Raw genomic sequence first — 922,746 nt, forward strand, 5'->3', positions numbered from 1 at the left:
CAGCCGTCCTTGGACGGCACGGGTATGACGTCACGCAAGGTCACCGGCCACGCGTCCAGCCAGGGGTCCTCCCGCAGGGCGTTCCCGTACACGGCCGGTGCGGCCGCCGCCGCGATCCCCGGCGGAGGGCCGGCCGCGGCCGTGGTCCCGAACTGCTCGCCCAGCTCCGCCCGGAGCTGCCCGCCGCCGGGATACGGCGTCAGCTCGGCGTCGACCGTCGCTCCCACCGGCAGCGCCCGGTCCGGGGACCGGCCCGCCGCGCCGAACGAGAGCAGCAGAGCGGTGCGGCCCGTTCCCCGCCCGTACAGCCAGATCCGGCGGGTGACGATCTTGCCGTCCGGGATGTCGTACTGCGCGAGGACCAGCCAGTGGTCACGGATCGGCGGGCCTTCGGCGGACATGGGCAGCCCCACTCTCGTCCGCACGGTCGCGGCCAGCGGCTCCGGCAGCCGGTCCCGGCCGAGCCAGGCCGTGGCCAGGAGATGGAGCAGCCCGCACTCCTCCAGCAGCCGGACCGGCCAGCCGGCCCCGGACCCCGTGATCGCGCCCAACTCCCGCACCCGGGCGGCGAGACCGGGGGCCTGGGCGTCGACCATGCGGGCCGCGGTCTCCTCCCACAGGCCGTACCCCGAGCGGTCCGTCGCGGCCAGTCCGCCGCGCAGCAGGTCGCCCAGGCGCTGTTCCAGCTCATGGGCACCGCCCGTGACCCGCTCCGCTCGGCGCTCCGCCCGCTTTCTGGCGGCGTCGGTGTCGACGGGGCGGCGGGCGCTGTCACCGCCCGCCGCGGCGCCGCCGCCCTTCTGTGCCGCGCGTACGCGCCGGCCCGCCAGCCACTCCTCGACCCAGTCGGCCGGCTCGGCGAGCCGGAACGCGGCGTCGTCGGACGCCCGGAGCAGCAACAACCCCAGCGCGTGCTTGCACGGGAACTTCCGGCTCGGGCAACTGCACGCGTAGGCAGGCCCCGTGGTGTCGACCACCGTCCGATAGGGCGTGCTCCCGCTTCCCTGGCACAGGCCCCACACCGCACCCGTCGCGTCGCACCCGGTGCCGGACCACGGACCGGCCGCGCCGAGCCGCGTGCCCGCTTTGCGTGATGTCGCGTCAGGAGCCAATGCCAGCACCTGTTCCACCGACCAGCGCGCCACCGGGGCACCGGTGGGCGAAGTCTCTCCCCCGTGAGATAGCTGCATGTCTCCGACGGTAGGGGGCGCCACTGACAATCCCCTCCGACCTGCTCCCGACCTGCGAAGCAGAGGTCCGAGGGGATTTGACTTTGCCCCGCCCGTGGGCTTCTCTGCGGTCTCCGTGTACGGAACGGATCCGTGCCCGGGCCGATCCAGGGGGGATCCCAGATGAACCGAACCACCCGTACCGTCCGTACCACCCGCGCCCTCGCGGTCGCCGTTCTCGTGCTCGGACTCGGGGCCTGCTCGGCCGAGTCCGTGGACAAGGCGGTCGGCAAGGCGGTCGACACCACCGTGGACGAGACCTACGAGGTCACGTACGAGGTCACCGGCACGAGCGTCGACGAGATCACGTACCACGGGGGCGGCGGCGAGGCCATGGAGCCCGAGCTGGAGACCGTCACCAAGCCGACCCTGCCGTGGAAGAAGACCGTGAAGCTGCGCGGCATCATGCCGCCCGCCGTCACACCGCTGGCCCTGGAGGCGGGCGGCGCCGACGTCACCTGCTCCATCACCTACAAGGGCGAGGTGATCAAGGAGGCGAAGGGCGAGGGCATGCTCGCGGCGGGCGGCTGTGTCGCCGTGTCGCCGATCGTGGGCTGACCGGACCGGACCGGACCGGACCGGACCGAGCCGAACTGGACCGGGCAGGGGTGCCGGGCCTCCGGGGGAGGGGGCCCACATGCTCGCCAACGGGCTCTGACCTGCGGTCAGGGACCGTTGTCAGTGGCATGGTGCACGGTGGTAACCAGATCAGGTCGACCGATCTGGAGGGGGAGCCATGACCGTGTCCAACACCACCGCGGCCGTCGAGCCGGAGGCGGGCGCGCAGGTCCTGCGCCCGCACGCGGAGGACGCGTTCGCCGACGAGCTGAAGGCGCTCGCGGCGGCCGACGACCGTCCCAGGCCCGCCCGTTGGCGGCTGTCGCCGTGGGCCGTCGCCACCTATCTGCAGGGCGGGACCCTGCCGGACGGGACGGTGATCACGCCGAAGTACGTGGGTCCGCGCCGCCTGGTCGAGGTGGCCGTGACCACGCTCGCCACCGACCGGGCGCTGCTCCTGCTCGGCGTCCCCGGCACGGCCAAGACCTGGGTGTCCGAGCACCTCGCCGCCGCGGTCAGCGGCGACTCGACGCTGCTCGTGCAGGGCACCGCGGGCACGCCCGAGGAAGCCGTCCGCTACGGGTGGAACTACGCGCAACTGCTGGCCCACGGCCCCAGTCGCGACGCCCTGGTGCCCAGTCCGCTGATGCGGGCCATGTCCGAGGGCATGACCGCCCGGGTCGAGGAGCTGACCCGCATCCCCGCCGATGTGCAGGACTCGCTCATCACGATCCTGTCCGAGAAGACGCTCCCCGTCCCCGAGCTGGGGCAGGAGGTCCAGGCCGTCCGCGGGTTCAACCTCATCGCCACGGCCAACGACCGGGATCGCGGCGTCAACGAGCTGTCCAGCGCCCTGCGCCGCCGGTTCAACACCGTGGTGCTGCCCCTGCCCGAGACGCCGGACGCCGAGGTCGACATCGTGTCCCGGCGGGTCGACCAGATCGGCCGCGCGCTCGACCTGCCCGCGTCCCCCGAGGGCCTGACCGAGATCCGGCGCGTGGTGACGGTCTTCCGTGAACTGCGCGACGGGGTGACGACCGACGGGCGCACGAAGCTGAAGTCCCCCTCCGGCACCCTCTCCACCGCCGAGGCGATCTCCGTCGTCACAGGAGGCCTCGCGCTCGCGGCCCACTTCGGCGACGGCGTCCTGCGCCCCGGCGACGTCGCGGCCGGCATCCTCGGCGCGGTCGTCCGGGACCCCGCTGCGGACCGGGTGGTCTGGCAGGAGTATCTGGAGACCGTGGTCCGCGAGCGGGACGGCTGGAAGGACTTCTATCGCGCCTGCCGCGAGGTGTCCGCATGACGCGAGGTGTCGGCATGAGCGGCGCGGCAGTGACCGGCGCCAGGGTGGCCGGCCGCACCGCGACCGGGCCGGTTGCCGGACCCGCCGGTGGGCCCTGGCTGCTGGGAGTGCGGCACCACGGCCCCGGGTCGGCCCGCGCGGTCCTCGCCGCGCTCCGGGAAGCCCGTCCGGCCGTCGTCCTCATCGAAGGGCCGCCCGAGGGCGATGCGCTGGTGCCCCTGGCCGCCGACCCGCGGATGCGGCCGCCCGTGGCGCTGCTCGCCCACGCCGTGGACGATCCCGGGCGCGCCTCCTTCTGGCCGATGGCCGCCTTCTCGCCCGAGTGGGTGGCCATCCGCTGGGCCCTCGACCACGACATCCCGGTCCGCTTCATCGACCTGCCCGCCGCCCACTCCCTCGCGCTCAAGGAGCCCGCGCCCGAGGGGCCGGGGGAGGGGCCCGAGCACGCCCAGAAGGAGAGGGAGGAGGTCACGCCGGTCGTCGACCCGATCCGGGTGCTCGCCGAGACCGCCGGGTACGACGATCCCGAGCGCTGGTGGGAGGACGTCGTCGAGCACCGCTCGCCGGGCGGCGACGGCACCGGCCACGGGCGCACCGCGGACGACGGTGATGCACCCCCCGAGGGCGCGCGCCCCGAGGGCACTCCCGGAGACGCCCTCGCACCGTTCGCCGCGCTGGCCGAGGCCATGAGCGCGCTCCGCGAGGCGTACGGGGACGGCGGGCAGCCGCGTGACGCGGTGCGCGAGGCGTACATGCGGATCCAGCTGCGTGCCGCGCGCAAGGAGTTCGGGGACGACGTGGCCGTCGTCTGCGGCGCCTGGCATGTGCCCGCTCTGGCCGCCCGCACCACCCTCGCCGCCGACCGTGCGCTGCTCAAGGGCCTTCCGAAGGTCAAAACGGATCTGACCTGGGTGCCGTGGACCCACCGCCGCCTCGCCCGGCAGAGCGGATACGGGGCCGGGATCGACTCGCCCGGCTGGTACGGGCACCTCTTCGAGGCGGCCGACCGGCCGATCGAGCGCTGGATGACCAAGGTCGCCGGACTGCTGCGCGGCGAGGACCGGTTCGTCTCCACCGCCCATGTCATCGAGGCCGTCCGGCTCGCCGAGACCCTCGCCGCCCTCCGGGGCCGCCCGCTGGCGGGCCTGGGGGAGACGACCGATGCCGTGCGGGCCGTCATGTGCGAGGGGTCCGACGTCCCGCTCGCCCTCGTCCGGGACCGGCTGACCGTCGGCGAGAGCCTCGGCGAGGTCCCGGACACAGCCCCGGCCGTCCCCCTGCAACGGGACCTGACCCGCAGCCAGCGCACCCTCCGGCTCAAGCCGGAGGCATCGGAACGCGAGCTGGACCTCGACCTGCGCAAGGAGACCGACGCCGCCCGCAGCCGCCTCCTGCACCGGCTGCGCCTCCTCGACGTCGGCTGGGGCGACCCGGTCGCCGGGCGCGGCAGCACCGGCACCTTCCGGGAGAGCTGGCGGCTGAGCTGGGAACCGGAACTGCACGTCCGGGTCGCGGAGGCGGGCGTGTGGGGCACGACCGTGCTCACCGCCGCCACCGCGAAGGCCGGGTCGCAGGCCGTGGCGGCGACCGCGCTGGCCGAGGTCACCGCACTCGCCGAGCACTGCCTCCTGGCCGAACTGCCCGACGCCCTGCCCGTCGTGATGAAGGCCCTCGCCGACCGGGCCGCACTCGACGCGGACGTAGGCCACCTCGCGGACGCACTGCCCGCCCTGGCCCGCTCCCTGCGGTACGGGGACGTGCGGTCCACGGACACGGGGGCGCTCACGGAGGTCGCCGCCGGACTTGCCGAGCGGATCTGCGTCGGCCTGCCGCCCGCCTGCACCGGCCTCGACCCGGACGGCGCCGAGGCGCTGCGCGGTCAGGTGGAGGCCGTCCACGGGGCGATCGGCCTACTGGACACCGGGGCGGAGCCCGGCCCGGGCCTGCGCGAACGCTGGGACGCGGTCCTGCACAAGCTGGCGTCCCGGGACACGGTCGCCGGAATCATCAGGGGCAGGGCCACCCGGCTGCTCCTGGACGAGGGCCGGCTGCCGGAGGACGAGGCGGCCCGACTGATGGGCCTGGCGCTCTCGCCCGGAACGCCGCCCGCCGACGCCGCCGCCTGGATCGAGGGGTTCGTCGGCGGCACGTCGGGCGGCGGCATGCTCCTGATCCACGACGAGCGGCTCCTCGGCCTCGTCGACGCCTGGCTGACCGGTGTCCCCGCCGACCTGTTCACCGATGTGCTGCCGCTGCTGCGCCGCACCTTCTCCGCGTACGAACCGGGCGTACGGCGCACCCTCGGCGAGCTGGTCCGGCGCGGGCCCGTCCCCGAGGGTGCCCGGCGGGACGATGCGGTCCCGGCGACCGGGGGCTTCGGACCCGGTCTCGACCGGGCCAGGGCCGACGCGGTCGAACCGGTGCTGCACCTGCTGCTCGGCCGTCCGCCCGAGCCCGCGGAGGCGGCCGTATGACGACGACCGGAACGGACCCGAAGACGGGCCCGAAGGCGGACCCGAAGACGGGCCCGGGGACGGAGCCGAGGACGGACCCGATGGCGGAGACGATGGAGCGGATGACCCCGGCCCGGCACACCCCGCCCGACGCCGAACGGCTGCGGCGCTGGCGGATGGTGCTCGGCGCGGACAGCGCCGACAGCACGGACCGCGCCCTCACCGGCCAGGACGCGGCGATGGACCGTGCGCTGAACGCGCTGTACGGCGGGGGCGGGGAGAAGAAGCCCAACGGCCGGGGCACCGCCGGCCGTTCGGCCGGACTCGGTGCGTCGGCGCCCTCCGTCGCCCGCTGGCTCGGCGACATCCGGACCTACTTCCCCAGCTCCGTGGTCCAGGTCATGCAGCGCGACGCGATCGACCGGCTCGGCCTGGCGACCCTGCTCCTGGAGCCGGAGATGCTGGAGGCGGTCGAGCCGGACGTCCATCTCGTCGGCACCCTGCTGTCCCTCGGCAAAGCGATGCCCGAGACGACGAAGGAGACCGCCCGCGCCGTCGTCCGCAAGGTCGTCGAGGACCTGGAGGCGCGGCTGGAGAGCCGCACCAAGGCCACCCTGACCGGGGCCCTGGACCGTTCGGCGCGGATCAGCCGGCCGCGCCACCGGGACATCGACTGGGACCGCACCATCCGGGCGAACCTCAAGAACTACCTGACGCTCCCGGCACCGGACACCGCGACGACCAGCGGGGCAAGAGGGACGACCGGGCCGGCAGGGTCAACAGGGACGACGACGGGCACGGTCGTGCCGGAGCGCCTCATCGGCTACGGCCGCTCCTCCCGGTCCGCCAAGAAGGACATCGTCCTGTGCGTCGACCAGTCGGGCTCGATGGCCGCTTCCGTCGTCCACGCCTCGGTCTTCGGCGCGGTGCTCGCCTCCATGCGCACCCTCTCGACCCGGCTCGTCGTCTTCGACACGGCGGTCGTCGACCTCACGGACCAGCTCGACGACCCCGTCGACGTCCTCTTCGGCACCCAGCTCGGCGGCGGCACCGACATCAACCGGGCGCTCGCGTACTGCCAGTCGAGGATCACCCGCCCCGCCGACACCGTCGTCGTCCTCATCAGCGATCTCTACGAGGGCGGCATACGCGAAGAGATGCTCAAACGGGTCGCCGGGATGAAGGCGTCCGGCGTGCAGGTCGTGACGCTGCTGGCCCTCTCCGACGAGGGAGCACCGGCGTACGACCACGAGCACGCGGCGGCGCTCGGAGCGCTGGGCGTACCCGCGTTCGCCTGTACGCCGGATCTTTTCCCGGACGTCATGGCGGCGGCGATCGAGAAGAGACCACTACCCATACCGGACAAGGAGCACCAACCGTAGCCAGGGACTTGCGTGACCCCCACGGGCTCGTGCAAGCATCGACACCGTCGTTCGCGGAGGGGTGCATTCCGCTGCCCTCCGCCGCCACTCGCCTGCGTACCAGGAGCCCACCCGAGGTGACCGCAACCGCCGCTGCCCGCGCAGCCGTCGATCCGCGCCCGGCGCGCGGGACGGCGGGGCGTCGCGCGGTACAGGTCGTGCTGTTCCTCGGCGGGCTGCTGGCCCTGGGCCTTCTCGCGGGCGGCCGAGCGGAAGCGCAGGAGCGTCCGGACCCGGGCCGGCTCACCGCCTCCGTGGCGGAGGCCGTGACGGGTGCCGGCCACGTCGTGGAGCCGGGGGTCGACCACGCCGTGGAGCCGGTGGCCGAACCGGCCGTGGACCCGGTGGCCGCATCAGTCGTCGAGCCGGTCGACCGCGCCGTACGCCATCAGGCCGCAGAACACCGAGCCGCAGAGCACCGAGCCGCGCAGCCCGAGCCTGAGCCCGTACGGAACGCGACTGCGGCACCGTCTGCGGCACCGGCCACGAAGCCGGTCACGGAGCCGGCCACGGAGCCGGTCACGGAGCCTGTCGACACCGTTGCGGCCGCCGATCCCGTCGCCTCCGCACCCGCCCGCGTGCGCGATGCCGGTGATGCCGTGGTCGGGGGAGCGGGCGACGCCGTCGACCGGATCGCCGGAGAGGCGCGGCCCCTGGTGGCGGCCGTGCCGGGGCTCCCTCCGCTGCTCTCCCTGCTGTCCGTGCCCGGCGGTGCCCCGGACGTACCGGGTGTGCCGGGCGCTCCGTCACCTTCCGCTCCGGACACCGGCCGTGGTGCCGGGGGCCCCAGCACGCCGGGCGACACCGGCGCGGGCGCCTCGGCCGAGCGTGCGGCCGGTGGTCATGCCCGGAGCACTGGGACAGCGGGCCTCGTCCCGGTCGTGCCGGACCGGTCCGGCACGCCGCACGCCGGGCACGCGCAGCTCACCGCGCCCACGCCGGCGCTCCCGCCCACGCGGGACCGGGCTCCCTTCGCCCCCTGCGGCGACTTCGCACGCACGGCGGCGGCCGATGCCCAGGGGCCGCGCGGCGGCGACCTGCACGCGGCCCCCGTCCCGGGGGCCCCGTGCGCCGCGCTCGTCCGGGGAGCCGGGCTCCCCGCGACCGCGGCGCCGATCACCGACAGATCCGGCGAGATCCTCGAATTCCCCGGCTAGGGCAGGCCGTTCCCCCGCCTCGACCTGCCGCGCGGGGGCGGAACAGGTCTGCCCGCGTCCGGACGAACCCTCCGGACAGCCGAACATCTTCGAAGGATCTGACACACCCATGCACAAGAACATGCGCCGATCCATAGCCGTCGCCGCCACCGCCACCGGTATGTGGGCGCTCGGCACCGCTGCGGCGAGCGCGGCCGAACTGCCCGTGTCCGTACCGCTGTCCACCCCGGACCTGGAGGCCGGGGCCCCCGACGCGACGGAGGTCGTCGAGACCGTCACCGACGCCAAGGCGGTCAAGGACGCCAAGGCCGTCACCGACGGCAAGGCGGTCGACCGTGTCGGCGACGCCGAGGACACGCTGACGGCGACCGGGAACAAGGCTGCCGGGGCCGCCCAGGCCGCTGGTGCGGCCGACGTGCGGGACAGCCTCCCGTCGCAGGTGGGCACGCCGCAGGCCCCGGAGCTCTCCCAGACCCCGGAGATCCCGGGGACCCCCGGGGTGCCGGAGCTCGGCGACGTACAGCAGGTTCCCGAAGCCGGTCACCTCCCCGACGCACAGATCCCTGACGTGCAGTTCCCCGACGCGGGTATCCCTGACGCGCAGCTCCCCGCCGCGCAGATCCCGGCCGCGCCGGTCGACGAGATCGACTACCTCTTCGGGCCGATCGAGCAGATCCCCGGCTACGCGCAGAGCCAGGTGCCGACCGCCGTACAGGGTGCGCTGGCCGAGGCCGGGCCCGTCGTCGAGCAGACGTCCGACTCCGTGCTGCCGCCGCTCGCCGCGGACGCGGTCGGCGCGGCCGTCCCGGTCGTCGGCCAGGCGGTCGGTGACGTCGGCACGCTCGCGCAGGGCGTCGTCGGCGAGGTCGGGCCGTTCGCCCAGGGCGTCGTCGGCGATGCCGCCGCCCCCTTCGTGCAGGGCGTCACGACCGAGGTCCAGCCGCTGGCGTACGGCGTCACCGGTGCGGCCGTGCCGTTCGCCGAGGGCGTCGTGTCCGAGGTGCGGCCGCTCGCGCAGGGGCTGACCGGGGACGCGGTCGCGCCGTTCGCCCAGGGGGTCACCTCCCAGGTGCAGCCGCTGGCCGAGGGCGTCGGGGCTCAGGCCCGGCCGTTCGCGGGCGGTCTGGCGGACACGGTCCGCGAGGACGCCCGCCCCGCCGTCGGCAACGCGGCCACCGGCGTCCAGGGCCTCACCTCGGTCGCCCCGTCCTTCGTGACGGACGCGGTGCCCGGGCGGTAACCGAACGAGCGGGGCGCCCACGGCGCACGCGCCGTGGGCGATTCACTGCACCGGAGTACCGGGCCCCAGGGGACCCGGGCCGGGTGTTCCGGTGCCCCGACAGCCCTTCCCGGCCCCCGGCGAGCCCCGTCCGGGGGCCGGGAAGGGCCACCCTCTGTGACCGTTATCACCGCTCAGGTGTGATCTGCGATTTAGGGTCACGCGGAGCGCGGGGATAACCTGCCGGATGGACATGCCGCGTACGCGGACACCGTGTATGCCTCCCTTGTGACAGCGCAGTCACGTTGCCCTTCGCGGCACGCCCACGCAGAAGAACGAACCGCGAGACCACTAAAAGGGACGGACGCGCGTGGACCTGTTCGAGTACCAGGCGAGGGACCTCTTCGCCAAGCACGGTGTACCGGTGCTGGCCGGTGAAGTCATCGACACGCCTGAGGCAGCCCGCGAGGCGACCGAGAAGCTGGGCGGCAAGTCGGTCGTCAAGGCGCAGGTGAAGGTCGGCGGCCGCGGCAAGGCCGGTGGCGTCAAGCTGGCCGCCGACGCCGACGAGGCGGTCGCCCGGGCGACCGACATCCTCGGCATGGACATCAAGGGCCACACGGTCCACAAGGTGATGATCGCCGAGCTGTCCCCGGAGATCGAGGCGGAGTACTACGTCTCGTACCTCCTCGACCGCACCAACCGCACCTTCCTGGCCATGGCCTCGGTGCAGGGCGGCATGGACATCGAGGAGGTCGCGGAGAAGACCCCCGAGGCCCTCGCGAAGGTCCCGGTCGACTCCAACTCCGGCGTCGACATCGTCAAGGCCCGCGAGATCGTGGCCCAGGCGAAGTTCCCGGCCGACGTGGCCGAGGGTGTCGCCGAGGCCATGGTGACCCTGTGGAAGACCTTCGTCGCCGAGGACGCCCTCCTCGTCGAGGTCAACCCGCTGGTGAAGACCAAGGACGGCCGCATCCTGGCGCTGGACGGCAAGGTCTCGCTCGACGAGAACGCCGACTTCCGCCAGCCGGAGCACGAGGCCCTCGAGGACAAGGCCGCAGCCAACCCGCTCGAGGCTGCCGCCAAGGCCAAGAACCTCAACTACGTCAAGCTGGACGGCGAGGTCGGCATCATCGGTAACGGCGCCGGCCTGGTCATGTCGACCCTGGACGTCGTCGCGTACGCCGGTGAGAACCACGGCAACGTGAAGCCCGCCAACTTCCTCGACATCGGGGGCGGCGCCTCCGCCGAGGTCATGGCGAACGGCCTGGAGATCATCCTCGGCGACCCGGACGTCAAGTCCGTCTTCGTCAACGTCTTCGGTGGCATCACCGCCTGTGACGAGGTCGCCAACGGCATCGTGCAGGCGCTCGCGCTCCTGGAGTCCAAGGGCGAGAAGGTCGAGAAGCCGCTGGTCGTGCGTCTCGACGGCAACAACGCGGAGCTGGGTCGCAAGATCCTCTCCGACGCCAACCACCCGCTCGTTCAGCGCGTGGACACCATGGACGGCGCGGCCGACAAGGCCGCCGAGCTCGCCGCGGCTGCGAAGTAAGGGACGAGGGACTCCAACACCATGGCTATCTTCCTCACCAAGGACAGCAAGGTCATCGTCCAGGGGATGACCGGCGCCACGGGCATGAAGCACACCAAGCTCATGCTGGGTGACGGCACCAACATCGTCGGTGGCGTCAACCCGCGCAAGGCCGGTACGTCCGTCGACTTCGACGGCACCGAGGTTCCGGTCTTCGGCTCCGTCAAGGAAGCGATGGAGAAGACCGGCGCGAACGTGTCCGTCCTCTTCGTCCCGCCGGCCTTCTCCAAGGCCGCCGTCGTCGAGGCGATCGACGCCGAGATCCCGCTCGCGGTCGTCATCACCGAGGGCATCGCCGTTCACGACTCCGCCGCCTTCTGGGCGTACGCGAACGAGAAGGGCAACAAGACCCGGATCATCGGCCCGAACTGCCCCGGGCTCATCACCCCGGGCCAGTCCAACGCCGGCATCATCCCGGGCGACATCACCAAGCCCGGCCGCATCGGTCTCGTGTCCAAGTCCGGCACGCTGACCTACCAGATGATGTACGAGCTCCGTGACATCGGCTTCTCCTCCGCCGTCGGCATCGGTGGCGACCCGGTCATCGGTACGACGCACATCGACGCCCTCGCGGCGTTCGAGGCCGACCCCGACACCGACCTCATCGTGATGATCGGCGAGATCGGCGGCGACGCCGAGGAGCGTGCCGCCGACTTCATCAAGGCGAACGTCACCAAGCCGGTCGTCGGCTACGTCGCGGGCTTCACCGCCCCGGAGGGCAAGACCATGGGCCACGCCGGCGCCATCGTCTCCGGCTCCTCGGGCACCGCCCAGGCGAAGAAGGAGGCCCTGGAGGCCGCCGGCGTGAAGGTCGGCAAGACGCCGACCGAGACCGCCAAGCTGGCGCGCGAGATCCTCGGCGCCTGACGCGGGCCGCTGGGACGCACGTACACGGCGCGGGCCCGCACCCCCTCTTCGGATCAGGGGTGCGGGCCCGCGCCGTTCGCGTACGCGGTCGGCCGCCGGTCTCAGCGGAGTTCCGGCACCAGCCGTTCCGGGCCGTGCGCCAGCTGGTCGCTCAGCGACTTCTGCAGCTTCAGGTCCTGCGCGGTGAGCTGCTGCGGACCGCCGCGCGGCGGTACGCCTCCGACCCGTTCGGGGGGCGAGATCGGCTGCTCGTAGTGGGTGGGCGCGGTGTGCAGGGTCAGCCCGGTCACGGCGATGAGCAGGGCGACGCCCGCGACGGCGGCCCGGGTCCACAGCCTGGCCCTGTTCTCGCTGCCGGTGCGCACGGCACGGGCCGGCTGCGGTACGGGAACGTGCTCGGCGCGGGCGAGGCCGCCGAGCCGCTCGTGCAGCAGGGCCGACTGCTCGGCGGGCGAGTCGGCGTCCGCCAGCTCGGGGAGCCGTTCGGCGACGGCGGCCCGGGCGGTCATCAGACGGCCCGCCGCCGCCGGGGTGCTGGCCTCCGTCTCGGCCGCGGTCTCCGGCAGGTCCAGCCCGACCCCGTCGTACAGGAGCAGGGTGCGCCGGTAGGCCGGAGGCAGGTCGAGCAGCGCGTCGAACAGCGCCCGCTTGCCCGGCTCAGTGGGCGGGGCGTCGGGGTGCCGGTGCGTGCGGCGCAGCCGGTGCCAGGGCGACATCGCGTACTCGTACGCCGCCGCGCGCACCCAGCCGCCCGGGTCCCGGTCGACGGCCACCTCGGGCCAGCGCTGCCAGGCCAGTTCGAAGGCGCGCTCGACGGACTCGCGGGCCAGGGCACGGCGGCCGGTCAGCAGATAGGTCTGCCGGACGAGGCCGGGGGCGGTGCGGGCGTACAACGCGTCGAACGCCTCGGCGGGGGAGACGCGCCGCTCACCGGGAGCCTCCGTCGGCGGGGCCGGGCGCGGGTCGGCGGGTGGTGCCGCGGGAGGCGCCTCGGGCAGGGAAGGGGCATCGGCCGGTTCGGGCCCGGCCGGAACCGTTGCCGCCGGACTCGACACCGCCGCTGCCGCCTTCGCTGCCGCCTTCGCGGTCACCGCCGTGTGCTTCACGGCGGGCTTCACCGCCGGTTCGGGGGCGATGAGTTTGGCGTACAGCGCGCGCTTGCGTCCGCGCGGGCTCGTGCGCCCCGTCTCCCAGGAACGCACGGTGGCACGCGTGACGCCGACCGCCGCCGCCACCTCCTCCTCGCTCAACGATTTCGCCTCGCGCAGTCTGCGGCGCTCCTTGGGGGAGGGCAGCGGCGGCACGGCGGCCTCGTCGGTCGTGCTCCGGGTCATGGACGGCCCCCGGCAGCACCGCGCTGGGTGAAAAAGTACATAAACGTATATTGAGCGACACAGCGGCTCTTCGCGCGTTACGCGAAATAAGCGCGTGTCGTTGGCAGCATGGGCCGCGTGACCCAAATGACGCAACGCAGCCCGCAGGTGACGGTGCGGCAGAACCGCACCCTCGCCCTGGCCTCCGCCCTGGTGAAGGGCGTCGTCGCCGCCGGGCTCGGCCTCGGGGCGCTGACGGTGCTGGTCATGGTGGTGTGGATCAGCTCCCCGTACCCGGACAGCGGGCCGGGCGGGGCGCTGCGCGCGGCAGCGGGGGTCTGGCTGCTCGCGCACGGCGCGGGGCTCGTGCGGCCCGACACGCTGAGCGGCGTCCCCGCGCCCGTCGGCGTGGTCCCGTTGCTGCTCGTCCTGGGCCCGGTCTGGCTGGCGCACCGCGCGGCGCGGGACGCGGCGGAGGCGCAGGAGGAGCCGCGGGAGGGGGCACGGGCGGAGCTGGGGGAGGGGGGCGTGGAGAGGTCGGCCGGGCCCTCACGGGCGGGCGTGTTCTGCGCGGTGACCGCCGGATATCTGCTGGTCGTCGCGGGGGCGGCGGCCTATGCGCGGGGCGGTCCGCTGTACGCGGATCCGGACACGCTCGCGTTCCCGGTGGCGCTGGTGGTGGCCGGTGCGGCGGCCGCCGGGGTGTGGACGGCGGCCGGGCGGCCGTTCGGGCCCGCGCCTTCCTGGTCGCCCCTGGCGGTCCAGGAGGCCGTCGCGCGGACCCTCTTCCGGCACCGGGCCGAGGCGGCGTTCCGGTCGGCGGCGGCAGGGGTGACGGTGCTGCTCGGGGCCGGTGCGCTGCTGGTCGCGGTGGCGCTCGGGCGGAACGCGGCGGCGGCCCAGGACGCGTTCCTCGGGCTCGCGGGCGACTGGTCGGGGCGCGTCGCCGTGCTCCTGCTGGCCGCCGCGCTGGCGCCGAACGCCGCGCTGTGGGGGGCGGCGTACGGGCTCGGGCCCGGCTTCTCGCTCGGTACGGGGGCCACCGCCACCCCGCTGGGCCTCGACGGAACCCCCGCGCTGCCCCGCTTCCCCCTGCTCGCGGCGGTACCGGACCAGGGATCGGGCGCCCTGCCGAACTGGGCGGCCCTCGCGGTGCCGGTGGCGGCCGCGCTGGCGGTCGCCTGGTTCACCGCCCGCAGGGCCGCGCCCGCCGACGCGCCCCGCGCCCGGGCCTGGAGCGCACGCGAGACGGTGCTGGTGACCCTGCTCGCCGCGCTCGGGTGCGGCGCGGGAACGGCGCTGCTCACGGCGGTGGCGGGCGGGCCGATCGGGACCGGGTCGCTGAGCGTGTTCGGCCCGGTGTGGTGGCTGACCGGCCCGGCGGCCCTGGTGTGGACGGCCGTCATCGGCGTACCGGCGGCCCTGCTGCTGCGCCTGTGGCGACTGCGTACCCCGGGCTGGGCCTGGCGCCGGGACGTACCGGAAGCGGACGAACCCCCGACGGCCGGAGCCGGGACCGGAGCCGCGACCCGAACCAAGACCGAAGCCGGGGGAGAAGGGGAGGGGGACGAGGAGAAGGGCGACGTTTCCGGGCGTCCGCGCCGGTGGTGGTCGCCCTGGCGCGGGCGGCGCGGCACGGCGGGCGAGGCCGGCGAGGTGGGGCCGGGCGGTCCCGCGTCACCGGCCGCCTCCTCCGTGCCGGCGTCCGGCTCGGCGCCCGAGGCGGCATCCGGCTTCGAGCCGTACGACTTCCTGCCGACCGACCCGTGGCACGAGAAGGACGGCCCCTGGCACGGGAAAGACAACAGGGAGGCCCGTTGGGCCTCCCTGAAGCAGGGCTCCGGCGGGCTCATGGCCGACTTCCCCGCCGATCGCGCGGCCGACCGTGCAGGTCGCACCTCCGATCGCACCGGCCCCGGCCCGGACCGCCCGGCGGATCCGGGCAGTCCGGCTTCTACTCCTTGACGCCGAAGAACGGCTCCAGCGGCTTCGGCAGCTTGTCGTTGCAGGCCACCGAGGCGGACTTGGTCAGGGCGTCGTTCACGCACGTGTAGTAGTCCCGGTAGACCAGCTGCACGGTGAACGACGTCCCCACGATGAGCAGCGCCAGCAGCGCGGTCACCAGACCGCCGACCGCCGTCGTGGTCTGCTGCCTGCTGCTGACGCTCGACGGCGAGGCGGGCGAGGCGGGGCCGGCGGGCGCGGCCGGGTCCACGGACGTGCCCGCCGAGCCGCCGTCCGTCGCCGTGCGGTCCGTCGCGGACGCGTTCTTCAGCGGCGTACGGAGCGCGCTGATCGCCCAGTACGTCGCGAGCGCACCCAGCAGCAGGGCGATCTCCGGGAAGTCGAAGAGGGCGAAGAAGAAGGCCCACATACCGCCCAGGGCCGCGTAGCGGGCGCGCCGCTGTGCGGGATCGGTGGGGGCCCAGCGCAGTCCGCCCGGGCCGCGGTCGTTCCCGCCCTTGCCGCCCGGGCCGCCCGAGCCGTTCCCGCCGGGGCGGCCGCCGAATCCGCCGCTGCCCCGGCCGGGCTGCCGGTCGCTCCACCGGCTGCCCCAGGCCGGGCGGTCACCGTCGGAACCGGAGCCGTTGCCGTCCTGCTCGTCCGACCCCTGGCCCTGGGGCCCGGAAGGATGGCGCGGCTGCCAGGGCTGGTCCGGCCGGTCCGCGGGCGGCGCGGCGAAGGGGTTGTCCTGCGGCTTCTCGCCCGACCCGGAGCCCGAGCCGGAGCCCTGGTCCGAGCCCTGGCCCGAGCCCAAGCCCGAGCCCGAGCCCGCGCCGGACCCGGAGCCCGGCGCGGAAGGCGAAGAGGAGGACTGGCGTTCCCGCATCAGCAGAGCGGACCGCTCCGGGAGGGGGAAGCGGAAGGCGGTGCGACGGCTTCGGTCCGGCATGTGGTGAACGTCTTCCCCATCTCGTCATGTCCGCCCGCAAGGACGGTTCTTCCGCCCGCTGGGACGGTTCGTCCGCCCGAAGGACGGTTTGGTCCGTCCGGTGGACGGCTCGCTGTCCCCTGACGCTACCTCCCGGTCACGCCCCCGTCCCGTGGGGGCCGTCGGGTGTGCCGGTATCGTTGCTGACGGTCGGCCCGTTCGTAGGGTTCCCCGTATCGGGCGAGGCGATTGCTTCGTACGACCCTACAAAGAGCATGCCGCACCTGTGTCACCACGCGGTCATCACGTGAGAAAGGGCCCCGACGTGGCCTCCCCGCCCACCCCCGCCCCTCCTGCCCGGCTGGTCGTGCTGGTCTCCGGATCCGGTACGAATCTCCAGGCCCTCCTGGACGCCATCGGCGACGACCCCGAGGGGTACGGGGCGCGGATCGTCGCGGTCGGCGCCGACCGCTTCGGGACCGGTGGCGCGGAGCGGGCGGAGCGGGCCGGAATCCCCACGTTCGTGTGCCGGGTCAAGGACCACGCGAGCCGCGCCGAGTGGGACGAGGCGCTTGCCGCGCAGGTCGCCGCACACCGTCCCGACCTCGTCGTCTCCGCCGGTTTCATGAAGATCGTCGGCCCGGCGTTCCTCGCCGCCTTCGGCGGCCGGACCGTCAACACCCACCCCGCCCTGCTGCCCAGCTTCCCCGGTGCCCACGGAGTGCGCGACGCACTCGCGTACGGCGTCAAGGTCACGGGCTGCACCGTCCACTTCGTCGACGACGGTGTCGACACCGGTCCGATCATCGCGCAGGGCGTGGTCGAGGTGACCGAGGAGGACACCCCGGAGGGCGAAGCCGCCCTCCACGAACGCATCAAGGAAGTCGAGCGCTCGCTGCTCGTCGAGGCCGTGGGGCGGATCGCCCGTGACGGCTGTCGCATTGAGGGACGAAAGGTTCATCTCGGTCATGTCGGTGAATAAGCCCATCCGCCGCGCTCTGGTCAGTGTCTACGACAAGACGGGGCTCGAAGACCTCGCCCGCGGTCTGCACGAGGCGGGCGTCGAACTCGTCTCCACCGGCTCGACCGCCGGGAAGATCGCCGCCGCCGGGGTCCCGGTCACCAAGGTCGAGGAGCTCACCGGCTTCCCCGAGTGCCTGGACGGCCGCGTCAAGACGCTGCACCCCCGCGTCCACGCGGGCATCCTCGCCGACCTCCGGTTGGACGCCCATCGCGAGCAGCTCGCCGAGCTGGGCGTGGAGCCGTTCGACCTGGTCGTGGTGAACCTCTACCCGTTCAAGGCGACGGTCGCCTCGGGCGCATCCGACGACGAGTGCGTCGAGCAGATCGACATCGGCGGCCCCTCGATGGTCCGCGCCGCCGCCAAGAACCACCCCTCCGTGGCGGTCGTCACGAGCCCCGAGCGGTACGCGGACGTCCTCGCGGCCGTGAAGGCGGGCGGCTTCGACCTCACGGCCCGCAAGCGGCTGGCCGCCGAGGCGTTCCAGCACACCGCCGCCTACGACGTGGCCGTTGCCTCCTGGTTCGCGGACGACTACGCGGCCGCCGACGACTCGGGCCTGCCGGAGTTCCTGGGCGACACCTTCGCCCGCAAGAACGTCCTGCGCTACGGCGAGAACCCGCACCAGTCCGCCGCGCTCTACACCTCCGGCAACGGCGGCCTCGCCGAGGCCGAGCAGCTGCACGGCAAGGAGATGTCCTACAACAACTACACGGACACCGACGCCGCCCGCCGCGCCGCCTACGACCACGCCGAGCCCTGCGTCGCGATCATCAAGCACGCCAACCCGTGCGGGATCGCGATCGGCGCCGACGTCGCCGAGGCGCACCGCAAGGCGCACGCCTGCGACCCGCTCTCCGCGTTCGGCGGCGTCATCGCCGTCAACCGCCCGGTGACGGTCGAGCTGGCCGAGCAGGTCGCGGAGATCTTCACCGAGGTCATCGTCGCCCCGGCCTACGAGGACGGCGCCGTCGAGGTGCTTGCCCGCAAGAAGAACATCCGCGTGCTGCGCGCCCCCGAGGCCCCCACCGCCGCGTTCGAGGTCAAGCCGATCGACGGCGGCGCGCTGCTCCAGGCCGCCGACCGGCTCCAGGCCGACGGCGACGACCCGGCCAACTGGACGCTCGCCACGGGCGACGCGCTCTCCGAAGCCGAGCTGAAGGAGCTGGCCTTCGCCTGGAAGGCGTCCCGGGCGGTCAAGTCCAACGCGATCCTGCTCGCCAAGGACGGCGCGTCGGTCGGCGTCGGCATGGGCCAGGTCAACCGCGTCGACTCCGCGAAGCTCGCCGTCGAGCGGGCGGGCGCTGAGCGGGCCGCCGGTTCCTACGCCGCGTCCGACGCGTTCTTCCCGTTCCCCGACGGCCTGGAGATCCTCACGGCCGCCGGTGTCAAGGCCGTCGTCCAGCCCGGCGGATCCGTCCGCGACGAACTGGTCGTCGAGGCCGCGAAGAAGGCGGGCGTGACCATGTACTTCACGGGCACGCGCCACTTCTTCCACTGATCGCCGCTCCTTCCACCGGTCGCGCTTTCTTCACCGGTCGCGCTTTCTCCACCGTCGCGCTTCCTTCGCGGTCGCTCCGGCGTCCCCCGGCGGCCGCACCCCTTCGCGGGGGTGCGGCCGCCGTCGTGTCCGTCGTACGGAATCCGCTCGCCGCTCTGTTCTAATGACACGGCCGTAGCAATCCCCAGCAGGGACAGTCACCGTGCTTGAGCTGAACAAGAGTGGAACGGACCGGTCCGGGCCGGGGCACCTGCCCGCCCAGGGCCCGGGGCCGGACGCCGCCCCGGACGCCCGCCCGGCGGCCGGCTCCACGGGCCCGGACGCCTCCGCCCACCGCGTACCCCTGCGTCCGTACCTCATCGCCGGTGCCGTCCTGTGCGCGCTCTACTTCCTCTACTCCGCCTTCCAGTACGCCCGCTTCGGCTCGCCCTCCTGGGACCTGGGGATCTTCGAGCAGGAGGTCCGGGCGTACGCCGGGTTCGACGCGCCGATCGTCGACATCAAGGGCCCCGGCTATCTGATCCTCGGCGACCACTTCTCCCCGATCGTGGCGCTGCTCGCCCCGCTGTACTGGATCTGGCCGTCCGCCGAGTCCCTGCTGTTCGCCCAGGCCGCGCTGTTCGCCCTGGGCGCGGTCATCGTCGGCCGCACCACCCAGCAGCTCCTCGGCGGCCGCTCCGGGCTCTGCGTCACCGTCGCGTACGGACTCTCCTGGGGCATCCAGGAAGCGGTGAAGGCTGACTTCCACGAGATCGCGTTCGCCGTACCGCTGCTGGCCCTCGTCTGCCGGGCCCTGCTCCTGAAGCGGTACACCGCCGCCCTGCTCTGGTCGCTGCCGCTCGTCCTGGTCAAGGAGGACCTCGGCGCGACCGTCGCCGTCGTCGGCTTCCTGCTCTTCGTGTACGGCCGCCGCCTCCAGGGCGCACTGCTCGCCGTGTTCGGGGTCGCCGCCTTCGTCGTCACCCTCGTCGTCCTCATCCCGGCGGCCAGCAGCGCCGGCCGCTACGACTACTGGACGAAGATCGACAAGAACGGCGAGCAGGACGTCTCGATGCTGGACTCCGTCCTCGGCGTCCTCGACTCCTCCGTCAAGATCGAGATGCTGGTCTTCCTGATCGGCATCACCGCGTTCATGGCGCTGCGTTCACCGCTGACGCTGCTGATCGTTCCGACGCTCGGCTGGCGGCTGCTCTCGCAGGACAGCAACCACTGGGGCATGGTCTGGCACTACAGCGCGATCCTCATGCCGGTGCTCTTCCTCGCCATGGCCGACGGCGTCCGCCGCAGCCGCGGATCGCGCCGCCCCTGGCTCGCCTCGTATGCGAAGGTCGCCGTACCCGTCGCCGCGGCGATCGCCGTCGCGATGACCCAGCACCTGCCGCTGCGCGATCTGCTGCGCCCGGAGACCTACCGCACCGACGACGCCCGCAGCCAGGCGGCCCGGGCGGCGCTGGACGCCATCCCGGCCGGGTCGCGGGTCGAGACGGACATCACGCTGATGGCCCACCTCACCTCCGACCGCACCGTCTACTGGGTCGGCGGGGCACCGGGCACCGCACCCGACATCGTCGCCATCAACCTGGACTTCGGCTGGTCCCGCCCGATCCAGGACCCGGTGGCGTACGCCGAGCAGCTGCATCCCGAGGCGCGCTACCGGCTCAAGCACCGGGGCGGCAGCTTCGTGGTGATGGAGCGCACGACGCCGGAGCCGGAGAGGATCCCGGGCGTACGCGACGGCTGAGCCGGTTCCGCAGCCGGCCGCCGGACATGCCGCGAGGGCCGCACCCGTAATCGGGTGCGGCCCTCGCGGCATGTCCGGAAGGTTCGGCAGGAAGCGTCAGTTGGCCTTGACGACCACGGACGAGCAGACCTTGTCCGCGAACGTCTGCTTCTTCTCGTCCCACAGCGGCCACAGCCAGCCGATGTAGCAGGCGAGGCTGTCCAGGAAGTGGGCCAGGCGGCGGACGAAGGCCATGCCGAAGCCGAGCGGACGGCCGTCGGCCTCGCGCAGCAGGCGGATGCCCACGGCCTTCTTGCCGATCGTCTGACCGGTGGTGCCCTCCTGGTACAGCTGCCAGATCGCCACGGCGATGAGGCCCAGGAAGCCGATGACGGCGAGGATCGCGCCGAACGAGTCGCCGACCGAACCGCCGATGATGACGAGGATGTACGGGACCATCATGACGAGCCCGTCGACGATCAGCCCGCCGAAGCGCAGACCCCAGTGGGCCAGCTCCGGCATGCCGCCGCCGTAGCCGGGCTGCTGGCCGCCGTAACCCGGCTGCTGCGGGTAGGCGCCGTAGGGCTGGCCGGGCTGCTGCTGCGGATAACCGGGCTGCTGCTGCGGGTAGCCGTAGCCCTGCGGCGGGACACCCTGCGGAGCCTGCTGCGGGTAGCCGTAACCGGGCTGTCCCTGCGGCGGGCCCTGGGGAGGCTGGCCGGGCTGCTGCCCGTACGGGTTGTTCGGGTCGCCGAAGCTCATAAGGGGTGTTCCTTCAACAGACGTGTGGGGACGAGATGGCCACACGGAGGAAGGACATCGATCAGCGGCCCGCCCCCCGTACAACCGCGGCCTTCATCGTTATAAGCGGAACACTCGTTTGTCCAGTCCGGGGCCCGGGACGTTGTGCAAGTGCAATGTCCTGTACGGGCGTGGCACCGGCAATTGGTATGCGGGCGGGGTCATCCGCGAGGATGGGCCCATGACTGCCCAGATTCTCGATGGCAAGGCCACCGCTGCCGCGATCAAATCCGATCTGACCGTCCGTGTGGCGGCCCTCAAGGCCCAGGGGATCACTCCCGGCCTCGGAACCCTGCTCGTCGGGGACGACCCGGGCAGCCGGTGGTACGTCAACGGCAAGCACCGTGACTGCGCCCAGGTCGGCATCGGCTCCATCCAGCGCGAACTCCCCGACACCGCCACCCAGGAGGAGATCGAGGACGTCGTCCGGGAGCTGAACGCCAACCCGGAGTGCACCGGCTACATCGTCCAGCTGCCGCTGCCCAAGGGCATCGACACCAACCGGGTTCTGGAGCTGATGGACCCGGCGAAGGACGCCGACGGGCTGCACCCGATGAGCCTCGGCCGCCTCGTCCTCAACGAGACCGGCCCGCTGCCCTGCACCCCGCAGGGCGTCGTCCAGCTGCTGCGTGCGCACGGTGTCGAGATCAATGGGGCCCACGTGGTGGTCGTCGGACGCGGTGTCACCATCGGCCGGTCGATCCCGCTGCTGCTGACCCGCAAGTCGGAGAACGCCACGGTGACCCAGTGCCACACCGGCACCCGGGACCTCTCCTCCCACCTGCGCCAGGCCGACATCATCGTCGCCGCCGCCGGAGTGCAGCACCTGATCAAGCCGGAGGACGTGAAGCCGGGCGCGGCCGTGCTCGACGTCGGCGTCAGCCGGGACGCGGACGGCAAGATCGTCGGCGATGTGCACCCGGGGGTCCGCGAGGTGGCCGCCTGGGTCGCCCCGAACCCCGGGGGCGTCGGCCCGATGACCCGCGCGCAGCTGCTGGTCAACGTCGTCGAGGCGGCCGAGCGGGCCGCCGCCGAGGCCGCCGACGCCGCCGCCGCGGGCTGACGGCCGGATCCGGAGGGAACCCCATGGGTGCTGGCAGGAGCCCGGCCGACCCCGCCCCGGCGGACCGGGCGGCGGACGTGCCGGACCGGGCGGCGGACGTGCCGGACCGGGCCGACGGGACGAGCGGCCCGGGTGAGACCGCCGGGCCGTCCCGGCGGGACGAGGCCGACGGGCAGGGCGGTCGCGAGGCGGGTGCCTCCGCCGGGGCCGCCGACGCGCAGACCGACGCGGGCGATTCCGGTGGCCCCGCCGGACCGGGCAACGCGGGGCCGGGCGATGCCGGACCGGGCGACGCGGAGCCGAGCGCGCCCGCGTCGGCCGGGCGGCCCCGCAGGTCGCGGCGGTTCCCGCGGTTCACCCGGGACACCGCCCGGCCCGAGGGCGGCGGCCGGGCGGCTTCCGGCGACGCGCCCGCCCCGGCCCGGCAGTGGCCGCTGCTCACCGTGCTCTGCGCGGCGGGCCTCGGCCTGTTGATCGTGGTCCTGGACCCCTTCGACCAGGCGTTCCGCATCGGCACCATCCTGATCGGGGGTGCGCTGATCGCCGGCGCCGTGCTGCGCTGGGTGGTGTCCTCGGTCGGGATGCTGGCGGTTCGGTCCCGCTTCACCGACCTCGTCACGTACGGGGTGATGGGCACCCTGATCGTGCTGCTCGCCCTGGTCGCCCAGCCCGAGCCGTGGCTCGACGTCCCGATCCTGGAGGACGCGGTCCGCTTCACGATCCGCTAGAGGGTGTCGTGGCCGGGCCCGGCCGACGGCCCGTCCGGATCAGGCCCGTGGTGTCCGTCCCCACCCCCGAGGGGGGACGGACACCACGGCGGAACGGGGCCACCGGGGCAAGAAGCCCCGGTATGCGGCGAGATGGGCGGCGTTGCCCCCGTCCGGAATCCAGCGTCATGGACATGAAAGACGGGGACAAGCGCTCACTGTGGCCTGTGGCACGGAAGTGACCATTCCGGCACGGTGTGATCGCCGCGCAACGATGGCAGACTGTCACGGCACACCGAGCGGCACGGAGCAGGCAGAGCAGCGGCCGGGCAAGAACCGGCACAGCGTTCGAGGCGCGTGAAGATGCGTACCCCGTCCCGAATGCTCCCGTGCGCCCCCTCGTCAGGAACTGACACCCTGGCTTCGTGCATCCTCGTGGGTAGTCCACTCGACGGTCCGTAACGGACCGGCGGTGGACGGACCGGGGGATGCGCGGGCCGGAGGACCGGTCGCAGCGGGGCACAGCAAGCACGTCCGGGGGACATGAGGGGGGAAGGGATCACGCCATGCCTCGTTGGAAGGCACTGCCCGAAGAGCTCGACCCGCAGATCAGGGAGTTCGCCAGCCAGCTGCGCCGACTCGTCGACCGCAGCGGACTGAACATCAACGCCGTGGCCGACCGCACGGGTTACAGCAAGACGTCCTGGGAGCGGTATCTCAACGGGCGGCTGCTCGCCCCGCGCGGGGCCGTCGTGGCGCTCGCCGAGGTGACGGGCACCCCGCAGCACCACCTCACGACCATGTGGGAGCTGGCGGAGCGGGCCTGGAGCCGGGCCGAGATGCGCCACGACATGACCATGGAGGCCATCCGCATCACGCAGGCCCGTGCCGCGCTCGGCGAGCTCGGCGCGACGGGCTCCGGCACGCCGGCGGGCGGCCGCTCCGGCCGGTCCTCCTCAGGCTCCGGCGGCGGCCGGCACGGAGCGTCCGGTACGGATGCCCCGCCCCGCGGCACCCAGGGCAGGGCTCCATACGGCGGCGGGGCCCACGAGCCCGGCGACGACGACACGCGCCAGCTCATCGTCCCCACCCAGCGCGGCGGCGGCCCGCGCCCCGCCGGCGACCAGGACCGCCCGTACGACGGCGGGCCGCAGCAGGGCGGGCGACGGCAGGAGCGGAACGCGGCAGCCACCGCCGCCAGCGGTTCCGGCTCCGGCCGGAACGCGCGCGGCGCCGGGCCGGGCAAGGCCGCCGGAAGCCGCGGGAAGGGCCTCATGCTCGCCGTCGGGGCCGTCGGCGCGCTGATCGTCGTGGTCGGCGCGGTGCTGCTCGCGCCGGGCGGCGACGACACCGCCAAGGCGACGCCGTCCCCGACGGCGACCCCCACCACCAAGGCCCCCGAGCTGCCCGTGGGCGTCGAGTGCAGCGGTACGGACTGCGCCGGGCAGGACCCCGAGGCGATGGGCTGCGGCGGTGAATTCGCCCGTACGGTGGCGAGCGCCGTGGTCGGCGGCAGCAAGGTCGAGGTCCGCTACAGCAAGGTCTGCTCCGCCGCCTGGGCCCGCCTCACCGAGGCGGCGATCGGCGACACCGTGCAGATCACCGGGGGCGCCGGCCCCCAGAACGGCGAGGTCATGGGCGACACCGACGCCTACACCCCGATGGTCGCGGTGAAGAAGGCGTCCGACGCGAAGGCCTGCGCCACGCTCACCTCCGGCACGAAGGGCTGCACCGGCCCGGGCGAGTGACACGGGCCCGGACCGCCGTCGCCCGTGCGTGCGGTCCGTGACCGGTTGTGTGCGGTGCCACAGGGGGGCGGGCGGTCCGGCCGGGCCGGGTCCGATAGCCTGACCGCTGGAAATCTCTTCACGTCAAGATTGGTCGTCAGGCCGGGCCGGGCGGAAGAGGTGTCCAGCACCAGGGTCCGGTACCAGGGCCTGTCGTCAAACTGCCGTCGTAGCCCGACCGGCAGGCGGCCGTTTGACGGCAGGCCCTGGGGGCCGGGGCCCCCACCGCCAGCTGTCTAACGGAGACCGCCATGACCCGCACTCCCGTGAATGTCACCGTGACCGGCGCAGCCGGCCAGATCGGCTACGCGCTGCTCTTCCGCATCGCCTCCGGCCACCTGCTCGGCCCGGACGTGCCGGTCAACCTGCGCCTCCTGGAGATCCCGCAGGGCCTCAAGGCCGCCGAGGGCACCGCCATGGAGCTCGACGACTGCGCCTTCCCGCTGCTGCGCGGCATCGAGATCACCGACGACCCGAACGTCGGCTTCGCCGGTGCGAACGTCGCCCTGCTCGTCGGCGCCCGCCCGCGCACCAAGGGCATGGAGCGCGGTGACCTGCTCGCCGCCAACGGCGGCATCTTCAAGCCGCAGGGCAAGGCCATCAACGACCACGCCGCGGACGACATCAAGGTCCTCGTCGTCGGCAACCCGGCCAACACCAACGCGCTCATCGCGCAGGCCGCCGCCCCGGACGTACCGGCCGAGCGCTTCACCGCGATGACCCGCCTGGACCACAACCGCGCGATCTCGCAGCTGGCCGCCAAGACCGGCGCCGCCGTCTCCGACATCAAGAAGCTGACGATCTGGGGCAACCACTCGGCCACCCAGTACCCCGACATCTTCCACGCCGAGATCGCCGGCAAGAACGCCGCCGAGGTCGTCAACGACGAGGTGTGGCTGGCCGACACCTTCATCCCGACCGTCGCCAAGCGCGGCGCCGCGATCATCGAGGCCCGTGGCGCGTCCTCCGCCGCCTCGGCCGCCAACGCCGCCATCGACCACGTCCACACCTGGGTCAACGGCACCGCCGAGGGCGACTGGACCTCGATGGGTATCCCGTCGGACGGCTCCTACGGCGTCCCCGAGGGCATCATCTCGTCCTTCCCGGTCACCACGAAGGACGGCGCGTACGAGATCGTCCAGGGCCTGGACATCAACGAGTTCTCCCGTGCGCGCATCGACGCGTCGGTCAAGGAGCTCACCGAGGAGCGCGACGCGGTCAAGGAGCTCGGCCTCATCTGAGCCGCACCCGCACCGACGCGGAACATCGAGCGCCCCCGGCAGCGGCCGCTGCCGGGGGCGCTCGCGCGTGGTCAGCTCTTGAAGTCGCCCGGTGTGTAGTGGCCGGGGGCCAGCCGGCCGGTGACGCCGAACCGGTTCCATGCGTTGATCACGGTGATCGCCGCGATCAGCTGGGCCAGCTCGGTCTCCTCGAAGTGCTCGGAGGCCTCCGCGTACACCTCGTCCGGGACGAAGCCGTCGGTGAGCACGGTGACCGCCTCGGTCAGCGCGAGCGCCGCCAGCTCCTTCTCCGTGTAGAAGTGCCGCGACTCCCGCCAGGCGCTGAGCTGGACGATCCGCTCGGTGGACTCGCCCGCCGCGAGCGCGTCCTTGCTGTGCATGTCCAGGCAGAACGCGCACTGGTTGAGCTGCGAGGCGCGGATCTTCACCAGCTCGACCAGGACGGGGTCCAGGCCCTGGCGGGCGGCGATGTCGAGCCGGACCATCGCCTTGTAGACGTCGGGGAGCAGCTGGGAGACGGAGATCCGCTGCGGCTCCTCGGGGGCGAGGTCGGCGGGGGCGTGGTGGTGTGCGTGCGTGGTGGTCATGGAGACGACGTTACGGTCCCGATGGCCCGCCGGTATGGTCCATTGACATGACGGATTCCTGGGCCACTTTCGGCGCGGACCTGCATCTGGAGCCGGTCGGCCAGGGCCTGCGCAGCGGACTGATGGAGGCGCTGCGGGAGGCGGTGCGCACCGGTCGCCTCGCCCCGGGCACCCGGCTGCCGTCCTCCCGGGCGCTCGCCGCCGACCTGGGTGTCGCCCGCAACACGGTCGCCGACGCCTACGCCGAACTGGTCGCCGAAGGCTGGCTCACCGCCCGCCAGGGCTCGGGGACCCGGGTCGCCCAGCGGTCCGCGCCGCGCCGCACGGACCCGGCGGCCGCCCCCGCCCGGCCGGCCCGGCCCGGCGCCGGGTACGACCTCAAGCCCGGCACCCCCGACCTGTCCGGCTTCCCGCGCACCGCCTGGCTCAAGGCCGCCCGCAAGGCGCTCACCGCCGCGCCCGACGAGGTCTTCGGCTACGGCGACCCGCAGGGCCGCGCCGAACTGCGCACCGTGCTGGCCGAGTACCTGGCGCGGGCCCGGGGGGTGTACGCCGACCCGGAGCGCATCGTGATCTGCGCCGGCTTCGCCCACGGTGTCGCACTGCTGGGCCGGGTGCTGCGCCGCCGCCGGGTCCGGGAGGTCGCCGTCGAGTCGTACGGCCTCGACCTCCACACCGACCTCCTCACCGACGCCGGGCTGCGCATCCCCTGCCTGCCCCTGGACGAGCACGGCTCCCGGACCGGCGACCTGGCCGCGCTGCGCGGCGCGGGGGCGGTCCTGCTGACCCCGGCGCACCAGTTCCCCACCGGCGTACCGCTGCACCCGGACCGGCGGGCCGCCGCCGTCGACTGGGCCCGGTCCACCGGCGGGCTGATCCTGGAGGACGACTACGACGGGGAGTTCCGGTACGACCGGCAGCCGGTGGGGGCGCTCCAGGGCCTCGACCCGGAACGGGTGGTCTATCTCGGCACCGCCAGCAAGTCGCTGGCCCCGGGGCTCCGCCTGGGCTGGATGGTGCTGCCCCGGCACCTGGTCGGCGACGTGGTGGCGGCGAAGGGCATGGCCGACCGGGTCTCCGGCTCGCCCGACCAGCTGACCCTCGCGGAGTTCATCGCCTCGGGCGCGTACGACCGGCATGTGCGCTCCATGCGGCTGCGCTACCGCCGCCGCCGCGACCAGCTCGTCGCGGCGCTCGCCGACCGCGCGCCCGGCATCGAGGTCAGCGGGATCGCGGCCGGGCTGCACGCGGTCCTCGAACTCCCCGCGGGCGCCGAGCGTTCGGTGATCCAGGCGGCGGCCTTCCAGGGACTGGCTCTGGAGGGCCTGTCCCGCTACCGCCACCCGGACGCCCCGGCCACCCGCGACGCCCTGGTGATCGGCTACGGCTCGCCCTCCGAGAGCGCCTGGGCGGGCGCGCTGGACGCCCTGTGCCGGGTGCTGCCGTAGGGCCGTGCCCGTACACGGCTTTCGAACCGGCCGCACGTCGAACTAGTCTGACAAGAGGTCCGGTTGCGGAGATGCGGCCGGTACCGGACACGCACCACGGGGGAGAGACCGAACATGGCCGGACGAAGGCTGAGGTCGAGCACGGTCGTGCTCGGCGGCATGGGGCTGCTCGCCCTGACGATCACATCCTGCGGCTCGGAGCCGGACAAGCGCTGCGCCGACCGCACGACCCGCGAGCCCCTGCCCAGTTACGAGTGCCGGGGCGGCAGCGGCGGCTCGGGCGGTTCCGGCGGTGGCCGGGGTTCGTACTACTACGGCGGCAGCACCAGCAGCTACGACGGCAAGGTGCAGGGCGGCAGCTTCGACAAGTCCGCGGTCGACCGCGGCGGTTTCGGCTGCTCGAAGTCCGGCGGGGGCTGAGCCGCGATGGAGCGCCGCACGATCGAGCCGCGCCCCGGCTGGCAGGAGACCGTGGAGTCGCAGGGCGTCGTCTACCCGCTCACCCGCTACCCGGACGACTCGCTGCGCCCGTACTGGGACGAGAGCGCCTACTACGTCTTCTCGCTGCCCGAGGTCGAGGCACTGGAAGAGGTCGTCGAGGAACTGCACACGATGAGCCTGGCCGCCGCCGCGCACATCGTCGAGCGGAACCGGTTCGCCGACCTCGGCATCACCGACCCCCGGCTCGCCGGACTGGTCGCCGAGTCCTGGCACCGCCGCGCCGAACTGCCCTCCGTGTACGGGCGGTTCGACCTGCGGTACGACGGGAGCGGTCCGGCGAAGATGCTGGAGTACAACGCCGACACCCCGACCTCGCTGGTGGAGGCGGCCAGCGCGCAGTGGTTCTGGATGGAGGACCGGTTCCCCGGTGCCGATCAGTGGAACTCCCTGCACGAGCGGCTCGTCGACGCCTGGAAGCGGCAGGCGCCCCTGCTGCCGCCGGGCCCGCTGCACTTCGTCCACTCCGACGGCGACGAGGCGGGCGAGGACCTGATGACGGTCGCGTATCTGCGCGAGACCGCCGACCAGGCCGGTCTGGAGACGCACGCGCTGTCCGTCGAGGAGATCGGCTGGGACCGGCTCTCGGGCCGGTTCGTCGACGACCGGCTGCGCTTCATCCGCAGCTGCTTCAAGCTCTACCCCTGGGAGTGGCTGGCCACGGACCGCTTCGGCCCGCAAGTCCTGGACACCCTCGACAACGGCGGCGGCTCCGGAACCACCTGCTGGATCGAGCCCGCCTGGAAGATGTTGCTCTCCAACAAGGCGCTGCTGGCGATCCTCTGGGAGCTGTACCCCAACCACCCGAACCTGCTGCCCGCCTATCTCGACGGCCCGCGCGAGCTGGCCGGACCCGGCGGGGCGGGGTACGTGTCCAAGCCGCTGCTCGGCCGCGAGGGCGCCGGGGTCGACCTGCACGCGCCCGGCTCCCCGCCCGTCCCGCGCGACGAGCCGTGCTGCTACCAGGAGCTGGCCCCGCTGCCCGAGATCGACGGCAACCGGGTGGTGCTCGGCGCGTGGACCGTGGAGGACGAGGCGGCGGGGCTCGGCATCCGGGAGTCGGCGGGGCCGGTCACGGACGAGTACGCCCGCTTCCTGCCCCACGTCATCCTCTGAACCCTCCGGCTCCACGGATACGGGTACGGGGCCGGCTCAGGCGCTCAGCACCGCCCGCAGCCGGTCCAGGCCCCAGTCCAGGTCCTCCTTGGAGATCACCAGCGGCGGGGCGATCCGGATCGTCGAGCCGTGGGTGTCCTTGACCAGCACCCCCTCCGCCATCAGCTTCTCGGAGATCTCCCGACCGGTGCCCAGCGCCGGAGCGATGTCCACGCCCGCCCACAGCCCCCGGCCGCGCACCGCCTCCACCGCGCCGCCGCCCGTCAACAGGCCCAGCTCCCGGTGCAGATGGTCGCCCAACTCGGCCGCCCGCTGCTGGTACTCGCCGGTCCGCAGCATCGCGACCACCTCCAGCGCCACCGCGCACGCCAGCGGGTTCCCGCCGAACGTGGAGCCGTGCTCGCCGGGCCGGAACACCCCGAGCACATCCGCCGACGAGACCACCGCCGAGACCGGCACCACCCCTCCGCCCAGCGCCTTGCCGAGCACGTACATGTCCGGCACCACACCCTCGTGGTCCAGCGCGAACGTCTTCCCGGTCCGGCCCAGGCCCGACTGGATCTCGTCCGCGATGAACAGCACGTTCCGCTCGCGGGTCAGCTCCCGTACGCCGGAGAGGTAACCGGCCGGCGGCACCAGCACCCCCGCCTCGCCCTGGATCGGCTCGATCAGCACCGCCACGGTGTTCTCGGTCATCGCCTCCCGCATGGCGGTGAGATCCCCGTACGGCACGATCTCGAAGCCCGGGGTGTACGGGCCGAAGTCGGCCCGCGCCTCCGGGTCGGTGGAGAAGCTGACGATCGTCGTCGTACGACCGTGGAAGTTGCCCGAGGCCACGATGATCTTGGCCATGCCGTCCGGCACGCCCTTGACCCGGTAGCCCCACTTGCGGGCGGTCTTCACCGCGGTCTCCACGGCCTCCGCCCCGGTGTTCATCGGCAGCACCGTCTCCATGCCGCACAGCGCCGCCAGCTGCGTACAGAAGTCGGCGAACCGGTCGTGGTAGAAGGCCCGGGAGGTCAGTGTGACGCGGTCCAGCTGCGCCTTGGCCGCGTCGATGAGGCGGCGGTTGCCATGGCCGAAATTGAGCGCCGAGTATCCGGCGAGCATGTCGAGGTAGCGGCGGCCCTCGACATCGGTCATCCAGGCGCCCTCGGCCGAGGCCACGACGACCGGCAGCGGGTGGTAGTTGTGCGCGCTGTGCGCCTCGGCGGAGGCGATGGCGGTTTCCGTGGTCGACACGGGATCTCCGTTCGTCGTGCGGCTGGGCGGCGGGTGGTGCCCACTTTGTATCGTCGGCCGGTCCTCGCGCCGGGAAACCTTCATCCGGCGGCGCGCCCGCCGTCGTACGCCGGGCGCGCCGGAATGTGGGGTTCGTCTCAGCCGTGCGCTCCTGTGCTCCGGGACCGTGCGGTGACGCGCCCTTCCCGCCCCGCACCGGCTGCCGGAGATACCCCGGGCACCTGAGACAATAGGGCCATGGCCTCTGATCGCCCTTCGCTCCCCACCGACCAGCCCCGGACGGGCCGCACCGGTGCGGCCGCCCGTCCGCGCGTGCTCTCCGGGATCCAGCCCACCGCAGGCTCGTTCCACCTCGGCAACTACCTGGGCGCGGTGCGCCAGTGGGTGGCGCTGCAGGAGAGCCACGACGCCTTCTACATGGTCGTGGACCTGCACGCGATCACGGTCCCGCAGGACCCGGCCGAGCTGCGGGCCAACACCCGGCTCGCGGTGGCGCAGCTGCTCGCGGCCGGTCTTGACCCGGAGCGCTGCACGCTCTTCGTCCAGAGCCATGTGCCCGAGCACGCCCAGCTCGGCTGGGTGATGAACTGCCTCACCGGCTTCGGCGAGGCCTCCCGGATGACGCAGTTCAAGGACAAGTCCGCCAAGCAGGGCGCCGACCGGGCCACCGTCGGCCTCTTCACCTACCCGGTGCTCCAGGTCGCCGACATCCTGCTCTACCAGGCGAACCAGGTCCCGGTGGGCGAGGACCAGCGCCAGCACATCGAGCTGACCCGTGACCTCGCCGAGCGGTTCAACGGCCGCTACGGCCAGACGTTCACCGTCCCCGCGCCGTACATCCTCAAGGAGACGGCGAAGATCTTCGACCTCCAGGACCCGGCGGTGAAGATGAGCAAGTCGGCCTCCACGCCGAAGGGCCTCATCAACCTGCTCGACGACCCGAAGGCCACCGCGAAGAAGGTGAAGAGCGCGGTCACCGACACCGACACGGTGATCCGCTTCGACGAGGAGAAGAAGCCGGGCGTCAGCAACCTGCTCACGATCCTCTCCACCCTCTCCGGCAGTCCCGTGGAGGATCTGGAACGCAGTTACGAGGGCAAGGGCTACGGCGCGCTGAAGACCGACCTGGCCGAAGCCATGGTGGAATTCGTCACTCCCTTCCGGGTCCGCACCCAGGAATATCTGGACGACCCCGAGACGCTGGACTCCATCCTGGCCAAGGGAGCGGAGAAGGCCAGGGCGGTCGCCGCGGAGACGCTGGCGCAGACGTACGACCGGATGGGCTTCCTGCCCGCGAAGCACTGAGTCCAAGGACCCTGGCGAGATCATGGCCGCAGGGGTCACACTTGCGGCGGAACGCGCGGGCCGGACAGCCGGCCCGCGCGACATGACCGAAAAGCGACCATCGACGACGGAGGAGAACGACGTGGGGACCGTAACGCTCGGCGTTTCGATCGCGGTCCCGGAGCCCTACGGCAGCCTGCTCCAGGAACGCCGCGCGAGCTTCGGGGACCCTGCCGCCTACGGCATTCCCACCCACGTCACCCTGCTCCCGCCGACGGAGGCGGACGCGGCGGACCTGCCCGCGATCGAGGCGCATCTCGACACGATCGCCACGGCGGGCCGCCCGTTCCCGATGCGGCTCTCCGGCACCGGCACCTTCCGCCCGCTGTCGCCGGTCGTCTTCGTCCAGGTCGTCGCGGGCGCCTCGGCCTGCTCCTGGCTCCAGAAGCGGGTCCGGGACGCCTCCGGGCCGCTGGTCCGCGAGCTCCAGTTCCCGTATCACCCGCACGTCACCGTGGCCCACGGCATCGCCGAGGAGGCCATGGACCGGGCCTACCAGGAGCTCGCCGACTACGAGGCCGCCTGGACCTGCGGCTCCTTCGCGCTGTACGAGCAGGGCCCGGACGCCGTGTGGCGCAAGCTCCGCGACTTCCCGTTCGGCGGAGGCGGCGGCGCGCCCGCCGTCCCCGCCCAGGGCGGCTACACCATCGAAGCGTCGTCACCGGCCCCGTCGCTGCGGCCCTGAGCGGCCCGGCGCGGCTGCGGGAGCTCAGACCGGCAGCCGTCGGAACAGCGGGCGCGGCAGGTGCCGCAGCGCCGCCATCACCACTCGCAGCGAGCCGGGCACCCACACGGTCTCCGAGCGCCGCCGCAGCCCCGTGACGATCGCCTCCGCGACCTCCTCGGGCCCGGTCGCGAGCGGCTGTTCCGGCAGCCCCGCCGTGGCCCGGGTCCGGACGAACCCCGGCCGGACCACCATCACCTGCACTCCGGTCCCCTGGAGCGCGTCACCGAGTCCCTGGGCGAACGCGTCGAGCCCCGCCTTGCTGGAGCCGTAGATGAAGTCCGCGCGCCGGGCGCGCTCGCCGGCCACCGAGGACAGCACCACCAGCGAACCGTGCCCCTGCGCCTGTAGTGCGCCGGCGCACACCAGTCCGGCGGAGACCGCCCCCGTGTAGTTGGTCTGGGCGACCCGGACGGCGGCCATCGGCTCCTCCTCGTCCCGCGCCTGGTCGCCGAGGACCCCGAACGCCATCAGCACCGCGTCGACGTCGCCCTCCGCGAAGACCTTGCCGAGGGTGACCTCGTGGGAGGCGGAGTCCAGCGCGTCGAAGTCGACGGTACGGACGTCGGCCCCGCGCCCGCGCAGTTCGGCGGCGGCCGCGTCCAGGGCGGGGGAGGGGCGCCCGGCCAGCCAGACCCGGCGGGTGCGCAGGGCGATCAGCCGGCGCGCGGTGGCCAGGGCGATCTCGGACGTACCGCCGAGGACGAGCAGGGACTGCGGGGCGCCGAAGGCATCCTTCACGGAAAGCTCCTGGTCAGATGGGGTGGGATTCGCCGGGGCCGATCACAGTCCGAGTCGGCGCGACAGGTCCGAGCGGAACGCCCCCGCCGGGTCGAGACGCGCCCGCAGCTCCCGGAACTCCGCCAGCCGCGGGTACATCGCGGCGGCCGTCTCCGGTCGCATCCGGGAGTCCTCCGCCAGGCAGACCCGGCCCCCGGCGGCGGCCACCTCCTCGTCGATGCCGTCCAGGAAGCGGGCCAGATCCGGCAGGGCCGCGGGCAGATCCAGCTCCAGGGACCAGCCGGGCGCGGCGAACGACAGCGGGCCGGGGGCCGCGGCCCCGAACCGCTGGAGGACCGCGCGCACGGCCGGGATCCGGCGCGCCGCGATCCGGCGCACCACCCGGTGCAGGGTCTCCTCCTGGCCGTACCCGACGGTGAACCGGTAGCGCACCAGACCGCCCCGGCCGTAGAGCGGGCGTACGTCGGGGAGGGCGTCCGAGGCGTGGAAGAAGGCGGGGACCGGTCGCGGCTCGCCGGTCCGCGCGCGGGGTGAGCCCCGGTAGCGGACCTCGTTGCACAGGGCGGCGGCCGCGGCCGCCGGGCCGAGCAGCCCGCCCGGCAGCGGCGGGAGACCGGGGAGGAGGGACCTCCCCGGCGCTCCTCCGGAGCGCTTCGCGAGTCGAATGCGCCCCGCGTGCGCCGGGCGCATACCGGGCGTCGCGTGCTCCCCCCGGGTGAGGATCCCGCGCCCGGTCGCCCGACCCCGGGCCATCAGGTCGATCCAGGCGGAGGCGTACGGCAGCCGGTCGCCGCCCGCGGTGAAACGGGCCAGCAGATCGTCCAGGTCCCCGGCGCGCTCGGTGGAGACCGACATCAGCCCGGTGGTGACGCGCCGGAGGCGCAGCGTGGCGCCCAGGATCACCCCGGTCAGCCCCAGGCCCCCGGCGGTCGCGTCGAAGAGGGCGGTGCCCGGCAGCACCGTACGCACCTCGCCGTCGGCGGTGAGCAGTTCCAGGGCGCTCACGTGCCGGGCGAACGAACCCGCCCGCCGGTGGTCGAGCCCGGGCAGATCGGAGGCGATCGCCCCGCCGACCGTCACCCTGCCGGTCCCCGGCAGGACCGGCGGCAGCCAGCCGAGCGGCAGCAGGACCCGCAGCAGCCGCTCCAGGCTCACCCCCGCGTCGCAGCGGACGACTCCAGCGGCGGCGTCCACCTTGTCGATCCGGGCCAGGCCCGACAGGTCGAGCACCGAGCCGCCCGCGTTCTGCGCCGCGTCCCCGGGCGACCGCCCCAGCCCGCGGGCCATGACGCCCCGGGGCCCACGCCCCCGGACGACGGCGGCCGCCTCCTCGTGATCACGGGGGCGAAACCGCACGGCGGTCGTGGGCGAGGTGCGGCCCCAGCCGGTCAAGGACACCGTGTCGACGGACATGAGGATGACCGTATCGCCCCAGAAATCCGCTTTGCGGCATTGGTGAATTCGCTCACCGGAACGGGTGATGGAGTTGAGTGTCAGCGCAGGGTGGCGCAGATCCGCCGGGCGCGTCCGGGAGAGTCCGGGGCGGGCCGCTGGTGTTCCGGGCCCAGGAGGGTACGCGTGACGCCATGGACTGGCTCAAGAAACTCCCGGTGATCGGCCCCCTGGTCACCCGGCTGATGGAGACGCACGCCTGGCGTTCCTACGAGCGGCTGGACCGGGTCCACTGGGCCAGGCTGGCGGCGGCGATCACGTTCATCAGCTTCCTGGCCCTCTTCCCGCTGATCGCGGTCGGCGCGGCGATCGCCGCCGCCCTGCTGAGCGACAAGCAGCTCGACACCATCAAGGACAAGCTCGCCGACCAGGTGCCCGGCATCTCCGACCAGCTCGGCATCGACGGACTGGTCGCCAACGCGGGCACGGTCGGCCTGGTGGCCGGTGCGCTGCTGCTGTTCACCGGCGTCGGCTGGGTCGGCTCGATGCGCGAGTGCCTGCGCGCGGTCTGGGAACTGGACGAGGTCCAGGAGGCCAACCCCGTCGTCGCCAAGGTGAAGGACGCGGTGCTGCTGGTCGGCCTCGGCGGCGCGGTGCTCGCCACCGTGGCGGTCTCCAGCATCGGCTCGGTGGCGGTCGGCCGGACCGCAGATCTGATCGGCGTTCCCGAGGGCGGGGCCGGCGGTGTGCTGCTGCGGGTGGCCGCCCTGGTGGTCGCGGTCGTCGCCGACTTCCTGCTGCTGCTCTATCTGCTGACCCTGTTGCCCGGCGTGGAGCCGCCCCGGCGGCGGCTGATGGTCGCGGCGCTGCTCGGGGCGGTCGGCTTCGAACTGCTCAAGCTGCTGCTCGGCAGCTATATGCGGGGGGTCGCGGGCAAGAGCATGTACGGCGCGTTCGGCGTCCCGATCGCGCTGCTCCTGTGGATCAACTTCACCGCGAAGCTGCTGCTGTTCTGCGCCGCCTGGACGGCGACCGGGAGCAAGGAGGAAGAGGGCGTGGGGGAGGAGGAGGCGGTGGACCGGGCGTCGGACCGGACGGCGGACTCCGGAGGGGGCGGCAACGGAGAAGCCGCCGGGACCGAGGCACCCGGCGGCTCCACCCGCGCCTAGGGGGCCTCTTGCCGATCAGGGACGTCTTGCCGATCAGGGGCGGATTGGCCGTGCCAGGCGTCGTGGCCCCGGCGCTGATCGGCAGGACGCCCTCTGGGAGCTGTCGGAGGCCTCACTCCGTCCGTCTACGTCCGGTCCGCGGGCTTCCCGGCGCTCTCGCCGACTGCGGCGGCCGGCTCGCCACTCTCCGCCGCGTCCGCCGCCGCGCCCGCCTCCTTCGGCTCCGGCGCGGTGCGGCCTCCCAGACCCGCCAGCGGCCAGCGGCGGTTGACCAGGAACACCGCGGCGGCCACGACCACCAGCAGGCCGCCGATGATCGCCAGGGCGACACCGACGCCGCTGGAACTCTTCGAGGCCGCCGACGCGTGCGTGGCCTCCGCCTGGCCGCCCGTGCCCTGGTCCGCACCGGCGGCGGGCACCGCGCCCTTGCCGCCGGTCGAGGTGCCGGTGCCGGTGTCCACGGACTTCGGCGGCACCAGCTCGCCGACCGGGGTCACCCTGCCGCTCGCGGCGAAGCCCCAGTCGAGCAGCTTGGCGGCCTCCTTGTAGACGGCGTGGCTCTCTTCCGCCGACGGGTTCATGACCGTGACCAGCAGGACCTTGCCGTTGCGCTCGGCGACACCGGTGAAGGTGTTGCCCGCGTGGGTGGTGTAGCCGTTCTTGACGCCCGCGATGCCCTTGTACGGGTCCACGCCGATGTCCCCGGTGATCAGCCGGTTGGTGTTCTGGATCTCGAAGGACTCGCGCTTCTTCCCCTTCTTCTTCTCGCCGGGGAAGTCGGCCGAAGCGGTCGCCGCGTACTCGCGGAAGTCCTTCTTCTGCATCCCGCTGCGGGCGATCAGCGTCAGGTCGTAGGCGCTGGAGACCTGGCGCGGCGCGTCGTACCCGTCCGGCGAGACCACCACGGTGTCCAGTGCCTGGAGCTCCTCCGCGTGCTTCTGCATCGCGGCCACCGTCTGCGGGACACCGCCGTACATCTCGGAGAGCACGTGCACCGCGTCGTTGCCCGACCGCAGGAACACCCCGAGCCACAGGTCGTGGACCGTGTAGGTGTGGTCCTCCTTGATCCCGACGAGGCTGCTCCCCTCGCCGACCCCGGCCAGCTCGCTCTCCGTCACCTTGTGGGTCTGGGTGGGCTGGAGCGCGGGCAGCACCGTGTCTGCGAAGAGCATCTTCAGGGTGGAGGCGGGCGGCAGCCGCCAGTGCGCGTTGTGCGCCGCCAGGACGTCCCCGTTCTCCGCGTCCGCGACGATCCACGACCGGGCGGTCAGCCCCTTGGGCAGCACGGGCACGCCCGGGCCCAGGTTGACCTGGCTGCCGGGCTTGCCGAGCCGCTCCCCGCCGAGGCTCGACATGATGCCCGGCGGCTTGGGCTGCTTGTCGTCGCTCTTGTCCTTGTCGGCCGCCACGGCCGGACTGATGACGAGACCGGACAACAGGGCGGCGGATGTGACCGTGAGGGCGATCTCTTTCAGAACAGGCACGGTCGGAAACGTACAGGGCGAAGATGTGGATGAGGACGCGGACCGGCTGACCCGCCGCAGGGAACGCCAGGACGGCCCCGTTCGGACGGCACCCCGGGGGAGGGGCCCGGGTGACGACGGCGATACTGGACCCATGAAGCTCAGCCGCCGCGTGTCCTGGTTCCTGCTCGCGTTCGGGGTGTGGAGCTGGTTCATCTGGATCACTTTCGTCAAGAACCTGTGGCAGGACGGCAGCGGGCTCGCCTTCGACGACGCGGGCGAACCGACCGGCTACTTCTGGGTGCACCTGCTGCTCGCCATCACGTCCTTTCTTCTGGGGACGGCGGTCGGCGTGATCGGGTTGCGCGGAGTCCGGGCTTTGCGCGACACACGCGCATGACGACGGGAACATGGGGAAGCTCGGATGGCTGCAGTGGTCTTCGCCCTGGTGGCACTCGTGGTGCTGGCGCTGCTCGGCGCCGTGCACCGGTATGTGTGGCGGCGCTTCGTCGGTGACACGACGGTGCCCGGCAGCCGGCTGCGCCGGGCGGGCACCGTCGCGGCCTTCGTGCTGCCCCTGCTGAGTGTCGGCGCCATGACGTCCGGCCGGGTGGGCGCTCCCTTCTGGCTCCAGCAGGTGCTGGCCTGGCCGGGCTTCCTGTGGCTGGCCTGCCTGCTCTATCTGACGCTGGCGCTGCTCGTGGGCGAGGTCGTACGCCCGGTTCTGCTGCGGGTCCTCGCCCGGCGGGACGCGGCGCGGGCCGGGGCGCGTGAGGCGGGTCTGGCAGGGGCGGAAAACGGAACGGCATCCGGAGCCGTACCCGAGGTCGCTTCCGAGGCCCTGGTCGCGATCCCGGACGAGCCCCGTCCCCGTACCGAAGAGCTGGTGACCTCAGGAACTGCCGGGGTATCGGCCCCCTCGGAAACGGTGGCGGGTACGGCAACCGGCGCTCCCGACCCCGTTGCGGAACCAGAAACGGAACCAGCGGGGGAATCGGCAGCCAGCATCTCCGCCACGGCCGCCCCCACCCCGGCCCCCGCCGCCCACCCCTCCCGCCGGCTCTTCGTCTCCCGGGTCGTCGGCGGCGCGGCGGCCGCCGCCGGGCTCGCCACCGTCGGGTACGGCGCGTACGGCGTGCTGCGCGGACCGAGCGTCAAGCGGGTCACCGTCCCGCTGGCCAGACTGCCCCGCGCCGCCCACGGCTTCCGGATCGCCGTGGTGAGCGACATCCACATCGGCCCGATCCTCGGCCGCGCCCACACCCGCCGGATCGTCGACACGATCAACGCGACCTCGCCCGACCTGGTCGCCGTCGTCGGCGACCTCGTCGACGGGTCCGTCGCCGACCTCGGCTCCGCCGCCGAACCGCTGGCCTCCCTGCGCGCCCGGCACGGCAGCTACTTCGTCACCGGCAACCACGAGTACTTCTCCGGCGCCGAGCAGTGGGTCGACCACGTCCGCGAACTCGGTCTCGTCCCGCTGGAGAACGCCCGGGTCGAGGTCGAGGGCTTCGATCTCGCCGGGGTCAACGACATCGCGGGCGAGACCGAGGGGCAGGGGCCCGACTTCGGCCGCGCGCTGGGCGACCGGGACCGGGGCCGCGCCGCCGTCCTGATGGCGCACCAGCCCGTCGTCATCCACGACGCCGTCGAGCACGGCGTGGACCTGCAACTCTCGGGCCACACCCACGGCGGTCAGCTCTGGCCCGGGAACCACCTCGCCGAGCTCGCCAACCCGACCGTCGCCGGCCTCGAACGCTACGGCGACACCCAGCTCTTCGTCTCGCGCGGCGCGGGCGCCTGGGGCCCGCCTGTCCGGGTGGGCGCCCCGTCCGACATCACGGTCGTGGAGCTGGCCTCCCGTCAGGCGTAGGAGCGTTGCGGGTGCGACGGCCCGGAACGCTCCGGCCCGTCATCATGAAATCCACACCGAAGGGTCACCGTCAGCTACGGAAACCCGCAGGTAGGAGACGCGAAACAGCCTTTTCGGACAGAGCTTCCCGCGCGTGTCCAATAAAAGGCTGTGAGTGCCCCATTTACTCTTCCAGATGTGAAAATCGTGTGATTGGGTAAGCGCGAACATGCGGCGACGTGCGCGTCACAAACGCGACCGCCGTGGTGGGGCTGGTAAGGGAGAGCACGGCAATGCGGTCGGTCCGGGTACGGATTCTCGCGATTCTCGCGGTATTGGTCATAGCGGGCGTCGGTGCCTGGCAACTGCTCCCCTCGGGGGAGGCGAAGACCGACGCGATCACGGTCGGGACGTCGGACGTCGTGACCTCGCTCGACCCGGCCGGCGCCTACGACGCGGGCTCCTGGGCGATCTACAGCAACATCTACCAGTCGCTGATGACGTTCAAGCCCAACGCCGTCACGCCGGAGCCGGACGCCGCCGAGAGCTGCGGGTTCGTCGGGCAGAAGCTCCAGACGTACCAGTGCAAGCTCCGTGACGACCTGACCTTCTCCAACGGTCGCAAGATCACCGCCGAGGACGTCAAGTACTCCTTCGACCGGATCTTCCGGATCAAGTCGGAGGTCGGCCCCGCGGGTCTCTTCCCGACCCTCAAGACGGTGACGACCGAGGGCCGCACGATCACGTTCAACCTGTCCGGCCGGGACGCGACCTTCCCGCAGAAGATCGCCACGGGCGCCGCGGCGATCGTCGACCCCACCAAGTACCCCGGGGACAAGCTCCGTGCGGGCAACCAGGTCGACGGCTCCGGACCGTACGTCCTCAAGGCGTACGAGGCCGGGAACCGCGCCGAGCTGGTCCCCAACCTGAAGTACAAGGGCGCGCTCAAGAAGACCGGCGAAGCGGTCAACATCCGCTACTTCAAGACCTCCGAGGAACTGCAGACGTCCTGGGACAACGACGAGGTGGACATCGCCCACCGCCAGCTGCCGTCCGAGACGCTCGCCGACCTCGACGTCAACGACCCGGACGTGCGGGTGACCGAGGCGGCCAGCGCCGAGATCCGCAACATCATCTTCAACTCCCGGGAGAACTCGCCGTTCGGGGAGAAGAAGGTCCGTCAGGCCGTCGCCGCGCTCCTCGACCGGGGCCCGCTGGTCCGGAACGTCTACCAGGGCACCGTCGACCCGCTGTACTCGCTGATCCCCACCGGCTACATCGGGCACAGCACCCCGTTCTTCGACGCCTACCCCTCCTCCGACCCGGCGCGCGCCAAGCAGCTGCTGGAGCAGGCCGGGGCGCAGACGCCGGTCGCCATCGACTTCGCCTACCGCGAGGGCGACATGTACACCAAGGAGACCGCCGAGCTGCGCCGTCAGCTGGAGAAGGACGGGCTCTTCAAGGTCTCGGTGCGGGCCGTGGAGTGGACGAAGTACCAGAAGGAGTACGCGGCCGGCAAGTACGACATGTACACCGTCGGCTGGTTCCCCGACTTCCCGGACCCCGACACCTTCAGCCAGCCGCTCGTCGGCACCGGGAACGTCCTGCACAGCGGCTACTCCAGCAAGAAGATGGACCAGCTGATCGCCGCCACGCAGCAGTTCAGCGACCGCAGCCGCACCTCGAACGACTTCAAGGAGATGCAGGCGCTCGTCGGCGAGGACGTTCCGCTGCTGCCGCTGTGGCAGAAGAAGGACTACGTCGTCGCCAAGTCCGAGGTCGCCGGCTCCCAGTACCTCTCCGACGGCACCGGCACCTGGCGCCTGTGGGAGCTGGCCTGGATCTGACGGGTCCGCCCCGGCCGACGGCCGGGGGCACCATGTCAGTCCGACGTCAGGCCGATGTCAGTGAGACGGCCGGGGCCCCGCCCCGGCCGTCGCCGTATCCGTGCCGGCACCCGGCAGGAACTCCACCAGCAGCCCGTGGATCTGCCGCACCAGCGGGCGCAGCACCCGGAACCGGGAGAGCGCGATGGCCCGGGCGGCGATCGGCGCGGTGCGCTCGACCAGGCGACGGCTGCGCTCGGCGCCCTCGCTGCGGTCGTACACCCAGAAGAGCACCAGACCCATCTGCATCAGCCACATCAACTGCGGCAGCAGCGGGGCCAGTTCCGGATCACTCTTGACGTCCGCCCCGGCGATGCAGCGCTCGTGGATGGAGATCGCCGCGTCGCGGGCGGCGGCCGAGTCCTCGGAGAACGGGGAGAGCGGGCTGTCCGGATCGGCCGCGTTCTTGAAGAACTGGGCGGCGAAGCGGTGGTACGGCTCCGCCACGTCCAGCCAGCCGAGCAGTACGCCCCTGATGCGTACGGTCAGATCGCCGTCGCCCTCCAGCACGGGCCGGACCGCCGTCGCGTGTTCGCCGGCGATCCGGTCGTAGAAGCCCTGGACCAGGTGCTCCTTCGAGGAGAAGTAGTAGTAGGCGTTCCCGACCGAGACGCCCGCCTCCTGGGCGATGGCCCGCATGGTCGTCCGGTCGTAGCCGCGCTCGGCGAAGAGGCGGAGCGCCGTTTCGAGAATCAGCGTGCGGGTCTGCTCGCTCTTCGCGGCCTTGGCCGGCCTCTTCTCCTGCACGTTCTTCTCTTCCTTCGCCACGGTCCCAAGGTTATCGGGGAGCCCACGCGCCGCCGGGCGGGGCGGCGCACTCACGCGCCCCGGGCGCGCAGGGCGGGACGGCCATCGAGCGGTAGCGGGCGGCGGCCAGCACGGTGCCCCGGGCGAAGGGCCGCCCGGCCGGGGTGGTCAGCCAGTGGGCGCGGGAGCGGTACCCGGCGAGCGCCCACAGGCAGACGATCCAGGCGGCGGTCTCCCGGTAGACCTGGCCCAGGTCTCCGACCACGGTGATCTCCTGGAGCGTCGCCGCATGGTCCAGCTCCGGGAACCGCCGCCGCGCCTCGGCCGATCCGGCCGGTACGAGATCGAGCGGTACGAGCTGCCGCTGCCGCTGGAGCCAGCCCCGCAGATGGACGCAGAGCGGGCACCGCGCGTCGTAGAGCACGGTGAGCCGCCGTACGGGGCCGGGCCAGGGAGCCCCCGCGGGCGCGGGCGCCTGCCCCGGTGGGGCCGCGGGCGCCGCGTCGGGCACCTGGTCCGCCGGCCCGGCCGGCGCCGCCTCGGCCACCGGGTTCACCGGCCGGCCGCGGGGGCGGTCCACGGGCCCTGGGCCGCGGGCGGGGTCCAGCCCTGCGGCGGGACCGGCGGGGTCTGCTCGCGCTCCAGGGCGCTGCGGCGGCGGATCCGGCTGAGCACCCACACATTGCCCAGGTGCATCACGCCGAGCACCAGCAGGACGACGCCGACCTTCACCGAGAGGGCCTCGAACAGCTCGCGGGCGTCGGCCACTCCGTCGGCGCTCTTCAGATACAGCGTGACGAACCCGAGGTTCACCAGGTAGAAGCCGACCACCAGCAGGTGGTTCACGGCGTCGGCGAGCTTCTCGTTCCCGTGCAGGACGTCGGCGAGGAAGATCCGCCCGTTGCGGCTGAGCGTGCGGGCGACCCAGACGGTGAGCGCCACGCTGATCAGCAGGTAGATGACGTACGCGACCACAGTGAGGTCCATGCCCCACCCTCCCTTGAACGCGTTCAAAAATGCTCTTGGGCATGACTGTAGACCCTTCCTTGAACATGTTCAAGAAAGGGTCTGCAGGGGGTGGGTCAGCGGGCGGCGGCCCCGTCCGGATCCGTCAACGCGTCCGCGATCTCCGCGCGCAGCGCCTCGCCGTGCAGCGGCGTCAGCTCCGCGAGCGCCGTGTTCCACTCCGCCGCCGCGCTCTCCGCCGCCTCCCGCAGGGCCCGCTCCACCGGCCGCCGGGCGAAGAACAGGACCACCGCGCCCACCGGCCGCAGCAGCCACCGCCCGCGCATGCTCAGCGCGACGGTGATCCGCCAGGAGCCGTCCTCGGCCGGCCGCGGGGTGAGAGTGAGACGGGCTTTGGCCAGCCGGTGCACCGCCCGCCCGGAGACCGGGGCCCGGGCGGCCGGGGGTGCGGCGGGAAGCCGGTCCACCGCCGCCCACCAGGCGGCCAGGTCGGCCTTGCCGCGTGCCGAGAAGCGGTACAGCGAGCCGCCCCCGGGCTTGTGCCCCGCGAAGGACAGCTCCACCGCGCGGGGCCGGCGGGGCACGCTCAGCCGCAGCCCCACCTTCAGAGACATGCCGTCCTCCTCGACGAGGCTCTCCACCTCGACGGAGTGCGACGGCCGCCAGGTGCGCAGGACGACGGCCTGGGCCGCGTCCAGGGAGTCACTCACCTCGGCACCCGCAGGCTCCGCCGGGAGTTCCCCGGCGGCCCCCTCGGGCTCCGCCGGGAACTCCCCGTACCGCGCCCCCGACCGCAGGTGACGCCCCTTCAGCAGTCGCAGGCCGTCCACCGCCCGCCCGTCCGCCAGCACGACCGATCCGCCCGGGCCCTCCCGGGAAGCGTCCAGGAGGTCCACCAGAGCACCGGCGGCCTCCTCGAACCAGCCCCGGTCCAGAGCGGTGACGGTGACCGTGTGCGCGAAACGTGCCATCAGCGGAACCCGGGTCTCAGATGCTCATGGAGCGGGCCTGGTTGAGCTGGCCCATGATCGCCGGGAAGGTGTGCGGGCCCATCGCCGGGATCATCGTGGAGTGGTGCCGGCCGCCGCTGGTGACCGTGACCTGGACGAAACCGGTGGTCCGCTTCTCCTTCATCAGCAGGAACAGCAGACCGATCAGGCAGAACAGCGCGAAGATGATCGCCAGCACGATCGCGTGCGGCGGGATCTTCTCCTCCGTACGCGACATGTCCGTGGCCGTCCAGACCGCGCCCTTGAGCGGCATCGACCCGGACGGGGTGACGATCGCGTCGTTCATCACGGTGATGTCGCCGATCGACAGCACCGGCACCCCGCCCTGGCCCGGCCCGCCCTGCGGCGCCGGGAGGTACTGGCCGGGCATCGTCGGCTGCCCGTGCTGGGGGTAGCCGTAACCGGGCCCCGGCTGGGCCGCGGACTCCGGCAGCGGCTGCGGATAGCCGTACGCCGGAGCGCCGCCCGGGTTCGGACGGCCGTACGCCTGGCCGTCCGCGACGGTGGGCTGGTGGCCCGGCTGCTGGGGCGGGCCCCACTTGTACGCGTCGTCCGCGTACGGATTCGGCTCGCTCACGACGATCCCCGTTTCCTTCTCGGTCTTCAACTCCGCTGAACCGTACCGCCCGCACGGGCCCGGTGCAGCAACAGGCCCCGCCCCCGGCAGCGGTGAGACTGCGGGGGCGGGGCCCGTCGGCGTAACCGGAGTTACGGGAAGGTCAGAAGCGACGCGTGATGAGCGCGCGCTTCACCTCCTGGATCGCCTTGGTGACCTCGATGCCACGCGGGCAGGCGTCCGTGCAGTTGAACGTGGTGCGGCAACGCCACACGCCGTCACGGTCGTTGAGGATCTCCAGCCGCTGCTCGCCGGCCTCGTCGCGCGAGTCGAAGATGAAGCGGTGCGCGTTGACGATCGCCGCCGGGCCGAAGTACTGGCCGTCGTTCCAGAACACCGGGCACGAGGAGGTGCACGCGGCGCACAGGATGCACTTGGTGGTGTCGTCGAACCGCTCGCGGTCCTCGGCGGACTGCAGACGCTCGCGGGTCGGCTCGTTCCCCTTGGTGACGAGGAAGGGCATGACGTCGCGGTACGCCTGGAAGAACGGGTCCATGTCGACCACGAGGTCCTTGAGGACCGTGAGGCCCTTGATGGCCTCGACCGTGATCGGCTTCTCCGGATTGATGTCCTTGATCAGCGTCTTGCAGGCGAGCCTGTTCTTGCCGTTGATCCGCATCGCGTCGGAGCCGCAGATGCCGTGGGCGCAGGAGCGGCGGAACGTCAGCGTGCCGTCCAGGTCCCACTTGATCTTGTGAAGGGCGTCGAGGACACGCTCCTTCGGGTCGATCTCGATCTGGAAGTCCTGCCACTGGGCCTCGTCCGACACCTCGGGGTTGAAGCGGCGGATCCGGAACGTGGCGGTGATGAAGGGCGAGTCGGCGAAGCCTGCCTCGGCCTTGTCGGTCTTGTCCAGGGTCGGGGTAGCCATCAGTACTTACGCTCCATCGGCTGGTAGCGGGTCGTCACGACCGGCTTGTAGTCGAGCCGGATCGACTCGGCGCCGTCGGCGGCCACCTCGCGGTACGCCATGGTGTGGCGCATGAAGTTGACGTCGTCGCGGTTCGGGTAGTCCTCGCGGTAGTGACCGCCGCGGGACTCCTTGCGGGCGAGCGCGGAGACCGCCATGACCTCGGCCAGGTCGAGCAGGTTGCCCAGCTCGATGGCCTCCAGCAGGTCGGTGTTGAACCGCTTGCCCTTGTCCTGGATGGACACGTTGAGGTACCGCTCGCGCAGCTCGGCGATCTTGTCGACCGCCGTCTTGATCGTCTGCTCGGTGCGGAACACCATCACGTTGGCGTCCATGCACTCCTGGAGCTCCAGGCGCAGCGCCGCGACCCGCTCGGTGCCGGTGGAGTTGCGCAGCCGCTCCACCTGGTCGGCGACCAGCTTGCCGGGGTTCTCGGGCAGCTCGACGAAGTCGGCCTTCGCCGCGTACTCGGCGGCGGCGATGCCGGAGCGCTTGCCGAAGACGTTGATGTCGAGCAGCGAGTTGGTGCCCAGGCGGTTGGCGCCGTGCACGGAGACACAGGCGACCTCGCCGGCGGCGTACAGGCCCGGGACGACGGTGGTGTTGTCGGCCAGCACCTCGCCCTCGACGTTGGTCGGGATGCCGCCCATGGCGTAGTGCGCGGTCGGCTGGATCGGGATCGGGTCCGTGTAGGGCTCGATGCCGAGGTACGTACGCGCGAACTCCGTGATGTCCGGGAGCTTGGCGTCCAGCTGCTCCGGCGGCAGGTGCGTCAGGTCCAGGTACACGTGGTCACCGGCCGGACCGCAGCCGCGGCCCTCACGGATCTCCGTGTAGATGGAGCGCGAGACGACGTCACGGGACGCGAGGTCCTTCATGACCGGCGCGTACTTCTCCATGAAGCGCTCGCCGTCCTTGTTGCGGAGGATGCCGCCCTCACCGCGGGCGCCCTCCGTCAGCAGGATGCCCATGCGCCAGATGCCCGTCGGGTGGAACTGGAAGAACTCCATGTCCTCCAGCGGCAGACCGCGCCGGTAGCAGGCGGCCTGGCCGTCACCGGTCAGGGTGTGGGCGTTCGACGTCACCTTGAAGAACTTGCCGGTGCCGCCGGAGGCGTAGATGACCGACTTCGCCTGGAAGATGTGGATCTCGCCGGTCGCCAGCTCGTACGCGACGACGCCGGCGGACTTCTTGACCCCGTCGACCTCGGTGATCAGCTGGTCCAGGACGTAGAACTCGTTGAAGAACTCCACGCCCTCCTTGACGCAGTTCTGGTACAGCGTCTGGAGGATCATGTGGCCGGTGCGGTCCGCGGCGTAGCAGGACCGGCGGACCGGCGCCTCGCCGTGGCTGCGGGTGTGACCGCCGAAGCGGCGCTGGTCGATGCGGCCCTCGGGCGTCCGGTTGAACGGCAGGCCCATCTTCTCCAGGTCGAGGACGGCGTCGATGGCCTCCTTCGCCAGGATCTCGGCGGCGTCCTGGTCGACCAGGTAGTCACCGCCCTTGACCGTGTCGAAGGTGTGCCACTCCCAGTTGTCCTCCTCCACGTTGGCGAGCGCGGCGGCCATGCCGCCCTGCGCCGCGCCCGTGTGGGAGCGGGTGGGGTAGAGCTTCGTGAGCACGGCGGTACGGCTGCGCTTGGTGGCCTCGATGGCCGCGCGCATGCCGGCGCCGCCGGCGCCGACGATGACGGTGTCGTACTTGTGGATCTGCATGGTTTTCCTCTGGTCCCTCTGTCCCGGCGCCTAGCGGATGTTCGGGTCGAAGGTGAAGATCACCAGCGTGCCCAGCAGGACGGTGAACACCGTGGCGGTGTACAGGAGCATCTTCAGCCAGAAGCGGGTGTTGTCCCGTTCGGCGTAGTCGTTGATGACCGTACGCAGGCCGTTGCCGCCGTGGAGCATGGCGAGCCACAGCATGATGAGGTCCCAGGCCTGCCAGAACGGCGAGGCCCAGCGGCCCGCCACGAAGGCGAAGCCGATCTTGGAGACGCCGCCGTCGAGCACCAGCTGGATCAGCAGGTGGCCGATGACGAGGACGGTCAGCAGGATGCCCGACAGGCGCATGAAGAGCCAGGCGTACATCTCGAAGTTGCCGCGCGAGGCCTTGGGCGTCTTGCTCGTGCGCTTGCGCGGGGGCTCGATCACCGGGGCCGGGTTGTCGACGTCGTAGAGGCTCACGCCCTCGACATCGCCGATCGCGGCTGCGGAAGAAGTCTCGCTGGACATGGGCCTCAGCTCCCGAAGACGTCGCGTACGGCGTGACCGAGGACGGGGTACAGGGCCCCGACCATCAGCACGATCCAGATGCCCAGCACGGTCCAGAGCATCTGCTTCTGGAGGCGCGGGCCCTTGGCCCAGAAGTCCACGGCGATGATCCGGAGACCGTTCAACGCGTGGAAGAGAATCGCGGCCACCAGGCCGTATTCGAGGAGCGCGACGATCGGCGTCTTGTACGTGGCCACGACGTCGTCGTAGGCCTCGGGGGAGACACGGACGAGAGCGGTGTCCAGGACATGTACGAACAGGAAGAAGAAAATGAGGACACCGGTGACTCGATGAGCCACCCAGGACCACATGCCTTCCCGGCCGCGGTACAGCGTTCCAGCCGGCACGGAAGAACCCTCCGGGAGCGGGGATTGGGGTCGGCCGGCTTGACTGTCGGTCTGACCCGGCCGGGTACGGTCCACCGGCCCCGGCCATCGTAGCGACGCTTTGTCGGTTCGTTCGCCCCGGGGCCTCTGGTGTGATCAAAGTGGCAATCAAACAGGCACGTACGGGCTAGAGGGACTCGTTCCGCCCAGGCTCCGCGGTCATCAGCTCGACGATCCGGCTCCGGGCGAGTCGGCGCAGCTCCTCGGCGGTCACCGCCCGCTCCTCGTCCACCTCGTGCTCCATCCGGAGCCGGATCCCGGCCAGCACCTGGTCCACGTGCTGGGAGGGCCCGTAGGCGTCCAGGCAGATCACGAAGGTGTGGCCGAACCTGCTTTCGTACGCCGCGTGCGCGGCCCGCAGCGCCAGGTGGGCGACGCGGGGCGCGTCGTGGTGCAGGCAGGGGGCGGGCTCGGCGGCCAGGGCCTCGGCGATGTCGCTGGGCGCGAGGTCGTAGCCCGCCTCGTCGGACGCGGCCAGTAGAGCGCCGAGATCGGGGTAGGGGCGGTGGGCGGCCATCCGGTGGGCCCAGCGCAGACTGCCGCAGCACTCCAGGAAGGCCGCCTCGGCGGCGGCGAAGGGGAGGCTGTTGAAATGGGAGAGGCCGACGGCATGATCGACCGGCGCCCCGTCGGCTTGCGCCGCCGCCCGGGCGGCGGCCGGGGCCGGGGCATCGGCCGGGACCGGGTGGCGCGGCTGCACGGGCACGGCCGACCGGCCGGCCGGGGGCGCGGATCGCTTCGGCAGGCCGGCGGGGGACTCGCTGGACCTGGACAGCGTGGACTCCTCGTATCAATGACAGCTGTGACCCGGTGGGCCCCGTGATCCCACGAAGGGCCCGCAGGGGTACGCGAAGGTCTTCCGTCCCTGAAAGACAGGCGGGAGCGCAAGGAGGTTGCGCGGGATGGGAGTGAAGAGGGAGACGAATGTTCCGCAACGCTAACGAGACCGGTCGGCGGCCGTCCGAAGCGCCGCAGAAGAATCACTCGAACGGGAGAGCTTCGGAACGTGTGATGGACGTCTGACCTGCGTCGGCCGGGGGTTCTGTCCGGTCGCCCGCCGTCCTCGATGGGCGAGGCTGCGGCAAAAATGCCAGCCTTGCACCCTATTCACTCGTTTCACTTGCCCTTGACCCCTCAACGGAGGAATCCGCCCGATGTCGCCCACGCGTGGTGCCCTTGTCACCGGCGCGGCTGTCACGGCCGCAGCCGCCGTCGTCCTCACCGTCGTCGTCTGGCCGGACGGGTCCGGCAGCGGACCGTCCGGTGACACGGCGTCGCCCTCCGGAACCTCCGCCGAGGCCGCCCCGTCGCCCTCCCGCAGCTACCCGATGTCCAGCGCCCCGAGCACGATCCCCGCGGTGCGCGAGCACACCCCGGCCCGGGGGCCCGGCTGGCAGCCGGGCAAGGACAGCACCGTCGTCATCGCCAAGGGCAGCCAGGTGCTCGCCGACGAGGCGGAGCTGCTCGCCAAGGAGCTGAAGATCCGCTACCGGGGCGCCCAGCCGGCGAAGGCGGGCGACGTCGAGCTGGCGCTGGGCGCCAAGGACGCGGGCCCCGCCGAGTCGTACACGCTCACCGTGCGCGACCGGAAGGTGAAGATCACCGGCCCCGACGAGTCGGGCGTCTTCTACGGCACCCGCACGCTCAAGCAGTCGCTCACGGCGGACGGCACGTTCCCCGAGGGCGTCGTCAACGACCGGCCCGACCGGCCGCAGCGCGGGCTCAACCTCGACATCGCGCGCAAGCACTACAGCGCGGAATGGATAGAGGACCGCATACGCGAGATGGGCGACCTCAAGCTCAACCAGCTCGGCCTGCACTTCTCCGACGACCAGGCCTTCCGGATCGAGTCGAAGTCCCACCCCGAGGTGGTCTCCGACGAGGCGCTCACCCAGGACGAGGTCCGCCGCATCGTCGGCCTCGCCAACAGCCGGCACATCGAGGTCGTCCCCGAGATCGACTCGCCCGGACACCTCGGCGCGGTGCTGGCCGCCCACCCCGACCTCCAGCTGCGCAACACCGCGGGCGTCGAGTCGAGGGGCTCCATCGACATCTCCAAGCCGGCCGCGGCCAAGCTGATCGACGAACTCCTGGAGGAGTACACCGAGCTGTTCCCGGGCCGTTTCTGGCACCTCGGCGCGGACGAGTACCAGGCGCTGACCGTCCGGAACCCCGCCGCCTCCTACCCCCAGCTCCAGCGGGCCGCCGAGGAGCGGCACGGCGCCGACGCCACCATCGAGGACCTGGCCACCAGCTGGCTGAACGACCGCGCGGACGTCGTGGTCCCCAAGGGCCGGACCGCGAAGGCCTGGAACGACGGGCTCTTCCGGGGCACGAAGGTCAAGGCCGACGAGAACATCGAGATCGAGTACTGGACCGGCAAGGAGATCGGCGCCCGCCCGCCGCAGGAGTACCTCGCCGAGGGCTACAAGATGCTGAACCTCAACGACGAGTTCCTGTACTACGTGCTCGGCGAGCCCAATGAGTTCGTCTACCCGACCGGCGAGCGGATCTACGAGCAGTGGACCCCGCTGGTCCTGCGCGGCACCGAACCCGTGGCCGAGCGCTACTCCCGGCAGATCCTCGGCGGCCGGTTCGCCGTCTGGGGCGACCTGCCGAACGCGCAGACCACCGAGCAGGTGGCCAACGGCATCAGGATGCCGCTCGTGGCGACCTCGCAGAAGCTGTGGGACCCGCGGAAGCCCGCGCTCAGCTGGGCGCAGTTCCGGGAACTGGCGAAGCGGACCGGCAGCGCGAGCTGAGGGCGGGAGCGAGCCGCGGCGGAATCGGCTGTCCCTCCTCCGCCACCACCTGCGAAGATGCGGGACGGACAGCCCGGCAGCCGCCGGCCTGCGCAGCGGCGGCCGCGCGATCCCGGGGAGGGGCGCGTGCGGGCGTGCGCCCACATCGCTTTCCCGGGGGGACTTCTCCATGCTCTGTACCCGTTGCCGTATCAGAACGGCCGTCACCGACGACGGTCTGTGCACCTTCTGCTCGGGCACCCGGCCCGCACTGCCCGACGGTCTCATGGCGCCGGTCGCCGGGCCCGGGGGCTGGGGGGTGGCCACCTGGCCGCGTTCGCCCGTCGGCCTCGCCCGGGCGGTGACGGCGCTGCTCGGCGTGGTGATCGCCGCCGATCTGTTCGCCATCGGCACCGGGCTGTATCTGCGCGGCCTCTGGCAGGGGGTGGTGGCGGACGGCGCCCTGAACGTCTACACCGGAGACGGCCGCACGGCCGAGCGGCTGTACGGCGTCGCGGCCCTCTTCCAGGGCGTGACGCTGCTGGCCACCGGCGTCGTCTTCATCATCTGGTTCCACCGGACCCGCCGGAACGCCGAGGTCTTCGACCCCTCCGTGCAGCGCATGGGTCCCGGCTGGGCGGTGGGCGGCTGGTTCGTTCCCGTCGCCAACTTCTGGTTCCCCTATCGCGTGGCGAGCGGGGTGTGGGAGGCGAGCGCGCAGACCCGCCCGGACGGCGGCTGGCGCACGGTGCCCCGTACCCCGCTCAACCTCTGGTGGGGCGCGTGGGTCGTGAGCCTCCTCTTCACCCGGGTCTCCGAGCGCCTGTGGGACCGGGCCGGGGACGCGGAGGAGATCGTGCGGGCCGGGGGCCTGGTGGCGGCCTCCGACGCGGTGGACATCGTCGCCGCGGTCCTCGCCATCCTCTACGTCCGCGCTGTCACCGGGATGCAGGTCGAACGGGCCCTGCACGGAGGGGCGCCGACTCCGGCGGCCCCGGTCCCGGGAGCGCACAGGTGACACGCACGCCAAAGTGACGATTTTCAGCCATTCGGCGCAGTAACCGGTAGACCGAGGGAGACGTCGATGAGTCTGCTGGAACTGATCGAACGCGCCGACGAACGCGCGCTGGCCGCCAGTGCCGTGGCCTGCCTGGAACGCTGCCTGCCGCTGCTCGCGGGGCGGGACGCGGAGCCCTTGCGCCCGCTCTGGGCGAGCTGTGAGAACGGACAGGATTGGGCCATCCGGCTCGCGGCGGTGCGGACGGCGATGGAGCAGGCGTCGGTCCCCGACGGTCCGGCCGCGCTTGTACGGGCCATGCTCGGCGCGGCCCCGTCCGGCTTCGCCGCCGTACCGCTGCGGGAGTGGGCCGACGCCTGCTCGCTGGTCGCGCTCCGGGTCCACGGCCGGTTCGACGCCCCGGGCGGGGAGGCGTCGCCCGACGAGGAGGACCTGCTCAAGGCGGCCCGCACCGGTGAACCCGCCGCCGTGGGCCCGCTGGTCGCGGGGGAGCTGGAGCGGCAGGTCCGGATCCTGGAGATCCTCGCGGAGACCACCGGCACGGCGGGCAGCGGCGCCGGCCTCCGCAAGGCGCTGGACCTGTCCACGGAGGGCCGCCGGGTCCTGCGCGCGGTGATGTCGCGGCGCGCCAGGGGCGGCCGGGGCTGAGAGGCACGGCCTGACGGCGCGGCAGGGTCCTCCCGCCCTGGTGCGCGGGCGGTACGGGGGTGTCGCGGACGGGTCCGTCCACGACACCCGTACGCATCGACCGGGCGCTACTTCGCCGAGTCCAGCGCGGCCAGGGCCTGCGCCCACCCGACGTACTTCAGCGCGGCGAGATCGGCGACCGTCACCACGCCGAACGCCTCCTTGAGCAGGTCACCCTGACGGTCCGATACGCCCTTGAGCGCGGACACCGGCGCCGCCAGCACCTCGGGCACGCTCTTGTCGGCCCACGCCTTGTCCAGCACCTTGTCCAGGTCGATCGAAGCCACGTGCGTTCCCCTTTTTCCAGTAGGTCTACAGGTGTGTAGAGCATAGGAGGGAGAGGGGGCGGCACACCGGGCACCGTCGGGAAATCACCGGAGAAAGTCCGAAAGACGCCCGGCCCCCCGTGCCGCGCCCGCCCCCGCCCCGCCCGCCCGCCCGATGACGCCAGGCGCACGTCAGGCGCGCGTCAAGCAGGCGTCAGGCGGGCGTCAGGCAGCCGTCAAGGGCGGCTTCGCATGCATATGGACCCCGTCAAGACGGCTTATCGCCGGGGTGAAGCCGAGGTTTGCTCGTATCGGCCGAACGGCTGATTCCCTTCCTCGCACCCTCAGGAGCTCACGATGGCCGATCTGGCCTTCGTCGCCACCACGATCGCGGTATTCGCGCTGGTGGCTCTCATTGCCCGGGCGGTGACCAGACCATGACCGCCGAGAATATCGTCGGGCTCGTCGTGGCCGTGTCCCTACTCGGATATCTCGTCCTGGCTCTCCTGTATCCGGAGAGGTTCTGAGTACCGACATGAGTTCCCAGTTCGCTGGATTTCTCCAGCTCACGGCCCTGATAGCCGCCCTCGCCCTGGCGTACCGCCCGTTGGGCGACCACATGGCCAAGGTCTACTCATCGGAGAAGCACTACAAACCGGAGAAGTGGATATACAAGGCCATCGGCGCCAATCCGGCCGCAGAAATGCGCTGGCCCGCCTACCTGCGCGGAGTGCTTGCCTTTTCGGCGGTGAGCGTTCTCTTCCTCTACCTGCTGCAACGAATACAAGGTTCGCTGCCCGGTTCGCTCGGATTTTCCTCGATCGACCCGGACCAGGCTTTCAACACCGCCGCTTCCTTCGCCGCCAATACCAACTGGCAGTCGTACTCCGGCGAACAGGCCATGGGCCACGTCGTACAGACCGGCGGCCTCGCGGTACAGAACTTCCTGTCCGCGGCGGTCGGCATGGCCGTGGCGGTGGCACTCGTACGGGGCTTCGCCCGCTCCCGTACCGGTGAGCTCGGCAACTTCTGGGCCGACCTCGTACGCGGCACCCTCCGCATCCTGCTCCCGATCTCGGTGCTGGGCGCGCTCGTCCTGGTCGCCTGCGGGGCGATCCAGAACTTCTCGGGCATCCACCAGGTCGGCCAGTTCATGGGCGGCACGCAGGAGTGGAACGGTGGCGCGGTCGCCTCCCAGGAGGCCATCAAGGAGCTGGGCACCAACGGCGGCGGCTACTTCAACGCCAACTCCGCCCACCCCTTCGAGAACCCGAACCCCCTCTCCAACCTCTTCGAGATCTTCCTCATCCTGCTGATCCCGTTCGCGCTGACGCGGACCTTCGGCCGGATGGTCGGCTCCCTGAAGCAGGGGTACGCGATCCTCGGCGCGATGGCGGTCATCTGGATCGGCTTCTCGGCCCTGATGATGTGGACCGAGTTCGCCCACCGGGGCCCGGCGTTCGAGATCGCGGGCGGGGCCATGGAGGGCAAGGAGACCCGCTTCGGGATCGCCGGGTCGTCGATCTTCGCGGTCGCCACGACGCTGACCTCGACCGGCGCGGTGAACTCCTTCCACTCCTCGTACACCGGCTTCGGCGGCGGGATCGCGATGCTGGGCATGCAGCTCGGCGAGATCGCTCCCGGCGGTGTCGGCTCCGGCCTCTACGGCATGCTCATCATGGCGATCATCGCGGTGTTCATCGCCGGGCTGATGGTCGGCCGCACCCCGGAGTACCTCGGCAAGAAGATCGGCACCCGCCAGATCAAGTTCGCCGCCTGCTACATCCTCGTCACCCCGGCGCTCGTGCTCGGCTTCACCGCGGCCGCCATGGCCCTGCCGACCCCCGCCGACTCGATGACGAACTCCGGCGCGCACGGCTTCTCCGAGATCCTGTACGCCTACACCTCCGGCGCCAACAACAACGGCTCCGCGTTCGCCGGGCTCAACGCCGACACCCCGTGGTTCAACATGACCATCGGGATCGCGATGCTGCTCGGCCGGTTCCTCCCGATGGTGTTCGTCCTCGCCCTGGCGGGCTCGCTCGCCGAGCAGCGACCGGTGCCCGGGACCGCGGGCACGCTGCGCACCGACCAACCCCTCTACGCGGGGCTCCTCGTCGGCACGATCCTCATCATCACCGGACTCACCTACTTCCCGGCCCTGGCGCTGGGCCCGCTCGCCGAAGGGCTCGCCTCATGAGCACCGTCACCCCCACCCCCACGCGCGCTCCGCACGGAGACCTGCCGCCGGCCGGCGGCCAGGGCGCCGCCGGCCAGGTCGCCGGCGGCCTGTTCGACCCCCGGCAGCTCCTGAAGTCGTTCCCGGACGCGCTGCGCAAGCTCGACCCGCGCGTGATGGTGAAGTCACCGGTGATGTTCGTCGTGCTGGTCGGATCGGTGGTCACCACCGTCCTCGCACTCACCGACCCGACCGACTGGTTCGCGTGGGCGATCACCGCCTGGCTCTGGCTGACCACGGTCTTCGCCAACCTCGCCGAGGCGGTCGCCGAGGGCCGGGGCAAGGCGCAGGCCGACACGTTGCGCAGGGCCAGGACCGGCACCGTCGCCCGCCGCCTCGCCGGCGGCAGGGAGGAACGGGTCGCCGGGACGGACCTGCGCATCGGCGACCTGGTGGTCTGCGAGGCCGGTGACACCGTCCCCGGCGACGGGGACGTGGTCGAAGGCGTCGCCTCGGTCGACGAGTCCGCGATCACCGGCGAATCGGCCCCGGTCATCCGGGAGTCCGGCGGCGACCGCTCGGCCGTCACCGGCGGTACGAAGGTGCTGTCCGATCGCGTCGTCATCAGGATCACCACCAGGCCGGGCGAGACCTTCATCGACCGGATGATCGGCCTGGTGGAGGGCGCCGCTCGGCAGAAGACGCCCAACGAGATCGCCCTGAACATCCTGCTGGCGTCCCTCACGATCGTCTTCCTGCTGGCCGTGGTCACTCTGAAGCCGTTCGCGATCCACGCGGGCGCCGACGACCAGACCTCGCTGATCGTCCTGGCGGCCCTGCTGGTCTGTCTGATCCCCACCACGATCGGGGCGCTGCTGTCCGCGATCGGGATCGCCGGGATGGACCGGCTCGTCCAGCGCAACGTCCTGGCCATGTCGGGCCGCGCGGTCGAGGCGGCGGGCGATGTCTCCACCCTGCTCCTCGACAAGACCGGCACCATCACCCTCGGCAACCGCCGGGCCGCCGCGTTCGTCCCGGTCGAGGGCGTGCCGAAAGCGGACCTCGCCGACGCCGCCCAGCTCTCCTCCCTCGCCGACGAGACCCCGGAAGGCCGGTCGATCGTGCTGCTCGCCGAGGAGACGTACGGGCTGCGGGAGCGGGACCGGGGCGAGCTGAGGGGCGCCGCGTGGGTGGAGTTCACCGCGCAGACCCGGATGTCGGGCGTCGATCTGGACGGCCGGAAGGTCCGCAAGGGCGCGACCGGTTCGGTCGTGGCGTGGGTGAGGGAGCGGGGCGGCCGGGTCCCCGAGGACGCGGCGGCGCTCACGGACAAGATCGCCCGGGCCGGCGGCACCCCGCTGCTGGTGGCCGTGGAGGACGCCGCCGGCGCCCGGGTCCTGGGAGTCGTCCACCTCAAGGACGTGGTGAAGGAGGGCATGCGGGAACGGTTCGGCGAACTGCGCCGGATGGGCATCCGTACGGTCATGATCACGGGCGACAACCCGCTGACCGCGAAGGCGATCGCCGAGGAGGCCGGGGTCGACGACTTCCTGGCCGAGGCGACGCCCGAGGACAAGATGGCCCTCATCAAGCGGGAACAGGCCGGCGGCAAGCTCGTAGCGATGACCGGCGACGGCACCAACGACGCCCCCGCCCTGGCCCAGGCCGACGTCGGCGTCGCGATGAACACCGGAACGTCGGCCGCCAAGGAGGCCGGGAACATGGTGGACCTCGACTCCGACCCCACGAAACTCATCGAGATCGTCGAGATCGGCAAACAGCTCCTCATCACCCGAGGAGCCCTCACCACCTTCTCCATCGCCAACGACGTCGCGAAGTACTTCGCGATCATCCCGGCCATGTTCGCCGTGGCGTACCCGTCTCTGGACAAGCTGAACATCATGGGCCTGGCCTCGCCCGAGTCCGCGATCCTCTCCGCGGTCGTCTTCAACGCGCTGATCATCGTGGCGCTGGTGCCGCTGGCCCTGAAGGGCGTGCGCTACCGCCCCGCGAGCGCCGACAAGATGCTGCGCCGCAACCTCGCCGTCTACGGACTCGGCGGCATCGTCGCCCCGTTCCTCGGCATCAAGCTCATCGACCTGCTCCTGACCCTCATCCCCGGAATCGGCTGATCCGCCATGACCAACAGCACCGTCAGCAGCACGGCCCGCCTCCTCGGCGCAGGGCTGCGAGCCCTGCTCGTCCTCACCCTGCTCTGCGGGGTCCTCTACCCCCTGGCCGTCACCGGCGCCGCCCAGGTCCTGTTCAACGACCGGGCCAACGGCTCAGAGCTCAAGGACACGCACGGCCGGGTCGTGGGCTCCTCGCTCATCGGCCAGCGGTACGACCTCCCGTCGAAGGACGGAGAAGAAGCCCCCGCCCCCGACCTGAGGTGGTTCCAGCCCCGCCCGTCCAACGGGCTCGGGACCAACAGCGTCAACACCCAGTACACCCTGCTCCTCTCCGGCGCCACCAACCGCTCGGGCGACAACGAGGAGCTGATCCGGTGGGTGAGGGACGCCAGGGCAGCCGTGGTCGAGGACAACGCGACCGCGACGTACGAGGTGAACCCCGCCGACGTCCCGCCCGACGCCGTCACGTCCTCCGGCTCCGGCCTGGACCCGCACATCTCACCGGCGTACGCGAAGCTCCAGATCCACCGGGTCGCCGAGAGGAACGGCCTCGACGTGCGGAAGGTCGAGAGCCTGGTCGCGGACCACACCACGGGCCGGCTGCTCGGCTTCCTGGGCGAGCCCCGGGTGAACGTCCTCGAACTGAACACGGCACTCAGGGATCTGACCCGGGGGTGACGTGCCCCGGCGGGCATCGGCGGGCCCCGGGCGGCGACGCGCCGGCGTCGGACCCGGCCGCCGACGTGACACCACCCCGCCCGGCCTCTTCCCCGGCTCCTACGATGCTCGTATGAAGGATCGAATCAAGGTGGACGAATGGGAGCAGCGCACGCGGACCCCGCTGCTGCTCCTCGCCGCGTGCTTCGCCCTCGCCTTCGCGGTGCCCGTCCTGGCCCCGGACGCGTCCACCTGGGTCCACACAGTCTGCCGGGCCGTCGAGTGGGCGGTGTGGGCGGCCTTCGCCGGCGACTACGTGACGCGGTTGCTGCTCACGGACGAGAGGTGGGCCTTTGTCCGCGGCCATCCGCTGGACCTGCTGGCGGTCATCCTGCCGCTCGTCCAGCCCCTCCGGTTGCTGCGGCTGGTCTCCACGCTGCTGTTGCTGGGACGAAGGGCCCGCAACGCGCCGCAGATCACCCTGACCGTCTACGTCGCCGGTTCCGTCATGGGCCTCATGATGTTCGGGTCACTGGCGGTGCTCCAGGTGGAACGGGACGCGCCGGACGGCAACATCCGGACGATCGGGGACGCGGTGTGGTGGTCCTTCACCACCATGACGACCGTGGGGTACGGGGATCTCGCACCGACCACCGGGCTCGGCCGGCTGCTCGCCGTGGGGCTGATGCTCTCCGGCATCGCTCTGCTCGGTGTCGTGACGGCGAACATAGCCGCGTGGTTCATCTCCCGCTTCGAACGGGACAACGCCGAGGAGATGAGGCAGACAGCGCTCCTTGAGGCTCTGACCGTGGAGGTCGCCGCGCTGCGGGCCGAGATGGCGAAGTCGGCGTCCGCCCCGGGGCCGGCCGCTCTGGAGATCGGCGGGCCCTCCTCACCCACCCGGCCATGAGCGCTTCGCCACGCCGGCCGCGGAGCGATCCGCGTTCCGGCACGGGTGAGGCCGTCCACCGTGAGAAGGCCGCGCCCGCTGTCGGGAGGCTTCAGGGCCCTTGGCCCCCGACTCTCCCCGCGGTGATCTGCCGGCCCCGTGTGGTGTCGACCACGATGGGGACACCGTCGGGAATCCGGCCCGCGAGATCGCTGAGCAGACTCTCGATCGGGGGCAGCTCGCCCGGGCCCCGTACATGGACGTACAGCGTCCTGGACCGGGCGTCCACGCTGGTGACCGTCGAGCCCGGACTCTGCTGGAGCCAGCGCTCCGCGGCTTCCTTGGTGCGGACCGTCCAGCTGTTCAGCAGGACGGTAGCCACCGTGTTCGCCGCCAGGGGCAGCAGGACGGCCAGGAAGAGCAGCCCGAGCATGAGATAGGCGCGGCGCCCCGCTCGCCCGGTGCGTGCTCCGGCCGTCCCGGTGTAGCCGAGCGCGGCGAACACGACCATGCCGGCGAAGACGAGAGCCACGAGGTTGGACAGGAAGAGGACCAGGGCCCCGGCGGCGAGCCACCACTGCGCCTCGCCCGCGCAGACACCGGTGACCACGAGGGGCGGGACGAGAGAGATGGCGATGGCCACTCCGGGCAGCACGGCTGCGACATCCTTGCGGGCGAGCGCCACGGCCCCGGCGAACCCGGTCGCCACCGCGGAGACCAGGTCGAGGAGGCCCGGTGACGTACGGCCGGAGATCTGGCCGTTGGTCAGCAGGTCGTACGAGCGGGGTACGGCCACTGACGCCACGACGCCCACCAGGATCACCAGCAGGCACCCGAGCACCACGAAGGACAGGGCCCCGGTGCGTCGGCGCTGCACGGCACCGAGGGCGATACCCATGATCGGGGTGGAGAGCGGTGCGATGATCATCGCGCCGATGACGGTCGCGGTGGAGTCCGTCAGGATGCCGCCCGCCGCGATGACGGACGAGAGAGTGAGCATGGTCCAGAAGGCCGAACGCTTCGCCGGGCTGTCGCCCGACGAGAGGTCCAGGTCCTGCTGGAGTTCTTCGAGACCGCGGCGCTGACGGGTCGGCAGGACCCTGTCGCGGAGTTGGCCGACCATGACGCTCACTATTCCGTGTCGGCCCCCATGACCGGGGTCAGGACACGGCTCGGGGCGGAAGCCCTCATGTCCGGATCATGCGGGGCTCGGGGCCGGCTCCCACGGGCCGGCCCGACGGCGGGGCCCGACGGCAGGGCCGGCCTGCCCCGGCCGCCCGACGTCCCGCCTCGCCCCGCCCGCGAGGGGCGCCGTGCCGGCCCGTCCACCGGCCGGCACGGCTCCGGTCATTCGGCCCGGTGGGCGCCCGGCGGCAGTTCGTCCTCAGGCTGAGGATGGTTCCGCAGCCGGAGGATGGCCGTGATGAGTCCACCCCAGACGATGAGAATGGCGATGATCATCATGATGATGGCGCTGGTGGACATCAGCGCTCCTTCCGGTCTGCGGGCGACTCCAGGTCCAGGTCGATGTCCTCGCCACCGGCCGGCCACGGCATGAACGAGAGGATCACCCCGACCAGGAGCGCTCCGATGGCGACGCTCCAGCCCGCCGAGAGCAGGAACCCGGTGGAGTAGCCCTCGTAGTTCTCCTGGAACTCGGTGCGCAGGCTGTCGACCATCATCCAGCCCAGTACCACCGGCGTGATCACGCCGAGGCAGATGCGCCACCAGTGGCCGAGCCGCACCGCGGAGGTGGCGTCGGCGTTCGCCTGGAGGCTGGGAAGCTGCCGCAGCACCCAGACGATCACGATCAGGCCGACCAGGGCCGCGAGCGCGATGCCGTACTGGTTGATGAAGTGGTCGGACGCGTCCAGCAGGTAGATGCCGGACTCGGTGGGGAACAGCACGAGCGACACCAGCGCGACCAGCCCACCGACACCGAGGACCGCGGTCCTGCGGCGCATTCCGGTCCGGTCCTGCACCGCGGAGATGACGACCTGCACGATGGAGATCAACGAGGAAAGTCCCGCGATCACGAGCGAGCTGAAGAACAGGATGCCGAAGAAGCCGCCGAACGGCATCTCCGAGATCACGGCGGGGAAGGCCACGAACGCCAGACCGATGCCCGCGCCGGCGACCTCGTCGACGCCGACGCCCGAGGCGGTCGCCAGATAGCCGAGGGTGGCGAAGACCCCGATGCCGGCCAGGATCTCGAACGAGCTGTTGGCGAAGCCCGCCACCATCGCGGAGCCCGTCAGGTCGGCGCGGCGGCCCAGGTAGGACGCGTACGTGACCATGATGCCGAAACCGATGGACAGCGAGAAGAAGATCTGTCCGTAGGCGGCGACCCAGACGCTGCCGTTGCCGAGTTCCGACCAGTCGGGAGTGAAGAGCGCGTCGAGTCCGGTCGCCGCCCCGTCCAGCGTGAGCGCACGGATCACCAGCGCGGCGAACAGGACGAAGAGCAGCGGGATGAAGACCTTGTTGGCGCGCTCGATGCCTCGCCTGATCCCGAAGGCCAGGACGCCCAGGACGACCACCCACACGACGACGAGGGGCCAGAACACCCCCGGCACGAAGCCGTCCAGGAACCCCGGGGTGTCGGGGGCCCGCAGGAAGTCGCCGAAAAGGAATGCCTCCGGATCGTCACCCCATTGCTGTCCGACGGAGAATCCCACGTAACGAACGGCCCACGCGATGATGACGGCGTAGTACGTGGCGATCACGAAGGAGATCGCCACCTGCCACCATCCGATGGCCTCCGCGGGGCGGGCCATCCTGCGCAACGCGGCCGGGGGCGAGAGCCGGTACTTCCGCCCGATGATGTACTCCATGATCAGGAGCGGGATGCCCGCTGTCAGGAGTGCGATGAGATACGGCAGCAGAAAGGCTCCACCGCCGTTGTCGTAGGCGATCGCGGGGAACCGCCAGATATTGCCGAGCCCGACGGCCGAGCCGATCGCGGCGAGCAGGAAGCCGGCCCGGGTGGCCCACTGCTCGCGTGGCTGCACTGTCATATGCGGTCCTCAAGTCTCCTCGTGGAACTATGGGCCAAACTGGCGGAACGTTAGCGCGCGGCGAGCGTTCCCGAGCGGCCCGACAGGGCCGGATGGGCCACCTGGCCCATCCGGGTTCGCCGGGCGGGCGGGTGGCCGGGGACGGGACCGGTCACGGGCGGCGGCCTGGGCCCCGTACCATGCAGCCCTACCTACAGGGGGGGTGTCGTGAAGCGACGATGGAAATGGATGCTGGTCTGCAGCGTTCTCCCGCTCGGGCTCTCGGGGCTCGCCGTCGCGGCGCTCGTGGCGTTCGTCGCCGACGGCCCGACGGCCGAGTTCTGGTTCCCCACCAAGGGCTCGGACAGCATGATGAGCGCCTGGGCAGCGTCCCTCTCCTACGCCCTCATGGCGGCCCTCGGCTTCGCGATCGCGTGGTCCGTGTCGAAGGACGCCGACCGGACCGGACCGGCGGACGGCGAGGCCCCGTCCACCGACGCCCGCTGACCCCGCGGACGAACGAACACACGGCCCCCGCCCGCGGAGAACTGCGGCTGCGGTACGAGAGGCTTGCCCCGGGCTGGGCGGTGCCTCGGGTCGGGGTGATTCGTGTGAACCGGCGGGTTGGTCACGCCGTTGGTCGGGGAAGGGGCGGCCGGCCCACAAAACTGCGGGTCGGAGGGGTGAAGGTGGGAGCGACGACCGGGGCCGCCACCCCCCACAGGAGAGGCCCCGGCCGTCTTCCACGGGGTCGCAGCACGACCCCGTACTCATCTCAGCGCCATGACTGCGTTTTCTGTCACACCGGAAGCGCGGTCGTCGAATTGTTGTGAGTTGTACAAGTCATGGACGTGGCCCCCACCGAGCACGTAGCGTGCTGGTTCGCGCAGGGTTGCGCAGCAGTTGACCAGCTGCGATTCAGAACGGCAGGGCGGGTTGAGGGAGTGCTGGGGGACGACGCGGAGCTGACTGCCGCGGTGCTCGCGGCACAGGACGGGGACGAGGACGCCTTCCGTGCTGTGTACCGCACGGTGCACCCGCGGCTGTTGGGCTACATACGGACGCTGGTCGGGGAGCCGGACGCCGAGGACGTGGCGTCCGAGGCGTGGCTGCAGATAGCGCGCGACCTCGACCGGTTCAGCGGAGACGCCGACCGGTTCCGGGGCTGGGCCGCCCGGATCGCGCGCAACCGTTCTCTCGATCACCTGCGGATGCGCAGCCGCCGTCCCGCGATCGGCGGCGACGAGACCGAGCTGGCCACGCGCGCGGCCGAGTCCGACACCGCGAGCGACGCGATCGAGGCCCTGGACACCGACCGCACCATGTCCCTCATCGCCCAGTTGCCGCAGGACCAGGCCGAGGCCGTCGTCCTGCGGGTGGTCGTCGGGCTCGACGCGAAGAGCGCGGCGCAGACCCTGGGCAAGCGGCCCGGAGCCGTGCGCACCGCCGCCCACCGCGGCCTCAAGCGACTGGCCGAACTCCTCGGCGCCGACGGGCAGCTCCCGGCGTCCCGGTCCGACGGCGACGGAACGTTCGACCCGGACGGCACTGCGGACCGGCCCCCCGCGCAGGACGGCGGGAAAGACGCGGGCGGCGGCGCCGGGCTCGGGGCCGTGCCCTCCCAGCGGCCCGGCCGGGGCGGTCCGGCGGCATCCGCCGTGGTCACCCCCGGTGTGACGCATTCGCGACCGTGGACGCAGAAGGACATGTGATGGCCGACGAGCACTACGAGTGGCTTGACAAGGACGCGGCGGAGAGACTGCTCCGCGGCGAACCGGTCGTCCCCGTCGGCGACGAGGCCCGTACCGACGCCTTCCGCCTCGCCGAAGCGCTCGGCGCGGCGCGTGCGGGGCGGCGGGCCCCGGCAGGTGAACTCCCCGGCGAGGACGCCGTCCTCGCCGCGTTCCGGCAGGCCGGCCACGGCAGCGGTGCGGACCGGCTCGCCGGCCGCGCCGCCGGTGCCGCCGTCCCCGGCCGGCCCGGCCGGCTGCACTCCGTCCAGCTCGGCTCCGCCCCCGCCGCCCCGGCCCGCCGCCCGCGCTGGAGCCGACCGGTCCGCTTCGGTCTGGTCGCCTCGCTCGCGGGCTGTGCGCTCGGCGGGGTCGCGGTCGCCGCCGGTACGGGCGTGTTCACCGGAACCTTCGGCGGGCAGGGCTCGCCCACGCCGGCCAGCTCCGTATCGGCCGCCGTGACCCCGGGCCCGCTGATCTCCAACGACTCCGTCGACGACCCGTCGGCCCCGGTGGACCCGTCCTCGCCCGCGGATCCGGAGACCCCCTCCTCGCCCACGGCCCGTGAATCCGGCGGACCCGAGGAGCGCGACGGCGCGCGGACCGCCGACCCCGGCCGGGAGCCAGGCACGGGCCGTCCGGACACCCCGGACCGTCCTGGCGGCGACGGCCGGGAGGACACCACCGGGGGCGGCACCGGGCGGGACGACCGGCCGGGCGGCTCCGGCGGCGACACGGACTCGGGCAACTGGTACGAGAAGTCCGTCAAGGCCTGCAAGGCCTTCCGCGAGGGCACGCTGGACGACCGCAGCCGGCGCCAGCTGATCGAATTCGCCAAGGGCGAGAAGAATCTGGAGCGTTTCTGCGACCGCCTCCTCGGCGGGAACGGCGGGAACGGCGGCAGCGGCGGCAACGGCGGAAGCGGTGGCTCCGGCGGCGGGGACGGCGACGACGACGATGACGGCGACGGCGGTCAGAGCGGGCCGGGTGACGGCGGGTCGCTGCCGCCCGTCTCCTTCCACCCCGTACCGCGCGCCGCCGCGGCTCCGGGGACGGAGGCCGTCGCAGGCGCGGACGCCGGGATTCCACCCCTCCCGAAGAGTAGCGGTGCGGCCACCGTATCGACCCGCTGACCTGCGGTTTCAGGTTCCGGCCGACAGTCCGCGCGACCAGGTGTGACGTTTTTCGGAGGCCGGGCGCAGTACAGAGTGAGCCGACTGGTCATCGGCCGCGCGACGAGCCGGGGTTCCCCCCGTACCTTCGGCTCAGCGCATCGGCGCGGGCGGGACACGTTCCCCCGGTCCCGCCCGCGCCCTCTCCTCACCACATCGCCCGGTCACCAGTAGACGACGACCTTGTCGCCGTTTCTCACCTGGTCGAACAGCGCCGCGACCTTCTTCTTGTCCCGCACGTTGACGCAGCCGTGCGAGGCGCCGCCGTAGCCGTTGGCCGCGAAGTCGGCCGAGTAGTGCACCGCCTGGCCGCCGCTGAAGAACAGGGCGTACGGCATCGGGGTGTCGTAGAGCGTCGACACATGGTCCCGGGACTTCCAGAACACCTCGAACACACCCTCGCGCGTGGGCGTGTACTCGGAGCCGAAACGCACGTCCATCGCCGAGACGACCCTGCCGTCGATCATCCACGCCAGGGTCCGGCTCTTCTTGCTGATGCACAGGACCCGGCCCTTCAGGCACCGTTCGTCCGGTGCGGCCACCGGCCGCTCGGTCGGCGGGCGCAGTTCGGCGGCCGTCGGCACCCGGGTCATCGCCAGCAGCCGCTGCCAGGTCACCTCGTCGGTCGAGCCGGTGACCGGCAGGCTCCGTTTGGCCTGGAAGGACCCCACGGCGTCGGCGGTGACGGAGCCGTAGTAGCCGGTGGGGGTGCGCCCGAAGTGGCCGATCTGCCGGAGCCGGGCCTGGAGTTCGCGCACCCGGTCGCTCTCGGACCCGGCCCGCATCAGAACGCGCGGCGGCGGAGCCGTGCTCGGTCGCGGGGCCGACCGGGCGGTCGTCGGGTCCGGGTCGGGGGTCGGGCTCGGGCTCGGTGCGGCGGTGGACGCCGACGGGCCGGCCGGTGATGCGGTACGCCGCTTCGCGTCCTCGGACACGGGAGCGGTGCGGGTGGGGGAGGGCGCGGCGGCCTGCGTGGCCCGCGCCGGCGTGGGCGCGTCCTGCGCCCCTGCGGCCGTACCCGGTTCGCACCCCGTCGCGAGGGCGGCCAGCGCGACGAGGGACGCGGCGGCGACGCGGCGGCCCGGTATCGCCTCGGCCGGACGCGCGCGGCGCATGTTCCTCATCACGTGCGTGCCCCTTGTTCCGTGCGGGTCCCTCGTGCCGCGTCGGCCTCTCCCGCCCCGGCCGTCCCACCTGCTGTCCGCGTCCGCGTCCGCGTCCGTGTCCGTGTCCGTGTTCACCATGCTCGGTCCCCCTGGGTCACCTGTCGGCCCGGTGCCTCTTGTACGGATGCTGTACGGATTCCCGTCCGTCCCGGTCAGCGAATCCTCCGTCGGACGGCGGCCGCGCGTCCAGACCTGCGGGGCGACGCCCGGTGGATCATGGCCGGGTCCGGGCGGTCGGGACCGGGCCCCCGCCGTACGGCACCCGACGGTCCCTACCGCCTGGTGAAACCGCCTGGACGGCGCCCCGTACCGGCGTGCGACACTCCGTCCATGCTGGGTGTCACCGACCTTCCGACCTATCTCGCCGGCCTGGCGCTGATCGTCCTTCTGCCGGGCCCGAACTCGCTCTACGTGCTCTCCGTCGCCGCCCGACGTGGCGTACGCACCGGGTACAAAGCCGCCGCGGGCGTCTGGACCGGGGACGCCGTCCTGATGACGCTCGCGGCCCTGGGCGCCGCGTCCCTGCTGACGACCACGCCCCTGCTCTTCGCGATCGTCAAGTACGCGGGCGCGGCCTATCTGACCTGGATGGCCATCGGGATGCTCCGGGCCGCCGTCGCCCTGTGGCGCGAGCGGCACCGGCGTACCGCCGAACTCGTCGAGACGGTCGGGGCGGAGGAGGCCGCCGAGCCTTCCGGGGCGGCGGCGGGGCCCGTGGAGCGGCCCTACCGCCGGGCGCTCGTGGTCAGCCTGGTCAACCCGAAGGCGATCCTGTTCCTGATCTCCTTCTTCGTCCAGTTCGTCGACCCCGGCTACGCCTACCCGGCCCTGTCGTTCCTGGTACTGGGCACCCTGCTCCAGCTCGCCAGCTTCGCCTACCTCTCCGTGCTGATCTTCGGCGGCACCCGGCTGGCCGCCGTCTTCCGCCGCCGCAAGCGGCTGTCGGCGGGGGCCACGTCGGCGGCCGGTGTGCTGTTCCTCGGGTTCGCCGCCAAGCTCTCGCTGAGCAGCGTGTAGCCCGGGGGCCGGCCGGCCCGCCTCAGTGGTGCCAGGCCTTCCCCCCGACGTTGTGGATCATCCGCTGCAACACCTTGAGCGCGGCGACGAACTCCGTGTCGTCGATGCCCTCGTGGATCTCCGCCCTGGCCCGGGCGACCCGGGCGTACGCCCTCTCGCGCAGCGCCCGGCCCTCGGGCGTCAGCCGCAGCCGGGAGCCGGAGTCCTCCGTGACCAGGCCCTGCCGGAGGAGGCCGTCGACGGCCTCCTCCATGCCGTCGGCCCCGGCGTCGAGATAGCCGCTGAGCAGGGTGACCACCTCGGCCCGGCCCCGTCCTCCCTCGTCCGCCCCGTCCAGTTGGTTGAGCACCCACCAGGGCGGTTGCGTGAGCCCGTTCTCGGCCAGCGCCGACCTGATGTGGGTGACCGTCGCCTCGTGCGCGGCCCAGCTCCAGTAGCCGATCGGCTGGAGGGCGAGTCCCGCGTCGTCGTGTGAGTGGTCCATGCCCCGGAACGTAGGACCTCAAGTGGAGTTGAGGTCAAGCCTCGCGGGATGTTCTCCGGCGCGCGCCCCCGGCCATCCGGCGGTCGCACAGAGTTCACCCACTGTCGTGGCGGGTGTCACCCGATCCTTCCGTGGTCTCACTACGTTGTCGGGACCATGATCGAAGGTGAGGGCGCGCGTGCCGAAGCTGTCCGTTGTCGTACCGCTCCACAATGTCGCGGCATACGCCCCGACCACGCTGGGCAGTCTGGCCCGCAACGCGGAGCCGGACATCGAGTTCCTGCTGGTCGATGACGCGTCGACCGACGGCACGCAGGACATCGTCGACCACTGGGCCGAGCGGCTGCCGCGCGCCCGGGTGATCAGACACGGTACGAACGTCGGCATCGCGGCCGCCCGCAACAGCGGCATCGACGCCGCCGAGGGCGACTACCTCACCTTCCTCGACGGCGACGACTGGTACGCCCCCGGCCATCTGGGCCGACTGGTGCGCGCCGCCGAGGACCTCGACTGCGACTTCGCCCGCACCGACCACGTCCAGTCCACCGGCACCGCCCGCGTCGTACGGCGCGCCCCCGCCCCGCTCCGGGACACACTGCTCGACCCCCGCGACGGCATCGGCGCGCCCGAGCGCGAGACCATGGTCGACTACCCGTTCGTCTGGGCCGGGATCTACCACCGGCGGCTCTTCGCGGACGGCGCCCAGCGCTTCGCCACCGAACTGCGCACCGCCGAGGACCGGCTGTGGGTCTGGCAGCTCCACCTGCGCGCCCGCACCTACGCGGCGCTCGGGCTGTACGGCATCTTCTACCGGCGCGGGGTCACCACCTCCCTGACCCAGATCAAGGACGCCCGCCAGCTCGACTTCTTCGCCTCCTACGACACGCTGCTCGACCAGCTGCGCGCCGACCGGGACGCGGACGCCCTGCTGCCGAAGGCCGTCCGTACGTACTGCGCGATGATCGCCTTCCACAACGAGAAGGCCGACGACTACGAGCCCGCCACCGCCCGGAAGCTGCGCGCCGAATCGAGCGCCGCGCTGGGCCGGATGCCGCAGGACGTGCTCGACCGCACCCTGACGCAGATCGACGACAAGCGCGGCACGCTGCTCAGCCGTCTGCGCACCAAGCAGACCAAGCAGAAGGCCGCCTGACCGATGACCGCCACCCCCGCAGCCACGCCCGTACGTACGGCCCCGCGCACCCAGATCTTCCAGGTCTCCACCCTGTACGGCGCGGCCACCCTCGCCGCCGCACTCGACGCCGGACAGTTCGGCCGGGCCCTCGACAGCCACCGCATCCTGCTGGTCTCCAACAACGCGGCCGTCCCCGAGACCGCCCTGCGCCTGGAGGAGATGCGCGGCTACGGATCCCTCGCCGCCCGCTTCGACGCCGTCGTCGACTGGAACGAGGCCATCAGCCCGCACCACCCCAGCGGCTGGGGCCCTCGCTCCGAGGAGACCGTCCTGTGGCAGCGGGCCTTCCGCCTCGCCTGGGACATCGCCCCCGACGCCCCCGTCGACCTCGCCGTCGAGTCCATCCAGGTCAACCCGGCCCGCGCGCTCGCCGCGATCTTCTCCGAGAGCGCCGTCCACGTCTACGCCGACGGCCTGATGAGCTACGGCCCCACCCGCAACCGGATGCCCCAGTCCATCGCCTGCCGCATCCGGCGCGTCCTCCACCTCGACCTGGTCACCGGAGTGCGCCCGCTCCTGCTCGCCGAGGCCGGTGTCGAGCCCGAACTCGTCCCCGACGACGCCTTCCGCGCCGTCCTCTCCGAGATCGCCACCGCCGCCGAGGGCGACAAGGGGCTCGCCGCCGCCGAGGCCGCCGCCCCCACCGCGATGTTGCTGGGCCAGTACCTCGCCGCCCTCACCATCCTCACCCCGGAGGAGGAAGAGGAGCTGCACATCCGGATGCTGCGCGGAGCCGCCCGCGCCGGGCACACCTCCATCCTCTTCAAGCCGCACCCCACCGCCCCGGCCCGCTACTCCCGCGCCCTGGACGACGCCGCCGCCGAACTCGGCGTACGGCTCACCACCCTGGACAGCCCGCTGCTCGCCGAGACGCTGTACGAGCGGTGCGCGCCCACCCTCGTCGTCGGCTGCTTCTCCACCGCGATGTTCACCGCCGCCGCGTACTACGGCATCCCCGTCGCCCGCGTCGGCACCCGGCTGGTCCTCGACCGGATCACCCCGTACGAGAACAGCAACCGCGTCCCGCTGACGATCACCGACCACCTGGTCCCCGACCTGGACGCCCTGGACTCCCCGGGCGGCCCGAACGGCTCGGTCACGGGGGGCGGCCCGGACGGCCCGGAGGCTCAGGGCGGCCCGGTCGCGCCGGGGGGCTCCCAGGGCGTCCCCCGCCTGCCGCGCACCGCGCCGGACACCCTCGCCCCGCTGCTGCGGACCGTCGGCTACTGCATGCAGGCCAAGCTCAACCCCGGGCTGCGCCCCGAGGCCGAGGCCTGGCTGCGGGAACACCTCGACCCCACCACCCAGCACTACTTCAAGCGCCGCCGCCTCCAGAGCCTCACCCTGCCCGGCGGCGGCCCCCGGGGCGCGGCGGTCCGGCTGCGCCGCACCGTACGGCGCACCCGCAGCACCCTGGGTCTCTGACCCGGGGCCGGCGCCGGGGCCCGAACCCCGGTGCCGGCGTCCGACTCACAGAACGGCGGAACGAGCATGGGCCAGACCCTCACCGGGCTGCTCACGTCAGTACGTGCGATGGCGGGACGGCCGGGCACGCCGACCCGGGCCCGCCCCGGCGGGGGCCGGACCCGGCGCTCCTGGCCGCTCTGCGGCACTGCGGCGACCACCTCGCCGACCTCGCCGCGTCCGGCCCCCTCACCGACGCCCGCCGCACCCGGCTCGTCGCGTCGATCGGAGCCCTGACCACCGCGTGCTCCACCCCGGGCGCCGACGCGTTCGACGCGCTGCTGCGGACCGGCCAACAGGCCCTGGACAGCGGTGGCGAGGCCGGGGCGCGCCTCGCCCTGGCCCTCGCCGACGAGGCGACCGTCCTGCGCGCCCGCTCCAAGGGGGCCTGGCGGCTGCGCGGCAACGCCCTGGACGCGCTCGGCCGGAGCGAGGAGGCGATCACCGCGTACGAACGCCATCTCGCGCTCCAGCAGAACACCGCCGCCTCCCGTGACGTCGAACGGCGGATCGCCACCCTCCGCGCGGCGGGGGACCGCATCGACGAGGCGCTGGAGCTGGCCGGGGCCGGCGACGAGAGCGGGGACCGGGGCTCGGACGGAGGCACGGACGGGGCCGGGACCGGAGCGGGGGCCGGGGCTGTCCGGCTCTGCCGCCGACTCCCCGCCGCCGAGGCCCGCGTCGCCTTCACCGAACTCGTCCGGCTCCGCACCACCGAACGTGGCGCCGCCGATCCGGCCGTACGCCGGCTGGCCGCCCTCTACGCCGAGCACCGCCGGCTCACGGACCGCGACCTGATGGCCGACCCCCTGCTGGGCGGGGCCGAACCCATCGGCGTACCGGGTCTGCGCCGGTTCCTCGCGGGCCGGACGGTGTGCCTGGTCGCCGACACCCCGCACACCGCCGAGCAGGAGCAGCGGCCCGGCAGCCCCCTGGCCGCCCTCGTCGAGGGATACGACCTCGTCGTGCGCTGCGACGCCGTACGCCACGCCGCCCCGACCGCCCGGACCGATCTGCACGCCGTCACCCTGCGCGGCAGCACCCCGTGGGAGGGCCTCCGGTGGGACCGAAGGGCCACCGCCCGCCTGGTCTTCGGCGACCCGCTCCCGCACTGGCGGCTCGCCCTGCGCAGCAGGCTCGTCCCCGGCGCCCAGGACCGCATCGGCGACGCGACGCTGCGCCGCCCGCTGCACGATCCGGCGCTGCTCGCGGAGGCGGTGGACGCGGAAGGGCCCGCGAGCACCGAGTACACCGTGCTGAGGCTCCTCGACTTCCTGGGCACCCCCGCCCGGGTGGACCTCATCGGGTTCGAAGGACCGGCGGCCCTGCGCCCGCGCGAGCGGGAGTGGATCGGGGCACGGACCGGGAGAACGGACGACACCGCAGTGAGGATCACCCTGAGATGACGACGCACGACTCCACGTCCGTGGCCGGTTCCGACTCCGCGTCCCCGTCCGTGGCGGGGGCCGGCCCCGCCTCCGCCGACGACCGCCGTGCCGTCACCGGGAAGCGGCGGATCGCCTTCGCCGTGTACGTCACGGACGCGGGCCAACTGCCCGGGTTCCACACCCTCCTGCGCAGCCTCGCGCTGACCAACCCGGCCCTCTGCGAGGACGTCGTCGTCCTGCACCCCGGTCTGCCGGAAGCCTCCTTCGACGCCGCCCACCGGCTGCACCCCCGGCTGATCCCGCGCACGGCCGACGGACGTCACGACGCGTTCCTCCTCGACGGCTACGACACCGTGATCGCCCTCACCCCCGCCTTGGTCGTCCTGGGCGGGATCGACGACCTGTTGCGCCTCCGTACGGGCGTGGCCGCCGTGCCGCGCCCCGGCCCGGACGGCGTCCCCGGCCCGCGTGACGGCATCCCGCACGACGGGCTCCTGGTGATCCAGCGCCAGGACCTCGACCGGCCCGTACCGCCCGCTGCCGCGCAGGACATCCCGGAGAGCGTCCTCGTACCCCTGGACTCCCGGTACGACTTCCGCGCGCTGCGGCTCCGCGACGACCTGGCGGTCCCGGAGGGTGTCGTCGTCCTGAACTTCGCCGGTGTGCCGGAGAGTCACACCGGGCCTGCCCACGCGGCCCGGGCGCGCTTCGACCTGGACGACGAGGCGTTCCGGGCCGCCTACCTCGCCCTCCCCGGCGCGAAACACCCCGACCTGCTGCCGCATCTCGCGCTCCCGTTCCCCGAGGGATCCCGGCCGCCGATCGACCTGGTCCGGCAGCTCGCCGAGATCCACCGGGGGCGCGGACACCACGACCGGGCCGTCGCGCTGCTGGGTGAAGCCGTCGCGGGCCGCCCCGACCTGCCGCGCTGCCACGAGACGCTCGGGGTCTGCCTGATGGCGCTGTCGCGGTACGAGGAGGCCGAGACGCACCTCCTCCTGGCGACCGCGTCCCCGGACTTCGCCCCGCGCGCGTACGGCCAACTCGCGCGGCTCGCCTGGCTGCTGGGCCGTACCGAGGACGCCCGGCGGTACGCGCTCTCCGGCCTGGAGTCCGACCCGACCGACGCCAACTGCCGTGCCTGGTACGCCCGTACATCGGAGCCGGTTGCGGTGGGCGCCACCGCACCGGACACTTCCCCGGGCGAACAGCTCGCCCATGTCGCCCTGTTCGCGGACGGGGAGGAGAACGCGGGCGACAAGGTGCTGCCCGAGGCGGTCCGCAGCTGCTTCATCACCGACACCGGTCCCGACCGCTGGCACCAGCAGCACGCGCACCTGCTGGTCGACGAGGCCGGCCTCGAACGCCTCAACGCCCGGCGGGCCGTGATCGTCGGCGGTGGCGGGCTCTTCCTCCCCGACACCGCGCCCAACGGCAACAGCGGCTGGCAGTGGAACATCCCCGACGACGTGCTCGCCCGGATCACCGCCCCCCTGGCGGTCTTCGCCGTCGGCTACAACGTCTTCGACGGCCAGCGCTACCGGCGCGAGCGGTTCGCGGCCTCCCTGCGAGCCCTGGTCGAGCGGTCCGCGTTCTTCGGGCTGCGCAACCACGGCTCCGTCGCCCGGGTCAGAGAACTGCTGCCCGCCTCCCTCCGCGAGAAGGTGCGCTACCAGCCCTGCCCCACCACGGTCGCCCGCCACCTCGACCCCCGCCTCGCCGGACCGGCGGTGCGCGAGGACACCGTGCTCCTCAACTGCGCCTACGACCGGGCCGGGCTCCGCTTCGGCCACGACTACGGGCACTTCCTCGCCGAGATGGCCTCCGCGATCCGGGCCATCTCCGGTGCGGCGGACGTCCGTTACGCCGCGCACATGCCCGCCGACGAACGCTTCGTCGACGATCTGCGGCGCGAACACGGCCTCGCCCTCCCCGTGGAGCCGCTGTACCTGCTCTCCAACGACGCCATCCGTGATCTCTACCGGCGCACCCGGCTGGTGATCGGGATGCGCGGGCACGCCGGGATGATCCCCTTCGGCTGCGGCACCCCTGTCATCAGCCTGGTCTCGCACCCCAAACTGGCCTACTTCCTGGCCGACATCGACCGGCCCGACTGGGGACTCTCCGTCCACGAACGAGCCCTCGGCACCCGGCTGGCGGAGCGGGCCCTCGCGGTGCTGGCCGACCATCCGGCGGCGGTGGCCGACGTCCACGACCGGCAGCGGGCGCTGTGGTCCGTGACCCGGGACAACCTTGCCCGGCTGCGTGAACTCACTGGTCTGCCCGACCCGTTCGGCGATCCGGGCCGAGGTGCGGACCCCGTGGTCCCCGCGCCCCGGTCCGCCGCCGGCGAGGGCCGCCCCGCCCCCTCCCTCCGCCCCGCCCCGCCCACCCTCTGAGGCCATGTCCACCACACGCTCCGCCCCGCCCTCCGCCTCCGCCCTTGCTCCGGCGGTGGCGGACCCGGAGGCACCGCGCCCCGAACGCGCCGGGCACCGCTACGACATCGACCTCGTCCGGCTGCTCTGCTCGGTCGCCGTCATCGGCCTCCACACCGGCTCGGCGTTCGTGAACACCGTGGGCCGTACGGCGTCGGAGGGACCCGGCACCTACTGGGCGGGGCTGACCGCAGACTCCGCCGGGCGCTTCGCCGTACCGCTCTTCTTCGCCATCGCCGGCTGGGTGGTCCTGGTCGGGGCCCCGCCCAAGGACGAGGCCCGGCTGCGGCGGCGCATCGTGCGGATCGTCGTGCCGCTCGCCGTCTGGACCGCGCTCTACCTCGCCTGGGGCAAGCTCCGCGACACCAACGACGACCCCGTTCGCCGGCTCGCCCTGGACTCCGTGTTCGCCTCGGTCCGCCCGGCCTACCACCTCTGGTACCTGTACGCCTACCTCCCCGTGATCATGGTCCTGGGCCTGGTCGTCCTGGTCCGGGCGGGCAAGCGACCGTGGGGCCTCGGCGCGGTCCTGCTCGTCCTGGCGTCCGCCCCGCCGCTCCTCGGCGATCTGGCCGAGGCGACCGGACGTGAACTGCCCCGTTTCGGCTGGACGTTCGCCTTGTACCAGCTGATCTACGCGGTGCTCGGGGCGCTGCTGCTCGCCGCTCCGGCCGGTGCGTTCGGCAGGCGGCGGTGGCCCTGGCTGCTGCTCGCCGCGGGCGGGCTCGCGGGAGTGAGCGCGTACCAGCACGAGGTGCATTACGCGATCCCGTACGCCCATGTACTGGTGGCCCTGTTCAGCTGCGGCGTCCTGGTGTCGCTGCACGGCGTCCAGGTCCCGGAGCGGATGCGGCCCACGCTGGCCCGGCTGTCCGAGGCCTCGTTCGGGGCCTACCTGGTGCACGTCCTCGTGCTCGGCGTCCTCACCGACGCCTTCGTCGGGGCGGACCTGGGCGGCCCGGCCGCCGTGGCGCTCGTGGTCGGGATCACGGCGGCCACGACGGCCCTGTCGTTCGGCGCGGCCCTGCTGTGGGGCCGGGCGGGGGCGAGCAAGGTGCTGGGCTGAGCGCCCTCAGGCCCCGGGCCGCCCGGACTCCGCTGCGGTGCGGGCCGAGGCCCCGCACCTGTCGCGGCCCGCGGCCCACGAAAGCCCCCGGCCCACGAAAGCCCCCGGCCCTCCTCCGCCCTCACGCCCCCGGCCTCTCAGCCCCGCCCGCCCCGCAGCGCCCGCGCCCGCCGCACCACCCGGCGCAGCGCCGGGCTGGAGCGCAGGAACGCCAGCCGGGCCGGGACCACGCCGGGCAGCGCGAGCGAGGCCAGGCGGCGGCGCTTGAAGTAGCGCCAGGTGCGGCTGTCCAGGTGCGCGGCGAGATAGCGCTCGGCGGCCGGGCGCAGATCGGCGCGCACCTTCGGCCGCATCGCGAAGGCGACAGCGGCCAGCAGACCGTCCAGCTCCGCCGCCGACCCCGCCCCCGGCTCCGACGGCTCCCCGTCGCCCACTCCGGGCAGCACCGCATCCGCGAGCGTCGCCGCCGTCCGCTCGGGGTTCTCGTACGGGCTCAACCGCTCCAGCAGCAGCCCCGTGCCGACGGCCGCCACCGGCAGGCCGTGGAACCGGGCCGCCCCGAACAGCGCCGCCGAGGTGCAGCCCACGACCAGCGCGGGCCGCATCCGGTGCACCAGCACCTCGGCGGGGACCGGCAACGGGCTGTTTAGGACCGTCAGTTCGACGCCCAGCCGCTCCGCCTCCGCGTACAGCTCCGCCGGGCTCTCCCAGGGGGCGTACGGATCCGGCGCGTACACCAGCCGGGTGTGACCGAGCGCCGCCGCCCCGCGCACCATCTCCCGCCGGAGCCCCGCCTCGTCGACCGCCAGGATCAGCCCGGTCCCCGCGAGGTCCTGCCCGAGCAGCAACGCCGGCTCCTCGACGGCGGGCAACGCCACATCCATGTCCGCGAGTTCGGCGACGACTTTGGTGATCGCCTCGGCCGGGACGGTCCGCGGCTCCACCGCGTACTCGCCGAGCAGCAGCGGGCGGACCCCGGCGACCAGGTCCGGGTGGAGCAGCCGCCGCGCCCGGGCTCCGGTCAGCGGGGGGATCTTCTCCCCGGTCGGGCCGTACGCGCCGGGCCCCTCCGCGTACACATCGACCGGGGTGCCCGCGAACACCTGGGTGAGGGCCCGGGCTGGGCCGGCGTGCGGGGAGTCCACGACGAGTTCCAACTCCTCCTCACCGAGCCCCCAGGCCCGCCGGAAGTGGCGTTCCCACAGCGGCGCGTCGTCCGCCCGGGGATTCCAGCCGTCCGGGTGGAAGGGGGCGATCGCGTCGTTCCACGAGAACACCGCGTCGAACCGGGTACGCAGCCGCTCGAAGCCGAAGCTCTCCGAGACATCGGCGACGGCCTCCGGAGCGGGCCCGGTCCGGGACAGCAGCAGGATCCGGCGGTCGGGCTCGGTGAAGCAGCCCGCGTCGATCGCCGCGGCGAGCAGCACCGCCGCCCCGGGCGAGGAGGCGTGGAAGATCCGGATGGTCATGCGGCCGAGGCCCCCTTCGTGGCGGCCGGACGGCGACGCAGCCTGCGCACCCGGGTCGCCCGTGTCACGTCCATGGCGTCGAGCGCCTCGTCCAGCAGCCGCTGCGGCAGGCGGCCCAGGGCCGCGGCGCCACGCGCTTTCAGTTCACGGGCCACGGCCGGTTCGAATTTGTCCAGGTCGCCCAGATGGTGGGCGATGATCGCGCAGTACGTGCGTACGGCCTTCGGCAGAAACAGCTCCGCCTCGCGGTCGGCGGCGGTCTCCGCGATCACCTGATCGAACGCGCGCAGGAAATCCAGCTGACGCACATCGCCGATCTGCGTCAAAGACGTCGCCACACCGCGCCGGTAGAAATGGCTGAGCAGACCCACGGCGGCGAAGGATTCCGCCTCCCGGTGCAGTCGCCAGATCCACGGCCGGTCCTCCGCCGTGCGCAGCCCGTCGGTGAAGTGCAGCAGCCCGCGGTCCAGCAGCCGCCGGTGGTAGAGGCCCGCCCAGGCGAACGCGTAGTCCACCGACGTGGTGCGGTGGGCGGGCAGGATCGCGGCCCGGGGGTCGCTCACCACCCCGTGCGGCCCGTGCGGAACCCGGCGAACGGTGCGCGCCTTGCCGTTCACCTGGACATGGTCCGTGCGCACGAAGTCGCAGCCCAGCGCCTCGGTCCTGGCCACCAGCCGCTCGTAGTGGCCGGGGGCCAGCCAGTCGTCGCCGTCCAGGAAGGCGATGTACTCGCCGCGGGCGGCGTTCAGACCGGTGTTGCGCGCGGTCGCCAGACCGCCGTTCACCTCGTGCCGCAGCAGCACGGCCCCGGGGATCTCGTCCGTGGCGCGGCGCAGCAGCGGAAGCGTTCCGTCGGTCGAACAGTCGTCGACGAGAAGGAACTCGAAGTCCTCGCGGGCGTTGATCCGCAGACTTCTCAGGGTGTCGGGCGCGTAGGTCTGCACGTTGAAGAACGGCACGATGACGGAGAGCTTAACCACGCGCATCACGCTAGGTGCGGCCCCGGCCCATTCCTTTTCCGTCATGCGCCCAGCAGGTGAACAACGACCGACGTTCAAGTGAATCAGCTTTTCCGAGACGGCAATTGAGGGCCCATTCGGTGCGTCCCCCCAATCGTCGACTCGCTGTTAACCATCTGTTGCCATCGCGTTGGGCCGCTCATCGAAATGCCTTCCTAACTTCTTCGACGTGCCCCCACGTACCAGCCATGAGGCCGAACCGGCCGAGACCCCCGCCGCCCGACCGGCGCTCCGGGTCGCCGTCCTCGCCGACTCCGACACCCGGTGGAAATGGGGCGCGCTCACCGCGCGCCGCCTGACCGCCGAGGCCGCCGGGGACGGACAGGACGCGCGCCCCGTCGAGGTCAGCGGACTGCTGCTGCGCGGCCGGGCCACCCCGACACCCCGCCAGCTCGCGGAGGTCGGTGAGGTCGGGATCGATGCCGACCGGGTCCGCGAGGTCACCGCCGTCGAGTTCCTGCACACCGTGCGCGACGAGGGCTTCGACCTCGTCGTCCTCGCCCTCGTCGGCGGCGGCGTCCAGGCCATGCTGCACGGCATCGCCGCGCTGAACCTCCCGCGCCGGCCCGTCGTCGTCACCGGATACGTCGGCGTCGTCTACGAGAAGCTCGCCGACGGCCTCCTGCTGCGCCACGGGGCGGACGTCGTCCTCGCCAACTCGGCCCACGACGCGGAACGTTTCCGCGCGGTGTACGAGGGAGTGGGCGCCGACGCATCGGCTGTCACCGAGGCCGCCCTGCCCTTCCTGGGCGGAGCCCCGTACCAGCCCGAAGAGGGCCGCGACACCGTGGTGTTCGCCGCCCAGCCCTCCGTACCGGCCTCCCGCGCCGACCGCACCTACCTGCTCCGCCGGCTCGTCGAGCACGCCCGGCTGCACCCGCGGCGCGAGGTGTTGCTGAAGCTGCGCTCCAAGCCCGGCGAGCACACCACACACATCGAGGAACTGCCCTACCAGAGGCTCGCGCAGAAGCTGCCCGGCGGGCTGCCGCCCAACTTCCGCCTGGTGTACGGGCACATGGGAGAGGTCCTGGACCGGACCGACCTCCTGGTCACCGTCTCCTCGACCGCCGCGCTGGAGTCCCTGCACCGCCGCATCCCGACCGCGATCCTCACCGACCTCGGCGTCCGCGAGACGCTCGGCAACCACCACTTCGTCGGCTCGGGGCTCCTCACCTCCTGGGACCGGCTCGACGGCGGAACCCGGCCCCGGCCGGACGCGGAGTGGGTGGCGGGCCAGGGCGTCGCCGCCGACGGCTCGTACGGCACCGCCTACGACACCGCCCGCGCCAAGGTCGCCGCCCTCCTCGACGGCAGCCGACTCCCGCCGCTCGCCCCCTACTACACGCCCGCCAGCGCTCCCGGCTACCTCCCCGGCATCCTCGCCCGCCACCACCTGGCCCCCGACGGGACGCCCCTGCCCGGCGCGGCCGCACCGCAGGAGCCCGGCCGGGTCCGGGGCGCGGTCCGCGAAACCGTCCGCAACGCGGCCCGCGGCGCCTACCGGCACGGCGTCCAGCGCGTCGCCCCGGTGATCCGCCGGATGGGGGAGCTGTGACCACCACTTCAGGAACCGCCACCACACCAGGAGCAGCGATGCAGCCGCCCCCGACCGTCCTCGCCGTGATCCCCGCCCGCGGCGGATCCAAGGGCGTCCCCGCCAAGAACCTCGCCGAGGTCGGCGGCATCCCCCTGGTCGCCCGTGCCGTCCGCGCCGCGCTCGGCGCCCCCGAGGTCACCGACGTCGTCGTCACCACCGACGACGGGGCGATCGCCGAGGCCGCCCGCACCGCCGCCGCCGACCTCCGCGCCGCCCACCGGCTGCACTGCGTGGAGCGCCCCGCCGCCATCGCGGGCGACACCGCGACCAGCGAGGCGGCCGTGCTGCACGCCCTGGACGTCTACGAGGCCGAGCGGGCCCGCACCGTCGACGTGGTCCTCCTCGTCCAGTGCACCAGCCCGTTCGTCTCCCGCGAGGACATCGACGGCGTGGCCCGGGCGGTCGCCCACGAGGACGCGGACACGGCCGTCACGGTCGCCCCGTTCCACGGCTTCGTCTGGCGCGACGGGCACGCGGTCGAGGAGAGCACGTACGGCGTCAACCACGACAAGTCCGTACGCCCGCGCCGCCAGGACCGGCCCCAGGACTACCTGGAGACCGGCGCCGCCTACGCGATGGACGCGGCGGGCTTCCGCACCCACCGCCACCGCTTCTTCGGCCACACCGCCCTGGTCCCCACCGACCCGGCGCGGGTGCTGGAGATCGACGACCCGCACGACCTGGCCCGCGCCCGCGCCCTCGCCCCGCTCCTGGACCCCTCGCCGCTGCCCTCCCTCGCGGACGTGGACGCGGTCGTCCTGGACTTCGACGGCACCCAGACCGACGACCGGGTCATGGTCGACTCCGAGGGCCGCGAGACCGTCGCCGTCCACCGGGGCGACGGACTCGGGATCGCCGCCCTGCGCAAGGCGGGCGTGCCCCTCCTGATCCTCTCCACCGAGCAGAACCCGGTCGTCGCCGCCCGGGCCCGGAAGCTCCAGATCCCCGTCCTGCACGGCATCGACCGCAAGGACGAGGCACTGAAGCGCTGGTGCGACGAGCAGTCCATCGCGCCCGACCGGGTCCTCTACGTCGGCAACGACGTCAACGACCTGCCCTGCTTCTCCCTCGCCGGCTGGCCCGTCGCGGTCGCCAGCGCCCACGACTCGGTACGCGCCGCCGCGCGCGCCGTCACGACCACCCCCGGGGGCTACGGCGCCATCCGCGAGATCGCGGCCTGGCTGCTCGGCCCCACCCTCACCACCACGCCCACCCCCACTGTCCCCACCACGTAAGGAAGCACCACCATGAGCACCTCCCGCCTGCGTACCTTCGGCACCCGCACCGCCGGCCCCGGCAACCCCGTCTACATCACGGGTGAGATCGGCATCAACCACAACGGCGACCTCGACAACGCCATCGCGCTCATCGACGCGGCCGCCGAAGCCGGCTGCGACGCCGTCAAGTTCCAGAAGCGCACCCCGGAGATCTGCACCCCGCGCGACCAGTGGGACATCGAGCGCGACACCCCGTGGGGCCGGATGACGTACATCGACTACCGCCACCGCGTCGAGTTCGGCGAGGCCGAGTACACCGCCATCGCCGAGCACTGCGCCAAGCGCGGCATCGACTGGTTCGCCTCCCCGTGGGACACCGAGGCCGTCGCCTTCCTGGAGAAGTTCGACGTCCCCGCCCACAAGGTGGCCTCCGCCTCGCTCACGGACGACGAGCTGCTGCGCGCCCTGCGCGCCACCGGCCGCACGATCATCCTCTCCACCGGCATGTCCACCCCGAAGCAGATCCGCCACGCGGTCGAGGTCCTCGGCTCGGACAACATCCTGCTCTGCCACGCCACGTCGACGTACCCGGCGAAGGCCGAGGAGCTGAACCTCCGGGTCATCAACACCCTCCAGCAGGAGTACCCGAACGTCCCGATCGGCTACTCCGGCCACGAGACGGGCCTCCAGACCACCCTGGCCGCCGTCGCGCTCGGCGCCACCTTCGTCGAGCGCCACATCACCCTGGACCGCGCCATGTGGGGCTCCGACCAGGCCGCCTCCGTCGAGCCGCAGGGCCTGACCCGCCTGGTCCGCGACATCCGCACCATCGAGCAGTCGCTCGGCGACGGCGTCAAGAAGGTGTACGAGTCCGAGCTCGGCCCGATGAAGAAGCTCCGCCGCGTCGCGGGCGTCGTCGCCGAGACCGAGAACGCGCCGGCCCCCGAGCCGGTCGCGGTCTGAGCGCCGACCGGTGAACCTCGCCTTCGTCGAGAGCCCGGTCCAGCTCCTGAACGTCCTGGAGTGGGTTCACACCCAGGGGGGAGACGACCCGACCGCCACCACGGTCGTCGTCCTCCCCCCGGTCGACCCGATGTCGCGCGGTCAGCTGCGCCGGATGGCGGAGCTGGCCCGCGACGAGGGCATCACGGTCCGCTGGCAGGAGGCGCGCGGCGATTCCGGCGCGCCCCTGAAGGCCCTGCGCGCCCTGGCCGGCCTGGTCCGGCGCGCGGACCACATCGTCATCGGCGACCCGTTCTCCCGCTACGTCCAGCTCTTGCTGACCCTGGTCCGCGCCGACCGCCTCACCGTGGTCGACGACGGCACGGCGACCATGGAGTTCGTGGCCCAGCTGGCCCGGGGCGAACGCCTGACCCGCTGGCACCGCCGGGGCCGTACGGGACCGCGAGAACTGGTCCTGGCCCCGGTCACCGCCACCGCCCGCCGCCGCTTCACCCCGACGGCCCGCCACACGGTCGAGGTGTTCACCGCGATGCCGGTCGAGGCTCCGCCCGGCATCGCGGTCACCCCGAACACCTTCGCCTGGACCCGGGCCCGCTTCGGCCCGCCCAGCATCGGCAGGGGCGCCGACCTGGTCGGCACCTCCCTGGTCGAGACGGGCGTCGTCGACCCCGCCCCGTACCAGGAGGCGGTGGCCTCCCTGGCCCGCGCCCATGGCGCCACCCGCTACTTCGCCCACCGCCGCGAGTCCGCCGAGAAGCTCCACGCCCTGGAAGCCGCCACCGGCCTGGAGATCGTCCGCCCGGACCTCCCCCTGGAACTGATCGCCCGCCGCGGCCCCATCGGCCGCACGATCGTCAGCTTCCCCTCCACGGTCGTCCACACCCTCCCGCTGGCCCTCGCCGGCACGGGCGTGAACGTCGCGGTCTGCGACATCGCCCCGGAATGGCTCCGCGCCACGGCCTCGCCGCGCGCCCAGGGCTTCCTGAGCGGCGTCACGGAGACGGCTCGGGGGTGCAGCGGCTGACGTCAGTGGTCACCTGAGGAAGCGGCCGAAGGAGCGCGCAACCCGGGCCGAAGGGCTAATTGCTATACCCGCAACCACCCTCCGTCACACATCCTCACCCGGACTTTGTTCGCCTGCACGGCTGAAATTTCCTGGATCCATGGCCAGTTGGGGGGTCAAGGGGCCTACGCTTCATAAGGTGAACCAGTTGAAGTCCCGCGCCGCCCGCCCCCACAGCCCGGCCGACCAGCCCGGGGGAGGTGCGCTGCCCGGCCGGCTCGGTGACGAACTCCGTGATGAGCTGATCGCCTTCCGCCGGGATCTGCACATGCACCCCGAGCTCGGCAACCAGGAGTTCCGGACCACCGCCGCCATCAAGGACCGGCTGGAGAAGGCCGGGCTGAAGCCCAAGGTCCTGGCCGTCGGGACCGGGCTCATGTGCGACGTGGGGGAGTGGGACGGGGTCACGCCCATGCTGGCGTTGCGGGCGGACATCGACGCGCTGCCGATCCCGGACACCAAGGCCGGCGTGCCCTACCGGTCCACCGTGCCCGACCGGGCGCACGCCTGCGGGCACGACGTCCACACCACCACCGTCCTCGGCGCGGGCCTCGTGCTCGCCGACCTCGACCGGCAGGGGCGGCTGCCCAACGCCGTGCGGCTGATCTTCCAGCCCGCCGAGGAGGTTCTGCCCGGCGGCGCGGTCGACGCGATCGAGTCCGGGGTGCTGGAGGGGGTCGGCCGGATCATCGGCGTCCACTGCGACCCGAAGGTGGACGTCGGACGGATCGGGCTGCGCATCGGGGCCATCACCTCGGCCTGCGACCGGCTGGAGATCACCCTCGACGGGCCCGGCGGCCACACCGCCCGCCCGCATCTGACCACCGACCTGGTCACCGCCGCCGCCCGGATCGCCGTCGACGTGCCCGCGCTGCTCGCCCGCCGCGTCGACGCCCGCGCCGGGCTCGCCCTGACCTGGGGCCGTCTGGAGACCGGGCACGCCCCCAATGTCATCCCGCAGCACGCCGAGCTGTCCGGCACCGTCCGCTGCCTGAACCTGGACGCCTGGCGCGACGCCCCCGACCTGGTGCACGCCGCCGTGGACGAGGTGGCCGGAATGCATCGGGCCAAGACCGTCATCAACTACGTGCGCGGCGTGCCGCCCGTGGTGAACGACGCCGAGTCCATCGGCCTGCTGGACGCCGCGATGACCGAGCGCCGCGGATCGTATGCGATCGAGGACACCGAGCAGAGCCTGGGCGGCGAGGACTTCTCCTGGTATCTGGAGCAGGTGCCCGGCGCGATGGCCCGCCTCGGCGTCCGGACCCCGGGCGACACGCGCGGGCTCGATCTGCACCGCGGCAACTTCGACGTGGACGAAGAAGCCATCACCGTGGGAGTCGAGCTGTTCACCGCCGCCGCCCTGCTCGACGGCTGCCGTTCGTGAAGCGTTGACACAGTCTTCGTAGTCCGTTCGTGGACTCCCGTGCCGCCTTGCGGGTGGCTTCTGTTCGCGACGATCCGATAACGGCTTCCGTACGTGCTCTTATCTGACATCTACGCGCGTTACGATCGCGGCGAAACCAGCGCCGGAAGAGGCGCTTCGGTCAGGTTTGAAGGAGCCTCCCCTTGCGCCGGATCACCAGGATCACCACCGTGGGCGTCGCGTCCGCGGCACTCGCTCTCAGCGTCACCGCCTGTGGCGGAAACTCGTCGGACTCCGGTTCCGGCTCCGACGGCGACAAGGCCGCCATCGCGTACGACATCGGCGGCCGTGGCGACCAGTCGTTCAACGACGCCGCCTACGCCGGACTCGAGAAGGCGGAGAAGGACCTCGACGTCCAGGGCAGCGAAGCCGAGCCCTCCGACGGCGAAGGAGACGCGGACAAGGTCCAGCGCCTCACCGAGCTGGCCCGCTCCGGCAACAACCCGGTGATCGGCGTCGGCTTCGCCTACGCGCCCGCCATCAAGAAGGTCGCGCCGAAGTTCCCGAAGACCACCTTCGGCATCATCGACGACGCCTCGGTGACCGGTAAGAACATCGCCAACATCGTCTTCAACGAGGAGCAGGGCTCCTACCTCGCCGGCGTCGCCGCCGCGAAGGTCACCAAGTCGAAGACCATCGGCTTCATCGGCGGTGTCGAGACTCCGCTGATCAAGAAGTTCGAGGCGGGCTTCATCCAGGGCGCCAAGGACACCGACGCCTCGGTCAACGTACTTCCGCAGTACCTGACGCAGCCGCCGGACTTCGGTGGCTTCTCCAAGCCCGACCTCGGCAAGGCCGCCGCCCAGGGCCAGCTCGACAAGAAGGCCGACGTGATCTACTCGGCCGCCGGTCTGGCCGGCTCCGGCGCCATCGAGGCCGTCTCCAAGGCGGGCAAGTGGAACATCGGCGTCGACTCCGACCAGTACCAGCAGAAGGGGCTCGCGCCCTACAAGGCGTCCATCCTGACCTCGGTCACGAAGGACATCGAGGACGCGGTGTTCAACCTGATCAAGTCGGTGCAGGACGGCAAGCCGCAGACCGGTGAGATCCGCTACGGCCTGGACAAGAACGGTGTCGCCCTGTCGATGTCCAACCCGGCGTTCGCCGACATGAAGGACGTCATCGCCGCGGTCGACAAGGCCAAGCAGGACATCATCGACGGCAAGATCACCGTCAAGACCGCTCCGTAAGGTCCGAGTCCGACGGCCCCTCCCGGGCCGTCGGCCCGGCCGGCTTCCCAGGCCCTGTCCGTACGCCGCGTGGCTTTCGCCGCCGGTGACGGGCAGGGCCGCGGGTCGGCCGCCCGCCTGAGCCGCACGGGGCTCCACCGAAGACCCGCGGCGCCCGCGGTCGGCGGTCCGGAGCCCTCCGTACGACCCGAAGAAGATCCGCCTCTCGCAGTGCTCTCCCGCCCACCCCGGACCGGCGTCCGGGGTGTGACGTGCACCCGTGTTTCACGATTCGGCAGCGCTACGCGTGTAGACAGCCCTCCGGCGCGATAACTTCACCCCCGCCCCCCAGGGCCCCCGAGCCCCCCGAGCCCCTCCGCCCCCGCTCCTGTCCGGCCAAGGAGAGTGCGTCATCAACGCGTCCAGCAGTCCCCCTGCCGTAGAACTGCACGGCATCACCAAGCGCTTCCCCGGCGTCGTCGCCAACCACGACATCGACATCACCATCGGCAAGGGCACGGTCCACGCGCTCGTCGGTGAGAACGGCGCCGGCAAGTCCACCCTGATGAAGATCCTCTACGGCATGCAGAAGCCGGACGAGGGGACCATCGCGATCGACGGCGAGCAGGTCTCGTTCTCCAACCCGGGCGACGCCATCGAGCGCGGCATCGGCATGGTGCACCAGCACTTCATGCTCGCCGACAACTTCACCGTCCTGGAGAACGTCGTTCTCGGCGGCGAGAAGCTGTACGGCATCGGCTCCGGAGCCCGGAAGAAGATCAAGGAGATCTCCGACGCGTACGGCCTGGGCATCCGGCCCGACGCGCTCGTGGAGGACCTCGGGGTCGCCGACCGGCAGCGCGTGGAGATCCTCAAGGTCCTCTACCGGGGCGCCCGCATCCTCATCCTGGACGAGCCGACCGCGGTCCTCGTGCCGCAGGAGGTCGACGCGCTCTTCGCCAACCTGCGCGAGCTCAAGGCCGAGGGCCTGACCGTCATCTTCATCTCGCACAAGCTGGGCGAGGTCCTCTCGGTCGCCGACGAGATCACCGTGATCCGCCGCGGTACCACCGTGGGCACCGCCGACCCGGCCTCCACGACGACCAAGCAGCTCGCCGAGCTGATGGTCGGCAGCGAGCTGCCCTCGCCGGAGACCCGCGAGTCCACCGTCACCGACGTACCGATGCTGCGGGTCCAGGACCTGAAGCTCACCGTCACCGACCCCGACGGCACCGTCCGCGACGTGCTCGCCGGCATCGACTTCACCATCCACCAGGGCGAGGTCCTGGGGATCGCCGGTGTCGAGGGCAACGGCCAGACGGAGCTCATCGAGGCCCTCATGGGCATGCGCGACCCGGACGACGGCGTGATCACGCTCGGCTCCGACGACATCTCGCACGCCCCGACCCGCAAGCGGCGCGAGTCCGGCATCGGCTACATCCCCGAGGACCGCCACCGCCACGGCGTCCTGCTGAACGCCCCGCTGTGGGAGAACCGCATCCTCGGCCACGTCACCGAGAAGCCCAACAGCCGCGGCTGGCTGCTGGACAACAAGGCGGCCCGTACCGACACCGAGCGCATCGTGCGCGAGTACGACGTGCGCACTCCCGGGATCGACGTCACCGCGGCCTCCCTCTCCGGCGGCAACCAGCAGAAGCTGATCGTCGGCCGCGAGATGAGCCACGCGCCCAAGTTCCTGATCGCCGCCCACCCCACCCGCGGGGTGGACGTCGGCGCGCAGGCCCAGATCTGGGACCAGATCCGCGAGGCCCGCCGCGAAGGGCTCGCCGTGCTGCTGATCTCGGCCGACCTGGACGAACTGATCGGACTCTCCGACACCCTGCGCGTCATGTACCGCGGCCGGCTGGTCGCGGACGCCGACCCGGCCACCATTACCCCGGAGGAACTGGGCTCGGCCATGACCGGCGCCGCCACCGGTCACCTCGAAGGCTCGGAGGACGAGGCCCGATGAAGAAATTCGACAAGGACCGGCTGATCCTGGGCTTCGCCGGCCCGGTGCTCGCCCTGGTCGTCGCCCTCGCGCTGACGACCGTGGTGCTGCTCGCCTCCGGGCAGAACCCCTTCGAGCCGTACCGGATCATGTTCGAATCGGCCTCCTACGCCGACGTCCAGGTCCTGATCATCAACCAGGCGGGTACGTACTACCTCGCCGCACTCGCGGTGGCCGTCGGCTTCCGGATGAACCTCTTCAACATCGGGGTCGACGGTCAGTACCGCCTCGCCGCGATGATGGCCGCGCTGGTCGGCGCGAGCGTCGACCTTCCGGGGCCGCTGCACATCGCGCTGATCGTCATCGTCGCGATGCTCGTGGGCGCGTTCTGGTCCGGCATCGCGGGCTTCCTCAAGACCACCCGCGGGGTGAGCGAGGTCGTCTCGACGATCATGCTCAACTCGATCGCCACCGCGCTCGTCGCCTGGATGATCCTGCCGAAGAACTTCGGCGAGCAGCCCCCCGGTTCCAACAACCTGACGACCGGGGAGATCCCGGAGTCCGGCTGGTTCCCGGGGCTGCCGATGGGCGACATGGCCGGGGAGATCTACGGCTTCACCTTCGTCGCCGCCGGATGCGGTGTCCTGTACTGGTTCGCCCTGAACCGCACCCGGTTCGGCTTCGATCTGCGGGCCACCGGAGCCAGTGAGACCGCGGCCCAGGCGTCCGGCGTGGACGCCAAGAAGATGGTCCTCACCTCGATGCTGATCTCCGGCGCCGTCGCGGGCCTCGCCGGGATGCCGACCCTGCTCGGCGACACCCACACCTACAGCCTCGACTTCCCCACGGGCATCGGCTTCACCGGCATCACCATCGCGCTGCTGGGCCGGAACAACCCGCTCGGCATCGCCCTCAGCGCCCTGCTGATCGCGTTCCTGGACAAGTCCTCGGCCTCGCTCGACCAGTACGGGTACGAGAAGGAGATCGCCACGATCATGCAGGGCCTGATCGTGATCTCGGTCGTCGTCTCCTACGAGTTGGTCCGCCGTTACGGCATCCGCCGCCAGCAGCAGAAGGTCGGCGAGGAGCTCGCCGCCGGACACGCCCTCACGACCGAGAAGGAGGCGGCCCTGTGAGCACCAGCAAAACCATCGCCGCACGCCCCGCCCCCAAGAAGGGCAAGGACCGCCGCAAGCTCTCCCTGCCCGTCGTCCTGCTGATCATCGCGGGCGGTCTCGCCCTGGTCTCCCTGGTCCGCGTCATCAGCGGCGCCGACGACATCACCTCCGTCGGCCAGGTCCGCGGCGCCCTGGCACTCGCCGTTCCGATCGGCCTCGCCGGACTCGGCGGTCTGTGGGCCGAGCGCGCGGGCGTCATCAACATCGGCCTCGAAGGCATGATGATCCTCGGCACCTGGTTCGGCGCGTGGGCCGGGTTCCAGTGGGGCCCGTGGGTGGGCGTCCTCTTCGGCATCCTCGGCGGCTGCCTCGGCGGTCTCCTGCACGCCGTCATCACCGTCACCTTCGGGGTGAACCACATCGTCTCCGGTGTGGCCATCAACATCCTCGCCGTCGGCGTCACCCGCTACCTCTCCAACTTCGCCTTCGACGGCGTCCAGGGCGGCTCCTCGAAGCAGTCCCCGCGCATCGATCCCATCGACCGGATCACCGTTCCGGGGCTCTCGGACTGGATGCAGGACCTGCAACAACAGCACTGGTTCCTGATCTCCGACCTGGCGGGCATCATCGGCGGACTCGTCACCGGCCTGTCCCTGCTCACCGTCGTGGCCCTGCTGCTGATCCCCGCCACCTGGTGGATCCTGTGGCGCACCCCGTTCGGGCTGCGGCTGCGGTCCTGCGGCGAGTCCCCGGTGGCCGCCGAGACCCTCGGCGTCAACGTGTACAAGTACAAGTACATCGCCGTCACGGTCTCCGGCGGTCTGGCGGGCCTCGGCGGCGCGTTCCTCGCGATCGTCGCCACCGGCATCTACCAGGAGGGCCAGACCGGCGGCCGCGGTTACATCGGTCTCGCCGCGATGATCTTCGGCAACTGGATGCCGGGCGGTATGGCGCTGGGCGCGGGCCTCTTCGGCTTCACCGACAGCCTCAAGCTGCGCGGCGGCGCCGAGAACGTCCACGCGATGCTGCTCCTGCTGGCGATCCTGCTGGTCATCGCGGTGTTCTGGCAGCTGTACAAGAAGAAGTACGTCTCCGCGGCGGTCGCGGCGGTCGTCTCCGCGCTGCTGTTCACCTGGTACTTCCTGACGGACCAGGTGCCGAGCCAGTTCGTCGACGCCGCGCCGTACGTCACCACGCTGCTGGTCCTCGCCCTCTCCGCACAACGCCTGCGGATGCCGAAGGCCAACGGCGTGCCGTACCGCAAGGGTGAGGGCAAGTGACGCCCCCGCCCGCCCCGGCCTTCGGCGAGGCCGACTGGGACGCCCTGCGGGAGGCCGCCCGGGACGCCATGTCCCGGGCGTACGTCCCCTACTCGCGCTACCCGGTCGGTGTGGCCGCCCGGGTGGACGACGGCCGCACCATCACCGGCTGCAACGTGGAGAACGCCAGCTACGGCCTCTCGCTCTGCGCCGAGTGCGGTCTGGTCTCCACGCTCCACGCCACCGGCGGCGGCCGGCTGACCCACTTCACCTGCGTGGACGGCACCGGGGCGATCCTGGTGCCGTGCGGCCGGTGCCGCCAGCTTCTGTACGAGTTCGGCGGCCCGGATCTCCTCCTGGAGACCCCGGACGGCCTGCGTACGCTCGACGAGATGCTGCCGCAGTCGTTCGGCCCGCAGCACCTCGGCTGAAGCCGGCAGGACCTCGGCGGAAGCCCGTATCTCCCGGCGGTGGCCCTTCCTTCCCGGAAGGGCCACCGCTCTTTCCCCTCTCTATGCGCGTAGAGTCAGTCGGGACTCTTGCGCACCCGGCCGGAAGGATTCCCATGGACGCCATCTCCGTCATCCGCACCAAGCGGGACCGAGGCGAGCTGACCCCCGAGCAGATCGACTGGGTCATCGACGCCTACACCCGCGGCGAGGTCGCCGACGAGCAGATGTCCGCCCTCGCCATGGCGATCCTGCTCAACGGCATGAACCGCACCGAGATCGCCCGCTGGACCGCCGCGATGATCGCCTCCGGCGAGCGGATGAACTTCGGAGCGCTCTCCCGCCCTACCACCGACAAGCACTCCACCGGCGGCGTCGGCGACAAGATCACGCTGCCGCTCGCCCCGCTGGTCGCCGCCTGCGGCGCGGCCGTGCCGCAGCTCAGCGGCCGCGGCCTCGGCCACACCGGCGGCACTCTGGACAAGCTGGAGTCCATTCCCGGCTGGCGGGCCCACATCACAGGCGAGGAGATGCTGAACGTTCTCGACAGCACCGGCGCCGTCATCTGCGCCGCCGGCGACGGCCTCGCCCCCGCCGACAAGAAGCTGTACGCGCTGCGCGATGTCACCGGCACCGTCGAGGCCATCCCGCTCATCGCCAGCTCGATCATGTCCAAGAAGATCGCCGAGGGCACCGGGGCGCTCGTCCTGGACGTCAAGGTCGGCTCCGGCGCCTTCATGAAGACGATCGAGGACGCCCGCGAACTGGCCTCCACCATGGTCGCCCTCGGCACCGACAGCGGGGTGCGCACGGTCGCCCTGCTCACCGACATGTCGACCCCGCTCGGCCTCACCGCGGGCAACGCCCTGGAGGTCCGCGAGTCGGTCGAGGTACTGGCCGGTGGCGGCCCGCAGGACGTCATCGACCTGACCCTCGCCCTCGCCCGCGAGATGCTGGACGCGGCCGGCCTCAAGGACGCCGACCCCGAGAAGGCCCTCTCCGACGGCTCCGCGATGGACGTCTGGCGCCGCATGATCTCCGCCCAGGGCGGCGACCCGGACGCCACCCTCCCCACCGCCCGCGAACAGCACGTGGTCACCGCCCCCGCCTCCGGCGTCCTGACCCGCCTGGACGCCTACGACGTCGGCGTCGCCGCCTGGCGCCTCGGCGCGGGCCGCGCGCGCAAGGAGGACCCGGTGCAGGCGGGCGCGGGCATCGAACTCCACGCCAAGCCCGGCGACACGGTCACCGCGGGCCAGCCCCTGATGACGCTGCACACGGACACCCCGGAGAAGTTCGACTACGCCCTCAAGGCCCTTCCCGAGGCGTACGACATCGCCCCGGCCGGCACGTCGTTCTCGCCGCTGCCGGTGGTGCGCGAACGTATCGCCTGACCTGCGGTTTCCTCGTACGGGCGAACGGGATCGGTGGACTGCCGCCGGTCCCGTTCGGCATGCCGGACTCGGTGACGTACCGCCAGGCCGTCGTGCCCCGGCGAGGTGCCGTCGGGACCGGGGCGCCAGGCCCCGCCGCCGAAGACCGTCTTCGCCCCCCTCCCCGTCGGCCGACACGCGGACGGCCCGCCGCACGGATCGGATCCGTGCGGCGGGCCGCCGTCGTGCGTGGGGTGAACTACCCGCGAGCGCCTGTCACTTGCCCAGGTACGCGCTGTAGATCTTCACCGACGAGGTGTTGCCCTTCTTGTCGGTGACCTTGGCGGCGAAGGAGATCGCCTTGTTCTTCGCCGGGTTCTTGACGGTGATCTTCCCCTTCTTCACCGTGGCCTTCTTCCAGGTCTTGCCGCCGTTGTAACTGACGTACGTCTTCAGCGACTTCAGGTTCTTGCCCGCGGCAGCGCCGTGCACCTTCACCGGCACCGAGACGGTCTTGCCCGCCTTGACCCGGCCGTCGGCGCCGACGGCCGGGGTGAACCGGACCGTGGAGACCGGGAGCATCGTGAACGCCGTCTTCTTCGACGAGAACGTCCAGGACGCGTCCACCCGGGTGGAGAGCGGGTTGACCTTCGCACTGTGCTTGACCGAGGTCGACAGCTTGTAGGACGCGGATCCGGCCGGGACCTTGAAGCCCTCGCCACCGCTCACCGGGTCGTTGTTCTGGCCGACCTTCTTGCCGTTGCGGTACAGGACGGTCTTGGCCGACGTGTACTCGATGCCGCCCGCGTTGCCCGCGCCGTCCGCCAGCAGGGGGAGCGTGCCGACGATCTCGTTGCCCTCACGGACCACGCCGTAGTCCTTGCTCACCAGCGGGCCGAACACCCCGGTGTTCACGGACTTGTTGTAGGTCTTGCCCGCCTTGAACGCGGCTTCATCGCTGATCTCGTAGTAAGCCTCGTACGTGGGCCAGCCGTCCTGGTCGACCGGGCCCAGCTGGCTGAACTCCAAGCCCCAGCGCACCTTGTCGGCGGTGGAGAGGTACAGCGTGCGGGTACCGGGCAGCTTCTGCTCGACCGACGTGGCCCAGCCACCACCCGATGTGGGCAGGGAGCCCCAGGCGGAGACCGAGCCCTTCTTCTTCGGTGCGGCCGAGCCCGTGGCGATCTTCACCTTCGCCAGCTGGGCGGTGGTGAACTTCCGCTCGTAGCCGGTCGCGAGCTTCTTGACCGCGCCGCCGACCGCGATGTCGTACTCGGTCGACGCGCCCTTGGTCCAGGTGCCCGTCCAGTGCTGGGAGAGCGACCCGTCCGTGATCTGCGGACCCACGTGCAGCGTGCGGAAGTTGGCGGTCGTGTCCATCAGCCAGCCGAAGCTGACGCCGTCGGCCTTCGTCTCCACCGAGAAGTCCGGCGAGAACAGCTGGGTCTTCGTGCCGGTGACCGGAAGCGCGATCTTCACCGGCTTCGCCTTGCGGGCGTCGAACGTCAGCGAGGTGTTCTTGGTGACCGAGACCTTCGGCTGGACGATCCAGTCGGCGCCCTTGGTGAAGTCCTCCGGGTGGCCGTAGACCGTGGAGTTGACCACGTACGTGCCCTTGGGCACCCGGATCTTCGCCGTGCCGTTGACCACCTGCGGGCTCAGGAAGGAGCCGCCGACCTTGTCGTTGAAGCCGTAGAGCGTGCTCTCCGCCCAGGCCGCCGGGAGGCCCTTCCGGTCGAGGTGCTTGACCGTCAGGTTGTAGCTCTCGACCTCCCGCTCGACGGCCGCCGCCGTGCGCACGGTCTGCCCGCCGCCCGTCGCCACCACATAGGCGGAGTAGGTGCCGTCCGCCGTGCCGCCGATCCGGGTGTCGGCGGTCAGCGTCGCCTCGGCGGTGCCGCCCGCGGGGACGGTGACCTTGTCCGAGCCGAGCGTGAAGAAGCCGGCCGGGGCGGGCTTGCCCGTCGGGCCCGTGCCCGTCACCTTCAGATCGAGGGTGACATCGGCCGTACCGAGGTTGCGGTACGTCACCTTCTCGGTGACCGGGACGTCATCGGTGTGCGGCCACTGCTGCACACCGAAGCTCACCGAGACCGGCTCCGCGACGACGCTCTGGGCGATCGCGCGGTCCACCTGGATCCGGCCGGAACCCTGCTGGAACGGGTTGTACGCCCCGGGCTTCGTGGACGCGGTCAGCGCACCCTTCAGCTCGGAGAACTTCCAGTCGGGGTGCTGCTGCTTGAGCAGCGCGGCCGCGCCCGCGACGTGCGGGGTGGCCATCGACGTACCCGAGATGGTGGCGTAACCGGCGGGCTTCTCGCCCACCTCCTGGGCGATCAGCGAACCCGGCGGGATGGCCGCCGTGGTGTCCACGCCGGGGGCCGTCACGTCAGGCTTGATCGCCCCGTCGCCGATCCGCGGGCCGCGGCTGGAGAAGTCCGCCAGCTTGTCCTTGTCGTCGACCGCGCCCACGGTCAGCGCGGCGTCCGCGCTGCCCGGCGAGCCGACCGTGCCGGCGCCGTCGCCCTCATTGCCCGCGGCGATCGCGAACAGCACGCCCGTCTCGGCCGACAGCTTGTCGACCGCCGCCTCCAGCGGGTCCACCTCGGGGGTGTCGGGCCCGCCGAGGCTCAGGTTGACGATGTCGGCGCCCTGGGCGACCGCCCACTCCATTCCGGCCAGGATGCCGGAGTCCTCGCCGTACCCGTCGTCGTCGAGGACCTTGCCCGAGAGCAGCTTGGCGTCCGGGGCCACGCCCTTGAACGTGCCGCCGGACTTCGCGCCGGTGCCCGCCGCGATCGAGGCGACGTGCGTACCGTGGCCGACCCGGTCCTTCGTGTCCTTCGCCGCGCTGAAGTTCTTCTCCGCGAGGATCTGGCCCTTGAGGTCGGGGTGGCTGGAGTCCGTCCCGGTGTCCAGAACCGCGATCTTGACGCCCTTGCCGGTGAACCCGGCCTTCCAGGCCGCCGGGGCGCCGATCTGCGGGACGCTCTTGTCGAGGCTCGCCTGACGCACGCCGTCCAGCCAGACCCGGTCGATACCGGCGGCGGTCGTCACCTGGCTGCCGCCGGCGCGACGCTCGGTGAGCGCCTTCCAGATCTCCGGCGCGTCGGTCGCCGGCGTCGTCACCGACTCGGCGTTCAGCGACTTCAGGCTCCGGCCGACCTCGGTGCCGCCCGCGTCGCGGACCTCCGCCTTCGCGGTGGCGGCCTGCTTGCCCCGGTAGCCGACGATCAGCTTCAGACCGTCCTTCTGGGCCCGGAGGTTCTCCGGACGGCTCAGCTCGGTGATGTCGAACAGCCGCCGGTCGAGCTTGCCGGAGGCGATCAGCCGGTGGGCGTCGGCCGGAACGACGAGGGTGTGTCCCTTGTCGCTCATCCGCTGGACCGGGATGTGCTCCCGCCCCTTCGCGGGCCGGAAGGCGATCGGCTTGCCCTGGGCGTCCACGGTGACCCGGTCACCGGTGACGAGGGTCAGCTGACGCACGCTCCGGTCCTGCGCCTGAGCCCGGGTGCCGGCCGCCCCCCTCGGGTCCGGCTGGGCGACGGCGGGGCTGACCATGCCGGCCGCCAGCGCCACTGCGGCCGCTGTGGCGACCGCGGGTATGCACGCGTTTCTCACGTGTCTGCGCAACTCTCCCCCTGGAGAACTCGATGGTTCTTCACGCCGTCGGCCCGCAGACACACAGGAGTGACGGCTGCGGCCGTCGGTTCAACGAACTAGAGGGAAAGCCGAGCAGGTTGGTTCACAGGATCCGCACAGAAAGTCGGAGATGACGCAAAAGAGCCCTCGCGCGAGAGCATCGCCGGGGTCGGGCCGATGATTTTCGCCCGCCGGTGCGGTCTGCCTGGTGTGGATGCCGAAAATCCGATCGCCGTGACCGTGACCGGCCGGGTCAGCCGTGCCGTCGTACCCGATCTCTGCGCCGAGCTGGAGCGGGCCCTGGCCGGTCCGCGCGGCGCCGCCCTCGCCCCGGGCGCGGCCGTGGACTGCGATGTGGGCGGGGTGATCCGGCCGGATCTGACCGCTGTCGAGGCGGTGGCCCGGCTGGGGCTCGTCGCCCGCCGGGCCGGACACACCCTGCGGCTGCGCCGCGTGCCGCCCGAACTCCGGGCGCTGCTGGACCTGGTGGGGCTGGCCGATGTGGTGGCCCTGGAGGAGGGGCCGGAGGAACGCGTGCCGGGACTGTTCTGACGTACGCGGCCGGGGAGGCAGACGCCGGATGCGCCTGCCTCCCCGGCCGTCCGCCTACGCCGCCTACGCGTCCGCCGGGAGCCGGTCCGGCAGGCCGAACAGCGGGAACCAGCGCGGGACGTCCAGGAAGCAGTGCATCCCGGTGATCGCCCCGTCCTGGATGTCGATGACCTGGACCGCCCACGGCACGAACCCGGACCCGTCCTCGGCGGGCTTGTAGTGCGCGAAGCCGGGGGACCCGTTGGCCGAGACGGGCACCAGCCTGGAGCCCGCGCATCCCGCGCCGATGGAGGTCATGAAGCCCGTGATGTCCCCGGTGCCCTGGAGCCACAGGTCGAACGGCGGCATCGTCATCACCGCGTCCTCGTGGAGCAGCGCCGTCAGGGCGGCCATGTCGTATCCCTCGAACGCCTTCACATAGCGCTCCAGGAGCTTCTGCTGCTCCTCGTCCAGCGGGTCCGCCGCGTCGCCCGCCCGGCCCTCCGTCTCGGTCAGCGTGGCGCGGGCCCGCTGCAGGGCGCTGTTGACCGAGGCGACGGAGGTCTCCAGCAGCTCGGCGACCTCGGCGGCCTTCCAGGCGAGCACCTCGCGCAGGATCAGCACGGCTCGCTGCTTCGGCGGCAGGTGCTGGAGGGCGGCGACGAACGCCAGGCGCACCGATTCGCGCGCCACGGCCGCCTCCGCCGGGTCCTGGACCGACGGCAGGATCCGGCCGTCCGGCATCGGCTCCAGCCAGACGTTCTCCGGGCGGGGGCTCAGCGCGGCCTGGGCGAGCGGGGTCGGGCCGGTCAGGTCGACCGGGCGGGCCCGCTTGTTGCCCGCGTTCAGCATGTCCAGGCAGACGTTGGTGGCGATCCGGTAGAGCCAGGAGCGCAGCGAGGAGCGGCCCTCGAACTTGTCGAAGTTGCGCCAGGCCCGGACCAAGGTGTCCTGCACAGCGTCCTCGGCCTCGAAGGCGGATCCGAGCATGCGGTAGCAGTAGCCGGTCAGCTCGACCCGGTGCCCTTCGAGGCGGCTGTCGATCCCGGCGGCATCGGGGGCGCCGGCACCCGCGGCGTCCGCCGCCGTTCCTGTGGCCGTCGTCGTGGTCAGATCGCTCATCGCTCCACCCCTGTCGCGCGCCCTCGCGCTGTGGCATCCGTCACCCGTTACGTCGGAAGCTACCGCAGGCCACTGACAGTCGGGGCGGAAAAGACGACAAGGGGTGCCGGAGGCCGTGGCTCCGGCCACGATCCGTCCGGCACCCCTCGGGAGCACCCGTCGCGCATCCCCCGGGATGCGGCTCAGCGCCTCGCTCAGGTCCCGGGCTTGCGCCCGTACACGTACACGTCGTCGCCGTTCTTCAGCAGTTTCCAGTATGCCTTCGCGTCGGCGGGCCGCATGTTGACGCAGCCGCCGGAGCCCGGCGGGTTGTACATGGACTTGGTGACCGAGTGGAACGCCTGGCCGCCGTCGAAGAACTGGGAGTACGGCATCCAGACCTTGTAGATGGTCGACCAGTGCTTGATGTTGCGCCAGTAGATCTTCTTGGCCCCGGTCCGGGTCTCCGCGCCGTCCCGGCCGGTCCGCACCGGCACCGGACCGTACTTCAGCTTCTTGCCGTCCTGGATCCAGCTGAGCTGCCGGGTCAGGTCGACACAGGCGATGCGGCCCTTGTTGGTCGGGCACTTCCCGGCCTTGTTGGGGTTCTTCCCGGCCGCCTTCTGGGCGATCATCGTGTTCATCGTGCGCCAGGTCAGCGGACCGGCGTAACCGATGGTGGGGGTGATCCCGTGGGCCTTCTGGAACTTCTGGATCGCCTTGCAGTCGGCCGTCGACTGCTTGCCGTCCACGGGCCGCTCGAGGAACTTCTCGACCTGCTTCTGATGGGGGCCCACCGACTTCGTGCAGGACGCCGCGTGGGCGGCGGTGCCGCTGCCCAGGACCAGGGCCGGAGCGGCCACCAGTCCGGCGACGGACAGCGCCACCCCGCGTCGCAGCCGTCTGCCGGATGTCTTCGCCATGTCTCCCATGCGGCAACTCCCCTTCGCCCACAGTGGTTTTGTGGTTACGCCTGGTAGACGTACGAAGGGGAGCAGTGGTTGCACGGCGGAGGTCTCGGTTGCGTCCCGGTCCGGCATAGCCCGGATGACGGCCTCGGGCCCGGCGCCCCGGACCAGCGGGTGGGCGGACCGCCCCCCGGACCGGTTGCTCAGCGGGTGGCCGTGGCCGGAACCGGCGCCCGCCGCTCCGCCCGCGCCACCCGGGTCCCGTACAGGGTGATCGAGACGACGCCGAGGACCGCGAGCAGGCCCAGGGCCACCGTCGCCGCCCAGCCCCCGGCGTGGAAGGCGACCGCGCCCAGCGTGCCGCCCGCGCTGGAGCCCAGGTAGTACGCCGACTGGTAGAGCGCCGAAGCCTGCGCCCGGCCCTCCGTCGCCGTCCGGCTCACCGAGGACGAGGCGACCGCGTGCCCGGCGAAGAAGCCGGCCGTGATCAGCACCAGGCCGAGCAGCACGGCGGCCAGGGAGTCAGCCGACGAGAGCAGGAGCCCGGCAGCGGTGGTGGAGACCGCCAGATAGAGCGCACCCCGGCGGCCGAGGCGGGCCACCAGACGTCCGGCGGCGGCGGAGGAGACCGTACCCACCAGGTAGACGAGGAAGACCGAGCCGATGACGCCCTGCGGCAGGCTGAACGGCTCCTCGGCCAGCCGGTAGCCGATCACCGTGTAGACCGCGCCGAACACCGTCATGAAGAGCGCGCCGATCGCGTACAGCCGGACCAGCAGCGGGTTGCGCAGGTGGGTGGCGACGGTCTTCGCCAACGCCTTCGGGTTCAGTGAACCGGGGCGGAAGTTGCGGGCCTTGGGGATCAGGAAGTGGAAGACGACCGCGCACGCCAGCGCGAGCAGTCCGACCGCCGCGAGCGCGGCGCGCCAGCCCCAGGCCTGGGCGACCCAGCCGGTGAGGATGCGGCCGCTCATCCCCCCGATGCTGTTGCCCGCGACGAACAGCCCGATCGCGGCGATCAGCGCCTTGGGCCGCACCTCCTCCGCGAGATACGCCATCGCGGAGGCAGGAAGCCCGGCCAGCGCCGCACCCTGGACGGCACGCAGCGCGATCAGCGCGCCCATCGACGGGGCGAACGGCACCAGCAGCCCGACCAGCACGGCGATCGCCAGCGACGCCGTCATCATCTGCCGCCGCCCGAACCGCTCCGAGAGCGCGCTCAGCGGCAGGACGAACAGGGCCAGGGCCCCGGTCGCCGCCGAGACCGTCCAGCTCGCCTGTCCGGCGGTGGCGTCGAACGACGCGGAGACGGCGGGCAGCAGGGCCTGGGTGGAGTAGAGGAGGGCGAACGCCGCGACACCGGCGGCGAAGAGGGCGAAGCTCATCCGGCGGTAGCCGGGGCGGCCGGGCTCCAGGCGCTCATGGGTGGCGGCGGCCGGCACGGCGGTGGTGGTGACGGGGGACGACGGGGCAGAGGCACCCACCACGACGGTGGATGCCCCGGTATCGGCGGGAGGCATACGTCGAAAGTAGACCCGCGGGTTTCATGCGTCCAATGCACAAAACCGCAATAATCAATCCCATGGTGCATGAACGCAGCTCAGGACCTCGGCTGTCACCGAGTAGTTACGAAGAAGACATCCGGGCCGTGCTCGCGCCGCGCCTCGCGTACTTCGAGGCGGTCGCCCGGCACGAGCATGTGACCCGCGCCGCACACGAGCTGGGCGTCCCGCAGTCCACGCTCTCCCGGGCCATGGTCCGGCTCGAAGCGGACCTGGGCGTCGCCCTGTTCGCCCGCAAGGGCCGCACCGTCTCGCTCACCCCCGCGGGCCGCACCTTCCTCGGCTCGGCCGAACGCGCCCTGGCGGAGGTGGAGAAGGCCGCCGACTCGGTCCGGGCGGACGCCGACCCGACGGCGGGCCGGGTCTCCTTCGGCTTCCTGCACACCATGGGCTCCGAGACCGTGCCCGCCCTGATCCGCGCCTTCCGGGTCGACCACCCCAGGGTCCGCTTCCAGCTCGTGCAGAACTACGGCGAGGCGATGATCGAACGGCTCCGCGCGGGCGGCCTCGACCTCTGCCTCACCTCACCCGTGCCCGACGCCCCCGATCTGGTCACCCGCCGCCTCGACGAACAGCGGCTGCGCCTGGTGGTCCCGGACGACCACCGGCTCGCCGCCCGCCGCCGGATCCGCCTGGCGGAGGCCGCCGACGAGACGTTCGTGACGCTGGAGCCGGGTTACGGGCTGCGCAGGATCACCGACGACCTCTGCGCCCGGGCGGGCTTCACCCCGCGCGTCGCCTTCGAGGGCGAGGAGGCGGAGACCCTGCGCGGCCTGGTCGCCGCCGGACTCGGGGTGGCGCTGCTGCCGCCGCCCGCCGTCGCCCGCCCCGGGGTCGTCGAGCTGACGGTGACGGCCCCGCGCGCGGCCCGCGAGATCGGCGTCGCCTGGCTGGACGGACATCCCGACACCCCGCCGGTGGCCGCCTTCAAACGCTTCCTGCTCTCGCGGCGGGGGAACCTGCTGCCGGACTGAGGACACGGGCGGGACGGACCGAGGGGAACGGGCGAGCGAGAATGTCCCGGTGAATCGTGCCGCCTCGCCCTACCCGCCCCCGCGCCCGCAGTCGCCCGGGCTCTCGAGCCTGAAGGGTGTCATTTTCGCGTCCATCGTCGGCTCGGTGCTGGTGCTGGCGGCGGCCGTCCTCTTCGCGCTGCTGCCCGGCAGCCTCTCCGAGGCCGCCGACTTCCGGGCCGCCCGGCCGTGCTCGGAGGTCTCCGCGCCGGAGAACGGGGACTGCCTCGCCGAGTGGCCCGCCACGGTCGTCTCCACCGAGACCGGCCGGTCGAACAAGTCCGTCACCAACTGGGTCACGCTCGACGGCGGGGCCGAGGAACCCCGGCTCCGGGTACGGATGCGGGGCGACGGGCCGGTCTGGGAGAAGCTGAAGCCCGGGGACCGGGTCACCGTGCTGTCCTGGCGCGGTGCGGTGTGGGCGGTGGAAGCGGCGAGCTGCGCCAGGACACGACCGCCGCACCGGGCCGCGATGCGACCGCGCGACTGGCCGTGGGGCTCGTCCTGTTGATCGTCGGCAGCGTCTTCCTGCGGGGCGCGGGGTGGCTGCACCGCCGCCGTGCCACCCGCGCCCAGGATTCCCCCGCGGCGCAGGTCGTCGTGGTGATGGCGGCGACCCTGCTGGCGTCCGGGATCGCCGTCACCGCCGTCACCGCCACGGACACCGTCTGGCTCGTCCTGCTGGTCGCCGCCGCGGGCTGCGCGGCCGTATGGACGGCCACGGCGCTGCTGCTCCGAGCACTCGCGCGGCGGCGGACGGCCTGACGCCGGTTCCGGCCCGGCGGTTCGGGCCTGGGCCGTCCCCGGCCGGGCGCCCACCGCTCAGGGCCGCAGCGACCGCCCGAACCCGGCGGCCAGCGGCATCCGCAGCCCCAGCGGCGGCGGTGCGGCGAGCGCGTCCGCGACCGGGCGGGCGTAGGACCGGGCGAAGAGCGAGCCGCGGACGAAGTCGGCGGCCAGTGCCACCACTTCGGAACGGTGCTGGCGCAACGCGTGCCCGTCGGAGTGGACTTCGAAGCGGCAGGTGTCCCGGTTGGACTTCTTCGCCCGCTCGGCCAGCCGGTAGGACAACTCCGGGTCCGTGCGCTCGTCGTTGGTCCCGTGCACGATCAGCACCCGCCGTCCCATCAGCTGCTTCACCGGGTCCGGTTCGGCCGCCGTCCGCTCCGGCAGCCACGGCGCCATCGCCAGGACCGAGGTGACCGCACCGTGCCCGGCGGCCCGCAACGCGGCCCGCCCGCCCATCCCGTGGCCGACCAGGCAGACCGGAACGTCGCCGTAGAGCCGCTGGACCTCGTCGGCCCCCCACGCGGCGTCCTCGGCGGGATGCGCGTCGTCCGCGTTCCAGCCCCGGCAGCGGTAGCGCAGTACGTGCACGGCGAGCCCGTCGCCCTCCCCGGCGCGGGCCAGGGCGCGGGCGAACGGCAGTTGCATGGCGTACGAGAGGGTGGAGGGACGGCGGCGCGAGTCGGCCTCGCCGTCCGGGAGCAGCAGAACCACGCCGCTGACCTCGTCGGTTGCTCCGGCCGTCTGTACGGCCCGTCCCAGCCTGGCTGCGGGCAGGGGGAGTGCGCGCTGTCCCATGACAGAACAGTCTCAGAAGAGCAGGTGTACTCCACCCGACTTTCCGGTCACTGTTACGCATCGGCAACCGGCGCTCTACGCGCGTAGGCGCTAGAGTGCGAAGATGACGAGCCAGACCCCGAATGTCCCTGATTCCGACCAGATCCGGCGCGCCCCCAAGGTGCTGCTCCACGACCACCTCGACGGCGGCCTGCGGCCGGGCACCATCGTCGAGCTCGCCCGCGCGCAGGGTTACGACTCCCTCCCCGAGACCGAGCCCGACAAGCTCGGCATCTGGTTCCGCGAGGCCGCCGACTCCGGCTCGCTGCCCCGGTACCTGGAGACCTTCGCCCACACCTGCGCCGTCATGCAGACCCGTGACGCGCTGTTCCGGGTAGCCGCCGAGTGCGCCGAGGACCTCGCCGAGGACGGTGTCGTCTACGCCGAGATCCGCTACGCCCCCGAGCAGCACCTGGAAGGCGGCCTGAGCCTCGAAGAGGTCGTCGAGGCCGTCAACGAGGGCTTCCGCGAGGGCGAGCGCATCGCCCGCGCCAACGGCCACCGCATCCGGGTCGGCGCCCTCCTCACCGCGATGCGGCACGCCGCCCGCGCCCTGGAGATCGCCGAGCTGGCCAACAGCTACCGCGACCAGGGTGTCGTCGGCTTCGACATCGCGGGCGCCGAGGCCGGCTTCCCGCCCACCCGCCACCTCGACGCGTTCGAGTACCTCAAGCGCGAGAACAACCACTTCACCATCCACGCGGGCGAGGCCTTCGGCCTGCCGTCGATCTGGCAGGCCCTCCAGTGGTGCGGCGCCGACCGGCTCGGCCACGGGGTGCGGATCATCGACGACATCGAGGTCGCCGAGGACGGCTCGGTCTCCCTCGGCCGCCTCGCCTCCTACGTACGGGACAAGCGCATCCCGCTGGAGATGTGCCCGACGTCCAACCTCCAGACCGGCGCCGCCGACTCGTACGCCGGGCACCCGATCGGGCTGCTGCGCAAGCTGCACTTCCGCATCACCGTGAACACCGACAACCGGCTGATGAGCGGGACCAGCATGAGCCAGGAATTCGAGCGACTGACCGAGGCCTTCGGATACACGCTCGACGACATGCAGTGGTTCACCGTCAATGCGATGAAATCAGCTTTCATTCCTTTCGACGAACGTCTCGCGATGATCAATGACGTCATCAAGCCCGGATACGCCGAGCTGAAGTCGGAGTGGCTTTTCCGTCAGACCGCTGTGACCAGCAGCTCTGCGGTCTCCGGAGGCTGATGGGTGCACCGGAGGAAAGGGTCGGGAAGCGGATTCCCGGCCCCTTTTCCGCGTGTCGGGATGTTTGCGGAAGGGGCTGGGGGATGGCTAGTTTGCAGAGCCGCTCACATCCCCCTCCCCAAGGATGAATTCTCCATGAAGAAGTCTGCCAAGACTCTCGGTGTCGCCGCTCTCGGTGCCGCTTTCGCCGCTGCCGCCGCCGGCAGCGCCTCCGCACTGCCGGTGGACGCCGCGGCCGGGGCGCTCCCCGTCTCGACGATGGCCCTCGACACCGTCGCGCAGTCGGTCCAGAACGCGCCGGTCCAGGACACCGTCGGCAAGGTCCTCGGCGGCCAGGCCACCGACGCGGCCGCCCCGGTCACCGGCCTGCTCGGCGGACTGCCGACCCAGGGCCTCACCGCCAACGGGATCCCGCTCGGCGGCTGATCCGCACCCCGCGCGCCGGCGATCCGGCGCGCACCCGCACATGCCGGTGGGGCGCACACCCTGGTCCAGGGTGTGCGCCCCACCGCGCGTTCTGCTCCGCCTCCTCGCTCCCCGTGGCCCTCCGCGTCACCAGGCCGTCGCGGAGGAGGCGGACTTCTCCGAGGGCAGCAGCAGCCACAGCGCCAGGTAGAGCAGGAACTGCGGGCCGGGCAGCAAGCAGGAGACGACGAAGATGACGCGCATCGTGCTCGCCGACATACCGAAGCGCCGAGCGAGGCCCGCGCACACTCCGCCGATCATGCGGCCTTCGCGGGGGCGGACAAGTGCGGCCATGGTGGGCTCCTTCGCGAACCGTTGCGGCGGGAGCAGCTTCCTCTGCTCCCCGATGTATCCATGGTGCCCCTGCGAAGGGGGACAAAGCATCGCTCTACGGGGCGAGACCGACCCCGGTAATCGTCGGGGTCGACCCCTGAGGGGCCTCGTCCCTGAGTCGGGTCTCGTGACGGTAGTACGGCAGGTCCCGGACCCCCGGCAGCCCCCGGCGGCGCAGCCGCGCCCGGCACAGCGGCACGACCAGCAGATGGGCGAGGACCACCCCGGTGGTGTTCAGCAGCAGCGAGTCGATGTCGACGACCTGCCCCGGAACGCCGGTCTGCCCCAACTCGATGGCCAGCGAGATCAGTGCCCCGGCGGTGCCGGTACGCAGCAGGGAGACCCAGGGCGAGACGAAGATCCGGCCCCCGGCCATCGGCAGCAGCACCCCGAGCGGGGCCAGCAGCAGCAGCGCCCCGCCGATCCGGCGGGCCGCCTCCGCCGGTCCCAGCGCGAGGTCCGCCCTGATACCGGCGAGCGGCTCGAAATTCGCCGCCGTGATCCAGGGGACGTCCAGTGGGCGCAGCGTCAGCCACCCGACGAACAGGAGGTGTGCGATCAGGAGAGTGATGCCCGCCGCGCGGAAGTGGATGACGGTCTGGCCGTCCGAACTGTGACGCACGCCCACCAAGACGCCACGACCGGCAGGATCGGTTCCGTACGGCCGACGCGACTGCGTACGGACGCCCCCGCGCGCCCCGCTCGGCCCCGGCCCCTCCTCGGTCCGCGTCAGTCCAGCCGGAGGGCGTCCGGCGTGGTCAGATCCCCCGGCCGGGACTTCGTCTGCGAGGTGCACAGATAGCCGCGCGGCGGGTAGTCCCCGGGCCCGCCGAGGACCACCGAGCCGTCCCGGACCAGCGCATCGCTCTCCGCGTACGTGCACACCAGCTGGGCCAGCGCCTCCGCCGACAGGTCCTCCGGCTGGCTGCTCAGCCGCAGGGTGCCCGCCGGATCGCCGTCCCGGGACGGATCCACCCGCAGCCCCGCCGGAACCGCCGTGGTGAACCCGGCCCGCCGTTCGCTCGCGGACGGGGCCTGCTGGACCTCCTTCAGCAGCGCGCGGGCCACCTTCACCGGCTCGGCCCCGACCGCGTCGGCCGGCATCGGACGCTCCACGGTGACCAGCTGCGAGGCGCAGACCAGATACACCTCGGCGCCCACACTGTCCGGCGACCGCGTGGCGACGTCCGAGGAGGGGAGCCGGCACGGCACCCGGGAGGGAGCGGCCCCCGCGTCCACCGGCACCGAGGTCGTCCGGATACCGCACCCGGAGACCAGCGCCGCGACCGCCAGCAGACCGGCGAGGGAGACGGCCGGCCGCCCACGCGGCCGCAGCGGCTTCCGCCTCCGGTACGTGACATCGCCGCGCTTCACGTCGCCCCGTCCTCGCCCGGGGCGTCCGCGCCCGGTTCCTCGTTCCGTATGATCCGCTCGGCGTCGCGGGGCAGCCGCAGGGTGAAAACGGCACCGCCGTCCGGGGAGTTCGCCGCCGAGATGTCACCGCCGTGGATGTGCGCGTTCTCCACGGCGATGGAGAGGCCGAGGCCGCTGCCCTCCGACCGCGGGCGGGAGGCGCTCGCCTTGTAGAACCGGTCGAAGACGTGCGGCAGCACCTCCTCGGGGATCCCCGGACCGTGGTCCCGTACCTCGATGACCAGCTCCTCGCCCTCGGTCCGCACCCGCACGCCCACCGGCGAACCGCCGTGCTTGAGGGCGTTGCCGATCAGGTTGGCCAGGATCACGTCCAGCCGGCGCGGATCGAGCCGGGCCATCGTGCCCCGCTCCGCGTCCAGGTGCACCGCGTCCAGCCAGGCCCGCGCGTCGATGCACGCGGTCACCTGGTCGGCCACGTCGACGTCGTCGAGGACGAGCCGGGCCGTGCCCGCGTCGAAGCGGGTCACCTCCATCAGGTTCTCCACCAGGTCGTTCAGCCGCCGGGTCTCGCTGACCACCAGATGCACGGCGGGCGCGATCATCGGATCGAGGGCGTCCGCCTCGTCCTCCAGCACCTCGGCCACGGCGGTGATCGCGGTCAGGGGCGTACGCAGCTCGTGCGACATGTCGGCGACGAACCGGCGGCTCGCCTCCTCCCGCGCGCTCATGTCCGCGACCTTCTTCTCCAGCGAGCTCGCCGTCCGGTTGAACGTACGGGAGAGATCGGCCAGTTCGTCCGTACCGGAGACCACGAGCCGGGTGTCGAGCTTGCCCTCGCCGAGCTTGCGGGCCGCGTCGCCGAGCCGTTGCACCGGGCGCAGCACCGTCGTCGCGGCCGCCTGCGCGAGCAGCGCCGAGCCGACCAGCGCGAGGGCGGTGGCGATCCCCAGCGACCAGGCCAGCGAGTTGAGGTCCTGCCGCTCCTGGTCGAGGGACTTGAGCATGTAGCCGGTCGGGCCGCCGCCGATGATCCGCGTGCCGGCGACGAGATACGGGGTGCCCGCGATGCTCGTACGCTGCCAGAACAGGTGGTACTCGTGCTCGTTGCTCGACGTCAGCGGCTGCTTGCGGGCCACCTGCTCCTGCAACGAGTCCGGCACGTGGGCACGGGTGAAGGTGTCCAGGTCGGAGTAGCCCACGATCGGCTTTCCGCGCTCCCGCTCGGCCTCCAGCAGCACGCTGTAGCCCAGGCTGCTGGACGCCATCGCTCCGGCCGCCCGCTGGAGATCGTCCTTGGTGGGCCGCGTCGGCAGCGCCGCCGCCGTCTCCTGCATCTGCCGCCGGAAGTCGTCCAGCGCGGTGTCCTGCGTACGGGTCAGCACGGCCTCGCGGTTGAGCCAGTACGCGATCCCCGAGGCGGACACCGCGGCCACCAGCGCCACCAGCGCGAAGACCACGACGAGCCGCAGTCGCAGACTGGTCCAGCGCAGCCCCGCACGCAGGGACCGCTTGGCGGTCTCGGTCACTGAGGCGAGTCCAGCCGGTAACCCACGCCCCGCACCGTACGGATCAGGGTCGGCGAGGACGGCACGTCCTCCACCTTCGCGCGCAGCCGCTGCACACAGGCGTCCACCAGCCGGGAGTCGCCCAGGTAGTCGTGCTCCCACACCAGCCGCAGCAACTGCTGCCGGGACAGGGCCTGTCCGGGCCGGCGGCTCAGCTCCAGCAGGAGCCGCAGCTCGGTCGGCGTGAGCTGCAGATCCTCCCCGTCCTTGGTGACGGTCATGGCGGAGCGGTCGATCACCACGTTGCCGAAGGTCGCCGAGTCGGTCGACTCGCGCTCCCCGCGGCGCAGCACCGCCCGGATCCGGGCGTCCAGCACCCGGCCCTGGACGGGTTTCACCACATAGTCGTCCGCGCCGGACTCCAGTCCCACCACGACGTCGATGTCGTCGCTGCGCGCGGTCAGCAGAATGATCGGCAGCTGGTCGGTGCGGCGGATCCGCCGGCACACCTCGAAACCGTCGATCCCGGGCAGCATCACATCCAGCACGACCAGGTCGGGCCGCTGCTCGCGCAGCAGCTCCAGGCCGTCCTCTCCCGTCGCCGCGGTGGCCACACGGTGGCCCTGGCGTGACAGCGAGAGTTCGAGGGCCGTGCGGATGGCGTCGTCGTCCTCGATCAGCAACAGGAAAGGCACGAGCGTCATTCTGGCCCATGGTGGCGCTTCAGTTCGACCTGTGGTCCCGTCCGATTGTCCGGGCACGGCCCCAACCGGCCCTGTGACAGGCCTGTGACAGTCGGGGGACAGCGCCATGAAACTGCCCCGGCAAGCTCATGGTCAGCAAGGAACGAACGGACTCCACCGATAGGGGGCGCGAGATGAACGCACTGCACAGCACCAGCTCAAGCGCAGTTGTCACGCGCCTCCACGACATCGGCCGGAGCACGGAGAAGTCCGGTGTGACCGGGGGCGTGCGGGGGTGCGTTCGGAACGCCGGGCGTCAGCATCTGCCGTCGCAGTCGACCGCGGAGCAGCCGCGTTCGACGTACATGACGGTGGTTGACGCACCCACGGGGGATGTGGGGGGCAACGGGGGAAACGCGTACGGGAAGGCCACGGGGGATCGCACCGCGGGGGCGGAGAACGCGGACGCCGAAGCGGCGTTCACGGCCTACGTCCAGGAGCGACGGGCCTCCCTGTACGCGACCGCCTACCACCTGACCGGCGACCGCTTCGAGGCCGAGGACCTGCTCCAGAGCGCCCTGTTCTCGACGTACCGGGCCTGGGGCCGGATCAGCGACAAGGCGGCCGTCGGCGGTTATCTGCGCCGCACCATGACCAACCTGCACATCAGCGCCTGGCGCAGGCGCAAGCTGAACGAATACCCGACCGAGGAGCTGCCGGAGACGGTGGGCGACACGGACGCGATGCGCGGCACGGAGCTGCGGGCGGTGCTGTGGCAGGCGCTCGCCCGACTGCCCGAACTCCAGCGCACGATGCTGGTCCTGCGGTACTACGAGGGCCGCACCGACCCGGAGATCGCGTCCATCCTCGACATCAGTGTCGGCACGGTGAAGTCGAGCATCTGGCGCTCCCTGCGCCGGCTGCGCGAGGACGAGGTCCTCAGCTTCGGACGTGACGAGCAGGAGTCCTTCGGCGAGCTGGTGGCCTGAGGCAGGGCCCTCCGCTTCGGGGGAGGCGGGGGCCACGGGGGAGTACGGGGGAACACGGGGGAGCAGTAAAACGGGGACCGAGGGGGACCCGGGGGAAACGGGGGAGTACGGGGAAGAAAGGCCCACCGCTTCGGGGGAGGCGGGGCCACGGGGGAAACACAGCGGGGTCGTACGGGCCGGGGGGTCCTGTACGGCCCCGCTGGCGTGTGGCGATGCCGGAAACAGCCCTTGTTAGGGTGAGCGGGCCACGTCAAGCGTGCGTGGTACGAAGGCTTCCGGAGGGACGGATGAACATTCGGCCAGGCGACCCGATGGCAACGGCCGGAGGCGGTGCCGCACCGACCTCCATGCGGCTCAACGAGACTCCGGCCGATCCTTCCCCGCCCCCGTCTACGGACCGTTCGCGCCCGGACAGGCTCCCGGGCTGGTCTCCAGTCCGACGCAGAAGCGCGCGGCGGCCAACGCCATCGAGCAGCATCTTGAACCGGACACCAAGAAGTCGGGCAACTGGGCGAGCGAGGAGAACGCGGCCGCCGTCACGGCGCTCGGCGCCAAGGACGGCGAGGGCTGGATCACCTCACGTGCGATGAAGGACGCGCACACCGCGTGGGGCAAGCAGGTCCGGAACCTGATGAACCGACTCGGCAGGGAGAAGAGTTCCCTGCGCGATGCCAACACGATCTTCCGTGGCACCGAGCTCAAGACCCAGCAGCTGTTGGGACCCCCGCTCCCGCCCTCGCCCTTCAACGGCTACTGACCGTCGCCGGGCAGGGCAAACCCGGATCGGCACGTTTGACCAGGCACAGGGGACCACGGGGGAAGAGCATGCCCAGCTACCACGAGATCATGACCACGGACCTGTCCTGCCTGACCAAGGCCGCGGACAAGTGGACGGAGATGGCGGGAGAGTTCAACAAGCGGGAGAGGCAGTACGAGAAGGACGTACACGGCATCACGCTGGGGCAGACCTGGGTCGGACTGAGTGCGAGTGCCGCCAACGCGTCGTTCGGCATCACCCTCAACGAGTACAGAGCTGCCCAGGCTGAAGCGAAGGCGATCGCCTCGCTGCTCCGGGACGCGTACACGCAGTTCACCGAGTTCAAGGGCAAGCTGCAGACGGCGAGGAGTGGCGCCGTCAAGGCCGGCATGAAGGTCTCGGAGGCCGGCCGGGTCAGTTTCGACACGGAGACCCTGAGCGAGGGCGCCCGGTCCGCCTACCACCACGACCCGGACTACCAGAAGTCGGTGCGGGAAGCGGTGACCTCCTGGCAGCAGGAAATCGACCGGCTGGTCGCTGCGACGTCGGACGCGGACAAGGGTGTGGAGATCGCCCTGAAGGCGGTCGTGAAGGACTCGGACGTCACCGACGGTACGACGAACGGCTTCAACAGCAAACCCCTCGACGACATCGAGGCGTACGAACTACGTGACGCGGTGGCGACCGCCGAGCGCCTGATCGACGGCAAGAAGGTCTCCGACGCAGCCCTCGCGGAGCTGGAACGGTCGATACGGGACAACGCCGACGACGAGAACTTCGGAGCCCAGAAATTCCTGGGGCGGCTGGGTCCTGAAGGCACCATCAGGCTGAGCGACGTCCTGTCCGATCGCCAGCAGGAGGGCGGCTCTTCCGGCAGTCAGTACACGAGACTGCTGGGCGGACTCGCCGATACGTTGGCGGTGGCCACCCACGTCCCCGGCTCGATGGCGGAAAAGGCACCTGGCTCCAAGGAATTCGAGACCTGGTTGAAGAGCGGAGATGGAGCGTTCTACCGGAAGTTCACGGAGGGGCTGAAGGAGGCCGGGGCCAAGAACTACGACTCGGAGACCAACCCGCTCTACGGCTATCGCCCGTTCGTCGAGATGATGACGCACGCCGACGTGCCGTTCGACGACCAGTTCCTCAACCAGCTCGGCGACGAGATGATCGCTGCCGAGGAGGACAACAAGGCCATTTTTGTGCAGTGGGGCGGAAACCACCGCGAGGGCCGGGCCGACGCGCTCGACAGCCTGCTCGGTGTGATGAGCAAGAACCCCGATGCGGCGACCGCCTTTTTCAACCCTGCCGTGGGCAACGGACAGGAGCACCTCGATTACCTGATAGGCAACGGGGACGGGGCCCGGGAGTGGCCCCAGGAGCACGTCGCGGCCGGACCCCGGGTGATCGTCACCGACGACCCGCTCAGCCGCCACGGCCTGGGGCTCGCCCTGGAGGCCGGGGCGACGGGGAACGAGCCGGGTGCGCCGCTGGGCAAACCTGGACCGCACAGCGAGGGCCAGGCCCGGATGATGCAGGGCGTCATCGCAACGCTGGACCAGGGGGCCAAGGGGGACACTGTCCCCGAGAACCTCAAGGCCCCGCTGGGCCGTATTCTGACCGACTACACGCAGGACACCCACGCCATTCTGGGCGGGTATGCGCCGGGAACTCCGACGGGTCTGGACGACGTCAGGGGGGCGGGCGACGAGGCTTCCATTACCAACAGCAAGGCCAGTCTTCTGCGCGTGATGCGTGGCGTGTCGGACGGTGTCGCCGGCGAGGACGAGGACGGCAATCCTGTGCGAGTCTTCGACGCCCTCTACGAGAGCCAGCGCCTCTATGCGGTGGAGTACCTGGACACTGGTCAGCGGGTGTCTGAGGCCAGCTTGACCAGCAACGTAGCCAGCTGGGATGTCAAGTCGCGCCACGTGGGTGAGGCCTTTGGAGGTCTGAATGCCATCGGCATGGACATGCTCCTCGATAACCGTGACGCCAAGATCGGGCAGATCAACGACCAGGCGCGCTACAGCTATCACGGTTTCGGTGCAGCGGCCAACATGATTCCGCAGGTTGGCGATATTGCGCAGCGGGCTGTGGATGCCGCTACGTACGAGTGGTCCAAAGTTGTGGCGGGGGAGGCGGAGCTGCTCGCGAAGGGTGAGGTCAGCGCGGCAACGGCAGACGGCATCGCCAGCACGAACGGCCTGATCGAGGACTGGGCGGTCGCCCGGCAGGTCCCGCAGGAGAGCATCGCAGTCCAGAACGCCGTGGGCGAGGCGAAGCAGAGCTACATCACAGGCCGTGAAGAGGCGTTTTCGGCCCTGCGAACCAGGAAGTGAGCAAGTGAGCGCAGCAGGATCAGCAGGCCGTACGCGTCCGGCGTGGAAGGTCTGGGCGGTCGTTGCCGCCGTCGTCGTGGTGATGGCGGGGCTGCTGCACGCCTGGCGCAACACCAATGTGCTGACGGAGGACCGGCTCTGTGGGGGGCTCGTGTCGGCGGAGCAGGCGGACGTGGTGCTTCCGGGGTCCGGGCGTCTGGACGCCGAAGGGGGCGGCCTCGACAAGGACCTGACGGACACGGTGTGCCGGGTCGGCAAGTCGTCCGTGCTGCTCGGCTCGGGGGAGAGCGAGCTGACGATACGGGTGTGGGCGGAGCAGGGCGACGGCCTTCTGGGGGTCGAGTACCTGCTGGACCTGCCGAGGACGTCGTTCTTCTCCGGGGCGGTCACCGGCGGGGTCGACCGGCGCCAGGCATGGGCCCTGCTGCCCGAGAAGTGCTGGACGGAGAAGCAGCCCGTCATCGTCAGGGTCAGCACCACCGGGCCGATCACCGACCGTGCCGCGTTCGCCGCGTTCACCACCGGCACCGCCCGCTCCGTCGCGGCCGCCGCGCACTGCGGTGATCTCCCCGAGAAGCCCGGACCGCTCGTGCCGCCCGTCTCCGACGAGGCCCGCCCGGTCTCCGACAGCCGGGTCTGCGGCCTGGACGGCCTCTCCGTACGCGGTCGGGTGCCGGAAGGCGCGAAGGTACTCGAAGCGGGTCAGAAGGCGCCGGCCGGTCTGTGGTCCTGCAGCCTGTTCTTGGACGACGACTCGTCCGGCATCGTCCGTGCGGACGGCTTCATGACATACACCGTCTCCCGGGACCCGCTGTTCACCGCCGCCGTGCGGAAGGCGCCGGGCACCACGCAGGGCAAGGCCCCGGACGGCCGTGCGGCCGAGGTCGTGAACACGCAGAAGATGATCCTGCTTTGCGCCCAGGGTGATCCGCTCTACCTGGCGATGAAGCCGGGCATGCAGTACCTCGAAGCGCGTGAGTCTGCCGGCCTTCCTGTGACGGACGACTACTTTGCCCCCTTCATGAAAGCCGCCGCCAGGACCTTCGGCTGCGACGCGCCCACCACCGGCTGAGCGCGAGCGGGGCGCCCGCCCCTACTCCGGGGCCGGCGCCCCCACGCTCGCCCGCCGGCACCGCCCCGCCGCCGCAGCCGCGAACCGGCCCAGTGCCTCCTCCTTGCCGCACGGATACGCCCCCAGCGCCGTCTGACGGGCCACGATGCGCCGTTCGGCCCGCATCAGGCGCCAGCCGCGTCGCAGCAGAAACGGGACCGATTTGCGGCCCTCGCGCAGGTCCCGCACCAGGCGTCGGCGGAACGTCGTCGACGGGCGGCCGCGCAGGCACAGTGCGTCGGCCAGCAGGTCCAGTTCCTGGCAGCGCTCCACGATGTCCGCCGCGAAGATGCCCTCCGCGACGAAGAGGGGTGACCGCTCGATGTGGAAGGTCTCGTGACCCGTACGGGAGCTGGTAGCGATGTCGTAGACGGGAACGTCCGTGCGGCCGGTCCGGCACAGCTCGGCGATGGCGGCCACCGCCGCGTCCGCGTCCCAGGACCCGGCGGAGTCCCAGTCGATGTCCGCGGAGCCGGGGACCCGGGGCAGCGTCGGGTCGTCGTACTCCTTGTAGAAGTCGTCCAGGCGCAGCACCGGAAGGCCGGTGCGCGCGGCCAGGACGGACTTGCCGGAGCCGGAGGGGCCCGCGAGCAGCACGACGCGGGTCGGGATCGGTTGGGAACTCACAGAACAGAAGTGTGAGGCATTGACCCGCGCAGGCGACCCCTCGGGTCTCCTGTTGGTATCCAGCATCACACCTCAACTACTCTGCGCGTACGGACGATTACCCGACCAGGCTCGATCAGGTGGAAAACATGGCACTTCATGCACGTAAGCCCGAACGGCGCGTCCTGCTGCGCGCCGGTCTGACCTTCACCGCCCTGGGGGCCGCGCTGGGGGCCGGGGCGGGCTCCGCACAGGCCGTCTCGCTGCCGCCGGCGGCCGAGGTCCCGGAGCAGGGCGTCTCCGCCCTCCAAGCGGTCGGCGAGACGGCCGCGCCCGCCGTGACCAGCGCGCTCGGGACCTCGCTGGCCAGCAGCGTCGCGCCGATCACCGACCTTCAGCTGGACCCGCTGGCGGGGACCGGGGTGGATCCGCTGGACAACGCCGTGGGCACCCAGATCGCCGACTTCAAGCCGGTGACCACCACCATCGTCACCGACCCGATCACCAGCGGCGGCGCGCTGAGCGACCTGCCCGTGGTGGGTTCGGTGACCAAGCTCGTCACCGGCTGACGCGCGCGCACACGGCGAACGGGGCCGCCCCGGGGTGGGAGGGCGGCCCCGTTCGGGTGCTCGGGGCGCGGTCCGTACTCAGTACGAGGAGCCCGCGGCTCCCAGCGCGCCCGTCGGGTGCCAGACCGTCTTGGTCTCCAGGAACGCCGTCAGGCGGTCCGTGCCGGGGGAGGCCGTCCAGTCCGTGGAGTCCGCCGCGCCGTCCGCGTCCACAGGCTGTGGACGGCGTACGCGCTTGAGGTTGTCGGCCGCCGCGATCTCCAGCTCCTTCGCCAGCTCGGCGTCCGCGCCGGTCAGGTCGATCGCGTTGACGTCCTGGTGGGCGGCGAGGGGGGTCGCCAGCTCCGCCGTGACGCCCGACAGGATGTTGACCACTCCGCCGGGGACGTCCGACGTGGCCAGCACCTCACCCAGCGACAGGGCGGGCAGCGGGGCGTCCGACGAGGCGATGACGACCGCCGTGTTGCCGGTCGCGATCACCGGGGCGATCACCGAGACCAGGCCGAGGAACGACGACGTCTGCGGTGCGAGGACCGCGACGACGCCCGTCGGCTCCGGGGTGGAGAGGTTGAAGAACGGGCCCGCGACCGGGTTTGCCCCGCCCGCGATCTGGCCGATCTTGTCGGTCCAGCCCGCATACCAGACCCACCGGTCGATCGCCGCGTCGACGACGGCCGCCGCCTTGGACTTCGACAGCCCCTCGGAGGCGGCCACTTCACGGACGAACTGCTCCTTGCGGCCCTCCAGCATCTCCGCGACGCGGTAGAGGACCTGGCCCCGGTTGTACGCGGTCGCGCCCGACCAGCCGCCGAACGCCTTGCGCGCGGCCACGACCGCGTCGCGCGCGTCCTTGCGGGAGGACTTCGGCGCGTTGGCCAGCCATGCGCCCTTGGAGTCGGTCACCTCGTACACCCGGCCGCTCTCGGAGCGGGGGAACTTGCCCCCGACGTACAGCTTGTAGGTCTTGAAGACGCCAAGTCGGTTGTTATCGGACATCGAGGTACGCCTCCAGGCCGTGGCGGCCGCCCTCGCGGCCGAAGCCCGACTCCTTGTAGCCGCCGAACGGCGACGTCGGGTCGAACTTGTTGAACGTGTTGGCCCAGACGACGCCCGCGCGGAGCTTGTTGGCGACCGCGAGGATGCGGGAGCCCTTCTCCGTCCAGATGCCGGCCGAGAGGCCGTACTGACTGTTGTTGGCCTTGGCGACCGCCTCGTCCGGGGTGCGGAACGAGAGCACGGAGAGCACCGGGCCGAAGATCTCGTCCCGGGCCACCGTGTGCGCCTGGGTGACGTTCGTGAAGAGCGTCGGGGCGAACCAGTAACCCGAGGAAGGCAGTTCGCACGGCGCGCTCCAGCGCTCCGCGCCCTCCGCCTCGCCGGTCTCGACCAGGGCGGTGATCCGGGCGAGCTGCTCGGCGGAGTTGATCGCGCCGATGTCGGTGTTCTTGTCCAGCGGGTCGCCGAGCCGGAGGGTCGAGAGCCGGCGCTTCAGGGCGTCCAGCACCTCGTCCTGGACCGACTCCTGGACCAGCAGCCGGGAGCCCGCGCAGCAGACCTGGCCCTGGTTGAAGAAGATCCCGGTGACGATGCCCTCGACGGCCTGGTCGATCGGGGCGTCGTCGAACACGATGTTCGCGCCCTTGCCGCCCAGCTCCAGGGTGACCTTCTTGTCCGTACCCGCGACCGACCGGGCGATGGCCTTGCCGACGGCGGTCGAACCGGTGAAGGCGACTTTGTCGACGTCCCCGTGCGTGACGAGGGCCTCGCCCGCGTCCCCGTAACCGGTGAGGATGTTGACGACGCCCTTGGGCAGCCCGGCCTGGCGGCAGATGTCCGCGAAGAACAGCGCGCTGAGCGGGGTCGTCTCGGCGGGCTTCAGGACCACCGTGTTGCCCGTGGCGAGCGCCGGGGCGATCTTCCACGCGAGCATCAGCAGCGGGAAGTTCCACGGGATGACCTGGCCGGCCACACCCAGCGGGCGGGGGTTCGCCCCGTACCCCGCGTGGTCCAGCTTGTCGGCCCAGCCCGCGTAGTAGAAGAAGTGCGCGGCGACCAGCGGGAGGTCCGCGTCGCGGGTCTCCTTGATCGGCTTGCCGTTGTCGAGGGTTTCGAGAACGGCCAGTTCGCGGCTGCGCTCCTGGATGATCCGGGCGATCCGGAACAGGTACTTGGCGCGCTCGGAGCCGGGCAGCGCCGACCACTTCTCGAACGCCTTCCGTGCCGCCTTCACGGCCCGGTCCACGTCCGCCGTGCCCGCCCGCGCGACCTCGGAGAGGACCTCCTCGCTGCTCGGCGAGACGGTCTTGAAGACCTTGCCGTCGGCGGCCTCGGTGAACTCGCCGTCGATGAACAGCCCGTAGGACGGGGCGATGTCGACGACGGAGCGGGACTCCGGCGCCGGTGCGTACTCGAATGCGGATGCCATGGCTATCAGTCCACCGTCACGTAATCGGGGCCGGAGTAACGGCCGGTGCTGAGCTTCTGGCGCTGCATCAGCAGGTCGTTGAGCAGGCTGGACGCGCCGAACCGGAACCAGTGCGGGTCCAGCCAGTCCTCGCCCGCGGTCTCGTTCACCAGGACCAGGAACTTCACCGCGTCCTTGGTGGTGCGGATGCCGCCGGCCGGCTTCACGCCGATCTGTACGCCGGTGGCCGCCCGGAAGTCCCGGACCGCCTCCAGCATCAGGAGGGTGTTGGCGGGGGTGGCGTTGGTGGCCACCTTGCCGGTCGAGGTCTTGATGAAGTCCGCGCCCGCCAGCATCCCGATCCAGGAGGCCCGGCGGATGTTGTCGTACGTGGACAGCTCGCCGGTCTCGAAGATCACCTTGAGGCGGGCGGGGCCGCACTCCGCCTTCACGGCGAGGATCTCCTCGTACACCTTCAGGAACCGGCCGGAGAGGAACGCCCCCCGGTCGATCACCATGTCGATCTCGTCGGCTCCGGCCGCCACGGCGTCGCGGACGTCCGCGAGCTTGACGTCCAGCGCGGCACGGCCCGCCGGGAAGGCGGTCGCCACGGACGCCACCTTCACGCCGGAACCGGCCAGCGCGGCGGCGGCGGTGGAGGCCATGTCGGGGTAGACGCAGACGGCCGCGGTGCGCGGGGTCGTGCGGTCGGTCGGGTCGGGGTTGACGGCCTTGGCGGCGAGAGCCCGGACCTTGCCCGGGGTGTCCGCGCCTTCCAGCGTCGTCAGGTCGATCATCGAGATGGCGAGATCGATGGCGTACGCCTTGGCCGTCGTCTTGATCGAACGGGTTCCGAGGGAGGCGGCGCGCGCTTCGAGGCCGACGGCGTCGACGCCGGGCAGCCCGAACAGGAAGCGGCGCAGCGCACTGTCGGACGCCGTCGCGTCGGAGAATGCGGGAGCAGTGGTGGGCATGGTCACCACATGAGCATATCTACGCGCGTAGCGACCTGTACAGGGGGCCGGGCCATCCGCGCGATCCGGCGCGCGGGCGCGAGCGCGGGCGGGCGCGCCGCCCGGCCGGACGGCCATCGGGCAGAATCGGCCCCATGACGAGCCCCACACCTCCCGCAGAGCCGCCCCACGCCGACCGGACCTACCGTTCCGTGGCCGCGCTGGTCTGCGGGTCGCTGCTGCTCCTGCTGATCGCCTGGATGGGCGGGGACGCCATGATCCGGGGCGAGGGGCGTACGCCGTGGCTCGCACTGGCCGCGCTGCTCCTCGTGGTGCCGCTGGTGGTGGCTTTCACCCTGCGGCCCGCCGTCTTCGCCAACGACGAGCGCATCCGGGTCCGTAACCCGTTCCGGACGATCCAGCTTCCCTGGACCGAGGTCGCCGATGTGCGGGCCTCGTACTCCTCCGAGCTGCTCGCCCAGGACGGCACGAAGTACCAGCTGTGGGCGATCCCCGTCTCCCTGCGCGCCCGCAAGCGCGCGGCGCGCACGGCGGCCCGCGCGGCGCACGACGACCCCTACGGCCGTACGTCGGTCAGCGCCGACGTGCGCGACTCCGCCGGGCGCACCGCCTCCGCCGACCAGACCGTCCGCGATCTGCGGGACATCGCCGAGCGGGCCGGTGACACGACCCCCGAGGGCGCGGACCGGGGATCGGTGCGCTGGGCGTACGAGGTGATCGCCCCGGCTGTCGCGGGGGTCGTGCTGCTGGTGGTGCTGGTCGCGGTGGGCTGAGGCAGACGCCACCGGACGCGGAAGGGCCGGTACCCCACGGTGGAGTACCGGCCCTTCGCGTAGCGGTGTGCTCAGTCCCCGGTCCGGTCAGATGCCCGCTGCCGCCGCCAGGTCCCGCTTGATGCCGATGAGCAGCTCGGCCCCCCGGGCCCGCGCGGCGGGCAGCCCGGCCGCGTCCGCCACCGGGACGACGACCTCCAGGTAGCACTTCAGCTTCGGCTCGGTCCCGCTCGGGCGGACGATCACCCGGGCCCCCTCCAGCTGGTAGCGCAGCCCGTCGGTGGGCGGCAGCCGGTCCGTGCCCCGCGACAGGTCCTCGGCCGAGGTGACCGCGAGTCCGGCCAGGGCGGTCGGCGGCTGCTCGCGGAGCCGGGCCATGGCGTCCGCGATGACCGACAGGTCCTCCACCCGCACCGAGAGCTGGTCGGTGGCGTGCAGGCCGTGGGCGAGCGCCAGATCGTCCAGCAGGTCCAGCAGCGTACGGCCCTGCTCCTTGAGTACGGAGGCGAGCTCGGCGACGAGCAGGGCGGCGGTGATGCCGTCCTTGTCGCGGACGCCCTCGGGGTCGACGCAGTAGCCGAGCGCCTCCTCGTAGCCGTACCGCAGGCCGTCCACCCGAGCGATCCACTTGAAGCCCGTCAGCGTCTCCTCGTAACCCAGGCCCGCCTTCTCGGCGATCCGGCCCAGCAGCGACGACGACACGATCGACTCGGCGAACACGCCGGTGGCGCCCCGCTCCACCAGGTGCGCGGCGAGCAGCGCGCCCACCTCGTCGCCGCGCAGCATCCGCCAGCCGCCCTCGACGGAGGGGTCGGGCACGGCGACGGCGCAGCGGTCCGCGTCCGGGTCGTTGGCGATGATCAGGTCCGGCGCCGCCCGGCGTGCGGTGGCGAAGGCGAGATCCATGGCGCCGGGCTCTTCCGGGTTGGGGAAGGCGACGGTGGGGAAGGCGGGGTCGGGCTCGGCCTGCTCGGCGACGAGCACCGGCTCCGGGAATCCGGCCCGCTCGAACGCGGCGGTCAGCACGGACGTGCCGACACCGTGCATCGCCGTGTAGACGGTGCGTGCGGTACGGGGGCTGCCGGCGGCCAGGACCGCGTCCGTACGGGCGAGGTAGGCGTCCAGGACCTCCTCGCCGAGGGTCTCCCAGCCGCCCTCCGGACGTGCGACGTCCGCCAGCGGGCCGATCGCGGCGATGGCGGCCGCGATCTCGCCGTCGGCGGGCGGCACGATCTGCGAGCCGTCGCCCAGGTAGACCTTGTAGCCGTTGTCGCGCGGCGGGTTGTGGCTGGCGGTGACCTCGACGCCCGCGACGGCGCCCAGGTGCCTTATGGCGTACGCCAGTACGGGGGTGGGGAGCGGGCGGGACAGCACGGCGGCGCGGAGTCCGGCTCCGGTCATCACGGCGGCGGTGTCGCGCGCGAAGTCCGCCGACTTGTAGCGGGCGTCGTAGCCGATGACGACGAGCCCGCCCGCCTGCCCCTCGGCCTTCAGGTAAGCGGCGAGGCCCGCCGCCGCCCGGATCACCACGGACCGGTTCATCCGCATGGGGCCGGCCCCGAGCTCGCCGCGCAGTCCGGCGGTGCCGAACTGGAGCGTGCCCGCGAAGCGGGCGGCGAGCTCCTGGGTGTCGCCCGCCCCGATCAGCGCGGCCAGTTCGTCGCGCGTCTCGGGGTCGGGGTCCTCGGCCAGCCAGGTCCTGGCCTGCGCGATGAGGTCGTGCTGCACGGGGGCCGCCTTTCGGGGGTGTGCGGGTGGTGGTGGGGCGGTGCGGGTGGAGGGGATGCGGGGGCTCCGCCCCGGGCCCCGCTCCTCAGACGCCGGAGGGGCTGGACGGGCCGCCGGAGAGGATGAACAGGCCCCTGGAGGGGCTGGAGATGCGCCCCCGGGGGGTGTGGCCTAGATGCGCTCCAGCACCCTCGCCAGCAGCGCGCCCATCCGGGTCGCCGAGTCGCGGCCCGCCTGGAGGACCTCCTCGTGGTTGAGGGGTTCTCCGGAGAGGCCCGCCGCCAGGTTGGTCACCAGGGAGAGGCCGAGCACCTCGGCGCCCGCCTCGCGGGCCGCGATGGCCTCCAGGACCGTGGACATGCCCACCAGGTCGCCGCCCATGACCCGGACCATGTTGATCTCGGCCGGGGTCTCGTAGTGCGGGCCGGGGAACTGGACGTACACGCCCTCTTCGAGGGTGTCGTCGATCTCCTTGCAGAGCGCGCGCAGCCGCGGGGAGTACAGGTCGGTCAGGTCGACGAAGTTGGCGCCGATGATCGGCGAGGCGGCCGTCAGGTTGATGTGGTCGCTGATCAGGACCGGCTGACCCGGGCGCATGCCCTCGCGCAGACCGCCGCAGCCGTTCGTCAGGACGACGGTCTTGCAGCCCGCGGCCACCGCCGTACGGACCCCGTGGGCGACGGCGGCGACGCCCCGGCCCTCGTAGAAGTGTGTGCGGCCGAGGAAGACCAGCGCGCGCTTCTCGCCGATCCTGTACGAGCGGACCGTGCCGCCGTGGCCCTCGACGGCGGGCGCCGGGAAGCCGGGCAGCTCGGTCACGGGGAACTCGGCCTCCGGGACGCCGAGTGCCTCGCCCGCGGGCGCCCAGCCGGAGCCCATGACCAGGGCGACGTCATGGGTCTCGGCGCCGGTCAGCTCGCGCAGGCGGGCGGCGGCCCCGGCGGCGGCCGCCTGCGGGTCGCCCTGGATGTTGTCCGGAATAACAGATGCGTTCACGCGGAAGAGCGTAACCGCTGAATCCCTACGCGCGTAGATGCACGGGCGCAAAGACGCGCACGAGGTGTTTGTGTTTTTGTACGAAGAGGAGAGGGCGGGGGCGCTTTCGCCCTGGTCAGCAGGGGCGCTTGCGCAGTTCCATCACATAGTCGTGCGGGGCTCCCGCCGACTCGGCCGCGTCCGCGATCTCGCCCAGATAGCGGGCCGAGGGCAGCCCGCCCTCGTATCCGTTCAGCACGTAGATCCAGGCCGGCTCCTCGCCGTCCAGGGTGTGCACCCGGATGCGCATGCGGCGGTAGATGTCGAGCCCGACGCCTTCCCAGCGGTCCATGGAGTCCTCGTCCATCGGCGCCAGGTCGTACAGCGCGACGAAGACCTGGGAGCGCGGCGCCTCCACCACGGTGGCGAGCGCCCCCTCCCAGCCCATCTGCTCCCCGCCGAAGGTCAGCCGCCAGCCGTTGAGCCAGCCGGTGCTGCGCATCGGGGAATGCGGGGCGCGGCGGGTCATCAGCCGCGCGTCGAGGTTGCCGGCGTACGCGGCGTAGAGCGACATGGGTCCGAGGGTACGGGAGGTGGGGACGGGAGAGGCGGTTCCTGTGACGAAGGCCCCGGTCGGGGGAGCGGCGGGCCTCCTCATTCCCCTGCGGTGGGCGTGCCCGTTCCGGGGCTCGTTCCCGTATGGAGGGCCCCGGGGCGAAGCACCTTGGCGCGTGCGGGACAATGGAGTACGTACTGCATTCCCCCCGGGGCGATCCCCCGGACCCCCGGCCGGGGCGGCAGACGGCCGCGGGTTACACAACGCGAGGCGGACTTTTCGTGACCCGGATCGTGATCATCGGCGGCGGCCCCGGCGGCTACGAGGCGGCCCTGGTGGGTGCCCAGCTCGGTGCGGAGGTGACCGTCGTCGACTGCGACGGCCTCGGCGGAGCTTCGGTCCTCACCGACTGCGTGCCCTCGAAGACCCTGATCGCCACGGCCGAGGTGATGACCACCTTCGACTCCTCCTACGAGGAGCTGGGCATCATCGTCGCCGACGACACACCGCACATAGAGCAGGCCGCCCGGGTCGTCGGCGTGGACCTCGGCAAGGTCAACCGACGGGTCAAGCGCCTCGCGCTCGCCCAGTCCCACGACATCACCGCCTCCGTCACCCGGGCCGGCGCCCGCGTGATGCGCGGCCGGGGCCGGCTGGACGGGCTCCAGGCCGCCGACGGCTCCCGGCAGGTCGTCGTCACCGCCGCCGACGGCACGGAGGAGCGGCTGACCGCCGACGCCGTGCTGATCGCGACCGGCGGCCACCCCCGGGAGATCCCGGACGCGCAGCCCGACGGCGAGCGCATCCTGAACTGGACCCAGGTCTACGACCTCGACGAGCTGCCCGAGGAGCTCATCGTCGTCGGCTCCGGTGTCACCGGCGCCGAGTTCGCCGGGGCCTACCAGGCGCTCGGCTCCCGCGTCACCCTCGTCTCCTCCCGCGACCGGGTGCTGCCGGGCGAGGACCCGGACGCCGCCGCCGTCCTGGAGGACGTCTTCCGACGTCGCGGGATGAACGTCATGGCCCGCTCCCGCGCCCAGTCGGCCAAGCGGGTCGGCGACCGGGTCGAGGTGACGCTCGCCGACGGCCGCGTCATCACCGGTTCGCACTGCCTGATGGCGGTCGGCGCGATCCCGAACACCGCGGGCATGGGCCTGGAGGAGGCCGGCGTACGGCTCAAGGACTCCGGGCACGTCCTCACCGACCGGGTCTCGCGCACCAGCGCCCCCGGCGTCTACGCGGCCGGTGACGTCACCGGGATCTTCGCGCTGGCCTCGGTCGCCGCGATGCAGGGCCGGATCGCGATGTACCACTTCCTCGGCGACGCGGTCGCCCCGCTGAACCTCAAGGCCGTCTCCGCCAACGTCTTCACCGACCCGGAGATCGCCACCGTCGGCTACAGCCAGGCCGACGTCGACGCGGGGAAGATCGAGGCCCGGGTCGTCAAGCTGCCGCTGCTGCGCAACCCGCGCGCCAAGATGCAGGGCATCCGCGACGGCTTCGTCAAGATCTTCTGCCGCCCCGGTACGGGGATCGTGGTCGGCGGCTGCGTGGTCGCGCCGCGCGCCAGCGAGCTGATCCACCCGATCTCGATCGCGGTCGACAACAACCTGACGGTGGAACAGATCGCAAACGCCTTCACCGTGTACCCGTCCCTGTCCGGATCGATCGCCGAAGTGGCCCGGCAGTTGCACACCCGCAAGCTCACGGGCGAGGGCTGAGGGCTCGGGAGCCCGGGCAACTCACGTCAAACCCCGGCGGATCGGGCGGTGCTGCGGCCGCTCCGCCACCACCCCCGAGCAACGAAGGGGCCTCCTATACCACTTGGAGGCCCCTTTGAAGTACAACTTCTGTTATTCGGCGCAAACTGCTGAAAACTCACCGGCGGTCAGGTTACTGTCAGTTTCGTGTTCGCTGCAGAACGTCGTCAATTGATCCTCGAAATGGTGCGCGCCAACGGGGCGGTATCGCTCCGTGAGCTCGCCCGCGTCGTCCAGACCTCCGAAGTGACCGTACGGCGGGACGTGCGGGCGCTGGAGGCAGAAGGACTCCTCGACCGCCGGCACGGCGGTGCGGTCTTGCCGGGCGGTTTTACGCGGGAGTCCGGCTTTCCGCAGAAATCCCATCTCTCCACCGCGGAGAAGACGGCCATCGCCGACCTGGCGGCAGGGCTCGTCGGCGAGGGCGAGGCCATCGTGGTCGGCGCCGGAACGACCACGCAGGAGCTGGCCCGCCGGCTCGCGCGGGTCCCCGGTCTGACCGTCGTCACCAACTCCCTGCTGGTGGCTCAGGCGTTGGCCCATGCCAACCGGGTCGAAGTGGTCATGACCGGCGGCACCCTGCGCGGGAGCAACTACGCGCTGGTGGGCAGCGGAGCCGAGCAGTCCCTCCAGGGGCTGCGGGTCTCCCGGGCCTTCCTCTCCGGGAGCGGCCTCACGGCGGAGCGCGGCCTGTCCACCTCCAACATGCTCTCGGCCAGCGTCGACCGGGCTCTCGTGCACGCCGCCGCGGAGGTGGTCGTCCTGGCGGACCACACCAAGCTCGGCTCGGACACCATGTTCCAGACGGTGCCCACCGAACTGATCACCCGCCTGGTGACCGACGAGCCCCCGCTCCACGACGAGCGGGCCGCCGCCGAGCTCCAGTCCCTGGCCGACCAGGGGGTGGAGGTCACGGTGGCCGGCCCGGACGCGGACGCGGCGGGCGGGGACGGTCCCCCTCCCGGGGGCCGCCCCCGGAGGGACATGCCCCTGCCCGGCCAGCGGCGCACGCAGAACGGCGGCCTCGGCCCGCAGTTGCGCAGCGCCTCCGCCCTGACGGACGTCTCGGGTGAGCAGCGGGCCCGGGTGGCGGACCTGCGGCGGCGGTAGGCGGGGCGATTCGGAAGCCCTCGTCGTCTGACTTCCGTCCCGGCGTCCGACAGATCAACGTCCCTGATACACAATGGGCGTGGATGTGTCGCTCGGCCGGTAGGGGGCTGTCATGGCAGGGGTGTCGGGTGCCGGTCGCGCGGCGGTGTGGGCCGTCGCGATCCTGGCGGGCGCGGCGACGTCGGGCCTGATCGCGGTCGCCGTCCTGGTGGACATGGACACCGCGGACCGGGCCGCCAGCCTGGCGGGAGCGGTCGCGGGGCTGATCGCCCTGGTGGTTGCCGTGGCGGCCCTGGTACGTCCCAGTGGTCCGGGCGGGCCCGGCGGGAACGGCCGCCGTCTGCGGGCCGGACGCGGCGGGATCGTCGCGGGAGGGGACATCAGCGACAACGCCATCGGCCGGGGCTCCCAGGTGACGGCCCCCACTCCCCGGCGCGGCCGGGCCTCCCCGCCGCAGGGCAGTACGGACCTGCGCGTCGGGCGCGACGGCATCGGCGCGGCGGGCGACGTACGCGGCAACGCGATCGGGGACGAGAGCGAGCGGCGGTGACGTCCTGGTGGCCCCGGAAGGGACGCCGGACGCCCGACGCCCCCGTCGTCCCCGGCGGTGAGGAGCACTTCCTGTCCGCCGCTTCGGTCCGCGTACGGGCTGCCGGTGGCGGGGCCGGAGCGGGGCGGGACATCGCCGGCAACGCGTTCGGCCCGGGCAGTCAGGTCTTCGACCAGCGGCAGTACCACCTGCACGCGTCCGGTGAGAGCCCGCCGGTGCGGTGGCCGTTGCGGATCGGCCGCGTCCCCGCCCTGGCGTCCGCGTTCCAGCCACGGGCGGGGACGCGGGAACGGATCGACGCCACGATCTCCGCCGAGTCCCCGGCGGCCCTGGTGCTGTCCGGCGGAGGTGGCGTGGGCAAGTCCCAACTCGCCGCCTCCTACGCGGCTGAGGCGGTGCGCGAGGACACGGACCTGGTGCTGTGGATCCCGGCGAGCGACGTGCACCAGGTCATCGCCGCGTACGCCCACGCCGCCGCGCTCGTCCACGCCCCCGGCACGGCGGGGAGCCGGCCGGACGAGGACGCGCGGGCCTTCCTCTCCTGGCTGGCGACGACGTCCCGCACGTGGCTGGTCGTCCTCGACGACGTCACCGACCCGGCGGACATGGAGCCGTGGTGGCCGCCGCACCGGGACGGCTCCGGCCGCACCCTGGCCACCACTCGCCTGCAGGACGCCCGCCTCACGGGAGCCGCGCGGAGGCGCGTCGACGTCGACGTCTACACCCCGCAGGAGGCGCGCGGGTATCTCGCGGGCCGCCTGCGCGCCGACGGCTGCGACCACCTCCTGGACGAGGCGGCCGACGACCTGGCCCAGGAGCTGGGCTGCCTTCCGCTGGCACTCGGCCATGCCGCCGCGTACCTGATCAACCAGGGCACACCCTGTGCGGTCTACCTGGACCGTTTCCGGGACAGCGGCCGACGGCTCGACCAGCTCCTGCCGCCGGAGGGCGACACCGAGGGATACGGCCGCAGGGTGGCGGCGGGACTGCTGCTCTCCCTCGACGCCGCGCAGCGCTCGGAGCCCCGGGGCCTGGCCGAGCCCGCGCTCGCCCTCGTAGCTCTTCTCGATCCGGCGGGGCACCCGCACGCCGTGTGGGATGCCGCGCCGGTGCTGTCGTTCCTGACCCACTTCCGCGAAGGCGCGCACGCGAAGAGGCGGTGGTGGCGGCGGGCGGCCCCGCCGGTGCCGGTCACGGCCGAGGAGGCGCACGCCGCCCTGCGGACCCTGCACCGGTACGGGCTGATCTCCAGCGACCGCCGCGACGGCCTCCGCGCGGTGCGCTGCCATGCGCTCACCGGGCGTGCGGTGCGCGAGACGGTGGCCGAGGAGTACGGAATCTCGGCGAGCATCGCGGCAGCAAGGGGGCTTCTTGCCGCATGGCCCGACTCCGACGACGCGGACCCGGATCTCGGAGTGGTCCTGCGCGCCAATACCGCGGCCCTGGCCCGGCACACGGGGGCCGGCCTGTGGCACCCGGTCTGCCTTCCTCTCCTCGACCGGGCCGGGCAGAGTCTCCTGGGCTTCGAGCACGCGGCCGAGTCGATCGCCTACCACGAGTGGCTGATTGACCGGAACGAACGTCATCTCGGCGTGGACCACGGAAGCACCCGGGCTGCTCGTGACCGGCTCGCCTTCTCCTACCGGGATATGAACCGCCCCCAGGACGCGGTTCGGATCCTGGAGCGCAATCTTGCCTATGCTCGGCGTGAACTGGGCTGGGACCATCCTGACACCCTCGTGGCGGGGGGCCTTCTGGCCGTCTCCTGCCGTATGGGCGGGCTGCCCGAGGACGCCGAGCCGCTGGAGGAGCAAGTTCTCGCCGGGATCGAGCGCCTGAGCGGCTCGTCGCACTCCAGCCTTCGTTACGCTCGCTCGCTGATGGCCCAATGCCGTGATCTTGCGGGCCGTCCGGAGGAGAGCATCGCCATGGGGGAGGAGGTGGTGGCGGAGGACGAGCGGACCAGGGGCCCGGACCATCGCAGCACAGTGGTCACGAAGGCTTCGCTCGCCCGCTACTACGAGAGAGCCGGCCGCTTCGACGACGCCATCGCCACCCAGCAGCAGGTCGTCGCTTTCCGGCATCGGACCGAGGGTCCCGAACACTCCGCGACCGTGACGGCCCGGGCCGTGCTGGCCGATCTGTACCGGGGAGCGGGGCGTAAGGACGAGGCCCGGCTTCTCCGGGAGGAGATCGTCGCCCTGCGAGAACGGGCCTTCGGCCCCGAGCATGCCTTCACGCTGGAGGCCCGCTCCGACTACGCCGAGTCCTTGGGGGAGTCGGGCAGGCTGGACGAAGCGGTCGCCCTGCTGGCGGGCGTCCTCACTGCGCAGGAACGCGTACTGGGACCCGGCCATCTGCACACCACGAAGACCCGGCTCATGGTCCGTCTCTTCCAGCTGAAGGCCACCGACGCACTCGGCCAGGACCTCGTCGACGAACTCGACGCACCCGCCGACGACTGACCCGGCCCTACTTCAGCCCCCGTAGCGTCAGCCGCAGCAGCCGGTCCGCCAACTCCGGGTCGTCCGGCGACTGTTCGGCGGCCAGGGCGATCGCGTTCGTCAGCTGGAGCAGGTCGTCGATGGAGACGTCGTCGCGTACTGACCCGCTCTCCTGGGCCCGCCGCAGCAGACCCGCGCCCGCCTCCCGGAGCGGCAGATGGCACTGGACCAGGGCCGAGGTCGCGTCGCGCGAGGCGGACATCAGGGAGTGCGCCAGGCCGCGGTACTCACCCGCATGAGTGACGATCGCGCCCAGCCAGTCCACCAGCGCCCGGCACGGGGCCTCCGCCGCCGCCAGCTCCCGGGAGCGGTCCAGGAGCGAGCACAGGGCGTCCTGGAAGACCGCGTTCATGAGGGCGTCCCGGTTCGGGAAATGCCGGTAGAGGGTGCCGATGCCGACGCCCGCCCGCCGGGCGATGTCCTCCAGCGAGGCGTCCGTACCGTGCTCGGCGAAGGACTTGCGCGCCTCGCCGATCAGCCGGTCGTGGTTCCGGCGCGCGTCCGCGCGCATCGGCCGGGCCGACGGCTGTTCCGTGCTCGTGTCCACCGGGATCGCCCCTGCCATGGCTTCCGCCCCTCCCTCGGTCCTCGGACCCCTCTGACCTCACGGCCCCCTCGGACCCTCGTCGGTTCCAGGATGCCACTGCGACGAAGGGGCCCGGTCCACGTCGTGAAGACGTGGACCGGGCCCCTTCGGAGCGTGCGGACGGTCAGTCCTTGATCTCGCAGATCAGGGCGCCGGAGGAGACGGAGGCGCCGACCTCGGCGGTGAGGCCCTTGATGGTGCCGGAGCGGTGCGCGTTGAGCGGCTGCTCCATCTTCATGGCCTCCAGGACGACGACGAGGTCGCCCTCCTTGACCTCCTGGCCCTCCTCCACCGCGATCTTGACGATGGTGCCCTGCATGGGCGAGGCGAGGGAGTCGCCGGAGGCGGCGGAGCCCGCCTTCTTGGCCGCGCGGCGCTTCGGCTTGGCGCCGGCCGCCAGGCCCGTACGCGCCAGGCTCATGCCCAGCGAGGACGGCAGCGAGACCTCCAGGCGCTTGCCGCCGACCTCGACGACGACGGTCTCGCGACCGGCCTCGTCCTCCGCGTCCGCCTCGGCGGGCGCGGCGAAGGGCTTGATGTCGTTGACGAACTCGGTCTCGATCCACCGGGTGTGCACGGTGAACGGGTCCGCGGTGAAGGCGGGGTCGGCGACGACGGCCCGGTGGAACGGGATCGCCGTGGCCATGCCCTCGACCTGGAACTCCGCCAGCGCGCGGGCGGCCCGCTGGAGCGCCTGCTCACGGGTGGCGCCGGTGACGATGAGCTTGGCGAGGAGGGAGTCCCACGCGGGGCCGATGACCGAGCCGGACTCGACACCCGCGTCCAGGCGGACGCCGGGGCCGGTCGGCGGGGCGAACAGCGTCACCGTGCCGGGGGCGGGGAGGAAGTTGCGGCCCGGGTCCTCGCCGTTGATCCGGAACTCGAAGGAGTGGCCGCGCACCGCCGGGTCGTCGTAGCCGAGCTCCTCGCCGTCGGCGATGCGGAACATCTCGCGTACGAGGTCGATGCCGGTGACCTCTTCGGTGACCGGGTGCTCGACCTGGAGGCGGGTGTTGACCTCCAGGAAGGAGATCGTGCCGTCGAGGCCGACCAGGAACTCGACCGTGCCCGCGCCGACGTAGCCGGCCTCCTTCAGGATCGCCTTCGACGCCGCGTACAGCTCGTCGTTCTGCTCCTGGGTCAGGAAGGGGGCCGGGGCCTCCTCCACCAGCTTCTGGTGGCGGCGCTGGAGCGAGCAGTCACGGGTGGAGACGACGACCACGTTGCCGTGCTGGTCGGCCAGGCACTGGGTCTCCACGTGGCGCGGCTTGTCGAGGTAACGCTCGACGAAGCACTCACCCCGGCCGAACGCCGCGACGGCCTCACGGACGGCGGAGTCGTACAGCTCCGGGATCTCCTCCAGCGTGCGGGCCACCTTCAGACCGCGTCCGCCACCGCCGAAGGCGGCCTTGATCGCGATCGGGAGGCCGTTCTGCTCGGCGAACGCGACGACCTCGTCGGACCCGGAGACCGGGTCCGGGGTGCCCGCCACGAGCGGGGCGCCCGCGCGCTGGGCGATGTGCCGGGCGGCGACCTTGTCGCCGAGGTCGCGGATCGCCTGCGGGGGCGGGCCGATCCAGGTCAGCCCGGCGTCCAGGACGGCCTGGGCGAACTCCGCGTTCTCCGACAGGAAGCCGTACCCCGGGTGGATCGCGTCCGCCCCGGAGTCCGCGGCGGCCCGCAGCACCTTGGCCATGTCCAGATAGCTGGCGGCCGGGGTGTCACCGCCCAGGGCGAACGCCTCGTCAGCGGCCCGGACATGCAACGCGTCCCGGTCCGGCTCGGCGTAGACCGCGACACTCGCGATCCCCGCGTCCCGGCACGCCCGAGCAACGCGGACAGCGATTTCGCCACGGTTGGCGATGAGCACCTTGCGCACGATGACTCCCTCCTCGAAACAAGCTGAGTTTAGGGACTACCGACACGGTCGTACGACCTGTCCCCAATGGTGAGCTTGCCCACACGGAGTGTGATCCGAGGCTTGCCCCAGTAGTGAAATCCCTTGTGGCACCACGGTACGCCGGGATCCTCAACCGCACAGTAACCAGCCGGTGTGGTCCAGGTCTCTGTCACTGGAGTCAACGCCGCACGGCGTTTCTTTGTGGACTCCCTACGAACGGTCGGTGGATTCTTTGCCCGTGGCCCGGGCCCGTCCAACCTCTTGTCCGGAGGAATACCCGCGAGTAGCGTCCGCGCTACGCACGTACCAGAGGTAACAGGGGTGGGACGCTGATGCGCAGACCGGTCGCGATCGTGACCGCGCTCGTGCTGTTCGGGGAGGCGGTGGGCATCGTGCTCATCAACGCCGTCCTGGCCACGGTCGCCGAGAACCAGAACATGTCGCTGGCCGGAATGGACCCGGCCGCCATGTCCACCGGGACCTGGGCGATGGGCGGTGTCTCCGGGCTGCTGCTGGTCCTGTGCGGGCTGACAGCGCTGATCGCCGGGGTCCGCGACCGCGCCCCGGGACGGGCCGGACGGATCGTCCTGATCGGCTGCGCGGTCGTGCACGGCGTCCTCGGCGCGGTCACCGTCGGCCTGATCGGCTGGGCCGCCTTCGCGTTCATGATGGTGGTGCTGGCCCTGCTGGTGCTCACCCTGCTGTCGTACGGGCCCGAGGTCCGGCCTCAGGCCCAGCGGCACGAACTCACACCCACAGCTCCGTGACCGACACGTCCAGCTCGCCCAGCAGCCGGCGCAGCAGCGGCAGCGAGAGGCCGATGACGTTGCCGTGGTCGCCCTCGATCGCGTCGACGAACGGGGCCGACCTGCCGTCCAGCGTGAACGCCCCCGCCACGTGCAGCGGTTCGCCCGTGGCCACGTAGGCGGCGACCTCGGCGTCGCTCGGCTCGCCGAACCGTACGACCGTGGACGCCGTCGCCGACGCCGTACGGCCGGAGGCGGTGTCGATCACGCTGTGCCCGGTCCGCAGGACGCCCGCCCGGCCGCGCATCGACTTCCAGCGGGCGGTGGCCTCCTCGGCGTCGGCGGGCTTGCCGAGCGCCTCGCCGTCCAGCTCCAGCACCGAGTCGCAGCCGATGACCAGGGCGCCCGCCGCCTCGGGGCGCTCCGCGACGGCCGCCGCCTTGGCCCGGGCCAGGACGAGCGCCAGCTCGGCGGGGGTCGGGGCGCTCAGCGCGTCCTCGTCCACCCCGCTGACGATCACCTCGGGGGCGAAACCGGCCTGGCGCAGCAGACCGAGACGGGCGGGGGAGGCGGAGGCGAGCACGAGACGGCGCTGATCAGTCATGCACGCCATCGTAGAAGGGCCGCCGGAGCCCGGGGCGACGGATGCCGAGTATGCGGCGGAAGCGGGGATCCCGGGATACCGGGTCAGCGGATGCCGAGCACGAACATCGCCAGCAGCATCGCCAGCGCCAGCAGCACCCCGGCTCTGCGCATCATCGCCTGGGCGTCGCGCAGTTCCTTCGGCGGCTTGTTCTCGGGGTCGGACCACAGCATGGTTCCGATCCTGCTGCGCCGGGCGCCGCCGCGCCTGAGTACGGGTACTCAAGAGACGGCGGCGCCCCGTTCCGGCTCAGGCCGGCCAGTAGGTCCGGGCCCAGGCCCGGGGCCCCGGCCGCGGGCGGCCGGTGCGGGCGATACGGCCCGGGTCGGACCACTGCTCGGGCGGCAGCGGCGCGCCGGAGGACACGGCGGCGGCGGCCGCGGCACGCGCCTGGACCACCGCCACGGCGGCGGCCAGCTCCTCCGGGGTGGGGTTGCCCCGTACGACCTTGATCATGGGCAGACCTCTCTGTGAGCGGGCGAGCGGGTGGGCCGACGGTTACAGCGGGATGTTGCCGTGCTTCTTCGGAGGCAGGGATTCCCGCTTCGTACGGAGTTGACGCAGGCCCTTGACGATGTGGGCCCGGGTGTCGGACGGCATGATCACCGCGTCGACGTAGCCGCGCTCGGCCGCCACGTACGGGTTGAGCAGCGTGTCCTCGTAGTCCGCCATCAGCTCGGCGCGGGTCGCGTCCGGGTCCTCGGCGGCGGCGATGGTGCGCCGGTGCAGGATGTTCACCGCGCCCTGCGCGCCCATGACGGCGACCTGCGCGGTCGGCCAGGCCAGGTTGAGGTCGGCGCCCAGGTGCTTGGAGCCCATCACGTCGTACGCGCCGCCGAAGGCCTTCCGGGTGATGACGGTGATCAGCGGGACCGTCGCCTCCGCGTAGGCGTAGATCAGCTTCGCGCCGCGCCGGATGATGCCGCCGTACTCCTGGTCCACGCCCGGCAGGAAGCCCGGCACGTCCACGAAGGTGAGGACGGGCACGTTGAACGCGTCGCAGGTGCGGACGAAGCGGGCCGCCTTCTCGCTCGCGTCGATGTCCAGGCAACCGGCGAACTGCATCGGCTGGTTGGCGACGATCCCGACCGGGTGGCCCTCGACCCGGCCGAAGCCGGTGATGATGTTCGGCGCGAACAGGGCCTGGGTCTCCAGGAATTCGGCGTCGTCCAGGACGTGCTCGATCGCGGTGTGCATGTCGTACGGCTGGTTCGCCGAGTCCGGGATCAGCGTGTCCAGCTCGCGGTCCTCGTCGGTGATGGCGAGGTCCGCCTCCTCCGGGAAGGCCGGCGCCTCCGAGAGGTTGTTCGAAGGAAGGTAGGAGAGCAGGGACTTGACGTACTCGATGGCGTCCTTCTCGTCGCCCGCCATGTGGTGCGCCACCCCGGAGGTGGTGTTGTGCGTACGGGCGCCGCCCAGCTCCTCGAAGCCGACGTCCTCGCCGGTGACCGTCTTGATGACGTCGGGCCCGGTGATGAACATGTGCGAGGTCTGGTCGACCATCACCGTGAAGTCGGTGATCGCGGGGGAGTAGACCGCGCCGCCCGCGCACGGGCCGACGATCAGCGAGATCTGCGGGACGACCCCGGAGGCGTGCACGTTGCGGCGGAAGATCTCGGCGAACAGGCCGAGGGCGACCACACCCTCCTGGATGCGCGCGCCGCCGCCGTCGTTGATGCCGATGACCGGGCAGCCGGTCTTCAGCGCGAAGTCCATGACCTTGACGATCTTCTCGCCGTAGACCTCGCCGAGCGAGCCGCCGAAGATCGTGAAGTCCTGCGAGTACACGCAGACCGGGCGGCCGTCGACCGTGCCGTAACCGGTGACGACACCGTCCCCGTACGGGCGGTTCTTCTCGATGCCGAAGTTGGTGGAGCGATGCCGGGCGAACTCGTCGAGCTCCACGAAGGAGCCCTCGTCCAGGAGCAGCTCGACCCGCTCACGGGCTGTCAGCTTGCCCTTGGCGTGCTGCTTCTCGACCGCGCGGGCCGAACCGGCGTGCGTCGCTTCGTCGATGCGGCGCGTCAGGTCCGCGAGCTTGCCGGCGGTGGTGTGGATGTCGCTTTGCGGCTCGGACATCGGGGGAGGCTCCCTGCCTGGTCACGGGGACGACGACCGGATGGTGGTCACGGGGGGACCGGCGGTCGTCCGTCCGGCTCTGCGGCTACTGACTCGTAACGCGGATTCTGGGTTCCGCTCTGGTGCTGTGTACGGCTCTGCTCTGGCGCTCTGTTCGTAACTCTGCGGTTACTGCCTCGTAGGGTATCGGCGCGTCTCCGGAAAGGCAGTGCGTCCTTTGCCACACCTAGGCTGGGTTGCATGACACCACCGGATGCGTCACACAACCGCTGGTCGGACCTCGACCGGCCCCCTCTCAACGCGACCGCGCTGCGCCGCGGGCTGCTGCGGCCGGACACGCTGTGGGCGTCACTGGAGGTCGTGGAGTCCACCGGATCGACCAACACCGACCTCGCCGAGCGGGCCCGTGCCGGGGCGGTGGCCGAGGGCGCGGTGCTGGTCGCCGAGGAGCAGACCGCGGGGCGCGGACGGCTGGAGCGGAGCTGGACCGCGCCGCCCCGTTCCGGGCTGTTCTTCTCGGTCTACCTGGAGCCGGGCGGCATCCCGGTGGAGCGGTGGGGGTGGGTGCCGCTGCTGGCCGGGGTCGCCGCAGCGACCGGGCTCGCCACATCGGCCGGTGTCGACATGTCGCTGAAGTGGCCCAACGACCTGCTGGTCGCGGTGGCGGGCGAGGAGCGCAAGACCGGCGGCATCCTCGGCGAGTTCGCCGGGGACGGGATCGTCGTGGGCCTCGGCATCAACGTCTCCCTGCGGGCCGACGAACTGCCCGCCCCCACCGCGGGCTCCCTCGCCCTCGCCGGGGCGGTCTCCACCGACCGCGAGACCCTGCTGCGGGCCGTCCTGCGCTCGATGGAGCACTGGTACGGCGCGTGGCGGGCGGCCGACGGCGACGCGGCCGCCAGCGGGCTCCAGGCCGCCTACGCGGCGGGCTGCGCGACGCTGGACCGGACGGTACGGGCCGAGCTGCCGGGGGGTGCGTCCCTGGTCGGCGAGGCGGTCGCGATCGACGGGGACGGCCGGTTGATCCTCTCCACCGAGGACGGGCTCCAGCAGCCGGTGTCCGCCGGGGACATCGTCCACCTGCGGGGCGCTGCGGGCGGCCTGACCTAGGGTGTGCCGTCCCGGAGGGCGTCCCGCCGCCGCCTCCGATGGCGTAAGGGCGTGAGAGCGCGTACGCCCGGGATGTCACGCGCGACGCACCGAGGACGGGCAACCAAGGACGTGAGCCAGAGCACACCTGCCGTATTGTTGAGGCGGTCCAGCGGCAGATCACTGTTGGACGATCAGCGACAGATCGGCAGGCAGTGCGCAGGGAACGGGCAGGAGGCGGCTGGTGACCGTCGGCGACACGTCGTCCGGCGCGGGTGAGGAGCCCGGGGCGGACTCCTCGGTCCACGCCACACCCCACCACGAGGTCGACCACACGGTGGAACCGACCGACGACCCCCTCGCCATCCGCCTCGAAGCGCTGATCCTGGGGGCCGACCGGCGCTACACGCCCTTCCAGGCGGCCCGTACCGCCGGGGTGTCGATGGATCTGGCCTCCCGGTTCTGGCGGGCCATGGGCTTCGCCGACATCGGCCAGGCCAAGGCGCTCACCGAGGCCGACGTCCTCGCCCTGCGACGGCTCGCCGGTCTCGTCGAGGCGGGGCTGCTCAGTGAGCCGATGGCGATCCAGGTCGCCCGCTCCACCGGGCAGACCACCGCCCGGCTGGCCGAATGGCAGATCGACTCGTTCCTGGAGGGGCTGACCGAGCCGCCCGAGCCCGGCATGACCCGCACCGAGGTCACGTATCCGCTGGTCGAGCTGTTGCTCCCGGAGCTCCAGGAGTTCCTCGTCTACGTGTGGCGACGCCAGCTGGCCGCCGCCACCGGCCGGGTCGTGCAGGCGGCGGACGACGAGGAGATGGTCGACCGGCGGCTCGCGGTCGGCTTCGCGGACCTGGTCGGCTTCACCCGGCTGACCCGGCGCCTGGAGGAGGAGGAGCTCGGTGAGCTGGTCGAGTCCTTCGAGACGACCGCCGCCGACCTGGTCGCCGCGCACGGCGGCCGGCTCATCAAGACCCTCGGCGACGAGGTGCTCTTCGCCGCCGACGACGCGGGGACGGCCGCCGAGATAGCGCTCCGGCTGATCGAGGCGATGTCCCAGGACGAGACGATGCCCGCCCTGCGCGTCGGCATCGCCTTCGGCACGGTCACCACCCGGATGGGCGACGTCTTCGGCACCACGGTGAACCTCGCCAGCCGGCTCACCTCGATAGCTCCGAAGGACGCCGTCCTGGTCGACGGGGCGTTCGCCAAGGAGCTGGTCCGCCACGGCGACGCCCCCGAGTCCGAGGCGCAGGCCGCCGAGGCCGTCGCCGCCGCCGCCGAACGGGCCCGGCTCGCCGAGAAGGAGGGCCGCGAGCCCGACGACGAGCCGCCCCTGCCGACCTACCGCTTCGGGCTCCAGCCGATGTGGCAGCGCCCGGTGCGCGGACTGGGCGTGGTGGAACCGTGGCTGCTGGCCCGGCGCGGGAAGTCGAGTTCCTGAGCCGTTGCGCCCGCGCTCCCCGATCGCCCTGTCGGTCCGGGGGTCGCCCTGTCTAGGATTCCTGGCGGATAACGCTCGTTAACGGGCGCAGTCGACCGACAGGGGTGCAGCCATGACCGTCACGTCCGAGCAGCGGTTCGGGGAGTTCGTCGTCGTACGGCGGCACGAGGGACAGGACCATGTCGCCGAGCTGGTCCTGGACCGCCCCAAGGCCATGAACGCCGTCTCCACCGACATGGCCCGCTCGATCGCCGCCGCCTGTGACGCGCTCGGCGCCGACCGGGACGTCCGGGCCACCGTCCTGACCTCCAGCCATGAGCGGGCCTTCTGCGTGGGCGCGGACCTCAAGGAGCGCAACTCCTTCTCCGACGCCGACCTCGTCCGCCAGCGGCCCACCGCCCGTGCCGCCTACACCGGGGTCCTGGAGCTGCCGATGCCGGTGATCGCCGCCGTGCACGGCTTCGCCCTCGGCGGCGGCTTCGAACTCGCCCTCGCCTGCGATGTGATCGTCGCCGACACCACCGCCGTGGTCGGGCTGCCCGAGGTGTCCGTGGGTGTCATCCCGGGCGGCGGCGGTACGCAGTTGCTGCCGCGCCGGGTGGGCGCGGCCCGCGCCGCCGAGCTGGTGTTCAGCGCCCGCCGCGTCGAGGCCGCCGAGGCGCGCGACCTGGGGCTGGTGGACGAGCTGGTCGAGGCGGGCCGGGACCGCGAGGAGGCCCTCGCGCTGGGCGGCCGGATCGCCGCCAACTCGCCGGTCGGGCTGCGTGCGGCCAAGAAGGCGCTCCGGCTGGGGCAGGGGCTGGATCTGCGCGCGGGCCTGGAGGTCGAGGACGCGGCTTGGCGGTCGGTGGCCTTCTCCGGCGACCGGGCGGAGGGCGTGGCCGCGTTCAACGAGAAGCGTCGCCCGGACTGGCCCGGCGAGTGACGACGCCCGTGCGTGACGCAGGGTGATCTTCCCGTGCGAAATAGTTGACCTTGGATACGCACCAAACTGATCAAAAGAGGGCAAATCTACATAGGCTGTAGAAATGGGTGGTGACGACGAACGGCTGCGGGCCGTGGTTTCGCTGGCGCAGACCATGGCCGCGGCCTACACGCCGCGCGATTCGTGGCGGGCGGCGGCGCTGGGCGCCTGTGAGGCGTTGAGCGGCAGTTTCGCCGCGCTCTCCGTGTGGGAGCGGGACCGGGGCAGGCTGCGGGTGCTGGTGAACGCGGGGCAACGGGCCGAGGGGGAGGAGGAGTTTCCCGAGGAGGAGGCCTACCCGGTCCACGAGTTCCCGGAGATCACCGAGTTCCTCCACGAGCGCTGGGCCGGCGGCGGCGAACCCGACGCCTGGGTGGAGACCGCCGACGGGCTGGCCGGCGCGGGCGGTCCGGCGCGCGGCGCCCGCCCGTACTGCCATCAGCGGGTCGCCGCGCTGCGGCGGCGCGGACGGGGCTGCTGCGTGGTGGCGCCGATCGTGCTGCACGGCCGGGCGTGGGGCGAGCTGTATGTGGCGCGACCGGCCGGGCAGCCCGTCTTCGACCGCGCCGACGCCGACTTCGCGACCGTGCTCGCCGCCGTCGTGGCCTCCGGGATCGCCCAGACCGAACGCCTGGAGGAGGTCCGCAAACTGGCCTTCACCGACCCGCTGACGGGCCTCGCCAACCGCCGCGCGGTCGACATCCAGCTCGACGAGGCCGTCGAGCGGCACCGGGTCGACGACACGGTCGTCAGCCTCGTCGTCTGCGACCTGAACGGCCTCAAAGCGGTGAACGACACCCATGGCCACGCCGTCGGCGACCGCCTGCTGGAACGTTTCGGCTCGGTGCTGTCGCTGTGCGGGGCGATGCTGCCCGAGGCGCTCGCGGCCCGGCTCGGGGGCGATGAGTTCTGCCTGCTCGCGGCAGGCCCCCCGGCCGACGCGGTGGTCGGGGTCGCCACCGAGCTCTGCGACCGGGCGGCGGTGATCGAGCTGGGCGACGGGGTCGCCTGCGGGGTCGCGTCGACCGGCGACCCGATCGGGCCGGTCCGCTCGGCCCGGCGGCTGTTCCGGCTCGCGGACGCCGCCCAGTACCGCGCCAAGGCCGCCCGCTCCAAGGGGCCGGTGGTGGCCGGGCGGGACGGCGAGGTCATCCGGCTCGCGGACTCCCCGCCGAAGTCCGCGCACGACCGGCGCAGGCTGCGCGGCAACCGTCCGTGAGCCCGCCGGTGCCGTAAGGGGCCCCGTGCGGCAGCACTAGTGACATGGGGGGTTTCAGTCCGTACGCTGCTGAATATGGATATGCACACTGTCGTGGTGGGGACGTCCGGAACCACCGCCGAGGACGTCGTCGCCGTGGCCCGCCACGGCGCCCGGGCCGAGCTCTCCGCAGCCGCCGTGGAAGCCCTCGCCGCCGCCCGTCTCATCGTGGACGCGCTCGCCGCCAAGCCCGAACCGGTCTACGGCGTCTCCACCGGCTTCGGCGCCCTCGCCAGCCGCCACATCAGCCATGAGCTGCGCGCTCAGCTCCAGCGCAACATCGTCCGCTCGCACGCGGCCGGCATGGGCCCGCGCGTCGAGCGCGAGGTCGTCCGCGCGCTGATGTTCCTCCGGCTGAAGACGGTCGCCTCCGGCCACACCGGCGTACGCCCCGAGGTCGCGCAGACCATGGCGGACCTGCTCAACGCGGGCATCACGCCCGTCGTCCACGAATACGGCTCGCTCGGCTGCTCCGGCGACCTCGCGCCCCTCTCGCACTGCGCGCTCACCCTGATGGGCGAGGGCGAGGCGGAGGGCCCCGACGGCACGGTCCGCCCGGCCGGCGAACTGCTCGCCGCCCACGGCATCACCCCGGTGGAGCTGGCCGAGAAGGAAGGGCTGGCCCTCCTCAACGGCACCGACGGCATGCTCGGCATGCTGGTCATGGCCCTCGCCGACCTGAAGAACCTCTACACCTCCGCCGACATCACCGCCGCCCTCTCCCTGGAGGCGCTGCTCGGCACGGACAAGGTGCTCGCCCCCGAGCTGCACGCCATCCGCCCGCACCCCGGCCAGGGCGTCAGCGCGGACAACATGCTGCGGGTCCTGGCCGGTTCGGGGCTGACGGGCCATCACCAGGACGACGCCCCCCGGGTCCAGGACGCCTACTCGGTGCGCTGCGCCCCCCAGGTCAACGGCGCGGGCCGCGACACCCTCGACCACGCGGCCGTCGTCGCGGGGCGTGAACTGGCCTCATCCGTCGACAACCCGGTGGTTCTGTCCGACGGCCGGGTCGAGTCCAACGGCAACTTCCACGGCGCGCCCGTCGCGTACGTCCTGGACTTCCTCGCGATCGTCGCCGCCGACCTCGGCTCCATCTGCGAACGCCGCACCGACCGGCTGCTCGACAAGAACCGCTCGCACGGCCTGCCCCCGTTCCTCGCGGACGACGCCGGGGTCGACTCCGGTCTGATGATCGCCCAGTACACCCAGGCCGCCCTGGTCAGCGAGATGAAGCGGCTCGCGGTCCCCGCCTCCGCCGACTCCATCCCGTCCTCCGCGATGCAGGAGGACCACGTCTCCATGGGCTGGTCCGCCGCGCGCAAGCTCCGTACCGCCGTGGACAACCTGACCCGGATCGTCGCCGTCGAGCTGTACGCGGCGACCCGCGCCGTCGAACTCCGCGCCGCCGAGGGCCTGGTACCCGCCCCCGCCTCGCAGGCCGCTGTGGCCGCGCTGCGCGCCGCGGGCGCCGAGGGCCCGGGCCCGGACCGCTTCCTCGCGCCGGACCTGGCCGCCGCCGACGCGTTCGTACGGGAAGGGCGCCTGGTCGCGGCCGTGGAGCCGGTGACCGGGCCGCTGGCCTGATCCGGCCCCGTACGCGCCGGGGGGAAGCCGGCCCCGTACGCGTCCGAAGGTGGGTCCCCGCGCCGGGGGGTGCGGGGACCCACCTTCAGGTCGGTACCGGGTCAGTAGGCCGAGCGCGTCCCGGACCGGCGTACCGAGTAGGTGACGAAGCCCGCGCCGATGCCCAACAGGGCCGTGCCGCCGATGAGATACGGGGTGGTGTCCAGGCCGGGACCGGTGTCGGCGAGGCGCGCCTCGGAGGCGTCGTCGGCCTGACCGGCGGTCCGGTCGGACGTGGCGGCCGGGCCGCCACGCTGCTCGGCGTTCTCACCGGTCGCGTTGGCCGACGGGACGAACCAGAGAGCGGCCAGCAGCGTGCCTGCGGCGGTGGCGGTCAGCAGTGTGCGACGAGCGACGGACACAGATTCGATCCCCTTGCGACAACCATGAGTTAGCCCCGTGGGCCGATGCTAAGCAAAGCAGCGGGTCGGTGGAAAGTCGTGGCCGCGCCGGGCCGTACGCTCCGGCCATGAGCACAGATGAGACATCCAGGTTTGTTCGACTTCGCGTCGAGATGGTGCTGGAGGTCACCGACCTCGACGCCCTGACCGGCACCGCCCTCGAATCGATCGCCGCCGAGTACGGGGAGCCCGTCGCGGGCATCGGCGGTGGCGAGAGTGCCGAGGAGCGGATGCATGCCGAGGCCACGGTCCGGGCAGACGGCGCAGAGGCCCTCGCCTCGCTGGTCGACCCCTTCGACCTGGTCAGCGAGGTGCCCGGGGTGGAGCTCGCCCAGGCATCGTGGAGCAGCGAGTCCATCGAGTACGACCCCGACGCGGAGGGCTGGGACGACGCGGACGACGGCGAGGAGGGTCTCTTCCTGCCGCGGGACGCGGACGACGAGGAGGGGTACGGCGACACGGTCGCGCACAATGGGAAGAACGACGGCGAGGACGGTGACCCCGCGCAGCGGGTGTGACATGTGAGGACACCGGCCCCGGCCCCCGCTCACCGGCGGACCGGGGCCGCGCCGTGCGGTGACGGAAACCGGGACCCGGCAACGGGAACCAGGACCGCCGGGGCGGCGTCGATGAGTGGTGTTCCCCACATCTGTCGAGGATGCGGAACGGACCGCCCTTTCCGGGTGTTCTTGGAACATTGACGGGGAATAGCCGCCTGGCGGTCCCGTCCGGGGATTTTGGGGAGTTCGGCAACGATGGAGAAGCGTGTGATGACGGACAGCAAGCGGCGCAAGGGCCTCATGGCCGTGTCCGCACTGCTCGGCGGCGTGCTGGTGCTTTCGGCCTGTACCGACGACGGCGACAAGGGCGGAAAGACGAGCGCCGGGAGTTCGGAGTCGTCGCAGCAGGAAGTGGACAAGGCGGCGGCCGCGGACGCCTCCGAGGCGCAGATAACGATCAAGCCGAAGAACGGCTCGACCAACGCCAGCATCAACAACGCGGCCCAGGTCTCCGTCACCAAGGGCAAGCTGACCGAGGTCGTCATGACCACGGCGGACGGCACCCCGGTCGAGGGCACCCTGGCGGCCGACGGCTCCAGCTGGAAGCCCGCGGCTCAGCTGGAGCGCTCCACCACCTACAAGATCGACGCCACGGCGGAGGACTCGAAGGGCCGCAAGGCCCACGAGAACAGCTCCTTCACCACCGTCTCGCCCGACAACAGCTTCATCGGGAACTTCACCCCCGAGGACGGCTCCACGGTCGGTGTCGGGATGCCCGTCTCGATCAACTTCAACAAGGAGATCACGGACAAGAAGGCCGTCCAGGACGGCATCACCGTGAGCTCCAGCAGCGGCCAGGAGGTCGTCGGCCACTGGTTCAACGGCCAGCGCCTGGACTTCCGCCCGGAGAACTACTGGCAGGGCGGCTCCACCGTCACCCTGAAGCTGGCGCTCGACGGGGTCGAGGGCGCGGACGGCGTCTTCGGCGTCCAGCAGAAGACCGTCACCTTCAAGATCGGCCGTAACCAGGTCTCCACCGTCGACGCGAAGACCAAGCAGATGACGGTCACCCGCGACGGCAAGACGATCAAGACGATCCCGATCTCCGCGGGCTCCCCCGACAACCCCACGTACAACGGTCAGATGGTGATCTCCGAGAAGCACAAGGAGACCCGGATGAACGGCGCCACCGTCGGCTTCACCGATGACGACGGCAAGGGCGAGTACGACATCAAGGACGTGCCGCACGCCATGCGCCTGTCCACGTCGGGCACCTTCATCCACGGCAACTACTGGGGCAAGGGCATCTTCGGCAACGCCAACACCAGCCACGGCTGCGTGGGCCTCGCCGACGTGAAGGGCGCGAACGACCCCAACGCCCCCGGTGCCTGGTTCTACAACAACTCGCTCATCGGCGACGTGGTCATCGTCAAGAACTCCCCGGACAAGACGATCACCCCGGACAACGGCCTCAACGGCTGGAACATGAGCTGGGCCGAGTGGACGGCCGGCTCCCAGGCCTGATCCGCCCACCGGCTCCCCTTCCCGGTCCGCCGGTTCCTCTTCCCCGCACCACCCGCACCACCCCCGTCCCCGCCCGAAGGCGGCGGCCCCGGAGCCCCGGGACCGCCGCCTTCGGCGTGTCCCGCTCGGGTCGGCTCCGGTCCTGGCCGCTCCCGCCGGCATGACCTCCGAGGTAATCGACGGTCTCCGCCCCGCCCGGCAGCATCGTGGATGTCCAGGGGAACCGCCCCGACCACCTTCCGGAGGGCCGGATCATGACCGCGTACGCCATCGCCCACCTGCGCACCACCGACGCCCCTGTCGAGGACGAGGTGCTGAGCTACCTCCAGCGGATCCAGGCCACCATGAAGCCCTACGGAGGCCGCTTCCTGGTCCATGGCGCCGAGGTGGAGGTGGTGGAGGGGGCCTGGCCGGGCGCGCTGGTCATCGTCGGGTTTCCCGGGACGGCGGAGGCCCACGCCTGGTACGCGTCCCCGGCCTACCAGGAGATCCTGCCGCTGCGCACCCGGCACATCGACGGCGACGTGGTGATCGTTCCCGGGGTCGGCCCGGAGTACGACGCGTCGGCCACGGCGGCGGCGATGCGGGCGGCGCGCGATCGTACGGCGCAGGAGGCCGAAGACCGGGCTCAGTCCGGACGCCCCCGCACCGCCGCCCGGTAGGACCGCAGGTCGCTGCGGCGCACCTGGCGTACCCCCGCGAGGTCCTCGCAGGGCTCGGCGGGGCAACCCGCGGGGCGCTCGGGGCCGCGGGGTGTCACCGGGCCGCGGAGCCGCCGCCAGGGCTGGAGCGGCAGCCAGAGGAGCCCGTACAGCCAGCGCAGCACCAGCCTGCGGAAGCCCGGCCGGCCCGCGTCGGGGAGCCGGATCACCCGGACGCCCATGATCAGCTTTCCGGCGCTCGCCCGGACGGCCATCGTCAGCAGTACCTGATTGGCGAACGACAGCACGATCAGCTGGACGACCAGCAGGGCGATCGCGTGCCCCGTCCCGCCCGAGTCCAGGCAGGAGTGCACCAGCAGCCCCACGGCCAGCAGGCACAGATAGGCGTCGAGCCCGACCGCCAGATAGCGCCGCATGTCTCCCGTGCCCTTGGGGACGCGCGGCTGTCTGTGGGGCCCGGGGCCGGGGTGGACCGAGGGACGGGCGTACGCCGGATACGCCGCCCGGGCGGGCGCGCGCACGGGCGGCGGCGGGGCAGGGGCCGAGCGGGACCGCACGGGGCGGTTCGCGGCCCGGTGCGCCCCGCGCGAGGCCCGTAACGCGTCAGGAGGCAGCCCTCTCCGACGCCCCCGTGGCTTGGTCATGGGGGCATCATGACTGATCGTCAGGCGAGGTGTCCCCGTTCCTGACGGGTAACTACGGCGTCGGGGCGTTGTTCCTCGGGGGCCGCACGGCGGACGCGCGGATGCCCCCGTACGGGTGCGGGGCCGCAGTGGGGGAAAACGCCTGATCATGGTCAGTATGTGGATGGTCCTCGAAGATCGTCGGCCCGCACGGGAGAATCTGACCGGTGGCGTCCTCCGGGACGGGGGCGCCGACGCGTACGAGCCGACCACGGAAGGTCTTGATCAGATGCCGGTCATCCCCGACTCGCCCGACTCCGCCCGCACGCAGGACGCCGCGGCCCGTGTCATTGAGCCGCTCTACGCCGAGATCCTGCGCCGCAACCAGGGGGAGCAGGAGTTCCACCAGGCGGTCCGGGAGGTCCTGGAGACGCTCGGGCCGGTGCTGACTCAGCGCCCGGAGTTCGTCGACGCCCGCATCATCGAGCGCATATGCGAGCCCGAGCGTCAGCTGATCTTCCGGGTGCCGTGGTCGGACGACTCCGGCGACATCCACGTCAACCGCGGCTTCCGGGTGGAGTTCTCCAGCTCGCTCGGCCCCTACAAGGGCGGGCTGCGCTTCCACCCCTCGGTCAATCTCGGCATCGTGAAGTTCCTCGGCTTCGAGCAGATCTTCAAGAACGCCCTCACCGGCATGCCCATCGGCGGCGGCAAGGGCGGCGCGGACTTCGACCCCAAGGGCCGGTCCGACGCGGAGATCATGCGGTTCTGCCAGTCGTTCATGACCGAACTCCACCGCCACCTGGGGGAGTACACGGACGTGCCCGCCGGCGACATCGGCGTCGGCGGCCGGGAGATCGGCTACCTCTTCGGCCAGTACAAGCGGATCACCAACCGTTACGAGTCCGGCGTCCTCACCGGCAAGGGCCTCGGCTGGGGCGGCGCGCAGGCCCGTACGGAAGCCACCGGCTACGGCACGGTCCTGTTCACCGCCGAGATGCTGCGCAGCCGGGGCGAGTCCCTGGAGGGCCAGACCGTCGCGGTCTCCGGCTCGGGCAACGTGGCCATCTACGCCGTCGAGAAGGCCCAGCAGCTCGGCGCGACCGTCGTCACCTGCTCGGACTCCGGCGGCTATGTCGTCGACGAGAAGGGCATCGACCTCGCCCTCCTCAAGGAGATCAAGGAGGCGGGCCGGGGCCGGGTCGCGGAGTACGCCGAGCGGCGCGGCGCCCACGCCCGGTTCGTACCCGGTACGGGCGTGTGGACGGTCCCCGTGGATGTGGCCCTGCCCTGCGCCACGCAGAACGAACTGCACGAGGCCGACGCGCTGCACCTCGTACGCAACGGGGTCAAGGCGGTCGCGGAGGGCGCCAACATGCCCACCACGCCGGAGGCGGTCCGGGTCCTCCAGGAGGCGGGCGTCGCCTTCGCCCCGGGCAAGGCGGCCAACGCGGGCGGGGTCGCGACGAGCGCGCTGGAGATGCAGCAGAACGCGTCGCGGGACTCGTGGACGTTCGCCCACACCGAGGAGCGCCTCGCCGAGATCATGCGGCACATCCACGACTCCTGCTACACGACGGCGGAGCGGTACGGGAGCCCCGGCAACTACGTGGTCGGCGCGAACATCGCGGGCTTCGAGCTGGTCGCGGACGCGATGCTGGCGCAGGGGCTGATCTGAGGGAGGCCGGGGGCGAGAAGGGCCAAAGAGGCGTCGATGTCTCCCCGGCCCTCCGGCTCCCCGCCTCCCCGGCGAGCGCTGCTCCGCGCGGCTGAGACCGGCGCGTACGGCCTCAGCCGCGCGGGGGAGCGGTCCGGCCCGCGCGGGCGATTCGCCGTCGTGCCTGCCCCACGAGGGTGGAGCCATGACACCGAAGCTCTTCCATCGACCCCCGCCCGTGGGGGACACCGAGCGGCCCGTCCCCCGCTGGGCGATGCGGCTGGCCCACGCGCTTCCGCTGCTCCTGCTGCCGGCGTGCCTGTGGCGGCTGCCCTTCGCCCTGCACTTCGAGATGGGGCAGGTGCAGACGGGCGACCTGCCTGCCTACTGGCTGAGCATTCCGTACGTCCTCGGGCTCAGCGTCCTGACGGAAGCGATCGCGATTCTGACCATAGGGCTGGTCCGGGGCTGGGGCGAGGTGGCGCCCGCCTGGATACCGCTCATCGGCGGCAGACGCGTCCGGCCGATGGCGGCCTTCGTCCCGGCGGTCCTCGGCGGTCTGATCCTCACCTTCCTGTTCACGGCCGTCCCCGTCGGCGACGACCGCGACCTCACCCTGTACGGCGTCGTCGACACCGTCGAATACACCAGTGACGCCTGGCAGCTGCTGGCGGCGGTGTGCGTCAGCCCCATCGCCGCCTGGGGGCCGATCACCCTTGCTCTCGCGATCGCCTACTACCGTCGCCGAACCGCCCGTTCCGCGAACACAGCCGTCTGTCACGGAACTTCGCCGACAGCAGATCCGCCCGGAGCGCAACGCCCGCCCCGTGCCGGGGGAGCGTCGCGCTCCTAGTCTGGGACGGTGACGATCCGAACGACGAACCAGGCCGACGTGATCCCCCTGCGCCCGCTCCCGACGGCGGCGGACCCGACACCCCGGGGCCTGCCCCGCGAGCCGCTCTGGCGCGACCTCGTCGGGGAGGTGCTGCGCCGTGAACGCCGGGCACAGGGACGGACGTTGAAGGACGTGTCCGAGGCGTCCCGGATCTCCATGGCGTACCTCTCCGAGGTGGAGCGCGGCCGCAAGGAGGCCTCGTCCGAGGTGCTGGCCGCCGCCGCCCAGGCGCTCGGCCTGAGCCTTGCGGACATCCTGGCGCTGGCCGGTGAGCGGCTGGTGAGCCTCACGGCGGCCCGCACCCGGAGCCGGTCCCGGTCGCTGGGGACGGCGGGCGGGCACCGGGCCGCGGGGCCGGCGGCACCGACGGGTCCGGTCCGTCCGACCGGCCCGGCGGGCCCGATGGGTGGCGTGCTGCTGGCGGCCTGAGACGGGCGTCGGCGGACGCCCCGCCCCCGGCCGACCGGGACGCCCCGTTCGTACGGCTGCTGCGGCGGCTGCTTCCGGCGATGCTCGGCCAGGGCGAGCAGTGCGGCCGGGACGAGCAGTGCGGCCAGGAGGAGCCGTAGGGCCCGGGGCGGTCGGTCCGGTCAGCCCTCGGCCGGGGCCACGCCGACCGGGCAGGAGACGCCCGTGCCGCCGATGCCGCAGTAGCCGCCCGGGTTCTTGTCCAGGTACTGCTGGTGATACGCCTCGGCGGGCCAGAACGGCCGGCCCTCGGCCGGGAGGATCTCCGTGGTGATCTCCTGGTGACCGGAGGCCGTCAGGACCTTCTGGTACGCCTCACGGGAGGCGTCGGCCGCCGCTGCCTGGGCGGGGGAGTGGGTGTAGATCGCGGAGCGGTACTGGGTGCCCACGTCGTTGCCCTGGCGGAAGCCCTGGGTCGGGTTGTGCGACTCCCAGAACAGCTTCAGCAGCTCCTCGTACGACACGACGGCCGGGTCGAAGACGACACGTACCGCCTCCGTGTGGCCGGTCAGGCCCGAGCAGGCCTCCTCGTACGTCGGGTTCTCCGTGTAGCCGCCCTGGTAGCCGACCAGCGTCGTCCACACGCCCTCCGTCTGCCAGAACTTCCGCTCCGCGCCCCAGAAACAGCCCAGCGCGAAGTCCGCCACCTCCAGGCCTTCCGGATACGGGCCCACCAGCGGGTTGCCGAGGACCGTGTGGCGCGAGGGGACGGTGAACTCGGGAACGGGACGGCCGCGCAGGGCCTGCTCCGGGGTGGGGAGCACGGGGGTGCGGTGGTTCAGGAACATGCGGGGGCTCCTCCGGGGTCGGTGTTCGGTACGTACAACACGGGAGCGGCCGCCGGGATTCCGGGGCGCGGACGGGGCGGGGCGCTTTTCCCTCCACGCCCCGCCGCCCTGCCCCGCCCCGGCTCAGACGGTCGCAGGCGCCGCGCGCACCGACTGGTCGCGCAGGGAGCAGTACTCCTCGGCGGGCTCGGTCCGGTAGCGCCACGGCAGGGCGTTCACGTAACCGTCCACCAGCCGGAACTGCTCCACCGCCGCCTCGTCGCGGTCCTGGAGCGAGAGGTAGTACGCCAGCAGATGGCGCACCTCCGCCAGCCGCGGGTGGGCCGGGTCGGCGGCGGCCACGTCCGCGAGGGCGGCGTCGACCCGGGCCGTCATCTCCGGCGTCCGGTCGGCCTCCTGGTCCGTGGTCTCGTCATGCTCGAAGTGCACGATCAGCGGGAACGCGGTGAGCAGGCTGCCCAGCGGTGCCTTCGCGGCGGCCTCGTCGGCGAACGCCCGGGCCAGCTCGTGCGAGCCGCGCCACTTCTTGCACCAGTACTGGACCGCGGAGAAGTGCGCCTCGTAGTGGTACGGGGCACGCTCGGTGATCGCGGCCCAGATCCGGTCCATCTCCGCGTGCGGGTAGCCGAGGCCGAGCGCGGTCCAGATCTCCGTGATGTGCGGGGTCGGGTCCTCCGGGTTCAGCTCGGCGGCCCGCTCCGTCTCGGCGCGCGAGCGCTGGAGCGTCGCGTGGAAGCCCCGGAACTGCTCACCCGTCGTGTACTGGGCCCGCTTGCCGCCCCGGATGTCCCAGGCCAGACAGACCGTGCTGCGGGCCCGCACCACCGCCGCGTCCGGGTCGTCAGGGCGTGCCGTCTCCCAGGCCAGCAGCCATGTGTCGTCCTGCGCGGCCTTGTCGGCCAGCTCGTACGCGTACGCCGACCGGTTCTCCCAGTCGCGCTCGGTGGCCGTACGCCCCATGAGCTCGGCGGCCGGCTCCCACTCCCCGCGCCCCACCGCGTCGAGCGCCGCGGTCAGTTCGGCGGGCACCGGGCTCGCACTGTCCGTGTTCTGCCGGTCGGGGGGAAGCAGTCCGAGGGCCGCGCACTCCTCCGGCAGGACGTACGGGCCGTCGGGCTCCTCCGAACCGTCGCCCCGCCAGCCCTCCAGGGCGCCCTGCACGATGGCTTTCAGGAACCAGAGGCCGATGGCCAGGACGATGAGGGCGATGACGGCCAGAACGGCCCAGAGCACGGTGATCACTTCGCGTCTCTCTACGGGGAGGGGATGGAGTTGGGGACGATGACGGTTCCGTGGACGTTCACGGGCCGGAGTCGGAGCCAAAGCCCGAGCCGGAGTCGGAACCGGGTGGAGCAGTCGGCGGCTACACGGTGGAGCTCGGGGCCGGGGCCGGGGCGGGTTCGGAGGCCTGGGGCGTGGACGGCGGTGCCAGCAGCGCGCGCAGCGGCCCCGTGTCCGGGCGGTCCGCCACCGCCGCCTCCAGCGCGGCCGGGAGTTCGTCCGCGTGCCCGTACGGGAGTTCCAGCGCGGCGGACTCCGTCCAGGACAGCTGCCAGCGGGCCCGGCCCTGGCGCAGGTACTCCGCGCTGACCAGCTGCGACAGTCCCGCGCGCAGCTGGGGACGGGCGAACTCGCGGGCTGCCCGGCCGGTCGCGGCGGCCGCCGCCTCGGAGCGCGGGAGCCGTTCGGCGATCCGCCACAGCGCACCGGCGTCGATCGCGTCGAGCAGCGCCCCCAGCGTTCCGGCGCCGTCGCCCTCCGGCTCGGGCCGTGACATGCCGGCGGCCTCGCGCCCCGGCGTGCCGTCGCCGCGCTCCGTCCGGGCCTCGCCGCCCTCCGTCCCGAGCACCAGCGCGCCGAACCGCTGAGCGGACCGCTCGGTGTGGACGCTCATCGCGGCGTGCACCAGCTCCGGCCAGTCCAGCCGCCGCAGCCCCTGGGCGGCCGGTGTGAGCAGAGTCTCCTCGACGGCGGCGAGGGCACCCTCCGCGTCGGTCAGCAGCGACAGCGACGGACGGACCGGGTCCGAGGCGCGGCCGTCGTCCAGAAGCGCCTCGATCCGGGCGACGCGCTCGGCGATCGGCGGGTGGGAGTCGTACGGGGAAACGGGCTCGGCGGGCAGCCGGCCGCCGCGCATCGCGTCCAGCTCCTCGTGGCGGGCGGCCAGCAGACGGCGGAAACCGCCCAGGAACTCACCGGGCGGCGGCAGCAGGCCCGCGTCGGCGCCGAGCGTCGCGTAGGAGTTCAGGTAGAAGTCGTGGGCCGCGTCGATGACCGGGATCTCGCGCAGCGCCGACGCCGTCGCGTCGCGGCCCGCGATCCGGGCCGCCGCGATGTCCGCGGCGAACTCCGCGCGGCGGGAGCCGGACAGAGTGGCGCGCAGATAGAACGTCCCGTACACCGTGTACAGCCGCGCCATCGCCCGGTAGGTGAAGCCGGTGCCGGTGGTGTCGACCTCCTTCGCCTTCCTGCCCTTGGCGACGGCTGCGGCGGCCTTCTTCTCCTGCCGGGCGCGCTCCTTGGAGACCTTGGCGCCGGCGCGCGCCTCGAAGTGGGCGATGGTGCGCAGCACGTGGACACGACCGCGTTCGGAGATGGCGGCGAGGCGGGTGTCGGCGTTGCCGTAGTGGCCCATCTCGTGGGCCAGCACGGCCCGCAGCTGAGTCTCGGACAGGCCCGTCATCAGCGGCAGTCCGATGTGGAGCCGCCGGGTACCGCCTGCCAGCCCGAGGAAGCGGGAGTCCTCGCCGACCGTCGCGTTGACGTCGCCGGTGAGCAGGATCTCGTCGGGGGCGCGGGTCCCGACCTGCTGGGCGATGTCCCGCACGGTCTGCCAGAGCCGTGGCTCGTTGCTGTCGTCCACCCGTACGCCGGGCACGTCCTCGTCCGGGGGTGTCCGGAGCATGAACATGCCCCGGACGATCGGGACGGCGAGCACGGCGCTGACGATGAAGACCTTCAGCGCGAAGGGGCCGGGGGTGTGGACGGCCGCCGCCCAGTCGACGGCGGCCAGGGCTGCGAGCAGGACGAGGCCGAGCAGGTAGAAGCCCGCAAGCAGGACGAGAGCGCGCGCGGCGCGCAGTGTTGGGCCCATCGGGCGGTTCCCCCCACGGGAAAGGAAGACGCGCCCCGCCCACGGGCGCGCGGGGCGCCGGGTCGGTACGCGAAGTGAACAAGGGGGCGCGTCGACCGTGGGTATCGACCATGGAGGCCGAACGTGCGAGTCGAACGTGCGTGTGGGGGGAATCCGGAGTATGTCGCACCGGACGAAGCGGCGGCAACGCAAATCAGTGCTGGTCAGCAGCTGTTACCGCACCGTGCTCAGCGCCGGCGCCCCTTGCCGCGCTCCGTGCGGCAGCAGCCGTACGGAGATCAGTGCCGCAGCGTCGCCGGGCTGCCGCCGTTCGCCTCGTACCCCGCGACCGCCAGCGCCCGGTAGACCGTGTACTGCGCGGCCGGGTCCGCCTCCGCCGTCCACGGCAGCGCGCCCACGTGGCCGTCGACCCGGATCAGCTGGTGCATCGCCTCCGACCAGCGCTCCATGTGGACCAGGAACAGCACCAGGAGGTGGCGCACATGGGCGAGCATCGGGTCGTCCTGGCGGGCCGCGTGCACCGCGAACATCGCGCCCTCGACCGCCTTCGTCACCACCTGACTGCGGTAGAAGCCCTGCACCAGGTTGACCTCCGGCAGGTGCTCGTACACCGCGAACAGCGGCAGCGCCGCCAGCAGCGAACCCTGCGGGGCGCGGGCGGCGGCGGCCGTGGCGAAGGCCTCGGCGTCCTTGCGCGAACCGTGCCACCGCTCGGAGTGGAAGTGCAGCGCCGCGATGTGGGCGCCCAGGTGCGCCGGGGCCCGGTCGATGATCTTCGCCCACAGCTGGTCGAACTGCTCGGGGGTGTAGCCCAGGCCCCGGGCCACCGCCAGCTCCACGATGTACGGCACGGGGTCGCCCGGCGCGAGCAGGGCCGCCTCGCCGCAGACCGTACGGGCCTCCTCCAGGATGATCCGGAAGTCGTCGCTGCCCGCCGCCGAGGACCGCCACGCCTGCTGCACCAGGAACTCCGCGTGCACCGCCGCGCCGCCCGCGTCCTTCGGGGACTCCGCGCGCCAGGCCCGCAGCCACGAGCCGCCCCTGCCCGGCTGCTGCGCCAGCTCCAGCGAGGCCGCGCCCGCGAAGGCCTGCACGCGCTGCCAGCGCACCTCGCCCTCCTTCGGCGTCCCGGCCAGCAGCTGGGAGGCCGCCCGCCAGTCCTGGGTGCGCTGGACCACGTCGAGCACGTCCAGGAGGTCCTGGTCGGGGCCCGGCATCCGGACGTCCAGCTCCTCCTGCCGGGCGAAGCCGTACGTGTCCGGGTCGGCGGCGTCCGGCGAACCGGGGGCGACCTGGCGGATACCGCCCCGGCGGCGCATCACCCAGGGGCCGATGACCGCCGCGAGCATGCACATCGCGAGCAGGAACAACAGAATCTCCATGGCCCCATTGTCCCCGGAGCGGCAAGTGGCCGGTAAGTGCCTCCGCCACGAACTACGCTCGGGCCCATGAGCGACCAGCACAGCTTCGAAACCCTCGCCATCCACGCGGGGAACACCGCCGACCCCCTCACCGGCGCGGTGGTTCCGCCGATCTACCAGGTCTCCACCTACAAGCAGGACGGCGTGGGCGGTCTGCGCGGCGGATACGAGTACAGCCGCAGCGCCAACCCGACCCGTACGGCCCTGGAGGAGAACCTCGCGGCCCTCGAAGGCGGCCGCCGCGGCCTCGCCTTCGCCTCCGGCCTCGCCGCCGAGGACTGCCTCCTGCGTACGCTGCTGACCCCCGGCGACCACGTGGTCATCCCGAACGACGCCTACGGCGGCACGTTCCGGCTGTTCGCGAAGGTCGTCTCGCGGTGGGGCGTGGAGTTCTCCGTGGCCGACACCTCGGACGTGGCCGCCGTACGGGCCGCGATCACCCCGCGCACCAAGGCGGTCTGGGTGGAGACCCCGTCCAACCCGCTGCTCGGCATCACCGACATCGCCGCCGTCGCCCAGGTCGCGCACGAGGCCGGGGCCCGCCTCGTCGTCGACAACACCTTCGCCTCGCCCTACCTCCAGCAGCCGCTCGCGCTCGGCGCGGACGTCGTCGTGCACTCCACCACCAAGTACATGGGCGGCCACTCCGACGTCGTCGGCGGCGCGCTCGTCGTCAGCGACCCGGAGCTCGCCGAGGAACTGGCGTACCACCAGAACGCCATGGGCGCGGTCGCAGGTCCCTTCGACGCCTGGCTCGTCCTGCGCGGCATCAAGACCCTCGCCGTCCGCATGGACCGGCACACCGAGAACGCCACCAGGATCGCCGATCTGCTGACCCGCCACCCCAAGGTCTCCCAGGTGTTCTACCCGGGCCTGCCCGAGCACCCCGGCCACGAGGTCGCCGCCAAGCAGATGAAGACCTTCGGCGGCATGGTGTCCTTCCGCGTCACGGGCGGCGAGGAAGCGGCGATCGAGGTCTGCGACCGGGCGAAGCTGTTCACGCTCGGAGAGTCCCTCGGCGGCGTGGAGTCGCTGATCGAGCACCCGGGCCGGATGACGCACGCCTCGGTCGCGGGCTCCCTGCTGGAGGTCCCGGCCGACCTGGTCCGGATCTCCGTCGGCATCGAGAACGGCGACGACCTGCTCGCCGACCTCACGCAGGCGCTGGGCTGATCCGGTACACGTCGTCACAGAGGCGCCCGCCTACGACGGCGGGCGCCTCCGGCGTTCCGGTGCTCAGGCGCTCACCTTCTCGTCCGCGTCCTCCAGCATTCCCCTGATCTGCTCACGCAGTTCGGGAGTGTCCTCGTGTCCGTGGACCGACGCCGCGTGCTCGCCCGCGGCCCGGACGACCTCGTCCTCCTCACCGGTCAGGGTGAGGGTGCAGTTCATCTCGCTCGGATACTTGCGGCAGTCCGCGGTCTTCCTCGTCATCACGGCCTCCTCGGCTCGTACGACAACCGCCTTCTCCAGCGTAGGCCTCCCGGACCGTGAGCCCCACGGCTCACCAGCCCTCCAACGGCGGAGTCACCTGGGCGGGCTCCGTCGCCCACGGCTGCTCGACGCCGACCCAGACCAGGAACGCGACGAGCACCACGGCCAGCAGCCAGCCCGCCGTCCGGTGCGCCGCCCGGCGCAGCCGCATCCGGCGTCCCCCGTGCCGGACCGCTTGCGCGGCCAGGCCGGGCGGCAGAACCGGATGCGGGCCGTCCAGCATCAGCCGGACCTGTTCCTCGCGCGGGTCCGGATCCCGCCGTCCGGCGCTCACGGCGTCACCCGGCCCCGGGGGGCATCCGACCGCAGCGTCGCCACCGCCCGCGCGCACACCGCGCGGATCCGGTCGGCCGGCAGCCCGAGCAGCGCCGCCGTCTGGTCCTCGCCGACCTCCTCGTACATCCGCAGGACCAGCACCAGCCGCTCGATCGGGGTCAGCCGGTCCAGCAGACCGCCGCGCGGCCGCTGATGGCGCCGGGCCTCCCGGGCGAAGCGGAGGGCCAGCTCCCGGCGGGCCCGGTCGTAGGGGTCGCCGCCGTGCAGCCGGTCCCAGTCGGCGTACGTACGGGCGAGCGCCGCGCGCAGCAGGGCCTCGGCCCGGACATACGCGCCCGGCGGCTGCGACGGCTCGCCGGTGAGCAGCGTCGCCGTGTGCAGCAGGCGTCCGCCCGCGCCCGCCACGAAGGCCTCGAACTCCAGGGCGCGGAGCCGGTCCCGATGGGTCGCCCGCTCTGCCATGCACCACATACGAGCCCCGGTGCACCGCCCCGGTCAAGAGTCCGGACACGGGGAAGCGACGTGTACGGGCGTCAGTCGGGCTGTGGCGGCTGGTACGCGGCCTGCCGGGCGGCCAGCGACCCGTTGAAACGGGTGAGCAGGGCGCAGAACGTGTCCCGCTCCTCCTCCGTCCACCCGTCCGTCACCTGCGACATCAGCTCACGCCGCGAGGCGCGGACCTCCTCCAGGCGGGCCTGACCGCGCGGGGAGAGCTGGAGCACCACGGCCCGGCCGTCCTCCGGGTGCGACGTGCGCTTGACCAGACCGGTGTCGACGAGCGGCGCGACCTGCCGTGTCACCGTCGAGGAGTCGATGCCCATCCCGGCCGCCAGCGCCTTGACGCCCATCGGCCCTTCCTTGTCCAGCCGGTTGAGCAGCAGGTACGCCGCCCGGTCCATCGAGTTGCGGACCTGGCCGACACCGCCGAGGCGGGTCTGCTCGGCACGGCGGGCGAAGACCGCCACCTGGTGCTGCAGCGCGTCCAGCAGGCGGTCGGGGCCCGGGTGTTCGGGGGCGGCGCCCCCGGAAGGAGACGCAGCAGTCGTCATGTCCTGAGGGGGCATGGCCGGGGACTCTCTTCGTGCGGTGTCGGATGAGTGGGGGACAGAGTACGCGGCCCCGGGGCAACGTGTACCAGTGCCGCACAAACCTGCGGACACCACCGCAGGCCGCCATGGACAAGTCTGCCGCGCCCGGTCCGAGCTGCAAGACTTGCGGGCATGAACTTCCGCGCGACCCCCCACCACCCGGCCCTGATCCTCGACGACGTCCGGGGCGCGCAGAAAATGCTCGACGGGGTGGCCCGGGTGACCGCGCTGGAGGGGAGCCGCCATCTGACCGAGCTGGTCGGCGCCCCGGTCCACCTCAAGTGCGAGAACCTCCAGCGCACCGGCTCCTTCAAACTGCGCGGCGCCTACGTCCGGATCTCCGGCCTCACCCCGGTGGAGCGGGCGGCCGGGGTGGTCGCCGCCAGCGCCGGGAACCACGCCCAGGGCGTCGCGCTCGCCTCGTCCCTCCTCGGCGTACGCTCCACGGTCTTCATGCCCGTCGGGGCGCCCCTGCCCAAGGTCGCCGCGACCCGGGAGTACGGGGCCGAGGTGCGGCTGCACGGCCAGGTCGTCGACGAGACCCTGGCCGCAGCCCAGCGGTACGCGGAGGAGACCGGCGCGGTCTTCATCCACCCCTTCGACCACCCCGACATCATCGCGGGCCAGGGCACCGTCGGCCTGGAGATCCTGGAGCAGTGTCCGGAGGTCCGCACCATCGTCCTCGGTATCGGCGGCGGCGGGTTCGCCGCGGGCGTCGCCGTCGCGGTGAAGGCCCTGCGTCCCGACGTCCGGATCATCGGCGTCCAGGCCGAGGGCGCCGCCTGCTACCCGCCCTCCCTCGCCGCCGGATACCCCGTCTCGCTGGACGCGCCCGCCACGATGGCCGACGGCATCAAGGTGGGCCGTCCCGGCGACGTACCGTTCGCGCTGGTCGAGGAGCTGGTCGACGAGGTCCGCACGGTCACCGAGGACGAGCTGTCCAGTGCGCTGCTGCTCTGCCTGGAGCGGGCCAAGCTGGTCGTCGAGCCCGCCGGGGCCAGCCCGGTGGCCGCGCTGCTCAGCGACCCGAAGGCGTTCCGCGGACCGGTCGTGGCCGTGCTGTCCGGCGGCAACGTCGACCCGCTCCTGATGCAGCGCATCCTGCGGCACGGGATGTCCGCGGCGGGCCGCTACCTCAGCCTGCGGCTGCGGCTCACCGACCGCCCGGGGGCGCTCGCCGCCCTGCTGGCCACGCTGACCGTGGCCGACGCCAACGTCCTCGACATCAGCCATGTCCGCACCGACCCGCGCCTCGGGCTGACCGAGGCGGAGGTCGACCTGCATCTGGAGACGAAGGGCCCGCGACACTGCGCGGACGTCGAGGAGACACTGCGCTCGGAGGGCTACCGGGTCCTGGGCTGACCGCGCGTTTCGCACCGACTGGCCGGATCCGGCTGTTTGCCGCGCGATGTGGGCCTCCGAATCCTAGGATCGCCGAGTAGGCGCGTACGGGCACCGGCCTCCTGCCGGCACCGGCTCCGTGCGGGCACAGTCGTCCACGAGTGACGGGGGAGTCCCTCCATGCCAGGTGCGATCCACGCCGAGGGTCTGGTGAAGACCTTCGGTGACGTCCGGGCCCTGGGGGGTGTCGATCTCGACGTCCCCGAGGGCACCGTCCTCGGACTGCTCGGGCCCAACGGCGCGGGCAAGACCACCGCCGTACGGGTGCTGACCACGCTGCTGCGCCCGGACAGCGGCACGGCGACCGTGGCCGGGATCGACGTACTCAAGAAGCCCAACGAGGTACGCCGCTCGATCGGGCTCTCCGGGCAGTTCGCCGCCGTCGACGAGTATCTGACCGGCCGGGAGAACCTCCAGATGGTCGGGCAGCTCTACCAGTTGAGCGCCCGGGACGCGAAGGCCCGCGCGGGCGTCCTGCTCGACCGGTTCAACCTCGGCGACGCCGCCGACCGCACCGCCAAGACGTACTCCGGCGGTATGCGCCGGCGCCTCGACCTCGCGGCGGCGCTCGTCGTCTCGCCGCCCGTGATGTTCATGGACGAGCCGACGACCGGCCTCGACCCGCGCAACCGGCAGCAGCTCTGGGACGTCATCGAGGACCTGGTGGCGGGCGGTACGACCCTGCTGCTGACCACGCAGTATCTGGAGGAGGCCGACCGCCTCGCGAACGACATCTGCGTCATCGACCACGGCAAGGTCATCGCCCGTGGCACCTCCGACGAGCTCAAGGCCCGCACCGGCGGCGAGCGTGTCGAGGTCGTCGTGCACCGCCCCGACGAGATCGAGCGCGCCCGTGCCGTCCTGACCTCCCTCGCCAAGGGCGAGGTCACCGTCGTCCAGCTCTCCCGCAAGCTGACCGCCCCGGTGAGCGGCGGGGCCAAGCTGCTGGCCGAGATCATCCGCGACCTGGACGCCCAGGGCGTGGAGATCGACGACATCGCCCTGCGCAGGCCCACCCTCGACGACGTCTTCCTCTCCCTCACGGGTCACGCGGCCGAGGCGAACCAGAACGAGGACAAGGAGGACGCCCGGTGAGCGCGATCGCCAAGGACGCCCCCAAGCTGGTCCCGCGCCCCTCCGGGGGCGTCACGCAGTCCGTGAAGGACTCCCTCGTCGTCGCCCGACGGAACCTGATCCGGATGACCCGGATCCCCGAGATGGTGATCTTCGGACTGATCCAGCCGATCATGTTCGTGGTGCTGTTCACCTACGTCTTCGGCGGCTCGATCAGCATCGGCGGCTCCACCGACCCGCAGCTGTACAAGGAGTTCCTGATGGCGGGCATCTTCGCCCAGACCGTCACCTTCGCCACCGCGGGCGCCGGCGCGGGCATCGCCGACGACATGCACAAGGGGCTCATCGACCGCTTCCGGTCGCTGCCCATGGCCCGGGGCGCGGTCCTCACCGGACGGACGCTCGCCGACCTCGTCCAGACCACCCTCACCCTCATCGTCCTCGCGGGGGTCGCCCTGCTGGTGGGCTGGCGCACCCACGAGAACATCGGCAAGGTGATCTGCGGCTTCCTGCTGCTGCTCCTGCTCGGCTACGCGTTCTCCTGGATCGGCGCGCTGATCGGCCTGTCCGTCCGCACCCCGGAGGCGGCCACCTCCGGCGGGCTGATCTGGCTGTTCCCGCTGACGTTCATCTCGAACGCCTTCGTGCCGGTCACCGGCATGCCGACGTTCCTCCAGCACGTCGCCGAGTGGAATCCGTTCAGCGCCACGGTGGCGGGGGCCCGCGAGCTGTTCGGCAACACGATGCCGGGCGTGCCGAAGTCCGTGACCGGGGCCTGGCCGATGGAGCACCCGATCATCGCCTCGGTCATCTGGTCGGTGCTGATCATCGTGGTCTTCCGGACCCTCGCGGTCCGCAAGTACCGCTCGGCCGCCTCCTGAGCCACCGAGAACCGGCCCATGACGCGGGAGCCCCGGCCTTCATCGAGAAGGCCGGGGCTCCCGCGTCGTCGGATGCGTCGTGGTGGGCCGGACGTCAGCCCGTGTACGGCTTCGCCGCCAGGATCTTCACCGAGGCGGTCCTGCCGTTCGGCAGCTCGTAGTCCGCGTCGTCGCCGGTCCGCTTGCCGTTCACACCGAGGCCGAGCGGGGACTGCGGGGAGTACGTCTCGATCTCCGTGCTGGCGTACTCACGGGAGGCGAGCAGGAAGGTCAGCGTGTCGTCCTCGTCGCCGTCGAAGGCGATCGTGACGACCATGCCGGGCTCGACCACGCCGTCGTCGGCCGGCGCCTCGCCGACCTTCGCGTGCTCCAGGAGCTGGGTCAGCTGGCGGACCCGCAGCTCCATCTTGCCCTGCTCCTCCTTGGCCGCGTGGTACCCGCCGTTCTCCCGGAGGTCACCCTCCTCGCGGGCCGCCGCGATCTTGACGGCGATCTCCGTGCGCGCGGGACCAGACAGGTACTCCAGCTCGGCCTTGAGCTGGTTGTACGCCTCCTGCGTGAGCCAGGTGACGTTTTCGCTGGTCTGAGTCACAGGTGCTCCTCGTCGGTACTGGGAAGTGCTGGGAATACAAAGCATCGCCCTACCCAGAAGCATGTGCCTCTGCGGGTGGGCGAAACCACGAGCCTAACAATTCCCCAGGAAAAGGGGGAGAAGGTAAACCGTCACACGCCCCGAACCGCCGCCGTGCCTCGTATCGTCGCAGGTCAGGCGCGGTATGTCCGGAGTTGGTGCGTCCGGATCAGCCGCGCGGGCCGTCGTCGGCCGTGCAGCCCATCGGCTCGACCGCGGTCGCCCGGGACCGGGTCACCACGGTGACGATTTCGTCGATCCGGTCCTCGGCCCGGTCGAACCGGACCTCCTTGCGGCCCACCTCGGAGCCGTCCTCGCTGAGCGCCCGCACCACGCAGTAGCCATGGCCCTCGCGGTCCTTGCGGACCTCCAGGTGGACGTCGGCCCGGGTGTCGGAGACGACCTTGAACTTGATCATCTCGCCGCTGATGCCCTGGTTGCCCACGTAGTCGTAGCCGATCCACCCGATCACACCGAGCAGGGCGACGCCCAGGACCGATCCGACGATCTTCAGCTTGCGGTCCGCACGCTGATCCTCGGTCCGGCCGTACCGCCCCTCGGGCGCAGCCTCGCGAACCGTCGTCATGATCGTTCCCTCCGGGCCGGGCATCGAGGAATTTTCCGGCCCCTCGTTCAGTCACTATAGAAGCCGCACGCCCGTCACCCGATCGCGCCCCACACCGACCGGATGGACCAGAGCGACCGATGATCGACCAGAGCGACCAATGACTGAGGATCGAGCTTTGACTGAGCAGCTGCGACTGATGGCCGTTCACGCCCACCCCGACGACGAGTCGAGCAAGGGCGCGGCCACCATGGCCAAGTACGTGTCCGAGGGGGTGGACGTGCTGGTCGTGACCTGCACGGGGGGCGAGCGCGGCTCCATCCTCAACCCGAAGCTCCAGGGCGACGCGTACATCGAGAAGAACATCCACGAGGTCCGCAAGAAGGAGATGGACGAGGCCCGGGAGATCCTGGGCGTCCAGCAGGAGTGGCTCGGCTTCGTCGACTCGGGGCTGCCCGAGGGCGACCCGCTGCCGCCGCTGCCCGAGGGCTGCTTCGCCCTGGAGGACCCGGAGCTCGCCGCGGGGCGCCTGGTGGCGAAGATCCGCGCGTTCCGGCCGCAGGTCATCACCACGTACGACGAGAACGGCGGCTACCCGCACCCCGACCACATCATGACGCACACGATCTCGATGATCGCGTTCGACGGTGCGGCCGACGCGGAGCGCTTCCCCGAGGACGAGTTCGGCCCGGTCTGGACGCCGCGGAAGCTCTACTACAACCAGGGCTTCAACCGGCCGCGCACCGTCGCCCTGCACGAGGCGCTCCTCGCCCGGGGCCTGGAGTCGCCGTACGGTGACTGGCTGAAGCGCTGGGAGGAGTTCGAGCGCGTCGAACGCACCCTGACCACGCACATCCCCTGCGGCGAGTTCTTCGAGATCCGCGACAAGGCGCTGATCGCGCACGCCACGCAGATCGACCCCGAGGGCGGCTGGTTCCGGGTCCCGATGGACATCCAGCGCGAGGTCTGGCCCACCGAGGAGTACGAGCTGGCGAAGTCGCTGGTCGATACCTCCCTCCCCGAGAGCGACCTCTTCGCGGGCATCCGCGACAATGCCTGATATGTACGCGACCCAGGCACTGACGCACCTCGTCCCGCTCGCCGCCGAAGAGCTCGACAAGAACAAGGTCACCCCCGGCGTCCTCGGCTTCCTCGTCTTCGCCGCGCTCGCCGTCGGCGTGTGGGCCCTGATGAAGTCGATGAACCGCCACATGGGCCGGGTGAACTTCGAGGAGGCTCCCGACCCGGACGCGGTGGCGGCCGGGCCCACCGGGGACACGGGCAAGGCGGCCTCGCCCGGCAAGTAGCGCGCCGACTCCGCGCGTACGGCACCGATCTCGCGCGTACGGAGACGGAAAGGGCGTCCGGCGGGCTTGCCGGACGCCTCTTTCCCGATCCCGCCGCTCACGGCCTCGCCGGCTCCACCGCCACGCCCATGATCTGCCCGGCCCCGCGGGTCGGGGTCAGCCCCAGCCGCCACGCCTGCCAGCCGTCCTCCAGGTCCACGCCCCGCTCCAGCGCCACCGCGAACGCCGCCGCCGACTGCTCCAGCTTGGCGTCCCGCGCCGGATGCCGGGCCTCGACCAGCTCGGCCAGCTCCTGCTGCGCGACCACCGTGCCGACCTCGCTGCCCCCGGGCGAGGCGTACGGCAGCAGCGTGCAGCGCAGGAAGCGGGCCCAGTCGCCGCCCCGCGCGTCCCCGTACGAATCGAACAGCTCCGCCGCCTCACCGCACAGCTCCAGCGCCTGCGGGGCCCGCCCGTTGCCCGCGTCGATCAACGCCAGCTCCACGCACGCCCACGCCTCCCCGTACGGCACCTTGATCCGCCGGAAGTCCGCCCGGGCGTCCATCAGCAACTGACGGGCGAACCCCGAATTGCGGAGGTTGCCCGTCTGCGCGGCCCGCTGGTCCCGGGTCACCCGGCCCGAGTGGTGCCGGGCGCACGCCAGCCCGTACACGTCCCGCATCCGGGAGAACATCGTGCGGGCCCGCTCCAGCTCGCGCACCGCCTGATCGGTGTCCCCGTCCTCCTCCAGCGCCTGACCCAGGTAGTACAGGGTCCACGCCTCGCCGCGCGCGTCCTCGTTGTCCCGGTGCCGACCCAGGGCCTCGCGCAACTGCTCCAGTGCGGCGGCCGGGTCCCCGTCCAGCAGCCGGGCCCGGGCCAGCTGCGTGATCGCCCACGCCTCACCGCGCCCGTCACGGGTGCGCCCGTACAGCTCCAGGGCGGTGCTCAGGGCCTCCTCCGCCGCCGCCACCTCGCCGGTGCGCAGCCGCACCTGACCCAGCTGGAACCGCGTCCACGCCTCGCCGTGCAGCGACTCGCCCTCCCGGTGCAGCCGCAGCGCGTCGGCCAGCAGCGCCAGCGCCCTCGGCAGATCGCCCCGGTCGCGCTCCACCGCCGCCAGCGCGTGCAGCGTCCACGCCCGGTCCTCGGCCTGCGCCTCGGACGACTGGAGCGCCAGCGCCTCCTCCAGCCGGGCCGCCGCCTCGGACAGGTTGCCCTGGTGGTGCAGGGTGATCCCGAGCGAGCACAGCGCCAGCGCCTCGCCCGCGTCGTTCTGCGCCTCGTGGTAGAGCCCGACGACGGAGGACAGCGTGGTGCGGGCCTTGTCCAGCTCGCCGAGCTGCCGGGCCGCGATGCCCGTACGCCACTGCACCGAGCGCTCCAGCAGCCCCTGGTCCACCGCCTGCGTCAGCTCACTGATCTCGCCCAGGCGGTACAGGTCGCCGCGCAGCAGGCAGTAGTCGCACAGGGCGCCCAGCAGATGCAGCACCGTGCCCTGGTCGACGCCCTCCGCGTGCCGCAGCGCCGCCGTGATGAAGCTCGACTCGTCGTCCAGCCAGCGCAGCGCCGAGTCCAGCGAACCGAAGCCGTGGGAGCCGAACTGGCCGGCCCGCGTCGACATCTTCCCGTCGACCATCCGGATCACCGCGTCGGCCAGCTCCGCGTAGTTCGTCAGCAGCCGCTCCTGCGCCGCCGTCCGCTCGGCCGGCGCCTCCTCGTCCAGCAGCCGGGCCAGCGCGAAGGCCCGCACCAGGTCGTGCAGCCGGTAGCGCGATCCCCGTACGCGGGTGAGCAGCCCGGCCCGCGCCAGCACGGTCAGCAGCCGCTCCGCCTCCTGCTCGTCCGCCGCCAGCAGCGACGCGGCCGCCGCCGCGCCGAGGCTCGCCCGGCCCGCCAGCGCGAGCCGTCGCAGCAGCCGCCGGGCCTGATCGCCCTGGTCCGTGTAGCGCAGCCACAAGGCCCGCTCCACCGGGTCCACCGGCCCGTACGCGCCCAGGTCCTCCGCCAGCGTGTGGCGGCTACGGGACCCCAGCGCGGAACCGGCCACCCGCAGCGCCAGCGGCAGCCCGCCGCACAGCTCCACGATCGCGTCCGTCGACGGGTAGTCGTACGGTCCGGTCTCCTCCTCCTCGGCGACCTCCCGCAGCAGCTCCTCCGCGCCCGCCGCGTCCAGCGCGCCGACCGGCAGCTGGTGCACCCAGGCCGCCAGGTCCTCCGGCAGCTCCAGCGGCTCCCGTGCGGTCACGATCACCAGACTGTCCGAGCGCTCCGGCACCAGGGTCCGCACCTGGCCGGCGTCCGTCGCGTCGTCGAGCACGATGGTGACCGGCGTCCCCGTCAGGTGCTGGTGGTACAGCTCGGAGAGCCGCCGCACCTGCTGCTCGGCCGAAGAGCCCTCCCGGAACAGCAGTTGCTCGCGCGGTGCGCCCAGCCGGTTCAGCAGGTGCAGCAGCGCGTCCCGGGTCGGCAGCGGGTTCTCCCCGGCCACCTGGCCACGCAGATCGACCACGCACGCCCCCCGGAACTGGTCCTTGAGCGTGTGCGCCGCCCGCACCGCGAGCGCGGTCCGCCCCGAACCCGGGGCGCCGTGCAGCACGACGACGGTCGGCCGGGTCTGCGTGGAGGCGCGGGCCGCGTGCACCCACCGGGCGATCTGCGCCAGCTCCGTCCGCCGCCCGCTGAACGGCCCGTCCGACTGCGGGAGATGGCCGAACGACTGCTCCAGCACCACCCGGGTGCGGGCCGCCGCGCTGCGGTCGCCGCCGCGCAACTGCTTGACCACCGGGGCGGTCTGCTTCTTCGGGGTGCGCTTGGCGGGGTTGAGCATCCGCTGCTGGTCCAGGTACGGGCGGATGCCCCGTACCTCCAGGGCGGTCAGCCACTGGAGCCGCAACTGCTCGGCCCCGCCCGGCTGTCCGGCCGCCGCGGCCCGGCGGTGGGCGGCGGGCCAGTGCGAAGCGGTCACCTTCGCCACGGTCGTCGCCGTGCCGGCCACCACGACGGCCGCGCCCGCACCGAAGGCCAGACCGGTGTTCGCGCCCAGCGCCAGATCCGCGCCGAACGCGGCGGCCGCGGCAACGCCGGTCACCAGCAGCGGCGTTCCGAGCGTCGCCCTGCTGAAGCGCTCCGCCAGCGGCCGGTCGCCCGCCGCCGCCGAGTCCAGCGCCTGCGTGTACGCGGTGTACTCCTCGTCCGCGCCGGCGGCCATGGTGTCGAGCGCGGCCCGCGCCCGCGACAACAGCGCACCCGTATCGGTCCGCCCGCCACTGCGCCGCGCCTCCTCCTCCACGGCCCGCACCAACAGCCTCTCGGCTTCCGCCCGATGGCTGTCCCGCATATGTGTCCCCCTCCGAGAGCTGCGTCCGGATCCCGGGTTCCGGAGCGCCGGATACCAAGGCGCCGGATGTCGACGTCGGGGTCAAGTGTCCTGCGTGGCGCGCTCCGACGCGAGGGGTGCCGGGCAAGGGGCGGGTCAAGGCGTGGGCGGAAGGCTCATGGCTGCTGCTCCTTGCCGTCCCCCTCCTCGTCCTCCACCGGCAGCCCCAGGGCGAGCCGGGCCTCCCACTCCTCCCCGGACTCGTCCTCGTCGCCGTTGTAGTCCCAGCGCTCGCCGAACTCAGCCAGGGAGGGGGCCCTCGATGCGGACCGGTGGATGCCGGAGAGGGCGTCGAGCCGGTTGGCGAGCGCGGTGACCGGGCCGAGTGCCCGCGCCGGGAGGCCGTCGATCGCGCGCAGCAGCTTCGCCGACTCGGCCCCGCCTTCCGCCATCCGCTCGGCCCACGCGGTGGCCGCGGCGAGGTCGGTCTCCACCTGCTCGGGGACACTGAACCAGGCCTCGGCCGAGGGCCGCATCGCCTTCAGGTAGGCCAGTTGACCGGCGTCCCAGGCGCCGGGGTCCTGCCGCAGCGAAGCCTCCGGCAGGCCGGTCTCCGCTCCCAGCCAGCACCGAACAGTCCGGTCCCCGCCGGTCGCGCTGACCGACTCCGGGTAGTAGAAGGAGAATTCGACGACCGGAAGGGTCCAGGTGTCCGGTGCGAAGTCGTGGAACAGGGGCGCGCAGCCCTCGTAGGCCTGCGCGGCGATGGTGGCGGGGTCGGAGATGGCGTGGTCGCCCTTCAACTCGAACGTTCCGTACACCTGGGCCGGATGAGGCCCGTCGCACGGCACGATCTCGACGGACGGGTCCGTCATCCGCAGGTCCTCGCCCTCCTGGGTGGAGAACGGCCCGCCCGCCGGTGCGAAGCAGTCCCCGGCTTGCAGGTCGAGCAGCGTGCCCGCCTTCGTGTCCCGGGGGCTGAGGAGGCTCCCGCCCTCCTCCGTCCAGGCGTCGAACCGTGCCCCGCCGACCACCAGCAGCAGGGTGGCCAGCGCGACCACCGCCCCGCCGACGGCCGTCCCGGCAACGGCCAGCCCCTTGCCGCGCTTTCCGTTGCCGGGTATCCGCATCAGCGCGACGATCCCGAGGATCAGCCCCAGCGGCGCGAGGCAGAAGAGCAGCGACAGGACGAGCGAGGCGACGGCGAGCCCGCTGAGCGGAGCCGGGGACACCGGAGGGCCGGGCGGCGCGTGCGGGCTGGCCGCGGGCGGCGCGGAGGGTCCGGAGGACAGTGAGGAAGGCGGCGGCACGGTCATGTTCCTGTGCCCTTTCATCCGGGAGGCAGCGCAGGAGTCCGTGTGGGGCCGGGGTGCCGGAACGGTAGCACCGCACACCTGCGCGCCCGTCTCCGCCCACCCCCTGCCACCTGCCCATTCCCGCCCGGGGCGTACGAGGAGGCGAGGAAGCGGGACGTGCCGGTACCGCTCGGCGTCGGGTACGCCGGCTGCCATTGGCGTCAGTGAACTCGCGCACCCGATAGCCGGGGTCGCGCTCACACTTCTTTGATGATCACGCGCTTCCCGCAGAGCTTCGACCAGTCGTCACGGTCGGAAAGCAATAACGATCACGGGGGCGGGGACAGGGAGTGCGAGCGCGGCGACGAGGGCGTCGATCGCGTACTTGTGTCCATGCAGCCCGCGGCCGCCCGGAGCAGCGCCACTGCGGTGAGGGAATCCTCCTGACTGGCCGGTTCCACCCGCAGCCGGGAGAGTAGCCACTTCCAGCACGCAAGGCCGGTCTTCCCTCGTACTGCTTCAACGATGGTCAGCGCGGACACGAGGACGGGAAATCCAACCTGGCGGGATGCTTCGATGCAAGCCGCCATACCGCGGTCGTTGCGCAGGAGCAGAGAGAGAGCCTCGGAGTCGAGCACCAGCGAGCGGGCCGGCTGCTCCTTCACGCGGCGCCCGCTCGACATCCTCGGCGTTCACGTCTCCGAACAGCTCGCGACGTGCGGCTTCGATCTCCTGCTCCGTGAGTGCGCCGTGCTCTTCCTCGAGGGACGCCACGATCTCGGTGAGTCCGTCCATGGCGAGCTGATGCCTGACGGCTTCGGTGATGTAGCTGGACAGCCCGCAGCGGCCGGTTCGGGAGCGGAGCTCGCTGACCAGCTCGGTAGGCATGGAGACGGAGATGTTTCCGGTAGTCCCCGCTCGGGTCGGCTTCATGCTCCAAGTGCAGGACAAGCTCTATAACACCGTGAGGACTGTTGAGGCGGGGTCTTGGCTTCCGCGCTCTCCATCCCGGACCCCACCCTTTGGAGTGACCTGCGTCACATTCCGCCCTGTCGACGACGCCTTGTCGCCGCGGTTCTGCCGAGCGGGTCGACGTCTGGAGCTGCAACTTGCCGCGAGGGCGATTGCGCAGTTGGGCTGCGCATAGAGTTGACTTAAGGTGCACCGGACGAGTCGCTCGCCTGGTTCGCTACAACTCGGGGCTAATCTAAGAACCACGCCGAACCCCGAGACATCGGGACTGGTAACTGGCGGTGCAAATGAAATGCGCAGCATTCCTGCGCATATATCGAGCCTAGGGAAGAGGCATTCGTGAGCGGAGAAGGTGCAGACCCGTCGGCGTCAGAAGTCACCGACCGGTTGTGGCGGGCGTACGCGCCCTACCGACGCGGCCGGGGTACGACCGGCGATCTCGACGCGATGCTGGCGATCCTGATGCTCGCCGCCTTCGCGGAGGAGGAAGGTCAAGCTGAGGACGATTTCGTGAAGCGGTGGAAACGAGCCTCGGCGGAGGCCGTCGTCGGCTTCTCCCCGGCGGCCGACCTGCGGGGGGCCTTGCGGGAGGCGGCCCGGCGTCCGGGTTTTCCGCTGCTCTGGTCGGCCGACCTCGACATCGACTTCGGGAACGGGCCGGACGATGCCGCCTGGATGACGGCTTTCGTCGCGGCATTGGGCCGGAGCCCCGGCCTCGGAGAGGTCGCGATGGCCGACGTCTGTGAGCTGTTGCTCCAACGGCACGCAGAAGAAGGGGCTTTGCCGGGAGGGGAGTTCTACACGCCGCGCGGCGTCGCTGATCTGCTCGTGGATCTGGCCGCCCCCCGTCCGGGAGACCGGATCATGGACCCGGCCTGTGGTGCCGGAAGCGTGCTCGCGGCTGCCGCTCGGCATCTGGCCGAGCAAGGGCCGGTCGGTGACAATTCGTTCGAGGCGTACGCGGTGGATCGGGGCAACGTGCGCCCGGCAATGCTGAACCTGGCCCTGCATGGGGTGAGCGTGCCGCAGGTGGAACCGGTCGATCCGACGAAGCTGTTGAGGGACCGGAACCTGGGGCGAGTCGACCGGGTGCTGAGCAATCCGCCGTTCAATCAGCGAATCGACGGGTGGGAGCAGCGGCAGTTCATCGCGCCACTGGAGTCGAGTGCCGCCTTCGCATGGCTGCAGCTTGCCTGGTCACAACTGAAGGAAGGCGGGATCGCGGCGGTCGTGATGCCCGCGCGGGCGGCCTGGGCGGGAGGAGCGGAGGCGCTGATCCGCCGGGAGATGGTGGCCCGGGGTGCGGTTCTCGCGGTGATCGCCCTGCCGGCCTACCTCTTCGCGGGAACCAACATCGCCGTGCACATCTGGGTACTCGGCCGAGGGCGCCGGTCCCGTCCAGTGCACCGAAGCGACTCCGTGCTCCTCGTCGATGCGCGCGGTGCGGGACGCCAGTTCTCGGAGCGGCCCCGCGTGCTGTCGAGCGAGGACGTCGGCCACATTGCGGAACGCTTCCGGCTCTGGTCCGAAACCTCGGAGGAGGTGGATGAGCCGGGTTTCTCCCGATCGGTTGCCTACGCCGAACTCATCGAGAACGCCGGCAATCTGGATCCGCGGTCCTACCTCAGAACGGAGAGTGGACCGGGTGGAGCCACGGACCTGAGCGCCGCGCTGGCCGATTTCGAGCGGCGGAATCGCGAGACATCGGAGCTCGGGGCGGAACTGGCGCAGATCGCCGGCGCACAGGACCAGCTGGCGCAGGACGGCGTCCGGTGCCAGAACCTGCCGCTGAAGGACGTGGTGAGCGGAGAAACCACGGTCGCCGGTCGTCCCGTACGCCTGCTTGCGGGGCCTTCGGGAAGCCTGCTCAGGGCCCAGGACTACGTGGGGGCCGACGGGGTTCCTGTGGTGATGCCGAAAGACATCACGGACATTGGCTTCACCGTGGACGGCATCAAACGCATCTCCGAGCAGCATGCCGAACGGCTTGACCGCTTCCGGCTGCACCGGGGTGACGTCGTGGTCGCCCGACGGGGTGACCTCGGGCGATGTGCCGTGGTCGGAGAAGAACAGCAGGGCTGGGTCTGCGGCACCGGCTGCTTCGTGATCAGCCCTCCCGGCACCGTCGACTCCCATTACTTGGCGGCGTTCCTGCGTAGCCCCGAAGCTCGGGAGTGGCTCGACACGCATTCGACGGGGAGCCTGGCGCTGCGGACCATCTCGCTCGATGTGCTCGGGACGCTACCCGTCGCCCTTCCCGATCTCGACACCCAGCGGTCCATCGGCGAAGCCATGGCGAGCTTCGACGCCCATGAGCGGCGGCTGCTGGACCAGTTGGCGACGACGCGGGACATCCGCAGCAGGGCGCTGAACAGCTTCCTGGTGGGATGAGGCGCCCGGACCTTCGTCCAGCACCTCCAAGTCTTCTCCTTAATCACTCGTAATCGAAGTTGAAACGAGTCGCTCGTACTGCTTACAGTCGAAGCGAAGTCAAGGTGTCCCGCCGGGGGAGGCCGTCTACGTCAGGAGTGCACATGGCCACGCTGAGTATCCACTTCGACCCCGCCGTCATCGCCCGACTCGTGAGCGCGAGCGGTGACGACGCCATTCACGTCACCCTGTCCCTCGGTGAAGGCCCTGCCTCTGCGCAGACCGCTCCGGCGATTCCCCAGGGACCCCTGGCCGGGCTGATGCGCGCCGGCCTGCTCGAACCAGGGACGGTGCTCACGTTCCGTCAGCGTCGCGCCAACAGGTTGGGCCGTGCCGTTGTCACTGCCGAAGGTCAGCTCGTCGTCGACGGGCACTCCTCCCCCTTCCCCTCGCCGTCGAAGGCCGCGGAGGCCGTGACCGGCAACGTCATCAATGGCTGGACCCTGTGGCGGACGCCCGACGGCTCCACGCTGGATCAGCTGCGACAGGAGCTGGATGCCGAGTAACCGTCCACATGGCCCCGACCGTGGGGCGTCGAACTCTTTCCTGAACCATGCCGTTTGCTTGCACCCGCCACCGAGGCATCTCGTTCCGGCAGCGGGCTTCGAACCCGGGGGGCTCCTTGTACGTGACCTTTGACCTGATCACCGCCCTCGTCGTTGCCGGGGCCTTCACGGCCGGGGCGCTCGTCTACCGGCGGACCGCGCCGCCGGAGGGTGCGACGACCGCTCTGTCGAGAGGCGAACGGCTGGCGCTCGCCCTTGGCGCGGCGGCGACCGTCATCGTGATCGGCGGCTACCTCGGGAGCGGGTTCCGAGGCATCGAGCAGGCCGTGGACACACAGTCGGCGGGAGCCGTGAAGTCCGGGGCCGGCCGGTAGGCGGCGCCGACGGCCGGAGGCGCCCCGGGCGGAAAGCTTGCCCGGGGCGCCTCCGGCCGTCGTTTCGTCGGTTCTCCCACCGCATGCCGTGAGCAGAGTGACGTCACATGGCCCCCAGATCGACCGTGACGGAGAAAGGTGCGGCGGCCTTCACCGTGCCGGTGAACATCTCGCCGTCCCGGTACGCCTTGGTGGCGGGATCAAGGACATAGGTGTAGACGATCGGGACCCCGGTGGCGGTCTGCTCGACCCGCCAATAGAAGGGGATGCCAGCCTTGGCGTACTGGTCCACTTTCACGATCCGGTCGGTGGTCTCCGAGCCGGGCGACACCACCTCGACGACGAGTAGTACGTGCTCGGGGCGGGTGGGCGTGAGGTCGGTGGTCTCCGCCCGGTAGACGATGACGTCCGGGCGGCGGTTGGTGAGGGGGACATCCTGGAGGCGGACGTCGAAGCCCGTGTCGGCGTTCCAGTCGGGGCCCGCGGCGGCGTCCAGGGCATTGGCCAGGACTCGGGCCAGTCGGTTGTGCCGCTTGGAGGCGCTCGGGCTCACGACGACCATTCCGTCCACGATCTCGATGCCGGCACACTGTTCCTCGGTCCAGGAGTCGTACTGCTCCGCGCTGATCTGGGTGTGCATCCATGCGGGCACCACCATCTCGGCGGTCATGGTCCACCCCCTTCGAAGAGCCTCGGCAGTCCCGGCGCTGCTGGATTCAGCCTACTGTCCGGTGCTGTCCGGCTGCCTGGCACAGGCAGCGTCCACCCGTCCCACCTGCCCGTTCCCACTCCACCCCGTGGCGCAGCCGCGTCGTGGGGGCCTGTGCGCGAGGATTGGGCCCATGGCCAACCGACTTGCGCAGACCACCTCCCCGTACCTCCTCCAGCACGCCGACAATCCCGTCGACTGGTGGCCCTGGTCGCCCGAGGCGTTCGAGGAGGCGAGGAAGCGGGATGTGCCCGTGCTGCTCAGCGTCGGGTACGCCAGCTGCCACTGGTGCCACGTCATGGCCCACGAGTCGTTCGAGGACGAAGCCGTGGCCGCCTACCTCAACGCGCACTTCGTGCCCGTGAAGGTCGACCGGGAGGAGCGGCCCGACGTCGACGCCGTGTACATGGAGGCCGTTCAGGCGGCCACCGGGCACGGTGGGTGGCCGATGACCGTGTTCCTCACGCCGGACGCCGAACCCTTCTACTTCGGGACCTACTTCCCGCCCGAGCCCCGGCACGGATCGCCCTCCTTCCAGCAGGTCCTGGAAGGGGTCACGGCCGCCTGGACCGACCGGCGGGACGAGGTCGCCGAGGTCGCCGGGCGGATCGTCGCCGATCTGGCGGGGCGGTCGCTGGTCCACGGTGGGGACGGGGTGCCGGGGGAGTCCGAAGTGGCTCAGGCCCTGCTCGGGCTGACCCGGGAGTACGACGAGCAGCACGGCGGGTTCGGGGGCGCGCCCAAGTTCCCGCCGGCCATGGTCGTGGAGTTCCTGCTGCGGCATTACGCGAGGACCGGGGCCGAAGGGGCCCTTCAGATGGCCGCCGACACCTGTACGGCGATGGCCCGCGGCGGGATCTACGACCAGCTCGGCGGCGGGTTCGCGCGGTACTCCGTGGACCGGGAGTGGATCGTCCCGCACTTCGAGAAGATGCTCTACGACAACGCGCTGCTCTGCCGGGTGTACGCCCACCTCTGGCGGGCCACCGGGTCGGACGAGGCCCGCCGGATCGCCCTGGAGACCGCCGACTTCATGGTGCGGGAGCTGCGGACCGCCGAGGGCGGGTTCGCCTCCGCGCTGGACGCCGACAGCGAGGACGCGGACGGCAGGCATGTCGAGGGCGCCTATTACGTGTGGACGCCCGCGCAGTTGCGTGAGGTGCTGGGGGAGGACGACGCGGCCTTCGCAGCCGCCTGCTTCGGGGTGACCGAGGAGGGGACCTTCGAGGAAGGTGCCTCCGTGCTGCGGCTGCCGGGGGACGCCGGGCCCGTGGACGCCGCGCGCGTCGCCGGCGTACGGGCCCGGCTGCTGGCCGCCCGTGACGAGCGGCCGCGCCCGGGGCGGGACGACAAGGTCGTCGCCGCCTGGAACGGGCTCGCCATCGCCGCCCTCGCCGAGACGGGCGCCTACTTCGACCGGCCCGATCTCGTGGAGCGGGCCACCGAGGCCGCCGATCTGCTCGTCCGGGTGCATCTGGGCGAGGTGGCCCGGCTGAACCGGACGTCCAAGGACGGGCGGGCCGGGGACAACGCAGGGGTGCTGGAGGACTACGGCGATGTCGCCGAGGGATTCCTCGCGCTGGCCGCGGTGACGGGGGAGGGCGCCTGGCTGGAGTTCGCCGGATTCCTGCTGGACATCGTGCTGGAGCAGTTCACCGGGGAGGGCGGCCAGTTGTACGACACCGCCCATGACGCCGAGCAGCTCATCCGGCGGCCCCAGGACCCGACCGACAGCGCCACCCCGTCCGGGTGGACGGCCGCCGCGGGGGCGCTGCTCTCGTACGCCGCGTACACCGGGTCCGAGGCCCACCGCACCGCCGCCGAGGGCGCGCTCGGCGTGGTGAAGGCGCTGGGCCCGCGCGTCCCCCGGTTCGTCGGCTGGGGCCTCGCCGTGGCCGAGGCGCTGCTCGACGGGCCCCGGGAGGTCGCCGTCGCGGGACCGGTCGGCGGCGAGCTGCACCGTACGGCGCTGCTGGGGCGGGCCCCGGGCGCGGTGGTCGCGGCCGGGGAAGGGCCGGGGGCGGGGGCGGAGTTCCCGCTGCTGGTGGACCGGCCGCTGATGGGCGGCGAGCCGACCGCGTACGTCTGCCGCCACTTCGTCTGCGACGCGCCGACGACGGACGCGGGGGAGCTGGCGGCCAAGCTGGGCGGGTGAGGGCCCCTCGGCACGAGTGAGGGGCCGGTCGTCCCGTGCGGCCGGCCCCTCCTCCGTAACGCCTGATGCGTCACCCGTGCTGGTACGCCACCAGCGAGATGCCCACGTAGTGCGCGATGAACGCCGCCAGCGTCAGCGAGTGGAAGACCTCGTGGAAGCCGAACCAGCGCGGCGACGGGTTCGGCTTCTTGAGGCCGTAGATCACGCCTCCCACGCTGTAGAGCACCCCGCCGACGATCACCAGGACCAGGACCGCGATGCCGCCCGTCCGCATGAAGTCCGGCAGGAAGAAGACCGCCGCCCAGCCCATCGCGATGTAGCACGGGGTGTAGAGCCAGCGTGGCGCGCCGACCCAGAAGACGCGGAACGCGATGCCCGCCGCGGCGGCCGCCCAGACCGCCCACAACAGGGGCCGGGACGTCGACTCGGGAAGCAGGAGCAGCGTCAGCGGAGTGTAGGTGCCCGCGATGATCAGAAAGATGTTCGCGTGGTCCAGACGGCGCAGCACCGCCTCGCCGCGCGGCCCCCAGGTGCCGCGGTGGTAGACCGCGCTGACGCCGAACAGCAGGCAGGCGCTGAGGATGTAGACCGTGCAGGCGATCCGGGCCCTCGTGCTGTCGGCCAGCGCGATCAGGGTTATCCCGGCGATCAGGACCGCCGGGAACATTCCGGCGTGCAGCCAGCCGCGCATCCGCGGCTTGACGGGGGTGGGGTCGAGTACGACGGGGCCCGGGGTCGTGGCGGCAGCGGCGGGGTCAGTCATGACTCGCATGGTACCTACGCCACCGTAGGTGGCGGATATGGGGCGCAAATGAGTGGCGATGCTCACGTGTGAGGCCCCCTGGACAGATGGGCGGATCGGTCGGATGATCAAATGAGTGCAGTCGGCACCGGATGAGCGCCAGGGGATTTCGAAGGGTACGAAGCATCCGGGTCGCAGCCCCCACGGGGCCTACAGACAACTGACACCCTCAACGTAGGAGCGATCGTGGCGCGCGACATCGCGGCTCCCCTCACTGTCCCCACCCACCACCAGGAGCTGATCTCCTGGGTCGACGAGATCGCGGCCATCACCCAGCCGGACCGGGTGGTCTGGTGCGACGGCTCCGAGGCCGAGTACGAGCGCCTGTGCGGGGAGCTCGTCGCCAAGGGCACGTTCACCAAGCTGGACGAGACCAAGCGGCCCAACTCGTACTACGCCGCCTCCGACCCCACCGACGTCGCCCGCGTCGAGGACCGTACGTTCATCTGCTCCAAGGAGGAGAAGGACGCGGGGCCGACCAACCACTGGAAGGACCCCGCCGAGATGCGGGAGATCTTCACGGGGGAGAACGGTGTCTTCCGGGGATCCATGCGCGGTCGCACCATGTACGTCGTGCCCTTCTGCATGGGGCCCGTCGGCTCGCCGCTCTCCGCGATCGGCGTCGAGATCACCGACTCCGCGTACGTCGCCGTCGCCATGCGCACCATGACCCGTATGGGCCAGGCCGTCCTGGACGAGCTGGGCACCGACGGCTTCTTCGTGAAGGCCGTCCACACCCTCGGCGCGCCGCTGGAGGAGGGCCAGGAGGACGTTCCGTGGCCCTGCAACTCCACCAAGTACATCTCGCACTTCCCCGAGGACCGCGAGATCTGGTCGTACGGCTCCGGCTACGGCGGCAACGCCCTGCTCGGCAAGAAGTGCTACGCCCTGCGCATCGCCTCCGTCATGGCCCGCGACGAGGGCTGGCTGGCCGAGCACATGCTCATCCTGAAGCTGACGCCGCCGCGCGGTGAGGCCAAGTACGTCGCCGCCGCCTTCCCGTCGGCCTGTGGCAAGACCAACCTCGCCATGCTGGAGCCGACCATCCCCGGCTGGACCGTGGAGACCATCGGCGACGACATCGCCTGGATGCGGTTCGGCGAGGACGGCCGCCTCTACGCCATCAACCCCGAGGCCGGCTTCTTCGGCGTCGCGCCCGGCACCGGCGAGCACACCAACGCCAACGCCATGAAGACCATGTGGGGCAACTCCGTCTTCACCAACGTGGCGCTGACGGATGACGGCGACGTGTGGTGGGAGGGCATGACCGAGGAGGCGCCCGCGCACCTCACCGACTGGAAGGGCAACGACTGGACCCCCGAGTCCACCACGCCCGCCGCCCACCCCAACGCCCGTTTCACCGTCCCCGCCGGACAGTGCCCGATCATCGCGCCCGAGTGGGAGGACCCCAAGGGCGTGCCGATCTCCGCGATCCTCTTCGGCGGCCGCCGCGCCTCCGCCGTCCCGCTGGTCACCGAGTCCTTCGACTGGCAGCACGGCGTCTTCCTCGGCGCCAACGTGGCCTCCGAGAAGACCGCCGCCGCCGAGGGCAAGGTCGGTGAGCTGCGCCGCGACCCGTTCGCCATGCTGCCGTTCTGCGGCTACAACATGGGCGACTACATGAACCACTGGGTCAAGGTCGGCGCCGACAAGGACCAGGCCAGGCTGCCGAAGATCTACTACGTGAACTGGTTCCGCAAGAACGACGCGGGCAAGTTCGTGTGGCCCGGCTTCGGTGAGAACAGCCGCGTCCTGAAGTGGATCGTGGAGCGCCTGGAGGGCACGGCCGAGGGCGTCGAGAGCCCGATCGGCATCCTGCCGGCCAAGGGTGCGCTGGACACCGAGGGCCTGGACCTCTCCGAGGCCGACCTCGACTTCCTCCTCACGGTCGACAAGAAGGTCTGGCGCGAGGAGGCCGCCCTGGTCCCCGAGCACCTGAACACCTTCGGCGACCACACGCCCAAGGAGCTGTGGGACGAGTACCACGCGCTCGTCGAGCGCCTGGGCTGATCCCGGCACTCCCCACGGACCCCGCGGCCGGGTCCATCGGACATCCGCCCTGACCTGTGGGGCCGAACGATCCGCCGCGGTACGGGGCCTGTCGTCGCGCCTGTCGTCGCCGACGGCCCCGGAGGGCCTGTCCCCGGCCAAGGACGCCCCTCCCGGCCCCCGGAACCCCCTCACGGTTCCGGGGGCCGCCCCGTCTCTGCTTGCTCTGTTCTCGCCCGCACCGTTCCTGCGCCGCCCCGGTCCTCCAGGTACCGCGTGTGGGACCGCTGGCGCAGCTCCTCCGCCTCGCGCAACCCGTCCACCAGGGCCTGCGCCTCCCCGTGCAGCAGCGTCACCTGCCGCTCCAGCTCCTCCTCCGGGGCCCGCCCGCCGGGGGCGAGCCGCGTCCACCACCGCGTCCGCAGATACGCGTCCACGGCCTCCGGTACGTCCCGCCGCACCGCCCGCGCCACCACGTGCACGCCCTCCGGGTCGTCCGCCAGCGCCTCCGAGACCCAGCCGGGCGCCAGGAGTCCGTCCAGCAGGCCGGTCAGCGCCTCCAGACGCTCCGCCGCGGCCGGTGGCGGATCCACCCGCTCCAGGTACGCCCGCAAGGTCGCGAGGTCGGCCCGCAGCTCGTCCAGCCGGGACGACGGTTCCTCGAACGCCGGGGCGGGCGGGCGGCGCGGCGGGGCGAGCAGTGCGCCCGCCCCGTACAGCCCGCCGACCACCACCGGCCAGTACACGCCCCCGAACCCGGCGAAGGTGAGGAGCAGACCGCCGAGGGCCGCCGCGCTGCCGGCCAGATTGCGGGTCGACTCCAGATAGCCGAGGACCCGGTCCGCCACCGGACTCCCCTTCCTCCGCGTCTCGTCACTGGTAGCCACGGATCTCCTCGAACGCGCCGTCCAGCGAGCCGGGGCCCTCCTCCTTCGTCCCGTCGAAGAGCCGGCCGCCCGTCAGCGCGGCGATCGCCTCCAGCTCCGAGCGGTCGGAGTCCCCGAACGCGATCGGGAACACCGGGGTGACCCGCCGGGCCTCGGGCAGCGCCCGGTAGAACGCCTCGAACTCCGCCGCCGACCGGCCCGCCGTGTTCTCGCCGTCGGTCATCAGCACGATGGAGGTGAACGCGGACTCGGTGTCGGGGCCCAGGTGGTCGTAGGCCGCGGCGAGCGAGGAGTAGATCGCCGTGTCCCCCTCGGCGCTCAGCGCCGCCGCGTCCGCCCGGATCGCCGCCGGGCCCGCCTTCGGGTCCGCCGGGTCGACGGTGTGCGTACGGACCTGCTTGACGGCCGACCCGAACGGCAGCAGCGTGACCTGCTCGCGCTCCCGGAAGTCGCCGGTCAGCCCGTTCAGCGCGGACTTCAGCTGCGCGAGGCGCCGGCCCTTCATCGACCCGGAGGTGTCCAGGACGTACACGGTCCGCGAAGGGCGTCGCAGGCGGTGCTCGTACGAGGACAGCAGCCCGTCCGCCACCGATCGCGTACCGGGGAACGGCAGTTCGCGGCGCTGCTCGGGCGCGAGCGGGTCGGCGGGACGCGCGGCGGCGACGACCGGGCGGCGCAGCGTCCGCGCGGTGATCTCCCGCTGCACGGCGGTGGACCGGAAGTGCTCGGTCAGCGTCCGCACGGCGTCCCGGGCCTCCGGCGTGGCGCCGGTGAGCGCGCTCAGCGGGTAGTCGGCGGTCACGACCCCGTCGCGCGGGCGGATCACGGTCAGCCCGGCGTCGTTGTCCCGGTTCAGCGACAGCAGCACCGACTCGTAGTTGATCAGCGCGTCCACGGTGGAGCGCCGGGCGTACGCCGAGGCCAGCCAGCCCGAGGAACCGGAGGTCAGCCGCTGCCCCGCGAAGAACTCCCTCAGCTTGGGCCCGGCCCTGCGGACATCGGCGTCGGTGAGCGCCGCCTGGGCGCCGGAGAGCCCGGAGGCGATGGAGATCAGCGCGGAGAAACCGGAGTTGGAGCGGCTCGGGTCGGTCATCCCGTACGTCAGTTCCCCGGCCGCGACCGCCCGGTGGACCTGCGCCCAGCTGACCGAAGCGGCGTCCCAGCCGAGCCGCCGCACCGTCGCGGGCCGCACCCCGAGGGCGACCGGGGACGCCATCAGCGGGGTCTCCGAAGCGATCCGCCCGGCGGCCTCCGGGTCGAGGCGCAGGTAGTCGTTGGACGACAGCCACACCGCGTCGAACGCCCCGTCCGCCTCGCCGGACGCCAGGCGTTCGACGGCGTCCAGCGTGCCCGCCCAGGTGGGCCGCACGGTGATCCCGGTCGCCTTCCGCGCCTCCTCCAACAGAGGCTTCATGTCGCTGAGTTCACTGGAGGCCAGGACGCGCAGCGTGCCCGTGCGGGCCCGCCCGTCGTCGGAGGGGACCGGACCGGAGCCCCGCCCGTCGCCCGCGTCGGACGTACAGGCGGCGAGCGGGAGCAGCAGGGCGGCGGCCAGCAGCGGGAGAAGTACGCGGCGGGCGTACGGCGGCCGGCGGGCGTGGGGCGGTCGGCGGTCTCTCACGCGCGGCCCCCGTCCAGCGTCGCGTCGGCCGCGCGGACCCGTTCCAACCGGGCCCCGGCCTCGTGGAGTTCGGCGGTCAGCGACGCCACGGTGGCGGCCATCGTCTCGGTCGCCCGCGCCTTGTACGTGTCGATGGCGTCGAGCGTGGCGTAGATCTGGCCGAACGCCGTCCGCAGGGTCTCGGCCCCGACCGCCGGGTCGGCCGCGATGCGCTGGATCTCCCCGCTCTGGGTGGCGAGCATCTCCGCGTTGCCCCGGATCAGGTCCTCGGTGGTGGTACGCAGCACCCGCACCTGCTCGGTCACCCGGCGCTGGTTCTCCAGCGCCGAGGACAGCATCACCGCGATCCGCAGCGCGGACACGGTGGTGGTGGCCGCCCGGTCGACGCCCTTGATCAGCTCGTCGTTGTTGCGCCGTACGACGTCCATCGCCAGATACCCCTGGGCGCAGACCGCGATCTGGGTCAGCAGATCCTGGTGTTTCTGCCGTACGGGAAAGAGGACGTCGGCCCGCAGCGCGTCCGCCCGCACCGGGTCGCCCGCCGCCCCGGCCTCCGCGACGCGCCGCTCCACGACGTCGGCGAGGGCCGCGGTGAGGACCTCGTACTCCTGCAACTTCCCCATGGTGTCCCACAGGCGGGTGCGTTCGGTGTGCAACACCGCGTTGTCGCGCCGCAGTTCGTCCTGACCGCTACGGAGCGAGCCGACGATCCGGTCGAGGGTGTCCCTGGCGGAGGCGTACCGCGCGACATGGTCGCGCAGTCGGCGTCCGCCCGGCAGCCGCGACAGCAGCCGGCGCGCCCCGCGCCCCTGGGTGTCCCGCGGGTCGAGGTCCTCCACCGTCCGGCGCAGCTCGACCAGCGAGGAGCCCACCCGGGCCGGGGCGTCTCCCTCGCCGGAGGCCAGCGAGCGGACGGTACGGTCCAGCATCCGGTTGGACTGCTGGGCGGCGCCCCGGATGTCGCCGTGCCCGAGCGCGGCGATCTCGGCGACCCGGGCGCCGAACTCGGGTGAGCGGGCGTCGAGTCCGGCGAGCCCGTCGACGTACTCCTCGGCCCGCCGCAGCATGTCGGCGCGCACGTCCTCCGCGACCGGGACGAGCCCGGTCGCCTGCTCGGCCCGGACGGGGGCGACGGGTGCGGGCGGGGTGAGCACGAGCGGGGTGGTCGGCGGGTCGTGGGGCCGTCGGGGGTCCTGGGGCCCGGTGTTCCGAGGCCCGGTGTTCTGGGTCATGGCGGAGGTCTCCTGACTGCGGGGAGCTGAGCTGTGGGCCGGCCGGGGGTGTCGTCAGCCGCGGGCCCGCCGTGCCATCGAGCGCAGCAGCTCCGCGGTGGGCACGGGCGCCTGGCGCACGCCGGTCAGTCGCTGGTCGATGTAGGCGGTGTGGCCGGCCGTGGCGGCGGTGAACTCGGCCGCGGCGCCCTGCGGCCGGAAGCCGTGCCGTACCGCCAGCTTCCGCAGCGCGGGGTCGGTGGACAGCAGCTCGCCCAGCTCGCGGCCGTGATCGGTCAGCGGTACGAGGGTGTGGTCGCTGGAGACCGTGGTGTCGGGGTAGAGGACGACGAGGTCGCCGACCTCCTGTCGCTGACTGTTCATCAGGAGGGAGGCCACCTGCGACTCGTAGACCAGCACGAGAGGATTGCCGACCCCGCTGATGAAGTCGCGGAACGGCGCGTCGCTGCTGGTCTGCTGCGCGCCCTGCACCTGGACGAGCTTGCGCAGCAGGGGCGCCGTGCGCTCCAGCGCCTTCGCGTCCGTGGCCACCCGGCCGCCGTCGGCGGCGTACGAGGCGGCGGCGAGGTAGAGGGCGCCGGAGTTGGACGTGACGGGATCGGTGCTCGTGATGAACACCGTGCCGCTCAACTCGGCATGCCCAGAAGCTCCCTTGAGCTGCTGCCAGGTACGGTCGTCCTCGGCCGCCGCCAGATAGGGGCCCATGAGCAGCGTTCCCTGCGTGGCCCACTTGGACCCGCCGCCCGACCCGTCCGAGGGGCCCGACCCGTCGGTCGCTTCCGGCGCGCCCGTCCGTAGTCGGGCGAGGCCGTTGGCCGCCAGGACCTCGGCGGCGTTGCGGTGGGCCACCACGACGAGCGGTGAGTAGAACGGCCGCAGCGGGCCGCCGCGGGTCTTTGCGCTCCGACTCAGCTCATCGGCGGGGGCCTTGGAGCCGGGGAAGGCGAAGTCGTAACCCTTCAGGGGCAGCCGGTCCATCGCCCAGGAGCCGGAGGTCTCCGTCCGGACGGTGAACCCTTCGGCCGCGAGGGCCTTCACGGTGTCGGGGTCGGCGAAGAACTCGGCCTTCTCCGATCCGATCACCCCGCGCACGGTCTTCGTGGCCGTGCCGCTGTCCCCGTCGGCCCCGCTGTCGCGGCCCAGGGCGACGGCCGCTGCCACACCGGCGATCAGGAAGACCGCCAGGACGATTCCCACGATGCGTCTCACCCACGCAGCGTGCTCGCGGAAACCCACATTCCGGGCCGAGTCGGGTGGACGGCAGATGAAGGAGCCATCCCAGAACGCAACGGACCGGCAGCGGGGTGGTGGCGGACCGGCGGCGGGGCGCGGAACCTCCGGGGTCCGTGGCGCCCGGTCCGCACGCCTCCGGGGCGCGCGGACCGGGGCCGTCAGTGGGCGCCGACCAGTCGCGCGGAGGAAGCGGGGTCGGCGAGGGCGGCGAGGGCCGCGGTGTGGGCGTCCATCCGTTCGGCGGAGAGGATGGCGGCGGTCGTGTCGGCGCGGGACGCGGCCACCAGCAGGGCCCGGCCCGCGAGGGTGTGGGCGCGGCGGTGGAGGTTCGCGGGGGCGGCGGCGGTCAGCCCGGCGTGCCGGGCGGGCGGGGCGCCGCGCAGCCGGGCCACCTGCTCGGCGATACGGTCACCCGCCGCGCCCAGGCCCAGCTCGTCCGTGACCGCGAGGAGGGCGGCCAGGTGCCCGGCGAGCTGGATGTCCAGCTCCTCCTCACGGCTGCGGTGGGGGAAGTCCGCGTCATCGGCCGGGCTGTGGACCGAGGGGCTGCGGATCGGCTCGTACATGGATGGCCTCCCGAGGGTGCGTGCGACCATCCTACATTGGAACGAGTCTAAAGTTGTCCGTGATCCGGAAGCGTGACCGGTCTACGGCAGTCCGTAACCGCCTCCATGGCCCCGGCGGGTCTACGGCCGCCCGTGAACCGCCTCCATGGCCTCCGGCGGGTCTACGGCTGGCCGTAACCGTCCAGGAAGGTGCCGATCCGGGTCACCGCGTCGGCCAGGTCCTCGACCGCCGGCAGCGTGACGATCCGGAAGTGATCGGGCTCGGGCCAGTTGAACCCGGTGCCCTGCACGACCATGATCTTCTCGGCCCGCAGCAGGTCCAGCACCATCTGCCGGTCATCCTTGATCTTGTAGACCCTGGGATCGAGCCGGGGGAAGAGATACAGCGCCCCCTTCGGCTTGACGCAGGTCACGCCGGGGATCGAGGTCAGCAGGTCGTACGCCGTGTTCCGCTGCTCCAGGATCCGGCCGCCCGGCAGCACCAGGTCCTCGATCGACTGCCGTCCGCCGAGCGCGGTGGCCACCGCGTGCTGCGAGGGCATGTTGGCGCAGAGCCGCATGTTGGCGAGGATCGTCAGCCCCTCGATGTACGAGGTGGCGTGCGCCTTCGGGCCGCAGACGGCCATCCAGCCGGAGCGGTAGCCGGCCACCCGGTAGTTCTTGGAGAGCCCGTTGAAGGTCAGCACCATGAGGTCCGGGGCCAGGGCCGCCGTCGGGGTGTGGGTCGCGCCGTCGTAGAGGATCCGGTCGTAGATCTCGTCGGAGCAGACGATCAGGTTGTGCCGACGGGCGATCTCGGTGAGACCGCGCAGCATCTCGTCGTCGTACACCGCACCGGTCGGGTTGTTCGGGTTGATGATCACCAAGGCCTTGGTGCGGTCGGTGATCTTCCGCTCGATGTCCGCGAGGTCCGGCATCCAGTCGGACTGCTCGTCGCACCGGTAGTGCACGGCCGTCCCGCCCGCCAGCGAGACCGAGGCGGTCCACAGCGGATAGTCGGGAGCCGGTACGAGCACCTCGTCGCCGTCGTCCAGCAGTGCCTGCATCGACATCTGGATCAGCTCGGAGACGCCGTTACCCAGGTAGATGTCCTCGACGTCGAGCTCGATGCCCTTGGTCTGGTAGTGCTGCATCACCGCGCGCCGCGCGGACAGCAGGCCCTTCGCGTCGCCGTAGCCGTGCGCGCCCGCGACGTTGCGCAGGATGTCCTCGAGGATCTCCGGCGGGCACTCGAACCCGAACGCGGCCGGGTTGCCCGTGTTCAGCTTGAGGATGCGCTGACCGGCCGCTTCCAGCCGCATCGCCTCCTCCAGCACGGGGCCCCGGATCTCGTAACAGACATTGGCGAGCTTCGTGGACTGGATGACCTGCATGTCCGCGAGCTTACGGCGGCGTTTCGCGGGGTGCGCGGGGATTGCTCCCGGCGTACTCCCTCCGGGGCGTTTCCCGGCCCCGCCCCGTCTTCCATCGCCATGCCCGCCGCCGTCCCGGACCGTGGGATCGCCCGGTCGGGGCGGTGTCGCGGCTTGGAAACGAGGCGTGGGCGGCCGGGACGGTGAGATGCGCCACGCGGGGGGCCGCCCGCCCGCGCGGAGCCGTCACTCCGGCAGCCGGGTGCCCGCCGGGAGCCGGATGCCGAAGTCGTCCGCCAGGACCCGCAGCGCCTCGTCGCCGTCCTTCAGCGTCCGCTCCTCGACCGTGCCGTCGTCGGCCGTCTCCACCAGGTCCAGCCCGGCCAGCAGCAGGTGCGAGTCGGGCCGGGTGCGCTGCGCGTACACCGCCTGCCGGAACGGCGAGCGGGGATGCGTCGCGATGTGCCAGTTGATCACCTCGTAGTCCGGCGCCTCGAACGGCTCCAGCGTGAACGCGTACTGCGCCTCCCACGCGCCGCCCTTCTCCGCCTGAAGCTCCCACATCGGCAGCGGGCCGTCGTGCGCGATGTGGACGAGCCGGTGGTGGCGCGGGCCGTCGAACAGCTCGGCGTCCTTCACCAGCGGGATCGGCTCCATCAGGGCGCCGGTCGCCCCGAAGCCGACGTCCGCCAGATACGGGTGCGGCTCCCCCTCCACGTCCACCTTCATCAGCATGTGCGTGCGCGGCCGGATGTCGCCCGGCGCCGCCCCCAGCACCACGCGGGCGACCAGCAGCGTCACGGGGAAGCCGAGCTGCCGCAGGACGGTGGAGAACAGGGTGTTGTGCTCGTAGCAGTAGCCGCCGCGCTCGCTGCGCACGAGCTTCGCCTCCAGGTCGTCGAGCGCCAACGACGGGGCCGAGCCGAGAACGGCGTCCAGGTTCTCGAACGGGATGCCGGACAGGTGCGCGCGGTGCAGGGATCGCAGCACCTCCAGGGTGGGGCGGGGCTTCCCGGTCCAGCCGATGCGGGCGAAGTACGCGTCGAGGTCGAGTGTCATACGCCGACCGTACGCAGCCGGGGCGCGGGGGCGCCTCCGGCTGCGGACCGAATTGCGTGACCGGAGGGCCTCGGTCGCTGGACCGAGGCCCTGGATCGAGGCCCTGGACCGGGGCTCTCCCGGACCCGGCGGCTCAGATCCTGCTCAACTCCGGTGAGAGCCGGAGCCGGCCCGGGTAGCGGTGGATCATGAGCCTGTTCCGGAAGCCCCAGCCCCTCGCCGTTCTCGTCGTCCGCGACGCCCCCGATGTCGTCGCCGCACTGCGGAGCGCGCTGGAGACCGCCCCGGACGCCGAGCGCCCCGGGCTGGAGCGGGCCCTCGCGCTGGCCGAGCGGTCCGCCGGGCGCTCGGATGCGGAGCTGCGCGGCCGGTGGGTGCGCCGGCGGCTGGACGCCGCCGGGTACGAGGGCCCGGCGGACTCCGTGGAGGCCATCAAGCTCCTGCGTCGGGCCGAGCCCGGACTGACGCTGCTCCAGGCCGTGACGTACGCGAAGGAGACCGCGGCGGCCGAAGGCTGACGCGGTGGGGGCCATGACGCTCCGGTCCGCCCCGGCACCCGACGCGGACCGTCACATGCCGGCCATCGCACCCGTCGAGGCGATCAACAGCGCCGTGCCGACGCCCTGCTCCTCCGCCGCACGGAGCAGCGCCGCGTCCCCCGCCTCCGCCACGGCCGCGCTGGTCGGGTCCTCGGGCGCGGGCCCGCCCGCGTACGCCGCCGTCGCCGGGGCCATCGCCGTGAGCCAGTCGGCCAGCAGGGTGCCGAAAGCGTGTCGGTCGATCCCCGCGTCCGCCACCAGCGCGGCCGCGTGCCGGGCCCCGGCGAACATGGCGGTCATCGCACTGAGCAGCGCCACGTCGTGGAGTGCGGCGAAACCGGGGTCGGCGCCGACGTACCGGGTGGCGGCGGGCACGGCCAGCGTCTCGCGGTGGGCGTCGAAGACCTCGCGGGAGCCGCTGTAGAAGACGTAACCCCCGGCCTCCGGCACCCCGATCATCGGCGGTACGGCCATGATCCCGCCGTCCAGGAAGCGGGCGCCGCGCTCGTTCGCCCGGGCCGCGCGGGCCCGCGACTCGGCCGGGGTGGAGGTGGTGAGGTCGACCAGGTCCTTGCCCGTGAGGTCGGCATCCGCCAGCGCCTCGCGGACCGAGGCGTCGTCCAGCAGGCAGGTCACGACGAGCGGGCTCGCGGCCACCGCCTCGGCCGCCGTCGCCGCCACCCGTGCGCCGGCGGCGGCGAGTTCGGCGGTCTTCCCGGGGCTGCGGTTCCACACGGTCAGGGGGTGCCCGGCGGCGAGCCAGGTGCGGGCGAGCGCGGCGCCCATCGCGCCGAGGCCGAGCAGAGTGAGAGGGGCGGGCGCAGCGGAGGCAACGGTGTTGTCGGACATGCCGATTAGGCTGGTCGAAGGCTCCGACGGCGACAAGTACGCACTGTGGAGTGGGTGGTTACCTCATGGATAGCGACCAGTCGGGGAGGGCAGGACGGGAGATGGCGGGTGGACGGCTGATGACAGGGGGACGGGCGATGGCGGACGGACGGGCGATGACGCGGATCGTGCGGCGGCCGGGGGCGTTCGTCTGCGGGATCGACGCGGCGATGGATGTCATCGGCGGCAAGTGGAAGGTGCTCATCCTGTGGGCGCTGAACGAGAAGACCTGCCGCTTCGGTGAGCTGCGGCGGGCCGTGCCCGGGGTGACCGAGAAGGTGCTCAGCTCCCATCTCAAGGAGCTGGAGGACGACGGCATCGTGCACCGCGAGGTGTACGCCGAGGTGCCGCCGCGCGTGGAGTATTCGCTCACCCCGCTGGGGTTCTCGCTGAACGCGGCGCTGGAGCCGCTGGGGGCGTGGGGCCGTGACCACATCTACCGGGGCGCGGAGGAGCCCGGGGCGGGGGCCGCCGCCGGGCCCGTGGCGGGGCCGGGACAGCGGTAGCCGTGGCCGCGGCCGGAATTGACCTCTTGTGACGGCCTGACATCTGCGCAAGCATGCGCATGTCAAAAGCCGGAAGATCTCCGGCCCTTGGCATCACTGGAGGTACCCCCCACATGAACAAGCCTCTCGTCGGTGCGATTCTTGCTGCCCTGCTCCTGGGAGCGGGCGTCGCGCCCGCCGTCGCGGCCGAACCCGCACAGCCGGCACAGGAAGCCGCGCCCAAGGCCGGCCCGGCGGCGAAAGCCGTGACCTTCGCCGGGACCGTCGCGCTCAGCAACTGTTCGGGCTCCGTGGTCCGCACCCCCGACGCCGCCCCCACCGACCCCGCCCTCGTGCTCTCCAACGGGCACTGCCTGGAGTCCGGCTTCCCGGGCCCCGGCGAGGTCGTCGTCGACCGGCCGTCCTCCCGGACGTTCACCCTGCTCAACGCCTCGGGCCGTGGAGTCGGCACCCTGAGGGCCGGCAAGATCGCGTACGGCACCATGACCGACACCGATCTCTCGCTCTACGAACTCACCAGCACCTACCGGCAGATCGAGGACAGGTACGGCATCCGGGCGCTGGAGCTGGAGACCGCCCACCCGGCGGCGGGCACCGCCATCACGGTCGCCTCCGGCTACTGGAAGCGCACCTACAGCTGTGACATCGACGGCTTCGTCCACCGGCTCAAGGAAGGCCGGTGGACCTGGAAGGACTCGGTCCGCTACACCCCGGAGTGCAGGACCATCGGCGGTACGTCCGGCTCGCCGGTGATCGACGACGCCACCGGCAAGGTGGTCGCCGTCAACAACACCGGCAACGAGAGCGGCCAGGAGTGCACGGACAACAACCCGTGCGAGGTCGACGAGAACGGCAACGTGACCGTCCGCGAGGGCATCAACTACGCCCAGCAGACGTACAACATGGTCCCGTGCATCGGGGCCGGCAGCAGGATCGACCTCGACCGTGAGGGCTGCGCGCTGCCCAAGCCGTAGCCGCCTGAAGCCGCAGGGGCGCGCCGGGCGGTCCCGGCCTCGGTCAGGGCCGCCCGGCGCGCGCCGCCTCGATCCCGTCCAGCAGCACCTCGAGCCCCACCCGGAAGGTCTCACGGGCCTCCCGCTCCGGGTACGGCACCGCCTCGACGCCCTCGGGCACGGCTCCCGGATGCGGCTCCACCGGCCCCTCCGCCTCCAGGCGGCTCACCGCGGGGAAGCGCTCCGCGAAGTCGGGGACCAGCTCCAGCAGGGCCGCCGAGCGCTCCGCCCACCACTCCTCGTCGGAGCTCCCCGTGGCCGCCGCGGCCAGCCGGGCGTCGGCCACCGCCTGCGCCGAACCCCGTAGATACGGGAACAGGGTCCCCACCAGCCGCCGCACCACCCCGGCCGGCAGGCCCGTCGTCCGCAGCAGGGTCACCAGCGTGTCCAGGCCCGCGTACTCGTGCGGCCCCAGCACCGGACGCGCCTGCGAGACCTGGAGCACCCAGGGGTGGCGTACGTAGAACTCCAGGACCTCCCCGGCCCAGGCGGTGAGTGCCGCCCGCCAGTCACCCGGGTCCGACTCCGGGTACGCGGTGGGCAGTTCGGCGTGGACGGCGTCGTACATCAGGTCCAGCAGCTCGCTCTTGCCGGGGACGTAGGTGTAGAGCGCCATCGCCGTGCGCCCGAGCCGGTCGCCGACCGCGCGCATCGACAGGGCCGCCATCCCCTCCTCGTCCGCGAGCGCCACGGCCGCCGCCACGATCGCGTCCACGCTCAGCCGGGGCTTGGGCCCCGGGCCGCCGCGCGTCGGCGGCGGGGCGTCCGAACGCCACAGGAGGGAGAGGGAACGGCGCGGATCGCCCTGTCCGGCGAAGACCACCACGTGCGACTCCTTACGGCGTAAAGTAACGTCCGGCGGGTAATTCATTACGCCGTAAGGTATCAACCTCCACAGGAAGAGGGGTCGGGTCGCAATGGGTCAGGCTTTGCCGGTCACGTACGTACGGGTCGTGGACATCGAACGGATCACCCCCGGGACGGTCAGGATCGGCTTCACCGCCGACGAGCTGCCCGGGCTCCTGGAGGACCGCCCGGACCAGCAGGTGAAGCTCTGTCTGCCACGCGCCGGACAGGCCGTGCCCCGGCTGCCGGAGCGGGAGGCCGAGGACCCGTACGGCATGCGCTGGTACGAGGCGTACCTCGCGATCCCGGAGGCGGAGCGGCCCTGGATGCGCAGCTTCACCGTCCGCTCCTACGACCGCGAACGCAACGTGATGGCCGTCGACTTCGTGCTGCACGGCGACGGCGGCCCCGCCTCCCGCTGGGGCGCGGCGGCCCGGGTCGGCGACGTCCTCGGCATGGTCGGCCCGTCCTCCCTCTACGCCCGTCCCCTGCCCGCTGCCCGCCGGATGCTCCTCGCCGGGGACGAGACCGCGCTCCCGGCCATCGCCACGGTGCTGGAGGCGCTCCCGGCCGGAACCGGGGCTGTCGTGTACGCCGAGGTCGCGGACGCGGCGGAGGAACGGGAACTGCCGGCCGCGGCGGGCGGGGCCGAGGTCCGCTGGGTGCACCGCGAGCGGGGCGGCTCGCTGGTGGACGCCGTACGGGACGCCGGGGCGGACCTCGACGGGGTGGACGCGGCCTGGGTGGCGGGCGAGGCGTCCGTGGTCCGCGCGCTCCGCCGCCACCTGGTCGAGGATCGCGAACTCCCGAAGGCGGCAGTCGAGTTCAGCGGCTACTGGCGGCGCGCGCTCACCCAGGACGACGCCCCCACCAAGGAGGACCTCGCCTGGGCGGCGGAGCGGGCTTCGGAGGCTTCGGGGGCCTCGGGGTCCTCGGGGGCCTCCGAGGAAGCTTCTTAAGCCGCCCCCGCCCCCGTCTGCGCCCCCGCGCCCCGGACCGCCCGGCCCGCCAGGACCGACGTGCGCTTGCCGTCCTCGATGACGAAGCGGCCGTCGATCAGGACGTGCGGGATGCCCACCGGCAGGGTGCGCGGCTCCTCGAACGTGGAGCCCGCCGCCACCGTCTCCGGGTCGAACAGCACCAGGTCCGCGCGGTAGCCCTCGCGCACCAGGCCCCGGTTCGCGAGCCGCAGCCGGGCGGCCGGGCGCGAGGTGAGATGGGCGACGCACTCCTCCAGCGAGAGGATCCCCAACTCCCGGGCGTACCGCCCCAGATACTGCGGGAACGTGCCGTACGCCCGGGGGTGCGGCTTGTCGCCCTGGAGGATGCCGTCGCTGCCGCCGGTGTGCACCGGGTGCCGCATGATCTGCTGGACGTTCTCCTCGTGGCCCACGTGCTGGAGGATCGTCGTCCCGAGCCGGTCCTCGGTGAGCAGCCGCCGCGCGGTCACCCACGGCTCCTCACCCCGCAGCCGTGCCGACTCCTCGACCGTACGGCCCACGTACTCCGCCAGGTGCGGCGCGCTCACGCCGGAGATCTCGATGGTGTCCCACTCGATCGGCACCCCGTGGCAGCCGTCCGAGCCGAGCACCTCCAGGTGGTGCCGTATCTTCTCCGCGCTCGCCGGGGCCGCGAGCCGGGTGAGGACCGACTCCGGCCCTCCCTCGCTCGCCCAACTCGGCAGCATCGCCACCAGAGTGGTGCAGCCGGGGGTGTACGGGTAGGTGTCGAGCGAGATGTCGGACCCGGCGGCCAGCGCGCCGTCCAGGAGGGCCAGGAGGTCCGGCGCCTTGCCCTTGTTCACGCCGAAGTTCATGGTGGCGTGGGCGAGATGGAGGGCGCAGCCGGCGTGGTGCGTCAGCCGCACCATCTCCTCGTACGCGGCCAGGGCGCCGGCTCCGTAGCTGCGGTGGTGGGGGCAGTAGTAGCCGCCGTGCCGGGCCACCACCCGGCACAGCTCGGTGAGTTCGGCGTCGTCCGCGTACATCCCGGGGGTGTAGGTCAGCCCGGACGACATGCCGACGGCGCCCTCGCGCATGCCTTGGTCCACCAGCTCCCGCATCCGGACCAGTTCGGCCTCGGTGGCGGGCCGGTCGTCCCAGCCGACCGCGTACATCCGGACCGTGCCCTGCGGGATCAGATAGGCGGCGTTGACCGCGATGCCCTGGCCGCCGAAGTTGCGGTCCAGGCGGTCCAGATATCCGCCGACCGTACGCCAGTCGAAGTCGATGTCGCTTCCGTCGCCGTTCCAGCCGGTGATGGAGCGGCGGACCTCGGCGAGCGTACGGTCGTCGACGGGCGCGTACGACATCCCGTCCTGGCCCAGCACTTCGAGGGTGACCCCCTGCGCCGCCTTCGCGCTGTGGTCCGGGTCGCGCAGCAGCGCCAGATCGCTGTGGGCGTGCATGTCGATGAAGCCGGGGGCGAGCGCGAGGCCGTCCGCGTCCACGGTCCGGGCGGCGGCGGGCCGGGGGCCGGGGGAGCCCTCGGGGTGGATCTCGGCTATGCGGCCGCCGTCGAGGGCCACATCGGCGCGGTAGGAGGGCTCGCCGGTGCCGTCGACGACGAGCGCGTCACGCAGGACCAGGTCCATGGGTGGCCTTTCGAAGCGGGGAGGGAAGCGGGCAGGAGGGGAGGGGCGACCGCTCAGAAGAACGTGCGGATGTAGTCGGTGACCGTGCCGTCCGCCTCGACCAGCGGGATCAGCTGCCACTTGTCGAAGCTGGTGCAGGGGTGAGAAAGGCCCATGCCGACCCAGTCGCCCACCTCCAGCCCCGCCCCTTCCTCCGTGCGCACCCAGGTGTGCTGGTCGGAGAGGCCGGTGACCGTCACCCCGGTGGCGGGCCGCACCGAGCCGTCCCGGCCGGAGCGAACCACCTGCGCCTCGGGCAGATCGAGGTCGTACGCCGCGTCCCGCTTGCCCGCGTTCAGGAACGCCTGCTCGCCGGTCGGACGCGAGACGACCTGCGCCCAGAGGCGGAAGGCGGGCTCGAGGGCTCCCTCCTCGGGGACGCGGTTGAAGGGGGTGAGGTGCTTGTAGTGCCCGTCGTCGTGCGAGACGTACGCGCCGGAGCGCAGCAACTTCAGTACCGGCAGGCTCAGTTCGGGGATCCCGGCGAAGACGTCCGCGACCGCGTCGAACCAGGCGCTGCCGCCCGCGCTGATGACGATCTCCTCGGCCCCGGCGAACCGCTTCTCACCGTCGAAGGCGGCCGCGAGCCCGACGAGCCGCCGCAGCCACGCCCGTACCCGCTCGGGGTCGGCGTCCGGCACCTCGCCCTCGTACCCGGCGACGCCCACCAGGCGCAGCGAACCCGCCGCCGCCACCGCGTCGGCGACCGCCGCGCAGTCGGCCTCCGTACGGGCCCCGGTGCGCGCGCCCTCGCCCGCGCCCAGCTCGACGACCACGTCGACCCGGCGGGTGGCGCCCGCGGCGCCGAGGGCCTCGTCCATCAGCTCGACGCCGCGCACGGAGTCGACGTAACAGACGAAGCGGAACGACGGATCGGCCGTCATCTCCCCGGCCAGCCAGCGCAGGGCGACCGGGTCGACCAGTTCGTTGGCGAGGAAGATCCGGCCGATCCCGTACGCCCGGTAGACGCGCGCCTGGTGGGGCACGGCGGCCGTGATGCCCCACGCGCCGCGCTCCAGCTGGTCCACGAAGAGCTGCGGGGCCATGGACGTCTTGCCGTGCGGGGCGAACGCGAGGCCGTGCCGCTCGGCGTACGTCTCCAGGAGGTCGAGGTTGTGGGCCACCGACTCGGCGGACAACGCGAGGACGGGGGTGGTGAACCCGCCGGTGAAGAGGTTGCGGCGCTCGGCGGCCAGCGCCCCCACGGTCAGGCCCTCCGCGTCCGGCGGCAGGGCCTTGAAGCGGTGGTCGACGCGCTCGTCGGCGAGGGAGGCCGTGAGTGATGCGGCAGGGGGCGTGGTGCGGTCGGTGGGGCTTTCGGCTGCCAAGGGGAGCTCCTCGAAGTTCGTTGCAACATATGCAACATCCATTGCGTATATCGCTCAACGCTGTCTAACATCCGAGCCGATGCCCGGTCAATGGTGACCACCGGCCCGCACGCCGATCAGCGAGGAGCCCTCAGTGTCCGGACCCGCAGCAGGGACGGCCGTCGCCGCCACGACCACCGATGTCGTCTGTCTCGGTGAGTCCATGGTGACGTTCCTGCCCTCGCAGCCCGGCCGCCTCGCCGACGTGCCCTCCTTCGGGCGCGGGATCGGCGGGGCCGAGTCCAACGTGGCCTGCGCGCTCGCCGCCGCCGGGCACCGGGCGGCCTGGGTCGGCCGGGTCGGCGCGGACGGGTTCGGCGACCACCTCGTCGAGACGATCGGGTCGTACGGGGTCGACACGTCGGCGGTCCGCCGCGATCCGGTCCGCCCGACCGGCATCTACTTCCGCACGGCCACGGACCGGGGGACCGACACGCACGAGGTCGCGTACTACCGGGCGGGATCGGCGGCGTCCGCGATGTCGCCGGCGAACGTGCCGTACGAGGAACTGTTCGCGGGCCGCGTCCTGCATCTGTCCGGGATCACGGCGGCGCTGTCCGACGACTGCCTGGCGCTGCTGCGGGAGCTGACGGCCGCGCGGCCGGGGCGCCCGCTGGTGTCGTTCGACGTGAACCACCGGCCGCATCTGTGGCGCGGCGGCGACGCGGATGCGTCGGTGCTGCTGGAGCTGGCGCGGCGGGCCGACCTGGTGTTCGTCGGGGAGGACGAGGCGGAGGAGGCGTGGGGGATCGTGGGCGCGGAGGCGATCCGGGCGGCGGTTCCGGAGCCGGCCGTGCTCGTGGTGAAGCGGGGGAGTGCGGGCGCGACGGTGTTCGCCAGGGGGCTGCGCCCCGGGCCCCGCCCCTCGAACGCCGGAGGGGCGGAAGACGCCGCCGGGCTCCGCTCCCCGAACGCCGGAGGGGCTGAGGACGCCGAGGCCCGAAGCCCCGACACCGTCACCCGCGTCCCCGCCCTCCACGTCGACGTCGTCGCCGCCGTCGGCGCGGGCGACGCCTTCGCCGCCGGGTTCCTCTCCGCCACCCTGCGCGGGCTGCCCGTCCGTGACCGGGCCCGGCACGGGCACCTGATGGCCGCCGCCGTTCTCACCGTCCCCGGCGACCTCACCGAACCGCCCGCCCGCGACCACGCCGACCGCCTCGTCGCCCTCGACGACGACGCCTGGGGGAGACTTCGTCTCGGCCCCGGCTGGACCGCAGCCGACCGGGCCCCCGAGGAGGTACGCACACCATGAGCCAGACCGTCGACCGGGCGCTGAGCATCCTGCCCCTGCTCGCCCAGGGACCCGCCGACCTCGGCCAGGTCGCCGAGCGGCTCGGCGTCCACAAGTCCACGGCGCTGCGCCTGCTGCGTACGCTGCACGAGCACGGCCTCGTCTACCGCCAGGAGGACCAGCGCTACCGCCTCGGCGCCCGCCTCTTCGCCCTCGCGCAGGAGGCCGTCGAGAACCTCGACGTCCGCGAGATCGCCCACCCCCACCTGGTCGCGCTCAACGACCGGTGCGGGCACACCGTCCACCTCGCGGTCTACGAGGAGCAGGAAGTCCTCTACATCGACAAGGTGGAGAGCCGCTACCCCGTCCGGATGTACTCCCGGATCGGGAAGCCCGTCGCGATCACCGTCGCGGCCGTGGCCAAGCTCCTGCTGGCCGACCTCACCGAGCCCGAGCGGCGCGCGATCGCCGAGAAGCTCGACTACCCCATGTACACGTCCCGTTCGACGCCCGACGCGGCCGCCTTCCTCAAGGAGCTCGCCGTCGTCCGCGAACAGGGCTGGGCCACCGACCTCGGTGGCCACGAGGAGTCCATCAACTGCATCGGCGCGCCCATCCGCGGCGCGGACGGGCGGGTCGTCGCGGCCATGTCGGTGTCCGCACCGAACGTGGTCGTCACGGCCGAGGAACTCCTCACGCTGCTCCCGCTGGTCCGGCGCACCGCCGAGACCATCAGCCGGGAGTACTCCGGCACCAACCGACCCAAGAAAGCCTGATCAGCCATGACCGAGAAGACCGCCCTCACCCCCTCCACCCACACCACGCCGCCCGCGAAGTTCTCGCACGGCGTGAAGAAGGGGAACATCCTCCAGGTCGCCGGCCAGGTAGGCTTCCTCCCCGCCGTCGAGGGCCAGGCCCCCACCCCGGCCGGCCCGACCCTGCGCGAGCAGACCCTCCAGACCTTCGCCAACGTCAAGGCGATCCTGGAGGAGGGCGGCGCGAGCTGGGACGACGTGATGATGATGCGCGTCTACCTCACCGACGTGGACCACTTCGCCGAGATGAACGAGATCTACAACGCCTACTTCGCCGAGCAGAACCTGAAGGAGGCCCCCTCCGCCCGCACGACCGTCTACGTGGGCCTGCCCAAGGGCCTGCTCATCGAGATCGACGCGCTCGCGGTGCTCGGCTGACCGTCACGGCCTTCTGAACGGCTCGCATCCCCTCTGGTCCTCTGAACCTTTGCTCCACACGCAGAACCCCACCCGCAGTACGCCGTACGGCACGGCGCCCCGCTCCCCGGGGGCGCCGTGCCGCGCTCCCCCCTGCCCTCCAGCACCACCGGAGTCCCCATGCTGCTCGCCGCCACCCCCTCGCCGGCCGAGACCCCACCGCACACCGGTGGACTGCTCCTCCTGATCGACGGGACCGCCGGTCTGCTGACCGTCGCCGCCCTCGGTATCGCCCTCCTGCTCTTCCTGATCATCAAGGTCAGGCTCCAGCCGTTCGTCGCCCTGCTCGCGGTCTCCATAGCCGTCGGCCTCGGCGCCGGGCTCTCGGTCACCGAACTCTTCGGCACCGTGCAGAAATCCGCCGCCGTCTCGGTCATCGAATCCGGCATGGGCGGCATCCTCGGCCATGTCGCGATCATCATCGGACTCGGCACCATGCTCGGTGCGATCCTCGAAGTCTCCGGCGGGGCCGAGGTGTTGAGCGCCCGCCTGCTGAACGCCTTCGGCGAGAAGCGCGCCCCCCTCGCCATGGGGATGACCGGGCTCGTCTTCGGCATCCCGGTCTTCTTCGACGTCGGCATCTTCGTCCTCGCGCCGATCGTGTACGCCGCCGCCAAGCGCTCCGGAAAATCGATCCTGCTCTATGCCATGCCGCTGCTGGCGGGCCTGTCGATGACCCACGCGTTCCTGCCGCCGCACCCGGGCCCGGTGGCCGCCGCCGGACTCTTCAACGTGTCGCTGGGCTGGGTCATCCTGATGGGCATCGTCGTCGGCATCCCGTCCGTCATCGCCGCCTGGGGCTACTCCGCCTGGATCGGCAAGCGGGTCTTCGTCGACGTGCCGCAGGACATGGTGGAGGCCGCTGCGGAGGCCAAGGCCGCCGTCGCCGCCGAGCAGCGCGCCGCGGGTGTCACCCCGCACGAGAAGCCGGTGCCGCTCGCCACGGTTCTCGCGATCATCGGCACCCCGCTGATCCTGATCCTCGCCGCGACGTTCTCCTCGATCGCCCTGGACCCCTCCACGCCGCGCTCGGTGATCGAGTTCTTCGGCAACCCGTTCGTCGCCCTGACGATCGCCCTGTTCCTCGCGTACTACCTGCTGGGCATCCGGCGCGGCTGGTCCCGCAAGTCCCTGGAGTCGGTCTCCACGTCCTCGCTCAAGCCCGTCGGCAACATCCTGCTGGTGGTCGGCGCGGGCGGCATCTTCGGCGCGGTCCTCAAGGGCAGTGGCATCGCGGACGCGCTCGCCGACACGTTCAACGACGTCGGCCTGCCCGTCATCCTGCTCGCCTGGCTGATCTCGGTGGTCCTGCGCGTCGCCCAGGGCTCGGCCACCGTCGCGATCGTCACCACGGCCGGGATCGTGGTCCCGCTGGTCGAGGGCCAGGACCTCTCCCAGGCCCACCTCGCGCTGATCATCATGGCGATCTCGGCAGGCTCGATCTTCGCCTCGCACGTGAACGACGGCGGCTTCTGGATGGTGTCGAAGTACTTCGGCATCAGCGAACGCGACACCCTGAAGTCCTGGACGGTCCTGGAGACGGTGCTCTCGGTCGCGGGCTTCGCGGTCGCGGCGCTGCTCAGCCTGGTGATCTAGGGGTGTCGGGGCCGGCGCGGACCGCGCCGGCCCCGACACCCCGGGTGCCGCCCTCAACTCCCCTTCCGCGCCACGTAGTAGACGTTCAGGATGTCGCCCTCCACCTCGCGCACCCCCACCTCCCCGAAGCCCGCCTCCTTCAGCATCCGCAGGGCCGTCTGCCTGCCCCACACGGTCCCCAGGCCCGCGCCGCCCTCGCTCAGCGAGGTCGTCATGCAGTAGAAGACCGAGAAGGTGTAGAGCGTGGGGCCCAACGGAAGGTCCAGGTTCTCCTCCAGCAGGCTGGAGGCCGCGATGTCCCCCATCAGGAACACCCCGTCGTCCCGCAGCGCCCCGGCGACGGCCGCCAGGGTCTCCGCCGGACGGGCCAGGTCGTGGATCACGTCGAAGGCGGTGATCAGGTCGTACGAACCGGTCACCGCGGCCGCGTCCGCCAACGCGAAGTGCGCGTTCCGCAGGCCCAGCCGCGCCGCCTCCTCCCGGGCCGCCGCGATACCGCCCTCCGACATGTCCACCCCGGTGAACCGACTGGCAGGGAACGCCCGCGCCAGCAGGTTCACCGCGTGTCCCTGCCCCGTACCGACGTCGAGCACGTCCAGACCGCCACCCGACTCCAGCCGCTCCGGCAGGCCGGCCACCAGCGGGATGATCGTGTCGACCAGCAGCGCGTCGTACACCCGGGCCGTCTCCTCGGCCTGGAGCTCCTGGAACTTCGGGTACGAGGAGTAGGGCACCCCGCCCCCCTCCCGGAACGCCGTGACCACCTCGTCCTCGACCAGCCCGATCAGCGCGAGGTCCTGGAGGAAGGACGCCAGGTTGTCCGGCCCGGCCTCGCGGCACAGGGAGGCGGCGTGCTCGGGCGGCAACCGGTACGTCCCGCCCGCCGGGTCGTACTCGACGATCCCGCCCACCGTCACTCCGCCCAGCCACTCGCGCACATAGCGTTCGTCCAGCCCGGCGGCCCCGGCGATCCGCTCACTGGTCGACGGCGGCAGCTGCGCCATCACGTCGAAGAGCCGTGTCCGGTGCCCGAGGCTGCACAGATACCCCAGGCAGGAATCGTTGAGCACCTGGAGCATCCGCCCGGCGAACTCCTCCTGCCGGGCCGGGTCCGCTGTCCGCTCGATCGTGTGTGACATGGCGCGCCTCCTTCGGAAGCCCGCAGCGTCCCGCCGGAACCGCGCCCGCTCCGCCCCCGCGGGCGTCCGCCCCTCCCCGTATCCGCCGCTCGCTGCCGGCCGATGGGTCCCCTCAAGATTTTACTGCCGTGCAGGCCCCCTTGTGCTGTCCCGCCGATTGCGCTTCCTTGATCGGCATGTCCGAGACGAGCGCAACCACGGAGACAGGGGAGCCGGCCTCCCGACCACGCAAGTCCAGCTGGAAGTACATCGGCCCCGGCGTCGTCGTCGCGGCGACCGGGGTCGGGGCCGGAGATCTGGTCGCGACGCTGATCGCGGGCAGCAAGTTCGGCTACACCCTGATGTGGGCGGCGGTGATCGGCTGCGTCGTCAAGATCTCGCTCGCCGAGGCCGCCGGCCGTTGGCATCTGGCGACCGGCCGCACGCTCTTCGACGGCTGGCGGAGCCTGGGCCCCTGGACCACCGTCTACTTCGCGATCTACGTCGTGGTGTGGGGCTTCATCTACGGGGCGACGGCCATGTCCTCCAGCGCCCTGCCCATCGTGGCGCTGTTCCCCGACGGACCGGGACTGAAGTTCTGGGCGATCGTGATCGGGCTGATCGGGCTGCTCTTCGTCTGGTTCAACCGCTACGCCGTCTTCGAGAAGGTCATGACGGTCCTGATCGGCATCATGTTCGTGGTGGTCATGTACGTGGCGGTCCGGGTCGTCCCGGACGTCGGGGCCTCGTTCGCCGGGCTGCTGCCCGTGCTCCCGGACGGCTCGCTCCTCTACACCCTCGGGCTGATCGGCGGCGTCGGCGGCACGATCACCATGGCCGCCTACGGGTACTGGGTCAACGCCAAGGGCTGGAGCAACTCCTCCTGGATGAGGGTGATGCGGCTCGACAACCGGGTCGCCTACATCACCACCGGGCTCTTCGTCGTGGCGATGCTCATCGTCGGCGCCGAGCTGCTGCACGCCTCGCAGATCGCCCTCACCTCCGGCGACCGCGGCCTGGTCGACCTGGGCAAGGTGCTGGAGGACCGCTTCGGCGCGGGCACCGCCAAGCTCTTCCTGGTCGGCTTCTTCGCCACGTCGTTCTCGTCGCTGATCGGCGTCTGGCACGGGGTGAGCCTGATGTTCGCCGACTTCGTGGAGCGGTTCCGGGCCCCGGTGGCCCCACAGCCCTGCGAGTCCTCCGCGGCCTCCGAGTCCTCCGCGGCCTTGGAGGAGGAGCACGCCGGTCCGGCCGTCACCGCCCGGCAGCAGCGCTCCCTGCCCTTCCGCGCCTATCTCCTCTGGCTGACCTTCCCGCCGATGACGCTGCTCTGGCTGGACCAGCCCTTCGGCCTGGTCATCGCCTACGGGGTGCTCGGCGCGTTCTTCATGCCCTTCCTGGCCCTGACCCTGCTCTGGCTGCTCAACTCCCCCCGTACGCCGGGGGAGTGGCGCAACGGATGGGTCAGCAACGGCATGCTCGCCCTCTCCGGGCTGCTGTTCGTCGTGCTGTGCGTCCAGCAGGTGCGCGACCTCCCCTGGTGATCAAAGCGGTACGGAAACGCCGCAGCGCCGCCGGGGGAGCGGCGGCGCTGCGGGTTCGAGGATCGCTGAGCGATACGGGCTACGGCAGGCTGCGGACGTGCGGGCCGACCGCCTTCGACCAGGCGAACCCGGCGGTCGCGTCCCAGTTCGTCGACCAGGTCATGGCGCCGCGCAGCGACGGGTAGGTCTTCGACGGCTTGAACGAACCGCAGCTGGTGCCCTTGGTCAGGCAGTCCAGCGCCGCGTTCACCATCGACGGGGCGACATAGCCGCTGCCCGCGCCTCGGGTGGAGGCGGGGACGCCGATGCCGACCTGGGACGGGTCGAGGCCGCCCTCCAGCTGGATGCAGGCGAGCGCGGTGAGGAAGTCCACCGAACCCTGCGAGTAGACCTTGCCGTCACAGCCGAGCATCGAACCGCTGTTGTAGTACTGCATGTTGACGACGGTCAGGATGTCCTTGATGTTGAGCGCCGTCTTGAAGTACTCGCCCGACGTCGACTGCATGTCGATCGTCTGCGGAGCCATCGTGACGACCAGTCCGCTGCCCGCCTTCGCCGACAGCTGGCGGAGCGCCTTCGTCATGTAGGTGGCGTTGAGGCCGTTCTCCAGGTCGATGTCGACGCCGTTGAAGCCGTAGTCCTGCATCAGCGCGTACACCGAGTTGGCGAACGCGGTGGCGGAGGCGTCGTTGTCGACCCGGACCGTGCCCAGTTCGCCGCCGATCGAGATGATGACGTTCTTGCCCTGGGCCTGCTTGGTCTTGATGTCGGCCCGGAACTGGGCGTCGGTGTAACCGTTCAGACCGGCCGTGTCCAGGTTGAAGGTGACCTGGCCCGGCGTCGGCGTGGCGTCCGCGAAGGAGACCGCGATGATGTCGTAGTCGGCCGGGACGTCGGTGAGCTTCTGGACGGCCGCGCCGTTGTTGAAGTTCTGCCAGTAGCCGGTGACCGCGTGCTTGGGCACGGCGGGGCCGGGGCCGGGGCCCGTGCCCTGCTTCGCCGTACGGGCGCTGATGGCAGCCGATTTGACCGACTCGCCGGCCGCGTTGGTGGCGCTCACCGAGAACTGGTAGGCGGTGTCCGCGGTCAGCCCCGTGACGGTCGCCGAGGTCCCGGTGGAGGTGGTCGCCTGCACGCCGTCCCGGTACACCTTGTATCCCGTGGCGCCGGAGACCGCGTTCCAGGACAGGGCCACCGACGACGTGGTCGTGGCGCCCGCCGTGAGACCGGCCGGAGCCGCCGGAATGACCGGTCCGGGCTCCTCGCCGCCCCCGCCGTCGGGCCCGGTCACCTCGATGTCGTCGGCGAAGTAGGCGGCCTGCCCGTACCAGCCGTGGGTGTAGACGGTCACCGACGTGGTGTTGGCGCCGGTCGTGAAGCTGGTGGACAGCTTGGTCCAGGAGGAGGAGCCCGGCGTCCAGGTGGAGACGTCCGTGGTCCCGGTACCGCTCACGCCCAGGTAGGCGTAACCGCCCTGCACCCAGGAGCTGAGCGCGTACGTCGAGTTGGGCTTCACCTTGACCGACTGCGAACACTTGGCGTTGTCGTGGCCGGCCGGGGTGGCCTTCAGCGCCGACGTACCGCTGCGCACGGGGGAGGAGACGGCGGCGCCGCTGCCCCCGGAACAGGTCCAGTTGGCGAGGCCCGACTCGAAGCCCGCGTTCTTGGCGTTGTTGACGTCGGCGGCCTGGGCGGTGCTGACGAGCCCGGTGACGGTCAGGGCGGCGGCCGTGGCGACGGCCAGGGTGCCACCGAGTACGGACCGGGAGCGGCGGCGTCTTCTGCGACTGCGGCCTGCGGAGCGTTCCACTGGTGCCTCCGGGGGGAGTTGGGGGGTGCCGGGGATGGGCGGTACGGTGCAGTGCGCATAAACTGGTCCAGACCAATCAAGTTGTCAAGACCTCTGGCAGTGAAAGGCCGTCCGGGCGGGCGGACGCGGGGGGTCGCGGTCACCCCCGTACGGGGGTGCCGGGCGGCGGGTTCCCGGTCCGGGGGCGACACCGCGACCGCACTCCGCCCCCCGCACGAGTGATCTTGCGGGAGATCTTCGTGCCGTCACGGAAACGCCCTTACGAAAAAGGGGGCCGGCCGCCTCGACTCCAGGTTGACGTGCGCGAATGGATACGTGATCGAAAAGCGGACGCGTGATTCGGTAACGCTCCGCAGTGACCGCCCAGTTGGAGTGAATCGATTTCATCCCGTTTAGCACCCGGCCCCCGTCGGAACGGTGTTCGCATGGTGCCGTACTGGTCTCCGATAACTGTTCTCTGCCTGGTGAGACGTGGCTAAAGTGCTGGGGCAGGAGCACGGAGCAGGAGCGATTGCGGTCGGCGTCCCCACGTCGACCGGAGCCGAAACGGGGAGAGCGTGCCGACCGCGATAGCAGTGACGAGCGCAGACCTGGTGCTGCCGCCGACCGACCAGCAGACACCGACCGCCGCTCTGCTCCAGGCCCCCGAGGCCCAGGTGCTGGAGCTGGCGATCGGCGACATGCACCTGCTGCTGGAACAGCACGGGTATGTGATCGCCCTGTACCCCTCGGGCATCCGGCCCGAGCACGAACGCCGCCTCCACTCCATCCGCTCGGTGCTGGAGAGCGACCGGATCGCCCTGGTCAAGGTGGACCTCCCGCCCCTCGGCGTCGCCGTACTGGTCCGCCAGCTGAGGCAGTTGTCCATCTGCGATTTCAGCCCCGGGGTGGTCGCCTCCGCCGCCCGGCTGCTGTCGCACTACATCTACGCGGGCGCCCTCCTCAACTCCGTCGCCCGGCTCGACCGGGTCCCGGTCGGCCTCAAGAGCCATGCCAAGTCCTGGGTCCCCGGCTCCCAGTTCGCCGTGCTCGCCGGCCCCGAGCCGCAGCTGGTGAAAGTGGGCCCGGCCGCCGAACCGCTGACGGGACCGGATTTCGGCACGCATCTTCTGGTGGCCAAAGGGAATCTGCAGTCGGAGTGGGTACAGGAGACCCTTGCGCCCGCCTGGAAGGTCCAGGCCATTCACGACACCTCGGTCCCGGCCGACTCGCCGCGCTGGTGGGGCACGGGAAAGCTGGTCGAGTTCGCCGCCCATCTCCCGGACCTCTCCGTCCTCTACCAGCTGGTTTCCTCCGTACGCCGGGAAAAGTGTCACTGGTGCGCCATGGAACTCATCGGCGACCGCTGCGCATTCTGTTCCGCACCACTTCCGGTATCGGAGAACCGCGCGCTGCCCACCGGTGTCCAACACCATGGGGCCGACGAATCACCGGGCCCCTGACGCGACCGCTCCCCGCTCCCCGTCCGCCGTCCCCGTCCCGCGCCTCCACCCCGCCGCTTCCTCCCGGCCACGGTGGACGTACTCGTAGATGTAAGCGCGTAACCGCTCCACAGCACAGGCCCGCTCCACAGCACGTATCCGCTTCACAGCACCTACCCGTTCCACCGCACTTGCCTGTTCCGCAGCACCGCTCACTCTGTCCGCTGTCCGCTCCACGCATCCGATTCGAACGAGGTTGTCCGGACCATGAACTCCCGCCAGCGCCGCGGCGTGATACTCCTGCTCCTGTCGGTCCTGTGTGCCTTCGCGGCCTTCGCCGGCGTGCTTTCGGTGATCAGCGATGTCAACTCGAAGGTCGGGCCCGAGGTGACGGCGTACCAGCTGAAGACCAACGTGGCTCCGTACACCGCCCTGAACAGCCGCCAGTTCGAGAAGATCAAGATGCCCAAACGCTGGCTCTCCGAGAACGCCGTGACCGACCTGCGGGAGGTCGAGTCGAAGATCGCGGTGACCGAACTGCGCGAGGGCTCCCTGCTCCAGTCGGACATGATGGTCCGCAAGCCCGAACTCCGGGCCGGCGAGCAGGAGATCGCCATCATGATCGACGCCTCCACCGGCGTCGCGGGCAAGATCACCCCGGGCGCCACGGTCAACATCTACGCCACCTTCGCCGGTGAGCAGCAGGGCGACCCGGCCCAGTCGAAGGTCATCGTCGCCAATGCCAAGGTGCTGGACGTCGGCGAGCTCACCGCCCTCGACCCCGGCGCGGACGACCGCGGCACCCGGGCCACCGAGGCCGTGCCGATCACCTTCGCGCTGAACACGCTCGACACCCAACGCGTCGCGTACGCCGAGTCGTTCGCGGAGCACGTGCGCCTCGCGCTCGTCGCCCCCGGCAGCGACGGCACCATCCGTCCGGGGGACCGCACCTACACGCTCGACAAGGACAAGTGAGGATGGGATGACCACCAGAATCCTCCCGGCCGTCGGCGACCTCGACGCGGCCCGCTCCGTCACCACCCTGCTCAGCCAGCTGCCCGACGCGGAACCGGCGACCCCCGTCGGCGACTCCACCCAGCTCATCGACACCCTGGCCCGCCTCGCGGGTGAGGCGCTCGACGAACTGCCCGAGGTGGTGCTGGTCCACGAGCGGATCGGCCCGGTGCCGGCCCTGGAGCTGGTCCGGGAGGTGTCGCTGCGCTTCCCGTCCGTCGGCGTCGTCCTGATCACCGCGGACGCCAGCCCGAACCTCTTCGCCAACGCGATGGACTCCGGCGCCCGCGGCCTGGTCACCCTCCCGCTCAGCTACGAGGAACTCGCCAACCGCGTCCAGGCGGCCGCCCAGTGGTCCGCCGGCGTACGCCGCCACCTCACCTCCGGCAACGAGGTCTTCACCGGTCCCGGAGGCACCGTGGTCACGGTCACCGGTGCCAAGGGCGGTGTCGGTGCGACCGTCACCGCCATCCAACTCGCCCTGGCCGCACAGGCGTCCGGAAACACCGTGGCGCTGGTGGACATGGACCTTCAGACCGGGGACATCGCCTCGTTCCTCGACGTACAGTTCCGCCGCTCCCTGGTCGACCTCGCCATGATCACCGACATATCGCCCCGGGTGCTGTCCGACGCCGTGTTCTCCCACTCCACCGGCCTCGCCCTGCTCCTCGCCCCCGGGGAGGGCGAACGCGGCGAGGAGGTCAGCGACCGCTCGGCCCGCCAGATCGTCAGCGCCCTCCGCTCCCGCTACGAGATCGTCGTCATCGACTGCGGCGGCCAGATGAACGGCGCCAACGCGGCCGCCGTCGAGATGGCGGACGTGGCCCTGCTGGTCACCACCCCCGACGTGGTCGCGGTGCGCGGCGCGAAACGCGTCGTACGGATGTGGGAACGGCTCCAGATCCGCAAGGCGGAGGAGACGGTCACCCTCGTCAACCGCTTCACCCGCAACACCGAGATCCAGCCGCCGCTGATCCAGAAGATCACCGGCACCCGGGTCGCCTCGGCGGCGGTCCCCGCGAACTTCAAGGAGCTCCAGGCGTCCATCGACGCCGGACGCCTGCACGAACTGGACGCCAAGAGCACGGTCAAGCAGGCGCTCTGGGGCCTGGCCGGAGAGCTGGGCATCGTCAAGGAAAGCGCGACGGGCAAGAAGAGCGGCGGCGCCCTGGCCAAACGGAACAGCGGCGGCGCCTTCAAGAACGACCGGGGCTCGATCGGACGCCCGCGCCGCCGGCGCGACGGCTCCGGCCGCGGCCCCGGAGACTCCGAGGGGACACGTTGAGCGATGACCACCACGAGAACAGCTCGCAGCGGCATACGGGGGCGGACCACCGCCCTACGTGACCGAGGGGGCCGGGACCGCGGCCAGACGGCCGTCGAGTTCCTGGGGATGACCCCGTTCATCATCCTGATCATGCTGGTGCTCTGGGAGTGCGCTCTGATCGGCTACACGTTCAGCCTCGCGGGCAACGCGGCGGACGTGGGCGCGCGCAAGGGCAGCGGGGCGGAGTTCGCGCCCGACATGGCGTGCAGGCAGGGTGCGCTGAAGGATCTGCCCGGAGCCTGGAGAAGTGCGGCGGACGTGGACTGCGGCGGCGGTAGCAGCCTTTACGAGGCCACGGTGGAGCTGAAGGTCCCGGTACTGGTGCCGGGCCTGTTCGACCTCGACACCAAGATCAAGGGCACGGCGGGATCGCCGAGGGAGGAGGCTCGGTCATGGTGACGAGACAAGCGAACGGTGAGAGCACCCGTTCCGCCCGCCCGAAGGCCGACCGGGGCCAGGTCGCCATGGAGTACCTCGGCTTCCTCCCCCTGCTGCTCCTCGTCGCGGTGGCGGCCATCCAGCTCGGCATCGCCGCGTACGCCGCGAACCAGGCGGGCACGGCGGCCCGCGCCGGAGCCCGTACGGAAGCCAGCGTGGACGCCCGGGGCAGCGGCGAGGGCAACGCGCGCGACGCGGTGAGCGACTGGGTGGAGGACGGCGGGTTCGAGTACCGCAGGACCGGCGGCCGGGACATCACGGTCACGGTCGAGGTGAAGGTGCCCTCCATCGTGCCGGGCCTGGACGACTGGACGGCCAAGCGGAGCGCGACGATGCCCAACGAGCACGTCGGCTCCGGCTTCTGACCACGCCTGCCCCGGATCCCGACCGCGACGACCCGACGACCCGACGACCGCGACGACCGCGACGATCCGACGAGGAGAGTTACGCAGATGAGCCTGCGGGCACGCATGACCGCTCCGGAGGAGCAGGGCGGGGCACGGGAGGACGGCCACATGGTGGCCACCTACCGGGCCAAGCTGCTGGAGGAGATCGACCTCGCGGAGATGTCCTCGCTGGCCGCCGCCGACCGGCGGGCCCGGCTGGAGCGCGTCCTCGGCCACATCATCAGCCGCGAGGGCCCGGTCCTCTCCACGGTCGAACGCTCGCAGCTCATCCGCCGCGTCGTCGACGAGGCGCTCGGCCTCGGCATCCTGGAACCGCTCCTGGAGGACGCGTCCATCACCGAGATCATGGTCAACGGCCCCGACCAGATCTTCGTCGAACGCAACGGCAAGGTCGAACAGCTCCCGATGCGCTTCGGCTCCCACGAGCAGCTGATGCAGACCATCGAGCGGATCGTGTCGACCGTCAACCGCCGCGTCGACGAGTCCAACCCGATGGTCGACGCCCGCCTCCCCAGCGGCGAGCGTGTCAACGTGATCATCCCGCCGCTGTCGCTGACCGGCGCGACGCTCACCATCCGCCGCTTCCCGCGCTCCTTCACGCTCCAGGAGATGATCGACTTCGGTTCGCTGGACGAGCAGATGCTGGTGCTGCTCGCCGGCCTCGTCCAGGCCAAGCTCAACATCATCGTCTCGGGGGCCACCGGCACCGGCAAGACGACCCTCCTCAACGCGCTCTCCGGACTGATCCCGAACGCCGAGCGCATCGTCACCATCGAGGACTCCGCCGAACTCCAGCTCCAGCAGAGCCATGTGATCCGGCTGGAGTCCCGCCCGGCGAACGTCGAGGGCAAGGGCCAGATCACCATCCGCGACCTGGTCCGCAACTCCCTGCGTATGCGGCCCGACCGGATCGTCGTCGGTGAGGTCCGAGGCGGCGAGTCGCTCGACATGCTCCAGGCGATGTCCACCGGTCACGACGGATCGCTGGCCACCGTCCACGCCAACAGTGCCGAGGACGCGCTGATGAGGCTCCAGACCCTCGCCTCGATGTCGGAGGTCGAAATCCCCTTCGAGGCGCTGCACGACCAGATCAACAGCGCCGTCGACGTGATCGTCCAGCTGACCCGGCACGCCGACGGCGCGAGGAAGATCACCGAGATCGCCGTCCTGGACAGCCACGGCCGCGACCCGTACCGCATCGTCACGGTCGCCCGCTTCAACGCCCAGCCGATGTCGTCGGACGGCCGCATCCACGGCGACTTCCAGTACCTCCCGCTGCCCCGGAGGCTCGCCGAGCGCCTCTACCTGGCCAGTCAGCCCATCCCGCAGGCGTTCGGCGTCGCCCAGTCCGCCGAACAGCTCGCCACCCGAGAGGCCAACTAGGTACCGAGCCATGGACAACGTCAACCTCCCCCTGATCACCGTCGGCGTCACGCTGCTGTGCTGCGTCCTCGGCGTGATGGGCCTGTACGCCTACTCCGGCGGCAAGGCCGACCGCGATGCCCTCGTCGAGCGGCTCTCGCACGTCGGGCAGATTCCCGAGGCGGGGCGGGTCCGCCGCTTCAAGGGGCTCGACCGCAGGCTGCGCGGCACCGCGCTCGGCCGGAAACTGGAGCTGAAGCTCGCCGCGACCGGCCTGGACATCACGCCCGGCGAGTTCCTCGTCTACGCGGTCGTCGCGATGGCGGGGCTCTGGATGATCGCCTCCTCCATGCTCGCCGCGTTCTTCGGCCCGGTCGCCGCGCTGATCGGACTCTGGGGCACCAACGCGTTCCTCAACTGGCAGCGGACCAAGCGCACCGAGCGCTTCATCAACCAGCTCCCCGAACTCTCCCGCATCCTCGCCAACGCCACCCAGGCGGGCCTGGCTCTGCGCACCTCGCTGTCGATGGCGGCCGAGGAGCTGGAGAACCCGGCGGGTGAGGAACTGGCCCGGGTGGCACGGCGCCTGGCCGTGGGCGAGCCCCTGGAGGACGCGCTGAGCGAACTGACCGACCGCCTCCCCTCCCGCGAACTGGTCGTCCTGGTGACGACGCTGGTCCTCTCCAACCGGGCCGGCGGTACGGTCGTCAGCTCGCTGCGCAACCTCACCGAGACCCTGGAGGAGCGCAAGGAGACCCGCCGCGAGGTCAAGACCCAGCTCTCCCAGGTCACCGTCACCGCCTACGCCGTCCCCATCTTCGGCGTCGGCGCGATGCTGCTGATGAACGCGGTCATGCCCGGTGCGCTGGACCGGATGACGGGGGCCTTCATCGGCCAGGCGGCGGTGGTCGTGGCGATCGTCCTGTACGCCATCGGGTTCGTTGTGATCCGCCGCCTGTCCCGTATCGACGTCTGACGAGCTGAGGGGAAGAACCGCCATGGACCTGCTGCTAGCTCTCGTCGTCGGACTCGCCGTGTACGGGGCCATCCACGGCATCCGGATGTACCGGGCCGACGCCAAACTCCCCGGAGACCTGGCCGTCGCCCTCGAATCCGGAGCCACCCGCACGAGCGCGGTCGGCTCCGGCATCGACCGCCTCGGTATCCGCTGGGCCCCCGCGGTCCTGCGGATGATGGGCCCCAAGGCCGTCAACAAGAAGCGCCGCCAGATCGACCTGGCGGGCAACCCCGGCGGCCTCACCATCGACCGTTACGCCGCCCGCCGCGCGGTCTACGGCGCGCTGGGCGTCCTCGGAGCCTTCTCCATGCTCCTCCGGGGCCAGCTCTTCCTCGCCCTCCTGATGATCGCCTTCGGCCTGTTCTGGGTGGAGGCCGGCATCTGGTCGGCGATCCGGGTACGCCGCGACCACATCGAACGCACCCTGCCGGACTTCCTCGACGTCCTGGCCGTCGTCGTCTCCGCAGGGCTCGGCTTCCGGCAGGCGCTGGACCGGGTCGCGGAGAAGTACGAGGGCCCGTGGTCCGACGAACTGCGCATCACACTCCGCCAGATGGACATGGGCGTCAGCCGCCGCCAGGCCTTCGACGAGCTGCGCCGACGCAACGACTCCGAACAGGTCGCGATGTTCGTCACGACGCTCCAGCAGGGCGAGGAACTGGGCGCGCCGATCGTCGAGACGCTGATCCAGATCGCCAACGACATGCGCCGCACCGACGCCCAGAACGCCCGCCGCAAGGCGGCCAAGGCGGTCCCGAAGGCGACGTTCGCGGTGACCACGTTCCTCCTGCCCGGCACGCTCCTGCTGCTCACGGTCGGATTCGTGTACGGAGCCGACGTCGACTTCGGGGCACTCACGGGCGGGTGACATGAACGACGGGCGGGATGGGGACGGAGACCCAGAGGCATCACGAGACACGAGACGCATACGGAACACACGGCCAATACGGAACACACGACCGATACGGGACGCGAGACGGATACGGGACACGAGACGGAGGTGACAGGCACATGGCATACCAGCTCGGCAGCGCGCAGCCCGGACTGACCGCGGAACTCACCCGCGCCCACTCCGGCACCCCGGCCCGCCCGGCCTTCGCCATCCAGGTCAACGCGCTCCAGGCGATGTGCCGCCAGGTCTTCGGCTTCCGCCTGGCGATGATCGCGATAGCGACTCCGTACGCCATCAGCCACACGGCCCCCGGCCTGCCCACCTGGTTCATCGGCTCGGCGATCCTGGTCACCTTCATGGGCTCGTACCTGCTGTTCCGGGACTGGGAGCGGTTCGGCCCGGTCCTCCTGCGCCACCCCTGGCTGCTGGCCGTCGACGTGTCCTTCGGCGCGCTGCTGCTGATCACGGCGACCCCCGAGTCGACCCTCGCGTACGTGACCGTCTGCACGCCGCTGCTGGCGGGCCTGATTCACGGCTGGCGCGGCGCGGCGGTTTTCGCGGCGCTTCAGGTGGTCATCGTTTTCGGCGTATACGCGAGCGTCCCGAAGTTGGAGGGAGGAGGAGCGACAAGGCTCCTCCTCCCCGGCTTCTGTGTGATCGCGGGCGCGGTCGGGGTCACCCTGCGCAACCTGCTTCTGCGTTTCGGGTCGGCCACCCAGGCGCTGACCGAGACCCGGGCGCGGCTGGCGGTGAACGAGGCGGTGGAGCACGAACGCACCCGGCTGGCCCGGGAGATGCACGACTCGGTCGCCAAGACCCTGCACGGCCTGGCGCTGGCCGCCGACGGCCTCGCCGGCTCGGCGGACCGGATGGACCCGCCCACCGTGAAACTCCAGGCGGAACTGGTCGCCCGGGCCGCCCGCCGGGCCGCCGCCGAGTCCCGGGAGCTGCTCACGGATCTGCGCCGCGAACAGGGCCTGGAGGGCGGCGTCGACCTTGTCGCCGAACTGGCCGCCCAGGCGGAGGACTTCACTGCCCGCCACCCGGTCACGGCCACCTTCCGCCGCCTGTCCGAGGAAACCCCGGTCCCCCCGGTCCCGCAGGCGGTGGCCCGCCAGCTGCTCACGGTCGCCTCGGAGGCCATGGAGAACGCGCACCGCCACGCCTCCCCGACGTATCTGATCGTCCTCGCCGGCGTGAAGGGCGACATGCTCCGCGTCACCGTGTACGACGACGGCCGAGGCCTGCCCGCCGGAACGACCTTGGAAACGCTGCGCCGGGCGGGCCACTTCGGCCTGGTCGGCATGGTGGAGCGGGCCGCGTCGATCGGGGCCCGGATCAGGATCGGGCGGGGGAAGGCGGAGAAGGGGACGGAGGTACGGGTGGAGCTTCCGCTGGCGGCGCTGGCGGTCGGGTCCGGAACCACGCCCCAGCCCCCCGAGCAGGCCCCCCGCCCCGCTGCCGGACCCGCGTCCGCACCGACACCCGAGAAGACCACGACTTTCGCCGTCCCCACCCACAACCCCCAACCCTGAGAGGAGGTCGCAGCATGCCGGACGATGTCTTCCCCGCGCCCAACCGCTACGGGGCGGCGGCTCACCGTCACGCCCCGCAGCACCCGCCGTCGCACATCCCGCTCACCCCGGCCGCCGACCCCCGGCCCCCCGCGGCCCCGTCCCCGTCCCCCTTCCCCCGGGGCCCGCCGCCCCGGCCGCCGAACGCCTCCGAGTGGTGGTCGCGGACGACAACCCGGTGGTCCGGGCGGGGCTGGGCGTGCTGCTGTCCGGCCGGGCGGACATCCAGGTGGTCGCGGAGGCGGCGGACGGCCGGGAAGCGTACGAGAAGACGCTCGAACACCGCCCCGACGTGGTCCTGCTGGACGTCCGCATGCCCGGCGTCGACGGCCTCTCGGCCCTGCCGCACCTGGTCGGCATCGCGCCCGTGCTGATGCTGACGTACAGCCGCGAGAGCGAGATCGTCCACGAGGCGCTGCGGCTGGGCGCGGGCGGCTACTTGGTGCACGGCGAGTTCACGGCGAACCAACTGGTCCAAGCGGTACGCGACACGAAGGACGGCCGCGCCAACTTCACCGTCACCGCCGCCGACGCCCTCCTGGCCCATATGCGCCACGGCACGCCGCCCCAGCGGGGCCCGCTCCCCGAGGGCCTGGGCTCGGCCCTGGCGACGGCACCGGCCCCACCGCCCCCGCACACCGCCGAACCTTCGGAAAGCCTTTCGCAACTGCAACCAGTTGTGGGACAGTCTTCTCTATCCGGGGGGTCGGCGCCCGCCCCCAACAGGCAGCAGTACGGGCTGAGTTCGAGGGAGGTGGAGGTCATGGACCTGATTGCGTCCGGAATGAGTAATCAGCAGATCGCCGCCACCTGCTTCATCAGTGAGAAGACGGTCAAGAACCACATCAACCGCATCTTCACGAAGCTCCACAGCGCCACCCGCAGCGAGGCGATCGCCCACTGGCTCGGCACCGCGCCCCGGAACCCCGGGCGGCAGCCATGAGCCCTCGATCCCGCAACGTGTGGACCCAGAAGGAGCTTTGGGCCCGGGAATGGGCCCACGGGCCCTCTGCGGAAGGGCGGGTTCCCGCCTATGTTTCTCATGTCGCCAGCGGCACCGGCCAGGAGGAAGCCGGTAACGAGGGCGGCACCGCAGAAACGTGCGAGTCGGCCGGTAACCGGTCGGCCGAACCCGGAGGGGAACACCATGTCGGACATCACCCTGAAGACCGCCGTCCGCGTCAACGGCTGGGCCAGCACCGCCGTCAGCGCCATCCAGAAGCGCTACGCGGCGAAGGACCGGGGACAGACGGCGTTCGAGTACCTGGGGATCATTCTGGTGGTCGTGGCGATCATCGGGGCGATCGCGGCCGCCGGGATCGGCGGGAACATCTCGGAGCGCATCGACGGTCTGGTGACCGCCATCACCTCTGGCTGATGCGTACGCGTCCACAAGGCGACGCAGGGCAGGCCTTCCCCATCTACATGACGATGGTGGCGGGCCTGCTCTTCCTTGCGTTGGCCTTCTTCGCTGTCGGTAAAGCGTCAGCTCTGCGCAACGGTTCTCAGGGTGCGGCTGACGCCGCCGCCCTCGCCGCGGCCCAGAAGGCGCGAGACAACTTCGGGACGGGCTTCTACGCCTCGCTTCCCACCAATATGTTGGACCTGTTCCTCAACAAGCCTTTTCGCGCTCCTTGTTACGAGGCGAGTCGTCTGGCGGCGGCCAACGACGCCAGAAGGACGTCGTGCTACTCGACTCCTGGGTATCTGCGCGACCGGATCACGGTCGGGGTCAAGGGCAACAAGCCTGTGGACTCACCTGTGCTCCCCGGCTCGGAGAACAAGAAGGCCAAGGCCAAGGCCACCGCGCTCATCGAGTTCCGCTGCCCCAACCCGATAGCTGTGGACTCCACCGGAGACGGAATCATCGACCTCTTCACCTTCACGTGCCGGAACGGCAAGATCCTCGAGATCGTGCCCGCCAGCCCCCCACCGTGGGAGAGCGTGAGCAGAACTCTCTTTGACGTGCGGTTGGTCGACCAGTGACAGCGAAGCGAACGACGAGTAGAGGAATCGGACCATGAGCATGCGGCGGACCACGACGACCAGAAGGGCCATGGCGGCTGTCAGCATGACGGCTGCTCTGGCCTTTGCTCTCGCGGGCTGTGGCGACGACGGAGGCGAGAAGCCCGGCAACGAGGGCTCCAGCGCACCGTCCGCCCCGGCCAGCCCCTCCGCGGAGGACAAGGGCGAGTCGCAGCAGGAGGACACGGCTGCGGGCGAGAACGTGGACCCGGATGTGAAACTCGCGGAGGCGCGGGGGCAGGGTGGACTGGTCCTGGTGATCAACGAGGCCAAGCGGGACTCGGGTGGGTTCCTCACCGTTCAGGGCGTAGTCACCAATGAGGGTGATCAGGCTCGGATCACCACGGCGTGGTCCGGGTCCGAAGTGAACATTGTGAACAAGAACCCCAACTCCGTCGCCGGTGCGACGTTGGTCGACAAGGCGGGGAAGAAGCGCTACTACGTGCTCCGGGACACGGACTCCCGCTGCCTCTGCACCACGGCGATCTCATCCCTCGCCCCAGGCAAGTCGGCGCCGATCTTCATGCAGTTCCCCGCCCCGCCGCAGGACACGACCGAGGTCGACTTCACCCTCCCGACCTTCGCCACCACCTCGCTGAAGATTTCTGGGTGAACGCGGCCATGAAGACCACCCAGCGCCCCCGGGCGGTGCGCAACGTAGGACAAGCCGTCGTTGTTGCCGTGCTGATCGCCGGCACGACGCTGCTCGGCGCGTCACCCTCGTACGCCGACGACGGCCCGAGCGTCCCGCCCGGCACGGAAGCGACATCCGAGCCACCGGTCCCGATCGACGCCAACGACCCCGACCTCAAGATGCCCGAGGGCGGCACCCTCGCGCCCGGCCGGGTCCTCGACATCGTCCAGGTAGTCGAAGACCTCGGCGGGGAGGAGCGCCGCGAGGACAGCAACGCCGATATCAAGTTCGCGCTCCAGGCGGAAGTCCTCTTCGGCAAGGACAGCGCGAAGCTGTCCTCGGCGGCCAACGCCCGTATCGCCGCCATCGCCGACGAGATCAAGAAGCAGAACGCGACCAAGGTCCGTGTCTTCGGCTTCACCGACAACCTCGGCTCCTCGGCCCACGGCGACGTCCTGTCCAAGCAGCGGGCCGACGCCGTGCACGGGGTGCTGTCGAAGCAGCTCGGCCCCACCGTCACGTACGAGATCCGGGGCTACGGCGAGCAGTACCCGATCGCCAGCAACAGCAACGAAGAGGGCCGCAAGAAGAACCGCCGCGTGGAGGTCTCCTTCCCCCGCGGAGAGGGGTCCTGAGCCCTCCCACCCCGCTGCCCGGCTCACCGGGCAGCGCACTCCGCACCTCGAAATCCGCGCCCGCCGTCGTTCTCCCCACGACGGCGGGCGCGGGCGCGTCTGCCGAGACCACACCGCCAGGGGAGGAATCCGGCCACATCCCCGCCGAGCCCGTCACCCGAACGGCGGACCGTCGTTTGTGTTGTGGGCCGGAATACGGACCGCCCGGCGTAGCAGACTGTCACACGCCGCGCGCCGCTGACGTACGCACAGGTAGGTGGGTGGGTGCTGCGGTGCGCATACGAACAGTCGTCGAGGAAGGTGTGATGGGTGTGGAGGCCCACGCGACGAACGAACGCGTGACGGGACGCAAGTGGACGGTGCGGCTGGACCCGGTCGGCCGTGGGCGTGCGGACGTGCGTGTCTCGTGCAGCCGCCCGGCCTGCGCCGCACAGGTGCTGCCCTCCGCCGCCGCCGGCCGTACGGCGGCGATCGCGCACCTCAAGGCTCACCTGCGGGCGGGCCCGGCCCCCCGCCCCTCGGTGTACTGCGCCTGCCGGGCGGAGGAGTGCCACACGCACATCCGGCCCGCCGGACCGCGGGAGCGGCCCATGCCCTGGCGGTGCGGGGGAGCGGTCGTCCTGGCCGTGGTCACGGACCGGGAAGGGCGCTGGTGGCAGGTCATGGAGTGCTGCTCGCGCTGCGCCGCCGCCCACCCCACCGCGAAGGTCGTCGCCACCGCCCCGGCCGCCGAGGCGCAATCGCGGAGCGATGGGCCTGGAGCCGACGCCTCGGCCCCCGCAGCCCTCGCGCCGACCTTCTCGGCGGTCGGCCCGCACTTCTCGCACAGCGCCAACGCCCCCGGGGCCGCCGTCCCGCAGCAGGCGTCGGTGCCCCGGTCCGACGCCCGGTCCGATCCCAGGGCGGCTTCCCGGTCCGCCCCCGCTCCGCGCGGCCGACGCGCAGGCGCCCCCCGCGCGGCAGGATCGCCCAGCGGCTCGTCCCCCACGACCTGCGGCCCGTCGCGCTGCGGGACGAACTCACCGAACTCGGCGAACTCTTCCGCGCCTACCAGGCGCGCACCGAACCCGATCTCGAGCTGCTTGCCGATCTCCACGCCCGTAAGGCAGAGGCCTTCCACGCCTGGGCCGAGGTCACCGCGGACACCGGGCTGCGCCTCGACGCCCAGCGGGCCGAACAGGCCGCCGCCACCGCCCGCCTCCAGCATCTGCACCGCACCGGCCAGGCCCCGGACGGTGAAGGGCCCGCCGTGGCGCGGCTGCTGACCGCCCCGCGCAGTGGAACCACGCCCGAGCCGTCCTCGCCCACGTGGCCGAGAACACCCCCCTGCCGGGAGCCGAGGCGCGCCTGCTGGTGGTGATGGTGACGCTGCGCACCGCGCAGTCCGGGGTCGGCAACCTCGTCGGGCAGGACATCAAGGGACTGCCCCTGCAAGAACCCCAGCACCTGGTGGAGCAGTTGGTGGAATCCGGTTGGCTCGGCATCTCCGGGACCGCCGAGGAGCTGATCGCCTCCCGCCCGGAGAACCCCACCCGGATCACCGTGCCGTCCCTGACGCCCGACGAGGACGACCCGGGCCCGTTCACGTTCGGCAGGAAGCTCCGCCCCAAGCTCAGCGGATGGGCCCAGCGGGTCGTCGGGGAGAAGAAGCTTCGCAAGGGCAAGACCGAGGCCGACGTACGGCTCCTGGCCCTTGCCCTGGCCACCGGCTCCGACGGTGAAGGGCGGCTGGGGCCCGGAGGGGAGGGCATCGGCCTGGACGTCCTGTCCTCCTGGTGCACCGTCGACCCCGGTGACCTGCCGCAGCTCGTGGACCGGCTGACCGCGTTGGACTGGCTGGCGGAGGCCGAGGTCACCGACACCCACCTCATCGGCAGGCTCACCGAACGCGTCCTCCCGCTCGGGTGCCCGCTGACCTGAGAAGCGGAACGCGTCCCCGGGGTCCCGGCGCCGCCCGGCAGCGTGCCTCGGGGGCTCGGGGGCCCGGGCCGCCAGCCTCCGGGCGGCAGTCTCAGAACACCCCGAGCTGCCCCGCCAGATCCGCCAGATCCTTCGCGTACAGGTCGAAACGGTCGGAGGACGTGGGCGGGTCGCCGGCCGGACGGGCCACATAGGCCGTGCGCAGGCCCAGCGCCTGCGCACCGCGCAGGTCCCAGGCGTGGGCGGCGACCATCAGCAGGCGCTCCGGTGGCAGTCCGGCGACGGTGACAGCCAACCGGTAGACCGCCGGGTCCGGCTTGTAGGTACGGGCTTCCTCCGCGGACAGGGCCTGGTGCCAGCGCAGCCCGGCGTGGGCGTTCAGCTCCAGGAGCGCCGTCCGGCTCGCGTTGGACAGACCGATCAGCGGGAAGCGCCCTGCGAGGCGGGCGAGCCCTGCCACGGTGTCGGGCCACGGCCGGAGGCGACGGGCCGCCCGGGCCAACGAGTCCACAGCGTCCGGGTCTGCCGCCGCCGGATCCTCGGCTCCCGCAGCCCGCGCCCGGGCAACGGCCTCTGCGGCCTCCCGGTCCAGGGCGTCGCTCGGGGCGTAGGGCCGGTCGCCGTCGACGATGCGGCGTTGCTCGCGCTCGATGTGCCGCTGCCACAGCAGCAGAAGCCGTTCGGTCTCGGAACCGTCCAAGGACGGGGACGGGGACGGGGACGAGGACGGGCGCGGGGGCGTGGCGAACGTGCTGATGCCCGCGCGGAGCCCGGCGGGTTCGTCGACGAGCGTGCCCAGCACATCGAACACGACGGCATCGATCTTCAGCTCTGCCATGGCGGATCTCCTCCTGAAGGTGGCCGGCAGAGGCGACAACGCCCCAAACGCTCCGCTCCATGCCCCGCTTCACCCTCCACGCCCTACTTCACCGTGATCGACCCCACGAACGCGTCCAGGTCCTCCGGGTCCACCGCGTCCTTCACCGCGTTCAGGCGCACCACGAACGGAACGCCCTTCGAGTCCACCCCCGCCACCAGGACCCCGGTCATCGGCGTCCCCCTGTTCGGGGTGTCCTCCTGGCCGTCGGCCGTGAAGTCGTAGTCGATCCGGCGTGCTTCGCGGGCCTCGGGGGCGTCCTCGGGGCCCGCGAGGCGGACGTCCTCCGTCGCCTTGCGGGTGGAGTTGAGGCCGATGCCCGCGCCCGCCGCTGCCGCCGCCCCGGCCGCGTCGCGCACGCCCGTGGCGAAGTCCAGCTGGACCGAGACCATGCCGGTCCGGATGCCGTCCTCCTCCTTCAGCGCGACGGCCGCGTTGGCCTTGGCCCGCTCGGCCGCGGGCTGCTCCGCGTACCCCTCGCTCTTCGGGTAGCCGACGCTCAGGCTGCCGGTCTCCAACGTGCCCCAGCCCTCGGGCACGGAGGCCTTGTCCGCGTCGCCGCCGCAGCCGGCCAGCAGCACCGCCGCTGTCGCGACCGCCGCCGCCGTGGCCGTCCGCCGCCGCTGGGGCTTTCGCGCGCCCCACGTCCTGGTACTCATCACTTCTGTCACCGCCCGTTCAGTTCGCGCAGTAGCTGTACGGAAGATACGTGCGCGCATCGCCCTGCGGCGCCCCGAGGAACTGTGCGTCCGTCAGTGTCTCCTTCTTCTCCTCCGTGGAGAGGGAGAACCCGAGGCTCATCCCCAGCGAGATCTCGAAGCCGAACTCCTGGGCATCGCTCTCACCCGTGTACCGCATGGTGCTGGACAGCCCGTCCTCGAACATCAGCTGCTGGAAGGGGTCGTTGCCCTCCGGGCGGTTCTCCATGCCGTGGTCGCCGAAGAGGTAGGCGAAGGGGGCCGTGTTGTTGCCGGAGCCGTCCAGCCACTGCTCGGCGACGGCCCGCTTGGACTCGGTCGCCGCGTCCGTGTCCTTGCCGAAGACGATCGAGTTCGTCACCACGTCGATGCCGGTCTCGCCCGACGAGTCCGACGCGCTGCCCTTGCCGCCGCGCTTGTCCTGGCCGCTCTCGCCGTTGTCGCCGCCGACCTCGACCTTGCCGGACGTCGAGCCGCTCTCCACCGTCTGCGTCATGTCGATGCGGACGATCTTCCCGGTCTTCTGGTCGCGGGTCACGGTGATGGCGCCGGTACGGTTCTGCTTGCCGCCCACCGTGCCCTTGACCGGGCCCACGTCTCCGCCGGCCTTGCCCTCCAGTTCGAGCTTCGCGGTGTACGTGTACGACTCGTTGCCGTTCACGTCGTCCTTGGTGACGGTCACCTCCGGCGAGAACTTCGCCTTGCCGCCGAGTTTCGCGCCCAGCTCGCCCTCGTCGCCGCCCTTGATGGAGAGGCCGCCGTCCGCGTAGGCGTTGAGGCCGACGGTCGAGTAGGAGATCTTCTTGTCGCCGATCTTCTTCTCGATGTCCTCCTTCTTCTCCGCCCACTTCATCGCGGAGTACCAGCCGCCGCCGTAGCCGCCGCTGTGCTTGGTGGAGGTCTCCCACATCTTCATTTCCTCGATGTCGTCCCGCATCTGCTGAGCCTCCTCCTCGCTCGCGAAGATCCAGGTGTCACCGTTGGTGATCTTGATGCCCCCGCCGATGTCGACATCCGCCTTGCCCAGGCTGCCGAGCTTGACGCCCGGCGTGCTGGCGGTGGCCCCGGCGGACGCGGCGTCGGTGAACGTCATCGAGACGACCTTGTCGTTGCCGTCGACCTTCCCGTCGCCGTTCACATCGGTGCTCGCCTGGGAGACCTTCTGCTGGAAGCCGTACTCCTCGCCCCACTCGAACCAGCCGATCTTGACCTTGCCGCCCGCCGTGTCCGAGATGCTGGAGACCTGGCACATCTTGGGCTCGAAGTCCGCGTCCGTCTTCGGCTTCGCCTCGGGGTCCTGGCCGCCGGACGAACAGGAACCGCCGCCACCGGCCATCGAGCTGATCGCACAGCGCAGCCGCTCACCGATCTTGCCGCCGACCCCGGCCATCGCCATCGCGCCGATCAGCATCGTGACGAGGACGACGAGACCCAGGTACTCCATCGCCGTAGCGCCGCTGTCCCGCCAGTTGTACGAGTAGCGGGGCGGCTCCGGGGTCCGGGTGGCGCGCTCCTCCAGCAGCCGGTCGACGGCCACCCCCGACGCGGCGCCCGCCGCCAGTGACACGACGGGCATGAGCACCCCCTCGATCCCGACGACGTCCCCCGCGACGGCGAAGCCGTACAGCAGTCCGGCCAGAGGTACGGTCAGGGCCGCGAGCAGATACACCGTGCGGGAGGACTCGCGGTGCTCCTCGGGGAGGACACGCGTCGCCGCCAGGACCGTCAGCAGCGTCACGACGAGGGCGGGCAGGTGGAGCAGGGCCAGCCGCCAGCCGAACGTCTCCAGCCGCTCCTCGGTGGCCAGCAGATCGACCAGGACCCGGCTCATGACGAACCCGAGGGCGAGGTAGACCAGGCCGCCGGTCACCCAGCTCCGGGTCAACGCGAAGAAGCGGCTGCCCTGTCGGGGCGGGTACGGGACGCCGGAGCCGGCGATGCCATGGCCTCCCAGCGGTGTGTGCCCCGCGCTCCGGTCTCCCCGGGCCCGGCCCCGGCCTCCGCCCCCGTCACCGCTCACGGTGCACCCTCTCCTCGACCCGCGCGTGTTGCCGACGGCCGAGAGCGTACGGCCGAAAAGCCGCCACGGCCCGGGCCCCCGGTCCCAAAGCCGGGCCCAAGTCCGGTCCGTGTCACGCATGTTGTGCCGGGGTGTGGTGGCCGTTCCGCTTGGGGCCGGCCGTGGGTCCGTGGGCCCACGCCGCCCCGACCGTCGCTCAGTACGCTCGGGGGTGCCGGGGGTCGCCGACCACGACGCCGCGCGAAGAGCGAGAGCGATCGCGAAGACGAGAGCGATGGGGGTGGGCGTCCATGGGTGCCGGATTCTTCTACTCGTACCACCTCGGCTGGACCCGGCTGGATGCCCGCACCCTGCTGGGCGACCTCGAGGCCGAGGGGCTCCGTCCGGTGCACCCCGTGACCGGCCGCACGGTGCTCGTCAACCTCGACGCAGCCTCCCTCGGAGCCCGTTCGCCCGTCACCCGCGAGCAGTTGCTGTCCCTCGCCGGGCTCGAGCGGCTGCACGAGGTCGGATTCCGGTTGTGGACCGACGGGGGCCTCGACCTCCTGGTGCGCATCCGGCGGGCCCCGGCCGGTGTCGTCGCCGTCGAGTTCTCCGTGGGGGAGCTGCCCGAGCCGGAGCGGGAGCACGCGGTGGGTGCCATCCGGCGGACCGTCGGACGGGCTTCGGTGCTGTGCATCGGCTTCGTCGTCGACCGGGCCGGCGCGACCGCCACCACCGACTGGGACGGCGTCGTCATCGAGGGCGCCGCCCACCTCGACGCCTGGCCGGACACCGTCGCCGTACGCGACGAGACGGCGGCCCGGCACCCGCAGCTGGCGGTGATGGACGCGGTGGAGATGTCGCCGTGGAAGGTGTACGGGAACGAGGTGCTGGGCGGGGTCTGACCCGGGCGGCCCCGACCGGCACGGGGGGCCGGGGCCGCCCGGGCATCTCCCGGGAGTCGGTCCGCCCTCGCTCCTCGCCCGGCCGCCGGCCCACCAGCCTCTCCCGGCCCTCGGCCCGCCCGGAGCCCGGCCCACCCGGCCCTCGGCCCGCCCGCCGGCCATGGCACGGCGCGTCCGCCGCCGACGTCATAATCGGCCGTATGTCCGATCACCAGCTCCGCACCCGGACGCCCGCCGGCCCGGCCCCGGCCCCCCGCACTCCCGGCGGGTCCCGGGCCGCCGCCGCGTTCCGGGCCGCCGCGCCCGCGCTCGCGGTCTACGCCGCCGCACGGGCCCTGGGGCTCCTGGCCTTCTGGGTGGCCGCCTCCGCCGCCGGGAGGGACCCCCTGGGGCCGCTCAGCGGACGCTGGGATTCCGTCTGGTACCAGCGCATCGCCGAGCACGGCTACCGCTACACCGTCACCCTCCCGGACGGCTCCGTCCACTCCGATCTGGCGTTCTTCCCCTTGCTCCCGGCCCTGGAACGCGCCGTCTCCGCCGTGACTCCGCTCACCCTCGGCGGCGCCGGGCTCCTGGTCGCCTGGACCGCCGGGCTGCTCGCCGCCTGGGGCATCTTCGCCGTCGGCGCCCACCTGCGCGGACGGCGTACGGGCGTGGTGCTGGCCGCACTGTGGGGCGTCTGCCCGACGGCGTTCGTCCAGTCGATGGCGTACACCGAAACCCTGTTCACCGCGCTCGCCGCCTGGGCCCTGTACGCCGTCCTCAAAGGCCGCTGGATCGTCGCGGGCGCGCTGTGCGTCCTCGCGGGGCTCACCCGGCCCTCGGCGGCCGCCCTCATCGCGGCCCTGGCGATCACCGCCGCCGTCGCCCTCGTACGGGAGTACCGCGAGGAACGCCGCGCCGGCCCGGTGCTCCGCCGCAACGCCCGGATGATCGCGGGCGTGGCGCTCGCACCGCTGGGCTGGCTGGCGTACGTGGTGTTCGTGGCCGTACGCGAGGGCAGCCCGGTCGCCTACTTCGACGTCCAGGCGCAGTGGGGCAACAACATCGACGGCGGCCGCGCGCTCGCCGCGTTCATCGCCGGGCTGCCGTGGCCCGCCGCCCTCGGCCTGTGCGCGGCGCTCGGGCTGCTGGGGTGGCTGGTGGTCCTGTGCGTACGGCAGCGGCAGCCGCTCCCCGTGCTCGTGTACGCCATCGCGATCGTCGTCATCTCGCTGATCGGCGCCGGGTACTTCGGCTCCCGGCCGCGGCTGATGATGCCCGCCTTCCCGCTGCTGCTCCCGCCCGCCGTCGCCCTGCTGCGGCTGCGCACCACGGGCCGCACGGCCGCGGTGCTCGCCGTTCTCGCCTGCGCCTCAGCGGCCTACGGCGCCTGGACCCTGCTGGGCGCGGGCCCGCCGTAACCCGCACCCTCCCAGCGGCTTGCGACTGACGGCTAGCGGGCCTCCGGCGCGGCGGCCGGGGCCGCCTTCAGCTCCAGCCGTACGCCCGGCCGTACTCCCCACCGCTCCATCGCCCCGGCCTCCGCCTCCACCACGTGCCGGGCCCGCAGCCGGGGCAGCCCGAGGCGGCCGGGCTTCATCGTGGTGACCGCCAGAACCGTGAACTTCCGGTCCAGGTAGGCCACATCGATGGGGAACCGCATCCGGAAGGTGTGCACGCTCCCGCAGGGGGTGAGCATCATCGCCCCCTCGATGCCGTCCCGCCCCAGCAGCCCCTTGGTACGGGCCCGGTACGAGGCGGCGATCCGCAGCGGCACCTCTCGGGCCCCCGCCCCGGGCCCCGCTCCCGGCCCGGGCCCCGCTCCCGTCCCGGTCCCGGAGCCCGTGTCGACCCTCAGCGTCCCGTCGCCATCGCGCCATGTCCTCATGGGCCCCGACCGTAGTCCCCCGCGGACGTGTCCGGACCCCGAACGGGGTGGCTTGGGTCCTGGCCGGACGCCTTGGGTCCCCGGGCCCAAGACCCCGGCTCCCGGACCCCGTTAGGGTCGCCCCGTGGACGCTGTGCTGCTCGCCCTCGCCGCGGTCTGGGGTGCCGCCGCCGGACTGCTGATCCCGCGTGCCGCCTATCGGTTCGCCGTCGAGCCCGAGAAGCCCTGGCGCACGGCGTGCCCCGCCGGCCACCCGCTCACCGGCCCGGCCCGCGGCTGGCTCGGCCCGGCCCGATGCGGCCCCTGCGCCGCCCAAGCCGCACCGGCCGACCCGGCCACCCCACCCACCCCGGTCCCGGGAACGCCCGCCCCGGAACCGCAGACCTCGCCCGCCCCGGAACCACAGGCCAGGGCCACCCCGGAGTCGGCAGCCTCGCCCGCCCCGGAGCCGCGAGCCACGGCCACCCCCACCACCCCCACCTACGCCCCCACCACCCTCGCCCCCCTCGTCACCGTGCTCGCCTGTGTCACCCTCGCCGCCGCCACCGGGGCCCGGCCCGAGCTCGTCGCGTGGCTGGTGCTGGCCCCCGTCGCCGTGCTCCTCGCCGTCGTCGACCGGCGGGTCCACCGGCTGCCCGATCCGCTCACCCTGCCGCTGGCTGCCGCGGCCGTCCTGCTGCTCGGCGGGGCCGCGGCGCTCCCCGGGCACGCCGGCTCCTGGACCTCCGGACTCCTGGGCGGCCTGGCCCTCGGCGGCTTCTACCTCCTGCTCTTCCTGATCAACCCGAACGGCATGGGCTTCGGCGATGTCAAGCTCGCCCTCGCTCTGGGCGTGTCCCTCGGCTGGTACGGCTGGCCCGTGCTGTTCCTGGGCGGGTTCGCCGGGTTCCTGTTCGGAGCGGCGTACGGGCTCGCCCTCGTGCTCCTGCGCCGGGCGGGGCGCAGAACCGGCATCCCGTTCGGCCCGTTCATGATCGCCGGGGCGCTGACCGGAGTGCTGCTGGGGGCCCTGGCCGGGTGAGCGGCGGCGAGCCCCTCGGGCTCCGGCGGAATCCGTTCGCGTACTCCGGGCGTGTTTGACACGCTTCCGGTATGTCCGATCCCGCTACCCCCGATCCCGCCGTCCCCGCCCCCGCCCCCGCCCCCGGCGTCGAATTCGACTCCGTGGCCTCCCGCGACCGGTTCGAGGCCCTCGTGGCCGAGGCCGACGCCGTGTCCGTGGACGGGTGGGACTTCTCCTGGCTCGACGGCCGCGCCACCGAGGAACGCCCCTCCTGGGGGTACGCCCGCGCGATGGCCGACCGGCTCGCCCGGGCCCACGCCGCGCTCGACATCCAGACCGGGGGCGGCGAGGTGCTGGCCTCCGCGCCGAAGCTGCCTCCGGTCACCGTGGCCACGGAGGCCTGGCCGCCCAACATCGCCCGTGCCACCGCCCTGCTGCACCCGCTCGGAGCGGTCGTCGTCGCCGACGAGGACGAGCCGCCGCTGCCCTTCGGGGACGCCGCCTTCGACCTCGTGGTCAGCCGCCACCCGGTCACCACGTGGTGGGCGGAGATCGCGCGCGTGCTCGCCCCCGGCGGTACGTACTTCTCCCAGCAGGTCGGGCCCGCCAGCGTCTTCGAACTCGTGGAGTACTTCCTCGGCCCGCAGCCGCCCGAGGTCCGCCGCGCCCGGCACCCGGAGGACGCGCGGGCCGCCGCTACGGCTGCCGGACTGGAGGTGGTGGACCTGCGCTCGGAGACGCTGCGAACCGAGTTCCGCGACATCGGCGCCGTGGTGTACTTCCTGCGCAAGGTGATCTGGATGGTGCCCGGCTTCGCCGTCGAGCAGTACCGGCCCCAACTGGCCGCGCTGCACCGGAAGATCGAGACGGAGGGGCCGTTCCTCGCCCGCACCGCCCGCTTCCTGATCGAGGCCCGCAAGCCTCGTTGACGGTGGCCGGATCCCGTACCACCGGTCAACCCGCTTACCCCGTACGCCAGTTCAGCAGTGCGTCGGAGGCAACGGGATCGTGCGGGCCGCCGTCCTACCCTCCGGGGGCACGCACAGTGAAGGAGTGGGAGCGGGCATGACCGTGGAGAGGGAAGACTGCGCGGGGCCCGCCGGGCGCGCGCGGCCCGGCAACGCCGACTGGCTCACGGGGGCCAGGGTCACCGCCGTCCTCGGCGTCTACTACCGGCCCGAGGGCCGGGCGGGCGAGCCGGAGGCCGTCGAGTTCGTCCTCGCGGAGGACCAGTCCGTCCTGCTGACCTGCGCCTCCGACCGGACGCTGCGTGTCACCCCGGGCAGCTGGCCGCGGTTGCCCGACTGGTGTGTACCGGCGAGCCAGTGGCACCACGCGCCGCCCCCGCTCCTGCCGCCCGTGCCGTACGGGGGAGCGTGGACGGTCGTCGGGACCCAGGAGGTCAGGGACGACGGCGGTGAGGTGCTCCAGGCGGTGATCCGGTGCGAGGAAGGGGACTTCGTGGTGGTCGCCGGAGACACGATGGCGGTCCGTTTCGACCCCCGCCCCTGAAGGCGGGCACGCCACGCCTCGCCTCCGTGGACGCGTACACGCGTACGGGTACGTGTGCGCCCACGCGCCCCGGCCTAGGCATGCGGTCCCACCGTCACCCGCCCCACCGTCAGCTCCGCCGTCCCCTCCATGATCGCCGCGACCCGCCCCACCTGCTCCTCCAGGTCCCGCAGCCGCGCCGCGGACAGCGGCTTCAGCGGCTCCACCGTCACCGCGATCCGACGGCCCGAGCGTCGCTGGTGCCAGACGCCCGCCACCACACCGTCCACCAGCAGCACCGGGAAGTTCCCCGCCTGCCCGCCCCCGAGCGCCCGGTCCCACGCCGCCCCCGGGAACAGCCGCTCGCGGGGCCACGAGGCGATGGTGAACGCGTCGAAGTAGGGGAGCAGGCGCACACCCCGCACCGGCGCGTCCGGGAAGTCCGTGTCGCCCGCGACCACCCACGCGGGCCCGTCCTCCGCCAACGTCACCTCCTCGATCGCCCCCGAAGCGGCCAGGGCGGCGAACCGCTCGGCCGCCCAGTGCTTCGGCGCCGCGAGCCACCGGGCGAAGTGCGCGGGGGTCGCCGGCCCGTACACGTACACATACCGCTCGACCAGGGCCGCCAGGGCCCCGGCGCCCGGCAGCGGGGTGCACCCGGGATTGGTGTACGTCGCCTTCCGGCCACGGTTCGGGGCGTAGGCGAGGGCGCCCCGGTGGCCCGCCAGATGAAGGACCTGCCGCCAGCGCGGCCACATCGCCTGGAACCCGGGCATCACCAGGTCCCCCGCCCACGGACCGGTCCGCGCGACGACCTCGTCGGAGAGTTCGTCGATCGTGAGCTCCGCCCCGGTCAGCGCGTCCCCGACCGCCGCGACGACCGCCTCCACCTGGTCCGGCGTCATCCGGGCGTCCTTGGGGAAGGGGTTCGGGCCCGTCGGTACGGCGGACAGGGCCCCGGTCCACAGGGGCAGGTCCGCCGCCGGCAGCAGATGGACCGTGCCGCGCGGGCCGAACGTCTTGACCAGGGTCCGGTCGGTCCACAGTGCCGTACGGACGTCCGTGCGGGTCAGCCCGTCCCCGCGCAGCCCCACGGACAGCTCGGCCGCCGAGAGCACCTGGGCGTGCGCGCCGAGCATCGCGGCCACCGCCTCGGCGGGGGCGGCGAAGGGCGACACGGGGGTGGCGGCAGCCGGGTGGAGACGCTGGCGGGCCAGCCGCCGGGCGTTCGCCCCGGCCCAGGTCACGGGCACGGGCGCGGATGCGGTCGCGGGGGATCGTGTCGTCATACCCCGAACCTAGAGCCCGTTGAGGTCGACTTCTGTCCTCTTCTCCGCCCCGGCGGCGTCAAGGCGGTGGCGTCCGGCGACCCCTCGATACGGAGGTCGATAACGGCCCCGAACGCGGCTCCGGAGAGGGCCCGAAGGCGGGGTGGGCCCTGCTCGGAACGGAGTCCGGCATATTCGGAGAGTAATTGTGGAGTGGCGTGGCACGCGTCGGCACTTACGAAGGGTTATGGTGGAAACCCCCCTCGGGCCGGTCCGTATCCCCCCCCACGGACCGGCCCGTTTTTTGTGGGCCGGCGCCCGGGCCCGAGGTTCGGGCCCGAAGCCCCTGTGGGGCGGAGCCCCGTTGAGCCGCCGTCAGCCGCGACCGGCCCAGATGTTCGTGCCCGCCGTGTCCACGGCGAAGGCGTCGATCTCCTTCAGCTCCTCGGCGGTGAGCGCCGGACCCGCGAGCGCCGCCACGTTCTCCTCCAGCTGCTTCACGCTCGACGCGCCGATCAGCGCCGAGGTCATCCGGCTGTCGCGCAGCACCCACGCGATGGCGAGCTGGGCGAGCGACTGGCCGCGGCCCCGGGCGATGTCGTTGAGGCCGTTGAGCCGGCGGACCACCTCGTCGGAGAGCAGGCCCGGGTCGAGGGACTTGCCCTGGGTGGCGCGCGAGCCCTCCGGGATGCCCTTCAGGTACTTGTTCGTGAGGAGGCCCTGGGCGAGCGGCACGAAGGAGATGCAGCCCATTCCGGCAGCCTCCAGGGTGTCGAGCAGCCCGTCGTCCTCGATCCAGCGGTTGATCATGGAGTAGGACGGCTGGTGGATCAGGGCCGGGACGCCCATCTCCTTCAGCAGCCCGGCCGCCCGCGCCGTCTGCTCCGCGTTGTACGAGGAGACGCCCACGTACAACGCCTTGCCCTGCTGGACGGCGGAGGCGAGGGCGCCCATCGTCTCCTCCAGCGGGGTGTGCGGGTCGAAGCGGTGCGAGTAGAAGACGTCGACGTACTCCACGCCCATCCGCTGCAGGGACGCGTCGAGTGAGGACAGCAGATACTTCCGGGAGCCCCACTCGCCGTACGGGCCGGGGTGCATCAGATATCCGGCCTTGGTCGAAATGACCAGTTCGTCGCGGTACGGGGAGAAATCCTGGGCGAAGAGCTTGCCGAAGTTCAGCTCGGCGGAGCCGGGCGGCGGGCCGTAGTTGTTGGCCAGGTCGAAGTGGGTCACCCCGAGGTCGAAGGCGCGGCGCAGGATCGCTCGCTGGGAGTCCAGCGTCCGGTCGTCGCCGAAGTTGTGCCACAGGCCCAGCGAGAGGGCGGGCAGCTTGAGGCCGCTGCGCCCGGTCCGGCGGTACTCCATGGAGTCGTAGCGCGAGGGGGCGGCACGGTAATACAGGTCGGGGGAGAGGTAATCAGTCACGTTTCTCTCCTTATCACGGAGTTGTGACAGACCGGGTTGGGCCCCCGTGACCCGGTCGCAGTAATGTGGCGGCTTCGGGGAATGCCGATGTGCGGCGCGGCGAAGGCCCGCGCGGCCCGTGCCGGTGACAAGGGCGCGGACCGCCGAGGGATGGTGCCGGCGGCGCAGGTCGTGCGGCGATCCCCTGCGGGGGATGCCCCGTACCCCCGGCGACGGGGAGGGCGGGCCCCGGCCCGTACGGAACCGAGAGGGTGAACGCAGTGAACTTCCGCGACCTGGTGTACAGGCTCTACGCGCGCCGGGTGGAAGGCCGCCTGGACCACGACCAGGTGCCGAAGCACATCGGGGTCATCCTCGACGGCAACCGGCGGTGGGCCAAGGCCGCCGGCGGCTCCGCCGTACAGGGCCACCAGGCCGGTGCGGACAAGATCTCCGAGCTGCTCGGCTGGTGCGACGAGACCGATGTCGAGGTCGTCACCCTCTGGATGCTCTCCACGGACAACTTCGACCGGCCCGAGCACGAGCTGAAGCCGCTGCTCGGCATCATCGAGAACACCGTGCGCAACCTCGCCGCGGACGGGCGCTGGCGCGTCCACCACGTCGGCACGCTCGACCTGCTCCCGCCGGAGACGCAGACGGTCCTCAAAGAGGCCGAGGAGGCGACGTCCGGCATCGAGGGGATAATCGTCAATGTCGCCGTGGGCTACGGCGGCCGACAGGAGATCGCGGACGCGGTGCGCTCCCTGCTCCTGGAGCACGCGGACAAGGGCACGACCTTCGAGGAGCTCGCCGAGGTCGTCTCCACCGACCTGATCTCCGAGCACCTCTACACCCGGGGCCAGCCCGATCCCGACCTGGTGATCCGGACGAGCGGCGAGCAGCGGCTCTCGGGCTTCATGCTCTGGCAGAGCGCCCATTCGGAGTACTACTTCTGCGAGGTCTTCTGGCCGGCCTTCCGCAAGGTCGACTTCCTCCGGGCCCTGCGCGATTACGCCGCCCGCCACCGCCGCTTCGGAGGCTGAGCCACCAGGGCACAGGGGACGCACAGGCCTCACGGAAGGGCGCGCCCCCGGGCGTCACCGCGCGTCCACCGGGACTTCTCCACACCGTGTCATATGCAGCGGCATGGCTTCGGTTCGATAAGGGAATACCCCTGACAGGTCGACATCCGGTCATCAACCAGGCGGATGTCGTCACCAAGTGAGCGGCACCCAGTCCGCTCGCCCGGGAGGCCCTTTGCACACGAAGGACCGTACGCAGCGTGCGGCCGACGCGGTGGCCGTGGTCCGGCCCGCGCACGAGGGCCCGATCCCGGTCCGTCCTCTCCCTTCGGGAAGCTCCGCGACCGTCCGTCGCACTCCCCGACCTCGTCCGAGGGGGTACGTCCTTCCGTGGTGAACAGCAGCAAGCGCCGCATGCCCGACCGGCGCACATACGTTCTCGACACCAGCGTCCTGCTGGCCGACCCCGGCGCCATGGCCCGCTTCGACGAGCACGAAGTCGTGCTGCCGATCGTGGTGGTCACGGAGCTGGAGGCCAAACGGCACCATCCCGAGCTCGGCTACTTCGCCCGCCAGGCCCTGCGCCTGCTGGACGACTTCCGGGTCCGGTACGGCCGGCTGGACGCCCCGATCCCGCTCGGAGACCTGGGCGGGACGCTCCGTGTCGAACTCAACCACTCCGATCCCGGCGTCCTGCCCGCCGGCTACCGGTTGGGGGACAACGACTCACGGATCCTCGCGGTCGCACGCAACCTCCAGGCCGAGGGGTACGACGTCACGGTCGTCTCCAAGGACCTGCCGCTCCGTATCAAGGCGTCCTCCGTCGGCCTCCTCGCCGAGGAGTACCGCGCCGAGCTCGCCATCACGGACTCCGGCTGGACCGGTATGAGCGAACTGTCCCTCGCCGGGGAACAGATCGACCTGCTGTTCACCGAGGAGACGCTGTACGTCCCCGAGGCCGCCGAGCTGCCCGTCCACACCGGCCTGGTCCTCCAGTCCGAGCGCGGCAAGGCGCTCGGCCGGGTGACGGCCGAGGGCAATGTCCGCCTCGTGCGGGGCGACCGGGAGGCGTTCGGCATCCACGGGCGCAGCGCCGAGCAGCGGATCGCGCTCGACCTCCTCCTCGACAGCGACGTCGGCATCGTGTCGCTCGGCGGACGCGCGGGCACCGGCAAGTCGGCGCTGGCCCTCTGTGCGGGCCTGGAGGCCGTGCTGGAGCGGCAGCAGCACAAGAAGGTGATGGTCTTCCGCCCGCTGTACGCGGTGGGCGGGCAGGAGCTCGGCTATCTCCCCGGCAGCGAGGCCGAGAAGATGAGCCCCTGGGCGCAGGCGGTCTTCGACACGCTCTCGGCGGTCGCCGGGCGCGAGGTCATCGAGGAGGTGCTCGGGCGCGGGATGCTGGAGGTCCTGCCGCTCACCCACATCCGCGGCCGCTCGCTGCACGACGCGTTCGTGATCGTCGACGAGGCGCAGTCGCTCGAGCGGAACGTCCTGCTGACCGTGCTGTCCCGAATCGGGGCGAATTCGCGTGTCGTGCTCACCCACGACGTGGCCCAGCGGGACAACCTCCGGGTCGGCCGGTACGACGGAGTCGTCGCCGTCGTCGAGAAGCTGAAGGGGCATCCGCTGTTCGCGCACGTCACGCTCGCGCGGTCGGAGCGTTCGCAGATCGCCGCGCTGGTGACCGAAATGCTGGAGGAGGGGCACATCTGACCCGCATGTCCCTTTGATGCCGCCCGGCGAGCCAAGGAGCTTAGCCGGGCGGCATGGTGCTGCGCCGTCATTTCCGCGAAACCAGTGGCCCAAACGGGGTGTGACCTTTCCCACGCAACACAGAATTGCCTCCACGCGTCCCCGTCCGGCAGAGTCTTGCTTCCGTCAGGCCCCGCATACGGCACTTGGGCACCTCCAGAGGCGCCACGCACCACACAACTCAACACGAGACGCCCGTATGCCGCCCGCGAGCACCACGCGGCAGCCTCCTCACCGGGGTTGCCCACCGGGCCCGCGCCTCCCGTGACCCACGCAGTAGGGAGGCCAGTGCCAGGGGCACGAACGCGCCCGCGAGGTCACCTAAGCGGGCGATGCTGGAAGGACACCATGTGAGCCGGATCTCGGTCCGGGGGTTCGCCGTGGCATCCGCCACCGCGGTCACCACCGTAGGCGCCGTCGTAGGCGTTGCTGCGGGCGGCACACCTGCCGCCGACGACAACAACTTCGAGGCGGCCGCAGCCGACACCACGCTGCTCGCAGACATCCCCGCGGGCCAGCAGGCCCAGGTCCAGACCGCTTCGCTGACGCAGCAGGCCGACGCCCAGGCGTCCGCCGCCGACGCCGCCGCGAAGAAGTCGGCCGAGGAATCCGCCCGCATCCAGGCCGCCAAGGACGCGAAGTCCAAGAAGCAGGCGGCCGAGGACCGGATCGAGGCCGAGCGCCTGGCGGAGAAGAAGAAGAAGGAAGAGGCCGAGCGCGCCAGCCGTTCTTCCGTCCGCGACGCCTCCTCGTTCGCGGCCCAGGGCTCGTACACCGTGGCCCAGGTCCAGGCGATGGCCCGTCAGATGGTCCCCGCCGACCAGTTCCAGTGCTTCAGCAACATCGTGAACCACGAGTCGACCTGGAACTACCGCGCGACCAACCCGTCCTCCGGGGCGTACGGTCTGATGCAGGCGCTCCCGGGCCACAAGATGGCCTCCGCCGGCGCCGACTGGCAGACCAACCCGGCCACCCAGATCAAGTGGGGCCTCAGCTACATGGACAGCCGCTACGGCTCCCCGTGCGGCGCCTGGTCCTTCTGGCAGGCCAACAACTGGTATTAGACCGGCATCCGGCATCAGAGGGAGCGGGCGGACGTTCACCGTTCGCCCTCTCAACCTCGCGAGGCCCCCCACCGTCCAGACGGTGGGGGGCCTCGCGCGTGTACGGTCGCATCCCGGTGTGCGTTGAACGCGGAGAGCACTGGGCGGCGAAGATGGGGGAAGGAAAGCAGGCATGTCGAAACTACCGGGCTGGCTGGGCCGCTTCGGTTCCGAACTGACGGAGCTGGGCACGCGACTGGAGGAGCGGCGGGCGCGTGCCGCCGACGACGAACCCCTCGCGGTGCGCGGAGTTCCGGCCGTCCCGGACGGCGACGAGCCCGGGCAGGTGCCCGCGCCTCCCAGCTACGCCCCCTCGGTCGCCGCCAAGCCGGATCCGGTCGCGGCCATCCCGTGGGGCATGCGGGTCGCCGCGGAGGCCGGCTGGCGCCTCCTCGTCCTCGCGGGGACGCTCTGGGTGCTGATGCGGGTGATCAGCGCGGTCCAGCTCGTCGTGCTGGCCTTCGCCGCCGCCCTGCTCGTCACGGCGATGCTCCAGCCGACCGTGGTCCGGCTCAAGCGGGTCGGGCTGCCGCACGGGCTCGCCACCGCCGTCACCGCCGTGCTCGGGTTCGTCATCATCGGCCTGGTCGGCTGGTTCGTGGTGTGGCAGGTGATGGAGAACCTCGACACGCTCTCCGACCGGGTCCGGGACGGTATCGACGAGTTGAAGCGCTGGCTGCTCGACAGCCCCTTCCACGTCACCGAGTCGCAGATCAACGACATCGCCAAGAACCTCAACGACACCATCGGCACCAACACCGAGGAGATCACCTCCGCCGGGCTCCAGGGCGTCACCGTGATGGTGGAGTTCCTCACCGGGCTGCTGCTGGCGATGTTCTGCACGCTCTTCCTCCTCTACGACGGCAAGCGCATCTGGGAGTGGTCGCTCAGGCTGGTGCCCGCCGCGGCGCGCCCCGGGGTCGCCGGCGCCGGACCGAGGGCCTGGCGCACCCTGACCGCGTATGTGCGCGGAACGGTGCTCGTCGCCCTGATCGACGCCATCTTCATCGGCTTCGGCCTCTACATCCTCAATGTGCCGCTCGCGGTGCCGCTGGCCGTCTTCATCTTCCTGTTCGCTTTCATCCCGCTCGTCGGCGCCGTGGTCTCCGGAGCGCTCGCGGTGGTCGTCGCCCTGGTCACCGAGGGCGTCTGGACCGCGCTGTGGGCGCTGGTGGTGGTTCTGGCGGTGCAGCAGATCGAGGGCCACATCCTGCAACCCTTCATCCTCGGCCGCGCCGTCCGGGTGCACCCGCTCGCGGTGGTCCTCGCGGTGGCGACCGGCGGGCTCGTCGCGGGCATCGGCGGCGCGGTGGTCGCCGTACCGCTGGTCGCCGTGATCAACACCGTGGTCGGCTATCTGCGCTCGTACGGGGAGCCCGGCGAACGCGGAGGACAGCACGGGGCCACCGCCCTGTCGATGAACCCGGCGCACGCCGGGCCTGCGCCGGCGCCACCCGGCCCGGCACCGCAGGACGCGCCGGCCGAAAGCCCGCAGGAGAACCGGCCGCCGCAGGAGAACCGGCCGCCGCAGGAGTAGTCGGGGGCACGGAGCACGCGGAAGAGCCCCGGGGACGGTCGGTCGTCCTCGGGGCTCTTCTCGTACCCAGGCGGGTCAGGGGTGGTGCGGTGTCACTACTCGGCGAGGACGGCCTCGGCGTCGAGGGTCACACCGACCGCCTGGATCACCGAAGCGATCTTGACGGCTTCCTGGATGGTCTCGCGGTCCACGCCGGCCTTGCGGAGCACCTGCTCGTGCGAGTCGAGGCACTGGCCGCAGCCGTTGATCGCGGAGACGGCGAGCGACCACAGCTCGAAGTCGACCTTCTCCACGCCCGGGTTGCCGATGACGTTCATCCGCAGGCCCGCGCGGAGCGTGCCGTACTCCGGGTCCGACAGCAGGTGCCGGGTCCGGTAGAAGACGTTGTTCATCGCCATGACGGCGGCCGCCGACTTCGCCGCGGTGTACGCCTCGGCGGAGAGGTTGGCCTTCGCCTCGGGCTCCAGCTCGCGCAGCACCTTCGGCGAACGCGAGGCGATCGCGCAGGCCAGCACGGTGCCCCACAGCTGCTGCTGCGGGAGGTCGCTGTTGCCGATGACCGAACCGAGGTTCAGCTTGAGGTCCTTGGCGAAGTCCGGTATGGCGGACTTCAGTTCGTCGAGAGCCATGTCGGTATCAGCTCACTCGCCCGAGAGGAGCGCGACCGGGTCGAGGGTGTTCTCGCCCTTGGTCCAGTTGCAGGGGCACAGCTCGTCGGTCTGGAGGGCGTCGAGGACCCGCAGGACCTCCTTGGGGTTACGGCCCACGGAACCGGCGGTCACCATCGTGAACTGGATCTCGTTGTTCTGGTCGACGATGAAGACGGCGCGCTGGGCGAAGCCGTCCTCGCCCTCGATGCCGAGGTCACGCATGAGCTCGTGCTTCGAGTCGGCCAGCATCGGGAAGGGCAGGTCGGTCAGGTCCGGGTGGTCCTTGCGCCAGGCGTGGTGCACGAACTCGGAGTCACCGGAGAAGCCGAGGATCTGGGCGTCGCGGTCGGCGAACTCCTCGTTCAGCTTGCCGAAGGCGGCGATCTCCGTGGGGCACACGAAGGTGAAGTCCTTCGGCCACGCGAAGACGATCTTCCACTTGCCCTCGTAGGTCTTGTGGTTGATCTGCTCGAACTCCTTGCCGCTCTCCAGCGAGACACAAGCAGTCAGGTCGAACTCGGGGAACTTGTCACCGACAGTGAGCACGCGCTCTCCTTGCAACGTCTGGAATTCCCTTTTTGAGGGTCTTCCTGAGGGTTGGACGGCTCCTACCTTGGCACAGAGTGCATTGATCGCAGAAATAGCTACACTCGGTCGGGATGATCGGAGGTGCCTATCAGTGGCCCAGGTAAATCAGGGCGTACGTCCCAAGCAGTCCGGTAAGTCGCTCGCCAAGCAGCCCAGCCTGTCCCAGCTGCGGGCCTTCACAGCCGTGGCGGAACATCTGCACTTTCGGGACGCGGCGGCAGCAATCGGGATGAGTCAGCCGGCGCTCTCCGGAGCGGTGTCCGCCCTGGAGGAGGCACTGGGTGTCCAGCTCATCGAGCGTACGACGCGCAAGGTGCTGCTCTCGCCCGCGGGGGAGCGGCTCGCGGTGCGGGCCGGGGTGGTGCTGGAGGCCGTCGCCGCGCTGATGGAGGAGGCGGAGGCGGTCCGGGCCCCGTTCACCGGAGTCCTCCGGCTCGGCGTGATCCCGACCGTCGCCCCCTATCTGCTGCCCACCGTGCTCCGGCTCGTCCACGAGCGCTACCCGGACCTCGACCTCCAGGTCCACGAGGAGCAGACCTCCTCGCTCCTCGAAGGGCTCGCCGCCGGACGTCTTGACCTGCTGCTGCTCGCCGTGCCGCTCGGGGTGCCGGGCGTCACCGAGATCCCGCTCTTCGACGAGGACTTCGTGCTGGTCATGGAGCAGGACCACTGGCTCGGCGGGCGCGCCGACATCCCCCGTGACGCGCTGCGGGAACTGCCGCTACTGCTCCTGGATGAAGGGCACTGCCTGCGCGACCAGGCCCTGGACATCTGCCGCGAGGCCGGGCGCACCCAGGGTGCACCGGTCACCACGACCGCCGCCGGGCTCTCCACCCTGGTCCAGCTGGTGGCCGGCGGGCTCGGCGTGACGCTGCTGCCGCGCACCGCGGTGCCGGTGGAGACCGGCCGCAACGACGCCCTGTCCACCGGGTACTTCGCGGACCCGGCGCCCACCCGGCGGGTGGCGCTGGCGATGCGGACCGGGTCGGCGCGGGGCGGCGAGTTCGAGGAGTTCGCGGCCGCCCTGCGCGAGGCGATGAAGCCGCTGCCGGTGCGGATCGTCGACGCCCCTCCCGGGTGAACGCCTGCGGGTGCGGCGGGCGGTGAACGCATGCGGATGCGGCCGGACCTCCGCCCGGCCGCACCCGTGTGATCCCCGCTCCCGCTACTCCGTCCGCAGCCCGTCCGGCCGCATCAGCCGCCACAGCGAGGGCATCGACGCCGCCGTCACCAGCAGGATCAGTCCCGCGCCGACCCCCGTCAGCGGCAGGAACAGCCACCAGTCGGAGACGGACTTCGCGATCATCCAGGCCAGCACGGCGCCCAGCCCGAGCCCGCCCGCGACCGCGACCACCAGGCCGAGGAAGACCGGGACGGCGGTCTGCCACAGCACCGACCAGCCCATCGTCGTACGCCGGGTGCCGAAAGCGACCAGCACCGACAGCAGCCGCTTGCGCTCGCGCAACTGCTCCACCTGGGAGACCAGCATCGAGGCCGCGATCAGCAGCAGCACCACACTCGCCCCGACCTTGAGCCCGGTCTGGATGCTGTCGTACTGGCGGTCGCGCTCCACCGAGTCCAGGGTGATGAAGCGCATCCCGGGATCGATGCGGGCCGCCGTGTTCCGTACGTACTCGGCGACGTCCGGCACGCTCCTGTCGACCCGGATCTGGGCGGTGATCTGCGCGCCGGGCAGCGCACTCGCGTCGACCGCGCCGGTGGTCGCCATGATCCCGTAGTGCGTGTCGCCCATCGGGTCCTTGCGGCCCTGCACGGTCGGGGAGCCGGCGGGCAGCGTCCACCGCAGCGGCTTGCCCTCCCCGGTGCCGATCTCGACCACCTTGCCCTTGCGGGCCGTGCGGTCGACCCAGGCGGACATGTCCTTGTCGCCCGGCGGGTGGACGACGAAGGTGTCGCCGTCCTCGCAGGAGGTGATCCGGGCCAGTTCGCGCAGGGTGTCGCAGGTGCCGACGGTCATCGAGGTGGTGGGCGGGATGTCGTCGTCCGTGTAGACGCCGGGCTTGGAGGCGTACGCCTGCACCGAGCCGATCACCACCTCCACGCCCTTGGTGGCGCGGAACTTCTCGATGGCCGAGGTGGCCGCCTCGCCGGTGACGTCCTCCGAGTACGCGGCGAACTGGGCCCGTGCGGGGTCCTGGCCGGTCGCCCGGTTGAAGTCGGCGTTCATCGCCGCGAACAGCATCTGGAGGGCGATCGCCCCCGCCACCGCGACCGTGACCCCGCTGACCGCGCGGGACGCGGCCTCGCTGCTCAGCTGGAGCCTGCGCACGGCCAGTTGCCAGGGCACCGGACCGCCGCGCAGCCGCTTCACACACGCCTCGACCAGCCACGGCAGCAGCAGGGCGAGACCGACCAGCACCAGCACGGCCCCGCCCGCGATCGGGAACGGCTTCACCGGCTCGTACGCGTACTCGTCGACCCGGCCGGTGAGCCCGAGCACCGCCAGACCCGCGACGGGCACGAGCAGCCGCCACCAGAGCCGACGGCCGCGGTTCTTCCCCCGGCGTACGACACCGAGCGGCTCGATCGCCACCGAGCGCATCGCGACCAGCGTGACGAGCACGGCGGTCAGCGGCACCGCGACCGTGATCAGCAGGGCGAGCAGCGGATCGGGCACCACGTCGGCCGGGAACGCGCTGACGTCCCAGATCTCCACCGAGCCGACGAACTCCCGTCCCACCAGGAAGAAGGCCAGCCCGATCAGCAGTCCGAGGACCGCACCGAAGAGGGCCTCACCGGCGGCGACGCGCCGGGTGGTGCGGATGTCCGCGCCGACCAGGCGCAGCGCCGCGAGCCTGCGGTCGCGCCGGTCGCCGCCGAAGCGCACGGCGGTGGCGATGAAGATGGCGACCGGCACCAGCAGCACCACGCAGACCATGACGGTCAGCACGACCAGCAGCGGCGGGAGCGGGTCGGCCGGGCGGTCGGCCCCGTATCCGGAGATCCGGCCGGCGCCCGCGGCGGGCGTCAGGGTGTCGCTGCCCGCGTAGTAGAAGAGCTCGCCCGGTGAGCGCAGTCCGGCGTCACCGATCGTGCCGGTGATGTCGTACGGCAGCCGCTCGCGCAGCAGCTCGTTGCCGGGGGCTTCCAGCAGCTCCTTCAGCGCGGGGGAGACCACCATCTCGTCCGGCCCGGGGAAGCGGGCCACCCCCGGAGGGCGGACGGGCGCGGAACCGTCGGCGCGCAGCAGCCGCCCGACGACGGTCCGGTCCCGGTACTCCGTGCTCGCGTCGAGCCGCAGCACCGAGGTGTCCGACTTCGCCGAGGCCCCGGCGGAGATCGTCACCTCGCTGCGGGCCTGGTCGCGGGCGGAGCGGGCGTCGAGCATGTACGGCACGGAGGAGGCGAGCAGCAGCAGCGCCACCCCGAGGCCGACGCCGACGGCGGTCAGCAGCGTACGGATCCAGCCCTCGCGGCCACCGGCGGCGGCGAACCGGATGCCGAGGCCGAGGTCGCGGAGGATCGCCGCGGCGCGCGAGGGCGGCTTCGGGCTCTCCGGCGCGGCGGGCAGGACCGTGGGGGAGTCGAGCAGCGTCATGCCGAGTGCTCCAGATCCCGGGCCCGGCCGTCGCGCACGGTGACGTCACGGTCGGAGTAGGCGGCGACCCGGGCCTCGTGGGTCACCAGGACCACGGCGACGTTGGCGGACCGGGCGGCCTCGGTGAGCAGCTCCATCACCCGCTCGCCGTTGAGGGAGTCCAGGGCGCCGGTCGGCTCGTCCGCGAAGATCACCTTCGGCGACCCGGCCAGCGCGCGGGCCACGGCGACCCGCTGGCCCTGTCCGCCGGAGACCTCGCCGGGGCGCTTCGACCCGAGGTCGTCGACCTCCAGGCGCTCCATCCACTCCAGCGCGGTGCGCTCGGCCGCCTTGCGTCGCACACCGTTGAGCCGCAGCGGCAGGGCGACGTTCTCCACGCAGGTCAGCTCGGGGACGAGCTGGCCGAACTGGAAGACGAAGCCGAAGTCGCTGCGCCGCAGGGCGCTGCGCTCGGCGTCCGACATCGCGGACAGCTCGCGGCCCGCGTAGGTGATCGTGCCGGAGTCGGGCGTGATGATCCCGGCCAGGCAGTGCAGCAGGGTCGACTTGCCGGAGCCGGAGGGGCCCATCACGGCGACGACCTCGCCGGGGTGCACGGAGAACGACGCGCCGTCCAGGGCGGGCGTCGAACCGTAGGTCTTGCGCAGATCGTGCGCGGCGAGCAGGGAGCCTTCGGGAATCACGGAGCCACCACCTTGGCGAGCTGGTCGAGGCGGGCGGCGGTCAGTTCCAGCCAGCGGAGGTCGGCTTCGAGGTGGAACAGGGCGTGGTCGCAGATCAGCTGGTCGGCGAGGTCGCCCTTGCGCTTGCGGTCGGTGAGGATGCGCATCATCCGCAGATGCGCCGAGCGCTGGGTGTCCAGCAGGTCGGCCGCGCTGCGGTCGGTCAGCAGCGCGAGGACGACCTTGGTGTAGAGCGTGGACTGGAGGTAGGGCTCCGGCTTCTCGGGCTGGGCCAGCCACTGCGAGACATCGGTGATCCCGGCGTCGGTGATGGCGTACCGCTTGCGCTCGGGGCCTCCTTCGCTCTCGACGCCGTCGACCTCGACGAGCCCGTTCTTCAGGAGCCGGGACATCGTCGAATAGACCTGGCCGTAGTGGAGCGGGCGGTCCTGGCCGAACTTCTCGTCGAACGTCCGCTTCAGGTCGTAGCCGTGGCGGGGGCCGGACTCCAGGAGCCCGAGGAGGGTGTGACCGATAGACATGAGAAGCACTCTACACGGTGTGTATACCCCTGATGTATACGCGTCCGAAAAGCGGCCCCGGACCATGGGACGGGCCGGGGCCGCGGGGTCGGTGCGTGCCGGGGGCGCGGTGCTACGGGGTGTCCTGACCGCCGGTCCCGGGCCGGGTCCCCGGTTCCTCCGGGGGCTGTTCGGGCGGCTGTCCGGGCGGCCGTCCCCGCCGGGGGATCGGTCGCGCGGTCCCGGGCAGCCGGCCCGCCTCCGCGAGCGCCCGCCGCAGCAGGAACTCGATCTGCGCGTTGGCGCTGCGCAGTTCGTCGGAGGCCCAGCGGGCGAGCGCGTCGTGCACCGCGGGATCCAGTCGCAGCAGCATCTGCTTGCGCTGCTGCGACCGGGACGCCGGCGTCCGCCGGGGAGGCGTCTGGTCGGTCACTGGTAGAGGGTGCCCGTGTTGAGGACCGGCTGTGCGCTGCGGTCACCGCACAGCACCACCATCAGATTGCTGACCATGGCGGCCTTCCGCTCGGAGTCCAGCTCCACGATGTCCTGCTCGGCGATCCGGTGCAGGGCCATCTCGACCATGCCCACCGCGCCCTCGACGATCTGCTGACGGGCCGCGACGACCGCGCCGGCCTGCTGGCGCTGGAGCATGGCGGAGGCGATCTCGGGGGCGTACGCGAGGTGGCTGAAGCGTGACTCGATGATCCGGACGCCCGCGGCCTGCACCCGGGCGGTCAGCTCGGCGGCCAGCTTCTCGGTGATCTCCTCGGCGTTGCCGCGCAGCGAGAGGCCGTCCTCCTCGTGGGCGTCGTACGGGTACTCGATGGCGATGTGCCGGACGGCCGACTCGGTCTGGGTGGCGACGAACTCCAGGAAGTCGTCGACCTCGAAGAGCGCCTGGGCGGTGTCCTCGACCTTCCAGACGACGATCGCGGCCAGCTCGATGGGGTTGCCGTAGGCGTCGTTGACCTTGAGGACGGCGGTCTCGTGGTTGCGGACGCGGGTGGAGATCTTCTGGCTGGAGGTCAGCGGGTTGACCCAGCGGAGCCCGTCGGTGCGGATGGTTCCGACGTACCGGCCGAAGAGCTGGATCACCCGGGCCTCGCCCGGAGCGACCATCTTCACACCGCTCATGCAGAAGAACGAGGTGATCACCAGGAGCACTCCGAGGATGAGGAGCGTGACGCCCGCGGTGCCCGCGCCGTCTCCGTTCAGCACCGCGCCGCCGATGATCAGGCCGATGCCCGCGAACACCCCGAGCACCGTCAGAAGCAGCCCGAGGCCGCCCGGGATGGCGTGCGCGACGACCTCCCTGACCTGCGGTGCGGGCATCTCGGGAGCGTCGACGGAGAGATCCGCCGCCGGGGTCTGCGGGCGGCGGGCGTCGTGCTGTTCGGTCATGGGATCCCCCGTTCGGCGCGGTATCGCACCGCGCTAGCAATGTGATTACACATTAACTGTTCTCGCAACCTTGTCCACCCCTGGGGAGTCGGTTCCTGTGGGAGCGGGTGCTGATTCTCACGTCCGTAAAAGGCTGGATCGCTTGTCTTTTGTCCCTGTCGTCGGTGTTAGCTGGCAGGTCTGAGCGAACAGAGGAAACCGAGCGAACCGGCCGAGCAGAGAAGCGGGAGCAACACACCAATGGGTCGAGCGGATGCGCGACGAGCCCAGGCGCAGGAGTCGCGCCGGGCCGCGAAGAGCGGCGGCATACGCAGACTCTTCACGTGGAAGAAGCTGCTGGGCACGTTCTTCGGGATCGTCCTGCTGGGCATGGGCGCCTTCGGCGCGCTCTACCTGTACGTCGACGTCCCCGCCGCCAACGCCATGGCGGAGCGGCAGAGCAACGTCTACAAGTACAGCGACGGGACGGTCCTCGCCCGGACCGGCAAGGGCGTCAACCGCCAGATCGTCGACCTGGAAGAGGTACCGAAGAAGGTCCAGCACGCCTTCGTCGCCGCCGAGAACAAGACGTTCTACAAGGACCAGGGCGTCGACCTGAAGGGCACCACCCGCGGTGTCCTCAACACGCTCAGCGGCAAGGGCAAGCAGGGTGGCTCGACCATCACCCAGCAGTACGTGAAGAACTACTACCTGTCGCAGGCCCCCACGGTGAGCCGCAAGCTCCAGGAGCTGGTGATCTCCCTCAAGATCGACCAGCAGATGTCCAAGGACGAGATCCTCGCCGGGTACATCAACACCGCCTACTACGGTCGGGGCGCCAGCGGTATCCAGGCCGCCGCCCAGGCCTACTACGGCATCGACGCCAAGGACCTGAACGTCTCCCAGGGCGCCTACCTCGCCTCCCTCCTCCAGGCCCCCAGCCAGTACGACTGGGAGACCGCCAGCGACACCGGCAAGAAGCTGGTCAAGGAGCGCTGGGCCTACACCCTGCGCAACATGGTCGAGATGGACTGGCTGACCGAGTCCGAGAAGGCGAAGCTCAAGTTCGCCTACCCGCAGAAGCCGAAGCCGGCCGCGGGCATGGAGGGCCAGACCGGCTATCTCGTCGAGGCGGCCAACAAGGAGCTGGAGAAGCAGGGCGTCTCCGCCGCGGACCGCGAGGCCGGCGGCTGGACGTTCACGCTCACCATCGACAAGAAGCGCCAGCAGGCGCTGGAGAAGGCGGTCGACGACCAGCTGGAGTCCAAGCTCGACCGCGAGGGCAACAAGGTCGACGCCACCGTCCAGGCCGGCGCCACCTCCGTCGACCCGAAGACCGGCAAGGTCGTCGCGCTGTACGGCGGCGAGGACTACATCAAGCACTACATCAGCAACGCCACCCGCCAGGACTACCAGCCCGCCTCCACCTTCAAGCCGCTGGTGCTCGCAGCGGCCCTGGAGAACGAGTCGAAGACCCAGGACGGCAGCCTGATCGGGCTCAACACCGTCTACGACGGCACCAGCAAGCGGCCCGTCGTCGGCAGCGACACCCCGTTCGCCCCGCAGAACCAGGACGACCGCAGCTACGGTCCGATCTCCGTCCAGAAGGCCATGAACAGCTCGGTCAACTCCGTGTTCGCCCAGATGATCGTGGACGTGACGCCGGCCAGGGCCAAGGAGACCGCGCTCGCCCTCGGCGTACCGGACAAGAACTTCCCCGAGCGCCCCGCCGTCACGCTCGGCACCATGAACGCCTCGACCTGGGACATGGCCGGCGTGTACGCCACGCTCGACAACCACGGCCAGAAGGTCACCCCGCACATCCTCCAGTCCGCCGAGCACCGCGACCGCACGGTGAACCCCGAGAAGCCCAAGCGGGAGCAGGCCATCAGCCGCGCCTCCGCCGACACCGTCACCAAGGCGCTCACCGGGGTCGTCGACGCCGGTTCCGGGGGCGCGGCCAACAGCCCCGCCTACGACGCGGCGGCCAAGACCGGCACCTCCGAGAACAACAAGTCCGCCTGGTTCGCCGGGTACACCCCGGAACTGGCCACGGTCGTGGCCCTCTTCGGCGAGGGCGACGGCGGCCGCAAGCAGGTCTCCCTGACCGGTACGGCCAACTCCGGCCGCGCCAGCGGCAGCGGCTTCCCGGCCAGGATCTGGGCCGACTACACCCTCGGCGCCCTCGGCGGCGGATCGGACAAGACGTTCGACCTCCAGGACGTGGAGCGCGGCGAGGTGCCCGCCCCGCCGACCCCGTCCGACACGCCCTCCGAGGAGCCCACCGAGTCCGAGGAGCCGACTCCGTCGGACACGCCCTCCGAGACGCCGAGCGAGACGCCCAGCGAGACCCCGACCACGCCCGCCCCGCCCACCAGCAGCAGCCCGCCCGCCACCACGCCCCCCAGCAGCCCGGAGATTCCTCCGCTGCCCGGGGAAGAGGACGGTCAGCCGGGCGAGCGGCCCGGCGGCAACGGAGTGGCCCCGCAGTGAGCGACATGAGGGAGGGGGCGGGCCGCGGGCCCGCCCCCTCCCTCATGTCCGTCGGGCCGCTCTACTGCGCCCGGGCCGCCATCTCGAACCACACGACCTTGCCGGTCGAGAGGCGGGTCGCTCCCCACCGCCGGGCCAGCCGGTTGACCAGGAACAGCCCGCGCCCGCCCTCGTCCGTCTCGCGCGCCCGGCGCTGCCTCGGCAGCTGCGGCGAGTCGTCGCCGACCTCGCAGCGCAGGATGTCGGTCCGCAGCAGCCGCAGGGTCACCGGCCGCTCCGCATAGCGCACCGCGTTGGTGACGACCTCGCTGACCAGCAGCTCCACCTCGTCGGCCAGCTCGTCCAGACCCCAACGGCTCAGCGCCCGCCGGGCCAGCCGGCGGGCCCGGCGCGGGGCCGCGTCCTCCGGCTCCAGATGCCAGTACGCCACATCGCTCGGCGCGATCCCGTCGAAACGGGCGGCCAGCAGCGCGATGTCGTCGTCCCGGTCGCCGGGCCCGAGCATGTCCAGCACGTCGTCGCAGAGCGCCTCCAACGGAGGCGAGTGGTCGTCCCCGGTGAGCTGCGCGGTCGCCGCCAGGCGCTCCCGCAGCTGCTCGATGCCCGTCCACACGTCCCGCAGCCGCGACTCCACCAGACCGTCGGTGTAGAGGAGCAGCGTGGCCCCGGCGGGCGCGTCCAGCTCGACGGCCTCGAAGTCGACGCCACCCACCCCGATCGGGGCGCCCGGCGGCACCCGCAGTACCTCGGCCCGCCCGCCCAGGTGCAGCAGCACGGGCGGCGGGTGCCCGGCGTTGGCGATGGTGATCCGGTGCGCGACCGGGTCGTACACCGCGTACAGACAGGTCGCCATCCGGTCGCTGCCGAGCCGCTGCGCCTGCTCGTCCAGGTGGTGCAGCACCTCCTGCGGCGGCAGGTCGAGCTGCGCCAGGGTCTGCGCCGTCGTCCGGAGCTGGCCCATGATCGCCGCCGAGGTCATGGAGTGGCCCATCACATCGCCGACGACCAGCGCGACCCGGCTGCCGGGCAGCGGGATCGCGTCGTACCAGTCCCCGCCGACCCGGGCCGTCTCGGCCGCCGGGAGGTAGCGCGAGGCGAGCCGGACCCCGGTGGGCTGGGGGAGCGAATCGGGCAGCATCGTGCGCTGCAACTCGTCGGCGATGTAGGCCTCGCGCCCGTACAGCACGGCCTTGTCGATGCCGAGCGCGGTGTGCGTCGCCAACTGCGCCGCGACCAGCAGATCGCTGGCCTCGAACGGGGTGCGTTCGATGCCGCGCACGAAGACCGCCGCCCCGATGACCCGCCGCCGGCCGCGCAGCGGGGCCAGGATCGCGCGGTGCCCGGTGGGCACCGACCGGCCGGGGCCGAGCAGCTCCGGCAGCGCGGCCCGCGCCGCCGCGGAGTCGCCGAACACCGGCCGCACCCCGCGCAGCACCTCGGCCAGCGCCCCGCCCGCCCGCACCTCGCACAGCTCGGCGGCGGGCATCAGGTCGGCCTGCGGGTCCAGGATCAGCGGCCGCAGCCGCTCCGTCTCGGAACCGGCCGCCTCGGCGCCCTCCTCGTCGCTGACGCGCAGCCGGTCGCTGCGCCGCAGCCGCAGGACGAACGGGCTCACCGGGCGCTCGTCGCCCACCGGCAGCGGGTCACGGAGGTAGACCAGGATCGCGTCGGAGAACGTCGGCACACTGGCCCGGCACAGCCCGAGGACGATCTCGTCCAGATCTATGCCCCGGGCGATCCGGCGGGTCGCCGCGCCGACGAACCGCAGCCGGTCGCCCTCGCGGCGGGTGGCCGCCTGCGCGTCGGCGACGGCGGCCGCTCCGGGACCCGGGTTCGGCGCGGCGGCGGGAGCCGGTACCGCGGCAGCGGCGGCCGCGGCCGCGGCGTCCTGCTGCCGGGGCCGGGCGCGCTCCTGCGGCCGGGCAGCCAGCGGCTGCCGGCCTTCGTGGGAGGTGGGATGCTCCGTCACGCGTGGGATTCCGTCCGTCCGGGCCGGTTGTATGAGGCAGTCACCTCGTGGGGCGTCACTGTGCCCCGGCAAGCGCGGGAAGAACAACGGCTGTCACCGGATGCCCCCGATGAAGGGGCCGAAACCGAGCGCCGCGGAGATGGCCGACGGACGACCCCTCCGGCAGCGGACGCGGTGAGCGGGCAGCGGACGGCGTGCATGTCTCCACCCCCTCGTAGTGGCTCCCGCGACCGCGCGGAACGTCCGGGTCCGTGGCCCGTCGCTCCGCACGACCGGCGTGGTGACTTGTGGTCAGTTCCGGTGTGGTGTCCGCTGGTTGCGGCGATCGGCCCTCCGTACGACCGGACCTGCCGACCAGGCCGCCCGAAGGGTTGCTCCAGGGTCTCACGACGGCATACGGGCAGGGGTGCGGTCCCAGTCATCCGGCAGCGGCGGAACCCGCCACCCCGGATCGGGCCGCCAGTGCTCCCAGCCGTCCCGGAACGGCGACCCCCAGCCGGTGATCACCTCGACCGCCGCCAGGCCCGCCTCGCGGACCCGCCGGGCCGTCCCCCGGTCCATCAGGCCGACCTGCTGAGCCTGGGCGAACTCGTCCTCGTCGAGCCATTTCCAGCTCCGGTCGGGGTTCACGGAGATGTCGAGAAAGTGATCCTCGGAATCCACCCCTCCGGACCACCGGGTGCGTGGCTCCTCCAGGTTCACGTACCAGTTGCGGAACATCCAGCCGCGGTCCCAGAACAGCCACACCGACCACGGGTCGCCGGGCCGGGCCAGCTTCAGCACCCCGGAGCCGAACCACGTCGAGCGGGCCGTGGTACGCGGCGCGGTGTAGCGGGTGGCGAGCGGCTCCGCGTGCACCTGGGTGCCGTCCGCCAGCACCGGCCGCACGCACTCGGTGCCCGGCGCCATCCAGACGGCGAGCAGCTCGTCGGTGTCCTGCACGACGGTCACCGGCCGGCAGATGTGAACGGGTGAGGCACCGGCCGTCCGGTGGGCCCGGCCGTTGTCGCGGTAGCGCCAGAGGATCTGGTCCCCCGGCGCCCAGCGTGCGCACTCTCCCGTACCTGTCATGGAGAGATCTTACGGAGCGCTCCCACCGGCCCGCTGCGACTCAGCTCACCCGGGGATCACGGACGGGTCATCCGCAGTACGTCCAGCGCCTCGTCGAGCTGTTCCAGTGTCAGGTCGCCGCGGTCCACATAACCCGAGGCCAGGACCGTCTCGCGGATCGTCGTCCCGTCCTTCAGTGACTTCTTGGCGACCTTCGCCGCCTCCTCGTAGCCGATGTACTTGTTCAGCGGGGTCACCACCGAGGGGGACGACTCGGCGTAGGCGCGGGCCCGCTCGACGTCGGCGGTGATGCCGTCGACCGTGCGGTCCGCGAGCAGCCGGGACGCGTTGGCCAGCAGCCGCACCGACTCCAGGAGGTTCTTCGCGATGACCGGGAGCATCACGTTCAGCTCGAAGTTGCCCGCCGCGCCCGCCGTGGCGACCGTCGCGTCGTTGCCGGTGACCTGGGCGGCGACCATCAGGACCGCCTCCGGGATCACCGGGTTGACCTTGCCCGGCATGATCGACGAGCCCGGCTGGAGGTCGGGCAGCGCGATCTCCGCGAGGCCCGTGCGCGGACCCGACGCCATCCACCGCAGATCGTTGGAGATCTTCGTCAGCGACACGGCGATCGTCCGCAGCTGGCCCGAGGTCTCCACCAGCCCGTCCCGTGCGCCCTGCGCCTCGAAGTGGTCACGGGCCTCGGTCAGCGGCAGCCCCGTGGCCTCGGCGACCTCCGCGATCACGGCGGCGGAGAAGCCGCGCGGGGTGTTGATGCCGGTGCCCACCGCCGTACCGCCCAGCGGCAGTTCGGCGAGCCGGGGCAGGGAGGCGCGCAGCCGCTCCACGCCGTAGCGGATCTGCGCCGCGTAGCCGCCGAACTCCTGGCCGAGGGTGACCGGGGTGGCGTCCATCAGATGCGTGCGGCCGGACTTCACGACGTCCGCGAATTCGGCTGATTTCCGCCCCAGGGAATCGGCCAGGTGATCGAGTGCGGGGATCAGATCGGCCGTCACGGCGGCGGTGGCCGCGATGTGGATGGAGGACGGGAAGACGTCGTTGGACGACTGCGAGGCGTTCACGTGGTCGTTGGGGTGGACCTCGCGGCCGAGGCGCTCGGTGGCCAGGGTGGCGATCACCTCGTTGGTGTTCATGTTCGACGAGGTGCCCGACCCCGTCTGGAACACGTCGACCGGGAAGTGCTCGTCCCAGCGGCCCGAGGCGACCTCGGCGGCGGCCTCCTGGATCGCGGCGGCGATGTCCGGATCCACCACCTTCAGCTCGGCGTTGACCTTGGCGGCCGCGCCCTTGATCCGGGCCAGTGCCTCGATGTGGGCCCGCTCCAGACGCTGCCCGGAGACGGGGAAGTTCTCCACCGCCCGCTGGGTCTGCGCACGCCACTTGGCGTGCGCGGGGACCCGCACCTCGCCCATCGAGTCGTGCTCGATCCGGTACCCGGTATCGCCCGACGTGTCACCTGATGCGTCAGTCATGTGTTTAAACCTCCTGAAAAAGATGAGCACTTGTCTTGTTCTATGTATTCCCAAGTCGCCTACCGGCCAGTAAATACCGGGGGTAACCACTTACCGGGAGGCGCAATGAGGCGCACCAGCACCAGATTTCGAGGGCTCCGAAGCCTTCGCCGGCTCCGTTGTACCGTCGCCGCCACCGTCGCTCTCGCGGCTGCCGTCGGCGGTATGGCCGCCGCCGGACCCGCGGGCGCGACGGAGTCGGCTACCAGCTCTATCGCATCCACCCCCCTTCCGCCCGCGCTGGAAGCCGTCCGGGCCGCCGAGGCCACCCAGCTGTACGGCAGCCCCGCCGAGCGGCCGCTCGCCGAACGGAAGACCGGGCTGATCTCGCTGGGCGACAGCGAGATCTCCGGCGAGGGTGTCGGCACCTACGACCCCGGAACGAACGGGCCGGACAACTGGTGCCACCGCTCCCCGGAGGCCGCCATCCACCGCACGGGCATCGCGGCGGACGTCACGTACAACGTCTCCTGCTCCGGCGCCTACACCGGGAACATCAAAATCGGCGGAAACAAGCAGTACGCCGACGAGCTCGTGCAGAGCGACAGCCTCGCCGTCAAGGCCCGCAACACCCGGATCAAGATGATCGTCCTGGTCGCCGGGGCCAACGACGACCTCCAGTTCGGCCCCGTCATGACCGACTGCGTGGTCCGCTACATCAGCCTCCAGGGACCCTGCGAGCCGAAGTACGCGGGCGGCTGGCAGGCCCGCGTGGACGCGCTGGTCCCCAAGGTCGAGGCGACGGTCCGCGATCTGCGGACGGTGATGACCGACGCCGGATACGCGAACAACGACTACAAGCTCGTCCTCATGGGCTACCCGAGCCCGATCGGCCCGGACTTCCGCGACAACCCGAGCTTCCCCGGCAAGCTGATCTGCGGCGGACTCGGCTACGACTCCGACACCGCCTGGGGCCGCAACACCGCCGTACCCGCCTTCCAGGCCGGCATGCGCAGGGCCGCCGCGAACACCGGGGCCGCCTACCTCGACAACTCCCGGCTCTTCCACGGCCACGAGGTGTGCAGCGAGGCCCCCTGGGCGCGCGGCCTCTACATCGACCTGAGCAAGCCCGGCCTGCCCGACGAGAACTCGGTCCGGCAGTCCTTCCACCCCAACGCGGCCGGCCACCGGGCCTTCGCCTCCTGCCTGACCCAGATGTACGACTCCGGGCTCCGCGAGGCGAGCTGCGCCGACCCGGCGAGCACGGGGAACCCGGTCCTGACGGGCCAGGCCTGGGACGACCTGTTCACCCCGCTGAAGAACGCGGCCACCGGCACCTGTGTCGACGTGCCGGGCTCGGTCACCCGTAACGGCACGGCCATCGGCGGCTGGGACTGCCACGGCGGGCGCAACCAGAACTGGTGGTACGACGCCGGTACGCAGACCCTGCGCACCGCGCTCAGCCACGACCGGTGCCTGGACGTGCCCGGCGCCAAGTACAACGCGGGCGCCACGCTCATCGTGTGGAACTGCGCGGGCGCGGCCAACCAGAAGTTCGTCCAGCAGTCGGGCACCATCCGCCCGGCCGCCGCGACGGGCCTGTGTCTGACGCTGGCCGGAGCGAAGGATCCGCTCAAGCTCCAGACGTGCGACGGCAGCGCGAAGCAGCGCTTCGCGTAGCCACCGCCGGTGGGTGAGGGGGCGGCCGTGTGGGGCGGCCGCCCCCTCTTCTCATGTCTCCAGGGCCCCTCGTCAGGTCTTCCGGGCCAGTGCCTCGGACAGCGCCCCCAGCGTCGGCGTCAGATACAGCTGGCGCAGCGGGATGCCGGGCAGCCCGCGCTCCCTGGCGAGCGTGCCGATCCGGATCGCGTACAGGGAGTTGCCGCCGAGGTCCCAGAAGTCGTCGTCCGGGCCCACCGCCTCGACGCCGAGCACGTCACGCCAGACGGCGGCCAGGACGGCGGCGGGAGATACCTCGCCGGGCGCGGCGGCAGGGGGCGGGGCGGGCGCCACCGGCTTGCGCCGCGTTCCGGGCGCGGGCAGCCGGGCCGGGTCCAGCTTGCCGTTCGCGGTGAGGGGGAGGGCGGACAGCACGGTCACCGTCGCGGGCACCATGTGCGCCGGCAGCAGCCGGGCCGCCCGCTCCCGTACGGCCCCGGGGTCCTCGCCCGGCCCCGGGGCCGGGACCACGTACGCGTCGATCCGCACGGCCGCCGCGTCGTCGCCGTCGCCGCCGGTCACGGTGACCGCCGCCGCCGACACCGCCGGGTCCTCCAGCAGCACGTGCCGGACCTCGCCCGGCTCGATCCGGAAGCCCCGCACCTTCACCTGGTCGTCGATCCGGCCCAGGTGTTCCAGCGTTCCGTCGGGCAGCAGCCGCCCCAGGTCCCCGCTGCGGTAGAGCCGCCGCCCCGCCGGGTCCAGAGGGTCCGGGACGAAGCGTTCGGCAGTCAGGGCGGGCCGGTTCAGATAGCCGAGCGCCACACCCGCCCCGCCCACCACGATCTCCCCGGGGGCACCCGTGGGCACCGGCCGTCCGTGCGCGTCCAGGACCCGGACCGACCAGCCGGGCAGCGGCCGCCCCACGGACCGGGAACCGGCGAGCGCCTCCCGCCGGGTCACCGTGGCCGCCGTGACATGGACGGTGGTCTCGGTGATCCCGTACATGTTGACCAGCCGGCAGCGGTCCTCCGGGTGTCGGTCGAACCAGTCCAGCAGCGGCCGGGTGTCCAGCGGTTCGCCGCCCAGGACCACCAGCCGGATTCCGGCCGGATCGGGCGCCGCCCGGTCGGCCGCCGCGAGCTGGGTGAAGGAGGAGGGGGTCTGGCTCAGCACGCTCACCCGCTCCCGGACCAGCAGGGCGTGGAAGTCCTCCGGGGACCGGGTGGTCCAGTGGTCCACGACCACCAGCCGCCCGCCCGTCAGCAGCGCGCCCCAGATCTCCCACACCGAGAAGTCGAAGGCCGCCGAGTGGAAACACGTCCAGGTGTCCTCGGGGGAGAGGCCGAAGTCCTCGCGCACGGCGTCGACGAGGGCCGTCACGTTGGCGTGCGGGACGAGAACCCCCTTGGGGCGGCCGGTCGAGCCCGAGGTGTGGATGACGTACGCGGGGGAGCCCGGCTTCCCTCGGGGTGCGGCGGGCCGGGGCGGGTGGCCGGTGAGGGTGGCCGGGTCCTCGACCGTCAGCCGGACCCCGGCGTCCCGCGCGGTGCGCTTCCGCCGGTCCGTCGGATGCCCCGGATCCAGCGGTACGTGGACGGCGTCCGCCTTCAGCACGGCGAGCATCGCCGCCACCAGGTCCGTCGAGCGCGGCAGGCAGAGCCCGACGAGATCACCGGGGCGGACCCCGTGGGCGTACAGCCCGTCGGCCAGCATCTCGGCGCGGGCGTCCAGTTCGGCGTACGACAGCGTGGTGGACCCGGCGGTGAGCGCGGGGGCGCCGGGGCGGGCGGCGACCTGTGCGGCGAAGACGTCGTCGATGCGGTGGGGGGCCGGGTCCTTCGGCCGGGAACCGAGGGCCAGTTGTCGCGCCGACTCCGCGTCGCTCAGCGGATCCAGGCGGGAGAGCGGAGTGTTGGGCGGGGAGGCCATCAACTGCTGTCGTACGTACTCCACTTGGTGAGCCGGTACGGGGAGGGTGCCAGGACCGGTCGGCAGCACGGCGGGTCCGTCGCTCGCCACCGGCTCCGCTGCGGCCAACTCCGCCGCGGGCGGCCTCTCGTCCTCGGCCGGGACGAGAGGCTCGGTGGCCAGCAGGTCCGCGACCGTACGGCCGGGCGACAGGTCCGCCGCGAACACCGCGTACCCGTCGAGCGCCCCCAGTGCGTACGGCGGCCGGTCCCGGGCCGGTACGGGGACGGCGACGCGCACCGTGGCCGCCCCCTCGTACCGCCCGACGGTGAGCGCGAGCGCCGAGGCCAGGCGGCGGGTCTCCTCGTCGAGGCGCAGGTCGAGCGGGAGCGGCCCGGCGAGCGGCGTCACCGCGCCCGGGGCCAGGTCGCCCCGCAGCACCCGTGCGACGAGCCGCAACGACCGTGCGTCCAGGGCGGCCCCGGCGGCCGTCAGAACGAGGTCGGGGCCTCCGGCCGCCCCTTCCCGCCGCTCGTCCGCGTACCGCAGCAGCACCGCGCGCAGTCGGTGGCCGGACGCGACCGGGCGGCTCGCCTCGGCCGCGCGCCGCCCGGCCGCCGTGTCGGATGCGGCCGGGGCGGGCACGGACTCCGTCCACAGCCGCGGGCGGCTGCGGTCCCCGGGCCACCACAGGTCGGCCGCCGTGGTGAGGGCGGCGGCGAGCGCGGTGCCGGTGGTGGCCGGGGGAAGGCGGACCGTCAGGCTGTGATGGGCAGGCGGCACGAGCGCAACTCCTCGCGAATGAAGGGGGGATCGGGTGTCAGCGGGCGGTGAAACCGCCGTCCACGGTGATCACGCTGCCGGTCACCTGCCGGGCCGCGTCCGTGGCCAGCCAGAGCACCGCTTCGGCCACGTCCCCCGGCTCCACCAGTGCGTTCATCGGCTGGTCCCGGACGAAGGTCTCCTCGTGCTCCGCCACCGGCACCTCCAGCGACCGGGCGATCTCCGCCAGCATCCGGCCCTCCATGGCCCCGTCGTCCCGCACCGAGCCCGGACAGACCGCGTTGACCCGGACCTTGCGGGGCGCGTAGTCCAGAGCCACCGCTTTCGTCAGGCCCACCAGGCCGTGCTTGGCCGCGACGTACCCGGCGAAGTGGCGGTAACCCACCAGCCCCGCCGTCGAAGCCACGTTGACGATCGAACCGGACCCCTGGGCGACCATCCGGGCGCCCACCGCACGGATCGCCCGCCACGCTCCGCCCAGGTCCACATCGATGATCAACTGCCATTCGGCCTCGGTGATCTCGTGCGCCGGCCGGCCCGAAGGGGCGGCGATACCCGCGTTGTTGACAAGTGCGTCGATCCGCCCGAAGCGCTCCTCGGCCGCCTCCGCCGCTGCCTGGAGCGCCGCCAGGTCCCGGACGTCGGCCCGCCGGGTCAGCACGGCGGCCCCCGCCTCGCGGCAGAGATCCGCGGTGTGCGCGAGCTGCGAGGCCGAGCCGAGCGGATACGGCACCCCGGGCAGCTCGCCCGCCACGTCCAGCAGCACCAGGTCCGCCCCCTCGCGGGCGAACGCCAGAGCACAGGCCCGGCCGAGACCGCGCGCCGCCCCTGTGATGATCGCCGCCCGCCCGGCCAGCCGCCCCGCACCGCCGCCGGAAGCCGGTCCCGTACGCGTACCGTCGCCGGTCACCGGTCCCGTACGAGCGCCGCCCCCCGTCACCGGTTCCTCGTCGCGCGTACTTCGGCGGCCACCAGCTCCAGCAGTTCGTCCGGCCGCTCGGCCAGATACATGTGCCCGCCGGACGGCTCGGCCACCGTCAGCTTCCCCGTCGTCGCCCGGCCCCACTCGGCCGCCTCCGCCGCCCCCACGAGGGCGTCCTCCCGCCCCCGTACGGAGATGACGGGAACGCTCAACAGGCTTTCCGTGGACGGTACATACGTCTCGTGGAGCCGGACGTCCGCCCGGAGCGCGGGCAGCAGCAGCTCCCGCATCTCCGGGTCCGCCAGCGCCGGGTGGTCGTACCCGGCGAACGCCCGGACCCGCGCGGCGAACTCCTCGTCCGGCAGCCCGTCCGCCCGGTCCGTGCGCGGAGTCCAGGGGCCGGGCGCGCCGCTGACGACGAGCGCGGCCAGGCGGACCGGCCCGCCCGCCCGCTCGATCCGGTGCGCCAGCTCGTACGCGAGCACCGCGCCCATGCTGTGCCCGAACAGCACGAGGGGGCCGCCGCCGTTCCCCTCCACTCCGCCGAGCGCCGCCGTCACCTGTGCGTACGCGTCGTCGACGGCCGGGGCCGCCGAGTCGTACGCGGGCTCGGGGAAGCGCTTCTCGCGGCCCGGCAGGGAGACCGGGAGGATCCGCAGCCCCTCCGGCGCCCGCTTCTGCCAGGGCGTGAAGAAGGAGGGGCCCGCCCCGGCGAAGGGCAGGCAGATGAGGACGGTGTCTTCGTCGGCCACGATCGTTCCTGTTCTCTTTCTCTTCTACCGGTCCACCGGGGTTCGGTCAGTCCCCGACCATGATCGTCGTGAGGATCGCGGCGAGATGGCCCGGGTCGCGCACCCCGCACAGCTCACGCGCCGAGTGCATCGACAGACCCGGCACCCCGACGTCCACCGTGGTGACCCCGAGACGGGCCGCCGTGAGCGGGCCGATCGACGTACCGCAGGGCATCGCGTTGTTGGAGACGAACGGCTGCCAGGGCGCCCCGGCCCGCTCGGCCGCCGCCGTGAACATCGCGATGCCGGTGGAGTCGGTGGCGTACCGCTGGTTGACGTTCACCTTGACCGTGGGGCCGCCGTTGGGCAGCGGACGGTGGTCCGGGTCGTGCCGCTCGGAGTAGTTCGGGTGCACCGCGTGCGCCATGTCGGCGGAGACGCAGAAAGCGCCCGCCAGCGCCCGCGACCAGTCCTCGTCGCTGCCGCCGCGCGCCGCCACCGACCGCGAGAGGATCCGCTCCAGCATCGGGCTCTGCGCACCCGTCTCGGAACCGCTGCCGACCTCCTCGTGGTCGAAGGCGGCCAGCACCGGGATGAACGCCGGCTGCGTGGCGCCCGTCGCCGCGTCCACCAGCGCGGTCACCCCGGCGTGCACCGAGACCTGGTTGTCCAGCCGGGACGCGACCACGAACTCCCGGTCCACGCCCAGGTATCCGGGCGACTGGATGTCGTGGAGCATCAGGTCCCAGCCGAGCACGTCCGCCGGGTCCTCCCCGGCCGCCGCGGCGACCCGGCGCACCAGCTCGCCCTCCCGGGGCTCGCCCAGCGCCCAGATCGGCGCGATGTGCCGCTGCCGGTCCAGCGCCACGCCCTCGTTCACCGAACGGTCCAGGTGGATCGCCAACTGGGGTACGCGCAACAGGGGTTCGTCGATCTGAACGAGCCGGTTCCGCGGCGCGCCGCCGGGGCCGCGCAGCGCCAGCCGGCCGGAGATGCCCAGGTCCCGGTCGAGCCAAGTGTTGAGCGGCACCCCGCCGTAGATCTCCACCCCGATCTGCCGCCACCCCGAAGTCCCGGTGTCCGGTGCGGGTTTGATCCGCAGGTTCGGTGAGTCGGTGTGGGTGCCGACGATCCGGAACGGGGTGTGGGCGGCCGCGCCCTCGGGGACGTACCAGGCGACCAGCGCTCCGGCACGGCTGACGAACAGGCCGCCGGTCGCCCCGGTCCAGTCGTCCGTGCCGCGCAGTTCACGGAACCCGGCCTTCTCCAGGCGCTGGGCCGCACTGGCCACCACGTGGTACGGAGAAGGGCTCGCGGCGATGAAGGAGAGCAGGTCGTCGGTGTGGCTGCGGTGGGGGGCCGGAGTCATACGGCGTCCGCCTTTCCGGTGTTCGGCAGTGACTGAGAGGGTGGCTCCGCGAGGAGTTCTCGCACCGGCCGGTCGGGCCGGGCGCAGAACTCCGCGAGCAGGTCGGTGTACGACGCGAGCAGGTCGTGGGCGGTCGTGTGGTCCCACAGGTCGGTGGAGAATTCCAGGAACGTTCGATAACCCTTCGCGGCGTCCCGGCGCGGCGCAAGCCCGAAGCAGAGCTCGCTGCGGGAAAGCGGCGGTGCCAGATCGGCCACCTCGACCCGGAGCCCGGGGATCTCGATGTCCGTGTCGACGGAGTTCTGGAAGGCCAGGACGTGCGGCACCCGGTCGGGGACGCTGACAGCGCCCGCGTCCCGCATCGCCCGCATGATGCGGGCCGTGGGCAGCACATGCGCCATGGCGCCGAGCGCACCCGCGCCCGTACGCACCGCGAGCTCCGCGCACGTCTCCTCAAGATTGGCTGAATCCAGTCGTACGCGGACCATCACCGCCGTGGACGTCATCGCCACGAGCGACTCCGACGCGGTGCCCTCACGGTTGGCGTACGGGACGCTCAGCAAGGTGTCCTCCTCGCCCGACAGCCGGGTCAGGAACACCCCGAGCGCGGCCGCGGCGACGGCGAACGGGGTGGTGCGCCGGTCGGCGGCGAGCTTCTCCACCGCCGCCCGCACATCGCCCGACGCGACCCCGCGCACCGTGTCCCCGTGCCCGCTCAGCTGCTGCGGACGCGGCCGGTCCGTCGGTACGGGGACGGCGGCCGGCACCCCGTCCAGATAGCGCGCGCAGAACGCGGCCCGCTCCGCCTCGGCCACGGGATCGTGGTGCTCCCGCTGCCACCGGGCGTATCCGGGCGCCTGCATCGCCGGTTCGGGCAGACCGTGCGGGACGCCCGCGGCCGCCGCCGTGTACAGCGCCGCGATCTCCGCGAGCAGCAGGGACAGCGACCAGCCGTCGGCGCACACGTGGTGCAGGACGAACATCAGCTCCCAGCGGTCCTCCTCGACCCGCAGCAGCCGCAGCCGGGGCACCAGGGGGCGCCCCAGTTCGAAGGGGGCCGCCGCGTCCGCCCGGCACAGGGCGTCCGCCCGGGGCTGCCGCTCACCGGCGGGCAGCGACGTCAGATCCTCCACCGGCAACGCCACCGGCCCCGCCGCCACCACCTCCTGCCACCAGGGCCCCTCCGGCGCGTCCTCCTGGACGAACCGGGTCCGCAGCGCGTCGTGCCGGGCGATCACCCCGGACACGGCGGACCGCAGGGCCGCCGGATCCAGCGCCCCGGTGAACGTGATCCGCGTCGGGACGTTCCACACGGCGGGGTCGGGCATGGCGTGGTGCCCGGCGATCATCCGGGCCTGCTGGTCGCTGACGGGCGCGCGGTCGACGACGGGGGGCTCCTCGGCGGCGGGGCCGTCCCCGGCCGCTGCCGCGGGTTCCGTGTCACCCGTCAGTTGCCCGGTCATCGCCCGCAGGGTGGCCTCGGCGAAGAAGTCCGCCATCGGGTAGTCGACGCCGAGGGTGTCCCGGACCCGGTTCACGAGACGGATCGCGGCGATCGAATTGCCGCCCAGGTCGAAGAAGTTGCTGTCGTCGGGGAAGCCGCGTACACCTAGGACGGACTCCCAGTCCGCGCGGAGGAGGGCGGCGGTGTCCGGGGCGGGCTTCTCGAACGGAGTGGCCCCCTGGCCCGGGACGGCTGTCATGGCGTCCAACTGCGCGTCCAGCTCCGCCAGATACCCGTCGGCCGTCGTCGCGTCGAACAGGTCCGCGTCGTAACGCAGCCGCAGCCGCAGCCCCCCGTCCGGGGCATGGGTGGCCATCAGCGCCAGCTCCAGCGGCGCCGACTCCGTCCCGGCCGCCACACCCTCCGCCCGCAGCTCGGGCAGTTCGATTCCGGCCAGCGCCGCGCGGTCCAGATCGACCGAAACCGTCATCAGCGGCCGGGGGTTCCCCGGATCCGGGTGGACGGCGGCGACCAGCGCGTCCAGGTCCACCCCGCTGTGCTCCTCCGCCGCGAACAACGCCCGACCGGTGGCCCGTACGGCCTCCGGCAGCGGGGTGGCATCCGTCGCGGAGAGCGCCAGCGGCAGCAGGGCCACATGGAAGCCCACCGTGTCCGCCGTCGAAGGCCGTCGCCGCCCGAACGTCGTGCCCAGCAGGAACGCGTCCTGCCCCGACCTCCGCCGCAGCACCAACTGCCAGGCCGTGCACAGCGTGGCGAACAGGGTCACTCCCTGCTGCCCGCTCCACTCCCGCAGCAGGTCCGCCCGCTCCCGGGCCACGGTCCGGGCCACCGCCCCGCCGCGCCCCGCCACCCGGCGCCCGCGCGGCCGGTCCGTCGGCAGGACCAGTACCGGGGGCTTCTCGCCCAGCAGCTCGCGCCACCAGACCAGGTCGGCCGGGTCGTGCGGCGGCTCGGGGGCCCCGACGGTCGACCCGGCGGGCCGCGCGAAGACCGGGGGGCGTCCGGCGCGGGCCGCCGTGTACAGCTCCCGGAGGTCCCCGGCGATCAGCGCGGCCGAGTGCGCGTCCGTGATGATGTGGTGCATCCCGAGGACCAGGACGTGGTCGTCCTCGGCCAGCCGGAGCAGCCGGGGTGTGAACAGCGGCCCCTCGGCCAGGTCGTAGGCGCGGTGGCTCTCCTCAAAGAGCAGCGCCCGGACGGCCTCGTCCGAGTCCTGCCCCCGGGCGTCCGACACGGCCAACGGGATGTGGAGCCCCTCCCGGACGACCTGGGCGACGCCCGCCTCGTCCTCGCCCCGGAACACCGTTCGCAGCCCCGCGTGCCGCTCGACGAGACCGTCGACCGCCGCCCGCAGCGCGACCACGTCCAGCGGGCCGCGCAGCCGTACGGCCTGGGTCTCGTTGTACGCCGCCGGGTTCTCCAGCAACTGCGCGGCCAGCCACAGCCGCCGCTGGGCGGAGGTGGCGGGCGCGACGGTCTCCCGAGCCCGGGCGTCGTGGGTGTCCGGAGCGTCCGGGCCGCCCTGGGCGTCCCGGGCCCGGCCGAGCCGCTCCCGCGTCCGGTGCCGCAGCAGGTCCAGCCGCTCGAGCCCCGACCGCAGCCGCTCCCGGTCCATCCCGAAGTCGACCAGCGCGGCGATCTCGTCCACCCCGGCCCCGTGCAGCGCGGCCACGAACGGGGCGACACTGTCCGGCGTACCGATCAGGGCCCGCCGGTCGCAGTAGCGGTCGTAGGCCCGGCGGAACAGATAGTCCAGGTCCTCCTCGCTCGCCGCCGCCACGTCCTCGTGCCGCTGCCCGGCCGCCGTCGCCGCCGAGCGCATCAGCAGCGAGGACCGCAGGTAGCGCACCATCGGCTCCAGGGCGTCGGCCCGGGCGGTGGCGTGGTCGTCGCCGAGATACGTGTGCACCAGCACCGTCACCCGCCCGGCCTCCGGGTCGAGCCCGCACGCCGCCCGCGTACGCCGGTACAGCGCGATGTTCGCCGCCAGCTCCTCCACGGTCTGGCTCATCAGGTTGGTGACGACACCGAGACCGCGCCGGGCCGCCTCCTCGTACGAGGCCCGCTGCCCGGAGGTCGCCAGGAAGAACGGCGGCTCCTCCTGCACCGGACGCGGCCGGATCCGGATCTCCGCCTCCGCGCCCTCGCCCGTGCGCCGCCGTACCGCCTCCCCGCGCCACAGCCGGCGCACCTCGTCGAGGTGGTCGAAGGCGATCCGCCGCCGGTCCGCGAACCGGTCCGGGTGCAGGGCGAAGTCCCGGGCGTGCCAGCCGGTGGCGCAGCCGATGCCGACCCGGCCGCCGGAGAGGTTGTCGACCACCGACCACTCCTCGGCCACCCGCACCGGATCGTGCAGGGGCAGGACCACCGAGCCGGCGTTGATCCGGATGCGCTCGGTCCCCCTGGCCATGGCGGAGGCGAGCACGGAGGGGTTCGGGAAGAGTCCGCCGAAGGAGTCGAAGTGCCGCTCGGGCAGCCAGACGGAGGAGAAACCGCGCTCGTCGGCGAAGCGCACGGTCTCGAAGAGCGCGTCGTACGCCTCCGGGGAAGCGGCCCCACCGGCCTCGGCAGCCCCGCCGCCCCCGCCGGCCTGCTCGGTCTCGGGGTAGTCGCCGAAGAAGTAGACGCCGAATTCGGGTGCGGGGCGCGGGACGCCGGCCGGCTTCACCGCCGCGGCCGGGCGGGGAGCGGACCGGGGGAAGAACCCGCCGTCGCGCAGCTCGCGCAAGGACCCTTCCACGGCCTCCGCGACCCGGTTCACGTCCTCCTCCGTGTGAGCGGTCGAGAGGTAGAAGCTGCGCCACTCCCATACGTACACGCCGCGCAGTTGGAGGTGGTGGTAGAGCAACTCCAGGTCGGCGCGGTGGCGGAATCGGAACATCGACCCGAAGTGCGCGAGTTCCAACGGAAATTCCTCGTCACGGAAGAAGGCGTTGAGCCGGTCCGCGAGCGCCCGGGTGCGGGCGTTCAGTCCGCTCTGGAGGCCGGGCCCCCGCTCGGTGAGGTGGGTGAGAACCGCGCGGGCCGCCGCCATCGACAGCGGGTGCTGCATGTACGTACCGCCGATGAACGTGGTCTCGCGCGTGGGCCCGCCGGGCTCCCCGTACAGCCAGAACCCGCCGTCCACGCCGTCGAGCAGATCCGCCCGCCCGGCCACCGCGCCGACCGGGAAGCCCGCGCCGAGCGCCTTGCCGTACGTGGCGAGGTCCGGCACCACCCCGAAGTGGTCCTGCGCACCGCGCTGATGGGGCCGCAGCCCGGTCAGCATCTCGTCGAAGAGCAGCACGATGCCCCGGCGCGCGGTCAGTTCACGCAGCGACCGCACGAACTCCACAGGCCGCAGGCCCGGGTTGCGGCACTGCACGGGCTCCACCAGCACGGCCGCGATCGAGTCCCCGAGGGCGTCGATCGTCTCCAGGGCCTCCTGCTCCCCGTACTCCAGCACGATCAGCTCCGCCACCGCACTGTCCGGGATGCCCCGGGAGACGGGCACCGCGTGCTGCCCCGGGCCGCCGGGGCGGCCGAGGACGGAGTCGATGTGGCCGTGGTACGAGCCCCGGAACATGACGACCTTGTCGCGCCCGGTCGCGGCCCGGGCCAGCCGGATCGCCGCCGAGTTCGCCTCCGTACCGGACGAGGCGAACGCGACCCGCTCCAGGCCGGTCAGCGACGCCAGCAGGGCGGCCGCCTCCCCGGTGTCGGGGGACCGGGGGCCGAAGCGCAGCCCGTCGGCGAGGTGGCGGCGCACGGCCTCGGTGACCGGCTCCGCCTCGTGGCCCAGCAGCAGCGCGCCGAAGCCCATGGTGATGTCGGTGTACGCGTTGCCGTCCACGTCGACCAGCCGGGAGCCGTGCGCCGAGCGGGCCGCGACCGGGTACAGCATCTCCTTGGTGGCGTCCCGGAACCCCACGACGGCCCGGCTGTCGGCCAGCACCGAACGGTGGTGCTGGGCCAGCCTCTTGGAGGTGCGGGTGCGCTCGGTGAACCGTCGGATCAGCGACGCCGTGTGGGCCCGCTGGGCCTCGTCGGCCCCCGCCCCGGCCATGCCACCCGCCGCGTCCACGACGAGCCGGGGGCCGTGCGCGCTCGCCTCCGCAGGTCTCTCCCGCTCCGAGGCCTCCGCCGCGATCTGGGCGCGGGCCGCCGCGATCCGGTCCGTGAGCGTCCGCGACAGCTCCGCCGCCCGGGCCACGGCCTCGGAGGCCGCCGCCGCTGTGGCCGCCGCTTCGTCGGGCGCGGGTGTCCCCGCGCTCATCGCGCGTCCGTCCCGTCGACGCGGGCCGTCAGCAGGGCGACGGCATCGGAGAGCTGGGTGAGCATCGCCGCCTGGGTCTCGGCCAGTTGGCGAATCTGCTCGGACAGGACCGCGACCTCGGCCTGGGTGGCGTACCCGGGCGCTTCGGCAACGGGCGACGCTGCCGAGGCCCCAGAGGCCCCAGAGGCTCCAACAGCCCCAGCGGTCTTCGCGGTCTCCCCGTCGGCTGCGACCACCGGGACCGACGTCGGCACTGTCGCGGGCGCCGCCCGCCCGGTTATCAGCGCGGCCGTCAGCCGGGGTGTGCCCGCTTCCTCCAGGACCTCCCGCATGCTGATCTCCGTGCCGAACTCGGCCTCCAACTGCCGTACCATCCCGATGAGCTGGAGCGAGTCCGCGCCGAGCCCGACGAACGTGCGGTCGGCGGAGACCTCGTCCGGCCGGTGGCCGAGATGGCGCGCGGTCAGCTCGAGCACCCTTTCCAGTACGGCCTGTTCGGTCATGCGGTCCTCCGTGGAGCGTGGGGATGGGTGAGCGTACGGCGCGGGGCCCCGCCAGTGGGAGCGCCGCCGGAAGGGGTACGAGGGCAGCCGGACCCGCCGGCCGCCACAGCCGTCGAGCAGCGCCGCCCAGTCCACCCCGGTCCCGGCGCAGTGCAGCGCGGCCACCGCCCGCTCCCAGTCCCGCGTCGGTACGCACACGGTGTCCGGCAACGCCCGGCGGACCAGACCCGTCAGCACGGCGGACGGGCCCAGCTCCAGCAGGAGCGGGGACGCGGCCAGCTCCCCGAGGACGGCGGCGAAGTCGGCCGTACGGCGGGCCTGCGCGACCAGGTACGCGGCATCCGGCCGCCACCCGGCGGGGCGGACCGTGCCGTCGATGCCGTCGACGAACTCCGTGTGCAGCGGGCGCGGTTCCGTCTTCTCCGCCAGCAGCCGGAACTCCTCCAGCGCCGGTTCGAGCAGCGCCGTGTGGAACGCCCGGTCCACCGCCAGCACCTCGTACGCCTCGCCGCGCGCCGCCAGCAGCCTCCGCGCCGCGTCCACCGTTTCCGGTGAGCCGCCCAGAACGTGGTGCGTGGCGCCGTTGACCACGGCGAGCTCCAGACCGGGGACGGCGATCAGCAGCTCCCGCACCCGGGCGCGGGGGACGAACGCGGAGACCATCGCGCCCGGGGCCGACCGCTCCCGCATCAGCCGTCCGCGCCCGCAGACCAGCCGCATCGCGTCCTCGGTGTCCAGCGCCCCGGCCACGCAGAGCGCCGCGTACGCGCCGACGCTGTGCCCGGCGACCCGGGCGGGGGCGACCCCGAGCCGCTCCCACAGCCGGGCCTGGGCGAGCTGGAGGGCGAACAGGGCGGGCTGCGCGAAGGCGGTGTCCCACCGCACGGGACCCCGCCCGCCGACGATCCGGTCGAGGAAGTCGCCCCGCCCGGTCTCCTCCGCGTACACCCGGGCGCAGGACTCCAGCACCTCGGCCACCACCGGGAAGCGCGCGGCGAGTTCGGCGCCCATGCCCGGGTGGCCGCCGCCCTGCCCGCTGAACAGGAACACCGGCGCCGGATCCCGTACGCCGTCGGCGACCCCGGTCGTGTACGCCTTGCCCACCGGAGCCCCGGACAGGAACGCCTCCAGCCCGGCCACCGGGTCCGCGGCCGTGACCACCAGCCGGTGCGCCAGGAGCCGCCGCCCGAGCGCGGTGGTGGTCAGCAGATCGGCGGGGGAGGGGCGAGCTCCGCCCGCCAGGTGGTCCCGCAGGGCGGTGGCGTACGCCCGCAGCGCGTCCCCGTCGGCGGCCGACAGCGGCAGCAGCGCCGGCACGGGAACCGCCGACGGGGAGGAAGGCCGCGGCGCGGCCTCCGGCGCCTGCTCCAGGATCACGTGGGCGTTCGTGCCGCCCATGCCGATGGAGTGCACACCGGCCCGCCGCACCCCGGCCAGCGGCCAGTCCCGCTCCCGTACCGGCAGCAGGAACGGGCTGTCGTCCACCGCCAGCGCCGGGTTGGGCCGGACGAAGTTCACCAGGGGCGGCACGATCCCGTGCCGCAACACCTCGACGGCCTTGATCAGCCCCGCGAGCCCCGCCGCACTGTCCAGATGGCCGATCGCCGGCTTCGTCGAACCGAGCGCGCAGAACCCGGTCCGGTCGGTATGCGCGCGGAACGCCTCGGTCAGGGCGGCGAATTCGATCGGATCGCCCTTCAGCGTGCCCGTACCGTGTGCTTCCAGATAGCCGATCGATGCCGCGTCCACGCCCGCCGCGTGCAGCGCGCCGAGCACCGCGTCCCGCTGCCCGGCCACCCCGGGAGCGGCGAACCCGCCCTTGCCGGAACGGCCGTCGGCCGTCTTGTCCGCGCCGTCGTTGGTGACCGCCGAGCCCAGGATCACCGCGTGCACGGTGTCGCCGTCGGCCAGGGCCCGCTCCAGCGGCTTCAGGAGGACGGCTGCGGCCCCGTTACCGCCGACCGTGCCGTCCGCGTCCGCGTCGAACGCCCGGACGGAGCCGGTGGGGGAGAGCGTGGAGCCCTTCACCGGGACATGGCCGCTGACCTGCGGCAGATGCAGGGCCGCGGAGCCCACCAGCATCAGGTCCGCGTCCCCGGCGCGCAGCGCCTGGCAGGCCAGGTGCACCGAGACCAGGGCGCTGGAGCAGGCCGTGGACACGGTGAGCGCGGGGCCGGTCAGACCGAGCCGGAACGCGGCCCGAGTGGCGGTGAAATCGGTGTAGTTGCCGACCTGGACCTGCTTGGCGGTCATCCAGTCGTTCGAGCCGGCCTCCGCCGCGAGGTGGTGCGCCAGATAACTGTGCAGCGAGTAGAGCCGGTAGCCGGAACTGCCGTACACCCCGATCCGTACGCGACCGGCGTCGCCGCCCGCGTAGCGGGTCTCGCCGCCCGCGTACCCCCCGTCCTCCAGGGCGTGGAAGCAGCACTCCAGGAACAGCCGCTGCTGCGGATCGGTGAGCTCCGCCTCCCGCCCGCTCATCCCGAAGAATCCGGCGTCGAAGCCGTCCACGTCCGCGAGGGGCGCGCTCGCCCCGCCGAACCCCGGCCGCTCGTACTCCGCCGCCGGGACCCCCGCCGCGGCGAACTCGGCCCGGGTGAACCGGCGTACGTGGCTCCTGCCCGCCCGGATGTCGCGCCAGTACGCCTCGGGGGTGTCAGCCCCGGGAAACCTCAGCGCCGCCCCGATCACCGCGATCCGGTCGTCCCTCAACGGCCTCTTCCTTTCGCAGCCCCGTCTGCCCCGCCCCGCCCGCGCCTCCGGTCGGACCCGTGGGCTCCGCCCGTCGCAGCGCCGTCACCCGCAGCAGGAACACCACGGCGACGACGATGGCGGCGCCGTGGGACCACCCCACCACGGCCAGCGGGGAGAACCGGTCGAGGGCCGCCGCCACCAGGATCATGCCGACCCCGAAACCCAGGTTCTCGAACGTGGCCGAAAGGCCGAAGGCGTGACCGCGCAGTGTGGCCGGAAGTGTCTGGAGGTGCGAGGTGTACGCGACCTCGGTGAGGCCGTCCGCGGCCCCCGCGATCAGCGCGATCACCGCCGTGACCGCCAGCGGGAATCCGGCGAACGCCGCGATGAACGCGGCCGACATCACCACCGTGCCGTAGCCGAATCCGGGTGCCCCCACGGTCTTGCCGGTGCGCTGGGTGTACCGCTGGATCACCTGCTGGGCACCGATGTTGCCGAGCGCCCACACACACCAGAACGCGCTGATGAACACCGCGGGGTTCGAAGCGTCCAGCGAGGTGGAGTAGATCGGCAGCGCCGCGTTGTGGGACGAGGAACCGAACGCGTCGACCCCGCGCAGGGCCACCATCAGGCCGAGGCCGGGAGCGGCGGCGAGCGCCAGGAAGGCCACCGGCCGCCACCGCGGCCCGCCCTTCTCGCCGTTCTTGTTCTTCTCGGCCTTCTCCGCCTTTCCGGCGTCGGTCCCGGCCCCCTTGCCGCCCGCGATCGGCAGCAGGGCCACCGTCGCCGCGCAGATCACGAACGTCGTCATGTCGAGCAGGAAGGCAGCGGTGTACCCGACGAGGGACACCACCACGCCCGCCGACGCGAACCCCGCCACCATGGCCAGCGAACGGCCGGTGATCGAGAGGGAGTTGGCCCAGGCCCTGCGGTCCTCGCCGACCATCTCCGGGATCGAGCTGCGCAACGCCACCATGAACAGCGTCCCGCACGCTCCGATCACCACCGAGACGGCCATCAGCGCCCCGGTCACCAGGCTCTCCGGCGCCAGGATGAGCAGCAGCATCACGCCGCCCTGTCCGACATTCGCCCACAGCATGATGCTTTTCGCACTGAAACGGGCGAGCAGTCCGCCGACGACCAGTCCGGCGACGAATCCGGAGGCCAGCCGCACCGCCATGAACAGCCCCATGGCCAGCGCCCGGCCCGTCGTCTCGTAGACGAAGAGATTGAGCGCGACCATATTCAGGAATGTGCCGTAGGAAGACACCGCGTATCCGGCCACCAGGAATCGAAAACGGCGCTCGCGGACCGCGGTGTCCCGGGTCATATGAGATCCGTCGTCCGGCTCGTCCGCCGTCGGCCCGTCCGCACTCTCGATTCCGGAAGTCACCCGCTCATACTCGTCGAGCGCGGGAGCCGGGCGGGAGACTGCCGATTGCACAAAGGTAATCTGCATCCTTGTGAAGGACGATCATTCCCCCTCACCGGTATGTGATTGCCGTGAATCACCCTCGGACCGGTCGATACCGGAACAACCCTGCGAGGCGGCGCTCGCGACCTACCGCCGTGCGCTGACACAGGGACGCCTCCCGGCCGCCGCTGCCGCACCCCCCTGCCTGCTCTCCCTGCACCTGCTGGTCGCCGACCGGGACTCACCCGGCCATCTCATCCCCGTACCGCCGGAGACGGCCTCGTTCACCGCGCTCGCCCCCATCGAGGAGGCGATCGTCGAGCAGCGCCGCACCCTGCGCTCCGCCCGCGCCACCCTCGCCGCCTTCGAGGGCCTCTACGCCGAGGTCCACCGGCCCGAACGCCCCGCCCTCACCCGGCTCTCCGGCGAAGCCGTCATCAGCAAGGCCCTGGACGCCGGGGTCAGCGGCTGCCGCGCCGAGGTCCGCACCGCCCACCCCGGCGGCGGCCGCCCCGCCCACGTCCTGGAGCAGTCCCTCCCGCGCGATCTGAACAACCTGCGGCGCGGCATCCGGCAGCGCACCCTCTACCAGCACACCGTCCGCTCCGACCGCACCACGCTCGCCTACATCGAGCAGGTGACCGCCGAAGGGGCCGAGATCCGGACCCTGCCCGAGGTCATGGACCGGTTCATCGTCTTCGACCGGGATCTCGCCTTCATCCCGTACTCCGACGAACCGCACACCGCCCTGCGCGTCCGGCACCCGTCGCTGGTCCGCTTCCTGGTCCGCCACTTCGACGAGGCGTGGTCCCGCGCCGTGCCCGTACGCCCCGAACGCGCCCCGGTGCGCACCCCCGTCGTCACCTCGGACCTCCAGCGCGCGATCCTCCAGGCCGTCGTCAACGGCGAGACGGACGCCGCCATCGCCCGCCGGATCGGCATGAGCCGTCGCAGCGTCGCCGAGCACATGCGCAAGGTCTCCGAGCAGCTCGGCAGCAACAGTCGGGCCCAACTCGGCTACCTGGTCGCGACATCGGGCCTGCTGGACGGCTGAGAGACGCCGAAGGGGCCCACCCGCGAGGGAGGGCCCCTTCGGCCGTGTGTCACCGATCAGGCCAGACCCGGCCCCCGCACCGGAATGCTGGTGAACGTCGGAGCCGGGGCGGGCTCGGTGAAGAAGTCGTTGCCCTTGTCGTCGACGACGATGAACGCGGGGAAGTCCTCGACCTCGATCTTCCAGACCGCCTCCATGCCGAGCTCCTCGTACTCGACGACCTCGACCTTCTTGATGCAGTCCTGGGCGAGCCGGGCCGCCGGGCCGCCGATCGAGCCGAGGTAGAAGCCGCCGTGGGAGCCGCAGGCGTCGGTGACCTGCTTGCTGCGGTTGCCCTTGGCGAGCATCACCTTGGAGCCGCCCGCCGCCTGGAACTGCTCGACGTAACTGTCCATCCGGCCGGCCGTCGTCGGGCCGAAGGAGCCGGAGGCGTACCCCTCGGGCGTCTTCGCCGGGCCCGCGTAGTACACCGGGTGGTCCTTGAGGTACTGCGGCATCTCCTCGCCCGCGTCCAGCCGCTCCTTGATCTTGGCGTGCGCGATGTCCCGCGCCACGACCAGCGGGCCGGTCAGCGAGAGCCGGGTCTTGACCGGGTACTTGGTCAGCTCGGCCAGCACCTCGTCCATCGGCCGGTTGAGGTCGATCTGCACGACGTCCCCGGCCTCGTCCAGGTGCTCGTCGGTGGTGTCGGGGAGGAAGCGCGCCGGGTCCTTCTCCAACTGCTCCAGGAAGACGCCCTCGGCGGTGATCTTCGCGGTGGCCTGGCGGTCGGCCGAGCAGGAGACGGCGATGGCGACGGGGAGCGAGGCGCCGTGCCGGGGCAGGCGCACCACGCGCACGTCGTGGCAGAAGTACTTGCCGCCGAACTGCGCGCCGATGCCGATCTTCTGCGTCAGCTCGAAGACCTTCTCCTCCAGCTCCTTGTCCCGGAAGCCGTGCCCGGTGGGGGAGCCCTCGGCGGGGAGCTCGTCCAGGTAGTGCGCGGAGGCGTACTTGGCGGTCTTCAGCGCGAACTCCGCCGACGTACCGCCGACCACGATCGCCAGGTGGTACGGCGGGCAGGCCGCGGTCCCCAGCGAACGGATCTTCTCCTCCAGGAACTTCATCATGGAGGCCTCGTTCAGGACGGCCTTCGTCTCCTGGTAGAGGAACGACTTGTTGGCCGAGCCGCCGCCCTTCGCCATGAACAGGAACTTGTACGCGCCGCCGTCGGTGGCGTACAGCTCGATCTGGGCCGGGAGGTTGGAACCGGTGTTCTTCTCCTCCCACATGGTCAGCGGGGCCATCTGCGAGTAGCGCAGGTTGAGCTTGGTGTACGCGTCGAAGATGCCGTGCGAGAGGGCCTCCTCGTCACCGCCCTCGGTGAGCACGTTCTGCCCGCGCTTGCCCATGACGATCGCCGTCCCGGTGTCCTGGCACATCGGCAGGACGCCCGCGGCGGCGATGTTCGCGTTCTTCAGGAGGTCCAGCGCCACGAACTTGTCGTTGGAGGACGCCTCCGGGTCGTCCACGATCCGCCGCAGCTGCGCCAGGTGGGCCGGGCGCAGATAGTGCGAGATGTCGTGCATGGCCTCGGCGGCCAGCGTGCGCAGCGCCTCCGGTTCGACCTTGAGGAACGTACGGCCGTCGGCCTCGAAGGTGGAGACACCCTCGGCGGTCACCAGACGGTACGGCGTGGTGTCCTCCCCCAGGGGGAGCAGATCGGAGTACGCAAACTCTGCCATGACGGCCATTCCTCACTCGGCGACAGCGGCTGACCTCCCTCGGGCAGCGCGTCCACCAGGGTAGACGCCGGCTCCGGTCGGATCCTGTGAGGTAAGGCTCACCTGGAGCCGGGCCGGGGCTTGCCGACCGGAGGGGTAGTCGCGATCTATCGCGTTTGGGTACGCTGGGCCGGTGGACCTAGAGAAGCAGCCCCAGCAGCCCCGCGAGCCGGCCGTCCCACCGCCCGCCGACGTCCTGCACGGCGACGGCATCCGTGCCTCCGACGCCGACCGCGACCGGATCGCGGACATCTTGCGGGAGGCGATGGCCGAGGGCCGCCTGACGGCGGACGAGCATGCCGAGCGGGTGGATCTGGTCTACCGGGCCAAGACCGTCGGCGAACTCCAGCCGCTGGTCCGCGACCTGCCCGCCTCCTCCGGCTCCACCGCGCAGAGCCCGGGCCCACGCCCGTACAGCTACGGCCCCGAGGCGCCGGAAGGCCCCGCGGACAATCTCGTCGCGGTCTTCAGCAGCTCCGTCCGCAAGGGGCGCTGGCGGGTCGGCGGCCGGACGAACGCCTTCGCGCTCTTCGGCAGCGTGGAGATCGATCTGACCGAAGCGCTTTTCGGCCAACGCTTCACGGTCATCAATGCGACGTCCATCTTCGGCAGCGTCGAGGTCCGCGTCCCGGAGAACATCTCGCTGCGCGGCAACGGCACCGGTGTGTTCGGCGGTTTCGAGGTGAAGTCGCTCGAATCCACCGACCCGGAAGCCCCGGTCGTCGTCGTGAACGGCTATGCCGTGTTCGGAAGTGTGGAGGCGAAGCCGAAGCGGGGAAAGTTCGTGGCGGATCTCCAGAAGCGGCTGCGTAAGCACCTGGGCCACTGAATACGGCACGACGGACGACCTCCGGTAATCGGCCAGAATGCCGTGGGGCGCATTGCGGTGAGTCGCGCGCCGGTGCCACTCAGTGCATAGGCGTACGCACAGCGGGTAGGGAGTGCTGCATCGACTCTCGCTCGCGAAGCCGTAGCCGTCGTCAGGAGTAGCCCGTGCTGCAATCGCCGCATCAGCCTCTGCAGGTCGCCGCCGTTCCGGCCCAGCGGATCCCCGCCCGGGAGGACGATGCGGGCCCCTGGCATTCCGAGGCGGCCTGCCGCCGCGACGAGGCGGGCCTCTTCTTCGCTCCCTCGAAGGAGCCGACCGCTGCCCGTCTGGCCCGCGAAGAGGCCGCCAAGCGGGTGTGCGGCGGCTGCCCGGTCATGATCGAGTGCCGGGAGCACGCGCTGATGCAGCCCGAGCCGTACGGGGTGTGGGGCGGGCTCACCGCGGCCGAGCGCCGGGTGGCGCTCGCCCGGCGGCGACGGCGGGACATCGAGCTGACGGCCACGACGACGGCCGAGCGCATAGCCGCGGCGGGCTGAAGGCGTACGCGAAGGGGGTGCGGGGAGCGCATCGGCTCCCCGCACCCCCTTCGCGCGCTCTGCGCGCCCCTTGCGTCGGCTACTTCGCGCGGTCGAAGTCGATGGCGCTGTAGGCGCGCAGCTTCGACAGCCGGTGGGTCGAGGAGATCGTCCGGATCGTGCCGGACTTGGACCGCATCACGATCGACTCGGTGGTCGCCGTCTCCGCGCGGTACCGCACACCGCGCATCAGCTCACCGTCAGTGATCCCCGTCGCCACGAAGAACACGTTGTCGCCGCTGACCAGGTCGTCGGTGGACAGCACCCGGTCCAGGTCGTGGCCCGCGTCCAGCGCCTTCTGCCGCTCGGCCTCGTCCTTGGGCCAGAGCTTGCCCTGGATGACGCCGCCGAGGCACTTTATGGCGCACGCCGAGATGATGCCCTCGGGCGTTCCGCCGATGCCCATCAGCAGGTCGACGCCGGTGCCCTCGCGGGCCGCCATGATCGAGCCCGCGACATCGCCGTCCGAGATGAACTTGATCCGTGCCCCGGTCTCCCGGATCTCCTTGACGATGCCTTCGTGCCGGGGCCGGTCGAGGATGACGACGGTGACGTCCTCGGGCGTGGAGTTCTTCGCCCGCGCGACGCGCCTGATGTTCACCGCCACGGGCGCGTTGATGTCGACGAAGTCCGCCGCCTCGGGCCCCGTGACCAGCTTGTCCATGTAGAAGACGGCCGACGGGTCGAACATCGCGCCGCGGTCGGCCGCCGCCAGCACGGCGATGGCGTTCGGCATGCCCTTGGCGTTGAGGGTGGTGCCGTCGATCGGGTCGACGGCGATGTCGACCTCGGCGCCGGTGCCGTCGCCGACCCGCTCGCCGTTGAACAGCATGGGGGCTTCGTCCTTCTCGCCCTCGCCGATGACGACGACGCCGTTCATCGAGACGGTCGAGACGAGGGTCCGCATGGCCTTCACGGCGGCGCCGTCGGCGCCGATCTTGTCGCCGCGGCCCACCCAGCGCCCGGCCGCCATGGCGGCGGCCTCGGTGACCCGGACCAACTCCAGGGCCAGGTTGCGGTCGGGGGCCTCCGGGGAGACCTCCAATTGGGACGGCAGATGATGCTCGGACATCGGAGCGCACCTTTCTGTACGGCGACGACCGGATATGAGGGTGCTGCGACTCTATCGGTAGGTCGATAAAATGAGCAGTGCGGGTCACGCATGAGCACCCCGGTGCCTCCCCCGCGCGACCGGCACCCTGCGGCCGGGCGTGTCAGGCCGCGTGCCACCATGGACCCGTGGCAAGCAAGCGAGGCAAGCAGACAGTCCGGGACATGTTCCTGTCGACTTTGGTGATCGCCGCCTGCGCGGGGGTCATTTACCTCTTCATCCCGAAGGACGAGCACGCCGACCCGCTCAAGGCGGTCGACTTCACCGTGGAGCTGGCGACGGTGCGGACCGCCGCCCCCTACCCGGTGGCCGCGCCGGAGGGCCTGCCGGAGAAGTGGAAGGCGACCTCCGTCCACTACAACGAGGCCGAGGGCAAGGCCTGGCACCTGGGCTTCCTCGACGCGGACCGCAGGTACGTCGCGGTCGAGCAGTCCACCGCCGCCGCGCGCACCTACGTCCCCGAGGTCAGCCAGAAGGCGAAGGACACCGGCCGGACCGAGACGGTGGCGGGCAAGGAGTGGCAGGTCTGGGAGGGCGAGAAGTACAACGCCCTCGTCCTGCCCGGCAAGGGCCACACGACGGTGGTGACCGGCTCGGCGCCGAAGGAGAGCCTGGTCGAGATGGTCAAGGCGCTGAGGACGACGCCGCCCGCCGCGTCGGCTTCCTGACGCGCGGCCCACGCCGACCGGCGTACGCGAAGGGCCCCGGAACACCAGGTGACGGTGTTCCGGGGCCCTTCGCGCGTAACGGGGCCGGGTGACGCGCCTCAGGCGGTCCCGTTCCTCAGGCGGTGATTGCCTCAGACGGTGGTGACGACCTCGTCGAAGGAGAGGCGCGGGCTGCGCGGGAACCAGGCGTCCTCGCCCGGCTTGCCGATGTTGACGACCATCAGCGGAGTGTGGTCGTCGTCCAGGAACTCCTTCTGGATGCCCGCGGCGTCGTAGCCGGTCATCGGGCCCGCGGCCAGACCGGCGGCGCGGACGCCGATGATGAAGTAGGCGGCCTGGAGCGCGGCGTTGAGGCCGGCGGCCGACTCACGGGCCGGGCGCTCCGAGAAGAACATGTCCTTGGCCTGCGGGAAGTGCGGGAGCAGCGCCGGAAGCTCCTCGTGGAACTCGTTGTCGGCGGCCAGGATCGCGACCAGCGGGGCGGTGGCGGTCTTCGGGCGGTTGCCCTCGGCCATGTGCTGCACCAGGCGCTCGCGGCCCTCGGCGGAGCGGACCAGGACGACGCGCAGCGGCGACTGGTTGAAGGCGGTCGGGCCGAACTTCACCAGGTCGTAGATCGCCTGGACCTGCTCGTCGGTCACGGGCTCGTCGGTGAAGGTGTTGGCGGTGCGGGCCTCGCGGAAGAGGAGGTCCTGAGCGGCGGGGTCGAGAACGAGGGACATCTGGTGCAAACCTTCCGAACGAACGCGGTGGGGAGGGTTCGAAGGTACGCCAGAGATAGGTTAACTTTCAACTAAATCGGGCGGCGAGTGATCCATTGCACACCACTGCCCGATGCGGCCGGTTCGCCGGAGCGGGCGGGCCCGGTGGTTCGCCGGGGCCGGGCTCAGCCCTCGTCGCCACCGTCCTGCGGGCGGGCCAGGGCCGCGTCCAGGCGGGCGCGGGCGCCCTCCAGCCAGTGCCGGCAGACCTTCGCCAGCTCCTCGCCCCGCTCCCAGAGGGCCAGCGACTCCTCCAGCGTCGTACCCCCCGCCTCCAGCCGGCGCACGACCTCGATCAGCTCGTCGCGCGCCTGCTCGTACCCGAGCGTGCCCGTGGCGGCGGCAGTCGCCGCCGTACCGTCGTCCGTCATGTGATCCACCCTAAATGTGTGCTGTTACGTCATCGTGGGCACGGCCCTGCCGCCGGTGGGGCCGTTGGCGCGGGCCGCTCATTCGACCGGGTCCACCCGCACCGTGAACTCGCCCTCCGACACCCGCGCCCGCAGCGGCTCGCCGGGCGCCCCGGCCTCGTCGGGGGAGCGCACCACATGGCCGTCGGGCCGCTGGAGCACGGCGTAACCCCGCTCCAGGGTCGCGGCCGGCGACAGCGAGACGACCCGGGCGAGCGTGTGCGCCAGCTCGGAGTCGGCCCGGTCCAGCAGATGGCCCAGGACCCGGCGGCTACGCCCGAGGAGCGCGTCCACCTCGGCCTCACGTTCGTCCACCAGCCGTTGGGGCCGCTCCATGGCGGGACGGCCCAGCGCGTGCGCGAGCCCCCGCTCCTCGCGGTCCAGCAGCCCGCGTACGGTCCGCAGCGCCCGGTCCCGCAGCTGCTGTACGCGCTCCAGCTCCTCGCCCACGTCCGGGACGACCTTCTTGGCCGCGTCCGTGGGCGTGGAGGCGCGCAGATCGGCGACCAGGTCCAGCAGCGGGGAGTCCGGCTCATGGCCGATCGCGGAGACCACCGGCGTACGGCAGGCGGCCACGGCCCGGATCAACTGCTCGTCGGAGAACGGCAGCAGATCCTCGACGCTGCCGCCGCCCCGGGCCACCACGATCACGTCGACCTCGTCCAGCGCGTCCAGCTCCTCGACCGCCTGCACCACCTGGGCGACCGCGTTCACCCCCTGCACGGCGGTGTTGCGGACCTCGAAGCGCACGGCCGGCCAGCGGCGGCGGGCGTTCTCCAGGACGTCCCGCTCGGCGGCGGAGGCCCGCCCGCAGACGAGCCCGATGAGCTGCGGGAGGAAGGGGAGCGGCTTCTTCCGGTCGAGCGCGAAGAGCCCCTCGGCGGCGAGCGACTTCTTGAGCTGCTCCAGCCGCACGAGCAGCTCACCGATGCCGACCGGCCGTATGTCGGTGGCCCGCAGCGACAGCTGCCCCCGGGGCGCGTACCACTCGGGCTTCGCGAGGACGACGACGCGCGCGCCCTCCGTCACCACGTCGGCGATCCGGTCGAAGACCTGCCGGAAGCAGGTGACGCTCACCGAGATGTCGTGCGACGGGTCGCGCAGCGTCAGAAAGACGACCCCGGCCCCCGGCCGCCGGGACAGCTGGGTGATCTGACCCTCCACCCAGATGGCGCCGAGCCGGTCGATCCACCCTCCGATGAGCCGGGACACCTCGCCGACGGGCAGCGGCGCTTCCGCGGACGTGTTGAGAGCCATGCGCCCGAGCGTATAGGGCACCGCTGACAGCGGAGGCCGCCCTGCGGAGACGACCGGGTACCGCTGTACGGGGAAGGTTTCCACCCCGCGCCCGCTGCACGGGAACGGCGCCTGACGGGGCAGCGCCCGCTGTACGGGAACGGCTCCCCCTCACCGCCCCGGGGCAGCCCCCTCACCGCGCGGGAGAGCGCCCCTCACCGCCCGCTCCCAGCCCCCCGCACCCCCGCCCCCTGCACCGCCAGGACCACGAACCCGACCCCCAGCCAGCACAGCCCCACCACCTGCGCGCTCGTCGTGGCCTCCACGATGACGGCGACGAGGATCCCCGCCCCCACCACCGGCACCAGCACGTGCTTCCACCAGACGGGCTCTCCGGCCATCCGGCGCACGACGAACCAGCCGACCACCGACGCGTGCAGCAGCACGAAAGCGGTCAGCGCCCCGATGTCGACGACCGACACCAGGTGGTCCAGCCCGTCGTCGCGCCGGGCCGCCCACACCGCCGCCACCAGCGTCACGATCGCCGCCCCCAGGATCGCGAGCCGCGGCACGCCCGACTTCGGGTCGACCTTGGCGAGGAGGTGCGGCAGCCGCCGCTCCCGGGCCATCGCGAAGACGAGCCGGCCGGCGGCGGCCTGCCCCGCCAGCGCGGCGAACGCGGCCCCGATCGCCTTGCTGACCGCCACCAGGTCGTGCAGCCAGCTCCCGACGGAGGCGTCGACGGTGTCGTAGAAGGCCGATCCCTGCGCCGCCGGGTCCGCCGCCAGCTCCGCCGAACTCATGGGCTCCAGGAGCGCCGCCAGATACGTCTGGGCGATGAACAGCGCACCCGCCAGCACCAGGCAGAACAGCACCGCCCGCGCCACCTTCCGCGATCCGCCCGTCACCTCCTCCGCGAACGAGGCGATGGCGTCGAACCCCAGATACGACAGCACGGCCACCGAGACCGCGCCCAGCACCGCCGCCATGGAGAACGCCGCGTCCCCGGTGACCGGCGTCAGCCACCCGCGCTGCGCCCCGTCCCGTACGAGAACGACCACGGCCGACACCACGAAGACCAGCAGCACCGCGATCTCCATGGCCAGCACGGCGAACCCGACCCGCGCGGCAGCCCGTACCCCCCACAGATTGAGCAGCGTGGTCACGAGCACGGCGACAGCGGTCCACACCCACCGGGACACCTCGGGGACCAGGGCGTTCATCGCGATTCCGGAGAAGAGGTAGGCGACGGCCGGGATCAGCAGATAGTCGAGCATCGCCATCCACCCCGCGATGAACCCGGGGCCTTCCCCGAGCCCCTTGCGGGCATACGTGAAGACCGAGCCCGCGAAGGGCGCGACCCGCACCATCTGGGCGTAGCTGAAGGCGGTGAACCCCATGACGACGGTGGCCACCACATAGACGAGGGCGACGGAACCGCCGGACTTGGCGTCCAGGGTGCCGAAGATGCCGACGGGGGCCATGGGGGCGATGAAGAGGAGCCCGTAGACGACGAGATCCCGGAATCCGAGAGTCCGCCGCAACCGCCCTTCCTGAACGCTGCTGCCCTCCCCGCTCCCGCCTCCACTGCCGCTCCCGCCCCCACTGCCGCTTCCGCTTCCCGGGACCGACGACGCCATGAACCCTCCACCCTCACCGACCGTGACCGCACGTCACGACCAGTCTGTCCACGCGGCCGCCATGGCGCCCGTCCAGTACGGCCTTACGATGGGACGCATGACTGCAACGCCCAGCCCGTCACCCGCCGCCGCCCCGAGTGGAGGCGCTACGCGCCGCAGTAACACCCGCCGTGTCCTGCTCGCCGCTCCCCGTGGCTACTGCGCGGGCGTGGACCGTGCCGTGATCGCCGTCGAGAAGGCCCTGGAGCAGTACGGGGCCCCGATCTACGTCCGCCACGAGATCGTGCACAACAAGTACGTCGTGCAGACCCTGGAGAAGAAGGGTGCGATCTTCGTGGACGTCACCGCGGAGGTGCCCGAGGGCTCCATCGTGATGTTCTCCGCGCACGGCGTCGCGCCCACCGTCCACGCGGAGGCCGCCGAGCGCAAGCTCGCCACCATCGACGCGACCTGCCCGCTGGTCACCAAGGTCCACAAGGAAGCCGTCCGGTACGCCAAGGAGGACTACGACATCCTCCTGATCGGCCACGAGGGCCACGAGGAGGTCATCGGCACCTCCGGCGAGGCCCCCGACCACATCCAGCTGGTCGACGGCCCCGAGGACGTGGCGAACGTCGAGGTCCGCGACGAGTCGAAGGTCGTCTGGCTCTCCCAGACCACGCTCTCCGTCGACGAGACGATGGAGACGGTCGACGCCCTCAAGTCGAAGTTCCCGAACCTCCTCTCGCCGCCCAGCGACGACATCTGCTACGCCACGCAGAACCGCCAGATCGCGGTGAAGAAGCTGGCCGAGGACGCCGAGCTGGTCATCGTGGTCGGTTCCAAGAACTCCTCGAACTCCATCCGGATGGTCGAGGTCGCCCTGGACGCGGGAGCCCCCGCCGCCCATCTGGTCGACTTCGCGAGCGAGATCGACGAGGCGTGGCTGGAGGGCGTGACCACGGTCGGCCTGACCTCCGGCGCCTCGGTCCCCGACGTTCTCGTCGACGGCGTCCTGGAATGGCTGGCGGAGCGGGGTTACGCGGACGTCGAGACGGTGAAGACGGCCGACGAGTCGATCACCTTCTCCCTGCCCAAGGAGCTCCGCCGCGACCTGCGCGCCGAGGCCGCCGCCCTTTCCGCCGAGTAGCCGGGCAAGGGGCCCGGCCTGCCCGTACCGTGGGTTCCATGGAGATCTTCGGCGTGGACATCGGCGGATCCGGGATCAAGGGTGCTCCCGTGGACCTGGACCGCGGAGACCTGGCGCGGGAGCGCCACAAAGTGCTGACACCGCACCCGGCCACGCCCAAGGGCGTGGCCGACGGCGTGGCGGAGGTGGTCGGCCATTTCGACTGGTCGGGCCCCGTGGGCATCACCTTCCCCGGGGTCGTCACGGACGGCATCACCCGCACCGCGGCCAATGTCGACAAGGGCTGGATCGACACGGATGCCCGGACCCTGCTGGGCGAGCGGATCGGTCAACCCGTCACCATCCTGAACGACGCGGACGCGGCCGGAGTGGCCGAGATGACCTTCGGCGCGGGTAAGGGCCGTACGGGCACGGTCATCCTGCTGACGTTCGGTACGGGCATCGGCAGCGCGGTCTTCACCGACGGCAAACTCGTCCCCAACACTGAGCTGGGCCACCTGGAACTGCACGGCCACGACGCGGAGAAGCGCGCCTCCACGAAGGCCAAGGAGGACGAGGACCTGAGCTGGCAGCACTGGGCGCACCGGGTCCAGAAGTATCTGCTGCACGTGGAGATGCTGTTCTCGCCGGAACTGTTCATCATCGGCGGCGGCGTGAGCCGCAAGGCGGAGAAGTTCCTGCCCCTGATCGAGAAGGTCCGGGCCGAGCTGGTCCCGGCGCAACTGCAGAACAACGCGGGCATCGTGGGAGCGGCGATGGCGGCGGCGGGCTCGGCGGCGGGCAAGGGCTGAGCGGGGCGAAACCAGCGGGTCGGACCGGCCCCGAGGACCGGGGACCACGGGGCAGTCCGGATATACCAAGCGCAAGGGGCGTATCGGGCTCTTCGTGCCTCAGGTGAAAGTGGCGACCCGGGCGGGCCCGTCGGACGTCAGGGCCGCTGAGGCCGCCGGGCCGCAGCCCCTGCCGTGCCGGCCGAGCCGGCCCCGGCCCGAACGGGCTTCGAGTCCGAGGAGGCGGCGGAGGCGAAGGCCGCGGCCCGGGGCGGGTGCTCACCGGCGCCGCCGCGCCCCTGGGCCAGGACGTACCGCCGCCGGGCCCGCATCAGGCGCACCTTGCGTACGGTGGCGATGACGCCCGCGACGAGCGTTCCGCCGTACAGCCAGCCGGCGTGCACGGCGAGGGCGGTGACGAGGCCCATGACCTGTCCGCCGAAGCCCTCGGACCCCCCGGAGATCGGGAACACTCCGACGGCGAAGGCGATCGGCACGCTGATCGGCGCGGTGACGAGGTCGGCGGGCCGGACCCAGAGGGCGGTGAGCGCGCTGACGGGTAGGAAGAGCAGCCCGTAGACGAGCTCCGAGCCGTCGAACAGCAGCCGGTCGACACAGGCGAGCACGAACATGGTCAGCGAGGCGAACAGCCCGGCCCCGATCCCGGTGAGCCGGGGGTTGGGGAACCGCCGCAACGCGAGGACGACGGGCGGCACGCTCCGCACCCGTACCCGGTACACGGCGGAACCACCCGGCGCGGGCGGGGCGGGCGCGGCCTGCGGGGGCTGCCGGCGCTGCGGGGGACGTGTCCTGTGCTGCTCCACCTCCACAACGTAGGTCGCGGGGGGCGGGGAATCAGGCGTTGGACACGCGCTTTGGCCGACCTTGGGGTTGCGTTCGATGTCACACGGCCGAAAGCCGCACTGTTCGGCCCCGTGGGGCAGGCCCGTAGACTGGAGAATCGGTCCACTCCGGGCCCCGGCTGCCCCGGCCCGAAACACCGAGCCGAACCGGACGCCTTGCCCCTGCCTCTCCCCGCCTCACTCCAGGAAGTCGCCAAAGTGTCGCTCACGATCGGAATCGTCGGTCTGCCGAATGTCGGCAAGTCGACCCTGTTCAACGCCCTGACCAAGAACGACGTGCTGGCGGCCAACTACCCGTTCGCCACGATCGAGCCGAACGTCGGCGTGGTCGGCGTCCCGGACCCCCGCCTGAACAAGCTCGCGGAGATCTTCGGCTCCCAGCGGCTGCTCCCGGCGACGGTGGACTTCGTCGACATCGCCGGTATCGTCCGGGGCGCTTCGGAGGGCGAGGGCCTGGGCAACAAGTTCCTGGCGAACATCCGCGAGTCCGACGCGATCTGCCAGGTCATCCGGGCCTTCAAGGACGAGAACGTCGTGCACGTCGACGGCAAGGTCTCGCCGAAGGGCGACATCGAGACGATCAACACCGAGCTGATCCTCGCCGACCTCCAGTCCGTCGAGAAGGCCGTCCCGCGCCTGACGAAGGAGTCCCGCCTCCAGAAGGAGAAGGTCGCGGTCCTCGCCGCGGTCGAGGAGGCGAAGCAGATCCTGGAGACCGGCCAGACCCTGTTCGCCGCGGGCATCACGGCGGGCACGGAGAAGGGCAAGCTCCTCCACGAGCTGCACCTCCTCACCACCAAGCCGTTCCTGTACGTCTTCAACGTCGACGAGGACGAGCTGGTCGACGAGGACTTCAAGAACGAGCAGCGCGCCCTGGTCGCCCCCGCCGAGGCGATCTTCCTGAACGCCAAGATCGAGTCCGAGCTGATCGAGCTCGACGACGACGAGGCCCTCGAACTGCTCCAGTCCATGGGCCAGGAAGAGCCCGGCCTCGCCACCCTCGGCCGCGTCGGCTTCGAGACCCTGGGCCTCCAGACCTACCTCACGGCAGGCCCGAAGGAAGCCCGCGCGTGGACCATCAAGAAGGGCGCCACGGCCCCGGAGGCGGCCGGTGTCATCCACACCGACTTCCAGAAGGGCTTCATCAAGGCGGAGATCGTCTCCTTCGACGACCTGGTGGAGACCGGCTCGGTGGCCGAGGCCCGCGCCAAGGGCAAGGCCCGCATGGAGGGCAAGGACTACGTCATGCAGGACGGGGACGTGGTGGAGTTCCGCTTCAATGTGTAGGGGGTGACATATCACCACGTCGCTGATCTGGCAAACATGCAGGTCAGATGGGGTCCGACTCTTCGGAGTCGGGCCCTTTGTTTTTCCCCGTGCTGGGATTGTGCTGGGATGGGATGGGGTGCCCGTGCTGGGATTTGCGCGAGCAGGGCACAGGCCGAGCTGTGAAGGTAGTGCGGGCGTGGCGCTTTTCCTACTCGTTTGACACAATCGGGGGCATGGCTGAGACGACGTACAGCATCGGGGAAGGTCCGGCGACGCGGGTGAGCCTGTCGCTGCCGGAGGGGACGGCGGAGGCGATCCGGGCGCGAGTGGGGAAGCGGGAGTTCTCCGCGTTCATCGCCGAGGCGGTCGAGCGTGAGTTGCGCGGGCAGGTCCTGGACGAGTACCTGGCGGACTACGAGAGCCGCAAGGGGCCGGTCTCCGAGCCGGCTCGTCAGCGGGCGCGGCAGGTCTTTGACGAGGTGTTCGCCGAGGAGGCCGAGTGGCCCGCCGCAGGCTGAGTCACGAGGGGACGCTCGTCCTCGACAGCGAGGGACTCTCGAAGCTGCTCGCTGACGAAGACCAGGTGGTGGCTCTGATCGCTGAGGCGCGCTCGCGCGGCATGGAGGTCGTGATCAGTGCGCTCACCATCATCGAGGCCGTCCACGCCCGTACGAACAAGTCACGCCTGAACTGGGTGCTTTCCGGGCTGCGGGTCGTCCCGGTCGGTGACGAGGAGGCGAGGGCTGCCTCGAAGTTGCTGATGAGTGCCGGGTTGCACGGACACAAGTACGCGATCGATGCGGCCGTCGCCGAGGCCGCGCTGCGACAGCACCGCCCCGTGGTCATGCTGACTTCCGATATTGACGACATGGCCAAGCTGTGCGGCGAGCGGGTCCGGCTCGTGGCGGTGTGATTTCCCTTGGTCCGGCTCAGTAGGAGCGGCGCTCGTAGAAGTTCCGCAGACTTCAGGCGTGTGCGGGCGCTTCCGGGTAGCGTTGGCGATCTTCGGTCTTCTTGTGCTTTGTCGCGCATCCCGTGCTGGGATGGTGCTGGGATGCGCCCTCATTTCCGCAGGTCACAGCCTTGTGGTGGAGTTCCGCTCAACGTGTATTTGCTTCGTTACTGTACGTTTTGATGATCCGTCAAGCGTGCAGGTCGGAAGGGGTCGGCTCCTCCGGGGGCCGGCCCCTTTGCCGTAACGGTGCTGGATATTCTGGCGCTGGATCAGTCGGCGTCAGGTGTCGTAAACGGTGGCGCGATGTCCGACGTGTACGACCCACACCACGAGCTCTCCGTTGTCGATTGTGTAGACGACCCGGTAGTCGCCGACGCGCAGCCGACGGCGTTCCGGCTGCGACACGAGCGCGGTGGTGTTGAAGCCGAGGGGATCGCTCTCCAGCTCGGTCAGCTTGGCCAGGATGCGCAGCGCCATGTCGCGTGGGATCTTCCGGAGCTCGGTCTGAGCCTCGGGTCGGAAGACGGTTCGGTACTCACTCACCGCGCGCCAGCGTCTCCCTCATGATGTCCTCGATCGGGATGCCGACAGCCGGGTTGGCCATGCGCTCGTCGATGATCCGGTTGATCTCGCGCTCTTCCCACTCCTGGTACTTGCGCAGCACCTCGATGGAGACGACGGCGGCGACTTCCTTCCCTCGGCGCGTGATGACCGTGGGCACGTCGTGGCGGTCGGCGCGCTCCACGACTTCCGCTAGGTGGGCGCGCACGTCGCGGATGGACTCTATGGGTAGCGGCTGCGTCATGCGCTCAAGCGTACAAGGTGTGCCATGTGTACACAACATTCGATCTGGTCGTCGTGGTGCTGGATGTGCTGGATGGACTCGCGCCGTGCTGGATGGGTGCTGGATAACCACTTCCAGAACCGTGTTTCCGCAGGTCGGAGCTCTGCGTTGAACGTTCCGCTTCAACGTGTGGCGGGGGACACGCGACCGGCCCGCTGATTTGGTGACCCGCACGTCGAACGGGGTCCGCCCCCCGGGGTCGGGCCCCTGGGCTTCGGGGCGGCCTGGCGGTGCGCCTGAGGCTTCCGGGCGGCAGGGGCTCGCGTGCGGTCGTGGCCCCGAGTATATTTGCTTTGGAAGCAAATCAACGTGTCTCGGAGGCCGCTCATGCCCGTTCCTCAGGACATCGACAGTCAGGCCGCCGGGCGGAAACTGCTCGCCGGGCACCGGGAACTGCGGGCGCAGCTCGCGGAGTTGCGGGGGGCGCTCGATGGGGTGGAGGGATCCGGTGTCGGGATCGGTGGCGGGGGCGGTGCCGCGTTCGTCGAGCAGTTGCGGACCCGCTGCCTGGAGTACTGCCTGGGGCTGCACCACCACCACACCATGGAGGACAGCGCCTTCCCGGTCTTCGAGCAGCGGTATCCCGAGATCGCCCCCGTCATCGAACGGCTCCGGGAGGAGCACCGGCAGGTGGCCGCGGGGCTGGAGCGACTGGGGAAGCTCGTGGCGGCCGATGACGGGCAGGACGTCGCGTGGCTCAAGGAGGAGCTGGAGCGGACCGTGGCCGGGCTGGAGGAGCACTTCCGTTACGAGGAGACGTACCTGCTGCCCGCCCTCGGGGTCGTCGTGCCGCCGGCGGCCTGAGAACGGGTGCGTTCGGGCGGTCGGGTAGCGTGTCCGGCCTGGACTGGAGGTGACCGTGGCAGAGGCCGCAGAGGTGTCGGGTGAGCAGGGCGCGGAACGGCTCACCACCGAGGAAGCGGTTCGCGCCATGCTGCTCACCATGCCGCGGATCGTCTCGCGGGCCAAGAGGACGCCGGTGCCGGAGCAGCTCCGGTCGTTGCGGCTGGCGCCCAGGCATCTGTCCCTGTTGTCCTGCCTGCTCTTCGACGGGCCGACGCCGGTCAAGGACCTGGCCGCCCGCCTCGAAGTCGCGCCCACCACCGTCAGCCTGATGGTCAGTGACCTCCAGCGCCAGGGCGTCGTGGACCGCCGCACCGATCCGGACGACCGCAGGCGCAGCATCGTCTCGATCAGTGAGGACCCCACCACGCGCGAGGCCGTCGACGCGTGGCTGGCCAGCAGTGCCAGGGCCTGGCACCAGGTGCTCGACGGGCTCGGTCCCGAGGAGCGTGCCACCGTCGTGCGGGTCATGCACGGCTACGAGGAAGCGCTCGCCGCGACCTCGTGAACCGGGTGGGGCGCGGGGCCCAGGGCCTCGCGCAGCCGTAGCACCGCCGTCGTGAACGTTCCCACCCCGCGTCCGGTCACCAGGGCCAGGTCCTCGGGCGTGTCCACGTCGGAGCGGATACCGCTGTCCGCCGCCGGCCCGATCGCGAAGGCCCCGCTCGCGGCGTGCGACCGCGCGGAGTCGGCACCGAAGCTCGGCGAGAGCGCGGCCGGTACGAGCGAGGTGAGGACGGTCGTCCCCGTGCCCGCGTGATCGGGGACGAACGTCCGCCGGTGGCACCGGGCCTCGGCCAGCACCTCCGCCAGCTCCTGCGGGCCCAGCCCCGGCAGATCGGCGGTGAGTACGGCGACCGGCCCCCGCGGGTTCAGCGCCGCGGACCGGGCGGCACCCTTCCGTACCGCGGCGTTCAGGCCGAGCCCGGGGGAGTCGTGGACGACGGCCGCCCCCAGGGTGCGGGCCTGTGCGGCGGCGAGCGGATCGGCGGTCACGACCACGACCGTGCGCACGCCCGCCGTGGCCCGGACCGCCCGCAGCGTGTCCAGGAAGAACGCGTGCGCCAGTTCCCGGCGCCAAGGGCCCAGCCCGGCGAGCCGGCTCTTGGCCGAGCCGAACGGCTTGACCGGCAGCACCACCGACCACACGGGGATCAGCCCTCGGCCCGGGCGCGAGCCACCAGATCGTCGCGCTCGATGACCCGGGACCGGGCCCGCAGCGTGCCGGCCACGCGCACGAGGGTGTCGCGGACGAAACAGGTCGGCTCCACCAGCACGGAACCGTCCGGGGACGCGACCGTCACCGTCGCGTAGTAGCTGGTGGAGACGGTGCCGTCGGCCCCCTCCTCGACCGTCATCATGTCGAACCAGTGCCGCGGCTGCGCGCCGCCGAACCGGCCCGCCGCGGCCCGCGCGGCCGCCTCGATGGCGTCGGGGCCGTGCAGTCCGCCGCCGCCCGCGGGGGCGAACACCGAGTCCGGGGAGAAGGACTCGGCGAATCCCGCGAAGTCACCTCCGTCCATGCGGTGCATCTGATGGGCGTAGAACTGGGTCACCTCGACGTACAGCTCGGGTGAGGGGGGCTTGGGGGCGGGAGTTCCGGCAGGGGTCTCGGTGGTCGCCGTGGTCTCGGTGGTCTTGGTGGGGTCGGTGGTTTCAGCCGTCATGATCCGATGCTCGGCGGCACCGCTGGAGGCGGGATCGAGCGGCGGCGGAGCGGCTGTCGTCCGGCCGGTGTCGAGCCGGTCTCCAGTCCTCGTCTAGCGCCGGTGAGCACGGTGTTCCGCATGGCCGACTTCACCATCACAGAGTTCCGCGACGTCGTCAGCGCCTGCTTCGGCGGCGCGACCGGCGAGGAGATCAAGGACTCCACGCTGGACACCGAATTCACCGACCTGGGGTTCGACTCGCTGACCGTGTACGAGATCGTCCTGCGCATCCAGGACGACTTCGGCGTCAGCATCCCCGACGAGGAGCTCGACGAGCTCAAGACCCCCGCCTCCCTCATCCAGCACGTCCGCGGTCAGCTCACCGCGGCGTGACCCCGGAACCGGCGAGCCGGTCCATCGCCCCGGCGAAGGCCCGCTCGTCCCCGGGGCCACCGCCGTCCCGGCCCCGGGCCAGCAGGGGAACGACCTCGCTGGCGCCCTCCCGTACCGCGGGGTGGCGCCGGGCGGGGGCGCCCAGGCTGCCGTCCGGCGAGCCGTCGAGCAGCAGCAGACCCGGCCGCCGCCCCCAGGTGGCCAGCAGCCGCTCCAGGGCGGGCCAGTAGCGCACCGGGGCGGCCAGCTGACCGCCCCAGAAGTGCGGGTCCCGGGCCTCCCGCGCGGTCAGTGGCGCGCCCGTGCGGGACGAGATCACCGTGATCCCCGCCCGGGGCGCCCGAGGGCCGAAGGCCGCCAGCGCCGCACCGAAGCGGAGGGCGGTGCCCGCCATGGCCGGGCTGTGGAAGGCCTGGTCCGAGCGGAGCGCGCGGACGATCCGGCCGCTCGCCCGCAACCGCTCCGCCGTGTCCGTCAACTCTTCGGCGGGACCCGCCAGCACGGTCTGACGCGGACCGTTGAGCGCGGCGATCGCCACGCCGGGACCGAGCGCCGGCGACAGCTCGTGCGGGCCGCCCGCCACGGCCAGCATGCCGCCGCGCCCCGCATCGTCCCTCAGGACCCGGGACCGGGCCGCCGCGAGCCCCCCGACGTCCGCCGCGTCGAAGACGCCCGCGAGGCAGGCCGCCGCGAGCTCACCCACGCTGTGGCCGAGCAGCAGATCGGGCCCGCCGGCCGCCGCGCTCACCGACCGCCCGAGCGCGTACCCCACCGCCAGCAGCAGCGGCTGTGCGACCGCCGCGTCGTCCATGGCCGGATTCGGGGCCTCCCGCAGCCACGCCGTCCGCAGCGGCGGCCCGTACGCGCCCAGCCGGGCGAAGAACGCGTCCATGGCTCCGGTGAACTCCGCACGCTCGCCGTAGAGTCCGGCGGCCATGCGCTCCCGCTGAGCCCCCTGACCCGGCAGCAACAGCACACGTCGGCGTAGCTCCACGGCGCCTCCCCAGTCCGCCGGCCGGCGTCTCCGGCAGGCGGGCCGAGCCTCGCCCCGCCGTCTCGACGGGGAGTGGACCGGCGGTGGACCCGCCGCCGCGGGGCGCCAGCCGTATTCGAGCGGTGGTCGAGGAGCGGGACCGACAGTCGGAAGCAGCCGAACGAGGGGCAGAACAGTGAACCGAAGTGTCGCAATCACCGGAATCGGCGTCATCGCGCCGGGTGGGGTGGGGAAGAAGGCGTTCTGGGACCTGTTGGTCTCCGGCCGCACCGCCACCCGTACGATCTCCTTCTTCGACCCCTCCCGCTTCCGCTCCCAGGTCGCCGCCGAGGTCGACTTCGATCCACAGCGGTACGGGCTCAGCCCGCGGGAGGCCCGGCGGCTCGACCGCGCGGCACAGTTCGCCGTCGTCAGCGCCCGGGAGTGCCTGGCCGACAGCGGCCTGGAATTCGTGAAGCTCGACCCCCACCGCACCGGTGTCAGCATCGGCAGCGCGGTCGGCGGCACCACCAGCCTGGAGCGCGAGTACCTCGTCCTCAGCGACAGCGGAAAGCTCTGGGAGGTCGACAGCGACTACATCTCGCCGCACCTGTTCGACGCCTTCGTCCCCAGCTCCCTGGCCGCGGAGGTCGCGTGGGCGGTCGGCGCCGAAGGGCCCGCCACGGTGGTCTCCACCGGGTGCACCTCCGGGCTCGACTCGGTGGGGTACGCACGGGACCTCATCGCCGAGGGCACCGCGGACGTCATGATCGCCGGGGGCGCCGACACCCCGATCTCCCCGATCGCCGTCGCCTGCTTCGACGCGATCAAGGCCACCACTCCGCGCAACGACGACCCCGAGCACGCCTCGCGGCCGTTCGACCGCACCCGCAACGGATTCGTTCTGGCCGAAGGCGCCGCGATGTTCGTCCTGGAGGAGCTGGAGCACGCCCGGGCCAGGGGCGCCCACGTCTACGGGCTGATCGGCGGCTACGCGACCCGGTGCAACGCGTACCACATGACCGGACTGCGGCCCGACGGCACCGAGATGGCCGACGCCATCCGGTACTCGCTGGACCAGGCCCGCCTCGCCCCGGACCGGATCGACTACGTCAACGCGCACGGCTCGGGCACCAAGCAGAACGACCGGCACGAGACCGCCGCGTTCAAGGAGACCCTCGGGGACCACGCGTACCGGGTGCCCATCAGCTCCATCAAGTCCATGGTCGGGCACTCGCTGGGGGCCATCGGCTCGATCGAGATCGCCGCCTGCGCGCTCGCCATGGAGAACAGCGCCGTACCGCCCACCGCCAACCTGCACGAGCCCGACCCCGAGTGCGATCTGGACTACGTACCGAACGAGGCCCGCGAACGCTCTGTGGACCACGTCCTCAGCGTCGGCAGCGGCTTCGGCGGGTTCCAGTCCGCCATGGTCATCACCCGAGAGGAGACCGCGCGATGACAGCGACGGTCCAGGCGCCCGCCCCCGCGACGGCCGGGGAGACCGCCCGGCCCAGAGCCGTCGTCACCGGCATCGGCGTCGCCGCCCCCAACGGCCTCGGCAGGGAAGCCTGGTGGCGGGCGACCCTGCGCGGCGAGAGCGGCATCGGACCGGTCACCGACTTCGACGCCTCCCGCTACCCCTCCCGGCTGGCCGGCTCGATCACCGGGTTCGACGCGGCCGCGCACCTCCCGGGACGGCTGCTGCCGCAGACCGACCGGGTGACCCGTCTCGCCCTGGTCGCCGGAGCCGAAGCGCTGACCGACGCCGGCGCCGACCCGGCCGAACTCACCGGCCGGAAGGGCTACGGCGACTACTCCCTCGGCGTGGTGACCTCCAACGCCACCGGCGGCTTCGGCTTCACCCACCGGGAGATCCGCAAACTGTGGACCGAAGGCCCGCAGAAGGTGAGCGTGTACGAATCGTTCGCCTGGTTCTACGCGGTCAACACCGGGCAGCTCTCCATCCGCCACCAGCTGCGCGGGCCGAGCGGCGTCCTCGTCTCCGAGCAGGCGGGCGGGCTCGACGCCATCGGCCAGTCCCGGCGAACGCTGCGCCAGGGCGTGAAGCTGTCGCTGACCGGCGGCATGGACTCCTCCCTCGACCCCTGGGGGCTGACCTCGCACATCGCGAGCGGACGGCTCTCCCGCTCCGCCGACCCGGCCACCGCCTACCTGCCCTTCGACGCCCGCGCGGCCGGGCACGTGCCCGGCGAGGGCGGCGCGATCCTCGTCCTGGAGGACGCGGCGGCGGCCCGGGCGCGCGGCGCACGGGTCTACGGCGAGATCGCCGGATACGCCGCCACCTTCTCCCCACGGCCCGGATCCGGACGCCCGCCCGGCCTCGAACGGGCCGCGCGCCTCGCCCTCGCCGACAGCGGGCTGACCCCCGCGTCCGTGGACGTGGTCTTCGCCGACGCGGCGGGAACGACCGCCGCCGACGAGGAGGAGGCCACGGCACTGCGCGCGCTCTTCGGACCGTACGGAGTGCCCGTCACCGCCCCCAAGACGCTCACCGGCCGGCTGTACGGCGGAGGAGCCCCGCTCGACGTCGCCGGAGCGCTGCTGGCCCTGCGCGACGGGGTGATACCGCCCACCACCGGCATCGCGAGCCCGGTCGCCGGCCACCGGCTCGACCTGGTGCGCGACACCCCCCGCGAGGCGTCGCCGCGCACCGCGCTGGTGCTGGCCCGCGGCCACGGCGGCTTCAACGCCGCCGTGGTCGTACGCGCCGCCGAAGCTTCCTGACATCCCGTTCGCCACCACACACGAGGAGTTGTCCCATGGCAGTCATCACCCTCCACGACCTGGCAGGTGTGCTCACCGAGTGCGCCGGCGCCGACGAGGACGTCGTCCTGACCCCCGAGAGCCTGGACGTCGCCTTCACGGACCTCGGCTACGACTCGCTCGCCCTGCTGGAGACGGCGGCCGCCGTGCAGCAGCGCTACGGCGTCACCCTCTCCGACGAGGAGGTCACCGGGATCACCACGCCCCGTGAGTTCCTCGACCTGGTCGCCCGGACCGCCGTGCAGGCCGCCTGATGGGAGGGGCCGGGACCATGGAGCAGGAACAGCGCACCACCCGGGGCACCGCCGTCGTCACCGGAGCCACCCGCGGTATCGGACGGTCCGTCGCCGAGTCCCTGGGCGCCCTCGGGCACCCGCTCTATCTCTGCGCCCGCGACGGGGAAGCGCTCGCCCAGACCGTCAAGGAGCTCCGGGAACGCGGGCTCACCGTCGACGGGCGGTCCTGCGACGTCACATCGGCCGACGCCGTACGCGAGTTCGTGGGCGCCGCGGTCGAGCGGTTCGGACCGGTGGAGATCCTGGTCAACAACGCCGGACGCAGCGGGGGCGGCGTCACCGCCGAGGTCCCCGACGAACTCTGGTACGACGTCATCGACACCAACCTCAACAGCGTCTTCCTGGTCACCAAACAGGTGCTGACGACCGGCCGCATGCGGGAACTGAAGCGCGCCAGGATCATCAGCATCGCCTCGACGGGCGGCAAGCAGGGTGTGGTCTTCGGCGCACCCTACTCGGCGTCCAAGCACGGCGTCGTCGGGTTCACCAAGGCGCTGGGCCTGGAACTCGCCAAGAGCGGCATCACGGTCAACGCCGTGTGCCCCGGATACGTCGAGACCCCCATGGCGGGCAACGTGCGCGCGCACTACGCCCGGATCTGGGACACCACCGAGGACGAGGTCCTCGACAGGTTCAACGCCAAGATCCCCCTCGGCCGGTACACCGAACCCGAGGAGGTCGCCGGGATGGTCGCCTACCTCGTCTCGGACGCGGCCGCGGCGGTCACGGCACAGGCGATCAACGTCTGCGGCGGCCTCGGCAACTACTGAGACGCGCCCCCGCCCCCGGCACACACCCGGACTGAGGAGAAGCACCGCGTGGACACCACGACGCAACTGAGGACCGAGGACAGCCCCACCCGCTCGGCCGAGCACGTCACAGAACTGGCCGCACCGGCCGACCGCGCCTACGGGCTGATCGAGGACGTCGGGCGCTGGCCCCTGCTCTTCGCGCCCTGTATCTGGTCCCAGGAGCTGGAGCGCACCGAGGACATCCAGCGCATCAGGCTCTGGGCGGTGGTCGGCCTCCAGGTGCGCAGCTGGACCTCGCGCCGGGTCCTCGACCCGGCGGGCCGGCGCATCGACTTCGCCCAGGAGGATCCGGCGCCCCCGCTGACGTCGATGACCGGGCACTGGACGTTCGAGGACGGCCCGCCCGGCCGGCTGGAGCTCGGCCACCGCTGGAGCACGGTGGGCGAGCCGGGCGCGGCCGACCGGACAGCCGCCGCGCTGGACGCCAACAGCAACGCCGAGATCGCGGCGCTGCGCACCTGGGCGGAACGGTCCGAGGAACCGGACTCGCTGATCCTGTCCTTCAGCGACCACGGGACGGTCGACGCCCCCTCGGCCGACGTCCACGACTTCCTGTACCGCGCCGATCTCTGGCCCCGCCACCTGCCGCACGTCGCCGGGGTGGACCTGGAGACCGTCCCCGCCGACGCCACGACGGGGGGCGCCGAGGTCCAGACGATGGACATGCAGACCTCGGCCGCCGACGGCAGCACCCACTCCACCCAGTCGGTGCGGCTGTGCTTCGGCAAGGAGCGCATCGTCTACAAGCAGACGACACCGCCGCGTGGGCTGCTGGCCCACTCCGGGGAGTGGCTGGTGACCCGGGGCCCCGACGTCACCCGGGTCACCGCCCGGCACACCGTGGCGATCGACCCCGAGGCCGTCGAGGAGGTCTTCGGGGCGGGCACCACCATCGCCCGGGCGAAGGAGCGGGCCCGCGACATCATCGGTGCGAACAGCCGGGCCACCCTGCGCGCGATGAGCGAGCGGCTCGGCTCCACCGGAGGTGGACGGTGACGACCGCCATCCCGGCGGGGGCGCCGCCCGGCCCACCCGGACGGCTGGAGGAGGTGGCCGACGGGACGTACGCCTACATCCAGCCGGAGGGCGGCTGGTGCGTCAGCAACGCCGGAATCCTGCTCGAACCGGGCCGGGGCGGCGGACCGGTCCTCGTGGACACGGCGGCCACCCTGGCCCGGGCCCGCGCGCTGCGCGCGGCCCTGCGCGGACTCACCCCCGACCGGCCCCGGATGATCGTCAACACCCACTTCCACGGGGACCACACCTTCGGGAACGCCGAACTCGCGGGACCCGGAACCGTCGTCGTCGCGCACGAGCGCACGCGTACGGAGATGGCCGCGGCCGGCCTCGGGCTGACCGGCCTGTGGCCGGGCGTCGACTGGGGCGACATCCGTCTGGTCCTCCCGGACGTGACGTACCGCCACCAATTGACCGTGCATCAGGGCGACCGGGTGATCGAGCTGATCCACCCGGGGCCCGCGCACACCACCAACGACACCCTGGTCTGGCTGCCGCGCGAGCGCGTGCTGTTCGCGGGCGACGTCGTCCTGCCCGGCTGTACGCCGTTCGTCCTGATGGGGTCCGTCGCGGGCAGCCTCGACACCCTGCGGCTGCTGCGCGAACTGGATCCGCTGACCGTCGTCGGCGGCCATGGGCCCGTCAGCGGCCCCGAGGCGCTGGCCGACACCGAGGCGTACTTCCACCGGCTCCAGGAGACCGCGGCGAAGGGCCGGGCCGCCGGGCTCACCCCGCTCCAGCTCGCCCGCGAGGCCGGGCCGGGGGAGTTCGCCGGGCTGCTCGACCCCGAGCGGCTGGTGGCCAACCTGCACCGCGCCTACTCCGAACTGGCCGGTGAGCCCCTCGGCCGGGAGCTGGACGTGATCGGGATCTTCGGTGAGATGGTGACGTACAACGGCGGCGTCCTGCCCCGCTCCCATGCCTGAACGGCCGCCCCCACCGGTCTCGCCCGGCCTGTTCGACGGGCTGCTGCCCGACCGGGCGCACGCGGCGGACTGCCTCGGCGACCCGGCCGGGCTCCGCCCCCACCCGATGGAGGCGGCGGAGCCCGGCGCGGCGGCGGTGGTCCGCCGCCGCCGGGAGTTCGCCACCGCCCGCTGGTGCGCCCGCCGGGCACTCGCCGCGGCCGGCGCCCCCGACCCGGTGGGCCCGTTGCGGCGCGGCCGACGGGGCGAGCCGCTGTGGCCGGCCGGCTTCACGGGCAGCATCACGCACAGCGGCGCGTACCGGGCCGCCGTGGCCGCTCCGGCCCGCCCGGGCCACGTGCTCGGCATCGACGCCGAGCGCGCCGTGCCTCTGCGGCCCGCGGTGGCGGCGGCGATCGCGTACGGCGAGGAGCCGGCGCACCTCGCCGCGCTGCCCCCGGTGGCGGGGCTGCCCTGGGAGACGCTGCTGTTCAGCGTCAAGGAGGCGGTCTACAAGGCGTGGAACCCGCTGACGGCCGCTCCGCTGGGCTTCGGCTCGGCCCGGGTCGCGTTCCGGCCCCGTACCCGGCCGGGGCCCGGCCGGGCGGGGAGCACGGGCACCCTGACGGCCGTGCCGGTCGGCGGCCCCGCCCTGCCGGTGCTGACCGGCCGCTACCGCGCCGCCTGCGGGCTGCTGGTCTGCGTGGTCCACAGCTGGCCCTCCGCGTAGGCCAGCGCCGCCGCGTCGAACTGCAGCGCGATGTGCGTCGCCGAGGCGTTGACGTCCCGCCAGAACCGCTGCAACGGCCGGTCCTCGCTGAACCCCGTCGTCCCGCCGTTCGCCACCAGCCGGTTGACGGCCGACGCCAGCATCCGCACGGCCAGAGCCGTGTCCCGCAGATTGCGCCGGACCTCCTGCGGCGTCACCTCCACGCCCAGGTCGGCGACGCGCGCGCACCTCTCCAGCAGCAGCCGGGCGGCGTCCGTCTCCCCGGCCGCGTGGGCGAGCACCCCGGCGAGGGCTTCCCGGCTGGGGCCGGGCGCCTTCGGGTTCAGCACCGCCGAGCGGGCCTTGACCTGCGCGTACGCCGTCCAGCTGGCGAGCGCCCCGTCGGCCGCGCCCAGCAGCGGCGCCGCGAAGGACAGGCCGTTGACGGCTTCGAGCGGCACCGTGTGACAGCCGGCTTCGGCGGCGGCGGGGGTGCCGGTCAGCAGATCGGCGCGGGCGAAGGACCGGTGGCCGGGCACGAACAGGTCCGCGACGACCGCGGTGTGGCTGCCGGTCGCCCGCATCCCGGCACTGTCCCAGGTGTCCACCACGTCCACCGCGGCGCGTGGTACCGCGAAGACCCGGGGCCCGGTCCCGTCGGGCAGCGTGGCGCAGAGCAGCAGCCAGTCCGCGTACGCCACCGCGCTGACATAGGGCCAGCGACCGGACAGCGTGTGGCCGCCGGCGGTGGGAGCGGCCTTGCCGAAGGGGGACAGCGAGCCCGCGACCAGGGCGTCGGGGCCCTGCTCCCAGACCTCGCGCTGTCCGTCGGCGGGCAGATAGGCGGCCATCCGGCCCAGGCTGGCGGCGAGAGAGGCGCACCAGGCGGTGGCGGGGCAGGCCGCGCCCACCCGGGCCACGGCCTCCGTGACCTGGGCGAAGGTGCCCTCGGTACCGCCGTGGGCCCGGGGCACGAAATGGCGGGCGAAACCGGTGTGCAGCAGCAGTTTGGCCGCGTCGGGGTCGAGCGTGCGGGCCTCCTCGGCCCGCTGCGCGGATGCGGCGGCCTGTCGGGCCAGTTCCTCGGTGTCCAGCATCGTCGTGCCTCCCATGGACCGCCTCGTGCGCGGCCTGCGCTCGCGCACCCGTCACCGCCACGCTTCCGCCGGGCGCTGGAAGGCGGCTGGAGACCGGCTCGACAGTCCGTACCGCGCCCTGCCGTACCGCGCGCTGCCGTCCGGGCGGGTCAGCCGTCGCGGTGCGGCAGCAGTCCGAGCAGCAACTGGTCGAGCCCGTCCTTGATCCGCTCCGGGGAGAATCCGCCCGCGCGCACCTGGTGGTCGACCAGGCCGGGCGCGAAGGGGGCGAGCAGGGCGTCCGCCAGATACGCCGCGTCCGCGTCCGGGCGCAACTCGGCCACCAGGGCGCTCGTGTGCGCGTGCTGGAAGGTATACGAGGCGTTGCGGTAGCGCGCGGCGGGCGAGCTCGACTCGGCGAGCAGCAGCAGCTGCCGCTGGTCCACCGAGAGGTCGACGAGGGCGTGGAGGAAGGCGCGGAGCCGCTCCGCCGGGCGCGCGTGCGGGCCCAGCGGCGGAGGGCCGGCCGTGACCCGGGCCCGGAACCGTTCGTCCTGCTCCTCCAGCAGGGCGAAGACCAGTCCCGCGCGGTCGCCGAAGCGCCGGTAGACCGTCCCCACGCCGACGTCGGCGGCCTTCGCCACGTCGTCCAGCGCGAGCCGCTCCACGCCGCCGGCCGCGACCATGCGGGCCGCGGCGGTGAGGATGCGGTGACGGTTGCGCGCCGCGTCGGCGCGTTCGGGAGCTGCGGGCATGGCCGAGAGCTTAGGGGGTGTCGTCAGAACGGAGCCGGAAGCCCGGGCCCCGCCCCGCCCGGGCCCGGGCGTGCACGAGGCCCCGGTTCGGCGGCTCAAGCGGCTCGCGAGGCGGTTCCTTGCGAAGTGGAAGATTCTCCGCTTAGGCTCGGCGCACACTACGCCGAACAGTTCCGCGCATGCCCGACGGAGAGGAAGTCCCCATGACTTCAGTGCAGTTCGACCCCGCGCCCACCGCCCCCGCCGAGGATGCCCGGGCGCGTACAACCTCCAGGTCATCCAGCAGTTCCGGGAGAACGGCGGCAAGGTCGGAGGTCCCTTCGAGGGCGCCGCGCTGATCCTGCTCACCACCCGGGGCGCCAAGTCCGGTCTCGCCCGCACGGTGCCGACGCTCTACTTCCGGCAGGCGGACGGCAGCCTGCTGATCTTCGGCAGCAACGGCGGAGCGGACACCCACCCCGCCTGGTTCCACAACATCAAGGTCAACCCGCAGGTGACCGTCGAGGCCGGTGACGAGACCTACTCCGCCGTCGCCCGGGAGGTGCCGTCCGGCGAGCAGCGCGACCGCCTCTTCGCCGAGGCGTCCGCCGAGGTGCAGGCGTTCGCCGACTACCAGGCCGGGACCGAGCGGGAGATCCCGCTGGTCCTGCTGAGCCGGAGGGACTGACCCGTGCGCTACACGCTGCTCGGCAGGACCGGAGTCCGGATATCGCGGCTGGCGCTGGGCACCATGACGTTCGGCGACGACTGGAAGCTGCCCGGAGCGGTCCACGAGAGGATCCTCGGGCAGTACGCCGACGCCGGCGGCAACTTCATCGACACCGCCGACGAGTACGGCGACGGATCGGCGGAGACGACGCTCGGCAGGCTCCTCGCCGGCCGCCGCGACCGGTTCGTACTGAGCACCAAGTACACGATGCAGCGGAACCCCGACGACCTGAACTCCTCGGGCAACCACCGCAAGAACCTGGTGCGCTCCCTGGAGGCGAGCCTCCGGCGCCTGGGCACCGACCACCTCGACGTGCTCTGGGTGCACGCCCGGGACACCCTCACGCCGGTGCCCGAGGTGATGCGCGCCCTCGACGACCAGGTGCGCGCGGGCAAGGTGCTCTACGTCGGAGTGTCCGACTGGCCGGCCTGGGAGGTGGCGCAGGCCAACACCCTGGCGGAGCTTCGCGACTGGTCGCCGTTCGCCGGACTCCAGATCAGGTACAACCTGCTGGAGCGGACCGTCGAGCGCGAACTCCTCCCGATGGCACGCGCCTTCGACCTTCCGGTGTTCGCCTGGGGGCCGCTGGCCGACGGCCGGCTCACCGGCAAGTACCTCCGCGACGAGGGCGGCAGGCTCGACCACGTGGCCTGGGGCCAGGGCGGCAGGGGGCCGGGTGACGACGTCGTCGAGGAGACCGTACGGGTCGCGGGGGAGGCGGGCCTCAGCCCCGCGCAGGTGGCGCTCGCCTGGCTGCTCTCCCGGCCCGGCAATGTGGTGCCCATCCTCGGCGCCACCAAGGAGGAGCAGCTCGCCGACAGCCTCGCCGCCGTCGGGGCGGTCCTGGAGGACGAGTGGCTCGCGCGCCTGGACGAGGTCAGCCGGGTGGAACCGGGGTTCCCGCACGACTTCCTCCGTTTCCCCGCGATGCGGAACGCGATCTACGGCGACCGCTGGGAGCAGGTCGACGACCTGCGCTCCACCGTGCGCCGCGTCCCGGCCGACGACCAGTACACGACGCAGAGGTAGCCGGGCGGCGGCCCGCACGGCACCGGGCGGAGCACGACACGCACGACACAGGGGCGGCGGAGGGGCTTCAAGCCCCTCCGCCGCCCCTGCCCTGCCGCCGGGGGACGGTCAGGGGTTCTTGACGTTGACGGTCTCCGAGAGATTGACCTTGGCCACGATGTGCTCGGCCTTCACCCGGACGACCACACCGTTCGGGATCGTGAACCGTTCGGAGAACTCCTCCTCGCGGGCCCGCCCGTGGTACCGGCCGCCGATCCGGGCGGTCCAGGTCCGCAGCTCGTCGACGTCCTCGCTGAGCGTCGCCCGGCCCCGTACCAGCACGAAGGAGAAGGGCGGCCGCTCGTCGTCCCACAGCATGGCGATCCGGCCGTCCCGCTGGAGGGAGCGGCCCTTCACGCTGTCCTTCTGGCAGGTGTAGATGATGTCGTCGCCGTCCATGATGACGCCGACCGGGACGACATGCGGGCTGCCGTCCTTGCGGACCACCGAGGCCTTCGCGGTCCTCGGCGGGTCCGCCATGATGAACTCCCGCCACCAGCCCTCGGGGGCGTCCACGTAGTTGGGCACGTCTACTACTCCTTCTCGTTCGGGGTGGGATCGTCTTCGGCCCGCCGCCAGGTCAGGACGCGTTCGGGGGCGCGGCCGCCCACCGGGGTCACGGCCGTGCCCCGGAGCGACAGCGTGGGGCCCTCCAGCGCGACCCGGCGCACCTGCTCGGTGCCCGCCATCCGCGGATGCGCGCTGACGAGGACCGTGTGCGTCATCACGTCACCGGCCAGCCGCCACCGCCCGGAGTACCCCATGTACGTTTCCAGGGCCGGGCCCCGGCCGGTCTTCATCATGCTGACCGCGACATGACCGTCCGCGGTGTAGATCAGCAGCCCCGCCGGTGCGTCGCCCAGGGGACCGGCCACCGTCGAGCCGGCCTCGTCCACCTCGGTGTACGAGGCGAGTCGCCACACGCCGACGACGTCGTCGGGGGTCATCGCACACGCCGGCTGGAGACCAGGTACGGGCCGAGTCGGAACGACGCGCCCTGCCCGAACAGGCGGCCCCCCTCGGTGCTCTCCTCGTCCACGAAGACCTGCTCGGCGGGTGCGCCGACCGAGGGCCGGTAGTACGTCGAGTGAGCCCGTGAGGAGAGCCGGACGAGCCCCTTGCCGGTCGGCCAGGAGGCGTCGAGCAGGGTGAGGAGCCCGAGGCCGGCGTTGAGCTGGCGCGGCTTGATCAGCGTCTCCTCGCCGCCCTCGTCCAGGGTCGCGGTCGAGCGGTCCAGCCGGAATCCGATGCGGTCCACCCGGAAGACCTCGCGGCCGTCGATCAGCCAGCGGACCACACCGGCGGCGCGGTCGTAGGCGATGCCGAAGCGGTGGGTGTCGTCGGGCTCGCGGTCGGCGAGCGGCACCGTGTGGGCGAACGAGGCGTAGTCGCCCAGCTCGCCGCGCATGAAGGTCGGCCGGCCGTACCACGCGTAGATCCGCTTGTTGGTGACCACGAAGTCGAAGGAGACGGAGGTCTCCGGGTCCGTGGTCAGCATCATCGCGGAGGCGAGGCGCAGATCGTCGTCCGGGTCGTCCACGGCGTCACCGAAGGGGTGCCCCGCGGTGCCGTACGTCCGGCCGGAGAGCCGGGTCTCGAAGAGCAGCTCGTAGCCGTCCTCCGCGTCGAAGCCCGGATGCCCGCTGGACGCCGTGTGGCTGGTGTAGGCGATGAACTTGGCGTGGTCGCCCGAGCCCGGCATCCCGATCGGGTTGTCGGCGGGGATGGTCTGGGTGAACGCCGGCTCACCCGTCACCGGGTGGCTTCCCCGGGCCCGTACGGACAGCTGACCCCGGCGGGTGGTGACTACGCCGTCGTCGGCCCGGTACGGGCCCCCGGCCACGTGGAACCAGCGGGCGTCGTCGCCGTCGGCCCGGAAGCCGTCCGCGAAGTCGTCCCAGACCCGGTGGTAGTCCCGGCCGCCCCGTCGGGCGGTCGCCGTTCCGGGCGTCGCCATGACGGTGCCCAGGGCGGCGGCGGCCAGCAGCAGGGCGTGCCGGGAGACGAATGTTCTGCGCGGCATGGGAGCCGCCCCTTTCCTCGTCGGATTCCGTTGCGCGGCCGGACGGTCCGGCCGTTCGGCGCCGGGTACGCCCAGAGGGCTCACCGGTGCCCCTCCCGTACGGCGGCGACCGCCGCGGCGAAGGAGTCCACGACGGTGTCGGCCCCGGCCCGCTTCAGCTCGTCCGGTCCGGAAACCCCGTAGGAAACGCCGATCACCCCCATCCCGGCGGCCCGCCCCATCTCGGCGTCGGGCACACCGTCGCCGATGACGACACACCTCCCGGGGGGCAGGCCGAGCGCCCCGGCGACGTACAGGGCCATGTCCGGATGCGGTTTGCCGCGCGCCACGGTGTCGTCGCCCGCGATGACCCGCAGCCAGGCGTCCAGACCGGTGATCCGCGCGATCGCGTGCGCGGCCTTCTCCACCTTCGAGGTCGCCAGCGCCAGCCCGAACCCGGCCTCGGACAGCGTCCGGAGGCCGTCCAGGACGCCGGGGTACAGCAGCGCGGGCCCGGCCTCCCGCACATGGGCGCCGAACCGCCGCCCGTACTCCTCGGCCGCCGCGGTGACCTTCGGGTCGTCCACCGGAAGGTTCATCAACGTGGCGAGCGAGGCGGGCAGCGGCCGTCCGACCGTGGCCAGGATCGCCTGCCGGGAGACCTCGACATCCGCCGCCGCCAGCACCTCGGCGGTGATGGCGGCGATCGCCGCGGGGGTGTCGGCGAGCGTTCCGTCCAGGTCGAGGACGACTCCGCGTGCCGCCGCGGGGGCGGTCACCGCCCGGCCCGCACGGTGCTCAGGGCCACGGAGAACTCCCCGGCGACCCGGGCCGTGCTCAGCAGCAGCGAGCGGCCGGCCTTCGGCAGCATGCCGCCGGAGGCCTTGGCGAGCGCCTTCATCAGGTACGGGCTGACCGCGTTGCCCGCGATCCCGTCCCGGTCGCACTGGTCGAGGGCGTCGGCGATCGCGGTCTCGACCACGTCCTCGTCCGCCGCGTCCTGCTCGTCGATGGGGTTGGTCAGCAGGACCGTCCCGGGGCCGTTGACCTCCCAGTGCGCCTCGGCGGCACGGGCGGCGGTGTGCAGATCGTCCATCCGCCGTACGGACACGTCGGCCTCACGCACCACGAACGCCGGCAGCCTGTCGGTGCGGTACCCGAACACCGGGATGCCCGCGGTCTCCAGGTACTCGGCGGTCAGCCGGTGGTCGAGGATGCTCTTGCGCCGCCGCAGACCACGGTCATCCGGGTGCGGCGGAACTGGAGCAGGTCGGGGGAGATGTCGAGCGTGTCCTGTCCCCGCCGGTGCACCCCGCCGATACCCGCCGTGGTGAAGACCTGGATACCGGCCCGCTCGGCGATCACGATCGTGCCCGCCACCGTCGTCGCGCCGAGGCCACCGCCCGCCAGCGCGGCGCCGATGTCGCGGGCGGCTGATCTTCGGGATGCCCTTCGTGGCCGAGAACCGCTCGATGAGGGTGTCGGTCAGGCCGACGACCAGCTTCCCGCCGGCGATCCCGATGGTGGCCGGAACCGCCCCCGCGTCCCGTACGGCCTTCTCGATCAGGGACGCGGTCTCGGACGAGGGATCGGTGGTGATGAGCGACGACTCCAGAGCCACCACCGGACGGCGCTCCGCCAGGGCGGTGGCGATCTCCTCGCTGACCTCGAGCAGCGGATCGGTCTGTCGTTCCATGTCCGGAGTCCTTCCACGTGGGCGGGAACTGTCCGGCCACCATCGGGTCCGCCGCTGGAGCGCCGGTCGAGCAGCCGTCGAAGCCACCGCCGCAGCGGTACTCCAGGGAAAATCCGGCGGCCGGGGTCACGGTGTGGGACGGTAACCACGCGGAAAACTGGGGTAGTGTGGCAAGGCGAACGGCACGACGCAAGCTGGCGTACGCACTGGCGGCGGCCGCGGTGACGGCACTGCTGCCGGCCACCGCACAGTCGGCGCCGCAGGCGGGGCACCCCCGCTCCACGGTCCTGTTCCAGGACGGCTTCGTTCCGGGTTCTCCGCCGGCGAGAACGGGAACTGGCTGGTCCTCGGACGCCGAATGGCCGGACGGCGACGCTCATCTCCACCGCGGGCGGTGCTCGATGTGAAGCCGACCGGAGTCAACCCCAGGACCGGTCCACCCCGCCTACGCCCGGAGCGTGGGGCCGGAGGGCAGCGGGACGCGGACGACCACATCAAGTGGATCGCCTTCCCCAACCGTTACACCGCCGACGGCACCCCGGGCTTCGAGTCCCGGCCACCGGTCATCAGCTGCGAGCACCGGTGGCGGCCGGACCTACGGCACCGAGAACCCGTTCGGGCGCACCGTGTCGAACCCCGCGTCCGACATCCGGCTGGCCTCCATAGCGCTGATCACGGCGGACTTCGAGTCCCGGGCGATCGCCGACTTCTCGGTCACCAACGACACCGTGACGCCATCTACGACGGCTGCCGAGCGAGACCGGGACGGGGACTACGCGGCGTACGCTACGCGATCCCGGTCGCCAGGACCGCGCCCGCGAGATGCATGATCTGGAGGTGCCATCGACCAGGGCGGCAAGCGCGTCGGCTGGTACGTGGACGGGGCGCTGAAGCTGCGTACCGACAAGATCGGCACCCGCGTCTTCGACCGCAAGTACATGACGCTGGACCACGGCGGGACCGAGGAGCGGCTGACGCTAAGCAGATCAGCTGCGGGATGGCGCTGGCAGTCTGCTGGACGGTGCGAAGCCGGCGCCGGCCGACGGCACGGCGCTGGTCAGGCTGTAAGGACAGGGAGGACTTCTACTACGGTCCCGGGTCGGCGAGCCCGTCGAGCAGAAGTTCATCGACCCGGAGAGCCGGGTCGAGAACCGGCTCTTCGGCCAGGGCGCCCGGATGCGGCTCGACGCGACCAGGGTCGTCGTCCCGGCCCTGACCGCGTCCGCACCGCACGGCGATGGAGCGGGCCCTCCCGGGCCCGCTCCATCGCCTGATCCGGTGCCGGTCAGCCTGCCCTGAGCAGGAGTTCCGGGCTCGGCCAGGGCGCCCGGCCCTGCGTCGTGATCCGGTGCCGGTCAGCCTGCCCTGAGCAGGAGTTCCGGCGAGGAGGAGGCGTCGGAGAGCCGGCCCTGGCCCTCGTTCAGCACCTCCTGGTGCAGCCGTTGGATACGGCCGGACGGCTCGACGCCCAGTTCGCCGACGAGCGTGGCCCGCAGCTGCTGGTAGACCTCCAGCGCCGCCAGTTGTGCCCCGACCGGCACAGCGCGATCATCAACTGGGCGTGGAAGCTCTCGTGCAGCGGGTGCCGGGCATCCGCAGCTCGCCGATGAGGTCGGCGTGCCGGCCGAGCCGCAGGTCGGCCTCCACCCGTAGTTCGAGCGCCCGGGCCCGGCCCTCCTCGATGCCCAGGATCTCGGTGTCCAGGAGAGGTCCCGTCGGCACGTCGACGAGCGCCGGGCCCTGCCCCAGGCCGAGCGCGCGTCCGAGCAGTTCGGACGCGCGCTCGGCGTCCCCCCGCTCCAGCGCCGTGCTTCCCTCGGCCGTCAGCCGCTGGAAGTCGATGACGTCGCTGCTGAGTACCGGCTCGCTCAGCTGGTATCCGCCGAACCGCGTCGTCAACACGTCCTTGGCCGTGGGCCGGCGGAGTCCGGGCGCGCGGCGCTGATTCTGCGGCGGAGCTGGAGGATGTAGGTCTGGAGCGTCGTCTGTGCGCTGCGAGGTATCCGATCACCCCAGATCTCCTCCATCAGGACCGGCACGGGAACGATCCGTCCCGCCCTCAGCGCGAGAAGAGCCAGGATCTGCCGGGGTTTTCCGGCGCTCGGGACGACTGATGTTCCGTCGAGGCGCACATCGAGCGGTCCCAGTACTTCGATTTCCACAACCAAGCCCCCTGTTCGGAAATGTAATCGGGAGCCTTGCAGAGGAGGCTGAAACTGCACAGTGAATCCGTCATGAAAGTGCCCATGAATTCATCACGCTCGGCCGGTGGATGGTCCGAATCAAGCCAAGTTGAAAATTAACAAATCAGAGACGGCGACGTCATACGGGTGGACGGGTGTGAATTGCGCCACGATCTGGAGAGGGCATGCGTTCGACGTTACGTGCATTCTTCACGGGATGGGCGTGGATGTGACGAAGCCCCGTCCCACCATATGGAACGGGGCTTGCGCTGGTGTCCTGATCGCGTTCCGTCCGGTTCAGTTCCGTCGGCAGTCCACGTGGCTGATGGCCTTCCATTGCCCTCCGGGAAACTTGACGAAAGCGTCGTCGGTGAACCGGTCGGCGTCGACTATGCGGAACTCGTCCTTGCTCGCCAGGTGCCCCGCCGGGGTCACGTAAGGTCCCTTGAAGCGGAGCGTGCCGTTTCTGTTCCAGCCCTCCGATGTCGCGGTTCCGGTATTTCCCCAGGTGTCCCAGTAGAACGAGACAAAGGTGTCGTCGACTGCGTTGCGGCCGAACACCCAGCGCCCCTCGAAGGGAGGGGTGGCGCCGGTCAAGTGCATTTCGTAGAACGCGCCGCCCAGTGTCTCCTCCGTGTTCCAGTCGACGTTCACCGTGACCGGCTCGGCGAGGGTGAAATCGGTGTAAGCGCATCTGAAGTCACCGAGCAGGAAGGCGAGCCCGGGGGCGGGACCGGCTCCCGTTCCTCCGCTTCCGGGGTCGGACTGCAGCCCCTGGGCGGTCGTGGAACCGGAGGCGACGAGTGCGAGCGCGCCGGCGAGGGCCGCGAGCGAGCGGAACCGGGACCGGTGGGCGGGTGCGGTGGTCATGAGGGCACGTCCTCTCTTCCGGGGAAGGCGATGTGCGCTCACTGTCGGCCGTCGTACTGGAGAGGGGTGGCGGGACGGCGGTGGGAGGGTCGTGACCGGACGGAGTGATGCCCCGCCGCGAGCGCTCGCGGCGGGGCATCGGTGGAAGGGGGCTCAGGGGCCCCGGGGCGTCGTGTGCTTACGGGGCGCCCTGGGCCGTCGTGGTGCCGACGGCCACCGTGGCGCCGGGGGCGGGACCGTCGTCACCGGGTGTGCCCTCGTCCTCGTCGGGCTCCACCTCGTTCACGTCGACCCGGCCCGGGGGCAGGACGAGGGCGAGCAGTCCGGCCAGGACGTAGAGGCCGACCACGGTCAGCAGACCGGTCACCGCCGAGTCGACGGGGGAGTGCCGGTCCTCCAGCAGCGTGAAGTAGACGGTGCCCACGATGGCCACGCCGGTGGCGGCGCCGAGCTGGATGGACGTGTTGATCAGCGAGGAGGCGGCGCCCGACGCGGACCGCGGCATCTTGGCCAGCACGATGGTCAGGAGGGTTCCGGCGACCATGGCGAGACCGATACCGGAGATGACCATGCCGGGCACCAGGTGCCACCACTCCAGTCCGCCCGAGTAGCGGTTCACGGTCCACGCCACGATGCTCATGCCCACGGCGATGACCGCGCAGCCCATCAGCACCACCCGGCGGCCGAGCGGCATCAGCTTGGGGGCGAAGGCCGAACCGATGCCCACGCCCACCGTGAAGGTGGCCAGCGCGACCGCCGTACGCAGTGGGGAGTAGCCCTCGGCGGTCTGGAGGTGGACGGTCATCACGACCTGGTAGGCCATGCCGCAGAAGAACAGGACGGCGACGAGCAGTCCGCCCAGGGAGCTGCGGTGGCGCAGCAGATCGGGGTCGATGATCGGGGACTCGCCGCGGTCGGCGACCCGGCGCTCGTAACGGGCGAACAGCCACAGCAGGACGGGGCAGGCGACCATCAGGGCGAAGGTCCACCAGGGCCACCCCAGCTCCCGCCCCTGGATCAGCGGGTAGAGGAGGCTGACCAGGGCGATCGTGGCGAGCAGGGTGCCGCGGACGTCGAAGGTCTCCCGGGAGTCGGCACGGGATTCACGGGTGAGGTAGTAGGCGGCGACGAGGGCGATCAGTCCGACGGGCACGTTGATGAAGAACAGCGGGCGCCAGCCGAGGCCGAAGAGGTCGGCCTGTAGCAGTACGCCGCCGAGCAGCGGGCCGCCGATGCCGCCGAGGGCGAGCGACATGCCGTACATCGACATCGCCTGGGGGCGCTCGGACTTGGGGAAGTCGACCTGGAGCATCGCGAGGACCTGGGGCACCATCATGGCGGCCGCGGCACCCTGGAGAATGCGGGAGGCGATGAGCATCTCCATGTTCACGGCGGCGCCGGCCAGGGCCGAGGTGACGACGAAGCCGCCGAGCCCGATCAGATAGATCCGGCGGCGTCCGAGCTGGTCGCCGAGGCGGGCACCGGTGATCATCGCGGCCGCGAAGGCGAGCGTGTACCCCGCCACCGACCACTCCAGCTGCGCGGACGTGGCGTCCAGGTCACGCTGGACCGCGGGCAGCGCGACGTTGAGGACCGTGTTGTCCACCATGTCCATGAACACGGCGAACAGGGTCACCGCGAGCGTCGCCCAGCGCTTGGGGCTGTACTGCGGCGGTGGTGGTGCGTCGGCCAGTTTTTCCACCGTCATGAGTCGGCCCTCCGGTAGCCTCGGCGGCAGCATGGGAAGCAGAGCGAATGGCTTTGCTTTCAAAGCAAAGCTATTGCTGGGGGTGTGGCATGTCAAGCGACGGCGGGGCGGTGGACGAGCCCACCGTGGACGACGGCGTGCGCACGCTGCTGCTCCTGATGCCTCGGGTGGTCGCCCGCACCAAGCGCACGCCGGTGCCGAAGGAGCTGGAGAAGTTCAATCTGGCGCCCCGTCATCTGTCGCTGCTGGCCTACCTGTTCTTCGACGGGCCGCTCGCGGTGAACGAGCTGGCGACCCGGTTGGAGGTCGCCCCGGCCACCGTCAGCCTGCTCGTGGGGGAGCTGAACCGGTACGGGGTGGTGGACCGCGACGACGATCCGTCCGACCGGCGCCGCAAGATCGTCGGCATCGCCGACGGCCACCTGCAAGCGGTGCGCCGCTGGCTGGAGAACGGCGTACGGGCATGGCGGGCCGCCCTGGAGCCGCTGAGCCCCGCCGAGCGGCGTACCTTCGTCGAGACCCTCCGGGTGTACGAGCGGGAGCTCGACGCCGGTCAGGAGTAGGGGCCGGTCGGACGCGCCGTCAGATGAGGCCGTGCTCCCGCGCGATGCGCACCGCGTCCACCCGGTTGCGCGCACCGAGCTTCCGGACGATCGCCGTCAGGTAGTTGCGGACCGTCCCGGCGCTCAGGTGCAGCTCCTGCGCGACGGTCTGGACGTCCTCGCCCACGGCCGTGAGACGCAGCACCGACACCTCGCGCGGGGTCAGCCGGGGTTCGGGCCCTTCCCGGGGCGACAGCGTGAGCCGTGGATCGATGACCCGCTGCCCGGCCGCCACTTTGCGGATCGCCTCGGTCAGATCGCTCGGCAGCGCGTCCTTGAGCAGATACCCGTCGACGCGGTCGGCCAGCGCCCGGCTCAGCGTAGCCGTGGTGGCGGGATCGGCGATGAGCAGCAGCCGGCACGAGGGGAGGCAGGAGCGCAGTTTCGCCAGGGCCGTCACGCCGTCCGGGCCGGGCAGATCGATGTCGACGACCACGATGTCGGGGCGGAGCTCCAGGGCGTCGGACAGGAGACCGTCCCAGTCGCCCACCTCAGCCACGACATGGAAGTCCGGCTCCATCTGCAACAGGGCCACCAAGGCTCCGCGCAGCATGGGTCTCTCTTCGGTGATGATCAGCCGGATCATGAACCGCCCCCTCCCCCGGAGAGGGCAAGTGTACGTCCAAGCCATCTTCCGCTCGCGGGAGTTGTGATCACTCGTGACAGGTGAACCTCCGCCCCGGCCCGCGTGGGGCAGCCGGGGCCGGCACCGCGGCCACGCCCCTCCCGTCGTGTCCTGAGCCGCGTTCGAGGACTTCTCCACCACTCGCCCCGACGCTGGACGAGGCTCGCGTCCGGATGCAGGACGCCGCAGCCGACAGAGAGGGAGACGGCTATGACATGGACGGTCCGGACCGCCGGGTCCCGCCACAGCGCACTGCTCGGCATCGGCGGCTACCGGCCGCACCGGGTGGTCGGCAACGCGGAGATCTGCCGGCTCATCGACTCCACCGAGGAGTGGATCGAGACCCGCAGCGGCATCGTCGAGCGGCGGTTCGCCGGCCCGGACGAGACCTTGCCGATGATGGCCACCGCGGCGGCCGAGAAAGCCCTGGCCCAGGCCGGGACGCCACCCGGCGAGATCGACCTGATCCTGGTGGCCAGCATGTCCAACCTGGTGCAGACCCCGCCGCTCTCCGTCCGCGTGGCGTACGAGCTCGGCGCACGCGGCGCCGCGGCCGTCGACCTCTCCGCCGCCTGCGCGGGCTTCTGCCACGCCCTCGCCATCGCCTCCGACGCGGTCCGGGCCGGCAGCGCGCGACGGGTCCTGGTCATCGGAGCCGAGCGCATGACGGACATCGTGGAGCCCACCGACCGGACCATCTCCTTCCTCTTCGCCGACGGTGCGGGCGCCGCGGTCGTCGGCGACGCCGCCGCGCCGGGGATCGGCCCCGTCGTCCGACGGGCGGACGGCGCCCACGCCGAAGCGCTCCGCATGACCGCGCCCTGGGGCGCCGCGCCCGGCCCGGGCCCGGCGGAACGGCCATGGATGCGGATGGACGGGCGCCGGGTCTTCCGCTGGGCCATGGACGAGGTGGCCCCGGCCGCCGCGCGGGCACTCGACGAGGCGGGTACGGAGCCCGCGGCGCTCGACGCCTTCGTACCGCACCAGGCCAACCTCCGGATGATCGACCTGCTGACCGAGCGACTCGGCCTGACCGGGACGACCGCGGTGGCCCGCGACGTGGCGCACAGCGGCAACACCTCGGCGGCCTCCATCCCCCTGGCCCTGGAGTCGATGCTCGCCTCCCGGCAGGCCTCGGCCGGCGACACGGCGCTCCTCGTCGGCTTCGGCGCCGGACTCAACTACGCCGCCCAGGTGGTGGTCCTCCCGTGAACCGGACCGGCCACCCGGCCGCGGCCCTCCCCGAAAACCCGGCCATCGGCGAGGAGTTCCGGGCCGCCATGGCCCAACTCGCCGGAGGAGTCGTCGTCGTCACGACCGAGGACGACGAGGGGCGGCCCCGCGGATTCACCGCCACCTCGTTCTGTTCGGTGTCCATGGACCCGCCGCTCGTCCTCGTCTGCCTCGCGAAGACGTCGAGCTCCTACCAGGCGTTCGCCGAGTGCCGGGGCTTCGCCGTGAGTCTCCTGCGCGACGAACAGAGCGCGCTCGCCACCCGGTTCGCCCGCTCCGGCGGGGAGAAGTTCCGCGCGGAGAACACGGTGACCACCCCGCACCTGCTCCCCGCGGTGGCGGACGCCCTCGCGACGCTGGACTGCGCGGTGCACGCCCGCTACCCCGCGGGCGACCACATCATCCTCGTCGGCGCCGTCCGGCACGTCTCGCCCGGCCGGGGAGAGCCCCTCGTCTACCACGACCGGGCCTTCAGACAGCTCAGACACCCCGGGAACTGACCTCCGCGCCGGTCCGGGCGCGGCCCCCCGGCGCCCCCTCAGCCCACCGGGCACCCGTGCCGCGCCGCCGAAGCGGTGGCCCGCACCGTCCGCCGGCACGAAGCCGCGCAACCGCTCACCCGGCAGCAGCCCCGCGCACGACCGGTCCAGCTGACGCAGATGGTCGGCGCGCTGCTGAGCCCGGTCGGCCCGGAACCATCCCGCCGTGCCGGCCACGACCAGCGCGAGCACACCGCCCGCCAGCGCGTACGGAAACCATGCGCGCCGCCCCCGTACCCACCGCGTTCCGTTCCGTTCCCCCGACGTTTCGGCGTGCCCCGGGCGTGCCTTCCGGCCCGGTCGGCGCGTCCCGATCGTAGATCGGGCAGGCCGGGCGGTTCCGTCCGGGGTCCGAACGGGTACATCCTGAGTAGGTCCCCTTGGGGAGGCTGATTCGATGCCGTGGTTCGCATGGCTACTCGCCGCCGCGGCGCTCGGCGCCGCGGAGTTCTTCACGCTGACGCTGGTCTTCGGGCTGCTGGCCGGCGCGGCCCTCGTCGCTGCCGTCGTGGCCGGTGTGGGCGTCGGCCTGCTCGGTCAGCTCGTGGCGCTCGGACTGGCGGCGGCGGCCGGCCTCGCCCTCGTCCGCCCCGTCGCGCTGCGCCACATGGCCCAGTCGCCCCTGATCCACGAGGGCAGCGACGCGCTGATCGGCAAGCGCGCGGAGGTCGTGCAGGAGGTCACCGCGACCCATGGCCTGATCAAGCTCTCCGGCGAGGAGTGGACCGCCCGCGCCCTCGACGAAAGCCATGTGATCCCGGTGGGAGCGCTGGTGGACGTCATGGAGATCGAGGGCGCCACAGCCGTCGTGTACCCCCGTGAGCTCCTTCCGTGACCGACCGAACACGTAGCGCCGGAGAGGGGGCGCGGAGCACGTAGCGCGACCCTTGGCGCCGCGCCCGTAGCGAGCAGCGATGGAGGAAGAAGCATGGACCCGGTGGTCATACCGATTCTCGTGGCGGCGCTCGTGGTGGTGTTCCTCGTCGCGGCCACCGTGCGGATCGTTCCGCAGGCGCGCCGCTACAACATCGAGCGGTTCGGCCGGTACCGCAGAACCCTCCAGCCCGGCCTGAACTTCGTCCTTCCGGTGGCGGACCGCGTCAACACCAAGCTCGACGTCCGTGAGCAGGTGTACTCCTCCGACCCCAAACCGGTGATCACCGAGGACAACCTCGTGGTCAACATCGACACCGTTCTCTACTACCAGATCACCGACCCGCGGGCCGCCGCCTATGAGGTCGCCGACTATCTGCAGGCCATCGACCAGCTCACCGTGACCACCCTGCGGAACGTCATCGGCTCCATGGACCTGGAGGGGACGCTCACCTCGCGCGAGGAGATCAACGCCCGGCTCCGTGCCGTGCTCGACGACGCGACCGGGAAATGGGGGATCCGGGTCAACCGGGTCGAGATCAAGGCCATCGACCCGCCGAACACCATCAAAGAGGCGATGGAGAAGCAGATGCGGGCCGAGCGGGACAAGCGCGCGGCCATCCTGCACGCCGAAGGTGAGCGGCAGGCCAAGATCCTCACCGCGGAGGGGACGAAACAGAAGGACATCCTGGAGGCCCAGGGCACGCAGCAGGCCATGATCCTGCGGGCGGACGGCGAGTCGAAGGCCGTGGAGCTCGTCTTCCAGGCCGTTCACCGCAACAACGCCGACGCGAAGGTCCTGGCGTACAAGTATCTGGAGACGCTCCCGCATCTGGCGCAGAGCGACAACAACACCTTCTGGGTGATCCCGGGCGAGCTGACCGAGGCGATCCGTACCGTCACCACCGCGTTCGGCGACCAGTCGGGCGGGGCGGGGACGTCGGTGTCCGCGGAACGCGGGGACGCCGCGGCGGCCGATGTCGCCGACAGCGACAAGGACGACGTCGGCGCGCCGGAGATCGAGCCCAACTCGACCCTCGCGCTGGACGCCGTCGCCGCCGCCGACGAGGCCGCGAAGCAGGCCGCCGCCGCGGTGAGCGACGCCAAGGCCGAGGCGGAGGCCGCGGGCGAGACCCGGCTGCCGGGGCGGGGGTAGGCCACCTCCGCTGAAGTTCTCCTGACGTAATCGCCTTGGTGCGGCCGCGCCCGTACGGCAGACTGGCTGCGCAACTCACCTACGGAACAGGCGACTCGGGGGAATACGACGGTGAATCGCCGCCTGTCCATGGTGCTGGCCGCCTACGGCGTGTGGAGTCAGGCGACGGTCCTGTTCTTCCTCGACTCGATGAAGCGGCACGTCTCCGAGCTCGTGGAGCCCGAGGCGACCGTGGGCGAGGTCCGCCTGCTGGGTCTCTCCCTCGAAGGCTTCGCGGTCCGCGACCTGGACCAGGTGCGGGGATGGCTGCCGCAGGTCGTCTTCCTGCTGCTGAGCGGCCTGCTCGCCTATGGCGTACTCCGCGGAAGCGCCGGCCTCCGGCCGAGGGTCAGGACCGTCCTCGCCCTGACCGGAGCCTCGCTGCTCGTCGCGGGGGTGGCGACGCTCATCGGCCCCGTCCTGGACCCGGACGCCGTCACCGCCGTGCCCGCCTACGGTGACTGGGTCGTCCGGGCCCAGCTGGGTGAAGTTCCGGGCGCGGCAGCCCAGTTCGTGCTGCTCATGGTGTGGCTGCCGGTGATTCTCTGGCTCCTGGTGTGGCGGTACCGGGACTGGCAGCCCCTGCGGACCCACCTCGGCACCGCCGAGGACGTGAAGAGCAGGGGGTACGGCGAGGAGCCCGGCTCGTCGCCGGTCTCCTCCCGGGTCCGGCGCCACCTCCTCAGCGCCGGGCTGATCCCGGCCGTGCTGCTGGCCGTTGCCGGAGGGCCGGTCCTTCGCCACACCCGCGTCCGGCATCTGTCGCAGGGAGCCCCGGGTTCCCCGGACGCCTCGGTCACCTTCGATCCGGATCTGTGGGAGAACTACCGGCCGCCGGCCACCGTCGAGGAGTGGAGCGGCGTCCTCTACCCGGCGCTGCGCCTGCGCCCGCTCAGGACCGAGCTGGTCGGCGGCTGGGCCGCGACCCTGGTGGTCTGCGCCGTCTTCCTCCTGGTGCTGGCGGTGGCGCTCCGCTCACTGGCGCGGCGTGCGGCGGGGGTACGGCGGTGGCGCCCGGCGGCCCTTGCCGATCTGGCGCTGAAGGGCTGGTACGCCACGGTCCTGGCGGCCGTCGCCGCCGCGCTCGTGGACGGCCGGCTGACGCGATGGTTCGCCCCGCGCGGCGGAAGCGGGGCGGCGGCCGAAGGACTGGGGGTGGCCCTCGGCGACGCCGTCCGTTTCGGTGCGGCCTGTGGGTGGGCCACGGGGCTCGCGCTCCTGGGCGCGACGGTGCTGATGACGCGGCGCCGGGCGGCCTCCGTGGCCCCGCGCGCCGGCGAGTACGAGGACCAGCCGGTCCCTGAGCGCGAGGAGCGATCGTCCCATGGTGGCTGACCGGCGGGGGACCCGCAGGACGGGTGCGCTCACCCGGGCGAGCGTACGCCGGGGGAGCGGGCAGCGCCCGCGGCGCCCCGAGGAGGAGGACGAGGGGACGACGGGCCGGATGCGGTTCGTGCAGAGCCCGACCACCTGGCTGCTGGGCATCCTGCTGGCTGTGGTGACCGTGACGTTCCAGGACGTCCTGACCGCATCGGTGAAGACGATCCTGCCGCTGGACCGGGTGCCGGACCGGCTCTCACCGCAGAACGCCATCGACGTGGTGGAGGTCAAGGACGTCAAGGACATCGGGTACTACGTGGTGCGCGGCGCGGAGGATGCCGGGAGCGCGGCGGACCGGAAGATCATCGAGGAGATCTCGTCGGGCGGCCCCTGGCGCAAGGGCCGGAAAGCCGTCGACGCCGGGAACGCGGAGTGGATGATCACCGTGCAGGGCAGGGCCGCCCAGCAGGTCCGTATCACCGACATCGTGCCCGTGCTGGAGGGAGGGAGATGCGAGAAGCCGCTCGGCGGCAGTCTGGCGCATTTCCCCTCGCAGGGGGTCATGGACGTCATCCCGCTGGAGCTGGAGGTGGACGCCCCGCGCCCGCGCCTGAAGATCTCAGGCAAGGACGGCAAGGACGCCGAGCCGTTCTTCACCGGCCCCCAGGCCAAGCACATCACGTTGAACCAGAACGAGACCGAGGCCTTCATCGTCCGTGCGACCGCCTCGACGGGCTACTGCCGCTGGCGGTACCGGGTGCACTACGAAGTCGGCGGCGGAACCGCGGAGATGACGATCAACGGCCCCGGGGGCAAGCCCTTCGAGCTGACCGCGCGCATGACCGACGCGTCCGGCTATCGGAAGGTCTACTTCCCGTCCTTCGACTGCCTGCCCTCGGGCCCGCCTCCGCCGCACAGCTGGTACGAGCAGACCGGTGCGGACTACGCCCGCGACCGGCGCAGCGGCAAGGTGCCGCCCTGCCCCAAGGGTTGAGGCGGCACGCGGCGCCCTGCCGCCGACCGCGGTCACACCATCAGCGGCACCGCGTGGATCTCGTCCGCAGGATGGCCCGCGCGTTCGTGGATGTGCTGGACGGCGTCGGCGGAGGGGGCTGTGGACAGGCAGTAGACCGTGCCCGATTCCGGGTCCGCCCAGGCGCGTTCGAAGTGGACGCCCTCCTCCTTCTCGATCGCCAGATCGGCCGCGTGTGCTTCCTTCAGGTCGGCGGACGTGATGCCCTTCATGCCCCGGTGGACATCCATGTACATGGTCATGGCTTCAACACCTCCGGATGTTCGGTCGTCTCTTTTCCATGCTGCACCCGTCGCCGGGCGGAGTCGCGTCCTAACGCCGGTCCGCCACCACCCGCAGCTCCGCCACCTCCGCCGGCTTCTCCGGGTCCTGCGAGCGGACCGTCACCCGGACCTTCCTGGCCGTGTCACCCGCGAGGAAGGGACGCCAGAAGCGGCCGTCGAGGGAGGTTTCCAGCGTGTGGGATGCGGGCGGTACGTCGCTCCAGCGCGGGGTCACCGCCGTGAGCCGCAGCGGGCGCGGGCCCAGGTCCACCGTCAGGGAGCCCGCCGCGCCGCCGGGGGACCAGGACGTCGCCGGGCTCCCGTCCACCGCCGCCTCCGCGTACAGGCCCGGGGCCGCGGAGGTCGCCGTCACCGGGCGGCAGCGCGCCACGTCGGCCGTCGGGGTCAGGTCCGGGCGGCGGGTGGGCAGGGTCAGCGTGGTGGCGAGGCGGCGCGGCCCCCGTGCCGTGTGAACCGTGAACGGGCTGCCCGAGGTCAGCCGGACCGTGGTCGTCCGGGGCCCGATCCCGACCTCGTACGCCGCGTCCCGGAACCGCAGGCCCTTCAGCGTGACGCCCTCGCCCAGCTGGGGCGGCAGCGTCGGGTCGAGCCGTACGCCGTCCTCACGGAGCCGGAGCCCGGTCAGGCCGTGCGTGAACACCTGGAGGAAGCCGCCCTTGCCGGTCAGGAAGTCGTCGGCGGGGAAGCCGGACAGCGGGTCCTGTGAGCCCGCCTTGTCGCCGCGCGCCTCGGAGAACAGGTCGTACGGGCCCCGCATGAAGGGCCGTACCGCACGCTGGAGGTACGTGTACGCCGAGCAGCCCGGCTCCCCGATCGCCGCCGCGTCGATCGCGTGCACCGAGTCCGTCATCGCCGGGCCGTCCGGGTCGGTACGGGACGCGTAGTGGTCGAGGGTGGCCGCCGCCGCGCCCGGCTCCATCGGCCACTCCAGGGGGTAGGTCAGCAGGACGGTGTCCGCCTGCTTGATCGTGGAGCCGTTGTAGCCCGCGTACTGGAGGAAGACCTTCTTCTCCGCGTCGTACGGGATACGGAGCCGGCCCGCGATCCGGTTCCAGTCGGCGGGCGGGTTCCGGCCGAGGAGGCGGGCCGCGCGGGTCGCGTTGCGCAGGGCGGTGGCGGCGACCGCGTTGGTGAACACACCGTCGTCGACGCCGTTGCTGTACTCGTCGGGCCCCGCCACGTCGTTGATGGAGTAGCTGCCGTCCGCGTTCGCCGTAGCGCGCGACCGCCAGAAGTCGGCGATGCCCTGCAGGAGCGGCCAGCCGCGTGCCGCCAGCCAGTCGCGGTCGCCGGTGGCGAGGTAGTACTGCCAGACGGCCAGCGAGACATCGCCCTGGAGGTGGTTCTGGGTCATGCAGTGCGGCGGGTCCACGCTGTGGCACTCGGAGTCGAGCCGGCCCCGGCTCGCGCTCGTCCACGGGTAGAACAGCCCGTCGTGGCCCAGCTTCTCGGCATTCGCGCGGGCCGCGCCACGGGTGCGGTAGCGGTACTCGACGACCGAACGCGCCAGCTCGGGGCGGGTGGCGAGCAGCCCCGGGAACATCCATGTCTCGGCGTCCCAGAACACCAGGCCCGCGTAGTTGTCGCTGGTCAGGCCGGCCGGGGCGATGCTGTCCGAGGAGCCGCGCCGGGTGCTGGCCAGCAGCCCGTACTGGGCGGAGCGCAGCCACCCCTGCAACTCGCGGTCGCCGGGGACCAGCACATCGGCGGACCAGGCCTCGCGCCACGCCGCCTCGTTCGCCGCGAACACCCGGGCCCAGCCGCGCCGGGCCGCCCGGTGCGCCGCCTCGCGGGCATCCTCGGCCGGGGCACGGGAGGTGAGGGCGGTGTCGACACCGACGTACTTCTCGAAGGTGTACGTCCGACCGGCGCGGACCGGGGTCGCGGGCGGGGACGTTCCGGCGCGCAGGGTCTCGACCACACCCGAGCCGCGCCGCATCGCCTGCGCGACCGCCCCCTCGACGTTCGTGCCGAGCGTGCGGAACGTGCCGTTCTCGCGGAGCCTGATCCGGCGCGCGCCGCGCTCGTCGAGCTCGCCGGTGACGGTCGCGGTGCCGCTCCAGCGCGGGGTCATCCGCAGGCGTACGGCACCGGTGTGGACGTCGGAGCGATCGGCCAGGACCTCGTGGGTGAGATCGGTCGCGCGGCCGTCCGCGGTCGTCCACCGCAGCGAGGTGCGCACGAGGCCGCAGGAGAGGAAGACGGTCTGCCGGTAGTGCGAGATCCGGCCCGCCGGGGTGGCGTCGCCCAGCGTCTCCCCGCCGACGCGGAGGCCGATGCCGGTCCAGCTGGGCAGCGCGGCGACCGCCTCCCTGCCCTCGGCGACGGCCTGGTCCGCCGCGTACAGCCCGGAGACGAACGCGCCGTCGTAGCGGGGGGTGTAGAGCGGCCACCCGGTCTTCTCCCCGGTGGACGCGTATCCGGCGCCGATGGCCGGGACCCGGTGGCCGAGGTACCCGTTGCCGACGTACGGGTCGTAGCCGTCGGCCTCCCCGAAGCGGGTGGAGGACGGGGCCCATGCGGGGTCGGAGGCGTCCCCGCAGGCGGGGGGACGGCCGCCGGCGCCTCCCCCGGAGCCGGGGGAAGCGGACGGCCGGGCCCGGCCGGGCGGCGGTACGGGGTCGGGCCCGGCGGCGGCGGCGACCGGCGGCAGCGGGGCGATCAGGGCGACGACCAGGGGCGCGAGGGCGAGGACGGAGACGCGGGGGAGGCTCACGGTACGAAGGTAGGGAGGCGGCCGCGCGCTCGGCGGCCACGGCACGCGAAGCCCCCGGACCGCCCCCGCACGGGGCCCCCGCCCGCCCGCCGGATGGAGCAGATCCGGCCACCGGCACACGGGGCGCCCGCCCGCCGGATGGAGCAGATCCGGCCAGCGAGGAGGGCCCCTACCCCGCCATCCCCGTCTTCAGCCCCGCCCCGCACAGCGGTACCACCACGCTGCCCCGCACCGCGTCGCCCCCGCCCCGGACCGCCGCCCAGCAAGCCACGCCCGTCGTCTCGACGTAGAGGCCGCGTGCCGCCACATCCCGCTGCGCGTCGCGGATGTCGTCCTCGGGGACCGTCAGGAACGTGCCGCCCGAGGCCCGGACCGCCGCCAGGATCTGGCGGGCGCGTGGTGGGCGGGGGATCGCGATGCCCTCCGCGAGGGTGGGGGCGGGCACCGCGGCCGGGGCGGCCGGGAGCAGGTCGTCCGCGCCCGCGTGGAAGGCGGCGGCCAGCGGAGAGACCGCCTCCGCCTGGACGGCGATCAGCCGGGGGCGGGTCTCGATCAGGCCCAGTGCGTGCAGTTCCGCGACGGCGAGGGCCGCGCCCAGCAGCAGGGTGCCGTTGCCGACCGGGACGGCCAGCGCGTCCGGCAGCCGGCCGTCGAGGTCCTCCCAGAGCTCGTACACGTACGTCTTCGTCCCGTGCAGGAAGTACGGGTTGAAGACGTGCGAGGCGTAGAAGACCCCCGGTTCGTCCGCCGCCGCGCGGGCCGCCAGAGCGGTCGCCTCCCGGCCGCCCGGGACGGCCACCAGGCGCGCCCCGTGCGCCCGGATCTGCTCGGTCTTCTTCGCCGACGTGCCCTCGGGGACGTAGACGGTGCACGGCAGTCCGGCCCGCGCGCAGTACGCCGCGACCGACGTGCCCGCGTTGCCCGTGCTGTCCGCCACCACCCGGTCCGGTCCCAGCCGCCGGGCCAGCTCCGCGAGCATCACCGCGCCCCGGTCCTTGAAGGAGAGCGTCGGCATCAGATAGTCGAGCTTCGCCGAGACGGTGTCCGTGAGCGGGACGAGAGGGGTGCGGCCCTCGCCCAGGGAGATCACCGAGGAGTCGAGCGGGAGGAAATCCTTGTAACGCCACAAGGAATTGATCCGGCCGGAAAGCGCGTTCATCCCGCCGCCCCGCACGGGGGTGAAGTCGAGGTCCCAGGGCCCCCGGCAGACCGGACAGCACCAGGTCAGAGCGGTGATCGCAGATCGCGTCCCATCCACTGGACAGTAATAGATCGTCATGTCCGCCAGCATGTCAGGCGTATGGCGGGTGAATGGCGGACGTACGGAAACACCCCAAGGCACCCTTGTGGGTTCGCCATGGATCGGTCAATCTTTCGCTGGCAGCAGGGCATGCCGCTCGCCGGACGACGCAGAACGTGGGGCGTTCCGATGGTTGATTTGTCATGCCCCTGTCGGGAGTCGGTCGTGCGGCTCCGGCACCACCCCCCACCAGAGCACCGCCTATGAGGAGGACCCCTCACATGTCAGTGACGCGTCAGACCCCCCAGGCCCGTCGAAGACTCGCCGCGGCGACCGTCATAGCCACCGCAGCCGCCGTCGCCCTCGCCACCGCCGCCCTTCCGGCGACCGCGGCCGAGCGCGCACCCGAAGGCGTGATCCTGAACGCGGGCGCTCCGGGCACCATCAGCGACAGCTACATCGTCACGCTGAAGGACTCGGCCGCGAAGTCGGACTCCGCCAAGGGCAGGGCCCTCGCGAAGAAGTACGGCGCGAGCATCGAGCGCACCTACCGCTCGGCCCTCAACGGCTACGCGGTCGAGGCCACCGCCGCGGAGGCGAAGAAGTTCGCCGCCGACCCGGCCGTCGCGTCCGTCTCGCAGAACCGCACCTTCACGGTCTCCGCCACCCAGACCAACCCGCCCTCCTGGGGGCTGGACCGGATCGACCAGCGGAGTCTCCCGCTGGACCAGCGCTACACCTACCCCGACAAGGCCGGCGAGGGCGTCACCGCCTACGTCATCGACACCGGGGTGCGGATCAGCCACAGCGACTTCGGCGGCCGGGCCTTCAACGGCTACGACGCCATCGACAACGACAACGTCGCCCAGGACGGCCACGGCCACGGCACGCACGTGGCGGGCACCGTCGCGGGCACCGCCCACGGCGTCGCCAAGAAGGCGAAGATCGTCGGCGTCCGCGTGCTCAACAACCAGGGCTCCGGCACCACCGCGCAGGTCGTCGCCGGTATCGACTGGGTGACGGCCAACGCCGTCAAGCCCGCCGTCGCCAACATGAGCCTCGGCGGTGGCGCGGACTCGGTCCTCGACGCGGCCGTGCAGCGGTCCATCAACTCGGGCATCACCTACGCCGTCGCGGCGGGCAACGAGTCGACCAACGCGAGCACCAAGTCCCCGGCACGTGTCGCCGACGCCATCACGGTCGGCTCGACGACCAACACCGACGCCCGCTCCAGCTTCTCCAACTACGGCTCGGTCGTGGACATCTTCGCGCCGGGTTCGTCGATCACCTCGACGTGGAGCACCAGCGACACCGCCACGAACACCATCTCCGGCACGTCGATGGCCAGCCCGCACGTCGCCGGCGCCGCCGCCGTCTACCTCGCCGACAACCCGGGCTCGACCCCCGCCCAGGTCTCCGCCGGGCTCGTCGCGGCCGCCACCACCGGCGTCGTCGGCAACCCGGGCAGCGGATCGCCCAACCGCCTGCTGCACGTGGGCCCGGGTGGCACCACCCCGCCGCCCGGTGACCGGTTCGAGAACACCACCGGCTACGCGATCAACGACAACGCCACGGTCGAGTCCCCGGTCACCGTCACCGGGATCACGGGCAACGCCCCGTCCGCGCTCCAGGTCCCGGTCAACATCTCCCACACCTACATCGGTGACCTGAAGATCGACCTGGTCGCGCCCGACGGCTCGGTCTACAACCTGAAGGCGTACGGCTCGGGCGGCAGCAGCGACAACGTGGTGACCACGTACACGGTCAACGCCTCCTCCGAGGTCGCCAACGGCACCTGGAAGCTCCGGGTCAGCGACAACGCCCGCTACGACACGGGCCGGATCAACAGCTGGGCCCTCCAGTTCTGATCCCGCCCCGGCGGTGAACCACCGAACAGCGTGAGACGAACGTGAGTCAGCGTGAGAAGGGCCGGGACGGTCGCGTCGTGCGACCGTCCCGGCCCCTTCGGCCGTCGGCCGTCGGCCGTCGGGCGACGGCATCGGTGGCGTCAGCGGCGGTTGAGCGCGCGGTCGACCGTCGTGACCAGCTCGGCGTTCTCCGTGTCGCCGTCCAGCGACCAGAACATCGCCCCGCCGAGCCCCTTGTCCCGGATGTAGGAGGCCTTGGCGCGCAGCACCTGCGGGTCGTCGTACGTCCACAGCGTCGTGCCGTCGAAGAGCCACGCGTGGCCGTTCCTCACATCACGGTGGATCTTGTACGTCCCCGAGGCGGCCAGCTTCTTGAGGACCTTGTAGTCCTCGTAGCCCGCCGCCCAGGTGGCCGGGGCCGGGGCCGTCGCCGGCTGACCCAGGCCGTTGCCGCCGCCGGTCACACCGGTCCAGCCCTGGCCGTACGTCGGCATGCCCATCACGATCTTGTGCTTGGGCGCCCCGCGCCGCACCCAGTCCCGCACGGTCCGGTCGACACTGAAGTCGTCCCGCGCGTACAGCGCCGACTGCTGGGCCGTCTTCTTCTCGCCCGAGACGTGGTAGTCGTAGCCCTGGATGTTGACGAAGTCGAAGTCCTTCATGAGGCGCTTCACGTCGAAGCCCGCGTCGATGGCCTTGGGGTTGGCCGGGACGTACGCCGACAGGTCGTAGTGCCGGGGCTTCGGCTTGTGGCGCCCGTGGCCGTGCCCCTTGCCCTTGCCCGTCTTCTCCGCTGCCCCGGCCTTCGCCTCGCTCCTCGCGTGGGCGTCGAGCTGGGTGCGGAACTCGTGGATCAGGGCCGTGAAGTTCTTCTTGTCCTCCGGGCGGAAGACGGTGCCCTCGTTGGCCGGTGAGCCGGGCCACTCCCAGTCGACGTCGATGCCGTCGAAGAGGCCGGCCGCCGCGCCGTCGCCGCCGCGCGCGCCGTCCTGGGGGAGGTTGCCCTTGATGTACAGGTCGATGCAGGAGGCGACGAGCGCCTTGCGGGAGGCCGCGGTGCGGACCGCGTCGGAGAAGTGGGTGGACCAGCTCCAGCCGCCCAGCGAGATCATGACCTTGAGGCCGGGGTGCTTGGCCTTGAGTTCGCGCAGCTGGTTGAAGTTGCCCGCGAGCGGCTGGGTGTCGGTGTCGGCGACGCCGTCCACCGAATCCGCCGCGTCGATCGGACGGGCGTAGTCCGCCCAGGCGTCGGCCTGGCCGGGGATGTTGCCGGTGAAGCACGTGCCCTCGGCGCTGACGTTGCCGAAGGCGTAGTTGATGTGGGTCAGCCTGGCCGCTGCCCCGCTGGTGTCCAGGTCCTTGACCTGGAAGTCGCGTCCGTAGACGCCCCATTGGGTGAAGTAGCCGATGTTCTTGTACGCGGGGCGGTGGTGGCCCTTGCCACGGTCACGGCGGTCGCCGTCGTCGCTCGGGCCGTGGGCGGTACCGGCCGTGGCCGCGGGCGCGACGCCTGCCAGCAGGGCCAGGGCGACGCCGGCGACGGTCATTCGGGACAGGTCTCTTCGACGCATGGGGCTCGTTCCTGTGCGGGAGGGGCGGGGGGAGAGCCGTGCTGTGCACAGGGAAGGTATTGGTCTGGACCAAAAATGGTCAAGAGTCCCGGAGTTGACGGCCGGGACCCCCGACGGGTTGCCGGACGTCGCGGACGCCGAGGATGCGTGGAGGGTGGGAGTGGGGGGCAGGGGTCCCGGGGTCGGGGTATGCGTGGACCGCCACAAGATCATCACATTGGGTGAAACTCTGGCCCATGCTTGCGGTATACAACCCACGGTTGCCAGGCTGTCGCAGACTGTCAACCTGTTGGGAGTGGCCTGTGACTTTCGGTGAGCAGCCCGCCTATCTGCGCGTGGCGAGCGATCTCAGGGAGAAGATCGTCAACGGCGCGCTGCCGCCTCATACCCGCCTGCCGTCGCAGGCCCGCATCCGTGAGGAGTACGGGGTCTCGGACACCGTCGCCCTGGAGGCGCGGAAGGTCCTGATGGCGGAGGGGCTGGTCGAGGGGCGCTCCGGCTCCGGCACCTATGTGCGCGAGCGCCCCGTGCCCCGCATGATCGCCCGCTCCGGCTACCGGCCGGACAAGGGGGCCAGTCCGTTCCGGCAGGAGCAGACGGCCGAGGAGGCGCGCGGGACCTGGGAGTCCAGCAGCGAGCAGGAGGGGGCGAGCCCCGAGATCGCCGAGCGGCTGGGCATCGAGCCGGGCGACCGGGTGATGCGCACGCACTACGTCTTCCGGGAGGCGGGCGAGCCGATCATGCTCTCCACCTCCTGGGAGCCACTCGCCATCACGGGCCGCACGCCCGTGATGCTGCCGGAGGAGGGTCCGTTGGGCGGCTGTGGGGTCGTCGACCGGATGGCCGCGATCGACGTCGTCGTGGACAACGTCGCCGAGGAGGTCGGCGCGCGCCCGGGGCTGGCGGAAGAGCTCCTGGCGCTCGGCGGTGTGCCCGGCCATGTGGTCATCGTCATCGGCCGTACGTACTACGCGTCGGGCCGGGCCGTGGAGACGGCCGACGTGGTCGTCCCGGCCGACCGGTACCGGGTCGCCTATCACCTGCCGGTGCGATGAGGTGAGGTGACGCCGCGTCGGGCCGCTGTCGGGTGGCCCGGGCGGGCGTGGATCCTGGCACGAGGGGGCGCATTCTGTGGATGCGCCCCCTTTCGTGATGGTCGGATGTGTATCTCTTTGTGTAAAGACGCCTGCACTGAGTGAAGGTCAGGCGTACGCTCGGGCATATGCGTACTGCGGTTTCCTGGGGATCCTTAGAGACGTGCACGCCGGTGGGGAGAAGGGCGATATGCGGGGGAGCGACACGATGAGCGAGAGCGGCGCCGTGCTCCCGTGGCAGGTGATACGGCAGGACGACGGCGGCAACCGCTATCGAGTGGGCCGGTATGCCACGCAGGCCGAGGCCCAGAAGGTCGCCGACGGCCTCGACGACCGCCATCACCATCAGGTCTACCGGGTGGAGCGCGTGAGCCGGGGAGCCGGTCCCTGACGGACGGGCGGACGGGCGGACGGGCGGACAACGGCCCCGAGGGTCCCCGGGCGGCGGTTGCGCGCCGCCCTGGGGGTCCCTCGGCCTTTTCGTGCGCCTCTCGGCCTTTCCCGGGCCTTCGGGCTTCTCCGGGTTCCTCGGCCTCTCCCGGAGCCCGGGGCCCGGAGTCCCCTCTGCCCTCCGCGCGTCGGCGCGTCGGCGTCCTGGGCGGTAAGGTCCGGCCCGACCGGGGCGCGGAGGCCTCCGGGGGGACGGCGCCGCAGGCGGGGCGGGAATGATGACGGAGTGGTGACGAAGTGACGTCGGTGCTGATCGACACGGTGGCGTGGGTGCGGATCGAGGGCGGCAGGATCCTCTGCGCGCGGCCCCGGGGTAAGGACGTCTTCTACATCCCGGGCGGCAAGCGCGAGGGTGCGGAGACCGATCTCCAGACCCTCCTGCGGGAGATCGAGGAGGAGCTGACGGTCGGCCTGATCCGGGAGACCGTCGTCCACGCCGGGACGTACGAGGCCCCCGCCGACGACCGGCCCGGCGCCGCCGTCGTGCGGATGAGCTGCTATTACGGCGACTACCGCGGCACGCTCGCCGCGAGCAGCGAGATCGAGGAGGTGGCGTGGTTCTCCTTCGCCGACCGGGCCCTCGTGCCGCCCGTGGACCAGTTGCTCTTCGACGACCTCAAAGCGACGGGCGCGTTGAGCTGATCCGCCGGGCGCGTCGAGCCAATCCGCCGGCCTCCGGTCGCGGGGCGGGGGCGTACGCCGTCTGCACCAAACACCCGGTTGCGCGGTAGCGAGCAATCAATGGTGGGTATGGGCTGTTTAGTCCCCATTTGCACAGGGGGTGGGCCCGCGGTCGTCCCTGGGAAGTGATCGGCGTGATCGATACCGAAGGCGACTGCGCCGAGTGGACCTTCGCGGCCGAGCCCGGTTCCGTGCGCAGCGCCCGGCACGCCGTCCGGGGCGCGCTGGGTTCCTGGGGGCTCGACGCGGCGGTGGGCGACCTGGCGGTCCTGCTCGTCAGTGAGCTGGTGACCAACTCCCTCCGGTACGCCTCCGGCCCCATCGGCGTACGCCTGGCCCGTACGCACCCCGACGGGGGCCCTCCGCCCGCCGACCACCCGCCCGCCACCCCGGGACTGCTGGTGGAAGTCTCCGATCCGCTTCCGGATCCACCCACCGAACGCACTGCGGGACCCGACGACGAAGGCGGTCGCGGACTCCAGCTCGTGGCCTGTTCCGCACGCCGCTGGGGGACCCGTCGCGGAAAGAGCGGCAAGACCGTGTGGTTCGAGCTGGCTCTCCCTGGTTAGGAGAGTGGAGGGAAGCACAGCGATCACCAGAGGTCGGGCAGAACCTGGCTGAAAGGGACTGAGACCGTGCTGTGATCGTGAACGCCGTGTCGGTCGGGGCCGTAGTGCTGAATACTGCGGGCAGGACCGGTCCGGTGTGTGAGCTGGAGGGGACGGTCGCGTGAGCGAAATACCTGGGACGACGGGCGACGCCGTCGGGACGGCCGGTGACGTCGTGTGGCAGAACAGCCCGCCCGGCTCGATCTATGACTACATCAGGGTGGCCTCCTTCTCGATCGGCCCCGACGGTCTGATCGAGCAGTGGAGCAGCCGGGCCGCCGCGCTGTTCGGCATGACCTCGACCGAGGCGATCGGCCGCGACCCGGTGGAGGCCTTCATGCCCGCCGAGCTGCGCTCGGACGGCCATCGGCGGGTCGGCGAGATCCTCGACGGCAAGGAGTGGACGGGCCTCGTCCCGTTCCGGATGCCGGGCGAGGGCGGGGCGCACGGCGTCGCCGAGGTCTATGTGATGCCGAGTCTGACGGGGCAGGGCGAGCGGGCCGCGCTCTGTATCGTCGTCGACGTCCGGGCCCTGCGGCGCATCGAGACCGACCTTGCCGCGTCACAAGCCATATTCGGCCAATCTCCCTTCGGCTTCGTGCTGTTCGGCACCGACTTCGCGGTCGTCCGGGCCAACCAGCGCTTCGCCACGGTCTTCGGCGGTGCGGCCGAGGACCACCGGGGCCGCACGGTCGACGACTACCTCCCGCAGGCCGAGGCCGACCGGTTGTCCGCCACCCTGAAACGGGTCCTGGAGACCGGGGAGTCGGTCACCGACCTCCAGCTCGTCGGCACCGCCCCGGGCACCACCGAGCGCCGCCACTGGTCCATGAACCTCTACCGGGTGCACAGCGGGGCCGGCCGCCCCGTCGGCATCGCCGGCCTCGCCACCGACGTCACCCGTCGGCACATCGCCGCGCGCGAGGCCGCCAGCGCCCGCCGCAACCTCGCCCTGCTCAACGAGGCCAGCGCCCGCATCGGCAATTCCCTGGACCTGGAGACCACCGCCCGCGAGCTCCTCGACGTGGCCGTGCCCGGCTTCTGCGACCTCGCCGCCGTCGACCTCTACCAGGGCCTCCTCACCGGCGAGGAGGCCGCGCCCGGCAGTTGGGCCCCCGCTCACCGCGAGTCCGCCGGAGGCTCGGCGGAGCTGCGCCGGGTGGCCCACGCCAGCGCGGTCGCCGACGCCCTGCCCACCGCCGTGGCGGGCAGCGGGGCCCCGGGCCCCGACGACGTGCCACCCGCGCTCGGCTCCGTCCACCGCTTCCCGTTCGGCTCGCCCTGCGCCGTCGCCCTGCGCTCCGGCCGGGTCGAGGACGTCCCCGGCGACGAGATGGGTTTCGTGCAGTGGACGCTCGCCGTGCCGATGGTCGCCCACGACACCGTCGTCGGCCTCGTCCAGTTCTCCCGGACGAAGGGCAGCGAGCCGTTCGGCGAGCGCGACCGGGCACTCGCCACCGAACTGGCCGCCCGGGCCGCCGTCTGCATCGACAACGGCCGCCTCTACCGCCGCGAGCACGAACGCGCCCTGATCCTCCAGCGCAGCCTGCTGCCCCCCGGCGACCCCGAGGCGGCCGGACTCGACATCGCCTGCCGCTATCTGCCCGGCAACACCGCCACCGAGGTCGGCGGCGACTGGTTCGACGTGATCGAGCTGCCCGGCCACCGCACCGCCCTCGTCGTCGGCGACGTCATGGGCCGCGGCCTGCGCGCCGCCGTCGCCATGGGCGAACTGCGTACCGCCGTGAGGACCCTGGCCCTCCTCGACCTGGAACCCGCCGAAGTGCTCTCCGCCCTCGACGAGGTCGCCCGCGGCCTCGGCTCCCCGGGCGGCGGCGAGCGCAGCGAGGGGCTCGGCGGCAGCGGCGGAGCGCAGTGGCCCTCGCGCGCCGCGCAGAAGTCCCGCGAGGCGGACCTCTCCGAGGTGTATCTCGCGACCTGCGTGTACGCGGTCTACGACCCGGTCACCCGGCGATGCACGTTCGCCAGCGCCGGGCACATGCCCCCGGCCGTCGTCGAGCCCGGCCGGCCCGCCCGGATCATCGACGTACCGCCGGGGATGCCGCTGGGCGTCGGCGGCGAGCCGTTCGAGGAGGTCGAGGTCGAGCTCGCCGAGAACGCCCTGCTCACCCTCTACACCGACGGCCTGGTCGAGTCCCGGGACCAGCCGCTGGACGAGGGCCTGGAGGCGCTGCGGTCCGTGCTCACCGGCCCGCAGATGGAGCTGGAGGACGCCTGCGACTTCGTCCTCTCCACCCTCGACACCCGGCACGGCGAGGACGACATCGCCCTGCTGATGGCCCGTATCCAGGGGCTTCCCGCGGAGGCGGTGGGGGACTGGACGCTGCCGCGCGAACCCCGCTCGGTGGGCCGCGCCCGGGAGCTGGCCCGCACCCAACTGCTCGCCTGGGACCTCGACGACCTGGTCGACACCACCGAACTCCTCGTCAGCGAGCTGGTCACCAACGCCCTGCGCTACGGCGAGGGCGAGATCCGGCTCCGGCTGCTGCGCGACCGCACCCTGGTCTGCGAGGTCTGGGACGCCGGCCTCGTCCAGCCGCGCCGCCGCCGCGCCCGCGACACCGACGAGGGCGGTCGCGGGCTCCAGCTGGTCGGCCTGCTCAGCGCCGCCTGGGGCTCGCGCCGGACCCCGCGCGGCAAGACCGTCTGGTTCGAACTGGCCCTGCCGGACGGGGAACCGGCCGCCGAACTCTCCGTGGAGCAGCTGCTGAGCATGTACTGACCCGGTACGCCCGTTACGCGGAACCGGCCTTCAGGGCCGCCAGCCGGGCCTCCACCTCCGCACTGTCGCCCAGGCTGTCCAACCGCTCGAACTGCGCGTCCAGGGAGGAGGCGGCCAGCTCCTGCTTGCCCAGGGCCTTCGCCTCCTCGCGCCGCACCTTCTCCTCGAAGCGGCTCAGCTCGCTCGTCGGGTCGAGGACGTCGACGTTCTTCACGGCGTCCATCATCGTGTTCTGCGCCTGGGCGGACTTCGCACGCGCCACCAGCTCGTCGCGCTTGGCCCTGAGTTCGGAGAGCTTGGCCTTCATCCGGTCCAGCCCGGTCTTCAGCTTGTCCACGACCTCCGTCTGCGAGGCGATCGTCGGCTCCGCCGTCTTCGCCTCCTGCTCGGACTGGAGCTGCCGGCCCAGCGCCACCTTCGCCAGGTTGTCGAACGTGTCGGCCTCCGCCACCGACCCGGCCCCGCGCAGCTCGTCGGCCTTCCGGCTGGCCGCCAGGGCCTTGCCGCCCCACTCGGCCGCCGCCTCCACGTCCTCCTTGTGGTCCTGCTCCATCAGCCGGAGGTTGCCGATGGTGGCCGCGACCGCCTGCTCGGCCTCCGCGATGTTGTTCGTGTAGTCCCGGATCAGCTGGTCCAGCATCTTCTGGGGGTCCTCGGCCTGATCGAGGAGGGCGTTGATGTTGGCCTTCGCCAGCTGGGTGACGCGGCCGAGGACGGTCTGCTTGGTCATGGGACGGCTCCTTGGAAGTCGTGATCGCTGCGACGGGGATCGCTGCTATGGATGAGGAGAGTGAGGCCCGGTCGTCTCAGAAGCGGCCGCCACCGCCCCGCCGTCCCCGGGTCCCGCCGCCGCCGAAGCTGCCCGGCCCGCCCCCGAAACCACCGGACCGGCCGCCGCCGAAGCCGCCGCCCATGCCACCGCCCCGGCCGCCGCCACCCCCGAACAGTCCGCCGAGGATGATGCCGCCGAGCACGGCCCCGCCCCTGCCGCCGCCCCCGCCTGTCATCCCGCCCAGGCCGCCGGGGCCCTGCGGGGAGCGGAAGCCGCGCACGTCCTGTTCGGCCAGGGCCATCGCCTGTCCGGCCAGCGCGTCCGCCTGCCGCGCCTCGGCCAGCGCCCCCGGCGCGTCCGTGCTCGACAGCTCCCGGGCCCGTTCCCACCGCCGCTGCGCCTCCGCCAGCCGGGTCCGGGCCTGGCTGCCGACCGCACCACGGTTGGTCGTGATGTAGTCGGCCGCCGCCCCGATCGCGGACCGGGCGGTGAGCATCGCGTGGTCGAGGAGGGAACGGGCCTTCGCCGCGCCGCGCTCCTGGTCCCGGGCCCCGGCCAGCGCCTCGTCCAGGGCCGCGTCCGCCTCCTCCACCCGGCGCAGCGCGTCGACCGGGTCGTACGGTCCCGCCCCCATCGCGCCCCGCACATCGGCGAGTACGGCCTCGGCGCGGGCGATCCGGCCGCGCAGATCGGCGGTCGACGTCCCCTCGGCGGCCCCTTCGAGCAGCCCGCCCGCGTCCGCGAGGTCGGTCTCCGTCCCGGTCAGCGCGGCGGGCAGCTTCCGCGCGGCCTCGCCCAGCTCCGCCGCCCGCCGGTCCACCGAGTCCAGCAGCGTGCCTGCCTGGCCCACCGCACCCTCGGCGGCCCGGATGTACACCGCGGCCCGGGAGTTCTCGCCGCCCTCGACCGCCGTACGGGCCTCGCCCACGGCCGAGCCCGCGAAGACGAGCCGGTCCTCGGCCTGGTCGACGTCGGCCGCCACGGGGGCGGCGGCGCCCTCGCCGTACCGCTCGCGCAGCCCGGCGACGGCCGAATCGGCCGACGCGACCCGCCCGGCCAGATCGCGGTGGGTGGCGTCCACGGTGGCCAGAGCCTGCGGAGCGGTACGTTCCAGGGCGCGCAGCCGGTCGAAGTCCTCGGCGACGGTGTCCAGCCCCTCGTTGGCGGTGGCGCACCGCCGCAGGATCTCGTCCAGCATCCGGCGGCGGGTCGCGTCGTCCTCGGGGAAGGCGTCGTCGAGCTGCTGGCGCAACCGGAACGACTGCGTCAGCTCGTCCTTCGCCCGCGCGACCGCCGCCGTGAACGGCTTCGCGGCCTCCTCGCCGAACTGGGCGGTGGCGAAACCGAGTTCCTCCTCGCTCGTGCGCACCGCGTCGTCCGTGTCCACCAACACCTGCTTCGCCTGCGCGTCCAGCTCCGGCAGCGGCGTCGGCGGCTCCGGCGCACCGCCCGCCCCCGCGCCCCGGCCCCAGCCGGTGGCCGCCGGGGTGGTGCGGGTCGTCGTGCGCCGTTTGCGCCGGGCGTATGCGTAGACGCCGACCGCGCCCACGCCCGCGACGACGGCCAACGGAAGGACGAAGTCGCGTGCACCGGTGGAGCCGGAGCCGCCCGTTCCGGGATCGGCGGGTCCCGGGGTGATCGCGGGGGCGGTCACGGGGCGTCCGGCCAGCACGGAGGCGTAGCCGTCGGCCGCGCCGATGGCGGCCCCCGCCCAGTCGTTCTCCCGGAGCGCGGGCTCGATCGCGGCACCCGCCACGTCCCGCAGCTGGGCATCGGTGAGCCGGGAGTCCACGTCGACGGAGTAGGCGTACCGACGGTCGTGGGTGGCGACGGAGAGCAGCACGTCGTCCTGGCCCAGCCCGTTGCGGTCGGCGGTCTCGTCGGTCCAGGTCTGTCCGGACCGGCCGGAGAAATCGCGTACGTACACCACGAAGAGCTGGACGCGCTGCTCGTCGTACAGCCGGTCGAGGGCGTCCTCCACCTGCCCCGTCCGATCGCCCAGGGCGCCGACCCGGTCGGTGATCTGCCCGTCCCGGGAAAGCTCGACGGGGTCGTCGGCGCGCGCGGGCACGGCTGCCGGGAGCACCAGCCAGCCCACGGCGAGCAGCACGGAGGCCAGGGCGGCGAGCGGCGCGGCGGAGAGCGCGGCGAGCCGACGGGGGGTCCGTGGCGGTCGGGCAGACGTCACCTTCGTGAGGTTATGTACGCTTTCGCACCCCCGCGACCCGGCGATCCGGCCGACCGAGCCCGCCGCTCGCTGTCTGCTGCCCGCCGCCCGCCGCCCACGGTGCGCCGCAGCGTCGCACCGGCCCGCTCCGCTGTTCGCATGAAAGGGCGTGGGAAAGCGGTCGGCCCACGCGTGTGCGGGGAGACGAAAGGCCGCCGCCCGTCGTCAGATGGGGCGGACGTGGCGCGCCCCGGGCCCCGGCGCCGGAGGCCGACGGCGCGGACGCCGGCCAGGGGCCCGGCCCCAGGAGAGGCCCGAAGTCCGGAGGTGGCGAGTGACTGGCCTTCAGCTGTCGGTCGTCGTGCCGTGTTTCGACGAGGCCGAGGTCATCGAGTCCTTCCACGCCGCGCTGCTCGGCGTCCTGGACCCCCTCGGGGACAGCTTCGAGATCTGTTACGTCGACGACGGCAGCCGGGACCGCACCCGCCCGCTGCTGAACGCCATCGCCGCCCGTGACCCGCGCGTCCACTACACCGCCTTCAGCCGCAACTTCGGCAAGGAGGCCGCCATGCTCGCGGGCCTGCGCATGTCGCGCGGGGCGGCCGTGGTCATCATGGACGCCGACCTCCAGCACCCGCCCGAGCTGATCCCCCGCATGCTGGAACTGCACCGGCACGGCTACGACCAGGTCATCCCGCGCCGCGACCGCACGGGCGAGGGGATGATCCGCAGCACCCTCAGCCACACCTACTACGCGCTGGTCCGCCGCTGCATGGACGTGGAGCTGATCGATGGCTCGGGAGACTTCCGGCTGCTGTCGCGGCGGGCGGTGGAGAGCGTGCTGTCCCTCCCCGAGAGCAACCGCTTCTCCAAGGGGATCTTCTCCTGGATCGGCTTCGACACGGTCACCTTCCGCTACCGCAACAGCGAACGGGTGGCGGGCCGGTCGAAGTGGGGCAGCAAGCGGCTGCTGAACTACGGCATCGACGGACTGCTCTCCTTCAACAACCGGCCGCTGCGCCTCGCGATCTACACCGGCTTCTGGGTCTTCGTCTCGGCGCTGGCCTACGCCCTGTGGACCGTCGTGCGCGTCGTCCTGCACGGCGTGGACACCCCCGGCTACGCCACCCTGCTCATCGCCGTCGTCGCCCTCAGCGGTATCCAGCTGGTGACGCTCGGGGTGATCGGGGAGTACGTGGGCCGCATCTACCACGAGGCGAAACACCGCCCGCCGTACGTCGTGCGGGAGACCGACGCGACCTGCCGGGCGGTGCTGCCGGACGGCCCACCGCCGCGCCCGCAGCTGACCGGGGGAGGACCGGTCGAAGCCATCGCGGGCTCCGTCACCGGCTCCGGCACGGGCTCCGTCGCCGGCTCTGCCGTCGGCGCCGCCGCCCCGAGCCCCACCCCGACCACGGCGACCGGGTCCCGGGGCCGGTCCCGTACCGTCCGCCAGTTCGGCAGCTTCGTCCTCATCGGCTGCGTGAACACCGCCGTCTACCTCGGCGTCTACGCCTCCCTCAACCGCTGGATGCCCTATCTGACCGCCCACGTCATCGGCTTCGCGGTCAGCATCGTGTGCTCGTTCCTGCTCAACTCCTACGTCACCTGCCGGACGGGACCGACCTGGCACGCGTTCGTCCGCTACCCCCTCTCCAGCCTGGTCAACCTGGTGGCGTCCGGCGCGCTCCTCTACGCGGCGGTCAGCGGCCTCGGGATGGACAAGAACCTCGCGGCGCTGGCGGCCGGCGTGATCGTCACGCCCGTCTCGTTCCTGCTGGCGCGGTGGGCGATCACCTCGGGCCGGGCCAGGGCCGCCGCGGCGGAGCCGCAGGCCGGACCACTGCCCGGCCGTGCGGCGCCCGAGCCGCTGCCCACCCGCTCGTCCCGGAAGGGGTGACGTCCGCGATGTCCGACGACGTGCCCGTGGCCGCCGCCCCGGAGGGGGTGCGGCGGGGCGAGGCGGCGGACCCGGCCGGACGCCCGGCGGGCCGCCCCTGGACGGCGCTCTGGGTGACCGCGCTCGCGCTGCCGCCGCTCGCCCTGCTCGCCGCCGCGTCCTGGTTCGGGCGGTGGGTGAGGCCCGGCGCCGACGACTGGTGCTTCCTGCCCCGGGTACGGGACGACGGCATCAGCGGTCTCGTCGGGCAGTTCTACTTCGACGACAACGGGCGGGTCGCGAACGCGCTCCTGGTCGGCGCGTACGCGAAGTTCCAGATCGCGGGACACCAGTGGTACCCCCTGGTCAGCGGGGTCCTGGTGCTCGCGGTCCTGTGGGCGGTGGCCGTCCTGGCGCTGCGCCGGGCCCGGCTGCGCACCCCGCGCGGGCTGCCGCTCCTGCTCGCGGCCATGACCACCGCGCTGTTCCTGTTCGCCACGCCGAACACGTACAAGACGTTCTACTGGCCCGCGGCGTCGGTCTCGCACACGCTGCCGCCGGTCCTGGCCTGCTCCGCGCTGATTCCGCTGCTGCTCGCCCGTACCCGGCGGGGCCGCGCTCTCGCGGTCACCGTCGCGGTGCTGATGGCGGCCTTCCTCGCCACGCTGTCCGAGGAGACGGCGATCGTCGTGGTGATGGTGCTGCTGGCCGCGCTGGTGGTCTCCGGCCGGGCCGTCCCGACCGCCGACCGGGGGTTCTTCCGGCTGTGGTGTGCCGGGGGCATCGCCGGGACGGTGGCCGGGGCCCTCGTCCTCATCACCTCACCCGGCTCGACGAACCGCAGGGAACGCTTCGGGGCGGAGACCACGTTCCTGCTCGCCCCGGATTCCCTCGCCGCGTCGCTGCGCGCGTTCGCGGAGATCACCGTCGCCACCGTGACGACCTGGCAGTACGTGGGCGCGGTCGCCGCGGGCGTCCTGCTGGGACTGCTCTGCCGCCGGGCGGACGGGACGAGGCCCCGCCCGCCCGCCCACTGGTCGCTGCTCACCTCCGCCGGGCTGGTCACGCTCCTGGTCTCCGGCTACCTCTGCACGGTCATCGCCTACCCCGTCTTCGGCGACCGGGTGAGCGACAGGAGCGCCAACCGGCTCTGGAACGACTACCTCCTGCTGTACGTGATCCTGCTGGCCGGCGCGGGCGCCCTGCTGGGCCTGGCAGTCCGCCGGTACGCCCACCGCACCGCCCCGGCGAAGGCGGTGTGCGCGGCGCTCTGCGTCCTGGTCTGCGTCGGCCCGGCCATCGCCCTGACCGACCTGGGCACCGCGATGCGGTCCCGGGCCGAGAAGTGGGACGCCCAGGACCTCCGCCTGCGCGAGGGGGCGGCGGCCGGGGAGCGGGTCCTGCCGTACGAACGCCTGGTGATCAGCCAGATGCTGGAGCCGTTCAGCAAGGGCGGGGAGCAGTACTGGCCCGGCGGCTGTGTCGCCGAGCTCTACCACCTCGACCGGGTCACGGACGGGGCCCCGGGGCGCTGAGGTCCGGGCGAGACACGGCGCTGCCGGTGACTCTGCAACGGCTTTCCCACGCAGGGGAGTTCACTCGGCGGGGCGGTGCACGCGCGGGATCCCCAGGTCCGGCAGGCCGAGGTGGAAGCCGCGCCCACGGCCGCTCATGGTGCCGTCGTAGGAGCAGGGGCCCGCCCGCGCTGCGGGGAGGCGAGGGACACCGGACGGGCCGGCCGAAGCCGGTCCGGTGCTTCGGCCGACCCCGTTGCCGGGGCGGCGGTCGTCCGACGTACGCCACGGCAGCGGCCGTCGTCCGCCCGGGCGGAGCTGCGGCTCACCGCTCGCCGTGACCGTCGAACCACGCGAGCCCGTCGTGCCACCTCCGGTCACGCTCCCGCCCCGACTGCTCCCACCACGGGTCGCCCCGCTCGCCGAGCGCGACCTTCGCCCGCTGTACGCGTTCGCGCGCCCGGAGCAGCGCGGCGTTGTCTGCCGCGCGCTTCGCCTCCCGTACCGCCCGCCGCGCCGCCATCAGGTGGGAGCGCAGGGCGGCGGCCGCGTCCTCGGGGACGGCCGGGTCGGTCGCCCGCCATCGCCGCCCGTTGATGATGACGTACCGCCCGTCGTCGGTACGGTCCGGGCCGCCGCTTTCCCGCGGCATGTCCTCAGGCATGTCCTCATGGTGCGCCGGTTCCGTCGGGCGCGCCGGTTCCGTGCGGGTGGAGTGGCGAGCGCGGTGGCAGGGTCGAGGTGTGCGCATCTGTCGGATGGGTACCCGAATGTCCGCCCGGTTGTCCTGCGGCCGTTTCCGTCTCGCGCGGACCTCGTCCGGGAGCCCCCACGGAAGGAAGTCATGAGTACGTACCGAGTCGTCAACCCCGCCACCGGTGAGACGGAACAGGAGTACCCCACCGCCACCGACGGCGAGCTGCGCGACGCGCTCGCCCTGGCCGACGACGCGCAGCGCGCCTGGACCGCCCTTCCGGCGGCGGATCGGGCCGATGTGCTGCGGAGGGTCGCGGACCTCTACGAGGAGCGCAAGGACCGACTCGCCGCCATCATCACCCGCGAGATGGGCAAGCCCGTCAAGCAAGCACTCGGGGAGCTCAGTACCGTCGTCTCCATCTACCGCTACTACGCCGATCGGGGCGAGGGCTTCCTGGAGGCGGAGGAGCTGGACGTCGCCTCCGGCGGCCGGGCCGTCATCCGGAAGGAGGCGGTCGGCACCCTGCTGGGGATCATGCCGTGGAACTTCCCGTACTACCAGGTGGCCCGGTTCGCCGCGCCGAACCTGATGCTGGGCAACGCGGTCCTGCTCAAGCACGCCCCGCAGTGTCCGGAGTCGGCGCTGGCGATGGAGCGGATCTTCCTGGACGCGGGCCTGCTCAAGGGCGCGTACGTCAACATCTTCGCCACCAACGAGCAGATCGAGACGCTGATCGGTGACGACCGGATCCAGGGCGTCTCGCTGACGGGATCGGAGCGGGCGGGCGCGGCCGTCGCGGAGATCGCGGGCCGCAACCTGAAGAAGGTCGTGCTGGAGCTGGGCGGCTCCGACCCGTATCTGATCCTCGGGGCGTCGAACATGGAGAAGGTGGTGAAGAACGCGCTGATCGGCCGGATGGGCAACGCGGGCCAGGCATGCAACGCCGCCAAACGCATCATCGCCCTGGACGAGCACTACGACGGCTTCTCGACCGCCTTCACCGAGGCAGTCCGGTCCATCACCGTCGGCGACCCCGCCGACCCCGGCACCTTCATGGGCCCCCTCTCGTCGGAGAGGGCGCTGGAGACCCTGGACGAGCAGGTCCAGGACGCGATCTCCAAGGGGGCCACGGTGCTGGCCGGCGGCAAGCGCATCGACCGCCCCGGCGCCTGGTACGAGCCCACCGTGCTCGCGGGCATCACCCCCGACATGCGGGCCTACAAGGAGGAGCTGTTCGGGCCGGTGGCCCTGCTGTTCAAGGTCGGTTCCGAGGAGGAGGCCGTCGACTTCGCCAACAGCTCGCCGTACGGTCTCAGCGCCTCGATCCAGACCGACGACGATGCCCAGGCCGAGCGGGTGGCCCGGCGTCTGCAGACCGGCATGGTCTTCGTCGGCGCTCCGTCCGGCACCGCGCCGGAGCTGCCGTTCGGCGGGGTCAAGCGATCCGGCTTCGGGCGGGAGCTGGGCCGGTTCGGCATGGAGGAGTTCGCCAACCACAAGCTGGTCCGGCTGGTGCGCTGACGCCCGGCCGGAGGCCTGGCTCGGGGGCGAGAAGAGCTCCAGGGTGGTTGCGTAGTCGATCACGACCACCGTGCCCTCCGGTCCGCCGACCGCAGGCCCCGCACGTGAGGGGAGCGCCGTGGCGTCAGAGGCCGCAGCTGGGCGCGGACCAGAAGCGGCCGCTGCCCCCGGCGACGTGGGTGTGGTCGTTGTGGCCCGGGTAGCCCGGGCCGAGGATCTCGGTGAAGCCGTGGTTGCGGGCGGCCAGGGCGAGGGCGCAGAAGCCCTGGGATCCCGCGCCGAGGTCCGCCGCATGTCCGTACAGGTGGCGGCTGTTGGCGGCGCCGCCGACCGCGCTGTTGCAGGACACGCTGCGGAAGCCGCCGTTGACGGTGATGGGCCGGTCACCCATGGCGTGCCGCATGGCCTGGAGCTTCCACATGGTGACCAGAGCGTTGGCGCGGGCGGTGGCGGCGCTGACCTTGCCCCCGGACCAGTCGGAGTTGCAGCGGTTCAGCTCGGCGTAGGTGAAGTTGACCGGGGTGCAGTCGTCGTCCTGCAGTTGGTAGATCTTGTTGAACGTCGCGGATCCGGCGATGCCGTCGGCGGCAAGACCGTACGCGGCCTGGAAGCGGGTCACGGCCGCCTTCGTGGCCGGGCCGAACGCTCCGTCGATGGCGATCTGGTTGCCGGTGCCGGGGTAGCCCGCGACCCGGATCTGGAGCTGACGTACCGCCTCACCGCTGGAGCCCTCCCGGAGGGTTCCGCTCCAGGTGTAACAGCCGTCGGCCGCACGGGCCGTGCCGACCGAGGCGGAACCGGGCTCCGGGGTGGGGGACTGGCTCGCGGAGGCGGTGGCGGTGGTTCCGCCCAACGCCAGGGCCGCGCCGGCGAGGGTGGAGAGGAGGAATCCGATGGGGCGTGATCGCATGGGGGTGACACCTCATTGTCGTCAGCGTTCCACAGGGGATTCCGAGCCTCGAACGCGTACGTCATCAATGTCAAGGTCATGTCAACATGCTGCCAGGGGGATCGGGGGAAGCCCCCCGCCGCCCGGGGCGCGATACGTTCGGTGCCCGCGAGAAGCGGCCGACGCCTCCACGCCAGGGTGTCCGGCGCCTCCACGTCCGGGTGTGCCGGCGCCTCCACGTCCGGGTGTGGCGCCGGGTCAGCCCGCCGTCTCGCCCCAGCCCAGCGGATGGGACCCAGGGCTGTCGTCCGGCGGTCGCGCGGGCCGCTCACCGCCCGCGCTGTTGAAGTCCGTCAGCGCACTGATCAACGCCGTCCGCTGGTCCGGGGAGAGACGCTGAACGATCGAGGCGATCTCCTCACGCCGGCGCGCGGTGACGCTCTCCACCGTGCGACGCCCCTCAGTAGTCAGCCGAAGCAGGGTTTCGCGGCGGTTGTCCGGATTGGTCTGCCGGTCGGCGAGCCCCGCAGTGATCAGCCGGTCGATCATGCGCATCGCCGTGGACGGGGCCACGCCCAGCAGCTCCGCCAGCGTGACGAGCTTGGTGTCACCCCGGGAAGAGAGCACCACCAGCATCCGGAACTGGGGAAGGGTCACCCGCTCCTCCACCTCCGCCAAGGAACGCGCCGAGACCGCGACCAACAGCCGGGAGGCCGTCAGCACCGCCTCGGTCACCGCGTCCACATCGTCCATGCGCTCCGCCGGAGCGGCTTTCCTGCTCATGGCACCTTTCTATCCCGCGGCCCGCCGTGATGGAGCACCGCGGGGCGCGGCTGCGCGGAGTCACCGTCGCCGGTAGCGCAGCAGCAGCATCGCCGCGTCGTCGTGCAAGGGGCCGTTGGCGTGCCGCACCACGTCCTCGCGCAGGGCTTCCAGAGCTTGTTCGGTATCCGCCTCGCCGAGGAGTCCGGCTCGTTCCCGCAAGGGGTAGAAGGCTCCGTCGGCGTCACGCGCTTCGGTGACCCCGTCGGTGTAGAGGAGGAGCTGGTCGCCCGGAGCGAACCTGGTCCGGTGGGTCCGGGGAGGTTCTCCACCGTGCATGCCCAGGCCCAGCGGCAGGGCGTAGGCGGGCGGGGGAGGGAGATCGGTGGAGCCGTCGGTGCGTACGATCATGGGCGGGGGGTGTCCGCAGTTCAGGAGGACGGCGACCTGCTCGTCGGTGTGGATCTCGGCAATGATGGCCGTGACGAACTTCTCTCCGTCCTCTTCGCGGGCCACGGTGCGCTCCAGCCTGGTGGCGAGTGCGGTCAGATCCGGCTCGTCGTGCGCCGCCTCCCGGAACACGCCCAGGACGGAGGCCGCCGTCGCCACGGCGGCGAGGCCCTTGCCCTGGACGTCACCGACGATGACGCGGACTCCGTACGGCGATGCCACCACCTCGTACAGATCGCCGCCGATGCGTGACTCCGCGACCGCGGACGTGTAGGAGACCGCGGTCCGCAGTTCCCCGACGTGGCGGGGCACGGGACGCATCAGCACGCTCTGTGTCACCTCGGCGATCGAGCGCACACCGGCCAGCTCCGCCTCGCGCCGCGCCCGGGAGCCCGCGGCCAGGGCGCCGGCCAGCGTGACTCCGGCGACGGAGGCCATGGCCGTCCAGCCCCGCCGGGTGTCGAAGAGCCCGTCGTACACACCCAGACCGGCGCACAGCAGCAGCGCCACCCCACCGATGGCGGCGGTACGCCGCCAGGTGCCGATCAGCCCGGCGAAGGCGGGACCGAGGGAGACCAGCGGCAGGAATCCGCCCTCCGGGCCCGCCGCGAGGTCGATCCCGGCGACGACCACCATCACCATGATCGGCAGCCAGGACAGCACGGCTCCGCCGTCCCTTCGCTTCCCAGTGATCACGGCGCTCCTAGCAGACAGACGTCCTGGGGTGGGCCGTCGTCCCTGGCCCCCCAGCTTTAGATTATGCAAAGATTGCCCATGCTAAAGGTTGGCTCCGGCTTCCGTTACGCAATCGGTTCTCCTGTACGACGCGTGGAGGTGGTTCGATGAGAACAGAACGACACGGCGTCCATCACAACCTTCCACCGCCGGGTGGCTGGCGGCGACACGTAGCACGTCTGCCTCGGGCCTTCTTCCGTGTGGGACTCGGGCCGGTGCTGGGCCGTCGTCTGCTGCTCCTGCACCACACCGCCAGAGACGACGGTCACACCCATCACACCGTGCTGGAGATCATCACCTACGACGCGGAGCGCGGCTGCTGGATCCTGGCCTCCTCCGCTGACGCGCCCTGGTACCTGGACCTTCTGGCGGCACCCATGACGACCGTCCAGGTCGGCAACCATCACTACGCCGTGACCGCCCACTTCCCGGACGCCGGCGAAGCCGCCGAGATCGTGGGGAGAGGCGGCACGGGCGGGCGGCGCCGTGCGCGACGCGCATGCCCCGTGGGCCGCATGGCCGAGAACTCCGACGCCCGGACGGGTGGGCGGGCGGGGAAGCCTCCCACTCTCGTGCGCCTCGACGCAGCCCGAGGCCAACGCCTCCCCTGACCAGCGCGGATGCTCCATCGGAGGCGCTGTTATGGTCGGTCGTACGCCGCGCCCGATGCTGACCACATCGGTGCCCTGCGGCTCACCGACAGGGGAAATGCACGGGGGAGTGAGTGCGCGCCGCGCGTCGCGTCCGGGGGGAAGCCCGGTGGTTCGCCGGTGAACTGAGCGAGTTCTTCCGTCATCAGTCACAGGAAGGACGTGCTTCGGCATGACATCGGTTTCTGGGCCGGGTTCCACGGGTTCCACAGGCGGCACGGGTTCCACGGACTCCACGGACTCCACGGACTCCATGGGTTCCACCGACTCCACGGGTTCCTCGACCGGCGAGGTGAAGACTCTCCCGTTCGTGGTGACCCTCGTCGTCTCGGTCGCCACGGTCTTCGTGTGCGGGGAGTTCTTCGGCTTCCCGTGGTGGCTGCGCCTGATCACGGTCGTAGGCGTCGGCCTCGCCCTGGAGGCCGCGAACCAGGCCGTGGGCCGCGCCCGTGCCCGGAAAAGGGCGCTCTGAAGGCCGCACCGGGCCGGTCCATCCGGCGGCTGTCACGCTCCGGACAACAGGAAAGCCCCGCCGTGCGCGACGGGGCTTCCGGTGGGGCGGTGGCGATCAGGCGGCGGTGCCGAAGCCCCCGGCCTTGACGCCCGCCACGAAGGCGGCGAACGCGGTGGCGGGGACGCCGAGGGCCGGGCCGCCCGGGTTCTTCGAGTCGCGTACGGGGACGATGCCGGTGGCGGACGCGGTACGCGGGGCCCACTCGACGCACGAACCGCCGTTGTCGCTGTAGGAGGACTTGACCCACTGCGGGGTCGTGGATTCGCTCGTCACGGGGTGCCCTTTCGATGCTGGTGGATCATGTCCACGGTATCTGTCTGCGACAGAGACACGGCCTGCAACTGATGGTAGGCCCTCACCATCGGGATGACAGAGCTGAGTTCGCGGTCCAGGTGGCCCTGTGTCTCGGACTCGACGTAGGAGACGACGGACCGGTCCTGGAGCGTCAGCAGATTCACCAGCCGGTTGAAGGGCCGCTGCTCGCCGACGCCGAACGGGACGATCTGCAGCATGGTGTGGGACTGGGCGGCGAAGTCGACCAGGTGCTGCAACTGGGCGTCCATCACGGCGGGGCTGCCGATCGGGCGGCGGATGCAGCTCTCGTCCAGCACCGCGATCAGCATCGGCGGCACGGTGCGTAACAGCGCGCCCTGCCGCTCCATGAGCAACGAGACGCGCTGATCGGCCTGGTCGGGGGTGATGACGCCCCGGTCGACCGCCCCGCGCGCCAGCGCCTCCGCGTACTCCCGGGTCTGCAACAGCCCCGGGATGACGCCCACCTCGAACAGCCGGATCTCCGCCGCCCGGCCCTCCAGCGCCACGTACTCCGGGAAGCCCTGCAACAGCACCCCGTGCTTGATCTTGCGCCACTCGCGCTCGAACGAATCAGCGGTTCCCGTATATCCCATCGCCACATCAACGGCGATCGAGAACCTGCGAGTTGGGGACTTGTGACACAATTCCACGCCGGAAACGTGCCGCCCCGTGTAGCCGATGCGCCCGCCGAGTTCGTCCTGTTTCCAGCCCCGAGCCTCCCGCTCCCTACGCAGGCGTGCGCCGTAGGCCGCCTCCGGCCCCCCGTCGGGGTTCACTTCCTTGCGGTTGACCAACGTATCCCCCGGTTCCGAAACGTTGAAGACGTATCCACGCTAGGCCACGCTGAGTCGCCCCGGTAGTCGTTCGGCTACAGAGAGGAGCGAACGGTGTACGGCGAGAACGCCAGCTCGAAAACGGAGCGACCCTTACCCGTCCCGGACCCCGGGACCCTGCTCGCGGACACCAGTCGCGGTGACCGCGTGGGGGAGTTCCAGGGTGTCGCCGGCCCGTACTGGTCCCTCCGGCCGGTCGGCGGCGGGCGCGAGTGGGAAGTCGAACCCCGTTACGTACGGCCCGCGTTGCTCATGGAGCAGCTTCGGGCCCGTACCGCGCGGCTCAACGCCCGCAGTCGGGGAGAAGTGCTGTGAGGCCGGGCCGGGCCGGCGCGGGCCGCGCGAGGGTGCTGGACTACGTCGCGGCCGTCACGGTGACGGGCGGCGGCCGGGCTCTGCCGCTCGGAGGGGTCGCCCTCCCGAACCGCCGCCTCGTCCTCCGCTGGCTCCGGCGGCAGGCCCTGCGGCTGGCGGACGCGCACGGGCACAGCCTGCCCCCGGCCGCCCCGTGGCTCGGGACCAGGGACGTACGGCCGGTCGCCTTCCACGGCTCCGACGCTCCTGAGGCGCTCCGGGCGTGGGCGGGCGACCACGGCAGCCAGGACCACGCCCTGAACGCGCTGGAATCCGGGCTCCCCGCCCTGCTCACCGTGGTCGACCCCTTCGTGGGGCTCCGCGTCACCCTCGGCGCGTGGCCCGTGGATCTGTGGGGGTGGGCGGCGGCGGCCTCGGCGGACCACCCGTCCCCGCCTCGCCCCCGTACGGAAGGGGCCTGACCGCGTGCTGCAATGCACTGCCGTGACCCAAGTCCCTTACGCGGAAGCGCTGCTGGCGCTCGCCACGATGGAGGGCGGGCCCGCGCATCCCCCCGATGTCGTGGAGGCGGAGGACTTCGTCCTGTGCGAGCTGGGCGACCACGACGAGTCGGCCGAGCACGCCGCGCACCTGTGGACGGCGGACACCCCGGACGACCAGGACCTGTGGTTCCTCTGGTCGGGGGCCGGGGCCCACCGCGTCCACCGGCTCGACACGCTGCGTCTCTGCCCCGCCGTGCTCCGCGAACTGGCGACCCACACGGTCACGACGTGCGCGTTCTTCGACCACCACCCTGGGCCGCACTCCTTCTCCGTGACCGACCCGCTCGGCGACCTCATCGCCGAACACGTCCACAGTGAGGTCCGGCGACTCGTCTCCGAGGACGACGATCCCGGCGCGCCCGACGCCTCCGACGTATCCGACGTACCTGATGTTCCCGACACCGACGCGCCCTGACGGCGACCGGAGGATTCCCGTCCCATGGACCAGTGCACCGCCGCAACCCTGCTGCCGCCCCCGGAGTTCGTGACCCGGCTCGCCGTTGCCGGCGGCAGTCGCCCGGAAGTGGGACACCTTCTCTGCGAGCTGGCCGCCGGCCACGACGGCGACCACGCGATGGCGTTGTGGGACAACGACGCGAACCGCACCGCCGTCTGGGCCCGCTGGAGCGGTGAGCAGGCGATCCTGGCGGAGCTGGGCTGGTGCGGTGTGATCGACCCCCGGGGCGAGGACGCGTGCGGGCTGTTCACCGGCCACCCCTCCGCCCACGACTGGGGCATCGTCGATCCGACGCTCGTGGCCGTGGACGCCCTGCTCGCTCAGGAGCACCCCCATCTCGCGCCCCGTGGCCGCAGGTGATGAGCAGGCCTGCGGTGACGGTCCCGACCGTCGGCCGGGGTCGTCACAGCGTTGCCGGAAGCGGAAGCGGAAGCGGAACCGGAATCGGGATCAGGCGCGGCCGGTGGCCTCCATGACCTTCTTCTTCATCGCCTTGTCGTCGTAGACGGTGACCGTCACCTTTCTGCCCTCCGGGATGTCCAGGTTCACCTTCCTGACGTCAATGACGTTGGACGTGCTCGGAGCGGCGTACAGTCCCCACTTTCCGCCGTCACCCTCGTAGGACACCTTGTAGTACAAGGTGTCACCGTCGTTCTTCACGTCGTACACGTAGAGAATTTCGCCGTACGGGTGGAACTCGACCTTGGCCACCTCGTGACGGCTGGCGTTGCCGTGGATGACCTTGAACCCCGCCCCGCCCGCATCCTTTTCGAAGTAGGTTCCGTCGATGTTGTCGTTGAACCGGCAGGGACAGTAGTCCGTCACCGCGGACACGCGGTCCAGGAGGGTCAGTCCGGAGTAGGCGTTGGCGGGTGTGGCGGTCATGGTGACGACGGTCGCCGCGGCGGACGCCATTGCGGCCAGGGACGCGATGGTGCGATTGCGCATCTTCATCCTTCGATGGGTGGGACGGTGAACTGTGCGTGTTTCCGGGTGGCGTTCGAGCTCGGTTCAGGTCACCCGGCGGCTGTCGCAGCGGCAGCGGTGCCCCCGCCCGTCTGTCTGCCCGTCATGCTCCGTCGTGCTGCCGCCGGGTGGCTCGACAGATGCTCGCGCCGGGACGAGATCCCCCGGTAGAGCAGTGGGACCGGTTGGGACATGATGGGAAGCGGGACACGTCAACAGATCCTGGACCAGGGGACACCGCGTGGGAGGACGAGCGATGGCGGGACAGGCTGGGAGACCCGGGGCCGGGAAGCCGTCCCGGGAAGCCGGACTTCTGACTGAACAACTCCGTTTGCTGCGGCGGCGCAACGGAATGACCCTCGCCACGCTCGCCCACCGGACGAGCTACAGCAAGTCGTCGTGGGGGCGCTACCTCAGCGGCAAGGCACTGCCGCCCCGGCAGGCGGTGCGGGAATTCGCCCAGGCGGTTTCGGTGAAACCCGACCGTCTGCTCCTCCTGCTGGAGATCGCCGAGCGCGGGCAGTCGCAGCCGGACGGAAAGGCCCCGGGGGACGCCGTCGCCGAGGTGTCGCCGTCGGCCGGCCGGGATCCCGATGCCGATACGGATACCGATCCCGAGACCGATCCGGTGGCGGGAGCGGAGGCGGCCCCGGCCCCGGAGACGGAGTCGCCCGCGCCTCACGCCCCTGCCGTCGCACGCCGGAGGCCCCGGCGCTGGGGCCTCATCGTCGGGGCAGCCACCGGAGCCGGGATGGCCGCCGGACTGCTCGCGGGCATGCTCGTCGGTGCCCCGGAGAGCCAGGGGGAGCCGGCGTCCAGAGGAAGTTCCGCGAAGTGCACCGGGTTCGAATGCCGGAACAAGGACGCCCAGGGCATGGAGTGCCACATCGGGGTGTGGACCGCCGCGGCGGAGAAGGTCGACGGAATCCACCTCGAACTGCGCTACAGCCCTCGCTGCGGAGCCGCGTGGGCCAGGATCACCGAGGGCCGGGTCGGGGACACGGCACGGGTCGAGGGGCAGCACGACCACTCGGCCGCCCGCGCGATCACCTACGACCGGGACACCTACTCACCGATGGTCGAAGCCCCCTACCCCGCGGCCGCCCGGGCCTGCGTGGTCATCAAGGACGGGGGCAAGGAGGTCTGCACCGCCCACGGCGGTGCTTCGCCGCTGCCCGCAGCGGTCACCGACGAGCGGAAGCCGTAGAGAGCCACCGTCTGCCCGGGGCCGGGCAGACGGCGGGTGGTGGAGCTTCGGTCCATCGCCGATCCGACGCTGGTGGCCGTGGACGCCCTGCTCGCTCAGGAGCACCCTCATCTCGCGCCCCGTGACGGCGTGTGATTCCCCGTCGCGGCGGCCCGGTGTCGGAATGATGGCACGCATGCCAGAACACCCCGAAAGCGATATGAGCGACAAGAGCGGCAGGTTCGATCCATCCGGCCGGTCGCGGTGGCGGCTCCTCCCGATGACCGCACGCGACCCCGAGGAGGACGGCCGGACCGCCTCACCGCTGGAGCTCCTGTTCGACCTGACCTTCGTCGTCGCGGTCGGTACGGCGTCGTCACAGTTCGCCGAGCTCCTGGCCGAGGGGCACCTGGCGCACGCGGTCACCGCGTTCGTCATGGCGATGTTCGCGATCAGCGTCGCCTGGATCAGCTTCAGCTGGTTCGCCTCGGCCTTCGCCACCGACGACTGGCTCTACCGGGTCCTGACGATGCTCCAGATGATCGGGGTCGTCGTCTTCTCGCTCGGCCTTCCGGCGATGTTCCACTCCGTCGACGAGGGCGGCCACCTCGAACTGCGGGCGATGGTCGCGGGGTACGTCGTGATGCGGATCGCGATGGTGTTCCAGTGGGCACGCGCCGCCCGGGAGGCCCCCCAGTACCGGGGCGTGTGTCTGGCCAACATCCGCTGGACGGTGATCGCCCAGGTCGGGTGGGTCGTCCTGGCCTTCGTCGGACTGCCCGTCTACGTCGTGTTCGCGGCGTTCGTCGTCCTCGGCGTACTGGAACTGGCCCTGCCGGTCTTCGCCCAGGGCGCTGCGGGCGGCACGCCGTGGCACCCGCATCACATGGCCGAGCGGTACGGCCTGTTCGCGATCATCGTGCTCGGGGAGAGCGTGGTCGGCACGGTCGCCTCGTCGGGCGAACTGCTCGGCGGGGCCGACGGCACGGCCTGGACCGGGAACGCGATCGCCGTCGTGGTCGCGGGGGTCGGCCTGACCTTCGGCATGTGGTGGGTCTACTTCACGACCCCGTTCGGCGAGGTCCTGGAGCGCCGCCGCAACCGCGGCTACCTCTTCGGCTACGGCCACATCCCGCTGTTCATCGGCGTGGCCGGAGCGGGGGCCGGACTGCACGTGGCGGGCCTCTACCTGGAACACCACACGGAGATCCCCAAGACGACGGTCGTCCTCACCCTGGCCCTCCCGGTGGCCCTCTATCTCCTGGTGGTCTACCTGCTGCACACCCTGCTGCTCTCGGCCGCCGACCGCTTCCACCTGCTCCTGATCGCTCTGACCCTGGCGGTCCTGCTGGCCGGGTTCCTGCTGGCCGTGACGGGAGCGCCGCTGGCGGTCTGCCTGATCGTCGTGATGCTCGCGCCCTTCGTGACCGTGATCGGCTACGAGACGTTCGGGCGCGAGCATCAGCGGCGCATGCTGGAGGGGATCGGGGCGGGGTAGAGCCCGCTCAGCCGTCCGCCGGCCCGCCGGCCGGACCGCTCAGCAGCAGGGTGATGCCGCACAGACCGCCCAGCAGCCAGGCGGCCGGCATCCAGGTTCCCCAGCCGAGGGCGAGCAGCGCGGCGAAGACGCCGACGGAGGCCGTGACTCCCGCGGCCGCCGTGCGCCACAGGACGCTGCCGGGACCCCACTGGCGGCGCAGGAAGCCGGACCGCCGCCAGGCGCTCCACAGGATGGCGCCGACTATCACCGCTTCCACCAGGACGAACCAGCCGCTGACCGGCGGCGAGCTGTAGCTTTCCGCCTCTCCGCGCCACAGGTCCAGGAGTCCGGAGACCAGGACGATCGGACCGATCAGGGCGAAGACCCCCGCCACCAGGCGGAGGAAGCCGACGCCGACGACGGGTGCTCCGGATCCCCTGAACGGTGTGGCGGCGTGGGTGAACGCGTGGAAGCGGTGTGCGGCTCCCCGGAAGTCCGTCGCGAGGACCCAGCCCAGCGTTGTCACGAACGCTCCCCAGACCAGTGAATACACCGTGCCACCCGCCCCGGACTCTGTCCGGCAGGCGCTCTGCCGGATACGCCGCCAGGGTAGGGAGGCGCTACCCACTCCCGGCATTCCCGCTTCCGGCAGTGTGCGGGGCTGCTGGTTGCCGGGCCCGCCTCCGCGCTGCCCGCTCCCAGCGCTGAGCGCAGAGCCCTCGCCGAGGGCCGCATGCCCACCACAGGAGACGGGCCGCGCCGCCGCCTCGGACCGAGAACCGCTCCCGCTCGGCAGCGGCCGCACCCGGCTCCCGAAACCCCTGGTCCGGAACGGGCGTTGCAGCGAGCCCGGGCGCAGCTCCTGGGCGAGGGCCGCGACGATCATCCTCCGGTCGAGCGCGAACAGTGCTCGTGCGGGCGGCTCGGGAGCCGGCGGTCGTCAGGTTCCGCCGGCTCCCGAGCCGGAGGGAGCCGTCAGGTGGCTCCCCGTGTGAGGGGCGTCCCCCGGGGTTCGGGCGACGCCAGAATTACGCTGCCGAGCGCGGGAGTTCGCGCGTGCGGCCCAGCGAACCCAGCCACTTCGCCGAGTCGCGCGGGGTGCGCTCGAAGGTCTCCCAGTCGATCGCGATCAGACCGAACGTGGCCTTGTAGGTGCCCCACTCGTAGTTGTCCAGCGCACTCCACGCCAGGTAGCCCCTGATGTCGAGGCCGTCCTCCAGCGCCGAGGCGACCTCGTTCAGAGCGCCCGCGTAGTAGTCGACCCGGCGGCTGTCGTCGGCGGTCGCGATGCCGTTCTCCGTGACGATCAGCGGGACGTCCCCGACGACCTCGGCCGTGTGGCGCAGCGCCTCACCGACCGCGCCCGGGTAGTACTCCCACGTCGTCAGCGTCCGCTCGACGTCGTCGGCCGCCGGGATCGGTCCGTCGGGGCCGATCCGCGTACGGGTGTAGGACTGCACGCCGATCCAGTCGTCGCCGCGGGCCGCCTCGATGAAGACGTCCTCGCGCGGGTGGCGGTAGGCGGCGGTGACGTCCTCCGCGCCGGGGAGGGCCTGGTAGACCTGGTTGGCGATGGTCCAGCCGACCTGGATGCCCGCGTCCAGGGCCCGGACCTCCTTCACCGCCGCGTGGTGGGCGGCGATGACGGCCGCGGTCGTCTCGTCGTCGGGGGTGGGCAGGCCGGCGGGCGGGAAGCTGTCGTCCCCGCGCTTGGCCTGGCCCGCCATCACCGCGATCATGTTCGGCTCGTTGATCGTGCAGACGTGGGAGACCCCCTCGGAGATCACCGGGGCGCAGGCCGCCACGTACCGGGCGAACAGCTCCACCGCCCCCTCGGCCGTCCAGCCGCCGCGCGCCTCGAACCACTGCGGGACCGTGAAGTGGTGCAGGGTCACCATCGGGCGCAGTCCGCGCTCGATCGCCCCCTCCACCATCCGCCGGTAGTGGGCGAGCTGGGCGCGCGAGAAGCGGCCCTCGACCGGCTCGATACGGGCCCACTCGATGGAGAACCGGTAGTCGGTGAAGCCGAGGGAGGCCAGCAGGTCCATGTCCTCGGGCCAGCGGTGGTAGCTGTCGCAGGCGTCCAGGCTCGGTTCCGCGATGTGGGTGCCGGCGGCGTGCTCCTTGACCCACCAATCGCAGTCGGTGTTGTTGCCCTCGATCTGGTGGGCGGCCGTGGACGCGCCCCAGAGGAAGCCCTCGGGGAACGGTACGGAAGCCGTCATCGGCCGGTTCGGGGCAGGGGTGTTCGTCATCGCGACATGTCTTTCCGGTGGTGGTGTGGGGTGTGGCCCGCGCGGTCGTCCAGGGGTGGAGCGCGGCCTCTCGTACGTGAAGTGCCTCGGCTGTACGCGAAGTGCTTCGGCGGGGGGCTACTTCATGCCCGCCGTGGCGATGCCCTGGGTGAAGTGCCGTTGCAGCGCGATGAAGACGACCAGCACCGGCAGCACGATCAGGAAGGCCCCGGCCATCAGCATCCCGTTGGAGCCGCCCGCCTTGTTGGGGTCGGTGGCGAAGGTCGCCAGGGCCACGGGAAGGGTGTACTTGTCGGGGTCGTTGGTCGCGATCAGCGGCCAGACGAAGTTGTTCCAGGAACCCAGGAACGTGAAGATCGACAGCGTCGCGAGCGCGGGCTTCACCAGCGGCATCACGATCCGCCAGAAGATGTACCACTCGCTCGCGCCGTCCATCCGGGCCGCCTCCAGCAGCTCGTCCGGGATCGACTGCATGAACTGGCGCATCAGGAAGACCCCGAAGGCCCCGGCGGCGAACGGCAGCACCAGACCCGCGTAACTGTCGATCAGTTGCAACTTGCTCATCAGCACGAACAGCGGCAGCAGCATCAGATTGCCGGGCACCATCAGCGCGCCGAGCACCAGGCCGAAGATCTTGTTGCGGCCGACGAAGTTCAGCTTCGCCAGGGCGTAGCCGAGCATCGAGCAGAAGACCAGGTTGGAGACGGTCACCAGGACCGCCACGATCACCGAGTTCATGAAGTACAGCGGCAGGTCCAGCTTGTCGAGCAGCTGCCGGAAGTTGGTCAGCGTCCACTCGGCGGGGATCCACACCGGCGGGCTGGCCGACAGCTCGCTCTGGGTCTTGAAAGCGGAGATCCCCATCCAGAGGAAGGGCGCCGACATGACCAGCAGGCCGAGCGAGAGCAGGACGTAGACCAGGGGGCGGGTGATGCTCCGCGTGCCGGGGGGCCGCTTGTCCAGCGCCTCGGCCGGTGCGTTGGGGCTGCTGGTGGCGCTCATTTCGTGTTGTCCTTCAGCAGTCGGAGCTGGAGCACCGTGATGCCCATGATCACCACGAACAGGACGTACGCCATCGCGCTCGCGTAGCCCATGTGGAAGAAGTTGAACCCTTCGCGGTACATGTTCAGCGAGACCGTGAGGGTCGAGTCGGACGGTCCGCCCTGGGTCATCACGAACGGCTCCTCGAACACGTTGAGGTAGCCGATCGTCGTGATCACCGTGGCGTAGAGGACCGTCGGGCGCAGCAGCGGGATCGTGATGGACCGGAACTCGTGCCAGACGCTCGCACCGTCCAGCTTCGCCGCCTCCCGGACCTCGGCGGGGATCGCCTGGAGGCCCGCGATGAACAGGACCATCACCGTGCCGACGTTCCGCCAGACCGCCATGACGATCAGCGACGGCATCGCCAGCGTCTCGGAGCCGAGGAAGTCCGGTGCGGTCCACGCCACTTCGGAGAAGAGGCCCGCGATCAGCCCGTCGCTCGGGTCGAGCACGAACCGCCAGACCACGGCCACCGCGACGATCGTGGTGACCACGGGGGCGTAGAAGCCGACCCGGAAGAAGGTCCGCGCCCGGTCGATCCCGTTGTTCAGCAGGACGGCGACGACCAGCCCGATCCCGATCGTCAGCGGTACGCCGACGACCACGAAGTACCCCGTGTTGAAGAGGGACGTGAGGAACTTCTCGTCGCCGAAGAGCTCGACGTAGTTCTCGAATCCGATGAACTCCGCCTCCCACGGGCGCGTCACATTGCGCAGCCCGAAGTCGGTGAAGCTCATCGCCAGCGTGGCGAGGATGGGGAACGCCATGAAGACGGCGAACAGGACGAGGAACGGAGTGGAGAACAGCCAGCCCGCCGCGTTCTGCATGCCCAGCGTCCGCTTGCGGCGGCCGCCGCCCGGGGCGGCGGCGGGGGACGGGCCCACCGCCCCCGCCTTCGCGGGCCCTGCGGCCTTCTCGGTCGTGGTGGTCGAGGTGCCCATGGCTACTGCTTCACGAGGCCTTCGATCTCGGACTGCGCCGTCTTCAGCGCGTCCTCGGCGGAAGCCTTGCCCTGCGTCACCTTGGCGATGGCCTGGTCCACCTTGTCGGTGATCTCGGTCCAGTTGGCCAGAGAGGGCGAGGACTTGGCGGTGTCCATCTGCTTCTTGAAGGTCTGGAGGTCGGCGTCGTCGGCGAGCACGCCGGACTCCCACGCGGAGGTGTTGGCAGGCAGGTCCTTCGTCCGCTCGTACCAGTCGGCCTGCCCCTTCGTGTCGGTCAGGTACTGGATGAACTCGGTGGCCGCCGCCTTGTGTTCGCTGTCCTTCGAGACGACGAGCGAGGAGCCCCCGGCCATGGAGGTGGAGGAGGCGTCCGCCGGGACGTTCGCGATGGCCCACTTGCCCTTGATCTGCGGCTGGCCCTCGTTGAGCAGCGTCACGTGCCAGGGGCCGCCGAAGAACATCGGGACCCGGCCGTTGCCGAAGTCCTTCACCACGTCGTAGCCGGGCTGGACGGATTTGTTGGAGAGCCCCTTGTCGAAGTAACTGCCGTACTCCTTCAGCGCCTTGACCGCCTCCGGGCTGTCGATGACCGCCTCGCCCTTGTCGTTGACGATCTCACCGCCCGCCGAGTACAGGAAGGAGTAGAAGTTCTGCACGGTGTCCAGGCCGCTGGGCTGGATGGAGAGCCCCCACTTCGTGCCGGCCTTCTTCTGGTACGCGCCCGCCAGGTCCTGGAGCTCCTTCCAGTTCGCCGGGGCCTTGGTCACGCCCGCCTTCTCGGCCAGGTCCGTGCGGTAGTAGAGAACGCGGGTGTCGACGTACCACGGCACTCCGTACGCCGTGCCGTCCACCTCGCCCTGCTCCCAGCCCGCCGGGAAGAAGTCCTTCTTGTCGAAGACCTCGGTGTCCACCGGCTCCAGCACGCCCAGCTCGGCGAACTCGCCCAGGTAACTGCCGCCCATCTGCGCCACGTCGGGCAGCGTGCCCGCCGCCGCGGCCGAGACGAGCTTCTGGTGGGCGACGTCCCAGCCGATCGGGGTCACCTTCACGGTGATGTTCGGGTTGGCCTTCTCGTAGACCTCGGCGACGTCCGCGAGCTTCTCGCCCTCCGCGCCCATGGCCCACACGGTGAGCGTCTGCTTCTCGCCGGCCGCGACGTCGTCGCCGGAGGAGCCACAGGCGGAGAGGGTCACGGCGAGGGCGAGCGCTATACCGGCGGGAGCGGTTCTGGCGATGCGGGACATGGGAGGGCTCCTCCTTGAGCATTCCGGATGTTGCGCTGTGCGCTATGTATGCGCTGCCTGTAAGCGCATACATCACTCTGCGCCAGCCGTTCGCGAATCCGCAAGAGGGTGCTGGGTCACACTCGTGCAACGTGCCCGACATTCCGACGGCCCGTCGCCCGGCATCCCGGCGTCCGGCCTGTCGGCATCCTGTCGTTGAACCGTAAACGCGCCGTTTGTGGAAGAACAGGCGATGTGACCGATTCATCGCTCCGGGCCTGCGGCCTGCGCCGACGTGGTCGGCGTCTACCCTCGCGGCATGGCCTCACCCGTCGCGTTCTCCCACGACTTCCCGTTCGACCCGGCCTACGGGTACGACGCGCCGGACGCGCTGCTGGAGATCCCCGCCCCGCCCGCCCCCGACGACTTCGACGCGTTCTGGCGCGGCCGGTACGCGCGAGCCCGCGCGGTGGACCCGCGGCCGGTCCTCGGTCCGGTGGAGGAGGAGCGCGACGGCGTCCGCGTGCACGGCGTCGCCTTCACCTCCGTGGGCGGCGTCCGGCTCGGCGGCTGGCTCGCCCTTCCCACCGAAGGCCCTGTGCGGTACGGATTCGTCGTCGGGCACGGGTACGGCGGCCGCCGGGACGCCGGCCGGGACCTGCCGGCGCCGCTGCCCGGGGCCGCGACGATCCTGCCGTGCGTACGGGGCATGGGGGAGCGGAGCCGTGTCGCCTCCATCCCGGACGTGGCCGACGCGCATGTCCTGCACGGCATCGGCTCCCGCGTCTCGTACGTCATCGGGGACTGCGTGGCCGACCTGTGGTGCGCCGCCTCCGCCCTCGCGGCGCTGGTGCCGGAGCTGGCGTCGGCGGGCCTGCCGGGCGGGCCCCGCCTCGGCTATCTCGGCGAGAGCTTCGGCGGCGGGCTCGGGGCCCTCGCGCTGCCCTGGGACGACCGCTTCGGTGCGGCTCAGCTCACCGTGCCCACCTTCGGCAACCACCCGCTGCGGCTGACCCTGCCCTGCGCGGGCAGCGGCGAGGCGGTCCGGGCGCACCACCGCGCACACCCCGAGGTCGCGGACGTTCTGCGCTACTTCGACGCGGCGACGGCGGCGACCCGGCTGACGCTGCCCACGCTGGTCGCGGCCGCGCTGTTCGACCCGTCGGTGCCGCCGCCGGGGCAGTTCGCCGTACACAACGCGCTGGCCGGTGAGCGCGAGCTCCAGGTGCTGACGGCGGGGCACTTCGCGTACCGGGGGATGGCGGCCGAGGCGGCGGAGCTGGACGCGCGGCGGACACGGTTCTTCGGGGAGCGGCTGGCCCCGGTCGCCTGAGGGGCCGGGACCTGGGACGCGGTGCCTGAGGGGTCCGGCCCCCGCCCCGGCCCGGGCTCAGGCGTCCGGTGCGCCGGGCTCGCTCCGGGGGCCGCGCCAGTCCAGACACAGGACGGTGGCGTCGTCCTTGGGCGGGCGGCCGCCGTAGGCCTCGGCGACCGCGGTCACGATCGTGCGGACGACCTCGCGCGGGTGCTCGGCGGCGGTCCGCAGCAGCGTCTCGGGCAGGTCGACCGATGCCGATTCACGTTCCTGCACGCCGTCGGTGTACAGCAGGAGACGGTCGCCGGGGCGCAGGTCCAGGTCCTGGATCTCGTACGGACCCTGAGGCGGAAAGCCGAAGGGCATGTCGACCCGCGGGGTGATCACCTCGACCGAGCCGTCGCGCAGCCGGAGCGGCGCGGGGTGGCCGGCGTTGACGAACTGGGCACGGCTCCCGTCCAGGGCGATGCGCAACAATTGCCCGGTGGCGAAGGTGGCGTTTCCGTGGTCGAGCAGAGCCTGATGCATCTGGCGGGCCTGTTCGGCGAGTTCCGCCCCGGAGCGACGGGCGCCGCGCGAGGCGTTCACCACGAGGGTGGCGATCAGCGAAGCGTTGACGTCGTGCCCCATGGCGTCGGTGACCGACAGGTGGAGGTCGCTGTGGTCGAGGCTGTAGTCGTAGGTGTCCCCGGCGATGTCGGAGGCCGGGACCAGCGCCCCGGCGAGGGCGAACTCGGCCGCGTCGCAGGAAGGCGCGGAGGGCAGGAGCTGGCGCTGGATCTCCGCCGCCAGGCTGACCGGCGTGGTGCGGTTGCCCCAGTGGTAGAGGTCGGTGAAGCGGCGGTCGGTGACGATGATGTACGCCAGCGCGTGCGCCGCGTCCTCGACCTGAGCCAGCACCTCCTCGGTGACGGCGTCGAGGAACAGTTCCAGTACGCCGATGGCGTCACCGCGGTTGGTCACCGGGGCGAGGACCCGCTGGCCCTGCCCGTCCTGTTCCACCTGCACCAGTTTCTGGGAACGCAGCACCTTGTCGTAGATGCCGCAGCCCGCCAGCGGAACCCTCTCGGTCCGGCCCTCGCGGGAGGCGCCGTCCATGTCGTTGACCCGCAGCAGACGGCTGCCGACCAGGTCCACGAAAAGGAACGACACGTACCGCGCGCCGAACCGGGCGCGCAGATCACGCGCCACCACATCGAGCGAATGCACCGGCGCGGAATCCCGCGCGGCCGTCAGTACCGCGCCCAGTCCCGTTCTGTCGCTCACCACAGCCTCCTCGGGTAGGAGGTGCTTGTGCCCTCCCAGACCCGAATCAGCACCCTGGGTGAGATACGCGGCTTATATGTGCGGACAAAAGCACCCGGAATGCCCGAGTCAGCCGCAGCCGCAGCTCGCCCGGCGGGTCACCGAGACCGGCAGTTCCAGGGAGACCGGGGCGCGGCCCGGGTCGGCCAGGCGTTGGACCAGGAGCTCCACCGCCTCCTCGCCCAGCCGGCGGATCGGCTGGCGGACGGTCGTCAGGGGCGGGCGCACGATGCGGCTCAGCGGGATGCCGTCGAACCCGGTCACGGCGATGTCCTCGGGCACCCGCACTCCGCGCCGCTCCAGCGCCTGGAGTGCCCCGACCGCCATCTGGTCGTTCGCGAACAGCATCGCCTCCGGCCGCTCCGCCCCCGGACCCTCCGACCGGTCCAGCAGGGCGTCCGCCGCCAGCGCGCCCTCGGCCTGCGTCATCATCCCGGCGCGCACCTCCGGCCGGGAGGGCGCCGGAAGGCCCGCGTCCCGGCACGCCTCCTGGAAGCCCCGGAACCGGGCCTGGGCGTCCGGCGACTCCTCCTCTGCTCCGACGAACGCCAGGCGGCGCAGTCCGTGGTCCTCGATCAGATGGCGGGTCAGCTCGCGCTCGCCGTCGGTGTTGGCCACCACGATGTGGTCCAGATGGTCGATCTCGCGGGGCCCGGCGAGCATCACCACCGGCAGCCGGCGCGATATCACTTCCAGGTCCGCGGTCGGCACGGTCCGCGCCAGGACGGCGAAGCCGTCGACCCGCCCGGCGACCTTCGCCACCAGGCTCTCCGGGCCGCCGTCCAGGGAGGCCGCGATCAGCAGGGCGTAGCCGTGCCGCCGGGCCGCCCGCTCCATGCCCCGGATGATCTGGTCGGAGTAGAGCATGACGGCCTGGTCGTCGTCCGCGTCGCTCGCCGCCGCCGCGGACTCGGCGTCCGGGTCCGCGTAGTCGGGGAAGCACAGCCCGAGCACGCCCGTCGTCCGGCTGGCCAGCCCCCGGGCGCTGCCGCTCGGTACGTACCCCAGTTCGCGGGCCGCCTCCATGACCTTCTCGCGGGTCTGGGCGCGTACGGAATCGGGGTTCCGGTAGACCCGGGAGACCGTGGCAATGGAGACGCCCGACCGCTCGGCGACGTCGTACACCGTGGGGGCGCTCACTGGACCCACCGTCCGTCCGCTTCTTCTTCCGCGGCCCCGCGTCCGGCGGTGCGGGTGCGGATGCTGCCGGTACCGGCCCGGCGGCCTGCGCGCCGGGCATGGCGATCACGAGGCTCGTGAAAGCGCATTCACCCTAGGTCCTGGGCCGCGCGGGGGGCAAGGCCGGCCCGGGTCACGCCGGCTGCCCCTCCGGTGCCGTCCGGGCTGCCCCTCCGGTGCCGGGCGGGGTGTGGGGGCCGTGCGGGGGGACAGCCCGCACGGCCGTGGCGGGCGGGACGTTCCTCCGGGCGGGTGAGCTTGCGCCTCCCGGCCGCCGTGTCTGCGCCCCCTCGCGCGAGGGGGCGCTTTCAGTGGGCGTAAGGAATCAGTGTGATCAACTGCAAATGCCACCACATAAGCACTATCCGGTCCATTCCGGTACGGGGTGGTCCGGGCCGGCCCCGGAGGTATCAGCCATGTCCCACGTCGGCGTCCCGCGCGGGACGGTTCGAAAGCGCCGATCGCTCGCGCTCCTCACGGCGGGGGTGCTCACGATCCCCGTGCTGGCGGGGTGCAGCTCCGGCGGCGAGGAGACCTCCCGGGGAGTCCCCCAGGACATCGCGCCCGCCGCCCGCGAGACGGTCGCCGACGGTGCCACGGTGAACTGGGCGGTCGACGCGCTGCCCGCCACCTTCAACGCCTTCCAGGCGGACGCGGACAGCGCCACCACCCGGATCACCGGAGCCCTGCTCCCGACCCTCTTCCCGATGGACAGGACGGGGCGGCCGAAGCTCAACCCGGACTACCTGGAGTCCGCGAAGATCATCGAGCGCGAGCCCAAGCAGGTCGTGCTCTACAAGCTCAACCAGCAGGCGGTGTGGAGCGACGGCCGGGAGATCGGGGCCCCCGACTTCGTCGCCCAGTGGCGGGCGCTCCGGGGCAAGGACTCCGCGTTCTGGACCGCCCGCAACGCCGGTTACGAGCGCGTCGAGAAGATCGAGCGGGGCGCGGACGACCTCCAGGTGCGGGTCACGTTCTCCAAGCCGTACGCCGACTGGCGCGCGCTGTTCTCGCCGCTCTACCCGAAGGAGATCACCGGGTCGCCGGACGCCTTCAACGACGGCGCGCGCACCACCCTGAAGAAGACCGCAGGGCCCTTCGTCCTGCGCAGCGTGAGCAAGTCCAAGGGCACCGTCACGCTGGCCCGCAACCCGCGCTGGTGGGGCGACAGGGCCAAGCTGGACACCCTCGTCTTCCGGGCGGTCGCCGCGAAGGACCGTACCCGGGCACTCGCCGACGGCACGGTGGACGTCGCCGACATCGACGCGGCCACCGCCGACCGCATCGCGCTCGCCCGCCGCGACCGGGGCAACAACGGACAGCCCCTCAACCACGGCCCGGGCGCCGAGATCACACCGGCCCAGGCCCTGCGCTCCTGGGCCCAGGCGCACGGCTCCGACGAGGACGTGGCGGAGATCGCGCAGGCCGCCAGGGAGAAGAACCGCAAGGCCGTCGTGGCGTACGCCGCGGAACAGAAGGCCCTGCGCGACTTCGTCGTCCGCAAGTCCCTGGAGCCCGCCTACACCCAGCTCGCGCTGAACGGCGAGTCCGGCCCGCTCGCCGACGACCGGGTCCGCCGGGCCGTGGCCCGCGCCCTGGACCGCGAGGAGCTGGCCCGGACCGTGCTGGGGCCGCTGGGCCTCCCGGCGAAGCCCCTCGGCAGCCACCTCGCTCTCGCCGGGCAGCCCGGCTACAAGGACGGCAGCGGGGCGCTCGGCGAGCAGAACACCAAGGAGGCCCAGGCCCTGCTGGCGGACGCCGGCTGGACCCGGGGCGGCGCGGCCGAGCCGCCCAAGGACACCAAGGCGGGCAGCGAGGCGGAGAAGAAGGGCGACAAGGAGGACGCGGAGGACAAGGACAACGGCACCAAGAAGGACGCGGAGGACGGCACCGACAAGGACAGCGACAAGAAGACCGACAAGGGAACGGACAAGGACGGCACCGACAAGGACGGCACCGACAAGGAAGCCGCCGCCGAGCGCAAGAAGGCCGACCAGGCGTCCGCCGACCGCGACTCCGAGGACAGCGCCGCCTCCCGCGACGAGGGCCTCTACATCGTCGGCGACGACAACAAGCCCGGCGCCCCCGCTCCCGCCACCGGCGGCAGTGCCTCCGCCGTTCAGGTCATGGCCCCCGCCCGGACCGCCGGCGTCCAGGGCACCGCCCTGCTCCGCCAGGCCGGTGTCCTCGGTGAGGGCGGGGCCGTCGCCGCCACGGACAAGCAGGCCGGGGGAGCCGCCGGGGCGTACGCCCCCGTCGGCACCGCCGCCCCCGCCGCGGCCAAGGGGCAGCTCGGCAAGGACGGCAAGGCGCTGACCCTGCGGTTCGTGCTCCCCTCCGGACCCGGCTCCCAGTCGCTGCGCAGCGTCGGCGACAAGATCGCCGTGATGCTGGAGAAGATCGGCATCGGCACGGAGATCACCAAGGTCCCCGACGAGAGCTACTTCAAGGACCACATCGCCTCCGGCGCGTACGACCTTGCGCTCTACTCCTGGCCCGCCACCGCCTACCCGGCCACCGACGGACGCCCGATCTACGCCAAGCCGGAGCCCGCCACCGACGGATCGCTCCTCGTGGAGCAGAACTACACCCGGGTCGGTACCGACCACATCGACCAGCTCTTCGACAAGGCCGCCGCCGAGCTGGACGAGAAGGCCGCCCGGGAGCTGATGAAGCAGGCGGACGCCCGGATCTGGGCCGCCGCCGGATCGATTCCGCTCTTCCAGCGCCCGCAGCTCGTCGCGGTCGACAAGAAGCTCGCCAACGTCGGGGCGTTCGGCTTCGCCGCCCCCCGGTACCAGGACATCGGGTTCAAGAACCGGCAAGCAGCAGGTTCCCCCGCAGACCGCAAGAAGTAGCGGGTTACTACCACACCCTTCCGCCGCCAAGCTCAGATGCACCTCAAAACCCTTGCCCGCCGGTTCGCCCGGCGGGCAGTGTGGTTTCTGCCCTGACCCGGGCCGTTCGTCGCTTCACCTCTCCTCACCCCCCCCACCTGGCTACGCCCGCATTCCGGCCACATCGATGGCCCGGCAGTTCCTTGACACCGGCTGAATATCGCCTGAATCACACGGGAAGACCGCCTTCGCGGATCGGCCCGGGAAGCCCGGCGCGCCCGAGGCCCGTACGATGGGACGAGCCGTGGCGTGCCGCCCGGCGGGCGTACGAGGACTCGAAGACCGACTGAGACGCCTGATCCCACGATCCGAGAGAAGCGCAAGCCACCCATGCCCACGCGCCACGACATCCGTAACGTAGCCATCGTCGCCCACGTCGACCACGGCAAGACCACGCTGGTCGACGCCATGCTCAAGCAGGCCGGCTCCTTCGCCGCGCACGCTGCCGAGTCGCTCGACGACCGGATGATGGACTCGAACGACCTGGAGCGTGAGAAGGGCATCACGATCCTCGCCAAGAACACGGCGGTGAAGTATCACCCCAAGGACGGCGGGGACCCGATCACGATCAACATCATCGACACCCCCGGTCACGCCGACTTCGGTGGCGAGGTCGAGCGTGGTCTGTCGATGGTGGACGCCGTCGTGCTGCTCGTCGACGCCTCCGAGGGCCCCCTGCCCCAGACCCGTTTCGTGCTGCGCAAGGCGCTGGCCGCGCGGATGCCGGTCATCCTCTGCATCAACAAGACGGACCGCCCCGACTCCCGGATCGCCGAGGTCGTCGACGAGACGTACGACCTGTTCCTGGACCTGGACGCGGACGAGGACCAGATCGAGTTCCCGATCGTCTACGCCTGCGCCCGTGACGGCGTCGCCTCGCTGACCAAGCCCGAGGACGGCACCGTCCCGCAGGACAGCGACAGCCTGGAGCCGTTCTTCAACACGATCCTGGCGCACGTGCCGGCCCCCGAGTTCGACGAGGCCGCGCCGCTCCAGGCCCACGTCACCAACCTGGACGCCGACAACTTCCTCGGCCGTATCGCGCTCTGCCGTGTCGAGCAGGGCGAGCTGCGCAAGGGCCAGAGCGTCACCTGGATCAAGCGTGACGGCACCATGTCCAACGTCCGCATCACCGAGCTGCTGATGACCGAGGCGCTCACCCGCAAGCCCGCCGAGGTGGCGGGCCCCGGCGACATCTGCGCCATCGCCGGTATCCCGGACATCATGATCGGCGAGACGCTGGCCGACCCCGAGAACCCGATCGCGCTGCCGCTGATCACGGTCGACGAGCCCGCCATCTCGATGACCATCGGCACCAACACCTCGCCGCTCGTCGGCAAGGGCGGCAAGGGCCACAAGGTCACCGCCCGCCAGGTGAAGGACCGCCTGGACCGCGAGCTGATCGGTAACGTCTCGCTCCGCGTCCTGGACACCGAGCGCCCCGACGCCTGGGAGGTCCAGGGCCGTGGTGAGCTGGCGCTCGCCATCCTGGTCGAGCAGATGCGCCGCGAGGGCTTCGAGCTGACCGTCGGCAAGCCCGAGGTCGTCACCAAGCAGGTCGACGGCAAGACGTACGAGCCGATCGAGCGCATGACGATCGACTCCCCCGAGGAGCACCTCGGCGCCATCACCCAGCTCATGGCGACCCGCAAGGGCCGTATGGAGACCATGACGAACCACGGCTCCGGCTGGGTGCGCATGGAGTGGATCGTTCCGTCCCGGGGCCTCATCGGCTTCCGTACGGAGTTCCTGACCCAGACCCGCGGCACCGGTATCGCGCACTCCATCTTCGAGGGCCACGAGCCGTGGTTCGGCGAGCTGCGCACCCGTCACAACGGTTCGCTGGTCGCCGACCGCGCGGGTTCGGTCACGCCGTTCGCGATGGTCAACCTCCAGGAGCGCGGTGTCATCTTCACCGAGGCCGGCACCGAGGTCTACGAGGGCATGATCATCGGCGAGAACTCCCGCGCCGACGACATGGACGTGAACATCACCAAGGAGAAGAAGCTCACCAACATGCGTGCGGCCTCCGCGGACACCACGGAGAACGTGGTCCCGGCCCGCAAGCTGTCGCTGGAGCAGTCCCTGGAGTTCTGCCGCGAGGACGAGTGCATCGAGGTGACGCCGGAGACCGTGCGGATCCGCAAGGTCGTCCTGGACCAGCGCGAGCGCAGCCGCGCCGCCTCGCGCGCCAAGCACGGCTGACGTACCGAGCCAAGTACGGCGGACGCAGGGCGAGTAGGCGTCCCTGAGCTCTTCCTGAGCCTCCCCTGAGCCCTATCGGGGGCCCGGGGGCGGCCGGAGGCGTACGCTCCGTATGCGAAGGCCCGTCCAGGGGCGGTTCACCCCCTCGGACGGACCGTCAGCACAGGCATTGACAGAAGGCCCGGCCCACCACGGACACTGTGGTGGGCCGGGCCTTCGTCAATCTCTTTTCCTGACCGTGGTGTCCGGATATCGGGGGTCGCTCTCCGGAACATGTGTTAACAGTCCGTTTCGGGCGTGTCTGTCTGGGATCGCTTTGTCCGGATTTCGGGCACACGGAGGGGTCTGATGTTGTCAAACCGAGACCCTTTAAGTGTGGTTTACAGCCCGGCCGTACTCAATAGTTGGCTCCATTGAGCTCGGGTCAATGGGTCACGCACTGTGGGGAGTGCCGACTCACGAGCACACTCGGGGCACTGAACGATCACCGTCAGGGGTGTCGGTGAATCTCTCCAGTGCCCTTCTTGTAGTCAAAAGTGGACTCATGAGGAGGAAACCCATGCGCGGTGCCAAGAGCGCCAAGTGGGTCGCGGGAGCGGCCGTCATCGCCCTGGCCGCGACTGCCTGTGGCGGAAGCGACAGCAGCGACGAAGGCAAGAAGAACACGTCGGGTCAGCCCGCCGGTTACGTCTCGATCGACGTCGGCGAGCCCCAGAAGCCTCTGATGCCGGCCGACACGAACGAGAGCAACGGCTCCTACGTCATCCAGTCGCTGTTCACCCAGCTGCTGGACTTCGACGACAAGGGCGAGATCGTTCTCACGAACGCCGAGTCCGTCGAGACCGAGGACTCCAAGCTGTGGACCGTCAAGCTCAAGGCCGGCTGGAAGTTCCACAACGGTGAGGCCGTGACCGCGCAGTCGTACATCGACGCGTGGAACTGGTACGCCAACGTCGAGAACAAGCAGCAGAACGCGTTCTGGTTCTCCGACATCAAGGGCTACGAGGACGTCCACCCCGAGAAGGGTGCGCCCAAGGCCAAGGAGATGTCCGGCCTGAAGGCCGTGGACGACACCACGTTCACGATCGAGCTGACCGACAAGGTCCCGTACTTCAACTACAAGCTCGGTTACGCGACGTTCGCGCCGCTCCCGAAGGTCTTCTACGACGACCCGAAGGCGTTCGGCCAGAAGCCGATCGGCAACGGCCCGTACACGTTCGAGAAGTGGACCCACAAGAAGCTCATCCAGGTCAAGGCCTGGCCCGAGTACCAGGGCCCGAACAAGGCTGCCAACAAGGGCATCCAGTTCAAGAACTACTCGACCGTCGAGGCCGCGTACACCGACCTCGTCTCCGGCAACCTGGACATGATCCGCCAGGTCGGCCCGCGTGACCTGCCGAAGTACAAGACGGACCTCGGTGACGGCGCCATCGACCAGCCGTACGCGGCGATCCAGACCCTGGTCCCGGCGTTCTACTCCAAGACGTTCAAGGACATCGACCCCAAGGTCCTCCAGGGTCTGTCCATGGCGATCGACCGTGACACCATCACGAAGACCGTCCTGAACGGCACGCGCATCCCGGCGACGAGCTTCACGCCTCCGCAGGTCAAGGGCAACCAGACCCTCGACTCGGACATCCTGAAGTACAACCCGGCCAAGGCCAAGGAGCTCATCAAGGCCGGCGGCGGTGTCCCGGAGAACAAGTTCACCATCCAGTACAACGCCGACGGTGGGCACAAGGAGTGGGTGACCGCTGTCTGCGAGTCCATCCGCAACGCCACCGGGGTCGACTGCGTGGGCGACGCCAAGCCGGACTTCCCGACCGACCTCGAAGCGCGTGACAACAACCAGGTCAAGGGTGTCTACCGCGGTGGCTGGGTGGCCGACTACCCCGTCAACGTGAACTTCCTCAAGGAGCTCTACCACTCCAAGGCGGAGTCGAACAACGGTCGTTTCAACGACAAGGAAATCGACGCGCTGATGGCGAAGGGCGACAAGGCCGACTCCCTGGAGGAGTCCGTCGCCGCCTACCAGGAGGTCGAGAAGGCCCTGGTGGAGAAGATGCCCGCCATCCCGCTCTGGTACTACGCCATCAACGGCGGCCACGGCAAGAACGTCGACAACGTCAAGGTCGACTTCCACGGTGACCTCGAACTGACCGGCGTCACTGTCAAGTAACGCCTGCGGGTCATTCCCCAACTGGCCGTCATCCGGCCGCGCTGGCACTCAGCTCGGCCGGAGGCGCGGGGGTCGTCTCTGCGAAGAGACGGCCCCCGCGCCGCAGTTATCCCCACACGGAGGCACCCATGGGGCGCTATGTCGCACGACGACTGCTCCAGATGATCCCGGTCTTCATCGGGTCGACCCTCTTGGTCTTCCTGATGATGTACGCACTGCCCGGCGACCCCGTCAGAGCTCTGGCCGGTGAACAGCACGTAGACGCGTCGCAGATCGCCGCTCTGAAGGCCGAGTACGGTCTCGACCAGCCGATCTGGCAGCAGTATCTGAACTACCTGGGCAACCTGTTCCAGGGAGACCTCGGCACCCAGATCGGAACGCAGCGTCCGGTCGCCGAAGTCATCGCCGACGCTTACCCGATCACCGTCAGACTGGCGATCTTCGCCTTCGTCTTCACGGTCGTCGCCGGTATCTCGCTCGGCATCATCGCCGGCCTGAAGGCGGATTCGCTCCGGGACCGCGGTCTGCTCGGTCTGACGCTGGTGCTGATCTCCATGCCGTCCTTCGTGCTGGGCTTCCTCGTCCAGTACTTCTTCGCGTTCCAGCTCGGCATCGCCAAGCCCAACGTGAGTATCGAACCCACGAGCAGCGAGCTGATCATGCCGGCCATCGTGCTGGCGTCGCTGTCACTCGCCTACGTGGCCCGGCTCACCCGTACCTCGGTCGCCGAGAACATCCGCGCCGACTACATCCGTACGGCTGTCGCCAAGGGGTTGCCGCGCCGCCGCATCGTCGGCATCCACCTGATGCGCAACTCGCTCATCCCGGTCGTCACCTTCCTCGGCACCGACATCGGCGCTCTGATGGGCGGCGCGATCGTGACCGAGGGCATCTTCAACATCAAGGGCGTCGGATCCCTCGTCTTCGAGGCCCTGGGGAAGCGTGAGGGCGCCACGGTCGTCGGGATCGTGACGCTGCTCGTCATCGTCTACCTCGTCTGCAGCCTGCTCGTCGACCTGCTCTACGCGGTCCTGGACCCGAGGATCCGGTATGCCTGACACCACCGCACTCACCAAGAGCACCGACGCTTCGGCCGCCGCGGCTCAGACGCCGACCACGGCGGACTCCGGGCCCATGCCCGGCAAGCCGCGCAGTCTCTGGTCCGACGCCTGGCACGACCTGCGCCGCAACCCGCTCTTCCTCGTCTCGATGGTGCTGATCCTGGTGCTCACCGTCATGGCGATCTTCCCGGGCCTGTTCACCAGCGCCTCGCCGCGGGACGCCAACCTGGCCGAGCACTACCTCCAGAAGCCGAACTGGGGACACTTCTTCGCCCCCGACTGGCTCGGTTACGACGTCCAGGGCCGTTCCATCTACGCGCGTCTGATCTACGGAGCCCGCGCGTCCATCATGGTCGGCGTGATCGTGACCATCGCGGTCACCATCACCGGTCTGGTGATCGGCATGCTCGCCGGATACTTCGGCGGCTGGATCGACACGATCCTCTCCCGGATCACCGACGTCTTCTTCGGCGTTCCCTTCATCGTCGGCGCCATGGTCATCCTGACCACCTTCGAGGAGCGCTCCGTCTGGGTCGTCATCCTCTCCCTGTCCTTCCTCGGCTGGACGTCCATCGCCCGTGTCGCCCGAGGCTCGGTCATCACGATCAAGCAGGCCGACTACGTGGTCGCCGCCAAGGCGCTCGGCGCCTCCACCACCCGGATCATGACGCGGCACATCCTGCCGAACGCCATCGCTCCGGTGATCGTGGTCGCCACCATCGCGCTCGGCGGTTACATCGCCGCCGAGGCCACCCTGTCGTTCCTCGGTATCGGCCTCGCCGAGCCGACGGTCTCGTGGGGCATCGATGTGTCCGCGGCGAAGGACCAGCTCCGCAACGTTCCGACGGTCCTGATCATCCCCTCGGTGATGGTCTCGATCACGGTGCTGTCCTTCCTGATGTTCGGCGATGCGGTCCGCAACGCCCTCGACCCCAAGATGCGCTGAGGGAGGCGTTCGTGACCACCATCGACAAGACGGCTCACGTCCCCGCACCGCGGGAGTCCGTGAGTGGCGACGGTCCACTGCTCGACGTCCGCGACCTGCACGTGGAGTTCCACACCCGCGACGGTGTGGCCAAGGCGGTCAACGGTGTGAACTACACCGTCAGCGCCGGCGAGACGCTCGCCGTGCTCGGCGAGTCCGGCTCCGGCAAGTCCGTGACCGCCCAGACCATCATGGGCATCCTCGACATGCCGCCCGGGAAGATCACGCAGGGCGAGATCCTCTTCCGCGGCCAGGACATGCTGAAGATGTCCAACGAGGAGCGCCGGAAGATCCGCGGCCGCAAGATCGCGATGATCTTCCAGGACGCCCTGTCCTCGCTGAATCCGGTCCTCACCGTCGGCTACCAGCTCGGCGAGATGTTCCGGGTCCACCAGGGGCTGTCCCGCAAGGAGGCCAAGGCCAAGTCCATCGAGCTGATGGACCAGGTCAAGATCCCGGCGGCGGCGGCCCGTGTCTCGGACTACCCGCACCAGTTCTCCGGCGGTATGCGCCAGCGCATCATGATCGCCATGGCGCTGGCCCTGGAGCCGGACCTGATCATCGCCGACGAGCCGACCACCGCGCTCGACGTGACGGTGCAGGCCCAGGTCATGGACCTGCTGGCCGAGCTTCAGCGCGAGTACAACATGGGTCTGATCCTGATCACCCACGACCTCGGCGTCGTCGCCGACGTCGCGGACAAGATCGCCGTGATGTACGCGGGCCGGATCGTGGAGACGGCCCCGGTCGGCGAGCTGTACAGCCGCCCGGCCCACCCGTACACCAGGGGTCTGCTCGACTCGATCCCGCGCCTGGACCAGAAGGGCCAGGAGCTGTACGCGATCAAGGGACTGCCGCCCAACCTCACGCGTATCCCCGCGGGCTGTGCCTTCAGCCCGCGCTGCCCCAAGGCACAGGACATCTGCCGTACGGACGTCCCGCCGCTCGCCCCGGTGACCGAGCAGGACGGCCTGGAGCTCGTCGGCCGCGGCAGCGCGTGCCACTTCTGGAAGGAGACGATCCATGGCTGAGCTCAAGAAGGAGCAGGAGCCCGTGGACGCCACCCCGAACGTTTCCGAGGCGGAGACCGAGGGCGCCTCGGCCGAGGCGGACGCCGTGGCCGCCATCGACGCCCCGGTCAGCCAGGGCGAGCCGATCCTCCAGGTGCGCAACCTGGTCAAGCACTTCCCGCTGACCCAGGGCATCCTCTTCAAGAAGCAGATCGGCGCGGTCAAGGCCGTCGACGGCATCTCCTTCGACCTGTACGCCGGTGAGACCCTGGGCATCGTGGGCGAGTCCGGCTGTGGCAAGTCCACGGTCGCCAAGCTCCTGATGACCCTGGAGCGGGCGACGGCCGGTGAGGTCTTCTACAAGGGCCAGGACATCACCAAGCTGTCCGGGCGCGCGCTGAAGGCGGTGCGCCGCAACATCCAGATGGTGTTCCAGGACCCGTACACCTCGCTGAACCCCCGCATGACGGTCGGCGACATCATCGGGGAGCCCTTCGACATCCACCCCGAGGTGGCCCCGAAGGGCGACCGGCGCCGCCGCGTCCAGGAGCTCCTGGACGTCGTGGGTCTGAACCCGGAGTACATCAACCGGTACCCGCACCAGTTCTCCGGCGGCCAGCGCCAGCGCATCGGCATCGCCCGCGGCCTCGCGCTCAACCCGGAGATCATCATCTGCGACGAGCCGGTCTCCGCGCTCGACGTGTCGGTGCAGGCCCAGGTCATCAACCTGATGGAGAAGCTCCAGGACGAGTTCAACCTGTCCTACGTCTTCATCGCGCACGACCTGTCCATCGTCCGGCACATCTCCGACCGGGTCGGCGTGATGTACCTCGGCAAGATGGCCGAGATCGGCACGGACACCCAGATCTACGACCACCCGACGCACCCCTACACCCAGGCGCTGCTCTCCGCGGTCCCGGTCCCCGACCCGGCGGCCCGCGAGGGACGCGACCGGATCATCCTGACCGGTGACGTCCCGTCGCCGGCGAACCCGCCGTCGGGCTGCCGCTTCCGCACCCGCTGCTGGAAGGCGGAGGAGCGCTGCGCGACGGAGGAGCCCCTGCTGGCGATCCCCGAGCGCTTCGTCTCGTCGGCCACCCCGGCCGCGCACGAGTCGGCGTGCCACTTCGCCGAGGAGAAGGACGTCGTGCACGCGGCGTAACCCCTTCCCCAGGTCGAACGACCGAGGCCCGGCCCCTTCCGAGGGGGCCGGGCCTCCGTCGTCTCCGCCGCCCCGCTGCCCGTACGGGGCAATCCCACATGCGGTACATCGCGTTATGAGGTGATATGAGGCATTGAGCTACTCGATGACTCTAGGAGGCACTTCATGCGCGGAGCCACACAGGTGAGGTGGGCCGCATGTGCGGTGGCCGTCGCCCTGGCAGCGACGGCCTGCGGCGGCGGTGACGGCGACGGCGGCGGCAGCGGCGGTGGCGCCGACGGCATCGTCAGCTCCTCCTGGGGAGACCCGCAGAACCCGCTGGAGCCGGCGAACACCAACGAGGTCCAGGGCGGCAAGGTCCTCGACATGGTCTTCCGCGGGCTCATCCGCTACGACCCGAAGACCGGCGAGGCCAAGAACATGCTCGCCGAGTCCATCGACTCGAAGGACTCCCAGAACTTCACGATCAAGCTCAAGGACGGCTGGACGTTCTCCAACGGCGAGAAGGTCACCGCCAACTCCTTCGTGGACGCCTGGAACTACGGCGCGGCCCTGAAGAACAACCAGAAGAACGCCTACTTCTTCCAGTACATCGAGGGCTACGACCAGGTCCACCCGGAGTCCGGGGCCGCCTCCGCCGAGACCCTGTCAGGACTGAAGGTCGTCGACGACCTGACCTTCACCGCCAAGCTCACCCAGAAGTTCTCCCTGTGGCCCGACACCCTCGGCTACTCCGCCTTCGTCCCGCTGCCCAAGGCGTTCTACGACGACCACGACGCCTGGCTCTCCAAGCCCATCGGGAACGGCCCGTACACCATCGAGTCGTACGCCAAGGGCTCCTCGATGAAGCTGCGCAAGTGGGACGACTACCCGGGCGAGGACAAGGCGAAGAACGGCGGCGTCGACCTCAAGGTCTTCACCGACAACAACACCGCCTACACCGACCTGACGGCGGGCAACCTCGACCTCGTCGACGACGTGCCCGCCTCCCAGCTCCGCAACGTCGAGGCCGACCTCGGCGACCGGTACATCAACACCCCCGCCGGCATCATCCAGACCCTGGCCTTCCCCTTCTACGAGAAGGAGTGGGACACCGACGACGCCCGCAAGGTCCGCCAGGGCCTGTCGATGGCGATCAACCGCCCGCAGATCACCGACCAGATCTTCCAGAAGACCCGCACCCCCGCCTCCGACTGGACCTCCCCGGTCCTCGGCGAGGAGGGCGGCTTCAAGGAAGGGCTCTGCGGCAAGGAGTGCACGTACAACAAGGCCGAGGCCAAGAAGCTGATCGAAGAGGGCGGCGGCATCCCCGGCGGGCAGCTGAAGATCTCGTACAACGCGGACACCGGCTCCCACAAGGAATGGGTCGACGCCGTCTGCAACAGCATCAACAACGTCATGGGCAACAACAAGGCCTGCGTCGGCGGGCCCGTCGGCACCTTCGCCGACTTCCGCGCCCAGGTCTCCACCCAGAAGCTCAACAGTGCCTGGCGCGCGGGCTGGCAGATGGACTACCCGCTGATCCAGAACTTCCTCCAGCCGCTCTACTACACCAACGCCCCGTCCAACGACGGGAAGTGGAGCAACCAGCAGTTCGACGATCTGGTCGACAAGGCCAATGCCGAGAGCGACAAGGCGAAGGCCGTCACCACCTTCCAGGACGCGGAGAAGATCCTCGTCACGGAGATGCCGGTCATCCCGCTCTGGTACCAGAACGGCAGCGCCGGCTACTCGGACCGGGTCGACAACGTCGCGCTGAACCCGTTCAGCGTCCCGGTCTACGAAGAGATCACCGTCAAGTGACGCGCTGAGCGACGCGGACGGCCGGGGCGCCCCACACCGGCGCCCCGGCCGTCGGCACACTCCGTTCCGCCCGCGCATTCTCCGCCCGGCACTGCTCGCCCCGACCCCCGGAGCCCCTCATGGGACGTTATGTGATCCGGCGGCTGCTGCAGATGATCCCCGTCTTCTTCGGCACCACGCTGTTGATCTTCCTCATGGTGAACGTGATGGGCGACCCCATCGCGGGTCTCTGCGGCGACCGCCAGTGCGACCCGGCCACCGCCGCCCAGCTGCGCTCCGAGTTCGGCCTCGACAAGCCGGTCTGGCAGCAATACCTCACCTACATGGGCAACGTCTTCACCGGAGACTTCGGCACCGCGTTCAACGGGCAGAAGGTCACCGAGCTGATGGCCACCGCCTTCCCCATCACCATCCGGCTCACGATCGTCGCGGTCGTCTTCGAGGTCGTCATCGGCATCAGCCTCGGCGTCGTCACCGGCCTGCGGCGCGGCCGGCCCGTCGACACCACCGTCCTCATCCTGACGCTGATCGTCATCGCCGTCCCCACCTTCGTCACCGGTCTGCTGCTCCAGCTCCTCCTGGGCGTCAAGTGGGGCATCATCAAGCCCTCGGTCTCCGCCGACCCCACCTTCGACGAACTCCTCGTCCCCGGGCTGGTCCTCGCCTCCGTCTCGCTCGCCTACGTCACCCGGCTCACCCGGACCTCGATCGCCGAGAACGCCCGCGCCGACTACGTACGCACCGCCGTCGCCAAGGGGCTGCCCCGCCGCCGCGTCGTCGTACGGCACCTGCTGCGCAACTCGCTCATCCCCGTCGTCACCTTCATCGGCACCGACGTGGGCGCCCTGATGGGCGGGGCCATCGTCACCGAGCGGATCTTCAACATCCACGGCGTCGGCTACCAGCTCTACCAGGGCATCCTGCGGCAGAACTCCCAGACCGTCGTCGGCTTCGTCACGATCCTCGTCCTCGTCTTCCTGGCCGCCAACCTGATCGTCGACCTCCTGTACGCCGTACTCGACCCGAGGATCCGCTATGCCTGAGCCGCAGACCCCGGACGAAGCGATCTCCCAGGCGGGCGCCGGCGGCGCGACGGACCTCGCCATGGAGGAGGGCACCAGCCTGGAGAAGAACCCGGGCGGCCCCGACGGCACCGGACCCGCCGGAAAGCCGCGCAGCCTCTGGTCGGACGCCTGGCGCGACCTGCGGCGCAACCCGGTCTTCATCATCTCCTCGCTGGTCATCCTCTTCCTGGTGATCATCTCGATCTGGCCCTCGCTCATCGCGAGCGGCGACCCCCTCCAGGCCAACCTGGACGATGCCCAGAAGGGCTCCGAGCCCGGCCACCCCTTCGGCTTCGACCCGCAGGGCCGCGACGTCTACACCCGCGTCGTCTACGGCACCCGTACCTCGGTGACCGTCGGCGTCTGCGCCACCCTCGGCGTCGCGATCCTCGGGAGCGTCCTCGGCGGACTCGCGGGCTTCTTCGGCGGCTGGTGGGACGCGATCCTCTCCCGCCTCACCGACGTCTTCTTCGGTATCCCCGTCGTCCTCGGCGGCCTGGTCTTCCTCTCCGTGGTCACCAGCTCCACCGTCTGGCCCGTCGTCGGCTTCATCGTCCTGCTCGGCTGGCCGCAGATCGCCCGCATCGCCCGTGGCTCGGTCATCACCGCCAAACAGAACGACTACGTCCAGGCGGCCCGCGCGCTGGGCGCCTCCAACTCCCGGATGATGCTGCGCCACATCACCCCGAACGCCATCGCGCCGGTCATCGTCGTGGCGACCATCGCGCTCGGCACGTACATCTCGCTGGAGGCGACCCTCTCCTTCCTCGGCGTCGGCCTGAAGGACCCGGCCGTCTCCTGGGGCATCGACATCTCCGCGGCCGCCAACTACATCCGCAACGCCCCGCACATGCTGCTCTGGCCCGCCGGAGCGCTGGCGGTCACCGTGCTCGCGTTCATCATGCTCGGCGACGCGGTGCGCGACGCCCTCGACCCCAAGCTGCGCTGAGGAGCCGGTTGCCATGTTGCTCGAAGTGCGCGATCTGCACGTGGAGTTCCACACCCGCGAAGGCGTCGCCAAAGCCGTCAACGGAGTCAACTACTCGGTGGCCGAGGGCGAGACGCTCGCCGTCCTCGGCGAGTCCGGCTCCGGCAAGTCCGTCACCGCCCAGGCCGTCATGGGCATCCTCGACATGCCGCCCGGGAAGATCGCCGGCGGCGAGATCCTCTTCAAGGACCGGGACCTGCTGAAGCTCAAGCCGGACGAGCGGCGCAAGATCCGCGGCCAGGAGATGGCCATGATCTTCCAGGACGCCCTGTCCTCGCTGAACCCGGTCCTCACCGTCGGCCAGCAGCTCGCCGAGATGTTCGTCGTGCACCGCGGCATGTCCCGCAAGGACGCCAAGGCCAAGGCGGTCGAGCTGATGGACCGGGTCCGCATCCCCGCCGCCAGGGAGCGCGTCAACCAGTATCCGCACCAGTTCTCCGGCGGGATGCGCCAGCGCATCATGATCGCCATGGCGATGGCCCTGGAACCGTCGCTGATCATCGCCGACGAACCGACCACCGCCCTCGACGTCACCGTGCAGGCCCAGGTCATGGACCTCCTCGCCGAACTCCAGCGCGAGCTGAACATGGGCCTCATCCTCATCACCCACGACCTCGGAGTCGTCGCCGACGTCGCCGACAAGATCGCCGTGATGTACGCGGGCCGCATCGTCGAGACCGCCCCCGTCCACGAGATCTACAAGGCCCCGGCCCACCCGTACACCAAGGGCCTCCTCCAGTCGATCCCGCGCCTGGACCAGAAGGGCCGGGAGCTGTACGCGATCAAGGGCCTGCCGCCCAACCTCACGCGCATCCCGCCCGGCTGCGCCTTCAACCCCCGCTGCCCGATGGCGAGGGACGTGTGCCGCACCGATGTGCCGCCGCTCTACGAGGTGGACGAGCAGCGCCGGAGCGCCTGCCACTTCTGGAAGGAGACGCTCGATGCACGCTGACCGCGACGAGAGTGCGGAGACCGGCGGTGGCGCGGCCGGCTCCACGCTGCTCTCCCAGGCCCGCGAGGACGCCGTCACGCCGTACACGGAGGGCGACCCGATCCTCCAGGTCCGCGGTCTGGCCAAGCACTACCCGCTCACCCAGGGCATCCTCTTCAAACGGCAGATCGGCGCGGTCCGGGCCGTCGACGGCGTCGACTTCGACCTGTACGCGGGCGAGACGCTGGGCATCGTGGGGGAGTCGGGCTGCGGCAAGTCGACCGTCGCCAAGATGCTCGTCCACCTGGAACGCCCCACCGCCGGGGCGATCCGCTACAAGGGCGAGGACATCTCCAAGCTCTCCGGCCGGGCGCTGAAGGCGGTGCGCCGCAACATCCAGATGGTGTTCCAGGACCCGTACACCTCGCTGAACCCGCGGATGACGGTCGGCGACATCATCGGGGAGCCGTACGAGATCCACCCCGAGGTCGCGCCGAAGGGAAGCCGCCGGCAGAAGGTACAGGACCTGCTGGACGTGGTCGGGCTCAACCCCGAGTACATCAACCGCTATCCGCACCAGTTCTCCGGCGGCCAGCGCCAGCGCATCGGCATCGCCCGCGGCCTCGCCCTCAACCCGGAGATCATCGTCGCCGACGAACCCGTCTCCGCGCTCGACGTCTCCGTCCAGGCCCAGGTGGTCAACCTGCTGGACCGGCTCCAGGCGGAGTTCAGCCTCAGCTTCGTCTTCATCGCGCACGACCTGTCCATCGTCCGGCACATCTCCGACCGGGTCGGCGTGATGTACCTGGGCCGGATCGTGGAGATCGGCTCCGACGCGGAGATCTACGACCACCCCACCCATCCGTACACCCAGGCGCTGCTGTCCGCCGTCCCCGTCCCCGACCCGGCCGCCCGCGAGCACCGGGAACGGATCATCCTCCACGGCGACGTCCCCTCGCCCGCCAACATCCCCTCCGGCTGCCGCTTCCGCACCCGCTGCTGGAAGGCGCAGGAGCGGTGCGAGCTGGAGGTCCCGCTGCTGGCGGTCCCCGCGGAGTTCCGGCTGGTCGACACCCCGGCCCGGCACGACTCGGCCTGCCACTTCGCGGAGGAGAAGCACGTGGTGCCGACGGAGGAAGAGCTGGAGATCCCGGGGCCCACGGAGGCCCCGGGGCCGGAGGAGCCGAAGGAACAGCCGGGGTCCGGGGAGGACGGGACGTCATGAACCGGCGTCAGGATCGTTAACACGTAAGCAACTTCGCCGTCGCCGCTCCGATATACGGACGCCCCATGCTGAACAGCGTACGGCCGTGCGGGTGCCGTGGTCCGGCCGGAGCGTCGTCCTGGCGCTCCGGCCGGTCGCCCGCCGCCACCGCCCCGCCTCCCGAACGCCCTTGTTCATCCGTTCGGGGCAATGGAGTATCAGCGGGTGACACTTACACGGGGAGCAAGAATCACCGGCGCCGTTCTGTGCGCGGTGCTGGCACTGATGGCGGTCGCCTGGATCGTGCGGGACATACGGGCCGCCGACGGGCCGGTGCCGGTCTGGGAGTACTGGTCGGGCACCGCGAGCCTCCGGGACATGGTGCGGCCCACCACCACCTCCACCAGCCTCGTCCTGCTGCTGGCCTATGCCGCCGCCGCTGTGGCGGCACTCCGCTCGGCCTCCGCCGCCTCGGTCCTGATCGTCACCGGCGTCGTGACCTTCGTCCTGCGGCTGCCCGGCGTCTGGACCGTCGCCGACGCCCCGGCGCCGGAAGAGCTCCGCGACCGGGCGCTGCTCACCACGTACGCCGCGCTGGTGGCCGGGCTCGCCCTGATCGTTGTGGGGGTGGCGGGCCGCCGCCCCGTGCCGCAGGGCGAGGAGCGCCCGGCGGGTCCGGGGCGGGGTGCGGGGGTGGCCGTCTTCCTGCTCCTGGGTCTTCAGGCGGTGATCTTCACCGCCTGGGAGATCCGGCAGCCGTTCGTCTTCCCGTCCGGGTTCTACCCCGAGTGGTTCATCGGCGGGGCGCCCCTGAACACCCCGCTCATCGAGGGGCCGCCCGGCTGGGTCACCGTGGCGATCATCCTGATGTCCCTGGTGGCGGCCCTCGGCGCGGTCGGCGGGGCGGCTCTCGCGCGACCGCTCGGCCTGATCGCGGGCGGGTTCATTCTCGCCTCCGGCGCGCTGGGCCTGGCGCGCGTCATCCACTTCGAGCTGTACGAACGGTTCACCGACCTCGACATCGAGGGGCAGCTCACCCTGGTGAGCCAGATCTGCTCGCTCCTCATCGGGCCCGTCGTGATCGTCCTGCTCGCGCGCAAGGGCGTCGCACGGGCTCCCGCCGCCGGCCCCTGGGGCGGCCCGAACTCGTGGGGCGGTGGCTGGGGTGCCCCACCGCCCGGTCAGCCCGGGCCGCAGGGCTACCAGCCGCCGCAGGCCCCCGGCTTCGGGCCGCCCTCGTCCCCGCCGCCCCGCTGGTGAACCGGGGGCGGACGGGGCCCGGCGGGCGGCTCAGGCGCCGGACATCCCCAGCGACCGCTTGAGGAAGTCCACCTGGAGCAGGAGCAGGTTCTCCGCGACCTGCTCCTGGGGCGTCATGTGCGTCACCCCGCTCAGCGGCAGCACCTCGTGCGGCCGCCCGGCCGCCAGCAGCGCCGAGGACAGCCGCAGGGCGTGCGCGACCACCACGTTGTCGTCGGCGAGCCCGTGCACGATCATCATCGGGCGCACCTCGGAAGCGGGTTCGGACAGCCCGTCGTCGGTGACCAGGGAGTTGGCCGCGTACACCTCCGGCTGTCGGGCCGGGTCCCCGAGGTAGCGCTCGGTGTAGTGGGTGTCGTACAGCCGCCAGTCCGTGACCGGGGCGCCCACCACGGCCGCGTGGAAGACGTCCGGGCGGCGCAGCGCCGCGAGGCCCGCCAGGTAACCGCCGTACGACCAGCCGCGGATCGCCACCCGGGACAGATCCAGGGGGAACCGGCCCGCGAGCCCCTCCAGCGCGTCGATCTGGTCGTCCAGGGTGAGGCCGAAGTCGTCCCGCACCGCCTTCTCCCAGGCCGGCGAGCGGCCCGGCGCACCACGCCCGTCCGCCACGACCACCGCGAAGCCCTGGTCCGCGAACCACTGTGACGTCAGGTGCGGGTTGTGGGCGGCGACCACCCGGCGGCCGTGCGGGCCGCCGTACGGATCCAGCAGCACCGGAAGCGGACCGTCCGACTCCTGGTAGTCCGACGGAAGCAGCACGGCGCACGGAATCCGCCGTGCGCCCCCCTCGGTCAGGGTCACGCGGGCGGTGAGCACCGGCTCCTGGGCGAAGCTCGCGACACGGAACAGCCGCTTGCCGTCCCGCACGACCCACGCGGCGGTGCCGGGCTCCTCGGGAACGGCCGAGACCACCACCGACAGAGCACCCGAGCGGACCGCGGAGTGCACACCCACCCCTTCGGAAATCCGCTCGATTCCCAGCTCGTTGACCCGGTACACATGGATCTGGCCGATCTCCGGCTCCACCGCGTCCTCACCGGCCACCGCCGAGATCAGGATGTCCGACTCCCCGATGTCCAGCACCGCCTGGACGTGCAGTTGCGACCCGGTGAGCGGCCGGTCCCCGACCGCCAGCACCCGCGCGCCGCCCTCGTCGGCGATCCGCACCAACCGCCCGTCCGGCGCCCACGCGGGCACCCCGGGGAAAAGATCCAGCCAGACCGGGTCCTCGTCGACATGGACGAGCCGGGTCGCGCCGGTCTCCGGGTCCACCGCCAGATACCGCTGACTGCGCTGGTCACGGGCCTGCACCAGCAGCAGCGGGGCACCCGCGGACGACCAGTGCACCTGGGCCAGGTACGGGAACGCCTCCCGGTCCCAGACCACTTCGGTGCGGTCCCCCTCCAGGTCCATGACGAAGAGCCGCACCTCCGCGTCGGGCGTCCCGGCCGCCGGGTAGGCGACCTCGGCCGGCTTGCGCTCGGGTGTGCCGGATCGGCGATGTACCACCGCTGTACGGGGCTCTCGTCGGCCCGCGCGACCAGCAGCCGGTCCGACTCGGGCGACCACCAGAAACCCCGGTAGCGGTGCATCTCCTCGGCCGCGATGAACTCGGCCAGACCATAGGTGACCTGGGGGTCCTCCGGCTCGGCCAGCGCCCGGTCGCCCTCGCCCGTCGCGTCCACCACCCGCAGCGCGCCCTTGGCCACGTACGCGATGTGCCGGCCGTCGGGGGACGGGCGGGGGTCGATCACCGGACCCGGCACCGGCAGCGCCCGCGCGGTCCCGGCCCGCAGCTCGGCCACGTACACCTTTCCGGACAGCGCGAACGCGGCCAACTCCGCCGCCGCGTCCACCGCGTAGGAGACGATCCCCGCCGAACCCTCCCGGGTCCGCTCCCGCCGGGCCCGCTCCTGCGCCGACAGCTTCTCCGCCGAACCCCCCAGCAGCACATCGGGGTCGGCCGCGATCCGCTCCTCGCCGGTCGCCGGGTCGAGCACCCAGAGCCGGGTGGTCCGGTCCGTTCCGGACGTGGACCGCAGGAAGATCACACGTGTCTCATCCGGTGAGACGGTGAAGGCGCGAGGTGCGCCGAGAGTGAAGCGCTGGGTCCGGGCGTGCTGACGGGGAAAAGACAGCTTCTGCGAGGTCATGGCTCTGAACCTAGTGCCGAACTCGGCCGCGTGGCACGGTTCGTGCGCCCCTCGTGCTGCTGTGCCCCGATCAATGCGTTGGCACGGAAAGTTATGATCCGTAGCGCTCGGTGGGTAGGAACCCGCTGACAACCTGCTGACACCGTGTACCCCCGTTCCGACCGTCCGAACGTACCGATGGAGGTGAACCGCCGTGGCGCTCTCGATTTCGGCGGTAGTGCTGCTGGCGATCATCGTCTTCCTGCTGATCCGGAAATCCGGACTGAAGGGAGGGCACGCGGTGGTCTGCATGCTGCTCGGGTTCTACATCGCGAGCTCGTCCATCGCGCCGACCATCTCCGATCTGACGACCAACGTGGCGGGAATGATCAGCAGCATCAAGTTCTGACCCGGGCGGGCGCCGGCGACCGGCGACCGGCGGGGGCAGGGGCGCGGGGGCGCGGGGGGCCTCCGGGCTCGTAGGGTGGTCCCCATGAAGGACCTCCCCGCCCGCCGTCTGCTGCTCGTGCACGCGCACCCCGACGACGAGTCGATCAACAACGGCGCCACCATGGCCAGGTATGCGGCCGAGGGTGCCCACGTCACCCTGGTGACGTGCACGCTCGGCGAGGAGGGCGAGGTCATCCCGCCCTCGCTCGCCCGCCTCACCGCGGACCGGGACGACGCGCTGGGCGCCCACCGGATCGGCGAGCTGGCCGCGGCGATGCGGGAGCTCGGCATCACCGACCACCGCTTCCTCGGCGGCGCGGGCCGCTACCGGGACTCCGGGATGATGGGCGCCGAACAGAACGGCCGCCCCGGCTCCTTCTGGTCCACCCCGGTGGACGAGGCGGCCGCCCACCTCGTCGAGGTGATCCGCGAGGTCCGCCCCCAGGTCCTGGTCACCTACGACCCGGACGGCGGCTACGGCCACCCCGACCACATCCAGGCCCACCGCGTCGCGATGCGCGCCGCCGATCTGGCCGCCGACCCGGCGCACGGCTCCGGCGCCCCGCACACCATCGCCAAGATCTACTGGAACCGGGTGGAGCGCGAGGTGCTGGAGGCCGCCTTCGACCGGCTGCGCACCACCGCGCCCGGCGCCTTCCCCGGCATCGCCGCCGTGGCCGACGTCCCGGGCGTGACCGACGCGGAGCAGATCACCGCGGAGATCGACGGATCGGCGTACGCCGGGGCGAAGTCGGCGGCGATGCGCGCCCACGCCACCCAGATCGCGGTGGACGGCCCCTTCTTCGCCCTCTCCAACGATCTCGGCCAGCCCCTGCTGACGACCGAGTGCTACCAACTGGTGCGCGGCGTTCGCGGAGTGGCCGGACCGGAGCGCGAGAGCGACCTGTTCGCCGGTGTCCCGCTCGCGGGCGCCCCGGGCGCCGGGGGAGGCGCGGCATGAGCGACGCCCCCAAGAAGGCCCGCGGCCGCGCGGACTCCTCCCACGCGCCGCGCCGGAACGCACCCCCCAGGGAGCCCGCGCCCATCGGTTTCGCCGCCCGGCCGAACCCGGCCCGGATCGCCGCCCACTTGGGCCTCGCGGTCCTCGGCGCGCTCGTCGCCCTCGCCGGAACCCTCGTCCAAGCGGCCTGGTTCCCCGGTGGGTTGATCATCGCCCTGCTCGGCTCCGCCGGACTCTTCTACGGCGGCCGCATCCTGACCCGCACCCAGATCGGCGCGCTCGCCCCGGCGGGGGGCTGGTTCATCACCGTCTTCCTGCTGCTGAGCGGCCGGCCGGAGGGCGACTACGTCTTCGGCGACGAACTCGGCCTGGTGCTCTTCATGCTCGGCGGCACGGCGGTCGCTGTGATCTGTGCCACCACCTCCAAGGTGCCGCAATCAGCCATCCGCAGCGGCCGGTCCGGTACATGAAGTGCCACGTCCGGGCCGTCGGCGACCCTCACAGGTGTGAGGCACGGGTGGAGGTTTCCCCCGGCCGCGGAGTGTCCGACGGCGGCGGCCAGTATGGTGGTGCGCGCGCCGAGCCGTCCCCTGGCCTGCGGCATGGGGGAAGTACGGGCGGCGGAGCCAATCGGGAGAACCTGCTTTGAGTCGTGAAACTGACAGTTCGTCCTCCGGGCCCCAGGGCCGCGGCGGAGCCGCGTACCCCTCGGGTACGCCGCCGTACGGATCCCGCCAGTATCCGTCGCTCCACCCGTCGCAGGACGGCTCTGACGAGAACCCGGAATCCGTGGATCCGCCCCGGCCCGAGGAACCCAAGACCGAGACGACGCTGACGACGCGCATCCGGATCAACATCCCCGGCTCGCGTCCCATCCCGCCGGTCGTCATGCGTACGCCGATGGCGGAGAGCGACATCTCCGGCGGCGGCCGTTCCGACGCCGAGCGCACGGGCGCGACTCCGCGGCCCGGCACGCCGCCGGCCGCACCGGGCACCGGTGCGAGCGCCGGTGCCGGCACCGGACCCTCGGACCGCTCCGGCGGCCCGGGCTCCGGCTCGAACGGCGGCGCCCCCGCGGACCGGTCCCGGGACGGCGGCCCGGCCGCCGACCCGACGCCCGCGGAGAAGCCGGCCCGGGAGAAGAGCGGCAGCGACTGGTTCGCTCCGCGCAAGGCCCCGACCGCAGGCCCGGCGACGGGCGGCCAGGGCGGTCCGGGTGCGCCCGGTGGTCCCGGCGGCGCGGGTGGTCCGGGCGGCCAGAGCGGCCCCGGTGGCGCGGGTGGTCCGGGTGCAGGCGGTCCCGGCTCCGGCGGTCCCGGCGGTCCCGGCGGTCCCGGTGGTCCCGGTGGTGCGTCCGACGGGGGCGCGGGACCTTCGCGCCCCGACCTGCCGTACTTCTCGGACGCGCCGAAGTCCGGCGGTGGACCGGGCGCGCCCGGCTCCGGCCCCGGCCGCAGTGCGCTCGACAGCTACGGCACCGAGCCTCCCGGCGGAGGCCCGCGCGCCACCCCCGGTCCCGGCATGCGTACGCCCGGTCCGTCCGGCCCCACCACGGGACCGGCCACCGGCGCCTCCTCGCTGACCCCGAACCTCGACGGTGTCCCGGGCCTCGGCGGCCCCGGCCCGATGGTCCCGGGCACCCCCGGCGGCGTACCGCCCCGGATGTCCGACGACACCGCGATCCTCACCCCGCAGGCCCCGGCGCCCGAGCCCGGCCCCGGTGGCCATGTCTCGGGCGACACCCTCACCAGCGGCATCCCCGTGGTGCCCAGCGAGCCGCGCACCCCGTTCCCGGGCGGGCCGGGCACCCCCGGCGCCCCGGTGACGGGCCACGGAGGCCCCGGCGGACCGGGTGGTCCCACGCCGGGGCCCACCGTCCCGCGCCCCGCGTCGCAGACCGCGTCCGCCCCCGCCGCCCCCGCGAAGAAGGGCCGCTCCAAGCTGGTCCTGCTCGGCGTGGCCGCGGTCGTGCTGCTCGGCATCGCGTACGGGGCGGGCCTCCTGCTGAACCACGCCGAGGTCCCCAAGGGCACCACGGTGCTCGGCGTCGACATCGGCGGCGGCACGAAGGAAGAGGCGGTCACCAAGCTCGAAGCCGCCCTCGGTGAGCGGGCCAAGACGCCTCTCACGCTGTCGGTGGACGGCAAGGAGGAGAAGCTCGACCCCGAGAAGGCCGGTCTCACCCTGGACAGCCAGGAGACCGTGCGCGGCGCGGCGGGCAGCGACTACAACCCCGTCTCGGTGATCGGTTCGCTGTTCGGCGGGGAGCGCCCCGCCGACCCGGTGATCCCGGTCGACGAGGAGAAGCTCGGCGTGGCGCTGACCGACCTGGCGGGCGCTTCCGGTTCGGCCAACGACGGCACGATCCGCTTCGAGCCGAACAAGGCCGTTGCGGTGCCGGGCAAGCCGGGCAAGACGCTGGACGCCGGCCAGTCCCTGATCTCGGTCCGGGACGCCTACCGCGCCCAGGTCCAGACCGGGCAGCCCAAGGTGGTCGAACTCCCCGTCACCACCAGCGAACCCACCATCACCCAGGCCGAACTGAACCGGGCGATGAAGGAGTTCGCCGAGCCCGCGATGTCCGACCTGATCACCATCAAGGCCGGTCCCAAGCAGATCCAGTTCGGCCCGGCCCGGTCGCTGCCGCAGATCCTGTCCATGAAGCCGGTGGACGGCCGACTGGTCGACGTCTACGACAAGAAGGCGATCGAGACGCTGCTCGACGGCGTCTTCGACGGCATCATGGCCGTCAAGGCCGACGGAAAGAAGCACCAGGTCGGCCCGGACGACGTGGCCCAGGCGATGAAGACCGCCCTGACCGGGAAGACCCCGGCCGAGCGCACGGTCACCATCAACCTGACCGGCGAGGGCTGAGCCCCCGCCCGTACGCACCGTTGACGGCCCCCGCCCGGATGCCCGGGCGGGGGCCGCTTGGCGTGCGCGAACGCCTCAGGAGATGCCGCTGAATCCACCATCCCGCGAAGTGCGCGGTCCGGGCGCGCCGGGGGCGGCCGCCGGCTTCACCAGCTGATGCCGTGCCCGTCGTGGCGGAGGCGGAGGCGGAGGCGGTGGTCGTGGACAGGCGGACGCGCCGCGTGCGCGGGACCATGGGGCCATGAGTTCCCCCGCCGGCCCGGAGCGCCCGTCCCGCGAAGCCGATCAGATCAAGGTCTGGTTCCGGCTGCCCCCGCGTGAGGACGGGCCGCTGCCGTACGAGACCGAGGGGTTGTGGGCGACCCGGCTCGGCCCGGACACCGCGCGGGTGGACAACGCGCCCTTCCTGCGCGACGGTCTCGCCGAGGGGAGACCGTACGGTTCCGGACGGACGGCGACGGGGTGCACTGGGCCGGCGAGCGGGTGGCGGACTCGGGCAACTGCACCGTACGCGTGCTGCCCGTGCCGGACGGTCCGCTCGGGCGCGACGTACGGGCCGTGCACGAGCGGCTCGCCGGGTTGGGGCTCACGGGCGAGGTCTTCAGCGCCGACTTTCCGTTGGTCGCCCTGACCGTGCCGGGCGGCGCGGATCTGCGCGGAGTGAAGGCGCTGCTCACCCGGGGGCGGGACGAGGGCTGGTGGCACTTCGAGGTCTCGTGCGTCACGGACGCCTGGCGGGCGGCGTAGCGTGGGGGTGCGGGGAGCGCCCGGGTGCGTGGAGACGGCTGGTTACGCCTCCGGCTCGCCGATCGTCCGGATCACCCGGGCCGGATTGCCGACCGCCACCACGTTCGCGGGCAGGTCCCTCGTGACGACCGCCCCCGCGCCGACCACCGTGTTCTCCCCGATGGTGACCCCGGGGCAGACGACGACCCCGCCACCCAGCCACACGTTGTCGCCGATGGTGATCGGCTCGGCGGCCTCCCACTTGGCGCGGCGCTGCTCGGGGTCGATGGGGTGGGTCGGGGTGAGCAGCTGGACGTTCGGGCCCATCTGGACGTCCGCGCCGATCGTGATGCGGGCGACGTCCAGGAGGACCGCGCCGAAGTTGATGAACGTACGCGGGCCGATGGTGGTCCGGTAGCCGTAGTCGACCCGCAGCGGCGGCCGTACCTCCACGCCCTCGCCCACCTTGCCGAGCAGCTCGGCCAGCACCGCGCGCCGGGCCTCGGGGTCGGCGGCCGACGTGGCGTTGTAGCGCTCGCTCAGCACGGCCGCGTGCAGGGCCTCCGCCGCCAGTTCGGGGTCGTCGGCGAGGTACGGCTCGCCCGCGAGCATGGCTTCCTTCTGGCTGCGCCTGGTCTCGTCGCTCATGTCGTCTCTTCCGGTGCGGGGTGTGTGGTGCGGGGCGTACGGGAAGCACGCGGTGATCCGTCCGCTCCGAGCAGTCTGCCCCCGTCGGCGCCCGGCGACGTACGCAGCCCCGGCGCCAGCGCCAGTGTCACCACCACGGAGAGGCCCGCGACCGCCGCCATGCCCGTCGCGGGGGAGGTCAGCTGGGCGATACCGCCCGCCACGGCCGCGCCCGCCCCCTGCATCGCGAGCATCCCCGAGGAGCTGAGCCCGAGCGCCTGGCCGCTCAGCTCGGGCGGGGTGAGGGCCAGCAGCCGTTCCTGGAGCAGCAGGCTCGCGGCGAAGCCCACACTCGCCACGACGACCAGCGCCAGGGCGAGGGGCAGCCCCGGGCGCACCGCGAAGAGGAGGTAGGGCGCGGCGAGCAGCAGTCGCAGCGGAGCCCCCAGCCGCGCCCGCCACCGGGTCGTGACGAACCGTCCGACCAGCGTGTCCCCGGCCAGCATCCCCAGGGCCCCGCCGGCGAAGAGGAGCCCGGCGTGCCCGGGCGCGTACGCCACGTACAGGGACTCGCAGCCGACGACGAGACCGTTGGGGACCCAGAGGGCGAGGAAGACGTACCGGCGCGGCGTGGACGACCAGAGCAGCGCGTTCGTCCGCCAGGTCTCGCGGACCGAGGGGCGGCCGGTCGCCCTGGGAGGCCGGGCGGTCAGCCCGAACCGGGTCACGGCCGCCGCGATGACGTAGAGAGCCGCCCCGATCAGCAGCGTGCCGCGCGCCGAGAACACCGCCACCAGCGCCCCGCCCACCGCGAATCCGCAGATCTGCATCGCGCCGCCCGCCATGTTCAGCACCGAGCGGCCGAGCAGGAACCCCTCACGCGGCACGATCTCGTTGAGCAGCCCGTACCGCACGCCACCACCCGGCGACGCGGCCACGCCCACCACGAGCAGAACGGCGAACGCGACCCCCAACGGCGCAGGCGGCCCCCGCCGACAGCAGGGCGAGGGCGGTCAGCGCGGCGCGCGGCGGCAGCCGGTCCGCCGCCGACAGCAGGGTCAGCGCCCCGGCCACCTGGGCCAGCGAGGGGCCGAACATCGCCAGCGCCGACAGCAGGGGTCCGACACGAGGGTCCGGGGCGAGGCCGGTCGCGGACGGACGGCCGCGAAGAAGGGGGTGAACTCCGGGGTCCGGAACAGTTCGCGGTAGGTGCGCATGGGGGGAGTCTCGGGACGCCGGCACGGGGGCGGTTACTGTTTCGCGCGGACGCGAAAGCCGGGGCGGGGCGTGCGGGGTCTCCTGAACCGGGGCGGCCGGGCCGACCGCGCGGCCCGGCGGACGGGGCCGACAGGGCGGCCTCGTCGACAGGGTCGGGCACGGCCCACGGGGCGGCCTGATGGAGACGGTCGGGCGCGGCCCGCAGGGCTGACGGAGAACGGGCGGTGGTGGGCGTGGGCTGGTGGCAGGTCAGTGCGGACACGCTCGCCGGCAGCCGGTTCGTCGTCTCGCCGCTCGCGGAGGCCGTCGCGAGCCTGCTGCTCCTGGAGCGGGCCACCGCCGCGCACCCGGGGGAGCGTGCCTGGCTGGAGGCCCATCTGCCCGCGTACCGGCGACGGGCGGCCGACGACCCGGTCTCCGCCCTCGTGATCCGCTCCGCCCTCGCGCCCCGCTGGACCGCCGACTTCCTCACCCCCGCCCCGGTACCCGTACCGCCGGGCCAGACCCCGCCCTCCTTCGCCGAGGAGTTGGCGCGGGTCCGGGCCACCCCGCCCGACCGGGCGCGCGCCGATCTGGAGGAGGCGCTGGGCGGGCCGCTGCCCGCCGCGCTGGACCGGGACGACCTGGCCGAGCGTGCCGCCGACGCCCTGGAGTGGGTCTGGACGCACACCGTGCTGCCCGACTGGCCGAGGCGGCGGCGGATCCTGGAGGCCGACGTGATCGCCCGTACCGCCCAGTTGGGACGGGCCGGCTGGGCCGGGGCCCTGAACGGCATGCGGCCCGGCATCCGTTGGCTGGGCGGCAGCCGGTTGCAGATCAACACCTACGACAACCCGCCCCGCGAACTGGACCGCGCCCAGCTCCTGTTCATCCCCGTCACCCCGGACCAGTCCTGGGTCTGCTGGGACATCCCGCACCGGTACGGGCTGGTGTACCCGTGTTCCGGGGTGCTCGCCGAGGCGGGCCGCGTTTCCGCACCCATCGCCCTGGGCGCGCTGATCGGCCCCGCGCGGGCAGCCGTCCTGTTGCTGCTGGCCTCCCCGCTCAGCACGACGCAGCTCGTCGCGCTGACCGGCCAGGGGCTGGGTTCGGTCGGCCGCCATCTGCGGATCCTGTTGGACGCCGGGCTGGTCCGCCGCCGCCGGGCGGGCCGCTCCGTGCTCTATTTCCGTACGGAGGCGGGCGACGCCCTGGTGCACGGCGCGGGCTGAGGGGAGGCGAAAGCGCCCGGTGCGCGCCCCGCACGCCCCCGGCCGGTGCCCTTTCCTGGCGGGGCGACGAGCGGATACGCATCAGTACGTGGTGCGCTCCGCATGGTTGGCGCGCATGTACGAGTCGTGACAACGGTGACTAGGGGCGCCGCTGGTCGTTGTGACAGTTTCTCTCTCGCCGCGAACGACGCGAATGAACCGAGCGAGGGGCCGTGCGTGAATCCGGAGTACGCCGCGTACTGCCAGGCGGACCGCCGCTTCTACGACGCACCCCACCGTTCCCCCGGACCTGACGACGGAACCGTCGACGAGGAGAAGGCGTACTACGCCGCCGTCCGTGGCTCCGCCCCCGAGGGGTGGACCCGCACCCGGCGCGGTGACTGGCTCGCCTACCACCCCGACGGGCTGCGGCTGCCGGCCCAGGGCTGGAAGATCCACGTCTCGGCCGCCCTCGACAACGCGGCCTCCGTGCTCGACCGGGTCTTCGCCCACTGTCTGGAGCACCGGCTCGCCTTCAAGTGCGTACCGAACGCGGGCTGCTGGCCCTGCGGAACGCCAAGTACGCGGACCGGGCGGGCAGCGGGAAGTTCATCACCGTCTACCCGCCGTCCGAGGAAGCGTTCCCCGAGGTGTGCACCGCCCTGATGCAGCTCCTGGAGGGCGAGCACGGCCCGTACATCCTGAGCGATCTGCGGTGCGGGAACGGGCCCGTGCACACCCGGTACGGCGCGTTCGCCGCCCGCTTCTGCTCCGGTCCGGACGGCCGGCCCGTGCCCGCCGTCGCCGACCCGCGGGGCCGGCTCGTCCCGGACGACCGGGGCCCCGCCTTCCGCGTCCCCTCCTGGGTGACCCCGCCCGGCTTTCTGATGCCGCACCTCGAAGCCCGGGCCGCCGTAGGCCTCGCCGACCTCCCGTACACCGTCGAGAAGGCACTGCACTTCTCCAACGGCGGCGGGGTCTACCTCGGCCGCGACACCCACACCGGCGAACAGGTCGTCCTCAAGGAGGCCCGGCCGTACGCAGGTCTGGCCGCCGACGGGGCGGACGCGGTGGCCCGTCTGGAGCGGGAGAGGACCGCCCTGGAGCACCTGGCCGGGCTGGACTGCGTCCCGGCCGTCCGGGACGTGTTCCAGGTCGGCGACCACCACTTCCTGGTCCTCCAGTACATCCCCGGCACCACCCTCAACACCGTCTTCGCCCGTCGCTTCCCGCTCGCCCGGCAGCACCCTTCGGCCGAGCTGCTCGCCGAACACGCCGCGTGGGCGGAGGAGTTGTACGGGCAGGTCGAGCGGGCCGTCGCGGCGGTGCACGACCGGGGCATCGTCATCAGCGATCTGCACATGAGCAACGTGATGGTCGACGAGGAGGCCGGGCGGATCGTCCTGCTCGACTTCGAGGCCGCCTCCCCGGCCGCCGAACGCCGTCGGCAGATCGTCGCCAACCCGGCCTTCGTCGCCCCGCCCGACCGGCGCGGCACCGACATCGAGTTGTACGGGCAGGTCGAGCGGGCCGTCGCGGCGGTGCACGACCGGGGCATCGTCATCAGCGATCTGCACATGAGCAACGTGATGGTCGACGAGGAGGCCGGGCGGATCGTCCTGCTCGACTTCGAGGCCGCCTCCCCGGCCGCCGAACGCCGTCGGCAGATCGTCGCCAACCCGGCCTTCGTCGCCCCGCCCGACCGGCGCGGCACCGACATCGACCGCTACGCGCTCGCCTGTCTGCGGCTCGCCCTGTACCTGCCGCTCACCACACTGTTCGGCATCGACCGCACGAAGGCCGCCGGGCTCGCCCGGGACATCGCCCGCGCCTTCCCGGTGACAGAGGTCGCGCTGCGTCCGGCGGTCGAGGAGATCCTGCGGGACGTGCGGGAAACGGGGGAGGCTGCCTCCCGGACGGCTCCGGCAGCGGCCCGCGGCACGGCTTTTGCTGCCGGCCTCCGCGACTGGCCGCGCGCCCGGGACACGCTGGCCCGGGCCATCACCGCCTCCTGCACACCGGAGCGCGACGACCGCTGCTTCCCCGGGGACATCGCCCAGTTCGCCACCGCCACCGGCGGCCAGTCCTTCGCGTACGGGGCGGCCGGGGTGCTCTACGCCCTCCACGAGACCGGCGCCCCGCCGTGCGCACCGGCCGAGGACTGGCTCCTGCGGCACGCCAAGGACCCCGCGTCCGGCAGCCCCCTCGGCTTCTACGACGGGCTCACCGGCATCGCCTGGACCCTGCACCGGATCGGCCGCACCGCCGAGGCCGCCGACCTCCTCCGCATCATCCTCGACCAGCCCCTGGAGGGCCTCGCGCCCGGCCTGCACAACGGGTACGCGGGCATCGGCCTCGCCCTCGACGACCTGGCCCGCACCGCCTCCGCCGCCGACGCCCCGGCCCTGTCCACCGCCGCGGCCGGCTGCACCGCACTCGCCGTCCGCGCGCTCGTGGACGGCCCGCCGTCGCCCCGCACCGGGCTGCTGCACGGCGCGAGCGGCATCGCCCTGCTGCTGATCCGCCGGTACGCGACCACCGGGGACACCGCCCTGCTGGACCTGGCCGCCACCGCACTCCGCCGCGACCTGGAACGCTGCCGGGCCGGGGACGACGGGGCGCTCCTCGTCGTCGAGGGCAAACGGCTGATGCCGTACGTCGGTTCGGGCAGCGCGGGTATCGCGGCCGTCATCGACGCCTACCTCGCCCAGCGCCCCGACCCGGAGCTGGCAGCGGCGGGCCGGGCCCTCCTCCCGGCCGCGTTCTCCGCCTTCTACGTCCAGCCCGGACTGCTCAGGGGCTCCGCCGGACTCCTGCTGCACCTCGCGGCCACCCCGCTGTGCGACCCGGCGGACCGGCGGCGCGCGGTCGACCGCCACACCGACCTGCTGGGCAGCCACGCCCTGCCGTACGGCGGCGGACTCGCCTTCCCCGGCGAGCAGTTGATGCGCCTGTCGATGGACCTGGCCACCGGGACCGCCGGCGCTCTCCTCGCCCTGGGCGCCGCGTCGGGCCGCCCCACCGGACTTCCCTTCCTGCCCGCCGCTCCGGCGGCGCAACCGGCCGCGACAGCGGCCCCACGGACCGGCCCCTCCAGGGGTCGTGGCAACACCACCGTTCAGTAAGCAACCGTCCCCGAAAGGACACATCATGGCCCTTCTCGACCTTCAGGCGATGGACACCCCGGCCGAGGACTCCTTCGGCGAGCTCGCCACGGGCAGCCAGGTCTCGCTGCTGGTCTGTGAGTACAGCTCCCTCAGCGTGGTCCTCTGCACCCCGTGACCCGCCCCGGCCGGCCCGTCGGTGCGCACCACCGACGGGCCGGCCGGCCACGTGCCCCCAGGGGCCGTCCCGCCGACCGATCCGAAAGGCGAGCCCGTGCCGCTGCCGCCCCCGGACCCGAGCCCCGGCGAGGCGTCCGGCGTCCGGCGGCTCGCCCGGCTCCACCCGGCCGCCCTCACCTGGCTGTTCCTCTGCTCCACCGGCGGGGCGCTCGCCGCCCTCGCCCTGCCCGCCGCCCTCGGCCACACCGTCGACCGGCTCGTCTCCGGCGGACCCGTGCCCTGGTCCGGGTTGCTGCTCTGCGCCGCCCTGACCCTCGCCGAGACCGGGTTCGACGCGGCGGCCGCCGTGACCGGCACGACCACCACCGCCCGGCTCACCGCGTCCCTGCGCACCCGCACCGCCGCCCGGATCCTGGCCGCCGAACCGCGCAGGGCCCTCGCCCTGCCCACCGGTGACCTCACCGCCCGGCTCACCGCCCGCACCGCCGACGCCGCGTCCGCGCCCGTCACCGCCGCCGGAGCCGTCGCGGGCGTCCTGCTTCCGCTCGGCGCGCTCGTCGGCCTCTTCCTCATCGACGTCTGGACGGCCGCCGCCCTCCTCCTGGGCGCGCCGCTCCTCGTCGCCCTGCTGCGCACCTTCACCCGGCACACCGCCGACGCCGGGGCCGACTACCAGCGCGCCCAGTCGCTCATCGCCCACCGGCTCACCGAAGCCCTGGAGGGCGCCGACACCATCCGCGCCGCCCGCACCGGAGCCCGCGAACACCGCCGCGTCCTGGAACCCCTGGCCGCCCTCGCCGACCACGGCCGCCGGACCTGGACCGTGTACGGGCGGGCCGTCGGCCGCAGCGGACTCCTGCTGCCCCTGCTCATGCTGCTGGTCCTCGCGGTCGCCGGACTCCGGCTCGCCGCGGGCGCGATCGGCGTCGGCGACCTCGTCGCCGCCTCCCGCTACGCGAGCCTCGCCGTCGGCATCGGCGCCCTCACCGGAGCGCTCGGCTCCCTGGCCCGCAGCCGCGCCGCCGCCCGGAGCCTCGACCCCCTCCTCACCCTCGCCCCGCTGCCGCACCGCGGCCTGGGCCCGGTCCCCGACGCCCCCGGACACCTCGAACTCCGGGACGTCGGCGTGGCACAGGACGGCCACCCCCTGCTGACCGGCGTCCACCTGACCGTCCCCGGCGGCACGTCCCTGGCCGTCGTCGGACGCTCCGGCTCCGGCAAGTCCCAGCTCGCCGCGGTCGCCGGGCGGCTGCTCGACCCGGACACCGGCAGCGTGCTGCTGGACGGCGTCCCGCTGGACGCCATGGAACCGGCCCGGCTCCGCCGCGAGGTGGCGTACGCCTTCGCCCGCCCCGCCCTCCTCGGCACCACCGTCGAGGACACGATCGCCCACGGCCCCTGGACCGCCTCGTCCGACGCCGTACGCGAAGCGGCCCGCGCCGCCCGCGCCGACGGGTTCCTCGCGCTGCTCCCGTACGGGTACGCCACCCCGGTGGCCGACGCCCCGCTCTCCGGCGGCGAACGCCAACGCCTGGGGCTGGCCCGCGCGTTCGCCCATCCGGGCCGGTTGCTGATCCTGGACGACGCGCTGTCGAGCCTCGACACCGTGACCGAGCACCACGTCCGCCGCGCCCTCGACGCGCGGGCGGGGCAGTGCACCCGGATCATCGTCGCCCACCGGCTCTCCTCGGCCGCGCGGGCGGACCGGGTCGCCTGGCTGGAGGACGGCCGGCTCCGCGCGACGGGCCGCCACGACGAGCTGTGGCAGGACCCGGACTACCGGGCGGTCTTCAGCACGGGCAGCAGCGGTACGGGCAGCAGCGGTACAGGCGGCACGACGGCCGCCGGAAGCAGCGGCGCGGACGCCACAGCCGACGCCACGGCCACCGGTACGAACACCACCGTCACCGGTACGGAAACCACCGCCACCAGTACGAACACCACGGCCACCGGTACGAACACCACCGCCACCAGTACGGACACCACCGCACCTTCCCCTCTCGCCGCAGCGGAGACCCGATGAAGCCCGGCCACGCCCCGGCGCGCCCCGCCCGCGACACGGCTCTGCGCCGGGTCGCCCGCGAGGCCCGGCCCTTCCTGCGGGCGCGCACCGGGGCGATCCTGCGGCTGGTCGGATGGTCCCTGCTGGAGTTCGCGCAGACCTTCCTCAGCGGATACGGGGTCGCCCGCGCCCTCGACGACGGCTTCCTCGCCGGACGTCCGGCGTCCGGCCTCCTCTGGCTGGCCGTCGCCGCCGTCGCCGTGCTGCCCTCCGTGCTCGCCGCCCGAGGCGTGTTCGGCCGGCTCGCCGACCTGGTGGAGCCGCTGCGCGACGGGCTGGTGCGGCGCGCGGTGGCGCGGGCGCTGTCCGGCGCGCTCGGCGGCTCCGGCGACGTCAGCACCCGGTCCCTCTCCCAGGTCACCCATCAGAGTGAGATCGCCCGGGACGGCTGGGCCGGACTCGTCCTGACCCTGCGGTCGTTCGTGTTCACGGCCGCCGGAGCCGTCACCGGCCTGCTGGCCCTCTCACCCGCCCTCCTCCTGATCGTGCTGCCGCCGCTGGTCCTGGGGGCCGCCCTGTTCCTCGGCACCCTGCCGCCGATGGCCGCCCGCCAGCGCGCCTACCTCGCCGCCGACGAGGCGTACGCCGCCCACGCGGGCGAGCTCGCCGCCTCCGTGAGGGACATCGCCGCCGCCGGGACCGCCGAACGGACGGTGGCCGAGTCCCGGGCCCTCGCCGACACGCAGCTCGCCGCCTCCCGTTCGCTGGCCCGCTGGTCGGCCGTACGGGTGGTGGCCCTCGCGGTCTGCGGCCGGTTCCCCCCGCTCCTGCTGCTCCTGGGCGCGCCCTGGCTGTTGCGGAACGGGCTCACGCCGGGCGGTCTCGTCGGTGCGCTGACCTACCTCACCCAGGCGCTCGCCCCTGCGGTCCAGGCGCTGATGACCATGCTGGGCACGGCGGGCGGCCGCCTCGTCGTGGTCCTGGACCGTTTCACGGACGCCCCGCCCCCGCCCGCCGAGGAACCGGCCCCGGCCACCTCTCACGAGGACCCGTCGCCTCCTCCACCCCCCGACCGGGACGCCCCGGTCGCCGAGCTCCACGCGGTCACCTTCGCCTACGGGCCCCGCGCCCACCCCGTTCTGGACCGGCTCTCGCTGACGGTCGGGGCGGGCGAGCACCTGGCGGTCGTCGGCCCGAGCGGCAGTGGCAAGTCGACCCTGGCCGCCGTCCTCGCCGGGACCGAGCGGCCCACCGGGGGAGCGGTGCGGTGGCGGGGGCGCCCGGCGAGGCCGGCCGACGCCACGGCCGTACGCGTCCTGCTGCCCCAGCACGCCTATGTGTTCAGCGGGACGCTGCGGGACAACCTCCGCTACCTCCGGCCCGACGCCCGGGACCAGGAGATCGCGGCCATGGCGGACGCGGTCGGCCTGGACGCGCTGCTCTCCCGGCTCGGCTCCCTCGACGCGGCCGTCGAACCGGGCCGGCTCTCCCAGGGCGAACGGCAGCTCGTAGCCCTCGGCCGCGCCTATCTCGCCGCACCGCCGCTGCTGATCCTCGACGAGGCCACCAGCCGGCTCGACCCGGCCGCCGAGACCCGCGCCGAGCTGGCGTTCGCCGCCCTGCCGGGCGCACTCGTCGTCGTCGCGCACCGGCTCAGCTCGGCCCGTCGCGCCGACCGCACCCTGGTGATGGACGGCCCGCGCACCCGGTGCGGCACCCCCGCCGAACTCCTGCGCTCCAGTGCCCTCTACCGCGACCTGTCCGGCCTCTGGGAACCGGAAGGACCGCAAGGACCGCGGCCGGAAGAGCGGGGAGCGCGGCGGCACGAGCGGCGGCGGGACGACGAGCGCGGCATCGTCAGATCCACCCCGCCTCCTTCGCCCGTCTGATCGCGTCCAGCCGATTCCGTGCCCCGGACTTCCGGATGGCGGCGGCCAGGTAATTGCGGACCGTTCCCGGGGTCAGATGCAGCCGCGCGGCTATCCCCGCCACGTTGTCACCCTCCTCGGCCATCGAGAGCACGCTCAATTCCCTCGGCGACAACGGCATGTCGGCCACCTGGAGGAGACTGAAGGCCAGCGACTCGTCGATATGCCGTCCGCCGTCCGCCAGCTTGTGCATCACCTCGGAGAGATCGTCCACCGGGCGGTACTTGTCGATGTAGCCGAGCGCCCCCGCCTCGTACGCCCGCCGCAGGCCGCGCGGCTGGTCGCTACAGGTGAGCACGGCGAGGGGATACGTTCCTCCGTGCGGTGCGGTGGCCGTCTTCACCTCGGCGAGTACGTCCCGTGCGCCCGGACAGTCGAGGTCGGTGAGCAGCACATCGGGGCCGGTTCCGTGCAAGGCGGCCTGTATCGCACCGCGTTCGGCGGTGCGAACCTCTATGCCCCGCCCCGTGCCGAGGAGCGAGGCCAGCGACGCGCGCCACAACGGCACGGTGTGGACCAGCAGCACGGTTGTCATCAATCTGCCCTCAGCTCTTCTCTTCCGGCCGCCCAACGCGGAATGCGATGGGCCGTGCGCGCCCCGTGACGGGTTTCCAGTTGAGCGCATGGGCATTCGTCTACGCCGACGAACCGGCCGAATAACGCGGCTGTTGGGCGCGGAAGGGGGCGTTCGGATGTAAACCGGGAGCGCACGTCGCTCACGGCCCCATTCCTCTCGTTCACGGCCGGGGTGCTTGCACGAGTGAGGTCAGGCAGATTTCCGCGGACCGGCATGTCCACGGAACCGCCGATCCGCGGGAGCCTTTACCGGAAGGCGGGGTTCAGTTCAGCAGGGCGCGCGCCGCCCGGGCCTTGCGCCGGATGTTCTCGGCCGCCGTCGGCTCGATCCCGGCGAGGACCTCCGCATATTCCTCCATCTCCGCCGCCCCGCGCAGGAACTCACCGCGCTGGACCAGGAGCTGGGCGTGCTCGTAGCGGAGCCTGGCCGGGTGCGAGGGCAGGAGCAGCGACAGCTCCACCGCCCACAGGGCCACATCCGTGCGCTCGGGCCGGGCCGCTGCCCACGCCCGGATGTTGTTCAGGATCCGCAGCACGATCTCCAGCGGACGGGCCGGCACCATCATCGACGGCTCCAGCGGCGCCCCGGTCGCCCCCCTCACCAGCAGCTCCGCGTCCCGGTCGGACAGCGGCGCGCCCCCGGCGAACGGATCGGCCAGAACCAGGTGTTCCAGGTCGCCGAAGCCGACCACGAAGTGCCCGGGCAGCGCGACCCCGCACACCGGTGCGCCCGCCCTCCTCGCGACCTCGATCCAGACGACGGACAGCAGGATCGGCAGGCCCCGGCGGCGGCGCAGCACCTGCTGGAGGAGCGAGGAGTCCAGCCGCTGGTAGTCGGCCGAGGAGCCGCCGAATCCGCAGCGCTCACCCAGCAGTTCGGCCAGCGCCGAGGCCCAGTCGGCGGGGGAGCGGGAGCCGTGGGGCAGCAGCCCCGCCAGCCGGTCCAGCTCGATCTGCGCGGCATCGAAGCCGTACGGGTCGGGGACGGGTTCCCCCGGAGTCACCGGGACGACCTCGGCCGGTCCGACCGGTCCGGCCTCCGCGCCCAGCAGCAGGCAGAGGAGGGCGAGGTCAGGCCGCTCGGACCGGGCCTCCTCGGCGAACTGCCGCCGCCGATCGGCCGCCCCGGAATCCAGCCCGCTCATGTCCGACCCACGTTCCTGCCCGTCCTGTTCCCGCCCTGGCCCCGGCCCCCGTGACGACGCCGGCCCCGGTCCCGGCCCCCGGAGTCCGCCGCGTGCCCCCTCACGCCGAGCGGTAGTGGTGGTACCGGTGATGGCCCGCGAACCCCATGCCGTCGTACAGCGCCCGCGCCCCCTCATTGTCCTCCTCGACCTGGAGCCAGGCCGCCGAGGCGCCCTCGTCCAGCGCCCGGCCGGCCAGCGCGGCCATCACCGCCGTGGCCAGCCCGCGCCGCCGCTGCTCCGGCGCGACCTCCACGGCCATGAACCCCGCCCACCGGCCGTCCACCACACACCGGCCGATCGCGTCCGGCGCGTCGCCGCTGCCCGGCACCGTGGCGAACCAGACCGAAGGGCCGCTGCCCAGCACCCGCAGCACATGCGGGCCGGGGGTGGAGAACCGCTGGTAGCGGGCGAGCCAGGCCGCGTCCGGCTCCCGGGTCAGCCGGACCGCGGACACATCCGCCTCCCGGTCACCGACCGGGGCCAGCGCGGCGATCCGCACCTCCGCCGACACCTCGCGCCGCCAGCCGTGTCCCTCCAGCTCGGCGCACAACAACTCCTGCGTGCCCTCGGCCCCGGTCGCCGTCTGGACGTACGCGGGCAGACCCCGCTCCTCGTACCAGCGGCGGACGCGCCCGAGCGCCTCGCCGAGCGGCAGACCCGGATCGCCGAGCGGAAGTGCGGAGTTGGCGCGCCGGGTGAAACCCCCGGCCGCGCGCAGCCGCCAGTCGCCCAGCGTTTCGTTCTCCACCGGCTGCCAGGCGCGCGCGGTGACGGCCGCCAGCTCCTCGAAGGAGGCGGCGGGACCCCGCCGCCGGGCCGGGGCGGCGGGTACGACCTTGCCCGCGACCAGGGAAGATTCCACGATGTGGACGGATTCCCCGCTCCTTTGTGTGATCGCCATCACACCGTCGTTCCATGATGTGAGCACGCCGACCACGTCGGTGAACTCCACGCCCGTGCCGCCACTGTTCGTCCGACGCCGCACGGATACGCGTTTGCCCACGTCAGCGGGTGTGATGCGGACTTCCAGCCGTCCGCCGATGGTGAATTCCACAGCTCTGTCCGCCCCTCCTGTTCGGATCGTGCCCGAGAACGGAGATACTAGGGGCGGGCATCGACGACGCCGCGCTCCCGCGCGAGAGCCAACGCCCTACCGAGGAGGAACGACAGCGTGACCTACGTCATCGCGCAGCCTTGTGTCGACGTGAAGGACAAGGCCTGCATCGAAGAGTGCCCCGTCGACTGCATCTACGAGGGCCAGCGGTCCTTGTACATCCACCCGGACGAGTGCGTCGACTGTGGAGCCTGTGAGCCGGTGTGCCCGGTCGAGGCCATCTTCTACGAGGACGACACTCCGGAGGAGTGGAAGGACTACTACAAGGCGAACGTCGAGTTCTTCGACGACCTCGGCTCGCCGGGCGGTGCTTCCAAGCTCGGTCTCATCGAGCGCGACCACGCGTTCATCGCCGGACTGCCGCCGCAGAACCAGTAAGCGGCGGCACCACGCGCGCAGCCCGGTCCCGTACGGCTCGTCCCGTGCGGGACCGAGCCGTTTCCCCGTGCCGCCGTATCCGAACCCCCCGAGAAAGCAGAGCTCCGTGTCCGCAGTCTCCTCCCGCCTCCCCGTCTTCCCCTGGGACAAGCTCGCGCCCTACAAGTCGACGGCCCAGGCCCACCCGGACGGCATCGTGGACCTGTCGGTCGGCACCCCGGTCGACCCGGTCCCCGAGCTGATCCAGCGGGCGCTGGTCGCCGCCGCGGACAGCCCCGGCTACCCGACGGTGTGGGGCACCGAGGCCCTGCGGGACGCGCTCACCGGCTGGGTGGAGCGCCGCCTCGGTGCGGTCGGCGTCAGCCACGCCAACGTGCTGCCGGTCGTCGGCTCGAAGGAACTGGTGGCCTGGCTGCCGACGCAGCTCGGGCTCGGCGCGGGCGACCAGGTGGCCTACCCCCGGCTCGCCTACCCGACGTACGAGGTCGGCGCCCGGCTCTGCGGCGCGGAGCCCGTCGTCTACGACGACCCGACCGAGCTGGACCCGGCGGGGCTGAAGCTGCTCTGGCTCAACTCGCCGTCCAACCCCACCGGCAAGGTGCTGTCGAAGGACGAGCTGACCCGGATCGTGGCCTGGGCGCGCGAGCACGGCGTCCTCGTCTTCAGCGACGAGTGCTACCTGGAGCTGGGCTGGGACGCCGAACCGGTCTCGGTGCTGCACCCGGACGTCTGCGGTGGCCACTACGACGGCATCGTGGCGGTCCACTCCCTCTCCAAGCGCTCCAACCTGGCCGGATACCGGGCCGCGTTCATCGCGGGCGACGCGGCCGTCCTCGGTGAGCTGTTGCTGATCCGCAAGCACGGCGGGATGATGACGCCCGCCCCGGTCCAGGCCGCCACCGTCGCCGCCCTCGGCGACGACGTGCACGTCTCCGAGCAGCGCGCCCGGTACGCCGACCGGCGCCTGGCCCTGCGCGGGGCCCTGGAGGCGCACGGCTTCCGGGTCGAGCACAGCGAGGCGAGCCTCTACCTGTGGGTGACCCGCGACGAGCCGTGCTGGGACACCGTGGCGTACCTCGCGGAGCGGGGCATCCTGGTCGCGCCCGGCGACTTCTACGGCCCGGCGGGCGCGAGCTTCGTCCGGGTGGCGTTCACCGCGACGGACGAGCGGGTGGCGGCGGCGGTCAAGCGCCTGTCCTGACCCGGACGCGAGAGAGGGCCTGGGTACGCGGGGCCCCGGACGACGCGGGGACCCGGACAAGCGGGGCCCGGACGACGCGAGCGGGCCTGAGGAGTGCGCACTCCTCAGGCCCGCTCGCGTGTGGGTGATCCGGTCAGCCGATCGGCAGGCCGTTCAGCGGCAGGGCGTCGGTGGGCAGACCGCCCTTGCCGAGGCTGTCGGTGGGCAGCCCCTCGCCGAGGCCGTCGGTGGGCAGACCGCCACCGGCGGCCTCGGCCACCCCGCCGACCGCCTGGCCCGCGTTGCCCGCGGCCTGGCCGGCGGTCTCCTGGGCGGCCGGGACGGCGACCTTGGCGGACTTGCCGACGGTCTCGCCCGCCGCCGGGAGCGCGGTCCCGACGAGTCGGCCACCGGTCTCACCGGCGGCCTGGGTGCCCTGCCGGGCGGCGCTGTCCAGGGTGTCGCCCGCGTTCGCGCCGTCCAGTGCGGTCAGGCCGCCCAGCTCGGGGGCCGCCGGGAGATCTGCGGCGCTCGCGGCACCGGCCGCACCGACCACGGGGGTCGCGCCGGCGGCGATCAGCAGCGCGGCACGAGCGATCCGACGGGTCAGGGGGAGGGACATGATGCTCCTTCAGCGGGTTGTGCACGAATTTCCTTGTCCGGTGATCGGACGCACTGACAACCGCTTCGGGGGAGGGGAAGGTTGCGGTGGGCGAAGGTAAAGACTGAGTAATGGGTCCGATTATCCGCAGCGGAAGAACCCGGGCAAACAATCCATACCGCCGAGACCCGATGAACCGTCACTTCCCTTGTGCGGCAAGGGAATCGGAGCAAGGCTGCGCGACTGCGGGGAGGGTGGTGGAAAGAGCTTGGGGATGTGGCCCCCATGGCCCGAACGAGGGACGGGGCGTACTACTGAACGACCTGGATCCTGACCGCGTTCGTGCCCGTTTCCTTGTTCTTCGCGCGTTCCGTCCGCCAGCCCGTGCCGGCGTCCCAGACCCGGTCCGCATAGCTCACGCGCTCGATCCGCAGCGCCTCGGACTGCGCCACGGCCCAGTGCGCCAGCTCCCAGCCGCGCCGCGGCGAGGCCTTGTCCTCGGCCCGCGCCGAGGTCGCCGGGACGGGCACCGAGACGGTCGAGGCGGCGGACGCGCCCGCGGCCTTCGCGGCGGGCAGCACGTCCTTGCCGAAGGCCCGCACCAACTCGGCCCGCACCCGCCCGGCATCCCCCGGGCCCTCGGCCGTGGCCGTCGACGGAGTGCAGTTCAACGAGGCCGCCCTGCGCCCGGTCAGCGCGGCCGCGAGCAGCGCGGCGTCCGGCTCGTGCTTCGCGTACGCCTGCGGGAACCCGCTGCGCTGCACGCGCTGCGCGGCCACGGTCAGCGGGAGGCGCGAATAGCCCGGCACCTCGGCCAGGCCCTCGTAGAACTTCCCGGCCGAGTAGACCGGGTCCATGATCTGCTCCACGGTGCCCCAGCCCTGCGAGGGCCGCTGCTGGAACAGGCCCACCGAGTCCCGGTCCCCGTAGTCGATGTTGCGGAGCGTGGACTCCTGGAGCGCGGTCGCCAGCGCGATCGTCACCGCCCGCTCGGGCATCCCCCGAGTGGTGCCCACCGCCGAGATCGTCGCCGCGTTGACGGCCTGGGCCAGGCTCATCTCGTAGCGCTGCGTCTCGCCCTCGTCCCCGTCCTTCGCCTCCACGACACAGCGCGGCGGGTTCTTCGAACCGGAGGAGTCGTACTGCACGGCCAGATATCCGCCGAGCGCCGCGAGCACGGCGAAGGCGGCCCCGTAGCGGAAGAGGCGTCGTCGGCGAGGGCTGACTGTCCTGGACACGGGGCCCACCGTACTGGAGGCCCCGGGCGGGGCCGATACCCAAGTCCCTTAGGGTCGGGTCCATGGCCGACAGCACCCTTGCCCCCGCCCTTGACCTCACCCTGGACGGACCGGCGCTCACCGCCCGGCTCGTCGACTTCCCCTCGGTCAGCGGGGAGGAGAAGGCCCTCGCCGACGCGATCGAATCGGCCCTGCGCACCCTGCCGCACCTCACCGTCGACCGGTACGGCAACAACGTCGTCGCCCGCACGAACCTGGGCCGCGCCGAGCGCGTCGTCCTCGCGGGGCACATCGACACCGTGCCGATCGCCGACAACGTCCCCTCCCGCCTCGACGGGAACGGCGTCCTCTGGGGCTGCGGGACCTCCGACATGAAGTCCGGCGTCGCCGTCCAGCTCCGGATCGCCGCCACGGTCCCCGAACCCAACCGCGACCTGACCTTCATCTTCTACGACAACGAAGAGGTCGCCGCCCACCTCAACGGACTCGGCCACATCGCCGACGCGCACCCCGAGTGGCTCGCCGGGGACTTCGCCGTCCTGCTGGAGCCCTCCGACGGCGAGGTCGAGGGCGGCTGCCAGGGCACCCTGCGGGTCCACCTGCGGACCACGGGGGAGCGGGCCCACTCGGCGCGCAGCTGGATGGGGTCCAACGCGATCCACGCCGCCGCCCCGATCCTGGCCGCCCTCGCCGCGTACGAGCCCCGCCGCCCCGTCATCGACGGCCTCGAATACCACGAGGGCCTCAACGCGGTCGGCATCGAGGGCGGCGTCGCCACCAACGTCATCCCGGACGCCTGCACCGTCGTCGTCAACTACCGCTACGCCCCCGACCGCACCGAGGAGGAGGCCATCGCCCACGTCCGCGAGGTCTTCGCCGACTGCCCAGTGACCGAGATCGTCATCGACGACCACTCCGGCGCCGCGATGCCCGGCCTCTCCCACCCCGCCGCCCAGGCGTTCATGACCGCCGTCGGCGGCACGGCACGGCCCAAGTTCGGCTGGACCGACGTCTCCCGCTTCGGCGCGCTCGGCGTTCCCGCGGTGAACTACGGACCCGGCGACCCGATGTACGCCCACAAGCGCGACGAGCACGTGGCCGTCGAGAAGATCACCCACTGCGAGGACCGCCTCCGCTCCTGGCTGACCGGCTGACGCACGGCATTCCCCCGTACGTAACCTCCGCCGCTCTACGCTGGCCGCACGCAGCACGACACGTACGACCCAGCACGAAGCAGGTCGGTGGAGGGAGCGGAACATGGGCAACGCCGAGGACGCACGGATCCCCGAGGGCGCGGAGGTTCCCGAGGGAGCGGTCAGCCCCGAGGAACAGTGGCTGGGCCCGGTCCTGCGCCGCAGGGAGCAGGTCCAGCCCGGCACGACCGATCAGCGGCTGCTGGACTCCGAGGGCGACTCCGAGTGGGTGCACACCGACCCCTGGCGGGTCATGCGCATCCAGTCGGAGTTCGTCGAGGGCTTCGGCGCGCTCGCCGAACTGCCGAGCGCGATCAGCGTCTTCGGCTCGGCCCGCACCCCCGCCGGATCACCGGAGTACGAGGCCGGGGTGGCGATCGGCAAGGCCCTGGTCGACGCGGGCTTCGCGGTGATCACCGGCGGCGGCCCGGGCGCGATGGAAGCGGCCAACAAGGGCGCCCGGGAGGCCAAGGGCGTCTCCGTCGGCCTCGGCATCGAGCTGCCCTTCGAGTCGGGCCTCAACCCGCACGTCGACATCGGCGTCAACTTCCGCTACTTCTTCGTCCGCAAGACGATGTTCGTGAAGTACGCCCAGGGCTTCGTGGTCCTGCCCGGCGGCCTCGGCACCCTGGACGAACTCTTCGAGGCCCTCACCCTGGTCCAGACCGGCAAGGTCACCCGCTTCCCGATCGTCCTGTTCGGCACGGCGTACTGGGGCGGCCTGGTCGACTGGCTCCGCGACACGGTGGTGGCCCAGGGCAAGGCCTCGGAGAAGGACCTGCTGCTGTTCCACGTGACGGACGACGTGGAGGAAGCGGTGATGCTGGTCACGAAGGAAGTCGGCCGGTAACCATTTTGGGCCGGGCCACTGCGGGCCCGGTCGGCTCAGCCCCTTGGGCGCTTGAGGAGCGGGGTCCAGGGGCGGCGCCCCGGGCCCCGCCCGCCGAGGAGGCGACAACGCGGCGGCAGATCTACGCCAGCCCCCGCCGGGCCACCGCCGGAGCCCGATGCCCGGCGATGGAGGCCACCATGTCCAGAACCTGCCGCGTCTCCGCCACCTCATGCACCCGGTACACCCGCGCCCCCAGCCACGCCGACACCGCCGTCGTCGCCAGCGTCCCGATGACCCGCTCCTTCACCGGCCGGTCCAGCGTCTCGCCCACGAAGTCCTTGTTGGACAGGGACACCAGCACCGGCCACCCGGTCTCCGCCATCTCCTCGAGGCGCCGCGTCGCCTCCAGCGAATGCCGGGTGTTCTTCCCGAAGTCATGACCCGGATCGATCATGATCCCGTCCGTCCGCACCCCGAGCTCCACCGCCCGCTCCGCGAGCCCCACCGTCACACGCAGGATGTCCGCCATGACGTCGTCGTACGCGATCCGGTGCGGCCGCGTCCGCGGCTCCGCGCCGCCCGCGTGCGTGCACACGAGCCCCGCCCCGTACCGCGCGGCGACCTCCGCCAGCTTCGGGTCCACCCCGCCCCACGCGTCGTTCAGCACATCCGCCCCGGCCTCGCAGACCGCCTCGCCCACGTCGTGCCGCCAGGTGTCCACGCTGATCACCACGTCCGGGTGGCGGCGGCGGACCTCGGCGACGAACCCGACCGTGCGGCGCGCCTCCTCCTCGGCGGTCACCTCCTCGCCGGGCCCCGCCTTCACCCCGCCGATGTCGATGATCGCGGCGCCCTCGGCCACCGCCTGCTCGACCCGGGCGAGCGCCGGCTCGTCCCGGAACGTGGCGCCCCGGTCGTAGAAGGAGTCCGGGGTCCGGTTCACGATCGCCATGATCACCGGCTCGTGGGGACCGAATTCCCGCCGCCCCAGCCTGAGTGCACCGCTGCGCATCCCGTCTTTCCTCCTCCTCGGACAACCGCCTACGACCCGCCTGCCGACCCTACGGCCTTTCGTGGCCCGGCCCCGACCTGTCGGTGCCGCATGGCACGATCGGAGCCGGACGAGGTTTCCGCCCCCGGGGAGATGCGCGTGTTCTGGTTCTTGCTGCTCACGATGGTCGTGGTCGTCACCGCGGTCACCCTCGCGGTGGTCGGAGGCGGTGGGAGCGCGGTGCTCCAGGACGTACCGCCCGAGAGGTTCACCGACCCGCTGCCCGCGGCCCGCCCGGTCGGGCGGGCGGACATCGAGGCGCTGCGGCTGCCGATGGCGCTGCGCGGCTACCGGATGGTGGACGTCGACGAGGCGCTGTCCCGGCTCGGTGCCGAGCTGGCCGAGCGCGACGCCCGGATCGCGGAGCTGGAATCCACCCTGGCCGGGGACCGGGCGGCTGCCGTGACGACGGGCACCGACCTGTTCAAGCAGCCCGGCGACCGGCCCGCGGCGGCACCGGCCGACCGCGCGGACGGCCCGGACCGCACCGAGGAGGACGGCCGATGAGCGCCGCCCTCCCCGCCCCGGACGGCCCGGACCGCACCGAGGAGGACGGCCGATGAGCGCCGCCCTCCCCGCCCCGGACGGCGGACTGCGCTGCCCCTGGGGCCTGTCCACCGAGGACTACCTCACCTACCACGACACCGAGTGGGGCCGGTCGGTCCACGGGGACGACGCCCTGTTCGAACGGCTCTGCCTGGAGGCCTTCCAGTCCGGGCTCTCCTGGCTCACGATCCTGCGCCGCCGCGAGACCTTCCGTACCGCCTTCGAGGGATTCCGGATCGAGGCGGTCGCGAAGTTCACCGACGCCGACCGGGAACGGCTCCTGGCCGACCCGGGGATCATCCGCAACAAGGCCAAGGTCGACGCGACCCTCGCCAACGCGAAGGTGCTCGCCGGCTGGTCGGCCGGGGAGCTGGACGAGCTGATCTGGTCCTACGCCCCCGACCCGGCCGGCCGGCCCGCCCCGCGCACGCTGTCGGACGTCCCGGCCGTCACACCGGAGTCCACCGCGCTCGCCAAGGCGCTGAAGAAGCGTTCGATCCGCTTCGTCGGCCCCACCACCGCCTACGCGCTGATGCAGGCCTGCGGACTGGTGGACGACCACCTCGCGGACTGCGTGGCGCGCGGCGGCGGCAGCACACCGAGCTGAGCCGCGGCTACTTGCCCAGATAGACCGGCTTCTCCTTGGCGAGGAAGGCCTCCACCGCGATGGTATGGTCCTGCGACGCGCCCGCCCGGGTCTGGAGCTCGTCCTCCTTCTCCAGCGTCTCGGCGAGCGTGTGCCCGGCGCCGTACGCCATCGACTCCTTCAGTGCCGCGTACGCCACCGTGGGGCCGGCGGCCAGGGTGCGGGCCACCGCCGCGGCCTGTCCGGCCAGCTCGTCGGCCGGGACGACCCGGTTGACGATCCCCAGCTCCAGCGCGTCCTGGGCGGAGATCGACCGGGGGAAGAACAGCAGGTCGGCGGCGCGGCTCTGCCCGATCAGCCGGGGCAGCGTCCAGGACACGCCCGAGTCCGCCGTGAGCGCGACGCCCGCGAACGAGGTGGTGAAGGAGGCGGTGTCCGCGACCACCCGGTAGTCGGCCGCCAGCGCGAAACCGAACCCGGCTCCGGCCGCGACCCCGTTCACCCCGGCGACGACCGGCTTCGGCATCTCCGTGATCGCCCGCACGATCGGGTTGTAGTGCTCCCGTACGGTGCTCAGCGCGTTGCCGTCGCCCGCCTCGCGGGTCGCCATGAGCGTGGCGACATGCTCCTTGAGGTCCTGGCCGACGCAGAAGGCGCGCCCGGTGGCCGTGAGCAGCACCGCCCGTACCGCCGAGTCCGCCGACGCCTCCAGCAGGGCGTCCCGGAGCGCGACCTTCGCCGCCGTGTTCAGCGCGTTCATCGCGTCGGGCCGGTTGAGCGTGATCGTCGCGAGCCCCTCGCTCACGTCGTACAGAACGGTGTTCGCCTGCTCGTCGGTCATTCCGTTTTCCCCTCGCTGCTCGGGCATCGTTGCTCCTTGCAGGCAAGCATGGCCGACGCGGACCGGGGCAGAGATGTGACCTGCGTCTAACAATTGGCCCTCACCCAGGGGTCCGGGGCGGCGCAGTATCGCAGCCGGATCGCCGAATTGGGTGGTTTTGAGAGAGCGCGTTGCGCAAGCGATGCAGACCGATGTTGGTCATCGGGGTCGTTGATGCGGGATAATGGCGAAGAAGCAATGTGTTCGATGCCGGTGAGGCAGCGCCTGTCATGGGGCCGCCGGTTGCGATGAGCTGGTTTCAGGAAGGGGAACGAGCATGGCGGCCATGAAGCCGCGGACGGGCGACGGCCCGCTCGAGGTGACAAAGGAGGGGCGGGGCATCGTCATGCGCGTTCCGCTCGAAGGCGGCGGTCGGCTTGTTGTCGAGCTGACCCCGGACGAGGCCGATGCCCTCGGCGACGCGCTGAAGAAAGTCGTGGGCTGACGCGGAACGCCCCATCACCTTCCACCACTGCCCGGCACGGTCTCCGTGCCGGGCAGTGGTGCGTTCCGCTCGTGCCCGGTCCCCGGTCCCCGGTCCCGCGCCGCTCAGCCGCGCCGGACCGCGCAGAGCAGCCCGTCGCCGACCGGCAGCAGGGTCGACATCAGCTCCTGGCTCTCGCGCACCGCGCGCAGCAGCTCCCGCAGCCGCAGCACCTCGGCCGGCTGGGCGGCCGAGTCGATGGTGCGGCCGTCCGCGAAGACGCCCTCGAAGCAGACCAGACCGCCCGGACGCAGCAGGCGCAACGATTCAGCGAGCACATCGAGGCTCTCCAGCCGGTCGCCGTCGCAGAAGACGAGGTCGTAACCGCCGTCCGCGAGCCGGGGCAGGACGTCCAGGGCGCGACCGGGGATGAACCGGGCCCGGTTGGTGGCGAAACCCGCCGCGCGGAACGCCTCCCGGGCGAACTGCTGACGCTCGGGCTCGGGGTCCACCGTGGTCAGGACCCCGTCCGGCCGCATTCCGTGCAGGAGGTAGATGCCGGACACGCCGGTGCCCGTGCCGATTTCCGCCACCGCTTTGGCGTCCGCGGCGGCGGCCAGCAGGCGCAGCGCGGCGCCGGTACCCGGTGACACCGGGCGAAGTCCCAGCTCGTGAGCCCGCTCCCGGGCCACGTGCAGTGCTTCGTCCTCGGCGACAAAGGCGTCGGCGAACGCCCAGCTCGTCTGCCGGTTGGCGGTAATGACCCTCTCCTGTCCCCGTAGTTGGCGCAACGGTGACTGTATCCGCTGGACCCGGGAACCCGCAGATGGGACCGGGCGTTGTGCAAGGAGTGGGGAAAGCGCAGCGACCGGGTCCGCGGATCGGTCCGGTGAGCTGGGTGGAAGTCCCGGGTGACGCCCGGCCCCAACAGGGAAAAGGCTTATCCGGAGCTAACGGGCGAGGTGGCTATGGTAGGGGCTCCACTGGACACCACCAGAGCCGATAGGGGAGGTGCGGCTGCGCCTGTGGACCGGGGAGGGGTGCTGCGGCGCCTGCTCAGGTCGGCCGGTGAGCCGAAATCCGTGACCAACATTGCTGACCGTTCTTCCGAAGACTCCGCACCGACCGCGACCTTCGCCTCTGATGCGGACTCTCAGGCGTGGACCCCGCCCTCATGGGAAGAGATCGTCAGCACGCACAGCGGTCGCGTGTACCGCCTTGCCTACCGTCTGACGGGAAACCAGCACGACGCCGAGGACCTGACCCAGGAGGTCTTCGTCCGGGTGTTCCGCTCGCTGTCGACGTACACCCCCGGCACCTTCGAGGGCTGGCTGCACCGCATCACGACCAACCTCTTCCTGGACATGGTCCGGCGCAAGCAGCGCATCCGCTTCGACTCGCTCGGCGACGACGCGGCCGAGCGGCTGCCGAGCCGTGAGCCGTCCCCGCAGCAGATCTTCAACGACACCCACTTCGACGCCGACGTGCAGCAGGCGCTCGACACCCTCGCGCCCGAATTCCGCGCGGCCGTGGTTCTCTGCGACATCGAGGGCCTGAGTTACGAGGAGATCGCCGCGACCCTCGGGGTGAAGCTGGGCACCGTCCGCAGCCGGATCCACCGCGGCCGTTCGCATCTGCGCAAGGCGCTCAAGCACCGTTCGCCCGAGGCCCGCGCCGAGCAGCGCTCCCTGGCGGACGCGGTCCTGGCGGGGGAGGGCGGACCGGCGTGAGTGGCACAGGACCCACCGGTCCCACCCCTGCCGAAGCGCACCTGGGGGACCGGCTCGCCGCGCTGGTCGACGGCGAGCTGAAACACGACGCCCGTGAGCGGGTCCTGGCCCACCTGGCGACCTGCGCCAAGTGCAAGGCCGAGGCCGACGCCCAGCGCCGCCTCAAGAGCGCCTTCGCCATGTCCGCCTCACCCTCGCCCTCCGAGGGGTTCCTGGCCCGCCTCCAGGGCCTTCCCGGGGGCCCCGGCGGCGACGACAACGGCGCCGGTGGACCGTTCGGCGGCCGCGGGCCCTTCGCCGACGAGTTCTTCCCCGGCCTGCGGCCCTCCGTCGGCAGCACGCGCGCCGACACCCGGCCCTCCCCGCTGGACGGTTTCGGCTATCTCCCGGCTGCCCACGGCTCCACCGCCGTGCTGCGCGGCGGGGCGGCCGCCGGTTCGGCCTTCCGCATACACGAGGTGGGCCGTGACGCGGACCGCTCGCCCTGGCGCGGACGGCGTTTCGCGTTCGCCGCGGCCAGCGCCGTCTCCCTCGCCGCCATCGCGCTGGGCGGCACCCTGTCGCTGGACTCCGGCCCCGAATCCGCCCTGCGCGCCGAGGGCGCCGGGAACAACGTCACCCCGCTCGACGCCGGGACCCGCGCCGAGAACGGCGCCACGGCGGTCAGCCGCCGGGGCGGCGGCGTTCTCGCGGTGACCGGTAACGGCCGGGCGGCCGAACGGCCGGGCTCCGGCAACGCCGGGACCGGGACGAACACGGTGCCCCCGTCGCTCACCGGCACCCCGGTGGCTCCGGCCGTCACCCCTCCGGTGAACCGGCAGGGACCTCCGACCGCTCCGCCGCTGTTCGGCGCTTCGACGTCGGGCGGACACCCGTTCATGCTCCCCGTGCTGAACGTGTCCGTGCCGCCGCTGATACGCCCGGCGACCTCCGCCACGCCGCTGCTGGCGGCGGCGCTCGGCAGCGGTGGGGTGCCCAAGACGGTTCCCTCCTCGCTGTCCTCGAAGCCGCCCCCGGGCACGCCCGCCAACGATCTGGCGAGCCCGCTTTCCCCCCGGCCCTGACGGGACCCTGCGCAGGGTTTCGCAAACCTGGTTGAATTCCGGTGAGGGACGCCTCTGTGGGGCGTACAACAGAGGCCAGTTGCGGGGAGAGCATGGACGACGGGAAGCCCACCGGGCCGCAGGCGAAGTGGTGGAGCCGCCCCACGGCGAGGCGTGCCGACCACCCGGAGCCGCACAGCGTCCCGGCCCCGGCCGGCGCGCCGAAGCCGGTGGAGCCCGCCGCCCCGGACCAGGCGCCGCCGGCTCCGGCTGTCCCGGACGCGGCCCCGGCCGCCCCGGATCAGGTGGTTCCGCACCCGCGTCCGGCCGGGCAGCCGCTGCATGAGCCCGATGAGTACGGCACCCCGCCCTACGGCGGCCCTGGTCCCTGGGCGCCCGCCCCGCCGGTGCAGCGGCCGACCCCCGCCCACGGCACCGTCGTACCGCCGGAGGCCGGAGGACCGCAGTACGCCGCGACGAACGGCTCCGGCCCGGCCCCGGCCGACGGCCACACGTCCCCGCACGGCCGGCCCACCGGCGGCTTCGCGCCGCCCCCGCCCGCGGCCACCGACGCCTTCGCGCCGCCGCCCCCGCAGTCCCAGGCCCACGTGAACGCCCCGCATGCCCCGCACGCGGCGGCGGCCCACGAGCAGCGCCGGCCCGGCCACCCGGGGCACGAGCTGCAGCCCCGGTCGACGCAGTGGCTCCAGTACGACCCCTGGGGCGCTCCCGGGCAGCCGCTGACCCGGCCCGGTCCGCCCGGGGGCGCCGAGCCCGGCCGGAGGAAGAAGCGCCGCGGCGGGGCCTTCGTCGGGGTGCTCCTGCTGGCCCTGGTCGCCAGCGGCATCGGCGGTGGAGTCGGCGCGTATATCGAGCGCAACGGCGGGCTGACCACCGTCGAACTGCCCCAGGCCGGCCGCGACAGCGGCGACCGGGCCCCCGACAGCGTCGCCGGCATCGCCGCCAGCGCCCTGCCCAGCGTGGTCACCCTGCACGTCAGCGGCACCGCCGAGTCCGGCACCGGCACCGGCTTCGTCCTCGACGGCCAGGGCCACATCCTCACCAACAACCACGTCGTCGCCCCGGCCGGATCCAGCGGCGACATCACCGTCACGTTCAGCACCGGCGAGACGGCCTCCGCCGAGCTCGTCGGCAAGGACAGCGGCTACGACCTCGCGGTCGTCCGGGTCCGCGGCGTCTCCGGTCTCAAGCCCCTGCCCCTGGGCAACTCCGACAACGTCCAGGTCGGCGACCCCGTGGTGGCCATCGGCGCCCCCTTCGACCTGTCCAACACGGTGACCTCGGGCATCATCAGCGCCAAGCAGCGGCCGATCACCGCGGGCGGCGACAAGGGCGACGGCAGCGACATCAGCTACGTCGACGCCCTCCAGACCGACGCCCCGATCAACCCGGGCAACTCCGGCGGCCCCCTCGTCGACTCCCAAGCCCACGTCATCGGCATCAACAGCGCCATCCGCGCGGCCGACAGCGGCCGGGGCCCCGAGTCCGGCGGCCAGTCCGGCTCCATCGGCCTCGGCTTCGCCATACCCATCAACCAGGGCAAGCGCGTCGCCGAGGAGCTGATCAGCACCGGCAAGGCCACCCACCCGGTGATCGGCGTCACGCTGGACATGAAGTACACCGGCGACGGGGCCAAGGTCGGCACGAAGGGCGCCGACGGCGGACCCGCCGTCGCCAAGGACGGTCCCGCGGACAAGGCGGGCATCAGGTCCGGCGACATCATCACGCAGGTCGAGGGCCAGCGCGTGCACAGCGGCGAGGAGCTGATCGTGAAGATCCGGGCCCACCGCCCCGGCGACGATCTCGACCTCAAGCTGACCCGCGGCGGCGAGGAACGGACCGTGACCCTGAAGCTCGGCTCGGCGAGCGGCACATGATCCGGCTCGTGAGTCGGCACGGCACCCGGCACGTGCGCGCCACCGCGAGGTACCGCCCGGACACCTTCGACAGGTACCTTTGAGCGGTCCGGGCAGCAGGCGGCCCCGGGCCGCGATCGCACGGAGAACACGCGGAGAACACGAGGAGCAACAAGGTGTTCAATGACATAGGCGCACTGGAGCTGTTGACGCTCGGGGTGCTGGCCGTGCTGGTCTTCGGCCCCGACAAGCTGCCCAAGCTGATCCAGGACGTCACGCGCACCATCCGCAAGATCCGCGAGTTCTCGGACAGCGCCAAGGAAGACATCCGCTCCGAGCTGGGCCCGCAGTTCAAGGACTTCGAGTTCGAGGACCTCAACCCCAAGACGTTCGTCCGCAAGCAGCTGATGGACGGCAACGACGACCTGGGGCTGAAGGAGATCCGCGAGAGCTTCGACCTGCGCAAGGATCTGGCCGAGGTCACCGACGCCGTCAACGGCCGCACCCCGGCCGCGTCCGATACCGCCAACAGTGCGGCGAACGGCTCTGCGGGCGCGTCGTCCGGCGCCCCCTCCACCAGCCTGACCAAGACCGGTGACACCGCTCCTGACCTGCTGAAGAAGGCTCCCGCACCGAATCCGCCCGAGCGCCCGCCGTTCGACTCCGACGCCACCTGAGCCCTGGTCAATCCCGACTCGTCCGGACGGTATCGCTATTCTCCATCTGTCCGGTTGCGAGGACGCCCAAGCCCGCGGGGGGCGGGCCGCTCCGGATCTTGACCGATCGAGGAGGCGGCCGCGCACATGGAGACGACGAGTCGGATTGATACGGACGGTGTCCCGGGCACGGCCACGGCGGAGGGGGAGCCGCAGGAGGCCCCTACGGCCCGGCGGGCCGCCGACGGCTATCTGGCGGCGACCTTCCCCTGGTACGGGCTGGACGAGGCCTTCACGGGCCCGCGCTGGCTGATGCAGGTCGGCACCGCGGCCGACGGGACCGTGCAGCACGGTGCGACGGGCCACGGTGACGAGCCGTCGGTGAAGTCGGACGGCTCCGCCGACAAGGAGCGGTTCGCCGCGGTGATCACGGTGGCCGCGAGCCCCGTACGGCGCAGCGGCGACGGTACGGGCGTGCTGGACGCCACCACGGTGTCCTCGGCGGCCTGGCTCGCGGGCTCGGGCCTGCTGGCGTACACGTGGCCGCCGCAGATGGACCACACCCTGCGCGACGACTGGCTGGACCAGCAGACCGAGACGGCCTTCACCCTCGCCGACGACCTCGGCAGCGCGCCCTGGACGACGCTCTTCCTGCCGGTGGACGGGGTTCCGGTGGAGTTCCACTACCGCGAGTCCGAGTTCGGCTGGGTCCTCGCCGGATCCGCCCACGAGGGCGTGCACATCGGCGCGTACGGCCGGGGGATGAGCGCGTACGGTCTCGGCTTCGCGGTCATCAAGGACATCGAGACGTACGCGTAACAACGGCGCGAGCCCGGAGCACGACGAGCACGCGACAGGGCGGGCCGGACGACCACCGGCCCGCCCTGTCGTCCGTGTGGACGTGGGTGCGTCAGAACTTGTTGCGCGGGGTGATGCCCAGGGACATGCCCGACAGGCCGCGCTGACGGCCGCCCAGCTTCCGTGCGATCGCCCGCAGCGCGCTGCCGGCCGGGGAGTCGGGGTCGGACAGGACGACCGGCTTGCCCTCGTCGCCGCCCTCGCGCAGCCGTACGTCGATCGGGATCGAGCCCAGCACCGGCACCTCGGCGCCGACTGTCCGCGTCAGCCCCTCCGCGACCCGCGCGCCGCCGCCCGAGCCGAACACGTCGACCATCTCGTCGCAGTGCGGGCACGGCATGCCCGACATGTTCTCCACCACGCCGACGATCTTCTGGTGGGTCTGCACGGCGATCGAGCCCGCCCGCTCGGCCACCTCGGCCGCCGCCTGCTGCGGGGTCGTGACGACCAGGATCTCGGCGCCCGGCACGAGCTGCGCCACCGAGATCGCGATGTCGCCGGTGCCCGGCGGCAGGTCCAGCAGCAGGACGTCCAGATCGCCCCAGTACACATCGGCGAGGAACTGCTGGAGTGCCCGGTGCAGCATCGGACCGCGCCAGACCACGGGCGCGTTGCCCGGGGTGAACATCCCGATGGAGATGACCTTCACGCCGTGTGCGGACGGCGGCATGATCATGTTCTCGACCTGGGTGGGCTTGCCGTCCGCGCCCAGCATCCGGGGCACGCTGTGCCCGTAGATGTCGGCGTCCACGACGCCGACCTTCAGCCCGTCGGCGGCCATCGCCGCGGCGAGGTTCACCGTCACCGAGGACTTGCCGACGCCGCCCTTGCCGGAGGCGACCGCGTACACCCGGGTCAGCGATCCGGGCTGGGCGAAGGGCACCTCCCGCTCGGCGGTGCCGCCGCGCAGCGCGCCCGCCAGCTCCTTGCGCTGTTCGTCGCTCATGACGTCGAGGGTCACCTCGACGCGCGAGACACCCTCGACCCGGGCGACCGCCTCGGTCACGTTCCGGGTGATCGTGTCGCGCATCGGGCAGCCGGAGACCGTGAGATACACGGTGACAGCGACTACACCGTCAGGATCGATCTCGACCGATTTCACCATGCCCAGCTCGGTGATCGGGCGGTGGATCTCCGGGTCGTTCACTGTCGACAGTGCCTCAAGCACCGCGTCTTCCGTAGCCATACAGACTATGTTACGGCGCGCGGGGCCACGGACGGGTAGCCCGTCAGCGGTCGCCTTCGTCACTCTCGGCCGGGAACAGCATCTGCCGCTCCTCCATGTCCTTCACCATGTCCTGGAGCTCCGAGCGGATCCAGTCCCGGGTGGCGACCTCGCCCAGGCCCATCCGCAGGGCGGCGATCTCCCGGGTCAGGTACTCGGTGTCGGCGATGGAGCGCTCGTTCTGCTTGCGGTCCTGCTCGTGCGTGACCCGGTCGCGGTCGTCCTGCCGGTTCTGCGCGAGGAGGATCAGCGGTGCGGCGTACGAGGCCTGGAGCGAGAGCATCAGCGTCAGGAAGATGAACGGGTACTGATCGAACCGCAGGTCCTTGGGCGCGAAGATGTTCCACAGCACCCAGACGACGATGAACAGCGTCATCCAGACGATGAACCGCCCGGTCCCCAGGAACCGCGCGATCCGCTCCGAGAACCGGCCGAACGCCTCCGGGTCGTACTCCGGCAGCAGCCTCCGGCGCGGCGCCTTCGGCTGGTCCAGCCGGGTGCGCGGAGGCCGCATCAGCCCGGAGGAGCCGGTCGAGGACGCCTTCGTACGCTCGTCACCCGCCACGTCCGACCCCCTCCTCCCCGTGCAGATCCGTCGTCAGGTCCGTCTCGCGCCAGTCGTCCGGCAGCAGATGGTCCAGGACGTCGTCCACGGTCACCGCGCCCAGCAGTGAACCGCTCTCGTCCACGACCGGCGCCGAGACCATGTTGTACGCGGCCAGATAGCTGGTGACCAGCGGCAGCGGGGTGTCCGGCGGCAGCGGCACCAGATCGCTGTCGACGATCGAACTGACCAGAGTGAACGGCGGGTCGCGCAGCAGCCGCTGGAAGTGCACCGTGCCCAGGTACTTGCCCGTCGGGGTCTCGTCGGGCGAGCGGCACACGTACACCTGCGCCGCCAGCGCCGGCGACAGGTCCGCCTGCCGTACCCGGGCCAGCGCGTCCGCCACCGTGGCGTCCGGGCGCAGCACGATCGGCTCGGTCGTCATCAGACCGCCCGCCGTCCGCTCCTCGTACGACATCAGCCGGCGTACGTCGGCGGCGTCGTCCGGCCGCATCAGCGCCAGCAGCCGTTCCTTGTCGTCCTCGGGCAGCTCGGAGAGCAGGTCCGCCGCGTCGTCGGGGTCCATCGCCTCCAGGACGTCGGCCGCCCGCTCCTCGGCGAGCTTTCCGATGATCTCCACCTGGTCGTCCTCGGGCAGCTCCTCCAGGACGTCGGCGAGCCGGTCGTCGTCCAGGGCGGCCGCCACCTCCACCCGGCGCTTGGGCGAGAGGTGGTGCAGGGCGTTGGCCACGTCGGTGGGCCGCAGCCGCTCGAACGTGGCGACCAGGTTCTCCGCGCCCTGCCCGTGCTCCTCCAGCGAGAAGCCGCTGACCGCCGACCACTCCACCGTCAGCGTCTCGCCCTTGCGGCGCAGCGCACCGCCGCGCCCCTTGCGGACGAAGTACTTGTCGATCTCCCAGTCGCGGCGGGCGGGCAGCTGCTGGATGGCCACGTCCAGGACGGTGACCTCCTCACCTTCCTGGCCATGGCCGTCCACCAGCCGGACCCGCCGGTCCAGGAACTCGCCGAGGACGAGCCGCTCGGTGGGCCGCTGTTCGAAGCGCCGCATGTTGACGACGCCGGTGGTGATGACCTGGCCGGACTCGACGCCCGTCACCCGGGTCATCGGCAGGAAGATCCGTCGGCGGCTGATCACCTCGACCACCAGCCCCAGGATGCGCGGTGGACGTCCGCCGACCCGCAACATGGCCACCAGGTCGCGAACCCGGCCGACCTGGTCCCCGTTGGGGTCGAAGACGGGCACCCCGGACAGGTGGGAGACGAAGACCCTGGGGGTGACCGCCGCCATCCGGCGCCTCCTTCGTCCGTCCGTGTCCATGTGGTCCCGCATCCGGCCGGAACCGTCTCGCCGTTCTGCCGGAACCGTTCCGCCGGCCTGCCGGAACCGTTTCGTCCGGTCCGTGGCCGTGCGTCCCCGGTCGTCTCTGTCTGCCGCCGCCCACCAGCGGATTTCGCCGGTACGCCGGGATCAGGCTAGCCCGTACCGGCGCGCCGCGCCCCGGCGGACCCGTCCGTGCGGCTGGCTGCCGGACGGTGCGCGCCGCACGGGTACGCTGCCGTCTGCTACCCCCGATCGCAGTGGAGAGGCAGTGCGCCCGTGACCTCTTTTGCCCCGGCCGTGCGGAACCATCGCCGGACCGCCCTCGCTCTCGTGCTGTGCGGAGGGCTCACCGTGGTCCTGGCCGCCTGCGGCACGGAGGAGGACCCGGACAAGGGGACCAATGGCGTCGCCAGACTCTCCGCCGCCGAGATCGACAAGAAGGCCAGAGCGGCGGCGGACGCGGCCAGTGCCGTACGCCTGTCGGGCACGCTCGTCAGCAAGGGCGGCACCTACCGGCTGGACATGAAGCTCAACGCCAGGGGCGGCATGGGCTCGGTGACCTCGAAGAAGCAGAGCTTCGCCCTGCTGCGGGTCGAGGACGAACTCTTCCTCAAGGCGCCCGCCGAGTTCTGGACCCACGAGGGCAGCGAGGGCGGGAGCGAGACCGCCGACGTGGCCGCCGCCGACAAGCTGGGCGGCAAGTACGTGAAGGTCCCCGAGGATGACCCCAGCTACCGGCAGCTGCGCGGCTTCACCGACAAGAAGGTCCTGCTCGACGGGCTCCTGGCGCTCCACGGCACGCTGAACAAGGGCGGCCGGGACACGGTCGCCGGAGAGCGCACCATCCAGATCCTCGGCGGCAAGGGGGAGGGCGGGGCCTTCGACGTCTCGCTGGAGAAGGAGCCGTATCCGGTACGGGTGGCCCGGGCCGGCGGCGGGGGCACCGTCTCGCTGGCCGACTGGGGGCAGGCCTTCCCGCTGGAGGCACCCGAGAAGGACGACACCGTCGACTACGGCGGGCAGCTTCCGAAGTCCTCCGGCTGAGCCCCGGCCTGACTCCTCCGGCCTGGGCCGACGCCCCTCGCGGGGCCGCTCAGCCCTTCCGGCGGCGCTTCAGCAGCAGCCGGGGGAGCGCCGCCGGGACGGGCTCGCGGGTGGTGGCCGCGGTCGGCAGCGGAACGGCCGCCAGCGAGGAGTCCGGCAGCGCGGTGCTCACCGCCTCCGGCGTCAGCCGCACCACCGTGCACGTGCGCGCCCACCGCTCGGGCATCGCCTCGGCGTCCGGCGCGTTCAGCCGCTTGCCCTTCAGCTCGGCGACCGCAGCCTCCCACTCCTCGGAGTGCGGCGCCAGGAAACGTACCGCCGCGCTCCAGGCGACGATCCGGCCGCCCTTGTCCTTGCTGCGTACGGTCACCTCGGCGCGGCCCCCGTCGGCCAGGCCCTGAGGCAGCGGCTGCTCGCCGGGGCCGCCGCCGACCAGGAGCGCCGCGCCCTCGTGCCAGACATGCCAGACGGCACGGGCGGGCCCGGAGCCCCGGACCCAGACCAGGCCCGACTTCTTGGTGGCCTCCTCGGCGAGGGCCCGCTCCAGCAGGCCGGCGGCGTCGGTCGCGGCGGCGTCAGTCATGGGGCGAGCTTAGACGGGCCTCGCGTCCCGATGAGCCCGTGCTCACAGCCAGCCGTTGCGCTTCAGGATGCGGTGGATCGAGAAACAGACGACCCCGATGACGCCGAGCACCAGCGGATAGCCGTACTTCCACTCCAGCTCCGGCATGTGGTCGAAGTTCATGCCGTAGACCCCGCAGATCATCGTCGGCACGGCGATGATCGCCGCCCAGGAGGTGATCTTGCGCATGTCCTCGTTCTGCGTGACCGTAGCCTGCGCCAGATTGGCCTGGAGGATCGAGTTCAGCAGCTCGTCGAAGCCGAGGACCTCTTCCTGGACCCGGGCGAGGTGGTCGGCGACATCGCGGAAGTACTTCTGGATGTCGGGGTCGATCAGCCGCATCGGACGCTCGCTCAGCAGCTGCATGGGCCGCAGCAGCGGGGACACCGCCCGCTTGAACTCCAGCACCTCGCGCTTGAGTTGGTAGATCCGACCGGCGTCCGAGCCGCGTGCGGAGCCCTTCGCCGGGGTGGAGAAGACATCGATCTCCACCTCGTCGATGTCGTCCTGCACCGCCTCGGCCACCGCGATGTACCCGTCGACCACGTGGTCGGCGATGGCGTGCAGCACGGCGGACGGGCCCTTGGCGAGCAGCTCCGGATCGTCCTGGAGCCGGTGGCGCAGGGCGCGCAGGGAGCCCTGGCCGCCGTGCCGGACGGTGATGACGAAGTCCCGGCCCGTGAAGCACATCACCTCGCCGGTCTCCACGACCTCGCTGGTGGCGGTCAGTTCGGCGTGCTCCACGTAGTGGATCGTCTTGAAGACGGTGAACAGCGTGTCGTCGTACCGCTCCAGCTTGGGCCGCTGGTGGGCGTGGACGGCGTCCTCCACCGCCAGCGGGTGGAGCCCGAACTCCCGCGCGATGCCCGCGAATTCGGCCTCCGTCGGCTCGTGCAGGCCGATCCAGGCGAAGCCGCCCTCCTCCCGCACCTGGAGCATCGCCTCGTGCGGGGTCGGGGCGGCGGGCGTCACCAGTCGGCGGCCGTCGCGGTAGACCGCGCAGTCGACGACGGCGCTGGAGGCGGACGGGTCGCGGGTGGTGTCGTACGCGCTGTACGGGGCGCTGTTCTTACGGAGGGACGGGCGCAGGGACGGGCGCACGGCGGCGCGCAGGTCACGGATCATCGACATGGCTGGCTCCTTCACGGAGGGCCGTCGGCGAGGGCGTGGAACAGCCCGGAATGGGGACGTGTGCTCACGTCCGCAAAGCGGGCTCCACCGCGCGGGCGCGATGACGGCGTTCGCTACAGACAGGCAAAAATGCGCTACAGGCAGGCAGGAACGAAGGGCTCTTCCGTCACGCGAACCGCTGTGGGGGAGTCGTCCGGACACGACGGCGATGTCGGCCCCGGGCGACCGACGAGAGGCGTCGGATCAACGGGAAAGGCGAGGCGCGGAAGAGCGGTCGGTACTGCACGGTCGACTTGGATCCATGGCAGTCCCCACCTCCTCCGGCCGGTCCCCCGTGGGGGACGACGTGTCGTCGGGACGAAGAAGAGCGACGCTTCTGCGTGCTGTCCCGACCGGCGGCCAGGCTATCAGCCGCTCAAGGCCCAATCCCGTACTTTGCCCATTCACTACGCGATCTATGCTCGCCGCATGGCAGAAATTCTTCCGCTGGTCGAGGCCCGGCTCCGCTCCGCCCTCGGGGAGCCGGACGCCCGTGCCGATGTGACGTTCCTCGGCACGGACCGCATCCAGGTGCTTCGCTTCCTCGACGGCGACATCGTGCGCTACGCGACGCTCGGCATGTCGGGCGCGCCGATGGCCGATCCGACCTCCCCGCTCGCCGACCCCGTGAAGGGGCCCCGCGCCGAGCTGATCCTGTCCGTACGGGTCGGGATCGCCGACACCGACCAGGTGCTGCGCCCGCTCGCCGTGCTGGCCGCCTCCCCGCAGGTCGAGGGGCTGATCGTGACCCCGGGCGCCTCGCTGGACCTGGGTGAACCGCTGTGGACCGGGGCGCCGTTCACCTCGGTCCTGGTCGCGGAGCCCGGAGGGCTCGTGGAGGACCTGGAGCTGGACGAGCCGATGGACCCGGTGCGCTTCCTTCCACTGCTGCCGATGACGCACAACGAGGCCGCCTGGAAGCGGGTGCGCGGTGCGCAGGAGCTCCAGGAGCGGTGGCTGACGCACGGTACGGACCTGCGTGATCCGCAGCGCACGTCCGTACCGCTGGACTGACCGGCTCTTCTGCGGGGCGGTCAGTCGGCGAAGACCGTCACGCCGTCCTCCAGCGCGTGGACCGGCTCCCGTTCCTCGGCCTCGTGGGTCAGTGCCGTACGGCGTACTCCCACGACGGCCGCTCCGGCCAGGGCGGCGAGTGAGGCCACCACGAACGGGACGTGGATGTCGGTCCACTCCTCGATCTTCGGGGCGAGGAAGGGCGCCGCCGCCGCGGCGAACCAGCGGACGAAGTTGTATCCGGCGCTCGCCACCGGGCGCGGGGCGTCGGAGACCCCGAGGGCCAGCTCGGTGTAGACGGTGTTGTTCATGCCGATGAACGCGCCGGAGACGACCGTGGCGACGATCGCCGTGGTGTGGCTGCCGTACCCGAGGACCAGCAGGTCGGCGGCGAGCAGCACCAGCGAGGCTCCGAGCACTTTGGGCGAGCCGAAGCGGCGCTGGAGGCGCGGGGCGACCAGCACGGAGAAGACGGCCAGCAGGCCCCAGGCGAAGAAGACCGCGCCCGACCTGTACGGCGTCATGTCCAGCACGAACGGCGTGAAGGCCAGGATCGTGAAGAAGGCGTAGTTGTAGAAGAACGCCGAGGCCGCCACCGAGGCCAGCCCGCCGTGGCCCAGCGCCTTGACCGGATCGAGCAGGGAGGTCGTGACGGCGGGCTTCGGCTGTTCCTTGAGGAACGCGGCGATGCAGAGGAAGCCGATCGCCATCAGCGCCGCCGTACCGAAGAACGGGTAGCGCCAGCTGGCGTCCCCCAGCAGCGCGCCGAGCAGCGGCCCGCACGCCATGCCGAGGCCGAGCGCCGACTCGTACAGCAGGATCGCCGCCGCGCTGCCGCCCGCCGCCGCTCCGACGATCACCGCGAGTGCGGTCGAGACGAAGAGGGCGTTGCCCAGGCCCCAGCCGGCCCGGAACCCGACCAGTTCGGCGACGGAGGACGAGGTGCCGGAGAGCGCGGCGAAGACGACCACGAGCGCGAGACCGGCCAGCAGGGTCTTGCGGCCGCCGATGCGGCTGGACACGAAGCCGGTGATCAGCATCGCGAACGCGGTGATCAGGAAGTACGAGGTGAACAGCAGCGACACCTGGCTCGCCGAGGCGTCGAGACCCTGGGCGATGGACGGCAGGATCGGGTCCACCAGGCCGATCCCCATGAAGGCCACGACCGAGGCGCCCGCCGTGGCCCAGACGGCCTTCGGCTGACGCAGGATGCCGCCTCCCGTCGCACCTTCGTCGAACGGATCCTCTTGCCGCATGGGCTCTCTCCTTCTCTTCCGGCCTTCTCTGTCCGGCCTCGCAAGGTCGATGCATCATGCACAGAATAAGTTAGACAATCTAATAAATGCAAGCTACATCTATTTACTCGGGCGAGGGCCACGCTCCGGACGGGTGATCGTCCTTGACGGGAGCACCGGCGGAGAGGACGGTTGGTCCTTATGAGGGGCGAACCCAGTTGCCCGAAGTGCGGTGGCCGGGTCAGGGCGCCCGGTCTCTTCGCCGACGCCTGGCAGTGCTCCGTGCACGGCCAGGTCCACCCGATGCAGCCGGTCGTCCCACCCAGCGTCGAGGCGCTCGGCGTCGTGGTGCACCGCACCCAGGTCCCCGTCTGGATGCCCTGGCCGCTCCCCGTGGGCTGGCTGTTCACCGGGGCCGCCAGCGCGGGCGACGACCGCAGCGGCGGACGCGCGAGCGCCGTGGCCTGTTCCGGACCCGGCCCGCTGGGCGGGATGGGGGAGCTGCTCCTCGTCGCCGAGGAGCTCGGCGTCGGACTCGGCGCCCGGTACGCCGGTATCGAGGGCCCCGACCCCGGCCACCACCTGAACGTGGACTCCGCCCCCGACGCCAAGGTCCACGCCGCCGGCCGTCCCACCCCGCTCTGGCACGTCAGGAACGCCCCAGAGGACCGCGCCGTCTTCGCCGGAGAGGCGCGGGGGCTCTGGCTCTGGGCGATCCTGTGGCCCGAGCAGTCCGGCCTCCTGATGTACGACGAACTCGTCCTCACCGATCTGCGGGACGCCGGGGGAGAGGTCGACCTCGTCCCCTGCGGCGCCCTCACCCCCCGCCTCCTCGCCGCCCCGGAGGCGCCGCCCCGGCAGGGGAAGAGCGAGCGGTAGATCACGTCGGGCAGGGGGCTTTCGCGGCCCGAGGCCCGGCGGGCGACGGTTATCCTTGAGCGGCCCCCCGTCCGCCCGCGAACCTCGGAGTCAGCCGTCGTGCGTATCGACCTGCACACCCACTCCACCGCGTCGGACGGCACGGACACCCCCGCCGAGCTGGTCGCCAACGCCGCCGCCGCGGGCCTGGACGTCGTCGCGCTCACCGACCACGACACCGTGGGCGGCCACAAGCAGGCCATCGACGCACTGCCCGAGGGGCTCACCCTCGTCACCGGCGCCGAACTCTCCTGCCGCGTCGACGGCGTGGGCATGCATCTGCTCGCCTACCTCTTCGACCCGGCCGACGCCGAGCTGGAGCGCGCCCGGGAACTCGTCCGCGACGACCGGGTGCCGCGCGCCCAGGAGATGGTCCGCAAGCTGCGCGCCCTCGACGTCCCCATCACCTGGGAGCAGGTCGCCCGCATCGCCGGGGACGGCTCGGTCGGCCGCCCGCACGTCGCCGCCGCCCTCGTCGAACTCGGCGTCGTCCCCACCGTCTCCGACGCCTTCACGTCCGACTGGCTGGGCAACGGCGGCCGGGCGTACGCGGAGAAGCACGAGTTCGACCCCTTCGAGGCCGTCCGCCTGGTGAAGGCGGCGGGCGGGGTCGCCGTCTTCGCCCACCCGGGCGCGGTGAAACGCGGCGCGGTGGTCCCCGAGTCCACGATCGTCGCCCTCGCCGAGGCCGGCCTCGACGGCCTCGAGGTCGACCACATGGACCACGACGAGCCCACCCGGGCCCGGCTGCGCGGCCTCGCCCGCGAACTGGGGCTGCTCACGACCGGCTCCAGCGACTACCACGGCAGCCGGAAATCCATCGAGCTCGGCGCGTGCACCACCGATCCCGAGATCTACGGCGAGATCACCCGGCGCGCGACCGGGGCCTTCCCGGTGCCGGGCGCCGGTGGAGCCGTCCGCCGCTGAGGCTCGCAGCACCTTCGCCGTACCCCGTTCTTCTCCCCGCGCGCCCCTGTGCGTACCGTCGCGTGCCCGACGCACCGTGACGCCCGCTGCCCGGACCCGCACCCCTCCGTACCCCCCGCTCATCTCTCGCAAGGCTCACTGTGTTCGACGTCGCTGTCTTCGGATCCCTCTTTCTCACCCTATTTGTGATCATGGACCCGCCCGGGATCACGCCGATCTTCCTCGCCCTCACCGCGGGCCGCCCCGCCAAGGTGCAGCGCAAGATGGCGCTCCAGGCGGTCACGGTCGCGTTCGGCGTGATCGCCGTCTTCGGTCTGCTCGGTCAGCAGATCCTCGACTACCTGCATGTCTCCGTGCCCGCGCTGATGATCGCGGGCGGACTCCTCCTGCTGCTCATCGCGCTCGACCTGCTGACCGGCAAGACGGACGAGCCGACGCAGACCAAGGACGTCAACGTGGCGCTCGTACCACTGGGCATGCCGCTGCTCGCCGGGCCCGGAGCCATCGTCTCGGTCATCCTCGCGGTGCAGCACGCCGACGGCGTCGGCGGCCAGCTCTCGGTGTGGTCCGCGATCGTCGCCATGCACGTGGTGCTCTGGCTGACCATGCGCTACTCGCTGGTCATCATCCGCGTGATCAAGGACGGCGGCGTGGTGCTGGTGACCCGGCTCGCGGGCATGATGCTCTCCGCCATCGCCGTCCAGCAGATCATCAACGGCGTCACCCAGGTCATCCAGAACTCCTGAGCCGGCCCCTCCGCGGCCCCGCACGCCACAGCACCCCCGCACGGACGTTCCGTGCGGGGGTGCCTCGTCTTTGCAACGTCAGGTGTTACGAGGCCGAACTGTCGGCCGGCCGGATGTAGATGCGCTGGCCTGTCGCCGCGGCCTGCTGCACGATCCGGTTGACGGAGGCGGCGTCCACGACGGTGCTGTCCACGGCGGTACCGTCGACGTCGTCGAGTCGCATGATTTCGAAGCGCACAGTGCTTCCCTTCGTCTGATCCTCCTGCTGGAGAACTGCTGGCGCCGAGGGGGCGTCCCCACCGGCAAGACTAGGAACGCGAGGTTTCCCTCGCGTTCCACAAGGGTGACAACGAGTTGCCTCTTGCAAACATTCCCTACGCTAAGGAAATTTTTTGGATGTCTAAATACCCGTCGGTAGCCACACCGCCACAGACCATGAGGTTCGCATGAACGAGGCGGACCCGCAGCTCGTCGGGGTCACCGCGGAGACCGGCCTCGCCGCCCGCCTGGACCGCACCAACGAGCTGCTCCAGCGCATGCTCGTCGAGGTGGCGAAGACCCCCTCGACGCACGCCATCTTCGTGGACGCCGGCTATGTCTACGCCGCGGCCGGGCTGCTCGTCACCGGCACCGAGGACCGGCGCTCCTTCGACCTCGATGCCGAAGGGCTGATCGAGGCCTTCATCGACAAGGCCCGCACGATCTTCGCGGACAGCAGGCTGCTGCGCGTCTACTGGTACGACGGGGCCCGGCGCCGGATCCACACCACCGAGCAGCAGGCCATCGCCGAACTCCCCGATGTCAAGGTGCGGCTCGGCAACCTCAACGCCAACAACCAGCAGAAGGGCGTCGACTCGCTCATCCGCACCGACCTCGAATCCCTCGCCCGGCACCGCGCCATCAGCGACGCGGCGCTCGTCGGCGGCGACGAGGACCTGGTCTCGGCGGTCGAGGCCGCCCAGGGGTACGGGGCCCGCGTCCACCTCTGGGGCATCGAGGCCGCCGAGGGCCGCAACCAGGCCGAACCCCTGCTCTGGGAGGTCGACAGCCAGCGCACCTTCGATCTCGACTTCTGCCGCCCCTACGTCACCCGGCGCCCCGTCACGACGTACGAGGACGACACCCCGGCGCCCTCCCGGGAGGACGTCCGCTTCGTCGGCGCGCAGATCGCGGCCGCCTGGCTCGCCGCCCGGGGCCGGGAATCCCTCGCCGACCTGCTGCCGGGCCACCCCTATCTGCCGGGCTCCGTCGACCAGGACCTCCTGGTGGAGGCCGAACGGCTGCTCCAGCACTCGCTGCGCGGCCACGCGCATCTGCGGCGGGCGCTCCGCGACGGCTTCTGGCAGCACCTGCAGGCGCAGTACTGACCCAGCGGCTTTCTCCGCGGCACGGGCCCCGGGCGGGCGGCCTCGTCAGGCGTCCGGCAGGCCGTCCCAGAACGCGGCCAGCGCCTTGGCGGTCTCCTGCGGGCGGGCCGTGTTGGGGGAGTGCTCGGCACCGGCGATGGTGGTGCGGCGGGCCCCGAGACGCCGGGCCATGGCGTCGAACAGCTCCACCGGCCACACGTCGTCGCGCTCCCCGGACAGCACATGGACGGGCAGCCCGACGGCGGCCAGCTCGTCCACCCGGTCCGGCTCGGCCGCCAACTGGGCCCCGGTGGCGATCAACTGCGCCGGGTTGTGGGCGAGCCAGCGACGGCGCATGTCCGCGCCGTCGCCGGTGTCCGCGTCCTGCGGGGGATCCAGCGCCTGCATCGCCTGCCACACCTCGTCCATGGACAGCACGGCCAGCGCGTCGCTCAGCATCTTCACCTTGTCCCGCTGCGCCGCGACGACCTCGGCCGGGCCCGAGGACATCAGCGTCAGCGAACGGAACGGGGCGGCGTCCAGCAGGACGGCGGCGCGGGCGATCTGGCCGCCGAGCGAGTGCCCGAGCAGGTGCAGTCTCCCCGGCCCCTCGCCCAGAGCCGCCGCCTGGGCCAGCACATCACGCGCCAACTCGCCCTGGGCGTAACTCTCCTGACGATCCGTCCCCCTGGACTCGTACTGCCCCCGGCCGTCCACGGCGACCACCCGGTAGCCCGCCCCGGTCAGCGGTTCCAGCAGCGCGATGAAGTCCTCCTTGCTGCCGGTGTAGCCGGGCAGCAGCAGGGCGGTGGCCCGGGCGGGGGTACGCGGGACGGCGTCCAGGACGGCGAAGTCGCCGCGCTCGGTGGCCAGGACGCGGGCGTCGGCGCAGGGCGGCGGGGTGAAGGTGGGCGGGCGGCTCATACGGCGAGGCTATCCCCGCCGCCCCGGGCCCGCCGCCACCGGGCGGCCTTCCGGACGACGAACGGCCCCGGCCCTCGCGGAGTGCGGGGGCCGGGGCCGTGGTCGTGGTCGTGCCTGTCGTGCGGTGTCGCCGGAGGCGTCAGCCCTCGGTCGTCGTGACCGACGCGGTGCCCGCGGGGCGGGTGGCCCGGCGGCGACGCGGCTTCGGCTCGGCGGCGGCCTCGCTCACCACGGCCTCGGCCGCGGAGACCACGGCGGCCTCCTGCGTCGCGGTCGAGGTGACGCTGCGGGTGGCGCGGCGGCGGCGCGGCTTGGCCTCCGCCCCGTCGGCCGGAGCCTCGACGGCGGGCTGCTCGGTGGCGACGGCCTTCGGCGCGGCCTTGGCCTTCTTCGCCGGGGCCTTCTTCGCCACGGGCTCCGCCGTCTCCGCCTTCGCGCGGGACTTCGTCGCCCTGGCCGTCCGGGCCTTCGGCTCGGCGGCCGACGCGGACTCGGTGGCCGACTCGGTGGCCTTGGGCTCGGCCTTCGCCTTGGGCTCGGCCTTCGCCTTCGACTCCGTCTTCGGCTTCGTGGTGCGGGCCGGGCGGCGACGCGTCTTGACCTCGGGCTCCGGCTCGGCGGCCGGGGCGATCTGGAAGTCGACCTCGTCGGCCGGCTTCACGATCCGGGTGCGACGGCGCGGCCGGACGGCCTTCGGCTCGGCGACCGGCTCGATCACACCCGCCGCGACGGCCACCGTCTGGAAGTCGACCGGGGCCGGGGCGGCCGGAGCGGCGTCGACGGGCGCGGCCGTCTCCTCGGCCACCGGCTTCGCCGCGGCGCGGCTGCGACGGCGGCGCGGCTTGGTCTCCGCCTCCGCGACCGGCTCGGCCACGGGCGCGGCCTCGGCCACGGGGGCGGCCTCGGCCACGGGGGCGGGAACCGCCGGCGCCTCGGCGACGGCCACGGCCGCCTCGGCGGCAGCGGCCTCGGCCGCACCGGCCCGCGTACGGCGGCGACGGCGCGGCGTACGCGGCGCCTCGGGCGCCTCGTCACCGGCCGGGGAGACCGGGGTGGCCTCCTTGGCGGGTGCGGGCACCGTCGGCGTCGCGGCGTCCGCCTCCGTGACGGCCCCGCCACGGGTGCGGCGGCGCTGGCGCGGCGTACGGGTGCGCGGCTCGCGCTCCTCACGGGCGGGTGCCGGAGCGGCGGCCTTGCGGCCGCGGCCGCCGGTCTCGCCGAGGTCCTCGACCTCTTCGGCTCGCAGGCCCGCACGGGTCCGCTCGGCTCGCGGCAGCACGCCCTTGGTGCCCGCCGGGATGCCCAGCTCCTCGAAGAGGTGCGGCGAGGTGGAGTACGTCTCCGGCGGGTCCGGGAACTTCAGGTCCAGCGCCTTGTTGATCAGCTGCCAGCGCGGGATGTCGTCCCAGTCGACCAGCGTGATCGCGATGCCCTTGGCGCCCGCGCGGCCGGTGCGGCCGATGCGGTGGAGGTAGGTCTTCTCGTCCTCCGGCGACTGGTAGTTGACGACGTGGGTCACACCCTCGACGTCGATGCCGCGTGCGGCGACGTCGGTGCAGACCAGGACGTCGACCTTGCCGTTGCGGAAGGCGCGCAGCGCCTGCTCACGGGCGCCCTGGCCGAGGTCGCCGTGGACCGCGCCCGAGGCGAAGCCGCGCTTCTCCAGCTGCTCGGCGATGTCCGCCGCCGTGCGCTTCGTACGGCAGAAGATCATCGCGAGACCGCGGCCCTCGGCCTGGAGGATGCGGGCGAGCATCTCCGGCTTGTCCATGTTGTGGGCGCGGTAGACGTGCTGGACCGTGTTCTTGACGGTCGTGCCCTCGTCGTCGGGCGACGTGGCGTTGATGTGCGTCGGCTGCGACATGTAGCGACGCGCCAGGCTGATGACGGCGCCGGGCATCGTGGCCGAGAACAGCATGGTCTGGCGCTTGGCCGGCAGCATCGTGATGATGCGCTCGACGTCGGGAAGGAAGCCGAGGTCCAGCATCTCGTCGGCCTCGTCGAGGACGAGCCCGCGGATGTGGGAGAGGTCGAGCTTCCGCTGGCCCGCCAGGTCCAGCAGACGGCCCGGGGTGCCGACGATCACGTCGACGCCCTTCTTGAGGGCCTCGACCTGGGGCTCGTACGCCCGGCCGCCGTAGATCGCCAGGACGCGGACGTTGCGCACCTTGCCGGCCGTGAGCAGGTCGTTGGTGACCTGCTGGCACAGCTCGCGGGTGGGGACGACGACCAGCGCCTGCGGGGCGTCGGTCAGCTCCTCGGGCTTGGCCCGCCCGGCCTCGACGTCGGCGGGGACGGTCACGCGCTCCAGGAGCGGAAGACCGAAGCCGAGCGTCTTTCCGGTGCCGGTCTTGGCCTGGCCGATGACGTCGGAGCCGGAGAGGGCGACGGGGAGCGTCAGCTCCTGGATGGGGAAGGGGGACATGATGCCGACCGCCTCAAGGGCTTCGGCCGTCTCGGGGAAAATACCGAGGTCGCGGAACGTAGTCAGGGTGCTGCCTCTTCTGTGAGACGCGGTCCGAGGCGAACGCTGGGGGTCGTACCGTGCCGGGGTTGGTCATCCGGCCGTGGTGGGGCCGGGTGGCGCGGGACCACTGCCGTCGCTCGAGCGCTCGTGCCGCTGAGGGGGCCCCTCATCTGCAGTCATACGTGTCGTACGCACCGCGTGGAGGGCTGTCGGGTCGGAGCCGATCGGGCCTCCGACCGGGCATCCTCATTCAAGGGCGCGCCCCTGGCACAGCACAGTGCTCAGTAAGCGCAATACCACTGTACCCCGGATTCGCGCATGTGTGTTGGACGAATTCATCGGAACGGTATGGCGGCCCCGGTTGACCAGGCCCTTCCGCCCTGCGCCCGGAGGGCTATCGTTCCGTTTCATGGAGACGCCAGACCACGCCACCGATACCCCCGCCGACCCCTCCGCGACCACCCAGATCGCCACCCAGGACTGGGCCACCGCGGCCACGGACCCGCAGTACCGGGCCGCCGTCGTGGACCTGCTCGGCGCCCTCGCCTACGGAGAGCTGGCGGCCTTTGAACGGCTGGCCGAGGACGCGAAACTCGCGCCCACCCTCGGGGACAAGGCGGAGCTGGCGAAGATGGCCGCCGCCGAGTTCCACCACTTCGAGCAGCTGACCGAGCGGCTCACCGCGGTCGACGAGGAGCCGACCGCCGCGATGGAGCCGTTCGCCAAGGCGCTCGACGACTTCCATCGCCAGACCGCCCCGTCCGACTGGCTGGAGGGCCTGGTCAAGGCGTACGTCGGCGACTCGATCGCGAGCGACTTCTACCGTGAGGTCGCGGCCCGTCTCGACACCGACACCCGCTCCCTCGTGCTGTCCGTGCTCGACGACACCGGCCACGGGAACTTCGCGGTGGAGAAGGTGCGCGCCGCCATCGAGGCCGACCCGCGGGTCGGCGGGCGGCTCGCACTGTGGGCCCGCCGGCTGATGGGCGAGGCGCTCTCGCAGGCCCAGCGGGTGGTCGCCGACCGCGACGCTCTCTCGACGATGCTGGTGGGCGGCGTCGCGGACGGCTTCGACCTGGCCGAGGTGGGCCGGATGTTCTCCCGGATCACCGAGGCCCACACCAAGCGGATGGCTGCTCTCGGTCTCGCCGCGTAACGCCGCGGGCAGGGCTACTGGGCCGCCGCCGACCGAGTGAGGCGGCGGCCGCGTGGCCGGATCAGGAGCGAGAGCGTCACCGCTCCGACCGACACGGCTCCGATCAGCGTCGCCAGGACATGGCCGGGACCCAGCGCGGCATGCGTCAGATACGCGCCGAACAGGGCACCCAGCGTGCCGGTGAGATAAACCGCACGGCCGGCCGGCAGACGGTCGGCCAGTGATCGGAGCGCCACCCAGGAGAGGGCCAGTCCGAGCACGGCGGCGCCGAAGGATTCCCAGATCACAGAGGATCACCTCGCGGGGGTGTGCGGGGCGGGCAAATCGGTCGTAGGCGGTACTACCCCCCGACCGCGGCGAGCAACCCTCCGACGGCCCCTTCGACCCGTACGGGAACGGGGGGACCGGCCGTCCCGCGCGCGACCGCCCCGCACACGACACCGGCGTGCACGACACGACACAGGAGCGGCCCGGCGGGAAGATCCCGCCGGGCCGCTCCTGTGATCACCCGATCAACGCGTCCCGTGGACTACAGCGCCCCGAACCCCACCCGCCGGGTGGTCGGCTCACCGATCTCCACATACGCGATCCGGTCGGCCGGCACGAGGACCTTGCGGCCCTTGTCGTCCGTGAGGCTGAGCAGCTCCGCCTTGCCGCCCAGTGCCGCGGCGACCGCGCTCTCGACGTCCTCGGCGGAAAGCCCGCTCTCCAGAACGATCTCGCGGGGCGTGTGCTGCACCCCGATCTTGACCTCCACGGCTATGTCCCTCCGACGGTCAGTCCCTGCGCGGCGAACCGCGCCGTACGCAGCCACATTAGCCCGGCGGAAGCGGCGCTCAGGGCCCGACCGGCAACGCCCGCAGCGAACACGGCGTCAGGCGTCCCGGCCCGGAGGGGTCAGTGCTGCTCGACACCGTGCAGCGGGAAGCCCGCGATGCCCCGCCAGGCCAGCGAGGTGAGGAGCTGCACGGCCGTGTCCCGGGGGATGGAGGACTGGCTGGAGAGCCAGTAACGGGCCACCACCTGGGAGACGCCGCCGAGCCCCACCGCCAGCAGCATGGACTCGTCCTTGGACAGGCCCGTGTCCCCGGCGATCACGTCGGAGATCGCCTCGGCGCACTGGAGGGACACCCGGTCCACCCGCTCGCGCACGGCGGGCTCGTTGGTCAGGTCGGACTCGAAGACCAGCCGGAAAGCGCCGCCCTCGTCCTCCACGTACGCGAAGTAGGCGTCCATCGTCGCCTCGACGCGCAGCTTGTTGTCCGTCGTCGAGGCCAGCGCCGTGCGGACGGCCTGGAGCAGCGACTCGCAGTGCTGGTCGAGAAGGGCCAGATAGAGCTCCAGCTTCCCGGGGAAGTGCTGGTAGAGCACCGGCTTGCTGACCCCGGCCCGCTCGGCGATGTCGTCCATCGCGGCGGAGTGGTAACCCTGCGCGACGAAGACCTCCTGCGCGGCGCCCAGCAGCTGATTGCGTCGGGCGCGGCGGGGCAGGCGGGTGCCCCGCGGGCGCGCCGCCTCTGTCTGCTCGATGGCTGTCACGCCGCCTCCCAAATAATGTGTGCCAGCACAGCCGGTCCGTGCACGCTGCGCCGTACAGCCATCGTACTTTTGGGTAACCCGGGAGTGCGCGGCGCGGACGCAGAATTTCATGGACCGGACGACTGCGGAAGCCACAGTTCTTTGCGGTCGTGAGTGAAACCGGGGCGTTTCAGCGGTAATCGTCCTCGTCGAGGGGGATCACCCTGCGCTGTTCCGCGACATCGGCCTCGTTGGCGGCGGCCGGGTCGACGATCCCGGCCCGTTCGTCGTGCTCCGGCCGGACGTCCGCACGCTGCTCGGCGGCGTCGGCCTCCGGGGCCTCCGGCCCCGGCTCGTCCGGCTCCGCGCCCTCGAAGGTGTCCGGGTCGCTCGGGTCGACCGTCATGTGGCAGCTCCCTTCCTGTCGTTCCCCAAGAAGCCTAGGAGCTACGCGTCTACCCCGCGATGCGGCCTTGTGACGGCGAACACATGAATCAGTGCGTGATCGTCTCGTAACATTGGCGCATGTCTTCGACCGAGCTGCCGGGTGTCCAGGCCGCCGCCGCCGCGGTGGCCCCCACGGTCAGTGCCGTCCGGGTCGCCGACGGCGAACGGCTGCGCTCCGTGTCCCTGCCGGGGATCGGTCTGAACATCCGCTGCCGGCCGGGGGACCGGACCGGACTGCCCCCCGCGCTGTACGTGCACGGGCTCGGCGGCTCGTCGCAGAACTGGTCCGCGCTGATGCCGCTGCTGTCCGACCTGGTCGACGGGGAAGCGGTCGACCTGCCCGGATTCGGGGATTCGCCGCCGCCCGACGACGGCGACTACTCGGTGACCGGACATGCCCGTGCGGTGATCCGGCTGCTGGACGCGGAGGAGCGGGGGCCCGTCCATCTCTTCGGCAATTCGCTGGGCGGCGCTGTCGCCACCCGGGTCGCCGCCGTCCGCCCCGACCTGGTGCGCACCCTCACCCTGATCTCGCCCGCCCTGCCGGAGTGGCGGGTGCAACGGCCGGCCGTTCCGACCGGTCTGCTGGCGGTGCCGGGGGTCGCTTCCCTGTTCGCCCGGCTCACGAAGGACTGGACGGCGGAGCAGCGGACGCGTGGAGTCATGGCACTCTGTTACGGCGATCCGGCACGGGTCTCCGAGGAAGCCTTCCGCCATGCGGTGGCCGAGATGGAGCGCCGGCTGGAGCTGCCGTACTTCTGGGACGCGATGACGCGTTCGGCCCGGGGCATCGTCGACGCGTACACCCTGGGCGGCCAGCACGGACTGTGGCGCCAGGCCGAGCGGGTGCTGGCACCGACCCAGCTCGTGTACGGCGGACGGGACCAGCTCGTCTCGTACCGGATGGCGCGCAGGGCGTCCGCGGCCTTCCGCGACGCCCGGCTGCTGACCCTGCCCGACGCGGGGCACGTGGCGATGATGGAGTACCCGGAGGCGGTCGCCCAGGCGTTCCGGGAACTGTTGGACGATAGCGGCGGGAGCTGATCCGGGGCGTGGGACGACACAGCCGAAAGGGCTCCGGGGCGATCCGCCCGGACGCGACAGCGGCGGAGCCGGGCGGTGAGCGCGCCGCGGCGCGTCCCGCGTCCGGCACCGGCCGTCGCAGGCGGACCGCGGACGGGCGGAATCTGTTCTCCCCGCTGACCGGTGACGGGCAGGGCCCGTTCCCGCCCGACGCCCCGCAGGTGCGCGGCGGCCACCCCGAACAGCGCGAGGGGGGCGGTGGCTGGGGCGGCACCTGGAGCACCGGGCCGCAGCCCCGTTACGGACAGGGGCCCGGCGCCCCCGCACCTCACGGCGCCCCCCATCCGCAGGCCCCCCACCAGTACCCCGGCCCGGACGGCCGTCCCGGCGACGCCCGGCCGTATCCCGGCGGGTCCGCCGGGCCCCCCGGACCCCAGGACGCCGCCGCCCGGCAGCAGGCAGTGGCCCGTCAGGTGTCCGCCCAGCGCGCGGCCCAGCGCGCCGCGGACGGCCGGGCGGCACAGCGGCAGGCGGGCGGACCCCCGGTGCCGGGCCCGCGCCAGGAGTTCGTGGACGCCTTCGACGCCGAGGCCTCCGGGACCGCGTCCACGCCGTCGGCCGACGGCCCGGACGACGCCGAGGCGGCGGAGCCGGACGAACGGACCGCGCCCCGGGGCGGCAAGGGGCGGACGTTCACCGGGATCGCCGCCGCCGCGGTGACCACCGTGCTCGCGGTCGTCGTCGCCGGACAGGTCGCCGAGGACTCCGGTGACCGTGCCGCCGAGGCGCGCGCCGCCGAGGTGGAGCGGCAGGGCCTGGGCGAAGAGGCATCGCGCTCCGACGCCCGCCCGACGCCGAAGCAGCCCAAGCCCGAGGTCAAGCCCCTCTCGTACGCGGACAGGATGGCGCAGCCGTATCCGCTCGCCGCCGACCTCAGGGCGAGCGGCGAGTTCGAGGCGGTGCCCGGTCTGGCCAAGGCCCCCGGGAAGGGGCAGAAGCACCGCTACCGCATCGACGTGGAGAAGGGGCTCGGCCTCGACGCCGGTCTGTTCGCCGAAGCCGTGCAGAAGACGCTCAACGACGACCGGAGCTGGGCGCACAACGGCGCGATGACCTTCGAGCGCATCTCGTCGGGGCAGCCGGACTTCGTGATCACCCTCGCCAGTCCCGGGACCACCGGCGACTGGTGTGCCAAGTCCGGTCTGGACACCACGATCGACAACGTCTCCTGCGACTCCGCATCGACCGACCGCATCATGATCAACGCCTATCGCTGGGCGCAGGGCGCCGCCACCTTCGGCCCGGACAAGCTGCTGCCCTACCGTCAGATGCTCATCAACCACGAGGTCGGCCACCGGCTCGGGTACAACCACGTGAGCTGCCGCACCCCCGGCGCCCTGGCCCCGGTCATGCAGCAGCAGACCAAGACGCTCGAACTCGAAGGCATCAAGTGCAAGCCCAACCCCTGGGTGCACCCCAAGGGCTGAGGCCGCAAGGCCTGCCGGTCGGCCATCAGGAGTTGGCCCGGGCCTGACTCACCGTGACAACCGACCGCCGTATCGCGACGGAACGCGACCGGCACGGGAAAGTTACGACGGTTCACCCCTTTCGGTGGTGCGACGGACAACCGTCCGTCGCACCACCGGCGTATCCGCTTAACGTCGTCCCGCTGTGAGTCGCCGGTTCAACGGCGGCCGCCCACAAGGGAGATCGGGGGGTGTACTCGTGCGGATCGGACTGCTCACCGACGGTGGTTACCCGTATGCGACCGGTGAGTCCAGGCTCTGGTGCGACCGACTGGTGCGCGGGCTGCCGCAGCACGAGTTCGACCTGTTCGCGCTGAGCCGCTCCGCCCACCAGGAGGCCCAGGGCTGGGTCCAACTGCCGTATCAGGTCAGCCGGGTGCGCGTCGCGCCGCTGTGGGCCCCCGAGGACGGCACCCTGCGCGGCAGCGGCGAACGCGGCCTGCTGGCCCGGCTGGTGACCGGCGGCGAGCAGTCCTACGGGCGGCGCGAGCGCAAGCGCTTCACCGAGCACTTCACCGCCCTCGCCACCGCGGTCTGCACCCCCGACCCGGCCGGTACGGCACCGGGCGAGGGCCCCGGTGCCGGGCTCTTCACCGCCGGCCTCCACGGGCTGGCCGAGCTGGCCCGCGAGCGCGGCGGACTCCACCTCGCCCTGCGCTCCGAGACGACCGTGCGGATCCTGGAGGCGGCCTCCCGCGCCCACGGCACCGGCCGGACCGTGCAGAGCGCCAAAGTCCCCGACCTCCTCGCCTTCGCCGCCGAGCTGGAGCGCGCGCTGCGCCCGCTCTCGCTCGACTGGTACGACCAGGAGAGCCTCGGCGCGGTCGACCTCTGCCATGCGGCCTCCGGGGGGCGGCCGCCCTCCCGGGACTCCTGGCCAAACGCTTCTTCGGGGTGCCGCTGCTGGTCACCGAGCACGGCGTCCCGCTGCGCGCGCACTACCTGGCCGCCGCGTCCGGCACCTCGTACGGAGCACCCGTGCGCGCCCTCCTCGCCGCGTTCCACGGCCGCCTCGCCACCGAGATCTACCGGCAGGCCGCGCTCGTCACCCCCGGCAACACCCACGTCCGCCGCTGGCAGCAGCGCTGCGGAGCCGACCCCGCCAAGCAGCGCACGGTCTACCCGGGCATGGCCGCCGAGCGCTTCGGTCCGGTCGGCGAGGACGTCGACCGGCTCGGCGCGGCGGGCGGGAACGCCGAGGCGGGCGGCCCCGACACGCTGGTCTGGGTCGGCCGGATCGAGCCCGCCAAGGACCTGATGGCCCTCCTCCACGCCTTCGCCGAGGTCCGCCGGGCCCGGCCCGCCGCCCGGCTGCGGATCTTCGGTGCCCCGGCGGAGGGCGACGAGGCCGCCGCCTACTTCGCGCACTGCACGGCCCTGGCCGCCCAGCTCTTCCCGGACGAGGCCACCGGCGCCCACACCGAGGGCCGCAGCCCGGTCACCTTCGAGGAGATCGGCGGGCCCGAGATCCCCGATCTCGCCGAGGCGTACGGGGCGGGCGGCGTGGTCGTCCTCTCCAGCACCGTCGAGGGCTTCCCCGTCAGCCTCGTCGAAGCCATGTTCTGCGGCCGGGCCACCGTCTCCACCGACGTGGGCGCGGTCGTCGAAGTCATCGGCGGCACCGGTCTGGTCGTGCCCCCGCGCAACCCCAAGGCGCTCGCGGACGCCTGCGTCGCGCTGCTGCGCGACCCCGAGCGCCGGGCCCGGCTGGGCGCCGCCGCCCGGGCCCGCGCGCTCGAACTCTTCACCGTCGAACAGAACCTCGCGGCATTTCGCGGCATTTACCTGGAGCTGATGTCGCAGACCCCGGTGCGCCGGGAGGCCGACACGGTGGACGCCCACGGCGACCCGCTGCCGTTCGCCACCCCGCCGGAGGCCCGCCTCCTCGGCCACTGGACCCAGCCCGCGTCCCACCTCCGGCCGCCGCAGGACCCCGAGTGCCCCGCCGCCGTGCCCGGCCGGGCCGCCGCGTCAGGGGCCCGGCTGCCGGACCGGCCCGGCGAACCTGAGCCCGAGCACGCCCGTGAGCCGGAGCCCGAGGGCGTCTGCGCGGTCGCGGCCGGACCCGCGGGGGGCGGCGATGCGTGACCACCCGGCCCTTGACGCCTCGACCCTCGATGCCACGGCCCCTCACTCGACGCTCCCCGACCACGGAGACCCCCCGATGACCCGTCCGGACGACCCGGCGACGAACCCCGCTGCCGCCCCGGAACGCCCCGCGGAGATCCCGCCCCGCGCCCCGGCCCGCCGGGCGCCGGGCGCCACCGCCCGGCGGGGTCCGGCGGACCCGGTGAGAACCCTGCTGCACGACCACCGCGACCTGTGCGAACGCGCCGTGGACCCGCTGGAGATCGCCGCCGGCCTGGAGGCCCATGGACTCACCGACCGCACCGCCGCCCGCTACCGCCACCGGGACGTCTTCGCCCTCGCCGAGGAGCTGTACGCCCGCATGCCGCCCCGGACGCACGATTCCCCCATCGGCGGGCCCCCGGCCCCGGCCCCGACACCGAGGCGCGGGCCGCCTGGACGCTCCTCGCCCTGCTGCCCGGGGCCGCCTGCCTGGCGACGGCCGGGGTGCTCCGGGTCACCGAGGGCCTCCTCGGCGACGGGGTGCGGGCCCTCGTCACCGTCGCCGGCGCGCTGCTCGCCTGCCTGGCGCTCCGGGCGTGCCTGGGCCGCGGCCCGCTGCGCGCCCCCGAAGGAGCCGGCCGCGCCGGGATGTACGCCTGCTGGCTCCTCAGCTACACGGTGTACGGCGAGGAACTGCTCGCCCAGGTCATGACCGGCGGCCCGGACGGCCCGTGGGACGGTGACGCCGCCCCGCTGCTCGGCCTCGCCGCCGCCGTCGCCCCGGCCGCCTGGTGCGCCCACCTCTTCACCGTCCGAGCCCACCGCAAACTCTCCGGCAGCCGCGCCCTGGAGGAGTTCGGCGCGGGCGTGCGCCCCCTGCTCCTGACGGCCGTCTGCCTCTTCCTCGGCGCGCTGCTGCCCCTGCTGTACCTGGCCGACCTCGGCCTCGGCGGGGGAGGCGTGCCCGTGGCGGCCGTCGCCCTGGGAGTGCTGTTCTTCGTGGCCCGGCTGCTCGCCGCCCACGGCCTGCCCGAGCCGGGCACCGTCGCGCTGGCCGGTGCGTGCGCCGTGGAGGCCGGTGCCCCCGCCCTCGTCCTCGCCGCCCGGCTCCCCGGGCTCGAACCCCTGGCCCAGCCCGTGGACCTCCTCGTCTCGACAGGCGGGACGGGTGCCGTGTCCGCCCTCGCCTGCGGCGGGGCCGCGCTCGGACTCCTGCTGCACGCCGCCCTCGCGCTCTCCCGGGCCTCCGCCCACACCCGGGCCTGAGGGCGACCCGAGGGCCGGCCGCTCCACCGACGTACCACCTCGAACACCACCGACGTACCACCCCGCACCACTCCCGCGGAGCCGACGCCGCGGGCCCGTCCCGGCACCGTACGACCGACTGACTGACCTAGGAGAAACCCGCCATGACCCCCCAGTCCCCCGCACCGGCAGTGAGCCGTCGGCACCGAGGCGGTGCGCGATGAGGGTGCTGCTGCTCGGAGCCAACGGATTCCTCGGCCGCTTCGTCGCCGACCGTCTCCTCGCCGACCCCGCCGTTCACCTCACGGCCCTCGGGCGCGGCGACGACGCCGACGTCCGGTTCGACCTCGCGGGCGGCAGCCCCGGGGCCCTCACCCGCTTCCTGGACGCCGTCCACCCCGGGGTCGTCGTCAACTGCGCGGGCGCCACCCGCGGCAACGCCCGCGACCTCACCCGGCACAACACCGTCGCCGTCGCCACCGTCTGCGAGGCGCTGCGCCGCAGCGGCTGCGGCGCCCGGCTCGTCCAGGTCGGCTGTGCCTCGGAGTACGGGCCCTCGCAGCCCGGCTCCTCCACCGCCGAGGACGCGGTCCCGCGCCCCGGCGGCCCGTACGGGGTCAGCAAGCTCGCCGCCACCGAACTGGTCCTCGGCTCCGGCCTCGACGCCGTCGTCCTGCGGGTCTTCTCACCGGTCGGGCCCGGCACCCCGGCGGGCTCTCCGCTCGGCCGGCTCGCCGAGGCGATGCGCCGGGCCATGCAGGCGGGCGACGGCGAGCTGAAGCTCAGCGGGCTCGGTGTGCAGCGGGACTTCGTCGACGTACGGGATGTGGCGCGGGCCGTCCACGCCGCCTCGCTCTCCGCCGCCCAGGGCGTCGTCAACATCGGCACGGGGCGCGCCGTCCGGCTCCGTGACGCCGCCGCCGTACTCGCCCGCGTCGCCGGATACGCGGGCGCGCTCCACGAGCTGGACCCGCCCGCTCAGCGGCTGCCCATCGGGGCCCCGCGCACCTCCGCCGAGTCCGTCATGGAACACCTCTCCGCCACCCCGTCCCCGTATCCGGACGGCTGCGGCGCCTGGCAGCAGGCCGATGTCCGTACCGCGCGGGACCGGCTCGGCTGGCGCCCCCGGATCAACCTGGAGGAGTCCCTCGCCGACATCTGGATGGAGGCGGCGTGCCGTATCTGACCGCCCCCGCCGACGCCCGCAGGACCGCGGGAGGCGAACAGCTCGGCTTCGGCGTCCCCGGTTACGCCCACCCGCTGCTCGCCCCCGCCGAATGGGCCGAGCTGGCCCGCCCCGGCACCCCGCTGCACTGGGCCGTCCTCAACATCGCGAACGGCCCCGGCTCCCGGCCCGACCCGCACTGCCTGGAGGCGGCGGGCCGGCTGCGCAACGCCCGCGAACGCGCCCTGCACGGCGAGGCCCCGAGCGACACCGTCCGCGCCTCGGGCGGACGGCTGCTGGGCCACCTCGACCTGGCCCACGGTGAGCGGCCCTTCGGCGAACTGATCGCGGACGCCCGGTCCTTCATCGACTGGTACCGCGTCGGCGGCTTCTACCTCGCCCGCTGCCCCGCCGACCGCGACCGCATGCCCGCCGTCCGGCGGCTCACCGGCACCCTGCACGCCCTGCTGGCGGAGAGCGACAGCGCGGACGGCGGGGGCCGCCTGGTGCTGGGCCACGGCACCCACCCGTACCCCGGGTACGCGGAGGCCGCCGACCAGCTGGTCACCTTCCAGGGCCCCTGGACCGACTACCGCTGGTCCCAGGTGGCGGAGTGGACGGCCGACTACCCGCCGGACCGGTTCGCCCACTTCGTCCACGGGGTCCCGCGCACCCACCTGGAAGAGGCCATGCGGATCGCCCGCTGGCAGGGCGCCGGGACGATCTTCTTCACCGACCGGAGCGACCGGAGCGACCGGGACGGCTGTGGCGAGCGAAATGGACAAAGTGATCCATTTGCGGCGCTGCCCAGTTACTGGGACGAAATCGTCTCGCGGATCGGACCTGGTATCTCGGAATGAGGAGGGGCGTGGCAGTGTTACGAGGAGAACAACCGTACGTAGTCGACCGTAAGAAGCCGGTCTACGTAGAATCCGACCACCTGCATTGTTGAGGTTCCTGTGTCGCTGCCACCCCTGGTCGAGCCAGCCGCTGAGCTCACCGTCGACGAGGTCCGCAGGTACTCCCGCCACCTGATCATCCCGGATGTCGGGATGGACGGACAGAAGCGCCTGAAGAACGCCAAGGTGCTGTGTGTCGGCGCCGGCGGCCTCGGCTCGCCGGCCCTGATGTACCTGGCCGCGGCCGGTGTCGGCACGCTCGGCATCGTGGAGTTCGACGAGGTCGACGAGTCGAACCTGCAGCGCCAGATCATCCACAGCCAGTCCGACATCGGCCGGTCCAAGGCGGAGTCCGCCAAGGACTCGGTGCTGGGCATCAACCCGTACGTCAACGTGGTCCTTCACGAAGAGCGGCTCGAAGCCGAGAACGTGATGGAGATCTTCGCGCAGTACGACCTGATCGTGGACGGCACGGACAACTTCGCCACCCGCTATCTCGTCAACGACGCCGCGGTGTTGCTGAACAAGCCGTACGTGTGGGGCTCGATCTACCGCTTCGACGGCCAGGCCTCCGTGTTCTGGTCCGAGCACGGCCCCTGCTACCGCTGCCTCTACCCGGAGCCCCCGCCGCCGGGCATGGTCCCCTCCTGCGCCGAGGGCGGCGTGCTGGGCGTTCTCTGCGCGTCGGTCGGCTCCATCCAGGTCACCGAGGCCATCAAGCTGCTCGCCGGGGTCGGAGACCCGCTGGTCGGCCGGCTGATGATCTACGACGCCCTGGAGATGCAGTACCGCCAGGTCAAGGTCCGCAAGGACCCCGACTGCGCGGTTTGCGGCGAGAACCCCACCGTCACCGAGCTCATCGACTACGAGGCCTTCTGCGGCGTCGTGTCCGAGGAGGCCCAGGAAGCGGCCGCCGGTTCCACGATCACTCCCAAGCAGCTCAAGGAGTGGATCGACGGCGACGAGAAGATCGAGATCATCGACGTCCGCGAGCCGAACGAGTACGAGATCGTCGCGATCCCCGGCTCCCGGCTGATCCCGAAGAACGAGTTCCTGATGGGCAACGCCCTCCAGGACCTCCCGCAGGACAGGCGCATTGTCCTGAACTGCAAGACCGGTGTCCGCAGCGCCGAGGTCCTCGCGGTCCTCAAGTCCGCGGGCTTCGCCGACGCGGTGCACGTGGGCGGCGGCGTGATCGGCTGGGTCAACCAGATCGAGCCCGAGAAGCCGGTCTACTAGTACACGCATGACGCAGGACACGCATGACGTTCGAGGGGCCGGCCCGCACGGGCCGGCCCCTCTCCGCTTCTCCGCGCAGGCTATCCGCAGGTCTTCCCGTCCGCCGGGACCTTCCCGTCCAGGAAGTAGTCGTCGATCGTCGACGTCACGCAGTCGTTGGAGCCGTAAGCCCCGTGCCCCTCGCCCTGGTTGGTGACCAGGACGCCGACGCCCCCGCCCAGCTCGTCCGCCATCCGCCGCGCCCCCTCGTACGGGGTCGCCGGGTCGCCCGTCGTCCCGACGACCAGGATCGGGCCCGCGCCCGGCGCACTGGTCTCCGGCGTCTCGTGCTCCCCGTCGACCGGCCACCGCGCACACCAGCCCGCGGTGTCCCAGGCCAGGAACGGGCCGAAGACCGGCGACAGCCGACGGAACTCCGGCACCAGCGCACGGGCCTCGTCCAGGGTCGGGCGGGAGGCCGAGTCCGCGCAGGAGATGGCCCGCTGGGAGTGGCTCCGGGTGTCGTAACGGCCCTGCGCGTCACGGCCGTTGTACGCGTCGGCGAGCCGGAGCAGTTCATCGCCCGTGCCGTTGTTCTCCGCCTCGTCGAGCGCGGCCGTCAGCTCGGGCCAGGACGACTCGGAGTACAGCGGGGTGACGATGCCGGTGATGGCCAGCGACTCGGTCAGCTCCCGGCCCGAGCCGGTCGGCAGGGAGCTCCGGTCGATCCGGGCCAGCAGTCGGGCGATGCGCTCGGAGCCCGCACGCGGGTCCTGGCCGCGGTCCCTGAGGTAGTTCTCCAGGGCGCGCTGGAAGCCCCTGGTCTGGTTGCGGGCGTGCGCGACGCCGTCGGCCGTCGGGTCGACGACCGCGTCCAGCACGGTGCGCCCCACGTGGTGCGGGAAGAGGTGCGCGTACGTCCCGCCCAGCTCCGTGCCGTACGAGAAGCCGAGGTAGGACAGCTTGTCGTCGCCCAGGACCTGGCGGATCAGGTCCAGGTCGCGGGCGGCGTTGGACGTACCGACGTGCGGCAGGACCTCGCCCGAGCGGCGCTCGCAGCCCGCGCCGAAGTCCGCCGCGTCGGCGAAGAACGCGGCCTCCTCCGCCGCCGTGTCGGGGGTCAGGTCGACGGTCCGGTGGGCATGCTCCTGTTCCTGGTCGGAACGGCAGCGCACCCCGGAGCTGGCGGCGACCCCGCGCGGATCGAAACTCACCAGGTCGTACCGGGAGTTGAGCTTCTCGTACTGCCCGGCGGCGCGCGGGAGGGTGGCGACGCCGGAACCGCCCGGGCCGCCGAAGTTGACCAGCAGCGAGCCGATGCGCCGCCCCCGGTCGCGGGCCTCCTTGCGGATCAACGCGATGGAGAGCGTCTCGCCGGCCGGCTCCGCGTAGTCCAGCGGTACGTCCACGCTCGCGCAACGCCATGGCGGACCGGGCGCGCTGCCGCCACGCGGGGCCGTGCAGCGCTTCCAGCCGAGGCGCTGGGAGGTGAGCGCCGAGGGGAGCCGCGGAGTCGTGGGGGAGCCCTGGACGGCTGGGGGAGTGGGCGTCGCGGGAGCCTCGGCGGGGCGGCTGTCCGCGGTCCCGGAGGGCCCCGGCTCGCTGCTCAACAGGCCACAGCCGGTGAGGACTACGGCGGCGAGGAGAGCCGCGCCCGTCCGTGCGGCGGCTCGCCGGGTGCCGCGGTGTGTACGCATGAACCGGCTTCCCTCCCTCGGGGGTGTGCGGTCATGCTAACCACCCTGTGTCGTAAGGGAGTCGGGGAAGAGGGTCAGCCGCAGACCGTGCCTGACTTCGGCACGCGGCCGTTCAACAGATAGCCGTCCACCGCCCGTTGCACACACGCGTCCTTGCTGTTGTACGCCCCGTGCCCCTCGCCCTTGTACGTCAGCTCCACGCCGACGCCCTTGCCCAGCTTCTCCACCATCGCCTTCGCCCCCGCGTACGGGGTGGCCGGGTCACCGGTGTTGCCGATGACCAGGATCGGCGCCGCCCCGGGGGCGCTGACGTCCGGGGTCTCCCACGCTCCCGCCACCGGCCAGCCGGTGCAGCTCATCAGCCCCCAGCCCAGGTACTCGCCGAACAGCGGGGACGCCTTGCGGAACGCGGGCAGTGCCGCCTTCGTCTGCTCCAGGGTGAACCGCTGCTTGGAGTCGGCGCAGTTGATGGCGATGTTCGCCGCGTTGGAGTTGTCGTAACGCCCGTCCTCGGAGCGGCCGTTGAGCGAGTCGGCCAGGGCGAGCAGCAGCCCGCCGTTCCCGCCGCCCGCCTCGTCGAGGCCCTGTTCCAGCAGCGGCCAGGTCTCCTGGGAGTAGAGGGCGGACGCGATACCGGTGGTGGCCAGCGTCTGGGTCAGCGTCCGGTCGCCGAGCCCGTCGATGGGCTCCTCCTCCAGCTCCCCCAGGAGATCGGCGATACCCTGCTCGACCTCCTGCGGGGTGGCCCCGGGCAGGGCGCAGTCGTCGCGCTCCGCACAGTCCTTCGTGAAGTTGTCCAGAGCGAGCTGGAACCCCTCGGCCTGGCCGAGGGAGGACTGCTCGGCGTCCTTCGTGGGGTCGACCACCGCGTCGAAGACCGCCCGGCCGACCTTGTCCGGGAAGAGGTGGGCGTACACACCGCCCAGTTCGGTGCCGTACGAGATACCGAAGTAGTGCAGCTGGTCGTCGCCCAGCACCGTCCGCAGCAGGTCCATGTCGCGGGCGGCGTTCGTCGTGCCCACGAAGGGGAGTTCGGGGCCCGAGTTCTCCTCGCAGTCCGCGATGTAGTCCTTCTGCCCCTGCACGAACTGCTTCTCCTCGGCCGCGTCGTCCGGGGTGGAGTCCTCCTGGTAGAAGGCGTCCAGCTGGGCGTCGTCCGCGCACTGGACGCCCTCGCTGCGGCCGACCCCGCGCGGGTCGAAGCTCACCAGGTCGTACCGGGTGCGGAGCCTGTCGTACTCGGTGCCGAACGCGGGCAGGGTCGCGACGCCGGACGCGCCGGGCCCGCCGAAGTTGAACACCAGCGAGCCGATCCGCCGCTGCTGGTCCTTGGCCTTGGCCCGCACCAGCGCCAGTTCGATCGTGCGGCCGTCCGGCTTCGCGTAATCGAGGGGTACGTCCATGAAGGAGCACTCCCACACCACACCGCCGGGCAGCGGGGACGGTGACTCGCCGCCGCCCTGGGCCGTGTTCGGGGGCGGGCAGGGGGACCACTCCAGCTTCTGCGAGGACAGGTCGCCGGCGGTGGCGGTCGGCGAGGCGGTCGAGGCCCCGGTCGGCGTCGAGGACCCGTTCCCGTCGCCGTCGTCCGAACAGGCCGCCAGCGGCAGCAGCACGGTGGCGGTGGCGGCGAGGGCGGCGGCACGCATGGCGGGGGAAGTCCTCATGCCCCCATCGTGCGGCGGGCCGCCGGGGAACGCGGCCGGGCGCGGTCCATGCGGGTGGTGGCGGGGCGCGACCGGTGGACGGCGGCCGGGCCGCTCCCGGTGGACGCCGGCCGGGCCGCTACCGCCGTTGCCCGCCCGGCCGGATCACAGCTCGCCCTTGCGGGTCAGCTGGTTGAAGGCGAGCCACCCCGGCAGCACCGGCAGCCACAGCGTCATCACGCGGTACAGCAGCACCGCGGGCGCCGCGACCTCCTTCGGCAGCCCGACCGCGATCAGGCCCAGCGTCAGGGCCCCCTCGACCGCGCCCATACCGCCCGGCGTCGGGGCGGCCGAGCCGAGCGCGTTCCCGGCGAGGAAGACCACCGCGATGCTGGCGTAGCTCAGCTGGGGGACGTCCGGGCCGCTGAACGCGCGGATCGAGGCGTCCAGGCAGAGCACGAACAGGCCGGTCAGCAGCAGCATGCCGCCGATGCCGGTGAGCAGCTTCTGCGGCCGCTGCACCACGTCCAGCATGCGCGGCACGACCCCGGCGAACAGCGAGCGCACCCGGGTGACCACGAACTTCCGCAGGAACGGGATCGCCGTCACCACCAGCACCAGCACCGCGACCGTCAGCAGACCCGCGATCACCGTCCGGGACGGGGTCAGCGAGTCCGGTGTCTTCTCCGTACCCGTGAGATAACCGAACAGCGCCAGCAGCATGATGTGGGCGCCGAGCCCGAAGAGCTGCGACGCCCCGACGCTCGCCACCGCGAGACCGGGGCGCACCCCGGCCCGCTGGAGGAAGCGGGTGTTCAGCGCCACGCCGCCGACCGCCGCGGGTGCCACGATCTTCACGAACGAGCCGGCCACCTGCGCCTGCACGGTCTTCAGGAACGACACCCGCTCCGGCACGAATCCCAGCAGGCTCATCGCCGCCGCCACATAGCTCAGCGCCGAGAAGCCGAGGGCCGCCGCCACCCAGCCCCACTCCGCCTGCTCCACGACCGCCCCGAAGTCGGCCTGGGTGACCTGAGAGATCAGGAAGTACGCGGCGATGGCCCCGGCGATGAAGCTGAACAGGGTGCGCGGCTTGATCCGCTCCAGGCGGACCGGTTCGACCGGGGCCTGCGGGCGGATCAGCAGCACCTGACGGCGGATCTGGGCGAGCAGATCCTCCTCGCGGGCCTCCTCCAGCGCATCGTCGATGGCGCGCTTCTCGGCCTGCTTCTCGGTGCGCAGCGATCGGCGCTCGGCCTTGGACTCCGCCTTGGACGCGGTCTTGGACCCGGACCCGGATCCGGTCGCGGGGCTGCCCGCCGCCTGCTCGGTGCTCGCCTGCTCCGCCCTCGCCTGTTTGGCCGCCTGCGAGGCCTCCACCACCGCCTCCCGCTCGCGCTGCGAACGCTCGCGGGCGATCCGGCGCAGCGTCGCGCGCGTGGAGCGGCTCAGCGCGATCGGCTGGAGCAGCGGCAGGCAGTCCGCCACCGCGTCCGGGCCGAGCACGGCCAGCGCCCCGGCGACCGACCGCTCGGCCCCCACCCGCAGCCCCAGCGTGGTCAGCAGCTGGGCCACGTCCATCCGCAGCACCAGATCGCCCGCCGCGATCTCGCCGCCGCGCAGATCCGTCACGAACGCCTTGCCGGAACGATCCACCAGGAGCGCGTCGCCGGTCAGCCGGCGGTGCGCGATCCGCCGCGACTGGAGGGCCTTCACCTGACGCCAGGCGCTGCGCACCAGATCGTCGGTGATCTCCTCGTCCTCCATCTGATCCAGCGACCGGCCGCCGATGTGCTCGTAGACCAGCATGACCGCGTCGGGGCCCAGCTCCGAGGTGGCGATCAGCTTGGGCGCGTTCGCCCCGGCGGCGATGGCCGCGTACGCCAGCAGCGCCTCCTGCTCCAGCGCCTGCCGCAACGACTGGATCGAGCGCCGCTGGGTGAGCGTCCGCAGCGTGATCCGCCGCCAGGCCCGGTAGAAGAACCCCTGGGCCTGCTGCTCCCGGTCGACGACGGTGACGTCCAGCGGCGGCCCGTCCTCCAACGTGACCAGATAACGCCGTCCCCGGTCGCCCTGGTCGGCGTTGTCCTTGTCCGGGATGTCCTCGGTGCGCATCGCCGCGACCGGGCGGAAGCCCACGTGCCGCAGGCCCGCCATCAGGTGCTGGCCGGTGGGGCGGACGTTCGGCGAGCCGACCGCGTACAGCGTCCCGTACGCCACCGTCCAGCCGATCAGCACGGTGAGGACGATCGAGAACGGGGTGGTGTACCCGCCGACCAGCATCGCGAACGCGTCGAGCAGCAGCACCACCCACAGCACCACGCGCCAGCGCGGCCGGCGCGCCATCCCGACCGCCGTCATGTAGGCGATGACCGGCGCGAGATAGCCGTGCACCGGGTCGGTGAGACCGCCCGAGGTCTGCGGCTGGGTCAGCGCGTCCTGGATGGTGCCGGGCGCGGTCCGCGAGACCCAGAGGTCGGTGGCGAGCGTCACCCCGTGGGCGAGCACGGCGGCGAGCACCCCGTCCGCGATGCGCAGCCCGTCGCGTTTGATGAGGCGTTCGATGGCGAAGGCGACCGGCACCAGCAGCACGGCGATGCTGGACACCAGCCCGGCGATCTTGATCAGCAGATCGGGCGCCTGCTCGGTGCCCTTGGAGATGTCGTCCTCAAGACCGGTGGTGGTGCCCTGGGCGAACGCGGCGATCGCGAACAGCACGCCGATCGCGGCGATGCCGATGAGCAGCCGCATCAGGTCGGAGGGGCGGTGCACCCGGGCGGGGAGCAGCGGCTCGTCCCCGGAGACGCGGTCGGTCAGCGCGGCATCGGCGGAGGCGAGCGTCGAGCCGGCCAGATGTCCGGTGGTGGACGCCGTGGGGCCGTCGGCGCGGGACGGTCCGGCGGCGGCACCGGGCGACGCGGAGGACTCGGGAGCACCCTGCGGGCGCTCCCCGGCATCGGAGGCGTCCGCCGCCTTCGGTGGCTGCACGCCCTGCTCCTTCGTCGCCTCTGGTTCGTCTTCGTGTTCTCGTATCACCGGTCACCGCCCGCATGATGGTGGCACGGCCCGTAGACAGAGGGGGGCATCAGGGTGCATTGCACGGGCGCGGGAAGCGCAACATACGCTCCTTTGCCCCCGCGCGCACGCTGGGTACCCGGACGGACACCGTTTCGGCCGGGCTGTCGGTGACGTACGGCAGGATGGGGCGGATGAGCCAGGACCAGACGGACGGGGGCGGCTCCGGCACCGCCCCGCCCGGCACCGCCCCGCCCGGCGCCGGACCGCCGGATCACCCGGAGCTGCCGGAGTACGCGGAGCGGGTCCTCGACGTGGCGGAGCTGATCCCGCCCGGCCGGGTGATGACGTACGGCGACATCGCGGAGTGGCTGGGCGAGGGAGGCCCCCGCCAGGTCGGCCGGGTCATGGCGTTGTACGGGGCGGCCGTGCCGTGGTGGCGCGTCGTCCGCGCCGACGGGACGCTGCTCCCCGCCCACGAGCTGCGGGCGCTGGAGCACTACCGCGCGGAGGCCACCCCGCTGCGCGAGGCGTCCCGCCTCACGGAGGGGCACGTCCCGCGCATCGACATGCGGCGCGCCCGCTGGGACGGCGGCCACGCGAAAGAGGGCGGTCCCGGTGACGGCGGTCCCGGCGGTCCGGGCGGCGACGGGCCGGGCGAGGAAGCTCACACCGGACAGCTTCCGCCATGTGCCCCCGGCAGGAGCGGCCCGACGCGGCCGCGCACGTGACGAGGGACGCAGCGCAGCCGCTGCCTCCCGCGCCGTCGCTGGCGTAGCGTCGTCCTCGCGCGGCACGCTCCGCCCCTCTCTCCTCGGGCTGTCCCGACTGCCTCGAACCTGTTCCTCATCACCTGTACACCCACCAGGACCGGCGATCCACGTGAGTTCCTCCTCCACCCGGCACAGTCCGCGCCGCGAGTCACGGCCGCGGACCACGGGCGCGTACCGTCTGGTGCGCACTCCGCCGGGTTCCGTGGATCCCCCCCTCCTGGACGCAGGCCAGCGCGCGGTGGTTGATCACCCCGGCGGCCCGCTGCTGGTCCTCGCCGGGCCGGGCACCGGCAAGACCACCACCCTCGTCGAATCCGTCGCGGCCCGGGTGAACCGGGGCGGCGACCCCGCCCGCATCCTCGTCCTCACCTTCAGCCGCAAGGCCGCCGTCGAACTGCGCGACCGGATGGCGGCCCGACTCGGGGCGTCCCGGGGCCCGCAGGCCACCACGTTCCACTCGTACTGCTACGCCCTGGTCCGGGCCCACCAGGACGCCGACCTGTTCGCGGATCCGCTGCGCCTGCTGTCCGGGCCCGAGCAGGACGTCACCGTCCGCGAACTGCTCGCGGGCCAGCTCGACCTGGAGAAGGAGGGCCTGGCCCAGGTCCGCTGGCCCGACGAGCTGCGCGCCTGCCTGACCACCCGCGGCTTCGCCGACGAGGTACGCGCCGTGCTGGCCCGCAGCCGTGAGCTGGGCCTCGGCCCGGACGCACTGGCCGACTTCGCCCGCCGCACCGGCCGCCCGGACTGGACGGCGGCGGCCCAGTTCCTCGCCGAGTACCTCGACATCCTCGACGCCCAGGGCGTTCTGGACTACGCCGAGCTGGTGCACCGCGCGGTTCTGCTCGCCGAGCGCCCCGAGGTGGCGGCGGAGCTGGCCGGCCGTTACGACGCGGTGTACGTCGACGAGTACCAGGACACCGACCCCGCACAGGTGCGTCTGCTGCACGCGCTGGCGGGGAACCGGGGGCGCGCGCCGCACGGCGGGGGTGCGTGCGGCGAGGACGGGCGCGGTGAGGGCGTGCGAGGTGAGGGGGCGCGCACCGGGCGGACGCTGATCGCCTTCGGCGACCCGGACCAGTCGATCTACACGTTCCGTGGCGCCGACGTGAACGGCATCCTCGACTTCCCGGACACCTTCCGCCGGGCGGACGGGAGCCCCGCGCCCGTCGGCGTCCTCACCACGTCCCGCCGCTCCGGGGCCGGACTGCTGGCGGCGACCCGGCTGCTGACCCGCCGGATGCCGCTGACCCGGCTGCCCGCCGGCACGGTCCGCGCCCACCGCGAGCTGCACGCCGTCCGGGACGGCGGCCGCGTCGAGACGTACACCTACCCGACCGCGTCCACGGAGCTGGAGAACATCGCGGACCTGCTGCGCCGCGCCCACCTGGAGGAGGGGGTCCCGTGGCAGGAGATGGCCGTGCTGGTACGGGCCGGAGGCCGCTCGCTGCCCGCCGTCCGCCGCGTCCTCACCTCCGCCGGCGTCCCCCTGGAGGTCGACGGCGACGACCTCCCGCTGCGCCACGAACCGGCCGTGGCCCCGCTGCTGACGGCGCTGCGGGCGGTGGCCGAGGCGGCGCTGCAACGTCTCCCCGAGGCGGGCCCGGACGTTGCCGGAACGCCCTCCTGGCTCGACACCGAGACCGCCCTCACCCTCCTCACCTCCCCGCTCGGCTCCATGGACGCCGCCGACCTGCGCCGCCTCGGTCGCGCCCTGCGCGACGAGGAGCGGGCCGCCGGGACCCGGGTCCCCGCACCCTCCGACGAGCTGCTGGCCCGCGCCCTCGCCGAGCCCGAACGCCTCGTCACGCACGACCCGGCGTACGCCCACGGGGCGCAGCGCCTCGGCGCACTCCTGCGCAAGGCCCGCGAGCTCCTCGAAGGCGGCGGCACCGCCGAGGAGGCCCTGTGGACGCTGTGGAACGGCACGCCCTGGCCCGGCAGACTGGAACGGGCCGCGCTGCGCGGCGGGGCGGGCGGCCGCAACGCCGACCGCGACCTCGACGCGGTGTGCGCCCTGTTCGACACCGCCGCGCGCGCCGAGGAGCGCACCGGCGGGCGCGGGGCCCTCAACTTCCTGGAAGAGGTCGACGCCCAGGACATCGCCGCCGACACCCTCTCCCGGCGGACCGCCCGCCCCGACGCCGTACGCCTGATGACCGCCCACCGCTCCAAGGGCCTGGAGTGGCGGCTCGTCGTCGTCGCCGGGGTCCAGGAGGGCATCTGGCCCGACCTGCGCCGCCGGGGCTCCCTGCTGGAGGCGGACCGGATCGGCCGCGACGGGCTCGCCGACCCCCTCCCGCCCGGCGCCATCCTCGCCGAGGAGCGCCGCCTCTTCTACGTCGCCGCGACCCGCGCCCGCGAACGCCTCGTCGTCACCGCCGTGAAGGCCCCGGCCGACGACGGCGACCAGCCCTCCCGTTTCCTCACCGAGCTGGGCGTCGAACCCCGCGACGTCACCGGCCGCCCGCGCCGCCCCCTCGCCGTCGCCGCTCTCGTCGCCGAGCTGCGCGCCACCACCGTCGACCCGGCCGCGTCCGACGCGCTGCGCGAGGCCGCCGCCCACCGGCTCGCCCGGCTCGCCGCGCTCACCGACGACGAGGGGCAGCCGCTGGTGCCCGCGGCCCACCCGTACCGCTGGTGGGGCCTGGAGGAGCCGACCCGCTCCGCCGTTCCGCTGCGCGACCGCGACCAGCCCGTCACCCTCTCCGGCTCCGCCCTCGACCAGCTCGCCAACACCTGCGCCCTCCAGTGGTTCCTGGGCCGCGAGGTGAAGGCCGACGCCCCGGCCACCGCCGCCCAGGGGTTCGGCAACGTCGTCCACGTCCTCGCCGACGAGGTCGCCTCCGGCCGGACCCCCGCCGACCTGGACGTCCTGATGGAGCGCCTGGACTCGGTGTGGAACGGCCTCGCCTTCGACGCCCCCTGGAAGTCCGAGCAGGAGAAGGGCCAGGCCCGCGCCGCCCTGGAGCGCTTCCTGCACTGGCACGTCCTGGACCGGGGCGGCCGGACCCCCGCCGCGAGCGAGCACGACTTCGACGTGACGCTGGAGGCGGGGGAGTACGCCGTCCGCATCCGGGGCTCCATGGACCGGGTGGAGGAGGACGCCGAGGGCCGGGCGTACGTCGTCGACTTCAAGACCGGCAAGGGCGCCCCCACCAGGGACGAGGTCGCCGCCCACCCCCAGCTCGCCGTCTACCAGCTCGCCGTCCGCGAGGGTGCGGTCGACGAGGTCTTCGACGGCAGACGTCCCGAACCCGGCGGCGCCGAACTGGTCCAGCTCCGGCAGCCCGCCCCCAAGAAGGAGGGAGGCGAGGCCTTCCCCAAGGTCCAGGCGCAGGAGCCGCTGGCGGGGGAGTGGGTCTTGGATCTGCTCGCCACCGCCGCCGGGAAGGTTTTGGACGAACGGTTCACGCCCACCACCGGAACGCACTGTTCCCACTGCACCTTCCGGGCCTCGTGCAGCGCACAGCCGGAGGGACGGCAGGTGGTGGAGTAGCGGCCGCATCCGGTCGCCGGGCGCTGGAGCAGCCGCCGCATCCGGTTCGTGCCGGGCGCTGGAGCAGCCGCCGCATCCGGTTCGTGCCGGGTTGTCGGCGGTCCCGGTTACCGTTGACCGGGTGTCCCCACGCATCACCGATCCCGAGCAGCTCAAGGAGCTCCTCGGGATTCCGTTCACCCCGGAGCAGACGGCCTGCATCGTCGCGCCGCCCGCCCCGCAGGTGATCGTGGCCGGAGCCGGGTCGGGCAAGACCACGGTGATGGCCGCCCGCGTGGTCTGGCTGGTCGGCACCGGACAGGTCGCGCCCGAACAGGTCCTCGGCCTCACCTTCACCAACAAGGCGGCGGGCGAGCTGGCCGAGCGCGTCCGCAAGGCGCTGATCGCCGCGGGGGTCACCGACCCCGACGTCATCGACCCGGACAACCCCCCGGGCGAGCCCACCATCTCCACCTACCACGCGTTCGCCGGCCGTCTCCTCACCGAGCACGGCCTGCGCATCGGCCTGGAGCCCTCCACCCGCCTCCTCGCCGACGCCACGCGCTACCAGTTGGCGGCAAAGGTGCTGCGCGAGGCCCCGGGCCCGTATCCGGCGCTCACCCGCTCCTTCTCCACGCTGGTCAGCGATCTGCTCGCGCTCGACGGTGAACTGTCCGAACACCTCGTACGGCCCGGGACGCTGGAGACGTACGACACCGAACTGCTGCGGGACCTGGCCGCCGCCAAGCTCAGCAACGCCGACCTGCGCAAGATCCCCGAGACCGCCGAGGCCCGCCGCTCGCTCCTCGGCCTCACCGAGCGGTACCGGGCCGCCAAGCGCAGCCGGGACCTGCTGGACTTCGGCGACCAGATCGCGCTCTCCGCCGAGCTGGCCCTGACCCGGCCCGAGGTCGGGAGGATCCTGCGCGAGGAGTTCCGGGTCGTCCTCCTCGACGAGTACCAGGACACGTCGGTGGCCCAGCGGCTGCTGCTCTCGGCGCTGTTCGGCAGCGGTACGGATTCCGGAGCGGGCGGTCACGCGGTGACCGCCGTGGGCGATCCCTGCCAGGCGATCTACGGCTGGCGCGGCGCGTCCGTCGCCAACCTGGACGACTTCCCCGAGCACTTCCCGCACGCCGACGGCACCCCCGCCACCCGCTACAGCCTCAGCGAGAACCGGCGCAGCGGCGGCCGTCTCCTCCAGCTCGCCAACGGCCTCGCCGAACCGCTGCGCGCGATGCACGAGGGCGTCGAGGCGCTGCGCCCCGCGCCGGGCGCCGAGCGCGACGGGGTGGTCCGCTGCGCCCTGCTGAGCACCCACACCGAGGAGATCGACTGGCTCGCCGACTCCCTCGCCCACCTCGTGCGCACCGGCACCCCGCCCGGCGAGATCGCCGTTCTGTGCCGCACCGCCGGGGACTTCCCCGAGATCCAGGCCGCCCTGGTCGCCCGGGACATCCCGGTCGAGGTCGTCGGCCTCGCCGGACTGCTGCACCTGCCCGAGGTGGCGGACCTGGTCGCGGTCTGCGAGGTCCTCCAGGACCCGGGGGCCAACGCCTCACTGGTCCGCCTGCTCACCGGACCGCGCTGGCGCATCGGCCCCCGCGACCTCGCGCTCCTCGGCCGCCGCGCCCGCCTCCTGGTGCACCGGGCGGGCCAGGCGGACGACGCCGACGCGGACCGGCGGCTCGCGGAGGCCGTCGAGGGCACGGACCCGGCCGAGGTGATATCGCTCGCGGATGCGCTGGACACCTTCCTCGTCGCGGGGGACGCGGCCGACGACGGGCTGCCGTTCTCCGCCGAGGCCCGCGTCCGCTTCGCCCGTCTCGCCCGGGAGCTGCGCGACCTGCGCCGCTCGCTCGCGGACCCCCTGATGGACGTGCTGCACCGGGTCCTGGCCACCACCGGTCTGGAGGTCGAGCTGTCCGCGTCCCCGCAGGCGCTGGCCGCCCGCCGCCGCGAGACGCTGGCCAACTTCCTGGACACAGCGGCCCGGTTCGCCTCGCTGGACGGCGAGGCGTCGCTGCTCGCCTTCCTCGGCTTCCTGCGGACCGCCGCACAGTACGAGAAGGGCCTCGACAACGCGCTGCCCGGCGGCGAGAACACCGTGAAGGTCCTCACCGCTCACAAGTCCAAGGGGCTGGAGTGGGACGTCGTCGCCGTGCCCGGACTGGTCACCGGCCAGTTCCCCAGCGCCCAGTCCCGGGACGCGTGGACCGCCCAGGCCAAGGTGCTCCCGCACGCCCTGCGCGGCGACGCGGCGACGCTTCCGGCCCTCGACAGCTTCGACGCCAAGGGGATCAAGGCGTTCAAGGAGGAGATGAAGGAGCACCAGCACACGGAGGAACTGCGCCTGGGGTACGTCACCTTCACCCGCCCCCGCTCGCTCCTCCTCGGCTCCGGCCACTGGTGGGGCCCGTCCCAGAAGCGGACGCGCGGCCCGTCGGCCTTCCTGGAGGCGCTGTACGAGCACTGCGCCGCCGGTCACGGCGAGATCGAGGCGTGGGCGGACGAGCCCGCCGAGGACGAGGAGAACCCGGCCCTCGCGGAACGCGACGCCGATCTGGCTTGGCCGCTCCCTCTCGACGCCGACGCCCTGGCCCGCCGCCGGGCCGCCCGCGACACGGTCCTGTCCCATCTGGAGCGCCTGGCCGTCCAGGGGGACGAGCAGGCGCCCGCGCACGCCCCCGGCCCCGACGACGTACCGGCGTACGAACCCTGGGACGACGAGCCTCCGCTCGACGAGCCACCGGCCGACGAGGGCTGGGACTGGGACGCGCTTCCCACCGAACGCCCCGGGGAACCCGTTCCGGACACGGCCTCGGAGCCCGTACGGGAACAGGAACGGGAAGGGACACCGCCCCGGAGGCAGCACCGCACATCCCGGCGGCCCGTCACCCGCAGGAGGGCCCGGCGGAACGACTGGCTCCGGAGGGTCCGGCCGACCGGCTCACCCCCGAGGAGGCCCGCACCCTCGCCTCCTGGGACCGGGACCTGGACTCCCTCGCCGGGGAGCTGCGCCGTGCCCGCGCCTCCGTGCGCGAGGTCCCCATCCCCGCCTCGCTCTCCGCCACCCAGCTCCTCCGCCTGGCCGAGGACCCCGACGGCTTCGCCCGGGAGCTCGCCCGGCCGATGCCCCGCCCGCCGCAGCCCGCCGCCCGCCGGGGCACCCGGTTCCACGCCTGGGTCGAGTCCCGGTACGAGGAGCTGCCGCTGCCCATGCTCGGCCCCGACGAGCTGCCCGGTGGCGACGAGAGCGACGCCGAGATCGCCGACGAGCGGGACCTCGCCGAGCTGAAGGAGGCGTTCGAGCGCACCGCGTACGCCCGGCGCACGCCGTACCGCGTGGAGACCCCCTTCCAGATCACCCTGGCGGGCCGGGTGATCCGGGGCCGGATCGACGCCGTCTACCGCACGGGCGACACCTACGAGATCGTCGACTGGAAGACCACCCGCCACCGCACCGCCGACCCCCTCCAGCTCGCCGTCTACCGCCTCGCCTGGGCCGAGCTGCACGATCTGCCGCTCGACGCGGTCACCGCCACCTTCCTCTACGTACGCACGGGCGAGACCGTCCATCCGCAGGGGCTGCCCGGCCGGGCGGAGCTGGAGCGGATCCTGCTGGACGAGCCGGGCGCCGAGGACGGATAGGCTCAAGAGCATGAGCGAGACCCCGGACAGCGCCGTCCGTACGTACACCGAACAGCACAGCGCCGCCTTCCTCGACGACCTCGCCGAGTGGTTGCGCATCCCGTCCGTATCCGCACAGCCGGAGCACGCCGGGGACGTACGGCGCAGTGCCGAATGGCTGAGCGCCAAACTCAAGGAGACCGGCTTCCCGGTCGCCGAGATCTGGGAGACCCCCGGCGCCCCGGCGGTCTTCGCCGAGTGGCCCAGCGAGGACCCCGGCGCCCCGACCGTCCTGGTCTACGGCCACCACGACGTCCAGCCCGCCGCCCGCGAGGACGGCTGGGCCACCGACCCGTTCGAGCCGGTGATCCGGGACGGCCGGATGTACGGACGCGGCGCGGCCGACGACAAGGGCCAGGTGTTCTTCCACACCCTGGGCGTCCGCGCCCACCTCGCCGCGACCGGCCGCACCACCCCCGCCGTCACCCTCAAGCTGCTGATCGAGGGCGAGGAGGAGTCCGGCTCCCCGAACTTCCGCGACCTGGCCGAGCGGCACGCCGACCGGCTCGCCGCCGACGTGGTGATCGTCTCGGACACCGGCATGTGGGACGAGGACACCCCGACCGTCTGTACCGGCATGCGCGGCCTCGCCGAGTGCGAGATCCACCTGTACGGGCCCGCCCAGGACATCCACTCCGGATCGTTCGGCGGAGCCGTCCCCAACCCGGCCACCGAGATCGCCCGGCTGGTCGCCGCCCTCCACGACGAGGACGGGAAGGTCGCGATCCCCGGCTTCTACGACGGGGTCACCGACCTCACCGACACCGAGCGGGCGCTGTTCGCGGAGCTGCCCTTCGACGAGGCGACCTGGCTCCGTACGGCGAAGTCGCAGGCGGCCTCCGGCGAGGCCGGGTACTCCACGCTGGAGCGCGTCTGGGCCCGCCCCACCGCCGAGGTCAACGGCATCGGCGGCGGCTACCAGGGCGCGGGCAGCAAGACGATCATTCCCTCTTCCGCCCTGGTGAAGATCAGCTTCCGACTGGTCGACGGGCAGGACCCCGACGACGTGCAGAAGGCCGTCCGCGCCTGGGTGGAGTCCCGCATCCCGGCGGGCATCCGGCACACCATGACCTTCCAGCCCGCCACCCGCCCCTGCCTCACCCCGCTGGACCACCCGGCCCTCCAGGCCGTGGCCCGCGCGATGGGCCGGGCCTTCGGAAGGAAGATCCTCTTCACCCGTGAAGGAGGCTCCGGCCCCGCCGCCGACCTCAGGGACGTGCTCGGCGCCCCCGTCCTCTTCCTCGGCATCTCCGTACCCTCCGACGGCTGGCACGCCCCCGACGAGAAGGTCGAGCTGGACCTGCTGCTCAAGGGCGTGGAGACGGCCGCCCACCTGTGGGGCGAACTGGCCACGGCGCCAGGCGTGTCCGGCGGATGAACCCCGCCCCACCTCCGTACACCCGATCCACCCAGGGGGAGTAGGAAGCACCTGTGAGCACCTTCGACAACGCCACCGCAGACCGCCCGATCGGCCTCACCGCGCCGAGCGGCATCGACCGCGCGGCACACCACCGTCTCGACGAGGCGTGGCTGGCCGTGGCGTGGAGCCACCCGACGACCCGCGTCTTCGTCGTCTCCGGCGGGCAGGTGCTGATCGACGACACCCCCGACGGGGGCACCGAGATCGTCATGACCCCGGCCTTCGAGGCCCCGGTCACCGAGACCCACCGGTACTTCCTCGGCACCGACGAGGTTGGCGTCAGCTACTTCGCGCTCCAGAAGGACTCGCTGCCCGGCCGCATGGACCAGTCGGCCCGCCCGGCCGGACTCCGCGAGGCGGGTCTGCTCCTCGGCCCCCGGGACGCGGGGCTGATGGTGCACGCCGTCGCCCTGGAGAACTGGCAGCGGCTGCACCGCTTCTGCTCCCGCTGCGGCGAGCGCACCGTCATCGCGGCGGCCGGCCACATCCGCCGCTGCCAGGCCTGCGGGGCCGAGCACTACCCGCGCACCGACCCGGCGGTCATCATGCTGGTCACCGACGACCAGGACCGGGCGCTGCTGGGCCGCCAGGTGCACTGGCCCGAGGGCCGCTTCTCCACGCTCGCCGGGTTCGTCGAGCCGGGGGAGTCGATCGAGCAGTCCGTGGCCCGTGAGGTCTACGAGGAGGCCGGGATCACGGTCGGCGAGGTCGAGTACATCGCGAGCCAGCCGTGGCCGTTCCCCTCCAGCCTGATGCTCGGCTTCATGGCGCGAGCCACCTCCTTCGACATCAACGTCGACGGCGAGGAGATCGAGGAGGCCCGCTGGTTCTCCCGCGAGGACCTCACCGCCGCCTTCGAGTCCGGCGAGATCATGCCGCCGTTCGGCATCTCCATCGCGTCCCGCCTGATCGAACTCTGGTACGGCAAGCCGCTCCCGAAGCCCGGGGCGGTGAAGCGGCCCGGCTGAGGTCCGCCCCCGCCCGTCCGGACACACGACTGCCCCCGGCGGTGCCGGGGGCAGTGGTATGCGCGGCGGACAGTCGTCCCTCCCGCCGGATTCAGGCGGCGAGCGCCTGCTTCACCTGGGCGAGCGACGGGTTCGTCATGACCGACTCGGTGCCCGAGGGGGACACGATCAGCAGGGTGGGGACCGTCTGGTTTCCGCCATTCGCCTTCTCGACGAAAGCGGCCGACTCCGGGTCGTGCTCGATGTTGACCTCGTTGTACGCGATGCCCTCGCGGTCCATCTGGCTCTTCAGCCGACGGCAGTAGCCGCACCAGGTGGTGCTGTACATCGTCACAGTGCCCGCCATGTCGCTGGCGCTCCTTCGTCTCGTCCGTACCGCTGCGCGGCCGGCAGCGTCGCTTGCGGACCGGCCGCTCACCGCAGCGCTCCCGCAAGGTTAAGGAACGCACCGAGAACGGCACCCATTCCCGCGGGGCCGGTACAAGGCCCCGGTATGCCGGTACGAGCCTCGGTGCGCGAGTACGAGCCACGGTATGCCGGTACGAGCCACGGTATGACTAATGGCTCACGCCTGTGGACGACCGCCGCATCCGCCCCCGGGGACCTGGCAGCATGGCGGGGTGACAGCAGCAACGCACTCCACCCTCTTCCCCCAGGTACCCGAGACCCCGGACGCCGTGCTCGACGGGCTCGACCCCGAGCAGCGCGAGGTGGCGCTCGCCCTGCACGGACCGGTGTGCGTGCTGGCCGGAGCCGGTACGGGCAAGACCCGCGCGATCACCCACCGCATCGCGTACGGCGTGCGGGCGGGCATCCTCCAGCCCGCCACGGTCCTCGCCGTCACGTTCACCAACCGGGCCGCCGGAGAGATGCGCGGCCGCCTCCGCCAGCTCGGCGCGACCGGCGTCCAGGCGCGGACCTTCCACTCCGCCGCGCTCCGGCAGCTCCAGTATTTCTGGCCGAAAGCAGTCGGTGGCGAGCTGCCCCGGCTGTTGGAGCGGAAGGTGCAGCTGGTCGCCGAGGCGGCAGCCCGCTGCGAGCTCCGGCTCGACCGCACCGAGCTGCGGGACGTCACCAGCGAGATCGAGTGGGCCAAGGTCACCCAGACCGTCCCCGCCGACTACGCGGCGGCCGTCGCCAAGGCCCAGCGGGACGCCCCCCGCGACCCGGCGGTCCTCTCCCAGATCTACTCCACGTACGAACAGCTCAAGCGCGACCGCTCGGTGATCGACTTCGAGGACGTGCTGCTGCTGATGGTCGGCATCCTCCAGGACCGGGGAGACATCGCCGACCACGTGCGCGGCCAGTACCAGCACTTCGTCGTCGACGAGTACCAGGACGTGAGCCCGCTCCAGCAGCGGCTGCTCGACCTCTGGGTGGGCGACCGGGACAACCTCTGCGTCGTCGGCGACGCCAGCCAGACGATCTACTCCTTCACCGGGGCCACCCCCGACCATCTGCTGAACTTCCGCACCCGCCACCCCGGGGCGACCGTGGTCAAGCTGGTGCGCGACTACCGCTCCACCCCTCAGGTCGTCCACCTCGCCAACGGCCTGCTGAGCCACGCCCACGGCAAGGCCGCCGACCACCGCCTGGAGCTGGTCTCACAGCGCGACAAGGGCCCCGAGCCGGTCTACATGGAGTACGGGGACGAGCCCACCGAGGCCGAGTCCACCGCCCGGCGCATCCGCGACCTGATCGCCGCGGGCGTACCGGCCGGCGAGATCGCCGTGCTCTACCGGGTCAACTCCCAGTCCGAGGTCTACGAGCAGGCCCTCGCGGACGCCGGGGTGCCCTACCAGCTGCGCGGCGCCGAGCGGTTCTTCGAGCGTGCCGAGGTCCGGGAGGCGGGCACCGCCCTGCGCGGCGCGGCCCGCGCGGGGCGCAACGACTCCCTGCTCGACGGGGCGGAGGACCTGGCATCCCAGGTGCGAGCGGTGCTCTCCACCAAGGGCTGGACCACCCGTCCGCCCGCCGGATCGGGCTCCGTGCGTGACCGCTGGGAGTCGCTGGCCGCGCTGGTGCGCCTCGCCGAGGACTTCGAGACGGCGAAACCGGGGGCGACCCTGACCGACCTGGTCCGCGAGCTCGACGAACGGGCGGCCGCCCAGCACGCCCCGACGGTCCAGGGAGTGACCCTGGCGTCGCTGCACGCCGCGAAGGGCCTCGAATGGGACGCCGTGTTCCTGGTCGGCCTGACCGAGGGCATGATGCCGATCGCCTACGCCAAGACCGACGAGCAGGTCGAGGAGGAGCGGCGCCTGCTGTACGTCGGAATCACCCGCGCCCGCGTCCACCTCTCGCTCTCCTGGGCGCTGTCCCGCTCGCCGGGGGGCCGGGCGAGCCGACGGCCGACACGCTTCCTGAACGGGCTGCGGCCGGGCTCCACGGGGTCCGGCGCCCGGGGAGGCGTCGGCGGGAGCGGCGGGATCGACCGGGGTACCGGGCGGACCGCGACCGCCGGACGGGCCCCGGCCGTCGAACGCAAGCCCAGAAGCCCGGTGCGCTGCCGGGTCTGCGGCCGGACGCTCACCGACGCGGGCGAGATGAAGCTGATGCGCTGCGAGGAGTGCCCCTCGGACATGGACGAGGGGCTGTACGAGCGGCTCCACGACTGGCGCGCCGGCCAGGCGGCCCTGCTCGGCCAGCCCGACTACTGCGTCTTCACCGAGAAGACCCTCATGGCGATCGCCGAGGCCGTGCCGGCCACCGAGGGCGAGCTGGTCGTCATCGCCGGTGTCGGCAACCGGAAGTTGAGCCGCTTCGGCGCCGATGTTCTGGCCATCTGCGCAGGTGAGACGGTTGGTGACGGGCCCGAGGAGGGTGCCGGCGAGACCTGAGGAAAACTCGTCCAGAAAATAGTTTGCGCCCGCACCAGTCGTCACCATAGGTTCTTAACCACGGGAACAGCGACTTCTCTGAAGCCCTGGCTCCGTGCTGTACTTAGCTGTACTTATCCGAATACGCAGGATCGGCCCCGGCCGGTCCCATGAGACGCCGAGAGGAGGCGATTGAAGTGATCAGCATCATCGAAACCCAGAAAATGACCGATCTTTCGGTCGTCTCCGCCTGCTCGCTCGGCCTCACCCGTTCCGCGGCTGCCTCGCTCCACGCCACCGGTCTGTCCGGCATTTCTGCCGCCCGTCCGCTGGCCCCGGCGAGCCTCCCCGTGACGCGGGAGCGCAATGAGCGACCGATCGAGGCACCGGCGGCAGCAGTAGCGAAGGCAGCGCAGGCTCAGGCCTATGCCTTTGCGGCAGCCGGTGCCGGAGTCAAGACGCAGACGCAGATGCAGCACCACACGATGTGGGCCTTCCGTGGGCCTGAACCCTGGAGTGATCCAGCCTGATCCAGCATCAGGCCGGCGCCTTCAGGGCCGCGGAACCCCACTCGGGATCCGCGGCCCTTTTGTTTTGTCCGAACGGACGGAACGGAACGAAGGAGCCTCGGGACAAGCAGGACCTGGTACCAGAAGCCGCCAACCGGCCAACAGGCCGGCACGACCAGACGAGGACACCACCCACCGTGCACATCGAAACGCACGCCCCGTCAGTACCGCTTTCCACCCCGATCTCGCCGCCCGGCTCCACGGAGGACTCCCCCTTGACCCCGCTCACCACGCTCACCGCGCTCGACGACGCCATCGAGAACCTCGGTGTGCCCGTCCCGTGCCGCTCCTACGACCCGGAGGTCTTCTTCGCCGAGTCGCCCGCCGACGTCGAGTACGCCAAGTCCCTCTGCCGCACCTGCCCGCTCGTCGAGGCCTGCCTCGCCGGCGCGAAGGACCGCCGCGAGCCGTGGGGTGTCTGGGGTGGCGAGCTCTTCGTCCAGGGTGTCGTCGTGGCCCGCAAGCGTCCGCGTGGCCGCCCGCGCAAGAACCCGGTCGCAGCGTGACCGCGACCTGTGGGGTCCCCGCCCCCACCCGCAGTCTGCGCCTCGGAACGATCGACCGCCCCTCCACACATGACCCCCGGAATCAGGCTCCAATGATCACCCCCACGAAGGAGCCCGTCGGCTCCGCCACCCCCGACGTCACCATCATCGGCGCGAACGACTCGCGTCAGAACAGGACCCGCGAAATGCAACTCATCCCAGAAGCCCTGGCACGTGCGCATATGCACGACCGCCTGCGGGAGGCCCAGGAGGACCGCCAGTCGGCCCGCCTGCTCGCCGCCCGCCGGATGCAGCGCCGGGCGGAGCGCGCCTCGCTGCGCGCCCGCCGCGCGCTGGCCATGGCGGTCATGCACTGACGGTCGCGCACTGACGGTCCGACCGTCACCAGCTGACCCGCACAGCCATCACGCCCTGCGGGGCCGTTCGGACACACGGACGGCCCCGCAGGGCGTTTGCGCTGTCGGTCGTCCGGTCACGGGGATATCGTCGCGACGTGGACGAGGAGACCGATCCCCCGAACAGTCCGAGAACCCCGTACAGCCCGAGCAGCCGGGACAGTCCGCGAATCCGGAACAGTCCGGAGATCCGGAACATTCCGTTGCGGGAAGCGTGGTGTGTGCCCGGTGCGGCACCACCGCCGACGGCGACACCGACACCGTCCCCGTGACCTGGCTCAGCTCCGTCGAGGACGGACGCCGTCTCCACTTCTGCGAGAGCTGCGCCCGCCTCCACATCCGCGCGATCGAGAGCCGCCTCGACTCACTCTGGTGGTGACCCCGGACCCCTTGCCCCCGGGCCCCGGACCTCCTCCCCCGGGCCCGGACCTCCTCCCCCCGGGCCCCGACGCCTGGCCCCGGCCGACCTACGCCTGGACCGCCTCTCCCTCCGGCTCGCCCGCCTCCTCCGACGCCTCGGCGAGGAACCCCGGCAGCCACGTATCGAGCTCGTCGCGCATCCGGACCGTCGCGCCGAGCTGGCACAGCACCCCGATCGTGCTGAGCGTCACCCGGTGTATGAGGACGTAGGCCGGGGGGAGGTTGAGCTGCCTGCCGAGCTGGTGGGCGGGGGAGCGCGGGTCAGCTATCCGGGCGGCCTGGTCACGGATCCAGCCACGGGTGAAGGTGAACTCCTCCACCTGCGTCGGCTCGATGATCGGGAGCAGGTAGTCGAGGACCTCGTCCGGGTCCAGGTCGATCGACTCCTTCACGAAGTTCTCTTCGCAGAGCAGCCCGTACACCCCCGCCGCGTCGCCCTCCAGCGCCATCCGCAAGGAGTCGCCGATGGTCTGCGGCAGCCCGCCCGGAAGCCGGTCGACCGTGCCGAAGTCCAGCACCCCCAGCCGCCACGCACTGACCGGGCCGCCTTCCTCCTCCGGATGCTCCGCGTCCTGGGCCGGGGGCAGCAGCCGGAAGTTGCCCGGATGCGGGTCGGCGTGCAGCAGCCCGGTGCGCGCCGGACCGGAGAAGAGGAAGCGGGCCAGCAGCTGCCCCGCACGGTCCCGCTGCTCCGCCGTGCCCTCCACAATGACCTCGGACAGCGGTATCCCGTCGATCCACTCCGTCACCAGCACCTGGTCGGCCTGATGCACCACCTGCGGGATCACCACATCCGGGTCGTCCTCGAACTCGGCCGCGTGCTCCCGCTGGGCCTGCGCCTCCAGCTCGTAGTCCAGCTCCTCCGACACCCGGTCGCGCAGCTCCTTGATCAACGGCTTGATGTCCATCCCCGGGACCAGCGGACCGAGCAGCCGGGCGAAACGGCTGAGCTGGGCGAGGTCGGAGAGCAACGCCTCGCCCGCCCCGGGATACTGCACCTTCACCGCGACCTCGCGGCCGTCGTGCCACACCGCCCGGTGCACCTGCCCGATCGAGGCGGCAGCCGCCGGCGTGTCCTCGAACTCCAGGAAATACTCCCGCCAGTCCTCGCCGATCCGTTCCTCCAGCACCCCGTGGACCGTGCGCGCGGGCAGCGGCGGCGCGGCCTCCTGAAGCTTGGTCAGCGCGGCCCGGTAGGGACCGGCGATTTCTTCGGGGAGCGCCGACTCGAAGACCGAGAGGGCCTGACCCAGCTTCATGGCCCCGCCCTTCAGCTCACCCAGGGTCTTGAACAACTGGTCCGCCGTGCGCTGTTGCACCTCACGGGCGACCAGCTCGGCCGACTTTCCGCCGATCCGCCTGCCCAGACCCCAGGTGGCACGGCCGGCGAAGCCGAGCGGAAGCGCGGCCAGCTTGGCCGTACGCGTAACCGCCTTCCGGGGAAGATCAGACATGTGCCCCTCCAGTTCCCAGACTGCCGCGCCGCTCGGCCGCCGGTGTCACTCCGGCGGCGGCGGTCACCCCGCCATTGTGTCCTGCGCCGGAACGCCCCCGGAGACCCGTTCCCCTCCAGCGCCCCCGGCGGCACCGCAGGAGCAGTCCGCATGCGGCCCGATCTGCTCGGAACGCCAGTCCAGCAGCGGTAGAGCGGCCTCCCAGCGGGTTCCCGTACAGGCGGGGAGATCCCCGTCCAGGAACGCCAGGGCATGGGCCGCGGCCAGCCCGGCGACCGCCGTCGCGAGCCCCAGATCGCAGGCGGGCACCGCCCCCCGCCGCCCGGAACGCCACTGCGCCAGCATCCGGGGCCACTGCGGATCGCGGTCCGCACGGTGCAGCTCCAGGCAGCCCGCGCAGCCGGTGCCCCCGGGCAGGACGAGCGGCCCGACCACCCCGGTCGCCTCGATCACGCCCGCATAGAGATGGGGAGTGCCCGACGCGATCCAGGGACCCGCGGTGTCCGCGACGGGGGCGTACACCGCGAGGCCGTCCCGGGGAGCGACGACGATCAGGGACAGGCCGGGCTCTCCGGCGCTCTCCGCCGGACCCGGCCCGGGCGCCGAACGGCGGACGAGCCGACGGGCCGCCACATCGCGCCGTTCCCCCACGGACGCCGGAGGCAGGCCCCCGGGCGCCACGTCCCAGGGCTCGGCCCGGCCCCGTCGAGCACCTCCACCTGCCCCACCCCCGCACCGGACAGCACGGAGGCGATGGACGCCCCGACCCGGCCCGCACCCCGCACCTGGACCCGCATCGCCCGCCGGGCCCCCATCCGGCGCAGCCCGCCGCCCGGCTCGGAGCGGACAACCGACAGCGAAGCCACGTCGGGGCGCTGGCGGTCCATCACTTCGACACGACGGCGCAGCACATCGGCTTGTGGACCGGCCGACCTCGGGTCGTCGAGGAGCCCGGCCTCCGTCAACCGGGCCAGCAGGACGTCCACGTGATGTTCCGACAGGTCCAGGGCGCGCGCCTCCTCGTACAGCAGGGGCACACCACGCGTGCCGTCGAGCAGTTCCAGAAAGCTCCCCGTGGCGATGTCCACCGGACCGAGCGTCACGGCATGCGCGGGTGTCACACCGAACTGCACGGTGTTCCGTCCGCGCCAGGCGCGACGCAGTGCGGGCTTCAGCATCGGATACATGACTTCTCCCCCCGAGTAGTGCCACGGGCACGGGTGCGCCCGCGAGCCTGCTGATCCGCGGAACTTCGGGATCTTTCCGCTTCTCCGGAACTTTCCGCTTCTTCCGCAGGACCACCGCCAGAATGCGGGCCCGCCGCGAACCGTGCGTGGAGTTGTCCACAGGTGCGGGCTGTTGATCGGATAATCCGGCATCGTGGTAGAAGCGACCTTGGGGCGGGACATCTTTCCCGGACAGCGGGTAACGTCGTGGCGTGCCCGCCGACCCCTCGTCCGACTCCGCCGGGGAGACCCCGCAGGCCTCCGCGCGCAGCGCCGGAAGCCATCAGCGCAGCGCGGCGGCCCATCCGGCCCGCGCCGCGGCGACGAGCGCGGTCGAGGTCCGCAGAAGCACCCGGCGCAGGAAGTCGGTCACCGCCTACCGCGAGGGCGACCGCACGATCGTGCTCATCCCCGCCCGGATGTCGCAGGCGGAGGAGCGGCGCTGGGTGGGCGTGATGCTGGACAAGCTCGCCGCGCAGGAGAGCAAGCGACGCGTGGGCGACACCGGGCTCGAGGAGCGTGCCGCCCGGCTCTCCGCCCAGTATTTCGACGGTCGCGCCAGGCCCGCCTCGGTGCGCTGGGTGACCAACCAGAACACCCGCTGGGGCTCGTGCACCCCCGCCGAGGGCAGCATCAGACTCTCGCACCGGCTGCAGGGCATGCCGGAGTACGTCGTCGACTACGTGCTCCTCCACGAGCTGGCGCATCTGCTCGTTCCCGGACACGGTCCGGACTTCTGGCGGCTGCTGGAGGCGTATCCGCGTACCGAGCGCGCCCGCGGGTTCCTGGAGGGCGTGGTGGCGGCCGAGGGGCTGCCCCGGCTGCCCGCCGCCCGCGAGGAGTGACCGGGGTCGTTCGCGTTCGCCGATTCTGTACCGGGTGTGTACCGGCTTGGTCCGATGTCGTTGTTTGCGGTTAGCCTGACGCGACGCATTTACCTTCGGGATGGGGGACGGTCGTTACGCATGGCCAGGGAATTCCAACGCGGCCACAAGGCCAAGATCAGTGATCTCACGGCAGGGACGGATCTGTACGTAGGCGTGCAGATCGCCGCGCCCGGGCTGACTTTCGACATCAGCTGCTTCGGTCTGGACGCCAACGAGCAGCTCTCCGACGACCGGTACTTCATCTTCTTCAATCAGCCGAAATCGCCCGAGGAGTCCATCCAGCTCCTGGGCGCGCAGTCCGGTGACACCGAGTCCTTCCGCGTCACGCTCGACCGCATCCCGGCAGCCATCCAGAAGCTCTCCTTCACCGCGACGCTCGACGGCGCCGGGCAGATGTCCCAGATCGGCCCGGGGTACATCCGGATCGTCGCGGGCGGCGAGGAAGTGGTGCGGTACTCCTTCACCGGATCGGAGTTCACCACCGAGCGCGCGGTGATGCTCGGCGACTTCTATCTGAAGGACGTCTGGCGCTTCGCCGCCGTCGGCCAGGGCTTCGACGGCGGTCTCGAAGCGCTCCTGAAGAACTTCGGCGGCGAGGTCGCCGAGGAAGAGGCGCCGCCCGCCCCCGCCGCCGCCCCGGGCTTCGCCCCGCCGGCCCAGGCCGCCGCGCCCCCGGCCTTCGGCGCGCCCCCCGCCCCGGCCGCGCCCCAGGCCCCGCAGCCCGCACCGTCCTTCGGCGCCCCGTCCGCGCCCACGCCGCCGCCCGCGCCGCAGCAGCCGGTGCACACGGCACCGACGATCGCCGCCCCGCTGGCACCCCAGGCCCCCGCGGCTCCCCAGGTCCCGTCCCCGTACGGCCAGCCCCAGCAGCCCCAGCAGCCCCAGCAGCCCCAGTTCGGCCAGGTCCCGGGCCAGGCCGCCCCGCCCGCCGCTCCCTTCGGCCAGCAGGCCCCGCCCTACGGTCAGCCCGCTCCGGCCCCGTACGGTCAGCAGCCCCCCGGTTCCATGCCCCCGGGCGCCCCGCAGGGTGTGCCCCAGGGCGTGCCGGCCACCGGTGCGGGCCTGCAGGCTGCCCTGCAGCCGTACAAGGAGACCGCGACCGGGCAGCGCTGGACCCCGCAGAACCAGCAGCTCATGCGGGTCGACCTGACCATGGGCGGAGCAGGGGTCCTGGCCCGCCAGGGCAGCATGGTGATGTATCAGGGCAAGGTGGACTTCGGCTACAAGAGCGCCGGATTCGTCGGCCGCGCCGTGGGCAACGCCACCGGCCAGGAGATGCAGCTGATGCGCTGTACCGGCCGCGGCCAGGTCTTCCTCGCCGAGGAAGGCTCGCACCTGCACCCGATCGAGCTCCAGGGCGACGGCATCTGCGTCTCCGCCGAGAGCGTCCTCGCCTTCGACGAGTCCCTCCAGTACGAGGTGCGCAGGGTCGAGGGCCACGGCATCCCCGGCGGCGCGCTGTTCACCATGCTGTTCCAGGGCACCGGCACCGTGGTCGTGAAGACCCACGGCACCCCGGTCGTCCTGCCGGTCACGCCCACCACGTTCGCCGACTGCAACGCGGTCGTCGCCTGGTCGGCCGCCTCCCAGGTGATCGTCTCCAGCCAGGTCCGGCTGCGCCGCAACGCGTACCCGGGACACAGCGGCGAGACCGTGAACCTCCAGTTCCGGGGAGCCCCCGGCAACTTCATCGTCGTCCAGCCCTACGAGGTCTGAGGGAGCCCGTCATGAACCAGCAACTCGCGGGCTTCGCCCCGACCCCCGTCACGGCCCGGATGGAGAACCACGGCAGCACCATGCTCAAGGTCGCCATGGCGACCGGGCAGGACCTCTTCGCGCGCACCGGCTCGATGGTCGCGTACGAGGGCTTCATCCAGTACGAGCCCAACCCGCCCGCCGCCCGGCAGATCGCCTCCCAGTGGATCACCGGCGAGGGCGCACCCGTCATGAAGTGCTCCGGCGACGGGCTGCTCTACCTCGCCGACTACGGTGCCGACGTGGTCGTCATCAACCTCGACAACGACTCCATCTCCGTCAACGGCACCAACCTCCTCGCTTTCGACGCCCACCTCACGTGGGGCGTCGAGAAGGTCAAGGGGCTCGCCAAGTTCGCCGGACAGGGCCTGTGGAACGTCGTCGTCCAGGGCACCGGATGGGTCGCCATCACCTCCCGGGGCACCCCGATCGTCGTCGACTGCGGGCGCGGCGAGGACGAGACGTACGTCGACCCGGACGCGCTCGTCGCCTGGTCCCCGAACCTGAAGGTGAAGGGCAAGCGCAGCTTCAAGGCGGGCTCGCTGATCGGACGGGGCAGCGGCGAGGCGTACCAGATGGCCTTCTCCGGCCAGGGCATCGTCGTCGTCCAGCCGAGCGAGGACAGCACGGACCGTCTGCGGATCCGGAACTGACGGGGAGGGAGAACACATCATGCAGAGTCCGCTTTTCAGCTACACCGAGCAGCAGACCCACGACCGGTACGCGATCCAGAACCCGCAGCTCCTGCGGGTCTCGCTGACCGGCCACGACGACATCCTCGCCCGCAAGGGCGCGATGGTCGCCTACCAGGGTCTGATGGACTTCGACGGGGAATACCAGTCGCGGAGCCAGCGCAACGCCCGCGCGCGCACCGGCGAGGGCCTCGACCTGATGCGCGTGTCCGGCCAGGGCACCGTCTACCTCGCCAACCTCGCGCAGTACATCCACGTCGTGGACGTCGACCGCGAGGGGATGACCGTGGACAGCTCCTACGTCCTCGCGCTCGACTCCTCGCTGCACACCGAGGTCATCGCGGTCGACAGCCAGTACGGCATCTCCGGCAGCGGCAAGTACCAGCTCAACATCTCCGGCTCGGGCAAGGTCGCCCTCATGACCTCGGGTCAGCCGCTGATGATGCAGGTAACGCCCGAGAAGTACGTCAACGTCGACGCGGACGCGATCGTCGCCTGGTCCAGCTCCCTGCGGGTGCAGATGCAGGCCCAGACGCACTCCTCCGGCGTCTTCAGGCGTCGTGGCAACACCGGCGAGGGCTGGGAGCTGAGCTTCCTCGGCCAGGGCTTCGCGCTGGTGCAGCCGAGCGAGGTCATGCCTCCGCAGAACGCCCAGATCGGCCAGGGCGCCCGCGCCCAGTTCGGCATGGGCCAGCAGGGCTCCCACGGCCAGAACCAGAACAACGCCTGGAACTGACCGGCACCCGCAGCACAGCCGGTAGCGGTATCCGACAGCGGTAAGGGGCGGCCTCCAGAGAGGCCGCCCCTTACCCATGTCCGTTCAGCCCGCCGTCACAGCCGGGCCCGCGTCGCCTCCAGCAACCGGGCGACCGAGGCGTCGGCCACCCGGGGCACGTCCTCGTAGCCGAACCAGCGCAGCTCCAGGGACTCCTCGCTGATCCGCTCCGCCGCCCCGGCCGGGGCCAGCGCGGCGTACTGCACATCGAGGTGCCAGTTGCAGGGGGACGGAATCGGGTGCCGGTCCAGCCGGACCGGTCCGCCGGACAGCAGGGTGAGTCCCGCGATACCGGACTCCTCCGTCGCCTCCCGGAGCGCCGCCGCCTCCAGGGAGGCGTCCTGAGGCTCGCAGTGGCCGCCCATCTGGAGCCACATCCGCAGCTTCCGGTGCAGGGTCAGCAGAACCTCGCCCCGCTCCGGATCGATCACCAGGGCGCTGGCCGTCAGATGCCCGGCCCCGCACGCCTTCCACATGCCGTCGTCGTGGCGTGCCAGATGGTCCAGATAGGTCTGACGCAGCTCCGCCTGCTCACCGTGTGTGTCCTCGGTCCCCTCGGGGGCGTATCCCTTCAGTACGAGGACGGCGTCGTCGTGCAGGGTCACCGGTCGCGGCCGTCCTTGCCGCCCTCGTCGTCGCCCTTGCCCTCGCCCTGGTCACCGGCGTCGGTCTCGGGGGCCTTCGGCCTGTCCTTGCCGGAGCCCTTCGCCGCCTCGCCCAGCATCTTGTCCAGCTCGGAGAAATCGGCCTGCTCGTGGTGGACGAAGCCGTCCGGGTCGTCCAGGTCGTGGGCGGTCGGCAGCATGTCCGGGTGGGCCCAGAGCGCGTCCCGGCCCTCCAGACCCCGTGCGTCCGTGAGCGAGGCCCACAGGCGCGCGGCGTCCCGCAGCCGGCGCGGGCGCAGCTGGAGACCGATGAGCGTCGCGAACGTCTGCTCGGCCGGTCCACCGGAGGCGCGACACCTGCGCATCGTCTCGCGCAGCGCGTCGGACGAGGTCAGCCGGGACTTCGCGGCCTCGTGGACCACCGCGTCCACCCAGCCCTCCACCAGCGCGAGAGCCGTCTCCAGCCGGGCCAGCGACGCCTTCTGCTCGGGCGTGTCCTCGGGCTGGAACATGCCCTGCTGAAGGGCGTCCTGCAACTGCTCCGGCTGCGAGGGGTCGAACTGGCCGACCACGTCCTCCAGCTTGCTGGTGTCGACCTTGATGCCGCGCGCATACGCCTCGACGGCACCGAAGAGATGCGACCGCAGCCACGGCACATGGGCGAAGAGCCGCTGGTGAGCGGCCTCGCGCAGGGCGAGATACAGCCGGACCTCGTCCTGCGGGACGCTGAGGTCCTTGCCGAACCGCTCCACGTTCAGCGGGAGGAGCGCGGCCTTGCCCGCGGGACCGAGCGGCAGCCCGATGTCGGTGGAACCGACCACCTCACCGGCCAGCGTGCCCACGGCCTGCCCGATCTGCTGGCCGAACATGGCACCGCCCATCGACCGCATCATGCCGATCAGCGGGCCCGCCATGGCCTGCATCTCCTCGGGCAGCACATCACCCATCGCCAGGCCCACCCGCTCGGCCACCGGGTCGACCAGCTGCTGCCAGGCCGGCAGCGAGGCCTCGACCCACTCGGCCCGGCTCCACGCCACCGTGGAGACCGAACCGGACGGCATCGACGTCACACCGTCCAGCCAGAGGTCCGCCAGCCGCAGCGCCTCATCGACCGACGTCCGCTCCGAGGGGCCGACGCTGGCGTCCTTGGAACCGTCCGGGGCGCCCTGCGACACCGTCTGCCGCGCGATCTGCTTGGCCATGTCCCAGTTCACGGGACCGCCCTCGTAACTCAGCATCTGGCCGAGCTGCTGGAAGGCCGCACCGAGATCGTTCGGGTTCATCGAGCCGAACATTGCGGCGAACGGGTTGTCCCCGCCCGCCCCCGGCCCGAAACCGAACGGGTTTCCCATCCCGCCCGCGCTCTGCCCACCTTCGGTGGGGTCCTTCTTCTTGCCCTCGTCGCCGTTCTCCGGCTCCTCCGGCGGAAGGCCGAATCCGAATGGGGTGTCACTCACGGGTTTCCTCGGCTCGTAGGGCCGCCGGCTCGAACCGACGGCGACTGCCCGACATCACCATCCAGCGTAGACACCACGCCCGCTTCGGGCCTCAGTGCTCCGCCGACTCCCGGCCTGCGGCAGGATGGACGCCACCTGGTACGTACGCGTCATGCGGGTACGTACTGAAGACAACCGCTGGAGACGCCCGGTGAGTTCCCCAGATCCGCAGGTTCGCGCAGCGCGAAACCTGACCGACCCCGCGCCCGAGAACACACCCGAAGAGAAACGCCCCAGGTCCCGCAGAAACCGGGGCCCCGTCGTCGCGGTCACCGGCGCCGCCACCGGCATCGGCGAACTGCTGACCGCCCACCTCGCCGCATCCGACGCGATCAAGCAGGTCATCGCGATCGACGAGCGGCGCGGCGAGGTCTCCGAGGCGACCTGGCACATCCTGGACGTACGGGACCCGGCGATCGCCGAGAAGCTGCGCGGCGCGGACGTCGTCGTGCACCTGGCCCTCGACCTCGATCTGGAGACCGACCCCGCCGCGCGCACCGCGTACAACGTACGCGGCACCCAGACCGTGCTCACCGCCGCGGCCGCCGTCGGAGTCCACCGGGTCGTGCTGTGCACCTCGGCGATGGTCTACGGGGCACTCGCCGACAACGACGTCCCCCTCTCCGAGGACGCCGAGCTGCGGGCCACCGCCGAGGCCACCGGCGTCGGCGACCTCCTGGAGATCGAACGGCTCGGCCGCCGGGCCCCGCGCGCCCACCCCGGGCTCAACGTCACGGTCGTGCGCCCCACCGTCCTGGTCGGCGGCACCGACACCGCCCTGACCCGCTACTTCGAGTCCCCGCGCCTCCTGGTCGTCGCCGGATCCCGCCCCACCTGGCAGTTCTGCCATGTCGAGGACCTGGTGACGGCGCTGGAGTACGCCGCCCTGGAGAAGATCGACGGCGAGTTCGCGGTCGGCTGCGACGGCTGGCTGGAGCAGGAGGAGGTCGAGGAGCTCAGCGGCGTACGCCGGATGGAGCTGCCCTCCACCGTCGCGCTCGGGGCCGCCGCCCGGCTCCACCGGATCGGCCTCACCCCGTCCCCGGCGGGCGACCTGGCGTACACGATGCACCCCTGGGTGGTCAGCGTCAGCCGGCTGCACGACGCGGGATGGCGGCCGAAGTGGACGAACGAGGAGGTGCTCGGCGCCCTTCTCGAAGAGGTCGAGGGCCGCCACACGCTCGCCGGACGCCGTCTCGGCCGCAAGGACGCGACCGCCGCCGGAGCCGCCGGAGCCACGGTCGCCCTGCTCGGCGCCGCCGCCGTGGTCCGCCGCGCCCGCAAGGCCCGCCGCCGCATCTGACCGCCCGCCGCCCGCGGGCCCCTGTAGGAGGCTCCAAACCGGCCGCCCGGCCGCCGGTAGAAGAGGCAATTCCGGGATGTCGGAGCCGTACGGCACGATGGGAGCATGGCACCCACCCACGACCACCCCGGCGAATACGCGGCAGTCGACCCCGTCCGGCTGCTGGCGATCCGGGACACCCCGCTCTCCGTCGACGAGGTCTTCCGCGCCGTCGGCGACGACGCGGCGGGCGGCATCGCGCTCTTCGTCGGCACCGTGCGCAACCATGACGCGGGTCAGGACGTCGGCGCGCTCGGCTATTCCTGCCACCCCTCGGCCGAGGACGAGCTGCGCCGAGTGGCGGAGAAGATCGTCGCCGACTTCCCGGTCCGCGCCCTGGCGGCCGTCCACCGAGTGGGTGAACTGGAAGTGGGTGACCTGGCCGTCGTCGTCGCGGTCGCCTGCCCGCACCGCGCCGAGGCCTTCGAGGCCTGCCGCAAGCTCATCGACGACCTCAAGCACGAGGTTCCCATCTGGAAACACCAGCGCTTCTCGGACGGCACGGAGGAGTGGGTCGGAGCCTGCTGAGCGCAAACCGTACCGGGGCGCATCAGCCCCGATTTGCGTAACCGCACCCCCGCCACGAGCGTTGGTCTTCCGGATCGTTAATCTGCTGATCGGGCATCCGGTCGCTCATGGGGTAGGGAGGTCGTGATGGCGGCACTCGCTTGGCTGTTGATTCCACTTATCGCTGCTGTCGGTGGTGCGATATGGGCGAGTTGGGCAGCCCGCAATCGCACGATCGGCGATGTCACCGAACTCGCCGGCTACGCCAGGTTCCGTGACGCGATGGAGAAATCGCACTCCGGTTCCGAGGCTCTCTGAGACCGACGCACGCCGCGTGACCACCTTCCGCCGCGTTCCGGTCGCCTCGTACGGACCGGCCCCGGCGGTGCACTGACAGGCCCTTCCCGTACTGTCGTTCCATGCCACGCCGCACCGCGACGATGCTCGCCTCCGCTCTCGTCCTCATCGCGCTGCTCTGCGCAGGCGTGCTGATCAAAGTGCCGTATTCGGAGATGTCCCCCGGACCGACGGTCAACACGCTCGGCGAGGCACGTGGCGAGCCCGTCCTGCGGATCTCCGGTCGCAAGACGTACCCGGCGTCCGGCCATCTCAACATGACGACCGTCCGCGTCACCGGGGCGGACTACCGGATGAACATCTTCGAGGCCGTCCACGGCTGGCTGGCCCACGACAGCGTCGTGGTGCCGCACGACACGCTCTACCCGGACGGGAAGACCGAGGAGGAGTCCACCCAGGAGAACGCCGAGGAGTTCAGCCAGTCCCAGGAGAGCGCCAAGGTGGCCGCTCTGAAGGAACTGGGCATCCCGGTCTCCACGCAGGTGGTGGTCTCCACGGTGGTCAAGGGCAGCCCCTCCGAGGGCAAGCTGCACGCGGGCGACGTGATCAAGGCCGTCGACGGTACGGCGGTCAAGGAGCCCGAGGATGTCGCGAAGCTCGTCACCGAACACCGGCCCGGCGAGAACGTCACCTTCACCATCGTCCCGGCGAAGGAGGCCGCCGCGGCCGAGAAGGCGGGCCGCGCCCCCGAGGGCGGCGAGAAGGTCACGATCAGGACCGTGAAGGCTCCCCCCGCCGAGGACGGGGGGAGGAGGGCAAGGACCGGGCGATCGTCGGGATCAGGGCCGGCACGGACCACACGTTCCCGTTCGAGATCGACATCGAGCTCGCGGACGTCGGCGGGCCGAGCGCCGGGCTGATGTTCTCCCTCGGGATCATCGACAAGCTCACCCCGGGCGATCTGACCGGCGGCAAGTTCGTCGCGGGCACCGGCACCATCGACGACGCGGGCACCGTCGGGCCGATCGGTGGTATCACGATGAAGCTGGTCGGCGCCCGCAACGCCGGCGCCCGCTACTTCCTCACCCCGGACGACAACTGCGCCTCGGCCGCCGCCGACACACCGGACGGGCTCACCCTCGTACGGGTCAAGACCATCGGGGACGCCACGAAGTCGCTGGAGCGGATCAAGGCCGGCAAGACCGCCGGCCTGCCGAGCTGCTCGACCGGCTGACAGCGCGCACCGCCGGTCCGGAGGACCGGCACGCGCCGATGACCGCCGCGCCCGGGACCCGACCGACGGCCCCGGGCGGCGGCCCGGTCAGGACTCGAACGTCGCCGCGAGCGCCTCGGCGAGGCCGGGCACCAGGCCGGCGCCGGTCAGCACCTCGGTCGGGGAGTCCTTCTCCCGCAGCCGTACGGCGGACTCACGCGCCCCGTCCCGCAGGACGGCCACGGTCATCCGAACCTCCTGCCGGTCGGGGTGCTTGGCCACCCACGCGGTCAGCTGCTTGTCGCTGAGCTTCTCCGGTACGGAGGCCTCGGCGGACGGAGGCAGCATCAGCCGCTCCACCGTCATGGCGCAGCCGACCACGGCGTCGGGCCAGGCGATCGTGGCGAGGAAGTCGTCGAGCGCGGTGCCCGGAGGCAGCTCGTCCTGCTCGATCGGGGTGAGCGCGGCGACCGAGGAACTCGGGTCCTCCAGGCCCAGCTGGGCGGCGAGTCCGGGCTCCTGGGTCCGCAGCCGGTCGGTGTCGACCAGGGCGAAGAGCCGGGCGGGCTGGTCCCAGCCGAGGCTGGAGGCATAGGCGTCGATTTCGAGGACGGCGACGGTCAGCGGACTCGCGGCCATCGGGGGTCCTGCGGGGGAAACGTTGGGCATGGGCAATATCCTGCCTCCTTCCGCCCCGGGAACGGGAACTAGGTAAAGCTTCCGTAAGTTGCATAGGTGGGCTCTAGGATCGCTGGGCCTGTTCACACGACCGCGAACTTCGAGGTGCGCACGTTGGCTTTCCAGATGCCGGACCGCGGCGGAGGCCCGACCGGGCCACGGATCAGAGTCGGCCGCCCGTCCCGGCGCGCCCGTACCCTGCTCATGACTTTGGGTGTCCTGGCGGTTCTCGCCATGGCCTTCGTCATGTTCGCGGGGTTCTGGACGGACTGGCTCTGGTACAGGTCGGTCGCCTATTCATCCGTCTTCACCACCACCCTGTGGACCAAGATCGGGCTGTTCCTCGTCTTCGGACTGCTGATGGCGATCGCCATCGGCGTGAACATCTGGCTCGCGCACCGGCTCCGGCCGCCGCTGAGCGCGATGTCACTGGAGCAGCAGAGCCTGGACCGCTACCGCATGAGCATCGCCCCCTACAAGAAGTGGGTGCTGCTCGCCGTCACGGCGCTCGTCGCGCTGATCGCCGGAGCCTCCGCCTCCGGCCAGTGGCGCACGTGGCTGATGTACGTCAACGGCACGCCGTTCGGGCAGAAGGACCCCCAGTTCCAGCTGGACGTCGCCTTCTACGCCTTCGACCTGCCGTGGTACCGCTTCATGCTGGGCTTCGGCTTCGCGGCGACCGTGCTCTCGCTGATCGCCGCCGCTCTGACCCACTACCTGTACGGCGGGCTGCGCATCACCAGCCCGGGTGCCCGGGCCACCGGGGCGGCCACCGGCCACCTCTCGGTCCTGCTCGGGATCTTCGTCTCCCTGAAGGCCGTCGCCTACTGGCTCGACCGGTACGGGCTGGCGGTGAAGTCCAGTGACTTCAAGGCCACGGACAACTGGACGGGCCTGAGGTACGTCGACGCCAACGCCTATCTCCCGGCGAAGACCATCCTGTTCTGCATCGCCGCGATCTGCGCCGTGCTGTTCTTCGCGACGCTGTGGCGCCGCACCTGGCAGCTCCCGGTCATCGGCTTCGGCCTGATGGTGCTCTCGGCGATCCTGATCGGCGGGCTCTACCCGGCGATCGTGCAGAAGTTCCAGGTCCAGCCGAACGAGCAGGCCAAGGAAGCGCCGTTCATCCAGAAGAACATCGATGCCACACGCGACGCGTACGGCATCGATGACGCCAAGGTGGACGACTACGACGGTCAGGCGACCACGGGCGACGACAGCAAGCTGCGGGCCGCGGCCAACACCGCCGCCAGCTACCGCGTGATGGACCCCAACGTCGTCTCCCCGGCCTTCCAGCAGCTCCAGCAGCGGAGGAACTACTACCAGTTCCCGACGACGCTCGACGTCGACCGCTACAAGGACAAGGACGGCAAGGAGCAGGACACGATCATCGGTCTGCGTGAGCTGAACATCCAGGGCCTCCCCAAGCGGAACTGGATCAACGACCACTTCACGTACACCCACGGCTACGGCGCCATCGCGGCCCGAGGCACCACCACCGGCACCAACCCGACGGGGTCCCCGGACTTCACCGAGTCGGGCCTGCCCTCCACCGGTGAGTTCGGGAAGTACGAGCAGCGGATCTACTACGGCGAGAAGACCGAGCAGTACTCCATCGTCGGCGGGCCCCAGAAGGAGCTCGACTACGAGGAGGACGGCGAGAAGACCACCAGCTACGAGGGCGACAGCGGGGTCAGTCTCTCCAACTCCTTCAACCGTGCCGCGTACGCGGTCGCCTTCAGCGAGCCGCAGATCATGTACTCGGGAGCCATCGGTGACGGCTCGCGGATCCTGTACAACCGCACGCCCAAGGAGCGCGTCGAGGCGGTCGCCCCGTGGCTGACCATCGACGGCGACGCCTATCCGGCGGTCGTCGACGGCCGGATCAAGTGGATCGTCGACGCGTACACCACGACCAACGGCTACCCGTACGCCTCGCGGACGACGCTCGGCGACACCACGGCCGACTCGCTGACCACCAACCAGCGCGCGGTCGTGGCCCAGCAGAACCAGGTCAACTACATCCGCAACTCGGTGAAGGCCACCGTCGACGCGTACGACGGCAAGGTCAAGCTCTACGAGTGGGACACCGAGGACCCGGTCCTCAAGACCTGGCGCAAGGCGTTCCCGGGCACGGTCGAGCCGCGCGGTGACATCCCGCAGGAGCTCATGGACCACCTGCGCTATCCGCAGGACCTCTTCAAGGTCCAGCGCGAGCTGCTCACCCGCTACCACGTCGAGGATCCCGCGCAGTTCTACAGCGGCTCCGACGCGTGGCAGGTGCCGGACGACCCGACCAACAAGGAGCCGGGCTCCGTCCCGCCGTACTACCTGAGCATGAAGATGCCGGGCCAGAGCGAGCAGGAGTTCTCGCTGACCACCACGTTCACACCGAGAGGGCGGCCCAACCTGGGGGCCTTCATGGCGGTGAACGCGGACGCGGCCAGCAAGGACTACGGCACCATGCGGCTGCTCCGGGTCACCTCCACGGTGAAGGGCCCGGGCCAGGTACAGAGTGAGCTCAACGGTAACGACGACGTCGCCGAGTTCGTGAGGAACCTCAAGGGCACCGACTCGGACATCGAGTACGGAAACCTGCTGACGGTTCCGCTGGAGGGCGGCTTCCTCTACATCGAGCCGGTGTACACACGCGGTGGCAACCAGAACTACCCGCTGCTGCGCAAGGTCGCCGCCTCGTACGGTTCGAAGATCGTCTTCGAGAACAACCTCAAGGACGCGCTCAACGCGGTCTTCGGGGTCGAGGACGACGGGTCCACGCCACCGCCGGACTCCGACGACCCGCCCCCGGGCGAGACCGACGAACCCCCGGCCACCGGCAGCGCCGCTCTCAAGAAGGCCATCGCGGACGCCCAGAAGGCGTACTCCGACGGTGAGAAGGCGCTCCAGGAGCAGGACTGGCCGGCTTACGGCAAGGCCCAGGAGGCTCTCCAGGACGCCCTGGAACGAGCCGCCGCCGCGCAGCCCAAGGCGGGCAGCGAAGGGGACAAGGCCGACGGAGCCGAGAAGCCGGCTGGCGACGCCAAGCCGGAAGGTGACGCGAAGCCGGAAGGTGACGCGAAGCCGGACAGTTCGGCCGAGCAGGCCTCCGACCAGGGCAGCTGAGTAAGACCCACCCCGCGTCGTGGTATGGTTTCACCACAACGACGCGGGGTGGAGCAGCTCGGTAGCTCGCTGGGCTCATAACCCAGAGGTCGCAGGTTCAAATCCTGTCCCCGCTACTGAAGACGAAGGCCCGGATCTCATGGAGATCCGGGCCTTCGTCGTGTCTGTTGTGTGTGCGGGCCGTGTCGGTCCCGGGTCGAGGGCGTGAAGTGCGGTTCGCTGGACAGCAGTTGCCTCCAGGCGTGTTTGACTTGTCTCCCTGTGGGCATGTCGACAAAACGCTGTAGTGACCTCACTGGCCGCGATATACCAGGTGTACGCGGGTTACAGGTGGTGCGACGATGGTATTTATGGGGGACAGGGCAACTCTGTTGGAGACAGGGCGGTTTGTGCAGCAGCGCGGCCAAGATGCGGAAAGCGCGGTAGACGCGGCTTTCGCCGCTGCCATCGCCGGGGCGGGCGCACCGGTCCAGCGGACCGGCGCCGCCGACACGGGCGTTGCCGCAGCCCCGTCCGACGACGACACCACGGACGCGATCGACGCCGCGGACAGTGCCGAGAGCGAGGCGCGCCACCGCCGTGCCGCCGACGAGGGCGACACCGCGTCCATGAGTGTTCTGGGCGCGCTGCTGCTGCGCCGCGGCGAACTGGACGGCGCGGAGCGGTATCTGCGCGCCGCCACCGCCGACGGGGACCGGGCTGCCGCGAACAACCTGGGCGTCCTCCTGCACCAGCGCGGCTACCCGGACGAGGCCGCCGGCTGGTGGCGCATCGCCGCCGTGGCCGGTTCCGCCGCGGCCGCCCACGCGCTCGGCCGGCATTTCCGCGAGCGCGGCGACGAACCCGGTGCGGAGTACTGGCTGCGCCAGTCCGCCGAGCAGGGGCACGCGCTGGGCGCGTACGCGCTGGCCGACCTCCTGGAGCACCGCAGCGACGTCGGCGCCGAGCGCTGGCTGCGCGCCGCCGCCGAGCAGGGGCATCGGGAGGCCGCCTACCGGCTGGCCCGCGCCCTGGAGCGGAAGGCCGTCGAGGACCCGCACGAGGCCTTCGGCCTGGGACGGAATGCCACGTCCGGCGGAAGCGGAACGGGCCTCGACCTCCCTGGTGCGACGACCGCGCCCGCACGGAACGCCCGGGCAGCGGCCCCCGCGGGGGGGAAGAGTGCGGTCGACGGCGACAGCCCCGTGGCGGGCCCCGCCGCCGGCCGGGTCGGCGAGGCCGAGCAGTGGTACCGCCAGGCCGCCGCCCGGGGCCACCGGCGTGCCGCCCTGCACCTCGGCGCGATCCTGGAGCAGCGCGGCGAGCTCAAGGAGGCCGGCCGCTGGTACCTCACCTCCGCCAAGGACGGTGAGCCCCGTGCCGCCTGTGCCCTGGGCTTCCTGCTGCGCGACGCGGGCGACGAGGAGAGCGCCGCCGTCTGGTGGCTGCGCGCCGCCCAGGACGGCGACGGCAACGCCGCCAACGCGCTCGGCGCGCTGCACGCCGCACGCGGTGAGCAGCAGACCGCCGAGCGCTGGTACCGGGCCGCCATGGACGCCGGTGACGTCAACGGGGCGTACAACCTCGGGCTGCTCTGCGCCGCGCAGGACCGCATCCCGCAGGCCGAGCAGTGGTACCGCCGTGCCGCGTACGCGGGACACCGGGAGGCCGCCAACGCGCTCGCCGTGCTCCTCCTCCAGGCGGGCGACCACGCCGGGGCCGAGCCCTGGTTCTCCAAGGCGGCCGAGGCGGGCAGCGTCGACGCGGCCTTCAACCTCGGCATCCTGCACGCGGGGCGCGACGAGGACCGTACGGCGCTGGGCTGGTACGAGCGCGCGGCGGCGGCCGGGCACACCGACGCGGCGCTCCAGGTCGCCATGGCCCTGCTGCGCGACGGCGACGACCAGGAGGCCGAGCGGCACCTGCGCTGCGCCGCGGGCGGCGGCAGTGCCGAGGCCGCGTTCCGGCTGGCCGGGGTGCTGGACGCACGCCAGCCGCCGCCGGGCCCGCCCGCGCTGGGTGAGCCGATGCCGGAGAAGACCGAGTGCGAGGAGTGGTACGAGCGGGCCGCCCAGCAGGGCCACCGCCGCGCCCAGGTCCGGGTCGGCATGCTCGCCGCCGCCCGCGGGGACGTGGAGAGCGCCGCCCACTGGTACCGGGAGGCCGCCGAGGCGGGCAGCCGCAACGGGGCCTTCAACCTCGGGCTGCTGCTGGCCCGCGAGGGCAGCGAGCGCGAGGCCGCCCTGTGGTGGACCCGCGCGGCCGGCGCCGGTCACGGCCGTGCCGCTCTGCGCCTGGCACTCCTCGCCGCCCGCCGGGGTGAGCTCACCGAGGGGCAGCGCTGGTGTGCGCGGGCGATGGAGCTGGGCCCGGCCGAGGTGGCCGAGCGGGCCGCGCGGTTGCGTGAGGCGCTGCACCAGGAGCTGACCGCGTGACGGGTACCGCACGGAGGCCGTCCGGGGCCGCTTGAATGAATTTGCGCTGCCCGACCCGTTGACGTAATGTTGCATTCAACGACGCGGGGTGGAGCAGCTCGGTAGCTCGCTGGGCTCATAACCCAGAGGTCGCAGGTTCAAATCCTGTCCCCGCTACTGAAGACGAAGGCCCGGATCTCATGGAGATCCGGGCCTTCGTCATGTTCGGACACGCAGAGAGCCGGGGCCGCCTGTCGCGACAGGCGGCCCCGGACATGCTCGGGCAGGCGGCCGACTCAGGCGGTGGCGGCGCAGGTCGGGCAGATGCCCCGGTACGTCACCTCGACGTCGGAGACCGTGAAGCCGTAGCGCTCGTCCGTCGGCAGGTCCGCCAGCGGGTTGCCCGCCGGGTGGACGTCCCGGATCGCGCCGCACCGCGCGCACACCAGGTGGTGGTGGGGGCGGTGCGCGTTCGGGTCGTAGCGCTTGGCCCGGCGGTCGGTGGAGACCTCCAGCACCTCGCCGAGGGACACCATCTCGCCGAGGGTGTTGTAGACGGTGGCGCGCGAGATCTCGGGCAGCCGGGAAACGGCCCTCGCGTGGACCTCGTCCGCCGTCAGGTGTACGTGGTCCCCGTCGAGGACCTCGGCCACGACACGCCGCTGCGCCGTCATGCGCCAGCCGCGTCCACGAAGTCGTTCCAGCAGGTCGCTCATGCAGCCCAGCCTAACAGTGGAGGGATCGAGTCCCGATCGGGTGTGACTTTGGATGCTCGCTTGACTTAGACATTGTCCATTGTAGGATCGATAACGGCATTGGCCAAGGGACAGGGCTGTACAGGATTTGACCGCTGTGCAGGGATACGACGCAGGAGGCGCACGTGACGCAGGGACCGCTGACGACGGAGGCCGGCGCGCCGGTAGCCGACAACCAGAACAGTGAGACCGCGGGCCCCGGCGGTCCCGTTCTCGTCCAGGACCAGGCGCTTCTGGAGAAGCTCGCCCACTTCAACCGCGAGCGCGTCCCGGAGCGCGTCGTGCACGCCCGCGGCGCCGGCGCGTACGGCACCTTCACGCTGACCCGCGACGTCTCCCAGTGGACCCGGGCGAAGTTCCTCTCCGAGGTCGGCAAGCAGACGGAGACCTTCCTGCGCTTCTCGACCGTCGCGGGCAACCTCGGCTCCGCCGACGCCGTGCGCGACCCGCGTGGTTTCGCGCTGAAGTTCTACACCGAGGAGGGCAACTACGACCTCGTCGGCAACAACACCCCGGTGTTCTTCATCAAGGACGCCATCAAGTTCCCCGACTTCATCCACACCCAGAAGCGCGACCCGTACACCGGCTCGCAGGAGGCGGACAACGTCTGGGACTTCTGGGGCCTGTCGCCCGAGTCGACGCACCAGGTGACCTGGCTCTTCGGCGACCGAGGCATCCCGGCCACGCTGCGCCACATGAACGGGTACGGCTCGCACACCTATCAGTGGAACAACGAGGCCGGCGAGGTCTTCTGGGTCAAGTACCACTTCAAGACCGATCAGGGCATCAAGAACCTCACCCAGGACGAGGCCAACAAGCTCGCCGGTGAGGACCCCGACAGCCACCAGCGCGATCTGCGCGAGGCGATCGAGCGCGGCGACTTCCCGTCCTGGACCGTGCAGGTCCAGATCATGCCGGCGGCGGACGCGGCGACGTACCGTTTCAACCCGTTCGACCTGACCAAGGTGTGGCCGCACGCGGACTACCCGCCGATCGAGATCGGCAAGCTGGAGCTCAACCGCAACCCGGAGAACATCTTCGCCGAGGTCGAGCAGTCGATCTTCAGCCCCGCGCACTTCGTGCCGGGCATCGGCCCGTCCCCGGACAAGATGCTCCAGGGCCGCCTGTTCGCGTACGGCGACGCCCACCGCTACCGCGTCGGCATCAACGCCGACCACCTGCCGGTGAACCGCCCGCACGCCACCGAGGCGCGCACCAACAGCCGGGACGGCTACCTCTACGACGGCCGTCACAAGGGCGCCAAGAACTACGAGCCCAACAGCTTCGGCGGACCCTCCCAGACCGACCGGCCGCTGTGGCAGCCGCTTCCGGTCACCGGCGCCACCGGCAGCACCGAGGCGCCCGGCCACGCCGAGGACAACGACTTCGTCCAGGCGGGCGACCTCTACCGACTGATGTCGGAGGACGAGAAGAGCCGACTGATCGAGAACCTCGCCGGGTTCATCGCCAAGGTCTCGCGCGACGACATCGCCGAGCGCGCGATCAACAACTTCCGCCAGGCGGACGGCGACTTCGGCAAGCGGCTGGAGGCCGCGGTCCAGGCCCTCCGCGGCTGACCGGACGCTTGCCGTCGACGGTGGGCCGGATCCCCTCGCGGGGGTCCGGCCCACCGGTCGTTCTGGCCCCGGCGGGCGTCAGCCGGCCGCCGCCGCGGGCGTGCGCCGACGGGCGGGCGCCCAGCAGCGGATGATGTCGCGCACCGACACGACGCCCACCGGGCCCTCGCCGTCCAGCACGATCAGGTGCCGGAACCCTCCGTGCGTCATGGCTTCCGCGGCCTCCTCCAGCGTCCAGGCCGGGGCGGCGAACACCACGTCGGTGGTGGTGTGGGCGGACGTGGTCTCCCGGTCGGGGTCCATCCCCGATCCGACCGCGTCGAGGATGTCGCGCTCGGTGATGATGCCGAGCCCGCAGGTGTCCGGATCGTGGACGACAGCTGCCCCGACACGGCGGGCCGACATCAGCCGGGCCGCCTGTCGGAGCGTATGGGTGGGGCCGATGGTGAGGACCACCGTGCTCATGGCGTCACGGACGAGCATGAATCGAGCCACCTCCTCGGTGAGCCGACTCTGTGAGTCGATTCACAAGTTCACAAGTGAACGGACTCTCAGAGTTGCACCCTTGGAGCGGGTCGACAAGGGGTGGGCGGGCGTGCGCCGGGGGAGTGCGCGAGCACGCGCGCGAGGGCGAGCGCCGCCGGGCGGTACGGCTCAGCGGCGTCGCCGAGCACGGGTCAGTAGCGCTGGTTGAGATATCCCAGCAGCTCGTCGTGGAGGAGGCCGTTCGAAGCCGCCGCGTTCCCGCCGCCCGGACCGTCCTCCCCGTCCAGCGAGGTGTACCGGCCGCCCGCCTCCTGGACGACGATCGCGGGCGCGGCCATGTCCCACAGCGACAGCTCCGGCTCCGCGCAGATGTCCACGGAACCCTCGGCGACCATCATGTACGGCCAGAAATCCCCGTACCCCCGCGTCCGCCAGCAGGCCCGGGTGAGGTCCAGAAGGCCGTCGAGGCGGCTCTGCGCCTCCCAGCCCGCCAGGGACGAGAACGCGAACGAGGCGTCGGCGATCCGCCCCACCTTCGACACGTGCATCCGGGTCGCCGAGGTGAGGCTGCGGCCGGTGAACGCGCCCGCGCCCTTCGCCGCCCACCAGCGCCGGTTCAGCGCGGGCGCGGAGACCACGCCCACCACCGGTCGGAAGCCCTCCTCGCCCGCCTCCATCAGCGCGATCAGCGTCGCCCACACCGGCACACCGCGCACATAGTTCTTGGTGCCGTCGATCGGGTCGATCACCCAGCGCCGCGGACCGGAGCCCTCGACCCCGTACTCCTCGCCCAGGATCGCGTCCCGCGGGCGGGCCCGATGCAGATGGCCCCGGATCAGCTCCTCGGCGGCCTTGTCGGCCTCGCTCACCGGCGTCATGTCCGGCTTGGTCTCCACCTTCAGGTCGAGAGCCTTGAACCGGTCCATCGTCGCGGCGTCGGCGGCGTCCGCCAGTACGTGGGCGAGGCGCAGATCATCGTGGTAGTCGGGCATGCCGCCACAGTATCCAGCGCCGCCGGACGCGGGCTACAGCGCCCCTGCCGCCCGGAACCCTTGACAGCCCCCGGATGCGCCCCAACTCTGAACGCAGGATCCCGGGGCGGGGGAGGCGACGATGCCGACGGCGCGAGAGGCCCTGCTGGACGCCGCCCTCCGGGCCCTGGCCGGCCGGCCCTGGCACGCCGTGCGCATGGTCGACGTCGCCGCCCTGGCCGATGTCTCGCGCCAGACGCTCTACAACGAGTTCGGCACCAGGAGCGGACTGGCCGAGGCTCTCCTGCGACGAGCCGCCGACGGCTATCTCGCCGGGGTCGACCGGGCCCTGACCGCCCCCGTGCCCGATCGTCCGGCCGCCGTCGCGCTCTGGACCCTCCGGGCCGCCCGCCAGGACGCGCTGGTCAGGGCGCTGCTCACCGGGCACTGGGCGGAGGGGCTGCCCCGGCCGGACCGGAGGCCGGGCTCCGGGGGCCGTCCGGGCGGGAAGCCGCCGCCGCGCCCCGAGGAACTGCTCGCGCTGGTCCGGGACCGGATGGCGGCGGCGTCGCCCGGGGTCGCCGCCGGGCGCTGCGAGATCGTCCTGCGCCTCGCGCTGTCCTGTGTGATCGCGCCGGTGCCGGGCGACGACGCCACGGACAGCCGCGCGCTCCGCCTCCTCCGGGAGGCGGCGCGGCCGGTGGTCCGGGAGAGCGCGTAGCGGGGGCTCAGTGCGCCGAGCCGGACAGCTGGAGGCCGATCACCCCGATGATCACCAGGGAGATCGACACCAGCTTCAGGGTGGAGACCACGTCGCCGAGGAAGACCATGCCGTAGATCGCGGTCCCGGCGGCGCCGATTCCGGTCCACACCGCGTAGGCCGGGCCGACGTCCAGCTTCTTCAGCGCCAGGGTCAGCAGACCGAAGCTGCCGAGCGCGAACGCGGCGAAGGCGATCGTCGGCCAGAGCCGGGTGAATCCGTGGGAGAGCTTCAGACACACGGCGAAGCCGGTCTCCAGCAGTCCTGCGACCACGACCAGCAGCCACGCCATCGTCAGTTGCCTCCCGCATAGGTGACCGGCTTCGGTGCGTGAACGTACCCGGTGGACGGCGTGAAGCACCGCTCACTCGGTGCGATTATGCCTTTACCGGTCGTTGAAGCTCGCAAACATGCCCAGGCCGCCCCGACCGATTGTGGCCAAAAACGCCGTCAGTCGCCCTCGTGCCGCTCGCGGGTGGCGAGAAGCCGGCGCAGGGAGTCCAGGCGCGCCGGGTCGGCGTGCCCCTCGGCGACCCAGGCGTCCAGCGCGCATTCGGGCTGATTCCCGTCGTGGGTGCAGCCGCGCGGGCACTTCTCGGTGCCCGGCTCCAGGTCCGGGAAGGCGTGGATGACACGCGACGGGTCGACGTGGTGCAGCCCGAAGGAGCGCACGCCGGGGGTGTCGACCACCCAGCCCCGGTCGCCGGGCAGCGGCAGGGCGAGGGCCGAGGTCGTGGTGTGCCGGCCCCGGCCGGTGACGGCGTTGACGATGCCCGTGGTCCGCCGCCGGTCCTCCGGAACCAGGGCGTTGACCAGCGTCGTCTTGCCCACCCCGGAGTGCCCGACGAAGGCGGTGACCTTGCCGTCCAGCAGCTCGCGCACCCGCTCCGCCGCGTCCCCGTTCTCCAGCTCCTCACGGCTGGTCACGATGTACGGGACGCCGAGCGGGGTGTACGCCTCCAGCAGCTTGTCCGGCGACGCCAAGTCGGACTTGGTCAGCACGAGGAGCGGGGTGAGCCCGCCGTCGTACGCCGCCACCAGACAGCGGTCGATCATGCGCGGGCGGGGCTCCGGGTCGGCCAGCGCGGTGACGATCGCCAGCTGGTCGGCGTTGGCGACGACCACGCGCTCGTAGGGATCGTCGTCGTCGGCCGTGCGGCGCAGCACCGTACGGCGCGGGGCGATCCGCACGATCCGGGCCAGGGTGTCCTTCTCGCCGGAGAGGTCACCGACGATGGAGACGGTGTCGCCCACCACGGCGGCCTTGCGCCCCAGCTCGCGGGCCTTCATCGCGACCACGGTCCGGCCGTCGACGAGGCAGGTGAGCCGGCCCCGGTCGACGGTGAGGACCATGCCGTCCTCGGCGTCCTCGTGCTTGGGCCGGATGTGCGTACGCGGCCGGTTGCCCTTGCGGTTGGGGCGGACGCGGATGTCGTCCTCGTCGGGGTTCTTCCCGTAGCGGCGCATGATCTAGATCCCGAGCATCCCGGTCCACATGTCCGGGAAGTCCGGCAGCGTCTTGGCGGTCGTGCCCACGTTCTCGATCTCCACGCCCTTCACCGCCAGGCCGATGATCGCCCCGGCCGTGGCCATGCGGTGGTCGTCGTACGTGTGGAAGACGCCGCCGTGCAGCGGGCGCGGGCGGATGTGCAGTCCGTCGGCCGTCTCGGTGACATCGCCGCCCAGCTCGTTGATCTCCTTGGTCAGCGCGGCCAGCCGGTCCGTCTCGTGCAGCCGCAGATGCGCGACGCCGCTCAGCGTGGAGGGGGAGTCGGCCAGGGCGGCGACCGCCGCGATGCCCGGGGTCAGCTCACCGACCTCGCCGAGGTCCACGTCGATGCCGTGGATCCGGCCCGTACCCGTGAAGGTCAGTCCGTGCTCGGTCAGCTCGCAGGAGCCACCCATCTCGGTGAAGATCTCGCGCAGCGCGTCACCCGGCTGGGTGGTGCGCTCGGGCCAGTCCGGGATCGTGACCCGGCCGCCGGTCACCAGGGCCGCCGCCAGGAACGGCTGGGCGTTGGACAGATCCGGCTCGATCGTCAGGTCCCGGCCGAGCAGGGCGGAGGGGGAGACCCGCCAGACGTTGGGCTCACCGCCCGTCTCCGGCTCGTCCACCTGGGCGCCGACGGCCCGCAGCATGTCGACCGTCATCCGGATGTGCGGCATCGAGGGGAGCACGGCCCCGGTGTGCCGGACCTCCACGCCCTGGTTGAACCGAGGCCCCGACAGCAGCAGCGCCGAGACGAACTGCGAGGACGACGAGGCGTCGATCGAGACCGGACCGCCCTCCAGCGCCCCGCCGCCGTGCACGGTCAGCGGCAGCGCGCCGCGCCCGTCGTCGTCGATCCGCGCGCCGAGCGCCCGCAGGCCCTCGATCACCCCGGTCAGCGGGCGCTCGTAGGAGCGGGGGTCGCCGTCGAAGCGGATCGGGCCGTCGGCGAGCGTGGCGACGGGCGGCAGGAAGCGCATGACCGTGCCCGCGTTGCCGACGTCGACCGTGGCCGGGCCGTGCAGCCCCGCCGGGATGACCCGCCAGGCCTCGCCCGAGCTGTCCGGCGAGGCGGCGGCGGACGGGCTGCTCGCGGACGAGGAGGAGACGGTCTCCTCGATGCCGACGCCCATGGCACGCAGCGCCTCGGCCATGAGCAGGGTGTCGCGGGAGCGCAGCGGGCGGCGCAGCCAGCCCGGGTCGGCGGCCAGCGAGGCCAGCACGAGCGCGCGGTTGGTGACCGATTTCGATCCGGGCACGGTGACGGTGGCGTCGACGGCCCCGCTCGCGTGGGGGGCGGGCCAGAGGGCGGGCTGCACGGAACTCTCGGTCATGGCCTTTACTTTAGTGGCTCCACGCCGACCCGGATCCGGTCCAAAAGGGCGGAAACCGTCCCGTAACCAGTAAGTGGTACGGACCGGAGCGGCCGGCCCCGCCTCACCAGCCCAGCAGCCACCGCCCGCCGCCGATCAGCGAGCACAGCGACACCGCGTGGAAGAGGAACAGCCACAGCACCGCCGGGGCGTGCGTGAGCCGGGCCAGCTGGTCCGCGTCGGAGTCCGGGGCGCCGCCGTACCGCCGCTTGGACTGGAGCTCGAACGGCGGCCGCACTCCGCCCAGCAGCAGGAACCACACCACCACGTACGCGAACGCCGACTGCACGTCGGAGGAGGCCAGCCAGGACACCAGCAGGAAGGTGGTGCCGGTCAGGATGACGGTGAGGGCCCCGTACACATTGCGGATCATCACCAGCATCACCGCGAGCAGAGCTGTCGCCACCCACAGCAGGAGGGTGATCCTGCCGTTCGTCAGCAGCCAGGCGCCGCCCAGACCCAGCAGGGACGGGGCCGTGTAGCCCGCCGCCGCCGTGAGGATCATGCCGATCCCCGTCGGCTTGCCGCGGCTCACGGTCAGCCCGCTGGTGTCCGAGTGCAGCCGGATGCCGGAGAGCTGCCGTCCGGTGAGCAGGGCCACCAGGCCGTGGCCGCCCTCGTGCGCGATGGTGATCGTGTTGCGGGCGAGCCGCCACAGCGGATTCGGCACGACCGCGATGAGCGCGAGCGTCGCCGTCACCACCACCAGCCACTGCTCGGGGGCGGGCTGGGTGCCGGTCACGCGATCCCACAGATCGCCCAATTCGGTGCTGTTCATCGGCCGGGCGACTCCTTGCGGTCGGGGCGGGCGGTCGTGGCAGTCTGGCACTTATGTGCGGACGGTATGCAGCGAGTCGGAAGCCCGAGGACCTGACCGGACTCTTCGGTGTCGAGAAGTGGGAGCCCACCGAGACCCTGGAGCCGGACTGGAACGTGGCGCCGACCAAAGAGGTCTACGCGGTTCTGGAGCGTCCCGTGAAAGACGCGGACGACCGGCGTCCGGTTCGCCAGCTGCGCGCCCTGAAATGGGGACTCGTCCCGTCCTGGTCCAAGACCCCCGACGGCGCCGCCCGGATGATCAACGCACGCGCGGAGACCGTGCACGAGAAGCCCTCATTCCGCCGGGCCTTCGCCCAGCGCCGCTGCATCCTGCCCGCCGACGGCTACTACGAGTGGGTCACCGGCGCGGAGGAACGGCAGCTGGAGGAGAAGAAGGGCAGGAAACGCCCCCGCAAGCAGCCGTACTTCGTCACCCCCGCCGACGGTTCCGTCTTCGCGATGGCCGGACTGTACGAGTTCTGGCGCGATACGACCCTGCCCGGCGACCACGAGAACGCCTGGTGGGTGACGTGCTCGGTGATCACCACCGAGGCGGAGACCACACCGCTGGCCGTCGCCCCCGCCGAGGGGCCCGGCGCGCTCGCCGACATCCACCCCCGGATGCCGCTCATGCTCACCCCCGACCGCTGGGATGCCTGGCTGGACCCCTCGCACACCGGCGAGGACGAGCTGCGGGCCCTGCTGGAGCCGCCGCCGGGCGGGCTGATGCGCGCCTACCCGGTCGCCACCGCCGTGAGCAACGTCCGCAACAACGGGCCCGAACTGCTGGAGGAACTGGCCGCACCGGAGGAGTCCACGCTGTTCTGAGGCGTGCGCGGAGGAGTCGACACCGTTCTGAGGCGTACGCGGGGGAGTCCTCGCCGTTCCGAGGCGTGCGCGGGGGAGGATGGCGCGGTGAGCCGTCAACCGCATACGCAGAACGTCACCACCGACGCCGGTGAGGCCCGGATCACCTGGGTCCCCGCCTCCGCGCCCCGCCGCGTCCTCGCCGTGAGCCACGGGGCGGGCGGCGGGATCGAGGCCCGCGATCTGAAGGCGCTCGCCGCCGTCCTGCCCGGACACGGTGTCACCGTCGCCCTGGTGGAGCAGCCCTGGCGGGTGGCCGGCAAGAAGGTGGCGCCCGCCCCGAAGACCCTGGACACCGGCTGGCGCGGACTGTGGCCGGCCCTGACCGTTCCCGGGCTCCCCGTCATCGCCGGAGGCCGCAGCGCCGGGGCCCGCGTGGCCTGCCGGACCGCCGGCGAACTGGGCGCGGTCGCCGTCCTCGCACTCAGCTTCCCGCTGCACCCGCCCGGCAAGCCCGAGAAGTCCCGCGCCGACGAACTGCTCGGCACCGGCGTGCCCACCCTGGTGGTGCAGGGCGGCAACGACCCGTTCGGCAAACCCGACGAGTTCCCGCCCGGCTCGTACACGCTGGCCGAAGTGCCGCACGGCGACCACGGGTTCGCGGTGCCGAAACGGTCCGGACTCACCGGGGAACGGGCGATGGGCATCCTCACCGAAGCGGTCACCGGGTGGCTCACGTCACTCGGATGATCCCGGGCCCACCGGCCGGCACGGTCGTCGCACGCGCGTCGCCGGCCCCGGGAATGCTCCGCGCGGGGGCGCTGTTGTTCGGGACGTCGGTACAACAACGTCGTACGTGGAGAGGGAGTCCGTCGCATGGGTTCGACCATCTGCCCCAGCCGCTCGAACGCCGCTGACCTGGAGTGGACCGTGCTGCCCGCGGCGAGGACCACTTCCGAGCGGCCCATGGGCGGGGGTAATCGACAGGCCGCCACCAAGCAAGGTCGACTATTCTCCGAGACGAGCGGGTCCGGTTTCGGTTCCGCCACATCGTTGGAGGAGGTGGGTCCGGTCACTGGGACCGACACAGGGACCGACGACGGCCGCGCACCCGAGACGCCCGCCGAGCGCAACGCGCGCTTCGAGCGGGACGCCCTCGGTTTTCTCGACCAGATGTACTCGGCCGCGCTGCGCATGACGCGCAACCCCGCCGATGCCGAGGATCTGGTCCAGGAGACCTACGCCAAGGCGTACGGCTCCTTCCACCAGTTCCGTGAGGGCACCAACCTCAAGGCGTGGATGTACCGCATCCTCACCAACACCTTCATCAACTCGTACCGCAAGAAGCAGCGGGAGCCCCAGCGCAGCGCCGCCGAGGAGATCGAGGACTGGCAGCTGGCCCGGGCCGAGTCGCACATGTCGACCGGTCTGCGCTCGGCGGAGTCCCAGGCCCTCGACCATCTCCCGGACTCCGACGTGAAGTCGGCGCTCCAGGCGATCCCCGAGGAGTTCCGCATCGCGGTGTATCTCGCCGATGTCGAGGGCTTTGCCTACAAGGAGATCGCGGACATCATGGGGACTCCCATCGGTACGGTGATGTCCCGGCTGCACCGCGGCCGTCGCCAGCTGCGCGGCATGCTGGAGGACTACGCCCGTGAGCGCGGGCTCGTCGCGGCCGGTGCCGGTGACTCGGACGATCGGAAGGGCTCGGCCTCATGAGCTGCGGAGAGCCGCACGAGACGGATTGCTCGGAGGTCCTCGACCACCTCTACGAGTTTCTCGACCGGGAGATGCCCGAGGGCGACTGCACCAAGTTCGAGGTGCACTTCGAGGAGTGCTCCCCGTGCCTGGAGAAGTACGGCCTGGAACAGGCCGTGAAGAAGCTGGTCAAGCGCTGCTGCGGACAGGACGACGTCCCGACCGACCTGCGCTCCAAGGTGATGGGCCGGATCGATCTGATCCGGGCCGGCGAGGCCGTGCCCGATCAGGACGTGACCGTGCAGGACACGGACCGGTCGGCGACCGCCGCCGAATAGTCACCCGAATGTGCTAATCGGATCCGTAGCGGCTCGGTGAGCCGCGCAACTCGCTAGCGTGGCGCGTCCATCGACCATGCTGGGGGGCGAGTGCGGGCCGTGAGCGGCACACCGGCGGCGGCGCGTGTCTGCGTTCTGACCGCCGTCCTCGGCGCGGTCTGGTGCACGCTTCCCGCGTACGCTGCCGACGCCCCGGTGCCGTGGGGCACCGCGGCCCTGCTGGCCGCCCTCGGGCTCGGCTGCGAGGCGGCCGGCCGGCGCTCGCCGCCCGGAGGCCCCGGACCGGTCGCCGCCGGAGCGTTCCTCCTCGCCGCCGCCTTCCTGCTGCCGCCTTCGGCCGCCGCGCTGGTGGCGGCGAGCGGTTCCCTGGCCGGGCGGGTGGAGCAACCGCCGTACACGGCCCGCCGGATCTGGCGGGCCGCGCAACGCGCCCTCACCTGCGCCGCCGCCTCCTGGACGTACGCGGCCCTCGACGGCCCCGCGACCGTCGGCGGCGGGGGAGCGGCCCCGGACTTCCCTCGCGCCCTGCTGCCCGCCTGCGCCGCCGCGGTCGCCTTCAGCCTGGTGCTGACCGCGCTCGACGGCATCGTCCTCGCGGCGGCGGAACGCAGGCCCGTGCACCGCACCGTGGGCGACCTCCTGCCGCTCGCGCTCGGTCCGCATCTGGTGCACGCGCTCACCGGGCTGATGACGGCCGTCCTGTGGCGGAGCCCGTACGGCCCGCTCTCCGCGCTTCTCGTGCTGCTCCCGATGTACCTCTCCTGCTGGGTGTTCGCGCAGTACCACCGCGAACAGTCCGCCCACCGCGCGACCATCCGCGCCTTGGTCCACGCCGTCGACATCAAGGACACCTACACCCGCGGCCACAGCGAACGTGTCGGTCGCGCCTCCGTTCTGATCGCCCGTGAACTCGGCATGGACGACCGCCGGGTGGAGGGGCTCCGGTTCGCCGGGATCCTGCACGACATCGGCAAGCTCGGCGTCCCCACCCGGGTACTGCGCAAGGACGGGCCGCTCACCCCCGAGGAACGGCGGATCATGGAACTGCACCCGGAGTACGGGCACGAGATCGTCCGGGGCATCGGCTTCCTGGACGAGGCCCGCGACGCGATCCTGCACCACCACGAACGGCTCGACGGCAGCGGCTATCCGTACGGGCTCAGCGGCTCGCGCATCCCCGAGTTCGCCCGGGTCGTGGCTGTCGCCGACGCCTTCGACGCGATGACCTCCACCCGCTCCTACCGCCGCGCCCGCCCGGTCTCCGCCGCGCTGGCCGAGCTGAAGCGGTGCGCGGGCAGCCAGTTCGACCCCCGGATGGTGGGGGCGCTGGACCGCGCCCTGCGCCGGCACGGCTGGAGCGAGGCCGACACCGCCGTCACGGCCGACGAACCGCGCGAGCCGTGCGCATCGCGCGAGCCGTACATGTCGCGTGAGCCGTACCCATCGCCCGAGCCCCGAAGTGGGGTGCCCGCCGCCCGCCGGGACGCACCCCCCGCCCCGCCCGCCCGGAGCGCCGCTCCGCTGTCCGGGCCGTCCCGGGACCGTCGCCGGTGAGGGCCCCGTACGGGAGCGGCCCGCTCGCCCCGGCCGTTCTCGCGGTGCGCGGGGCCGCCCTGCTCCTCGCCCTCGTCGCGCTCGCCCACACATCGGTGCACGGACTCGCCGAGCCGGGCCTCGCCCTGGTCTTCGGGCTCCTCGTCGCCGCCGGGGAGCTGATCCGCCGGGACTCGGCCGCCGGGGAGCGGGAGCCCGCGCCGCTCGCCGCGGCCGGGGCCCTCGCGTACGCCCTGCTCGGGGAGAGCGCCGGGCGGCCGACCACGCACGGGGCGCTCCAGGTGATCGCCGTGGTGGTCGTCGCGCAGGCGCTCTGCGCCGTGCCGCGCAGGGCGCGGGGCCGTCGCAGGGACGCCGACCGGGCCGCCCGCCGGACCCTGACCGTGGGCTTCGCGGCGGTCTGCTTCCAGCCGCTGTACCACTCCGGGCAGGCCGAGCACTGGTTCGGCGACGGGCCGTACTTCCCGCTGTTCCCGCTCGCGGTCCTGGCGCTGACCGCCCTGTGCGACGCCGTGCTCGCCGCCCTCCTGGCGCGTTCGGCGGCCCGCGTGGAGGGGCCCGGCGCCCGGCCCCCGTACGGGTCGCTCCTGGTCGACGAGGTGCGCGCGCTCGCCGGGACCGGCACCGCGATCGGGGTGACCGGGGCCGTGACGGCGCTGGGTGTCGCGGTCGCCGGGCCGTGGGCGCCGGCCGTGCTGTGCGGCCCGCTGCTGCTCACCCAGGTCTCCGCCCGCCGGTACGCAGCCGTCCGCACGACCTGCCGGCAGACGATGGCCTCGCTCGCCCGCGCCACCGAGATCGCCGGTTACACCCCGCCCGGCCACGCCCGCCGGGTCGCCGCGCTCGCCACCGCGGTGGGGCGGGAGCTGGGGCTGACCGGGCCCCGGCTGACCGTGCTGGAACACGCCGCCCTGATGCACGACATCGGCCAGCTCTCCCTCGTCGACCCGGTCGCCGGGGGCGCGACCGCCCTGCTGCCCGCCGCCGAGCAGCGCCGGATCGCCCTGCTCGGCGGGGCGGTGGTCCGCCGTACCGGAGCCGGCCCGGCGGTCGCGGCGGTGGTGGAGCGGCAGGCCGATCCCTACCGGGAGCAACCACTCGCCGCCAGGATCGTCAGGACGGTCAACGCATACGACGACCTGTGCGGGGAAGGCGTCGGCGGGCCGCTCGGCGCGCTGGAGCACCTCAGGCTCGGCACCGGGCACGACCACCAGCCACAGGTGGTCGAGGCGCTGGGACGCGTCCTCGCGCGGGGCGGTCTGACCCCGGCCGGAGCTGGGTAACCCATGGGTAATGAGCGGGCGTCCGGCCGGGCATGGTTGGATGCGAAAGCAGAGTGGATGACGAGGGTGCCCAGTCGGGACAGGCGGGAATCGTGAGGATCTTCGGGAAGGTACGGCATCGGCCGTCCGCCTCTTGGCGGCAGGCCACGGACCGCGCGTTCACGCTGATCGGCGACGGCCGGTACGAGGACGCGGGGGCGCTGCTGACGCGTGCGGCGGATCTGGAGCCCTGGCTCTCGGAGTCCTGGTTCAATCTGGCGCTGCTGCACAAGTTCCGGCACGACTGGGAGCAGGCGCGCGCGGCGGGCCTGCGCGCCGTCGCCCTGCTGGACCGCGAGTCGGGCGCTCCGGACTGGTGGAACGTGGGAATCGCGGCCACCGCGCTCCAGGACTGGCCGCTGGCGCGGCGGGCCTGGCAGGCGTACGGGCTCAAGGTCCCCGGCGGCGGCCAGCACAGCGCGGCCACCACCGAGCCGACCGGCATGGAGCTGGGCAGCGCCGCCGTGCGGCTCTCGCCGGAGGGCGAGGCCGAGGTGGTCTGGGGCCGCCGGCTCGACCCGGCCCGCATCGAGGTGCTCTCGATCCCGCTGCCGTCCTCGGGGCGGCGCTGGGGCGAGGTCGTCCTGCACGACGGGGTGCCCAACGGCGAGCGGGTCACCGCGGCCGGGCCCGCGTATCCGGTCTTCGACGAGATCGAGCTGTGGGCGCCGTCCCCGGTGCCGACCTGGGTGGTGCTGCTGGAGGCGGCGACCGAGGAGGACCGGGACGCGCTGGAGAAGCTGGCGTCGGACGCCGGGTTCGCCGCCGAGGACTGGTCCTCGTCCGTGCGCCTGCTGTGCCGGGCGTGCTCGGAGAGCCGGATGGAGAGCGACGAGGGCGACGGGGAGCACCTGGACCCGCACGACCACAGCGAACCGGGCCACCCGGGACCGCTGGGCCACCGCACCGCCGGGGCCGGCGACCTCTGGGTGCCCGAGCGCGAGTGCGGTCTCGCCGCCCCCGCCGGACTGGTGCGCGGACTCCTGGACGGCTGGGTCGCCGACAGCCCGGACAGCCGCGAGTGGCGGGATCTCGAAGAAGTCTGCTGACCGCTGCCCGTAGGCTGTACGCGCACCGATCGCGGTGCTGCTCCTCCCGCGCTTCCCGGGTTTCGACGGGATGCGGCGGGGTCACCGAGTTCAGGTTTTGCAGGAAGGCGTACGGCGGACATGTCGCAGCAGGAGACGGACGGGCGGATCGACGTGGACGACGAGGGGTTCATCGTCGACACCGAGGACTGCGAGGAGCGCGAGGCGGCCTACCGCGCACGTGGCACCTCGCGTCCGATCACGGTCGTGGGCAACCCGGTGCTGCACAAGGAGTGCAAGGACGTCACCGCGTTCGACGACGAGCTGGCCCAGCTGATCGACGACATGTTCGCCAGCCAGAAGACGGCCGAGGGCGTCGGTCTCGCGGCCAACCAGATCGGCGTGGACCTGAAGGTCTTCGTCTACGACTGCCCGGACGACGACGGCAAGCGCCACACCGGCGTCGTCTGCAACCCGGTCCTGGAGGAGCTGGCCCCCGAGATGCGGGTGCTCGACGACTCCAACGAGGGCTGCCTCTCGGTCCCGACCGCGTACGCCTCGCTCGCCCGCCCCGACTACGCGGTGGTGCGCGGCCAGGACGCCAAGGGCAACCCGATCCGGGTCAAGGGCACCGGGTACTTCGCGCGCTGCCTCCAGCACGAGACGGACCATCTGTACGGCTACCTGTACATCGACCGGCTCTCCAAGCGGGAGCGCAAGGACGCGCTGCGGCAGATGGAAGAGGGCACGCCGCGCTACGAGACGGTCCCGAACAGCTGAGTACGCCGCGGCGGGGACCCGGTGCCGGTTCGTCGGCACCGGGCCCCGCCGCGTTCCGTGCGATCCCCTTGGCAGCTAACTGCATTTTCCCCAGGGGTAGTTGACGCGCGTAGCTGACTGGGCCAAGCTCGCACGCAATCGACCGTGACGTTCAGAGGGAGGCCCCTGTGCTGAGACGCACCGCACGCGTTCTGCTCGGACTTGTCATGACCATTTCATTCGCTTTGGGTGGTGTCGTACTGACCGCCGGCACCGCGCAGGCCGACGGCTGCTACACCTGGACCCGCACCCTGAAGGCCGGTGCCACCGGCAACGATGTCACCCAGCTCCAGATCCGGGTGGCCGGATACCCGGGCTACAACGCGGTGCTCGCCATCGACGGCTCGTACGGCCCCGCCACCACCGCCGCCGTCAAGCGGTTCCAGGCGGCCTACGGCCTGGCCGCCGACGGGATCGCCGGACCCGCGACCCAGGCCAAGCTCTACGCGCTCCAGGACAACGACTGCACGCCGATCCACTTCACGTACCCCGAGCTCAACAAGTGCAACAGCACCTGGGCCGGCGGCGCGGTCGCGGCGGGCACGGCCAAGGCCAACGCGCTGAGCAGCATGTGGAAGCTGGAGGCGCTGCGCCACGCGCTGGGTGACCAGTCGATCCGGGTCACCAGCGGATTCCGCTCCTACTCCTGCAACTCGGCCGTCGGCGGAGCGAGCAACAGCCGTCACCTGTACGGCGACGCGGTCGACCTCGGCGCCTCGCCCCACTCCCTGTGCACGCTGGCCAAGCAGGCCCGCTACCACGGCTTCCGGGGCATCCTCGGCCCCGGCTACTCCGGCCACAACGACCACGTGCACGTCAACCAGGGGCCCAGCCGGTTCTGGTCGGCGCCCAGCTGCGGCATCTGACCCGTCCGCACCTCGCTCAGGCGACCTCGCGCACGGCCGTGGCCGCCGGGCCCCGGAACGTGCGGCGGTAGGCGTTCGGCGTGGTGCCCAGTGACCGCACGAACTGGTGTCGCAACGTCGCCGCCGTACCGAAGCCCGTCTGCCCCGCGATCGTGTCGATCGTGCGGTCGGAGGTCTCCAGCAGATGCTGGGCCAGCAGCACCCGCTGCCGCAGCAGCCAGCGGTACGGGGTGGTCCCGGTCTCCTGCTGGAACCGCCGGGCGAAGGTGCGCGGCGACATGTGCGCCTGCGCGGCCAGCTGCTCCACCGTCATCTCCTGGTCGAGGTGCCGCTCCATCCACGCCAGCGTCGAGCCGACCGTGTCGCAGGTGTTCCGGGGCAGCGGGCGGCTGATGTACTGCGCCTGCCCGCCGTCCCGGTGCGGCGGCACCACCATGCGCCGGGCGAGGGTGTTGGCCGCGTCCTGGCCGTACTCCTGCCGGATCAGGTGCAGACAGGCGTCGATCCCCGCGGCGGTGCCCGCGGAACTGATCACCGCGCCCTCGTCCACGTACAGCACGTCCGGCTCGACGATCGCCTTCGGGTAGCGGCGGGACAGCTCCGCCGCGTGCCGCCAGTGCGTGGTGCACCGGCGGCCGTCCAGCAGCCCGGCCGCGCCCAGGACGTACGCCCCCGAGCAGACGCTCAGCACCCGTGAGCCGCGCTCCACGGCCCGGCGCAGCGCGTCGAGCACCTCCTCGGGGTACTCCCGGTCCATGAAGTGGCTGCCCGCCGGCACGGCGATGAGGTCGGCCTCCTCCAGCCGCTCCAGGCCGTGCGGTGTGGTGATGGTGAAGCCGGCGTGGGTGTTCAGGACGGGGCCCTCGGCGGAGACCACCGCGAAGTCGTGCACCGGCAGGCCCTCGTCGCTGCGGTCGAGGCCGAACACCTCGCAGAGCACGCCGAGCTCGAAGGGGTGGACCTCGTCGAGGAGGAGGGCGGCGACATTGGTCAGCATGGAGCAAGTGTGGCAGTTATTCGATGTCCCATGGCAGTCCTGCCACTGATGATTTCTGTTCCGGTGGGCCAGAGTAGAGGCATGAACACATTCCTGAACTACCTGGTCGTAGCAGCACTTTTCGCCCTCGTTCTCGCGCCTGCCGTCCTCGGCTTCGCCCGCGAACGCCGTATCGACCGTCAGCTGCGTGACGCGGAACGGAGGGAGGTGGCGTCCAGGGGAGCGGAGAGCGCCTTGCCGGTCCGGCTACGGCCCGGACCGGCCGTGCCGGCGTTCGACCTCACGTTCGCGCCCGACGCCGACGCCGACGGGGCGCTCCGCGGTCCCGGCGGTCCCGCTCAATGCCCGCTGCTTTCGTAATGGCGGGACTGCCGCCCCCAGAAGCGGTACGCGGCGTACATGAGCACGACGCCGATGGCCGGAGCGCCCCAGGCGAGCCATTCCGGCACGGCGAGTTCCTCCTCACGGTCCATCAGCACGGTCGCCGGCAGATAGGCGACGAAGGCCAGCGGAAAGACGAAGGTCAGCCCGAATCCGGCCACCGGGCCGAAGATCTTCAGCGGGTAGTTGCCGAAGTCGCTGAAGATCATGTCGATGGCGAACTTGATGGGGGAGACCCTCTTCATCCTGAAGACCAGGGCGGAGGCGGCCAGTTGCAGTGATCCTTCCACCAGTGCACCGCCCGCCACGGCGAGCAGGAGGAAGCAGACGGCTCCCGGTGACCAGTCGACCGGTGCCGAGGCCGAGGCGATGGACAGAAGGACCACCCCGCCCGCCAGGTCGCCGAGCGAGCTCAGCCGCACCCTGCGGGTGAGGAGCTGGACCAGCGGCGGCACCGGACGGACGAGATAGCGGTCGTACTCGCCCTCGATGACGACCTCGTCGACGTGGATCAGCTGGTGACCGGGGAGCAGCCACAGCCCGTGGGCGGTGAGCCTGATCCCGTAGAGGAAGGCGATCTCGCCCAGTCCCCAGCCACCGACCTGCCCGAAGCGGTCCAGCACCGCCCAGATGAAGGCCAGCCCGACGCCCTGGTAGAACAGGCCGCCGATGATGTTGATGAACAGGTTCCCCCGGTACTGGAACTCGGCCCGGAACGCCGCACCGGCCAGCAGCAGATAGACCCGTGGACCTCGCATCGCCCCTCATCCCCCCTGCGACATGACGCGGCGCCGGGCGCGCGACCAGACGAACGCGGCCAGCGCGCCGAGTGCGCCGATCCACGCGAGCTGGACCCCGAGGGCGGCCACGATGCCCAACCCCTCGATCCGGCCCAGGTAGACGGCCGCCGGGGTGTACGCGGTGGCCTGGAAGGGCAGCCACTCCGCGGCCGTCCTGACCGGTCCTGGCATGAACCACAGCGGGACCAGGGCTCCGGAGAAGAACTGTGCGACGAAGCGGTAGGCCATGAGGGCGCCGCTCACCTCCAGGGTCCAGAAGGAGACCATGCCGAGCAGCAGCCCGAGCAGCTGGTTCACGAGCAGCGCGCCCAGCAGGGCCACGGGGTAGGCGAACCCCGCCGCCGGGGAAGCGGGCGCCCGGCCCGCGCCGATCAGCAGCGCGAACGGCAGCGCCACCAGCAGGACCGGGACCGCGGCCGATGCCCACCCGAGCTGGCCGGCGAGCATCTGCCCGGGGAAGCCGACGGGCCGCAGCAGGTCCACGGCGACCTTGCCCTCCCGGACCCGCTGGTCGATGGGGGAGGACCGCCACGGGCTGACGAGCTGGTACTGAAGCGTCGTCAGCGTCGCGTACGCCGTCATGGTGGTGAGGCCGAGTCCGTCCACCTCGGCGCGGCCGTCGTAGAGCGCCTTCCAGACCACCGTCAGCAACCAGATCTGGAGCAGCATCATCGCGAAGGACGACAGATAGGCCGTGCGATAGGTGAGCGCGGCGCGGAACTCCATCCGGGCGCAGGCGAGATGGGCCCGGAGCAGCGTCCCGGGCGGCCGCTTCGCGGTGGCGGGCAACGTCTGCGGGGCGGCCGGGGCCGTGGGGGCGGTCATCCGCGGTCCGCGTAGATCCGGTGGATGACGCTCTCCAGCTCGGGTTCCACGATCGACAGGTCGGTCACCCGGTGCCGCTCCAGCACGGCGGCCACCAGTTCGGCGGGCGGGGTGCGGACAGGGTCGAAGCGCAGCCACACCCTGCCGTCCTCCCGGCGGACGACCTCCGCGCCCTCGACGCTCTCCAGCCGGTCGGTCTGCACCACGAGTTCGCGGTGCGGGGCGTAACGGGTCTTCAGCTCGTCCACCGCGCCGTCGTAGGCGACCTTCCCGTGGTCGATGAGGACGATCCGGTCGCAGAGTTCCTCGACGTCGTCCAGGTCATGGGTGGTGAGGACGACCGTCGTACCCGATTCCCGGTTCAGCTCCCCGACGAAGGTGCGTATCCGCTCCTTGGCGATGACATCGAGCCCGACGGTCGGCTCGTCCAGGTAGAGGATGTCCGGGTCGTAGAGCATCGCGGCGGCGAGGTCGCCGCGCATCCGCTGGCCCAGGGAGAGCTGGCGGACGGGGGTGTCGAGGAACGGACCGAGGTCGAGCACCTCGCTGAACTCCCGTTGCCTCTCGTGGAACCGGGCCCGCGGCACGTCGTAGAGACGGCCGATCAGCCAGAGTGAATCGCGCAGCGGCAGGTCCCACCAGAGCTGACTGCGCTGGCCGAAGACCACGCCTATCCGGCGGGCGTTGCGGGACCGGTCCCGCCAGGGTGTGGCACCGGCGACCGTGACCGTGCCGGAGGTGGGCACGAGGATGCCGGTGAGCATCTTGATGGTGGTGGACTTCCCCGCGCCGTTGGGGCCGAGATAGCCGACCATCTCGCCCTGCTGGACCGTGAAGTTCACGCCGTCGACGGCACGCTTGACGATCTGCTCACGGGTCAGCAGCGTGCGGATGCCCGCGAAGGCCCCCTCCTGCCGTTTGGGTCGGCTGAACTCCTTGACCAGGTCTGCCACTTCGATGACGGGCATGCACGCCTCTCCTGGAGCGAGTCGGCCCCGCGGGGCGCAGTCGATCCGAGAGTGTGCACACGGAGTCTTGGTCTAGTCCAACCATTTTCCGGTCGGCCGGTCCTCGTCGTGCCGTGATGGGGACGCGGACCCGGACCCGGACGGCCCCACCGTGCTCAGCAGCACGGTGGGGCCTCTTCTCGTCCGCAGTCCGGAACGGGCCTAGAAGTCGTCGTCGAACCCGACCGAGCCCTCGACGGCCACCTGGTAGGCGGACGGACGGCGCTCGAAGAAGTTCGTCAGCTCCTGGACGCCCTGCAGCTCCATGAAGGAGAACGGGTTCTCCGATCCGTACACCGTCGGGAAGCCGAGGCGGGCGAGCCGCTGGTCGGCGACGCACTGGAGGTACTCGCGCATCGACTCGGTGTTCATGCCCGGCAGTCCGTCGCCGCACAGGTCGCGGCCGAACTGCAGCTCCGCGTCGACGGCCTCCTTCAGCATGTCGGTGACCTGCTGTTGGAGCTCGTCGTCGAAGAGGTCCGGCTCCTCCTTGCGGACCGTGTCCACGACCTCGAACGCGAAGTTCATGTGCATCGTCTCGTCACGGAACACCCAGTTGGTGCCCGTGGCGAGACCGTGCAGCAGGCCGCGCGAGCGGAACCAGTACACGTAGGCGAACGCGCCGTAGAAGAACAGCCCCTCGATGCAGGCCGCGAAGCAGATCAGGTTCAGCAGGAAGCGACGGCGGTCCGCCTTCGTCTCCAGCCGCTCGATCTTCTCGACCGAGTCCATCCACTTGAAGCAGAACTGCGCCTTCTCGCGGATCGAGGGGATCTCCTCGACCGCGTCGAACGCCGCCGCCCGGTCGTCCGGGTCGGGCAGATAGGTGTCCAGCAGCGTCAGATAGAACTGGACGTGCACGGCCTCCTCGAAGAGCTGCCGCGACAGGTACAGCCGCGCCTCGGGGGAGTTGATGTGCTTGTACAGCGTCAGGACCAGGTTGTTCGAGACGATCGAGTCACCGGTCGCGAAGAACGCCACCAGCCGGCCGATCATGTGCTGCTCGCCCGGCGACAGCTTCGCGAGGTCGGCGACGTCCGAGTGGAGGTCGACCTCCTCCACGGTCCAGGTGTTCTTGATCGCGTCCCGGTAGCGCTCGTAGAAGTCCGGGTAGCGCATGGGGCGCAGGGTCAGCTCGAATCCCGGGTCGAGCAGGTTCTTCTCTTGGGCGGTGGTGCTCATTACTGGCAGGCCTCGCAGGACTCGGGGTTTTCCAGGGAGCAGGCGATGGCGTCCGCGTCGGGCGCCTGCGCCTGCTGTACGGGAATGGGGGCGGCGGCCGACGCCTGGCCGGACGCGGCACGGGCGATCCGGGTCGCCGGGCGCGAACGCAGGTAGTACGTCGTCTTCAGCCCCTGCTTCCAGGCGTACGCGTACATCGAGGAGAGCTTGCCGATCGTCGGCGTCTCCAGGAACAGGTTGAGCGACTGGCTCTGGTCGAGGAACGGCGTACGCGCCGCCGCCATGTCGATCAGACCGCGCTGCGGGATCTCCCACGCCGTGCGGTACAGCGCCCGCACGTCATCGGGGATCCACGCGAAGCCCTGCACCGAGCCGCTGGCCTCGCGCAGCGCCTCACGGGTGCGGGCGTCCCACACGCCGAGCTTCTTCAGCTCGTCCACCAGGTAGGCGTTGACCTGGAGGAACTCACCGCTGAGCGTCTCGCGCTTGAACAGGTTGGAGACCTGCGGCTCGATGCACTCGTACACACCGGCGATCGAGGCGATCGTCGCGGTCGGCGCGATGGCCAGCAGCAGCGAGTTGCGCATACCGGTCTTCGCGACCCGGGCACGCAGGGCGTCCCAGCGCTCCGGCCAGTTCAGCTCGGTGTCGTAGTGGTCGGGGTGCAGCACCCCGCGCGCGGCCCGGGTCTCGGACCAGGCGGGCAGGGGGCCCGACCGCTCGGCGAGATCACAGGACGCCTCGTACGCGGCCAGCATGATCCGCTCGGAGATCTTCGTGGAGAGCGCGCGCGCCTCGGGCGAGTCGAAGGGCAGCCGCAGCTGGAAGAAGACGTCCTGGAGGCCCATCGCGCCCAGGCCCACCGGCCGCCAGCGGGAGTTGGAGTTCCCGGCCTGCTCGGTCGGGTAGAAGTTGATGTCGACGACCCGGTCCAGGAAGGTCACGGCCGTACGGACCGTGGAGTCCAGGCGGTCCCAGTCGATCGAGCCGTCTCTGACGAACGCGCCGAGGTTGACCGAGCCCAGGTTGCAGACGGCCGTCTCGCCGTCGTCGGTGACCTCCAGGATCTCCGTGCACAGGTTCGACGAGTGCACGACCCGCCCCGGCTCGGCGGTCTGGTTCGCGGTCCGGTTGGAGGCGTCCTTGAATGTCATCCAGCCCTGGCCGGTCTGGGCGAGGGTCCGCATCATCCGGCCGTACAGCTCACGCGCCGGGATCGTCTTGCGGGCCAGCCCCTCGGCCTCGGCCGCCCGGTAGGCCTCGTCGAACGCGTCGCCCCACAGGTCGACCAGCTCGGGCACGTCCGCCGGGGAGAACAGGGACCACTCGGTGTCCGCCTCGACCCGGCGCATGAACTCGTCCGGGATCCAGTGCGCCAGGTTCAGGTTGTGCGTACGCCGCTGGTCCTCACCGGTGTTGTCGCGGAGCTCCAGGAACTCCTCGATGTCCGCGTGCCAGGTCTCCAGGTAGACCGCTGCCGCGCCCTTGCGCCGGCCGCCCTGGTTCACCGCCGCCACCGAGGCGTCCAGCGTCTTGAGGAACGGCACGATGCCGTTGGAGTGCCCGTTGGTGCCCCGGATCAGCGAACCCCGGGCGCGGATGCGGGAGTACGACAGACCGATGCCGCCCGCGTGCTTCGAGAGCCGCGCCACCTGGTGGTAGCGGTCGTAGATCGAGTCCAGCTCGTCCTTCGGCGAGTCCAGCAGATAGCACGAGGACATCTGCGGGTGCCGGGTGCCGGAGTTGAACAGGGTGGGGGAGGAGGGGAGGTAGTCCAGCTTGCTCATCAGCCCGTAGAGCGCGGCGACCTCGTCCAGCGCCCGCACCGACTCGTCCTCGGCCAGGCCCGCGGCCACGCGCAGCATGAAGTGCTGCGGGGTCTCGATGACCTGCCGGGTGATCGGGTGGCGCAGCAGGTAGCGGCTGTGCAGCGTACGGAGACCGAAGTAGCCGAAGCGGTCGTCCGCGCCCTCGGCCAGCGTCCGCTCGACCAGCTCGTCCAGCGCCTTCGCGTGCAGCTGGACGAAGGCGGCGGTGCGGTCGGCGATCAGGCCCTCGCGGTGGCCCACGGCGACCGAGGCGGAGAAGGACGTCGCGCCCTGGCCGGCCGCCTCGTCGGCGATCGAGAGGGTCAGCAGCCGGGCGGCCAGCCGGGAGTACGCCGGGTCCTCGGAGATCAGCCCCGCCGCCGCCTCGGTGGCCAGCGAGCGCAGCTCGGCCTCGTCGGAACGGGCGTTGCGCCCGCGCAGGGCTGCGGCGGCGACCCGTCCGGGGTCGGTGTCGGGAAGATCGACGGTGAGGTCGGTCAGGGTCCGCAGCAGGGCGGTCCCGGGTCCGTCGTCGGAGGCCTTCCCGGCCGTGGTGGACGCTGCGGACACGGCGGATTCGGTGGCTGAAACCGGATCGGCGGGCGCGATGGTCACGGGGCTTTCCCTCGCTCGGCAGGGGGCCGGCGGAAGGAGGGGAAGCCGGGCAGCGCGAAACCCGGGTCGGGGCAGCACCGCTGACGGCGTCCACCGGCCTATCCGCGAGGCCCGGACGTCTGGCATCCGGTTCGGTCGAGCCGGACGCGCTGTCGACAGGTCTTCGGACTTGCAGGTGCGCAAAAGCACACTGATCACACCGTTGCGGGACAGTTCCGGATTCGCACCGGATTCCCCTGCGGCGACAGCGAGGTCGAGCATACATGTGGGGGCCGCCAGAAGCTGCGGCCCCCACATGTTGTGTCGCGTCGATTTCATGTGCCCCTCAGGACACCGCCTCCAGCGGCAGCCGGAAGGTCATGAGCCGCAGGCCCGGCACCGGCTCCCAGTCCCGTTCGGGGGTCCGGAGAAAGCCGAGCCGACGGTAGATCCTATGGGCCGAGAGCATGCCCGGCTGCGTCGACAGCACCAGCGCCCGGACACCCTCCGTCGACCGGGCCCGCTCGACGCACGCCCGCACGAGAGCCTCGCCCACGCCCCGTCCGCGCCCCGCACGAGCCACGGCCAGCATCCGGAATTCGGCCTCGTCCGGACCGGCGATGTCACGCCACGGCGTGCCGGGAGCGGCATACGTCACACCGCCGAGCACCGCCCCGTCCGCGTCGAGCGCGACCAGCACCTCCGCCTCGGCCGCCCGCTGCTCCACCGCCCGCAGTTTGACGAGATACGGGTCCTGCGGCCCGTCCAGCAGGCCGTCGCCGAGATACGCCTCGGCGACGATCCCGCCGAGCACGCCGTACTCGGCGGGCTCCGCCACTCTGATCGTCAGATCCATCAGCCGCTCGCTCCCACCTCGTTGTTCGGCGCGCCGTCGCCGACCGGCGGCAGATCACCGCGCTCGACCGGCTGCCGCCCGGCGGTCTCCCCGGCGGGCGGCAGGACCCGGTCCAGCTCGTCGTCGTCGGCGCGATGGGCGGCCAGGGCCGCCGACCGCAGCGTCGCCCGGTCCACCTCCCGGCGTGTCCCGCTCAACGTCACCACCAGGTCACCCTGTTCCCGGGCGTACGCATGACCCGACTCCGTGGCCCGGTACCACTGTTCGCCGTCCCGCTCGCACGTCACCAGGGGCTCCTGGCCGCCGCCCGCCGCGGGCCCGTCCGTGCAGTCGGCGTCGGCGTGCGGGAGGCGTTCCACCGACAGCTTGATCTGCCCGCCCTCCGGCTCGGTGTAGACGCTGCCGAATCCGTCGTCGCCGAGCACCCCGACCGACTGGCGGGCCAGGGCGTACCCCGCGGCCTCGGTCACCCACACATGCTCCGCGACGAGCTGGGCGGCGCTCGCCCGTGCCTCCAACTCCGCCCGGTCGGGTGCTGGATCGGCCGAACCGCTCGGGCCCGCCGCTCGGGTGTCGGGTGCCGGCTCGGTGCCGCAGCCCGTCGCCGTCAGGGTCAGGGCCAGGGCCAGGGCCAGGGCCATGGTCAGCGTCGTGGTCAGGTGGAGGGGCCGGAGCCGGGGTGATCGGGAGCGCGATGTCATGGGCACATCCTTATCTACGGTGAGGGCGCCGTGTCCCGCGCGCCCGAGGCCGGACGGGGGGCACGGAAAGGGGCCACGGAAAGGGGCCGCCGCGCCCCTGGACGGGATGCGGCGGCCCCGGTGCGGCCGGCGGTGCTCAGCAGCAGCGGAAGCCCTCGCGGGGATCCGCCTCGCGGGCGTCCGTGCGGCTGCGTTCGAAGGCGCGGCGGGTCATCACCTGTGCCTCCGGATCGTGCGCCCTCGCGTGCGCCACATAGCGGTCGTACGTGGACTCGCCGGTCAGCTCACGGACGTACCAGCGGATCCGTCCGGCCACCCGTCGTACGTCCGCGAGCGTCATGTCCGGCTCCCCGTCTCCGCCGGCTCCTTGCGGATGCCGCCCTCGGGGCCGACGCCGGCGGCGAGCAGTTCGGCCTTCTCCTCCTTGGTGGCGAAGAGCGAGGCCGGGGCGACGAGCTTGGACTCGACGTACGGCGTCTCGTGGAGCTTGACGCTCTCCGGGTCGCGGATGGCCTTGTAGCAGACCCGGCCGGCGTCCACGAGCACCACGATGATGAGGAGGGCGAAGAGCGCGCTGAGCACCCCGTCGACCGTGGAGTTGGTGACGACGGTCCGCATGTCGTCCATGGACTTCGCGGGGGCCAGCACCTCGCCCGCGTCGATGCCCGCCTGGTACTTGTCGCGCTGGGCGAAGAAGCCGATCTTCACGTCGTCGGAGAAGATCTTCTGCCAGCTCGCGGTGAGCGTGACCGCCACGTCCCAGGCGAGCGGGACCGCGGTGACCCACGCCCACTTCAGCCGGCCGGACTTGACGAGCAGCGTGGTGCAGACGGCCAGCGCGACGGCGGCCAGCAGCTGGTTGGCGATGCCGAAGAGCGGGAAGAGCTGGTTGATGCCGCCCAGCGGGTCGTGCACACCGACCCAGAGGAAGTAGCCCCAGCCGCCGACCACGACGGCACTGGCGAACCAGACGCCCGGCTTCCAGCTGACCTCGCGGAACGGCTTGTAGGCGTTGCCCAGCATGTCCTGGAGCATGAAGCGCCCGACCCGGGTCCCGGCGTCCACGGTCGTGAGGATGAAGAGCGCCTCGAACATGATGGCGAAGTGGTACCAGAACGCCTTCATCGCCGTTCCGCCGACCACCGCGGAGAAGATCTCCGACATGCCGAGCGCGAAGGTGGGCGCCCCACCGGTCCGGGAGAGCAGGCTCGCCTCCTCGACGTCCTTGGCGGCCTGGGCCAGGGCGTCCGGGGTGATGGTGAAGCCGAAGTTGGCCACGGCCTGGGAGGCGGACTGGACGCTGTCGCCGATCACACCGACGGGCGCGTTGATGGCGAAGTAGAGGCCGGGGTCGATGATGCAGGCGGCGATCATCGCCATGATCGCGACGAACGACTCGACCAGCATGGCGCCGTAGCCGATCATCCGGATCTGCGTCTCCTTCTGGACCATCTTCGGCGTGGTGCCGGAGGAGACCAGGGAGTGGAAGCCGGAGAGCGCGCCGCAGGCGATGGTGATGAAGACGAACGGGAACATCGAGCCGGCGAAGACCGGCCCCTGGCCGTTGGTGGCGAAGTCGGTGACGGCGGGCATCTTCAGGGTCGGCAGCGCGACGACCACGCCGAGGGCGAGCAGCGCGATCGTGCCGACCTTCATGAAGGTGGAGAGGTAGTCGCGCGGGGCCAGCAGCAGCCATACGGGGAGCACGGAGGCGAGGAACCCGTACACGACCATCCAGATGACCAGCGTGCCCGGCTCCAGCGTGAAGAAGTCCGCCCAGGACGACTCGGCGACCCAGCCGCCCGCGACGATCGCGAGGAGCAGCAGCGCGACGCCGATGACGGAGACCTCGCTGACCTTGCCGGGCCGCAGGATGCGCAGATAGACGCCCATGAAGAGGGCGATCGGGATCGTCATGCCGATGGAGAAGACACCCCACGGGGAGTGCGCGAGCGCGTTCACGATGACCAGCGCGAGGACCGCGAGCAGGATGATCATGATGATGAAGACCGCGACGAGGGCGGCGATCCCGCCGACCGGCCCTATCTCGTCGCGCGCCATCTGACCGAGCGAACGGCCGTTGCGGCGGGTCGAGAAGAAGAGCGTCACCATGTCCTGGACGGCGCCGGCGAAGATGACGCCGACGACGAGCCAGATCGTGCCGGGCAGATATCCCATCTGCGCGGCGAGCACGGGGCCGACCAGGGGCCCCGCGCCGGCGATGGCGGCGAAGTGGTGGCCGAACAGCACCCGGCGGTCGGTGGGATGGAAGTCGACACCGTTGTCCAGCCGTTCGGCCGGGGTCGCGCGGTTCTTGTCGGCCTTCAGCACCCGGTTGGCGATGAAGCGGGAGTAGAAGCGGTACGCGATGGCGTACGAACCGAGGGCCGCCGCCAGCATCCAGGCGGCGGAGACCTCTTCACCCCGCGAGAGCGCGAGAGTGGCCCAGCCGATGGCGCCGGCCAGGGCCACCAGGCTCCAGACGGCTATGGACTTCGGGGTCGGCCCTCGCCGCCCCGATGCCGGTGAGACAGGTGGTGCTGGTGTGGGTGATTCCGCCATGTGGTGCTCCGTCCCCTCGCTGATCACCGGTGCGATGGGCAGGAAATCTATGGGACGCGTCCGACCAGCGTCACCCCCTGTCCGCATTGCGGTCCGGCAACGGTGATGTGTCGCAACAGGACACGGGCGGCACGCCGACCCGGTTCACTGGGCGCGGGCCGCTCAGACCCAGCCCCGGCGGGCCGCCTCCGCACCCGCCTGAAACCTGCTGCGGACCTGCATCCGGGCCGTCAGCTCCGCGTTCATCCGGCGTACGGTACGCAGCGACACCCCCAGGCGGCGGGCCGCGGTCGCGTCCGTGTGCCCCTTCGCCAGCAGCGACAGCAACTCGTCCTCCTGCGGGGTCAGCCCGTTGTCGTCGCGGGCGGGAGCGGAGCCGAGCGGGGTGGCGTTCACCCACAGCTGCTCGAACAGCATCCGGGCCACCGCGACCGCCCCCTTGCTGCGCAACTCCAGGGCGCCCGCCCGCCCGTCGTCGGGGTCCAGCGGCACCAGCGCCACCTCACCGTCCACCACCACCATGACCAGGGGCAGTGTCGGCAGCGTCCGGTTCTCCGCGCCGAGCGACCCCAGCCGGTTCACGTAGCGCAGGGTCGGCGGGTCGTTGCGGAAGCTGTCCTGGTAGATGCTGCGCAGCCGCACCCCGCGCTCCAGCGCCCGCCGGTCGAGGGGCCAGCTCGCCTCCAGCGTGTCCGGGGACTGCGCGCCGCCGGGCAGCAACGAGAGGCATTCCGTCCTGGCCAGCTCGGCCAGTTCGGTCAGCCGCTCGCGTACCGCGTCGAGCCCCTCCAGCCGCTTGACGGCGTCGAATCCGCCGCCGGCCCGCCGCCCCCGGTCCGTGGTGAGGGCCGACATCGCGTCCCGGGCGACTTCGAGCCCCCGCTGCTGCCGTGCCAGTTCGGCCTCCCGGCGGGAGAGGAGGAACGGCAGGCTGGTCGCCGGGTCCAGGGCCCGGAAGACCGGCGGGCCCTGCTCCGCCCCGTGGGGGCCGTCGTCCAGCAGGCACAGCTCCGCCAACTGGTCCAGGGCCCGGCGCACATCGTCCTCGCTCCGCCCCAGCCGGGCCACGATCTCGTCGAGCCGCAGTTCCGGTTCCTCCAGGACGAGCCGGTAGACCAGCTCCGTCCGCGCGTCCAGCCCCAGCACCTCTAACATCCCTGGCTCCCCCGCAGATGTCACGCCGTCCCCGCACGCCGGTGCGGGACGCCCCTTCAGCGCCGGGCGCGAGTGTAGGGGCGGTGCGTTGTGAAGGTATAGACCAGGTCCACGGGATGGATGGGCCCAGCGGGGCGTTCAGGGCCGGAAAAGGCGAGCCCCGGCGATGACCGCAAGGTGCCCCGAAGTCGGCGGCGGATGGCCGCAAGGTGCCTGGCAGTTTGCTGCCGCCACCACATCGTCCCAGGCAGCGGGCCCCGTGAGGCCGTTCCCCCGGCTGGCACTCTGCTGCCCCGCAGCTTTCGGCCACCCGGTAACCGTGGCCCCCGGCGCGGCGATGGCGACAGGATCTGGCCGTCACACGTCATTCACACACCGCTACGTTCCGAGGAGTCTTTCCCATGCGGGCGTTTCCCCTCCCTGCCTTCCGCCACGCGGCGACCGCCGGCTCTCCCGCCCGCGGGGCGGCCCTGTGCGCCGCCTCGGCCCGGGACGGCTTCTCCTGGGGGTGACCCGGGGGAACGGGACGCCTCCGTGTTCCTGGTGACCGCGCTCCTCGTGTGCACCGGGCCCCCGCGCACCGACCGGTGGACAGCCCGCGACCTGGCGCGCTGGCTGCGCTCCCGCCACGTCCGGGCCGGACCGCACACGCCCGGACCGGTCCATGTGTACGTCGTCGAGGGCCCGGACGGCACGGTCCGCGCCGCGCTCTACATGGAGAGTCCCGACCCCCTCCAGGCCGAACTGGCCGCGCTGGAGCACCTCCTGGCCGCCCTGTGCGCCGCAGGGCCCTCCTCCCTCGACTGGCGGCCCGCCGCACTGGGCGGCGTCTTCGCCCGCCCGGGCCCGCACCGATCCCCCGAACCGAAAGGACCGGACCCGCCATGCCACGGGAGCGCCCCTCCGTGTCAGTGATCATCCCCAACCACAACTACGAGAAGACCCTGCGGGCCTGCCTGGAGTCCGTCTACGCCCAGACCCTGCGCCCGCTGGACGTGGTCGTCGTGGACGACGCCAGCACCGACGGCTCCCGCGACATCGCCCGCACCTTCCCGTGCGTCCTGGTGGCCCGCCCGGAGAACGGCGGGGTCTCCGCCGCCCGCAACCTGGGCGTCGCCGCCTCCACCGGGCAGGTGCTGTTCTTCCTCGACTCCGACATAGCCCTGGCCCCCGACGCGATCGAGAACGCCGTCGACCTGCTCATGGACGATCCGGAGACCGGCTGCGTCCACGGCGTCCTCGACCCCGAACCGCTCTTCGACGACGGCCCGGTGGAGGTCTACCACTGCCTGCACGCGCACTTCTGGCGGCGCCGCAGCGCCGGAGTCGTCGGCACCGCCTTCTTCGCGCTGGCCGCGATCGAGCGCTCCGTCTTCGAGGCGACCGGGCCCTTCGACGAGAACCTCCGCGACTCCGAGGACGTCGAGTACAGCGACCGCCTCGCCGCCACCCACCGCATCCGGCTCAGCGAACGGGTGACCGGCCGCCACGACGACGTGGACCGGCTGCTGCCGATGCTCGCCGAGCAGTACCGCCGCTCCCAGCTCCTCGTCCCCGTCGCCGCCGTGGAACGCCGGCGCGGCGGCGGACTGCGGGCCAACCGTACGGGCGGCGTGCTCGCCGCCGGCCTGGTCCCGCTCACGCTGCCGCTCGCCCTGCTCACCCCCTGGCTCCTCGCGGTGCCGCTCGCCTGCGCAGCGGCCTTCGCCCTGGCGGACGTGGGCCTGTCCCGCTTCGTGGCGCGCCGTCAGGGGTGGCCCTTCCTGCTCCGCTTCACCGCGCTGCACTTCGCGGTGCACCTGGCCCTCGTGCTCGGCGCGGTGGCCGGCGGCGTGCGCTGGCTGGTGGACCCGCGCTTCGGCCCCTCGGCGCGGGGCCGCCGCGCCCGTAGCGACGATCCGGCCCCGGCGGCGGCACCGTGAGCGCCGGGCTGAACCAGGAGCCGGAAGCCGTACGGTCCCGAGGACCGCTGCGGGACGCCGAACCCGTGGACGGGGCGGCGCCAAAAGCCGCGTCCCGTCCCTCCCGGTGGGCCCGGGTGCTGCGTCCCGCCGCCGCGCTCGTCCTCGTCGCGGCCACCTGCTTCGCCGTCGGCGGTTCGCTCCGCGCGGCCGGAACGGAGCTGGCCGACGCCGCCGGCCGGCCCGGGGGAGCGCTCCTGCTGAGCGCGGCCGTGGCCGCCAACGCCGCCGGACTCGTCCTGTCGATGCTCTCCTGGCGGGTCCTGGTCGTGGACGGCGGTTCCCCCGCCCGTACCAGCGACACCGCCCGCATCTTCTTCATCGGCGTCATAGCCAAGTTCGTCCCCGGCCGGATCTGGGGCGTCCTCGCCCACGTCCAGCTCGGCAAGGCCGTCGGCATCACCCCCGAGCGGATGATCGCCGCCTTCGGACTCGGCCTCGTCATCGGGATGACCACCGGGGCCACCGCCGGACTCCTCGTCGCCCCGGCCGTGTTCGGCGCGGGCGCCTGGGTCTTCGCCCCGCTCGTGCTGGTCGCCGCGGCCGCCGTGGCCCGGCCCGGCTGGGTGGGCCGGCTCGTCGCGTGGACGATGCGGCTGACCCGCCGCTCCGCCGGGGCCGCCGACAGCTCGCCCCGCGCCCTGCGGCTCTCCATCGGCTGGGCGTGCGCCTCCTGGGCGGTCTCCGGACTCCACCTGTGGGTCATCGCCGTCCTGCTCGGCGCCCCGCCGCTGCTCTCCCTGCCCGTCTGCGTCGGCGGCTTCGCCCTGGCCACCGTCGCCGGGAGCCTCGCTTTCGTCCTGCCCGACGGCTGGGGAGCGCGCGAGCTCGTCCTCCTCGCCCCCCTGGGCGCGGTCATGCCGCTCTCCGCCGCCACCGCCGCCGTCATCGCCAGCCGGCTCGTCTGCGTGCTCAGCGAGGTCGCCGTCACCGGCGCCGCTCTCGCCTGGGCCCGCGCCGCCGGACCCCTGCCCGCCCCCCGACCCGCGCTCCGGGAAGGAGCCGCATGACCTCCGACGCAACCCCCCTGCTCACCGTGGACGACTGCGAACGACTGTCGACGAGCCAGGTGCACGAGCTGTACCGGTCCCACGTCAACAAGAGCCAGGTCTCCCTGATGACCTCCTTCGGCTTCGGCCGCGAACTCGTCGACCACGCCGAAGGGTCCTGGATCCACACCCGGGACGGCCGCCGGATCCTCGACTTCACCGGCGGCGTCGGCGTCCTCAACCACGGCCACAACCACCCGCGCGTCCTCGCCGCCCGCCGCCGCTTCCAGGAACAGCGCCGGATGGAGGTACACAAGACCTACTTCTCGCCCTACATCGCCGCCCTCGGCCACAACCTCGCCCGGCTCCTCCCCGGTGACCTGAACCTCTCCTTCTTCCCCAACTCCGGGGCGGAAGCCGTCGAGGGCGCGGTGAAACTCGCGTACAAGTTCCACGGAGGCCGCCGCCGGCAGATCCTGCACGCCGACATCAGCTTCCACGGCAAGCTGCTCGGCTCGGGCAGCCTCACCGGCAGCGCCCAGAACGCCTTCGCCTTCCCCGGCATCCCCGGTGTCTCCGCCTTCCGGTACGGCGACCTCGACTCCGTACGGCAGGCGGTCGCCGGGGCCCGCGACGCCAAGGGGCGCTGCGACGTCTACGCGATCCTCATCGAGCCCTTCTCGGCCTCCACCATGACCGAGTGCTCCGAGGAGTTCCTGCGCGGGCTGCGGGAGTTGTGCACCGCCGAGAAGATCGTGCTGATCTTCGACGAGATCTACACCGGGTGGGGCAAGACGGGCAGCCTCTTCCACTTCATGCGCTACCCGGACCTGGTCCCGGACGTCGTGACCACCTCGAAGTCCTTCGGCGGCGGCAAGTCCTCCATCTCCGCCTTCGTCGCCCGCGAGCCCGTCTTCCGTACGGCCTACGACAGCCTCGGCGACGCCATGCTCCAGTCCACCAGCACCACCTACTACGGCTTCGGCGAAGAGACCGCCACCGCGCTGGAAGCCGTCAACATCGCGGTCGAGGACGACTACCCGGCCCGCGCCCGCGCCATCGAACGCGTCCTGAAGCCGGGCCTGGAGAGGCTGCGCAAGCAGTACCCCGACCTCATCGCCGACGTCCGGGGCGCCGGTGCGCTGTACGGGATCTTCCTCGACGGCGGCCCCCGCCTCCTGGACCTCGCCGCGAAGATCGCCCCCGGCGGCCTCGCCCGCGACCCGCTGCTGCGCACCAAGGTCATCACCTGCGCGGTCGTCAACGCGATGTACCACGACCACGACGTGTACATGTACTACACGCTCAACGGCCGCAGCCCCCTGGTGGCCGCCCCCTGCCTGGTCGCGGGCCCCGACGAGGTGGAGATCTTCCTCGACGCCTTCGACCGGACCCTGGCCAAGGGCATGAACCGGCTTCTCACCGCCTTCTTCAAGGACAAGGCGGTGTCCCGATGGGCGGCCTGACCATCGCCGTGACCGGCGCCGCGGGCATGCTCGGTTCCCACCTCGTCGCCCGGCTCGCCGCCGACGGCCACGACGTCGTCGGGATCGACCTGCGCGAGGACCCCCGCCCGCCCGCCGGCGCCCGGCACATCGTCGCCGACATCCGGGACGGGGCCGCGCTCGCCCGCGCCTTCGACGGAGCCCACGCGCTGGTGCACTGTGCCGCCGCCCTGCCCTCCTACCCCGTCGACCAGATCCGCTCGATCACCGTCGACGGCACCCGGGCCGTCCTGACCGCCGCTCATCGGGCCCGTGTCGAACGGGTCGTGCACATCTCCTCCACCGCCGTCTACGGGCTGCCGAAGCGGGTCCCCACCCCGGAGGACCACCCCCGCGAGCCCGTCGACCCGTACAGCAGCGCCAAGGCCGAGGCCGAGGAGGTCTGCGAGGAGTTCCGGGGGCGCGGGATGTGCCTGCCGGTCCTGCGCCCCAAGACCTTCCTCGGACCCGGCCGGATGGGCCTCTTCTCGATGCTCTTCGAATGGGCCGAGGAACGGCGCAACTTCCCCGTCCTGGGCCGGGGCGACGTCCGCATCCAGATGTTCGGCATGGCCGACCTGGTCGACGCCGTGGTGCTCGCCCTGCACGCCCCGCCCGAGGTCGCGAACGACGTCTACAACCTGGGCGCCGCCGAATTCGGCACCCTGCGCGAGGACTTCCAGGCCGTGCTGGACGCGGCCGGGCACGGCAGACGCGTGGTCCCGCTGCCGGCAGCACCGGCACTCGCGGTCCTGCGCGCACTCGAGCGCACCAAGCTCTCCCCGGTCTACGGGAGGCTGCTGTTCAAGCTCCTCGACGACAGCTACGTGGACATCGCCCGGGCCACCGAGCGCCTCGGCTTCCGTCCCGCGCTCTCCAACCAGGACGCCATCCTCTCCACCTACGCGTGGTGGCGGACCCAGCGGCGGGGCGGCGCCCCCGCTCCCGGAGCCGGCCGGACCAGCCGGGACCCGTGGCGCCAAGGGGCGCTCGGCCTGGCCAAGGTCTTCTTCTGATCCCCTGGAGCCCTGCCGTGGACATCACCCGGTCGTCCCCCGCGCCCCCGCGCGTGGTGGCAGTCCCGCCCGAACCCGAACCCGTCGACCTCACGGTTCTGACCGAGCCCGCCGATCTGACGGCTCTGTCCGAGCCCGCCCACCTGACGTCTCTGCCCGAGCCCACCGACCTCACCGCTCTGTCCCCGCCCGCCCACGACCGACCGGAGACGGCCGCCGCCCCCACCGCCGTACCGGAGGAACGCCGCCGCAGCCGTCCCCGTGACCTGCTCGCACTGGTGCGCCCCGGCCAGTGGGTGAAGAACCTGGCCGTCGTCCCGCTCGCACTCCTCGACACCCACCCCTGGGGGGCCGCCGAACTCCTGCGCACCGGCTGGGCGATCCTCGGTTTCACCCTCGCCTCCGCCGTCGTCTACGTCGTCAACGACCTCGCAGACCGCGAGCGGGACCGCCTGCACCCGGTCAAACGCCACCGCCCGATCGCCTCCGGCCGCGTATCCCCGGCCGCCGCCACCGTCCTGACCGGGCTCCTCGCCCTCTCGCTGACCGGCTGGGCGGTGGCCGGTCCCGCCTGGCAGTGGTGGCCCACCGCCCTCTACCTGGCGCTGAGTCTCGCGTACTCCCAGGGGCTCAAGCACGTACCGCTGGTGGACGCCTTCATCGTGGCGACCGGCTTCGTCCTCCGGCTCCTCCAGGGGGCGCTGCTCATCGGAGGCCGGCTCTCCGAATGGCTGGCGCTCTGCGTCTTCTCGCTCTGCCTGATGCTGTCCCTCGGCAAACGGCGGCACGAGATGACGGCGGCGGGCCGCGCCCACCGCCCCGCCCTGCGCGGCTACACGCTCGCCTTCCTCGACCACCTCGTCGTCCTGGTCGCCGCGCTGACCGCCGTCAGTTACGTCCTCTACCTCCGCGACGACGCGGCGCTCGCCGCCGGGGCCTCCTTCGTCATCCTGCTCTCCGCCCCCTGCGCCGTCTTCGGCCTCGCCCGCTACCTCCAGCTCCTCCTGGTCGAGGAGGGCGGCGGCAACCCCGTCCACGTCCTCCTCCGGGACCGCGTGACCCTCGTCAACGCCGGCCTGTGGGCGGTTCTCGTCGCCCTCGCCCTCCTCACGCACCCCTCCGGCTGACGGTCTCCGTCCGGCCCGCCCGTCCGCCCCTCCGACCGCCCGAAGGCGACCCATGAACCGGAAGCATCCCCTCGTCTCCATCGTCATCCCCAACTACAACTACGGCCGCGCCCTGGAACTCTGCCTGCGCGCCGCCCTCGCCCAGACCTACGAGCCCCTGGAGGTGCTGCTCGTCGACGACTGCTCCACCGACGACTCCGTCGCCGTCGCCGAGGCCTGCGGGGTACGGGTGATCAGCACCGGCGTCAACAGCGGGGTCGCCACCACCCGCAACACGGGGGCGGCCCACGCCCGGGGCGAGATCGTCGTGTTCGTCGACTCCGACGTGGCGATGGAACCGGACGCGATCGCCAACGCCGTCGCCCTGCTCGACTCGGACCCCCGCATCGGCGCGGTCTGCGGCACCTACGACGCCGAACCCCTCATCCGCGACAGCCTGATCGAGGAGTACCGCTGCCTGCACCAGTTCTACTGGCTGGCCGAAACCGAGGGCCGCATCGGCACCCTGCACACCGCGATCTGCGCCATGCCCGCCCGTGTCTTCGCCGAGATCGGCCCCTTCAACCCCCGGCTGCGCCACACCGAGGACGGCGACTACGCCGCCCGCATCTGCCGGAGCTACGAGGTCCACAGCTCCACCGCCGTCCGGGGCCGGCACGACCACGACGACACCTGGCGGGTCGTGCTGCGCAAGGTCTTCCACCGCACCCGGCTGCACATCCCGCTGTACGTGCGCCGGGGCGACCTTCCCGGCGGCATCGCCACCGGACCCCGGGCCGGGGCCAGCGTCGCGGCCCTGCTCGCCCTGATCACCCTGCCGCTCGGCCTGCTCGCCGCTCCCTGGCTGCTGGTCCCCGCCGCCCTGCTCGCCCTCGCGCTGCTTGCCGACACCGCCCTGTACCGCTTCGTGCTGGGCCGCAGGGGCCCCCTGTTCGCCGCCTACTTCGCCTTCGCGCACACCGTCGTCAACGCGGTCATCGCGGTGGGCGCGGGCGTCGGTGTCCTCCAGTGGCTGGCCTCCCGCCGCTTCCGGCGCCTGTACGAGCCGGGGGCCCACCTCGCCACGGTACGGGCCACGCCATGACGGGGGGCCTGGCGGCGGACAGCGCCGCCCCCGCGGACCCGGACGCGGCCGACGCCCGCCAACCGGGAGAGCGGGAGAGGGACGCCGGCCGGTGGCCCGGCCGGCTGCTGCTCGCCGTAGCCGTGCTGTGGGCCCTGTTCGTCGCCGCCCGCGCGCTCCTCAGCGGCCGGTGGTGGGCGTGGAACGGGCTCGGGCTCGCCCCACCCGTCCTCCATCTCCTCCTCCCGCTCGTCCTGTTGATCCCGGCCGCGCTGATCCGCCACCGACGACGGGCGGCCGTGGGCGTCGTCCTGGTCTCGCTCCTGCTGGGCTCCTGGCAGACCGGGCTGCACCCCGGGGCGCTGCTGCGCGGACAGCCGGCCGTGCCCCCGGGCGCCCTGAAGGTGGTCAACTGGAACACCTTCTTCTGGGACCAGGACAGCGACACCGACGCCTTCTACGGCTACCTGAAGTCCCACTCCGCCGACGTCTACCTCCTGCAGGAGTACCAGAACGCCCGGGGCGACGAGCCCGCCCCGATCGATGACCTGGCCCGGATCCGAAAGGAGTTCCCCGGCTTCCACATCGCCACCGAGGGGGAGTTCCTCACCCTGTCCCGCTTCCCGATCACCTCGGTGCGGGCGCTGCGGCCCGACGGCCTCGCCCCGCCGGACACCTCCTGGGCCGACTACTGGAACATCCGCGTCCTGCGCACCGACATCGAGGTGGACGGCGAGACCCTGTCCCTCTACAACACGCACCTGCCCGATCTGCTGAACGTCGACCGCAACCCCTTGACCGCCTCCTACCACCGCTCCGTACGGCAGCTCTCCGACCGCCGCGACCGCCACTTCCGGGCTCTGCGCGACGACCTCGACGTCAACGAGAACCCGGTGGTCCTCGCCGGGGACCTCAACGTGCTGCCGGGCACCGGGGATCTGCGCTGGTTCGACGGACTGCGGGACGCCGCCGACGCCGGGGACTCGGTGTACCCGGCGACGTTCCCGGTGAGCGGCCCGGCCCTCTGGCGGCTCGACTGGGCGTTCGTGTCGCCCCGCGTGGACCTGCACCGGCAGTCCGTCCAGGACCCGCCCGCCGCGCTCTCCACCCACCGGCTGATCGAGCTGGACCTCTCCCTGCCCGCCTCCGGGGCCACCACCGCCCCGGCCACCGAGGAGGACCGGTCATGACCCGGCGCTCCGCGCGCTCGCCCCGCTTCGACGCGACGATCGTGCTCACCTACTACCTCCCGTACACCAGCGGGCTCACCGAAGTGGCGCGCACGGTCGCCGAAGGGCTGGCCGCGCGGGGCCGCCGGGTCGCCGTCGTCGCCTGCCGACACGAACCCGGACACCCCGCGCGGGAGACCGTGAACGGCGTGGAGGTGTTCCGCGCCCCGGTCGTCGCCCGCGTCGGACGCGGCGCGGTCAGCCCCGCCTTCGCCCCGCTCGCCGGACGGGTCGCCCGCGCCTCCCGGGTCGTCAACCTCCATCTGCCGATGCTGGAGGCCGGGATCGTCGCCCGGCTCGCCGGAGACACCCCGGTCGTCGCCACCCACCACGACGACGTCTGGCTGCCCGGCGGCGCGCTCGCCCCGCTCCAGGTCAGGGTGGTCGACGCCTCGGTTGCCGGGGCGCTGCGCCGCTCGGCGGCCGTCGTCGTCAACAACGCGGACCACGCGGAGCATTCACGCCACTGGCCCCTGATGCGCGAACGCCGTCTGCTCTCCATCGCGCCGCCCTGCCGGGAGCGCGAGCCCGCGCCCGCCGCCTTCCGCGAGACGACGGGCCCGCACATCGGCTTCCTCGGGCGGATCGCCCCGGAGAAGGGGCTGCACCATCTGGTCGACGCCTTCCGGACCTTCCCGGACCCCGAGGCCCGGCTGCTGATCGCGGGGGACTACTCCAAGGTCGCCGGCGGCAGCGTCGTCGGGGCGCTGCGCGCCCGTGCCGGGGACGACGCCCGCATCCGCTTCACCGGCTTCCTCCCCGATGAGCAGGTGGCGGGGTTCTACGCCTCGTTGGACGCCTTCGCCCTCCCGTCCGTCGCCGAGGAGTCCTTCGGCATCTCGCAGGCGGAGGCGATGATGCTCGGCGTCCCCTCGGTCGCGAGCGATGCCCCGGGGATGCGCGTCCCGGTGACGGAGACGGGTTTCGGCCGTCTTTTCCCGCCCGGCGACGCCCACGCCCTGGCCGCGGCCCTGCGCGAGGTGGCCGCCTACCCGCCGGAGCGCCGCGCCGAGGGAGGCCGCGCTGCCCGTGCCCGGTACGGGACGGACCACTGCCTGGACGCCTACGACGCCCTGTTCCGGGAGGCCGGGGCACGGCGGGGCGTCCAGGGAGCCCCCGCGTGATGACGGCCGTCGCCCTCGGCGGGGCCCTGGCGAACGCGGCTGCGGGGGTGCCGGGCCCGCCGCTGTGGGCCGCGCTGGCCTGGGCCGGATTCCTCGCCGCCCACCTCGCCCTCAACGGCCGCTGGTGGTTCTGGCTGCTGCCCTCGCTGCTGCCGCCGCCCCTCTTCGTCGTGGTGCCCGCCCTGCTCCTGGCGCTCGCCGGGGTGACGGGGGACCCCGCGGCCGGAGCGGTGGCGGCCGCGGCTCTGCTGCTGGGGGCCCGGCAGTCCGGTCTGGTGCCCGGCGCACTGGTAAGGGGAGCGCGCCGCCCCCCGCCGGACGGGGCCGTGCGCATCGTCTCCTGGAACACCCAGCACTGGTGCCAGAGCACCGACCCCGAGCCGTTCTACACCTTCCTGCGCGAGCTCGACGCTGACGTCTACCTCCTCCAGGAGTACCACCACGACCGGTTCGACGGCACCTACCGGCTGATCGACGACGAGCGGCGGCTGCGCGCGGCCTTCCCCGATCACGAGGCCGTCATCGCCCGCGGCCTGATCACCCTGTCCCGCCTTCCGGTCGCCGCGACCGTCGAGACGGCCGCTCGCCGGACCCTGCGGGTGGATCTGGAGATGCCCGGCGGCGGTCGGATTCTCGCCACGTTCAACGTCCACATCCCGGTACAGCTGCGGCTGATCAGCCCGTTGCGCGCAGACTTCTACCGCGCGGTCCGCTCCCGGGCCGCCGACCGGCGGCAGGAGTACCGGGGACTCCTCGCGGACGTCGCCGGCTGCCCCCATCCGGCCCTGATCGCCGGGGACTTCAACACCACCGCCGCGATCGGGGACGCCCGCCGCATCGCCCGCCTGGGCGCCGATGCCGTCGCCCTGGCCGGAAAGGTCTGCCCCGTCTCCTGGCAGCCCCGCCCGGGCCTGCGCTGGTGGCGGCTGGACTGGGTGCTCAGCACACCGGGCGCCCGCGTGCACAGCTACCGCTTCCGCGATCCGCGCGGACTGTCCGACCACTGCGTCCAGGAGGTGTCCGTGTCACTCGCCGAACCGGACGAACGGCCCCCGGCCGCCCTCCGTGTCCACCACCACGACGAAGGAACCCACCATGCGTTACCGCTACCTCGGCAAGACCGGCCTGCGGGTCAGTGAACTCTGCCTGGGCGCCATGACGTTCGGCCGGGAGGCCGACGAGGCCACCAGCCACGCCCTGCTGGACCGCTTCACAGAGGCGGGCGGCACCTTCGTGGACACCGCCGACATCTACTCCGCCGGAGCCTCCGAGGAGATCCTCGGCCGCTGGCTGAAGAGACAGCGCCGCGACGACGTGGTGATCGCCACCAAGGTCCGGTACGGCACCGGGGAAGGCCAGAACGACCGAGGTCTGGGCCGGGGGCACCTGATCGCCGGGGTCGAGTCGAGCCTGCGACGGCTGGGCACCGACCACATCGACCTCTACCAGGTGCACGCCTGGGATCCCGGCACCCCGCTGGAGGAGACCCTCGCGACGCTGGACGCCCTGGTCACCTCCGGCAAGGTGCGCTACATCGGGGCCAGCAACTTCTCCGGCTGGCAGCTCCAGAAGGCCGTCGACCTCAGCCGTGCGAACGGCTGGGAGCCCTTCACCGCCCTCCAGCCGCTCTACAACCTGCTGGACCGCTCCGCCGAGTGGGAACTGCTGGAGGTCAGCCGCAACGAGGGCCTCGGCGTCATCCCCTGGAGCCCGCTGCGCGGCGGCTGGCTGAGCGGCGCGATCCGGCGCGGTGCGGAGCGCCCGCCCACGGGCACCCGCGTGGAGACCGCCGAGCGGCTCGGCTGGGGCGAGTCCTGGAGCGCGTACGAGGGCGACGAGCGCACCTGGCGGGTGCTGGACGCCCTGCACGAGGTCGCGGGACGCACGGGCCTGGCGGTGCCGGTGCTGGCCCTCGCCTGGCTGCTCGGCCGACCCGGCGTCACCGCCCCCATCGTGGGCGCGCGCACCCCGGAGCAGCTGGAGACCAACCTGGGGGCCGCGGACCTGGACCTGGACCCGGCCGACGCGGCCCTGCTCACCGCGGCGAGCGACCAGGCGCTCCCGTACCCGTACAGCGTGATCGAGATGGACCCGGAACTGCGCTGACGCTCCTCGTGTGACCGAAAACGGGCGGTGGCCCGGGGAGCCGATCCCCGGGCCACCGCCTTGTGTCCGTGCTGCCGTCGCCTTCGGCGCTCAGTCCGTCGGGCGCTTGAGGCGCGCCACGAACTTGTAGCGGTCGCCCCGGTACACCGAGCGCACCCACTCCACCGGTTCGCCCTGGCCGTCCACCGAATGGCGGGACAGCATGAGCATCGGCAGGCCCACGTCGGTGCCCAGCAGTCCGGCTTCCCGAGGTGTGGCGAGCGAGGTCTCGATGGTCTCCTCCGCCTCGGCGAGGCGGACGTCGTACACCTCGGCGAGCGCGGTGTAGAGCGAGGTGTACTTCACCAGCGAACGGCGCAGAGCCGGAAAGCGTTTGGCCGAAAGATGCGTGGTCTCGATCGCCATCGGTTCGCCGCTGGCGAGGCGGAGCCGCTCGATGCGCAGCACCCGGCCGCCCGTCGAGATGTCCAGCAGTCCGGCGAGGGTGTCGTCCGCCGTGACGTAGCCGATGTCCAGGAGCTGGGACGTCGGTTCCAGCCCCTGGGCGCGCATGTCCTCGGTGTACGAGGTGAGCTGGAGGGCCTGGGAGACCTTCGGCTTGGCGACGAAGGTGCCCTTGCCCTGGATACGTTCCAGCCGGCCCTCGACGACCAGTTCCTGGAGGGCCTGGCGCACGGTGGTGCGCGAGGTGTCGAACTCGGCGGCCAGGGTGCGTTCGGGCGGCACCGGGGTGCCCGGCGGCAGGGTGTCCGTCATATCGAGGAGATGCCGCTTGAGCCGGTAGTACTTCGGTACGCGCGCCGTGCGCGTACCGGTACCGGTCTCGCTCCCCGTACTGCCCCCGTCGGCACTCATGGCCCGCCTTCCCGACGCTTGCGTTGCTGCCGTCACCGGCTCCTCCGTCTGTCGCGGCTCACATGGTGGCACGGTCCGGTCACGGGTCGTCGCCCTCCCTTAGGTGTCGGTCCTATAACGGACGCGAGTGCACTTCTTATACACCCTTGACACCCCTAAAGGTCTAGGCCAAGCTCCCGGTACTGGTCTAAACCATTAAAGGCCAGGTCCAGCCCCAGCAGAACTCGTCGAATGTCTTCGCGGTGGGTGGGGTTGCAGCATCCCTGAGGAGGGTTTGACGTGAAGCGCAAGCTCATCGCGGCGATCGGTGTCGCGGGCATGTTGGTTTCGGTCGCAGCGTGTGGTTCGGATGACAAGAACTCGTCCGCCGACCCCAAGGACCGCAAGGAAACCCTGACCGTCTGGCTCATGGGCGAGGCCCAGTCCACCTGGCCCGAGCTGGTCAAGGACGTCAATGCCGAGTTCAACAAGAAGTACCCGGGCGTCAAGGTCAAGGTTCAATACCAGCAGTGGGCCGACAAGGTCAAGAAGCTGGACACCTCCCTCGGTGGCGACAAATTCCCGGACGTTGTCGAACTCGGCAACACCGAGACCATGCAGTACATCCTCAATGGTGCGCTCGGAGAAATCGACCCCAAGAAGTACGAGAACTCGGACACCTGGATCAAGGGTCTGAAGGACACGTGCTCCTTCGAGGGCAAGACCTACTGCGTTCCCTACTACGCGAGCGCCCGTCTCGCCGTGTACAACAAGGACATGCTGAAGGCCGGCACCGGCAGCGACGTCCTCCCGCAGACCGAGGACGAGTTCCTCGCCGCGATGGACAAGGTCGGCGCCGAGCTGGGCAAGAAGGACAAGCGCGCCTCCTCCCTCTACTTCCCGGGCCGTTACTGGTACGCCGCGATGTCCTACGTCGCCGCCTACGGTGGCCAGATAGCCACGTACGACGAGGGCGGCAAGGAGTGGAAGGCCGCGCTCTCCACCCCGGAGGCGCAGAAGGGCCTGCAGCACTTCGTCGACCTGGTCAAGAAGTACAACAAGGCCGACGTGACGAAGGACGAGCAGGACCACGCCAACGTCATGGCCAACGAGAAGGCCGCCGTGATCTACGGCCAGGCCTGGGAGGCCGGCAGCGTCACGGGCGGCGAGAACGGCAACCCGAAGCTCGAGGGCAAGATCGCCACGGCCGGTATGCCCGGCCCCGAGGGCAAGGCCCTCCCGTCCTTCATCGGCGGCTCGGACCTCGCGACCATCTCCAAGTCCAAGGTCCAGGACCTCGGCGAGGAGTGGATCTCCCTCTTCACCAACGCGAAGTCCATGGAGGTCCTCGCGTCGAAGAACATCCTTCCCAACAACGAGAAGCAGCTCGAGCCGCTGAAGCAGAAGCCGGAGACCGCCGCCATCGCCAACGCGGTGCCGGACGCCTGGTTCACGCCGATCGCGCCGGGCTGGGCCTCCGTGGAGAAGGAGGAGATCCTCCAGAACATGCTCCTGGAGATCGTCAAGGGCGCCTCCGTCGCCGACGCCAGCAAGAAGGCCGACGAGAAGATCAACGAGCTGATCAACAAGGAATCCTGACCTTCCGATCGCCAGGCGGGGGCCCGGCACTGTGCCGGGCCCCCGCGCCTTTCCCGCAAAAGTACGCCGTGAATTCCGGGGCCCGCCCCGGACCCGCGATGGAAGGTCAGCCACGTGTCTGCCGCTGATACCAAGGCCGCCGGGCCGCCGGTCCCCGTACCACCCGACCCGCAGGCGATCGGGAAGTCGTCCCACGACGACGATGCGCCCCGGGTACAGAAGAGGAAGCGGAAGAAGGGTGAACTCCTCCCCTACTTCCTGATCCTCCCGGCGATCGTGGCGATCGCCGCCGTCTACCTCTACCCCCTGGGCAAGACGGTCATCATGTCCTTCCAGGACATGGGCCGCCGCGAGCTGTGGACCGGCGATCCCGCCCCCTGGGTCGGCTTCGAGCAGTTCACCAACATCCTGGGCGACTCCGAGTTCTGGTGGGTCACCTTCCGCACGGTCGTCTTCATGGCCATCTGCGTGACCCTGACCATGGGCATCGGCCTGCTGGTCGCCCTGCTCATGCGCAAGCTCTCCACCTGGGTCCGGCTGGTGCTCACCGCCTGCCTCATCGCCGCCTGGTCGATGCCGCTGATGGTCGCCGCCTCGATCTTCCGCTTCATGGCCGACTCCGACTACGGCCTGATCAACACCCTGATCGCCAAGGTCGTCGGCGAGGACTGGCTCGGACACAACTGGTACCTCAACCCCGTCCAGGGCTTCGGCATCATCACGCTGCTGGTCGTCTGGGGCGCCATCCCGTTCGTCGTCGTCACCCTGTACGCCGCCCTCACCCAGGTCCCCCAGGAACTGGAGGAGGCCGCCGCCCTCGACGGCGCCAGCGCCTACGGCATCTACAAGTTCGTCACCTGGCCGGTCATCAAGCCGGTCTTCACCATGGTCGCCACCCTCTCGGTGATCTGGGACTTCAACGTCTTCGGCCAGATCTGGCTGCTGCGCGGCAACAAGCCCGAGCCGGAGTACGAGACCCTCGGCCTCTACTCCTACTCCAAGGCGTTCGAGTCCACCTCCTTCAGCCAGGGCACCGCCATCGCTCTGATCACGGTGCTGCTGCTGTCCGGCGTGGCCGTGTACTACCTGCGCCAGCTCATGAAGACGGGAGAGGTCGAATGAGCAGCTCGACCCAGACGACACAGGCGCTGCGGCCCGACCGCAAGAAGAGCCGGCTCCACCTCGACCTGCTCGGCCTCGGCATCGCCCTGGTCATGGTCTTCCCGGTCTACTGGCTGGTCATCAGCGCCCTGCGGCCCAACCGGGAGATCCGCAGCTACGACCAGACGCTCTGGCCCACGTCGATCACCTTCGACAACTTCGTCCGGGCCACCGAGCAGCCGAACTTCGCCACCGCCATCCAGTCCAGCCTGATCGTCGCGGTCACCGCGGTGGTCGGCGGCATGATCATCGCGACACTGGCGGCCCTGGCGATCGGCCGGTTCCGGTTCTTCGGCCGCAAGGCCCTGGTCCTGATCATGATCCTGGTCCAGATGCTGCCGCCGACGGCGATGCTCATCCCCATCTACGCCCAGCTCAACGCCATGGGCGGGATCGACGAGTACTGGGGCCTGATCGTCGTCTACCTCGTCTCCACGCTGCCCTTCGCCACCATCATGATCCGCGGCTTCGTCGTGAACATCCCGGTGGAGCTGGAGGAGTCCGCGATGGTGGACGGCTGCACCCGCTTCCAGGCCTTCCGACGGGTGATCTTCCCGCTGCTCGCCCCCGGGCTCGCCGCGGCGTCGATCTTCGCCCTGGTGAACGCGTGGAACGAGTACCTCTTCGCGTACATCCTGATCAACGACAACTCCAAGTACACGCTGAACGTCTGGCTGATGACGTTCACGACCGAGCGCGGAACGGACTACGGCGCCCTCATGGCCGCATCGACCATGATCGCCCTCCCCGTCGTCGTGTTCTTCATGATCATTCAGAAGAAGATGGCCGCAGGCCTCACTTCCGGCGCCGTGAAGGGATAGTGCGGGCCCATGACCACCCTCGTCTCCACCACGGACACCGTGACGCGCGACGCGCTCGCCGTGCTCCAGCCCGGATTCACCGGAACCACCGCGCCGGACTGGCTGCTGCGCCGCGTCGGTGAGGGCCTCGCCTCCGTGGGCCTGTTCGGCCGCAACATCACCTCGCCCGAGCAGCTCACCGCGCTCACCGCGCGGCTGCGCGCCGAACGGGACGACGTCCTCGTCGCCATCGACGAGGAGGGCGGCGACGTGACCCGTCTGGAGGTCACGCACGGCTCCTCGTTCCCCGGCAACTTCGCGCTCGGCTCGGTCGACGACGTCCACCTCACCCGGGCCGTCGCCCAGGAACTCGGCCGCCGGCTCGCCGAGTGCGGCGTCAACCTCAACTGGGCGCCGTCCGCCGACGTCAACTCCAATCCGGGTAACCCGGTCATCGGCGTCCGCTCCTTCGGCGCCGACACCCGGCTGGCCGCCCGGCACACCGCCGCGTACATCGAGGGGCTCCAGGCCGCCGGCGTCGCCGCCTGCACCAAGCACTTCCCCGGACACGGCGACACCGCGGTCGACTCGCACCTCGCGATGCCCCGCATCGATGTGGACCTCGACACCCTGCACGCCCGTGAGCTGGTGCCTTTCCGGGCGGCCATCGCAGCGGGTTCCAAATCGGTGATGAGCGCGCATATCCTGCTTCCCGCACTCGATCCGGACCGCCCGGCGACCCTGAGCCCGCAGATCCTCACCGGTCTGCTGCGCCAGGAGCTGGGCTACGACGGCCTGATCGTCACGGACGCCGTGGAGATGGACGCCATCGCCGGTGCGTACGGAATCGAGCGCGGGTCCGTCCTCGCCCTCGCGGCGGGCGCCGACGCCATCTGTGTGGGCGGCGGCCTGGCCGACGAGGAGACGGTGCTGCGGCTGCGCGACGCCCTCGTCGCGGCCGTGCGCAGCGGGGAACTGACCGAGGAGCGGCTCGCCGACGCGGCCGCCCGTGTACGAGCCCTGGCGTCCTGGACGCAGAGGGTTCGGGGGGACATCCGGGAGTCGGGCGCGGCAGTGCAGGAGGGGACCGCGCCCGGCACCGGAGTCAGCTCCGACATCGGTCTGACCGCCGCCCGCCGCGCGGTCCTGGTGACCGGCTCCGGCGACCGGCTGACCGAGGCGGCGTACGTGGCCTCGTTCGGCGCGGAGGCGAACATCGCGGTCGGCGACGAGACCCCGTGGGGCATCGCCGCCGAGCTGGAGCGGATCCTGCCCGGCACCGGCACGGACACCTACACCGCGGGGACCACCGCCGTGGCGGACGCGGTCCTGGCGGCTGCGGGGGAGCGGCGCATCGTCGCCGTGGTCCGCGACGAGCACCGGCACGCCTGGATGGGCGCGGCGCTCGACGCCCTGCTGGCGGCCCGCCCGGACACGGTGGTGGTCGAGATGGGCCTGCCCCAGTCGCCCCCGAGGGGCGCACTGCACGTGGCCACCCACGGCGCGGCAAGGGTCTGCGGCCAGGCAGCGGCGGAAGCACTGACCGGCACGAAGTCCTGACACCGGCCCTACCCGGCCCGTCCGGCGATCGAGGACAAAGCCTCCCGCCGGACGGGCTGCACCATTCAGCACACAGCACCACACGGCAAAGGGCCGGGACACCACGACGGCGTCCCGGCCCTGAGCCGTACAGGAACAAGGGGCGAGGGGCGAAGCCCTACAGCCCCTGCCACTCCGGCTTCGCCGCATACGTGGCCCGGAAGTAGTCCGCCAGCTTCAGCTTCGATGCCGCCGCCTCGTCCACCACCACCGTCGCGTGCGGGTGCATCTGGAGCGCCGACGCCGGCACGATCGAGGCCACCGGTCCCTCCACCGTCTGGGCGACGGCCTCCGCCTTGCCCTCGCCGGTGGCCAGCAGGATCGGGTGCCGGGCGTCCAGGATCGTCCCGATGCCCTGCGTGATCACGTGGTGCGGCACCTGCTCGATGTCGTCGTCGAAGAAGCGCGCGTTGTCCACCCGGGTCTGCTCGGTCAGCGTCTTGATCCGGGTGCGCGAGGCGAGCGAGGAGCACGGCTCGTTGAAGCCGATGTGCCCGTCCGTGCCGATGCCCAGGAGCTGGAGGTCCACGCCGCCCGCTTCCGCCAGCGCGCGGTCGTACGCCTCGCACGCCGCCTGGACGTCCTCGGCCGAGCCGTCGGGGCCCATGAAGGACGCCTCGGAGAGCCCGAGCGGCTCGATGACCTCGCGCAGCACCACGGAGCGGTACGACTCCGGGTGGCCGGCGGGCAGCCCGACGTACTCGTCGAGCTGGCAGATCCGGGCGCGCGAGGCGTCGACCGCGCCGGAGGCGACCTTCGACGCGAGCGCGCGGTAGATGGGCAGCGGGGTCGAGCCGGTGGCAACGCCGAGCAGGGCGTCGGGCTTGCGGCGGAGCAGCGCGGCGATGGCCTCCGCGATCAGTTCGCCGCCTGCCGTGGCGTCCGGGACGATGACAACTTCCACGCTGTGCCTGCCGATCTGACTAGGGGAGGAGGTGGTATAGACCAATCAAACTCCAATTTAGCAGAATCGGGCAGCCGTACGGAGAAGAGTCCACGCACCGGCGGCCCCCACCCCGGCCCGCTGGCGGCCTGCGGAATTGCCTGGTCGACTTGTCCGGTACGGCGACACCGCAGCCGACAGCACAGGGAGGCCTCCATATGTCCGCCACCTTTCCGGCCGACCCGGGCGGCCAGGGCGACCGCCCCGGCCGCATCATGTCCGGCGAGATGGCCGAGCAGCCCGCGATGCTGCGCCGCATCCTCGACCGGGGCGCGCCCCGCATCCGTGAGGTCGCCGCCGAGATCGCCGCCCGGAAGCCCCGGTTCGTGCTGCTCACCGCGCGCGGAACCTCCGACAACGCGGCCCTGTACGCGAAGTACCTGCTGGAGATCCGCCTCGGCCTGCCCTGCGGTCTCGCCTCGATGTCCACCACGACGGCGTACGGGGCCGAGCCGGACCTGCGGGACGTCCTGGTGATCACCGTCAGCCAGTCGGGCGGCTCACCGGACCTGGTGGCCTCCACGAGGGCCGCCCGGGATGCCGGGGCCGTCACCCTCGCCGTCACCAACAACCCGGACTCCGCGCTCGCCGCCGTCTCCGAGTACCACATCGACATCCTGGCGGGCCCGGAGAAGGCGCTCCCGGCCACCAAGACGTACACCGCCTCCCTGCTCTCCCTGTACCTCTTCGTGGAGGGCCTGGGCGGCCGCGACGGCACCGACGCCGCCGCAGGGCTGCCCGACCTCGCGGGCGCGATCCTGGGCCGCCGGGCCGAGGTCAGGGCGCTGGCCGCCCGCTACCGCTTCGCCGAACGCATGGTGATCACCTCGCGCGGCTACGGCTATCCGACGGCCAAGGAAGCGGCTTTGAAGCTCATGGAGACCAGCTACATCCCCGCTCTCTCCTACTCCGGCGCGGATCTGCTGCACGGACCGCTGGCGATGGTCGACAACATCTCCCCAGTGATCGCCGTGGTCACCGACGGCCGGGGCGGCGAGGCGCTCCAGCCGGTGCTGGACCGGCTGCGCGGGCGCGGCGCGGATCTCTTCGTGGTCGGTCCCAAGGCCGAGGTGGAGGCGGCGTCGGCCGGCTTCTCGCTGCCCACGGCGGGCGTCCCGGAGGAGTTGCAGCCGGTCCTGGAGATCCTGCCGCTGCAGATGCTGGCGTACGAGGTGACGATCGCCCGGGGCCAGGACCCGGACGCGCCCCGCGCCCTGGCGAAGGTCACCGAGACCCGCTGAGGACCGAGGCGGTACGGCCCCGAGAACACCCGCGGGCCGCGGCGCCAGAGCGGGACCCTCAGCCCGCCCGGCACCGCAGCCCGGAGCTGCGGGCCTGCCTTTCGGAACAGGCCGGGCTCACGGGGCCCGGCACGCACATCTGCGGCGTTGTCGTCGGTCGCCGACGCTCCGCGTCGACTCCCTCCTCCGCCTTGCAGCTGCACGCACCGGGCCCCGCTCGCTGATCCGGCCTGTTCCAAAAGGCAGGCCCTGCCTGGCCGGCGGTGTGCGGTGCCCCCGGCCACTGGAGGCACCGGCGCGGTCAGGGCAGAGAGCGCCGGGTGCCTCGGTCCGCTCTCCTGTGCGGGGAGAGCGGAGGTCTTGATGAACCATTGTGGACTAGACCAATACTCGTGTCCATCCGTGTGCACGACATTCTCGGGCCGGCCGCCGCCCCTGTCCATCGCCATACCCCCGTACCCCTGCACGGCTCATCGGCCCCAGTGGTTCGAACGCCTGCGGTATCCCCGGGTACGCTCCCCACGTGCCCTCCATGAACGACCTCGTCCGCCAGCACACCGCTCTGAGCGATACCGACCTCGAGTGGCTCCATCTGCTGGTCTCGGAGTGGCAGCTGCTCTCCGACCTGTCCTTCGCCGACCTCGTGCTGTGGGTGCCCACCCGCGACGGCACGCGGTACGTCTCCGTCGCCCAGATGCGCCCCAACACCGGGCCCACCTCCTACCAGGACGACATGGTCGGCCACCTGGTGCCGCGCGGCCGCCGCCCGCTGCTGGACGCGGCCCTGGACGAGGGCCGGATCGTGCGCGAGGGCGATCCGGAGTGGCGCGAGGAGGTGCCCGTACGGGTCGAGTCCATCCCCGTACGCCGTGACGGGCGGGTCCTCGGCGTGATCGCCCGCAACACCAACCTGCTCACCGTGCGCACTCCGTCCCGGCTGGAGCTCACCTACCTCCAGTCCGCTTCCGACCTGGCCCAGATGATCGCCGCCGGGGCCTTCCCCTTTCCCGGCCAGCAGGTCGACATGGACGCCTCCCCGCGCGTGGGCGACGGCCTGATCCGGCTCGACGCCGACGGGATCGTCCAGTACGCCAGCCCCAACGCCCTCTCCGCCTACCACCGCCTCGGCCTCGCCTCCGACCTGGTCGGCCACCACCTCGGCACCGTCACCGCCGAACTGGCCCCGTCGCGGGGGCCGGTGGACGAGGCCCTGGTCAAGGTCGCCAGTGGTTACGCGCCCCGCGAGTTCGAGGTGGAGTGCGCGGGCGGGGTGATCCAGCTGCGGGCCATCCCGCTCAAGCCCAAGGGCGCCCGGATCGGCTCCCTGGTCCTCCTCCGGGACGTCACCGAACTGCGCCGCCGGGAGCGCGAGTTGATTACCAAGGACGCCACCATCCGGGAGATCCACCACCGGGTGAAGAACAACCTCCAGACGGTGGCCGCCCTGTTGCGTCTCCAGTCCCGCCGGATGGACTCCGAGCAGGGCCGCGAGGCCCTCAACGAGGCGGTCCGGCGCGTCGGTTCGATCGCCATCGTCCATGAGACGCTGTCCCAGAATCTGGACGAGCGGGTGGAGTTCGACGAGATCGCCGACCGGGTCATCGCGATGGTGTCGGAGATCTCCCCGGGCAAGGTGACCTGCCGCCGCACCGGGCGCTTCGGCATCCTCGACGCCGAGGTCGCCACCCCGCTCTCCATGGTCCTGACCGAGGTGCTCCAGAACGCCCTGGAGCACGCCTTCACCCTGGCCGACCACGGCACGGTCGAGGTCTCCGCCGTGCGCGGTGGATCGCCCGCGGAGGGGCGGTTGCTGATCACCGTCACCGACGACGGGCGCGGCCTGCCCGAGGGGTTCGACCCGAAGCAGGCCGGCAACCTCGGGCTCCAGATCGTACGGACCCTGGTGGAGGGGGAGTTGGGCGGCACGTTCGGCATGATCCCGGCCCCCGAACGCGGCACCCAGGTGGTGCTGGACCTCCCGGTGCAGGGTCTCAAGTAAGCGGGGCCGTCTCGGGCGACCCGGCGCACACAGCAGAGCGGGCCCGGACCGTGGTGACGGTCCGGGCCCGCTCCGTGATGCTCACGTTGCGATGCGCTCCGGGGTACTGCGCGCTGCGACTCGAAGGCGGGGCTGTGCGTACGCTCTGTACGCGCCGCCGGGCTGAGGCTTGGTGCGGGGGGTCGCTCAGGCGCTGGCGTTACGCGCCCGGTTGCGAGCGGCGCGGCGCTTCATCGCGCGGCGCTCGTCCTCGCTGAGGCCACCCCAGACGCCGGAGTCCTGACCGGACTCGAGCGCCCACTGCAGGCACTGCTCCATGACGGGGCAGCGGCGGCAGACAGCCTTGGCTTCCTCGATCTGCAGCAGCGCAGGACCGGTGTTGCCGATGGGGAAGAACAGCTCGGGGTCTTCCTCACGACAAACGGCGTTGTGACGCCAGTCCATGGCTGCTACCTCTCCTTGGTATTACACGCTTGTTGCTTGTGAATGTGAACGCTTTCACGAATCCCCCCGCAGATGACAGGCCGACCCCCAGATGGACTGGGTGTGGTCTGTGATGGTGAGGAGGGGTTCTGACTCTCAGTGGAGGCCGGTGTTGCGGGCCGTCCCGAGCGCCATGAAGAGATTCCCAAACCTCAGCGACGGATACAACCCCTTCTGGAAAGTTTTTTTTGATTCCTCGGTGTCGACTAGGTCACAGGCGCACTTCTTGGGGGTGGGACCCAGTCCAAACGTTCGAGTTAAAGGACTTTCGGCCCTTCCACTCACACAATCACACGCAGTGCACGGCGTACGCCTGTGAACGTCACGCTGGTACGCAGTCCCAGGTGGTCACCGTCCATCTGGAAGGGCAGTGGGACCTTTGAATGCAAGGTGAAGTCCGTGAGGTCATGCCGTGAAACGGCATGCTTCCCGCGGGGCCCCTTCTCGGGGCTCGAAGTGAGCAGCTGGGTGCCGTACAGGGCCACCGCCGGAGTGGACAGACGCTTCAGTCCGAGGACGTCCAGCGCGGTGTCGAAGGAGGCCTTCGGCGAGGCGTAGACCGGGCGATTGCCCAGGTAGGTCCAGGGTGCGGTGTTGCAGATTATGGAGAGCGCGAGGTCGGTCACCGGGTCCTGGCCGGGCACGTCGAGCGTGATCGTCCCGTGTCTGCGGTGGGCCTCGTTCAGGAACTGCCGCACCACCTGGCGTACGTACAGGGCGTGCGTCGAACGCTTGCCGCCCTCGCGCTTCTGTTCGACCCGGCCGACGACCCCGGCGTCGAACCCGAGTCCGGCACAGAAAGTGAACCAGCGTTCGGGAACGGACTCGTCCTCGGTCCCCGGGGTGCCGGCGGCCAGGCCCAGGCCGACCGTGCGTTCGGTCCGGTTCTCCAGGGCGTCCAGGATCGCGCCGGTCGCCTCCACCGCGTCGTTCGGCAGCCCCAGGGCGCGCGCGAAGACATTCGTGGACCCGCCGGGGACCACGGCGAGCTTCGGGAGGTTGTCCACGTCCGGGCCCCGGTGCAGCAGACCGTTCACGACCTCGTTCACCGTGCCGTCGCCGCCGAGGGCGACCACCAGGTCGATGTCGTCGCTGTCCGCGGCCCGCCGTCCCAGATCCCGTGCGTGCCCCCGGTACTCCGTGGTCACCGCCTCCAGCTTCATCTCGCTGGCCAGCGCGTGGATGAGCACGTCACGGGTGCGGGCACTGGTGGTGGTAGCAGCTGGATTGACCACGAGGAGTGCGCGCATGACGGCCAGCCTACCTACCGGGCGGTTCGAGACCGAAGCCCGGTTCACTGCGCTCCGGGGCGGTCACGGAACGTGACGCCCTGCCCCGGTCCACCGCCGAACGGGTACGGCTCCCGCACACCCCGGCTTCACTTCCGGGCGCCGGGGATGCCAACCTGAAAGGCGTGAGCACTCAGCAGACACCGTCCACCCCGTCGCCCTCCACCGCGGAGCGTCCGACCAGGATCACCGCCCTCGCCGGGGTCAACGCCCTCGAAGGCGTGGCTCTCGCCGTCGGCGGGATCTACCTGCTGGTCATGGGGCTGCTCGGGAAGCTGGAGAGCACGCAGCAGGCGGAGACGGTCGGGATCACCCTGGTCGCGCTCGGCGCCATCCCGCTGATCGCCGCCCGCGGACTGCTGCTGCTGCGCAGCTGGAGCCGGGGGCCCGCGCTGATCACTCAGATCATGGCGCTGCCGGTGGCCTGGACGCTGCTGCGCTCGCAGGGCGCGCTGATCCCCACCGGGATCGTGCTCGCGGTGGTCGCCGTCACCGGCCTCGTGCTCGTCCTGAACCCGGCGACCACCCAGGACCTGGGCATCCGCCGGGAGCCGAAGGCGACCCCCGACGCCTGAGCCCTGCCGCCGTACTCGTCACTCCTCGACGAGCAGCCGCTCGCGGAGCTGCGCCAGGGTGCGGGCCAGCAGCCGCGAGACGTGCATCTGCGAGATGCCGACCTCCTGGGCGATCTGCGACTGGGTCATGTTCCCGAAGAAACGCAGCAGCAGGATCCGCTTCTCGCGCGGCGGCAGGTCCTCCAGGAGCGGCTTGAGCGACTCCCGGTACTCCACGCCCTCCAGCGCCTCGTCCTCCGAGCCCAGCGTGTCCGCCACGGCCGGCGACTCGTCGTCCGTGTCCGGCACGTCCAGCGAGAGCGTGCTGTACGCGTTGGCCGACTCCAAGCCCTCCAGCACCTCCTCCTCGGAGATGCCGAGCCGCTCCGCCAGCTCGTGCACGGTCGGCGAACGGCCGTGCTGCTGGGAGAGCTCCGCGGTGGCCGTGGTCAGCGACAGACGCAGCTCCTGGAGGCGGCGCGGCACCCGCACCGCCCAGCCCTTGTCCCGGAAGTGGCGCTTGATCTCGCCGACCACCGTGGGGGTGGCGTACGTCGAGAACTCCACCCCCCGGTCCGGGTCGAACCGGTCCACGGACTTGATCAGCCCGATCGTCGCGACCTGCGTCAGGTCGTCCAGCGGCTCGCCGCGATTGCGGAACCGGCGGGCCAGATGCTCCACCAGCGGCAGATGCATGCGCACCAGCCGGTTGCGCAGCTCGGCCTTCTCCGGGGAACCGTCGGGCAGCTCCCGCAGCTCGAAGAACAGGGCCCGGGCCCCGCTGCGGTCGTGTGGATCGTGGTGCCCGTGCTCGCTCATCTGGCCCGCCCGCTCTGCCTGCGACTGCTGCTCCACCGCGACGTCGAAGCCCTCGGACCCGTCCGCTCCGTCCTCCGGATGCGGCCGGGCCTGTTGCTCCGGGATGCCTGCTGGGCGCACCACCCCGGATCGGATCGTCTCGTCCCGCACAGGACCGTCCCCGTTCCCGTCGCTCACGCCGGCCCGGGGCCCGCGCCGCGCTGTTTGTAGAGGCTGATGCTGACCGTACGGTCGTCCGCGACCGAGGAGTCGACCTTGCCGGCCAGCGCGGAGAGCACCGTCCAGGCGAAGGTGTCGCGCTCGGGCGCCCGGCCGTCGGTGGTGGGCGCCGACACCGTCACTTCGAGGGAGTCGTCGACGAGACGGAAGACGCAGCTGAGGACGGAGCCCGGCACGGCCTGCTGGAGCAGGATCGCGCAGGCCTCGTCGACCGCGATGCGAAGATCCTCGATCTCGTCGAGAGTGAAGTCCAAACGCGCTGCGAGACCGGCCGTGGCCGTTCGCAGCACCGACAGGTAGGCACCCGCAGCGGGCAGCCGGACTTCTACGAAGTCCTGATTCCCGGGCTCGCCTGCGATCTGGGACACCCTCACCTCCAAGGTGGCACAAACTCTTTCGAGGTTCCGGGAAAGGGGGCCCGGAGCCATGCGGTCCGTCGACGGTTCTTCGGCTCGGCGACGTTATCGGATCCATGATGCCGTGTCGTACGGACCCCACACCCCGACCGTCACTCATGGTAAGCCCATGAGTACGGACAGTGGCTAGGGGTCTGCGACGTCCAATTACGAAGAACCGGCGCCGCATTGACGTACCCAGGCGTCAGACGATCGAACCGTCCTCGAAGCACCAGCGCCAGCTCTCGCCCGGTTCGAAGCTCCGCATCACGGGGTGACCGGTCGCCCGGAAGTGTCCGGTGGCGTGCCGCAGCGGCGACGAACCGCAGCATTCAAGTCGAGAAAGAAGTCGCGGAAGTCCGCCGAGTCCACCACCAGTGCGTTCCGCTTCCGGGACGGCAAGCTCACCCTCGCCAAGACGCGTGAGCCGCTGGACATCGTCTGGTCCAGGGCGCTGCCCGAAGGGGTGTCTCCGTCCTCGGTGACCGTGTCGCAGGATGCGGCTGGGCGCTGGTTCGTCTCCATGTTGTGCGGGGACCCCAGCATCGAGCCCCTGCCGGCCACGGACGCGGCAGTCGGCATCGACGCCGGGCTCGATCATCTCCTGACCCTTTCCACCGGGGAGAAGATTGCCAACCCCCGGCACGAACGCCGGGATCGCGCCGCGCTGGCGAAGGCCCAACGGCGCATGGCGAAGAAGGACAAGGGGTCCGCGAACCGGTCCAAGGCCCGGCGCGGGGTCGCCACGATCCATGCCCGGATCGCCGACCGTCGCCGCGACCACCTCCACAAGATCACCACTCGGCTCGTGCGTGAGAACCAAACGCTCGTGATCGAGGACCTGACCGTGCGCAACATGGTCAGAAACCGGAAACTCGCCCGTGCCATCAGAGACGCGGCGTGGTCGGAGTTCCGGAGCATGCTGGAGTACAAGGCCCAGTGGTGCGGGCGCGAGGTGATCGCCGTCGACCGGTGGTTCCCCTCGTCCAGGCTGTGCTCCGCCTGCGGCACCTTGCAGGGCAAGATGCCGCTGAACGTCCGCACATGGACGTGTGGCTGCGGCACAACCCACGACCGGGACGTGAAGGCAGCGATCAACCTTCTGGCCGCCGGACGGGCGGTTACAGCCTGCGGAGCTGGTGTAAGACCTCAACGGAATTCTCCGGGCGGGCAGTCGGCGATGAAACAGGAGGTCTTACGGCGCGAGCCGTAAGAATCTCCCTCCTTCAGAGAGGAGAGCGTCAAGATGGGCAGGTTACGACGGATCGACCAAGCACGGTGGGATGGACGCGCTGCCACTGATGGCCCTGATTGCGGCCAGTGCGGCGGTCGGCGGCGGGGCCCGCCGCACTCCGGCGTCCGCCTCCGTTCGCCTTGGTCGCTGTGGGGCTCGTGGCCGGCTGTCTGCCCCTCCTGAGCGCGCTTCGTGCCCCCGCTGCCGCATCCGCCGTTGCTCACACGGCGGCCCTCGACGTACCTCCGAGGACATGAGGTCAAGGACACCTTGCTCATACAGCCGAAGATCAGGGACAGTTCCAACCCCAACGGCTCCTCAAGGGGCGCCCCTCAAGGGGTGCCGGTGATCACGGCGGCCACCCGGCTGCCCCGCGCGAACGCGCCCTCGCCGGCCAGCGCGGTCAGCGCGAACAGCAGCTTGGCGACGTAGACGCGCTCCACGGGCAGCCCGTGCCGGTCCTCGAAGCCGTCGGCGAAGGCGTCCAGCTCCGAGGTCGTACGGGCGTAGCCGCCGAAGGTGAAGCGCTCCTCCAGCGACCAGTACCCGGCCGGGCCGCCGAACGCCTCGCGCTGGAGCCGCGCCACCTCCCCGGCCAGGAAACCCCCACCGACCACCGGCACCCCCAGCGCCCGCTGCCCGGCATCCAGCCCGGCGGCGAGCCCGGCCAGGGTGCCGCCGGTCCCACAGGCCACGGCCGCCACATCGACCTCTCCGGCCAACTCGCGCCCCAGCGCCGTACAGCCCTGTGCGGCCAGGGCGTTGCTGCCGCCCTCCGGGATGACCACCACGTCCCCGAACCGGCTCAGCAGCCCCTCCAGAACCTCGGGGGAGGCCTTCGCCCGGTACGTCGTACGGTCCACGAAGTGCAGCCGCATCCCGTCGGCCGCGCACCGGGCCAGGGAGGGGTTGAGCGGCCGGTGCGCCAGCTCGTCGCCACGGACGACACCGACGGTCCCGAACCCCAGCAGCCGCCCGGCCGCCGCGGTCGCCCGGAGGTGGTTGGAGTACGCACCCCCGAAAGTGAGCACGGCGCGCCCGGCGGCGGCCTCCAGATTGAGGGCGAGTTTGCGCCACTTGTTGCCCGGCAGATCGGGGTGGACCAGATCGTCCCGCTTGAGGAACAGCCGCACCCCGTGGCGGGCGAAACCCTCGTCGTGGACCTCCTGCAAGGGGGAGGGGAGCCGGGGGCTCAGGAGTGCGTCGAGGCGGGGCGGGCCGGGGGTCGGGCTGGTCACGCGCCCATTGTCGCCCGCCTGCCGCCCCGCGGCGTTTCAGGAGGCGGCCAGCCAGAGGTCCGGGCCGAACACCTCGTAGTGGACGTCGGCCGGCCGGACCCCCGCCTCCAGCAGCTGGGCCCGGACGGCCCGCATGAAGGGGAGCGGGCCGCACAGATAGGCGTGCGTTCCCGGCCGTACGGTGATGCCGTCCAGGTCGACGAGGCCGGTGCGGTTCGCCGGCTGCCCGGCCTCCGGGGCCTCGTACCAGAAGTGCGCCTCGGCGTCCGGGAGCTTCTCCGTCAGCCGTACGTGATCGGTGCGCAGGGCGTGGTCGGCCGGTGAGCGGTCGCCGTGCACGACGGTGACCGGGCCCCGGTGGCCCTCCTGGGCGAGGTATTCCAGCATCGACAGCATGGGGGTGCAGCCGATGCCCGCCGAGGCCAGCAGCAGGGGCGCGTCCAGGTGGTCGAGCACCAGGTCCCCGTAGGGGACCGAGACGCGCAGCAGGTCGCCCACGCGGATGTGCTCGTGCAGATGGCGGGAGACCTCGCCGTCGGGCGAGCCCTGGCCGCGCACGCGCTTCACGGTGATCGACCGGAGCCGGGAGCCGGGGGCGCAGGAGAGGCTGTACTGGCGTATCTGGCGGGCCCCGTCCGGGAGTTCGACCTGTACGGAGACGTACTGGCCAGGGCGGAAGGCGGGCGCGGGCATGTCCTCGGCGGGGCGGAGCAGGAACGTGGCGACGTCCTCGGTCTCCTCCACCCGGCCGGCCACCTCCCACGCCTGCCAGACATCGCCCGCCAGGACGCCCCGCTGGGCGTAGAGGCGTTCCTCGACGGCGATGAGGGAGCCCGCCATCAGCCAGTAGACCTCGTCCCAGGCGGCGGCGACCTCCGGGGTGACCGCGTCGCCCAGGACGTCGGCGATGGCCGCGAACAGATGGGTGTGCACCACCTCGTACTGCTCCGCGGTCACCCCGAGCGAGGCGTGCTTGTGGGCGATGCGCTCCAGCATCACGTCGGGCCGGGTGCCGGGCCGCTCGACCAGCGCGGTCGCGAACGCGGCGATGGACCCGGCCAGGGCCCTGCGCTGTTCGCCGGAGGCCTGGTTGCCCCGGTTGAACAGGTCCCGCAGCAGCTCGGGGTGGGCGGCGAAGAGCTTCTCGTAGAAGAGGTCGGCGATGTCCCCGATGGCCGCGCCGACGACGGGAAGCGTGGCGCGGACGGTGGCGGTGGACCGGTCGGAGAGCATGGGGCTCCTAATTTGGAACGTCGGATGCGTATTTAAGGGCAGGGGTAACCGCCCCAGCGGCCGGGCGGGAGTGATCGCGGGGTCCGGGGCGGGGTCAGTCGGGTGGCGGGCCGCTGCCGAGGCCGAGCAGGAGCGGGCCGGTGGGGGAGGCGACGAGGTCGGCGACGGTGATCGGGTCCAGTGCGGCGTAGAAGGCGTCCTGGGCTCCGCGCAGGGCTCCCCGCAGCCGGCAGGCGGAGCGGAGCGGGCAAGGGGTGTCGCCCTCGCACTCGACGACCTCCTCCGGCCCCTCCAGCTCCCGCACCAGCGAGCCGATCGACGCGGAGTGGCCGGCCGAGGTCAGCGAGAGTCCGCCGCCCCGGCCGCGCCGGGCGTCGAGGAGGCCGAGGTGCTGGAGGCGGGCGACGACCTTCGCGGCGTGCGTGTACGGGACCCGCATGGTGGCCGCCACTTCGCGGGTGGTCGGGGCTTCCGTGCCCTCGGCGACGGCGAGCCGCATGAGGACGCGGAGTGCCACGTCGGTGAATCTCGTCAGCCGCATGGCCTCAGCGTAGATAAGTTGCACATGCGATGCAAATTAAGGGTGTGGTTCGGTGACAGGGTCCAACGTGCCCCGTCCGAAGGCGGATTAGTCACACTCTTTTGTGTAATGGCGGGTCCGACCCTCCTGCTGAAAGTCTCTTCCTCGCAGGTCAGCCCATGATCGAGAGGACGTCAGATGTCCGTTGGTGAAGAGGTTCGCGACACGCAGGCGCCGCCGCAGCAGAGTCTGGGGACGGCGGCTGCGCGGAACCTCGCGACGACCACCAAATCCGCGCCGCAGATGCAGGAGATCACCTCGCGGTGGCTGCTGAAGATGCTGCCGTGGGTGCAGGTACAGGGCGGTACGTACCGGGTGAACCGTCGGCTCAGCTATTCGGTCGGTGACGGCCGGGTGACCTTCGTGCAGACCGGAGACCGGGTGGCCGTGATCCCCGCGGAGCTGGGGGAGCTGCCCGCTCTGCGCAACTTCGGGGACGAGGAGGTCCTCGCCGAGCTCGCCCGCAGGTGCGAGCAGCGGGACGTGGACGCGGGGGAGGTGCTCGCCGCCTCGGGGGAAGCGGCGGACCGGGTCTACCTGCTGGCGCACGGCAAGATCGAGAAGATCGGATCCGGCCTCTACGGGGACGAGACGGAGCTCGGAGTCCTCGCCGACGGCGCTTACTTCGGTGACCAGAGCCTGATCGACGGCGATGCCGTCTGGGAGTACACGGCCCGCGCGCTCACCCCGTGCACGCTCCTCACCCTGAGCCGGGCCGATGTGTACAACCTCGCGGAACGCGCCGAATCCCTGCAGGGCCACCTCGCCGGACTGCTCTCGATCCCCGAGCAGCGGACCAACCACTACGGCGAAGCGGCGATCGACCTCTCCGCCGGCCATGTCGGCGAGGCGGTCGTCCCGCACACCTTCGTCGACTACGACGCGGCGCCCCGCGAGTACGAGCTCAGCGTCGCCCAGACCGTGCTGAAGGTCCACAGCAGGGTCGCCGACCTCTACAACCAGCCGATGAACCAGACCGAGCAGCAGTTGCGGCTCACGGTCGAGGCGCTGCGCGAGCGCCAGGAGCACGAGCTGATCAACAACAGGGAGTTCGGACTTCTCAACAACTGCGACTACGGGCAGCGGATCCAGCCGCACGACGGGGTGCCCAGCCCGGACGACATGGACGAGCTGCTCTCGCGCCGTCGCGGATCGAAGCTCTTCCTCGCCCACCCGAAGGCCATCGCCGCCTTCGGCCGGGAGTGCAACCGGCGGGGACTCGTCCCGGAGAGCATCGACATCGGAGGTCACCATGTGCCCGCCTGGCGCGGGGTGCCGATCTTCCCGTCCAACAAGATCCCCGTCACCGACGCCCGGACCACCTCCATCATCTGCATGAGGACCGGCGAGGCCGAGCAGGGCGTCATCGGCCTCCAGCAGACCGGCATCCCCGACGAGATCGAACCGAGTCTCTCGGTCCGTTTCATGGGGATCGACGAGCAGGCGATCATCTCCTACCTCGTGACGGCGTACTACTCCGCCGCCATCCTGGTACCGGACGCCCTCGGAGTGCTGGAGAACGTCGAGGTCAGCCGCTGGCGCTGATCCCTAGCCACCCCGGGGGCCCGGGCGGCAGCCGCCGCCCGGGCCCCCGGGTCCGCACCCATCGCCTCGCCCCAGGGAGTTGACCGTGACCATGACCAGTACGGACGCAGCGACGGAAGGGCACGAGGCCGCGGCGCTCCTGGAGCGCACCCGTGCCGTCGTCGACCCGCATCTGCGATCGGCCGTGGAGTCGTTGCCCGGCGCCATACGCCGCATCGCGATGTACCACTTCGGCTGGCAGAACGCCGACGGAACCCCGGCCTCCGGCCAGGCGGGCAAAGCCATCAGGCCGGCCCTCGTGCTGGCCGCCGCCCGCGCGCTGGGCGGCGATCCGGAACGCGCGATCCGGGCCGCCGTCGCCGTCGAACTCGCCCACAACTTCACCCTGCTCCACGACGACGTCATCGACGAGGACACCACCCGCAGGCACCGGCCCACCGCCTGGGCGGTCTTCGGCGTCCCGGACGCCATCATCACCGGCGACGCCATGCTCGCCCTCGCCCAGCGGCTGCTGGCCGAGGACGCGCACCCGGCCGCCGCGCCCGCCGCCGCCCGGCTCTCCACCTGTGTCATCGAGCTGTGCGCGGGCCAGCAGGCGGACTGCGCCTTCGAGGAGCGCGGCCCCGACGAGGTCACCCTCGACGAGTGCCTCACCATGGCGACCGCCAAGACCGGTGCCCTGCTCGGCTGCGCCTGCGCGCTCGGCGCCCTCTACGCCGGGGCGGAGGACCGGGCGGTCCGCGCGATGGACGGGTTCGGCCGGGAGGCGGGGCTCTCGTTCCAGCTCATCGACGACCTGATCGGCATCTGGGGCGACCCCGACCGCACCGGCAAGCCCGTCGGGGCCGACCTCTCCGCCCACAAGAAGTCCCTTCCCGTGGTTGCCGCCCTCACGTCGGGCACTCCGGCCGCCGCCGAGCTCGCCGCGCTCTACCGGGGGCCCATGAACACCGCCGCCGAGGTGGGCAGGGCGGCCGACGCGGTGGACCGGGCCGGTGGGCGGGACTGGGCCCAGGTCTGCGCGGCCGACCGGATGGCCCGGGCGGTCCACCACCTCTCCCGGGCGGTCCCCGACCCGAGCACGGCGGGCGACCTGCTGGCGCTGGCCGAATTCGTCACCCGCCGGACCAGCTGACCCGCCTCGGATGACCGGCAGCACCCTGTCAACTCTAGTATTCCGGAGGTTGGTTGAAGGAAGGCAGCAGAGAGGCGGCAGCCCGTCATGGGTATACGGATCCAGCAGGCGGAGCAGCGCGACCGGGGGCTCGTCGTCTCGGTCATGGAGGAGGCCTTCCACGACGACCCGGTCAGCAGCTGGGTGTTCCCCGACGAGGCGCACCGGCGCGCGGTGCACGGGAAGTTCCTCGGTGTCTTCGTCGACGTCGCCCTCGACGAGGGCCGTATCGACATCGCCGAGGACGAGGCGGCGGTGGCTCTGTGGCTGGCGGTGCCCGCCGGGGCCCCGGAGGAGGAGGATCCCACGCCCGCCCTGATGCGTGAGACCGCCGACCCGGACAACGACCGCTGCGAGCTGGTGGGCAGACTCACCGGGGCGGTTCACCCGCACGATCGCGCACACGTCTACCTGCTGATGGTCGGCGTCCGTCCCGACCGCCAGGGAGAGGGCATCGGGGCGGAGCTGATCGGGGCGGAGCTGGAGCGCTGCGACCGGGAGGGGCTGCCGGCCTATCTGGAGGCGAGCAGCGCCCGGAGCCGGGCGCTGTACGAGCGGCTCGGATTCCGCTTCCTCGGCCGCACGGTCGACCTGCCGGACGGTCCGTCGATGTACCCCATGTGGCGCGAGCCCCACGCGGATTGATGTCGGTGGCAGGGGCTACAGTCCCTGCTCATGACAGATGAGTCGTGGGCCGGCTGGTACCGGGACAACAAGGGTTCCGACGCCGTCGTTCTCACCACGGACGGACAGCGGATCCGGATCCGGATCAGAGGGGCCGACTTCGAGGGCGAGAGCTTCGACGGCCTGAGGCCCGTCGCGGGCGTACCGCCGGAGAACGGGACGTTCGGCCTGCGGGACGGCGCGCTCACCGACTGCGTCCTGGAGTGGGACCGGCCGCTGCCCGTCCTCGTGGCGGGCACGCTCCGCCACGCCACGCTCAGCTGTCTGCTCTCGCTGCGCCGGGCCGAACCGGATCTCCATCTCGCCCTCCACCTGGACGGCGCGGTGTACGAATCGGCGCGCGCCGAGCGTGACTTCGCCGGTGCCCTGGCCGCCGTCGAGCGGATCCTGCCGGACGACGTCAGTCTCCAGCCCCGTGTCGCCCGGTCCGGGGCCGCCTGACCGGAAGTCGTCCAGCCGCCACCGTCAAGAGACCGTCACTGCCGAACAGGCCGTCGCTGCCGAACCGCTCGCCTCCGCCCCGTACCGCGTCCCGGTGCGGGGCGGACGCGCGTCTCCTCCGTTGCCTCCGCTCCGTTGCCTCCGCCACATTGTTCTACTAGCATGCGAACAACGGAGGTTTTCCATGACAAGCAAGAACCTTGGCCGCGTCACTCTCGCCGCACTGCCCTTTCTGCTCGCACTCCTCATCGACCTCACGCTCTACGCCGTCGTCAAGGACCGCCTGCCCGACCGGCTGGCCGTCCACTTCGACGTCGGCGGATCCGCCAACGGATACATGAGCTTCAGCTCCTATCTGCTCTACACGCTCCCCACGCTGCTCGTGCTCGGCGCGTTGTGGGCGTTCATCGCGGTCAGGGGCAGGCTTTACGGCCGCGCCGACCGCTGGTTCATCGGCGGAGGCTTCGCCGCGTCCGCGTTCCTCGGCTATCTGCTGATCGCCGTCCTGTTCGTCAACGTGGACGTCCCCGATGGCGGTTCGGCCGACGGGTTCCCGCTCTGGCACATCGCGGTGGCCCTCGCGGCGGCCGCCCTCGCCGGAGCCCTCGGGGCTCTGCTGTCCCGTCTGACCCCCCTGCCCGAGGACCCTCGCGGCCCCGCCCCGGCGACCCGGGAAAGGATCGTGCTCGCCGACGGCGAGGTGGCGGCCTGGGGGCGCGGCATCGGTGCCTGGTGGGCCCCCGTCGCCGTGCTGGTGCTGCTGGCGGCCGGAGTCACCGTGGGACGGGAGCAGAGCTGGTTCATCGGGGTGCCGTTGATCCTGTTCGCCCTGGTGACGGGCACCTTCTGCCGCCCCCACGTCAGCGTGGACCGGCGCGGTCTCACCGTCTCCGGTCTGCTGCCCCGGCCCCGGGTGCGGGTGCCGCTGGAGCGGATGGAGGTCGCGGACAGCCGACCGGTCAACGCCCTCGCGGAGTACGGCGGCTGGGGCTATCGCATCCGTCCCGAGCGCAGCGGGGTCATCACCCGCTCGGGCGAGGCCATCGTCGTCAGCCTGACGAGCGGCCGCGAGTTCGCCGTCACCGTCGCGGACTCGGCCACCGGCGCCGCTCTGCTCAACACGCTGCTCGACCGGCAGCGGGCGGGGCGCTGACCATGCTCTTCCGGGTCGATCCGACCTCCACCGTGCCGCTCGGTGACCAGATCGCCGCCTCGGTCCGGCGTGCGGTCGCCGACGGTGCGGTGGCCCCGGGCGAGCGGCTGCCCGCCGCCCGGGCGCTCGCCGAATCCCTCGGCGTGAACGTCCACACCGTGCTGCGCGGTTACCAACGGCTGCGCGAGGAAGGGCTCATCGAGCTGCGCCGCGGCCGGGGCGCGGCGATCACCGCGGGCGCCTCGCCGCAGCGCGCCCGGCTGCTGGAGAGAGTGCGCGAAGCGGTCGCCCACGCCCGGGACCTGGGCATGACCGAGGACGAACTGCTGACCCTCGTCCGTAACGAACTCGACGCCTGACAGGGGGAGGCGTCGGGGATCGCGCAGAGGACCGTTCCCGAAGCGGAACGGTCCTCTGTCGTGTGGGGGGTTCCGGCCGGTCCCGGGACACAGGACCGGCCGGACGAGCGCGAAGGACGTCGGATGCGCGAGGACGTCAGATCCGCGAAGACATCAGATGCGCGAGGACGTCAGATCCGCGAAGACATCAGATGCGCAAGGACGTCAGAAGCGCGATGCCGCCGGGGATGCGATGCTTCAGGAAGCGGAACGGGCGAGCGAGGCCAGACCGTTCTGCCACAGCTGGTTGACGCGAGCCCGCTCGTCGGCGTCCGGCTGGGCGTTGGTGCAGGACGGGCCGGGGCCGCCGCCGGACATCAACTCGCTGCACGGTCCGGAGTAGTTGTCCGGCAGGCCGAGCACGTGCCCGGTCTCGTGCGTGGTGACGCGGGTCGAGTCGTACTGCTGGTTCTGAGCGTAGTCCAGGAAGATGTACCCGCGGCCGTGGCCGTCGGTGCTCGCGTAGGAGCCGCGCGGGTCGTTGCCCTCACGGTAGGTGAAGTCCGCGTTGGAGCCTTCCTGCAGCTGAACGTTGGAGACCGAGCTGTTCCAGATCCGCGTGCTGTTGGCTATCTGGGCGCGGAAGGACGGCGCGCTCGACGCGTTGTAGGTGACCGTGACGGCCTTGATGCCCGGGTCGGAGGCGCGCTTCTCGGCGACGGACTTCATGACCGCGTCGAGGAAGGCGCGGTTGGCGGCGGCGTTCTCACCGGAGCCGTTGTACGCGGCGATGGTGGAGGAAACGGAAGGGGCGGCAGGGGCCGGAGCGGCGACGGCGACGGGTGCGGTGCCGAGCGCGGCGACGAGGCCGAGCCCGGCGGCAGCGGTGGCCACGGCGTTCCTGAGGTGTCTCATGGGGGGATTTCTCCTACCTGTCCGAACGAACCCACGCCGTGGGGGTGTCCGTCGGGCGGACAAGGCGTGGGGCGGTACGGGGAAGAGTGTGGTGCAGCACACAGTCGCCGGGGATGATGCCGAACGGCGATAGCACCGCCCTATCGACACCCGGCCCTTCTCTTCGTGCACGTCAGAAGCTCACCGTCATGCCGTGCCCACGTCATTATCACGGCATCGTCACAGCTCTCGGGGCCCAACACTCCCTGAATTGACGCTGTTTGGTGGGGTTGCGACGTCTGGTGTGCGGCGGGCGGCGGTCATAGTCTCCGCAGCATGGAGCTGGAGGTGAGACACCTCAGGGCGTTGTGCGCCATCGCCGACGCGGGCAGTCTGCACCAGGCGGCCCGTCGCCTCGGCGTGAGCCAGCCCTCCCTGACCACTCAGCTGCAACGGATCGAGAACGTTCTCGGCGCCGAACTGTTCCTCCGCGAACGGACCGGCTGCCGCCCGACCTCCCTGGGGCGCGCCGTCCTGAGCCGGGCCCGGCCCCTCGTCGACGGCATGAGCGACCTGGTCACCGCGGCGCTGGCGGAGGCCGAGGCCGCCCGGCCCCGCGGCTCCCGGCTGCGCATCGGCTCCACCGCGAGCCGGGTCATCGGCGGCTGGCTGCGCCGGCTGCGGGTCGCCCTGCCCGGCACCGACATCTCCCTGCGGGTCGATGTCTCCGCCCACGCGCTGCTGCGCTCGGTCGCGGCGAGCCGCCTGGACGTCGCCTTCGTACACGAGGTGGAGGGCTGTCCGCTCACCTTGCCGGAGGGCCTGGAGCAGCGCGTACTCCTGGACCGGGAACCGCAGTTCATCTCCCTCTCCCGGGACCACCCGGCCGCCCGCCGTCGCGTGGTGGAGCTCGGCGATCTGGCGGGCGACCCGTGGATGGTCGATCCCACGGTGGACGGCGAGTGGGACGGGGTGCGCCGGGTGCTCGGCGCCGCCGGACTGAACCCGCCGGTCCTGCACGGCGACTACCTCACCGCCGCCTCCCTCGTCGTGCTCGGCGAGGCGGTCGCCCCCTGCCAGCCGACGTCGGGCCCGCGCGACGACATGGTGATCCGCCCGCTGCTGGGCGATCCGCTCGCCGTGCGCCTCCTCCTGGTGTCCCGGCCCGGGACCGACATCGAGGTGGTGTACGCGCAGTTGGAGGACGCCTACCGGGACGCCGCCCGACGGGCGAGCGGTTACCACGACTGGCTCCTGCGCCACCGCTCCCCGCTGGCCCGTACGTCCTGACCCGTACGGTTCCGCACTGCCCTGGTGAGTTCCCCGTTCCGCTGACAGCGTGCCCGGGTTCCCCCGCCGCCCGCCGGTGGGCAGAGTCGTTCCATGAGGCTTCTGATGCTGGGCGGTACGGAATTCGTCGGACGGGCCGTCACCGACGCGGCGCTGGAGCGGGGCTGGGATGTCACGGTGTTCCACCGCGGCCGCCACGCGCCCCCGCCCGGCGTGAGCGTGCTGACGGGGGACCGCGCCGCGGGCGTGCGAGGGCTTGCGGCACTGGCGGAGAGCGGGCGGGACTGGGACCTGGTCGTCGACACCTGGAGCGGTGCGCCGGCCGCCGTCCGGGACGCCGCCCGCCTGCTCTCCGGCCGGGCGGGGCACTTCAGTTACGTCTCCAGCCGCTCGGTGTACGCCCACCCGGCCGCCCCCGGACTCGACGAGGACGGCCCGCTGGTGACCGGCGCCTCGCCCGACGACGGCGGGGACGCGCCGTACGACCGGGCCAAGCGCGGCGGTGAGCTGGCCGTCCTCGACGCCTTCGGGGGCCGGGCCCTGCTGGCGCGGGCCGGGCTGATCATCGGCCCCGGGGAGAACATCGGCCGGCTCCCCTGGTGGCTGTCGAGGATCGCCCGCGGCGGACCGGTGATCGCCCCCGGCCGGCCCGACACGGAGCTCCAGTACATCGACGCCCGGGACCTGGCGGAGTGGATCCTGGACGCGGCGGCGGACGGGCTCCACGGCCCGTACAACACCGTCAGTCGCCCCGGCCACGCGACCATGGGCGAGCTGCTGGAGGCCTGCGTGCGGGCCACCGGCTCCGACGCCGAGCTGCGCTGGACCGATCCGGAGGTGCTGCTGGCCGCCGGGGCCGAGCCCTGGAGCGACCTCCCGATCTGGCTGCCGCCGGGCGAGCTGTACGACACGCTCCACCGGGGCGACCCCGCCAAGGCGTACGCGGCGGGGCTGCGCTGCCGCCCGGTGGAGGAGACCGTCGCGGACACCTGGGCCTGGCTGCGGGCGCTCGGCGGCACCGCGCCCCGGCGCCCCGATCGCCCGGCCGTCGGCCTCGACCCCGAACTGGAGGCGAAGCTGCTGGCGCTCTGACGGCTGCCGACGGCCCGGTGCCCCGGGCTCCGCCATGCCGCTCCTGCGCGCGTGTCGCGCGGAGAACCAACCTATAGGCCTACGTAACCGGGCAAGAGCGGCGTGTCATACAAAATGACAAAGTGATGACCATGCATATTGCGCGGCATGGAACAGAAGGCGCGCAGGCGCGGCAACGCAATCCGGGCAGCAGTGACAGTGGCCACGGCAGCGGCGATGGTGGGCGTGCTGGCCCCGGCCGCTGGGGCCGATCCGCTGCCGGGCGGACTGGGACCCTGCCTCGGCAGCTCCTGCCCGCCCAGCTGGAACGACCCCAACAACGGCCCGGTCGTCGGCTTCGACAGAAACATCAACGTCTTCGTCGGCGGGGACTTCCTGGTCCGCGAGGCGGCGGCCGAGGCGGAGGGCAAGGTCGTCACGCTCGGCGAGTTCGACATGAACAAGCGGGAGGGAGTCTCGCAGGTCTACAACGTCGGCATCGCGGGCGTCGGTTCGCGGGTGCCGCCGCCGGACGGTTCCGACTATCTGACGACGGGCGGGGACATCGCCATCGCCGCCGGTCAGCGCCTCCTCGCCGAGGAGGGCGAGCACTCCGGCCGCGTCGCGTACGCGGGAGAGCTCACGGGCACGGTGAACCCCACCACCGCCCCGCGCTTCGACGAGGACGCTGCCGCCCCGTACACCCAGCTGCGCCCGCAGCTCACCGAGGCCAGTCAGTGCTACGCGTACGACGGCGGCGAGCACCGAGCGGCGACGGGCACGTGGCAGCAGGTCGCCGACACCATCACGTTCACCGGCGACGGCACGTCCGCGATCCAGATCTTCGACGTGGACGCGGACCTGGCGACGGCGGCGGGCGGCAACACGGGGTTCGTCTTCAACGGCATCCCCGAGGGTGCGACCGTCCTGGTCAATGTGTACGGCAGCACCCGCAGCGTCGCCACGTACATGGGCTCGTTCCCCAACGAGGGCCTCCGCGAGAACCTGCTGTGGAACTTCCCGGACGCCACCGAACTGGCGCTGACGGGCCCGGCCCAGTTCGAGGGCAGCATCCTGGTCGGCCAGCCGACGAGCACCACCGTACTCAGCATGAGCGGCACCAACGGCCGCTTCTACACGGCGGGTTCGCTCACCCACACCTCGCAGGGCCAGTCTGGCGGCCAGGAGATCCACGCGTATCCCTTCGACGGGGACCTGCCGTCGTGCACCCCCGACCCGACCCCGACCCCGACGGATCCGACGCCGACCCCGACGGATCCGACGCCGACCCCGACGGATCCGACGCCGACCCCGACGGATCCGACGCCGACCCCGACGGATCCGACGCCGACCCCGACGGACCCCACGCCGACCCCGACCGATCCCACCCCGACGCCGACGGATCCGACGCCGAACCCCACGGACCCGACGCCGACGCCGACCGATCCCACGCCGACGCCGACGGATCCGACGCCGAACCCCACGGACCCCACGCCGACCCCCACCGAACCGACTCCGACCCCGACCGACCCGACGGCGACCCCCACTGAGCCGACTCCGACTCCGACTCCGACCGCCACCCATCACACGCCGCGCCCCACGCACTCGCCGAGCCACCCGGGTGAGCTGCCCGACACCGGCTCCCGGGGCGGCGAATGGATCATCGGGTCCATCGCGGCAGCGCTGGTGGCCGCCGGCGGTACGGTCCTCGTGGCCACGCGCAGGGCTCGTCGCCGCACCTTCTGACCGGCGCGAAGCAGCGCCCGGTAGCGTGGTTCGATGACCGAACCGCTGCTGCACCTCGCCGAAGCACCTCTGTGGGAGGCGGCCCGCGGGACAGGGACGTACGAGATGTCCACCCGCGGCCGCACCCTCCAGGAGGAGGGCTTCATCCATCTCTCGCTGCCCCACCAACTCCCCGGTGTGGCGAGGATGCTGTACGGGGGCGACGACCGGGAGCTCGTGGTCCTGGTCGTCGACCCCGGCCGCCTCACCGATCCCGTCCGGTACGAGGCGATGAAGCCCGGCGGCGAGGCGTTCCCGCATCTGTACGGCCCGCTCCCCGTGGGCGCGGTCGTCGATGTGCGGCCCCTGGCCGACTGGTACCACGACCGACGAGAGGAAGAGGAATCCCAGTGATCGGCCCCCTCACCGCGGTGACCGGAGCGAGCGGAGCGGTCGGTGGCCGGGTCGCCCGACGGCTGGCCCGGACCGGCGTCCCCGTACGGCTCCTCGGCCGCGATCCCGCCCGGCTGCCCGACGTGCCCGGCGCCGACCACGCGCCCCCCGCCCCCTACGGCGACGGGGAGGCCATGCGCCGCGCCCTCGACGGAGCCCACACCCTGTTCCTGGTCTCCGCCCACGAGAGCCCGTACCGGGTCCGCGAGCACACCACCGCCATCGACGCCGCCGTGGCGGTGGGGGTGGAGCGGATCGTGTACGTCTCCTTCCAAGGGGCCGCGCCCGACGCCACGTTCACCTTCGCCCGTGACCACTGGGACACCGAGGCCCACATCCGTACCGCCGAGATCCGCCACACCTTCCTGCGGGACAACTGGTACCTCGCGGGGCTGCCCGCGATGACCGGGACCGACGGCGTTCTGCGCGGACCCGGCGGCGACGGGCGGGTGGCGGCCGTCGCCCACGAGGACATCGCCGACGCGGCGGCGGCCGTCCTGCTGGACGAGGGCACGGACCACGACGGCCGGGTCTACGACCTCACCGGACCCGAGGCGTTCACCCTCGCCGAGGCGGCCGACGAGCTGAGCCGCGTCACCGGACGGCCCGTCGTCTACGTCCCCGAGACCCGGGAGGAGGCCTACGCCTCCCGGGCCGGCTACGGGGCCGAGGACTGGGAGGTGGCCGGCTGGGTCACCTCCTACGAGGCCATCGCCAACGGCGAGCTGGCCGCCGTCTCGGACGCGGTGCCCACGCTCACCGGACGCCCGGCGCAGAGCTTCGCCCAGTTCCTGGTGGAGAACCCGGACAGCTACCGCCATCTGCTGCCCGGCGGCTGACCGGGACAGCCCTGCCTCAGCGCCACGGGATGTGACGCCACGGACTGCCCTCGCTCTCCGTCAGCAGACGGTGGGCGAGGACGTTCTGTTCGTAGAACGGCCCGTACTCCTCCTCGTCGAACCGCAGCACCCGCCCCAGCGCGTACCCGGCGGAGAACTCCTCCCACGACCGGTAGGCCGACTTGCTCAGCGCCCCGGCGTACACGATCGCCGCCTCGGCGTCGGCCGGACCGCAGAACCGCGCCGACAACCCCCAGCGCGCCAGGTTCACCGCCCGGCCGTAGTCGTACGCGACCGTCGTGCGCACCCGGCCGTCCGGCGGCAGCAGCCCGTCCGCGCGGAACCGGGCCTCGTAACGCATGATCCGGCGCACCAGGTCCTCGATGCCCTTGACCGAGCTCGCGTCGGCCCCGAGGTCCTGGGCGTGACCGGCGGCTGTCTCCCGCCACAGATCGGCCGAGGGCAGCTCGCCGATCGCCGCCGCCAACTGTTCGCGGGCGCGCAGCGCGAAGTCCGGTTCCGGTGGACTGTTGGCCGCGTCCAGCAGGAAGTCCAGCTGCCGGCGCCACCCCTCGTGGTCGGTGATGCCCCAGGAGTCGCGGAGCTGCTCGCGCTCGTCGACGTACTCGCGGTAGACGGTGCCGACCTCGTTCCACGGGACGGCGTTCCCGATCGCCAGATGCACCCCGCAGGCCAGGCCGTACGCCAGCGGCCCGTGCAGCGCGCCGTGCCGCAGGGCGACGAGCCGGTTGGCGGAGGCCCGGTCGTTCTCCGCGTACGCCCGTTGCCACAGGGCCAGGTCGGGCGGGGCGGCGGGAAGCAGCAACTGACCGGGCGTTCCCACGTTCACGCCCAGCCACACCTGCGGATCGGACCAGCCGAACTCGGCGACCCACCGCAGCGAGACCCCTCGGAAGACCCAGTCCGGGTGCCACGCGGGCAGCATGCCCCGGGTGAGGAGGGGCCGGCAGACGAAGCCCGCCGGGTCGACGTGACGCCGCCACATCACCGTGTCCGGATCGGCGTCCACCTCGGCGCGCGGGGCCGGGATGTACAGCTCGGTTCCGGCCAGCGCGGCCAGTTGACCCCGTACGTCGCCGCGCAGAGCGGCCTCGTGGAGGAGCTGCTCGGTCTCGGACGGCGGGACCCAGGCGGCGGGGGTCCACGGAGCGGAGGCGGGCCCTCCGGGGGCCGGGGGAGCGGCGTGCGGGCCCGGGCCCGGGTTCGGGTTCGGATTCATGAGGTTCATGACCAGGGGAGGTTCCGGTAGGGGCCGGCGGGGTCCTGGGTCAGGGCGCGGTGCTCGGCGAGCGACTGTCGGTACGTGGCCTCCGCCGCCTCCGGGCCGTCGTCCTCCGCCCGGTGGACCAGCCGGGCCATGAGGTAGCCGAGGGAGAAGTCCGACCAGGAGGAGTAGGCGCTCCGGGCGAGTTCGCCGAGGCGCAGGACGTCCTGCTCGGCCTCGTACGGATCGGTGTACCGGGCGCCGAGCGCGAGCCGTACGACATTGACCGCCCGGCCGAGGTCGAAGGCGGCCAGGGTGTCGACGCGCCCGTCCGGGGCGAGCGCGCCATCGGCCCGGAGCTTGTCCTCGTACAGGGTGATCCAGCGCAACGACCGCTCCGCCAGCGCCCGGTCGCCGGCGTCACGTGCGGTGAACGCCCGGCCCACCGCCTGGGCCCACTCCTCGCGCGTCGGTGTCCGCCCCGTGCGGGCGGCCACGGTGTGCCGGGTGCGCAGGACGGCTTCCTGGACGCGCCCGACCAGCTGGTTCTTCATCAGTGACGCGAGGCGGTCGCGGTACTCGGCGCGGTGCTGGATGCCCCACGGACGGCGCAGCCGGGCCCGGTCGGCCGCGTAGTCCTCGTAGGCGGCGCCGAGCCGGTTCCAGATGAGGCCGTTGGTGACGGCCAGGTGGGCGCCGAGCGCCAGTCCGCGGGCGAGCGGGCCGTGCAGGGGTCCGCCGCTGTCGGTGAGCAGCATCCCCTGCTCGGGCCCGCCGAGGCGTTCGGCGGCCTTCAGCCAGGCCTTGAGGCGCCCGGGCCGGGCGTCGACCATTGCCGCGTAAGGGGTGCCGTGGTTCACCGCGAGGCGGCGCACGTCGTACGGCCAGGTCCGGGCCAGTTCGCCGAGGCCCACCTCGCGGAAGACCCACTCGGGGTGCCAGGGCGGCAGCATCCCCTGGGTCAGGACCGGGACGCAGGTCCGCCGGGTGGCCTCGTCACGGATCGTGGGCAGCGGGGCCGTCCAGCCCGGGATGTCCGCGTGCAGCCGGGCGACGAGCACGTACAGCCGCATCCGCGCGAGCAGCTCCACCAAGGCGTCGGCGCTCCCGGCCCTGACGGCGGCGGACAGCGCGCGCTCGTTCTCCGTGGGCGGCACCGTACCGACGCCCCCTGTTCCTGCCCCGTTCCCCGTCGTCACGGAGCCGATCCTACGAAACGGGCCCCGCGCCCGGCCCGGGTGGTCAGAGGCCCGCCGGGCGCACCACCCCCGACTCGTACGCGTACACCGCCGCCTGGGTCCGGTCGCGGAGGCCCAACTTGACCAGGATGCGGCCCACATGGGTCTTCACCGTCTGCTCGGCGACGATCAGCTGCCGGGCGATCTCGGCGTTCGACAGGCCGCCCGCGATCAGCGTCAGCACCTCCGTCTCCCGCTCGGTCAGGTCCCCCACCCGCTCCTTGAGCGGCGCGCGGGGCGCCCCGGCCGTCCGGGAGAACTCCACGATCAGCCTCTTGGTGATGTTCGGGGAGAGCAGCGCGTCGCCGGCCGCCACCACCCGTACCGCGTGGGCGAGTTCATCGGCCGAGGCGTCCTTGAGCAGAAAGCCGGAGGCGCCCGCGCGCAGCGCCTCGTAGACGTACTCGTCGAGATCGAACGTGGTCAGGACGAGCACCTTCACCGTCGAGCCCTCGGCGGAGGTGATCCGCCGGGTCGCCTCGATGCCGCCCAGCTCGGGCATCCGGATGTCCATCAGGACGACGTCCGGGGCGAGTTCGGCGACCTTGTCGATCGCGTCCAGCCCGTTCACGGCCTGGCCGACGACCTCGATGTCCGGCTCGGCGTTGAGCAGCACCGTGAAGCCCTGGCGGACCATCATCTGGTCGTCGGCGATCACGGCACGAATGGGCGGGGTCATGGGACTTCCTCGGTTGTCTTGTTCGGTTCGGCCGTCTTGGTGCCGGCGTCGACGGGCAGGATCGCGGTGACTTCCCAGCCGCCCTCGGGGGTCGGCCCGGTGGCCAGCTCACCACCGAGCATCGCCGCGCGCTCACGCATCCCGAGCAGCCCGTGGCGTACGCCGGGGGAGGGGGTGGCCGGGCGCTCCGGCGGGGAGTTGACGACCCGGACGGTCAGCCCGGTGGGCCGGTGGCCGATCACCACCTCGGCGCTCGCCCCGGGCGCGTGGCGCATCACATTGCTCAGGGACTCCTGCACGATGCGGTACGCGGACAGCTCGACGCCCGGCGGGAGGGGACGGAGTTCGCCGGTGGTGCGGAGGGCGACCGCGAGGCCGGTCGAGCGCACGGTGGCGACCAGGCCGTCGAGCCCGTCGAGCCCGGGCTGCGGGGCGTGCCGGGTGTCGTCGCCCTGCGCCGGGGCGTCCTCCGAGCGCAGGACGCCCAGCACCCGGCGCAGCTCGGCGAGGGCTTCCAGGGCGTTCTCGCGGATGCCGGCCAGATTCTCCCGCAGTTCCTCGGTGGGGCGCTCCACCAGATGCGGGGCGACCTGGGCCTGGATGGAGATCACCGACATGTGGTGGGCGACCACGTCGTGCAGCTCGCGCGCTATCCGGTTGCGCTCCTCCAGCAGGGTGCGCCGGGCCCGCTCCTCGGTGGTCAACTCGGCCTGCACGACGAGGTCCTTACGGGCCAGGCGCAGGCTGCGCAGCGCGCTGCCGAGCACGGTCGCGGTGGCGAAGACGAGCAGGGTCGCGGCGAGGCCGGAATGAGGCAGCGGAGGCGTGCGCAAGGCCAGGAAAAGCGCGGGCGCCGTCGAGAGCACCAGTGCGGCCACCGCACGGCGGCGCCGGACCCGCAACGCCAGCAGGAACAGGGCGCCGCCCTGCAGGGCCACGCCCCCGAAGGGGTTGGGATACAGAGCCCGGGGGCTCAGCGGGAGACCGCTGACCCACTCGGACGGGTGGTCCAGGGGAGCGGTGGCCACGGTGGCCAGGATCGCCACGACCGCCAGCGCCGTCGCCGCCCACCACGCCCCCACCGGCCGGCTCATCCCGGCCACCAGAGCCGCGGCCTGGGCGACGGCCACCAGCACCGCCAGGCCGCTGACCTCGGCTCCGTGCGGGGTGAGCTCGACGGTACGGACCGCGGTGAAGCCGACCGCGATGATCACCAGCACCACCAGGAACACCGGCCGCCACACCGGCGCGCCAGGCTCGCCCATGCGCGGCACCCGGTCGGCGGGCGCTGCCCACAGCTCTTCGTACAGCGCACGCGGCGCACGGCGTACCGCCGCCCGCAGGCGCATCGCTCTCGACGACCTCACGGCCCCCACCGCCCCCTCGGCTCCGCTTGCCCTCAGACTAGGCACGACGCGCCCTCCCCTTCCGCTCGGGGGCGGCCTCCCGTACGACGAGGGAGCCCCCGACCGTACGGTGTCCGCCCTGTTCGTAACCCCGGAACGCCGCCCAGCACCCCAGCAGCGCCAGGGCGAACACCGGCAACCAGAGCAGTCGGGCGACCACCCAGTCGGCCCCGTCGGGCACGGTGTGCAGCCCCGGCAGCGGCCCGTCCGCGAGCAGCAGCGCGCTCGCCGTCACCACGATCATCGCGGTCTGGTGCCAGAGGAACACGGTCATCGCCGCCAGGTTCACCACCGCCACCACGGCCCACGCCGCGGGCCTGCGCAGCACCCGGCGCAGCGGCCCGAGCAGCAGCGCCGCCCCGCACTGGGCCAGCCCGAACGCGACGGCGGCCAGGCTCGGCGGGTCCAGGTTGGACATCCGGCCGCCCGGAACGCCGACCATGGACGCCGGATAGCCGGCCCACAGCACGAGTCCGGCCGCCGCCGTCGCCCCGCCGAGCAGCAGTGCCCAGCGGCTCGTCCGGCCGCGCAGCCCGCCCCGGGCCACCAGCGCCCCCAGGCAGTACGGCACCAGCCACCCCGCGACCACGTTGACCCACCCCAGCTCCTGCGGACCGCCAAGACCCAGGCGTACGAGGTCGACGTGCAGCACGATCACGAGCGGCCACAGCGGGTGCAGCCGCGCCACCAGCGGAGTCAGCGCGGTCAGCACGGCGAAGACCAGCAGGAACCACAGCGGGGACCAGACCAGCTTGCCCAGCGCCCGGACGGTCGACTCGCCCACCCCGGCCGCCAGCATCGCCGCGGCCGCGAGCGTCCACACCACCAGCACCGCCGCCACCGGCCGGAACAGCCGAGCCAGACGGCCGCCCACCCACGGCCCGTACGGCACACCCCGCTTCTGTGCCGAGGCCCAACTCCCCGCAGCCACCATCCCGCCCACCAGGAAGAACACCGCGAGCGTCTGGAAGACCCAGGAGACGAGGGTGAGGTGCGGCATTTCGGTCAGCGGGCTCGCCCCGCGCACCGTGCCGCTGTCGGCCACGAGCGCGGTGACCAGCCAGTGCCCGCCCACCACACCGAGGATCGCCAGGGCCCGCAGGGCGTCGACGGCGCGGTCGCGGCCGGGCGGGGTGGCGGCCTCGATCCGCGCGACGAGCCCGGTCACCGGGAGGTCTCCAGCGGTTCGGCACCGGCCACGATCCGGGCCAGGTTCGTCAGCGAACGCGAACCGCGCAGCAGATAGTCGCTGTGACCGCCGTCGCCCGCGTCGAACACCTCGGCCCCGAACTCCTCCGCCACCGGGTCGGTCCCGAACCCCACTGTGGCGGCGAACGGCACCCGCAGCCGGACATGGGGCACGCGGGCGATCCAGTCGTCACCGCCGCGCCCCGCCCACACCCGCGCACCGGTACGGAGCGCGGTGGCATCCTCGCTGCCGACCCCGGGGCTGCCGTAGAGGACGAGGGCGTCGGCGGAGGTCCCCGGCGCGGACCGGGCGCATATCACCGAACCGTACGAGTGGCAGAGCAGGCTGATCCGGGCGGCGGGGCGCACCGCGCGCACCTCGTCCACCAGCGCCCGGAGCCCCGGTGCGGCCTCGTCGGCGCGCCCGGTCGTCAGAGCGGCCGGGCTGACGGTGGCGGGGGAGCGGTACCCCAGCCAGACGATGACGGCCCCGCCCTCGCCCAACTCCTCGCGGAGGGCGGTCGCATCGCGCCGGAGCCGCCAGTACGCGTCCAGGCCGACGCCGGCTCCCGGCACCAGGACCGCGATCCGCCGAGCCGAGGACAGCTCGCCCACGACCTCGACGCTCCGGCCGCCGTCCCGCCCGTCGAAGAACAGGAACTGCCGCCCCGTCACGGCCATCCCCCGCAGGGAGTCCGCCCGCTTCAGGTCCCCGTGCGCCTCCGCCGTCCGCCCGGCCGCCCGGATGTCGCTCCGGCTGACCGCGTACCGCTCCGCCAACGCCGCCGTGCTCGCGTCCCGCAGCGGCCCGAGCACGGTCGGCGCGGGGGCGGGCACGGCCTCGGGCCGGGCCGCTCCGGACACCGGCACGGCCACCGCGAAGGTGACGAGGGCGGCGAGCAGGGAGCGGCGCAGGCGGGGTCTGCGCGGGCGGTCGGGCATGAGGCGAGGTCCTTCCGTACCGGGGGATCCAGGTGCTTCCGATACAGAAGGTAGGGAGGAGGGGCGGTAGTTGACGTCCCGCTCAGGAGGGCACCTGCGGCGTGGCTCTGAGGTATGACGCGGACGACGCGGCCCCGGGGTTCGGCTCCGGCCGGTGTGATGAGGGCGACGGGTGGCTCGGGATGCCGACTCCGACCGATCCGACCGCTCCGACGCGTACGACACGGGCAACGCGGCCCGGTGTCCCAGCTCCGGCCTGTGTGCTCCGGCCCGCAGCTTCTGGTCCTCAGCTCCGGCCCGTGTGCTCCGGCCCTCAGCTTCTGGTCCTCAGCTCGGGCCCCCAGCTCCGGCCCGTGTGCTCCAGGATCGCGGCGGCGAGCGGGGCGTGGACCTCGCGGGGCAGGGCGTGGCCCATGCCGGGGATCTCGACGAGCCGGGCGCCGCGGATCACCTGGGCGAGGTGCTCGGCGTGCGGGGCCGGCGCGACCGGTTCGGCGGGGGCCGAGGTGATCAGCGTGAGCACCTCGGTGGCGGCGAGCTGCCCGGTGCGCTCCATGCCGGAACAGTCGGCGCGGGCGTGCGCGGTGCCGGCGTGGTGGTGGCCGGTGTGCGCGATGACCCTGCGCTCCAGTTCCCGGGCGTACGCGGCGTCGAACGGGATCAGACCGCCCCCGAGCACCTGCCAGTGCTCCACGCGCCGCTCCAGCTCCGCCGCCGGGCCCCGGTCCTCGACGGGCCGAGACCACAGCTCCAGCAACTCCGGGGAGACGCCGGGCAGTTCCTCCGGCGGGATGCGGCGGCCGTCCGGCGCGACGTACGGGGTGGAGCTGAGCGCGTTCGTCCCGATGACGGTGGCGCTGAGCAGCCGCTCGGGGTGGTCGGCGACGAGCAACTGCGTGAGCATGCCGCCCACCGACATCCCCACCACATGGGCGCGCTCCACACCGAACGCGTCCAGCACGGCGACGGCGTCCTCGGCCAACGCGGTGAGCAGATAGGGCTGTTCGTCGAAGGACGCGGTGGAACGGCCGGTGTCCCGGTGGTCGTACCGGATCACCCGGTGCCGTACGGCCAGCAGCTCGACAAGCTCGTCGGGCCAGCCGAGCCCGGACGTCTGCGCACCCATCACCAGGAGCAGGGCGGGCGCGTCCGGAGCGCCGCGCTCCTCGGCCCAGAGACGGACGCCGGGGGCGGCGTCGACGAAGCGTTCCATGGTGGACCTCACTGTTCCGATGGACGCCATGAACGAAACGAGACGTCTCGTCTCGTTTTGAGATTAGCGCATCGCTCGGCATGAGGCCAGTGGCGGCGCGGTGCGGTGCGATGCGATGCGGTGCGGTGTGGGCCGGTCGACTCCGGGCGAGTTGGTGGCCGCAGGGCGCTGCCCCGGCCTGTCGGGGGTACCGAACCGTGTGAGCGGTCGTCTGGGAGTGCCGGCCGCCGGACAGCTTCGCCGGTACCCGCGCCTCCGCGGCCCGTGGTGGCGGCCGGCCCCCGCGGAACTCGTCGTCAGGCCGGGGCGGCGGGTGTGTCCCGTTCCAGGCGGGCGCGCAGCGTGCCTTCGAAGTCTTCTGCGCGGGAGAGCTGGACGCGGAGCTTCTCGACCTGCTCGGCGGCTTCCTGCTGGTAGGTGCGGACGCGTTCCAGGAGGGCTTCGTGCTCGTCGGCGGCGAGGGTGGTGCCGGCGTCGAGGCGGTCGGTGGCGTCGAGCAGGTCACGCATCTGGTCCAGGCTGAAACCGAGCGGCTTCATGCGGCGGATGACCATGAGGCGGGCGACGTCGTACTCGGTATAGAGGCGGAAACCGCCCCGGGAGCGGGCGGAGGGGACGACGAGGCCGGTCTCCTCGTAGTGGCGGATGGTGCGCAGGGAGAGTTCGGTCCGTGCGGCGACCTCGCCGATCTGCATGTGCTTGCCGTCCACGCCCGTGATCCCCTGGCCCTTCTCCTCTGTCGGCGGCCTCGGCCTCGGTGGGCGCCGCCGATCTCTACCCTAACGTTAGGGTAGAGTTGTCGTCGTGAGGGCGGCTCCCGCCAGCCCTGCTGTTACCGTGCCGGGGCCGATGGTGCCCCGGCGAAGTATCGATTCTTGCAGGAGAGAAGCGTGCGCGAGTCCATGACGCCCGGCGCCGCCGCCTGCCCACCGTGATGCTTCGCCCCCGGACGTGAGCCTGGCCGCGCCGGCGGCTGTTCCCGGCTCCGTCCCCCCGCGACTTTCGGCTCCGTATGTCGCGGCGCCGCCCGCGGAGTGCCGTCCCGGCTTCTCCGTGCCCTCCCGCACGTCCCGGCCTGCCGAACGGGGTGTGCCCGAGCACGACAGGTTCCGTCTCCCTTGTCTTCTGCCGCCACTGCTGTGTCCCCCGCCGCGCGCCTGCGTGGCCTGAAGCCCGACTGGATCTCCCACCCGAAGGTCTGGCGCACGGAGGTCCTGGCCGGCCTGGTCGTCGCCCTCGCGCTGATCCCTGAGGCCATCTCGTTCTCGATCATCGCGGGCGTGGACCCGGCGATCGGTCTGTTCGCTTCCTTCACCATGGCCGTCGTCATCTCGATCGTCGGCGGCCGGCGGGCGATGATCTCCGCCGCGACCGGCGCCGTCGCCCTGGTGATCGCGCCGCTGAACCGCGAGCACGGCCTCGGCTATCTCATCGCCGCCGTCATCCTCGCCGGTGTCTTCCAGGTCGTCCTCGGCGCGCTGGGCGTGGCGAAACTGATGCGGTTCATCCCGCGCTCGGTGATGGTCGGCTTCGTCAACGCGCTCGCCATCCTGATCTTCATGGCCCAGATCCCGGAGATGCGCGACGTCCCGTGGGCCGTCTACCCGCTGATCGCCGCCGGTCTGGCCCTCATGGTGTTCTTCCCGAAGATCACGTCAGTGATCCCCGCCCCGCTCGTCTCCATCGTCATCCTCACCGTGATCACCGTCGGCGCGGCCATCGCGGTGCCGACCGTGGGCGACAAGGGCGAACTGCCGGCCTCCCTGCCCGTCCCGGGCCTGCCGGACGTTCCGTTCACGCTGGACACGCTGACGACGATCGCCCCGTACGCGTTCGCCATGGCGCTGGTCGGTCTGATGGAGTCGCTGATGACGGCCAAGCTGGTCGACGACATCACCGACACCCACTCCAACAAGACCCGCGAGTCGATCGGCCAGGGGGTCGCCAACATCGTCACCGGCTTCTTCGGCGGCATGGGCGGCTGCGCCATGATCGGCCAGACGATGATCAACGTGAAGGTCTCCGGCGCCCGCACCCGCGTCTCGACCTTCCTGGCGGGCGCGTTCCTGATGGTGCTGTGCATCGTCTTCGGCCCGGTCGTCTCCGACATCCCCATGGCGGCCCTCGTCGCCGTCATGATCATGGTGTCGTTCGCGACCTTCGACTGGCACTCCATCGCCCCGAAGACCCTCAAGCGGATGCCCGCCGGGGAGATCGCCGTCATGGTGATCACCGTCGCCGCGGTCGTCACCACCCACAACCTCGCCATCGGCGTCGTCCTGGGATCCGTCACCGCCATGGTCATCTTCGCCAAGCGGGTCGCCCACCTCGCCGAGGTCACCGCCGTGGTCGACCCGGACGGCACGACAGTGGTCTACCGGGTCACGGGTGAGCTGTTCTTCGCCTCCTCCAACGACCTGGTGGGTCAGTTCGACTACGCCACCGACCCGGACAAGGTGATCATCGACCTGAGCTCGGCGCACGTCTGGGACGCCTCCTCCGTTGCCGCCCTCGACGCGATCGAGACCAAGTACGCCCAGCGTGGCAAGGCCGTGGAGATCACCGGGCTCAACACCCCGAGCGCTCACCTGCACGACAAGCTCAGCGGCGAACTCGCCGCCGGTCACTGACCAGCTCCACGACCAGGAGACCGCCTCCTGAAACGCCCGATGGGGTACGACCGGAGACCGGTCGTACCCCATCGGAACAAGAACGAAGGTCAAGCCTTCTTGGTCTCCTAGTAATGGGCCGGGTCGGTGACCTGCAGGGATCTTCCCTGTGGGGCGCTGACCTGGCCTTTTGCTGATGGCTGGCGATGGGGTGCGACGGTCCTGATCGGGTGTCCTGCGGACTGTGTGCGGACTGGGCCCACGGGATAGCTGGAGCGGCCTAATCTGAGGCTGCCGGTCGCGACGCTTGCTGTCAGTCAGCGCTGAGAGAATTGGGCCATGGTGGGAGATGTGTTCCGTTTTCACATGCCTCGGGTCTGCAGAATCCGTGGCGCGCATGCCATAGCGGAGGATTCGATTCCTCGAGTCGCCGAGGCGTTTCGCACTGGTGATGACGACGTGGTCGTCGAGGGCGGAAGGCTGCGTGACGGAGCACTCGCGCTTCCCGCGGTAGTCGCGGCTGACGGCGCGATGGTCGTACTGGGCGAGCCAGGGGCAGGGAAGACTTCAGTCCTGAGACATCTTGTCAAGACGTTGCCCCGGGTGATGGACACGTGGGACCCGAGCACCGACGCATGTCTGTGGGTGGCGGGCGGGGACTTGACCGAGAACTCGTACCAGGATGAGTTGGGCTGCCATCTCGACTCATTGCCCCCAGAACGAGATGCCGCGGACAGCGCTGGAGTGCTGTGGGTTGTCTTGGACCAGGTAGACGAGAGCTCGCTGCGTCAACGTTTGCCAGGGCGGTTGAAGAAGTCGTTGCGCGGCCGGAATACCAGCAGGGTTCGGTTTCTCATGGCCTGTCGCACGGCGGACTATCCCCAGGCGCTCACCCCTGTCCTGTCCGAGGCGTTCGGAGCGTGCTGGTGTGTCGACCTGGTTCCCTTGAGTCGCGATGAGGCCGTAGCGCTGGCCGACAGTGCTGACGTACCGGGTGAAGCGCTGGTTACGGCGGCTGAGGAGGTCGGCGCTGCTGTGCTTGCCGGTGTTCCGTTGACCTTGGAACTGCTGGTTTTGACCTATCGGGTCGATGGCCGATTGCACGGCACGCCACAGGACCTATTCGCCCGAGGCGTCGCACACCTCACGGAGGATCATGACCAGTTTAGGGAACGTAGGGCCGTGACCAGCACCGTCCCGCAGCGGCTCACAGTGGCGGGACGCATCGCTGCCTGGATGCTGCTTTCCGGGCACCGAACAGTGTGGCGCGGCCGCGCGTTCGAGGCCGGCCCTTACGACTTGGAGGGCGGCGCACTGGCGGACGGCCAGGAGCGGACTGCGGCGGGCGCGTTCGACGTCACGCGTCAGGCAGTCGAGGAAACCTTGGGGACGGCGCTGTTTACGGTGCCGGACCAGAATAGAGTGGAGTTCCGGCACTCATCGGTGGCCGCCTACCTTGCGGCTCGGTATCTCACTGACCGGGGGACGACGCAGCAGCAACTGGAAAACCTCTTCCTGGTTGGCGCACCGGATGGAGAAACGGCCAGCATTCCTGCGCCTCTGCGGGAGACCGCCGCTTGGCTGGTGGCCATGAACCCCACAGCCACCGATTGGCTGGCTGCTGCCGACCCGGAAAGCCTGGCGGTGCACAGTTCCCTTGTGCGCTCCGACGAGGTCCGTCGGCTGACTGTAAGCCGCCTGCTTGAGCGTGCGGCCCAGGTTGAACTGAGTGACACGCGCTGGCAGCTTTCCCGCTGGGACCTGAGCCACCCGCTGTTTGCGGACCAGCTTGCCGACGTGTTGGAAACAGCCCCAAGTGAAGGTGCGGCCGATTGGCCGACCACAGCGAGAATCCGCCTGGCCATCCAGCTTGCCCAGGAAGCAGGTGAGGCTCACCCCAGACTGGCCGACGCACTCCTACGGCTGGTAGGGAACGACGCTTGGCACCAGACGGAGCGTCGGCTGGCAGCGCGCGCGGCGTATGCCTGCGGTGACGCCGACTGCACCGTGCCCGTCCTCACCAGAGTCCTCACCTCGCTTGCCGAGCCTTCTTACGCGGAGCGGGTAGACGCGGACCAAGACCTGCGGGGCACTTTGCTGACCCTTCTGTGGCCGGAACACTTGGACATGGCGTCGGTACTTGCCGCACTGCGCCCTCCGTCTCCACACTTGTACGGCAATTACGCCCAGTTCTTGAGAAACATGCCAAGCCAGTGCACGGATGAGCACCTGTCAGAACTTCTAGCCTGGGTCCAGGCGGCCGTGCTCAAGCCGGAGCCACCGGAGGGCGGCTTCGTATTCTCGCCCGATCGCATCGAGACTCCGCTGCTTGATTCCACAATTGACCGTACGCTCCGCAGTGAGGACGCTGCACAGCATCTGAGTACCCTGGCGAAAATCATCCTGGGCCTCTTCCGCGCGCACCATAAGGTCCGCCTTCCGGACTGCCTGCAACCTGACGGGCAAGGGCAGGAGCCCGTGCACGTTCAGACACTCCGAAGACTCTTGACCCAGGCGCTTGTCAGCGAGGCTATCCAGGCGAAGATCGATCCTCGTGAAGCGGCCTATCTGATCGTTTATGACTGGGACCGCCGACCGCCGCTGCGGTGGAACGGTGCTACCTCGATCCCCGATTCGGCCATCCGCCACCAGCTGGTGGACGAGGCGGATTTTGCATGGGCGCTGGATGAGGTGGCTGCTGCGGCGGCGTCCGGAGACGATGCGCTCGTCGCTGCGTACGGTGAACTGGCCTCCTGCCTGTTTCTGCGTGATGATCACGAGGCGTTCGAGCTGGCCTACGATGAGCAGCACCCAGCGTGGCCGTATATGCGTCCCTTCTATGAACCGATTGCTCTCGACAGCAGACTGGCGCAGACGCTGCGCCGGCGATATGAAGCAGCGAATGAGACTTGGCCCGAAGCCGTGGAGTTCCTTGCTGAGCAGGTGCGGCTCCTTACTGAGGCCAGGGAAGGAAGCAACGACAGCCTGTGGCGGTTTCTGTACCGCTTGCGTGTCAACCCGCAGACGGGCAGGGGTGAGGACCTGTCTGGCTCCATTTCTACATGGCCAGGGGCAGTCGCAGTTGACGACAGCCTCTCGGACTTGCCCGAGCTCGCATTGCGCTATCTCGCCACTGAACACGACCAAGCTGATTCCTGGCTTCAGAACTCCCAGCGAAACAAGCGTTCCTGGGCCGGATACGCCCTGTTGGTCGAGTTGCATGGCTGCAAGCGGCTCGCCGAGTTGCCTCCATCGGCGTGGAGCTCGTGGACTGCCGCGATCCTCACCGAGATCCTGGGTATGTCAACGAGTTTCATGGAGCCAGTGCGGGTAGACCTCCTCCGCCTGGCCAGCCAGCATGCGGCCGATTCCTTGGCTACGCGCATCACTCAATTGGTGCCGTCGGCCCTTTCGAACGCTCGGCAACCCATCGAACTCAACTCTGTCGATCCGGGCTGGGCCACGGAGGTGTGTACGGCGATGGAGTACCTTGCCACGGAAATTTCAGCCTCCCTCGGGGTCGTACCGAGGGTGGCTTCCGGTGCAGAGCCGGGCGTGTCGGCAGCTGAAGAAGCAGTGGTGGTCGTCCCCGACAATGAGGAGGCACGAGAGGCCGTCCTTCGCACGTGGCACAGCATCCTCAGCTCCCTCCTTCGCGTAGAGAGCGCGACCGCCTACAACCTCATTGACATTGCTCTCGGTCAGACGATCACGAGGACTGCAGTCCTGGCAGCCCAAGTTCTGTTGGGCGCTGACGCAGAGTCGCACTGGCCGCGCATTGAAGGACTCGCTACGGCAGACAGTGAATTTGGCCGCCGCTTGGCCGAAGCGTGTGCACGAAACGAAACCGAGTGGATCCAGAGTTCCCTCGATGAGACGGGTGTTGCGGGTCTCTACTTGTGGCTCAGCGGTTTGTATGACCCCGATCAAGACCAGAACCTCCTCGAAGCGCACTGGGTGAGTGCAGAGGAACAAGCGAGAGAATGGCGAGACCGCCTACTCCGTGAACTAAGTCAACGGGCCACTGCGGAATCCGTTCACCAATTGCGGCAACTGGCTGCCCGATACCCCGACAGGCTTGCCGTGGCTGCTGCACTTGTCTCGGCCACAAAGCAATATGCCGCCGCGAACTGGATGCAGGTGCGTCCCGAAGACGTAATGAGGGTTCTCCAGGACCCGTCACGGCGCGTCATCCGCACCAGCACAGATCTCATCGACGTTGTGCAGGAGATCCTTGAAGAGGTAGGCCGAGATCTTCCCTCGCACGGCGAACTGCTTTGGGATCGGACGCCGGGTAAGCGTCCCCGGAAGAAGCCCGTGACGGCCACGGAGGATGAGGCCATTCCGGACGTCTGGCGTCCCAAACCCGAATCTGCCCTCTGCGCTTACCTCGCACACGAGCTGAATCTGAGGCTGGCCGGGCACCGAGTCGCGGTGAACCGAGAGGTACTGATTCGCCCCACGGATCCTTACGGCGCGGGTGACCGCACCGACATCCTTATCGAGGCGCTTCCATCAGCCGGTGACGATCCCAGCGAGGCTTCGCGGCCGAATGTGAAACTGGTCATCGAGGTCAAGGGTGCCTGGAACGACGAGGTTCTGACGGCTCAGGAGGAGCAGTTGTCGGGCAGGTACCTGCCCGAGGCGAGGACGGACGCAGGGATCTTTCTCGTTGGCTGGTACCCGATTGAGCTCTGGGACGCCGTAGGGGACAAGCGCAGGACACAGGCGAAGAAGCTCGCGCCCGACACACTGCTGTCTGATCTGCAGACGCAGGCGACTCGCCTCTCTCAGGCCGCCTCAGTTCACCTTCGCCCGTTGGTGCTCACTGTGCCACGACCACACAGGCAGTAGATCGGCGTGCGCAAAAGCGCGCCTTGCCGTACGGAAGAGCTGAGGATCGCCGCGCGGCGTATGAGCCGTGCTTGCGGTGCTGCGGAGCGGGGCTGTGGGCGGGTTTCAGAGGCTAAGGGGCATTGAATCGGAACCCGATGGCGAGGTGGCCGCAGAACGGTCGGTATCTCTAACGCCAGCCGTTGAGGGAGACCTCCGGGCCGCCCTTGAGGTACCGGTGGAGGGCGCTGGCGGTGGTGTCCACGAAGTTCTCGGGGATGGCGTCGGCGTCGACCCAGCAGACCTGGGAATGCTTGCGGGGTTCGCGGTTTTCGGGTTCGCCGGTCCAGTCGTGGGCGGCGAAGACGACGGTGAGGAAGCCGTTGGGGGCTTCGACGCCCCAGGCGCCGTGGATGATGTGGGCGACCTTGAGGGACTCGGGCTTCACCGTGAGGCCGGTCTCCTCATAGAGCTCGCGGACCGCGGTTTCGGTGATGGGCTCGCCCGGCTCGCTCTTGCCGACCGGGAGGTCCCACATTCCCTGGGCGAACTTCGCGTTCTCGCTGCGTTGGAGAAGGACGACGCGGTTGCTGGCCTTGTCGTGGACGATGACGGCGGCAACCAGCAGGGTCATGGATTCGAGCGCCGGCTTCAGGGCCTTCGGCTGATCGTCGGTCTGCTCGGTCACGGTGTTCCCTTCGTCGGGCGGGTTGTTGGGCATGTTAGGCGAGTGCCTCGCGGGCGCGGCGGGCGAGATCGGCGGCGCCGGGAACCCGGCGGCACTGGTAAACCGCGAGCGTGGAGCGGATCGACGTGATCGCCTTCCGGGTCCGGTCGGAGGTCATGCCCTCCATGAGGACCAGGGCCTGGGTCCAGGCTGCGACGGCCTCATCGGCGCGGGCCTGGGCGGCGAGGCTGTCGCCGAGGTCGGCGTGGGTGAGGGCGTGGACGCGCTTGTACTTCATAGGGTCCCAGCGGGTGAGGGCGTCCCGGTGCTGCTGCTCGGTGCCGATGTGGTCGGCGAGGTCGGTCAGGGTACGGGCGGTGTGGCTGGCCACGGTGCCGGCGGCGGGGCCGCTCACGCGGGAGTAGCTGGGCTGGGGGTTGTCATCACGGAGGAGGGCGTCTTCGGCGGCGAGCAGGGCGCGTGCGGCCAAGGGGTGCTCGTCGACGGCTGCGTAGGCGCGGGCGTGGGTGATGTGGAGGAGGGCTTCGGTCTGGCCGTCGACGTGGCCGAGACCTGTGCGGAGGGCGCCTTCGACGAGGTCAACGCAGTGGTGGGGCTGCTTGAGGCTCAGGGCCTGGTGGGCGAGGGCGCGCATCATCCAGGCGGCGTGGCCGTGGGGGTCGGCTTCGCAGGCGAGCTTGTAGCCGACCTGGTAGTAGCGCTGGGCGGCGCCTTCCTGGCCGAGATCGTGGTGTTTCCAGCCTGCGAGGTAGGCGAGTTCGGCGACGGCGCCGAAGGCGGCCCTGCGTAAGGCTTCGCTGGGGAAGCGTCCGCGCAGCATGGGTGCGGCGGTGTCGGCGAGATACGCGGTGACGGTGGTCAGGCCGTGCCCGCCGCCGAGGCGCTCGTCGGCCGCACTGAAGGCCGCGGTGATCTGGCGTACGACGTCCACGTCCTCCGTGCCGACCAGGGACGTGCCGGTGCGGGCGCGGAGCATGCGGGCGGTGGCTTCGTGGTCGTATCCGAGGGGCATGGCGACGCCGGCTGTGGTGAAGGCCGCGATGGCGAGGAAGCGGCGGCGCTCGACGTCGGCACGGCCCAGGTCGGTGGCGGCGAGGACAGGGTCGGATTCCGCCGGAGCTTCGTCACCGCTGGCCTGGAGGCCGATCTCGGTCTGGGTGACCGTGCGCCCCGCTCGGCGGGACAGCGCCTCGGCCAGGTACTGACCTACCCGGCCGGACGGGGCACGGGTGCCGTTCACCCAGTGCGAGATGGCCGACTTGTTGGTCTGGAGGACCTCGCCGTTCTCGGCGGCGATGCGCCGCACGTCTCTGGCGAGGGCCTCGTAGGTGCAGTCGACCGCCGCGATGACGTCGCGCAGACGGGAGTTGGGTTCTCGCTGCGCCGTCACGATCGCCTCCGCCCTGGGGCTGTAAACCGCGTATACCGCTTCAACTGCCTTCCACCGTACCCACTCAGCGTGACCACCGGTTCACTTATCAGCAGCCGCCCGGAACGGCACGACCGTGATCCAGGCTCCCCCTTGGTCCGGGCGGCACCCCGAAGTTCCGTACGCCCACACGAGGCTCGGGCATTCCTGTGCCCGAGACCGGACGAACAGAGACGGAGACACGGTGACCACCATCCACACCACGGCCATCACGGTCGAGCTGCCCGAGACGTTCGACCCGCGCTGGAGCCGCCTGCCCGGCATCCAGGTCGACGGTCGGCGCATCACGATCGACCCGGCCGAGTACTTCTTCCGCTTCGAGTCGAACACATGGCTCGTCGCCGACTGGGAGCTGGTCAAGTCCCAGCTCCTGGACGTGGACGAGACGACCGAGAGCGCGGTCGAGCAGCTCGCGCTCGACTTCATCAAGCAGCACAGCGAGTCCACCTCCGACGCGGCCCGCGTCCTGGCCACCGCGTACGAGGTGTACGCGTACCTCTTCCGCGAGGAGCACCTGGCCGGCCTCGGCCTGCCGCAGATCACCGCCGACCACCTGCGGATGCTCCGCGAGGCGGCCACGCTCATGGCGCTCAACAAGGTCGAGCTGGACGGGCACATCTCCAACGTCGGCCCGTGCTGGTTCTTCCCCGCCGCCACCTCCGTCGTCTTCGACCTGGACGACGAGATGGGCGGGATGCTCGACGAGGTATACCACGGCGGCTGGTTCAACGAGCACCGCCGGATCGAGTCCATCAAGGCCCACGCGGCGCTCGGCGGCCGGCTCGTGCATGGGTGCCAGTCCGTGCCGGACCAGTCGGGCGGCGTGGTCGCGCCCTACGGTGCCTCGATGGCGAACTTCCGCGACGACCTCGCCGCGTTCAAGGCGGGCTGGATCGAGCAGGTCTACGCCCACCGCGTGAACCCCGCCGCGTAACCCACCCGATCAGGCTCCGGGACGGGCCGGCATCCCTCGCCCGCCCCGGACGCCACCATCTCCCCGGAGCCCTCCCGTGACCACGAACCCCAGCGCCGAACTCCTCGACAACCTGCTCACCGCTACCGGCCAGACCACCGCCGTACGGGAGGAGGTACGCGTGTGGTCCATGTCCGGCGTCGAACGCGTGGCCTTCCCCGACGGCACCACGGCCATCTTCAAGTACGCCAAGAAGCCCTTCGACAGCGAGGACCAGGCCCTCCGCCTGGCCCACACCCTCGGCGTCCCCGTCCCCCAGATCCACGCCTCCGCCGTCCTGAATGGCTGGCTCGGCATGCTCATGGAGGACCTCGGGCCGTCCGTCCGCGAGGCCGACGATCTCGACGGCGTCGCTGCGGCCGTGGTCCTGCACGGCACCCGTACGGCTCCGCCCTTGCCCGTCCTCGACCAGAACCGGCTACGGACGCTGCCGGCCAGGGCGCTGGAGCATCTCGAACGGCTGCGCAAGGCCGATCGGTGGCAGGACGCCGACGATGTCGAGGACGCGCTCGACCGGATCGCCCAGGCCGCCGAGGCCCGCTCGGCCGGAGCGACGCTGGAACCGTTCGGTTGGGTGCACTCCGAGTTCCACTCCACCAGCCTCCACATCGGCGAGCGCGGCTGGCGATTGCTCGACTTCGCCCGCGCCTTCACCGGCCCCGGCCTGCTCGACCTCGCCAGCTGGCACGGCACCATCGAGCCCCCGCACCCCGTCCGCCTGCGCGTCTTCCTGGAGCAGTACGTCACAGCCGGCGGCACCCCCGACGCCCTCGCCCCGCGCGGCGGGCTCACCGCCGAGAACTGGGCCCTGGGCTGGCACCGCATGTGGGCCGTCGAGTGGTTCATGGAGCAGTCCATCCGCTGGATCAACGACCCGGCCACCGACCCCGCCTACGCCAAGGCCGTCCGCCGCCACCTCACCGACGTCCTCCACCTCCTGGAGATCTGACGTGCTCGCCCAGGCATCCCCATGGCACGCCCACGCCCTCCAACGCACCACCGCCGGACTCGCCGAACCCCTTTCCGTACCCGCCCGGATGGAATGGACCACGAGACCCGGCCAAGGTCCCGGCGCCGAGTGCCTCGGCGCCGACCTGCGCGGCAAGCGACTCCTGGAACTCGGCTGCGGCCCCGGCCACAACGCCGCCCACCTCGCCACCCGCCACGGAGCCCACGTCACCGGCGTCGACCTGGTCGGCCTCCAGGTCCGCCGTGCCCGCTCCCACTACGGACGGCTGAACAACCTCACCTTCGTCGCCGGCCACGCCCTGCACTACCTGCACGCCTCCGACGAGCAGTTCGACGCGGTCTACTCCGTCTTCGGCGCCGTCGGCCTCGTCGCCCCCGAGTTCCTGTTGCCGGCCATCGCGCAGCGCCTCATGCCCGGACGAGTGCTCGCCTTCTCCGTCCCCCACCCGCAGCGTGGCGGCCGAAGCCCTTCGGGCGACGACCGGCCCCGCCGCGACTTCGTCACCTTGCCCGACCGCACCCGGCTCCCCATCGCCCGCTGGGAATTCGACACCGACCGCTGGGAGAAGCACCTCAGCCAGGCCGGCTTCTGGCTCACCTCGGCCCAGGAGTTCCACGACCCCCGCATGGGCCACTGGCCCACCACCCTGCTGATCCGCGCCCGCAAGCTCTGACCAGCCGTTCGCCCCGGCTTCCCTTGGAGGGACCGATGCGCCCGCCCTATCTGCTCCTCGACATCGACGGCGTCCTCATACCCTTCCCCAACGCGGATGGCTCGACCCCGGCCACCCACGCCCGCCACGACGTCGTCCCCACCAGCCGGAGCGCCGACAACCCGGTCACCGTCTGGCTCGACCCCGACCACGGCCGCCTTCTCATGGACGTGATCCGCACCGGCCTGGTCACCCCGGTCTGGTGCACCAGCTGGCGACAGGACGCCACCACCCTCATCGGGCCCCTCCTGGGCCTCCCGACGCTGCCGTACGTCGATCTCCCGCGTCCGCAGATCACCACCAGCCACCCCAACGGCTACCTGTGGAAGCGCGACCACGTCGACGCCTGGCTCGGCGACGTCCCCGCCGTCTGGATCGACGACGACTTCACCGGCCTCGACCATGAATGGGCGGCGGAGCGCACTGCGAAGGGAACGTCGACCCTCCTCATTCAGCCCGACCCACACCACGGGCTGCAGCCCGAGCACCTGACCGGGCTGACGACGTGGGTCTCGCAGTTACCCACAGCCCGCGCCGCCTGACGCCCTGATGCCCTCGCTGCCACGAGCAGCGAGGGCATCAGAGTGTTGCTCGAGCGTGAGCTGGCTCCGCACACGAGAACGGGAGTCGTTTATCAACGACTCCCGGAGTCACTGCGAGACCTCGCCGCTTGATCAACGTCGATGAGTTCGGGAGTCGCTGACGGCCGGGCCGGCGGTTCGAGGTTCCACTCGGCAAAGCGGGCCGGGCCCAGGGCAGCGGCGTGCGACGCGCGCCTCACTCGTCGGCCGGTGCATGGCCGGCGAGGCGCTCGGGATCGTGTTGCACGCGCTTCATGGCGGCATCGGCGAGTGCCTGTCGCCGATGGGTGAGTTCCCGGTCCAGCTTCTGCACGGCGTCCTCGGCAAGCCCATCGTCGGTCATCTGCCAAAAGTGCGGCTCGTAAGCCTGGCGGACGCGAGTCGGCCGGGAGAAGAGCGCCGTTATCACGGGGTCGGCGATCGCGGCCACGGCAGCTTCTAGCCCCTCGGGCGGCTCGGCGTGGCGGATGAGACCGAACTCGAGAAGGCGCCGACAGCCGTCCTCCCAGGCATCGTCACGCAGGCCGAAGACCTGCATGCGGGGCCGCGTGGTGAGGAAGACGCCCGACATGCGGTGCTTCGTGGGCGCCCACTGGCTCATCCTTCTCAGGATGAGCCAGGTGGCGACCTCGGAAGGATTGAGCACCTGGATCCAGCCCTTCAGGAAGAAGTCCTTGGGGAGCGTGATCGTCCTAGTGGCTGTCCAGCTACGGGCGGGGACGGTGTAGTGGTCCGGGGTCGGCATATCGCCCCGCCCGCCTTCCTCCATGAGCGAGAAGTCCTCGTACAACCGCTGTCCTCGCGCGCCCCGAGGTATGGAGACCAAGGCGTCTTCCTGGCCGAGATCTTCCAGAGTTCTCAGGGCTCCCTTGACTTGCCGAAGCCGCAGGTCCTCCAGCTTCCTCGTACGCCACCGCTCCTCCGCGCGTGCACTACCGCGGAGCTCGGGAGGCATGTTCTGCAACGCGGCGTCGTACGCACCCGACGCAGTGTCGTACGCACCGTCGATGGCAACGAGGGTGGACCACGATTCGGGCCCCTTCAGCGGGCGTACGTTCTGCCAGGGGTCTCCTGTGTCCAGCCGGCACTGCGCCTCGAAGACGGCCAGCAGGTAGAAGCGCAGCGCTATCCCCCGCGGAAGGACCAGCTTGGTGAGTCTCGACCGTTCCCCGTCGGCCCGCAGCAAAGCGCTGCGCAGGATGATCGAGTCCGGCTTCTTCCCGGCCTTCCAGATTCCGCCCAGGGCCTCAGACGCTTTCGTGACCGAACCGGTCCTTCGCATCTGCTGCAGCCGGCGCAGTCTGCGCTCGTTCGTCTCCCGTGCATCAGCCACGAAAGGAAGGTTAGCGTTTTGATCCCGACGTTTTGATCCGGGTAAAGGCCGTCGATGACGGCCTTTACCCGGATCAAAACGTTGATCATCTCCTGGCGAAGGCTCTTCCAGGCCCCCCACCATGGACTTCAGGCCCGCTCAACGCGGGCGACGGCCACGCCGTTCGCACAGACGCGAACGGCCCCGGGGTCCAGCCGGGGCCGCCTGCTCGAGGATCTCTTCAAGGAGAACAGTACGTGTCGGATTCCCATACCCCCCAGCCCCTGCCGCAGCGCTGGGCGATCATCCTGCTCGCCGGCGTCCTGGCGGGCGCCATCGTCCTGATCCTGGCAGGCCCGCTGCCCGGGCTCGGTGCCGCAGGCGCGACGGTGCTCGCCCTGCACAAGCTGATGGCGTAGCGAAACCGGTGGAGGGTGCTGCCGGCATCCTCCACCGGCGCCGTCAGGCGCCCCTGGCCGCTCTGTGCCCAACTGGGCGGCACCGCGGGTGCCTCCCGAACTCGTGAACATCGACTTGGCCGACTTTGAGGTGCCTCCCGCGCTCATCGACAAACGACTCCCGTTCTCGTGGACAAAGCCAGTGAGCCGTCTGCGGTCTGTGGCACGTATCGGCGCCGCTGGTGTCGGAGTCGGCTGGAACACTGCGGTCGTGATCAACGAGATGACCTCAGACCTTTCTGGTGCTCCCGCCAGCTCCCTGCCACCCAGAGCACAGGCAGAGCTCGCCAGCACCGCCTGGGAAGAGCTGCCGCACGTCTGTACGGGCCGGCACGGTGTGCCTGACACACCGGACATCCTTGGCGCTGTGCTCGCCACCGACCCGGCCCGCCGGATACGGGCGGTAGGAGATCTGTATCGGCTGCTCCTCAATCAGGAGCAGGTGTTTCCGGCGACCGCTCCGGCAGCCTTGGTCCTGGCCTATCTTCTCGACGATCCGCGCACCCTCGCCGAAGACCGGTGGGAGTGCAGGGCCGGTCGGCGGTCGCTTCGCGTCGAACTGCTGAACTGGCTGGCTTTGTTCGCCGACATCGCCCGCCTGGACGTCGAAGACGGCGTCGGCACGGCGCAGAATCTGGCCGCCGCCCGCGCGGCAAGGCCAATACTCCACGACCGCATCGCGGATTTCTGCGCCGCCGACGATCCACTGGTTAGGGAGGCCGCGCTCGCGGCCACCGCCCTGCTCCTGGCCGACCCCGCCCTCGCCTCGTCCGTACCCCGGTACGCGCCCGCCGTTCGCGAGGTCCTGGCCGTGAGCGCGGACTCGTACTACCGGTGGATCGCCCGGGAACGGCTGGCCGCCTGGGGTGAGGATGTCACCGGTCTCGTCACCGCGGAGGAGGAGCGCCGCGCGGCCCTGGACCGGGCAGGCGCGCTGGCGGAGGACCCGTTCGGCGGCCAGGAACAGGAGCAGGCGATCCGCTGGCTGGAAGGGCAACCCGAGGACACCGCGGCTCCGAAACGACTCGGCCGCCGGCGTGAGGACCGAACCGCTCCCATACCGGCCGCCCCGCACAAGCCAGCACCCGAGCCGCCCGTGGCTGCCCCAGGAAGCGAGGCGGGGTACCGCGGCCCGTGGCGAATCGCCCGGGAGGAGGAACGTGCCGAGTGGACGTTCACGTCGTACGCAGGAGTTGGCCCTCTGCACTTCGGGATGACCTTGGAGGAGATCACCCGCGTCCTCGGCGAAGGACCGGCCGTCTCGTCCTACTCCCACCACGGCGAAGACCGGCAGCTCAACTACGCCGACTTCACTGAGAGCGGGATCAGCGCCCTCTTTCACGACGGCCGCCTGGGGTGCGTCGCGCCAGACGCCCTCACCGGCCCCCAGGTGAGACTGGACGCAGCCCCGCTGACCGGCTGCGCGCCTTCCCACTTGGAGGACTGGCTCGTCCACCGCACAACGCGGCCCGGCAGCCTGGCGTACAGCGTCGCTGGCGATCCGGTCTTCGCCGATCTCGGCCTGGCGATCCGCTCTCAGCGGGCCGGCGACGTCGTCCTGACCCGCCCCCTTTTCCTGCTCCACGACTGGCTCGACCTGTGGCACGCACTGCCCAGCGAGGAGTGGAACTGCTCGTGAAGCGTTGTTCGCCGGTCGGCCTCACCTGAGTGCGAGGCCGACCGGAGCGACACACTCGTCCAAGGGAGCGATGTCGGCGGTCGCCTATGCTGCCGATTGGGTGGGGAATCAATGCGAGCAGCTCCGAGGCTGGCCAGCAGCGGGCTGCCGCCTTCAACGAGCCCCATTGAGACGAACCTGGTCGCGCGGCTGACTGCCCTGAGTGCGGGTGCCGGCTGAGCCGGATCGCAGGCGGTGCTGCTAAGCCGAACCGATCGCTACTCTCTTCGCATGGTCGAGAACGGAGATCGCCAGTTCCCCGCCGCGCTTGCCGCCGCCATGGCTGTCCGGCTCAAGTGCATTGGCGAGGACGGTGTCGACTTCGAACCCTACGCGTCCTTCCTGACCGCCGATGAGACCACCGAGTGGTTCCGCGCGTGGACAGGCAACGGCGAGCTGAACGGCGACGACTTCCGCGTATTCGGCCAGGACGGCACCGGCGGGAACGCGGCATTCTGGCTTGTTCGTCCCGGTCGGGAACTGGTCGAGCAGCCCGTTGTCTTTCTGGGCTCCGAAGGAGAGACAGGCGTCGTCGCTCGCGACCTGGGTGCCTTCCTGTGGCTGCTGGCTGACGGCTTCGGCCCGTGGGAAGCAGCCACCTCATACGAGCCCGAGTCGGATTGGGCTCCTCAGGTCAATCGCGACCTGGCGGCTATCGCGGAGCGATTCGCTCCGGACCGCGGCGCGTCGGCAGTGGCGATCATCGCGCAGGCCACACAGGAGTTTCCTGACTTCGACGACACCATCATGAAGCTCTGCCGTTGAGCCGGACCCGATGCCCTGCCACGAGCCGTGGCGGGGCATCGGGCCGGGGTCAGAGGTACCGACTGCGCTCTTCGGGCCTCGTAGCCACTGGTGCGGCCGGAGGGTGTGGCGTGGCGGGCATGGACGACGTTCCGCTGATCGTGCTTCGGCTGCGAGCTGCTTGCGTCCGCCGGTTCGGCTGAGCGGTGATGCGCCAATTGAGGACCTCGGCGGGGTGCTCGGCGCTGTCGAGCTCTCGTTGGGTGCCTACGTCAGCCAGGAGACGTCGGGGGTTGTGGCCGGCTGTTTCGGCTTGGGCGAGGGTTGTGGTCAGGGCGGTCCAAGTGGGGTCGGCGAGGATTCGGTCGGCGTGGTCGGGGAGGGCCGCGCGAACGTCCTGTTCGAAGCGGTGGGCGGTTGCGGATCGTGGTGCGCGGCGGGTCAGGCCAGCCAAGACGGGTGTGGCGGCCTGCTGGTAGCCCGCCTGGAGGTGGCGGAGGGCTTCTTCGGCCGCAGCGGCCTGTTGTTCGTGGCCGCGCTGCTCGTGCCACTTGGCGGCGGCGCGGGCCAGGTGCACGGTGGCGAAGAGCAGGGCGATGGCGAGTCCGCCCGGCTCGCTGGAGGCGTAGGCGAGTTCCTTGGCAGCCTTGCGCAGGGCGGTGGCGGCCTGGTGGTCGGCGCGGGTGGCGGAGCGGCGGGCGCGGTTGAACGCCGTCGCCGCCGCCCGTAGTTCCGCCCGGTGCGGGCCGGTCGTGGCGCTGGCGATGTTGTACAGGGCGTCGCCGAAGGCGGCCAGGTGGCCCTGGGCGGCGGCATCGTCACCGGAGTCGAGGACGATGCGTGCCGTGTGTATGACGGTGGTGGTGTGCCGCCATGGGTCGGCGGGGTCCGCCACATACCGCGGGTGGTCGGCCACCTTCTGGTCGGGGAGGCGTTCGCGCAGGCGGTTGATGGAGAGGTCGGGGGCGAGTTTTGAGCCGCCGTACCAGACGGGTTCGCCGGCCGCGTTGGTGTCGCCGGGTGCGGCGAGGCTGTAGCCGATCACGTCACCGGTCTCGGGGCCGAGGCGGGTCTTGACCTTGATTCCGAGGGACTGCAGCACGGAGAAGTAGTCGGCTTCGGTTCGTACGGCGGCGGCGACCGCGTATGCCTGCTCGCGCAGCCAGTGCCGTGCCGTGACCGCCTGACCCTGGCGCTCGGCCTTGGCGCGTTCGGCGCCGGTGGGGGTGCGGGGCGCGGTGAGGTCGCCGGACTTCAGGCGGCGCAGGCCGAACTCGGCCTCGATCTTGCGGCACTCGGCTTGGGCCCGCTGTCCGTCGTGGTGGGTGCGTGGGCGGCGCCCGTCGGCGCGGACGGTGGTGGCCATGATGTGGATGTGGTCGTCGGCGTGGCGCACCGCGATCCACCGGCATGCCTTGGCGTCGCCTTCGGGGGCGATGCCTGTGGCGTGGACTATGCGGCGGGCGACCTCGGCCCACTCGGCGTCGGTGAGGTAGCGGTCGCCGGGCGCCGTACGGACCGGGCAGTGCCAGACATGCTGAGGTGGTTTCTTGCCGCCCAGCTCGCGGGTGCGCAGGTCGACGTGGGTGTCGAGGCGCTTGGCGAGCAGGGAGTAGGTGGCTGCCGGGTCGCGGCCGGGGTCGGGGGCGCCGGCCATGTCCCAGGCGGCGACGATGTGAGGGTCGATGTGTTCGTCGCGGCGGCCGGGTCCGAAGAGGTAGACGATCAGTCCGCGGGTGTCGGAGCCGGTGGAGACGTCAGGAACCATGCGCGGTGCCTTCCGTCAGGAGCTGGTCGATCAGTCGGTAGCTGCTCTCGGCAGCTTGCTCGACGCGGTCCAGCACCGCCTCGGCGCGCTCGGGCACTGTTCCTCGATGGATGGCTGCGGTGATTTGGTTGAGGTTGCCGCCGATGCGGTTCAGCGCGACCGTGTGTGCCTCGACTGCCTCGACCAGTGGGCGGACCGGGTCGTCCTCCGGACTACCGACCAGCCCCGCCTTGCCGAGGGCGACGGCCAGGGCGGCGTCGCCGACGAATCCGGCGAACTTCTGACCGCGCTGGTGGGCGGCGGCGCTGATCACGCCCACCGCTGTCCGTGTGAAGCGGATGGTCTTCTCCTGGTCGCGCTTCTCCACGGTGCGCTTGCGGTTCATCAGTGCGGGCAGGGCGGGGGCGTCGAGGTCCCGCCAGGAGGGCTGCTCGACAGGCGGTTGGACGTCGGTCGGTGTCTGGGAGCGGAGGGCGGCGGAGTCGGCTATGACCCCTTCCAGCTCGGGCGCCCCCTGGCGCTCGGCCTCCTCCTCCGCCACCCCTGGGGCGGGGGCAAGCGCGGACGAAGCCTCGTTAGAGGCTCGTTCGCTCCAGCTTGCTGCTGATCGGCGGGTCAGGCCGAAGAATCCCTTGCGGCGGCGGGTGGGGGAGTTGTCGGTGCTCGTTTCGGGCATGGTGGTGCTCCGGTGGTCGTGTGGGGTGGGGCTTCGTCACGTCCGTTGCATCCGTCCCGTAGCTGGTCAGGACAGGTACGGAGGCGGCCGCAGGTACGGAGTGATCCGTATCGGCAAGGAACTCCGTCCCCGCGCTGACCTGCGCGGGGACGGATGCGACGGATTGATACGGAGCTCGTGTCAGCGCGTGGGCCTGGGGCTGGCAGGCCCGCCGGGCGGGCCGATGGGCAACGTCCCCGACGGAGGGGCCGGTGGCTTGCCCGGGGCTCGACGTGCGAGCGCCGTCTCCTCGGCTGTGGGTGCCGGTTGGGCGGGGTCGGGGCAGTAGCGGGCCCAGGCGTCGAGGAACTGGTTACGGGCGTACGCCTTGGCCTGCCTGCCGTTCTCGAAGCGGTGGTTGGCCGGGCTGATGCCGAAGTCGCGCAGCAGGTTGGCCAGGTGGTAGGCGTTCAGGCCCTTCGTCCCGTACTCGGCCCAGGGTGCCTCGGCGTCCTGGATGAGGGCGGCGAGCAGGTCGTGGCTGCGCAGCGCCTCCTTGTCGCCCTGTTGCTCGAACACGCGGCGTATATCCCGCAGCAACCGGGTCTTCAGCGTCGTCTGCTCGTCCTGGACCACTTCGTTCCGGGTCAGCGCCAGGCAGGCGGCACGGGCCTGCGCGGGCCAGCGGCCGCCGGCCAGGTCGGCGACGATGACCAGCGGCTCCCACGTATCGGCCGCGCGGTCCTCGACCGGCATCTGTGGAACCAGGCCCTCAGCGGTGCTCCGCAGCGGGGCCAGCCAGGCGGTCAGCCGGTTCCGTAGCGCGTTCAGTTCCGGAACGGAGTACCGCGAGCGGAACGGGGCGATGCGCTCGCCCGGCTTGCGCTTCTGCATGCGGAGCACGACCGCCCGGTCCATGATCGTGTCCGGCAGTTCGCCGATCCCGGCGAGCGCTGCCATGGCGAAGGTGGGAAACGCCGTCGGCTTGTGCTCCGGCCCGGAGATTCGCCAGGCAGGCCGGTTGCGCTGGTGCCCCGCGTTCAGCAGTCCGCGTAGGTCCTCCTTGTCGCCGGCCTTGGGGCCGAAGATGGTGTCGGCCTCGTCCACCAGCAGCGTCGGCGGGTTCTTGCCGACGACGCGGAACACCACCGCAGGCGACGTGTTCACCGTCATCATCGGCTGGTGCACGGTCTCATGGAGCACGTCCAGGACCCGGGACTTGCCGCACCCCTTGGTCGGCCCCACCACCGCCAGCCGTGGCGCGTGCTGGAGCGCGGGTTGGATGTGGGAGGCCGCCACCCACAGGGTGACCGCCGTCAGAGCCTCGTTGCTCGGCAGCACTACGTACCGGCCGATAGCCGCACGTAGGTCATCCAGCAACGCGGCTCCTTCGTCGGCCGTCTCGCCGGCCGAACCGGTGCGGTCCCCGGTCCCCAATCCGCCGTCGGGGACCACGGTCCCCGCAGATGCGTGGGGACCGTGGCTCTCACCATCGGCTCGGAGCACGGCGTGCTCGCCCGGGATTCGGGGACCGGGTTCGGGGACCAGCGGACCGGAAGTCTCCGTCCGGTCCCCGGCTTCCGCTCCGGCGGGACCGGTCCCCAGGGCACTGACCTGCACAGATGCCGCGCTGGGGGTGTTTCGGTCCCCGACCGGAACACCCGTCGAAGCATCGCCGCTGGCGTGTGCAGCGGGGGACCGTGGCTCCGTTCGGTCCCTGTTGCGCCAGGGGATGCCCTGGCCGGGGACCGCGGTGGTGGGCCAGACAACCTCGGATGTGTTCGAGGTGGCGGGGGACGTAGAGTCCTCCATCGACGTTCCTCTCAGGTGGGGGACGGGGCGGGCAAGGTCCCGACCTTCACCGGTTCGTTCGTTCAGGGATGGGCGACGTGCAGGGGAATCTCCGGCCCTCGGCGTTGGCGCGCCGGGGGCCGTTGCTGTGTCAGGGGCTGCCGGTGGCTCATGAGGCCAGGCCCCACTCGTCTCGGCCGTCGATCAGCGTGCGCTCGTAGCGCAGCAGCTCGGCCTCGGGGTACAGCACCCGCTTGCCGACCTTGATCCCGCGCGGCCCCTTCTTGATCTGGCGCCAGTAGCGGACGGTGCTCTCGGCTGTGCGGTAGCGCACCGCGACCTCGGCGGTGGTCAGGTATCGCATGCATTCCCTTTCGGCTAGATGGCAATTCGATCTGCATAGGTTGTACCTCGCGATCGCCGGTTAGCCAAATCGGGAAGCCCATGTTTCAATTCGGATAGCGATGGTGATGATGGAGGTTCGATGGCAGGCGACAGGCCAGAGGGTGGCGAGGTGCCGCTCCTCTACAGCGAGGGGAATGTGGCCGCGCGCGTGGCCCTGGAGCGCGAGGTCAGAGGGTGGAGCACAACTGAGCTGGCGGATCGGGTGACCAGAGCCGGCGTGAAGATGAACCAGACGGCGGTCTGGCGCATCGAGAACGGCACGCCGCGTCGGCGCATCAATCTCGATGAGGCCCTCGCCTTCAGCCGCGTCTTCGAGCTCCCTCTCGAAGAGCTGATGTCCCCGCCCCTGGAGGGGCTCGACATCGATAGCCGGCGCCTCGTCCAGGAGGCCGTCGAAGCGTTCTACGAGGCCCGCGACGCGCGCGACCGTCTACACCACGCAGTGGTCGCGATCTCCGACCACATCAAGGCCCATCCCGACAGCTCGCGGGCCATCCATGAGCAGTGCCTCCGCCTCATGGGCGACGAGCGCGACGCTCGCACGCTCAGCAGTGACATCGAGGACGGCGGCCACTACTGACAACCGACACGAAGGAGAGGCCACTTGGCCAACATTCAGAAGCGCCCCAACGGCAAATGGCGGGCCCGCTACCGCGACCTCGACGGCAAGGAGCACGCCCGCCACTTCGAGCGGAAGATCGACGCCCAGCGGTGGCTCGACGAGGTCACGGCCAGCATCGTGACCGGCCAGTACGTCGATCCGCGCGCCGGACGGATCACGTTCGAGAAGTATGCGAAGAAGTGGGAGGAGTCGCTGATCGCCAGCGAGGCGGGCGAGCGCATCACCGACAACGCGCTGCGACTGCACCTCATCCCGGCGCTCGGCTCCCGAGCCATGGCGGCGATACGCCGCAACGACATCCAGGTGTTCTTCAAGCACCTGTCCGACCAGCTCGGCCCCGGCAGCGTGCGGAACGTTTACGACGTCCTCGTACGCGTCATGACGGCGGCCGTGGACGACAAGGCCATCGCCTCCAGCCCGTGTCGCCGGATCACCCTCCCGGCCATGCCAGACGAGGAGGTCACCCCGCCCACGGTCGCCCAGGTCGAGGCCATGGCCCGGGTGATGCCGCCGTACATCCGCGCGGCGATCGTCACGCTCGCCGGGTCAGGCTTGCGCATAGGCGAGTTGCTCGGCCTCAAGGTGTCGGATGTCGACTTCAAGGCAGGCGCCATCCGCGTCGAGCGGCAGCGGCTCCAGTCAGGGAAGATCGGGCCGCCGAAGACCGCCAAGTCCCGGCGTACGGTCCCCGTCGGCGAGGTCGTCACCGACGCGCTCCTCGCGCATCTCGCCGCACGGCCCTCCAAGGAGTGGCTGTTCACCATGGAGGAGGGCGAGCCGCTCAACTATCGGCGGTGGAAGACCGAGTGGAATGGCGCTCGCAAGGCGCTCCAGGCGGCCGAGAATGGGGCCGCCGAGCGGGAAGGCCGTAAGGCCGTCGAGCTGCCGCACATGGTGACCCACGACCTGCGGCACTTCTACGCCTCCGCGCTCATCGCCGGCGGTGCGAGCGTCAAGCAGGTGCAGCTCGTCCTCGGGCACGCGTCCGCCGTCATCACGCTGCGGATCTACGCGCACCTGTGGCCCGGCGAAGAAGACCGCACCCGGGCCGTCATGGACGCCGTGCTCGGCGACCTGCGGACCGGGTGCGGACAGGTAGGCGACGCGACCCGCGAAACCGCAGGTCAGAACGCCTAACCAGAGATCAAGCCTTCTTGGTCTCCCAGAAGATCCGGTCGACCTCGGCGATCAGGTCGAGCGCCTTCTGGCCCGTCTTCGGGTCGTTCGAGCCCTTGGCCGCGGAGAGCGCCTTCAGGGTGTCGTTGACGAGCTGGTGCAGCTCCGGGTACTTCTCGAAGTGCGGGGGCTTGAAGTAGTCGCTCCAGAGCACCGAGATGTGGTGCTTCGCGAGCTCGGCGCGCTGCTCCTTGATCAGGATGGCGCGGGTGCGGAAGTCCGCGTCCTCGTTGGCCTGGTACTTCTCCTGGACGGCCTTGACCGACTCGGCCTCGATGCGGGCCTGGGCCGGGTCGTACACGCCGCAGGGCAGGTCGCAGTGGGCGCTGACCTTCACCTTGGGGGCAAACAGGCGGGAAAGCATGGAGCTGTCCTCCTCGTGATCGTCTTCTCAGGTGGGACATTACTCCGTGGAGTGCCGCTTTCCGTGGCTGCCCCAGGGGCTTAGGTCAAAAGTCCGGTGTGAGAATCGGGCCGTCGGCCGAATGTACGGGGCGGTCCGCGGAAGGGTGTCCTACGGGACGGTGTACGGAGGAGGATCGGGCGGTGGCGCAGATGCCGGAGCGGCGACAGGTGTCCGGGGGCGGGCGGGTGACGCGGCGTCCGTTGCGGGTGGTGGAGGTGACGGGGCCGTCGATGGTGCCCACGCTCTACCACGGCGATCTGCTGCTCGTGCAGTACGGCGTGCCCGTCCGCCCCGGTGACGTGGTCATCCTGCGGCACCCCTTCCAGCAGGACCTGCTGGTGGTGAAGCGGGCCGTCGAGCGGCGGCCCGGAGGATGGTGGGTCCGGGGCGACAACACCTTCGCGGGCGGGGACAGCACGGACTACGGGGCCGTGCCCGAGGAACTCGTGCTGGCCCGGGTGCGGGCCCGCTACCGGCCCCTGGCGAAGGGTCAGCGGTCGGTGACGGCGGTGCTGGGCTGGGCGGTCTCCGCGCTGCGGCCGGTGCGCTCGGCCTCCTCGCGCTTGCGGGCCCGGTAGGCGGCCACGTTCGCCCGGGTCGCGCAGCGGTCGGAGCAGTAGCGCCTGGAGCGGTTGGTGGACGTGTCCAGGTAGGCGTTGCGGCAGGGTGCCGCCTCGCAGAGGCCGAGGCGGTCCACGCCGTGCCCGGTGAGGTGGAAGGCCAGGCCCATCGCCGCGATGGCCGCGTAGCCCGCGGTCGCGTTCGACGGGTGGTCCGCCAGGTGCATGTGCCAGTCCGGCCTGCCGTCCTCGTCCCGGAAGTCGTGCCCCGAGATCTGCGGGCTCACGGGGAACTCCAGCAGCAGCGAGTTCAGCAGGTCGACCGCGAGCGTCTCCTCGCCGCCGTCGGCCGCCTCGAAGACCGCGCGCAGCCGTGCCCGTACGGAACGGAACCGGGTCACGTCCGCCTCCGTCGCCCGCCGCGCCGCCTGCTGGCTGCCGCCGAACAGCTCCCGGACCGCCTCGACGGAGGTGAGCGTGTCCTTGCCGCGGGCCGGCTCCTCGGTGTTGACCAGGCGCACGGCGTAGTCCGAGTAAGAGGCCAGTTCCACTTGTAGTCCTTACGGCGTCGGTCTAGAGTCAGGGCATCGACAAGTGTAATGGTCGAGGTGCCCTCATGGGCATTACGGCAGGTATGACGTGGAGGCTGACGTGACGGAGACGGCTACGGGCACCGACTGGCAGTCCTGGCAGGAGAGCTGGGACCGGCAGCAGGAGTGGTACATGCCCGATCGCGAGGAGCGGTTCCGGGTGATGCTGGACATGGTCGAGGCGGTCGTCGGACCGGAACCGCGGGTGCTCGACCTCGCGTGCGGTACGGGAAGTATTACGGACCGGCTCCTCAAGCGGTTCCCGAACGCCACGAGTACCGGCGTCGATCTCGACCCCGCGCTCCTGGCCATCGCCCGCGGCACCTTCGAGGGCGACGACCGGGTCACCTTCGTCACCGCCGACCTCAAGGAGCCGGACTGGACCGATCGGCTGCCCCACACCTCGTACGACGCCGTCCTCACCGCCACCGCCCTGCACTGGCTGCACAGCGAGCCGCTGGCCGCGCTGTACGGGCAGCTCGGCGGGCTCGTCCGGGACGGCGGGGTCTTCATGAACGCGGACCACATGATCGACACCGACACGCCCCGCATCAACGCCGCCGAGCGCGCCCACCGGCACGCCGCCATGGACCGCGCCAAGGCCGCGGGCGCCCTGGACTGGGCGGAGTGGTGGGCCGTCGCCGCCAAGGACCCCGTCCTCGCCGCACCCACCGCCGAGCGGTTCAAGATCTACGGCGAGCACGCCGACGGCGACATGCCCTCCGTCGACTGGCACGTTCGTACGCTCGTCGCCTCCGGCTTCGGTGAGGTCCGCGCGGTCTGGGCGTCCCCCTCGGACAGTCTCGTCCTCGCGGTGAAGTAGGGCGCGCGAAGGGAAGAGGGCGGTACGGACACGTGTCCGTACCGCCCTCTTCTGTGCCGGGCTGTCAGCCCGCCGCTACAGCACCTTCGACAGGAACGACTTCGTCCGGTCGTGCTGCGGGTTGGTCAGCACCTCGCGCGGGTGACCCGACTCGACCACCACACCGTCGTCCATGAAGACCAGCGCGTCGCCCACCTCGCGGGCGAAGCCCATCTCGTGGGTGACGACGATCATCGTCATGCCGTCCTCGGCGAGGCCCCGCATGACGTCCAGGACGTCGCCGACCAGTTCGGGGTCGAGCGCGGAGGTCGGCTCGTCGAAGAGCATCAGCTTCGGCTCCATCGCCAGCGCGCGGGCGATGGCCACGCGCTGCTGCTGACCGCCGGAGAGCTGCGAGGGGTAGTTCTTCGCCTTGTCGCCGAGACCCACCCGGTCCAGCAGCTTCTCGGCGCGGGCCCGGGCCACGGCCCTGGCCTCGCCCTTGACCTGGATCGGCGCCTCCATGACGTTCTCCAGCGCCGTCATGTGCGGGAACAGGTTGAAGCGCTGGAAGACCATGCCGATGTCACGGCGCTGGAGGGCGACCTCGCTGTCCCTCAGCTCGTAGAGTTTGTCGCCCTTCTGCCGGTAGCCGACCAGCTCGCCGTCGACCGAGAGCCGGCCGGCGTTGATCTTCTCCAGGTGGTTGATGCACCGCAGGAAGGTCGACTTGCCGGAGCCGGACGGGCCGATCAGGCAGAACACCTCACGCGGGGCGACCTCCAGGTCGATGCCCTTGAGGATGTGGGCGGCGCCGAAGGACTTGTGGACGCCCTCGGCCTTCACCATGGGATTGGTCATGAGGAGGCACCTCCGGAGGGCCGGTTGCTGAACGCGGCGAGGTTCACCTTGACGCGCTGCCACGGGGTGAGCGGCAGCGAACGCAGCGAGCCGCGGGCGAAGCGGCGCTCCAGGTAGTACTGGCCGACGCTGAACACACTGGTCATCACGATGTACCAGATGGACGCGACGAACAGCATCTCCATCACCGCGTACGACGTGGAGCCGATCTGCGAGGTGGAGCGGAGCAGTTCGTTGTACGTGACCGCGTAGACGAGCGACGAGGTCTTCAGCATGTTGATGAACTCGTTGCCGGTCGGCGGGATGATCACCCGCAGCGCCTGCGGGAGCACCACGCGGCGCATGGTCTTCGCCTGGGTCATGCCCAGCGCGTGCGAGGCCTCGGTCTGACCCTCGTCGACGGACTGGATGCCGGCGCGGCAGATCTCCGCCATGTAGGCGGCCTCGTTCAGGGCGAGACCCAGCAGGGCACACATGAACGGGGTCATGACGTCCGTCATCTCGTCCTTGTAGATGAACGGGATGTTCAGGACCGGGAAGATCAGCGCCAGGTTGAACCAGAGCAGCAGCTGTACGTAGACCGGGGTACCCCGGAAGAACCAGATGTACAGCCAGGCCACCCAACTGGTGACCGGGTTCTTCGACAGCCGCATCACGGCGAGCACGACGCCGAGGATCACGCCGAGCACCATCGCGAGGACGCTGATCAGCAGGGTGCGGCCCGCACCGGCGACGACGTTGCTGTCGAACAGCTTGTCGCCGACGGCCTGCCACTGGATGTTGCCCTGGGAGAAGGCGTAGCCGAGGGCGACGAGGAGGCCGATCACCACGACGCCGCTGATCCAACGGCCGACATGGCGGACGGGAATGGCCTTGATGTTCTCCGGGGCCGTGGTGGCGGCCTTGGAGACGGACACCTGGCCGGCCGGTGAGGCGGCGGGTGCCTTGTCGAACTTGTCAGTCATCGTGACTGCCCTTCGGTGAAGCGTCCGGTCACTTGCCGCCGTTGATGGCGGCCTTGTCGATCGCTCCCGTGCCGGCGCCCCACTTGTCGAGCACCTTCTGGTACGAACCGTCGGCGATGATCGCGTCGACGGCCTCCTTCAGGGCGTCGCGCAGACCGGTGTTGGTCTTCTTGACGGCGATGCCGAACGGGCCGGCGTCGATCTGCTCGCCCACGACCTCGAACGCGTTGCCGCCGTCGGCCTTGCGGGCCAGGTCGACCGCGACCGGGTAGTCGTTGACCCCGGCGACCGCGCCGCCGGACTTCACGCGGGTCTGGGCCTCGGTGTCGTTCTCGAAGGCCTCGATCTTGATGGCCTTCTCGCCGCCGTCCGTGCAGGCCTTCGACTGCTTCTTGAGGGCCTCCTCGTACGTGGTGCCCCGCTGCACCGCCGCGGGCTTCCCGCACAGGTCCTCGATGGACTTGATGTTCTGCGGGTTGCCCTTCTTGGTGTACACGGCCGTACCGGCGAGGAAGTAGTCGACGAAGTCGACGCCCTCGCCCAGCTTCTTGCCGGAGTCGTCCAGGCCCTCCTGGCGCTGCTTGTTGTCCGTGATCGACGACATCGCGATGTCGTGGCGGCCGGAGTTCAGGGCGGTGATGAGGCCGTCGAAGGAACCCGAGGTGAACTCGAACTTCACGCCGAGCTGCTTGCCGAGCGCTTCGGCCAGATCGGGGTCGACGCCCACGATCTTCCCGTTCTCCACCGACTCCATCGGGGCGTATTCGGCATTCGTGCCGACCTTGATCACACCGGACTTCTGGTACTTCTCGGGCAGCTTCGAGAAGAGCGGAGCACCGCTCTTGGTCTCCTTGCCGCTGCCGCTCTCCTGGGAGGCGCTGTCGGTCTGGTCGCCACAGGCGGTGAGGAGCAGCGTGCCGGCGACCGCGATGGCGCCGACCGCCGCGATCCGGGCCCTGGCGGTCGTGCGACGCGTGGTGCTTGCGGTCATGTCGGGATCCTCCGGCAGGTGAGGGTGAGGTGCTGGTGGGGCGGCTTGGCACGCACCTTCGAGTGTCGCCACCTCGTGTGAACGGCATCCTGCCATTCGGACTGGCCCATTCAGGGGTCCTGCCATGTCAAAATCGGATAACGGGCGACCCCCGAACATCAACGGCCGGTACCTCGGGACCGGACCTTCTGTGGGGATTCATTCCTCCCGCCGGAGAATCTTCGGCGCGTCTCGACTGGTGGACGGCATTTATACCGGTTTGCCGACTTGTCCAGATATTCGACTATGAGTCACGTCACCGCGTCGATATGGACTCGTCCGTAACACCGTTCGTCCGGTAAGAAAGACGTTTACACCCCTCATCCGGGGCTCAGGGCGCGTGTGCGGCGCGCCCGCGCGTATGTACCTCTCCCTGCCAGGGCGGGCCAACCGCTCGGTGCGGGGCACGTACGCGGTGCCCGCCCACCCCTCCTCAACCAGGAGTGGCCACCCTCAAACGATGAAGACTTAAGGGGTCAACACCATGGCAGCGGAGATCGTCAATCCTCGCAGCGACAGCACCATCGACAACGCCACGGACCGTGGCATCCAGCGCACGAGCGCGACGGACACCGGGGCCGACGAGCCCTTCGATCCGGCCTTCGCCCTCCACCGGGGCGGGAAGATGGCCGTGCAGGCCACCGTCCCGATCCGGGACAAGGACGACCTTTCCCTGGCGTACACGCCGGGAGTGGCGAAAGTGTGCAGCGCCATCGCCGACAACCCCGAGCTCGTCCACGACTACACCTGGAAGTCCCAGGTCGTGGCCGTCGTGACGGACGGCACCGCCGTTCTCGGCCTCGGCGACATCGGCCCCGAGGCGTCCCTCCCCGTGATGGAGGGCAAGGCCATCCTCTTCAAGCAGTTCGGTGGCGTCGACGCGGTGCCGATCGCGCTCGCGACCACCGACGCCGACGAGATCGTCGACACCGTCGTCCGGCTCGCCCCGTCCTTCGGCGGCGTGAACCTGGAGGACATCTCGGCACCCCGCTGCTTCGAGATCGAGCGCAAGCTCCAGGAGCGGCTGGACATCCCGGTCTTCCACGACGACCAGCACGGCACCGCGGTCGTCACCCTCGCCGCGCTGCGCAACGCCGCGAAGCTCTCCGGGCGGACGCTCGGCGATCTGCGCGGTGTCATCTCCGGCGCGGGCGCGGCGGGCGTGGCCATCGCCAAGTTCCTGCTGGAGGCGGGGATCGGCGACGTCGCGGTGGCCGACCGCAAGGGCATCGTCAGCCGCGACCGCGACGACCTCACCGAGGTCAAGCGCGAGCTGGCCGAGCTGACGAACCGGGCCGGGATCTCCGGTTCGCTGGAGCAGGCGCTCGCCGGTGCGGACGTCTTCATCGGCGTCTCCGGCGGCACGGTCCCGGAGGCGGCGGTGGCCTCGATGGCGCCCGGCGCGTACGTCTTCGCGATGGCCAACCCGAACCCGGAGGTCCACCCGGAGGTCGCGCACAAGTACGCGGCCGTCGTGGCGACCGGGCGGTCGGACTTCCCTAACCAGATCAACAACGTGCTCGCCTTCCCGGGCATCTTCGCGGGCGCGCTCCAGGTCCGGGCCTCCCGGATCACGGAGGGCATGAAGATCGCCGCGGCGAACGCGCTGGCGGATGTCGTGGGCGATGAGCTGGCGGCGGACTACGTGATCCCGTCCCCGTTCGACGAGCGGGTCGCGCCTGCCGTCACGGCCGCGGTGGCCGCGGCGGCGCGGGCGGAGGGGGTGGCTCGGCGCTGAGGTTGTCGCCGGGCGAGGCGTGATGGGCGGGGCCTGTACGTGTACGGGCCCCGCCCGTGTACCCAGCCCCTGCGGCGACGGAGCAGCGGGGGTCCGGGGGGCGCTGCCCCGGACCCCGCCCCTCCATCGCCGCAGGGGCTCAGTAATGCGGCTCAAACGCCGCAGGCGCTGGGTTTGTTGGTGTGCGTCACACGGGGAGGCGGTTTCGCGGGGGCCCCGGCCCGCCTATCGTCGACCCATGTTCGCCGCCTACGCAGCCCGCATCGACCCCGACCACCCCCTCGACGGACTGGAGCTGGGCGATCGCCCGGCCCCCGAGGCGCGTCCCGGGTGGTCCACCGTCACCGTCCGGGCCGCCTCCCTCAACCACCATGACCTCTGGTCCCTGCGCGGCGTCGGCCTGTCGCAGGACCGGCTGCCGATGATCCTCGGCTGCGACGCGGCCGGCGTCGACCAGGACGGCAACGAGGTCGTCCTGCACTCCGTCATCGGGCAGTCCGGGCACGGTGTCGGGCCGAACGAGCCGCGCTCCATCCTCACCGAGCGCTACCAGGGCACCTTCGCCGAGCAGGTCACCGTCCCCACCTGGAACATCCTGCCCAAGCCGGAGGGACTCAGCTTCGCCGAGGCCGCCTGCCTGCCGACCGCCTGGCTCACCGCGTACCGGATGCTGTTCACCAACGCCGGGGTGCGGCCCGGGGACTCCGTGCTCGTCCAGGGCGCCGGCGGTGGGGTCGCCACCGCCGCGATCGCGCTCGGCAAGGCCGCCGGGCTGCGGGTCTTCGCCACCAGCCGGGACAAGGCCAAGCGTGAGCGGGCGGTCGAACTCGGCGCGCTGGAGGCGTACGAGCCCGGCGCCCGGCTTCCGCAGCGCGTGGACGCCGTCATCGAGACCGTGGGGGCCGCCACCTGGTCCCACTCCGTGAAGTCGCTGCGCCCCGGCGGCACGCTCGTCATCTCCGGGGCCACCAGCGGCGACCGGCCCGCGCACGCCGAGCTGACCCGGATCTTCTTCCTGGAGCTGAAGGTCGTCGGCTCCACCATGGGGTCCAAGGACGAGCTGGAGGACCTGCTCGCGTTCTGCGCGACCACCGGCGTGCGCCCGGTCATCGACGAGGTGCTGCCGCTCGACCGGGCCCGCGAGGGGTTCCAGCGGCTGGAGTCCGGCGACCTGTTCGGGAAGATCGTGCTCACGCCGACCTCCTAGGGACGACAGGAACTCCTCCGCCACAGATACTTGAACACGTCTCAGCTTTGCTGATGAGATGCCGCCCATGCGAATGGGCAGAGCACTCATGGCACTTGTCGTCGCGTCCGTGCTCGCGGCGGGGGCCCTCGCCCCCGCCGCCTCGGCGCGCCCCGCACCCGGCTCCCCTTCCCCGACCCCGACCCCGTCCCCGTCCTCATCCGCGTCCGCGTCCTCGGCCTCGTACGAACGCGCCATACCGCCCCTCACCGACGACCGGGGCCGCGCCCTCACCCTGCGCGGCTGGAACGTCGAGGACAAGGCGAACCGCGGCGAGGACGCCCTCAGCGCGATCACCGAGCGGCACTTCCGCGACCTGCGGGCCGGCGGCTTCAACTTCGCCCGGCTGCTGGTCTTCTGGGACGACCTGGAGCCCCGGCGCGGCCAGTACAGCGCGCGCTACCTCCGGAAGATCGAGCGCATCCTCGACTGGGCCCGCAAACACCGCGTCCACGTCCTCATCGACGCCCATCAGGACGTCTTCGGGCCCGCGTTCGGGCACCGGGGCATCCCGGAATGGGCCACCAGGACCGACGGGCTGCCGTTCACCCCGAACCCCGACGACTGGTTCTCCGAGTATTTCCAGCCCGCCGTGCAGCGGGCCTTCACCCACCTCTACGAGGACCCCGACCTCCAGCGCGCCCAGGCCGCCATGTGGCAGGTCCTCGCCGAACGATTCGGCCGCCACCCCGCCGTCATCGGCTACGACCTGATCAACGAGCCCATGGGCGAGCTGAGGGAGGGCGAGGACCTGGCGACCGCCGCCCGTCGCATCGAGGCCGAGCACCTCACGCCGATGTACAACCGGCTCGCCCGCGCCGTCCGGGCCGAGGACCGCTCCACCTGGATCTTCGTCGAGCCGACCCCCATCGTCGGGGAGGGCGTGCCCACGGGGCTGGGGCGCATCAAGGACAGCCGGACCGTGTACGCCCCGCACTTCTACAACACCGCCATGGAGGCGGGCGCCGACTACGACCCGGACGCGGGCTGGATCGAGGCGTACGAGGCCGCCGTCACCGCGTACCCCGCCCGCCACCGGATGCCCGTGGTCGTGGGGGAGTGGGGGCCGCTGAACAACGCCCTCCCCAACATGGGCCGCTTCTACCGTGAGGCCGTCGCCTCCCTGAACCGCTACAGCTCCGGCTGGGCGGGGTACGTCTGGTGCTACGGCGGCGGCTACTGCGCGGTCGACGAGCGCGGCCGCTTCCGTACGAACAAGGAGCGGACCGCCACCCCGTACGCCCCTGCCGTCGCCGGAACCGTCCGCTCCGACACATACGACGCGGGTACGCGCACCTACCGCCTCGCCTACCGGGCCGCCGTCCGGCCCGGGGTGACGGAGCTGTCCCTGCCCCCCTCCTCCCGGGGGTGGCGTGTCTCCGTCACCGGCCCCGCCCGCGTCCTCGGCGACGGGGTGCGCGGTGGATGGCCGGTCGTCGTGGCGCGGCCCGGTTCGGAGGTGGTGGTGACCGTGCGGGAAGCTGGCCCGTATGGACGAACTGACCACCCCTGAAGGGTTTCTGCTGCGCCCCTGGCTGCCCGACGACGCCTCGGCGGTGCTCCGCGCGTTCGCCCCGGCCGAGATGGACCGCCAGACGGACCGCCCCGTGGACGACCGGTCCGGGGCGCTGGCCTGGATCGCGGAACGCGCACGTGAACGTGGGGCGCGCACCGGCTACTCCTGGGCCGTCGTGGGGGAGGAGGGCGAGGCGCTCGGCTGTGTGGCGCTCAACGTCGTCAACCGGACCCACGACAGCGGCTGGGTCTCCTACTGGACCACCGAATCCGCCCGCGGCCGGGGCGTCGCCCCGGCCGGCGTGCGGGCCCTCGCCCGCTGGGCCTTCGACGAGCTCGGGCTGTACCGGCTGGAGCTGGGACACCGCACCGACAACGTCGCCTCCTGCCGGGTCGCGACCCGCTCCGGATTCGCGTCCGAGGGCATCGAGCGGGCCAAGCTGCGGTACGGCAAGGTCCGGTACGACGTCGAGCGGCATGCCCGCCTCGCCGACGATGTTGTCAACTTTGATTGACATGCGACAGACGTCAACGTAGGTTGACATCATGACCGAAGCAACGGATCTGGCCGCGCGCGCCGGTGACCGCGACCCGCGCGTCGGGCTGCGGGCGGTGGCCGCGCTGCGGCGGCTGCTGGAGCAGCTCGAAGCCGTACAAGTCGGAAGCGCCCGCGAGCAGGGCTGGTCCTGGCAGGAGATCGCCGCCGAGCTGGGCGTCAGCCGGCAGGCCGTGCACAAGAAGTACGGGAGGCGTTGATGTTCGAGCGATTCACCCGAGGGGCCCGCGCGGCCGTGAAAGGCGCCGTGGCCCAGGCCGAGCGGGCCGGAGCCGGCTCGGTCACCGAGGAACACCTGCTGCTCGCGCTGCTGGAACAGGAGGGCGGCCGGGCCGCGTTCGCCGTCACCGCGCTCGGCCTCCACGACCGCCGGTCCTCCCTGGAGGCGTCCTTCGCCGAGGCCCGGCGCCGTGGCGGACTGACCAGGGCCGACACCGAGGCCCTCGCCGGTATCGGGATCGACGTCGGCGCGATCGTCTCCCGTGTCGAGGAAACCCACGGCGAGGGCGCCCTCGACGCCGGCCGTGGTGGCCGCCGGTGGTGGCGGTCCGGGCACCGCCCCTTCACCCCGGGTGCGAAGTCCGTGCTGGAGAACTCCCTCCGGGTCGCCCTCGGCCGCGGTGACCGGTTCATCGGCGAGGAGCACCTCCTCCTGGCCCTCACCGCGAAGCCCGGATCCGTCGCCGACGTCCTCGCCGAGCACGGCGCGACCCACACGGCCGTGCGGCGCGCGCTGTACGGCTCCGACGACGGCGCGGCGGGCCAGGGGCACGCCCAGGCCGGGTGAGCGGAGGGGGCGGGGCTGCCTCCCCGCCCCCTCTCAGGCCCGTTTGTCGTCCTCGTCCTCCGCTGTCAGCAGCGCCTCGATCCGCACCGCCGCCTCGCCCAGGTGGCGGCGGGCCTCCGCGAGCCGGGGCTCCGTCACCCCCTGATCGCGGGCCGTGTCCCGGATGCCGTCGCGGAACCGGTCCAGCAGGCGGTCCAGATCGCGCACCGGGTCGCCCGTCGTCGGCACGTCCTGCCCCCAGTCCGCACCGGGAGCCGGGTCCGGGACGGGCGGGGGGGTCTCCGGGTCGGGCTTGCCGAACGGAGGCCAGGCGCCGGACCGGGCGAAGCCGCCGAGCTGGCCGGTGATCTCCGCGAGGCCTTCCCGTACCCCGGAGGGCCAGTCGCCCCGGGCGAAGTGCTCCTGCACCTGGCGGGCGGCGTTCTGCATCTGCTCCCGCGCTTTCTCCTGGGCCTCCTTGGCCTGGCGGCGGGCCTGCTGGGCGTCCTCGCGGGCCCGCCGGGACTCGTCCTTCGCCCGGCGGGCCTGCTCCTTCCACTCCTGCTTGGCCCGGCGCAGCTCCTCCTTCGCCGTGCGCCAGGCCTCGCTGTCGCCGAGGTCGCCCAGACTGCCGAAGTCGCCGAAGTCGCCGAAGGGGGACGACTCGCCCTTTCCCTTCGCCTTGCCGGACCCGGACCCGGACCCGGACTCGGTCTTCGTGCCGTGCCGGGACTCCGACGCCGCTGCCCGCACATCGCTGCGGAGCCGGCCCGCCGCGCCCCGTACGTCGTCGCGTATCTCTGCGGCCAGCTCGGAGAGCGAGTCGCGGATCTCCAGCTCCAGGTCGGCCAGTTCGCCGCTGCGGCCCGCCAGCTCCTCGCGGCCGCCGTCGGTGATCGAGTAGACCTTGCGGCCGCCCTCGGTGGCGTGGGTGACCAGGCCCTCGGCCTCCAGCTTGGCCAGCCGCGGGTAGACCGTGCCGGCGGAGGGGGCGTAGAGGCCCTGGAAGCGTTCCTCCAGCAGGCGGATGATCTCGTAACCGTGGCGCGGAGCCTCGTCCAGGAGCTTGAGGAGATACAGGCGCAGACGGCCGTGGGCGAATACGGGGGGCATGTCAGAGAACCTTTCCGGTCGGCTCGGCGGCGTACGCGTCGTCCTCGGCGGGCGGCCTGCGCAGGAGGGCGATCGAACCGGACACGGTCGTCGCCCGCAGGGTCCCCGTCCCGGCGCCCAGCGTGCCGGTGATCTTCTTCGCGCCCCACTGCCCGCCGACCCGCAGGTCCTCGAAGGCGTTGGAGACGGCCCCGCTCGCGGTGTTCGCCTCGACCCTGGCGTCCGCGGGGTGCGGCAGCCGGATCGCGATCTCGCCGGACACCGTGGTCAGCCGGATGTCCGTGGGCTTCCCGGACGGGTCGACGTCCAGCACCATGTCGCCGCTGACCGACTCGGCCCGGACCGAGGCCCCCGCCCCGTCGATCACCGTGAGATCACCGGCCACGGAGTGGAAGCGCAGGTCCCCCGTGACGCTCTGGGCCTCCAGGCTGCCCGACACGGACTCCCCGCGCACCGCGCCCGTCAGCCCGACGAGTGTGGAGTCCCCCGTGATGCCGCGGACCTCGGTGCGGCCGCTGATGCCGGAGACGACGGCCCCCGCGCCGATCACGCCGACCTCGACCGAGGCCGTCGTGGGCACGACGAGCGAGACGACGGCGCTGCGGCGGCGGCCCTTGGGGTCGAGCCAGCGCAGCAGGTCCTGCCAGGGCAGATCCTCGTACGCCACGGTGAGCCGGCCGTCCTCCTGGGTCACGATCAGCGGCGGCCCGTCGAGCGCGGAGACCTCCAGCCGGGCGCCAGGCTCGTCGGTCCCGACCACGTTGACCGCGCCGTCGACGATACGCACCTGGAGCGCCGCCACCGGATCGTCGAAGGAGAGCTTCCGCGGCTCATCGATGGTCCATGTCGACACAGGCATGGATATGACCTCCCGGGAAGCGTGGCAACGCAACATATCGCGTCTCGTGAGGAACACGATATATCGCGGATGGGGGAAGTCAAGGGAGCTTGCGCCCGGCGGAGGTCAGCACCATGCCTCCAAAATCGATCAAACATGGGCATATTGCCCTAGCGTATGAGCCATGAACGCGACATCCACCGGGGCCCTCCTGCTCTGCCGGGCCGATCCCGAGACCGTACGGCCGCTCGCCCACCTGCTGCGCGAGCAGATGCTGCTGGTCCGCGCGGGCGAGGAGTGGAGCGTGCTCGTCCCGGAGGGGAAGCCCTGGCGGGCCGGGGGCGCGGAGCAGGACGCCGAGCCGGTCGACCGGATCCTCGGCGGCTGGGCCACCGCGCTCGCCGTCGGTTCCACCTGGCCGGTGCTCGCCCTGTGGTGGGACGCCGACCGGGCCGGATACACCCTCGCCGCCGGATTCCGCCGGCCCGTGGGCTACATCTGGCTGACCGACGGCACCCCGGTCGGCGAGGACGAGGCCATGCGCACCTTCGCCGCCCGGCTCGGCCTCGACCCGGTGCTCGACGTACAGGCGCTGGAGGAGCTGACCCGCCCCGACCCGGAGACGGACGCGGAGGCCCGGCTGCGCGGACTGCTCGCCGTCCTCGCCGGCGCCGGGCTGACCCTGCCCGCCGGACTCTCCCCGGGCGAGAGCGCCGACCGGCTGCGCAGCGTCGCGGCGGCGCAGCGCCAGGTGGACCGCGTCGAATGGGCCGGCTGGCGCGATGCCGTACGGGTCGAACTGGACGCGGTCGAGAGCAGCCGGGTCGGTCCATGGGTACGCGGCCCCCGCGCCCGGGCCGTCGCCGCCGTCCAGCTCGCGGCCGGGCTCCCGCTCCTGCTGTGGGGCGCGCGGCGCCGCAGCGGTGGCTGGGCGGCGGCCGGCGCGGTGCTCCTGGCGCAGGGCGCGCTGGGGCTCGCGTACGAGCGGGCCAGGGCGGGCGCCGAAAGCTAGGGGGCGTCTGGACCTTACGCGTCCTCGTCGTCCTCGTCGTCCAGCCGGGCCAGCCACGTCGCGAGGCGCTCGACGGGCACCTCGAAGTCGGGGTTGAGGTCGACGAACGTCCGCAGCTGCTCGGCGAGCCACTCGAAGGTGACCTCCTCCTCGCCGCGCCGCTTCTCCAGTTCCTCGATGCCACGGTCCGTGAAGTACATGGGAGAAGGATATCCAGCGGGCGAACGCCGGGGACCCGGCCCCGCGACAAGCGCGGAACCGGGCCCCGGAGTGTTCGGCGTTACGGTCCTCAGGCCTCGAAGACCTCGTTGACCAGCTGCGTCTGCTCCGCCTGGTGACGCTTGGCGGAGCCGACCGCCGGGGACGAGCCGTGCGGCCGCGAGATGCGGCGCAGGCGCTCGCCGTGCGGCACGTCCGCGCCGACCGCGAGATCCAGGTGGTCGATCAGGTTGAGCGCGATGAACGGCCACGCACCCTGGTTCGCCGGCTCCTCCTGCGCCCACAGGTACTTCTCGGCGTTCGGGTACTTCGCGATCTCGGCCTGGATCTCCGCACCCGGCAGCGGGTACAGCCGCTCCAGCCGGATGATCGCGGTCTCCGTGTCGCCCCGCTTCTCCCGCTCGGCGTCCAGGTCGTAGAAGAGCTTGCCCGAGACGAAGACGACCTTGCGGACGTCCTCCGCCTTGACGGTGTCGTCGCCGATCACCGGGCGGAAGCCGCCGGAGGTGAACTCCTCGATGGACGAGGCCGCCGCCTTCAGGCGCAGCATCGACTTCGGGGTGAAGACGATGAGCGGCTTGTGGTGCGGGTTGTGCACCTGCCAGCGCAGCAGGTGGAAGTAGTTCGACGGAAGGGTCGGCATCGCGACCGTCATGTTGTCCTGCGCGCACATCTGGAGGAAGCGCTCGGGGCGGGCGGAGCTGTGGTCCGGGCCCTGGCCCTCGTAACCGTGCGGCAGGAGCAGCGTGACGCCGGAGGTCTGGCCCCACTTCTGCTCGGCCGAGGAGATGAACTCGTCCACGACGGTCTGCGCGCCGTTGACGAAGTCACCGAACTGGGCCTCCCAGATGACCAGCGACTCCGGGCGGGCCAGCGAGTAGCCGTACTCGAAGCCCATCGCCGCGTACTCGCTGAGCAGCGAGTCGTAGACGTTGTACCGGGCCTGGTCGTCCGCCAGGTACAGCAGCGGGGTGTAGTCCTCGCCGGTGACCTGGTCGACCAGGACCGCGTGGCGCTGGCCGAACGTGCCGCGGCGGCTGTCCTGGCCGGCGAGCCGGACCGGGGTGCCCTCCATCAGCAGCGAACCGATGGCCAGGGTCTCGCCCATGCCCCAGTCGATCGTGCCGTTCTCCACCGAGGCGGCGCGACGCTGCATCTGCGGCAGCAGACGCGGGTGCACGGTGATCGAGTCGGGGATGTTGACCTGGGACTCGGCGATCCGCTTGACGACCTCGGCGGAGACGGCCGTCTCCACGGCCACCGGGAACGCGGCCTGCGGCTCCGGGACGTGCGGGGACGCCGGCTGCGAGGTGGCCTCGCGGACCTCGGCGAACACCTTCTCCAGCTGACCCTGGAAGTCCTGGAGCGCCTGCTCCGCCTCTTCCAGCGTGATGTCGCCGCGACCGATGAGGGACTCGGTGTAGAGCTTGCGCACCGAGCGCTTCTTGTCGATCAGGGTGTACATCTGCGGGTTGGTGAACTCCGGGTTGTCGCCCTCGTTGTGACCGCGGCGGCGGTAGCAGATGAGGTCGATCACGACGTCCTTGTTGAACGCCTGCCGGAACTCGAAGGCGAGCCGCGCGACGCGGACCACGGCCTCCGGGTCGTCGCCGTTGACGTGGATGATCGGCGCCTCGATCATGCGTGCCACGTCGGTGGCGTACATCGAGGAGCGCGAGGACTCCGGGGCGGCGGTGAAGCCGACCTGGTTGTTGATCACCACGTGCACGGTGCCGCCGGTGCGGTAGCCGCGCAGCTGCGACATGTTGAGCGTCTCGGCGACGACGCCCTGGCCCGCGAAGGCCGCGTCGCCGTGGAGCGCGACCGGCAGGACCGTGAAGTCCGTACCGCCCTTGTTGATGATGTCCTGCTTGGCGCGGGCGATGCCCTCCAGGACCGGGTCGACCGCCTCCAGGTGCGAGGGGTTGGCGGCCAGCGAGACCTTGATCTGCTCGCCGTCCAGACCGGTGAAGGTGCCCTCGGCGCCCAGGTGGTACTTGACGTCGCCGGAGCCGTGCATCGAGCGCGGGTCGAGGTTGCCCTCGAACTCGCGGAAGATCTGCGCGTACGACTTGCCGACGATGTTCGCCAGGACGTTCAGGCGGCCGCGGTGGGCCATGCCGATGACGACCTCGTCGAGGCGGGCCTCGGCGGCGGAGTCGAGGACGGCGTCGAGCAGCGGGATGACGGACTCGCCGCCCTCCAGCGAGAACCGCTTCTGGCCGACGTACTTCGTCTGCAGGAACGTCTCGAACGCCTCCGCGGCGTTCAGCCGGCGCAGGATGCGCAGCTGCTCCTCGCGCTCCGGCTTCGGGCGCGGGCGCTCCACCCGGTCCTGGAGCCACTTGCGCTGCTTCGGGTCCTGGATGTGCATGAACTCGATGCCGGTGGTGCGGCAGTACGACTCACGGAGCACGCCGAGGATGTCGCGGAGCTTCATCATCGTCTTGCCGGCGAACCCGCCGACCGCGAACTCCCGCTCCAGGTCCCACAGGGTGAGGCCGTGCTCGGTGATGTCCAGGTCGGGGTGCTTGCGCTGGTGGTACTCCAGCGGGTCGGTGTCGGCCATGACGTGGCCCCGGACCCGGTAGGAGTGGATCAGCTCGAAGACCCGCGCGGCCTTCGTGACGTCGTCGTCGTGCGAGGCGTCGATGTCCTTGAGCCAGCGGACCGGCTCGTAGGGGATGCGCAGCGCCTTGAAGATCTCGTCGTAGAACTCGTTCTCGCCGAGCAGCAGCTGGGAGAGGACGCGCAGGAACTCGCCGGAGGCGGCGCCCTGGATGACCCGGTGGTCGTAGGTCGACGTGAGCGTCATGACCTTCGAGATGCCGAGCTTGTTGAGGGTGTCCTGCGAGGTGCCCTGGAACTCCGCCGGGTAGTCCATCGCGCCGACGCCCATGATGAGGCCCTGACCGGGCATCAGGCGGGGCACCGAGTGGACGGTGCCGATGCCGCCGGGGTTGGTCAGCGAGGCGGTGACGCCGGTGAAGTCGTCCATGCCGAGCTTGCCGATGCGGGCACGCCGGACGATGTCCTCGTACGCCTGCCAGAACTCGAAGAAGTTGAGCGTCTCGGCCTTCTTGATGGCCGCGACGACCAGCTGGCGGTCCCCGTTCGGCTTCACCAGGTCGATGGCCAGACCCAGGTTGACGTGCTCCGGCTTGACCAGGGTCGGCTTGCCGTCCTTCTCCGCGAAGGAGTAGTTCATCGACGGCATGGCCTTGAGGGCCTGCACCATCGCGTACCCGATGAGGTGCGTGAAGGAGATCTTCCCGCCGCGGGCGCGCTTGAGGTGGTTGTTGATGACGATGCGGTTGTCGAAGAGCAGCTTCACCGGGACCGCGCGGACGGACGTGGCCGTCGGCAGCTCCAGCGAGGCGTTCATGTTCTTCGCGACGGCGGCCGAGGGGCCGCGCAGCGTCACGTACTCCGGTCCGGCCGGGGCCTCGGTGGACTCGTCGGCCTTCGCCTCGGGCTTGGCGGGCGCGGCGGCGGGCTTCGCGGCCGCGGGCTTCGCCGGGGCCGGGGCGGTCTTCGCCGGAGCCGCCGGGGCGGCCTTCGCCGGGGCCGGCTGCGCGGGGGCGGCCGGAGCGGCGGCGGGCGCGGCCTTCGCCGGAGCCGGAGAGGCCGCGGGCTCGGTCACCGGAGCCCCCGAGGCCCCGGGAGCGGGCTTGTCCGCCGTGCCGGCGGTACCCGGCTTGTAGTCGGCGAAGAAGTCCCACCAGGCGCGATCGACCGAACTGGGATCCTGGAGGTACTGCTGGTAGATCTCGTCGACGAGCCATTCGTTGGCGCCGAAAGCCGCGGCCGGGTTGGTGCCCGGGCTGGCTTGGTCGGTCGAGACGCTTGAGTTACTGGGGGACTGAGACGACACGGCGGCAACCGCCCTCTTCCGCTTCACAAGGTGATGGACAGCGGAAATCAAGGCTACGCCCCCCGAACCGTTCCTTGCAGGCCGGGCCGGTGCTTCGTCGTGCACATCACATCGAAGGGCGGGTTTCGGCGCAGGAAATGGCGGGAAACAAGCGAGGTTCCACTGCACTTCGGGTACGCAGGACCGTGGATACGGTCCTGCGACCGTATCCCCTTGAGGCCCCCTACGGGCAGGACACGGATGAACGTGCCCTTCCGGTTCGACCCTATGTCAACGAGACCGTCAACCGTGCTGCTCGGGGATTCCCGGGAGGGTGACCTGGATCCGGCAGCCCCGTACGGATTCGGCCACCCTGATCCGGCCGCCGTGCAGATCGACCGCCCAACGGGCGATGGCGAGCCCCAGGCCCGTACCGCCGTCGCTGCCCGGACCGTGCGGGGAGGGCGCCTGGCCCCGGTTGAAACGCTCGAACACCCGGTGCCGCTCCGCCTCCGGGATGCCGGGCCCCTCGTCCATGACTTCCAGCTCCAGCGACTCGGGGTGGGCCCCGCGCCGCGCCAGCACCGTCACCCGGCCGTGCGGCGGGCTGTGCTTGACCGCGTTGTCGATGAGGTTCGCGACCACTTGGTGCAGCCGCTCGGCGTCCGCGTGCGCGGTCAGCTCCGGCGGCGAGACGTCCAGATGCAGATGGACGTCCGTACGGGAGTGATTGCCCGAACCCGACGACAGGCGTCGCTGCGAGGCGGCGAGATTGGCCTCCTTCAGTACGCCCGACAGATACGGCCAGACCTCGAAACGGCGTGCCTTGAGTGCGACGACCCCGTTGTCCAGGCGCGACAGGTCCAGCAGCGTCTCGACCAGCCGGCCGAGCCGTTCCGTCTGCCTCAACGCCGTGCGCATCGTCTCCGGATCGGCGGCGGACACCCCGTCCACCACGTTCTCCAGTACGGCTCTCAGCGCCGCGATGGGCGTGCGCAGCTCATGGCTGACATTGGCGACCAGCTCTTTTCGATGCCGGTCCTCCGCCTCCAGATCGTCCGCCATGCGGTTGATCGTCTGCGCCAGGTCGCCCAGCTCGTCCCGCCGCCCGGCGCCGCTCACCCGGCGCGTGTAGTCGCCGTGCGAGATCGACCGGGCCACCGCTCTCATCTCGTCCAGGGGTGCGGTCAGACCGTGCGCCACGAACTGGGTGATCAGCAGCGTGGCGATGACCGAGAACACCGTGATGAAGCGGAACTCCGTACGGGTCCGCAGTGCGACGATCAGCAGGCCCGTGGTGATGAACACCGAGACCACGACGAGCGTGCCGAGCTTGGCCTTGATGGAGAAGGGCCGCAGTCCGGACCCTGGCCGGGTCATGGCGCCGGAGTCTCCAGGGCGTATCCCACGCCGTGCACCGTACGGATCCGCTCCGCGCCGATCTTCCGGCGCAGCGCCTTGATGTGGCTGTCGACCGTGCGGGTGCCCGAGGCGTCCGCCCAGTCCCACACCTCGGCCAGCAGCTGCTCCCGGGAGAGCACCGCGCGCGGGGTGTTGGCGAGGCAGACCAGCAGGTCGAACTCGGTCGGCGTGAGGTGGACGTCCTCGGCGCGCACCCGGACCCGGCGCTGCGCGTGGTCGATCTCCAGCTCACCCAGGCGCAGTATCCCGCTGCGCGGGGTGACGGCGGCCAGCGCGGCCCGCTCCACCCGGCGCAGCAGCACGTGCACCCGGGCGGCCAGCTCCCGCATCGAGAACGGCTTGGTCATGTAGTCGTCGGCGCCGACCCCGAGCCCGACCAGCATGTCGGTCTCGTCGTCGCGTGCGGTGAGCATCAGCACCGGCACCGGGCGCGCCGCCTGCACCCGGCGGCAGACCTCCAGGCCGTCGAAGCCCGGGAGCATGATGTCGAGCACCATCAGATCGGGCTGCCAGGCCTCGGCCGCGTCCACGGCCGCGGGGCCGTCCAGCGCGGTCTGCACCAGGAAGCCCTCCGCCCGCAGCCGGGCGGAAATGGCGTCGACGATCGTGGCGTCGTCCTCGACCACCAGCACCCGGCGCTGAGCCCCCGGGGTGGCCGCGACGCCGTTGTGGGTGGTGTGTGTCTGTTCCATCGCCCCGCCCCTGCCCGTTCTCGCGGGAGCCATTCCCCCGGAGGCACGGTCTTCGCTCGTGGTTTTCGTGGGTGATCCCGTGTGCCGGTCAGCAGCGTAAAGGCAGCAGAGGGCTCCCGGCTACGCAGGGTGTTGCCCCGGGGCGACGAGTTCGGGCCGGGCGGGGCCGCCGGATCGTCTGCCTTGTGCCGGTTGACCCGTGCCACCGCCGGGCCACGCATACCGGGAGGGGGGTTCAGCCGGCCCGGAGTGCGAGATGGACCACGTCGGGCACACCTCGGGCAACGGCCACTTCTTCCGTCCGAACCCCGCTGAACCCGGCATTCCGCAATGCCTGTTCGAAGGCGGGCGAGGGCTGCGCGGACCAGACGGCGAGCACGCCGCCCGGGGTCAACCGGTCGTGGCAGTGCGCCAGACCGGCGGGCGAGTAGAGGCTTTCGTTGCCCTCCGTGACCGTCCAGTCGGGACCGTTGTCGATGTCCAGGCAGAGCGCGTCGTAACGCTCCGTGGTGGTACGGAGGTGGGTCACCAGGTCCGTGTGCAGGATCCCGGCCCTGGGGTCGGCCAGCGCCGGTCCGGAGATCCGGTCCAGCGGCCCGTCCCGGTGCCAGTCCACGATCGCCTGCTCCCGCTCCACGACCGTGATCCGCCCCCAGCGCTCCTCCTCGGCGGCCCGCACCAGGGAGAAGCCGACGCCCAGGCCGCCGATGAGCACCGACGGGCCGGTCCGGCCGGCGGGCAGCGCGGCCAGCGCGGCGTCGATCAGCAGCCGCTCGGAGCGCCCGTCGGAGGTGTCCATCAGGAAGCAGCCGTTGGCGATGATCTCGAAGTGCTCCCCGCGCTCACGCAGGACGACCTCGCCGAAGGGGCCGTCACGGCGGTCGAGCACGACGGGGGCGCCGGCGGCGCGCACGGGCGGCGCCTCCGTCGGTTCGGGGGCGGGCCAGGTGGATGTCGCGGACATGGGGGCGGCTCTCCGGTATCCGGTCGTGGCGGTCGGTGCCCGTCCATCCTCCCCGCCGCGCGGGGCGAGGGCCAGCGCCTTCCCGTATCGGGCAGGGGAACAACCGCCCGCTGCGGATCGCTCCCGTACGAGGAGGGGTGCCCTGGTGCCGGGGGTGCGGCGGGCGGCGGGGCGGGCTGATCGCTCAGAGCGAACATCGATCGGGGAACAATCAGCGACTCACAACCATTGAGTCCACATAGCTCAACTTGCCTGCCGAAGGGGAGATCATGACTAACGAGTCCCAGGCGTTCACACCGATCGACCTGCCCGTGCTGCCGCTCGACGACGAGGTCGTCCTGCCCGGCATGGTGGTGCCGCTGGACCTGTCCGACACCGAGGTGCGCGCCGCCGTCGAGGCCGCGCAGGCCGCAGCCCGCCCCGGCGGTGGCAAGCCCCAGGTGCTGCTGGTCCCGCGGATCGACGGCACGTACACGGGGACCGGTGTCCTCGGCACCGTCGAGCAGGTCGGACGCCTGTCGGACGGCGACCCGGGCGCCCTCATCCGGGCCCGCGACCGGGTCCGCATCGGAGCCGGGACCAGCGGTCCCGGCCGGGCGCTCTGGGTCGAGGGGACCGTGCTGGAGACCGCCGCCCCCGACCCGCTGCCCGGATCCGTCGCCGAGCTGGTCAAGGAGTACAAGGCGCTCGCCACCAGCTGGCTGAAGAAGCGCGGCGCCTGGCAGGTCGTGGACCGCATCCAGCAGATCGACGACGTCTCCGCGCTCGCCGACAACTCCGGATACTCACCGTTCCTCTCCACCGCCCAGAAGGTCCAGCTCCTGGAGACCGCGGACCCGGTCGCCCGGCTGAAGCTCGCCATCCAGTGGCTGAGCGAGCACCTCGCCGAACAGGACGTCGCCGAGTCCATCGCCAAGGACGTCCAGGACGGCGTCGACAAGCAGCAGCGCGAATTCCTGCTGCGCCGCCAGCTGGACGCCGTGCGCAAGGAGCTCGCCGAGCTCAACGGCGACCCGGAGGGCGAGTCCGACGACTACCGGGCCCGCGTCGAGGCCGCCGAACTGCCCGAGCACGTCCGCGAGGCCGCGCTCAAGGAGGTCGAGAAGCTGGAGCGGTCCAGCGACCAGTCGCCCGAGGGCTCCTGGATCCGCACCTGGCTGGACACCGTCCTCGAACTGCCCTGGACCGAGCGCACCGAGGACGCCTACGACATCCGCGGCGCCCAGGAGGTCCTGGACGCCGAGCACGCCGGCCTCGCCGACGTGAAGGAACGCATCACGGAGTACCTGGCGGTGCGCAAGAGGCGCGCCGACCGCGGCCTCGGTGTCGTCGGCGGCCGTCGTGGCGGTGCGGTCCTCGCCCTCGTCGGGCCGCCCGGCGTCGGCAAGACCTCGCTCGGCGAGTCCGTCGCGCACGCCATGGGCCGCAAGTTCGTCCGCGTCGCGCTCGGCGGGGTCCGGGACGAGGCGGAGATCCGGGGCCACCGGCGTACGTACGTCGGCGCGCTCCCCGGCCGGATCGTGCGGGCCATCAAGGAGGCCGGCTCGATGAACCCGGTCGTCCTGCTCGACGAGATCGACAAGGTCGGCTCCGACTTCCGGGGCGACCCGGCCGCCGCCCTCCTCGAAGTCCTCGACCCGGCGCAGAACCACACCTTCCGCGACCACTACCTGGAGGTCGAGCTCGACCTCAGCGACGTGGTCTTCCTGGCCACCGCCAACGTCCTCGAAGCCATCCCGGAGGCCCTGCTCGACCGCATGGAGCTGGTTCGCCTCGACGGTTACACCGAGGACGAGAAGGTCGTCATCGCCCGGGACCACCTGGTCCCGCGCCAGCTGGAGCGGGCCGGTCTGGAGAAGGACGAGGTGGCCCTGGAGGAGTCGGCGCTGCGCAAGCTGGCCGGCGAGTACACCCGCGAGGCGGGCGTACGGAATCTGGAGCGGGCGGTCGCCCGGCTGCTGCGCAAGGTCGCGGCCCAGCACGAACTGGGCGACCGCGAGCTGCCGTTCACGGTGACCGAAGCGGATCTGCGCGGCCTGATCGGGCGCCCGCACCACGTGCCCGAGTCCGCCCAGGACCCGGCCGAGCGCCGCACCGCGGTGCCGGGTGTGGCCACCGGGCTCGCGGTGACCGGGGCGGGCGGCGACGTCCTCTTCGTCGAGGCGTCCCTCGCCGACCCGGAGACCGGGGCGTCCGGACTGACCCTGACCGGTCAGCTCGGGGACGTCATGAAGGAGTCGGCGCAGATCGCGCTGAGCTTCCTGCGGTCGCACGGCGCCGAGCTGGAGCTGCCGGTCGCGGACCTCAAGGACCGGGGCGTGCACGTCCACTTCCCGGCGGGCGCGGTCCCCAAGGACGGCCCCAGCGCCGGCATCACGCTGACGACCGCGCTGGCCTCGCTGCTCTCCGGACGCCTCGTCCGTACGGATGTGGCGATGACCGGTGAGGTGTCGCTGACCGGGCGGGTCCTGCCGATCGGCGGAGTCAAGCAGAAGCTGCTGGCCGCGCACCGGGCGGGCATCACGACCGTGGTGATCCCCCAGCGCAACGAGGCCGACCTGGACGACGTCCCGGCCGAGGTGCTGGAGAAGCTGGACGTCCACCCGGTCACCGACGTCCGCCAGGTGCTGGAGATCGCCCTCGCGCCGGCCACGGCCCGGGCGGAGGAGAGGATCCCGGCGGCGGCTGCCTGACCGCGCCGTACGACGGCCCGATGGCCCGGACGGCCCGCTCTCCGCTACGGCGGACGGCGGGCCGTTCCGCGTGTCCGGGCCGTGGCCCACGGGCCTGGTCTCCCGGGGCCCGCGGCTCAGGGGCGGTAGATCGTGCCCGGCTGCGGCTCGGCGGGGGCCATCAGCTCCGGGACGGTCACGAAGGTGTAGCCGTCCTTCTGGAGCGCGTCGACGATCCCGGGCACGGCGGGCACGGTGCCCTTGTAGATGTCGTGCAGCAGGATGACGCCGTCCTTGCTCGCCTGGTCCAGGATCCGCTTCTTGATCAGCGCGGAGTCGTTCGTCGAGTAGTCCTTGGCCGTGGCGCTCCACAGCACCTGGGAGAGCCCGAGATCCTTGCTGATCTCCGAGACCGTGTCGTCGGTGCGGCCCTGCGGCGGACGCATCAGCCGGGGCTTCTTGCCGGTGATCTTCTCGATGGCCAGCTGGGTCTTCTCCAGTTCGGCCCGTATCTCGTCCGGCTTCTGGTCGGTCAGGACCTTGTGCGTCCACGTGTGGTTGGCGACCTCGTGGCCCTCGTCCTCGATGCGCTGCACCACGTCGGGGTGCTTGACGACGTGGTGCTTGCCCAGCAGGAAGAAGGTGGCGTGCACCTTCTTCTCCTTGAGGATGTCCAGCAGCTCCGGCGTGTCCTCGCCCGGGCCCGCGTCGAAGGTCAGGGCTATGCACTTGGCCTTGCGGCAGTCGACCGGACCGAACTCGCCCTTGGCGTCGGCAGCCGCCTCCCCGCGTGCCGAACCGGGCGCGGTCGTCTCCATCGAGCAGCCGCTCAACGTCAGTGTGAGCGCCGTCACCAGCACCGCGGCCAACCTCATGCCGGGCAACGGCATCTTTCCGGGCACGACACACCACTCCTCTGCGCGGGAAAATCCGCACAGACGTGCGGTACGGCGATGAGTATACAGAGTGTGTATACATCGAGTGCATAGCGGGGCCGGGGTGGCCGCGGACCCCGGATCGGGTCCGGGTCGCCGCGGTCGGCCCGCTCCTGCGAAATACTGGCCGAGCTGCGGCGATGACCGGTCGCGGCGGAAGCTTTCATCGGCAGGGAACCGTACGAGGGGTACTGACGTGCGCGGAGACGACAGCGAGCCGGAGCCGGGCGCGTCCGGCGTGAGCGGCGTGGACCGCGCATTCCTGGCGCTGGAGCGTGAGCTGGCCGTGTTCCTGCGCCGGGCGCGCGCCAGCTCGGGCGAGATGGCCCGGGAGGTCCACCCCGAACTGGAGCCCGCCGCCTACGGTCTGCTCGTCCGTCTGGAGGCGGCGGGCCGGCAGCGGGCCACTGAACTGGCCGCCTACTTCGGTGTCGGCAAGGCCACCATGAGCCGCCAGTTGCACTCCTTGGAGAACCTCGGCCTGGTGGCCCGCGAACCCGATCCGGCCGACGGGCGCGCCTGGCTCGTCCACCTCACCGAGGACGGTCTGGCCCGCTTCCGCAGCGTCCGGGACGCCCGCCGTGGCCGCTATGTGAGCAAACTGGCCGACTGGGACCGGGCGGAAGTCGCCGAGCTGGCCCGGCTCCTGCACCAGCTGAACGCCCGCGCGGAGAGCTGACCCGGCCCCGGACCGCCGGTCAGACCAGCTCGACCAGGAGCGCGGTCGCGTCGTCGTGCGTCTTGCCGCGCCCCAGCCGTACGCGCCCGGCCGCCGCGTCGGCCTCCTCCAGCTCCCGCACCCGGTCGATCAGATCCTGGGGCCCCGCCTTCCGCAGCAGCCCCAGCGTGTCCGCCCAGTCGCCCTCGCCGAACATCTCCGTCCAGCGTGCCGCGCCGTCCGTGAGCGCGGCCAGCGCCCGGACGTCCGTCGCCGAGACGCTGCCGGTCACCGCGCGCGAGGCCACGGCGGGATCGGCGGCGGCCGTGAAGAAGCCGCCCTCCTTGTTGCGCACCGTGGCGTCGGCGATCTCGTTCGAGGCGAGCGATCCCGGCGGCAACCGCGTCAGCCGGTCGTCCAGGACCGCGCGGACCGCGCCGTCGGAGGACTCCAGCAACAGGACCGAGTCGGACAGCACCAGGTACTCGATCGCGCGTTCGTCCCACCGCGCCAGGGCCACCGTCGCCTGAGGCGTACGCACGTGAGAAAGGTCACAAGTGGCCCGATGGGCTTCCGCCGTACGGGAGATGGCCGCGGCCAGGATCTCGGCCAGGGGCACATCAGGGCGGGAATGGGACAGTTCCACCAGCGCGCCGCCCAGCCGCGCGGTGAACCACGGGACCGTGTGCACACAACCGTCATCCCCGCGCGGCGGGGTGACGCCGTCGAGCAGCACCAGCACGCCACCCTGGCCGGATGCGGGAAGAGTCCCGGAGACCCAGTCCTCGTTGGGGCGTTCGGGACTGCCGGGGGCGGTGGCGAGTTCGATGCGCATACCGCCAGTCTGCACGAGCCCTTCACCATCCCCGCACGTGGCCGAAGATGGCCTGTACCAGCAGGTCAACGCGGGCGCACCCGCCGGAAGGGAGAGCTCCGGGGAGCGTGCGGGCGGGCATCTTGCCAAAGGCGGAGCGGAAGTTCCACCCCGCGGTCCACGCATGGTCAGGAGCGCGATGGGGGAGACTTGTTCGCCAACTCCGGAGTGATGTTCACTCCTTCGAGTGGCGGAGCGGTTGATGCGCGCCCCCCTCTCTCATAAGCGCTGGAATGGTCGGAAGCCGTACCAGGAGCGGGGCGCCCTTCCATGTGACCGTGCGTCACCTCTGCTTCAAGGGTGGACGAGTCAAGATTGCGAGCACCGGTGCAGAAGAAGCGGCCGCGGAGCAAGGGCACGACGCGCGACGGTTCCGGGGCGACGCCTCCGGCACCCGGTGCGGACAAGCGGACCGTGCGGGTGCGCAGCCGACTGGTCGCCGGGGTCGCGGTCGTCGGCGTCATCGTCGTGGCGGCGGGCACCCCCGCCGTGCTCGGCGCCTCCGCCGACCTCACCGAGTCGCAGCGGCTGGTCACCCTCGCCGAGCTGAACCAGCAGGCAGTCACCCTCGGGCACTCCCTCGCCGACGAGCGTGACGCCGTCACCGCGTACATCGCCGCCGGCCGGGCCGAGGAGGGCGACGGCGGCGCGGGCGCGAAGAACCGCACCGCCCGCACCACCCGAGTCGACCAGCAGATCGACGAGATCCACGAGGCGGCCTCCGCCGCCCTGCGCCGGGACCTCTCGACGGTCCCCTCCCTGCGCCGTACGGCGCTGACCGGCAAGGGCTCCGCCCTGGAGGCGCACCGGGCGTACTCCGACCTCATCGCCAAGCTGCACGGCATCGCCGCCGAACTGGCGGAGAAGACCCCGCCGCGCGCCGCCGACGCCACCCGGGCCCCGCTGACCCTCGGCGGCGCCTCCGAACAGGCCTCCGCCACCCGTGGGCTCCTCCTCGCCGCGCTCGCCGTGCCGAGCCCCGAGCCGACGGCCCCGCAGACAGACCCCTTCACCGGGCTGCCCGTGCAGACCCAGGACGAGGGCGCCACCCGCGCCGACCGCGACCGCGACGCGCTGAGCGCCGCCGCCCAGCAGGCCCGGGTACGGGAGCTGGCCGCGCTCGCCGACTTCGACCAGGCGGCGGACCCGGAGGCCCGCGACAAGCTCTCCGCCACCGTCACCGGCCCCGAGGTCAACGACGCGGAGAAGTACCTCACCCGCCTCACCGACCGTCCCGAGCTGTCGGAGGCGGAGCGCGGGGTCAGCCCGCAGAAGCTGGAGGCCGCGCTCTCCGCCCGCGTCGACCGGATGCGCAGCGTCGAGTCCGCCCTGACCACCGGCCAGGTCCAGCACCTGGAGGGGCTGCGCGACGACGACGTCACCGCCCTCGAACTGGCCATCGCCCTGCTCGGCGGCTGCTTCCTGCTCGCCGTCGGCGTCTCCACCGCCGTCGCCCGCACCCTCACCCAGCCGCTCGCCGTCCTGCGCATCGGCGCCGCGCGCCTGGCCGAGGACCCTTCGAGCGCCGAACCGGTCCGCTACACCGGCCGCAACGACGAGTTCGCCCAGGTCGTCCGGTCGATGAACGCCCTCCACGGCCGGCTCGCCGAGCTCCACCAGGACCTCGGCGGACGCGTCGAGAGCCTCACGGCCGAGCGGTCCGGCCTGATCAAGAGCCGGGAATCCCTGGCCGAGCAGCGGACCGAACTCCAGGAGCGGACCGCCGAGCTGGCCACCCAGCTGGGACAGCTGAAGAACACGGTCCACCACACCTTCGTCAACCTCTCGCTGCGCACCCTCGGCCTCGTCGAGAGGCAGCTCGGCGTCATCGAGGGCCTGGAGGAGCGCGAGCAGGACCCGGAGCGCCTGGCCACCCTCTTCAAGCTCGACCACATGGCCACGGTCATGCGCCGCCACAGCGAGAACATGCTCGTCCTCGCGGGCGCCGAGCACGGCCACGGCCACGCCGGGCCGATCCCGCTGGTGGACGTGGCGCGCGCCGCCGTCAGCGAGATCGAGCGGTACGAGCGGGTCACCATCCAGTCCCTGCCGCCGCACGCCCAGATCGCCGGGTTCGCCGCCGACGACCTCAGCCATCTGCTGGCGGAACTCCTGGAGAACGCCACCTCCTTCTCCCCGCCGGACTCCCATGTCGAGCTGTCCGGCTGGCTGCTGGAGAGCGGCGAGGTGATGCTCTCCGTGTCGGACGAGGGCATCGGCATGTCGACGGTCCGGATGGACGAGCTGAATGCCAGGCTGGCGGACCCGGCCTCGTTCGAGGTCGGTGAGCAGAATGCCGACGGCGCCGGACTCGGTCTCCAGGTGACGTCGCTGCTGGCCGCCCGGCACGGGGTGCGGGTCCAGTTGCGCGAGCAGAAGGGGAGTGGAGTGACGGCCGTCGTCGTCCTGCCGCAGGCCCTGCTGCCCAAGACGCTGCCCGCCGCCACCCCGCCCGCCGTGCAACTGCCCGGTGACGGGCCCACGCTCAACCTCCCGGGCTCGGTGGCGGAAGCCAACTCCAACGCCCTGCCCAGCCGTTCGCCGCAGCCGGCCGCGCCGTCCGAGCCGGCCGGCGACGCGGAGAACACCCCCGCGGCGCCCGCCGACGCCGAGCCCGGCCCGGCCGACGCCGACCCGATGATCGCCGCCGCCGAGCGGACGATCCGCGAGAACGCCGCCGCCTCCGAGAGCGCCGACGAGAGCCCGGAAGCCACTGACGTACCGCCGCGGGAAGAGGCGCAGGACGTCCAGCAGCCGGTCACGGAAGCCGAGTCCGCAGCCGAGACGGATGCGGAATCGAATGCGGAAACCGACGTCGAGAGCGACGTCGAGACCGACTCCGAGATCACGCTCCAGGTCCGGCTGCCGAAGCCGCCCCCCGTGCCGGTGGCCCCGGCCGAGCAGGCCGACCCGGCGGCCCCCGCGACCGCCGACCCGTACGCCATCGGCCCCGACCGCCACGAACGCCCGGCCGAGACCGGACCCGGCGACCAGGACCCGGACGGGCCCGCGTTCCGCCCCGCGCCCCACGCCGAGGCGTCCGGAGCGCCCGGAGAAGCCGGGGTGCCCGACGCTCCCGCCGAGACCGTTCCCGGCCCGCGCCGCCCCGAGGGCGGCCGAGTCACCGACAAGGGTCTGCCCAAGCGCACCCCCAAGGTGGTCCGGCCCGACTCGACCCCCGCCCCCGGCCGCACCGGCAGCCTCGACCGGGACGCCCTGCGCCGCCGGCTCGGCAGCTTCCACCAGGCCGCCAAGGAGGGCCGGCGCGACGTCGAGGCGGAGATCGCCGAGACCGGCAGCATCGCCGTCGCCGGGCCCGGGGGCGTATCCGTGGGACGTACGGGGCACGAGAGCACGACCGCACACGTCACGAGCGCCGCACAGGACACAGGGAACGAAGAGACGGGGGACACAGTCGAGGAGGCACGCAGTTGACTGCGCCCAGCACATTCGGGCTGAGTACCGAGGCCCGGAACCTTCACTGGTTGCTGAGCAATCTCGTGGAGGAGGTGCCAGGGGTCCACTCGGTCACCGTCGTCTCGTCCGACGGGCTGATGCTGCTCTCCTCCGACCCCGGCCATCACGAGGCGAAGGCCGCCGGGCCGTCGGACGGCCCCAAGGGATCCAGCGCCGACCTGGCCACGATCGTCTCCGGCATCGGTTCGCTGACCGTCGGAGCCGCGAAGCTGATGGACGGCGGCGGCGTGAAACAGACGATGGTCGCCATGGACGAGGGCAGCGTCTTCGTCATGTCGATCAGCGACGGCTCCCTCCTCGGCGTCCACGCCACCCCGGACTGCGACATGAGCGTCGTCGCGTACCACATGGCCCTCTTCGTCGGCCGGGCCGGACACGTCCTCACCCCCGAACTCCGCAGCGAGCTGCGCAAATCGATGGAGAGCGCCCTGTGACCACCGCCGCAGCGGAACCCGCCCCCCGGCTCCCCGTGCGCGGGGCCGACAAGCGACCCGCCCGGGTCCGCCCGTACTCCCTCACCGGCGGCCGCACCCGGTTCGGGCACGTCCTGCTGGTCGAGACGTTCGTCGCCGCCCTCGAAGCACCCGAGGAGCGCCGCGAACTCACCAACGGCAACCTCGCCTCGCGGGTCATGCCGGAGCTCCAGGCCATCGTCGAAATCTGCCGCCGCATGCGTACGGTCGCGGAGATCTCGGCCCTGCTCAAGATGCCGCTCGGAGTCGTCCGGGTGCTGCTCAGCGACCTGGCCGACCAAGGAAAGATCCGCGTGTACGGAACCGGTCACGGCACCGGCCAGCCCGACCGCGCACTGCTCGAAAGGGTGCTCAATGGACTTCGCCGTCTCTGAGGCGCCGCTCTTCGCCCCGCGTCAGCCGGGCTCCCGGGAGGACCGGCCGTCGCGACCCCAGGACCAGGCCGAGGAGTCCCTCCAGGCCTGGCAGCTCGACCACACCCGTGCCCCCACCGCCACCAAGATCGTGGTGGCGGGCGGATTCGGCGTCGGCAAGACGACGTTCGTCGGCTCGGTCTCCGAGATCACACCGCTCCAGACCGAAGCGCTGATGACCCAGGCCAGCGAGGAGACCGACGACCTCTCCGCGACGCCCGAAAAGACCACCACCACCGTGGCGATGGACTTCGGCCGGCTCACGCTGGAGGACGACCTCGTCCTGTACGTCTTCGGCACCCCCGGCCAGCAGCGCTTCTGGTTCATGTGGGACGACCTGGTGCGCGGGGCGATCGGCGCGGTCGTCCTCGCCGACACCCGGCGACTGGAGGACTGCTTCCCGGCGCTCGACTACTTCGAGAGCTGCAATCTTCCCTACATCGTGGCGGTCAACCACTTCGAGGGGACGCCCGGTTACGCGGCGGAGGACGTCAGGGAGGCCCTGACCGTACCGCCGCAGGTGCCGATAGTGATCATGGACGCGCGTAACAGGATCACCGTCGTCGAGTCACTGCTGGCCCTCGTGGGTCATGCTCTCGACGTCACCCCCGCCTGACGCCTCGAATCAGAAACGACGGAGCACGGAGAGCCGCGATGCGGAAGATACTCATAGTCGGAGCCGGTCAGTCCGGGCTCCAGCTGGCCCTGGGGCTGCAGTCCAGAGGCTACGAAGTCACCCTGATGTCCAACCGCACCGCCGACGAGATCCGCTCCGGCCGGGTCATGTCGACGCAGTGCATGTTCCACACCGCGCTCCAGCACGAGCGGGACTACCAGCTGAACTTCTGGGAGTCCCAGGCCCCGAAGATCGAGGGACTCGGCGTCTCCGTCGCCGCCCCGGACTCCTCCCGCGCCATCGACTGGGTCGGCAAGCTGGACGGGTACGCCCAGTCCGTCGACCAGCGCGTGAAGATGGCCGGCTGGATGGAGACCTTCGCCCAGCGCGGCGGGCAGCTCGTCATCCACGGGGCGGCCGTCTCCGACCTGGACTACTTCTCCCGCACCTACGACCTCGTGATGGTCTCGGCGGGCAAGGGCGAGCTGGTCTCCATGTTCGGCCGCGACGCGGCCCGTTCCCCGTTCGACGCCCCGCAGCGCGCACTGGCCGTCGCCTACGTCCACGGCATGGGCCCGCGCCCGGAGCACCCGGAGTTCGACGCGGTCCGCTGCAACCTGGTGCCGGGAGTCGGCGAACTGTTCGTCATGCCGACGCTCACCACCTCCGGCCGCGCCGACATCCTCTTCTGGGAGGGCATCCCGGGCGGACCGCTCGACGCCTTCCAGGGCATCAAGGACCCCTCCGAGCACCTGGCGAAGACGCTGGAGCTGATGGAGAAGTTCACTCCGTGGGAGTACGCCCGCGCCACCAAGGTCGAGCTGACCGACGCCAACGGCACCCTCGCCGGCCGCTACGCCCCCACGGTCCGCAAGCCGATCGGACGGCTGCCCGGCGGCGGCCTGGTCCTCGGCGTCGCGGACGTCGTCGTGGCCAACGACCCGATCACCGGCCAGGGCTCCAACTCGGCGTCCAAATGCGCCAACTCCTACCTGGACTCGATCATCGAGCACGGCGACAAGGAGTTCGACGCGGCGTGGATGCAGTCCACGTTCGACCGTTACTGGGAGACCGCGCAGCATGTCACCAAGTGGACCAACGCCATGCTCGGCGTCCCGCCGGAGCACGTGCTGAACCTGATCGGCGCCGCCGGTCAGCTCCAGCCGGTCGCGAACCGCTTCGCCAACGGGTTCAACAACCCGGCGGACTTCGAGAACTTCTTCTACGAGCCCGAGAAGACGAACGCCTACCTGGCCTCGGTCGCCGGGGCCTGAGCGCCCCGATCACCGCTTCGGCGGCCGGTCCCGCACCGCCGGTCCGGCCGCCGATCCGTTCCCGCGGGCTGCCGACGGCCTACGAGGCGTCGGGCGCCGCGTCCGTGCCGTACCCCGTGTCCGCGCCGTCGCGTGCGCCCTCGGGCAGCTCCGGACGGGTGTACGTGGACAGCGGGGTGCCGCCGGGGTCGGGGCGTACGGCCCCCAGCAGCGGGTTCGACGCCAGCGGTGACACCTTGACCTTCGCGCCGGGGCGGGGCGCCTGCACCACCAGGCCGTCGCCGATGTACAGCGCCACATGGGTGGCCTTCGGGAAGTAGATCACCAGGTCGCCGGGGCGCAGCGCGGAGACCGGCACCCTCGGGAGCTGCTTCCACTGCTCCTGCGAGGTGCGCGGGATCGTCCGCCCCGCCGCCGACCAGGCCCGGGAGGTGAGCCCGGAGCAGTCGAAGGAGTCGGGGCCCTCGGCTCCCCACACGTACGGCTTGCCGATCTGCCGGACCGCGTACGCCACCGCCGCGCCGCCCTGCCGGGTGGGCGGCCGGGTGGAGCTGAGGGCCCCGGAGGCCACCAGCTCCCGCTGGGCCTTGTCCACCCCCCGCTGTTCGAGACCGGCGAGCTGCGCGATCTGCTCCTCGGAGAGCGTGGCCAGCAGCCCTTCGACCTCCCTGAGCTTGCCGTTCACGGCGTCGCGCTGCTTCTTCTGCCGTGCGGCCAGCTTCTTCTGCTGGTCCAGCGCCTTGCGGGAGGCGGCGGCCAGCCGGTCGGCCCGCCGGGTTGCGTCGGTGAGCCGGTCCACCGTCGCCGCGCGGTTCGCCGCGAGCCGCCCCACGACATGGCTCTGGTCCAGGGCCCGCTGGGGATCGTGCGCCAGCAGCAGCCGGAGGTACGCGGAGAACTCCGTACGCCCCTGGTACTGCTCCCGGGCCAGCCGCCCGGCGTCCCCGCGGCTGACCTCCAGCGCGGCCCGCGCCTTCGCCAGGTCCGCGTTCACCTTCTTCAGCTGGGCGGTGCGCTGCTTCAGCTTCTCGGCGGTGGCGTTGTAGGTCTCGCTCGCCTCCTCCGCCGCCTGGTAGCGGGTCTGGAGTTCGCGCAGCAGGGCGGCGACGCTCCTGGGCGCCTCGGGGGCGGCGAGGGCGGTCTCGGCGTCGACCTCCGCCGCGTCCTGGTCCGTTGCGTCCGCGTCCGCCGCGTCTTCGTCCGCCGCCTCTTCGTCCGTCGCGTCCGTGTCCGTGTCCGTCGCGCCGGTCTCCTCCGACGGTACGGGCCCCGGCTCGGCCGCTGCGACGGTGGCGGGCGAGACCGTGAGCGCCGTGGTCAGCACGGTCGTGCAGACCGCGCGCAGAATCCTGCCTGACACGACATCACCTCCGTGACGGAGACGGGGTCCGGCAGTGGACCCGTCCATAAGTGAGCGAATCCTATTAATCCGGTCACTCGGTGTCGGGTGATGCAAGCACCGCGCGGCGCGCCGTCCGGGGCTTCCCCCGGACGGCGGCGGTGATGACGTGAGGGTGTCGGCCTGCCTCAGGCCACCGGGAAGGCGTAGAAGGACCTGTCCCGCTGGACGACGACCGTCTCGCCGAAGGCGAGCGTCCGGTACGACGCGCGGACCGTCTCCCCCTTCGGGTCGGCCGACCCGATGTCCTGGAACTTCCACAGCCGTTCGCCGTCGGCTGCCGCGAACGCGGTGACCTGGACGGCGTCGGCGGCGATCAGGGTCTTCTCGCTGCCACTCAGCGTGAGCGAGGGGGCGGGGCCGGTGCCCGGCACCTCGGTGGAGCGCCGCCACACGAGCCGGCCGCTCTCCCGCTCGACCGCGCCGACCAGTCGGCTGCGTTCGGTGGTGTGGATCAGGGGCCCGGCGATCAGCGGGGTGCCGAACCACGAGTCCTTGCTGCCCTCGACGCGCCACAGCGGCTTCGACGTGTCCGCCTCGAAGGCCTGGAGGTCCTGGCCGACCGCCGCGTACAGCGTCCCGTCCTCGTCGCCCGTGGTGGCGGCCTCCAGGGACGAGGCGCCGTACTGCTTGGTCCACAGCAACTTGCCGGTCTTCTGGTCGAACGAGCGGACCGACCCCTTCCCCTTGGCCTTCTTGACCTCGGCAGCCGTCAGACTGGCCGCGTCCTGCCGTACGAGGACGTCGGCGGAGCGCTCCGCGACCACCCGGTAGGCGGGGGCGCCGGGGTCGCGGCCCGCGGGCACGGAGGTGCGCCACAGCTCCTTGCGCTGCACGATGTCGTACGCGAAGAAGTAGGCCTCGACGACTTCCTTGTCCTTGCCCTTCTTCTTGCCCTTCTTCGGCTTCGGGGCCTTCTCGACGACCGTGTGCGCCCCGGTGAACCAGATGACCGGGCCTGAACTCCCGGCCAGCCGCCCGACGGTGAGCCCCGGCAGGTCGTCGAAGGCCTCCGTGTAGCGCACGCGGTGCACGACCTTGCCGTTCTTCGGCGACAGCCACAGGAACTCCGTCGGGCTCGCCACGAAGACCAGATCCGCGCCCGCCGCCAGCGCGGCCTGCCCCTTCGCCCCGTCCGCGCGCTGCCACAGCCGCTTGCCGGTGCGCAGGTCCACGGCGCTGGCCTGGCTCTCGCTGGTCACCACGAGCAGCTTGTCCCGCCAGAGCGCGGTGGTGAGCGGGGACGACTCGGAGGCCGGGTGCGCGTAGATCCAGCGCGGCTCGGGAGCCTGCCCGGGGAGCGTGGGGCGGGGCTTGGGCGCCGGCTTGTCGTCCGTCGCCTCGGCGGTGCCCCCGGACCCGAGCGCGGCGACCGAACCGCCGCCCACGATCAGCCCGCCGACAGCCGCCGCCGCGATGGTCAGCAGGGTCCGGCGGCTCGCGGCGGGGTCGGGTGCCGGGGCCGGTGCGGGAGGCAGCGGCAACGACACCATCGGCCCACCGCCGGGACCGCCCGGACCCGCGGGCCCGGCCGGGAGCGCTGCCGCGGGGTACGGGGCGGGTCCGCCGTGCGTGTGTCCCGGTTGCTGCGGGGGACGGGGCCGGCGGGCAGGGCGAGGGGCGCGGCGGGCTGCGCGGGGTGCGCCGCCGGGAGGGCGCCCGGGGCCTGGGGCGCGGTGAGTTCGTGGGGGAGGGCGAGCTGGGTGGTGGGCCGGTCGTTCCGGGGCGGGCGCGGCCCGGTGTTGAGGAAGCGGGTGGTGCCCCGGTCCTCACCGGCGTCCCCGTCCCCATCGCCGTTCCCGTCCGTGTTCCCGTCCGTGTTCCGCGCGGGCGCGGGCGCGTCGGCGTCGGCGGGCTTCCGGAGCGCCCGGGGGTCCGTGGGCCGGGCGTCCTCGAGGGCCGCCGGGACATCCGCCGTACCGGAATCCGCCGTGGCGTCCCCCTCCTCCGGCACCTCCAGGGCCAGGACCCGCGCCTCCTGGTCCGCGACCGCCGCCGCGAGCGGTTCGGGCAGCCAGCCGCCCCGGGCGAGGCCCGCCGCGCCCTCCAGGGCCAGTTCGGCGGCGACCGTGCCGGCCGTGGGCCGCTGACGCGGGTCCTTCGCCAGGCAGTTCGCGATCAGCTCGCGCAACTCCTCCGGTACGGCGTCGAGTTCGGGTTCGTCCTCGGCGATCCGACGGGTGGCCTCCTCGGCCGGGCCCTCCGTGAACGGGGTCGTCCCGGTCGCCGCGTACGCCAGGAGCAGCCCCAGCACGAAGAGGTCGGACGCGGCGGAGACCTCCTTGCCCTCGATCTGTTCGGGCGTCAGATAGCCGAGCCGTACCGACAGCTGCCCGCCCGGGCGGGCCTCTGCCGAGGCCGCAGCGCCCAGCGGGCCGAAGGCGGTGAGGCGGGGGCCGTCGGCGGCCAGCAGCACCGTGTTGGGGGCCAGGCCCTGGAGCACGGACCCGGCGGCGTGCACCCGGGAGAGGATCTCGGCGATGCCCGCGCCCAGTATCCGCAGGGCACGCTCGGGCAGCGGACCGGCGATCCCGATCGCCTCGGCCAGCGGCAGCGCGGGGACGTAGCCCGCCGCCGTCCACAGCGGTTCCGGCTCGTCGGCGGGTGTCTCCGCCGCGTCGCCGGGGTCCAGGGGCGGGGCGACCCAGCCGCCCGCGAGGCGGTCGGCGGTGCGGGCCTCGGCCTGGAAGCGGCGGCTGAAGACGGGGACGGCGGCCAGCTCGGGGCGGGCGGCGGTGACGAGGGCCGTCTCGCCGGACGCGAGATCCCGGGCCACGTACCGCACGGCGCTCGCGCCCTCGTCGAAGCGGGCCAGCGCGGTGAAGCGACCGAAGCGGCGTGGATCGTCCTGACGCAGCGCCTCCATGGCGCACCCCCTTGTGACCGTTGTACGGCGACCGGATGGCCCGTCCCCGGCGCCTGACCGTCGATCTTAGAGCCTGTGCCGTACGCGAGGACCGCCCGCCGTCGTTCAGTCGCGGCGGGGCGGTTTGGACCAGGGCCACTTGAGCGTGCGGTGCTCACGGCCGCCGGGGGCGTACTCGTACACCCAGCCGCGCTGGAGCCCGAGCCGCTTGGTGTAGCCGGCCGGGACCCGCTGGTAGGCGTACACCGTCGCGGGGCCGCCGTCGGGGGAGGGCACGGGGACCTCGTACCACTTCGGCGGATGGCCGGTCGGGCCCAGCAGGATCGGCAGGACCCGGCCGTCCAGGGGGCCGCCGCGGAAAGGGGTGTTCTCGCTCTTCACCCCGTCAGTCTGACGCAGGGGGCGCGGGCAGCAGGTGCGCCGCCTCCGCGACGATGGGAATCACCCGTTCCATCAGCTGTCCGGCCGGCCCCTCGGAGGTCTCCAGGGCCAGCAGGTCGCTCACGACGGCGGCGGTCTCCGGGTCGGTGGCCGCGGTCGCGGCGAGCAGGGCGATCAGATGGTCGACCAGCCAGCCGCGCAGCTCGGCCGCGGCGGGCTGCTTCCCGTCGTCCAGCCACATCAGCGAGGCCGCCTCGACGGCCGCGATCCAACTGCGCACCATCATCCGCAGCCTCGGCCCGGCGGGCTGCTCCCCGGCCCCGCCCATCCGCCCGAGGTGCCGCAGGATCTCGTCGGCCGCCGCCCGGCGCACCCCGTCCACGATCGTCGTCGTCCGGGAGGTCTCCACGACGCTCCCGCCGCGCAGCAGGGCGCTGAACCCGGTGTCGTGTTCGTCGACGAAACGCAGATAACGGTCCAGGACCCGGGCCACCCGCTCGGTCGGCGGCCCCACCGGCGGTTCGGTGAAGCACAGCGTCAGCTCGTCCGCCGCCGAACCGAGCGCGGCCTCGTACAACTGCTGCCGTCCGCCCGGGAAGTAGCGGTAGACGAGCGGCCGGGACACCCCGGCCGCCACCGCCACCTCGTCGAGCGAGACCTCGTCGGGCGCCCGGTGGGCGAAGAGGCCCAGCGCGGCGAGCAGCAGCTGGGCGCGGCGCTCCTCGACGCTGAGCCTGCGGTACGTCGCCCGGGGCGGCGGGACTGCGGCGGTTGAGGTCATGCCGCCGAGCCTAGACGCTGTCGGCCGGTACACCTCAGGGCCTTTCGTTTGGATCATGTCGGGCTCGCGGGGTCCGGCACGCACTCCCCCAAGCTCTCGGCTTCGCTCGAGCAGGGAGGGGCCCCTGCCGCGTTGTCGTCGATCACCAACTTCCCCAAACTCTCGGCTTCGCTCGAGCAGGGGAGACCCCATCGCGTTGCCTCAATGCTCCGCCTTGCAGCTGCACGCACTGGACCGCTCCCTGATGCGACCTGATCTCAACGAAAGGCCCTAGGCCAGCAGACCGGAGCTTCGCCACAGCCGGCGGCCGACGCCGTTCAGCAGCCCGATGTCGTCGAAGAAGTCGGTGAGCCGTTTCGCGCCGGACTGCATGACCTCCGCGCGGTGCCCGCTCGCCTTCACCTGGGCGACGGCCTCCCGGCGGTCCAGGCCGACGTTCTCGTACACCTGCGGGTTCACGAAGCAGACGGAGAACACCCGGGCCGCCTCGCCGCAGCTGACCTTGGTCAGTTCCCGCTCCCAGCGCGGGGCGGTCACCATCTGGCGGCGCAGCTCCTCCCGGGCGTACCGGACGTGCCGGGCCTCCTCGATGACATGGATCCGGGTCACTCCGCGCACCAGGGTCTGCACCCGCTCGTCCGGGAAGGTCAGACGCTGCATCCAGTCGAGGATCTCCTCGCCGAGCAGGGTCGCGGCGAACGAACCGGGGGTGGTGGAGACGGTCTTCAGGACCCGCGCGAGGTTGTGGTAGACGCGCGGCACCGGATACGTCGGGGCGCCGCCCCAGTCGATCATGCGGCCGAACATCATCGAGTGCCGGCACTCGTCGGCTATCTCGGTGAGCGCGTAGCGGACGTGGTTGCTGGTGACGGGCTTGTCGTAGATGTGCCGCACCAGCAGCTGCATCAGGATGATCTCGAACCAGATGCCGAGCGAGGCCAGGGCCGCCGCCTCGTGCCGGGAGAGGTCGAGCCGCTGCTCCTCGGACATCCGGTCCCACATCGGGGTCCCGTACAGCGAGAGCAGCTCGGGCGGCCAGAACCACTTGCCCTCCTCGACGGCCGCGTCCCAGTCGAGTTCGGTGTCGGGGTCGAAGGAGTGCTTGGCCGAGGATTCGAGCAGCCGCAGGGCGATCTGCTCGCGGTCGCGGAGCGGCCCGAGCGCGTCGCGGAGCAGGGTCATATCGCGAGCGGTGACGGTCGTCATGGCGGGAGCACCTCACACAGGGGGACCGAAAACAGGAGTTATCAGGAACCGGGGTCATCAGGAACAGGAGTCACTGGGAACAGGGAGTACGGGGAACGGGGGTCACGGAGAACGGGGGTCACCGGCGGTCACTCCTTATGAGACTGCTCGTCAGCAAGGCCGTCAATCCCTTGCGCACGGTTCCGTCCGACTTGTTGACCCGATGTCTACCAACGTGTGAACCTGCCGGGGAGGCGGCTGACGCACGCGCTCAACTGCCTTCGGCGTCACGGAACTTGTCGATCACGTCCCGCTGTCCGAGGCGAAGGAGCCGTCCGTGTCCACCCATGAGCTCTACATCACCCCGCCCGCCGAACCGATCTGGCAGGTCCCCGCCACCGGAGCCGCCCGGTTCAGCTGGGACTACGACGACGGCCGCGAACGCCTCCTCGCCCTCTACCAGAAGGGCAAGGACAAGCAGTGGGACGGCAACAAGCGCATCGACTGGTCCCTGGAGGTCGACCCCGCCGACCCGCTCGGCACCCCGGACGAGGCGCTCACCCTGTACGGGACGCCGCACTGGGCGAAGATGACGGAGAGGGACCGGGGCGAGCTGCGCAAGCACTACACCTCCTGGCAGTTCAGCCAGTTCCTCCACGGCGAGCAGGGCGCGATGGTGTGCGCGGCGCGCATCGTGGAGTCCGTCCCCGACCTGGACGCCAAGTTCTACTCCGCCACCCAGACCATGGACGAGGCCCGGCACGCGGAGATCTACGGCCGGTTCCTGCACGAGAAGATCGGCATGCTCTACCCGGTCAACGACAACCTCCAGGGGCTGCTGGGCGACACCCTGCGCGACTCCCGCTGGGACATGCCCTACCTCGGGATGCAGGTCCTCATCGAGGGTCTGGCGCTGGCCGCCTTCGGGATGATCCGCGACACCACGACCAAGCCGCTGCCCAAGCAGATCCTCGCGTACGTCATGCAGGACGAGGCCCGGCACGTCGCCTTCGGGCGAATGGCCCTGCGCGACTACTACCAGCAGTTGAGCGACGCCGAACTGCGCGAGCGCGAGGAGTTCGTCATCGAGGGCTGCTACCTGATGCGGGACCGGCTCAGCGGGGTCGAGGTCCTGGAGAACTTCGGCATCGGCAAGCAGGAGGCGAAGGACCTCTCGGAGCACTCGGAGTACCTCCAGCTCTTCCGGAAGCTGCTCTTCAGCCGCATCGTCCCCTGTGTCAAGGACATCGGCCTGTGGGGCCCGCGCCTCCAGAAGGCGTACGTCGACATGGGCGTCCTCGAACTCGGCGACTCCAACCTCGACCTGCTGATGTCCCAGGACGAGGAGATAGCCGAGCAACTGGACCGCGACCGCTTCGCCGCCGAGGAGGAGGCCCGGGTGGCGGAGGTCGCGGAGGCGATCGAGGAAGGCGGCGAGGCGGCCGCCTGAGCCACCTCGATGCGCCGGCCAAGACGCCGGCCCGAGATGCCTCGGTGCCGCCGTCCGAGATCCGTTTGATGCTCCGGCCCGAGACGCCGGCCTGAGGCGGCTTGGTGCGGCGGACCGGGACACCTTGCTTTCGACCTGGTACCGATATCCGTCGCGTCGAAATCCTGTTCGCGAAGCTGCCGTACCGTGAGCGCATGACCACCCCGCCCCACCCGCCGCAGGGCCCGTACGGGCCGCCGCACCCGCAGAACCCGTACGGCGGCCCGCCGCCGGCCGCGCCGGGTGCCGTGCCGCACCAGCAGCCCTACGGCTACCCGCAGCAGCCGCCGCCCCCGCCCCAGCAGGGCGGCTGGGGGCAGCCCGGCCCTCCCGGCACCGGTGGCGGCTGGCCGCCCCAGGGCCCGCAGCCCCCGCGCCGCAAGCGGACCGGGCTGATCATCGGGATCGCGGTCGGCGCGGTCGTGGCGGCGGGCGGGATCGTCTTCGGCGTCACCCAGCTCGCCGACAAGGGCGCCGACCTGGTGTATCCGAAGGCTGAGTACGAACTCGCCGTGCAGCAGAAGCTCCTGGACGGCGAGTTCAGCCTGGAGCAGGACCTCTCGGAGACCGAGGGCGAGGAGATCGAGAAGACCCCCGACGCCAGCATCCGGGACGCGGAGGCGGTCGTCGCGCAGTACACCTCGGCCAAGGGCGGCGCGTTGGTGCTCTCCGGGATGTACGGGCGGCTGGCCAGCCCCGACTTCATGCGCGGCAAGATCATGGAGGGGGCGGCGGAGGCCGATGGCGCGACGCTCGTCGTGCCCCCGAAGACGTTCCGGCCCGAGGGGCACTCGATCACGATCGAGTGCCAGGTCGTGCGGTCGAAGGAGTCCGGCGGCATCGCCAACATCCCCATGTGCGCCTGGGGTGACGACAACACCGCCGCGATGATCGGGGTGATCCGCCCGGAGACCCTGCTCAAGGATCCCCAGTCCATCGACCTGGCGGCGGTCGCGGCGGAGACGGCCAAGGTCCGTGAGGAGGCCCGCCGGCCGCTCGGCTGACCCGCCGCTCAGTCCCGCCCGGCCCGGGGCGGCGTCCGCGCCGGGGGCAGGGCGTCCTCCACGGCGCGGGCCGCGGCGAGCAGCTCCAGGTCCGCACCGCGCGGTGCCACCATCTGGAGCCCCACCGGGCAGCCGTCCCCGGTGAACCCGGCGGGCAGGCTCGCCGCCGGGTGCCCGCTCAGGTTGAACGCCCAGGTGAGCGCCGTGGAGTAGCGGGTTCCCGGGCCCTCGTGGCCGTGCGGCCGGTTCGGGGTGGCCGGGGTCAGCAGCAGGGCCCCGCCGACGAGCAGCGCGTCCAGCCGCTCGTCGTTCGTCCGCCGCACCCGCACCGTCTCCGGGTCGTCCGGCGAGCCGCCCCGTACGGCGGTCCAGGCGCCCGCCGGGTCGAGCAGCCCGGCGTCACGGTCCAGCAGGCGTACGGTCCCCGCCGCGACGAGCCGGTCCACGGCCGCCCGGACGACGGCCGCCACCTCCGGGTCCACCTCCGCGAACCCGAGGCCCTCGCTGTACACGGCGGGCAGAGGGAGACCCGGGGGCGGCCGGTCGGGGGCCCCGTCCGGCGCGCCGCCGCCGTCCAGCACCCGGCGCAGACACGGCTCCGCTGCCGCCGCCGACCGGGCGAGCACCCCGGCGGAGGCCAGCCCGGTCCGGTCGGGGGAGGGCAGCAGCCCGTTCGTCGTCTTCAGTCCGAACACTCCGCACCAGGCGGCCGGGATCCGGACCGAGCCGGCCCCGTCGCTGCCCGTCGCCGCCTCCGCCATTCCGGTCGCCACCGCGACCGCCGACCCGGCCGAGGATCCGCCCGGAGTGCGGTCCGCCCGCCACGGGTTGACCGTACGGCCGTGCGCGCCCTGCCCCCAGGTCTGCCAGACGGCGCCGGGGCCGGGCACCGAGGTCGCGCCCACCGGGACCCCGCCTGCCGCGATCAGCCGGCGGGCCGCGTACGACCGGATGCCGGAGGGGCCCTTCACCGCGAACGGCAGCCCGCCCAGGGGGAGTCGCCGGGCCACGGCTTCCCGCTCCCGGGCCGACGCGGTCTTTGGCCAGACCTCGATGAACGCGTGCAGCGCCGGGTCCAGGCGCTCGATCCGCTCCAGGGCCCGCGCAACGGCGGAGGTCGCAGGTGTCATGCGGCCAGTCTGCCGGTGCGGGCCCCGCAACGGACTCGGAGCCCGGACTACTCCTGCTCCTCCAGCGCCGCCTCCATCACGGCCCGGGCGATCGGGGCCGCGCTGCCGCCGCCGCTGATGTCGGCCCGGTCGGCGGCGGCGTCCTCCACCACCACCGCCACCGCGACGGCGGGGCGGCCCGAGTCGGCGGCCTGGGCCCAGGAGATGAACCAGGCGTACGGCAGACCGGAGTTGTCGACGCCGTGCTGGGCGGTGCCGGTCTTGCCGCCGACCCGGACCCCGTCGATCGCCGCCTTCGACCCGGTGCCGTTCTCCACCACCTCGACCATCATCCGCTGGAGCTGCACCGCCGTCGCCGGGTTCATCGGCCGCTCGTACGACTCCGACCGCTCCTGCCGGACCGTGTGGCCGGTGTTCGTGGTCACCCGGTCCACCAGATGCGGGCGCCGCAGGTCCCCGCCGTTGGCCACCGCCGAGGCGACCATCGCCATCTGGAGCGGGGTCGCCTTCGTGTTGAACTGCCCGATCGAGGACAGGGCGAGCTGGTCCTCGCTCATGTCCGTGTCGAAGTTGCTCCTGGCCACCCCGGACGGAATGCGCAGCCCCGTGTCGTTGAAGCCGAACCTCTCCGCCGTCTCCACCATCCCGTCGAGGCCGACCTCCACCCCCAGATGGGCCATCACCGTGTTGCAGGAGACCCGGATCGCGTCCGCCAGCGACGCGTTCTCGCAGCCCCGGGCCTCGTTCGGCAGGGTCGTGTCCGTTCCCGGCAGGACGTACGGCGACGGGGTGTCCGTGGCCGCGTCGGGGTCCGTCACCACCCGGGAGTCCAGGGCTGCCGCGGCCGTCACGATCTTGAAGGTGGAGCCCGGCGGATAGGTCTGCCGGATGGCCCGGTTGAGCATCGGCATGCTCGTGGAGGCGTTCAGCCGGGACCACGCGTCGGTCACCGCCGCACCGGTCCCGGACAGCCGCTCGGGGTCGTACGACGGGGTCGAGACCAGGGCCAGGATCGCACCCGTCGACGGATCCAGGGCCGCCACCGCGCCCCGCCGCCCGCGCAGCCCGTCGTACGCGGCCTGCTGCATCGACGCCCTGATCGTGGTGACGACATCGCCGCCCGGCTGCCGGCCCCGGGTGAACTCGTTCCAGAAGGGCAGCGGGGCCAGCAGCGAGTCCGTACCGGAGAGCACGGCGTCCTCGGCGTTCTCGATCAGCGTGGTGCCGTACGTCTGCGAGGCGTATCCGGTCACCGGCGCGTACAGCGGGCCGTGCAGATAGGTGCGCTCGAAGCTGAGCTGCTCGCCGGTCTCCTTGCTGCCGGTCACGGGCCGGTCGCCGACCAGGATGTTCCCGCGCGGCTGGTCGTAACGGACGATGGCGGAACGGCGGTTGGCCGGGTTGTCGTCCAGCTCGTCGGCCTCGAAGAGCTGGACGCGGGCCGCGTTGACGAGCAGCGCCACGAGCAGCAGGAGACAGAAGGCGGCGGCCCGCCGGATGTAGCGGATCACCGGTTTCCCTCCTCCACGGCCGCCGCGACGACCCCGGTCTCCACCTGCTCCGGGTGGGGGCGGCGCGCGACATCGCTGACCCGGATCAGCAGCGCCACGATGATCCAGTTGGTGACGACGGACGAGCCGCCCTGCGCGAGGAACGGCATCGCCATCCCGGTCAGCGGGATCAGCCCCATCACCCCGCCCGCGATCACGAACACCTGGAGCGCCAGGATCGAGGCGAGACCGATGGCGAGCAGCCGGCCGAACGGGTCGCGCAGGGCGAGCCCGGCCCGGTAGCCGCGCGCCACGAGCAGCGCGTAGAGCAGGAAGATCGCGGTCAGCCCGCTCAGCCCCAGCTCCTCACCGGCCGTCGCCAGGATGAAGTCGGTCTTCGCGGCGAAGCCGATCAGGATGGAGTTCCCGGCGCCGAGCCCCGTCCCGAACATCCCGCCCGCCGCGAACGCGAACAGCGACTGGGCGAGCTGGCCCGGCCCCCGCCCCGCGTCGATCGAGGCGAACGGGTCGAGCCAGTCCTGCACCCGGCCGTGGACATGCGGTTCGAAGGACCCGACGACGAACGCCCCGACGGCCGCCAGAAGCAGGCCCACCGCGATCCAGCCGGTCCGGCCCGTCGCCACGTACAGCATGATGACGAACAGCCCGAAGAAGAGCAGCGAGGTGCCGAGGTCGCGCTCCAGCACCAGCACGCCGACGCTCAGCAGCCAGATCGCCACGATGGGCCCGAGCACCCGGCCCGCCGGCAGTTGCAGCTTCCACACCCTGCGGCCGGTGTACGCGAGCGCGTTGCGGTTGGCGGCCAGATAGGCGGCGAAGAACACCGCCAGCAGGATCTTCGCGAACTCCCCGGGCTGGAAGGAGAGTCCGCCGACCCGGATCCAGATCTTCGCCCCGTTCACCGCCGGGAAGAAGATCGGCACGATCAGGAGGACCAGGGCCGTGGCCACCGAGAGATACGCGTACCGCTGGAGCACCCGGTGATCGCGCAGCAGCACCACCGCGGCGGTGAACAGCGCGACGCCGAGCGTGGACCAGACGAGCTGGGTGGGCGCGGCCTGGTCCCTCGGCGTCTCCAGATCGAGCCGGTAGATCAACACCAGGCCGAGGCCGTTGAGCAGGACGGCGATCGGCAGCAGCAGCGGATCGGCGTACGGGGCCCGGAAGCGCACCGCGGCATGGGCGAGCAGCGCGAGCGCCCCGAGCCCGGCACCGTACCCGGCGACGTCCGGCGGCACGGCGCCGTCGTGGGTGAGCCCGACCGCCGCGTAGCCGAAGACGGAGATCAGGACGCCCCCCACGAGGAGGGTGAGCTCCATCCCGCGCCGCTTGGGGAGGCGGAGCTCGGGCGGGGGAGCGTCCGCCCTCGTTGCGGTCATGCTCCGCAACGTAGCAAGAGGAGGGCGGTATTTCCCTTATGTCACACCTTTGCTATGCCGCACCTTCCCGATTCCGGGGCCCCCTCCGCGTACGCACCCGCCGTGGAGGACGCATGCGCCCGCCCGTGGAGCGCGCGGCGACAGGGGCCGGGCTCCACGGGCGGGCGCGGGTGCGGATGTGCGGGTGATGCGAGGTCAGCACCACTTCGGCGCGGCGCCGATGTTCTCGATGTAGCGGGCCGAACCCCAGGCCCAGGTGCCGTCGGTCAGCAGGTACCAGCGGTTGTTGCCGTCGACGTTGTCGCCCTGCGTCTTGCAGAAGATGTTGACGACCGAGCCGTACTTCACCGAGCCGACGATCCGGCTGCTGCGCGTCGGCTTGTCACGGAGCAGCAGGTACGGCTTGGCGATGACCCGTCCCTTGTACGTCCGCTTCGGCGCCTGGGGCCGCGCCTGGCCCTGCTGCTGCGCCTCCTGGCGGGCCTCCTTCTGCTGCGCCTCGTGCTCGCGCTGGAGCGCCGAGGCGGAGAGCTCGTCGGACGTCGGGTCCGGAGCGGTGGCCTCCGCACGCTGACCGACGGGCTGGGGGTCGGCCGCCATGGCGGCGGGAGCGGCGGCCGTGAGCGCCGCGAGCGTGCCGGTGGCCACGCAGAGACCGAGCCGGCGGAGCCGCGAGGGGCGGGACAGGGGGGACATGCTGCCTCCATGCGATGAGAAAGCGGAACGTGGGGGACACGAGCTGGGCTCGTGGTCGTCACGCTAAAATCGCCACTCGCGGTCTGCAACGCGTCACGATGTGTGAGGGCTGTTCCCCGTTGAGCCGTCCGGGTCGTCCAGGCCCCGCCGACCCCTGTCCGCACCGGGATTCCCGTCGGAATCGGCGTCGTCGAGCCGCACGTACTCCGGCAGGGTCAACCGGGCGAGCGCCCCGCCGTCCGGCGCACTGCCGAAGTCCAGCCGGGCGCCGATGACCTGGGCCTGGCCGAGCGCGATGGTCAGCCCGAGGCCGTGCCCCTTGCCCGCGCCGTCCGTGCGGAACCGCTGCGGTCCGCCGTCCAGCAGATACGCAGGGAACCCGGGCCCGCGGTCCGTCACGGTGACCACCGCGCCGTCCACGCTCAGCACCACCGGAGGCTCCCCGTGCCGGTGGGCGTTGGCCACCAGGTTGCCGATCACCCGCTCCAGCCGCCGCCGGTCGGTCTCCACCCGGGCCGCGCCGCTCACCCGTACCTCGGTGTCGGTGCCCGACGCCCGGACGACCCGCTCCGCGATCGGCGCGAGATCGTGCACGGCGAGGTCGACCTGCTCGGTACGGGCGTCGAGGCGGGAGATCTCCAGCAGGTCCTCCGTCAGCGCCCGCATCGCCTTCACCCGGTCCCGGACCAGCTCCGCCGGGCGGCCCGGCGGCAGCAGTTCGGCGGCGGCCGACAGACCGGTCAGCGGGGTGCGCAGCTCGTGCGCCACATCGGCGGTGAACCGCTGCTCGGTCTGGAGCTTGCGCTGGAGGGTCGAGGCCATCGTGTCGAGAGCGCCCGCCACGATCGCCACCTCGTCCTGGGCCCGGACCGGCCTCGCGGTACGCGGGTCGTTCACCCGGGCGTCGAGATCGCCCGCGCTGATCCGGCGGGCCACCCGGGCGCTCTGGTGGAGCCGGCGGGTCACCCGGCCGACGGCGAACAGCCCGACGAGCAGGGTGGCGGCGATGGCCAGCAGCGAGGAACCGATGATCGCGCGGTCGAGGCCGCCGATGGTGCGGGCGCTGTGGCTGTAGTCCGTCCAGGTGGCGAGCGCCCGCCCGTCCGCCGGGCCCGCCGCCCACATGGCCGGGCCGCCCTGGCCGTCCGGGTCGCCCGGACGGTGCGGCCCGTCCGCGACGACGGTGCCCCGCTCGCCGCCGGCGGCCAGGGAGCGCAGCGAGGCGGGCAGTCCGGGCGGATCGATGCCGGACCCCCGGGGCAGCGGCTCCCCGGCCTCGTACGCGTCGGTGACGACCTCCAGCCGGGCCAGCGCCTTCTCGCGGGCGTGCTCGACGGTCTGCCGGGTGACGGCGGTGTGCACGAGAATGCCGAGGAGGGCGGCCAGGGTGCAGCACATGGCGGTCAGGAAGACCGCGGACTTCCAGGTGAGGCTCGCGGTCCAGGAGGGCGAGCGGAAGCGGCGGCGCCGTCTCATCGCGTCCCCGTGGCGGAGCCGGACGGCGTCGACGCGCCCGGATCCGAGGAGGCGTCGGCGGACGGGGCCGGCATGCCCGTCGGCGTGCGCCGGTGGCCCGGGGCCTTCCGGTGCTCGGGCGTCCGCAGGATCTCGTCCCGGGTGGGCAGCATCGCGCGCTGCCGGTCGTCCCAGGACCAGGCGGTGCGGTATTCGTACCCCGGGATGACCGAAGGGGCCCGCATGATCAGATCCCGGCCCGCCAGCTCCACGCTGATGACGGCGTCGTAGGTGGACATGATCCGGGTCAGCCCGCCCCCGTCCGGCATGTAGACGCGCACGGCGAGCTGCCGGTCGGGCATCCGGATGCCGAGCACCAGTTCGTCCCTGCCGTCGCCGGTCAGGTCGCGGTAGTACGGCGGGAGGACCGGGCAGTCGTCCGGAGCGGTCCGGCACGCCTTGATCTGCCGCACGGTGGAGTCCGGCAGCTCGTCCAGGCCGCTGTCCCGGTCCGTCTTCGCCTTCAGCCCGGCCTGCGTCACGGTCACCGGGTCCAGCCGCCGCACATCACCGCCGGTGACCCGGATCCCGGGGATCCGCGCGGTCTCGCCCTCCCCGTAGTCGTACGGGGCGGAGGAGGCGGGCGGCAGCTCCGGCCACAGGCTCTTGGGCTCGACGGCCGACGGCGCCTCCCCCGCGCTCCTCAGCCCGCCCGCCGTGCCGCAGCCGGACAGCAGGGTGAGCGCGGCGACGGCGGACACGACGGTGCGGGTCGCCGCCGGGGCGCGGTGCGGACGCAACTCTCGCCTCCTCCTCGACGACAGAGGCTTCACACCCTAATGGGGTGGCCGTGTGCAATGCCCGGTTCGCACCACTGCGTACATTGCGTGGCTCCGAGCCCGCCGCAGGGCCGGCGCCGGTCCCGACCGGCGATGGGTCAGCTCTGGTACGGGTTCTGTCCCGGCGGCGTGACGCCGGGCCGCTGCGGGGCCCGGCCGTAGGCGTTGCCGTCCTGCCCGGCCGCGGCCTGGGCGAGCAGCCGGTCCGCCTCCTCCTGGGGTATCTGCCGCTCCCCGCCGCAGAACGTGCACTGCGTGGCGTACTTCGTCGAGAACGGGAACAGCGGCACGAAGAACAGCGTGAACTTCGTGACGCGCTTGCGCAGGGTGTGCGCCGCCGGGTTGCCGCACCAGCCGCACACCATCGTCAGGACGGCCAGCTGATAGAGGTAGCCCTTGGTACCGAAAATGATCACGGCGTGCTTCCTTTCCCCGTCCCCCGGAGCGCCTGCCGGCACAGTGCCAGGAGCTTTTCGTCCTCGTGGATGTCATGACTGCCGTACCCGCCGTCCATCGCGTTGTGACGGCGTACGGAGACGAGTTCGCCCCGCAGGACGTGTGCTGCGGCCGACCCCTCGGGGACCGGCCCCATCCGTGCCAGGCATTCTGCCACCCGGACCCGGACGTGGCGGTTCTGTTCCCAGGCGGCGAGCAGCGCCGCGACGCTCTCCCGCGACCGGCCGGACACCTCCCACAGCGCGATCGCCGCATCGACCCGCAGCCACAGCTCCTCGTGGGCCAGCAGCCCGCGCAGCCGGGGCGCGACCACCGCGGCGCGCGGCCCGAGCGCCCCCAGCGCCACCGCCGCCGCCCGCCGGTCGTGAACCTGGTCCGACTGAAGGCCCTCGATCAGCACCGGCAGCACCGCGTCCGCGTCCCCGGAGACCGCCCACAGCGCCTCGGCCGCCTCCGTCGCGGAGGCCGTACCCGGCCGGCGGATCAGCGCCCGCAGCTCGGGGACGGCCTCCCGCGCGGCGGGCCCGAAGGCCCCCAGCGCCCGCAGGGCCGCCGTACGCAGCCACTCGCCCCGGTACTCCGGCGCCCCGCGCAGCACCCGCAGCACCTCGGGGGCCGCCTCGCCCGCCCGGAGCGCGGTCAGCCCGGCCAGCAGCGGGCTCGCGCGGTCGTAGGCGCCCTCGTCCAGCTCCACCTCCGCGAGTCTGCGCCGCAGCGCGCCGGCGAGCGGCCGGGCCGCCGCCCCCAGGTGGCCCACCGCGAACCCCACGTCGTGCGCCACCTGCTCCCGCTCCAGCGCCGCCGCGAGCGCGGGCACCGCGCGGGCGTCGCCGAGCCGGGCCAGGGCCTTCACGGTGGAGCCGAGTCCGGGCGGACCGCCGGCCCAGGTCCTGACCCAGCCCCCGGGATCGGCGGCCAGCCGGGCGGCCAGGGCGTCGGCGGCGGGCGCGGCGAGTTGGAAAAGCTCCTCCAGCACGTGGGACGCGGCCTCGGCGAGCCGGGGCTCCGGGTCGGACAGCTGCTCGCCGACGAGCGCCACCAACTCCTCGTAGGGGCCGCGCCAGGCCCGTATGAGCCCGCCGCTCATCCGCACGGCATCGATGCGCTGACGGCGGTCGGGGCTGCGCAACTGGTCGGCGAGCAGCGCGGTGCGGTCGCCCACCCGGTCGTCGAGGCCGACGTGCAGGGTGCGCAGCAGGTCCGCGGCCCAGGGGGCGCCGCGCCCGGCGTTCTCCTGGGCGGACAGCGAGCGCAGCTGTCCCACGAGCGTCGGCGTCACGACGTGCTCGCCCCGCCCGGTCTCCGCCGAGGCCACGGGCTCGGGCTCGTCGTCGTCCCGCGCGGCGGTCCCCCCGGGAGGGGCGCCCGCTCCCGGAGCGTCGGGCTCCTCCGGGCTGCCGGACTCGTCCGGCGCCGAACGCATCTCGCGCAGCAGCCCCGAGACCACCGGCACCACATCGCCGGGCAGCCCGTCGGGCGAACAGCGTGCCAGCTGGGCCAGGGCCGCGAGCCGCAGCCCCGGGGAGCCGGCCCGGGAGGCCAGCAGGCCCAGCCACTCACCGACCCGCTCCGCCAGCGGCCGGTGCCGCAGGGCGACCCGTCCGGCCGCCTCCACCAGGGCGAGCCGCACCTCCTCGTCGGGCTCCACCGGCAGCCGCTCGCGCAGCAGGGCCAGCACCCGCACGGGGTGCCGGTGCAGCGTGGCGAGGGCCAGCGGGGCCGCGAGCCGCACCCCGGGGTCCTCGTCGGCGATCAGCTCGAAGAACACCCCGGCGCCCGCGGTGACCGCGGCCGCCGCCATCGCGTAGTTCGCGGCGCCCTCGATCTCGTCCTCGTCGATCTCCGCCTCGTCGTCCTCGTCGAGGTCGAAGCCCCCGATGCTGGTGAGCAGTTCGACGACGCCGCCCCGGTCCTGCACCCCCGGGTCCACGACCAGCTCGAACAGGAACGGGATGCACGCGAGCGTGCACGCGTACACATCGCCCTGGTGGTGCACCGCCCCGTACATGCCGTCGAGCGCGGCCTCCCGCTCCGCCGGATCGTCCGACGCGAGCCCCCGCAGCAGCTCCGGTACGTCGTCGGCCGGCCCGTAGGCATGCTCCATCGAAGCCCAGTCGACCTCGTCGATCCCCGAGAACACGCCATCCCCTCCCCACGATCACGACAGCGCCCGGACCGGCACGCCACGCGGCGTGTCCTGCCCGTCACACCCCTCCCGGCGCGCCCCGCAGAAAGCGCCTGCGCAGAGTGTGCACCACGGCTCCGACAATCCACCCGCCACTTGTGGCCTTTCCTCGCGCCCGTAACCAGGTCATGACCGGGTCACGATGTTTCGGCGGTGCGGGGGACCGGGCGACCCTGCCCCGGGTCGTTCAGCGGGGCGAGCAGATCACCGTGCCGGTCCAGCCGGGCGGCCATGTCCCCGGCGCGGAACACCAGGGCCCCGGCCTCCCGGCACCCCGCGATCTCGTCCCAGGTCACGGGGGCCGAGACGGTGGGCTCGGGGCGGGCGCGCAGCGTGTAGGGCGTGGCGGTCGTCTTCGACGCGGAGTTCTGGCTGAAGTCGACGAAGACCTTGCCCGGTCGCAGGGAGCGCTTCATCCGGTGCAGGGCCAGCGCCGGAAGGGCCTTCTCCGCCTCCAGGGCGAGCCGCTTCGCGTACGCGGACACCTCGCCGGACGGCGTGGGCTCCAGCGGAACCAGCAGATGCAGCCCCTTGGACCCGGACGTCTTCCCGTACGCCGCCAGCCCGTCCGCCGCGAGCCGCTCCCGCAGCCAGAGCGCCACCGCGCAGCACTCCACGACGGTCGCGGGGGAGCCGGGGTCCAGGTCGAAGACCATCCGGTCGGCGACCCGCGGTGTAGCCGTCCGCCACTGCGGGGTGTGGAACTCCACCACCAGGTTCGCCGCCCACATCAACGAGGCCAGATCGCGTACGACCACCTGCCGGGCGCCCTGGTCCTCGCTCCGGGGGACAGGGGCGGTCTCCACCCAGGCGGGGGTACCGGGTGGCGGATTCTTGGTGAAGAAGACCTGGCCGCCCGGCCCGTCCGGATACCGCAGGAAGGACACGGGGCGGTCGGCGAGCTGGGGCAGGATCACGCTGCCCACGGTGGCCGCGTAGTAGTGCAGCACCTCGCCCTTGGTCGTTCCCGTGGCCGGATACAGGATCTTGTCGAGATTGCTGAGCGGGACCCGTCGCCCCTCCACCTCGGTGATCGGCGTCATACGATAAGAGTCACACGAAATCAGAACATAGCGTCTCTATTCGCCAGAGCGTCCTCCACGGTCGACAAGGGGTGAACGGTGAGGTCCATATGGAACGGCGCGATCTCCTTCGGGCTGGTCAGCATCCCGATCAAACTGGTCAACGCCACCGAGAACCACTCGATCCACTTCCGGCAGGTCCACCTCGCCGACGGTGGCCGGATCCGGTACCGCAAGGTCTGCGAACTGGACGAGGAAGAGGTCTCGGGCGGTGAGATCGGCAAGGCCTACGAGGACGCCGACGGCACGATGATCCCGATCACCGACGAGGACCTCGCCCAGCTCCCGCTGCCCACCGCGAAGACCATCGAGATCGTCGCCTTCGTGCCCTCGGACCAGATCGACCCGCTCCAGATGGACGCGGCGTACTACCTCTCCGCCAACGGCGTACCCGCCGCCAAGCCGTACACCCTGCTGCGCGAGGCCCTCAAGCGCAGCAACAAGGTCGCCGTCGCCAAGTACGCCCTGCGCGGCCGCGAACGGCTCGGCATGCTCCGCGTCGTGGACGACGTGATCGCCATGCACGGACTGCTCTGGCCCGACGAGATCCGCGCCCCCGAGGGCGTCGCGCCGGAGGGCGACGTCACGGTCCGCGACGCCGAACTCGATCTGGCGGACGCCCTGATGGACACCCTCGGCGAGGTCGACATGGACAGCCTCCACGACGACTACCGGGAGGCGGTGGAGGAACTCATCGCCGCGAAGGCCTCCGGGGAGACCGTGCGCCCGGCCGAGTCCGGGGAGGCGGGCGGCGGCAAGGTCATCGACCTGATCGCGGCCCTGGAGAACAGCGTGCAGGCGGCGAAGAAGTCCCGGGGCGAGGAGAACGCACGGGCGGAGGACGGGGGCGACGACGAGATGGCCGACGTGCACCCCATCAAGAAGACGTCGGGGAAGCCGTCCACCCAGTCCAGGAAGGGCAGCACCGCGGCGGCGAAGAAGTCCACCCCCAAGTCCACCGGCGGAAAGAAGTCCACGTCGACGGCGAAGAAGGCCACCGGAAGCCGGTCGACCGCGAAGAAGACGGCAACGCAGACGGCGGCGAAGAAGCAGACGTCGTCGAGCGGCGGCAGCGGGACGAAGAAGACGGCATCGTCCCGCAAGCGCACCTCGGCCTGACGGGGCCGGCGCCCGACGCTCCCCGCTGTCCGACGTCCCCCGTACGCTACGGCCCATGAGCGAAGAGGTCCCCTCGGGACGGGTGATCGACGGCCGTTTCACGTTGGTCGAGCGGCTCGGCAGCGGCGGCATGGGCATGGTCTGGCGGGCCCGCGACGAGGCGCTCCACCGCGACGTCGCGCTCAAGGAGGTGCGGCCCCCGGACCCGGCGCTCGCGGAGTACGACCCCGAGGGCGCCCGTACCCTGCGCGCCCGGGTGCTCCGTGAGGCCCGCGCCCTGGCCCGGGTCGACCACCCCAACGTGGTCACCGTCCACCACATCGTCGACCCCGGCGAGGACGGCTACCCGTGGATCGTGATGGAGCTGGTGGCCGGCTCCTCCCTGCACGACCGGCTCGCCACCGGCCCCATGGCACCCGCCGACGCCGCCGAGCTGGGGCGCGGCATCCTCTCCGCCCTCAGCGCCGCCCACGCGGTGGGCATCCAGCACCGTGACGTCAAGCCCGCCAACGTCCTGCTGCGACCCGACGGCCGCCCCGTCCTCACGGACTTCGGCATCGCCGCCATCCGTGAGTCGACCAGCCTCACCGCGACGGGCGCCCTCATCGGCTCGCCCGACTACATAGCCCCCGAGCGCATCCGCGGCACGGAGGGCGACCCGTCCTCCGACCTCTGGTCGCTCGGCATGATGCTGTACGTCGCCGTCGAGGGCAGGCACCCGCTGCGCCGGGCCACCACCCTGGCCACGCTGGCCGCCGTGCTCGACGAGGAGATCCCGCCGCCGGTACGGGCGGGAGCCCTGGCCCCGGTGCTGAGCGCGCTCCTCACCCGGGACATCCCGGCCCGCCCGGACGCCGAGACCCTCGACCGACTGCTGGCCGAGGCGTCGCGGGGCGGCGGGAGCACAGACCCGACCCCCACGGAGCCGGTACGGGAACGACCCGAGGGCGCACGCGAGGGGCACGCGCACGGCGGATACGCGCACGACGGGCACGCGCGCGACGGGGAAGCACACCCCACCCCCACCCCCGCCTCCGCGCACCCCGGGTCCGTCCACGCCGCGCCCACGCAGTCGGGCGCCACGCCGCCGCCGAGGCCCGGACCCGCGCCCTTCGGGTCACCGGTGTCCGACCGAAAGCAGCCGGTACCTGCCCGGCCCGGCGGGTCCGACGTCCCGGAGGACCGTGCTCCGACGGGCTACGCCACCCCGCCCGCCGGCTCCGACGCCACCCGGGGCGAGCGCCGCCACCGCGTCGAGCGCCGGGTCTGGCGGATCAGCGCCGCGTCGTCCGTCGTCTCGGCCGTGGTGATCGCGGGCGCCATCCTCTGGACGAACGGTGCCTTCTCCTCCCAGGGCTCCGACAGCGACGACCGCCCGCGCGACCGGGCGAGCGCCCCGCGGACCTCGGCCCCGGCACCGACCCCGATCACCGACGGATCCGACGGCACCGGCGAGCAGGACCCCCGGGGCCGGAGGCGGAGGCGGAAGGGAAGGCGGTGAACCTCCTGACCCCGGACGGAGCGCGGACCGCGATCGCCGCGCTGAAGCCGCTCATGGGCGGAACGAAGGTCACCGACTTCACCCTCTACGGCGAACACGCCTCCGCCGAGGCCCCGTTGAAGTCCAACGCCGCGCTGTACGACCGCTTCAGCTACCGCGACGGCCGGGCGAAGAACGACGACATGGGCGGCACCCTGATGTCCGGGTCCACGACGGTCGACCTGAACTCCGTCGACTGGGACGCGCTGCCCGCCCTGCTGAAGACGGCGGAGAAGTCGCTCAACGTCGACGAACCGGAGAGCAGTTACGTGATCGTGGACCCCTCGTCGCCCTTCCACAACGACCGCCCGGTGCTGCGCGTGTACGTCTCCGACGCGCACGGCGGCGCCTTCCTCACCGCCGAGCTGGACGGCCGGGTCATCGAGAGGAACCCGCGCCCCAAGGGCTGACCACCGGCTGGATCGGATCGGGGAGCCGCGGCAGGTCCAGGCCCAAGGGGCTGCGCTCGATGACGTACGTGCAACTGGTGTAGGTGTAGCCCGGCTGGACCCTGGTCCCGGAGGAGTAGCTGTCCACCCGGGAGGTCGCGCCCGTGCCGTGCTTGTAGAGGAAGTGGTACTCCCCGGCGGGCAGGCGGAGCCGGGCCTTCGGGTAGCTCCTGCCGCTCGCCCCGCAGGCGCGTCGTGCGCCTTCGGAGGCGCTGTACCGCTCGCAGCCCGCGCACGCCCTCAGCGTGACGGTGCCGGTGACCGGACCGGTGTAGAGGACCTCGACCGTGTTCGGCGCGTCATTGCTGATGACCAGCTCCATCCGGGCCCCGCCGGGCCGCTTCGACGGCGGCAGCCGCTTGCCCGCGGCCGGCCGGTCGTCGGCTATCTCCGCGGCTGTCGCGATGTTCCGGGCCTGCCCCGCCCGCCCGTCGCTCTTGTACGTCCGCGCGAAGTCGGTCAACGTCGTGCGCGCGGCGCCGAACTTCCCGTCCTTGAACTGGTCGACCCCGCAGGCGTACACCCCGTCCACGACCCCCTTGTCGGCATCGGCGCGCAGCTTCTTCACGCTGTCGGCGGGCAGCTCGGAGGCGGTGGCGCCGAGGGCGCGCAGTGTGGTGGTGGCCGCGCACGGATCGGCGCCCTTCAACGCCGCGACCTGGCTCTTGATCCGCTCGTCGATCGCGGGCGCGACCCGCCGGGCGGAGGCGGACTCGGGGAAGGTACGCAACAACTCGCCCAGCTCCGCGCCGCCCCCGCCCGCCGCGCCCAGGCGCGAGACCCCGCAGCCGTACAGCGACTCGGCGAGGGGCTCGTCCGGCCAGACGGCCAGCTCACCCAGCAGCTTCCTGTCCACAGAGTCCGGCAGCGTCCGCAGATACGTCAACGGCGCGACGGCCTCGCAGTGCCGCTTCTTCGCGTACGGTGCGGAGACCGCGTCGTAGTAGGCCTTCAGCCGGTCCGGGACGAGCTTCGCGGCCCGGGACCCGGGGTGGTCCTCGCCGAGCGCGCGATAGACGTCGAGGGCCTTCCCGTACTCGCCCTTCGCCTCCCCGAACGGCTGCCGCGACGCGGTGGCGACCCGCTCGTCCCCGGTCTCCAGCCGCTCCAGCAGCATCTGCTCCCGCGCCTCGTCCCGCGCGGAGCCGTACACCACGGCCCCGCCCGCCGGAACGGCCAGCAGCACCACACCCAGCCCGACCGCCGGCCCGGGCCGCCACGCCCCGCCCACCGCCGAACGCCGGGCGATCCGCCCTCCGTCGACGGCGGCGACCAGGGGAACGAGCAGATACCCGACGAGCACACCCGCGGGCACGCCGTCCGGATCGGCGGGCAACGCCACCCACAACAACACCGCCGTGGCCGCCCAGCACACCACGGCCCGCCCCCAGCGCCCCACCAGGGCGTAACCGAGCCCGAGCCCGGTCACATTGAGCAAAGCGGCGGCGGCCGCCCGTAACGCCGCACCGGGTGGCGGAGGCCCGACGGACGGCGCATGAGAAGGCGGAGGAGGCACGGTCCCGTCGCCCCCGTACCCCCCGATCACGTCGCGATCACCGGACTCCATAACGGTCCCCCCACCGTCGAGCCGAAAAGTCATGGGGAATCTGCCCCGTTCTGTCACCGGTCACGCACGGCCGCGGCAGCCTCTTCCTGCGCCGGGCCACCGCCGCCCCGCCCCACCCCCTAAACTGACGGACGCCGCGACTGGCGCGCGCCCCGGCAGGGGTGCTCCGTGGAACCGACCACGAGGAAGCGGCACACCCCGGGCGTCCCCGGGGCGTCATCTCCGGAGAGCCGTCCGCCTGGGCATCCGGGTCCACGCCGCCTGCCGCGGCCGACCCGGAAGGCTTCTTCCATGACCACCCGGTCCACCATCGGCACCACCCCCACCGCGCCCCGCCACCCGGCCCTCATCGCGTCCGACCCCGAACTGGCCGCCCTGATCGGCGCGGAGGAGCGGCTCCAGGCCGATACCCTGCGCCTGATCCCCAGCGAGAACTACGTCTCCGCCGCCGTGCTCGAAGCCTCGGGCACCGTGCTCCAGAACAAGTATTCCGAGGGCTACCCCGGCAAGCGGTACTACGAGGGCCAGCAGGTCATCGACCAGGTCGAGACACTGGCGATCCGCCGCGCCCAGGCCCTCTTCGGGATGGACCACGCCAACGTCCAGCCGTACTCCGGCTCCCCGGCCAACCTCGCCGCCTACCTGGCCTTCCTCCAGCCCGGTGACACCGTCCTCGGCATGTCCCTGCCGATGGGCGGCCACCTCACGCACGGCTGGGACGTCTCGGCCACCGGGCGCTGGTTCCGCGGCGTCCGGTACGGGGTACGCCGGGACACCGGCCTGATCGACCTGGACGAGGTCCGCGACCTGGCCCTCGCCGAGCGGCCCAGGCTCATCTTCTGCGGCGGTACGGCCGTTCCCCGCACGATCGACTTCGCGGGCTTCGCGGAGATCGCCCGCGAGACGGGGGCCGTCCTGGTCGCGGACATCGCGCACATCGCCGGCCTGATCGCGGGCGGCGCACACCCCTCGCCCGCCGGTCACGCGGACGTCGTCTCCACCACCACCCACAAGACCCTGCGCGGCCCGCGCGGCGCGATGCTGCTCTCCACCGCCGAGCACGCCCGCGCCATCGACCGCGCCGTCTTCCCCGGCCTCCAGGGCGGTCCGCACAACCAGACCACGGCCGCCATCGCGGTCGCCCTCGGCGAAGCCGCCACCGCCGGCTTCTGCTCCTACGCCCACCAGGTCGTGGCCAACGCGCGCGCCCTGGGGGAGGAGTTGGCGGCCCGCGGCTTCGACCTGGTCTCCGGCGGCACCGACAACCACCTGTTGCTCATCGACCTCACCGACAAGGACGTCCCCGGCAAGACCGCGGCCAAGGCCCTCGACCGCGCGGGCATCGTCGTCAACTACAACACCGTCCCCTACGACACCGTCCCCTACGACACCCGCAAGCCCTTCGACCCCTCCGGCATCCGGATCGGCACCCCGGCCCTCACCTCCCGGGGCGTCCCGGCCTCCGCGATGGGCACGGTCGCCACCTGGATCACCACGGCGGTGGAAGCGGCACGCACGGGCGACGAGAACGCGATCAGGAAGGTACGGGGCGAGGTGAAGGAGCTCATGGACGCCTACCCGGCACCGGGACTGCCGGTCGGCTGACGAGGCACTCTGCGCGCCTTCTTCACCTGTTCTCCGCCCGCCCAACCCCCCTCTGTGGCACCGTGGATCGACTGATGACCCGGGTGTCCGGGCATCCGCGTAGGGGGGAATTCCATGCGACTTCGTACCGCCGCGGCCTCGGCCGTCCTCGTCCTGTGCGCCACGGCGGGCCTGGCCGCCTGTTCGTCCTCGCCGGGCACCGCGGAGGCCGAGCGGCCGGCCGCCCCCACCGGACCGGCTTCCGTCAAGGAACTCGCGGAGAACATCGAGGCGGGCACGTTGCAGACGGGGCCGCCCGAGCTGAACGAGCAGAGCGTGGCGGGCCCCGAGAAGTGCGCCCGCTCCGCCGCCGACATCCCCGCGGAGTGCGCCGTCGACCCCTCGTTCGCCGAAGTCACCGAGGGGGAGCGGGCCGCCGAGCCGCCCACCCTGCCGTGAGCCCATCCCCGGTGAGCGGGTGAGAGAACCGGAACGGGAGGGCGGGCACACCACCGTGTGCCCGCCCTCCCGTTCCGCGTACCGCACCGCACCGCCCGCGCCCGTGCGACTCTCAGGATCACGGGCACCGTTAACCACTTGCGTCACAGGGGCCCCTTCCTTCCGTCACAGCGATCTCTTAGTCTCACACCCTGTTCACATTTGATAATTGATGATCTCGCCACAGAGGTCAGGCGCGGGGGTAGTGAAGCATGCGTGAAAACTGGCGCTCGAAGTTGAGCGCTCTCGCCGGGGCGTCGGCACTCGCCCTCTCGGCCGTCACCGCGACGCCGGCGCTCGCCGACGACACCCCGGAGGCCCCCGTGGAAGTCCAGCTGCGCGGAGACGTGAAGATCGTCGAAGGTCTCGCCACGGAACCCGGCACGGAGATCCCCTTCCCGACGGACGAGGACGAGACGACGGGACCGGCGGCCACGATGGCGGCCGCCAAGGCCGCTCCGCCGTCGAGCACCTGCCTCGGCGCGACCGCCGCCTACGGCTCCAGCGGGTGCTTCCAGCACAACGGCGACATCATCTGGGCCGGCGACACGAAGAAGGACGGCATGTCCGCGGCCGTCGGGGTCTACACCGACTACGGGCGCGCCGAGGAGGTCTGCGTCAACAAGCTCGGCGTGAACACCTGGGCGACCTGCAACAAGGACTACCGCGAGAGTGGCAACGTACGCCTGCGGATCCTGCGCTACGACGGCGACACCGGAAAGTTCTACCAGCCCGAGGCCTGGTCCGGCTGGATCCCGGTCGACGGCAAGTACTGATCACCCCGCTGAGGGCGAGCCGGGCCGCGCCCCGGAGCGAGCCGGGACAACTTCGCGGGGCGGCTACGGCCGCCTCGCGAGGCGGTAGACCGCGTACGTGATGCCCAGAATGACGTCCACGACGGCCCACAGGACGATGACCAGGCCCACGCCGATCGCGGTGCCGGCGTTCTCGGCGTCGTTGCAGCTCTGCTTGTCGAGCGTCCCGCAGTCCTCGGGGGTGCCCGAGCCGGAAGCGATCCCGGCGATCAGCCAGATCAGGAAGAGGAGTTGGACGCCCAGGAAGACCCACAGGAAAATCCGGTGCTTCTTGTGCGGCTTCTGCTGCGGTGGTTGGGGTTGCCACTGCGGGGCGTTGGACTGGGGGATGCTCATGACGATCACGCTTCGTTCACGTCGTCAAGGGGCTCGCGGTCACCGTGACAGCGCGCTCACCTCTGCTGTACCCGCCTGCGCGGCTTCACCCCGAGGCTCTTCGGCTACGCCCATCATCTCTCCGCCCGGCGACTTCGGCGCGCCTGGCGGAACGAGAAGAGCCTGACCGGCATAAATGCAGGTCAGGCTCTCAATCCGGAAGTGCCCCCGGCAGGATTCGAACCTGCGCACCCGGCTCCGGAGGCCGATGCTCTATCCCCTGAGCTACGGGGGCGAATCGCGGTGTTGCTCTGCGACGGGTGAAACACTACCAGCTCCCACGGGGTGTCCGTGAACAGGTATTCCGCTGGAGCGGCGGGGCGGGCGGTGACCACCCGTCCGGGGGCGGAATGGACAAAACCCGGACGCCGCCCCTCCGGCCGACCTACTCTCGAAGGGTGTCAGGGGCGTACGGCCGCGTGCTTGTTGTCGACGACAACAAGGTCATCCGGCAGCTGATCAGGGTCAATCTCGAGCTGGAGGGCTTCGAGGTCGTGACCGCGGCCGATGGTGTCGAGGCCCTGGACCTGGTCGGGAGGGTACGCCCCGACGCCATCACCCTCGACGTCGTGATGCCCCGGCTGGACGGTCTGGAGACCGCCACCCGGCTGCGCTCCGACCCCCGCACCCGCGATCTCCCCATCGCCGTCATCAGCGCCTGTACGCCTTACGAGGTCGACGCGGGCGTGGCGGCCGGGGTCGACGCGTTCCTGGCGAAGCCGTTCGAGCCGAGCGAGCTGGTGCGGATCATGCGCCGGCTGGTGACCGGGGAGGAAGAGCCCTCGGCGGACGGGCGGCGCGGTGCCGGGCGGGCGGGGAGCCCCGCCGGCTGACCGGCGTGCCGGACCGGACCGGACCGGCTGCCCCGTGCCGTGGAACCGGGCCCGGCTGACCGGATGGCGAAACCGGTTCGCAAAGCGCCCCCCTCTCTCACCTACGCTTGACCCGTGACCCCCGCCGATCTCTCCCGGACCGTGCTGCACGCCGTGCGCCGCGCGGTCGACGAGGATGCGTTGCGCGCGCCCGTGCCCGCGCGCGTGCGGGTGGAGCGGACCCGGCCCGGCGGCAGCGGCGACTACGCCTGCGCCGTCGCCCTCCAGCTCGCCGGCCCCGCCGCGCTGCCCGCCCTGGAGGTCGCCCGCATCCTGCGCGACCGCGTCGCCGCCGAGCCCGGCGTCGGGCGGGTCGAGATCACCGGACCCGGATTCCTGAGCTTCACCCTCGACGCCCCGGGCGTCAGCGACCGGGCCGTGCTCGCCGCCGTACGGGAACAGGGCCTCGCGTACGGGCACGGGGACGCCCTCCGGGACGAGATCCACCAGTTCCACCACGCGCGGGAGGTCCGCGCCGCCGTCACCGCCCAGGCCGTGCGCCGGCTCCTCACCGCCCAGGGCGCCCGGGTCCGCACCACCTGCGAACAGGTGCCCGACCCGGACTGGGGCCGCCTCGGCGTCACCGTCGACGGGCACGGGACACCTCCCGTACCGCTCACCGGGATCCGGCCCGTTCCCGCCGGGGCCACCGCGGGGGAGCTGCTGGAGCGGCTCGGGCCCGACGCGGCCCGCTGGGGGCTCCTGCGCGCCGCGGGACACGACCGCGCCGCCCTCGGCCCCGAACTGCTCGTCCAGGGCGAGGCCAATCCGCTCTTCCGGGTCCGTTACGCCCATGCCAGGGCTCGCGCTCTCACCCGCGGGGCCGCCGCCCTCGGCTTCACCGCGGAGGCAGCCGCGCACGCCACGCACGGTGAAGGCCCCGCCCCGTACGGCGCGCAGGCCGCGAACGCCGAGCCCGCCCCGTACGGCGAGATCGGCACCGAGCCCACCCCGTACGACGCCGCCGCCCGCCCCCTCCTCGACCTCATCGCCGACCACCCCGGCGTCCTGCTCGCCGGAGCCCGTCACCGCGCGCCCGACCGGGTCGCCCGGCAGCTGGAAGCCGTCGCGCACGCGTTCTTCGACTTCCACGACTCCTGCCCGCCCCTGCCCGCCGGTGACGAGAAACCCTCGGCCGCCCACCGCGCCCGGCTGGCCCTCGCCGAAGCCGCCGGGACGGTGCTGGCAGGCGGCCTGTCCCTGCTCGGCATCCGCGCGCCCGAACATCTCTGACGAGATCAGAAGAGACCCGAGAGAGCATCACAATGAGCCGCTCCGCACACCCCGCAGGCCCCCGTCACGCCGACGTCCTCCCCGAGGGGCACTACTCCGCGCCCGCCGCCGACCTCAACGCCCTCGACGAGAAGGTGTGGTCGCGCACCGTCACCCGTGACGCGGACGGTGCCCTCACCGTCGGCGGGATCGCCGTCGCCCGGCTCGCCGAGGAGTTCGGCACCCCCGCCTACTTCCTGGACGAGAGCGACTTCCGGGCCCGCTGCCGCGCCTGGGCCGACGCGTTCGGGCCCGACGCCGACGTCTTCTACGCCGGCAAGGCCTTCCTCTCCCGTGCCGTCGTGCGCTGGTTGAAGGAGGAAGGGCTGAATCTCGACGTGTGCTCCGGTGGTGAACTGACCACCGCCCTCGACGCCGGTATGCCCGCCGAGCGCATCGCCTTCCACGGCAACAACAAGACCGTCGCCGAGATCGAGCGCGCCGTCGAGGCCGGTGTCGGGCGGATCGTGCTCGACTCCTTCCAGGAGATCGTCCGCGTCGCCCACATCGCCCAGCGCCACGGCGTGCGCCAGCGCGTGCAGATCCGCGTCACCGTCGGCGTGGAGGCCCACACCCACGAGTTCATCGCCACCGCGCACGAGGACCAGAAGTTCGGCATCGCGCTCGCCGACGGGCAGGCCGCCGAGGCGGTGCGCCGCGCGCTCTCCCTCGACGGGCTCGAACTCATCGGCGTCCACTCCCACATCGGCTCGCAGATCTTCGACATGGCCGGCTTCGAGGTCTCCGCCCGGCGCGTGGTGCAGCTGCTCGCCGAGATCCGCGACGAACACGGCGTCGAGCTGCCCGAGATCGACCTCGGCGGCGGCCTCGGCATCGCGTACACCTCCGACGACGACCCCCGCGAGCCGCACGAGATCGCCAAGGCGCTCAGCGACATCGTCACCCGCGAGTGCGAGGCCGCGAAGCTCCGTACGCCCCGCATCTCCGTCGAGCCGGGGCGGGCCATCGTCGGACCCACCGCGTTCACGCTGTACGAGGTCGGCACGATCAAGCCCCTCGAAGGGCTGCGGACGTATGTCAGCGTCGACGGCGGAATGTCGGACAATATTCGTACCGCGCTGTACGACGCCGAGTACAGCGTGGCGCTCGTCTCGCGCACCTCGGACGCCGAGCCGATGCTCGTCCGGGTCGTCGGCAAGCACTGCGAGAGCGGGGACATCGTGGTCAAGGACGCGTTCCTCCCCGCCGACCTGGCGCCCGGGGACCTGATCGCGGTCCCCGCCACCGGCGCGTACTGCCGCTCGATGGCGAGCAACTACAACCACGCCCTGCGCCCCCCGGTCGTCGCGGTGCGCGACGGCGAGGCGCGAGTGATCGTCCGGCGAGAGACGGAGGAAGATCTCCTGCGTCTCGATGTCGGCTGATGAAATAGTCATCTCAGGATCCGGACGGGGGTCAGAAACTCCCGTCCGGTGAGTGAGACTGGTCCCCACATGTGCATGTATGAGAAACGAGGTCGGATGATGCGTACGCGTCCGCTGAAGGTGGCGCTGCTGGGCTGCGGTGTGGTCGGCTCAGAGGTGGCGCGCATCATGACGACGCACGCCGACGACCTCGCGGCGCGCATCGGCGCGCCCGTAGAGCTCGCCGGTGTGGCCGTCCGCCGGCCCTCGAAGGTGCGTGAGGGCATCGACCCCGCACTGATCACCACCGACGCGACCGCGCTCGTGCAGCGCGGCGACATCGACGTCGTCGTCGAGGTCATCGGGGGCATCGAACCCGCCCGTACGCTCATCACCACCGCGTTCGAGAACGGCGCGAGCGTCGTCTCCGCGAACAAGGCGCTGCTCGCCGAGGACGGCGCCGCCCTGCACGCCGCCGCCGAGAAGTACGGCCGCGACCTCTACTACGAGGCCGCCGTCGCCGGGGCCATCCCGCTGGTGCGGCCGCTGCGCGAGTCCCTCGCGGGCGACAAGGTCAACCGGGTGCTCGGCATCGTCAACGGCACGACCAACTTCATCCTCGACAAGATGGACACCAGCGGCGCCGGCTACTCCGAGGCGCTCGACGAGGCCACCGCCCTCGGCTACGCCGAGGCCGACCCGACCGCCGACGTCGAGGGCTTCGACGCCGCGGCGAAGGCCGCGATCCTCGCCGGGATCGCCTTCCACACCCGCGTGAAGATCGGCGACGTGCACCGTGAGGGCATCACCGAGGTCACCGCCGCCGACATCGCCTCCGCCCGCCGCATGGGCTGCACGGTCAAGCTGCTCGCCATCTGCGAGCGCGCCGCCGACGGGGCCTCCGTCACCGCCCGCGTCCACCCCGCGATGATCCCGCTCAGCCACCCGCTGGCCTCCGTCCGCGAGGCGTACAACGCGGTGTTCGTGGAGGCCGAGGCCGCCGGACAGCTCATGTTCTACGGGCCCGGCGCCGGCGGCTCCCCGACCGCCTCCGCGGTCCTCGGCGACCTTGTCGCGGTCTGCCGCAACAAACTGGGCGAGGCCACCGGACCCGGTGAGTCCGCCTACACGCGCCTGCCGGTCAGCCCCATGGGCGAGGTCGTCACGCGCTACCACATCAGCCTCGACGTGGCCGACAAGCCGGGCGTCCTCGCCCAGGTCGCGACGGTCTTCGCCGAGCAGGGCGTATCCATCGATACGGTCCGCCAGCAGGGAAAGGACGGCGAGGCATCCCTCGTCGTCGTCACCCACCGCGCGCCCGACGCCGCCCTCTCCGGGACCGTCGAAGCGCTGCGCAAGCTCGACACCGTACGCGGTGTCGCCAGCATCATGCGTGTTGAAGGGGAGTAAAGGACCCATGACCAGCAAGGGCACCCACCAGTGGCGCGGCATCATCGAGGAGTACCGGGACCGGCTTCCGGTCACGGCGACGACGCCGGTCGTCACGCTTCGTGAGGGCGGTACGCCGCTCGTACCGGCGCAGGTCCTCTCCGAGCGCACGGGCTGCGAGGTGCACCTCAAGGTCGAGGGCGCCAACCCCACCGGTTCCTTCAAGGACCGCGGCATGACCATGGCCATCACCCGGGCCAAGGAGGAGGGGGCGAAGGCCGTCATCTGCGCCTCCACCGGCAACACCTCCGCCTCCGCCGCGGCGTACGCGGTCCGAGCGGGCATGGTCTGCGCCGTCCTCGTGCCGCAGGGCAAGATCGCGCTCGGCAAGATGGGCCAGGCGCTCGTGCACGGCGCCAAGATCCTCCAGGTCGACGGCAACTTCGACGACTGCCTCACCCTGGCCCGCGCGCTCTCGGACAACTACCCGGTGGCACTGGTCAATTCGGTCAACCCGGTCCGTATCGAGGGCCAGAAGACCGCCGCGTTCGAGATCGTCGACGCGCTCGGCGACGCCCCCGACATCCACGTTCTGCCGGTCGGCAACGCGGGCAACATCACCGCGTACTGGAAGGGGTACACCGAGTACGCCGGTGACGGCGTCTCCTCCCGCTCCCCGCGCATGTGGGGCTTCCAGGCCTCCGGTTCGGCGCCGATCGTGCGCGGCGAGGTCGTCAAGGACCCGTCCACCATCGCCACCGCGATCCGCATCGGGAACCCGGCGTCCTGGGACTACGCGCTGGCCGCGCGGGACGAGTCGGGCGGTTTCATCGACGAGGTGACGGACCGGCAGATCCTGTCCGCCTACCGTCTGTTGGCCTCCCAGGAGGGCGTCTTCGTGGAGCCCGCGTCGGCCGCGTCCGTCGCCGGTCTGCTCAAGGCCGCCGAGGAGGGCAAGGTCGACCCCGGCCAGAAGATCGTCTGCACGGTCACCGGCAACGGCCTCAAGGACCCCGACTGGGCCGTCGCGGGCGCCCCGCAGCCGGTCACGGTCCCGGTCGACGCGGCCACCGCCGCCGAAAAGCTCGGCCTCGTCTGAGGCTCTTGCCGGACGGGCCGCGGCAGCCGCCGCGGCCCGGGTCCGCCGACCCGGGGCGAGGCCACCCCGCCGACCCGGGCGATGGCACTCGGCCAACCGTGACAACCCAGCTCAACCGCCCTCTTTCCGGGGCGGAGAGCGCATAGGAGGCGGGCGACACGCATCGTGCGCCTCCTGTGCGCCCTATGTCGCGACAGAACCTTCCTTCGATAAGCTGTACCCCATCCGACCGACACCCGCCCGACGGTCCGCTGCGGTACGGCAGCCGTCGTGGGCGAACGCGGGACGGGCCACCGGATCCCCGTGCACACCCCGGTGCGCACCACGTCCCGCCCCGTCCCCGCAGACCCCGCCGCCGCAGATCCACCGCACTGCATCCCCGCCGCCTTACAAGGAGTGGTCCGACCGATGGCCGGTCCCGCGTTCCGAGCCGCCGCCGTCCGGGTGCGCGTCCCCGCCACCAGCGCCAACCTGGGGCCGGGTTTCGACGCCCTCGGCCTCTCGCTGGGGCTGTACGACGACGTCGTCGTCCGGGTCGCCGACTCCGGGCTGCACATCGACATCGCGGGCGAGGGCAGTGAGACCCTGCCCCGCGACGAGAGCCACCTGCTCGTGCGCTCCCTGCGCACCGCGTTCGACCTGCTCGGCGGCCAGCCCCGCGGGCTGGAGATCGTCTGCGCCAACCGCATCCCGCACGGCCGCGGCCTCGGCTCCTCCTCCGCCGCCATCTGCGCCGGAATCGTCGCCGCCCGCGCCGTGACGACCGGCGGCGACGCCCGCCTCGACGACGCCGCCCTGCTGGAGCTGGCGACCGAGATCGAGGGACACCCCGACAACGTCGCGGCCTGTCTGCTCGGCGGATTCACCCTCGCCTGGATGGACGGCGGCTCGGCCCGGGCGATCCGGATGGACCCCGCCGAATCCGTCGTGCCCGTCGTCTTCGTGCCCGGACGCCCGGTGCTCACCGAGACGGCGCGCGGCCTGCTCCCGCGCACCGTCCCGCACGTCGACGCGGCCCTCAACGCCGGCCGGGCGGCCCTGCTCGTCGAGGCCCTGACCCGCCGCCCCGAGCTGCTGCTCGCCGCCACCGAGGACCGGATCCACCAGGAATACCGGGGCCCGGCCATGCCGGAGAGCGTGGAGCTGGTGCACCGCCTGCGCGCCGACGGCGTGCCCGCGGTCATCTCCGGCGCCGGACCCACGGTCCTGGCTCTGGCGGAGGAGGGTTCGGCCGACAAGGTCGCCCGCCTGGCGGGGGAGGGCTGGGCGGCGAATCGGCTCGCCCTCGACGCGTCGGGCGCGAGTGTGCTGCCGCTGGCCGCGTAACCGCATGTGATTACCGGTGAGCGAGAGGGGGAATGTTTGTTGGAGCCGGTAGTGTTAACCTCAAGTCTGCAACCGACGTCTTTGAGGCGCGTTGCTTCGTGTCCCCCTCCGGGACCACCATTCTTCCGGGAGCCTCCCCAACTGCCTGAGCAGCCCGCCTGAGCAGTTTCGAGCACGCTCCGGAACCGGCACGACACCCCTCGCTCGTCCAGGAGTGGGCCGAGCAGGGGGATCTCGCGCCGGACCCCGCACGTTCATCTCTCCGCCGTACCCGGCGGACCACCGCCCCGGCAAGGTCCGCGATCCAGCAAGATCAACAGACCGCAGTCGGACAGCACAACCGGTCGCCGAGCCAGAAGGCCGACGTCCGCTCCAGGGAAGGACCCTTCGTGAGCGACACCACCGATCTGATGGGCGTGACTGCCGACAAGAACGTCGACAGCGCCGCGCCCGCCGAAGGTGCTGCCACTGGCACCACCGCACGGCGCCGCCGCTCCGGCACCGGCCTCGAGGGCATGGTCCTGGCCGAGCTGCAGCAGGTCGCGTCCGGCCTCGGCATCAGGGGCACCGCGCGCATGCGCAAGAGCCAGCTGATCGAGGTCATCAAGGAGGCGCAGGCGGGTGGCGGATCCGCCGCCCCCAAGGCCTCCTCCCAGGCCGCAGAGGCCCCCGCCGAGGCGGAGAGCAAGCCAAAGCGCCGCGCGACCTCGAAGGCGCGCACCGGGGACGAGGGCGCCGCTGCCGCCGCCGAGAAGAGCACGGCCGCCCAGCAGCAGATCGACATCCCCGGTCAGCCGGCCAGCGACGAACAGCCCGCGGGCGAGCGCCGCCGCCGCCGCGCCACCGCGCAGGCGGGCAGCCCCGACACCAAGACCGAGGCGAAGACCGAGGTCAAGGTCAAGGCGGAGCCCGAGGACCGGCAGAAGACCGAGGAGCGGGCCGAGCCCAAGGGCGACGCCCGGGGCGAGAACGCCACCGACACGGCCGAGGGCCGTCGCGGCGACCGGCAGGGCCAGGGGCGCGGCGACCGCGAGGGCCGCCGCGAGCGCCAGCGCGACCGCCGCAACAAGGGCGACGACCAGGGCCAGCAGGGCGGCGGCGGGCAGCGCCCGCAGCGCCAGGGCCAGGGTCAGGGCCAGCAGAACCGGGACAACGGTCCGCAGGACGACTTCGACGACGAGGCGGGCGGCCGTCGCGGCCGTCGTGGCCGCTACCGAGACCGCCGTGGCCGCCGCGGGCGCGACGACTTCGCCGGCGATGTGCAGGTGGCCGAGGACGACGTCCTGATCCCCGTCGCGGGCATCCTGGACATCCTCGACAACTACGCGTTCATCCGGACCTCCGGCTACCTCCCGGGCCCGAACGACGTGTACGTCTCGCTCGCCCAGGTCCGCAAGAACGGCCTGCGCAAGGGCGACCACGTCACCGGCGCGGTGCGCCAGCCCAAGGACGGCGAGCGGCGCGAGAAGTTCAACGCGCTGGTCCGCCTCGACTCGGTCAACGGCATGGCGCCCGAGTCCGGCCGCGGCCGCCCCGAGTTCCAGAAGCTGACCCCGCTCTACCCGCAGGACCGGCTCCGTCTGGAGACCGACTCCAACATCCTGACGACGCGGATCATCGACCTGGTGGCCCCGATCGGCAAGGGCCAGCGCGGGCTCATCGTGGCCCCGCCGAAGACCGGCAAGACCATGATCCTGCAGGCCATCGCCAACGCGATCACGGTCAACAGCCCCGAGTGCCACCTGATGGTCGTCCTGGTCGACGAGCGTCCGGAAGAGGTCACCGACATGCAGCGGTCGGTGAAGGGCGAGGTCATCTCCTCGACCTTCGACCGTCCCGCCGAGGACCACACCACCGTCGCCGAGCTGGCCATCGAGCGCGCCAAGCGCCTCGTCGAGCTGGGTCACGACGTGGTCGTCCTGCTCGACTCGATCACCCGCCTGGGCCGCGCGTACAACCTCGCGGCGCCGGCCTCCGGCCGCATCCTCTCCGGTGGTGTCGACTCGACCGCGCTCTACCCCCCGAAGCGCTTCTTCGGCGCCGCGCGCAACATCGAGGACGGCGGCTCGCTGACCATCCTGGCCACCGCGCTCGTCGAGACCGGCTCGCGCATGGACGAGGTGATCTTCGAGGAGTTCAAGGGCACCGGCAACATGGAGCTCAAGCTCGACCGGAAGCTCTCGGACAAGCGCATCTTCCCGGCGGTGGACGTCGACGCGTCCTCCACCCGTAAGGAAGAGATCCTGCTCGGCACCGACGAGCTGGCGGTCGTCTGGAAGCTGCGCCGGGTGCTGCACGCGCTCGACCAGCAGCAGGCGATCGAACTCCTCCTGGACCGGATGAAGAAGACCCAGTCCAACGCGGAGTTCCTGCTCCAGATCCAGAAGACGACGCCGGGCAGCGGCAACGGCAACGACTGACCGGCCGGACGCGTCAAAGGCTCCGCCCCCTCACCCCGGTGAGGGGGCGGAGCCTTTTTCCGTCGCCCCGGTTCCCTTTTCCTCTTCTTTTCCTTCCCTGCACATTCCCTTGCCGTTGTTACTGACGTAATGTCTGGGGCAGTTGAGGTGGGGGGCCATCGAGGCGGAACGGCGGAGGCGCGAGCCCCGCGGAGATCCGCCCTGCGCAGCGGACAGTTCACGCACCCCCGCCGTTTCCCGACCGGCGGGGCTTTTCGTGCCGCCGGTTCCTATCCGAAGGATCACCGCGTGCACATACGCACCACGGGGGGCCGCCACGCGCGCCGGCTCAGACTCGCCGTTCCGGCGGCGGCCGTCACCGTCCTCGCCCTCGTCGGCACCGCCCTGACGATGTCCACGTCGCAGGCCGAGGAGCCGGCGCCGTCGCTGCCGACGGCAGCGCCCGAACGACCCGCAGCTCCGGCCGAGTCGGAGCTGCGCGAGCGAGTGGCCGACGCGTCCGCATCGGACCGCGAGGTGCTCCCGCCGGCCAAGTTCGCCGGGGACGGCCCCGGCACCGCCGCCCCGATGGTCATCGGCGGAACGCAGACCTCGATCTCCAGCGCCCCCTGGATGGCGCAGCTCTGGTACTACGACGACCAGGGCACCCCGGCCGACGAGAGCGACGACACCGGCTTCTTCTGCGGCGGCGTCGTCATCGCGCCCACGAAGATCGCCACGGCCGCGCACTGCGTCAAGGGTTACGACTGGAACGCCAACGGCGCGGTCGTCACCGGCAGCACCTCCACCGAGCCCAACAGCAGCGGCACCGTCTCCTGGCCCTACCGCCAGTGGAACAGCCCGGTCTACAAGGACGTGCAGGGCGCGGCCGACAACGACGTCGCCGTCCTCACCCTGTTCGAGCCGGTCACGGCCAAGTCCCTTCCGGTCGCGGCCAACACGGACACCGGCCTCTACGCCGCGGGTACCCAGGCCAAGGTCTACGGCTGGGGCCGCACCAGCTCCACCAGCGACGACATCTCCACCACCCTGCGCTCGGCGACCCTGCCGATCGTCTCGGACTCGGCGTGCCGCGCTTCGTACGGCAGCTACTTCGTCGCGGGCCACATGGTCTGCGCGGGCAAGACCGGCGCGAGCGACGCGGAGACCGTCGGGGCGTGCAACGGTGACTCCGGCGGCCCGCTGGTCATCGGCGGCAAGCTGGCCGGCATCGTCTCCTGGGGCATCGAGGACTGCGTCGGAGAGGGCGCGTACAGCGTCTTCGCGAAGGTGACCTCCTACACGGCCGCCATCAACGCGCGCGCCTACGACACCAACATGACCTGGGACCACCGGGCGGACCTGATGGCCCGCAACAAGTCCAACAAGACGATGTACCAGTTCAAGTCGACCGGCACCGGCATGACGAAGGCCACGTACAGCAGCGGCTGGGGCGACATCAACGTCCTGCTCCAGACGGACCTGAACCGGGACGACAACCAGGACCTGCTGGTGCGCGGTACGGACGGCAACCTGTACTGGCAGTGGTACAGCATCGCCGCCGACGCGTGGCAGACCAAGCGCCTGGCCACCGGCTGGGGCACCCGCAAGCAGATCCTCGCCCCCGGCGACCTGACGAGCGACGGCCACCCGGACGTCCTTTCGACCGACTCCTCCGGCGGCTTCTGGCTGTACCCGGGCAAGGGCGACGGCACCTTCGCCAGCCGGATCAAGATCGGCAGTGGTGGCCTGAACTTCACCATGGTCCGCGGCAGCGGCGACTTCACCAACGACGGGAAGGCCGACATCATCGCCCGCGGCAGCGGCGGCAAGATGTACCTCTTCAAGGGCACCGGCAAGGCAAGTGCCCCGTTCGCGTCCAAGGTCCTCGTCCGGACCTGGGACGTGGCCACGGCCCTGGTCACCACCGGTGACTTCACCGGCGACGGCCACGCGGACATCATCGTCCGGGTGAAGACCGGAGAGCTGTACCTCTACCCGGGCACCGGCAGGTCCGACAGCGGCATCTTCGGCGCCCGCAAGCTCCTGGGCAGCGGCGCCAACAACTACGACCTGTTCGGCTGATCCGAGACCTTGACCACATCCCGTCAGGCTCACCAGCGGTCCGCGCGATCGCTGTACGGGGCACGAAACCCCAGGTGAACGCCGCATCACGGCTCGTACGCCGGTAAGACCCGTGGCCCCCGTCCTCCGACGGGGGCCACAGGCGTCTGTGCAACCCTTCTTGGTGCTTCGGCCGTCCCAGGACCTGACAGGGGAGGCCGACCGCGCGTGGAACACCACGGCAGGGGACACGCGGGCAACGGGAGTGACGAGGGAGACGCGTGAGCGAGCAGAGCAGGGGCACGGGCCGCATACGCGGCACCGGCAGCCGACGGAGGAAACCGACCCGCCGGCACCGCGCCAAGGTCGTCGCGGCCTGGACGGTGGCGGGAGTCGTGGTCGTCGGCGGGGCCGGGCTCGGCTACGCCTACCTGGCGCTCGACGGCAACCTCTCCAGCATCGACATCGACGCCAAGCTCGGCGCCGACCGTCCCGACGACGTGGACGACGGCTCGCAGGACATCCTGGTGCTGGGCTCCGACTCGCGCTCCGGCGGCAACGGGAAGTACGGCCAGGACGAGGGCGGGGCCCGCTCCGACACGGCGATGGTCGTCCACGTCGACAAGGGCCACAAGTCCGCGAGCGTCGTCTCGATACCGCGCGACACCCTGATCGAGCGCCCCGCCTGCGAGAGCGACACCACCGGCGACCAGGTCCCCGCCGCGCACCGGGCGATGTTCAACACCGCGTACGAGGTCGGCGGGCCCGCCTGCGCGGTCAAGACCGTCGAGTCGATGTCCGGCATCCGCATGGACCACTACCTGGAAGTCGACTTCACCGGCTTCGAGAAGCTCATCGACGAGCTCGGCGGCGTCGAGATCACCACGAGGACCGCGATCAACGACTCCAAGAGCCACCTCGCCCTGGAGCCCGGCACCCACACCCTGAACGGCGAGCAGTCCCTCGGCCTCGTCCGTACCCGCAAGAGCGTCGGCGACGGCAGCGACCTGGGACGTATCCAGCTCCAGCAGGCGTTCATCAAGGCGCTCATGGAGCAGACGAAGAGCGTCGGGGTGTTCTCCAGCCCCCAGAAGCTCTTCGGGCTCGCGGACGCCGCCACCAAGGCCGTCACCACCGACTCCGGACTCGGCTCGGTCAAGAAGCTCACCGGATTCGCCGGCGGCCTCAAGGGGCTCGGCGCCGACAACGTCCACATGGTGACCCTGCCCGTGGAGTACGACCCGGCCGACCCGAACCGGGTCCTGCCGCAGGAGGAGGCGGGCCGGCAGGTCTGGGCCGCCCTCAGGCACGACCGGCCGATCCCCGCCTCCGCCACCGAGAAGTCGGCCGGCGACAAGGGTGACGCCGCGAACGTCGTCGAGTAGCCCACCGGTCACCCCGGGTGCACGGCCGGGCGGCGGGAATACCCGGGCCCCGCCCCCGGTTTTGGGAGATACGGCCGGTCCTGGCAGACTGGTACGTCGGTCCCGGTTCACGGCCCCGCAAATCCGCGCGGACGACCCGGAGCCCTCCCGAAACTAGGAGACACCTTGAAGCGCGACATTCACCCCGAGTACGTCGAGACGCAGGTCAGCTGCACCTGCGGTGCGTCGTTCACCACCCGGAGCACCATCGACAGCGGCGCCATCCGTGCCGACGTCTGCTCCGAGTGCCACCCGTTCTACACGGGCAAGCAGAAGATCCTCGACACCGGCGGCCGCGTGGCCCGCTTCGAGGCCCGCTTCGGCAAGGCTGCCGGCTCCGCCAGCAAGTAGCGAGCCACTGCGCCGGTTCCTGGCGCCCTCTTCCCGGGGGCGTCGGAACCGGCGTTTTTTCCGGTCGGGTGGCCCGGGAGAGCCCCCGGGCGACACCCCACCGGGCCCTTCGCCCTCCAGCAGGCCCGCAGATTTCAGAGCAACCAGGAGCCCCCGCATGTTCGAGGCGGTCGAGGAACTGATCGGTGAACACACCGGTCTCGAGAAGAAGCTCGCCGACCCGTCGGTCCACGCCGACCAGGCGAACGCGCGCAAGCTGAACAAGCGCTACGCGGAGCTGACCCCGATCGTCTCCACGTACCGGGCCTGGAAGCAGACCGGCGAGGACATCGAGACCGCCCGCGAGTACGCCGCGGACGACCCCGACTTCGCCGCCGAGGTCAAGGAGCTGGAGAAGGAGCGCGAAGAGCTCACCGAGAAGCTCCGCCTCCTCCTCGTCCCGCGCGACCCCAGCGACGACAAGGACGTGCTCCTGGAGATCAAGGCGGGCGCCGGCGGCGACGAGTCCGCCCTGTTCGCCGGTGACCTGCTGCGCATGTATCTGCGCTACGCCGAGCGCGTCGGCTGGAAGACCGAGATCATCGACTCCACCGAGTCCGAGCTCGGCGGCTACAAGGACGTCCAGGTCGCGGTGAAGACCAAGGGCGGCAACGGCGCCACCGAGCCCGGCCAGGGCGTCTGGGCCCGGATGAAGTACGAGGGCGGCGTGCACCGCGTGCAGCGCGTGCCCTCCACCGAGTCCCAGGGCCGCATCCACACCTCCGCCGCGGGCGTGCTCGTCACCCCCGAGGCCGAGGAGGTCGATGTCGAGATCCACGCCAACGATCTCCGTATCGACGTCTACCGCTCCTCGGGACCCGGCGGCCAGTCCGTCAACACGACCGACTCCGCCGTCCGCATCACGCACCTGCCGACCGGTGTCGTCGCCTCCTGCCAGAACGAGAAGAGCCAGCTCCAGAACAAGGAGCAGGCCATGCGCATCCTGCGGTCCCGGCTGCTCGCCGCCGCCCAGGAGGCCGCCGAGCAGGAAGCCTCCGACGTCCGCCGCAGCCAGGTCCGTACCGTCGACCGCTCCGAGAAGATCCGGACCTACAACTTCCCGGAAAACCGCATCTCGGACCACCGCGTCGGCTTCAAGGCGTACAACTTGGACCAGGTGCTCGACGGTGAGCTGGACGCGGTCATCCAGGCGTGCGTCGACGCCGACTCCGCCGCCAAGCTCGCCAACGCGTAAGCGACCCGCCCGCCCCGCACACCCCGTACGGAGAACCGCGATGAACCTGCTGCTCGCCGAGGTGGCCCAGGCCACCCAGCGGCTGGCCGACGCCGGTGTCCCCTCACCGCGATTCGACGCCGAGGAACTCGCGGCCTTCGTCCACGGGGTGAAGCGGGGCGCGCTCCACACGGTCCCCGACAGCGACTTCGACGCCCGGTACTGGGAGACCATCGCCCGGCGCGAGGCCCGCGAACCCCTCCAGCACATCACCGGCCGCGCCTTCTTCCGCTACCTGGAGCTCCAGGTCGGACCCGGCGTCTTCGTGCCCCGCCCGGAGACCGAGTCGGTCGTCGGCTGGGCCATAGACGCCGTGCGCGCGATGGACGTCGTCGAGCCCGTCGTCGTCGACCTGTGCACCGGATCGGGCGCCATCGCGCTCGCCATGGCCCAGGAGGTCCCCCGCTCCCGCGTCCACGCCGTGGAGCTCTCCGAGGACGCCCTCAGGTGGACGCGGAAGAACGCAGAGGGGTCCCGGGTCACCGTCCACAAGGGAGACGCCCTGAGCGCCCTTCCCGAGCTCGACGGCCAGGTCGACCTGGTGATCTCCAACCCGCCGTACATCCCGCTCACCGAATGGGAGTACGTCGCCCCCGAGGCCCGCGACCACGACCCGGAGATGGCCCTCTTCTCCGGCGAGGACGGCCTCGACACCATCCGCGGCATCGAGCGCACCGCCCACCGGCTGCTCCGCCCCGGCGGCCTCGTCGTCATCGAGCACGCCGACACCCAGGGCGGCCAGGTCCCCTGGATCTTCACCGAGGAGCGGGGCTGGGCGGATGCCGCCGACCACCCCGACCTCAACAAGCGCCCCCGGTTCGCCACCGCCCGCAAGGCCATGCCGTGACCGGCCCCCGGCACCACCACCCGTACCCGTACCTGTCCGAGGAGGCCGGCTGATGGCTCGGCGATACGACTGCAACGACGCCACCGACCGGACCACCGGGCTGCGCGAGGCCGCATCGGCCGTCCGCCGGGGCGAACTGGTCGTGCTGCCCACCGACACCGTGTACGGGATCGGTGCGGACGCCTTCACCTCGGAGGCCGTCGCGGACCTGCTGGACGCCAAGGGCCGGGGCCGCAACATGCCCACCCCCGTCCTCATCGGCTCCCCGAACACCCTGCACGGCCTGGTCACCGACTTCTCCGAGGAGGCCTGGGAGCTCGTCGACGCCTTCTGGCCCGGCGCCCTCACCCTCGTCGCCCGGCACCAGCCCTCCCTCCAGTGGGACCTCGGCGACACCCGGGGCACCGTCGCCATCCGGATGCCGCTGCACCCGGTCGCCATCGAGCTGCTGACCGAGGTCGGCCCGATGGCCGTCTCCAGCGCCAACCTCACCGGGCACCCCTCGCCCGAGGACTGCGACGCCGCCCAGGGCATGCTCGGCGACTCCGTCTCCGTCTACCTCGACGGCGGCCCGACGCCCGGCATCGTGCCGTCCTCCATCGTCGACGTCACCGGCGCCACCCCGGTCCTGCTGCGCGCCGGCGCCCTCTCCGCGGAGGAGCTGCGCAAGGTGGTCCCCGACCTCGAGGTGGCCAATTGACCGCCCCCGAGGGGCGTGGCATAGCAGGGCGGACCGACACCTTCCGCATCCTCCACGTCAGCACCGGCAACGTCTGCCGCTCGCCCATCACCGAGCGGCTGACCCGCCATGCCCTGGTGGACCGCCTCGGGGACCCGCTCAGCGGCGGCCTCATCGTGGAGAGCGCGGGCACCTGGGGCCATGAGGGCGCCCCCATGGAGGCCAACGCCGAGGTCGTCCTCGCCGACTTCGGCGCGGACGCCAGCGGCTTCGTCGGCCGCGAACTGCTCGACGAGCACGTCATCCGCGCCGACCTGGTCCTCACCGCCACCCGCGACCACCGCGCCCAGGTCATCTCCATGGGCCACTCCGCCGGCCACCTTCACGCTCAAGGAGTTCACCCGGCTGGTCCGGGCGATAGACCCGGCCACCCTGCCCGACCCGCGCGACGAGGGCGTCGTCGAGCGCGCCCGCGCCCTGGTGCGCGCCGCCGCGGCCCTGCGCGGCTGGCTGCTGGCCCCGACCGCCGAGGCGGACGAGGTCTTCGACCCCTACGGCGCGCCCATCACCTTCTTCCGCTCCATCGGCGACGAGATCAACCAGGCCCTCGACCCGGTCGTCACCGCGCTCACCGGCGTACGCGCCCCGCACTGACGGGCGCGCACGCGCCGCCGTACGCCGACGTGTACGCCCCCCACCGGGCAGCCCGTGCCCCCCGCGCCGGCAGCCGTGCGGAGGCAGCCCCACCGGACGGCCCGGGCGTCCCGTGCCGTCCGCCGGTGCGCCGACCGGCGTACGGCACCCCACGACAGCGGGCACGGCGCCCCGCCCCGGCGTACGTTGGAGCTGACACCGGCACTCCTCGCCGGCGCACCCACCTCCAGGCCCGGAGCCGTCCCATGCCGGTCACCTCTCCCGCCGCACCCGCGGCCGCGCCGCCCGCACCCGAGCGCCCCGACTCCCTGCCCCAGGACTTCGGCCCGCTGCTGAGCCAGGATCCGGAGATAGCCGGGATCCTGCTCGCGGAGCGGGACCGGCAGGCGGGCACCCTCCAGCTGATCGCCGCCGAGAACTTCACCTCGCCCGCGGTCCTCGCCGCCCTCGGCTCCCCGCTCGCCAACAAGTACGCCGAGGGGTACCCGGGCGCCCGCCACCACGGGGGCTGCGAGTACGCGGACGCCGCCGAACGCGTCGCGGTGCGCCGGGCCACCGCCCTCTTCGGCGCCGAGCACGCCAATGTGCAGCCGCACTCCGGCTCCTCCGCCGTCCTCGCCGCCTACGCCGCGCTGCTGCGCCCCGGCGACACGGTCCTCGCGATGGGGCTCCCGTACGGCGGACACCTCACCCACGGGGCGCCGGGCAACTTCTCCGGCCGGTGGTTCGACTTCGCCGGCTACGGGGTCGACCCGGACACCGGGCTCATCGACCACACCCGGCTCCGCGCCCTGGCCCGCGCCCGCCGCCCCAAGGCCATCGTCTGCGGCTCGATCTCCTACCCCCGGCACCCGGACTACGAGGCGTTCCGGGAGATCGCCGACGAGGTCGGGGCGTATCTGATCGTGGACGCCGCCCATCCGATGGGGCTGATCGCCGGGGGAGCGGCGCCCAACCCGGTTCCGTACGCCGACGTGGTCTGCGCCACCACACACAAGGTGCTGCGCGGGCCGCGCGGCGGCATGATCCTGTGCGGCGCGGAGCTGGCCGAACGGATCGACCGGGCGGTGTTCCCGTTCACGCAGGGCGGGGCGCAGATGCACACGGTGGCGGCGAAGGCGGTCGCGTTCGGTGAGGCGGCCACCCCCGCGTACACGCTCTACGCCCACCAGGTCGTCGCCCACGCCCGGGTGCTCGCCGCCGGCCTGGAGGCGGAGGGCTTCGAGGTGACGACGGGCGGCACGGACACCCATATCGTCGTCGCGGACCCGGCCCCGCTCGGCGTCGACGGCCGCACCGCCCGGGAGCGCCTGGCGGCGGCCGGTATGGTCCTGGACACCTGTGCCCTGCCGTACGGGGACGCCCGGGGCATCCGGCTCGGCACCGCCGCGATCACCACGCAGGGGATGGACGACGGGGACATGGCCCGGATCGCGGCCCTGTTCGGAGCGGCCGTACGGGAGCCGGCCGATGTGAGCACGATCGCGGCGGAGGTCCGGGCGCTGGCGGAGCGGAATCCTCCCTATCCGGGGTAGGCGAGGCGCAGGGAACCATCACCCGTACCGTGGAGTCCTTGTATCAGAGACTAGGGTGTGGGGCTGAGATGGCCGGCGAAACCTGTGGGGCAGCCCGTGCGTGATTACCTGCTGACGCTCTGTGTCACGGCAGCGGTGACCTATCTGCTGACCGGACCGGTGCGTAAGTTCGCCATCGCGATCGGGGCGATGCCCGCGATCCGCGCGCGCGACGTCCACCGGGAGCCGACACCCCGGCTCGGTGGGATCGCCATGTTCGGCGGGCTGTGTGCGGGGCTGATCGTCGCCGACCACCTGTTCAATCTGAAGGGCGTCTTCGAACTCTCCAACGAGCCACGGGCGTTGCTCTCCGGCGCCGCCCTGATCTGGCTGATCGGCGTGCTCGACGACAAGTTCGAGATCGACGCCCTGATCAAGCTCGGCGGCCAGATGATCGCCGCCGCCGTCATGGTCATCCAGGGGCTCACGATCCTGTGGCTGCCGATCCCCGGCGTCGGCACGGTCGCCCTCACCCAGTGGCAGGGCACGCTCCTCACGGTGGCGCTGGTCGTCATCACGATCAACGCGGTCAACTTCGTCGACGGCCTGGACGGGCTCGCGGCGGGCATGGTGTGCATCGCCTCGGCGGCGTTCTTCCTGTACGCCTACCGGCTCTGGATGGGGTACGGCATCGAGGCGGCGGCCCCCGCGACGCTGTTCGCGGCGATCCTGATGGGCATGTGCCTGGGCTTCCTGCCGCACAACATGCACCCGGCGCGGATCTTCATGGGCGACTCGGGCTCGATGCTGATCGGCCTGGTGCTGGCGGCCGGCGCGATCTCGATCACGGGCCAGGTCGACCCGGACAACATGCGGATCTTCTTCGAGGGCAGTGAGCGCGGGGCGACCCACGCGATGTTCCCGGTCTTCATCCCGCTGCTGCTGCCACTGACGATCATCGCGATCCCGGCCGCCGACCTGATCCTGGCCATCGTCCGGCGCACCTGGAACGGCCAGTCGCCGTTCGCCGCCGACCGGGGCCACCTGCACCACCGGCTGCTGGAGATCGGACACTCGCACAGCCGGGCCGTGCTGATCATGTACTTCTGGTCGGCCCTCATCGCCTTCGGCACGGTCAGCTACTCGGTGCACTCGGCCTCCATGTGGATCGTGTTCGTGATCGTGGGCGCGAGCGCGGTCGGTCTGATCCTGCTGCTGATGCCGCGCTTCACTCCGCGTACTCCGCACTGGGCCAACCGTTTCGTGCCGCCGCGCTACCGCCACCGGAGTGCGGGGCAGGAATCCTCTCCCTCGCTCTCCACGGGCGAGCAGCCGGCGTCGATGGCCGCAGGGGTCCAACAGGGCGCGGCAGGCGCTCAGATGGGCGAGGAGGACGTCGAACGGGCCCCTGTGGCAGTCGGGGTGTCCGGCGTCAACGGAGCTACCGCGATCGGCGCTCGTTCGCGTTTCCCCGAACGCCGTTCCGTCGATTCCTCCCGTTGACGATTCGGAAGTCGCGGTGCATTAGCAGACATTGCGACGCCTTGTCGTGCACACACGCGCGGGTTAACTCTCATGTGTGACAGTTGGCACACTTTCCAGGTAAAGACCTCATCAAATAGTTTGTGATACCGTTCACGAGACCCGGTGACGGAGCCGAAGGACCCTAGTGAGACGGTCCATTGGCCTGGTAATCCGCCCCGCGGACCGGGCCTACGCTCGTCCATGACGACGCCCCATTCCTCCTCTCAGACCAGTGGAGCTGCCGCCATGCAGTCCGACATGCGCGAAGTACTGCGCATCGCCACCCCCACCGCCGCGGTGGGAGCCATCGCCACGCTCGTCGGCGGGCTCGTCGTCGGCGGCAAGGGGGCGATCGGCGCCGTCGTGGGCTGCGTGGTGGTCATCTGCTTCATGGCCCTCGGACAGCTGGCGCTGCAGTGGGTCGCCAAGGCGATGCCGCACCTCTTCCAGGGCATGGGACTGCTGGTCTACTCGGTCCAGCTCGTGCTCCTGCTCGGCCTCATCATGGCCATCAGGAACACCACTCTCTTCGACCTCCAGGTCTTCGCGCTCACGCTGGTCGTCTCGGTGATCACGTGGATCGTCACGCAGACCGTGCTGCACGCCAGGAGCAAGACCCTGTACGTCGATCCCGACGGTGAGAGCGGGAAGGCCCCGGGCGGAACCGAGGGGAAGCATGACCAGTAGGGCCGGGATAAAGCCCTGTTCGACATGCTGCTATCGTCCGGTCTCGGTTGCGGTACTGCGGGCGCGGACAACACGGCTGTCGCCTGATACATCGCGAGGCTTCGGGCCCGGCCGCCGCCTCCTCACCGTAAGAACCAGTCCGGTGCCGACCTGCGGCTGCCAGCCGCTCCGATACAACGAGGTAGCCGTATCCATGCGCCATGCAGAAGGAGCTCCTGGTGACTGCTGACGCCCAGACGCTCGCCTTCGAGGTTGACTGCCACCTGTTCCAGGGCTCGTGCGGATTCCCAGCCCCGAGCGCGTGGTCGTTCATCTTCGACCCGATCTTCACCATCGGGCCGGTCGAGTTCAACAAGCCGATGCTGCTCGCGATCATCGGGACCTTCGCCATCCTGGCTCTGTTCTGGGCCGGCTTCTCCAAGCCCAAGGTCATCCCGGGCAAGCTCCAGATGATCGCCGAGGCGCTCTACGACTTCGTGCACCGGGGCATCGCCAAGGAGATCATCGGCAAGAAGGGCGAGCCCTTCGTCCCGCTGCTGGTGTCCCTGTTCTTCTTCGTCTGGATGCTGAACCTCTGGGCGATCATTCCGATCGCACAGTTCCCGGTGAGCTCGCTCATCGCGTACCCGGTCGGACTGGCCCTGCTCGTGTGGGCCACCTACATGACGGTGACCTTCCGGAGCAACGGCTTCGTCGGCGGTATCCGCAACCTGTGTGTACCCAGCGGCCTGCCCAAGCCGATCTACGTGCTCCTGACGCCGATCGAGTTCGTCTCGAACATCTTCGTGCGCCCCTTCACGCTGGCGGTCCGACTCTTCGCGAACATGTTCGCCGGCCACATCCTGATCCTGGTCTTCACGATCGCGACCTGGTACATGCTCGGCACCGTGCTCGGCACCGTCTACGCCACCGCGTCGTTCGCCGTGACCCTGGCCCTGACCGTCTTCGAGATGTTCATCCAGGCGCTTCAGGCCTACGTGTTCACCGTGCTGACCGCCACGTACTTGTCCCAGGCGCTCGAAGAAGCGCACTGAGGACACCCGGGCCACCGCCCGGACACCCCCTAGACGTCCGGTGGACGCTATCTCCACCGGCCACTCAAGAGAAGGAATCACAGATCCATGTCTGAGACTCTCGCAGCCGTCACGGGCAACATCGGCACCATCGGCTACGGCCTCGCGGCGATCGGCCCCGGCGTCGGCATCGGCATCATCTTCGGTAACGGTGTGCAGGCCATCGCCCGCCAGCCCGAGGCGGCCGGCCTGGTCCAGCGCAACATGCTGCTCGGCTTCGCGGTCATTGAGGCCCTGGCCCTGATCGGCTTCGTCGCCCCCTTCATCTACCCGAAGTAGTCCCGGCGACCTGACGATACGTTTCCGACGAAAGGTCCACCATGTTGCATCTGGCAGCCGAGGAGCCGCAGTCACCGCTGCTGCCGGTCTGGCCCGAGATCGTCATCGGTCTGATCTGCTTCAGCATTGTCTTCTTCGCGTTCTACAAGAAGCTCCTCCCGGCCATCAACAAGGCCCTGGACGAGCGTCGCGAGGCGATCGAAGGTGGCATCGAGAAGGCCGAAGCGGCTCAGACCGAGGCGCAGAGCGTTCTTGAGCAGTACAAGGCCCAGCTCGCCGAGGCCCGTCACGAGGCCGCGCGTCTGCGCCAGGAGGCGCAGGAGCAGGGCGCCGTCATCATCCAGGAGATGAAGGCGGAGGGTCAGCGCCAGCGCGAGGAGATCATCGCCGCCGGCCACACCCAGATCGAGGCCGACCGCAAGGCCGCCGCCTCGGCGCTGCGTCAGGACGTGGGCAAGCTCGCCACCGACCTGGCCGGCAAGCTCGTCGGCGAGTCCCTCCAGGACCACGCCCGGCAGAGCGGCACCGTCGACCGGTTCCTCGACGAGCTCGAGGCGAAGGCCGAGGCGGCCCGATGAACGGCGCGAGCCGCGAAGCACTGGCTGCCGCACGCGAGCGTCTCGACGCGCTGACCGACAACACGTCGGTCGACGCGGCGAAGCTCGCCGAGGAGCTGGCCTCGGTCACCTCGCTGCTCGACCGCGAAGTATCCCTGCGCCGGGTTCTCACCGACCCGGCCCAGAGCGGCCAGAGCAAGGCCGAGCTGGCCACGCGCCTGCTCAGCGGACAGGTCGGCGGCGAGACCGTCGACCTGGTCTCCGGACTCGTCCGGTCCCGCTGGTCGCACTCCCGTGACCTGGTGGACTCGGTCGAGGAGCTGGCGAACACCGCCGACCTCACCGCGGCCCAGCGCGGCGGCCGCCTCGACGACGTCGAGGACGAGCTGTTCCGGTTCGGCCGGATCGTCGGCTCCGACACGGAGCTGCGTTCCGCGCTGACCAGCCGTACGGCCACGGCGTCCGCCAAGGGCGAGCTGCTGCGCAGCCTGCTCGGCGGCAAGGCGCAGCCGGTCACCGAGCGGATCATCGTCCGCCTCGTGACCCACCCGCGTGGACGTAGCCTGGAAGCAGGGCTGGACTCGCTGTCCAAGCTCGCCGCGGAGCGCCGGAACCGCATGGTCGCCGTCGTCACCTCGGCGGTGCCGCTCAGCGACCGGCAGAAGCAGCGCCTCGGCGCCGCTCTGGCGAAGCTCTACGGCCGCGAGATGCACCTGAACCTGGACGTGGACCCCTCGGTCCTCGGCGGGGTCTCGGTGCGCGTCGGTGACGAGGTCATCAACGGCACCGTCGCGGAGCGTCTCGACGATGCGACCCGTCGCATGGCCGGCTGAGACAGAGCAAGACCAAAGCAAGACCAGCGGCCCGGTTGGGCCGTGCAGAAATTGCAGAAGATTCCTGGGGGTCGGCCCCCAGACCCCCTTAAGAAACTTCGGGCCCAACAAGGAGAGCAGGGAACCCAGATGGCGGAGCTCACGATCCGGCCGGAGGAGATCCGGGACGCACTGGATAACTTTGTCCAGTCGTACCAGCCGGACGCGGCCTCGCGCGAGGAGGTCGGTACGGTCAGCGTTGCCGGCGACGGCATCGCGAAGGTGGAGGGTCTGCCCTCCGCCATGGCGAACGAGCTGCTGAAGTTCGAGGACGGCACCCTCGGTCTCGCCCTCAACCTCGAGGAGCGCGAGATCGGTGCGATCGTCCTCGGCGAGTTCAGCGGAATCGAGGAGGGCCAGCCGGTGCAGCGCACCGGTGAGGTGCTCTCCGTCGGCGTCGGCGAGGGCTACCTCGGCCGCGTCGTCGACCCGCTCGGCAACCCGATCGACGGTCTCGGCGAGATCGAGACCGACAGCCGCCGCGCCCTCGAGCTGCAGGCCCCTGGCGTCATGGTCCGCAAGTCGGTGCACGAGCCGATGCAGACCGGCTACAAGGCCGTCGACGCCATGGTGCCGATCGGCCGCGGCCAGCGTCAGCTGATCATCGGCGACCGTCAGACGGGTAAGACCGCGCTGGCCGTCGACACGATCATCAACCAGCGCGACAACTGGCGCTCGGGCGACGTGAACAAGCAGGTCCGCTGCATCTACGTCGCCATCGGTCAGAAGGGTTCCACCATCGCCTCCGTGCGTGGTGCGCTCGAAGAGGCCGGTGCGCTGGAGTACACGACCATCGTCGCCGCCCCGGCGTCCGACCCGGCCGGCTTCAAGTACCTGGCGCCGTACACCGGTTCGGCCATCGGCCAGCACTGGATGTACCAGGGCAAGCACGTCCTGATCATCTTCGACGACCTCTCGAAGCAGGCCGACGCCTACCGCGCCGTGTCCCTGCTGCTGCGCCGCCCGCCGGGCCGCGAGGCCTACCCGGGTGACGTCTTCTACCTGCACTCGCGTCTGCTGGAGCGCTGCGCCAAGCTCTCCGACGAGATGGGCGCCGGTTCGATGACGGGCCTCCCGATCGTCGAGACCAAGGCGAACGACGTGTCGGCGTTCATTCCGACCAACGTCATCTCCATCACCGACGGCCAGTGCTTCCTGGAGTCCGACCTGTTCAACGCGGGTCAGCGTCCGGCGCTCAACGTCGGTATCTCGGTCTCCCGAGTCGGTGGCTCCGCCCAGCACAAGGCCATGAAGCAGGTCTCCGGCCGGCTCCGCGTGGACCTCGCCCAGTACCGCGAGCTGGAGGCGTTCGCCGCCTTCGGTTCCGACCTGGACGCGGCCTCGAAGGCCTCGCTGGAGCGCGGTAAGCGCATGGTCGAGCTGCTGAAGCAGCCGCAGTACGCCCCGTTCCCGATGGAGGAGCAGGTCGTCTCCGTCTGGGCCGGCACCACGGGCAAGATGGACGACGTCCCGGTCGAGGACATCCGTCGCTTCGAAGCTGAGCTGCTGGAGTTCCTGCGCCGCGAGCGCAAGGACCTCCTGACCAGCATCGCCGAGGGCGGCAAGATGTCCGACGACACGCTGCAGTCGATCGCCGACGCGATCGCCGCCTTCAAGCAGCAGTTCGAGACCTCGGACGGCAAGCTCCTGGGCGAGGGCTGATCGATGGGCGCTCAGCTTCGCGTTTACAAGCGCCGCATCCAAGCCGTCACCGCGACCAAGAAGATCACCAAGGCGATGGAGATGATCGCCGCCTCGCGCATCGTCAAGGCGCAGCGCAAGGTGGCGGCATCGCAGCCGTACGCGACCGAGCTCACCCGCGCGGTGACCGCGGTGGCGACCGGCTCCGACGCCAACCACCCGCTCACCACCGAGGTCGAGACCCCGACCCGGGCCGCGGTCCTGCTCATCACGAGCGACCGCGGTCTGGCCGGCGGTTACTCCTCCAACGCCATCAAGGCCGCGGAGCGACTGCGGGAGCGCCTTGCCTCCGAGGGCAAGGAGGTCGACACGTACATCGTCGGCCGCAAGGGTGTCGCGTACTACGGCTTCCGCGAGCGCAAGGTCGAGGACTCCTGGACCGGCTTCACCGACAACCCGGCGTACAGCGATGCCAAGCGCATCGCCGCCCCGTTGATCGCGGCCATCCAGAAGGAAACGGCCGAGGGCGGCGTCGACGAGCTGCACATCGTCTTCACGGAATTCGTGTCGATGATGACGCAGAACGCGGTCGACGCCCGGATGCTGCCGCTTTCGCTCGACGATGTGGCCGGGGAGAGCACCCGCAAGGGTGAGATCCTGCCGCTCTTCGAGTTCGAGCCGTCGGCCGAGGACGTCCTCGACGCCCTTCTGCCGCGCTACGTCGAGAGCCGTATCTACAACGCACTGCTGCAGGCGGCCGCTTCCGAGCACGCCGCCCGCCGCCGTGCGATGAAGTCGGCCACCGACAACGCCGGGGACCTCATCAAGAGCCTGTCCCGGCTTGCCAACGCGGCCCGCCAGGCCGAAATCACCCAGGAAATCAGCGAGATCGTCGGCGGTGCCAGTGCTCTGGCCGACGCGACCGCGGGGAGTGACAAGTAATGACGACCACTGTTGAGACGGCCGCTGCCACGGGCCGCGTCGCCCGGGTCATCGGCCCGGTCGTCGACGTGGAGTTCCCCGTCGACGCGATGCCGGAGATCTACAACGCCCTCCACGTCGAGGTCGCCGACCCGGCCGAGGACGGCGCCCGCAAGACGCTGACCCTGGAAGTGGCCCAGCACCTGGGCGACGGCGTGGTCCGCGCGATCTCGATGCAGCCCACCGACGGTCTGGTCCGCCAGGCCCCGGTGACCGACACGGGCACGGGCATCACCGTCCCCGTCGGTGACGTGACCAAGGGCAAGGTCTTCAACACCCTCGGTCAGATCCTGAACGAGCCCGAGGCCGAGTCGCAGATCACCGAGCGCTGGCCGATCCACCGCAAGGCTCCGGCCTTCGACCAGCTCGAGTCCAAGACCGAGATGTTCGAGACCGGCCTGAAGGTCGTCGACCTCCTCACCCCGTACGTCAAGGGTGGAAAGATCGGTCTGTTCGGTGGTGCGGGCGTCGGCAAGACGGTCCTCATCCAGGAAATGATCATGCGTGTGGCGAAGCTGCACGACGGTGTGTCGGTGTTCGCCGGTGTCGGTGAGCGCACCCGTGAGGGCAACGACCTCATCGACGAGATGACCGAGTCGGGCGTTCTGGACAAGACCGCGCTCGTCTTCGGCCAGATGGACGAGCCGCCGGGGACGCGTCTGCGCGTGGCCCTGTCCGCCCTGACCATGGCGGAGTACTTCCGCGATGTGCAGAAGCAGGACGTGCTGCTCTTCATCGACAACATCTTCCGCTTCACGCAGGCCGGCTCCGAGGTCTCCACGCTGCTCGGCCGCATGCCGTCCGCGGTGGGTTACCAGCCGACCCTGGCCGACGAGATGGGTGTGCTCCAGGAGCGCATCACCTCGACGCGTGGTCACTCGATCACCTCGATGCAGGCGATCTACGTCCCCGCGGACGACCTGACCGACCCGGCCCCGGCCACCACGTTCGCCCACCTCGACGCGACGACGGTTCTCTCCCGTCCGATCTCCGAGAAGGGCATCTACCCGGCCGTGGACCCGCTGGACTCCACGTCCCGCATCCTGGACCCGCGTTACATCTCCCAGGACCACTACGCCGCGGCCAGCCGCGTCAAGGGGATCCTGCAGAAGTACAAGGACCTCCAGGACATCATCGCGATCCTCGGTATCGACGAGCTGGGCGAGGAGGACAAGCTCGTCGTCCACCGTGCCCGTCGCGTCGAGCGCTTCCTGTCGCAGAACACCCACGCCGCTAAGCAGTTCACCGGCCTGGACGGTTCGGACGTCCCGCTCGACGAGTCGATCGCCGCGTTCAACGCGATCTGCGACGGGGAGTACGACCACTTCCCCGAGCAGGCGTTCTTCATGTGCGGTGGCCTGGACGACCTCAAGGCCAAGGCCAAGGAGCTCGGCGTCTCCTGAGCCTCCGGCTCACCGAGGGGGGTGGGTGTGGTCCCACCCCCCTCACCACGCCCCGTAGAATTGACCCAACACCCGGCCGGGCGGCCGGGTGGTGACCCGAGGAGCCACCCTTGGCTGCTGAGCTGCATGTCGAGCTGGTCGCCGCGGACCGAAGTGTCTGGTCCGGCGAGGCCACCCTGGTCGTCGCGCGTACCACGTCCGGCGACATCGGCGTCATGCCCGGTCACCAGCCGCTTCTCGGTGTGCTGGAATCGGGCCCGGTGACGATCCGCACGAGCGAGGGCGGCACCGTCGTCGCCGCCGTGCACGGTGGATTCATCTCGTTCGCGGACGACAAGCTGTCGCTGCTGGCCGAGATCGCCGAGCTGGCCGACGAGATCGATGTCGAGCGCGCCGAGCGGGCGCTGGAGCTCGCGAAGTCGGATGCCGACGCTGCCGCCGAGCGGCGCGCCGAGATCCGTCTGCGCGCGGTGGCGGTGCGCTAGCACCCCCACTGACAGATGTTTTTACTCAGCCGCGGCCCGAGCTGGAGCGATCCAGCCGTGTCGCGGCTGAGGCGATGCAGGTGCAATACGGTTGCGGTGTTCGTTACTCGACGATGCGAGGAGGTCGGTGGAGATGGTCCTCGCGTTGTGGGTGGGCTTGTCCGTCGTCATCGTGGTCCTGCTGGGGCTGTTCGTCTTCGGTCTGCGCCGGCGGCTGATCCAGCGCTCCGGAGGGACTTTCGACTGCAGTCTGCGCTGGGATGTCTCCGAGGAACCGGACTCCCTCGGCAAAGGCTGGGTGTACGGGGTCGCCCGCTACAGCGGTGACCGCGTCGACTGGTTCCGGGTCTTCTCCTACGCTCCTCGCCCCCGCCGGGGCCTGGAGCGTTCTGCGATCGAGGTGATCGCCCGCCGGATGCCGGAGGGCGAGGAGGAGCTCGCCCTGCTGTCCGACTCCGTCGTGCTCGCCTGTCTCCACCGGGAGACGCGCCTGGAGCTGGCGATGAGCGAGGACGCGCTGACCGGCTTCCTCGCCTGGCTGGAGGCGGCACCGCCCGGCCAGCGGGTCAATGTGGCCTGATATGCAGTCCCGCTGGTAGGGGGTCCCCCCGGACGAAGTCTGGGGGAGGGTGAACGTGGCGTAGCGGGCCGTACCCGCCGTACGCACGACCGTACGCAGCGAAAAACCGGGGAGACGGGGGGCGGACCCGTCTCCCCGGTGCTTTTCCGGGGTGGTGCTTTACGTGCTTCGCGCTACGGCGTGGGGATTACTTCAGGCCGTTGGCCATCGCGCTCACGAGCTCGCCGTTGGTGGTGTCACCGGAGAACTCCCAGGAGAACGCGCCTCCCAGGCCCTGGTTCTTCGCCCAGGTCATCTTCGAGCCGACGGTGGCCGGGGTGTCGTAGCTCCACCAGTTGGTGCCGCAGTGGGCGTACGCGGTGCCGGCGATGGTGCCGGTCGACGGGCAGGAGCTCTTGAGGACCTTGTAGTCCTCGATGCCCGCCTCGTACGTGCCCTGCGCCGCGCCGGTCGCCGTGCCGCCCGGGGCGGCCTGGGTGACGCCGGTCCAGCCGCGGCCGTAGAAGCCGATGCCGAGGAGCAGCTTCTTGGCCGGGACGCCCTTCGCCTTCAGCTTGGCGATGGCGTCGGCGGACGTGAAGCCCTGCTGCGGGATGCCGGCGTACGAGGTCAGCGGGGAGTGCGGGGCCGTGGGGCCCTGCTTCGCCCAGGCGCCGAAGAAGTCGTACGTCATCACGTTGTACCAGTCGAAGGACTTGGCGGCGCCCGCGTAGTCCGCGGCATCGATCTTGCCGCCGTCGGAGGCGTCCGCGGTGATGGCGGCGGTGACCAGGTAGTTCGCGCCGAACTTCGCGCGCATCGCGTCGGCCATGGTCTTGATCGCGGCCGGGCCGCTGGTGTCACAGCTCAGACCACAGGCGTTGGGGTACTCCCAGTCCAGGTCGATGCCGTCGAAGACATCGGCCCAGCGCGGGTCCTCGACCAGGTCGTAGCAGGACTGGGCGAAGGCCGCGGGGTTCTGGACGGCCTGGCCGAAGCCGCCGGACCAGGTCCAGCCGCCGAACGACCAGAGGACCTTGATGTGCGGGTACTTGGCCTTCAGCTTGCGCAGCTGGTTGAAGTTGCCGCGCAGCGGCTGGTCCCAGGTGTCCGCGACGCCGTCGACGGACTGGTCGGCGGTGTACGCCTTGTCGTAGTCGGCGTACGCGTCGCCGATGGTGCACTTGCCGTTCTGCACGTTGCCGAAGGCGTAGTTGATGTGCGTGATCTTCGCGGCCGTGCCGGACGTCACCAGGTTCTTCACGTGGTAGTTGCGCCCGTAGACGCCCCAGTTGGTGAAGTAGCCCATGTTGATCTTGTCGCCGCCGGGCTGCTCGCCGCCGCCACCGGTGGTGCGAACGGCGGTGGAGGCGGAGACCGGGCCGGTCTGGTCGGCGGTGTCCCGGGCCTGCACGGCGTAGGAGTAGTCGGTGCCCGCCGTCAGGCCGGTGTTGGTGTACGTGGTGCCGGTGACCGTGGCGACCTTCGCGCCGTCACGCAGGACGTCGTAGTTCTTGACGCCCTTGTCGTCGGTGGCCGCGCTCCAGCTGAGCTTCACCGAGGTGTCGGTGATGTCGCTCGCGGTGGGCTTGCCGGGGGCGGAGGGCGCGTTGTCGCCGGGCACGGAGCCGCCGTCACAGGAGGCGCCGTTCAGCTTGCAGCCCGTGGGGGAGCCGGAGCCGGTGCCGTTGAAACCGAAGCTGACGCTGGCGCCGGGCGCGACGGTCCCGTTCCAGGAGAGGTTCTTGGCGGTGTAGTGGTTGCCGCTCTTGGTGAGGTTGGCGTCCCAGGCGGAGCCCGCCGCGGTGCCCGAGGGGAAGTCCCACTCGATGGTCCAGGAGGAGAGCGCGGTGGTGCCGGTGTTCTTCACCGTCCACTGGCCCTCGAAGCCGCTGCCCCAGTCCGACTTCTTGGTGTACGTGGCGGTGGCCGACGTGGCCGCCGAGGCGGGGGTGGCGAGTCCGACCATCGCGGCCAGCGGGACGACCAGCGCGGTCAGGCCCGCGACGACCTTGGATCTGCCGCTGAATGCGGGCACCCATCGGAATCTGGAACGGCGTAGGGGGGTTTCAGTGCTCAACGGTGCTCCTCGGGTGAGGTCCAACAAACGGGGGTGATTCGTGGACTGCAAACCCTGCGCCGCCCTGAGTACGGGTGCTCTCGTACTCACCGCAGTGTTCCGGTGACAGTAGGAAGGTCTGGACCAATCGTCAAGAGGTCTGGACCAAAGATCGCGGTCCAGCTCAGATCCCCAACTCCTGCGCCAGAACCGCCGCCTGGACCCGACTGCGCAGCTCCAGCTTCCCGAGCAGCCTGCTGACATGGGTCTTCACCGTGGCCTCCGCCATCGACAGCCGCGCCGCGATCTCCGCGTTCGACAGCCCTTCGCCCAGGCACCCCAGCACCTCCCGCTCCCGCCGGGTCAGGGTGTCCAGCACCACCGGATCGGCCGTCTCCCTCGCGCGTGCGGGCGTGGTCCCCGCGAACTCCGCGATGAGCCGACGGGTCACCGCCGGGGCGATCAGCCCCTCGCCGCGCGCCACCGTCCGTACCGCCTCCAGCAGTTCGCGGGCGTCGGTGTTCTTCAGCAGAAAGCCACTGGCGCCCGCGCGCAGCGCCCCGAAGACGTACTCGTCCAGGTCGAACGTGGTCAGCACCAGGACGTCCGCCAGCTCCTCGGCCACCACCTGCCGGGTCGCCGACACCCCGTCCAGCCGGGGCATCTGCACATCCATCAGGACGAGATCCGGACGGAGTTCACGAGCCAGGCGCACCGCCGCCTCGCCGTCCCCCGCCTCCCCGACGACCTCGATGTCCGGCGCGCTGGAGAGGATCAGTACGAGCCCCGCGCGTACCGCCGCCTGGTCCTCGGCCACCAGTACCCGGATCGTCATTCCCGCATCTCCCTCTCCCGTACGGGCAGTTCGGCCCGTACCCGCCAGATCTTCGTGCCGTCGCCGCTCGGTTCGGCCCCCGCCGCGAAGGCCCCGCCGAGCAGGGCCACCCGCTCCCGCATGCCCACGAGACCCGCCCCCGAGCCGGGCGCGGTCGGCCCGGCCCGGTTGCCGAACGTACTGGTCACCTCGACCGTCAACACCTCTCCGGCTTGGCCGAGCCGCACCACGACCGGGCCCGGCGCCGCGTGCTTGACGGCGTTGGTCAGGGACTCCTGCACGATCCGGTACGCGGCCAGCTCGACCGGCGTCGGCAGCGCCCCGGCCGCCGGGTCCCGGGTGTCCCGAAGGGTGCAGACCAGCCCGCCGGACGCCCCGTTGACGTTCGTCTGCTCGATCAGGGAGTCCAGGGCGGCGAGCGTCGGGGCCGCGGCCGGCGCCCGGTCCTCGCCGCCCTCCCGCAGCAGCCCGATCAGCCGGCGCATCTCCGCGAGTCCCTCGACGCTGTTCTCGCGGATCACCTTCAGGGCGTTCCGCGAGGTCTCCGGGTCGTCGATGGACAGGGCCGCCGTGGAGTGGATCGCCACGGCGGAGAGGTGGTTGGCCACCATGTCGTGCAGCTCCCGGGCCATCCGGGCCCGTTCGGCGATCACCGCCTGGGTCCGGTCCATCTCGGCGAGTCGGGCGGTCTGGGCGGCGGCCAGCCGGGCCGCGTCGGCGGCGGTGCGATGGCTGCGCACGCTCACTCCCGTGAGGGCGGGGATGAAGGAGACCAGCCCGATGACCAGGCCGATCAGCAACGCCTCGGGCTTGCGGAACCAGGCCAGGAAGCCGATCGTCGACGCCACGGTGACCAGCAGCGTGGCCACCGGGAGGCGGCGGGCGGCGGCCGGGGTCCCGTACAGCACGGCCGCGTACATGACGTCCGTGAACATCAGGATGGTGGCGAGGCTGCCCCGGGTGAACTGGTCCGCCACCAGCGCGAGCGTGCCGACGGTCAGCGCCGTGCGCGGGGCGTCGCGGCGCAGCAGTTCGGCCGCGGCCATGGCGGTCAGCGGTACGAGGGTGACCCAGGGCGCGGAGAAGGGGTGGCCGCCCTGGGTGTGGAGGCCCAGCAGCCACAGCAGCAGCCCTCCGAGCAGCCCGGACACGGCGAGGGCCACCGCGTCGCGGTCGGGGCGGATCGAGGTGAGCACCCCTCCATCCAACACGCAGCACCGCCTCCGGACCTCCCTTCGCGGGCTGATCCACGACTACATCGAAGGATGCAGTCCGGTTTCGTCACTGCCGACGACGCCACCGCGCCCTGCGGCCGGGAGGCTGGAAGGGAACGGGAGGAGAGAGTCGTGATCGCCCTACTGGTCGTGGCCTGCGAGGTCGCATTCTGGGTTCTGCTGGCCGCCGGACTCGCCCTGCGGTATGTCGCGAGGAAGCCGAGGCTCGGCGCGGCCGTGCTGCTGTGCGAGCCGCTGCTGGAGGTCGTGCTGCTGGTGGTGACGGCCATCGACCTGAAGAACGGGGCCGAGCCCGACTGGAAGCACGGGCTGGCCGCCGTCTACATCGGCTTCACGGCGGGGCTCGGCCACCACACCATCAAGAAGGTGGACGCCTGGGTCGCCCACCGCTGGTTCGGCGGCCCGCCGCCGGTCAAGCCGCCGAAGTACGGCACGGCCCGCGCGATCCACGAGTGGCGTACGGCCGCCCGCTGGATCCTCGCCGCGGTGGTCGCCCTCGCCCTGCTCCAGGCGGCGGTCTGGTACGTCGGCCCGGACGGGGCGATCAGCTCGCTGCGGTCCTGGCAGCAGAAGATGGGCCTCGTGATCGGGATCAACCTGATCATCGCGGGGGGCTACACGGTGTGGCCGAAGCAGCCCCCCAAGGACGCGGTGACGGACCGCGAGCCCGCCGACCGCTTTTAGGACCTGTCGTGCCCGGCCGCCGGGCGGGCATGTACGACAGGCCCTGGGCCTCACGGCCTACCGCTCGCCGCCCGGCACCCACAGCACGTCCCCGACCTCCTTGTTCGCGCACCGCGCCAGGATGAACAGGAGGTCGGAGAGGCGGTTGAGGTAGGTGGCGGTGAGGGGATTCATCGACTCGCCGTGCACCTCCAGGGCCGCCCAGGTGGACCGCTCGGCCCGCCGGACCACCGTGCACGCCTGGTGCAGCAGAGCCGCCCCCGGCGTACCGCCCGGCAGGATGAAGCTGCGGAGCTTCTCCAGCTCCTCCAGGAAGCGGTCGCAGTCCGCCTCCAGCTTGTCGACGTAGGACTGCTCGACCCGCAGCGGCGGGTACTTCGGGTCCTCGACCACCGGGGTGGAGAGGTCCGCGCCCACGTCGAACAGGTCGTTCTGGACGCGGACGAGGACCTTCACCACGTCCTCCGGCAGCTGCCCGAGCGCGATGGCGGTCCCGATCACCGCGTTGGCCTCATTGGCGTCCGCGTACGCCGAGATCCGCAGATCGGTCTTGGCGGTGCGGCTCATGTCGCCGAGGGCCGTCGTGCCCTGGTCGCCGGTCCGGGTGTAGATGCGCGTCAGATTGACCATGGGGCCAGCGTAGTGACGCGGGAGCCTCAACTACGCGCGGCGCGGAGCCGAATGACGCGTCCCGGTGTGATGTCCGTCATCTGAGACGTGACGCGCATCTCTTCACCGCCCCAGCGCGCCCGACGGGTACTAACCTCCGCCGGAGAGTATGTGAACCCCCGTGAACTCAAGCGCACGGGCGAACAGAAACCAAGGGGTGCGAACGTGGCCAGGAAGCTCGCCGTCATCGGGGCCGGACTCATGGGATCCGGGATCGCGCAGGTCTCCGCCCAGGCGGGCTGGGACGTCGTGCTGCGGGACGTCACCGACGCCGCGCTGACCCGGGGCCATGACGGGATCAAGGCCTCGTACGACAAGTTCGTCGCCAAGGGCAAGCTGGAGGCGGCCGACGCCGAGGCCGCGCTCGGCCGCATCACCACGACCACCGACCTCGACGCCGTGGCCGACGCGGACGTCGTCGTGGAGGCCGTCTTCGAGAAGCTCGAGGTCAAGCACGAGATCTTCCGCGCCCTCGACAAGGTCGTCGGCGAGCACACCGTCCTCGCCTCCAACACCTCCGCCATCCCGATCACCAAGATCGCGGCCGTGACCGAGCGCCCCGAGCGCGTGGTCGGTGTGCACTTCTTCTCGCCGGTCCCGATGATGCAGCTCTGCGAGCTGGTGCGCGGCTACAAGACCAGCGACGAAACCCTCGCCACCGCAAGGCAGTTCGCCGAGTCGGTCGGCAAGACCTGCATCGTCGTCAACCGCGACGTGGCGGGCTTCGTCACCACCCGGCTGATCTCGGCGCTCGTCGTCGAGGCCGCCAAGCTGTACGAGTCGGGCGTCGCGACCGCCGAGGACATCGACATCGCCTGCAAGCTGGGCTTCGGCCACGCCATGGGCCCGCTCGCCACCGCGGACCTGACCGGCGTCGATATCCTGCTGCACGCCACGAGCAACATCTACACCGAGTCGCAGGACGAGAAGTTCGCCGCCCCCGAACTGATGCGCCGGATGGTCGACGCAGGTGACATCGGGCGCAAGAGCGGGCAGGGCTTCTACACGTACTGATCGGATCCTCGACGGATCCTGATCGGATCCGCCCTCTCGGCCCGGCCGGCTCACCGCCGTCCGGGCCCGGGAAGCCGGGGATTCTACCCGGCGGTGACCGGCAGCCGATGAACCGGAGTCACTCCACCGAGTGAATTCGGTATCGGTTCGCTCACAGACGGCAACTTCCCCGTCGTCGCGGCCGTCAGTGGTGGCAGAGGCACGGTCGGCGACGACGGCGGATCAGACGGACAGACAGACGACGGACTTACTACGGAGCATGAGCGGGGAGCGCATATGCACATCAGGGGCGACCACGCCGAGCTGGTCGTCGGGGGCCGCCTCGACGTCCGAAGCGCGGCGGACGCCCGTACGGTCCTGCACTCCGCCGTGGACGACGGAGTCGGCGACCTCGTGCTGGACCTGACCGGGCTGGACTCCTGGGACGCCACCGGGCTCGGCGTCATCATGGGGGCCCACCGCCGGGCCGGACGGGCCGGCCGCCGCCTCGTGCTGCGCGGCGTGCCACCGCAGATGCAGCGGCTCCTGGTGGCCACCCGGCTGCACCGCATCCTGGCCATCGAGGGCGGCATCGCAGCGGAGTCGCTGCCACGCGTCTGAGGTGTACGGCGGGCGGGCCCGGGCATCAGACACGGAAGTCACGCAATCCTCACCGGAACGTGACGTCCTGGACGGCGTGGCACCCCGGCGGTTTATGCATACTGTGCCAAGGTCTAGGGTTCGGCCGTCCGCCGAATGACAACGAACCCATGGCGGACACCGGACCGGAAGCGACAGCGGGGCGCGTGTGAGGCCGGGAGGGGCGACCACGCACGACGCGTCTGGGGGACTTTGCGATGGACCCGACACACCGGGCACCCGATGAGTACGGGCAGGACCACGACCGCTCCGACGGCGAACCCGGCCAGCGCCGGCCGTCCCGTGACTCCGGCGGCGCCGACTTCGGCCCGCAGACGCCGCAGCAGGTCCGCGTCGTCCAGCTGACCGTCGGCGACCTGCTGCTCACGGTCAACCCCGTCGACGGCAGCGAGGTCGAGGCCATCCCGCCCGGCTCCGGACCCGACGCCCCGGTCCGCCGTACCCCCGCCGAACGCGCCGACCACGAACGCGCGGGTGCGCCCCCCGTGCCCGCCGGTCCGCCCGCCCCGCAGCTGCCGCTCCTGGAGCGCCAGGAGGAGCGCGAGCGCCTGGTCCGCCTGCTGGCGCGCGGCCGCAGCGTCCGCCTCACCGGCCAGCCCGGCTCCGGCCGCACCGCGCTGCTCGACGCCGTCGCCGCCGACTGCGCCGGCCTGGCCCCCGACGGGGTCGTCCGCCTCAACGGCCGCGGCCGTACCGGCGCCGACCTGCTGCACGCCCTCTTCGACGCCGTCTACAAGGCCCCGGGCCATCGTCCCGACCGGGACGAACTGCTCGCGCTCGTCCGCTCCATCGGCGCCGTCGTCGTCGTCGACGACCTGGAGGCCGGCGGGGCGGCCCTCGACGAACTGCTCGCCGCCACCCCCGAGTGCGCCTTCCTGCTCGCCGCCACCACCGAGACCACCCCCGGCGTCGACGCCCACCTGGAGGAGGTCCTCCTCGCCGGCCTCGGCCGCGGCGCCTCGCTGACCCTGCTGGAGAAGGTCGTCGAGCGTCCCCTCACCGAGGAGGAGCGGAACTGGGCGGGCGACCTCTGGTTCGAGTCCGAGGGCCTGCCGCTCCGCTTCGTCCAGGCCGGATCCCTCCTCGTCCAGCGCGACCGGCTGCGCACCGCCCCCGAGGAGGCCTTCGACGAGTACGACTACTTCGAGCCACGCGCCGACGACGCGCCCCCGGCCCCCGTCGCACCCACCGCCGAATCCCTCGACGTCCCCCTGCCGAGCCTCGGCGAGGGCGCCGCGCCCGCCGAGCTGCTCGCCTCCCGGCTCAGCGAGGCGGCCCGCGCCACCCTGCGCTTCGCCGTCGCCCTCGGCGGCGAGGTGCCCCACCAGGCCCATCTGCCGGCCCTCGTGGGCGACACCCACGCGGACGCCGCGCTCGGCGAGCTCGCGGGCTGCGGCCTCCTCTCCCCGGCCGGGCCGCGCTACCGGCTCGCCGCCGGAGTCCTCGCCCAGCTCGTGGCGGCCGGCTACGAGGACGACGCCGCCGCCCACGCCCGTACCGCCGCCCAGCACTACGCCTGGTGGACCTCGCACCCCTCGGTCACCCCGCAGCGGGCCGTCGCCGAGGCCGACGCGATCGTCGCCTCCCTGGCCCGGCTGGTCCCGGGCGACGAGGCGGGAGCGGCCAGCGCGGCCGTCCTGCTGGCCCGCAGCGCCTCCCCGGCCTTCGCCGCCGGGCTGGGCTGGGGTGCCTGGGAGCGGGCGCTCAGGATCGGCCAGGAGGCCGCCAGGATGGTCGGCGAGGTCGCCGAAGAGGCGTACTTCCACCATGAGTTGGGCGTCCTCGCGCTCTGCACCGGCAACCCGGACCGGGCCCGGACCGAGCTGGAGACCTCGATCGGGATGCGCGGCGTGCTCGCCGACAAGTCCGGGGCCGTGGCCGGACGCCGTGCCCTCGCCCTGGTCGCGGACCGCTCCGGCGACTTCGCCCCTCTCGGCGGCGCCCCCTCGGGCGACGAGGCGACCGCCGTACGCCAGGGCCTTCCCGGTACCCCGCCGGGCGGGATATCCGCGGCGCCCCTGTTCCTCCGCGACACCGCCGGGGAGGAGCCCACGGTCATCTCCTCGCTGCCGCCCGCCCCCGCCGCGCGCAAGGTCTCCGGCCGTGCCGTCCTGGGCGGCGCCCGGCGCAACCTGGCCGCCGCGGGCGCGGGAGCCCTGCTGATCGCGGTGCTCGGCACCGTCGTCACCCTCGGCGTCACCTCGGACGGCGACGAGCCCGACAGCCGTAACGTCACCACCGAGCAGACGGCCACCGAGGACCCGGCCGACGAGGGTTCGACCGACGACGGGACGGACGACGTCCCGTCCCCGACCGAGGCCACCACCGACGAGACGTCCGCGACCCCGGGCGCCTCCGGATCGGCGAGCCCCAGCACCTCCGGCTCGCCCTCCCCGAGCGCCTCCTCGTCGAGCGGTACGTCGCCGACGGGCGAGCCGACGGACGGGGAGAGCAGCACGCCGGGCAGCCCGACGCCGACGAAGACGTCGCCCCGGCCCACGAAGACCGAGACCGAGAGCCCGAGCCCCACGCCCTCCGAGTCGGAGAGCGAGTCGCCGGACCCGACGCCCACCGACGAGCCCCCGGAGCCGCCCCCGGCGGAGACCTCCTCCGCGGTCGGCGGGCCGGCGGAATCCGCCTCCGCCTCGGCCCCCGTCGAGTCCGCGAGCGCATCGGAGTCCGACGCGGCGGCCTGAGCGGTCGGCCGGACGGCGAAGAGCCGGGTGGTTCACGCGAAAGCGTGAACCACCCGGCTCTTCGCCGAGAGGCGGCGGACGGTCAGAACAGCCGCAGCTTGTCGTCCTCGATGCCCCGCATCGCGTCGTAGTCCAGGACCAGACAGCCGATGCCGCGGTCCGTCGCCAGCACCCGGGCCTGCGGCTTGATCTCCTGAGCCGCGAAGACACCGCGCACCGGCGCCAGGTGCGGGTCGCGGTTCAGCAGCTCCAGATAGCGGGTCAGCTGCTCCACCCCGTCGATGTCACCGCGCCGCTTCAGCTCCACGGCCACCGTCTGCCCGTTCGCGTCCCGGCACAGGATGTCCACCGGGCCGATCGCGGTGGGGTACTCACGGCGGATCAGGGTGTGTCCCTCACCGAGGATCTCGATCCGGTCCGCGAGCAGCTCCTGGAGGTGTGCTTCCACGCCGTCCTTGATGAGCCCCGGGTCGACGCCCAGCTCGTAGGACGAGTCGTGGAGGACTTCCTCCATCGTGATGATCAGCTTCTCGCCCGCCTTGTTCACCACCGTCCAGACGCCTTCCTCACCGTCGACGCCCTCCTTGAGGGTGCACGGCGGGGACATCCAGTTGAGCGGTTTGTACGCCCGGTCGTCGGCGTGGATGGAGACACTTCCGTCCGCCTTCACCAGGATCAGTCGGGGGGCGGAGGGCAGGTGGGCTGTGAGCCGGCCCGCGTAGTCCACGGAGCAACGGGCGATGACGAGACGGATGGCACTTGCCCTTCTCTACAGCAGCGGAACTGCGTGTTTCGGGTGCGGCCGAGGAGAGGCCGTGGGGCGCGAGTGGGATACGAGGCGTATGGCGTTCGCCTCGTACCCCACGGGCTTCGACAGGGCCGACAGTCTACGGGGGAAACGGAACCGTAGCTCTTCGGCCCCCCACCTGCCGCCGAGACGCGCGCCGCGTTCACCGCCGACCGGTTGGCCGATCTCCTGTCCGTGGACGCCTGGGCGGACCATGTCGGCGGCCCTGTCACCACGGTCGACGTCGCCTGTGAGCACGGAGAGATGCTGACCGACGATCAGGCGGTGGAACGTATAGGAGTTTCCCTAGCACGCGCGCTGTAAAGTCATATGAACAGGGAATCGGGAGAAGGGGCGTTATCGATGAGCACCAATCCTTTTGAGGACGAGGACGGCACTTATCTCGTCCTGGTGAATGACGAGGCGCAGTATTCGCTGTGGCCGTCGTTCGCGGAGGTGCCCGCCGGCTGGTCGGTGGCTCTTCAGGAGACCGACCGGAAGTCGGCGCTCGACTTCGTCAACGAGAACTGGACGGACATGCGTCCCAAGAGCCTGGTGGAGGCGATGGGGGGCTGACCCCTCACGCTGACCACCCACCCGACCGCCCCGCCGGACCCGTCCGGCGGGGCGGTCGCGCGTGCGGCGGCCCGGGCTGCGGCGGCCCGGGGCACGACCGTACGGGCGGAGCCCGGCGCGACCGGACGAAAGTCGTGCCGATCGGGTCGGAAGGCAGGACGAAAGTGGGTGCGCCCCGGGCCGATCGCGCGTTGTGCCGGACCGGCAGCGCTCCGTAGGCTCGACGAGCGAAAGGGCGGGCCGAACGGTTCCGGCCCGCGAGAAGTCCCCCCTCCTTTTCCCCGAGCACATCGCCGTCTGCGCCTCTCTTCCGGGAGTCATCTTGTCTGCCACGATCCTTGTCGGCACAGAAGCCGAAGTCGGCGGACTGACAGGCTGGTTCGTCGACCTGATGGAGTCGATCGGCGGTCCCGGGGCCGGCCTCGCCATCTTCGTGGAGAACGTCTTCCCCCCACTGCCCAGCGAGCTCTTCCTCCCCCTGGCCGGATTCACCGCGGCCCAGGGCAAGATGTCCCTGCTCTCGGCGCTGGTGTGGACCACGCTGGGATCGGTGCTGGGGGCCATCCTGCTCTACTACATCGGAGCCACGATCGGCCGCGAGCGGATTCGGGCCATCGCCGGGAAACTTCCTCTCGTCAACGTCTCGGATCTGGACAAGACCGAGGCCTGGTTCGCCAAGCACGGCACGAAGGCGGTCTTCCTGGGCCGGATGCTGCCGATCTTCCGGAGCCTGATCTCGGTACCCGCGGGTATCGAGCGGATGCCCATCGTCACCTTCACCGTGCTCACCACCCTGGGCAGCGCGATCTGGAACACCGCCCTGGTGATGGCGGGCTACAAGCTCGGCGACAACTGGCACCGCGTGGAGGACTACGCCGGAGTGATGCAGAAGTTCGTCATCGCCGGTGTGCTGATCTTCCTCGTCTGGTTCGTCTGGACCCGGGTGCAGCGCCGTCGCCGCTCGAAGAACAGCGGTGCGCACGCGCGCTGACCCGTTCCCCCGCCCCACCCGGCCCCTCCCAGGAGAGTTCATGATCACGCTTCGGCGCCTGACGAAGCAGTACGGTGACAAAAAGGTGGTCGACGGTCTCACCTTCGACGTGCCCGAGGCCAAGGTGACCGGCTTCCTCGGCCCCAACGGCGCCGGCAAGTCCACCACCATGCGGGTCATCCTGGGGCTCGACCGGCCCACCCAGGGCGAGGCCCTGATCGGCGGCAAGGCGTACGCGGACCTGGAGCACCCGCTCCGGCACGTGGGCGCCCTGCTGGACGCCAAGGCGCTGCACCCGGCCAGGACCGCCCGTAAACACCTGCTCGCCATGGCGCGCAGCAACGGCTTTCCGGCCGGAAGAGTGGACGAGGTGCTCGACACGGTCGGCCTCACCTCGGCCGCCGACAAGCGGATGGGGGCGTTCTCGCTCGGCATGGGCCAGCGTCTCGGCATCGCCGGAGCACTGCTCGGGGACCCGGAACTGCTGATCTTCGACGAGCCGGTCAACGGCCTCGACCCCGACGGTGTCCGCTGGATCCGCGGACTGATGCGCTCGCTCGCACAGGAGGGGCGGACGGTCTTCGTCTCCAGTCATCTGATGAGCGAGATGCAGCTGACCGCCGACCATCTGATAGTGATCGCCCGCGGGCGCATGATCATGGACGCTCCGACCGAGGAGGTCATCGCCGGCAGCACGTTCGGCGTCGTCAAGGTCCGGGTCCCCGACCCGCACCAGATGCACACCTTCGCCAACGGCCTGGTCGCGGACCGGATCGGCGTCCGCCAGACCGGCCCGGAACACCTCACGCTCTCCGGCGCCGGCATCGAACGGATCGGTGACATCGCCCACCACCTGGGCATCAGGCTGCACGAACTGACCGCCCCCGAACCATCGTTGGAGGAGGCGTTCATGGAACTGACCAACGAGGGCGTCGAATACCGCGCTCCGGGCACCCGCTCGGAAGCACCGCGGAACGCCCAGCCCGGAGGGGGTCGATGATGGCCGACACGATGCAGCTTCGTCCCAGGGCCGCCGGCCGTGCCGGAGCCCCCCGCGGCGGTCGCTTCAAGGGCGCGGTGGCCTCGGAGTGGACCAAGCTCTGGTCCCTGCGCTCCACCTGGCTCACCCTGGTCGCGGCGGTGGCCATGCAGGCCGTGTACGTCTTCTTCACCAGCGCCTCGATCGCCTCCCAGAACGAGAGCGGCCGCGCCGACGCCATGCAGTCCTCGGCACCGGAGTCGGCCGTGGACGCGGTCTTCGTCTCCCAGCTGGCCGTGATCACCCTGGCCGTGCTGGTCATCGCGAGCGAGTACGCCACCGGCAGCATCCGCTCCACCCTCCAGTGGGTTCCGGTGCGCTCCCGGATGCTCCTGGCCAAATGCGCGGTCGTGGGCCCGGTGCTCCTGGCGACTGGGGTCGTGATGGGCGCGGTGGGCGTCGCCGTCGCCGACGTCGTGCTCGGTGAGTACGGCACGGAGTACGGCACCGGGAACGCGGTGCGGGCGATCGTGGGCATCGGACTGGTGATGGCGCTGTGCGGGATGCTGACCATCGGCCTCGGAGCGGTGCTGCGCAGCGTGGCCAGCACCATGGCCGTCGCCTTCGTCCTGCTGCTGATCGTGCCGATGATCCTCCAGATGAGCAAGGTCCCGGTGCTGGAGAAGGCCGTCGACTACCTGCCGAGCATGGCGGGGCAGCGCTTCATGCTCGGCGACGGCGAGCACTACCCGGACTGGCTGGGCCTCGGCATCCTCGCCGGGTGGACGGTGGCCCTGCTGGCCGCCGGATATCTGGTCCTTCGCGAGCGCGACGCCTGACCGGCCCCCTGAACCGCCAGGGCCTCCCCCGTCCCTGGCACCCGGCACCCCCGTCCCGGCGTCTCCGGAACGGGGGTGCCACCCCGTTCGGGGCGCGTCACTGCCGTACGAGGCCCGCCTCGTACCCGATGATCGCCGCCTGCACCCGGTTCTTGACGCCCAGACGGGTCAGCAGCGTGCTCACGTAGCTCTTGATCGTGCCCTCCGCCAGGTGCATCCGGTCGGCCAGTTCGGCGTTCGAGAGACCCGCGGCCAGCAGGCCGAGGATGGTGCGCTCGCGATCGGACAGCGCCCCCGTCAGCTCGCGCGCGGTCGCCTCCCGGCTCATCCGACGTGCCCCCAGCCCGGCGATGACCCGCTTGGCCACCTTCGGAGAGAGGTACGCCGCACCGTCGGCCACCGCCCGGACCCCGTCGATGAGCTCACGCGGGCTGCTGGCCTTCAGCATGAAACCGAGCGCGCCCTCGTTGAGCGCGCCGGCGATGTAGTCGTCCTCCAGGAACGTGGTCAGCACGATCAGCGCCGTGTCCGGTGAAGCGGCCCGGATGGCGGACATGGCGCCGAGGCCGTCGAGCCGCGGCATCTGCACGTCCAGCAGGGCGACGTCCGGGCGGTGCTGCCGGATCAGCTCGATGGCCTCGAGACCGTCCTCCGCTTCGGCGACCACCTCGATGTCCGCCGCGGAGGTGAGGATCGACCGCAACCCCGCCCGGACCAGGCCCTCGTCGTCGGCGAGTACCACCCGCACCACCATGTGCCGCTCCTCCCGCTGCCGCCCCGCGCCCGTTTCGTGATCATCCTAGGGCCTGGCGTCCCGCCCGTTCAGTCGTCGCTGGGGGAGAACGCGCTACGGCTCACCAGCCGGCCGTCGGCGAAGCACAGCCGGTAGATGTCGGCGGGGGCGAACATGTCCGTGGTCGAGCGGTAGTAGCGGCAGGTCGAACCGGCGGGCGGATCGGTCTCCGAGACGTTCCGCCGGCCCTGGCGGTACTCGTAGGCGGGCAGCGCCTGTTCGACCGTAGTCTGCTCCTGACCGACCCGGAGCTCCTCGAAGTCGGTCGGCTTCAGCACCGAGTGGAGCGTCTGGTAGACGAGCACGACGCTCGCCACCACCGCGATCAGCACCCCGGTGGTGAGGGCGCTCACCGTGAACACCAGGCCGTACCGTGCCCGGCTGCGGGCCTTGCGCAACTCACGTTCGGCCACCGGAAGCGGCCCGGCGGCGGTGGACACGGCGACGCCGCCGCCACCGCCGGGCCCCTCGTGCGGCAGCACCGCGACCACCGCGAAGCCGCCGTCGGGGGTCGGGCCCGCCTCCAGACTGCCGCCCGCCAGCACCAGGCGCTCGTGCAGTCCTACCAGGCCGAAGCTGCCGCCGACCGCGGTCGGCGCCGGTCCGCCCGGCGCCGGGCCGTTGGTCACCCGGACCTCGGTCTCCTCCTCCCGGTGGGTGACCTCCACCCGGACCTCACTGTCCGGCGCGTGCTTCGCCGCGTTGGTCAGGGACTCCAGGACGACCCGCCGGGCGGCCAGGTCGGCGACCTTGGACAGGTCCGCCTCGCCCCGCCGGTGCAGCTCCACCCGCACCCCGGACGCCTGGGCCCGGTCCACGAGTTCGTCCATGTCCTGCCCGAGCGGCTCCTCCGCCGCGTTGTGCAGCATCCCGATGGTGTCGCGCAGGTTCTCGGCGGCGGCGGCCGCCGCTTCGCGCAACTGCACCACCGCCTCCCGGTGCTTCTCCGAGAGGTCCGTCTGCACCTCCAGCGCCCCCGCCTGGAGCGAGATCAGGGTGAGTTCGTGACCGAGCGAGTCGTGCATGTCCTGGGCGATCCGGGCACGCTCGCGCATCCGGGCCTGCTGGGAGAGCAGGTCCTGCTCCCGCTCCAGCTGCCGGGCATGCTGCCAGCCGCCCACGGTCAGCTCGTCGCGCAGCCGTACGTACCGACCCACGACCCAGGGAAAGACCATCACCAGCGGAAGCGCCGCGACCGTGGTGAACCAGCTCCACAGTTCGTCCAGCACTACCAGGTTGACCAGCGAGCCGACCGCCAGGACGGCCGCGAACGACAGGAGCGCCCAGCGAGGCGAGGACATCCGGCGCCCGGCCAGATAGCTCATCACCAGCAGCGTCACCGAGAGCCAGACGTTGAGGATGCTCAGAACGGCGGCAATCATCAGCGACAGCGGTGGGGAGGTGCGGCCCACGTGCACCGCGAGGTGGACCAGCAGTACCGCGCCGAGCAGTTCCCACCGGAACAGGCCGCTGTCCGCGCGGTCCAGGACCAGCGGGACGAGCGACGGCGTGAGCAGGAACGCGAGCAACACGTCACGGGGGACGGGCCGGTGGAGCAGGGGTAATCCGCCCTGCGTCCGGAGCCGGGCGGGTGACCGGAGGCTTGAGCTCACGCACGCGGAGATTACCAGCTGGCCCCGGGGGCACCGCAGTTGACGCCGCCCCGCATCCGGCAGGCCACTTCGCGTCAACCTGCGCATCCGGGCGCGGCAGCCCGTCCGGGGGCTCGACACGATTTCCCCATCCGTCGCCTCCCGTCACTCGGTGCACGCGGCACCGGGGCGGCGCGGGCTTGCCCCTCTTTGCGCCCCTTCGTTATTGGCCGGTTGTGTTCCCAATCTCCTGGTGCGGCCCCGACTACGCGCTTACCGTGGAAGCAGGAGGTCGCCGCCCGTGTACGCTGCGTCGTCGCCCCCCTTCCCTGCCCGTAAGGCCCCGGCCACTCTCCGGGGTCGCGAGAGGAGAACCCATGTCGCTCGACGTCTCACCGGCGCTGTTGGAACAGGCCGAGCGAGGCGAGGTCGACGAAGCCGACTTCGTCGACTGCGTCCGGACCTCCCTGCCCTTCGCATGGGAGATGATCAGCTCGCTGGTGGCACAGCTGAAGGTCGACGGCGGAGAGTTCGCCGACAACCAGACGCCGCCGCCGGACGAGCAGGCTCGTGGTCAGCTGCTGCGCGCGCTCGCGAGTGATGCGATACGCGGCGCGCTCCAGCGGCACTTCGGCGTGCGTCTCGCATTCCAGAACTGCCACCGCGTCGCGGTGTTCCCGCTGGACGCCTCGGTCGACGACCGACTGGCCAAGTTCACTTCGGTGAGGGGCCAGTTGCTCAACCAGTCGCCCGAACTACGGGACTGCTGAACGCTTCTGCTGCCGTTCCGGGCCGCGGGAGGTGCAACTGGCTCCGGGGCGGCAGCTCCCGTACCACCGCACCACATGTCCCACGCGAGGTCCTTGTCCATGCACAGGCGCAGCCCCGGGCACAGACAGAGGCGCAGCCCGGGTCAGGTGAGCAGCGGCAGCACGTCGGCGCCCAGCCGCCGCACGTTCTCCTCGGTCGCCGCGAGATCGCCCGACCCCTCCACCAGCAGCGCGAACCGCGTGATCCCGGTCCGCTCGGCGGTGGCCGCGAGCCGGTCCGCGGCCAGCCGCGCCGTGCCCACCGGGTGCAGCCCGCACAGCAGTTCCGTGTACGCGACCGGGTCCCGCATCACGCGATGCCTGCCGTCGACCGTGACATGGGCGTCGAGCCCCTGGCGCAACCAGCCCGGCATCGTCTTCACCAGCATCTCCGTGGCGTCCCCGGCACCGTCTGCGATCTGGGCCACCCCGGCGGACACATGCGCGGCCCCCTCCACCACCTCCGGCGGATGCCCGGCCTCCCGCGCGGCCGTACGCCACAGGGTGACCATCTCCGCCTTCTCCTCGTCACCGCAGTGCATGCCCAGCAGCATCGGCAGCGCCCGCGCCGCCGCGAGCCGCACACTCTTCGGCGAGGTGCACGCCACGACGACCTCCGGCCCCGCGCCACCCGGCCCCGCGTCCGCCGAGCCCGCCAGCAGCTCGTCGGCGCGCGGCACCACCGCCACCTCGCGGAAGCCGAACCGCTCGCCGCGCCCCGCGACGCGCGGCTCCCGCAGCCAGTCGAGCACCAGGTCCAGCGCCTCGGGGAAGCCGTTCTCGTACGCGTCGAGACCGCCCCCGAACACCTCCAGGTCCACCCAGGGTCCGCCCCGGCCCACCCCGAGCGAGAAGCGTCCGCCGCTGGTCAGATGCAGCAGCGCGGTCTGCTCGGCGAGCGCGACCGGGTGGTGGTTGGGCAGCACGCTGACCGCCGTGCCGACCCGGATTCTGCGGGTCCGGCCCAGCAGCAGCGCGGCCAGCGTCGTCGCCGACGGGCAGACCCCGTACGGCACGAAGTGGTGCTCGGCCAGCCAGACCGAGTCGAGCCCGCTCTCCTCCGCGGCCTCGGTGGACCGGACGGCCCGGTGCAGTGCCTCACCCGGCCCCTGGCCCGGGAACTGGGCTGCCAGAACGAACGTTCCGATGCGCATCGCCTATTGCCTCCTTGCGGCCGACGCGTTTCTCCCCCACCGGCAACAACGTCTGACACGTGCCAAAGGCACGGTCCGGGCGGAAGTTGTTGCGATTTTCCGCTAACTCACCCCACTGCCGGACCGGACCGGCGAGCTGACCGACGAATGCCCCGGACGGGACCGCCTAGGCTTGGTGGAACCCAGCCCGACCCGCTCCCGTGAGGTGTCCCGTGTCCCCGCGCCGCAACCGCCCCCGTGGCGGCGAGAGTCCCGACCACCGCCCCGGCACGGCGCCCGGCAGGTACGGCGGGGGAGGGGCCACCGAGAGCTGGCAGGGCGAGGAGTGGTCGGTGCGCCCGGTCAGCGGCGCGAGCGCCCAGGGCAAGCGGTACCGCTGCCCCGGCTGTGACCAGGAGATCCCCTCCGGGATCCCGCATCTGGTGGCCTGGCCGGAGTACGGCGGCATCGACGACCGCAGGCACTGGCACAAGGCCTGCTGGAACGCGAAGGACCGCCGCACCACCCGGGTGCAGCGGTCCCGGAACGCACCGCGTTACTGAAAGCCCCTGCCTCAGACGTCGCGCCGGTTCAGCAGGGCGAGTGCCCCGCCAAGCGCTACGGCGACCAGGCCCAGCATCACCACCAGCGGTTCCCAGGAGGACGGGCCGGAATTGGTCATCGTCGTGCCGTAGAGCGCGCTGAGCTGGTTGGGGATCGAGTACTCGATCAGAAGGCGCTGAGCGCTCCGCAGAGCATCGGCGAACATGAAGAGCGCGAGGACCAGCGGCAGCAGCACCACGCCGATCATGATGGTGATCGCGCCCGCCGAGTGCCGCACGATCGCGCCGACCCCGAGCGACAGCAGGCCGAGGCCCGCCATGTAGAGCCCGACGCCGACCGTCGCGAGCGCCCACCGACCTCCCGACGCGGCGACCGTGCCGTTCAGGATCAGGGTCTGGAGCACCGCGACCACCGCGGCGGTCACCGTCGTGATGACGAAGGTCAGCGAGAAGAAGACGATCGCCTTCGCCGCGAGCACCCGGGCCCGGCTCGGGCACGCCGTCAGCGTCGTGCGGATCATGCCGGTGCTGTACTCGGAGCCGATGGTCAGCACCCCGAGCGTGATCACGCAGAGCGAGCCCAGCAGCACCCCGAAGAAGCCGAGGGCCAGGGCCGGCTCGTTCGCCAGGCCGGCGTCGTTCGCCGCGAGCAGCAGCGCGGTGCCCACGCCGAGCGTCAGCATCAGCGTGACCATCACGCCGAGCGTCCAGACCGTGGCGCGCACGGAACGGAGCTTGGTCCACTCCGAGGCGATCGCGTCGCCCAGGGTGGCGGGCCGGATCGGGATCGGCGACTCGTAGCAGCCCGGGTGACCCGCCTCCGATCCCTGCCTGCGGTCCTGCGGGGTGGCCGGGGACGTCATCTCGGGTCCTTGCTGGTCTGCTCTCCGGCCGGGGCGGCGGAAGAGGGCTCGGCGGCCGGGGCGGGCTCGGCGAGGGGGGACGGCTCTGCGGCGGGGGAGGGGGCGGCGGGCGCGGGGGCCGGGGCCGGGCGTGGACCGGGCGGTGGCGGGGCGTACCAGCCTTCCTGCGGAACCGCCACCGGCTCGGGGGGCACGTCGGCGTGGCCGCCGAGCGGATTGCCGTACGCGTCCAGCGGCGGCGGCTCCGCGAGCCCCGCCTTGGCGTCGTCCGTCGAGCGGTAGTCCACCAGGCCCTGCGTGAGGCGCATGTAGGCCTCCTCCAGCGACGCCTGGTGCGGGGACAGCTCCCAGAGCCGTACGTCGCAGCCGTGCGCCAGGTCGCTGATCCTCGGCAGCGGCAGCCCGGTGACCCGCAGGGCCCCGCCCGGCTCCGACAGGACCCGGCCGCCCGCCTCGATGAGCGTGGCCGTCAGCTTCTGCCGGTCCTCGGGGCCGTCCTCGGGCACCCGGACCCGGGCGAAGTCGGCGGAGTTGGCGGAGATGAAGTCCGTGACGCTCATGTCGGAGAGCAGCCGACCGCGCCCGATCACGATCAGATGGTCGGCGGTGAGGGCCATCTCGCTCATCAGATGGGACGAGACGAAGACCGTACGCCCCTCGGCGGCCAGCATCTTCATCAGGTTGCGGACCCAGTGGATGCCCTCCGGGTCGAGGCCGTTGACCGGTTCGTCGAACAGCAGGACCTGCGGATCGCCGAGCAGCGCCGCGGCGATCCCGAGCCGCTGCCCCATCCCGAGCGAGAAACCGCTGGAGCGCCGTTTGGCGACGTCCTGGAGGCCGACGACGCCGAGCACCTCGTCGACCCGGGCCGCCGGGATACCGGCCAGCTGGGCCAGGGACAGCAAGTGGTTACGGGCCGTGCGGCCGCCGTGCACGCCCTTGGCGTCCAGCAGGGCGCCCACCTGGCGCGGCGCGTTCGGCAGGCTGCGGTACGGGTGGCCCCCGATGGTGGCGTGACCGGCGGTGGGGCGGTCCAGGCCGAGGATCATGCGCATCGTCGTGGACTTGCCCGACCCGTTGGGGCCGAGGAAGCCGGTGACGGCACCCGGCCGCACCTGGAAGGAAAGGTCGTCCACGGCCGTCTTCGCGCCGTAGCGCTTGGTCAGGCCGACTGCCTCGATCATGCTCCAGCCCCATCGACTCACTCTGTCGTTCGGGGCTCGGGCCGCCCGGCCGCACACCCCCGTAAGAGTTAGGAGGATAACCAGGCGCTGTCGGTTCCGGCCAAGTTGCGCACAGTGCGCGAGCGGGCGGTTACGGGCTCTACGCGTCCCGCCGCTTCAGGACCAGGAAGCCGCCGAGCACCGCCGCCAGCACCCAGAGCACCATGATCCCGAGCCCTCCCCAGGGCCCGTACGGGGCGGGCTCGGTGTTCAGCGCGTCCGGGACGACCTGCATGATCTTCGAACCGGCCTGGTCGGGGAAGTACCGGGCGACGTTCTTGGCCCCCGGCACCGCCGAGAGGATCTGCGAGACCAGGAAGAAGAACGGCATCAGGATGCCGAGCGACAGCATGGAGCTGCGCAGCATCGCCGCCACACCCATGGAGAAGATCGCGATCAGACCCATGTAGAGCCCGCCGCCGACGACCGCGCGCAGCACGTTGTCCGCCCCGATGCCGGTGCCCCGGTCGCCCAGCATGGCCTGGCTCAGGAAGAACGAGACGAAGCTGGTGAGCAGCCCCACGAGGAGGGCCAGCACACCTGCCACCGCGATCTTGCTGAAGAGGAACGTGGCGCGCTGGGGCACCGCCGCCAGCGAGGTGCGGATCATGCCGGAGCTGTACTCCGTGCCGACCACGAGCACCCCGAACACGACCATCGCGAGCTGACCGAGAACGGTCCCGGAGAAGCTGACGAAGGTCGGGTCGAACGTGGCCTGCTCGGCCTCGGAGAGGTCGTCGAACGTGGCGTTCAGCAGGGCGCTCAGGGCCGCGCCCATCACGACCGTGACGACGAACGCCGAGATGAGGGTCCAGGTGGTCGAGGAGACCGACCGGATCTTGGTCCATTCCGAGGTGAGAACCGCGGGTACCGAAGCCATGGTCGTCACGCCCCCTTGCCGTCGGTGCCGCCGGGCTTGTTCCAGTCCTCGCCCCAGCCGGCCCCCACCGCGGGGGGTTCGGCCGCCGGATCCCGCTCCGAGTGGGCGTGGTACTCCACCGAGCCGGCGGTCATCTGCATGAACGCCTCCTCCAGCGACGCCCGCTGGGAGCTCAGCTCGTGCAGCACCACCTGGTGCCGGGCCGCCAGCTCGCCCAGCTCCTCGGTCGTGGCGCCGTCGATCTCCAGGACGCCGCCCGCCGTCTCCACGGCCGTGAAGCCCTCCTGGTGCAGCACGTCACGCAGCCGTTCGTACTGCGGTGAGCGCAGCCGCGTATAACTGCGGGAGTTCTCCTGGATGAAGTCCGCCATCGAGGTGTCGGCGAGCAGCTTGCCCTGGCCGATCACGATCAAGTGGTCGGCGGTCAGCGCCATTTCGCTCATCAGGTGCGAGGAGACGAAGATGGTCCGGCCCTCCGACGCGAGCGCCTTCATCAGGTTGCGGATCCAGTGGATGCCCTCCGGGTCCAGTCCGTTGACCGGTTCGTCGAACATCAGGATCTCGGGGTCGCCCAGCAACGCGGAGGCGATACCGAGCCGCTGGCCCATGCCGAGGGAGAACCCCTTGGACTTCTTCTTCGCGACGGCGCTCAGACCGACCATGTCGAGCACCTCGTCGACCCGGCCGCTCGGGATGCGGTTGCTCTGCGCCAGGCACAGCAGGTTGTTGTACGCGCTGCGGCCGCCGTGCATCGCCTTGGCGTCGAGGAGCGCCCCGATGTACTTCAGCGGTTCCTGGAGGTCGCGGTAGTGCTTGCCGTCGATGCGCACCGTACCGCTGGTGGGGTTGTCGAGATCGAGCATCATCCGCATCGTGGTGGACTTGCCCGCCCCGTTGGGGCCGAGGAAGCCGGTCACGATGCCCGGCCTGACCTGAAACGACAGATGATCGACGGCGACCTTGCTGCCGAAACGTTTGGTGAGTCCCTCGAGCTCGATCATGCGCACACGCTAGAACGCCAGAGCGCCCGGCGCCACCACAAAGGCGGAACCGGGCGCACACGGGGGTAGCGGTACCGCGGGGATCAGCGGCTCTGCTGGGCCGGGACGCCGCGGGTGGCGGGCTCGTCCTCCACCGGGGTGCCGGCGGCGGCCACGGCGGCGCCGGTCAGCGTCGCCAGCATCTCGCGGACGTTGGTCAGCTGCGCGTTGATCGAGTCGCGGCGGTTGGTGAGCGCCGCCAGCTCGCGCTCCGATTCGCTGCGGATCCGGTCGGCCTTGGCGTTGGCGTCGGCGACGATGTCCTCGGCCTGGCGCTGGGCGGTCTCCACCGTCTGGCGGGCCCGGCGTTCGGCGTCCGTGCGGAGCTTCTCGGCCTCCAGGCGGAGCTGCTCGGCGCGGTGCTCGATCTCGGCGAGACGCTTCTCGGCCTTGGCCTGACGGGACGCGAGGTCGCGCTCCGACTGCTCGCGGCGCTTGGCCAGGTTGGTCTCGAAGTCGGCCGCGGCCTGGGCGGCCTTGGCGCGGGTCTCCTCGAAGAGGGCGTCGGCCTCCTCGCGCTTCTGCTGGGCGTCCTTCTGCGCGTCGGCGCGCAGGGTGTTCGCCTCGCCCTGGGCCTTCTCGACGATGCGGACGCCCTCGTCCTCGGCCTTGGCCTTGCGCTCGGCGGCGAACGTCTCGGCGTCGTTGCGCACCTGCTGGGCGGCCGACTCGGCGAGCTCGCGGTGCTGCTCGGCCGCGCGACGGGCCTCCTCGCGCAGGTCCTTGGCCTCCTCCTCGGCGAGGCGGAGAATCTTCTCGACACGGGCGCCGAGACCGGCGTACGACGGCTCGGCCTCGTTTACCTGGGCCTGTGCGTTCTGCGTCTCGAGGTGCAGTTCCTCGATGCGCTTTTCCAGAGAGGTGATTCGGGCCAGGGCACTGTCACGGTCCGCGATGAGCTTGGCGATGCGGTCGTCCACCTGACCGCGGTCGTAGCCACGGCGCACGTGCTCGAAGCCGAAGGGGGAGGAAGGGTCACTCATGGGGTTCCTGTCGAATGAGACCGGTGAGGTGATAGAGGGAATCCTAGGGGCCATTGCGGCGTGTCAGCGTGAAGATGCCGGTTTGATCTGGAGAATGACACCCCTTTTGAGTGGCTGACCCCCGGAGTGCTTGCCACTCGAAGGCTTGAATGTCCATGACGAGGCGCGGCACCGTGGACGGTCACCGCTCGGACGACTTGCCCCCCGACCGTGTACCCGCCGCCGCCGGAGCCTTGGCGCCTCCCGCGGAACCACCGGCCGGTTTCCCGCCCCCGCCCGGAGTCTCGAAACCTTCCAACGCTTCCAGCACGTCCTGGACACGGGAGATCTCCGCATTGATGTCCTCGCGTCTGCGCACCAGGACGTCCAGCTCGCGCTTGCCCTCGTCGACCATCGCCTCGGACTCGGCCTTCGCCTCGGCCCGCAGCTTCTCCGCCTCGCGGATCAGCTCGGCCTTCTTGGTCTCGGCCTCCTTCAGCAGCGACTCGGCCCGTTTCACCGCGGCGATACGGACCTTGCTCGCCTCCGAATTGGCCTCCGCCAACAGCTCCTTGGCCTTCGCCTCGGCCTCGTCGCGCTGCTCGGTCGCCGCCTTCATCAGATGGTCGACCCGCTCCCCCGCGGTCTTCATCTGCTCGGACGTCTCCCGGCGGGCCCGCTCGTGCAGCTCCTCGATCTCGCTCTCCAGCCGGGCCCGCAGCTCCTCGGCCCGCTCCCGGATCTGCGTCGCGTCACGCCGGGCGCCGACCAGCAGTTCGTCCGCGTCCGCACGGGCGCGCTCCACCAGGGTGTTGCCCTCGACGGTCGCCTCCGAGGTGATCCGCTGGGCCTCCTTGCGGGCCGCGCCGACCATCGTGTCGGACTGCGTCTCGGCCTCGGTGGCCGTACGCAGCGCCTCCTCCCGCGCCTTGTTGATGAGCTGGTCCGCCTGCTCGGCCGCGTCCGCCCGGCGCTTGGCCGCGGCCTCGCGCGCCTCGTCCAGCACCCGGTCCGCCTCCTGGCGGGCCGACGAGCGCAGCTCCTCCGCCGCCGACTCCGCGTCGGCGCGCAGCCGCTCGGCCTCCTCGTGGGCGCGGGCCGCGTGTTCCTGTGCGGAGCCCAGCCGCTCGGCCGCCTCGCTGCGCAGCCGCTCCGACTCGGCGGTCGCCTCGGCCAGCATCCGGTCCGCCTTCTCGGTGGACTCGCTGCGGCGGCGGTTGGCCTCCGTGGTGGCCTCGACGACGAGCTGCTCGGAGGACTGGGCGGCCTCGTTGCGGATACGTTCGCTCTCGGTGGTCGCCTCGCCGATCAGCCGGTCCGCCTGGGCCGCGGCCTCGGAACGGATCCGGTTGGCGTCCTGCCGGGCCTCGGCACGGGCGCGGGAGGCGTCCTGCTCGGCCGACGCCAGCGCGTCGGACCCCTCGGTGCGCATCCGCTGGCTGTACTCGGAGGCGTCCGCGCGCAGCCGCTCCGACTCGGTGATCGCCTCGGAGACCGTCCGCTCGGCCAGCGCCTTCGCGGCCTCCGTCTCCTCGTGCGCCTCCTGCCGGAGCCGGGCCGACTCCTCGTTGGCCTCCCGGCGCAGCCGTACCGCGTCCTCCGAGGCCCGCTCCCGCTCCGCGTGCGCGTCGGCGCGGACCCGGTCCGCCTCCTCCTGCGCCTCGGTACGGGTGCGCTCCGCGGCGTGGTCCGCGGCGAGGCGCAGCCCGGTGATCTCCTCCTCGGCCTGCTCGTGCAGACCCTGGACGGAGTCCCGTACCTGCTGCGCGGTCTGCTCGGCCGCCGCGACCAGCTCGGTCGCCCGGGCGTCCGCCTCCTCGACCAGCCGGCGCGCCTCGGCCTCCGCCTCCTCGACCCGCTTGCGGGCGGAGGCGAGCAGCTCCTCGCTCTGCTCGCGGGCCCGCTCCCGCTCCTGCTCGGCCTCGGACCGGGCGGCGCCGAGGGTCTCCTCGGCCTCCCGGCGGCGGCGGGTCGCCTCCTCCTGGGCGGCGGCCAGCGCCTCGGCGGCCTCGGCCCCGACCCGCTCGGCGGCGGCCGCGGCCTCCGCGCGCACCCGGTCGGCGCTCTCCTGCGCCTCGGACTTGAGCCGCTCCGCCTCGGCGGCCGCCTCGCTCCGCAGCCGTACGGCGACGTTCTCGCCCTCGGCCCGGGACTGGGCGGCGTCCGCGGCGGCCTCGTCGCGCAGCCGCTCCGCCTCCGTCTCGGCCTGCTCGGTCAGCGCCCGCAGCCGCTCGGCGGCCTCCGCGCGCAGCCGCTCCGACTCCTCGTTCGTCTCGCGGCGGATCCGCTCGGCCTCGGTACGGGCCTCACCCAGCGCCTCCTCGGCGGCGGCGAGCTTCGCCTCGGCCTCGGTGCGCAGGCGAGTCAGCTCTTCGGTGGCCTCCGCCTGCCGGGCGGCGACCCCGCGCTCGGTCTCCTCGCGGAGCTCGGCCGCCGCCGCCTCCGCGGCCGCCGTGACGGCCGCCGCCTGCTCCTCGGCCTCGGCCCGCAGCGCGTCGGCCTCGGTCCGGGTGCGCTCCAGCGTCTCCTCGGCCTGCTTGCGCAGGGTCGCGGCCCGCTCGGCGGCCTCGGCGCGGATGCGCTCGCTCTCGCCGTTCGCCTTGGCGCGCACCTCGTCCGCGTCGGAGCGGGCCTTGGTCAGCAGCTCCTCGGCGGTGCGAGCGCCCTCCTCCAGCTGCTGGACCGCCTCGCGGCGGGCCTCGCCCCGGATCCGCTCGCCCTCGGCGACCGCCTCGGAGCGCAGCTGCTCGGCCTCGCCGCGCAGCCGGCGGGCCTCCTCCTGGAGCTCGACCGTCCTGGCCCGGTACTCCTTGGTGTCGTCCTTGGCCGCGCCCTTCAGCTCGTCGGCCTGCTCCGCCGCCTCGCCGCGCAACCGGTCGGCCTCGGCCTCGGCCTCGCGGCGGATCCGCTCGGCCTCCTCGCTTGCGGCCTTCGTCGTCGACCGCGCGTCCTCGGCTGCCTTGGTGAGCACCTCCTCGGCGCTGCGGGCGGCCTTGGCGAGCTGGGCGGCGGCGTCCTCGGCGGCGGCCGTGTTGGCCTTCTCGGCCGCCTCCGCCACCAACCGCTCCGCCTCGGCGCGGGCGTCGGCGAGGGCCTGCTCGGCCTCTTCCTTGAGGGTGTCGGCGCTTTTGGTGGCCTCGCCGACCAGCCGGGCGATCTCCGACTTGGCCGTACGGGTGCGCTGTTCGTTCTGCGACTCGGCGGCGGCCAGCTGCTTGGCGGCGGCCTCCTTCGCCTCGGCGAGGACCTTCTCGGCCTCCAGGCGGGATTCGCGCAGCCGGGTCTCCGCCTCCGCGAGACGCTGCTCGGCGGTGCGGTTCAGCTCGGCGGTCTGCTGGCGGGCCTGGTCGGTCTCCGCGGTCGTGGTGGAGCGCAGCTGCTCCGCGTGGCTGGTGGCCTCCTGCGCCTGGGCGGAGGCGGCCCCGAGCAGCCGCTCGGCGTCCTTGCGGGCGCGCAGCAGGATCGCTTCCGCTTCGGCCCGGGCGGCCTCGGCCTCCGAGCCGGTCCGCCGCCGGGTCTCCTCCGCCAGCCGGGCGGCTTCGTCGCGGGCGGCGGCCAGCGCCTGTTCGGCCTCGGCGCGGGACTCCTCCAGCAGCCGGCGGGCCTGCGACTCGGTGCGGGCGCGCAGCTGTTCGGCCCAGGCGACGTTCTCGTTGACGTGCGACTCGACGGTCTGGCGGCGCTCCGCCAGCTCCTGGTCGAGCCGCTGCCTGCGTTGGACGGCCTCGGTGTGCAACTCGGCCTGGAGGCGCGCCTGGTGCTCGGCGTGCTCCTGGAGGATCCGCTGGGTCTGGGCGCGGGCCTCGCGCAGCTCGCGCTCGGCGTCGCTGCGCATCTGCTCGGCCTGGGCCTGGGCGTTCCGCAGCATCTGCTCGGCCTGGTAGCCGATGTCCGCGCTGTCGTAGGCGGGACGGTTCGCGAGATTGCGCCGGGCCTCGTGCAGCTTGGCACGCAAGACCTCGACCTGGTAGCCGAGGTCCTCGGCGTGCTGGACGGCCTTCTCCCGATCGGTCTTCAGCCGGTCCATCTCGGCTTCGAACCGCGAGAGATGGTCGTCTTCAGCTCGGTGGCTCTCCTGGCGTTCGTAGCCCCGCACTGCGCGGTCCCATCCTTCCCCGAGCTCTCAACTTCTCCGAGCAGGGGAGACCCCAACCCTGGTCGTAACTCTGCACACGGGGGCTCGCCGACGAGCGGTCCCCCGGGGAATGGTGACAGACAAACGACGAGGACGCGGTACGGCCCCGACCCGGCCCCGGCCCGGAACCGCCCACTCTACCGGGCCGGGTATGCGGCGGTCAGTGGTCCGCCCGGCTCGTGACCAGTTCGGTGAGGACACCGTGGCAGTCCTTGGGGTGCAGGAACGTGATCCGGGACCCCATGGACCCCGTCCTGGGCTCGTCGTACAGCACCCGGACGCCCTTCTCGCGGATGTCCGCGGCGTCCCCGTCGACATCCTCCGTGCCGAAGGCGATGTGGTGCACGCCTTCACCGTTCTTCGCCAGCCACTTGCCCACGGCGGAGTCCTCCCGGGTGGGCTCCAGCAGCTGGAGGTAGGAGGCGCCGCCGTCCGAGGTCTCGTTGATCTTGAGCATGGCCTCGCGGACCCCCTGCTCCTCGTTGACCTCCGAGTGGAACACCTCGAACCCGTACGTGGCACGGTAGAAGTCCACCGTCTTGTCCAGGTCGAAACAGGCGATCCCGATGTGATCGATTCGCGTCAGCATGGATTCAGCATGGAGCCGCCGCCGCGCTCCCGCCATGGTTACGCAACGTGCGCGCCGTCACACCGGTAGCCGGATGACGGGCGCGGGAGCGCTCAGTACATTCAGGTAAACCCTCGTTCACATCCGATCCCAAGGGGCCGAGCCCATGCCAGCAACGACCGGTACCACCACCTCAGTGATCGTCGCGGGCGCCCGGACGCCCATGGGCCGTCTCCTCGGCTCCCTGAAGAGCTTCTCCGCGGCCGACCTCGGCGGCGTCGCGATCAAGGCCGCGCTGGACCGGGCCGGTATCGGCGGCGACCAGGTCCAGTACGTGATCATGGGTCAGGTGCTCCAGGCCGGCGCGGGCCAGATTCCCGCCCGGCAGGCCGCGATCAAGGCCGGCATCCCGATGAACGTCCCCGCCCTCACCGTCAACAAGGTGTGTCTGTCCGGGCTCGACGCCATCGCGCTGGCCGACCAGCTCATCCGCGCCGGGGAGTTCGACGTCGTGGTCGCGGGCGGTCAGGAGTCCATGACCAACGCCCCGCACCTGCTCCCCAAGTCCCGCGAGGGCTACAAGTACGGTGCGATCGAGATGCTGGACTCGATGGCGTACGACGGTCTCACCGACGCCTACGAGAACATCCCCATGGGCGAGTCCACCGAGAAGCACAACGGCCGCCTCGGCCTCGACCGCGCCGCCCAGGACGAGATCGGCGCGCTGTCCCACCAGCGGGCCGCCGCCGCCCAGAAGAACGGTCTCTTCGAGGCGGAGATCACCCCGGTCGAGATCCCGCAGCGCAAGGGCGACCCGGTCCTCTTCTCGAAGGACGAGGGCATCCGCGCCGAGACGACCGTGGAGACCCTCGGCAAGCTGCGCCCCGCCTTCGCCAAGGACGGCACGATCACCGCCGGCACCTCCTCGCAGATCTCCGACGGCGCCGCCGCGGTCGTCGTGATGAGCAGGGCCAGGGCCGAGGAGCTGGGCCTCGACTGGATCGCCGAGATCGGTGCCCACGGAAACGTCGCGGGCCCCGACAACTCCCTCCAGTCGCAGCCCTCCAACGCCATCAAGCACGCCCTGGAGAAGGACGGTCTGACCGTCGACGACCTCGACCTGATCGAGATCAACGAGGCGTTCGCCGCCGTCGCCGTCCAGTCCATGAAGGACCTGGGCGTCACCTCGGACAAGGTCAACGTCAACGGCGGCGCGATCGCGCTGGGCCACCCCATCGGGATGTCCGGTGCCCGGGTCGTCCTGCACCTGGCCCTGGAGCTGAAGCGGCGCGGCGGCGGCACCGGCGCGGCGGCGCTCTGCGGCGGCGGGGGTCAGGGCGACGCGTTGATCATCCGCGTCCCGGGCAAGTAACACCGGAACGACACGAGGCTAGGCGAGAACGGAGCGGTGAACGTGGACGTGGACGTCCCCACGCTGGTCGAGCAGGCGCGAGCAGGCAGGCCGCGCGCGGTGGCCCGGCTGATCTCGCTGGTGGAGGGGGCGTCCCCGCAGCTCCGTGAGGTGATGGCGGCACTGGCCCCGCTGGCGGGTCATGCGTACGTCGTCGGCCTCACGGGCTCGCCGGGCGTCGGCAAGTCCACCTCCACCTCGGCCCTGGTCTCCGCCTACCGCCGGGCGGGCAAGCGGGTCGGCGTGCTCGCCGTCGACCCGTCCTCGCCGTTCTCCGGCGGGGCGCTGCTGGGCGACCGGGTCCGGATGTCGGACCACGCGTCCGACCCCGGCGTCTACATCCGCTCGATGGCGACCCGGGGCCACCTCGGCGGTCTCGCCTGGGCCGCCCCGCAGGCCATCCGCGTCCTGGACGCGGCGGGCTGCGACGTGGTCCTCGTCGAGACGGTCGGCGTCGGCCAGTCCGAGGTGGAGATCGCCTCGCAGGCCGACACCTCCGTCGTGCTGCTCGCCCCGGGCATGGGCGACGGCATCCAGGCGGCGAAGGCCGGAATCCTGGAGATCGGCGATGTGTACGTGGTCAACAAGGCCGACCGCGACGGCGCCGACGCCACCGCCCGCGAGCTGAACCACATGCTGGGCCTGGGGGAGTCCCGGGGCCCCGGCGACTGGCGCCCCCCGATCGTGAAGACGGTCGCGGCCCGGGGCCAGGGCACCGACGAGGTCGTCGAGGCCCTGGAGAAGCACCGGGCCTGGATGGAGGAGCACGGCGTCCTGGCCGAACGCCGCACGGCCCGCGCCGCCCACGAGGTCGAGTCGATCGCGGTCACCGCGCTCCGCGAGAGGATCGCCGACCTCCGCGGTGACCGCCGCCTGCACGCCCTGGCCGAACGCATCGTGGCGGGGAGCCTGGACCCGTACGCGGCGGCGGACGAGCTGGTGGCGGGTCTCACCGAGGCCTCCTGAGCCTCTGAGCGTGCGCTGAAGGCCCCCTGAGCGGATGTGTGCCGCTCAGGGGGCCTTCCCGTGCGCTCAGGGGGCCCTTCCCGTGTACGGGGCCGCGTGCGGGCTCCCGTCAGTCGTCGTCGCCGTCCCGGTCGTCGCGGTGGTCGTCACGGTCGCCGTCGTCGCCGTCGTCGTCGCGGTCCACGGTGACCTTGCCGGTCTGGGCGTCCACGCGCAGTTCGTGCTGCTTGCCGTCCTTGCCCGCGATGTCGACGTCCCAGCGCAGGACCTGGCCCCGGCGGCCGTTGTCGTCGTCATCGTCGTCATCGTCGTCCAGGTCGATCGACGTGACGGTGCCCGGCGCGGTCTTCAGGGCCGCTGCCGCCGCCCGGTCCAGGGTGACGGCCGAGGAGCGGGGCGCGTGGCGGTCGCGGTCGTCGTTGTCGTCGTCGCGGGTCTTCAGGACCTTGCCGTTGGTGGCGTCCACCGTCACGTCGTGCCACTTCTTGTCGGAGCCCCGGACGTCCAGCTCCCAGACGGCCCGGCCGTCGTGGTCGTCGTCGTCCTCGTCCAGCTCGGCCTCGGTGACCGTGCCCGGGACGCTCTTCAGCGCGGCGGCGACCGCCTGGTCGAGGGCGATCCGGGCGCTCTTCGCGGCGGCCGGGGCCCGGTCGTCCGCGCGGTCGTCGGAAGCGTCGTCCGTACGGTCGTCCCGGTCGTCGTCGGCGAGGCTCACGGACCCGGCGGACCCGGCGGACCCGGCGGACCCGGCGGACGTGCGGTCGCGGTCCCCGTCGCTGTCCGCGAAGGCGACGGTGGCGGCGGTGGTGCCGCCGATCAGAACGGCCGCGGTGATCGCCGCGATGGTGACGTTGCGCTTCATGAGGTTCCTCCCCGAGAGCTGCTGTGCTGTGCTGGTTGACGGGGCCCACACTGCCGACCCGATGCTGAACGCAGCCTGAAGCCACCTGAAGGCTTCTTCAGGTGGAGTTTGCGAGGCTGTGCGCATGCGCCTGTTGATCGTGGAGGACGAGAAGCGCCTCGCGGTGTCCCTGGCCGGGGGACTCACCGCCGAGGGCTTCGCCGTGGATGTCGTGCACGACGGCCTGGAGGGGCTGCACCGGGCGAGCGAGGGCGGCTACGACCTGGTGATCCTCGACATCATGCTGCCCGGCATGAACGGCTACCGCGTCTGCTCCCACCTGCGCGCCGCCGGACACGAGGTGCCCATCCTCATGCTGACCGCCAAGGACGGCGAGTACGACGAGGCCGAGGGCCTGGACACCGGCGCCGACGACTATCTGACCAAGCCCTTCAGCTACGTCGTCCTCGTCGCCCGAGTCCGTGCCCTGCTGCGCCGGCGCGGGGCCAAAACCGCCGCGCCCGTCCTGACCGTCGGCCCCCTGCGCATCGACACCGCCGCTCGCCGGGTGATCCGCGGCGACGACGAAATCCCCCTGACCGCGAAGGAGTTCGCCGTGCTGGAGCAACTCGCCCTGCGCGCCGGGCAGGTGGTCAGCAAGGCGGAGATCCTGGAGCACGTGTGGGACTTCGCCTACGACGGCGATCCGAACATCGTCGAGGTCTACGTCTCCACCCTGCGCCGCAAGTTGGGCGCCGCCACCATCCGCACCGTACGCGGCGCCGGCTACCGGCTGGAGGCGAAGTGAGGTCCGTCCGGGCCAGGGCTGCCCTCGGGGCCACCCTGGTCGTCGCCGTCGCCCTGATCGGGGCCGGTCTCGCCGTGCTCCTGGTGCTGCGGGCCAACCTGATCGGCCAGGCGGACCTCCAGGCCGAGGTGGCGGCCCGCGAGGTGGCCGGGGCGCTGGCCACGGGCACGCCGTACGCGGACGTGGAGCCGGACGACGAGGAGGACCACCCGGTCCAGGTGATCGACGAGGAGGACCGGGTCGTCCTCGTCTCCAAGGACCTGCGGGCCGTCACCGGCACCGGTGCGACGGGCGTCACCCCCGTCCCCTCGGCCTCGGCCGGGGCCACTCCGGCACCCGACGACGATGACGACGACGGGGACGGGGACGGGGGCGACGACGGGGACGACGACCGCAGCCGCCCGGGCCGGGGCGAGGTCTCCTCCGACGACCCGGACTTCTCCGACGGCACCGCCACCGTGGACCGCACCACCGCCGACTACCGCTTCGCGGCCGTCGAGGCGACCACCCCCGACGGCGTGACCCTCACCGTGTACGCGGGCGCCCCGCTCGCCGCCGAGCAGGAAGCCGTGGACACGGTGCGCGGGGCCATGCTGACCGGGCTGCCGGTGCTGCTGGTGGTCGTCGCCGGGGTGACCTGGCTGGTGACGCGCCGGGCGCTGCGCCCGGTCGAGGGCATCCGCCGCGAGATGGCGGCCATCACCGCGTCCGAGGACCTGGCCCGCCGGGTGCCGGAGCCCGATTCGCGGGACGAGATCGCGGCCCTGGCCCGGACGACGAACGAGACGCTGACCGTTCTGGAGGCGTCCGTGGAGCGGCAGCGGCGGTTCGTGGCGGACGCCTCGCACGAGCTGCGTTCCCCGATCGCCTCGCTCCGCACCCAGCTGGAGGTGGCCGAGGCCCATCCGGAGCTGCTGGACCTCCCGGGCGCGGTCGCCGACACCGTACGGCTCCAGGTGCTGGCGGCGGATCTGCTGCTGCTGGCCCGGCTGGACGCGGGGGAGAAGCCCGGTGGCGGGACGGTCGAGCTGGGCGCGCTGGTCCGCGAGGAGGTGTCGCAGCGGACCGGGGACCGGATCGCGGTGGCGGTGGAGACCCGGGAGGGCGGCGTGTTCGAGGTGACCGGGTCGCGCGGTCAGCTGTCCCGGGTGATCGGCAATCTGCTGGACAACGCCCAGCGGCATGCCGAAGGCAGAGTCGCGGTGTCGGTGGCGGCCGACGGGCGAGGGGTGCGGGTCGAGGTCCGGGACGACGGGGCCGGCGTACCCGAGGACGAGCGGGAGCGGATCTTCGAACGGTTCGTCCGGCTCGACGACGCCCGCAGCCGGGACGACGGCGGCGCCGGCCTGGGCCTCGCCATCGCCCGGGACGTCGCCGCCCGCCACGGCGGAACGCTGACGGTGCACCGGGCGGCCGAGGGCGGCGCCGCCTTCCGGCTGTGGCTGCCGCGCCCGGCCTGAGGCGGCGGGTGCGGGGCCCTGCCACGCCCGGGCCGGGGCGGCGGGGGCGAAGGCCCTGGTGGCCCCGGAGCCGCTACAGCTTGCCGCGCTTGCCGCGCAGGTGTTCCGCGATCGGTGTCAGCGCCGCGTGCAGTTCGCTCAGCGCCTCGGGGGACAGCAGGTCGATGAAGTGCTGCCGCACCGATTCGACGTGGTGCGGGGAGACCTTCCGCATGGTCTCCGCGCCGTGCTCGGTGAGGACCGCGAAGAGGCCGCGCCGGTCCGACTCGCAGTGCGTACGCCGTACGAGCCCGGCGGTCTCCATGCGGGTGATCTGGTGCGAGAGCCGGCTCTTGGACTGGAGGGTGGCGGCGGCGAGGTCGCTCATCCGCATCCGCTGGTCGTCCGACTCGGAGAGGTTGACCAGGATCTCGTAGTCGTTCATGGTCAGGCCGAACGGCTGGAGGTCCTTCTCCAGCTGGTGCATCAGCAGCCTGCTGACGTCCAGGTGGGTGCGCCAGGCGCACTGCTCCGCGTCGCTCAGCCAGCGGGTGGCCGTCTCGGTCTCCATATATGGATTCTACCTAAGAAGTTGAAAGCCGGACGAAATGGGGAGGTCTGAGGAGTGTGACAACCGGCGCAGACGTTCGACGTCACACTCCGCAGACTACCGCTCACAAGCCGAAGCGACGCTGGAGGTCCCCCAGCTGGCCGGGCATGCGCGGGGCGGAGCCGTGCTGACCCCCGCCGCCCGGGACCCCCGGCTCGTTCGGTACGAAGCCGGTCGCCTGCTCCGCCATCAGCGCCTCGGACGACTGGAGCAGCACCGTGCCCGCCCCGACGAACTCGAACTGGTGCTCCTCGCCCGACGTCCCGCCGACCCCCGTCAGTGACCGGATTCCGCCCATCACGCCCGTCATGTACCCGTGGTCGTAGTGGTGGCAGGGGGAGGGGCAGTCGGCCCACCCCACCAGCGCCTGAGGGTCCACCCGCAGCGGCGGCTCCATGAAGACCACCGGACCGTTGGACGCGGCCACGAACTTCCCCGTGCCGATCAGCGTCACGAACCCCGGCACGATCGACTGCTTCAGCGCGAGCGAGGGCTCGTACGCCAGCAGGTTCCCGGACCGGATCGTCAGGTTTCCGTCGTCCAGGTCGAAGGAGTTCACATCGAAGGCCCGGTCGGCCAGCAGCATCTTCCCGCTGCCCTCCGCCACCACCCAGTCGCTCGCGTGCAGCGGCGAATGGAAGCTCGTGCGCACCAGCCGCTCGAACCGGCCGTGCCCGATCCCGTCGAAGTCGATCTGCCCGTAGTAGGCGATCATCTTGCCCTTCTGAAGGAACCACCGGCTCCCCTTGAGCTCCACGCAGAAGGTGTAGGAGTTGACGTTGTCGTCCGACGGCAGCGTCATCGGATCGAAGATCACAGGGGTGCTCACGACTTCTCCTCGATCACCGGCGCGCTCACAGCTTCTCCTCCGACGCCTGGACGTACACCGCACCGCTCCCGCTCAGCTCCAGCTGGAACGCCTCGCCGGAGCCCCGCCCCACCATGTCCCGCCAGCCGACCGCCGTGGACAGCTTGTTGCGGACCTCCCCGTGGTGGGCGACATAGGCCTGCGGGTCCACATGGACGTCCCGGCCCGGGGCGATCGGCAGCTCGATCACCCCGCCGTGCGCCATCACCGCGACCGCGCCGTGGCCCTTGAGCGTGGTGGTGAACAGGCCCTGGCCGGTCACCTGGCCGCGCACCATGCCCATCACCCCGCCCTGCGAGCCCATGAACATCGTGCCCTGCTGGAGCGTCCCGTCGAAGGCGAGGAGCCGGTCCGCCTCCACGTACAGGGTGTCGCCGGACAGGTTGATCACCTGGATGTGGTGGCCGCCGTGGCCGAACATCACCGTGCCCGACCCCTCGACCGTCATCAGCGGCGTCGCCTCGCCCGCCACCCGGCGGCCGATCATCGACGCGAGGCCGCCCTGGCCGCCCTGGATGTTCGGGGTGAAGGACACCTCGCCCCGGTACGCCAGCATCGCGCCGCGCTGGCTGAAGAGCTTCTGGCCCGGGGCGAGCGTGGCCTCGACCATCTTGGAATTGATCTCACGGAACGGCATCAGACATCACCCCCGACGGTGTTGCGCTCGCTCGGCTGCACGTAGACCAGACCGTCGCCCTCGAACCGCATCTGGAACGCCTCGCCCGAACCCTCGCCCATCAGCGTCCGGAAGTTCACCCCGCTCTGGAGCTGCTGGCGCAGATTGCCCTGGTGGGCGATGTACGCGCCGGGGTCGACCATCAGCGGGTACTGCGGCGACACCCGCAGCAGCACCGCCGCCCCGTCCGACATGATCGCCGCCTGTCCGGTGCCCTCCACCGTGGTGGTGAACAGCCCGTTGCCGCTCGCCCCGCCCCGCACCCCGGTGAACGTGGTGCCCGTGCGCAGCCCGGCGTCGGTGGCCAGCAGATTGCTCGCCTCCACGTACAGCTTGTCGCCGTGCAGGGAGACCAGGTTGATCTCGCTCGCCCGGTCGGCGAAGTAGCAGGTGCCCTGCCCGGACACCTCCATCACGGTCATCTGCTCGCCGGTCAGCCGGCGCGTCACCATGCCGCGCAGCCCCTCACCGCCGCCGGTCATCTTCTTGAAGGTCATCCGGCCGTCGTACGCGACCATCGATCCGTTCTTCGCCTTGACGGAATCGCCGGCCAGATCGACGGCGAGCGTCTTGCTGCCTTGGAGTCGGAACATCGCCACGCCCCGAAGGTAGCCCGCCGCCCCGCCCCTGTACCAGGCCATACGGAACCGTTGTGCCCCTGATGCGTACCCGGACCGGCCCTGATATGCGGTGATACGCGCGGCCGTGCCCCGCGACCGCCCCCGGCTCCGGGGGTGTACCCGCGCGATGCCACAATGGGGGCGGCTTGTGCCCGCGTTCACAAGCCCGCACGCCCCCTCCCACCGAAGGTGCCCCCGTGGACATCAAGACCGCTTCCGCCCTGCACCGGCTGCGCCTCATCTCGCTTCCCGAGGCGCTCTCCTTCCCGGCGCTCCTCATTTTCGGCTCGTTGCTCATGCGCGTTTCGGACATCGACTTCCTCATGCCGCCCCTCGGCATGATCCACGGCGTCCTCTTCACGATCTACGTCGTGTTCCTGCTGGACGTCTGGGTCAAGGCCAAGTGGCCGCTCAAGCGTGTCGCGCTCTTCTTCCTCCTCGCCGTCATCCCCTTCGGCGGCCTCTACGGCGACAAGCTCCTCAAGCAGTACGAGGCCGACGGCGTCATCGCCGCCCGCGCCCGCCGCGAGGGTACGGTCAGCGCATGATCGTCGCGTTCTCGGTCTCGCCGCTCGGCGTCGGTGAGGACGTCGGGGAGTACGTCGCCGACGCCGTACGGGTCGTCCGGGAGTCCGGGCTGCCCAACAGGACCGACGCGATGTTCACCTCCGTCGAGGGGGAGTGGGACGAGGTCATGGACGTCGTCAAGCGCGCCGTGGCCGCCGTCGAGGCCCGCGCCGGCCGCGTCTCCCTGGTACTGAAGGCCGACATCCGGCCCGGTGTCACCGACGGTCTGACCTCGAAGGTCGAGACCGTGGAGCGGTATCTCGGGGGCTCCTGACCCTCTGCCGCACCGTCCGCGCGGCCCGTCGCGCGTTCACCCGAAAAGCCCCCGGCGCCACACGGCCGGGGGCTTTTCCGGTCCCGGACCAAAAACCCCTCACTCGGACCTGTCAGGTCGACACGCCGTTAGCTGTCCCCTTCTGTGGGGATATCAACCCGTTCGACAGTGGGAGGCACGGTGCGGTCGGAGGGCTACGACTACGACACCTACAGCCGGCTCGCGGGTCCGCTCACGGAGCCGGAACCGACGGGGTACCGGGTGCGGTACAAGAGCCTGCTCTCGACGGAGAAGCACCGAATAAGAGCCGTCCTGCTGATGGCGCTCGCCCCCGTGCTCACCGGCATCCTCCTGCTCTACCTGGTCTGGCCCACGCACTGGACCGACCGGGAGAACGGGGAACGCTGGCTGGTCGTCGCCGACACCGTGATGCTGGTGTCGATCGCCCTGATCGAGCTGTTCATGCTGGTCAACGTGGTCTCCATCGCGCACGCCACCCTCGTCGCGCGGGACCCGGTCCCGGTGACGCCCGAGCGCGGCACCCGGGTCGCCTTCCTGACCACGTACGTCCCCGGCAAGGAACCGCTCTCCATGGTCCGCGCCACCCTCAAGGGCGCCGTACAGCTCGAACACCCCGGTCCGCTGGACGTCTGGCTGCTCGACGAGGGCGACGACCCCGGCGCCCGGATGCTCTGCGCGGAGCTCGGCGTCCACCACTTCACCCGGCGCGGTGTCCCCGAGTGGAACCGCGACAAGGGCGCCCACAAGGCGAAGACCAAGCACGGCAACTACAACGCCTGGATCGCCCTGCACGGCGGTGACTACGACTTCTTCGCCTCCGTCGACACCGACCACGTGCCCATGCCCAACTTCCTGGAGCGGATGATGGGCTACTTCCGCGACCCGGACGTCGCCTTCGTCGTCGGGCCGCAGGTCTACGGGAACTACGACTCGGCCGTCACCAAGGCCGCCGAGTCGCAGCAGTTCCTCTTCCACGCCCTGATCCAGCGCGCGGGCAACCGCTACGGCGCCCCGATGTTCGTCGGCACCAACAACGTCGTGCGCATCGCCGCGCTGCGGCAGGTCGGCGGCCTGTACGACTCGATCACCGAGGACATGGCCACCGGCTTCGAGATCCACCGCCGCCGCAACCCGCGCACCGGGCGCTACTGGCGTTCCGTCTACACCCCCGACGTGCTCGCCGTGGGCGAGGGGCCCGCCTCCTGGACGGACTTCTTCACCCAGCAGCTGCGCTGGTCGAGGGGGACGTACGAGACGCTGTTCAAGCAGTACGGCAAGGCGCTCTTCCGGGTGCCCCCCGGCCGCCTCCTCAGCTACACGCTGATGCTCGTCTACTACCCGATGACCGCCGTCAACTGGCTTCTCGGCATTCTGAGCTGTGTGCTGTTCCTCTGGTTCGGCGCGTCCGGCACCCAGGTCGCCGCCTCCATCTGGCTGATGCTCTACAGCGACGCCGCCGCCCTCCAGATCGGGCTGTACCTCTGGAACCGCCGCCACAACGTCTCGCCGCACGAGCCCGAGGGCTCGGGCGGCCTCGCGGGCATGGCCATGTCCGCGCTCTCCGCGCCGATCTACCTGAAGTCCCTCGGCTCCGCCGTGCTGCGCACCGACGGCCGGTTCGTCGTCACCCCCAAGGGCGGCCAGGCCTCCCCGGACCGGCTGCTCACCTTCCGTATCCACCTCTTCTGGGCGGCGGTCCTGCTGTCCTCGCTCGCGGCGTCGGTGTATCTCGACCACACCCACGTCGCGATGCGCACCTGGGCGACGCTGGGTCTCGCGATATCCCTCTCCCCGGTCGTCGTCTGGGCCTGGACCGTCCGGCAGGACAAGCGCGCCGAGGCCGCGCGCGCCGTCCCCGTGCCGACGCCCCCGCCGCCCGAACCGGCGTACGTCACCACGACGACGGCCTCCGCCCCGTCACCGACCACCACGGCGGGCGCCGGCACCACCGCCACCACCACCGCAGGAGGGAACTGAGCCATGGCCTACCGGCCCTCGAAGAGGATGAAGAAGACACTCCTGGGCGGCGGCGCGGTGGTACTGCTCGCCGGGCTGAACGCCCCCGCCGCGCTCTCCTTCGCCGAGGACAGGTACCACGCGTACAAGATCGACCAGCCGGCGTACAAAGCGGAGTACGGCTCCTGGGAGCGGGTGAACATCCCGAAGGAGTACCGCACCAACGCGATCCACGCGGCGCTCCTGCACACCGGGAAGGTGCTGATCGTCGCGGGCTCCGGCAACGACGAGAAGCACTTCGACGCGGGCACCTTCGACACCGTGCTGTGGGATCCGGCCGAGAACACCTTCCAGAAGATCCCGACCCCGAGGACTTCTTCTGCGGGGGCCACGCCCAGCTCCCCGACGGCCGCCTCCTGATCGCGGGCGGCACCGCCCGCTACGAGGTGCTCGATGACAAGGTGAAGCGGGCCGGCGGCGGGATGCGGGTCAAGAACGAGAACCCGGACAAGCCGCTGAAGCTCAAGAAGGGCACGGTCTTCCGCTCGCCGTCGGGCGTCGAGTACCGGGCCACGTTCGACGTCACCGTGCCCAAGGCGAAGCGCGAGTTCGAGGTCGACTACTTCGAGAACGGCCAGATGAAGCCGTGGAAGACCAAGGTGACCGCCGCCGAGCAGCGCGTCTTCGTCGAGGCGGTGGACGAGGGGCCGGACGCGGTGACCACGGATGCCGCCCAGTACGAGATCGTCGGGCTGAAGGGCAAGGAGGCCGACAACTCCTACGGCCTCGCCGAGAAGATCACCATGGACAAGCAGGACTTCCAGGGGATCCGGGCCGCCTACGAGTTCGACCCGACGGCGGAGAAGTACATCAAGGTCGACCCCATGAAGGAGGCCCGCTGGTATCCGACGCTCGTCGGCCTGGAGGACGGCCGGGTGCTCTCCGTCTCCGGCCTCGACGACGTCGGCGCGATCCTGCCGGGCGACAACGAGATCTACGACCCGAAGACCAAGAAGTGGTCCGAGGGCCCCTTCCAGTACTTCCCGACCTACCCGGCGCTCTTCCTGACCAAGGGCGGCAAGCTCTTCTACCCGGGCGCGAACGCCGGTTACGGCCCGGCGGACAAGGGGCGCGAGCCCGGGATCTGGGACATCAAGAAGAACACCTTCACCAAGGTTCCCGGCCTCACCGATACCGACCAGCTGGAGACGGCGGCCTCGCTGATGCTGCCGCCCGTGCAGGACCAGAAGGTGATGGTGCTGGGCGGCGGCGGGGTCGGTGAGTCCAAGAAGTCCACGGCCCGCACGGCCGTCATCGACCTGAAGGAGGCCAGCCCGGCCTTCAAGCCCGGCCCCGACCTGCCGCAGGGCACCCGCTACCTGAACAGCGTGATCATGCCCGACGACACCGTCTTCACCACGGGCGGATCCGAGGACTACCGGGGGCGCAGTGCCAGCAACATCCTCAAGTCGCAGACGTACGACCCGAAGACCAACACCTTCAAGGAAGCCGCCGCGCCGACCGTGGGCCGCAACTACCACTCCGAGGCGCTGCTGCTGCCCGACGGACGGGTCGCCACCTTCGGCTCCGACTCGCTCTACGACGACAAGGACAACACCAAGCTCGGCAAGTTCGAGCAGCGCATGGAGGTCTACACCCCGCCCGCCCTGCACCGCGGCAAGGACAAGCGCCCGGTGATCGGGAACGGCCCCGAGAACGCGGAGCGCGGCACGACGGTCACCTACGAGAGCGCCGACGCGGACCGGATCGCCACCGCCCGGCTCATGCGCCCGAGCGCCGTCACCCACACCACCGACGTGGAGCAGCGCTCCATCGAGCTGGGGCTGAAGAAGGCCGGCGGCAAGCTGAGCGTGACCGTGCCGGACGATCCCACCCTGGTGCCGCCCGGCTGGTACATGCTCTTCGTCACGGACACCGACGGCATCCCCTCCGAAGCGAAATGGGTCAAGGTCGGCTGACGAGGCACAGCCGGGAGGAGCTCCCTCAACGGCGGTCGTACGCCCGAGGGCCGCTTCTCCCGGCGCTGGGAGCCGGTCGTCGCCCGGAGCCGGGGAACCGGGGTCAGGAGGCGGCGCGCCGGGCGAGGCCGAGCGCGTACTCCGGCCACCAGTCGCCGGCCGGCGGGCCGCCGCGGCAGGTGCCGTCGGAGTCGCCCGGCCGCTTGATCCACAGATAGGCGTCGAGTCGCTCGTCGCCGGTGTCGGTGGTCGGGGGCGTGCCGAGCCCCCGGCCCGGCGGATTGCACCAGGCTTCCTCACGGCCCCCGGACAGGGGGCCGTTGCCGTTGCGGCTGGTGTCGATGACGAAGTGCGAGCCGCCCACCGCGTCGGAGAGCTGCTCGGCGTACGTCTTCACGCTGTCGTTCGACTGGAAGTTGGAGACGTTCAGGGAGAAGCCGTCGGCCCGCTCGACGCCCGCCTCCCGCAGCGGCTGCGCCATCTTGGCCGGCTCGTCGATCCAGTCCGGGTTGCCCGCGTCCAGGTAGACCTTGGTGTTCGGGAGGGCCTTGAGGGTGTCCACCGCCTCGGAGAGGAGCTGGTAGCGCTCGGTGTGGTGCTCGGGCGGGGTGCAGCCGTCCGCGATGTGGGGGAGGGCGTCCGGCTCCAGGATCACGATGGCGGGGGCGTCCCCGACGGCGCCCGCGAACTCCCCGATCCAGGCACGGTAGGTGTCCGCGTCCTTCGCGCCGCCCGCGGAGTACAGGCCGCAGTCGCGGTGCGGGATGTTGTACGCCACGAGCACGACGGTCTTCTTCGTCCGGGCGGCGGACCGCACGGCGGCCCGGATCCCCGGGGCCGGGTCGTCCCACGCGGGCCAGTCGGCCACGGGCCGCTCGGAGATCCGCCGCAGCGTCTTCGCCTCCGCGTCGCGGCCCTCCTTCTCCCAGGCGCGCACCTGGCGGGCCGCGTCGCTGTCCGGGTCGACCCAGAACGGGGAGGCCGCGCTCGGGGCGGGCTCCCCCGGACGAGCCCGTCCCCCTCCTCGGCGGCCCCGGTGACGCGCGGCTGTGGCGTCGAGCACCCCGCGGTGAGGGCGGTCGCCAGGGCGAGGGCGGCCAGGACGTGGACGGTACGGGGGAGAGCGCGCGGGACGATGCTGCGGCCGGACATCCAGACCCCTTGGGCGGCGGTGGCTGACGGACACGGAAACACGAGGAGACAAGGGCAATCGTGACACAATGGTTACAGGGAGTGGCGGCACGACACCGTCCGTGACGCGTCTGTACGCAGGCCCTGCTGGACCTGTGTCGCGCATACCCTGTGCCCGCGGAACGCGTGACGCCTCTACGCCCGCCGGGGCCGTGACGCTCTGCCCCGACGCCGGCCCGCCCGCCCTCACTCAGAGGCGGCCAGTGCGATCCCCAGCGGCGTGCGCTCGTACAGCACCTGGTGCCCGTAGCGCCGCGAGGTCAGCAGCCCGGCCCCGCGCAGCACGGACAGATGGGCCGACACGGACGAGGCGGCCAGGCCCAGCCGGTGCGCCAGCGCGCTCGTCCCGGCCGGTTCGTCCAGCGCGCACAGCACATCGGCCCGGACCCGGCCCAGCAGTCGGGCGAGGGCTTCCGGCGTCCGCTCCCCGGCCTCGCTCCACAGCCCGCCGATCCCGCGCGCCGGGTAGATCAGTCCGGGCTGCCAGGGCTCCAGGTGGCCGCCCACCACCTCGGGCCAGACGAAGACGCTCGGCATCAGTACCAGCCCCTGGCCGCCCAGCACCTGTGGTGGTCGCCCCGCGTGCCCTTCACGGTGAGCGTCGAACCGTTCCAGCTCAGCTGGGTGCTCATCTCGCCCAACAACCCCTCCAGGCCGCTGTCCGCCAGCCGGCGGGAGTGGTAGGCGATGTCCGCCTCCAGCAGGGCCCGCAGCCGGGGCCAGTAGGGCTCGATCAGGGTCCGCCAGACCTGCTCCAGCAGATCGGCGAGCTCGTGCACGGCCCGGGCCGGGTCGGCCAGCAGGCGCCGGCCCGTCGCGGATTCCCGGGCGCCGGGCCGTTCCGCCAGCGCCAGCGCCATGTCCGCCCACGCCACCTCCGGGTCGACCGCCCGGACGCCCGCGATCTCCTCGTCGAAGGTGGCGAACGGGCCGATCGGCGGCGGGCAGATGAAGTCCGGGTTGTGGCCGCCGTCCGGCATCAGCAGCCACAGCGGCTCCAGGTCCAGGGCCGCGGCCGCCGCCCGGATCCGCCGCAGCCACGGCAGGTGGTAGCCGTGCCGGTGGCGACGGGCCAGGGTGCGCACGGCCTCCTGGGTCTCGAACAGCGGCGACAGGGCGAACCGGCAGCGCAGCAGGTCGCTCTCGCTGAAGTGCAGCTGGAACGGCATACCCCTCCTTCCGCCGCAAAGCCCTCGCGGGCCTCGACATTCGGCCTGAGCCGAAAGTCTACGGAGGGCGGGTGCCCCGGCCTCAGTCTCGTTCCATGCCGACCGACAGCCCCGCCCCGGCGGACACACCCCGTACCCCGCCCGCCCCGGCGGCGCAGATCCCGGCTCCGCCCCCGGAGCGTGCCGCCCACTCCGACCCGGGCCCCGGGCCCACGCTCCGGGGCCCCGACGCTCCGAACTCCGAGCCGGCCACCCCGCGCGGCTACCGCGCGGTCTTCGCCGTCGCCGAGTTCCGGGCCGTCTTCGCCGCCCATCTGCTCTCGCTGCTCGGCGTCGTCGTCAGCGAGCTGGCGCTCACCGTGCTCGTCTACGACCTCACCGGCTCCCCGCTGCTCAGCGCGCTGACGTTCGCGCTGGGCCTGCTCCCCTACATCGTCGGCGGCACCCTCTTCGCCGGGGTGGCCGACCGCTACCCGGCCCGCCGCGTCCTGGTCGTCTGCGACCTGCTCTGCGCGGCGTGCGTCGCCGTGATGCTGGTGCCCGCCACCCCGGTCGCCGGACTCCTCGCGCTGCGCTGCCTGGTCGCCGCGATCGCGCCCGTCTTCACCGGGACCCGGATGGCGGCGCTCACCGACATCCTCGGCGAGGGCGACCTCTACGTCCTGGGCCGCTCCCTCCTGCGGATCGTCTCGCAGAGCGCGATGCTCATCGGGTTCGGAACCGGCGGGGTGCTGCTCACCGTGCTGTCCCCGCGCGGCGCGATCACCGTCACCGTGGTGACCTTCCTCTGCTCGGCCGCCCTCCTGCGCTTCGGCACCCGGGACCGGCCCGCCCGCGCCACCACCGGCGACGGCGGCGGGACGCTCCTCAAGGAGTCGCTCTCGGGCGCCCGCCTGATCCTGGGTGACCGCCGCATCCGCGCCCTGATGCTGCTGTTCTGGCTGCCCGCGATGTTCGTCGTGGCCCCGGAGGCGCTCGCCGCCCCCTACGCCGACGCCATCGGGGCCCCGCCCGCCGCGCTCGGGCTGCTGCTCTGCGCGATGGCCGTCGGGCACATCGGGGCCGAACTGTTCGTGGGGTCCGCGCTCAGCCCCCGTAACCGCTCCCGGATCGTCCTGCCGGTCGCCGCCGTCGGGCTCCTGCCGCTGCTCGTGTACGCGGTCCGGCCCGGGCTGCCGCTCGCCCTGGCCGCCCTCGCGCTGGCCGGGGCCGGGGCGGCGTACGTCATCGGGCTCGACCAGTGGTTCGTCGACGCCGTCCCCCAGGAGCTGCGCGGCCGGGCCATGACCCTGCTCACCGCCGGGCTGATGACCGTCCAGGGCCTCGGGATGGCGCTGGCGGGGCTCGCTGCCGAGTTCTTCCCGGTCCACCAAGTGGTCGCCGGATCCGGAATCATCGGTACCGTCTGCGCGCTCCTGCTCGTCGCCGAGGTCCGCCGGACGGACTCCGGGCAGATGTCCGATACCGAAGAACGAGACGGGGCTGACCGGCATGTGACCAGTCGGTAAGGTCAGTGCCGTGCCGAAGCCGCTCAGCCTTCCCTTCGATCCCATCGCCCGCGCCGACGAGCTCTGGCAGCAGCGCTGGGGACCCGTGCCCTCGATGGGGGCGATCACCTCGATCATGCGGGCCCAGCAGATCCTGCTCGCCGAGGTCGACGCCGTCGTCAAGCCGTACGGGCTGACCTTCGCCCGGTACGAGGCGCTGGTGCTGCTCACCTTCTCCAAGGCCGGTGAGCTGCCGATGTCCAAGATCGGCGAGCGGCTGATGGTGCACCCCACCTCGGTCACCAACACCGTGGACCGGCTGGTCAGATCCGGGCTGGTCGACAAGCGGCCCAACCCCAACGACGGCCGGGGCACCCTCGCCTCCATCACGGACAAGGGCCGTGACGTCGTCGAGGCGGCCACCCGGGACCTGGTCGCGGTGGACTTCGGTCTAGGGGTGTACGACTCCGAGGAGTGCGCCGAGATCTTCGCCATGCTGCGCCCCCTGCGGGTCGCGGCCAAGGACTTCGAGGAGAAGTGAGCGCGGCCTTCCGCGAGGGGCCTCTTCCGCCGGGGCGGGGCCCTTCCCGTAGGAGGGGTCGCGCGAAGATCGGCCCGGTCACCCGGTTACGCTCGATGCCATGAAACAGAACGTGCTCACCCGCTACCGGGTGATGGCCTACGTCACCGCCATCTGGCTGCTCGTCTTCACCGCGGCGATCATCGCGAAGTACGGCTTCGAGACCGGCGACACCATGCTGATCTCCCAGATCCACGGCGTGCTGTTCATCGTCTACGTCGTCTTCGCCTTCGATCTCGGCTCCAAGGCGAAGTGGCCCTTCGGCAAGCTCCTGTGGGTGCTGGCCGCGGGCTGCATCCCCTTCGCCTCGTTCTTCGTCGAACCGAAGGTCAGCCGCGAGGCCCGCGCCCTGGTCACCGACCCGGCCCCGGCCGCCGCGAAGGCCTGACCCGGCACCCCCCGACCGCCCCGCGCGCAAAGCGCCGGGCGGTTTGCCATCGACATTTACTAGGACGTCCTAGTAAATTTGAAGCATGGACGCTGACGCGATCGAGGAAGGCCGCCTCCGCTGGCAGGCCCGTTACGACAAGGCCCGCAAGCGTGACGCGGACTTCACCACGCTCTCCGGGGACCCGGTCGAGCCCGCGTACGGGCCCCGCCCCGGTGACACGTACGAGGGGTTCGAGCGGATCGGCTGGCCGGGGGAGTACCCCTTCACCCGCGGACTGCACCCCACCGGCTACCGGGGCCGTACGTGGACGATCCGCCAGTTCGCCGGCTTCGGCAACGCCGAGCAGACCAACGAGCGCTACAAGATGATCCTCGCGGCCGGCGGCGGGGGCCTCAGCGTCGCCTTCGACATGCCGACGCTCATGGGCCGCGACTCCGACGACCCGCGCTCGCTCGGCGAGGTCGGTCACTGCGGGGTCGCCATCGACTCCGCCGCCGACATGGAGATCCTCTTCGGTGACATCCCCCTCGGCGATGTCACCACCTCCATGACGATCAGCGGCCCGGCCGTCCCCGTCTTCTGCATGTACCTGGTCGCCGCCGAGCGTCAGGGCGTGGACCCGGGCGTGCTCAACGGCACCCTCCAGACCGACATCTTCAAGGAGTACATCGCGCAGAAGGAGTGGCTCTTCCAGCCCGAGCCCCATCTGCGCCTCATCGGCGACCTGATGGAGCACTGCGCCGCCTCCATCCCCGCCTACAAGCCGCTCTCCGTCTCCGGCTACCACATCCGCGAGGCCGGAGCCACGGCCGCGCAGGAGCTGGCGTACACCCTGGCCGACGGCTTCGGCTACGTGGAGCTGGGCCTCTCCCGGGGCCTGGACGTCGACACCTTCGCCCCCGGCCTCTCCTTCTTCTTCGACGCCCACCTCGACTTCTTCGAGGAGATCGCCAAGTTCCGCGCCGCCCGCCGCATCTGGGCCCGCTGGATGAAGGAGACGTACGGCGCCAAGACCGACAAGGCGCAGTGGCTGCGCTTCCACACCCAGACCGCCGGGGTCTCCCTCACCGCGCAGCAGCCGTACAACAACGTCGTCCGCACCGCCGTGGAGGCGCTCTCCGCCGTCCTCGGCGGCACGAACTCGCTCCACACCAACGCCCTCGACGAGACCCTAGCGCTCCCCTCCGAGCAGGCCGCCGAGATCGCCCTGCGCACCCAGCAGGTGCTGATGGAGGAGACCGGCGTCGCCAATGTGGCCGACCCGCTGGGCGGCTCCTGGTACGTGGAGCAGCTCACCGACCGGATCGAGGCCGAGGCCGAGAAGATCTTCGACCAGATCAAGGAGCGCGGCACCCGGGCCCACCCCGACGGGCAGCACCCCATCGGTCCCATGACCTCCGGCATCCTGCGCGGCATCGAGGACGGCTGGTTCACCGGCGAGATCGCCGAGTCCGCCTTCCAGTACCAGCGGGCCCTGGAGAAGGGCGACAAGCGGGTCGTCGGCGTCAACGTCCACCACGGCTCGGTCACCGGCGACCTGGAGATCCTGCGCGTCAGCCACGAGGTCGAGCGCGACCAGGTCAGCCAGCTCGCCGACCGCAAGGCCGCCCGCGACGACGCCAAGGTCACCGCCGCGCTGGACGCGATGCTCGCCGCCGCCCGCGACGGCTCCAACATGATCGCGCCGATGCTCGACGCCGTACGGGCCGAGGCCACCCTCGGCGAGATCTGCGGGGTGCTGCGCGACGAGTGGGGCGTCTACACGGAGCCGCCGGGCTTCTGAGGAGGACCCGGCCGGGGCGGGCGTCCGCCCCGGCCGCGGACCGGCCCGCTCGGCCGGGCAGGCGGCAGGTGCGCATACGCGCGGGGCGACTCCTCCGGCCGGGAGCCGAGACGCTGAAGGGCGCCCCGTCACACGTGAAGGACCCCTGGCGCCCTCGTCTCACCCCGCCTGGGCGCCGGCCAGCCCCAGCAGCAGCAGCGAGGTGAAGCCGCTCGCCCACTCGGCGTCCACCGGCTCCGCGCTCACCAAGGTCCGGTGCACCACCGCTCCGGCGATCACGTCGAAGATCAGGTCCGCGTTGCGGGCGGCGGCCGACGCGTCGTCCTCGTACCGCAGTTCGCCACGGGCCTGGGCACGCTCCCGCCCCAGCAGCACCAGCCGCTTCTGCCGGTCCACGATGGCCGAGCGGATCCGGTGGCGCAGCGAGTCGTCCCGGGTGGCTTCGGCGACCACGGCCATCAGCGCCGTACGGGCCTCCGGCCGTTCCAGCAGCGCGGCGAACTGGAGCACGACGCCCTGCACATCGGCGGCCAGGCTGCCCCGGTCGGGCAGTTCCAGTTCGTCGAAGAGGACCGCGACCGCGTCCACGACCAGCTCGTTCTTGCCCGCCCAGCGCCGGTAGAGGGTCGTCTTGGCGACCCCGGCCCGGGTGGCCACATCGCTCATCGTCAGCTTCGACCAGCCGAGGTCGACCAGCGACGCCCGCGTCGCCTCAAGGATCGCGGCATCGGCCGCGGTGCTGCGCGGACGTCCTGTTCGGGTGGCTTTGGGGGCGGGGTCGCTCATGATGCGGCGACCATACCGGTCGGTAGGGAGAACGGTTGTGCCCCGGTGCCCGTGAGACAGATCACCGGGACGACCTGTTCCGGCGGGCTGATCGGCAGTTACGCTACGGGTCGTAGCGTAAGGAGGGCGGCTCGGAACGCCCCCGGACGCCACGGAGCACGAGCGACAGCCACCGGGGCCTCAGCGGGCCCCAGGCGCCGGGTGGGGACCCGGAGCCGCACGGACCGGCCGGATGGGGATCCGGCGGGTCCACCAGGGTCTTTCCAGGCCCACCAGGGTCTTTCAGGGACCCGCGGCCGTTCCGGTCCGTACGCCCCCGCATGCCGGCTGGGGCCCCGGGCCGGGCCGGTTCTCGCGCTCGCTTTTCGCGGCGGAGCGCTCTCGGGGGAGGATGTACGTATGCAGCCTAGGAACATGTCCATGAGCGGCGTTGTCGACCTCGCCGCGGTCAAGGCGGCCGGAGAGGCCAAGGCCAAGGCGGAGCAGGCCCGCGCGGAGGCCGCCCGCACCGGGGGCGTCGGCGCCGTGCCGCCCGCCGCCCTGGTGATCGACGTCGATGAAGCCGGTTTCGAGCGCGATGTCCTCCAGCGCTCCGCCGAGGTCCCCGTCGTCATCGACTTCTGGGCCGAGTGGTGCGAGCCGTGCAAGCAGCTGGGCCCCCTGCTGGAGCGCCTGGCCGTCGAGTACAACGGCCGCTTCCTGCTGGCCAAGGTCGACGTCGACGCCAACCAGATGCTGATGCAGCAGTTCGGCATCCAGGGTATTCCGGCCGTTTTCGCCGTCGTCGCCGGTCAGGCCCTCCCGCTCTTCCAGGGCGCCGCCCCCGAGGCCCAGATCCGCGAGACGCTGGATCAGCTGATCCAGGTCGGCGAGGAGCGCTTCGGTCTCACCGGGATCGTCGTCGACCCGGACGCCGGGGCGCCGGGCGCGGCCCCCGCCGAGGCGCCGGCCGGCCCGTACGACGCGCTGCTGGAGGCCGCCGCGTCCGCGCTCGACGCCAATGACTTCCCCGGCGCGATCCAGGCGTACAAGAACGTCCTCGTGGACGACCCGGGCAACCCGGAGGCCAAGCTCGGCCTCGCCCAGGCGGAGCTGCTCGGCCGCGTCCAGGGCATGGACCCGCAGGCGGTCCGCAAGGAGGCGGCGGACAACCCGGGCGATGTGGACGCGCAGATCGCCGCCGCCGATCTCGACCTGGTCGGCGGCCATGTCGAGGACGCCTTCGGACGGCTCGTCGAGGCGGTCCGCCGCACGGCCGGCGACGACCGGAACACCGCCCGGCTGCGGCTGCTGGAGCTGTTCGAGGTGATCGGTCCGGAGGACCCCAGGGTCACCGCCGCGCGCACCGCGCTGGCCCGCGTCCTGTTCTGACGAGGCCGGCTCCTCGCTCCGGACGAGCCCGATTGTGCCGATGTGACAAGGCGGCCGCACTGCCCACCGGGCGGTGCGGCCGTTTTGCTGTTCGGGTGCCGAAGAAGGACGCCGGAAGCCTTCGCTTTACCAAATCTTGACAAAGATGCAAGCTGTTACTCGCAGTAAGTCCGGGGGGTTGTTCTGTCCTGTTTCCAGGAAGTTTCCCGCCATTCCGGTGTCCCTTTCGTGCCACCCTGCGTCGCCGCTCGATGCCGCCCTGTCGTCCTGTGGTTATCGGGCCGTTACTAGTCAGTAACGATCCCTCTTGTGCCAGGGCCGTGAATGCACCACGATCGGCCACGCTCGGTCCCCTACCTTCGGCCCGGTCTCCAGCCGGGCCCGAGGGTCTGTTGGGTCCCCACCGAGTGGGTCGGCGGCAGAGGCGCCGACCGTGGACAGGGGGGTTCCCGCTCACGGGCGGGGCCTGTCCGACCGGCCGTGCGGAAAGCGCGGCCAGTGGTTGTCGCTCGGGGGTGAACGCCGGTGCATCGGATGCGGGACACGTCTCCGATACGGGCGCTCTCCTTCCCGAGGACGTAGCACTTCTCCCATCCCAGGACGGGCACGATGCCCGGCCGGAGATGTACGTCCGAGAAGAAGGAGCAAGTATGGGTTCCCAGGTTCGCGGTGGGACGAGATGGAAGCGGTTCGCTCTGGTCATGGTGCCGAGCGTCGCCGCGACGGCCGCGGTGGGCATAGGCCTGGCCCAGGGTGCGCTGGCGGCTTCGTTCAGCGTTTCCGGCCAGAGCTTCAAGGTCAGCACCGACCGTCTTGAGGGCGACAACTTCGTCCAGTACGGCAGCGTCGCGGTCGGCAAGGACATCGAGGGCAAGAAGGACCAGGCGCACGCGGTCGCGGTGTCGGGCTTCAGCGACGCCAAGATCACCAACATGTGCCAGTCGGTCGTCACGCCGAAGGTCCCCTTCCTCGGCAACGTCAGCCTCATGCTGAACGCCGGCACGAACCCGGAGAAGCCGGTCGTCGCGACCAACCTCTACCTGGACGTCGCGGAGCTCGATGCCGACGCCGACTTCGAGAACATCGACATCGGTGTCGCGGCCGGATCGCTGCAGAAGAAGGGCAAGCCGGGGAGCATCGGCATCCAGCCGGGCACCGAGGCCAAGCAGGGCGGATTCGCGCAGCGCGCCGACAAGGCCGTGCTGACCAACGTGAAGCAGACGGCGTGGGCGACCACGGCCGGCACCTTCAAGCTCAGCGACCTGAAGCTGAGGCTGCACACGGGCGTCAAGGAGTGCTTCTAAGCACTCGCCCGGGTGGCCGGAACACCCCCGGCGGGTCTTCCGGCCGCCCACCCCTTCTCCTTTACGGCAGTACCGGTTCCAGGGAGCTGTTTTCCATGAGCCCCGAGTCCACAGGGCAGAACGAGCACTACATCCGCGTCGCCCGACGACGCTTCCGCGCCTGGCGGGGCGACCGGCCGTTCTGGGCGGGTCTGTTCACCATCCTCGGCGGTGTGCCCATCGCCTACTTCCCCTACGCCGACCTGCACCTCGGCAGCATGACGCTGACGATGTCCACCACCGCCGGCGCCGGTTCCCTGATCATCGGGGTCCTGCTGATCACCCTGGGCCTGACGATGTGGTTCCACCACATCGTCCGGGTCTTCGCCGGTATCGCGGCCATCCTGCTCGCGCTGATCTCCATACCCGTGGCCAACATCGGCGGCTTCATCATCGGGTTCCTCCTCTCGCTCATCGGCGGAGCCCTGTCCATCTCCTGGGCGCCGGGCCGGCCGGAGGGCGAGGAGGCGCGGGCCGACGAGCGGACCGCGCCGTCGAGCGAGCAGCCGTACGCGGAGCGCCCCGAGGCCGAACTCCAGGGTGCTGCGGCCGTACCGCAGCAGCAGAGCGCCGAGTCGGACACGGCGGCGGACGCCGACGGCGGGAGGCACCGTGCGGGGTGACGACGGACAGCAGACGAACGCCTACCCCGGCGACGGCCTCCGCGAGCGCAAGGGCCCCCGTCACGCGGCCCCCAGGAAGTCGCTGCTGACCAAGCTCCACCTGCCCAGCGGCAAGAAGGCGCTGGCGCTCGCGGCGATGCCGACCGCGGTCTTCGTGGGGATGGGGCTGACCCCCAAGCTCGCCCTGGCCGACGACGGCGCCGACATCCCCTTCGCGCCGGGGCCGTGCGTCACCCGGTCCGACGAGCCGAGCGAGAGCGAGTCGCCGACGGCGACTCCGTCCCCCTCGGCCACCGAGAAGGACGACGCCTCCGGCAAGGACGACACCGCGACCCCGAAGCCCTCGGCGAGCGGTTCCGCGTCCGACCCGGCCAAGGACCCGGCGGCCGACGACGCGAAGCCGGACGCGGACACGTCGGCGCGGTCCGCGGAGAAGCCCGCCGAGGAGCCCTCCGCGACCCCGACGCCCACCAGATCGAAGAACCCCCTCGACCCGCTCGGCCTCGGAGACGCGCTCAAGGACCTCTTCGACGGTCCGGACGACGACGACGCCACGGACGAGGCCGAGGAGTCGGCCGACCCGTCCCCGAGCCCCACCACCGAGGCCCCCGAGCCGTCCGCGAAGCCGGAGGACGCGGCGAAGGAGCAGGCGAAGGACCCGGTCGAGGGCGCGGCCGACAAGGCGGAGGAGACGTCCGACAGGACGGCCGACGCCATCCGCGAGGCGGCCGGGAAGGCCGGCAAGGACGTCGAGGAGCTCGACGAGGACGTCAAGGGACTCGACCCCAAGAAGGACGAGAACATCCCCGACGGCGCCAAGCCCCGCTCCCCGTGCCCCGAGGCCGACCCGGACGCGCTCGCCGCGGCCGAGCTGGAGCCCGGCATCCCGCTGCTCCCGTCCGACCCGTGGACGCTGAAGTCGACGCTGCTCACGCTCAACGGGCTCGACTACCACGGCATCGTCGAGGTGAAGAAGGCGGACGGCAGCATCAAAAAGGTGCTGAAGTTCACCGCCAGCTCCATCGACATCAAGGACCTGCACCAGCTGACCGTCGGCCCCGCCGGAACCACGGGCCACGTGAAGTCGCGGCCCGGCTCCACGTCGACGATCCGCAACGGTGAGGTGACGATGTACACGGAGGAGCTGAAGGGCAACCTCTTCGGCCTCATCCCGATCACCTTCAGCCCACAGACCCCGCCGCCGCTGAACGTCCCCTTCGCCTTCTTCACCAAGGTGACGGTCAAGCAGGCCGGTCAGTTCGGCGGCACGCTCACCGTGCCCGGACTGAAGAACTACCTGGAGGGCGGCAACGGCTAGCCGCCGCCCCACGGACCCGTCCGGGAGCCGCACACGGCCGTGGCCCGCACCCCCTGTCAGGAGGGGATGCGGGCCACGGCCGTACCGGCGGGCGCCGCGGGTCAGTCCCGCTCGCCGCCGCCCAGGTGGTGCACCCGGACCATGTTGGTGGTGCCGGGGATGCCGGGGGGCGAGCCGGCGGTGATGACCATCGTGTCGCCGTCGCTGTAGCGGTTCAGCTTGAGCAGCTCCGCGTCGACCAGGTCCACCATCGCGTCGGTGTTGTCCACGTGCGGGACGACGTACGACTCGACGCCCCAGCTCAGGGCGAGCTGGTTGCGGGTGTTCTCGTCCGTGGTGAAGGCCAGGATCGGCTGGGCCGTGCGATAGCGGGAGAGGCGGCGGGCGGTGTCGCCGGACTGGGTGAAGGCGACCAGGGCCTTGCCGTTGAGGAAGTCCGCGATCTCGCAGGCCGCGCGGGCCACCGACCCGCCCTGCGTACGGGGCTTCTTGCCCGGGACCAGCGGCTGGAGGCCCTTGGAGAGCAGCTCCTCCTCGGCGGCGCAGACGATCTTCGACATCGTCTTGACCGTCTCGATGGGGTACGCGCCCACGGAGGACTCGGCGGACAGCATGACCGCGTCCGCGCCGTCCAGGATCGCGTTGGCGACGTCGGACGCCTCGGCGCGGGTCGGCCGCGAGTTGGTGATCATCGACTCCATCATCTGGGTCGCCACGATCACCGGCTTGGCGTTGCGCCGGCACAGCTCCACCAGGCGCTTCTGCACCATCGGGACCTTCTCCAGCGGGTATTCGACGGCCAGGTCGCCACGGGCCACCATCACACCGTCGAACGCCATGACGACGCCCTCCATGTGCTCGACCGCCTGCGGCTTCTCCACCTTGGCGATGACGGGGACCCGGCGGCCCTCCTCGTCCATCACCTTGTGCACGTCCTTGACGTCGTTCGCGTCCCGGACGAAGGAGAGGGCGACCAGGTCGCAGCCCATCCGCAGGGCGAAGCGCAGGTCCTCGACGTCCTTCTCGGACAGGGCCGGGACGTTGACCGCCGCACCGGGCAGGTTGATGCCCTTGTGGTCGGAGATGACACCGCCCTCGATGACGATGGTCTTCACCCGGGGGCCCTCGACCGCGACGACCTTCAGCTCGACGTTGCCGTCGTTGATCAGGATCGGGTCGCCCTTGACGACGTCGCCGGGCAGGCCCTTGTAGGTCGTGCCGCAGATCGACTTGTCGCCGGGGACGTCCTCGGAGGTGATGGTGAACTCGTCCCCGCGGACCAGCTCGACCGGGCCCTCGGCGAACTTCGCCAGCCGGATCTTCGGGCCCTGGAGGTCGGCGAGCACGCCCACCGCGCGGCCGGTCTCGGCGGCCGCCTGGCGGACACGGTCGTAACGGCCCTGGTGTTCCTCGTGGGAGCCGTGGCTGAAGTTGAAACGGGCCACGCTCATGCCGGCCTCGATCAGAGCGACGAGCTGCTCGTGCGAGTCGACGGCGGGACCGAGGGTACAGACGATTTTGGAACGGCGCATGAGGCGGATCCTATCGGTTTGTTTCGTTGCGGAATATTCCGTCTGGTGGAAGATACAAAGGGGCGCGGGGGTGCTCAGTTGTCGCTGTGCACCGGGCTGACGGCATCACCCCGGCTGACCAGCGCGAACGTCTGCTCGGCGATCTCCAGCTCCTCGTCCGTCGGCACCACGGCGACCGCCACCCGGGCGTATTCCGGCGAGATCAACCGCGGCTGACCGGACCGTACGGAGTTGAGCGAGGCGTCCACCGCCATGCCCAGCTCCTCCAGGCCCGCGATGGCAGCTTCCCGCACCGGGGCCGCGTTCTCCCCGACCCCCGCCGTGAACGCCACCGCGTCCACCCGCCCGAGCACCGCCGTGTAGGCGCCGATGTACTTCTTCAGCCGGTGGATGTAGATGTCGAAGGCCAGCGCCGCCCGCTCGTCGCCCTCGTCGATCCGGCGGCGGATCACCCGCATGTCGTTGTCGCCGCACAGGCCGACCAGACCGCTCCTCTTGTTCAGCAGGACGTCGATCTCGTCGGCCGACATGCCCGCCACCCGCTTCAGGTGGAAGGTGACCGCCGGATCGATGTCCCCGGAGCGCGTACCCATCACGAGCCCTTCCAAGGGCGTCAGCCCCATCGAGGTCTCCACGCACTGCCCGCCCGCGACCGCCGAGGCCGACGCCCCGTTGCCCAGGTGCAGCACGATGACGTTCACCTCCTCGGGGGTCTTCCCCAGCAGCTCGGCCGTCCTGCGCGAGACGTACGCGTGCGAGGTGCCGTGGAAGCCGTAGCGGCGGATCCGGTGCGCGTCGGCGGTCTCCACGTCGATCGCGTACCGCGCGGCCGCCTCCGGCATCGTCGTGTGGAACGCCGTGTCGAACACCGCCACCTGCGGCAGGTCCGACCGCAGCGCCTGCGCGGTGCGGATGCCGGTGATGTTCGCCGGGTTGTGCAGCGGGGCGACCGGGACGAGCCGCTCGATCTCCTTCAGCACCTCGTCGGTGATGACGGTCGGCGCGCTGAACCGCAGCCCGCCGTGCACCACCCGGTGCCCGATCGCGGCCAGTTCGCGGGAGTCCAGGCCGAGCCCGTCCGCCGCCAGCTCCTCGGCCGCCGCCTTCAGCGCCTCCTCGTGGTCCGCGATCCGGCCCGTACGCTCCCGGGGCTCGGCACCGCCGCCGGTCAGCGGCGTGTGCACCAGGCGCGAGGTCTCCTCGCCGATCCGCTCCACCAGACCCGAGGCGAGCCGCGCACGGTCCCGCATGTCGAGCAGCTGGTACTTCACCGACGAGGAGCCGGAGTTGAGGACGAGGACGCGGTGCGGTTCCACAGGGGCTGCCGTGCTTTCGTGATCGGGGAAGGGGGCGGGGACAGGGGGCGTCGTCATGCGGGGCGCTCCTCGCTCTGCGCCTGGATCGCCGTGATCGCCACCGTGTTGACGATGTCCTGGACGAGCGCGCCGCGCGAGAGGTCGTTGACGGGCTTGCGCAGGCCCTGGAGCACCGGGCCGACCGCCACGGCGCCCGCCGAGCGCTGCACGGCCTTGTAGGTGTTGTTGCCGGTGTTCAGGTCCGGGAAGATCAGCACGGTCGCCTGCCCGGCCACCTCCGAATCCGGCAGCTTCGTCGCCGCGACGGACGGCTCGACCGCCGCGTCGTACTGGATCGGCCCCTCCACCCGCAGCTCGGGCCGTTCCGCCCGCACCCGCTCGGTCGCCTCGCGCACCTTGTCCACGTCCGCGCCGGAGCCCGAGGTCCCGGTGGAGTACGACAGCATCGCCACGCGCGGCTCCACGCCGAAACGGGCCGCCGTCACCGCCGACTGCACCGCGATGTCCGCGAGCTGCTCGGCGTTCGGATCCGGGTTGACCGCGCAGTCGCCGTACACGAGGACCTTGTCGGCCAGGCACATGAAGAAGACGGAGGAGACGATCGACGCGTCCGGCTTGGTCTTGATGATCTCGAACGCCGGGCGGATCGTGGCCGCCGTGGAGTGCACCGACCCGGACACCATCCCGTCGGCCAGCCCCTCCTGCACCATCAGCGTGCCGAAGTAGTTCACGTCCGCCACCACGTCGTACGCCAGCTCCACCGTCACCCCGCGGTGCGCGCGCAGTTGCGCGTACCGCTCGGCGAAGGTCTGCCGCAGCTCCGAGGTGTGCGGGTCGATCAGCTGGGTCTCGGCGAGGTCGAAGCCGAGGTCGGCGGCCTTCTTGCGGATCACGTCCACATCGCCGAGGAGCGTGAGGTCGCAGACGTCCCGGCGCAGCAGCACATCGGCGGCGCGCAGGACCCGCTCCTCGGTGCCCTCCGGGAGCACCACGCGCTTGCGGTCGGAACGGGCCTGCTCCAGCAGCTCGTGCTCGAACATCATCGGCGTGACCCGGGCGCTGCGGGCCACCGAGATCCGGTCGAGCAGCGCCGCCGTGTCCACGTGACGCTCGAACAGGCCGAGGGCGGTCTCCGCCTTGCGCGGGGTCGCCGCGTTCAACTTCCCTTCGAGGGTGAAGAGTTCGGCGGCGGTGGGGAAGGAACCGCCGGCCACCGACACGACCGGGGTCCCCGGTGCGAGCCGGGCGGCCAGCGTGAGTATCTCCTCGCCGGGCCGCTCGTCCAGAGTCAGCAGCACACCCGCGATGGGCGGGGTGCCCGCGCTGTGCGCGGCCAGCGACCCCACCACCAGGTCCGCCCGGTCCCCGGGGGTGACCACCATGCAGCCGGGCGTCAGCGCCTTCAGCAGGTTCGGCAGCATCGCCCCGCCGAAGACGAAGTCCAGTGTGTCGCGCGCCAGCCCCGAATCGTCGCCGAGCAGCACCGTGCCGTTCAGCGCCGCGGTGATCTGGGCGACCGTCGGGGCGGAGAGCGCCGGGTCGTCCGGCAGTACGGAGACGGGGACGGGCAGCCGGGCCGCGAGCCGCTCCGCTATCGTCGCGCGGTCCCCGGCGGCGACCCGGTTCACCACCATGGCCAGCACGTCGCAGCCGAGACCGGCGTAGGCGCGGTAGGCGTTGCGGGTCTCGGCGCGCACGGACTCCGCGGTCTGTCCCTTGCCGCCGACCACCGCGATGACGGAGGCCCCGAACTCGTTGGCCAGCCGGGCGTTCAGCGCCAGCTCGTCGGGGAGCTGGGTGGCCGCGAAGTCGCTGCCCAGCACGAGGACCGCCTCGTATTCCCTGGCCACCTGGTGGAACCGGTCGACGAGCCGCGAGACCAGCTCGTCGGTGCCCTTCTCCGCCTGCACGGTGGAGGCCTCGTGGTAGTCCAGGCCGTAGACGGTGGCCGGGCTCTGGGAGAGCCGGTAGCGGGCCCGCAGCAGCTCGTAGAGCCGGTCGGGGCCGTCGTGGACCAGCGGGCGGAAGACCCCGACCCGGTCCACCTGACGCGTCAGAAGCTCCATGACTCCCAGCTCGACGACCTGCCGGCCGTCCCCCCGGTCGATCCCGGTCACGTACACGCTCCGCGCCACGCGTGCTCTCCCGTCCATGTTCGGTGCCGCGACCCGCGGGGCGTCCGGACGTGCGGTGCTGCCCCCGTGCCCGCCCGGTGTTCCGCCGGATGCGGCATTGGCCTGCATTGCCTCTTGACGATACCTGCGGGGGCCGCTATATCGCCCGCCGGAGGCCCCGGAGGGCGACGGCCACAGGCCCCGTCGTCCGGGTCCTCCTTCCCCACGAGTGCCCGCCCCGGCCCGGCCGAAAGCGCGGGGACGACGCTCGGCGTGGGACAATCGACGCGGTTCAGGGCAGGGGGGCCGCCACGGTCGGTTCCCTGGAAAAGCGCGACTAGCGAGCAGGAGACATACCTCGATGCGCATCGGCATTCTCACCGCGGGCGGCGACTGCCCCGGCCTGAACGCAGTGATCCGGTCGGTCGTCCACCGGGCCGTCGTCGGCCACGGCGACGAGGTCATCGGCTTCGAGGACGGCTTCAAGGGGCTGCTCGACGGCCACTTCCGCCCCCTCGACCTCAACGCGGTCAGCGGCATCCTCGCCCGCGGCGGCACCATCCTCGGCTCGGCCCGCCTGGAGCGCGACCGGCTGCGCGAGGCCGCCGAGAACTGCGAGGAGCTGTCCCGCCGTTACGGCATCGACGCGCTCATCCCGATCGGCGGCGAGGGCACGCTCACCGCGGCCCGCATGCTCTCCGACGCCGGGATGCCGGTCGTCGGCGTCCCGAAGACCATCGACAACGACATCTCCTCCACCGACCGCACGTTCGGGTTCGACACGGCGGTGGGCGTCGCGACCGAGGCCATAGACCGTCTGAAGACCACCGCCGAGTCCCACCAGCGCGTCATGGTCGTCGAGGTCATGGGCCGGCACGCCGGCTGGATCGCGCTGGAGTCCGGGATGGCCGGCGGCGCCCACGGCATCTGCCTGCCCGAGCGCCCCTTCCAGGTCGACGACCTGGTCAAGATGGTCGAGGAACGGTTCGCGCGCGGCAAGAAGTTCGCCGTCATCTGCGTCGCCGAGGGCGCACACCCGGCCGAGGGCTCCATGCCGTACGCCAAGGGCGAGATCGACCAGTACGGCCACGAGCGCTTCCAGGGCATCGGCAACCGCCTCGCCATCGAGCTGGAGACCCGGCTCGGCAAAGAGGCCCGGCCGGTCATTCTCGGCCATGTCCAGCGCGGCGGCACGCCCACCGCGTACGACCGGGTGCTCGCCACCCGTTTCGGCTGGCACGCCGTGGAGGCCGTGCACCGCGGCGAGTTCGGCCGGATGACCGCCCTGCGCGGCACCGACATCGCGATGGTCCCGCTCGCCGAGGCCGTCACCCAGCTGAAGCGGGTGCCCTCCGACCGGATGGACGAGGCCGAGTCGGTCTTCTAGGCCTGCTCCAGGGTGCCTGAGAACCGCACGGGCCGCACGGGCGGCCCGTGCGGAGTCATACCCGGGCGGTCCGCCAGAACTGCTCCACCACGCGGGCCAGGAACGCCCGGCCCGCGTCGCCCGTCGATCCGGAGCGCTCCCGGCCCGTGCTGCTCCAGCTGAGCGTCGAGACCATCAGGGCCTGGTAGTCGGTGTGCAGTTGTTCCAGCACATCCTGGATCAGCGCCCGGTCCAGCGGCACGATCTTGGCCACCGGCCGGACGTACGCCTGCCAGCGCGTGGTGACCGCGCTGGTCAGCAACCCCGCCAGCTCCTCGTCGCGGCCCGTCGCCGTCAGGAACTGGGCCGCCGACAGACCCAGCGTCCGGCACAGCGCCGCCGACTGCTTCTCGTTGCCCCGCCAGCGCCCGGACTCCTCCATCCGCTGATACGAGGCGCCGGTCATCCCCAGCTGCCGGGCCAGCTCGTCCACGGTCAGGTCCCGGGTCATCCGGTGTTCGCGCAGGGTGGCCGCGGCGGCCAGCAGCTCCCCGGGCGCGCACCACAGGACGCCGGCGAGGGCGGTCAGCTCGCGTTCCCCGGGGGTCGCGATGCCGCGCTCCCAGGCGACGACGGTCTCCGCGCTGATCCGGAGTCCGTACTGGGCGGCGAGCCCGTAGGCGACATGACCGGGAGCCATCCCCAGTGCCTCGCGGAGACGGCGGGCGGCGGGGGCGTTGAAGGGCGGGGTGGGGTGCACGGGCCCACCGTAGGAGTCCATTTCCGCCCTGGCTACGGTACGTTCCCCACAGAACACGCTTCGTAGGAACCTCCAGCCGCGAACCGGGCGGGCGGTACGGGAAACCCGCCCCACCAGCGCTTTCCCCTCCACCCCCGGCAAGGCCCTCCAGAGCGGGAAAAGACGACCGGAAAGCGCTTGTCCACCGACGGTCTCCCGGCGGGTCAGCGCCCGGCGGTCAGCCAGCTGTAGTGCAACTCCGGTCGGCCGACCTGCCCATAATGCGGACGCCTCACGGCGCTGCCGACGGTCACCAGATGTTCCAGATACCGCCGGGCCGTGATCCGGGAGATGCCCAGACGCTCCCCGGCGGCGGCCGCGGTCACCCCTTCCGGGGACTCCTTCAGCACCCGGGTCACCCCCTCCAGCGTCGGTCCGCTGAGCCCCTTCGGCAGCGCGGCCGGATGCGCGACCCGCAACGCGCCCAGCGCCCGGTCCACCTCCTCCTGGCCGCTCGCCTCCCCGGCGACGCCCCGGAACTCCGCGTACCGCACCAGCCGGTCCCGCAGGGTGGGGTACGTGAACGGCTTCAGCACGTACTGCACGACGCCCAGCGACACCCCCTCCCGCACCACCGTCAGATCCCGGGCCGAGGTCACCGCGATCACATCGGCCCCGTGGCCGGAGGCGCGCAGCGAACGCAGCAGCCCGAGCCCGTGCCCGTCGGGCAGATAGAGGTCGAGCAGCAGCAGGTCCACCGGGGTCCGCTCCAGCGCGCGCACCGCCGCCGCCCGGGTGTGGGCCACCGCGGTCACGGTGAAGCCCTCGACCCGCTCCACGTACATCTGGTGGGCGTCGGCGGCCACCGGATCGTCCTCCACCACCAGCACGCGGATCATGCCGTGACCTCCTTCCCCCGGGCCTCGGCCGCCGCCGCCCCCGCCGTACGCCCCCCGAGCGGCAGTCGTACGGTGAACCGCGCGCCGCCGTCCGGACCGGCGTCCAGCTCCACCGTGCCCCCGTTGCGGTGGGCCGCCTGCCGCACCAGCGCGAGGCCGAGGCCGCGCCCCGCCCCGTGCGTCGACCAGCCCCGCCGGAACACCTCGTCCGCGGCCTCCGGCCCGATGCCCGCCCCGGTGTCAGCGACCCGCAGCAGCAGCTCCCGCTCGTCCGCGAGCGCGGTGACCGTCACCCGGGCCCGCCCCGCCGGACCCCCGGCCGCCCCAGGCCCGGGGATATCGGCCTCCGTCTCCTCCGCGCTCTCGTGGCCCTCCGACGCCGCGTCCACCGCGTTGTCGATCAGATTGCCCAGGATCGTCACCAGATCCCGCTGGGCCAGCGACGGCGGCAGCGCCCCGTCGTCGATCAGGCTGTCCTCCGCGAGCACCAGCTCCACCCCGCGTTCGTGTCCCTGGGCCGCCTTGCCGAGCAGCAGCGCCGCCAGCACCGGTTCCTCCACCGCGCCCACCACCCGGTCGGTCAGCACCTGGGCCAGCTCCAGCTCCGCCGTCGCGAAGTCCACGGCTTCCTCCACCCGGCCCAGCTCGATCAGCGACACCACGGTGTGCAGCCGGTTCGCCGCCTCGTGGGCCTGGGAACGCAGCGCCTGCGTGAAACCGCGCTCGGAGTCCAGCTCCCCGGTCAGCGCCTGGAGCTCGGTGTGGTCCCGCAGGGTCACCACCGTGCCCCGCTGCTCACCGCCCACCACCGGGCGGGTGTTGACCACGATCACCCGGTCCGACGTGAGGTGCAGCTCGTCCACCCGGGACTCCGACGCCAGCAGCGCCCCGGTCAGCGGTGCGGGCAGGGCCAGCTCGTCGACCGTACGGCCGACCGCCTCGGTGTCCGGCTCCAGACCCAGCAGCTCCCGCCCCGCGTCGTTGATCAGCGCGATCCGCCGCTGCCCGTCCAGCATCAGCAGCCCCTCGCGCACCGCGTGCAGGGTGGCCTGGTGGTAGTCGTGCAGCCGGCTCAGCTCGGCCGCGTTCATGCCGTGGGTGTGCCGCCGCAGCCGGGCGTTGATCACGTACGTGCCGATCCCGCCGAGGGCCAGCGCCCCGCCCGCCGCCAGCGCCAGGGCGCCGAGCTGCTCCCGCACCTGCGAGGAGACCCGGTCCACGGTGATGCCCGCGCTGACCAGGCCGACGATCCTCCCGCCGTCGCGGATCGGGGTCACCACCCGTATCGAGGGCCCCAGCGTGCCGGTGTACGTCTCGGTGAAGGTCTGCCCGCGCAGGGCCTTCGCCGTGTTGCCCAGGAAGGTGTCCCCGATCCGGCCGGCGTCCGGATGCGTCCAGCGCACCCGCTCGGTGTCCATGATCGTGACGAAGGCGATCCCGGTGTCCTCGCGCACCCGCTCCGCGTACGGCTGAAGCACGGCCGACGGGTCCGGGGTACGGATGGCCTCCCGTACGGAGGGGGAATCGGCCACGGCGAGGGCCGCCACCCGCACCTGCCGGGCGGCCGTCTCCTCGGCCTGCGCGCTGCCGGAGACGTACGCGAACACGGCGCACCCGGCCACCACGGCGGCGATGAGCACGACCTGCATGGCGAAGAGCTGGCCCGCCAGGCTGCGGGGGCGGGTACGGGGGAGGCGCATACCCCACAGTCTGCCTCGCCCGGCCGGAGGCTCCCCGAGGTCTCCCGGTTGGCCGGAAAGGGGCTGTGAACGATATGAACGCAAGGGTGACCGGGGTCACAGGCCGGTGGATAGTCACCGAAGCCCCCAGGGACGGGGGCACACGTTCTGACCGAGCCGAGGAGCCCCACCATGGCTGTGACAGCCAGACAACGGGACCGCACCCACTACCTGTACATCGCCGTGATCGCCGCCGTGGCGCTCGGCATCCTGGTGGGCTTCGCGGCCCCCGGGGTGGCCGTCGAACTGAAGCCCATCGGCGCCGGATTCGTGAACCTGATCAAGATGATGATCTCGCCGATCATCTTCTGCACGATCGTCCTGGGCGTCGGCTCGGTCCGCAAGGCGGCCAAGGTCGGGGCGGTCGGCGGTCTGGCGCTGGGCTACTTCCTGGTCATGTCGACCGTGGCCCTCGCCATCGGCCTGCTCGTCGGCAACTTCCTGGAGCCCGGCTCCACCCTCCACATCACGGAGGCCGCCCGCGAGGCGGGCGTGGAGCAGGCCGGGGGCGCCGGCGAGTCCACCGCGGACTTCCTGCTCGGCATCATCCCGACCACGATCGTCTCCGCCTTCACCGAGGGCGAGGTCCTCCAGACCCTCCTCGTCGCGCTCCTCGCGGGCTTCGCGCTCCAGGCGATGGGCAAGGCCGGCGAGCCGATCATCCGTGGCATCACCCACATCCAGCGCCTCGTCTTCCGCATCCTCGCCATGATCATGTGGGCCGCCCCGGTCGGCGCGTTCGGCGCGATCGCCGCGGTGGTCGGCGAGACCGGCCTCGACGCCCTGAAGTCCCTGGCGATCATCATGGTCGGCTTCTACGTCACCTGCGCGCTCTTCGTCTTCGTCGTGCTCGGCGCGCTGCTCCGCATGATCGCCGGGGTGAACCTGTTCTCGCTGCTGAAGTACCTGGGCCGCGAGTTCCTGCTGATCCTCTCCACCTCCTCCTCCGAGTCGGCGCTGCCGCGGCTGATCGCGAAGATGGAGCACATGGGTGTCAGCAAGCCCGTCGTCGGCATCACCGTGCCGACCGGCTACTCCTTCAACCTCGACGGCACCGCGATCTACCTCACGATGTCCTCGCTCTTCATCGCCAACGCGATGGGCGACCCGCTGAGCGCGGGCGAGCAGATCTCGCTGCTGGTCTTCATGGTCATCGCCTCGAAGGGCGCGGCCGGCGTGACCGGCGCGGGCCTGGCGACCCTGGCCGGCGGCCTCCAGTCGCACCGCCCCGAACTCGTCGACGGCGTCGGCCTGATCGTCGGTATCGACCGCTTCATGAGCGAGGCCCGTGCCCTGACCAACTTCGCGGGCAACGCGGTCGCCACGGTGCTGGTCGGCCACTGGACCAAGGAGATCGACAAGGACCGGGTGGGCGAGGTGCTGGCCGGACGGATCCCGTTCGACGAGAAGACCCTCGTCGACGACGGCCACGGCCCGGCCCCCTCCGACGAGGTCCCCGAGCAGCGGGACAGCGTGCCCGCCGAACAGCCCGCCAAGGTCTGACCCTCGCGACCACCGGCCCCCGCGCCACCCACCAGGACCGCCGCGGCTTCCCCCCCCGGTCGCCGCGGTCCGCCCGAGGACACCCGTATCCCCCGGTACGGGTGTCCTCGCGTCGGCGGCGGGTACCGGTGCCCCGTGGCCGGACACGGCTGCCCGCGTCCGTGGCCGGTACCGATCCCTTGTGTCCGTGTTCTGTCACGACGGCCACGGCACACACAACCCTCTCCGTCCGGCACCGGTCCTGAGAGGTGAAGGACCGCAGTCAGCCCCCGTGCGTCCCACGACAGCGCCCCACGACCGAAGGACTTCCATGCGTATCGCCCCTTCCCGCAGCCGTACCCTGCGCGGCGGGACCGCCGTCGTGGCCGCCGCAGCCCTGGTGGCGCTGGGCGCCGTTCCGGCGCTCGCCGCCGGCCCGGAGGAGCCCGACCTCGGCGTCGGAACGATCGCACCGGTCGGGGGAGTGCAGCCCGGCAGCTCCTTCTCCACCCCGCTGACCTTCCTCAACAAGGGGACGGCGGAGGTACCCGAGGTCTGGGTGACGTACGCCGTGTCCCCGGGCCTGAAGGCCGACGAGACGTACAAGAACTGCGCGTACTACACCACTCCCTCCTACGACGAGATGCCCGAGCGCAACGTCGCCTCCTGCCGGATCGAGCAGCCGCTGAAGCCGGGCGTCCTCTACGGCACGGCGAAGCCCGTATCGCTCAAGGCGCTCGACTCCGCGTTCCGCGACGACCTGCGGGTGACGGTCGGCGTCGAGGAGCCCGACCCGGGCGACGGCGGCTCCACCGAGCCGGTGCCGGGAACGGGCGACCCGCTCACCCTGGTCGAGAAGGGCCCGGCCGCCGACGCCGACCGGACGAACCACCCCGAGCCGGCCGCCGAGGCCGACGTCACCGCCGCGAACACCGCGGACTTCGCCCTGACCGGCGACGAGCGCAAGGGGAAACCCGGCGAGAAGGTCACCGCGACGGTGAAGTTCACCAACAAGGGCCCCGCCCGCGTCCAGGGCACGCGTGACGAGAGCGTCACCACCGTCGACATCCGCATCCCGAAGGGCACGTCCGTCGTCAAGCCGCACGGATTCTGCGACGCGGTCACCAAGACCCACTACCGCTGCGGGACCTCCCAGTCCTGGGTGGACGTGAACGGCGGCGAGAGCTACCCCTTCGTCCTGCGCATCGACAAGGCGGTCGGCCGCACCACCGGCGAGGTCTCCTTCACCGGGCAGGAGCGCCCCTTCGACCGGAACGCCGAGAACGACACCGCGCAGATCGTGATCGACACCGGCAAGGACGAGGGCACAGCAGGCTCCTCGGGCTCCAACGGTTCCTCCGGCTCCACCGGTTCCACCGGCGGCTCCTCGTCCACGGGCGGCTCCGACACCACCGGCTCCACGGCCAGCACCGGCGGGACGACCGGCTCATCCGGCGGCTCCTCGTCCACGGGCGGCCCGACGACCGGCGGCGCCACTCCGCAGACCGGCGGCAACCTCGCGGCGACCGGCTCGGACTCCACCGGCCCGCTCATCGGCATGGCGGCCGCGGCGGTGGCGGCGGGCGGCGGCATCGTCTGGGCCGTGCGCCGGCGCACGGCGGTCCAGGGCGGCTGACGTCCCGGTGCTCGACCCCGTGTCCTCGAAGCCGACGCCCTCACCCTTGCGTTGACGTCGGCGTCAAGGAATGCGTTCCTGCCCATGCGCGAGGACAACCATGATCAGGACCGAAGGCCTCGCCGAGGCCACCGAGGAGACCTTCGAGGCGGAAGTGCTGGAAGCAGCGCTGCCCGTGCTGGTCCAGTTCACCGCCGACTGGTGCGGCCCCTGCCGCCATCTCGCCCCGGTGCTGCGCGAGATCGCCCGCGAGGAGGCCGACCGGATCAGGGTCGTCCTGCTCGACGTCGACCGTGCGCCCGGTATCGCCGTCCGGTACGGCGTACTGGCGACGCCGACCCTGATGGTCTTCCGGGCGGGTGAGCCGGTGACCTCGCTCGTCGGCGCCCGGCCGAAGCGCAGACTGCTCCAGGAGCTGGCGGGCGTACTCGACCCGGCCTGACGCGACACCGGCCCGACGGGGGCATGCGGGCGAACCGATCCCGACCAGGCGGAACGCCTTGACCTGCACCCTTTCCCGGAGGTGCGTATCTGACAGTCAAGTGGGCTCTGGTCAGCCCCCGTTCACCCGCCCAGCATGGTTCCCATGACGCAAGCGCACACGACCACCGCACCCACCCGCACCTCCGCCCCCGTCACCGTGCTCGGCCTCGGTGACATGGGCCGCTCCCTGGCCCGCGCCTTCCTCGCCGCGGGCCACCCCACCACCGTCTGGAACCGTTCGCCCGAGAAGGGCGAGGACGTCGTCGCGCAGGGCGCGGTGCGCGCCGCGTCCGCCGAGGAGGCCGTGCGGGCGAGCGGGCTCGTCGTGGTCTGCCTCGTCGACTACGACGCCTCCGACGCGGTCCTGGAGCCACTGGCCGAAGCGCTGGCCGGGCGGGTCCTCGTCAACCTGACCTCGGACACCCCGGCCCGCTCGCGGCAGACCGCCGACTGGGCCGCGAAGCACGCGCTGGCCTACCTCGACGGGGCGATCATGGTGCCGGTCGACGTGGTCGGCACGGCGGACGCCCTGGTCTTCCACTCCGGCGACCGCGCCGCCTTCGCCGCGCACGAGGCCACCCTCAAGGCGCTCGGCGAGCCCGCCACCTATCTCGGCGAGGACCACGGCCTCGCCGCCGCCTACGACATGGCGATGCTGGACTTCTTCTACGGGGCCATGGGCGGCCTCGTCCACGCCTTCGCGCTGGCCCGCGCCGAGGGCATCGACGGCGCGTCCCTCGCCCCGTACCTCAACACGATCGCGGGCATCCTGCCGCCGATCGCCGAGCTCACGGCCGTCGACGTCGACACCCGTACGTACGCGAACGACGGCGGCAACCTCGCCATGATGGCGGCGAGCGTCGATCACATCCTGCACACCGCGAAGGGCCACCGCCTGGACGTCGCGCAGCTGGCGGGGCTCAAGTCGGTCACCGACCGGGCCATCGCCGAGGGCCACGGCTCCTCGTCCTGGTCGAGCATCATCGAGGTGATCGCCGCCGACCGCTGACCGGGCCCGGAACGGGGAAGGGGCCGGCACCGCGTCGCATCGGACGCGGTACCGGCCCCGGCCCTTCACGGGCCGGTACGGATCACGCCGGGCGGAACCACACCGTCGCCAGCGGCGGCAGCGTCAGGGAGATGCTGGACGGCCGGCCGTGTGCGGGCACCGCCTCCGCCTTCAGCGGCTCCTCGTTGCGCACATCGCCCCCACCGTACCGGGCCGAGTCGGTGTTCAGGATCTCCACCCAGCCCTCCGTGCCGGTCTCCGGCACTCCCAGGCGGTAGTCGGTGCGGACCGCCGGGGAGAAGTGCGAGACCGCGAGCAGCGGGGAGCCGTCCGCGTCGTACCGCAGGAACGCGAGCACGTTGTCCTCGGCGGCCCCGCCGTCCACCCAGCTGAACCCCTCCGGCGAGGTGTCCCGCTGCCACAGCGCGGGCACCGCCCCGTACACCGCGTTCAGATCGCCCACCAGGGTCCGCACCCCACGGTGGTCGCCGGACGCCTCGTAGGACGGGTCCAGCAGCCACCAGTCCGGGCCGTGGCCCTCCGACCACTCCGCACCCTGGGCGAACTCCTGCCCCATGAAAAGAAGTTGCTTGCCCGGGTGGGCCCACATGAAGCCCAGATAGGCGCGGTGGTTGGCGCGCCGCTGCCACCAGTCGCCGGGCATCTTCGTCACCAGCGCCTGCTTGCCGTGCACCACCTCGTCGTGCGAGATCGGCAGCACGTAGTTCTCGCTGTACGCGTACACCATCGAGAACGTCATCTCGTTGTGGTGGTACTTGCGGTGGACCGGCTCCTTCGCCATGTACTGGAGCGAGTCGTGCATCCAGCCCATGTTCCACTTCAGTCCGAAGCCCAGGCCCCCGCTGTCGGTGGGGCGGGTGACGCCGTCCCAGGCGGTGGACTCCTCGGCGATGGTGACGACGCCCGGATTGCGGCGGTAGACGGTCGCGTTCATCTCCTGGAGGAAGGCGACCGCGTCCAGGTTCTCCCGGCCGCCGAACTCGTTGGGCGACCACTGGCCGTCCTCGCGGGAGTAGTCGAGGTAGAGCATCGAGGCGACCGCGTCGACCCGCAGCCCGTCGATGTGGAACTCCTCGCACCAGTACGTGGCGTTGGCGACCAGGAAGTTGCGGACCTCGGTGCGGCCGTAGTCGAACTCCAGCGTCCCCCAGTCCGGGTGAGCCGCGCGCTGCGGATCGGAGTGCTCGTACAGCGGACGCCCGTCGAACTCGGCCAACGCCCAGTCGTCGCGCGGGAAATGGGCGGGGACCCAGTCCATGATGACGCCGATGCCCGCCCGGTGCAGGGCGTCGACGAGGAAGCGGAAGTCGTCCGGGGTGCCCAGCCGCGAGGTCGGCGCGTAGAACCCGGTGACCTGATAGCCCCAGGAGCCGCCGAAGGGATGCTCCGCGACCGGCATCAGCTCGACGTGTGTGAACCCGAGGTCCTTGACGTACGCGGGCAGCTGCTCGGCCAGTTGACGGTAGGTCAGGCCCGGTCGCCAGGAGGCGAGATGTACCTCGTACACCGAGAACGGGGCTTCGTGGACCGGCCGGTCGCCCCGGTGTGCCATCCAGTCCGCGTCCTGCCACTCGTGGTGCTTGGCGGTGACGATCGACGCCGTCGCGGGCGGCACCTCGGTGCGCCGGGCCATCGGGTCGGCCCGCACCGTGTGCGAACCGTCCGGGCGGCAGATGTCGAACTTGTACAGCGCGCCCTCGCCGACCCCCGGCAGGAACAGCTCCCACACCCCGGTCGCGCCGAGCGAACGCATCGGGAAGCCCGTGCCGTCCCAGTAGTTGAAGTCACCGGTGATCCGCACACCCCGCGCGTTCGGCGCCCACAGGGTGAACCGGGTCCCGGCCACCCCCTGGTGCTCCATCGGCTCCGCGCCGAGCGCCCGCCACAGCTCCTCGTGGCGGCCCTCGCCGATCAGATGCAGATCCAGCTCGCCGATCGCGGGCCAGAAGCGGTACGGGTCCTCCACCTCGATGGTGTTGTCGTCGTACGCCACTTCCAGCCGGTACGCGGGCACCTGCGGCACCGGCAGCACACCGGAGAAGAAGCCGTCGCCGTCGTCGTGCAGCTCGGCCCGCACCCCCGTCGCCAGCACGGTGACGGTCCGGGCGAACGGCCGCAGCGCCCGGATGAGCACCCCGCCCGGGATCGGGTGGGCGCCCAGCACGTCGTGCGGCGCGTGATGGTCGCCGGCCAGCAGGCGGCCGCGGTCCGCGCCGTCCAGCGCCGGAGCGGGGCGGGCGCCCTGGCCGTCACCGGCCTGCCGGGGGCGCGGCGGACCGGCGTCCGCCCGCTTGGACCGGACGCGCTTGGCGGGCGCGGCCTTGGTGGCGGCGGGCGCGGGCGTGGCCGTCGCGACGGCGGAGGTCTCGGCGGAGGTCTCCGCAGGGGGTTCGGCGACGGTCTCGACAGCCACCTCGGCGGGGACGTCGGCGGACTTGCGGGATGCCTTGCGGGACGGCTTGCGGGCGGTCACAGGGACTGCCTCCTCGGGGAGTGAAGGGGGAGAGCACGGGCGAGGGGAGCGGGGCGGAGGGGCCAAGGGGTCGAGGGGGAAGGCTCAGGCCGCCGCGGACTGGGCCAGCCGCTGGATGGCAGCCATCGGGACCGGCAGCCAGTCGGGGCGGTGCCGGGCCTCGTACACCACCTCGTACACGGCCTTGTCGGTCTCGTGAGCGCGCAGCAGCTCGGGTTCGCCGCGCGGATCGCTGCCCGAGGCCTGCGCGTACCCCTCGCAGTAGGCGGCACGGCAGCGGGCCGCCCACTCCGGGTTCCACGGGCGGTGCGAGCGGGCCGCGTAGTCGAAGGACCGCAGCATGCCCGCGACATCGCGCACCGGGGGCGCGGGCATCCGGCGCTCGGGCAGCGGGCGGGCCGGTTCGCCCTCGAAGTCGATCAGCGACCAGAAGCCGTCGGCGGAGCGCAGCGTCTGGCCGAGGTGGAGATCGCCGTGCACCCGCTGCTGGGCCCAGCCACTGCCCCGGACCCCGAGGTCCGTCACCGCGTCGAACGCGGCGCGCAGCCCGGGCACGTACGGCACGAGCGCCGGGACCGCCTGGGCGGCGGCCTCCAGCCGCTGGGTCATCTGGGCGACGAGCTGCCGGGTCTGGGTGCCGCGCAGCGCCGGGGTCGGCAGCGCGGCGGCGAGCGCGGTGTGCACCTCGGCGGTGGCCCGGCCCAGCGCCCGCGCCTCGGGCAGGAAGTCGCGGCCCGCGGCGAGCGCGGCCAGCGCGAGCTGCCAGCCGTCACGCGCCCCGTGCAGGAAGGGCTGGAGGACGCCGAGAGTGAGCGGTTCGGCGCCGGGGGCCTCGAACCAGGCGACCGGGGCGGGCACCCGTTCGCACCCCTCGCCGGTCAGCGCGAGCGGCAGCTCCAGGTCCGGGTTGGTGCCCGGGAAGACCCGTCGGAAGATCTTCAGGATGAACGCGTCCCCGTAGACCAGCGAGGAGTTGGACTGCTCGGCGTCGAGGACCCGGGGCGTGAGACCGGCCGGGATCTCGCCGGTCCGCTCGAAGCGCAGCGAACCGAGGCTGCCGGGGCGGCGGAACCGTTCCAGCAGCACATCGGCGAGCCGGGGGTCGTGCAGCGCGTCGTACACGGCCCGCCCGGCGAGGGGCCCCCGCTCCACCCGGCCGACCAGGGCCCCGGCGAGCAGCGGCGGCAGTGACGTCCGTACGCCCAGGAGCAGTTGGTAGCAGTCGTCGGACGCCCGGACCGACCGGGAGGGCTGCTCGACCCGCAGCAGCAGGTGCAGGAGTCCGGGGCCCGCCGTGCCGTCCAGTGGCACCATCTCGGTGGCCGAGACCAGCCGGAAGCCGGTGACCGGCCGGCCCTTGCCGGCGAACCAGCGCTGCCGGGGCAGCCATTCGTGGAGCAGTGGAGCGAGGGACGGAAGCAGGGCCCCGTCCCTCGTACTGCCGGTGGTCGCGCTGTTCCTCGTGCTCTTCGCCAGGGCGACGTGAGTGGATGCAGCCTCCGACATGGCATCGCGTCCTTTCCCCGGGCACACAGGATGCGAAGAGTGTCCCGGATTGCGGCAATGGCTGTCCGGCTGTGCGGGACGTGTCGGGAGAGGAAGGTGCTTACGGACTCGAACGGCGGAACCGTGAAGGCCCGGGGCGAGGGAACCGGTGAGGGCCCGAGGCCTTCGTTTCGCTCAGAGTGCCCCGTGCGGGGCGGTGGAAACCCGCCCCGCACGCGACCGGTGCCTTCTCAGGCCGGCGGCGCGTCCTTGCGCAGCCGGAACCAGTAGAAGCCGTGTCCCGCAAGGGTCAGCAGATAGGGCCACTGACCGATGGCCGGGAAGCGTACCCCGCCGATCAATTCCACCGGATGACGTCCGTTGAACGAGCGGAGGTCCAGTTCCGTCGGCTGCGCGAACCGCGAGAAGTTGTGCACGCACAGGACGAGGTCGTCCCCGTACTCGCGGGTGAACGCCAGCACCGCCGGGTTGGAGGAGGGGAGCTCGGTGTACTCGCCGAGACCGAAGGCCGGATTCTGCTTCCGGATCTCGATCATCCGGCGGGTCCAGTGCAGCAGCGAGGACGGCGAGGCCATCGACGCCTCCACGTTGGTGACCTGGTAGCCGTAGACCGGGTCCATGATCGTGGGGAGGTAGAGCCGTCCCGGATCGCTGGAGGAGAATCCGGCGTTGCGGTCGGGCGTCCACTGCATCGGGGTGCGCACCGCGTCCCGGTCGCCCAGCCAGATGTTGTCGCCCATCCCGATCTCGTCCCCGTAGTAGAGGATCGGGGAGCCGGGCAGCGACAGCAGCAGCGCGGTGAACAGCTCGATCTGGTTGCGGTCGTTGTCCAGCAGCGGGGCGAGCCGCCTGCGGATGCCGATGTTGGCGCGCATCCGCGGGTCCTTGGCGTACTCCGCGTACATGTAGTCGCGCTCTTCGTCCGTGACCATTTCGAGGGTGAGCTCGTCGTGGTTGCGCAGGAAGATGCCCCACTGGCAGTTCTTCGGGATCTGAGGGGTCTTGGCCAGGATTTCGGAGACCGGGTATCGGCTCTCCCGGCGCACCGCCATGAAGATCCGCGGCATCACGGGGAAGTGGAACGCCATGTGGCACTCGTCGCCGCCCGCCTCGTAGTCGCCGAAGTAGTCGACGACGTCCTCCGGCCACTGGTTGGCCTCGGCGAGGAGCACGGTGTCCGGGTAGTTGGCGTCGATCTCCTTGCGGACCCGCTTGAGGAAGTGGTGGGTCTCGGGGAGGTTCTCGCAGTTGGTGCCCTCGCGCTGGTAGAGGTAGGGCACCGCGTCGACCCGGAAGCCGTCGATGCCCAGGTCCAGCCAGAACCGCAGGGCCGCCAGGATCTCCTCCTGGACCGCCGGGTTCTCGTAGTTGAGGTCCGGCTGGTGCGAGAAGAAGCGGTGCCAGTAGTACTGCTTGCGCACCGGGTCGAAGGTCCAGTTGGACGTCTCGGTGTCGACGAAGATGATCCGGGCGTCCTGGAACTGCTTGTCGTCGTCCGCCCAGACGTAGTAGTCGCCGTACGGCCCGTCGGGGTCGGTGCGGGACTGCTGGAACCACTCGTGCTGATCGCTCGTGTGGTTCATGACGAAGTCGATGATGACGCGCATGCCGCGCTGGTGCGCGGCGTCCACGAACTCCACGAAGTCGGCGAGATCGCCGAACTCCGGCAGCACGGCGGTGTAGTCGGAGACGTCGTAGCCCCCGTCGCGCAGCGGCGACTTGAAGAACGGCGGCAGCCAGAGGCAGTCGACACCGAGCCACTGGAGGTAGTCCAGCTTGGCGGTGATGCCCTTGAGGTCGCCGATTCCGTCGCCGTTGGAGTCCTGGAAGGACCGGACGAGCACCTCGTAGAAGACGGCTCGTTTGAACCAGTCGGGATCGCGGTCCTTGGCGGGGGTGTCCTCGAACGTGTCGGGGACAGGCTCATTGACGATCATGGTGTGGGTGACCCTCCGGTCGGCGGGGACGGTCGCAGGACGGCGATGTGCGCGGGCGTGATGCCCGGCTCTAGGCGCACATAGAAGGCCCTGCCCCAGTGGTAGGTATCGCCGGTGAGCTCGTCGCGCACCGGTACGCGCTCGTGCCAGGAAAGGCCGAGCCGCTCCATGTCCAACGAGACCGTGGCCTCCTGGGTGTGGTGCGGGTCGAGGTTCACGACCACCAGAACGGTGTTCGGTCCGGAGCGCTTGCTGTAGGCGATCAGCGCTTCGTTGTCGGTGTGGTGGAAGTGGACGTCGCGCAGCTGCCGCAGAGCGGGGTTACGCCGGCGGATCCGGTTCAGCGAGGTGATCAGGGGGGTCAGCGTGCGGCCCTCGCGTTCCGCCGACTCCCAGTCCCTCGGGCGCAGTTCGTACTTCTCCGAGTGCAGGTACTCCTCGCTCCCCGGCTTGACCGGGGTGTTCTCGCACAGCTCGAATCCCGCGTACACGCCCCAGGAAGGGGCCAGCGTCGCGGCCAGCACCGCCCGCGCCTCGAAGGCCGGGCGGCCGCCTTCCTGGAGGTAGCCGGGAAGGATGTCGGGGGTGTTCACGAAGAAGTTGGGCCGCATGTAGGAGGCGGCGTCCCCGGCCAGCTCCGTGACGTAATCGGTCAGCTCCTGCTTGGTGTTGCGCCAGGTGAAGTACGTGTACGACTGCTGGAAGCCGATCGCACCGAGCGTGTGCATCATCGCCGGGCGGGTGAACGCCTCCGCCAGGAAGATGACATCGGGGTCGGTCCCGTTGATCTCCGCGATGACCTTCTCCCAGAACACCACCGGCTTGGTGTGCGGGTTGTCGACCCGGAAGATACGCACCCCGTGGTCCATCCAGAAGCGCAGGATCCTTGACGTCTCCGCCACCAGACCGCGCATGTCCTTGTCGAAGGCGATCGGATAGATGTCCTGGTACTTCTTCGGCGGGTTCTCGGCGTACGCGATCGAACCGTCGGCGCGGTGGTGGAACCAGTCGGGGTGCTCCTTGACCCACGGGTGGTCCGGCGAGCACTGGAGCGCGAAGTCCAGCGCGATCTCCATCCGCAGATTCCGGGCCGTCGACACGAAGTGGTCGAAGTCCTCCAGCGTGCCCAGCTCCGGGTGGACCGCGTCGTGCCCGCCGTCCGGCGAACCGATCGCCCACGGCACGCCCGGGTCGTGCTCCCCGGGCGTCAGGGTGTTGTTCGGGCCCTTGCGGTGGGTCGTCCCGATCGGGTGGACCGGCGGCAGGTACACCACGTCGAACCCCATCGCGGCGACCGCCGGCAGCCGCTCGGCGGCGGTCCGGAAGGTGCCGCTGACCAGCCGGGTCGGCGCGTCGGGCGAGGTGTCCGCCGGATCCACCGGCACCCGCTTCGCGCCCTCGGAGCGCGGGAACAGTTCGTACCAGGACCCGAAGAGCGCCCGCTCGCGCTCCACCCGGACCGCCAGCGGCTTGGACCGGGTGACCAGTTCACGCAGCGGATAGCGGGCCAGCACCGCGTCGGCGGCCGGGGTCAGGGCCGCGGCCAGCCGTGCCTCGGCCGGGTGGGCGGTGTCGCGCAGCGCGTCCACCGCGGCCAGCACCGCCTCACGGCCGTGCTTCTTCGGCACGCCGCCGGCCGCCCGTTCCAGCAGCGCCGCGCCCTCGGCCAGCACCAGGTCCGTGTCGATGCCCGCCGGGATCTTGATCGCGGCGTGGTGCCGCCAGGTGGTGACCGGATCGCTCCAGGCCTCCACCGTGTACGTCCAGCGGCCCTCGGCGTCCGGGGTGATGTCCGCACCCCACCGGTCCGTGCCCTGCGCCAGCTCGCGCATCGGGGTCCACGGCCCGACCCGCCCGCTCGGATCGCGCAGCACGACATTGGCGGCCACCGCGTCATGGCCTTCGCGGAAGACGGTGGCGGTGACCTGGAAGGTCTCACCGACGACGGCCTTCGCCGCCCGTCTGCCGCAGTCGACGAGGGGACGGACGTCCAGGACGGGAATACGACCGATCATGGAATCACCTGAGGGCTGGAGGAGCTCGGCGTGCACGGGGGACGGCACGGGCGCGGAGGACCGACCGCGTGTGCCGCGAAGACGGGAATCTGTCCTTTGTAACTGCTCAGCTGTCCGCTGACGGGCTGTGGGCATGGCCGCTCCTGTCCGCGTTCACTCGAATGGCACTCGAATGGGTGGGTCGCGGGGGTTTCGCGCATGTTTCGGGATGCGCGGGAGAACGTGTGCGGGCCGGGTCGTGCCGTGTACCGGGGAAGCCTTCCCCGCGTCGGAGGGTGGGAAATCCGGCGCCGTGTTAACTACTCGGTCGTAACGGGCCGCTCGGGCTCCGCCGCGCGCTGCGCGCACGCCCCGGTGGGCGCGGGAGACCCGAAGCGCCCCTACGGGTTCCGGATACCCGTTCTGCGGCGCCACACGGCAGCTTTCCCTGTGTCAGGAAGGTCCACAAGGCTGCGTACGGGAGGGAAATCGGCCAAACCCCCAGGTGGGAGGAGTGGCGGGAGGCCACCGGTGGGGTGCGTGGGGCGTCTGTGGGGAGGCGCGCGGCGGACGGCCCCCGGACCGGGCGCGCCGCCCGCGCGCCGTGGCAGCCCGCCACGGACGGCCGCTACCGTCAGGGGTGACGGAAGGGACGCACACCGTGGTGCGTCCGCTCGGATGCGCAAGTCCCCTGTAAAGGTGGAGCAGTGAAGGCCATTCGTCGATTCACCGTGCGTCCTGTCCTCCCCGAACCCCTCCGACCCCTCCACGACCTCGCGCGCAACCTGCGCTGGTCGTGGCACACCGAGACCCGCGAGCTCTTCCGGGCCGCCGACCCCGAGGGCTGGCGGCCCGCGGACGCCGACCCCGTGCGCCTGCTCGGCTCGCTGTCCGCCGGCCGGCTGACCGAACTGGCCGGGGACGCGGAGTACCTCGGCCGCCTCGCCGCGGCCTCCGCCGATCTGGCGCAGTATCTGGACGGCCCGCGCTGGTACCAGGAACAGCGGGCCGCCGGAGCCGAACTCCCCTCCGGTATCGCCTACTTCTCACCCGAATTCGGTGTCACCGCCGCCCTGCCCCAGTACAGCGGCGGCCTCGGCATCCTGGCCGGCGACCACCTCAAGGCCGCCAGCGACCTCGGCGTCCCGCTCATCGGCGTCGGGCTGCTGTACCGGCACGGCTACTTCCGCCAGACCCTCTCGCGCGAGGGCTGGCAGCAGGAGCACTATCCCGTTCTCGACCCCAACGAACTCCCGCTCGACCTGGTCCGCGAGGCCGACGGCACCCCCGCCCGGGTCGTCCTCGCACTGCCCGGCGGACGCTCGCTGTACGCGTGCATCTGGCTCGCCCGGGTCGGCCGGGTGCCGCTGCTCCTTCTCGACTCGGACGTCGAGGAGAACGCCCCCGGCGAACGCGATGTCACCGACCGGCTCTACGGCGGCGGCAGCGACCACCGCCTCCTCCAGGAGATGCTGCTCGGCATCGGCGGGGTGCGTGCCGTACGCACCTGGTGCCGGCTGACCGGCACCCCGGAACCGGAGGTGTTCCACACCAACGAGGGCCACGCCGGCTTCCTCGGTCTGGAGCGCATCCGCGAACTCATCCCCACCGGAATCGACTTCGAGGCCGCCCTGGAAGTGGTCCGGGCCGGGACCGTCTTCACCACCCACACCCCGGTGCCCGCCGGCATAGACCGTTTCGACCGGGCGCTCGTCGCCCGCCACTTCGGCGCCGAGGGCGAACTGCCCGGCGTCCCCGTCGAGAAGATCCTGCCGCTCGGCACCGAGACCTACCCCGGCGGCGAACCGGAGCTGTTCAACATGGCGGTGATGGGCCTCAGGCTCGCCCAGCGCGCCAACGGCGTCTCCACCCTGCACGGGGCGGTCAGCCGGGAGATGTTCTCCGGGCTCTGGCCGGGCTTCGACCCCGCCGAGGTCCCGATCACCTCCGTCACCAACGGGGTCCACGCCCCGACCTGGGTCGCCCCCGAGGTGTTCCGGCTCGGCGCGGGCCAGGTCGGCGAGGGCCGCGCCCACCAAGTGCTGGCCGGCGGCCCGGTGGCCGACGAGGCCTCCGCGCAGACCGGCACGCCCCGCCGGTGGGACGCGGTGACCGGCATCGGCGACCAGGAGATCTGGGACCTGCGCCGGGATCTGCGCGGCCAACTCGTCACCGAGGTCCGCCGCCGCCTCTACGCCTCCTGGCGCAGGCGCGGCGCGGGCACCGCCGAACTGGGCTGGATCGACGGCGTCCTCGACCCGGACATCCTGACCATCGGCTTCGCCCGCCGCGTCCCCTCGTACAAGCGGCTGACGTTGATGCTGCGCGACCGCGACCGGCTGCGGGAGCTGCTGCTCCACCCGACGCATCCGATCCAGATCGTCGTCGCGGGCAAGGCCCACCCGGCCGACGACGGCGGGAAGCGGCTGGTGCAGGAGCTGGTGCGGTTCGCGGACGACCCGCGCGTGCGCCACCGCATCGTGTTCCTGCCGGACTACGGCATGGGCATGGCGCAGAAGCTCTACCCGGGCTGCGACGTCTGGCTCAACAACCCGCTGCGCCCGCTGGAGGCCTGCGGCACGAGCGGGATGAAGGCGGCGCTCAACGGCTGCCTCAACCTGTCGGTGCGCGACGGCTGGTGGGACGAGTGGTTCGACCCGGACTTCGGCTGGGAGATCCCCACCGCCGACGGCTCGGCGGTCGACGAGGACCGGCGGGACGAGCTGGAGTCGAACGCCCTCTACGCACTGATCGAGGACCGGGTCGCCCCGCGCTTCTACGACCGGGGGGCCGGGGGCCTGCCCGGCCGGTGGATCGAGATGGTCCGCTCCACCCTGGTGAACCTCGGCCCGAAGGTGCTCGCGGGACGGATGGTGCGCGAGTACGTGGAACGCCTGTACGCCCCCGCCGCCCAGGCCCGCCGGGCACTGGAGCCCCAGTCGGCACGGGATCTCGCCGCGTGGAAGGCCAAGGTCAGGGCTGCCTGGCGCGGGGTCTCCGTCGACCATGTGGAGACGGTCGCCGGGGACGCCTCGGGCGGTTCGGCGGAGCTGGGGGCCACCCTGGCGCTGCGCGTGCGGATCGCGCTCGGCGGCCTGGAGCCGGACGACGTGGAGGTCCAGGTGGTCGCGGGCCGGGTCGACCCGGGCGACACCATCGCGGACGCCCAGACCTTCCCGCTGAAGCCTGCGGGCGGTCAGGACCTGGAGGACCGCTGGCTGTACGAGGGCCCGCTCACCCCGGACCGGACGGGACCGTACGGCTACACCGTGCGCGTCCTGCCCGCCCACCGGCTGCTGGCCACCAGCGCCGAACTGGGCCTGGTCGCCCTGCCGACCGAGGCGACGGGGGAGGGCGGGGGCGTGCTGATGCGCTGAGCGCGCGCCCCGGCGGGACGAGCCACGGCGGACGGCCCGGGAGGGGGTGGAACCCCCTCCCGGGCCGTCCGGTGCTTGTCAGCGGATCAGAAGGTCAGCTTGAAGCTGTTGATCCGGCCGGTGTCCGAGCGGTACACGTCCTGCACCCGCAGCTTCCACTGCCCGTTGGCCACCTTGGACGAGGCGTTGACCGTGTAGGTCGCCACCACGTTGTCCGCGGAGTCCGAGGCGGAGGAGTTCTTCAGCCGGAAGGTGCCGCCGTCCGGGGCCACCAGGTCGATGACCAGGTCACCGCGGTAGGTGTGGGTGATGTTGACGTCCGCCTTGAGGGTGCTCGGGGCGTTGCCCGCGATACCGGTGACGTTGACCGCGCTGGTGACGGCCGCGCCCGCGTCCGGGATGTTCACCGGGGTGGTGTTCTCGAACACCTTGCCGCCCGGGTCGGGGTCGCCGCCGCCGGGGCGGGAGCCCACGTTGATGCCGGCCCAGGCGTGGGCCACGGCCGCGTACTCGGGGCTGGTGGCGCCGTACAGCTCACTGGCGACCGCGAGCGTGCCGGTGCGTGCGGCGGCGTAGTTGGTCGTCGAGGTGAACTTGGTGGTGAGCGCCTTGAACCAGATCAGCGACGCCTTGTCCCGGCCGATGCCGGTGACCGGCAGTCCGTCGGAGGTCGGGGAGTCGTAGCTGACGCCGTTGATCGTCTTGGCGCCACTGCCCTCGGAGAGCATGTAGTACCAGTGGTTGGCCGGGCCCGAGGAGTAGTGGACGTCGACGTTGCCGATGCCGGAGTACCAGTAGTCCTTGGAGCTGCCGTCCCGGCTGGGCTTGTCCATGTAGCGCAGCGGGGTGCCGTTGCCGCGGATGTCGATTTTCTCGCCGACCAGGTAGTCGCCCTTGTCCTGGGCGTTGTTCGCGTTGAACTCGACGGCGGCGGCGAAGATGTCGGACGTCGCCTCGTTGAGACCGCCGGACTCACCGCTGTAGACGAGGCGTGCGGTGTTCGATGTGATGCCATGGGTCATCTCGTGGGCGGCCACGTCGATGGAGGTCAGCGGCTTGGCGTTGCCGTCGCCGTCGCCGTACGTCATGCAGAAGCAGCTGTCCTGCCAGAAGGCGTTGACGTAGTTGTTGCCGTAGTGGACGCGGGAGTACGCGCCGACGCCGTCGCCCCGGATGCCGTTGCGACCGTGCACGTTCTTGAAGTAGTCCCACGTGAGCGCGGCGCCGTAGTGGGCGTCGGCACCCGCGGTCTCGGCGTTCTGCGGGGTGCCGTCGCCCCAGACGTCGTCCGGACCGGAGAACAGCGTCCCGGTGCCGGAGCTGCCCCGGTTCAGGTTGTACGTCTTGTGGTTGCCGCGCGTGGTGTCGGTCAGGGTGTACGAGGGTGCGGTGCCCAGGGTGACCTGGCCGCTGTACTGCGTGTTGCCCGTGCCGTTGTGGACGGCCTGCCACTCGTAGAGCTTCTCGCCCGTGGTGGCGTCCGTGACCACGTGCAGCTCGTTCGGGGTGCCGTCGTGCTGGAGTCCGCCGACCACCGTCTCGTACGCCAGCCGCGGGGAGCCGCCGCCCGCCCAGACCACCTTGCGCGGGGCGTTCTCCGCCTTCTTGGCCTTCGAGCCCTCGGCCCGGGCCGCGCCGAGCGCCTGCTTCTCGGCTGCGGCCGGGGCCACGTCGGCGGTCAGGCCGACGGCCTTCAGCTGCGCGCCGGTCGCCTTCGACGCCTTGCTCACGCCCTGGGTCTTCCCGGCCGCGGACTCCTTGACCACGAGGTCGCCGCCGAGCACGGGAAGCCCGTTGAGGGTGCGCTCGTAGCGGGTGTGCGTGGTGCCGTCGCGGTCCTGGACCACGTCACGGACCACGAGCTTCTCGGTGGACCCGAGACCGAGCTCCTTGGCGGTGGCCGCCTTCGTGGCGTTCGCCTCGCTGAGCAGCTCCGCGCGCTGGGCGGGGGAGAGCTTGGCGGGCAGGGCGCCCGGGTCGGCCTTCGTGCCGGCGGTGATCCCGCCGAGCGGGGCCGAGGCGGGGGCGGAGGTGGCGGTCGCGGTACCGGACGGAACGGCGACGGCCATGAGGGCTGCGGCGGCTATCAGAGCGCCGGTCGCGGTGGCGCGACGGCTGGGCGTGGATCTCACGCGGACTCCTTCTGCGAGGGGGGTACCGGGCGGCCTGGAGGGGCCGTCCGGACGGTGCAGGCGGTGCGCAGAACGGGGTGAAGAGTGTCAGCAGACGGCCATGTCTGTCAGGAGCGCGTCAATAACTTGGCCGGATTTCGTTCGTTGCCGGAAAGGTCATGTTCGTTAAGCGGACGTTTCGCCGATCATTGCCACCGTGTTACCGGGCGTTCTGGAGCCCGGTATTCACAGGGTGGTCACAGGTTTCGTGCGCAAAGACCACCGGGCCGACCCGGGCGGGGAGGGGCGTGATGACCGCCAGGTGAGACGACGTCGGGTTCTGGCCAGATCCGCGCGCCGGAACGTGCCGGTCCGTCAGGGTAGGGGGATCCCTTGGGGCCGCAGTGCGTTCAGGCGGTCGCGTCCGGCGGGTACACCGTGTCCAGGAGGTCGCGCACGAAGTGTTCCGGGTCGTCGAGCCCTGCCGCCGCGAGCGTGCCGGGCCCGTTCGTCAGGAGATGCGGCACCGCCGCGTGCAGGGCGAGGGTGACGACGGCGGCCCGCTGCGGGGTCACCGGCAGCCCGGCGGCGCGCTGGGCCAGCTCGAACCCCGCGAAGTCGCCGCTCGCCATCGGGTCGAGGATGCCGGAGAGCCAGGGCCGCCGGGTCGCCTCGGCCTGGAGCTCCAGCACCGCGAGGATCCGGGAGCGGCCCGGCCCCGCGACGTTCTCCAGGAGCGAGCGGAAGAGGCGGACCAGGGCCTCGCGGTCCCCCGGACCCGGGCCGGCGGCCAGCTGTCCGGTGAGTGCCAGGTACTGCTCCAGGCAGCGTTCCGCCACCGCGCGGAGCACGGCGTCCCGGGTCGGGAAGTAGTTCTTGGTGGTGCCGGGCGGCACCTCGGCGGCCCGGTCCACGGCCCGGTGCGTCAGTCCGCGCCCGCCGTCCCGGGCCAGCACCTCGATCGCCGCGTCCCGCAGCCGGTCCCGCCGGTCCGGATTCACCCGCGCTCGCTCCCTCGTCCCGTCGCCTGTCCTTGTCGATGCTACCCCAGTCGTGGTACCACGGATGTGGTGGTTCTTGGGGGCGGCTCTCTTCTGAAGGGGCCGTACGAGCATCGGGAGCGCGACATGACAGGGACAGCGACCGTGGTCGGCGCGGGCATCGCCGGGCTGGCGACCGCGATCGGCCTCCGCCGCGCGGGCTGGAGCGTGACCGTGCTGGAGCGCCGCCCCGAACCGGAGCGGTACGGCGCGGCCTTCGGCATCCACCCCACCGCGCAGTCCGCGCTCGACCGGCTCGGTGTCGGCGACGCCCTGCGCGAGCACGCCGTGCCCTACCGCGACGCGCACATCCGCACCCCCGACGGGACGTCCATCGCCCGCCTCCCGCTGGAACGCATCGAACGCACAGCAGGCCGCCCCGAACTCCTCATCTCCCGGCCGTACTTGCTCGACGCCCTGCTGGCGGGCCTGGACGCCTTCGGTGACGTACCGGTCAGACTCGGCGAGCGGGTCACGGATGTGGACGCCCTCGCCGCCGGGCAGGACCTGGTGATCGGCGCCGACGGCATCCGCAGCGCCGTCCGCACCGCCCGCTTCGGCGACCGCAGCGGCCCGCGCCAGGTCGGCACCGTCGCCTGGATCGGCATCGCGGACATCGAGAGCCCGGTGCACGGCGAGACCTGGGGGAGCGGCCGCTTCTTCGGGCTGACCCCGGTCGAACCGGGCCGCACCAACTGGTACGCCACCGCCCCCGAGGCCACCACGGCCGAAGAACTGCGTGGCCTCTTCGCGGGCTGGCACGACCCGATCCCGCGGATCCTGGACGCCACCGACCCGGCGACCTGGATCCGTTACGAGATGCGCCATCTGTATCCGGCGCTGCCGTCCTTCGTCTCCGCCGACGCCTCGGCGGGCCGGGTGGCGCTGGTCGGCGACGCGGCCCATGCCATGACGCCCAACCTGGGCCAGGGCGCCTGCACCGCGATCCTGGACGCGGACGCCCTGACCCGCGCGCTCGCGGCGGCGCCCCCGGGCCCGGCGGGCGTCGCCGGAGCCCTGCGCGCCTACGACCGGGAGCGCCGCCGCAGCGCACAGCGGACCGCCTTCGCCTCACGGACGCTGCACCGCTTCATGAGCACGGAACGCACCCGGCTGCGCAACGCGACGGTACGGCTGCTGCCGGGGTGAGGACGGCGAACCCGGTCGCCCGGGTGCCCCGTGCGGCCGGGCCGGAGTACGGCCTGCACGTCGTACGGGCGCCCTGCCGCCGTCAGTTCGGGCCCCACTCGAACCTGGTCACGGTGAAAGTCTCAGCGTCCTGTGGCGGACGCGTCCAGGAGCGGGTGGTGCATGTGTGCAGCCGCCCTCGGGTGATCGCGTGGCGCGGCAGGTGGACTCCGAACTCGTCGGCTACCGCCTCCAGCAGCGCCCGTTCCGTCCCGATGGCCTCCGCCGTTCCGACGGGCCCCTCCCGGGAGGTGAAGAACCGGCCCGGGTCCAGGTCCGGTGGGATCTGCCCGGTCCGCCGCACCTCTCCGTCCGCGTACGTGAAGGCGTACAGCTCCGCACCGCCCCGCGCCACGGAGAGGTGGAAGAACGGGTCCCCATGCCCGCCCCGCAGACCGCCCCACACGACCACAGCGCGGCCGTCCGCGCAGGCGGCAGCGGCCGGAGAGACGAACAGCCGCGGTGCGAGACGCGGACGGCTGCCGTCGAAGGCGAAACTCCAGCGAGCGCCTGCCCGGCCGACCGCTACAAGGGCCCTGTCGTCGAAGGCGGAGAACTCCCGCCCGCGGAGCGACCGGCTGTGCGCTTCGTGGAGGGTCATGGGCCCGTCCAACGCGGCCCCCTCCCCGTCCGCGAGGCGTCCGGGCAGGTCCTGCGGCTCCACCCCTTCGACCAGGACGAACCGGTAGGACGTGTGGTCGCCGGGGGCGGCCGGGTCCGCGAGCCAGGACAGACCCTCCGGATCGGAGTGATCCGCACCGTCGCTCCGTGGCTCACCCGGCTGTCCGCCCCGGGGAGTGGACAGCAGCACGCGGCCCCGCTCCGGGGTCAGCAGCGGGCCGAGCAGAGGATCGGCCACCCAGCCCAGCGGCGCCAGATGGTCGGGCCCCAGCGGCTGCCACAGCGGCAGGGCGTCCAGCATCGTCCGCCACGCCCCGTCGGTGTCGCCCCACCGAGCCGACTCCCGCGCCCGGTCGACCGCCTCCCCGAACGGCCCGGCCGCCGTGTACCCGTACGTGCCCGAGCGCACCTGCTCCAGCAGCGTGTGCGCCAGCGTCACCACGTCCTCGGTGGCTCCCCTGAGGCGGTACTTCAGCGTGGAGTCGTCCCGGTGCCGGTGCGCCGCGTGATCGGCGACCAACGGCGGGAGCAGTTCGGGGGCGTACCGGGGGTCTGTCGCCAGATCCTCGTACGACAGGTCCGTCCGTCCGAGCAGGCGGCGTATCTGGTCGCCCAGCCCGGCGGCCCTCGGCCTGCCGTATTCGCTCGCCCCGTCCAGCGCCCGCTCGGCCTCTTCCCAGTCGCCGCCCAGCGCCAGCAGCCGGGCCTCCGCCACCCGGGCGTCCAGCCGCCGCGTCGTGGCGTTGACGAACTCCGGCTCCCCGCCCGGCGTACGGGCCCGCAAGCGGTGGAACTCCCGGTGCATCTCCCGCATGAACGTGGCGAAGTCCGGGAACCGCCGGGGTGATTCGGCCCGCCAGCTCGCCCAGGTGTACACGGCCCACTCGCCGCCCTCGTCCACGTCCTCGGGGTCCAGCACCACGTAGGTCGCGTCGGACTCGACGTCGAGCTGGAGCCCGCGGCGCCAGATCCCCACGTCCCGCAGTTCCTCGGGGGTGGGGTCGCCGTCCAGGAACTCCTCGAACATCGCCGAGAGCCCTGACGCGTCGTTGTGCCAGCGGGCCTCCGAGGTCCCCGCCAGCAGGGTGACGAACCCGCCCGCGTGCCGCCACCCGTCGCTGACGGCGAGGAACTCCCGGTACGACGGGGGCAACCGCCGGCCGAGTCGTTCCTCCAGGGCCGCTATCCGGCCCTCGGCCGCCGCCGGGAACCCCAGCCAACGATCCCGCCGGGCGGTCTCATCCTCCCGCGCGTGCGTCCCGTCGTCGGAGAGGGAGTCCGACCACTCCCCGCTCCAGCCGCGCAGGAACGGTCCCCAGGTGAAGGGCGTCGCATCCGTCATACGACCGATGCTGCCACCCGCCACTGACAGCGCCCCGCGACGTCCGGACCACGCGGGGCCACGGCAGAGTGGGGGCATGGACGTACTCGAAGTTGCCCGTGCCTTTGTCCTGGAGCGTCACCCCGACGCCCGCGCCGCGTTCCTCGGCGGCAGTGTCCTGACGAGCCGCCGCACCGCCCGGTCCGACCTGGACGTCGTCGTCCTGCTCGACGGCCCGCCCGCCCCGTACCGCGAGAGCCTGCGGTACGGGGACTGGCCCCTGGAACTGTTCGCGCACACCGAGGACTCCTGGCACAGCTTCGTGATCCCGGAGATCGCGCAGCGGAGATCGCCCCTGCTGTGGATGTGCGCCGACGGGGTGCTGCTGCTCGACGCGGACGGGACAGGAGCACGGATTGCCCAGACGGCGAAACGTCTCGCGGCCGCGGGGCCGCCCCCGGTCACCGTCACGGCGCTCGAAGACGCCCGGTACGCGCTGACGGATCTGCTCGACGACTTCGCCGACGTTACGGACGCGGGGGAGCGGTTGTTCGTCGTGGCCGAACTCGTCCGGCGGACCGGCGAGCTGGCGCTGCTGACCCACGGCACGTGGCTCGGCGGCGGCAAGTGGCTCGCCCGGCGCCTCGAACCCGTCGCGCCGGATCTGGCTGCGCGCCTGGACGAGGCGGCGCAGGCCGCGCTGCGCGGCGCGCCGGAGGGCCTGACCTCGCTGGTCACGGAGGTCCTCGACGGGGCGGGCGGCCCCGTCTGGGAGGGGTACCGCCGCAGTGGACCGCGGAAGACGGCCTGAACCCCGGCCGCAATTCCCCGCTGTCAGCGGGGTTATCCCCAGCGCAGCCCCCTGCGCAGCCGGCCTGCCGTGACCGCGCTTGCGACGCCGAGGGCCGCGCCCGCGGTCACGTCGCCGGGGTAGTGGACGCCGGTATGGACACGGGAGTAGGCGACGGCGCTCGCCAGGCTCCAGAGCGGCAGCAGGGCCTCCGGCAGGACAGTGCCGGCTCCTACGGCGAACGCGACGGCCGAGGCGGTGTGGCCGGACGGGAAGGAGGCGGAAGCGGGCATGGGGACCTGGCGTGCGATCGTGACCCGGGCTGCCTCCCGGTCGGGGCGCCGCCGGTGGACCAGGCGTTTGGCGAGCAGGTTCGCGGATACGGAGGCCACGGCGACCGCGCCGAGCCCCGCACAGGCCGCCCGCCGGGGCCGTCCGGGGAAGACGGCGAGCCCGGCGGCGATCCCCAGCGAGAGCTTGGAGTGGTCCGCCGCCCGCGACAGCCGCCGCAGCGCCGCGTCCAGCGTGGGTGTGGGCGTGGTGGCCACCGCCGCGTACACCGCACCGTCAATGGCGCGCAGGTCGCGCAGCGCGGCGGCGACGATCGACCCCGCGGTCCCCGCCTGGCGCACCCCGCCCGTCTCGTCGTCGGGAACACCGGTGGCGCTGTGTCCGTCCGCCGCCCTCATCGCGCCCGCCCGAGGGCCAGCGCCGTGATCCAGCGCCAGTTCAGCGGTGAAGCCGGCGCCACCGTGCCCGGCCGGGTGCGGGGGACCAGGACGCGCAGGGCCCGGCGACGCACCGTACAGACGACCGGGGTGGGCAGCATCAGCGCCTCACCGTCCACCGCGACCGGAATCACGTCGTCCGGGGCGGTCACCTCGACCCCGCGCACCGTCGCGAAGACGACGCCCTGTGCGCGTTCGCCCCGCACGGCGAGGTCGGCGGCCTGGGCCGCGCTCTCCACGCGCACGGCGATCACCCCGAGCTTGCCGCGGTCCAGGCGCGGCCGCAGACCAGCGGCGAGCGGATCGGGCGCGGCATAGGGGTTGTTGGTGACGAGAACGGCCTGCTGTCCGGTGAGCAGCTTCTCCCCGGCGGCCGCGTCGAGGCGCCTGCCCTCCGTCCCGAGCAGGTCGGGCAGCAGTGCGAGCGCGGTCCCCGCTTTCGCGTCGCGGTACTCGGGCCGCTGCACGATATCCGCGTACGCCCCGAAGGACACGGTGTTGACGAAGGGCCGCCCGTTCACCATGGCCAGGTCGACGCGGAGTTCCTCGCCGTCGGTCAGCGCGTCCAGACAGCGGGCCGGGTCGGTGCGGTCGAGGCCGAGGTCCATGGCGAAGTGGTTGCGCGTGCCCGCCGAGATCACCAGGAAGGGCAGCCCGTGCTCGGCCGCGACGCCCGCGACCAGCGCCTGGGTACCGTCACCGCCGGCCACTCCGAGCAGGTCGGCACCGTTCGCGGCGGCCTCGCGCGCCAGCTCCTCCACATCGGTCCCACCGCCCTCGGTGTCGAGCACGTGCACCCGCGCACCGAGCCGTTCGGCCTTCTCCACGAGCCCGAAGCGGCCGACCTTCCCGCCCCCGGAGCGCGGATTCATGATGACGAAGGGCTGCCGCGGCCGCCTTCCGGCGCTGCCGCGCACCACGTACGCCTTGCCGTGCGCGCGCATCGCCGCCCGCCCGCAGACCAGGGCCAGGCCGTACAGCGCCAGGGCGAGCAGCGCCCAGACCCAGACGCCCCGCCAGATGTAGTAGACGAGCACCGCGACCGGCGCGGCGACCGCGAGCAGCGCGCCGAGCAGGCGGGGCAGCCCGCGCAGGGAGAGCAGCCACCACAGGCCGACGGCGGACAGGACGAGACCCGCGATCCCGGCGACGAAGACCAGTGCCCCGACGTCGACGAGCGCCAGGCACAGCACCGCGACCACGGCCGCGAGCGCCACCAGCGCGCACCGGGCCAGGAACCGCGCAGCTCCGCGCGAGGGCCGACGACCGGTCACCCTTACCACCTCCGGACCGATTCTCGACGATGCCGCCCGGCCCGGCATCCGGGGCCGGGCCGGGCGGCATCGCGTCCGGCCCCGCGCAACCGCGGATCCTGGACGCCACCGACCCGGCGACCTGGATCCGCTACGAGATGCGCCACCTGTATCCGGCGCTGCCGTCCTTCGTCTCCGCCGACGCCTCGGCGGGCCGGGTGGCGCTGGTCGGCGACGCGGCCCACGCCATGACGCCCAACCTGGGCCAGGGCGCCTGCACCGCGATCCTGGACGCGGACGCCCTGACCCGCGCGCTCGCGGCGGCGCCCCCGGGCCCGGCGGGCGTCGCCGGAGCCCTGCGCGCCTACGACCGGGAGCGCCGCCGCAGCGCACAGCGGACCGCCTTCGCCTCCCGGACGCTGCACCGCTTCATGAGCACGGAACGCACCCGGCTGCGCAACACGACGGTACGGCTGCTGCCGGGGCGAGGCCCCGGGCGCGGGGTTCGGATCCGGGGTGCCCACCGCGCGGGAACGGGCGCGGCGGCCGGAGCGCCGGGCCGTGGCAGGCAGCGGCTCGGACAGGGGAGCGGGATCCGCAGGCGCGGGCCAGAGGCGGAAGTTGCCGGGCTCCGGCAGTTCTGACCACCGGACATGGGGGGATTCTCACCTGTACGGCGGCGGTCGTCGTGCGGCTCAATGGAGCCGCAGCCGCCCCCGCGCGGCTGCCGCGCGGCCCCACCCGCACGATCCGCTCGCCCGCACGCGTCCCGCCGGGACCCGGCCGGGGGAGCGGGCGGGCCCCCGCGGGGCCTTTGTCCTGGATCACGGTTGCTTTCCGTGGCCACGTACAACCCCGCACCACCCACAACTGTCATATCTCCTGGCCACACCCGTGTCTCCCTCCACCTTCGAAACCGGACGGCCCTCCCAGCCTTCGCGCCGCCCCCGCGGCGCCCAGACTCACCCGAGGTCCTCATCTCATGAAGCTCCGCCGCGCCATGGCGCTCGCAGCAGCGACCGCCGTGCTCGCCCCCGTCACCCTCCTGTCGTCGTCCGTGGCCTTCGCGACCCCCGGTCCCACCCCCGGGGCCACCGAGTCCTCCGCCGTGCCGGAGGAGTCCGAGACGGCTCCGCCCACCGGTGAGGAGACCCCGGCGGCCGAGGAGTCCGAGACTCCTCCCGCCGCCGAGGGTGACGAGCAGCCTCCGGCCGCCGAGGAGGACGAGAAGCCCGCCGGTGACGAGAAGCCCGGGACCGTTCCGGCACCCGCCTCGACCTCCGCCTCGCCTTCCGCCTCGCCCACCTCGCCTGCCGAGATGTGTGACGTCATGGAGGAGCCCACGTTCGACAAGAACCTGAGCACCACCCTCTCCGGCCTGCCGTCCAAGGTCGTCGCGGGCAGCGGGTTCCACGGCTTCAAGCTGAACGTGGTCAACAAGGGCGACAACGCCTACAAGCGCGTCGACCTCGGTGTGTTCGCGGGGCAGGTCGACACCGAGACGTGGGAGGAGACCACCGGTCACCTCACGCTCCAGTTCAAGGACCCGGAGTCGGGCGCGTGGACGGACATATCGCTGGACGTGGAGGACGAGAACGCGGGTTACCTCGGCTACACCGACATCCGGGCCAAGGAGTCCTTCGCGATCGACATGCGGCTGAGTGTCGACAAGAAGTCCCCCGCAGGCTTCGGCTACGCCCTCACCATCGGCCTCTACGCCGACGACCAGGGCAACTGCGTCTTCGCCGACAGCCGGCAGTTCTACGAGTTCGACGTTCTCGGCGCCGGTGAGGACCCGGGCAAGCCGAACGAGGCCGAGCCGCAGGAAGGCGGCAAGAAGCCGCTGCCGGACATGCCCGTGGGCAACACCGAGGTGAAGCCCGAGGGCACCCTGGCCCAGACCGGTTCGGACTCCGACCTGCCCCTCATCGCGACCCTCGGCGGAGTGGCGATCCTCGCCGGCGCCGGTGTCGTCTTCGCCCTCGGCCGCCGCCGCAAGGGCGACGCGACCGCCTGAGACAGGTGACGCGAGGGGGCGCGGCCCGGCCGGGCCGCACCCCCCGTGCTGTGACGAGGGTGAGGCCGGGGGCATAGGGCGTCAGGTAGGAGAGGGTCTGTCAGTCGCGGGCTCCGGCGAGGAGCTCTTTCGGACCGACTGCGGGACGAGCCATTCCGAATGATCAGTGGTCGTAGGTGATCAGCGATCGTGTGATGGGCTGGTCGGTCTTGTGGTTGTGCCAGCGGTGTCCCGCGGGTGGTAGAGCTCTTGGGCGCGGGCCAGGTCGATAGGCCCGTCCTGGTGCAGGTGCAGGAAGAAGTCCAGCTGCCACGCTTGCGCCCTGCCGGCCTGGCGGTTGGTGGTGGTCACCCAGGGCGGGTAGACGCGGAAGGCTCGTTTCCCACCGGAACCATTCGCTGATACGACACCGTGTTGGCGGAGCGCGCCCATGGGAAAGAGGAACTGGCCGAAGTGGTGATGGTCGCGGGTGCTGATGATGAAGAGGTCGACGGGGTCCGTGGCGTCGAAGGGCTGGATGGGCCCGGCCGGGGACCTCTTCCAGACCGTGACGAATTGGCCGACCTTGGTGGGGGTCGTCTTGGCTGCGCGGAACCGGATGGAGAGGCCGTCAAGGGTGAACTCGTGGGCGGCGTAAGCGGCACCCTCGGCTTCGGGCACTGGCTGCGAGCAGGTGAACCCGCAGGGGTCGTAGACGAGTGCCTTCGCCGCGATGAGATCTCCGTGGGCCGGGGCGGTGCTCAACCACGGTCTGGGATGGAGATCGGATGAGTACGCGCGGTTCGTCGTCATTCGTTCACCCTGTCACGGGCGTGGACGCAGTCGGCTCGACTTGGGGGGCGTCGCTCTCGTCGAGGTCGTCCGAATGCTGACGGGGTGTTCGGGAACGCAGACACGGCGTCCAAGATCGTTCTGTGACGAATGAGCTGGTCTGCCTCGCCGTCGCGCAGGCGCTGCTGGGGTTCACGCCCGAGTCCCGCCGGCTGCGGTTCGTGCGTTCCCGGCTGGGAGCGATGTTCCCGTACGTCCCGAAGCAGCCGGGCTGGAACAAGCGGCTTCGGATCGCGTTGCCGCTGTTCAAGCGGGTGATACGCATGCTGGCGGCGGATACGGACTTCTGGTTCGACAACCACTGGATCGTCGACTCCACGCCGGTGGAGTGCGGCCGCTCGCGTCCGACGGTGAAGCGGTCGGACATGGCCGGCTGGGCCGGATACGGGTACAGCGCCTCGCACTCCCGGTTCTTCTGGGGCTTGCGGCTGTTCCTGGTCCGCACCCCGACTGGGATGCCCATCCTGTGGGCGCCCGCGAACCCGAAGAGGGACGAGCGGGAGGTGTCACTTCGCTCGTCGGCAATGCTCGTCGGCCGTGCGCCGGGGCCTACTGACAACACTGCGCGAGGAAGACCCCGCATGCGTACTCCTGGACGGGACCCTCGCCGAGTGCGACAGCGTCGGTGGCAGTCGCGCCGACCGCGCGGCCGAGCACCGCCGCCACAGGGCGAACGTCCAAGTCGTCACCGAGTCGTGCGTGGCGGGCGCCGATCCCCTCACCCGCTCAGCGGTCACGGTGAAACGCTCACTGCCCCGGCTCAGCTCAGGCTGTCCCGCCACGTCCGGTGCAGCCCCGCGAACCGCCCCGTCCCGCCGATCAGTTCCGCGGGCGCGCCGTCCTCCACGATCCGGCCGTGCTCCATCACCAGCACCCGGTCCGCGATCTCCACCGTCGAGAGCCGGTGGGCGATCACCACCGCTGTGCGGCCGTGCAGCACCGTGTCCATGGCCCGTTGCACCGCACGCTCGCCGGGGATGTCCAGGGAGCTGGTCGCCTCGTCCAGGATCAGCACCGACGGGTTCGCCAGCAGGGCGCGGGCGAAGGCCACCAACTGGCGCTGGCCCGCCGAGATCCGGCCGCCCCGTTTGCGTACGTCGGTGTCGTAGCCGTCCGGGAGCGCGGCGATGAAGTCGTGCGCGCCGATCGCCTTCGCGGCGTGCTCGATCTCCTCGCGGGTGGCGTCCGGGCGGCCGATCGCGATGTTCTCCGCGACCGTCCCGGAGAACAGGAACGCCTCCTGCGTCACCATCACCACACCCCGGCGCAGCTCGGCGGTGGACAGGTCGCGCAGGTCCGTGCCGTCCAGCAGGACCCGGCCCTCGGTCGGGTCGTAGAAGCGCGCCAGCAGCTTGGCCAGCGTCGACTTGCCCGCGCCGGTGGAGCCGACGACCGCCACCGTCCGGCCCGCCGGGATACGCAGGTCGAAGGCGGGCAGCACCTCGCCGCCCGTACGGTAGGCGAACCGCACCCCGTCGAACACGACCTCCCGGCCCGGGAGGTCGCCCGAGCGCGGCGGCAGTTCGATGGGGTGGCCGGTCTCGGGGACGTTCGGCGTCTGCGCCAGCAGCCCGGCGATCTTCGCCAGCGAAGCCGCCGCCGACTCGTACGAGTTGAGGAACATCCCCAGCCGGTCGATCGGGTCGTACAGCCGGCGCAGATACAGCACCGCCGCCGCCAGCACCCCGAGCGCCAGCGTGCCCTCCGCCACCCGGTAGGCGCCCCACAGCACCATCCCGGCCACCGCCGTGTTGGCGATCAGCCGCGAGCCGACGACGTAGCGGGCCATCTCCAGGATCGCGTCGCCGTTAGACCGCTCGTGGCGGGTGTTCAGCTCGGTGAAGGCGGCGTCGTTGCTCCGTTCCCGGCGGAACGCCTGGACCGGGCGGATGCCGTTCATCGTCTCCGCGAACTTCACGATCACCGCCGCGATCGCCGTGGACCGCGCCGTGAACGCGACGGACGCCCGCCGCCGGTACATCCGGACCATCAGATACAGCGGTACGAAGGAGAGCGTGGCGATCGCGCCGATCCCCGGGTCCAGCCAGAGCAGCACCAGGGCGATCGACACGAACGAGAGGACCACGCCGATCAGTTCCTGCAGCCCTTCGCTCAGCAGCTCCCGCAGCGACTCCACGTCGGTCGTCGAGCGCGAGATCAGCCGGCCCGAGGTGTAGCGCTCGTGGAAGTCGATGCTCAGCGCCTGCGCGTGCCGGAAGATCCTGCCGCGCAGCTCCAGCAGCACGTCCTGGTTGATCCGCGCGGCGGCCCGGATGAATCCGTACTGGAGGACGCCCGCGCCGACCGAACAGAGCGCGTAGCCGACGGCGACCGCGACCAGCGGGCCGTAGTCGTGGTCCCGGAACGCCGGAACTCCGCTGTCGATCGCATACGCCACGAGCAGCGGGCCCGCCTGCATCGCCACCTGCTGCACCACCAGCAGCAGGGCCGCCATCGCCACCCTGCCGCGCATCGGGGCCAGCAGCGAGAACAGCAGCGCCAGGGTCGCCCCGGGCGGCGCGGGCAGGTCGTCCTGGTCGAACGGGTCGCCGGAGGAACGGGGTTCGGGCGCGGCCGGGTCCTTCTTCCGCAGGCCGTCGCCCTCGGCCGCGGGAAGCGAGGCGTCGTCGGTGGTCGTCGTCATCGGGCACTGCCCTCCTCGGCGGGAATCTGCTCGGCGGGAATCGCCTCGGCGGGGGCGCTCGGCGCCGTTGCGGGGGCCGTCCGTTCGGACACGGGGCCGGGCTCCGCGCCCGACATCAGCCACGCGTACTCCGCGTTGTCGCGCAGCAGCTCCTGATGCGTGCCGACCGCGGCGATCCGGCCCCCGGACAGCAGCGCCACCCGGTCCGCCAGCATCACGGTCGACGGGCGGTGCGCCACGACCACCGCCGTCGTCCGCGCCAGGACCTCCCGCAGCGCGGCCTCCACCAGCGTCTCCGTGTGCACGTCCAGTGCGGAGAGCGGGTCGTCCAGCACCAGGAAGCGCGGCTCACCGACCACCGCACGGGCCAGCGCCAGCCGCTGGCGCTGGCCGCCGGAGAGGCTCAGGCCCTGCTCGCCGACCTCCGTGTCCAGCCCGCGCGGCAGCTCGTGCACGAAATCCGCCTGAGCCACCGACAGCGCCCGGCGCACCTGAGCCTCGTCCGCGTCCGCCGCGCCCATCGTCACGTTCTCGCCGACCGTCGCGGAGAACAGCGTCGGCTCCTCGAACGCCACCGAAACCAGCTCCCGCAGCCGCGAGCGCTCCATCGTGGCGATGTCCTCGCCGTCCAGCGTGATCCGCCCGCCGGTCACCTCGTGCAGCCGGGGCACCAGCGCCGTCAGCGTCGTCTTGCCCGACCCCGTGCCCCCGACGAGGGCCAGCGTCTCCCCGGGCCGGATGTGCAGATCGATCCCGGACAGGACGGGCGGGGAGTCCGGGTCCGCGTCCGGATAGCGGAACGCGACGTCCTCGAACACCATCCCCGGCGCGGTGGCCGGCGCGCCCTCGCGTACGGCGACGGCGCCCCGCTCCTCCGCCACGTCCATGACCTCGAAGTACCGGTCGGTGGCGGTCGCCGACTCCTGGCTCATGGCCAGCAGGAAGCCGATCGACTCCACCGGCCAGCGCAGCGCGAGCGCCGTGGACAGGAACGCCACCAGCGTGCCCGCCGACAGCGTCCCGTCCGCCACCTGGATCGTGCCGAGCACCAGCGCCGCGCCGATCGCCAGCTCCGGGATGGCGGTGATCAGAGCCCAGATCCCGGCGAGCAGCCGGGCCTTGCCCAGCTCCGTGTCGCGCAGCCGGTGCGCCAGCTCCCTGAACGCCCGCGCCTGGCTGCGGTGGCGGCCGAAGCCCTTGACGATGCGGATGCCCAGCACGCTCTCCTCGACGACCGTCGTGAGGTCGCCGACCTGGTCCTGGGCCCGGCGCGCGACCAACGAGTACTTCGTCTCGAACAGTGAGCACAGGATGATCAGCGGCACCGCGGGCACCAGCAGCACGAGACCGAGCGTCCAGTCCTGGACGAACAGAAGGACGAACCCGACGAGGATCGTCGCCGTGTTGACGACCAGGAACGTCAGCGGGAACGCCAGGAACATCCGCAGCAGCATCAGGTCCGTCGTCCCGCGCGACAGCAGTTGACCCGAGGCCCAGCGGTCGTGGAACGCGACCGGCAGCCGTTGCAGATGGCGGAAGAGGTCCGCCCGCATCGACGCCTCGACCCCGGCCAGCGGACGCGCCACCAGCCACCGCCGGAACCCGAACAGCAGCGCCTCCGCGATGCCGAGCAGCAGCAGATACAGCGCCCCCAGCCACACCCCGCCCGGGTCGCGGTCGGCGACCGGGCCGTCCACCATCCACTTCAGGACCAGCGGGATCACCAGGCTCAGGCAGGACGCCAGGATCGCCACGAACGCGGCCGTGAACAGGCGCACCCGCACGGGTCGGACATAGGGCCACAGGCGCAGGAGGGAGCGCACGGCGGACCGGTCCGTGCGCTCTGCAGGCATTTTGGGCATCAGGGCCGACCATACGTTTCACCACTGACATCGGGCCTCCCCTTTTCCGGCCTCCCGCCCCTCGCCGCCCGCTGCCGGCTGCCCCACCGCGTGGCCCCGGCGGTCCCGGTCGTACTGCTCCCTCAACCGATCGGTTGATACGACGTCGAGCGTGACGGCGGATACCGGCCCGGCCCACCCCCCGGAACCCTGAGGGCATGGCAATCATCGAAGTCAACGAGGTGCGCAAGACCTATGCGGGCCGCGACGTGGTCGACGGCGTCTCGTTCTCCGTCGACGAGGGCGAGATCTTCGGCATCCTCGGGCCCAACGGGGCGGGCAAGACCACCACCGTCGAATGCGTGGAGGGCCTGCGCATCCCCGACGCGGGCACGGTCAGGGTCGCCGGGCTCGACCCCGTCGCCGACCACGACCGGGTGACCCTGCTGCTCGGCGCCCAGCTCCAGGAGAGCGAGCTCCAGGCCAAACTGACCGTACGGGAGGCCCTGGAGCTCTACGCCGCCCTCTACCCGGCCCCCGTCGACTGGCGGCCGCTCGCCGACCGGCTCGGCCTGACCGACCGGCTCTCCACCCGCTTCGCGAAGCTCTCCGGTGGCCAGAAACAACGCCTGTTCATCGCCCTCGCCCTGATCGGCGACCCGAAGGTCGTCGTCCTCGACGAGCTGACCACCGGGCTCGACCCGCGCGCCCGCCGCGACACCTGGAAGCTCATCGGGGAGATCCGCGACGGCGGGGTGACCGTCCTGCTCGTCACCCACTTCATGGAGGAGGCCCAGCGCCTCTGCGACCGGATCGCCGTCATCGACCGGGGCAAGGTCGTCGCCCTGGACACCCCGGCCGGGCTGATCCGGCGGGCCACCGGCTCCACCGTGCTCTCCTTCGTCCCCTCCCGGGCGCTCACCGGCCCCGAACTCGCCCGCCTCACCGCGCTTCCCGGCGTCGCGACCGTGAACCCGCCCGACCGCGAGGGGGCGCTCACCCTGCACGGCACCGACGAGACGGTCACCCCGTTCGTCGCCCTGCTCGCCGAACTCGGCGTCACCGCCCTGCGGCTGCGCATCACCGAGACCAGCCTCGACGAAGCCTTCCTCGACCTCACCGGACAGGACGTCTGACATGCCGACCGAGACCACCACCGCACCGGCCACCGCCGCAGAGCCCCCCGTCGCCCGGCGACGCGGTCCCGCGGCCGCCGTCCTGATCGCCGAGACCCGGCTCTTCCTCCGCGAACCGGGCAACCTGTTCTGGATCTTCGTCTTCCCCTCCGTCCTCCTGGTGATCCTCGGCTTCGTCCCCGCCTTCAAGGAGCCGCAGGACGACCTCGGCGGACGGCGCGTCATCGACCTGTACGTCTCCATCGCGATCCTGCTCGCCATGATCACGGCGGCGGTCCAGGCGATGCCGCCCGTCCTCACCGCCTACCGCGAGCGGGGGATCCTGCGCCGGATGTCCGCCACCCCGGTGCGGCCCTCCGCCCTGCTCTTCGCCCAGATCCTGCTGCACGGCGCGGCCTGCCTCGCCTCCGCGCTCCTCGTCACCACCGTCGGGCGGATCGCCTACGGGGTCGCACTGCCCGAACAGCTCCCCGGCTACCTGCTGGCGCTCCTGCTCGCCGTCGCCGCCGCTCTGACCCTGGGCTCCATGATCTGCGCCCTGGCCCGGACGACGAAGGCGGCCACCGCGTTCGGCACGGGCGCCTACCTCGTGATGATGTTCAGCGCCGGGGTGTGGCTGCCCGTCCAGGCGATGCCCGACGCCCTGCGCCGCATCGTCGGGATCACCCCGTTCGGGGCCGCCTCCCAGGCGCTGGAGCAGGCCGCGTCCGGGAGCTGGCCGGGCTGGGTCCACCTCGGGATCCTCGCCCTGTGGACCGTGGTTCTGGGCGTCGCGGCCGCTCGACTCTTCCGGTGGCAGTGACGGAGACTGCGTGCATGACGCAGCCGCCCCGCTCCCCGTGCCCTTCCGGCCCGGCGGGGCCTCGCACGATCGAGGACCGCTGGGAGCAGTTCTACCGGTACGGCCCCCACGCCGTCCTCACCCTGTCCGTCCTGGTCGGGGGCGTCGCCGCCGACCTGATCATGACCCGCACCGAGATGTACGCCGCCGGGGTCCTGGTCGCGGTCGCGTACGGGCTCCAGTTCTGGTGGGGCCGGGCCCGTCCCCGTAACGTGCCCGGCGGACCGGCCGGGGTGGCCTACTACACCGCACGGACCGTCCTCGCCCTCGCCCTGTCCTGGCTCAATCCCTTCTTCGCGATCTACGCCGCCCTCGGCTACTTCGACGTCGAGCCCCTGCTCCCCAGGCGTTTCGTCCGCGCCGGCCTGCTCACCACCGCCGTCACCCTGGCCGGTTCGCAGAGCGGCGGCCTGCCCCCCGCCTCGCTGATGAACTGGGTCGCCTTCTGCGTGCTCTACGTCGTCAACGCCACGCTCGCCCTCTTCTTCTGGCAGGTCGGGATGCGCGAGGAGGAGAAGGCCCGGGTCCAGGCCGAGACCATCGCCGAGCTGGAGCGCACCAACCTCCGGCTGGAGCAGGCCATGGCCGAGAACGCGGCCCTGCACGCCCAGCTCCTGGTTCAGGCACGCGAGGCCGGGGTCGACGACGAACGGCGCCGGCTCGCCGCCGAGATCCACGACACCCTCGCCCAGGGCCTCACCGGGATCATCGCCCAGCTCCAGGTGGTCACCTCCCTCACCGACCGCGACCCGGAGACCGCCCGCGTCCACCTGGACCGCGCCGCCGCGCTCGCGCGCCACAGTCTCGGCGAGGCCCGCCGCTCCGTGCACAATCTGGCCCCCGCCGCGCTGGAGCACGACGAGCTGACCGGGGCGATGGAGAAGACCGTCGCGGCCTGGGCCGAACAGCACCGCGTCCGGGCCGACTTCACCGTCACCGGCACCGTCGAACCGGTCCACGACGAGATCGCCGCCACCCTGCTGCGCATCGCGGGCGAGGCGCTGGCGAACACCGGCCGGCACGCCGCGGCGTCCCGGGTCGGGGTGACGCTGTCGTTCATGGACGACGAACTGACCCTGGACGTACGGGACGACGGCCGCGGCTTCGACCCGGCGGCCGCCGCTCCGGCGAGCCGCACGGGCGGCTTCGGCCTCGGCGGCATGCGGGCCCGCGCGGAGCGCATCGCGGGCGCGGTCGAGGTCGAGTCGGAACCGGGCGGCGGCACGGCGGTGTCGGCCAGGGTCCCCCTGGTCAGACACCCGTGAACGGCCCTGCGGGGCAACCGGGCCGGGCCTGCGCGAGCGGCCCCGCCCCAGTCCCTGGCCAGAGGCCCACGACCCCCCGTACGGTGCGATCATGACCGACACCCCCGCCCGCGCCGTCAGCCTCGTCGTCGTCGACGACCACCCGGTGGTCCGGGACGGGCTGCGCGGCATGTTCACCGCCGCCCCCGGCTTCGAGGTGCTCGGCGAGGCGGCCAACGGCGTGGACGCGCTCGCCGTCGTCGAGGAACTCGACCCCGACGTCGTCCTGATGGACCTGCGGATGCCCGGCGGCGGGGGAGTGGCGGCCATCGCGGAGCTGACCCGGCGCGGCGCCCGCTCGAAGGTCCTGGTGCTGACCACGTACGACACCGACTCCGACACGCTGCCCGCGATCGAGGCGGGCGCGACCGGCTATCTCCTCAAGGACGCCCCGCGCGACGAGCTGTTCGCCGCCGTCCGGGCCGCCGCCGACGGGCGCAGCGTCCTGTCGCCCGCCGTCGCCTCCCGGCTGATGACCCGGGTCCGCACCCCCGCCCCCGACCCCGCCGAGACCTCCCTGTCGGCCCGCGAGCGGGAGGTGCTGGTCCTGGTGGCGCGGGGCACCACCAACCGGGAGATCGCCGCCGAACTCTTCATCAGCGAGGCGACCGTGAAGACCCATCTCACCCATGTCTTCGCCAAGCTGGGAGCCAAGGACCGGGCCGCGGCCGTCGCCGTCGGCTACGACCGGGGCATCCTCGGCTGACCGGCCCCGTCCCGCCGCTCCACCACCCGCAGCAGCAGCACCGACCGGGCCGGCACCGTCATCTCCGTACCGCCGTCCAGCAGCGTGCCCGGGGCGTCGGCCTGATCCTCCCGCGAGGTGTCCAGGACCAGTTCGTACGCGTCTGCCCACGGCGCCCCGGGAAGGGCGAAGGACGTCGGCTCCGCGCCCGCGTGCAGGACGGCCAGGAAGCTGTCGTCGGACACCGGCTCGCCCCGTGCGTCCCGCCCCGGAATGTCCCGGCCCGAGAGGTAGAGGCCGAGCGTGGCGGCGGGGGCGTACCAGTCGCCCTCCGTCATCTCCCGGCCGTCCCGGGCGAACCACGCCAGATCCCGCAGCCCGTCCGGGGCCTGCGCCCGGCCGGAGAAGAACGCGCGGCGGCGCAGCACCGGGTGGGTCCGGCGCAGCGTCAGCACCCGGGCCGTCAGCGCGGCCAGCTCCCGCCACTGCGGCTGGTCCAGCAGCGACCAGTCGACCCACCCGGTCTCGTTGTCCTGGCAGTAGGCGTTGTTGTTCCCGCCCTGGGTGCGGCCCATCTCGTCGCCCGCCACCAGCATCGGCACCCCGGTGGAGAGCAGCAGCGTGGTCAGCAGATTGCGGAGCTGACGGCGGCGCAGCGCGTTGATCTGCGGATCGTCGCTCTCGCCCTCCGCCCCGCAGTTCCACGCCCGGTTGTCGTTCGTCCCGTCCCGGTTGCCCTCCCCGTTCGCCTCGTTGTGCTTCTGCTCGTAGGAGACCAGGTCGCGCAGGGTGAAGCCGTCGTGCGCGGTGACGAAGTTGACCGATGCGTACGGACGGCGCCCGCCCCAGGCGTACAGGTCGCTGGAGCCGGTCAGCCGGTAGCCGAGATCCCGTACGTCGGGGAGCGCGCCCCGCCAGAAGTCGCGCACGGCGTCGCGGTACCGGTCGTTCCACTCGGTCCACAGCGGAGGGAACGCCCCGACCTGGTAGCCGCCGTTGCCGACGTCCCACGGCTCGGCGATCAGTTTGACCCGGCGCAGCACGGGGTCCTGGGCGATCACCGCGAGGAAAGGGGAGAGCATGTCGACGTCGTGCATCGAGCGGGCCAGCGCCGCCGCCAGGTCGAAGCGGAAGCCGTCGACGCCCATCTCGGTGACCCAGTAGCGCAGCGAGTCGGTGATGAGCCGCAGCACCTGCGGCTGCACGACGTGCAGGGTGTTGCCGCAGCCGGTGTAGTCGGCGTAGCGGCGCGGGTCGCCCTCCAGACGGTAGTAGCCGCGGTTGTCGATGCCGCGCAGCGACAGCATCGGGCCCAGCTCGCCCGCCTCCGCGGTGTGGTTGTAGACGACGTCGAGGATCACCTCGATCCCGGCGTCGTGCAGCGCGCGCACCATCCGCTTGAACTCGCCGACCTGCTGGCCGGCGGTGCCGGAGGCGGAGTAGCCGGCGTGCGGGGCGAAGTAGCCGATGGAGTTGTAGCCCCAGTGGTTGCGCAGCCCGCGCCGCAGCAGATGGTCCTCGTGGGCGAACTGGTGCACCGGCAGCAGCTCGACGGCGGTCACCCCCAGCCGGGTGAGGTGCTCGATCGCCGCCGGGTGCGCGAGACCGGCGTACGTGCCGCGCAGCTCGCGCGGGATGTCCGGATGCAGCTTGGTGAAGCCTCGTACGTGCAGCTCGTAGATGACGGAGTCGGCCCACGGGGTCTTGGGCCGCCGGTCCTCCACCCAGTCGTCGTCATCGTGGACGACCACCCCCTTGGGGACGTACGGGGCCGAGTCCCGGTCGTCGCGCACGGTGTCGGCGACATGCTGGTCCGGCCAGTCCCGGACATGCCCGTACACCTCGGGCGGCAGGGTGAAGGTCCCGTCGACGGCACGCGCGTACGGGTCGAGCAGCAGCTTCGCCGCGTTCCAGCGGGCCCCCGTCCACGGGTCCCAGCGGCCGTGCACCCGGTAGCCGTAACGCTGACCGGGCCGTACGCCGGGGACGAAGCCGTGCCAGATCTCATGGGTCAGCTCGGTCAGCGGGCAGCGCGTCTCGACGCCCCGCTCGTCGAACAGGCAGAGCTCGACCGCCTCGGCCCCGCCCGCCCACAGCGCGAAGTTCGTCCCCGCCACCCCGTCCGGGCCGACCCGGAAACGGGCTCCCAGCGGCATCGGGGCCCCGGGCCACACGGCGGGGGCCGCGGCCGACGCCCGTACGGCCTCGGCGCGCCCGGTGCGCCGCACCTCCACGATCTCCGCCCGGACGGCGGCCACCGTCCCCGGATCCCGCACCGCCTCCCGCTCGGGACCCTGTACTGCCTCCTGCTCGGCTGCGCTCGACACCGTGTAGCCTCCCGCGGCTCGTGGGACGGGCACCTACGAGGGGGCTCGCGGCGTCCCGGCCGCGGCCCCCTCCAGGCAGTCCTCCCCTGTGTTCTGCCCACCGGGCGGCCCGCACTCACGTTTCCCCCGACCGGCCCTGGTCGTTGGGGGAGCGTGAACCACACAGCGAAGAGCGCACGCGCCTCCTCGGCCGCCGTGCTGACCTGGGCAGGACTGCTGACCGTGCTGGCCCTGCTGACCGGCTGCACCGACACCCGCGAGGCCCTGCTCAACGGCAAGGCACGGTCCCCCGGCGACGTCATCAGCGTCTTCCCCGAGAACGGGGCCGAGGACGTCGACGAGGAGACCCGGATCGCGGTGAAGATCCCCGACGGGCGGCTGGAAAGCGTGAAGGTCATGCGGATCGAGGACGCGCAACAGCAGACGGTGGCGGGGCGCATCGCCGAGGACGGGCGCTCCTGGGCCCCGGAGCCCAGGATGGCCCGGCTCGCCCTCGCCGCGAAGTACAGCATCGACGCGGTGGCCGTGGACGCACAGGGCCGCCGCTCCGCCCGGCACTCCACGTTCACCACGCTCGTACCGGAGCACCGCTTCATCGGCTACTTCAAACCGGAGAACCGGTCCACCGTCGGCACCGGCATGATCGTTTCCTTTGCCTTCAACCGGCCGGTCGCCGACCGGGCCGCGGTGGAGAAGGCCATCCGGGTGACGGCCGATCCGGTGGTGGAGGTCGTCGGCCACTGGTTCGGCAAGGACCGGCTCGACTTCCGCCCGAAGACGTACTGGAAACCCGGCACCGAGGTCACCGTCGACATCGGGCTGCGGGACGTCGAGGGCGCCCCGGGCGTCTACGGCAGTCAGGACAAGACCGTGGTCTTCACCGTCGGCCGCCACCAGATCTCCCGGGTCGACGCGGAGGCCAAGACCATGGAGGTACGCCGGGACGGCGAGCTCGTCAGCACGGTCCCGATCACCGCGGGAGCCCCGAAGACGACGACGTACAACGGGAAGATGGTGGTCACCGAGATGCACGAGGTGACCCGGATGAACGGGGCGACCGTCGGCTTCACGGACAAGGAGGGCAAGGGCGAGTACGACATCAAGGACGTCCCGCACGCGATCCGGCTCACCACCTCCGGCACCTTCCTGCACGGCAACTACTGGGCCGACGAGTCCGTCTTCGGCGAGGAGAACGTCAGCCACGGCTGCATCGGGCTGCGCGATGCCAAGGGCGGCGGCGGCTCCACTCCCGGCGGCTGGTTCTTCGACCGGACCCTGATCGGTGACGTGGTCGAGGTGGTCAACTCCAAGGACAAGAAGGTCGCCCCGGACAACGGGCTCAGCGGCTGGAACATGACCTGGAAGAAGTGGACGGCGGGCTCCGCCCTGCGCTGAGATCCGGACGCGGACCGTCCAGCCCCACGCCCGAAGCGCGGCCCCGGCCGCCTCGTCCCCGCACCCCCGCCGCTCCCGGCCGCTCAGGCCCGGCACCCCGCGCCACCTGCACAGCTCCCCCCAAAGGCGTCCGGACCAGTTGGGACGGAACGGTGACATTCCGGAGGGAGTTCACCACGCCCGCGATGTGATTATCTTGCGACGGGCGTGCAGGTGTAGCGCGCGGGGGTGCGGGTCCTGGCGGGAGCCGGGCCGTGCGAGGGGAGACGAACACAGTGAACGGGCAGCCGATATCGGGGGCATCGGCCGGGGCGAGCGGGAAGCGGCGCGGCGGGCCGGGGTTCCTGGCCCTGGTTCTGGGAGCACTGCTGGTGCTGGTGACGGCGTGCGGAGGCGGCGGCAGCGCCGACGCGGGGGACAAGAAGGGGCCGGCGGGCGGTTCGAAGAAGGAGGACACGACCGCCTCGCAGGCGGTCGTGACCATCGCACCCGAGGACGGGGCGGAGTCCGTGGCGACCAGCGGCGCCCTGAAGATCGGTGCCGAGCAGGGCAAGCTGACCACGGTGAAGGTCGCCGACCCCAAGGGCAACGAGGTCGAGGGCGAGATCTCCGCCGACGGCGCGAGCTGGACGCCCGAGCGCCACCTCGCCGCCTCCACCAAGTACACGGTGCACGCGGTCGCCAAGGACTCCGAGGGCCGTGAGTCGGCGAAGGACACCGCCTTCACCACGCTCGTCCCGGCGAACACCTTCATCGGGCACTACACGCCCGAGGACGGCTCCACCGTCGGCGTCGGCATGCCGGTCTCCATCAACTTCACCCGTGGCATCACCGACCCGGACGCGGTGGAGAAGGGCATCAAGGTGACGGCCGAGCCGGCCGTCGAGATCGAGGGCCACTGGTTCGGCAACGACCGCCTCGACTTCCGCCCGGAGAAGTACTGGAAGCCGGGCACCAAGGTGACCGTCGAGCTCAACCTCGACGGCGTCGAGGGCCGGCCGGGCGTCTACGGCCAGCAGGCCAAGACGGTGAAGTTCACCATCGGCCGCAGCCAGGTCTCCACCGTCGACGCGAGCAGCAAGCGGATGAAGGTGGTCCGCGACGGCAAGCAGATCAAGGACATCCCGATCTCCGCGGGCGCCCCGGCGACGACCACGTACAACGGTCAGATGGTCATCAGCGAGAAGCTCAAGGTGACCCGGATGAACGGCGACACCGTCGGCTTCGGCGGCGAGTACGACATCAAGGACGTCCCGCACGCCATGCGGCTGTCCACCTCGGGCACGTTCCTGCACGGCAACTACTGGGGCGCGTCCTCGATCTTCGGCAACACCAACACCAGCCACGGCTGTGTCGGTCTGCGCGATGTGCGCGGCGGCTACGACAACCAGACCCCGGCGGCCTGGTTCTACAACCGGTCGATGATCGGCGACGTGGTCATCGTGAAGAACTCCAAGGACAAGCAGATCCAGCCGGACAACGGCCTCAACGGCTGGAACATGGACTGGGAGGAGTGGAAGAAGTAACCCTCTTCCCCTCCCGTTCACCCCTGAACGAGCCGGCGGGCCCGGTGCTGTGACCAACGGCACCGGGCCCGCCGTCGTTAGCGGTGGTTAACCTCTAGCCATGACTGTGACCTTCGAAGTACGCGACGGCGTCGGCACCATCCAGCTCGACCGGCCGCCCATGAACGCCCTGGACGTCGCGATCCAGGACCGGCTGCGGGAGCTGGCCGAGGAGGCGACCCGGCGCGAGGACGTGCGGGCCGTGATCCTCTACGGCGGCGAGAAGGTGTTCGCGGCGGGCGCGGACATCAAGGAGATGCAGGCGATGGACCACACGGCGATGGTCCTCCGCTCCAAGGGCCTCCAGGACGCCTTCACCGCCGTCGCCCGCATCCCCAAGCCGGTCGTCGCCGCCGTCACCGGCTACGCGCTCGGCGGTGGCTGCGAACTGGCGCTCTGCGCCGACTACCGGATCGCCGCCGACAACGCCAAGCTCGGCCAGCCGGAGATCCTCCTCGGCCTGATCCCCGGCGCCGGCGGCACCCAGCGTCTGGCCCGCCTGATCGGCCCCTCCCGCGCCAAGGACCTCATCTTCACCGGCCGCATGGTCAGGGCGGAGGAGGCTCTGACTCTGGGCCTGGTCGACCGCGTGGTCCCGGCCGCCGAGGTCTACGACCAGGCCCACGCCTGGGCCGCCGGACTGGCCAAGGGCCCCGCGCTGGCGCTGCGCGCGGCCAAGGAGTCGATCGACGCGGGCCTGGAGACGGACCTCGACACCGGACTCACCATCGAGCGGAACTGGTTCTCCGGCCTGTTCGCCACGGAGGACCGCGAGCGGGGCATGCGCAGCTTCGTGGAGGAGGGGCCGGGGAAGGCCACATTCCGCTGATCCGTAGTCAGATGACTCGTGATCCGTAGTCAGGTCGGGCCCGCCGATAGTCGGGTCGGGTGGGCCCCGCGTGCGGGGTTCACCAATCAGGGCGGATTATCCGGGCCTTAAGACAACCTTAAGGCCCGGTGTCGTCGTCGTCCGGGGCGTTCGCGGTGGGTGGGGCGTCGTCGCAGCTCAGGCGGGCCGTTCGAGGTGTTGGATTGCCTCTGGCACATGCCGCGAGCCTTCCGTGGACCGTGTTGCTCCGGGGTGCGGATTCCCTCGGAACGGCCCCGGAAGGTGATGTGTGCGGCCATGATGGTGGGCATGGCGGGCCTGGAGGGTGTGGATCAGCCGCGACCGCGCAGCAGCGCGACGGCGGCACGCAGTTCGTCGATCACGGATGACGAACAGGCGTTCAAGGTACTGGAGTTGTTCGGAAATCCGACCGAGGGGGAAGTCCGGCTGCCGTCCCGGCCGGAGTCGGCGGCGACGGCCCGTCGGCTCACCTCCTGCGTCGTGCTCCGCCAGTGGGCCCTCTCGCCGCAGACCGCCGAGTACGCGGTGCTCCTCGTCTCCGAGCTCGTCGGCAACGCGGTGCGCCACACCGGGGCGCGGGTCTTCGGGTTACGCATGGTGCGCCGCCGGGGGTGGATCCGCGTCGAGGTGCGTGACCCCTCGCGTGGGCTGCCCTGTCTGATGCCGGTGCGCGAGATGGACGTCAGTGGCCGCGGACTCTTCCTCGTCGACAAGCTCTCCGACCGGTGGGGTGTGGACCTGTTGCCGCGCGGCAAGACCACCTGGTTCGAGATGCGGATCTCCGACCGCTGATACGCGGAGGGCTCCGCCCCGCAGGAACGCAGAAGCCCCCGGTCGGCCGTGGTGCGGCGCTGCGGGGGCTTCTGTGGGGGGCCGCGAAATGGGGGGTGTGTCCGCGGCCGCTTGTGACGACCTGAGCCCGGGTCGATGGGGGTCGTGGCTCCGACTATGGCAGATGGGTGACCCCGGTGCCAAAGCGACTTGTCCGAACATTTAAGGAACAAACGGGCAACTCTCGATTGAATCGCAGGTGTGCTCGGTCACTCGCCTGGCTTTCTATGCATTTTTATGGCAGTGCTTGAATGATTCATTGATCATCTGATGAACTGCGCAATCACCTCATTTCGGTCGGCGCGCCCCTACTGTGTCCCCGGGAACCGGTCGTACCCGTGGAACGTGAGGTGGTCGGGGCATGGACGGACGCAGGGCTCCGATGGGCCGCCGTGACGTGCTGGGCGCGGGGGCCGGTGCGCTGGCCGCCGCCCTTGCCGCGGGCTGCGCCGCCCCGGCCCCCGGTACCCCGGCCGCCCCCGGGCCCAGCGCCCCGGGCCCCACCGGATTCGCCGCCCCGGGCGCCGCCCCCGCCGCCCCGCGCCGCTTCCCCGGGCTGCCCTTCCGGATCGCGCACGGCCCCCGCGACCGGCCCCGCGTCGCCCTCACCTTCGACGGGCGGGGCGACCCGGACCTCGTCGGCACCGCACTCGCCCGGTGCGAACGGGCCGGGGCGCGCGTCACGGTCCTCGCGGTCGGCACCTGGCTCGCCGAGCACCCGGGACTGGCCCGCCGGATCCTCGACGGGGGCCACGAGATCGGCAACCACACCGAGCACCACCTCGACCTCGCGGCCCTGGACGAGCGCGCCGCGTACGAGGAGATCGCCGCCTGCGCCCGGCGGCTGCGCCGGCTCACCGGGTCCATCGGCACCTGGTTCCGGCCCTCGCCCACCGCCTACGCCTCCCCACTCGTCCAACGCCTCGCCCGCCGGGCCGGCTACCCCCACGTCCTCGGCTGCGACGTGGAGTCGCACGACCACGCGGCCACCCGCGTCGCCGCCGTCACCCGGAAGGTCGCCGGGGAGCTGCGCAACGGATCGGTGGTGGAGCTGAGCCTCGGCCGCCCGGTCACCGTCGAGGCGCTGCCGCTGCTCCTGGCCGAGATCGGCCGCCGCGGGCTGCACGCGGTGACGGCCACGGAGCTGCTGGCCCGACCGGCCACCGCCGTCACCCGGACGGCCCGATAATCTGACCCCCGACATTCGGCATCACGAAGGGGCGGAACAGTGGCGGACATCGAGTCGGCGCGCGCGGTATTCGAGAAGTTCGACGCGAACGGCGACGGCCTCATCACGGCCAACGAGTACAAGAGCGCGATGGCCCAGCTGGGCGACCCCTTCGTCACCGAGACGGTGGCGCAGGCGATCATCAACGCACACGACGCCAACGGCGACGGGCAGCTCACCTTCGACGAGTTCTGGGCCGCGCAGAACAAGGCCTGAGCGGAGCGGACGCGGAGCAGAGCGTCATCCGTCGCGGCGGCCGGTCCCGCGCTGCGGGGCCGGCCGCCGCCGCGTACGCCCGGAGGGACCCCTCCTGCCCGCCGTGCGCGGCTTGCTGTGGCTTTGTCCACCGACGAGGATCGAGCCGTGATGTTCTCCGGACCCCCGGCCGACCCGGCCACGCCGACGATGCCGGCAGACAGCGCGCCGAGTGCCGTGCCGCTCGTCGGCGAGACAGGCGAGATATCCGAGGGCGCGTCCGGGCCGACGCCGCCCCGCCGTTCGTGGACGGCCCCTCTCCTGCTCGGCGCGGCGGGCCTCCTCGCCCTTCTCATCGCGCTGTTCGGGCCCGGCCTCGTGGCCCGCGGCACCGGCGAACTCCGGATACCCGGCGCGGGGCTCACCACCGTGCTCCGCACCGTTCTGTTTGCCGCGCTCGCCCTCCACCTGGGCGAGCTGGTCGCCCCGCAGCTCATCCGGCCCGTCCGGGGCCGCCCCCGTACCGCCGTACGGAGCTGGGCCGTGCTCGCCTCGCTCGCCGGGGCCGCCGCCGCGGCCGGGCAGATCGTCCGGCTCGCCGCCGTCAGCGACCTCGGCATCACCGAGACCTACGGCACCCGCGAGGGCGGACTGCTCCTTCTCATCGCCAACGGCATGGTCGTCGCCGCCCTCTGCGCCGCGAGCAGACGCCCGGCCCTCGCACTCGCCCCGCTCGCCGTCGTCATCGGCGCGGAGGCCCTGCGCGCCCACCCGGAGGCGTACAGCCCGGAGTTCGGCGCCGCCCTCACCGTCGTCCATCTGACGGCCGCGTCGCTGTGGACCGGCGGCCTGCTGTACGTCCTGCGCACCATGTGGCTCTGGCGCGGCTCACCCGTCGCGGCCCGCGCCCTGCTCGGCCGGTACGCGCGCCTGGCGATCTGGCTGTACGTCGCCCTCGCCGCCACCGGCACCGCCTCGACCCTGCGCCGACTGCCGCTGGACGTGGTGTTCACCTCCGCCTACGGCCGCGCGCTGCTGCTCAAGCTGGCGCTGATGGCCGTCGTCAGCGCGCTGGCCCTGGCGGCGCGGCGGCGGATGCTCCGGGACACCGACCCGGCCGTCGCCCACCGCCTCGCCCGCCGCGAGCAGGTCGTGCTGGGCCTGGTCGTGGTGGTCTCGGCGGTCCTCACCGTCGTCCCCGACCCGCACTGGATCTCGCTGAGGCCCTGAGCTGAGACGTCGTCTCGGTAGGCGAGGTGCCGTCGGATGAACGGTGCTGTTCCCAGGACGAGTGCGGCGAACGCGGTCAGTCGTTGAAGGCCGGGCTGAGCGGCGGGGTTGCTGTGCTGGATGCCGTAGACCGCGTACCGGGTGGCGGCGAGGTCGGTCGCCATGATGGCGCAGGCGAGGCCGGTCCCTCGGCGTTTACCCCGGACCAGGAGCATGGCGGCGAAGGCCAGGAAGTGTTCGGCCTTGCGCTCGTAGCGGCGGTGCAGGCCGCGGCAGCCGCCCGGCCAGGGCATCGTGCGCTCGATCGTCCAGCGATGCAGGCCCCCGTTCGCGGCGGAGCACCGGGGCGGGATCACCGTCTTCGACTCCACAGGGTTCGCGCTCGAGGACAACGTGGCCTTCGACGTCCTGCTCGAACTCGCCGCCGAGGCGCGCCTGGGGGACCACCTCCGGATCGAGCAGCTGCCGGAGGACGCGCTCAACCCCTACGCCTGCGCGTAGGCGTGTCGCGGGCCGTCCCCACCGCTGCCACCGACGGGGACGGCCCGTTCCGCACCGACGACCGGCCTACGACTCCAGGTAGCGGAGGACCGCCAGGATCCGTCGGCTGTAGCCGGTGGTGTGGGTCAGTTCCAGTTTGTCGAAGACGGCGTTGAGGTTCTTCTCCACCGAACTCAGCGAGATGTGCAGCTTCTGCGCGATGGCCGTGTTCGTGTGGCCCTGTGCCAGCGCCTCCAGGACCGTCCGCTCCCGGCGTGTCAGCCGCGCCAGCGGGTCCCCGTGGGTGGTCCGGATGACCAGCTGCCGTACGACCTCCGGGTCGATCGCCGCCCCGCCGGCGTGGATCCGCTCCAGGGCGTCGAGGAATTCCTCGACCTGCGCCACCCGGTCCTTCAGGAGGTAGCCGACCCGCTCGGCGTTGGACGCGAGGAGTTGGGCCGCGTAGTTGCGCTCGATGTGCTGGGAGAGGACGAGCACGCTCACCTCGGGAAAACGCTCCCGGATCTCGACGGCCGCCCGCAGCCCCTCGTCGGTGTGGGTCGGGGGCATCCGGATGTCGACGACGACGATGTCGGGCCGCTGTTCCTCGACCTCCTTGAGCAGCGTGACGGCGTCCCCGAGGGCCGCCAGGACCTCGTGGCCCTCCTCGACGAGGAGCCTGACCAGGCCTTCTCGCAGCAGGGTCGAGTCCTCGGCCAGGATTACGCGCACGGCAGCTCCGCGGTGATGGTGGTCGGTCCCCCGAGGGGGCTGTGGATGTGCAGGACGCCGTCGAGCGCGCCCACCCGGCTGCGCAGTCCGGTCAGCCCGCTGCCGGTCTCCCCCGCGCCGCCCGTACCATCGTCCTCGACGCGTACGGTGAGTCGCGCCTCGTCGCGCGTCACCGCCACGGAGATCGCCGAGGCGGAGGAGTGTTTCGCCGCGTTCGTCACGGACTCCGACACGACGAAGTAGGCGGCGGTCTCGACCGGCCGGGGGAGCGGGCCGTCGACGTCGAAGCGGGTCCGCAGCGGAATGGCGCACCGCTCGGCGACCCCGCCGAGGGCCTCTTCGAGCCCGAGGTTGTCGAGCGCCGAGGGGTACACCCGCCAGGCCACCTCGCGCAGTTCGGTCAGCACGCCCTGGGACTCCTCGTGCGCCTGGCGCAGCAGCGCGTCGGCCTGTTCGGGGTCGCGGCCCCGGCGGGCCCGGCCGATCAGCATGGCGAGGGCCACCAGACGCTGCTGGACCCCGTCGTGCAGGTCGCGCTCGATGCGCCGCCGTTCGGTGTCCACGGCCTCGACGACCGCGGCCCGGCTGGTGGCGAGTTCGTCGATACGGCGCTGGAGCAGCTCCCGCTCGGAGGGACCGAAGCACTCCCGGGCGGTGCGGGTGTCGAGCGCGGCCAGCGAGTACAGACCCTGGACGTCGAGGAAGAGGAGCACGCTGCCGAGGAGGACCTGGGTGAGCAGCTCGTCCCAGCCGAGGGTGCCCCGGGCCACCCCGTACGCCAGGATGCCGGCCAGGAGGGCGCCGAAGGCCAGGAGTCCGATCACGACCGCGCAGAGAAGCCCCGTGCAGCTGCGGACCGCGAGGTAGCGGAGGATCTTCTGGTCGGAGGTCTTGTAGTGCCCGGGGAAGAGGTCGCCGAAGAAGACGGAGCGGCGGGCCCGTTCGAGGGTGACCAGGCGCCGGGCTCCGGCCATCAACAGCACCAGGGCGTGGGCCCGGGTACGCGGCCAGAGCAGGAACGGGCCGACGGCCGTACCGACGACGAGGAAGTACAGAGCGCCGACGAGCGCGGTCACGCAGCCGACGAGGGACCCCAGGCCGCGTCGCAGCCAGGGCGGGGTGGTCGTACGGGTGACGGTCTCGTCCTCACCGGAGCCGTTCCCGCCGGACTCGGCCGGCGGTCGGTCGGGAGCGGTACCTGCTAAATCCCGTTGCACGGGCCTCGAGACTAGTGCGCCCGTATAGCCCGGGCAAGATCGCCCGGGCGGTACGGAGAGAGGGGTCCTGCAGTCGGGGCCGGGGCCGAGGGTCACGAGGCGCGCCGGTGGGACCGGCTGCGGCCGCGCAGCCGGACGGCCACGTAGGCCGCGAGGGCGATGACGACGAGGACCAGGACGGTCTTCGACAGGACACCGACGTAGGTCTCCACGACGTCCCACTGGTCGCCCAGCCAGTAGCCGGCCATCACGAGGATGCTGTTCCAGATGAGGCTGCCGAGGGTGGTGAGCATGATGAACAGGGGCATGGGCATCCGTTCGACCCCGGCGGGCACCGAGATCAGGCTCCGGAAGATCGGCACCATCCTGCCGAGGAAGACGGCCTTCGTGCCGTGCTTGGCGAACCACTCCTCGGTACGGACCAGGTCCGAGGGCTTGACCAGGGGCAGCTTCCCCCAGATCGCGTGCATCCGCTCGCGGCCGAAGAGCATTCCGATCCAGTAGAGCGCCACCGCGCCGACCACGGAGCCGAGTGTCGTCCAGAACAGCGCCGAGGCCAGGCTCAGTACGCCCTGACCCGCAGCAAAGCCGGTCAGCGGCAGGATGACCTCGCTGGGCAGGGGCGGGAAGAGGTTCTCCAGGGCGATGGCGAGGCCGGCTCCCGGACCGCCCAGCGTGTCGACGAGGTCGGCGGCCCAGCCGGCGACGCCGCCAGCGGGCTGCTCGGCGATCGCCAGGACCGTGTGGTTCATGGGGCTCATAAGGGACTCCAAGCCGACGGGGACGGTAGGGGCGGGCTGCCCCGTCCTTCTTCCTCAAACTTAGAAATCGCTGCTCAGCGCCGGTATGAGGGTTGCCGCTCGCCCTGGTGCTGTACTCCGCACTTCCCACCCTGCGGAAAACCGCAGGGTCCGGGGTGCGGGGGCCGGAGGTCCCGCCGCCGGACGGCCCCAAGACCGTACGGCGGCTGTGCGAAGGCCGTGCCGGCCGCGCTGATCCGTTCCTGCCAGGACCCCGGGAATCCCTGTTCCTTTCCGCGGGGTCTACGTTGAATTTCTTTCGAGCCGAACACGGCCCGCCCGCCGGATCACCACCGCGGTACGTCTCGAGGTGCCCCGGATCCCCGCCGGGCGCGGACGACATCGGAGCCCGCCCTGGCCACCGTCCCCTGAACGGCGACGACGGTCACCCCCGACCGCCGTCGTCCCGACCGCCGGGGTTTTCGCCGCAGCGCCGCCCGCGTACCCGCACAGCGGCGAAGACTCCGGACGTCCCCCTTCCGCAGCGGCCCGGCAGGCCCACGCCCCCGGGGAAGCCACTGTGTCCCATGTCTTCGTCACCGCGTTCGACACACTCCTGGACGGGTCCGACCAGGCGCTCGGGCCGTTCGGCGCCGCCGTCAACGCCGAGCTCGACCGGCGGGAGGACTTCCCCGCGGAGGCCTGCGCCGCGCTCGACGCCCTGGGCCTGGCCGCCCACTGCGTCGACGTCCGGCACGGCGGCCGGTTGCGCGACATGCCCGAACTGGTCGGCCTCCAGCGGGCCGTGGCCCGCAGGGACCTCACCGCCCCGGGTGCGCCGCACCTAGGGCGAGGCGGCGGCCGCGCTCGACGTGGCCGAGACCGTGGTCGAGGTCGCCGCCCGACCCATCCCCACCCTCACCCCGGAGCTCGCCCTCGTGCCCGCCGTCACCAAGGCCCTCGTGCCGAACCTCGTCCAGGACACCCTGGACAGGATCACCGAACTCCTGGGCGTGCGGGGTTTCCTGAGCGAGGGATACCTGGACGGCTCGTTCGCCAAGCTGGAGCGGGACCACCGGATCGTGGCGGTGCTCGACGGCAGCGCCGCCGTCACTGGTACGCGGTCTACGGCATCCAGCACAGCAACCCCGCCGCTCAGCCCGGCCTTCAACAACTGACCGCGTTCGCCGCGCTCGTCCTGGGAACAGCACCCTTCGTCCGACGGCACCTCGCCGACTGAGACGACGTTCAAGGGCGATACGGATCCCAGGTCCGCAGCTCGTCGTCGCGCGGGGCCAGGACCACGGACGGACCGTCCCGGTCGTCCCGGTCGTCCTGGGCGAAGAACCGCACCGGGCGTCGCGCGTCCCAGGCCGGCCACCCCGGGTCCCCGTCCGTCGCGAAGTCCACCCACGCCCGGTGCATCGCGTCCGCCAGCACCTGCGGGGCGTCCGGGCCGGTCAGGGCCTGGGTGTCGGGGTGCGTGAGCGTGTCGAAGACGAAGCCCAGCTCCAGGGCGTGGCAGGCGCCGAGCCGCTGTACGGGGGTGCGCCAGCCGAACTCGTACACGTACGTGGCACCGGGCGCGTCCGTCCGGGCGTCGGCCAGCCGGTTGAGCGGGACCCGCAACAGCAGGTCCGTCGCGAGCGCGCCGAGGATCTCACCCGGCGTGGCGTCCGGGCGGTTGGCACGGTAGGTGCGGGCGGTCGCGTTCGGCACCCGGAACTTCAGCAGGGCCAGGCGCAGCTTCAGCCGGCTGATCCCCTCGGTGAGGCCGCCGGGCACGAACCAGAGCCGGTACTCCTCGGTGTTCGTCCCCAGCAGCAGGTCGACGCCGGTGGACGCGCCCGTCCGCAGCGCTTCCGACGGGTCCTGCGGCAGCAGGTCGCCGTCGACGACCAGCTGGAAGGAGTTGCGGCCGGTCAGGGGGTTTCCGCCGCTGGTGACCTCGGTCTGCGCGGTCAGCAGCTCCTCCGGGTCCACGGCGGCCAGTGCGGCGGCCGTCGCGGGGACCCCGAGCCGCTTCGCGATCAGCTCGGTGGTCCCGCGCGCCGCGTCCGGGGGAAGCGCGGCGGGCGCCCCGCTCTGGAGCACCGCCCGCCGGAAGAGCCCCGCCGACCGGGGCGCGGCCAGCAGCCCGGCGACGGAGATCGCGCCCGCCGACTCCCCGGCCACCGTCACCCGGTCCGGGTCGCCGCCGAACGCCGCGATGTTGTCGCGCACCCACTCCAGGGCGGCCAGCTGGTCCAACAGGCCCCGGTTGGCGGGCGCGTCCGGGAAGACGCCGAAGCCCTCGACGCCCAGGCGGTAGTTGACGGAGACGAGGACCACTCCGTCCCGGGCGAACGCCCACCCGTCGTACACCGGCACCGCCGAAGAGCCGTGCACCAGCGAGCCGCCGTGGATCCACACGAGGACGGGCAGCCCGGCGGCCCGGTCCGGCTCCGGCGAGGGCGTCCACACATTGAGGTTCAGCCACGCGTCGCCGGGCACCGACGGGTCCGGCAGCAGCCGGTCCAGCGGCGGGGCGTAGGGCCGCTTGGGGGCGGTCGGACCGTACGCCACGGCCTCGCGCACCCCGGTCCACGGCTCCGGCGGTTCGGGCGCGCGGAACCTCCGCGCGCCCACCGGCGCAGCCGCGTACGGGATGCCGCGGAAGACCGCGACACCCCGCTCCACCGCCCCGCGCACGGTGCCGTGCCCCGTCGTCACCTCCGGGGCGCCCGCCACGATGTCGGTCATGGTGCCTGCCAACTCCTCTCGCGGTGCGGTGGTGCGGCCGCCTGCTCGGGACGCGGGCGGTTACTTCAGGTAGACCAGCCCGTCCGTGGTCAGGGTCGGGCGGCCCGTCGTGCCGACGACGACGATCTTGACCGTGTGCTTGCCGCTGACGGGCCACGACGTCGTCCAGATCGCGTCCCGGTACTTGGTGGTGGCGGACTTCAGGTCCACCGTGGCGGCCTTCTTGCCGTCGACATAGACGTATGCCTGCCCCGAAGTGGCGGCCCGCGACACCACCCAGGCGGCTGACCGGCCGGTGAACGTCCAGGCCAGGCTGGCGTTCTTGGTGCCGCTGGAGTACGACTTGCCGCCCAGATAGCTGCTGGAGGACCTCGTCGTCCAGGTGCCGGTCTTCGTGGCGGCGGACTCCTGGAGGATCACCGGGGTGCCGGAGACGGAGGCGGCGGCCGTATTGCCCGCGTGGTCGTACGCCGTCATCTTCCACGCGGTCGCCGTGCCGGGCTTCGCGGTGTGCGAGGCGCTGCCCGTGGTGGGGCCGTACGTCTTCGCGACGGGCGCGGTGAGCCGGACCTCCTTGAGGGCGGCGGTGTCCGTGGCCTTCCACTTCAGGGTGAGCGGGACGGCGGTGGCGTTCACCGTGCCCGCGCGCAGGGTGAGGGCGGGCTTGGTGGAGAAGACCGGCGGTGTCGTCTCGGCGACCACGGTCGCGGCCGGGGAGAGCGAGGTCTTCCCCGACTGGTGGGTGGCCCGGACCTGGACGGTGTGCTTGCCGGCGGCGAGGGTGGCGGCGGCCGAGGTGACGTCGCCCTTGACGGTGGCCACGGGCTTTCCGCCGACGAGCAGTTCGTAACTCCTGACGAGGGAGGCGGGCGTGGTCGCCCGCCACCCGACGGTGATCTTCGACCGGGTGTAGTACGTGGAGCCGGAGGCGCTCGCCCCGGTCACCGAGGCGATGGCGAGCCCGGTGACGGGCCCGGCGGCCAGCGAACGGACGGCGGGGAGCTGGGCGTACAGGCTTCCGCCGGGGCATTCGGTGTTGAACCCGTCGCGGTGCCCGGAGATCTGCTGGAAGGGGTAGGCCTGGCCCGCGGTGAACGGCTTCCCGGCGAAGTTCTTGCCGTTCGCCCCGGCGGTCAGCTGGACCGAACCGGCCGGGTCGCCCCGGTACTGGCCGAGCTTCCACGCGGCGACGCGCGCGACCGCGGTGGTGGCCGCGGTCGCGGCCCGGGTGTCCGTGTACATGCCGATCACGGCGATCCCGGTGGTGTCCCGGTTGAACCCGTAGGTGTGGGCCCCCATCACGGGCCGGTCCACGCCGCCCTTGCGGCCCTCGAAGACCGTGCCGCACTTGTCGACGACGAAGTTGTAGCCGAGGTCCTTCCAGCCCTGCGACTTCACGTGGTACGCGTGCAGACCGCGCACGATGGCGGCCGAGTCGGCGCAGGAGTAGGCGTTCGTCTGCGCGGTGTGGTGCACGAAGACGGCCTTGACCCCGTCCAGGTAGTCGGGCGCCTCGCTGTTGAGAGATTCGTCCGCCTTCCAGTCCGTACGGGAGACGATCGGCGGCTGCGGAACGGTGGACGGCGGCGCGGGCGGGACCGTCGGCGACGGGGAACCGGTGGGCGTCGTCGTGGGCGAGGCGGACGGCGTCGGGGACGCGGTGCTCGGGGTGGGGGTGGGGCTCGGCGGCGGTGCGGGGAGGGGGACTCGACGGTCGGGGTGGGCGACGGCTCGTCCGTGGGCGTCGCGCCCGGCTCCTCCGCGGGCGGGGTGACCGGGGGCTCCTCGCCGGGCGAGGGCTCGTCGGAGGGGGGCTCGTCCTCGGTGAACGCGGCCGGTTCGGCGGCGAGCGGGGAGGGTTTGGCGCCGGACGGTGCGGTGTCCGATGCGAGCGGGGCCGGGTCGCCGCCCGGGTCGACCGTGTCGAGCCGCAGCCCTTCGGGCAGCCCGGCCCGAGCACCGTCGGCGGTGCTCACCCGGACCTCGACGCCGTCGGAGGGGCCGACCCAGCGGGGTTCGGTGGTGCCCCGGACACCGGACCGGCCGGCTTCGGTACGCCCGTCGACCTCCGTGTCCAGCGGCAGCCAGCCGGTCCATTCGCCGGTGGCGGCCGACCGGGTACGGGCCTCGACCCGGCCCGTCACCTTCGCGGCCGGGTCGGTCCAGGTGACGCCGAGCAGGCTGAAGGGTTCGGTGTCGCGGGGCGCGAGCGAGGCGGAGCCGCCGTCGGCGGAGGTCTTCAGCGCGGTCCGGTGCACATCGGCCTTCACCGGGGAGGCCTTGGCGTCCGCCGCGCGTCCGTCGCGGCCGGGGCCGGGGCCGGAGGCGCCGGTCACGCCCTGGAACACCAGGACACCCGCCACGGCCGCCGTGGTGACGGCGGCCGTGGTCCAGATTCTTCGCTGAGCTTTCACGTGTGATCCCCGGGAAACGACGTGGACGGGAAGGCAGGGCGTTCCGGCCGGTCGGTCGCTGACCGGGGGCACGACGGTGTCGTCGGCCCGGTCGGTGGGGCGACCCGGGACATGTTCGCGGGCCCAGTCTTCCATGCGCTCGGACCGGGGTGGCCGGGCCCCCCGGGGGCCCGGCCACCCCGGTCCGAGCCGCGTGCTCAGCCGTTCAGGCCGTTCAGGCGGCGAAGTACTGGGACAGCGAGTCCCGTTCGTCCAGCTCCACCAGATCCGGACGGGTGTAGCGCTCGGCGCGCGCGTGGTAGTCGAAGTCGCCCCGGACGAGCCCCCGGTAGTCCTGGACACAGCGCTCCAGGGCCGCCCGGGTCGGGCCGGTGATGCCCGCCGCCTCGATCTCCTCGATCAGTTCCTTTTCCGCCCGCTGCACCCGCTCGGCTATCCGGGCCAGTTGGATCCCGGCCTCGTCCACGGCTTCCTGGAGGGTGCATCCCCGGTCGCGCTGAATGAGGCGTACGGCGTTGTGCTCGTAGCCCAGAGCGGCTTCCTTCTCGAAGGAGCAGATGTCATTGCAGAGCCCGGAATGATCGGTGACCGCGTTCCGCAGCGCGATATACGCGGGCAGGCTGCGGGAGGATTCCGGAAGATCGATTTCCGCGGTGATCTCGTGCAGGCAGAGAAAAGGCTGCATGGCGACCGAATCCCGCCGGTGCTTGGCGAATTCGGACCGGCTCGGCACCTGCCCGGCCGCCCGCTCGACGGCCTCGGCGTAGTACGTCCACAGCCAGGCGGCGGTGTCCCGCCGGAACTGCCGGTTCCACTGTGACGACCGCCCCGGGCAGGTCCGGTCCCGCAGCCCGGCGAGCGCCCGCTCCATCGGTCCGGTCGGCGCGGCCCCGTCGAGGACGTCCACCAGGCGGGTGATCGCCTTCTCGCACATCAGCGGATTGCGTCCGGCCGGCCCGTCGTCGAACTCGTCGTCCACCAGGAAGGCCCAGAAGAGCCATTGACAGAACAGGTCGAGATGGTCCTGCGAAGCCTTCGGGAAGATGAGGGATATCCACAGTTCGGGACGGGTCCGGATCATTTTCTTCCGGGCCGGAACGGACAGGTCGAGTCCCTCGGATTCGGCCCATTCCCAGGCGGCCTCACGGGTTTTCGCCAGGCCTGGGTGGCATCCAGCACTCTGGAACGGCATATGAAACGCCGGTAACGTGATCTGGCTCATTGCTGCCCCTCGTCTGATGAATACGGGCGGACGATGTGAACGGCACATTCCGGGTGACGGAGCGGGGGACGGGCCCGTCGGGACGCGGCTGTCGGAGCCTCGGCGGCCGGGAGCGGAGCGCCGTCGAGAGGCAGGAGGGCTGGCCAATCGCTGTGCTCCTTCCTCCGCCGGGTGGTGCGGCACCGGGGCAGGGCCGACGAGCCGGTGGGCGGGTGCGTCACCATGGGTGATGCCCAGTCAACCCCGTGTGGGGGTTCCGAGGGAAGCCATATGTGACTGAAATTGTTTGATCGTCAATAACTCTCTGATCGTTACTGAGGCGTTGGTGAACTTGTGGGGCGACAGCCCTGGCTCAGGTGCGCCGGAAGAACTCGACCTCGCCGACCGCGACCGGCCGCCCCTCGCCCTGCCCGGTGGCCTCCCGCAGCACCAGCTCGACGGAGCGGACGTCGCTGATGCCCATCCGCACCGTCTGCTTGCCCGGCTTGTCGTTGAAGGTCACCGCTTTCCGGTGCACCTTGCCGTCCTCCGTGGTGACGAGCAGGTCCGCCCGGGTCGGTCGCGCGCCCCGCCGGAACTCCTGCGGCTCCTTCGACACTCCGGTGTGCACGACGATGCCGACCAGCCGGAACGGCGCCCCGAACGAGCAGGTCAGGGACGCGTCGAGCGCGGGCGCGCCCCAGTACTCGTTCGTCAGACCGTCGACCGCCGCGCTCGCCGGATGACCGGGAGCCGCCGCGCTCGCGGTCACCCCGGTGGGGCTGATCTCCGCCGTGCCGCCGAGCTTGTCCCGGACGTCCTCGTAGACGTACCGCCCCAGCGGGAAGAACAGGAAGCCCGCGGCCACCAGGCCGGCCACGGCCAGCACCAGCAGCGTCCGCCGCAGCGCCCGGCCCGAACCGCCCCGCATACGCCGGCGGAAGGGCCACACCGTGCGCCACCACGGCAGGGCGGCGGGCTGCTCCCGGACCTGCAACGGAGCGGCGCACCGCCGGCAGAACTTCCGCCCGGCCAGGTTCGGCGTGCCGCAGGCCGGGCAGGGCGGCCCCTCCGGCGCCTCGTCCGCCGCCACCGGCCGCACGACGGGCCGCCGGGCCACGGGCCGCGCCGGCTGAACGGCCCGCACCGGCTCGTCCACCTCGGACGCGGCGCCGGAAGCCGACCCGGACGGGGGCGCGGACGCCGAAGCCGACACCGGTGAGGATGCCGGGACTCCGGGGCGTACGGGGTCGGGCGCGGCCTCCGGGGCTGGAGCCTTGGCCTCGGTCGCCGGCTTCGGCGTCGGCCCGCGAGCGGGCTCGGGGACCGACTCCGGCTCCGGCCTGGCTGTCGGCTTCGCCCTCGGCTCGGGGGCGGGCTCGGGGACCGGCTCCGGTTTCGGGAGCGGCTCCGGTGTCGGGGGCGGCACCGGTTCGGCCTCCCGCGTGCGCCCCTGCCGTACGGGCTCCGAGGACCAGCCCAGGTACGTCCCGCAGTTGCCGCAGAAGTCGTCCCTCTCGCCGTTGGCCGTACCGCATGCCGGGCACGAACGCGTCACGTCAGCCTCCAGTCTCTTCGGGCGGGCCCGGCAGGACCTCCACCCGGCAGGTCAGGTGCACCGGGCACGAGGCGGTGGCGACCTCCAGGACGCGGTGGGCGTCCACCGCTTCCACCCGGTCGCCCGCGCGCACCGGCCAGACCCGGACGAGGAGTTCACCGGTCGGCGGCGGCGGAAGGGCCGCCCCCGACTCGACCGACCAGGTGGCGCCCCCGCCGTCCCGGACCTCCGCGTGCACCCCGCAGACCAGCCGCAGCCGCTCGACGAGACCCCGCCGGGTGCCGCGCCACCGGTGCAGCTCGACGGCGCGTGCGACGACCGCCCGGCGCAGCTCCACCGGCCACGCCGGATCGGCCTCCACACCCACCCAGGACGCCAGCCACGGCAGGAAGTCGGCCGGGGCGAGCGCCGGGTCGACGTACGCGGGAAGGTTGTCCAGCGTGGACAGGACCGGGGCCAGCACCGTGTCCAGGCCCGCCGTGAACCGCTGGGCCAGGTCGTCGTCCGCGTACAGGGCGGGCAGCAGCTCCCCGATCGGGTAGCGGCTGGGCAGCCCGGGTACCGCCGCCCGCGTCATACGGCCTCACCGGTCCCGCTCGCGGTGACCACCACCTGGTGCTGGTGCGAGAAGACCAGGGCCCCCGGCGCCACGTCGACCCGGTCCACCGCCGCCCCGCGCCTGCCCGTGATCGGATCCGCCGGGAACAGCCGGACGTCCTCCACGAGCCCCGCCCCCTCCACGTTCTGGAGCACGGCGAAGACCTCCCCGTACTGCACGGGCCTGCCGAACGGCCACCCCCGCCCGTCCGCCCCACCCCGCAACGGGTCGATGTGGCGGAACAGCGCCTCCAACGCCCGCACCCGCACCCGGTCCACCTCGCCGGGCGCGGCGACCAGCCGGGCGACGACCGTGACGCCCTGGTAGGCGGGCGGTTCGACGATCAACCGGGTGCCGACCAGGCGCCGTTCGTCGAGCCGCTCGGTGACCGTCCTGAGCACCGCGTCCGACGGGATCAGCTGCTCGAACCGCACCTGTCCGTCCTCGTCGGCCACCGCGTCCGGCACCACCAGCACCCGTACCGCGCCCGCCTCGCCCGGCACGGCGGGCAGGCACCGCACCCGGCGCAGGGACGGCGCGGCCTCCCGGGCGATCAGCTCGTAGTCCTCGGCGGTGACGGCCCGCTCCTGCACCCGCAGGATGGTGGGCGCGCGCACCTTGGCGTTCTCGACGGTCTCCCCGTCGACGCCCCCGGTCGCCGCCTCGCGGTTGTTCACGCCCGCGACGTACGGCACGGAACTGCGCAGCACGGAGATCGCGCCCCGGGCGACGTTCCCGTCCGAGCCGCCCCCGTGCGGTAGCGCGGGACGCGGAGCCGGGCGCCCTTCGCGGGCACCGCCCCGTACGCGCGCATCGTGCCGTCCGGCTCCCGCACCTCCGGCGGGAACGCGAACTCCCCGGCGACCGCGTCGACCCGGACGTGCCGGTCACCGGGCCCGGACGCGCCGAAGTGCTCGACCGGGGTCCAGCTCTCCCAGCCCTCGTCCGTCGACACCTGGACGACCGGCGGGTCCCCGTCCAGAAGCAGCGGCGCCCGGCTCACCGTGAACCGCTGCCCGGCGACGCCCTCCGACACCCCGAGCGGCACGTCGAGGACGGTCTCCGCGTGCTCGGCCGTCGTCGTGCCGCCGACCGTGAACACCTCGGCCTCCCGGATCGTCGGCGACTCCGAGTAGAACGGCTGGCCCGGCTCCGGGGCGGTCACCCGGCAGCGCAGCCATCCCGCCCGGGTCCCGGCCACGACGGACGCCGTGTGCCCGGCCGGGACGAACACCACCACCTCACCGGGCCGGTTGAGGCCGCCGGTGGAGTCGGTGCCGGTCGCGCAGGTCACCCAGCGGGCCCCGTCCCACGCCTCCCACACCAGCGGCGGCTGCCGCGGATCGACGCCCACGCCCTCCACCCGGCTGTCCAGCCGGACGGCGACCATGCACCGGGGCACGGCCGTCGGCAGCCCGAAGAGCAGAGCGTCACCGGGCTCCGGCCGGGCCTGGAAGCACGGGATGTCCTTGCCCGCGCCCAGCGGCGCCGTCCGGTCCGTCTGCTCGCCCGACACCGGCGCGGTCACCAGCCGGACCAGCGAACTCGGCACGATCGGCAGGTCCTCGGAGGTGGAGAACACCACCGGCTCCTCGGCCTCACCGCGCGCCGTGGCCACCTCCGTACCGGCGGGCAGGTGCACGGTCTCCGGCTGCGGCGCGGACAGCCAGAAGTCGATCTCGGCCCGCGCCGCGGTCGGCGGGAACAGCGTCACGCCGAGCAGATCGAGGAAGGCCGCGTAGTTCTTGTCGGGCACCCGGTTCAGCCGGTACAGCAGCTGGTCGACCATGTACGCGAACGTCTCGATCAGCGTGACTCCGGGGTCCGACACATTGTGGTCGGTCCACTCGGGGGAGCGCTGCTGGACGAACCGCTTGGCCTCGTCCACGAGTTGCTGGAAACGCCGGTCGTCCAGGTTGGGTGAGGGCAGTGCCATCAGATCCTCCCCGCTTCCTGAGAGGTCTCCGAGGCCGCCCCCGCAGTGGCCGAACCCTCGGACGACGGGATCGTGTAGAAGGGAAAGACCAGGTTGCGCAGGTCGTTGGTGGCCCGCACGGTGTAGTGCACGTCGATGTAGAGCGTGCCCTCCTCGACGGCGTCGAAGGCGACCGCCACATCCGTCACCTCGATCCGCGGCTCCCACCGCTCCAGCGAGGTGCGGACCTCCTGCGCGATCCGCCCGGCGGTCGCTCCGTCGCCGGGCGCGAAGACGTACTCGTGGATGCCGCAGCCGAACTCGGGGCGCATCGGCCGCTCGCCCGGCGCGGTGCCGAGGATCAGCCCGATGGCCTCCTCGATCTCCTTGTCCCGTTCGACCAGGGCGATCCCGCCCGTCGGCCCGGTCCGCAGAGGGAAGCCCCAGCCGCGCCCGATGAAGCCGCCGCCGCGTCCGGCGTATCCGTCGCCGTTCACATCGGGCCTCCGATCAGAACGTTGAACGCACCGCTGACGATGGGCGCGCCACAGGTGGTCGTGTCGCCCATCCGAGCCGCGGGGAGCCCGCCGATCAGCACCGCGCCGCCGATCGCGGCGGCCGGGTTGGGCATGATCACGTTGCCGGGGCCGAGCGCCGCGTGCGGGGGGACGACGCACCCGTGCAGGCTTCCGGTGACGGCCGCGGGCCGGCCGCCGATGAGCACGGTGGCCACGGCCACCGCGCCCGGGGGCGGGGTGCCGATGAGACCGCCGTGGGCGGTGCTGTCGCCCGTGCGGGCTGCGGGGGGCATGGCCGGGGTTCTCCTTGCTGTGGGAAGGGGGGCGAAGGGAAAGGGAGTGAGGGGGCGAGGGGTCAAAAGGAGCTGTCGGGCGGTCAGTTGATCCTGATGAGCTTGGCCTTGAGGACCGCGAGCAGTCCGCCGTCGACCGTGACTCCCGTCTTGCCGTTGACGGTCACCGAGCGGCCCTTGATGTTCACGTCGCCCGTGGCACCCGCGTCGAGCGTGATGCCCGAGGCGGACAGCGTCACGGAACTCAACTCGCGTGTCCCGCCCCGTGCTTTGACGGTGAGCGTGATCTCGCCCTTCTTCTCGTCGAGGACGACGTCGAGCCGTTTGTCGCCGGTGGCGATCCGCACCCCCGCCGGCCCGCGCGGGGCATCGAGCAGCTCCAGCCGGTTCCCCGAACGGGACACCAGGGAGCGGCGGTTGACCTTGCCGCTGGTCGGGTCGACGAGCGGGACATCGTGCGGGGAGGGCTTGTCGACCCCGTTGTAGAGCCCGCCGAGCACGTACGGGCTGTCCAGCAGCCCCTGCTCGAACCCGACCAGCACCTCGTCGTTGACCTCGGGGCTGAACACCCCGCCGCCGCCCTGGCCGCCCCACTGCACGGTGCGGACCCAGTCGGTGACGTACGTGTCGTCGAGCCAGGGGAACTTCAGGCGCACCCAGCCGCGTTGACCCGCGCCCTCCTCGCGGATGTCGGTGACCACCCCGATCGCCAGACCCGGCATGCGCGGGCCGCGCGAGGGGGCGTTCGCACCGGCGGTCAGCCCGGAGAGGGACCGGTCCGGCGAGGCGCTGACGATCACCGTCGTGCGGTAGCCGGTGTCCGGTTCGAGGACGTGGTGCGCGGCGGTCGCGGTGTAGCGGCCGGAGAACGCGGGCCCCACGTTGCCGAGCGCCACCGGCATGCCCGCCCGCAGCTGCGGATTGCCGTACGCCACCGCCTCGACCTCCCCGAACCCGGCGCTGACGGACGCCGCCAGCGCCCCGGCCACGGCCCGGGTCTCCGCCTGGGTGCGGTACGGGGTGTCGGCGATCGTCGTCCGGGAGCCGCCGGAGCCGAAGATCTGCGCCGCGTCCGACGGGCTCATCCCCGGGGCGACGGTGTCGCTGCGCACGGACTGCTGCCGGGCCACCAGCCGGGTCTTGGTGTCGACGTTCCAGCCGCGCACCTCCACGCTGTCCGACCCGTCGGCACCGGTCAGCACCGCGCGCAGGGCCAGCAGGTTGTTCCCGTACTCCAAAACCATCGGATTGCGCGTGGCGGACGTCGACGGCGAAGGGGCCGAGGAGGCCGGGTCCGGCTTCGTGAACTGCAACAGGCCCTTGTCGTCGACCCGTACGGTGGCCCCGCTCTCGGCCGCGAGATGCTGGAGGAACTCCCAGTCCGACACGTTCGGCTGGGTCAGCTGCTTGTACGTGACCGGCGCCGCCTCGATCCGCCCGCAGGCAAGACCCGCCCCGGCGGCGACCTCGCGGACGATGTCCGCCGTCTTCATGTTCCGGTACGCCACCACCTTCCGGCCGCGCTGGAGCCGGTGCGCCTTGGAGAACGCCCGTACGACGGTGAACGACCCGGTGGTGTCGGTGTCCAGCTCGACCGCTGTGACCTCCCCGGTGAACAGCCGCTCGCGCGCCCGGTCCTGCACGGTGACCACGGAGATCTTCAGCGGGGTCCCCATACCGATACCGGTCTTGGTGAGAAAGGTGTGGTCGGGGTCCCGGTACATCAGGACGGCGGTGTCCGGCAGGCCCACGTTCTCGTCGACCACACAGCTCACCAGCTGGGCGGCCCAGGCGGCGGGCAGCTCGGCGGGCGCCTCGACGATCGGGTCGGCGGCGAACGAACGGCCCGGGGACTCCTTTCCGCTCATCGGCCGCCCTCCGCCGCGTGGTCCTCGCGACCGGGCACCAGAAGTTCCTGGCCGGGCGTCAACCGCATCGGGTCGTCGATGCCGTTGGCGTACGCGATGGTGCGCCACGCGGTGGCGTCGCCGTACTCCCGCCAGGCCAGCAGCGGCAGGCTGTCCCCGGCCACCACCCGGTGCGTGCGCCGCGCCTCCTTCGAACCGGAGGTGGGGTTCTGGCCCGCCGGGTCGACGCTCGCCTCCTCGATCGAGAGGGAGCAGGTGGCGCGCAGCGGCTTACCGTCGACGTCGAACAGGGTGTACGAGACCGAGAGGTTGGAGAGCACCCCGTCGAACGACGTCGTCCTCGACGTTCCCCAGTCGAACCGCACCCAGGGGCTGGCGGGCGTCTTGCGGGCCAGACTGCTGGGGGTGGGGACACAGGCGGTCATCAACTGCTCCACGGCCTTCTCCACGGAGTTGTCGTGGGTGGCGGTCGCGTCGAGGAACACCTCCAGCGACAGGGCGCGGGGCCCGCTGCCGACGAACTCGGGCAGCGCGGACTGCCCGGCCATCCGGGACGGGGTGCGCCGCCACTCCGTGCTCTTGCTGAGCGAGAGCTTGGCGGGGTTGAACTGCAACGTGAGGCGGGCGAGCGTGCCGCCGGGCTTGGCGCCGACGGACGACGGCGGCTCCATGATGGTCAGTTGGGCACGAGCGCGGCTCGCGCGGAGAGCGGGTGACATTGCGTTCCTCCTTCCTGCGTCCTGGTCCTGTCCCTGGCGGACGCGCTGTTCTCCGTCAGGAGGGCTCCAGGCCCTCGTGCGCGATCTCCAACGTCTCGATCGCCGCTTGGGAGTTGGCCGGATCGAAGGACGGCCCCTGCCACCGGACCGGCACGATGCCGTGGACCTGCCAGCTGATGATCCGGCTCAGATCGGGGCGCAGCGCCACGATCTCGCCGTCCTTCGGCTCGACCCGCTGGATCGTCTCGTTCAACCAGCGCGCGATCTTGAGGGTGTCGGTGGTCACCGGGCGGGTCAGCGTGATGTTCGTCCAGGTGATCCGCCCCGGCAGCTGCCAGGTGAAGCCGTTGTTCCCGCCCTCGGCGTACGTCTCCATCTCCACCTCGGCGCCCAGGCCCGAGCAGGTGTGGAACGCGCCCAAGTCGCTGCCGCCGATCGCGAGCTTGAAGAACACGCTCGTCGCGAAGATGTTGTCGGTCATGCGCGTCTCTCGTCTTCTCTGCGGTCTGTCGTGCGGTACGAGCGTCGGGAGGGGGAACCGGTGCCGGTGCGGTCACCGGCGGCCGTCGTGCAGCCGCCCGCCGCGTTCCCGGCCCCGGCGCAGATCGGCGCGGATGAGCCGGCTCACCGGGTCGAGGAGCCGCCGGGCCAGCTCCTCGATCTCCGTCCCGCTCAGCCGGTTCGCCGGGGGAGCGTCGGAAGCGTCGGTGGGGCCGGTGGCCGCCCCCGTCGCCCCGGTAGCGGGCTTCGCCGGGGCGGCCTGGACGGGCACCCCGGTGACGCCCCGGTAGCGGGCTTCGCCGGGGCGGCCTGGACGGGCACCCCGGTGACCCCGACGCTGGACCGCCTGGGCCCTGGACTCCGGGCGGCCCGGCCCGGCACTCCGCGCGGGCGGGCGGGATGGCACCCGTACGGAGGGAGGCGGGGATCCGACGGGAGCGGCACCGCCCCCGGGGGCCGGCCCGGCGGCCGGCGGACCGGCGCCGTCGGGCACGACCGGCATCGCCTGACGCTGTACGGGTACGGGAACGGCGTCCGCCGACCGGGGCGCCGCGGGCGGGTGGGGCCGGACGACGGGTGGCTGCGCGGGACCCGGTTGCGGGGCACGGCGGGCCACCGGTCCGGAGGCCTGGTGCGGCGGCGCGACGGGAGGCACGGGCGAGGACGTCGCGGCCGGCGCGGAGCGTCGGACGAGTCGCTGGAGCACGTCACCGGCGGACGGCCCGCGCCGGGGGCCGGTCGCCGCGGAGCGCTGGACCGTGGCTCCGGCCGTCGCACCCGAGGGTGCCGGCTCCGGGGCACCGGTGCCCCGTCCGTCACCGGCGCGTGCCCCGGCAGGCTCCGGCTGTGCCACGTCGCGCCGCCAGGTGGCCGCGACGACCGGGCGGGACGATCCGCCGCCCGTCGCCACCGGGGGCCCCGAAAACCCTTCGGGGGAGCCGGTGTTGATGCTCAGGGGCCGGTCCGGGAGCAGGGTGCGTGCTCGCTCGATCCTGAGGGAGGGCGTGGACCTGGACGTGGGTGCCGTGCCGCCGGAGCCGTGTGCCGTCGCCGTGCCGTTCCGGGGGACGGGCCGGATGCGTACCGGGGGCGGGGGAGCGGCGGCGGCCGAGCGCTGGACGGGGGCGGGGCCGGGCCCGGTCGAGGGCGCGGTGGGTTCGGCGGGCCTGTCGGGAACGGCGGGGCCCGGCCTCACGGGCATCGCGGCGGGTGGGGCCGGCGGTGCCGGGGCGGGGCCCGGGTCCCGGTCCGGGTTCGGGCGCGTCACGGTCGACGGAAGGTCACCGAGCAACGGAGCGACACCGCCGAGCCGGGCGTTCGGCGGCAGCGAGGGGAGCGGCGCACCGATCCCGCCGCGCACCCGGGGGGAGGCGTTCGGGCCGACGGCCGGCGCGCGCCGCACCGAGGGGAAGGGGTCGGACCGATTCGACGACGGCTGGCGCCGTGCCGGTGGCCCGGCCGGACCGGAGGACGAAGGCGCGGATTTCACGGGTGCCGCGGGTGCTGGGGGTGTTGCGGGTGCTGGGGCTGGAGGGCTCGACGGCCTGACAGGGCCCTGCGGGGTCGGCGGCGATGTCTGGCGTTGCAGCACCGGCATGGATGCTGCTGGAGGCACGGCACCGGGAGCGGACGGAACGACGCCGGCCGGTCCGTCGTTACCCGCCGGCTCGGCCCCGGCGGGCATCGCCCGCAGCGGCTTGCCGAGGGCCGGGCGTACCGCCTCGGGGGCGAGCCGGCCGGGGGCGGAGCCGAGGTCGGAGGGCGGGGGAGCGGGCCGGTCCGGGGCGACCGTGCCCGTACGGTCCGGGGCGACCGACTCCGTACGGTCCTGACCGCTCCGCCGCTTGGGGGCGGCTCGCTGGACCGTCGTCGGTGCGGCTGTCGAGGACGCCGCCGAGAGGGAGGCGGGGAGGGGCGGGCCGGCGGGTGTGGCAGGCGCGGCGGGCGCGAGGGCGGTGATCTGCCGCAGCGGCATGGCCGGACGTCGGGCCACGGTCAGCGGCGGCGTGATCCGCTCCGGACGCACGGCAGCGGGCCGCGAGGGCGGGCGGACGGCAGCCTCGGCGTTGTTCCCGGTCCCGAGCGTGGGCCGGCCGGGAACGGAGAGGCCCCCCAGAGGCGCGCCTGAGCCGCCCGAGCCGGATGAGCGGCCCGAGCCGCCCGAATCCGACGATCCGGACCGGAGCGATGACATGGACGAGCCCGCCAGGGCCGAGGAGTTGGACGAGGTCGCCGATCCGGCCGCAGACGGGGTCGGCGACCCGGAACCGGCCGTGTTCGCGGGCCCGGATATCGACCCGGACCGCGCCGCATGCGCGGACCCGGACGCCTCCACGGACCGGGCCGGGCCGACCGGCCCCGCCGTACCTGACGCGGCCGTACGTCCCGTCGAAGCTGTCGAGCGCGACACGTACACCGTCCCCGGCGCACCCGGTGATGACGACCGGTCGGCGGGTTCGAAGGCACCCGACGACTGGTTCCCGGGCCCCGGAGCACCCGAGGACGACCGGCCCCCGGGCCTCGGGGCTCTGGACGACGACCCCGGCCCGGCCCCCGGAGCGCCGTCGGCCGACGACTGTGACGTAGCCCCCGAAGCACGCGACGAGGACGGTTTCCCGGGCCCCGCCGGACCCGACGACGACCGGCTCGTGGCCGACCGGCCGCCGGAAGCCGCCGACCGCCGGACCGGCGGCGACCCCGGGCCCGGCTTCCTCGCCCCCGTCTCCGCACCCGTTCCCGTGCCGCGTGCGGATGTCCTCCCCGCCGAGGCGGACGGCAGGCCCGTAGCGGGCCCGAGGGGCGCAGCCGGATCGTCGGCGTCGGCGGGCCGGACCGCGCGCAGCAGCAGCGGGCCGCCGGGGGACGCCGAGGGGCGTGCGGAGCCCGGGCGGGCGACTCCGTGGATGAGGCCGACCGGGGCCGACGGCAGGACGGCATGGCCGAGTTCGCCGCCGAGGGACGGGTTCTGCCAGGAGGCCAGGCGCGAGCGGAACCGCAGCCCGTCGCTCACCCCGATCGAGGACCGGGCGACGGTCACCGACGGCGGGGCCACCCGCCGCCATCCGCCGTCCCAGCCACCGTCGCCTTCGACACCGCCCCCGGCCCCGCCGGACGCAGCGCCCCCGGCGGGGCCGGCCGGCACAGCCGACACGTCGTCGCGCACGCCCCCGCCCCGGGTCTCGCTCTCCCGCGGCGGAGCCGCAGGCCCCTGACGGCCCGTCCGGCGCAGCCAGTCCCCGAACCCCACACGATCACCCGCCTTCGTTGACGCGGGTGTTGATCCGCGCTATCTCCCGCACCCACTGCTGACGCTCGCCGTGGGTGAGGTCGAGAATGTCCTCACGCTGCCAATGGAAGTGGTAGGCGACGTACGCGATCTCCTCCCGCAGCCGGGGAAGCGCGTACGTCACGATTCCCCCAGGCGCCCACCCGAGAGGTCCACCTCGAACGAGCCGTGGCACAGCGGGCAGGTCACCGCGGCATGCGTGTGGCCCTCGCTGTTGATCCGGCGGTAGAAGTCCTGGAGGAACGCCACGTCGGTCGCGTACATCCGCTCGACGATCCCCGTGTGGACATCGCTGATCGGGCCGAGCCGCGTGATCACCTGGGCCAGCAGCACCACGGACAGGTACGCCGGGTTCTCCTTCACCCGCAGGTCGATCTGGGGCTTCAGCTCGTCCCGGGCCGTCGCGAGCCGCATGGTGCCGTCCCGGTGCACCTGGCCCTCGTCGTCGACGTACCCGCGCGGCAGCTCGAAGGCGAACTCCGTCTGCAACGTCTCCCGTTCGCGCCGGGGCGCACGGGCGGGCGCCGGGGCGACCGGGGCCTCCTGGCGGGTGGCGGTCGCGGCGGCCAGGTTGTCGAGGGTCTCCTCCAGCCCGGCGCCCGGCGTAACGGTCCGGCGCCTCATTCGACCACGATCTCCTCGAAGGTGATGGTCACCGTCTCGGTCGCCGCGCTGGACTCGCCGGCCTTGAGCGAGGGTCCTTCCCACTTGGAGGCCCAGCCCTGCATCAGCTGGATGCGGCGGACGGTCTCACCGGTCGAGTCCTTGATCTCGATCGTGAGGTTCTGCCGGGCGGTGTCGACGGCCCCGTTGTTGAGGGTCTCCTTGATCCAGGTGGTGAACTCGCTGCTCTTGTCGAGCCCGCGGGTGATCGTCACCTCGCCCGCCTGGCGGGCGCCCGGCTGCTTGCGGATGATCTGCTTGCCGTCGGCGGTCACCTGACGGACCTCGACGACTTCTTCCTCGACGGTCATGCCGCTGATCTCCTGGATGGACTCCACGAGGTAGCCGCCGAGCTGAACGCCGAAGACGTGGGTGGAAAGAGCGTCGCCCTCTGCCATGACTGTGTGTCACCTGTTCCGGTTGCGGTGGTGCTGCGGGTGGTGGGGAAGGACCGCGAGGGTCACTCGTCGACGAGGCTGGTGCTGTCCGAGAACTGCGAGAGCCGGAAGATCACGAACTCCGCGGGCTTCACCGGCGCCACCCCGATCTCGCAGACGACCTGACCGAGGTCGATCGACTCCTGGGGGTTGTTGCTCCGGTCGCACCGCACGTAGAACGCCTCCTCGGCGGTGCGGCCGAACAGGGCCCCGCGGCGCCACTCCTCGGTGAGGAACGCGGTGACGTTGCGCCGGATGCTCGACCAGAGGCGGTCGTCGTTCGGCTCGAACACCACCCACTGGGTGCCCAGGAGGATCGATTCCTCCAGGTAGTTGAAGAGACGCCGGACGTTGAGGTAGCGCCAGGCCGGGTCGGAGGAGAGGGTGCGGGCGCCCCAGATGCGGATGCCGCGGCCGGGGAAGGCGCGCACGCAGTTCACCCCGATGGGGTTGAGGAGGTCCTGCTCGCCCTTGGAGAGCCGGATCTCCAGGTCCACCGCACCCCGGATGACCTCGTTGGCGGGAGCCTTGTGGACTCCTCGCTCGTTGTCGCTGCGCGCCCAGACACCGGCCACGTGACCGCTCGGCGGGACCAGGGAGTTGCGGCCGCTCGCCGGGTCGAAGACCTTGACCCACGGGTAGTAGAGGGCGGCGTAGCGGGAGTCGTAACCGGCGTCCTCGTTGCGCCAGGTGCGGACGCGCTGGGCGTTCATGCCGGGCGGGGTGTCGAGGACGGCGACGCGGTCGCCCATCTGCTCGCAGTGCGAGATGACGGCGAGCTGCACGGTCTTGACGCCCTCGGCGTCGATGTCGCCGCGCTGGAAGGCGCTCATCAGGTCCGGGACGGCGACCATCGTGATCTCGTCGATCGCTTCCAGACCGGCGAACCCGGTACGCGCGGAGGCGTCGCCCACGTACTCGGAGGCGTCGAGCCGGGCCACCCCGTTGCCGGGCGCCGCCGCCGTCGCGGGGGCGAGGGCCACGGTCTGCTTCTCCGGGCGGCTCTGCGCCGTGCCGGGCTGCTCGGTGACCTGGATCAGCCGGGAGTCGCGGGTCTGGGCGACCAGGTAGCCCTTGACGTTCTTGCGGGTGGAGACGTCGTAGGTCTCCACGGCCTTGCCGCCCTGGCGCACCAGCAGCCGGAAGCGGTCCTCCGGCGGGTTCTCGCCCTCGGCGTCGGCGATCTCCACGGAGAGGCCGTCGCCCGTGCCGGGCTTGGCGGAGACCAGGAAGCCGCCGAGCGCGACGGGTGCGGGGGCCTGGGCGACGGACCCCTGGCCGGCGGGGTCGGCGCCCTGCGCGGGACCGCCGATGCGCACGATGTAGGCCGCGCCGCCGCCGTTGGCGAAGAAGCCGTAGACGGCGTGTGCCAGATAGGTGTCGGCGGTGAAGGCGCCGAACGTCTGCACGTACTGGTCCCAGTTGGTCACCAGCGTCGGCTGGTGGAAGGGGCCCGTCCCCGCGAAGCCGACGAAGGCTGCGACCGCGGTGCCGACTCCTTCGATGGGCCGTGCTCCGGACTGCACCTCCTCCACGTAAACACCGGGGGTGAGGTACGACGGCATGCTCGCTCCTTCTGGACGGTCACTCGATCACCGCCCAGTCTTGACCGGCCGCGCGGGCCGGGAGTAGGTCCCTGGGGCCTGGACACGGGGCAAGGAGCCTGCCCTTTCCGGGCCCTCGTACGCCGGGTAACCCTGCCCTCGGCGGCCCGGCCGGGACTCTTCGCCCCTATTCCCGTTCGCCCACGCGCATTCCACCTTCCTCGTGAAGAGAACGAGAACACCGTCACAGGGAAGGCGGCAACCCGGCGGCATCGGCCGGGGTGCGGGGGAAAGGGCGGACGGCGCGCCGGGGACCCCATGTGTTTGGTATCTCTTTTTCCCGGTAAACCGGCGATGGCCCATAGCCGTCCGGGGGTGCGGGGTAAACGCGCCGAGGGGATGTGATTCGGCCAGAATGAGCCGGGAAGACTGGCGGATTCGATCGGGTGCGGACGAGGGAAACGGGCGCGAAAGCGCTCCGAACGGGCATCGGCCGACCTTCGGCGAACCGTCAGTACCGCTCCTGAGCAGGCCCGTTCGTGCATGCGGCCACGTGTAGCGGATATTCTTCCGGTGCCGCTGGCGTCGCGGACGACCGATCCGGGGGAGATCTCCGATGCGGTGGGGAGGGTGAATTCGCCACCGCCCGGCACGCCGGGTTTCCTCCCGGCCGGGTTTCTGTTGTTGTCTCGTCAACAGGCTCGGCAGAGGGTTCGGCGCCACTGATTCCGCCGTGCTCCGAACGTCCTTCTCATGTCCCCCTGTCGTTCCTCCCATGTCCCTCTAACGTCCTTCTATCGCGCGAGATCGCTCAGTACACCGCTGACATTCAGAACCTGATGGCACCCGGAAGCTTGTGTTCCGGTTGCCGGAGTGCCGGGCTTGGCGCAGGTGACGGAAGCGGTGACGGTGGCGTTCTCCGGAACCTGAATGGGGGTGACCCAGTGATAGTCCTGGTTGCGGAAGGTTTCCAGAGCGATCGTCGTGATCTTGTTCTCGCCGAAGGAGATCGTCACGAGGCCCTCGTCGCCCTGGAAGTTCGCCACCACGACGTCCGTGACGCGGAACACCTTCCCGGCCGGAACCTTGTAGGTGCCTTCCCCCGTGGCTCCCGCACGGGTCTGTACGTCGATGGTCCGGGAAGCCTGCTCGCCCCCGCCCCCGCCGCCGCCTCCGTTCCCGCCCGTGCCGCCGCCCCCGCCCGGGCCGGAGCCGGTCCCGCCGGGGCCCGTGCCGTCCGGACCGGTCCCCTGGCCCTGGCCGCCTGCCGGGTTCTCCGCACCGCCGGGCGGCGTCGACCCCTGCTCCTTGCCCCGCTCGGTCTCCTCCTGCGCGGCCTTCGTCCCGGCCTGCTCGGCCGTGCTCTGCACCGCGGGCCGCACCAGGGCGAACCAGGCGAGCAGCAGGGCCAGCAGCGCGGCCAGCACGATCAGCAGCCACTTGGGCAGCACCGGTATCTGGGCGAACTCCCCGGGCAGCGGCTCGGCTTCGCCGGTCTGCCCGGCCTCGGCAGTCGTTCCGGGCTCGGCGTCCGCTTCGCCGCCCTCGGTCGCCAGGACCTCGAACGGCCAGGTGACGGGCTCGCCGAACCAGATCAGCTTCCGGGCCCGGACCTTCAGCGCCACCTCCCCGGACTCACCCGGCTCCAGCCGCTTCTTGTCCGGGGCCAGGGCGAGGCGGAGATCCTCCCCGTCCTGCCGGCCCGCCAGGGCCACGTCGACCGGGGTGTTGCCCTTGTTCTGCACGGCGGTACGGAACCGGGCACCCAGCCAGCCCCGGCGGCGGCGCGGTTCCAGCTCCGCGCGCAGCTCGTGGAAGGGCTCCACGGTCACCGTGGACTCCGGGACCACCACCGACTCCGGCCGCTCGGCGGGCAGCACCCGTACGGCCAGGGGGGTTTCGCCCGCCCGGACCTCGTGGGAGCGGGGCGGGGCGAAGGTGAGGGTCACCGTCTCGGAGGTGCCCGGGTACAGCGACACACGCACCGGCTCGACGGTGGTCCAGGCGGCACAGTCGCCGACCACTTCGAGGGTGTAGGCCTCGACGATGTCGCCGTCGTTGCGCACGGTCAGGGTGGTCGTCGCGGTACCGCCCGGCGACACCGTCACCGTGGGGCTTGCGAGTTCGGCAGATGTGGTCACTCTGCGACGGTAGGCCGCCGGTGTCGCGCGGCAGCAGAGACGCAAGGGCAGGAAGCGGGCAGCGGTGGTGCCCCGCGGGCCCACCGGCACGGTGTCCCCGCGCCCGCCCGCCGGGCCCGGGCGCCCTGCCCCGCCCGGCGGGGCGATCACGAGCACAGCAGGCATATCGGGCTGAAGTACCTGAGGAAGACGGGCACGGAACGATGACGATCACGGAAACGACGAACAGCACGGCGGCACGCGGGCAGTACCGCAGGCCCGACACCGCCGACCGCCGCACGCCCGGCGCCGGGGGAGCCCCCGGGGGCAGGGTCTCCGTCGCGGTGTACGCGGAGGACCTGATCCTGCAGACCGGCATGATCCACCAACTCCGCGTGCGACCGGAGATAGAACTGCTCCCGGAGGCCGAGGCGGACCGGGCGCAGGTCTCCCTGGTCGTGGTGGACACGGTGGGCGAGCCCACCGTCCAGCTCCTGCACCGCCTCCAGCGCAACACCGCCACCCGCACCGGACTGGTCGTCGGCTACTTCGAGTCGGGCGCCCTCCAGACCATGATCGAGTGCGGGGTCGCCGCCGTCCTCCGGCGCGGAGAGGCCGACCAGGACCGGCTCGTCCACCTGGTGCGCGCGATGGCCAACGGCGAGGGCGTCCTGCCGGGCGATCTGCTCGGCAAGCTTCTCGACCACGTCAGCTCCCTCCAACGCACGGTCCTCGACCCCCGAGGACTCACCCTGTCCACCCTCACCGCGCGCGAGGCGGAGATGATCCGGCTGGTCTCGGAGGGCTGCGACACCGCGGAGATCGCGCAGAAGACCTCGTACTCGGAACGCACCGTCAAGAACGTGCTGCACGAGGTCGCGACCCGCCTCGAACTGCGCAACCGGGCCCACGCGGTGGGGTACGCGATGCGCCACGGGCTGATCTGAGGGAGGGCGGCCGCCGCAAAGGGCAGCGGTCCCTTCCCCCGTTCCGGGTACTCGCGGCCTGTTCCCCGCCCCGGCGCGAACGCGAGGCTGGCCGGTGGAGAGTCGATCGACAGACTGTGAGGTGGGCCGTGACCGGCACTGCTGGCCCGGCGAAGCGTTCCCGGCTGGGCCGACTGACCGGCGCGGTGGTGCTGTTGGCGCCGCTGCTGCTGGTCGGTTCGGCCGCCGCACCGGACGGGGCGGGCCAGGCCGTCGCCGCCCCGGCCGACGCCGAACCGGGCCCGGCGGGGCGCATCGCCTTCGCCGGTACCGAACACCGGAGCCTGGGGCGGGCCAACGGCGAGGACACCACCGACCCGCTGTTCGGCGACGGGCCCGCCCACTACGACCAGGACCCCTCCGCCCGCGGTGACGTCCTGGTCTTCACCAGCCTGCGCGACAGCGCCGAACCCCAGGTGTACGTACGGGGCGCGGACGGGTCGGTGCGCCGGCTCACCGAGGGCCGGGACGCGGCCCGGCCCGAACTCTCCCCGGACGGACGGACCGTCGTCTTCGACTCGGCGGAGCCCGGCCCCGGCGGCACGGTCCAGCGCGACCTGTGGTCGGTCGGCGTCGACGGCTCGAATCTCCGGCGGCTCACCGACACCGCCGACAACGAGGAGTCCCCGACCTGGTCCCCGGACGGCACGAGGATCGCGTACGCCTGTGACGCCGACACCGCGCTCGGCCGGCAGATATACGTACGGGATGTCGCCGGCGGCCCGCAGACCCGGATCAGCGACGGGCCGGCCGGTGAGGCCACCGAGCCGTCCTGGAACCCGGGCGCGGACCCCGCCGACCGCAACACCGTCGCGTACACCCTCACCACCGACCCGGACCCCGACGTCGACGACGGCACAGAACTGCGGGCCACCGAGGGCCTCGGCACCGACCGCCCGCTGCTGGCGGGCGGGCACGCCGCGTGGGGCACCCGGTCGGCCTCCTGGCTGCCCGACGGGAAGGACGTCGTCTTCCTCAGCCCTTACCACACCTGCGGCTGCGACGACTTCGACCACGTCTACCGGGTGACCGCCTTCGACGGCACGAACCCGCCGGACCAACTGGTCAACGAGAACCGCCAGGTGGGGCCGCCCACCTGGTTCCCCCCGGCCGGGACCGTCGTCGTTCCCCGGATCACCCCGGACCCCAGGACCGTGAAGAAGCCCGACGAACTGCTGGCCGCCGCGCAGATCGTGACGCTCCAGGACGTGCGCCAGGACGGCTCCGACCCCCGCGACCTGGGCCTCACCATCCTGAAGGAGGACCCGGCGGCCCGCACCAACGAGAACCCCGCCGTGGACCCCCTGTTCAGCCCGGCCGCGGGCTTCGACCCGTGGACCGAGCGGCAGAGCTACACCCCCGACGGCCGCCGCATCGTCGTCACCCGCTTCGAGGACACCGATGCCGGGCGGATCGAGCGGATCTGGATGGCCGACGCCGACGGCAGGAACGCGGCGGTGCTGCCGCTCGCCGGGCGCGGCCCGAACGACTGGGACACCGACCCCGCCTTCTCGCCCGACGGCACCAGGCTCGCCTTCACCCGCACCTCGCCCGGCGGCAGCGGCGACGCGGCGGGACCCAGCCGCATCCTCGTCGCCGACGTCGCCAGCGGTGAGATTCTCGACGAGATCCGGCCGCCCGAGGGCCAGCAGACCGGCGGCGACGCCCAGCCGACGTGGTCCTCCGACGGCGTCAACCTCGCCTTCACCCGTAACCACGTCATCAACGGCAACGGCGGCAACAAGCACATCTGGGTCGTTCCGGTGGCCGACCTCGGCCGGCAGCGGGACCTGAGCGCCACCATCTGCCCCGGCGACTGCGACGTCATCGACGACAGCCCCGCGTTCTCCCCGGACGGCCTGAAGGTGGCGTTCAACCGCAAGGACGGCGGCGGCAGGGTCAACCAGCAGGCCGGCGTCCTCATCAAGCCCCTGCGCGGCGGCGGCTGCCGCGTCGTGCTGCCCTCCGTCCAGAAGGACAACCCCGACGGCTGCGACCTGCCGGTCCCCGACACCACCGCGACCGGCCCCCACCAGCCCCGCGACGTGGCCTGGACCCCCGGCGGCGACAAACTGGTGTTCACCGCGCGCCGGGAACTCGCCCCGAACTCCATGGAGCAGCTCTCCGTCCTCGACATCGCCTCCGGTGAGCTGGCCCCCGTCGACAACACCCACGCCGGCCGGCAGAAGGAGCCCGCCCTCCAGCAGTCCGTCGATCTGTCGCTCACCGCGCCGCCCACCCGGCCCGCATTGGAGGTCGGCTCCGAAACCGAGGTGACGATCACCGTCACCAACCGGGGCCCCGCCCCCTCGCCCGGCACCACCCTCACCGTCGACGCCCCGCCCGGCGTACGGCTGGAGGAACTGACCACCGACACCGCGACCTGCGCACCCGGCACCCCTCAGTGCGACCTGGGCACCGTCCCGCCCGGCGCCGACATGGAGATCACCGCCCGGCTGACCGGCGTCACCACCGGCATCCAGCGCGTCAACTGGTCCGTCACCGGGGCGGTCATCGACCCGAACCCCACGGACAACGCCACCGGCACGATCGTCCCGGTCGAGGACGCCCTACCGCCCACCCCGCCCCCGACGACGCCCCCACCGGCCACGGCCCCGCCCACGACACCCCCGCCGTCCCCGGCCCCCACGCCGACGACCCCCGCGCCCGCCCCGCCACCGGCGACCACACCGCCCCCGCCGCCGGCCCCCGCACCCCCGCCGCCCGCGCCCGAAGCGGGACCCGCCGTCACCGTGCGGGCCCAGCCCAGCCCCGGCTACGTCGGCGGCAAAGTGGTCGTCACGTACACCGTGCGCAACGGCAGGAACGCCCTGGCCACCGGCCTCCGGCTGGACCTCGGGCTGCCCCGGGGCATCCCCGCCGGCCCGCTCCCGGCAGGCTGCGCCGCGGGCGCCTGCGCGCTCCCCGACCTCGCATCCCGCGCCTCCACGGTCATCAGCGTCGTCCTCTCGCCCGACAAGGCGCTCCGGACGACGATCACCGCGTCGCTCACCACCACCGGCACCGACGCGAACCTCCGCGACAACGTCTCCCGGATCCCGCTGCGCATCCTGCGACCCCGGATCATCGCGGTGCCCGAGGTCGGCAAACCCGGCTTCGTCACCTCCGTACGCGGCAAGGACTTCCCGCCCGGCGCACCCGTCACGCTCAGCTGGAAGCCCGGCATCACCGCCGCCTCCGCCCCGACCCGGCCGCTGGGCGACGGCACGTTCATCGCCCAGCTCCTCGTCCTGGCCAAGGACGAGATCGGGCCGCGCGACATCACCGCGAAGGGCCCCGGGTTCAGCCCGGTGAAGACGGACTTCCTCGTCGTGCTCGGCACCATCACCCCGCCCGACGAGGTGATCCGCCGATGATCCACGAAGTCGACGAAGGGCTGAGGCTGTTGCTCGCCGAGGCCGGACTGGAGGACAGCGGCGTCGACCTGGTCTTCGACGCCCCGACGAAGGACTGGTCGGCCCGTCGCAACGCCCCGACCATCAGCGTCTTCCTGCACGGCATCCGCGAGGACGCGGCCCGGCGGCGTACCGGCACGGCCGAGACGCATGACGAGGAAGGTGTCGTCACCGGGTGGCGGACCCCGCCGCGCTGGTTCGAGCTGACCTATCTGGTCACCGCCTGGACCAACCGCCCGCAGGACGAACACCGCCTGCTCTCCGAGGTGTTGCGCACCCTCGTCCGCACGGACACGCTGCCCGCCCGGCTGCACACCGGCAGCCTCGCCGAACTCGGCCTGACCGTCGAGCTGGAGGCGGCCGGACCCGGAGCCGGCGGCCCGTCCGCCTCCGACGTCTGGTCCGCGCTCGGCGGCGAGTTGAAGGCCGCCATCGACCTCCGGGTCCTCGCCCCGCTGGCCGGCGAACGCACCGCCGCCGGACCGCCGGTCACCGATGGCCTCGTCATGAAGGCCGCACCGCACGTGGACGGCGACCCCGGCGACCCCGGCCGCCGCCTGCGCTACGACGGGGCGACCGACCCCGGCGGGCAGGGCTTCGCCGCACCCCGGGAACGGCGACTGCCGCCCGGCCGACGCAGGCGGGGGAACGCAGCACGATGACCCCGGCAGCGCAACAGGCCGTACCGAGGCGTGAGGTGACCGACATCGAGGTGCTCTGGGAGCGGCTCGGCCACGTCGAACAGCGGGTCCGGGAAGCCGTCGCCGCCCGCCGCGCCGCCGACCCGGACCCCGACGACCCCTACCGGGGGCAGTACCTCACCCCCGAGGCGGCGGCCCGCATCCTGGAGACCCGCGACGCGTTCACGCCCGTACCGGCGCACGGTGACGGGCGCGCGGCCGCGGCCGGCGCGGAGGGCGGCGGCCGACTCGGCGAACTGGCCGAACGCTTCGGTCTGGCACCGCCGGACGTCGACCTCCTGCTGATCGCCCTGGCCCCGGACATCGACACCCGCTTCGAGCGGCTGTACGGCTACCTCAACGACGACCTCACCCGCCGCCGCCCCACCATCGGGCTCGCCCTGGAGCTCTGCGGGCTGCCCGCCGCCGGCTCCGGCCGCTTCCGGTTCTCGCCGTCCTCCCCGCTCGTCGCGGGCGGCCTGGTGGAGATCGCCGACATCGAACGGCCTCTGCTCTCCAGGCTGTTGTGCGTCCCCGACCGCGTCACCGCCCATCTCCTCGGCGACGACGAGATCGACGGCCGACTGCGCGGGATCGTCCGGGAGGACACCCGCACCCCGGAGCCGGACGAGCGGCCCGAGGTCCCCCGGGTCGCGGCCGCCCTCGGCACGGGCAGCGGCCTGGTCCATCTGCTCGACCGGGGCGGCGACCCGCACGGCGTCGCGGTCGCGGCCCTGCACGCCGCGGCCCGGCGCCCGCTCGCCGTCGACATCGCCGCGCTCGCCACAGCACCCCAACCAGCCCCTCTCGTGCGCGCGTTGGCGACCGAAGCCCGACTCGGCCGCGCCGGGGTCGTCCTCGGCCCGCTCGAAACACTCGCCCCCGAACGCCCCGAGGGGGCCCGGCTGCTCGGGTCCCTGTGCGCGGCGCTCGGCTCCACGCCCCTGATCGCGTACGGGAAGAGGAACTGGGATCCGCTGTGGACCCAGGAGAGCCCGGTGCCCGTCACCGTCCCGCCCCCCGGCCCCGACGGCATGGCACGGCAGTGGCGGCGGGCGCTCGTCGAAGCGGGCCGCTCGGTCGGCCTGCCCGCCGCGCACGCCACCGCCGGCGACGCGCTCGTCGAGGCGGCCGCCGCCTACCGGCTCGACTCCGGACAACTGCGCCGGGCCGCGACCGTCGCCTCCCGGCTGGCCGCCCTGGAGCCCCGGCCGGTCGGCCCGGAGGACCTGCGGGCGGCGGTCCGCGCCCAGAACGGCGCGGGCCTGGAACGGCTCGCCCGCCGCATCGAGCCCGGCGTCGGCTGGGACGACCTGGTGCTGCCCCCGGCCACCCGCACCCAGCTCGCCGAACTCGCCCTGCGCGCCCGCCACCGCGAGACGGTCCTCGGGCAGTGGCGGATGCGGCCGGGCGGCGGCCGGGGGAGAGGCGTCATAGCCCTGTTCGCCGGGGAGTCCGGCACCGGCAAGACCATGTCCGCCGAGGTGGTCGCCGCCGAACTGGGCATGGAGCTCTACGTGGTGGATTTGTCCACGGTGGTCGACAAGTACATCGGGGAGACCGAGAAGAACCTGGAGCGCATCTTCGTCGAGGCGTCCGACGTGAACGGCATCCTGCTGTTCGACGAGGCCGACGCGATCTTCGGCAAGCGCTCACAGGTGAACGACTCCCGCGACAAGCACGCCAACATGGAGTCCGCCTACCTCCTCCAGCGCATGGAGTCCTTCGACGGCATCGCCGTGCTCACCACCAACCTCCGGGCCAACCTCGACGAGGCGTTCACCCGCCGCCTGGACGTGATCGCGGAGTTCCCGATGCCCGACGCCCGCCAGCGCCTCGCCCTGTGGGACCGCTGCCTGGGCCCGGCGATCCCGCGCGACGCCACGCTCGACCTGGAGTTCTGCGCGGACCGCTTCGAGCTGGCGGGCGGCTCGATCCGGGCCTGTGCGGTGACCGCCGCCTACCTGGCGGCGGAGTCCGGGACCCCGCTGACCATGGACCAGCTCGTCACGGCGGTGCTCCAGGAGTACCGCAAGCTGGGGCGGCTGGTGCTGGAGAGCGAGTTCGGCCCGTGGCTGGCGAAGGAACGGGCGCGCGCCGGGCGGTAGCCCGTACGGGAAGGAGACGGGTACCGGTGCAGGGCGCAGGACCCGTGCCCGTTCCCTTCCCCGCGCCGTACGCGTACCCGTACGGGTCAGAACGCCACCGCGTCGCGGATCAGCGGGCAGGTCATGCAGTGCCCGCCGCCCCGGCCCCGCCCCAGCTCCGCGCCGACGATCGTGATGACCTCCACCCCGGCCCGCCGCAGCAGGGCGTTCGTCTGGGTGTTGCGGTCGTAGGTGAAGACCACACCGGGTTCCAGGGCCACCGCGTTGTTGCCGCTGTCCCACTGCTGGCGCTCCGAGGCGTAGACGTCGCCGCCCGTCTCGATCACCCGCAACTGGGGCAGGCCCAGGGCGCGGGCCACCACCTCGGTGAACGGCGTGGCGCCCTCGTCGGTGATCTCGATCCCGGGCGCCCGGTCCGAGGGCCGCAGCGAGAACGTATGGACGGCGTCCATGATGCGCGGGTACAGCGTGACGATGTCCCGGTCCGCGAAGGTGAACACCGTGTCGAGGTGCATGGCCGAACGGAGCTTCGGCATCCCGGCGACGATGACGTGCTCGGCCGCCCCCTGCGCGAACAGCGCCGCCGCGACCTGGGTGATCGCCTGGCGGGAGGTCCGTTCGCTCATGCCCATGAGGATGACGCCGTTGCCGACCGGCATGATGTCCCCACCCTCGAACGTGGCCCGGCCCCAGTCCCTCTCCGGGTCGCCCCACCAGATCGTGGAGCCCCGGAAGTCCGGGTGGAAGGTGTAGATCGCCTTCATCAGCAGGGTCTCGTCGTGCCGGGCGGGCCAGTACAGCGGGTTGAGCGTCACCCCGCTGTAGAGCCAGCAGGTGGTGTCCCGGGTGTAGAGGGTGTTGGGCAGCGGCGGCATCAGATACTCCCGCGCCCCCGTGCCCTCCCGGGCGAGCCCCACGTACGCCGAACGGAACTCCTCCGGGAGATCAGCGATGGCCAGACCGCCGATGAGATGGTCGGACAGCCGGCGCGGCGTCAGCGAATCGAGGAAGGCGCGGGTGTCGTCGACCAGCCCGAGACCCACCTCGTTCGCGTCGATCTTCCGGTCGAGCAGCCAGGACCTGGCCTCCGGGATCTCCACGGTGGCGGCGAGCAGCGCGTGCAGTTCGACGACCTCCACCCCGCGGTCGGTGAGCCGGTCGACGAAGTCGGCGTGGTCCCGCTGGGCGTTCTCCACCCACATCACGTCGTCGAACAGCAGATCGTCGGAGTTGGTCGGGGTCAGCCGGCGGTGGGCCATCCCGGGGGCGCAGACCAGGACCTTGCGCAGCCGCCCCACTTCGGAGTGGACGCCGAGGACGGAAGCGGGGCCGGTGGGTGTCACGGTGAGCCTTTCACTCGATGAATCGGGGTTCTGTCCGTACGGGGCCGGCGCTCACAGCTCGATCCACCCGAGGGCCAGCGCCGTGACGCCGACGGCCGCACCGGCCACCGACACCGCGCAGATGACCGCTTCACCCGGGGAGAAGATCCGGCGCCCCCGTTCCCGGCGGGACTTGGCGAAGAGGAAGGTCGCCGGGGCGTAGAGGATGAAGGAGACAAGGACGAACTTGGGTCCTGCCGCGTACAGCAGGAACGCGGTGTAGAGCGTCGCGACGACGGCGATGACCAGCTCGCGGCGGGCGGAGCGCCCCACGGCACCCCAGCGCTCGGGCCGGGCCGCGACCTTCACCGCGAAGCCTGCGGCCAGCAGGAACGGGATCAGGCTCAGCGCGCTGGTCAGATCGAGGGCGAAGGTGAACGCGTCGTCGGAGAAGAGCGTCACGACGAGCACGACCTGGCTCAGACACGTGGTCAGGAGCAGCGCGTTCTCCGGCACGTCCGCAGCCGTCGACTGCCCCAGGAAGCGCGGCATGTCCTTGTCCCGGGCGGCGACGAAGAGGACCTCGGCGGCCATGAGGGTCCAGGCGAGGTAGGCGCCGAGCACGGAGACGATGAGGCCGACGCTGATGAAGACCTTCCCCCACGTCCCGACGGCCGACTCCAGCACCCCGGCCATCGACGGCTGCCGCAGTTCGGCGATCCCGGCCATCGGCAGCAGCCCGTAGCTGACGATCGTGACGGACGCGAAGACGGCGAACACGCTCAGGAAGCCCAGGACGGTGGCCCGGCCGACGTCCTCGCGGCGCTTGGCGTGCCGCGAGTACACGCTGGCCCCCTCGACGCCGAGGAACACGAAGACCGTCGCGAGCATGGTGCCTCTGACCTGGTCGAAGAGGGTGCCGGCTTCGGCGGTCCCGCTGAAGTTGTCGGCGAAGACGGACGGTTCGAAGAAGAAGAGCGCCAGGACGACGAAGAAGAGGATCGGCACGATCTTCGCGACGGTGACGATCCGGTTGATCGCCGCCGCCTCCTTCACACCTCGCCGGATCAGCAGGAAGAACCCCCACAGCCCCACCGAGGAGACGACCACGGCCGTGACCGTGTCGCCGTCGCCCAGCACGGGCGCCACCGCGCCGACCGTCGACATGATGAGCACCCAGTAGGTGACGTTGCCGACGCAGGCGCTGGCCCAGTAGCCGAAGGCGGAGAAGAAGCCGAGGTACTCCCCGAACCCCGCCTTCGCGTACGCGTACACCCCGGCGTCCAGGTCCGGCCGCCGCACGGCGAGCGCCTGGAAGACGAAGGCGAGCATCAGCATGCCCGTCCCGGCGACCGCCCAGGCGATCAGAGCCCCCGCGACCCCGGTCTCCTGCGCGAACCGACTGGGCAGCGAGAAGACCCCGGCCCCGACCATCGAGCCGACCACCATCGCGGTCAGGGTCAGGAGCGACAGTTTGGCGGCCGGTCGGGGCGGGGCCTCGGGGTGGCTCATGGTTTCCCTCGTCGATGCGGTCATCGGCCAATCAGGGAAAGCTAGCAATATGCCGGATGTTTTGTCCCGAAATGAGATCGCGTGTGACCGGGGGTCGCTCGCCTGGTCGCGCGAGCGGCCCCCGGCCGGCTCCGTGAGGGTGGTGCCCTGTGGGTGCCCTGTTTGCGCCTGGTCGGTGCCTAGTTGGTGTTGAGGGTCAGCCCGTAGTAGCGGAGGGTGTCGTCGAGCGGCTGGAAGTACGAGGAGCCGCGCGAGTTGACCCCGCCGGTGCACCGCTGGTCGGTCGGGCCGCCGGAGGTCATGCCCTGGGCCTGGTTGCCGGAGATGTACGCGCCGCCGCTGTCACCGCCCTCGACGCAGACGCTGGAGGTGGCCAGGCCGCTGACGACCGTGTCGGGGCCGCCGTTGCGGTCGACGTAGGTGACGGTGTTGTTGTAGGAGCCGATCGTGCCGCAGGTCCAGCCGGTGGTGGCGCCGGACTTGCAGACCGCGGCGCCGGACGAGGCGCGGGTGCCGCCCCGGACGGCGACCGGGCTGCTGTTGCCCCAGGTGCCGACGCTGGTGGTGATCGAGTGGCCGGAGTTGATGGTCAGGATGCCCATGTCGACACTGCGGGTGCCGAGCGCGTACCGGGTCTTGTAGCCCTGGGCGAAGGCCGCCCCGTCGTAGCGCAAAGTGTTCGTGACGCAGTGCCCGGCGGTCACCAGGTACTGCCTCCCGGAGCTGTCGCGGGCGCCGTAGCCGACGGAGCACCACTGGCTGGTGTTGTTGAACGTCATCTTGCTGCCGGGATAGATCGCGGCCTTGGCCTCCAGCTTCTCCTCGCCCCGTACGATCCGGACGGCGGAGCCGTGCTCGGCGGCCTTGGCGAGGAACGCCTTGGCGGCGGCTCCCCGTTCGTTGTTGACCTTGACGGTCACCTGGTCGGCGGGCAGGTCCACGGACCAGGCGACCACGCCGGAGGGGGTCTTGGCGGCGGCGAGGCGGTCCAGCTCGGCCTTGATTCCGTCCAGGACGGCCTGGCCTCTGGCGGGCACGCGGGCGTCGAGGCCGGCCTGCTCGATCCTGGCCTCCTCGGCCTGGTCGTCGGCGTTGACGGTCAGCCGGCCCGACGCGTCGAAGAACGCCCCGTCGCCGGATATGCCGCGCTTCTGGAGGTCGGCGAGCCTGGCCTGCTGGGCGTCCTGACGCTCCAGCCGGTCGACCGCGGCCTTCTCGCTCACACCGAGCGACGCGGCCAACGCCTCGACCATCTCGGGCTGGTAACGGGGAGTGGTCGCCACGTCCTGTGCCTGGGCCATGCTCTGGGTTCCCAGAACGGTGGCGGCCGAGAGCAGGACGCCCGCGGCGGCAAGGCTGTATTTACGTGTGTTGCGCACGCTGATTCCTTCCGGATGACAGCCGGGAACCCGTATGGGGGGTGAAGCGCCGGGCCCCGTCTGACGGCGAGTTCAGAACTCGCCGCGAGCTGAACTATCGAGGCCCGGCGTTCACCGGGATACCCGGGTCGGCGCATTCACGGATACGCAGATAATGCGGGGGCGGCTGCAGAGCCCGGGGGCATCAAAGCGCCCTAGAGCCGCCGGAGTTCCCACAGCCGCCAGATGGCGTCCTCGGCGAGGAGATGCCCGCCCAGAATGTCGGCGCGCGTCACGACCTGGCGTTGTCTGTGCCAGACGGGAATGAGGGGAGCGTCTTTGGCGACCGTGTCCTGGACCGCCCGGAACCGCTGCATGGCCTTGCTGCGATCGGTGAACCGCTGGGTGTCCCTGATGGCGTGGTCGACCTCGGCCGATGTGTAACCGTTGCCCAGGACGTTTCCGGTCCCCACCAACGGCTGGACGAAGGTGTCCGCGTCGGGGAAGTCCGGTATCCACTGATAGAGGTGGACGTCGAACTCGCCCTTCAGGCAGCGCTTCTGATAGGTGGTGAAGTCGCGTTCCTCCACCAGCTCGACCCGGAACAGACCGTCCTTCTCCCACTGCTCCTTCAGCGCGCGCGCCTCGACGGCGGCGATGCCGGTCTGGTGGCCGAGTCTGATACGCACCGGAGTGGTGATTCCGGCGGTCCGCAGGCGCCGGGCCGCGGACGCGGTGTCCGCCTCCGGGTAGCGGTCGAAGAACGCCGTGCTGTGTCCGACGACGCCTTGCGGGACGAGCGAGTACAGCGGAGTCACCGTGTGCTCGAACACCTCGCTCGCCAGGTGCCCGCGGTCGATGAGCGAGGCCAGGGCTCTGCGGGTCTCGGCCTGCCCCAAGGGCTTGCGCGGGGAACGCACGTTCAGCACGAGGTAGTGCGCCTCGGCGCTGTCCCCGGTGGAGAGGCGTATGTCGGCGTCGCCGGGGTCGATCCCGGCGAGGGCGGCGGCCGGAAGCCCCGCGTAGGCGATGTCGACCGTGCGGGCGTTCCAGGCCTCCTCGACGTGTCGCGATGTCTCGAAGTAGTGGACCTCGACCGCGACCCTGCGCTTGGTCACGGCGCCGTCGTACGCCGCGTTCGGTTTCAGCGTGAGGGACTTCTCGGCCGTGTAGGAGGCGATGACATAGGGTCCCGACCCCGATGCGCTCTTCTCCTCCCGCAGCCGGTCCGCCGGGAACTCCGCGGGGTCGACGATGGCGCCGGCCCCCGTGGCGATTTTCGACGGCCAGGTGGCGTCCGCGCTCGCGAGATGGAACGTCACGAGGGAACCCCGGGCGTCCACGGAAAGGAGATTCGCGAACAGCGGTCCCGGCCCCAGGGGATCGCGGATGCGCAGAATGCGCTCGAACGAATGCTCCACCGCCGTCGCCGTGAGGGGGTTCCCATTGGAGAACGTGAGGCCGTCACGGAGTTCGCACCGGTACGTGGTGAGTGCGGCGGAGGTGAATGCGCAGGACTCGGCGGCGTCGGGTGTCGGGGCGGGCGACCCCGGCTCGAAGGTGAGCAGGTTCTGGTAAATGTTGGTGAAAACCGCCCAGGAACCGGCGTCGTACACCCCGGCGGGATCCAGTCCGGCCAGAACGCTGGACGTCCCGATGGTGATGGGCTTTCCGTCCGCGGTATCCGTGGCGGGTAACTGGCAGCCGCTGGCGAACAGAAGTGCGAAAGATCCTGCCACGATTCCGGGGCGGATGAATGTCATGGAGGTGCTCATGCTTTCCTTGGTCATGGGCATGGTGATGCTGTGCGTCGGTGGACGGAACCTAGTGACAGAGCGTGCGCATTTTCATCCGGGGGCGTGAATCACGGATACGGCGTTGTGCGAACGGTCCCGACCGCCCCGGTACTACGGCCACCGGGCGGGGTGCAGGGGGTACGCCGCTCGCCCGCCGTAGCCGCACTCCGGCCGGCCGGAGCGAGGCCGGCCTGCCGTGGGGCGCCGGGGTCCGGAGGGGGTGCGCGGGAGATACGTATAGGTGATCGGGTCATTCCGGATATTGCGGGCCGCGACCACCTCGTACGTTGGGAGAACCTGCCAGTGGTGGACCCGACGTGAGGGAACCAGCCCCGTCGGCGCGCATCCGTCGCGGCCGCGCAGCCGGTCGGGCAGGAAACCGCGACACCGAGGAGATGGCGTCATGGCCGAGCTCTACTTCCAGGTCAATGTCCCCACCCGGAACGCCGTGCGGCCCGATCGGTGCGGCCTGCACATCTTCACCGGGTGCGCGGAGACCGAGTCGGATGCCCTGCGCATCGCGCGCGAGGCGTGCGACGCGGCGGTGGCCGCACAGAAGGCGGGCTTCGCCATCCCGCGCCGGCGCCCCGACGGCTGGGGAGCGCGCGGGGTCCGTTCCGGCTGGGTGTTCGACTGGGCGGCCGCGACCGTGGCCGTCTGGGAGCACGACCGGAGCTTCTGGGCGGCCAGGCCTCTGCTGCCCCTGGACGCTCCGCGGAGCCAGTGAGCTCAGATCCGGTGGGCGAGGTCGCGGCGGGAGAGCGCGCCGGTCTTCCGCATGGCACCGGCGATGTGCTGCTCCACGGTCCGCGGGGAGAGGTGCAGGGTCGCGGCGATCTCCCGGTTGGTCAGCCCGGAGGACGCGAGCTGGGCGACCTCCGCCTCCCGGGGAGACAGCTGGTCGGAGTGCGACGGGCGCCCGGGCGGCCGCCCCTTCTTGGCGGGCTGCCGGGTACGCAGCAGGGCCCTGGCCCGCGTCGCGTCCCAGACGGCGCCCAGCTCGGTGAAGTGCTGGGCGCAGGCCTCCAGCTCGGCGATGGCCGAGGCGGTGGTGGCGCGGTCGCGGGCGGGGGCGGCGGGAACCTCACCTGACGCACGCGCACGGCCCTCCCCGGCTTCCGCGCCCTCCCCACCCCTCGCCTCCGCCGCATCCGCCGCGAGCTCACACCGCCCCGCGCACTCGGTGGTCAGTGCCTGGCTGTAGGGGCGCGGAAGCTCCGCGTAGACCGCGGCCGCCTTCCGGTACGCCTCGGCCGCCGACAGCAGACCGTCCGGCCGCCCCTCGGCCAGGGCCTCGTTCTCGGCGAGTACGGCCCTGCTCCAGGCCAGCGCGGCCCTGGCGGCGGGCGCGTCCGCCTCTCCGAGACCCCGGGCGAAATCCCGGACCATGGCGTGCGCCGTGGCCGTGTCGCCCGCCCGCGCCAGAGCCTCCACGGCCCACGGTGCCAGTTCCGCGGCCCAGGGCCACACCCCCTTCTCGGCAACCACCGTCCACGCCGCCCGCGCCTGTTCCGCCGCGTCCGCCACCTCCTGTCGGGCCAGCGTCAGGCGGATCACGGCACCGGCCGCCGTCGCGCCCAGGGGGACCGGCAGGTTCTCCGTACCGAACGTTCCGCGCTGGGACAGCCAGGACCGGGCCTCCCCCCAGTCCCCCTGGGCGACGGCCAGCAAGCCGCGTACGACGTAGGCGTCCGAGGAGAGGAACGGCATGTCCGCGGTGTCGGCGACGAACTCCTCGCACCGCTTGGCCAGGCCCAGCCACTGGCCGGTCCAGAACTCCTGGAGCAGCCGCGTCCCGGACGCGCTGTGCTCGGTGTACGGTGCGCCGCTGCGCGTGGCCAGCTCACGGCCCTCGGTCAGCAGACCGTCCACGCGCCGGTAGAAGCCGAGCCAGACGGCGGAGTCGGCGGCGTTGCACAGCCCGCGCGCCGCCTGCCGGGCGCAGGCGCGGTCCGTGCTCTGCACGGGCAGCCGCTCCACCAGGTCCCAGGCCTCGGGATCGGCCCAACTCATGGCGAGACCCACATGGTTGGCCAGCACCGCGGTGCGCATGGCGTCGTCCCCGCTGTCGTCCGCGGCGGCCGAGGCCTTGATCAGCCACCCCCGGTGGACGTCGAGGGAAGCGCCCGGCCAGTAGGGGGTGACCAGGGCCGCCATCGCGCGGGCGGCCAGCACGGACCGCACCTCGCGCAGTTCGGCCGCGGCGACCTCCAGCACCCGCCAGCCCTCCTCGAACCGGCCCATCTGGTTGGAGAGCATCAGCCCCAGGTCGAGCCGCAGCTCCCCGCGTACGGCCGGCGGAAGATCCGCGTCCCGCACGATCTGCTCCAGCACCTCCACGGTCTGGTCCGAGCGCAGCCCGGTCACCGCGTTACGGGCCAGCAGCGGCGCCAACCGGGCGCGGGCCTGCGGGGGGATGCCGGGGGTGGCGAGCGTCCGCTCCAGCAGGGTGATCGCTTCCTGGTGCCGGCCGGACGCCGCCGCCGACTCGGCCGCCTTCTCCACCGCCCTGAGCCAGCCGCGGTACTCGCCGGCCGCCCGGTGGTGTTCGCCCACGGCCGCCCAGGCCACGGGCTGTCTGCGGCCGAGCGCACGGGCCGCCCGCCGGTGCAGATCCTGCCGTACGGGACCGGGCACGGTGTCCCGTACGGCAGCGGCCGCCAGCGGGACGGCGAAGCCGTAGCGGCCCTCGCCCAGCTCCGCCAGGGCCGCGCTCTCCAGGGCCCGCAGCAGCGCGTCGCTCCCCGGCCTGGCGCCGAGCCCCGAGACCGCGATCAGCTCGTCCCCGGCGGCGGGCCCGTCCAGAACGGCAGCCGCCCAGACCAGCGGCCGGTGCGCCGGGGACAGTGCGTAGGTACGGCTGAGCACCAACTCCGCCAGCCGGGTGGGCACACCGGCGGCGGCCACCTCGGCGGCCGTACCGCTGAAGGCGGGCCGCTGTTCCCGCAGCATGGCCAGCAGGTCGACGACCGCCCGGGGAACTCCACCGGTACGCTCGCGCAGCGCGCTCACGGCCTCGGCCGTACAGCTCTCGCCCAGCGCCTCCGCCGCGACCCGGCGGACGCGTTCCTCGTCCCAGGACGCCAGGCGGTCCCTGAGCACGGTCAGCCGGAAGGGATACGTCATGGCGGAGCCGCCCAACGGCATCCCGGGGACGGGGAGTTCCTCGGGACGGTAGGTCACGGCGGCCGCCGAACCGGGCTCCAGCCCCGCCAGCACCCGCCGCAGCCGCCGCAGCTCGTCCTCGTCCGCCCGGTGGACGTCGTCCACCAGCAACAGAGTCGGCTCCCGCCAGGTCTCGTCCTCCTCCGGCAGCCCACCCTCCGCCCCGCACCGCCACCACAGCCGGGCCACGTCGGACGTCTCGGGCAGATCGGCCAGCGCCCGCAGCAGATGCGTCTTGCCGAGCCCGGCGGAGCCTTCGACGAACAGCAGCACCGGCCCTGCGTCACGGTCGGTGAAAGCGCGGGCGAGGGACCGCCGGGCAGAACCACACGTCGCGATCACGTCGCCACCCTCGCTCTCCGTCGTCCCGTGGCCCGGGCCCACCACAGTGATGCCCAGGCCCATTCTCGGCGAACGACAACGGACGTACCTCTTCACGGGCAGTCGCCCGCGGTCACGGTCCGCGCACGCGGGGCGAGGCGGGTGCTGCCCGGACGTGACGCGGAGGCCCGGACGTGCGGAAGGCCCTTCGGCGAAACGGCGCGCAGCGGAGCACGCCCGGCCGACTGCTGACCACAGGGCGCAGGGCCCTTCCGGCTGGGACCCGGAGGACGACGCGCGCAGGCTCCTTCCGCAAGCCCGGTCACCGCGGCCCGAAGCTATGCCACGGCTGTGCCCACGGATATCCGAGGAGCCCGATCCACGGATACGCAATCAATGTCACCGGAGATACGGCCGTGCCACCTGAGACACAGCCGTCCCGCAGGGGCCGGCCCGTGCTCACGCGTCGCGCCCGCGCAGAACCAGCAGGCCTGCGGCGGCCGCCGCGACCGCTCAGCCCCAGCGAGTGCTTGCCGCCCGTGGCACGATGTGCGCTGTTGACGAGTCTTGTCACTGCGGGCGGGTGCATCTCGTGCTTCCGGTCAGTGTCGGGCTCCCCCTCCGCGATAGCCGCAGGCTAACGCGCCGCCGTGACCAGGGCGGCGATGTCACCTTTATGGCCGCGCCGCTGGAGTTCGGCCGCGCCGGCCAGAGCTGCGGCGGAGGAGAGTTCGACCAGCCAGCCATGAGAGGCGGCTTCAGCCTGGGCCCTTGCCAGGTCGTCATCGTCGAGGACCAGAACATCGCCATCGCTATGGCGAACTGCCCTTACAGCAGCGGCCGTTGCTTGAGGATCGCTGATCGACAGCGCTTCCACCCGGTCGGGGTACTCGCTTGGCAGAGGCTGCTCACGCCCGTTCCTGACTGCTTCGTGGAGGCTGGGGAAGCGCACCACTGCGAGCATTCGGGGGACTCTGGGGATCCAGCCGAGCTGCCGGATCTCGTCGAATCCTGCCACCATCGCGCAGAGGGCGTCGCCACGGGAGACCGGTACCGCGATCCAGTCGGGGACCGACCAGTCCCGTTGTGCAGCGATCTCGTAGGCCAGTGAGCGATAGGCGCGAACTCCGACGGGCTGGCTGCTCACCGGTGGAGTCCGATAGTTGCTGATGGGGTACCAGCCCTGCTCGCGGACTCCTCGTTCGAGTTCGGTCCACCGCCCGTGCCACGATTCGGAGAAGCGGATCTCGGCCCCCATCGCCCGCAGCGAACGCTCCATCTCCGGCGAAGCCGTTCCGCCTTCCTTGGCGAGAATGACGCAGTGCAGCCCTGCGGCAGCGGCATACGCAGCCGTGGATACGGCCGCATTCCCGGTCGAGGCGACCGCAACCGTACCGAATCCCTGTGCCTGTGCCCAGGACACGGCCATACTCGCCATCCGGTCTTTGAATGATCCGGTCGGATTTGCCCGCTCATCCTTGACCCAGACTCCTGGCATGTGTCTCAGGGGAACCAGGGGCGTATCTCCCTCCCCCAGAGAGACCCGGCTCGGCAGGGGAGGGAAGAATTCGCGCCACTTCCACATTGATTTATCAGTCTGCGCGGGGGTGGGGCGCTGGGGGCTGGTGCCTTCACGGTGTAGCTCCACGGACATGTGTACTCCGCGGTCCCGACAATGAGGGCAAGGGTGCACCTCGTGGGATATTCCGCCCTCCCACTGGCAACTTGGGCACCGCAGGCCCCAGACGCCATCATCGTTGGCCAAAATTGATCACCCTTTCAAAATCTGCAAGTGATCTTATGCGTTCATCAAGTCTTATAGTTGACGGATTGACGTGACTCAATCTATGACGGGGCACTTCGTGAATCGGCATGCGCGTATGCCGCTTGAGGCGGTGGGAGAGGGCGACGCCATCGTCGACGCCTCAAGTGACCTATGCGCTTGCGCTCGCATGTCAGAAGGGCGATCTTCGATGTGGCGTCGCAGGCGGGTCCGGAGGCAAGCCGACGTCAATCCATCGGCTAACGAGCTCGTGCACGGTAGGCGGTGAGATGTCGAGGCTGTCGGCGGGGCTCGGTGTTCAACTCTGCCGTGTCGACGTCAGGTCCGCGGTCTGCTGATGGGACAGCAGGCCGGCGACGGCTTGGACGGTGTCGCTCATGTGCTCGCGGCGGCCGAGGTGGCGGGCCAGGGCACGCCAATTCTTCAGATGGGCGATGCCGTGCTCGACCCGGATTCGCCTTGAGGAGTGTGCCTTGCGCTGGCGTTCGTACATTTCCTCGTACCAGTCCGGGGCGTTCTTCTGGAACTTGCGGTGCGGTGGTGTCACCACCGCACCGCCGGTCTGCGCGCCAAGGCCCTGGTAGCCGGCATCGGCGAGAATCTCGACCGCGGGCCCGTCGGCCAGGAGCTTGACCAGCCCTGATTGGCGGGCGTGAGTGATGTCCGCGCAGCTTGCGGGTCGTGCTGGGCTGCACCACAGCACGCGGCCTTCGGCGTCCGTGACCACCATGGACTTGACGGCGTTCTGCTTGTTCTTGCCGGAGATGAACTTGTCGCGGTCCTTCCGTCCGGAGGAGGGCCGACGGACCCGGATCTCGGTGCCGTCGATGATGCCGGTCGTCCCGCTCGCGCCGAGGTGGTCGACGACGTCGGCCAGAGTTCGCAGCCGCACGTCGGGGCTGACCGTGCAGCCTCGCTCGGCGAGCAGGGGCCGCACCTCGCCGACGGCCCGGGTGATGGTGGAGCGGTCCACGCCGAACCAGCAGGGCAGCACGTCGTGGGTGACCCCGTGACGAAGATGGACGAGCGTGGCCAGCAGCCGATCGACAAACACCAGCCGGTGCTTTGCGCCGGCGCCCACGGCCCGCTTCCGTGGCCGGGAGGTGAGCCGGGCCTGGTGACGCTCTTGCCACAACGGGCCGATCTCTTCGACGAGTTCAGCAATCACTCCCACAGCCAGGCCCGTGATCCGCCGATTGCTGATGATCACCGCACGCGTTGAGTTCCCCACCACAAGACCATGATCGAGGATCAGGAGCTCGACGTCTCACCGCCTACCGTGCACGAGCTCGTAAGGCTTGTCCCGCAAACTGCCTGCTCAGTGCCTGATGGCATGATCGATGCGTGATCAGTGAACCCGGCCGTCCTGGCGCGATGAGGTATGTCCTGTTCGATGTCGACGGCACGTTGATCGACGCCGTGGACAACCAGCGCCTGGTCTGGCACACGTGGGCGGAGCGGTACGGACTGGACGCTGATGAGGTCTACCGGGTGGCTCTGCAGACGAGGCCGATGGAGACGTTCGCGCGGGTTGCCCCCGACCAGGACCCCCAGGAGTGCCTGGCCGCCCTGCACCGGCTGGAGGACGAGGACGTTCGAGACGGTTCATACGCTGCCTTCGACGGTGCCGCTGAACTGTTGAATGTCTTGGAGGGCGGGACGTGGGCGCTCGTGACGTCGAACTACGAGCACCGGGTACGTGGGCGTTTCGCACGGACGGGTTTGCCGGTTCCGAAGGTCGTCGTGGATGCAGCCGCTGTGGCGGAGGGCAAGCCGTCGCCTGTGCCGTATCTGCAGGCAGCCGCGCACCTCGGCGCCAAGCCGGAGGACTGCCTGGTCATCGAGGACGCCCCCTCCGGGGTGCGGTCCGGACTGCGTGCCGGGATGACGGTGTGGGGCGTCAACACCCCTGTGGCGGTCGATGGCGTGCATCGTCACTTCGGCAGCCTGCGGGAAGCGGTCCGGGACATTCTTGCCTTCTCGTCCGGGGCCCGACCTGACCGGCTGGAGGCTTGAGCCGCAAGGGAACGACCGTGCTGTGGCTGGTGTGGGGGAGCCGTGGCCTGGGGGGAAGCAGGCGCACACCCCCTCCCGCAAACTCCACCACCTCAACCTCGCCGGATGAACGAGCAGGCCCTGAGCACTCGCGCACGTGAATCCACTCGATGATCATTGCGGGAGAGGCGTCAGCACTCGATGATGTTCACCGCGAGCCCGCCCCGCGCCGTCTCCTTGTGCTTCACGCTCATGTCGGTCGCATGTGGTCGTGCTTCTGACCTGCCGATTTGGTGCCATGAGCGCGTTTTGCGTCCTTGCCAAGCGCCGGGACATCCTTTGGTTCTGCGATGAGCGGCAGCGCGGTCGAGCCGGTGTCTGTTCGGCCGAGGAGGCTTACTGCCCGAGGCCTTCCGCGCAGCGCTCTGATTCGCACAAGAGGCGGGTCGAGTCGCGGCCTCGCGGTCAGACCTTGATGACGCGGATGCTGGGGCCGCAGAGCGTCAGGAGGTCTTCGGGGTCCGATGTCAGGACGGTCGCTGGGCCCGGCGAGGTGAGTGCGGTGGCGGCCACGATGGCGTCGAGGGCGTACGTGTGACCGTGCAGTCCGGCCGCGGCCAGGAGCTTGCTCGCATGGCGGGCGATGGCTTCGGTGGGCGGGATGATGTTCACGCGGGAGACTGCGTAGTCGAAGCGGGCCTGGTTGACCCTGGGGTCGCGTGCTTCGACGAGGGTGACGGAGCTGGTGACGACGCGGATGTCTTCGGCTTCGGCCGCGGCCAACCACTCGGTGATCTCAGGCGTGCGTCGCACCAGTTTGGACAGGCCTTCGCAGTCCAGGACGAGCGTGCCGCTCACGCGGCGTCCGCGGCGTCGCCGCGGAGAATGGCGCGTTTGGCGTCGACCGCCGCCTGATCGACCGGGCCGTGTTCGGTTTCCGCGTCTTCGATGAGCTCGCGCAGCCGGTCCCGTTCCAGTTGGCGCTGGATGAGGGTCTCGACGTAGGCGGACATGCCTCGTTTGCCCGTACGTGCCTTGAGGGCAGCGATGGTGCCTTCGTGGAGGGAGACCGATACGGGCCGGACGGGTCCTTCGCCGGGCGCCTGGGAGGTAGCCATGGGGCCGAGTTTAACAAATCTCTTGTTATTGGATGCGGGTGACCTTCCAGGCGGGTGTGTCGGAGGGACATCCATTGCTGCGCGGGTGTCGCGAGCTTCCAGGTCAAGCGCCCATCGGCGAGGGATCCGTCAGGGACTTCGCGGGGACTCTCACGTCTGTCCCACGGGAATTCCAGGGACTTTCCGCCGCGTGAGCGGGGAAGGTCCTGACAGTGCTGAAAGACGTAAACGCGCTGGTCAGGGCCTAAACCTCAGCACTCGATGATGTTCACCGCGAGCCCGCCCCGCGCCGTCTCCTTGTACTTCACGCTCATGTCGGCCCCGGTCTCCTTCATGGTCTTGATGACCTTGTCGAGGGAGACCTTGTGGCTGCCGTCGCCCCGCAGCGCCATCCGCGCGGCCGTCACCGCCTTCACCGCCGCCATGCCGTTGCGCTCGATGCAGGGGATCTGGACGAGGCCGCCGACCGGGTCGCACGTCAGGCCCAGGTTGTGTTCCATGCCGATCTCGGCGGCGTTCTCCACCTGCTCGGGGGAACCGCCGAGGACCTCGGCCAGGGCGCCGGCCGCCATCGAGCAGGCCGAGCCGACCTCGCCCTGGCAGCCGACCTCGGCGCCGGAGATCGAGGCGTTCTCCTTGAAGAGGAGGCCGATCGCTCCTGCCGCGAGGAGGAAGCGGACGACGCTGTCCTCCTTCTCCGTCTCGGTGCACCCGTGGGAGGCGAAGTTCATGTAGTAGTGCAGAACGGCCGGGATGATGCCCGCCGCGCCGTTCGTGGGGGCGGTGACGACGCGGCCGCCCGCCGCGTTCTCCTCGTTTACCGCCATCGCGTAAAGGGTGATCCACTCCATCGCGTGGGCCTGCGGGTCGCCCTCGGCGCGCAGCTGGCGGGCCGAGTTCGCCGCGCGGCGGCGGACCTTGAGACCGCCGGGGAGGATGCCCTCGCGGGACATACCGCGCGAGACGCAGGCCTGCATGACGCGCCAGATGTCCAGCAGACCGGAGCGGATCTCCGCCTCCGTGCGCCAGGCCAGCTCGTTCTCCAGCATCATCGAGGAGATGGACAGGCCGGTCTCGCGGGAGAGCCGCAGCAGCTCGTCGCCGGTGCGGAAGGGGTGCTTGAGGGCCGTGTCGTCCGGGACGATCGGGTTCTCGCCGGCCACCGCGTCCTCGTCCACGACGAAGCCGCCGCCGACCGAGTAGTACGTCTTCTCCAGGACCGGGGCGCCCTCGGTGTCGTACGCGAGGACCGTCATGCCGTTGGCGTGGTACGGGAGTGCCTTGCGGCGGTGCAGGACCAGGTCGTCGTCGAAGGCGAACGGGATCTCGTGCATGCCCAGCAGGTTGATCCGGCCGGTGGAGCGGATCTCGTCCACGCGCGTGTCCGCCGTCTCCACGTCGACCGTCTGCGGCGACTCGCCCTCCAGGCCGAGCAGGACCGCCTTGGGCGTGCCGTGCCCGTGGCCGGTCGCGCCGAGCGAGCCGTACAGCTCGGCCCGTATCGAGGCGGTGTGCGCGAGCAGGCCCTCGTTCTTCAGGCGGCGCGCGAACATCCGGGCGGCCCTCATCGGGCCCACCGTGTGGGAGCTGGAGGGGCCGATGCCGACCGAGAAGAGGTCGAAGACCGAGATGGCCACGGGAGGACTCCTTGGGGGGTGGGAAGACGCCGTTGTCTGCCTGGTGGTGCGGGACAAGCGGGGCAAGCGGGAGAAAAGCCGATTCGGGGGGCAAGGAACAGGGCACCGCGCTCACTGCTCCCAGTGTGCGCGGTGCCCCGTCACGATGCGCGGAACCGCAGGCCAGGTGCTACTTCAGGCCGGGGTACAGCGGGAACTTCTCGGCCAGCGCGGCGACGCGGGCCTTCAGGTCGTCCGCGTCGTACGACGGCTTGAGGGCGGACGCGATGATCTCCGCGACCTCCGCGAAGTCCTCGGCGCCGAAGCCGCGGGTGGCCAGTGCCGGGGTGCCGATCCGCAGGCCCGAGGTGACCATCGGAGGACGCGGGTCGTTCGGAATGGCGTTCCGGTTGACCGTGATGCCCAGCTCGTGGAGCCGGTCCTCGGCCTGCTGGCCGTCCAGCTCGGAGTTGCGCAGGTCGACCAGGACCAGGTGCACGTCGGTGCCGCCGGAGAGGACGGAGACGCCCACCTCGGTGACGTCCGGCTGGACCAGGCGCTCGGCCAGGATCCGGGCGCCGTCCAGGGTGCGCTGCTGGCGCTCCTTGAACTCCTCGCCCGCCGCGACCTTGAACGAGACCGCCTTCGCCGCGATCACGTGCTCCAGCGGACCGCCCTGCTGACCCGGGAAGACCGCCGAGTTGATCTTCTTGGCGAGCTCCTGGGTGGAGAGGATCACGCCACCGCGCGGGCCGCCCAGCGTCTTGTGCGTGGTGGTGGTGACGACATGGGCGTGCGGCACCGGGTTGGGGTGCAGCCCGGCCGCGACCAGTCCCGCGAAGTGCGCCATGTCGACCATCAGGTACGCGCCGACCTCGTCCGCGATCCGGCGGAAGGCGGCGAAGTCGAGCTGGCGCGGGTAGGCGGACCAGCCGGCCACGATCAGCTTCGGCTGGGACTCCTTGGCGAGGCGCTCGACCTCCTCCATGTCCACGACACCGCTCTCGTCGACGTGGTAGGGGACCACGTTGTAGAGCTTGCCGGAGAAGTTGATCTTCATGCCGTGGGTCAGGTGACCGCCGTGGGCCAGGTTCAGGCCCATGATCGTGTCGCCCGGCTTCAGCAGCGCGAACATCGCGGCGGCGTTCGCCTGCGCACCGGAGTGCGGCTGGACGTTCGCGGCCTCGGCGCCGAACAGGGCCTTGATCCGGTCGATCGCGATCTGCTCGACGACGTCGACGTGCTCACAGCCGCCGTAGTAGCGCCGGCCGGGGTAGCCCTCGGCGTACTTGTTGGTGAGGACGGAGCCCTGCGCCTCCATGACGGCGACCGGAGCGAAGTTCTCCGAGGCGATCATTTCGAGGGTGGACTGCTGACGGTGGAGCTCGGCGTCGACGGCGGCGGCGACGTCCGGGTCCAGCTCGTGGAGGGAGGAGTTCAGAAGCGACATCAGGGGGTCCCTTAAGGTCTCAGTTGCCGGAGAACGCGGTGTACTCGTCGGCGGAGAGCAGATCGGCCGGCTCCTCCGCGACGCGCACCTTGAACAGCCAGCCGCCCTCGAAGGGAGCGGAGTTCACCAGCGAGGGGTCGTCCACGACGTCCTGGTTGGCCGCCGTCACCTCACCGGTCACCGGCGAGTACAGATCGCTGACGGACTTGGTCGACTCCAGTTCGCCGCAGGTCTCGCCCGCGGTCACCGTGTCACCGACCTCCGGGAGCTGGGCGTAGACGACGTCACCGAGCGCGTTGGCCGCGTACTCCGTGATGCCGATCGTGGCCACGCCGTCCTCGACGGCCGACAGCCACTCGTGCTCCTTGCTGTACCGCAGCTGCTGGGGGTTGCTCATGACCTGAATTCTCCTGTACGCGGGGGAGTGCTGATGAACGGTGGTCTTACGGTGTGAGACGGAGGTACGTCACTTCTGTGACGCCCGCACGCCGGTATGTGGGCCCGGGTTGTTCCGGGATATCACTTCTGGCGCTTGTAGAACGGCAGCGCGACGACCTCGTACGGCTCGTGCGTGCCCCGGATGTCCACGCCCACGCCCCCGGTGCCCGGGGCGGCGAAGGCCGCGTCCACGTACGCCATGGCGATCGGCTTGCCCAGGGTGGGGGAGGGGGCGCCGGAGGTCACCTCTCCGATCACCTTGCCGTCCGCGACGACCGGGAAACCGGCGCGCGGGACTCGGCGGCCCTCGGCGATCAGGCCGACCAGCTTGCGCGGCGGGGCGGTCTCGGCGCGCTCGGCGGCGGCCTTCAGCGCCTCGCGGCCGATGAAGTCGCCTTCCTTCTCGAACTTCACGACCCGGCCGAGACCCGCGTCGAAGGGGGTCAGCGCGGTCGTCAGCTCGTGCCCGTACAGCGGCATGCCCGCCTCCAGGCGCAGCGTGTCCCGGCAGGAGAGCCCGCACGGGATCAGGCCGTGCGGCGCGCCGGCCTCCGTCAGCGCCTGCCACAGGGCCTCGGCGTGCTCGGGCGCGACGAACAGCTCGAAGCCGTCCTCGCCGGTGTAGCCGGTACGGGCGATGAGCGCCGGGACCCCGGCGACCGTGCCCGGCAGGCCCGCGTAGTACTTCAGCCCGTCCAGGTCGGCGTCGGTGACGGCCTTCATGATGGCGGGGGACTCGGGGCCCTGGACCGCGAGCAGCGCGTACGCGTCCCGGTCGTCGCGCACCTCGGCGTCGAAGCCGCCGACGCGCTCGGTCAGCGCGTCCAGCACGATCTGGGCGTTGCCCGCGTTGGCGACCACCATGTACTCGGTCTCGCCCAGCCGGTAGACGATCAGGTCGTCGACGATCCCGCCGTCCTCCTGGACGATCATCGTGTAGCGGGCCCGGCCATTGCCGACGGTGGCGATGTTGCCCACCAGCGCGTAGCTCAGGAAGGCGGCGGCCTCCGGCCCGGTGACGGTGATCTCGCCCATGTGGGAGAGGTCGAAGAGGCCGGCCCGGGTGCGTACGGCGTGGTGCTCGTCGCGCTCGCTCGCGTATCGCAGGGGCATGTCCCAGCCCGCGAAGTCGGTCATGGTGGCGCCGAGCGAGCGGTGCAGCGCGTCGAGGGCAGTGAGACGGGGGGCAGTGCTCATGGATACGGCTCCAGGGCATGACGACGTCAGGACGGAAATCCTCCCCATCTGTCATCGGAACCTGAGAGGTTCGCCGATAGCCCCTGACGGGGTATACCCCGGAGGGCACCCCTGTTCAGGGGGCTCGGCTTGCACCTTGGGTGGAGTCGCGGGGCGACTCGCTTTTCAGATCTGCCTCATCCACGCGGTACGGGGCCTGAGAGATTCAAGGGAGGATCTTGCTCCTTCGGCGCCCGGCTCACACTGTGGCCGGAACTCTCCCGCGTGGATTCGAACGGCCGGTATGCAGTTGGCGGGGTCATCATCGCACGCATTGGGGGAGAGTGGGGGGTCAGGTCTCCACGCAGGTGAAGACATCGACGGCAGGCCCGGGGCCGGTTGTGCCGTATTGCCTTTTCTTTACACTTCAGGGGCAGGCGTGGGAGACCGACAGCAGGGGGATGGGCGATGACGTTGCAGCGGTCGGTACCGGCCGCGGGGGTCGCGCACGGCGCGATGCCCGCACAGCCCGGCGCACCCGTGCGGGAACTGCTGGAGACCCGTGCGCCGGTGGTACGCGACCTGCGCGGGCGCACCGACTGCGGCCCCTTCGACCTCGATCTCCCCGCCGGTGACATCGTCGTGGTCTCCGGCCTGCCCGGCAGCGGCAAGTCGACCCTCATCCGGCGGGCCGTGCGGGGGCGCTCGATCGACTCCCAGAACACCCGCGACGGCTGGGCCGCCGCCCTGCCCGGGTTACTCCCGTACGCCTTGTACCGCCCCCTCGTCCGCGCCGCGCACTACCTCGGCCTCCGCAAGGCCCTGCGCTCCGGTGAATCCGTCGTCGTGCACGACTGCGGCACCCAGACCTGGGTACGCCGCTGGCTCGCCCGGCACGCGGTGAGCCGGGGCCGCACCCTCCATCTGATCCTGCTCGACGTGACGCCCGAGGTGGCCCGGCAGGGGCAGCGCGCACGCGGGCGCGGGGTCTCCGGCTACGCCTTCGCCCGCCACCGGCACGCGGTGGCCCGGCTGCTCCGCGACACCGAACAGGGCCTGCTGCCCGCCGGCTGCACCTCCGCGGTGCTGCTCGACCGCGAGGCCGCGGGGGCGCTCGGCCGCATCTCCTTCACGGACGCCGGAGCTTCCACCGCCCGCTGAGGTTAGGGTGCTGGCCGGAGCAGTGGGCCGCCGCGGCGGCCCGGGCGGTTGAGAGAGGGCACAGAGCCAGTGGACATTCCGGCACCCGCACCGGCCCACCCCCAGCAAGGGTGGCCCGCCAACGAGCTCGAAGAGGTGCTGACGGCCTCGCTCGGCGTCCCGGACGCGGGCGGCCGCCTCGTCGAGGTGCTCGGCCGCAGCTCCGTCTGGGTGCCCCTGCCGAACGGCGGCACCCCCGCGAGCGCGGACCTCGACCTGCCGATGATGGAGATCGACGGCGCGGCCTTCGTCCCCGTCTTCAGCTCCGAGGCCCAGTTCCTCAGCTGCGTCGGCAGCCACATGTCCTTCACCGTCGCGCCCGCGCGCGACTTCGCCCGCGGCCTGCCCCCGCAGGTCGGCATCGCCGTGAACCCGGGCGGCGCCGTCGGCATACCTCTGCCGCCGCCCGCCGTCGCCGAGCTCTGCCGGGCGGGCCGCACCGCCCTGGACGGGCCCGCCACCGGCGGCCGGGTCCGGCTGTTCGAGCCGGACTGGCAGCACGACCCGGTCGACTTCCTCACCGCCGTGTCCGAGGAGTTCGAGGCCACCGGAGTCGTGAGCACCGCCCGCCGGACGCTGGCCAGCATCGAGGGCGGCGACCCGGTCCTCTTCGTCGGCGTCGAGTTCGCCACCTGGGACGGAGCGGGTCAGAGCGCCCCCATGGACGCCCTCGGCCGGGCGCTCGGCCGGGTCCAGGTGCCCTGGCCGGTCAACCTGGTCCTGCTCGATGTGGCCCAGGACCTCGTCGGCGACTGGATGCGGGAGAAAGTACGCCCGTTCTACCGCCGCGAGGGCCACTGAGGCCACCGGATCCACCGGCGGAAGGGCCACCGGCGGCCCCGGGACCGGGCGCCGCGGGACCGTGGCGTCAAGTCGGTGTCTGAAGTGGCGCATAAGCTGGTTTGATGGCGTGGTCGCTCCCGTGTGCCCGGGAGCGATGGCGTGAATGCGACGGATCTGCGACGGATCGACGAGGGGCGGAACCCAGGGTGAGTGCGTCAGGCACCGCGGCGGCCGGAAAGGTGGAGCAACTGCTCCGCCAGGTGACCCCCGGGCGTTACGACGCCTACGAGGAGCTGCTCTCCGCTGTCGCCGAGGGTCGGATCTGGATGCTTCTCTGGCACGGCACGGCCGGCTCACCGGACGCCCAGTACGGAAACATGGAGATCGACGGGTTGGGGTACGCCCCCTGCGTCACCTCCGCCCAGGAGCTCTCCGCCAGTGGCTGGAACCGTGCCCACGAGCTGGTCACCGGACGCGATATCGCCCGCGCCCTGTTCCCCGACCGCTGGGGCATCTGGCTCAACCCGCACGCCCCCGGGGGCGGCGTCGGCATCCCCTGGCTCGATCTGCGCCGTATCGCCACCGGCCTGGACCGGCTGCCCGCCGGACCGCTCCGGCTGAGTGAACCCGCCATCGAACTCCCGCAGTTCTACGCCCTGCTCACCCAGAACGCCCACCGCACCCCCGCGATCCGCTCCCTGCGCCGCGCCTGGGTGCACCCCGCGGTCGGCGTCCCGTATCTCGCGATCGGCCTCGACCTCTACGACACCGGCCGCGCCTCCGTCGAATCGGTGCGCGAGATGATGCGGCAGTCGGTCGGCGCGGTCCCCGAGGGGCTGCCGGTCTCCACCGTCGCGCTGTCCGACGAGTACGACCCGGTCGGCATGTGGCTGCGCGCCAACACCCGCCCGTTTTACGACCGCGAGGCCCACGCCCCGGCGGGCCCCCCGCCGGCCGCCGCCCCCGGCTACGGCTACCCGCCCCTTCCTCGCTGAGCCGAAGGCCTCGCCGATCTGAGGGCCTCGCCGACCCGGAGGGCCCGCCGCCCCGGAGGGCCGGCCGGGCCTGGAGGGTCCGCCGACCCCGAGGCTCCGGGAGGCTCCGGCCGGTCCCCGGAGGCCGCGTCACCGGGGACGAGTCGGCCCCTCGGTCACCCTCCGTCGAACTCCCCTCCATGTCCGGCTTGTTAACTTCCCCCGTGAGGATGTCCCGGAACTGGACGGTTTGTTAACTGTCCGGGTCTCGACTAGGTCTCACCGCTATCCGGACTGTTCTCTTGCGGCAGGCACCGTCTGTAGTGTGCGGCCATCAAACCTCACCACATGGCGAACCAGGGGTGGACCCATGCGAATATTCAAGTCCCGGGCTGTCCGGGCGATCACGACAGCGGTCGCTGTCGGTCTGATCGCCACGGGCTGTTCCAGCGATCGGGACGGGGGTGACGCCAAGGGGGGCGACAAGGACACCTTCGTCTTCGCCGGAGCCGGCGACCCCGGTTCCCTCGACCCGGCCCTCGCGAGCGACGGCGAGACGTTCCGCGTCACCCGTCAGGCCTTCGAGGCGCTTCTGGAGCACGAGTCCGGCGGCAGCGAGCTCGTCGGTGGTCTGGCCGAGAAGTGGTCGAGCGACGAGGCCGGCAAGGTCTGGACGTTCAACCTGCGCCAGAACGTCAAGTTCCACGACGGCGAGGCGTTCAACGCCGCCGCGGTCTGCGCGAACTACGACTACTGGTTCAACTGGAAGGGCACGTACCAGTCCAGCGCGGTCTCCTACTACTGGCAGACCATCATGGGCGGGTTCGCGAAGAACGAAGACCCCGAGACGCCCAAGGCGAACTACAAGTCCTGCACCGCCAAGGACGAGAACACCGCCGTCATCGAGGTCAACGAGCCCTCGGCGAACCTGCCGGGCGGATTCTCGCTCCAGGCCCTGGCGATCCACTCGCCGAAGGCCCTCAAGGAGTACGCGAAGCAGAACGCGACCGCCAAGGGCGACGCGATCACGTACCCCAAGTACAGCCAGGAGGCCGGCACGGTCGCCGGTACCGGCCCGTACAAGATCACCAAGTGGAACAAGGGCAACAAGGAAGTCTCCTTGGAGCGCTTCGACGACTACTGGGGTGAGAAGGCCAAGGTGAAGAACCTGGTCTTCCGCACCATCTCCACCGAGGAGACCCGCCGCCAGGCGCTCCAGGCGGGTGACATCGACGGCTACGACCTGGTCGCGCCGGCCGATGTGACGACGCTGGAGAAGGAGGGTTACGAGGTTCCGACCCGTGACGTCTTCAACATCTTCTACCTCGGCATGAGCCAGTCGGCGAACCCGGCGCTGAAGAAGCCCGAGGTCCGTCAGGCGATCACCCACGCCATCGACCGCGAGAACCTCGTCAACACCCAGCTGCCCGAGGGCGGCAAGGTCGCGACCCAGTTCATGCCCGACACGGTCGCCGGCTTCTCGGACAAGGTGAAAACCTACCCGTTCGACACCGCCAAGGCGAAGGACCTCCTCAAGCAGGCCGGCGAGGAGAAGCTCAGCATCGACTTCTGCTACCCGACCGAGGTCACCCGCCCGTACATGCCTGCCCCGCAGGACATGTTCGAGCTGATGAAGGCTGACCTGGAGAAGGCCGGCATCACCGTCAAGCCGAAGGCCATGAAGTGGGCCCCGGACTACCTGGACGCCACCGAGGCGGGCTCCTGCGCCCTGCACATGCTCGGCTGGACCGGTGACTTCAACGACGGCTACAACTTCATCGGCACCTGGTTCGCCGGACCGGACAAGCAGTGGGGCTTCAAGGACCAGAAGGTCTTCGACGCCGTGAACGCCGCCTCCAAGGTCACGGACCAGGACGCCCGCACCGAGGCGTACAAGAAGGCCAACGAGGCCATCGCCGAGTACATCCCGGGCGTGCCGATCTCCTCGTCGCCGCCGGCCATCGCGTTCGCCAAGAACGTCAACCCGCCGAAGGTCTCCCCGCTGACGCAGGAGCACTTCGCCGAGGTCTCCTTCAAGTAATCGCACACCAGCGGGTCCGCCCGGCCACAGCAACCAGGTGGCCGGGCGGACCCGCATCGACGCACGTGAGAAAGGGGCATGCGGGGTGCTGCGACTCGTCGTAAGAAGACTTCTCCAGCTCATTCCCACCCTGCTCGGCCTGTCGGTCCTGCTGTTCCTCTGGCTGAACCGACTGCCCGGCGGACCCGCCTCAGCGATCCTGGGCGAGCGGGCCACCGAAGCCGAAGTGGCGAGAATCAACCGTGCACTCGGGCTCGACGAGCCGGTGCACGTCCAGTACTGGCGCTTCCTCAAGCGCATCTTCGAGCTCGACCTCGGGACCTCCACCCAGACCGGCCAGCCGGTGTGGGACGAGTTCGCCCTGCGCTTCCCGGCCACCGTGGAGCTCAGCGTCGCCGCGATCCTGATCGCCGTCGCCGTCGGCATCCCGATGGGCTACCTGGCGGCCAAGCGGCGCGGCGGCTGGCTGGATGTCGCCTCGGTCTCCGGATCGCTGCTCGGCATCTGCATCCCGGTCTTCTTCCTGGCCATGCTGCTGCGCGGGATCTTCTCCGTGGAGCTGGGCTGGTTCCCCAGCCAGGGCCGCCTCACCACCGGCATCAACGCCACCGACGTCACCGGATTCGCGGTGCTGGACGGGGTGTTGACCGGCGAGTTCGACGCCAGCTGGGACGCGATCATGCACCTGGTCCTGCCCGCCGTCGCCCTCGCCTCCATCCCGCTCGCCGTGATCGTCCGGATGACCCGGGCCAGCGTCCTGGAGGTGCTCGGCGAGGACTACATCCGTACCGCCGAGTCCAAGGGCCTCGACAAGGGCACCGTGCGCGGCCGGCACGTGCTGCGCAACGCACTGCTGCCGGTGATCACCGCGGTCGGCCTGCTGACCGGCAGCCTGCTCTCCGGTGCGGTCCTCACGGAGTCCGTCTTCGACTTCGGCGGCATCGGCTCCTTCATCCGTACCGCGATCGACGGCCGCGACTACCCGGTCCTCGTCGGGTTCATTCTCTTCATCGCGATGGTGTACGTGCTGATCAACCTGCTGGTCGACCTCGCGTACAGCATCATCGACCCGAGAGTGCGGGTGCACTGACGTGACGATCCTGACCAACAAAGCAGACAAGATCGACCGTCTTGCCGAGCTGACCCAGAGCAGCGAGAGCGTCAGCGGCAGCAGCCTGTGGCGCGAGGCGTTCCGGCGCATGCGCTCCAGCAAGATGGCGATCATCGGCGCGGCCATCATCGCCGTGTTCGTCCTGGTCGCCGTCGTCGGGCCGATGCTGGCCCCGCACGGTGCGACCGCGCAGACCTGGCGCAGCGAAGTCTTCCCCAACCAGGGCAAGTTCGTCGGCATGCGCGGCGAGAACTGGTTCGGCCTGGACCACCTGGGCCGCGACATGTTCTCCCGCTGGCTCGTCGGCGCCCGGCAGACGCTGCTCGTGGGTGTGGTCTCCATGCTCATCGGCCTGATAGTCGGCGCGCTCGTCGGTGTGCTCTCCGGAGCCGCCGCCACCCTCGGCGGCAAGGCCGGGCAGCGCGTCGACACCGTGATCATGCGCTTCACCGACATCATGCTGTCGCTGCCCTCGCTGCTGCTCGCGGTCTCCATCGCCGCCGTGCTCGGCCAGTCGCTGACCACCGTGATGATCGCCGTGGGTGTCGTCCAGATCCCCATCTTCGCCCGCCTGCTGCGCGGTTCGATGCTGGTGCAGGGCGGCGCGGACTACGTGCTGGCCGCGAAGGCGGTCGGTATCCGGCGCAAGCGGATCGTGCTCACGCAGATCCTGCCGAATTCGCTGAGCCCCGTGATCGTCCAGGCCACGCTGAGCCTGGCCACCGCGATCATCGAGGCCGCCGCCCTGTCCTACCTGGGGCTCGGCAACCCCGACCCGGCCGTTCCCGAGTGGGGCGTCATGCTCTCCCAGGCGCAGCGCTTCTTCGACAACGAGCCGATGATGGCCGCGTACCCGGCCATCGGGATCATCATCACCGCCCTCGGCTTCACCCTGCTGGGCGAGGCCATGCGCGAAGCCCTCGACCCGAAGTTGCGAGGCTGAAGTCCCATGTCACTGCTCTCCGTTGAGGAACTCAGCGTCACCTTCACCGCCCGCGGCCGCAAGGACGCCACGGCCGTGGACGGTGTCTCCTTCACCGTCGACCAGGGCCAGGTCGTGGGCCTGGTCGGCGAGTCGGGCTGCGGCAAGTCCGTCACCTCGCTCGCCCTGATGGGGCTGCTGCCCCGCAAGGGCGTGCGGGTCGGCGGCCGCGCCGAGTTCGACGGCCAGAACCTGCTGACCATGAACGAGCGCAAGCTCCGCGACATGCGCGGCAGCCAGCTCGCGATGATCTTCCAGGACCCGTTGTCCTCGCTGAACCCGGTCGTTCCGATCGGCATCCAGGTCACCGAGATCCTCCAGCGCCACCGCGGGCTGAAGGGCGAGAAGGCCCGCAAGGAAGCGGTGTCCCTGCTCGACCGGGTCGGCATCCCCGACCCGGACCGGCGGCTCAAGGAGTACCCGCACCAGCTCTCCGGCGGTATGCGCCAGCGGGCGCTGATCGCCATGGCGGTCGCCTGCGCCCCCCGGCTGCTGATCGCCGACGAGCCGACGACGGCCCTGGACGTCACCATCCAGGCGCAGATCCTGGAGCTTCTGAAGGAACTGGTCGACCAGGAGGGCACCGCCCTGCTGATGATCACGCACGACCTCGGCGTCGTCGCGGGTCTCTGCGACGAGGTCAACGTCCTGTACGCCGGACGGGCGGTGGAATCGGCGGGCCGCCGCGAGCTGTTCGCCCACCCCACCCACCCGTACGCGCACGGGCTGCTCGGCTCCATCCCGCGTCTGGACGCACCGCGCGGCGAGCCGCTCAACCCGATCCGCGGCTCCATCAACGACAAGATCGCCTGGGCCGACGGCTGCGCGTTCGCGCCCCGGTGCGACCACTACACGATGGAGTGCCTCACCGGCACCCCCGAACTGACCGAACCACGCGCGGCCGGACACCAGGTGCGCTGCGTCAACCCGGTCCTGCCCAAGGCGGAGGTCCCGGCATGAGCCTTCTCGAACTGGACGACGTCAAAGTCCACTTCCCGGTCAAGAAGGGCCTCTTCTTCGACCGCACGGTGGGCCACGTCTACGCGGTCGACGGCGTCTCGCTGACCATCGAGGCCGGCCAGACGTACGGCCTGGTCGGCGAGTCGGGCTGCGGCAAGACGACCCTCGGCCGGGCGGTCCTGCGGCTGAACGACATCACCGACGGCGGGGTCGTCTTCGACGGCACCGACCTGGCGAAGCTGCCGTCCGAGGAGATGCGGGCCTTCCGCCGCCGCCTCCAGATGGTCTTCCAGGACCCGCTGGGCAGCCTCAACCCCCGGCAGAACATCGAGTCGATCCTCTCCGAGGGCATGGCCGCCCACGGCATCGGCAAGGACCAGGCGGAGCGCCGGGAGAAGATCAAGGACATCCTGGCCAAGGTCGGGCTGCCGTCCAACGCGCTCTCCCGCTACCCGCACGAGTTCTCCGGCGGCCAGCGCCAGCGCATCGGCATCGCCCGCGCGCTGGTCCTGGAGCCGGACGTGATCATCTGCGACGAGCCGGTCTCCGCGCTCGACGTCTCGGTCCAGGCGCAGGTGATCAACCTGCTGGAGGAGCTCCAGGAGTCCCTCGGCCTGACCTACCTGGTGATCGCGCACGACCTCGCGGTCGTCCGGCACATCTCGGACGTCATCGGGGTGATGTACCTCGGCGGGCTCGTCGAGGAGGCCCCGAGCGACGCGCTGTACGCGAAGCCCCGGCATCCGTACACCAAGGCGCTGATGTCGGCCGTCCCGGTGCCCGACCCCGAGGTCGAGGACCGCCGCGAGCGCATCCTCCTCCACGGCGACCTGCCCTCCCCGGCGAACCCGCCGGCCGGCTGCCGCTTCCACACCCGCTGCCCGTGGGTGCAGGAGACCAAGTGCGCCACGGAGCGCCCGCCGCTGCTGGACACCGGCGACGGGCACAAGGTGGCCTGCCACTACACGGCCGAGATCGAGGCCGGAACGGTGAAGCAGACCCTGGCGGCCGGCATCGAGGCGGTCATCGGGACGGAGGCGGTCGCGACCGAAGCCGTGGAGGTCTCCGAGGGGGAGGCCGAGGCCCCGGCGCCCGAGACCCCCGGGAAGGAGGCCGGAGCCGAGGCCCCCGAGAAGGAGCCCGCGACCGTACCGGCCCAGGCCGACGCGGATGCCACGCGGAAGGCCGCGGGGGCCACGGAGAAGGCGGAGGACGGCCCCCAGGCCTAGGGAGCGTCCGGGACCGGCACAATTGCCCGGTGCTCACCGAACTGTTCACGCCCTCCGTCCAGCATGCGCTCGACCTCGTCGGGATCTTCGTCTTCGCGATCTCGGGCGCCCTGCTCGCCGTCCGCAAGAACTTCGATGTCTTCGGCATCGCGGTTCTCGCGGAGGTGACAGCGCTGGGCGGAGGGCTGTTCCGTGACGTCATGATCGGCGCGATCCCGCCCGCCGCCTTCACCGACCTCGGCTACTTCATCACCCCGCTCTTCGCCGCCGGCCTGGTCTTCTTCCTCCACCCGCACGTGGAGCGCATCCAGGTCGGCGTCAACGTCTTCGACGCGGCGGGGCTCGGCCTGTTCTGCGTGACCGGCACGGTCAAGGCGTACGAGTACGGCCTCGGGCTCACCGCGTCCGCGGCGCTCGGCCTGGCCACGGCGGTCGGCGGCGGTGTCCTGCGCGATGTGCTCGCCAACGAGGTCCCCTCGCTGCTGCGCTGGGACCGGGACCTGTACGCGGTGCCCGCGATCGTCGGCGCGACCATGGTGGTCCTGTGCATCCGCTTCGACACCCTCAACGCCCTGACCAGCGGCATGGCGGTGATCGCCGCGTTCGCCCTGCGGCTGCTGGCGCTGCGCTTCCACTGGCGGGCGCCCCGGGCCTACAACCGTTCGTCGGCGCGGGCCGAGGAGGGGCCGGCGGCGACGTAGGGCGAGGCGGCCGGGTAACGGCGCTCACAAAAAGCTACCGCTCAGTAGGGTGATGGATGTACCGTGCATGCCATGGCACAGGCAGCGACTGAGGCAGTGACCGGAGCGGCGGAGACCGCACGGGCGACCATCGGTGACAGCGAGTTCGACCGGGACACGGCGGTCACCCTGCGCGAGGACGGCGTCTACGACGCCGAGCTCTCCGCCGGCTGGACGATCATCCACGCCGTCAACGGCGGCTATCTGCTGGCCCTGCTCGGCCGAGCCCTGGGCGAGGCCCTGCCGCACCCCGACCCGTTCTCCGTCTCGGCGCACTACCTCACCGCCTCCGTGCCCGGCCCGGCGGTGATCCGCACCCAGACCGTCCGGACCGGCCGGACCCTCTCCACGGGTCAGGCCTCCCTCTTCCAGTACGCGGAGGACGGCAGCGAGGTCGAGCGCATCCGGGTCCTGGCCACCTACGGCGATCTGGACGCGCTCCCCGACGACGTCCGCACCACGGCCCTGCCGCCCGCCATGCCCGACCGGGACCACTGCCTCGGCCCCAGCGACGGCGCACCCAGGATCCCCGGCAGCTCGGCCATCACCGACCGCCTCGACATCAAGCTCGACCCGGCCACCGTCGGCTGGGCGGTCGGCGCGCCCTCCGGCAAGGGCGAGATGCGCGGCTGGTTCGGCCTGGCCGACGGCCGCGATCCGGACCCGCTGTCGCTGCTGCTCACCGTGGACGCCCTGCCGCCGACCTCGTTCGAGCTGGGCCTGACCGGCTGGACGCCCACCGTCGAGCTGACCACCCACATCCGCTGCCGCCCCGCCCCGGGCCCGCTGCGCGTCGCCATCACCACCCGCAACCTCGCGGGCGGCTTCCTGGAGGAGGACGCCGAGGTCTGGGACAGCGCCGACCGCCTCGTCGCCCAGTCCCGCCAGCTCGCCAAGGCCCCGCGGACTTCCTGACCTAAGGGGTGTCCGGGTCCACCCCGTGGGCCCGGGCGTTCGCGGCGATCACCCGGCACAGCCAGCCGCCCAGACCCGGGGCGACGGAGTCGTAGTGCGCGACCCACCCCGGGTCCTCCGCATACGTCCGGCCGATGCACACCTGCAGGGTGTACGTGCAGTCGAAGTACGTCGAGATCTGCGCGCGGTGCCGTTCGGCGAGGGCGTTCGCGCGGTCCGAGCCCGGATCGGCGCCGTCGCGGTGGGCGGAGGCCAGGTCGGCCTCCAGTGCCTCGTTGGCCGCCGCCACGTCCTTCCAGTCCTCGGGGCTCATCGCGGCCGCCCGCTCCGCGTACTGGGCCCACTGCTCCGTTCCGCCCCAGCGCTCCTCGGCCTCCTCGGTCCAGGAGGGCTGCCAGTCGGCCCCGAAGATCTCCACCTGCTCCTCGGGCGTCAGCCGGATGCCGGGCCTCGACTCCAGCAGCATCCGGTCGACCGCGCCGACCATCCGCTCCAGCCGGGAGATCCGGTCCACGAGCTGCCCCCGCTGCCGGCGCAGATGCTCGCGCGCGTCGACCTCCGGGTCGTCCAGGAGCCGCCCGATCGCGGACAGCGGGATGCCGATCTCCCGGTAGACGAGGACCCGGTGGAGCCGGGCGACGTCGTCGTCCCCGTACACCCGGTAGCCGGACCGGGTGCGCCCGCCCGGCCGCACCAGGCCGATCGCGTCCCAGTGGTGCAGCGTCTTCACGCTGACCCCGACGAGCGCGGCGGCCCGCCCCACGGTCAGTCCGTCGGCGTGCGGTTCTCCGGGGTGGTGGTCCTTGCTGCTCACCGGACCAGTCTCCCGCGGAGGGGGCGCGGCGGTCGCGGGCCGGCCGGTCACGCGGTCGTGGCCACGCCCGCGCATCCGAGGACCTGCCGGGCGGGCAGGGCGACGCTCGCGGCGGCGGTCAGCCCGGTGGCGGCGAGGTGGGCGTCCACGAAACGCAGCCCGGCCGCGTACCCGGCGAAGTCCGGCAGCCCCACCGGCGGCTGCCCCAGCTGAACGGCGGTGCGGTCGCCGAACACGTACGGGGACAGGTTCTGCATGCCCGCCACGTCGATCCCGGCCGCCACCTTCGCGCAGACCTCGTCGAGCTCCGGGCCGCGCAGGGACGTCGCCCAGGGGCCCATGGCGGCCTCGCCGGCCAGCTCCCGCACGAACGCCTCGGCCAGCCCCTCGGCCACGACCTGCTCGCCGACCGTGACCGCCATCGGGTCCCAGGCCACGTTGGAGTAGCGGACGTTGTGGTGCAGCTCATGGGCGGCGGCGTGCTCGATCTTGGCCAGACCGGTCCCGGTGGGCCACATCATCAGCAGGATCGCGCCCGGGATGCCGCCGAGGCCGAAGTACCCCTGGTTGAGGGTCATCAGCGGGTCGTCCGGGTCGCCGAGCACCAGGACCACGTGCACGGTGTCGGCGGTCCGCGCCTCGGGCGCCGCCGCGCCCAGCAGCTCCCGCGCGGCGGCGAGGGAGTCCTCGACCCGCCGCCACACCCCGGCCTCCCGCATCCGGTCCAGGGCGGGCAGGAGGCGCGGGTCGTCCCGGTCGATCGGGAATCCGCTGCCCGCGCGGTGCGTCTCGACCAGATCGCCGACCCCCACCCCGGACATCACCTCCTGCAACGGGGCGAATACCTCGCGCAGGGCGTCGGGTCGTTGGGCCAGGGGGCGGTGCAGGAGGTCGAGCAGGGCGGATGCGGTGTCATGGACGACGATCTTCATAGCCGGGACCGTAGAGCCTCCTGCAACGGGAGGGTCAAGGGCGACCGAGGGCGCTCGTGGGTCGTCGTCGGGGGGCGTCGCGGTCAGCCCTCGTCCAGCCAGTGCGACCGGCCGATGGTGACCAGTCGCAGCCGCCGCCGGGCCACCCGGACGACCTCCGCCTCACCCTCCGGTCCGGCCTCCAGCAGGGTCGACGCGGTGATCACCATGTGGTCCACATAGAGGCCGCCGAGCATCAGCAGGTCCTCCTCGCTCCAGCCGGCGGATCCCGGCTCCTGGCCGAGCGCGCACGCCACCTCCTCGGCGAACCGCCGCAGTTGAGCCACGATGGCCGCGCGCACCGGGCCGACCCCGCCGTGCTGCTCACGTGCGATGAACCGGAAGTGGGCGGGCTGCGCGCCGACATGACGCGCTATCACCGCCACGCTGCGGTCCAGCCGCTCCTCGCTGTCGCCCGTCTCCGCGAGCACCGCGGCGATCAGCCCGTGCAGGCTGCCCAGGGTCTCCTCCACCAGGGCGACGCCGAGCGCCGCGGTGTCCTCGAAGTGCCGGTAGAAGGCCGTCGGGGTGACCCCGGCCGTACGGGTGACCTCCCGCAGTCCCAGGCTGCTCAGACTCTGGTGCTCCAGGAGGGCGAGCGCCGCGTCCAGGAGGGCCTGTCGCGTTCTGAGCTTCTGGGTCCGGCGAACGCCGACGGGAGTGTGACTCATGCCATTCAGTAAACAACCGTTCTCCGAGTCAGGGGAAGGGTGCGGGGTTTAGGCTTTCGAGTCAGTGAACACTCGTACTCCGAACGGCCTTCGTCGTCGCACAGAGAGGTTCCGCCGTGCTCGTCCTCGTCGCCGCGCTGCTCCTGCTGGGAATCCTCCTCGGGGCGGTCGCCCACATCCCGCTGCCGCTGACCCTGGCCGCCGCGGCCGTGATCGGCTGCTGGCTGCTGATCTTCGGCGTACGCGAGCGCACTTCGCGCCGCCCCCACTGACTTGCCGCACGCACCGCCCCGTAGCACCCGCACCCGCCGAGCCTGCCGTTTCCCGGACCGATCCGAAGGAGCTCGCACCATGACTCTCACCCTCATCGACCGCACCCGCCGCACGGACGCGACCCCCGGCAAGGACGCGGACGCCACCCCGGGCAAGGACGTCGTCACCACGGGCACGGTGCCGCGGAAGAGCCCCGAGGCCGCTCCGCGCCGGGCCGCCGGCCGTGAGGCGGACGGTCTCGCCGTCGCCTCGTTCGTCCTCGGCCTCGTCGGGCTGCTGGTCTTCAACATCGTGCTCGGACCCATGGCGATCGTGATGGCGCTGCTGGCCCTGACCCGTCACACCCGCCGCCGGGGGCGCGCCTTCCTCGGACTCGCCCTCGGCGTCGCCGACCTCGCCGTGCTCGCCGCCCTGGTCACCGCCAACGGCACGGTCGCCTGGAGCATCGGCGGCTGACGCTCGCGGCCCCGCGGGCCACGCTCCCCGTACCGGGCCGGGGGCCTCGGGCGGTCTCCGCACCGGTCCACCGCACCCCCCCCCGAAAGCGTGCGCGGGGGCCGGGCCGTGACGCGCCCGGCATGCGCCCCGCCCCGGGCTCGTAGAATCGGCCCCACCATGGCTTACCTCGACCACGCCGCGACCACCCCGATGCTTCCCGAAGCGATCGGGGCGATGACCGCCCAGCTCTCCGTCACCGGCAACGCGTCCTCGCTGCACGCCGCCGGACGCCGGGCCCGCCGCACCGTCGAGGAGTCCAGAGAAGCCCTCGCCGACTCCCTCGGCGCCCGCCCCAGCGAGGTGGTGTTCACCTCCGGCGGCACGGAGGCCGACAACCTCGCCGTCAAGGGCCTCTACTGGTCCCGCCGCGACGCCGACCCCCGCCGCACCCGGGTCCTCGCCGGCCCCGTCGAACACCACGCCGTCCTCGACGCCGTCGACTGGCTCGCCGAACACGAGGGCGCGAACGTCGACTACCTCCCCGTCGACCGCCACGGCCGGGTCCATCCCGAAGCCCTGCGCGAGGCGATCCTCCGCAACCCCGACGACATCGCGATGATCACCGTGATGTGGGCCAACAACGAGATCGGCACGATCATGCCGGTACGTGAACTGGCATCGGTGGCAGCGGAGTTCGGGATCCCCATGCACGCCGACGCGGTCCAGGCCTTCGGCCAGCTGGAGGTCGACTTCGCCGCCTCCGGGCTGGCCGCGATGACGGTCAGCGGGCACAAGATCGGCGGCCCGTTCGGCATCGGCGCCCTGCTGCTGGGCCGCGACCACGCCCCCGTACCCGTGCTGCACGGCGGCGGCCAGGAGCGGCACGTCCGCTCCGGCACCCTCGACGTGCCCGCCATCGCCTCCTTCGCGGTCGCCGGGCGGCTGGCGGCCGAGCGGCGCGCGGAGTTCGCCCGGAGGGTCGGCGCCCTGCGCGACGAGCTCGTGGCCGCCGTGCGCCTCGCCGTGCCGGACGCCGTGCTCGGCGGCGATCCCGACCCGGCCGGCCGCCTGCCCGCCAACGCCCACTTCAGCTTCCCCGGCTGTGAGGGCGACTCCCTGCTCCTGCTGCTGGACGCGCAGGGCATCGAATGCTCCACCGGCTCCGCCTGCACCGCCGGGATCGCCCAGCCCAGCCACGTACTCCTGGCCACCGGGACCGATCCGGATCTGGCCCGGGGCACCCTGCGTTTCTCGCTCGGCCACACCTCGACCGAGGACGACGTGAAGGCGCTCGCCGAGGCGATCGGCCCGGCGGTCGAGCGGGCGAGGACGGCCGGGCTCAGCTGAGGGGCGCGAACGCCGGGCTCAGCTGACGAGGGCCGTCCCCCAGAGGCGCTATGCCTTCGCCGACGGTGAGGGCGTCGGGCTCGGCGGCGCCGTCGCGGCCCGCCGCACCAGCTCCATGTACCGGTCCCAGTCCCAGTGCGGCCCCGGATCGGTGTGGTCGGTGCCCGGCACCTCCACATGCCCGATGATGTGCTCCCGGTCGATGGGTATGCCGTGCCGCGCGCAGATCGACGCCGTGAGCCGCGCCGACGACGCGTACATCTCCTTCGTGAGGTCCTGAGGCCGGTCCACGAACCCCTCGTGCTCGATGCCGACCGCGCGCTCGTTGTAGGAGCGGTTGCCCGCCTGGTACGCCACGTCCAGCTCGCGGATCATCTGCACCACCCGCCCGTCCTGCCCCACGATGTAGTGCGTCGCGGCCCGGTGGGCGGGGTCCTGGAACACCTTCACCGCGCTGGCGAAGCTGCCTTGGGTGACATGGATGATCACCCGGTCGACGGGGAAGTCGTCGGGCCGGTCCGCGCGCCGCCAGTTCGCCTCCGACGCGGCCACCCAGGTCGCTCCCGCGTAGTCCAGCTCGCCCGGCTTCCGGGGCTTCTCGACTCCGGGGACCCGCCACCACAGGCGTTTCACCTCGTCGCGCGCGAGCACCGCGGCGGCACCGGCGGCCGCCACCGCGCCACCGCCGATCAGCAGTGCGCGGCGGCTGACGCCGTCCGCGGGCTTCTTCCGCGAAGGCTTACGCCCGGCCCGGGTGCTCCCGTTGTTCCCCATGTGGTCGTCAACGCTTATCCGTGAGCGTTCGGTTCCCGGCGACCCGTACCCTGGAGGGGCTATGACTCAGACTTCCCAGCGCCCCCTGCGTGTCCTCGCCGCGATGTCGGGCGGCGTGGACTCCGCCGTCGCCGCCGCCCGCGCCGTCGAGGCGGGCCACGACGTGACCGGTGTCCACCTCGCCCTGTCCGCGAACCCCCAGTCCTTCCGGACCGGTGCGCGCGGCTGCTGCACCATCGAGGACTCCCGGGACGCCCGCCGCGCGGCAGACGTCATCGGTATCCCGTTCTACGTCTGGGACCTGGCGGAACGCTTCCGCGAGGACGTGGTGGAGGACTTCGTCGCGGAGTACGAGGCCGGGCGCACGCCCAACCCCTGCCTGCGCTGCAACGAGAAGATCAAGTTCGCCGCGCTGCTCGACAAGGCGCTCGCCCTCGGCTTCGACGCCGTCTGCACCGGCCACTACGCCACGGTCGTGCTCACCGAGGACGGCAGCCGCGAGCTGCACCGCGCGTCCGACATGGCCAAGGACCAGAGCTATGTGCTCGGCGTCCTGGACGAGAAGCAGCTCGCCCACGCCATGTTCCCGCTCGGCGACACGCTCACCACCAAGGACGAGATCCGTGCCGAGGCCGAGCGCCGGGGCCTGGCCGTCGCCAAGAAGCCCGACAGCCACGACATCTGCTTCATCGCCGACGGCGACACCCAGGGCTTCCTCGCCGACCGCCTCGGCGGCCCGGCCGAGGGCGACATCCTCGACGAGTCGGGTACGAAGCTGGGCACCCACGAGGGCGCGTTCGGCTTCACCATCGGCCAGCGCAAGGGCCTGAAGATCGGCCACCCGGCCCCCGACGGCAAGCCGCGCTACGTCCTCGACATCTCCCCGGTGAACAACACGGTCACCGTCGGCCCCGTCGAGGCCCTGGACGTCACCGCCCTGACCGCGATCAAGCCCCGCTGGTGCGGAACGCCCCCGTCCGGCCCGGGTACGTACACCGCCCAGCTGCGCGCCCACGGCGGCGAGACCGAGGTCACCGCCGAGCTGGTCGACGGCTCCGAGCTGAACGTCACCTTCACCGAGCCGGTCCGGGGCGTCGCCCCCGGCCAGGCGGTCGTCCTCTACGACGGCACGCGCGTGGTCGGCTCGGCCACCATCGCCACGACGGTTCGCCGCGAGCGGGTGGCGACGGGCGGCTGAGACCGGCCCGCGTACCGGTCAGGTCGCTGTCGCCTGCCGGTACGCGTGCACGTCCTACGACGCCCGCCCGTACGCGTACACGTCCCTGGCGAAGAACTCCGTCAGCACCGGCGCGAGCACCTGCGGCGCCACCTCGCGCGTCTGGCCCGTCAGCGTGCGGTGCCGGCCCCGCGGCAGGGCCTCGGCCAGGGTCCGGGTCGCCGCCCGTGCCGGGGCGCTGCTGAAGCCGCCGCAGATCACCAGGGCCCGGGCGGTGACGGCCGAGAACCGCTCGGCGGGGATCGCCCCGTCGCCCAGCAGCGCGTCGTCGTACGCCAGCGTGTGCGCCATCGACTCCAGCTCCGGCCACACCGGGGCCCGCCGCATCCGGGCGGCCGTCTCCTCGGCGACCCCCGTCAGGGACAGGAACAGCTCCACCGCCGCGCCCCGGTCCCCGGCCGCCAGCAGCCGCCGCAGCCGGGCCGTGCAGCGGGCCTTGAACCGCAGACCGGACGCGCCCGGCGTGTAGGGCGGCTCGTACACGGCGAGCAGCTCCACCGGCAGCCCGGCGGCGGCCGCCTCCAGCGCCAGCGCCCCGCCGGCGGACATCCCGAACACCGACGCGCCCGCCCCGGCCGCACCGACGACGGCGGCCAGGTCCTCGACCTCCCGCGCCACGGTGCAGCGCCCGGTGTCACCGCTGGCGCCCCGGCCCCGCCGGTCGTAGGTGACCACCGTGAAGCGCGGCGCCAGCAGAGCGGCCAGCACGGCGTCGGTCGCCGCGACGCTCAGCGCCCCGCCGACCAGCACCAGCGGCGGCCCCTCGCCCTGGCGGCGGTAGGCGATCGGCGTGCCGTCGGCGGAGAGAATCCTGTCCATGCGAGAGGAGACCGGGGCGGCCCGGAAAACTCATCGCTCGCCCGGAAAAAAACTTCCCGGGCGAGCGGATCGAAGAGTCAGTCCGCCACCGTCTCCGTGTCGTAGAAGCAGAAGTGGTCCTTGATCGCGGCGACTTCGGGCTTCGGGTCCGGGTAGGCCCAGACGAGGTCGGCGGCCCCGGGCCGGGACCAGTAGGAGGCGTCGCCCTTGAACGGGCAGTGGGTGGAGGTGGCCGACGCGGTGAGCAGTTCGGTGCGGACATCCTCGGGCGGCAGGTAGTAGCGGGCCGGACAGCCCGTCTCGCGGAGCACGAGCGGACGGCGGCTCTCGGCCAGCACCTGTCCGTCGTGCACGGCCCGCACGTGCTCGGTGCCCTGCTCGACGGTGATGCGGTGTCCTCGGGTGGCAGTCATGCCTGTTTCAGCGACGTACGGGGCCGGGTTCTTCCCCGTACGCCGATCGATCCCCTACGCCGATCCGTCCCCGGAACGGGGGAGTGCCCGAGGCGGGTCGTACGGTGGCGCCATGAACATCTGCGTCTTCCTCTCCGCCGCCGACCTCGACGACCGTTACACCGTGCCCGCCCGGGAGTTCGCCGAGCTGCTCGGCAGGGGCGGGCACACCCTGGTCTGGGGCGGCTCCGAGAGCGGTCTGATGAAGGTCGTCGCGGACGGAGTGCAGGCGGCGGGCGGGCGTCTCGTGGGCGTATCGGTCGACTTCCTCGCCGCGAAGGCCCGCACCGACGCCGACGAGATGGTCATCGCCCGTGACCTCGCCGAGCGCAAGGCGCTGCTCCTGGAGAAGGCCGACGCCGTGGTCATCATGGTCGGCGGGACCGGGACGCTGGACGAGGCCACCGAGATCCTGGAGCTGAAGAAGCACGGCAAGCACACCAAGCCCGTCGTCCTGCTCAACACGGCGGGCTTCTACGACGGCCTGCGCCAGCAGTTCCAGCGCATGGAGGACGAGGGCTTCCTGCCGCTGCCCCTGACCGATCTCGTCTTCTTCGCCAAGGACGGCGTCGGCGCGCTCGCCTACCTGGAGGAGTCCGCCGGACTCCAGTGAGCGGCCCGGACCGGGGGCCGGCGCCCCCCACCCGGGCGAGACCGCCGGGACCCGGGAGCGGGCCCGGACCTAGGATCGCCCCATGGCTACCCACCTCATCACCGGCGCCGGGTCCGGCATCGGCGCAGCTGTCGCCCGCCGTCTCCAGGAGCGCGGCGACGACCTCGTCCTGCTCGCCCGCGACGCCGGCCGCGCCAAGGAGTTCGCCGAGCGCTACCCGGGCGCGCGCACGCTCGTCGGCGACCTCGGCAACCCCGACCGGCTGTCCTGGGCGTTCGGCCAGCAGGCCATGCCCGAGCGGATCGACACCTTGCTGAACATCGCGGGCGTCGTCGAACTCGGCGAGGTCGGGGAGCTCACGCCCAAGGCCTGGCGCTTCCAGATCGACGCCAACCTGATCGCCCCCGCCGAGGTCACCCGCCTCCTCCTCCCGCAGCTCCGCGTCGCCCAGGGCCACGTCGTCTTCGTGAACTCCGGCGCCGGACTCAACGCCCACGCCGGGTGGAGCGCGTACGCCGCGAGCAAGCACGGTCTCAAGGCGCTCGCCGACTCGCTGCGCCACGAGGAGCATGGCAACGGAGTCCGCGTCACCTCCGTCTACCCCGGCCGTACCGCCAGCCCCATGCAGGCCAAGGTGCACCAGCAGGAGGGCAAGGAGTACGACGCCGAGCGCTGGATCGACCCCGAGTCGGTGGCCACCACGATCCTCATGGCGATCGACCTGCCGCGCGACGCCGAGGTCAACGACCTCACGGTCCGGCCCGGCCGCTGACGCCCTGGCGAGCAGATGCCCCGCCGGTGACCGTAGGCTTCCCGCGTGAGCGAGAAGAGCAAGTTCAGCGGGTGTCCGGCGACCGGCATCGGATCGATGCCCGGGGGAGACGCGAGGGAGGCGGCGAAGACCGTCACCGGCTCCTTCGCCGACGGCCAGGGCATGCCGTACGTGGCCGAACTGCCCGCGCGCGGACCGGGCGCCGACATGATCGGCCGGAGCGTCGGCCTGCTCGTCGAGATGTACGGGCACGTCGAGCCGAGCGGCTGGCGGATCAGCGACCGGCCCGGCCGCGACACCCGCAGGGCCCGTTCCTGGCTGGGGGAGGACCTGGACGCCCTGGAGGAGTTCGCCCAGGGGTACGAAGGGCTGCTCAAGGTCCAGGCCGTCGGGCCCTGGACGCTCGCCGCCGCCCTCGAACTGCGCGGCGGCGAAGCCATGCTGGCCGACGCGGGCGCCTGCCGCGACCTGGCCGGATCCCTGGCGGAGGGGCTCCGCGCCCACCTCGCGGAGGTCCGCCGCCGGATGCCCGGCGCGAACGTCGTCCTCCAGCTCGACGAACCCTCCCTGACCGCCGTCCTGCTGGGCCGGGTCCGCTCGGCCAGCGGCTACCGCACCTACCGCGCGGTCGACCGCCAGATCGTCGAGGCGACCCTGCGCGACGTCCTCGCGGCGGCCGGCGAGGACGGGACCACGCTCGTCCACTCCTGCGCCCCCGAGGTGCCCGTCGCGCTGCTGCGCCGGGCCGGGGCCGACGGCATCTCGCTCGACTTCTCGTTGCTCACGGAGCGTGAGGAGGAGGCGATCGGGGAAGCCGTCGAGGGCGGCACCCAGCTGTTCCTGGGCGTGGTGCCCTCCACGGACGCGGCTTCGGAGGGATTGTCGGACCCGGGCGGTAGCGTCATGGGAGTCAGGACGCTGTGGCGCAGGCTGGGGCTGAATCCGGGGACTCTCGCCGAGTCCGTCACGATCACTCCGTCGTGCGGTCTCGCGGGTGCGTCGCCCGCGTACGCCCGTACCGCGCTCGCCCACAGCGCCCGGGCGGCGAAGTCGCTCGCGGACAACCCTGAGTGACGGGGACGACGGGTACACAGGAGGACGGGACGATGGCGGGCGAAGAGCGGGTGGAGCAGGAGAGTTCGGTCCCGGCGGACGCGCGGGAGGAGCACGCGCTGCTGGCCGAGCAGATCGAGGAGCACCGCTTCCGGTATTACGTGAAGGACCAGCCGGTCGTCAGCGACGCCGAGTTCGACCGGCTGCTGCGTTCGCTGGAGGCCCTGGAGGAGGAGCACCCGGCGCTGCGCACCCCGGACTCCCCGACCCAGAAGGTCGCCGGGCCGTACATCACGGAGTTCACCTCCGTCGAGCACCGCGAGCGGATGCTCTCCCTGGACAACGCCTTCGACGACGAGGAGCTGGCCGCCTGGGCCGACCGCGTCGCCAAGGAGACCGGCACCCCCGACCACCACTTCCTGTGCGAGCTGAAGGTCGACGGCCTCGCCGTCAACCTCACCTACGAGCACGGCCGTCTCACCCGGGCGGCCACCCGCGGCGACGGTCGCACGGGCGAGGACATCACCCCCAACGTCCGCACGATCGCCGAGATCCCGCACCGCCTCAAGGGCGAGGACATCCCGGAGCTCGTCGAGATCCGCGGCGAGGTCTTCTTCCCCATGGAGGGCTTCGAGGAGCTGAACGCCCGGCTGGTCGCCGCCGACGACAAGCCGTTCGCCAACCCGCGCAACGCGGCGGCCGGATCGCTGCGGCAGAAGGACCCCAAGGTCACCGCGAGCCGCCCCCTGCACATGGTGGTGCACGGCATCGGCGCCCACGAGGGCCTGAGCATCGACCGCCTCTCCCAGGCCTACGACCTGCTCCACTCCTGGGGCCTGCCCACCGCCCAGCACAACAGGGTCGTCGACTCCCTCGCCGGCGTACGGGAGTTCATCGCGTACTTCGGCGAGCACCGGCACTCCGTGGAGCACGAGATCGACGGCGTCGTCGTCAAGCTCGACGAGATCCCGCTCCAGGGCCGCCTGGGCTCCACCTCGCGCGCCCCCCGCTGGGCCATCGCCTGGAAGTACGCCCCCGAAGAGGTCAACACCAAGCTGGTCAACATCCGCGTCGGCGTCGGCCGCACCGGCCGGGTCACCCCGTACGCCCAGGTCGAGCCGGTCGAAGTGGCCGGTTCCGAGGTCGAGTTCGCCACCCTGCACAACCAGAACGTGGTCAGGGCCAAGGGTGTCCTCATCGGCGACACCGTCGTCCTGCGCAAGGCGGGCGACGTCATCCCGGAGATCCTCGGCCCCGTCGTCGACCTGCGCGACGGCACCGAGAAAGCCTTCGAGATGCCGACCCACTGCCCCGAGTGCGGGACGGAGCTGCGCCCGATGAAGGAGGGCGACATCGACCTCCGCTGCCCCAACGCCCGCACCTGCCCCGCCCAGTTGCGCGAGCGCGTCTTCTACCTCGCCGGGCGCAAGAGCCTCGACATCGACCACTTCGGCTATGTGGCCGCCGCCGCCCTGACCCGCCCGCTGGAACCCGCCGATCCCGTCCTCAAGGACGAGAGCGATCTGTTCTCGCTCACCATCGAGCAGCTGCTGCCGATCCGGGCGTACGTCCTGGACCAGGACAGCGGGCTGCCCAAGCGCGATCCGAAGACCGGCGAGGAGAAGATCGCGACGGTCTTCGCCAACCAGCAGGGCGAGCCGAAGAAGAACGCGCTGGCCATGCTGGAGGGCATCGCCGCCGCCAAGGAAGCGCCCCTCGCCCGGATCCTCACCGGCCTCTCGATCCGGCACGTGGGCCCGGTCGCCGCCCAGGAGCTGGCCCGTCAGTTCCGTTCCGTCGACCGCATCGACGAGGCGACCGAGGAGGAGCTGGCCGCCGCCGACGGCGTCGGGCCGACCATCGCCGCGTCGGTCAAGCAGTGGTTCGCCGAGGACTGGCACCGCGAGATTCTGCGCAAGTGGCGCGAGGCCGGGGTGCGGATGGCCGACGAGGGTTCCGACGAGGACGAGGGCCCCCGCCCCCTCGAAGGGCTCACCGTCGTCGTGACCGGCACCCTCGCCGGCCACACCCGCGACGGCGCCAAGGAAGCGCTCCAGACGCTCGGCGCCAAGGTCACCGGATCGGTGTCGAAGAAGACCGCGTTCGTGGTCGTCGGCGAGAACCCCGGCTCCAAGTACGACAAGGCGATGCAGCTGAAGGTGCCCGTGCTCGACGAGGGCGGATTCGCCATCCTTCTCCAGGACGGCCCCGAACGCGCCCGGGAAGCCGCCCTGTCCGTTCCCGAAGCCGAGCCCGGGGCCGCCCCGGAGGGCGGCGGGGCGTAGACGGGGGCGCGGACGGGGAGTGACCGCCCGCCGGGTCGCCGTTCGCCGCCCGTTTCCCGGATCGAGACGCCTTCGAGACGATGCCCCGGCGTGGCGCGCTCCGTGCGGGGAAGGAAACGGGGCAGAGGGGTGAAGAAGGGTCAGTCGCTCCCCGAATGGCCCTGCCGTACCACTCGTTCGGACCAATAGCAGATGGTGACGGGTGGTCGGTTCGCATTCGGGCAAGAGCTGTAGAGCGCTGCCCCTGGAAGCCTTTCGCGGCCTACTGTTGAGAGGTGCGCCCGCCGTGCACGGCCCTCGACCGGGCCGTGGTGCCACGGAATCGGGCGCCACCGAGGGTCATCGGCACCGCCGGCTGTGAGAGGGACGGAATGAAACCGACCGAGAGCGCCGCCCCGGTGTCGCGGCTGCAAGGTTTCGTCGGCCTCACGCCCCCGGTGGGGGCCGCCGTCGTGGGGATCGCCGCGTTACTGCTGGCGGTCGGGTCCTACCGCACGGTCCAGCAGGGCCACGCGCTCTTCCCGGACGGGGTGGTCGGCTGGTCCTTCGCCGTGCTCACCGGGGTCATCGTCGGCCATCTGGTGGCCCTCGGCCGCGACCGGTGGTGGGGCGGCACCGGCTCCGGCGCCGCCCTCACCCTCGCCGTGCTCCTGCTGTACGGCTGGCTGCCGGCCGTCCTGGTCAGTCTCGCCGTCGTGGTGCTCGTCGGGACCGCCCGCCGGCACCGCTGGTGGCAGGGGCTGCTGCACGGCGGCGTCGACATGCTGGGCATCGGCGCGGCGGCGCTCGTGCTGGCCGCGTTCGGCGTGGTCCCCACCGTCGAGGAGCCCTGGCGGCCACTCGACTGGGGCATCGCGGCCGTCCCGGAACTGCTCCTGACCGCGTCGACGTATCTGCTCGTCACCCGGGTCCTCCTGTGGTACGCCCAGGCACCGCACAACGGCGGGCTGCCCACCATCGCCCGCACCGCGATGCTGCGCCAGGGGCTTGTCGCCGTCGCGCTCCTCGGGCTCGCCCCGCTGATCTGCGCCGTCGCGATGTCCATGCCCATCCTGCTGCCGCTCTTCGCGGTGCCGCTGATCGCCCTGGACTCCACCCTCTGGATCGCCCGCGCCCGCGCCGAGGAGCAGTTGCGCGATCCACTGACCGGACTGCCCAACCGGCAGTGGCTGCTGGAGCGGACCTGGTCGGCGCTGGAGGACGCGGAGTCCATCGGCACCCGCTCCGCGCTGGTCCTCATCGACCTGGACCGCTTCCGCGCGGTCAACGACACCCTCGGCCACCTGGCCGGGGACCGGCTGCTGCTCCAGATAGCGGAGCGCCTGCGGCTCGCCCTGCCGCGCGGTGCGGAGGCGGCCCGCCTCGGTGGCGACGAGTTCGCCGTCCTGCTCCCGCACACCGATTCCACCACCAGCGCCCAGCAGGTCGCCCGCCATCTCGTCGCCGAGCTGTCCTCGCCGCTCGACCTCGACGGGCTGACCCTCGTCCTGGAGGCCAGCGCCGGAGTCGCCGTCTACCCCGACCACGCCCTGGACGCCGAAGGGCTGCTGCGCCGGGCGGACGTCGCGATGTACCAGGCCAAGCGGGACCGCACGGGCGTGGAGGTCTACGAGTCCAAGCGGGACAGCAACACCCCCGATCGGCTCGGCCTCCTCGGCGATCTGCGCCGGGCGCTGGACGCGGGCGAGGTCGAACTGCACTACCAGCCCAAAGTCCGCTTCGACGGGCAGGTCGCCGGGCTGGAGGCCCTGGTGCGCTGGGTGCACCCGGAGCGCGGCCGGGTCCCCCCGGACGAGTTCATCGCCATCGCCGAGTCCTCCGGGCTGATGCCGCACCTCACGGAGTACGTCCTGGAGACCGCGCTCGCCCAGGTCGCCCGCTGGCGGGCGCAGGGCCTGCGCGTGCCCGTCGCGGTCAACGTCTCCCCGCGCGACGTCCACACCCCCGGCTTCGCGGGGAGCGTCGCGGCCCGCCTGGCCCGCCACGGCGTGCCCGCGGGAGCGCTCCAACTGGAGATCACCGAACATGTGCTGCTGGAGGACCCGCAGCGCGCGGCCGACACCCTGGCCGGGCTCACCGCGCACGGCGTGAAGATGTCTCTGGACGACTTCGGCACCGGCTACTCCTCGCTCGTCCATCTGCGCCGGCTCCCGGTCAGCGAGCTGAAGATCGACCGCTCCTTCGTGGCCCGGCTGGCCGTGGACCACGAGGACGCGGAGATCGTCCGCTGCACCATCGACCTGGCCCACTCGCTGGGCCTGGTCGTCGTCGCCGAGGGCGTCGAGGACGATACGACCTGGGAGCGGCTGCGGGATCTGCGGTGCGACGCGGTGCAGGGCTGGCTGGTGGCGGCCGCGATGCCGCCGCAGGAGACCACGGCCTGGCTGCGGGCCCGCGGCGAGCACGGCTGGCGGCGGCCCGCCGAGCTGAAGGCCCAGGCGGCGGCCGCCGCGGGGTCGGCGACGGCTTCGGCGACCGGCTCGATGAACGGGTCGCTGAACGGCGCGGTGAACAGCGCGGCGGAGCCGGACGCCCCCTGAAGATCCCGGGGAGCGGACCAGGCAGAGGCGTAGCCCGATCGGGCGGGGGCACCCGCCCCCCGGAGACCCCATAGGATTGGGCTCAAAACCACACACCAACCCCTGAGGATCGCTGCATGCCTGGCATCACGCGCGAGGAGGTCGCCCACCTCGCCCGGCTGGCGCGTCTGGAGCTGAAGGGCGAAGAGCTCGATCACTTCGCCGGTCAGCTCGACGACATCATCGGCGCGGTCGCCCGCGTCTCCGAGGTCGCCGACCAAGACGTACCGCCGACCTCCCACCCGCTGCCGCTGACCAACGTCATGCGCGCGGACGAGGTCCGTCCGTCGCTCACCCCCGCGCAGGCGCTCTCCGGCGCCCCGGCCCAGGAGCAGCAGCGTTTCAAGGTGCCGCAGATCCTGGGGGAGGACTAAACAGCCATGACGGACATCATCAAGCTCACCGCGGCCGAGATCGCCGCGAAGATCGCCTCCGGCGAGCTGACCGCCGTCGAGGTCACCGAGGCCCACCTGGCCCGGATCGACGCCGTCGACGAGAAGGTCCACGCCTTCCTGCACATCGACCGCGAGGGCGCGCTCGCCCAGGCCCGTGCCGTGGACGCCAAGCGCGAGGCGGGCGAGAAGCTCGGCCCGCTGGCCGGCGTCCCGCTCGCGCTGAAGGACATCTTCACCACCAAGGACATGCCGACCACCGTCGGTTCCAAGATCCTCGAAGGCTGGGTCCCGCCGTACGACGCGACGCTCACGCGGAAGCTGCGCGACGCCGACGTCGTCATCCTCGGCAAGACCAACATGGACGAGTTCGCCATGGGGTCCTCCACCGAGAACAGCGCCTACGGCCCCACCGGCAACCCCTGGGACCTCACCCGGATCCCCGGCGGCTCCGGCGGCGGCTCCTCCGCTGCCCTCGCCTCCTACGAGGCCCCGCTCGCCATCGGCACGGACACCGGCGGCTCCATCCGCCAGCCCGCCGCCGTCACCGGCACGGTCGGCGTCAAGCCCACCTACGGCGGCGTCTCCCGCTACGGCATGGTCGCCTTCTCGTCCTCCCTCGACCAGGGCGGGCCCTGCGCCCGTACGGTCCTGGACGCGGCGCTGCTGCACGAGGCCATCGCCGGGCACGACCCGCTGGACTCCACGTCCATCGACGCGCCGGTCCCGCCGGTCGTCGAGGCCGCGCGCAACGGCTCGGTCCAGGGCATGCGCGTCGGCGTCGTCAAGCAGTTCCGCGGCGAGGGCTACCAGGCCGGTGTCCTCCAGCGCTTCGACGAGTCGGTCGAGCTGCTGAAGTCGCTGGGCGCCGACATCGTCGAGCTGGACTGCCCGTCCTTCGACCTGGCGCTCTCCGCCTACTACCTGATCGCGCCCTCGGAGTGCTCCTCCAACCTGGCCCGCTTCGACGCCATGCGCTACGGCCTGCGGGTCGGCGACGACGGCACGAAGTCGGCCGAGGAGGTCACCGCCCTCACCCGCGAGGCGGGCTTCGGCGACGAGGTCAAGCGCCGCATCATCCTGGGCACCTACGCGCTCAGCTCCGGCTACTACGACGCGTACTACGGCTCGGCCCAGAAGGTCCGCACGCTCATCACCCAGGACTTCGAGAAGGCCTTCGAGCAGGTCGACGTGATCGTCTCCCCGACGACCCCGACCACCGCCTTCCCGATCGGCGAGCGCGCCGACGACCCGATGGCGATGTACCTCGCGGACCTGTGCACCATCCCCACCAACCTGGCCGGCAACTCCGCCATGTCGCTGCCCTGCGGCCTGGCCCCCGAGGACGGTCTGCCGGTCGGACTGCAGATCATCGCCCCCGCTATGAAGGACGACCGGCTCTACAAGGTCGGAGCGGCCGTCGAGGCCGCCTTCGTGCAAAAGTGGGGGCACCCGCTGCTTGAGGAGGCTCCGTCGCTGTGAGTGCCATGGCAAAGAAGGCCAGTAACTTCAAGAAGTCCAAGACCGGGCTGTACGTCTCGCTCGGCAGCACCGCGTTCGGCGCGATCAGCGTCGCCAAGCAGGCGAAGCTCGCCCGTAACGACAACGACGTGCTGCGGCTCGTCGACGCGGCGGTCTCCGCGGCCGCCATCGTCACCGGACTCGCGATCCTCTATCGCGAACTGAAGCGTCTCGGCGACGACGACGTTCTGCTGGGCTGAGAGGGAAAAGTTTCACCGTGACTGTCACTGACCTGGTGTCGTACGAGGACGCGCTCGCGTCCTACGACCCCGTCATGGGCCTCGAAGTCCATGTCGAGCTCGGCACCAAGACGAAGATGTTCTGCGGCTGCTCCACGGAGCTGAAGCAGGACGCCAACTCCCAGACCTGTCCGGTCTGCCTCGGACTGCCCGGCGCGCTGCCCGTCGTCAACGAGATCGGCGTGGAGTCGGCCATCAAGATCGGTCTCGCGCTCCACTGCGAGATCGCCGAGTGGTGCCGCTTCGCCCGGAAGAACTACTTCTATCCGGACATGCCGAAGAACTTCCAGACCTCGCAGTACGACGAGCCGATCGCCTTCAACGGCTATCTGGACGTCCAGCTGGAGGACGGCGAGATCTTCCGCGTGGAGATCGAGCGCGCCCACATGGAGGAGGACACCGGCAAGTCGACGCACGTCGGCGGCGCCACCGGCCGTATCCACGGCGCGTCCCACTCCCTGCTCGACTACAACCGGGCCGGCATCCCGCTCATCGAGATCGTCACCAAGCCGATCGAGGGAGCCGGCGCCCGCGCCCCCGAGGTCGCCAAGGCGTACGTCGCCGAACTCCGTGAGCTGATCAAGGCCCTCGGGGTCTCCGAGGCCCGCATGGAGATGGGCCAGATGCGCTGCGACGTCAACCTGTCGCTGCGCCCCAACGGCACGGAGACGTTCGGCACCCGCTCCGAGACGAAGAACGTCAACTCGCTGCGTTCCGTCGAGCGGGCCGCCCGTTTCGAGATCCAGCGGCACGCCGCCGTGCTGTCCGCGGGCGGCACGATCGTGCAGGAGACCCGGCACTTCCACGAGGAGGACGGCTCCACCACGGCCGGCCGCATCAAGGACAACGCCGAGGACTACCGCTACTTCCCCGAGCCGGACCTGGTCCCCGTCGCGCCCGCGCGCGACTGGGTCGAGGAGCTGCGCAAGGGCCTCCCCGAGCTGCCCCGGCTGCGCCGGGCGCGGCTCAAGGAGGAGTGGGGCGTCTCCGAGCACGACATGCAGTCCATCCTCAACGCGGGCGCGGTCGACCTGATCGTCGCCACGATCGAGGCGGGCGCCCCCTCGGACCAGGCCCGCAAGTGGTGGATGGGCGAGCTCGCCCGTAACGCCAACGAGACCGGCCGCGGCCTTGACGAACTCCCGATCACCCCGGCGCAGGTCGCCCGGGTGGCCGCGCTCGTCGCCAAGGGCGACCTCAACGACAAGCTGGCCCGGCAGGTCATCGAGGGCGTCCTCGCGGGCGAGGGCGACCCGGACACCGTCGTCGAGAAGCGCGGCCTGAAGGTCGTCTCCGACGAGGGCGCGCTGTCCACGGCCGTCGACGAGGCCATCGCGGGCAACGCGGCCATCGCGGACAAGATCCGCGGCGGCAAGGTCGCGGCGGCGGGCGCGCTCGTCGGCGCGGTCATGAAGGCCACCCGGGGCCAGGCCGACGCGGCGCGTGTGCGCGAGCTGATCCTGGAGAAGCTCGGCGTCGAGGGCTGATCACCTGATCGTCCCCGAAGGGGCGGTGCACCCGTACGTACTCACGTACCCGCGGGCGCACCGCCCCTTCATCCGTGAACCCCTCGCTCTGAGAGACCCCCCCTGGACACCGTCACCGCCGAGATCGTCTCCTTCGCCCTGCTCCTGGGCGTCCTCGCCTTCGCCGTCCTGCGCCCCCGGGGCCTGCCGGAGGCGACCGTCGCCGTGCCCGCCGCCGTGCTCGTGGTGGCCCTGGGCGCGGTCTCCTGGCCCGAGGCGCGGGAACAGGTCGGCGAGCTGCTGCCCGTCGTCGGGTTTCTCGCGGCGATCCTCGTACTGGCGCAGCTCTGCGCGGACGAAGGGCTGTTCCGGGCCGCCGGGGAGCTGGTCGCCCGCGCCTGTCGCGGGCAGACCCGGCCCCTGCTCGGCGGGGTCTTCGTCGTGGCCTCGCTCATCACCGCGGTCCTCAGCCTGGACGCCACCGTCGTCCTGCTCACCCCGGTGGTCCTCGCCACCGCCGCCCGGGTCGGCGCGCGGCCACGCCCGTACGTCTACGCCTGCGCGCACCTCGCCAACTCCGCCTCCCTCCTGCTCCCCGTCTCCAACCTCACCAACCTGCTGGCGTTCACCGCGAGCGGTCTCTCCTTCACCCGGTTCGCCGCGCTGATGGCGCTGCCGTGGCTCGCCGCCATCGCCGTCGAGTACGCCGTCTTCCGCCGGGCCTTCCAGGCCGACCTGGCCGCCGGGGCGCACGCGCCGGATCCCGGGGCGGAGCGCACACCGGTCCCCGTCTTCACGCTCGTCGTGCTGGCGCTGACGCTGGCCGGGTTCGTCGTGACCTCGTTCGAGGGGGCCGAGCCGCTGTGGGCGGCGCTGGCGGGGGCCCTGGTGCTCGCCGTACGGGCGCTCGCCAAGCGGGAAACCACACCGCTGGCCGTCGTCCGCTCGGCCAACCCGCTGTTCTGCCTCTTCGTCCTCGCGCTGGGCGTCGTCGTCAAGGCGGTCGTCGACAACGGCCTCGGCGACGGGATCGCCGCCCTACTGCCGGACGGCGACACCCTGCCCGCCCTCCTCGGCGTCGCCGTGGTCGCGGCCCTGCTCGCCAACCTGATCAACAACCTGCCCGCGATTCTCGCCCTGCTGCCGATCGTCGCGGCGGCCGGGCCCGGGCCGCTGCTCGCCGCCCTGATCGGGGTGAACCTCGGGCCGAACCTCACGTACGTCGGTTCGCTGGCCACGCTCCTGTGGCGGCGCATCCTGCACGCGCACGGGGACACCCCCGAGCTGGGCCACTTCACCCGGCTGGGGATCGCGACCGTACCGGCGACGCTGCTCGCCGCCACCCTCGCACTCTGGGGATCCTTGCACCTCATCGGGGTGTGAGGGCGCCGTCACTGACGGTTGGACTTTCGGGACGACCTGTTGGACGTTCACCACCGGGCCGTACGCAGTCCTTCCCGCCGCCACCCGGTCTGACTAGCTTCCCGGCTGTGACCACCCGAACCAGGAGGCTCTTTTGACCACGGACATGTCACGGCGACGGCTCTTCGCGCTGGGCGGCGGCGCACTCGGCGCCGCTGCGGCCGGATCGTTCCTGCCGCCGTCGCTCCAGGCCGCCATCGCCGCGCAGCCCGCCCACGCGGGGTCCGGCGGGCTGGGGTCGATCAAGCATGTGGTGATCCTGATGCAGGAGAACCGATCCTTCGACCACTACTTCGGCACCCTGCGCGGCGTACGGGGCTTCGGCGACCGCAACGCCATCGAGCTGCCCACCGGCGGCACCGTGTTCGAGCAGCCCGGGGCGGCCGGCTCCACCGTGCTGCCCTTCCCCGTGCGCGGGGCGGCCGAGGAGCAGAAGAAGGACCTCCAGTACATCGGCGCCCTCGACCACTCCTGGAACGGCGGCGCGAAGGCCTGGGGCGGCGGCTGGATGAACGGCTGGATCAGCGCCAAGACCGCGGCGACGATGGCGTACTACGACCGCCGCGACATCCCGCTCCACTACGAGCTGGCCGACACCTTCACCGTCTGCGACGCCTACCACTCCTCCATCCACACCTCCACCAGCCCCAACCGCAACCATCTCTGGAGCGGCCGGACCGGATTCGAGGCGAACGGGAAGCGGGCCGTCGGCAACGACGCCTACAACGAGGGCGCCCACCCCGGCTACGACTGGTCGACGTACGCCGAGCGGCTGGAGAAGGCGGGCCGCACGTGGCGGACGTACACCGAGTGGGAGAACTTCACCGACAACCAGATCGAGTTCTACGCCACCTTCAAGGCGATCGCCCGCAAGGCCCTGGCCAAGACCGGCGGCCACACCTACATGGAAGCCTTCTACGCCAAGGTCCGGGGTGCCTCCGAGGCCGAGCGCGCCCGGCTCCTCGGGCTCCTCGAGGAGGGCGTCGCCACGCTCACGAAGCAGGAGCGCAGCCTGTTCGAGCGGGCGCTGCGGCGGGTACCCACCGGGACCCTGGCGGACGAGTTCGCCAAGGACGTGGCGGCCGGAACGCTGCCGGAGGTCTCCTACCTGGTCCCCTCGGCGATCGACTCCGAGCACCCGAGCACCTCCTCGCCGGTGCACAGCGCCACCATCGTCTACAAGATCCTCGACGCGCTCGGCCGGCACCCCGACGTCTGGCGGCACACCGCCGTGCTGATCAACTACGACGAGAACGACGGCTTCTTCGACCACGTCCCGCCGCCCGTCGCACCCCCCGAGGTGACCGAGGAGCAGTGGGAGGGCCGGCCCACCGGCCTCGGGATCCGGGTGCCGCTGCTGGTCGTCTCGCCGTGGACCGTCGGCGGCTACGTCTGCTCCGAGGTCTTCGACCACACCTCCGTCATCCGCTTCCTGGAGCGCTGGACCGGGGTGGAGGAGCCCAACATCGGCGACTGGCGGCGCCGCGTCACCGGTGACCTCACCTCCGCCTTCGACTTCACCCGGGCGCGCCGGCAGCCCGCCGTGCAGAGCCCCGGGGCCATCCCGCCCTTCGAGGGCCGCTGGCAGCCGAAGCCGCCCGCCGTCCAGCACCTTCCCGAGCAGGAGCCCGGCGTACGCCCGGCGCGCCCGCTGCCCTACCGGCCGGACGCCCAGGCACGGCGGGTGGAGGGCGGACTGCGGGTGGAGCTGGAGAACAGCGGCCGGTCATCGGCGCATTTCGCGCTCTACCCGTACGCGGGCGAGTTCCCGGCCCCGCAGCACAAGGACGTCCGGGGCCGCGCGCACTGGACGGTCCCGGTGCCGGGCGAGGCGTACCGCTTGACGGTCACCGGGCCGAACGGCTTCCGGCGCGAGTTCGCCGGACCGGCCGACGGGGGAGCGGAGGTCGCCGGCCGCATCGACCACCGCGACCGCGACATCCACCTCACCCTGCGCAACACCGGCCGCCGCCCGCTGACCTTCCTGGTGCGGCCGCTCGGTTACGTCGACGAGGACGACGTACGGGACTGGACCCGCCGCGTCACGGTCAAGCCGGGCCGCAGCCGGTCGCTGGTGCACTCGGCGGCCGACGCGCACGGCTGGTACGACCTCGACATCACCGTGGACGGGGAGGACGGCTTCCGGCGGCGGCTCATGGGGCACATCGAGAACGGCCGGGCGAGCGTCTCGGGCTGACCGACCGCAGCGGCCGCAGGTCCTGGTCTGTCCCGTATAAGGGGCAGATCAGGCCCTGTGACCATGGCCACGAAACGGACAAAGGATCACGATCTGCTGTCAGAGTTGGCGATCTCAGGTCATGAGACGTTTACGGGCAGATCACGTCATCTGCGGGTAAAGGTCCACGAACCCGCAGGGAGCTCGTCCGTTGGCTGCCATCGCCCGCTGGTGCATCAGGCACCGCCTCGTCGCCGTCCTCATCTGGCTCGCCGCCCTCGGCGGCACCGCCGCGGCGGCGGGCATCGCCGGTTCGGCGTACTCCAACGACTACGAGGTCCCCGGCACCGAATCCGGCCGGGCCACCGAGCTCCTCTCGCGCGGCTTCACCGACCTCGGCGGCGACACCGACACCGTCGTCTGGCACACCACCGACTCCACCGTCCAAGCCGCCGACGTCGAACAGACGATGACCCGCACGCTCCACGCGATCGAGGACCTGCCGGGCGTCGGCGCGGTCACCGGACCGTACGGCACCGCGGGCCCCGGCCAGATCAGCGAGGACGGCCACACCGCCTACGCCACCGTCACCTTCGACCGCCCCGCCGACGAGATCCCCGCCTCCCAGGCCCGGGCCCTCGTCGACACCGCGAAGGCCGCCGAGGCCGACGGGCTCCAGGTCGAGCTGGGCGGCACCGCCGTCGCCCTCACCGAAGCGCCCTCCGTCCACTTCGCCGAGGGCATCGGCGTGATCGTCGCGGCCGTCGTGCTCTTCCTCGCCTTCGGGTCCCTCGCCGCCAGCCTGCTGCCCATCGCCACCGCTCTGGTCTCCGTCGGCACCGCCTACGCGGGCACCGTGCTGCTCGGCCATCTGATGACCGTGGCCGACTTCGCCCCGATGCTCGGCATGCTCATCGGGCTCGGCGTGGGCATCGACTACGCCCTGTTCATCGTCACCCGGCACCGCAGAGGACTCCGGCGCGGCATGTCCGTGCCCGAAGCGGCCCGGAACGCCGTCGCGACCACCGGCCGCGCCGTCGTCTTCGCCGGGGTCACCGTCTGCATCGCCCTGCTGGGCATGCTGATCCTGCGGCTCGACTTCCTCAACGGCGTCGCCATCGCCGCTTCGTTCACCGTCGTCCTCACCGTGCTGGCCTCGGTCACCCTGCTGCCCGCCCTGCTCTCCCTCATCGGGATGCGGGCGCTCAGCCGCCGCGAACGCCGGCAGCTCGCCGAACACGGACCGCGCCCCGAACTGCCCACCGGCTTCGCCGCCCGCTGGTCCGCCTTCGTCGAACGCCACCCCAAGCTCCTCGGCGGGGTCGCCGCCGTCGTCATGCTGGTCCTCGCCCTGCCCGCCCTCGGCCTCCACCTGGGCACATCGGACCAGGGCAACAACCCGGCCACCGCCACCACCCGGCAGGCCTACGACCTGCTCGCCGACGGCTTCGGCCCCGGCGTCAACGGCCCCCTCACCATCGCCGCCCAGCTCGACAGCGCGGGCGACCGGCTCGCCCTGGACTCGCTGCCCGAGAAGCTGCGCACCACCGAAGGCGTCGCGTCCGTCAGTCCGGTCACGTACAACGGCGGCGGCGACACCGCCTTCCTCACCGTCGTCCCCGACTCCTCGCCCCAGTCGCAGGAGACCAGCGAGCTGGTCGACCGGATCCGGGGCGACGTGCTGCCGCCGGTCCAGGACGACACCTCGCTGGAGGCCCATGTCGGCGGGGTGACGGCGAGCTACGACGACTTCGCCGAGATCATCGTCGGGAAGCTTCCCCTGTTCGTCGGGGTCGTCATCGGGCTCGGCTGCCTCCTGCTGCTCCTGGCCTTCCGTTCCATCGGCATCCCGGTCAAGGCCGCCGTGATGAACGTGGCCGCCGTCGCCTCCTCCTTCGGCGTCGTCGTGGCCGTCTTCCAGTGGGGCTGGGGGAGCGAACTGCTCGGCCTCGGCAGCGCCGGGCCCATCGAACCCTTCCTCCCCGTGATCATGGTCTCGGTCCTCTTCGGCCTCTCCATGGACTACCAGGTCTTCCTGGTCGGCCGGATGTACGAGGAGTGGCTGGAGACCGGCGACAACCGGCGTTCCGTACGGGTCGGCCTCGCCGAGACCGGGCGGGTCATCAACTCCGCCGCCGTGATCATGATCTCGGTTTTCCTCGCCTTCGTGCTCAGCGGTGACCGGGTCATCGCCATGTTCGGTATCGCGCTCGCGACCGCCGTCGCCCTGGACGCCTTCGTCCTGCGCACCCTGCTGGTGCCCGCCCTGATGCACCTGCTCGGCGGGGCGAACTGGTGGCTGCCGGGCTGGCTGGAGAAGCGGCTGCCCCGGATCTCCATCGAACCGCCCGACTGCGTACCGCTCCATGCGAAGATCCCCGGGGCGCGCGCCACGGAGGAGGGTGTCGCGCAGACGGAGAAGGAGCACGATGTTCGCCATATCCCTGGGTGACGACAATGCGGAGCTGCGGCCGCTGGAGATCTGGCAGGACGAGGAGTTCCTCGCCCACATGGACCGGGCCCGCGAGCTGGTCGACCCCTGGATCCCCTTCGCCTCCTTCGCCACGGACCGGGAATCCGCCCGCGACCTGCTCCGGCGGTACGCGGAGAAGCAGGCCGCGGACACCGGGCGGCTGTACGGGATCTGGCTGGACGGCACCCTCGTCGGCGGCGGCCTCTTCCGGATCTTCGACACGGCCTCCGGCAACTGCGAGATCGGCGTCTGGCTGGAGCCGGCGGCCCAGGGCCGCGGCCTGATCACCCGGGCCGCCGAGCGGCTGATCGACTGGGCGGTGTACGAGCGCGGCATGCACCGCGTCGAGTGGGACGCCTCCGCCGCGAACACGAAGTCGATCGCGGTGGCGAAGCGGCTGGGCATGACCCGGGACGGGGTGATCCGGCAGAACTACCTCTACCGGGGCGTACGCCACGACTCCGAGGTCTGGTCGGTCCTCGCCCCGGAGTGGAGGGCCCGCGCGGGGCGCTGAGCCCCGGCGCACGCCCGGCGTTAAGGGGGCTCTCATCCGGGCCCCCTAGCGTCGGCACATGAACACCACCCCCTCCAGGACGACGACCCCCGACGAGACGGCTGCCGCGGACGCCGCGGCGACGAAGGACACGGAGACGAAGGACGCCCCGGGGACGCCGCCGGGGCCCGGCGCCTCCGCGACGGCCCCCGACGACCTCGCCACGCAGCCCGAGGGCGACGCGGCCGACGACGGCCTCGCGGACGAGGACCTGGAGCCCGACCCCTTCGAGGAGGCCCGGCACGGCGTCGGCGCGGGCGCGGCGGCCGTCGTCTCCGCGGCCCTCGGCGTCGTCGCCCTGACCGGCGCGTGGACCGGCCGGGTCGCCGCCGAACGCGAGACGCTCATCGGCCAGATCAAGACCTCCGGCGGCGGCAGCGCGGCCCAGCAGATCTCGGAGATCTACGGGGACGCCTGGCACACCACCGCCCTGGTCAACGGCGTCTTCGCCCTCCTGGCCCTGCTCGTCGGCGTCGTCGTCCTGGTCCGCCCCGCGTTCGGCGCCCCCGCCGACCGGCCGCAGCCCGCCTGGGTCCGCGCGGTCGCCCTGGCCGGTGTCGCCCTCGGCGTCCTCGGCGTGCTGATCTCGGCGGGCATGTACCTCGACCTCTTCGTCTCCCTGCCCAGCGCGGGCGCCCCGACCGGCGGCTGACCGGCCCGCGTACCCGCGTAGGGAGGACGGGCCCGCCTCCTACGACAACTCCTCAGGCACCCGCCCACCCCTCGGGCACCGGACGGGCCCACCTAAGGCTCCCACCCCCGTGAAGATGCGGAACTCGCCCGATGCCCCGCCCCCACCTGGCCGACGAGAGTGGACACACAGCGAACACAGGGCCCCGGCCGACCGGCCGGACCACCCCTCCGGTCCGCTGCACGACCAGGAACCAGGGGAACACCATGTACGAGTACGAGATCTACCGCTCCACCTCCGCCGAGCTGATCCGCCGGGCCGACACCGAGCGCGAGATCGGCCGGGCGCGCCGCGCCCGCCGGGCCGCCCGCCGTACCGGACGCCACGACCCGGAGGGGAAGGTGAGGCAGGGCGACCGCAGCCGCTTCGCCCCGGCCGCCTGACGATGGCCCGGCCCGGTACGGCCCCCGTGCCGGCCCCCGGTCCCGCCGCCGTCCCTTCCGTACCGGGCGCGGCGGGCCCGGACTCGGCCCCACCGGGAGCGGGGGCAGCGACGGCGGCGGTCGGGGACCGGGCGGGGAGCATGATCACCCTGCGCGAAAAGACTCCCGCCGCCTCGTATGCGTATGCGATGCTCGGCGGCGTGGAGACCAGGTCAGTCAGCCCCGTGTTCGTCGGGCGCGCCGAGGAGCTCGCCTCGCTCACCGAGGCGCTCGCGCGGGCCGCTTCCGGCGATCCGCAGGCGCTGCTGGTCGGCGGCGAGGCGGGCGTCGGCAAGACCCGTCTGGTCGAGCAGTTCGTCTCGGCGGCCGAACGGCGCGGCGCCGTGGTCGCCGTCGGGTCCTGCGTCGAGATCGGGGCCGACGGGCTGCCGTTCGCCCCCTTCCCGACCGCCCTGCGCGCTCTGCGGCGTGCCCTGCCCGAGGAGATGGCCGCCGCCTGCGCCGGCAAGGAGGGCGAGCTGGCCCGTCTCCTGCCCGAGCTGGGCGAGGCCCACCGCGACGCCACCGACGAGCACAGCATCGCCCGCCTCTTCGAGCTCACCGGACGCCTGCTGGAGCAGATCTCCGCCGACCGCCCGGTCGTCCTGGTCCTGGAGGACCTGCACTGGGCGGACGCCTCCACCCGGCATCTGCTCGCCTATCTCTTCCGCACCTTGAGCACCGGTCGCCTCATGGTCGTCGGCACCTACCGCGCCGACGACATCCACCGCCGCCATCCCCTGCGCCCCCTCCTCGCCGAGCTGGACCGGCTGCGGACCGTCACCCGCGTCGAACTCGACCGGTTCAGCCACGACGAGGTCGGCCGCCAGCTCGCCGGCATCCTCGCCGAGACCCCCGAGGCCGCACTCGTCGACGAGATCTTCGAACGCTCCGACGGCAACGCCTTCTTCGTCGAGGAGCTGGCCGGCTCCCTGGAGTGCTGCGGTGACAGCTCCGGGCTCTCCGAATCGCTCCGCGACCTCCTGCTCGTCCGGGTGGAGGCACTCCCCGAGCACGCCCAGCGGATCGCCCGAATCGTGGCCGAGGGCGGCTCCTTCGTCGAACACGAGCTGCTGGCCGCCGTCGCCGGGCTCGACGAGGACGACCTCCACGAGGCCCTGCGCGCCGCCGTCGGCGCCAACCTGCTGCAACCCGCGCCCGACAGCGACGGCTACCGCTTCCGGCACTCCCTGGTCCGCGAGGCCGTCAGCGACGACCTGCTGCCCGGGGAGCGCACCCGCGTCAACCGCCGGTACGCCGAAGCCCTGGAGGCCGACCCCTCCCTCGTCCGCGACGACGAACGCGCCACGCGCCTCGCCAGCTACTGGTACGCCGCCCACGACGCCGCCAAGGCTCTGCCCGCCGTGCTCCGGGCCGCCGTCGAGGCCCGCCGCCGCTACGCCTACTCCGAGCAACTGCGGCTCCTGGAGCGGGCGATGGAGCTCTGGGACGACGTCCCCGACGAAGTCCTCGCCACCCTCCGGCCGTTCGACTACGCCGAGGTCTACCCGGCCTCCGCCTGCGACCCGGAGAACACGCCCCTGCGCTACCTCGACGTGATGGCCGAGGCCACCGTCGCCGCCCACTTCGGCGGCGACCGCAAACGCGCGCTGGCCATCTCCAAGAAGGCCCTGCGGGTCCTGGCCGCCGAAGCCGACCCGCTGCGCGAGGCCTGGTTCCTCGTGCAGCGCAGCCGACTGGTGCAGGGGCTCGACAAGGGGGACGGCTGGGAGGAGCTGGCCGCCGCCCAGGAGCTCGTACGCGGGTTGCCTCCGTCGCCCGTTCAGGCCGACGTCCATACGAACGTGGCCGGTTGGAAGGCGCTCCGCCAGCCGGGACCGCAAGCCCTCGCGGACAGCGACCGCGCCGTGGAGTACGCCCGGCTCGTCGGCGACGAGTACATCGAGCTGCACGCCCGCCTCACCCGAGGCTGGCTCGTCGCGGACGCGGGCGGCGTCGAGGAGGGCCTCGCGGAGATGTACGCGGTCCGGGACCGCGCCGAACAGCTCCACCTGATGAACCTCCTCGGCCGGGTCAGCGTCAACCTGCCCTCCTCGCTGGAGGCGATGGGCCGCTCGCTGGAGGCCGTCGCCGCCGCCGACCACGGCATCGAGATCTGCCACAGCCACGGCCTGGCCGACTCCGGCGCCTGGGTGTACGCCAACCAGTCCCAGTCCCTGTTCTCCCTCGGGCACTGGGCCCAGAGCGAGAGCGCCGCCGCGTCCGCCGCCCGCCTGGCGCTGGGCCCCCGGGCCAAGGGCCTCGCCGCGCTGCGCCGTACCGAACTGGCCGTCGCCCGCGGGGACACGGCCGAGGCGGAGGAGCAGCTCGCCCTGGTCCGCAGGCACTTCGGGCACCGCGACCCGCAGCACCAGCACACGATCGACCCCGGGCGGCACGGCATGGTGCTGGCCGTCTCCCAGGGCAGGCTCGGCGCGGCACGGACCGCGTTCGAGGAGCTGGCCAGAGCAGGCTTCCCTCCCGGCACCCAGCGCTACGCCCTGCCGCTGCTCCAGACCGCCGCCATGATCGAGGCGGACCATCGCGGACTGCCCGCCGCCGAACAGGACCGTCCGGAGCTGCTCGCCCTGATCCGGCGGTGCGTGAAGAGCCTCCCGATGCTCGTCCCCGTATGGGAGGCCTACGGCGTCTTCATCGAGGCGGAGCTGGCCCGTGCGGAGGGCACGGACACACCCGGCCACTGGGCCCGCGCCGCGGAGGCCTTCGGCCCGCTGAGCCGCCCGTACCAACTGGCCCAGATCCACCGCCGCTGGGCGGAGTCCCTGCTCATCGCCCCCGGCTGCCGGTCCACCGCCACGGCCCTGCTGCACCGCGCCCACGAGACCGCCGGACGGCTCGGCGCGCGCCCGCTCGCCGAGGCGGTGGAACAGCTGGCCGCCCGCGCCCGCATCGCCCTCGACGACTCCGGGACGGCACCGGGCCCCGACGGCGGGGTCCCTCCGGCCCTCCTGGCCCCCGCGTCCGCCACCGACGGCCCCGGCCGGTCGCCGGCCGAGGAGGAGGACCCGGCCATCGCGGCCGTGGCGTCCTTCGGGCTGACCCCGCGCGAACAGGACGTGCACCGGCTGGTCGCGGCCGGACACACCAACCGGAGGATCGCCGAGGAACTGTTCATCTCCCCGAAGACCGCGAGCGTCCACGTCTCCAACATCCTGGCCAAGCTGGGCGTCTCCAGCCGCGGCGAGGCGGCCGCCCTCGCCCACCGCCTGAGGCTCTACCCGGCGGCGTAGGACGGGCCCGCGCGGGCGGCCGCTACTCCACCTCCACCTGGAGGATCCGGTCGTCCCCGTCCTGCACCGTGCCCCGTCCGTCCGTGTTGCTGGTGAGCAGCCACAGGCGGTCGCCCCCCGCGCTCACCACCGTGCGCAGCCGGCCGTGCTCCTCCGCCAGGAACGCCTGGGGGTCCGCGAGAGGCTCCCCGGCCTTCTCGCCGGACAGCGGGATCCGCCACAGCCGCTCACCGCGCAGCCCGGCCATCCAGATCGAGCCCTCCGCGTACGCGATCCCGCTGGGGGAGGCCTCCGAGGTCTTCCACTGCGCCACCGGGTCGATGAACCCGTCCTCGCCCTCCCGGCCCTCCACCTCGGGCCAGCCGTAGTTCCCGCCGGGCTCGATCAGATTCAGCTCGTCCCAGGTGTTCTGCCCGAACTCGGCGGCCCACAGCCGCTTCTCCGCGTCCCAGGCGAGCCCCTGCACATTGCGGTGGCCGTACGAATACACCACCGAGTCCGCCTCCGGATTGCCGTGCACTGGCTCGCCGTCGGGCGTCATCCGCAGGATCTTGCCCGCCAGCGACTCCTTGTCCTGCGACAGCTCCGTGTTCCCGGCCTCGCCCGTGCCCGCGTACAGCATCTTGTCCGGGCCGAAGGCGATCCGGCCGCCGTTGTGGATGCTGCCCTTGGGGATACCGCGCAGGACGGTGTCCGGGGCGCCGAGCTGCTGCCCCGCCGGGCGCTTCTCGTCGTAACTCATCCGGACGATCCGGTTGTCGGACGTGGTCGTGAAGTACGCGTACACCAACTGGTCCGCGCCGAAGGTGGACGAGACGGCGAGCCCGAGCAGTCCGCCCTCGCCGGCCGGGGCGACCCCGGGCACCGAGCCCAGCAGCGTCTGCTTGCCGCTCTCGCCGTCGATCCGGTGGATCGTGCCCTCGTCCCGCGAGGACACCAGCAGATCGCCGCCCGGCAGCGCCGCCAGACCCCACGGCGACTTCAGGTTCTCCGTCAGCGTCGAGACGACCTTCGCCGAGCCCTTCTCGGGCGGCAGGTCCGCCGACCGGCTCTGCGAGGCCGGGGAGCGGATCCCGAGGCGGTCGGGGAACCGGCCGGCCGTCCGGACGCACCGCCCTCCCCGTCACCGTCGCCGGAACACGCGGCGGACAGCAGCAGGGCGGCCGACGCCACCGCGGCCAGCACCCCCCTGCGCACGGCCGGGGACTGCACACGTCCGAACAGAGAACCACGCACGGAACCGATCCTTTCGACGGCTGCCCGACCACCTGCTCCTGCACCTTCACCTGTTCCTACTGCCCCGGCCGGTCCAGAAGTTCCCGATCCGCCCATTCTCCCGCCGTACGGGTCGCCCCGCTCAGTCCCAGGACTCGTGGGCGGCGGGCAGCGCGTCGATCTCCGCCAGATCCCGGTCGTCCAGGACCACCCGCGCCGCCCCGGCGTTCTCCACCGCCCACCGCTCCCGCTTCGCCCCCGGCACCGGCACCACATGCGGGCCCTGGCGCAGCACCCACGCCAGCGCCACCTGCGCCACGGTCGCCCCCCGGCGCTCCGCCACCCGCCGCAGACCGGCCACCACCGGCTGGTTCGCCGCCATCACCTCCGCCGTGAACCGCGGATGCCTGGCCCGCAGGTCCTCCGGCTCGAACCCCTGCCCCGGCTTCAGCGTCCCGGTCAGATAGCCGCTGCCCAGCGGCATCGCGGCCAGCAGCCCGACCCCGCGCGCCACGCACCACGGCAGCAGCTCCGTCAGCGCCTCCCGCGACCACACCGACAGCTCCGCCTCGACGGCGCTGACCGGGAAGACCTGCTGGATCCGCTCCAACTGCCGGATCGTTCCCTCGAACGGACCCTCGCCCGACCGGCGCGGGGCCCGCGCTCCCACGGCGCACAGCCCCAGCGAGCGCACCTTGCCCACGGTGACCAGCTCCGCCATCGCGCCCCAGGTCTCCTCCACCGGCACCTCGGGGTCGGCCCGGTGCAGCTGGTACAGGTCGATCACATCGGTCTGGAGCCGTCGCAGCGAGGCGTCGCAGGCCCGCCGGACGTACCCCGGCCGGCCGTTCGCGACGATGTGCTGATCGCCCACCAGCAGCCCGCACTTGGTGGAGACGAACGCCTCCTCGCGGCGGCCCTTCAACGCCCGCCCCACCAGCAGCTCATTGGTGAACGGGCCGTACATGTCCGCGGTGTCGAGCAGCCGGACGCCCGCGTCCAGTGCCGCGTGCACCGTCCGCACCGAGCGGTCGCCGAGCCGCTGCGACGCGCTGTAACCCCAGCTCATCGGCATACAGCCGAGCCCGACCGCACCCACGGCAAGCCCCGCGGCCCCGATAGTCCTGCACTCCAACTCCCCGAACCCTCCATGCTCTCCCGTCGGCACGGGGCCGTACCGCACCCAAAAGTAACCTCTGGCGTCCCCGGGTCTTCGCGCAGCCGCCCTGGAGCGCTCGTACACCCGTCGCATAGCCTCCCGACCATGACTGCGACGACTGCTGACGTATGGCTGCCCTTTCCGGCCGAGGAGATCGACGGGCTCCCGGAAGGGCCCAACTATCTCTTCTGGAACGGTGGCCCGGACTTCCCCGCCGATCCGGCCGACTGCGCCTATTACGTCGTTCCCTACATGCAGGGCCCCGAGGTCGCGCAGCGCCCGCTCGCCTCGATGACCTCGGTCCAGGTGGTGCAGACGCTCTCCGCCGGCATCGACCACGTCGAGCCCGGCCTCCCCCTGCTGCCCGCCGGGGTGCGGCTCTGCAACGCCAAGGGGGTGCACGAGGCGTCCACCGCCGAGCTGACCCTCGCGCTGATCCTGGCCTCCCTGCGCGGCATCCCCGGGTTCGTCCACGGCCAGGAGAAGGAGGAGTGGCGGTCCGGCTTCTACCCGGCGCTCGCCGACAAGTCCGTCCTCATCGTGGGGTACGGCTCCATCGGCTCGGCCATCGAGGACCGGCTCGCTCCCTTCGAGTGCGCGCGGGTGGCGCGCGTCGCGCGCTCCGCGCGGACCACCGCACGCGGCGCCGTACACACGCTCGACGATCTGCCCGCCCTGCTGCCCGAGGCCGACATCGTGATCCTCTCCACTCCGCTGAACCCGTCCACGCAGGGGCTGGTGGGCGCCGACTTCCTCGCCGCGATGCCCGACGGCGCCCTCCTCGTGAACGTCGCGCGCGGCGGAGTCGTCGACACCAAAGCCCTGTTGACCGAACTGGAATCCGGTCGGCTGCGGGCCGCCCTCGATGTCACCGACCCCGAACCCCTGCCCCAGGGCCATCCTCTCTGGCATGCTCCGAATGTCTTGATCACACCTCATGTGGGCGGCAGCACCTCGGCGTTCGAACCCCGCGCCAAGCGGCTGCTGGCCGCACAGCTCACCCGGTTCGCCGCCGGAGAGCCGTTGCACAACGTGGTCGCGACCACCGGCTGACCCCGCTGCGGCGGCCACGCTACGGGGCGGTCCGGATGCACGCAGTGCCGCTCACCTCGCATTTCGTCACGGAGCGTAGAGAAGCTATGGCCCTGAGTGACGGATCTGGTGTATCGTCCGACCCGGGGGGCTGCGCCGTGAAAGGGACGGCGCGGGGGGAGCACCGGAACGCGAGGGGGCGACGGGCGATGTGCTGGCCATGGAGAGACGAGCCGACGCGGACGGGCGGGCGGTCGCGGCCGTCCGCGTCCAGGGGGCGCACCACCCGTCGATGGCCGGATCCATGCCCCGGAGCGGTGACCCGGGAGCGGCCGGGGCCGCCGCGGAGCGAGCGGCGCCGGAGGGGCTCCGCGCGGAGCCAGGCGCCTGGGACCGCCTGCCCGGCGGGCCCGGGGCGGGGAGCCCTCCGGTGAGCGCGCTGGGGGCCCTGCTCGCCCCGCGGTCCGAGTCCGGCTCCACCGGGATGCGGTCCCGGATCCTGCTCGGCCTCGTCTGCGCCGGATATTCGGTGGGTGCCGCCTTCGGCTGGGGGTCACCGCAAGTCGCCGTCTTCATGGGCGACTTCGGCCTTGCCGCCGCGGCGCTGGTCGCGGCGGTCTCGTGCTTCCTGTACGCACGGACGGGCGCGGGCCGGCTGCGGCCGGCCTGGCTGCTGTTCTCGCTTTCCTCCCTGATGGCGGCCTGCGGAAACGCCGTCTGGGGGTGGTACGAGGTGATCCTCGGCGTCCCCGTGCCCACGCCCTCCCTCGCCGACGTGTTCTTCCTCTGCTTCGCACCGCCCGCCATCGTCGGGCTGCTCGTCCTCGCCAAACGGCCCGTCACCCGGGCCGGCTGGGTCTGCCTCGCCCTGGACGCCTGGCTGATCGGCGGCTCCCTGCTGACGCTCGCCTGGAGCCTCGCCCTCGCGCACACCGCGCACATGGCGGGCGTCCAGGACACCAGCGTCGCGCCCGCGGCCCTCTCGCTGGCCTATCCGCTGCTCGACATCGTGCTCGTCTCGATGGTGCTCGCCCTGCACTTCCGGCGGGCCGGGGTGAACCGCTCCGCGGTCAACACCGCCATCGCCGCCCTGGCGCTCACCGTGCTGAGCGACGCGGTGTTCACCTCGCCGCTGCTGCGCTCCACGTACCACTCGGGCCAGCTCCTCGACGCCGGCTGGTTCGCCGGGTCGCTGCTCCTCGCCTACGCCCCCTGGGGCGCCCGGCGAGGCGCCCGCCGCCCCGCCCGGCCGGGCCCCCCGCGCGCCATCGCCAGCCGCCCGATCGCCGGTTCTCTCGCCGCCCTCACCCCGTATCTCGCCGCCGCCGTCTGCACCCTGGGGATCCTGTACAACGTGGTCGACGGCCGCCGGGTGGACCGGGTCGTCATCTTCACCGGCTGCACCGTCGTCCTGGCACTGGTCGTCCGGCAGGGCATCATGCTGCTGGACAACATCTCCCTCACCCAGGAGCTGGCCCAGAAGGAGAACCACTTCCGCTCCCTGGTGCAGGGATCCAGCGACGTCATCATGATCGCCGCGCCCAACGGCACCCTGCGCTACGTCAGCCCCGCCGCCGCCGGGGTCTACGGGCGCGACGCGGAGGACCTGGTCGGCGCCGAGCTGTCCTCGATCATCCACCCCGACGATCTCGGCCGGGTCGTCCACGAGGTGCGGCGCTTCCTCGCCGCACCGCCCCACGAGGAGCCCACCACTCGCATCGAGTGCCGCTTCCGTTCCGGCACAGGCGACTGGCTCAACGTCGAGTCCACCGTCAACCGCCACCAGGGCGGCCTCCTCCTCAACAGCCGGGACGTCACCGAACGGGTCAGACTCCAGGCCCAGTTGCAGCACAACGCCGAGCACGACCCGCTCACCGACCTGCCCAACCGGGCCCTGTTCACCGCCCGGGTCCGCCAGGCGCTCGGCGGCCGCCGGGCCGGTGACCTCGGCACCGCCGTCCTCTTCATCGACCTCGACGGCTTCAAGCAGGTCAACGACACCATCGGCCACCAGGCGGGCGACGAACTGCTGATCCAGGCCGGCCGCCGCCTCCAGGACTCCGTCCGGGCCGGCGACACCGCCGCCCGGCTCGGCGGCGACGAGTTCGCCGCGCTCATCATGGGCGACGGCACCCGCGACCAGGGCGCCCGCGAGTACCAGGTCCACGAGATCGCCGACCGGCTGCGCCTCACCCTCTCCCAGCCCTACCGGATCGGCGCCAGCGAGGTCCGGGTGGCCGCGTCCATCGGCGTGGCCTTCGCCGAGCCCGCCATCACCCCCACGGACCTCATGCGCAACGCCGACCTCGCGATGTACCGCGCCAAGGCCGGCGGCAAGGACCGGGTCGAGCTGTACGCCCCGCAGATGCAGGCCGACGTCGTACGCCGCTCCGAGCTGGCCACCCGACTGCGCACCGCCCTGCGCGACGGCGAGTTCGCCCTGCTCCACCAGCCCGTCGTCCACCTCGCCAGCGGCTCGGTCGCCGCCGTCGCCGCCCAGGCCCGCTGGCGCTCCGCCCAGGGCATCCTGTTCACCCCCGCCGAGTTCCTGCGGGTCTCCGGCGACGACGACCGCACCGCCGAGCTGGGCCGCTGGCTCCTGGAGGAGGCCGTGGCCCAGGCCGCCGACCGGGCCAGGGCCGGACACCCCGTCGCCGTCTCCGTACGGCTCTCCGCCGCCCGGCTGCTGGACGCCGCCCCGCCGCCCGGCTCCATCGAGGCGCTGCTGACCCGCCACGGGCTGCCCTCCGGCGCGCTGATGATCGAGGTGGCCGACAGTGACCCCCGCGTCTCGTTCGACGCCCTGGAGCAGCGGCTCGTGGCCCTGCGCCGACTCGGCGTACGGATCGCGCTCGACGGCTTCGGCAGCGGGTTCGCGGCGATCAACGCGCTGCGCCGGCTCCCCATCGACGTACTGAAGCTCGACCGGAACCTGGTGGAGGGGGTGGTCGAATCGGCCAGGCTGCACAAGATCACCAGCGGCCTCCTGCGGATCGCCTGCGACCTCGGCCTCCAGTCCGTCGCCGACGGCGTCGACGTTCCCGAGCAGGTCCTCGCCCTGCGCGCCATGGGGTGCACCCACGGCCAGGGAATGGCCTTCTCCGGCCCGCTCGACGAGTACCGGCTGCGACGCGCCCTGGTCCGCGGGGAGTTCCCCGTACCGGGCATCCCGAGCCCCCGGCCGGTGATGGCGGGCGGCTCGATCCCACTGCTCACCGGATCACATACTGAGACGCCTGTCCCACCCACTTGACACGTCATGCGTGCCGGAGAGAGGGTCAATGCCATGCGCACCCGAATTCTCGTACTTGGAAAGCGCGTCGGCTGAAGCAGAGTCACTCCACGACACTCTGCGGACCGCACCCGGCGCGCTCCCCTCGCTTGCCTCACGGCACGAGGGGTTTTTTGTTGCACTGACACCTCTCAAAACGCTGCAAAACACCCGCGAAAACCCTCAGCTTCGAGAAGAGAATGCCGATGACCGAGCAGGCCACCGGGGCCCACCACCCGCAGCCGCGCGCCCGTACCGGCGGACAGCCGTCCGTCACCGTTGAGCACGTCACGGGCGCGCAGTCCCTCATCCGTTCTCTCGAGGAAGTCGGCGCCGACACGGTATTCGGCATCCCCGGCGGCGCGATCCTCCCCGCCTACGACCCGATGATGGACTCCACCCGGGTCCGCCACGTCCTGGTCCGTCACGAGCAGGGCGCCGGCCACGCCGCCACCGGGTACGCGCAGGCCACCGGCAAGGTCGGCGTCTGCATGGCCACCTCCGGCCCCGGCGCCACCAACCTGGTCACCCCGATCGCCGACGCGCACATGGACTCCGTCCCGCTCGTCGCGATCACCGGTCAGGTCGCCTCCAAGGCGATCGGCACCGACGCCTTCCAGGAAGCCGACATCTGCGGCATCACGATGCCGATCACCAAGCACAACTTCCTGGTCACCAAGGCCGAGGACATCCCGCACACCATCGCCGAGGCCTTCCACATCGCCTCCACCGGCCGCCCCGGACCGGTCCTCGTCGACATCGCCAAGGACGCCCTCCAGGCCCGGACCACCTTCAGCTGGCCGCCCACCCAGGACCTGCCCGGCTACCGCCCGGTGACCAAGCCGCACGCCAAGCAGATCCGCGAGGCCGCCAAGCTGATCACCCAGGCCAAGCGCCCCGTGCTCTACGTCGGCGGCGGCGTGCTGAAGGCCGGGGCCACCGCCGAGCTGAAGGTCCTCGCGGAGCTGACCGGAGCGCCCGTCACCACCACCCTGATGGCGCTCGGCGCCTTCCCCGACAGCCACCCGCTGCACGTGGGAATGCCGGGCATGCACGGTGCGGTCACCGCCGTCACCGCGCTGCAGAAGGCCGACCTGATCGTCGCCCTCGGAGCCCGCTTCGACGACCGCGTCACCGGCAAGCTGGACAGCTTCGCCCCGTACGCCAAGATCGTCCACGCCGACATCGACCCGGCCGAGATCGGCAAGAACCGCACCGCCGACGTGCCGATCGTCGGTGACGCCCGCGAGGTCCTGGCCGACCTGGTCCAGGCCGTCCAGGCCGAGCACACCGAGGGCAACACCGGCGACTACGCCGCCTGGTGGAAGGACCTCAACCGCTGGCGCGACACCTATCCGCTGGGCTACGACCTGCCCGAGGACGGCAGCCTCTCCCCGCAACAGGTCATCCAGCGCATCGGCGAACTCGCCCCCGAGGGCACGATCTTCGCGGCGGGCGTCGGCCAGCACCAGATGTGGGCCGCCCACTTCATCGACTACGAGCGGCCCGCCACCTGGCTCAACAGCGGCGGCGCCGGGACGATGGGCTACGCGGTCCCGGCCGCGATGGGCGCCAAGGCCGGCGCCCCCGACCGCACGGTCTGGGCCATCGACGGCGACGGCTGCTTCCAGATGACCAACCAGGAACTGACCACCTGCGCGCTCAACAACATCCCGATCAAGGTCGCCGTCATCAACAACGGCGCCCTCGGGATGGTCCGCCAGTGGCAGACCCTCTTCTACAACCAGCGCTACTCCAACACCGTGCTGCACTCCGGCGCGGACACGGACGGCAACGCCGCCAAGGGCACCCGCGTCCCGGACTTCGTCAAGCTGTCCGAGGCCATGGGCTGCCACGCCATCCGCTGCGAGGACCCGGCCGACCTGGACAAGGTCATCGAAGAGGCCAACGCCATCAACGACCGCCCCGTCGTGATCGACTTCATCGTCCACGAGGACGCCATGGTCTGGCCGATGGTCGCCGCCGGCACCTCCAACGACGAGGTCCAGGCCGCGCGCGGCGTCCGCCCCGACTTCGGCGACAACGAAGACGACTGAGAGACAGAGAGAGAACGACTCCCATGTCCGAAAAGCACACGCTCTCCGTCCTGGTCGAGAACAAGCCCGGTGTCCTCGCCCGGATCACCGCCCTGTTCTCCCGACGCGGCTTCAACATCGACTCGCTCGCGGTCGGTACGACCGAGCACCCCGACATCTCCCGCATCACCATCGTCGTGAATGTCGAGGACCTGCCCCTGGAGCAGGTGACCAAGCAGCTCAACAAGCTGGTCAACGTCCTGAAGATCGTCGAACTCGAGCCGTCCGCTGCGATCCAGCGGGAGCTCGTCCTGGTGAAGGTCCGAGCCGACAGCGAGACCCGCTCCCAGATCGTCGAGATCGTCCAGCTGTTCCGCGCCAAGACCGTCGACGTCTCCCCGGAGGCCGTCACGATCGAGGCGACCGGAGGGGCCGACAAGCTGGAGGCGATGCTCAAGATGCTGGAGCAGTACGGCATCAAGGAGCTCGTCCAGTCCGGCACCATCGCCATAGGGCGCGGCGCGCGCTCGATCACCGACCGGTCCCTGCGCGCCCTCGACCGCTCGGCCTGAGCGGACGGACCCCGGGCGGAGCCGCAAGCTCCGCTCGCATGGCGAGACCCGACAACGCACACGACGCACCCGCCGTACGGTGGGACGCAACACCTGCACACCAAGGAGAAGACCCAGTGGCCGAGCTGTTCTACGACGACGATGCCGACCTGTCCATCATCCAGGGCCGCAAGGTCGCGGTTCTCGGTTACGGCAGCCAGGGCCACGCCCACGCGCTGTCGCTCCGCGACTCCGGCGTCGACGTCCGCGTCGGTCTGCACGAGGGCTCGAAGTCCAAGGCCAAGGCCGAGGAGCAGGGCCTGCGCGTGGTGACCCCCTCCGAGGCGGCCGCCGAGGCCGACGTCATCATGATCCTCGTCCCGGACCCGATCCAGGCCCAGGTCTACGAGGAGTCCGTCAAGGACAACCTCAAGGCGGGCGACGCGCTGTTCTTCGGCCACGGCCTGAACATCCGCTTCGGCTTCATCAAGCCCCCGGCCGACGTCGACGTCTGCATGGTCGCCCCCAAGGGCCCCGGCCACCTGGTCCGCCGCCAGTACGAGGAGGGGCGCGGCGTCCCCTGCATCGTGGCCGTCGAGCAGGACTCCACGGGCAAGGGCCTGGAACTCGCCCTGTCGTACGCCAAGGGCATCGGCGGCACCCGCGCCGGCGTCATCAAGACCACCTTCACCGAGGAGACGGAGACCGACCTGTTCGGTGAGCAGGCCGTCCTCTGCGGTGGCACCGCCGCCCTGGTCAAGGCCGGTTTCGAGACGCTGACCGAGGCCGGCTACCAGCCCGAGATCGCGTACTTCGAGTGCCTGCACGAGCTGAAGCTCATCGTCGACCTCATGTACGAGGGCGGCCTGGAGAAGATGCGCTGGTCCATCTCGGAGACCGCCGAGTGGGGCGACTACGTGACCGGCCCCCGGATCATCACCGACGCCACCAAGGCCGAGATGAAGAAGGTCCTCGCCGAGATCCAGGACGGCACCTTCGCCAAGAACTGGATGGCCGAGTACCACAACGGTCTGCCCAAGTACAACGAGTACAAGAAGGCCGACAGCGACCACCTGCTGGAGACCACGGGCCGCGAGCTGCGCAAGCTCATGAGCTGGGTGAACGACGAAGAGGCCTAGGCCTCGGGGGAGCGGGGCGGGTCCGTCGGGGGCCCGCCCCGCTCCGCAGTACCCCGGGGCGTTCCGTACGGCTGTACACCATGTCCACCCTCGTGCGGGTGATCCTTCCACGAGGTCGCGGTACACGGCCCCGCGCATGACTACACTTCTCAACACATACACGCGTCAGGGCCCACAGTGTCGTGCGTCTACCACGCGGCTAGCCCCTCCACCGCCTGCGGCCGTCGGGACGGCCGTCCGCACTGGACTTGTGAGGACTCACGTGAGCTCGAAACCTGTCGTACTCATCGCTGAAGAGCTGTCGCCCGCCACGGTCGACGCCCTGGGTCCGGATTTCGAGATCCGGCACTGCAACGGCGCGGACCGCGCCGAGCTGCTCCCCGCGATCGCCGACGTCGACGCGATCCTGGTGCGCTCCGCCACCAAGGTCGACGCCGAGGCCCTCGCCGCCGCCAAGAAGCTCCGGGTCGTGGCCCGCGCGGGCGTCGGCCTGGACAACGTGGACGTCTCCGCCGCCACCAAGGCCGGCGTGATGGTCGTCAACGCCCCGACCTCCAACATCGTCACCGCCGCCGAGCTGGCCTGCGGTCTGCTGGTGGCCACCGCGCGCAACATCCCGCAGGCCAACACCGCGCTCAAGAACGGCGAGTGGAAGCGCTCCAAGTACACCGGGGTCGAGCTCAGCGAGAAGGTCCTCGGCGTCGTCGGCCTCGGCCGCATCGGCGTCCTGGTGGCCCAGCGCATGTCGGCGTTCGGCATGAAGATCGTCGCCTACGACCCCTACGTCCAGCCGGCCCGCGCCGCGCAGATGGGCGTCAAGCTCCTCAGCCTGGACGAGCTGCTGGAGGTCGCCGACTTCATCACCGTGCACCTGCCGAAGACCCCCGAGACCCTCGGTCTCATCGGCGACGAGGCGCTGCACAAGGTGAAGCCGTCGGTCCGCATCGTCAACGCCGCGCGCGGCGGGATCGTCGACGAGGAGGCCCTGTACTCCGCCCTCAAGGAGGGCCGCGTCGCCGGCGCCGGCCTCGATGTGTACGCGAAGGAGCCCTGCACGGACTCCCCGCTGTTCCAGTTCGACCAGGTCGTCTGCACCCCGCACCTCGGCGCCTCCACCGACGAGGCGCAGGAGAAGGCGGGTATCGCGGTCGCCAAGTCGGTGCGCCTCGCGCTCGCCGGTGAGCTGGTCCCGGACGCGGTGAACGTCCAGGGCGGCGTCATCGCCGAGGACGTACGCCCCGGTCTCCCGCTCGCCGAGAAGCTCGGCCGGATCTTCACCGCGCTCGCGGGCGAGGTCGCGGCCCGGCTCGACGTCGAGGTGTACGGCGAGATCACCCAGCACGACGTCAAGGTGCTGGAGCTCTCCGCGCTCAAGGGCGTCTTCGAGGACGTCGTCGACGAGACCGTCTCCTACGTCAACGCCCCGCTGTTCGCGCAGGAGCGCGGTGTCGAGGTCCGCCTCACCACCAGCTCCGAGTCGCCCGACCACCGCAATGTGGTCACCGTGCGCGGCACGCTCGGCAGCGGCGAGGAGGTCGCGGTCTCCGGCACGCTGGCCGGCCCGAAGCACCTCCAGAAGATCGTGGCCATCGGCGAGCACGACGTGGACCTGGCGCTCGCCGACCACATGGCCGTCCTGCGCTACCAGGACCGTCCCGGTGTGGTCGGCACGGTCGGCAAGATCCTCGGCGAGGCCGGGCTGAACATCGCGGGCATGCAGGTCTCGCGGGCCGCCGAGGGCGGCGAGGCGCTCGTCGTCCTCACCGTCGACGAGACGGTCCCGCAGCCGGTGCTGACCGAGATCGCCGAGGAGATCGGCGCGTCCTCGGCCCGCTCGGTGAACCTCACCGACTGACCCACCCTGTACGACCCGGCTGCCGGGCGCCCCTCCACCAGGGGTGCCCGGCAGCCGCGTTTCCGGGGCCGAGCGGTCCGATCCGCCCCTATGGGCCCGGGGTTGGGCCCTGGGGCCCACGACGTGCGAGGCGCCCCGACCCTAGGGTGACCGGTTGTCATGTCACTCATGGGCACCGGGGGTCGGATCACGTATGTCTGCTATCGGTGGCATACCCGTAGCGGGAGGCCCGGCTCCGGCCGCTGCTCCCCGGCGTGACCTCCCGGGCCCGCTCGCCCTGGTCCGGGTGCTGCTCCTGGTCCTGCTCGGCGCGACGGTCCTCGGCGCGGTTGGTCTCTCCGGCTCCGCGATCGCCGCCGACGCCATGGGCGCCCAGGTATTCGGCATCCTGCTGTACGCGTCCGCCCCCGGGGTGCTCTGCGCCCTGCTGGCCCGGCATCTGCGTACGGGCGGCCGGCGCGTGCTGTGGGGGATCGTCGCCGTCCAGATCTGGCTGGTCATCGGCGGCCTCGGCAATCTGTCGGACGGCTCGCCGGACGGATTCACGCAGCTGGTGCTGCCCGTCCTGATCCTGGTGCTGCTGCGCCGTCCGCAGAGCCGCGCGTGGTTCCTGCTGCCGCCCCGGGAGCGCGGGGAGCCGCCGAAGTTCTCACTCCCGCACATGATCACCTGGCGCCGGGACCGCGGGCAGTCCGCGCTGGAGTACCTGGGCCTGGTCCTGATCGTCGTCGCGCTGATCGGCGCCCTGACGGTGGGTGGCCTCGGCGGCCGGATCACGGAGGGGCTCCAGTCGGCGATCTGCTCGCTGACGGGCAGCTCCTGCCCGGTGTCGCCCGGGGGCAGTGACACCGTCGCGGGAGACGACCCGGGCGGCGGCGCGGACGGCGGTGCGTCGGGGGGCGCGGACGGCGGAGCCGACGGGGGCGCTGACGGGGGTGGGGCCGACGGTGGTTCGACCACCACGGGTGGTACGACCACGGGCGGCACGACCGGCGGCGACGCGACGGGCGGCACAGGCGGGACGGAGGGCTCCGGTGGCGCGGGCGGCCCCGGCGGCCCCGGCGGTTCCGAAGGCGCCCAGGGCACCGGGGGGACGGAGGGCACGGGCGGAACGCAAGGCGCAGGCTCCTCCGGTGGCACCGGAGGCCCCGACGACGGGCGGCCCGGTACCGGCGAGGACACCTACTCCGAGGACAACGAGGAGCCCGAGGCCGCCTACGACGTACAGGCGTCCGACGACGGGGACGGCGAGGGCGAGGGCAAAGAGCAGGCCGAGGAGCAGGAGGACTGCAGCGGCTGGGGCTTCTTCGGCTGCGCCTGGGACCGTACGACCCAGGTCTTCAAGGGGCTGGTGGTCGACGGGATCTGGGGCGACATCACCGGCATCATCGACCTGTTCAAGCCGGAGACCTGGTCGGGCCTGGTCGACTACGGCAAGCAGCTCGGCGACCAGTGGGTCACCGACTCCGAGGGCGCGGGCGACAAGTGGGCCGACGGCGACTACCTGGGCGCGATCCTGGACTGGGGCGGGGCCTCCGTCAACACGGTGATCACGGTCGGGGACGACATCTTCGTCGGGGACGAGGTCCGCGAGCGCTGGAACAACGGCGAGAAGACCCGGGCCGTCACCGATGTCATCTGGAACGTCGGCTCGCTGTTCATCCCCGGCTACAACGTGGCGAAGGTGGTCGGCAAGGCCGGCAAGCTCGGCAAGGCGGGCAAGGTGGCCTCCGAGGTCGCGGACGCGGCGGGCGATGCGAGCGCCGCCGCCCGTCGGGCCCGGCAGGCAGCGGACGCGGGCGACCTCGACGGCGTACGCAAGGCGGCGAAGGAGGCCGACGAGGCGGCGGACAGCGCCGAGGACGCGGCGCGCCGCACCGGTTGCGTCATCGCCGGCGGTCCGCCCAGGGTGCCGTACGGAGGCGGAGGCGGCGGTGTGCCGGGCGCGGGCACCGGCGTGCTCGCGGGCGGCTCCCCGGGCCGGATCGTCCTCGCCGAGGGCGGCTGCGACGAGGCGGCCAAGAAGGCGGCCGACGAGGCGCGGGCGGCGGAACGCCAGGCGCACCTGGACCAGAAGCGGCTGGAGGAGCCGGACCGGGCGCGCCGGGCGGAGGCGGACAAGAAGAAGTACCCGGAGCCGCAGCGCAACGACACCTCCGACCCGCGCAACTACAACCCGCCGTCCTGGGCCGACGATCTCAAGGACCGCACGTTCGGCGACGCCGACGGGGGCGACGGCTACTGGGCCAGCCGGGACCGCAACCCCGCGCCGAACTGGAAGAACGAGTCCTGGCTCCGCTACCAGGAGCAGGTGACCGGCACCAACCGCGGCCAGGAGTACGTCGTCCCGCACCCGCGCGAGGGCAAACCGGCGGTGGAGTACGACGGTTGGGACTCCTCCCGCCAGACGTTCCTGGAGGCCAAGAACGGGTACGGCAGCTATCTGTCCCAGTCGGACAGGGGCTCCCTGACCCCGTCCGGGAAGGACAAGTTCGTCACCGAGGCCCGCGCCCAGGTCGAGGCGGCCGGCGGCCGGAGCGTGGAGTGGCACTTCTCCGACCCCGACGTGGCCAAGGCCGCCCGCAAGGCGTTCCGTGACGAGGGGCTGCCGATCAAGGTGGTGCACACCAAGCCCCACCCGGGCGACAGCACCAGAAAGCCGGGAGCTTTCGACGAGTAGTTCCTACCCGGCCCGGGGGCTTCGGGCCGAGTAGCCTGCAACGCGTGGTGATCCCCGGCCGCCGGCCGGCCGGGGTAGCCGCGTGCAGCGGGCAGGGCGACGGAGGAGAGACGAGCATGCGACGTGTAGTGCGGGGCTTCTGGGGTCCCCGGCCGGAGCCGGTCGAGGCGGTGGCCGACAGATGGCTGCGGACCCTCGACGGGATCGCCGAGCTGGTCCCGCAGGCGGCCGACGTCTGGAGTCAGGTCCACGGGAACGGACCCGCCACCGCCTTCACCGCCGACCGGGACGCCCTGCTCGGCGCGCTCCGTGCCGCCCAGAGCGCGACCGACTGGTCGGACCTCACCGGGACCGGGCTGCGGCTCGTCGGGACCGGCGCGGCCGGCTGGCAGGCCGAGGTCAGCGGACTGGCCGGGGGCGCGCCGGAGTTCCTGCTCCAGTCGCTCGCGATCATCCTGCACGCCCCGGACGAGGCAGTGGTGCCCGAGGAGGCTCTGCTCACCCTCCTCGCCCGGGTGTGGGAGCCGGACTTCGGCGATGTGAGCGACGACGACGTGCTGGACGCGCTGGAGGACGACGCCGACTACTCCGTCGGCGACCCCGTCGTCGGACGCACCGGCTACCTCTCCCCGGCCCGCGCCGCCCTCGTCCCCGACGACCTGGAGACCGTCCGCGAACCGCTCCCCGGCGGTGGGGAGTTGCTGAGCATCGCGGCCCCGGGCGACAGCGCGACCGTGGTGCGGGTGTACGAACGGCTCCGTGAGGCGGGGGCCCTGGCGCCGCTGCCCCGCCCGATGGACCGGGCGGTGCTGTGACCTCGCGGGCGGGGGAGCCCTTCGACCTCGGCCGGGCGTTGACCGAGGTCGAGGAACTCCTCACCGTCCCCCTGCCGCCCACCGGCCCCACGACCGCGCTGGGCGACCCGGCGACCGGCGAGTGGACCGCCACCCAGGGGCCCGGCTTCCGTATCGTCCCGCTCTGGGAGGGCGATCCGATGACCGGTGTGTACGCCCCCGAGTGGAGCGACGCGGAGGAGGCGGCGGAGGCCCGGCTGAGGTCCCTCGCGGCGGAGCTGGGTCACCGCTGGGGCCCGCACACCGAGGTCCCCCTGCATGTGCCGTTGCTCCGGTGGCAGGGCGGCTCGGCGGTGGACCAGCTGTTCGACGCCCTGTTCCGGCAGGACCTGTACGGGGACCTGATGGTGTGGGGCCCGGTGGGCGCCGCCGGCCGTCGGCTCGCCCTGACGCTCGGGCGGAGCGACGGTGACCAGCCACCCGTGCTGGCGGCTCTGGTCAGCGACCGGGCTGTGGCGGCGAGCGATGAGAGTGCGCCGTCGTAGCGGGCAGATCCTGCTCCGCCCAGACGACCTTTCCCTCCGGTGTCCGGCAGGAGCCCCACCGGCGGCAGAGCATGTTGATCAGTTGGAGACCGCGGCCGCCCTCGGCGCTGAGGGGGGCGTGCTGGATCTGGGGCAGATCCGGCCCGATGTCCGAGACCTCGACGCACAGCCGGTCGTGGCGCAGCAGGCGCAGCCCGCTCGGCCCACCGCCGTAGCGGAGGGCGTTGCCGACGAGTTCGCTCACGACCAGCTCGGTGACGTCCATCAGCTCGGAGAGCGACCAGCGTTCCAGCTGGGCGCGGACCAGACGGCGTGCCGCCCCGGCGGCCGACCCGTCGTCCGGGAGCGACCAGACGACCACTTCGGCGTCGGGCTGCGCCAGGGTCTCCGCCACGAGCATGACGGCGTCGTCGAAACGCCCGCCACCGCAGCTTTCGGTCCCGGTCCACATCGCCTCGCAGCTGTCCGCCAGAGTGGCCGGCGGGCCGTCGACCGACGCGCGCAGGCGTTCCAGCCGGACATCGACGTCCTCGTGCCGGTTCTTGATCAGCCCGTCGGTGTACATCACGATGCGGCTGCCCTCCGGCACCTTGGCCGTCACCTCGTCGTAGGGGATGACCCCCGAGCCGAGGGGGGCGCCCGGGGGCACGTCCAGGAAGGCGGCACGGCCGGCGGCGTCGATCATCAAGGGCGGCAGGTGACCCGCGCTGGCCAGCCGGTACGTCCGCTCGGCGTGGTCGTAGACGGCGCACAGGCAGGTGGCGACCTGGTCCTCCTCCAGGTCGCGGGCGGCCAGGTCGAGCCGGGCCAGTACGCGTTCCGGTGAGATGTCCAGACCCAGGAGCGTACGGGCGACGGAGCGCAGCCGGCCCATGGTCGCCGCGGCCGCCAGTCCATGGCCCATCACGTCCCCCACGACGAGGGCGCTGCGTCCGCTCGGCAGGGCCACCACGTCGAACCAGTCGCCGCCCACGCCGCCGGGGTCGACGGCGGGCCGGTAGCTCGACACGACCTGGAGGCCCGGCGTGGAGGGGGCGGCGCGGGGGAGCAGGGCGCGTTGCAGCTTGACGACGGCCGCGCGCTCACGCCCGTACAGGCGGGCGTTGTCCACGAACACCGCGGCCTTCGCCGCCAGCTCGCACGCCAGGGCCACGTCGGCGTGCGAGAACGGCGGCCGGTCCCCGGACCGGAGGAAGTCGACGAGTCCCAGGAGGACACCCCGGGAGACGAGGGGCAGGGCCAGGTAGCTGTGCACTCCCGCGCGGCGCAGGACGAGGGCGGCGTGCGAGGTGGGGGCGATGTACTCGTACTGTTCCGGTGCGATGCGCCGCACCAGTGCCGGTCGGCGCGTGGTCAGGCACTGGTGGGCCACTTTGGAGGGGTGGGAGGTGGTGAGCTCCCCCACCGGGTCCGGTTCCAGGTTCCTGAGCTCGTCGATGTGTGCCACGGCCATGGCCCGGGTCAGGGGCGCATCGGACGATCCGCTCCGTTCCCCCTCGCCTCCGCACAGGATGGATTCCAGCAGGTCGACCGCGGTCGCGTCGGCCAGCTCCGGTACGGCGTAGTCCGCCAGCTCCTGGGCGGTCCGGTCCAGGTCGAGCGTGGTACCGATGTGGTCGCCCGCCGCGTTGAGCCATTCCAGGCGGCGGGTGCCGCTCATGGCCCTGGCCGCGCCCACGGCCCGCCGGAGGATCCGTGGAACGGGCAGCCGGTCGAGTGCGGCAGCGAGCGGTGTGCCGGGCCGGCCGGGACGGTGGTCCACGTGGTACCCCTTTTCGCGCAGGGGGCATTCTGATCAGCACTTCGATTGTGCCCGCACTGAGCCGGTCCGGCCTCCGGAAGCCCCGGTCCGGGACGGACCCGGGCCACGCTCCGCAGCCGCTGATAAGGTCCGTCGACATCCGCTGTCCCGTGCCGGTGTCCCGTGCTGGAGAGGGTTCATGAAGCTGCTCCCCCTGTTCCTCCGAAGGCCCATCGAAGCGGTGTACGAACGTCGGCTCGCCGCCACCCTGGTGGGCCTGCCGCGCCCCCAGCACGTCGGGATCATGGTCGACGGCAATCGGCGCTGGGCCCGCAAGGCCGGGCACACGGATGTCCGGGAGGGCTACCGTGCGGGCGGTGCCAAGGTGACCACGTTCCTGGGCTGGTGCACGGCCGCCGGGATCGAGCACGTGACCCTCTTCATGCTCTCCGACGACAACCTGGGCCGCCCGGCCGAGGAGCTGGGGCCGCTGATCGAGGTCATCGAGGAGACCGTCCGGGACATCACGGCCGAGGGCCGGGACTGGGAGGTCCGGGCGATCGGCTCGCTCGACATGCTGCCCGGCACCAGCGCCCGGGTGCTCAAGGAGGCCACCGCCGCCACGGCCGGGCGCGGCGGCCTCAAGGTGGACGTGGCGGTCGGCTACGGCGGCCGGCGCGAGATCGTCGACGCCGTGAAGAGCGCCTTCGAGGAGCACATCGCGGCCGGCGGCGACCCCGCCGAGCTGGTCGCCCGGTTCGGGATCGACGACATCTCCCGCCACCTCTACTCACCCGTGGCCGACCACACCGACTTCATCATCCGCACCTCCGGGGAGCAGCGCCTGTCCGGCTTCCTGCTCTGGCAGTCCGCGTACGCCGAGATGCACTGGGTGGACTGTTACTGGCCGGCGTTCCGGCACGTGGACTTCCTGCGCGCGCTGCGCTCGTACGCCAGCCGGGAACGCCGCTTCGGCAAGTAGCGCCCGGCGCTCCGGCGCGTGAGGTGCGCTCAGAGCGCCGCGTCGCGGTGGGTGGGGCGGCCGTCGACGACCGTGAGCAGCACCGGCAGGCCCGGCAGCTCGACGGCCGGCGTGGTCAGCGGGCTGTCCGCGAAGACCGTGAAGTCGGCGCGGCAGCCCACGGCGAGCCGCCCGGCCTCGTGCTCGTCGCCCGCCGCCCAGGCGGCGTTGACCGTCATGCCCTGGAGCGCTTCGAGAGCGGTGAGCGCCTGGCCGGGGCCGTGCGGCGGCTGGGTGAGGTCGCGGCCGGGGCGGCGGTGGCGGGCGCCCGCCATGACGCCCAGCGGCGGGAAGGGAGCGATCGGCCAGTCGGAGCCGAGGACCACCCGTGCGCCCGCGTCCCACAGGTCGCGGCAGCGCCAGGCCCGGGAGGCGCGCTCCTCGCCGAGCCGCCGCGACCAGTTGTCGGTGTGGTCGGCCCGGGTGAAGTCGCAGCAGTGCGTGGGCTGCATGGAGGCCACCACGCCCAGCTCCGCGAACCGGGCCACGGTGTCGTCGGGCACCGTCTCGATGTGCTCGATCCGGTGGCGTACGGCAGGGCCTTCGGCGGTCCGGGCCGTCGCCACCGAGTCCAGGGCGTGGCGTACGGCGGCGTCCCCGATCGCGTGGGTGGCGGTGGGCACCCCGGCGCGGTGCAGCTCCCCGATGACCCGGGTGTAGACCTCGGGGTCGGGCCAGAAGGCGTGGGTCGACTCGCCGTGGCAGTCGGGGCGCTCCAGCCAGGCGGTGCCGTTGTCGATCGTGCCGTCCATGAACAGCTTGACGCCCGCCGTCCGCCACAGGGTCCCGCCCGTACCCTGCTGCCCGATCAGCTCCCGTACCGCGTCCGCGTCCGCACCGGGCTGGCACCAGGGCGCGACCCGCAGCCGCAGCGGCAGGTCGCCCGCCGCGTCCAGCTCGGCGTACAGGGCGAGGCTGTCCCCGTTCGCGTCCATGGCGTGGCCGCCGGTGAGCCCGGCGGCGGCCATCGAGCGCAGGGCGGCGACCAGCCGGTCGCGGCTCTCCTCACGGGTGGGCCGGGGCGCGGCCCGCTCGACGAGTTCGCAGGCGGCGTCCTCCAGCAGCAGCCCGGTCGGCCGCCCCGCCGCGTCGCAGACCACTTCGGCGGCCTGGTCGAACGTCCGGGGGCCGTCCACCCCCGCCAGCTCCAGCGCGCGCGGGCTGGCCAGCATCGAGTGGGCGTCGAAGAGCTGGAGCAGGGCCGGTACGCCGTCGAGCACGGGGGAGAGGGCGGCGGACTCCACCGGCGCGTCGCCGAAGGCGTTCGGGTCCAGACCCCAGGCGTGCAGCCACGCGCCCGGGGCCAGCCGCCGCACCTCGCCCGCGAGGGCTTCGCGCACCCCCGCCAGGTCCGTACAGCCGGAGAGGTCGAGTCCATGCGTCAGTTCGGCCCCCGAGACCGGGTGGAGATGCCCGTCGACCAGGCCCGGGGTGACCACCGCGCCCTTGAGGTCGATCACCGTGGTCGAGGCATCGGCCAGTCCCCGGATCTCCCGGTCGCCACCCAGCGCGGCAATCCGCCCGCCGGACACGGCGAGCGCGGTCTCCGGCAGGAACCGGCCCGTGGCCGGGTCGAGCAGTCGGGCGGAGAGGAGGACGAGAGAGGTACGCACGGTGGCTCCAGGGCGTTCGGTCGGCAGGTGGGAAAACAGGCCGGTCGGTGACAAGGCGGTCGGCGAAAGGCGTCGGGCGCGGGCGCCAGGCGTGGGCGGCCGGGTGAGGACGCGGCCAGGTGCGGGCTCTCAGCTGCCGGAGGTGCTCAAGGTGCCCTCCGTCAGGCCCAGTTCGCGCTCCGCCGTGGTGTGCGCCATCCGGGCCACCGCGGCAGGCCGCCCGCTCGTGTCGGTGTTGGCGTGGGCGCCGAGCCCGTCCAGCACGACCAGGATCTGGACGGTCGTCACCGACGGGTCCGGGGTGCGGAACTCGCCACGCTTTACGCCCTCCCGGATCAGGCCCTCCAGGCGTCCGCGCCAGGCGGCCTCCTGTTCGGCCACCCGGTCCCGCAGGGCGGGCCGGTAGCGGCTGAGGTGACGGGCGTTGATCCAGAGCCGGCTGATCGCGTCGTACGCCTCGCCCGACGTGCGGCCGAGGAAGCCCGCCAGCCGCCGCACCGGGGAGATGTCCGGCGGACCCTCGGGCAGCAGCGCGTCCAGCTCACCGCTCGCCGCACTGCCGAAGGCCTCGGCCACCAGCTCCTCGGCGGACGGGAAGTAGTGGCTGATCAGCCCGGGCCGGACGCCGAGGTCGTCGCCGATCCGGCGCAGGGTCACGCACTCCAGCCCCTCGGCGAGGGCGACGGCGGCGGCCGCGTCGACGATCTCCGCACGCCGGGCGGCAGGGCTTTTCCGAACACGGGGGCGCTGAACGCTTGACGACATGCCGTGAACGTTATTGAGTGTGCGACCAATAAGCAAGCAGGTGGGTACGACAGCACTCGGAGGGCCCATGGCGTCCACGATTCCCGACCCGGTACCGGGCCGGCACGACACCGCGTACGCCCCGGAGGAAGCCGCTCCCGCGGCGGGAACCCCGCGCCCGGCGGCAGGCCTTCCCGCCCCGGAGCGCACGGTGCCCCGCATCGAGGCCCACGGCATCGACCACATCCCCGACGCCGACCGGCGCGGACGGCCGCGTGAACTGTTCGCCGTCTGGGCGGCCGCCACCGTCAACTACCTGAGCCTGCTGGCCGGCGGGGTGCTCGTCCTGCTCGGTCTGACCCTGGCGCAGGCGCTCGCGGTGATCGTGGTCGGCAATCTGTTCTGGCTGCTCACGGGCGTCCTCGCGATCTCCGGACCGGCCTCGGGCACCCCGAGCGAGGTGATCACCCGGGCGATCTACGGCGTGCGCGGCAACCGGGTCAACAACGCGGTCGTCGGCTGGGCGATCTCCGTCTGCTACTTCGCCCTCAACCTGGCCGCCGCCGCGAGCGCCGCCACCGCGCTCGTCGAGCGTGCGGGCATCGCCCCCGGCGACGGGGTGACGGCCGCCGTCGTGGTGGTGATCGCCGCACTCACGCTGGTCATCAGCGTCTGGGGGCACGCCGCGATCATGAAGCTCTACCTGCCGATCACGCTCGTCCTGGCCCTCGCCTTCACGGTCGTCGCCCTCAGCGTGTCCGGCCACGCCGATCTCTCCTACCGGCCCGCCGAACCCCTGGGCGGGGCCGCCCTGTGGGCCACGCTCGCCGCCGGTCTCGCGCTCATCGCCTCGGGCCCGCTGTCGTACACCACCAGCGCCGACTTCTCCCGCTATCTGCCCCGTACGACATCGAAACGGGCGGTCGTCGGCTGGACCGCGCTCGGCGGCTTCGCGCCCAGCGTCGTCGTCTGCTCGCTGGGCGCGCTGGCGGCCACGGCGGTGGACATGAGCGACCCGCAGTCCGGGCTCGAATCGATCCTGCCCCGCTGGTTCACCGCCGCCTTCCTGCTGGCCCTGGTCCTCGGCACGATCGCCATCAACGCCCTGACCGCCTACAGCGCGGGCCTCGCCCTCCAGGCCGTGGGGCTGCGGATCCGGCGCTCCTACAGCGTGCTCGTGGACGGGGCCGCGGCGGTCACCCTGACCCTGTACGCCCTGCTGGTCTCCGACCTGCTCGACACCATGAGCGACGTCCTCCAGCTCACCGTCGTCCTGCTCGGCCCCAGCACCGCCCTCTACGCCACCGACATCCTGCTGCGCCGCAACCGTTACGACGGCCCCGCGCTGACGGACGAGAGCCGCGGCAGCCGGTTCTGGTACACGGGCGGCGTCCACATCCCCGGTGCCCTTGCCCTCACGGCGGGCGTCACCGCCGCGGCGCTCTGCGTGGACACCGTCTACACCGGACCCGTCGCGGCGGCACTGGGCGGCGTGGACCTGTCCCTTCCGGCGGGCATGCTCGTCGCGTCCGGGTGCTACGCGCTCCTGACGCGTCCGCGACGGGACGCCCCGCGCCCCGGCCGGGACGCCGCCTAGAGCCGCGCCCGCTTCACCGCCATGTGCAGCAGCAGTCGGTCCTCCCCGTCGTTCAGGTCGAGGCCGGTGATCTGCTGGATCCGGGAGAGCCGGTAGTACAGCGTCTGGCGGTGGATGCCCAGGGCGGCGGCCGTCCGGCTCGCCTGGCCCGCGCAGTCCAGGAAGACCTCCGCCGTGTGTGCCAGCTCCCGGTGCAGCGGGGTCAGCAGCGAGGCGACGGCCGGGTCCCCGGGGTCCGTGCCGGTGCCGGGGAGCGCGGTCAGCAGGCGGTACGGGCCGATCGCCGACCACTGGGCGACCGGGCCCAGACGGGGCTCGGCCCGGGCCGTGCGGGCCGCCGCCGTCGCCTCGCGCCAGGAGACCGTCAGCGTGTCCAGGCCCCGGCGCGGCGTGGCGATCCCCCCGGTGACGGCCGGGTCCGCGCCGGTGCGCAACCGGTCCGCGGCGCTCAGGGCCGGGTCCAGGCGGTCCGGCGAGCGCAGCCGGACGAGCGCGGCCAGCGACAGCGGCCCGGCGGCCCCCGGCGCGGGGACCGTCGCCAGCGCGGCCGCCGACGCCACGCCCCGTACCGACGGCGTGTCGTCGGCCCACGGCGTCACGCACACCACCGTGTGCAGCCCCTCCGCGTCCCGGCCCAGGGCCTCGCCCAGCGCGGCGACGGCCGTGTCGTGCTGCCGGCCGGGGCCCGCCGTGAGCACCGCGCCGAACTCCCGCGAGAGGTCCGCGCCCGCCCGCGCCTCGCCGAAGAGCAGCGCCCCGATCCGGGCGGCCACCTCCATCGCGGCGGCGAGCTGCTCCCCGGTCGGGCCCGGGTCCGTGTCGAGCAGCCAGACGTAACCGAGGACGACACCCCGATGGCGTACCGGAAGACAGATCCGGTCCCGGAACACCCCGGCCTCGGGCGCGGCGGGGATCCGGACGGGGCCGGTGGCCCGGGTGATGCCGAACCCCTCGAACCAGGCGCGGACGGCGGGCGTGGAGCGTCGGGTCAGGATCGAGCGGGTGCGGACCGGGTCCATGGCCGTGTCGTCGTCGCTGTCATGGGCTCCGAAGGCGACCAGGCCGAAGTCCCGGTTCTCCAGGGTGGCCGGGGCGTCGAGGAGGGACGAGATCTCGTCGACCAGTTCCTGGTAATCGCCTGTCACTCCGCCATTCTGCACCTCCGCGCGACCTTCCTCATACAGATGTCTGAGATGGCGACCACGGATGCGTGACAGGTGTCGATGGCACAGCCCGCACCGGGTACCTAGATTTCACAGTGGTTATCCGTGCCGTACCGGTTCGTTCGTGTTCGTGCCGTTACGGCCTTTCGTCCGTACATTCGTGGAGGTGCCCCGTGCTGGGTCCCGTGATTCTCGCCGCATCGCGCAGCGACAAGATGCGCCGGTTCATCTCGGCCGCGCCCGGCACCAAGCAGGTCGTCGACCGCTTCATCGCCGGCGAGACCGTGGACCAGGTCGTCCCGATCGTCGAGGACGCCGCGGACAAGGGCCTGGAGGTCACGCTCGACGTCGTCGGCGAGGACATCACGACCCCCGCGCAGGCCGAGGCCGCCCGCGACGCCTACCTGGAGCTCATCGAGCGCCTGAAGGCCCTGGACCTGGGCCCGCGCGCCGAGATGTCCGTGAAGCTGTCGATGTTCGGGCAAGCGCTGGAGGGCGGCCACGAGCTGGCCCTCGCGAACGTCCGCCCGGTCGTCGAGGCCGCCGCCGCCATCGGCACCACGGTCACCCTGGACGCCGAGGACCACACCACCCTCGACTCGATGTTCGCCATCCACGAGGAGCTGCGGAAGGACTTCCCGCAGACCGGCTGCGTCATCCAGTCGTACCTGTTCCGCACCGAGGACGACGCCCGCCGCCTGGCCGCCGAGGGCAGCCGCGTACGCATCGTGAAGGGCGCCTACAAGGAGCCCGCCTCCGTCGCGTACCAGGACAAGGCCGAGATCGACAAGGCGTACGTCCGCATCACCCGGATCCTGATGGAGGGCGAGGGCTACCCGATGATCGGGTCGCACGATCCCCGTCTCATCGCCATCGCCCAGGAGCTCGGCCGCCAGGCCGGGCGCAAACTGGACGAGTACGAGTTCCAGATGCTGTACGGCATCCGCAGCGACGAGCACGTCCGGCTCGCGGCCGAGGGCCACCGGATGCGCGTCTACACGGCGTACGGCACCGACTGGTACGGATACTTCATGCGCCGCCTCGCGGAGAAGCCGGCCAACCTGCTGTTCTTCGGCCGCTCGATCCTCACCAAGGGCTGAGCAGCCCCCGGGCTGACCCACACCCCCGCCGACATCAAGGAGACAAGGCACTCATGGACGCCGTCACCCAGGTCCCCGCGCCGGTCAACGAGCCGGTCCACTCCTATGCGCCCGGCTCCCCGGAGCGCGCCCGCCTGGAGATGAAGCTCAAGGAGCTCAGCGACAACCCGATCGACCTGCCGATGACCATCGGCGGCGAGAAGCGGATGGGCGGCGGCGAGCGGGTCAACGTCGTGCAGCCGCACAACCACAAGGCCGTCATCGGCACCTTCGCCGGCGCCACCGAGCAGGACGCACAGGACGCCATCGACGCGGCCCTCGCCGCCGCTCCGGCCTGGCGTGCGATGTCCTTCGACGACCGCGCCGCGATCATCCTGCGCGCCGCCGAGCTGCTCTCGGGCCCCTGGCGCGAGACGCTGGCCGCCTCCACCATGCTCGGCCAGTCCAAGACCGCCCAGCAGGCCGAGATCGACACCCCCTGCGAGCTCATCGACTTCTGGCGCTTCAACGTGCACTACGCGCGCCAGATCCTCGCCGAGCAGCCCCCGGCCAACTCCCCGGGCGTGTGGAACCGCATGGACCACCGCCCGCTGGAGGGCTTCGTCTACGCGATCACGCCGTTCAACTTCACGGCCATCGCCGGCAACCTGCCCACCGCCCCCGCCCTCATGGGCAACGTCGTGGTGTGGAAGCCGTCCCCGACGCAGACCCACGCCGCCGTGCTGCTGATGCAGCTCCTGGAGGAGGCCGGGCTGCCCAAGGGCGTCATCAACCTGGTCACCGGTGACGGCATCGCCGTCTCCGAGGTGGCGCTGAACCACCGCGACCTGGCCGGTATCCACTTCACCGGCTCGACCCCCACCTTCCAGCACCTGTGGAAGACGGTCGGCAACAACATCGCCAACTACCGCACCTACCCGCGGCTCGTCGGCGAGACCGGCGGCAAGGACTTCGTCGTCGCGCACCCCAGCGCCGACCGCGCCGTCCTGAAGACCGCGCTGACCCGCGGCTCCTTCGAGTTCCAGGGCCAGAAGTGCTCCGCGTCCTCGCGGGCGTACGTCCCCGCCTCGATCTGGAACTCCGGTTTCAAGGAGGAGTTCGCGGCCGAGGTCGACTCCATCAAGATGGGTGACGTCACCGACCTGACGAACTTCATCGGGGCCGTCATCGACGACCGCTCGTTCGCCAAGAACAAGGCCGCGATCGACCGCGCCAAGTCCGACCCGACCTGCACGGTCATCGCGGGCGGCACCTACGACGACTCGGTGGGCTACTTCGTCCGCCCGACCGTCATCGTGTGCACCGACCCCGAGAACGAGGTCTTCACGACCGAGTACTTCGGCCCGATCCTCGCGATCCACGTCTACGAGGACGAGAACTACGACGCCATGCTGGAGCAGATGGAGTCGGTCTCCGACTACGCGCTGACCGGCTCGGTCATCGCGGGCGACCGCGCGGCCGCCGCGTACACGATGGACAAGCTCCGCTACGCCGCGGGCAACTTCTACATCAACGACAAGTCGACCGGCGCCGTCGTCGGCCAGCAGCCCTTCGGCGGCGGCCGTGCCTCCGGCACCAACGACAAGGCGGGCGCCCCGCAGAACCTCCAGCGCTGGACCCTGACCCGGGCCATCAAGGAGACGCTGGTCCCGCCGACCGACTACATCTACCCCCACCAGGGCTGACGCCCTCCCGGGGCGCCGCAGCACGGCGCCCCGGACCCGGGGTCTTCCCCAGGACCCCCTCAGAGCACCGCCCCCCGACCGGCCCCCCTGCCGGCCGGGGGGCGGTTTCCATGTGCGGGGGCCACTCGGCGTCCGCTCGTGCGGGACCCCAACGGCCCCCGGGTCACGCGGTCTTGTGGTTTAAGTAATGGGCATGTCAAATTCCTTCTCGGTACGTCCCCACACGTCACCTCAGAAGGAGTCCCCCCATGAGACGCAACTCCCGCGCGCGCCTCGGCGTTTCCCTGCTGCTCGTCGCCGGCGCCCTCGGCCTCGGAGCCGCCCCCTCCACCGCCGCCGGCACCCCAGCCGCCGCCCCCTCGGCGATCCCCGCCCCCTCCGCGTACGCCCTCGACGCCAAGGTGGAACGTTCCCTCGGCGCCGCCACCGCCGGAACCTACCTCGACGCGAAGACCGGGAAGCTGGTCGTCACCGTCACCACCGACCGGGCCGAGGAGCAGGCCCGCGCGGCCGGCGCCACCGTCCGCCGGGTGGCCCGCAGCGCCGCCCAGCTCGATGCCGCCATGGAGACCCTGGAGGCCGAGGCCAAGATCACCGGCACCTCCTGGGGTATCGACCCGCGCAGTAACCGGGTCGCCGTCGAGGCCGACTCCTCGGTCTCCGCCCGGGACATGGCCCGTCTCGAAGCCGTCGCCGAACGGCTCGGCGGTGCGGTCGACATCAAGCGCGTCCCCGGGGAGTTCCGCCGTGAGGTGCTGGGCGGCGGCGCGATCTACGGCGGCGGCAGCCGCTGCTCGGCCGCCTTCAACGTCACCAAGGGCGGGGCCCGCTACTTCGTGACCGCCGGGCACTGCACCAACATCTCCGCCAACTGGTCGGCCGGCTCCGGCGGCCCGGTCATCGGCGTCCGGGAGGGCACCAGCTTCCCGACCAACGACTACGGCATCGTCCGCTACACCGACGGCTCCTCGCCCGCCGGAACCGTCGACCTCTACAACGGCTCGACCCGTGACATCACCTCCGCCGCCAACGCCGTGGTCGGCCAGGCGATCCAGAAGAGCGGCTCCACGACCAAGCTGACCTCCGGCACGGTCACCGCCGTCAACGTCACCGTCAACTACGGCGACGGGCCCGTCTACAACATGGTCCGCACCACCGCCTGCTCGGCCGGCGGCGACAGCGGCGGCGCGCACTTCGCCGGATCCGTGGCCCTCGGCATCCACTCCGGCAGCTCCGGCTGCTCGGGCACCGCGGGCTCGGCCATCCACCAGCCGGTCACCGAGGCGCTCTCGGCGTACGGCGTGACGGTGTACTGAGCCACGCCCCCTACGGCGTGACGGCCGGTCGAGCCGCCGCCCGTCACCGCTTTCCCGGCCCGCCCGGACCGCCGATCGCCGCGGTCCGGGCGGGCTTATCCGCGTGCGGTCCGTGCCGCCCGGGCGCGAGGATGGGGCCCATGACCGAGCCCACCGTGCGCACCGCCCCCACTTTCGAACTGACCGCCGCCGAGCGCGCGGAGATCCGCGAGCTGCTCGACGCCGCCTTCGACGGCGACTTCGCCGACGAGGACTGGGACCACGCCCTCGGCGGCGTCCACGCCCTGATCCGGGACGCGGACGGCCTGCTGCTCGCCCACGGCTCCGTCGTCCAGCGCCGGGTCCTGCACGCGGACCGTTCCTACCGGGTCGGTTACGTCGAGGGCGTCGCCGTCCGCGCCGGCCACCGGCGGGGTGGCCTCGGCCACCGGGTCATGGCCGCCCTGGAGCACGTCATCGACGCGGCCCACGACTTCGGGGCCCTCTCCGCCTCCGCCGCCGGAGCGGCCCTGTACGCCGCGCGCGGCTGGCAGATCTGGCCGGGCCGGCTCACCGCCCTCGGCCCGGACGGCCCCCTCCCGCTCCCGGAGGAGGAGGGCAGCACCTATGTCCGCCCGGCGGCCGGACATTCCCTGCCCGGGCCCGCCCTCCCGTTGGCCTTCGACTGGCGGAACGGCGACCTCCTCTGAGCCGACGGGCCTCTCCGGGCTGCTAGGGGTCGCTCCGGCTGCCCCGGGCCGCCGGGCGGCTCGCGGACGGACTGCCTCCACGGCTGTGACCTGCACCGATCCAAGAGGCCGTCTCAGATAGTAGGAAGTCCGACTAACTGTGGAGACAGGACGGCCCGACTGTCCTAACTTGGTAGAAGCCGAACGCATCGCTCGATCGAGCGACCGGCGGATGGTGGCGCACGCCCGGAGCAGGTAACCCCTGCCGCGTACGCTCCCCGCCCCTTCCGGCACCTCGAAATCCGATCCCGTTTCCCACCACCGCGCGGCGCTGTGCCGCCCGCGCCGGTGCCACGCGATCTCAGGAATCTCAAGGAGTCGATCCATCATGGCCGAGACCACTGTCCGCCGCGTCCGTCACACCTCCCGCCAGGCCGAGGCCGAGCGCCGCAACGCGGCCGCCGCCCTCCAGCGCGCCCTGGACCGCCGCGACAACGGCGGCGAGACCGGCCACTGAGCCGCCGTCCGCAGCCGTATCCGCCCTTTTGCCGCTCCACCCACCCCACCCCGAGCATCCTTGCGTGCGTCCACATCGTGGACGTCGGATGTCATGGGGTGGGACGCACCGTTAGGCTCCCGGCATGTCTCGCAGCATCGATCTCGCAGTGATCCCCGGTGACGGAATCGGCCAGGAAGTCGTGGCCCAGGGCCTCAAGGTCCTCAACGCTGTCCTCCCGCAGGATGTGAAGCTGGAGACCAAGGAGTACGACCTCGGCGCCCAGCGCTGGCACCGCACCGGCGACACCCTCCCGGACGCGGAGCTGGAGGCCCTCAGGAACCACGACGCCATCCTGCTCGGCGCGATCGGCGACCCGTCCGTGCCGTCGGGTGTCCTGGAGCGCGGGCTGCTGCTGAAGCTGCGTTTCGCCTTCGACCACTTCATCAACCTGCGCCCCTCCAAGCTCTTCCCGAACACCGCGACCCCGCTCGCCGGTCGCCCCGACATCGATTTCGTCGTCGTCCGCGAGGGCACCGAGGGCCCGTACACGGGCAACGGCGGCTCGCTGCGCACCGGCACCCCGCCGAGGTCGCCACCGAGGTCAGCGTCAACACGGCGTACGGCGTCGAGCGCGTGGTCCGGGACGCCTTCGAGCGGGCGGCCGCCCGGCCCCGCAAGAAGCTGACGCTGGTCCACAAGAACAACGTCCTCGTCTACGCCGGCCACCTGTGGAAGAACACCTTCGACCGGGTCGCCGCCGAGTATCCGCAGGTCAGCACCGACTATCTGCACGTCGACGCGGCGACGATCTTCTTCGTCACCCAGCCGGAGCGCTTCGACGTCATCGTCACCGACAATCTGTTCGGCGACATCCTCACCGACCTGGCCGCCGCCGTGACCGGCGGAATCGGCCTGGCCGCCTCCGGCAACATCAACCCGACGGGCGCGTTCCCGTCGATGTTCGAGCCGGTCCACGGCTCCGCCCCCGACATCGCGGGGCAGGGCAAGGCCGACCCGACCGCCACGATCCTCTCCGTCGCCCTCCTGCTGCGTCACCTCGGCTACGACACCGAGGCCGCGCGCATCGAGGACGCCGTCTCCGCCGATCTCGCGGAGCGCGACGGGGTCACGCGTACGACCGACGAGATCGGCGACGCCCTCGCGGTACGCGTAGCGAGCTGACCCGACGACTCCCCTTCGAAGCCGCCGGGTCGCATCAGCGCCCGGCGGCTTCACCTGTGCGGCCTCCGGGTGCCACCATCGACCTCTGGACCGCATTCACACCATTTCGTGCACGGCCCCCCGCAAGTGATAATCGAACGCGGGGCCGTGGCTCGCGGTGAAGCTCGGACGTCCTAGGACCTGACCGGAAAGCGTCGGGCCGAGGTGGCGTGAGCGCGGTCCATCACACACAAGACCGGTGAAGGACACGCACTCATGACGACGCCCACGATCGAGCTCAAGCCCTCCTCGAACCCGCTGTCCGACGCGGAGCGCGCGGCGATCCTGGCCAGCCCCGGATTCGGCCGGCACTTCACCGATCACATGGTGACGATCCGCTGGACCGAGGGCCGCGGCTGGCACGACGCCCAGCTGGTCCCCTACGGCCCGCTGTCGCTGGACCCGGCCAACATGACCCTGCACTACGCGCAGGAGATCTTCGAGGGGCTCAAGGCCTACCGCCAGCCCGACGGCACGGTCGCCTCCTTCCGCCCCGATGCCAACGCCCGCCGCTTCCAGCGCTCGGCCGCCCGGCTCGCCATGCCCGAGCTGCCCGTCGAGACGTTCATCGCGGCGTGCGACGCGCTGGTCCAGCAGGACAAGGCGTGGGTCCCGGCCCACGGCGGCGAGGAGTCCCTCTACCTGCGCCCGTTCATGATCGCCACCGAGGTCGGCCTCGGCGTGAAGCCGGCCAACGAGTACCTCTTCCTGGTCATCGCCTCGCCCGCCGGCGCCTACTTCCCCGGCGGCGTGAAGCCGGTCTCCATCTGGCTCTCCGAGAACCGCGTCCGCGCCGTCCCCGGCGGCATGGGCGACGCCAAGACCGGCGGCAACTACGCCGCCTCCCTCCTCGCCCAGGCCGAGGCCGCCGAGCACGGCTGCGCCCAGGTCGCCTACCTCGACGCGGTCGAGCACAAGTGGGTCGAGGAGCTCGGCGGCATGAACCTCTACTTCGTGTACGGCCAGGAGGACGGCTCGAAGAAGATCGTCACCCCGTCCCTCACCGGCTCGCTGCTCGCCGGCGTCACCCGCGACTCCCTCCTCAAGGTCGCCCGCGACCTCGGTTACGGCTCCGAGGAAGGCCGGATCTCCATCGACCAGTGGCGCGACGACACCGCGAACGGCACCCTCCTGGAGGTCTTCGCCTGCGGCACCGCCGCCGTCATCACCCCCGTCGGCCTGGTGAAGTCCGAGGGCGGCGAGTGGACCCAGAGCGGCGGTGAGCCCGGCGAGGTGACCATGAAGCTGCGGGAGCGCCTCCTCGACATCCAGCGCGGTGTCGTCGAGGACGCCCACGGCTGGATGCACCCGCTCGGCTGAGAGCTTCCGCGGCCCCGAAAGGCCGCACCGGCTCCGCGGCCGGTGCGGCCTTTTCCGTACCCGGCACATTGAGCGTTGCTCTAATCGCGAATCAGAGGGCCTTTCGGACATCATGCACTGGCGGTTAGAGTGCTGCTCTAAACCCTCGTTCCAGGAGTCTCCATGCCGACCGCCCCCGCCCTCTTCCGCATGCCTCCCGAGTGGGCCCCGCACGAGCGGACCTGGATGGCCTGGCCGGGGCCCAACCCCACCTTCGGCTCCGACGCCGAGCTGGCCGAGGCCCGCCGCGCCTGGGCCGCCGTCGCCCGGGCCGTACGCCGCTTCGAGCCGGTCACGGTGGTCGTCGGGCCGGGGCAGGAGGAGGGGGCGGCGGCACTGCTCGGGCCCGACGTCGAACTGGTCGTACGGCCGCTCGACGACGCCTGGATGCGGGACATCGGCCCCACCTTCGTCACCGACGGCCGCACCCTCGCCGCCGTCGACTGGACGTTCAACGGCTGGGGCGCCCAGGGCTGGGCCCGCTGGGAGAGCGACCAGCACATCGCCCGGGCCGTCGCCGAGCTGACCGGGACCCCCGCCCACAGCTCCCCGCTCGTCAACGAGGGCGGCGCGATCCACGTCGACGGGGAAGGCACCGTCCTGCTCACCGAGACCGTCCAGCTCGGCAAGGAGCGCAACCCCGGCTGGACCAAGGAGCAGGTCGAGGCCGAGATCCACGCCCGCCTCGGCACCGAGAAGGCGATCTGGCTGCCCCGGGGGCTGACCGGCGACTACGGGACGTACGGCACGCTCGGCCATGTCGACATCGTCGCCGCCTTCGCCCGCCCCGGCACCGTCCTCGCCCATGTCCAGCCCGACCCGGCCCACCCCGACCACGAGGTCACCCGGGAGCTGCTGGCCGTCCTGCGCGCCGCCACCGACGCCAGGGGCCGCGCCCTGGAGGTCGTCGAGGTGGCCGCGCCCACCGTGCTGCGCGACGAGGACGGCGAGTGGGTCGACTACTCCTACATCAACCACTACCTCTGCAACGACGGCGTGGTCCTCTGCGCCTTCGACGACCCGCGCGACGAGCAGGCCGCCGCGATTTTCCGGGGCCTCTTCCCGGACCGTACGGTGACCCTCGTCGACGCCCGTACGATCTTCGCCGGCGGTGGAGGCATCCACTGCGTCACCCAGCAGCAGCCGAAGGTACGAACGAACCCATGACCCCCGCCCCCCGTCGCACCCACCACGCCGCCCCGCCCCGCGAGGACGTCCTCGCCGCCGCCATGGCCGCCATCGCCGAGCGTGGGCTCGACGGGCTGACCATGGCCGGGCTCGGGCGGGACGTGGGGATGAGCAGCGGACACCTGCTCTACTACTTCCGCACCAAGGACGAACTGCTGCTGCGGACCCTGGAGTGGAGCGAGGACCGCCTCGGGGCCGAGCGCCGCGCCCTGCTCGCCCGGCCCGGGAGCGCCCGCGAACGGCTGGACGCGTACATCGGCCTCTACCTCCCCGCCGGACACCGCGACCCCCACTGGACGCTCTGGCTGGAGGTCTGGGGCCGCTCGCAGAACGCCGACGACGACGCCCGCGCCCGGCAGGCCGCCATCGAGGGGGCCTGGCACCGCGACCTGGTGGCGCTGCTCGCCGAGGGGGTCTCGCGCGGGGAATTCCGGCCGGTGGACGCCGACCGGTTCGCCGCCCGGCTGCGGGCGCTCCTGGACGGGTTCAGCGTCCACGTCACGGTCGGGATCCCGGGGACGGGCCGCGAGCAGGTGCTCGTACAGGCGGCGGAGTTCCTGGACGAGACGCTGTCACCGGGCGCCACGTGAGGATGCGAGCAGCGTCACGACCGCATTCTGAGACACCGCCGTCACGGAGCGGATGCTGTGCCAGACTGATGCCGTGTCCTCGTTCGTCATGATTATTGGCAGCAGGCGCGCCGGTCCGCAGTGACCGTTCCGTACCACCCCGTACGGCACGGCCACCGTGCCCCAGACCCGCGCGCAGACCTCTCGCACCCGCGAGGGGTTTTTTGTTTTTCGGCCCGCATCCGGGTCGGAACGAGGCGAGCGGGATGATGGGGGCAAGTGGAACTCGATCGTCCGGATCCACTCATCCGACAGGAGCCAGATCAGCATGACCACCAAGGCCAACGCCACCGACGACAGTTTCCATGTCTTCGACACCACACTGCGCGACGGTGCTCAGCGTGAGGGCATCAACCTGACGGTCGCCGACAAGCTGACCATCGCCCGTCATCTGGACACCTTCGGTGTGGGGTACATCGAGGGCGGCTGGCCGGGGGCCAACCCCCGCGACACGGAGTTCTTCGCCCGCGCCCAGAAGGAGATCACCTTCGAGAACGCCCAACTCGTGGCGTTCGGCGCGACCCGCAGGGCCGGTGGCAACGCGGCCGACGACCCGCAGGTCAAAGCGCTCCTGAACTCCGGCGCCCCGGTGATCACCCTGGTGGCCAAGTCCCACGACCGCCATGTGGAACTGGCCCTGCGCACCACCCTGGAGGAGAACCTGGAGATGGTCCGCGACACCGTCTCCCACCTGCGAGAACAGGGCCGCCGGGTCTTCGTGGACTGCGAGCACTTCTTCGACGGCTACCGGGCCAACGCCGAGTACGCCAAGTCCGTGGTCCGTACCGCGCACGAGGCGGGCGCCGAGGTCGTCATCCTCTGCGACACCAACGGCGGCATGCTCCCCGCCCAGGTCCAGGCCGTCGTCGCCACCGTCATCGCCGACACCGGCGCCCGGCTCGGCATCCACGCCCAGGACGACACCGGCTGCGCCGTCGCCAACACCCTGGCCGCCGTCGACGCGGGCGCCACCCACGTCCAGTGCACGGCCAACGGCTACGGCGAACGGGTCGGCAACGCCAACCTCTTCCCGGTCGTCGCCGCCCTGGAACTCAAGTACGGCATGAAGGTGCTGCCCGAGGGCGCGCTCGCCGAGATGACCCGGATCTCCCACGCCATCGCCGAGGTCGTCAACCTCACCCCCTCCACCCACCAGCCGTACGTGGGTGTCTCGGCCTTCGCCCACAAGGCCGGGCTGCACGCCTCCGCGATCAAGGTCGACCCGGACCTGTACCAGCACATCGACCCCGAGCTGGTCGGCAACACCATGCGGATGCTGGTCTCCGACATGGCGGGCCGCGCCTCCATCGAACTGAAGGGCAAGGAGCTCGGCATCGACCTCGGCGACGACCGCGCCCTGGTCGGCCGGGTCGTGGAGCGGGTCAAGGAGCGCGAACTCCAGGGCTACACCTACGAGGCCGCCGACGCCTCCTTCGAACTCCTGCTGCGCGGCGAGGTCGAGGGCCGGGCCCGCCGCTACTTCCGTACCGAGTCATGGCGGGCGATCGTCGAGGACCGCCCGGACGGCACCCACGCCAACGAGGCCACGGTCAAGCTCTGGGCCAAGGGCGAGCGCATCGTCGCCACCGCTGAGGGCAACGGCCCGGTCAACGCCCTGGACCGGGCGCTGCGCGTCGCCCTGGAGCGGATCTACCCGCAGCTCGCCAAGCTGGAGCTGATCGACTACAAGGTCCGCATCCTGGAGGGCCGCACCGGCACCGAGTCCACCACCCGCGTCCTCATCACCACGGGCGACGGCACCGGCGACTGGGCGACCGTGGGGGTCGCCGAGAACGTCATCGCCGCCTCCTGGCAGGCCCTGGAGGACGCGTACACCTACGGACTGCTGCGCGCGGGCGTGGAGCCCACCGAGTAGCCCACCACGGACCCTTCGTCACAGAGCCGCCGCCCGGTACCGGGCGGCGGCTCTGTGACGTTCCAGGAGCATTCAACAAATGAACACACAACGCCGCCTGTCCGCCCCGCAGACGAGACCCGCCCAATCTCGACGTGAAGTATTGACGGCCCTGTATCGGCGCGGTTAACTCACGCCGCAACGCCGGTACCGGTTCCGGAACCGGTACCGGAGCACCTCTCCCCATGCCTGCCCGCGCCCTGCCCCCGCCTGCCCTCTTCCGCCCCGCCTGGCCCCCTGGAGGACCGGATGCGCGTCACCATCGCCGATGTCGCCCGTGAGGCCGGCGTCAGCAAGACGACCGTGTCCCGGGTCATCAACACCAAGGGCGAGGTGGACCGGACCACGGCCGCCCGTGTTCGTGAAGTGATCGCACAGCTCGGCTACGTACCCAGCTCCGGTGCCGTCGGTCTCGCCCGCGGCTCCAGCCGTACGGTCGGGATGCTCGTGCCCTCGCTGACCTGGCCGTGGATGGGCGAACTGCTCCAGGGCGTCGTCGACACCGTCGAGGCCGCCGACTACGGGCTGCTGCTGTTCACCTGCAACCGCGGGGCCGAGTCCGTCCAGCGCTTCACCAGCCAGGTGTCCGCGCGCGCCTTCGACGGGCTCGTCGTCGTGGAACCCGAGAACACCCTCGGCCACCTCACCGAACTGCACCGCGACGGCCTGCCGATCGTGCTCATCGACGACCGCGGCCACCACCCCGAGTTCCCCTCCGTCGTGACCACCAACCACGAGGGAGGCGCGTCCGCGGCCCGCCACCTGCACGCCGCCGGACGCACCCGGCCCCTGGTCCTGACCGGCCCCCAGCACTTCGGCTGCGTACGGGACCGGCTGGACGGCTTCCGTTCCGTCCTGCCCACCGATCTGGTCGTCGAAGGGGACTTCACCGAACGCGGCGGCCGGCTCGCCGTCGAGGAACTCCTCGCGCGGGACGTCACGTTCGACTCCGTCTTCGCGCACAACGACATCAGCGCCGCGGGCGTGCTCCGCGCCCTGCGGGCCGCCGGCCGCCGGGTCCCGGACGACATCGCCGTCGTCGGCTTCGACGACATCCCGATGGCCGAACACACCGAACCACCGCTGACCACCGTGCGCCAGCCCACCCGCCGCATGGGCGAGACGGCGGCCCGGATGCTGCTCTCCCACCTCGCCGGCACGCCCGTACCCGACGGACCGGCCGTGCTGCCCACCGAACTGGTCGTGCGCCACTCGGCGCCGTGACGGACCCGGCCGCCCGGCCGCGCCCCGCCTCGCACCTTCCGCCCGCCGGGATCTCCCAGACCCGGCAGCCCCTTCCTGGAGTCGCCATGTCCGTACGCCGTCGCACCACTCTCAGAGCGGTCGCCGCAGCCACCGTCGTGGTGGCGCTCGCCGCCGGTTGCTCGAACGCCAACTCGGGTGCCAAGAAGGGCGGCGGGGCCGCCGGTGTACTGACCCTCGGCAAACCGGACGGGCCGCAGACGAACAACAGCAACCCGTTCCTGACGACCTCGGCCGGGGCGGTCCTCGGCTACCGGCACATGATCTACGAGCCGCTGGCGATGACGAACATGATCCGGCCCACCGAGAAGGCCGACCCCTGGCTCGCCACCGAGTGGACCTGGGAGGACAACTTCACCAAGGTCACCTTCACACTGGACGAGCGGGCCACGTGGGCCGACGGCAAGCCCCTGACCGCCGCCGACGTCGAGTTCACCTTCAATCTGCTGAAGAAGCACCCGGCGCTCAACGGGGACGGCGTCCCCTTCGACGGGGTCGCCGTCAAGGGCAAGCAGGTCGTGCTGACTTTCCAGGAGTCGCAGTTCGTCAACCAGAACAAGATCATCCAGACCTTCATCGTGCCCAAGCACATCTGGGAGAAGGTCGACAACCCGGAGACCTGGCCCAACCGCACGCCGGTCGGCTCCGGACCGTACAAGCTCAAGACGTTCACCCCGCAGACCACCACTCTGACCGCCACGCCGACCTACTGGAACGGCGAGACCAAGGTCAAGGAACTGCGCTACACCGCCTACAACGACAACAGCGCCGCCACCACCGCCCTGGCCACCGGCAAGATGGAGTGGTCCTTCGTCTTCATGCCGAACCACAAGCAACTGTTCCTCGACAAGGACCCCAAGAACCACCACCTCTGGTTCCCCTCGGGCCTCGGCGTCCACGGACTGTGGTTCAACACCACCCGCAAGCCCTTCGACAACCCGGCCCTGCGCCGGGCCATGGCGATGGTCGTCGACCGCAAGGCCATCCACGTCCAGGCCCAGGCCACGCTCTACCCGGAGATCACCAACCCCACCGGCATCCCGCTCCCCGCCGGTGAGCCCTTCCTCGCCCCCGAGTACGAGAACGCCACCACCAAGCCCGACGTCGCCGGCGCCAAGAAGCTGCTCGCCGAGGCCGGATTCAAGCTCAGCGGCGGGGTGCTCAAGGACCCCGGCGGCAAGCCGGTCACCCTCACCCTCACCGACCCGGCCGGCTGGAACGACTACATCACCGGGCTCGCGATCATCAAGGACAACATCAAGGAACTCGGCATCGAGGCCAAGGTCAAGACCCAGACCGCCGAGGCCTGGGGCACCGACGTGGCCAACGGCAACTTCGACGCCACCCTGCACTGGACCAACAGCGGCGCCACCCCCTACGACATGTACCAGAACATCATGGACGGGGCGATCGTCCAGCCCATCGGCAAGAGCTCCCAGGCGGGCAACTTCGGCCGCTTCAAGAACGCCGAGGCGACCGCCGCGCTCAAGGAGTACGCGGGCGCCACCACCGACGCCGCCCGCACCAAGGCCCTCAACACCCTCCAGAGGATCTTCGTCGAGCAGGCCCCCATGATCCCGACGGCCGCCGCGCCCATCGGGGCCGAGTACTCCACGAAGAACTGGATCGGCTGGCCCACCGAGGCCGACCCCTACGCCCCGCCGCAGCACACCCAGCGGACCGCGCTGGAGATCGTGCTCAACCTCAAGCCCTCCTCCAAGTAGGCACGGGGAAAGACCGGACGGGAAGAAGACGGGAAACCGGCCATGACCAGCGATCAGCCCGAGCACGCGCGGACCGGCTCCGAGCCCGCGCCCACCGGCACCGACGTGGTGCTGGAAGCGCGCGGAGTCACCAAACACTTTCCCCTGCGCCGCACCGCCCGCGACCTGTTCGCCCGCGAACGCCGCAGCGTCCACGCCGTCGACGACGTCTCGCTCCGGCTGAGACGCGGCACCGTCACGGCTCTGGTGGGGGAGTCCGGCTCGGGCAAGTCCACCGTCGCCCGCCTGCTCGCCCAGCTCCATCCGCTCACCTCGGGCGAGATACGGCTGGGCGGCGAGCCGGTGGTCGCCGGTCGTGGCCGGTCCTTCCGCCGTTACGTCCGCCGGGTCCAGCTGATCTTCCAGGACCCCTTCGCCTCGCTGAACCCGGTGCACACCGTGCGCTACCACCTGACCCGCGCCCTGAAGATCCACGGCCGGGCGGGCAGCGGGGAGGCGGAGCTGGAGGAGAACCTGGCCGCCCTGCTCGACCGGGTCCAGCTGACCCCGCCGCAGCAGTTCCTGGACAAGTTCCCGCACGAACTCTCGGGCGGGCAGCGCCAGCGCGTCGCCATCGCCCGGGCGCTCGGCGCCGACCCGCAGGTACTGCTGGCCGACGAACCCGTCTCGATGCTCGACGTCTCGATCCGGCTCGGCGTCCTCAACCTCCTGCGCGACCTCAAGGAACGCCTCCACCTGGCGATCCTCTACATCACCCACGACATCGCCTCGGCCCGCTACTTCGCCGACACCACCCTCGTCATGTACGCGGGCCGGATCGTCGAGGGCGGCGGCAGCGAACGCGTCACCCAGCACCCCGCCCACCCCTACACCCAGCTGCTGATCGCCTCCGCGCCCGACCCGGACCGGATCGTCGCCGACGAGGAACAGGAGGAGGCCGGCACCGGCGAACCGCCCTCCCTGATCACCCCGCCCGCCGGCTGCCGCTTCCACCCCCGCTGCCCGCAGGCGATGGAGCGCTGCCGCACCGAACTGCCGCCGCGCTTCGACCTGCCCGAGGGGCAGTGGGCGGCCTGCTGGCTGTACGAGGGCGGGGCGTCGCACCCCCCGGGCGCAGCCGGCCCAGCGGCAGCGAGCCCCCGCGCCGCGAAGGAGGCCACCCGGTGAAGTACCTCCTCCAGCGCCTCGCGTTCTACGCCGTCACCGCGTGGGCCGCGATCACCATCAACTTCCTCATCCCCCGGCTCATGCCGGGCGACCCCGTACAGGCCCTCCTCAGTCGCTACCAGGGGCAGCTCGACACCAAGGCCATCGACTCGCTCAAGGCCCTCTTCGGCCTCGACGAGCAGCAGTCGATGTGGCAGCAGTACACCGACTACTGGGCCCACCTCCTCGACGGCGACCTCGGCCTCTCCTTCACCTTCTTCCCCACCCCGGTCAGCGAGGTCATCGGCCAGTCCCTGCCCTGGACCCTGGCCCTCGTCGGCACCACCACGCTCATCAGCTTCGTCCTCGGCACCGGCATCGGCGTCTACAGCGGCTGGAAGCGCGGCTCCTGGCTGGACGGACTGCTGCCCGTCACCACCTTCATCTCCTCCATCCCGTACTTCTGGCTGGGTCTCGTCGCCATCGCCGTGTTCGCCGAGAAGTGGGCGCTGTTCCCCAACTCCGGCGGCTACGACAACGCGCTCGTCCCCGCCTTCGACTGGCCGTTCATCTCCAGCGCCCTCTACCACGCGGTCCTGCCCGGTGTGACGATCGTCCTCAGCGCGGTCGCCGGCTGGATCCTCGGCATGCGGAACATGATGGTCACCGTCTCCTCCGAGGACTACGTGATGGTCGCCCAGGCCAAGGGGCTCTCCGAGCGGCGCGTGATGTTCGGCTACGCGGCCCGCAACGCGGTCCTCCCCAACATCTCCGGTTTCGCCCTCTCCCTCGGCTTCATCGTCGGCGGCACCCTGCTCGTCGAGATGGTCTTCACCTACCCGGGCATCGGCTTCCAGCTGCTCCAGGCGGTCGGCGCCAAGGACTACCCCCTGATGCAGGGCGTGTTCCTCATCATCACGCTCTCCGTCCTCGCCGCGAACCTGCTCGCCGACCTCGTCTACGCCGCCCTCGACCCCCGTACCCGGAAGGAGGCGTAGCCCGTGCCCACCACCCGCGTCCGCGCCGCCCGCCCCCGTACCCGGAAGGCCTGAGGCCCCATGTCCATCACCGCCACCGACGTCGCCGTCCTCGACGACGCGCCCCCGCCCACGGCTCCCACCCGCCGGGCCCGGCTCCGGTTCCTGCGCGGCGGCAAGACCCGCACCGGCCTGATCATCCTGGCGTTCTTCGTCCTGCTGGCCGTCGCCGGGCCCTGGCTCGCCCCCTACGACCCCGACGCCATGAGCGACCAGCTCCTCCAACCGCCCTCCGGCGACCACTGGTTCGGCACCACGCACACCGGGCAGGACGTCTTCTCGCAGATCCTCGTCGGCACCCGGGGCGTCCTCGTCGTCGGACTGCTCGCCGCCGCCATCGCCACCGCGCTGTCCGTCCTGATCGGGGTCAGCGCCGGGTTCCTCGGCGGAGCGGTCGACGAGATCCTCTCCGCGCTCTCCAACATCTTCCTGGTGCTGCCCGGACTCCCGTTGATCATCATCGTCGCCAGTTTCGTCCCCGACACCGGCGACCTCGTCATCGCCGTCGCCATCGCCCTGACCTCCTGGGCCTGGGGATCGCGGATCCTGCGAGCCCAGACCCTGTCGCTGCGCCACCGCGACTACGTGGAGGCCGCCCGCGCCACCGGCGAGTCGACCCCGCGCATCATCCTCTTCGAGATCCTGCCGAACCTGACCGCCGTCATCGCCTCCGGCTTCGTCGGCACGGTCATCTTCGCCGTCCTCACCGAGATCACCCTCGCCTTCATCGGCGTCGCCGACATCTCCCACTGGAACTGGGGCACCGTCCTCTTCTGGGCCCAGTCCAACCAGGCCCTCGCCCAGGGAGCCTGGTGGTGGTTCGTCCCGGCCGGCCTGTGCATCGCCCTGCTGGGCACCGCGCTCGCCCTCATCAACTTCGGCATCGACGAGTTCGTCAACCCCCGCCTGCGCACCGCCACCGGCTCCTCCCGGAAGGTGAGGATGCGCGTCGGCTTCACTCCGGTCGCCCGGAAGTCCACCGGCGGCGGACCCCGCGAGCACAGCAGCAAGGAGCCGCGCCCATGAGCGCCGAGCCGGTCCTGACCATCAGCGGACTCAACGTCGACTACGGCACCGACGCGGGCGCCGTCCACGCCCTGCGCGACATCGACCTCACCCTGAACCGGGGCGAAGTCCTCGGCCTGGCCGGGGAGTCGGGCTCCGGCAAGTCGACGCTCGCCTACGCCGTGACCCGGCTGCTGTCCCCGCCCGGCGTGATCACCGGGGGAGAGGTCCACTACCACCGCCCCGGTGGCGACCACGTCGACATCCTCTCCCTCGCCCCGCGGCAGCTGCGCGCCTTCCGCTGGCAGGAGCTGTCCATCGTCTTCCAGGGGGCGATGAACTCCCTCAACCCGGTGCACACGGTCCACAGTCAGCTCACCGACGTCCTCGCCGCCCACCGACCCGAGTTGAAGAAGCGCCAACGCACGGACCGCGCGAAGGAGTTGCTGGATCTCGTCGGCATCTCCGCCGACCGGCTCGCCGCCTACCCGCACCAGCTCTCCGGCGGGATGCGCCAGCGCGTGATGATCGCCATGGCGCTCGCCCTGGAACCCGAGATCGTCATCATGGACGAGCCGACCACCGCGCTCGACGTCGTCATGCAGCGGCAGATCCTGCGGCGGCTCGTCCGGTTGAGGGAACAGCTGAACTTCTCGGTCGTGTTCATCACCCACGACATCTCCCTCCTGATCGAATTCTCGGACCGGATCGCGATCATGTACGGGGGCCGCATCGTGGAGCAGGCGGGCGCTGCGGAGATCTACCGCGACCCCCGCCACCCCTACAGCGACGGGCTCCTCCACTCCTTCCCCGCGCTCCACGGCCCGCGCCGAGAACTGACCGGCATCCCCGGCTCCCCGCCGCACCTCTCCGCGATGCCCACCGGCTGCGCCTTCCACCCGCGCTGCGGCAAGGCCTTCGCCCCGTGCGCCGGGCAGATCCCGCCGCTCGCCCCGCCCGCCGACGGACCCGGCCGGACGGTCGCCTGCCATCTGCACGCCTGACCCGGATCCTCCCCTGCTACGTACGGAGACCGATGAACCTCGCCACCACTCCTCAGCGCATCCTCGTCCCGGCCCCGGTGCGCGGGCTCCCCGCCGATTTCCGCTGGGGCGTCGCCACCTCCTCGTACCAGATCGAGGGGGCCGCCGCCGAGGACGGCCGCACCCCGTCCATCTGGGACACCTTCTGCCGGGTCCCCGGGGCGGTGGAGGGCGGCGAGCACGGCGACATGGCCTGCGACCACTACCACCGGATGCCCGAGGACGTGGAGCTGATCGCGGGCCTGGGCGTGGACACGTACCGCTTCTCGCTCGCCTGGCCCCGCATCCAGCCGGGCGGCCGGGGCCCCGCCAACCGGAAGGGGCTGGACTTCTACAAGCGGCTGATCGAAGAGCTCTCGGGGCGCGGCGTCACCCCCTGGATCACGCTCTACCACTGGGACCTGCCGCAGGAGTTGGAGGACGCGGGCGGCTGGCCCGCGCGCGACACCGCCCTGCGCTTCGCGGAGTACGCCTCCCTCGCCTACGAGGCCCTCGGTGACCGGGTCGAGCACTGGACCACGCTCAACGAGCCCTGGTGCTCGGCGATGCTCGGTTACGCCTACGGACTGCACGCCCCCGGCCGCCGCGACCCGGCCGACGCCATGGCCGCCGTCCACCATCTGCTCCTGGGCCACGGCCTCGCCGCCGGCGCGCTGCGCGACGCGGCCGGGGACAACCCGCTGGAGCTGGGCATCACCCTCAACCTCGGCACCGCGACCCCGGAGACCGGCAGCGAGGCCGACCGCGAGGCGTGCCGCCGCGCCGACGGCATGGGGACCCGGCTCTACCTCGACCCGCTCGTCCACGCCCGCTATCCCGAGGACATCGTCGCGGACCTGGCCGCCCAGCACATCGAACTCCCGGTCCGAGACGGCGATCTGGCCGCCATCGCCACGCCGCTCGACGTGCTCGGCGTCAACTTCTACCGGGGCATGCAGTTCTCCGGCGTCACCGAGGACGGCTCGCCGCTCGACGCCGAAGGGCTGCCGGTCGTCCGGGCCGTGGACCGCGACCTGCCGCGAACCGCGATGGACTGGGAGATCACCCCGGCCGAACTCACCGATCTGCTGGTGCGGTTGGAGCGCGACTACGGGCTGCCGACCGTCATCACGGAGAACGGTGCGGCCTTCGACGACACGGTCGCCGCCGACGGCTCCGTCCCCGACGCCGACCGCACGGCCTACCTCGCCGACCACATCGCCGCCGTCGTCGCCGCCCGCGCCCAAGGGGCCGACGTCCGGGGCTACTTCGCCTGGTCGCTGATGGACAACTTCGAGTGGGCCTACGGCTACGCCAAGCGTTTCGGCATCGTCCGCGTCGACTACGACACCCAGGCCCGCACGCTCAAGGACAGCGCCAAGTGGTACCGCGACACGATCCGCCTCACCCGCGACGACACCGCGTAGCGCACCGACACCCCTGATCCATGACGACGTTCGACACCCCCGACCCCGGAAAGAGAGCGCTCCCGAAAATGCCCCGCATTCCGTACGCCCGCCCCCGCAAGGGCAGAAGCAGACCCGCGACGGCCGCCTTCGCCGCCGCAGCCGTCCTGGCCACCCTGCTCGCCGGGTCGGCCACCGGCCCCGCGGCCGCGGCCGACGAACCCGCCCCCGTCCTCATCGACCGCTTCGAGGGCGAGGTGCCGCTCGGCAACACCCCGCCCGCCGACGCCATCTTCACCTGGGGCGGCGACGCGGACGACCACCCGCGGATCGAGCTGGCGAGACGCGCCGACGCCCCCGAGGGCGAGCAGGTCCTCGAAGGCTCCTACGACATCAGCGCGTACGGCGGGTTCAGCCACGAGTTCGCCGTGGACACCCCGCCGCAGAACTGGACCGCCCACCAGGGCATCCGCTTCTGGTGGTACGGCCAGAACACCGCACCCCTGCCGCCCGGTTCGGGCAAGCGCGTCAACTTCGAGATCAAGGACGGCGGCGCCAACGGCGGCGCGTCCGAGCTGTGGACGACCTCCTTCACCGACGACTGGGAGGGCTGGCACCTCGTCGAGATCCCCTTCGCGGACTTCGTCTACCGCGCCGACTACCAGCCCGTCGGCGGTATCGACCAGGTCCTGGGCCTGAACGAGATGTGGGGCTACGCCCTCACCCTCCCCGGCGGAGCGCCCGGCGAATTCGCCCTGGACGCGGTCGAGCTGTACGGCAAGGCGGACCCGGCGCTCACCGCGAGCGTGGTCACCGACACGGCCGTACGCCCGGTGAAGAACGGCGCGACCGCCGAGTTGACGCTCTCCGTCGCCACCACCGGCTCCGTCCCCACCGAGGAGCCGGTGACCGTCGCGTACACCACCGAGGGCGGCACGGCGGAGGCCGGCAAGGACTACACCCCGGTCACCGGCAGCCACACCTTCCCCGCCGGCACCGCCTCCGGCACCACCCACAAGGTCACTGTGCGCACGGCGAAGGCGTCGAAGCCCGCCGAGGCGAAGACGATCCCGCTGGAGCTGACCGTCACCGGAGCGAAGGCCCCCCGGGAGAACCCGCAGGTCGTCATCGACGCCCATGGACTCCCCTACCAGAACGCCAAGCTGCCGGTGAAGCAGCGGGTGGCGGACCTGCTGGGCCGGATGTCGCTCGCCGAGAAGGCCGGCCAGATGACCCAGGCCGAGCGCAACGCGCTCCGCGCCCCCGGTGACATCGCCGCCTACGACCTCGGCTCGCTGCTCTCCGGCGGCGGCTCGGTCCCCACCCCGAACACGGCGGCGGCCTGGGCCAAGATGGTCGACGCCTACCAGCTGCGCGCCCAGGCCACCCGCTTCCAGATCCCGCTGATCTACGGCGTGGACGCGGTGCACGGCCACAACAACGTCGTCGGCGCGACGATCATGCCGCACAACATCGGCATCGGCGCGGGCCGTGACCCGAAGAGCGCCGAGAAGACCGGTGCGGTCACCGCGAAGGAAGTCCGCTCCACCGGCGTACCGTGGGACTTCGCCCCCTGCGTCTGCGTCACCCGCGACGAACGCTGGGGCCGCAGCTACGAGGCGTTCGGCGAGGACCCGGCCCTCGTCGAGGCCATGGAGACCGTCATCCAGGGCATGCAGGGCAGCCCGTCCGGCAAGGACCTGCACCGCAACGACAAGGTGCTCGGCAGCGCCAAGCACTTCGTCGGCGACGGCGGCACCGGATTCGGCTCCTCCACCACCGGCTCGTACACGACCGACCAGGGCATCACCGAGGTCACCCGCCAGGAGCTGGAAGCGGTGCACCTGTCGCCGTTCGAGGAGTCGGTGAAGCGGGGCGTCGGCACGATCATGCCGTCGTACTCCTCCCTCGACATCCTGGGCGACGGTCAGGGCCCGGTGAAGATGCACGCCAACGCCGAGATGATCAACGGCGTCCTCAAGGACCGGATGGGCTTCGAGGGCTTCGTCATCAGCGACTGGCAGGCCATCGACCAGATCCCCGGCGACTACCCGAGCGACGTCCGTACCTCCGTCAACGCCGGACTCGACATGATCATGGTCCCGACGGCGTACCAGGACTTCACCAAGACGCTCGAGGACGAGGTGACGGCGGGCCGGATCAGCGAGGCCCGCGTCGATGACGCGGTCGCCCGCATCCTCACCCAGAAGTTCCGCCTGGGCCTCTTCGAGAAGCCGTACGCGGACACCACCCACCTCGGCAAGGTCGGTTCGGCCGAACACCGCGCGGTGGCCCGGGAGGCGGTCGCGAAGTCGCAGGTGCTCCTGAAGAACGACGGGGCGGTCCTGCCCCTCAAGCCGAACCAGAAGGTGTACGTCGCCGGGTCCAACGCCGACGACATCGGCAACCAGGCCGGCGGCTGGACGATCAGCTGGCAGGGCTCCTCCGGCAGGATCACCCCGGGCACGACGATCCTGGAGGGGATGAAGAAGGCGGCGAAGGACCCCGACTCGGTCATGTACTCCCGCGACGCCTCGGCCGCCACGGACGGCTACGACGTCGGTGTGGTGGTCGTCGGCGAGACCCCGTACGCCGAGGGCATCGGGGACGTCGGCAACGGCCACGACCTGGAGCTGACGGCGGCCGACAAGGCAGCCGTGGACACGGTCTGCGCGGCCATGAAGTGCGCCGTCCTCATCGTCTCCGGACGCCCCCAGCTCATCGGCGACCAGCTCGGGGACATGGACGCCCTGATCGCCTCCTGGCTGCCGGGCTCCGAGGGCGACGGCGTGGCCGACGTGCTCTACGGCAAGCGCGCCTTCACCGGGCAGCTCCCGGTGACCTGGCCGAAGTCGGAGGCCCAGCTCCCGATCAACGTAGGGGACGCCACGTACGACCCCCAGTTCCCGTACGGCTGGGGCCTGACCACCCTGAAGAAGCCCCCGGCCGGGGGTGAGCTGACCCTCACGGCCCTCGCCGTGGCCGCCCAGGTCGCCGAGAAGGCGAAGCTGGGGAAGACCCCGGCGGGCAAGGCGATCGTGGACCAGGCCCGGCTGCTGGTCCAGCAGAAGATCGACGGCACGTTCGGCCAGGCGGTCGCGGCGCCCTTCGCGGAGGCGGACCACCTGCTGCTCACGGGTGACCTGACGGGCGCGGTGGCCAAGCTGCGCACGGCCTACCGAGCCGCGTAGGCACCCCGCTCTCCGGACGGGCGACGGCGTTCGTCGCCCGTCTGGAGTAGCGTTAAGTATGAGGAAAAGGCTCTTCCCCGCGCTGTTGGCGGGCCTGCTGCTCATCTTCGCGGCAGCGGCTCTCGCCCTCACCTCCCCCGCGTCGGCGGCCCCGGCCGCCACCATTCAGGACGCCGCCCAGGCCCTGCGCGACGACCCGGTGTACGTGGACCCGGGCGCCCGCGATCAGCTCTCCGTCGCTGACGAGAAGGCCCTGGAAGACAAGATCACGAACGCCGACAAGCCGGTCTTCGTCGCCGTCCTCCCTGATACCCCGGCCTTCCCCGAGGAAGGCCTCCTCCAGACCCTGCGCAGCGACACCGGCATCACCGGCGTCTACGCGATCCGCCTCGGCGGCGGCTTCGACGCGGGCGCGGACCCGCAGGTCATGCCCACCCGGGCGGTCGAGAACCTCACCGCCGCCGTGGAGAACCCCACCACCGCCGGCAACGCCGACGCCCAGCTCAACGCCTTCGTCGACCGCGCCGTCGAACAGGCCCGGGGCACCGCCCCCGCCTCCTGGTCCGGCGGAGGCGCGGCGGACGGGCCCGGGGCCCCGGTCGGCGGCCTGATCACGCTCGGCGCACTCGTCGCGGCGGGCGGCGCCGGCGCGTACGCGGTCTCCCGCCGGAACAAGCGCCGCAAGGAGGAAGAGGAGCGCGCCGCCCTCGACAAGCTCCGGGTCGTCGTCGACGAGGACATCACCGCGTACGGCGAAACCCTGGAACGCCTGGACTTCCACCCGGCCGAGAAGGGCGCGGACGACACCATGCGCGCCGACTACGAACGGGCCCTCGACTCCTACGAGAGCGCCAAGACCACGATGGACCGGGCCACCCACCCCTCGGACGTGCGCCGGGTCACCCAGTCCCTGGAGGACGGCCGCCACTCCCTCGCGGTCCTGGAGGCCCGCCGCACCGGCAGGGCGATCCCGGCCCGTCGCCCGCCGTGCTTCTTCGACCCCCGCCACGGCCCCTCGGTCACCGACGTGCTCTGGACCCCGTCCGGCGGCGCGGCCCGCGAGGTCCCGGTCTGCGGCGCGGACGAGGTCCGCCTGAGCCGGGGCGAGGACCCCATGAGCCGCACGGTCGACGTCGGTGACGGCAACCGCCGCCCGTACTGGGAAGCGGGCCCGGCATACGGCCCCTGGGCGGGCGGCTACTTCGGCGGCGGCCTGCTCCCCGGCCTCCTCGTCGGCACCATGCTCGGCTCGATGCTCGCCACCCCGGCGTACGCCTCCGAGTACGGCGGCGGTGACTTCGGCGACGGCGGCGCGGGCGGCGACTGGGGCGGCGGCGACTTCTCCGGCTCCGACTTCGACTCCTCCGGATTCGGCGGAGGCGGCTTCGGTGACGGCGGAGGCTTCGGGGGCGGCTTCGACGGCGGAGGCTTCTGAGGCCCCGGCATCACGATCTCCCTCAGCGCCCCGGGTTCCGGTGGATCCCCTCAGCCGGGGCCCGGGGCCCACGGGGGCCCCGGGGGCGGCGGACGCCGCCCCCGGGCCGTACCCGCTCAGCCTGCTGTGACCCGCAAGGTGCCCGATGCCGTGACGTCGTCGCCCGAGCCGTCCGCCGGGACGGCGGTCAGCCGCCAGGTGTAGCCGCCCTCCGGAACCGGATCGCCGGAGCCGGACGTACCGTCCCAGTCGACCCGTACGGTGCCGCGCGTGTCCTCGCCCGTCCAGGTGCGGACGGTCTCACCGGTCGAGCGGCGCACCAGTGTCACCTTCCAGGACGCGGCGGGCTTGGACAGCCACCAGGCGGCGCTCCATTCGCCCGCCGAGGTGGCGGGAACGGCGGAGTGGGTGACGACCGGCGGGGAGACGGCCTGCTGCGGGGCGGTGACGTGAAGGGTGTCGTCGGTCCCGACCCAGGCGAGCTTGCCCGCCGCCGCGTCCAGGGTCCACGTCGTGCCGCGCCCGTCGTCGTCCGTGGCCGGCTTGAGGCCGGTGACCGTGCCCAGGTCGCCGGTGGAGCCGTCGGGGCGCAGAGCGGTCAGGCGCAGATCCCCGGACGCCTCGCGCGCGGCCAGGAACCGGTCGCCGAGGAGGACCCGGGACACCGGGGCGGGGTAGTCGCGGTGGGTCGCCGTGTCGTACACGCCCGCCGCGTCCTGGGCGGCACAGCTCCAGTACAGCAGGGTCCCGCTGCGCTGGAGTTCGCTCGGCACACAGTCGACGCCGAGGTCGTGGCTCGCGGTCGCCCGCCCGGATCGCGGATCGACCACGTTCACCGTGCCGGGCTTGCCGGGCGCCGACTTGTACAGCCGGTCCTCGGCCAGCGTCGCGCCCTGTGCCCGCTGGTCCCGGACGACGAGGTCGCGGGCGATGTCGACGACGTACTGCCGCCCGCCCGCCTCGTACAGCACGAACTCCGGTGACGTGTCGAGGATCCGGCCGCCCGTGCCGGGCAGAACCAGGCCCTCGGACGGCTGCTCCGGGTCGTCGCCGGTGACCAGCGTGTCCCTGCCGGTGGCCGGGTCGGTGACCAGCCGGGCCAGGCCCTCGTCCGTACCGTCGGCGAACCGGCCCGCCGCGAGACCGGGGAAGTCGGCGAGCCGGTCGCCCTCCGCCGGGTCGAGGCCGGTCCCGACCGCCCTGCCGTGCAACGTGTCCTTCCCGACCAGCGAGTTGACGAACCGCAGCCGCCCCCGGTCGAGGCTCAGCGCCCCGATCTCACCGTCCGCCGTCTTGACCTCGGGCACCTCCCGCATCACCAGGTCGAAGACGGTTCCGCTGCCGTCCTGGCTGAACGAGTGGATGGCCCGGCCGCCGTCGGCGTCCTTGCCCAGGGCCAGTACGCCCCCGTACCCCTCGGCCCGGAGCTGGGCGAACTCCACGGTGGGCAGGAGCGTGCGCTCGGTGTCCACGCCGGCGTGGGGTGTGAGACGCAGAGCGCCGCCGAGGCCTTCGTGCCAGACGATGCTGTCCCGCACCACGAACGCGGTGACCTCGCTGTCCGGGGACCGGGTGTCCAGCGGGACGACCTGGGGCGTGCCCGTGCCGCTGCGCGGGAGTATCCGGACGCCCTGACCCCCGCTGCCGTTCCGCGAGAACCAGCTGACGTTCATCTGGGTGATGCGGAAGCTGCTCGCGTCACCGGTCACCGGCAGCGGTTTCACCCGGCCGTCGTACGCGGTGAGGATGCCGTAGCCCGGCGAGCCGTCCGCCAGCCGGTAGCCGATGAGGACCTCGCTGCCCTGCCCGCCGAGCACCACGGGCACGGCGTCCGTGGTCGCTCCGGCGGGCAGCCGCACGAGGGGATCCGCCGACGGATCCCCGCCGCGGGGCACCCGCATCTCGTACGTGCCGTCGCCCTTGTCGACGGTGGCGATCGTCCAGCCGGCCGCGAAGCGGAGATTGCGGTACTGGGCGGGCACGGTGGAGGTGTGGGTGAAGGCCGGGTCCTCGATGCCGATCCGGACGATGTCCGTCCCGCCGTCCGCGCGCTGCTGGGTGTAGATCGCCCGGTTGTGCTCGTCGTGGCCCCCCACGAGCAGGTTCTCCGGCACGCCCGCCAGCTCGGTGACGACCCTGGTCCGTCTGTTGTACGAGTTCGTCCAGAGGTAGTCGCCGCCCTCGCGGTGCAGCACGCCGTACCTGCCGGTCGCCAGGATCTTCTCCGGGCCCTCGCCGAAGGCGTCGGGCGCGGGTATCAGGACTTCGGCCGCCTCCCCCTTCCCGGTGGCGTGTGCCGTGGCCGGCAGCGCGGTGGCGAGCCCTGCCGCCAGGACCACCGCCACGGCTGCCGCTCCTGCGGTCCGCCCGGTACGCCGGCTGCGGCTGTTCGTGTACAGGTGTCGGGACACCTGACCCCCCTTGTCAGTTGACCGATGGTGCGCATCTGCGATGCGACGCGATCAACCTTATGCATATGTGGGGGAGTTGTGCGCAGAACATGCGCAACGGGTGACGCGAGGGAGCCCCTACCTCCAGCTCGCCCACCAGGCGGCCACCCCGCCGAGGACGATCAGCACGCACATCACCGCGTTGCTCCGCCGGTAGTCCACGAGGATCGCGGCGAACTCGCGGAGCGTGGCGTTGGGCCAGAAGTACCCGGCGGTCGGCGAGCCCACCACCTGGCCCCGGATCCGGACCCGGCGGGCGGTGAGCGCGGCACGGAAGGCGTGGTAGTTGTTCGTGACGACGACGCACCGGTAGTCGGGCTTCGCCCTCTCCATGATCGCCTTGCTGAACCGCAGGTTCTCCTCGGTGTTCGTCGACCGGTCCTCCCGCTCGATGAGATGCGCGGGGAACCCCTGGGCCACCAGGTGGTCGGCCATGGCGTGGGACTCGGGCAGGTCCTCGTCCGGCCCCTGCCCGCCCGAGGTGATGAGGACGGGCGACCCGCCGCGTGCGGAGAGCCGGGCATGCACGTCCTGCCCCCGCTTCAGCCGGCTCGCGAGCAGCGGCGGAACGGTGGAACCGCCGACGAGACCGGAACCGAGCACCACCACGAAGTCGGCCTTGCGGCGCACACGGAGCCGCCCGTAGAGGAACCCGTAACAGACGAAGCACAGGAACAGGAACGAGAAGTAGACCGCCAGCCCGCCCGCCGCCGTCGCCGCCCCGATCAGCACCGGAGTCCGCAGCACGGCGGCGGTGACCAGCAGGGCGACGACGGCGAGAGAGGCCAGGGCGGCCAGCAGGGACAGCAGGTTGGACGGGCTCCGGCCCTCCTTGCGCACCATGCGTACGCCGTTGAGGAACAGGAAGCACGTCAGCACGAGCACGGCCACCGCGCCCAGGACCAGCAGCGACCACAGGGCGACCGGAGCCCAGGCGGAATCGGACGCGACCAGCCGGTACAGCGAGGCCGCCAGCGCACAGAGCAGGGCGAGCCCCAGGATGACGGCGTTGCTGAACTTCCGGCGCTCGCGCAGCACGCTCACACAGAAGACGAGGAAGAGGAGCGCCGCGGGGGCGTAGACCACCATGGGCACAGATTAGGCAGCGCACCGGCGGCCGTTCACGGCGAGGTGGGGGCGAGGCGTGCGGGGGAGAAGCCGCCAGGAATCGGGGCGTGCCCTTTGCGGGGTTCCGGCCGTTGAACGGGGCATGAAGAAGCGAAGCGTACTCGCCGCCGTCACCCTCGCCACCGGAGCGGTCATCGCCGCCATCGCCCCGCACCCGGGAGGCGCGGACTCCGCGCACGCGGCCGAACCGGCCCTCTCCCTGGGCGCGCTGGACGACGTCGGCGACCTCGGCAAGCTGGTCGACGGCGCGGCCGGGGCCACCACCTCCACCGCGGGCACCGTCACCAGCACCGTGGAAGACGCCAAGCTCAGCTGAACCGGATCGGAACGGCGATGGGGGCGGCCGAAAGACCGCCCCCATCCCCCTTTTGGCCGTTCCCCGGCGTTCCGCGGGCGGGCTCGGCCGGCCGTGCGCCCCGGGTCAGGCCAGAAAGTCGACCTGCGGGCAGGAGCCCGCTCCGGCGGCGGCCCGGTAGACGGGCCAGGCCAGGGCGAGGTCCTGCCAGGGCAGTCCGACGGGGGCGTAGACGGTGATCTGGTCGCTCGATTCGCGGCCCGCCCGCTCACCGCCGAGCACCTGCCCGAGAGACGCGTGCGCGGCGTCGGCGCTCAGCCCGGTGTTGCCGAGCGCCCCCATGGAGACGGCGAGTTCACGGTCGTCGACCACGGTGCGGGCGCGTCGCAGTGCGTCTGCGGCGATTTCGATCTTGCCGGGCTCATCCGCGCCGAGCGTGGTGACGTGCATTCCCGGGCGCAGATCGGCGGCAGCCAGCAGGGGGATGCGTGACCAGGTCGCGAGGACGACGATGTCCGCGCGCGCGGCGGCGCTCCGAGGCTCGACGACCGTCTCGACCGGAATGCCCAGAAGCTCTTCGTGTTCCGCAGCGAAAGTGGCCGCCCGCACGGGGTCGGTGTCGCACACGGTCAGCCTGGACACCGTGCGCAGGCGGACGAGACCCCGCAGCACCATCCGGGCCTGTGCGCCCGCACCGACGACGCTCACCGACTCGGTGTGCTCGTCGGCGAGCACGTGGGTGGCCAGAGCCGCGGCAAGCCCGGTGCGCCAAGCGGTGACCGAGGCCGAGTCCATTACGGCCAGCAACTCTCCGTCCGCCAGGTCGTGCAGGCAGACGAGGCCCCGCAGTGCGGGAACCGCATCGGGAAACTTCGCGTTGACCTTCACCGTGTAGGCCGGGATCCCGTCGATCACCCCGGGCAGAAGCGCTGTCGCCGTACCCGGACCGGGCAGGTCCGTACGGATCCGCAACGGCCGGACCTTCGGAGCGGGCGCGGTGAATCCCGCACGAAGCCCGGCCATCACGGTGTCGGGGTCGAGCAGGTCGGTGATGCGGGAACGGGTCAGCAGCAGGGTCACCGGGCCACCTTCGCTCGTACGCCGTGGCAGGGCAACCGGCAAGAAGATCACCCCGCAACCGGCGTCGTCCACGTCACGCGTCAGCGGCCGGCCGCGTCGATCCCGTACGACCGGATGAGACGGGCCAGTTGGCGGCCCGCCGCCAGGAGGGGTTCCTCGCTCCGGTTGACCTGGGCGGTGACCTCGGCGCCCTCGATGGCGCTGATGACGGTGGTCGCCACTTCCCGGGCGTCGTCCGCGGGGAATCCGCAGCCCAGCAGTTTGCCGAGGACGAGTCGCTCCCAGCCGTTCAGCGCGTCGGCGCACGCCTTCTGGAGCTCCGAGTCGGCCCCGAGCGTCTCCAGGGCCGCAGCCGTCACCGGACAACCGTCGATCCAGCCCGACTCCTTGAGCCCGGCCGCCAACTGGCGGGTGCAGGAGATCACCGCCTCCGCCGGCTCGGGCTCGCTGTCCAGCGCATCCTTCAGCAGCGCCGCGAACTCCTGGTCGCCGTGGCGGATCGCGGCGACGGCGACGGCTTCCTTGCCGCCCGGGAAGAAGTGGTAGATCGAGCCGAGCGTGGCCTGCGACTCCTTGGCGATCTGCTTGATGCCGGTGCCGACGTACCCCTGCCGCTGGAGCAGGCGTGCGGTCGCCACGACGATCCGGTCCCGGGTGCTGGTCTGCATGCCGTCACTGTAGCGGGAATTGGGTAGAGCGTTCGTTCTAGAGCTGTGCTACGTTCTCGGCACGCACTGAATAGAGCGTTCGTTTTAGTCGGGTGACGAGGCGGAGGGGCTTCCGCCTGCCCCGACCCGACCGTCGGAGGCAGCAATGAACGCAGCGATAACCAAGGCGGCGACGGGTTCCGTGACCGTCGTGGGACTGGGGCCCATGGGCCGGGCGATGGCCGCGGCCCTCCTCGACCGCGGCTACGCAGTCACGGTCTGGAACCGCACAGCTTCCCGCGCGGACGACCTGGTGGCCCGGGGCGCGGTCCTCGCGCCGAGCCCCGCCGACGCGGTCGCGGCGAACGAGGTGGTCATCCTCAGCCTCACGGACTACGTGGCGGTCGATGCCGCACTGGAGCCGGCCGCTCAGGTCCTGAGCGGCAAGGTGTTGGTCAACCTCACCTCCGCCACGCCCGAGGAGGCCCGCGCCGGAGCGCGCCGGGCGGTCGAACGCGGTGCCGTACAGCTCACCGGCGGGGTCACCTCGCCGCCCTCCGGCATCGGGCAGCCCGACGCGGCCACCTTCTACAGCGGGCCGCGCGAGGCGTTCGACCGGCACCGGCCGGTGCTCGAGACGCTGACGGGGCGGCTCGAGCACCAGGGTGAGGACCCGGGGCTCGCCGCGCTCTCCTACCAGCTCGGTATGGTCATGTTCTGGACCTCGATGCTGAGCTTCTGGCAGGCCGTCGCCCTCGCCCGTGCCAACGGCCTGACGGCTGCCGACATCCTGCCGCACGCCACCGACACGGCGGACTCGCTCGCCCAGTTCTTCGCCTTCTACGCCGAACGCATCGACGCCGGGGTGCACGACGGGGACGTCGACCGCCTGGCCATGGGAGTGGCGAGCGCCGAGCACGTTCTGCGCACCCACACCGAAGCGGGCGTCGACACCAGCCTCCCTGCCGCGGTCGTCGGCCTGTTCCGGCGGGGCATGGAAGCGGGCCGCGCCGAGGACAGCTTCTCGTCCCTGGTGGAGCTGCTGGCGAGGCCCGGCGGCCCGACCGAACCGGGCACGGACGGTCGGGTCCGGCAGGATGGCCCGTCCCTACGGTGAACGGGCAAGGGAAGGAGCCAGGAGTTGCTGGAACGGCTGAACGACGCGATGGAGCACATCGAGGCCCACCTCGGTGAGCGCATCGAGGCGGCGGACCTCGCCCGGATCGCGATGACGTCGGAGTACCACTTCCGCCGGATGTTCTCCGCGCTCGCGGGGCTCCCGCTGTCGGAGTACATCCGCCGCCGCCGCATGACGGTCGCGGGAGCGGAGGTGCTCGGCGACCGCGACCGTTCGCTGCTGGACGTGGCGACGCGGTACGGCTACGACACGGGGGAGGGCTTCGCCCGCGCCTTCCGGGCGGTGCACGGCATCGGCCCCGGCGAGGCGCGCCGCACGGGCGCGGTTCTGCGGTCCCAGCAACGCCTGACCTTCCGACTCGTCGTCGAAGGGAGTAGCGCCATGCGCTACGGCTTGGTGGAGAAGAACGCGTTCCGGGTGGTCGGGAAGAAGGCCCGCGTCCCGCTCATCCACGAGGGACCGAATCCGGCCATCGCGGAGTTCATCCGCGGCATCGGCAGGGAGGAGCTGGACCGCATCGCGGCCCTCTCGGACCAGGAGCCGGCGGGCATCGTCGGAGTGAGCGACCAGCTCGACCCCAGCCGCGCGGAGGGCACCGAACTCGACTACTGGCACGGGGCGGTGACCGCAGTGGAGCCCCCGGAGGACCTGGACGCCCTGGACGTGCCGGCGGGCACGTGGGCGGTCTTCGAGAGCGAGGGCGAGTTCCCGCAGGCCCTCCAGTACCTCTGGCGGGACGTGTTCACGCAGTGGTTCCCGTCGAACCCGTACGTTTCCCGGCCCGGCCCGGAGATCCTGCGGGTGCGGCTGGCGGAGGACGGGAAGCGGGCCGAGGCGGAGCTGTGGATCCCGGTGGAGCGGTCGGCCGAAAGGTGACCGTGCCGAGCGAAATATGCGGCACGACAGAGGTTTACGGCCAGGGGGCATATGCGGTGACCTATTGGTCCAGACCTATTGTGCGGGCGTGCCCGGCTCGCTAGCTTTCTCCTGGCGGCGCGCGCTGTTCGGATCGGCTCGACTCATTCATTCACTGACGCACAGTCATGTGCGTTGACTGAAAAAGGAGTTACCGACATGCGCAGACGTATTGCCGCTCTCGCGGTGACCGTGGCGACGGCCGGCGCGATGCTGCTCGGCACCGCTTCGACGGCCTCCGCGACGGGCCCCGGCTTCTACCTCCGGAGCCACCACGCCGGCCTGGCGGAGTGCCAGGCGGTGGGGAACGCCGGCGCCGACAACGCCCTCTGGAGCCGTGTCTTCATCTGCAACCCGTTCGCGGGCAAGCCGGGCGTGTACGAGTTGTGGGTGCGCTACTGAGATAGCGGGCGGACAGCGAACAGCCCCGGCCGCGGCGGCGACCGGGGCGGTGCCGGGCGTTCAGAGGGTGGCGCTGCTGCCGTGGATGAAGGCGTCCCAGGCGGCGGGCTCGACGGTGAGGACGGGACCGTCGGTCACCTTGGAGTCGCGGATGTGGACGGCGGCGGGGTGGGTGGCGATTTCGACGCAGTCGCCGCCGTCACCGTTGCTGTAACTGGACTTGCGCCAGTGGTAGGCGACTTCGATGCAGTTGCCGCCGTCGCCGTTGCTGTAGCTGGACTTGAACCAGTGGAGGGCGGTGGGGCCAGGGGCGGGGTGTGCGGCGCGGGACATGTCTCTCCAAGCAGTGCGTCAAGCAGTGCGTCAAGCAGCGCGTCCAGTAGCCGGGTGCTCTCCGCGACGGTGAGCGCCTGGGAACGCAGCATCCCATACCTCTGCATCAGCGCACTGACGTCGGCGGGCTCGTCGTACAGCTCTCCGCGCAGCTGGCCGTCGACGTAGGCGAGCCCGTCGTGGTCGGGTGTCTCCAGCAGAATGAGCGGCCCCGAAAGACCGGCGTGCCGAGGGGTCTTGCGAGGCATGATCTGAATGGTGACGAACGGCAGATCCATGCAGCGCCGCAGGTGGAGGGGCTGCTCCCGCATGACATCGGGATCGCCCATCTGGGCGTGCAGGATGCTCTCCTCCAGGATGAAGTGAAGGATGGGCCGGGGTTTGCGCTCCAGGATCTTCTGGCGGCCGAGCCGGTCCGCCACCCGCTTCTCGATCTCCTCCGTTTCGAGCGGCGGGTAGTTGCAGCCGAAGATGAAGCGGGCGTACGCCTCGGTCTGGAGCAGTCCCGGGATGAGCTGAGACTCGTACGAGATCAGACTCACCGCGTCGTTCCGGCCCCGCTGCCAACCCGTCAGAACCCGTACAAAACCTTTTGTACGTCTCTCCGCTCTGCTCCAGCGTAGTAACTCCGTGTGAGCGTGGAAGCATGAACGAGACAACCCAACTCCCGTACTTCCGCGCCGCCTTCTACTGCCGTGAGCGCAGGTCGATCCCGGTCGTACGCAAGTTCGCCCGCAAGGTGCTCGTCGAGTGGGAGTGTGAGCAGCGGGCCGACGATGTGCTGCTCTGCGTGACCGAGCTGGCGACCAACGCGCTCCGGCACGGCGTGCCCCCGGGGCGTGGCTTCAAGCTCCACATCTACCTGGAGCGGGTCGAGAGCATCATCCGCGTCGAGATGCACGACAGCGGTGACGGCGAGGTGCGTCGGGCGGACGGACTGCCGGGGGCCGACGACGAACGCGGGCGCGGGCTGCTGCTCGTCGCGGCGCTGGCGGACAAGTGGGGTGTGGCCGAGCGGAACCCCGGAAAGATCGTGTGGTGCGAGTTCAGCATCGAACGACTTGCTATTTCGGCAAGGATGTTTGTCGTTTTGGCCGTACGGGCGCACTCTCGTCATCGAGCGGTGGTCATGCCGTGTGACGAAGGAGGAGCGACATGGAGCAGCAGCGGTACGACGTGGTGATCGTGGGTGGCGGGGCCGCCGGTCTGAGCGGGGCCCTGGCCCTGGCGCGGGCCCGGCGCTCGGTGCTGGTGATCGACGCGGGGGAGCCCCGTAACGCTCCTG

Annotated in this window: 791 protein-coding genes, 3 tRNA genes, 32 pseudogenes and 2 riboswitches (2 of these 828 running past the window's edge); of the genes and pseudogenes, 472 read left to right on the forward strand and 354 right to left on the reverse strand. The window is 71.9% G+C overall.

The window, feature by feature from the left end:
* Positions 1–1,190, reverse strand: partial view of an SWIM zinc finger family protein gene (locus CCZ36_RS21955; protein ID WP_128818392.1) — the 5' portion only. It extends 268 nt beyond the left edge of the window; the window shows 1,190 of its 1,458 coding nt (coding positions 1–1,190); its start codon is at positions 1,188–1,190; its stop codon lies off the left edge, out of view.
* Between the two features lie 162 nt (positions 1,191–1,352).
* Here CCZ36_RS21955 and CCZ36_RS21960 point away from each other — a divergent pair, with 162 nt between their 5' ends.
* From CCZ36_RS21960 to sucD, 8 genes are all read left to right on the forward strand, one after another.
* Positions 1,353–1,787 (forward strand): MmpS family transport accessory protein, encoded by a 435-nt coding sequence (locus CCZ36_RS21960; RefSeq protein WP_069739902.1) that lies wholly within the window; start codon positions 1,353–1,355, stop codon positions 1,785–1,787.
* A gap of 178 nt (positions 1,788–1,965) precedes the next feature.
* Complete coding sequence (locus CCZ36_RS21965; RefSeq protein ID WP_069739903.1) at positions 1,966–3,090, forward strand: ATP-binding protein; 1,125 nt, start codon at positions 1,966–1,968, stop codon at positions 3,088–3,090.
* 14 nt (positions 3,091–3,104) lie between these two features.
* Complete coding sequence (locus CCZ36_RS21970; protein WP_206515763.1) at positions 3,105–5,564, forward strand: DUF5682 family protein; 2,460 nt, start codon at positions 3,105–3,107, stop codon at positions 5,562–5,564.
* Entirely contained in the window at positions 5,561–6,925 is a 1,365-nt protein-coding gene (locus CCZ36_RS21975; protein ID WP_443069815.1) for a VWA domain-containing protein, read from the forward strand. Before CCZ36_RS21970 ends, CCZ36_RS21975 begins: the two co-directional genes overlap by 4 nt.
* 116 nt (positions 6,926–7,041) lie before the next feature.
* Positions 7,042–8,121, forward strand: a complete 1,080-nt coding sequence (locus CCZ36_RS34850; protein ID WP_164873536.1) for a hypothetical protein — start codon at positions 7,042–7,044, stop codon at positions 8,119–8,121.
* Between the two features lie 109 nt (positions 8,122–8,230).
* Positions 8,231–9,361 (forward strand): hypothetical protein, encoded by a 1,131-nt coding sequence (locus tag CCZ36_RS21990; protein WP_128818394.1) that lies wholly within the window; start codon positions 8,231–8,233, stop codon positions 9,359–9,361.
* Positions 9,362–9,710: 349 nt separating this feature from the next.
* Positions 9,711–10,892 carry an ADP-forming succinate--CoA ligase subunit beta gene (gene sucC, locus CCZ36_RS21995; RefSeq protein WP_069740684.1) on the forward strand — a complete coding sequence of 394 codons (1,182 nt, stop codon included), beginning with the start codon at positions 9,711–9,713 and terminating at the stop codon, positions 10,890–10,892.
* A 21-nt stretch (positions 10,893–10,913) separates the two neighbouring features.
* Positions 10,914–11,798, forward strand: a complete 885-nt coding sequence (sucD, locus tag CCZ36_RS22000) for a succinate--CoA ligase subunit alpha (protein ID WP_006126995.1) — start codon at positions 10,914–10,916, stop codon at positions 11,796–11,798.
* A 101-nt stretch (positions 11,799–11,899) separates the two neighbouring features.
* Here the strand turns inward: sucD and CCZ36_RS22005 are convergent, their stop codons facing one another.
* Positions 11,900–13,132, reverse strand: a complete 1,233-nt coding sequence (locus CCZ36_RS22005; RefSeq protein ID WP_128818395.1) for a helix-turn-helix domain-containing protein — start codon at positions 13,130–13,132, stop codon at positions 11,900–11,902.
* A gap of 126 nt (positions 13,133–13,258) precedes the next feature.
* On the opposite strand from CCZ36_RS22005, the gene CCZ36_RS22010 reads away from it, so the two are divergent.
* The gene (locus CCZ36_RS22010) at positions 13,259–15,076 is read left to right on the forward strand and encodes a cell division protein PerM (RefSeq protein WP_128819678.1); all 1,818 of its coding nucleotides are present in this window, start codon (positions 13,259–13,261) and stop codon (positions 15,074–15,076) included.
* Here the strand turns inward: CCZ36_RS22010 and CCZ36_RS22015 are convergent.
* Positions 15,066–16,004 carry a hypothetical protein gene (locus tag CCZ36_RS22015; protein WP_128818396.1) on the reverse strand — a complete coding sequence of 313 codons (939 nt, stop codon included), beginning with the start codon at positions 16,002–16,004 and terminating at the stop codon, positions 15,066–15,068. The two genes, CCZ36_RS22010 and CCZ36_RS22015, sit on opposite strands and share 11 nt — an antisense overlap.
* A 304-nt stretch (positions 16,005–16,308) precedes the next feature.
* Here CCZ36_RS22015 and purN point away from each other — a divergent pair, with 304 nt between their 5' ends.
* From purN to CCZ36_RS22030, 3 genes are all read left to right on the forward strand, one after another.
* Positions 16,309–16,965, forward strand: a complete 657-nt coding sequence (purN, locus tag CCZ36_RS22020) for a phosphoribosylglycinamide formyltransferase (protein WP_069740651.1) — start codon at positions 16,309–16,311, stop codon at positions 16,963–16,965.
* On the forward strand, positions 16,952–18,505 hold the full coding sequence (gene purH, locus CCZ36_RS22025) for a bifunctional phosphoribosylaminoimidazolecarboxamide formyltransferase/IMP cyclohydrolase (protein ID WP_128818397.1): 1,554 nt from the start codon (positions 16,952–16,954) through the stop codon (positions 18,503–18,505). Before purN ends, purH begins: the two co-directional genes overlap by 14 nt.
* A gap of 202 nt (positions 18,506–18,707) precedes the next feature.
* The gene (locus tag CCZ36_RS22030; protein WP_128818398.1) at positions 18,708–20,246 is read left to right on the forward strand and encodes a DUF2079 domain-containing protein; all 1,539 of its coding nucleotides are present in this window, start codon (positions 18,708–18,710) and stop codon (positions 20,244–20,246) included.
* Positions 20,247–20,342: 96 nt separating this feature from the next.
* On the opposite strand, the gene CCZ36_RS22035 is transcribed toward CCZ36_RS22030, so the two are convergent.
* The gene (locus tag CCZ36_RS22035; protein ID WP_069740650.1) at positions 20,343–20,987 is read right to left on the reverse strand and encodes an RDD family protein; all 645 of its coding nucleotides are present in this window, start codon (positions 20,985–20,987) and stop codon (positions 20,343–20,345) included.
* A 220-nt stretch (positions 20,988–21,207) separates the two neighbouring features.
* On the opposite strand from CCZ36_RS22035, the gene CCZ36_RS22040 reads away from it, so the two are divergent.
* The 4 genes from CCZ36_RS22040 (at position 21,208) to CCZ36_RS22055 (ending at position 25,824) form a co-directional block, all read left to right on the forward strand.
* Positions 21,208–22,089 (forward strand): bifunctional methylenetetrahydrofolate dehydrogenase/methenyltetrahydrofolate cyclohydrolase, encoded by an 882-nt coding sequence (locus tag CCZ36_RS22040; protein WP_010058645.1) that lies wholly within the window; start codon positions 21,208–21,210, stop codon positions 22,087–22,089.
* Positions 22,090–22,112: 23 nt separating this feature from the next.
* Positions 22,113–22,817 carry a DUF3017 domain-containing protein gene (locus CCZ36_RS22045; RefSeq protein WP_128818399.1) on the forward strand — a complete coding sequence of 235 codons (705 nt, stop codon included), beginning with the start codon at positions 22,113–22,115 and terminating at the stop codon, positions 22,815–22,817.
* A 545-nt stretch (positions 22,818–23,362) separates the two neighbouring features.
* Positions 23,363–24,544, forward strand: a complete 1,182-nt coding sequence (locus CCZ36_RS22050; protein WP_128818400.1) for an XRE family transcriptional regulator — start codon at positions 23,363–23,365, stop codon at positions 24,542–24,544.
* A 290-nt stretch (positions 24,545–24,834) separates the two neighbouring features.
* Positions 24,835–25,824 carry a malate dehydrogenase gene (locus CCZ36_RS22055; RefSeq protein ID WP_069744067.1) on the forward strand — a complete coding sequence of 330 codons (990 nt, stop codon included), beginning with the start codon at positions 24,835–24,837 and terminating at the stop codon, positions 25,822–25,824.
* Between the two features lie 71 nt (positions 25,825–25,895).
* Here CCZ36_RS22055 and CCZ36_RS22060 read toward each other — a convergent pair whose 3' ends face one another.
* Positions 25,896–26,411, reverse strand: a complete 516-nt coding sequence (locus CCZ36_RS22060; protein ID WP_069739942.1) for a carboxymuconolactone decarboxylase family protein — start codon at positions 26,409–26,411, stop codon at positions 25,896–25,898.
* Between the two features lie 47 nt (positions 26,412–26,458).
* Here CCZ36_RS22060 and pdxR point away from each other — a divergent pair, with 47 nt between their 5' ends.
* From pdxR to CCZ36_RS22075, 3 genes are all read left to right on the forward strand, one after another.
* Complete coding sequence (gene pdxR, locus CCZ36_RS22065) at positions 26,459–27,859, forward strand: MocR-like pyridoxine biosynthesis transcription factor PdxR (protein ID WP_069739943.1); 1,401 nt, start codon at positions 26,459–26,461, stop codon at positions 27,857–27,859.
* 114 nt (positions 27,860–27,973) lie between these two features.
* On the forward strand, positions 27,974–28,279 hold the full coding sequence (locus tag CCZ36_RS22070) for a hypothetical protein (protein ID WP_006127010.1): 306 nt from the start codon (positions 27,974–27,976) through the stop codon (positions 28,277–28,279).
* Between the two features lie 6 nt (positions 28,280–28,285).
* On the forward strand, positions 28,286–29,473 hold the full coding sequence (locus CCZ36_RS22075) for a glutathionylspermidine synthase family protein (RefSeq protein WP_069739944.1): 1,188 nt from the start codon (positions 28,286–28,288) through the stop codon (positions 29,471–29,473).
* Between the two features lie 36 nt (positions 29,474–29,509).
* On the opposite strand, the gene rocD is transcribed toward CCZ36_RS22075, so the two are convergent.
* On the reverse strand, positions 29,510–30,715 hold the full coding sequence (gene rocD, locus CCZ36_RS22080; RefSeq protein WP_069739945.1) for an ornithine--oxo-acid transaminase: 1,206 nt from the start codon (positions 30,713–30,715) through the stop codon (positions 29,510–29,512).
* A 237-nt stretch (positions 30,716–30,952) separates the two neighbouring features.
* Between rocD and trpS the strand changes: the two genes are divergently transcribed.
* Positions 30,953–32,020 (forward strand): tryptophan--tRNA ligase, encoded by a 1,068-nt coding sequence (trpS, locus tag CCZ36_RS22085; RefSeq protein ID WP_308432624.1) that lies wholly within the window; start codon positions 30,953–30,955, stop codon positions 32,018–32,020.
* A 121-nt stretch (positions 32,021–32,141) separates the two neighbouring features.
* Positions 32,142–32,744, forward strand: a complete 603-nt coding sequence (locus CCZ36_RS22090; RefSeq protein WP_069739946.1) for a 2'-5' RNA ligase family protein — start codon at positions 32,142–32,144, stop codon at positions 32,742–32,744.
* 24 nt (positions 32,745–32,768) lie between these two features.
* On the opposite strand, the gene CCZ36_RS22095 is transcribed toward CCZ36_RS22090, so the two are convergent.
* Together CCZ36_RS22095 and CCZ36_RS22100 are read right to left on the reverse strand one after the other, a co-directional pair.
* A complete protein-coding gene (locus CCZ36_RS22095) occupies positions 32,769–33,524 on the reverse strand; it encodes a decaprenylphospho-beta-D-erythro-pentofuranosid-2-ulose 2-reductase (RefSeq protein WP_069739947.1) in 756 nt (251 codons plus the stop codon).
* 42 nt (positions 33,525–33,566) lie between these two features.
* Entirely contained in the window at positions 33,567–34,937 is a 1,371-nt protein-coding gene (locus CCZ36_RS22100; protein WP_128818401.1) for an FAD-binding oxidoreductase, read from the reverse strand.
* A 173-nt stretch (positions 34,938–35,110) separates the two neighbouring features.
* Between CCZ36_RS22100 and CCZ36_RS22105 the strand changes: the two genes are divergently transcribed.
* Positions 35,111–36,085: a YihY/virulence factor BrkB family protein gene (locus CCZ36_RS22105; RefSeq protein ID WP_128818402.1), complete on the forward strand. Its 975-nt coding sequence runs from the start codon at positions 35,111–35,113 to the stop codon at positions 36,083–36,085.
* 125 nt (positions 36,086–36,210) lie between these two features.
* On the opposite strand, the gene CCZ36_RS22110 is transcribed toward CCZ36_RS22105, so the two are convergent.
* Positions 36,211–37,569 carry a D-alanyl-D-alanine carboxypeptidase family protein gene (locus tag CCZ36_RS22110; RefSeq protein ID WP_237302720.1) on the reverse strand — a complete coding sequence of 453 codons (1,359 nt, stop codon included), beginning with the start codon at positions 37,567–37,569 and terminating at the stop codon, positions 36,211–36,213.
* 133 nt (positions 37,570–37,702) lie between these two features.
* On the opposite strand from CCZ36_RS22110, the gene CCZ36_RS35890 reads away from it, so the two are divergent.
* The 3 genes from CCZ36_RS35890 (at position 37,703) to CCZ36_RS22120 (ending at position 41,247) form a co-directional block, all read left to right on the forward strand.
* Complete coding sequence (locus CCZ36_RS35890; RefSeq protein WP_030798663.1) at positions 37,703–37,948, forward strand: SCO4848 family membrane protein; 246 nt, start codon at positions 37,703–37,705, stop codon at positions 37,946–37,948.
* A gap of 33 nt (positions 37,949–37,981) precedes the next feature.
* Positions 37,982–39,421: a metallophosphoesterase gene (locus tag CCZ36_RS22115; RefSeq protein WP_128819680.1), complete on the forward strand. Its 1,440-nt coding sequence runs from the start codon at positions 37,982–37,984 to the stop codon at positions 39,419–39,421.
* A gap of 272 nt (positions 39,422–39,693) precedes the next feature.
* Positions 39,694–41,247, forward strand: a complete 1,554-nt coding sequence (locus tag CCZ36_RS22120) for an ABC transporter substrate-binding protein (protein ID WP_069739952.1) — start codon at positions 39,694–39,696, stop codon at positions 41,245–41,247.
* A gap of 57 nt (positions 41,248–41,304) precedes the next feature.
* On the opposite strand, the gene CCZ36_RS22125 is transcribed toward CCZ36_RS22120, so the two are convergent.
* The 10 genes from CCZ36_RS22125 to CCZ36_RS22170 form a co-directional block, all read right to left on the reverse strand.
* Entirely contained in the window at positions 41,305–42,054 is a 750-nt protein-coding gene (locus tag CCZ36_RS22125) for a TetR/AcrR family transcriptional regulator (RefSeq protein ID WP_069739953.1), read from the reverse strand.
* Between the two features lie 10 nt (positions 42,055–42,064).
* Positions 42,065–42,457: a thiol-disulfide oxidoreductase DCC family protein gene (locus CCZ36_RS22130; RefSeq protein ID WP_069744104.1), complete on the reverse strand. Its 393-nt coding sequence runs from the start codon at positions 42,455–42,457 to the stop codon at positions 42,065–42,067.
* A 128-nt stretch (positions 42,458–42,585) separates the two neighbouring features.
* Positions 42,586–43,020 carry a hypothetical protein gene (locus tag CCZ36_RS22135; protein ID WP_069744075.1) on the reverse strand — a complete coding sequence of 145 codons (435 nt, stop codon included), beginning with the start codon at positions 43,018–43,020 and terminating at the stop codon, positions 42,586–42,588.
* A gap of 95 nt (positions 43,021–43,115) precedes the next feature.
* Entirely contained in the window at positions 43,116–43,970 is an 855-nt protein-coding gene (locus CCZ36_RS22140) for a hypothetical protein (RefSeq protein ID WP_128818403.1), read from the reverse strand.
* A 16-nt stretch (positions 43,971–43,986) separates the two neighbouring features.
* Positions 43,987–44,586: a hypothetical protein gene (locus CCZ36_RS22145; protein WP_069739981.1), complete on the reverse strand. Its 600-nt coding sequence runs from the start codon at positions 44,584–44,586 to the stop codon at positions 43,987–43,989.
* Positions 44,587–44,728: 142 nt separating this feature from the next.
* Positions 44,729–45,496, reverse strand: a complete 768-nt coding sequence (locus CCZ36_RS22150) for a succinate dehydrogenase iron-sulfur subunit (RefSeq protein WP_069739956.1) — start codon at positions 45,494–45,496, stop codon at positions 44,729–44,731.
* Positions 45,496–47,250, reverse strand: coding sequence for a succinate dehydrogenase flavoprotein subunit (gene sdhA, locus CCZ36_RS22155; RefSeq protein WP_069744077.1), 1,755 nt, complete (start codon positions 47,248–47,250; stop codon positions 45,496–45,498). The genes CCZ36_RS22150 and sdhA overlap by 1 nt, the downstream gene beginning before the upstream one ends.
* Positions 47,251–47,280: 30 nt before the next feature.
* Positions 47,281–47,763 carry a succinate dehydrogenase hydrophobic membrane anchor subunit gene (locus CCZ36_RS22160; protein WP_069739958.1) on the reverse strand — a complete coding sequence of 161 codons (483 nt, stop codon included), beginning with the start codon at positions 47,761–47,763 and terminating at the stop codon, positions 47,281–47,283.
* Positions 47,764–47,768: 5 nt separating this feature from the next.
* The gene (gene sdhC / locus CCZ36_RS22165; protein WP_006127027.1) at positions 47,769–48,149 is read right to left on the reverse strand and encodes a succinate dehydrogenase, cytochrome b556 subunit; all 381 of its coding nucleotides are present in this window, start codon (positions 48,147–48,149) and stop codon (positions 47,769–47,771) included.
* Between the two features lie 166 nt (positions 48,150–48,315).
* A complete protein-coding gene (locus CCZ36_RS22170) occupies positions 48,316–48,894 on the reverse strand; it encodes a 2-oxo-4-hydroxy-4-carboxy-5-ureidoimidazoline decarboxylase (RefSeq protein ID WP_128818404.1) in 579 nt (192 codons plus the stop codon).
* Positions 48,895–49,342: 448 nt separating this feature from the next.
* Here CCZ36_RS22170 and CCZ36_RS22175 point away from each other — a divergent pair, with 448 nt between their 5' ends.
* The 3 genes from CCZ36_RS22175 to CCZ36_RS22185 all read left to right on the forward strand — a co-directional run bounded on the left by CCZ36_RS22175 (position 49,343) and on the right by CCZ36_RS22185 (position 52,595).
* The gene (locus CCZ36_RS22175) at positions 49,343–50,950 is read left to right on the forward strand and encodes a family 20 glycosylhydrolase (RefSeq protein WP_128818405.1); all 1,608 of its coding nucleotides are present in this window, start codon (positions 49,343–49,345) and stop codon (positions 50,948–50,950) included.
* 169 nt (positions 50,951–51,119) lie between these two features.
* Entirely contained in the window at positions 51,120–51,947 is an 828-nt protein-coding gene (locus CCZ36_RS22180; RefSeq protein WP_128818406.1) for a DUF4328 domain-containing protein, read from the forward strand.
* A 66-nt stretch (positions 51,948–52,013) separates the two neighbouring features.
* The gene (locus tag CCZ36_RS22185) at positions 52,014–52,595 is read left to right on the forward strand and encodes a hypothetical protein (RefSeq protein WP_069739961.1); all 582 of its coding nucleotides are present in this window, start codon (positions 52,014–52,016) and stop codon (positions 52,593–52,595) included.
* Between the two features lie 107 nt (positions 52,596–52,702).
* Here the strand turns inward: CCZ36_RS22185 and CCZ36_RS22190 are convergent, their stop codons facing one another.
* Positions 52,703–52,921 (reverse strand): hypothetical protein, encoded by a 219-nt coding sequence (locus CCZ36_RS22190; protein WP_069739962.1) that lies wholly within the window; start codon positions 52,919–52,921, stop codon positions 52,703–52,705.
* A gap of 416 nt (positions 52,922–53,337) precedes the next feature.
* Here CCZ36_RS22190 and kdpF point away from each other — a divergent pair, with 416 nt between their 5' ends.
* From kdpF to CCZ36_RS22215, 5 genes are all read left to right on the forward strand, one after another.
* Positions 53,338–53,427: a K(+)-transporting ATPase subunit F gene (gene kdpF / locus CCZ36_RS22195; RefSeq protein WP_010058599.1), complete on the forward strand. Its 90-nt coding sequence runs from the start codon at positions 53,338–53,340 to the stop codon at positions 53,425–53,427.
* 8 nt (positions 53,428–53,435) lie between these two features.
* Positions 53,436–55,100: a potassium-transporting ATPase subunit KdpA gene (gene kdpA, locus CCZ36_RS22200; RefSeq protein WP_128818407.1), complete on the forward strand. Its 1,665-nt coding sequence runs from the start codon at positions 53,436–53,438 to the stop codon at positions 55,098–55,100.
* Positions 55,097–57,211 carry a potassium-transporting ATPase subunit KdpB gene (gene kdpB / locus CCZ36_RS22205; protein WP_128818408.1) on the forward strand — a complete coding sequence of 705 codons (2,115 nt, stop codon included), beginning with the start codon at positions 55,097–55,099 and terminating at the stop codon, positions 57,209–57,211. Before kdpA ends, kdpB begins: the two co-directional genes overlap by 4 nt.
* A gap of 6 nt (positions 57,212–57,217) precedes the next feature.
* Positions 57,218–57,889, forward strand: a complete 672-nt coding sequence (locus CCZ36_RS22210) for a potassium-transporting ATPase subunit C (RefSeq protein ID WP_069739965.1) — start codon at positions 57,218–57,220, stop codon at positions 57,887–57,889.
* 112 nt (positions 57,890–58,001) lie between these two features.
* The gene (locus CCZ36_RS22215) at positions 58,002–58,778 is read left to right on the forward strand and encodes a potassium channel family protein (RefSeq protein ID WP_069739966.1); all 777 of its coding nucleotides are present in this window, start codon (positions 58,002–58,004) and stop codon (positions 58,776–58,778) included.
* A 91-nt stretch (positions 58,779–58,869) separates the two neighbouring features.
* Here CCZ36_RS22215 and CCZ36_RS22220 read toward each other — a convergent pair whose 3' ends face one another.
* The 3 genes from CCZ36_RS22220 to CCZ36_RS22230 form a co-directional block, all read right to left on the reverse strand.
* A complete protein-coding gene (locus CCZ36_RS22220) occupies positions 58,870–59,880 on the reverse strand; it encodes a DUF389 domain-containing protein (protein ID WP_128818409.1) in 1,011 nt (336 codons plus the stop codon).
* A 224-nt stretch (positions 59,881–60,104) separates the two neighbouring features.
* Positions 60,105–60,242: a methionine/alanine import family NSS transporter small subunit gene (locus CCZ36_RS22225; RefSeq protein ID WP_079134296.1), complete on the reverse strand. Its 138-nt coding sequence runs from the start codon at positions 60,240–60,242 to the stop codon at positions 60,105–60,107.
* Complete coding sequence (locus tag CCZ36_RS22230) at positions 60,242–61,774, reverse strand: sodium-dependent transporter (RefSeq protein ID WP_069739968.1); 1,533 nt, start codon at positions 61,772–61,774, stop codon at positions 60,242–60,244. The genes CCZ36_RS22225 and CCZ36_RS22230 overlap by 1 nt, the downstream gene beginning before the upstream one ends.
* A gap of 228 nt (positions 61,775–62,002) precedes the next feature.
* Here CCZ36_RS22230 and CCZ36_RS22235 point away from each other — a divergent pair, with 228 nt between their 5' ends.
* The 3 genes from CCZ36_RS22235 (at position 62,003) to CCZ36_RS22245 (ending at position 64,616) form a co-directional block, all read left to right on the forward strand.
* On the forward strand, positions 62,003–62,260 hold the full coding sequence (locus CCZ36_RS22235) for a hypothetical protein (RefSeq protein ID WP_069739969.1): 258 nt from the start codon (positions 62,003–62,005) through the stop codon (positions 62,258–62,260).
* A 437-nt stretch (positions 62,261–62,697) separates the two neighbouring features.
* The gene (locus CCZ36_RS22240) at positions 62,698–63,465 is read left to right on the forward strand and encodes an RNA polymerase sigma factor (RefSeq protein WP_069739970.1); all 768 of its coding nucleotides are present in this window, start codon (positions 62,698–62,700) and stop codon (positions 63,463–63,465) included.
* Positions 63,465–64,616 (forward strand): hypothetical protein, encoded by a 1,152-nt coding sequence (locus tag CCZ36_RS22245; RefSeq protein ID WP_128818410.1) that lies wholly within the window; start codon positions 63,465–63,467, stop codon positions 64,614–64,616. Before CCZ36_RS22240 ends, CCZ36_RS22245 begins: the two co-directional genes overlap by 1 nt.
* Positions 64,617–64,819: 203 nt before the next feature.
* Here CCZ36_RS22245 and CCZ36_RS22250 read toward each other — a convergent pair whose 3' ends face one another.
* Complete coding sequence (locus tag CCZ36_RS22250) at positions 64,820–65,770, reverse strand: L,D-transpeptidase family protein (RefSeq protein WP_128818411.1); 951 nt, start codon at positions 65,768–65,770, stop codon at positions 64,820–64,822.
* Between the two features lie 381 nt (positions 65,771–66,151).
* Here CCZ36_RS22250 and leuE point away from each other — a divergent pair, with 381 nt between their 5' ends.
* Positions 66,152–66,838 (forward strand): leucine efflux protein LeuE, encoded by a 687-nt coding sequence (leuE, locus tag CCZ36_RS22255; protein WP_069739973.1) that lies wholly within the window; start codon positions 66,152–66,154, stop codon positions 66,836–66,838.
* Between the two features lie 22 nt (positions 66,839–66,860).
* Here leuE and CCZ36_RS22260 read toward each other — a convergent pair whose 3' ends face one another.
* Entirely contained in the window at positions 66,861–67,322 is a 462-nt protein-coding gene (locus CCZ36_RS22260) for a MarR family winged helix-turn-helix transcriptional regulator (RefSeq protein WP_069739974.1), read from the reverse strand.
* A 178-nt stretch (positions 67,323–67,500) separates the two neighbouring features.
* On the opposite strand from CCZ36_RS22260, the gene CCZ36_RS22265 reads away from it, so the two are divergent.
* The 5 genes and pseudogenes from CCZ36_RS22265 to CCZ36_RS22285 all read left to right on the forward strand — a co-directional run bounded on the left by CCZ36_RS22265 (position 67,501) and on the right by CCZ36_RS22285 (position 74,873).
* Positions 67,501–68,475, forward strand: coding sequence for a glycosyltransferase family 2 protein (locus CCZ36_RS22265; protein WP_069739975.1), 975 nt, complete (start codon positions 67,501–67,503; stop codon positions 68,473–68,475).
* Between the two features lie 3 nt (positions 68,476–68,478).
* Positions 68,479–69,942, forward strand: coding sequence for a polysialyltransferase family glycosyltransferase (locus CCZ36_RS22270; RefSeq protein ID WP_128818412.1), 1,464 nt, complete (start codon positions 68,479–68,481; stop codon positions 69,940–69,942).
* Between the two features lie 66 nt (positions 69,943–70,008).
* Positions 70,009–71,387 (forward strand): annotated as a pseudogene (locus CCZ36_RS36990) (hypothetical protein).
* Complete coding sequence (locus tag CCZ36_RS22280) at positions 71,384–73,768, forward strand: tetratricopeptide repeat protein (RefSeq protein WP_128818413.1); 2,385 nt, start codon at positions 71,384–71,386, stop codon at positions 73,766–73,768. The pseudogene CCZ36_RS36990 and the gene CCZ36_RS22280 overlap by 4 nt, the downstream one beginning before the upstream one ends.
* A gap of 4 nt (positions 73,769–73,772) precedes the next feature.
* Positions 73,773–74,873 (forward strand): acyltransferase, encoded by a 1,101-nt coding sequence (locus CCZ36_RS22285; RefSeq protein WP_069739983.1) that lies wholly within the window; start codon positions 73,773–73,775, stop codon positions 74,871–74,873.
* A 137-nt stretch (positions 74,874–75,010) separates the two neighbouring features.
* On the opposite strand, the gene CCZ36_RS22290 is transcribed toward CCZ36_RS22285, so the two are convergent.
* Entirely contained in the window at positions 75,011–76,342 is a 1,332-nt protein-coding gene (locus CCZ36_RS22290) for a polysialyltransferase family glycosyltransferase (RefSeq protein WP_128818414.1), read from the reverse strand.
* On the reverse strand, positions 76,339–77,322 hold the full coding sequence (locus tag CCZ36_RS22295; RefSeq protein ID WP_128818415.1) for a glycosyltransferase family 2 protein: 984 nt from the start codon (positions 77,320–77,322) through the stop codon (positions 76,339–76,341). The genes CCZ36_RS22290 and CCZ36_RS22295 overlap by 4 nt, the downstream gene beginning before the upstream one ends.
* Before the next feature lie 208 nt (positions 77,323–77,530).
* On the opposite strand from CCZ36_RS22295, the gene CCZ36_RS22300 reads away from it, so the two are divergent.
* From CCZ36_RS22300 to CCZ36_RS22350, 11 genes are all read left to right on the forward strand, one after another.
* On the forward strand, positions 77,531–78,916 hold the full coding sequence (locus tag CCZ36_RS22300; protein ID WP_069737996.1) for a DUF6716 putative glycosyltransferase: 1,386 nt from the start codon (positions 77,531–77,533) through the stop codon (positions 78,914–78,916).
* A 38-nt stretch (positions 78,917–78,954) separates the two neighbouring features.
* A complete protein-coding gene (locus CCZ36_RS22305) occupies positions 78,955–80,193 on the forward strand; it encodes an acylneuraminate cytidylyltransferase (protein WP_069737997.1) in 1,239 nt (412 codons plus the stop codon).
* Between the two features lie 12 nt (positions 80,194–80,205).
* The gene (locus CCZ36_RS22310) at positions 80,206–81,138 is read left to right on the forward strand and encodes an N-acetylneuraminate synthase family protein (protein ID WP_032763659.1); all 933 of its coding nucleotides are present in this window, start codon (positions 80,206–80,208) and stop codon (positions 81,136–81,138) included.
* Between the two features lie 10 nt (positions 81,139–81,148).
* A complete protein-coding gene (locus CCZ36_RS22315) occupies positions 81,149–82,162 on the forward strand; it encodes a hypothetical protein (protein WP_128818416.1) in 1,014 nt (337 codons plus the stop codon).
* A gap of 187 nt (positions 82,163–82,349) precedes the next feature.
* Positions 82,350–83,588: an amidohydrolase gene (locus tag CCZ36_RS22320; protein ID WP_069744360.1), complete on the forward strand. Its 1,239-nt coding sequence runs from the start codon at positions 82,350–82,352 to the stop codon at positions 83,586–83,588.
* A 182-nt stretch (positions 83,589–83,770) separates the two neighbouring features.
* Positions 83,771–84,817: a BMP family lipoprotein gene (locus CCZ36_RS22325; RefSeq protein ID WP_069738000.1), complete on the forward strand. Its 1,047-nt coding sequence runs from the start codon at positions 83,771–83,773 to the stop codon at positions 84,815–84,817.
* A 367-nt stretch (positions 84,818–85,184) separates the two neighbouring features.
* On the forward strand, positions 85,185–86,768 hold the full coding sequence (locus tag CCZ36_RS22330) for an ABC transporter ATP-binding protein (RefSeq protein WP_069738001.1): 1,584 nt from the start codon (positions 85,185–85,187) through the stop codon (positions 86,766–86,768).
* Positions 86,765–87,883 carry an ABC transporter permease gene (locus tag CCZ36_RS22335; RefSeq protein WP_069738002.1) on the forward strand — a complete coding sequence of 373 codons (1,119 nt, stop codon included), beginning with the start codon at positions 86,765–86,767 and terminating at the stop codon, positions 87,881–87,883. The genes CCZ36_RS22330 and CCZ36_RS22335 overlap by 4 nt, the downstream gene beginning before the upstream one ends.
* A complete protein-coding gene (locus CCZ36_RS22340) occupies positions 87,880–89,145 on the forward strand; it encodes an ABC transporter permease (protein ID WP_069738003.1) in 1,266 nt (421 codons plus the stop codon). Before CCZ36_RS22335 ends, CCZ36_RS22340 begins: the two co-directional genes overlap by 4 nt.
* Positions 89,142–89,555, forward strand: a complete 414-nt coding sequence (locus tag CCZ36_RS22345) for a cytidine deaminase (RefSeq protein WP_069738004.1) — start codon at positions 89,142–89,144, stop codon at positions 89,553–89,555. Before CCZ36_RS22340 ends, CCZ36_RS22345 begins: the two co-directional genes overlap by 4 nt.
* A gap of 134 nt (positions 89,556–89,689) precedes the next feature.
* On the forward strand, positions 89,690–90,967 hold the full coding sequence (locus tag CCZ36_RS22350; protein ID WP_069738005.1) for a thymidine phosphorylase: 1,278 nt from the start codon (positions 89,690–89,692) through the stop codon (positions 90,965–90,967).
* Positions 90,968–91,222: 255 nt separating this feature from the next.
* Here CCZ36_RS22350 and CCZ36_RS22355 read toward each other — a convergent pair whose 3' ends face one another.
* Positions 91,223–94,507 (reverse strand): S8 family peptidase, encoded by a 3,285-nt coding sequence (locus tag CCZ36_RS22355; protein WP_164873628.1) that lies wholly within the window; start codon positions 94,505–94,507, stop codon positions 91,223–91,225.
* A gap of 258 nt (positions 94,508–94,765) precedes the next feature.
* Here CCZ36_RS22355 and CCZ36_RS22360 point away from each other — a divergent pair, with 258 nt between their 5' ends.
* The gene (locus CCZ36_RS22360; protein ID WP_128818418.1) at positions 94,766–95,140 is read left to right on the forward strand and encodes an STAS domain-containing protein; all 375 of its coding nucleotides are present in this window, start codon (positions 94,766–94,768) and stop codon (positions 95,138–95,140) included.
* Positions 95,141–95,203: 63 nt separating this feature from the next.
* Here CCZ36_RS22360 and CCZ36_RS22365 read toward each other — a convergent pair whose 3' ends face one another.
* The 3 genes from CCZ36_RS22365 to CCZ36_RS22375 form a co-directional block, all read right to left on the reverse strand.
* The gene (locus tag CCZ36_RS22365; protein ID WP_069738007.1) at positions 95,204–96,241 is read right to left on the reverse strand and encodes a sigma-70 family RNA polymerase sigma factor; all 1,038 of its coding nucleotides are present in this window, start codon (positions 96,239–96,241) and stop codon (positions 95,204–95,206) included.
* A 194-nt stretch (positions 96,242–96,435) separates the two neighbouring features.
* Complete coding sequence (locus CCZ36_RS22370; RefSeq protein ID WP_128818419.1) at positions 96,436–97,152, reverse strand: L,D-transpeptidase family protein; 717 nt, start codon at positions 97,150–97,152, stop codon at positions 96,436–96,438.
* Between the two features lie 179 nt (positions 97,153–97,331).
* Complete coding sequence (locus tag CCZ36_RS22375) at positions 97,332–98,648, reverse strand: MFS transporter (RefSeq protein ID WP_069738009.1); 1,317 nt, start codon at positions 98,646–98,648, stop codon at positions 97,332–97,334.
* 62 nt (positions 98,649–98,710) lie between these two features.
* Here CCZ36_RS22375 and CCZ36_RS22380 point away from each other — a divergent pair, with 62 nt between their 5' ends.
* From CCZ36_RS22380 to CCZ36_RS35905, 3 genes are read left to right on the forward strand one after another with little or no spacing between them, the layout of a single operon-like run.
* Positions 98,711–99,664 carry a LysR family transcriptional regulator gene (locus tag CCZ36_RS22380; RefSeq protein ID WP_069738010.1) on the forward strand — a complete coding sequence of 318 codons (954 nt, stop codon included), beginning with the start codon at positions 98,711–98,713 and terminating at the stop codon, positions 99,662–99,664.
* 49 nt (positions 99,665–99,713) lie between these two features.
* The gene (locus CCZ36_RS22385) at positions 99,714–100,214 is read left to right on the forward strand and encodes a hypothetical protein (protein WP_237302723.1); all 501 of its coding nucleotides are present in this window, start codon (positions 99,714–99,716) and stop codon (positions 100,212–100,214) included.
* A complete protein-coding gene (locus CCZ36_RS35905; RefSeq protein WP_237302724.1) occupies positions 100,211–100,468 on the forward strand; it encodes a hypothetical protein in 258 nt (85 codons plus the stop codon). The genes CCZ36_RS22385 and CCZ36_RS35905 overlap by 4 nt, the downstream gene beginning before the upstream one ends.
* A gap of 57 nt (positions 100,469–100,525) precedes the next feature.
* Here the strand turns inward: CCZ36_RS35905 and CCZ36_RS22390 are convergent, their stop codons facing one another.
* A complete protein-coding gene (locus CCZ36_RS22390; protein WP_069738012.1) occupies positions 100,526–101,203 on the reverse strand; it encodes an alpha/beta hydrolase family protein in 678 nt (225 codons plus the stop codon).
* 187 nt (positions 101,204–101,390) lie between these two features.
* On the opposite strand from CCZ36_RS22390, the gene CCZ36_RS22395 reads away from it, so the two are divergent.
* Together CCZ36_RS22395 and CCZ36_RS22400 are read left to right on the forward strand one after the other, a co-directional pair.
* The gene (locus CCZ36_RS22395) at positions 101,391–102,545 is read left to right on the forward strand and encodes an adenosine deaminase (protein ID WP_069738013.1); all 1,155 of its coding nucleotides are present in this window, start codon (positions 101,391–101,393) and stop codon (positions 102,543–102,545) included.
* Positions 102,546–102,680: 135 nt separating this feature from the next.
* Positions 102,681–102,971 carry a hypothetical protein gene (locus CCZ36_RS22400; protein WP_069738014.1) on the forward strand — a complete coding sequence of 97 codons (291 nt, stop codon included), beginning with the start codon at positions 102,681–102,683 and terminating at the stop codon, positions 102,969–102,971.
* 126 nt (positions 102,972–103,097) lie between these two features.
* Here CCZ36_RS22400 and CCZ36_RS22405 read toward each other — a convergent pair whose 3' ends face one another.
* The 5 genes from CCZ36_RS22405 to afsQ1 all read right to left on the reverse strand — a co-directional run bounded on the left by CCZ36_RS22405 (position 103,098) and on the right by afsQ1 (position 106,917).
* A complete protein-coding gene (locus tag CCZ36_RS22405) occupies positions 103,098–103,304 on the reverse strand; it encodes a PspC domain-containing protein (RefSeq protein WP_032783162.1) in 207 nt (68 codons plus the stop codon).
* A 94-nt stretch (positions 103,305–103,398) separates the two neighbouring features.
* Positions 103,399–103,971 (reverse strand): VanZ family protein, encoded by a 573-nt coding sequence (locus CCZ36_RS22410; RefSeq protein ID WP_128818420.1) that lies wholly within the window; start codon positions 103,969–103,971, stop codon positions 103,399–103,401.
* Between the two features lie 101 nt (positions 103,972–104,072).
* Positions 104,073–104,717 (reverse strand): hypothetical protein, encoded by a 645-nt coding sequence (locus tag CCZ36_RS22415; RefSeq protein WP_069738016.1) that lies wholly within the window; start codon positions 104,715–104,717, stop codon positions 104,073–104,075.
* Positions 104,714–106,243 (reverse strand): sensor histidine kinase, encoded by a 1,530-nt coding sequence (locus CCZ36_RS22420; RefSeq protein ID WP_069738017.1) that lies wholly within the window; start codon positions 106,241–106,243, stop codon positions 104,714–104,716. Before CCZ36_RS22420 ends, CCZ36_RS22415 begins: the two co-directional genes overlap by 4 nt.
* Complete coding sequence (gene afsQ1, locus CCZ36_RS22425; protein WP_006127084.1) at positions 106,240–106,917, reverse strand: two-component system response regulator AfsQ1; 678 nt, start codon at positions 106,915–106,917, stop codon at positions 106,240–106,242. The genes CCZ36_RS22420 and afsQ1 overlap by 4 nt, the downstream gene beginning before the upstream one ends.
* 182 nt (positions 106,918–107,099) lie before the next feature.
* On the opposite strand from afsQ1, the gene CCZ36_RS22430 reads away from it, so the two are divergent.
* The 4 genes from CCZ36_RS22430 to CCZ36_RS22445 all read left to right on the forward strand — a co-directional run bounded on the left by CCZ36_RS22430 (position 107,100) and on the right by CCZ36_RS22445 (position 112,062).
* Entirely contained in the window at positions 107,100–107,894 is a 795-nt protein-coding gene (locus CCZ36_RS22430; protein WP_079149596.1) for a SigE family RNA polymerase sigma factor, read from the forward strand.
* A gap of 256 nt (positions 107,895–108,150) precedes the next feature.
* Positions 108,151–108,651, forward strand: coding sequence for a hypothetical protein (locus CCZ36_RS22435; RefSeq protein WP_335755813.1), 501 nt, complete (start codon positions 108,151–108,153; stop codon positions 108,649–108,651).
* A 68-nt stretch (positions 108,652–108,719) separates the two neighbouring features.
* Positions 108,720–110,990 carry a hypothetical protein gene (locus tag CCZ36_RS22440; protein ID WP_128818421.1) on the forward strand — a complete coding sequence of 757 codons (2,271 nt, stop codon included), beginning with the start codon at positions 108,720–108,722 and terminating at the stop codon, positions 110,988–110,990.
* 82 nt (positions 110,991–111,072) lie between these two features.
* The gene (locus tag CCZ36_RS22445) at positions 111,073–112,062 is read left to right on the forward strand and encodes a hypothetical protein (RefSeq protein WP_164873629.1); all 990 of its coding nucleotides are present in this window, start codon (positions 111,073–111,075) and stop codon (positions 112,060–112,062) included.
* 21 nt (positions 112,063–112,083) lie between these two features.
* On the opposite strand, the gene CCZ36_RS22450 is transcribed toward CCZ36_RS22445, so the two are convergent.
* A complete protein-coding gene (locus CCZ36_RS22450; protein WP_079149598.1) occupies positions 112,084–112,794 on the reverse strand; it encodes a uridine kinase in 711 nt (236 codons plus the stop codon).
* A 62-nt stretch (positions 112,795–112,856) separates the two neighbouring features.
* Here CCZ36_RS22450 and CCZ36_RS22455 point away from each other — a divergent pair, with 62 nt between their 5' ends.
* Complete coding sequence (locus tag CCZ36_RS22455; RefSeq protein ID WP_128818423.1) at positions 112,857–113,276, forward strand: hypothetical protein; 420 nt, start codon at positions 112,857–112,859, stop codon at positions 113,274–113,276.
* Positions 113,277–113,354: 78 nt separating this feature from the next.
* Here CCZ36_RS22455 and CCZ36_RS22460 read toward each other — a convergent pair whose 3' ends face one another.
* Genes CCZ36_RS22460 through deoC form a run of 3 tightly spaced genes read right to left on the reverse strand, consistent with a single transcriptional unit; the run spans position 113,355 to position 116,654 of the window.
* Positions 113,355–114,272, reverse strand: coding sequence for an aldehyde dehydrogenase family protein (locus tag CCZ36_RS22460; protein WP_069738022.1), 918 nt, complete (start codon positions 114,270–114,272; stop codon positions 113,355–113,357).
* On the reverse strand, positions 114,262–115,701 hold the full coding sequence (locus tag CCZ36_RS22465; protein ID WP_069738023.1) for an aldehyde dehydrogenase family protein: 1,440 nt from the start codon (positions 115,699–115,701) through the stop codon (positions 114,262–114,264). The genes CCZ36_RS22460 and CCZ36_RS22465 overlap by 11 nt, the downstream gene beginning before the upstream one ends.
* Positions 115,702–115,706: 5 nt before the next feature.
* The gene (deoC, locus tag CCZ36_RS22470; protein WP_069738024.1) at positions 115,707–116,654 is read right to left on the reverse strand and encodes a deoxyribose-phosphate aldolase; all 948 of its coding nucleotides are present in this window, start codon (positions 116,652–116,654) and stop codon (positions 115,707–115,709) included.
* A gap of 134 nt (positions 116,655–116,788) precedes the next feature.
* Between deoC and CCZ36_RS22475 the strand changes: the two genes are divergently transcribed.
* Positions 116,789–117,427: a PH domain-containing protein gene (locus tag CCZ36_RS22475; protein WP_128818424.1), complete on the forward strand. Its 639-nt coding sequence runs from the start codon at positions 116,789–116,791 to the stop codon at positions 117,425–117,427.
* Positions 117,428–117,514: 87 nt separating this feature from the next.
* Here CCZ36_RS22475 and CCZ36_RS22480 read toward each other — a convergent pair whose 3' ends face one another.
* The 3 genes from CCZ36_RS22480 to CCZ36_RS22490 all read right to left on the reverse strand — a co-directional run bounded on the left by CCZ36_RS22480 (position 117,515) and on the right by CCZ36_RS22490 (position 120,704).
* Complete coding sequence (locus CCZ36_RS22480; protein WP_128818425.1) at positions 117,515–119,155, reverse strand: phospho-sugar mutase; 1,641 nt, start codon at positions 119,153–119,155, stop codon at positions 117,515–117,517.
* A gap of 171 nt (positions 119,156–119,326) precedes the next feature.
* The gene (locus CCZ36_RS22485) at positions 119,327–120,151 is read right to left on the reverse strand and encodes a purine-nucleoside phosphorylase (protein WP_032763617.1); all 825 of its coding nucleotides are present in this window, start codon (positions 120,149–120,151) and stop codon (positions 119,327–119,329) included.
* A 115-nt stretch (positions 120,152–120,266) separates the two neighbouring features.
* On the reverse strand, positions 120,267–120,704 hold the full coding sequence (locus CCZ36_RS22490) for a gamma-glutamylcyclotransferase (protein WP_006127099.1): 438 nt from the start codon (positions 120,702–120,704) through the stop codon (positions 120,267–120,269).
* 263 nt (positions 120,705–120,967) lie between these two features.
* On the opposite strand from CCZ36_RS22490, the gene CCZ36_RS22495 reads away from it, so the two are divergent.
* The 4 genes from CCZ36_RS22495 to CCZ36_RS22510 all read left to right on the forward strand — a co-directional run bounded on the left by CCZ36_RS22495 (position 120,968) and on the right by CCZ36_RS22510 (position 126,571).
* A complete protein-coding gene (locus CCZ36_RS22495) occupies positions 120,968–122,407 on the forward strand; it encodes an NAD(P)H-quinone dehydrogenase (protein ID WP_069738027.1) in 1,440 nt (479 codons plus the stop codon).
* 186 nt (positions 122,408–122,593) lie between these two features.
* Positions 122,594–123,556: a DeoR/GlpR family DNA-binding transcription regulator gene (locus CCZ36_RS22500; protein WP_079134232.1), complete on the forward strand. Its 963-nt coding sequence runs from the start codon at positions 122,594–122,596 to the stop codon at positions 123,554–123,556.
* Positions 123,557–123,668: 112 nt separating this feature from the next.
* Complete coding sequence (locus tag CCZ36_RS22505) at positions 123,669–124,106, forward strand: hypothetical protein (protein ID WP_128818426.1); 438 nt, start codon at positions 123,669–123,671, stop codon at positions 124,104–124,106.
* Positions 124,103–126,571: a tetratricopeptide repeat protein gene (locus CCZ36_RS22510; RefSeq protein WP_128818427.1), complete on the forward strand. Its 2,469-nt coding sequence runs from the start codon at positions 124,103–124,105 to the stop codon at positions 126,569–126,571. The genes CCZ36_RS22505 and CCZ36_RS22510 overlap by 4 nt, the downstream gene beginning before the upstream one ends.
* A 7-nt stretch (positions 126,572–126,578) precedes the next feature.
* Here the strand turns inward: CCZ36_RS22510 and CCZ36_RS22515 are convergent, their stop codons facing one another.
* Both CCZ36_RS22515 and CCZ36_RS22520 read right to left on the reverse strand, forming a co-directional pair.
* Positions 126,579–127,121, reverse strand: coding sequence for a TetR/AcrR family transcriptional regulator (locus CCZ36_RS22515; RefSeq protein ID WP_443069846.1), 543 nt, complete (start codon positions 127,119–127,121; stop codon positions 126,579–126,581).
* 199 nt (positions 127,122–127,320) lie between these two features.
* Positions 127,321–129,075, reverse strand: a complete 1,755-nt coding sequence (locus CCZ36_RS22520) for an acetyl/propionyl/methylcrotonyl-CoA carboxylase subunit alpha (RefSeq protein ID WP_069738031.1) — start codon at positions 129,073–129,075, stop codon at positions 127,321–127,323.
* A gap of 353 nt (positions 129,076–129,428) precedes the next feature.
* Between CCZ36_RS22520 and CCZ36_RS22525 the strand changes: the two genes are divergently transcribed.
* Entirely contained in the window at positions 129,429–129,863 is a 435-nt protein-coding gene (locus tag CCZ36_RS22525; protein WP_128818429.1) for a hypothetical protein, read from the forward strand.
* On the opposite strand, the gene CCZ36_RS22530 is transcribed toward CCZ36_RS22525, so the two are convergent.
* The 4 genes from CCZ36_RS22530 to CCZ36_RS22540 all read right to left on the reverse strand — a co-directional run bounded on the left by CCZ36_RS22530 (position 129,844) and on the right by CCZ36_RS22540 (position 132,564).
* Positions 129,844–130,455, reverse strand: coding sequence for a Maf family protein (locus CCZ36_RS22530; protein ID WP_069738033.1), 612 nt, complete (start codon positions 130,453–130,455; stop codon positions 129,844–129,846). The two genes, CCZ36_RS22525 and CCZ36_RS22530, sit on opposite strands and share 20 nt — an antisense overlap.
* Before the next feature lie 74 nt (positions 130,456–130,529).
* The gene (gene mmpB / locus CCZ36_RS36440; protein WP_006127106.1) at positions 130,530–130,658 is read right to left on the reverse strand and encodes a morphogenic membrane protein MmpB; all 129 of its coding nucleotides are present in this window, start codon (positions 130,656–130,658) and stop codon (positions 130,530–130,532) included.
* Between the two features lie 76 nt (positions 130,659–130,734).
* Complete coding sequence (locus tag CCZ36_RS22535) at positions 130,735–130,941, reverse strand: acyl-CoA carboxylase epsilon subunit (RefSeq protein WP_006127107.1); 207 nt, start codon at positions 130,939–130,941, stop codon at positions 130,735–130,737.
* Between the two features lie 42 nt (positions 130,942–130,983).
* Entirely contained in the window at positions 130,984–132,564 is a 1,581-nt protein-coding gene (locus CCZ36_RS22540; RefSeq protein WP_069743587.1) for an acyl-CoA carboxylase subunit beta, read from the reverse strand.
* A gap of 240 nt (positions 132,565–132,804) precedes the next feature.
* Here CCZ36_RS22540 and CCZ36_RS22545 point away from each other — a divergent pair, with 240 nt between their 5' ends.
* The 5 genes from CCZ36_RS22545 (at position 132,805) to hutH (ending at position 138,906) form a co-directional block, all read left to right on the forward strand.
* Positions 132,805–133,674, forward strand: a complete 870-nt coding sequence (locus CCZ36_RS22545) for a biotin--[acetyl-CoA-carboxylase] ligase (RefSeq protein ID WP_069738035.1) — start codon at positions 132,805–132,807, stop codon at positions 133,672–133,674.
* 223 nt (positions 133,675–133,897) lie between these two features.
* A complete protein-coding gene (locus CCZ36_RS22550; RefSeq protein ID WP_069738036.1) occupies positions 133,898–135,097 on the forward strand; it encodes an adenylate/guanylate cyclase domain-containing protein in 1,200 nt (399 codons plus the stop codon).
* Positions 135,098–135,209: 112 nt separating this feature from the next.
* Positions 135,210–136,022 carry an enoyl-CoA hydratase/isomerase family protein gene (locus CCZ36_RS22555; RefSeq protein ID WP_069738037.1) on the forward strand — a complete coding sequence of 271 codons (813 nt, stop codon included), beginning with the start codon at positions 135,210–135,212 and terminating at the stop codon, positions 136,020–136,022.
* Positions 136,023–136,125: 103 nt separating this feature from the next.
* Complete coding sequence (locus CCZ36_RS22560) at positions 136,126–137,280, forward strand: GGDEF domain-containing protein (protein WP_069738038.1); 1,155 nt, start codon at positions 136,126–136,128, stop codon at positions 137,278–137,280.
* 75 nt (positions 137,281–137,355) lie between these two features.
* On the forward strand, positions 137,356–138,906 hold the full coding sequence (gene hutH / locus CCZ36_RS22565; protein ID WP_128818430.1) for a histidine ammonia-lyase: 1,551 nt from the start codon (positions 137,356–137,358) through the stop codon (positions 138,904–138,906).
* A gap of 101 nt (positions 138,907–139,007) precedes the next feature.
* On the opposite strand, the gene CCZ36_RS22570 is transcribed toward hutH, so the two are convergent.
* On the reverse strand, positions 139,008–139,307 hold the full coding sequence (locus CCZ36_RS22570; RefSeq protein ID WP_069738040.1) for a hypothetical protein: 300 nt from the start codon (positions 139,305–139,307) through the stop codon (positions 139,008–139,010).
* 107 nt (positions 139,308–139,414) lie between these two features.
* Between CCZ36_RS22570 and CCZ36_RS22575 the strand changes: the two genes are divergently transcribed.
* From CCZ36_RS22575 to CCZ36_RS22585, 3 genes are all read left to right on the forward strand, one after another.
* A complete protein-coding gene (locus CCZ36_RS22575; RefSeq protein ID WP_234427927.1) occupies positions 139,415–139,864 on the forward strand; it encodes a hypothetical protein in 450 nt (149 codons plus the stop codon).
* A 237-nt stretch (positions 139,865–140,101) separates the two neighbouring features.
* Complete coding sequence (locus CCZ36_RS22580) at positions 140,102–141,370, forward strand: L,D-transpeptidase (RefSeq protein WP_069738042.1); 1,269 nt, start codon at positions 140,102–140,104, stop codon at positions 141,368–141,370.
* Between the two features lie 254 nt (positions 141,371–141,624).
* Positions 141,625–142,032, forward strand: coding sequence for a DUF1330 domain-containing protein (locus CCZ36_RS22585; protein ID WP_128818431.1), 408 nt, complete (start codon positions 141,625–141,627; stop codon positions 142,030–142,032).
* On the opposite strand, the gene CCZ36_RS22590 is transcribed toward CCZ36_RS22585, so the two are convergent.
* Entirely contained in the window at positions 141,999–142,448 is a 450-nt protein-coding gene (locus CCZ36_RS22590) for an RDD family protein (protein WP_069743583.1), read from the reverse strand. The genes CCZ36_RS22585 and CCZ36_RS22590 overlap by 34 nt on opposite strands.
* A 496-nt stretch (positions 142,449–142,944) precedes the next feature.
* On the opposite strand from CCZ36_RS22590, the gene gdhA reads away from it, so the two are divergent.
* From gdhA to CCZ36_RS22605, 3 genes are all read left to right on the forward strand, one after another.
* Positions 142,945–144,333, forward strand: a complete 1,389-nt coding sequence (gene gdhA, locus CCZ36_RS22595; RefSeq protein ID WP_069738066.1) for an NADP-specific glutamate dehydrogenase — start codon at positions 142,945–142,947, stop codon at positions 144,331–144,333.
* 184 nt (positions 144,334–144,517) lie between these two features.
* Positions 144,518–145,165: a hypothetical protein gene (locus CCZ36_RS22600; RefSeq protein ID WP_128818432.1), complete on the forward strand. Its 648-nt coding sequence runs from the start codon at positions 144,518–144,520 to the stop codon at positions 145,163–145,165.
* A gap of 9 nt (positions 145,166–145,174) precedes the next feature.
* Positions 145,175–145,636, forward strand: coding sequence for a helix-turn-helix domain-containing protein (locus CCZ36_RS22605; protein WP_176734653.1), 462 nt, complete (start codon positions 145,175–145,177; stop codon positions 145,634–145,636).
* A 161-nt stretch (positions 145,637–145,797) separates the two neighbouring features.
* Here CCZ36_RS22605 and msrA read toward each other — a convergent pair whose 3' ends face one another.
* The 4 genes from msrA to CCZ36_RS22625 form a co-directional block, all read right to left on the reverse strand.
* Positions 145,798–146,463 (reverse strand): peptide-methionine (S)-S-oxide reductase MsrA, encoded by a 666-nt coding sequence (msrA, locus tag CCZ36_RS22610; protein WP_069738045.1) that lies wholly within the window; start codon positions 146,461–146,463, stop codon positions 145,798–145,800.
* 123 nt (positions 146,464–146,586) lie between these two features.
* Positions 146,587–147,702, reverse strand: coding sequence for a hypothetical protein (locus CCZ36_RS22615; protein ID WP_199888441.1), 1,116 nt, complete (start codon positions 147,700–147,702; stop codon positions 146,587–146,589).
* Between the two features lie 124 nt (positions 147,703–147,826).
* Positions 147,827–149,557 (reverse strand): M48 family metallopeptidase, encoded by a 1,731-nt coding sequence (locus tag CCZ36_RS22620; RefSeq protein WP_128818433.1) that lies wholly within the window; start codon positions 149,555–149,557, stop codon positions 147,827–147,829.
* A 278-nt stretch (positions 149,558–149,835) separates the two neighbouring features.
* Positions 149,836–150,939, reverse strand: coding sequence for a hypothetical protein (locus CCZ36_RS22625; protein ID WP_069738047.1), 1,104 nt, complete (start codon positions 150,937–150,939; stop codon positions 149,836–149,838).
* A gap of 66 nt (positions 150,940–151,005) precedes the next feature.
* On the opposite strand from CCZ36_RS22625, the gene CCZ36_RS22630 reads away from it, so the two are divergent.
* Positions 151,006–152,151 carry a cystathionine gamma-synthase gene (locus CCZ36_RS22630; protein WP_069743578.1) on the forward strand — a complete coding sequence of 382 codons (1,146 nt, stop codon included), beginning with the start codon at positions 151,006–151,008 and terminating at the stop codon, positions 152,149–152,151.
* 63 nt (positions 152,152–152,214) lie between these two features.
* Here CCZ36_RS22630 and CCZ36_RS22635 read toward each other — a convergent pair whose 3' ends face one another.
* The 4 genes from CCZ36_RS22635 to CCZ36_RS22650 form a co-directional block, all read right to left on the reverse strand.
* The gene (locus tag CCZ36_RS22635) at positions 152,215–152,412 is read right to left on the reverse strand and encodes a DUF1059 domain-containing protein (protein ID WP_069738049.1); all 198 of its coding nucleotides are present in this window, start codon (positions 152,410–152,412) and stop codon (positions 152,215–152,217) included.
* 70 nt (positions 152,413–152,482) lie between these two features.
* A complete protein-coding gene (locus CCZ36_RS22640) occupies positions 152,483–152,746 on the reverse strand; it encodes a hypothetical protein (RefSeq protein ID WP_069738050.1) in 264 nt (87 codons plus the stop codon).
* The gene (locus CCZ36_RS22645; protein ID WP_128818434.1) at positions 152,743–153,210 is read right to left on the reverse strand and encodes a sigma factor-like helix-turn-helix DNA-binding protein; all 468 of its coding nucleotides are present in this window, start codon (positions 153,208–153,210) and stop codon (positions 152,743–152,745) included. Before CCZ36_RS22645 ends, CCZ36_RS22640 begins: the two co-directional genes overlap by 4 nt.
* A 71-nt stretch (positions 153,211–153,281) precedes the next feature.
* Complete coding sequence (locus tag CCZ36_RS22650; RefSeq protein ID WP_006127133.1) at positions 153,282–153,812, reverse strand: MarR family winged helix-turn-helix transcriptional regulator; 531 nt, start codon at positions 153,810–153,812, stop codon at positions 153,282–153,284.
* Positions 153,813–153,968: 156 nt separating this feature from the next.
* Between CCZ36_RS22650 and ilvA the strand changes: the two genes are divergently transcribed.
* The 3 genes from ilvA (at position 153,969) to CCZ36_RS22665 (ending at position 157,192) form a co-directional block, all read left to right on the forward strand.
* Positions 153,969–155,198 (forward strand): threonine ammonia-lyase, encoded by a 1,230-nt coding sequence (ilvA, locus tag CCZ36_RS22655; RefSeq protein WP_069738052.1) that lies wholly within the window; start codon positions 153,969–153,971, stop codon positions 155,196–155,198.
* Between the two features lie 159 nt (positions 155,199–155,357).
* Positions 155,358–156,332, forward strand: coding sequence for an ATP-binding cassette domain-containing protein (locus tag CCZ36_RS22660; RefSeq protein ID WP_069738053.1), 975 nt, complete (start codon positions 155,358–155,360; stop codon positions 156,330–156,332).
* Positions 156,329–157,192, forward strand: a complete 864-nt coding sequence (locus CCZ36_RS22665) for an ABC transporter permease (protein ID WP_128818435.1) — start codon at positions 156,329–156,331, stop codon at positions 157,190–157,192. Before CCZ36_RS22660 ends, CCZ36_RS22665 begins: the two co-directional genes overlap by 4 nt.
* A 94-nt stretch (positions 157,193–157,286) precedes the next feature.
* Here the strand turns inward: CCZ36_RS22665 and greA are convergent, their stop codons facing one another.
* Together greA and CCZ36_RS22675 are read right to left on the reverse strand one after the other, a co-directional pair.
* Complete coding sequence (greA, locus tag CCZ36_RS22670; protein ID WP_006127137.1) at positions 157,287–157,784, reverse strand: transcription elongation factor GreA; 498 nt, start codon at positions 157,782–157,784, stop codon at positions 157,287–157,289.
* A gap of 208 nt (positions 157,785–157,992) precedes the next feature.
* A complete protein-coding gene (locus CCZ36_RS22675) occupies positions 157,993–158,409 on the reverse strand; it encodes a DUF4307 domain-containing protein (RefSeq protein WP_069738069.1) in 417 nt (138 codons plus the stop codon).
* A gap of 157 nt (positions 158,410–158,566) precedes the next feature.
* Here CCZ36_RS22675 and mca point away from each other — a divergent pair, with 157 nt between their 5' ends.
* A complete protein-coding gene (gene mca, locus CCZ36_RS22680) occupies positions 158,567–159,448 on the forward strand; it encodes a mycothiol conjugate amidase Mca (RefSeq protein ID WP_069738055.1) in 882 nt (293 codons plus the stop codon).
* Position 159,449: 1 nt separating this feature from the next.
* Positions 159,450–159,695 carry a hypothetical protein gene (locus tag CCZ36_RS22685; protein ID WP_069738056.1) on the forward strand — a complete coding sequence of 82 codons (246 nt, stop codon included), beginning with the start codon at positions 159,450–159,452 and terminating at the stop codon, positions 159,693–159,695.
* 97 nt (positions 159,696–159,792) lie between these two features.
* Here CCZ36_RS22685 and CCZ36_RS22690 read toward each other — a convergent pair whose 3' ends face one another.
* From CCZ36_RS22690 to CCZ36_RS35915, 4 genes and pseudogenes are all read right to left on the reverse strand, one after another.
* Positions 159,793–163,014, reverse strand: a complete 3,222-nt coding sequence (locus CCZ36_RS22690; protein ID WP_128818436.1) for a tetratricopeptide repeat protein — start codon at positions 163,012–163,014, stop codon at positions 159,793–159,795.
* Between the two features lie 155 nt (positions 163,015–163,169).
* The gene (locus CCZ36_RS22695) at positions 163,170–164,309 is read right to left on the reverse strand and encodes a DUF4190 domain-containing protein (protein ID WP_128818437.1); all 1,140 of its coding nucleotides are present in this window, start codon (positions 164,307–164,309) and stop codon (positions 163,170–163,172) included.
* Positions 164,310–164,545: 236 nt separating this feature from the next.
* Positions 164,546–164,953: pseudogene (locus CCZ36_RS35910) on the reverse strand (DNA-binding protein).
* A 7-nt stretch (positions 164,954–164,960) separates the two neighbouring features.
* Positions 164,961–165,221, reverse strand: a pseudogene (locus CCZ36_RS35915) (hypothetical protein); the annotation flags it as partial.
* A gap of 378 nt (positions 165,222–165,599) precedes the next feature.
* Between CCZ36_RS35915 and CCZ36_RS22710 the strand changes: the two are divergent.
* The 3 genes from CCZ36_RS22710 (at position 165,600) to CCZ36_RS22720 (ending at position 168,570) form a co-directional block, all read left to right on the forward strand.
* Positions 165,600–167,651 (forward strand): N-6 DNA methylase, encoded by a 2,052-nt coding sequence (locus CCZ36_RS22710; RefSeq protein ID WP_237302725.1) that lies wholly within the window; start codon positions 165,600–165,602, stop codon positions 167,649–167,651.
* Between the two features lie 143 nt (positions 167,652–167,794).
* On the forward strand, positions 167,795–168,196 hold the full coding sequence (locus tag CCZ36_RS22715; protein WP_128818438.1) for a DUF4357 domain-containing protein: 402 nt from the start codon (positions 167,795–167,797) through the stop codon (positions 168,194–168,196).
* 122 nt (positions 168,197–168,318) lie between these two features.
* The gene (locus CCZ36_RS22720) at positions 168,319–168,570 is read left to right on the forward strand and encodes a hypothetical protein (protein WP_128818439.1); all 252 of its coding nucleotides are present in this window, start codon (positions 168,319–168,321) and stop codon (positions 168,568–168,570) included.
* Between the two features lie 103 nt (positions 168,571–168,673).
* Here CCZ36_RS22720 and CCZ36_RS22725 read toward each other — a convergent pair whose 3' ends face one another.
* Positions 168,674–169,240 carry a Uma2 family endonuclease gene (locus tag CCZ36_RS22725; protein WP_128818440.1) on the reverse strand — a complete coding sequence of 189 codons (567 nt, stop codon included), beginning with the start codon at positions 169,238–169,240 and terminating at the stop codon, positions 168,674–168,676.
* A 172-nt stretch (positions 169,241–169,412) separates the two neighbouring features.
* On the opposite strand from CCZ36_RS22725, the gene CCZ36_RS22730 reads away from it, so the two are divergent.
* Positions 169,413–171,434: a thioredoxin domain-containing protein gene (locus CCZ36_RS22730; protein ID WP_128818441.1), complete on the forward strand. Its 2,022-nt coding sequence runs from the start codon at positions 169,413–169,415 to the stop codon at positions 171,432–171,434.
* 70 nt (positions 171,435–171,504) lie between these two features.
* On the opposite strand, the gene trhA is transcribed toward CCZ36_RS22730, so the two are convergent.
* Positions 171,505–172,197, reverse strand: coding sequence for a PAQR family membrane homeostasis protein TrhA (gene trhA / locus CCZ36_RS22735; RefSeq protein ID WP_069738059.1), 693 nt, complete (start codon positions 172,195–172,197; stop codon positions 171,505–171,507).
* Positions 172,198–172,422: 225 nt separating this feature from the next.
* Between trhA and CCZ36_RS22740 the strand changes: the two genes are divergently transcribed.
* Positions 172,423–174,246 (forward strand): phosphoenolpyruvate carboxykinase (GTP), encoded by a 1,824-nt coding sequence (locus CCZ36_RS22740; RefSeq protein ID WP_128818442.1) that lies wholly within the window; start codon positions 172,423–172,425, stop codon positions 174,244–174,246.
* 170 nt (positions 174,247–174,416) lie between these two features.
* Here the strand turns inward: CCZ36_RS22740 and CCZ36_RS22745 are convergent, their stop codons facing one another.
* From CCZ36_RS22745 to CCZ36_RS22775, 7 genes are all read right to left on the reverse strand, one after another.
* A complete protein-coding gene (locus tag CCZ36_RS22745; protein WP_128819685.1) occupies positions 174,417–175,073 on the reverse strand; it encodes a hypothetical protein in 657 nt (218 codons plus the stop codon).
* 25 nt (positions 175,074–175,098) lie between these two features.
* Entirely contained in the window at positions 175,099–176,733 is a 1,635-nt protein-coding gene (locus tag CCZ36_RS22750; RefSeq protein ID WP_069739024.1) for a vWA domain-containing protein, read from the reverse strand.
* Entirely contained in the window at positions 176,730–177,965 is a 1,236-nt protein-coding gene (locus CCZ36_RS22755; RefSeq protein ID WP_128818443.1) for a toxic anion resistance protein, read from the reverse strand. Before CCZ36_RS22755 ends, CCZ36_RS22750 begins: the two co-directional genes overlap by 4 nt.
* A 54-nt stretch (positions 177,966–178,019) precedes the next feature.
* Positions 178,020–179,162, reverse strand: coding sequence for a hypothetical protein (locus CCZ36_RS22760; protein ID WP_128819687.1), 1,143 nt, complete (start codon positions 179,160–179,162; stop codon positions 178,020–178,022).
* A 194-nt stretch (positions 179,163–179,356) separates the two neighbouring features.
* On the reverse strand, positions 179,357–179,764 hold the full coding sequence (locus CCZ36_RS22765; protein WP_069739027.1) for an SCO4983 family protein: 408 nt from the start codon (positions 179,762–179,764) through the stop codon (positions 179,357–179,359).
* A 161-nt stretch (positions 179,765–179,925) separates the two neighbouring features.
* On the reverse strand, positions 179,926–181,137 hold the full coding sequence (locus CCZ36_RS22770; RefSeq protein ID WP_069743566.1) for a pyridoxal phosphate-dependent aminotransferase: 1,212 nt from the start codon (positions 181,135–181,137) through the stop codon (positions 179,926–179,928).
* 225 nt (positions 181,138–181,362) lie between these two features.
* A complete protein-coding gene (locus CCZ36_RS22775; protein ID WP_069739029.1) occupies positions 181,363–182,175 on the reverse strand; it encodes an arylamine N-acetyltransferase family protein in 813 nt (270 codons plus the stop codon).
* A gap of 188 nt (positions 182,176–182,363) precedes the next feature.
* Here CCZ36_RS22775 and CCZ36_RS22780 point away from each other — a divergent pair, with 188 nt between their 5' ends.
* Positions 182,364–182,693 carry a hypothetical protein gene (locus CCZ36_RS22780; protein WP_128818444.1) on the forward strand — a complete coding sequence of 110 codons (330 nt, stop codon included), beginning with the start codon at positions 182,364–182,366 and terminating at the stop codon, positions 182,691–182,693.
* A gap of 51 nt (positions 182,694–182,744) precedes the next feature.
* Here the strand turns inward: CCZ36_RS22780 and CCZ36_RS22785 are convergent, their stop codons facing one another.
* Positions 182,745–183,563, reverse strand: coding sequence for an NAD(P)-binding domain-containing protein (locus CCZ36_RS22785; RefSeq protein WP_128818445.1), 819 nt, complete (start codon positions 183,561–183,563; stop codon positions 182,745–182,747).
* A gap of 155 nt (positions 183,564–183,718) precedes the next feature.
* Between CCZ36_RS22785 and CCZ36_RS22790 the strand changes: the two genes are divergently transcribed.
* A complete protein-coding gene (locus CCZ36_RS22790) occupies positions 183,719–184,108 on the forward strand; it encodes a winged helix-turn-helix transcriptional regulator (RefSeq protein WP_069739077.1) in 390 nt (129 codons plus the stop codon).
* Positions 184,109–184,221: 113 nt separating this feature from the next.
* Positions 184,222–185,082 (forward strand): S1 family peptidase, encoded by an 861-nt coding sequence (locus tag CCZ36_RS22795; RefSeq protein ID WP_128818446.1) that lies wholly within the window; start codon positions 184,222–184,224, stop codon positions 185,080–185,082.
* A gap of 43 nt (positions 185,083–185,125) precedes the next feature.
* Here CCZ36_RS22795 and CCZ36_RS22800 read toward each other — a convergent pair whose 3' ends face one another.
* Complete coding sequence (locus CCZ36_RS22800; RefSeq protein WP_128818447.1) at positions 185,126–185,947, reverse strand: TetR/AcrR family transcriptional regulator; 822 nt, start codon at positions 185,945–185,947, stop codon at positions 185,126–185,128.
* A 91-nt stretch (positions 185,948–186,038) separates the two neighbouring features.
* On the opposite strand from CCZ36_RS22800, the gene CCZ36_RS22805 reads away from it, so the two are divergent.
* Complete coding sequence (locus tag CCZ36_RS22805) at positions 186,039–186,926, forward strand: siderophore-interacting protein (RefSeq protein ID WP_128818448.1); 888 nt, start codon at positions 186,039–186,041, stop codon at positions 186,924–186,926.
* Here CCZ36_RS22805 and CCZ36_RS22810 read toward each other — a convergent pair.
* Positions 186,923–188,560, reverse strand: a complete 1,638-nt coding sequence (locus CCZ36_RS22810; RefSeq protein WP_128818449.1) for an N-acyl-D-amino-acid deacylase family protein — start codon at positions 188,558–188,560, stop codon at positions 186,923–186,925. The genes CCZ36_RS22805 and CCZ36_RS22810 overlap by 4 nt on opposite strands.
* Positions 188,561–188,613: 53 nt before the next feature.
* A complete protein-coding gene (locus tag CCZ36_RS22815) occupies positions 188,614–189,927 on the reverse strand; it encodes an alanine racemase (protein ID WP_128818450.1) in 1,314 nt (437 codons plus the stop codon).
* 133 nt (positions 189,928–190,060) lie between these two features.
* On the opposite strand from CCZ36_RS22815, the gene CCZ36_RS22820 reads away from it, so the two are divergent.
* The 4 genes from CCZ36_RS22820 to CCZ36_RS22835 all read left to right on the forward strand — a co-directional run bounded on the left by CCZ36_RS22820 (position 190,061) and on the right by CCZ36_RS22835 (position 194,025).
* Entirely contained in the window at positions 190,061–191,218 is a 1,158-nt protein-coding gene (locus tag CCZ36_RS22820) for a sugar kinase (RefSeq protein ID WP_128818451.1), read from the forward strand.
* A complete protein-coding gene (locus CCZ36_RS22825; protein ID WP_006127175.1) occupies positions 191,215–191,973 on the forward strand; it encodes an IclR family transcriptional regulator in 759 nt (252 codons plus the stop codon). The genes CCZ36_RS22820 and CCZ36_RS22825 overlap by 4 nt, the downstream gene beginning before the upstream one ends.
* 6 nt (positions 191,974–191,979) lie before the next feature.
* A complete protein-coding gene (locus CCZ36_RS22830) occupies positions 191,980–192,390 on the forward strand; it encodes a RidA family protein (RefSeq protein ID WP_003966665.1) in 411 nt (136 codons plus the stop codon).
* Positions 192,391–192,549: 159 nt separating this feature from the next.
* Complete coding sequence (locus CCZ36_RS22835) at positions 192,550–194,025, forward strand: GntP family permease (protein WP_128819689.1); 1,476 nt, start codon at positions 192,550–192,552, stop codon at positions 194,023–194,025.
* A gap of 53 nt (positions 194,026–194,078) precedes the next feature.
* On the opposite strand, the gene CCZ36_RS22840 is transcribed toward CCZ36_RS22835, so the two are convergent.
* Positions 194,079–195,164, reverse strand: a complete 1,086-nt coding sequence (locus CCZ36_RS22840; RefSeq protein WP_128818452.1) for a class I SAM-dependent methyltransferase — start codon at positions 195,162–195,164, stop codon at positions 194,079–194,081.
* 176 nt (positions 195,165–195,340) lie between these two features.
* On the opposite strand from CCZ36_RS22840, the gene CCZ36_RS22845 reads away from it, so the two are divergent.
* Positions 195,341–196,687 carry an Nramp family divalent metal transporter gene (locus CCZ36_RS22845; RefSeq protein ID WP_128818453.1) on the forward strand — a complete coding sequence of 449 codons (1,347 nt, stop codon included), beginning with the start codon at positions 195,341–195,343 and terminating at the stop codon, positions 196,685–196,687.
* Between the two features lie 79 nt (positions 196,688–196,766).
* On the opposite strand, the gene CCZ36_RS22850 is transcribed toward CCZ36_RS22845, so the two are convergent.
* A complete protein-coding gene (locus CCZ36_RS22850; protein WP_335755815.1) occupies positions 196,767–198,497 on the reverse strand; it encodes a chitinase in 1,731 nt (576 codons plus the stop codon).
* A gap of 575 nt (positions 198,498–199,072) precedes the next feature.
* On the opposite strand from CCZ36_RS22850, the gene CCZ36_RS22855 reads away from it, so the two are divergent.
* The 14 genes from CCZ36_RS22855 (at position 199,073) to CCZ36_RS22920 (ending at position 211,244) form a co-directional block, all read left to right on the forward strand.
* Positions 199,073–199,939, forward strand: coding sequence for a hypothetical protein (locus CCZ36_RS22855; RefSeq protein ID WP_206515764.1), 867 nt, complete (start codon positions 199,073–199,075; stop codon positions 199,937–199,939).
* Positions 199,940–200,185: 246 nt separating this feature from the next.
* Positions 200,186–200,893 (forward strand): Flp pilus assembly protein CpaB, encoded by a 708-nt coding sequence (gene cpaB / locus CCZ36_RS22860; protein WP_069743553.1) that lies wholly within the window; start codon positions 200,186–200,188, stop codon positions 200,891–200,893.
* A 7-nt stretch (positions 200,894–200,900) separates the two neighbouring features.
* Positions 200,901–202,217, forward strand: coding sequence for an AAA family ATPase (locus CCZ36_RS22865; protein ID WP_069739044.1), 1,317 nt, complete (start codon positions 200,901–200,903; stop codon positions 202,215–202,217).
* A 3-nt stretch (positions 202,218–202,220) separates the two neighbouring features.
* The gene (locus CCZ36_RS22870; RefSeq protein WP_069739045.1) at positions 202,221–202,658 is read left to right on the forward strand and encodes a TadE family protein; all 438 of its coding nucleotides are present in this window, start codon (positions 202,221–202,223) and stop codon (positions 202,656–202,658) included.
* Positions 202,652–203,062: a TadE/TadG family type IV pilus assembly protein gene (locus tag CCZ36_RS22875; protein WP_069739046.1), complete on the forward strand. Its 411-nt coding sequence runs from the start codon at positions 202,652–202,654 to the stop codon at positions 203,060–203,062. Before CCZ36_RS22870 ends, CCZ36_RS22875 begins: the two co-directional genes overlap by 7 nt.
* Before the next feature lie 87 nt (positions 203,063–203,149).
* Complete coding sequence (locus tag CCZ36_RS22880; RefSeq protein WP_069739047.1) at positions 203,150–204,487, forward strand: CpaF family protein; 1,338 nt, start codon at positions 203,150–203,152, stop codon at positions 204,485–204,487.
* 10 nt (positions 204,488–204,497) lie between these two features.
* Positions 204,498–205,442, forward strand: coding sequence for a type II secretion system F family protein (locus CCZ36_RS22885; protein WP_069739048.1), 945 nt, complete (start codon positions 204,498–204,500; stop codon positions 205,440–205,442).
* A gap of 22 nt (positions 205,443–205,464) precedes the next feature.
* The gene (locus CCZ36_RS22890) at positions 205,465–206,352 is read left to right on the forward strand and encodes a DUF5936 domain-containing protein (RefSeq protein WP_069739049.1); all 888 of its coding nucleotides are present in this window, start codon (positions 205,465–205,467) and stop codon (positions 206,350–206,352) included.
* Between the two features lie 143 nt (positions 206,353–206,495).
* Entirely contained in the window at positions 206,496–207,911 is a 1,416-nt protein-coding gene (locus tag CCZ36_RS22895; RefSeq protein WP_069739050.1) for a sensor histidine kinase, read from the forward strand.
* Complete coding sequence (locus CCZ36_RS22900) at positions 207,835–208,893, forward strand: response regulator (RefSeq protein ID WP_443069847.1); 1,059 nt, start codon at positions 207,835–207,837, stop codon at positions 208,891–208,893. The genes CCZ36_RS22895 and CCZ36_RS22900 overlap by 77 nt, the downstream gene beginning before the upstream one ends.
* A 204-nt stretch (positions 208,894–209,097) precedes the next feature.
* Entirely contained in the window at positions 209,098–209,328 is a 231-nt protein-coding gene (locus tag CCZ36_RS22905) for a hypothetical protein (protein WP_128818454.1), read from the forward strand.
* The gene (locus tag CCZ36_RS22910; protein WP_128818455.1) at positions 209,328–209,936 is read left to right on the forward strand and encodes a pilus assembly protein TadG-related protein; all 609 of its coding nucleotides are present in this window, start codon (positions 209,328–209,330) and stop codon (positions 209,934–209,936) included. The genes CCZ36_RS22905 and CCZ36_RS22910 overlap by 1 nt, the downstream gene beginning before the upstream one ends.
* Positions 209,937–209,970: 34 nt before the next feature.
* Positions 209,971–210,588: a hypothetical protein gene (locus tag CCZ36_RS22915; protein ID WP_128818456.1), complete on the forward strand. Its 618-nt coding sequence runs from the start codon at positions 209,971–209,973 to the stop codon at positions 210,586–210,588.
* An 8-nt stretch (positions 210,589–210,596) separates the two neighbouring features.
* Positions 210,597–211,244 carry an OmpA family protein gene (locus CCZ36_RS22920; protein WP_128818457.1) on the forward strand — a complete coding sequence of 216 codons (648 nt, stop codon included), beginning with the start codon at positions 210,597–210,599 and terminating at the stop codon, positions 211,242–211,244.
* 487 nt (positions 211,245–211,731) lie between these two features.
* On the opposite strand, the gene CCZ36_RS35920 is transcribed toward CCZ36_RS22920, so the two are convergent.
* A complete protein-coding gene (locus CCZ36_RS35920; protein WP_237302726.1) occupies positions 211,732–212,457 on the reverse strand; it encodes a hypothetical protein in 726 nt (241 codons plus the stop codon).
* Between the two features lie 95 nt (positions 212,458–212,552).
* Here CCZ36_RS35920 and CCZ36_RS35925 point away from each other — a divergent pair, with 95 nt between their 5' ends.
* A complete protein-coding gene (locus CCZ36_RS35925) occupies positions 212,553–213,164 on the forward strand; it encodes a hypothetical protein (protein ID WP_237302727.1) in 612 nt (203 codons plus the stop codon).
* A gap of 91 nt (positions 213,165–213,255) precedes the next feature.
* Here the strand turns inward: CCZ36_RS35925 and CCZ36_RS22930 are convergent, their stop codons facing one another.
* From CCZ36_RS22930 to CCZ36_RS22940, 3 genes are all read right to left on the reverse strand, one after another.
* Complete coding sequence (locus tag CCZ36_RS22930; protein ID WP_128818458.1) at positions 213,256–214,002, reverse strand: haloacid dehalogenase type II; 747 nt, start codon at positions 214,000–214,002, stop codon at positions 213,256–213,258.
* Between the two features lie 83 nt (positions 214,003–214,085).
* Positions 214,086–214,700: a hypothetical protein gene (locus tag CCZ36_RS22935; protein ID WP_128818459.1), complete on the reverse strand. Its 615-nt coding sequence runs from the start codon at positions 214,698–214,700 to the stop codon at positions 214,086–214,088.
* Positions 214,701–214,719: 19 nt separating this feature from the next.
* Positions 214,720–216,759, reverse strand: a complete 2,040-nt coding sequence (locus tag CCZ36_RS22940) for a hypothetical protein (protein WP_128818460.1) — start codon at positions 216,757–216,759, stop codon at positions 214,720–214,722.
* A 290-nt stretch (positions 216,760–217,049) separates the two neighbouring features.
* Here CCZ36_RS22940 and CCZ36_RS22945 point away from each other — a divergent pair, with 290 nt between their 5' ends.
* On the forward strand, positions 217,050–217,646 hold the full coding sequence (locus CCZ36_RS22945) for a hypothetical protein (protein ID WP_069739059.1): 597 nt from the start codon (positions 217,050–217,052) through the stop codon (positions 217,644–217,646).
* 200 nt (positions 217,647–217,846) lie between these two features.
* Complete coding sequence (locus CCZ36_RS22950; protein ID WP_069739060.1) at positions 217,847–219,049, forward strand: hypothetical protein; 1,203 nt, start codon at positions 217,847–217,849, stop codon at positions 219,047–219,049.
* 32 nt (positions 219,050–219,081) lie between these two features.
* Here the strand turns inward: CCZ36_RS22950 and CCZ36_RS22955 are convergent, their stop codons facing one another.
* The gene (locus tag CCZ36_RS22955; RefSeq protein WP_128818461.1) at positions 219,082–219,516 is read right to left on the reverse strand and encodes a DUF192 domain-containing protein; all 435 of its coding nucleotides are present in this window, start codon (positions 219,514–219,516) and stop codon (positions 219,082–219,084) included.
* A gap of 124 nt (positions 219,517–219,640) precedes the next feature.
* Between CCZ36_RS22955 and CCZ36_RS22960 the strand changes: the two genes are divergently transcribed.
* The 3 genes from CCZ36_RS22960 to CCZ36_RS22970 all read left to right on the forward strand — a co-directional run bounded on the left by CCZ36_RS22960 (position 219,641) and on the right by CCZ36_RS22970 (position 222,031).
* The gene (locus CCZ36_RS22960) at positions 219,641–220,537 is read left to right on the forward strand and encodes a prepilin peptidase (RefSeq protein ID WP_128818462.1); all 897 of its coding nucleotides are present in this window, start codon (positions 219,641–219,643) and stop codon (positions 220,535–220,537) included.
* Positions 220,538–220,608: 71 nt separating this feature from the next.
* Positions 220,609–221,448, forward strand: a complete 840-nt coding sequence (locus CCZ36_RS22965) for a class I SAM-dependent methyltransferase (protein WP_128818463.1) — start codon at positions 220,609–220,611, stop codon at positions 221,446–221,448.
* A 136-nt stretch (positions 221,449–221,584) separates the two neighbouring features.
* A complete protein-coding gene (locus tag CCZ36_RS22970) occupies positions 221,585–222,031 on the forward strand; it encodes a hypothetical protein (RefSeq protein ID WP_069739064.1) in 447 nt (148 codons plus the stop codon).
* Positions 222,032–222,105: 74 nt separating this feature from the next.
* Here CCZ36_RS22970 and CCZ36_RS22975 read toward each other — a convergent pair whose 3' ends face one another.
* Both CCZ36_RS22975 and mgrA read right to left on the reverse strand, forming a co-directional pair.
* Entirely contained in the window at positions 222,106–223,299 is a 1,194-nt protein-coding gene (locus CCZ36_RS22975) for a winged helix DNA-binding domain-containing protein (protein WP_128818464.1), read from the reverse strand.
* A gap of 354 nt (positions 223,300–223,653) precedes the next feature.
* Entirely contained in the window at positions 223,654–224,703 is a 1,050-nt protein-coding gene (gene mgrA, locus CCZ36_RS22980; RefSeq protein WP_128818465.1) for an L-glyceraldehyde 3-phosphate reductase, read from the reverse strand.
* 260 nt (positions 224,704–224,963) lie between these two features.
* Here mgrA and CCZ36_RS22985 point away from each other — a divergent pair, with 260 nt between their 5' ends.
* The 4 genes from CCZ36_RS22985 (at position 224,964) to CCZ36_RS23000 (ending at position 230,096) form a co-directional block, all read left to right on the forward strand.
* The gene (locus CCZ36_RS22985; RefSeq protein WP_069739067.1) at positions 224,964–225,725 is read left to right on the forward strand and encodes an isoprenyl transferase; all 762 of its coding nucleotides are present in this window, start codon (positions 224,964–224,966) and stop codon (positions 225,723–225,725) included.
* A gap of 369 nt (positions 225,726–226,094) precedes the next feature.
* Complete coding sequence (locus tag CCZ36_RS22990) at positions 226,095–227,417, forward strand: PhoH family protein (RefSeq protein ID WP_069739068.1); 1,323 nt, start codon at positions 226,095–226,097, stop codon at positions 227,415–227,417.
* Between the two features lie 389 nt (positions 227,418–227,806).
* A complete protein-coding gene (locus CCZ36_RS22995; protein ID WP_069739069.1) occupies positions 227,807–228,520 on the forward strand; it encodes a transglycosylase SLT domain-containing protein in 714 nt (237 codons plus the stop codon).
* A 172-nt stretch (positions 228,521–228,692) separates the two neighbouring features.
* The gene (locus CCZ36_RS23000; protein ID WP_069739070.1) at positions 228,693–230,096 is read left to right on the forward strand and encodes an AI-2E family transporter; all 1,404 of its coding nucleotides are present in this window, start codon (positions 228,693–228,695) and stop codon (positions 230,094–230,096) included.
* Between the two features lie 95 nt (positions 230,097–230,191).
* Here the strand turns inward: CCZ36_RS23000 and CCZ36_RS23005 are convergent, their stop codons facing one another.
* The gene (locus tag CCZ36_RS23005; RefSeq protein ID WP_032763502.1) at positions 230,192–230,725 is read right to left on the reverse strand and encodes an alkyl hydroperoxide reductase; all 534 of its coding nucleotides are present in this window, start codon (positions 230,723–230,725) and stop codon (positions 230,192–230,194) included.
* A gap of 12 nt (positions 230,726–230,737) precedes the next feature.
* Complete coding sequence (locus CCZ36_RS23010) at positions 230,738–231,292, reverse strand: peroxiredoxin (protein ID WP_003966619.1); 555 nt, start codon at positions 231,290–231,292, stop codon at positions 230,738–230,740.
* A gap of 133 nt (positions 231,293–231,425) precedes the next feature.
* On the opposite strand from CCZ36_RS23010, the gene CCZ36_RS23015 reads away from it, so the two are divergent.
* On the forward strand, positions 231,426–232,415 hold the full coding sequence (locus CCZ36_RS23015) for a hydrogen peroxide-inducible genes activator (protein ID WP_128818466.1): 990 nt from the start codon (positions 231,426–231,428) through the stop codon (positions 232,413–232,415).
* Between the two features lie 84 nt (positions 232,416–232,499).
* Here the strand turns inward: CCZ36_RS23015 and CCZ36_RS23020 are convergent, their stop codons facing one another.
* The 5 genes from CCZ36_RS23020 to CCZ36_RS23040 form a co-directional block, all read right to left on the reverse strand.
* Positions 232,500–234,893 carry an FtsX-like permease family protein gene (locus CCZ36_RS23020; protein WP_069743843.1) on the reverse strand — a complete coding sequence of 798 codons (2,394 nt, stop codon included), beginning with the start codon at positions 234,891–234,893 and terminating at the stop codon, positions 232,500–232,502.
* Positions 234,890–235,576 (reverse strand): ABC transporter ATP-binding protein, encoded by a 687-nt coding sequence (locus CCZ36_RS23025; protein ID WP_069739072.1) that lies wholly within the window; start codon positions 235,574–235,576, stop codon positions 234,890–234,892. The genes CCZ36_RS23020 and CCZ36_RS23025 overlap by 4 nt, the downstream gene beginning before the upstream one ends.
* Positions 235,573–236,097 carry a PadR family transcriptional regulator gene (locus CCZ36_RS23030; RefSeq protein WP_006127228.1) on the reverse strand — a complete coding sequence of 175 codons (525 nt, stop codon included), beginning with the start codon at positions 236,095–236,097 and terminating at the stop codon, positions 235,573–235,575. The genes CCZ36_RS23025 and CCZ36_RS23030 overlap by 4 nt, the downstream gene beginning before the upstream one ends.
* 112 nt (positions 236,098–236,209) lie before the next feature.
* Entirely contained in the window at positions 236,210–236,509 is a 300-nt protein-coding gene (locus tag CCZ36_RS23035) for a hypothetical protein (protein WP_069739073.1), read from the reverse strand.
* On the reverse strand, positions 236,506–237,477 hold the full coding sequence (locus CCZ36_RS23040) for an SPFH domain-containing protein (RefSeq protein ID WP_069739074.1): 972 nt from the start codon (positions 237,475–237,477) through the stop codon (positions 236,506–236,508). Before CCZ36_RS23040 ends, CCZ36_RS23035 begins: the two co-directional genes overlap by 4 nt.
* 240 nt (positions 237,478–237,717) lie before the next feature.
* On the opposite strand from CCZ36_RS23040, the gene CCZ36_RS23045 reads away from it, so the two are divergent.
* Positions 237,718–239,949: a transglycosylase domain-containing protein gene (locus tag CCZ36_RS23045; RefSeq protein ID WP_128818467.1), complete on the forward strand. Its 2,232-nt coding sequence runs from the start codon at positions 237,718–237,720 to the stop codon at positions 239,947–239,949.
* A gap of 61 nt (positions 239,950–240,010) precedes the next feature.
* On the opposite strand, the gene CCZ36_RS23050 is transcribed toward CCZ36_RS23045, so the two are convergent.
* The 3 genes from CCZ36_RS23050 to CCZ36_RS23060 form a co-directional block, all read right to left on the reverse strand.
* The gene (locus CCZ36_RS23050; RefSeq protein ID WP_128818468.1) at positions 240,011–241,918 is read right to left on the reverse strand and encodes an ATP-binding SpoIIE family protein phosphatase; all 1,908 of its coding nucleotides are present in this window, start codon (positions 241,916–241,918) and stop codon (positions 240,011–240,013) included.
* Between the two features lie 384 nt (positions 241,919–242,302).
* Positions 242,303–242,989, reverse strand: coding sequence for a cytidylyl-2-hydroxypropylphosphonate hydrolase (fomD, locus tag CCZ36_RS23055; protein ID WP_128818469.1), 687 nt, complete (start codon positions 242,987–242,989; stop codon positions 242,303–242,305).
* A gap of 56 nt (positions 242,990–243,045) precedes the next feature.
* Positions 243,046–244,461, reverse strand: coding sequence for a class II fumarate hydratase (locus CCZ36_RS23060; RefSeq protein WP_128818470.1), 1,416 nt, complete (start codon positions 244,459–244,461; stop codon positions 243,046–243,048).
* A gap of 105 nt (positions 244,462–244,566) precedes the next feature.
* On the opposite strand from CCZ36_RS23060, the gene CCZ36_RS23065 reads away from it, so the two are divergent.
* The gene (locus CCZ36_RS23065) at positions 244,567–246,120 is read left to right on the forward strand and encodes a ricin-type beta-trefoil lectin domain protein (RefSeq protein ID WP_128818471.1); all 1,554 of its coding nucleotides are present in this window, start codon (positions 244,567–244,569) and stop codon (positions 246,118–246,120) included.
* A 72-nt stretch (positions 246,121–246,192) separates the two neighbouring features.
* Here CCZ36_RS23065 and CCZ36_RS23070 read toward each other — a convergent pair whose 3' ends face one another.
* From CCZ36_RS23070 to CCZ36_RS23100, 7 genes are read right to left on the reverse strand one after another with little or no spacing between them, the layout of a single operon-like run.
* On the reverse strand, positions 246,193–248,793 hold the full coding sequence (locus CCZ36_RS23070; RefSeq protein WP_128818472.1) for an amino acid adenylation domain-containing protein: 2,601 nt from the start codon (positions 248,791–248,793) through the stop codon (positions 246,193–246,195).
* 37 nt (positions 248,794–248,830) lie between these two features.
* Positions 248,831–249,733 carry an SDR family oxidoreductase gene (locus CCZ36_RS23075; RefSeq protein WP_443069816.1) on the reverse strand — a complete coding sequence of 301 codons (903 nt, stop codon included), beginning with the start codon at positions 249,731–249,733 and terminating at the stop codon, positions 248,831–248,833.
* On the reverse strand, positions 249,730–250,467 hold the full coding sequence (locus CCZ36_RS23080) for a thioesterase II family protein (protein WP_128818474.1): 738 nt from the start codon (positions 250,465–250,467) through the stop codon (positions 249,730–249,732). Before CCZ36_RS23080 ends, CCZ36_RS23075 begins: the two co-directional genes overlap by 4 nt.
* Before the next feature lie 46 nt (positions 250,468–250,513).
* The gene (locus CCZ36_RS23085) at positions 250,514–251,815 is read right to left on the reverse strand and encodes a M18 family aminopeptidase (protein WP_069743853.1); all 1,302 of its coding nucleotides are present in this window, start codon (positions 251,813–251,815) and stop codon (positions 250,514–250,516) included.
* Entirely contained in the window at positions 251,812–257,535 is a 5,724-nt protein-coding gene (locus CCZ36_RS23090) for a MupA/Atu3671 family FMN-dependent luciferase-like monooxygenase (protein ID WP_128818475.1), read from the reverse strand. Before CCZ36_RS23090 ends, CCZ36_RS23085 begins: the two co-directional genes overlap by 4 nt.
* Positions 257,532–260,750 (reverse strand): type I polyketide synthase, encoded by a 3,219-nt coding sequence (locus CCZ36_RS23095; RefSeq protein WP_128818476.1) that lies wholly within the window; start codon positions 260,748–260,750, stop codon positions 257,532–257,534. Before CCZ36_RS23095 ends, CCZ36_RS23090 begins: the two co-directional genes overlap by 4 nt.
* Positions 260,695–262,062 (reverse strand): MFS transporter, encoded by a 1,368-nt coding sequence (locus CCZ36_RS23100; protein WP_128818477.1) that lies wholly within the window; start codon positions 262,060–262,062, stop codon positions 260,695–260,697. Before CCZ36_RS23100 ends, CCZ36_RS23095 begins: the two co-directional genes overlap by 56 nt.
* A 133-nt stretch (positions 262,063–262,195) precedes the next feature.
* Between CCZ36_RS23100 and CCZ36_RS23105 the strand changes: the two genes are divergently transcribed.
* Positions 262,196–263,200, forward strand: a complete 1,005-nt coding sequence (locus CCZ36_RS23105; RefSeq protein ID WP_069739120.1) for a LuxR C-terminal-related transcriptional regulator — start codon at positions 262,196–262,198, stop codon at positions 263,198–263,200.
* A gap of 56 nt (positions 263,201–263,256) precedes the next feature.
* Here CCZ36_RS23105 and CCZ36_RS23110 read toward each other — a convergent pair whose 3' ends face one another.
* Complete coding sequence (locus tag CCZ36_RS23110) at positions 263,257–264,933, reverse strand: fumarate hydratase (RefSeq protein WP_128818478.1); 1,677 nt, start codon at positions 264,931–264,933, stop codon at positions 263,257–263,259.
* A gap of 163 nt (positions 264,934–265,096) precedes the next feature.
* Between CCZ36_RS23110 and CCZ36_RS23115 the strand changes: the two genes are divergently transcribed.
* Together CCZ36_RS23115 and CCZ36_RS23120 are read left to right on the forward strand one after the other, a co-directional pair.
* On the forward strand, positions 265,097–265,792 hold the full coding sequence (locus tag CCZ36_RS23115; RefSeq protein ID WP_069739118.1) for a DUF1707 SHOCT-like domain-containing protein: 696 nt from the start codon (positions 265,097–265,099) through the stop codon (positions 265,790–265,792).
* A gap of 164 nt (positions 265,793–265,956) precedes the next feature.
* Positions 265,957–266,328, forward strand: coding sequence for a WhiB family transcriptional regulator (locus CCZ36_RS23120; RefSeq protein WP_069739117.1), 372 nt, complete (start codon positions 265,957–265,959; stop codon positions 266,326–266,328).
* A gap of 79 nt (positions 266,329–266,407) precedes the next feature.
* Here CCZ36_RS23120 and glpX read toward each other — a convergent pair whose 3' ends face one another.
* Positions 266,408–267,439: a class II fructose-bisphosphatase gene (gene glpX / locus CCZ36_RS23125; protein ID WP_030561311.1), complete on the reverse strand. Its 1,032-nt coding sequence runs from the start codon at positions 267,437–267,439 to the stop codon at positions 266,408–266,410.
* 203 nt (positions 267,440–267,642) lie between these two features.
* Here glpX and CCZ36_RS23130 point away from each other — a divergent pair, with 203 nt between their 5' ends.
* Positions 267,643–268,146 (forward strand): DUF4245 domain-containing protein, encoded by a 504-nt coding sequence (locus tag CCZ36_RS23130; protein WP_069739116.1) that lies wholly within the window; start codon positions 267,643–267,645, stop codon positions 268,144–268,146.
* 131 nt (positions 268,147–268,277) lie between these two features.
* Here CCZ36_RS23130 and CCZ36_RS23135 read toward each other — a convergent pair whose 3' ends face one another.
* The 4 genes from CCZ36_RS23135 to CCZ36_RS23150 form a co-directional block, all read right to left on the reverse strand.
* Complete coding sequence (locus CCZ36_RS23135) at positions 268,278–268,868, reverse strand: malonic semialdehyde reductase (protein ID WP_069739115.1); 591 nt, start codon at positions 268,866–268,868, stop codon at positions 268,278–268,280.
* Positions 268,869–269,032: 164 nt separating this feature from the next.
* Complete coding sequence (locus CCZ36_RS23140) at positions 269,033–269,278, reverse strand: exodeoxyribonuclease VII small subunit (protein WP_069739114.1); 246 nt, start codon at positions 269,276–269,278, stop codon at positions 269,033–269,035.
* Positions 269,279–269,356: 78 nt separating this feature from the next.
* Complete coding sequence (gene xseA, locus CCZ36_RS23145) at positions 269,357–270,574, reverse strand: exodeoxyribonuclease VII large subunit (protein ID WP_069739113.1); 1,218 nt, start codon at positions 270,572–270,574, stop codon at positions 269,357–269,359.
* A 194-nt stretch (positions 270,575–270,768) separates the two neighbouring features.
* A complete protein-coding gene (locus CCZ36_RS23150) occupies positions 270,769–272,193 on the reverse strand; it encodes an APC family permease (protein ID WP_069739112.1) in 1,425 nt (474 codons plus the stop codon).
* 88 nt (positions 272,194–272,281) lie between these two features.
* On the opposite strand from CCZ36_RS23150, the gene CCZ36_RS23155 reads away from it, so the two are divergent.
* Positions 272,282–273,322 carry a 4-hydroxy-3-methylbut-2-enyl diphosphate reductase gene (locus CCZ36_RS23155; protein ID WP_370738575.1) on the forward strand — a complete coding sequence of 347 codons (1,041 nt, stop codon included), beginning with the start codon at positions 272,282–272,284 and terminating at the stop codon, positions 273,320–273,322.
* A 38-nt stretch (positions 273,323–273,360) separates the two neighbouring features.
* Entirely contained in the window at positions 273,361–274,113 is a 753-nt protein-coding gene (ppgK, locus tag CCZ36_RS23160; protein WP_069739111.1) for a polyphosphate--glucose phosphotransferase, read from the forward strand.
* 137 nt (positions 274,114–274,250) lie between these two features.
* Here ppgK and CCZ36_RS23165 read toward each other — a convergent pair whose 3' ends face one another.
* On the reverse strand, positions 274,251–274,832 hold the full coding sequence (locus CCZ36_RS23165) for a DUF6542 domain-containing protein (protein WP_128819695.1): 582 nt from the start codon (positions 274,830–274,832) through the stop codon (positions 274,251–274,253).
* Between the two features lie 321 nt (positions 274,833–275,153).
* Here CCZ36_RS23165 and ychF point away from each other — a divergent pair, with 321 nt between their 5' ends.
* From ychF to CCZ36_RS23180, 3 genes are all read left to right on the forward strand, one after another.
* Positions 275,154–276,242 (forward strand): redox-regulated ATPase YchF, encoded by a 1,089-nt coding sequence (ychF, locus tag CCZ36_RS23170; RefSeq protein ID WP_128818479.1) that lies wholly within the window; start codon positions 275,154–275,156, stop codon positions 276,240–276,242.
* A 215-nt stretch (positions 276,243–276,457) separates the two neighbouring features.
* On the forward strand, positions 276,458–276,742 hold the full coding sequence (locus CCZ36_RS23175) for a hypothetical protein (protein ID WP_006138089.1): 285 nt from the start codon (positions 276,458–276,460) through the stop codon (positions 276,740–276,742).
* Positions 276,724–277,137: a PIN domain-containing protein gene (locus tag CCZ36_RS23180; RefSeq protein ID WP_128818480.1), complete on the forward strand. Its 414-nt coding sequence runs from the start codon at positions 276,724–276,726 to the stop codon at positions 277,135–277,137. Before CCZ36_RS23175 ends, CCZ36_RS23180 begins: the two co-directional genes overlap by 19 nt.
* Before the next feature lie 321 nt (positions 277,138–277,458).
* Here CCZ36_RS23180 and CCZ36_RS23185 read toward each other — a convergent pair whose 3' ends face one another.
* On the reverse strand, positions 277,459–277,722 hold the full coding sequence (locus tag CCZ36_RS23185) for a type II toxin-antitoxin system RelE family toxin (RefSeq protein ID WP_069743864.1): 264 nt from the start codon (positions 277,720–277,722) through the stop codon (positions 277,459–277,461).
* On the reverse strand, positions 277,715–277,984 hold the full coding sequence (locus CCZ36_RS23190; protein ID WP_069739090.1) for a type II toxin-antitoxin system Phd/YefM family antitoxin: 270 nt from the start codon (positions 277,982–277,984) through the stop codon (positions 277,715–277,717). Before CCZ36_RS23190 ends, CCZ36_RS23185 begins: the two co-directional genes overlap by 8 nt.
* A 366-nt stretch (positions 277,985–278,350) precedes the next feature.
* Here CCZ36_RS23190 and CCZ36_RS23195 point away from each other — a divergent pair, with 366 nt between their 5' ends.
* On the forward strand, positions 278,351–278,827 hold the full coding sequence (locus CCZ36_RS23195; protein WP_128818481.1) for a hemerythrin domain-containing protein: 477 nt from the start codon (positions 278,351–278,353) through the stop codon (positions 278,825–278,827).
* A gap of 127 nt (positions 278,828–278,954) precedes the next feature.
* Complete coding sequence (locus CCZ36_RS23200; RefSeq protein WP_079149667.1) at positions 278,955–279,374, forward strand: MarR family winged helix-turn-helix transcriptional regulator; 420 nt, start codon at positions 278,955–278,957, stop codon at positions 279,372–279,374.
* Here CCZ36_RS23200 and cofC read toward each other — a convergent pair.
* Positions 279,344–280,006 carry a 2-phospho-L-lactate guanylyltransferase gene (cofC, locus tag CCZ36_RS23205; protein ID WP_237302728.1) on the reverse strand — a complete coding sequence of 221 codons (663 nt, stop codon included), beginning with the start codon at positions 280,004–280,006 and terminating at the stop codon, positions 279,344–279,346. The genes CCZ36_RS23200 and cofC overlap by 31 nt on opposite strands.
* 14 nt (positions 280,007–280,020) lie before the next feature.
* On the reverse strand, positions 280,021–280,533 hold the full coding sequence (locus CCZ36_RS23210) for a nuclear transport factor 2 family protein (protein ID WP_128818482.1): 513 nt from the start codon (positions 280,531–280,533) through the stop codon (positions 280,021–280,023).
* A gap of 120 nt (positions 280,534–280,653) precedes the next feature.
* On the opposite strand from CCZ36_RS23210, the gene CCZ36_RS23215 reads away from it, so the two are divergent.
* Entirely contained in the window at positions 280,654–280,908 is a 255-nt protein-coding gene (locus tag CCZ36_RS23215) for an acyl carrier protein (protein WP_069739086.1), read from the forward strand.
* On the opposite strand, the gene CCZ36_RS23220 is transcribed toward CCZ36_RS23215, so the two are convergent.
* Positions 280,895–281,902, reverse strand: a complete 1,008-nt coding sequence (locus tag CCZ36_RS23220; RefSeq protein WP_335755816.1) for an acyltransferase domain-containing protein — start codon at positions 281,900–281,902, stop codon at positions 280,895–280,897. The two genes, CCZ36_RS23215 and CCZ36_RS23220, sit on opposite strands and share 14 nt — an antisense overlap.
* Positions 281,903–282,077: 175 nt before the next feature.
* Between CCZ36_RS23220 and CCZ36_RS23225 the strand changes: the two genes are divergently transcribed.
* Genes CCZ36_RS23225 through CCZ36_RS23255 form a run of 7 tightly spaced genes read left to right on the forward strand, consistent with a single transcriptional unit; the run spans position 282,078 to position 288,428 of the window.
* Complete coding sequence (locus CCZ36_RS23225; protein WP_069739084.1) at positions 282,078–283,343, forward strand: beta-ketoacyl-[acyl-carrier-protein] synthase family protein; 1,266 nt, start codon at positions 282,078–282,080, stop codon at positions 283,341–283,343.
* Positions 283,340–284,629, forward strand: coding sequence for a ketosynthase chain-length factor (locus CCZ36_RS23230; protein WP_128818484.1), 1,290 nt, complete (start codon positions 283,340–283,342; stop codon positions 284,627–284,629). Before CCZ36_RS23225 ends, CCZ36_RS23230 begins: the two co-directional genes overlap by 4 nt.
* Positions 284,630–284,664: 35 nt before the next feature.
* Positions 284,665–284,922 (forward strand): acyl carrier protein, encoded by a 258-nt coding sequence (locus tag CCZ36_RS23235; RefSeq protein ID WP_069739082.1) that lies wholly within the window; start codon positions 284,665–284,667, stop codon positions 284,920–284,922.
* A gap of 17 nt (positions 284,923–284,939) precedes the next feature.
* The gene (locus CCZ36_RS23240; protein WP_128818485.1) at positions 284,940–285,734 is read left to right on the forward strand and encodes an SDR family NAD(P)-dependent oxidoreductase; all 795 of its coding nucleotides are present in this window, start codon (positions 284,940–284,942) and stop codon (positions 285,732–285,734) included.
* A gap of 48 nt (positions 285,735–285,782) precedes the next feature.
* On the forward strand, positions 285,783–286,772 hold the full coding sequence (locus CCZ36_RS23245; RefSeq protein ID WP_234427781.1) for an aromatase/cyclase: 990 nt from the start codon (positions 285,783–285,785) through the stop codon (positions 286,770–286,772).
* Complete coding sequence (locus tag CCZ36_RS23250; protein ID WP_069739080.1) at positions 286,769–287,719, forward strand: MBL fold metallo-hydrolase; 951 nt, start codon at positions 286,769–286,771, stop codon at positions 287,717–287,719. The genes CCZ36_RS23245 and CCZ36_RS23250 overlap by 4 nt, the downstream gene beginning before the upstream one ends.
* The gene (locus CCZ36_RS23255) at positions 287,712–288,428 is read left to right on the forward strand and encodes a 4'-phosphopantetheinyl transferase family protein (protein WP_128818486.1); all 717 of its coding nucleotides are present in this window, start codon (positions 287,712–287,714) and stop codon (positions 288,426–288,428) included. Before CCZ36_RS23250 ends, CCZ36_RS23255 begins: the two co-directional genes overlap by 8 nt.
* On the opposite strand, the gene CCZ36_RS23260 is transcribed toward CCZ36_RS23255, so the two are convergent.
* Positions 288,371–289,519 (reverse strand): hydrolase, encoded by a 1,149-nt coding sequence (locus CCZ36_RS23260; protein ID WP_128818487.1) that lies wholly within the window; start codon positions 289,517–289,519, stop codon positions 288,371–288,373. The two genes, CCZ36_RS23255 and CCZ36_RS23260, sit on opposite strands and share 58 nt — an antisense overlap.
* Positions 289,520–289,653: 134 nt before the next feature.
* On the reverse strand, positions 289,654–290,238 hold the full coding sequence (locus tag CCZ36_RS23265; protein ID WP_128818488.1) for a TetR/AcrR family transcriptional regulator: 585 nt from the start codon (positions 290,236–290,238) through the stop codon (positions 289,654–289,656).
* On the opposite strand from CCZ36_RS23265, the gene CCZ36_RS23270 reads away from it, so the two are divergent.
* Positions 290,237–290,905, forward strand: a complete 669-nt coding sequence (locus tag CCZ36_RS23270; protein ID WP_128818489.1) for a nitroreductase family deazaflavin-dependent oxidoreductase — start codon at positions 290,237–290,239, stop codon at positions 290,903–290,905. The genes CCZ36_RS23265 and CCZ36_RS23270 overlap by 2 nt on opposite strands.
* Positions 290,906–290,908: 3 nt before the next feature.
* Positions 290,909–291,976: an aldo/keto reductase gene (locus CCZ36_RS23275; RefSeq protein WP_069738287.1), complete on the forward strand. Its 1,068-nt coding sequence runs from the start codon at positions 290,909–290,911 to the stop codon at positions 291,974–291,976.
* A gap of 108 nt (positions 291,977–292,084) precedes the next feature.
* Here CCZ36_RS23275 and CCZ36_RS23280 read toward each other — a convergent pair whose 3' ends face one another.
* From CCZ36_RS23280 to CCZ36_RS36995, 5 genes are all read right to left on the reverse strand, one after another.
* The gene (locus CCZ36_RS23280; protein ID WP_234427780.1) at positions 292,085–292,543 is read right to left on the reverse strand and encodes a PPOX class F420-dependent oxidoreductase; all 459 of its coding nucleotides are present in this window, start codon (positions 292,541–292,543) and stop codon (positions 292,085–292,087) included.
* 5 nt (positions 292,544–292,548) lie between these two features.
* Entirely contained in the window at positions 292,549–292,962 is a 414-nt protein-coding gene (locus CCZ36_RS23285) for a lipocalin-like domain-containing protein (RefSeq protein WP_069738288.1), read from the reverse strand.
* Positions 292,959–294,038 (reverse strand): DUF6081 family protein, encoded by a 1,080-nt coding sequence (locus tag CCZ36_RS23290; protein WP_079134227.1) that lies wholly within the window; start codon positions 294,036–294,038, stop codon positions 292,959–292,961. Before CCZ36_RS23290 ends, CCZ36_RS23285 begins: the two co-directional genes overlap by 4 nt.
* An 80-nt stretch (positions 294,039–294,118) precedes the next feature.
* A complete protein-coding gene (locus tag CCZ36_RS23295; RefSeq protein ID WP_069738289.1) occupies positions 294,119–294,796 on the reverse strand; it encodes an HAD family hydrolase in 678 nt (225 codons plus the stop codon).
* Positions 294,793–295,713 (reverse strand): pseudouridine-5'-phosphate glycosidase, encoded by a 921-nt coding sequence (locus CCZ36_RS36995; RefSeq protein WP_443069817.1) that lies wholly within the window; start codon positions 295,711–295,713, stop codon positions 294,793–294,795. The genes CCZ36_RS23295 and CCZ36_RS36995 overlap by 4 nt, the downstream gene beginning before the upstream one ends.
* Before the next feature lie 458 nt (positions 295,714–296,171).
* Here CCZ36_RS36995 and CCZ36_RS37000 point away from each other — a divergent pair.
* Positions 296,172–296,987: pseudogene (locus CCZ36_RS37000) on the forward strand (DUF6081 family protein).
* An 81-nt stretch (positions 296,988–297,068) separates the two neighbouring features.
* On the opposite strand, the gene CCZ36_RS36310 reads toward CCZ36_RS37000, so the two are convergent.
* The 5 genes from CCZ36_RS36310 to CCZ36_RS23315 all read right to left on the reverse strand — a co-directional run bounded on the left by CCZ36_RS36310 (position 297,069) and on the right by CCZ36_RS23315 (position 300,474).
* Entirely contained in the window at positions 297,069–297,254 is a 186-nt protein-coding gene (locus tag CCZ36_RS36310) for a BTAD domain-containing putative transcriptional regulator (RefSeq protein WP_250645209.1), read from the reverse strand.
* Between the two features lie 10 nt (positions 297,255–297,264).
* Entirely contained in the window at positions 297,265–297,615 is a 351-nt protein-coding gene (locus tag CCZ36_RS36315) for an AfsR/SARP family transcriptional regulator (protein WP_250645210.1), read from the reverse strand.
* Positions 297,609–297,935: an AfsR/SARP family transcriptional regulator gene (locus CCZ36_RS36450; RefSeq protein WP_335755817.1), complete on the reverse strand. Its 327-nt coding sequence runs from the start codon at positions 297,933–297,935 to the stop codon at positions 297,609–297,611. The genes CCZ36_RS36315 and CCZ36_RS36450 overlap by 7 nt, the downstream gene beginning before the upstream one ends.
* A 258-nt stretch (positions 297,936–298,193) precedes the next feature.
* Positions 298,194–298,766 carry a DUF1579 family protein gene (locus CCZ36_RS23310; RefSeq protein WP_128818490.1) on the reverse strand — a complete coding sequence of 191 codons (573 nt, stop codon included), beginning with the start codon at positions 298,764–298,766 and terminating at the stop codon, positions 298,194–298,196.
* Between the two features lie 178 nt (positions 298,767–298,944).
* Positions 298,945–300,474: an MFS transporter gene (locus tag CCZ36_RS23315; RefSeq protein ID WP_069738293.1), complete on the reverse strand. Its 1,530-nt coding sequence runs from the start codon at positions 300,472–300,474 to the stop codon at positions 298,945–298,947.
* Positions 300,475–300,563: 89 nt separating this feature from the next.
* Here CCZ36_RS23315 and CCZ36_RS23320 point away from each other — a divergent pair, with 89 nt between their 5' ends.
* Positions 300,564–301,037, forward strand: a complete 474-nt coding sequence (locus tag CCZ36_RS23320; RefSeq protein WP_069738294.1) for a MarR family winged helix-turn-helix transcriptional regulator — start codon at positions 300,564–300,566, stop codon at positions 301,035–301,037.
* A 19-nt stretch (positions 301,038–301,056) separates the two neighbouring features.
* Here CCZ36_RS23320 and CCZ36_RS23325 read toward each other — a convergent pair whose 3' ends face one another.
* Positions 301,057–301,662 carry a LuxR C-terminal-related transcriptional regulator gene (locus CCZ36_RS23325; protein ID WP_069738295.1) on the reverse strand — a complete coding sequence of 202 codons (606 nt, stop codon included), beginning with the start codon at positions 301,660–301,662 and terminating at the stop codon, positions 301,057–301,059.
* Between the two features lie 249 nt (positions 301,663–301,911).
* Here CCZ36_RS23325 and CCZ36_RS23330 point away from each other — a divergent pair, with 249 nt between their 5' ends.
* The 6 genes from CCZ36_RS23330 to CCZ36_RS23355 all read left to right on the forward strand — a co-directional run bounded on the left by CCZ36_RS23330 (position 301,912) and on the right by CCZ36_RS23355 (position 307,855).
* Complete coding sequence (locus tag CCZ36_RS23330) at positions 301,912–302,913, forward strand: beta-ketoacyl-ACP synthase 3 (protein WP_069738296.1); 1,002 nt, start codon at positions 301,912–301,914, stop codon at positions 302,911–302,913.
* Complete coding sequence (locus tag CCZ36_RS23335; protein WP_069738297.1) at positions 302,910–303,434, forward strand: flavin reductase family protein; 525 nt, start codon at positions 302,910–302,912, stop codon at positions 303,432–303,434. Before CCZ36_RS23330 ends, CCZ36_RS23335 begins: the two co-directional genes overlap by 4 nt.
* Positions 303,435–303,870: 436 nt before the next feature.
* Positions 303,871–304,308 (forward strand): NfeD family protein, encoded by a 438-nt coding sequence (locus CCZ36_RS23340; RefSeq protein ID WP_069738298.1) that lies wholly within the window; start codon positions 303,871–303,873, stop codon positions 304,306–304,308.
* Positions 304,309–304,401: 93 nt separating this feature from the next.
* Positions 304,402–305,502, forward strand: coding sequence for an SPFH domain-containing protein (locus CCZ36_RS23345; RefSeq protein ID WP_069738299.1), 1,101 nt, complete (start codon positions 304,402–304,404; stop codon positions 305,500–305,502).
* 111 nt (positions 305,503–305,613) lie between these two features.
* On the forward strand, positions 305,614–306,876 hold the full coding sequence (locus CCZ36_RS23350; RefSeq protein ID WP_128818491.1) for a hypothetical protein: 1,263 nt from the start codon (positions 305,614–305,616) through the stop codon (positions 306,874–306,876).
* Complete coding sequence (locus CCZ36_RS23355; protein WP_128818492.1) at positions 306,866–307,855, forward strand: hypothetical protein; 990 nt, start codon at positions 306,866–306,868, stop codon at positions 307,853–307,855. The genes CCZ36_RS23350 and CCZ36_RS23355 overlap by 11 nt, the downstream gene beginning before the upstream one ends.
* A gap of 32 nt (positions 307,856–307,887) precedes the next feature.
* Here CCZ36_RS23355 and CCZ36_RS23360 read toward each other — a convergent pair whose 3' ends face one another.
* From CCZ36_RS23360 to CCZ36_RS23370, 3 genes are all read right to left on the reverse strand, one after another.
* Complete coding sequence (locus CCZ36_RS23360; protein WP_069738302.1) at positions 307,888–308,136, reverse strand: SCO4226 family nickel-binding protein; 249 nt, start codon at positions 308,134–308,136, stop codon at positions 307,888–307,890.
* A gap of 70 nt (positions 308,137–308,206) precedes the next feature.
* Complete coding sequence (locus CCZ36_RS23365; RefSeq protein ID WP_128818493.1) at positions 308,207–310,894, reverse strand: glycosyl hydrolase family 65 protein; 2,688 nt, start codon at positions 310,892–310,894, stop codon at positions 308,207–308,209.
* A gap of 169 nt (positions 310,895–311,063) precedes the next feature.
* Complete coding sequence (locus CCZ36_RS23370; RefSeq protein WP_237302730.1) at positions 311,064–312,173, reverse strand: threonine synthase; 1,110 nt, start codon at positions 312,171–312,173, stop codon at positions 311,064–311,066.
* 242 nt (positions 312,174–312,415) lie between these two features.
* On the opposite strand from CCZ36_RS23370, the gene CCZ36_RS23375 reads away from it, so the two are divergent.
* Positions 312,416–314,002 (forward strand): S8 family peptidase, encoded by a 1,587-nt coding sequence (locus CCZ36_RS23375; protein ID WP_069743520.1) that lies wholly within the window; start codon positions 312,416–312,418, stop codon positions 314,000–314,002.
* A 140-nt stretch (positions 314,003–314,142) separates the two neighbouring features.
* Here the strand turns inward: CCZ36_RS23375 and CCZ36_RS23380 are convergent, their stop codons facing one another.
* Positions 314,143–315,573, reverse strand: a complete 1,431-nt coding sequence (locus CCZ36_RS23380) for a glycoside hydrolase family 18 protein (protein ID WP_128818494.1) — start codon at positions 315,571–315,573, stop codon at positions 314,143–314,145.
* A gap of 302 nt (positions 315,574–315,875) precedes the next feature.
* On the opposite strand from CCZ36_RS23380, the gene CCZ36_RS23385 reads away from it, so the two are divergent.
* The 5 genes from CCZ36_RS23385 to CCZ36_RS23405 all read left to right on the forward strand — a co-directional run bounded on the left by CCZ36_RS23385 (position 315,876) and on the right by CCZ36_RS23405 (position 321,149).
* The gene (locus tag CCZ36_RS23385; RefSeq protein ID WP_069738307.1) at positions 315,876–316,628 is read left to right on the forward strand and encodes a GntR family transcriptional regulator; all 753 of its coding nucleotides are present in this window, start codon (positions 315,876–315,878) and stop codon (positions 316,626–316,628) included.
* Between the two features lie 229 nt (positions 316,629–316,857).
* On the forward strand, positions 316,858–317,058 hold the full coding sequence (locus tag CCZ36_RS23390) for a hypothetical protein (RefSeq protein ID WP_069738308.1): 201 nt from the start codon (positions 316,858–316,860) through the stop codon (positions 317,056–317,058).
* A 296-nt stretch (positions 317,059–317,354) separates the two neighbouring features.
* Positions 317,355–317,759 (forward strand): NUDIX hydrolase, encoded by a 405-nt coding sequence (locus CCZ36_RS23395; RefSeq protein ID WP_069738309.1) that lies wholly within the window; start codon positions 317,355–317,357, stop codon positions 317,757–317,759.
* 164 nt (positions 317,760–317,923) lie between these two features.
* Positions 317,924–318,367 (forward strand): ATP-binding protein, encoded by a 444-nt coding sequence (locus CCZ36_RS23400; RefSeq protein ID WP_069738310.1) that lies wholly within the window; start codon positions 317,924–317,926, stop codon positions 318,365–318,367.
* 214 nt (positions 318,368–318,581) lie between these two features.
* Positions 318,582–321,149 carry a SpoIIE family protein phosphatase gene (locus CCZ36_RS23405; protein ID WP_128819699.1) on the forward strand — a complete coding sequence of 856 codons (2,568 nt, stop codon included), beginning with the start codon at positions 318,582–318,584 and terminating at the stop codon, positions 321,147–321,149.
* A gap of 13 nt (positions 321,150–321,162) precedes the next feature.
* Here CCZ36_RS23405 and CCZ36_RS23410 read toward each other — a convergent pair whose 3' ends face one another.
* On the reverse strand, positions 321,163–321,879 hold the full coding sequence (locus CCZ36_RS23410) for a PspA/IM30 family protein (RefSeq protein WP_128818495.1): 717 nt from the start codon (positions 321,877–321,879) through the stop codon (positions 321,163–321,165).
* Between the two features lie 76 nt (positions 321,880–321,955).
* On the reverse strand, positions 321,956–324,031 hold the full coding sequence (locus CCZ36_RS23415) for a TPM domain-containing protein (protein ID WP_373297606.1): 2,076 nt from the start codon (positions 324,029–324,031) through the stop codon (positions 321,956–321,958).
* A 391-nt stretch (positions 324,032–324,422) separates the two neighbouring features.
* Between CCZ36_RS23415 and CCZ36_RS23420 the strand changes: the two genes are divergently transcribed.
* On the forward strand, positions 324,423–325,988 hold the full coding sequence (locus CCZ36_RS23420; RefSeq protein ID WP_128818496.1) for a glycosyltransferase: 1,566 nt from the start codon (positions 324,423–324,425) through the stop codon (positions 325,986–325,988).
* Between the two features lie 8 nt (positions 325,989–325,996).
* Complete coding sequence (locus CCZ36_RS23425; protein WP_069738355.1) at positions 325,997–327,502, forward strand: DUF6056 family protein; 1,506 nt, start codon at positions 325,997–325,999, stop codon at positions 327,500–327,502.
* Between the two features lie 304 nt (positions 327,503–327,806).
* Here the strand turns inward: CCZ36_RS23425 and CCZ36_RS23435 are convergent, their stop codons facing one another.
* Positions 327,807–328,133, reverse strand: a complete 327-nt coding sequence (locus CCZ36_RS23435) for a hypothetical protein (RefSeq protein ID WP_128819703.1) — start codon at positions 328,131–328,133, stop codon at positions 327,807–327,809.
* A 192-nt stretch (positions 328,134–328,325) separates the two neighbouring features.
* Between CCZ36_RS23435 and CCZ36_RS23440 the strand changes: the two genes are divergently transcribed.
* On the forward strand, positions 328,326–329,699 hold the full coding sequence (locus CCZ36_RS23440) for an NAD-dependent succinate-semialdehyde dehydrogenase (protein ID WP_128818498.1): 1,374 nt from the start codon (positions 328,326–328,328) through the stop codon (positions 329,697–329,699).
* Positions 329,700–329,823: 124 nt separating this feature from the next.
* Here the strand turns inward: CCZ36_RS23440 and CCZ36_RS23445 are convergent, their stop codons facing one another.
* From CCZ36_RS23445 to CCZ36_RS23455, 3 genes are all read right to left on the reverse strand, one after another.
* Positions 329,824–330,609: a D-Ala-D-Ala carboxypeptidase family metallohydrolase gene (locus CCZ36_RS23445; RefSeq protein ID WP_069738317.1), complete on the reverse strand. Its 786-nt coding sequence runs from the start codon at positions 330,607–330,609 to the stop codon at positions 329,824–329,826.
* Between the two features lie 237 nt (positions 330,610–330,846).
* Positions 330,847–331,371: a MarR family winged helix-turn-helix transcriptional regulator gene (locus tag CCZ36_RS23450; RefSeq protein ID WP_069738318.1), complete on the reverse strand. Its 525-nt coding sequence runs from the start codon at positions 331,369–331,371 to the stop codon at positions 330,847–330,849.
* 60 nt (positions 331,372–331,431) lie between these two features.
* Positions 331,432–332,442, reverse strand: a complete 1,011-nt coding sequence (locus CCZ36_RS23455) for a PP2C family protein-serine/threonine phosphatase (RefSeq protein ID WP_069738356.1) — start codon at positions 332,440–332,442, stop codon at positions 331,432–331,434.
* Between the two features lie 308 nt (positions 332,443–332,750).
* Between CCZ36_RS23455 and CCZ36_RS23460 the strand changes: the two genes are divergently transcribed.
* The gene (locus tag CCZ36_RS23460; protein ID WP_234427778.1) at positions 332,751–333,146 is read left to right on the forward strand and encodes a nitroreductase family deazaflavin-dependent oxidoreductase; all 396 of its coding nucleotides are present in this window, start codon (positions 332,751–332,753) and stop codon (positions 333,144–333,146) included.
* Between the two features lie 211 nt (positions 333,147–333,357).
* Positions 333,358–333,657 carry a hypothetical protein gene (locus CCZ36_RS23465; RefSeq protein ID WP_237302731.1) on the forward strand — a complete coding sequence of 100 codons (300 nt, stop codon included), beginning with the start codon at positions 333,358–333,360 and terminating at the stop codon, positions 333,655–333,657.
* A 96-nt stretch (positions 333,658–333,753) separates the two neighbouring features.
* On the opposite strand, the gene CCZ36_RS23470 is transcribed toward CCZ36_RS23465, so the two are convergent.
* Together CCZ36_RS23470 and CCZ36_RS23475 are read right to left on the reverse strand one after the other, a co-directional pair.
* Positions 333,754–333,972, reverse strand: a complete 219-nt coding sequence (locus tag CCZ36_RS23470) for a DUF397 domain-containing protein (RefSeq protein WP_128818500.1) — start codon at positions 333,970–333,972, stop codon at positions 333,754–333,756.
* Positions 333,969–334,808 (reverse strand): DUF5753 domain-containing protein, encoded by an 840-nt coding sequence (locus CCZ36_RS23475; protein WP_128818501.1) that lies wholly within the window; start codon positions 334,806–334,808, stop codon positions 333,969–333,971. Before CCZ36_RS23475 ends, CCZ36_RS23470 begins: the two co-directional genes overlap by 4 nt.
* A 93-nt stretch (positions 334,809–334,901) precedes the next feature.
* Here CCZ36_RS23475 and CCZ36_RS23480 point away from each other — a divergent pair, with 93 nt between their 5' ends.
* From CCZ36_RS23480 to CCZ36_RS23495, 4 genes are read left to right on the forward strand one after another with little or no spacing between them, the layout of a single operon-like run.
* On the forward strand, positions 334,902–335,162 hold the full coding sequence (locus CCZ36_RS23480) for a hypothetical protein (protein ID WP_069743506.1): 261 nt from the start codon (positions 334,902–334,904) through the stop codon (positions 335,160–335,162).
* Positions 335,159–335,623, forward strand: coding sequence for a hypothetical protein (locus CCZ36_RS23485; protein WP_237302732.1), 465 nt, complete (start codon positions 335,159–335,161; stop codon positions 335,621–335,623). The genes CCZ36_RS23480 and CCZ36_RS23485 overlap by 4 nt, the downstream gene beginning before the upstream one ends.
* Before the next feature lie 4 nt (positions 335,624–335,627).
* Positions 335,628–336,119: a hypothetical protein gene (locus tag CCZ36_RS23490; protein ID WP_128818502.1), complete on the forward strand. Its 492-nt coding sequence runs from the start codon at positions 335,628–335,630 to the stop codon at positions 336,117–336,119.
* A gap of 24 nt (positions 336,120–336,143) precedes the next feature.
* Positions 336,144–336,521, forward strand: coding sequence for a hypothetical protein (locus CCZ36_RS23495; protein ID WP_128818503.1), 378 nt, complete (start codon positions 336,144–336,146; stop codon positions 336,519–336,521).
* A 90-nt stretch (positions 336,522–336,611) separates the two neighbouring features.
* On the opposite strand, the gene CCZ36_RS23500 is transcribed toward CCZ36_RS23495, so the two are convergent.
* Positions 336,612–337,109: a hypothetical protein gene (locus tag CCZ36_RS23500; protein WP_234427776.1), complete on the reverse strand. Its 498-nt coding sequence runs from the start codon at positions 337,107–337,109 to the stop codon at positions 336,612–336,614.
* 274 nt (positions 337,110–337,383) lie between these two features.
* Here CCZ36_RS23500 and CCZ36_RS23505 point away from each other — a divergent pair, with 274 nt between their 5' ends.
* Both CCZ36_RS23505 and CCZ36_RS23510 read left to right on the forward strand, forming a co-directional pair.
* The gene (locus CCZ36_RS23505; RefSeq protein ID WP_256094884.1) at positions 337,384–338,334 is read left to right on the forward strand and encodes a helix-turn-helix domain-containing protein; all 951 of its coding nucleotides are present in this window, start codon (positions 337,384–337,386) and stop codon (positions 338,332–338,334) included.
* A 199-nt stretch (positions 338,335–338,533) separates the two neighbouring features.
* A complete protein-coding gene (locus CCZ36_RS23510) occupies positions 338,534–339,811 on the forward strand; it encodes a low temperature requirement protein A (RefSeq protein WP_069738329.1) in 1,278 nt (425 codons plus the stop codon).
* 7 nt (positions 339,812–339,818) lie between these two features.
* Here the strand turns inward: CCZ36_RS23510 and CCZ36_RS23515 are convergent, their stop codons facing one another.
* From CCZ36_RS23515 to CCZ36_RS23535, 6 genes and pseudogenes are all read right to left on the reverse strand, one after another.
* A complete protein-coding gene (locus CCZ36_RS23515; RefSeq protein WP_176735269.1) occupies positions 339,819–340,319 on the reverse strand; it encodes a hypothetical protein in 501 nt (166 codons plus the stop codon).
* Between the two features lie 244 nt (positions 340,320–340,563).
* A pseudogene (locus CCZ36_RS37005) lies at positions 340,564–340,700 on the reverse strand (glucoamylase family protein); the annotation flags it as partial.
* A gap of 121 nt (positions 340,701–340,821) precedes the next feature.
* Complete coding sequence (locus CCZ36_RS23520) at positions 340,822–342,048, reverse strand: glycoside hydrolase family 1 protein (protein WP_176735270.1); 1,227 nt, start codon at positions 342,046–342,048, stop codon at positions 340,822–340,824.
* A 117-nt stretch (positions 342,049–342,165) separates the two neighbouring features.
* Positions 342,166–343,050, reverse strand: coding sequence for a carbohydrate ABC transporter permease (locus CCZ36_RS23525; RefSeq protein ID WP_069738331.1), 885 nt, complete (start codon positions 343,048–343,050; stop codon positions 342,166–342,168).
* Positions 343,047–344,033 carry a carbohydrate ABC transporter permease gene (locus CCZ36_RS23530; protein ID WP_128818505.1) on the reverse strand — a complete coding sequence of 329 codons (987 nt, stop codon included), beginning with the start codon at positions 344,031–344,033 and terminating at the stop codon, positions 343,047–343,049. Before CCZ36_RS23530 ends, CCZ36_RS23525 begins: the two co-directional genes overlap by 4 nt.
* A 2-nt stretch (positions 344,034–344,035) precedes the next feature.
* Entirely contained in the window at positions 344,036–345,280 is a 1,245-nt protein-coding gene (locus tag CCZ36_RS23535) for a sugar ABC transporter substrate-binding protein (protein ID WP_128818506.1), read from the reverse strand.
* A gap of 298 nt (positions 345,281–345,578) precedes the next feature.
* Here CCZ36_RS23535 and CCZ36_RS23540 point away from each other — a divergent pair, with 298 nt between their 5' ends.
* Positions 345,579–346,592: an acetylxylan esterase gene (locus CCZ36_RS23540; protein ID WP_128818507.1), complete on the forward strand. Its 1,014-nt coding sequence runs from the start codon at positions 345,579–345,581 to the stop codon at positions 346,590–346,592.
* Positions 346,593–346,649: 57 nt separating this feature from the next.
* Here the strand turns inward: CCZ36_RS23540 and CCZ36_RS23545 are convergent, their stop codons facing one another.
* Together CCZ36_RS23545 and CCZ36_RS23550 are read right to left on the reverse strand one after the other, a co-directional pair.
* The gene (locus CCZ36_RS23545; protein WP_107403749.1) at positions 346,650–347,843 is read right to left on the reverse strand and encodes a PP2C family protein-serine/threonine phosphatase; all 1,194 of its coding nucleotides are present in this window, start codon (positions 347,841–347,843) and stop codon (positions 346,650–346,652) included.
* 105 nt (positions 347,844–347,948) lie between these two features.
* A complete protein-coding gene (locus CCZ36_RS23550; RefSeq protein ID WP_069738336.1) occupies positions 347,949–349,019 on the reverse strand; it encodes a LacI family DNA-binding transcriptional regulator in 1,071 nt (356 codons plus the stop codon).
* A 455-nt stretch (positions 349,020–349,474) separates the two neighbouring features.
* Here CCZ36_RS23550 and CCZ36_RS23555 point away from each other — a divergent pair, with 455 nt between their 5' ends.
* From CCZ36_RS23555 to CCZ36_RS23615, 13 genes are all read left to right on the forward strand, one after another.
* Positions 349,475–351,916 (forward strand): ABC transporter substrate-binding protein, encoded by a 2,442-nt coding sequence (locus CCZ36_RS23555; RefSeq protein ID WP_069738337.1) that lies wholly within the window; start codon positions 349,475–349,477, stop codon positions 351,914–351,916.
* Positions 351,917–352,285: 369 nt separating this feature from the next.
* Positions 352,286–354,160 carry a translational GTPase TypA gene (gene typA / locus CCZ36_RS23560; RefSeq protein ID WP_006127336.1) on the forward strand — a complete coding sequence of 625 codons (1,875 nt, stop codon included), beginning with the start codon at positions 352,286–352,288 and terminating at the stop codon, positions 354,158–354,160.
* Between the two features lie 559 nt (positions 354,161–354,719).
* The gene (locus CCZ36_RS23565; protein WP_069738338.1) at positions 354,720–356,339 is read left to right on the forward strand and encodes a peptide ABC transporter substrate-binding protein; all 1,620 of its coding nucleotides are present in this window, start codon (positions 354,720–354,722) and stop codon (positions 356,337–356,339) included.
* Positions 356,340–356,467: 128 nt separating this feature from the next.
* Positions 356,468–357,397 (forward strand): ABC transporter permease, encoded by a 930-nt coding sequence (locus tag CCZ36_RS23570; RefSeq protein ID WP_069738339.1) that lies wholly within the window; start codon positions 356,468–356,470, stop codon positions 357,395–357,397.
* A complete protein-coding gene (locus CCZ36_RS23575) occupies positions 357,390–358,346 on the forward strand; it encodes an ABC transporter permease (RefSeq protein ID WP_069738340.1) in 957 nt (318 codons plus the stop codon). The genes CCZ36_RS23570 and CCZ36_RS23575 overlap by 8 nt, the downstream gene beginning before the upstream one ends.
* Before the next feature lie 11 nt (positions 358,347–358,357).
* Positions 358,358–359,416: an ABC transporter ATP-binding protein gene (locus CCZ36_RS23580; RefSeq protein WP_069738341.1), complete on the forward strand. Its 1,059-nt coding sequence runs from the start codon at positions 358,358–358,360 to the stop codon at positions 359,414–359,416.
* A complete protein-coding gene (locus CCZ36_RS23585) occupies positions 359,409–360,557 on the forward strand; it encodes an ABC transporter ATP-binding protein (RefSeq protein ID WP_069738342.1) in 1,149 nt (382 codons plus the stop codon). The genes CCZ36_RS23580 and CCZ36_RS23585 overlap by 8 nt, the downstream gene beginning before the upstream one ends.
* Positions 360,558–360,722: 165 nt before the next feature.
* Complete coding sequence (locus CCZ36_RS23590) at positions 360,723–362,360, forward strand: peptide ABC transporter substrate-binding protein (RefSeq protein WP_128818508.1); 1,638 nt, start codon at positions 360,723–360,725, stop codon at positions 362,358–362,360.
* Between the two features lie 119 nt (positions 362,361–362,479).
* A complete protein-coding gene (locus CCZ36_RS23595) occupies positions 362,480–363,403 on the forward strand; it encodes an ABC transporter permease (protein WP_069738344.1) in 924 nt (307 codons plus the stop codon).
* Complete coding sequence (locus tag CCZ36_RS23600) at positions 363,396–364,373, forward strand: ABC transporter permease (protein ID WP_010063252.1); 978 nt, start codon at positions 363,396–363,398, stop codon at positions 364,371–364,373. The genes CCZ36_RS23595 and CCZ36_RS23600 overlap by 8 nt, the downstream gene beginning before the upstream one ends.
* Before the next feature lie 13 nt (positions 364,374–364,386).
* Positions 364,387–365,364 carry an ABC transporter ATP-binding protein gene (locus tag CCZ36_RS23605; RefSeq protein WP_069738346.1) on the forward strand — a complete coding sequence of 326 codons (978 nt, stop codon included), beginning with the start codon at positions 364,387–364,389 and terminating at the stop codon, positions 365,362–365,364.
* The gene (locus CCZ36_RS23610) at positions 365,354–366,568 is read left to right on the forward strand and encodes an ABC transporter ATP-binding protein (RefSeq protein ID WP_069738347.1); all 1,215 of its coding nucleotides are present in this window, start codon (positions 365,354–365,356) and stop codon (positions 366,566–366,568) included. Before CCZ36_RS23605 ends, CCZ36_RS23610 begins: the two co-directional genes overlap by 11 nt.
* 204 nt (positions 366,569–366,772) lie before the next feature.
* Positions 366,773–367,807 (forward strand): hypothetical protein, encoded by a 1,035-nt coding sequence (locus CCZ36_RS23615; protein WP_335755818.1) that lies wholly within the window; start codon positions 366,773–366,775, stop codon positions 367,805–367,807.
* Positions 367,808–367,837: 30 nt separating this feature from the next.
* On the opposite strand, the pseudogene CCZ36_RS23620 reads toward CCZ36_RS23615, so the two are convergent.
* Positions 367,838–369,963, reverse strand: a pseudogene (locus tag CCZ36_RS23620) (alpha/beta fold hydrolase).
* Positions 369,964–370,156: 193 nt separating this feature from the next.
* On the opposite strand from CCZ36_RS23620, the gene CCZ36_RS23625 reads away from it, so the two are divergent.
* From CCZ36_RS23625 to CCZ36_RS23650, 5 genes and pseudogenes are all read left to right on the forward strand, one after another.
* Positions 370,157–370,351 (forward strand): hypothetical protein, encoded by a 195-nt coding sequence (locus tag CCZ36_RS23625; RefSeq protein ID WP_010063247.1) that lies wholly within the window; start codon positions 370,157–370,159, stop codon positions 370,349–370,351.
* 84 nt (positions 370,352–370,435) lie between these two features.
* On the forward strand, positions 370,436–371,353 hold the full coding sequence (mshB, locus tag CCZ36_RS23630; RefSeq protein WP_128818509.1) for an N-acetyl-1-D-myo-inositol-2-amino-2-deoxy-alpha-D-glucopyranoside deacetylase: 918 nt from the start codon (positions 370,436–370,438) through the stop codon (positions 371,351–371,353).
* Positions 371,350–371,823 (forward strand): DUF6113 family protein, encoded by a 474-nt coding sequence (locus tag CCZ36_RS23635; RefSeq protein ID WP_069738351.1) that lies wholly within the window; start codon positions 371,350–371,352, stop codon positions 371,821–371,823. Before mshB ends, CCZ36_RS23635 begins: the two co-directional genes overlap by 4 nt.
* Before the next feature lie 175 nt (positions 371,824–371,998).
* Positions 371,999–374,227, forward strand: coding sequence for a hypothetical protein (locus CCZ36_RS23645; protein ID WP_206515765.1), 2,229 nt, complete (start codon positions 371,999–372,001; stop codon positions 374,225–374,227).
* 241 nt (positions 374,228–374,468) lie between these two features.
* Positions 374,469–374,974 (forward strand): annotated as a pseudogene (locus CCZ36_RS23650) (DUF4265 domain-containing protein).
* A 42-nt stretch (positions 374,975–375,016) separates the two neighbouring features.
* On the opposite strand, the gene CCZ36_RS23655 reads toward CCZ36_RS23650, so the two are convergent.
* Complete coding sequence (locus CCZ36_RS23655; protein WP_069740220.1) at positions 375,017–375,601, reverse strand: sugar O-acetyltransferase; 585 nt, start codon at positions 375,599–375,601, stop codon at positions 375,017–375,019.
* Positions 375,598–376,797, reverse strand: a pseudogene (locus tag CCZ36_RS23660) (MFS transporter). The gene CCZ36_RS23655 and the pseudogene CCZ36_RS23660 overlap by 4 nt, the downstream one beginning before the upstream one ends.
* A gap of 234 nt (positions 376,798–377,031) precedes the next feature.
* Between CCZ36_RS23660 and CCZ36_RS23665 the strand changes: the two are divergent.
* The 5 genes and pseudogenes from CCZ36_RS23665 to CCZ36_RS23685 all read left to right on the forward strand — a co-directional run bounded on the left by CCZ36_RS23665 (position 377,032) and on the right by CCZ36_RS23685 (position 385,163).
* Positions 377,032–378,009 (forward strand): helix-turn-helix domain-containing protein, encoded by a 978-nt coding sequence (locus CCZ36_RS23665; protein WP_128819711.1) that lies wholly within the window; start codon positions 377,032–377,034, stop codon positions 378,007–378,009.
* 216 nt (positions 378,010–378,225) lie between these two features.
* Positions 378,226–381,082: pseudogene (gene lanKC, locus CCZ36_RS23670) on the forward strand (class III lanthionine synthetase LanKC); the annotation flags it as partial.
* Between the two features lie 56 nt (positions 381,083–381,138).
* Positions 381,139–381,270 (forward strand): SapB/AmfS family lanthipeptide, encoded by a 132-nt coding sequence (locus tag CCZ36_RS23675; RefSeq protein WP_003966507.1) that lies wholly within the window; start codon positions 381,139–381,141, stop codon positions 381,268–381,270.
* Positions 381,271–381,366: 96 nt separating this feature from the next.
* On the forward strand, positions 381,367–383,295 hold the full coding sequence (locus tag CCZ36_RS23680; protein ID WP_237302733.1) for an ABC transporter ATP-binding protein: 1,929 nt from the start codon (positions 381,367–381,369) through the stop codon (positions 383,293–383,295).
* Positions 383,292–385,163 carry an ATP-binding cassette domain-containing protein gene (locus CCZ36_RS23685; RefSeq protein WP_128818511.1) on the forward strand — a complete coding sequence of 624 codons (1,872 nt, stop codon included), beginning with the start codon at positions 383,292–383,294 and terminating at the stop codon, positions 385,161–385,163. The genes CCZ36_RS23680 and CCZ36_RS23685 overlap by 4 nt, the downstream gene beginning before the upstream one ends.
* On the opposite strand, the gene CCZ36_RS23690 is transcribed toward CCZ36_RS23685, so the two are convergent.
* The 3 genes from CCZ36_RS23690 to CCZ36_RS23700 all read right to left on the reverse strand — a co-directional run bounded on the left by CCZ36_RS23690 (position 385,132) and on the right by CCZ36_RS23700 (position 388,019).
* Positions 385,132–385,737 (reverse strand): response regulator transcription factor, encoded by a 606-nt coding sequence (locus CCZ36_RS23690; protein WP_069740223.1) that lies wholly within the window; start codon positions 385,735–385,737, stop codon positions 385,132–385,134. The genes CCZ36_RS23685 and CCZ36_RS23690 overlap by 32 nt on opposite strands.
* A gap of 304 nt (positions 385,738–386,041) precedes the next feature.
* Complete coding sequence (locus tag CCZ36_RS23695) at positions 386,042–386,923, reverse strand: transglutaminase-like domain-containing protein (protein WP_069743483.1); 882 nt, start codon at positions 386,921–386,923, stop codon at positions 386,042–386,044.
* A 100-nt stretch (positions 386,924–387,023) separates the two neighbouring features.
* Positions 387,024–388,019: a GNAT family N-acetyltransferase gene (locus tag CCZ36_RS23700; RefSeq protein WP_128818512.1), complete on the reverse strand. Its 996-nt coding sequence runs from the start codon at positions 388,017–388,019 to the stop codon at positions 387,024–387,026.
* Positions 388,020–388,136: 117 nt separating this feature from the next.
* Between CCZ36_RS23700 and fdxA the strand changes: the two genes are divergently transcribed.
* Positions 388,137–388,457, forward strand: coding sequence for a ferredoxin (gene fdxA, locus CCZ36_RS23705; protein WP_007446848.1), 321 nt, complete (start codon positions 388,137–388,139; stop codon positions 388,455–388,457).
* 106 nt (positions 388,458–388,563) lie between these two features.
* Entirely contained in the window at positions 388,564–389,658 is a 1,095-nt protein-coding gene (gene dapC, locus CCZ36_RS23710; protein WP_128818513.1) for a succinyldiaminopimelate transaminase, read from the forward strand.
* 133 nt (positions 389,659–389,791) lie between these two features.
* On the opposite strand, the gene CCZ36_RS23715 is transcribed toward dapC, so the two are convergent.
* Together CCZ36_RS23715 and CCZ36_RS23720 are read right to left on the reverse strand one after the other, a co-directional pair.
* On the reverse strand, positions 389,792–390,259 hold the full coding sequence (locus CCZ36_RS23715) for an ATP-binding protein (protein WP_128818514.1): 468 nt from the start codon (positions 390,257–390,259) through the stop codon (positions 389,792–389,794).
* Between the two features lie 290 nt (positions 390,260–390,549).
* Positions 390,550–391,476, reverse strand: coding sequence for a hypothetical protein (locus tag CCZ36_RS23720; protein WP_176735321.1), 927 nt, complete (start codon positions 391,474–391,476; stop codon positions 390,550–390,552).
* A 62-nt stretch (positions 391,477–391,538) separates the two neighbouring features.
* Here CCZ36_RS23720 and dapE point away from each other — a divergent pair, with 62 nt between their 5' ends.
* Both dapE and CCZ36_RS23730 read left to right on the forward strand, forming a co-directional pair.
* The gene (gene dapE, locus CCZ36_RS23725; protein WP_069740229.1) at positions 391,539–392,630 is read left to right on the forward strand and encodes a succinyl-diaminopimelate desuccinylase; all 1,092 of its coding nucleotides are present in this window, start codon (positions 391,539–391,541) and stop codon (positions 392,628–392,630) included.
* A gap of 103 nt (positions 392,631–392,733) precedes the next feature.
* A complete protein-coding gene (locus CCZ36_RS23730; RefSeq protein ID WP_069740230.1) occupies positions 392,734–393,519 on the forward strand; it encodes a TIGR00730 family Rossman fold protein in 786 nt (261 codons plus the stop codon).
* A 121-nt stretch (positions 393,520–393,640) separates the two neighbouring features.
* Here the strand turns inward: CCZ36_RS23730 and folP are convergent, their stop codons facing one another.
* Positions 393,641–394,513 (reverse strand): dihydropteroate synthase, encoded by an 873-nt coding sequence (folP, locus tag CCZ36_RS23735; RefSeq protein ID WP_069740231.1) that lies wholly within the window; start codon positions 394,511–394,513, stop codon positions 393,641–393,643.
* A 132-nt stretch (positions 394,514–394,645) separates the two neighbouring features.
* Between folP and CCZ36_RS23740 the strand changes: the two genes are divergently transcribed.
* Together CCZ36_RS23740 and CCZ36_RS23745 are read left to right on the forward strand one after the other, a co-directional pair.
* Positions 394,646–395,059 (forward strand): cell division protein DivIVA, encoded by a 414-nt coding sequence (locus tag CCZ36_RS23740; protein ID WP_443069848.1) that lies wholly within the window; start codon positions 394,646–394,648, stop codon positions 395,057–395,059.
* A 52-nt stretch (positions 395,060–395,111) separates the two neighbouring features.
* Positions 395,112–395,705: a DNA-3-methyladenine glycosylase I gene (locus tag CCZ36_RS23745; RefSeq protein ID WP_069740233.1), complete on the forward strand. Its 594-nt coding sequence runs from the start codon at positions 395,112–395,114 to the stop codon at positions 395,703–395,705.
* Positions 395,706–395,712: 7 nt separating this feature from the next.
* On the opposite strand, the gene CCZ36_RS23750 is transcribed toward CCZ36_RS23745, so the two are convergent.
* Positions 395,713–396,525, reverse strand: coding sequence for an enoyl-CoA hydratase/isomerase family protein (locus tag CCZ36_RS23750; RefSeq protein WP_069740234.1), 813 nt, complete (start codon positions 396,523–396,525; stop codon positions 395,713–395,715).
* Between the two features lie 316 nt (positions 396,526–396,841).
* Here CCZ36_RS23750 and CCZ36_RS23755 point away from each other — a divergent pair, with 316 nt between their 5' ends.
* Positions 396,842–397,009 (forward strand): DUF3117 domain-containing protein, encoded by a 168-nt coding sequence (locus CCZ36_RS23755; protein ID WP_003966491.1) that lies wholly within the window; start codon positions 396,842–396,844, stop codon positions 397,007–397,009.
* 104 nt (positions 397,010–397,113) lie between these two features.
* Here the strand turns inward: CCZ36_RS23755 and CCZ36_RS23760 are convergent, their stop codons facing one another.
* Positions 397,114–397,779 carry an O-methyltransferase gene (locus CCZ36_RS23760; protein ID WP_069740235.1) on the reverse strand — a complete coding sequence of 222 codons (666 nt, stop codon included), beginning with the start codon at positions 397,777–397,779 and terminating at the stop codon, positions 397,114–397,116.
* A gap of 177 nt (positions 397,780–397,956) precedes the next feature.
* On the opposite strand from CCZ36_RS23760, the gene sigE reads away from it, so the two are divergent.
* From sigE to CCZ36_RS23785, 5 genes are all read left to right on the forward strand, one after another.
* On the forward strand, positions 397,957–398,718 hold the full coding sequence (gene sigE / locus CCZ36_RS23765; protein WP_176734646.1) for an RNA polymerase sigma factor SigE: 762 nt from the start codon (positions 397,957–397,959) through the stop codon (positions 398,716–398,718).
* Positions 398,715–399,782, forward strand: coding sequence for an anti-sigma factor family protein (locus CCZ36_RS23770; protein WP_128818516.1), 1,068 nt, complete (start codon positions 398,715–398,717; stop codon positions 399,780–399,782). Before sigE ends, CCZ36_RS23770 begins: the two co-directional genes overlap by 4 nt.
* Before the next feature lie 92 nt (positions 399,783–399,874).
* The gene (locus CCZ36_RS23775; protein ID WP_128818517.1) at positions 399,875–401,659 is read left to right on the forward strand and encodes a S1C family serine protease; all 1,785 of its coding nucleotides are present in this window, start codon (positions 399,875–399,877) and stop codon (positions 401,657–401,659) included.
* A 155-nt stretch (positions 401,660–401,814) separates the two neighbouring features.
* Positions 401,815–402,315, forward strand: a complete 501-nt coding sequence (locus CCZ36_RS23780; RefSeq protein ID WP_069744694.1) for a sec-independent translocase — start codon at positions 401,815–401,817, stop codon at positions 402,313–402,315.
* Positions 402,316–402,441: 126 nt separating this feature from the next.
* Entirely contained in the window at positions 402,442–403,113 is a 672-nt protein-coding gene (locus CCZ36_RS23785; protein ID WP_128818518.1) for a hypothetical protein, read from the forward strand.
* Between the two features lie 91 nt (positions 403,114–403,204).
* Here the strand turns inward: CCZ36_RS23785 and CCZ36_RS23790 are convergent, their stop codons facing one another.
* From CCZ36_RS23790 to CCZ36_RS23800, 3 genes are read right to left on the reverse strand one after another with little or no spacing between them, the layout of a single operon-like run.
* Positions 403,205–404,338: an Mrp/NBP35 family ATP-binding protein gene (locus CCZ36_RS23790; RefSeq protein ID WP_079134365.1), complete on the reverse strand. Its 1,134-nt coding sequence runs from the start codon at positions 404,336–404,338 to the stop codon at positions 403,205–403,207.
* 43 nt (positions 404,339–404,381) lie between these two features.
* Entirely contained in the window at positions 404,382–404,942 is a 561-nt protein-coding gene (locus tag CCZ36_RS23795; protein WP_069740464.1) for a DUF1003 domain-containing protein, read from the reverse strand.
* Complete coding sequence (locus tag CCZ36_RS23800; protein WP_069740465.1) at positions 404,932–406,230, reverse strand: magnesium transporter MgtE N-terminal domain-containing protein; 1,299 nt, start codon at positions 406,228–406,230, stop codon at positions 404,932–404,934. The genes CCZ36_RS23795 and CCZ36_RS23800 overlap by 11 nt, the downstream gene beginning before the upstream one ends.
* A 309-nt stretch (positions 406,231–406,539) precedes the next feature.
* Here CCZ36_RS23800 and CCZ36_RS23805 point away from each other — a divergent pair, with 309 nt between their 5' ends.
* Positions 406,540–407,307: a hypothetical protein gene (locus tag CCZ36_RS23805; protein WP_069740466.1), complete on the forward strand. Its 768-nt coding sequence runs from the start codon at positions 406,540–406,542 to the stop codon at positions 407,305–407,307.
* 49 nt (positions 407,308–407,356) lie between these two features.
* On the opposite strand, the gene CCZ36_RS23810 is transcribed toward CCZ36_RS23805, so the two are convergent.
* Positions 407,357–407,890, reverse strand: a complete 534-nt coding sequence (locus CCZ36_RS23810) for a hypothetical protein (protein ID WP_069744696.1) — start codon at positions 407,888–407,890, stop codon at positions 407,357–407,359.
* Between the two features lie 42 nt (positions 407,891–407,932).
* Complete coding sequence (locus tag CCZ36_RS23815; protein WP_069740468.1) at positions 407,933–409,060, reverse strand: magnesium and cobalt transport protein CorA; 1,128 nt, start codon at positions 409,058–409,060, stop codon at positions 407,933–407,935.
* 468 nt (positions 409,061–409,528) lie between these two features.
* Here CCZ36_RS23815 and CCZ36_RS23825 point away from each other — a divergent pair, with 468 nt between their 5' ends.
* Positions 409,529–410,113: a suppressor of fused domain protein gene (locus CCZ36_RS23825; protein ID WP_069740469.1), complete on the forward strand. Its 585-nt coding sequence runs from the start codon at positions 409,529–409,531 to the stop codon at positions 410,111–410,113.
* Positions 410,114–410,133: 20 nt separating this feature from the next.
* Here CCZ36_RS23825 and CCZ36_RS23830 read toward each other — a convergent pair whose 3' ends face one another.
* The gene (locus CCZ36_RS23830) at positions 410,134–411,369 is read right to left on the reverse strand and encodes an MFS transporter (protein ID WP_128818519.1); all 1,236 of its coding nucleotides are present in this window, start codon (positions 411,367–411,369) and stop codon (positions 410,134–410,136) included.
* Positions 411,370–411,549: 180 nt separating this feature from the next.
* On the opposite strand from CCZ36_RS23830, the gene CCZ36_RS23835 reads away from it, so the two are divergent.
* The 3 genes from CCZ36_RS23835 to CCZ36_RS23845 all read left to right on the forward strand — a co-directional run bounded on the left by CCZ36_RS23835 (position 411,550) and on the right by CCZ36_RS23845 (position 413,939).
* Positions 411,550–412,227, forward strand: coding sequence for a DUF6758 family protein (locus CCZ36_RS23835; protein ID WP_069744698.1), 678 nt, complete (start codon positions 411,550–411,552; stop codon positions 412,225–412,227).
* A gap of 99 nt (positions 412,228–412,326) precedes the next feature.
* Entirely contained in the window at positions 412,327–413,193 is an 867-nt protein-coding gene (locus tag CCZ36_RS23840) for a PHP domain-containing protein (protein ID WP_069740472.1), read from the forward strand.
* A 140-nt stretch (positions 413,194–413,333) separates the two neighbouring features.
* The gene (locus tag CCZ36_RS23845; RefSeq protein ID WP_010061609.1) at positions 413,334–413,939 is read left to right on the forward strand and encodes a MarC family protein; all 606 of its coding nucleotides are present in this window, start codon (positions 413,334–413,336) and stop codon (positions 413,937–413,939) included.
* 85 nt (positions 413,940–414,024) lie between these two features.
* Here the strand turns inward: CCZ36_RS23845 and CCZ36_RS34855 are convergent, their stop codons facing one another.
* Positions 414,025–414,162, reverse strand: a complete 138-nt coding sequence (locus tag CCZ36_RS34855; protein ID WP_162493205.1) for a hypothetical protein — start codon at positions 414,160–414,162, stop codon at positions 414,025–414,027.
* A gap of 223 nt (positions 414,163–414,385) precedes the next feature.
* Here CCZ36_RS34855 and CCZ36_RS23850 point away from each other — a divergent pair, with 223 nt between their 5' ends.
* Complete coding sequence (locus tag CCZ36_RS23850; protein WP_069740473.1) at positions 414,386–415,306, forward strand: NYN domain-containing protein; 921 nt, start codon at positions 414,386–414,388, stop codon at positions 415,304–415,306.
* 45 nt (positions 415,307–415,351) lie between these two features.
* Here CCZ36_RS23850 and CCZ36_RS23855 read toward each other — a convergent pair whose 3' ends face one another.
* Complete coding sequence (locus CCZ36_RS23855) at positions 415,352–416,209, reverse strand: alpha/beta fold hydrolase (protein WP_069740474.1); 858 nt, start codon at positions 416,207–416,209, stop codon at positions 415,352–415,354.
* Positions 416,210–416,348: 139 nt separating this feature from the next.
* The gene (locus CCZ36_RS23860) at positions 416,349–418,634 is read right to left on the reverse strand and encodes a DEAD/DEAH box helicase (RefSeq protein ID WP_128818520.1); all 2,286 of its coding nucleotides are present in this window, start codon (positions 418,632–418,634) and stop codon (positions 416,349–416,351) included.
* Between the two features lie 451 nt (positions 418,635–419,085).
* Between CCZ36_RS23860 and CCZ36_RS23865 the strand changes: the two genes are divergently transcribed.
* Positions 419,086–419,832: a ferritin-like fold-containing protein gene (locus CCZ36_RS23865; RefSeq protein ID WP_069740005.1), complete on the forward strand. Its 747-nt coding sequence runs from the start codon at positions 419,086–419,088 to the stop codon at positions 419,830–419,832.
* Positions 419,833–419,846: 14 nt separating this feature from the next.
* Here the strand turns inward: CCZ36_RS23865 and CCZ36_RS23870 are convergent, their stop codons facing one another.
* The 4 genes from CCZ36_RS23870 to CCZ36_RS23885 form a co-directional block, all read right to left on the reverse strand.
* Positions 419,847–420,119: a hypothetical protein gene (locus tag CCZ36_RS23870; protein ID WP_010061603.1), complete on the reverse strand. Its 273-nt coding sequence runs from the start codon at positions 420,117–420,119 to the stop codon at positions 419,847–419,849.
* A 242-nt stretch (positions 420,120–420,361) separates the two neighbouring features.
* Positions 420,362–420,589, reverse strand: a complete 228-nt coding sequence (locus CCZ36_RS23875; protein WP_010061602.1) for a DUF3107 domain-containing protein — start codon at positions 420,587–420,589, stop codon at positions 420,362–420,364.
* Positions 420,590–420,729: 140 nt separating this feature from the next.
* Complete coding sequence (locus CCZ36_RS23880) at positions 420,730–421,371, reverse strand: TetR/AcrR family transcriptional regulator (protein WP_006127402.1); 642 nt, start codon at positions 421,369–421,371, stop codon at positions 420,730–420,732.
* A 169-nt stretch (positions 421,372–421,540) separates the two neighbouring features.
* Positions 421,541–421,756 (reverse strand): hypothetical protein, encoded by a 216-nt coding sequence (locus CCZ36_RS23885; RefSeq protein WP_069740004.1) that lies wholly within the window; start codon positions 421,754–421,756, stop codon positions 421,541–421,543.
* 119 nt (positions 421,757–421,875) lie between these two features.
* Here CCZ36_RS23885 and CCZ36_RS23890 point away from each other — a divergent pair, with 119 nt between their 5' ends.
* The 7 genes and pseudogenes from CCZ36_RS23890 to moeZ all read left to right on the forward strand — a co-directional run bounded on the left by CCZ36_RS23890 (position 421,876) and on the right by moeZ (position 430,964).
* Entirely contained in the window at positions 421,876–422,841 is a 966-nt protein-coding gene (locus CCZ36_RS23890; RefSeq protein ID WP_069740003.1) for an alpha/beta fold hydrolase, read from the forward strand.
* A gap of 8 nt (positions 422,842–422,849) precedes the next feature.
* On the forward strand, positions 422,850–424,307 hold the full coding sequence (locus CCZ36_RS23895; protein WP_128818521.1) for a DUF3152 domain-containing protein: 1,458 nt from the start codon (positions 422,850–422,852) through the stop codon (positions 424,305–424,307).
* A gap of 238 nt (positions 424,308–424,545) precedes the next feature.
* Positions 424,546–426,434, forward strand: a pseudogene (locus CCZ36_RS23900) (DUF3492 domain-containing protein).
* Positions 426,435–426,510: 76 nt separating this feature from the next.
* Positions 426,511–427,682, forward strand: a pseudogene (locus CCZ36_RS23905) (hypothetical protein).
* Between the two features lie 199 nt (positions 427,683–427,881).
* Positions 427,882–428,847, forward strand: coding sequence for an NAD-dependent epimerase/dehydratase family protein (locus CCZ36_RS23910; protein WP_069740000.1), 966 nt, complete (start codon positions 427,882–427,884; stop codon positions 428,845–428,847).
* Positions 428,835–429,686: a spherulation-specific family 4 protein gene (locus CCZ36_RS23915; RefSeq protein WP_128818522.1), complete on the forward strand. Its 852-nt coding sequence runs from the start codon at positions 428,835–428,837 to the stop codon at positions 429,684–429,686. The genes CCZ36_RS23910 and CCZ36_RS23915 overlap by 13 nt, the downstream gene beginning before the upstream one ends.
* A gap of 99 nt (positions 429,687–429,785) precedes the next feature.
* The gene (gene moeZ / locus CCZ36_RS23920; protein ID WP_069739998.1) at positions 429,786–430,964 is read left to right on the forward strand and encodes an adenylyltransferase/sulfurtransferase MoeZ; all 1,179 of its coding nucleotides are present in this window, start codon (positions 429,786–429,788) and stop codon (positions 430,962–430,964) included.
* Positions 430,965–431,044: 80 nt separating this feature from the next.
* On the opposite strand, the gene CCZ36_RS23925 is transcribed toward moeZ, so the two are convergent.
* The 3 genes from CCZ36_RS23925 to CCZ36_RS23935 all read right to left on the reverse strand — a co-directional run bounded on the left by CCZ36_RS23925 (position 431,045) and on the right by CCZ36_RS23935 (position 437,274).
* Positions 431,045–432,640, reverse strand: coding sequence for an alpha/beta hydrolase (locus CCZ36_RS23925; RefSeq protein WP_128818523.1), 1,596 nt, complete (start codon positions 432,638–432,640; stop codon positions 431,045–431,047).
* Between the two features lie 74 nt (positions 432,641–432,714).
* Positions 432,715–434,307: an alpha/beta hydrolase gene (locus CCZ36_RS23930; protein WP_128818524.1), complete on the reverse strand. Its 1,593-nt coding sequence runs from the start codon at positions 434,305–434,307 to the stop codon at positions 432,715–432,717.
* Positions 434,308–434,451: 144 nt separating this feature from the next.
* Positions 434,452–437,274 carry a lysylphosphatidylglycerol synthase domain-containing protein gene (locus CCZ36_RS23935; protein ID WP_128818525.1) on the reverse strand — a complete coding sequence of 941 codons (2,823 nt, stop codon included), beginning with the start codon at positions 437,272–437,274 and terminating at the stop codon, positions 434,452–434,454.
* Between the two features lie 221 nt (positions 437,275–437,495).
* Between CCZ36_RS23935 and CCZ36_RS23940 the strand changes: the two genes are divergently transcribed.
* The 5 genes and pseudogenes from CCZ36_RS23940 to nudC all read left to right on the forward strand — a co-directional run bounded on the left by CCZ36_RS23940 (position 437,496) and on the right by nudC (position 447,630).
* Positions 437,496–438,032 (forward strand): MGMT family protein, encoded by a 537-nt coding sequence (locus CCZ36_RS23940; RefSeq protein WP_069739994.1) that lies wholly within the window; start codon positions 437,496–437,498, stop codon positions 438,030–438,032.
* Between the two features lie 151 nt (positions 438,033–438,183).
* Positions 438,184–441,573 (forward strand): ATP-dependent helicase, encoded by a 3,390-nt coding sequence (locus CCZ36_RS23945; RefSeq protein ID WP_128818526.1) that lies wholly within the window; start codon positions 438,184–438,186, stop codon positions 441,571–441,573.
* A 121-nt stretch (positions 441,574–441,694) separates the two neighbouring features.
* A pseudogene (locus tag CCZ36_RS23950) lies at positions 441,695–445,203 on the forward strand (UvrD-helicase domain-containing protein).
* 10 nt (positions 445,204–445,213) lie between these two features.
* Positions 445,214–446,620 carry a dipeptidase gene (locus CCZ36_RS23955; protein ID WP_128818527.1) on the forward strand — a complete coding sequence of 469 codons (1,407 nt, stop codon included), beginning with the start codon at positions 445,214–445,216 and terminating at the stop codon, positions 446,618–446,620.
* A gap of 53 nt (positions 446,621–446,673) precedes the next feature.
* Positions 446,674–447,630 carry an NAD(+) diphosphatase gene (gene nudC, locus CCZ36_RS23960; RefSeq protein WP_128818528.1) on the forward strand — a complete coding sequence of 319 codons (957 nt, stop codon included), beginning with the start codon at positions 446,674–446,676 and terminating at the stop codon, positions 447,628–447,630.
* A 91-nt stretch (positions 447,631–447,721) separates the two neighbouring features.
* Here the strand turns inward: nudC and CCZ36_RS23965 are convergent, their stop codons facing one another.
* A complete protein-coding gene (locus tag CCZ36_RS23965) occupies positions 447,722–447,976 on the reverse strand; it encodes a glutaredoxin domain-containing protein (protein ID WP_030113660.1) in 255 nt (84 codons plus the stop codon).
* A 214-nt stretch (positions 447,977–448,190) separates the two neighbouring features.
* Between CCZ36_RS23965 and CCZ36_RS23970 the strand changes: the two genes are divergently transcribed.
* The 5 genes from CCZ36_RS23970 to CCZ36_RS34860 all read left to right on the forward strand — a co-directional run bounded on the left by CCZ36_RS23970 (position 448,191) and on the right by CCZ36_RS34860 (position 452,298).
* The gene (locus CCZ36_RS23970; RefSeq protein WP_079134320.1) at positions 448,191–450,470 is read left to right on the forward strand and encodes an ATP-dependent DNA helicase UvrD2; all 2,280 of its coding nucleotides are present in this window, start codon (positions 448,191–448,193) and stop codon (positions 450,468–450,470) included.
* Between the two features lie 176 nt (positions 450,471–450,646).
* Complete coding sequence (locus CCZ36_RS23975) at positions 450,647–450,979, forward strand: hypothetical protein (RefSeq protein WP_006127423.1); 333 nt, start codon at positions 450,647–450,649, stop codon at positions 450,977–450,979.
* A 176-nt stretch (positions 450,980–451,155) separates the two neighbouring features.
* On the forward strand, positions 451,156–451,524 hold the full coding sequence (locus CCZ36_RS23980; RefSeq protein WP_069739988.1) for a WhiB family transcriptional regulator: 369 nt from the start codon (positions 451,156–451,158) through the stop codon (positions 451,522–451,524).
* Positions 451,521–451,880 carry a hypothetical protein gene (locus tag CCZ36_RS23985; RefSeq protein ID WP_030810574.1) on the forward strand — a complete coding sequence of 120 codons (360 nt, stop codon included), beginning with the start codon at positions 451,521–451,523 and terminating at the stop codon, positions 451,878–451,880. Before CCZ36_RS23980 ends, CCZ36_RS23985 begins: the two co-directional genes overlap by 4 nt.
* Before the next feature lie 253 nt (positions 451,881–452,133).
* Positions 452,134–452,298, forward strand: a complete 165-nt coding sequence (locus CCZ36_RS34860; protein WP_164873454.1) for a hypothetical protein — start codon at positions 452,134–452,136, stop codon at positions 452,296–452,298.
* An 88-nt stretch (positions 452,299–452,386) separates the two neighbouring features.
* On the opposite strand, the gene CCZ36_RS23990 is transcribed toward CCZ36_RS34860, so the two are convergent.
* Both CCZ36_RS23990 and CCZ36_RS23995 read right to left on the reverse strand, forming a co-directional pair.
* A complete protein-coding gene (locus CCZ36_RS23990) occupies positions 452,387–453,793 on the reverse strand; it encodes an ABC1 kinase family protein (RefSeq protein ID WP_128818529.1) in 1,407 nt (468 codons plus the stop codon).
* 63 nt (positions 453,794–453,856) lie between these two features.
* Positions 453,857–454,980: pseudogene (locus tag CCZ36_RS23995) on the reverse strand (ThiF family adenylyltransferase).
* 251 nt (positions 454,981–455,231) lie between these two features.
* Between CCZ36_RS23995 and CCZ36_RS24000 the strand changes: the two are divergent.
* From CCZ36_RS24000 to CCZ36_RS24015, 4 genes are all read left to right on the forward strand, one after another.
* Complete coding sequence (locus CCZ36_RS24000) at positions 455,232–455,864, forward strand: M48 metallopeptidase family protein (protein WP_128818530.1); 633 nt, start codon at positions 455,232–455,234, stop codon at positions 455,862–455,864.
* Positions 455,865–455,984: 120 nt separating this feature from the next.
* Positions 455,985–457,622, forward strand: coding sequence for a TerD family protein (locus CCZ36_RS24005; RefSeq protein ID WP_128818531.1), 1,638 nt, complete (start codon positions 455,985–455,987; stop codon positions 457,620–457,622).
* 11 nt (positions 457,623–457,633) lie between these two features.
* Positions 457,634–458,314: an AIM24 family protein gene (locus CCZ36_RS24010; protein ID WP_069737510.1), complete on the forward strand. Its 681-nt coding sequence runs from the start codon at positions 457,634–457,636 to the stop codon at positions 458,312–458,314.
* A 19-nt stretch (positions 458,315–458,333) separates the two neighbouring features.
* Positions 458,334–459,089 (forward strand): AIM24 family protein, encoded by a 756-nt coding sequence (locus CCZ36_RS24015; RefSeq protein WP_069737511.1) that lies wholly within the window; start codon positions 458,334–458,336, stop codon positions 459,087–459,089.
* A gap of 95 nt (positions 459,090–459,184) precedes the next feature.
* Here CCZ36_RS24015 and CCZ36_RS24020 read toward each other — a convergent pair whose 3' ends face one another.
* Both CCZ36_RS24020 and CCZ36_RS24025 read right to left on the reverse strand, forming a co-directional pair.
* Positions 459,185–459,733: an NUDIX hydrolase gene (locus tag CCZ36_RS24020; RefSeq protein ID WP_069737512.1), complete on the reverse strand. Its 549-nt coding sequence runs from the start codon at positions 459,731–459,733 to the stop codon at positions 459,185–459,187.
* Positions 459,730–461,190, reverse strand: coding sequence for a zinc-dependent metalloprotease (locus CCZ36_RS24025; RefSeq protein WP_128818532.1), 1,461 nt, complete (start codon positions 461,188–461,190; stop codon positions 459,730–459,732). The genes CCZ36_RS24020 and CCZ36_RS24025 overlap by 4 nt, the downstream gene beginning before the upstream one ends.
* A gap of 190 nt (positions 461,191–461,380) precedes the next feature.
* Here CCZ36_RS24025 and CCZ36_RS24030 point away from each other — a divergent pair, with 190 nt between their 5' ends.
* From CCZ36_RS24030 to CCZ36_RS24040, 4 genes and pseudogenes are all read left to right on the forward strand, one after another.
* On the forward strand, positions 461,381–462,532 hold the full coding sequence (locus CCZ36_RS24030; protein WP_069742894.1) for an SDR family oxidoreductase: 1,152 nt from the start codon (positions 461,381–461,383) through the stop codon (positions 462,530–462,532).
* Positions 462,533–462,637: 105 nt separating this feature from the next.
* A complete protein-coding gene (locus CCZ36_RS24035) occupies positions 462,638–463,099 on the forward strand; it encodes a molybdenum cofactor biosynthesis protein MoaE (RefSeq protein ID WP_128818533.1) in 462 nt (153 codons plus the stop codon).
* Between the two features lie 126 nt (positions 463,100–463,225).
* Positions 463,226–463,396, forward strand: coding sequence for a hypothetical protein (locus CCZ36_RS34865; RefSeq protein WP_164873541.1), 171 nt, complete (start codon positions 463,226–463,228; stop codon positions 463,394–463,396).
* Positions 463,397–463,497: 101 nt separating this feature from the next.
* Positions 463,498–464,609, forward strand: a pseudogene (locus CCZ36_RS24040) (YlbL family protein).
* 87 nt (positions 464,610–464,696) lie between these two features.
* Here CCZ36_RS24040 and CCZ36_RS24045 read toward each other — a convergent pair.
* Positions 464,697–465,257, reverse strand: a complete 561-nt coding sequence (locus CCZ36_RS24045; protein WP_234427770.1) for a PPA1309 family protein — start codon at positions 465,255–465,257, stop codon at positions 464,697–464,699.
* A gap of 135 nt (positions 465,258–465,392) precedes the next feature.
* On the opposite strand from CCZ36_RS24045, the gene CCZ36_RS24050 reads away from it, so the two are divergent.
* The 4 genes from CCZ36_RS24050 (at position 465,393) to CCZ36_RS24065 (ending at position 470,959) form a co-directional block, all read left to right on the forward strand.
* Positions 465,393–468,389 carry a UPF0182 family membrane protein gene (locus CCZ36_RS24050; protein ID WP_128819713.1) on the forward strand — a complete coding sequence of 999 codons (2,997 nt, stop codon included), beginning with the start codon at positions 465,393–465,395 and terminating at the stop codon, positions 468,387–468,389.
* Between the two features lie 42 nt (positions 468,390–468,431).
* Positions 468,432–468,505, forward strand: a tRNA-Met gene (locus tag CCZ36_RS24055).
* Between the two features lie 225 nt (positions 468,506–468,730).
* On the forward strand, positions 468,731–470,803 hold the full coding sequence (locus tag CCZ36_RS24060) for a tetratricopeptide repeat protein (RefSeq protein WP_128818534.1): 2,073 nt from the start codon (positions 468,731–468,733) through the stop codon (positions 470,801–470,803).
* A gap of 82 nt (positions 470,804–470,885) precedes the next feature.
* Positions 470,886–470,959, forward strand: a tRNA-Met gene (locus CCZ36_RS24065).
* Positions 470,960–471,078: 119 nt separating this feature from the next.
* Here CCZ36_RS24065 and CCZ36_RS24070 read toward each other — a convergent pair.
* Positions 471,079–471,498: a Fur family transcriptional regulator gene (locus tag CCZ36_RS24070; protein ID WP_069737520.1), complete on the reverse strand. Its 420-nt coding sequence runs from the start codon at positions 471,496–471,498 to the stop codon at positions 471,079–471,081.
* 164 nt (positions 471,499–471,662) lie between these two features.
* Here CCZ36_RS24070 and CCZ36_RS24075 point away from each other — a divergent pair, with 164 nt between their 5' ends.
* A complete protein-coding gene (locus CCZ36_RS24075) occupies positions 471,663–473,114 on the forward strand; it encodes a catalase (RefSeq protein ID WP_069737521.1) in 1,452 nt (483 codons plus the stop codon).
* A gap of 78 nt (positions 473,115–473,192) precedes the next feature.
* Here CCZ36_RS24075 and CCZ36_RS24080 read toward each other — a convergent pair whose 3' ends face one another.
* Both CCZ36_RS24080 and hisN read right to left on the reverse strand, forming a co-directional pair.
* Positions 473,193–473,597: a CBS domain-containing protein gene (locus tag CCZ36_RS24080; RefSeq protein WP_128818535.1), complete on the reverse strand. Its 405-nt coding sequence runs from the start codon at positions 473,595–473,597 to the stop codon at positions 473,193–473,195.
* A 194-nt stretch (positions 473,598–473,791) separates the two neighbouring features.
* On the reverse strand, positions 473,792–474,592 hold the full coding sequence (gene hisN / locus CCZ36_RS24085; protein WP_069737523.1) for a histidinol-phosphatase: 801 nt from the start codon (positions 474,590–474,592) through the stop codon (positions 473,792–473,794).
* Between the two features lie 121 nt (positions 474,593–474,713).
* Here hisN and CCZ36_RS24090 point away from each other — a divergent pair, with 121 nt between their 5' ends.
* On the forward strand, positions 474,714–475,292 hold the full coding sequence (locus CCZ36_RS24090) for a TetR family transcriptional regulator (protein ID WP_128818536.1): 579 nt from the start codon (positions 474,714–474,716) through the stop codon (positions 475,290–475,292).
* Positions 475,293–475,299: 7 nt separating this feature from the next.
* On the opposite strand, the gene CCZ36_RS24095 is transcribed toward CCZ36_RS24090, so the two are convergent.
* The 4 genes from CCZ36_RS24095 to CCZ36_RS24110 form a co-directional block, all read right to left on the reverse strand.
* Positions 475,300–475,623, reverse strand: coding sequence for a DMT family transporter (locus CCZ36_RS24095; protein WP_069737525.1), 324 nt, complete (start codon positions 475,621–475,623; stop codon positions 475,300–475,302).
* 158 nt (positions 475,624–475,781) lie between these two features.
* Entirely contained in the window at positions 475,782–476,798 is a 1,017-nt protein-coding gene (rsgA, locus tag CCZ36_RS24100) for a ribosome small subunit-dependent GTPase A (RefSeq protein ID WP_069742888.1), read from the reverse strand.
* Between the two features lie 3 nt (positions 476,799–476,801).
* On the reverse strand, positions 476,802–478,154 hold the full coding sequence (gene aroA, locus CCZ36_RS24105; RefSeq protein ID WP_128818537.1) for a 3-phosphoshikimate 1-carboxyvinyltransferase: 1,353 nt from the start codon (positions 478,152–478,154) through the stop codon (positions 476,802–476,804).
* 103 nt (positions 478,155–478,257) lie between these two features.
* Complete coding sequence (locus CCZ36_RS24110; protein ID WP_069737528.1) at positions 478,258–478,971, reverse strand: M50 family metallopeptidase; 714 nt, start codon at positions 478,969–478,971, stop codon at positions 478,258–478,260.
* A 53-nt stretch (positions 478,972–479,024) separates the two neighbouring features.
* On the opposite strand from CCZ36_RS24110, the gene CCZ36_RS24115 reads away from it, so the two are divergent.
* The 9 genes from CCZ36_RS24115 (at position 479,025) to CCZ36_RS24155 (ending at position 487,444) form a co-directional block, all read left to right on the forward strand.
* A complete protein-coding gene (locus CCZ36_RS24115; protein WP_128818538.1) occupies positions 479,025–479,840 on the forward strand; it encodes an SOS response-associated peptidase in 816 nt (271 codons plus the stop codon).
* Between the two features lie 87 nt (positions 479,841–479,927).
* Positions 479,928–480,569, forward strand: coding sequence for an alpha/beta hydrolase family protein (locus CCZ36_RS24120; protein ID WP_128818539.1), 642 nt, complete (start codon positions 479,928–479,930; stop codon positions 480,567–480,569).
* Between the two features lie 312 nt (positions 480,570–480,881).
* A complete protein-coding gene (locus tag CCZ36_RS24125; RefSeq protein WP_010061546.1) occupies positions 480,882–481,538 on the forward strand; it encodes a sigma-70 family RNA polymerase sigma factor in 657 nt (218 codons plus the stop codon).
* On the forward strand, positions 481,535–481,855 hold the full coding sequence (gene rsrA / locus CCZ36_RS24130) for a mycothiol system anti-sigma-R factor (RefSeq protein WP_006127465.1): 321 nt from the start codon (positions 481,535–481,537) through the stop codon (positions 481,853–481,855). The genes CCZ36_RS24125 and rsrA overlap by 4 nt, the downstream gene beginning before the upstream one ends.
* 99 nt (positions 481,856–481,954) lie before the next feature.
* Entirely contained in the window at positions 481,955–483,409 is a 1,455-nt protein-coding gene (locus CCZ36_RS24135; protein ID WP_128818540.1) for an HD-GYP domain-containing protein, read from the forward strand.
* Positions 483,406–484,692: an HD-GYP domain-containing protein gene (locus CCZ36_RS24140; protein WP_128818541.1), complete on the forward strand. Its 1,287-nt coding sequence runs from the start codon at positions 483,406–483,408 to the stop codon at positions 484,690–484,692. Before CCZ36_RS24135 ends, CCZ36_RS24140 begins: the two co-directional genes overlap by 4 nt.
* 92 nt (positions 484,693–484,784) lie before the next feature.
* Positions 484,785–485,780 (forward strand): tetratricopeptide repeat protein, encoded by a 996-nt coding sequence (locus CCZ36_RS24145; protein WP_006127468.1) that lies wholly within the window; start codon positions 484,785–484,787, stop codon positions 485,778–485,780.
* A gap of 120 nt (positions 485,781–485,900) precedes the next feature.
* Positions 485,901–486,539 carry a peptide deformylase gene (def, locus tag CCZ36_RS24150; RefSeq protein ID WP_069737533.1) on the forward strand — a complete coding sequence of 213 codons (639 nt, stop codon included), beginning with the start codon at positions 485,901–485,903 and terminating at the stop codon, positions 486,537–486,539.
* A 167-nt stretch (positions 486,540–486,706) separates the two neighbouring features.
* On the forward strand, positions 486,707–487,444 hold the full coding sequence (locus CCZ36_RS24155; RefSeq protein ID WP_069742883.1) for a D-Ala-D-Ala carboxypeptidase family metallohydrolase: 738 nt from the start codon (positions 486,707–486,709) through the stop codon (positions 487,442–487,444).
* A 16-nt stretch (positions 487,445–487,460) separates the two neighbouring features.
* Here CCZ36_RS24155 and CCZ36_RS24160 read toward each other — a convergent pair whose 3' ends face one another.
* A complete protein-coding gene (locus tag CCZ36_RS24160) occupies positions 487,461–488,441 on the reverse strand; it encodes a GlxA family transcriptional regulator (protein WP_069737535.1) in 981 nt (326 codons plus the stop codon).
* An 81-nt stretch (positions 488,442–488,522) separates the two neighbouring features.
* Here CCZ36_RS24160 and CCZ36_RS24165 point away from each other — a divergent pair, with 81 nt between their 5' ends.
* Positions 488,523–488,801 (forward strand): hypothetical protein, encoded by a 279-nt coding sequence (locus tag CCZ36_RS24165; protein WP_128818542.1) that lies wholly within the window; start codon positions 488,523–488,525, stop codon positions 488,799–488,801.
* Here CCZ36_RS24165 and CCZ36_RS24170 read toward each other — a convergent pair.
* From CCZ36_RS24170 to CCZ36_RS24215, 10 genes are all read right to left on the reverse strand, one after another.
* Positions 488,780–489,580 (reverse strand): ABC transporter permease, encoded by an 801-nt coding sequence (locus tag CCZ36_RS24170; RefSeq protein ID WP_069737536.1) that lies wholly within the window; start codon positions 489,578–489,580, stop codon positions 488,780–488,782. The genes CCZ36_RS24165 and CCZ36_RS24170 overlap by 22 nt on opposite strands.
* A 6-nt stretch (positions 489,581–489,586) precedes the next feature.
* Positions 489,587–490,447 carry an ABC transporter permease gene (locus tag CCZ36_RS24175; protein ID WP_206515766.1) on the reverse strand — a complete coding sequence of 287 codons (861 nt, stop codon included), beginning with the start codon at positions 490,445–490,447 and terminating at the stop codon, positions 489,587–489,589.
* On the reverse strand, positions 490,444–491,415 hold the full coding sequence (locus CCZ36_RS24180; RefSeq protein ID WP_069742881.1) for an ABC transporter ATP-binding protein: 972 nt from the start codon (positions 491,413–491,415) through the stop codon (positions 490,444–490,446). Before CCZ36_RS24180 ends, CCZ36_RS24175 begins: the two co-directional genes overlap by 4 nt.
* Before the next feature lie 201 nt (positions 491,416–491,616).
* Positions 491,617–492,636: a ribonucleotide-diphosphate reductase subunit beta gene (locus CCZ36_RS24185; RefSeq protein WP_069737538.1), complete on the reverse strand. Its 1,020-nt coding sequence runs from the start codon at positions 492,634–492,636 to the stop codon at positions 491,617–491,619.
* Entirely contained in the window at positions 492,636–495,059 is a 2,424-nt protein-coding gene (locus CCZ36_RS24190) for a ribonucleoside-diphosphate reductase subunit alpha (protein ID WP_069742879.1), read from the reverse strand. Before CCZ36_RS24190 ends, CCZ36_RS24185 begins: the two co-directional genes overlap by 1 nt.
* A gap of 137 nt (positions 495,060–495,196) precedes the next feature.
* Positions 495,197–495,320, reverse strand: a riboswitch (cobalamin riboswitch).
* Between the two features lie 64 nt (positions 495,321–495,384).
* A complete protein-coding gene (locus tag CCZ36_RS24195) occupies positions 495,385–495,894 on the reverse strand; it encodes a GNAT family N-acetyltransferase (protein WP_069737540.1) in 510 nt (169 codons plus the stop codon).
* On the reverse strand, positions 495,894–496,595 hold the full coding sequence (locus CCZ36_RS24200) for a hypothetical protein (RefSeq protein ID WP_128818543.1): 702 nt from the start codon (positions 496,593–496,595) through the stop codon (positions 495,894–495,896). The genes CCZ36_RS24195 and CCZ36_RS24200 overlap by 1 nt, the downstream gene beginning before the upstream one ends.
* 136 nt (positions 496,596–496,731) lie before the next feature.
* Complete coding sequence (locus CCZ36_RS24205) at positions 496,732–496,935, reverse strand: YbdD/YjiX family protein (protein WP_069737542.1); 204 nt, start codon at positions 496,933–496,935, stop codon at positions 496,732–496,734.
* Complete coding sequence (locus CCZ36_RS24210) at positions 496,932–499,157, reverse strand: carbon starvation CstA family protein (RefSeq protein ID WP_069737543.1); 2,226 nt, start codon at positions 499,155–499,157, stop codon at positions 496,932–496,934. Before CCZ36_RS24210 ends, CCZ36_RS24205 begins: the two co-directional genes overlap by 4 nt.
* Before the next feature lie 162 nt (positions 499,158–499,319).
* The gene (locus CCZ36_RS24215; protein ID WP_069737544.1) at positions 499,320–500,312 is read right to left on the reverse strand and encodes a helix-turn-helix transcriptional regulator; all 993 of its coding nucleotides are present in this window, start codon (positions 500,310–500,312) and stop codon (positions 499,320–499,322) included.
* A 534-nt stretch (positions 500,313–500,846) separates the two neighbouring features.
* On the opposite strand from CCZ36_RS24215, the gene CCZ36_RS24220 reads away from it, so the two are divergent.
* From CCZ36_RS24220 to CCZ36_RS24270, 11 genes are read left to right on the forward strand one after another with little or no spacing between them, the layout of a single operon-like run.
* On the forward strand, positions 500,847–501,227 hold the full coding sequence (locus tag CCZ36_RS24220) for a hypothetical protein (protein ID WP_069737545.1): 381 nt from the start codon (positions 500,847–500,849) through the stop codon (positions 501,225–501,227).
* The gene (locus CCZ36_RS24225) at positions 501,224–502,234 is read left to right on the forward strand and encodes a glycosyltransferase family 2 protein (protein WP_128819715.1); all 1,011 of its coding nucleotides are present in this window, start codon (positions 501,224–501,226) and stop codon (positions 502,232–502,234) included. The genes CCZ36_RS24220 and CCZ36_RS24225 overlap by 4 nt, the downstream gene beginning before the upstream one ends.
* Positions 502,231–503,283 carry a lysylphosphatidylglycerol synthase domain-containing protein gene (locus tag CCZ36_RS24230; RefSeq protein ID WP_237302735.1) on the forward strand — a complete coding sequence of 351 codons (1,053 nt, stop codon included), beginning with the start codon at positions 502,231–502,233 and terminating at the stop codon, positions 503,281–503,283. The genes CCZ36_RS24225 and CCZ36_RS24230 overlap by 4 nt, the downstream gene beginning before the upstream one ends.
* Entirely contained in the window at positions 503,280–504,728 is a 1,449-nt protein-coding gene (locus CCZ36_RS24235) for an aspartate aminotransferase family protein (protein WP_069742875.1), read from the forward strand. The genes CCZ36_RS24230 and CCZ36_RS24235 overlap by 4 nt, the downstream gene beginning before the upstream one ends.
* Complete coding sequence (locus tag CCZ36_RS24240; protein ID WP_069742874.1) at positions 504,716–505,762, forward strand: NAD-dependent epimerase/dehydratase family protein; 1,047 nt, start codon at positions 504,716–504,718, stop codon at positions 505,760–505,762. The genes CCZ36_RS24235 and CCZ36_RS24240 overlap by 13 nt, the downstream gene beginning before the upstream one ends.
* 17 nt (positions 505,763–505,779) lie before the next feature.
* On the forward strand, positions 505,780–506,889 hold the full coding sequence (locus tag CCZ36_RS24245) for a UbiA prenyltransferase family protein (protein WP_069737549.1): 1,110 nt from the start codon (positions 505,780–505,782) through the stop codon (positions 506,887–506,889).
* A 52-nt stretch (positions 506,890–506,941) separates the two neighbouring features.
* The gene (locus CCZ36_RS24250) at positions 506,942–507,973 is read left to right on the forward strand and encodes a glycosyltransferase family 2 protein (protein ID WP_069742872.1); all 1,032 of its coding nucleotides are present in this window, start codon (positions 506,942–506,944) and stop codon (positions 507,971–507,973) included.
* Positions 507,970–509,142 carry an endonuclease/exonuclease/phosphatase family protein gene (locus CCZ36_RS24255; protein ID WP_128818544.1) on the forward strand — a complete coding sequence of 391 codons (1,173 nt, stop codon included), beginning with the start codon at positions 507,970–507,972 and terminating at the stop codon, positions 509,140–509,142. Before CCZ36_RS24250 ends, CCZ36_RS24255 begins: the two co-directional genes overlap by 4 nt.
* Positions 509,139–510,305, forward strand: a complete 1,167-nt coding sequence (locus CCZ36_RS24260) for a glycosyltransferase family 4 protein (RefSeq protein WP_128818545.1) — start codon at positions 509,139–509,141, stop codon at positions 510,303–510,305. The genes CCZ36_RS24255 and CCZ36_RS24260 overlap by 4 nt, the downstream gene beginning before the upstream one ends.
* A complete protein-coding gene (locus CCZ36_RS24265; RefSeq protein WP_128818546.1) occupies positions 510,305–511,444 on the forward strand; it encodes an endonuclease/exonuclease/phosphatase family protein in 1,140 nt (379 codons plus the stop codon). Before CCZ36_RS24260 ends, CCZ36_RS24265 begins: the two co-directional genes overlap by 1 nt.
* Positions 511,401–512,411 (forward strand): aldo/keto reductase, encoded by a 1,011-nt coding sequence (locus tag CCZ36_RS24270; RefSeq protein ID WP_069737554.1) that lies wholly within the window; start codon positions 511,401–511,403, stop codon positions 512,409–512,411. The genes CCZ36_RS24265 and CCZ36_RS24270 overlap by 44 nt, the downstream gene beginning before the upstream one ends.
* A gap of 90 nt (positions 512,412–512,501) precedes the next feature.
* Here the strand turns inward: CCZ36_RS24270 and CCZ36_RS24275 are convergent, their stop codons facing one another.
* Complete coding sequence (locus CCZ36_RS24275) at positions 512,502–513,266, reverse strand: GntR family transcriptional regulator (RefSeq protein WP_006127478.1); 765 nt, start codon at positions 513,264–513,266, stop codon at positions 512,502–512,504.
* A gap of 279 nt (positions 513,267–513,545) precedes the next feature.
* On the opposite strand from CCZ36_RS24275, the gene CCZ36_RS24280 reads away from it, so the two are divergent.
* From CCZ36_RS24280 to CCZ36_RS24295, 4 genes are all read left to right on the forward strand, one after another.
* On the forward strand, positions 513,546–514,844 hold the full coding sequence (locus CCZ36_RS24280) for a sugar ABC transporter substrate-binding protein (protein WP_069737555.1): 1,299 nt from the start codon (positions 513,546–513,548) through the stop codon (positions 514,842–514,844).
* Between the two features lie 114 nt (positions 514,845–514,958).
* Entirely contained in the window at positions 514,959–515,966 is a 1,008-nt protein-coding gene (locus CCZ36_RS24285; protein WP_069737556.1) for a carbohydrate ABC transporter permease, read from the forward strand.
* The gene (locus CCZ36_RS24290; protein ID WP_069737557.1) at positions 515,963–516,826 is read left to right on the forward strand and encodes a carbohydrate ABC transporter permease; all 864 of its coding nucleotides are present in this window, start codon (positions 515,963–515,965) and stop codon (positions 516,824–516,826) included. Before CCZ36_RS24285 ends, CCZ36_RS24290 begins: the two co-directional genes overlap by 4 nt.
* Positions 516,827–516,835: 9 nt before the next feature.
* Positions 516,836–518,365 (forward strand): glycoside hydrolase family 3 protein, encoded by a 1,530-nt coding sequence (locus tag CCZ36_RS24295; protein WP_069737558.1) that lies wholly within the window; start codon positions 516,836–516,838, stop codon positions 518,363–518,365.
* 157 nt (positions 518,366–518,522) lie between these two features.
* On the opposite strand, the gene nagB is transcribed toward CCZ36_RS24295, so the two are convergent.
* Entirely contained in the window at positions 518,523–519,308 is a 786-nt protein-coding gene (gene nagB / locus CCZ36_RS24300) for a glucosamine-6-phosphate deaminase (RefSeq protein WP_069737559.1), read from the reverse strand.
* Positions 519,309–519,505: 197 nt separating this feature from the next.
* On the opposite strand from nagB, the gene CCZ36_RS24305 reads away from it, so the two are divergent.
* Positions 519,506–520,588 carry an SIS domain-containing protein gene (locus CCZ36_RS24305; RefSeq protein WP_128818547.1) on the forward strand — a complete coding sequence of 361 codons (1,083 nt, stop codon included), beginning with the start codon at positions 519,506–519,508 and terminating at the stop codon, positions 520,586–520,588.
* 532 nt (positions 520,589–521,120) lie between these two features.
* Positions 521,121–522,587, forward strand: a complete 1,467-nt coding sequence (locus tag CCZ36_RS24315) for a sensor histidine kinase (RefSeq protein ID WP_069737561.1) — start codon at positions 521,121–521,123, stop codon at positions 522,585–522,587.
* A gap of 186 nt (positions 522,588–522,773) precedes the next feature.
* On the opposite strand, the gene CCZ36_RS24320 is transcribed toward CCZ36_RS24315, so the two are convergent.
* Positions 522,774–523,031, reverse strand: a complete 258-nt coding sequence (locus CCZ36_RS24320) for a WhiB family transcriptional regulator (protein WP_003953983.1) — start codon at positions 523,029–523,031, stop codon at positions 522,774–522,776.
* Between the two features lie 320 nt (positions 523,032–523,351).
* Positions 523,352–524,320, reverse strand: coding sequence for a diacylglycerol/lipid kinase family protein (locus CCZ36_RS24325; RefSeq protein WP_006127486.1), 969 nt, complete (start codon positions 524,318–524,320; stop codon positions 523,352–523,354).
* 164 nt (positions 524,321–524,484) lie between these two features.
* On the opposite strand from CCZ36_RS24325, the gene CCZ36_RS24330 reads away from it, so the two are divergent.
* Positions 524,485–524,934 carry a hypothetical protein gene (locus CCZ36_RS24330; protein WP_128818548.1) on the forward strand — a complete coding sequence of 150 codons (450 nt, stop codon included), beginning with the start codon at positions 524,485–524,487 and terminating at the stop codon, positions 524,932–524,934.
* 18 nt (positions 524,935–524,952) lie between these two features.
* On the opposite strand, the gene CCZ36_RS24335 is transcribed toward CCZ36_RS24330, so the two are convergent.
* The 3 genes from CCZ36_RS24335 to CCZ36_RS37010 form a co-directional block, all read right to left on the reverse strand.
* Positions 524,953–525,909, reverse strand: coding sequence for an RNA polymerase sigma factor SigF (locus tag CCZ36_RS24335; RefSeq protein WP_370738532.1), 957 nt, complete (start codon positions 525,907–525,909; stop codon positions 524,953–524,955).
* On the reverse strand, positions 525,906–526,319 hold the full coding sequence (locus tag CCZ36_RS24340; protein WP_067163834.1) for an anti-sigma regulatory factor: 414 nt from the start codon (positions 526,317–526,319) through the stop codon (positions 525,906–525,908). The genes CCZ36_RS24335 and CCZ36_RS24340 overlap by 4 nt, the downstream gene beginning before the upstream one ends.
* 232 nt (positions 526,320–526,551) lie before the next feature.
* Positions 526,552–526,842: a UBP-type zinc finger domain-containing protein gene (locus tag CCZ36_RS37010; protein WP_370738534.1), complete on the reverse strand. Its 291-nt coding sequence runs from the start codon at positions 526,840–526,842 to the stop codon at positions 526,552–526,554.
* On the opposite strand from CCZ36_RS37010, the pseudogene CCZ36_RS24345 reads away from it, so the two are divergent.
* A pseudogene (locus CCZ36_RS24345) lies at positions 526,732–527,559 on the forward strand (RNA-guided endonuclease InsQ/TnpB family protein); the annotation flags it as partial. The gene CCZ36_RS37010 and the pseudogene CCZ36_RS24345 sit on opposite strands and share 111 nt — an antisense overlap.
* 353 nt (positions 527,560–527,912) lie before the next feature.
* Here CCZ36_RS24345 and CCZ36_RS24350 read toward each other — a convergent pair.
* The 3 genes from CCZ36_RS24350 to CCZ36_RS24360 form a co-directional block, all read right to left on the reverse strand.
* Positions 527,913–528,818: a 1-aminocyclopropane-1-carboxylate deaminase/D-cysteine desulfhydrase gene (locus CCZ36_RS24350; RefSeq protein WP_128818549.1), complete on the reverse strand. Its 906-nt coding sequence runs from the start codon at positions 528,816–528,818 to the stop codon at positions 527,913–527,915.
* Between the two features lie 36 nt (positions 528,819–528,854).
* Complete coding sequence (locus tag CCZ36_RS24355; protein WP_128818550.1) at positions 528,855–530,051, reverse strand: globin domain-containing protein; 1,197 nt, start codon at positions 530,049–530,051, stop codon at positions 528,855–528,857.
* Between the two features lie 94 nt (positions 530,052–530,145).
* Entirely contained in the window at positions 530,146–530,592 is a 447-nt protein-coding gene (locus tag CCZ36_RS24360) for an RrF2 family transcriptional regulator (protein WP_128818551.1), read from the reverse strand.
* Positions 530,593–530,769: 177 nt separating this feature from the next.
* On the opposite strand from CCZ36_RS24360, the gene CCZ36_RS24365 reads away from it, so the two are divergent.
* From CCZ36_RS24365 to CCZ36_RS24390, 6 genes and pseudogenes are all read left to right on the forward strand, one after another.
* Positions 530,770–532,176, forward strand: a complete 1,407-nt coding sequence (locus tag CCZ36_RS24365) for a family 2B encapsulin nanocompartment shell protein (RefSeq protein ID WP_069737567.1) — start codon at positions 530,770–530,772, stop codon at positions 532,174–532,176.
* A gap of 91 nt (positions 532,177–532,267) precedes the next feature.
* Complete coding sequence (locus tag CCZ36_RS24370) at positions 532,268–533,311, forward strand: family 2 encapsulin nanocompartment cargo protein polyprenyl transferase (RefSeq protein ID WP_069737599.1); 1,044 nt, start codon at positions 532,268–532,270, stop codon at positions 533,309–533,311.
* Positions 533,312–533,398: 87 nt separating this feature from the next.
* The gene (locus CCZ36_RS24375; RefSeq protein ID WP_128818552.1) at positions 533,399–533,995 is read left to right on the forward strand and encodes a GNAT family N-acetyltransferase; all 597 of its coding nucleotides are present in this window, start codon (positions 533,399–533,401) and stop codon (positions 533,993–533,995) included.
* Between the two features lie 30 nt (positions 533,996–534,025).
* Positions 534,026–534,457 (forward strand): annotated as a pseudogene (locus tag CCZ36_RS24380) (DUF6304 family protein); the annotation flags it as partial.
* Positions 534,458–534,659: 202 nt separating this feature from the next.
* A complete protein-coding gene (locus CCZ36_RS24385; protein WP_128818553.1) occupies positions 534,660–535,628 on the forward strand; it encodes a DUF1648 domain-containing protein in 969 nt (322 codons plus the stop codon).
* A 2-nt stretch (positions 535,629–535,630) separates the two neighbouring features.
* Positions 535,631–535,987, forward strand: a complete 357-nt coding sequence (locus CCZ36_RS24390) for a GntR family transcriptional regulator (RefSeq protein WP_069737571.1) — start codon at positions 535,631–535,633, stop codon at positions 535,985–535,987.
* 237 nt (positions 535,988–536,224) lie between these two features.
* Here CCZ36_RS24390 and snpA read toward each other — a convergent pair whose 3' ends face one another.
* Positions 536,225–536,881: a snapalysin gene (gene snpA, locus CCZ36_RS24395; protein WP_069737572.1), complete on the reverse strand. Its 657-nt coding sequence runs from the start codon at positions 536,879–536,881 to the stop codon at positions 536,225–536,227.
* Positions 536,882–537,196: 315 nt separating this feature from the next.
* Here snpA and CCZ36_RS24400 point away from each other — a divergent pair, with 315 nt between their 5' ends.
* From CCZ36_RS24400 to CCZ36_RS24420, 5 genes are all read left to right on the forward strand, one after another.
* A complete protein-coding gene (locus tag CCZ36_RS24400) occupies positions 537,197–538,150 on the forward strand; it encodes a LysR family transcriptional regulator (RefSeq protein ID WP_128818554.1) in 954 nt (317 codons plus the stop codon).
* A 105-nt stretch (positions 538,151–538,255) separates the two neighbouring features.
* Entirely contained in the window at positions 538,256–539,242 is a 987-nt protein-coding gene (locus tag CCZ36_RS24405; RefSeq protein ID WP_128819719.1) for an NAD-dependent epimerase/dehydratase family protein, read from the forward strand.
* Between the two features lie 147 nt (positions 539,243–539,389).
* Positions 539,390–540,967, forward strand: coding sequence for a choice-of-anchor A family protein (locus CCZ36_RS24410; RefSeq protein WP_237302737.1), 1,578 nt, complete (start codon positions 539,390–539,392; stop codon positions 540,965–540,967).
* Between the two features lie 33 nt (positions 540,968–541,000).
* The gene (locus CCZ36_RS24415) at positions 541,001–541,360 is read left to right on the forward strand and encodes a DUF952 domain-containing protein (protein WP_128818555.1); all 360 of its coding nucleotides are present in this window, start codon (positions 541,001–541,003) and stop codon (positions 541,358–541,360) included.
* Positions 541,357–542,238 (forward strand): SDR family oxidoreductase, encoded by an 882-nt coding sequence (locus tag CCZ36_RS24420; protein ID WP_069737576.1) that lies wholly within the window; start codon positions 541,357–541,359, stop codon positions 542,236–542,238. The genes CCZ36_RS24415 and CCZ36_RS24420 overlap by 4 nt, the downstream gene beginning before the upstream one ends.
* A 16-nt stretch (positions 542,239–542,254) precedes the next feature.
* Here the strand turns inward: CCZ36_RS24420 and CCZ36_RS24425 are convergent, their stop codons facing one another.
* The 8 genes from CCZ36_RS24425 to CCZ36_RS24460 form a co-directional block, all read right to left on the reverse strand.
* Positions 542,255–543,487: a DUF1266 domain-containing protein gene (locus CCZ36_RS24425; protein WP_370738533.1), complete on the reverse strand. Its 1,233-nt coding sequence runs from the start codon at positions 543,485–543,487 to the stop codon at positions 542,255–542,257.
* Positions 543,484–544,662, reverse strand: coding sequence for a DUF1266 domain-containing protein (locus CCZ36_RS24430; RefSeq protein WP_069737577.1), 1,179 nt, complete (start codon positions 544,660–544,662; stop codon positions 543,484–543,486). The genes CCZ36_RS24425 and CCZ36_RS24430 overlap by 4 nt, the downstream gene beginning before the upstream one ends.
* A gap of 43 nt (positions 544,663–544,705) precedes the next feature.
* Positions 544,706–545,380: a response regulator gene (locus CCZ36_RS24435; RefSeq protein WP_069737578.1), complete on the reverse strand. Its 675-nt coding sequence runs from the start codon at positions 545,378–545,380 to the stop codon at positions 544,706–544,708.
* Positions 545,377–546,729, reverse strand: a complete 1,353-nt coding sequence (locus CCZ36_RS24440) for a sensor histidine kinase (protein ID WP_128819723.1) — start codon at positions 546,727–546,729, stop codon at positions 545,377–545,379. Before CCZ36_RS24440 ends, CCZ36_RS24435 begins: the two co-directional genes overlap by 4 nt.
* A gap of 55 nt (positions 546,730–546,784) precedes the next feature.
* A complete protein-coding gene (locus CCZ36_RS24445) occupies positions 546,785–547,954 on the reverse strand; it encodes an acyltransferase family protein (protein WP_128818556.1) in 1,170 nt (389 codons plus the stop codon).
* Positions 547,951–548,916 carry an alpha/beta hydrolase gene (locus tag CCZ36_RS24450; protein WP_128818557.1) on the reverse strand — a complete coding sequence of 322 codons (966 nt, stop codon included), beginning with the start codon at positions 548,914–548,916 and terminating at the stop codon, positions 547,951–547,953. The genes CCZ36_RS24445 and CCZ36_RS24450 overlap by 4 nt, the downstream gene beginning before the upstream one ends.
* 313 nt (positions 548,917–549,229) lie before the next feature.
* Positions 549,230–550,129 (reverse strand): alpha/beta fold hydrolase, encoded by a 900-nt coding sequence (locus CCZ36_RS24455; RefSeq protein ID WP_128818558.1) that lies wholly within the window; start codon positions 550,127–550,129, stop codon positions 549,230–549,232.
* Between the two features lie 296 nt (positions 550,130–550,425).
* The gene (locus CCZ36_RS24460) at positions 550,426–550,839 is read right to left on the reverse strand and encodes a MerR family transcriptional regulator (RefSeq protein ID WP_234427764.1); all 414 of its coding nucleotides are present in this window, start codon (positions 550,837–550,839) and stop codon (positions 550,426–550,428) included.
* 429 nt (positions 550,840–551,268) lie between these two features.
* On the opposite strand from CCZ36_RS24460, the gene CCZ36_RS24465 reads away from it, so the two are divergent.
* Together CCZ36_RS24465 and CCZ36_RS24470 are read left to right on the forward strand one after the other, a co-directional pair.
* Positions 551,269–552,759, forward strand: coding sequence for a SulP family inorganic anion transporter (locus CCZ36_RS24465; protein WP_128819725.1), 1,491 nt, complete (start codon positions 551,269–551,271; stop codon positions 552,757–552,759).
* Between the two features lie 318 nt (positions 552,760–553,077).
* A complete protein-coding gene (locus tag CCZ36_RS24470; RefSeq protein WP_128818559.1) occupies positions 553,078–557,592 on the forward strand; it encodes a hypothetical protein in 4,515 nt (1,504 codons plus the stop codon).
* Between the two features lie 169 nt (positions 557,593–557,761).
* Here the strand turns inward: CCZ36_RS24470 and CCZ36_RS24475 are convergent, their stop codons facing one another.
* The gene (locus CCZ36_RS24475; RefSeq protein ID WP_128818560.1) at positions 557,762–558,292 is read right to left on the reverse strand and encodes an NUDIX domain-containing protein; all 531 of its coding nucleotides are present in this window, start codon (positions 558,290–558,292) and stop codon (positions 557,762–557,764) included.
* Position 558,293: 1 nt separating this feature from the next.
* The gene (locus tag CCZ36_RS24480; RefSeq protein WP_128818561.1) at positions 558,294–559,649 is read right to left on the reverse strand and encodes a tetratricopeptide repeat protein; all 1,356 of its coding nucleotides are present in this window, start codon (positions 559,647–559,649) and stop codon (positions 558,294–558,296) included.
* A 223-nt stretch (positions 559,650–559,872) separates the two neighbouring features.
* Between CCZ36_RS24480 and CCZ36_RS24485 the strand changes: the two genes are divergently transcribed.
* The 4 genes from CCZ36_RS24485 (at position 559,873) to CCZ36_RS24500 (ending at position 562,885) form a co-directional block, all read left to right on the forward strand.
* The gene (locus CCZ36_RS24485) at positions 559,873–560,622 is read left to right on the forward strand and encodes a hypothetical protein (protein WP_128818562.1); all 750 of its coding nucleotides are present in this window, start codon (positions 559,873–559,875) and stop codon (positions 560,620–560,622) included.
* Positions 560,623–560,698: 76 nt separating this feature from the next.
* Positions 560,699–561,610, forward strand: a complete 912-nt coding sequence (locus tag CCZ36_RS24490; RefSeq protein ID WP_128818563.1) for a phosphotransferase — start codon at positions 560,699–560,701, stop codon at positions 561,608–561,610.
* Between the two features lies 1 nt (position 561,611).
* Positions 561,612–562,304 carry a class I SAM-dependent methyltransferase gene (locus tag CCZ36_RS24495; RefSeq protein WP_128818564.1) on the forward strand — a complete coding sequence of 231 codons (693 nt, stop codon included), beginning with the start codon at positions 561,612–561,614 and terminating at the stop codon, positions 562,302–562,304.
* A gap of 35 nt (positions 562,305–562,339) precedes the next feature.
* Entirely contained in the window at positions 562,340–562,885 is a 546-nt protein-coding gene (locus CCZ36_RS24500) for an HAD domain-containing protein (RefSeq protein ID WP_128818565.1), read from the forward strand.
* 235 nt (positions 562,886–563,120) lie between these two features.
* Here CCZ36_RS24500 and CCZ36_RS24505 read toward each other — a convergent pair whose 3' ends face one another.
* A complete protein-coding gene (locus tag CCZ36_RS24505; RefSeq protein WP_128818566.1) occupies positions 563,121–564,257 on the reverse strand; it encodes a hypothetical protein in 1,137 nt (378 codons plus the stop codon).
* Positions 564,258–564,493: 236 nt separating this feature from the next.
* On the opposite strand from CCZ36_RS24505, the gene CCZ36_RS34875 reads away from it, so the two are divergent.
* From CCZ36_RS34875 to CCZ36_RS24515, 3 genes are all read left to right on the forward strand, one after another.
* On the forward strand, positions 564,494–564,655 hold the full coding sequence (locus CCZ36_RS34875; protein WP_164873542.1) for a hypothetical protein: 162 nt from the start codon (positions 564,494–564,496) through the stop codon (positions 564,653–564,655).
* Positions 564,656–565,061: 406 nt separating this feature from the next.
* Entirely contained in the window at positions 565,062–566,333 is a 1,272-nt protein-coding gene (locus tag CCZ36_RS24510) for a hypothetical protein (RefSeq protein WP_237302738.1), read from the forward strand.
* 270 nt (positions 566,334–566,603) lie between these two features.
* Positions 566,604–567,137, forward strand: a complete 534-nt coding sequence (locus tag CCZ36_RS24515; RefSeq protein ID WP_128818568.1) for an SMI1/KNR4 family protein — start codon at positions 566,604–566,606, stop codon at positions 567,135–567,137.
* A 49-nt stretch (positions 567,138–567,186) separates the two neighbouring features.
* Here the strand turns inward: CCZ36_RS24515 and CCZ36_RS24520 are convergent, their stop codons facing one another.
* From CCZ36_RS24520 to CCZ36_RS24535, 4 genes are all read right to left on the reverse strand, one after another.
* On the reverse strand, positions 567,187–568,884 hold the full coding sequence (locus CCZ36_RS24520) for a relaxase/mobilization nuclease domain-containing protein (protein ID WP_128818569.1): 1,698 nt from the start codon (positions 568,882–568,884) through the stop codon (positions 567,187–567,189).
* Positions 568,874–569,425: a hypothetical protein gene (locus CCZ36_RS24525; RefSeq protein ID WP_128819727.1), complete on the reverse strand. Its 552-nt coding sequence runs from the start codon at positions 569,423–569,425 to the stop codon at positions 568,874–568,876. The genes CCZ36_RS24520 and CCZ36_RS24525 overlap by 11 nt, the downstream gene beginning before the upstream one ends.
* Before the next feature lie 315 nt (positions 569,426–569,740).
* Positions 569,741–570,994: a DUF3631 domain-containing protein gene (locus CCZ36_RS24530; protein WP_128818570.1), complete on the reverse strand. Its 1,254-nt coding sequence runs from the start codon at positions 570,992–570,994 to the stop codon at positions 569,741–569,743.
* Between the two features lie 505 nt (positions 570,995–571,499).
* Complete coding sequence (locus CCZ36_RS24535; RefSeq protein ID WP_128818571.1) at positions 571,500–571,694, reverse strand: helix-turn-helix transcriptional regulator; 195 nt, start codon at positions 571,692–571,694, stop codon at positions 571,500–571,502.
* Between the two features lie 120 nt (positions 571,695–571,814).
* On the opposite strand from CCZ36_RS24535, the gene CCZ36_RS24540 reads away from it, so the two are divergent.
* Positions 571,815–572,315: a helix-turn-helix transcriptional regulator gene (locus tag CCZ36_RS24540; RefSeq protein ID WP_128818572.1), complete on the forward strand. Its 501-nt coding sequence runs from the start codon at positions 571,815–571,817 to the stop codon at positions 572,313–572,315.
* A 24-nt stretch (positions 572,316–572,339) separates the two neighbouring features.
* Positions 572,340–573,494, forward strand: a complete 1,155-nt coding sequence (locus CCZ36_RS24545) for a tyrosine-type recombinase/integrase (RefSeq protein ID WP_128818573.1) — start codon at positions 572,340–572,342, stop codon at positions 573,492–573,494.
* A gap of 7 nt (positions 573,495–573,501) precedes the next feature.
* Here CCZ36_RS24545 and sodN read toward each other — a convergent pair whose 3' ends face one another.
* Positions 573,502–573,897 (reverse strand): superoxide dismutase, Ni, encoded by a 396-nt coding sequence (sodN, locus tag CCZ36_RS24550; RefSeq protein ID WP_030579593.1) that lies wholly within the window; start codon positions 573,895–573,897, stop codon positions 573,502–573,504.
* Between the two features lie 191 nt (positions 573,898–574,088).
* Between sodN and sodX the strand changes: the two genes are divergently transcribed.
* Positions 574,089–574,517 (forward strand): nickel-type superoxide dismutase maturation protease, encoded by a 429-nt coding sequence (gene sodX / locus CCZ36_RS24555; protein ID WP_069737603.1) that lies wholly within the window; start codon positions 574,089–574,091, stop codon positions 574,515–574,517.
* On the opposite strand, the gene CCZ36_RS24560 is transcribed toward sodX, so the two are convergent.
* On the reverse strand, positions 574,430–575,050 hold the full coding sequence (locus CCZ36_RS24560; protein WP_128818574.1) for a CGNR zinc finger domain-containing protein: 621 nt from the start codon (positions 575,048–575,050) through the stop codon (positions 574,430–574,432). The two genes, sodX and CCZ36_RS24560, sit on opposite strands and share 88 nt — an antisense overlap.
* 100 nt (positions 575,051–575,150) lie before the next feature.
* On the opposite strand from CCZ36_RS24560, the gene CCZ36_RS24565 reads away from it, so the two are divergent.
* Positions 575,151–575,912 carry a class I SAM-dependent methyltransferase gene (locus CCZ36_RS24565; RefSeq protein WP_128818575.1) on the forward strand — a complete coding sequence of 254 codons (762 nt, stop codon included), beginning with the start codon at positions 575,151–575,153 and terminating at the stop codon, positions 575,910–575,912.
* Positions 575,913–575,987: 75 nt separating this feature from the next.
* On the opposite strand, the gene CCZ36_RS24570 is transcribed toward CCZ36_RS24565, so the two are convergent.
* Genes CCZ36_RS24570 through CCZ36_RS24580 form a run of 3 tightly spaced genes read right to left on the reverse strand, consistent with a single transcriptional unit; the run spans position 575,988 to position 578,708 of the window.
* On the reverse strand, positions 575,988–576,752 hold the full coding sequence (locus CCZ36_RS24570; protein ID WP_128818576.1) for an amino acid ABC transporter ATP-binding protein: 765 nt from the start codon (positions 576,750–576,752) through the stop codon (positions 575,988–575,990).
* Positions 576,749–577,717, reverse strand: a complete 969-nt coding sequence (locus CCZ36_RS24575; protein ID WP_069737587.1) for an amino acid ABC transporter permease — start codon at positions 577,715–577,717, stop codon at positions 576,749–576,751. The genes CCZ36_RS24570 and CCZ36_RS24575 overlap by 4 nt, the downstream gene beginning before the upstream one ends.
* Positions 577,718–577,745: 28 nt before the next feature.
* Positions 577,746–578,708, reverse strand: coding sequence for an ABC transporter substrate-binding protein (locus CCZ36_RS24580; protein ID WP_069737588.1), 963 nt, complete (start codon positions 578,706–578,708; stop codon positions 577,746–577,748).
* A gap of 523 nt (positions 578,709–579,231) precedes the next feature.
* On the opposite strand from CCZ36_RS24580, the gene CCZ36_RS24585 reads away from it, so the two are divergent.
* The 6 genes from CCZ36_RS24585 to CCZ36_RS24610 all read left to right on the forward strand — a co-directional run bounded on the left by CCZ36_RS24585 (position 579,232) and on the right by CCZ36_RS24610 (position 584,589).
* The gene (locus tag CCZ36_RS24585; RefSeq protein ID WP_069737589.1) at positions 579,232–580,485 is read left to right on the forward strand and encodes an NAD(P)-dependent malic enzyme; all 1,254 of its coding nucleotides are present in this window, start codon (positions 579,232–579,234) and stop codon (positions 580,483–580,485) included.
* Between the two features lie 238 nt (positions 580,486–580,723).
* Entirely contained in the window at positions 580,724–581,692 is a 969-nt protein-coding gene (locus CCZ36_RS24590; RefSeq protein WP_069737590.1) for a zinc-binding dehydrogenase, read from the forward strand.
* A gap of 88 nt (positions 581,693–581,780) precedes the next feature.
* A complete protein-coding gene (locus tag CCZ36_RS24595; RefSeq protein WP_128818577.1) occupies positions 581,781–583,244 on the forward strand; it encodes a cellulase family glycosylhydrolase in 1,464 nt (487 codons plus the stop codon).
* Complete coding sequence (locus CCZ36_RS24600) at positions 583,222–583,761, forward strand: GNAT family N-acetyltransferase (RefSeq protein WP_069737604.1); 540 nt, start codon at positions 583,222–583,224, stop codon at positions 583,759–583,761. Before CCZ36_RS24595 ends, CCZ36_RS24600 begins: the two co-directional genes overlap by 23 nt.
* Positions 583,762–583,792: 31 nt before the next feature.
* Positions 583,793–584,002, forward strand: a complete 210-nt coding sequence (locus CCZ36_RS24605; RefSeq protein WP_069737592.1) for a helix-turn-helix domain-containing protein — start codon at positions 583,793–583,795, stop codon at positions 584,000–584,002.
* Positions 584,002–584,589 carry a Clp protease N-terminal domain-containing protein gene (locus CCZ36_RS24610; protein ID WP_069737593.1) on the forward strand — a complete coding sequence of 196 codons (588 nt, stop codon included), beginning with the start codon at positions 584,002–584,004 and terminating at the stop codon, positions 584,587–584,589. The genes CCZ36_RS24605 and CCZ36_RS24610 overlap by 1 nt, the downstream gene beginning before the upstream one ends.
* A gap of 33 nt (positions 584,590–584,622) precedes the next feature.
* Here the strand turns inward: CCZ36_RS24610 and CCZ36_RS24615 are convergent, their stop codons facing one another.
* Together CCZ36_RS24615 and CCZ36_RS24620 are read right to left on the reverse strand one after the other, a co-directional pair.
* Positions 584,623–585,681, reverse strand: coding sequence for a PadR family transcriptional regulator (locus tag CCZ36_RS24615; protein ID WP_128818578.1), 1,059 nt, complete (start codon positions 585,679–585,681; stop codon positions 584,623–584,625).
* A gap of 1 nt (position 585,682) precedes the next feature.
* The gene (locus CCZ36_RS24620) at positions 585,683–586,540 is read right to left on the reverse strand and encodes a DUF4097 family beta strand repeat-containing protein (RefSeq protein WP_069737595.1); all 858 of its coding nucleotides are present in this window, start codon (positions 586,538–586,540) and stop codon (positions 585,683–585,685) included.
* A gap of 163 nt (positions 586,541–586,703) precedes the next feature.
* Between CCZ36_RS24620 and CCZ36_RS24625 the strand changes: the two genes are divergently transcribed.
* Positions 586,704–587,531 (forward strand): hypothetical protein, encoded by an 828-nt coding sequence (locus CCZ36_RS24625; RefSeq protein WP_069737596.1) that lies wholly within the window; start codon positions 586,704–586,706, stop codon positions 587,529–587,531.
* A 14-nt stretch (positions 587,532–587,545) separates the two neighbouring features.
* Here CCZ36_RS24625 and CCZ36_RS24630 read toward each other — a convergent pair whose 3' ends face one another.
* The 5 genes from CCZ36_RS24630 to CCZ36_RS24650 all read right to left on the reverse strand — a co-directional run bounded on the left by CCZ36_RS24630 (position 587,546) and on the right by CCZ36_RS24650 (position 594,681).
* Positions 587,546–587,731: a DUF6104 family protein gene (locus CCZ36_RS24630; RefSeq protein ID WP_003966321.1), complete on the reverse strand. Its 186-nt coding sequence runs from the start codon at positions 587,729–587,731 to the stop codon at positions 587,546–587,548.
* 89 nt (positions 587,732–587,820) lie between these two features.
* Positions 587,821–591,624, reverse strand: a complete 3,804-nt coding sequence (locus CCZ36_RS24635) for a multifunctional oxoglutarate decarboxylase/oxoglutarate dehydrogenase thiamine pyrophosphate-binding subunit/dihydrolipoyllysine-residue succinyltransferase subunit (RefSeq protein ID WP_164873543.1) — start codon at positions 591,622–591,624, stop codon at positions 587,821–587,823.
* Positions 591,625–591,906: 282 nt separating this feature from the next.
* Positions 591,907–592,983, reverse strand: coding sequence for a HAMP domain-containing sensor histidine kinase (locus CCZ36_RS24640; protein ID WP_069740433.1), 1,077 nt, complete (start codon positions 592,981–592,983; stop codon positions 591,907–591,909).
* On the reverse strand, positions 592,980–593,717 hold the full coding sequence (locus CCZ36_RS24645; RefSeq protein ID WP_006127534.1) for a response regulator transcription factor: 738 nt from the start codon (positions 593,715–593,717) through the stop codon (positions 592,980–592,982). Before CCZ36_RS24645 ends, CCZ36_RS24640 begins: the two co-directional genes overlap by 4 nt.
* Positions 593,718–593,952: 235 nt before the next feature.
* A complete protein-coding gene (locus tag CCZ36_RS24650; RefSeq protein ID WP_069740434.1) occupies positions 593,953–594,681 on the reverse strand; it encodes a spermidine synthase in 729 nt (242 codons plus the stop codon).
* Positions 594,682–594,950: 269 nt separating this feature from the next.
* Here CCZ36_RS24650 and lon point away from each other — a divergent pair, with 269 nt between their 5' ends.
* Positions 594,951–597,374 (forward strand): endopeptidase La, encoded by a 2,424-nt coding sequence (gene lon, locus CCZ36_RS24655; protein WP_069740435.1) that lies wholly within the window; start codon positions 594,951–594,953, stop codon positions 597,372–597,374.
* Positions 597,375–597,490: 116 nt separating this feature from the next.
* On the opposite strand, the gene CCZ36_RS24660 is transcribed toward lon, so the two are convergent.
* Complete coding sequence (locus tag CCZ36_RS24660; RefSeq protein ID WP_069740442.1) at positions 597,491–598,243, reverse strand: polysaccharide deacetylase family protein; 753 nt, start codon at positions 598,241–598,243, stop codon at positions 597,491–597,493.
* 241 nt (positions 598,244–598,484) lie between these two features.
* On the opposite strand from CCZ36_RS24660, the gene CCZ36_RS24665 reads away from it, so the two are divergent.
* Positions 598,485–598,967 (forward strand): MarR family winged helix-turn-helix transcriptional regulator, encoded by a 483-nt coding sequence (locus tag CCZ36_RS24665; RefSeq protein WP_069742904.1) that lies wholly within the window; start codon positions 598,485–598,487, stop codon positions 598,965–598,967.
* Between the two features lie 19 nt (positions 598,968–598,986).
* Here the strand turns inward: CCZ36_RS24665 and CCZ36_RS24670 are convergent, their stop codons facing one another.
* Complete coding sequence (locus CCZ36_RS24670; protein ID WP_069740437.1) at positions 598,987–599,781, reverse strand: protein phosphatase 2C domain-containing protein; 795 nt, start codon at positions 599,779–599,781, stop codon at positions 598,987–598,989.
* Positions 599,782–600,147: 366 nt separating this feature from the next.
* On the opposite strand from CCZ36_RS24670, the gene CCZ36_RS24675 reads away from it, so the two are divergent.
* From CCZ36_RS24675 to CCZ36_RS24695, 5 genes are read left to right on the forward strand one after another with little or no spacing between them, the layout of a single operon-like run.
* Positions 600,148–603,255 carry a sensor histidine kinase gene (locus tag CCZ36_RS24675; RefSeq protein WP_128818580.1) on the forward strand — a complete coding sequence of 1,036 codons (3,108 nt, stop codon included), beginning with the start codon at positions 600,148–600,150 and terminating at the stop codon, positions 603,253–603,255.
* Positions 603,252–603,731, forward strand: coding sequence for a roadblock/LC7 domain-containing protein (locus CCZ36_RS24680; protein ID WP_030579655.1), 480 nt, complete (start codon positions 603,252–603,254; stop codon positions 603,729–603,731). Before CCZ36_RS24675 ends, CCZ36_RS24680 begins: the two co-directional genes overlap by 4 nt.
* Positions 603,728–604,144 (forward strand): DUF742 domain-containing protein, encoded by a 417-nt coding sequence (locus CCZ36_RS24685; protein WP_030579658.1) that lies wholly within the window; start codon positions 603,728–603,730, stop codon positions 604,142–604,144. Before CCZ36_RS24680 ends, CCZ36_RS24685 begins: the two co-directional genes overlap by 4 nt.
* The gene (locus CCZ36_RS24690; RefSeq protein ID WP_128818581.1) at positions 604,125–604,799 is read left to right on the forward strand and encodes a GTP-binding protein; all 675 of its coding nucleotides are present in this window, start codon (positions 604,125–604,127) and stop codon (positions 604,797–604,799) included. Before CCZ36_RS24685 ends, CCZ36_RS24690 begins: the two co-directional genes overlap by 20 nt.
* A 38-nt stretch (positions 604,800–604,837) precedes the next feature.
* On the forward strand, positions 604,838–606,073 hold the full coding sequence (locus CCZ36_RS24695; RefSeq protein ID WP_069742908.1) for a styrene monooxygenase/indole monooxygenase family protein: 1,236 nt from the start codon (positions 604,838–604,840) through the stop codon (positions 606,071–606,073).
* A 79-nt stretch (positions 606,074–606,152) separates the two neighbouring features.
* On the opposite strand, the gene CCZ36_RS24700 is transcribed toward CCZ36_RS24695, so the two are convergent.
* The 6 genes from CCZ36_RS24700 to CCZ36_RS24725 form a co-directional block, all read right to left on the reverse strand.
* Positions 606,153–607,433 (reverse strand): C40 family peptidase, encoded by a 1,281-nt coding sequence (locus tag CCZ36_RS24700; protein ID WP_128818582.1) that lies wholly within the window; start codon positions 607,431–607,433, stop codon positions 606,153–606,155.
* A gap of 167 nt (positions 607,434–607,600) precedes the next feature.
* On the reverse strand, positions 607,601–608,965 hold the full coding sequence (locus CCZ36_RS24705; protein WP_128818583.1) for an outer membrane protein assembly factor BamB family protein: 1,365 nt from the start codon (positions 608,963–608,965) through the stop codon (positions 607,601–607,603).
* The gene (locus tag CCZ36_RS36535; RefSeq protein ID WP_128818584.1) at positions 608,893–610,338 is read right to left on the reverse strand and encodes a protein kinase domain-containing protein; all 1,446 of its coding nucleotides are present in this window, start codon (positions 610,336–610,338) and stop codon (positions 608,893–608,895) included. The genes CCZ36_RS24705 and CCZ36_RS36535 overlap by 73 nt, the downstream gene beginning before the upstream one ends.
* A gap of 105 nt (positions 610,339–610,443) precedes the next feature.
* A complete protein-coding gene (locus CCZ36_RS24715; RefSeq protein WP_010060248.1) occupies positions 610,444–610,719 on the reverse strand; it encodes a hypothetical protein in 276 nt (91 codons plus the stop codon).
* A 4-nt stretch (positions 610,720–610,723) separates the two neighbouring features.
* Positions 610,724–611,500, reverse strand: a complete 777-nt coding sequence (locus tag CCZ36_RS24720; protein WP_069740545.1) for a TetR/AcrR family transcriptional regulator — start codon at positions 611,498–611,500, stop codon at positions 610,724–610,726.
* 270 nt (positions 611,501–611,770) lie between these two features.
* Entirely contained in the window at positions 611,771–612,706 is a 936-nt protein-coding gene (locus tag CCZ36_RS24725; RefSeq protein WP_069740544.1) for an AurF N-oxygenase family protein, read from the reverse strand.
* Between the two features lie 316 nt (positions 612,707–613,022).
* Between CCZ36_RS24725 and CCZ36_RS24730 the strand changes: the two genes are divergently transcribed.
* Together CCZ36_RS24730 and CCZ36_RS24735 are read left to right on the forward strand one after the other, a co-directional pair.
* Complete coding sequence (locus tag CCZ36_RS24730; RefSeq protein WP_069740543.1) at positions 613,023–614,135, forward strand: ferritin-like domain-containing protein; 1,113 nt, start codon at positions 613,023–613,025, stop codon at positions 614,133–614,135.
* 194 nt (positions 614,136–614,329) lie between these two features.
* Positions 614,330–615,178: a hypothetical protein gene (locus tag CCZ36_RS24735; protein WP_128818585.1), complete on the forward strand. Its 849-nt coding sequence runs from the start codon at positions 614,330–614,332 to the stop codon at positions 615,176–615,178.
* Between the two features lie 8 nt (positions 615,179–615,186).
* On the opposite strand, the gene CCZ36_RS24740 is transcribed toward CCZ36_RS24735, so the two are convergent.
* The 9 genes from CCZ36_RS24740 to ligD form a co-directional block, all read right to left on the reverse strand.
* Positions 615,187–616,308: an amidase gene (locus CCZ36_RS24740; RefSeq protein WP_128818586.1), complete on the reverse strand. Its 1,122-nt coding sequence runs from the start codon at positions 616,306–616,308 to the stop codon at positions 615,187–615,189.
* A gap of 47 nt (positions 616,309–616,355) precedes the next feature.
* Positions 616,356–617,819 (reverse strand): peptidoglycan D,D-transpeptidase FtsI family protein, encoded by a 1,464-nt coding sequence (locus CCZ36_RS24745; RefSeq protein WP_128818587.1) that lies wholly within the window; start codon positions 617,817–617,819, stop codon positions 616,356–616,358.
* Positions 617,816–619,198 carry an FtsW/RodA/SpoVE family cell cycle protein gene (locus CCZ36_RS24750; protein ID WP_069740539.1) on the reverse strand — a complete coding sequence of 461 codons (1,383 nt, stop codon included), beginning with the start codon at positions 619,196–619,198 and terminating at the stop codon, positions 617,816–617,818. Before CCZ36_RS24750 ends, CCZ36_RS24745 begins: the two co-directional genes overlap by 4 nt.
* A 195-nt stretch (positions 619,199–619,393) precedes the next feature.
* Positions 619,394–619,894 carry an SH3 domain-containing protein gene (locus tag CCZ36_RS24755; protein WP_069740538.1) on the reverse strand — a complete coding sequence of 167 codons (501 nt, stop codon included), beginning with the start codon at positions 619,892–619,894 and terminating at the stop codon, positions 619,394–619,396.
* A 93-nt stretch (positions 619,895–619,987) separates the two neighbouring features.
* On the reverse strand, positions 619,988–621,370 hold the full coding sequence (locus tag CCZ36_RS24760) for a sensor histidine kinase (protein ID WP_128818588.1): 1,383 nt from the start codon (positions 621,368–621,370) through the stop codon (positions 619,988–619,990).
* Entirely contained in the window at positions 621,367–622,149 is a 783-nt protein-coding gene (locus tag CCZ36_RS24765) for a hypothetical protein (protein WP_128818589.1), read from the reverse strand. Before CCZ36_RS24765 ends, CCZ36_RS24760 begins: the two co-directional genes overlap by 4 nt.
* 137 nt (positions 622,150–622,286) lie before the next feature.
* Positions 622,287–622,604 (reverse strand): zinc-ribbon domain-containing protein, encoded by a 318-nt coding sequence (locus CCZ36_RS24770; protein ID WP_069740535.1) that lies wholly within the window; start codon positions 622,602–622,604, stop codon positions 622,287–622,289.
* Entirely contained in the window at positions 622,601–624,784 is a 2,184-nt protein-coding gene (locus tag CCZ36_RS24775) for a HEAT repeat domain-containing protein (RefSeq protein WP_128818590.1), read from the reverse strand. Before CCZ36_RS24775 ends, CCZ36_RS24770 begins: the two co-directional genes overlap by 4 nt.
* 182 nt (positions 624,785–624,966) lie before the next feature.
* Positions 624,967–625,872, reverse strand: a complete 906-nt coding sequence (gene ligD / locus CCZ36_RS24780) for a non-homologous end-joining DNA ligase (RefSeq protein ID WP_069738940.1) — start codon at positions 625,870–625,872, stop codon at positions 624,967–624,969.
* Between the two features lie 78 nt (positions 625,873–625,950).
* Between ligD and ku the strand changes: the two genes are divergently transcribed.
* Entirely contained in the window at positions 625,951–627,030 is a 1,080-nt protein-coding gene (gene ku, locus CCZ36_RS24785; RefSeq protein ID WP_128818591.1) for a non-homologous end joining protein Ku, read from the forward strand.
* A 55-nt stretch (positions 627,031–627,085) separates the two neighbouring features.
* Positions 627,086–628,980 (forward strand): annotated as a pseudogene (locus CCZ36_RS24790) (serine/threonine-protein kinase).
* Here CCZ36_RS24790 and CCZ36_RS24795 read toward each other — a convergent pair.
* Positions 628,949–630,586 (reverse strand): hypothetical protein, encoded by a 1,638-nt coding sequence (locus CCZ36_RS24795; RefSeq protein WP_237302739.1) that lies wholly within the window; start codon positions 630,584–630,586, stop codon positions 628,949–628,951. The pseudogene CCZ36_RS24790 and the gene CCZ36_RS24795 overlap by 32 nt on opposite strands.
* Before the next feature lie 291 nt (positions 630,587–630,877).
* Here CCZ36_RS24795 and glyA (CCZ36_RS24800) point away from each other — a divergent pair, with 291 nt between their 5' ends.
* From glyA (CCZ36_RS24800) to CCZ36_RS24810, 3 genes are all read left to right on the forward strand, one after another.
* Entirely contained in the window at positions 630,878–632,191 is a 1,314-nt protein-coding gene (glyA, locus tag CCZ36_RS24800) for a serine hydroxymethyltransferase (RefSeq protein ID WP_128818593.1), read from the forward strand.
* A gap of 114 nt (positions 632,192–632,305) precedes the next feature.
* Positions 632,306–632,629: a hypothetical protein gene (locus CCZ36_RS24805; protein ID WP_069738935.1), complete on the forward strand. Its 324-nt coding sequence runs from the start codon at positions 632,306–632,308 to the stop codon at positions 632,627–632,629.
* Positions 632,630–632,880: 251 nt separating this feature from the next.
* Positions 632,881–633,444: a hypothetical protein gene (locus tag CCZ36_RS24810; RefSeq protein WP_069738934.1), complete on the forward strand. Its 564-nt coding sequence runs from the start codon at positions 632,881–632,883 to the stop codon at positions 633,442–633,444.
* Positions 633,445–633,507: 63 nt separating this feature from the next.
* Here CCZ36_RS24810 and CCZ36_RS24815 read toward each other — a convergent pair whose 3' ends face one another.
* Positions 633,508–633,819 (reverse strand): hypothetical protein, encoded by a 312-nt coding sequence (locus tag CCZ36_RS24815; protein WP_237302740.1) that lies wholly within the window; start codon positions 633,817–633,819, stop codon positions 633,508–633,510.
* Between the two features lie 202 nt (positions 633,820–634,021).
* Positions 634,022–634,093, reverse strand: a tRNA-Arg gene (locus CCZ36_RS24820).
* A gap of 184 nt (positions 634,094–634,277) precedes the next feature.
* Between CCZ36_RS24820 and CCZ36_RS24825 the strand changes: the two genes are divergently transcribed.
* The 26 genes and pseudogenes from CCZ36_RS24825 (at position 634,278) to CCZ36_RS24950 (ending at position 662,467) form a co-directional block, all read left to right on the forward strand.
* Positions 634,278–634,691 carry a response regulator gene (locus CCZ36_RS24825; RefSeq protein ID WP_128818595.1) on the forward strand — a complete coding sequence of 138 codons (414 nt, stop codon included), beginning with the start codon at positions 634,278–634,280 and terminating at the stop codon, positions 634,689–634,691.
* A 114-nt stretch (positions 634,692–634,805) separates the two neighbouring features.
* Positions 634,806–635,963 carry an ArgS-related anticodon-binding protein NrtL gene (nrtL, locus tag CCZ36_RS24830; RefSeq protein WP_128818596.1) on the forward strand — a complete coding sequence of 386 codons (1,158 nt, stop codon included), beginning with the start codon at positions 634,806–634,808 and terminating at the stop codon, positions 635,961–635,963.
* Positions 635,964–635,995: 32 nt separating this feature from the next.
* Complete coding sequence (lysA, locus tag CCZ36_RS24835; protein WP_069738930.1) at positions 635,996–637,387, forward strand: diaminopimelate decarboxylase; 1,392 nt, start codon at positions 635,996–635,998, stop codon at positions 637,385–637,387.
* 99 nt (positions 637,388–637,486) lie between these two features.
* A complete protein-coding gene (locus CCZ36_RS24840; RefSeq protein WP_069738946.1) occupies positions 637,487–638,776 on the forward strand; it encodes a homoserine dehydrogenase in 1,290 nt (429 codons plus the stop codon).
* 7 nt (positions 638,777–638,783) lie between these two features.
* Positions 638,784–639,854, forward strand: a complete 1,071-nt coding sequence (thrC, locus tag CCZ36_RS24845; protein ID WP_069738929.1) for a threonine synthase — start codon at positions 638,784–638,786, stop codon at positions 639,852–639,854.
* A gap of 408 nt (positions 639,855–640,262) precedes the next feature.
* The gene (gene thrB, locus CCZ36_RS24850) at positions 640,263–641,180 is read left to right on the forward strand and encodes a homoserine kinase (protein ID WP_069738928.1); all 918 of its coding nucleotides are present in this window, start codon (positions 640,263–640,265) and stop codon (positions 641,178–641,180) included.
* 389 nt (positions 641,181–641,569) lie between these two features.
* Positions 641,570–643,600 (forward strand): transcription termination factor Rho, encoded by a 2,031-nt coding sequence (gene rho / locus CCZ36_RS24855; RefSeq protein WP_128818597.1) that lies wholly within the window; start codon positions 641,570–641,572, stop codon positions 643,598–643,600.
* A gap of 288 nt (positions 643,601–643,888) precedes the next feature.
* The gene (locus CCZ36_RS24860; protein WP_069738926.1) at positions 643,889–645,664 is read left to right on the forward strand and encodes a trypsin-like serine protease; all 1,776 of its coding nucleotides are present in this window, start codon (positions 643,889–643,891) and stop codon (positions 645,662–645,664) included.
* A 260-nt stretch (positions 645,665–645,924) separates the two neighbouring features.
* Entirely contained in the window at positions 645,925–647,028 is a 1,104-nt protein-coding gene (locus tag CCZ36_RS24865) for an LCP family protein (RefSeq protein WP_128818598.1), read from the forward strand.
* Positions 647,029–647,193: 165 nt separating this feature from the next.
* Positions 647,194–647,418: a 50S ribosomal protein L31 gene (rpmE, locus tag CCZ36_RS24870; protein WP_015611364.1), complete on the forward strand. Its 225-nt coding sequence runs from the start codon at positions 647,194–647,196 to the stop codon at positions 647,416–647,418.
* Between the two features lie 157 nt (positions 647,419–647,575).
* Entirely contained in the window at positions 647,576–648,652 is a 1,077-nt protein-coding gene (prfA, locus tag CCZ36_RS24875; protein WP_069738924.1) for a peptide chain release factor 1, read from the forward strand.
* A 40-nt stretch (positions 648,653–648,692) separates the two neighbouring features.
* Positions 648,693–649,538, forward strand: coding sequence for a peptide chain release factor N(5)-glutamine methyltransferase (gene prmC, locus CCZ36_RS24880; protein ID WP_030113499.1), 846 nt, complete (start codon positions 648,693–648,695; stop codon positions 649,536–649,538).
* A gap of 52 nt (positions 649,539–649,590) precedes the next feature.
* The gene (locus CCZ36_RS24885) at positions 649,591–650,238 is read left to right on the forward strand and encodes an L-threonylcarbamoyladenylate synthase (RefSeq protein ID WP_032763084.1); all 648 of its coding nucleotides are present in this window, start codon (positions 649,591–649,593) and stop codon (positions 650,236–650,238) included.
* Positions 650,235–650,871 (forward strand): annotated as a pseudogene (locus CCZ36_RS24890) (arsenate reductase/protein-tyrosine-phosphatase family protein). The gene CCZ36_RS24885 and the pseudogene CCZ36_RS24890 overlap by 4 nt, the downstream one beginning before the upstream one ends.
* A 245-nt stretch (positions 650,872–651,116) precedes the next feature.
* Positions 651,117–652,406 carry a serine hydroxymethyltransferase gene (glyA, locus tag CCZ36_RS24895; protein ID WP_128818599.1) on the forward strand — a complete coding sequence of 430 codons (1,290 nt, stop codon included), beginning with the start codon at positions 651,117–651,119 and terminating at the stop codon, positions 652,404–652,406.
* A gap of 84 nt (positions 652,407–652,490) precedes the next feature.
* A complete protein-coding gene (locus CCZ36_RS24900; protein ID WP_206515768.1) occupies positions 652,491–653,888 on the forward strand; it encodes an MraY family glycosyltransferase in 1,398 nt (465 codons plus the stop codon).
* Between the two features lie 267 nt (positions 653,889–654,155).
* On the forward strand, positions 654,156–654,596 hold the full coding sequence (locus CCZ36_RS24905; protein ID WP_069738920.1) for a hypothetical protein: 441 nt from the start codon (positions 654,156–654,158) through the stop codon (positions 654,594–654,596).
* Positions 654,597–654,796: 200 nt separating this feature from the next.
* On the forward strand, positions 654,797–655,630 hold the full coding sequence (atpB, locus tag CCZ36_RS24910; protein WP_128818601.1) for a F0F1 ATP synthase subunit A: 834 nt from the start codon (positions 654,797–654,799) through the stop codon (positions 655,628–655,630).
* An 87-nt stretch (positions 655,631–655,717) separates the two neighbouring features.
* A complete protein-coding gene (gene atpE / locus CCZ36_RS24915; RefSeq protein ID WP_128818602.1) occupies positions 655,718–655,948 on the forward strand; it encodes an ATP synthase F0 subunit C in 231 nt (76 codons plus the stop codon).
* A 41-nt stretch (positions 655,949–655,989) separates the two neighbouring features.
* Positions 655,990–656,526, forward strand: a complete 537-nt coding sequence (locus CCZ36_RS24920; protein ID WP_010060169.1) for a F0F1 ATP synthase subunit B — start codon at positions 655,990–655,992, stop codon at positions 656,524–656,526.
* Positions 656,523–657,338 carry a F0F1 ATP synthase subunit delta gene (locus CCZ36_RS24925; RefSeq protein WP_128818603.1) on the forward strand — a complete coding sequence of 272 codons (816 nt, stop codon included), beginning with the start codon at positions 656,523–656,525 and terminating at the stop codon, positions 657,336–657,338. Before CCZ36_RS24920 ends, CCZ36_RS24925 begins: the two co-directional genes overlap by 4 nt.
* A gap of 129 nt (positions 657,339–657,467) precedes the next feature.
* Positions 657,468–659,039 carry a F0F1 ATP synthase subunit alpha gene (gene atpA, locus CCZ36_RS24930; RefSeq protein ID WP_069738916.1) on the forward strand — a complete coding sequence of 524 codons (1,572 nt, stop codon included), beginning with the start codon at positions 657,468–657,470 and terminating at the stop codon, positions 659,037–659,039.
* Between the two features lie 3 nt (positions 659,040–659,042).
* Entirely contained in the window at positions 659,043–659,960 is a 918-nt protein-coding gene (locus CCZ36_RS24935; protein ID WP_069738915.1) for a F0F1 ATP synthase subunit gamma, read from the forward strand.
* Positions 659,960–661,402, forward strand: a complete 1,443-nt coding sequence (gene atpD / locus CCZ36_RS24940) for a F0F1 ATP synthase subunit beta (RefSeq protein WP_069738914.1) — start codon at positions 659,960–659,962, stop codon at positions 661,400–661,402. The genes CCZ36_RS24935 and atpD overlap by 1 nt, the downstream gene beginning before the upstream one ends.
* A gap of 110 nt (positions 661,403–661,512) precedes the next feature.
* Complete coding sequence (locus CCZ36_RS24945; RefSeq protein ID WP_006127594.1) at positions 661,513–661,887, forward strand: F0F1 ATP synthase subunit epsilon; 375 nt, start codon at positions 661,513–661,515, stop codon at positions 661,885–661,887.
* 133 nt (positions 661,888–662,020) lie between these two features.
* Positions 662,021–662,467, forward strand: coding sequence for a DUF2550 domain-containing protein (locus tag CCZ36_RS24950; RefSeq protein WP_069738945.1), 447 nt, complete (start codon positions 662,021–662,023; stop codon positions 662,465–662,467).
* 187 nt (positions 662,468–662,654) lie between these two features.
* Here CCZ36_RS24950 and CCZ36_RS24955 read toward each other — a convergent pair whose 3' ends face one another.
* The 3 genes from CCZ36_RS24955 to CCZ36_RS24965 all read right to left on the reverse strand — a co-directional run bounded on the left by CCZ36_RS24955 (position 662,655) and on the right by CCZ36_RS24965 (position 666,536).
* Positions 662,655–664,526, reverse strand: a complete 1,872-nt coding sequence (locus tag CCZ36_RS24955) for a glycoside hydrolase family 18 chitinase (protein ID WP_069738913.1) — start codon at positions 664,524–664,526, stop codon at positions 662,655–662,657.
* A gap of 163 nt (positions 664,527–664,689) precedes the next feature.
* Positions 664,690–665,340, reverse strand: coding sequence for a response regulator (locus CCZ36_RS24960; RefSeq protein ID WP_128818604.1), 651 nt, complete (start codon positions 665,338–665,340; stop codon positions 664,690–664,692).
* Positions 665,337–666,536 carry a sensor histidine kinase gene (locus CCZ36_RS24965; protein ID WP_069738911.1) on the reverse strand — a complete coding sequence of 400 codons (1,200 nt, stop codon included), beginning with the start codon at positions 666,534–666,536 and terminating at the stop codon, positions 665,337–665,339. Before CCZ36_RS24965 ends, CCZ36_RS24960 begins: the two co-directional genes overlap by 4 nt.
* A 150-nt stretch (positions 666,537–666,686) precedes the next feature.
* Here CCZ36_RS24965 and CCZ36_RS24970 point away from each other — a divergent pair, with 150 nt between their 5' ends.
* Entirely contained in the window at positions 666,687–667,259 is a 573-nt protein-coding gene (locus CCZ36_RS24970; RefSeq protein WP_128818605.1) for a hypothetical protein, read from the forward strand.
* Between the two features lie 57 nt (positions 667,260–667,316).
* Here the strand turns inward: CCZ36_RS24970 and CCZ36_RS24975 are convergent, their stop codons facing one another.
* Entirely contained in the window at positions 667,317–667,889 is a 573-nt protein-coding gene (locus tag CCZ36_RS24975; RefSeq protein WP_069742933.1) for a cob(I)yrinic acid a,c-diamide adenosyltransferase, read from the reverse strand.
* Between the two features lie 204 nt (positions 667,890–668,093).
* Between CCZ36_RS24975 and CCZ36_RS24980 the strand changes: the two genes are divergently transcribed.
* The 3 genes from CCZ36_RS24980 to CCZ36_RS24990 all read left to right on the forward strand — a co-directional run bounded on the left by CCZ36_RS24980 (position 668,094) and on the right by CCZ36_RS24990 (position 672,277).
* Positions 668,094–668,942 carry a 3-hydroxyacyl-CoA dehydrogenase family protein gene (locus CCZ36_RS24980; protein WP_128818606.1) on the forward strand — a complete coding sequence of 283 codons (849 nt, stop codon included), beginning with the start codon at positions 668,094–668,096 and terminating at the stop codon, positions 668,940–668,942.
* 276 nt (positions 668,943–669,218) lie between these two features.
* A complete protein-coding gene (locus CCZ36_RS24985; protein WP_069738907.1) occupies positions 669,219–669,542 on the forward strand; it encodes an STAS domain-containing protein in 324 nt (107 codons plus the stop codon).
* Between the two features lie 236 nt (positions 669,543–669,778).
* Positions 669,779–672,277, forward strand: a complete 2,499-nt coding sequence (locus CCZ36_RS24990; protein WP_128818607.1) for an ATP-binding protein — start codon at positions 669,779–669,781, stop codon at positions 672,275–672,277.
* 82 nt (positions 672,278–672,359) lie between these two features.
* Here the strand turns inward: CCZ36_RS24990 and nucS are convergent, their stop codons facing one another.
* Positions 672,360–673,031, reverse strand: a complete 672-nt coding sequence (gene nucS / locus CCZ36_RS24995) for an endonuclease NucS (RefSeq protein WP_006127607.1) — start codon at positions 673,029–673,031, stop codon at positions 672,360–672,362.
* A 396-nt stretch (positions 673,032–673,427) separates the two neighbouring features.
* Between nucS and CCZ36_RS25000 the strand changes: the two genes are divergently transcribed.
* The 4 genes from CCZ36_RS25000 (at position 673,428) to CCZ36_RS25015 (ending at position 676,449) form a co-directional block, all read left to right on the forward strand.
* The gene (locus tag CCZ36_RS25000; RefSeq protein ID WP_069737020.1) at positions 673,428–673,640 is read left to right on the forward strand and encodes an MbtH family protein; all 213 of its coding nucleotides are present in this window, start codon (positions 673,428–673,430) and stop codon (positions 673,638–673,640) included.
* A 322-nt stretch (positions 673,641–673,962) separates the two neighbouring features.
* Entirely contained in the window at positions 673,963–674,631 is a 669-nt protein-coding gene (locus CCZ36_RS25005) for a DedA family protein (RefSeq protein WP_443069818.1), read from the forward strand.
* Between the two features lie 40 nt (positions 674,632–674,671).
* Positions 674,672–675,631, forward strand: a complete 960-nt coding sequence (locus CCZ36_RS25010) for an ABC transporter ATP-binding protein (RefSeq protein WP_069737018.1) — start codon at positions 674,672–674,674, stop codon at positions 675,629–675,631.
* Positions 675,628–676,449 (forward strand): ABC transporter permease subunit, encoded by an 822-nt coding sequence (locus CCZ36_RS25015; protein ID WP_069737017.1) that lies wholly within the window; start codon positions 675,628–675,630, stop codon positions 676,447–676,449. Before CCZ36_RS25010 ends, CCZ36_RS25015 begins: the two co-directional genes overlap by 4 nt.
* Before the next feature lie 97 nt (positions 676,450–676,546).
* Here the strand turns inward: CCZ36_RS25015 and CCZ36_RS25020 are convergent, their stop codons facing one another.
* A complete protein-coding gene (locus CCZ36_RS25020; RefSeq protein ID WP_128818608.1) occupies positions 676,547–677,203 on the reverse strand; it encodes a response regulator transcription factor in 657 nt (218 codons plus the stop codon).
* 68 nt (positions 677,204–677,271) lie between these two features.
* A complete protein-coding gene (locus CCZ36_RS25025; protein WP_164873544.1) occupies positions 677,272–678,774 on the reverse strand; it encodes a sensor histidine kinase in 1,503 nt (500 codons plus the stop codon).
* A gap of 437 nt (positions 678,775–679,211) precedes the next feature.
* Here CCZ36_RS25025 and CCZ36_RS25030 point away from each other — a divergent pair, with 437 nt between their 5' ends.
* Positions 679,212–679,604 (forward strand): SCO5389 family protein, encoded by a 393-nt coding sequence (locus CCZ36_RS25030; RefSeq protein ID WP_006127608.1) that lies wholly within the window; start codon positions 679,212–679,214, stop codon positions 679,602–679,604.
* A gap of 143 nt (positions 679,605–679,747) precedes the next feature.
* Here CCZ36_RS25030 and CCZ36_RS25035 read toward each other — a convergent pair whose 3' ends face one another.
* Positions 679,748–680,797 carry an LLM class flavin-dependent oxidoreductase gene (locus CCZ36_RS25035; protein WP_069737010.1) on the reverse strand — a complete coding sequence of 350 codons (1,050 nt, stop codon included), beginning with the start codon at positions 680,795–680,797 and terminating at the stop codon, positions 679,748–679,750.
* 212 nt (positions 680,798–681,009) lie between these two features.
* Between CCZ36_RS25035 and CCZ36_RS25040 the strand changes: the two genes are divergently transcribed.
* On the forward strand, positions 681,010–681,339 hold the full coding sequence (locus tag CCZ36_RS25040; RefSeq protein ID WP_069742937.1) for an ATP/GTP-binding protein: 330 nt from the start codon (positions 681,010–681,012) through the stop codon (positions 681,337–681,339).
* An 11-nt stretch (positions 681,340–681,350) separates the two neighbouring features.
* On the opposite strand, the gene CCZ36_RS25045 is transcribed toward CCZ36_RS25040, so the two are convergent.
* The 7 genes from CCZ36_RS25045 to mce form a co-directional block, all read right to left on the reverse strand.
* Entirely contained in the window at positions 681,351–682,202 is an 852-nt protein-coding gene (locus CCZ36_RS25045; protein ID WP_128818610.1) for an ABC transporter permease subunit, read from the reverse strand.
* Positions 682,199–683,386, reverse strand: a complete 1,188-nt coding sequence (locus tag CCZ36_RS25050; protein WP_128818611.1) for an ABC transporter ATP-binding protein — start codon at positions 683,384–683,386, stop codon at positions 682,199–682,201. Before CCZ36_RS25050 ends, CCZ36_RS25045 begins: the two co-directional genes overlap by 4 nt.
* Before the next feature lie 139 nt (positions 683,387–683,525).
* Positions 683,526–684,305 carry an ABC transporter permease subunit gene (locus tag CCZ36_RS25055; RefSeq protein WP_069737036.1) on the reverse strand — a complete coding sequence of 260 codons (780 nt, stop codon included), beginning with the start codon at positions 684,303–684,305 and terminating at the stop codon, positions 683,526–683,528.
* A 5-nt stretch (positions 684,306–684,310) separates the two neighbouring features.
* Positions 684,311–685,306, reverse strand: coding sequence for an ABC transporter ATP-binding protein (locus CCZ36_RS25060; protein WP_069742940.1), 996 nt, complete (start codon positions 685,304–685,306; stop codon positions 684,311–684,313).
* A gap of 83 nt (positions 685,307–685,389) precedes the next feature.
* The gene (locus CCZ36_RS25065) at positions 685,390–686,328 is read right to left on the reverse strand and encodes a cellulose-binding protein (protein ID WP_069737005.1); all 939 of its coding nucleotides are present in this window, start codon (positions 686,326–686,328) and stop codon (positions 685,390–685,392) included.
* 181 nt (positions 686,329–686,509) lie between these two features.
* Complete coding sequence (gene scy / locus CCZ36_RS25070) at positions 686,510–690,403, reverse strand: polarized growth protein Scy (protein WP_128818612.1); 3,894 nt, start codon at positions 690,401–690,403, stop codon at positions 686,510–686,512.
* Between the two features lie 199 nt (positions 690,404–690,602).
* Positions 690,603–691,031, reverse strand: coding sequence for a methylmalonyl-CoA epimerase (mce, locus tag CCZ36_RS25075; RefSeq protein WP_069737003.1), 429 nt, complete (start codon positions 691,029–691,031; stop codon positions 690,603–690,605).
* 175 nt (positions 691,032–691,206) lie between these two features.
* On the opposite strand from mce, the gene CCZ36_RS25080 reads away from it, so the two are divergent.
* Both CCZ36_RS25080 and meaB read left to right on the forward strand, forming a co-directional pair.
* Positions 691,207–692,382: an acetyl-CoA C-acetyltransferase gene (locus CCZ36_RS25080; RefSeq protein ID WP_069742942.1), complete on the forward strand. Its 1,176-nt coding sequence runs from the start codon at positions 691,207–691,209 to the stop codon at positions 692,380–692,382.
* Positions 692,383–692,418: 36 nt separating this feature from the next.
* Positions 692,419–693,387, forward strand: coding sequence for a methylmalonyl Co-A mutase-associated GTPase MeaB (gene meaB / locus CCZ36_RS25085; protein WP_176734613.1), 969 nt, complete (start codon positions 692,419–692,421; stop codon positions 693,385–693,387).
* Positions 693,388–693,496: 109 nt separating this feature from the next.
* Here meaB and CCZ36_RS25090 read toward each other — a convergent pair whose 3' ends face one another.
* Entirely contained in the window at positions 693,497–694,249 is a 753-nt protein-coding gene (locus CCZ36_RS25090) for a PepSY domain-containing protein (RefSeq protein ID WP_128818613.1), read from the reverse strand.
* 124 nt (positions 694,250–694,373) lie between these two features.
* On the opposite strand from CCZ36_RS25090, the gene CCZ36_RS25095 reads away from it, so the two are divergent.
* Positions 694,374–695,036: a response regulator transcription factor gene (locus tag CCZ36_RS25095; protein WP_128818614.1), complete on the forward strand. Its 663-nt coding sequence runs from the start codon at positions 694,374–694,376 to the stop codon at positions 695,034–695,036.
* Positions 695,033–696,496 (forward strand): sensor histidine kinase, encoded by a 1,464-nt coding sequence (locus tag CCZ36_RS25100; protein WP_069742945.1) that lies wholly within the window; start codon positions 695,033–695,035, stop codon positions 696,494–696,496. Before CCZ36_RS25095 ends, CCZ36_RS25100 begins: the two co-directional genes overlap by 4 nt.
* A gap of 73 nt (positions 696,497–696,569) precedes the next feature.
* Here CCZ36_RS25100 and CCZ36_RS25105 read toward each other — a convergent pair whose 3' ends face one another.
* The 4 genes from CCZ36_RS25105 to CCZ36_RS25120 all read right to left on the reverse strand — a co-directional run bounded on the left by CCZ36_RS25105 (position 696,570) and on the right by CCZ36_RS25120 (position 699,222).
* Positions 696,570–697,046 (reverse strand): MarR family winged helix-turn-helix transcriptional regulator, encoded by a 477-nt coding sequence (locus CCZ36_RS25105; RefSeq protein WP_069736998.1) that lies wholly within the window; start codon positions 697,044–697,046, stop codon positions 696,570–696,572.
* A 103-nt stretch (positions 697,047–697,149) separates the two neighbouring features.
* Positions 697,150–697,914, reverse strand: a complete 765-nt coding sequence (locus tag CCZ36_RS25110) for an AIM24 family protein (RefSeq protein WP_069736997.1) — start codon at positions 697,912–697,914, stop codon at positions 697,150–697,152.
* Between the two features lie 25 nt (positions 697,915–697,939).
* The gene (locus tag CCZ36_RS25115) at positions 697,940–698,590 is read right to left on the reverse strand and encodes an AIM24 family protein (protein WP_098007928.1); all 651 of its coding nucleotides are present in this window, start codon (positions 698,588–698,590) and stop codon (positions 697,940–697,942) included.
* A complete protein-coding gene (locus CCZ36_RS25120) occupies positions 698,590–699,222 on the reverse strand; it encodes an AIM24 family protein (RefSeq protein ID WP_069737035.1) in 633 nt (210 codons plus the stop codon). Before CCZ36_RS25120 ends, CCZ36_RS25115 begins: the two co-directional genes overlap by 1 nt.
* A 224-nt stretch (positions 699,223–699,446) precedes the next feature.
* Here CCZ36_RS25120 and CCZ36_RS25125 point away from each other — a divergent pair, with 224 nt between their 5' ends.
* The 4 genes and pseudogenes from CCZ36_RS25125 to CCZ36_RS25140 all read left to right on the forward strand — a co-directional run bounded on the left by CCZ36_RS25125 (position 699,447) and on the right by CCZ36_RS25140 (position 704,046).
* Complete coding sequence (locus CCZ36_RS25125; RefSeq protein ID WP_030569041.1) at positions 699,447–699,797, forward strand: DUF3817 domain-containing protein; 351 nt, start codon at positions 699,447–699,449, stop codon at positions 699,795–699,797.
* Positions 699,794–700,090, forward strand: coding sequence for an MTH1187 family thiamine-binding protein (locus CCZ36_RS25130; RefSeq protein WP_069736995.1), 297 nt, complete (start codon positions 699,794–699,796; stop codon positions 700,088–700,090). Before CCZ36_RS25125 ends, CCZ36_RS25130 begins: the two co-directional genes overlap by 4 nt.
* A gap of 180 nt (positions 700,091–700,270) precedes the next feature.
* Positions 700,271–702,088, forward strand: a complete 1,818-nt coding sequence (locus CCZ36_RS25135; RefSeq protein WP_199889593.1) for a glycosyltransferase family 2 protein — start codon at positions 700,271–700,273, stop codon at positions 702,086–702,088.
* A 3-nt stretch (positions 702,089–702,091) separates the two neighbouring features.
* Positions 702,092–704,046 (forward strand): annotated as a pseudogene (locus CCZ36_RS25140) (galactose oxidase-like domain-containing protein).
* 103 nt (positions 704,047–704,149) lie between these two features.
* Here CCZ36_RS25140 and CCZ36_RS25145 read toward each other — a convergent pair.
* A pseudogene (locus tag CCZ36_RS25145) lies at positions 704,150–705,198 on the reverse strand (glycoside hydrolase family 6 protein).
* Positions 705,199–705,423: 225 nt separating this feature from the next.
* Positions 705,424–706,406 (reverse strand): annotated as a pseudogene (locus CCZ36_RS25150) (DUF5937 family protein).
* A gap of 95 nt (positions 706,407–706,501) precedes the next feature.
* On the opposite strand from CCZ36_RS25150, the gene CCZ36_RS25155 reads away from it, so the two are divergent.
* From CCZ36_RS25155 to CCZ36_RS25170, 4 genes are all read left to right on the forward strand, one after another.
* Positions 706,502–707,914 (forward strand): MFS transporter, encoded by a 1,413-nt coding sequence (locus CCZ36_RS25155; RefSeq protein WP_069742951.1) that lies wholly within the window; start codon positions 706,502–706,504, stop codon positions 707,912–707,914.
* Positions 707,915–707,924: 10 nt separating this feature from the next.
* A complete protein-coding gene (locus tag CCZ36_RS25160) occupies positions 707,925–708,434 on the forward strand; it encodes a MarR family winged helix-turn-helix transcriptional regulator (protein WP_069736989.1) in 510 nt (169 codons plus the stop codon).
* A gap of 100 nt (positions 708,435–708,534) precedes the next feature.
* Entirely contained in the window at positions 708,535–708,861 is a 327-nt protein-coding gene (locus CCZ36_RS25165; protein WP_069736988.1) for a DUF3817 domain-containing protein, read from the forward strand.
* An 85-nt stretch (positions 708,862–708,946) separates the two neighbouring features.
* Positions 708,947–710,647, forward strand: coding sequence for an acyl-CoA mutase large subunit family protein (locus CCZ36_RS25170; RefSeq protein ID WP_069736987.1), 1,701 nt, complete (start codon positions 708,947–708,949; stop codon positions 710,645–710,647).
* Between the two features lie 159 nt (positions 710,648–710,806).
* Here CCZ36_RS25170 and CCZ36_RS25175 read toward each other — a convergent pair whose 3' ends face one another.
* Positions 710,807–711,433, reverse strand: a complete 627-nt coding sequence (locus tag CCZ36_RS25175) for a TetR/AcrR family transcriptional regulator (RefSeq protein WP_069736986.1) — start codon at positions 711,431–711,433, stop codon at positions 710,807–710,809.
* Between the two features lie 399 nt (positions 711,434–711,832).
* Between CCZ36_RS25175 and CCZ36_RS25180 the strand changes: the two genes are divergently transcribed.
* From CCZ36_RS25180 to CCZ36_RS25200, 4 genes are all read left to right on the forward strand, one after another.
* On the forward strand, positions 711,833–712,804 hold the full coding sequence (locus CCZ36_RS25180; protein WP_079149525.1) for a tetratricopeptide repeat protein: 972 nt from the start codon (positions 711,833–711,835) through the stop codon (positions 712,802–712,804).
* Positions 712,805–713,454: 650 nt separating this feature from the next.
* Positions 713,455–714,108 carry a DUF6230 family protein gene (locus tag CCZ36_RS25190; protein WP_128818616.1) on the forward strand — a complete coding sequence of 218 codons (654 nt, stop codon included), beginning with the start codon at positions 713,455–713,457 and terminating at the stop codon, positions 714,106–714,108.
* 95 nt (positions 714,109–714,203) lie between these two features.
* Positions 714,204–714,770 (forward strand): DUF6114 domain-containing protein, encoded by a 567-nt coding sequence (locus CCZ36_RS25195; protein ID WP_128818617.1) that lies wholly within the window; start codon positions 714,204–714,206, stop codon positions 714,768–714,770.
* Positions 714,760–716,088 (forward strand): hypothetical protein, encoded by a 1,329-nt coding sequence (locus CCZ36_RS25200; protein ID WP_128818618.1) that lies wholly within the window; start codon positions 714,760–714,762, stop codon positions 716,086–716,088. The genes CCZ36_RS25195 and CCZ36_RS25200 overlap by 11 nt, the downstream gene beginning before the upstream one ends.
* 101 nt (positions 716,089–716,189) lie before the next feature.
* Here CCZ36_RS25200 and pyk read toward each other — a convergent pair whose 3' ends face one another.
* The 3 genes from pyk to pta form a co-directional block, all read right to left on the reverse strand.
* Positions 716,190–717,620 carry a pyruvate kinase gene (gene pyk, locus CCZ36_RS25205; RefSeq protein ID WP_069736981.1) on the reverse strand — a complete coding sequence of 477 codons (1,431 nt, stop codon included), beginning with the start codon at positions 717,618–717,620 and terminating at the stop codon, positions 716,190–716,192.
* Between the two features lie 74 nt (positions 717,621–717,694).
* On the reverse strand, positions 717,695–718,936 hold the full coding sequence (locus CCZ36_RS25210) for an acetate kinase (RefSeq protein WP_128819729.1): 1,242 nt from the start codon (positions 718,934–718,936) through the stop codon (positions 717,695–717,697).
* 53 nt (positions 718,937–718,989) lie between these two features.
* Positions 718,990–721,071, reverse strand: a complete 2,082-nt coding sequence (gene pta, locus CCZ36_RS25215; RefSeq protein WP_069736979.1) for a phosphate acetyltransferase — start codon at positions 721,069–721,071, stop codon at positions 718,990–718,992.
* 340 nt (positions 721,072–721,411) lie between these two features.
* On the opposite strand from pta, the gene CCZ36_RS25220 reads away from it, so the two are divergent.
* Positions 721,412–722,437, forward strand: coding sequence for an ATP-dependent 6-phosphofructokinase (locus tag CCZ36_RS25220; protein WP_069736978.1), 1,026 nt, complete (start codon positions 721,412–721,414; stop codon positions 722,435–722,437).
* 55 nt (positions 722,438–722,492) lie between these two features.
* Here CCZ36_RS25220 and CCZ36_RS25225 read toward each other — a convergent pair whose 3' ends face one another.
* From CCZ36_RS25225 to CCZ36_RS25235, 3 genes are all read right to left on the reverse strand, one after another.
* Positions 722,493–723,197 (reverse strand): helix-turn-helix domain-containing protein, encoded by a 705-nt coding sequence (locus tag CCZ36_RS25225; RefSeq protein ID WP_199889587.1) that lies wholly within the window; start codon positions 723,195–723,197, stop codon positions 722,493–722,495.
* A gap of 182 nt (positions 723,198–723,379) precedes the next feature.
* A complete protein-coding gene (locus tag CCZ36_RS25230; protein WP_128818619.1) occupies positions 723,380–724,054 on the reverse strand; it encodes a response regulator in 675 nt (224 codons plus the stop codon).
* A complete protein-coding gene (locus CCZ36_RS25235; RefSeq protein ID WP_128818620.1) occupies positions 724,051–725,754 on the reverse strand; it encodes a sensor histidine kinase in 1,704 nt (567 codons plus the stop codon). Before CCZ36_RS25235 ends, CCZ36_RS25230 begins: the two co-directional genes overlap by 4 nt.
* Positions 725,755–725,925: 171 nt before the next feature.
* Here CCZ36_RS25235 and CCZ36_RS25240 point away from each other — a divergent pair, with 171 nt between their 5' ends.
* The 4 genes from CCZ36_RS25240 to CCZ36_RS25255 all read left to right on the forward strand — a co-directional run bounded on the left by CCZ36_RS25240 (position 725,926) and on the right by CCZ36_RS25255 (position 730,403).
* Positions 725,926–727,296, forward strand: coding sequence for a cation:dicarboxylate symporter family transporter (locus tag CCZ36_RS25240; RefSeq protein WP_128818621.1), 1,371 nt, complete (start codon positions 725,926–725,928; stop codon positions 727,294–727,296).
* A 310-nt stretch (positions 727,297–727,606) separates the two neighbouring features.
* Positions 727,607–728,911: an LAETG motif-containing sortase-dependent surface protein gene (locus tag CCZ36_RS25245; protein WP_128818622.1), complete on the forward strand. Its 1,305-nt coding sequence runs from the start codon at positions 727,607–727,609 to the stop codon at positions 728,909–728,911.
* A gap of 100 nt (positions 728,912–729,011) precedes the next feature.
* Positions 729,012–729,353, forward strand: coding sequence for a thioredoxin family protein (locus CCZ36_RS25250; RefSeq protein WP_128818623.1), 342 nt, complete (start codon positions 729,012–729,014; stop codon positions 729,351–729,353).
* 144 nt (positions 729,354–729,497) lie between these two features.
* On the forward strand, positions 729,498–730,403 hold the full coding sequence (locus CCZ36_RS25255) for an NAD(P)-dependent oxidoreductase (RefSeq protein WP_069736972.1): 906 nt from the start codon (positions 729,498–729,500) through the stop codon (positions 730,401–730,403).
* Positions 730,404–730,485: 82 nt separating this feature from the next.
* On the opposite strand, the gene glgB is transcribed toward CCZ36_RS25255, so the two are convergent.
* The 4 genes from glgB to CCZ36_RS25275 form a co-directional block, all read right to left on the reverse strand.
* Positions 730,486–732,897 carry a 1,4-alpha-glucan branching enzyme gene (gene glgB / locus CCZ36_RS25260; RefSeq protein WP_128818624.1) on the reverse strand — a complete coding sequence of 804 codons (2,412 nt, stop codon included), beginning with the start codon at positions 732,895–732,897 and terminating at the stop codon, positions 730,486–730,488.
* A gap of 84 nt (positions 732,898–732,981) precedes the next feature.
* The gene (locus CCZ36_RS25265; RefSeq protein WP_128818625.1) at positions 732,982–734,403 is read right to left on the reverse strand and encodes a maltokinase N-terminal cap-like domain-containing protein; all 1,422 of its coding nucleotides are present in this window, start codon (positions 734,401–734,403) and stop codon (positions 732,982–732,984) included.
* Positions 734,404–734,633: 230 nt separating this feature from the next.
* Positions 734,634–736,340, reverse strand: coding sequence for a maltose alpha-D-glucosyltransferase (gene treS, locus CCZ36_RS25270; protein ID WP_069744464.1), 1,707 nt, complete (start codon positions 736,338–736,340; stop codon positions 734,634–734,636).
* Positions 736,337–738,355 (reverse strand): alpha-1,4-glucan--maltose-1-phosphate maltosyltransferase, encoded by a 2,019-nt coding sequence (locus tag CCZ36_RS25275; RefSeq protein ID WP_069744463.1) that lies wholly within the window; start codon positions 738,353–738,355, stop codon positions 736,337–736,339. Before CCZ36_RS25275 ends, treS begins: the two co-directional genes overlap by 4 nt.
* A gap of 686 nt (positions 738,356–739,041) precedes the next feature.
* On the opposite strand from CCZ36_RS25275, the gene glgP reads away from it, so the two are divergent.
* Positions 739,042–741,711: an alpha-glucan family phosphorylase gene (gene glgP / locus CCZ36_RS25280; protein WP_128818626.1), complete on the forward strand. Its 2,670-nt coding sequence runs from the start codon at positions 739,042–739,044 to the stop codon at positions 741,709–741,711.
* A gap of 86 nt (positions 741,712–741,797) precedes the next feature.
* Here glgP and CCZ36_RS25285 read toward each other — a convergent pair whose 3' ends face one another.
* Positions 741,798–743,843, reverse strand: coding sequence for a M4 family metallopeptidase (locus CCZ36_RS25285; RefSeq protein ID WP_128818627.1), 2,046 nt, complete (start codon positions 743,841–743,843; stop codon positions 741,798–741,800).
* Positions 743,844–744,232: 389 nt separating this feature from the next.
* Positions 744,233–744,823, reverse strand: coding sequence for a TetR/AcrR family transcriptional regulator (locus CCZ36_RS25290; RefSeq protein WP_128818628.1), 591 nt, complete (start codon positions 744,821–744,823; stop codon positions 744,233–744,235).
* 126 nt (positions 744,824–744,949) lie between these two features.
* Between CCZ36_RS25290 and CCZ36_RS25295 the strand changes: the two genes are divergently transcribed.
* Positions 744,950–746,011 carry an FAD-dependent oxidoreductase gene (locus CCZ36_RS25295; RefSeq protein ID WP_128818629.1) on the forward strand — a complete coding sequence of 354 codons (1,062 nt, stop codon included), beginning with the start codon at positions 744,950–744,952 and terminating at the stop codon, positions 746,009–746,011.
* A gap of 82 nt (positions 746,012–746,093) precedes the next feature.
* Here the strand turns inward: CCZ36_RS25295 and CCZ36_RS25300 are convergent, their stop codons facing one another.
* Positions 746,094–748,013: an SMI1/KNR4 family protein gene (locus tag CCZ36_RS25300; RefSeq protein ID WP_128818630.1), complete on the reverse strand. Its 1,920-nt coding sequence runs from the start codon at positions 748,011–748,013 to the stop codon at positions 746,094–746,096.
* 76 nt (positions 748,014–748,089) lie between these two features.
* On the opposite strand from CCZ36_RS25300, the gene CCZ36_RS25305 reads away from it, so the two are divergent.
* Positions 748,090–748,803 carry a nucleotidyltransferase domain-containing protein gene (locus tag CCZ36_RS25305; protein ID WP_128818631.1) on the forward strand — a complete coding sequence of 238 codons (714 nt, stop codon included), beginning with the start codon at positions 748,090–748,092 and terminating at the stop codon, positions 748,801–748,803.
* A gap of 32 nt (positions 748,804–748,835) precedes the next feature.
* Here CCZ36_RS25305 and CCZ36_RS25310 read toward each other — a convergent pair whose 3' ends face one another.
* Both CCZ36_RS25310 and CCZ36_RS25315 read right to left on the reverse strand, forming a co-directional pair.
* Complete coding sequence (locus CCZ36_RS25310; RefSeq protein WP_237302741.1) at positions 748,836–749,471, reverse strand: phosphatase PAP2 family protein; 636 nt, start codon at positions 749,469–749,471, stop codon at positions 748,836–748,838.
* On the reverse strand, positions 749,468–750,832 hold the full coding sequence (locus tag CCZ36_RS25315; protein WP_370738520.1) for a diacylglycerol/lipid kinase family protein: 1,365 nt from the start codon (positions 750,830–750,832) through the stop codon (positions 749,468–749,470). The genes CCZ36_RS25310 and CCZ36_RS25315 overlap by 4 nt, the downstream gene beginning before the upstream one ends.
* Before the next feature lie 41 nt (positions 750,833–750,873).
* Here CCZ36_RS25315 and CCZ36_RS35960 point away from each other — a divergent pair.
* Positions 750,874–751,248, forward strand: a pseudogene (locus CCZ36_RS35960) (FAD-dependent oxidoreductase); the annotation flags it as partial.
* A gap of 497 nt (positions 751,249–751,745) precedes the next feature.
* On the forward strand, positions 751,746–752,780 hold the full coding sequence (locus tag CCZ36_RS25325; RefSeq protein ID WP_128818633.1) for an LPXTG cell wall anchor domain-containing protein: 1,035 nt from the start codon (positions 751,746–751,748) through the stop codon (positions 752,778–752,780).
* A gap of 180 nt (positions 752,781–752,960) precedes the next feature.
* On the opposite strand, the gene CCZ36_RS25330 is transcribed toward CCZ36_RS25325, so the two are convergent.
* Positions 752,961–753,572, reverse strand: a complete 612-nt coding sequence (locus CCZ36_RS25330; protein ID WP_079149523.1) for a MepB family protein — start codon at positions 753,570–753,572, stop codon at positions 752,961–752,963.
* Between the two features lie 125 nt (positions 753,573–753,697).
* Between CCZ36_RS25330 and CCZ36_RS35965 the strand changes: the two are divergent.
* A pseudogene (locus CCZ36_RS35965) lies at positions 753,698–754,159 on the forward strand (IS982 family transposase); the annotation flags it as partial.
* Positions 754,158–754,301, forward strand: a pseudogene (locus tag CCZ36_RS25340) (IS5/IS1182 family transposase); the annotation flags it as partial. The pseudogenes CCZ36_RS35965 and CCZ36_RS25340, both read left to right, overlap by 2 nt.
* 70 nt (positions 754,302–754,371) lie before the next feature.
* Here the strand turns inward: CCZ36_RS25340 and CCZ36_RS25345 are convergent.
* Both CCZ36_RS25345 and CCZ36_RS25350 read right to left on the reverse strand, forming a co-directional pair.
* On the reverse strand, positions 754,372–756,255 hold the full coding sequence (locus tag CCZ36_RS25345; RefSeq protein WP_128818634.1) for an ABC transporter ATP-binding protein: 1,884 nt from the start codon (positions 756,253–756,255) through the stop codon (positions 754,372–754,374).
* Entirely contained in the window at positions 756,252–758,117 is a 1,866-nt protein-coding gene (locus CCZ36_RS25350; RefSeq protein WP_128818635.1) for an ABC transporter ATP-binding protein, read from the reverse strand. Before CCZ36_RS25350 ends, CCZ36_RS25345 begins: the two co-directional genes overlap by 4 nt.
* Positions 758,118–758,314: 197 nt before the next feature.
* Here CCZ36_RS25350 and CCZ36_RS25355 point away from each other — a divergent pair, with 197 nt between their 5' ends.
* From CCZ36_RS25355 to CCZ36_RS25370, 4 genes are all read left to right on the forward strand, one after another.
* Positions 758,315–759,232, forward strand: a complete 918-nt coding sequence (locus CCZ36_RS25355) for an ABC transporter ATP-binding protein (RefSeq protein WP_128818636.1) — start codon at positions 758,315–758,317, stop codon at positions 759,230–759,232.
* A gap of 1 nt (position 759,233) precedes the next feature.
* Positions 759,234–760,034, forward strand: a complete 801-nt coding sequence (locus tag CCZ36_RS25360) for an ABC transporter permease (RefSeq protein WP_069736956.1) — start codon at positions 759,234–759,236, stop codon at positions 760,032–760,034.
* Between the two features lie 14 nt (positions 760,035–760,048).
* On the forward strand, positions 760,049–761,338 hold the full coding sequence (locus CCZ36_RS25365) for a sensor histidine kinase (RefSeq protein ID WP_128818637.1): 1,290 nt from the start codon (positions 760,049–760,051) through the stop codon (positions 761,336–761,338).
* Between the two features lie 91 nt (positions 761,339–761,429).
* A complete protein-coding gene (locus CCZ36_RS25370) occupies positions 761,430–762,083 on the forward strand; it encodes a response regulator (protein ID WP_128818638.1) in 654 nt (217 codons plus the stop codon).
* Here CCZ36_RS25370 and glgX read toward each other — a convergent pair.
* Positions 762,059–764,389, reverse strand: coding sequence for a glycogen debranching protein GlgX (glgX, locus tag CCZ36_RS25375; RefSeq protein ID WP_164873545.1), 2,331 nt, complete (start codon positions 764,387–764,389; stop codon positions 762,059–762,061). The genes CCZ36_RS25370 and glgX overlap by 25 nt on opposite strands.
* 153 nt (positions 764,390–764,542) lie before the next feature.
* Here glgX and CCZ36_RS25380 point away from each other — a divergent pair, with 153 nt between their 5' ends.
* The 7 genes from CCZ36_RS25380 to CCZ36_RS25410 all read left to right on the forward strand — a co-directional run bounded on the left by CCZ36_RS25380 (position 764,543) and on the right by CCZ36_RS25410 (position 771,683).
* Positions 764,543–765,784: a L,D-transpeptidase gene (locus tag CCZ36_RS25380; protein WP_069736952.1), complete on the forward strand. Its 1,242-nt coding sequence runs from the start codon at positions 764,543–764,545 to the stop codon at positions 765,782–765,784.
* A gap of 275 nt (positions 765,785–766,059) precedes the next feature.
* Positions 766,060–767,310: a L,D-transpeptidase gene (locus CCZ36_RS25385; RefSeq protein ID WP_128818640.1), complete on the forward strand. Its 1,251-nt coding sequence runs from the start codon at positions 766,060–766,062 to the stop codon at positions 767,308–767,310.
* A 100-nt stretch (positions 767,311–767,410) separates the two neighbouring features.
* Positions 767,411–768,178 (forward strand): enoyl-CoA hydratase/isomerase family protein, encoded by a 768-nt coding sequence (locus CCZ36_RS25390; RefSeq protein ID WP_128818641.1) that lies wholly within the window; start codon positions 767,411–767,413, stop codon positions 768,176–768,178.
* Between the two features lie 297 nt (positions 768,179–768,475).
* Entirely contained in the window at positions 768,476–768,991 is a 516-nt protein-coding gene (locus CCZ36_RS25395) for an ATP-binding protein (protein WP_069736949.1), read from the forward strand.
* 400 nt (positions 768,992–769,391) lie between these two features.
* Positions 769,392–770,219, forward strand: coding sequence for a polysaccharide deacetylase family protein (locus tag CCZ36_RS25400; RefSeq protein ID WP_069736948.1), 828 nt, complete (start codon positions 769,392–769,394; stop codon positions 770,217–770,219).
* A 39-nt stretch (positions 770,220–770,258) separates the two neighbouring features.
* Positions 770,259–770,474 carry an EF-hand domain-containing protein gene (locus CCZ36_RS25405; RefSeq protein ID WP_006127690.1) on the forward strand — a complete coding sequence of 72 codons (216 nt, stop codon included), beginning with the start codon at positions 770,259–770,261 and terminating at the stop codon, positions 770,472–770,474.
* Between the two features lie 150 nt (positions 770,475–770,624).
* Positions 770,625–771,683 carry a CopD family protein gene (locus CCZ36_RS25410; protein WP_069736947.1) on the forward strand — a complete coding sequence of 353 codons (1,059 nt, stop codon included), beginning with the start codon at positions 770,625–770,627 and terminating at the stop codon, positions 771,681–771,683.
* A 212-nt stretch (positions 771,684–771,895) separates the two neighbouring features.
* Here CCZ36_RS25410 and CCZ36_RS35110 read toward each other — a convergent pair.
* Positions 771,896–772,006, reverse strand: a pseudogene (locus tag CCZ36_RS35110) (IS5/IS1182 family transposase); the annotation flags it as partial.
* Here CCZ36_RS35110 and CCZ36_RS34880 point away from each other — a divergent pair.
* Positions 771,978–772,184, forward strand: coding sequence for a hypothetical protein (locus tag CCZ36_RS34880; RefSeq protein WP_164873455.1), 207 nt, complete (start codon positions 771,978–771,980; stop codon positions 772,182–772,184). The pseudogene CCZ36_RS35110 and the gene CCZ36_RS34880 overlap by 29 nt on opposite strands.
* Positions 772,185–772,250: 66 nt before the next feature.
* On the opposite strand, the gene CCZ36_RS25420 is transcribed toward CCZ36_RS34880, so the two are convergent.
* The 3 genes from CCZ36_RS25420 to CCZ36_RS25430 all read right to left on the reverse strand — a co-directional run bounded on the left by CCZ36_RS25420 (position 772,251) and on the right by CCZ36_RS25430 (position 774,864).
* The gene (locus CCZ36_RS25420; RefSeq protein ID WP_164873546.1) at positions 772,251–772,895 is read right to left on the reverse strand and encodes a response regulator transcription factor; all 645 of its coding nucleotides are present in this window, start codon (positions 772,893–772,895) and stop codon (positions 772,251–772,253) included.
* Positions 772,886–774,004: a sensor histidine kinase gene (locus CCZ36_RS25425; RefSeq protein WP_128819733.1), complete on the reverse strand. Its 1,119-nt coding sequence runs from the start codon at positions 774,002–774,004 to the stop codon at positions 772,886–772,888. The genes CCZ36_RS25420 and CCZ36_RS25425 overlap by 10 nt, the downstream gene beginning before the upstream one ends.
* Positions 774,005–774,204: 200 nt before the next feature.
* The gene (locus tag CCZ36_RS25430; RefSeq protein WP_128819735.1) at positions 774,205–774,864 is read right to left on the reverse strand and encodes a DedA family protein; all 660 of its coding nucleotides are present in this window, start codon (positions 774,862–774,864) and stop codon (positions 774,205–774,207) included.
* A gap of 851 nt (positions 774,865–775,715) precedes the next feature.
* Here CCZ36_RS25430 and CCZ36_RS25435 point away from each other — a divergent pair.
* Positions 775,716–776,030 (forward strand): annotated as a pseudogene (locus CCZ36_RS25435) (acyl-CoA dehydrogenase family protein); the annotation flags it as partial.
* Positions 776,031–776,100: 70 nt separating this feature from the next.
* Here CCZ36_RS25435 and CCZ36_RS25440 read toward each other — a convergent pair.
* The 12 genes and pseudogenes from CCZ36_RS25440 to CCZ36_RS35975 form a co-directional block, all read right to left on the reverse strand.
* Complete coding sequence (locus tag CCZ36_RS25440) at positions 776,101–777,594, reverse strand: carboxylesterase/lipase family protein (protein WP_128818642.1); 1,494 nt, start codon at positions 777,592–777,594, stop codon at positions 776,101–776,103.
* Positions 777,595–777,654: 60 nt separating this feature from the next.
* Positions 777,655–780,008 (reverse strand): annotated as a pseudogene (locus CCZ36_RS35970) (N-acetylmuramoyl-L-alanine amidase).
* A 214-nt stretch (positions 780,009–780,222) separates the two neighbouring features.
* Positions 780,223–781,089, reverse strand: a complete 867-nt coding sequence (locus CCZ36_RS25450; RefSeq protein WP_443069819.1) for a terpene synthase family protein — start codon at positions 781,087–781,089, stop codon at positions 780,223–780,225.
* Between the two features lie 493 nt (positions 781,090–781,582).
* Entirely contained in the window at positions 781,583–782,767 is a 1,185-nt protein-coding gene (locus CCZ36_RS25455; RefSeq protein WP_128818643.1) for a zinc ribbon domain-containing protein, read from the reverse strand.
* 1 nt (position 782,768) lies between these two features.
* Positions 782,769–783,344: a phage tail protein gene (locus tag CCZ36_RS25460; protein WP_128818644.1), complete on the reverse strand. Its 576-nt coding sequence runs from the start codon at positions 783,342–783,344 to the stop codon at positions 782,769–782,771.
* Positions 783,341–785,301: pseudogene (locus CCZ36_RS25465) on the reverse strand (putative baseplate assembly protein). The gene CCZ36_RS25460 and the pseudogene CCZ36_RS25465 overlap by 4 nt, the downstream one beginning before the upstream one ends.
* Positions 785,301–785,777, reverse strand: a complete 477-nt coding sequence (locus CCZ36_RS25470; protein ID WP_069741843.1) for a GPW/gp25 family protein — start codon at positions 785,775–785,777, stop codon at positions 785,301–785,303. The pseudogene CCZ36_RS25465 and the gene CCZ36_RS25470 overlap by 1 nt, the downstream one beginning before the upstream one ends.
* Positions 785,774–786,091, reverse strand: a complete 318-nt coding sequence (locus CCZ36_RS25475) for a PAAR domain-containing protein (RefSeq protein WP_069736938.1) — start codon at positions 786,089–786,091, stop codon at positions 785,774–785,776. Before CCZ36_RS25475 ends, CCZ36_RS25470 begins: the two co-directional genes overlap by 4 nt.
* An 83-nt stretch (positions 786,092–786,174) precedes the next feature.
* Positions 786,175–787,959, reverse strand: a complete 1,785-nt coding sequence (locus CCZ36_RS25480; protein ID WP_069736937.1) for a VgrG-related protein — start codon at positions 787,957–787,959, stop codon at positions 786,175–786,177.
* Positions 787,956–788,678, reverse strand: coding sequence for a CIS tube protein (locus CCZ36_RS25485; RefSeq protein ID WP_069736936.1), 723 nt, complete (start codon positions 788,676–788,678; stop codon positions 787,956–787,958). Before CCZ36_RS25485 ends, CCZ36_RS25480 begins: the two co-directional genes overlap by 4 nt.
* 55 nt (positions 788,679–788,733) lie before the next feature.
* The gene (locus tag CCZ36_RS25490; RefSeq protein WP_006127700.1) at positions 788,734–789,159 is read right to left on the reverse strand and encodes a phage tail protein; all 426 of its coding nucleotides are present in this window, start codon (positions 789,157–789,159) and stop codon (positions 788,734–788,736) included.
* Between the two features lie 72 nt (positions 789,160–789,231).
* Entirely contained in the window at positions 789,232–789,450 is a 219-nt protein-coding gene (locus tag CCZ36_RS35975) for a hypothetical protein (protein ID WP_237302742.1), read from the reverse strand.
* Positions 789,451–791,371: 1,921 nt separating this feature from the next.
* Here CCZ36_RS35975 and CCZ36_RS35980 point away from each other — a divergent pair.
* Positions 791,372–792,391 (forward strand): hypothetical protein, encoded by a 1,020-nt coding sequence (locus CCZ36_RS35980; protein ID WP_069740577.1) that lies wholly within the window; start codon positions 791,372–791,374, stop codon positions 792,389–792,391.
* A gap of 39 nt (positions 792,392–792,430) precedes the next feature.
* Here CCZ36_RS35980 and CCZ36_RS34900 read toward each other — a convergent pair whose 3' ends face one another.
* The 5 genes from CCZ36_RS34900 to CCZ36_RS25520 all read right to left on the reverse strand — a co-directional run bounded on the left by CCZ36_RS34900 (position 792,431) and on the right by CCZ36_RS25520 (position 797,217).
* Complete coding sequence (locus CCZ36_RS34900; RefSeq protein ID WP_003966147.1) at positions 792,431–792,589, reverse strand: DUF6760 family protein; 159 nt, start codon at positions 792,587–792,589, stop codon at positions 792,431–792,433.
* Positions 792,586–793,089: a hypothetical protein gene (locus tag CCZ36_RS25505; protein WP_069740576.1), complete on the reverse strand. Its 504-nt coding sequence runs from the start codon at positions 793,087–793,089 to the stop codon at positions 792,586–792,588. The genes CCZ36_RS34900 and CCZ36_RS25505 overlap by 4 nt, the downstream gene beginning before the upstream one ends.
* Entirely contained in the window at positions 793,086–793,526 is a 441-nt protein-coding gene (locus CCZ36_RS25510) for a phage tail protein (protein WP_006127703.1), read from the reverse strand. Before CCZ36_RS25510 ends, CCZ36_RS25505 begins: the two co-directional genes overlap by 4 nt.
* 62 nt (positions 793,527–793,588) lie before the next feature.
* The gene (locus CCZ36_RS25515; RefSeq protein WP_069740575.1) at positions 793,589–795,130 is read right to left on the reverse strand and encodes a phage tail sheath family protein; all 1,542 of its coding nucleotides are present in this window, start codon (positions 795,128–795,130) and stop codon (positions 793,589–793,591) included.
* Between the two features lie 773 nt (positions 795,131–795,903).
* A complete protein-coding gene (locus CCZ36_RS25520; RefSeq protein WP_128819741.1) occupies positions 795,904–797,217 on the reverse strand; it encodes a COG1470 family protein in 1,314 nt (437 codons plus the stop codon).
* 236 nt (positions 797,218–797,453) lie between these two features.
* On the opposite strand from CCZ36_RS25520, the gene CCZ36_RS25525 reads away from it, so the two are divergent.
* From CCZ36_RS25525 to CCZ36_RS25540, 4 genes are all read left to right on the forward strand, one after another.
* Positions 797,454–798,176, forward strand: coding sequence for a helix-turn-helix transcriptional regulator (locus tag CCZ36_RS25525; RefSeq protein WP_069740573.1), 723 nt, complete (start codon positions 797,454–797,456; stop codon positions 798,174–798,176).
* 128 nt (positions 798,177–798,304) lie between these two features.
* A complete protein-coding gene (locus tag CCZ36_RS25530) occupies positions 798,305–801,592 on the forward strand; it encodes a DUF11 domain-containing protein (protein WP_128818645.1) in 3,288 nt (1,095 codons plus the stop codon).
* Complete coding sequence (locus CCZ36_RS25535) at positions 801,589–802,293, forward strand: DUF4255 domain-containing protein (protein ID WP_069741837.1); 705 nt, start codon at positions 801,589–801,591, stop codon at positions 802,291–802,293. Before CCZ36_RS25530 ends, CCZ36_RS25535 begins: the two co-directional genes overlap by 4 nt.
* Positions 802,290–804,419 (forward strand): ATP-binding protein, encoded by a 2,130-nt coding sequence (locus CCZ36_RS25540; RefSeq protein ID WP_128818646.1) that lies wholly within the window; start codon positions 802,290–802,292, stop codon positions 804,417–804,419. Before CCZ36_RS25535 ends, CCZ36_RS25540 begins: the two co-directional genes overlap by 4 nt.
* A gap of 86 nt (positions 804,420–804,505) precedes the next feature.
* Here CCZ36_RS25540 and CCZ36_RS25545 read toward each other — a convergent pair whose 3' ends face one another.
* From CCZ36_RS25545 to CCZ36_RS25560, 4 genes are all read right to left on the reverse strand, one after another.
* Positions 804,506–805,762: an arginine deiminase gene (locus tag CCZ36_RS25545; protein ID WP_128818647.1), complete on the reverse strand. Its 1,257-nt coding sequence runs from the start codon at positions 805,760–805,762 to the stop codon at positions 804,506–804,508.
* A 51-nt stretch (positions 805,763–805,813) separates the two neighbouring features.
* Positions 805,814–807,253 (reverse strand): basic amino acid/polyamine antiporter, encoded by a 1,440-nt coding sequence (locus CCZ36_RS25550; protein WP_176735272.1) that lies wholly within the window; start codon positions 807,251–807,253, stop codon positions 805,814–805,816.
* Positions 807,254–807,432: 179 nt separating this feature from the next.
* Entirely contained in the window at positions 807,433–808,632 is a 1,200-nt protein-coding gene (locus tag CCZ36_RS25555) for a S1 family peptidase (RefSeq protein ID WP_069738360.1), read from the reverse strand.
* A gap of 194 nt (positions 808,633–808,826) precedes the next feature.
* Positions 808,827–810,407 carry an ABC transporter substrate-binding protein gene (locus CCZ36_RS25560; RefSeq protein ID WP_128818648.1) on the reverse strand — a complete coding sequence of 527 codons (1,581 nt, stop codon included), beginning with the start codon at positions 810,405–810,407 and terminating at the stop codon, positions 808,827–808,829.
* A gap of 403 nt (positions 810,408–810,810) precedes the next feature.
* Here CCZ36_RS25560 and CCZ36_RS25565 point away from each other — a divergent pair, with 403 nt between their 5' ends.
* Positions 810,811–811,134 carry a hypothetical protein gene (locus CCZ36_RS25565; RefSeq protein WP_069738361.1) on the forward strand — a complete coding sequence of 108 codons (324 nt, stop codon included), beginning with the start codon at positions 810,811–810,813 and terminating at the stop codon, positions 811,132–811,134.
* Positions 811,135–811,136: 2 nt separating this feature from the next.
* On the opposite strand, the gene CCZ36_RS25570 is transcribed toward CCZ36_RS25565, so the two are convergent.
* From CCZ36_RS25570 to CCZ36_RS25580, 3 genes are all read right to left on the reverse strand, one after another.
* The gene (locus CCZ36_RS25570) at positions 811,137–813,914 is read right to left on the reverse strand and encodes a LuxR C-terminal-related transcriptional regulator (protein WP_128818649.1); all 2,778 of its coding nucleotides are present in this window, start codon (positions 813,912–813,914) and stop codon (positions 811,137–811,139) included.
* A 616-nt stretch (positions 813,915–814,530) separates the two neighbouring features.
* A complete protein-coding gene (locus tag CCZ36_RS25575) occupies positions 814,531–815,547 on the reverse strand; it encodes a pyridoxal-phosphate dependent enzyme (RefSeq protein ID WP_079149614.1) in 1,017 nt (338 codons plus the stop codon).
* 427 nt (positions 815,548–815,974) lie between these two features.
* A complete protein-coding gene (locus tag CCZ36_RS25580; RefSeq protein ID WP_069738363.1) occupies positions 815,975–816,757 on the reverse strand; it encodes a transposase family protein in 783 nt (260 codons plus the stop codon).
* A gap of 263 nt (positions 816,758–817,020) precedes the next feature.
* Here CCZ36_RS25580 and CCZ36_RS25585 point away from each other — a divergent pair, with 263 nt between their 5' ends.
* A complete protein-coding gene (locus CCZ36_RS25585) occupies positions 817,021–817,692 on the forward strand; it encodes an HAD-IA family hydrolase (protein WP_069738364.1) in 672 nt (223 codons plus the stop codon).
* A 444-nt stretch (positions 817,693–818,136) separates the two neighbouring features.
* Here CCZ36_RS25585 and CCZ36_RS25590 read toward each other — a convergent pair whose 3' ends face one another.
* The 6 genes from CCZ36_RS25590 to gcvT form a co-directional block, all read right to left on the reverse strand.
* On the reverse strand, positions 818,137–818,529 hold the full coding sequence (locus tag CCZ36_RS25590) for a type II toxin-antitoxin system VapC family toxin (RefSeq protein WP_128818650.1): 393 nt from the start codon (positions 818,527–818,529) through the stop codon (positions 818,137–818,139).
* The gene (locus CCZ36_RS25595; RefSeq protein ID WP_069738366.1) at positions 818,526–818,789 is read right to left on the reverse strand and encodes a hypothetical protein; all 264 of its coding nucleotides are present in this window, start codon (positions 818,787–818,789) and stop codon (positions 818,526–818,528) included. The genes CCZ36_RS25590 and CCZ36_RS25595 overlap by 4 nt, the downstream gene beginning before the upstream one ends.
* 251 nt (positions 818,790–819,040) lie before the next feature.
* Complete coding sequence (locus tag CCZ36_RS25600) at positions 819,041–820,426, reverse strand: L-serine ammonia-lyase (RefSeq protein ID WP_069738367.1); 1,386 nt, start codon at positions 820,424–820,426, stop codon at positions 819,041–819,043.
* Between the two features lie 169 nt (positions 820,427–820,595).
* On the reverse strand, positions 820,596–821,855 hold the full coding sequence (gene glyA / locus CCZ36_RS25605) for a serine hydroxymethyltransferase (protein WP_069738368.1): 1,260 nt from the start codon (positions 821,853–821,855) through the stop codon (positions 820,596–820,598).
* Positions 821,856–821,874: 19 nt separating this feature from the next.
* On the reverse strand, positions 821,875–822,252 hold the full coding sequence (gene gcvH / locus CCZ36_RS25610; RefSeq protein WP_006127740.1) for a glycine cleavage system protein GcvH: 378 nt from the start codon (positions 822,250–822,252) through the stop codon (positions 821,875–821,877).
* A gap of 122 nt (positions 822,253–822,374) precedes the next feature.
* Positions 822,375–823,490 carry a glycine cleavage system aminomethyltransferase GcvT gene (gcvT, locus tag CCZ36_RS25615; protein WP_069741829.1) on the reverse strand — a complete coding sequence of 372 codons (1,116 nt, stop codon included), beginning with the start codon at positions 823,488–823,490 and terminating at the stop codon, positions 822,375–822,377.
* 175 nt (positions 823,491–823,665) lie between these two features.
* A riboswitch (glycine riboswitch) is annotated at positions 823,666–823,763 on the reverse strand.
* A 174-nt stretch (positions 823,764–823,937) separates the two neighbouring features.
* On the opposite strand from gcvT, the gene CCZ36_RS25620 reads away from it, so the two are divergent.
* The 10 genes from CCZ36_RS25620 to CCZ36_RS25665 all read left to right on the forward strand — a co-directional run bounded on the left by CCZ36_RS25620 (position 823,938) and on the right by CCZ36_RS25665 (position 834,404).
* Entirely contained in the window at positions 823,938–824,630 is a 693-nt protein-coding gene (locus CCZ36_RS25620; RefSeq protein WP_069738370.1) for an AAA family ATPase, read from the forward strand.
* Between the two features lie 69 nt (positions 824,631–824,699).
* Positions 824,700–825,470, forward strand: coding sequence for an enhanced serine sensitivity protein SseB (locus CCZ36_RS25625; protein WP_128818651.1), 771 nt, complete (start codon positions 824,700–824,702; stop codon positions 825,468–825,470).
* Positions 825,471–825,658: 188 nt separating this feature from the next.
* Entirely contained in the window at positions 825,659–826,447 is a 789-nt protein-coding gene (locus CCZ36_RS25630; protein ID WP_069741827.1) for an enhanced serine sensitivity protein SseB C-terminal domain-containing protein, read from the forward strand.
* 349 nt (positions 826,448–826,796) lie between these two features.
* Positions 826,797–828,467: an ABC transporter substrate-binding protein gene (locus CCZ36_RS25635; protein WP_069738373.1), complete on the forward strand. Its 1,671-nt coding sequence runs from the start codon at positions 826,797–826,799 to the stop codon at positions 828,465–828,467.
* 85 nt (positions 828,468–828,552) lie between these two features.
* Positions 828,553–829,557 (forward strand): ABC transporter permease, encoded by a 1,005-nt coding sequence (locus CCZ36_RS25640; RefSeq protein WP_006127747.1) that lies wholly within the window; start codon positions 828,553–828,555, stop codon positions 829,555–829,557.
* A 1-nt stretch (position 829,558) separates the two neighbouring features.
* Complete coding sequence (locus CCZ36_RS25645) at positions 829,559–830,521, forward strand: ABC transporter permease (RefSeq protein ID WP_128818652.1); 963 nt, start codon at positions 829,559–829,561, stop codon at positions 830,519–830,521.
* A 6-nt stretch (positions 830,522–830,527) separates the two neighbouring features.
* Positions 830,528–831,520: an ABC transporter ATP-binding protein gene (locus CCZ36_RS25650; RefSeq protein ID WP_069738375.1), complete on the forward strand. Its 993-nt coding sequence runs from the start codon at positions 830,528–830,530 to the stop codon at positions 831,518–831,520.
* Positions 831,517–832,749: an oligopeptide/dipeptide ABC transporter ATP-binding protein gene (locus tag CCZ36_RS25655; protein WP_069738376.1), complete on the forward strand. Its 1,233-nt coding sequence runs from the start codon at positions 831,517–831,519 to the stop codon at positions 832,747–832,749. Before CCZ36_RS25650 ends, CCZ36_RS25655 begins: the two co-directional genes overlap by 4 nt.
* Before the next feature lie 29 nt (positions 832,750–832,778).
* Positions 832,779–833,450: a trimeric intracellular cation channel family protein gene (locus CCZ36_RS25660; RefSeq protein ID WP_069738377.1), complete on the forward strand. Its 672-nt coding sequence runs from the start codon at positions 832,779–832,781 to the stop codon at positions 833,448–833,450.
* Between the two features lie 72 nt (positions 833,451–833,522).
* Positions 833,523–834,404 carry a thioesterase family protein gene (locus tag CCZ36_RS25665; RefSeq protein ID WP_176734557.1) on the forward strand — a complete coding sequence of 294 codons (882 nt, stop codon included), beginning with the start codon at positions 833,523–833,525 and terminating at the stop codon, positions 834,402–834,404.
* A 1-nt stretch (position 834,405) separates the two neighbouring features.
* Here CCZ36_RS25665 and CCZ36_RS25670 read toward each other — a convergent pair whose 3' ends face one another.
* The 3 genes from CCZ36_RS25670 to CCZ36_RS25680 form a co-directional block, all read right to left on the reverse strand.
* On the reverse strand, positions 834,406–835,218 hold the full coding sequence (locus CCZ36_RS25670) for a MerR family transcriptional regulator (RefSeq protein ID WP_128818653.1): 813 nt from the start codon (positions 835,216–835,218) through the stop codon (positions 834,406–834,408).
* Positions 835,219–835,265: 47 nt separating this feature from the next.
* Positions 835,266–836,150 carry a DUF2268 domain-containing protein gene (locus tag CCZ36_RS25675; RefSeq protein ID WP_069738379.1) on the reverse strand — a complete coding sequence of 295 codons (885 nt, stop codon included), beginning with the start codon at positions 836,148–836,150 and terminating at the stop codon, positions 835,266–835,268.
* 83 nt (positions 836,151–836,233) lie between these two features.
* Positions 836,234–836,860 carry a TetR family transcriptional regulator gene (locus CCZ36_RS25680; protein WP_128818654.1) on the reverse strand — a complete coding sequence of 209 codons (627 nt, stop codon included), beginning with the start codon at positions 836,858–836,860 and terminating at the stop codon, positions 836,234–836,236.
* 116 nt (positions 836,861–836,976) lie between these two features.
* On the opposite strand from CCZ36_RS25680, the gene CCZ36_RS34905 reads away from it, so the two are divergent.
* From CCZ36_RS34905 to CCZ36_RS25690, 3 genes are all read left to right on the forward strand, one after another.
* Entirely contained in the window at positions 836,977–837,132 is a 156-nt protein-coding gene (locus CCZ36_RS34905) for a hypothetical protein (protein WP_164873548.1), read from the forward strand.
* A 79-nt stretch (positions 837,133–837,211) separates the two neighbouring features.
* Positions 837,212–837,589, forward strand: a complete 378-nt coding sequence (locus CCZ36_RS25685) for a DUF4190 domain-containing protein (protein ID WP_069738381.1) — start codon at positions 837,212–837,214, stop codon at positions 837,587–837,589.
* Between the two features lie 159 nt (positions 837,590–837,748).
* Positions 837,749–838,918, forward strand: coding sequence for a cysteine desulfurase family protein (locus tag CCZ36_RS25690; protein ID WP_069741822.1), 1,170 nt, complete (start codon positions 837,749–837,751; stop codon positions 838,916–838,918).
* Between the two features lie 48 nt (positions 838,919–838,966).
* Here CCZ36_RS25690 and CCZ36_RS25695 read toward each other — a convergent pair whose 3' ends face one another.
* Positions 838,967–839,692, reverse strand: coding sequence for an N-acetylmuramoyl-L-alanine amidase (locus CCZ36_RS25695; RefSeq protein WP_069738383.1), 726 nt, complete (start codon positions 839,690–839,692; stop codon positions 838,967–838,969).
* 61 nt (positions 839,693–839,753) lie between these two features.
* Between CCZ36_RS25695 and mnmA the strand changes: the two genes are divergently transcribed.
* Positions 839,754–840,890 (forward strand): tRNA 2-thiouridine(34) synthase MnmA, encoded by a 1,137-nt coding sequence (mnmA, locus tag CCZ36_RS25700; protein WP_069738384.1) that lies wholly within the window; start codon positions 839,754–839,756, stop codon positions 840,888–840,890.
* A 54-nt stretch (positions 840,891–840,944) separates the two neighbouring features.
* Here the strand turns inward: mnmA and CCZ36_RS25705 are convergent, their stop codons facing one another.
* Both CCZ36_RS25705 and CCZ36_RS25710 read right to left on the reverse strand, forming a co-directional pair.
* The gene (locus CCZ36_RS25705; protein ID WP_128818655.1) at positions 840,945–841,748 is read right to left on the reverse strand and encodes an alpha/beta fold hydrolase; all 804 of its coding nucleotides are present in this window, start codon (positions 841,746–841,748) and stop codon (positions 840,945–840,947) included.
* A 77-nt stretch (positions 841,749–841,825) separates the two neighbouring features.
* Complete coding sequence (locus tag CCZ36_RS25710; protein WP_069738386.1) at positions 841,826–842,161, reverse strand: DUF427 domain-containing protein; 336 nt, start codon at positions 842,159–842,161, stop codon at positions 841,826–841,828.
* Between the two features lie 112 nt (positions 842,162–842,273).
* Between CCZ36_RS25710 and CCZ36_RS25715 the strand changes: the two genes are divergently transcribed.
* From CCZ36_RS25715 to CCZ36_RS25785, 16 genes are all read left to right on the forward strand, one after another.
* On the forward strand, positions 842,274–842,813 hold the full coding sequence (locus CCZ36_RS25715) for a TIGR00730 family Rossman fold protein (protein ID WP_069738387.1): 540 nt from the start codon (positions 842,274–842,276) through the stop codon (positions 842,811–842,813).
* Between the two features lie 82 nt (positions 842,814–842,895).
* Complete coding sequence (locus tag CCZ36_RS25720; protein WP_128818656.1) at positions 842,896–843,585, forward strand: SDR family oxidoreductase; 690 nt, start codon at positions 842,896–842,898, stop codon at positions 843,583–843,585.
* A gap of 45 nt (positions 843,586–843,630) precedes the next feature.
* Complete coding sequence (locus CCZ36_RS25725; protein ID WP_069738389.1) at positions 843,631–844,659, forward strand: methionine synthase; 1,029 nt, start codon at positions 843,631–843,633, stop codon at positions 844,657–844,659.
* Positions 844,660–844,691: 32 nt separating this feature from the next.
* The gene (gene ligA, locus CCZ36_RS25730; protein WP_128818657.1) at positions 844,692–846,923 is read left to right on the forward strand and encodes an NAD-dependent DNA ligase LigA; all 2,232 of its coding nucleotides are present in this window, start codon (positions 844,692–844,694) and stop codon (positions 846,921–846,923) included.
* 371 nt (positions 846,924–847,294) lie between these two features.
* Positions 847,295–849,463 (forward strand): putative bifunctional diguanylate cyclase/phosphodiesterase, encoded by a 2,169-nt coding sequence (locus CCZ36_RS25735; protein ID WP_128818658.1) that lies wholly within the window; start codon positions 847,295–847,297, stop codon positions 849,461–849,463.
* A 116-nt stretch (positions 849,464–849,579) separates the two neighbouring features.
* Positions 849,580–849,876, forward strand: coding sequence for an Asp-tRNA(Asn)/Glu-tRNA(Gln) amidotransferase subunit GatC (gatC, locus tag CCZ36_RS25740; protein WP_003966094.1), 297 nt, complete (start codon positions 849,580–849,582; stop codon positions 849,874–849,876).
* Between the two features lie 6 nt (positions 849,877–849,882).
* The gene (gene gatA, locus CCZ36_RS25745) at positions 849,883–851,376 is read left to right on the forward strand and encodes an Asp-tRNA(Asn)/Glu-tRNA(Gln) amidotransferase subunit GatA (protein ID WP_069738392.1); all 1,494 of its coding nucleotides are present in this window, start codon (positions 849,883–849,885) and stop codon (positions 851,374–851,376) included.
* A gap of 5 nt (positions 851,377–851,381) precedes the next feature.
* Positions 851,382–851,615, forward strand: coding sequence for a hypothetical protein (locus CCZ36_RS25750; protein ID WP_069738393.1), 234 nt, complete (start codon positions 851,382–851,384; stop codon positions 851,613–851,615).
* A 17-nt stretch (positions 851,616–851,632) separates the two neighbouring features.
* On the forward strand, positions 851,633–853,141 hold the full coding sequence (gene gatB, locus CCZ36_RS25755) for an Asp-tRNA(Asn)/Glu-tRNA(Gln) amidotransferase subunit GatB (RefSeq protein ID WP_069738394.1): 1,509 nt from the start codon (positions 851,633–851,635) through the stop codon (positions 853,139–853,141).
* Between the two features lie 123 nt (positions 853,142–853,264).
* Positions 853,265–854,503, forward strand: a complete 1,239-nt coding sequence (locus tag CCZ36_RS25760; protein WP_128818659.1) for an SLC13 family permease — start codon at positions 853,265–853,267, stop codon at positions 854,501–854,503.
* A 133-nt stretch (positions 854,504–854,636) separates the two neighbouring features.
* Entirely contained in the window at positions 854,637–856,739 is a 2,103-nt protein-coding gene (locus CCZ36_RS25765) for a phosphocholine-specific phospholipase C (protein WP_128818660.1), read from the forward strand.
* A 190-nt stretch (positions 856,740–856,929) separates the two neighbouring features.
* On the forward strand, positions 856,930–859,170 hold the full coding sequence (locus tag CCZ36_RS25770) for an MMPL family transporter (protein WP_128818661.1): 2,241 nt from the start codon (positions 856,930–856,932) through the stop codon (positions 859,168–859,170).
* Entirely contained in the window at positions 859,148–859,705 is a 558-nt protein-coding gene (locus CCZ36_RS25775; RefSeq protein ID WP_128818662.1) for a GNAT family N-acetyltransferase, read from the forward strand. The genes CCZ36_RS25770 and CCZ36_RS25775 overlap by 23 nt, the downstream gene beginning before the upstream one ends.
* Before the next feature lie 58 nt (positions 859,706–859,763).
* Entirely contained in the window at positions 859,764–860,396 is a 633-nt protein-coding gene (locus tag CCZ36_RS25780) for a hypothetical protein (RefSeq protein ID WP_128818663.1), read from the forward strand.
* Positions 860,397–860,641: 245 nt separating this feature from the next.
* The gene (locus CCZ36_RS34910; RefSeq protein ID WP_164873549.1) at positions 860,642–860,818 is read left to right on the forward strand and encodes a hypothetical protein; all 177 of its coding nucleotides are present in this window, start codon (positions 860,642–860,644) and stop codon (positions 860,816–860,818) included.
* Between the two features lie 140 nt (positions 860,819–860,958).
* Positions 860,959–864,108, forward strand: coding sequence for a helix-turn-helix transcriptional regulator (locus CCZ36_RS25785; protein WP_164873550.1), 3,150 nt, complete (start codon positions 860,959–860,961; stop codon positions 864,106–864,108).
* Positions 864,109–864,130: 22 nt separating this feature from the next.
* On the opposite strand, the pseudogene CCZ36_RS25790 reads toward CCZ36_RS25785, so the two are convergent.
* Positions 864,131–865,344: pseudogene (locus CCZ36_RS25790) on the reverse strand (PQQ-dependent sugar dehydrogenase).
* Positions 865,345–865,465: 121 nt separating this feature from the next.
* Entirely contained in the window at positions 865,466–866,422 is a 957-nt protein-coding gene (locus tag CCZ36_RS25795) for an aldo/keto reductase (protein ID WP_069738401.1), read from the reverse strand.
* A gap of 165 nt (positions 866,423–866,587) precedes the next feature.
* Here CCZ36_RS25795 and CCZ36_RS25800 point away from each other — a divergent pair, with 165 nt between their 5' ends.
* From CCZ36_RS25800 to CCZ36_RS25840, 9 genes are all read left to right on the forward strand, one after another.
* Entirely contained in the window at positions 866,588–867,535 is a 948-nt protein-coding gene (locus CCZ36_RS25800; protein ID WP_128818665.1) for a 2-hydroxyacid dehydrogenase, read from the forward strand.
* Positions 867,536–867,944: 409 nt separating this feature from the next.
* Entirely contained in the window at positions 867,945–870,767 is a 2,823-nt protein-coding gene (locus CCZ36_RS25805) for a putative bifunctional diguanylate cyclase/phosphodiesterase (RefSeq protein WP_069738417.1), read from the forward strand.
* A gap of 218 nt (positions 870,768–870,985) precedes the next feature.
* Entirely contained in the window at positions 870,986–872,842 is a 1,857-nt protein-coding gene (locus CCZ36_RS25810) for an acetolactate synthase large subunit (protein WP_069741807.1), read from the forward strand.
* 23 nt (positions 872,843–872,865) lie between these two features.
* The gene (gene ilvN, locus CCZ36_RS25815; RefSeq protein WP_069738404.1) at positions 872,866–873,393 is read left to right on the forward strand and encodes an acetolactate synthase small subunit; all 528 of its coding nucleotides are present in this window, start codon (positions 872,866–872,868) and stop codon (positions 873,391–873,393) included.
* A gap of 116 nt (positions 873,394–873,509) precedes the next feature.
* Positions 873,510–874,511, forward strand: a complete 1,002-nt coding sequence (gene ilvC / locus CCZ36_RS25820) for a ketol-acid reductoisomerase (RefSeq protein WP_006127786.1) — start codon at positions 873,510–873,512, stop codon at positions 874,509–874,511.
* A gap of 262 nt (positions 874,512–874,773) precedes the next feature.
* The gene (gene serA, locus CCZ36_RS25825; protein ID WP_069738405.1) at positions 874,774–876,366 is read left to right on the forward strand and encodes a phosphoglycerate dehydrogenase; all 1,593 of its coding nucleotides are present in this window, start codon (positions 874,774–874,776) and stop codon (positions 876,364–876,366) included.
* Between the two features lie 193 nt (positions 876,367–876,559).
* On the forward strand, positions 876,560–879,046 hold the full coding sequence (locus CCZ36_RS25830) for a Tox-REase-5 domain-containing protein (RefSeq protein ID WP_128818666.1): 2,487 nt from the start codon (positions 876,560–876,562) through the stop codon (positions 879,044–879,046).
* A 116-nt stretch (positions 879,047–879,162) separates the two neighbouring features.
* On the forward strand, positions 879,163–879,861 hold the full coding sequence (locus CCZ36_RS25835) for a hypothetical protein (RefSeq protein ID WP_069738407.1): 699 nt from the start codon (positions 879,163–879,165) through the stop codon (positions 879,859–879,861).
* Positions 879,858–880,385: a hypothetical protein gene (locus CCZ36_RS25840; RefSeq protein ID WP_069741804.1), complete on the forward strand. Its 528-nt coding sequence runs from the start codon at positions 879,858–879,860 to the stop codon at positions 880,383–880,385. The genes CCZ36_RS25835 and CCZ36_RS25840 overlap by 4 nt, the downstream gene beginning before the upstream one ends.
* Here CCZ36_RS25840 and CCZ36_RS25845 read toward each other — a convergent pair.
* Positions 880,339–882,045 carry an ATP-binding SpoIIE family protein phosphatase gene (locus CCZ36_RS25845; RefSeq protein ID WP_069738409.1) on the reverse strand — a complete coding sequence of 569 codons (1,707 nt, stop codon included), beginning with the start codon at positions 882,043–882,045 and terminating at the stop codon, positions 880,339–880,341. The two genes, CCZ36_RS25840 and CCZ36_RS25845, sit on opposite strands and share 47 nt — an antisense overlap.
* Positions 882,046–882,325: 280 nt before the next feature.
* Here CCZ36_RS25845 and CCZ36_RS25850 point away from each other — a divergent pair, with 280 nt between their 5' ends.
* Positions 882,326–883,108, forward strand: a complete 783-nt coding sequence (locus CCZ36_RS25850; protein ID WP_069738410.1) for an isoprenyl transferase — start codon at positions 882,326–882,328, stop codon at positions 883,106–883,108.
* A gap of 29 nt (positions 883,109–883,137) precedes the next feature.
* On the opposite strand, the gene CCZ36_RS25855 is transcribed toward CCZ36_RS25850, so the two are convergent.
* Positions 883,138–884,760 (reverse strand): amidohydrolase, encoded by a 1,623-nt coding sequence (locus CCZ36_RS25855; RefSeq protein ID WP_128818667.1) that lies wholly within the window; start codon positions 884,758–884,760, stop codon positions 883,138–883,140.
* A gap of 129 nt (positions 884,761–884,889) precedes the next feature.
* A complete protein-coding gene (locus CCZ36_RS25860; RefSeq protein WP_128818668.1) occupies positions 884,890–885,525 on the reverse strand; it encodes a TetR/AcrR family transcriptional regulator in 636 nt (211 codons plus the stop codon).
* A 67-nt stretch (positions 885,526–885,592) separates the two neighbouring features.
* Between CCZ36_RS25860 and CCZ36_RS25865 the strand changes: the two genes are divergently transcribed.
* Positions 885,593–887,101 (forward strand): purine-cytosine permease family protein, encoded by a 1,509-nt coding sequence (locus tag CCZ36_RS25865; protein WP_128818669.1) that lies wholly within the window; start codon positions 885,593–885,595, stop codon positions 887,099–887,101.
* Here CCZ36_RS25865 and CCZ36_RS25870 read toward each other — a convergent pair.
* Positions 887,098–888,246 carry a PucR family transcriptional regulator gene (locus CCZ36_RS25870; RefSeq protein ID WP_128818670.1) on the reverse strand — a complete coding sequence of 383 codons (1,149 nt, stop codon included), beginning with the start codon at positions 888,244–888,246 and terminating at the stop codon, positions 887,098–887,100. The genes CCZ36_RS25865 and CCZ36_RS25870 overlap by 4 nt on opposite strands.
* A gap of 191 nt (positions 888,247–888,437) precedes the next feature.
* Here CCZ36_RS25870 and CCZ36_RS25875 point away from each other — a divergent pair, with 191 nt between their 5' ends.
* The 19 genes and pseudogenes from CCZ36_RS25875 (at position 888,438) to CCZ36_RS25960 (ending at position 913,073) form a co-directional block, all read left to right on the forward strand.
* Entirely contained in the window at positions 888,438–889,364 is a 927-nt protein-coding gene (locus CCZ36_RS25875; protein ID WP_069739178.1) for a proline dehydrogenase family protein, read from the forward strand.
* Between the two features lie 53 nt (positions 889,365–889,417).
* Positions 889,418–891,049: an L-glutamate gamma-semialdehyde dehydrogenase gene (pruA, locus tag CCZ36_RS25880; protein WP_128818671.1), complete on the forward strand. Its 1,632-nt coding sequence runs from the start codon at positions 889,418–889,420 to the stop codon at positions 891,047–891,049.
* A gap of 248 nt (positions 891,050–891,297) precedes the next feature.
* Positions 891,298–892,365 carry a S1 family peptidase gene (locus CCZ36_RS25885; protein ID WP_128818672.1) on the forward strand — a complete coding sequence of 356 codons (1,068 nt, stop codon included), beginning with the start codon at positions 891,298–891,300 and terminating at the stop codon, positions 892,363–892,365.
* A gap of 140 nt (positions 892,366–892,505) precedes the next feature.
* Positions 892,506–893,054 carry a GNAT family N-acetyltransferase gene (locus CCZ36_RS25890; protein ID WP_128818673.1) on the forward strand — a complete coding sequence of 183 codons (549 nt, stop codon included), beginning with the start codon at positions 892,506–892,508 and terminating at the stop codon, positions 893,052–893,054.
* Positions 893,055–893,421: 367 nt separating this feature from the next.
* On the forward strand, positions 893,422–893,550 hold the full coding sequence (locus tag CCZ36_RS36455; protein ID WP_010056400.1) for a hypothetical protein: 129 nt from the start codon (positions 893,422–893,424) through the stop codon (positions 893,548–893,550).
* A 124-nt stretch (positions 893,551–893,674) separates the two neighbouring features.
* A pseudogene (locus CCZ36_RS25895) lies at positions 893,675–894,714 on the forward strand (3-isopropylmalate dehydrogenase).
* 255 nt (positions 894,715–894,969) lie between these two features.
* Complete coding sequence (locus CCZ36_RS25900; RefSeq protein ID WP_069739173.1) at positions 894,970–896,073, forward strand: branched-chain amino acid aminotransferase; 1,104 nt, start codon at positions 894,970–894,972, stop codon at positions 896,071–896,073.
* 162 nt (positions 896,074–896,235) lie between these two features.
* Positions 896,236–897,279, forward strand: a complete 1,044-nt coding sequence (locus CCZ36_RS25905) for an agmatine deiminase family protein (RefSeq protein WP_069739172.1) — start codon at positions 896,236–896,238, stop codon at positions 897,277–897,279.
* On the forward strand, positions 897,276–897,890 hold the full coding sequence (locus CCZ36_RS25910; RefSeq protein WP_069741792.1) for a TetR/AcrR family transcriptional regulator: 615 nt from the start codon (positions 897,276–897,278) through the stop codon (positions 897,888–897,890). The genes CCZ36_RS25905 and CCZ36_RS25910 overlap by 4 nt, the downstream gene beginning before the upstream one ends.
* Before the next feature lie 307 nt (positions 897,891–898,197).
* Positions 898,198–899,805: a citramalate synthase gene (gene cimA / locus CCZ36_RS25915; RefSeq protein ID WP_069739170.1), complete on the forward strand. Its 1,608-nt coding sequence runs from the start codon at positions 898,198–898,200 to the stop codon at positions 899,803–899,805.
* A 288-nt stretch (positions 899,806–900,093) separates the two neighbouring features.
* Positions 900,094–901,068 carry a LacI family DNA-binding transcriptional regulator gene (locus CCZ36_RS25920; RefSeq protein ID WP_069739169.1) on the forward strand — a complete coding sequence of 325 codons (975 nt, stop codon included), beginning with the start codon at positions 900,094–900,096 and terminating at the stop codon, positions 901,066–901,068.
* Positions 901,069–901,154: 86 nt separating this feature from the next.
* Entirely contained in the window at positions 901,155–902,831 is a 1,677-nt protein-coding gene (locus CCZ36_RS25925) for an ABC transporter substrate-binding protein (RefSeq protein WP_069739168.1), read from the forward strand.
* A 42-nt stretch (positions 902,832–902,873) separates the two neighbouring features.
* On the forward strand, positions 902,874–903,998 hold the full coding sequence (locus CCZ36_RS25930) for an ABC transporter ATP-binding protein (RefSeq protein WP_069741790.1): 1,125 nt from the start codon (positions 902,874–902,876) through the stop codon (positions 903,996–903,998).
* Positions 903,995–904,975, forward strand: a complete 981-nt coding sequence (locus CCZ36_RS25935; protein ID WP_010056387.1) for an ABC transporter permease — start codon at positions 903,995–903,997, stop codon at positions 904,973–904,975. Before CCZ36_RS25930 ends, CCZ36_RS25935 begins: the two co-directional genes overlap by 4 nt.
* Positions 904,976–905,035: 60 nt before the next feature.
* Positions 905,036–906,040: an ABC transporter permease gene (locus CCZ36_RS25940; protein ID WP_128818674.1), complete on the forward strand. Its 1,005-nt coding sequence runs from the start codon at positions 905,036–905,038 to the stop codon at positions 906,038–906,040.
* Entirely contained in the window at positions 906,037–907,023 is a 987-nt protein-coding gene (locus CCZ36_RS25945; RefSeq protein WP_128818675.1) for an ABC transporter ATP-binding protein, read from the forward strand. The genes CCZ36_RS25940 and CCZ36_RS25945 overlap by 4 nt, the downstream gene beginning before the upstream one ends.
* Before the next feature lie 32 nt (positions 907,024–907,055).
* On the forward strand, positions 907,056–908,468 hold the full coding sequence (locus CCZ36_RS25950) for a GH1 family beta-glucosidase (protein WP_128818676.1): 1,413 nt from the start codon (positions 907,056–907,058) through the stop codon (positions 908,466–908,468).
* Positions 908,469–908,536: 68 nt separating this feature from the next.
* Positions 908,537–911,638: a glycoside hydrolase family 3 N-terminal domain-containing protein gene (locus CCZ36_RS25955; RefSeq protein WP_069739163.1), complete on the forward strand. Its 3,102-nt coding sequence runs from the start codon at positions 908,537–908,539 to the stop codon at positions 911,636–911,638.
* Positions 911,639–911,696: 58 nt separating this feature from the next.
* Complete coding sequence (locus tag CCZ36_RS25960; protein ID WP_069739162.1) at positions 911,697–913,073, forward strand: hypothetical protein; 1,377 nt, start codon at positions 911,697–911,699, stop codon at positions 913,071–913,073.
* Between the two features lie 116 nt (positions 913,074–913,189).
* Here CCZ36_RS25960 and CCZ36_RS25965 read toward each other — a convergent pair whose 3' ends face one another.
* Complete coding sequence (locus CCZ36_RS25965) at positions 913,190–915,484, reverse strand: FlgD immunoglobulin-like domain containing protein (RefSeq protein WP_069739161.1); 2,295 nt, start codon at positions 915,482–915,484, stop codon at positions 913,190–913,192.
* 117 nt (positions 915,485–915,601) lie between these two features.
* Positions 915,602–916,612 (reverse strand): YdcF family protein, encoded by a 1,011-nt coding sequence (locus CCZ36_RS25970; RefSeq protein ID WP_069739160.1) that lies wholly within the window; start codon positions 916,610–916,612, stop codon positions 915,602–915,604.
* Between the two features lie 121 nt (positions 916,613–916,733).
* On the opposite strand from CCZ36_RS25970, the gene CCZ36_RS25975 reads away from it, so the two are divergent.
* Entirely contained in the window at positions 916,734–916,967 is a 234-nt protein-coding gene (locus CCZ36_RS25975) for a hypothetical protein (protein WP_069739159.1), read from the forward strand.
* A 105-nt stretch (positions 916,968–917,072) separates the two neighbouring features.
* Here the strand turns inward: CCZ36_RS25975 and CCZ36_RS25980 are convergent, their stop codons facing one another.
* Together CCZ36_RS25980 and CCZ36_RS25985 are read right to left on the reverse strand one after the other, a co-directional pair.
* Positions 917,073–918,026: an ornithine cyclodeaminase family protein gene (locus CCZ36_RS25980; protein ID WP_069739158.1), complete on the reverse strand. Its 954-nt coding sequence runs from the start codon at positions 918,024–918,026 to the stop codon at positions 917,073–917,075.
* Between the two features lie 80 nt (positions 918,027–918,106).
* Positions 918,107–918,694, reverse strand: a complete 588-nt coding sequence (locus tag CCZ36_RS25985) for a TetR/AcrR family transcriptional regulator (protein WP_069739157.1) — start codon at positions 918,692–918,694, stop codon at positions 918,107–918,109.
* Positions 918,695–918,839: 145 nt separating this feature from the next.
* Here CCZ36_RS25985 and CCZ36_RS25990 point away from each other — a divergent pair, with 145 nt between their 5' ends.
* The 3 genes from CCZ36_RS25990 to CCZ36_RS26000 all read left to right on the forward strand — a co-directional run bounded on the left by CCZ36_RS25990 (position 918,840) and on the right by CCZ36_RS26000 (position 921,128).
* Positions 918,840–919,790, forward strand: a complete 951-nt coding sequence (locus CCZ36_RS25990; RefSeq protein WP_128818677.1) for an NAD(P)-dependent oxidoreductase — start codon at positions 918,840–918,842, stop codon at positions 919,788–919,790.
* Between the two features lie 24 nt (positions 919,791–919,814).
* Entirely contained in the window at positions 919,815–920,687 is an 873-nt protein-coding gene (locus tag CCZ36_RS25995) for an AraC family transcriptional regulator (protein ID WP_069739155.1), read from the forward strand.
* Positions 920,688–920,885: 198 nt separating this feature from the next.
* The gene (locus CCZ36_RS26000) at positions 920,886–921,128 is read left to right on the forward strand and encodes a hypothetical protein (protein WP_069739154.1); all 243 of its coding nucleotides are present in this window, start codon (positions 920,886–920,888) and stop codon (positions 921,126–921,128) included.
* Between the two features lie 60 nt (positions 921,129–921,188).
* On the opposite strand, the gene CCZ36_RS26005 is transcribed toward CCZ36_RS26000, so the two are convergent.
* Positions 921,189–921,461, reverse strand: coding sequence for a DUF397 domain-containing protein (locus CCZ36_RS26005; protein WP_128818678.1), 273 nt, complete (start codon positions 921,459–921,461; stop codon positions 921,189–921,191).
* A gap of 101 nt (positions 921,462–921,562) precedes the next feature.
* Positions 921,563–922,003: pseudogene (locus CCZ36_RS35985) on the reverse strand (DUF5753 domain-containing protein); the annotation flags it as partial.
* Between the two features lie 104 nt (positions 922,004–922,107).
* Here CCZ36_RS35985 and CCZ36_RS26015 point away from each other — a divergent pair.
* Positions 922,108–922,515 (forward strand): annotated as a pseudogene (locus tag CCZ36_RS26015) (ATP-binding protein); the annotation flags it as partial.
* A 101-nt stretch (positions 922,516–922,616) separates the two neighbouring features.
* On the forward strand, positions 922,617–922,746 hold the 5' portion of the coding sequence (locus CCZ36_RS26020) for an NAD(P)/FAD-dependent oxidoreductase (protein WP_069739151.1). It continues 839 nt past the right edge of the window; only the first 130 of its 969 coding nucleotides appear in the window; it begins with the start codon at positions 922,617–922,619; its stop codon lies off the right edge, out of view.

Origin of the sequence: Streptomyces sp. S063 (genome assembly GCF_002832675.1) — a bacterium.
Classification (GTDB): Bacteria; Actinomycetota; Actinomycetes; order Streptomycetales; family Streptomycetaceae; genus Streptomyces; species Streptomyces sindenensis.

Bases quoted from the DNA above. Each gene is read 5' to 3' on its own strand.
- CCZ36_RS21960 (WP_069739902.1), top strand. From the start codon at position 1,353: ATGAACCGAACCACCCGTACCGTCCGTACCACCCGCGCCCTCGCGGTC.
- CCZ36_RS21965 (WP_069739903.1), top strand. From the start codon at position 1,966: ATGACCGTGTCCAACACCACCGCGGCCGTCGAGCCGGAGGCGGGCGCG.
- CCZ36_RS21970 (WP_206515763.1), top strand. From the start codon at position 3,105: ATGAGCGGCGCGGCAGTGACCGGCGCCAGGGTGGCCGGCCGCACCGCG.
- CCZ36_RS21975 (WP_443069815.1), top strand. From the start codon at position 5,561: ATGACGACGACCGGAACGGACCCGAAGACGGGCCCGAAGGCGGACCCG.
- CCZ36_RS21990 (WP_128818394.1), top strand. From the start codon at position 8,231: ATGCACAAGAACATGCGCCGATCCATAGCCGTCGCCGCCACCGCCACC.
- sucD (WP_006126995.1), top strand. From the start codon at position 10,914: ATGGCTATCTTCCTCACCAAGGACAGCAAGGTCATCGTCCAGGGGATG.
- CCZ36_RS22005 (WP_128818395.1), bottom strand. From the start codon at position 13,132: ATGACCCGGAGCACGACCGACGAGGCCGCCGTGCCGCCGCTGCCCTCC.
- CCZ36_RS22010 (WP_128819678.1), top strand. From the start codon at position 13,259: ATGACGCAACGCAGCCCGCAGGTGACGGTGCGGCAGAACCGCACCCTC.
- CCZ36_RS22015 (WP_128818396.1), bottom strand. From the start codon at position 16,004: ATGCCGGACCGAAGCCGTCGCACCGCCTTCCGCTTCCCCCTCCCGGAG.
- purH (WP_128818397.1), top strand. From the start codon at position 16,952: ATGTCGGTGAATAAGCCCATCCGCCGCGCTCTGGTCAGTGTCTACGAC.
- CCZ36_RS22035 (WP_069740650.1), bottom strand. From the start codon at position 20,987: ATGAGCTTCGGCGACCCGAACAACCCGTACGGGCAGCAGCCCGGCCAG.
- CCZ36_RS22040 (WP_010058645.1), top strand. From the start codon at position 21,208: ATGACTGCCCAGATTCTCGATGGCAAGGCCACCGCTGCCGCGATCAAA.
- CCZ36_RS22045 (WP_128818399.1), top strand. From the start codon at position 22,113: ATGGGTGCTGGCAGGAGCCCGGCCGACCCCGCCCCGGCGGACCGGGCG.
- CCZ36_RS22050 (WP_128818400.1), top strand. From the start codon at position 23,363: ATGCCTCGTTGGAAGGCACTGCCCGAAGAGCTCGACCCGCAGATCAGG.
- CCZ36_RS22055 (WP_069744067.1), top strand. From the start codon at position 24,835: ATGACCCGCACTCCCGTGAATGTCACCGTGACCGGCGCAGCCGGCCAG.
- CCZ36_RS22060 (WP_069739942.1), bottom strand. From the start codon at position 26,411: ATGACCACCACGCACGCACACCACCACGCCCCCGCCGACCTCGCCCCC.
- pdxR (WP_069739943.1), top strand. From the start codon at position 26,459: ATGACGGATTCCTGGGCCACTTTCGGCGCGGACCTGCATCTGGAGCCG.
- CCZ36_RS22070 (WP_006127010.1), top strand. From the start codon at position 27,974: ATGGCCGGACGAAGGCTGAGGTCGAGCACGGTCGTGCTCGGCGGCATG.
- CCZ36_RS22075 (WP_069739944.1), top strand. From the start codon at position 28,286: ATGGAGCGCCGCACGATCGAGCCGCGCCCCGGCTGGCAGGAGACCGTG.
- trpS (WP_308432624.1), top strand. From the start codon at position 30,953: ATGGCCTCTGATCGCCCTTCGCTCCCCACCGACCAGCCCCGGACGGGC.
- CCZ36_RS22100 (WP_128818401.1), bottom strand. From the start codon at position 34,937: ATGTCCGTCGACACGGTGTCCTTGACCGGCTGGGGCCGCACCTCGCCC.
- CCZ36_RS22105 (WP_128818402.1), top strand. From the start codon at position 35,111: ATGGACTGGCTCAAGAAACTCCCGGTGATCGGCCCCCTGGTCACCCGG.
- CCZ36_RS35890 (WP_030798663.1), top strand. From the start codon at position 37,703: ATGAAGCTCAGCCGCCGCGTGTCCTGGTTCCTGCTCGCGTTCGGGGTG.
- CCZ36_RS22120 (WP_069739952.1), top strand. From the start codon at position 39,694: ATGCGGTCGGTCCGGGTACGGATTCTCGCGATTCTCGCGGTATTGGTC.
- CCZ36_RS22135 (WP_069744075.1), bottom strand. From the start codon at position 43,020: ATGGACCTCACTGTGGTCGCGTACGTCATCTACCTGCTGATCAGCGTG.
- CCZ36_RS22140 (WP_128818403.1), bottom strand. From the start codon at position 43,970: ATGGCACGTTTCGCGCACACGGTCACCGTCACCGCTCTGGACCGGGGC.
- CCZ36_RS22150 (WP_069739956.1), bottom strand. From the start codon at position 45,496: ATGGCTACCCCGACCCTGGACAAGACCGACAAGGCCGAGGCAGGCTTC.
- sdhA (WP_069744077.1), bottom strand. From the start codon at position 47,250: ATGCAGATCCACAAGTACGACACCGTCATCGTCGGCGCCGGCGGCGCC.
- CCZ36_RS22160 (WP_069739958.1), bottom strand. From the start codon at position 47,763: ATGTCCAGCGAGACTTCTTCCGCAGCCGCGATCGGCGATGTCGAGGGC.
- CCZ36_RS22175 (WP_128818405.1), top strand. From the start codon at position 49,343: ATGTCGCCCACGCGTGGTGCCCTTGTCACCGGCGCGGCTGTCACGGCC.
- CCZ36_RS22180 (WP_128818406.1), top strand. From the start codon at position 51,120: ATGCTCTGTACCCGTTGCCGTATCAGAACGGCCGTCACCGACGACGGT.
- CCZ36_RS22185 (WP_069739961.1), top strand. From the start codon at position 52,014: ATGAGTCTGCTGGAACTGATCGAACGCGCCGACGAACGCGCGCTGGCC.
- kdpF (WP_010058599.1), top strand. From the start codon at position 53,338: ATGACCGCCGAGAATATCGTCGGGCTCGTCGTGGCCGTGTCCCTACTC.
- kdpA (WP_128818407.1), top strand. From the start codon at position 53,436: ATGAGTTCCCAGTTCGCTGGATTTCTCCAGCTCACGGCCCTGATAGCC.
- kdpB (WP_128818408.1), top strand. From the start codon at position 55,097: ATGAGCACCGTCACCCCCACCCCCACGCGCGCTCCGCACGGAGACCTG.
- CCZ36_RS22210 (WP_069739965.1), top strand. From the start codon at position 57,218: ATGACCAACAGCACCGTCAGCAGCACGGCCCGCCTCCTCGGCGCAGGG.
- CCZ36_RS22215 (WP_069739966.1), top strand. From the start codon at position 58,002: ATGAAGGATCGAATCAAGGTGGACGAATGGGAGCAGCGCACGCGGACC.
- CCZ36_RS22220 (WP_128818409.1), bottom strand. From the start codon at position 59,880: ATGGTCGGCCAACTCCGCGACAGGGTCCTGCCGACCCGTCAGCGCCGC.
- CCZ36_RS22225 (WP_079134296.1), bottom strand. From the start codon at position 60,242: ATGTCCACCAGCGCCATCATCATGATGATCATCGCCATTCTCATCGTC.
- CCZ36_RS22230 (WP_069739968.1), bottom strand. From the start codon at position 61,774: ATGACAGTGCAGCCACGCGAGCAGTGGGCCACCCGGGCCGGCTTCCTG.
- CCZ36_RS22235 (WP_069739969.1), top strand. From the start codon at position 62,003: ATGCTGGTCTGCAGCGTTCTCCCGCTCGGGCTCTCGGGGCTCGCCGTC.
- CCZ36_RS22245 (WP_128818410.1), top strand. From the start codon at position 63,465: ATGGCCGACGAGCACTACGAGTGGCTTGACAAGGACGCGGCGGAGAGA.
- CCZ36_RS22250 (WP_128818411.1), bottom strand. From the start codon at position 65,770: ATGCGCCGCGCGCGTCCGGCCGAGGCGATACCGGGCCGCCGCGTCGCC.
- leuE (WP_069739973.1), top strand. From the start codon at position 66,152: ATGCTGGGTGTCACCGACCTTCCGACCTATCTCGCCGGCCTGGCGCTG.
- CCZ36_RS22260 (WP_069739974.1), bottom strand. From the start codon at position 67,322: ATGGACCACTCACACGACGACGCGGGACTCGCCCTCCAGCCGATCGGC.
- CCZ36_RS22270 (WP_128818412.1), top strand. From the start codon at position 68,479: ATGACCGCCACCCCCGCAGCCACGCCCGTACGTACGGCCCCGCGCACC.
- CCZ36_RS22280 (WP_128818413.1), top strand. From the start codon at position 71,384: ATGACGACGCACGACTCCACGTCCGTGGCCGGTTCCGACTCCGCGTCC.
- CCZ36_RS22285 (WP_069739983.1), top strand. From the start codon at position 73,773: ATGTCCACCACACGCTCCGCCCCGCCCTCCGCCTCCGCCCTTGCTCCG.
- CCZ36_RS22290 (WP_128818414.1), bottom strand. From the start codon at position 76,342: ATGACCATCCGGATCTTCCACGCCTCCTCGCCCGGGGCGGCGGTGCTG.
- CCZ36_RS22305 (WP_069737997.1), top strand. From the start codon at position 78,955: ATGCAGCCGCCCCCGACCGTCCTCGCCGTGATCCCCGCCCGCGGCGGA.
- CCZ36_RS22310 (WP_032763659.1), top strand. From the start codon at position 80,206: ATGAGCACCTCCCGCCTGCGTACCTTCGGCACCCGCACCGCCGGCCCC.
- CCZ36_RS22335 (WP_069738002.1), top strand. From the start codon at position 86,765: ATGAAGAAATTCGACAAGGACCGGCTGATCCTGGGCTTCGCCGGCCCG.
- CCZ36_RS22350 (WP_069738005.1), top strand. From the start codon at position 89,690: ATGGACGCCATCTCCGTCATCCGCACCAAGCGGGACCGAGGCGAGCTG.
- CCZ36_RS22355 (WP_164873628.1), bottom strand. From the start codon at position 94,507: ATGGTCAGCCCCGCCGTCGCCCAGCCGGACCCGAGGGGGGCGGCCGGC.
- CCZ36_RS22360 (WP_128818418.1), top strand. From the start codon at position 94,766: ATGATTTTCGCCCGCCGGTGCGGTCTGCCTGGTGTGGATGCCGAAAAT.
- CCZ36_RS22365 (WP_069738007.1), bottom strand. From the start codon at position 96,241: ATGAGCGATCTGACCACGACGACGGCCACAGGAACGGCGGCGGACGCC.
- CCZ36_RS22370 (WP_128818419.1), bottom strand. From the start codon at position 97,152: ATGGGAGACATGGCGAAGACATCCGGCAGACGGCTGCGACGCGGGGTG.
- CCZ36_RS22375 (WP_069738009.1), bottom strand. From the start codon at position 98,648: ATGCCTCCCGCCGATACCGGGGCATCCACCGTCGTGGTGGGTGCCTCT.
- CCZ36_RS22380 (WP_069738010.1), top strand. From the start codon at position 98,711: ATGGTGCATGAACGCAGCTCAGGACCTCGGCTGTCACCGAGTAGTTAC.
- CCZ36_RS22395 (WP_069738013.1), top strand. From the start codon at position 101,391: ATGACGAGCCAGACCCCGAATGTCCCTGATTCCGACCAGATCCGGCGC.
- CCZ36_RS22400 (WP_069738014.1), top strand. From the start codon at position 102,681: ATGAAGAAGTCTGCCAAGACTCTCGGTGTCGCCGCTCTCGGTGCCGCT.
- CCZ36_RS22405 (WP_032783162.1), bottom strand. From the start codon at position 103,304: ATGGCCGCACTTGTCCGCCCCCGCGAAGGCCGCATGATCGGCGGAGTG.
- CCZ36_RS22430 (WP_079149596.1), top strand. From the start codon at position 107,100: ATGAACGCACTGCACAGCACCAGCTCAAGCGCAGTTGTCACGCGCCTC.
- CCZ36_RS22440 (WP_128818421.1), top strand. From the start codon at position 108,720: ATGCCCAGCTACCACGAGATCATGACCACGGACCTGTCCTGCCTGACC.
- CCZ36_RS22445 (WP_164873629.1), top strand. From the start codon at position 111,073: ATGGCGGGGCTGCTGCACGCCTGGCGCAACACCAATGTGCTGACGGAG.
- CCZ36_RS22450 (WP_079149598.1), bottom strand. From the start codon at position 112,794: ATGCTGGATACCAACAGGAGACCCGAGGGGTCGCCTGCGCGGGTCAAT.
- CCZ36_RS22455 (WP_128818423.1), top strand. From the start codon at position 112,857: ATGGCACTTCATGCACGTAAGCCCGAACGGCGCGTCCTGCTGCGCGCC.
- CCZ36_RS22460 (WP_069738022.1), bottom strand. From the start codon at position 114,272: ATGTCCGATAACAACCGACTTGGCGTCTTCAAGACCTACAAGCTGTAC.
- CCZ36_RS22465 (WP_069738023.1), bottom strand. From the start codon at position 115,701: ATGGCATCCGCATTCGAGTACGCACCGGCGCCGGAGTCCCGCTCCGTC.
- deoC (WP_069738024.1), bottom strand. From the start codon at position 116,654: ATGCCCACCACTGCTCCCGCATTCTCCGACGCGACGGCGTCCGACAGT.
- CCZ36_RS22475 (WP_128818424.1), top strand. From the start codon at position 116,789: ATGACGAGCCCCACACCTCCCGCAGAGCCGCCCCACGCCGACCGGACC.
- CCZ36_RS22490 (WP_006127099.1), bottom strand. From the start codon at position 120,704: ATGTCGCTCTACGCCGCGTACGCCGGCAACCTCGACGCGCGGCTGATG.
- CCZ36_RS22505 (WP_128818426.1), top strand. From the start codon at position 123,669: ATGGCAGGGGTGTCGGGTGCCGGTCGCGCGGCGGTGTGGGCCGTCGCG.
- CCZ36_RS22515 (WP_443069846.1), bottom strand. From the start codon at position 127,121: ATGCGCGCGGACGCGCGCCGGAACCACGACCGGCTGATCGGCGAGGCG.
- CCZ36_RS22525 (WP_128818429.1), top strand. From the start codon at position 129,429: ATGCGCAGACCGGTCGCGATCGTGACCGCGCTCGTGCTGTTCGGGGAG.
- CCZ36_RS22530 (WP_069738033.1), bottom strand. From the start codon at position 130,455: ATGGCGTGCATGACTGATCAGCGCCGTCTCGTGCTCGCCTCCGCCTCC.
- mmpB (WP_006127106.1), bottom strand. From the start codon at position 130,658: ATGCTGTGGTCCGACCCCGAGAACAAGCCGCCGAAGGAACTGCGCGAC.
- CCZ36_RS22535 (WP_006127107.1), bottom strand. From the start codon at position 130,941: ATGATCAAGGTCGTACGGGGCAACCCCACCCCGGAGGAGCTGGCCGCC.
- CCZ36_RS22540 (WP_069743587.1), bottom strand. From the start codon at position 132,564: ATGTCCGAGCCGCAAAGCGACATCCACACCACCGCCGGCAAGCTCGCG.
- CCZ36_RS22545 (WP_069738035.1), top strand. From the start codon at position 132,805: ATGACACCACCGGATGCGTCACACAACCGCTGGTCGGACCTCGACCGG.
- CCZ36_RS22555 (WP_069738037.1), top strand. From the start codon at position 135,210: ATGACCGTCACGTCCGAGCAGCGGTTCGGGGAGTTCGTCGTCGTACGG.
- CCZ36_RS22560 (WP_069738038.1), top strand. From the start codon at position 136,126: ATGGGTGGTGACGACGAACGGCTGCGGGCCGTGGTTTCGCTGGCGCAG.
- hutH (WP_128818430.1), top strand. From the start codon at position 137,356: ATGGATATGCACACTGTCGTGGTGGGGACGTCCGGAACCACCGCCGAG.
- CCZ36_RS22575 (WP_234427927.1), top strand. From the start codon at position 139,415: ATGAGCACAGATGAGACATCCAGGTTTGTTCGACTTCGCGTCGAGATG.
- CCZ36_RS22580 (WP_069738042.1), top strand. From the start codon at position 140,102: ATGGAGAAGCGTGTGATGACGGACAGCAAGCGGCGCAAGGGCCTCATG.
- CCZ36_RS22585 (WP_128818431.1), top strand. From the start codon at position 141,625: ATGACCGCGTACGCCATCGCCCACCTGCGCACCACCGACGCCCCTGTC.
- CCZ36_RS22590 (WP_069743583.1), bottom strand. From the start codon at position 142,448: ATGCGGCGCTATCTGGCGGTCGGGCTCGACGCCTATCTGTGCCTGCTG.
- gdhA (WP_069738066.1), top strand. From the start codon at position 142,945: ATGCCGGTCATCCCCGACTCGCCCGACTCCGCCCGCACGCAGGACGCC.
- CCZ36_RS22600 (WP_128818432.1), top strand. From the start codon at position 144,518: ATGACACCGAAGCTCTTCCATCGACCCCCGCCCGTGGGGGACACCGAG.
- msrA (WP_069738045.1), bottom strand. From the start codon at position 146,463: ATGTTCCTGAACCACCGCACCCCCGTGCTCCCCACCCCGGAGCAGGCC.
- CCZ36_RS22620 (WP_128818433.1), bottom strand. From the start codon at position 149,557: ATGGGCCCAACACTGCGCGCCGCGCGCGCTCTCGTCCTGCTTGCGGGC.
- CCZ36_RS22625 (WP_069738047.1), bottom strand. From the start codon at position 150,939: ATGGAGATTCTGTTGTTCCTGCTCGCGATGTGCATGCTCGCGGCGGTC.
- CCZ36_RS22630 (WP_069743578.1), top strand. From the start codon at position 151,006: ATGAGCGACCAGCACAGCTTCGAAACCCTCGCCATCCACGCGGGGAAC.
- CCZ36_RS22635 (WP_069738049.1), bottom strand. From the start codon at position 152,412: ATGACGAGGAAGACCGCGGACTGCCGCAAGTATCCGAGCGAGATGAAC.
- CCZ36_RS22645 (WP_128818434.1), bottom strand. From the start codon at position 153,210: ATGGCAGAGCGGGCGACCCATCGGGACCGGCTCCGCGCCCTGGAGTTC.
- CCZ36_RS22650 (WP_006127133.1), bottom strand. From the start codon at position 153,812: ATGCCCCCTCAGGACATGACGACTGCTGCGTCTCCTTCCGGGGGCGCC.
- ilvA (WP_069738052.1), top strand. From the start codon at position 153,969: ATGAACTTCCGCGCGACCCCCCACCACCCGGCCCTGATCCTCGACGAC.
- CCZ36_RS22660 (WP_069738053.1), top strand. From the start codon at position 155,358: ATGCCAGGTGCGATCCACGCCGAGGGTCTGGTGAAGACCTTCGGTGAC.
- CCZ36_RS22675 (WP_069738069.1), bottom strand. From the start codon at position 158,409: ATGACGACGGTTCGCGAGGCTGCGCCCGAGGGGCGGTACGGCCGGACC.
- CCZ36_RS22685 (WP_069738056.1), top strand. From the start codon at position 159,450: ATGTACGCGACCCAGGCACTGACGCACCTCGTCCCGCTCGCCGCCGAA.
- CCZ36_RS22690 (WP_128818436.1), bottom strand. From the start codon at position 163,014: ATGCGGGACAGCCATCGGGCGGAAGCCGAGAGGCTGTTGGTGCGGGCC.
- CCZ36_RS22695 (WP_128818437.1), bottom strand. From the start codon at position 164,309: ATGACCGTGCCGCCGCCTTCCTCACTGTCCTCCGGACCCTCCGCGCCG.
- CCZ36_RS22715 (WP_128818438.1), top strand. From the start codon at position 167,795: ATGGCCACGCTGAGTATCCACTTCGACCCCGCCGTCATCGCCCGACTC.
- CCZ36_RS22725 (WP_128818440.1), bottom strand. From the start codon at position 169,240: ATGACCGCCGAGATGGTGGTGCCCGCATGGATGCACACCCAGATCAGC.
- CCZ36_RS22730 (WP_128818441.1), top strand. From the start codon at position 169,413: ATGGCCAACCGACTTGCGCAGACCACCTCCCCGTACCTCCTCCAGCAC.
- trhA (WP_069738059.1), bottom strand. From the start codon at position 172,197: ATGACTGACCCCGCCGCTGCCGCCACGACCCCGGGCCCCGTCGTACTC.
- CCZ36_RS22755 (WP_128818443.1), bottom strand. From the start codon at position 177,965: ATGACCCAGAACACCGGGCCTCGGAACACCGGGCCCCAGGACCCCCGA.
- CCZ36_RS22765 (WP_069739027.1), bottom strand. From the start codon at position 179,764: ATGTACGAGCCGATCCGCAGCCCCTCGGTCCACAGCCCGGCCGATGAC.
- CCZ36_RS22770 (WP_069743566.1), bottom strand. From the start codon at position 181,137: ATGCAGGTCATCCAGTCCACGAAGCTCGCCAATGTCTGTTACGAGATC.
- CCZ36_RS22775 (WP_069739029.1), bottom strand. From the start codon at position 182,175: ATGACACTCGACCTCGACGCGTACTTCGCCCGCATCGGCTGGACCGGG.
- CCZ36_RS22780 (WP_128818444.1), top strand. From the start codon at position 182,364: ATGAGCCTGTTCCGGAAGCCCCAGCCCCTCGCCGTTCTCGTCGTCCGC.
- CCZ36_RS22785 (WP_128818445.1), bottom strand. From the start codon at position 183,563: ATGTCCGACAACACCGTTGCCTCCGCTGCGCCCGCCCCTCTCACTCTG.
- CCZ36_RS22790 (WP_069739077.1), top strand. From the start codon at position 183,719: ATGACGCGGATCGTGCGGCGGCCGGGGGCGTTCGTCTGCGGGATCGAC.
- CCZ36_RS22795 (WP_128818446.1), top strand. From the start codon at position 184,222: ATGAACAAGCCTCTCGTCGGTGCGATTCTTGCTGCCCTGCTCCTGGGA.
- CCZ36_RS22805 (WP_128818448.1), top strand. From the start codon at position 186,039: ATGGGTCAGGCTTTGCCGGTCACGTACGTACGGGTCGTGGACATCGAA.
- CCZ36_RS22810 (WP_128818449.1), bottom strand. From the start codon at position 188,560: ATGGACCTGGTCCTGCGTGACGCGCTCGTCGTCGACGGCACCGGCGAG.
- CCZ36_RS22825 (WP_006127175.1), top strand. From the start codon at position 191,215: ATGAGCCAGACCGTCGACCGGGCGCTGAGCATCCTGCCCCTGCTCGCC.
- CCZ36_RS22830 (WP_003966665.1), top strand. From the start codon at position 191,980: ATGACCGAGAAGACCGCCCTCACCCCCTCCACCCACACCACGCCGCCC.
- CCZ36_RS22835 (WP_128819689.1), top strand. From the start codon at position 192,550: ATGCTGCTCGCCGCCACCCCCTCGCCGGCCGAGACCCCACCGCACACC.
- CCZ36_RS22840 (WP_128818452.1), bottom strand. From the start codon at position 195,164: ATGTCACACACGATCGAGCGGACAGCGGACCCGGCCCGGCAGGAGGAG.
- CCZ36_RS22845 (WP_128818453.1), top strand. From the start codon at position 195,341: ATGTCCGAGACGAGCGCAACCACGGAGACAGGGGAGCCGGCCTCCCGA.
- cpaB (WP_069743553.1), top strand. From the start codon at position 200,186: ATGAACTCCCGCCAGCGCCGCGGCGTGATACTCCTGCTCCTGTCGGTC.
- CCZ36_RS22865 (WP_069739044.1), top strand. From the start codon at position 200,901: ATGACCACCAGAATCCTCCCGGCCGTCGGCGACCTCGACGCGGCCCGC.
- CCZ36_RS22870 (WP_069739045.1), top strand. From the start codon at position 202,221: ATGACCACCACGAGAACAGCTCGCAGCGGCATACGGGGGCGGACCACC.
- CCZ36_RS22875 (WP_069739046.1), top strand. From the start codon at position 202,652: ATGGTGACGAGACAAGCGAACGGTGAGAGCACCCGTTCCGCCCGCCCG.
- CCZ36_RS22880 (WP_069739047.1), top strand. From the start codon at position 203,150: ATGAGCCTGCGGGCACGCATGACCGCTCCGGAGGAGCAGGGCGGGGCA.
- CCZ36_RS22885 (WP_069739048.1), top strand. From the start codon at position 204,498: ATGGACAACGTCAACCTCCCCCTGATCACCGTCGGCGTCACGCTGCTG.
- CCZ36_RS22890 (WP_069739049.1), top strand. From the start codon at position 205,465: ATGGACCTGCTGCTAGCTCTCGTCGTCGGACTCGCCGTGTACGGGGCC.
- CCZ36_RS22895 (WP_069739050.1), top strand. From the start codon at position 206,496: ATGGCATACCAGCTCGGCAGCGCGCAGCCCGGACTGACCGCGGAACTC.
- CCZ36_RS22905 (WP_128818454.1), top strand. From the start codon at position 209,098: ATGTCGGACATCACCCTGAAGACCGCCGTCCGCGTCAACGGCTGGGCC.
- CCZ36_RS22910 (WP_128818455.1), top strand. From the start codon at position 209,328: ATGCGTACGCGTCCACAAGGCGACGCAGGGCAGGCCTTCCCCATCTAC.
- CCZ36_RS22915 (WP_128818456.1), top strand. From the start codon at position 209,971: ATGAGCATGCGGCGGACCACGACGACCAGAAGGGCCATGGCGGCTGTC.
- CCZ36_RS22920 (WP_128818457.1), top strand. From the start codon at position 210,597: ATGAAGACCACCCAGCGCCCCCGGGCGGTGCGCAACGTAGGACAAGCC.
- CCZ36_RS22930 (WP_128818458.1), bottom strand. From the start codon at position 214,002: ATGGCAGAGCTGAAGATCGATGCCGTCGTGTTCGATGTGCTGGGCACG.
- CCZ36_RS22935 (WP_128818459.1), bottom strand. From the start codon at position 214,700: ATGAGTACCAGGACGTGGGGCGCGCGAAAGCCCCAGCGGCGGCGGACG.
- CCZ36_RS22945 (WP_069739059.1), top strand. From the start codon at position 217,050: ATGGGTGCCGGATTCTTCTACTCGTACCACCTCGGCTGGACCCGGCTG.
- CCZ36_RS22950 (WP_069739060.1), top strand. From the start codon at position 217,847: ATGTCCGATCACCAGCTCCGCACCCGGACGCCCGCCGGCCCGGCCCCG.
- CCZ36_RS22955 (WP_128818461.1), bottom strand. From the start codon at position 219,516: ATGAGGACATGGCGCGATGGCGACGGGACGCTGAGGGTCGACACGGGC.
- CCZ36_RS22965 (WP_128818463.1), top strand. From the start codon at position 220,609: ATGTCCGATCCCGCTACCCCCGATCCCGCCGTCCCCGCCCCCGCCCCC.
- CCZ36_RS22970 (WP_069739064.1), top strand. From the start codon at position 221,585: ATGACCGTGGAGAGGGAAGACTGCGCGGGGCCCGCCGGGCGCGCGCGG.
- CCZ36_RS22975 (WP_128818464.1), bottom strand. From the start codon at position 223,299: ATGACGACACGATCCCCCGCGACCGCATCCGCGCCCGTGCCCGTGACC.
- CCZ36_RS23000 (WP_069739070.1), top strand. From the start codon at position 228,693: ATGTCGAAACTACCGGGCTGGCTGGGCCGCTTCGGTTCCGAACTGACG.
- CCZ36_RS23005 (WP_032763502.1), bottom strand. From the start codon at position 230,725: ATGGCTCTCGACGAACTGAAGTCCGCCATACCGGACTTCGCCAAGGAC.
- CCZ36_RS23020 (WP_069743843.1), bottom strand. From the start codon at position 234,893: ATGACGCTGCTCGACTCCCCCACGGTCCTGCCCGCCGCGCCGGAGAGC.
- CCZ36_RS23030 (WP_006127228.1), bottom strand. From the start codon at position 236,097: ATGTCTATCGGTCACACCCTCCTCGGGCTCCTGGAGTCCGGCCCCCGC.
- CCZ36_RS23040 (WP_069739074.1), bottom strand. From the start codon at position 237,477: ATGACCGAACAGCACGACGCCCGCCGCCCGCAGACCCCGGCGGCGGAT.
- CCZ36_RS23045 (WP_128818467.1), top strand. From the start codon at position 237,718: ATGGGTCGAGCGGATGCGCGACGAGCCCAGGCGCAGGAGTCGCGCCGG.
- fomD (WP_128818469.1), bottom strand. From the start codon at position 242,989: ATGACAGGTACGGGAGAGTGCGCACGCTGGGCGCCGGGGGACCAGATC.
- CCZ36_RS23060 (WP_128818470.1), bottom strand. From the start codon at position 244,461: ATGACTGACGCATCAGGTGACACGTCGGGCGATACCGGGTACCGGATC.
- CCZ36_RS23065 (WP_128818471.1), top strand. From the start codon at position 244,567: ATGAGGCGCACCAGCACCAGATTTCGAGGGCTCCGAAGCCTTCGCCGG.
- CCZ36_RS23085 (WP_069743853.1), bottom strand. From the start codon at position 251,815: ATGACTCCGGCCCCCCACCGCAGCCACACCGACGACCTGCTCTCCTTC.
- CCZ36_RS23090 (WP_128818475.1), bottom strand. From the start codon at position 257,535: ATGAGCGCGGGGACACCCGCGCCCGACGAAGCGGCGGCCACAGCGGCG.
- CCZ36_RS23100 (WP_128818477.1), bottom strand. From the start codon at position 262,062: ATGACCCGGGACACCGCGGTCCGCGAGCGCCGTTTTCGATTCCTGGTG.
- CCZ36_RS23110 (WP_128818478.1), bottom strand. From the start codon at position 264,933: ATGGCCGTCATGGCAGAGTTTGCGTACTCCGATCTGCTCCCCCTGGGG.
- glpX (WP_030561311.1), bottom strand. From the start codon at position 267,439: ATGTCCGAGCATCATCTGCCGTCCCAATTGGAGGTCTCCCCGGAGGCC.
- CCZ36_RS23130 (WP_069739116.1), top strand. From the start codon at position 267,643: ATGTTCCTGTCGACTTTGGTGATCGCCGCCTGCGCGGGGGTCATTTAC.
- CCZ36_RS23135 (WP_069739115.1), bottom strand. From the start codon at position 268,868: ATGTCCCTCGTTCTCGACCCCGCCGCTCAGGACCTCCTCTTCCGCGAG.
- CCZ36_RS23140 (WP_069739114.1), bottom strand. From the start codon at position 269,278: ATGACGGACGACGGTACGGCGGCGACTGCCGCCGCCACGGGCACGCTC.
- xseA (WP_069739113.1), bottom strand. From the start codon at position 270,574: ATGGCTCTCAACACGTCCGCGGAAGCGCCGCTGCCCGTCGGCGAGGTG.
- CCZ36_RS23150 (WP_069739112.1), bottom strand. From the start codon at position 272,193: ATGGCGTCGTCGGTCCCGGGAAGCGGAAGCGGCAGTGGGGGCGGGAGC.
- CCZ36_RS23155 (WP_370738575.1), top strand. From the start codon at position 272,282: ATGGGACGCATGACTGCAACGCCCAGCCCGTCACCCGCCGCCGCCCCG.
- ppgK (WP_069739111.1), top strand. From the start codon at position 273,361: ATGGAGATCTTCGGCGTGGACATCGGCGGATCCGGGATCAAGGGTGCT.
- CCZ36_RS23175 (WP_006138089.1), top strand. From the start codon at position 276,458: ATGGCTGAGACGACGTACAGCATCGGGGAAGGTCCGGCGACGCGGGTG.
- CCZ36_RS23190 (WP_069739090.1), bottom strand. From the start codon at position 277,984: ATGACGCAGCCGCTACCCATAGAGTCCATCCGCGACGTGCGCGCCCAC.
- CCZ36_RS23195 (WP_128818481.1), top strand. From the start codon at position 278,351: ATGCCCGTTCCTCAGGACATCGACAGTCAGGCCGCCGGGCGGAAACTG.
- CCZ36_RS23200 (WP_079149667.1), top strand. From the start codon at position 278,955: ATGCTGCTCACCATGCCGCGGATCGTCTCGCGGGCCAAGAGGACGCCG.
- CCZ36_RS23210 (WP_128818482.1), bottom strand. From the start codon at position 280,533: ATGACGGCTGAAACCACCGACCCCACCAAGACCACCGAGACCACGGCG.
- CCZ36_RS23215 (WP_069739086.1), top strand. From the start codon at position 280,654: ATGGCCGACTTCACCATCACAGAGTTCCGCGACGTCGTCAGCGCCTGC.
- CCZ36_RS23230 (WP_128818484.1), top strand. From the start codon at position 283,340: ATGACAGCGACGGTCCAGGCGCCCGCCCCCGCGACGGCCGGGGAGACC.
- CCZ36_RS23235 (WP_069739082.1), top strand. From the start codon at position 284,665: ATGGCAGTCATCACCCTCCACGACCTGGCAGGTGTGCTCACCGAGTGC.
- CCZ36_RS23240 (WP_128818485.1), top strand. From the start codon at position 284,940: ATGGAGCAGGAACAGCGCACCACCCGGGGCACCGCCGTCGTCACCGGA.
- CCZ36_RS23255 (WP_128818486.1), top strand. From the start codon at position 287,712: ATGCCTGAACGGCCGCCCCCACCGGTCTCGCCCGGCCTGTTCGACGGG.
- CCZ36_RS23260 (WP_128818487.1), bottom strand. From the start codon at position 289,519: ATGGGAGGCACGACGATGCTGGACACCGAGGAACTGGCCCGACAGGCC.
- CCZ36_RS23270 (WP_128818489.1), top strand. From the start codon at position 290,237: ATGGCCGAGAGCTTAGGGGGTGTCGTCAGAACGGAGCCGGAAGCCCGG.
- CCZ36_RS23265 (WP_128818488.1), bottom strand. From the start codon at position 290,238: ATGCCCGCAGCTCCCGAACGCGCCGACGCGGCGCGCAACCGTCACCGC.
- CCZ36_RS23285 (WP_069738288.1), bottom strand. From the start codon at position 292,962: ATGACCCCCGACGACGTCGTCGGCGTGTGGCGACTCGCCTCGTACACC.
- CCZ36_RS23290 (WP_079134227.1), bottom strand. From the start codon at position 294,038: ATGCCGCGCAGAACATTCGTCTCCCGGCACGCCCTGCTGCTGGCCGCC.
- CCZ36_RS36995 (WP_443069817.1), bottom strand. From the start codon at position 295,713: ATGGAACGACAGACCGATCCGCTGCTCGAGGTCAGCGAGGAGATCGCC.
- CCZ36_RS23310 (WP_128818490.1), bottom strand. From the start codon at position 298,766: ATGACCACCGCACCCGCCCACCGGTCCCGGTTCCGCTCGCTCGCGGCC.
- CCZ36_RS23315 (WP_069738293.1), bottom strand. From the start codon at position 300,474: ATGACGGTGGAAAAACTGGCCGACGCACCACCACCGCCGCAGTACAGC.
- CCZ36_RS23320 (WP_069738294.1), top strand. From the start codon at position 300,564: ATGTCAAGCGACGGCGGGGCGGTGGACGAGCCCACCGTGGACGACGGC.
- CCZ36_RS23325 (WP_069738295.1), bottom strand. From the start codon at position 301,662: ATGATCCGGCTGATCATCACCGAAGAGAGACCCATGCTGCGCGGAGCC.
- CCZ36_RS23330 (WP_069738296.1), top strand. From the start codon at position 301,912: ATGACATGGACGGTCCGGACCGCCGGGTCCCGCCACAGCGCACTGCTC.
- CCZ36_RS23340 (WP_069738298.1), top strand. From the start codon at position 303,871: ATGCCGTGGTTCGCATGGCTACTCGCCGCCGCGGCGCTCGGCGCCGCG.
- CCZ36_RS23345 (WP_069738299.1), top strand. From the start codon at position 304,402: ATGGACCCGGTGGTCATACCGATTCTCGTGGCGGCGCTCGTGGTGGTG.
- CCZ36_RS23355 (WP_128818492.1), top strand. From the start codon at position 306,866: ATGGTGGCTGACCGGCGGGGGACCCGCAGGACGGGTGCGCTCACCCGG.
- CCZ36_RS23360 (WP_069738302.1), bottom strand. From the start codon at position 308,136: ATGACCATGTACATGGATGTCCACCGGGGCATGAAGGGCATCACGTCC.
- CCZ36_RS23370 (WP_237302730.1), bottom strand. From the start codon at position 312,173: ATGACGATCTATTACTGTCCAGTGGATGGGACGCGATCTGCGATCACC.
- CCZ36_RS23375 (WP_069743520.1), top strand. From the start codon at position 312,416: ATGTCAGTGACGCGTCAGACCCCCCAGGCCCGTCGAAGACTCGCCGCG.
- CCZ36_RS23380 (WP_128818494.1), bottom strand. From the start codon at position 315,573: ATGCGTCGAAGAGACCTGTCCCGAATGACCGTCGCCGGCGTCGCCCTG.
- CCZ36_RS23390 (WP_069738308.1), top strand. From the start codon at position 316,858: ATGCGGGGGAGCGACACGATGAGCGAGAGCGGCGCCGTGCTCCCGTGG.
- CCZ36_RS23410 (WP_128818495.1), bottom strand. From the start codon at position 321,879: ATGACCAAGCAGACCGTCCTCGGCCGCGTCACCCAGCTGGCGAAGGCC.
- CCZ36_RS23425 (WP_069738355.1), top strand. From the start codon at position 325,997: ATGTCCGACGACGTGCCCGTGGCCGCCGCCCCGGAGGGGGTGCGGCGG.
- CCZ36_RS23435 (WP_128819703.1), bottom strand. From the start codon at position 328,133: ATGCCGCGGGAAAGCGGCGGCCCGGACCGTACCGACGACGGGCGGTAC.
- CCZ36_RS23440 (WP_128818498.1), top strand. From the start codon at position 328,326: ATGAGTACGTACCGAGTCGTCAACCCCGCCACCGGTGAGACGGAACAG.
- CCZ36_RS23445 (WP_069738317.1), bottom strand. From the start codon at position 330,609: ATGCGATCACGCCCCATCGGATTCCTCCTCTCCACCCTCGCCGGCGCG.
- CCZ36_RS23450 (WP_069738318.1), bottom strand. From the start codon at position 331,371: ATGAGCAGGAAAGCCGCTCCGGCGGAGCGCATGGACGATGTGGACGCG.
- CCZ36_RS23455 (WP_069738356.1), bottom strand. From the start codon at position 332,442: ATGGTGATGGTGGTCGTCGCCGGGATCGACCTCGCGGCGGGCCCGGAG.
- CCZ36_RS23465 (WP_237302731.1), top strand. From the start codon at position 333,358: ATGACATCGGTTTCTGGGCCGGGTTCCACGGGTTCCACAGGCGGCACG.
- CCZ36_RS23495 (WP_128818503.1), top strand. From the start codon at position 336,144: ATGGACCAGTGCACCGCCGCAACCCTGCTGCCGCCCCCGGAGTTCGTG.
- CCZ36_RS23500 (WP_234427776.1), bottom strand. From the start codon at position 337,109: ATGCGCAATCGCACCATCGCGTCCCTGGCCGCAATGGCGTCCGCCGCG.
- CCZ36_RS23505 (WP_256094884.1), top strand. From the start codon at position 337,384: ATGGCGGGACAGGCTGGGAGACCCGGGGCCGGGAAGCCGTCCCGGGAA.
- CCZ36_RS23510 (WP_069738329.1), top strand. From the start codon at position 338,534: ATGAGCGACAAGAGCGGCAGGTTCGATCCATCCGGCCGGTCGCGGTGG.
- CCZ36_RS23520 (WP_176735270.1), bottom strand. From the start codon at position 342,048: ATGACGAACACCCCTGCCCCGAACCGGCCGATGACGGCTTCCGTACCG.
- CCZ36_RS23525 (WP_069738331.1), bottom strand. From the start codon at position 343,050: ATGAGCGCCACCAGCAGCCCCAACGCACCGGCCGAGGCGCTGGACAAG.
- CCZ36_RS23530 (WP_128818505.1), bottom strand. From the start codon at position 344,033: ATGGGCACCTCGACCACCACGACCGAGAAGGCCGCAGGGCCCGCGAAG.
- CCZ36_RS23535 (WP_128818506.1), bottom strand. From the start codon at position 345,280: ATGTCCCGCATCGCCAGAACCGCTCCCGCCGGTATAGCGCTCGCCCTC.
- CCZ36_RS23540 (WP_128818507.1), top strand. From the start codon at position 345,579: ATGGCCTCACCCGTCGCGTTCTCCCACGACTTCCCGTTCGACCCGGCC.
- CCZ36_RS23555 (WP_069738337.1), top strand. From the start codon at position 349,475: ATGTCCCACGTCGGCGTCCCGCGCGGGACGGTTCGAAAGCGCCGATCG.
- typA (WP_006127336.1), top strand. From the start codon at position 352,286: ATGCCCACGCGCCACGACATCCGTAACGTAGCCATCGTCGCCCACGTC.
- CCZ36_RS23565 (WP_069738338.1), top strand. From the start codon at position 354,720: ATGCGCGGTGCCAAGAGCGCCAAGTGGGTCGCGGGAGCGGCCGTCATC.
- CCZ36_RS23570 (WP_069738339.1), top strand. From the start codon at position 356,468: ATGGGGCGCTATGTCGCACGACGACTGCTCCAGATGATCCCGGTCTTC.
- CCZ36_RS23575 (WP_069738340.1), top strand. From the start codon at position 357,390: ATGCCTGACACCACCGCACTCACCAAGAGCACCGACGCTTCGGCCGCC.
- CCZ36_RS23585 (WP_069738342.1), top strand. From the start codon at position 359,409: ATGGCTGAGCTCAAGAAGGAGCAGGAGCCCGTGGACGCCACCCCGAAC.
- CCZ36_RS23590 (WP_128818508.1), top strand. From the start codon at position 360,723: ATGCGCGGAGCCACACAGGTGAGGTGGGCCGCATGTGCGGTGGCCGTC.
- CCZ36_RS23595 (WP_069738344.1), top strand. From the start codon at position 362,480: ATGGGACGTTATGTGATCCGGCGGCTGCTGCAGATGATCCCCGTCTTC.
- CCZ36_RS23600 (WP_010063252.1), top strand. From the start codon at position 363,396: ATGCCTGAGCCGCAGACCCCGGACGAAGCGATCTCCCAGGCGGGCGCC.
- CCZ36_RS23605 (WP_069738346.1), top strand. From the start codon at position 364,387: ATGTTGCTCGAAGTGCGCGATCTGCACGTGGAGTTCCACACCCGCGAA.
- CCZ36_RS23610 (WP_069738347.1), top strand. From the start codon at position 365,354: ATGCACGCTGACCGCGACGAGAGTGCGGAGACCGGCGGTGGCGCGGCC.
- mshB (WP_128818509.1), top strand. From the start codon at position 370,436: ATGAAGGACCTCCCCGCCCGCCGTCTGCTGCTCGTGCACGCGCACCCC.
- CCZ36_RS23635 (WP_069738351.1), top strand. From the start codon at position 371,350: ATGAGCGACGCCCCCAAGAAGGCCCGCGGCCGCGCGGACTCCTCCCAC.
- CCZ36_RS23655 (WP_069740220.1), bottom strand. From the start codon at position 375,601: ATGAGCGACGAGACCAGGCGCAGCCAGAAGGAAGCCATGCTCGCGGGC.
- CCZ36_RS23675 (WP_003966507.1), top strand. From the start codon at position 381,139: ATGGCCCTTCTCGACCTTCAGGCGATGGACACCCCGGCCGAGGACTCC.
- CCZ36_RS23685 (WP_128818511.1), top strand. From the start codon at position 383,292: ATGAAGCCCGGCCACGCCCCGGCGCGCCCCGCCCGCGACACGGCTCTG.
- CCZ36_RS23690 (WP_069740223.1), bottom strand. From the start codon at position 385,737: ATGACAACCGTGCTGCTGGTCCACACCGTGCCGTTGTGGCGCGCGTCG.
- CCZ36_RS23695 (WP_069743483.1), bottom strand. From the start codon at position 386,923: ATGAGCGGGCTGGATTCCGGGGCGGCCGATCGGCGGCGGCAGTTCGCC.
- CCZ36_RS23715 (WP_128818514.1), bottom strand. From the start codon at position 390,259: ATGTCCCTCCCCCTGACCCGTCGGATCGCTCGTGCCGCGCTGCTGATC.
- dapE (WP_069740229.1), top strand. From the start codon at position 391,539: ATGGCCGACAGCACCCTTGCCCCCGCCCTTGACCTCACCCTGGACGGA.
- CCZ36_RS23730 (WP_069740230.1), top strand. From the start codon at position 392,734: ATGGGCAACGCCGAGGACGCACGGATCCCCGAGGGCGCGGAGGTTCCC.
- folP (WP_069740231.1), bottom strand. From the start codon at position 394,513: ATGCGCAGCGGTGCACTCAGGCTGGGGCGGCGGGAATTCGGTCCCCAC.
- CCZ36_RS23740 (WP_443069848.1), top strand. From the start codon at position 394,646: ATGCGCGTGTTCTGGTTCTTGCTGCTCACGATGGTCGTGGTCGTCACC.
- CCZ36_RS23745 (WP_069740233.1), top strand. From the start codon at position 395,112: ATGAGCGCCGCCCTCCCCGCCCCGGACGGCGGACTGCGCTGCCCCTGG.
- CCZ36_RS23750 (WP_069740234.1), bottom strand. From the start codon at position 396,525: ATGACCGACGAGCAGGCGAACACCGTTCTGTACGACGTGAGCGAGGGG.
- CCZ36_RS23755 (WP_003966491.1), top strand. From the start codon at position 396,842: ATGGCGGCCATGAAGCCGCGGACGGGCGACGGCCCGCTCGAGGTGACA.
- sigE (WP_176734646.1), top strand. From the start codon at position 397,957: ATGGTAGGGGCTCCACTGGACACCACCAGAGCCGATAGGGGAGGTGCG.
- CCZ36_RS23775 (WP_128818517.1), top strand. From the start codon at position 399,875: ATGGACGACGGGAAGCCCACCGGGCCGCAGGCGAAGTGGTGGAGCCGC.
- CCZ36_RS23785 (WP_128818518.1), top strand. From the start codon at position 402,442: ATGGAGACGACGAGTCGGATTGATACGGACGGTGTCCCGGGCACGGCC.
- CCZ36_RS23790 (WP_079134365.1), bottom strand. From the start codon at position 404,338: ATGGCTACGGAAGACGCGGTGCTTGAGGCACTGTCGACAGTGAACGAC.
- CCZ36_RS23800 (WP_069740465.1), bottom strand. From the start codon at position 406,230: ATGGCGGCGGTCACCCCCAGGGTCTTCGTCTCCCACCTGTCCGGGGTG.
- CCZ36_RS23810 (WP_069744696.1), bottom strand. From the start codon at position 407,890: ATGACTGACGCCGCCGCGACCGACGCCGCCGGCCTGCTGGAGCGGGCC.
- CCZ36_RS23815 (WP_069740468.1), bottom strand. From the start codon at position 409,060: ATGTCGATGATCCGTGACCTGCGCGCCGCCGTGCGCCCGTCCCTGCGC.
- CCZ36_RS23825 (WP_069740469.1), top strand. From the start codon at position 409,529: ATGGCAGAAATTCTTCCGCTGGTCGAGGCCCGGCTCCGCTCCGCCCTC.
- CCZ36_RS23830 (WP_128818519.1), bottom strand. From the start codon at position 411,369: ATGCGGCAAGAGGATCCGTTCGACGAAGGTGCGACGGGAGGCGGCATC.
- CCZ36_RS23835 (WP_069744698.1), top strand. From the start codon at position 411,550: ATGAGGGGCGAACCCAGTTGCCCGAAGTGCGGTGGCCGGGTCAGGGCG.
- CCZ36_RS34855 (WP_162493205.1), bottom strand. From the start codon at position 414,162: ATGCGACTCGACGACGTCGACGGTACCGCCGTGGACAGCACCGTCGTG.
- CCZ36_RS23850 (WP_069740473.1), top strand. From the start codon at position 414,386: ATGAACGAGGCGGACCCGCAGCTCGTCGGGGTCACCGCGGAGACCGGC.
- CCZ36_RS23855 (WP_069740474.1), bottom strand. From the start codon at position 416,209: ATGAGCCGCCCGCCCACCTTCACCCCGCCGCCCTGCGCCGACGCCCGC.
- CCZ36_RS23860 (WP_128818520.1), bottom strand. From the start codon at position 418,634: ATGTCCCCCTTCCCCATCCAGGAGCTGACGCTCCCCGTCGCCCTCTCC.
- CCZ36_RS23865 (WP_069740005.1), top strand. From the start codon at position 419,086: ATGGAGACGCCAGACCACGCCACCGATACCCCCGCCGACCCCTCCGCG.
- CCZ36_RS23885 (WP_069740004.1), bottom strand. From the start codon at position 421,756: ATGACGGTCGACCCGAGCGACCCGGACACCTTCGAGGGCGCGGAGCCG.
- CCZ36_RS23890 (WP_069740003.1), top strand. From the start codon at position 421,876: ATGTCTTCGACCGAGCTGCCGGGTGTCCAGGCCGCCGCCGCCGCGGTG.
- CCZ36_RS23910 (WP_069740000.1), top strand. From the start codon at position 427,882: ATGAGGGTGCTGCTGCTCGGAGCCAACGGATTCCTCGGCCGCTTCGTC.
- CCZ36_RS23925 (WP_128818523.1), bottom strand. From the start codon at position 432,640: ATGCGTACACACCGCGGCACCCGGCGAGCCGCCGCACGGACGGGCGCG.
- CCZ36_RS23930 (WP_128818524.1), bottom strand. From the start codon at position 434,307: ATGAGGACTTCCCCCGCCATGCGTGCCGCCGCCCTCGCCGCCACCGCC.
- CCZ36_RS23940 (WP_069739994.1), top strand. From the start codon at position 437,496: ATGAGCCAGGACCAGACGGACGGGGGCGGCTCCGGCACCGCCCCGCCC.
- CCZ36_RS23955 (WP_128818527.1), top strand. From the start codon at position 445,214: ATGAGCGAGACCCCGGACAGCGCCGTCCGTACGTACACCGAACAGCAC.
- CCZ36_RS23965 (WP_030113660.1), bottom strand. From the start codon at position 447,976: ATGGCGGGCACTGTGACGATGTACAGCACCACCTGGTGCGGCTACTGC.
- CCZ36_RS23970 (WP_079134320.1), top strand. From the start codon at position 448,191: ATGGCTCACGCCTGTGGACGACCGCCGCATCCGCCCCCGGGGACCTGG.
- CCZ36_RS23990 (WP_128818529.1), bottom strand. From the start codon at position 453,793: ATGTCTGATCTTCCCCGGAAGGCGGTTACGCGTACGGCCAAGCTGGCC.
- CCZ36_RS24005 (WP_128818531.1), top strand. From the start codon at position 455,985: ATGGCCAGGGAATTCCAACGCGGCCACAAGGCCAAGATCAGTGATCTC.
- CCZ36_RS24010 (WP_069737510.1), top strand. From the start codon at position 457,634: ATGAACCAGCAACTCGCGGGCTTCGCCCCGACCCCCGTCACGGCCCGG.
- CCZ36_RS24015 (WP_069737511.1), top strand. From the start codon at position 458,334: ATGCAGAGTCCGCTTTTCAGCTACACCGAGCAGCAGACCCACGACCGG.
- CCZ36_RS24035 (WP_128818533.1), top strand. From the start codon at position 462,638: ATGGCACCCACCCACGACCACCCCGGCGAATACGCGGCAGTCGACCCC.
- CCZ36_RS34865 (WP_164873541.1), top strand. From the start codon at position 463,226: ATGGCGGCACTCGCTTGGCTGTTGATTCCACTTATCGCTGCTGTCGGT.
- CCZ36_RS24045 (WP_234427770.1), bottom strand. From the start codon at position 465,257: ATGCCCAACGTTTCCCCCGCAGGACCCCCGATGGCCGCGAGTCCGCTG.
- CCZ36_RS24050 (WP_128819713.1), top strand. From the start codon at position 465,393: ATGCCGGACCGCGGCGGAGGCCCGACCGGGCCACGGATCAGAGTCGGC.
- CCZ36_RS24060 (WP_128818534.1), top strand. From the start codon at position 468,731: ATGGTATTTATGGGGGACAGGGCAACTCTGTTGGAGACAGGGCGGTTT.
- CCZ36_RS24070 (WP_069737520.1), bottom strand. From the start codon at position 471,498: ATGAGCGACCTGCTGGAACGACTTCGTGGACGCGGCTGGCGCATGACG.
- CCZ36_RS24080 (WP_128818535.1), bottom strand. From the start codon at position 473,597: ATGCTCGTCCGTGACGCCATGAGCACGGTGGTCCTCACCATCGGCCCC.
- hisN (WP_069737523.1), bottom strand. From the start codon at position 474,592: ATGCCCGACTACCACGATGATCTGCGCCTCGCCCACGTACTGGCGGAC.
- CCZ36_RS24090 (WP_128818536.1), top strand. From the start codon at position 474,714: ATGCCGACGGCGCGAGAGGCCCTGCTGGACGCCGCCCTCCGGGCCCTG.
- CCZ36_RS24095 (WP_069737525.1), bottom strand. From the start codon at position 475,623: ATGGCGTGGCTGCTGGTCGTGGTCGCAGGACTGCTGGAGACCGGCTTC.
- rsgA (WP_069742888.1), bottom strand. From the start codon at position 476,798: ATGCGCCGCTACGGGAAGAACCCCGACGAGGACGACATCCGCGTCCGC.
- aroA (WP_128818537.1), bottom strand. From the start codon at position 478,154: ATGACCGAGAGTTCCGTGCAGCCCGCCCTCTGGCCCGCCCCCCACGCG.
- CCZ36_RS24110 (WP_069737528.1), bottom strand. From the start codon at position 478,971: ATGAACAGCACCGAATTGGGCGATCTGTGGGATCGCGTGACCGGCACC.
- CCZ36_RS24115 (WP_128818538.1), top strand. From the start codon at position 479,025: ATGTGCGGACGGTATGCAGCGAGTCGGAAGCCCGAGGACCTGACCGGA.
- rsrA (WP_006127465.1), top strand. From the start codon at position 481,535: ATGAGCTGCGGAGAGCCGCACGAGACGGATTGCTCGGAGGTCCTCGAC.
- def (WP_069737533.1), top strand. From the start codon at position 485,901: ATGTCGCAGCAGGAGACGGACGGGCGGATCGACGTGGACGACGAGGGG.
- CCZ36_RS24160 (WP_069737535.1), bottom strand. From the start codon at position 488,441: ATGCTGACCAATGTCGCCGCCCTCCTCCTCGACGAGGTCCACCCCTTC.
- CCZ36_RS24165 (WP_128818542.1), top strand. From the start codon at position 488,523: ATGAACACATTCCTGAACTACCTGGTCGTAGCAGCACTTTTCGCCCTC.
- CCZ36_RS24170 (WP_069737536.1), bottom strand. From the start codon at position 489,580: ATGCGAGGTCCACGGGTCTATCTGCTGCTGGCCGGTGCGGCGTTCCGG.
- CCZ36_RS24175 (WP_206515766.1), bottom strand. From the start codon at position 490,447: ATGACCGCCCCCACGGCCCCGGCCGCCCCGCAGACGTTGCCCGCCACC.
- CCZ36_RS24180 (WP_069742881.1), bottom strand. From the start codon at position 491,415: ATGCCCGTCATCGAAGTGGCAGACCTGGTCAAGGAGTTCAGCCGACCC.
- CCZ36_RS24185 (WP_069737538.1), bottom strand. From the start codon at position 492,636: ATGAGCACCACCGCCCAAGAGAAGAACCTGCTCGACCCGGGATTCGAG.
- CCZ36_RS24195 (WP_069737540.1), bottom strand. From the start codon at position 495,894: ATGGATCTGACGATCAGAGTGGCGGAGCCCGCCGAGTACGGCGTGCTC.
- CCZ36_RS24200 (WP_128818543.1), bottom strand. From the start codon at position 496,595: ATGACATCGCGCTCCCGATCACCCCGGCTCCGGCCCCTCCACCTGACC.
- CCZ36_RS24205 (WP_069737542.1), bottom strand. From the start codon at position 496,935: ATGACGCTCGCGGACGTACGACGGGTGGCCGGACGGATCCGCTGGTAC.
- CCZ36_RS24210 (WP_069737543.1), bottom strand. From the start codon at position 499,157: ATGGCGGAATCACCCACACCAGCACCACCTGTCTCACCGGCATCGGGG.
- CCZ36_RS24215 (WP_069737544.1), bottom strand. From the start codon at position 500,312: ATGTTAGAGGTGCTGGGGCTGGACGCGCGGACGGAGCTGGTCTACCGG.
- CCZ36_RS24235 (WP_069742875.1), top strand. From the start codon at position 503,280: ATGACCTCCGACGCAACCCCCCTGCTCACCGTGGACGACTGCGAACGA.
- CCZ36_RS24240 (WP_069742874.1), top strand. From the start codon at position 504,716: ATGGGCGGCCTGACCATCGCCGTGACCGGCGCCGCGGGCATGCTCGGT.
- CCZ36_RS24250 (WP_069742872.1), top strand. From the start codon at position 506,942: ATGAACCGGAAGCATCCCCTCGTCTCCATCGTCATCCCCAACTACAAC.
- CCZ36_RS24255 (WP_128818544.1), top strand. From the start codon at position 507,970: ATGACGGGGGGCCTGGCGGCGGACAGCGCCGCCCCCGCGGACCCGGAC.
- CCZ36_RS24260 (WP_128818545.1), top strand. From the start codon at position 509,139: ATGACCCGGCGCTCCGCGCGCTCGCCCCGCTTCGACGCGACGATCGTG.
- CCZ36_RS24265 (WP_128818546.1), top strand. From the start codon at position 510,305: ATGACGGCCGTCGCCCTCGGCGGGGCCCTGGCGAACGCGGCTGCGGGG.
- CCZ36_RS24270 (WP_069737554.1), top strand. From the start codon at position 511,401: ATGCGTTACCGCTACCTCGGCAAGACCGGCCTGCGGGTCAGTGAACTC.
- CCZ36_RS24275 (WP_006127478.1), bottom strand. From the start codon at position 513,266: ATGAGTGCCGACGGGGGCAGTACGGGGAGCGAGACCGGTACCGGTACG.
- CCZ36_RS24290 (WP_069737557.1), top strand. From the start codon at position 515,963: ATGAGCAGCTCGACCCAGACGACACAGGCGCTGCGGCCCGACCGCAAG.
- CCZ36_RS24295 (WP_069737558.1), top strand. From the start codon at position 516,836: ATGACCACCCTCGTCTCCACCACGGACACCGTGACGCGCGACGCGCTC.
- CCZ36_RS24305 (WP_128818547.1), top strand. From the start codon at position 519,506: ATGTCCGCCACCTTTCCGGCCGACCCGGGCGGCCAGGGCGACCGCCCC.
- CCZ36_RS24315 (WP_069737561.1), top strand. From the start codon at position 521,121: ATGAACGACCTCGTCCGCCAGCACACCGCTCTGAGCGATACCGACCTC.
- CCZ36_RS24320 (WP_003953983.1), bottom strand. From the start codon at position 523,031: ATGGACTGGCGTCACAACGCCGTTTGTCGTGAGGAAGACCCCGAGCTG.
- CCZ36_RS24325 (WP_006127486.1), bottom strand. From the start codon at position 524,320: ATGCGCGCACTCCTCGTGGTCAATCCAGCTGCTACCACCACCAGTGCC.
- CCZ36_RS24355 (WP_128818550.1), bottom strand. From the start codon at position 530,051: ATGCTCTCCGACCGGTCCACCGCCACCGTCCGCGCCACGCTTCCCGTC.
- CCZ36_RS24360 (WP_128818551.1), bottom strand. From the start codon at position 530,592: ATGCGGCTGACGAGATTCACCGACGTGGCACTCCGCGTCCTCATGCGG.
- CCZ36_RS24365 (WP_069737567.1), top strand. From the start codon at position 530,770: ATGTCCGTTGGTGAAGAGGTTCGCGACACGCAGGCGCCGCCGCAGCAG.
- CCZ36_RS24370 (WP_069737599.1), top strand. From the start codon at position 532,268: ATGACCAGTACGGACGCAGCGACGGAAGGGCACGAGGCCGCGGCGCTC.
- CCZ36_RS24375 (WP_128818552.1), top strand. From the start codon at position 533,399: ATGGGTATACGGATCCAGCAGGCGGAGCAGCGCGACCGGGGGCTCGTC.
- CCZ36_RS24385 (WP_128818553.1), top strand. From the start codon at position 534,660: ATGACAAGCAAGAACCTTGGCCGCGTCACTCTCGCCGCACTGCCCTTT.
- CCZ36_RS24390 (WP_069737571.1), top strand. From the start codon at position 535,631: ATGCTCTTCCGGGTCGATCCGACCTCCACCGTGCCGCTCGGTGACCAG.
- snpA (WP_069737572.1), bottom strand. From the start codon at position 536,881: ATGAGACACCTCAGGAACGCCGTGGCCACCGCTGCCGCCGGGCTCGGC.
- CCZ36_RS24400 (WP_128818554.1), top strand. From the start codon at position 537,197: ATGGAGCTGGAGGTGAGACACCTCAGGGCGTTGTGCGCCATCGCCGAC.
- CCZ36_RS24405 (WP_128819719.1), top strand. From the start codon at position 538,256: ATGCTGGGCGGTACGGAATTCGTCGGACGGGCCGTCACCGACGCGGCG.
- CCZ36_RS24410 (WP_237302737.1), top strand. From the start codon at position 539,390: ATGGAACAGAAGGCGCGCAGGCGCGGCAACGCAATCCGGGCAGCAGTG.
- CCZ36_RS24415 (WP_128818555.1), top strand. From the start codon at position 541,001: ATGACCGAACCGCTGCTGCACCTCGCCGAAGCACCTCTGTGGGAGGCG.
- CCZ36_RS24425 (WP_370738533.1), bottom strand. From the start codon at position 543,487: ATGAACCTCATGAATCCGAACCCGAACCCGGGCCCGGGCCCGCACGCC.
- CCZ36_RS24435 (WP_069737578.1), bottom strand. From the start codon at position 545,380: ATGACCCCGCCCATTCGTGCCGTGATCGCCGACGACCAGATGATGGTC.
- CCZ36_RS24440 (WP_128819723.1), bottom strand. From the start codon at position 546,729: ATGCGCCTGCGGGCGGCGGTACGCCGTGCGCCGCGTGCGCTGTACGAA.
- CCZ36_RS24450 (WP_128818557.1), bottom strand. From the start codon at position 548,916: ATGCCCGACCGCCCGCGCAGACCCCGCCTGCGCCGCTCCCTGCTCGCC.
- CCZ36_RS24455 (WP_128818558.1), bottom strand. From the start codon at position 550,129: ATGGAACGCTTCGTCGACGCCGCCCCCGGCGTCCGTCTCTGGGCCGAG.
- CCZ36_RS24470 (WP_128818559.1), top strand. From the start codon at position 553,078: ATGGTGGGAGATGTGTTCCGTTTTCACATGCCTCGGGTCTGCAGAATC.
- CCZ36_RS24475 (WP_128818560.1), bottom strand. From the start codon at position 558,292: ATGCCCAACAACCCGCCCGACGAAGGGAACACCGTGACCGAGCAGACC.
- CCZ36_RS24500 (WP_128818565.1), top strand. From the start codon at position 562,340: ATGCGCCCGCCCTATCTGCTCCTCGACATCGACGGCGTCCTCATACCC.
- CCZ36_RS24515 (WP_128818568.1), top strand. From the start codon at position 566,604: ATGGTCGAGAACGGAGATCGCCAGTTCCCCGCCGCGCTTGCCGCCGCC.
- CCZ36_RS24520 (WP_128818569.1), bottom strand. From the start codon at position 568,884: ATGGTTCCTGACGTCTCCACCGGCTCCGACACCCGCGGACTGATCGTC.
- CCZ36_RS24535 (WP_128818571.1), bottom strand. From the start codon at position 571,694: ATGCGATACCTGACCACCGCCGAGGTCGCGGTGCGCTACCGCACAGCC.
- CCZ36_RS24540 (WP_128818572.1), top strand. From the start codon at position 571,815: ATGGCAGGCGACAGGCCAGAGGGTGGCGAGGTGCCGCTCCTCTACAGC.
- sodN (WP_030579593.1), bottom strand. From the start codon at position 573,897: ATGCTTTCCCGCCTGTTTGCCCCCAAGGTGAAGGTCAGCGCCCACTGC.
- sodX (WP_069737603.1), top strand. From the start codon at position 574,089: ATGCCGGAGCGGCGACAGGTGTCCGGGGGCGGGCGGGTGACGCGGCGT.
- CCZ36_RS24570 (WP_128818576.1), bottom strand. From the start codon at position 576,752: ATGACCAATCCCATGGTGAAGGCCGAGGGCGTCCACAAGTCCTTCGGC.
- CCZ36_RS24575 (WP_069737587.1), bottom strand. From the start codon at position 577,717: ATGACTGACAAGTTCGACAAGGCACCCGCCGCCTCACCGGCCGGCCAG.
- CCZ36_RS24580 (WP_069737588.1), bottom strand. From the start codon at position 578,708: ATGACCGCAAGCACCACGCGTCGCACGACCGCCAGGGCCCGGATCGCG.
- CCZ36_RS24585 (WP_069737589.1), top strand. From the start codon at position 579,232: ATGGCAGCGGAGATCGTCAATCCTCGCAGCGACAGCACCATCGACAAC.
- CCZ36_RS24590 (WP_069737590.1), top strand. From the start codon at position 580,724: ATGTTCGCCGCCTACGCAGCCCGCATCGACCCCGACCACCCCCTCGAC.
- CCZ36_RS24595 (WP_128818577.1), top strand. From the start codon at position 581,781: ATGGCACTTGTCGTCGCGTCCGTGCTCGCGGCGGGGGCCCTCGCCCCC.
- CCZ36_RS24600 (WP_069737604.1), top strand. From the start codon at position 583,222: ATGGACGAACTGACCACCCCTGAAGGGTTTCTGCTGCGCCCCTGGCTG.
- CCZ36_RS24605 (WP_069737592.1), top strand. From the start codon at position 583,793: ATGACCGAAGCAACGGATCTGGCCGCGCGCGCCGGTGACCGCGACCCG.
- CCZ36_RS24610 (WP_069737593.1), top strand. From the start codon at position 584,002: ATGTTCGAGCGATTCACCCGAGGGGCCCGCGCGGCCGTGAAAGGCGCC.
- CCZ36_RS24615 (WP_128818578.1), bottom strand. From the start codon at position 585,681: ATGCCCCCCGTATTCGCCCACGGCCGTCTGCGCCTGTATCTCCTCAAG.
- CCZ36_RS24620 (WP_069737595.1), bottom strand. From the start codon at position 586,540: ATGCCTGTGTCGACATGGACCATCGATGAGCCGCGGAAGCTCTCCTTC.
- CCZ36_RS24625 (WP_069737596.1), top strand. From the start codon at position 586,704: ATGAACGCGACATCCACCGGGGCCCTCCTGCTCTGCCGGGCCGATCCC.
- CCZ36_RS24630 (WP_003966321.1), bottom strand. From the start codon at position 587,731: ATGTACTTCACGGACCGTGGCATCGAGGAACTGGAGAAGCGGCGCGGC.
- CCZ36_RS24640 (WP_069740433.1), bottom strand. From the start codon at position 592,983: ATGACCCGGCCAGGGTCCGGACTGCGGCCCTTCTCCATCAAGGCCAAG.
- CCZ36_RS24645 (WP_006127534.1), bottom strand. From the start codon at position 593,717: ATGGAACAGACACACACCACCCACAACGGCGTCGCGGCCACCCCGGGG.
- CCZ36_RS24650 (WP_069740434.1), bottom strand. From the start codon at position 594,681: ATGTCCGCGACATCCACCTGGCCCGCCCCCGAACCGACGGAGGCGCCG.
- lon (WP_069740435.1), top strand. From the start codon at position 594,951: ATGACTAACGAGTCCCAGGCGTTCACACCGATCGACCTGCCCGTGCTG.
- CCZ36_RS24660 (WP_069740442.1), bottom strand. From the start codon at position 598,243: ATGCCGTTGCCCGGCATGAGGTTGGCCGCGGTGCTGGTGACGGCGCTC.
- CCZ36_RS24670 (WP_069740437.1), bottom strand. From the start codon at position 599,781: ATGCGCATCGAACTCGCCACCGCCCCCGGCAGTCCCGAACGCCCCAAC.
- CCZ36_RS24690 (WP_128818581.1), top strand. From the start codon at position 604,125: ATGGACTTCGCCGTCTCTGAGGCGCCGCTCTTCGCCCCGCGTCAGCCG.
- CCZ36_RS24695 (WP_069742908.1), top strand. From the start codon at position 604,838: ATGCGGAAGATACTCATAGTCGGAGCCGGTCAGTCCGGGCTCCAGCTG.
- CCZ36_RS24705 (WP_128818583.1), bottom strand. From the start codon at position 608,965: ATGGTGTCGTTGCCGCTGCCTCCCGCACCGGCCCCGGCACCCGACCCC.
- CCZ36_RS36535 (WP_128818584.1), bottom strand. From the start codon at position 610,338: ATGGAGGCGCTGCGTCAGGACGATCCACGCCGCTTCGGTCGCTTCACC.
- CCZ36_RS24720 (WP_069740545.1), bottom strand. From the start codon at position 611,500: ATGACCTCAACCGCCGCAGTCCCGCCGCCCCGGGCGACGTACCGCAGG.
- CCZ36_RS24725 (WP_069740544.1), bottom strand. From the start codon at position 612,706: ATGACGACCGTCACCGCTCGCGATATGACCCTGCTCCGCGACGCGCTC.
- CCZ36_RS24735 (WP_128818585.1), top strand. From the start codon at position 614,330: ATGACCACCCCGCCCCACCCGCCGCAGGGCCCGTACGGGCCGCCGCAC.
- CCZ36_RS24740 (WP_128818586.1), bottom strand. From the start codon at position 616,308: ATGACACCTGCGACCTCCGCCGTTGCGCGGGCCCTGGAGCGGATCGAG.
- CCZ36_RS24750 (WP_069740539.1), bottom strand. From the start codon at position 619,198: ATGACCGCAACGAGGGCGGACGCTCCCCCGCCCGAGCTCCGCCTCCCC.
- CCZ36_RS24755 (WP_069740538.1), bottom strand. From the start codon at position 619,894: ATGTCCCCCCTGTCCCGCCCCTCGCGGCTCCGCCGGCTCGGTCTCTGC.
- CCZ36_RS24760 (WP_128818588.1), bottom strand. From the start codon at position 621,370: ATGAGACGGCGCCGCCGCTTCCGCTCGCCCTCCTGGACCGCGAGCCTC.
- ligD (WP_069738940.1), bottom strand. From the start codon at position 625,872: ATGACGCCGATCACCGAGGTGGAGGGGCGACGGGTCCCGCTCAGCAAT.
- CCZ36_RS24795 (WP_237302739.1), bottom strand. From the start codon at position 630,586: ATGGAGTCCGGTGATCGCGACGTGATCGGGGGGTACGGGGGCGACGGG.
- glyA (WP_128818593.1), top strand. From the start codon at position 630,878: ATGACCACCCGGTCCACCATCGGCACCACCCCCACCGCGCCCCGCCAC.
- CCZ36_RS24805 (WP_069738935.1), top strand. From the start codon at position 632,306: ATGCGACTTCGTACCGCCGCGGCCTCGGCCGTCCTCGTCCTGTGCGCC.
- CCZ36_RS24810 (WP_069738934.1), top strand. From the start codon at position 632,881: ATGCGTGAAAACTGGCGCTCGAAGTTGAGCGCTCTCGCCGGGGCGTCG.
- CCZ36_RS24815 (WP_237302740.1), bottom strand. From the start codon at position 633,819: ATGAGCATCCCCCAGTCCAACGCCCCGCAGTGGCAACCCCAACCACCG.
- lysA (WP_069738930.1), top strand. From the start codon at position 635,996: ATGAGCCGCTCCGCACACCCCGCAGGCCCCCGTCACGCCGACGTCCTC.
- CCZ36_RS24840 (WP_069738946.1), top strand. From the start codon at position 637,487: ATGCGTACGCGTCCGCTGAAGGTGGCGCTGCTGGGCTGCGGTGTGGTC.
- thrC (WP_069738929.1), top strand. From the start codon at position 638,784: ATGACCAGCAAGGGCACCCACCAGTGGCGCGGCATCATCGAGGAGTAC.
- thrB (WP_069738928.1), top strand. From the start codon at position 640,263: ATGGCCGGTCCCGCGTTCCGAGCCGCCGCCGTCCGGGTGCGCGTCCCC.
- prfA (WP_069738924.1), top strand. From the start codon at position 647,576: ATGTTCGAGGCGGTCGAGGAACTGATCGGTGAACACACCGGTCTCGAG.
- prmC (WP_030113499.1), top strand. From the start codon at position 648,693: ATGAACCTGCTGCTCGCCGAGGTGGCCCAGGCCACCCAGCGGCTGGCC.
- CCZ36_RS24885 (WP_032763084.1), top strand. From the start codon at position 649,591: ATGGCTCGGCGATACGACTGCAACGACGCCACCGACCGGACCACCGGG.
- glyA (WP_128818599.1), top strand. From the start codon at position 651,117: ATGCCGGTCACCTCTCCCGCCGCACCCGCGGCCGCGCCGCCCGCACCC.
- CCZ36_RS24905 (WP_069738920.1), top strand. From the start codon at position 654,156: ATGCAGTCCGACATGCGCGAAGTACTGCGCATCGCCACCCCCACCGCC.
- atpB (WP_128818601.1), top strand. From the start codon at position 654,797: ATGCAGAAGGAGCTCCTGGTGACTGCTGACGCCCAGACGCTCGCCTTC.
- atpE (WP_128818602.1), top strand. From the start codon at position 655,718: ATGTCTGAGACTCTCGCAGCCGTCACGGGCAACATCGGCACCATCGGC.
- CCZ36_RS24920 (WP_010060169.1), top strand. From the start codon at position 655,990: ATGTTGCATCTGGCAGCCGAGGAGCCGCAGTCACCGCTGCTGCCGGTC.
- CCZ36_RS24925 (WP_128818603.1), top strand. From the start codon at position 656,523: ATGAACGGCGCGAGCCGCGAAGCACTGGCTGCCGCACGCGAGCGTCTC.
- atpA (WP_069738916.1), top strand. From the start codon at position 657,468: ATGGCGGAGCTCACGATCCGGCCGGAGGAGATCCGGGACGCACTGGAT.
- CCZ36_RS24935 (WP_069738915.1), top strand. From the start codon at position 659,043: ATGGGCGCTCAGCTTCGCGTTTACAAGCGCCGCATCCAAGCCGTCACC.
- atpD (WP_069738914.1), top strand. From the start codon at position 659,960: ATGACGACCACTGTTGAGACGGCCGCTGCCACGGGCCGCGTCGCCCGG.
- CCZ36_RS24950 (WP_069738945.1), top strand. From the start codon at position 662,021: ATGGTCCTCGCGTTGTGGGTGGGCTTGTCCGTCGTCATCGTGGTCCTG.
- CCZ36_RS24960 (WP_128818604.1), bottom strand. From the start codon at position 665,340: ATGACGATCCGGGTACTGGTGGCCGAGGACCAGGCGGCGGTACGCGCG.
- CCZ36_RS24975 (WP_069742933.1), bottom strand. From the start codon at position 667,889: ATGGTCAATCTGACGCGCATCTACACCCGGACCGGCGACCAGGGCACG.
- CCZ36_RS24985 (WP_069738907.1), top strand. From the start codon at position 669,219: ATGCACATCAGGGGCGACCACGCCGAGCTGGTCGTCGGGGGCCGCCTC.
- CCZ36_RS24990 (WP_128818607.1), top strand. From the start codon at position 669,779: ATGGACCCGACACACCGGGCACCCGATGAGTACGGGCAGGACCACGAC.
- CCZ36_RS25000 (WP_069737020.1), top strand. From the start codon at position 673,428: ATGAGCACCAATCCTTTTGAGGACGAGGACGGCACTTATCTCGTCCTG.
- CCZ36_RS25010 (WP_069737018.1), top strand. From the start codon at position 674,672: ATGATCACGCTTCGGCGCCTGACGAAGCAGTACGGTGACAAAAAGGTG.
- CCZ36_RS25015 (WP_069737017.1), top strand. From the start codon at position 675,628: ATGATGGCCGACACGATGCAGCTTCGTCCCAGGGCCGCCGGCCGTGCC.
- CCZ36_RS25020 (WP_128818608.1), bottom strand. From the start codon at position 677,203: ATGGTGGTGCGGGTGGTACTCGCCGACGACGAGGGCCTGGTCCGGGCG.
- CCZ36_RS25030 (WP_006127608.1), top strand. From the start codon at position 679,212: ATGTCGCTCGACGTCTCACCGGCGCTGTTGGAACAGGCCGAGCGAGGC.
- CCZ36_RS25035 (WP_069737010.1), bottom strand. From the start codon at position 680,797: ATGCGCATCGGAACGTTCGTTCTGGCAGCCCAGTTCCCGGGCCAGGGG.
- CCZ36_RS25045 (WP_128818610.1), bottom strand. From the start codon at position 682,202: ATGACGTCCCCGGCCACCCCGCAGGACCGCAGGCAGGGATCGGAGGCG.
- CCZ36_RS25050 (WP_128818611.1), bottom strand. From the start codon at position 683,386: ATGATCGAGGCAGTCGGCCTGACCAAGCGCTACGGCGCGAAGACGGCC.
- CCZ36_RS25055 (WP_069737036.1), bottom strand. From the start codon at position 684,305: ATGGCTTCGGTACCCGCGGTTCTCACCTCGGAATGGACCAAGATCCGG.
- CCZ36_RS25060 (WP_069742940.1), bottom strand. From the start codon at position 685,306: ATGATCGAGCTCGAGGGACTCACCAAACGTTTCGGCAGCAAGGTCGCC.
- CCZ36_RS25065 (WP_069737005.1), bottom strand. From the start codon at position 686,328: ATGAGTGACCCTTCCTCCCCCTTCGGCTTCGAGCACGTGCGCCGTGGC.
- mce (WP_069737003.1), bottom strand. From the start codon at position 691,031: ATGCTGACGCGAATCGATCACATCGGGATCGCCTGTTTCGACCTGGAC.
- CCZ36_RS25090 (WP_128818613.1), bottom strand. From the start codon at position 694,249: ATGAAGCGCAACGTCACCATCGCGGCGATCACCGCGGCCGTTCTGATC.
- CCZ36_RS25095 (WP_128818614.1), top strand. From the start codon at position 694,374: ATGCGCCTGTTGATCGTGGAGGACGAGAAGCGCCTCGCGGTGTCCCTG.
- CCZ36_RS25105 (WP_069736998.1), bottom strand. From the start codon at position 697,046: ATGGAGACCGAGACGGCCACCCGCTGGCTGAGCGACGCGGAGCAGTGC.
- CCZ36_RS25115 (WP_098007928.1), bottom strand. From the start codon at position 698,590: ATGCCGTTCCGTGAGATCAATTCCAAGATGGTCGAGGCCACGCTCGCC.
- CCZ36_RS25120 (WP_069737035.1), bottom strand. From the start codon at position 699,222: ATGTTCCGACTCCAAGGCAGCAAGACGCTCGCCGTCGATCTGGCCGGC.
- CCZ36_RS25130 (WP_069736995.1), top strand. From the start codon at position 699,794: ATGATCGTCGCGTTCTCGGTCTCGCCGCTCGGCGTCGGTGAGGACGTC.
- CCZ36_RS25155 (WP_069742951.1), top strand. From the start codon at position 706,502: ATGCCGACCGACAGCCCCGCCCCGGCGGACACACCCCGTACCCCGCCC.
- CCZ36_RS25165 (WP_069736988.1), top strand. From the start codon at position 708,535: ATGAAACAGAACGTGCTCACCCGCTACCGGGTGATGGCCTACGTCACC.
- CCZ36_RS25170 (WP_069736987.1), top strand. From the start codon at position 708,947: ATGGACGCTGACGCGATCGAGGAAGGCCGCCTCCGCTGGCAGGCCCGT.
- CCZ36_RS25175 (WP_069736986.1), bottom strand. From the start codon at position 711,433: ATGAGCGACCCCGCCCCCAAAGCCACCCGAACAGGACGTCCGCGCAGC.
- CCZ36_RS25180 (WP_079149525.1), top strand. From the start codon at position 711,833: ATGCAGCCTAGGAACATGTCCATGAGCGGCGTTGTCGACCTCGCCGCG.
- CCZ36_RS25190 (WP_128818616.1), top strand. From the start codon at position 713,455: ATGGGTTCCCAGGTTCGCGGTGGGACGAGATGGAAGCGGTTCGCTCTG.
- CCZ36_RS25195 (WP_128818617.1), top strand. From the start codon at position 714,204: ATGAGCCCCGAGTCCACAGGGCAGAACGAGCACTACATCCGCGTCGCC.
- pyk (WP_069736981.1), bottom strand. From the start codon at position 717,620: ATGCGCCGTTCCAAAATCGTCTGTACCCTCGGTCCCGCCGTCGACTCG.
- CCZ36_RS25220 (WP_069736978.1), top strand. From the start codon at position 721,412: ATGCGCATCGGCATTCTCACCGCGGGCGGCGACTGCCCCGGCCTGAAC.
- CCZ36_RS25225 (WP_199889587.1), bottom strand. From the start codon at position 723,197: ATGGACTCCTACGGTGGGCCCGTGCACCCCACCCCGCCCTTCAACGCC.
- CCZ36_RS25230 (WP_128818619.1), bottom strand. From the start codon at position 724,054: ATGATCCGCGTGCTGGTGGTGGAGGACGATCCGGTGGCCGCCGACGCC.
- CCZ36_RS25235 (WP_128818620.1), bottom strand. From the start codon at position 725,754: ATGCGCCTCCCCCGTACCCGCCCCCGCAGCCTGGCGGGCCAGCTCTTC.
- CCZ36_RS25240 (WP_128818621.1), top strand. From the start codon at position 725,926: ATGGCTGTGACAGCCAGACAACGGGACCGCACCCACTACCTGTACATC.
- CCZ36_RS25245 (WP_128818622.1), top strand. From the start codon at position 727,607: ATGCGTATCGCCCCTTCCCGCAGCCGTACCCTGCGCGGCGGGACCGCC.
- CCZ36_RS25250 (WP_128818623.1), top strand. From the start codon at position 729,012: ATGATCAGGACCGAAGGCCTCGCCGAGGCCACCGAGGAGACCTTCGAG.
- CCZ36_RS25255 (WP_069736972.1), top strand. From the start codon at position 729,498: ATGACGCAAGCGCACACGACCACCGCACCCACCCGCACCTCCGCCCCC.
- CCZ36_RS25265 (WP_128818625.1), bottom strand. From the start codon at position 734,403: ATGTCGGAGGCTGCATCCACTCACGTCGCCCTGGCGAAGAGCACGAGG.
- treS (WP_069744464.1), bottom strand. From the start codon at position 736,340: ATGATCGTCAATGAGCCTGTCCCCGACACGTTCGAGGACACCCCCGCC.
- CCZ36_RS25275 (WP_069744463.1), bottom strand. From the start codon at position 738,355: ATGATCGGTCGTATTCCCGTCCTGGACGTCCGTCCCCTCGTCGACTGC.
- CCZ36_RS25295 (WP_128818629.1), top strand. From the start codon at position 744,950: ATGACAGGGACAGCGACCGTGGTCGGCGCGGGCATCGCCGGGCTGGCG.
- CCZ36_RS25300 (WP_128818630.1), bottom strand. From the start codon at position 748,013: ATGACGGATGCGACGCCCTTCACCTGGGGACCGTTCCTGCGCGGCTGG.
- CCZ36_RS25305 (WP_128818631.1), top strand. From the start codon at position 748,090: ATGGACGTACTCGAAGTTGCCCGTGCCTTTGTCCTGGAGCGTCACCCC.
- CCZ36_RS25310 (WP_237302741.1), bottom strand. From the start codon at position 749,471: ATGAGGGCGGCGGACGGACACAGCGCCACCGGTGTTCCCGACGACGAG.
- CCZ36_RS25315 (WP_370738520.1), bottom strand. From the start codon at position 750,832: ATGCCGGGCCGGGCGGCATCGTCGAGAATCGGTCCGGAGGTGGTAAGG.
- CCZ36_RS25325 (WP_128818633.1), top strand. From the start codon at position 751,746: ATGAAGCTCCGCCGCGCCATGGCGCTCGCAGCAGCGACCGCCGTGCTC.
- CCZ36_RS25330 (WP_079149523.1), bottom strand. From the start codon at position 753,572: ATGACGACGAACCGCGCGTACTCATCCGATCTCCATCCCAGACCGTGG.
- CCZ36_RS25345 (WP_128818634.1), bottom strand. From the start codon at position 756,255: ATGACGACGACCACCGACGACGCCTCGCTTCCCGCGGCCGAGGGCGAC.
- CCZ36_RS25350 (WP_128818635.1), bottom strand. From the start codon at position 758,117: ATGCCCAAAATGCCTGCAGAGCGCACGGACCGGTCCGCCGTGCGCTCC.
- CCZ36_RS25355 (WP_128818636.1), top strand. From the start codon at position 758,315: ATGGCAATCATCGAAGTCAACGAGGTGCGCAAGACCTATGCGGGCCGC.
- CCZ36_RS25360 (WP_069736956.1), top strand. From the start codon at position 759,234: ATGCCGACCGAGACCACCACCGCACCGGCCACCGCCGCAGAGCCCCCC.
- CCZ36_RS25365 (WP_128818637.1), top strand. From the start codon at position 760,049: ATGACGCAGCCGCCCCGCTCCCCGTGCCCTTCCGGCCCGGCGGGGCCT.
- CCZ36_RS25370 (WP_128818638.1), top strand. From the start codon at position 761,430: ATGACCGACACCCCCGCCCGCGCCGTCAGCCTCGTCGTCGTCGACGAC.
- CCZ36_RS25390 (WP_128818641.1), top strand. From the start codon at position 767,411: ATGACTGTGACCTTCGAAGTACGCGACGGCGTCGGCACCATCCAGCTC.
- CCZ36_RS25395 (WP_069736949.1), top strand. From the start codon at position 768,476: ATGATGGTGGGCATGGCGGGCCTGGAGGGTGTGGATCAGCCGCGACCG.
- CCZ36_RS25400 (WP_069736948.1), top strand. From the start codon at position 769,392: ATGGACGGACGCAGGGCTCCGATGGGCCGCCGTGACGTGCTGGGCGCG.
- CCZ36_RS25410 (WP_069736947.1), top strand. From the start codon at position 770,625: ATGTTCTCCGGACCCCCGGCCGACCCGGCCACGCCGACGATGCCGGCA.
- CCZ36_RS25430 (WP_128819735.1), bottom strand. From the start codon at position 774,864: ATGAACCACACGGTCCTGGCGATCGCCGAGCAGCCCGCTGGCGGCGTC.
- CCZ36_RS25440 (WP_128818642.1), bottom strand. From the start codon at position 777,594: ATGACCGACATCGTGGCGGGCGCCCCGGAGGTGACGACGGGGCACGGC.
- CCZ36_RS25450 (WP_443069819.1), bottom strand. From the start codon at position 781,089: ATGATCCGGACCCGTCCCGAACTGTGGATATCCCTCATCTTCCCGAAG.
- CCZ36_RS25460 (WP_128818644.1), bottom strand. From the start codon at position 783,344: ATGACGCGGGCGGCGGTACCCGGGCTGCCCAGCCGCTACCCGATCGGG.
- CCZ36_RS25475 (WP_069736938.1), bottom strand. From the start codon at position 786,091: ATGCCCCCCGCAGCCCGCACGGGCGACAGCACCGCCCACGGCGGTCTC.
- CCZ36_RS25480 (WP_069736937.1), bottom strand. From the start codon at position 787,959: ATGAGCGGAAAGGAGTCCCCGGGCCGTTCGTTCGCCGCCGACCCGATC.
- CCZ36_RS25485 (WP_069736936.1), bottom strand. From the start codon at position 788,678: ATGTCACCCGCTCTCCGCGCGAGCCGCGCTCGTGCCCAACTGACCATC.
- CCZ36_RS25490 (WP_006127700.1), bottom strand. From the start codon at position 789,159: ATGACCGACAACATCTTCGCGACGAGCGTGTTCTTCAAGCTCGCGATC.
- CCZ36_RS35980 (WP_069740577.1), top strand. From the start codon at position 791,372: ATGGACGAGCCCGCCAGGGCCGAGGAGTTGGACGAGGTCGCCGATCCG.
- CCZ36_RS25505 (WP_069740576.1), bottom strand. From the start codon at position 793,089: ATGAGGCGCCGGACCGTTACGCCGGGCGCCGGGCTGGAGGAGACCCTC.
- CCZ36_RS25510 (WP_006127703.1), bottom strand. From the start codon at position 793,526: ATGGCAGAGGGCGACGCTCTTTCCACCCACGTCTTCGGCGTTCAGCTC.
- CCZ36_RS25515 (WP_069740575.1), bottom strand. From the start codon at position 795,130: ATGCCGTCGTACCTCACCCCCGGTGTTTACGTGGAGGAGGTGCAGTCC.
- CCZ36_RS25525 (WP_069740573.1), top strand. From the start codon at position 797,454: ATGACGATCACGGAAACGACGAACAGCACGGCGGCACGCGGGCAGTAC.
- CCZ36_RS25535 (WP_069741837.1), top strand. From the start codon at position 801,589: ATGATCCACGAAGTCGACGAAGGGCTGAGGCTGTTGCTCGCCGAGGCC.
- CCZ36_RS25540 (WP_128818646.1), top strand. From the start codon at position 802,290: ATGACCCCGGCAGCGCAACAGGCCGTACCGAGGCGTGAGGTGACCGAC.
- CCZ36_RS25550 (WP_176735272.1), bottom strand. From the start codon at position 807,253: ATGAGCCACCCCGAGGCCCCGCCCCGACCGGCCGCCAAACTGTCGCTC.
- CCZ36_RS25560 (WP_128818648.1), bottom strand. From the start codon at position 810,407: ATGCCCATGACCAAGGAAAGCATGAGCACCTCCATGACATTCATCCGC.
- CCZ36_RS25565 (WP_069738361.1), top strand. From the start codon at position 810,811: ATGGCCGAGCTCTACTTCCAGGTCAATGTCCCCACCCGGAACGCCGTG.
- CCZ36_RS25575 (WP_079149614.1), bottom strand. From the start codon at position 815,547: ATGTCCGTGGAGCTACACCGTGAAGGCACCAGCCCCCAGCGCCCCACC.
- CCZ36_RS25595 (WP_069738366.1), bottom strand. From the start codon at position 818,789: ATGGCTACCTCCCAGGCGCCCGGCGAAGGACCCGTCCGGCCCGTATCG.
- glyA (WP_069738368.1), bottom strand. From the start codon at position 821,855: ATGTCGCTTCTGAACTCCTCCCTCCACGAGCTGGACCCGGACGTCGCC.
- gcvH (WP_006127740.1), bottom strand. From the start codon at position 822,252: ATGAGCAACCCCCAGCAGCTGCGGTACAGCAAGGAGCACGAGTGGCTG.
- gcvT (WP_069741829.1), bottom strand. From the start codon at position 823,490: ATGAGCACTGCCCCCCGTCTCACTGCCCTCGACGCGCTGCACCGCTCG.
- CCZ36_RS25620 (WP_069738370.1), top strand. From the start codon at position 823,938: ATGACGTTGCAGCGGTCGGTACCGGCCGCGGGGGTCGCGCACGGCGCG.
- CCZ36_RS25635 (WP_069738373.1), top strand. From the start codon at position 826,797: ATGCGAATATTCAAGTCCCGGGCTGTCCGGGCGATCACGACAGCGGTC.
- CCZ36_RS25650 (WP_069738375.1), top strand. From the start codon at position 830,528: ATGTCACTGCTCTCCGTTGAGGAACTCAGCGTCACCTTCACCGCCCGC.
- CCZ36_RS25655 (WP_069738376.1), top strand. From the start codon at position 831,517: ATGAGCCTTCTCGAACTGGACGACGTCAAAGTCCACTTCCCGGTCAAG.
- CCZ36_RS25665 (WP_176734557.1), top strand. From the start codon at position 833,523: ATGGCACAGGCAGCGACTGAGGCAGTGACCGGAGCGGCGGAGACCGCA.
- CCZ36_RS25675 (WP_069738379.1), bottom strand. From the start codon at position 836,150: ATGAAGATCGTCGTCCATGACACCGCATCCGCCCTGCTCGACCTCCTG.
- CCZ36_RS25680 (WP_128818654.1), bottom strand. From the start codon at position 836,860: ATGAGTCACACTCCCGTCGGCGTTCGCCGGACCCAGAAGCTCAGAACG.
- CCZ36_RS25685 (WP_069738381.1), top strand. From the start codon at position 837,212: ATGACTCTCACCCTCATCGACCGCACCCGCCGCACGGACGCGACCCCC.
- CCZ36_RS25690 (WP_069741822.1), top strand. From the start codon at position 837,749: ATGGCTTACCTCGACCACGCCGCGACCACCCCGATGCTTCCCGAAGCG.
- CCZ36_RS25695 (WP_069738383.1), bottom strand. From the start codon at position 839,692: ATGGGGAACAACGGGAGCACCCGGGCCGGGCGTAAGCCTTCGCGGAAG.
- mnmA (WP_069738384.1), top strand. From the start codon at position 839,754: ATGACTCAGACTTCCCAGCGCCCCCTGCGTGTCCTCGCCGCGATGTCG.
- CCZ36_RS25705 (WP_128818655.1), bottom strand. From the start codon at position 841,748: ATGGACAGGATTCTCTCCGCCGACGGCACGCCGATCGCCTACCGCCGC.
- CCZ36_RS25710 (WP_069738386.1), bottom strand. From the start codon at position 842,161: ATGACTGCCACCCGAGGACACCGCATCACCGTCGAGCAGGGCACCGAG.
- CCZ36_RS25715 (WP_069738387.1), top strand. From the start codon at position 842,274: ATGAACATCTGCGTCTTCCTCTCCGCCGCCGACCTCGACGACCGTTAC.
- CCZ36_RS25720 (WP_128818656.1), top strand. From the start codon at position 842,896: ATGGCTACCCACCTCATCACCGGCGCCGGGTCCGGCATCGGCGCAGCT.
- ligA (WP_128818657.1), top strand. From the start codon at position 844,692: ATGGCGGGCGAAGAGCGGGTGGAGCAGGAGAGTTCGGTCCCGGCGGAC.
- CCZ36_RS25735 (WP_128818658.1), top strand. From the start codon at position 847,295: ATGAAACCGACCGAGAGCGCCGCCCCGGTGTCGCGGCTGCAAGGTTTC.
- gatC (WP_003966094.1), top strand. From the start codon at position 849,580: ATGCCTGGCATCACGCGCGAGGAGGTCGCCCACCTCGCCCGGCTGGCG.
- gatA (WP_069738392.1), top strand. From the start codon at position 849,883: ATGACGGACATCATCAAGCTCACCGCGGCCGAGATCGCCGCGAAGATC.
- CCZ36_RS25750 (WP_069738393.1), top strand. From the start codon at position 851,382: ATGGCAAAGAAGGCCAGTAACTTCAAGAAGTCCAAGACCGGGCTGTAC.
- CCZ36_RS25775 (WP_128818662.1), top strand. From the start codon at position 859,148: ATGTTCGCCATATCCCTGGGTGACGACAATGCGGAGCTGCGGCCGCTG.
- CCZ36_RS25780 (WP_128818663.1), top strand. From the start codon at position 859,764: ATGAACACCACCCCCTCCAGGACGACGACCCCCGACGAGACGGCTGCC.
- CCZ36_RS34910 (WP_164873549.1), top strand. From the start codon at position 860,642: ATGTACGAGTACGAGATCTACCGCTCCACCTCCGCCGAGCTGATCCGC.
- CCZ36_RS25785 (WP_164873550.1), top strand. From the start codon at position 860,959: ATGATCACCCTGCGCGAAAAGACTCCCGCCGCCTCGTATGCGTATGCG.
- CCZ36_RS25800 (WP_128818665.1), top strand. From the start codon at position 866,588: ATGACTGCGACGACTGCTGACGTATGGCTGCCCTTTCCGGCCGAGGAG.
- CCZ36_RS25810 (WP_069741807.1), top strand. From the start codon at position 870,986: ATGCCGATGACCGAGCAGGCCACCGGGGCCCACCACCCGCAGCCGCGC.
- ilvN (WP_069738404.1), top strand. From the start codon at position 872,866: ATGTCCGAAAAGCACACGCTCTCCGTCCTGGTCGAGAACAAGCCCGGT.
- CCZ36_RS25830 (WP_128818666.1), top strand. From the start codon at position 876,560: ATGTCTGCTATCGGTGGCATACCCGTAGCGGGAGGCCCGGCTCCGGCC.
- CCZ36_RS25835 (WP_069738407.1), top strand. From the start codon at position 879,163: ATGCGACGTGTAGTGCGGGGCTTCTGGGGTCCCCGGCCGGAGCCGGTC.
- CCZ36_RS25845 (WP_069738409.1), bottom strand. From the start codon at position 882,045: ATGAGCGGCACCCGCCGCCTGGAATGGCTCAACGCGGCGGGCGACCAC.
- CCZ36_RS25850 (WP_069738410.1), top strand. From the start codon at position 882,326: ATGAAGCTGCTCCCCCTGTTCCTCCGAAGGCCCATCGAAGCGGTGTAC.
- CCZ36_RS25860 (WP_128818668.1), bottom strand. From the start codon at position 885,525: ATGTCGTCAAGCGTTCAGCGCCCCCGTGTTCGGAAAAGCCCTGCCGCC.
- CCZ36_RS25865 (WP_128818669.1), top strand. From the start codon at position 885,593: ATGGCGTCCACGATTCCCGACCCGGTACCGGGCCGGCACGACACCGCG.
- pruA (WP_128818671.1), top strand. From the start codon at position 889,418: ATGGACGCCGTCACCCAGGTCCCCGCGCCGGTCAACGAGCCGGTCCAC.
- CCZ36_RS25885 (WP_128818672.1), top strand. From the start codon at position 891,298: ATGAGACGCAACTCCCGCGCGCGCCTCGGCGTTTCCCTGCTGCTCGTC.
- CCZ36_RS25890 (WP_128818673.1), top strand. From the start codon at position 892,506: ATGACCGAGCCCACCGTGCGCACCGCCCCCACTTTCGAACTGACCGCC.
- CCZ36_RS36455 (WP_010056400.1), top strand. From the start codon at position 893,422: ATGGCCGAGACCACTGTCCGCCGCGTCCGTCACACCTCCCGCCAGGCC.
- CCZ36_RS25900 (WP_069739173.1), top strand. From the start codon at position 894,970: ATGACGACGCCCACGATCGAGCTCAAGCCCTCCTCGAACCCGCTGTCC.
- CCZ36_RS25905 (WP_069739172.1), top strand. From the start codon at position 896,236: ATGCCGACCGCCCCCGCCCTCTTCCGCATGCCTCCCGAGTGGGCCCCG.
- CCZ36_RS25910 (WP_069741792.1), top strand. From the start codon at position 897,276: ATGACCCCCGCCCCCCGTCGCACCCACCACGCCGCCCCGCCCCGCGAG.
- cimA (WP_069739170.1), top strand. From the start codon at position 898,198: ATGACCACCAAGGCCAACGCCACCGACGACAGTTTCCATGTCTTCGAC.
- CCZ36_RS25920 (WP_069739169.1), top strand. From the start codon at position 900,094: ATGCGCGTCACCATCGCCGATGTCGCCCGTGAGGCCGGCGTCAGCAAG.
- CCZ36_RS25925 (WP_069739168.1), top strand. From the start codon at position 901,155: ATGTCCGTACGCCGTCGCACCACTCTCAGAGCGGTCGCCGCAGCCACC.
- CCZ36_RS25930 (WP_069741790.1), top strand. From the start codon at position 902,874: ATGACCAGCGATCAGCCCGAGCACGCGCGGACCGGCTCCGAGCCCGCG.
- CCZ36_RS25940 (WP_128818674.1), top strand. From the start codon at position 905,036: ATGTCCATCACCGCCACCGACGTCGCCGTCCTCGACGACGCGCCCCCG.
- CCZ36_RS25945 (WP_128818675.1), top strand. From the start codon at position 906,037: ATGAGCGCCGAGCCGGTCCTGACCATCAGCGGACTCAACGTCGACTAC.
- CCZ36_RS25950 (WP_128818676.1), top strand. From the start codon at position 907,056: ATGAACCTCGCCACCACTCCTCAGCGCATCCTCGTCCCGGCCCCGGTG.
- CCZ36_RS25955 (WP_069739163.1), top strand. From the start codon at position 908,537: ATGCCCCGCATTCCGTACGCCCGCCCCCGCAAGGGCAGAAGCAGACCC.
- CCZ36_RS25960 (WP_069739162.1), top strand. From the start codon at position 911,697: ATGAGGAAAAGGCTCTTCCCCGCGCTGTTGGCGGGCCTGCTGCTCATC.
- CCZ36_RS25970 (WP_069739160.1), bottom strand. From the start codon at position 916,612: ATGGTGGTCTACGCCCCCGCGGCGCTCCTCTTCCTCGTCTTCTGTGTG.
- CCZ36_RS25975 (WP_069739159.1), top strand. From the start codon at position 916,734: ATGAAGAAGCGAAGCGTACTCGCCGCCGTCACCCTCGCCACCGGAGCG.
- CCZ36_RS25985 (WP_069739157.1), bottom strand. From the start codon at position 918,694: ATGCAGACCAGCACCCGGGACCGGATCGTCGTGGCGACCGCACGCCTG.
- CCZ36_RS25990 (WP_128818677.1), top strand. From the start codon at position 918,840: ATGAACGCAGCGATAACCAAGGCGGCGACGGGTTCCGTGACCGTCGTG.
- CCZ36_RS26000 (WP_069739154.1), top strand. From the start codon at position 920,886: ATGCGCAGACGTATTGCCGCTCTCGCGGTGACCGTGGCGACGGCCGGC.
- CCZ36_RS26005 (WP_128818678.1), bottom strand. From the start codon at position 921,461: ATGTCCCGCGCCGCACACCCCGCCCCTGGCCCCACCGCCCTCCACTGG.